Raw genomic sequence first — 922746 nt, forward strand, 5'->3', positions numbered from 1 at the left:
CATCTTGGTTTTATCTTATCTTTAGATGAATAAACACCAAACATGGAATTCCATCAACATATATTGCAAAAGAATTGGGAGTGACTTTGAAAACTGCTTGAAGAATGACTCATAAAATCAGAACACGTATTGCAAAACAAAAACCTCAATTTATTGTTGAAGGTACAGTGCAAATTGATGAAATGTATCTTTCACATATGGGTTTTAAAAAACAAGGAAGATCCTTGGTGAATAAAACCTTGATTGTTGGCATTTATCAAAAAACAACCAATAATTTAATTGTGAAAGTATTGAAAAACGCAAAGAGTAAAAATCTTTTGCAGTTTGCAAAAAACCACATTTCTTCAAAATGTCTTGTATATACTGATTCTTGAAAAGGATATTGCGATTTTAAATCAGTTTTCACTAAGCATGAAACAGTTAACCATCAAGATGGCTATGTTTCAAAAATTGGTGTAAATACCAACCAAATTGAATCAGTTTGAAAACATATAAGAAGAACATTTAAAACACATATCAAAGTTGCAAAACATCATGTTCATTTATATGCTAAAGAAGCTGCATATAAATTCAACAAGATACCTAGTTTTGAAACTGTAATTCTATGTTTGATTTAAAAATGTGGGGAGAAGTCCGTAGATAGGCTTTTCTCAGCATTTATGTGATAAAATTAAAATAGTACATAAAGGGAGAAAAGCCATATTTGAATATCTTTTAAACAGCGATTTGAGTGCATAAATGCTTGATATACTAATGATGCATCTTTTTTAGTACCTACACTATGTCCAATTATTTCGCGGTTAAATAGGTCAATTAATAAACAAATATAGTTTCACTTACCATTTACTTGAACATAAGTTAAATCACTAACAATAACTTCATTTTTAACTCTATTATTAAAGTTTCTATTAACAAGATTGGTTATTTGACTATTATTGACTTTATTATGATAATTTTTGAATGATAATTTAGTGTATTTTGATATTAAATTATGTTTATTCATAATTTCTTTAATTTTTCGTCTTGATAAATAAATTTCTTGGTTTTCTAGAATGACTTTTAATCTTCTAGTACCATAAACTTCTTTATTTTTTTTAAAAGCACTAATAACAGCTTGTTCATAAATATTATTTTGAATTTTATTTTTTTTCTTTAAATTAAAATAATATGTTGATTTAGAGAGTTTTAAAAAATGACACATTGTGCGAATTTTATATTTAGATTTATTATTTGCAATAATCTCTACTTTCTGCCTATTATTAGTGCTGCTTGCTTTAAAATATCATTTTCCATTCTTAATTGTTTTAATTCTTTTCTTAATTTAATTATTTCATTTTCTTCAACAGAACGATTATCTTTAGTTTTAAAACTACCTGAATTAGTAAATTGCTTAATTCAATTGTAAGTAGCTGCTCTTGTAACATTATATTCTTTAACAAGGCAAGATACTGATTTGCCACTTTGATATAAAGCTACTATTTGTTTTTTAAATTCATCGGTATATGAGTTAATATTGTCCATAATTATAGTTCCTTTCTTTGTTCACTTGTCTACGTAATTAGTGTCCAATAAAGTGTAACCCATCCAGTCCAATAAAGTGTAACCCATCCAAAGCAATAAATTCTATTAAAAACGACAAACAACCAATAACAATTCTAAATAAAACCAATTCACAATCAATATAAAAATAAAATAAAATTATTAAAGATTGAAATTGAAATTTTTATCGGACTTCTCCCCACATGTACTTGTGGAGGGAATAATGAAACTGAATGAATTCAACAATGCTTTTCAAACTGAACAGCAATGTCTTGCATATATAGCAAATTTGAAAGAAAACAAATGTATTAGGTGTTTTAATTTTAATTTGAATACTTCTGATTTAAAAAGAATGAGATGTTTAAAATGTAATCAAACATTTAGCTGGAATGGCAACCTTTTTTAGGACTATTTTTTGGTAGACATTTGTTTTTGATAATTAACTGGAGTTAAGTAGTTTAAAGTGCTGTGAATTCTTATGTTGTTATATCAATTGATGTAATCAAATAATTCTAATTTTAATTGGATTAATGATGTAAAATTTTTATCATTAATAAATTCGGTTTTGAAAGTTTTAAAGGTTGCTTCAGCAACAGCGTTATCATAAGGACAACCTTTTTTGCTTAAAGAGCGATTAATATTGAATGCTAGTAAAAGTTTATCAATAATTTTATTATTAAATTCATTACCGCGATCACTATGAAATATTTGAATATCTTTTAAACAGCGATTTGAGTGCATAAATGCTTGATATACTAATGATGCATCTTTTTTAGTACCTACACTATGTCCAATTATTTCGCGGTTAAATAGGTCAATTAATAAACAAATATAGTTTCACTTACCATTTACTTGAACATAAGTTAAATCACTAACAATAACTTCATTTTTAACTCTATTATTAAAGTTTCTATCAACAAGATTGTTTATTGGACTATCGTTAACTTTGTTATTATGATTTTTGTATGATAATTTAGTGTATTTTGATATTAAATTATGTTTATTCATAATTTCTTTAATTTTTCGTCTTGATAAATAAATTTCTTGGTTTTCTAGAATGACTTTTAATCTTCTAGTACCATAAACTTCTTTATTTTCTTTAAAAGCACTAATAACAGCTTCATCATAAATATTATTTTTGATTTTATTTTCTTTTTTCTTTAAATTAAAATAATATGTTGATTTAGAGATTTTTAAAAAATGACACATTGTGCGAATTTTATATTTAACTTTATTTTTGACAATAATTTCTATTTTCTGCCTATTATTAGTGCTGCTTGCTTTAAAATATCATTTTCCATTCTTAATTGTTTTAATTCTTTTCTTAATTTAATTAATTCATTTTCTTCAACAGAACGATTATCTTTAGTTTTAAAACTACCTGAATTAGTAAATTGCTTAATTCAATTGTAAGTAGCTGCTCTTGTAACATTATATTCTTTAGCAAGGCAAGATACTGATTTGCCACTTTGATATAAAGCTACTATTTGTTTTTTAAATTCATCGGTATATGAGTTAATATTGGCCATAATTATAGTTCCTTTCTTTGTTCACTTGTCTACGTAATTAGTGTCCAATAAAGTGTAACCCATCCAGTTTTAATTCTTTTCTTAATTTAATTAATTCATTTTCTTCAAAAGAACGATTATCTTTAGTTTTAAAACTACCTGAATTAGTAAATTGCTTAATTCAATTGTAAGTAGCTGCTCTTGTAACATTATATTCTTTAGCAAGGCAAGATACTGATTTGCCACTTTGATATAAAGCTACTATTTGTTTTTTAAATTCATCGGTATATGAGTTAATATTGGCCATAATTATAGTTCCTTTCTTTGTTCACTTGTCTACGTAATTAGTGTCCAATAAAGTGTAACCCATCCATAGCATTCTCACAGGCACCATATTTTCAAGGTCACAAACATCTTTAACATCTTGGTTTTATCTTATCTTTAGATGAATAAACACCAAACATGGAATTCCATCAACAGATATTGCAAAAGAATTGGGAGTGACTTTGAAAACTGCTTGAAGAATGACTCATAAAATCAGAACACGTATTGCAAAACAAAAACCTCAATTTATTGTTGAAGGTACAGTGCAAATTGATGAAATGTATCTTTCACATATGGGTTTTAAAAAACAAGGAAGATCCTTGGTGAATAAAACCTTGATTGTTGGCATTTATCAAAAAACAACCAATAATTTAATTGTGAAAGTATTGAAAAACGCAAAGAGTAAAAATCTTTTGCAGTTTGCAAAAAACCACATTTCTTCAAAATGTCTTGTATATACTGATTATTGAAAAGGATATTGCGATTTTAAATCAGTTTTCACTAAGCATGAAACAGTTAACCATCAAGATGGCTATGTTTCAAAGAGGCTTTTTAATAATCTGTGTATCTTTGTTTTACAAAGTTACTAATTTAGATTAATTCTGTCTTCAAATTTTATCATAAAATGAGCAATTGCTGTATTTCAATTTTGAATAGGCAATGTTCATTTTTTTGTTATATTTTCAATTGCCAAGTAAAATATTTTGAAAACTGCCATATCATTAGGAAAAACTTTTTTATTTCTGATGATTTTTCGTAATTGACTATTAACAGATTCAATAGCATTTGTAGTATAAATCACTCTTTTGATTTCTACTGGATAACTAATAAAAACCATTAAATTATCTCAATTTTTATATCAAGATTTAGTAATTTGAGGATATTGTTTATTTCATTTACTTTCAAACGATTCTAAAGCTTGCATTGCTTGTTCTTCACTACATGCACTATAAATTGGTTTTAAATCTGCAAATAGACCTTTTCGATGTTTGTATGAAACATATTTTAAACTATTTCTAATTTGATGAACAATGCATAATTGATGTTCTGTTTTAGGATAAACTGATTGTATTGCTTCTGACATGCCTGTTAAATTATCACTACAAGCAATAAGAATATCATTTAAGCCACGATTTTTCATTTCTGTGAAATTAGATAATCAAAACTTAGAACCTTCATTTTCACTAATTCATAATCCTAAAACATCTTTTTTGCCTTCTAAATCAACTCCTAATGCTATATAAACTGATTTGTTAATAATCCGTTTATCTTGTCGTACTTTAACTACTATACAATCAAAATAAACAATAGGATAAATACTTTCTAATGGTCGATTTTGTCATGCTTTAACATCATCAATAACATCATCAGTAATTTGACTAATAACACTTTCACTAATATCAGCACCATGATATAACTCTTGCAACTGCATTCTAATGTCAGATAATGTCATTCCTTTTGCATACAAGGAAAGAACTTGTTGATCAAAACCATCAAATCTTCTTTGCCTTTTAGGAACTATTACAGGATTAAAATTACTATTGCGATCTCTTGGTACATCAATTTCAATTTTACCTTGTTGAGTTATTAATTTTTTTGAACTTGTACCATTACGAGCATTTTCAGTAGTAGTATGTTGATTTTTTTCATATCCTAAATAATTTTGCATTTCAGAATTCAACATTTTTTCAACTAATCTTTTTGTTAATTCTTTATATAAACCGCCAGGTTTAAAAACTGTTGTTAAATCTTCAGTATTTTCTAGTAATAAATCTACTGCTTTTGATATTGGATCATTATTATTAAAGTTATCTTTTTTAGCCATCTGTAACTCACTCTTTCTAGTCATTTAATTATATTTACTAGAATTAATTAAACATAGTTATTTTTGTAAGTTACACAGATTACTAAACATTTCCGTTTCAAAAATTGGTGTAAATACCAACCAAATTGAATCAGTTTGAAAACATATAAGAAGAACATTTAAAACACATATCAAAGTTGCAAAACATCATGTTCATTTATATGCTAAAGAAGCTGCATATAAATTCAACAAGATACCTAGTTTTGAAACTGTAATTCTATGTTTGATTTAAAAATGTGGGGAGAAGTCCGTAGATAGGCTTTTCTCAGCATTTATGTGATAAAATTAAAATAGTACATAAAGGGAGAAAAGCCATTTTTAATAATTTTATTTTTTATTATCGGACTTCTCCCCACATGTACTTGTGGAGGGAATAATGAAACTGAATGAATTCAAAAATGCTTTTCAAACTGAACAGCAATGTCTTGCATATATAGCAAATTTGAAAGAAAACAAATTTATTAGGTGTTTTAATTTTAATTTGAATACTTCTGATTTAAAAAGAATGAGATGTTTAAAATGTAATCAAACATTTAGCATTCTCACAGGCACCATATTTTCAAGGTCACAAACATCTTTAACATCTTGGTTTTATCTTATCTTTAGATGAATAAACACCAAACATGGAATTCCATCAACAGATATTGCAAAAGAATTGGGAGTGACTTTGAAAACTGCTTGAAGAATGACTCATAAAATCAGAACACGTATTGCAAAACAAAAACCTCAATTTATTGTTGAAGGTACAGTGCAAATTGATGAAATGTATCTTTCACATATGGGTTTTAAAAAACAAGGAAGATCCTTGGTGAATAAAACCTTGATTGTTGGCATTTATCAAAAAACAACCAATAATTTAATTGTGAAAGTATTGAAAAACGCAAAGAGTAAAAATCTTTTGCAGTTTGCAAAAAACCACATTTCTTCAAAATGTCTTGTATATACTGATTCTTGAAAAGGATATTGCGATTTTAAATCAGTTTTCACTAAGCATGAAACAGTTAACCATCAAGATGGCTATGTTTCAAAAATTGGTGTAAATACCAACCAAATTGAATCAGTTTGAAAACATATAAGAAGAACATTTAAAACACATATCAAAGTTGCAAAACATCATGTTCATTTATATGCTAAAGAAGCTGCATATAAATTCAACAAGATACCTAGTTTTGAAACTGTAATTCTATGTTTGATTTAAAAATGTGGGGAGAAGTCCGTAGATAGGCTTTTCTCAGCATTTATGTGATAAAATTAAAATAGTACATAAAGGGAGAAAAGCCTTTATTATTTAATTAAAAGTTTATGTTTAGATTAACTACTAAAATTTATTTTCTTCTTATTTTATAGTATGATTTACCTATAAACTTAATTTTTTATTATAAAGGAGAAATAATAATGAATGTACTAAAAACATATGAGATTTGAAAAAAGCAAAACTTACCACAACACTTAAAAAAACAATTAACTACAATGTCTAAAAGTGAAATTGAAGATGCTTTTACTACAACTTTAGAATTTGGTACAGCTGGCATGCGTGGTATTACTGGAGTTGGTACCGGCAGAATTAATGAAATTATTATTATGAAAGCAACTGTCGCATTTATTCAATATTTAAAATCTGCTTTTTCTGAAAAAGACTTACTTCGTGGTGTTATTATTGCTCATGATAATCGTCACTTTTCAGCAGAATTTACAATGTTAACAGCAAAAACTTTAGCCAAACATAAAATTCCTATTTTTTTATTTAAAAATAATGATTTAAGACCAACACCAGTACTTTCATATAGTATTAGAAAAGTTAATGCTCTTGCTGGAATTGTTATTACGGCCAGTCATAATCCTCCTGAATATAATGGTTATAAAATTTATGATCAATATGGCTGTCAATTTCTTCCTAATGTTACCAATATAATTAGCAATAAAATGGAACAATTGCCTGATGATTTTCAATTAACATTCGATTATGATACTAACCTAATTAAAGAAGTGCCTTCAACAGTAGAAGATAATTATCGTGATGATATTAAAAATTTACAGTTTTATCCACAAGTTAAAAATCGTAACTTTAAAATTGTATTTTCTAATCTACACGGTACTAGTCGTGAATGAGTTAAACCAATTTTAGAACAATGCGGTTATGAAATTATTTTAGTAACAGAGCAAGCTAACTATGATCCTGATTTTAAAGGTGTGGTGTCGCCCAATCCCGAAGTAAAACCAACATTTGATTTAGCAATTAAACACGCTAAAAAACATGATGCACCATTAATTATTTTAAATGATCCTGATGCTGATCGCATTGGTATTGCTGTAAAACATAATAATGATTATGTATTATTAACAGGTAATGAAACAGCACCAATTTTATTAGAATATTTATTAAGCCATTATCAACTTAATAAAACAATGCCAAAAAATCCCGTTATGTACAATACATTTGTTACTTCCAATTTATCTGATATGATTGCTAAATCATACGGATGTCAAGTCATTAAAACGTTAACTGGCTTTAAATGAATTGGTGCAGAAATGCTAAAAGAAAAAGCACGTAACATTAACTTTGTTTTTGGTTTTGAAGAAGCATATGGTTATGTTATTAAAGATATTACTCGTGACAAAGATGGTATTCAATCAGCAATAGTAGCAGCAGAAGCGGCTTGATATTATCAAAATTCACAAAAAACATTAGTTGATGTTTTAGAAAATATTTATCAAAAATTTGGATATTATTACTGTTATACTGTTAATCTTATTTTAAAAGGAAAAACAGGACAAAATACTATTAATAATATGTTAGAAACATTAAGAACTAGTAAAATACCAACGCTTAATAATATTAAAACAATTAAAGTTGAAGATTATCAAACTGGTTTACATGGAATGCCATCGCAAAATTTACTAAAATTTTACTTCAGGGATGGTTCATGATTTGCTGTTAGACCTAGTGGAACTGAGCCAAAAATTAAATTCTATTTTGTTTGTGTTGATAAAACCATTAATTATGCACAATTAAAAATGAGAAAAATGTATGAAGAATTAGCTATCAAACATCTAAATATCAAAGATATAAAATGATAGAAAGGAACTAAAAAATGACTGTAATTAAAGATATTAAACCTAATAATGTTTTAAGTTTAGTAGTAATTATTAATCGAGTAATTCAAGGTGTTGCTTCTAACAATACTAATTATTTAAACTTACAATTACAAGATAAAACTGGGACAATTTCAGCAAGAATTTGAGACGTAAGCAAAGAAACTATTGAACAATTAACAATAGGACAAGTAATTAAAATTGAAGCAAATAGCATTAATTATAATAATGAAATACAACTAAAAATTAATAATTGAACTATTATTACTAATCCTAGTGAATATTATGATTTATTACTTACACAAGCACCAATTAATATTATTGAAGCATGAACTGAAATTAGTCAAACAATAAAGGAATTTAAAAATCCAATTTTAAAAAAAGTATTAATCCAATGTTTTAATAAAAAAAATATTGATGATTATAAAAAATGACCAGCAGCAGTTAAAATGCATCATGCTGTTCAAAGCGGTTTATTATGACACTCAGTAACAATGCTAAGAATGGCAAAACAAGTAGTAGCACTTTATAATGATCGTAATATTAATAGTGAACTATTATATGCAGGAATCATTATCCATGATTATGGAAAAATGGTTGAATTAAATAATAATCCTATTAGTTCATATACACTATCAGGTAAAATGATTGGTCATATTTCATTAGGTGCAATGCAAGTTACACTTGCTTGTAAGGAATTAAATATTAACTTAGAGGAAGAAATCGTAGTTTTATTACAGCATCTAATATTAGCTAGTCATGGTAAATATGAATATGGCTCACCTGTCTTACCAAAAACAATAGAAGCTGAAATTTTACATCATTTAGATAACTTAGATGCAAAAATCTATGCAATTGATGAAGCGTTGGTTAATATTAATATTGGTGAATCAACTGCTCGTATTGCAAGTATTGAAAATAGAATGTTTTATAAACATCAAAATTTAAAGGAAAATAATAAAAAAGTTTAAATAATAAATTTTAATAAATTAATTAACGGACTTCTCCCCACATGTACTTGTGGAGGGAATAATGAAACTGAATGAATTCAAAAATGCTTTTCAAACTGAACAGCAATGTCTTGCATATATAGCAAATTTGAAAGAAAACAAATGTATTAGGTGTTTTAGTTTTAATTTGAATACTTCTGATTTAAAAAGAATGAGATGTTTAAAATGTAATCAAACATTTAGCATTCTCACAGGCACCATATTTTCAAGGTCACAAACATCTTTAACATCTTGGTTTTATCTTATCTTTAGATGAATAAACACCAAACATGGAATTCCATCAACAGATATTGCAAAAGAATTGGGAGTGACTTTGAAAACTGCTTGAAGAATGACTCATAAAATCAGAACACGTATTGCAAAACAAAAACCTCAATTTATTGTTGAAGGTACAGTGCAAATTGATGAAATGTATCTTTCACATATGGGTTTTAAAAAACAAGGAAGATCCTTGGTGAATAAAACCTTGATTGTTGGCATTTATCAAAAAACAACCAATAATTTAATTGTGAAAGTATTGAAAAACGCAAAGAGTAAAAATCTTTTGCAGTTTGCAAAAAACCACATTTCTTCAAAATGTCTTGTATATAATGATTCTTGAAAAGGATATTGCGATTTTAAATCAGTTTTCACTAAGCATGAAACAGTTAACCATCAAGATGGCTATGTTTCAAAAATTGGTGTAAATACCAACCAAATTGAATCAGTTTGAAAACATATAAGAAGAACATTTAAAACACATATCAAAGTTGCAAAACATCATGTTCATTTATATGCTAAAGAAGCTGCATATAAATTCAACAAGATACCTAGTTTTGAAACTGTAATTCTATGTTTGATTTAAAAATGTGGGGAGAAGTCCGTAGATAGGCTTTTCTCAGCATTTATGTGATAAAATTAAAATAGTACATAAAGGGAGAAAAGCCTTAATTAATTTATATTTATTTTTATAGGGTAAAAATAACCAGTTTCTGTATTACCATAAAAAATCAATACATTTGCTTCTTTATCTGTTTCTTTATCTTTAAATCAATCATTAGGTACTGGCTCTTTATTTTTATCATAAATTTCATTTTCATTTCTAAGCTTATTAAAATCAATTTTTTCTTTATAAATACCTTTTAATAATAATTTAATAACTAATTATGAATCTTTTTGTAATTTTTTTAATTTATTTATAACATCTGTTACGGCTTCTTGTTTATTTATGGTTGCTTTAGTTGAACTTGGTGGTGCTAATAAAGCGAATGGCAAAGTTGTCTTTGAAAAATAATTTTGCATATCACTATCTGAAATAATTGTTTGCTTAGTTATATCAATCATTGTTGAACCTTGATAATTCGGATCATTTGAATTACTACTTATTTTGACAACTATTTTAGATACTTTTTCAAGTTCTTGTTTATTGTTTGTTATTTCTTGATTATTTTCGTTATAAAATTGAAGTTGATAACCAGCAGCTAATGGTGTTGACTTAAATTCATCAAAACTATTTATATTACTAATTAATTCTTTATAACTTTTACTTGGATTAGCAATAATGTCTAAACCAGTTAATTGAGTAATAGTACTTAAATCAGTTTTATCAGATTGTTCTTTTATATTTATTTTAATTGGTACTGTTGAACCTTGATAATTCAAATCATTACTATTGCTAGTAATAACTATATATAAATCACCAACTTTTTCTAATTTAGTAGTTATATCATTTTTAGCTTCTTTATCACTAAAATATTTAATTACAGGGTTAACTAACTTTGGATTTAAGTTTTTAACTTCTGTTGTATTATTTATTAATGTATCTAATTTTTTATTACTTTTATTAACATATATAGTAATATTTGTTGTTAATTTAGTAATTTTATCTTTTAATTCTGTTTTTTGTGTTGTGTTATTATTACAAGCAACAACTGATAATGATATTGGTGTTGACATTGTTAAGATTGATAATAATTTTACTAAGTTTTTCATTTTTTACCTCGCTTAAAAATAATAAGTTAATTTAAAAACCAATAAAGATTTTGAATTAATAATATATGAAAACCAAATATTTTACAATATAACTTTAATATGCAAAAATACTTGTAAATTAAGAAATTTTTTAAAAAATTTCTTTTCTTTTTTATATATTTTAAAATTATTTTTTAATTAAAAATGATAATTTTCTATTACTAGTAAAGAAAATATGATATTATATTATTAAAATTTAATATAATTTTTTAACCTATTTACTTTAGGCTTTTCTCCCTTTATGTACTATTTTAATTTTATCACATAAATGCTGAGAAAAGCCTATCTACGGACTTCTCCCCACATTTTTAAATCAAACATAGAATTACAGTTTCAAAACTAGGTATCTTGTTGAATTTATATGCAGCTTCTTTAGCATATAAATGAACATGATGTTTTGCAACTTTGATATGTGTTTTAAATGTTCTTCTTATATGTTTTCAAACTGATTCAATTTGGTTGGTATTTACACCAATTTTTGAAACATAGCCATCTTGATGGTTAACTGTTTCATGCTTAGTGAAAAATGATTTAAAATCGCAATATCCTTTTCAAGAATCAGTATATACAAGACATTTTGAAGAAATGTGGTTTTTTGCAAACTGCAAAAGATTTTTACTCTTTGCGTTTTTCAATACTTTCACAATTAAATTATTGGTTGTTTTTTGATAAATGCCAACAATCAAGGTTTTATTCACCAAGGATCTTCCTTGTTTTTTAAAACCCATATGTGAAAGATACATTTCATCAATTTGCACTGTACCTTCAACAATAAATTGAGGTTTTTGTTTTGCAATACGTGTTCTGATTTTATGAGTCATTCTTCAAGCAGTTTTCAAAGTCACTCCCAATTCTTTTGCAATATCTGTTGATGGAATTCCATGTTTGGTGTTTATTCATCTAAATATAAGATAAAACCAAGATGTTAAAGATGTTTGTGACCTTGAAAATATGGTGCCTGTGAGAATGCTAAATGTTTGATTACATTTTAAATATCTCATTGTTTTTAAATCAGAAGTATTCAAATTAAAACTAAAACACCTAATACATTTGTTTTCTTTCAAATTTGCTATATATGCAAGACATTGCTGTTCAGTTTGAAAAGCATTTTTGAATTCATTCAGTTTCATTATTCCCTCCACAAGTACATGTGGGGAGAAGTCCGTTACTTTATTTCAAAATAAATAGGTTTTTTGTTTTAATTTAGAAAAGGAAGATAAAGAAATGCCTAAAAATAAATTTTTAACAGCTATTGAAGAAGGTGACTTACAAACAGTTAAAACTTTACTATTTGATTCTGATAACAATAAGTTCGATATGGAGGGTGCCTTAATAACTGCTGCTGATTATGGTCACATTGAAATAGTTCGATTTTTAATCCAAAATGGCTTTTCTCCCTTTATGTACTATTTTAATTTTATCACATAAATGCTGAGAAAAGCCTATCTACGGACTTCTCCCCACATTTTTAAATCAAACATAGAATTACAGTTTCAAAACTAGGTATCTTGTTGAATTTATATGCAGCTTCTTTAGCATATAAATGAACATGATGTTTTGCAACTTTGATATGTGTTTTAAATGTTCTTCTTATATGTTTTCAAACTGATTCAATTTGGTTGGTATTTACACCAATTTTTGAAACATAGCCATCTTGATGGTTAACTGTTTCATGCTTAGTGAAAACTGATTTAAAATCGCAATATCCTTTTCAAGAATCATTATATACAAGACATTTTGAAGAAATGTGGTTTTTTGCAAACTGCAAAATATTTTTACTCTTTGCGTTTTTCAATACTTTCACAATTAAATTATTGGTTGTTTTTTGATAAATGCCAACAATCAAGGTTTTATTCACCAAGGATCTTCCTTGTTTTTTAAAACCCATATGTGAAAGATACATTTCATCAATTTGCACTGTACCTTCAACAATAAATTGAGTTTTTTGTTTTGCAATACGTGTTCTGATTTTATGAGTCATTCTTCAAGCAGTTTTCAAAGTCACTCCCAATTCTTTTGCAATATCTGTTGATGGAATTCCATGTTTGGTGTTTATTCATCTAAAGATAAGATAAAACCAAGATGTTAAAGATGTTTGTGACCTTGAAAATATGGTGCCTGTGAGAATGCTAAATGTTTGATTACATTTTAAACATCTCATTCTTTTTAAATCAGAAGTATTCAAATTAAAATTAAAACACCTAATACATTTGTTTTCTTTCAAATTTGCTATATATGCAAGACATTGCTGTTCAGTTTGAAAAGCATTGTTGAATTCATTCAGTTTCATTATTCCCTCCACAAGTACATGTGGGGAGAAGTCCGTCCAAAATAATACTGATATCAATCATATAAATAGTACAAAAGATACTGCTTTAACACTAGCTGCTGAACAAGGTCACACAGAAATAGTTAATCTTTTAATAACAAACGGCGCTAACGTTAATTATATAAATAAAAATTATGATACAGCTTTATTATTAGCTGCTGAACAAGGTCACACAGAAATAGTTAATCTTTTAATAACAAACGGCGCTAACGTTAATCATAAAACAAAATTTGGCAATACTGCTTTAACAAAGGCCGCCAAAAATGGCCATTTAAATGTAGTTGATTTATTAATAGCCAATGATGCTGACATTAATCAAATAAATTTACGTGTTTAAACTGCTTTAATAAGAGCACAAAAACAAAAACATACAAAATTAGAAAAAATTTTAACAAAACAATGTTCTTTAGAATCTAATAAAAATGAAATCAATGCAACTAATTATAATAATAAACCATCAATAAAGGTTACTGTTTTTTTGTACTAAAAGAACAGTAACCTTTATTAAATGTTTAAACTTATCTATTATAAAGGAAATGTTTAGTAATCTGTGTAACTTACAAAAATAACTATGTTTAATTAATTCTAGTAAATATAATTAAATGACTAGAAAGAGTGAGTTACAGATGGCTAAAAAAGATAACTTTAATAATAATGATCCAATATCAAAAGCAGTAGATTTATTACTAGAAAATACTGAAGATTTAACAACAGTTTTTAAACCTGGCGGTTTATATAAAGAATTAACAAAAAGATTAGTTGAAAAAATGTTGAATTCTGAAATGCAAAATTATTTAGGATATGAAAAAAATCAACATAGTACTACTGAAAATGCTCGTAATGGTACAAGTTCAAAAAAATTAATAACTCAACAAGGTAAAATTGAAATTGATGTACCAAGAGATCGCAATAGTAATTTTACTCCTGTAATAGTTCCTAAAAGGCAAAGAAGATTTGATGGTTTTGATCAACAAGTTCTTTCCTTGTATGCAAAAGGAATGACATTATCTGACATTAGAATGCAGTTGCAAGAGTTATATCATGGTGCTGATATTAGTGAAAGTGTTATTAGTCAAATTACTGATGATGTTATTGATGATGTTAAAGCATGACAAAATCGACCATTAGAAAGTATTTATCCTATTGTTTATTTTGATTGTATAGTAGTTAAAGTACGACAAGATAAACGGATTATTAACAAATCAGTTTATATAGCATTAGGAGTTGATTTAGAAGGCAAAAAAGATGTTTTAGGATTATGAATTAGTGAAAATGAAGGTTCTAAGTTTTGATTATCTAATTTCACAGAAATGAAAAATCGTGGCTTAAATGATATTCTTATTGCTTGTAGTGATAATTTAACAGGCATGTCAGAAGCAATACAATCAGTTTATCCTAAAACAGAACATCAATTATGCATTGTTCATCAAATTAGAAATAGTTTAAAATATGTTTCATACAAACATCGAAAAGGTCTAGTTGCAGATTTAAAACCAATTTATAGTGCATGTAGTGAAGAACAAGCAATGCAAGCTTTAGAATCGTTTGAAAGTAAATGAAATAAACAATATCCTCAAATTACTAAATCTTGATATAAAAATTGAGATAATTTAATGGTTTTTATTAGTTATCCAGTAGAAATCAAAAGAGTGATTTATACTACAAATGCTATTGAATCTGTTAATAGTCAATTACGAAAAATCATCAGAAATAAAAAAGTTTTTCCTAATGATATGGCAGTTTTCAAAATATTTTACTTGGCAATTGAAAATATAACAAAAAAATGAACATTGCCTATTCAAAATTGAAATACAGCAATTGCTCATTTTATGATAAAATTTGAAGATAGAATTAATCTAAATTAGTAACTTTGTAAAACAAAGATACACAGATTATTAAAAAGCCTCATTATAAAACTTTTTATTATTTATGCAATATTTTTAATATTATTAATTAATTTATAATTAATAGGATTATTAAAATTATTATCTTCGTGCACACATTTTCCAACATGAATATCATTAATACCGTTTTTTAATAAAAAATTAACATTTTCTAAATTAACTCCACCACCAGCAAAAATTTTTATTGGTAAATTTAATTTCTTTAATTCTTTAAATTTATTAATATTATTCACAATATTATCTTGACCACCAGAAGTTAAAACTGTAGTAACACCTAATTTTACTAATTGTTCTAAAGCTTGTTTTTTATTAAAAATTTCATCAAAAGCACGATGAAAAGTTATTTTTAAAGGCTTTGCTAATTTAATAATTTCACTCATTCTTTCAACATCAATATTATTATCTTTAGTTAAAATACCACAAACAATACCTGATGCATGAGTTGTTTTAATAAATTCAATATCTCTTTTAAAGATTTTAAAATCATTATCAGTAACATTAAAACCATTATTATTATTTCTAACCATAACCATTACTGGTTTCAATGAAATTTTACATGCTTCAGCAATCAATTCATAACTTGGAGTATAACCACCAAATTCCATAGCAGTACAAAGTTCAACTTGATCAGCTAAAGAATTATTAATTTTTTCTATATCTTTTAAAGATGTAGCTATTACTTCTAAAAACATAAAATATTTCTCCCCATCTTATTTTTTTGGTAAATAAGTTTTCAATAAACTAACTTTATCTAATTTCTCTCAAGGTAATTGTAAATCATTTCTACCAAAATGACCATAAGTTGATAATTGTTGATAATTTTGTTTCAATAACTCTAATTTATCAATCATAGCACTAGCAGAACAATCAAAGACTTGATAAATTATTTCTGTTAATTTTGCCTCTGTTAAACCGGAAATAATAGTTTGATGAGTATTAACAAATATTGCAATTGGTTCAGGAGTTCCAATTGCATAAGCTAATTGTACTTCACAAATCTTTGCTAAGTTAGCAGCAACAATATTTTTAGCAATATACCTAGCATAATAAGCACCCGTTCTATCAACTTTAGTGGGATCTTTTCCTGAAAAAGCTCCCCCACCATGACAAGCAGCTCCACCATAAGTATCAACCATTAATTTTCTTCCTGTTAAACCAGTATCACCAGCAGGTCCACCAATTACAAATTTACCGGTTGGATTAATTAAATATTTAAAATCAAGATTTAAATGATATTTATTAGCAATATATTGCATAATTTCTGTATGAATAAATGTTTTAAATTGTTTTTCATCATAATTTGCTTGATGTTGAATGCTCATTAAAATAGTATGTATTTTTAAATTTTTAGGTTCTTCTTGATCAATAGTAACTTGCGCTTTCATATCAAGAAGTGCATACTTAAATTTTTTTTCCTTTCGTAATTTTGTAGCTCGTTTAATTAATTCATGTGCTAAAACAATTGCTAATGGCATATATTCTGATGTTTGCTGACATGCATAACCAAACATTATTCCTTGATCACCAGCACCAATTTGATGATTTTTTAATTCAACACCTTGTAAAATATCAGGTGATTGTTCATGAATTAACACTTTAATTTCACAAGTAAAGCCATTGAATCCAATTTCATCATTTATATAACCAATTTCAGTAATAACTTTTCGCGCAATTACTTGATAATCAACTTGAGCGTGACTATGAACTTCACCACCAATTAAAACAAAATTTGTAGTAATAAAAACCTCACATGCTACTTTGGCATGTGGATCTTGTTTTAAAAAAGCATCCAAAATTGCATCAGCAATTTGATCGCAAATCTTATCAGGATGACCAGGAGCAACAGACTCACTAGTAAAAAGAGGATGGGTAATATTAGGTATTAATTTCATATTTTTTAACCTTTCTCAAGTAAAATATTTTTTGTAATTCATGGCATAATTTCATTATAAAATAGGCTTTTCTCCCTTTATGTACTATTTTAGTTTTATCACATAAATGCTGAGAAAAGCCTATCTACGGACTTCTCCCCACATTTTTAAATCAAACATAGCATTACATTTTCAAAACTAGGTATCTTGTTGAATTTATATGCAGCTTCTTTAGCATATAAATGAACATGATGTTTTGCAACTTTGATATGTGTTTTAAATGTTCTTCTTATATGTTTTCAAACTGATTCAATTTGGTTGGTATTTACACCAATTTTTGAAACATAGCCATCTTGATGGTTAACTGTTTCATGCTTAGTGAAAACTGATTTAAAATCGCAATATCCTTTTCAAGAATCAGTATATACAAGACATTTTGAAGAAATGTGGTTTTTTGCAAACTGCAAAATATTTTTACTCTTTGCGTTTTTCAATACTTTCACAATTAAATTATTGGTTGTTTTTTGATAAATGCCAACAATCAAGGTTTTATTCACCAAGGATCTTCCTTGTTTTTTAAAACCCATATGTGAAAGATACATTTCATCAATTTGCACTGTACCTTCAACAATAAATTGAGGTTTTTGTTTTGCAATACGTGTTCTGATTTTATGAGTCATTCTTCAAGCAGTTTTCAAAGTCACTCCCAATTCTTTTGCAATATCTGTTGATGGAATTCCATGTTTGGTGTTTATTCATCTAAAGATAAGATAAAACCAAGATGTTAAAGATGTTTGTGACCTTGAAAATATGGTGACTGTGAGAATGCTAAATGTTTGATTACATTTTAAACATCTCATTCTTTTTAAATCAGAAGTATTCAAATTAAAACTAAAACACCTAATACATTTGTTTTCTTTCAAATTTGCTATATATGCAAGACATTGCTGTTCAGTTTGAAAAGCATTGTTGAATTCATTCAGTTTCATTATTCCCTCCACAAGTACATGTGGGGAGAAGTCCGATTTGTAATTATTCGTAAATTTTAAAATTAGGTGCTTGTGGATGAATAAAAATACGTTCAATTTTTTGTGCTTTATTTGTTTCATCATTAATAGTTAATAAAACAGCTGAAAATTGACCTTCACCATCTGCTGGACTAAATTTTGCTGGCATACTTTTTTTATCACGAATAATAACTTCTTCAGCTTTAGCACCAATAATAGAATAAAACGGACCTGTCATTCCAACATCACTAATAAAAGCGGTACCTTTTGGTAATAAACGATTATCTGCTGTTTGAACATGAGTATGAGTTCCTACCACACAAGTAACTTGACCATCAAAATTTCAAGCAAAAGATAACTTTTCCGCTGTTGCTTCAGCATGAAAATCAATAATATGAATGTCACTTTTTTCTTCACTATTTTTTTTATCAATCGTAATAAGTTGTTCAAGAGCAAAATAAGGATTATCAGATTTATCCATGAAAGTACGACCAATTAAGTTTGTTACACGCACTTTTTTATTACCAACTTTAACTAAAATTGTACCATTACCTGGATGATAAGGATTATAATTTAAAGGACGCAATAAATCGGGAGTTGTATTAATATACTTAGCAACATCAGGATGACCAAAAATATGATTACCGGTAGTAATAATATCAATACCAGCATTTTTTAATTCATCATAGTGTTTTTTACATAATGATTTACCATGCGTAGTATTTTCACCATTCGCAACTACTAAATCAATCTTAAATTGATTTTCATATTCCTTTTTTATTTTAGGAATTCAATATTTAACCATTTGTCTACCAACAATACTGTAAATATCACCAATTATTAAAATTTTCATTAATTTCCACCTGCTTTATTCTATTTTATCAATTTCTTGTAAAACTTTAATAAAATTATACTTTTCCGTATATTTTTCATATATTACTTGTCGTTGTTTATATTTTTCATAAAGATGCAACTTACTTTCATATTTATTTAATAAAATAATAACTTTTTGTAGACTATCATGAACAGCCGTTCGTGATACTTTTTGTAAATCAGCAATTTCTTGTAAAGATAAATTCTCAATAAAGTAATTTGTAAAATATTGTTTTTGTTTTGCTGTTAATAATGTATTATAAAAAGCAAATAAACTATAATATAAAACTTGTTTTTCTAAACTATTCATTTTCATACTCCACAAACAAATCACTTGTTAAACTAAAAATATACTTATCTAAATCAAACTCTTCCAAGTCATTAATACCTTCACCAAAACCCATTAATTTAACAGGAATATCTAATTCTTCCTTAATAGCAATAATAATACCACCTTTAGCAGTGCCATCCATTTTTGTTAAAATAATGCCAGTCAAAGAAACAATTTTCATAAATTCTTGCGCTTGATTAATACCGTTTTGTCCAGTTGTACCATCAATTACTAACAATGTTTCATTAGCTTCATGTCCTAATTTCTGAGTAATAATTTTATTAATCTTTTTTAACTCCTGCATCAAATTAACTTTATTTTCTAATCTTCCTGCTGTATCAACAATAATAACATCACAACCTTCAGATTTAGCTGCTTCAACTCCAGCATAAACAACACTAGCTGGATCTTGCTTTGGTGTTCCTAAATAACAAGGAATGCCAATTCTTTCTGCTCAAATTTGTAATTGTTCAACTGCACCAGCACGAAAAGTATCAGCAGCAACTAGAATTGGTTTTTTACCTTGTGTCTTTAATTTAGCTGCTAATTTAGATGCTGATGTTGTCTTACCATTACCATTAACACCAACAACTAAAAATAACGAAATATTATTACTACTAAAATTTAATCTTGTAGAAACCAACTGACCATCAGTATAAATAACAAACATTTTATCAATAATAATATCATTAATATCTTTTGGTTTTGTTAATTTTTGGATTTTGGCTTCATGACGAATTTCATCAGTAATAGTTTCTGCCATTTTGTATCCAACATCTGCTAAAATTAATACTTCAGTTAATTCTTCAAAATATTGTTCATCAAGTTGATGATAACGCGCTGCTAATTCTTTAATTTTAGATGCAAATAATGTTCTTGACTTTTTAAGGCCCTGATCATATTTAGTTGTCTTTTGACCAAATAATTTTGTCTTTAAATTTTTAAAAAATGCCATATTTTCACCTACATTGTTTATTATACCAATAAATAACTAGTTATTTATGACATTAATACTTTAATTTTATTAAAATATTAATAGTACGATTTAAAAGTTTTATTTAATAAGTAATTTATTATATTTTAATTTAATAATAAATCCAAAAAATATCGAGGCTTTTTAATAATCTGTGTATCTTTGTTTTATAAAGTACTAGTTTAGATTAATTCTATCTTCAAATTTTATCATAAAATGAGCAATTGCTGTATTTCAATTTTGAATAGGCAATGTTCATTTTTTTGTTATATTTTCAATTGCCAAGTAAAATATTTTGAAAACTGCCATATCATTAGGAAAAACTTTTTTATTTCTGATGATTTTTCGTAATTGACTATTAACAGATTCAATAGCATTTGCAGTATAAATCACTCTTTTGATTTCTACTGGATAACTAATAAAAACCATTAAATTATCTCAATTTTTATATAAAGATTTAGTAATTTGAGGATATTGTTTATTTCATTTACTTTCAAACGATTCTAAAGCTTGCATTGCTTGTTCTTCACTACATGCACTATAAATTGGTTTTAAATCTGCAACTAGACCTTTTCGATGTTTGTATGAAACATATTTTAAACTATTTCTAATTTGATGAACAATGCATAATTGATGTTCTGTTTTAGGATAAACTGATTGTATTGCTTCTGACATGCCTGTTAAATTATCACTACAAGCAATAAGAATATCATTTAAGCCACGATTTTTCATTTCTGTGAAATTAGATAATCAAAACTTAGAACCTTCATTTTCACTAATTCATAATCCTAAAACATCTTTTTTGCCTTCTAAATCAACTCCTAATGCTATATAAACTGATTTGTTAATAATCCGTTTATCTTGTCGTACTTTAACTACTATACAATCAAAATAAACAATAGGATAAATACTTTCTAATGGTCGATTTTGTCATGCTTTAACATCATCAATAACATCATCAGTAATTTGACTAATAACACTTTCACTAATATCAGCACCATGATATAACTCTTGCAACTGCATTCTAATGTCAGATAATGTCATTCCTTTTGCATACAAGGAAAGAACTTGTTGATCAAAACCATCAAATCTTCTTTGCCTTTTAGGAACTATTACAGGAGTAAAATTACTATTGCGATCTCTTGGTACATCAATTTCAATTTTACCTTGTTGAGTTATTAATTTTTTTGAACTTGTACCATTACGAGCATTTTCAGTAGTACTATGTTGATTTTTTTCATATCCTAAATAATTTTGCATTTCAGAATTCAACATTTTTTCAACTAATCTTTTTGTTAATTCTTTATATAAACCGCCAAGTTTAAAAACTGTTGTTAAATCTTCAGTATTTTCTAGTAATAAATCTACTGCTTTTGATATTGGATCATTATTATTAAAGTTATCTTTTTTAGCCATCTGTAACTCACTCTTTCTAGTCATTTAATTATATTTACTAGAATTAATTAAACATAGTTATTTTTGTAAGTTACACAGATTACTAAACATTTCCTAAATATAGATTTTCTAGTATATTTATAGTTATAAATGTCACTCTCATAAATATAACCTCATATTACTAATATTTCTTTATTTAAATTATCAGTTGAAAGTTCATTAGATATCTCTTTTCATAATGGACTAGTTTCAATATTAAATCAGTTATTTTTAATATCATCAATATTTTGTTTATTAATATCAATTTTATTTTCTAATAATTTGATATTATTATTAACTTTTGTTTCTAATATTTTAACGGACTTCTCCCCACATGTACTTGTGGAGGGAATAATGAAACTGAATGAATTCAACAATGCTTTTCAAACTGAACAGCAATGTCTTGCATATATAGCAAATTTGAAAGAAAACAAATGTATTAGGTGTTTTAATTTTAATTTGAATACTTCTGATTTAAAAAGAATGAGATGTTTAAAATGTAATCAAACATTTAGCATTCTCACAGGCACCATATTTTCAAGGTCACAAACATCTTTAACATCTTGGTTTTATCTTATCTTTAGATGAATAAACACCAAACATGGAATTCCATCAACATATATTGCAAAAGAATTGGGAGTGACTTTGAAAACTGCTTGAAGAATGACTCATAAAATCAGAACACGTATTGCAAAACAAAAACCTCAATTTATTGTTGAAGGTACAGTGCAAATTGATGAAATGTATCTTTCACATATGGGTTTTAAAAAACAAGGAAGATCCTTGGTGAATAAAACCTTGATTGTTGGCATTTATCAAAAAACAACCAATAATTTAATTGTGAAAGTATTGAAAAACGCAAAGAGTAAAAATCTTTTGCAGTTTGCAAAAAACCACATTTCTTCAAAATGTCTTGTATATACTGATTCTTGAAAAGGATATTGCGATTTTAAATCAGTTTTCACTAAGCATGAAACAGTTAACCATCAAGATGGCTATGTTTCAAAAATTGGTGTAAATACCAACCAAATTGAATCAGTTTGAAAACATATAAGAAGAACATTTAAAACACATATCAAAGTTGCAAAACATCATGTTCATTTATATGCTAAAGAAGCTGCATATAAATTCAACAAGATACCTAGTTTTGAAACTGTAATTCTATGTTTGATTTAAAAATGTGGGGAGAAGTCCGTAGATAGGCTTTTCTCAGCATTTATGTGATAAAATTAAAATAGTACATAAAGGGAGAAAAGCCTATTTTAATACTATTTTCATTTGTAGTAATTCGTTTTTGTTGTTTAGCAGAAAAATCACAAGTTGGTGCATGTGTATAATCACCAATTTGAGGATTATTTTGTAATGCTTCGGGTGGTAATGTACCAATTTCATCAGGTCAATCTAAAATCATTGTTTCAGTTTCTTTATCATAATCAGTTGCAACATATCCTTTATTAATAAATTTACTAACAGGACCTCTATATATTTCATTTTCATTATCATCAACTAAATCATCATATAATTTAATTTGTTTTAATAATGTAAATTCTTTTTGTTCTTTAATTAATTCATCAACTTGATTTCTAGTATAAAATGCTTTTAAATCAATTTTTTCAACATCTATTTCATCATCATTATAACTTGAAAATATTTTTTTTAATTCTGTTAATCTTGCTCATATTTTCATTCTACTTGGTGCTAAATCTCAAACATTAATCGTAGGAGTACTATTTGCACTAAATTGATTACCATTATTAAATTGAATAGTAGCATCAACATTAAATTCAATTGGTGTACGATTAAATACTCAATGTTCAACCATAACATAAACCATATCTCTTAATGTTTCTTTAATTAATTCATCTTTAAAACTATCAAAAGGAAATTTAGATAAAATAAAATCAAGATAAGCATTAATATCATTTTGAGCACGAATAGCAAAAGTTTTAAATCAATCATTAACATTAGGTCATGTTTGTATGTATTGCTGTGGTGTTTCTGTAATTTTTCCAGTTAATGGATATCAGTTATTATAATTTTCAAGACTGACATCAGTTCAAAGTTTATTAATCATAATTTATCATTCCTTAAAAAATGCTTGTTTATAATGATGAGTATGTTTTTTTGTTTTTTTATGTGTTATATGTTCAATTTCTTTTTGTATTTTATTTTTACCTTTTTTTATTTTTTTCTTACTTTTTGTTACAACTTGACTATATGCAAACTTTTCTAAATGATGTAATAATCCAGTACCAAATAAAGTATTAACACTAAATTTTAAACCAACATTTTTAAATGATTTGTTAATATTTTCAATAGGATTATTAATAACATTTACTACTTTATGATAAGTTCTAATAGTTCTAAATATTTCTCTATATACTTTAAAACTATCTCTAATTACTTGTTGCACCACTGGTGGAGCAAATGCTATTGCTTTTAATCATTTATTTTGATTAACTCCATAACCAATGTATCAACCACTATATCAACGATATCAATGGAATGGATGTATTTGAGTAACAAAAGTTTTTGCTTTAAGAATACTATCAACAACTGTAATTGGTTTATATTTAGGATTGCGATGATAAATAGTAATTGCACATTTATCTAATGACAAAGGTTGAATTTTACAACCCATAAATACTGGTGAATTTAATGGAATTAATTGTGCGTGTTTAATTGCTCTTTTTTCTGCACTAGTAAATAAATCAGTTGCTTTTTCTTTTAATTTCTGAATTTTTTCAAATACTTGTTTTTCTAACTTTTCAAATTTTTCTTGTAATTTATATATACTTTCTCGTATTTTTTCAAAATATGGTGTATCTTTTCAAAATTTATTTAAACCTTTTTTTAAATAAAATATAATATCAAAATATTTAAAAGTTTGATTTGCTTTTAAAACAAGTTGATGAATAACATTATTTTTAAAATTAAATTTAATAGCATTAGCACGAATTTTTTGTAAATCTAAAATTAAAGTTTTTCCATATCTATTTTCTGTATGTATTGTATGAACTAAATTTAATCAAACATGTTGATTCATTTTTAATACTTCTTTTAAATCATTATTAAATTTTTTAAAAAGTTATTTGCTTTTTCAATATCTTTAATTTTAAATTTAGGAGTTAATTGTGGACTTAATTTTATTAATGTATTTTGTAACGGACTTCTCCCCACATGTACTTGTGGAGGGAATAATGAAACTGAATGAATTCAACAATGCTTTTCAAACTGAACAGCAATGTCTTGCATATATAGCAAATTTGAAAGAAAACAAATGTATTAGGTGTTTTAATTTTAATTTGAATACTTCTGATTTAAAAAGAATGAGATGTTTAAAATGTAATCAAACATTTAGCATTCTCACAGGCACCATATTTTCAAGGTCACAAACATCTTTAACATCTTGGTTTTATCTTATCTTTAGATGAATAAACACCAAACATGGAATTCCATCAACAGATATTGCAAAAGAATTGGGAGTGACTTTGAAAACTGCTTGAAGAATGACTCATAAAATCAGAACACGTATTGCAAAACAAAAACCTCAATTTATTGTTGAAGGTACAGTGCAAATTGATGAAATGTATCTTTCACATATGGGTTTTAAAAAACAAGGAAGATCCTTGGTGAATAAAACCTTGATTGTTGGCATTTATCAAAAAACAACCAATAATTTAATTGTGAAAGTATTGAAAAAAGCAAAGAGTAAAAATCTTTTGCAGTTTGCAAAAAACCACATTTCTTCAAAATGTCTTGTATATACTGATTCTTGAAAAGGATATTGCGATTTTAAATCAGTTTTCACTAAGCATGAAACAGTTAACCATCAAGATGGCTATGTTTCAAAAATTGGTGTAAATACCAACCAAATTGAATCAGTTTGAAAACATATAAGAAGAACATTTAAAACACATATCAAAGTTGCAAAAAATCATGTTAATTTATATGCTAAAGAAGCTGCATATAAATTCAACAAGATACCTAGTTTTGAAACTGTAATTCTATGTTTGATTTAAAAATGTGGGGAGAAGTCCGTAGATAGGCTTTTCTCAGCATTTATGTGATAAAATTAAAATAATACATAAAGGGAGAAAAGCCTTTTGTAATAATAAGTGTTCCATTAATTTTTCTGTTTCTAGTTTTTGAAAATTATTCTTATATTGTCTTTCAGCAACATATCCTAAATCTCGTAATACTGTTTCACGATTAGGATTAAAACTATACTTCATTAAATAACGTTTATTACCAATAATTTTATCTGTTAAAATTTCTTTTCCACTTACTTGACTAATAATTTCTTGTAAGTTTTTTGCTTCTTTAATACCAACTTGTTCTAATGTTTTAGTTTTTTGTGCTAACTTAATAAATTTAGTTGTACTGGAATGGCAACCCTTTTTAGGACTATTTTTTGGTAGACATTTGTTTTTGATAATTAACTGGAGTTAAGTAGTTTAAAGTGCCGTGAATTCTTATGTTGTTATATCAATTGATGTAATCAAATAATTCTAATTTTAATTGGATTAATGATGTAAAATTTTTATCATTAATAAATTCGGTTTTGAAAGTTTTAAAGGTTGCTTCAGCAACAGCGTTATCATAAGGACAACCTTTTTTGCTTAAAGAGCGATTAATATTGAATGCTAGTAAAAGTTTATCAATAATTTTATTATTAAATTCATTACCGCGATCACTATGAAATATTTGAATATCTTTTAAACAGCGATTTGAGTGCATAAATGCTTGATATACTAATGATGCATCTTTTTTAGTACCTACACTATGTCCAATTATTTCGCGGTTAAATAGGTCAATTAATAAACAAATATAGTTTCACTTACCATTTACTTGAACATAAGTTAAATCACTAACAATAACTTCATTTTTAACTCTATTATTAAAGTTTCTATTAACAAGATTGGTTATTTGACTATCATTGACTTTATTATGATAATTTTTGAATGATAATTTAGTGTATTTTGATATTAAATTATGTTTATTCATAATTTCTTTAATTTTTCGTCTTGATAAATAAATTTCTTGGTTTTCTAGAATGACTTTTAATCTTCTAGTACCATAAACTTCTTTATTTTTTTTAAAAGCACTAATAACAGCTTGTTCATAAATATTATTTTGAATTTTATTTTTTTTCTTTAAATTAAAATAATATGTTGATTTAGAGAGTTTTAAAAAATGACACATTGTGCGAATTTTATATTTAGATTTATTATTTGCAATAATCTCTACTTTCTGCCTATTATTAGTGCTGCTTGCTTTAAAATATCATTTTCCATTCTTAATTGTTTTAATTCTTTTCTTAATTTAATTAATTCATTTTCTTCAACAGAACGATTATCTTTAGTTTTAAAACTACCTGAATTAGTAAATTGCTTAATTCAATTGTAAGTAGCTGCTCTTGTAACATTATATTCTTTAACAAGGCAAGATACTGATTTGCCACTTTGATATAAAGCTACTATTTGTTTTTTAAATTCATCGGTATATGAGTTAATATTGGCCATAATTATAGTTCCTTTCTTTGTTCACTTGTCTATGTAATTAGTGTCCAATAAAGTGTAACCCATCCATTCATATTGCATTGTATTTAATAAATTTTGTCCATTTTCAGCATTTAAATCAACATTAGCAATTATTTCACCCGCAACCGCTTCTTCTTTAATTTCTTTTAAAATTTTAACAGTTTCAGCATAACTAACATCTAATCCTTTGCTTTTATCATTTCATTTTAATACTTTAATTTCTGAATTTTTTGGTTTTTTAACTATAAATTCAATTTTTGTTGAATTAACCATTTCGATAGGAAAAAAACTTGCTCATGGTGAATTTGATTGTTTATAAAATTCTATAAACTCTGGTGCTTCTACTAATTTTTCGGTATTATCTAAATTTTTATTGAATTGTATTGCCATTTTTATTTTCCTTTCTGTTATAAATTATTTTTCTTTTTATAATCCAATAAACTACTTTTTATTGAATTCGATTGATTTGTTAATATTGTTTCTTGTTTACCACCTGTATTAATTGGTTCTTTAAATACTGGTTGTTCTTTAATCATTTTTTTAATAGTGTCTTCAATTTTTGAATTTTCTAAATTATTAGTTTTAAATTTTAAAAAATCATAAAATTCAGTTTTAACTTGATATTTTTTAACAGACTTCTCCCCACATGTACTTGTGGAGGGAATAATGAAACTGAATGAATTCAACAATGCTTTTCAAACTGAACAGCAATGTCTTGCATATATAGCAAATTTGAAAGAAAACAAATGTATTAGGTGTTTTAGTTTTAATTTGAATACTTCTGATTTAAAAAGAATGAGATGTTTAAAATGTAATCAAACATTTAGCATTCTCACAGGCACCATATTTTCAAGGTCACAAACATCTTTAACATCTTGGTTTTATCTTATCTTTAGATGAATAAACACCAAACATGGAATTCCATCAACAGATATTGCAAAAGAATTGGGAGTGACTTTGAAAACTGCTTGAAGAATGACTCATAAAATCAGAAAACGTATTGCAAAACAAAAACCTCAATTTATTGTTGAAGGTACAGTGCAAATTGATGAAATGTATCTTTCACATATGGGTTTTAAAAAACAAGGAAGATCCTTGGTGAATAAAAACTTGATTGTTGGCATTTATCAAAAAACAACCAATAATTTAATTGTGAAAGTATTGAAAAACGCAAAGAGTAAAAATCTTTTGCAGTTTGCAAAAAACCACATTTCTTCAAAATGTCTTGTATATACTGATTCTTGAAAAGGATATTGCGATTTTAAATCAGTTTTCACTAAGCATGAAACAGTTAACCATCAAGATGGCTATGTTTCAAAAATTGGTGTAAATACCAACCAAATTGAATCAGTTTGAAAACATATAAGAAGAACATTTAAAACACATATCAAAGTTGCAAAACATCATGTTCATTTATATGCTAAAGAAGCTGCATATAAATTCAACAAGATACCTAGTTTTGAAACTGTAATTCTATGTTTGATTTAAAAATGTGGGGAGAAGTCCGTAGATAGGCTTTTCTCAGCATTTATGTGATAAAATTAAAATAGTACATAAAGGGAGAAAAGCCTTTTTTAAATATATTAATTATTGCTTTTTCTTTAATTTCTTGATTAAGTTTATTTAACTTATTTTCTGCTTCATTAACTTTATTTTCTATTTCTTGTTGAGCATTATTTTCATTTAAAGGTTCAGTTGTTTGTTGAACATTATCTTCATTTTCTAACATTTACATCACCCTTTATTATTTATTTTCTTTATTAATTTTTTCATTTAATTTTGCTAATTTTTTTTGATGTTTTATAATTTTGTTATTTGCTCTAACATGTTTTGGAGTTGTGATAAATCTTTTTAATAAAACAATAATTTCTCTGCAAATTAATGTTCCAACACTTGTTCCAATAATTATTAATTCATGTAAAAATTCTTTCATCTGAATATTTTCCTTTCAATTGTTTATTTTTAATTATTCATCAAATTGACCACCATTAATTCTTTCAATCATTGATTGTGAATTACTTATAATTTCTACTAATACAGATATTTCTTTATTGAATTCTTCTATTCTTTCTTTATATGTTTTTATTTCCTGATTATAATATTCAATTATTTTTTCTTTATTCATAAATTATTCACCTCCTTTATAAACTCATGTGATTATAATCTCAATTTAATGAATTATTATCATTATTTAATGGTACTTCGCTCATATTATCACTACCGTATTGACTAGTTGTTTCACTATTAATAGTAAATCTATTATCATTAATTAATCTTGTAGTTTCATCATTAAATGATGTTTCTTGCATTTCTTGATTATGATGTGTTGTTTCCATAGGTAGTAAATTATTGATTATTTCACTTGCACCAGCAATAATAGTAGGTACTGCATAAGCATTATTAAAATCATTATTAATTCCCATTGCAACACCACTTGATATTAAACATCCACCAGTAGCCATATTACAAATCTTTCTTATCGCTTCAAATTTATTAGGTATTAACTCAGTTAATCCACTAATAAGATTTGAAATACCATAAGCATTTAATGAAATATAAGTATCTCAATCCATTAATGACTGATGTTCTTGTTTATTTAATAATAATCATGGAGGACCCTCAGTTGTAGTTGTAGTAGTTATTGGCATTGGTGTTGTTGGAATAATAGGATTAATATTATTTTCTGTTCATTTACTATAATTTGCTAAACCAATTGTTCCTAAACATAATAAGATTTTTTTAGAACTATTAATTAATTTAGTTTTAGTATTTGGTCTTTGATTTAAATTTCATATATCTAAACCTAATTTTTTACCAAATAATAAACTATTAATTGAACCTAATACTGGATTACTTATTACTTGACCATAATAAGCACTTGTACCAATCATTGCACTTAAAGGACTTATTGAAGAGCGTATTATTTTTGTTAATGTATAATTATTTGTTTCCATTTCTATTCTCCTTTATTTGCTTTTAACATTTCTCTTACAATATCTAATAAAGTATTTACTTGATAATCATATAATTCAAATTCATGAATTCTAATTTTAATTTTTTTAATTTTCTAATTTTTTAACTGTTACTTTAATTCAACCTTGATAAACATCATTATCACCAACTATTAATGCAACATTACTTTCTGGGTCAGAAACAATTATGTGTTTTGATTTAACATTTGGGTATTGTCTTAAAATAATTGTTCTAATATCATTACTTGTATGAATTGCTTTTGGAAATGGTGATAATATTTCAATTTCATCTTTATTTTCAAACAAAGTAGGTAATATTATCATTAATTATTCTCCTTATTTTTAATTTGATTAGCAATTTCACTTAATATTTTTAATACTTTATATTCATTTTTTAATTCTTTAATAATAAATATTAAAAATATTATTAGTGTTATGCTTGTTATTAATATTGGTACTATTAATAAAATTTCGGACTTCTCCCCACATGTACTTGTGGAGGGAATAATGAAACTGAATGAATTCAACAATGCTTTTCAAACTGAACAGCAATGTCTTGCATATATAGCAAATTTGAAAGAAAACAAATGTATTAGGTGTTTTAATTTTAATTTGAATACTTCTGATTTAAAAAGAATGAGATGTTTAAAATGTAATCAAACATTTAGCATTCTCAAAGGCACCATATTTTCAAGGTCACAAACATCTTTAACATCTTGGTTTTATCTTATCTTTAGATGAATAAACACCAAACATGGAATTCCATCAACAGATATTGCAAAAGAATTGGGAGTGACTTTGAAAACTGCTTGAATAATGACTCATAAAATCAGAACACGTATTGCAAAACAAAAACCTCAATTTATTGTTGAAGGTACAGTGCAAATTGATGAAATGTATCTTTCACATATGGGTTTTAAAAAACAAGGAAGATCCTTGGTGAATAAAACCTTGATTGTTGGCATTTATCAAAAAACAACCAATAATTTAATTGTGAAAGTATTGAAAAACGCAAAGAGTAAAAATCTTTTGCAGTTTGCAAAAAACCACATTTCTTCAAAATGTCTTGTATATACTGATTCTTGAAAAGGATATTGCGATTTTAAATCAGTTTTCACTAAGCATGAAACAATTAACCATCAAGATGGCTATGTTTCAAAAATTGGTGTAAATACCAACCAAATTGAATCAGTTTGAAAACATATAAGAAGAACATTTAAAACACATATCAAAGTTGCAAAACATCATGTTCATTTATATGCTAAAGAAGCTGCATATAAATTCAACAAGATACCTAGTTTTGAAACTGTAATTCTATGTTTGATTTAAAAATGTGGGGAGAAGTCCGTAGATAGGCTTTTCTCAGCATTTATGTGATAAAATTAAAATAGTACATAAAGGGAGAAAAGCCTAAAATTTTTCATAATATCATTTTTTACTCTTTTCATTTTTTAAATCATTTAACATTAATTGAACAAAATGCACGATTTTTAGGAATATTTAAAGTATTAAAAATTTGACCAGTTGGAAATGTTTAGTAATCTGTGTAACTTACAAAAATAACTATGTTTAATTAATTCTAGTAAATATAATTAAATGACTAGAAAGAGTGAGTTACAGATGGCTAAAAAAGATAACTTTAATAATAATGATCCAATATCAAAAGCAGTAGATTTATTACTAGAAAATACTGAAGATTTAACAACAGTTTTTAAACCTGGCGGTTTATATAAAGAATTAACAAAAAGATTAGTTGAAAAAATGTTGAATTCTGAAATGCAAAATTATTTAGGATATGAAAAAAATCAACATAGTACTACTGAAAATGCTCGTAATGGTACAAGTTCAAAAAAATTAATAACTCAACAAGGTAAAATTGAAATTGATGTACCAAGAGATCGCAATAGTAATTTTACTCCTGTAATAGTTCCTAAAAGGCAAAGAAGATTTGATGGTTTTGATCAACAAGTTCTTTCCTTGTATGCAAAAGGAATGACATTATCTGACATTAGAATGCAGTTGCAAGAGTTATATCATGGTGCTGATATTAGTGAAAGTGTTATTAGTCAAATTACTGATGATGTTATTGATGATGTTAAAGCATGACAAAATCGACCATTAGAAAGTATTTATCCTATTGTTTATTTTGATTGTATAGTAGTTAAAGTACGACAAGATAAACGGATTATTAACAAATCAGTTTATATAGCATTAGGAGTTGATTTAGAAGGCAAAAAAGATGTTTTAGGATTATGAATTAGTGAAAATGAAGGTTCTAAGTTTTGATTATCTAATTTCACAGAAATGAAAAATCGTGGCTTAAATGATATTCTTATTGCTTGTAGTGATAATTTAACAGGCATGTCAGAAGCAATACAATCAGTTTATCCTAAAACAGAACATCAATTATGCATTGTTCATCAAATTAGAAATAGTGGATGGGTTACACTTTATTGGACACTAATTACGTAGACAAGTGAACAAAGAAAGGAACTATAATTATGGCCAATATTAACTCATATACCGATGAATTTAAAAAACAAATAGTAGCTTTATATCAAAGTGGCAAATCAGTATCTTGCCTTGCTAAAGAATATAATGTTACAAGAGCAGCTACTTACAATTGAATTAAGCAATTTACTAATTCAGGTAGTTTTAAAACTAAAGATAATCGTTCTGTTGAAGAAAATGAATTAATTAAATTAAGAAAAGAATTAAAACAATTAAGAATGGAAAATGATATTTTAAAGCAAGCAGCACTAATAATAGGCAGAAAATAGAAATTATTGTCAAAAATAAAGTTAAATATAAAATTCGCACAATGTGTCATTTTTTAAAAATCTCTAAATCAACATATTATTTTAATTTAAAGAAAAAAGAAAATAAAATCAAAAATAATATTTATGATGAAGCTGTTATTAGTGCTTTTAAAGAAAATAAAGAAGTTTATGGTACTAGAAGATTAAAAGTCATTCTAGAAAACCAAGAAATTTATTTATCAAGACGAAAAATTAAAGAAATTATGAATAAACATAATTTAATATCAAAATACACTAAATTATCATACAAAAATCATAATAACAAAGTTAACGATAGTCCAATAAACAATCTTGTTGATAGAAACTTTAATAATAGAGTTAAAAATGAAGTTATTGTTAGTGATTTAACTTATGTTCAAGTAAATGGTAAGTGAAACTATATTTGTTTATTAATTGACCTATTTAACCGCGAAATAATTGGACATAGTGTAGGTACTAAAAAAGATGCATCATTAGTATATCAAGCATTTATGCACTCAAATCGCTGTTTAAAAGATATTCAAATATTTCATAGTGATCGCGGTAATGAATTTAATAATAAAATTATTGATAAACTTTTACTAGCATTCAATATTAATCGCTCTTTAAGCAAAAAAGGTTGTCCTTATGATAACGCTGTTGCTGAAGAAACCTTTAAAACTTTCAAAACCGAATTTATTAATGATAAAAATTTTACATCTGGATGGGTTACACTTTATTGGACACTAATTACGTAGACAAGTGAACAAAGAAAGGAACTATAATTATGGCCAATATTAACTCATATACCGATGAATTTAAAAAACAAATAGTAGCTTTATATCAAAGTGGCAAATCAGTATCTTGCCTTGCTAAAGAATATAATGTTACAAGAGCAGCTACTTACAATTGAATTAAGCAATTTACTAATTCAGGTAGTTTTAAAACTAAAGATAATCGTTCTTTTGAAGAAAATGAATTAATTAAATTAAGAAAAGAATTAAAACAATTAAGAATGGAAAATGATATTTTAAAGCAAGCAGCACTAATAATAGGCAGAAAATAGAAATTATTGTCAAAAATAAATCTAAATATAAAATTCGCACAATGTGTCATTTTTTAAAAATCTCTAAATCAACATATTATTTTAATTTAAAGAAAAAAGAAAATAAAATCAAAAATAATATTTATGATGAAGCTGTTATTAGTGCTTTTAAAGAAAATAAAGAAGTTTATGGTACTAGAAGATTAAAAGTCATTCTAGAAAACCAAGAAATTTATTTATCAAGACGAAAAATTAAAGAAATTATGAATAAACATAATTTAATATCAAAATACACTAAATTATCATACAAAAATCATAATAACAAAGTTAACGATAGTCCAATAAACAATCTTGTTGATAGAAACTTTAATAATAGAGTTAAAAATGAAGTTATTGTTAGTGATTTAACTTATGTTCAAGTAAATGGTAAGTGAAACTATATTTGTTTATTAATTGACCTATTTAACCGCGAAATAATTGGACATAGTGTAGGTACTAAAAAAGATGCATCATTAGTATATCAAGCATTTATGCACTCAAATCGCTGTTTAAAAGATATTCAAATATTTCATAGTGATCGCGGTAATGAATTTAATAATAAAATTATTGATAAACTTTTACTAGCATTCAATATTAATCGCTCTTTAAGCAAAAAAGGTTGTCCTTATGATAACGCTGTTGCTGAAGCAACCTTTAAAACTTTCAAAACCGAATTTATTAATGATAAAAATTTTACATCATTAATCCAATTAAAATTAGAATTATTTGATTACATCAATTGATATAACAACATAAGAATTCACGGCACTTTAAACTACTTAACTCCAGTTAATTATCAAAAACAAATGTCTACCAAAAAATAGTCCTAAAAAGGGTTGCCATTCCAATGTATCAATTATGTAAATAATATTTTTTTATTCATATAAAAACAATTTTTAAGTTTTAGATTTCAATAGAATATATAATAGACTTGGTGCAAAACCTTTAATTTTAATAATTTAATGATTATTATCAATATCAAAGGTTTTGCACCAAGTCTAATTTAAAAAAAATAAAATTCATGATATCTAGTTAATTGAATTAGAAGACATTTTTACAACATAATCTACCAAAATAAAAACTCTATCCATCATTAATATTTATTTGCTTTTTTATATTGTTAATGATATTATTTTTAAGTACTTTTTATTAATAGTAATTTTATAAGTGAGGTGAAACCATGGCAAAAGCAAGCATCCATCCAGAGTATTTTCAAACTAAAGTAACATGTATAACATGTAGCAATAATTTTATAAGTGGTTCAACTAAGGGTAAAGAAATCCGTGTTGATACATGTTCAAGTTGTCATCCATTTTATACTGGAAAACAATCATTTGTTTCAGCAAAAGGAAGAGTTGAACGCTTTAATACAAAAGCAAGTAAACAAGTTGAAACAAAAACAAAAACTGTTGAAATAAACAAAGCAAAACCACAAAATACTAAAACTATTGTATTAGAAACAGCAAAAGATGTTCTAAAACTAACTGATAATAAACAAGTTAAAAAATAATTTTAATTAAACTTGAAACTAATCATAGTTTCTTTTTTTATACTCTAAAAATAAAATTATTTACAGACATATTTAACATTAATTAAGTTAAAATATTGTATGTATACAACCCAATAAATATAGAATATAATTTTAATAGTATATGAAATAAAAAACTTTAAGGTAGGGAATGGTTTTATGGAAAAATCATCTGATTTTAATAAATTGGTAATAAGTAAAGGTATTAGATATAATACTGAGCAAACTAGTAACTTTAATTTTAGTATTATTAATTTATCCGTTGAAAAAGCCGTAAAAGATTGAAGTTTTGAAGGAAAATATCCTAGTTGCTTGGCAATTTTTAGTAATGATGAAGATAATATTGAAAAATTAATTAATGCTCTAGCAGGTTCTTCTGCTATTATGGAGGGTAAAATTTTAATTGATGATATTGATGTTACTTATAATAGTATTGGTTTTGAACGAAAAATGGCTTATGTTAGTATGCATTTAAATAGTTGAAATAAATTATTTAGTATTCAACGTAACTTAGCAAGAACAGCAGTTACTAATAAACCTTTTTTACAAGAAATAAGTAATATTAATCAAAAAATTAAGACTGATATTGAAAACTTAAAAAATACAGGTTTAAATTTAGACAGTGGTTATTTTAAAGAAAAATTAATTAATATTATTAAAAATTTTATTAATGAGACACAAAGCACTCGTAATAATTTTATTAAAGAATATCAATATCAAATTAATCATTTTCATAAAAACTTTGCTCAAGAGAAATTTAATTTTGCTGGAAGTGAAAAATTAACAGATATTCTAATTAAAAAATTCACTGCCGAAGAAAAAAATATTATTGCAAATAATAACTTATTATTTTTACAATCTTTGCAAGATCGTATTTCTAGTTTGGAAAGTTTAGTGGGACCATGTTTTTGTGGATGTAATCCACCAAAAGAAAGAAAATGAGAGTTTCAACTACGAGAAATTAGTTTTGTTATTAAAGAAATAAATAATTATTTAAATAGAGAGATTAGTACTACTAGAAGTGAAATTAGAACTACATTAAAAACTTGTAACAATCATAATCAAAATTTTAATAGTGAACTTAATAATTTAGTTTCATATCAACAAATTAAATGTACTCGTAGTCAAATTGATCAAATTTTAGACCAGTGAATTGACTTAGCAGAAGTACAAAGAATTAAATTTAATATGAAACAAGATTTTGTGGCAATGCAACTTTTACCAGATGAAATGCATTTACTTTTAAAAAATATTAAAGATGAAATTAAAATCTATCATGATAAAATTTTAAAAAATCCACAGTTAAAAGATAAAGAAACATATCAACAACAATTACAAACTTTATATTCACAGTTAATTGATGTCCGTGATTTAATTAGTGAAAATATTGTTATGATATTTAAACATTTAGATCTAAGTCATTTATTGTCACTACGTTTAACACAATTAACAATAGTAGAGCGACAAATAATAAAAATCATTCAACAATTAATTGTGTCTACTAAAATTTTAATTTTACATAACCCATTTGAACTTTTAAATGTTGATAATAAAGAACAATTAGCAAATTGAATTAAAAAATTACAAAAATTTTTGAAAATAATTATTATTTTTACAACTAATAATCAAGTTGATATTAATTTATTAGCAACTAATGTTACTGTTATTGAAAATGAAATAATTATTCAACAAGGAAATGTTAGTGATATCACTGATAAACCATTATCTTTAAATTTATTAAAAGAAATAAATGAACAGCATATTAATATCGCAAAGGGAGAATGAAATGCTCATAATTTATATTTTTATAATGTAAATTTAGGTAAGTTTGGTGCTAAAACCGCTTCTACTATTGCTTTTAAATCAAATGCCATTTTGTTTAGTGCAAAGAAACCACGATTTACTTTTTTAAAAAATTCAATTATTATTAATGGTGTTATTAAAAATATTACTAAAGTTGATGATAAAAAAGCATATTTATTGGTTGAAACTACTAAATCAGAACAATTTGAAGTTTTAACTAATAATAATGATAATTTAGAAGTGGGAACTGTTGGTTGAATTAGTATTACTAAAAATTCAATTTTTGTTTTTGATGATGAAACAAAGCAATTAATTGGTACATGATAGAAAGGATATATAATATGAATAAGTTTAAAAAAGAAGCACAAGCAATTTATGAATTAATAAAAATTAGTAATCCAATTATTATTCATTGTCATATTAATCCTGATGGAGATGCTTTGGGTTCACAATGAGGATTAAAAAAAATTATTGAAGATAATTTTGAAAATAAAAAAGTACTTGTTCCAGGTGAAACAAATGAACATATGGCATCATTATTTCCACAACCAACTTTTGTTAAAAAAGAAGAATATGAAAATGCACTAGTAATAGTCACTGATACAGCTAATCGCGAACGAATTAGTGGCGAATTTTGAGAAGAAGGAAAAAAGATAATTAAAATTGATCATCATCCAATTGTTGATAAATATGGTGATATTGATTTAATTGAAGAAAAGGCTTCTGCTGCTTGCCAAGTAGTGGCAAAATGAGCACAATTATTGAATTTAAAAGTTTCTGCTTTAGCAGCTAGAAATTTATTTCTTGGTTTAGTTACTGATTCTGGTAGATTTTTGTATCGCTCTGTTAATGAAGAAACTTTTCAGATTGCTAGTTTTTTAGTTAAACAAAATTTTAATTTATTAGACTTATATCAAAGTTTATATATTCAAAATTTAAAAATCGCAAGATTGAAAGGATATATATTATCAAATTTTAAAATTACTGATAATGGTGTTGCTTATATAATATTTAACGATAAAATAATTACTGACTTACAAACAAAAATTATTACTCAAAATAAAATATTAAATATTAAAGGTGAAGTTGTTTTAACTAGAGAAGATTTAACTAGCCAAGTTAATGTAATGTCAAATATTGATGGTATTAAAATTTGATTAATTGCTGCTTATGATCAAATGAATAGTAAAATCAAAGTTAGTGTTCGTAGTGCAAGATGAATAATTAATGATACTATTGCCAAGTTTGGTGGTGGTGGTCATCAGACAGCAGCTGGTGCATATTTACAAAATATTAATGAAGTTGAAAAATTGATTGATAGTTTAGATAAAATTGCTAGTAAATCACCAGAATTAACAAACAATTAAAATTAGAGATGGAGTTGGATATAAATGTATAGTCGTTATAATGAGGGATGAATTGAAGTAATTACTGGTTGTATGTTTGCTGGAAAAACCGAAGAGTTTATGCGACGTATAAATCGTTTACAGTATGCTAAACGCAAAGTGCTAGTTTTTAAACCCAAGGTTGATATTCGTTATGATGCTAAAAAAGTAGTAAGTCATAAAGGAGTATCTATCACAGCGATAGTAATTGATGATCCAATGCAAATATTAAAACATGTAGATAAAGAAATAGAAGCAGTTGCAATTGATGAAGTACAATTTTTTAAACCATCAATTATTGAAGTGATTAAAACATTAGCAAATCAAAATAAGCAAGTTATTGTTGCGGGTTTAGATCAAGATTTTCGTGGTGAACCATTTCCTGTTACTAAAGAATTATTAGCCTTAGCAGAATTTGTAACTAAATTAGATGCTGTTTGTGTAAAATGTGGTAAAGCAGCAACAAGGACACAACGTATTATTAATGGCCGAGAAGCTAGATATGATGATGAAATTATTTTAATTGGTGCGCAAGAACAATATGAAGCTCGATGTCGTAGTCATCATCGTGTCTTAACAAATAATCAGAATAGATAAATCAGGTGTGATATTATGAATGAAAAAACATTAGAACAGTTAATGCAACTTACTAAAAAATATAGTGAAATTGAAAAGCAGTTAGAAAATCCCGAATTAATTCCTCGTGATAAATACACTCAATTAACAAAAGAACATAGTAGATTAGAACCAATTATTGAACAATATTGAAAATATGAAAAAATTAACAAAGAAATTATTGAAGCAAAAAAGGCATTAGCAACCGAACAGGATCAAGAACTTTGTGAAATGCTTAAAATAGATATTAAAGCAAATGAAATAGAATTAGAAAAAGCAGAAAATGAATTAAAACTAACACTAATTCCTAAAGATATAAATGATGATAAAAATGTTATTATTGAAATCAGAGGAGCTGTTGGTGGTGATGAAGCAAATATTTTTGCTGGTGATTTATATCGTATGTATAGTAAGTATTGTGAAATTCAACGATGAAAAATTGAAACTATTGAGGCAAAGGAAGCAATAAATGGTGGATTTAGTTATATTGCTTTTATGGTTAAAGGTAAACATGTATTTGCTAAATTAAAGTTTGAAGCTGGTGGACATCGTGTTCAGAGAGTTCCAAAAACCGAATCACAAGGACGAGTTCATACTTCAATTGCAACGGTTGCTGTATTGCCAGAAGTTAATGAAGTTGAAATTAAAATAAATAATTCTGATTTAAGAATTGATACTTATCGTTCTAGTGGTGCTGGTGGTCAACATGTTAATACTACCGATTCAGCAATTAGAATTACTCATATTCCAACGGGTGTTGTTGTAACTTCACAGGACGGACGAAGTCAACATGATAATAAAGATAAAGCAATGCGGGTATTAAGAGCTAAACTTTATGAAAAAAAAGTTGAAGAAGAACAGGGAAGAATTGGTAATTTAAGAAAAACAGCTGTTGGTAGCGGTGATCGTTCAGAAAAAATTAGAACATACAATTATCCACAAAATAGAGTAACCGATCATCGGATTGGATTATCTTTATTAAAGTTAGATCGTATTATGGAAGGTAATATTGATGAAATTATTATTGCTTTAATTAGTAGTGAACAAAAAGAAAAATTAGAAAATATTGATGAAAATATTACAGTATTAAAGTAAAGAAGGAAGAAATTATTATGGATTTTAAGATTTTAGACTCTAGAACAAAAATTTTGTTTTTAATATCAGTTATTTTTTTATATGCGACATTAGGAACATTTATTACATTAACTTTTAGTAGTGGTATTATTCACATTTTATTTTTAGTTTTAACATTATGATTTGCTAGTGCATCTAGTTTAATTTTTCATTATTTATTATGAAAAAATTTAGAATTTTTACGAAATATTAATGGTAACAATATTAATAATTTTGGTTTTATTATTAGTATTTGTAGTTACATTATTCTTTTTCCAATTATTTGTTTATTAACAATTAGTTTTTTATTTATTTTTAGTATTATTGTTTTAATTCTCGTTGTTAATAATTTAAGGCTTTTCTCCCTTTATGTACTATTTTAATTTTATCACATAAATGCTGAGAAAAGCCTATCTACGGACTTCTCCCCACATTTTTAAATCAAACATAGAATTACAGTTTCAAAACTAGGTATCTTGTTGAATTTATATGCAGCTTCTTTAGCATATAAATGAACATGATGTTTTGCAACTTTGATATGTGTTTTAAATGTTCTTCTTATATGTTTTCAAACTGATTCAATTTGGTTGGTATTTACACCAATTTTTGAAACATAGCCATCTTGATGGTTAACTGTTTCATGCTTAGTGAAAACTGATTTAAAATCGCAATATCCTTTTCAAGAATCAGTATATACAAGACATTTTGAAGAAATGTGGTTTTTTGCAAACTGCAAAAGATTTTTACTCTTTGCGTTTTTCAATACTTTCACAATTAAATTATTGGTTGTTTTTTGATAAATGCCAACAATCAAGGTTTTATTCACCAAGGATCTTCCTTGTTTTTTAAAACCCATATGTGAAAGATACATTTCATCAATTTGCACTGTACCTTCAACAATAAATTGAGGTTTTTGTTTTGCAATACGTGTTCTGATTTTATGAGTCATTCTTCAAGCAGTTTTCAAAGTCACTCCCAATTCTTTTGCAATATCTGTTGATGGAATTCCATGTTTGGTGTTTATTCATCTAAAGATAAGATAAAACCAAGATGTTAAAGATGTTTGTGACCTTGAAAATATGGTGCCTGTGAGAATGCTAAATGTTTGATTACATTTTAAACATCTCATTCTTTTTAAATCAGAAGTATTCAAATTAAAATTAAAACACCTAATACATTTGTTTTCTTTCAAATTTGCTATATATGCAAGACATTGCTGTTCAGTTTGAAAAGCATTGTTGAATTCATTCAGTTTCATTATTCCCTCCACAAGTACATGTGGGGAGAAGTCCGTAATTTAATAAAAAAAACTTCAAGAAATAATAATTCATCTGTTAATTTTCAATAAAATATTTATTTTTGGAGTATAAATTAATGACTTATAGAGATTATCTTTTATTAGCAAAAAAAATTAATAAAAAAAATGAACAAATTAATAAGATAATTTTATTAAAGTTTATTAATAAAGATTTATCTTGATTATATGCAAATCTTAGTCAAACAATAGCAATAGATTTTTTAGAATCATATTTACAACTAGTTAAAAAATTTGTTGCTGGCTATCCTTTACAATATATTATTGGTTATCAATGATTTCTTGATCATAAGTTTGTTGTTGATAATAGAGTATTAATTCCTCGTAATGAAACTGAAGAACTAGTTAAAAATGTTTTTGTCTATGCACAAAACATTTTTAATAATGATAATTTAAAAGTATTAGATTTAGGAACAGGTAGTGGTGCTATTGCTATTAGTTTAGCGTTAAAGAAACCTAATTGAAATATAGTAGCAAGTGATATTAGCAAAGATGCATTAACTATTGCTATCATTAATAATGATAATTTTAACCTAAAAAATATTAATTTTGTTGAAAGCGATATATTTACAAATCTTAAAAATCATAAATTTAATATTATTATTTCAAATCCGCCATATATTGATGAGACAGCGAATACTTTTTCAAAACATAATTTACAATATGAACCAAAATTAGCTTTATTTGCTGATCATAAAGGATTATATTTTTATGAAGTAATTTTTCAACAATGTCATGCAGTTTTAGAAAAATCTTTTTTATTAGCATTTGAATTTGGTTTTGATCAAAAAGAAGCACTAACTATTCTTATTAAAAAGTATTTACCACAATATAATTACAAATTTATTAAAGATATTAATAATAAATGAAGAATGCTATTTATTTGGCAAACATTATAACATATAAAAACAATTTAAGAACAATAATTTTGTCACTCAAAAGGTGACTATTTTATTTTTTGAAAAGGAAAATCTCATTTAATCTTTCAATTAGGATAACGGGGGCAGTTTTAATGTGGCGTATCATTGAAATATTAAAATATTTTCAGTATTCTTGTTCGGTTAATATAGCATTTCTAATGGAAAAATTTAATGTTACATTTCGAACTTTACAAAGAAATATTACTTTTATTAATACAATGTTAATAAAAATTAGTAATTGCAATATTTCCAGAAAGCAAGATTACTTTGTAATTAATGGTGACAATGAAATAGTAGCAATAAATACTTTGCTTACACAGTTTATCCACATATCCAATGAATATCCTTTTGTTAGAATGAGTAATTTGTTCTTAATATGTGTATGACAAAAAAATATTTAAGTAGTGAGTGACTTATCAATATAAGTAACACAAATAAGTATAATTTAAAAAAAGACATTATTTACTTGAATAACTTTTTCTTTGAACAAAATTTAAGATTAAAATTAAAATTTGAACATAATAAAGGGTTTCAATTAGATGGTTATGAATGACATTTAAGATTTATAACCGCTATTATTATTATAAAACTTATTAGTAAAGATAAAAAAATCTCTTAACTAATGATAAAGTCCTAACCTATATATACAAAAAAATAGAAATTATAATGATCAATATCGGTTATAAAAAATATTATGATGATCAACTAATATGATTTTTAACAATTCATGTACGAAAAATTAAACTTAATTTTTTTCTTGAAAAAGATGAACAAATTGAATTTAATTTAAACTTAACTATAAAAAGAGAAGTCGAACATTTTAGATTAATAATTGCTAAAGAGTTTGCTATTGAGTTTGATAAGTTTGAAACCAATTATTTTAATTTCATTTGTTTACTTAATATTAAAGTTGACAGTCAATTATTTCCAAATATAACTTCAGAAATTAGTAACATTACTCAAAAAATATTTTCTTTTATTACTTATGAATATCAGGTGTCTTTATATTCAAATACTTTTAAAAGTAATTTGAATAGTTTTCTTAGTGATAATTGATTTAAATTACAATTTAATTATTATAGTGATATTGGTTTTGCCTTGGATGATACTTTTAAAATAGAAAGTGACTACCAATGAGGGCAACAACTCCTTTTTATTATAAATTCGCAATTAAAAAATAATTATTTTCCCAATCTTAATCTTTTACAAAATAAATTTTTAATAATTACTTTTCATAAAAGTTTTATAGCAAACGAGAACTGAAACATTCCCTTATATATATTCTTAATTGATGACTCCTATGCTAATAAAATTCAAATAACTTCATTTATAAAAGTAAATTTCCCTAATATTTTAATTATTTCCCTAAAAAATAACTTAAGTAATAATTTTAGGCTTTTCTCCCTTTATGTACTATTTTAATTTTATCACATAAATGCTGAGAAAAGCCTATCTACGGACTTCTCCCCACATTTTTAAATCAAACATAGAATTACAGTTTCAAAACTAGGTATCTTGTTGAATTTATATGCAGCTTCTTTAGCATATAAATGAACATGATGTTTTGCAACTTTGATATGTGTTTTAAATGTTCTTCTTATATGTTTTCAAACTGATTCAATTTGGTTGGTATTTACACCAATTTTTGAAACATAGCCATCTTGATGGTTAACTGTTTCATGCTTAGTGAAAACTGATTTAAAATCGAAATATCCTTTTCAAGAATCAGTATATACAAGACATTTTGAAGAAATGTGGTTTTTTGCAAACTGCAAAAGATTTTTACTCTTTGCTTTTTTCAATACTTTCACAATTAAATTATTGGTTGTTTTTTGATAAATGCCAACAATCAAGGTTTTATTCACCAAGGATCTTCCTTGTTTTTTAAAACCCATATGTGAAAGATACATTTCATCAATTTGCACTGTACCTTCAACAATAAATTGAGGTTTTTGTTTTGCAATACGTGTTCTGATTTTATGAGTCATTCTTCAAGCAGTTTTCAAAGTAACTCCCAATTCTTTTGCAATATCTGTTGATGGAATTCCATGTTTGGTGTTTATTCATCTAAAGATAAGATAAAACCAAGATGTTAAAGATGTTTGTGACCTTGAAAATATGGTGCCTGTGAGAATGCTAAATGTTTGATTACATTTTAAACATCTCATTCTTTTTAAATCAGAAGTATTCAAATTAAAATTAAAACACCTAATACATTTGTTTTCTTTCAAATTTGCTATATATGCAAGACATTGCTGTTCAGTTTGAAAAGCATTGTTGAATTAATTCAGTTTCATTATTCCCTCCACAAGTACATGTGGGGAGAAGTCCGTAATTTTAAACTTCATTTACTAAATCAAAAACCTTGTATATTAATTGAAAAGGTAAATATCTATAGTAATTATAATTTAGATAAATATAAGAATATTTCTGTTATTAATATTAATGAAAATTCATGAAATTATGAATTAGAAAAAAATATTAATGAAAAAATAAAACAAGTAATGTTAAAAAGAATTCAATATTCAATTGTGGTATTTAATTTTTATATCCAAGAAAAATTTTATAGTATTAAATCTATTTTGTGAGAATTTCAAAAAACATTTATCAAAAAATATAATTTAAATTTAGAATTTTTAGATATTGATGAATGTTCTATAATTAAAAATCATATTTATGAAAAAATATTATTAATAAATCAATTACTACCTATTCCTAATTACGAGTTCCCTATTATCCTTTTATATATAAAAAACCCTTTGATATTTCAAAACAAATTTAAAATTCATTTTATTTTCATTTTATTTACTAATAAAAACAATACTCAAAATTATAATTGAATCAATTTGTGAATTTATTTATTTAAGAAAATGATTAATACTAATATTAAAAGTATTAGTCATATATATAAAATAATACAATCAATCATGACAATTTAATGTTAATTTCCATTACATTTTTATATAAAATTAATAGTATAAATAAAAAACAAATATGAAATTATTTATTTTTAATAAATTTAATAATGATCATTTAGTTAAATAATCATCAGAAAGATAAATCTTAACTTTCATTATATTTTTGGTAAATAAGAATTAAATTTAATATAATCTATTTCTGCATCTTTAAATTGAGTTTCTAATTTTATAATTTCTTTTTTTATAGTACTATCTGGAAATGTTTAGTAATCTGTGTAACTTACAAAAATAACTATGTTTAATTAATTCTAGTAAATATAATTAAATGACTAGAAAGAGTGAGTTACAGATGGCTAAAAAAGATAACTTTAATAATAATGATCCAATATCAAAAGCAGTAGATTTATTACTAGAAAATACTGAAGATTTAACAACAGTTTTTAAACCTGGCGGTTTATATAAAGAATTAACAAAAAGATTAGTTGAAAAAATGTTGAATTCTGAAATGCAAAATTATTTAGGATATGAAAAAAATCAACATACTACTACTGAAAATGCTCGTAATGGTACAAGTTCAAAAAAATTAATAACTCAACAAGGTAAAATTGAAATTGATGTACCAAGAGATCGCAATAGTAATTTTACTCCTGTAATAGTTCCTAAAAGGCAAAGAAGATTTGATGGTTTTGATCAACAAGTTCTTTCCTTGTATGCAAAAGGAATGACATTATCTGACATTAGAATGCAGTTGCAAGAGTTATATCATGGTGCTGATATTAGTGAAAGTGTTATTAGTCAAATTACTGATGATGTTATTGATGATGTTAAAGCATGACAAAATCGACCATTAGAAAGTATTTATCCTATTGTTTATTTTGATTGTATAGTAGTTAAAGTACGACAAGATAAACGGATTATTAACAAATCAGTTTATATAGCATTAGGAGTTGATTTAGAAGGCAAAAAAGATGTTTTAGGATTATGAATTAGTGAAAATGAAGGTTCTAAGTTTTGATTATCTAATTTCACAGAAATGAAAAATCGTGGCTTAAATGATATTCTTATTGCTTGTAGTGATAATTTAACAGGCATGTCAGAAGCAATACAATCAGTTTATCCTAAAACAGAACATCAATTATGCATTGTTCATCAAATTAGAAATAGTTTAAAATATGTTTCATACAAACATCGAAAAGGTCTAGTTGCAGATTTAAAACCAATTTATAGTGCATGTAGTGAAGAACAAGCAATGCAAGCTTTAGAATCGTTTGAAAGTAAATGAAATAAACAATATCCTCAAATTACTAAATCTTGATATAAAAATTGAGATAATTTAATGGTTTTTATTAGTTATCCAGTAGAAATCAAAAGAGTGATTTATACTACAAATGCTATTGAATCTGTTAATAGTCAATTACGAAAAATCATCAGAAATAAAAAAGTTTTTCCTAATGATATGGCAGTTTTCAAAATATTTTACTTGGCAATTGAAAATATAACAAAAAAATGAACATTGCCTATTCAAAATTGAAATACAGCAATTGCTCATTTTATGATAAAATTTGAAGACAGAATTAATCTAAATTAGTAACTTTGTAAAACAAAGATACACAGATTATGGAATGGCAACCTTTTTTAGGACTATTTTTTGGTAGACATTTGTTTTTGATAATTAACTGGAGTTAAGTAGTTTAAAGTGCTGTGAATTCTTATGTTGTTATATCAATTGATGTAATCAAATAATTCTAATTTTAATTGGATTAATGATGTAAAATTTTTATCATTAATAAATTCGGTTTTGAAAGTTTTAAAGGTTGCTTCAGCAACAGCGTTATCATAAGGACAACCTTTTTTGCTTAAAGAGCGATTAATATTGAATGCTAGTAAAAGTTTATCAATAATTTTATTATTAAATTCATTACCGCGATCACTATGAAATATTTGAATATCTTTTAAACAGCGATTTGAGTGCATAAATGCTTGATATACTAATGATGCATCTTTTTTAGTACCTACACTATGTCCAATTATTTCGCGGTTAAATAGGTCAATTAATAAACAAATATAGTTTCACTTACCATTTACTTGAACATAAGTTAAATCACTAACAATAACTTCATTTTTAACTCTATTATTAAAGTTTCTATCAACAAGATTGTTTATTGGACTATCGTTAACTTTGTTATTATGATTTTTGTATGATAATTTAGTGTATTTTGATATTAAATTATGTTTATTCATAATTTCTTTAATTTTTCGTCTTGATAAATAAATTTCTTGGTTTTCTAGAATGACTTTTAATCTTCTAGTACCATAAACTTCTTTATTTTCTTTAAAAGCACTAATAACAGCTTCATCATAAATATTATTTTTGATTTTATTTTCTTTTTTCTTTAAATTAAAATAATATGTTGATTTAGAGATTTTTAAAAAATGACACATTGTGCGAATTTTATATTTAACTTTATTTTTGACAATAATTTCTATTTTCTGCCTATTATTAGTGCTGCTTGCTTTAAAATATCATTTTCCATTCTTAATTGTTTTAATTCTTTTCTTAATTTAATTAATTCATTTTCTTCAACAGAACGATTATCTTTAGTTTTAAAACTACCTGAATTAGTAAATTGCTTAATTCAATTGTAAGTAGCTGCTCTTGTAACATTATATTCTTTAGCAAGGCAAGATACTGATTTGCCACTTTGATATAAAGCTACTATTTGTTTTTTAAATTCATCGGTATATGAGTTAATATTGGCCATAATTATAGTTCCTTTCTTTGTTCACTTGTCTACGTAATTAGTGTCCAATAAAGTGTAACCCATCCATTATTAAAAAGCCTCTACTATCTAATTCTTTATTGGGAAAAATCATTTTTGTAAAATCATTATTATTAAATTTTTTATCAATTGTTTTTTCAATGATATTTTGAATAAAAATTGTTTCTATTATAAATGGTTTATTATCATTATCTTCAATTTCTTTTCTTATTTTTTCAATTTCTTCATTAGTATGTTGTATTCCTATTTTTCTTTTGGGCATATTTTTTGATTCTCCTTCTATATTTAATTTAATAAAAATCTAATATAAATATTAATCTATATTAAATTAAGATGTTTATTAAACCATTAATTAATGATTTTCCAATCCTTAATTAGTAATTTTAAGGTTTATTTTAAATTACAAATATTATTTATAAGTTTTTTATTCATTATTTTGAAACAACTATTATATTTAAAATAATAGGTGTATAATTTATTTAAAATTTATAATGGTGTTTTCATGATAACTTTACAGCAAAATCAAATTAAAGAAATTAGCCAAATCATTGCTAATGGCGAAGTGGTTGCTTTACCAACAGATACAATTTATGGTCTTGTTTGTAAATTTGATGATGACAAAGCTATTAATAAAATTTATCAAATTAAAAAACGTGATTATAGTAAAGAACTGCCAATTTTAGTTGCTAGTTGAGAGCAAGCTAAAAGCATTGGTATAATTAGCGATCAATTACAGTCATTTTTAATAAATAATTTTAGTGCTGGTAAAGTTACTGTTATAGTTTTAAAACAACCTAGTTTAAACACATCATATTGAATAAATAAAAAGACAATAGCAATTAGAGTTAGTGCTTCACATTTTATTCAAAAATTAATTAAATTAACAGGGCCTTTAGTAGCTACAAGTTGTAATTTAAGTAATGAACAACCAATTAACGATTATCATAATATAAACTTGCCTAATTTAAGGTATAGAGTAGCAGGTGAGATTTTAACAAATAAACCATCAACTATTTTTAATAGTTTTAATGATAAAATTATTAGATAATAATTAGATAACAGTATTAAAAAAGGAGATAATACTATGAATTGATGAATAATTTTAATTATTATTGCGTGCACAACAATATTGATTTTATTAATTGCACTAATTTTATTAATTAAAAAAAATAAACAAAAGAAAATATTAAAAATTACTAAAGATATAAATACTTTATATAAATACTTAAAATTAAAAAAAATAAATACTAAAGAATTACCAGTCTCAATAGAAAAAATTAAAGAAGATATTTATTATAGTGACAAAGTCATTTTGGGAAAGTATGAAGAACTTAATAAGATTTCTGGCCAAAATATTTTGCTAAAAACTGAATATAGTGCTGCCAAAAAATTATTTTTACGTTATAAAATTAAAGACGTTAATCTTATCAAATCATCAGATTTTATACCTTTAAATCAAATAGACTTGTTAATTTCACAAAATAATCTTTATTTTATTGATTCTTTTGAACTACAAATAATACCATTAGTTGATGTTAAAAGTATTACATTTTTTTGAGAAAAAAATAATTATATAAAAAATAAACAAAAATATATTGGTATTGAAATTAATTTTCAAAATAAACGTTTATTTTTTCTTTTTAATAAATATGAAGAAGCAATTAGTTTTGCTGTTCATGTTATTAGTTTATAACAATTATTATTTAATAATTAAAAATTTTGCTTTTTTTGTGAAAATGATATAATTATACAATTAAGTAACGTTTTTCTTTTATTGTTTGTTTTTATAATTTTTTTATGTTAAGATTTGTTTGTTATTAAAATATAAAATTTGCTACTTTAAGGTAGTGTTTAGCTGGAGTTTTATATATGCAACAAGATTTTTATATTAAAAAGGTTTTTTATGCTTGTTATGTGAAAAATATAGTATTACCTATTTCATTTTTGACTAATATTGGAAATAAAAAAGGTAAATGTTATGTTGGGAATAAGCAAAAATTAAGAAATAGTACTGTTCGTACTAAAACTAATTTAATTCAAAAAGCATTACATAATTTTTATAATAGTAAAATGTTAAGTTTTGTTACTTTAACTTATAAAGATAATATGCAAGATGTTAAAAAAGCAAAAAAAGATATTGGTTTATTTTTTATTAAATTACAAAAGTGATGAAATGACCCTAAACGTTTTTCGCATTTAGGAGAATTAAAATATTTTTATGTTTATGGGTATCAATCTCGTGGTGCTATACATTTTCATATAATTTTTAATAGAAAGATACATAAAAGTATGTTAGCAGAATGATGAACTCATGGTTTTAATGATTTAAGAGTAGTTAAAAAAGGTACTAATGAATTTGTTATTAAATATTTAGGGAAATATGTTACAAAAGCAATAGATGATGTTAAGTCTTTAAATCAATCAGATGTAGGTATAAAGGCTTATGCTTTTAGTCGTAATTGTAAAAAACCTATTGTAGTTCGTGGAATTAAGAAATTGACAATTGGAGATATAATTAAAGCAAGTTTTAATGCAACAAATGTATTTTATTTTAAAACCCAAAAAGATAGTAATGGTAATACTGTTATGATTGGTGGTATTATTGAAAGTACTGTTGTAAATGATTATTTTAAAGATTATGAAGATTATGAAAAATATGTATATTTAAGTGCTTTATCGTATAAGCATTATTTACGAACCAGTGAGATTGGTTATTTAATTCAAAGAGATAAAGATGTTTTGACTTGGGCAGAAAAAGTTTTTGGTAATAAAGTTGAGAAAATAGATTTTAAGAAAAAAGTTTTGCATTAGACAAAAAATTAATTTTTTGGATGGTGGATGGGTTACACTTTATTGGACACTAATTACATAGACAAGTGAACAAAGAAAGGAACTATAATTATGGCCAATATTAACTCATATACCGATGAATTTAAAAAACAAATAGTAGCTTTATATCAAAGTGGCAAATCAGTATCTTGCCTTGTTAAAGAATATAATGTTACAAGAGCAGCTACTTACAATTGAATTAAGCAATTTACTAATTCAGGTATTTTTAAAACTAAAGATAATCGTTCTGTTGAAGAAAATGAATTAATTAAATTAAGAAAAGAATTAAAACAATTAAGAATGGAAAATGATATTTTAAAGCAAGCAGCACTAATAATAGGCAGAAAGTAGAGATTATTGCAAATAATAAATCTAAATATAAAATTCGCACAATGTGTCATTTTTTAAAACTCTCTAAATCAACATATTATTTTAATTTAAAGAAAAAAAATAAAATTCAAAATAATATTTATGAACAAGCTGTTATTAGTGCTTTTAAAAAAAATAAAGAAGTTTATGGTACTAGAAGATTAAAAGTCATTCTAGAAAACCAAGAAATTTATTTATCAAGACGAAAAATTAAAGAAATTATGAATAAACATAATTTAATATCAAAATACACTAAATTATCATTCAAAAATTATCATAATAAAGTCAATGATAGTCAAATAACCAATCTTGTTAATAGAAACTTTAATAATAGAGTTAAAAATGAAGTTATTGTTAGTGATTTAACTTATGTTCAAGTAAATGGTAAGTGAAACTATATTTGTTTATTAATTGACCTATTTAACCGCGAAATAATTGGACATAGTGTAGGTACTAAAAAAGATGCATCATTAGTATATCAAGCATTTATGCACTCAAATCGCTGTTTAAAAGATATTCAAATATTTCATAGTGATCGCGGTAATGAATTTAATAATAAAATTATTGATAAACTTTTACTAGCATTCAATATTAATCGCTCTTTAAGCAAAAAAGGTTGTCCTTATGATAACGCTGTTGCTGAAGCAACCTTTAAAACTTTCAAAACCGAATTTATTAATGATAAAAATTTTACATCATTAATCCAATTAAAATTAGAATTATTTGATTACATCAATTGATATAACAACATAAGAATTCACGGCACTTTAAACTATAAAGTGTAACCCATCCAGAAAAAAAATAAAATTCAAAATAATATTTATGAACAAGCTGTTATTAGTGCTTTTAAAAAAAATAAAGAAGTTTATGGTACTAGAAGATTAAAAGTCATTCTAGAAAACCAAGAAATTTATTTATCAAGACGAAAAATTAAAGAAATTATGAATAAACATAATTTAATATCAAAATACACTAAATTATCATTCAAAAATTATCATAATAAAGTCAATGATAGTCAAATAACCAATCTTGTTAATAGAAACTTTAATAATAGAGTTAAAAATGAAGTTATTGTTAGTGATTTAACTTATGTTCAAGTAAATGGTAAGTGAAACTATATTTGTTTATTAATTGACCTATTTAACCGCGAAATAATTGGACATAGTGTAGGTACTAAAAAAGATGCATCATTAGTATATCAAGCATTTATGCACTCAAATCGCTGTTTAAAAGATATTCAAATATTTCATAGTGATCGCGGTAATGAATTTAATAATAAAATTATTGATAAACTTTTACTAGCATTCAATATTAATCGCTCTTTAAGCAAAAAAGGTTGTCCTTATGATAACGCTGTTGCTGAAGCAACCTTTAAAACTTTCAAAACCGAATTTATTAATGATAAAAATTTTACATCATTAATCCAATTAAAATTAGAATTATTTGATTACATCAATTGATATAACAACATAAGAATTCACGGCACTTTAAACTACTTAACTCCAGTTAATTATCAAAAACAAATGTCTACCAAAAAATAGTCCTAAAAAGGGTTGCCATTCCATTTTTCTATAATTTTACTTGTATATATATATATATATATATATAATGGTTAATAGTCAAAATAATTTAAAGTCACCAGCTAAGATTTTATTTTATTTTGGCATTTTTTTGTTTTTACTTGAAATATATATAAATATCTATATATTTATATATAAGATGGTTTACCCACATCTTAATCTGACTTTTTATAGTCGTTTAGCTGGAGGTTAAGTTTTTTTATGTTTAAAGTTCAATTAGTTAATATTGAAAAAGGGCGTATTATACCCGATAAAAATAATAAAGGTCAAACATTAAAGTTTGATTTTTTAAAGTTTGTAGAAATAAATAAACAAACAAGCGTGCCAACTGGTCAAACACGTGATAAATGATATAATCCGGAATTTGCTAGTGATTTTAATAATTGTTTATCTACTGTTGATTTAAAAGTTGGTAATTTTTATTCACTTGAACTTGATTTAAGCGGTAATATTAAAAAACTTTCTAATTGAAAATAGTTATTTATTAAAAGGGTAATTTTAAATAATTATTTATGTTAGGAGTTAATTAAATTATGGCTAAAAATGATAATTGTTCATGTGAGCAAGCATTTCATTTAGCGATTTATATGTGTAAACTTTGTGACCAAGTTATTTGTCCTAAAAGAGTTTTACAAAATTTATATACTGGAAAATATTATTGTCCAAATTGTATATTAGATATTGCTTTAAATAAATCAATGAGACAACAAGAAAGTAAGTTAAATTATGAGACATAAGTGTAGTGATTGAACTTATGAAAGAGTATTTGGTTGTGAAATGTGTTACGGAGTTGCTAATGAAATGGAACGAATAAGAAAAGAGAATAAAAGAAATAAGTAAAAATTGAATAAGGGGCTTATATATTGATTATATATTTTTCATTAAGCCCCAATGGATTAGATTATAATTCATATACAAGCTCCTTATTAGTATATAAAGTAAGGAGTTTTATTTATGCCTAATGAGTTAGAACAAACTAGTAATTATACTTTAACTAAAATTTTAAGAATTGGATTAAGTCCATTAAGTGCTATGGTTGGAGTTAGTGCTTATTATGGTCAATATTTAAAATACCCAATTTTAGGTTCTATTAATTCGTTGTTGTTTAGTAAAAAATTAGGAATTGATATATGGAATATTAATCAAAGACCAACTACTAGAAATAAAGTTATTAATAGTTATAAAAAGATATTTTTAGGTTTAGGAACAATTGGTTTAATTAATTATGCTAAGTTTGTTCAGTATGTAAATAAGTCAGTTTCTTTATTAAGAGATGAACCTTGTTTTTGGCCACCTTGCCCTACTGAACCACCTAAACCAACGTATCCACCATTTACAACTGTTAAACCTATAATTGATGCTCCTTTTGTAGATTGAGATACTTATATATCTTTAAATAGTTTTGGTATAGCAAATGTTATTAGTGGTTTAACTGAATTAATACCTAATAGATTTCAAAATATAAGAAAGATAGCAAATATGGGTACTGGTGGCTGTTTGATTAGTAGTGGTGTTGCTATGGGTATAAATAATGATTTTAATAATTATTTTGCTATTCCTACTATTATTGCCGGTGCAAGTGAGATTATAAATACTTTATTGTTGCCGTTAGGAAATACACATAATAATACAGAATTACAAGAAGTATTTACTGATGAAAGAGCAAGATTAATTAATGCTAGTGTTAGTGATTATCAAAGTACAGATGACGGTATGATTGATGTTGATTTAAAAAATGATAGTATGTCGGAGATTAATTTAGATAGAGCAAGTTTAAACTGGGATTATTCTTATGCTTATACGTTAGGTGGTGTTTAAAATGGAATGTAAAGAAAGGTTAAAAGAATATTTGAAACGCCGCCAAGATATTATGAGAACTACTTTTTTAGATTGATGTTCTTTGATTATATTTGTTTTTTCTTTTAGTATTTTAGGCTCTAAATTAAGCATGATTATGGATAGCTCTTTTACAAATGGCGATATTATTGGTTTAGTTTTGTCTTTGATGTTTGTTATTTTAACTATTAGTTATATTATTTTTGATTTGGTTAAAACTAAGAAAAATATAAAAAATTTAAATAATGAGTTTGGGTTAGGTGATGAAGATGGACTTTAAAGAAATTATAAAATATGCGTTATATATTGGTGGTTTTTGTTTAATTCTTTGATTTTGTAGAAATTGAATACGTGAGGGTATAGAAAAATATAAACATAGAAAACATATAAAGGAGAATGATAGTGAGCCTGATTGTATTTTGGAATGGCAACCCTTTTTAGGACTATTTTTTGGTAGACATTTGTTTTTGATAATTAACTGGAGTTAAGTAGTTTAAAGTGCCGTGAATTCTTATGTTGTTATATCAATTGATGTAATCAAATAATTCGAATTTTAATTGGATTAATGATGTAAAATTTTTATCATTAATAAATTCGGTTTTGAAAGTTTTAAAGGTTGCTTCAGCAACAGCGTTATCATAAGGACAACCTTTTTTGCTTAAAGAGCGATTAATATTGAATGCTAGTAAAAGTTTATCAATAATTTTATTATTGCTAAATTGTAAAGGTAAGTGCAACTAAATTATTTTTCTATCCAAATATTCTATCGGTGAAAGATAATTTAGTATTTTTCTTGGTCTTTGGTTTAAAGACAATATAAATTTATGAACTTCATTTTTACAAGTTTTTGAAAAATTAAATTTTTTAGGAAATTTTTCTCTAATTAAACCATTAGTATTTTCATTAGTACCTCTTTGTCAAGGTGAATATGGATTTGCAAAATAAATTTTCACATCTAAATTTTTTTCAAGTTGTTGTCAATTTGAAAATTCTTTACCACGATCAAAAGTAATGGTTTTAACAATATTTTTAGGAAGAATTGATAAATAATGGCTAATATTTTTGTTAATAACTTTAGTAGTTCTGTTTTTAACTAATATTGCTAAAGTAAATCGTGATACTCTTTCAACTAAAGTTATTAAACATTTTTTACTTTTGCCTCGTGATGATACTATAGTATCTCCTTCTCAATGACCAAGTGTTATACGATCATTAATATTAAGATCTCTTTCTTTAATTGATTTGCTATTGAATTTGCCACGATTTTCTTGAGATTTGCGTTTTTTGCCTTTTCTTCTTAAATTTTTACTAGTAACTTGATCAAGCAATCCAGAATAAATTCAATTGTAAATTGTTTTAAAACTAATAACTCATTGTTTATGAAAATTTTTAATTCTGCCATAAATTTGTTCAGGTGATCAGCCTAATAATAGTTTTTGTTGCACATATTTTACTAAATCTTTATTTTTAAACTTATGAAAAAAAATATGTGATTGTTTTCTATTTTCAGCTTTATTTTGTGCAATCAATGAAAAATAATTACTATTATCTTGATTTCTATTAATTTCTCGAATAATAGTACTAATATTTCGATTAAGATTTTTAGCTATTTCACTAATTTTAACTTTAAATTTCAATTGATTCTCAATATAAATTCTTTCATCTACGCCAAGATGTTTATAACTCATATAAAAACTCCTTACTTTTTTTATAAAATAAATTTAGCATTATGAAATTTTTATATGAGAATTTTTTTGCAATTTTATTTACTTGCACTTACAAGTATAATTCAGCATTAAATTCATTACCGCGATCACTATGAAATATTTGAATATCTTTTAAACAGCGATTTGAGTGCATAAATGCTTGATATACTAATGATGCATCTTTTTTAGTACCTACACTATGTCCAATTATTTCGCGGTTAAATAGGTCAATTAATAAACAAATATAGTTTCACTTACCATTTACTTGAACATAAGTTAAATCACTAACAATAACTTCATTTTTAACTCTATTATTAAAGTTTCTATTAACAAGATTGGTTATTTGACTATCATTGACTTTATTATGATAATTTTTGAATGATAATTTAGTGTATTTTGATATTAAATTATGTTTATTCATAATTTCTTTAATTTTTCGTCTTGATAAATAAATTTCTTGGTTTTCTAGAATGACTTTTAATCTTCTAGTACCATAAACTTCTTTATTTTTTTTAAAAGCACTAATAACAGCTTCATCATAAATATTATTTTGAATTTTATTTTTTTTCTTTAAATTAAAATAATATGTTGATTTAGAGAGTTTTAAAAAATGACACATTGTGCGAATTTTATATTTAGATTTATTATTTGCAATAATCTCTACTTTCTGCCTATTATTAGTGCTGCTTGCTTTAAAATATCATTTTCCATTCTTAATTGTTTTAATTCTTTTCTTAATTTAATTATTTCATTTTCTTCAACAGAACGATTATCTTTAGTTTTAAAACTACATGAATTAGTAAATTGCTTAATTCAATTGTAAGTAGCTGCTCTTGTAACATTATATTCTTTAACAAGGCAAGATACTGATTTGCCACTTTGATATAAAGCTACTATTTGTTTTTTAAATTCATCGGTATATGAGTTAATATTGGCCATAATTATAGTTCCTTTCTTTGTTCACTTGTCTATGTAATTAGTGTCCAATAAAGTGTAACCCATCCAATTTTTTGCCGTAAAGATTTTGAAAAGAAGAAACGTAAATTAGAAATGGAAAAACAACAAAGAGAATTAGAGAAAGGAGGTGATTAATATGCCCGCTGGATTATCAGCATTATTAAATATGATTGGTGGTGTTGGCCAACAATTATTAAATGCTTTTACTTATATTTTTGGTTGAGTATTTACAACTGGCGATGGTGGAACACTTACAAATTGACCAGTGTTAATTTCAATTGTATTTATGGTATTAGTGTTTATCAAACAATTTGTGGGACATATTATTCATGGAACACATTAATAATTAGAAAGGAAGTAAGCAAATGGTAAAGTTATTTTTTAGTTTGGTTTTTGTTTTACCTTTATTAGGTAGACTTTTACCGGTTGTTAATACTTTGGTACAAACTATTTATATGCAGTATTTAAGTTCTTTTGCTGGATTACATACTGTGACACTTTTTATTAAGTCGTTTTTTTATGATAGTTTATACACTTTACCTTTGCCTATTCTTGCTTTAATAAATGTTAGTTTTGTATTTTATTTAATTTTAGGATTATTTATATTTACAAGACATTAGGATGTGAAATTATGTTTATACCTTTTATTACAACTGTTACGCAATTATTTGCTTCAATTTTTATGAAGTTTTTTAGTTTTCCACTTGGTGATTTAGGTTTTAATTTGGGTACGTTGATGATATTTTTGATTTTGCTTAAATTTGCATTTAGGCTTATTTTACCCGAATTGATGTTACCAACATTAGGTTTAGGATATGCTGTTAAGTTCATTGGTAAAAGTTCTGTTTCTTTGGGTGTTGGTACTGGTCAACAAATTGCTAAGAGTTATCAAAGACGTGTTGAAAAAGTAAAAACAAGAAATAAACAACAAGGTAAGTTTAAAGGTGGTGCTGGCGGTAATAAGTTTACTGGTAGTTCAACTCGTGATTTTTGTATTGGTGATTAATTATGTCTAATTTTGTATGGCTTTTCTCCCTTTATGTACTATTTTAATTTTATCACATAAATGCTGAGAAAAGCCTATCTACGGACTTCTCCCCACATTTTTAAATCAAACATAGAATTACAGTTTCAAAACTAGGTATCTTTTTGAATTTATATGCAGCTTCTTTAGCATATAAATGAACATGATGTTTTGCAACTTTGATATGTGTTTTAAATGTTCTTCTTATATGTTTTCAAACTGATTCAATTTGGTTGGTATTTACACCAATTTTTGAAACATAGCCATCTTGATGGTTAACTGTTTCATGCTTAGTGAAAACTGATTTAAAATCGCAATATCCTTTTCAAGAATCATTATATACAAGACATTTTGAAGAAATGTGGTTTTTTGCAAACTGCAAAATATTTTTACTCTTTGCGTTTTTCAATACTTTCACAATTAAATTATTGGTTGTTTTTTGATAAATGCCAACAATCAAGGTTTTATTCACCAAGGATCTTCCTTGTTTTTTAAAACCCATATGTGAAAGATACATTTCATCAATTTGCACTGTACCTTCAACAATAAATTGAGGTTTTTGTTTTGCAATACGTGTTCTGATTTTATGAGTCATTCTTCAAGCAGTTTTCAAAGTCACTCCCAATTCTTTTGCAATATCTGTTGATGGAATTCCATGTTTGGTGTTTATTCATCTAAAGATAAGATAAAACCAAGATGTTAAAGATGTTTGTGACCTTGAAAATATGGTGCCTGTGAGAATGCTAAATGTTTGATTACATTTTAAACATCTCATTCTTTTTAAATCAGAAGTATTCAAATTAAAATTAAAACACCTAATACATTTGTTTTCTTTCAAATTTGCTATATATGCAAGACATTGCTGTTCAGTTTGAAAAGCATTGTTGAATTCATTCAGTTTCATTATTCCCTCCACAAGTACATGTGGGGAGAAGTCCGTTTTGTATTTAGTATATTGCATTTTATTTTTATATTTTCTAGTAAAGATATTCAAATATTTTTAAATCAACCAAATATTACTAATGAAGTTTATATTTTGTTTAATTTAACTTTTTGGTTGGTATTGGGTGTATTTTTTAATTTTATTTATCGTGTTATTAAATTTGTTTTTAAGTCATTGTTTGGGTAGGTGTTAAGTATGAGTGTTTTAGAAATTTACAATAAAATACATCAGTGTATAGTTGATTATTGAACTATGTTTATAGGTAATCCAGTTGATGATTTTACTACTATTTTGTGAAATTTAGTAGTTTATGGAACACAGTTTTTTATTGGATTTGTTTTATTTTATGGTTAATGGTGAATTTTAAAATGTTTATTTGGTAAATAATTATGTGATTTAAGTTTGCTAAATTATTTTTTGTTGTAAATACTTCTGTTCAAGCACCGACTAGTTTGATTGCTTCAAATGACCCTAATGTTGTTAATTATGATATTACAAAAGAAATGGTTAAACATGTTAAATACCATAGTTTTGATGATTGAGCAACAATTCCATGAAATTCTGCTTATTTTGATGTTGACCAACCAGATTTAAAATTAGTAAGTGGTGAATTTATTGGTAATCAAGGTACTTATGTATGTTCTTATTATAGTGATACAGTTGGTGTTCCGTCACAAGAGATAAATATGGGGTCTGGTGTTTATACTTTTAATAGAAAACAATTGGATGAATTTTCACGTATTATGTTTAATCATAATTATGTTGCAGAAAAGAATACTAATCGTTTGAATTTTGTTAATAATGATAGGAGAGTTATAAATTTTCAAACACAGTTAAATTTTGAAATTGATAAACCTTTAAGTTTTTATATTCAAGGTTTTATGTTTTATTTTGAATATGAATATTTTAAAACTTTTAATGCTAATTTTGTTTTTAGTTTTTTAGATAATGTTGGTGATACAAAGTATGTTTTTAAAGTTAAGGTTGATAATGATATTTATCAGCAAGATTTATATAATTTTGTTACTATGCCTATTCGTGTTCCAAATTTAAGACATTTAACAGTATTTTTTGATGTTCATGGTGATTCATTTCCATATATGTCACCACGGTTAAATTTTGGTCAAATTAATATTTTCTCAAGTGAGAAAATAACACCAGTTCCACCAAATAGTCCTTTTAACCCTGAGTATGAACGTGTTAGTTGATATGATGTTTTTGGTCATTTGCGTAATGCTTTTAGATGAGTACTTTATGGTGTTGTTGGTAAAGTTTTACCTGTGGAACCATTAAGAGAATTTTTTACTAAACTTGATGGATTATTGAGACGTATTTTTGATGATACTATTAGTTCTGTTTTAAATGTTGATTTTACTAGTGGTTTAGAACAAGTTTTAACTTTATGAGTATTTTTAAAAGCAGTAGGATTTTTAGTTGGTTAGGAGTTGAAATAATGCCTTGATATGGTTATTTACTTTTAGGAGTTATATTATTAATAATACTGTATCCATTTTTAATAACTAGAAAAAATATAAAGATATTACAACGTGTAGGTAGTTATATTATTTCAGCACCACCACGTACTGGTAAATCTGCTCTTGCTTGTTGTTTAGCACAAAAACATAAGGGTAGAGTAGTAAGGTCCTATTCCTATTAAAGTTCTTAATGAGTATAGTTATCGTTGTTCTTATGATGATGTTTTTAAATTTAATCAATTAAATAGTAATTATGATTTTAAAGAGTGTGATATGGTTGTTTTAGATGAGTTAGGTTTGAAAATTAATAGTAATGATTTGTCGCCCGAATTTAAAGAAACACAAGAAAGTTTAGGAATGTTTTGTAAATTAATAGGTCATAATTTTAATGGAATTATGTATATGATTGAAAAACACCCCGATAGAATACCAAAAAAAGCACGTGAAAAAGTGAGGCTTTTTAATAATCTGTGTATCTTTGTTTTACAAAGTTACTAATTTAGATTAATTCTGTCTTCAAATTTTATCATAAAATGAGCAATTGCTGTATTTCAATTTTGAATAGGCAATGTTCATTTTTTTGTTATATTTTCAATTGCCAAGTAAAATATTTTGAAAACTGCCATATCATTAGGAAAAACTTTTTTATTTCTGATGATTTTTCGTAATTGACTATTAACAGATTCAATAGCATTTGTAGTATAAATCACTCTTTTGATTTCTACTGGATAACTAATAAAAACCATTAAATTATCTCAATTTTTATATCAAGATTTAGTAATTTGAGGATATTGTTTATTTCATTTACTTTCAAACGATTCTAAAGCTTGCATTGCTTGTTCTTCACTACATGCACTATAAATTGGTTTTAAATCTGCAACTAGACCTTTTCGATGTTTGTATGAAACATATTTTAAACTATTTCTAATTTGATGAACAATGCATAATTGATGTTCTGTTTTAGGATAAACTGATTGTATTGCTTCTGACATGCCTGTTAAATTATCACTACAAGCAATAAGAATATCATTTAAGCCACGATTTTTCATTTCTGTGAAATTAGATAATCAAAACTTAGAACCTTCATTTTCACTAATTCATAATCCTAAAACATCTTTTTTGCCTTCTAAATCAACTCCTAATGCTATATAAACTGATTTGTTAATAATCCGTTTATCTTGTCGTACTTTAACTACTATACAATCAAAATAAACAATAGGATAAATACTTTCTAATGGTCGATTTTGTCATGCTTTAACATCATCAATAACATCATCAGTAATTTGACTAATAACACTTTCACTAATATCAGCACCATGATATAACTCTTGCAACTGCATTCTAATGTCAGATAATGTCATTCCTTTTGCATACAAGGAAAGAACTTGTTGATCAAAACCATCAAATCTTCTTTGCCTTTTAGGAACTATTACAGGAGTAAAATTACTATTGCGATCTCTTGGTACATCAATTTCAATTTTACCTTGTTGAGTTATTAATTTTTTTGAACTTGTACCATTACGAGCATTTTCAGTAGTACTATGTTGATTTTTTTCATATCCTAAATAATTTTGCATTTCATAATTCAACATTTTTTCAACTAATCTTTTTGTTAATTCTTTATATAAACCGCCAGGTTTAAAAACTGTTGTTAAATCTTCAGTATTTTCTAGTAATAAATCTACTGCTTTTGATATTGGATCATTATTATTAAAGTTATCTTTTTTAGCCATCTGTAACTCACTCTTTCTAGTCATTTAATTATATTTACTAGAATTAATTAAACATAGTTATTTTTGTAAGTTACACAGATTACTAAACATTTCCGAAAAAAGTGGAATATATTGTGTAAGTTAAAAGAATGCGTATTTTGTTATTTTTAGTTAAGTTTAAAATAAATATTTATACTAATGTTGATGATTATAATAAAGTTGTATTATCTAAAAGACAAACAAAGCGAATAATTAAACGTGGTGGATTACCACTTAGTTATAGTGGTGAAACTATGACTTTTAGTTTATGATTTCCTAGGTCTTATTTACAAAGATATAATAGTCGTGCTTTAAATTATATTCATTCTTTAAAGAGTGAATTAAGTACTGTTAAAGACTATGAACAATCACAAGCATTAGATTTTACTGTTGATGATATTAGAGCAGTAGGATTAGATAAGTTGGATAATATATTACAAACTGAAAAGAAAGAAATTGAAAATACTGTATGTCGTACTTGTTATTATAGAAATAAATATTCTAAGAAAAATAAGAAAGATGTTAAAATAGAGTAAACCTATATTATTGGTCGAAGCCAACCAACCAAGGTTCTGGTTGGCTGTGGCGTTTACGCCACTGGGGTGAGTTGCGAAGCAACTAGGGGCAAAGCCCCTATATACTTGATTATTAGGAGCAAAATTATGTCAAAAAAACACTTTAAATTTAATACTTGAAAGTTTATTCAATTTACTGGCTTTTTTTTAATTACTTTAGGAATTATTTTTTCTTTTTCTTCTTTTAAAGTTAGCCTATTGTTATATTTTGGTTTATTATCAGTATTAATAGGTTCTATTAATATTTTAATTTACTATATTTTTATTGGAACAAATAGTTATAAAAAATATTCAAGAAAACAAAATAATAATAAGTTAATAATCAAAAATAATTAAGAAATATAAAGTTAAAACTAAGAAGATTAGTTTTTTCGAGAGAATAATAGGTGAAAAACTATGAGAAAAATATTAAAAGTATTTAAAGCGATGTTTTTAACGATCATTATTTCTTTACCACTTATTGCATGTGATAAGGTAAATGATGCAAATCAAAAATATGTTGATATTAGTAATATTAATATGGAAGTTACTAATGCTTCTGTTGAATTAAATAAAGATATTTATAATATAGCTTTAATTAAATTTAAAACTAAAGTACAAACTGAAATTAGTAAATTAGTTCCAGAAGGAAAAAAGCCAGAAAATGGTACTGATTATAAAATAACAATTCTTAATCATAATGATATGTATGCTAAAATTAATAAATTTGAATCACTTACTGTTAATGTATCTGCTTCAAATAATAGTAATATTTTAAAAGGTAGTTTTAATGCTTGTGTAAAATTAGTACCAAAGGCTAAAGACATTAGTAATATTAATATTGATAAGCAAGAAGAAAAAATTAAAATTAATACCACTACTTTTGGTGAAGCAATTGCTTTACGTTGTTTATCATTAATTGAAAGTAAAATTAACGCTATTGTTCCATCAGCAAAACAAGATAGTGACTATGTTGTTAATGTAGAAGGTCATACTTTATCAGAATCTATTAAAACATTTGATGATGTTCATATTAATGTTAATGCTATTGAAGATGATTATCATTTTTTATTACATGGTAGTTTTAGTTTTTTCTTAACCTTTGCTAAAGATTAATTTATATTATTTTGGGTAATAAAAAAGATAACTTAATTTTCATTATTATCATAAAAATAAAGTAGTATAGTATGGGGTAAGCATGTCAGAAGTAGAAAAATTATTAACAATGAATTATGAAAATGTTTGTAATTTTTTAACGGACTTCTCCCCACATGTACTTGTGGAGAGAATAATGAAACTGAATGAATTCAACAATGCTTTTCAAACTGAACAGCAATGTCTTGCATATATAGCAAATTTGAAAGAAAACAAATGTATTAGGTGTTTTAGTTTTAATTTGAATACTTCTGATTTAAAAAGCATGAGATGTTTAAAATCTAATCAAACATTTAGCATTCTCACAGGCACCATATTTTCAAGGTCACAAACATCTTTAACATCTTGGTTTTATCTTATCTTTAGATGAATAAACACCAAACATGGAATTCCATCAACAGATATTGCAAAAGAATTGGGAGTGACTTTGAAAACTGCTTGAAGAATGACTCATAAAATCAGAACACGTATTGCAAAACAAAAACCTCAATTTATTGTTGAAGGTACAGTGCAAATTGATGAAATGTATCTTTCACATATGGTTTTTAAAAAACAAGGAAGATCCTTGGTGAATAAAACCTTGATTGTTGGCATTTATCAAAAAACAACCAATAATTTAATTGTGAAAGTATTGAAAAACGCAAAGAGTAAAAATCTTTTGCAGTTTGCAAAAAACCACATTTCTTCAAAATGTCTTGTATATACTGATTCTTGAAAAGGATATTGCGATTTTAAATCAGTTTTCACTAAGCATGAAACAGTTAACCATCAAGATGGCTATGTTTCAAAAATTGGTGTAAATACCAACCAAATTGAATCAGTTTGAAAACATATAAGAAGAACATTTAAAACACATATCAAAGTTGCAAAACATCATGTTCATTTATATGCTAAAGAAGCTGCATATAAATTCAACAAGATACCTAGTTTTGAAACTGTAATTCTATGTTTGATTTAAAAATGTGGGGAGAAGTCCGTAGATAGGCTTTTCTCAGCATTTATGTGATAAAATTAAAATAGTACATAAAGGGAGAAAAGCCTTTTTTAAAAAATAAATATGGATGTATTTCAAAAAATTATTTTTCAGATGCAACAATGTCTAAGAAATCACAAGGAATAACAAGGGGAAAAGAAGGTTTATATATTCATCATATTGATGAAGATAAAGCAATTTTAATATCTACTCCCAAATGAGCTCAAAACTCACCATTTGCCTATCAATATGCTGATCGATTAGTTTATTGTAATTTATTAGAACATTTGGTTTTACATATTAAAATTTTTGAATATCCTCATCCAAATAAACATAATTTTATGGAAGTTGGTGTTGGTGGAATTTATGCTTTTATTGTTCCTGAATTAAATGATATTTATAGTGGTATTCAATATAAACAACCATGAAAACAGAAAGTTGCTGAAGTTGTTTTACCATTAAAAGAAGATTATTTTAAATGTATTAAAAAATTAGTAGAACTTGGGTTTTCTTATCCTTTGCTTACTTCTTTTAATCATCAATTTGGTACATGAAATAATAGAAATAATAATAATTTATATGAAGAAATGAAAAAAATGGGTGTTAAACAGTAACTTTTTTTATTGTTATTTAATCATAAATAAAAAATGTTAGTAAATTACTAACATTTATTTTTATTAAGTTTATTAAAAAGTTAATTGACAATGATTTTGATTAATTATTGGTAATTGTTCACTATTAATACTTGTTATATCGTTGTTTCTTAATAATGGAGTTCTTTCAGATATTTGTTGTTCGTTATTACTTTCAACATTAATATCAGAAATATTTGTTGGAAAACATTTATCATAAATATTTGAAATGGAAGTGCCAATTCCATACCCTAGTTTAGAGTCTAAAAATGCTACAATCAAAGGTGAACCTGCTATAGTAAACATTATTCCAAAGAGTGCCATTCCTGCTTCTGGATCATGGAAAGCTTCCTTATTTTTTGAAATTAAATCATAATAAAAATAACTTATACCACCTAATGCTGTACTACCACCTAATATTCCGCCTGTATATGTAAAGTATTTTTGAATTTTTTTCATTTTTTCTCCTTTCAAAATAAAAAAATATTTATTTTAAAATTAAAATAATAGTTTAAAAACTTGTATGAAGTTTTATATTTTAATTTTAACATAAGATTTTTTTTGATAAAAATAAGACAAAAATTACTATTAATAGTTTATTTCAAATATATAATTTTCTATATCAATAAAAGAAATTTATTAAATTTATATTTTAGATTATAATTTTTTTAAAATAAAAACAAAGTTATTAAAATAAAAGGCTTTTCTCCCTTTATGTACTATTTTAATTTTATCACATAAATGCTGAGAAAAGCCTATCTACGGACTTCTCCCCACATTTTTAAATCAAACATAGAATTACAGTTTCAAAACTAGGTATCTTGTTGAATTTATATGCAGCTTCTTTAGCATATAAATGAAAATGATGTTTTGCAACTTTGATATGTGTTTTAAATGTTCTTCTTATATGTTTTCAAACTGATTCAATTTGGTTGGTATTTACACCAATTTTTGAAACATAGCCATCTTGATGGTTAACTGTTTCATGCTTAGTGAAAACTGATTTAAAATCGCAATATCCTTTTCAAGAATCAGTATATACAAGACATTTTGAAGAAATGTGGTTTTTTGCAAACTGCAAAAGATTTTTACTCTTTGCGTTTTTCAATACTTTCACAATTAAATTATTGGTTGTTTTTTGATAAATGACAACAATCAAGGTTTTATTCACCAAGGATCTTCCTTGTTTTTTAAAACCCATATGTGAAAGATACATTTCATCAATTTGCACTGTACCTTCAACAATAAATTGAGGTTTTTGTTTTGCAATACGTGTTCTGATTTTATGAGTCATTCTTCAAGCAGTTTTCAAAGTCACTCCCAATTCTTTTGCAATATCTGTTGATGGAATTCCATGTTTGGTGTTTATTCATCTAAAGATAAGATAAAACCAAGATGTTAAAGATGTTTGTGACCTTGAAAATATGGTGCCTGTGAGAATGCTAAATGTTTGATTACATTTTAAACATCTCATTCTTTTTAAATCAGAAGTATTCAAATTAAAATTAAAACACCTAATACATTTGTTTTCTTTCAAATTTGCTATATATGCAAGACATTGCTGTTCAGTTTGAAAAGCATTTTTGAATTCATTCAGTTTCATTATTCCCTCCACAAGTACATGTGGGGAGAAGTCCGAAATAAAATTTATAAATTATATTTTTATTTAGTTAATTTTGAACTATAAGAATGTTATTAACAATTAAAAAAATAATTTTTGAATAAATCTTTTATCTTTTTTCGTTATTTTTATTGTTATTTTATTGATTTATAAATTAAAAGGCGTAAAATTTCATATTAGTATATATTTTAAATTATTGAAAATATACGCATTAAAGATAAAGGAGTGTTTTTAGTGGAAAGTAGTAAAAATCTGTTTATTGTTAATCATCCTTTAATACAAGATAAATTAACAAGAATTAGAAATCACTTAACCCAAAAAAAAGATTTCAAAGAGAATTTAAGCGAAATTGCAACGTTAATGGCTTATGAAGTATTTAAAGATATTCCTCTTGATGAAATTGAAGTTGAAACACCCATTACTAAAGTTATTGGTAAAACATTAACCAAGACAATCATTCTTTCTCCGATTTTAAGAGCAGGATTAGGGATGACAAATGGATTTGAGTATGTAGTACCTAATGCAATTATTAGTCATGTTGGTCTTTATCGTGATGAAGAAACTTTAAAACCACAAAAATATTTTTTTAAATATCCCAAAAATATTAAAAATATAAGTGATGCATTAGTATTTATCTTAGATCCAATGCTTGCTACTGGTGGTACTGCTGATGCTGCTATTAAAGAATTAAAAAAAGTAGGTTTTAAAAACATTACTTTAGTTTCCATTGTAGGAGCACCAGTAGCTATTAAGAAAATTAATCATAATCATCCTGATGTTAAGATTTTTTTAGCAGCGTTGGATAAAGAATTAAATGATGATGGTTATATTGTACCTGGATTGGGTGATGCTGGTGATCGAATTTTTGGAACTAAATAAATATTTTAATGGAAAAAATTAGAAATAACCTTTTTCTTTCAATACTTTTTACAATGTTATGCTATTGATTATTAATTAATGTAGGATTAATTATAACTGTTATAATTAATACAAACCATTGGTTATTAATTACTGGATTTAATATTGGTTTTATAGGAAGTATGATTGGGTTATGCTTTTTATATTTATCGTCAAAATGATTAACCAGTGGAATACATTTAAAACAAACCTTAGCATATTTTGGATTCTTATTAAGAATGTTAATTTATGGTTCAATTATAGTTTTGAATATTTTCTTTAATTTTGCTAATATTTTTACTATAATTGCCGGAATGTCAATATTGATGGTTGCTACTATTACTGCAACTTTATGTGTATATCAAAAAAATAACTTAAAAGAAGGAATTTAAATGGAAACTTTAGCTGGATTGGAAAGTTGGAATTATTTACAAATTATGCCACAATTGGTAACAATTTTGATAACAACAGTCTTTATCAGTGTTATTAGTTATATTTATTATTATAAAGTAAAACGAATGAAGCCTGATGAAGATCCAAGAGGTATTGTTTTAGTTGTTGAATTAATAATTAAATCAGTTGAAAAAATTGTTGTTGATGTTCTTGGTGTAAAGTATAAAAACCTGACAGTTTATTTGTTATATGTAATGGGTTATATTTTAATTGGTAATTGATTATCGATTATTGGTCTTGAACCACAGTCATCAATGTATACGGTTACTTTATCAATGGCATTAGTTACTTTTATTGGAATATATTATATTGCTATTAAATTTCAGAAACTTTTATTTTTTAAAAAATTTATTATTAACCCTCTAGAATTAATTACTCAATTTGCACCTTTGATTTCTTTATCTTTTCGTTTATTTGGTAATATTTTAGGTGGAAGTATTATTTTGGCAATGCTTTATGGGGTAACTGCTAATATTTGAAGTAATATCCCAATTATTGGTCAGATGAATTTATTAATTGGTGTAATTGGACCATTCTTACATATTTATTTTGATTTATTTGCTGGAAGCATTCAAGCCTTAATTTTTGGCACCTTAACTCTTGTTTATTGGAAATTACAAATGGAAGAAGGAAGTTCTCATAAGGGAGAACTTACTATTAAATTACCAAAAAAACTTCGTAAACAACAAGCAATAAATCATGAAGAAGAAATTTATACCGAACGTTCAATTATGGAAAAAAAATAAAATACAAAAAGGAGAATTTATTTATTATGGAATTATTAACAACAGTAATGACACATGTCTTTCATTTTTTTAATCATTTAGCAGCTGATCCTAATGGATTGATGAATTTAAAGTTTGTTGGAGCTGGAATTTCAACTATTTCTTGTGCAGGAAGTGGAATTGGTCAAGGTTTTGCTGCTGGTAAAGCTGTTGAAGCGGTTGCTCGTAATCCTGAAGTAGAATCTAAAATTAGAACACAATTTGTTATTGGTGCAGCTATTGCCGAATCAGGTGCTATTTATGGTTTAGTTGTTTCTCTAATTTTAATATTTGTAGCATAAGGTATTAAAAAATATGAAAAAGTAGGTGATTTTATGAATTTTAATTTCAATGATTTAGTATCAGGTGATGATATTGTTAATCAATTATTTCCCAATCTTCCTGTTTTTATTGCTCATATTTTTGCAACATTAATTTTATTAATGGTACTTTGAAGATGAGTTTATGCTCCGTTTCGTAATGCTTTACATTCGCGACATTTAGTAATTAAAGAAAAACTTGATGATGCTGCTTGCAAGCAATCATTAGCTAATCAAGATCGTGGTGAAGCTAGTCAAATATTAAAATCTGCTAAAATTGAAGCTCAGGAAATTATTGCTAATGCACAAAATGATGGTTACAATAAGCGTAAACAAATTATTGATAAAGCGCAAGAAGAGAGTATGCGTATTACTAATCAATCAAATCGTGATTTAGTTCGTGCTCGTAAAGAGGCAGAAGCAAATATTAACGAAGAAATCAAAGTAGTAGCATTAGAAGCAGCTAAAAAAATTATTGGTGCTGAAATGAATGCTAAAAAACATGAACAATTAATTACTGATTTTATTAATAATTTGGAATAGTGGTGAAGTTAAATGATAGATGAAGGATTAGCTAATCAATGAAGTAATGGTCTTTTTCAATTAGCAAGAGAAATAAAAAAAATTACTCAATTTGCTGAAGAAAGTAATAAATTAATTGATATTTTTACTACTTATCCAGAATTTATTGATATTACTAGTAGTAGTAATTTAACTATTGAAACACGTAAACAAATTATTAGTGAAACTTTTAAAAATCATATTGAACCATATATGTTAAATTTTTTCTTTTTGTTGATTGATAAACATCATTTCCAGTGTGTTCGTTTCATTTTAAAAGAATTTCGCAAATTATGTAATGAATATCAAGATGTAAACTATGGCATTATTTATTCAGTGATAGAACTTTCAAACCAACAAATAAATCAAATAAAATTGAAAATTGAGAAAGTCATTAAACATAAGATTAAAGTCGTTAACAAGATTGATAAATCATTAATTGGCGGTATTAAAGTTAAAGTACGGAATCAAGTTTTTGATGGTTCAGTTAAAGGTCAAATTGATCAATTAAAACAAGAATTATTAAGTCATGAATAGAGGTAAAACAAATGTCCTTAAACGTTAATCAAATTTCAGAAATTATAAAAAGCCAAATTAAAAATTATGGTAAAAAAATTAGTGCTAATGAGGAAGGCATTGTTGTTACTGTCGGTGATGGAATTGCACTAATTCATGGTTTAGATAAGGCTGTTAATGGTGAATTAGTATTTTTTCCTAAAAGTAATATTTATGGTATGGTTTTGAGTTTAGAAGAAACTGCTGTTGGTGTTACTTTAATGGGGGATGACACGGGTATCAAAGAAGGAGATATTGTTAGTAGAACAGGTAATGTTGTTGAAACACCAGTTGGTAATATGCTTTTAGGAAGAGTTGTTAATGCACTAGGGCAAAAGATTGATGGTAAAGGTCCAATTAAAACTACGAAAACTAGACCGATTGAAAGAATAGCGCTGGGTGTGATGACTAGAAAATCTGTATCAGAACCTTTAGCAACAGGATTATTATCAATTGATGCAATGATTCCGATTGGCAAAGGTCAAAGAGAGTTAATAATTGGTGATCGTCAAACTGGAAAAACAACGATTGCTATTGATACTATTATTAATCAAAAGGGTAAAAATGTTTTTTGTGTTTATGTTGCTATTGGTCAAAAGGCCTCAACTGTTGCTCAAATTGTTGATAAATTAACACAATTAGGTGCAATGGAGTATACAACTATTGTTGCTGCTACTGCTAGTGAAGTTGCTCCTTTGCAATATATTGCTCCTTATACAGGAGTAACTATTGCCGAAGAATGAATGGAAGAAGGTAAAGATGTCTTAATTGTTTATGATGATTTGAGTAAACATGCAGTGGCCTATCGTGCTATTTCTTTATTATTAAGACGACCACCAGGAAGAGAAGCTTATCCAGGAGATGTTTTTTATCTTCATTCACGTTTATTAGAACGTGCAGCTAAATTAAATGAAAAACATGGTGGTGGGAGTATTACTGCCTTACCTATTATTGAAACACAAGCCGGTGATATTTCTGCATATATTCCTACTAATGTTATTTCAATTACTGATGGTCAAATTTTTTTAATGTCAGAATTATTTAATGCCGGAATTCGTCCAGCAGTTGATGTGGGTTTATCAGTTTCACGGGTAGGTTCATCAGCACAAATTAAAGCAATAAAACAAGCAGGTGGAACATTAAAATTAGAATTAGCACAATTTCGTGAATTACAAGCTTTTTCACAATTTGGTTCTGATTTAGATGAAAATACTAGAGCTGTTATTGAACATGGTAAACGTGCCATTGAAATTTTAAAACAAAAACAAAATGAACCATTAAATCAAATTGATCAAGCAATTATTTTATTAGCAATTAAAAATAAGGCAATTAAATGATTACCAGTAGAAATGATGGATTCTTTTAAAAAGGAAGTAATAACTTATTTTCAAAAACAACAACGAAAAAGTTATTTAAAATTACAGCAAGATCAAGCGTTTAGTGAAGAGTTACAAGTGAGCATTAGTCAAGGCATTATGCAGGTTGTTTATAATTTGACCAATAAGCTAAATGACTATAATCCTAAAATATATGGTAGTATTGAAGAATGGGAAACATTAATTAAAACATTCAAATAATGTATTTAGGAAGGTAAGGTGAAATATCATGGCTCAAAGCATGGAACAAATTAGACAAAAAATTAAATCTGTTAATACTAGTTATAAAATTACTAAAGCAATGCAACTAGTATCAACAGCTAAATTAAAAAAAGTAGGTAAAAGAATTGGGATGATTAAACCTTATTATTCTGAAGTTTATGATACATTCAATCAACTAATACCTAAATTAAGTAATTCAATTTATTTAAAAACAAAAGATCAAGTTATTAATAAAACAATATGAGTCGTTTTTAATTCTAATTTAGGATTATGTGGTGGTTTTAATAATAATTTAAATAAATTAGTATTAGAACAATATAAACCACAAGATGAAATAGTTGTTATTGGTAGTAAAGGAGTTTCATACTTTACTAATCATCATTGTAAAATTATGCAATCTTATACTGAAATTAACATTCAATCATCATATAATGATTCGCAAGAGATATCTTTGTTGTTACTTTCTAATTTTAATAATAAAGAAACTGATGCTATTAAAATTGCATATACAAAATATGTAAATACGGTAACAACAATTCCAACAATTATTGATTTATTGCCAATTGTTTCTATTAAAACTAATCAAGAAAGTAATTTAATTCAAACCGATTTTGAACCAGACGCTAATACTGTTATTAATAGTGCTATTCCTTTATATGTTGGTGCCATTGTTTATGGTGCATTAGTAGAATCACAAGTGTCAGAGCAAGCATTACGAAGATTAGCAATGGAAAATGCTTCAAATAATGCCAAAGAAATGAAAGATAAATTATTAGTAAGTTATAATCGTGCCCGTCAAGGTGCTATTACCCAAGAAATTTCAGAAATTATTGGTGGCGCTGATGCCCAATCATCATAATAAAGGAGTAAACTAAAATGAAAAATGCAACTAGTAAAAAACCTATAACAATTAAAGAAAAAAAAGTTAGTGATAAAAATTCTTTAAAAAAGGATAATACTAAAGTTATTGCTAAAGTAAAAGCAAAAGTCACTAAAAAAGTAGTTAATAGCAAAGAAAGTGTTAAAACTAGTAAACAATTACCAACTAAACGAAATATTGGAAAAATTGTTCAAATTTCAGGTCCAGTTATTGATATTCGTTTTAATGATAATAGTTTACCTAATTTAAATAATGCTATTAGTATTGATAATAATGGTCAAAAATTAATTGTTGAAGTTGCAAAACATATTGGTGATGATAGTGTTCGTTGTATTTCAATGGGTCCAACTGAAGGATTACTACGTGGTCTTGAAGCAGTTGATTTAGGAATACCAATTAGTGTTCCTGTTGGTGAAGAAGTTTTGGGTAGACTTTTTAATGTATTGGGTGAAGTCATTGATGATGGTAAAGAACTTAAAACTAAATTAAAATATCCTATTCATCGTACACCTCCTAGTTTTGATGAATTACAATCAAAATCAGAAGTTTTAGAAACAGGAATTAAAGTTATTGATTTATTAGCACCTTATGCTAAAGGTGGAAAAATTGGTTTATTCGGTGGAGCTGGAGTTGGTAAAACAGTTTTAATTCAAGAATTAATTAATAACATAGCTAAAGAACATGGTGGTATTTCTGTCTTTTCAGGAGTTGGCGAAAGAACACGTGAGGGTAATGATTTATATTATGAAATGCAAGAGTCAGGTGTTATTAGTAAAACTGCTTTAGTGTTTGGTCAAATGTCAGAACCACCAGGTGCTAGAATGCGTGTTGCATTAACTGGTTTAACAATTGCTGAATACTTCCGTGATGAAAAACAGCAAGATGTATTATTATTTATTGATAATATATTTCGTTTTACACAAGCTGGTAGTGAAGTATCGGCCTTATTAGGAAGAATGCCTTCAGCAGTAGGATACCAACCAACATTATCGACAGAAATGGGTGCTTTACAGGAACGTATTGTATCAACAACACGTGGTTCTATTACATCTGTACAAGCAGTATATGTACCAGCCGATGATCTAACTGATCCAGCTCCTGCGACAACATTTACTCACTTGGATGCTAAAATTGTTTTAGATCGTAATATTGCTGCTTTAGGGCTTTATCCTGCTGTTCATCCTTTACAATCTTCATCAAGAATGTTAGATCCTGCTATTGTTGGTCAGGAACATTATGATGTTGCACAAAGAGTTATTGAAACAATTCAACGTTTTTCTGAATTAGAACCAATCATTGGTATTTTAGGAATGGATGAGTTGAGTGAAGAAGATAAAAAAATAGTAGCTAGAGCAAGAAGAATTCGTAATTTTTGTTCACAACCATTTCATGTTGCTGAAAAATTTTCGGGTTTAAATGGTATTTATATTCCTATTAGTCAAACTGTTAATAGTTTTAAACAAATTTTAGATGGTGAATGTGATGATTTACCAGAGCAAGCATTTTTATATGTAGGAACTATTGAACAAGCAATTGAAAAGGGAAAGAAATTGAGATAATTGAAGGTGATAGTATGGCATTAAATCTTAAAATTATTACTCCTGATGGTATTTTTTTCGATGGAGAAGTACAGTGAGTTAATGTTAAAACAACTGAAGGCTATGTTGGTATTCTTGAATGGCATACACCTTTGATTGCTAATATTCAAATATCAAAAATGTCATTTAAAATTAAAGAAAAAATTCGTAATTTAACGATTTCTGGTGGACTTTTGGTAACTGATTTACATATGGTTCGTATTATTAGTGATAAAGTTGAATATACATCAATTTTAAAAGAGCAAGAAACAAAGGTATTTGATGAACGTATTAAAAGGGTTAGTGGAGGTTAATAAATATGCATGATTCACATTTAATAAAATGAATAATTGAAATAAGTATTTATCTTTTTAGTTTTATTGCTAGCGGATTTGCTGTAAAAGCAATTCCTTTTAATAAATTTCTTGATCATAAAAGAGTAAAAGAATCATGAATTTTATATATGTTAACAACTTTAGTTTTTACTTATTGTATTGGTACGTTAATTATTAAATTTATTGGTTTAGATATTTGATTTAATTTAAATTAATACTTAAAATTAAAAAAATAAACGGACTTCTCCCCACATGTACTTGTGGAGGGAATAATGAAACTGAATTAATTCAACAATGCTTTTCAAACTGAACAGCAATGTCTTGCATATATAGCAAATTTGAAAGAAAACAAATGTATTAGGTGTTTTAATTTTAATTTGAATACTTCTGATTTAAAAAGAATGAGATGTTTAAAATGTAATCAAACATTTAGCATTCTCACAGGCACCATATTTTCAAGGTCACAAACATCTTTAACATCTTGGTTTTATCTTATCTTTAGATGAATAAACACCAAACATGGAATTCGGAAATGTTTAGTAATCTGTGTAACTTACAAAAATAACTATGTTTAATTAATTCTAGTAAATATAATTAAATGACTAGAAAGAGTGAGTTACAGATGGCTAAAAAAGATAACTTTAATAATAATGATCCAATATCAAAAGCAGTAGATTTATTACTAGAAAATACTGAAGATTTAACAACAGTTTTTAAACCTGGCGGTTTATATAAAGAATTAACAAAAAGATTAGTTGAAAAAATGTTGAATTCTGAAATGCAAAATTATTTAGGATATGAAAAAAATCAACATAGTACTACTGAAAATGCTCGTAATGGTACAAGTTCAAAAAAATTAATAACTCAACAAGGTAAAATTGAAATTGATGTACCAAGAGATCGCAATAGTAATTTTACTCCTGTAATAGTTCCTAAAAGGCAAAGAAGATTTGATGGTTTTGATCAACAAGTTCTTTCCTTGTATGCAAAAGGAATGACATTATCTGACATTAGAATGCAGTTGCAAGAGTTATATCATGGTGCTGATATTAGTGAAAGTGTTATTAGTCAAATTACTGATGATGTTATTGATGATGTTAAAGCATGACAAAATCGACCATTAGAAAGTATTTATCCTATTGTTTATTTTGATTGTATAGTAGTTAAAGTACGACAAGATAAACGGATTATTAACAAATCAGTTTATATAGCATTAGGAGTTGTGGATGGGTTACACTTTATTGGACACTAATTACGTAGACAAGTGAACAAAGAAAGGAACTATAATTATGGCCAATATTAACTCATATACCGATGAATTTAAAAAACAAATAGTAGCTTTATATCAAAGTGGCAAATCAGTATCTTGCCTTGCTAAAGAATATAATGTTACAAGAGCAGCTACTTACAATTGAATTAAGCAATTTACTAATTCAGGTAGTTTTAAAACTAAAGATAATCGTTCTGTTGAAGAAAATGAATTAATTAAATTAAGAAAAGAATTAAAACAATTAAGAATGGAAAATGATATTTTAAAGCAAGCAGCACTAATAATAGGCAGAAAATAGAAATTATTGTCAAAAATAAAGTTAAATATAAAATTCGCACAATGTGTCATTTTTTAAAAATCTCTAAATCAACATATTATTTTAATTTAAAGAAAAAAGAAAATAAAATCAAAAATAATATTTATGATGAAGCTGTTATTAGTGCTTTTAAAGAAAATAAAGAAGTTTATGGTACTAGAAGATTAAAAGTCATTCTAGAAAACCAAGAAATTTATTTATCAAGACGAAAAATTAAAGAAATTATGAATAAACATAATTTAATATCAAAATACACTAAATTATCATACAAAAATCATAATAACAAAGTTAACGATAGTCCAATAAACAATCTTGTTGATAGAAACTTTAATAATAGAGTTAAAAATGAAGTTATTGTTAGTGATTTAACTTATGTTCAAGTAAATGGTAAGTGAAACTATATTTGTTTATTAATTGACCTATTTAACCGCGAAATAATTGGACATAGTGTAGGTACTAAAAAAGATGCATCATTAGTATATCAAGCATTTATGCACTCAAATCGCTGTTTAAAAGATATTCAAATATTTCATAGTGATCGCGGTAATGAATTTAATAATAAAATTATTGATAAACTTTTACTAGCATTCAATATTAATCGCTCTTTAAGCAAAAAAGGTTGTCCTTATGATAACGCTGTTGCTGAAGCAACCTTTAAAACTTTCAAAACCGAATTTATTAATGATAAAAATTTTACATCATTAATCCAATTAAAATTAGAATTATTTGATTACATCAATTGATATAACAACATAAGAATTCACAGCACTTTAAACTACTTAACTCCAGTTAATTATCAAAAACAAATGTCTACCAAAAAATAGTCCTAAAAAAGGTTGCCATTCCAGTTGATTTAGAAGGCAAAAAAGATTTTTTAGGATTATGAATTAGTGAAAATGAAGGTTCTAAGTTTTGATTATCTAATTTCACAGAAATTAAAAATCGTGGCTTAAATGATATTCTTATTGCTTGTAGTGATAATTTAACAGGCATGTCAGAAGCAATACAATCAGTTTATCCTAAAACAGAACATCAATTATGCATTGTTCATCAAATTAGAAATAGTTTAAAATATGTTTCATACAAACATCGAAAAGGTCTAGTTGCAGATTTAAAACCAATTTATAGTGCATTTAGTGAAGAACAAGCAATGCAAGCTTTAGAATCGTTTGAAAGTAAATGAAATAAACAATATCCTCAAATTACTAAATCTTGATATAAAAATTGAGATAATTTAATGGTTTTTATTAGTTATCCAGTAGAAATCAAAAGAGTGATTTATACTACAAATGCTATTGAATCTGTTAATAGTCAATTACGAAAAATCATCAGAAATAAAAAAGTTTTTCCTAATGATATGGCAGTTTTCAAAATATTTTACTTGGCAATTGAAAATATAACAAAAAAATGAACATTGCCTATTCAAAATTGAAATACAGCAATTGCTCATTTTATGATAAAATTTGAAGACAGAATTAATCTAAATTAGTAACTTTGTAAAACAAAGATACACAGATTATTAAAAAGCCTCGATTATTAAATCAACTATCACTTGATAGTATTAAGTTGGCTATAAGCAAACAAGATTATAAGATATTGCAACAGTGTAAAGGTATAACTCATAAAATTGCTAATAATATTATTAATTATTTTAGTAATCATATTAAAGTAGTAAGTAATTTAACAACTAGTCAAAATGAAAAATCAGATTTAGTATTTGATACATTATTAAAATTAGGTTTTAGTTCAATAGTAATTAATAATTTTTTATTAAGAAATATTAATTGAGATTTGGAAGTTGAAGAAATTATTGCATTAGCTATTAAGGAAATAAAATATGGGTATTAGTAGTTTTAATAATTTTGTTGGACAAAATAATGTTATTGAACGTATTCTAATTTTAATCAAAGGTAGTAAAATTCAAAATATTGCTTTAAGTAATATTTTATTGATTGGTCCTCCTGGTATTGGAAAAACAACTATTGCACGATTAATAGCAGAAGAATTGCAAGTAAATTTTCATAGTTTAGAAGGAACAAGCATTAATAAAACTATTGATATTATTAGTATTTTAGCAAATATCAAACAATCTGATATAGTTTTTATTGATGAAATTCATGTTGTTAACTATGAAATATTAGAAGTATTATATTCTGCATTAGAAGGTAATTTTATTAATATTATGATTGGTAAAGATTATAATAATAAAATTGTTAAAATTAATTTACCCACTTTTACATTTATTGGTGCTACTAATAAAGTAGGAATCTTAACTAAAGCGTTGATAAGTCGTATTCCTAATATTTTACAATTATCTGATTATAATTATCAGGATATTAAAAGTATTATTTCACAAGTTTCTTTGAGTTTAAATTGAAAATTAGAAAATAATATAATAAATATTATTGCTAATCATTGTTGTAATATTCCGCGACTCATTATTAACATCATTAAACAATTGTATAATTATTGCGTTGTTATGAATGTAGATTTAAATGAAACTAATATTTTGCAAATTTTATTTTTTTTGCAAATTTATCCTTTAGGGTTAGATAGTTTACAATTGGCATATTTAGCATTGTTTAATAATGTAAATTTAGATAAAAGTTTGAGTATTGAAACTATTTGTCAACTTTTGAATGAAGAAAGAAAAAATCTTGAAATTCATTATGAACCTTGACTTATTCATTGTGGTTTAATTACTAAGACAACTAAGGGTCGTAAAATAACAATTATTGGTAAAGAGTATATTAATAATAATATAATTTTATTTAGAAAATAATTATTTTTGATATTACTGTAAAACAATTGTTATTTATAACGAATGTTGGTATTCTTATATAGTGCTTAAATAATATACAATCTATGTTTATACAAATAAATTGATTTAGGAGTGAAGAAATATGAACACTTCTTCTAAGACAAGAAAAACTAAAAATCTTGGATTTTTTTTAAGAATTTTTAGTTTAATAATTATTGTTTCTACAATAATAATTTCAGTAGTGTTTAGTGCTAAATATGTTGAAAATAATAGTAAATTAAGTATTGAGTTTGCTGGTGGTTATCAAACACAAGTTCAATATGATGGTAAAGGTAAACAAAAAGATGTTATTAATTTATTAAAAGACAGAGTTGACCCTTTAGGTACTAGTAACGTTGACATTGAAAGCATTACTAGCAGTAATAATAATAAGTATAATTTAGCGTTGAGTAAAGATGCGGGAGTTGATATTTATACTTTTGTTCATAGTGTATCACGACGTGGTTATTCTTATATTGTTGATAAAGATGGTAATGACTTATTAGCAACCGAAAAGAAAGATGACAAAGATACTACTTGAACAAAAAGAGATAAAAGATTATTAACTAGTGATGTGTTTTCTGCTATTAAAGCTGTTAATAATTCTGTTACTCATCGCCCAGAACTTGTTTTTGATGTTAAAAATGATTCAGTTTTAAAAGAACTTACTTCTGCCAAAGAAAATACATTTTACATTTATTCAGATATTGGTCAGTTATTAGATTATATTCGAAGTAGTATGGAGAGTATTCGCTCCCTTGCTTTTATAATTGATAATCTTAAAAATGATACTGATGGTAAGATTAAAGCATCATTAACATCATTATTAGATAATAATACACCAGGTCTTGGTAAAGGTACTGATATTTTAGCTAGAGCTAAAGCACAAGACCCTACTTTAGCACGACTATTAAATCCTAATCAAAATGGTCAATTTGGTATTAATTGAATTTATTCTGATAATTTAGGTTCAGTTCATAGTCTTTCTGTTGATACTAATGATGAAAAAAATACATATGATCCTGCTAATCGCTTTGATCCTTTTGCTTCCCCTATTGTTGGTTCACCTATGAATGCATGATTGCCTTATATTAAAGATTTATTACGTTTACCAGATGTTTCAGATATTTTACATGAAGATGTTATTGATTATCGTTATATTCCATATTGAGTTGGTGAAGTTAAAGTAACTAACAATAGTATTTCAATTAATTCAGATACTTTTAATCTTGAAACAGTTGAACAAATGAAAAGTGTTTTAACATCAGGATTGTCAAAAAATAATTTTACTATGTTATCTTATGCTAATGTTAGTCCAACGCTAGGTGCAACATCTTTAAAAATTTCAGTTGTTATTATTATATTAGTTACCTTTGTTCTTATGACTATTGTTCTGTTTTATTATCGTATGTTAGGAGTTATTGTTCTAATTATAATATCATTATTTTTATTATTTACTATTGTTAGTTTTGTTTTCATTAATGGCATAATTGCTCCTGAAAGCGTAATTGCTTTAATTATTGGTTTTGCACTATTATTAGATACGATTATTAATTTGTTGGAACGTTTTAAAAATGAATATATGCAAGGTAAAACTTTGATTAGTGCTTTTAAATCAGCAAATAAGAAAACATTATCTTCTTCATTAGATTGTAGCGCTATTATTTTAATTGTTAATTTAACTATTTTCTGATTTGGAACTCGTGCTATCAAAGGTTTTATTATTATGACTTCTATTGCTACTTTTGGTGTAATTATTTTTGGAATTATCTTATTAAGATTAATGTTATGAACATTATTACGAAATAACTGGTTAGAAAATAAACCTCAACTTTTAGGAACTAATAATATTAGTAGAAAAAGCACTATAGTTTTAAATAATTCAATAGATACAAATAATATTAAAACTGATGATAAAAAAATAAAAAAACAATTAATTTCAAAAAAATGTCAGCTTAAAATTAGTTATAAAAATAAAGTTAAAGCATTAATTAAAAAATTTAAAGTTGATAAGCAGCAATTAAAAAAAGAACATAGTAAATCAAGATCAGTTTATAAGTCAAAAGTAAAAGATTTAAAATTAAATCTTTCACAAGAAATTAATAAACTGAAACAAGAATTAATTAATGCATTAAAACCGTTAAAAATTCAAATAGTTAAAGTTAAAACTGATCATAAAAAAATAAAAAAACAATTAATTTCAGAAAAATGTCAGCTTAAAATTAATTATAAAAATAAAGTTAAAGCATTAATTAAAAAATTTAAAGTTGATAAGCAGCAATTAAAAAAAGAACATAGTAAATCAAGATCAGTTTATAAGTCAAAAGTAAAAGATTTAAAATTAAATCTTTCACAAGAAATTAATAAACTGAAACAAGAATTAATTAATGCATTAAAACCGTTAAAAATTCAAATAGTTAAAGCAAAAGACAAAAAAATATTAGTTAATTTTAAAAATTTTTTTTCAAAACTTAAAATAAGTAACTGAAATTATTTTCATAAATTAACAAAATGAATTCTTTCAGGTTCTGCTGTTATTGTTCTTGCTTCAGGTATTACTTATGGTGTAATTGGTTCTAATTTTGGTTCTGGTTTTGATCAACGAACTGATTTTGTTGGAATGGGTACAATTACTCAAGATCCAAGTGATCCTAGTTACAATATTATTAAAGAAGCAGAATTAGCAAAAGATTTTATTAATAAAGAAATTCAAAATAATAGTCAATTTAGTAAATATTTTAAAAATATTAATTTTTCCTTAATTGCTGGTGGTGAAGGAAAACCATATCAGTTTAAGATTATTGTTCAAACAACAGTAAATTCTCAAAGTATGCAGCAAAGGTTTAAGAATTTTTTAGGAGATATTACTAGAAATTGAAAACAAGAATCTATTTTACAATGAGGAGAAATTGATCTAGTTGTTGCTAAGTCAGGTGTAGATTTATTAGTTAATATGATTATTTCAATTGCTTTATCTTTTATTGTTATTTTAATTTATATTATTATTAGATTTCAATTGACTTATGTTATTCCTTTAATTTTAGCTATTATTTTTAGTTTACTAATGACACTTGCTATTATTAGTATTTTCCAAATTGTAATTTCTACTTCAATTGTTGGAATATTATTGGGAGTAATGATTTTAACAATAATTAGTATTATGTCAATTTTTGATAATATTCGTGAAATTAAGATTAATAATAATCAAACACAAGTTATTAGCACAGAAGAAATAATTCAAATTTCAAATAAAAGTGTTCAAAAGGCTTTACCAAGAACATTAGTTATTAATGGTGTAGTATTAATAACATCAGTAATTGTTATGTTTATTATTCCTAGTTTCTGAATAGTTAGTTTATCATTATTAATAGGTTGTATAGTAAGTTTAGTATCATCTTACTTTATTGCTCCTTTTATTTGAACTTATTTTGAGAAATGAAGAGTTTATAGATATAAAAAACGTATTAATAAAATTAAAAAACATTTCATTGGTGCAGATGAATATGTTATTAAAGGTATTAATGAATAGGTGGTTGCAATGACAAAAGAATCATTAAAAAAAATTATTATTAATATTCCTGATTTTCCAATTAAAGGTATCCAATTTAAAGATATTAACCCAATATTAAGTAATCCAGAAGCATTTCAAAGTGTTGTTAATATTTTTGTAGATTTTATTAAAAAATGTGGAGCAACAGCAATTTTAGCACCTGAAGCAAGAGGATTTATTTTTGGTGCTGCTATAGCATATAAGTTGGGTATTAAATTAGTTCTTGCACGTAAAAAAGGTAAATTACCAGGTAAAACCTATAAAGTAACTTATGATTTAGAGTACGGTACTGCTATATTAGAAATGCAGCAACATAATCTACTTTCAACAAAAGATAAAGTAGTAATAATTGATGATTTGATTGCAACTTCAGGGACAATTAATGCTTGTCTTAATTTAATAAAGCAAAGTAACGCTCAATCAGTTGGTATTGCTGCTTTAATTTCGCTTTCTGAATTTGCTAATAAACATCATTTTGATAATATTCCGCTGTTAGAAATAATTAAGTTTTAATAAGTAGTAAATAATGAATAATTTAACTTGTAAAGATTTTAATCAATTATTAGCGGAAGCAAAAACATTTATCAAAGATCCTAAGCAAATTACAAAAATTAAAGTAGCTTATGAATATGCATTATTAAAACATAAAGATCAATATCGAAAGAATGGTGATCATTATGTTTATCATGTTTTATCAACAGCATACAATTTAGTATTATGGCATTTAGATGTCTCTTCAATACAAGCAGGATTTTTACATGATATTTTAGAAGATACACCAACAACTTTTGATGAGTTAGTAGCAGAATTTGGTTTGGAAGTTGCTAATTTAGTTTTAGCTGTAACTAAAGTTAGCCATTTTGCAAAAGAAAAAAGAAATGAAATTAAAGCTAATTATTTACGTAAATTATATTTAAGTTTAGCTCATGATATTCGTGTCATTATTATTAAAATGGCAGATCGTTTACATAATATTAGAACTATTAATTTTTTAAATCCTGAAAAACAAATAATTATTGCTAAAGAAACTTTAGAAGTTTATGCTTCTATTGCTCATCGTCTAGGTATGCGTAAATTACAATCAGAACTAGAAGATCGTTCTTTTGCAGTATTACATCCTAAAGAGTATAAAAAAATTGATAACCTTATTAATTTAGATCGTGAAAAACGTGAAAAATTAGTTAATGAAATTATTAAAGAATTAAGTAAAACATTATCACAAAATAAAAATTTAATTTTTAAAATTTATGGTCGTAGTAAACACTTATATTCTATTTATCGTAAAATGTATTATTTTGGAAAAGATTTTGATGATATACATGATATTTTAGCAATTAGAGTTGTTACTAATTCTATTGATAGTTGTTATGCCATTTTGGGTTATATTCATCAAAGTTTTACTCCTGTTCCGGGTAGATTTAAAGATTATATTGCAACACCAAAAAATAATATGTATCAATCATTACATACATCTGTTGTTTTTGATAATGAAATTTATGAATTACAAATTAGAACTGAAGAAATGGAAGATTTTGCTGAAGCAGGTGCAGCTTCGCATTGAAGATATAAAGAAGGAGAAAATAAAAATCCTAAGAAACGTCAAGCAGAAATTGATGAAAAATTAAATATTTTTCAAGAAATATTAAATTTAAATGACTTAAATCCAAATGTTGATGAAAACATATTAGCAGATAATATTGCCAAAGATAATAATTTAGAAAAAGAAATTCGACAAGATATTTTTAGTGATTTAATTTATGTATTAACTCCAAATGGTAATGTTATAACATTACCATTTGGTTCAACTGTTTTAGATTTTGCTTTTAAAGTTCATACTGAAATTGGTGAAACAACAGTGGGTGCAAGAATAAATGGTATTTATTCTCCTATTAATACTGTTTTAAAATCAGGGGATATTGTTGAAATTAAAACTGCTAAAACTGCACGTCCTTCTCGTGATTGATTAAATATTGTTAAGACCAATTTTGCTCAACATAAAATAAAAAAATATTTAAATAATCAGCAAGAAAAATTTAATCAAGAAAATAAAATTAAAGATACAGAAAACAAAGAGAAAATAAAAAAAACAAAGGAAAAAATAGACGAATATATTATTGAAAATCACATTCGTTGAAAAATTGCAAAACGTAATGTTATTATGTCAAGAATTAGATCATTAAAATATAAAACGTATGAAGATTTTTGCTTAGATGTTGCTAATGGAACTTATACAATTGAACAGGCGGTTACTACTATTTTATATAGTGATTCAGCAACATTTCAAGAATTAAAAACTAAACAACAAACAACAATGAATTTAAGTAGTAATAATGAAATTATTATTGAAAATGCCCCCAATACTAAAACATCATTGGCTCATTGTTGCTTACCTATTCCTGATGAACCAATTGCGGGTTATATTACTAAAGGGCAAGGTATTAAAGTTCATCGTTTAATTTGTCCTAATGTTAGTTTGCCAGAGCGGAAAGAACGTATTATTGATACTAAGTGAAATTTATTAGCAACCAGTCATCATCTTTATAATTCAAAAATTCAAATTCAATATTTAGATCGACCAGCATTGATGACTGATGTTTTAAATATTTTGGGCTATTTAAAGGCACAAATTCAAAGTATTGATGCTAATAATAAACTTAAGGAAAATCATGGAAGTTTAAAAATTTTAATTAAAGTTTCTAATATTGAACGTTTACATCAAATTATTTCATCAATTAAAAAAATTCCTGATATTATTGCAATAAACAGAATAATTATGTAATATTTTAGTATAATATTTTCAGCATTTAAAAGTAAATTTAGGGTAAACATTAAGAGACGGTGTGGTTGGTGCAAACACTGGTTAACTAATTTTATGACATTAAATAGCTTGTATTATTAATTTACGGACTTCTCCCCACATGTACTTGTGGAGGGAATAATGAAACTGAATGAATTCAACAATGCTTTTCAAACTGAACAGCAATGTCTTGCATATATAGCAAATTTGAAAGAAAACAAATGTATTAGGTGTTTTAGTTTTAATTTGAATACTTCTGATTTAAAAAGAATGAGATGTTTAAAATGTAATCAAACATTTAGCATTCTCACAGGCACCATATTTTCAAGGTCACAAACATCTTTAACATCTTGGTTTTATCTTATCTTTAGATGAATAAACACCAAACATGGAATTCCATCAACAGATATTGCAAAAGAATTGGGAGTGACTTTGAAAACTGCTTGAAGAATGACTCATAAAATCAGAACACGTATTGCAAAACAAAAACCTCAATTTATTGTTGAAGGTACAGTGCAAATTGATGAAATGTATCTTTCACATATGGGTTTTAAAAAACAAGGAAGATCCTTGGTGAATAAAACCTTGATTGTTGGCATTTATCAAAAAACAACCAATAATTTAATTGTGAAAGTATTGAAAAACGCAAAGAGTAAAAATCTTTTGCAGTTTGCAAAAAACCACATTTCTTCAAAATGTCTTGTATATACTGATTCTTGAAAAGGATATTGCGATTTTAAATCAGTTTTCACTAAGCATGAAACAGTTAACCATCAAGATGGCTATGTTTCAAAAATTGGTGTAAATACCAACCAAATTGAATCAGTTTGAAAACATATAAGAAGAACATTTAAAACACATATCAAAGTTGCAAAACATCATGTTCATTTATATGCTAAAGAAGCTGCATATAAATTCAACAAGATACCTAGTTTTGAAACTGTAATTCTATGTTTGATTTAAAAATGTGGGGAGAAGTCCGTAGATAGGCTTTTCTCAGCATTTATGTGATAAAATTAAAATAGTACATAAAGGGAGAAAAGCCTTAATTAATTAAATATGATAAATTATAATTAAGTGCATTTATTTTGTAAATGAATTAGGATGGTACCGCGTTAAGAAACGTTCCTAAAATAAAGGAACGTTTTTTTAGAAGATTTATTTTTTATTAAAAGGAGTAAAAAAAAGTATGCAATTTCAAAAGCCAAGAGGAACACGTGATATGTATAATGAAGAGGTTATTATATATCGTAATATTATTAAATCTTTAACACAGTGTGCAATTAAATATAATTATCAAGAATTTATTACTCCTATTTTTGAAAATGCTCAACTATTTTTACGAGCTGTGGGAGATACAACTGATATTATTCAGAAAGAAATTTATCAATTTAATGATAAAAATGATAGATTATTAGCTCTTCGTCCTGAAGGAACAGCAGGTATTGTTCGTGCTATAATTGAAAATAAATTATATAAATCTAAGCAAACGTTAAAGTATTTTTATTATGGTTCGATGTTTCGATATGAAAGACCTCAAAAAGGGCGTCAACGTCAATTTAATCAATTTGGTATCGAAACTGTTGGTGTTAAACATCCTTTAGTTGATGTTGAAGTAATGATGATGGCCTTAGAAATGATAAAAAGTTTTTCAATACCAAATTTAACTTTAAATATTAATTATTTTGGATCTAATGAAACAAAAAATAAATATCAAATAGCACTTAAAGAACAATTATTAAATCAAAGTAAGCAATTGTGTGAAAATTGTCAAATTAGAGTTAATGTATCACCACTAAGAGTTCTTGATTGTAAAATTTGTACTAAATTAAATTTAGAAATACCATATTTAAATGATTTTTTAACTAATGAAGAAAAAACATATTTTACAACTATTATTAATAGTTTAAAAAATAATAAAGTTAATTTTATTATTGATGAGCATTTAGTTCGTGGTTTAGATTATTATAATGGTATTATTTTTGAAATAACTACTATTGATTCACGAATTGGTGAAAGTCAAAATACTTTACTTGGTGGTGGTAGATATGATAATTTATTTAATGAATTGGGCTCACCATTAAAAATTCCTGCTATTGGTTTTGCAATTGGTATTGAAAGATTAATGTTATTATTGGTAGAAAATAAAAATATTAATAAACCACCAATTATTGATTTACAAATTATTGCTTTAAGCGAATTAGGATTAATAATGGCTTCCGATTTATTATTACAATTACGTAAAGAAAATTATCATATTGATATGGAATATAATTTATATCAAGATAAAAATAAGTCACAGATTATTGATCGTAGTTTAGCCAAAAATATACTATTTTTAAAAGAAAAAAATCAGGTTAGTTTTTATTATTTTGTTAAAAAAGAAATGATAAAATTAATTTTTGATACTGAACAGCAATTGCTTAGTAAGGTTAAAAATCTATTATTAGAGGAGAATGAAGAATATGGAAAAACTCTTTAGAACTCATACATGTGGTAATTTAACGCAGGGTGATATTACAAAAGAAATTATTATTAGTGGTTGAGTTAAAGATATTCGTATTAATAAATTTGGTATTTTTATTGATTTACGTGATATGTACGGAACAACACAAGTCATTGTTAAACCAGATAACGGATATTATCAAGAAATAAAAAATGTTAAAGTTGAATCTGTTTTAAAAGTAATTGGAACAGTTGTCTTACGAAAAAATAAAGATGCAAAAACTGCTAATGATATGATTGAAGTAGTAGCAAAAGATATTGAAATATTAAGCAATTCTATTAATTTACCATTTGTTATTAAAAATGATAATACGCTTGCTAGTGAAGAATTACGTTTACAATATCGCTATTTAGATTTAAGAAGACCAGCAATGAATTATAATATTAAATTTAAACACCAAGTTCTTAGTTGTTTACGAACATTTTTGAATCAAAATAATTTTTTAGAAATTGATACTCCTTGCTTAACAAAATCAACACCAGAAGGTGCTCGTGATTTTTTAGTTCCTGCTCGTATTCAAAAAAAACATTTTTATGCTTTACCACAATCACCACAAATTTATAAGCAATTATTAATGATATCAGGTATTGACAAATATTATCAAATCGCTAAATGTTTTCGTGATGAAGATTTTCGTGCTGATAGACAACCCGAATTTCAACAATTAGACTTAGAAATGGCATTTACTACTAGTAAAGAAATTAAATTAATAGTAGAAAATATGCTAATAAGTCTTTTTAATACTTTAAAAATTGGTAATATTCCTTCAACATTTTCATCAATTACCTATGATCAAGCAATGGATTTATATGGTAGTGATAAAACCGATTTACGTTGTACATGTAAGTTAATAAATATTAATATTAACAATAATAGTGATGGATTTATTTATAAGGGTTTTATAGTTAATGATAAAATGAACGAAACAACTATAAAAAAATTAACAGAAATTAGCAATCAGCATGGAGGAAAAACATTAATAATTTATGACTTAATTAAGAAAAAAATTATTCATAATAATTCTAAAGTAAAGTTTGATGATTTAGTTTTATCAGAAGAAATATCAAAAATAAAATATAATAATAATTTTTTAATTTTCGTATATGAACAACAAGATATTGCTAATAAAGTTATGGGTGCTATTAGAAGTTTTTATATTAATGATTTGTCAAAACGAATTAATCATAAAGATTTTATGAATAATATTGAAAACTTTGAATTTATTTGAATTATTGATTGACCAATGTTTGAACAGGAAGAAAATAAATGACAAGCTTGTCATCATCCTTTTACAAGTCCAAAAAATCCTGAAAAATTATTAGATATAAAAAATAAAGATTTAGGAACTTTAACTGCAGATGCTTATGATTTGGTTTTAAATGGTTTTGAAATTGCTGGTGGGAGCATTAGAATTCATGATTATAAATTACAGAAAAAGATTTTTGAATTATTAGATTTAAGTAAAACAGAAATTGAAAATAAATTTGGTTTTTTCTTATCAGCTTTTAATTACGGAGTTCCTCCACATGGTGGTATTGCTTTTGGCATTGATCGTTTATTAATGCTTTTAATTAAGAATGAATCAATTCGTGATACTATTGCTTTTCCTAAAAATAATCGTGGTATTTGTTTATTAACAAATAGTCCTAGTGAAATTTCATCTGATCAGTTATCAATATTAAATTTGGAATTTAAGAAGTAAAATTTTAATTTTAAAGTGATTAGAAGTTTAATAAAATTAGAAAATATAAATATTAAAAATCTCTAATGAAAAATAATTAAATTATTTTTCATTAGAGATTAATTATGTAATTTAATTGAAATCAATTTTTCAATAATGTTAAATTAATAATTATTAACTTCAATTATATTTTTTTGATATTTGTTAATATTCAAGTTCAATAAATGGTTCACTATCTTTGGTTTTTAGATGTCATATAGCTGGTAAATTTTTTTGAACTAAAGTAAAGACATTATTTGTTGCTAAACATTTATAAAGTGAACCATCATTAGTTTTAGTTTTTCCATCTCCGTTTCATGTAGTAACATATAAAAAATTTGTATTTTTATTAAAAACTAATGATAGTACTCCCCCTTTTATTCCAGACATTGGTTTAAAGTTTGTTTCTCCTGCTAAACATTTGTAAACTTCACCATTACTAGGAGATTGATATGAACCGGTTCAAACTCCTGCATAAATATTATCATCATTGTCAAAAGTTAAAGAAGAAACAGATTTGGAAATGTTTAGTAATCTGTGTAACTTACAAAAATAACTATGTTTAATTAATTCTAGTAAATATAATTAAATGACTAGAAAGAGTGAGTTACACAGATTACTAAACATTTCCCATATTTCACCAGGTATTATTAAATTTATTTTTGGAATTATAATTTTTTTATTATTATTTTTTATTTCTGCTTGTTGTTGAGTTTCTGTTAACTGTGTTTCTAATTCTGTAATTTTATTTGCAAGATTTGTAATTATTTTTCTTTTATCTAATGCATCTCTTTCCGATTTTGCATAGAAATCACTTATTTCTTTTAAATCATCAAGAGTTTCTTGTAGTTTTTTATTTAATTTTTCAATTTTGGTTTTATATTTATTATTAGTTAGACTTTCTTTTTCTAATATTTTCTTTTTATTATTTATCATTTTTTAATAAGTACCTCTTTCTTTAAATTAATATAAATATTAATTTTTAATATTAAGATTTACCAAAAATTTGATTTTTTATTATGGATGGGTTACACTTTATTGGACACTAATTACATAGACAAGTGAACAAAGAAAGGAACTATAATTATGGCCAATATTAACTCATATACAGATGAATTTAAAAAACAAATAGTAGCTTTATATCAAAGTGGCAAATCAGTATCTTGCCTTGTTAAAGAATATAATGTTACAAGAGCAGCTACTTACAATTGAATTAAGCAATTTACTAATTCAGGTAGTTTTAAAACTAAAGATAATCGTTCTGTTGAAGAAAATGAATTAATTAAAGGCTTTTCTCCCTTTATGTACTATTTTAATTTTATCACATAAATGCTGAGAAAAGCCTATCTACGGACTTCTCCCCACATTTTTAAATCAAACATAGAATTACAGTTTCAAAACTAGGTATCTTGTTGAATTTATATGCAGCTTCTTTAGCATATAAATGAACATGATGTTTTGCAACTTTGATATGTGTTTTAAATGTTCTTCTTATATGTTTTCAAACTGATTCAATTTGGTTGGTATTTACACCAATTTTTGAAACATAGCCATCTTGATGGTTAACTGTTTCATGCTTAGTGAAAACTGATTTAAAATCGCAATATCCTTTTCAAGAATCAGTATATACAAGACATTTTGAAGAAATGTGGTTTTTTGCAAACTGCAAAAGATTTTTACTCTTTGCGTTTTTCAATACTTTCACAATTAAATTATTGGTTGTTTTTTGATAAATGCCAACAATCAAGGTTTTATTCACCAAGGATCTTCCTTGTTTTTTAAAACCCATATGTGAAAGATACATTTCATCAATTTGCACTGTACCTTCAACAATAAATTGAGGTTTTTGTTTTGCAATACGTGTTCTGATTTTATGAGTCATTATTCAAGCAGTTTTCAAAGTCACTCCCAATTCTTTTGCAATATCTGTTGATGGAATTCCATGTTTGGTGTTTATTCATCTAAAGATAAGATAAAACCAAGATGTTAAAGATGTTTGTGACCTTGAAAATATGGTGCCTGTGAGAATGCTAAATGTTTGATTACATTTTAAACATCTCATTCTTTTTAAATCAGAAGTATTCAAATTAAAACTAAAACACCTAATACATTTGTTTTCTTTCAAATTTGCTATATATGCAAGACATTGCTGTTCAGTTTGAAAAGCATTTTTGAATTAATTCAGTTTCATTATTCCCTCCACAAGTACATGTGGGGAGAAGTCCGTAATTAAATTAAGAAAAGAATTAGGCTTTTCTCCCTTTATGTACTATTTTAATTTTATCACATAAATGCTGAGAAAATCCTATCTACGGACTTCTCCCCACATTTTTAAATCAAACATAGAATTACAGTTTCAAAACTAGGTATCTTGTTGAATTTATATGCAGCTTCTTTAGCATATAAATGAACATGATGTTTTGCAACTTTGATATGTGTTTTAAATGTTCTTCTTATATGTTTTCAAACTGATTCAATTTGGTTGGTATTTACACCAATTTTTGAAACATAGCCATCTTGATGGTTAACTGTTTCATGCTTGGTGAAAACTGATTTAAAATCGCAATATCCTTTTCAAGAATCAGTATATACAAGACATTTTGAAGAAATGTGGTTTTTTGCAAACTGCAAAAGATTTTTACTCTTTGCGTTTTTCAATACTTTCACAATTAAATTATTGGTTGTTTTTTGATAAATGCCAACAATCAAGGTTTTATTCACCAAGGATCTTCCTTGTTTTTTAAAACCCATATGTGAAAGATACATTTCATCAATTTGCACTGTACCTTCAACAATAAATTGAGGTTTTTGTTTTGCAATACGTGTTCTGATTTTATGAGTCATTCTTCAAGCAGTTTTCAAAGTCACTCCCAATTCTTTTGCAATATCTGTTGATGGAATTCCATGTTTGGTGTTTATTCATCTAAAGATAAGATAAAACCAAGATGTTAAAGATGTTTGTGACCTTGAAAATATGGTGCCTGTGAGAATGCTAAATGTTTGATTACATTTTAAACATCTCATTCTTTTTAAATCAGAAGTATTCAAATTAAAACTAAAACACCTAATACATTTGTTTTCTTTCAAATTTGCTATATATGCAAGACATTGCTGTTCAGTTTGAAAAGCATTGTTGAATTCATTCAGTTTCATTATTCCCTCCACAAGTACATGTGGGGAGAAGTCCGATTCAAAATAATATTTATGAACAAGCTGTTATTAGTGCTTTTAAAAAAAATAAAGAAGTTTATGGTACTAGAAGATTAAAAGTCATTCTAGAAAACCAAGAAATTTATTTATCAAGACGAAAAATTAAAGAAATTATGAATAAACATAATTTAATATCAAAATACACTAAATTATCATACAAAAATTATCATAATGCTAAATTGTAAAGGTAAGTGCAACTAAATTATTTTTCTATCCAAATATTCTATCGGTGAAAGATAATTTAGTATTTTTCTTGGTCTTTGGTTTAAAGACAATATAAATTTATGAACTTCATTTTTACAAGTTTTTGAAAAATTAAATTTTTTAGGAAATTTTTCTCTAATTAAACCATTAGTATTTTCATTAGTACCTCTTTGTCAAGGTGAATATGGATTTGCAAAATAAATTTTCACATCTAAATTTTTTTCAAGTTGTTGTCAATTTGAAAATTCTTTACCACGATCAAAAGTAATGGTTTTAACAATATTTTTAGGAAGAATTGATAAATAATGGCTAATATTTTTGTTAATAACTTTAGTAGTTCTGTTTTTAACTAATATTGCTAAAGTAAATCGTGATACTCTTTCAACTAAAGTTATTAAACATTTTTTACTTTTGCCTCGTGATGATACTATAGTATCTCCTTCTCAATGACCAAGTGTTATACGATCATTAATATTAAGATCTCTTTCTTTAATTGATTTGCTATTGAATTTGCCACGATTTTCTTGAGATTTGCGTTTTTTGCCTTTTCTTCTTAAATTTTTACTAGTAACTTGATCAAGCAATCCAGAATAAATTCAATTGTAAATTGTTTTAAAACTAATAACTCATTGTTTATGAAAATTTTTAATTCTGCCATAAATTTGTTCAGGTGATCAGCCTAATAATAGTTTTTGTTGCACATATTTTACTAAATCTTTATTTTTAAACTTATGAAAAAAAATATGTGATTGTTTTCTATTTTCAGCTTTATTTTGTGCAATCAATGAAAAATAATTACTATTATCTTGATTTCTATTAATTTCTCGAATAATAGTACTAATATTTCGATTAAGATTTTTAGCTATTTCACTAATTTTAACTTTAAATTTCAATTGATTCTCAATATAAATTCTTTCATCTACGCCAAGATGTTTATAACTCATATAAAAACTCCTTACTTTTTTTATAAAATAAATTTAGCATTATGAAATTTTTATATGAGAATTTTTTTGCAATTTTATTTACTTGCACTTACAAGTATAATTCAGCTAATAAAGTCAATGATAGTCAAATAACCAATCTTGTTAATAGAAACTTTAATAATAGAGTTAAAAATGAAGTTATTGTTAGTGATTTAACTTATGTTCAAGTAAATGGTAAGTGAAACTATATTTGTTTATTAATTGACCTATTTAACCGCGAAATAATTGGACATAGTGTAGGTACTAAAAAAGATGCATCATTAGTATATCAAGCATTTATGCACTCAAATCGCTGTTTAAAAGATATTCAAATATTTCATAGTGATCGCGGTAATGAATTTAATAATAAAATTATTGATAAACTTTTACTAGCATTCAATATTAATCGCTCTTTAAGCAAAAAAGGTTGTCCTTATGATAACGCTGTTGCTGAAGCAACCTTTAAAACTTTCAAAACCGAATTTATTAATGATAAAAATTTTACATCATTAATCCAATTAAAATTAGAATTATTTGATTACATCAATTGATATAACAACATAAGAATTAACGGCACTTTAAACTACTTAACTCCAGTTAATTATCAAAAACAAATGTCTACCAAAAAATAGTCCTAAAAAGGGTTGCCATTCCAATTATTCATTACCACAATTAGACAGTAAATATGCACAATTATTAGGTTGATATGATACTGATGGTAAAAATTTAATTTTACAAAAATTAAACTATGATAATACATCTGATAGTGAAAAATATTCGGTTATTGCAGATGATCACTTAATGAAAATTAATGATCTTTTTAAAAATAAATTGTTAAGAACAGGTGTACCACCTCATAAATATAGGGCATAAAATGCTAATGCAGCACATTTTTAAAAGATTTAGGTTTCAAAACTGGTGATGAAATTGGTGTTTATTCAGATGAAGAATATGCTGAAATTGTTAGTTTAACTGTTAGTATTAAAAATACTTTTCCAGGAGAAATTAAAGAAAAATATACCGAAGATGGTTTTGAATTAGAAGCAGGTAAATGTCAAATTGATATTATCAAAAATAATGAAATTTTAAAATCTTATATTATTAATACAGCCGACAATAAGGATTTAGATGTTAGTGAAGAATTTCGAAAAATTTTACCTGATTTGAAACTTTATAATAATCTGGGATTTAAAAAAGGAAGTTTAGCCTCTGGTTTTAAATTATAATTTTCACCATATAAACAAAAGCAATGAGAAGCTTTAATTGGTTTATTAAATACAAAAGTTTATACATTTTTTTATGATGCCGCTAAAAATGGTAATAAAATTACTAGATTTATTAATGTTCAGAGAGTGTGATTACAAGTAGATTTTGGGAAAGTAAATGCACTAAAAGATTCAAGAATTGGATCATTACCAGTTTTAGATTAAAACTATATTAACACAATTATATTTTACAAAAAGAGCAGTTGACAATGCTCTTTTTGTGTTAATTAATAAATTATTTTATCTAATCTTATTTTAATATTTGAGTTTGTTGAATTAATTTATTTTTTCTTTTATTCATAAATAAAATAATTTGATATTTTATTCGGACTTCTCCCCACATGTACTTGTGGATGGAATAATGAAACTGAATGAATTCAACAATGCTTTTCAAACTGAACAGCAATGTCTTGCATATATAGCAAATTTGAAAGAAAACAAATGTATTAGGTGTTTTAATTTTAATTTGAATACTTCTGATTTAAAAAGAATGAGATGTTTAAAATGTAATCAAACATTTAGCATTCTCACAGGCACCATATTTTCAAGGTCACAAACATCTTTAACATCTTGGTTTTATCTTATCTTTAGATGAATAAACACCAAACATGGAATTCCATCAACAGATATTGCAAAAGAATTGGGAGTGACTTTGAAAACTGCTTGAAGAATGACTCATAAAATCAGAACACGTATTGCAAAACAAAAACCTCAATTTATTGTTGAAGGTACAGTGCAAATTGATGAAATGTATCTTTCACATATGGGTTTTAAAAAACAAGGAAGATCCTTGGTGAATAAAACCTTGATTGTTGGCATTTATCAAAAAACAACCAATAATTTAATTGTGAAAGTCTTGAAAAACGCAAAGAGTAAAAATCTTTTGCAGTTTGCAAAAAACCACATTTCTTCAAAATGTCTTGTATATACTGATTCTTGAAAAGGATATTGCGATTTTAAATCAGTTTTCACCAAGCATGAAACAGTTAACCATCAAGATGGCTATGTTTCAAAAATTGGTGTAAATACCAACCAAATTGAATCAGTTTGAAAACATATAAGAAGAACATTTAAAACACATATCAAAGTTGCAAAACATCATGTTCATTTATATGCTAAAGAAGCTGCATATAAATTCAACAAGATACCTAGTTTTGAAACTGTAATTCTATGTTTGATTTAAAAATGTGGGGAGAAGTCCGTAGATAGGCTTTTCTCAGCATTTATGTGATAAAATTAAAATAGTACATAAAGGGAGAAAAGCCATTTATAATTATCAAATAAGAGGGGGTGTTAAAATGATAAATAATGTTGTATTAGTAGGTAAATTAATGAATGAACCAGAAATAATACCAACCAGAGAACAAATTCCAACAAAATGAACCAAGTTTATAATGGCAGTTGAAAGACCTTTTAAAAATCGTCAAAATCAATTTGAAATTGATTTTATCACTATTAAAACTTGAATAGCTAATACAGAGGAATTAAAAACACTATTAAAAAAGAATGCAATTATTGGTATTAAAGGTAGAATTCAAACATTTGCTAATAAATCTAATGATTTTTACTATACAGAAATTATTGCTGATCGTATTATTTATTTAACTTAAAAATAATTAAAAAATAGTCTTAATTACTCAATAATTAAGACTATTTTTATTTTTACTACTAATAAGTTTATAGTCACTTTATATTTTTTCAAATTAAAACGATATATAGTAAAATAAATTTGTTATAATTTTACTATAATTTATTAGTATAAAAGGTTAGGAGCAAACAAAATGAAAATTGGAATTGTAAGTGATTCAGCTACTGGTTTTACCCTTGAAGATATGAAAAAATATCCTGAAATAATAATTATTCCTTTAAATATTATTGAAGGAGAAAATGCTTATGATGATAATAATATTGATATTGATAGTGAAACAATTCGTAAAAAGATGATTGATGAACACTATATTTTAAAAACTAGTCAAACTAGTCGTGGTAAACTTGAACAATATTGAGATAATGCTTTGAGTAAATATGATCAAATTTTATTTTTACCAATTGCTAATAATGCTTCAGGACAATATGCAAGTTCGCAAGTTTTACAAAAAGAAGAAAAATATAAAAATAAAGTCCATATTTTAGAAACAGGTGCTGCTTCAATACCTTTAAAATTTATGGTTTTAATTGCTTTTACTCTTGTTAAAAATGGAAAAAAAATTCCTGAAATTTTAGAAATTTTAAATAAATTCCGCAAAACTTATGAATCTTATATTGCTCCTAATGATTTAAAATTTTTAGCTCGTGGTGGTAGATTACCAATGAGTAAAGCAAGAATTGGTAATTTTTTACGTTTTAAACCAATTTTAAGATGTAAAGAAACAATTGATAATATTGGTAGAGTTAGAACTTTAAGTAAAGCTATGGAAGAAATGTTAGATATTATTACTAAAATTAAAGATGTTACTAAAGAAACAATATATATTATTGATGGTTGATGTAGAAAAGATATTATTTATGAAGCAATTAAAAAAGTAAAAAATAGAGGATTTACCAAATATAAAGTTGAACCATTATGTAATATTTTAAAAACACATACTGGTAATAATACTATTGGTTTTTCAGTAGTACCTAATCAATGAGTAAAAGAAGTCTAATAAAAAAGTAGTTTTATAAAAGATTGATTAAGTATGCTGTTTTTTTAGAAAAATATATAAAAAAATTTAAATCTAAAAAAGAATGTTAGTAAAGGTTAATTTAGTTTACTAACATTCAGATTTTTTTCAACTTATAAATTATAAAGGGAGCGTGTCGAAGATGTCGATAACAACTCATTTCCCTTAAATAGCTCCTTTCTTTTTTAAACCCTTGAATTAAAAATAAATGACAAAAGACGAGAATAAAAATCTTGTCTTTTTTTGTAATTGTAAAATTTTAAAATTTTTAATAACCGTCTTTAACGCTATTATCAACACGTGTTAGGGAACTAAAAAAGTGAACTACAACACAGTTGTTAAAAATAGTAGCTAGCATGTGGACTTGCATGGATAAATAAAAAGTGGAGTGATACCTAATAAAATATACTAACCAGAAATGGTAATTCTTGGGGTGGGAGCGAATTGGAAACTAGTATATATAGACCTGCTTAGGGAACCTACTATATTAATTCTATTCTTTATTTAACCAACCTTGCCACTCCCCAGTGAGCAAGTGTTGGTTTTATTTTTTATTTTTTTTGAAAAATTTTTTTGGGCGAGAAAATAAATTTCAAACTTGTAAAAAAAATTGAGCGGGGACGGTTCAATTAAAATATTAATTTGTTTAACACAAATTAAATAAATATTGAATCGAATGCCTCAATGTTTTTTAAAATTTCACAATTTATTTTTGAGCCCAGAATTGATGGAATGAATAAAACTAATAATAGTAGTATTAATAATCTAAAAAATCAAAATATATGTTCTTTATGCTAGAAGCAACAGAACATATTAGGAAAGGATTATTATGCAAATAGAATTTAAAAAAGAACAAATTGTTAAAGATAAACCACAATCTATTCTTATTGATTATGGTGAATATAAATTACAATGTCCAAAATGAATGGTTAAAAATAATAGTTTTATTGCTAATGATAAATATACATATTGAGTTTTTAATTTAGAAAATATTAAAAGAGAATTAAGTGGTAATGAATTAATGCTAAATTGTAAAGGTAAGTGCAACTAAATTATTTTTCTATCCAAATATTCTATCGGTGAAAGATAATTTAGTATTTTTCTTGGTCTTTGGTTTAAAGACAATATAAATTTATGAACTTCATTTTTACAAGTTTTTGAAAAATTAAATTTTTTAGGAAATTTTTCTCTAATTAAACCATTAGTATTTTCATTAGTACCTCTTTGTCAAGGTGAATATGGATTTGCAAAATAAATTTTCACATCTAAATTTTTTTCAAGTTGTTGTCAATTTGAAAATTCTTTACCACGATCAAAAGTAATGGTTTTAACAATATTTTTAGGAAGAATTGATAAATAATGGCTAATATTTTTGTTAATAACTTTAGTAGTTCTGTTTTTAACTAATATTGCTAAAGTAAATCGTGATACTCTTTCAACTAAAGTTATTAAACATTTTTTACTTTTGCCTCGTGATGATACTATAGTATCTCCTTCTCAATGACCAAGTGTTATACGATCATTAATATTAAGATCTCTTTCTTTAATTGATTTGCTATTGAATTTGCCACGATTTTCTTGAGATTTGCGTTTTTTGCCTTTTCTTCTTAAATTTTTACTAGTAACTTGATCAAGCAATCCAGAATAAATTCAATTGTAAATTGTTTTAAAACTAATAACTCATTGTTTATGAAAATTTTTAATTCTGCCATAAATTTGTTCAGGTGATCAGCCTAATAATAGTTTTTGTTGCACATATTTTACTAAATCTTTATTTTTAAACTTATGAAAAAAAATATGTGATTGTTTTCTATTTTCAGCTTTATTTTGTGCAATCAATGAAAAATAATTACTATTATCTTGATTTCTATTAATTTCTCGAATAATAGTACTAATATTTCGATTAAGATTTTTAGCTATTTCACTAATTTTAACTTTAAATTTCAATTGATTCTCAATATAAATTCTTTCATCTACGCCAAGATGTTTATAACTCATATAAAAACTCCTTACTTTTTTTATAAAATAAATTTAGCATTATGAAATTTTTATATGAGAATTTTTTTGCAATTTTATTTACTTGCACTTACAAGTATAATTCAGCTAATAAAATTATTAGAACCATATATTAAAGACCAAAAAATAACTGTTAATAAACCAACTGCTCCAAAAGAATATTATCTTAATGATATAAAACTTGAACCATTAACATTTTATGAACAGCATAATAGTTGATTTATGGGTGAAATAACAGATAACAAAACAAACATTACTAATCCTTGTTTTAAATATAACATTACGTGAGAAGAAAATAGAAAAGGCTTTAAAATAAATAATCCATATAAACATGATGATTTACCAATTAATTATATAGTTACTTCTTATAAGGAAATTTCAATTCATAATGAAAAAGTATTTTTGTTGAACATGTAAACAAAATAAATTAGATTATTTATTCTTTAATAATAATGATATAAAAACAAGAAAATATTTTTTAAGAGATAAAAATAGTAAAGCGATTTGTTATGACTGTATTTTAAATATTAGGTTAAGTAGGAGGTATAAATATGGATAAAGAATATTTAACTAAAAGAAGAACGATTTGCATACCAGACAGTGATGATATTGAATTTAAAATAGTACTAATTAAACTGATTGATGATTTAAAAAAAGATAATTTAGTTTGTGGTCATAAAGAATTTATTGAAGAATGTAAATATTGTTGATGTAATTGTGATTTAGAAATTATTAAAACAGTTATTAGAGGTTAATTTAATTAATGCAATATGACTTAATTATTGGAATTTACCCCGCTGGAATTGGTAATAATGGAATTGTTATATATTCAAATGAAACTAATAATATTGTTTTTAATGAAACATTCAATACATTAACTGTTTTATGAACTAAAAATATGTATAAAGAAAAATTTCAATTAATTAAAGAAAAATTTATTGATAAAAAAATATTAGTTATTGTAGAAAATTTCTTTTTAAATTAAAAACAATTACTAACTAATCCATTATCAACGCCTAAAATCATTGGTGCATTAATGGTATTAGTTCAAGATGTTTTCAACTGAGATTATCTAGAAAACCAACCAAAAAATAAAAATAAAATAACAAATTATAAAGGAAATATAAAATTAACAAAACATGAACAAGATGCTTATAAGCATATTCAATATTATTTAAAAAATCATAAAAAAATATTAATTTTTGATAATTATTTAAGGAAACGGACTTCTCCCCACATGTACTTGTGGAGGGAATAATGAAACTGAATGAATTCAACAATGCTTTTCAAACTGAACAGCAATGTCTTGCATATATAGCAAATTTGAAAGAAAACAAATGTATTAGGTGTTTTAGTTTTAATTTGAATAATTCTGATTTAAAAATAATGAGATGTTTAAAATGTAATCAAACATTTAGCATTCTCACAGGCACCATATTTTCAAGGTCACAAACATCTTTAACATCTTGGTTTTATCTTATCTTTAGATGAATAAACACCAAACATGGAATTCCATCAACAGATATTGCAAAAGAATTAGGAGTGACTTTGAAAACTGCTTGAAGAATGACTCATAAAATCAGAACACGTATTGCAAAACAAAAACCTCAATTTATTGTTGAAGGTACAGTGCAAATTGATGAAATGTATCTTTCACATATGGGTTTTAAAAAACAAGGAAGATCCTTGGTGAATAAAACCTTGATTGTTGGCATTTATCAAAAAACAACCAATAATTTAATTGTGAAAGTATTGAAAAACGCAAAGAGTAAAAATATTTTGCAGTTTGCAAAAAACCACATTTCTTCAAAATGTCTTGTATATACTGATTCTTGAAAAGGATATTGCGATTTTAAATCAGTTTTCACTAAGCATGAAACAGTTAACCATCAAGATGGCTATGTTTCAAAAATTGGTGTAAATACCAACCAAATTGAATCAGTTTGAAAACATATAAGAAGAACATTTAAAACACATATCAAAGTTGCAAAACATCATGTTCATTTATATGCTAAAGAGGCTGCATATAAATTCAACAAGATACCTAGTTTTGAAACTGTAATTCTATGTTTGATTTAAAAATGTGGGGAGAAGTCCGTAGATAGGCTTTTCTCAGCATTTATGTGATAAAATTAAAATAGTACATAAAGGGAGAAAAGCCTAAGGAAATTATAAACATGAAAGATAAAGCAAATTATGTCAAATTAACAGTAAAACTAAGTAATACTATTGAAGCAAAATATTACGAAAAAGGTAATAAAGAATTATATTATAGTGTTAGAGGTCAATGAAATGGATTAAACTATGTTACTTTAATTTTTAACAACCCAAAATTTTATAGACGCTTTATTTTATTAAACAAAAACGATGAAATTATAGTAACTGGTCGAGGCTTTTTAATAATCTGTGTATCTTTGTTTTACAAAGTTACTAATTTAGATTAATTCTGTCTTCAAATTTTATCATAAAATGAGCAATTGCTGTATTTCAATTTTGAATAGGCAATGTTCATTTTTTTGTTATATTTTCAATTGCCAAGTAAAATATTTTGAAAACTGCCATATCATTAGGAAAAACTTTTTTTATTTCTGATGATTTTTCGTAATTGACTATTAACAGATTCAATAGCATTTGTAGTATAAATCACTCTTTTGATTTCTACTGGATAACTAATAAAAACCATTAAATTATCTCAATTTTTATATCAAGATTTAGTAATTTGAGGATATTGTTTATTTCATTTACTTTCAAACGATTCTAAAGCTTGCATTGCTTGTTCTTCACTACATGCACTATAAATTGGTTTTAAATCTGCAACTAGACCTTTTCGATGTTTGTATGAAACATATTTTAAACTATGGAATGGCAACCCTTTTTAGGACTATTTTTTGGTAGACATTTGTTTTTGATAATTAACTGGAGTTAAGTAGTTTAAAGTGCCGTGAATTCTTATGTTGTTATATCAATTGATGTAATCAAATAATTCGAATTTTAATTGGATTAATGATGTAAAATTTTTATCATTAATAAATTCGGTTTTGAAAGTTTTAAAGGTTGCTTCAGCAACAGCGTTATCATAAGGACAACCTTTTTTGCTTAAAGAGCGATTAATATTGAATGCTAGTAAAAGTTTATCAATAATTTTATTATTAAATTCATTACCGCGATCACTATGAAATATTTGAATATCTTTTAAACAGCGATTTGAGTGCATAAATGCTTGATATACTAATGATGCATCTTTTTTAGTACCTACACTATGTCCAATTATTTCGCGGTTAAATAGGTCAATTAATAAACAAATATAGTTTCACTTACCATTTACTTGAACATAAGTTAAATCACTAACAATAACTTCATTTTTAACTCTATTATTAAAGTTTCTATTAACAAGATTGGTTATTTGACTATCATTGACTTTATTATGATAATTTTTGAATGATAATTTAGTGTATTTTGATATTAAATTATGTTTATTCATAATTTCTTTAATTTTTCGTCTTGATAAATAAATTTCTTGGTTTTCTAGAATGACTTTTAATCTTCTAGTACCATAAACTTCTTTATTTTTTTTAAAAGCACTAATAACAGCTTGTTCATAAATATTATTTTGAATTTTATTTTTTTTCTTTAAATTAAAATAATATGTTGATTTAGAGAGTTTTAAAAAATGACACATTGTGCGAATTTTATATTTAGATTTATTATTTGCAATAATCTCTACTTTCTGCCTATTATTAGTGCTGCTTGCTTTAAAATATCATTTTCCATTCTTAATTGTTTTAATTCTTTTCTTAATTTAATTAATTCATTTTCTTCAACAGAACGATTATCTTTAGTTTTAAAACTACCTGAATTAGTAAATTGCTTAATTCAATTGTAAGTAGCTGCTCTTGTAACATTATATTCTTTAACAAGGCAAGATACTGATTTGCCACTTTGATATAAAGCTACTATTTGTTTTTTAAATTCATCGGTATATGAGTTAATATTGGCCATAATTATAGTTCCTTTCTTTGTTCACTTGTCTATGTAATTAGTGTCCAATAAAGTGTAACCCATCCAAAGTGGATCATTTATACTACTAATTTTTTTTACAAATCTGGAATTTGTAAATGTTTTAACTTCTTCTCATAAAAGTTCTTTTAATTGAAATAAAGAAATTGCAAAATCTAAAAAAATAATAAAATTATTTACATTTTTATTATTTGTTAATAATAATTCAGATATATTATTTGATTCGCCATTAGTTTTATAATTTAATACACTAATAATAAGTTCATATCAAGATTTGCTATCCAAATTTTTATTTTTATTTCTTTCAATTAATACTTGTAAATAAAATAAAACAGATGACTTTACTTTTGATTGAATTAGTCACTTTAATATTCTATAAAACAAAATATTTTCATCTCATATTGTTTTTTCAATACCATCAATATTCATGTGGATGGGTTACACTTTATTGGACACTAATTACATAGACAAGTGAACAAAGAAAGGAACTATAATTATGGCCAATATTAACTCATATACCGATGAATTTAAAAAACAAATAGTAGCTTTATATCAAAGTGGCAAATCAGTATCTTGCCTTGTTAAATAATATAATGTTACAAGAGCAGCTACTTACAATTGAATTAAGCAATTTACTAATTCAGGTAGTTTTAAAACTAAAGATAATCGTTCTGTTGAAGAAAATGAATTAATTAAATTAAGAAAAGAATTAAAACAATTAAGAATGGAAAATGATATTTTAAAGCAAGCAGCACTAATAATAGGCAGAAAGTAGAGATTATTGCAAATAATAAATCTAAATATAAAATTCGCACAATGTGTCATTTTTTAAAAATCTCTAAATCAACATATTATTTTAATTTAAAGAAAAAAGAAAATAAAATCAAAAATAATATTTATGAACAAGCTGTTATTAGTGCTTTTAAAAAAAATAAAGAAGTTTATGGTACTAGAATATTAAAAGTCATTCTAGAAAACCAAGAAATTTATTTATCAAGACGAAAAATTAAAGAAATTATGAATAAACATAATTTAATATCAAAATACACTAAATTATCATTCAAAAATTATCATAATAAAGTCAATGATAGTTAAATAACCAATCTTGTTAATAGAAACTTTAATAATAGAGTTAAAAATGAAGTTATTGTTAGTGATTTAACTTATGTTCAAGTAAATGGTAAGTGAAACTATATTTGTTTATTAATTGACCTATTTAACCGCGAAATTATTGGACATAGTGTAGGTACTAAAAAAGATGCATCATTAGTATATCAAGCATTTATGCACTCAAATCGCTGTTTAAAAGATATTCAAATATTTCATAGTGATCGCGGTAATGAATTTAATAATAAAATTATTGATAAACTTTTACTAGCATTCAATATTAATCGCTCTTTAAGCAAAAAAGGTTGTCCTTATGATAACGCTGTTGCTGAAGCAACCTTTAAAACTTTCAAAACCGAATTTATTAATGATAAAAATTTTACATCATTAATCCAATTAAAATTAGAATTATTTGATTACATCAATTGATATAACAACATAAGAATTCACGGCACTTTAAACTACTTAACTCCAGTTAATTATCAAAAACAAATGTCTACCAAAAAATAGTCCTAAAAAGGGTTGCCATTCCATATCAAAGTTGCAAAACATCATGTTCATTTATATGCTAAAGAAGCTGCATATAAATTCAACAAGATACCTAGTTTTGAAACTGTAATTCTATTTTTGATTTAAAAATGTGGGGAGAAGTCCGTAGATAGGCTTTTCTCAGCATTTATGTGATAAAATTAAAATAGTACATAAAGGGAGAAAAGCCATAGTAATAATGGCAATATATATTTATCTATTCATTTAAAAGAAGAATCAAAAAATGCTGTAGAAGGAGCACACTTTAAACTTCAAATAAATAGTACATATTTAAGCTAAATTTATTAATTATAATAATGAAAAAGGGACAATATAACAATGAATGATGAAGATGAAAAATGTGACTTAGAAGTTAAATTAATTTTAGAAAAACAATATAAAAATGATCAAATCAAAGAATTCTTAGTAAAAATTATAAATTCAAAAAAAGAAGAAAATAAATTTTATAGTAACTTATAATTACTGGCGGATGTTTCACTATATTATAAAAAAATTAAAAAAACTGTTAAAATAACAAATAATATTTTGGAAATAATAAGCAAAATTTTAAAATTAAATGATACTGAAATAAATAATTTTTTAAGTTTAAGTTGAAATAAAATTCAAGAAATAACTACAGAAAAAATCATAAATATCGAAGAAATTAATGATTTATTAAATGAACCTTTTGTAAATACTTCATATATTAATCAAAAAAATTTAATATAGATTTCTAATTTAATATCTTTCTAAAATACTTACATTAACTTCATAAATAACAATAAAAAGTATTATAAATACTATTTTATTTTTGAAATAATGTAAAATTATTGGCTTTTCTCCCTTTATGTACTATTTTAATTTTATCACATAAATGCTGAGAAAAGCCTATCTACGGACTTCTCCCCACATTTTTAAATCAAACATAGAATTACAGTTTCAAAACTAGGTATCTTGTTGAATTTATATGCAGCTTCTTTAGCATATAAATGAACATGATGTTTTGCAACTTTGATATGTGTTTTAAATGTTCTTCTTATATGTTTTCAAACTGATTCAATTTGGTTGGTATTTACACCAATTTTTGAAACATAGCCATCTTGATGGTTAACTGTTTCATGCTTAGTGAAAACTGATTTAAAATCGCAATATCCTTTTCAAGAATCAGTATATACAAGACATTTTGAAGAAATGTGGTTTTTTGCAAACTGCAAAAGATTTTTACTCTTTGCGTTTTTCAATACTTTCACAATTAAATTATTGGTTGTTTTTTGATAAATGCCAACAATCAAGGTTTTATTCACCAAGGATCTTCCTTGTTTTTTAAAACCCATATGTGAAAGATACATTTCATCAATTTGCACTGTACCTTCAACAATAAATTGAGGTTTTTGTTTTGCAATACGTGTTCTGATTTTATGAGTCATTATTCAAGCAGTTTTCAAAGTCACTCCCAATTCTTTTGCAATATCTGTTGATGGAATTCCATGTTTGGTGTTTATTCATCTAAAGATAAGATAAAACCAAGATGTTAAAGATGTTTGTGACCTTGAAAATATGGTGCCTGTGAGAATGCTAAATGTTTGATTACATTTTAAACATCTCATTCTTTTTAAATCAGAAGTATTCAAATTAAAACTAAAACACCTAATACATTTGTTTTCTTTCAAATTTGCTATATATGCAAGACATTGCTGTTCAGTTTGAAAAGCATTTTTGAATTCATTCAGTTTCATTATTCCCTCCACAAGTACATGTGGGGAGAAGTCCGAAATTATTTTATAAAAGGGTTAAAGTTTGAAAAAGGGGTATTTTATGAAAAATTTAAAAAGTATACTATCAATTGTAGGTGTTTTAGGGTTTACAGCAGCAACAACAAGCAATGTCACTGCATGTATAAGTAATATAACAAGTAATTTTCAAGAAATAACAAATTGAAAAGAAAATAATGGTGAAATTTATAGTTTAACTACTTCAACAAACGAAAATATTTATATCGGAACTAAAACTGGTGATGGTCAAGGATATTTATATAAAGTTAAAGAAGATGGTGAAAATACAGTAGTAACTAACTGAAAAGATACTAATGGTGAAGTTTTAAGTCTAGTTAATGATAATAATACAATTTTTGTTGGAACAAGAACTACTGATGGTAAAGGAAGATTATTTAAAGTTGTCTATACAGTAGCAATTGGTATTTTTAGTTGAAGTAGCAGTGGTGGTGAAGTACATAGTTTATTAAATGTCAATGGTATTGTTTACGCTGGAACTAAAATTAGTGATAATAAAGGAAAACTATTTAAAAGTTTAAATCCAGAAGGATAATAAAAACTAATTAATTTAATTTATTAACTTCTTTCAAAAAAACCTAAAATTTAATTTTAGGTTTTTTATTATTTTTATCCTGTATAATTTTCAAACTTACCTCATTTTGGAATAAAAACAGTTACTACTTTTCCTGTCGGGCCGTTTCGATGTTTAGAAATAAGAATTTCAGCAAGATTACTTTCTTGTGAACTTGTTGTTTCTTCGCTATTTTTTTCCTTATAATAATCATCACGATATAAAAACATAATGACATCAGCATCTTGTTCAATAGCCCCTGACTCACGTAAATCAGACATTAAAGGACGTTTTTCTTCACGTCTCTCCACCATTCTTGATAATTGTGATAAACAAACAATTGGTACTCTTAATTCTCTTGCCAAAATTTTTAAACTACGAGAAATATTTGAAACTTCTTGTTGACGTGATTCACTATCTCTACCAGTTAATAACTGTAAATAATCAATAATTACTAACTTAATGCTATTTTCACGACTTAATTTTCTTAATTTAGTTTGCAACTCTAAAACTCTTAAACCAGGTGTATCATCAATAATAATTCTTTTTTGTTTCAATTGCTCAGCAGTAGCACTAATACGATTTCAATCAGCCTGTGTAAATTTAGACTTATTACGTAAACGATTAGCATCAAAATGTCCTTGACAAGAAATCATTCTTGTAATTAATTGATCTTTTGGCATTTCTAATGAAAAAATAACAACAACATCGTTTTTATTATCTTGTTCATTAGCAGCATTTAAAGCAAAATTAAGTGCTAAGGCGGTTTTACCCATTGAAGGTCTAGCTGCTAAAATAATTAAGTCACCTCGTTGAAAACCACTAGTAATCATATCCAAATTGTTAATACCTGAACTTGTACCAGTAATATTAACTGTTGATTTTTGTAGTTGTTCAATTTTAGTTACCACATCATCAATGTGTTCACTAATTGGCAACATCTCTTCATGATTACGTTCACTACTTACTTGTACAATTTGAGCTTCAGCAGCAATTAAAACTTCATTAATTGACTTTTCACTTTGTAACTCTTTACCAATATTTTTTAAAGCATTTTCTAATTGTCGTTTAGTAGTTCTTTCAATCAAAATATCAATGTGTTCTTTTAAATTAGCATCAGTAATATATTGAGCCACTAAAGAAGATAAATATTCAATTCCACCAATTTTATCCAAATTATTTTGCTTAACTAATTCTTCGGCAATAGTTGTTACATCAATACCGGAATTATTTTTATAAATATTGGTAATTGTTTTAAAAATAATTTGATTAGAATTAATTGTAAAGTCATGTGGTGCCAATAAATTTAATGCACTTTCACATGCTGGTGATGATTGAATCATCGCACTTAAAACATTAACTTCTGCATTATTTATATATTGACCATTGTTAGACATAATTATTCTCCTAAAACTTCAACCTTTAATTGTGCAATAATTGTAACATCTAATTTAATATTAATGTTAGTTATACCTAATTCATTAATAGGATTAAATTTAACAAATTTATGTTTATCAATTTTAATGTTATATTTTTGCACTAGTTGTTCACAAATTTGTTTTGAAGAAATAGCACCAGAAACTTTACCATTATTACTTTTTAATTTAAATTGTAAAGTAATTAAAGCTAATTGTTCTTTAATTTTTTGTAAATCTTCTAATTCCATTTCTCGTTGTATTTTTTTATTTTCAATTACTTTTTGATTAATTTTTAATGCTTCTGATGTAGCAATTACAGCTAATTTTCTAGGTAATAAATAATTTTTACCATAACCATCACTAACATTAACAACTTCACCTTTTTTACCATAATTTTTAACATCCGTTAAAAGTACAACTTTCATTGTAAACATCTCACTTTCTATTTTAATAATTTTTAATACCTTTCAGTAGTAGCACTCTCACTTTGATATACGCCACTTTCAATTAGTTTTACCAATTCATCATACAATGCTCTAATTCCCAATTTACTACTTTGGACAGCAGCAGCACTAAAGTGACCACCACCACCTAAGTTTTCACAAATAATTTGAACATTTATTTCACCGTTGCTTCGTGCTGATAAACAGGCACGTCCTTGACGATCATAAGCAATAGTAAATGATGCTTTACAATCACGTAAGTCTAACAACATTTCTGAAATTTGGGCTAAATATGAAGTATGTACTTCTAAGTTTTCATCACCAACAGCAACTAAAAATCCTTTTTTAATTTCTTGGGCGTGACTAATTAAAGCAAATTTATCAATTAGTTCATTTAAACTATTTTTCAATAATCCTTTAACTTTAGAAGGAGAAGCTCCTCAATCAGTTAATAATCCACAGGCTTCAAAAGTTCTTCTTGTTGTTCTTACTTGGAAATTATTAGTATCAATTAAAATACCTGCAAACATTATATTTCATAAAAATTCTGATTCAATATTATTAAAATCATTATAATAAATAATTTCTGTCATTGCTTCAGCTGTTGAAGAAGTTCCTGCATCAATATAAGAAGTAATAGTGCTACTAATTGATTCATCAGAAACACGATGATGATCAATAACAATAATTTTTACAGCTTTACTTAATAAATCAGGACTATCAACGCGTTGTGGATTATGAGTATCAACAACAATTAATAAAGTATTTGCATGAAGAAATTTAAGTGCTTGTTTACCAGTAATAAAATTACGACTAATATAACTTTCAGGAACAAGTTCATGAAGAATTTTTAATGTTTTTTCATCAACTTCATTTTGATTAATAACATAATGAGCACTTTTATTTAAACTTTTAGCAATTTCAATAATAGCTGTTCCTGAAGAAATACTATCAAAATCAGCAGCCGCATGTCCCATAACTAAAATGTTTTCTGCTAATTTTATTTCATTATATAATGATTGTGCAAACATTCTAATATTAATTTTAGATTCTGATTGTTTTGCTTCAATAGTACCTCCAATAAAAACTGTATTACCACCAAATTCACGAATAACTACTTGATCACCACCACGATAAACTGCTAACTCTTTACTTTCAATAGCCAAATCATATAGATCTTTACTAATAGCATTACCATAAGAGAAACCAGCAGATAAAGTAATATCTGCTTTAAATTTTTTAACACCTTCTCGAATATTTTTAATAAGTGGAAAGTTATCATTTCTTGCTTTATTAAATTCATTTTGATAAAGTAAAATATTGTAACCATCTTCAATATTACCTAATAATAAACCTGAATAATTATTAGCAAAATCATTTAATTCAGTTTTAATAAATGCTTCAACACGAATTTGATTCTCAACTCTTAATTTTTGTAAAGAATTATAAAAATTATCAATACTAATTACACCAAAAACTAATTTTTCTTGCTGTAATTTATTATATAAGAAATGATATTTAGTTGTTTCTTGTAACAAAATTGTTCTAGTTTGTACTAAATAAATAGCATCATAAAGCATATCTTCAATTTTAAGTGTAATTTGAGTAATATTATTACTAATTAATTGTTCTAAATCTCTTGATAGTTTAACAATTGATTTTCCAATTAATCTACCTAAACCTTTATCTTCTAAAAATTCACTTACTCACATAATTGATAAATCACTATCCAAAACAATCATACCAACACTACCAAAAGTTAAAGCTTGTGCATTATTTAATTTTATGATTTCGGCTGTGTTAATATAACGATGACGAATTCATAAACTAAATAAAAAAATATAAAGACAAACAATAATAAAATTACCTAAAACTAAACTTAAAATTACAGTAATAGTGACCACTTGTTCTGCTGTCTCAATATTAACAATAAAATAAGTCAAGCCAATTAAAATTTCAACTACTAATCAAACAATCATTATTAAATGATAATTTCTTAACGATTTGAACACTTTGTCACTTCCTTCTAATATTATTAATTATACTATAACACTAATAATAAAAACAGCCATTATCTTTTATGTAATATAATACTATTAAGGTCTTTTTATTTTAATTTTAAACTATTATTTAAAATAAAATATTTTTAAGATAAAAATAAATAAAAATTGAGTAAGATTTGTAAACTTACTCAATTTTTTATCTTGAATATCTTAATAATCCCATGATTTGGGCACGTTTTATATTTTTAGCAATTAAACGTTGATACTTTGGATTAGTACCTGTTGTTCTTGCTGGCAAAATTTTGTTATTATTACCCATAAATTTACTTAGTAATTCAATATCTTTATAATCAATATAAGTAATATTATTTTTAGTAATAAAACAAGATTTTCTTCTTGTAAAATTTCTTGGTTTACCAGTGTTCATAATTATCCTCCTTTAATTATTTAAATCTCAAATGATATCTTCTTCATCAAATTCTATATTTTGAATAGCCGCTTCTTTTTCTTGAAGCTGATTAGTATTAGTAAAGGCAATATCAGTACTATAATTAGGACTTTTAAAAGCATCATCTAAATGAATTTTATTCTCATCTCTTGGTTTTGAATAATTAATATTAGCATTATTACCACTACTATCTTTTTTACGATTATCTAAAAAAGTAACAGTTTGTGCAACCACTTCAGTAATATATAGTTCTTTTCCATTTTGATCGGTTGATTTTCTTACTGACAGTCTTCCTGAAACTGAAATTAAAGAACCTTTAACTAAATAATTAGTCATATTTTCAGCAACTTTATTTCAAGCCACACACGAAATATAATCAGCTTGATTTTGAATATTATTAACTGCAAGTGTAAAAAAAGTAAAAGGTTTTCCTGTTGAAGTTTGATGTAACTTTAAATCACGAGTGATTCTACCAATTAATGTAACAATATTCATTTTTTATCCTCACTTTTAACTTAGATTTTATTAATCTTTTTGTTCAGTATTCGATGCATTATTATTAGTATTTGTTTTTGAATTTTGGTAATTAGTTTTTGTACGATAAGATGATTCAGTACCAGCGATTGGTCTTGGTTTTCTTTCACCATTTTCATCACGATTATAAGAAGGACGATTTCCTGGTCTTGTTGGTCGAGAGAAAGAACTAGATTCTACTTGACGTTTTGGTTTAAACTTATTAACTTTTTCACTATCTAAATTAATAACCAAAAAACGCATTACGTCTAATTGTCTTTGTTTATTTAAAGCTACACGATTAAAGTTAGCAATGTTTTCTGGTGAAGTTAGCACTTCAATAATAAAATAATGACCCTTAACTTTTTTGTTAATAGGATAAGCAAATTGACGAATAGAATCTTGTTCTTTAGTAATTTTTCCAGCATTTTTAGTTAAAATTTCACAAAATTCTTTTTTAATTAATTGTTCTTTTTCTTGATTTTGATCATCAACGATGTACATAATTTCATAATTATGCTTTTGTTTTAAATCTTCCAATGTTCGAAGACCTCCTTTTGGGCATATGGCTCTGATGAGCAAGGAGTAAATATATTAAGTTTGATTTTTAAATATTTGACTCATACAATATTATAACGTAATTACCTTTAAAGTAAATGAAAAATAACAATAATTATTAATATAACATGAGAAAAAATGACTAAATAAAAATTTGATTTCAATAAGAAATTTTATTTTATATAATCAATTATTTTTTGCACTATTTGCTTAGGAGTTAAATCATTAGTGTCAATTACTAAAAAATTAAAGTTATTTTTTTCTTTTTCATATCACTGTTCATATTTTTTATTTAATAAACTTCAGTATTCATGAGGTACATGTTTTTCTGATTCACGACCACGAAGGTTTATGCGTTCAATTGTGTTTTCAAGATTTGCTTTTAAATAGACAATTAAATCGGGCTTAATTTGTGGATCAAAATAAAGTGATGAAATAATAACATTATTATAAAAATTTAAATACACTTCATAATCTCTATCATTCATATTGTTTTGAGCTTTTAATACCTCAACAAAAATAGGATCTTCTAAAATACTACGATCAAAAATAACATTGTTAAAATTTTGTGCTTCTTTTAATTGTTTACTTCGTGCCATCAGCATAAATACTTGCATTTTAAAAGCATATTCTAAAGGATTTTTATAAAAATCATCTAAATAGGGATTACTAGTAACTGGCTCGTCCATAATTTTATATTTTAATAATTTTGCTAATTCTCTACTAATAGTGCTCTTACCAACACCAACTACACCAGATAATACAATTTTCATTTTTTGCCTCCCATAATATATGATTACAATTAATTTATCTTAATATATAAATTTTCTCCCTCCAAATAAAAAAACATTTAATAAATTAAAGGCTTTTCTCCCTTTATGTACTATTTTAATTTTATCACATAAATGCTGAGAAAAGCCTATCTACGGACTTCTCCCCACATTTTTAAATCAAACATAGAATTACAGTTTCAAAACTAGGTATCTTGTTGAATTTATATGCAGCTTCTTTAGCATATAAATGAACATGATGTTTTGCAACTTTGATATGTGTTTTAAATGTTCTTCTTATATGTTTTCAAACTGATTCAATTTGGTTGGTATTTACACCAATTTTTGAAACATAGCCATCTTGATGGTTAACTGTTTCATGCTTAGTGAAAACTGATTTAAAATCGCAATATCCTTTTCAAGAATCAGTATATACAAGACATTTTGAAGAAATGTGGTTTTTTGCAAACTGCAAAAGATTTTTACTCTTTGCGTTTTTCAATACTTTCACAATTAAATTATTGGTTGTTTTTTGATAAATGCCAACAATCAAGGTTTTATTCACCAAGGATCTTCCTTGTTTTTTAAAACCCATATGTGAAAGATACATTTCATCAATTTGCACTGTACCTTCAACAATAAATTGAGGTTTTTGTTTTGCAATACGTGTTCTGATTTTATGAGTCATTCTTCAAGCAGTTTTCAAAGTCACTCCCAATTCTTTTGCAATATCTGTTGATGGAATTCCATGTTTGGTGTTTATTCATCTAAAGATAAGATAAAACCAAGATGTTAAAGATGTTTGTGACCTTGAAAATATGGTGCCTGTGAGAATGCTAAATGTTTGATTACATTTTAAACATCTCATTCTTTTTAAATCAGAAGTATTCAAATTAAAACTAAAACACCTAATACATTTGTTTTCTTTCAAATTTGCTATATATGCAAGACATTGCTGTTCATTTTGAAAAGCATTGTTGAATTCATTCAGTTTCATTATTCCCTCCACAAGTAAATGTGGGGAGAAGTCCGAAATTAAATTTTACTTTTACTAAAACTCGTTGCTTATATTTTCAAAGATTAACGTAATATCAATTACATTTTTGAAATTATTGATAATACACTTTCTTGATTCTATATACCCTTTTAACTATATTTATCATAACATAGAATTTATTGATAACGATACTATTACTTTTTAGTTATCAAATAAATCAAATTCATATATTTATAAACTAAATTTTAAAAATAAAAGAGAAGTAAACTACAAACTAAATTACATTAATATAAACAGTAATCACATTAATTATTATATTTTCTTTCAAACTTGCTTGCCGCTTATTTAATTTAAATAGGCTTTTCTCCCTTTATGTACTATTTTAATTTTATCACATAAATGCTGAGAAAAGCCTATCTACGGACTTCTCCCCACATTTTTAAATCAAACATAGAATTACAGTTTCAAAACTAGGTATCTTGTTGAATTTATATGCAGCTTCTTTAGCATATAAATGAACATGATGTTTTGCAACTTTGATATGTGTTTTAAATGTTCTTCTTATATGTTTTCAAAATGATTCAATTTGGTTGGTATTTACACCAATTTTTGAAAAATAGCCATCTTGATGGTTAACTGTTTCATGCTTAGTGAAAACTGATTTAAAATCGCAATATCCTTTTCAAGAATCAGTATATACAAGACATTTTGAAGAAATGTGGTTTTTTGCAAACTGCAAAAGATTTTTACTCTTTGCGTTTTTCAATACTTTCACAATTAAATTATTGGTTGTTTTTTGATAAATGCCAACAATCAAGGTTTTATTCACCAAGGATCTTCCTTGTTTTTTAAAACCCATATGTGAAAGATACATTTCATCAATTTGCACTGTACCTTCAACAATAAATTGAGGTTTTTGTTTTGCAATACGTGTTCTGATTTTATGAGTCATTCTTCAAGCAGTTTTCAAAGTCACTCCCAATTCTTTTGCAATATCTGTTGATGGAATTCCATGTTTGGTGTTTATTCATCTAAAGATAAGATAAAACCAAGATGTTAAAGATGTTTGTGACCTTGAAAATATGGTGCCTGTGAGAATGCTAAATGTTTGATTACATTTTAAACATCTCATTCTTTTTAAATCAGAAGTATTCAAATTAAAACTAAAACACCTAATACATTTGTTTTCTTTCAAATTTGCTATATATGCAAGACATTGCTGTTCAGTTTGAAAAGCATTGTTGAATTCATTCAGTTTCATTATTCCCTCCACAAGTACATGTGGGGAGAAGTCCGTTTAAATATACAAAAACCATTTCCCTTTCCATTTTTGATTAATACAAATTACAATCACAGTGGAATGGCAACCCTTTTTAGGACTATTTTTTGGTAGACATTTGTTTTTGATAATTAACTGGAGTTAAGTAGTTTAAAGTGCCGTGAATTCTTATGTTGTTATATCAATTGATGTAATCAAATAATTCGAATTTTAATTGGATTAATGATGTAAAATTTTTATCATTAATAAATTCGGTTTTGAAAGTTTTAAAGGTTGCTTCAGCAACAGCGTTATCATAAGGACAACCTTTTTTGCTTAAAGAGCGATTAATATTGAATGCTAGTAAAAGTTTATCAATAATTTTATTATTAAATTCATTACCGCGATCACTATGAAATATTTGAATATCTTTTAAACAGCGATTTGAGTGCATAAATGCTTGATATACTAATGATGCATCTTTTTTAGTACCTACACTATGTCCAATTATTTCGCGGTTAAATAGGTCAATTAATAAACAAATATATTTTCACTTACCATTTACTTGAACATAAGTTAAATCACTAACAATAACTTCATTTTTAACTCTATTATTAAAGTTTCTATTAACAAGATTGGTTATTTGACTATCATTGACTTTATTATGATAATTTTTGAATGATAATTTAGTGTATTTTGATATTAAATTATGTTTATTCATAATTTCTTTAATTTTTCGTCTTGATAAATAAATTTCTTGGTTTTCTAGAATGACTTTTAATCTTCTAGTACCATAAACTTCTTTATTTTTTTTAAAAGCACTAATAACAGCTTGTTCATAAATATTATTTTGAATTTTATTTTTTTTCTTTAAATTAAAATAATATGTTGATTTAGAGAGTTTTAAAAAATGACACATTGTGCGAATTTTATATTTAGATTTATTATTTGCAATAATCTCTACTTTCTGCCTATTATTAGTGCTGCTTGCTTTAAAATATCATTTTCCATTCTTAATTGTTTTAATTCTTTTCTTAATTTAATTAATTCATTTTCTTCAACAGAACGATTATCTTTAGTTTTAAAACTACCTGAATTAGTAAATTGCTTAATTCAATTGTAAGTAGCTGCTCTTGTAACATTATATTCTTTAACAAGGCAAGATACTGATTTGCCACTTTGATATAAAGCTACTATTTGTTTTTTAAATTCATCGGTATATGAGTTAATATTGGCCATAATTATAGTTCCTTTCTTTGTTCACTTGTCTATGTAATTAGTGTCCAATAAAGTGTAACCCATCCATATTCTTATATTGTCTTTCAGCAACATATCCTAAATCTCGTAATACTGTTTCACGATTAGGAGTAAAACTATACTTCATTAAATAACGTTTATTACCAATAATTTTATCTGTTAAAATTTCTTTTCCACTTACTTGACTAATAATTTCTTGTAAGTTTTTTGCTTCTTTAATACCAACTTGTTCTAATGTTTTAGTTTTTTGTGCTAACTTAATAAATTTAGTTGTACGATAACCACGACTAATTTTATTAAGTCCAGCAAATGCTGGTAATATATTAAAAAAAGTATTTAATGGTGTTACATTTCCTTTTAAATAATCATAAACTTGATTAATAGTAAAATCAGTTAAAAATTCTACACCAACAGCACTAATACTAGCAATTAAATCACTTGCACCTAATCCAAGGGCTACACTTTCACTTAATCCACCAGTAAAAGGAGCAAGTGCTACTGCTATAACTTGTACACCAATCATTTCTAAAATTTCTCATCAAAAACTTTTATTTTCTTGTTGTTTACTTATTCTAGTATGTTTTGGTTTATTTATGTTTAAAAGTATTGCTGTAATAGTTGTACCGATTGGCATGATATTAATTTCCTTTATTTAAGAGTTATTTTAATCAGATTTGTTGTTCCTTTATAATTTAAGTCATTAACATTAGCAGTAATAGTTATGTATAAGTCACCTGCTTTTTGTTTTTGATTACTTACATTAGTTTTTCCTTGTGCATCACTAAAATATTTAATAGTTGGATTTGTTAAATTAGGATTTAATGATTTAAGTTCATTAGTACTTTTTATTTGTGTATTTAATTCACTATTATTGTTATTAACATTTGCAGTAATATCAGTTGTTAAACTTGTAATTTTAGTTTTTAAATCAGTTTTATCAGTATTAATAATTCCACATGCCATTCAACGTGATGTTGTTTCATTATTAGAAATATAAGGTATTGCTTGACCTGTAACTTCTCCACCAACTAAATACATTCTTCCAACTTTACCATCTGCCACTTCTTGAACATAAATAATTGTATCTTGCAACATATATCTTTTCATTGCTCTTGGCGTTGCTAAAACAAATGACATAATTTCATCATCATTTTTATCATTTTTAAAAGTCATATAGTCATCCATTACAATTTGACATAATACACCTTTAATATATAAATCATTACCATTTAATCTTAATTGTTGTGCAATTTCATTATCAGTAATTAAACCTTTATTATCTGCCAAGTAAACTATACTATCATAAAGAGCATTAGTAATAAAGAATCTACAATTTGCAATATTTCTATATTGAAATAATGTATTTCATGCCCCCAACATTGCTTCTACATATTTAATTGCTTGTGATTTTGGTTCTGTTGATTTTTCAATCATAAATTTAATTGCATATTTTGCAATTACATTAGTATTGTTATTAGCTAAATAATCTGCTAAATCATTAGCAACTTCATATTGCATACTTTGTAATAAATTTTGTCCATTTTCTGCTAATAAATCTTTTGCTGCAATTGTTTCGCCAGCAACAGCTTCTTCTGTAATTTCTTTAATAATTTTATCTTTATCAGCATATCCGACATCTATTCTTTTACTCTTATCATTTCATTGAAGAACTTTAACTTTTGGGTCTTTTGGTTTTTTAACTATAAATTCAATTCTTGTTGAATTAACCATTTCGATAGGAAAAAAACTTGCCCATGGACTATTTGATTGTTTAAAAAATTCTATAAACTCTGGTGCTTCTACTAATTTTTCGGTATTATCTAAATTTTTATTGAATTGTATTGCCATTTTTTGATTTCCTTTCTGTTATAAATTATTATTTTTTTTATAATCCAATAATGTACTTTTTATTGAATTTTGTTGATTTGTTATTATTGTTTGTTGTTTACCACCTGTATTAATTATTTCTTTAAATACTGGTTGTTCTTTAATAATTTTTTTAATAGTTTCTTCAATTTTTGAATTTTCTAAATTATTAGTTTTAAATTTTAAAAAATCATAAAATTCAGTTTTAACTTGATATTTTTTAAATATATTAATTATTTCTTTTTCTTTAATTTCTTGATTAAGTTTATTTAACTTATTTTCTGCTTCATTAACTTTATTTTCTATTTCTTGTGAAGAAGCATTGTTTTCAGTTAAAGGTTCAGTTGTTTGTTGAACATTATTTTCATTTTCTAACATTTACATCACCTCTTTATTATTTATTTTCTTTATTAATTTTTTCATTTAATTTTGCTAATTTTTTTTTGATGTTTGATAATTTTGTTATTTGCTCTAACATGTTTTGGAGTTGTAATAAATCGTTTAAATCAAACAATTAATTCTCTGCAAATTAATGTTCCTACACTTGTTCCAATAATGATTAATTCATGCAATAATTCTTTCATTTCAATATTTTCCTTTCAATTATTTATTTTTTAATTATTCGTCAAATTGACCACCATTAATTCTTTCAACCATTGACTGATAATTACTTATAATAGTTACTAATAAAGAAATTTCTTTATTTAATTGTTCCATTCTTTCTTTATGTATTTTTATTTCGTGATTATAATATTCAATTATTTTTTCTTTATTCATTATTTTTCACCTCCTTTATAAACTCATGTGATTATAATCTCAATTTAATGAAGCATTATCGTTATTTAATGCTACTTCGCTCATATTATCACTACCGTATTGACTAGTTGTTTCACTATTAATTGTGAATCTATTATCATTTACTAATCTTGCAGTTTCATCATTAAATGATGTTTCTTGCATTTCTTGAATATGATGTGTAGTTTCCATAGGTAATAAATTATGGATAATTTCACTTGCACCAGCAACAATTGTAGGTACTGCATAAGCATTATTAAAATCATTATTAATACCCATTGCTACACCACTTGATATTAAACATCCACCAGTTGCCATATTACAAATCTTTCTTATTGTGGAATGGCAACCCTTTTTAGGACTATTTTTTGGTAGACATTTGTTTTTGATAATTAACTGGAGTTAAGTAGTTTAAAGTGCCGTGAATTCTTATGTTGTTATATCAATTGATGTAATCAAATAATTCGAATTTTAATTGGATTAATGATGTAAAATTTTTATCATTAATAAATTCGGTTTTGAAAGTTTTAAAGGTTGCTTCAGCAACAGCGTTATCATAAGGACAACCTTTTTTGCTTAAAGAGCGATTAATATTGAATGCTAGTAAAAGTTTATCAATAATTTTATTATTAAATTCATTACCGCGATCACTATGAAATATTTGAATATCTTTTAAACAGCGATTTGAGTGCATAAATGCTTGATATACTAATGATGCATCTTTTTTAGTACCTACACTATGTCCAATTATTTCGCGGTTAAATAGGTCAATTAATAAACAAATATAGTTTCACTTACCATTTACTTGAACATAAGTTAAATCACTAACAATAACTTCATTTTTAACTCTATTATTAAAGTTTCTATTAACAAGATTGGTTATTTGACTATCATTGACTTTATTATGATAATTTTTGAATGATAATTTAGTGTATTTTGATATTAAATTATGTTTATTCATAATTTCTTTAATTTTTCGTCTTGATAAATAAATTTCTTGGTTTTCTAGAATGACTTTTAATCTTCTAGTACCATAAACTTCTTTATTTTTTTTAAAAGCACTAATAACAGCTTGTTCATAAATATTATTTTGAATTTTATTTTTTTTCTTTAAATTAAAATAATATGTTGATTTAGAGAGTTTTAAAAAATGACACATTGTGCGAATTTTATATTTAGATTTATTATTTGCAATAATCTCTACTTTCTGCCTATTATTAGTGCTGCTTGCTTTAAAATATCATTTTCCATTCTTAATTGTTTTAATTCTTTTCTTAATTTAATTAATTCATTTTCTTCAACAGAACGATTATCTTTAGTTTTAAAACTACCTGAATTAGTAAATTGCTTAATTCAATTGTAAGTAGCTGCTCTTGTAACATTATATTCTTTAACAAGGCAAGATACTGATTTGCCACTTTGATATAAAGCTACTATTTGTTTTTTAAATTCATCGGTATATGAGTTAATATTGGCCATAATTATAGTTCCTTTCTTTGTTCACTTGTCTATGTAATTAGTGTCCAATAAAGTGTAACCCATCCACACTTTTGATTTCTACTGGATAACTAATAAAAACCATTAAATTATCTCAATTTTTATATCAAGATTTAGTAATTTGAGGATATTGTTTATTTCATTTACTTTCAAACGATTCTAAAGCTTGCATTGCTTGTTCTTCACTACATGCACTATAAATTGGTTTTAAATCTGCAACTAGACCTTTTCGATGTTTGTATGAAACATATTTTAAACTATTTCTAATTTGATGAACAATGCATAATTGATGTTCTGTTTTAGGATAAACTGATTGTATTGCTTCTGACATGCCTGTTAAATTATCACTACAAGCAATAAGAATATCATTTAAGCCACGATTTTTCATTTCTGTGAAATTAGATAATCAAAACTTAGAACCTTCATTTTCACTAATTCATAATCCTAAAACATCTTTTTTGCCTTCTAAATCAACTCCTAATGCTATATAAACTGATTTGTTAATAATCCGTTTATCTTGTCGTACTTTAACTACTATACAATCAAAATAAACAATAGGATAAATACTTTCTAATGGTCGATTTTGTCATGCTTTAACATCATCAATAACATCATCAGTAATTTGACTAATAACACTTTCACTAATATCAGCACCATGATATAACTCTTGCAACTGCATTCTAATGTCAGATAATGTCATTCCTTTTGCATACAAGGAAAGAACTTGTTGATCAAAACCATCAAATCTTCTTTGCCTTTTAGGAACTATTACAGGAGTAAAATTACTATTGCGATCTCTTGGTACATCAATTTCAATTTTACCTTGTTGAGTTATTAATTTTTTTGAACTTGTACCATTACGAGCATTTTCAGTAGTACTATGTTGATTTTTTTCATATCCTAAATAATTTTGCATTTCAGAATTCAACATTTTTTCAACTAATCTTTTTGTTAATTCTTTATATAAACCGCCAGGTTTAAAAACTGTTGTTAAATCTTCAGTATTTTCTAGTAATAAATCTACTGCTTTTGATATTGGATCATTATTATTAAAGTTATCTTTTTTAGCCATCTGTAACTCACTCTTTCTAGTCATTTAATTATATTTACTAGAATTAATTAAACATAGTTATTTTTGTAAGTTACACAGATTACTAAACATTTCCGTCTACACCAAAAAATAGTCCTAAAAAGGGTTGCCATTCCAAATGTTTTATTTAATAATTTTTGTAAATTTTTAATTGGAGTCATATCTGGATAATAATCACCAATAACTCCACCAAAGAAATTCTTTTTAGGTAAATTTTGCATAAATTTAACTGTAATAATACCTAAATTATGATTTTCAATTAATGGTAATTGTAAATCTTTACTTATTTTTTCTTGTAAACCATCTAATGTAACTGTATCACTAGTAAAATATCTAATAATTTGATTTGGAGTATATGTTGTTTTAACATAAATACTTTGGTCATCATATTGTACTCTTGACCATGTTGATGCACTATATTCATTTTCTAATACTCTAGCTACTCTTGATTGAGCATATGGTTGAGCAAAATTTAATGAAATTCTACCAGTTTTACTTCTATCAATTTGAACAATACTATAACCATAACCAGATTTAATATGACAATCTTGATAAAATAAACTATCAAAATTATTTCATTCTTTTAATTTTTCAATAGCATTTTTATATTCTGGATGTTCACTTGTTAAAGTATAACCATTACCTCATAATAATTTACTTGCATGATTTGCTATTATTTCTTGAAGATTTATCATAAATCACTTAGGAGTTAATATTTCAGTATTATGATTATTCATATGTTACTTCCTTTCAAAATAAGGATTTATATTTGCACTTAAATTTCTAATATATGGTTATATAGCATAATCAAATGCATCTCGTAAATGGTCATTACCCGCTAATGGTATTTGTTTAATACTCTTAGGGTCTCATACAGCCAATCTAAATTCATCTAATAATGCTTGTGCATTCATACTAATATTTAAGCGTTCTGATGCCATTAAAGCCACATTCTTACCTATTCTAAATTCAAGTCTTAATTTCACAAAATCTTTAAAATATAGCCATGAATTAACTTGATATTTAATTGCTGTATCATTTAACATTTCAATAAATGTATAATTACTAAAATAACAATATACAGTTAAACCATATTCATATAACAAATTATTTTCTTTTGCTAATTTAATATAAAACTCAACTACTAATCTTGCTAATTGTTTATTATCATAACGAATTAATTTATTTTCTATTTTTAAACAATCAATAACATTAACAAATTTAAAAGGCTTTTCTCCCTTTATGTACTATTTTAATTTTATCACATAAATGCTGAGAAAAGCCTATCTACGGACTTCTCCCCACATTTTTAAATCAAACATAGAATTACAGTTTCAAAACTAGGTATCTTGTTGAATTTATATGCAGCTTCTTTAGCATATAAATGAACATGATGTTTTGCAACTTTGATATGTGTTTTAAATGTTCTTCTTATATGTTTTCAAACTGATTCAATTTGGTTGGTATTTACACCAATTTTTGAAAAATAGCCATCTTGATGGTTAACTGTTTCATGCTTAGTGAAAACTGATTTAAAATCGCAATATCCTTTTCAAGAATCAGTATATACAAGACATTTTGAAGAAATGTGGTTTTTTGCAAACTGCAAAAGATTTTTACTATTTGCGTTTTTCAATACTTTCACAATTAAATTATTGGTTGTTTTTTGATAAATGCCAACAATCAAGGTTTTATTCACCAAGGATCTTCCTTGTTTTTTAAAACCCATATGTGAAAGATACATTTCATCAATTTGCACTGTAGCTTCAACAATAAATTGAGGTTTTTGTTTTGCAATACGTGTTCTGATTTTATGAGTCATTCTTCAAGCAGTTTTCAAAGTCACTCCCAATTCTTTTGCAATATCTGTTGATGGAATTCCATGTTTGGTGTTTATTCATCTAAAGATAAGATAAAACCAAGATGTTAAAGATGTTTGTGACCTTGAAAATATGGTGCCTGTGAGAATGCTAAATGTTTGATTACATTTTAAACATCTCATTCTTTTTAAATCAGAAGTATTCAAATTAAAATTAAAACACCTAATACTGGATGGGTTACACTTTATTGGACACTAATTACGTAGACAAGTGAACAAAGAAAGGAACTATAATTATGGCCAATATTAACTCATATACCGATGAATTTAAAAAACAAATAGTAGCTTTATATCAAAGTGGCAAATCAGTATATTGCCTTGCTAAAGAATATAATGTTACAAGAGCAGCTACTTACAATTGAATTAAGCAATTTACTAATTCAGGTAGTTTTAAAACTAAAGATAATCGTTCTGTTGAAGAAAATGAATTAATTAAATTAAGAAAAGAATTAAAACAATTAAGAATGGAAAATGATATTTTAAAGCAAGCAGCACTAATAATAGGCAGAAAATAGAAATTATTGTCAAAAATAAAGTTAAATATAAAATTCGCACAATGTGTCATTTTTTAAAAATCTCTAAATCAACATATTATTTTAATTTAAAGAAAAAAGAAAATAAAATCAAAAATAATATTTATGATGAAGCTGTTATTAGTGCTTTTAAAGAAAATAAAGAAGTTTATGGTACTAGAAGATTAAAAGTCATTCTAGAAAACCAAGAAATTTATTTATCAAGACGAAAAATTAAAGAAATTATGAATAAACATAATTTAATATCAAAATACACTAAATTATCATACAAAAATCATAATAACAAAGTTAACGATAGTCCAATAAACAATCTTGTTGATAGAAACTTTAATAATAGAGTTAAAAATGAAGTTATTGTTAGTGATTTAACTTATGTTCAAGTAAATGGTAAGTGAAACTATATTTGTTTATTAATTGACCTATTTAACCGCGAAATAATTGGACATAGTGTAGGTACTAAAAAAGATGCATCATTAGTATATCAAGCATTTATGCACTCAAATCGCTGTTTAAAAGATATTCAAATATTTCATAGTGATCGCGGTAATGAATTTAATAATAAAATTATTGATAAACTTTTACTAGCATTCAATATTAATCGCTCTTTAAGCAAAAAAGGTTGTCCTTATGATAACGCTGTTGCTGAAGCAACCTTTAAAACTTTCAAAAACGAATTTATTAATGATAAAAATTTTACATCATTAATCCAATTAAAATTAGAATTATTTGATTACATCAATTGATATAACAACATAAGAATTCACAGCACTTTAAACTACTTAACTCCAGTTAATTATCAAAAACAAATGTCTACCAAAAAATAGTCCTAAAAAAGGTTGCCATTCCATACATTTGTTTTCTTTCAAATTTGCTATATATGCAAGACATTGCTGTTCAGTTTGAAAAGCATTTTTGAATTAATTCATTTTCATTATTCCCTCCACAAGTACATGTGGGGAGAAGTCCGATAAATAATTAAGTTTTCAATTTTGATAATGAACAATTCTTTTATCTTTTTCATTAAAATAAAATTGTTCATATTCATTAATTATTTGTTTTTCATTTTGTGGATAATAAGTAACTACATTTTTAATATAATAATTTAAAATACTTCAAGGATTACAACTATTAATTTCTAATAATTGACTACAACCACGAATAGCATCTGCCATATCTTGTCAATCTTTTTCAGCAATTTGATGTGCTTCATCAACATGTCTAATTACATAATCATATTTTGAATTATCTGGTAAACCAGTTAATTTAATTTCACTATTATTTTGTTTATATAAAGCACGACATTCAATTTCACTATCTTTATATTTAATAGTTTTACGTGTTTCAGAAAGTGTATAATCTAACCCAATTGCAAATAATACTCATCTATTTTTTAATTGATTTCAAGTATCATATAATTGTTCACTCATATTTCTAAAAACATAAGTTTTAACTTTTGTACGGACTTCTCCCCACATGTACTTGTGGAGGGAATAATGAAACTGAATGAATTCAACAATGCTTTTCAAACTGAACAGCAATGTCTTGCATATATAGCAAATTTGAAAGAAAACAAATGTATTAGGTGTTTTAATTTTAATTTGAATACTTCTGATTTAAAAAGAATGAGATGTTTAAAATGTAATCAAACATTTAGCATTCTCACAGGCACCATATTTTCAAGGTCACAAACATCTTTAACATCTTGGTTTTATCTTATCTTTAGATGAATAAACACCAAACATGGAATTCCATCAACAGATATTGCAAAAGAATTGGGAGTGACTTTGAAAACTGCTTGAAGAATGACTCATAAAATCAGAACACGTATTGCAAAACAAAAACCTCAATTTATTGTTGAAGGTACAGTGCAAATTGATGAAATGTATCTTTCACATATGGGTTTTAAAAAACAAGGAAGATCCTTGGTGAATAAAACCTTGATTGTTGGCATTTATCAAAAAACAACCAATAATTTAATTGTGAAAGTCTTGAAAAACGCAAAGAGTAAAAATCTTTTGCAGTTTGCAAAAAACCACATTTCTTCAAAATGTCTTGTATATACTGATTCTTGAAAATGATATTGCGATTTTAAATCAGTTTTCACTAAGCATGAAACAGTTAACCATCAAGATGGCTATGTTTCAAAAATTGGTGTAAATACCAACCAAATTGAATCAGTTTGAAAACATATAAGAAGAACATTTAAAACACATATCAAAGTTGCAAAACATCATGTTCATTTATATGCTAAAGAAGCTGCATATAAATTCAACAAGATACCTAGTTTTGAAACTGTAATTCTATGTTTGATTTAAAAATGTGGGGAGAAGTCCGTAGATAGGCTTTTCTCAGCATTTATGTGATAAAATTAAAATAGTACATAAAGGGAGAAAAGCCATTTTGTATTAGGTAATACAGTTGCTTTACATTCAAAATCAAAATCTTGAATAGTTTTACCAGATTTACGACTACCTAATTGGTCAATTCTTTTTACAGTTAAAGATTTTTTATAATACATTTGTTTTAAAATATCATTAAGATAACCAAAATGTTCTAACATTTATTTTTACTCTTATTTTCTAAACTAATTGCTATAGGGGTGGTATTATCATTATTTTTTATATCAATTTTAGTAGATAAGTGATATTTATTAACATATGCTCTTTCTAAATATCATGAAGAATTAGAAGAGTGTGACTTTAAATATCTTTGTAAATTTAAGTGTTCAATTTGAGAATGCGCTCAATTAATTTGTTGTAAAAAAGTATTTCTCTTTTTTTCTTTTCATTTTTTTAAAGTATTTTCAGTTATATCTAAATAAATTAACATTCCTAATTTAGTAGGTATTTCATCAAAATCTTTACAATGAATAAAATAATTTTCTAATGATTCTCTTAATTTTGTAACATCATTAAAAATTGTTCTTATTTTTATTTTTTCTTCTTGCACATAAAAATCTCCTTTCATATGCTTTAAAAAAACAAAAATTTATGATATAATTAATATAATCTTTAAGTTAAGTGACGGAAAAAACTAACTTATTAACTTTATTAATTACTTCATATATTTTTTTATTTAATTTTTACAATATAATTATAACAAAAAATAGCATTATACTGCTATTTTTTTATTTCTTTTCTTCTTTTCTTAAATTTAAACATTTTTTTAATTTTATTTCCTAAACTTTTTCAAAATTTAAATTCTGGATGTTGTATTTTATATACAATCATACAACCAATAAAAGTTCCTATAATATTAAGAGAAATAGTTAAGAATAATACTCCAAAAACTTTATTTTTTTCACATAGATTTCACCCATATAAACCTATAAATCATAAAATACTAATTATAAATATTCCTAATAATATTCATCATGCAATATATTCCACTTTTATTTTCCTTTTCTATTTATATTTTTCTTTATTGTACATTATTTTATTAAAAAAGAAAAGATAACTAATAAAAGTTATCTTTTAAACGTAAATAGAATTTGCAGTTTATTTTATCGTTGTTTAACATTATACTCTAAAACCAAACATTTTTCAACAATATTTTAACAAATTTGTTAGAATAGTTAGGAAAAAAAATAAATATAAAGGTGTTAAAAAATGTTTAGTTTTAAAGAATTTCTAAAATCTGAAATCACTAATATTTTAGCAAAATATTTTCAAAAAATCCATGATTATGATGAATATTTTTTTCTAAATAGAGATAAAAATCAATATAAAGTTGCTTGAACATGTAATAGAACAGTAAATACTCCAATTGGAATGGATACTTTTAGACAAAGAGTTTATTGAGATAAAATAAATAAAAAACATTATTATCCAATTTATGAAGAATTTGGTATTAAAAAAAGAGCAAGAATTACTAATGATTTATATTTTGATATATTAGATAATTTAATTGAAAATTTAATAAGTAAAAAAGGTTATTTTAATATTCAATCAGAATTTAAATATACTTCTTTTTCTAAAAATCTTATTTCAAGAATTTTTAAAAATGCAAAAATTGAAAAATGAATACCAGAAAAAAAATTTAAAGTATTAGATAATGAAAAATTAAATATATGTGCAGATGATGCTTATATAACTTGTTGAGATGAAAATGGTTTAAAACAACAATATTGTTGTAGACTTTTAACTTATAATTTAGGAAGAAAAGAAATTTATTCATATAGAAATAAATTAGACAAGAAAATAACTTCATTTATGTTATTTAAAACTAATAATGCACCAAAACAAGAAGAATTACATAATTTTACAATGCAAACTATTAATAATCATTATGATATTAAATTAAATATATTTGCTATTAATTGAGAATATAATAATTATAATGTAGTAGTTGCTGGGGATGGTGCATTATGAATTAGAGCAATGGCTAGTTGATTGGGTTGTTATTATATTTTAGATAAATATCATGCTTATAGTTATTTATGAAAATCTTTTGTTAATGTTCGTGGTAAACATCAAAAGAAAGCACTTGATTGAACAAAATATTTAGATGTAACAACTACTTTTTCAAATGGTAAGTATAATGAATTAATTACTATTTTAGAAAATAATCATAATAAAGTTACTAAAAAAACTTATAATTATTTTAAAAATAATGAACAAGGAATTATTAATCAAAATGCTGATTGAAATATTGGATGTAGTGCTGAAAGTGATGTATATCATTTTTTAAAATCTTTAACTAATGGAGCAAAAATATATCATCATCAAACATTGAATAATATGTTAATAGCAAAAGCAAATTATTTAAATAGTAGAAGTTATCTTAATAGTGCTTAAAGTAATACAATTTAATATTTTTTATTCTAATTTTAAGATTAGAATTTTTGTGTTGTTTAAATGTAATTTTGTAATTATATTTCGGACTTCTCCCCACATGTACTTGTGGAGGGAATAATGAAACTGAATGAATTCAACAATGCTTTTCGAACTGAACAGCAATGTCTTGCATATATAGCAAATTTGAAAGAAAACAAATGTATTAGGTGTTTTAATTTTAATTTGAATACTTCTGATTTAAAAAGAATGAGATGTTTAAAATGTAATCAAACATTTAGCATTCTCACAGGCACCATATTTTCAAGGTCACAAACATCTTTAACATCTTGGTTTTATCTTATCTTTAGATGAATAAACACCAAACATGGAATTCCATCAACAGATATTGCAAAAGAATTGGGAGTGACTTTGAAAACTGCTTGAAGAATGACTCATAAAATCAGAACACGTATTGCAAAACAAAAACCTCAATTTATTGTTGAAGGTACAGTGCAAATTGATGAAATGTATCTTTCACATATGGGTTTTAAAAAACAAGGAAGATCCTTGGTGAATAAAACCTTGATTGTTGGCATTTATCAAAAAACAACCAATAATTTAATTGTGAAAGTCTTGAAAAACGCAAAGAGTAAAAATCTTTTGCAGTTTGCAAAAAACCACATTTCTTCAAAATGTCTTGTATATACTGATTCTTGAAAAGGATATTGCGATTTTAAATCAGTTTTCACTAAGCATGAAACAGTTAACCATCAAGATGGCTATGTTTCAAAAATTGGTGTAAATACCAACCAAATTGAATCAGTTTGAAAACATATAAGAAGAACATTTAAAACACATATCAAAGTTGCAAAACATCATGTTCATTTATATGCTAAAGAAGCTGCATATAAATTAAACAAGATACCTATTTTTGAAACTGTAATTCTATGTTTGATTTAAAAATGTGGGGAGAAGTCCGTAGATAGGCTTTTCTCAGCATTTATGTGATAAAATTAAAATAGTACATAAAGGGAGAAAAGCCTTATATTTTTTAATCTTTTTAAATTTTATGTTATAATTTAATTAACAAATCATAGAATTTGCAGTTATATTGTTAATGTTACTTCATAATTCTAATGGTTAATCTCATACGTCCTTTGACAACCGCCCAAACTTTTTTAATATAAAAATCTTGTTCAATATCAATATAAAATTCTGCAATTCTAGGTTTTTGAAAACCAATTTTATAGATTTTAATAACAAACAAATCTTATCATAAAAAATTATAAAAACAAACAATAAAAGAAAAACGTTACTTAATTTAATAAATATCCGACATCATTATATATCTTTTTTATTTTTTTTAAATAATTTTTTACAAATTTTTATAACTAAAATTAAAACTATAAGTTTAACCACATATTTTTATTTTATTAATTTTATTAGTGTTTAAAAATTTCATAATATGTAAAAATTTTTACTAAAAATAAACACTCCATTAATGCACTAAGATTTTTTATAAAATTAAGATAAGTAGGGTAAAATTATTGCAATTTTTCCAAAAATATTTATCAAAAAAATCAAAAACTTATATAGAGTATGAATATATTTTTGAAAAAAAACTGAAAATATAAATTATTTCTAAAAATAATAACAAATTTCCTTGCAATTTAAATATTATTTGTTATTATTCTTATAAGGATTTAGATAGCCTAGGTCCTTTAAAATTAAGGTAATATGTCAAAACATTATTCAATTATAATATTTTTAAATATAAAAATTTAAAATTAATCTAAAACCCCTAATTTAAACTCTATAACCCCAATAACCTTAAGTTTTATTTATAAATAACCCCCCCTTTTTTTTATAAATGACATATTACCTTAGAAATAATTCTTGTGTAAACAAGAGCTGAAAAGCTCTTGTTTTTTATATATAAAAAAGAAAAAATGAATTTAAAAAGCTAAATTGTAAAGGTAAGTGCAACTAAATTATTTTTCTATCCAAATATTCTATCGGTGAAAGATAATTTAGTATTTTTCTTGGTCTTTGGTTTAAAGACAATATAAATTTATGAACTTCATTTTTACAAGTTTTTGAAAAATTAAATTTTTTAGGAAATTTTTCTCTAATTAAACCATTAGTATTTTCATTAGTACCTCTTTGTCAAGGTGAATATGGATTTGCAAAATAAATTTTCACATCTAAATTTTTTTCAAGTTGTTGTCAATTTGAAAATTCTTTACCACGATCAAAAGTAATGGTTTTAACAATATTTTTAGGAAGAATTGATAAATAATGGCTAATATTTTTGTTAATAACTTTAGTAGTTCTGTTTTTAACTAATATTGCTAAAGTAAATCGTGATACTCTTTCAACTAAAGTTATTAAACATTTTTTACTTTTGCCTCGTGATGATACTATAGTATCTCCTTCTCAATGACCAAGTGTTATACGATCATTAATATTAAGATCTCTTTCTTTAATTGATTTGCTATTGAATTTGCCACGATTTTCTTGAGATTTGCGTTTTTTGCCTTTTCTTCTTAAATTTTTACTAGTAACTTGATCAAGCAATCCAGAATAAATTCAATTGTAAATTGTTTTAAAACTAATAACTCATTGTTTATGAAAATTTTTAATTCTGCCATAAATTTGTTCAGGTGATCAGCCTAATAATAGTTTTTGTTGCACATATTTTACTAAATCTTTATTTTTAAACTTATGAAAAAAAATATGTGATTGTTTTCTATTTTCAGCTTTATTTTGTGCAATCAATGAAAAATAATTACTATTATCTTGATTTCTATTAATTTCTCGAATAATAGTACTAATATTTCGATTAAGATTTTTAGCTATTTCACTAATTTTAACTTTAAATTTCAATTGATTATCAATATAAATTCTTTCATCTACGCCAAGATGTTTATAACTCATATAAAAACTCCTTACTTTTTTTATAAAATAAATTTAGCATTATGAAATTTTTATATGAGAATTTTTTTGCAATTTTATTTACTTGCACTTACAAGTATAATTCAGCAAAATTAAAAATTGAATGTTATAATAAAACTTAAGGATCTATTTATAAATATCCTTAATATTTAAATAATTAAGTTACAGAACTCTAATCACTATAAATATAATAATTCTCTTAAAATTAACCCTAAAACCTTATATTTATAATGTTTTCTACACAATTAAATCTGTAACTTAATTATTGTTCGATAGCAAGAAAAAAATCTTGTTTTTTTTATATGCTAATTTTTTAATTTTATATGAAGTTATACTTACTTATTGTTATAATAATTTTATGAAATTAGGTGAATAAATGAAAAAAGCATTAATTATTGATGGTAACAATTTATTATTTAAAGCATATTATGCTACTGCATACCAAGGAGTTAATCTACATTCGCTACAGGGTATTCCAACTAATGCCGTCTATGCTTTTATTAGAATGCTGACTAAGTACTTAAAATCTAACAACTATGCTAGTGTTTTTGTTGCATTTGATGCTGGTCGTAAAACATTTCGCCATGAAACTTTAGCAACATATAAAGGAAAAAGAAGTGAAACTCCGGTTGAGTTAATTGAACAATTTAATTTAGTTAAAATATTTTTAGAATTAGCACAAATTCCTTGGGGACAAATAAATAATTATGAAGCTGATGATATTATTGGCAGCATTGTTAAAAATAAAGTTGCTAGTAATTATCAAATTGATATTATGAGTAGTGATAAAGATTTATTACAACTATTAGATAACAATATTAAAATTCTTAATCCACAAAAAGGGATGAGTGATTTAAAGGTTATTACTATTTCTACATTTCAATCAGAATATGAATTATTACCTTATCAAGTTACCGATTTAAAGGGATTAATGGGTGATAGTTCTGATAATTTACCTGGCATTAAAGGAATTGGTCAAAAAACTGCTATTAGTTTATTAAAAGAATATGACACATTAGAAAATATTATTGAAAATGTAGAACAATTAAAACCAAATGTTAGTAAACTAATTAAACTTAACTTTAATAATGGTATTATTTGTAAACAACTAGCACAACTTAATTTAAATACACCAATTACTGGTAATTTAGAAACGTTTAATTATAATGTTGAAAATTTAAATAATGAAAAGTTACAAGACTTTTACAAACAATATAATATGAACTCTTTATTAACACAAGACACTAATCCTAAAACTAATAAAAATAGTACATCTCACGTTCAAATTATAAATAAGTGAAGTCAAGAATGAAATTGTGATTCAAATTACTTATGATTAGAAATTTTTGGTGATAATTATAATCGTGATAATATTATTGGTTTTGGTATTAAAAATAAAAAAGGAACATTTTATATTAATAAAATCAATGCAATTAATTGTTCTAATTTTCAACATTTCTTACAAAATAAAAAACTACAAAAAATAACTTGAGATTTAAAAAAGGTTATTATCGCAGGACTACGTTTAAAATTAATAATAAATAATATTATTTTTGACCATATGTTAGCTGCTTACCTTCTTTATGCTAATGAAAAAATATTACCAGAAAACATTGCTGTTATGCTCAATGTCAATGTTAAAGATAATTTAAGCGCTGATGATTTCTATGGCAAAGGTATTAAAAAAAATATTCCCAATGATGAAAAAGAAATAGCTATTTTTTTAGAAAAAAAATTAAATTTTTTAACAGATTCTCATCTCATTCTTATAAAAAAATTAAAAGATACTAATAACTGAAATTTATATCAAGAGATTGAACTACCTGCTGCTTTTGTATTAGTAAATATGGAGTGTAATGGTGTTAACATTGATCAAAAAAAATTAAAACTACTAACTGATAAAACTTTACTAAAAATCCAAGATTTAGAATTACAAATTAAAAAAGAAAGTAATAGTAATTTAAATCCAAATTCACCAAAACAAATTAGTGAATACTTATTTAAAGAATTAAAATTACCTAATTATAAAAAAGGTAGTACTGCTTTTGAAGTTTTAATTAGTTTAAAAAATCAACATCCAATCATCGATATTCTTTTAGAATATCGTAAATTACAAAAATTATATTCCACTTACTTACTTGGTTTACAAAAATATATTTTTGATGATGGTAAAATTCATAGCATTTATAATCAAGTGCAAACCAGTACTGGCAGGTTATCTTCATTAGATCCTAATATGCAAAATATTAGTATTCGCGATAAAGAGCAAAGAGAAGTTCGCAAAATCTTTATTCCAAGCAAACCACATACTAAAATACTATCCTGTGATTATTCGCAAATTGAATTAAGAATATTAGCTCATATTAGTGAAGATGAAAATTTAATTAAAGCTTTTCAGCAAAAGCATGATATTCATCGCGAAACTGCAAGTAAAATATTAAATATACCTTTAGCAGAAGTTACTAACGAACAAAGACAAAATGCAAAAGCTATTAATTTTGGAATTGTTTATGGCATTTCTAGTTTTGGTTTATCACAACAAATAGGAATTAAAGTTGAAGATGCTAAAATATTTATTAATAAATATTTTTCGGTTTTTCCAAAAATTAAAAGTTATATTAATAATATAATTGATTTTTGTGAAAAAAATGGATACGTTCAAACAATTTTTAATCGTAGAAGAGAAGTAATGGAAATTACAAATAAAAATAAGGTGATTCAAAATTTTGGTAAACGAATAGCAATGAACATGCCAATTCAAGGTAGTGCTGCTGATATTTTAAAATTAGCAATGAATAAAATTTATAAAGAAATAAAAAAACAAAATATTGATGCAATATTAATTGCACAAATTCATGATGAATTAATTTTTGAAGTTGAAGATAATAAAGTTAATGATGTTATTACTAAAATTACTAAAATTATGTCTAATGTTACTAAATTAAAAGTTCCCTTATTAATTAATACTAGTATTGGTGATAACTGATTTGAATTAAAATAAATTTGGCTTTTCTCCCTTTATGTACTATTTTAATTTTATCACATAAATGCTGAGAAAAGCCTATCTACGGACTTCTTCCCACATTTTTAAATCAAACATAGAATTACAGTTTCAAAACTAGGTATCTTGTTGAATTTATATGCAGATTCTTTAGCATATAAATGAACATGATGTTTTGCAACTTTGATATGTGTTTTAAATGTTATTCTTATATGTTTTCAAACTGATTCAATTTGGTTGGTATTTACACCAATTTTTGAAAAATAGCCATCTTGATGGTTAACTGTTTCATGCTTAGTGAAAACTGATTTAAAATCGCAATATCCTTTTCAAGAATCAGTATATACAAGACATTTTGAAGAAATGTGGTTTTTTGCAAACTGCAAAAGATTTTTACTCTTTGCGTTTTTCAATACTTTCACAATTAAATTATTGGTTGTTTTTTGATAAATGCCAACAATCAAGGTTTTATTCACCAAGGATATTCCTTGTTTTTTAAAACCCATATGTGAAAGATACATTTCATCAATTTGCACTGTACCTTCAACAATAAATTGAGGTTTTTGTTTTGCAATACGTGTTCTGATTTTATGAGTCATTCTTCAAGCAGTTTTCAAAGTCACTCCCAATTCTTTTGCAATATCTGTTGATGGAATTCCATGTTTGGTGTTTATTAATCTAAAGATAAGATAAAACCAAGATGTTAAAGATGTTTGTGACCTTGAAAATATGGTGCCTGTGAGAATGCTAAATGTTTGATTACATTTTAAACATCTCATTCTTTTTAAATCAGAAGTATTCAAATTAAAATTAAAACACCTAATACATTTGTTTTCTTTCAAATTTGCTATATATGCAAGACATTGCTGTTCAGTTTGAAAAGCATTGTTGAATTCATTCAGTTTCATTATTCCCTCCACAAGTACATGTGGGGAGAAGTCCGATAAATTTTTAAAAATTTATTAATATTTAAAATAAATTAGTTTATTATATTTTATTGGAAGGAAAATAAAAATGCCAGAATTACCCGAAGTTGAAACTGTTCGCAAAACTTTACAACCACTTTTAACTAATCATAAAATTATTGGTGTTAGAATTCTTTTAAATAAAATTATCAAAACACCAAGTATTGAACAATTCACAAAACAAATTATTGGACAAACAATAAATGATGTTCAAAGAGTTGGTAAATTATTAATATTTATATTAGATGATTATGTATTGTTAAGTCATTTACGAATGGAAGGAAAATATTATTTTCAACAAAATAATCAATCAATAAATTGGAAACATGTCTTATTAATATTAGAATTAGACAATAAATACGAATTAAGATATCATGACACAAGACAGTTTGGAACCTTTCATTTACAAACTAAAAATGAATATCAAAAAATAAAACCTTATATTAATATTGGTCCAGAACCTTTTAATAAAAATGTTACTGCTGAATATTTAAAAAATAAATGAAAAAATAAAAGTCAAAGTATTAAAGCAACATTATTAGAACAAAATGTTATGAGTGGTTTAGGAAATATTTATGCAGATGAAGTATTATTTTATGCTAGTATCCATCCGCAAAGTATTACTAAAAACTTAATACTTAAACAATTACAAGAAATCATTAATAAAGCAAAATTTGTGCTTAATAAATCAATAAAACTTGGCGGATCAACAATTAGTAGTTATACTTCAAGCCTTGGTGTAACAGGTTACTATCAACAAGAATTACAAGTTCATACTAGAGCAAAAATGCCTTGTTTTAAATGCCATACTATTATCAAAAAAATAAAAATAAACCTTCGCGGAACTTACTTTTGTAATCACTGTCAAATTAAATATTAACTGTGGAAAAATCAAAAGTATATATTAATAAAGAATATTTTTAATAAAAAAAAGTGGAATAAATGTGGATAAGTATGTGTTTTAATCATTTCACTTTATTTATATTCTTTATGTGCATATAATTATCATACCATGAAAGAAATGGATAGTAAAAAGAAAGTTAGGGAATGAATATGAACAGAACAATAAATGATATTGATATTTTTAAGTTGAACCAATCAGAATATATTAGTAACGAAGATTACCAAATTTTATTTATGTTATATCAACCAATAATTGGTATTGAAGCAATAAATTTATATTTGACTTTAGTTCAAGAAAAGTTATTAACAAAACGTATTAATCTTGATTTCAATCACGGACGAATTAAATCTTTATTAAAAATAACTTCCACTCAATTACTTGTTGCTTTCCAACAACTTGAATCTGTTAACCTTATTAATACTTACTACTATTCTTTAAAATCTACTTACATTTATCAATTGTGTTCTCCCTTATCTGCTGATGATTTTTTTGCTAATACCCATTTAAACTCAGAACTACTTAAACAATTAGGAACTTTAAATTACGAAAGACAAAAATTTTATTTTTTGAAAAATGATATTGAAATTACAGAAAATTATATTAATATTACTCAACAGGAAAATACTATCCCTCAATCTTTAAAATTAAAAACAGCACTTAATAATATTTATGCTAAACAAGAACAAACATCAATCTCTAGACCAATTTATTCATTTAAAAATAAAAATAAAATTAACACTATGAAATTTAATTTAAATTATAATGGTAATACAATTATATCTAAAGATAATTCTAATGTTATTAATACCACATTAAATTTAATGCAACAAAAATTACCTGAAGAATATTTAAAAAATTTAACTGGTAAAATACCAACTGATAAATTAAAAACAACATTAGAAATATTAACTAATAACTTTCAATTAAATAATGCTGTAATTAACTGCTTAATTGAATATGTTTGATTTAAAAATAATAAACGTTTAGAACCAAACTATATTATTAAAATTGCTGAAACCTTTCAAGAAAATCAAATTAATACTATTGATGATGCTTTATCTCATTTAAAACTTGCTTATGCTCGTAGCAAAAAAAATCCACAGCAACAATTTCAACAAGAATCATTATGATCTACTACAGAACAATCAACAACAAATAATTTCAATAAAAAATTAATTAAAAAATATAAGGTTGATAATATTAATAAAAAAGATATAACATTAACTCAAGAAGAAATAAAGAATATTTTAAAGGAATTTGATGCCCATTAATTTAATTATTAAAAGACACTATTATTAAGTAAGGAAATGATTATCATGAAACTTAAAGCGACAACTATCTTAAAAGAAAACATTAACAATGCTGAACTTCATGACTTTATTAAAAAAAACAACTTAAATAACAGCAAACTAGAACCATATGTTGAATTATTAAAAACTTATATTGATAGCTACAATTTATGTAAAAAACGAGAAAATCTTAGCAAATGTCTACAAAATGTTAAAGGATATCGTTATAAACTAGTAATGTTACCTAATCAAAAAATAAGTTTAGTACTAACGGATTGTCTTCATTCTATTAATAGATCTGTCCAACAACAAGTACATAATAATTTTTTAATTAAATACTATGATGATAAACTTTTATCACTTTCATGAAGTAAAAATTTTAATGCCTCAACTAATGCAAGAAAAGAAATCATCCAGTATTTACATCAATCTTTAAAACACAAAAGTTATCAAGGTTTATACTTATATGGTGACACAGGTAGTGGCAAAACTTTTATTTTTATCTTATTTGCAAATAAATTAATTCAAAAAAATCAAACTGTTTGTTTTATTGTATGACCTGAATTTGTTATGGACATTAAAAAAAGTTTTAAAAATGATACTGATACTAATCAGCAAATTGAACAATTAAAATCATGTGACTTATTATTTATTGATGATTTAGGCGGTGAAATCGTTAGCGCTTGAGAGCGTGATGAATTATTATTTAGTATTCTTAATGCACGAATTTTACCATTAAAAACTACATTTATTAATTCTAACTATAGCATTAGTGAACTATATCAACATTATTATTTAAAAAATAGTAAATCAGAAGAAATTAAAGTTAAACGCTTATTAGAACGTATTCAAACTTTAACTATACCAATTGAATTAACTGTTGAAGAATCACAAACTACAATTGAAAATAATAATATTGACAATATTAATAATGAAATAGAATATATACCAATATAAAATATAGTATTTTTCATAAAAAAATAAAATAATGAAAACTATAATTAAAATAAAGGAAATAATTTACTAATAAAATAAATGTTTTATAAATAAATCCATATTTTATGACAAATATTAACGATATTTGTTTATAATATACCTAGTCATTAATCAATATAAAAAACAAACACACAAAAGGAGTGACTTAATAATGGCAATTAAAATTGCAATTAATGGATTTGGGCGCATTGGCCGCCTTGCCTTCCGTCAATTATTTGACAAAAAAGAAATTGATATTGTTGCTATCAATGATTTAGGAAATGTAGAAGCCCTAGCATATCTATTACAATATGATTCAGCACATAGAACTTGAAAACACGGAAAAATCAAAGCAGACAAATCAAAAAATACTATTAATGTTGATGGTAAAATAATTAAAGTTTGTCAAGAAAAAGACCCAAAAGCATTACCATGAAAAGCCAATGCTGTTGATATCGTAATTGAAGCAACTGGACGTTTTACAACAAAAGAATTAGCACAAGCACATATTGATGCTGGAGCTAAAAAAGTTGTGATTTCAGCACCAGCTAAGGGAGACTTAAAAACTATTGTTTATAATGTTAACCATGATATTCTAAAAAGTACTGATAATATTATTTCTGGTGCTTCATGTACTACCAATTGTCTTGCTCCTGTTGTTCATGCTCTAGAATCAGAATTTGGAATTATTAAAGGATGAATGACAACAGTTCATGCTGCAACCAATGACCAACGTTTACTAGACTTAGAACATTCAGATTTCAGAAGAGGACGTAGTGCTATGTCTAATATTGTTCCTGCAGCTACAGGTGCTGCTGCAGCTATTGGTTTAGTTATCCCTTCTGTTAAAGGAAAACTAGATGGTTCAGCAATGCGTGTTCCAATCATTACTGGTTCAATTGTTGATTTAACAATTGAATTAAAGAAAAATGTTACTGTTGAACAAGTTAATGCAGCAATGAAAAAACATAGTAGCGAATCATTTGCTTATAATGAAGATCCAATTGTTTCAACTGATATTATTGGTTCAATTTTTGGTTCAATTTTTGATGCAACATTAACAAAAGTTATTGAAGTTGAAGGCAAACAAATTGTTAAAGTTTTTGCTTGATATGATAATGAAATGTCATATGTATCACAATTAGTAAGAACAGTAATACACTTAGCAAAGCTAAAATAATTTTTAAATAGTTTAATTAAAATATTAAACTACAAAAATGCATCTTACCAATTACAAGATGCATTTTTATTAATCGTTTTAAAAATATATTAAAATTATAATATGAAAAAAGGAGATGAAAATTATATGAATAAAAAAACATTAAAGGATCTTGATTTTAAAAATAAAAAAGTTATTGTTCGTTTTGACTTCAATGTACCATTAGAAAATAATAAAATTACCGATGATACAAGAATAAAAGCAAGCATCGAAACTATTAAGTATTTACAAAATCAAGATGCAAAAATAATCATGTTATCACATCTTGGAAGAATTAAATCTGAAGCTGATAAAGCGAAGAATACTTTAGCGCCTGTTGCAAAAAGACTAAGTGAAATCTTAAAAGAAAATGTAATATTCATTAATGAAACTCGTGGTACAAATCTTGAAACAGCTATTAATAATCTTAAAAACAAAGAATTACTTTTAATAGAAAATACTCGTTTTGAAGATTTAAATGGTAATAAAGAATCTACTAATAATCCCGAATTAGGTAAATATTGAGCACATTTAGGTGATGTATTTGTTAATGATGCTTTTGGTACTGCACACCGTGCTCATGCATCTAATGTTGGTATTGCTACTAATATCAAAAATAGTTGTGTTGGTTTATTAATTGAAAAAGAATTAACAATGCTTAATAAAATCACCGTTAATCCAGAACATCCTTTTATAGCAGTACTTGGTGGTGCTAAAGTATCAGATAAAATTGATGTTATCAAACAATTATTAACAAAAGCTGATAAAGTTCTTGTTGGTGGTGGTATGGCTTATACTTTTATGAAAGCATTGAATTATAAAATTGGTGATTCATTATTAGAAAAAGATAAAATTGATATTGCTAAAGAAATTATTGAATTAGGAAAAGAAAAATTAATACTACCTATTGACTTTGTAATTGCTCCGGAATTTAAGGACATCAAAGGTAAAATTACTACTAATGAAAATATTCATGATGGATATGAAGGAATGGATATTGGTCCAAAAACAATTAAATTATTTGAAAATACTTTAATTAATGCTAAAACTGTTTTTTGAAATGGACCATTAGGAGTTTTTGAAATGAGTAACTTTGTTAATGGAACAAAAAATATTTGTAAAACTATTTCACAATTAAAAGGTGCATTTACACTAATTGGCGGTGGTGATAGTGCAGCAGCAGCAGTTAAATTTGGATATGAAAATAAATTTAGCCACATTTCAACTGGTGGAGGTGCTTCATTAGAATATCTAGAAGGTAAGGATTTACCTGGTATTAATGCTATAGAAAATAAATAGTGAAAATATATGATTACTCAAGATCAAACAACAAGTGTTTTTATTCTTATTAGTTTATTTTTAATTGCGATGGTTTTAATATTTCAATTATTCCAATTTATTTTTTGATTAATTATTATTTTAAAAAATAAAAAAAATGATACTAAATTAAAACCTAGCTATCAACAAGCATTATCCAATGAAAATATTAATTGTCAAATAGTTAAAAGTAAATTTACTTTTAAATATCTTAACTATAATTTTAAAAAAAATATTTTAAAATTAAAAAGTCGTGATTTTAATGAAACCACTACTTGAAATAAATATCAAACTTTAAGTAGTGTACTTGTTATTAAGTGAAAAAATAATTCTCAAAAATGAAGTAATTTAGCTCTACCAATTATTAATTTATTTTTTATAAATGGTGTTATTATTACTATTATTTGTGCTTTATTGTATTATATTCCAACTCAAAATAATAATATTAACAAGGAAATATTAGCAATTTTTAGTTTCCTTAGTTTACTTATTATTACTATAAGTTGATTATTTTGAACAATGTTTTATGAAAAATTTCGTAAGCAATTAATGACATTAAATACAGAATTAAATTATAATGAACAAAAAACTATTAAATATATTACCCTATTTAAATCTTGTTTTCCATTTTCTGATTTAATGTTTTAAATAAAATAAAATTATTTTATTTAAGTATCAATTTTTACCACAAGTGTAAATTTGATACTTTTTTTATTATTTTTAATTAAATTTAAACTTAAAATTTATTAATAATTGATGATTAAATAAATTTCTATTATCTAAAATACAAATTAAAAAATAAACTTAGTGGTTAATACCTAGTTATAGCGATAAAACTATAATATATATTTAAATCTCATTTATAAAAGTATAGTAATCTTGCTTTAAATTATATACCATATTTATTATTATAAAAGTAAATATCTTAAGAAAAATAAAAAAATGTTAAAATAAATACTGGAATGGCAACCCTTTTTAGGACTATTTTTTGGTAGACATTTGTTTTTGATAATTAACTGGAGTTAAGTAGTTTAAAGTGCCGTGAATTCTTATGTTGTTATATCAATTGATGTAATCAAATAATTCTAATTTTAATTGGATTAATGATGTAAAATTTTTATCATTAATAAATTCGGTTTTGAAAGTTTTAAAGGTTGCTTCAGCAACAGCGTTATCATAAGGACAACCTTTTTTGCTTAAAGAGCGATTAATATTGAATGCTAGTAAAAGTGGAATGGCAACCTTTTTTAGGACTATTTTTTGGTAGACATTTGTTTTTGATAATTAACTGGAGTTAAGTAGTTTAAAGTGCTGTGAATTCTTATGTTGTTATATCAATTGATGTAATCAAATAATTCTAATTTTAATTGGATTAATGATGTAAAATTTTTATCATTAATAAATTCGGTTTTGAAAGTTTTAAAGGTTGCTTCAGCAACAGCGTTATCATAAGGACAACCTTTTTTGCTTAAAGAGCGATTAATATTGAATGCTAGTAAAAGTTTATCAATAATTTTATTATTAAATTCATTACCGCGATCACTATGAAATATTTGAATATCTTTTAAACAGCGATTTGAGTGCATAAATGCTTGATATACTAATGATGCATCTTTTTTAGTACCTACACTATGTCCAATTATTTCGCGGTTAAATAGGTCAATTAATAAACAAATATAGTTTCACTTACCATTTAATTGAACATAAGTTAAATCACTAACAATAACTTCATTTTTAACTCTATTATTAAAGTTTCTATCAACAAGATTGTTTATTTGACTATCATTGACTTTATTATGATAATTTTTGAATGATAATTTAGTGTATTTTGATATTAAATTATGTTTATTCATAATTTCTTTAATTTTTCGTCTTGATAAATAAATTTCTTGGTTTTCTAGAATGACTTTTAATCTTCTAGTACCATAAACTTCTTTATTTTCTTTAAAAGCACTAATAACAGCTTGTTCATAAATATTATTTTGAATTTTATTTTTTTTCTTTAAATTAAAATAATATGTTGATTTAGAGAGTTTTAAAAAATGACACATTGTGCGAATTTTATATTTAGATTTATTATTTGCAATAATCTCTACTTTCTGCCTATTATTAGTGCTGCTTGCTTTAAAATATCATTTTCCATTCTTAATTGTTTTAATTCTTTTCTTAATTTAATTAATTCATTTTCTTCAACAGAACGATTATCTTTAGTTTTAAAACTACCTGAATTAGTAAATTGCTTAATTCAATTGTAAGTAGCTGCTCTTGTAACATTATATTCTTTAACAAGGCAAGATACTGATTTGCCACTTTGATATAAAGCTACTATTTGTTTTTTAAATTCATCGGTATATGAGTTAATATTGGCCATAATTATAGTTCCTTTCTTTGTTCACTTGGAATGGCAACCCTTTTTAGGACTATTTTTTGGTAGACATTTGTTTTTGATAATTAACTGGAGTTAAGTAGTTTAAAGTGCTGTGAATTCTTATGTTGTTATATCAATTGATGTAATCAAATAATTCTAATTTTAATTGGATTAATGATGTAAAATTTTTATCATTAATAAATTCGGTTTTGAAAGTTTTAAAGGTTGCTTCAGCAACAGCGTTATCATAAGGACAACCTTTTTTGCTTAAAGAGCGATTAATATTGAATGCTAGTAAAAGTTTATCAATAATTTTATTATTAAATTCATTACCGCGATCACTATGAAATATTTGAATATCTTTTAAACAGCGATTTGAGTGCATAAATGCTTGATATACTAATGATGCATCTTTTTTAGTACCTACACTATGTCCAATTATTTCGCGGTTAAATAGGTCAATTAATAAACAAATATAGTTTCACTTACCATTTACTTGAACATAAGTTAAATCACTAACAATAACTTCATTTTTAACTCTATTATTAAAGTTTCTATTAACAAGATTGGTTATTTGACTATCATTGACTTTATTATGATAATTTTTGAATGATAATTTAGTGTATTTTGATATTAAATTATGTTTATTCATAATTTCTTTAATTTTTCGTCTTGATAAATAAATTTCTTGGTTTTCTAGAATGACTTTTAATCTTCTAGTACCATAAACTTCTTTATTTTTTTTAAAAGCACTAATAACAGCTTCATCATAAATATTATTTTGAATTTTATTTTTTTTCTTTAAATTAAAATAATATGTTGATTTAGAGAGTTTTAAAAAATGACACATTGTGCGAATTTTATATTTAGATTTATTATTTGCAATAATCTCTACTTTCTGCCTATTATTAGTGCTGCTTGCTTTAAAATATCATTTTCCATTCTTAATTGTTTTAATTCTTTTCTTAATTTAATTAATTCATTTTCTTCAACAGAACGATTATCTTTAGTTTTAAAACTACCTGAATTAGTAAATTGCTTAATTCAATTGTAAGTAGCTGCTCTTGTAACATTATATTCTTTAACAAGGCAAGATACTGATTTGCCACTTTGATATAAAGCTACTATTTGTTTTTTAAATTCATCGGTATATGAGTTAATATTGGCCATAATTATAGTTCCTTTCTTTGTTCACTTGTCTACGTAATTAGTGTCCAATAAAGTGTAACCCATCCAATCTTGTTCCTCAAAAGCATAATTACTTTATTAATAATAAAGAAACTGATGTTGAACAAAAAATAATAGAACAATATAGAGTTTATTTTTGTAAAAAAGAACTTTTAGAAGAAAGTCAATTCATAAAAAATGAAAATGATAATCAAGTAGTTATTAGAAAAAAATCTATTTTGGATTTTAAAAATAAAGAAAATATTAATGGTATCATTAATAATGATGAAAAGATTAAAGAAAGTAAAAATATTTTAGGTAAATTAGGTAGGTGAGTTTTGGAAAATTTTTTATTTTTGCCCTTGAAAATTATCTTTTTGGTGTTGTTTCAGGAATTATTTCTGTTCTTGCTCTTAAAATTCCCCTTGTAATGGCGCTTTGTTGATGAACTCCTGCAGCTTTGGGAATAGCAACATTTACTGCTCTGCCTATAGGTTGATGTATAGTTTTAGCAATTGTAGCAGTATTAGGTGTTCAGTTACTAAAAGAATGTGCAATTAAACCTTTATTAAAAAAAATGTGAAATCTAGTAGAATCAAAAAAAAGCAAAAAAACTAGAAATGGAAGACTTAAAAGAAATAGATTTTAATAATATCAATTCTAGAGTTTTAAAAAACTATTTAAGTTCTCAAAAAAACATACCTTTTGATGAAATTAGACCAAGTTTTGAACAAAATATTAATATAATTAAAAATAGAAAATTGTCTCATCAAACTCAAGAAAAATTTGATGCAAAGAGTATTAATAATATTCCAATTTCAACTAATACTTGAAATAAAGTAAAATGTTTATTTCAATATACTTAATAAGTTAACAATTTTGTCGAAAATAATAAAATTTCGGACTTCTCCCCACATGTACTTGTGGAGGGAATAATGAAACTGAATGAATTCAACAATGCTTTTCAAACTGAACAGCAATGTCTTGCATATATAGCAAATTTGAAAGAAAACAAATGTATTAGGTGTTTTAATTTTAATTTGAATACTTCTGATTTAAAAAGAATGAGATGTTTAAAATGTAATCAAACATTTAGCATTCTCACAGGCACCATATTTTCAAGGTCACAAACATCTTTAACATCTTGGTTTTATCTTATCTTTAGATGAATAAACACCAAACATGGAATTCCATCAACAGATATTGCAAAAGAATTGGGAGTGACTTTGAAAACTGCTTGAAGAATGACTCATAAAATCAGAACACGTATTGCAAAACAAAAACCTCAATTTATTGTTGAAGGTACAGTGCAAATTGATGAAATGTATCTTTCACATATGGGTTTTAAAAAACAAGGAAGATCCTTGGTGAATAAAACCTTTATTGTTGGCATTTATCAAAAAACAACCAATAATTTAATTGTGAAAGTATTGAAAAACGCAAAGAGTAAAAATATTTTGCAGTTTGCAAAAAACCACATTTCTTCAAAATGTCTTGTATATACTGATTCTTGAAAAGGATATTGCGATTTTAAATCAGTTTTCACTAAGCATGAAACAGTTAACCATCAAGATGGCTATGTTTCAAAAATTGGTGTAAATACCAACCAAATTGAATCAGTTTGAAAACATATAAGAAGAACATTTAAAACACATATCAAAGTTGCAAAACATCATGTTCATTTATATGCTAAAGAAGCTGCATATAAATTCAACAAGATACCTAGTTTTGAAACTGTAATTCTATGTTTGATTTAAAAATGTGGGGAGAAGTCCGTAGATAGGCTTTTCTCAGCATTTATGTGATAAAATTAAAATAGTACATAAAGGGAGAAAAGCCTAAAATTTTAATCTATAAAATTAATACTATTTTCTCTTTTCTCTTATTTTATGGTTAATATTAATGTTATTATTACTAAATAATTAAAAAATATTAATGAGGTATAAGATGAGTATTGTCACAATTGAGAATTTAACACATGCTAATGGTGGAAAAGTTTTATATAAAAACGCCACTTTACAAATTAATAAAGGTGAACATGTGGCATTAATTGGTATGAATGGTGTTGGTAAAACAACATTATTAAATATTATTAATGGAACAGTATCTGCAGATCATATTAATTTAAATATTCATCCTAAAATTAAAATTGGGTATTTGGATCAACATCAAGAGGTTAATTTAGAATTAACAGTTTTACAATATTTGCGTGAAAGTTATCAAAAACTTTTTGAACGCGAACAACAAATGGAAAACTTATATGCAGAAATGGCTAATAATTATAGTGAAGAGTTATTAACGAAAGCAATGAAAATTCAAGATGAATTGACACACCAAGGATTTGATACTATTAGTAAAAAAATTGGTCGTTTAGTTGATGGATTGGGTATTAATTTACAACTTTTAGAACAAACTTTAGGTAGTTTAAGTGGTGGTCAAAGAGCAAAAGTGTTATTAGCAAAATTATTATTAAATGAAGATGATTTTTTATTACTTGATGAACCAACTAATTTTTTGGATATTGAACAAATTAATTGATTAGCTAAGTTTTTACAAAATTACCCTAGTGCATTTTTATTGGTGTCACATGATCGTAATTTTATTAGGCTTTTCTCCCTTTATGTACTATTTTAATTTTATCACATAAATGCTGAGAAAATCATATCTACGGACTTCTCCCCACATTTTTAAATCAAACATAGAATTACAGTTTCAAAACTAGGTATCTTGTTGAATTTATATGCAGCTTCTTTAGCATATAAATGAACATGATGTTTTGCAACTTTGATATGTGTTTTAAATGTTCTTCTTATATGTTTTCAAACTGATTCAATTTGGTTGGTATTTACACCAATTTTTGAAACATAGCCATCTTGATGGTTAACTGTTTCATGCTTAGTGAAAACTGATTTAAAATCGCAATATCCTTTTCAAGAATCAGTATATACAAGACATTTTGAAGAAATGTGGTTTTTTGCAAACTGCAAAAGATTTTTACTCTTTGCGTTTTTCAATACTTTCACAATTAAATTATTGGTTGTTTTTTGATAAATGCCAACAATCAAGGTTTTATTCACCAAGGATCTTCCTTGTTTTTTAAAACCCATATGTGAAAGATACATTTCATCAATTTGCACTGTACTTTCAACAATAAATTGAGGTTTTTGTTTTGCAATACGTGTTCTGATTTTATGAGTCATTCTTCAAGCAGTTTTCAAAGTCACTCCCAATTCTTTTGCAATATCTGTTGATGGAATTCCATGTTTGGTGTTTATTCATCTAAAGATAAGATAAAACCAAGATGTTAAAGATGTTTGTGACCTTGAAAATATGGTGCCTGTGAGAATGCTAAATGTTTGATTACATTTTAAACATCTCATTCTTTTTAAATCAGAAGTATTCAAATTAAAATTAAAACACCTAATACATTTGTTTTCTTTCAAATTTGCTATATATGCAAGACATTGCTGTTCAGTTTGAAAAGCATTGTTGAATTCATTCAGTTTCATTATTCCCTCCACAAGTACATGTGGGGAGAAGTCCGTTTTATTAATACAACATGTAATATTATTTTTGATATTGATAATTATATGATTACTCGTTATGTTGGTAATTTTGAAAGTTTTTTAGAACAAAAAACTTTACATCATCGTCAATATGAATCAGCATATTCAAATCAAAAGAAATTCATTGAAAAATTAGAAACTTATATTAGTAAAAATGCAGCACGTGCTTCGACTGCTAAAAGTGCTGAATCAAGAAGAAAACAATTATCCAAAATTAATGTTTTAGAAAAACAGCAAATCCAGTCTCCTCCAAAGTTTTATTTTAAGTATTATAAAACAACAAGTTCAATTGCTGTCCAAGCTAAAAACCTTGAAATAGGTTATCATAAACCATTAATTAAGCCGCTTACTTTTGTTATTAAGACTGGTAGTAAGTGAGTTGTTAAAGGGTATAATGGAATTGGTAAAACTACTTTCTTGCAAACGTTAGCTGGTAATATTTCAGCACTTGCTGGAAATATTAATTTAGATGATCGAATGCAAGTAGCGTATTTTCATCAAACTGAAGTAATGACTAGTACTACTCCATTTAATTATTTAAAAGAGTTAGATATTAAATTAAATGATGTTGAGATTAGAAGAATTTTAGCAAGTTTTGGTTTGCGTAGTAATTTAGTAATGAAACCAATGAACTTACTTTCTGGTGGTGAACAAACTAAGGTTAGATTAGCAGCATTGGCATTAAAACCTTATAACTTATTAATTTTAGATGAGCCAACTAATCATATTGATGTTTTAGCTAAAGAGTCTTTATTAAAAGCATTGCAAGAATTTGAAGGCACTGTATTATTGACAACTCATGATACTAATTTTAATAATAGTTGAGTTGATGGGGTTTTAGATTTTGAAAAATTAACAAATTAGTGAAATTAAAATAGTTATTTTTAATATTTAATTTATACATTTAAACAAATAAAAAAAACTTATAACTAAGATTTAGTTATAAGTTTTTTTTATTTGTTTAAATTATCCTTTACGATTACGGTCGTCACGGTCTCGTCTGCTAAATCCACCACTGTTTCCTCAACTAGAATCACCACGGTCAGAACGTGGTCTAAAGTTTCCACGATCAGAAGAATTTCTATCCCCTTGTGTTCTTGCTCCACGTTCAGCAAAACGTTTTTCACGTTCTTCTATGATTTTTACAAGTGTTGTTAAACTTGCATTAATAGTAATTACTGTTTCTTTTAAAACTTTAATTTCTTCTAATAATGCTTCTATTGTTTGATTGTTTTCCATTAACAATGCCTCTTCTTTCTGGCGCCTAATTGATAAATCTGATAATAATATCTGATATAATGAGATTAATAAGCACTTAATTAAGTATAGCATTAAAATTAAAATTGTATAGTATATAGTCATATATTTTATAGTTAAAAATAATTATTATTATGATAACTATTATTTTTTTATTAAATATCAAGTATATAGGGACTACGTCCCTCGCCACTACGTGGCTCACCCAAATTATAGTCCCAGTAGGTTCACTGGGACTATAATTATTTTTATTTATCTTTATTTTTAGGTTTATCTTTCTTTTTTAATATATTATCTAATTTATCCAAACCAGCAGATTTAATATCACTATAAGTCATATCAATACTACTTGCTTCTTTAAGGTATTTCTTAGGTGACAATTCACTTTTAAGTTCATGCACATAATGTAAAGCACGTGAATTAATCTTTTTAACCAGTGTCTAGGAAAAAATAAAGTCATAGCCATTGCTTCACCACTATAACTTGGAGGCATAATACCTCTTTTAATCATTTTCTTTGTTCTACGAGGTGAAAATACTACTTTATTATAATCCTCAATATTAGTATATAAATTAAGGCTTTTCTCCCTTTATGTACTATTTTAGTTTTATCACATAAATGCTGAGAAAAGCCTATCTACGGACTTCTCCCCACATTTTTAAATCAAACATAGAATTACAGTTTCAAAACTAGGTATCTTGTTGAATTTATATGCAGCTTCTTTAGCATATAAATGAACATGATGTTTTGCAACTTTGATATGTGTTTTAAATGTTCTTCTTATATGTTTTCAAACTGATTCAATTTGGTTGGTATTTACACCAATTTTTGAAACATAGCCATCTTGATGGTTAACTGTTTCATGCTTAGTGAAAACTGATTTAAAATCGCAATATCCTTTTCAAGAATCAGTATATACAAGACATTTTGAAGAAATGTGGTTTTTTGCAAACTGCAAAAGATTTTTACTCTTTGCGTTTTTCAATACTTTCACAATTAAATTATTGGTTGTTTTTTGATAAATGCCAACAATCAAGGTTTTATTCACCAAGGATCTTCCTTGTTTTTTAAAACCCATATGTGAAAGATACATTTCATCAATTTGCACTGTACCTTCAACAATAAATTGAGGTTTTTGTTTTGCAATACGTGTTCTGATTTTATGAGTCATTCTTCAAGCAGTTTTCAAAGTCACTCCCAATTCTTTTGCAATATCTGTTGATGGAATTCCATGTTTGGTGTTTATTCATCTAAAGATAAGATAAAACCAAGATGTTAAAGATGTTTGTGACCTTGAAAATATGGTGCCTGTGAGAATGCTAAATGTTTGATTACATTTTAAACATCTCATTCTTTTTAAATCAGAAGTATTCAAATTAAAACTAAAACACCTAATACATTTGTTTTCTTTCAAATTTGCTATATATGCAAGACATTGCTGTTCAGTTTGAAAAGCATTTTTGAATTCATTCAGTTTCATTATTCCCTCCACAAGTACATGTGGGGAGAAGTCCGTAAATTAATATTAAATACAACAAAAAATAATAAAACACGCATTCTTTTAACTTGAACTATATATTCTACTTTTTCTCTTGCTTGTACTGGTATTCTATTAGGGTGTTGTTCAATCAAATACATTGTACCATTAAACATGTGACCTATTAACTTACAAAATTGTCCTAAACTTTCTTGTTGATTTTTAAACTGTACTCCTAAATCATTAGAATTTATTTTGGCTTTTCTCCCTTTATGTACTATTTTAATTTTATCACATAAATGCTGAGAAAAGCCTATCTACGGACTTCTCCCCACATTTTTAAATCAAACATAGAATTACAGTTTCAAAACTAGGTATCTTGTTGAATTTATATGCAGCTTCTTTAGCATATAAATGAACATGATGTTTTGCAACTTTGATATGTGTTTTAAATGTTCTTCTTATATGTTTTCAAACTGATTCAATTTGGTTGGTATTTACACCAATTTTTGAAACATAGCCATCTTGATGGTTAACTGTTTCATGCTTAGTGAAAACTGATTTAAAATCGCAATATCCTTTTCAAGAATCAGTATATACAAGACATTTTGAAGAAATGTGGTTTTTTGCAAACTGCAAAAGATTTTTACTCTTTGCGTTTTTCAATACTTTCACAATTAAATTATTGGTTGTTTTTTGATAAATGCCAACAATCAAGGTTTTATTCACCAAGGATCTTCCTTGTTTTTTAAAACCCATATGTGAAAGATACATTTCATCAATTTGCACTGTACCTTCAACAATAAATTGAGGTTTTTGTTTTGCAATACGTGTTCTGATTTTATGAGTCATTCTTCAAGCAGTTTTCAAAGTCACTCCCAATTCTTTTGCAATATCTGTTGATGGAATTCCATGTTTGGTGTTTATTCATCTAAAGATAAGATAAAACCAAGATGTTAAAGATGTTTGTGACCTTGAAAATATGGTGCCTGTGAGAATGCTAAATGTTTGATTACATTTTAAACATCTCATTCTTTTTAAATCAGAAGTATTCAAATTAAAACTAAAACACCTAATACATTTGTTTTCTTTCAAATTTGCTATATATGCAAGACATTGCTGTTCATTTTGAAAAGCATTGTTGAATTCATTCAGTTTCATTATTCCCTCCACAAGTAAATGTGGGGAGAAGTCCGTTTATTTTTAATGCTAATTCATCTAAAATTATTAAATCTTGTTCCTCAAAAGCATAATTACTTGCTAACTGATTAAAAGTAAAAACATCGTTATAATTAACCAAATAAGAATAACCAGTCTTTAACTTAATAGGGAAAGGACTAACTACTCGTTTCTTATGAGTTTGTGCTAAACAACAAGCAAGGGCAGATTTGCCAGTTCTTGGAGGTGCTGAAATAATATAACTACCAACTCGTTTTAAAATTTTAACATTACGAATAGTTATAAGAATTGGATAAATAATTATAATCAAACCTATAACTAATAACACATAACCATATCAAGGCATAATAAACTCCTAACCTATAATTAAACTAATTGCTCTAACAAATAATCATAAAGGTATAATATTTTCTATTCCACTAACAATATCAACATTTAAAGCAGTACTAATCGTATCTGAAAAAATATGTCGTAATAAACTATCTGTTGTAAAAAGAAATTGTCTTAATGGTTCAACTGGTAAAACTTTACCAACAACTCCATAAAGTACTCATCTAAAAGCATTACGTAAATGTGCAAAAACATCATATCAACTTGGTCTTTCATACTCAGGATTAAATGGACTATTTGGCGGTACTGGTGTTACTTTCTCACTTGAAAAAATATTGATTTGACCAAAATTCAACTGTGGTGAAAAAGTTGGTCTAGTTGATTCACCATGAACATCAAAAAATACTGTTAAATGTCTTAAATTTGGAACACGAATAGGCATAGTAACAAAATTATATAAATCTTGTTGATAAATATCATTATCCACTTTACCTTTAAAAACATATTTTGTATCACCAACATAATCTAAAAAACTAAAAGTAAAATTAGCAGTAAAATTTTTAAAATATTCATATTCAAAATAAAACATAAAACCTTGAATATAAAAAATCAAAGGTTTATCAATTTCAAAATTTAACTGTGTTTGAAAATTTATAATACTTTTACCAGTATTAACAAAATTTAAATTATTAGTATTATTCTTTGCAACATAATTATGATTAAACATAATACGTGAAAATTCATCTAATTGTTTTCTATTAAAAGTATAAACGCCAGTTCCCATATCTATCATTTGTGACGGAACACCAACTGTATCACTATAATAATAACACGTATATAAACCTTCATTATTACCTATAAATTCACCACTTACTAATTTTAAATCCGGTTGGTCAACATCAAAATAAGCAGAATTTCATGGTATTGTTGCTCAATCATCAAAATTATGATACTTAACATGTTTAACCATTTCTTTTGTAATATCATAATTAACAACATTAGGGTCATTTGAAGCAATTAAACTAGTTGGTGCTTGAACAGAAGTATTTACAACAAAAAACAATTTAGCAAATTTAAATCACATAATTATTTACCAAACAAACATCTTAAAACTCATCATAAACCATAAAATATAATAAATCCAATAAAAAACTGCGTTCCATAAACTACTAAATTTCATAAAATAGTAGTAAATTGGTCAACTGGACTTCCTATAAACATAGTTCAATAATCAACTATACATTGATGTATTTTATTGTAAATATCTCAAACACTCATACTTAACACCTACCCAAACAATGACCTAAAAATAAATTTAATACTACGATAAATAAAATTAAAAAATACACCTAATACCAACCAAAAAGTCAAATTAAACAAAATATAAACTTCATCAGTAATATTAGTTTGATTTAAAAATATACCAATATCATTACTAGAAAATATAAAAATTAAATGCAATATACTATTCACAAAATCACTCATAATTAATTACCAACTCCTCAACCACTAGATGTTCCAGTAAATTTATTACCACCAGCACCACCTTTAAACTTACCTTGTTTTTTATTTTTTTCTTTTAATTTATCAATACGTTTACTATGAACCTTAGCAATTTTTTTACCAACAAATTTTGAACTACCTTTAATATTTCTATAACTTTGCTTTACAGTCCCTGATGTAGAAACTGGCTGAATGTCAATATTTAAAAAAACTGACATAGCAAACTTTATTAAAAGAATAAAAACAACAAAAGTTCCCAAATTAAAACCTAAATCTGCCATTGGCAAATTTCAAAATTTCATAAAAATTTGTCCAAATAGTTCTAAAACTTTTGAAATAAAAGCAACACCCATAATAAACTACTCCTATATTATTTTTAATAATTTTAAAATTAATGAAAAAGTAAAAAGTACTAAAATAATTGCTAACAATGGTGCTGGCATTGAAACTATTTGTTGTGAACTATCACCAAAAATAAAACTTTTAATAACCAAAGACAAATTATGTAAACCAGAAAAATCAGTAATATAACTTTGCAAAATATTTTGCACAATATTATTTAAAGAAGGTAAAAGTTTACCTAATAAAGGAAAAACAAAAATTATTGCAAAAAATAATTTAATCATAACTATTACCTCCTAAAAACAACTTTAATTTTTTCTATCTAAATCCACGAATAATATGTCCAATAAATTCTTTAATAAATACTAAGACCATCATAAATATTGGAATTAATACCGGTCAATTTGTCATTATAGAATCACCCGCAAATACTCAGTTAAAAACATAACTAAAAGATTCTAATAATTTTTGGCCAATACCTCCAATCATTTCTATTAAAGCACTTAATCCTTTTGGCATACTAATCACCTCCCTCCTCTAACTCTTTTCTTGCTCTTTCTTTACGCTTTTGTTCTTTACAATATCAACAATCTGGGTCAACTACATTATGTTTTCTATGTTTAAATTTTCAAACTAACTTTTTAATAGTACCTTTAAAAGCCCAAGAAGTACCAAGAACAGCAATTATCATAACTATTCATTTAAACATTATTTTCTACCTCATAAAAAACTATCAAAACTCATATTTTCACTTAATCTTTGGTCAAAATTTCTTTTTGATTTTTTCTTATGCAACTTTTGTCTTGGCATATTTTTTCATTTATCTTTTTTCATAAAATTAATTCACTCCTTATAAAATAAATGTTCTTATAGTTTTATTTTGTTCATTATTTCTTAAATTTTCATTATTAATTTCTAATAATTTACTTTGAAATTTTAATGTTTGTTTTAATTCTTTTACTTGATTATTTAAATTTTGAAATTTTCTTTCTAATTTTTGTTTTTCATATCTTTTTCTTTCAACTTTTAAATCATTCTTTTTAATAAATTTATTTTCTTTTCTCTTAAAAACTCAATTTGTTATTTTATTTTTAATATTATTTCATGGAATACCAATATAACCCACAACAATACCAATTAAGATAGATACTGGTTTAATTGCAACAATTCCTAAAACTATAATGCTAGGAATTAATCCTAAAAATATACTAAATGTAATACATCCAGTTAATGCCATAAATTTTAAAATTCATCACATATATATTTTCACTTTAAACACCACCTAGTGTATAAGCATAAGAATAATCCCAATTTAAACTTGCTCTATCTAAATTAATCTCTGACATACTATCATCATTTAAATCAACATCAACCATACCGTCATCTGTACTTTGATAATCATTAACACTGCCATTAATCAATCTTGCTCTTTCATCTGTAAATACTTCTTGTAATTCAGTATTATTATGTGTACTTCCCAATGGCAATAATAAAGTATTAATAATCTCACTTGCTCCGGCAATAATCGTAGGAATAGCAAAATAATTATTAAAATTATTATTAATACCCATTGCTACACCACTTGATATTAAACATCCACCAGTACCCATATTTGCTATCTTTCTTATATTTTGAAATCTATTAGGTATTAATTCAGTTAAACCACTAATAACATTTACTACACCAAAACTATTTAAAGATATATAAGTATCTCAATCTACAAAAGGCACATCAATTATCGGTTTAACAGTTGTAAATGGTGGATACGTTGGCTTAGGTGGTTCAGTAGGGCAAGGTGGTCAAAAACATGGTTCATCTCTTAATAAAGAAATTGTCTTATCTACATACTGAACAAACTTAGCCTAATTAATTAAACCAATTGTTCCTAAACCTAAAAATATATTTTTATAACTATTAATAACTTTATTTCTAGTAGTTGGTCTCTGATTAATATTTCATATATCAATTGCCAACTTTTTACTAAACAACAAAGAATTAATAGAACCTAAAATTGGGTCTTTTAAATATTGACCATAATAAGCAATAACTCCAACCATAGCACTTAATGGACTTAATCCAGTTCTTAAAATTTTAGTTAAAGTATAATTACTAATCTGTTCTAACTCATTAGGCATAAATAAAACTCCTTACTTTATATACTAATAAGGAGCTTATTTATGAATTATAATCTAATCCATTGGGGCTTAATGAAAAATATATAATCCATATATAAGCCCCTTATTTAATTTTACTTATTTCTTTTATTCTCTTTTCTTATTCGTTCCATTTCATTAGCAACTCTGTAACACATTTCACAACCAAATACTCTTTCATAAGTTAAATCACTACACTTATGTCTCATAATTTAACTTACTTTCTTGTTGTCTCATTGATTTATTTAAAGCAATATCTAATATACAATTTGGACAATAATATTTTCTAGTATATAAGTTTTGCAAAACTCTTTTAGGACAAATAACTTGGTCGCAAATTTTACATATATAAATTGCTAAATGAAATGCTTGCTCACATGAACAATTATCATTTTTAGCCATAATTTAAACTTAACTTCTAACATATTAATAATTACTTAAAATTACCCTTTTAATAAATAACTATTTTCAATTAGAAAGTTTTTTAATATTACCGCTTAAATCAAGTTCAAGTGAATAAAAATTACCAACTTTTAAATCAACAGAAGATAAACAATTATTAAAATCACTAGCAAATTCTGGATTATATCATTTATCACGTGTTTGACCAGTTGGCACGCTTGTTTGTTTATTTATTTCTACAAACTTCAAAACATCAAACTTCAATGTTTGACCTTTATTATTTTTATCGGGTATAATACGCCCTTTTTCAATATTAACTAATTGAACTTTAAACATAAAAAAACTTAACCTCTACTATTCATTAAAATTTAATTTAATAAGTTAAGTATAGTAGGATAAACCTATACTTATTAATAATATATCATAAAAAAATAAAATTTCAAGAAAAATAAAAAAAATGAACACTAGTAAGAATAGTAGTAATTACTAATGTTCATTAAACATTATATATATATATATATATATATACAAGTAAAAATATAGAAAAAACTAGTTTTTTTTCTAATGTAAAACTTTTTTCCTAAAATCTATTTTTTCAACTTTATTACCAAAAACTTTATCAACCCAAGTCAAAACATCTTTATCTCTATGAATTAAATAACCAATCTCACTAGTCCGTAAATAATGATTATGCGATAAAGCACTTAAATATACATATCGTTCATAATCTTCATATTCTTTAAAATAATCATTTACAACAGTACTTTCAATAATACCACCAATCATAACAGTATCACCATTACTATCTTTTTGGGTTTTAAAATAAAATACATTTGTTGCATTAAAACTTGCTTTAATTATATCTTGAATTGTTATTTTTTTAATACCACGAACCACAATAGGATTTTTACAATTACGACTAAAAGCATATGCTTTTATACCTAAATCCTCTTGATTTAAAGATTTAACATCATCTAATGATTTTGTAACATATTTACCTAAATATTTAATAACAAACTCATTTGTACCTTTACGAACAACCCTTAAATCAATACCCTTAGCATTACCAGCATGTGGTCATCAATCGCGTATCATATTATAAGGTATTTTTCTATTAAAAATTATATGAAAATGAACTGCTCCACGGTCTTGATATTCATAAACATACATATATTTTAATTCACCCATATATTTAGCACGCTTAGGGTCATTTCATCATTTCTTTAATTTAAGAAAAAATAAACGAATATCTTTTTTTGATTGTTTAACATCTTGCATATTTTCAGCATAAGTTAAAGTAACAAAACTTAACATATTACTATTATAAAAATTATGTAATGCTTTTTGAATTAAATTAGTTTTAGTACGAACAGTACTATTTCTTAATTTTTGCTTATTACCAACATAACATTTACCTTTCTTATTTCCAATATTATTTAAAAAAGAAATAGGTAAAACAACGTTTTTAACATAACAAGCATAAAAAATCTTTTTAACATAAAAATCTTGTTGAATATCCATATATAAAAATCTACTATTCTGGAATGGCAACCTTTTTTAGGACTATTTTTTGGTAGACATTTGTTTTTGATAATTAACTGGAGTTAAGTAGTTTAAAGTGCTGTGAATTCTTATGTTGTTATATCAATTGATGTAATCAAATAATTCTAATTTTAATTGGATTAATGATGTAAAATTTTTATCATTAATAAATTCGGTTTTGAAAGTTTTAAAGGTTGCTTCAGCAACAGCGTTATCATAAGGACAACCTTTTTTGCTTAAAGAGCGATTAATATTGAATGCTAGTAAAAGTTTATCAATAATTTTATTATTAAATTCATTACCGCGATCACTATGAAATATTTGAATATCTTTTAAACAGCGATTTGAGTGCATAAATGCTTGATATACTAATGATGCATCTTTTTTAGTACCTACACTATGTCCAATTATTTCGCGGTTAAATAGGTCAATTAATAAACAAATATAGTTTCACTTACCATTTACTTGAACATAAGTTAAATCACTAACAATAACTTCATTTTTAACTCTATTATTAAAGTTTCTATCAACAAGATTGTTTATTGGACTATCGTTAACTTTGTTATTATGATTTTTGTATGATAATTTAGTGTATTTTGATATTAAATTATGTTTATTCATAATTTCTTTAATTTTTCGTCTTGATAAATAAATTTCTTGGTTTTCTAGAATGACTTTTAATCTTCTAGTACCATAAACTTCTTTATTTTCTTTAAAAGCACTAATAACAGCTTCATCATAAATATTATTTTTGATTTTATTTTCTTTTTTCTTTAAATTAAAATAATATGTTGATTTAGAGATTTTTAAAAAATGACACATTGTGCGAATTTTATATTTAACTTTATTTTTGACAATAATTTCTATTTTCTGCCTATTATTAGTGCTGCTTGCTTTAAAATATCATTTTCCATTCTTAATTGTTTTAATTCTTTTCTTAATTTAATTAATTCATTTTCTTCAACAGAACGATTATCTTTAGTTTTAAAACTACCTGAATTAGTAAATTGCTTAATTCAATTGTAAGTAGCTGCTCTTGTAACATTATATTCTTTAGCAAGGCAAGATACTGATTTGCCACTTTGATATAAAGCTACTATTTGTTTTTTAAATTCATCGGTATATGAGTTAATATTGGCCATAATTATAGTTCCTTTCTTTGTTCACTTGTCTACGTAATTAGTGTCCAATAAAGTGTAACCCATCCATTCTAATTTTTAAAAACTAATTTTATACATTTTCGGACTTCTCCCCACATGTACTTGTGGAGAGAATGGAATGGCAACCCTTTTTAGGACTATTTTTTGGTAGACATTTGTTTTTGATAATTAACTGGAGTTAAGTAGTTTAAAGTGCTGTGAATTCTTATGTTGTTATATCAATTGATGTAATCAAATAATTCTAATTTTAATTGGATTAATGATGTAAAATTTTTATCATTAATAAATTCGGTTTTGAAAGTTTTAAAGGTTGCTTCAGCAACAGCGTTATCATAAGGACAACCTTTTTTGCTTAAAGAGCGATTAATATTGAATGCTAGTAAAAGTTTATCAATAATTTTATTATTAAATTCATTACCGCGATCACTATGAAATATTTGAATATCTTTTAAACAGCGATTTGAGTGCATAAATGCTTGATATACTAATGATGCATCTTTTTTAGTACCTACACTATGTCCAATTATTTCGCGGTTAAATAGGTCAATTAATAAACAAATATAGTTTCACTTACCATTTACTTGAACATAAGTTAAATCACTAACAATAACTTCATTTTTAACTCTATTATTAAAGTTTCTATCAACAAGATTGGTTATTTGACTATCATTGACTTTATTATGATTTTTGTATGATAATTTAGTGTATTTTGATATTAAATTATGTTTATTCATAATTTCTTTAATTTTTCGTCTTGATAAATAAATTTCTTGGTTTTCTAGAATGACTTTTAATCTTCTAGTACCATAAACTTCTTTATTTTCTTTAAAAGCACTAATAACAGCTTCATCATAAATATTATTTTTGATTTTATTTTCTTTTTTCTTTAAATTAAAATAATATGTTGATTTAGAGATTTTTAAAAAATGACACATTGTGCGAATTTTATATTTAACTTTATTTTTGACAATAATTTCTATTTTCTGCCTATTATTAGTGCTGCTTGCTTTAAAATATCATTTTCCATTCTTAATTGTTTTAATTCTTTTCTTAATTTAATTAATTCATTTTCTTCAACAGAACGATTATCTTTAGTTTTAAAACTACCTGAATTAGTAAATTGCTTAATTCAATTGTAAGTAGCTGCTCTTGTAACATTATATTCTTTAGCAAGGCAAGATACTGATTTGCCACTTTGATATAAAGCTACTATTTGTTTTTTAAATTCATCGGTATATGAGTTAATATTGGCCATAATTATAGTTCCTTTCTTTGTTCACTTGTCTATGTAATTAGTGTCCAATAAAGTGTAACCCATCCAGAATAATGAAACTGAATGAATTCAACAATGCTTTTCAAACTGAACAGCAATGTCTTGCATATATAGCAAATTTGAAAGAAAACAAATGTATTAGGTGTTTTAGTTTTAATTTGAATACTTCTGATTTAAAAAGAATGAGATGTTTAAAATGTAATCAAACATTTAGCATTCTCACAGGCACCATATTTTCAAGGTCACAAACATCTTTAACATCTTGGTTTTATCTTATCTTTAGATGAATAAACACCAAACATGGAATTCCATCAACAGATATTGCAAAAGAATTGGGAGTGACTTTGAAAACTGCTTGAAGAATGACTCATAAAATCAGAACACGTATTGCAAAACAAAAACCTCAATTTATTGTTGAAGGTACAGTGCAAATTGATGAAATGTATCTTTCACATATGGGTTTTAAAAAACAAGGAAGATCCTTGGTGAATAAAACCTTGATTGTTGGCATTTATCAAAAAACAACCAATAATTTAAGGCTTTTCTCCCTTTATGTATTATTTTAATTTTATCACATAAATGCTGAGAAAAGCCTATCTACGGACTTCTCCCCACATTTTTAAATCAAACATAGAATTACAGTTTCAAAACTAGGTATCTTGTTGAATTTATATGCAGCTTCTTTAGCATATAAATGAACATGATGTTTTGCAACTTTGATATGTGTTTTAAATGTTCTTCTTATATGTTTTCAAACTGATTCAATTTGGTTGGTATTTACACCAATTTTTGAAACATAGCCATCTTGATGGTTAACTGTTTCATGCTTAGTGAAAACTGATTTAAAATCGCAATATCCTTTTCAAGAATCAGTATATACAAGACATTTTGAAGAAATGTGGTTTTTTGCAAACTGCAAAAGATTTTTACTCTTTGCGTTTTTCAATACTTTCACAATTAAATTATTGGTTGTTTTTTGATAAATGCCAACAATCAAGGTTTTATTCACCAAGGATCTTCCTTGTTTTTTAAAACCCATATGTGAAAGATACATTTCATCAATTTGCACTGTACCTTCAACAATAAATTGAGGTTTTTGTTTTGCAATACGTGTTCTGATTTTATGAGTCATTCTTCAAGCAGTTTTCAAAGTCACTCCCAATTCTTTTGCAATATCTGTTGATGGAATTCCATGTTTGGTGTTTATTCATCTAAAGATATGGATGGGTTACACTTTATTGGACTGGATGGGTTACACTTTATTGGACACTAATTACGTAGACAAGTGAACAAAGAAAGGAACTATAATTATGGCCAATATTAACTCATATACCGATGAATTTAAAAAACAAATAGTAGCTTTATATCAAAGTGGCAAATCAGTATCTTGCCTTGCTAAAGAATATAATGTTACAAGAGCAGCTACTTACAATTGAATTAAGCAATTTACTAATTCAGGTAGTTTTAAAACTAAAGATAATCGTTCTGTTGAAGAAAATGAATTAATTAAATTAAGAAAAGAATTAAAACAATTAAGAATGGAAAATGATATTTTAAAGCAAGCAGCACTAATAATAGGCAGAAAGTAGAGATTATTGCAAATAATAAATCTAAATATAAAATTCGCACAATGTGTCATTTTTTAAAACTCTCTAAATCAACATATTATTTTAATTTAAAGAAAAAAAATAAAATTCAAAATAATATTTATGAACAAGCTGTTATTAGTGCTTTTAAAAAAAATAAAGAAGTTTATGGTACTAGAAGATTAAAAGTCATTCTAGAAAACCAAGAAATTTATTTATCAAGACGAAAAATTAAAGAAATTATGAATAAACATAATTTAATATCAAAATACACTAAATTATCATTCAAAAATTATCATAATAAAGTCAATGATAGTCAAATAACCAATCTTGTTAATAGAAACTTTAATAATAGAGTTAAAAATGAAGTTATTGTTAGTGATTTAACTTATGTTCAAGTAAATGGTAAGTGAAACTATATTTGTTTATTAATTGACCTATTTAACCGCGAAATAATTGGACATAGTGTAGGTACTAAAAAAGATGCATCATTAGTATATCAAGCATTTATGCACTCAAATCGCTGTTTAAAAGATATTCAAATATTTCATAGTGATCGCGGTAATGAATTTAATAATAAAATTATTGATAAACTTTTACTAGCATTCAATATTAATCGCTCTTTAAGCAAAAAAGGTTGTCCTTATGATAACGCTGTTGCTGAAGCAACCTTTAAAACTTTCAAAACCGAATTTATTAATGATAAAAATTTTACATCATTAATCCAATTAAAATTAGAATTATTTGATTACATCAATTGATATAACAACATAAGAATTCACGGCACTTTAAACTACTTAACTCCAGTTAATTATCAAAAACAAATGTCTACCAAAAAATAGTCCTAAAAAGGGTTGCCATTCCAATAAGATAAAACCAAGATGTTAAAGATGTTTGTGACCTTGAAAATATGGTGCCTGTGAGAATGCTAAATGTTTGATTACATTTTAAACATCTCATGCTTTTTAAATCAGAAGTATTCAAATTAAAACTAAAACACCTAATACATTTGTTTTCTTTCAAATTTGCTATATATGCAAGACATTGCTGTTCAGTTTGAAAAGCATTGTTGAATTCATTCAGTTTCATTATTCTCTCCACAAGTACATGTGGGGAGAAGTCCGTAATTTAATTGTGAAAGTATTGAAAAACGCAAAGAGTAAAAATCTTTTGCAGTTTGCAAAAAACCACATTTCTTCAAAATGTCTTGTATATACTGATTCTTGAAAAGGATATTGCGATTTTAAATCAGTTTTCACTAAGCATGAAACAGTTAACCATCAAGATGGCTATTTTTCAAAAATTGGTGTAAATACCAACCAAATTGAATCATTTTGAAAACATATAAGAAGAACATTTAAAACACATATCAAAGTTGCAAAACATCATGTTCATTTATATGCTAAAGAAGCTGCATATAAATTCAACAAGATACCTAGTTTTGAAACTGTAATTCTATGTTTGATTTAAAAATGTGGGGAGAAGTCCGTAGATAGGCTTTTCTCAGCATTTATGTGATAAAATTAAAATAGTACATAAAGGGAGAAAAGCCTACATTTTAATAACAAATGAATTTTAACATAAAAAATTATAAAAACAAATATAAAACAAAAACGTTACTTAACTAACCTAGTAAATAATACATTAAAATTAGTTTTTTATTTTACTAAAGTAATACTTTTAAATTTAAAAGTACGTATACCTTGAAAATCAATTAAATTTTCAATATCAATAGCAGTGATAATAAAATGATATGTAGTGTTTTTAATTTTATATGTAAAATCATATTTTAAATTAATTGTTTCGATATTATTGATGGTAGTTTTAGTCATAGTAATATCAGAATTATTACCTATTTTTTTATTAATGCCGGTTGTGTTATCAGCATCAAAATAAACTTCATAGTTATCTTTAATTCATTGATTATTATTAGCAGTAATAATATTTTTAATTCCTAATTTATGACTTTCATAAGTAGTACCAAGTAATAAATTTAAGATATTATTTAGTTGACTGTTTGGTTCAAGCATAGTTTTTTGTAAAATATCAAGTATTGAACCTTGAGTAAAAGTTGGATATTCTCGATCATCTTTATTAATGTGTCCACCTAATGATTTATATAATTCTTCGACATCGGTTGCTGTTACATCACTTTTATTAATTATGTTTTTTAGAGTAACAATAGTATCATTTTTAAGAATTATTAAGAGACCAGTAGTATTATTAAATAAAAAATTCTCTAAATCTTGTAGATCAATATTAATACCTTCATTACCTTGGTATTGTTCTGAAATTTTGGTAATTAGATCAGTAATACTAGTAATAATGTTTTTAACACTATCTGTATTAATTGCTTTGATAATGGTATCAATTAATGGACTAGGATCATATGCACTATCACCAATAAGCCCGCCTAAGGTTAAATTTGCTGATATAGGTAAAGGACCAATTTTAACTTTTAAATTAAGTTTAACATCATAAAGAAATGTATCGAAACCACGAGTTTCTTCTGTAGTTTTACCAAATACGGTTAGAAGTATTTGTTTTAATTTTTCTGGTTGGCTAATTAAAGATTTTATAGTATTGATAATATCAAGTAAATTATAGCTACCAGGACTTGGCTTTGATGGATAACCATTACCAATTGTTAAATTTTTAACACCTTCAGTAATATCGGGCATATCTAATATTCATTTTTTAATAACCGAAATAATTGCTTCAATAATTGTTAAGATATAAAGTGGGTTAGTTAAAAGATAGGGAAAGTATTTTTCAATATCAGCAAAAAATCCTTTATCATCAAATTGAACATCCGGTGGATTTATACCATTAACAGTTATATATTCTGAAAGAATATTACCTAAATACCTTGGAGTTTTACCATCTTTACCAAAAATTTTATTGTCTTCACTCATTTTTCAAAACAAGTAATTAATTAAAGTTCCACCATGATATAAATCATAATCTTGTTTTGATTTTCAATTTTCAACTTTATGACCAGTAAATTGACCAAAACTTGGACTTATTTTTCATTTTCCATCATCATTTCAAGCGCTATAAGGTTGACCACTATCATCTTTTCAATTATTCATAAACTTAGTTAATGTTTCTTCATCAGTGGGTGTAGAAGTTTGTTGATCAGATCAACTGCCATTGACTAAATTACCAAATACTCTAGTTATCGGATTTAAAAAATTAGGACCATAGTTATTAATTAAATTAGCAACTAATTGTAATCCAGATGGTAAACTGCTTAAGTCACCTTGTAATGATTTTAAAAAACTAGAAATGGGGTCCATACCAGCACCTACAACTATATTTTCTAATTGTGGGTTAGCCATAATTGATATAGTTCTAATATAATCAAGTGATGAAAAAACATCATTAACTTGCTTTTTACTATTGATGGTTTTAGTTAATTCACCTGTTCCAGAAGCTTTAAAAAAATTATTAGGATCAAAGTTATTTACATCAATTTTTCCATTTTCCCCTCAACGTGTTTGTAAATCACCTCAATTATTTAAACTAGTATTTTTAGTTAAATTATTAATACTATTATTTTTAATTTTTCCCATAATATCATCATTAGTACTACTAGTATCAGCACCTAACTCTTTTGACATAACCATACTTTTAATTAAAGCAGAAGTTTGGTCAGCAAAACTTTTAGCGATACTATTAGTTACACGGTTAACATAAAAATTAAAGGTACAAGCCGATAGAGGTAAAATAGTGGCACTTGCTATTAAGATAATTCCTAACTTGGTAAATACTTTTTTCATAGCAGTTCTCCTTAAATAAAGTGTTATTTTTGTCAATTTTATTTTACTAAAATTTAATATATTTAACTCTGAAAATAATTAAATTTATTTCTTACAAATTGTATCATTAGTTATTTTAATTTTAAAATTTATTTAAATAAACAATTTAAATATGGTAATATATCAAACAGAGAAAAATTAAACATTATAAAAACTATCTATTATTTATTTTAAAATTATCCTATATATTAATTTTGTATAAGTGTGATATTATTAATCCATATGTGAACTTAATAATTAAAATTAAATGCAAAATTTTAATTTCAGGAATTAGGGAGAACTGTAATGGCAAGGTTAAATAAACGCGAAAAAGCGAATAATAAAAAAATGGTATCTACTAATAAGAAATCAAAAAAAAGTTTATTTAAGAATGCGTTACTATTAAAGCAGACTTTAGTTGCTACATGAAAAAGTAAATTACAATTAGTTATTTTACTATTACTTACTGCTTTTGCAACTTCGTTGGTTACTGGAAGTTGAATATCATACGTTAGAATGATTGAAGGAAGTAATCAATTAGGATTAAATGATCTTAAGTTTGATGCTGTTTTACCTTATTCACCAGTGTCGCAAGGTATTAAACAAATTGCTAATCAAGCTTTTAGTTTAAAGTTAGGTCGATTTTATGTTCAAGATGGAACTAATAGTAAAAGTACTAAAGCGCTTTATTTTGATGATACAAAAATAGGTACAGATCAAGAAATACTACCAATCACTAAAGATAACTTAACTATTGATTATACTCGTGATAATACAGGCAATATTACTGGGTTTAATGATATAAGATGAACAAATCCGGATAATCCTTTAGTTTTTAATTTGAATAATAATAATGTTAAAGCAAGCATCTATGGTCAATTATTATTAAAATCAAAAAATGCTGCTAATGAAAATTTAAAAAACCATTTTAAAACAGCAGCAGATGATTTATATCGCGATGTTTTCTTAAAAAAAACAGCACCCAATATTCTTCAATCTATTAATACTTTTATTAAGGAATGGATTACAAAACATTCAACAGATCCGATATTAAAGGAAACTGATAATGATAAAGTTACCACTTGAATTTTAGAAAATAAAATAAATTTTAGATCTTCTTCTAATGATGCTACTATTCCTGATAGTGTTAATTTGCAAGATCCAACAGAAAGAAATGAACTTTTTATTAAAGTAGTTAAGGAAACTGAAACTGATCCAAAATTAGATAATGAGTATGGTATGAATGGTCAATGAATGAGAATTTATCGTAATTTTTCTGCAACAGAATCAGATAGTAAGATTTATACTAATTTTACTAATACTTCTATTGGTTATCATTCACCTTTTAACTATAATGTGATTAGTGATGGCACTGAAAGAGATGCATTTTCTACATATTTAATTCGTGCGGTTGCAGCATTACAAATGCGTGATTTATATGTTCGTAATCAATTTACTGCCAGTGCTGGAGTAATTAATAATACTCAAATTAATACTAAAATTATTGATATTGGTTTACCTAATGCTTTAAATCATACTAATCTAAAAGTATTTGAAGGTGTTGCACCAACAAGTAAAAATGAAATAGTTATTACGCCACAATATGCAAGAAAAAATAAAAGTAATAAAGCTTATAAACCAGGCGATCATATTAATATTAATGGTACTGACTTTATTGTTAGTGGTATTGGTGGTGATGCTTATGATATTTATCCAACGATTAGTGACTTAGATCCAATTCCTAATACAAGAACTGAATTTATTGCTTATGTTACACCTTCAGCATGAAATGATGGAAATTGATATAAGACAGCAGAAAAAACCGATAATACTTTAATGTATTTTACAAAATGAAATAATATTCCTAAAAATAGTATTCATGAATTTGATGTTGATTTATTTAATGATTTTTTTCAAAAAACAATATTTAGTGATAATGGTGTTAGTGATTTAAATCAATATGATTATAATAAGTATTTAGTTGAGAAATATGGTAATACTAACCCAACACGACAATCATCTTCTACATATCTTATTAATCCAAATCCTGTAGTTACAAGTAGCAATAGTCAGTTTTCGCTTTATAATAGTAAAGAAAAGATATTTAATTCAGCAATAATTGGGTTTTTATTTGCAGCAATAGCAGGCGTATTATTTTTACTAGCGGTTGTTATTTTTATCACCACTTTAATTGTTAAAAAGGCAATCCAACATGGACAAGTTTCAATGGGTATTTTAAAATCAATAGGTTATAAAACATGACAAATTACGATTTCTTATTTGGCATATCCATTATTAACGCTATTAATTGCAATTCCAATTGGCTGAATTGTTGGTCTTGTAATTCAGGTATATTTAACTGAGATTTTTAATACTTTATTTGTTTTACCATATAATGTTTATAACTTTGATGTTGTTCCATTATTTATTTCAATTGTTTTAATTATTGGTTTTATTACAGTTGTTACTTTATTAACTGCCTTTCGTCTTTTAAAACGTGATCCTTTATTTTTAATTAAAAAAGATAGTGATTTAGCTTTAGGTGTTCCTAAAAGTAGAGCTAGCAAGTTTTTACAAAATAATTTTCGTCTTCGTTTTTTATTATCATTATCAAAAACTAGTTGAAAAAAAATTTTAGTTACTTCGGGAGTTATTACTTTAGCTTCACTTTCAATTGTAGCAACAACACTAGTTCCTGCCACTATTAATAGTTTAAAAGTTAATTATTTCAAAACTCAAAAATATAAAAATTATTATGAGTATCAAACACCAATGCCGAATATGCCGATGAGTAAATATGGATTATATTCATGAGATTTTTTTAATCGACCAAGTGGTGAGAAATATTATCCAACTTATGGTGCTATGCCTTGACCTGAAGATAAAATTGTTTATGATGAGAAAAAGGCACGTGTTGGATGATATAATCAATTATTGTTTAAAAAAGAAAAATTAACTAATAATTTTGCTGATATTTTTACTTTCGATTCATCTTTTCCTGAATCTGAAAGAGCAGAGTTTATAAAAAAAATGTCCTCTTATTATCAAGAACAATCAACAGGGACATTAGGTCTTAATGATTTAGTTTGATCATATAGTTGATTAGGTGGCAAAGCTTTTAGTAATCAGTTAATAACTGATTTAAGTAAAGAAGATAATACACCATCAAAAATATTTTCATATAATATTGTTAATTTTGCAAGTGGCCAATTACCTAATATTTTGCAGGTTCCCAATCCTGGAGTTCCCCCTGGTCCAGAGGCAATTAAAGAAATTTTAAATCAAGTATTACCGGGCTTTGTTCGTCAGAGTATTGATAGTTTGCCAAGACCTAATATTAAAGAAGATCCTTATGATTATTTTAGTATTGGTCATAATACTATTGCTTTTAATCCAAAAACTACTAATAATGGTGATATTAATGGACCAGATGAAGAATTAGTAACACAGTTTAAAGTTGGTGTTGATGAAAGTACAAAAATTGCTAAAAAAGAACTAATGGATGTTATTGGGATTAATCCCAATACTGCAATGTTAGTATTAAAAAATGATGAAGTTAAAGCTTTAAAATATAATGCTAATGCTAATGCTATTCCAATAGTTATCAATCGTGCTTTTCAATCTAAATTTGGATTAGATGTTGGTTCACAATTTAGTGGTGTACCACAAGTTAATACTTTATGTTATAAAAATATTGATGGTAAAAGTATTCCTTTACCAAAAGAAAATTGATATTACGGTGAAACACCACCAACAGATTCTTATACTACAAATGGTGGCATCTGATCAAAAAGTGGAACAAAATGAAATTATCGTGGTGATCAAAAAATAAAATTATCTGATAATAGTAAAGAATATAGTGATATCCATGGTACTAGGTATAATGGTATGTATGATGAAAAAGGACAACCAATTATAAATAATGAACCTAGTACTTGAAATAATATTAATGATATTTGATTAAAATTGCCTTCTGATATTGATCATCATGCTATAGAGGGTACAATTCCAACAGCTGATGGGACTAAAATTATTGAATTTAATTTAGAAAATATTTCCGATTTAACAGGTAAATGAATTAGACCTTTTTCATATGATTTGGTAAAGTCATATAATGGATTTGATCCTAAAGATCCATTAAGTATTTTATTAAACCGCCCAGCAGAATGATTTATGGGAATGGTTAATAATAATATTTTAACTAAAGAAAATAATATTAATGCTAATAGTTTACAAGCTGATATTAAAAATAACATGCCAACATGATGAAAAAATATTACAGGTAATGATAATCCACTTCATACATATCAAGTTGTGGGAATTCAAGATTCTTATGATACTCCTAAAGCCTATGTTGATCAAAAATGAGCTAATGAAATTATGGGTTATAGTTATATTGATGATAATCCTTATTATTCAGGAACGGATGTATTTCAATGATTTAATGGTAAGTTAAGTGCTAATGCTAATGTTTTTGATTTAATTGGAAGAATGAGTTTTAAATCAAATTTAGATGATTATACTATTTATGCAACCACTAGTTTAAGTGGTAATCAAAATATACCAATGGTCAAAAAAAATTATTTATTATCAAGACAACAAGCAATGCTTACTAAAATGTCAGATATTGCTTTCAGTGCTAGTGCTTTATTTATTGTGACAACGATTATTTGTTCAATATTAATTGTTATTATGATTACTGATTTATTTACCGATCAATTTCGTCGTTTTATGGCTCATATGAAAGCAGAAGGATATACTAATTGAGAAATTAATTCTTTTACTTTAGGTATTTTTACACCTTGAGTATTACTTGGTTATATTGTAGGGTTTGCCCTAGGTTACCTTGCTATTTATGGTTTAATTAATATTCTTATTAGTTTTGTTGGTGTGGCTTTACCATTTACAATAACATGATGAATATTACCAGTAAGTTTTATCATAATTGGTGGTATATATATTTCAACATTTATTATTAATAATCATGAATTAAATAAAATGAATTTAATTGAATTATTAAAATCTGATGAATAAAATAAAGTTCACTAAAGAATGTTTGGTAAATTTAAATAGGCTTTTCTCCCTTTATGTACTATTTTAATTTTATCACATAAATGCTGATAAAAGCCTATCTACGGACTTCTCCCCACATTTTTAAATCAAACATAGCATTACATTTTCAAAACTAGGTATCTTGTTGAATTTATATGCAGCTTCTTTAGCATATAAATGAACATGATGTTTTGCAACTTTGATATGTGTTTTAAATGTTCTTCTTATATGTTTTCAAACTGATTCAATTTGGTTGGTATTTACACCAATTTTTGAAACATAGCCATCTTGATGGTTAACTGTTTCATGCTTAGTGAAAACTGATTTAAAATCGCAATATCCTTTTCAAGAATCAGTATATACAAGACATTTTGAAGAAATGTGGTTTTTTGCAAACTGCAAAAGATTTTTACTCTTTGCGTTTTTCAATACTTTCACAATTAAATTATTGGTTGTTTTTTGATAAATGCCAACAATCAAGGTTTTATTCACCAAGGATCTTCCTTGTTTTTTAAAACCCATATGTGAAAGATACATTTCATCAATTTGCACTGTACCTTCAACAATAAATTGAGGTTTTTGTTTTGCAATACGTGTTCTGATTTTATGAGTCATTCTTCAAGCAGTTTTCAAAGTCACTCCCAATTCTTTTGCAATATCTGTTGATGGAATTCCATGTTTGGTGTTTATTCATCTAAAGATAAGATAAAACCAAGATGTTAAAGATGTTTGTGACCTTGAAAATATGGTGCCTGTGAGAATGCTAAATGTTTGATTACATTTTAAACATCTCATTCTTTTTAAATCAGAAGTATTCAAATTAAAACTAAAACACCTAATACATTTGTTTTCTTTCAAATTTGCTATATATGCAAGACATTGCTGTTCAGTTTGAAAAGCATTGTTGAATTCATTCAGTTTCATTATTACCTCCACAAGTACATGTGGGGAGAAGTCCGTTTAAATATTTAAATTTACCAAATTAATAGTCAAATATGTATACTTTATTTGAAAACTAAATATTGTTTTTAACTCATTACTTTATTTTAAAGTAAATGGGTTTTTTATTTTGAAAGGAGAAAAAAAGAATTTTGAAAGATAAATCATTAATTTCTAATTATTATGATATATTAAATGTATTACCAACAGCATCAGTAGCAGAAATTAAAAAAAAATTCAAACAGACTGCTCTAAAAACTCACCCAGATAAAAATAATAATCCTCAATCAAAACTTAAAATGCAAGAATTGAATGAAGCAAAAAGAATATTAACAGATGAAAACTTAAGAAAAGTTTTTGATCAAAAACTTTTTATTTACTTTTTACAAAATGGTAATAATAAGGAAGTTATTTATTTTCTTACTAATAAAATAAATAATTTAAATATAAATGAAAAAGATAATTCTGGTAATACTCCTTTACATTATGCATTTTTTCATAATTTTTTAGAAACTGCAGATCTATTAATTAAATATGGCGCTAATATAAATGTCAAAAATAATAGAGATAATACTCCTTTACATTATGCTATAATGGGTAATGCTGATTTAAAATTTATTAATTTATTAATTGATAAGGGTGCTAATTTTATTGAAAAAGATAAAATGGGTAATGATAGTTTATCTTTTGCCAAAGATTTTTCAAAAGATAAGAAAATTTCTGAATTTTTTTTAAAAAAAATGAAAAAATTAAAAATAAAACAAAATCAAAAAAAATTATTAAATATAACTAAAAAAATTACCAATATTGAAAGAGAAATTACCAATATTGAAAGAGATATTGCACATTTTGAACAGAAAAAAATAAATTCAGTATTAAATTATATTATTATTATTTTTACTTTTGGTTGTGTTAATAAGAACAAAGATATAAATAAGGATATTTTAATTAAAACTGATCAACTTAAAAATTTATTATTAGAAAAAGAAATTGCTAATAATGAGAAACATGTATTTGAAGAAAAAATCAACCGATTAAGTTTTAATAAAACTAAAAAAATAAATGCAATGGATTTACAAAATCAACCGGAAATGTTTAGTAATCTGTGTAACTTACAAAAATAACTATGTTTAATTAATTCTAGTAAATATAATTAAATGACTAGAAAGAGTGAGTTACAGATGGCTAAAAAAGATAACTTTAATAATAATCATCCAATATCAAAAGCAGTAGATTTATTACTAGAAAATACTGAAGATTTAACAACAGTTTTTAAACCTGGCGGTTTATATAAAGAATTAACAAAAAGATTAGTTGAAAAAATGTTGAATTCTGAAATGCAAAATTATTTAGGATATGAAAAAAATCAACATAGTACTACTGAAAATGCTCGTAATGGTACAAGTTCAAAAAAATTAATAACTCAACAAGGTAAAATTGAAATTGATGTACCAAGAGATCGCAATAGTAATTTTACTCCTGTAATAGTTCCTAAAAGGCAAAGAAGATTTGATGGTTTTGATCAACAAGTTCTTTCCTTGTATGCAAAAGGAATGACATTATCTGACATTAGAATGCAGTTGCAAGAGTTATATCATGGTGCTGATATTAGTGAAAGTGTTATTAGTCAAATTACTGATGATGTTATTGATGATGTTAAAGCATGACAAAATCGACCATTAGAAAGTATTTATCCTATTGTTTATTTTGATTGTATAGTAGTTAAAGTACGACAAGATAAACGGATTATTAACAAATCAGTTTATATAGCATTAGGAGTTGATTTAGAAGGCAAAAAAGATGTTTTAGGATTATGAATTAGTGAAAATGAAGGTTCTAAGTTTTGATTATCTAATTTCACAGAAATGAAAAATCGTGGCTTAAATGATATTCTTATTGCTTGTAGTGATAATTTAACAGGCATGTCAGAAGCAATACAATCAGTTTATCCTAAAACAGAACATCAATTATGCATTGTTCATCAAATTAGAAATAGTTTAAAATATGTTTCATACAAACATCGAAAAGGTCTAGTTGCAGATTTAAAACCAATTTATAGTGCATGTAGTGAAGAACAAGCAATGCAAGCTTTAGAATCGTTTGAAAGTAAATGAAATAAACAATATCCTCAAATTACTAAATCTTGATATAAAAATTGAGATAATTTAATGGTTTTTATTAGTTATCCAGTAGAAATCAAAAGAGTGATTTATACTACAAATGCTATTGAATCTGTTAATAGTCAATTACGAAAAATCATCAGAAATAAAAAAGTTTTTCCTAATGATATGGCAGTTTTCAAAATATTTTACTTGGCAATTGAAAATATAACAAAAAAATGAACATTGCCTATTCAAAATTGAAATACAGCAATTGCTCATTTTATGATAAAATTTGAAGATAGAATTAATCTAAACTAGTACTTTATAAAACAAAGATACACAGATTATTAAAAAGCCTCAATGGTAAAGTTATTTTTTAGTTTGGTTTTTGTTTTACCTTTATTAGGTAGACTTTTACCAGTTGTTAATACTTTGGTACAAACTATTTATATGCAGTATTTAAGTTCTTTTGCTGGATTACATACTGTGACACTTTTTATTAAGTCGTTCTTTTATGATAGTTTATACACTTTACCTTTGCCTATTCTTGCTTTAATAAATGTTAGTTTTGTATTTTATTTAATTTTAGGATTATTTAGATTTACAAGACATTAGGAGTGAAATTATGTTTATACCTTTTATTACAACCGTTATGCAATTATTTGCTTCAATTTTTATGAAGTTTTTTAGTTTTCCACTTGGTGATTTAGGTTTTAATTTAGGTACGTTAATGATATTTTTGATTTTGCTTAGATTTGCATTTAGGGTTATTTTACCCGAGTTGATGTTGCCAACATTAGGGTTAGGATATGCTGTTAAGTTTATTGGTAAAAGTTCTGTTTCTTTGGGTGTTGGTACTGGTCAACAAATTGCTAAGAGTTATCAAAGACGTGTTGAAAAAGTAAAAACAAGAAATAAACAACAAGGTAAGTTTAAAGGTGGTTCTGGCGGTAATAATTTTACTGGTAGTTCAACTCGTGACTTTGGTATTGGTGATTAATTATGTCTAATTTTGTTTTTAGTATATTGCATTTTATTTTTATAGGCTTTTCTACCTTTATGTACTATTTTAATTTTATCACATAAATGCTGAGAAAAGCCTATCTACGGACTTCTCCCCACATTTTTAAATCAAACATAGAATTACAGTTTCAAAACTAGGTATCTTGTTGAATTTATATGCAGCTTCTTTAGCATATAAATGAACATGATGTTTTGCAACTTTGATATGTGTTTTAAATGTTCTTCTTATATGTTTTCAAACTGATTCAATTTGGTTGGTATTTACACCAATTTTTGAAACATAGCCATCTTGATGGTTAACTGTTTCATGCTTAGTGAAAACTGATTTAAAATCGCAATATCCTTTTCAAGAATCAGTATATACAAGACATTTTGAAGAAATGTGGTTTTTTGCAAACTGCAAAAGATTTTTACTCTTTGCGTTTTTCAATACTTTCACAATTAAATTATTGGTTGTTTTTTGATAAATGCCAACAATCAAGGTTTTATTCACCAAGGATCTTCCTTGTTTTTTAAAACCCATATGTGAAAGATACATTTAATCAATTTGCACTGTACCTTCAACAATAAATTGAGGTTTTTGTTTTGCAATACGTGTTCTGATTTTATGAGTCATTCTTCAAGCAGTTTTCAAAGTCACTCCCAATTCTTTTGCAATATCTGTTGATGGAATTCCATGTTTGGTGTTTATTCATCTAAAGATAAGATAAAACCAAGATGTTAAAGATGTTTGTGACCTTGAAAATATGGTGCCTGTGAGAATGCTAAATGTTTGATTACATTTTAAACATCTCATTCTTTTTAAATCAGAAGTATTCAAATTAAAACTAAAACACCTAATACATTTGTTTTCTTTCAAATTTGCTATATATGCAAGACATTGCTGTTCAGTTTGAAAAGCATTGTTGAATTCATTCAGTTTCATTATTCCCTCCACAAGTACATGTGGGGAGAAGTCCGTTTTTATATTTTCTAGTAAAGATATTCAAATATTTTTAAATCAACCAAATATTACTAATGAAGTTTATATTTTGTTTAATTTGACTTTTTGATTGGTATTGGGTGTATTTTTTAATTTTATTTATCGTGCTATTAAATTTGTTTTTAGGTCATTGTTTGGGTAGGTGTTAAGTATGAGTGTTTTAGAAATTTACAATAAAATACATCAATGTATAGTTGACTATTGAACTATGTTTATAGGTAATCCAGTTGATGATTTTACTACTATTTTATGAAATTTAGTAATTTATGGAACTCAGTTTTTTATTGGATTTGTTTTGTTTTATGGTTCATGGTGAATTTTAAAATGTTTATTTGGTAAATAATTATGTGATTTAAGTTTGCAAAATTATTTTTTGTTGTAAATACTTCTGTTCAAGCACCAACTAGTTTAATTGCTTCAAATGACCCTAATATTGTTAATTATGATATTACAAAAGAAATGGTTAAACATGTTAAATACCATAGTTTTGATGATTGAGCAACAATTCCATGAAATTCTGCTTATTTTGATGTTGACCAACCGGATTTAAAATTAGTAAGTGGTGAATTTATTGGTAATCAGGGTACTTATATATGTTCTTATTATAGTGATACAGTTGGTGTTCCGTCACAAGAGATAAATATGGGGTCTGGTGTTTATACTTTTAATAGAAAACAATTGGATGAATTTTCACGTATTATGTTTAATCATAATTATGTTGCAGAAAAGAATACTAATCGTTTTAATTTTGTTAATGCTGATAGGAGAGTTATAAATTTTCAAACACAGTTAAATTTTGAAATTGATAAACCTTTAAGTTTTTATATTCAAGGTTTTATGTTTTATTTTGAATATGAATATTTTAAAACTTTTACTGCTAATTTTGTTTTTAGTTTTTTAGATAATGTTGGTGATACAAAGTATGTTTTTAAAGGTAAGGTTGATAATGATATTTATCAGCAAGATTTATATAATTTTGTTACTATGCCTATTCGTGTTCCAAATTTAAGACATTTAACAGTATTTTTTGATGTTCATGGTGATTCATTTTCACATATGTCACCACGGTTAAATTTTGGTCAAATTAATATTTTTTCAAGTGAGAAAGTAACCCCAGTACCACCAAATAGTCCTTTTAATCCTGAGTATGAGCGTGTTAGTTGATATGATGTTTTTGGTCATTTGCGTAATTCTTTTAGGTGAGTACTTTATGGCGTTGTTGGTAAAGTTTTACCAGTAGAACCATTAAGAGAGTTTTTTACTAAACTTGACGGATTATTGAGACGTATTTTTGATGATACTATTAGTTGTGTTTTAAATGTTGATTTTACTAGTGGTTTAGAACAAGTTTTAACATTGTGAGTATTTTTAAAAGCAGTTGGGTTTTTAGTTGGTTAGGAGTTGAAATAATGCCTTGATATGGTTATGTTCTTTTAGGACTTTTATTATTAATAATATTGTATCCATTTTTAATAACTAGAAAAAATATAAAGATATTACAACGTGTAGGTAGTTATATTATTTCTGCACCTCCAAGAACTGGTAAATCTGCTCTTGCTTGTTGTTTAGCACAAAAACATAAAGGTAGAGTAGTAAGTCTTATTCCTATTAAAGTACGTAATTAATATAGTTATCGTTGTTCTTATGATGATGTTTTTAAATTTAATCAATTAAATAGTAATTATGCTTTTAAAGAGTGTGATATGGTTGTTTTAGATGAGTTAGGTTTGAAAATTAATAGTAATGATTTGTCACCTGAATTTAAAGAAACACAAGAAAGTTTGGGAATGTTTTGTAAATTAATAGGTCATAATTTTAATGGAATTATGTATATGATTGAACAACACCCCGATAGAATACCAAAACAAGCACGTGAAAAAGTGGAATATATTGTGCAAGTTAAAAGAATGCGTATTTTGTTATTTTTAGTTAAGTTTAAAGTAAATATTTACACTAATATTGATGATTATAATAAAGTTGTATTATCTAAAAGACAAACAAAGCGAATAATTAAACGTGGTGGTTTACCACCAAGTTATAGTGGTGAAACTATGACTTTTAGTTTATGATTTCCTAGGTCTTATTTACAAAGATATAATAGTCGTGCTTTAAATTATATTCATTCTTTAAAGAGTGAATTAAGTAATGTTAAAGACTATGAACAATCACAAGCATTAGATTTTACTGTTGATGATATTAGAGTAGTAGGATTAGATAAGTTGGATAATATATTACAAACTGAAAAGAAAGAAACTGAAAATACTGTATGCCGTGCTTGTTATTATAGAAATAAATATTCTAAGAAAAATAAGAAAGATGTTAAAATAGAGTAAACCTATATTATTGGTCGAAGCCAACCAGAACCTTCGTTGGTTGGCCGTGGCGTTTACGCCACTGGGGTAAGTTGCGAAGCAACTAGGGGCAACGCCCCTATATACTTGATTATGATTTGCAGAAAGTTGAGGTTTAAATGTATATGTACCTTAAAGAAGGGCAAATACTTTCAATTCATGCATATAAGCATAATGGCGATTTATATCGTAGTTGAAATAATTCAATTGTTTTAGAAGATACTGAAAAATATTTAGTTTTAGTAAATGAGAATGTAACAATTACTGAAATTAATGGTCGTAAATGAACAACCGTTGATCCAGCAATTTGGTTATTTTTTAAAAATGATTGATACAATATTATTTGTATGATTCGTAATGATGGTGTTCATTATTATTGTAATATTGCCAGTCCCTTTATTTTAGATTCGCAAACAGTTAAATACATTGATTATGATTTAGATATTAAAGTATTTCCTAATCGTTCTTATAAACTGTTAGATTTGAAAGAATTTAAAACTAATCGTCGAATATGAAAGTATCCAATACCTTTACAAAATATATTATGACAAAATATAAATAAATTAAAAAAAGGAGTTAAAAAAAATGAAATTAATTTATTTAATGATGATGTAATTTTAAATTATTGAAAAAATTACCAAAACCAAAGTTTACAAAAATAGTAAGAACATATGTTCTTACTATTTTTTATATTAAAAATTTTTATAATTAAATTAAATTTTTTTATAAAATAGATAATTTTTTTGCATAATTATGTTCTCTCATAATACTGTTTATATTACTTTTTTTACTTTTATTTTCAATACCATTATTTATATTTTGAATATCTATATCATTAAATTGTACGTTTTTTTTGTAATTATGATAATTAATAGCATATGTTCTTAATTTTTTTATTTCTTTAAACATTAAGTTTTTTATTTCTTGTTAAATTTCTTTATTCATTTTTTTACTCCTTTTAAAAATAAAAACCTATTTACTTTTTTTCTCAAAGTAAATAGGTTAAAAACAATATTTAGTTTATAGTTATTTTTAACATCTTTTTGAAAATTACAATGGGAGATTGTCAAAAATCCGGAATAAATTAATTCATATAGTCTTATTATAATTTTAGACAAGAAATAATTTGGATTTTTATGAAATTGTACATTTATCTTACTATTTTTTAAAAGATATTTAAACTAAAATACTTATTTTTAAAAATTACTAAAAAATTAAAAAATAAATTTAATATTTATAAACAACAAAAATTATTATTAAAACACATTTAATAAGTTTTATTTTATTTTGATTTTTTAAAAAAAAATTCAATTTTAATCTATAATAATTGTATTTCTGTATTTATCTTATTACATTTAAAAATAACCATTTTAATATAAATTAAAATATTATATGTTCTATTACCAAGCATTTCTTTTAAAACATGTCAAATATTTGTTTCAGTATAACAACCAATATTTCATTTTGCACTTTGATTTTCAATACCTTTTCGGACTTCTCCCCACATGTACTTGTGGAGGGAATAATGAAACTGAATGAATTCAACAATGCTTTTCAAATTGAACAGCAATGTCTTGCATATATAGCAAATTTGAAAGAAAACAAATGTATTAGGTGTTTTAGTTTTAATTTGAATACTTCTGATTTAAAAAGAATGAGATGTTTAAAATGTAATCAAACATTTAGCATTCTCACAGGCACCATATTTTCAAGGTCACAAACATCTTTAACATCTTGGTTTTATCTTATCTTTAGATGAATAAACACCAAACATGGAATTCCATCAACAGATATTGCAAAAGAATTGGGAGTGACTTTGAAAACTGCTTGAAGAATTACTCATAAAATCAGAACACGTATTGCAAAACAAAAACCTCAATTTATTGTTGAAGGTACAGTGCAAATTGATGAAATGTATCTTTCACATATGGGTTTTAAAAAACAAGGAAGATCCTTGGTGAATAAAACCTTGATTGTTGGCATTTATCAAAAAACAACCAATAATTTAATTGTGAAAGTATTGAAAAACGCAAAGAGTAAAAATCTTTTGCAGTTTGCAAAAAACCACATTTCTTCAAAATGTCTTGTATATACTGATTCTTGAAAAGGATATTGCGATTTTAAATCAGTTTTCACTAAGCATGAAACAGTTAACCATCAAGATGGCTATGTTTCAAAAATTGGTGTAAATACCAACCAAATTGAATCAGTTTGAAAACATATAAGAAGAACATTTAAAACACATATCAAATTTGCAAAACATCATGTTCAATTATATGCTAAAGAAGCTGCATATAAATTCAACAAGATACCTAGTTTTGAAACTGTAATTCTATGTTTGATTTAAAAATGTGGGGAGAAGTCCGTAGATAGGCTTTTCTCAGCATTTATGTGATAAAATTAAAATAGTACATAAAGGGAGAAAAGCCTAAAATTAAAATAGTACATAAAGGGAGAAAAGCCATTATTTAATCCCGAAAATAACCAATTAATAGGAGAGAACAATGGAAAACAACAACAAACCACAAACGAAATTTCCACAGAAACAAACTAAACTTAATCAAGCAGAAGTAGAAAATGATTATTTAATTGATAACATTCCTTATGACTTTACTAATATGATGCGTGCTACTAGTGACCCAGATATTAATAGAGCATATGATGAATTTAAAAAAAGAACGATATATATTTATGAAATTGAACGTTTATTTAAAAATAATGAAAATAATAGTTTAAAATTTTCAGCAAATACTATTAAAATAGGTTTTATTGATATTGATAAAGTATTAAAAACTACTGCTGTTGAAACATCTGATTTTACTATGCAATTAAATCAAAGAGCAAGTACTAATATTAATGATAATACAATTGAATATAGTATGACTGATATTAAAAATTTAATATTTCAAGAAATAAATTTATTAAATCAATTTAAGTTATATGCAGTTAGTATAAATGAACCTTTAACTGAAAATAATATTGATAATTTATATATAATTAATAATTATTCACAACCTTATCAAAATCCAAAAACTAGAAGTACTAAAAGTATAACTATTATTAAAATTAAAAAGGGAGCTTACCGATGTTGTCAATAATATTCAAATTTGTCTTTAAATTATAAGATTAGACGAGAATAATTTTGACTTCAATATGCAATTGTATGTTAATCTTAACACTTGAAAAATATTAGTCAATAATAATACTTAATTTTATAAATCAAAAATTCTTATTAAAATTAATTTTAATAAGTTTTTAATATGTTATAATGTAATAAAGTCCTTTAAGATAAACCGTATACCGTTATGATTACTAAGCGTATGTAAAGTACGTGGTCTCTTAGGCAAATCCCTAATTTAGGGATTTTTAATTATAATAATTGTATTGCTGTATTTATTTGATAGCATTTAAAATTAACCATTTTTGTATACATATCAATGTTATAGGTTCTATCACCAATCATATGCTTTAAAATTTGTTTAATATTAGTTTCAGTAAAGCAACCAATATTTTCAACTAATGATTGGTTTAATACACCATCTTTGGCATTAATAAAATAACCAACTTTTAATTTTTTATATTGTAAGGTTAATGATTGTAAAAAATCAATTAATTCATAATATTGACCTTTTTCAAATAAATTTACGGACTTCTCCCCACATGTACTTGTGGAGGGAATAATGAAACTGAATGAATTCAACAATGCTTTTCAAACTGAACAGCAATGTCTTGCATATATAGCAAATTTGAAAGAAAACAAATGTATTAGGTGTTTTAGTTTTAATTTGAATACTTCTGATTTAAAAAGAATGAGATGTTTAAAATGTAATCAAACATTTAGCATTCTCACAGGCACCATATTTTCAAGGTCACAAACATCTTTAACATCTTGGTTTTATCTTATCTTTAGATGAATAAACACCAAACATGGAATTCCATCAACAGATATTGCAAAAGAATTGGGAGTGACTTTGAAAACTGCTTGAAGAATGACTCATAAAATCAGAACACGTATTGCAAAACAAAAACCTCAATTTATTGTTGAAGGTACAGTGCAAATTGATGAAATGTATCTTTCACATATGGGTTTTAAAAAACAAGGAAGATCCTTGGTGAATAAAACCTTGATTGTTGGCATTTATCAAAAAACAACCAATAATTTAATTGTGAAAGTATTGAAAAACGCAAAGAGTAAAAATCTTTTGCAGTTTGCAAAAAACCACATTTCTTCAAAATGTCTTGTATATACTGATTCTTGAAAAGGATATTGCGATTTTAAATCAGTTTTCACTAAGCATGAAACAGTTAACCATCAAGATGGCTATGTTTCAAAAATTGGTGTAAATACCAACCAAATTGAATCAGTTTGAAAACATATAAGAAGAACATTTAAAACACATATCAAAGTTGCAAAACATCATGTTCATTTATATGCTAAAGAAGCTGCATATAAATTCAACAAGATACCTAGTTTTGAAACTGTAATTCTATGTTTGATTTAAAAATGTGGGGAGAAGTCCGTAGATAGGCTTTTCTCAGCATTTATGTGATAAAATTAAAATAGTACATAAAGGGAGAAAAGCCTAAATTTATTGCATTTTGATAATGTAATTTAGCAATTTTATTTTTTCTTCTTCCAGCCATTATACCAAGAAATAAAACATGAAAAGCATGAAATTTATCTAAAATAAATTTAGCATTTAAAATTTTAGCGAGGCTTTTTAATAATCTGTGTATCTTTGTTTTACAAAGTTACTAATTTAGATTAATTCTGTCTTCAAATTTTATCATAAAATGAGCAATTGCTGTATTTCAATTTTGAATAGGCAATGTTCATTTTTTTGTTATATTTTCAATTGCCAAATAAAATATTTTGAAAACTGCCATATCATTAGGAAAAACTTTTTTATTTCTGATGATTTTTCGTAATTGACTATTAACAGATTCAATAGCATTTGTAGTATAAATCACTCTTTTGATTTCTACTGGATAACTAATAAAAACCATTAAATTATCTCAATTTTTATATCAAGATTTAGTAATTTGAGGATATTGTTTATTTCATTTACTTTCAAACGATTCTAAAGCTTGCATTGCTTGTTCTTCACTACATGCACTATAAATTGGTTTTAAATCTGCAACTAGACCTTTTCGATGTTTGTATGAAACATATTTTAAACTATTTCTAATTTGATGAACAATGCATAATTGATGTTCTGTTTTAGGATAAACTGATTGTATTGCTTCTGACATGCCTGTTAAATTATCACTACAAGCAATAAGAATATCATTTAAGCCACGATTTTTCATTTCTGTGAAATTAGATAATCAAAACTTAGAACCTTCATTTTCACTAATTCATAATCCTAAAACATCTTTTTTGCCTTCTAAATCAACTCCTAATGCTATATAAACTGATTTGTTAATAATCCGTTTATCTTGTCGTACTTTAACTACTATACAATCAAAATAAACAATAGGATAAATACTTTCTAATGGTCGATTTTGTCATGCTTTAACATCATCAATAACATCATCAGTAATTTGACTAATAACACTTTCACTAATATCAGCACCATGATATAACTCTTGCAACTGCATTCTAATGTCAGATAATGTCATTCCTTTTGCATACAAGGAAAGAACTTGTTGATCAAAACCATCAAATCTTCTTTGCCTTTTAGGAACTATTACAGGAGTAAAATTACTATTGCGATCTCTTGGTACATCAATTTCAATTTTACCTTGTTGAGTTATTAATTTTTTTGAACTTGTACCATTACGAGCATTTTCAGTAGTAGTATGTTGATTTTTTTCATATCCTAAATAATTTTGCATTTCAGAATTCAACATTTTTTCAACTAATCTTTTTGTTAATTCTTTATATAAACCGCCAGGTTTAAAAACTGTTGTTAAATCTTCAGTATTTTCTAGTAATAAATCTACTGCTTTTGATATTGGATCATTATTATTAAAGTTATCTTTTTTAGCCATCTGTAACTCACTCTTTCTAGTCATTTAATTATATTTACTAGAATTAATTAAACATAGTTATTTTTGTAAGTTACACAGATTACTAAACATTTCCATTTTAGCATTTTTTCTAATTCATTTTGCACTATCTCCACAAACTATTAAATTTGCTTGGTCAAAATTTTCAAAAAATAAATTACCATATTTTTCAATTAATTTTGCAGTTTTTTCAGCACCAATTTCTGTTTTTGATACTCTTATTTGACATGCAGCTCTTTTATTAATTAATTTTCCATTTTTCTTTTTACCAGTACAAAATACTATTAATCTCATAGAACATTTTTTACAATTTTTAGTATTGTGTTTTTCATTAAACTTAAATTTTCTATGTCCATCATCAATATTTATATATAATATGGATGGGTTACACTTTATTGGACACTAATTACGTAGACAAGTGAACAAAGAAAGGAACTATAATTATGGCCAATATTAACTCATATACCGATGAATTTAAAAAACAAATAGTAGCTTTATATCAAAGTGGCAAATCAGTATCTTGCCTTGCTAAAGAATATAATGTTACAAGAGCAGCTACTTACAATTGAATTAAGCAATTTACTAATTCAGGTAGTTTTAAAACTAAAGATAATCGTTCTGTTGAAGAAAATGAATTAATTAAATTAAGAAAAGAATTAAAAAAATTAAGAATGGAAAATGATATTTTAAAGCAAGCAGCACTAATAATAGGCAGAAAATAGAAATTATTGTCAAAAATAAAGTTAAATATAAAATTCGCACAATGTGTCATTTTTTAAAAATCTCTAAATCAACATATTATTTTAAGGCTTTTCTCCCTTTATGTACTATTTTAATTTTATCACATAAATGCTGAGAAAAGCCTATCTACGGACTTCTCCCCACATTTTTAAATCAAACATAGCATTACAGTTTCAAAACTAGGTATCTTGTTGAATTTATATGCAGCTTCTTTAGCATATAAATGAACATGATGTTTTGCAACTTTGATATGTGTTTTAAATGTTCTTCTTATATGTTTTCAAACTGATTCAATTTGGTTGGTATTTACACCAATTTTTGAAACATAGCCATCTTGATGGTTAACTGTTTCATGCTTAGTGAAAACTGATTTAAAATCGCAATATCCTTTTCAAGAATCAGTATATACAAGACATTTTGAAGAAATGTGGTTTTTTGCAAACTGCAAAAGATTTTTACTCTTTGCGTTTTTCAATACTTTCACAATTAAATTATTGGTTGTTTTTTGATAAATGCCAACAATCAAGGTTTTATTCACCAAGGATCTTCCTTGTTTTTTAAAACCCATATGTGAAAGATACATTTCATCAATTTGCACTGTACTTTCAACAATAAATTGAGGTTTTTGTTTTGCAATACGTGTTCTGATTTTATGATTCATTCTTCAAGCAGTTTTCAAAGTCACTCCCAATTCTTTTGCAATATCTGTTGATGGAATTCCATGTTTGGTGTTTATTCATCTAAAGATAAGATAAAACCAAGATGTTAAAGATGTTTGTGACCTTGAAAATATGGTGCCTGTGAGAATGCTAAATGTTTGATTACATTTTAAACATCTCATTCTTTTTAAATCAGAAGTATTCAAATTAAAATTAAAACACCTAATACATTTGTTTTCTTTCAAATTTGCTATATATGCAAGACATTGCTGTTCAGTTTGAAAAGCATTGTTGAATTCATTCAGTTTCATTATTCCCTCCACAAGTACATGTGGGGAGAAGTCCGTATTTTAATTTAAAGAAAAAAGAAAATAAAATCAAAAATAATATTTATGATGAAGCTGTTATTAGTGCTTTTAAAGAAAATAAAGAAGTTTATGGTACTAGAAGATTAAAAGTCATTCTAGAAAACCAAGAAATTTATTTATCAAGACGAAAAATTAAAGAAATTATGAATAAACATAATTTAATATCAAAATACACTAAATTATCATACAAAAATCATAATAACAAAGTTAACGATAGTCCAATAAACAATCTTGTTGATAGAAACTTTAATAATAGAGTTAAAAATGAAGTTATTGTTAGTGATTTAACTTATGTTCAAGTAAATGGTAAGTGAAACTATATTTGTTTATTAATTGACCTATTTAACCGCGAAATAATTGGACATAGTGTAGGTACTAAAAAAGATGCATCATTAGTATATCAAGCATTTATGCACTCAAATCGCTGTTTAAAAGATATTCAAATATTTCATAGTGATCGCGGTAATGAATTTAATAATAAAATTATTGATAAACTTTTACTAGCATTCAATATTAATCGCTCTTTAAGCAAAAAAGGTTGTCCTTATGATAACGCTGTTGCTGAAGCAACCTTTAAAACTTTCAAAACCGAATTTATTAATGATAAAAATTTTACATCATTAATCCAATTAAAATTAGAATTATTTGATTACATCAATTGATATAACAACATAAGAATTCACAGCACTTTAAACTACTTAACTCCAGTTAATTATCAAAAACAAATGTCTACCAAAAAATAGTCCTAAAAAAGGTTGCCATTCCATTGAGGTTTTTGTTTTGCAATACGTGTTCTGATTTTATGAGTCATTATTCAAGCAGTTTTCAAAGTCACTCCCAATTCTTTTGCAATATCTGTTGATGGAATTCCATGTTTGGTGTTTATTCATCTAAAGATATGGATGGGTTACACTTTATTGGACACTAATTACATAGACAAGTGAACAAAGAAAGGAACTATAATTATGGCCAATATTAACTCATATACCTATGAATTTAAAAAACAAATAGTAGCTTTATATCAAAGTGGCAAATCAGTATCTTGCCTTGTTAAAGAATATAATGTTACAAGAGCAGCTACTTACAATTGAATTAAGCAATTTACTAATTCAGGTAGTTTTAAAACTAAAGATAATCGTTCTGTTGAAGAAAATGAATTAATTAAATTAAGAAAAGAATTAAAACAATTAAGAATGGAAAATGATATTTTAAAGCAAGCAGCACTAATAATAGGCAGAAAGTAGAGATTATTGCAAATAATAAATCTAAATATAAAATTCGCACAATGTGTCATTTTTTAAAAATCTCTAAATCAACATATTATTTTAATTTAAAGAAAAAAAATAAAATTCAAAATAATATTTATGAAAAAGCTGTTATTAGTGCTTTTAAAAAAAATAAAGAAGTTTATGGTACTAGAAGATTAAAAGTCATTCTAGAAAACCAAGAAATTTATTTATCAAGACGAAAAATTAAAGAAATTATGAATAAACATAATTTAATATCAAAATACACTAAATTATCATTCAAAAATTATCATAATAAAGTCAATGATAGTCAAATAACCAATCTTGTTAATAGAAACTTTAATAATAGAGTTAAAAATGAAGTTATTGTTAGTGATTTAACTTATGTTCAAGTAAATGGTAAGTGAAACTATATTTGTTTATTAATTGACCTATTTAACCGCGAAATAATTGGACATAGTGTAGGTACTAAAAAAGATGCATCATTAGTATATCAAGCATTTATGCACTCAAATCGCTGTTTAAAAGATATTCAAATATTTCATAGTGATCGCGGTAATGAATTTAATAATAAAATTATTGATAAACTTTTACTAGCATTCAATATTAATCGCTCTTTAAGCAAAAAAGGTTGTCCTTATGATAACGCTGTTGCTGAAGCAACCTTTAAAACTTTCAAAACCGAATTTATTAATGATAAAAATTTTACATCATTAATCCAATTAAAATTAGAATTATTTGATTACATCAATTGATATAACAACATAAGAATTCACGGCACTTTAAACTACTTAACTCCAGTTAATTATCAAAAACAAATGTCTACCAAAAAATAGTCCTAAAAAGGGTTGCCATTCCAAAGATTAAATTTCAATATTAATATAAGATAATGTTTCATCATTTGAACTAAATAATTTAAGATTATTAATTTCTATATTTTTATTATTAGTTTCTAAAATTAAATCATAGTTACCATTAGCAAAAATTCCAGAAATTTCTAGTTTATATAAATTAGAAATTTCTTTTTCTATATTAAATTTAACTTTATTGTTAAAATAATTTTTTTGAACAAAATTAAATCAATCTCAACTTGAAAAATATTGTTTTTGACTATTAAATAATTTTAATAATTCTAAAACATTATTAATTATACTTTTAACCATATACTTTCCATATTCACCATTATTTAAACTCATATCTTGTGGTAATAATGAAGGTATATTATTATTTTCTAATTCATTGGTTAATGATAGTCAATTAAATTGATTATTACTTAATTTAAATCATTCATTTTGACTAATATTTTTGTTTTTTATATTCACATTATTTGGTTCTGTAAAATCAAAATATTCAGATTTTAAAATAACATAGACATTTTTAAATTCTCAAATTTTATCACTTGATGTTCTTGTATGTTTAGTTTTTAATTCAAAGTAATAAGGTAATAATAATTTATAATCATCATCTAATCCCTTATTAATTGATAAGTAAGAAAGCATATAATTTGATAACATCATTATTATTTGTTTAAAAATTTTTATTTTTGGATGATTAACAAAATCAGGATTATCTAATTTTCATTGTTCAAATAAATTAGTAATAACATCATGTGGTTTTTGGTTTTCAAACTTTGCTTTTAATCTATCCATATCATTCATTTTAGTTGGGTCAGTTTGAAATGATATTCCATCAAAATTTCTTTGATAATTATAAGTATAACTTAGCATATCCATTAATAATTTTCCTAATGTTGTAAGTGGTTTAATCTTATCATAAGTTAATAATACACTATCAATATTATTAATTCTTCAATGTGCTTGTATTTTTCTACTTTGTGAAACTATTACACCAGTTGTTTTACTTGTTGCTACTCCAACTTTATCAAATCCACTATCAAAATCATAATATGATCATATATAATCACATTTATTTTCTTTGGAAAACACAAAATATTGTTCTTTTTGAATATTATCTATTTGTTTGTCTTCATTAGTAGTTATAGTTTCAACATTTTTAAACTCAATTTTTTTAACATGTTTAAATTCTTGTGCTGGTGGATTAGGTATAATTTCACCAATATCTAAATATTCTAAAATAGAATTTTGATTAATGAAATTTTTAGCAATATTTCACTCTAAAATTTGGTCACTAAATCATTGTTGTAAAATATTAACTTTTGGTTGAGTTTGGATTGGTAAAGCATATAATGGAAATAATTGGTTATCATGAGCAATTAATAAATTTGGTGATACTTTTAATCCATCAATTTCACCATTTACTTTTATATTACCAAATAAAATGGAGAGAAGTCTATACCAGCCGCAAAATCGAAATGAAAAACTAAATAAGGATTTAATTCTCATAATCTCTCCATAATAATACTCGGATCATTATGGAATGGCAACCCTTTTTAGGACTATTTTTTGGTAGACATTTGTTTTTGATAATTAACTGGAGTTAAGTAGTTTAAAGTGCCGTGAATTCTTATGTTGTTATATCAATTGATGTAATCAAATAATTCTAATTTTAATTGGATTAATGATGTAAAATTTTTATCATTAATAAATTCGGTTTTGAAAGTTTTAAAGGTTGCTTCAGCAACATCGTTATCATAAGGACAACCTTTTTTGCTTAAAGAGCGATTAATATTGAATGCTAGTAAAAGTTTATCAATAATTTTATTATTAAATTCATTACCGCGATCACTATGAAATATTTGAATATCTTTTAAACAGCGATTTGAGTGCATAAATGCTTGATATACTAATGATGCATCTTTTTTAGTAACTACACTATGTCCAATTATTTCGCGGTTAAATAGGTCAATTAATAAACAAATATAGTTTCACTTACCATTTACTTGAACATAAGTTAAATCACTAACAATAACTTCATTTTTAACTCTATTATTAAATTTTCTATTAACAAGATTGGTTATTTGACTATCATTGACTTTATTATGATAATTTTTGAATGATAATTTAGTGTATTTTGATATTAAATTATGTTTATTCATAATTTCTTTAATTTTTCGTCTTGATAAATAAATTTCTTGGTTTTCTAGAATGACTTTTAATCTTCTAGTACCATAAACTTCTTTATTTTTTTTAAAAGCACTAATAACAGCTTGTTCATAAATATTATTTTGAATTCGGACTTCTCCCCACATGTACTTGTGGAGGGAATAATGAAACTGAATGAATTCAACAATGCTTTTCAAACTGAACAGCAATGTCTTGCATATATAGCAAATTTGAAAGAAAACAAATGTATTAGGTGTTTTAATTTTAATTTGAATACTTCTGATTTAAAAAGAATGAGATGTTTAAAATGTAATCAAACATTTAGCATTCTCACAGGCACCATATTTTCAAGGTCACAAACATCTTTAACATCTTGGTTTTATCTTATCTTTAGATGAATAAACACCAAACATGGAATTCCATCAACAGATATTGCAAAATAATTGGGAGTGACTTTGAAAACTGCTTGAAGAATGACTCATAAAATCAGAACACGTATTGCAAAACAAAAACATCAATTTATTGTTGAAGGTACAGTGCAAATTGATGAAATGTATCTTTCACATATGGGTTTTAAAAAACAAGGAAGATCCTTGGTGAATAAAACCTTGATTGTTGGCATTTATCAAAAAACAACCAATAATTTAATTGTGAAAGTATTGAAAAACGCAAAGAGTAAAAATCTTTTGCAGTTTGCAAAAAACCACATTTCTTCAAAATGTCTTGTATATACTGATTCTTGAAAAGGATATTGCGATTTTAAATCAGTTTTCACTAAGCATGAAACAGTTAACCATCAAGATGGCTATGTTTCAAAAATTGGTGTAAATACCAACCAAATTGAATCAGTTTGAAAACATATAAGAATAACATTTAAAACACATATCAAAGTTGCAAAACATCATGTTCATTTATATGCTAAAGAAGCTGCATATAAATTCAACAAGATACCTAGTTTTGAAACTGTAATTCTATGTTTGATTTAAAAATGTGGGGAGAAGTCCGTAGATAGGCTTTTCTCAGCATTTATGTGATAAAATTAAAATAGTACATAAAGGGAGAAAAGCCTTTGAATTTTATTTTTTTTATTTAAATTAAAATAATATGTTGATTTAGAGAGTTTTAAAAAATGACACATTGTGCGAATTTTATATTTAGATTTATTATTTGCAATAATCTCTACTTTCTGCCTATTATTAGTGCTGCTTGCTTTAAAATATCATTTTCCATTCTTAATTGTTTTAATTCTTTTCTTAATTTAATTAATTCATTTTCTTCAACAGAACGATTATCTTTAGTTTTAAAACTACCTGAATTAGTAAATTGCTTAATTCAATTGTAAGTAGCTGCTCTTGTAACATTATATTCTTTAACAAGGCAAGATACTGATTTGCCACTTTGATATAAAGCTACTATTTGTTTTTTAAATTCATCGGTATATGAGTTAATATTGGCCATAATTATAGTTCCTTTCTTTGTTCACTTGTCTATGTAATTAGTGTCCAATAAAGTGTAACCCATCCATTACGTCTAATTTGTCCTAAATTAGTATTTCTAAGTAAAGTTGATAATCTTACGCTTTGTTCATTAATAGTAAAAGTTACATTTAAATCACTATCAAAAACAATATGAGGATTATTCTGTTGAAAATCATAAACATTTTCTGATAAAATTTGAAAATTATTTATGCCTATAGGATGTCTATTTGTAAAAATAGGATAACGTAAATGCAAATCGGGATTTAAAAAATTTAGTCTCTCTATTATTGTTAATGGTGCATTATCTAACAATTCTCCTAACTCAGTTCTAATAAGAATACTTGATAATGTTAATCTTTGAGGTGTAAAGTTAATAGTAAAATTTAAATTTTTTGGAATATTTCTTGCGTGATTTTGATCGTAAATGTTAATACCAGCATGCACTGTTGCATTAATATTTGTAATGTTTTCAAATTCAATATTTTCTAAAAATCTTCTCTAGATAAAATTGGATGATTAATTTATCTTAATCTTTGAATAATATGTTGTTTATCATTCGATTCAATTTGACCAATATTAATTGTTGTCATTGTTTTTTGTAAACTTGGTGGAGTTTGCCTTTTAACTCTTTTTTTTGTAGAATTTACTCTTTCATCTTTTTCTTCTAATTCATTTTCTATTTCAGTTTCTATTTTAGTTAAAGTACCACTTTCAGCAGGAATACCACTAGTTAATGCAGTTGATGCAATGATTGTTTTAATAATTTTCTTTTTCATAATATAACCCTCTCTTTAAATCTTTAAATTTTTCATAGTGTAATCATTTTATATGATTTATGAAATAAAACAGATTTGATATAAAAATATCGGGGTTTTAGAAATTTAAAATATATTCTTTGATAATTAGAAAAAACACAACATATTGATTTATATCATTAATATTTTCATCAACATTTCAATATTGATTTGAGTTTTTAACTAGTCATTCATTTATTTGGATTTTTTTATTTTTATTACTTAATGAGTTTTATTTTTTAACTTTTTTAATAAATTTTTCTTGATTTTTAAAAAGTAATATGATGATAGTTTTGGTTTAATATATTTTGTTAGATATTTAATTATTTTTTTCCGTCATTAATAATTTTTAATTTTGAAAAAATATTTAATTTATTAATAAAATCCTTTCATGTCAAAACTAGTGTTAATTATATAACCAATTGTTTTTAGAATACATTCAGTTTTTTTAAAATTAATGTTCTGGTAAAAAATCTAAGAAACAATAATAAATTATTCCAAAAACAACATATTAACTATTTTATATATCTTTCAACGATGAAAGTCCATTTTTAAGTAAAAAATATATGTTATAATTTAATAAATAAGTAAAAAATATTATAGTTAGGGTGAGAAAATTGAAAAAAAAAATTGGTATTGTTGCTGATTCCTCTTCAGGATTTTCAATTAAAGATTTAAAAGAAATGAATATTGGATTTTGTCCATTATTAATCACTTTTAGTGATGATACAACTATTACTGATGACCCTAACATTCTAAAGGATGAAGAATTCTATAATAGAATAGTTCATGAAAAACAATCTGCCAAAACTTCGCAAACACCACTTGGTCAAATGAGTATAATTTGAGAAGATGTTTTAACTAAATTTGAAAATATTATTTTTATTCCTTTATCAAAAGGGTTATCAGGTCAATATAACACTTCTACTATGTTATCAAAAGAATCTAATTTTAAAGATAAAGTTTTTGTTTTTGATAGTAATGGTGTTTCAGTTATTAACTGACTATTAGTTAAAAAAGCATATCAAATGTCACTTAACGAAAAAAATAATGTTAATGATATTATAGAAGCACTAAAATTAATAAGAGATAACTATATAGCATTTATTTTACCTTATGATTTAAATTATTTAGTTCGTGGTGGTAGAATTTCAAAATCAGCAGCAGCCTTAGCTACTATGTTAAAAATAACTCCAATTTTATTTTTTGACGGAACCATTGATAAATTTGATAAAACAAGAACATGAGATAAAGCTATTAAAAATACTCTTAAAGAAATTAATAAAAATAAAAAAATAGAAAGTATTACTCTTTTTTACATTATTCATGCTTTTGCTGAGGCAAAAGAAATAGAAAAAGTTGCAAAATTTGTTAAAGATTATGGCATTAAAAACGTCAAAACTATTAATTTAGCAAATGTAATTTGTGCTCATACAGGAATTGGAACCTTCAGTTTTGTTGCTTTTAATTTAGATAAAGATAAATTACCAAAATTATAATAATAAAAAATTCACTTTTATGAGAAACATTTAAAAGTGTTTTTTAATAATGGCAGGGGTGGCAGGACTCGAACCCACAACACTCGGATCTGAAGGCCGATGTTCTACCATTGAACTACACCCCTAAAATATTTAATTTAAATAGTACATGTTCAATTTTACGCGAAAGAAGTTTTAAGTTCAATTAAAATTTCATTTTTTTATTTTTAATTCACATTTATCACAAATTCCATGAATTTCTAACTTATAATGTGAAAAATAAAAATTATTTTTAATCGCTAATTTTTCAAGTTTTTCTTCTTGTAATGGTGAAATTTGTTGTTTATCTTCGAAAGAGGCATGAATAATTTTATTACAAAAATTACAAATAATATGAACGGTATTTTCTGATAGTTCATAAATTATTTGTTTTCCTTCAAAAACATTAGCATGAATAATATGTTCTGTCATTAATAAATCAATAGTATTATAAATACTCATAATATTAATATTATCATTACCTTCTTTTGTTAAAAAACTAATAATATCATTAATACTAACATGTTGCTTAAGCGTTAATACTTTAATAACTGCTTTACGAACATCAGTTAAACGATAGTCTTTATCTTTCAACTTTTGGATAATATTTTCAAAATTTTTATTCATACTAATCTCCTGATAAAATATAATATTACTTTTTTTTATTTTCTGCTGATTCTAATCTCTCAATTTCATTTATTAAATCTTGAACTGTTTTTGTTTGCAAATCCAGTAATTTATTATCATCAATTTTTACATGATGCTCTTCTTCTAATTTAAGAACAATCATTACTAATCCAAGAGAGTCAATTTTTACATCTTTAAATTTAGTTTTCGGTGTAATTTTTTCTTTAATCTCTGGATAATCCTCTTTAACAATTTGATGAATTTCACTTAAAATATTCATAAATTCACTCCTAATTTAAATCATTTTTATTAATAGTTATACTTAGTATAACATAGAGCATTAAATTTTATTTGTTATTTTAAAATATCATTCTAAATAATCTATTTTTAAATTAGTATTATATTCAACTCATACAGAATTATTTAAAATATTAAAATGAAAAATAAAATTATTAATTTTTCATTGTGGAAATGTTTTAATAATTAACTTTAAAAATATGTATTGAAATAAATCTTGATTAAATTGTATTTTATATATAATCTGTGACTGATTTGCTAAGATAGTACTATTTTTATCTAAAATAATTGTAATACTTTCATTTAATTTTTTAATATCAATAGCTTCTACAACTATCTCTGGATTTAAATTTTCTTTTTTATCATCTACGGTCTCTAATTCTACATCATATTCTTTTACCATTTCATTTAAATTTTTATTAGTTGAAAAATTTTTGATAATAAAAAATAATATAATACTTAATGTAATAGTGATAGTAATAATTAAAATGCTAATTTGTAACTTACGTATAAACATTTTATACATTTATTTGACTATGTATTAAATACTTATAATCAATAAAACTAAAGTTATCACTACTATAAAATTTTAATATTTCATTGTAAGTTAAACTAAAATTAGTAGCTGCCACTCAATTTTCACTATTATTTCTTATTAATTTTTTAATAAAAATAGAATGATATGGACCACCAATAATTGGTTCACTACTTTCTTCAATAAATTTTAAATTAATATCATATTTAAAAAAGGTTTGAAAATAAAATGGAATATTTATATTAAAGTGAAAATCTTCAAATCTTGGTAAGTCAAATTGATTTTTTCCTATTTCATCATTCAATACTATTTTATTTACAATGCTATTATAAATAGTGCTATAAAATTCTAAATAATATTCATCAATATTTTTTTTATTACGTAATAAAAAAGCTGGTATTTTATTATTTTGATAAAATTTTGATAGATTTTCATTAATATTTAATGATGTATTTTGTTGTAAATCAAAATTATTATTAAATATTAATATTTTACGTAATATTGTTTCTTTATCATTATATCAATCTTTTACTTTTGGAAAATGCGATACTAGATAACGTTTTATTTTTATTGGCACTATATTTGCAGTATTAATATTATTACCAGAAAACTTAAAAACCTCATCTAATCTTGATTTTCCACCAACTATCATGTTCTTCATAATCGTTTTAGAAAAAATATGATAAAATCCTTTATCAGAGAAATTTGTCGTTAAAATAATGGGATTTTTAATTTCTAAATTAAAATTTGTTGTAATAAACATTTTTGGTTTAATTTGTAATTGATACTGTGGATTACTATTAAAATAAAAACTAAGTAATCCATAATTATGTTTATTATTAATATGACGAATTTCCTTTAAATTACTAGGTTTTTTACAATTAAAACTATAATTTAAAATATTTACATTATCTTTTTTAATTGCTACTGCTGGTAAAATTATCTTATAAGTTTTCATAACCATATGCAAAAAAGAAATATCAGCATATGGACCAAGTTTATTATTGGATGGGTTACACTTTATTGGACACTAATTACATAGACAAGTTAACAAAGAAAGGAACTATAATTATGGCCAATATTAACTCATATACCGATGAATTTAAAAAACAAATAGTAGCTTTATATCAAAGTGGCAAATCAGTATCTTGCCTTGTTAAAGAATATAATGTTACAAGAGCAGCTACTTACAATTGAATTAAGCAATTTACTAATTCAGGTAGTTTTAAAACTAAAGATAATCGTTCTGTTGAAGAAAATGAATTAATTAAATTAAGAAAAGAATTAAAACAATTAAGAATGGAAAATGATATTTTAAAGCAAGCAGCACTAATAATAGGCAGAAAGTAGAGATTATTGCAAATAATAAATCTAAATATAAAATTCGCACAATGTGTCATTTTTTAAAACTCTCTAAATCAACATATTATTTTAATTTAAAGAAAAAAAATAAAATTCAAAATAATATTTATGAACAAGCTGTTATTAGTGCTTTTAAAAAAAATAAAGAAGTTTATGGTACTAGAAGATTAAAAGTCATTCTAGAAAACCAAGAAATTTATTTATCAAGACGAAAAATTAAAGAAATTATGAATAAACATAATTTAATATCAAAATACACTAAATTATCATTCAAAAATTATCATAATAAAGTCAATGATAGTCAAATAACCAATCTTGTTAATAGAAACTTTAATAATAGAGTTAAAAATGAAGTTATTGTTAGTGATTTAACTTATGTTCAAGTAAATGGTAAGTGAAACTATATTTGTTTATTAATTGACCTATTTAACCGCGAAATAATTGGACATAGTGTAGGTACTAAAAAAGATGCATCATTAGTATATCAAGCATTTATGCACTCAAATCGCTGTTTAAAAGATATTCAAATATTTCATAGTGATCGCGGTAATGAATTTAATAATAAAATTATTGATAAACTTTTACTAGCATTCAATATTAATCGCTCTTTAAGCAAAAAAGGTTGTCCTTATGATAACGCTGTTGCTGAAGCAACCTTTAAAACTTTCAAAACCGAATTTATTAATGATAAAAATTTTACATCATTAATCCAATTAAAATTAGAATTATTTGATTACATCAATTGATATAACAAAATAAGAATTCACGGCACTTTAAACTACTTAACTCCAGTTAATTATCAAAAACAAATGTCTACCAAAAAATAGTCCTAAAAAGGGTTGCCATTCCATTATTTTCAAGTAATTCTAAATATGAAGAAGTAAGAAATACTCACTTAATTGATTTAGATATCACAAGTTGTCCACTTGCTTGCTTAATACTACTATAATTCAAATCATATTGAAACGTTACATCGTCAAGTAATCCTTCACTTGGTTCTTTGTTAATATCAAAATCATAACTATATGCTTCTACAATTTGAAGTTCAATATAATAATAACTGCTTTTTTGCAAAGTTTGGATCGGAAAGCCAACCACTGTAAATCTTGGAATTAAAAATAATTCTTTTTCATAAATGGGGCTGTTTTTTACATCACTTGTTAAATTCATCTTTTGTTCTAAAAAACTACGCGAATTCAATAAATCAATGCTATTAATATTCATTTTATATCCTTAAATTAAATATAAGTATAAAAAACGCTTAATAGCCGTTTTTTCTAATTTTTCATATTCTTTGATATGATAATATTTTTTTCATCAATTTTTATTTGATTTAACTAAGAACGTTCTAATAATATAACTATATTCATTTTTTGGTAATAATGCTAAAACTGTATCAACAATTTGCACATGTTTTTCATATTTTTTTAAATCCTTATTTATCACTATCTTATTAGCATAGTGAACACTATCCTCTTTCAAAACATAATTTTCTTTAAAATTATTATTTGCTAATGTTAATTTTGCTTGTTCATATTTAACAAAAATAGCAGCAATTAGTTGCTTATCAGCACTTATTTGTTCTTTCATTATTATCACCTCAATAATAATTTAAAAACAAATAATTATTTTTCCTCTATTTTATTTCTATTTAACTTACTAATTTTAATATGATCTTGCAAAATAAGTTCAGACACTATTAGGAGTTTGACACTTAAAACAATTACTTGGTTTTTTATACGGTTCTAAAGGAATACAACGTGATGTTGTAGCAGTTAAACTTTTAATTTCTTCTTCACACTTTATTTGATCACAAAAAGGTACAATAAAGAAACCTTTATGAATTTTAACTAATTTATGATATTCATTAAAATCTGTTAATTCTTTTAAACTTGTATTTAATTTTTTTTGTGAACTATTAAATAAATCTTTATTTAATTTATTTAATTGATTAATAATAGTTGTTACTAATAATTTTTCATTATTAATTTCAACATCAATAGTATCTAAATTATGACGTAAAATTAATTTAATTACTTGGTTTTCAATTTCTTGCTCACCAATTGCAATAGTAATTGGAATACCTTTAATTTGACTTTCACTTTTCTTATAAGAAAAACTTTTATTATCTTCATTTATTAATACTCGGAAATGAGAACTTAAAATTTTAAATATTCTTTCAACAGTTATTTTAACTTTATCACTTTTAGGTGATAAATTTAAAAGCATAATCTGATGCGGTGCAATTGTAGATGGCAATACTAAACCTAGATCATCGCTATGTGCCATAATTAAAGCACCAATTAATCTTGTCGATACACCTCATGATGTTTGATATCCTAATTCTTGTTTATTGTCTTTATTGCTAAATTTAATATTAAATACCTTTGTGAACTCTTGGCCAAAATAATGACTAGTACCGGCTTGTAATGCTTGTCCATCTTGCATCATAGTTTCAATTGTATATGTCATTTTTGCCCCAGCAAAACGTTCGTGAATTGTTTTTGCACCAACAATAACTTTAATTGCTAATTGTTGTTCAACAAAATCAGCATACAACTTAATCATTTTTAATGTAAAGTTTTTTGCTTCTTCATCGTTATTATGCATTGTATGTCCTTCTTGTCATAAAAATTCACTAGTTCTTAAGAATGGTTTTGTATTTTTTTCTCATCTAACAACATTGCATCATTGATTATATAATAATGGTAATTGTTTATATGAACTAATTATTTTTGAAAAATGACGACAAAATAAAACTTCTGAAGTAGGACGAATAATTAGTTCCTCTGATAATTGATTATTTCCAACTTTAGTTACAGTTGCACATTCTGGTGCAAAACCCTCAATATGATCTTTTTCAACTTGAAATGCTTTTTGACTAATTAAAAGTGGTAACATTACATTTTCAATATTTAAAATTTTAAATTTTTGATTTAATAAATGTTGAATATTTTCTCAAATTGCATATCCGCGAGGACGAAAAATAATGGTACCGGCTGCCGAACCATTTTCTGCACCATAATCACAAAGTTCTGCTTGCTTAATAACATCAGTATATCATTTGGCAAAATCAATCTCTCTTGCTGTAATATTTTTATTCTTTGCATTATTCATAATGATCTATTCACCTTTCGTTGATTGACTTTTATGTCATTTCCAATAATTTGGATAATTTAAAGCATCTAGCACTTTATTTGCTTGTTCTGATTCTAATACTTTTCCTAGTAAATAGTCAACCTTTAATCCTTTTAAAACAATAATTTCAGGAACATTAATAATACCACGAGCTAAAATATTTTTAATACCTAAAATTCTTAAATAATGCAAACAAATAATAACATCAATATATTTACTAAAAATAAAAGTAACTTGTTCTAATAAATTAGAAGTTAAAACTACATAATCAGGCTTAAAATGATTAATTAATTTAAAATTATCAATATGACGTAAATCATGAGTAAAAGAAATTTTTATTTTATTACTACGAATAGTTTTAATAATTGAATCATACTTATTCCAACTATTAATTTCACCAATATCTTGAAAATCAAAAATTAAATCACAATTTTCAAAAAGATTTTTTTTCTTATTAACGAAAGCAATCAACTTTGTTAAAATAGTTTTATCTTGTAACTCAATTAAACTAACAGGAAGAATAAGGTTTTTTTCTTGTTTTAATTTCGCAAATTTTTCAAATGTTTGAATAAATAAAGGTTCATTTACTTTTCATCACAATCCTGAATCTTGAATATTACGCATCAAAACAATAAACGAAACATAATAAGAGTTTTTAACAAAATTTCATCAAGCATAGTAACAATTTGGCTCATTTGAATTATCACTTTTATACACTGGTCTAATACTAACACTTAATAATTTTTCCATTTGCTCTGATTGTAGAAGCGAATAATGATTATAATCAGGATAATTTAAAATATCATTTGTCTTCAATTTAATTTCAATTAAGTCTCTACTTTGTACTACTTCTAATTGATTCTTATCAATAATTTTATTATATAATATATAGACATTTGAAGCATCAGTTTTTACTGAAGCATAAACACATAATATTTGACTTTGAATCTGCAAATAACTACTTTTTTCTACTAAATTACGTTTAATATAACTATTTATTTTTTTTTGGAATCGATATAAATTTATTTTCTTATTTCTAGAATAAATTAAAAACTGACCATCATAATATTTACAAATAATAGTATTATCTAATCCTAAAGTTATTTTACTATAATATGAAATTAATAACTCCATTCGTTCAATATTATTAACAGTTAAAATATTTTCTAATGCTAAATAATTTTTTATTTTTATTAAAATCATATATTCAAATTGACTATTTATTTTTTTATTATATTTTTTTTGACTAAAATTATCTAAAATAGTTTGCACAAAAACTGACTTTACCACTGTTAACTCATTTTGTTGTAAAATAATTGCTTGTGAAATAGCAAAACGATTATAACGAATATTACTTTGCATTTGACCATACAAAACTTTATTATTATTATCAAAATAATCAATTGATAAATCATAAACAATAACTTTACTTCCTAATTGAAAGGAAACCGAAAAATGACACGGCTCAAATGGAACTTTATTCACTAATAAATCTTGAATAAAAATTTCAATTTTTACTTTAGTTTTACGATTCATCATTGATTTAAATACAAACAATGAAATTCTTTTTTTACGATTTAAAACTTCTAAGCGTTCAGAAAAAGTAATAATTTCATTTTTTAAATCAATTTTCAATGGAACTAAACTTAACAAATCACCATGGATAACATTATAATATTGATTATTACGATGATTTAAACGCATAAATAAAATAATTATTATTGTCATAAAAGGAATTAAAGCAATAATTACAATTGCAGATCAACGCATAATTTTACCTCCATTTAATCAGAGCCTAAAGTAATATTACCATTATTTCCTTGGAAAAGTTTTAACTTTAGTCTTTGATTATCAATATATAATTTAGCTAAACGAAACATTTTGCGATCTTTAACCAAAATTCAATCAATAGCTTCAACAGGAATTGTTTCATATATTTGAACACGATTAGTATCAACATTTAAACCTCAATCTTTAACAGTGTTTTGAAATAATTTATGAATATCAACAGAAATAATAGCTATTTTATTAACATCAACATTTTGCTCTGCACATCACTTTCAAAAAAAATGACGTGTTGAATTACCTAACTCTAATTCTAAATAAGTAGCATGTTCTAAATAAGTTCAAACAATATATTCTTGCTTTGGCAATAATTTAATTTGTGAAGAAGGTTTAATTCCTTGTTCTAATATTAATGTAATGTTACTAACATCATTATAAAAAAATAAGTTAAAAATATTTTTATTTTCTAAATGTTTAATAATTTGAATAGTTGATCTTCTTCTAAAATTTAAAAAAATATTATTGCGCTTTTTATTATTCGTTAAAGTAGAAGATTTATTAGTTTTTTTTTGTTTTTTAAACCTATTAAAAAAAGGAGTTTTTTTTTCATTGTCTTCTGATAATTTAGAAATATCCAAATTAGGTTGATTTTCATCACTAAAATATTCTTTAATTTTTTTAATTCGTCGACTTCAACCCATAAATTATGACCACCTTATTATTAATATTTACCTAATTATACTAAATTTTTTTAAAATAATGGTGCTAAAATTCTAAGCAATAATAAAAATACACCCCGATAGGCAAAACTACGATGTAGTAGTGGATTACTAATAATTAAACTAGAATGAATAAAATCTTTTTCAAATGAAGCAGATAAATCACTATTTGTTTTACTATCATAAACAATTACTAAAGTTTGATGATCTGAATAAAGACTACGATAATCAAGATTAGTTGAACCAATAATAGTAATATCATCATCAAAAATACCAGACTTAGAATGGTTAAAAACATTATTATATTCATAAATTTTAACACCTGACTCAATCAATGAATCATAATAAGTTCTTGACATATCTAATGATAAAAATTTATCAGTAATTCCGGGTAATGATAATCTAACATCAACACCAGAATAAGCACTATTACGCAATGCAGTAATTAAATCGCTAGTTGGAATTAAATAAGGAGTACTAATTCAAACTCGCTTTTTAGCATTACTAATAAATTTAATAAATAAATCTTTTTGAATTGTTTCTTTAGTAATCGGTCCATCATCAATTACTTGGACAATAATATTATTTTTAATTTTTATTTCAGATTTTTCAGCACTAATATCAAGAATATTACCAGTAATAAAATGCCAATCTTGTCTAAATATTAAATCAATTGATTTAACAGCTTCCCCGACAATTCTAATTTGGGTATCTCTTCAAAAGCCATACTTTGCAGAAAGATAAATATAGTTATCTGCTAAGTTAACTCCACCAGCATAGCCAATATTCCCATCAATAATGATATCTTTACGATGATTACGAAAATTATAATTTCCTGTCATAAATGGTAATCTAACTGGTGAAAATTTATGAATAATAATTCCCATTTTTTTCATTTTTCATATTTTATATTTAGATAAACTAAAATATGAACCAACAGCATCATAAATCATATAAACTTTAACTCCTGCTTCAATCCTTGCTTTTAAAACATTAATAATTACTTCTAATAGTTCCCCTTCACCAAGAATAAAATAATTAATAAAAATATAACTTTTTGCTTGTTTTAAATCTTCAATTAATTTAACAAATTTATTAGGACCATTATTTAAAATTTGAACATCAGTATTATTATAAAATGGTCGATGAGAAATTCTTGTTGTATAGTTAAATAAAGATAAAGTATCATCACTCAAAGTTATTTTTTTTGATTCTAAAATTGAATTAGCAAAAGTTCAATCTTCTTGGGTATAAAAATAACTATTTGTTTTTAAATAAGCTTTTTGTTTTCGTCGATAACGATAAGGACGACCAAAAGTTCAATATAAAAAAATACCGATGATTGGCAAACATAAGGTAACCATAATTCATGATAGTTTTGCATATTGCATACGATTGGTAATAAAAATAATAATACCAGTTAAAATAGTTAAAGTAATAATTATCATCAAAATAATTCATGAATATTTAATATAATTAAATATAACGAAAACTATTGTTGCAATCAAAGCAATATATAAGATTAATGATAAAAGTAAGTTTACTCGTTTACGCATGATTTCTCCTTAATATAAAGAGTTCTTTATTAAATTATATCTAATTATTAATAAATTTATTATTTAAAAGTAAAAAAAAGCAATTAATGCTTTTTAAATAATGGCGGAATGGGAGAGATTCGAACTCTCGCGACAGTTTCCCGTCCTAACTGATTAGCAATCAGTCCTCTTCAGCCTCTTGAGTACCACTCCAAAGTTATAATAATTATTTTTTTTACAATTATTATTATAACTTTAATTTTAAAATTTACTATGTATTTTTTAATTTTTTTTTAAAAATCCTATATTCCAAAATAAAATTTCACTATTTTTTAAATTAAATAAATAATATATTACTAAATTTGTTACAAATTTATTTATTACTTGAAACCACTATTCAATAATCTAATTAATTTATACAACACAAACATTGCATTGATAATTTTCACTATCCTCTAAAACCTCTTGACGAATACGAACATAATAAATTGATGAACAACCTTTTTTAAAGGCTCTAATATAAGCTTTATTTAAATCACGAGTTGTCGCTTTATCAGTAATAAACAAAGTTAAAGAAATTGCTTGATCAACGTGTTGTTGTGCTGCTGCTACAATATCAATAATTGGATTAGGGCCTAATTCATATCCACCTGCAGTGTAATATGCTAAATTATTATCATCAATCTTATAAGCAGGAACATAAACACGACCTAATTTCCCTTCTTTTCGTACCTCAACAGGAGCAACTACCGGTTGTAGACTTGGTGTACATGAAGATAAATAACTAATTGAACCAGTGGGTGCTACTGCCATTAAATGTGAATTAGCCAATCCTGTTTCTTTAATTTTTATTACTAATTCTTTTCATTGCTTCTGAGTTGGAATCATAATGTTATATTTTGCAAATAATTCTTGTATTTTTTTTGTTTCAGGAGTTCATTTATCTGACTGACATTTTATATATTTATCAAAATATGAACCATCAGCAAATTTTGAATTTTTAAATCCACTAAAACTTCCAAATTTTAATGCTAATTTATTTGAAGCACTAAAAGCATGATAAGCCATAACATAAAAGAAAATATTAGTAAAATCAATTGCTTCTTTTGAATCATAAAAAATATGATTTGTTGCTAAAAATCCATGTAAATTCATAGCGCCTAAACCCAAAGCATGATTTTTTTTATTTCCATATGCAACTGATGGAGCACTAGAAAAATCACTACTTCTTGATACGTGATCTAATGAATGAATTGCTTGAAAAATAACCTCACCAAATTCACTTCCACTTTCCATTACTTTTGCAATATTAATACTTCCTAAATTACAACTAATATCTTCACCAATTTCTTTAAAACTTAAATCACTATTAAATTCACTAGCTGTACTTACTTGAATAATTTCACTGCACAAATTACTCATAACAATTCTACCAGGATGAGCATTATTTTTATTTACTGTATCATCAAATAATAAATAAGGATATCCACTTTCAAAATGTAATTCAGCAATCATTTGAAATAATTTGCGAGCACTAATAAAATTTTTACTAATATCAGGGTTTTTTAACATATTATAATACTCTTTAGTAATAGAAATATCTGTCATTGCTTTACCATAAACTTTTGCAATATCATAAGGACTAAAAAGTGCCATCTGTTCATTATTTTTTGCTAATTCAAAAGTAATATCAGGAATAACTACTCCTAAAGACATTGATTTAATACGAATTTTTTCATCTGCATTTTCACGCTTTGAATCTAAAAATAACATAATATCTAGATGATGAACATTTAAATAAACTGCCCCAGCACCTTGTCTTTGACCTAGTTGATTAGCATATGAAAATGAATCTTCAAGAATTTTCATAACCGGGATAACCCCTGTTGCTTGATTTTTAATATTTTTAATTGGCGCTCCAAATTCTCTTAAATTTGTTAAACACAAAGCAACTCCACCACCACGTTTTGATAACTGTAATGAAGTAGTAATAGCTCGAGCAATTGATTCCATGTTATCTTCAATTCGTAAAAGATAACATGAAGTGTATTCACCTCTTTGTTTTTTCCCTGCATTTAAAAATGTGGGAGTAGCTGGTTGAAATCTACCAGACATAATTTGTCTTAAAATTTTACTAGCATGTTCAATATTACCATCAGCAAAAAATAAACTATTCATAACAACTCTATCTTCATAATTTTCTAAATATTGTTTACCATTAAAACTTTTTAAAGCATAAGAATTATAAAATTTTAAAATACCCATAAAACTTGTAAACTGATAATTAAAACTGTATGCTTCATTTGTTAATCGTTCAATTTCCGTAATTGAATATTTATTAATTATTGTTTCATCATAATATTGATTTTTTACTAAATATTCTATTCTTTCTTTAACGGTTTTAAAAAGCAATAAATTTGGTTTAATATGATTTTTCATATAATATTGTGCTGCTTGCAAATCAAATTGTGCATTATTAGTAGTTTTTGCTCTAGCATTTAAAGTAACATATTCATCACTTTCTAAAGTTCCAGATAAAGTATTTATTTCATTAGTATTTTTTTTATCTTTATCTCAAAAATCTACTAATATATTTTTTATTGTTGATACATCATTTTGAGTTCCTAATAATTCAAATTGAAATAATAGTGGGACATTTAATTTTTTTGAAAGAATTGGCCCAGCAATTGCAAAAGTATCACCAAAATTAGTATTCCCCGACGCAATAACACCACGACAAAAATTACGATTTTGCTTATTATTTAAAAATTTAATTACCTGTTTAGGAACTGCCCCTTCTTTAATATCACCACCCCCACTATATGTTGGTGTTATTAACACATAATCTTTATCAACTAAAATTTCCTCTTGTAAATCGTGAGGAATTCTTGAATTTAAAACCTCTAATTTTTGAATAAAACGATGAGTATTATTTGACAAAGAAGAAAAATAAACAACATGAATTTTTCCTTCTGGCTTTAATATTTTTTGGTTTGAAACTTTTACAACATCATTATGCATTTTTTTACTCCTTTAAAATTAAAATTCTCAATCTTCATCTTGCGTTTCTACAGTAATGCCCATTACATAAGATGAACCATTACCTGAAAAGAAATCGTGATTTTCATCAGCTCGAGCTGATAATTGATTAAAAATTTCCGGTTTAATTCTTGTTTGTTCTTCACTAAAAGGTGAATCATATCCTAAATTTTGTAAAAACTTACCAGCATTATATAAACTAAACTTAATAGCGTCTTCAGCTAAATTAAATTCTTGATATAATTCTGTCAAATATTGCTTTTCTAAATCAATTAATTTAAACAATAAATCAAATACAAATTTTTTCATTTCTTCTTGTTTTTCTTTTGGTAACTTTTCAACTTTTCTTTGATATTTATAGCCACTATAATAATTATGAATCACTTTATCACGTAAAATTAATCTAATAATATCTGAAGTATTAGGTAATTTACTACGAGCAGATAAATAAAATGGTAAATAAAAACCACCATATAATAAAAAACCCGGCATTAAAGCGGCAGCTACTTTCGATTTTAAAGGATCATCACTTGTATAATAAGGAATTAGTGCACGTGCTCTGGCTTGTAAACTTTCATTATTAATTACTCACTCATGAGCAGATTCAATCTGCTCACTAGAACATAAAGTTGAAAAAATTGTTCCGTATGATCGAGCATGAACTGCCACCATAAAAGCAAAATTTGTATAAATAACTTGTTCATGATCAGTTAAAGAATTAGGTATTTGTGCAATATCACCAACCGTTGCCTGAATTGTATCTAATAAAGTTAAACCTGTAAATGTTCTTGTTATTAACTCTTGTCATTTTGGATTTAATGTTTTTCAAGAAGTCAAGTCATTAGAAACAGGAATTTTTTCTGGTAACCAAAAATTTTGAGTAATACGATTTCAAACTTCTAAATCTTTTTCATCATTGATTACATTTCAATTTACAGATCGCATTTTTCCATTAAAATTTTTCATAATATACTCTAATGGTGACTGTGATTGTTGAAAATATTTGTTATCTTTTGCCATTTATTATTACCCCTCTACTTAATTACACAACTAAAAACATCCCCTATATTATATAAAGGATGTTGTCATTATTAAAAATTACTTTATTAAAATTACAAATATTAAAAAATAAAAGTAATTATTAAAAATAATCATTAATTCACACCCAGGAATATAATATCACTTAAAAAATTAGACCGGTCTACTGGCTTAGCTTCATTTTACTTGTTACCCTTCTCAAAGTTTTATCTTCAATGGTTTTGTAACGTTCATCAACATCACAGTTGCTGGGGCAGCAAAGAATTCTCATCTTTTTCCCGAACATCTAAAGTTCCTTGTTATTTAGTTGTATAAATATTCTACTACAAGAAAAACAATTTTGGTAATTTATAAATACATTACTATGTATTTTTTTAACCTCAACTATTTTAAAATTATTCTTAATTTTTTTAGGCTTTTCTCCCTTTATGTACTATTTTAATTTTATCACATAAATGCTGAGAAAAGCCTATCTACGGACTTCTCCCCACATTTTTAAATCAAACATAGAATTACATTTTCAAAACTAGGTATCTTGTTGAATTTATATGCAGCTTCTTTAGCATATAAATGAACATGATGTTTTGCAACTTTGATATGTGTTTTAAATGTTCTTCTTATATGTTTTCAAACTGATTCAATTTGGTTGGTATTTACACCAATTTTTGAAACATAGCCATCTTGATGGTTAACTTTTTCATGCTTAGTGAAAACTGATTTAAAATCGCAATATCCTTTTCAAGAATCAGTATATACAAGACATTTTGAAGAAATGTGGTTTTTTGCAAACTGCAAAAGATTTTTACTCTTTGCGTTTTTCAATACTTTCACAATTAAATTATTGGTTGTTTTTTGATAAATGCCAACAATCAAGGTTTTATTCACCAAGGATCTTCCTTTTTTTTTAAAACCCATATGTGAAAGATACATTTCATCAATTTGCACTGTACCTTCAACAATAAATTGAGGTTTTTGTTTTGCAATACGTGTTCTGATTTTATGAGTCATTCTTCAAGCAGTTTTCAAAGTCACTCCCAATTCTTTTGCAATATCTGTTGATGGAATTCCATGTTTGGTGTTTATTCATCTAAAGATAAGATAAAACCAAGATGTTAAAGATGTTTGTGACCTTGAAAATATGGTGCCTGTGAGAATGCTAAATGTTTGATTACATTTTAAACATCTCATTCTTTTTAAATCAGAAGTATTCAAATTAAAATTAAAACACCTAATACATTTGTTTTCTTTCAAATTTGCTATATATGCAAGAAATTGCTGTTCAGTTTGAAAAGCATTTTTGAATTCATTCAGTTTCATTATTCCCTCCACAAGTACATGTGGGGAGAAGTCCGTTTTTTTATTATGAAAATTTTCATTTTAATATACAAAAATAATTTAATATATTTTACTATTGTTTTTTAAAGTAAAAAAAACATTAATCTTTATACTTTATTTGTTAATAATTTTTTTTCAACTTTTTGTAATTGTTTAATAAAATCATTAATAGTGCCGTTATTTTTAACAATAAAATCAATATCTTTATTTAAAATTAAATATTTTTTTTGTTGATTTAATAGTGAAATAACTTGTAAATCATTAACATTATCACGTTCTTTTATTCGTTGGATTTTTTTATCTTCCTCAGCCTCAATTAAAAGAATTTTATCAACTAATAAATTTAAATTTGCATTAAATAATACTGCACAATCAATAACAATTAATTCTTGGTGTATTTTATTACGAATAATATCTTCTTCAAAAATTTTTACCATTTTTGGTCAAATAATATTTTCTAATTTACGTAAAATATGAGGGTGTTGAAACGCTTCATACCGTAATTTTATTTTATTAATTGTTTTATCACTATTAATAAAAGTATTACCGAATTCATTAATTAATGCTTTTTTTGTTTCTTTTAGTGTATAAATATGTTTAACAACTTTATCAACAAAAATAACATACGCACCTTTATTTTGAAAAAAATTTGTAGCGGTTGTCTTACCTACTCCCGCTTCACCAATAATACCAATAATCATGAGTTCACCCTTACTTATGTTCAATTTGATAACTTGCAAGAATACCAATCATTGCTGCATTATCAGTACAGTATTCTAATTTTGGAACAATTATTTTTAAATTTGGATATTTATTTTTTAAATCTAATACTGCTAATCTTAATTGCTGATTAGCACTAACTCCTCCTGCTAAAACTAAAGTTTTTGGATTATGTTTTTTTAATGCTAATTCAATTTTATTAATTAACACTTGAATAACTGTTGTTTGAAAAGAAGCTGCAAAATTATTAAATTGTAACTTACCTTTTTCTTTATTTATCAAATTAGCACATGCTGATTTTAAACCACTAAAACTAAAATCTAAACTATTATCATTTTTAGGTAATGGTAATTTATAAGTTGGCTTTCCCAATTTAGCACTTCGTTCAATTTCAGGACCACCGGGATATTTTAAACCTAACATTCTTGCAACTTTATCATAACATTCACCAACAGCATCATCTAATGTTTGACCAAGTATAGTGAAATTTAAATGTTCATTTGCCAACATCAACTGTGTATGACCACCACTAACTAATAAACCAAGTAATGGAAATTCTCATTCATTATTAATTAAAGAAGCATACAAATGTCCATACAAATGATTACATGGAAGCAATGGCTTTTCTAAATAAGCAGCAATAGTTTCTGCTATAATTTTACCTACGTGTAAACAACTAGCAAGACCAGGAGTATTAGTATAAGCAATAAAATCAATATCCATAATTGAAATGTTAGATTTTTCAATTGCTGTTTGTAAGACAGTAGCAATATTTTCACTATGAGCTCGTGCTGCTAATTCTGGAACAACACCACCATATTGTTGATGAAGCTTAATTTGTGAAGCAATAATATTACTTAAAACATTTTTATCTTTAATAACAGCAACACTAGTTTCATCACAACTAGTTTCTATTGCTAAGATTATCATCAATATCCTCTTCTTTATAATAAGCAACTGCTGATTCTAAAGCTAAAATCATCATTTTTTTAAAACTAGTTTCGCGTAATGTTGCTGAAATTGATTCACCGGTAATAAAAGAATCAGAAATTGTTAATAAACAAGCAGCATTTTTTTCTAAATGTTTTGCATTAGCAAATAAAGCAAAAGATTCCATTTCTACTGCTAAGCATTTGCTAATTAAAGGATTAGTTTTATAATCATTATCATTAATACGATAAAATACATCACTTGAATGAATTAAACCTGATCTTAAATTTATTTTTTCACTTACTATATACGAAGAATTTTCATTTTTTTGCTGATCAAATTCATTATCAATTTTTTGTGCCACTTTATTAATAATTTTGCTAATATTACCAACAGATTCAATTTGATTTTCATCAATATTAGCAGCATATTTAGCGAAAGTAGATTCACTATATACTTTATTAGTATTAATAATATCATAAACTTTAACATCTTTTTGATATGAACCAGCACTACCAACACGAATAATACAGTCAACATCATAAAATTTAAATAACTCATATGAATATATACCAATTGAAGGCATACCCATACCACTAGCAGCAATAGTAATATTATATCCTTTATATTTTCCAGTAAACATTAGCATATTACGAACATTATTTACTTGTTTTCAATCTTGTAAAAAATTAGAAGCAATGAATTGAGCACGTAATGGATCGCCTGGCATAATTACTACTTTTGCAATTTGATCACGAGCAGCTTTAATATGAGCTGTTGGAATTTTTTCTTTATTTTCCATATATTCTCCTTTTTTTAAATAATAATAGTTATTATAATATATTGTTAATTTAGTAACAACATTAATATTTTTAATGACTTGTTTTTTATTTTAAAAATTAAATTTAATTTTATAACTTTTCATACTAATTAAAGAAAATAAAAAATAATCTAAAAAAGTTTAATCAACACCTTTTTAGTTTTTTTAGTATAATTTACTAAAACTAAATAATGTTTAGTTTATAAAAAACTCATTACTTTATTTTAAAGTAAATGAGTTTTTATTTTAAAAAGGTGGGAAACATAAATATTTAAAAATTTAACTAAAGGAAATAAAAAAGAAATAGAAGAATGCCAAAGAAAAATGAAAAATTCTTCTGAAAATCAAAAATATTTACAACAAAAAATATATTTTGAATGAGAAAAATTAGATAAAATAAATTGGATAACAGAAGCAGAACGAGTAGTTGAAACAAATAATACTATAAAACCATTAGAACAAAAATTACGAAAAGAAGAAAAAAATGAATAAATAATTATAAACAAATAGAAGTAATAAAAAATAGACCATATTGTCAAGAAGAAAGAAAACAACGAGAAGCATTAAAAAGTCAAGAATTTGCAAAATTAAAACATGTACGTATGAATGAACCATCTATTTATCATGATGGAACTTTTGGTATAGTTTTTGATACAGTTGGAATGGCAACCTTTTTTAGGACTATTTTTTGGTAGACATTTGTTTTTGATAATTAACTGGAGTTAAGTAGTTTAAAGTGCTGTGAATTCTTATGTTGTTATATCAATTGATGTAATCAAATAATTCTAATTTTAATTGGATTAATGATGTAAAATTTTTATCATTAATAAATTCGGTTTTGAAAGTTTTAAAGGTTGCTTCAGCAACAGCGTTATCATAAGGACAACCTTTTTTGCTTAAAGAGCGATTAATATTGAATGCTAGTAAAAGTTTATCAATAATTTTATTATTAAATTCATTACCGCGATCACTATGAAATATTTGAATATCTTTTAAACAGCGATTTGAGTGCATAAATGCTTGATATACTAATGATGCATCTTTTTTAGTACCTACACTATGTCCAATTATTTCGCGGTTAAATAGGTCAATTAATAAACAAATATAGTTTCACTTACCATTTACTTGAACATAAGTTAAATCACTAACAATAACTTCATTTTTAACTCTATTATTAAAGTTTCTATCAACAAGATTGTTTATTGGACTATCGTTAACTTTGTTATTATGATTTTTGTATGATAATTTAGTGTATTTTGATATTAAATTATGTTTATTCATAATTTCTTTAATTTTTCGTCTTGATAAATAAATTTCTTGGTTTTCTAGAATGACTTTTAATCTTCTAGTACCATAAACTTCTTTATTTTCTTTAAAAGCACTAATAACAGCTTCATCATAAATATTATTTTTGATTTTATTTTCTTTTTTCTTTAAATTAAAATAATATGTTGATTTAGAGATTTTTAAAAAATGACACATTGTGCGAATTTTATATTTAACTTTATTTTTGACAATAATTTCTATTTTCTGCCTATTATTAGTGCTGCTTGCTTTAAAATATCATTTTCCATTCTTAATTGTTTTAATTCTTTTCTTAATTTAATTAATTCATTTTCTTCAACAGAACGATTATCTTTAGTTTTAAAACTACCTGAATTAGTAAATTGCTTAATTCAATTGTAAGTAGCTGCTCTTGTAACATTATATTCTTTAGCAAGGCAAGATACTGATTTGCCACTTTGATATAAAGCTACTATTTGTTTTTTAAATTCATCGGTATATGAGTTAATATTGGCCATAATTATAGTTCCTTTCTTTGTTCACTTGTCTACGTAATTAGTGTCCAATAAAGTGTAACCCATCCAAGGAGAACTTAATGAAAATATTAATCAAAACATTAAGTGTTTTAACACTTGCAACAACCACAGGAAATTTAACGAGTTTCTTAAACTCAACTATACAAAAAAATAATATTACAACTAACTATATTCAAAATAAAACACAGCAATATACAATTTACATTGATAAAGATGGAAAGCAAGTAACAACTAATCAACATTTTTTAACAGACATAGATAGTAAAGAAATCATTCAAATTGGATTTTATAAAAATGAGAAAGAAGAAATTCAAGTTGTCAGAATGCCAGAAAATATTGAAAAAGTTCCAAAACAATTACCTGGATGGGTTACACTTTATTGGACACTAATTACATAGACAAGTGAACAAAGAAAGGAACTATAATTATGGCCAATATTAACTCATATACCGATGAATTTAAAAAACAAATAGTAGCTTTATATCAAAGTGGCAAATCAGTATCTTGCCTTGTTAAAGAATATAATGTTACAAGAGCAGCTACTTACAATTGAATTAAGCAATTTACTAATTCAGGTAGTTTTAAAACTAAAGATAATCGTTCTGTTGAAGAAAATGAATTAATTAAATTAAGAAAAGAATTAAAACAATTAAGAATGGAAAATGATATTTTAAAGCAAGCAGCACTAATAATAGGCAGAAAGTAGAGATTATTGCAAATAATAAATCTAAATATAAAATTCGCACAATGTGTCATTTTTTAAAACTCTCTAAATCAACATATTATTTTAATTTAAAGAAAAAAAATAAAATTCAAAATAATATTTATGAACAAGCTGTTATTAGTGCTTTTAAAAAAAATAAAGAAGTTTATGGTACTAGAAGATTAAAAGTAATTCTAGAAAACCAAGAAATTTATTTATCAAGACGAAAAATTAAAGAAATTATGAATAAACATAATTTAATATCAAAATACACTAAATTATCATTCAAAAATTATCATAATAAAGTCAATGATAGTCAAATAACCAATCTTGTTAATAGAAACTTTAATAATAGAGTTAAAAATGAAGTTATTGTTAGTGATTTAACTTATGTTCAAGTAAATGGTAAGTGAAACTATATTTGTTTATTAATTGACCTATTTAACCGCGAAATAATTGGACATAGTGTAGGTACTAAAAAAGATGCATCATTAGTATATCAAGCATTTATGCACTCAAATCGCTGTTTAAAAGATATTCAAATATTTCATAGTGATCGCGGTAATGAATTTAATAATAAAATTATTGATAAACTTTTACTAGCATTCAATATTAATCGCTCTTTAAGCAAAAAAGGTTGTCCTTATGATAACGCTGTTGCTGAAGCAACCTTTAAAACTTTCAAAACCGAATTTATTAATGATAAAAATTTTACATCATTAATCCAATTAAAATTAGAATTATTTGATTACATCAATTGATATAACAACATAAGAATTCACAGCACTTTAAACTACTTAACTCCAGTTAATTATCAAAAACAAATGTCTACCAAAAAATAGTCCTAAAAAAGGTTGCCATTCCAACCACCATAAATAACATCCTTGAGAGAAATTGGATGGGTTACACTTTATTGGACACTAATTACGTAGACAAGTGAACAAAGAAAGGAACTATAATTATGGCCAATATTAACTCATATACCGATGAATTTAAAAAACAAATAGTAGCTTTATATCAAAGTGGCAAATCAGTATCTTGCCTTGCTAAAGAATATAATGTTACAAGAGCAGCTACTTACAATTGAATTAAGCAATTTACTAATTCAGGTAGTTTTAAAACTAAAGATAATCGTTCTGTTGAAGAAAATGAATTAATTAAATTAAGAAAAGAATTAAAACAATTAAGAATGGAAAATGATATTTTAAAGCAAGCAGCACTAATAATAGGCAGAAAATAGAAATTATTGTCAAAAATAAAGTTAAATATAAAATTCGCACAATGTGTCATTTTTTAAAAATCTCTAAATCAACATATTATTTTAATTTAAAGAAAAAAGAAAATAAAATCAAAAATAATATTTATGATGAAGCTGTTATTAGTGCTTTTAAAGAAAATAAAGAAGTTTATGGTACTAGAAGATTAAAAGTCATTCTAGAAAACCAAGAAATTTATTTATCAAGACGAAAAATTAAAGAAATTATGAATAAACATAAGGCTTTTCTCCCTTTATGTACTATTTTAATTTTATCACATAAATGCTGAGAAAAGCCTATCTACGGACTTCTCCCCACATTTTTAAATCAAACATAGAATTACAGTTTCAAAACTAGGTATCTTGTTGAATTTATATGCAGCTTCTTTAGCATATAAATGAACATGATGTTTTGCAACTTTGATATGTGTTTTAAATGTTCTTCTTATATGTTTTCAAACTGATTCAATTTGGTTGGTATTTACACCAATTTTTGAAACATAGCCATCTTGATGGTTAACTGTTTCATGCTTAGTGAAAACTGATTTAAAATCGCAATATCCTTTTCAAGAATCAGTATATACAAGACATTTTGAAGAAATGTGGTTTTTTGCAAACTGCAAAAGATTTTTACTCTTTGCTTTTTTCAATACTTTCACAATTAAATTATTGGTTGTTTTTTGATAAATGCCAACAATCAAGGTTTTATTCACCAAGGATCTTCCTTGTTTTTTAAAACCCATATGTGAAAGATACATTTCATCAATTTGCACTGTACCTTCAACAATAAATTGAGGTTTTTGTTTTGCAATACGTGTTCTTATTTTATGAGTCATTCTTCAAGCAGTTTTCAAAGTCACTCCCAATTCTTTTGCAATATCTGTTGATGGAATTCCATGTTTGGTGTTTATTCATCTAAAGATAAGATAAAACCAAGATGTTAAAGATGTTTGTGACCTTGAAAATATGGTGCCTGTGAGAATGCTAAATGTTTGATTACATTTTAAACATCTCATTCTTTTTAAATCAGAAGTATTCAAATTAAAATTAAAACACCTAATACATTTGTTTTCTTTCAAATTTGCTATATATGCAAGACATTGCTGTTCAGTTTGAAAAGCATTGTTGAATTCATTCAGTTTCATTATTCCCTCCACAAGTACATGTGGGGAGAAGTCCGAAACATAATTTAATATCAAAATACACTAAATTATCATACAAAAATCATAATAACAAAGTTAACGATAGTCCAATAAACAATCTTGTTGATAGAAACTTTAATAATAGAGTTAAAAATGAAGTTATTGTTAGTGATTTAACTTATGTTCAAGTAAATGGTAAGTGAAACTATATTTGTTTATTAATTGACCTATTTAACCGCGAAATAATTGGACATAGTGTAGGTACTAAAAAAGATGCATCATTAGTATATCAAGCATTTATGCACTCAAATCGCTGTTTAAAAGATATTCAAATATTTCATAGTGATCGCGGTAATGAATTTAATAATAAAATTATTGATAAACTTTTACTAGCATTCAATATTAATCGCTCTTTAAGCAAAAAAGGTTGTCCTTATGATAACGCTGTTGCTGAAGCAACCTTTAAAACTTTCAAAACCGAATTTATTAATGATAAAAATTTTACATCATTAATCCAATTAAAATTAGAATTATTTGATTACATCAATTGATATAACAACATAAGAATTCACAGCACTTTAAACTACTTAACTCCAGTTAATTATCAAAAACAAATGTCTACCAAAAAATAGTCCTAAAAAAGGTTGCCATTCCAAAATGTTGAATTCTGAAATGCAAAATTATTTAGGATATGAAAAAAATCAACATAGTACTACTGAAAATGCTCGTAATGGTACAAGTTCAAAAAAATTAATAACTCAACAAGGTAAAATTGAAATTGATGTACCAAGAGATCGCAATAGTAATTTTACTCCTGTAATAGTTCCTAAAAGGCAAAGAAGATTTGATGGTTTTGATCAACAAGTTCTTTCCTTTTATGCAAAAGGAATGACATTATCTGACATTAGAATGCAGTTGCAAGAGTTATATCATGGTGCTGATATTAGTGAAAGTGTTATTAGTCAAATTACTGATGATGTTATTGATGATGTTAAAGCATGACAAAATCGACCATTAGAAAGTATTTATCCTATTGTTTATTTTGATTGTATAGTAGTTAAAGTACGACAAGATAAACGGATTATTAACAAATCAGTTTATATAGCATTAGGAGTTGATTTAGAAGGCAAAAAAGATGTTTTAGGATTATGAATTAGTGAAAATGAAGGTTCTAAGTTTTGATTATCTAATTTCACAGAAATGAAAAATCGTGGCTTAAATGATATTCTTATTGCTTGTAGTGATAATTTAACAGGCATGTCAGAAGCAATACAATCAGTTTATCCTAAAACAGAACATCAATTATGCATTGTTCATCAAATTAGAAATAGTTTAAAATATGTTTCATACAAACATCGAAAAGGTCTAGTTGCAGATTTAAAACCAATTTATAGTGCATGTAGTGAAGAACAAGCAATGCAAGCTTTAGAATCGTTTGAAAGTAAATGAAATAAACAATATCCTCAAATTACTAAATCTTGATATAAAAATTGAGATAATTTAATGGTTTTTATTAGTTATCCAGTAGAAATCAAAAGAGTGATTTATACTACAAATGCTATTGAATCTGTTAATAGTCAATTACGAAAAATCATCAGAAATAAAAAAGTTTTTCCTAATGATATGGCAGTTTTCAAAATATTTTACTTGGCAATTGAAAATATAACAAAAAAATGAACATTGCCTATTCAAAATTGAAATACAGCAATTGCTCATTTTATGATAAAATTTGAAGACAGAATTAATCTAAATTAGTAACTTTGTAAAACAAAGATACACAGATTATTAAAAAGCCTCGAAAATGCTGAACGAGAGGCTACTATTAATAGTAGTCAAAAATTTAATTTTATTTCAATATAAGTTATTTTAAATTGATTTTTAAAAAGATTGTAACTTTTAAGTTACAATCTTTTTTTACATTTTTGGTAAATTTGGCTTAAATTCAGTTGTTGTTGATTGATTTTGCGAATCCATGGTGTTAATTTTTGTGATTACTTGTTTTGGTCAAAATACTTCTTTTTGTTCTTTTGTAAAGAGTTCAATTTGTTCTTTGGTGAATGCAGGTATTTGTTCACTTGTAAAACTTTGTATTTGCTCAGGTAATAATGCTTGTATTTGTTTTTCTGTTAGTACTTGTATTTGTTCTGTTGTAAAAGCAGAGATTTGTCAAAATGTAAATTGTTCAATTTTATGTGGCATTAATGCGGGTATTTGTTCGCTTGTGAGTTCTTGTATTTGTTGAAGTGTAAAACTTTTTATTTGTTCTGCTGTAAATGTTTTAATTTGTCAATTTGTTAATCATTTTATTTGTTTTGTTGATAATCTTTGTATTTGTTCAGTTGTGAGTGTTGAAACCAATATATTTGTGCTTCTTTTTTTATGTCTATTTTTGTTTTTAGTTGTTGTTAATGGCGTTGTTATTTGTTGTCTTAACTTTTTTCCTCATTCTTGTGATTTTAAAAAATTTTGATATGTTTGTTCAACTTTATTTTTGTATTCTTGAATAGAATTTTTTCAAGTAATATTTTTTATATTAGTAGGATCTGTACTGTTAGTATTAAAAGTTACCAATTAACTGGTATTATTAATAAGTAAATCATTCATTTTAGATACCTCTTTTTAACTATAAAACTCATTACTTTTTTTAAAGTAATGAGTTAGAAATGTTTAGAATTATTGTTATTTTTACTAAATTTGCTTATCTACTAAAATTTTAGCACCTTATAAATAAAATACAATAAAAAATAAACACGTATTTTAGTTATATAAATTTATAAAAAATGGAATAAAAAATATTAAGAAATAAAAAAGTAAAAGAAGATATATAATTATCTTCTTTTAAAAATTATATAGTTTTTTTAGCAGCAGTTTTTAATAGATTACCTGTGATTAAAGCTGTTAGTTGATCAAAAAACTGATTTGGACCATCAATAGTTCCTCATTCTTGACCAACAGTTATTAGTTTACCTTTATTAACAATAAAAACAATTGGTAAAGCTTTAAATGCTCTTTCTTTATCAACAGGATTTTGAATTTCCTTGACACCTGAATCAGCAACAGGTGCTGAACTATTATCAGAAATTTTATGGTCAAGTAGTCAATGATAAATTTGTTGTTGTCAACTAATTTTTTTATCATTTCAAAATTGGTTAACAATATCACTACTAGGGTTGGCATAAGGAGATTTTTCATAAATTTTAATATCAATAGTTCCATTAGTAGTAACACTGTTTATTTCAGTTTTCTTTTCTGTTAATCAGTTATCTCATTTACTTGGTACATTATTATTTTTGATTTGCATTGTGTGTAAACCGTCAATAATTTGCTTAGAAAGTGGATTATCAGCAGCACCAAGTATGCCAAAAAAAGCATGCCCAGTATTAACATCACTAATAAATTCTTGATATTTTGAATCATCTGTACAAGCACTAACTTGTAAACTAGTTGTTGTGCCTATTATTAAGGCTGCTATTAGTCAAAATTTTTTACGCATTTATTTTCATCACCTTCAATATAATATCATAAAGTTATATGAGTAATAAATTAATAATATATAACGTACTAAGTATACTATGTTATAATCTTAATAACAATATAAAAATCAAAAGGAGTAGTTTTTTTTCTATATGGACAGTAATTGGTATATTTATTTAATAATATTGCTAATTTTATTATTTTTAAGTGGTTTTTATTCATCTGCTGAAACATCATTAACTTCTTTAAATGTTATAAGAATTAAATCTATTGGTAAATTACGTAGTAAGAAAAGTCGTCGTGCTAATATTGTATTTAAGTTAGTTAAAAATTATAATGTAACTTTAACAACAATTTTACTTGGTAACACAGTAATTAATGTTGGAATTGGTACTTTAAGTACCATATTATTTATTGATTCTTTTCATGTTTCTCCTACTTATGGTCCTTTAATATCAACTTTAGTTTCGGCGATTGTTGTTTTAATTATTGGTGAAATTATACCTAAAAGTGTTGCAAAATTACATCCTGAGACAATAGCTTTAAATTATGCATATATTTTGTATATTCTTAATATTATTTTTTATCCAATAACTTTTATTGTTACTTTATTTCAATTTAAAAGTAAAAAACCAACAAGTTCTGAACAAGAACTTATTGAACTGATTTCAATAATTGAAAGAGAAGGAGTTCTTGAAAAAGCAGAACGTGATTTAATTGAATCTGCAATTAAATTTGATGAAAAATCAGTTTTTCAAGCTATGCATCCCAAAAGTAAAATTAAATATATTTATGATGATACGCCACCTAAAGTTATTAAACATCTATATTTAGAAGAAAAATATAGTAGAATTCCTGTTTTAGATCATGTTAATCAAAATGTAATTGGTATTTTAAATATTAAAGAATTTATTATTAATATGTTAGAAAATGAAAATCCAGATTTATTACAATTAATGTTACCAGCAATTTTTATTTCTAAGCGTATTAAGTTAAATGAAGCATTGGAAATTTTACAAACCGAAAGAATGCATATGGCTATTGTCTGCAATAATAAAGATAAAAAAGATTTTAATGGTATTATTACACTTGAAGATATTCTTGAAGAATTAGTTGGTGAAATTTATGATGAAACTGATGAAATTGGATTGATACAAGAAATAGGAACACATAAGTTTCGTGTTGATGGTTCTTCAAAACTTGAAGTATTATTTAAACGTTATTTAAAAAGAAAACCTCCAAATTATAATAAACAAACTGTCCAAGAATGATATATGTTTAAAACAAAAGTAAAGAAAGTAAGGAAAAATAGCCCACTTTTAAAATTTCGAAATTTTTCATTTAAAGTTATAAAGGTTCGCAAAGAATTTGCTGTTTTTGAAGTTGAAATTTTTACTAATAAAAAAATTAAAAATAAATGAGAATAGTTAGTGCAGTATTTTTATTTAAATGCTACAATGTAAAATCATAATTATAATTATGATATGAAGGGGAGGTTAATTATGAAAAAAGGTATTAAATTAGTAACTATGATTACAGCATTAAATCTTGTAACAGTTAATGGTTTAATGTTAACGTTTTCTCCAGACAGTGATCATTATGTCTATTTAAATAAGCATGATGCTAATGCTAGTTTATTAAAATGAAAACTTTCACCAGAAGATGCAAAGATGGTAAAAAAATATGAATATAAAATACATCAAATGGCAAGTAAAGAAAGTATTGATGAATTTAATAACTTGTATGATAATAATAAAAGTGATGTAATTTGAAGTAATTATGATAGTTTACAATATGATTTAACTCATACTAAAATTGGTGGTAAAACCATTGATGTTAATTGAGTTGAAATGTATAAAAAAGCTGGTTTAAATAATGAACAATTACAATTAGCAGAGCAACAACAATTACGTTTTTATAATATTTTTGGTAAAGTTTTTCATAAAAACACTGTTATTAAACTAATTCAAAAAGTAGCACCAGTTGCTGTAAGTGATAGCACAGTAGCATGAACTGCTTTTAATTCAAAAGCTGATAATCAACGTATGGGTTATGGTCCTGAATTTGCAAATATTAATTTAATTGATCAACAATTTCAAGAGGGATTTTGATCTTCAGATCAAATAATTAGTGTTACAACTCACGAATATGGTCATGCTTTAAGTAATTTTATTGGTTTAAGTGCTGATGAAAGAAATTCATTTAATGCTAATTGAAAGTGACCAGATAGCAGTTATAGTGATATTAATACTAATATGACATCAGTTTCTCATAAACTAACCGTTAACAATGATAACAAACAAATTTATGATCGTACTTGATATTTAATTGATTATTTAGGTCAACAAGCAAAATTAACTAATATTAAGCAAAAATTATTATTTGGTTTAATAACAGTTAATAGTAATTATGGTCGTAGTGCCTGATTTAATGGTAAATATAATATAAATCTTGATGATGAATTTTTTGCCGAAAGTTTTGCTAGGTGAATTTTAACGCCCCAGAATCAGCGTGATTGAGGATGAGAATTAGAAAATAGTTTTTTCTTACATTATTTACCAACGGTTTTATAGCATTTTACTAGTTAAAAAGGAGAATTATTTCTCCTTTTTTATTATTTGGTATAATAAATTTAGGCTTTTCTCCCTTTATGTACTATTTTAATTTTATCACATAAATGCTGAGAAAAGCCTATCTACGGACTTCTCCCCACATTTTTAAATCAAACATAGAATTACAGTTTCAAAACTAGGTATCTTGTTGAATTTATATGCAGCTTCTTTAGCATATAAATGAACATGATGTTTTGCAACTTTGATATGTGTTTTAAATGTTCTTCTTATATGTTTTCAAACTGATTCAATTTGGTTGGTATTTACACCAATTTTTGAAACATAGCCATCTTGATGGTTAACTGTTTCATGCTTAGTGAAAACTGATTTAAAATCGCAATATCCTTTTCAAGAATCAGTATATACAAGACATTTTGAAGAAATGTGGTTTTTTGCAAACTGCAAAAGATTTTTACTCTTTGCGTTTTTCAATACTTTCACAATTAAATTATTGGTTGTTTTTTGATAAATGCCAACAATCAAGGTTTTATTCACCAAGGATCTTCCTTGTTTTTTAAAACCCATATGTGAAAGATACATTTCATCAATTTGCACTGTACCTTCAACAATAAATTGAGGTTTTTGTTTTGCAATACGTGTTCTGATTTTATGAGTCATTCTTCAAGCAGTTTTCAAAGTCACTCCCAATTCTTTTGCAATATCTGTTGATGGAATTCCATGTTTGGTGTTTATTCATCTAAAGATAAGATAAAACCAAGATGTTAAAGATGTTTGTGACCTTGAAAATATGGTGCCTTTGAGAATGCTAAATGTTTGATTACATTTTAAACATCTCATTCTTTTTAAATCAGAAGTATTCAAATTAAAACTAAAACACCTAATACATTTGTTTTCTTTCAAATTTGCTATATATGCAAGACATTGCTGTTCAGTTTGAAAAGCATTGTTGAATTCATTCAGTTTCATTATTCCCTCCACAAGTACATGTGGGGAGAAGTCCGTAAATTTAAATAAAAGAATTGAGGAAAGTAGGTAATTTTATGTTTGACAAAAATATCCATGATCATGAATCACAGCAAAAAAGTTGTTTAAAATGTCAGTATGAAAAACTTTTTAAAACAGGTAAAATATTATTTGATGAATGAGATAAACAACCACCAGCATCTGCTCAATTACTTAAAATAAAAAAGCAATTAAATGAATTAAAAATTAAAATTGAAGAACAAAAAAATGATTCGGAATTAAAGTTTTGTGCCAATCACCCAGAAATTTTTGACTTCTTGCCTTTAGAAGTTTTATAGTTTTTTTGTATTAATAGTATTAAAATATTTATATTTAGTAGAAATTAATGCCCTATTGTTTTAAAAAATAAAACAATAGGTTTTTTTATTTTAGTATATTAAATTTATAAAAAACTTTTTTAAATAAAAACCTATTTACTTTAAAAATAAAGTAAATAGGTTAAAAACTTATATTAATTTTTAAAAACTATATCATATTACAAATATAGAAATAATAGTTAATATATTTTCATTCCTATTAAATATAAATTTCACTTTCTTCATAAAGATTTAATAATTTTGCTAAATGATCACCAACTCCACCCTCATCATTAGTTTTAGTAGTAATATCATTGGCAATACTTTTAATAACAATATTACCATTTTTCATTGCTACACCATAGCCAACTTCCATCAACATTTCTTTATCATTAATTTCATCACCATAAGCAATAACATCTCTAATATCAACATTATAATATTGAGCCAAAATGCGAGCTGTCATTCCTTTATCAATAAATTTACTTGAAATTTCAAAGATTAGTTTATTATTATCATAGCGATTTCAAGTATTTACCTTAATTGAGTTTGAATATTTTTCTAAGTCACGATATACTTGATCAAGATTAGTATTTTCTTTAAATTCAATTAAAATGGCATTAGCGCTCCCTTTTCAATCACGAATTAATTTACTAATTGTAAAAGTATCATTCTCAATAGTATCTAAATGAAAATAAGTTTCAAAGAAATCATCTTTTTTTCAACATACTGCTTTGTTGTAATATTCAATAACCGCGTTTTCAATTTGTTGAAAAATATAGTATTCATTTAAAATATGTTTAACAATTGTTTCAGAAATTGGAAAAACTAATCGTTTGAATTTTTTGATTTTTGGATCATGAATATGGCCACCATTAAAATTGCATAGTAATGTATTAAGACCTAATTCACGATAAAATTTAATTGATCCACGATAAGGTCGACCAGTGACAATACAAACAATATGACCTTGTTTTTGAGAATCAATTAGTGCTTTTTTAGTATTAATATGAATTTCTCGACCACCACTTTTTAATAGAGTACCATCTAAATCAACTAGGATTAAATGTTTTTGTTTTTTATTGTATAAAGACATTATCTCTTCCTCCTATCTTTCTTTCTCGATAAAATTAATACCCATTGTGTCTTGAACAAAGTTTAATTTTTTAGTAGCAATATTATTAGCAAAATTTGCACCTTCTTCTAAATATGTTGCTAATTGTGATGATTTTTCGTTAATAAATTCTTGGTGTTTTTTTTGCATTGGTTCTAATAAATCATTTATTACTTTAATTACTTCTTCTTTTAAAAAACCATAATTGTGATTGCTGAAGTATTGTTCACAAGTTTTGATATCTTTTTTAGTAATGCTAGCATAAATAGTTAATAAATTACTAACTCCAGGCTTATGTTCTGGATCAAATTTAATAATATTTTCTGAATCAGTAACTGCTTTTTTAATTTTATTGGCAACTTCTTGTTTGCTATCGCTTAAAAAAATAGTATTTTTTAGATTAGTATCAGATTTTGACATTTTTTTTTCAGGTTCTTGTAAACTCATAATTTTCTGTGCTTGTTTATCAATAATGATTTTAGGAATTTTGAATAAATCAGTTTTATAATTGTTATTCATTCTTGTTGCTAAAGTTTTTGTCAATTCTAAATGTTGAGTTTGATCAACACCAACTGGCACAAAATCAGCGTCATATAGTAAAATATCAGCAGCCATTAATGCTGGATATGTAAGAATACCTGTTGGAATACTAATCGTTTTATTTTGTTGATTTGTCATTTTTTGACTTTTATCTTTAAATTGTGTCATTCGTTCTAATTCACCGACATAACTATTACATAATAATATATATCCTAATTGACTATGGGCTAAAACATCAGATTGAATAAAAATATGAGATTTATTTGGTATAATACCAGCAGCAAAATATCAAGCGGCAATATCTTTAATATTATCTCTTAATTCTTGTGCTTTTATTGGTAGTGTTAATCCATGTAAATTTGCAACAAATATTAAGAGTTCATGTTCTTCTTGCAATTTTAAAAAATTATTAATTGCTCCCAAGTAGTTACCAAGAGTTAATTTTCCAGTGCTAGTTATTCCGGATATAATACGAGCCATATATTTTGCTTCCTCCAAATTATTTTTTTAATATAATTAACGGACTTCTCCCCACATGTACTTGTGGAGGGAATAATGAAACTGAATGAATTCAACAATGCTTTTCAAACTGAACAGCAATGTCTTGCATATATAGCAAATTTGAAAGAAAACAAATGTATTAGGTGTTTTAATTTTAATTTGAATACTTCTGATTTAAAAAGAATGAGATGTTTAAAATGTAATCAAACATTTAGCATTCTCACAGGCACCATATTTTCAAGGTCACAAACATCTTTAACATCTTGGTTTTATCTTATCTTTAGATGAATAAACACCAAACATGGAATTCCATCAACAGATATTGCAAAAGAATTGGGAGTGACTTTGAAAACTGCTTGAAGAATGACTCATAAAATCAGAACACGTATTGCAAAACAAAAACCTCAATTTATTGTTGAAGGTACAGTGCAAATTGATGAAATGTATCTTTCACATATGGGTTTTAAAAAAAAAGGAAGATCCTTGGTGAATAAAACCTTGATTGTTGGCATTTATCAAAAAACAACCAATAATTTAATTGTGAAAGTATTGAAAAACGCAAAGAGTAAAAATCTTTTGCAGTTTGCAAAAAACCACATTTCTTCAAAATGTCTTGTATATACTGATTCTTGAAAAGGATATTGCGATTTTAAATCAGTTTTCACTAAGCATGAAACAGTTAACCATCAAGATGGCTATGTTTCAAAAATTGGTGTAAATACCAACCAAATTGAATCAGTTTGAAAACATATAAGAAGAACATTTAAAACACATATCAAAGTTGCAAAACATCATGTTCATTTATATGCTAAAGAAGCTGCATATAAATTCAACAAGATACCTAGTTTTGAAACTGTAATTCTATGTTTGATTTAAAAATGTGGGGAGAAGTCCGTAGATAGGCTTTTCTCAGCATTTATGTGATAAAATTAAAATAGTACATAAAGGGAGAAAAGCCATAATTAATTATCAATGATAAAGTTAAATAATTCAATTAATTATATTAAAATTTGTTTGATTTTGATATAATAAAAACATAAATTAAAAATAGTTTTTGACTCATAGCTTTTATTTTTTAAGATTAATGGGTTTTTTACTTTATAAAGGAGTTTTTTTATGTTATTTGGAGAAGAAAAATATAAGGATGATTTACAAAAATATTTAAAGAAAATAAAAGATCGAAACAATGTGAAAGAATATCTTCAAACTCTTGGGTTAAAACTCGAGGAATTAGAAATCAAGAAACAAAATATTGCTGAAAAACAAGCAAGTTTTGAATTTGAAAGAAAACAACTAGAAGATATATTGAAGAAAGCTGAAAGTCAATTAAGAAATATCAAAGATAGTGAAGATAAAAAAACATTTATTGAACAATATGTTAATCAGATGACTGATAAATTAAAAGCAGTTAATGAATATATATATACTTTAGAAGTTGAAAGTAAAGAAACTAGTAAAGATATAAAAAACAGAAATCTAGACAGAGTAGATAACAGAAGAACCTTAGAAAGAATTAGAAATTAATTATTTAATTTAAAAAAAATAACGGACTTCTCCCCACATGTACTTGTGGAGGGAATAATGAAACTGAATGAATTCAACAATGCTTTTCAAACTGAACAGCAATGTCTTGCATATATAGCAAATTTGAAAGAAAACAAATGTATTAGGTGTTTTAGTTTTAATTTGAATACTTCTGATTTAAAAAGAATGAGATGTTTAAAATGTAATCAAACATTTAGCATTCTCACAGGCACCATATTTTCAAGGTCACAAACATCTTTAACATCTTGGTTTTATCTTATCTTTAGATGAATAAACACCAAACATGGAATTCCATCAACAGATATTGCAAAAGAATTGGGAGTGACTTTGAAAACTGCTTGAAGAATGACTCATAAAATCAGAACACGTATTGCAAAACAAAAACCTCAATTTATTGTTGAAGGTAGAGTGCAAATTGATGAAATGTATCTTTCACATATGGGTTTTAAAAAACAAGGAAGATCCTTGGTGAATAAAACCTTGATTGTTGGCATTTATCAAAAAACAACCAATAATTTAATTGTGAAAGTATTGAAAAACGCAAAGAGTAAAAATCTTTTGCAGTTTGCAAAAAACCACATTTCTTCAAAATGTCTTGTATATACTGATTCTTGAAAAGGATATTGCGATTTTAAATCAGTTTTCACTAAGCATGAAACAGTTAACCATCAAGATGGCTATGTTTCAAAAATTGGTGTAAATACCAACCAAATTGAATCAGTTTGAAAACATATAAGAAGAACATTTAAAACACATATCAAAGTTGCAAAACATCATGTTCATTTATATGCTAAAGAAGCTGCATATAAATTCAACAAGATACCTAGTTTTGAAACTGTAATTCTATGTTTGATTTAAAAATGTGGGGAGAAGTCCGTAGATAGGCTTTTCTCAGCATTTATGTGATAAAATTAAAATAGTACATAAAGGGAGAAAAGCCAAAAATAATTCAAGAATCATCTTTTTTTAATGGTAGTTTAAAAGCATTAAAAGAAAATATGACAAAATTACAAGAAGAAAAAACTAAAATATTAAATTTAAAAAAAGAAATTTTAAAAAAAGAAGAATTGAAAGTGGAATTACAAAGTTTAGAAAAGTTAATTGCATTAATAAAACAAAAATCAGAAATTGAATTAGAAATTGAAAGATTAGAAAAAAACAAGGAACAATTAACAACAGAGATTGATGTAAATAACGGTCAAATACAATCTATTTTTAATGATAATGAAACTTCTAAATAACAATTAATCACAAAAATAGATGAAATAAATTTAAATATTAAAACATTAAATGACAAGATAGATGCAAAAACTAATTCAATTTCTCGTTTAGAAGAAGAAATTGAAAGTAATGATAAAGATATTAATTTAAAAGTAAAAGATTCAGAAAATATTTTTCAGAATCTTTTACTTTTACAAGATTGAAGAGATAGTAATTGACGTCGTGTTATTGCAATATTAACTTTTGGCATTTTTTGTAGTTACAAAAGTGTTCAAAAAAAATTAGATAAATAATTTGTTAATCGAAGTAATATAAATAAAGAAATTGCTGATTTACGAATGACAAATGAAAGTAAAATAAAACAAAAAAAAGATTTGTCTGATGAAATATTAAAACATAAAAAAGAGACAAATATATTAAAGGAAAATTGACTAGTATTAAAAGCACAATTAAGCAAAAAGAATAATACTAAAGAAATAGAAGATTTAAAAGTAACTAATAGTCAAAAAAAATTTTTATTAGAAAATACAATACTAAAAATTAAACAACAAAGAGAAAAATTAAAAAATATTTCAATTGAAAATACGCAACCATTAACTGATTTAGAAATACTTCAAAAAGAAAAAAGTGATAAATTAAATTCATTAAATGCCATTAGTTTAGATAAACTTGATAAAAATATAGAAACAGTAATAGTAAGAGAAAGTGAATTAAAAATGGCTTTTCTCCCTTTATGTACTATTTTAATTTTATCACATAAATGCTGAGAAAAGCCAAGATAAATATTTATAAAGTATTAATTGTTACTTTATTATTTATATTATTGACTGGGTTTTGTAATTGAAAGTTATTGATGTTCGTTACATCATTATTTGCTAATAAAGGAGTTGTTTTTTTAGATTTTGAAAATGATACTAGCATATTTTCTATTAATCCATTAGTGGCATTTGTTATTTTTTTATCGGACTTCTCCCCACATGTACTTGTGGAGGGAATAATGAAACTGAATGAATTCAACAATGCTTTTCAAACTGAACAGCAATGTCTTGCATATATAGCAAATTTGAAAGAAAACAAATGTATTAGGTGTTTTATTTTTAATTTGAATACTTCTGATTTAAAAAGAATGAGATGTTTAAAATGTAATCAAACATTTAGCATTCTCACAGGCACCATATTTTCAAGGTCACAAACATCTTTAACATCTTGGTTTTATCTTATCTTTAGATGAATAAACACCAAACATGGAATTCCATCAACAGATATTGCAAAAGAATTGGGAGTGACTTTGAAAACTGCTTGAAGAATGACTCATAAAATCAGAACACGTATTGCAAAACAAAAACCTCAATTTATTGTTGAAGGTACAGTGCAAATTGATGAAATGTATCTTTCACATATGGGTTTTAAAAAACAAGGAAGATCCTTGGTGAATAAAACCTTGATTGTTGGCATTTATCAAAAAACAACCAATAATTTAATTGTGAAAGTATTGAAAAACGCAAAGAGTAAAAATCTTTTGCATTTTGCAAAAAACCACATTTCTTCAAAATGTCTTGTATATACTGATTCTTGAAAAGGATATTGCGATTTTAAATCAGTTTTCACCAAGCATGAAACAGTTAACCATCAAGATGGCTATGTTTCAAAAATTGGTGTAAATACCAACCAAATTGAATCAGTTTGAAAACATATAAGAAGAACATTTAAAACACATATCAAAGTTGCAAAACATCATGTTCATTTATATGCTAAAGAAGCTGCATATAAATTCAACAAGATACCTAGTTTTGAAACTGTAATTCTATGTTTGATTTAAAAATGTGGGGAGAAGTCCGTAGATAGTCTTTTCTCAGCATTTATGTGATAAAATTAAAATAGTACATAAAGGGAGAAAAGCCTTTTTTATTACCAAATTGTGTTATGTTTAAACTATGAATTAAAGATACAGAACCCATTATGCATACTACTAAATTATTTGGATTTAAAATAGTATTTAATTTATCTTTTATTGATTTTCCATTTCTTGTATTATCATAAAAAAAATAAAATAGTTGATAAACTAAGATCAGTTAATAATATTCCGGTGGAACTAATTATAGTTCCAATTATAAATTCTTTAAAATATTTACTGTTATTATTTTGAATAGGCATGTTTAGTTAACTCCTTGTTTTTTACGCATAAAAATTATTTATTTTTAATTATTTACTTTAAAATAAAGAAAATTTAATTTTATAATTTCATTATATTATAATTCAAATTATAAAATTAAATTTGACAGTAAAATATATGTTAAATTTTTTTATAAAATTTAAGGAATAAAAGTATCTATTTTTCAAAAAATAATATGATATAATATGTGGGTGAAGGATATAGCGGAAAAGGTCTTTCATGTACTTATTTTCTAAGTTTGGTCAAAGATAGTGTGGAAATATATATTATTATAGTAATGTAGAGTTTATTAACTTTTATCTTTAAAAGATAAAAAAATATTAATTTTAAAAAAAGAGTATTTAAATCAAATGTAGTCTAAAAGCAAAGAGGGGTATTGTCATGATTAAAATATATGTTTCGCCAAGTTGTTTGTCTTCAAAAAAAGTTATTCAATTTTTTGATAAGCATAAAATTCCATATATTAAACGTAATATTATCCATAATCCATTGACCGATACTGAAATTAAATTATTATTAAAATTTGTACCAAATGGTGTTGGTGATATTATTTCAACAAGAGCAAAGTTTATTAAAACACATGCTATTAATATTGAAAAGTTAACAATGTTACAAGTTTTTGATTTAATTAAAACTTCACCAACTGTTTTAAAACGTCCAATTATTGTTCAAGAAAATAAACAACGTATTCAAATTGGTTATAATGAAGATGAGATTGAATTATTTTTACGTGGTTCTATTGAAAACGAATTTGAAGATTCTTGTGAAATATTTTAATTGAAATATGATTGGAATACATGATGAAAAATTATAAATTTACAATTATTGCTAATAAATATGAGAATTCTCAATCATTAGCTAAGGAATTAAGGGCCAAGTTATTGGCCCTTAAAGCACTTGAAGATACTTCTTTTCCAGATATTGTTTTTATTATTGGTGGTGATGGAACATTTTTAAAAGCTGTTCATGATTATAATAATATACTCAATACTGTTAAGTTTGTTAGTTTTAAATGTGGTAGTCTTGGTTTTTATGAAAACTTTTTAAACACAGAAGTTGACAAAGTATTAATGTGAATTGATAAAAATGATAATAATTTAATAGTAAATAAATTTTCATTATTAGAAGTAAATATTAATAATAAGATTTTATATGCTATTAATGAAGTTAAATTTGTTAATTTAACAACAACTCTTTCATGTCAAGTGTTAATTAATAATCAATTATTTGAAAACTTTCGTGGTTCTGGTTTAGTTATTGCAACAAGAACTGGTTCGACGGGTTTAATGAAATCACTTGGTGGTGCTGTTTTAATTTCAAATCATAACTTAATGCAATTTCATGAAATTGCTCCAGTAGCTAATAATAGTTATCGCAGTTTAAATTCACCACTAATTTTGGATGAAAATCATGAAATTACTTTGAAAAATATTCAAAAAGATAGTAAATTGAGCGATTTTGGAAAATTAATTGTTGATACTTTTGATTTTAATGATAAACTAAATGATAAGGTAACAATTAAATTATCAAAATTAACGTTACAAGTTTTAGAATATCGACTTAATCATCATTCTTTACTTGCTAAAGTAAAAAAAGCTTTTATTCAAGAAGATTAAGAAAATATTTAAAAATATATTAATTAAGGAAGGTAATCATGCCAATTTGACAAATAGTATTATTAGTTATTGCATTGTTATTTGCTGTGGCTAGTATTGGGATTTGAATATGAAATGTTAGTATAGCTAAAAAATTACGCAATCAACAAGAAAGTAGTTTAAAACCCATTAATAAACCACAAAAATTCCCATTTAAATTACAAAATTTTATTGTTGATTTAGGAGGAATTGATAATATTAAAGGGACAACAGCAACAGCAAATAAAATTAAGGTAGAGATTATTGATCATTCAAAAATTAATTTTAATAATCTTAAAAAAATTAAAAATCGTGGTATTTTAGACCAAGACGATAGTGTTAGTTTAGTCCTAGGAACTTATTGTAATAATTTAAGTATTGCTATTAATGATCTTATTAAATTAAATAATGAGAAATAAGTTATTTTTTGTAATATCCATAAATACCATTAATTAAAACATAATTGTTAGTATAGCCCAATTCTCTGAGTGTTAGTGCAGCAGCAGTTGAACGATTTCCTGCATTACAAATAGTTATAATCACTTGATTTTTGCTTTCAATATATTTACTAGGATTTTTAATCAAATCATAGTAAGGAATATTAACAATATTAAGTTCACCATTATCATTTGTTATTTTTTTTAAAATTTGATATTCAGCAACATCACGAACATCAATAATTAAAGCTTTATTTTTAATTTTATCAAAGTCTTTATTTGAAATTGAAATTTCATTTTGTATTTTATGTTTAAACATAAGTTATGACCTCCTAAAATAAAATTGTTCTATAACTTATTTTAACATTTTATTATGCTATAATGCTCATAGTTGCGACAAAAAATGGAAGTTAAGGAGTAAAATAATGTTAAAAGAAAAATTCCTTTTTAAAGAAGGAAAATATGAATTAATTGTTGAATTAGGTACAATGGCTAATTTAGCAGAAAAATCAGTAAAAATTACTTATGGAAATACAGTTGTATTAACAACTGTATCTTATAATGAAGTTATTAATAATCAAGATTTTTTTCCATTACAAATAGTTTTTCAAGAAAAGTTATATTCAGTTGGTAAGATTCCGGGTGGTTTTTTAAAGCGTGAAGGTCGACCTAGTGAATATGCAACACTATGTGCTAGATTAATTGATCGTTCAATTCGTCCATTATTTCCAAAAGGTTTTGTTAATGAAGTGCAAGTTGTAAATAATGTTTTTGCGTTAGATGATGCTTGTGATGTTAGAGTAAATGCAGCTTTTGGGACTTCACTTGCTTTAGGATTAAGTAGTTTGCCATTTCAGGGTCCTAGTGCTACTGTTGTTGTTGGTAAAATAAATGATGAACTTGTCCTTAATCCAACACAAGAGCAATTATTAAATTCAAAAATGGAATTAATTGTTGGTGGAACAAAAGATGCCATCAATATGGTTGAAGCAGGATGTCATGATATTTTAGAAAAAGATATGATTAAAGCATTAAAATTTGCACATGAACATATTATTAAATTAATAATTTTTCAAGAAAGTATCATTGAAAAATTAAAACCAAATAAATTTGAGCCACAGTTAGCATTAATTCCTGTTAATATTGAACAATTTGTAGAAACAAATTGTCAATCACAAATTAGTAAAATTAGTACTACTGTTGATAAAAAAAGTCGAAGCAACTTGATTAAAAATTTAGTTGAAGAAACATTTCAAAGTTTTAAAAATGAATTTAATCAAGAAGTTTTAAATATTGGTGAAGAAACAACTATTCATAATTTACGCAAAAGTATTGATCAATTATTACAAAAAGCAATGCGTACTATGATTTTAAAAAATAATGTACGAGTTGATGGACGAAAAGCTGATGATATTAGAAAATTAACAAGTATGATTGATGTTTTACCTATTGTTCATGGTAGTGCAATGTTTACTCGTGGTGAAACACAAGTTTTATCAGTTTTAACGTTGGGTGCACTTGCTGAACATCAAATTATTGATGGATTAGGTAAAGAAGAGTATAAACGTTTTATTCATCATTATAATTTTCCTCCATTTTCTGTTGGTGAAACCGAAAGAATGGGTGTTCCTTCACGACGTGAGATTGGTCATGGCGCCCTTGGTGAAAAAGCATTATTACAAATTATTCCTCTTGAAAAAGATTTCCCTTATACAATTAGATTAGTATCAGAAGTATTAGCATCAAATGGTTCAACTTCACAAGCAGCAATTTGTGCTTCATCAATGGCATTAATGGCTGGTGGCGTACCAATTAGAGCTGCAATTGCTGGTATTGCCATGGGTTTAATTAAAGAAGAAAAAGATTTTACAATTTTAACTGATATTCAAGGATTAGAAGATCACTTAGGTGATATGGATTTTAAAGTGGCAGGAACAGCCAATGGTATTTGTGCTTTACAAATGGATATTAAAATTACTGGTATTGATTTTAATATTATTACACAAGCTTTGGAAAAAGCCAGAGTTGCGAGATTACAAGTATTAGCAAACATGAATGAAGTAATTAAAAAGCCTAGAACTACATTGGCACCTAATGCTCCAAAAATTATTCAAAAGTTAATTCCAATTGATAAAATTCGTGATATTATTGGTGTTGGTGGGAAAGTTATTAATAAAATTATTACCGACTGTGATAATGTTAAAATTGATATTGAAGATGATGGACGATTGATGATTTATCATAATGAACAATCAGCCATTGATAAAGCTTGACAAATTATTGAAAGTATTGTTAATCCTGTTCAAATTAAAATCGGTTCTGAATTTGATAGTAAAGTTGTAAAAATTGTTAATTTTGGTGTTTTTGTTAATTTACAAAATAAGATTGATGGTTTAATTCATATTTCAGAATTTTCAAAAAAATTTAATAAACGTATTGATAATTTAAATAATGTCGTTAAAATCAATGATATAATTAAAGTTCGAGTAATTAAAGTTGAAGATAATAGTAAGCTTAGCTTAGAAATTATTGATAAATAATTTGAAACTATTTTTAATGAAAATTAATTACAGTTTTATTATTAAATTAGTGTTAAAATACTAATAACATAATATAGCAGCATCTTGGGAATTTAAGTTAAAATTTTAATTTTTATGTTATTCTAAGATATTAAATTTTATAAAATAAAAATAAAGAAAGTTGAAAACTGGTGAAAACATGGCAAAGATAAAAGTATTTGCTCTGGGTGGATTAGATGAACGTGGTAAAAACTTATATGTTGTTGAAGTAAATGATAAGATATTTGTATTTGATGCCGGCATTAGACTCCCAGAAAGAGAAATTTTAGGAATTGATATTATTATTCCAGATTATACATATTTAAAAGAAAATAAACATCGTATTCAAGGTATATTTATTTCAAAACCATCTGATGATGCTTTTGGAGCACTACCTTATATTTTAAAAGATTTTAATAAAATAAAACCCGAGTATAAAGTTCCAATCTTTACTAGTAAATTAACTGATTTTATGATTAAGCAGAAATTAGAACGTTTTCGTTTTATTAATCAAAATGAAATTATAATTAAAACTATTGAGCCTGAACAAAAAGTATCGTTTGGTAATGTTGTTGTTAAAACATTTAAAACAACTACTTCAATTCCAGGTAGTTTAGGTTTTGTTTTAACTGTAAATAATGGTGAAAATATTAAATTAAATGAAACAATTGTTTATACGGGTGATTATATTTTTGATGGTGAACATCGTAGTGATTTTACTACTGATATTCAACATTTAGCTAGTGTTTCTAAAAATGATGTTTTATTATTAATTAGTGAAGCAACATGTGCCAATAGAAAAGCTTTTACAGCTCCTAAGCATAAAATTCAAACTATTATTGAACCAGTATTAAAAGAAGCACCAGGAAGGGTTATTCTTGCATGTTATGATCAAGATTTATATCGTGTTAGTGAAATTCTTAATGCTATTAAAGAAACTGACTCTAAACGTAAAATTGCAGTTTATGGTGCAACTTTATATGATATTTTATTAAAAGTTAATGATTTAAACGCTTTCAATATTGATAAATCACAAATTATTAATTTAGCACAAACAATTGGTACTAAAGATACAGTAATTATTGTTACTGGTAGTGGTGAACGTTTATTTACTAGAATGAATAAAATTGCTATTGGTAATGATGATTATTTAAAACTTGAATCGCAAGATACAATAATTTTAGCAACTCCACCAATTCCAGGAAATGAATTGGCTCATGCAGCCTTATTAGATGACTTAGCACGTACTGATGTTAAAGTTATTAATATATCAGAAAAACAAGCTTGAAGTTTAAATGCTTCTTATGAAGATATTAAGTTAATGGTTAATATTATTGAACCAAAATATTTTTTACCAGTTAAAGGTTTATATAAAGATTTTGTAGCAGCACAAGCAGCAGCCATTGATGCTGGTGTGTTACATAACAATGCTTTAATTCATGATAATGGTGAAGTTATTACTTTTGAAAATGGTAAATTAATTGATAATTTTGTTAAACAGTATGTTGCACGTCCTTCTCGTTTTAATGATAAAAATGCTACTAATAAAACAACAGATAACTTAATAAAAACTGGTGATGTATATGTAGATGGTATTGGTGTTGGTGATATTGGTTCAATTGTTATTAGTGAAAGAAAACAATTACAACGTGATGGTATTTTAATTACAGGAGTGACAATAAATCGTAAAACTAAGGAAATTGTTTCTTTAATTGATGCACAAATGCGTGGTGTTGTTTATTTAACTAATAATGAAGAAATGTTGAAAAAATTGCAAAACATTATTATTAATGTTATTGAAAAATATAAAACTAATACTGCTTTTAGTCTTAGTGAAGTTAAGACTAAAATGAAAAATGATTTACAAGATTATATTAAAAAAGAAACTGGTAAGTTACCTATGATTTTAACAGTTGTTAATGAAATTTAGGAAATGTTTAGTAATCTGTGTAACTTACAAAAATAACTATGTTTAATTAATTCTAGTAAATATAATTAAATGACTAGAAAGAGTGAGTTACAGATGGCTAAAAAAGATAACTTTAATAATAATGATCCAATATCAAAAGCAGTAGATTTATTACTAGAAAATACTGAAGATTTAACAACAGTTTTTAAACCTGGCGGTTTATATAAAGAATTAACAAAAAGATTAGTTGAAAAAATGTTGAATTCTGAAATGCAAAATTATTTAGGATATGAAAAAAATCAACATAGTACTACTGAAAATGCTCGTAATGGTACAAGTTCAAAAAAATTAATAACTAAACAAGGTAAAATTGAAATTGATGTACCAAGAGATCGCAATAGTAGAGGCTTTTTAATAATCTGTGTATCTTTGTTTTACAAAGTTACTAATTTATATTAATTCTGTCTTCAAATTTTATCATAAAATGAGCAATTGCTGTATTTCAATTTTGAATAGGCAATGTTCATTTTTTTGTTATATTTTCAATTGCCAAGTAAAATATTTTGAAAACTGCCATATCATTAGGAAAAACTTTTTTATTTCTGATGATTTTTCGTAATTGACTATTAACAGATTAAATAGCATTTTTAGTATAAATCACTCTTTTGATTTCTACTGGATAACTAATAAAAACCATTAAATTATCTCAATTTTTATATCAAGATTTAGTAATTTGAGGATATTGTTTATTTCATTTACTTTCAAACGATTCTAAAGCTTGCATTGCTTGTTCTTCACTACATGCACTATAAATTGGTTTTAAATCTGCAACTAGACCTTTTCGATGTTTGTATGAAACATATTTTAAACTATTTCTAATTTGATGAACAATGCATAATTGATGTTCTGTTTTAGGATAAACTGATTGTATTGCTTCTGACATGCCTGTTAAATTATCACTACAAGCAATAAGAATATCATTTAAGCCACGATTTTTCATTTCTGTGAAATTAGATAATCAAAACTTAGAACCTTCATTTTCACTAATTCATAATCCTAAAACATCTTTTTTGCCTTCTAAATCAACTCCTAATGCTATATAAACTGATTTGTTAATAATCCGTTTATCTTGTCTTACTTTAACTACTATACAATCAAAATAAACAATAGGATAAATACTTTCTAATGGTCGATTTTGTCATGCTTTAACATCATCAATAACATCATCAGTAATTTGACTAATAACACTTTCACTAATATCAGCACCATGATATAACTCTTGCAACTGCATTCTAATGTCAGATAATGTCATTCCTTTTGCATACAAGGAAAGAACTTGTTGATCAAAACCATCAAATCTTCTTTGCCTTTTAGGAACTATTACAGGAGTAAAATTACTATTGCGATCTCTTGGTACATCAATTTCAATTTTACCTTGTTGAGTTATTAATTTTTTTGAACTTGTACCATTACGAGCATTTTCAGTAGTACTATGTTGATTTTTTTCATATCCTAAATAATTTTGCATTTCAGAATTCAACATTTTTTCAACTAATCTTTTTGTTAATTCTTTATATAAACCGCCAGGTTTAAAAACTGTTGTTAAATCTTCAGTATTTTCTAGTAATAAATCTACTGCTTTTGATATTTGATCATTATTATTAAAGTTATCTTTTTTAGCCATCTGTAACTCACTCTTTCTAGTCATTGGATGGGTTACACTTTATTGGACACTAATTACATAGACAAGTGAACAAAGAAAGGAACTATAATTATGGCCAATATTAACTCATATACCGATGAATTTAAAAAACAAATAGTAGCTTTATATCAAAGTGGCAAATCAGTATCTTGCCTTGTTAAAGAATATAATGTTACAAGAGCAGCTACTTACAATTGAATTAAGCAATTTACTAATTCAGGTAGTTTTAAAACTAAAGATAATCGTTCTGTTGAAGAAAATGAATTAATTAAATTAAGAAAAGAATTAAAACAATTAAGAATGGAAAATGATATTTTAAAGCAAGCAGCACTAATAATAGGCAGAAAGTAGAGATTATTGCAAATAATAAATCTAAATATAAAATTCGCACAATGTGTCATTTTTTAAAACTCTCTAAATCAACATATTATTTTAATTTAAAGAAAAAAAATAAAATTCAAAATAATATTTATGAACAAGCTGTTATTAGTGCTTTTAAAAAAAATAAAGAAGTTTATGGTACTAGAAGATTAAAAGTCATTCTAGAAAACCAAGAAATTTATTTATCAAGACGAAAAATTAAAGAAATTATGAATAAACATAATTTAATATCAAAATACACTAAATTATCATTCAAAAATTATCATAATAAAGTCAATGATAGTCAAATAACCAATCTTGTTAATAGAAACTTTAATAATAGAGTTAAAAATGAAGTTATTGTTAGTGATTTAACTTATGTTCAAGTAAATGGTAAGTGAAACTATATTTGTTTATTAATTGACCTATTTAACCGCGAAATAATTGGACATAGTGTAGGTACTAAAAAAGATGCATCATTAGTATATCAAGCATTTATGCACTCAAATCGCTGTTTAAAAGATATTCAAATATTTCATAGTGATCGCGGTAATGAATTTAATAATAAAATTATTGATAAACTTTTACTAGCATTCAATATTAATCGCTCTTTAAGCAAAAAAGGTTGTCCTTATGATAACGCTGTTGCTGAAGCAACCTTTAAAACTTTCAAAACCGAATTTATTAATGATAAAAATTTTACATCATTAATCCAATTAAAATTAGAATTATTTGATTACATCAATTGATATAACAACATAAGAATTCACGGCACTTTAAACTACTTAACTCCAGTTAATTATCAAAAACAAATGTCTACCAAAAAATAGTCCTAAAAAGGGTTGCCATTCCATAGTTATGAACAAAATGCACAAATGGTAAGATTATTTGAAGTTTATACATTAAATAATGAACAAATAACTATTAATCGTGCAATTTATAGTATTAGTGATAATAAAAAACAATTTCCATTAGATTTTAAATCATTCATTAATAACCCTAATTTAGCACAAGAACAAACACTAAATATTAACTATATACCAATAGCAATTATGAGAAATAAAGCAAATGAGCTAGCAGATTGTAATAAAGTAATGGATAAAATTAAAGCATTAGATGTTATTTATGAACAAATTGTTTTAGATACTATTTTAAACTCACCTAAATTTATATTTAGTCAAACTTATGGCAATGTTCAATCTTTAATAGAAGACGCAGTAAGAACATTAGTTACTAAAAATTACATATTTAAAAGCGGTGGAGATAATAATGAACAAAACGAAAATATCAATATGACAAATAGTAATTTTAAAGGTAAAAATTTAACTGATATATATGATTGAAATGTTAATGAAATATTTAAACGTTGTGGTATTCATATACCAAGTCAAAAGAAATCAGCACAACAATCAGTTCCCGAAAGTACAGCAGTAAATATTTCAACTATTAATTATATTGAACAAAAATTATGACAATTTAATATTGATATTCTTAAATTTATTCAAATATTAGTACGTATAGATAAAGATTTATTAAATAGTAAAACATTTAATATTAATGATGAACAAGAAATTAATAACTTAACAGTTAAATTAAAATTATTTAATCCCGAAAATAACCAATTAATAGGAGAAAACAATGGAAAACAACAACAAACCACAAACGAAGTTTCCACAGAAACAAACTAAATTAAATCAAGCAGAAGTAGAAAATGATTATTTAATAGATAATATTCCTTATGACTTTACTAATATGATGAGAGCAACTAGTGACCCCGATATTAATAGAGCATACGATGAATTTAAAAAAAGAACAATTTATATTTATGAAATTGAGCGTTTATTTAAAAATAATGAAAATAATAGTTTAAGATTTTCAGCAAATACTATTAAAATTGGTTTTATTGATATTGATAAAGTATTAAAAACTACTGCTGCTGAAACATCTGATTTTACTATGCAGTTAAATCAAAGAGCAAGTACTAATATTAATGATAATACTATTGAATATAGTATGACTGATATTAATAATTTAACGGACTTCTCCCCACATGTACTTGTGGAGGGAATAATGAAACTGAATGAATTCAACAATGCTTTTCAAACTGAACAGCAATGTCTTGCATATATAGCAAATTTGAAAGAAAACAAATGTATTAGGTGTTTTAGTTTTAATTTGAATACTTCTGATTTAAAAAGAATGAGATGTTTAAAATGTAATCAAACATTTAGCATTCTCACAGGCACCATATTTTCAAGGTCACAAACATCTTTAACATCTTGGTTTTATCTTATCTTTAGATGAATAAACACCAAACATGGAATTCCATCAACAGATATTGCAAAAGAATTGGGAGTGACTTTGAAAACTGCTTGAAGAATGACTCATAAAATCAGAACACGTATTGCAAAACAAAAACCTCAATTTATTGTTGAAGGTACAGTGCAAATTGATGAAATGTATCTTTCACATATGGGTTTTAAAAAACAAGGAAGATCCTTGGTGAATAAAACCTTGATTGTTGGCATTTATCAAAAAACAACCAATAATTTAATTGTGAAAGTCTTGAAAAACGCAAAGAGTAAAAATCTTTTGCAGTTTGCAAAAAACCACATTTCTTCAAAATGTCTTGTATATACTGATTCTTGAAAATGATATTGCGATTTTAAATCAGTTTTCACTAAGCATGAAACAGTTAACCATCAAGATGGCTATGTTTCAAAAATTGGTGTAAATACCAACCAAATTGAATCAGTTTGAAAACATATAAGAAGAACATTTAAAACACATATCAAAGTTGCAAAACATCATGTTCATTTATATGCTAAAGAAGCTGCATATAAATTCAACAAGATACCTAGTTTTGAAACTGTAATTCTATGTTTGATTTAAAAATGTGGGGAGAAGTCCGTAGATAGGCTTTTCTCAGCATTTATGTGATAAAATTAAAATAGTACATAAAGGGAGAAAAGCCTAATTTAATATTCCAAGAAATAAATTTATTAAATCAATTTAAATTATATGCTGTATCTATTAATGAACCTTTAACTGAAAATAATATTGATAATTTATATATAATTAATAATTATTCACAACCTTATCAAAATCCAAAATCTAGAAGTACTAAAAGTATAACTATTATTAAAATTAAAGATTTTAAAACAAGAGATGGTTATCCTATAATTATTAAATTACAAAAACCATTAGATAAAGATACCAAAGTAACTGGTTTAAAAATTAAAGCTCCTAGAAGCATGATTTTTGGCAATATAAAGGTACTTGGTGAAGTTGATAATATGGAAGTATACCCAAAGTTATTTGTTAAAGATAAGATAGCATTTCCGTTATTATCAATGCCTATTGAAACTCAACCAAAAGTTAGAATATTACAACAATGATTTAGTGAACAAATCTTACCTTGAAAATTAGCAAAACAATTTATTGGACAAAAAAAATCAGTTTTAGACTTAATTAAAATTAGTAGTGGTTCTGTAACCAGAAGAGAAGTTATTAATAATGCAAGAATAACTCATGCTTGATTAGGATATGAGTTTAGTAATGTTTTAGGTGGTAAGTGACCATTAAAAAGTCAAAAATAATTAAAGGATAAAGAAGTTTGAGATTTTGTAGGTGAAAGTCAATTTTATCAATATGTTGCAACTAATAATAAATTTGATGACATTGAAATAGAAATTAAAGATGCACCAACTAATGATAGTTTACAACAGTTATTATTAGATATGCTAAGTTATACATATAATTATAATAGAAATTTTGATGGTGCAGATTATGATGATAAGGGTAAACCAACAAATGAAATAGCAAAATTACGTGATAAATTCTCAGGTCAAAAACCTGATGAAGTTATTACTAACTTATTTAAACAATGAGAATTAGATTATCCAAATTACATAAATTTGCAACAAGTTAAAATATTTAAACAAGTATTTATTATGTTATCAAAGTATATTTATTCAACATTATCAATAAATAAAGGTCTAAATGATGATAATAAAATTTTATTACCTTATTATTTTGAATTAAAATCAAATCCTATACATTCTAATAATGATGATAGTTGAAAATATAAAGATGTAAAAGTAATACTAAAATCTGAATATTTTGATTTTACAGATATAAATAATATTAAATTAAAAAATAATGATATCAGTCAAAATGAATTATTTAAACTTGATGATAATCAATTTAACTGATTATCTATTACAAATGAATTAGAAAGCAATAATATACCTTCATTAATTCCTGCTGATTGAACATTAGGTAATGGCGAATATGGAAAATATTTTACAAGAGCAATTATTAGTAATAATAAAATTGAAAATTTTTTAAATTTATATGGCTCAAATAAATCACAATTATTTTCTAAATTAGAATTTTATGAAGAAATATTACAAATTGATAATAAAAATGAATTTGAATTGCAAATTAAAAATCCAATTAATAATTTAAATCGGATTGAAATTAGTGGGATATTTGGTGCTGGTAATTATGATTTAATTTTAATAACTGACAAACAAGAAATAAACTTAACTAATATTAATTTAGGCTTTTCTCCCTTTATGTACTATTTTAATTTTATCACATAAATGCTGAGAAAAGCCTATCTACGGACTTCTCCCCACATTTTTAAATCAAACATAGAATTACAGTTTCAAAACTAGGTATCTTGTTGAATTTATATGCAGCCTCTTTAGCATATAAATGAACATGATGTTTTGAAACTTTGATATGTGTTTTAAATGTTCTTCTTATATGTTTTCAAACTGATTCAATTTGGTTGGTATTTACACCAATTTTTGAAACATAGCCATCTTGATGGTTAACTGTTTCATGCTTAGTGAAAACTGATTTAAAATCGCAATATCCTTTTCAATAATCAGTATATACAAGACATTTTGAAGAAATGTGGTTTTTTGCAAACTGCAAAAGATTTTTACTCTTTGCGTTTTTCAATACTTTCACAATTAAATTATTGGTTGTTTTTTGATAAATGCCAACAATCAAGGTTTTATTCACCAAGGATCTTCCTTGTTTTTTAAAACCCATATGTGAAAGATACATTTCATCAATTTGCACTGTACCTTCAACAATAAATTGAGGTTTTTGTTTTGCAATACGTGTTCTGATTTTATGAGTCATTCTTCAAGCAGTTTTCAAAGTCACTCCCAATTCTTTTGCAATATCTGTTGATGGAATTCCATGTTTGGTGTTTATTCATCTAAAGATAAGATAAAACCAAGATGTTAAAGATGTTTGTGACCTTGAAAATATGGTGCCTGTGAGAATGCTAAATGTTTGATTACATTTTAAACATCTCATTCTTTTTAAATCAGAAGTATTCAAATTAAAATTAAAACACCTAATACATTTGTTTTCTTTCAAATTTGCTATATATGCAAGACATTGCTGTTCAGTTTGAAAAGCATTGTTGAATTCATTCAGTTTCATTATTCCCTCCACAAGTACATGTGGGGAGAAGTCCGTAAATTTATTTGACAAATATAATGAAAATATTTCTTATATTAATTTAGAAATTTAAATGTTATTTATTAAAATAACCATCTGGATAATTGCCATCTCATGGTATATCTATTCTTTCAATAGTATCTCCTCCATTATAAAATTTTGTTTTTTTATGATTATCAGCAAAATATATTTTAAATTCACTTTTTATAGAAACTGAAATACCATGAATGTCAGACATTCATATTTTCTGAACACCCATTATAGGTTCCTTATATGAATTTAAATAATATTTAAGTCCACTAAGATTATGGGTAAGCACCCCCCATGATTAATCCTATTGTTCCAGTTTTAGCACCAGTTAGTGCTAATGCTAATGTTATTTTACTTAAATTTATTTTTATCCATGTTTTCATTTTATTTTCCTTTCTACAAGAATATTTATGGTTTTATTTTTTTACCTTTTGTAATATTAATTGGTTTATATTTTTCTATTTTATTAGCAAAACTATTTATGACTTTTTTTGAAAAAACTGGTTCTTTTTTAGTATTTAATATTAATAATAATTCATTATTTTGATATATTTTTTCATTAAAATAATCTATTACAGATTCGTGGTATTTTATTTTAGAATCTATTTTTTTATTTCAATCAGTAAAATCAAAAGTTGTATTTTTAAAAGATATATCATTAAATTTTTCAATTTTTTTCTTTTCTAAAAAAGATATTTCTGTATAAGCATTTTCTATATTTTTCTTAAAATCTTTAATAGATTGTTTTATTTTCTGTTTTTCAAATTGACTCATCTTTAATTACTCTCTATTTCTTAATTTTATTTTTAAATTGTACTTATTTTTTAATATTTTTTCAAGTATGATTTTAAATATATAAAAAGATTGCAATTGCAATCTCTTATTTTTTATATTATTGGTGTTGTATATTCGCTTGTTGAAGGTTGAAATTGTAAATCTGTTGAATTTATTTCTGAAATATTTAAATTTGATTCCATTTTTTTATTTAGATTTAATTTTCCATAAATTGCTAAACTTAAGACATCATTACACATATCTAAAATAGTTTTATTAACAAATTTAGCAAAACTTTTTTCTTCTGCAATAGTACCATCACCACTTCCCTTATAAGTTGCATTTAAATCTAAATTCGTATCTGTTAAATCAATTCCATATAAATATCATTCTTTGGTGCTTATTTTGTTGGCATAATGTTTTCCTAAATAGTAAATTTTTTCTTTTTTGTTACTAACATTAATGCCAGTTTCTTCCAACATTTCATTAATGACTGTTTGATAATGAGTTTTATTTTCAACTCCACCAGTTATAGTACTATATTCACCTATTTGCTTATTTTTAAATAATGGGTTGTATTCTTTATTTAATAAATAATGATATTCATTATCTTTTAAAACATAGGGCAAAATGGCAACTCCTTTATTATTATTTCAAGGTTCTTCAACACCACAATAAAAATCTTCTTTAATTATTTTTACAAAAGTAATTCCGTTATTTGTACATGTACCATTAAAAAATTCTAAATTTTCTAAACCACCATTAACATCTCTTTTTTTATATTTTTTATGACGATGTTTATGATTAAAAATTTCGGTGGGTTGTTTTAAATTAATTGGTAGTACTTGTAAATTATTTAATGATTTTATTGGCATAGATTGTACTTTTTGTTTTTCAGTATGAAATAACGGAATACTTAATATTCATAATTTAAATAAATAACTTGGATTAAAATATTTCATTTTAATACCCCTTTCAAAATAAAATTAGGCTTTTCTCCCTTTATGTACTATTTTAATTTTATCACATAAATGCTGAGAAAAGCCTATCTACGGACTTCTCCCCACATTTTTAAATCAAACATAGAATTACAGTTTCAAAACTAGGTATCTTGTTGAATTTATATGCAGCTTCTTTAGCATATAAATGAACATGATGTTTTGCAACTTTGATATGTGTTTTAAATGTTCTTCTTATATGTTTTCAAACTGATTCAATTTGGTTGGTATTTACACCAATTTTTGAAACATAGCCATCTTGATGGTTAACTGTTTCATGCTTAGTGAAAACTGATTTAAAATCGCAATATCCTTTTCAAGAATCAGTATATACAAGACATTTTGAAGAAATGTGGTTTTTTGCAAACTGCAAAAGATTTTTACTCTTTGCGTTTTTCAATACTTTCACAATTAAATTATTGGTTGTTTTTTGATAAATGCCAACAATCAAGGTTTTATTCACCAAGGATCTTCCTTGTTTTTTAAAACCCATATGTGAAAGATACATTTCATCAATTTGCACTGTACCTTCAACAATAAATTGAGGTTTTTGTTTTGCAATACGTGTTCTGATTTTATGAGTCATTCTTCAAGCAGTTTTCAAAGTCACTCCCAATTCTTTTGCAATATCTGTTGATGGAATTCCATGTTTGGTGTTTATTCATCTAAAGATAAGATAAAACCAAGATGTTAAAGATGTTTGTGACCTTGAAAATATGGTGCCTGTGAGAATGCTAAATGTTTGATTACATTTTAAACATCTCATTCTTTTTAAATCAGAAGTATTCAAATTAAAACTAAAACACCTAATACATTTGTTTTCTTTCAAATTTGCTATATATGCAAGACATTGCTGTTCAGTTTGAAAAGCATTTTTGAATTCATTAAGTTTCATTATTCCCTCCACAAGTACATGTGGGGAGAAGTCCGTAAAATTAATAAAAATATATCTAAAATTATGTATTTATTTTAACATTTTTTTAATTTTGTAGAAAAATAGTGATATTGATAAAATTTAATTTTGATTAATATTTTTGGGGAAATTTTCATTCAATATTGACAGTATGCTTTTAAATGCAAAATAACTCCTAAATTAAAGGCTTTTATTTTGTAAGACCTATACTATTAATTGTATTACACTTGTTTATTATATTTTAAATATGAAAGTAGTTTTTTTAAATATTTTTAATTTTATTTAAAATTAAACTTATATGTTTATATAATAATTAAGTAAATTAATTTTTTAAATATATTTACAATAAATTTAGATTTTTTTAAAATAGTTAGGAGAAGTAAATTTGAATTTTAATTATAAATGAAATTTTAGAGAACAAAGTGCAAAAATTGATAAATTAGTTTTAGAACATATAACAAAAAAATGAGAAAAATGAGATTGAAGAATAAAAAATACAAGAGATAAAAAGAAATATAAAATTGTTGATTATCAATATCGAACAAGAAAAATAATGTATGGATTAGTAACTTATAAAAGAAGAATTTATGAATATTTTGATGAAAAATTACAAAAATGAGTTCGTGTTTGTTTAGTTGATGAATGACTATAATTACCTAAATATAAAAGAATTGGTGAAGATGTTGAACAAACTATTATTGAATATTTTGCTGATGGAAAAAGATATCATGATATTTGTGCTATTTGTAAAAAAGCAGGTATTAGTGTTAGTACTGTTCATAGATTTTTTAAAAATCGGACTTCTCCCCACATGTACTTGTGGAGGGAATAATGAAACTGAATGAATTCAACAATGCTTTTCAAACTGAACAGCAATGTCTTGCATATATAGCAAATTTGAAAGAAAACAAATGTATTAGGTGTTTTAATTTTAATTTGAATACTTCTGATTTAAAAAGAATGAGATTTTTAAAATGTAATCAAACATTTAGCATTCTCACAGGCACCATATTTTCAAGGTCACAAACATCTTTAACATCTTGGTTTTATCTTATCTTTAGATGAATAAACACCAAACATGGAATTCCATCAACAGATATTGCAAAAGAATTGGGAGTGACTTTGAAAACTGCTTGAAGAATGACTCATAAAATCAGAACACGTATTGCAAAACAAAAACCTCAATTTATTGTTGAAGGTACAGTGCAAATTGATGAAATGTATCTTTCACATATGGGTTTTAAAAAACAAGGAAGATCCTTGGTGAATAAAACCTTGATTGTTGGCATTTATCAAAAAACAACCAATAATTTAATTGTGAAAGTATTGAAAAACGCAAAGAGTAAAAATCTTTTGCAGTTTGCAAAAAACCACATTTCTTCAAAATGTCTTGTATATACTGATTCTTGAAAAGGATATTGCGATTTTAAATCAGTTTTCACTAAGCATGAAACAGTTAACCATCAAGATGGCTATGTTTCAAAAATTGGTGTAAATACCAACCAAATTGAATCAGTTTGAAAACATATAAGAAGAACATTTAAAACACATATCAAAGTTGCAAAACATCATGTTCATTTATATGCTAAAGAAGCTGCATATAAATTCAACAAGATACCTAGTTTTGAAACTGTAATTCTATGTTTGATTTAAAAATGTGGGGAGAAGTCCGTAGATAGGCTTTTCTCAGCATTTATGTGATAAAATTAAAATAGTACATAAAGGGAGAAAAGCCTTAAAAATTTAGAAGTAATTGAAGCAAATCCAGTAAAAGTAAAATTAGAAAAAAATCAACCTATTTTTGTAGCAATTGATGATGGTCATCGAAAATTTTGAAATTTTAAACGTAAGGGTATAAAACATTCTATGCGATTAATAGTAACATATACAGATAACATTAATCACAAAGTACAAAATAAAAGAGTAAAAGCAATTATTAGACCAACAAAAACAGCAATTGGAGTTAAAAAGACTGCTGAATTTATTAAAGAGCATTGTCAAAAATTTTATGAAAATATTGAGCAAGCCAAAATTATTATTTGTGGTGATAGTGCAGGATGAATTAAAGATGTAGCAGATTATTTAGATGCACAGTTTGTTTTAGATAAATTCCATTTAATTAGAACATTATATCTTGGTATAATGGCTGGAAATAAAGGAAAATATTTAAAAGAATATAATCACTGTAAAAATTTAATTAATAATGGTCAATATGAAAAATTAATTGAATTTTTATATAAAGAATTAGATAATCATAAAAAATTAAAGAAAAAATATTTTAAAAATAATAAACAAGGTATTGAAAATCAAAGTGCAAAATGAAATATTGGTTGTTATACTGAAACAAATATTTGACATGTTTTAAAAGAAATGCTTGGTAATAGAACATATAATATTTTAATTTATATTAAAATGGTTATTTTTAAATGTAATAAGATAAATACAGAAATACAATTATTATAGATTAAAATTGAATTTTTTTTAAAAAAAATCAAAATAAAATAAAACTTATTAAATGTGTTTTAATAAGAATTTTTGTTGTGTATAAATATTAAATTTATTTTTTAATTTTTTAATAATTTTTAAAAATAAGTATTTTAGTTGCAATAAATTTAAAAAAATATATTATTTAAATACAATTTCATAAAAATCAAAATTATTTCTTGTCTGAAATATAATAAGACTATATAGATTTAATTTATTCCTGATTTTTGACAATATCCCAAAAGTTTTTCCTAATGATATGGCAGTTTTCAAAATATTTTACTTGGCAATTGAAAATATAACAAAAAAATGAACATTGCCTATTCAAAATTGAAATACAGCAATTGCTCATTTTATGATAAAATTTGAAGACAGAATTAATCTAAATTAGTAACTTTGTAAAAAAAAGATACACAGATTATTAAAAAGCCTCTATAAATCTTATATAATTACTTCAATTATGTTAATTTACTATAACTTGTATTGGGTTTATTACTATCATTATACTTTTTTTCATGATTAACAATACTCTTAATGTTATTGAAATTATTTTTTTGTTGTTCTAAAATTCTAATTTTTTTATCTTTTTCTATCCTTAATAAATTCATTTCGGATTTTAAATTATTTTTTTCTTGTTCTTGATTTTTATTTAAAAATTCTAAGTTAATAATTTTTCCTTCAATATATTTAATATGTCTTCAATGAAATGTAATTCTTTCTCTCATTTCTCTATTTTCTTGACAATTTCCACTTTTTTCTAAACATGGTGAAGATAATAATTTTTTATGTTCTGAATCTTCTCTTTTAAATTCTTCTAAAAAATTAGATACTTGTCTTTGATTATCACTTATATTTTTGATACAAGTTTCTAAATTACTTTTAATAATAGCCATTTTTTGTTCAATTAAATTTATTTCTACATTTAATATATTTATTTCTTGCTCTCTATTCATCTTTTTTTTCTTTCAATCTAAACTCATTTATTTTAAAATAAAAACTATATTAAGTTTATAATAATTATAAATTAATAATTTTTAATTTTAATTTTTTAACTTACTTTGTATATCATTTTTTAATTATTTACTTAATTTATATAAAAAAATATTAAAAATGAGAGTATTATCTCTCATTTATCTTTTTAATAAAATTAATATTTCAAAATTATATGATTAACAGTAAAACTAAATAAATATAATCTGTTAAATTCTAACTAAAGGTTACACCTTGGAAGTTAATATTCAATACTCGATCACGGAAACATTTAACTGTATCAACGCTTCAATTAATGCTTACATAAACATTTTCTTCATCATGTCAAATATGAATATAACCATGTAATTCAAGAAAGGCTCCTCAAAATCAACCATCATAATAGTAACTAAGCTCAAATATATTTTTGTTTCTATCATTACTAATATCATTAGTACTAATACTTAATTGCGAACCTTTTAATTTTTGATCAGTATAAGTATTACAATAAAGACTAAAATACGAATTATCACCAAAACTTAATTTACTAAACTTATTAGAAAAACTATCTCAATCTGGTGCATAATTTGTTCAATTAGATAATAGAGGAATATCAGAGCTGGTTCAAGTACTTTTTAACGAACCAACACTATTAGTTTCATTATAATTATAATTTAGTTGATAATTATTAATACTACTACTATCAACAGTAAAATCAGCAACTATCTTTCCTTTATAAATAGTTTCATCACCACTAATAGTTACTTGTTGATTAGTAATATAATCTTCACTAAATTTAATTGCATCTAGCTTTACATTTGGATTACTTTTGCTAATCGCATTTTTAATTTCTTCAATATTTGGTTTTGATAATCCATTAGTTTTAATTGTTCCTAAATGTAAATTTTTAAAAACATCACTTAAAAGCTCTGTTTTATCACAATCATAAGTAACAACAATACTATCATTGCTATAAAATTTACCATCACCATTAATAACTGCACTATTATCAGTAATTTTATCAACTATAATTTTGCTTACATCAAGATTATAGTTAGCGGTTTTAAGTGCTAAAATTCATTGCTCTTTACTTGGTGTATTTTGTCCAGGAATATTCAAAGTTGGTAATTTATTATTTAAAACACTATTTAAATCAATAAGTAAATTATTAATTACTACATCAGCACCAGTGTATACATATTGATTAATAGATTTAATAGTAACACTATTATTTTGCAACGTTACTTGAATAGCATTCATATTTAACCTTGAATATTGTTTTTTCAATGCACTACTAACATCTTCTAAAGTTATTACTTTTCCTATAATAGCAATTTTATCTAATCCCTTATTAATAACGTCTTTAAGAGCAATTCTAATATCAAGATTTAAATTTAGTATTACTTTACCGGTATATTTTTTTTGATTTGTACTAGTAATAGTGGCACTATTAGTAGCAGTAATTTCTATTGCAATAAAAGAAGTATCTAACTTTTCTTGGTAAGTATCACGTAATGCTCTCATTACATCATTATTTGATGGTATATCATGACCATTAGTCTTAACCATTAAATCTTTTTTATTAATAATAGTACTTAAATCAACACTATCATTAGTACTAAATGTAACTGTTACCTTACCAGTATAAAGAGGAATAACATCAGCGCCCGTAATACCTGTAATAGTTGCTTCTTTATTAGAAATAACATCAATTTTAAGGCGATCCATTTCTAAATTAGAATATTTTTCTTGAATACGACTGTAAACGGCTTCCACAGTAGGTTTTTGACCATTAGTACTAAAATTACCAATGGATGCTCCATCAACAATTATTGTTCTAATATCAATAGTTTGGATTTGATAAGTAATTTTAATTTTATCTTGATTATAAAAAATACCATCACCAACAACAAAAGCATAATTAGTTGTTTTATTAATAATTATAATATTATCAGTATGAAGTTCATGATTTAAAATAAATAGTTGTGATTTTAATTCATAATCTGTAGGTATTGTTCCTCGATGTTCCTCTAGTACAATTTTTAAATCTGTTTGTGTTAAATCTTTTTTTAAATCTTTTTTAAATATAGTTAGATTATTACATGCCGTTGTACTAGCAGTGACTGCACTTGATAATAATAATGCACCCATAAATAATAATGGTTTTTTCATATATATACCTCATTTAAATATTGTAAAAAATTAATAATTATTTTAAAGTGATTATATCATAATTTAAAAAAAATTAAATTCTAGATTTTTAAATGATTTTAGGCTTTTCTCACTTTATGTACTATTTTAATTTTATCACATAAATGCTGATAAAAGCCTATCTACGGACTTCTCCCCACATTTTTAAATCAAACATAGAATTACAGTTTCAAAACTAGGTATCTTGTTGAATTTATATGCAGCTTCTTTAGCATATAAATGAACATGATGTTTTGCAACTTTGATATGTGTTTTAAATGTTCTTCTTATATGTTTTCAAACTGATTCAATTTGGTTGGTATTTACACCAATTTTTGAAACATAGCCATCTTGATGGTTAACTGTTTCATGCTTAGTGAAAACTGATTTAAAATCGCAATATCCTTTTCAAGAATCAGTATATACAAGACATTTTGAAGAAATGTGGTTTTTTGCAAACTGCAAAAGATTTTTACTCTTTGCGTTTTTCAATACTTTCACAATTAAATTATTGGTTGTTTTTTGATAAATGCCAACAATCAAGGTTTTATTCACCAAGGATCTTCCTTGTTTTTTAAAACCCATATGTGAAAGATACATTTCATCAATTTGCACTGTACCTTCAACAATAAATTGAGGTTTTTGTTTTGCAATACGTGTTCTGATTTTATGAGTCATTCTTCAAGCAGTTTTCAAAGTCACTCCCAATTCTTTTGCAATATCTGTTGATGGAATTCCATGTTTGGTGTTTATTCATCTAAAGATAAGATAAAACCAAGATGTTAAAGATGTTTGTGACATTGAAAATATGGTGCCTGTGAGAATGCTAAATGTTTGATTACATTTTAAACATCTCATTCTTTTTAAATCAGAAGTATTCAAATTAAAATTAAAACACCTAATACATTTGTTTTCTTTCAAATTTGCTATATATGCAAGACATTGCTGTTCAGTTTGAAAAGCATTGTTGAATTCATTAAGTTTCATTATTCCCTCCACAAGTACATGTGGGGAGAAGTCCGTGATTTTATTAAAAAATAGCGTTTTATATATTTTACACTTTTAATGTATGTACTTTTAATGAAGGAGTCGAAACGGAAATATTTTGTACATCTTTATTAATTTTATTAATAACAAAATTTGATATTTTATTATCATTTTCTAAGTTTTTCTTTATAAAAAATTGTTTTTTATAACATTCAAAATACTGTTCTTTTCAATATTTAACTATTTCTTTTTCTTTTTTATAAAGTTTAATAGAAAATTTATATCAGAATTTATTTATTGATAATTCTAACTCAAGATTATTAAATAAGAATTAATTATTTATATTTTTACTTAATAAAAAGTTTTGATGATCTAAAAGTTGAATTTTTATTTCTTGAAAATTATAATTTTTTTCTAAAATTGAATCTTTTATCATATCTATATTTTCTTCACAATAGTTATTTTTATTAAATATGATTTCATTTAAAATTTCATTATTACGTTTATATAATTCTTTTATATTTAATATTTTTTCATTTATCTCTTTTAAATCTTCTTCTCTCATTTTTTTCCTTTCAAAAAAATTCATTTATTTTAATTTTTAAAATAAACTATAAATAATAATAATAATAAATGATTATCTAAAAAACATAAAAAATGCTTTTAACACTATTAAAGTTTTTATTATTACTTTTTTGAAATTTGACTTATTTTGAAATAATATAAGAGATTCTAAAGTTGACAAATTTTTTTTATTTTCTATACTTTATATAACTAAATATTAGTTTTTAATCCATTTACTTTTTATGAAAGTAAATGGGTTTTTATTTTGAAAGGAAAATTGAATATGCCAAAAAAATCAAATTTTGAAAAAAAAGATCGAAAAGAAAAAGAAAAATTTGATGAAGAAAAAATAATCTACTCAAGTATTTTTCATACAATAACAATTTTAGAAATTTTAAATGATAATCCTATAATATTTTTTAAAAAATTAAATCATATTATTAAAGAACTATATATAGAAACTATTTTATTAAAAATGCCAAATACATATGGTTCAAATGCTAACTCAGAGTTTTATTATATAAATCAAAAAGCACAATATGATTACTTTTCAATTACTGTAAATATTGAACAAAAAACGTTAAAATTATTTTTTTGTTCAAAAACTTTATACCTACAAGGATTTACTTTTGAAATAACTTAGGCTTTTCTCCCTTTATGTACTATTTTAATTTTATCACATAAATGCTGAGAAAAGCCTATCTACGGACTTCTCCCCACATTTTTAAATCAAACATAGAATTACAGTTTCAAAAATAGGTATCTTGTTGAATTTATATGCAGCTTCTTTAGCATATAAATGAACATGATGTTTTGCAACTTTGATATGTGTTTTAAATGTTCTTCTTATATGTTTTCAAACTGATTAAATTTGGTTAGTATTTACACCAATTTTTGAAACATAGCCATCTTGATGGTTAACTGTTTCATGCTTAGTGAAAACTGATTTAAAATCGCAATATCCTTTTCAAGAATCAGTATATACAAGACATTTTGAAGAAATGTGTTTTTTTGCAAACTGCAAAAGATTTTTACTCTTTGCGTTTTTCAATACTTTCACAATTAAATTATTGGTTGTTTTTTGATAAATGCCAACAATCAAGGTTTTATTCACCAAGGATCTTCCTTGTTTTTTAAAACCCATATGTGAAAGATACATTTCATCAATTTGCACTGTACCTTCAACAATAAATTGAGGTTTTTGTTTTGCAATACGTGTTCTGATTTTATGAGTCATTCTTCAAGCATTTTTCAAAGTCACTCCCAATTCTTTTGCAATATCTGTTGATGGAATTCCATGTTTGGTGTTTATTCATCTAAAGATAAGATAAAACCAAGATGTTAAAGATGTTTGTGACCTTGAAAATATGGTGCCTGTGAGAATGCTAAATGTTTGATTACATTTTAAACATCTCATTCTTTTTAAATCAGAAGTATTCAAATTAAAATTAAAACACCTAATACATTTGTTTTCTTTCAAATTTGCTATATATGCAAGACATTGCTGTTCAGTTTGAAAAGCATTTTTGAATTCATTCAGTTTCATTATTCCCTCCACAAGTACATGTGGGGAGAAGTCCGTAAAAAATTACAAGAGGAAATAAAAACAGCAAACGTTTTTGCTGATAATATTATTGAAATAAATAAGGTTTTTGATATAAAGACAAACCCAGAAAGTATAAAAAGGGAAATGTTTAGTAATCTGTGTAACTTACAAAAATAACTATGTTTAATTAATTCTAGTAAATATAATTAAATGACTAGAAAGAGTGAGTTACAGATGGCTAAAAAAGATAACTTTAATAATAATCATCCAATATCAAAAGCAGTAGATTTATTACTAGAAAATACTGAAGATTTAACAACAGTTTTTAAACCTGGCGGTTTATATAAAGAATTAACAAAAAGATTAGTTGAAAAAATGTTTAATTCTGAAATGCAAAATTATTTAGGATATGAAAAAAATCAACATACTACTACTGAAAATGCTCGTAATGGTACAAGTTCAAAAAAATTAATAACTCAACAAGGTAAAATTGAAATTGATGTACCAAGAGATCGCAATAGTAATTTTACTCCTGTAATAGTTCCTAAAAGGCAAAGAAGATTTGATGGTTTTGATCAACAAGTTCTTTCCTTGTATGCAAAAGGAATGACATTATCTGACATTAGAATGCAGTTGCAAGAGTTATATCATGGTGCTTATATTAGTGAAAGTGTTATTAGTCAAATTACTGATGATGTTATTGATGATGTTAAAGCATGACAAAATCGACCATTAGAAAGTATTTATCCTATTGTTTATTTTGATTGTATAGTAGTTAAAGTACGACAAGATAAACTGATTATTAACAAATCAGTTTATATAGCATTAGGAGTTGATTTAGAAGGCAAAAAAGATGTTTTAGGATTATGAATTAGTGAAAATGAAGGTTCTAAGTTTTGATTATCTAATTTCACAGAAATGAAAAATCGTGGCTTAAATGATATTCTTATTGCTTGTAGTGATAATTTAACAGGCATGTCAGAAGCAATACAATCAGTTTATCCTAAAACAGAACATCAATTATGCATTGTTCATCAAATTAGAAATAGTTTAAAATATGTTTCATACAAACATCGAAAAGGTCTAGTTGCAGATTTAAAACCAATTTATAGTTCATGTAGTGAAGAACAAGCAATGCAAGCTTTAGAATCGTTTGAAAGTAAATGAAATAAACAATATCCTCAAATTACTAAATCTTGATATAAAAATTGAGATAATTTAATGGTTTTTATTAGTTATCCAGTAGAAATCAAAAGAGTGATTTATACTACAAATGCTATTGAATCTGTTAATAGTCAATTACGAAAAATCATCAGAAATAAAAAAGTTTTTACTAATGATATGGCAGTTTTCAAAATATTTTACTTGGCAATTGAAAATATAACAAAAAAATGAACATTGCCTATTCAAAATTGAAATACAGCAATTGCTCATTTTATGATAAAATTTGAAGACAGAATTAATCTAAATTAGTAACTTTGTAAAACAAAGATACACAGATTATTAAAAAGCCTCGATTTTTACTCTTTGCGTTTTTCAATACTTTCACAATTAAATTATTGGTTGTTTTTTGATAAATGCCAACAATCAATGTTTTATTCACCAAGGATCTTCCTTGTTTTTTAAAACCCATATGTGAAAGATACATTTCATCAATTTGCACTGTACCTTCAACAATAAATTGAGGTTTTTGTTTTGCAATACGTGTTCTGATTTTATGAGTCATTCTTCAAGCAGTTTTCAAAGTCACTCCCAATTCTTTTGCAATATCTGTTGATGGAATTCCATGTTTGGTGTTTATTCATCTAAAGATAAGATAAAACCAAGATGTTAAAGATGTTTGTGACCTTGAAAATATGGTGCCTGTGAGAATGCTAAATGTTTGATTACATTTTAAACATCTCATTCTTTTTAAATCAGAAGTATTCAAATTAAAATTAAAACACCTAATACATTTGTTTTCTTTCAAATTTGCTATATATGCAAGACATTGCTGTTCAGTTTGAAAAGCATTGTTGAATTCATTCAGTTTCATTATTCCCTCCACAAGTACATGTGGGGAGAAGTCCGAATATTTATATTAAAATGGTTATTTTTAAATGTAATCAAATAAATTTAAAAACATAACTTAATTAATTTTTTTTATTAAAATTTTAAAAACTTATTAAATTAAAAGTTAATAAGAATTTTTGTTGTGTATAAATATTAATTTTATTATTGATTTTTTCAATTTTTGTATTTTAATTGAAATTAATTTAATTTAGTAGTAAGATGTATTTACAATTGCATATAATTACAATTATTTCTTGTCTATAATTTGAAAGAAATCTTTAAAAAGTAATTATATCCTCCGTTTTTGTTACCGTCCCCTTTAATAATAATGATCCAATATCAAAAGCAGTAGATTTATTACTAGAAAATACTGAAGATTTAACAACAGTTTTTAAACATGGCGGTTTATATAAAGAATTAACAAAAAGATTAGTTGAAAAAATGTTGAATTCTGAAATGCAAAATTATTTAGGATATGAAAAAAATCAACATAGTACTACTGAAAATGCTCGTAATGGTACAAGTTCAAAAAAATTAATAACTCAACAAGGTAAAATTGAAATTGATGTACCAAGAGATCGCAATAGTAATTTTACTCCTGTAATAGTTCCTAAAAGGCAAAGAAGATTTGATGGTTTTGATCAACAAGTTCTTTCCTTGTATGCAAAAGGAATGACATTATCTGACATTAGAATGCAGTTGCAAGAGTTATATCATGGTGCTGATATTAGTGAAAGTGTTATTAGTCAAATTACTGATGATGTTATTGATGATGTTAAAGCATGACAAAATCGACCATTAGAAAGTATTTATCCTATTGTTTATTTTGATTGTATAGTAGTTAAAGTACGACAAGATAAACGGATTATTAACAAATCAGTTTATATAGCATTAGGAGTTGATTTAGAAGGCAAAAAAGATGTTTTAGGATTATGAATTAGTGAAAATGAAGGTTCTAAGTTTTGATTATCTAATTTCACAGAAATGAAAAATCGTGGCTTAAATGATATTCTTATTGCTTGTAGTGATAATTTAACAGGCATGTCAGAAGCAATACAATCAGTTTATCCTAAAACAGAAACATCAATTATGCATTGTTCATCAAATTAGAAATAGTTTAAAATATGTTTCATACAAACATCGAAAAGGTCTAGTTGCAGATTTAAAACCAATTTATAGTGCATGTAGTGAAGAACAAGCAATGCAAGCTTTAGAATCGTTGGAAATGTTTAGTAATCTGTGTAACTTACAAAAATAACTATGTTTAATTAATTCTAGTAAATATAATTAAATGACTAGAAAGAGTGAGTTACAGATGGCTAAAAAAGATAACTTTAATACGGACTTCTCCCTACATGTACTTGTGGAGGGAATAATGAAACTGAATGAATTCAACAATGCTTTTCAAACTGAACAGCAATGTCTTGCATATATAGCAAATTTGAAAGAAAACAAATGTATTAGGTGTTTTAATTTTAATTTGAATACTTCTGATTTAAAAAGAATGAGATGTTTAAAATGTAATCAAACATTTAGCATTCTCACAGGCACCATATTTTCAAGGTCACAAACATCTTTAACATCTTGGTTTTATCTTATCTTTAGATGAATAAACACCAAACATGGAATTCCATCAACAGATATTGCAAAAGAATTGGGAGTGACTTTGAAAACTGCTTGAAGAATGACTCATAAAATCAGAACACGTATTGCAAAACAAAAACCTCAATTTATTGTTGAAGGTACAGTGCAAATTGATGAAATGTATCTTTCACATATGGGTTTTAAAAAACAAGGAAGATCATTGGTGAATAAAACCTTGATTGTTGGCATTTATCAAAAAACAACCAATAATTTAATTGTGAAAGTATTGAAAAACGCAAAGAGTAAAAATCTTTTGCAGTTTGCAAAAAACCACATTTCTTCAAAATGTCTTGTATATACTGATTCTTGAAAAGGATATTGCGATTTTAAATCAGTTTTCACTAAGCATGAAACAGTTAACCATCAAGATGGCTATGTTTCAAAAATTGGTGTAAATACCAACCAAATTGAATCAGTTTGAAAACATATAAGAAGAACATTTAAAACACATATCAAAGTTGCAAAACATCATGTTCATTTATATGCTAAAGAAGCTGCATATAAATTCAACAAGATACCTAGTTTTGAAACTGTAATTCTATTTTTGATTTAAAAATGTGGGGAGAAGTCCGTAGATAGGCTTTTCTCAGCATTTATGTGATAAAATTAAAATAGTACATAAAGGGAGAAAAGCCCTTTAATAATAATGATCCAATATCAAAAGCAGTAGATTTATTACTAGAAAATACTGAAGATTTAACAACAGTTTTTAAACCTGGCGGTTTATATAAAGAATTAACAAAAAGATTAGTTGAAAAAATGTTGAATTCTGAAATGCAAAATTATTTAGGATATGAAAAAAATCAACATAGTACTACTGAAAATGCTCGTAATGGTACAAGTTCAAAAAAATTAATAACTCAACAAGGTAAAATTGAAATTGATGTACCAAGAGATCGCAATAGTAATTTTACTCCTGTAATAGTTCCTAAAAGGCAAAGAAGATTTGATGGTTTTGATCAACAAGTTCTTTCCTTGTATTCAAAAGGAATGACATTATCTGACATTAGAATGCAGTTGCAAGAGTTATATCATGGTGCTGATATTAGTGAAAGTGTTATTAGTCAAATTACTGATGATGTTATTGATGATGTTAAAGCATGACAAAATCGACCATTAGAAAGTATTTATCCTATTGTTTATTTTGATTGTATAGTAGTTAAAGTACGACAAGATAAACGGATTATTAACAAATCAGTTTATATAGCATTAGGAGTTGATTTAGAAGGCAAAAAAGATGTTTTAGGATTATGAATTAGTGAAAATGAAGCTTCTAAGTTTTGATTATCTAATTTCACAGAAATGAAAAATCGTGGCTTAAATGATATTCTTATTGCTTGTAGTGATAATTTAACAGGCATGTCAGAAGCAATACAATCAGTTTATCCTAAAACAGAACATCAATTATGCATTGTTCATCAAATTAGAAATAGTTTAAAATATGTTTCATACAAACATCGAAAAGGTCTAGTTGCAGATTTAAAACCAATTTATAGTGCATGTAGTGAAGAACAAGCAATGCAAGCTTTAGAATCGTTTGAAAGTAAATGAAATAAACAATATCCTCAAATTACTAAATCTTGATATAAAAATTGAGATAATTTAATGGTTTTTATTAGTTATCCAGTAGAAATCAAAAGAGTGATTTATACTACAAACGCTATTGAATCTGTTAATAGTCAATTACGAAAAATCATCAGAAATAAAAAAGTTTTTCCTAATGATATGGCAGTTTTCAAAATATTTTACTTGGCAATTGAAAATATAACAAAAAAATGAACATTGCCTATTCAAAATTGAAATACAGCAATTGCTCATTTTATGATAAAATTTGAAGATAGAATTAATCTAAACTAGTACTTTATAAAACAAAGATACACAGATTATTAAAAAGCCTCAAGGATCTTCCTTGTTTTTTAAAACCTTGATTGTTGGCATTTATCAAAAAACAACCAATAATTTAATTGTGAAAGTATTGAAAAACGCAAAGAGTAAAAATCTTTTGCAGTTTGCAAAAAACCACATTTCTTCAAAATGTCTTGTATATACTGATTCTTGAAAAGGATATTGCGATTTTAAATCAGTTTTCACTAAGCATGAAACAGTTAACCATCAAGATGGCTATGTTTCAAAAATTGGTGTAAATACCAACCAAATTGAATCAGTTTGAAAACATATAAGAAGAACATTTAAAACACATATCAAAGTTGCAAAACATCATGTTCATTTATATGCTAAAGAAGCTGCATATAAATTCAACAAGATACCTAGTTTTGAAACTGTAATTCTATGTTTGATTTAAAAATGTGGGGAGAAGTCCGTTATTTTTTTCTTTTTTAATTTTTAATTAAAATATTTAACGTAAATAAGTGTTAAAATATAAAATAAAAGTGTTATAATTAAATTGTTATTATTTTTTATAGAACAAATAATTTTAAAAAATGAATATAATTTAAACATAAACATAAATTCCAAATAACTCCTAAAAATTTTAGTTCCTATTTTTAATATAGGAATTTTTTTATTTTAAATGTAGTTCTTCATCAATAATTTAATTAAATTCCATTGCAATGAATTAAAATTTACAAACGAAAACTAGCAACTTTCAAATTCCAAATATTTAATTTATAACTTTATTCATATATAATTATGAATAACTTTTGGTTAGTAAAGAATGGGGAAATTAATAATGTTTTGAAATTTGACTGACAAAATTAAAAATTATATTTTATAAACATTTTGTTTTAAGTTAATAATTTATTGTATAGGTTTATTAGGTAAATCATTAATATATTTTAAAGTAAAAGGAAATTTTTTAGGTATAGCAAAGTCATTAATAATGTTTGAAAGTTTTGTCAATTGAATTGATAATTTAATATCAAATTTTATATTTTTTTAATAAACTTAATTATTAAATTGCTGAATTATACTTGTAAGTGCAAGTAAATAAAATTGCAAAAAAATTCTCATATAAAAATTTCATAATGCTAAATTTATTTTATAAAAAAAGTAAGGAGTTTTTATATGAGTTATAAACATCTTGGCGTAGATGAAAGAATTTATATTGAGAATCAATTGAAATTTAAAGTTAAAATTAGTGAAATAGCTAAAAATCTTAATCGAAATATTAGTACTATTATTCGAGAAATTAATAGAAATCAAGATAATAGTAATTATTTTTCATTGATTGCACAAAATAAAGCTGAAAATAGAAAACAATCACATATTTTTTTTCATAAGTTTAAAAATAAAGATTTAGTAAAATATGTGCAACAAAAACTATTATTAGGCTGATCACCTGAACAAATTTATGGCAGAATTAAAAATTTTCATAAACAATGAGTTATTAGTTTTAAAACAATTTACAATTGAATTTATTCTGGATTGCTTGATCAAGTTACTAGTAAAAATTTAAGAAGAAAAGGCAAAAAACGCAAATCTCAAGAAAATCGTGGCAAATTCAATAGCAAATCAATTAAAGAAAGAGATCTTAATATTAATGATCGTATAACACTTGGTCATTGAGAAGGAGATACTATAGTATCATCACGAGGCAAAAGTAAAAAATGTTTAATAACTTTAGTTGAAAGAGTATCACGATTTACTTTAGCAATATTAGTTAAAAACAGAACTACTAAAGTTATTAACAAAAATATTAGCCATTATTTATCAATTCTTCCTAAAAATATTGTTAAAACCATTACTTTTGATCGTGGTAAAGAATTTTCAAATTGACAACAACTTGAAAAAAATTTAGATGTGAAAATTTATTTTGCAAATCCATATTCACCTTGACAAAGAGGTACTAATGAAAATACTAATGGTTTAATTAGAGAAAAATTTCCTAAAAAATTTAATTTTTCAAAAACTTGTAAAAATGAAGTTCATAAATTTATATTGTCTTTAAACCAAAGACCAAGAAAAATACTAAATTATCTTTCACCGATAGAATATTTGGATAGAAAAATAATTTAGTTGCACTTACCTTTACAATTTAGCAATTATTAGGAATAAATGAACTTATTAACTTTAATATTGAATTGATAAATTTTTCAATTATATGTTTTTTAATCATTATGTTTATTTTATTTTCAGTTAAATTTTTAAAATATATATTAAATCATAACCCAAATAACATTTCTGAAAATCTAAATATTGAATCAGAAAATAATCAAAATTTTGATTCATTTATTCGAAATACAGTAAATCATCAAGACCCACAACCTTCAACAAGTACAATATATCATTCAAATTCCATGTTATAGTTTATTTTATTTCAAATCACTATTTTTTTAAAAAATAGTGATTTTTTATTATTTATTACACATTTTTTGTTTTAAAAATATATAATTTTCTTTGATATTTTAAGTATAGAAAAAAATATTCAAAAATAATAAAAGGAGATGTAATATGTGAAAATCATGTAATGATTGAAGTCAAGCCGAAAAAGATGAATATAATAAAAGAGCTAGAGAAACAAACAAAGCTTGAGGAGAAAAAAACGAACGCGAAAGAAGAGAAAGAGTTGCTAATGCTCTTGGATTTGAAAAAGATAAATCAAAAGTAAACAGTGAAACTTCAATAAGTAAAACTCAAAGTTCTAGTAGTAAATAACAAAAAATGTAAAAAATAAGAGGTTGTAATTACAACATATTATAATTAATTTTATATAATAAAAATTAAAAAAGGGGAAAATAAATTATGTTAAATATAAATGACGAAGAAGTATTGTTTGATTCTAAATATATTCAAGTAAAAAAAACAATAAAAAATGGTTTTATTCATGTAGAAGAACCTTGATGTAACAACCAAGGAGTTGCTATTTTACCCTATGTTTTAAAAGACAATGAGTATTATTTTTTACAAATTCATAATGAAAAAAACCCAGCTCATGAAATATCTAAAATCAGTCAGTATAGTACAATTACTGGTGGACTTGAAACTATGGATTATTATACAACTGTTGTAAAAGAAATGTGAGAAGAGACAGGTATTGATATTAGTGGAAATAATGTAGTAATTGATAAATTTAATTGATCTTTTGCAAATAAATCAAGTAACAAAAAATGATTTTTGTATGCCATTGATTTGACTAATTTAAATTTAAATATCACCAAAACTTATTATGGAAAAGGTGGTGATGGTACTTATTTTGAAAAAGATATTCATGCTAAATTTATTAATAGCTTTACATTAGCAAGTGCTGGTGATACTTTATCTACTAGTATTTGAGGAAAATTAAATTTATTTAAAAAATACAAAGAAAAACAATACCAAAATTTCTTAAAAAAAATAGAAGATAAATTATTAACAATAAACAATTTAAATCAAAAAATAAATGGCTTTTCTCCCTTTATTTACTATTTTAATTTTATCACATAAATGCTGAGAAAAGCCTATCTACGGACTTCTCCCCACATTTTTAAATCAAACATAGAATTACAGTTTCAAAACTAGGTATCTTGTTGAATTTATATGCAGCTTCTTTAGCATATAAATGAACATGATGTTTTGCAACTTTGATATGTGTTTTAAATGTTCTTCTTATATGTTTTCAAACTGATTCAATTTGGTTGGTATTTACACCAATTTTTGAAACATAGCCATCTTGATGGTTAACTGTTTCATGCTTAGTGAAAACTGATTTAAAATCGCAATATCCTTTTCAAGAATCAGTATATACAAGACATTTCATCAATTTTCACTGTACCTTCAACAATAAATTGAGGTTTTTGTTTTGCAATACGTGTTCTGATTTTATGAGTCATTCTTCAAGCAGTTTTCAAAGTCACTCCCAATTCTTTTGCAATATCTGTTGATGGAATTCCATGTTTGGTGTTTATTCATCTAAAGATAAGATAAAACCAAGATGTTAAAGATGTTTGTGACCTTGAAAATATGGTGCCTGTGAGAATGCTAAATGTTTTATTACATTTTAAACATCTCATTCTTTTTAAATCAGAAGTATTCAAATTAAAATTAAAACACCTAATACATTTGTTTTCTTTCAAATTTGCTATATATGCAAGACATTGCTGTTCAGTTTGAAAAGCATTTTTGAATTCATTCAGTTTCATTATTCCCTCCACAAGTACATGTGGGGAGAAGTCCGAAATAAATTTAAGATTACTATTTGATGAAAAATTTCTTAATAATGAATTATATGTAAAAAACACAAAAGAAACTACTAGTATTCCTACAGGATTTCCTTTACATTATGCAGTAGATAATTGTTATTTTGAAATAGCTAAATTATTACTTGAAAAAGGTGCAGATCCAAATATTAAAGATGTTGGAGGAACTCCTTTACAAATTGCTGTATCAAATTTTAATAACAATATTGAAATAGTAAAATTACTTCTTGAAAATGATGCTGATATTAATATACAAAATAAATATGGTAATAATACTATTTTAGATGTTCTTTTTAAGAACAATAAAATTGAAATTATTAAAGAAATATTAATAAAAAAAATTATTAATGATTATAATGAAAAAAAATATATTGATATACTTTTAATTTATTTTTCAAAATATAATGATATATTGTCATTTAAGTGATTAAATGAAAATTTTAAAATTGATTCTAATATTGAAGATAAAGAAACTTTTTGTTCACCTTTATATTATGCAGTAAACAATAATAATATTGAAATAGTAAAATTACTTCTTGAAAATGATGCTGATATTAATGAACAAGATATAAATGGATGTGCACCTTTACATTGAGCTATAGAATGTAATAATATTGAAATAGTAAAATTACTTCTTGAAAATGATGCTGATATTAATGCACAAGAGAAAAGTTTGGCTACTCCTTTACATCTTTCTATATATACAAATAATTTTGACATGATTAAATTATTACTTGAAAAAGGTGCAGATCTAAATATTAAAGATATTGGAGAGTTTACTACTTTAAATGTTTTATTAAAAAAATACAATATTAGTTCAGAAATAAGTCAATTATTATTAAAACAAGTGAATTTTAAGAAAAATATCAAAAGAAAGTTTTTAAAAAAAGAATTAACTAATTCAACAAAATCAAAATTACCTAAGTTAATATTTGAAAAAGAGGAGATAAATGCTATAAATTTACAAAATCAACCCTCAACAAGTAAAACTCAAAGTTCTAGTAGTAAATCACAAAAAATGTAAATATAATAATTACTTCAAAACTGCACAATTGTGCAGTTTATTTAGCAATTTTGTTTTTTTTTAAAAATATTTAACATAAATAAGTGTTAAAATATAAAAAAGTGTTATAATTAAATTGTTCTTATTTTTGTATAGAACAAAATAATTATAAAAAATGAATATAAAATTTAAATAAACATAAATTCAAAAATTCCAAATAACCCCTAAAACTTTAGTTTCTATTTTTAATATAGAAACTTTTTTTGTATAATTTAATTAAACTTAATATAAGTTTTTAACTCATTATTTTATTTTAAAATAAATGAGTTTGGAATGGCAATCCTTTTTAGGACTATTTTTTGGTAGACATTTGTTTTTGATAACTAACTGGAGTTAGGTAGTTTAGAGTACTGTGAATTCTTATGTTGTTATATCAATTGATGTAATCAAATAATTCTAATTTTAATTGGATTAATGATGTAAAATTTTTATCATTAATAAATTCAATTTTGAAAGTTTTAAAAGTTGTTTCAGCAACAGCATTGTCATAAGGACATCCTTTTTTGCTTAAAGATCGAGTTATGTTGAAAGCTAATAAAAGTTTATCAATAGTTTTATTATTGAATTCATTACCGCGATCAGTATGAAATATTTCAATATCTTTTAAACAGTGATTTGATTGCATAAATGCTTGATATACTAATGATGCATCTTTTTTAGTACCTACACTATGTCCAATTATTTCGCGGTTAAATAGGTCGATTAATAGGCAAATATAGTTTCATTTACCATTAACTTGAACATAAGTTAAATCACTAACAATAACTTCATTTTTAATTCTATTATTAAAGTTTCTATTAACAAGATTGGTTATTTGTGGAATGGCAACCCTTTTTAGGACTATTTTTTGGTAGACATTTGTTTTTGATAATTAACTGGAGTTAAGTAGTTTAAAGTGCCGTGAATTCTTATGTTGTTATATCAATTGATGTAATCAAATAATTCTAATTTTAATTGGATTAATGATGTAAAATTTTTATCATTAATAAATTCGGTTTTGAAAGTTTTAAAGGTTGCTTCAGCAACAGCGTTATCATAAGGACAACCTTTTTTGCTTAAAGAGCGATTAATATTGAATGCTAGTAAAAGTTTATCAATAATTTTATTATTAAATTCATTACCGCGATCACTATGAAATATTTGAATATCTTTTAAACAGCGATTTGAGTGCATAAATGCTTGATATACTAATGATGCATCTTTTTTAGTACCTACACTATGTCCAATTATTTCGCGGTTAAATAGGTCAATTAATAAACAAATATAGTTTCACTTACCATTTACTTGAACATAAGTTAAATCACTAACAATAACTTCATTTTTAACTCTATTATTAAAGTTTCTATTAACAAGATTGGTTATTTGACTATCATTGACTTTATTATGATAATTTTTGAATGATAATTTAGTGTATTTTGATATTAAATTATGTTTATTCATAATTTCTTTAATTTTTCGTCTTGATAAATAAATTTCTTGGTTTTCTAGAATGACTTTTAATCTTCTAGTACCATAAACTTCTTTATTTTTTTTAAAAGCACTAATAACAGCTTGTTCATAAATATTATTTTGAATTTTATTTTTTTTCTTTAAATTAAAATAATATGTTGATTTAGAGAGTTTTAAAAAATGACACATTGTGCGAATTTTATATTTAGATTTATTATTTGCAATAATCTCTACTTTCTGCCTATTATTAGTGCTGCTTGCTTTAAAATATCATTTTCCATTCTTAATTGTTTTAATTCTTTTCTTAATTTAATTAATTCATTTTCTTCAACAGAACGATTATCTTTAGTTTTAAAACTACCTGAATTAGTAAATTGCTTAATTCAATTGTAAGTAGCTGCTCTTGTAACATTATATTCTTTAACAAGGCAAGATACTGATTTGCCACTTTGATATAAAGCTACTATTTGTTTTTTAAATTCATCGGTATATGAGTTAATATTGGCCATAATTATAGTTCCTTTCTTTGTTCACTTGTCTATGTAATTAGTGTCCAATAAAGTGTAACCCATCCAGTAATCAAACATTTAGCATTCTCACAGGCACCATATTTTCAAGGTCACAAACATCTTTAACATCTTGGTTTTATCTTATCTTTAGATGAATAAACACCAAACATGGAATTCCATCAACAGATATTGCAAAAGAATTGGGAGTGACTTTGAAAACTGCTTGAAGAATGACTCATAAAATCAGAACACGTATTGCAAAACAAAAACCTCAATTTATTGTTGAAGGTACAGTGCAAATTGATGAAATGTATATTTCACATATGGGTTTTAAAAAACAAGGAAGATCCTTGGTGAATAAAACCTTGATTGTTGGCATTTATCAAAAAACAACCAATAATTTAATTGTGAAAGTATTGAAAAACGCAAAGAGTAAAAATCTTTTGCAGTTTGCAAAAAACCACATTTCTTCAAAATGTCTTGTATATACTGATTCTTGAAAAGTATATTGCGATTTTAAATCAGTTTTCACTAAGCATGAAACAGTTAACCATCAAGATGGCTATGTTTCAAAAATTGGTGTAAATACCAACCAAATTGAATCAGTTTGAAAACATATAAGAAGAACATTTAAAACACATATCAAATTTGCAAAACATCATGTTCATTTATATGCTAAAGAAGCTGCATATAAATTCAACAAGATACCTATTTTTGAAACTGTAATTCTATGTTTGATTTAAAAATGTGGGGAGAAGTCAGTAGATAGGCTTTTCTCAGCATTTATGTGATAAAATTAAAATAGTACATAAAGGGAGAAAAGCCTTTTTTTATTTTAAATGTAGTTCTTCATCAATAATTTAATTAAATTCCATTGCAATGAATTAAAATTTACAAACGAAAACTAGCAACTTTCAAATTCCAAATATTTAATTTATAACTTTATTCATATATAATTATGAATAACTTTTGGTTAGTAAAGAATGGGGAAATTAATAATGTTTTGAAATTTGACTGACAAAATTAAAAATTATATTTTATCAACATTTTGTTTTAAGTTAATAATTTATTGTATAGGTTTATTGGGTAAATCATTAATATATTTTAAAGTAAAAGGAAATTTTTTAGGTATAGCAAAGTCATTAATAATGTTTGAAAGTTTTGTCAATTGAATTGATAATTTAATATCAAATTTTATATTTTTTTAATAAACTTAATTATTAAATTATTAGGAATAAATGAACTTATTAACTTTAATATTGAATTGATAAATTTTTCAATTATATGTTTTTTAATCATTATGTTTATTTTATTTTCAGTTAAATTTTTAAAATATATATTAAATCATAACCCAAATAACATTTCTGAAAATCTAAATATTGAATCAGAAAATAATCAAAATTTTGATTCATTTATTCGAAATACAGTAAATCATCAAGACCCACAACCTTCAACAAGTACAATATATCATTCAAATTCCATGTTATAGTTTATTTTATTTCAAATCACTATTTTTTTAAAAAATAGTGATTTTTTATTATTTATTACACATTTTTTGTTTTAAAAATATATAATTTTCTTTGATATTTTAAGTATAGAAAAAAATATTCAAAAATAATAAAAGGAGATGTAATATGTGAAAATCATGTAATGATTGAAGTCAAGCCGAAAAAGATGAATATAATAAAAGAGCTAGAGAAACAAACAAAGCTTGAGGAGAAAAAAACGAACGCGAAAGAAGAGAAAGAGTTGCTAATGCTCTTGGATTTGAAAAAGATAAATCAAAAGTAAACAGTGAAACTTCAATAAGTAAAACTCAAAGTTCTAGTAGTAAATAACAAAAAATGTAAAAAATAAGAGGTTGTAATTACAACATATTATAATTAATTTTATATAATAAAAATTAAAAAAGGGGAAAATAAATTATGTTAAATATAAATGACGAAGAAGTATTGTTTGATTCTAAATATATTCAAGTAAAAAAAACAATAAAAAATGGTTTTATTCATGTAGAAGAACCTTGATGTAACAACCAAGGAGTTGCTATTTTACCCTATGTTTTAAAAGACAATGAGTATTATTTTTTACAAATTCATAATGAAAAAAACCCAGCTCATGAAATATCTAAAATCAGTCAGTATAGTACAATTACTGGTGGACTTGAAACTATGGATTATTATACAACTGTTGTAAAAGAAATGTGAGAAGAGACAGGTATTGATATTAGTGTAAATAATGTAGTAATTGATAAATTTAATTGATCTTTTGCAAATAAATCAAGTAACAAAAAATGATTTTTGTATGCCATTGATTTGACTAATTTAAATTTAAATATCACCAAAACTTATTATGGAAAAGGTGGTGATGGTACTTATTTTGAAAAAGATATTCATGCTAAATTTATTAATAGCTTTACATTAGCAAGTGCTGGTGATACTTTATCTACTAGTATTTGAGGAAAATTAAATTTATTTAAAAAATACAAAGAAAAACAATACCAAAATTTCTTAAAAAAAATAGAAGATAAATTATTAACAATAAACAATTTAAATCAAAAAATAAATTTAAGATTACTATTTGATGAAAAATTTCTTAATAATGAATTATATGTAAAAAACACAAAAGAAACTACTAGTATTCCTACAGGATTTCCTTTACATTATGCAGTAGATAATGGTTATTTTGAAATAGCTAAATTATTACTTGAAAAAGGTGCAGATCCAAATATTAAAGATGTTGGAGGAACTCCTTTACAAATTGCTGTATCAAATTTTAATAACAATATTGAAATAGTAAAATTACTTCTTGAAAATGATGCTGATATTAATATACAAAATAAATATGGTAATAATACTATTTTAGATGTTCTTTTTAAGAACAATAAAATTGAAATTATTAAAGAAATATTAATAAAAAAAATTATTAATGATTATAATGAAAAAAAATATATTGATATACTTTTAATTTATTTTTCAAAATATAATGATATATTGTCATTTAAGTGATTAAATGAAAATTTTAAAATTGATTCTAATATTGAAGATAAAGAAACTTTTTGTTCACCTTTATATTATGCAGTAAACAATAATAATATTGAAATAGTAAAATTACTTCTTGAAAATGATGCTGATATTAATGAACAAGATATAAATGGATCTACACCTTTACATTGAGCTATAGAATGTAATAATATTGAAATAGTAAAATTACTTCTTGAAAATGATGCTGATATTAATGAACAAGATATAAATGGATCTACACCTTTACATTGAGCTATAGAATGTAATAATATTGAAATAGTAAAATTACTTCTTGAAAATGATGCTGATATTAATGAACAAGATATAAATGGATGTGCACCTTTACATTGAGCTATAGAATGTAATAATATTGAAATAGTAAAATTACTTCTTGAAAATGATGCTGATATTAATGCACAAGAGAAAAGTTTGGCTACTCCTTTACATCTTTCTATATATACAAATAATTTTGACATGATTAAATTATTACTTGAAAAAGGTGCAGATCTAAATATTAAAGATATTGGAGAGTTTACTACTTTAAATGTTTTATTAAAAAAATACAATATTAGTTCAGAAATAAGTCAATTATTATTCAAACAAGTGAATTTTAAGAAAAATATCAAAAGAAAGTTTTTAAAAAAAGAATTAACTAATTCAACAAAATCAAAATTACCTAAGTTAATATTTGAAAAAGAGGAGATAAATGCTATAAATTTACAAAATCAACCCTCAACAAGTAAAACTCAAAGTTCTAGTAGTAAATCACAAAAAATGTAAATATAATAACGGACTTCTCCCCACATGTACTTGTGGAGGGAATAATGAAACTGAATGAATTCAACAATGCTTTTCAAACTGAACAGCAATGTCTTGCATATATAGCAAATTTGAAAGAAAACAAATGTATTAGGTGTTTTAATTTTAATTTGAATACTTCTGATTTAAAAAGAATGAGATGTTTAAAATGTAATCAAACATTTAGCATTCTCACAGGCACCATATTTTCAAGGTCACAAACATCTTTAACATCTTGGTTTTATCTTATCTTTAGATGAATAAACACCAAACATGGAATTCCATCAACAGATATTGCAAAAGAATTGGGAGTGACTTTGAAAACTGCTTGAAGAATGACTCATAAAATCAGAACACGTATTGCAAAACAAAAACCTCAATTTATTGTTGAAGGTACAGTGCAAATTGATGAAATGTATCTTTCACATATGGGTTTTAAAAAACAAGGAAGATCCTTGGTGAATAAAACCTTGATTGTTGGCATTTATCAAAAAACAACCAATAATTTAATTGTGAAAGTATTGAAAAACGCAAAGAGTAAAAATCTTTTGCAGTTTGCAAAAAACCACATTTCTTCAAAATGTCTTGTATATACTGATTCTTGAAAAGGATATTGCGATTTTAAATCAGTTTTCACTAAGCATGAAACAGTTAACCATCAAGATGGCTATGTTTCAAAAATTGGTGTAAATACCAACCAAATTTAATCAGTTTGAAAACATATAAGAAGAACATTTAAAACACATATCAAAGTTGCAAAACATCATGTTCATTTATATGCTAAAGAAGCTGCATATAAATTCAACAAGATACCTAGTTTTGAAACTGTAATTCTATGTTTGATTTAAAAATGTGGGGAGAAGTCCGTAGATAGGCTTTTCTCAGCATTTATGTGATAAAATTAAAATAGTACATAAAGGGAGAAAAGCCTATAATAATTACTTCAAAACTGCACAATTGTGCAGTTTATTTAGCAATTTTGTTTTTTTTTAAAAATATTTAAAATAAATAAGTGTTAAAATATAAAAAAGTGTTATAATTAAATTGTTCTTATTTTTGTATAGAACAAAATAATTATAAAAAATGAATATAAAATTTAAATAAACATAAATTCAAAAATTCCAAATAACCCCTAAAACTTTAGTTTCTATTTTTAATATAGAAACTTTTTTTGTATAATTTAATTAAACTTAATATAAGTTTTTAACTCATTATTTTATTTTAAAATAAATGAGTTTGGAATGGCAATCCTTTTTAGGACTATTTTTTGGTAGACATTTGTTTTTGATAACTAACTGGAGTTAAGTAGTTTAAAGTGCCGTGAATTCTTATGTTGTTATATCAATTGATGTAATCAAATAATTCTAATTTTAATTGGATTAATGATGTAAAATTTTTATCATTAATAAATTCAATTTTGAAAGTTTTAAAAGTTGTTTCAGCAACAGCATTGTCATAAGGACATCCTTTTTTGCTTAAAGATCGAGTTATGTTGAAAGCTAATAAAAGTTTATCAATAGTTTTATTATTGAATTCATTACCGCGATCAGTATGAAATATTTCAATATCTTTTAAACAGTGATTTGATTGCATAAATGCTTGATATACTAATGATGCATCTTTTTTAGTACCTACACTATGTCCAATTATTTCGCGGTTAAATAGGTCGATTAATAGGCAAATATAGTTTCATTTACCATTAACTTGAACATAAGTTAAATCACTAACAATAACTTCATTTTTAATTCTATTATTAAAGTTTCTATTAACAAGATTGGTTATTTGACTATCATTGACTTTATTATGATAATTTTTGAATGATAATTTAGTGTATTTTGATATTAAATTATGCTTATTCATAATTTCTTTAATTTTTCTGCGTGATAAATAAATTTCTTGGTTTGCTAGTATGACTTTTAATCTTCTAGTACCATAAACTTCTTTATTTTCTTTAAAAGCACTAATAACAGCTTGTTCATAAATATTATTTTGAATTTTATTTTTTTTCTTTAAATTAAAATAATATGTTGATTTAGAGAGTTTTAAAAAATGACACATTGTGCGAATTTTATTTCGGACTTCTCCCCACATGTACTTGTGGAGGGAATAATGAAACTGAATGAATTCAAAAATGCTTTTCAAACTGAACAGCAATGTCTTGCATATATAGCAAATTTGAAAGAAAACAAATGTATTAGGTGTTTTAGTTTTAATTTGAATACTTCTGATTTAAAAAGAATGAGATGTTTAAAATGTAATCAAACATTTAGCATTCTCACAGGCACCATATTTTCAAGGTCACAAACATCTTTAACATCTTGGTTTTATCTTATCTTTAGATGAATAAACACCAAACATGGAATTCCATCAACAGATATTGCAAAAGAATTGGGAGTGACTTTGAAAACTGCTTGAAGAATGACTCATAAAATCAGAACACGTATTGCAAAACAAAAACCTCAATTTATTGTTGAAGGTACAGTGCAAATTGATGAAATGTATCTTTCACATATGGGTTTTAAAAAACAAGGAAGATCCTTGGTGAATAAAACCTTGATTGTTGGCATTTATCAAAAAACAACCAATAATTTAATTGTGAAAGTATTGAAAAACGCAAAGAGTAAAAATCTTTTGCAGTTTGCAAAAAACCACATTTCTTCAAAATGTCTTGTATATAATGATTCTTGAAAAGGATATTGCGATTTTAAATCAGTTTTCACTAAGCATGAAACAGTTAACCATCAAGATGGCTATGTTTCAAAAATTGGTGTAAATACCAACCAAATTGAATCAGTTTGAAAACATATAAGAAGAACATTTAAAACACATATCAAAGTTGCAAAACATCATGTTCATTTATATGCTAAAGAAGCTGCATATAAATTCAACAAGATACCTAGTTTTGAAACTGTAATTCTATGTTTGATTTAAAAATGTGGGGAGAAGTCCGTAGATAGGCTTTTCTCAGCATTTATGTGATAAAATTAAAATAGTACATAAAGGGAGAAAAGCCATAAAAACACTCAAACTTGAGTGTTTTTATAGTTTTTTTAAAAAGCGAATTTGCTTGCAAGTATTAAAGTTCAGTCACTACTAAAATAAGCATTTTTTTTAGTTCTTTAATATCAATTTCTTTTTTTTCAGTTTTTTTTGATGTTAATTAAATTTATGATTGATAATGGAATAGTCACAATACAAATCATCATAGCAATTGATGTATATATTGCTCATAACATAAATCATTTTTCAACTTTAATCATTTGTGATGTTTCTTTTATTGCTACAACATCATTTTTGGATGGGTTACACTTTATTGGACACTAATTACGTAGACAAGTGAACAAAGAAAGGAACTATAATTATGGCCAATATTAACTCATATACCGATGAATTTAAAAAACAAATAGTAGCTTTATATCAAAGTGGCAAATCAGTATCTTGCCTTGCTAAAGAATATAATGTTACAAGAGCAGCTACTTACAATTGAATTAAGCAATTTACTAATTCAGGTAGTTTTAAAACTAAAGATAATCGTTCTGTTGAAGAAAATGAATTAATTAAATTAAGAAAAGAATTAAAACAATTAAGAATGGAAAATGATATTTTAAAGCAAGCAGCACTAATAATAGGCAGAAAATAGAAATTATTGTCAAAAATAAAGTTAAATATAAAATTCGCACAATGTGTCATTTTTTAAAACTCTCTAAATCAACATATTATTTTAATTTAAAGAAAAAAAATAAAATTCAAAATAATATTTATGAACAAGCTGTTATTAGTGCTTTTAAAGAAAATAAAGAAGTTTATGGTACTAGAAGATTAAAAGTCATTCTAGAAAACCAAGAAATTTATTTATCAAGACGAAAAATTAAAGAAATTATGAATAAACATAATTTAATATCAAAATACACTAAATTATCATACAAAAATCATAATAACAAAGTTAACGATAGTCCAATAAACAATCTTGTTGATAGAAACTTTAATAATAGAGTTAAAAATGAAGTTATTGTTAGTGATTTAACTTATGTTCAAGTAAATGGTAAGTGAAACTATATTTGTTTATTAATTGACCTATTTAACCGCGAAATAATTGGACATAGTGTAGGTACTAAAAAAGATGCATCATTAGTATATCAAGCATTTATGCACTCAAATCGCTGTTTAAAAGATATTCAAATATTTCATAGTGATCGCGGTAATGAATTTAATAATAAAATTATTGATAAACTTTTACTAGCATTCAATATTAATCGCTCTTTAAGCAAAAAAGGTTGTCCTTATGATAACGCTGTTGCTGAAGCAACCTTTAAAACTTTCAAAACCGAATTTATTAATGATAAAAATTTTACATCATTAATCCAATTAAAATTAGAATTATTTGATTACATCAATTGATATAACAACATAAGAATTCACGGCACTTTAAACTACTTAACTCCAGTTAATTATCAAAAACAAATGTCTACCAAAAAATAGTCCTAAAAAAGGTTGCCATTCCAGTTGGCATTTATCAAAAAACAACCAATAATTTAATTGTGAAAGTATTGAAAAACGCAAAGAGTAAAAATCTTTTGCAGTTTGCAAAAAACCACATTTCTTCAAAATGTCTTGTATATACTGATTCTTGAAAAGGATATTGCGATTTTAAATCAGTTTTCACTAAGCATGAAACAGTTAACCATCAAGATGGCTATGTTTCAAAAATTGGTGTAAATACCAACCAAATTGAATCAGTTTGAAAACATATAAGAATAACATTTAAAACACATATCAAAGTTGCAAAACATCATGTTCATTTATATGCTAAAGAAGCTGCATATAAATTCAACAAGATACCTAGTTTTGAAACTGTAATTCTATGTTTGATTTAAAAATGTGGGGAGAAGTCCGTAGATAGGCTTTTCTCAGCATTTATGTGATAAAATTAAAATAGTACATAAAGGGAGAAAAGCCTTTTTTTATTTTAAATGTAGTTCTTCATCAATAATTTAATTAAATTCCATTGCAATGAATTAAAATTTACAAACGAAAACTAGCAACTTTCAAATTCCAAATATTTAATTTATAACTTTATTCATATATAATTATGAATAACTTTTGGTTAGTAAAGAATGGGGAAATTAATAATGTTTTGAAATTTGACTGACAAAATTAAAAATTATATTTTATCAACATTTTGTTTTAAGTTAATAATTTATTGTATAGGTTTATTGGGTAAATCATTAATATATTTTAAAGTAAAAGGAAATTTTTTAGGTATAGCAAAGTCATTAATAATGTTTGAAAGTTTTGTCAATTGAATTGATAATTTAATATCAAATTTTATATTTTTTTAATAAACTTAATTATTAAATTATTAGGAATAAATGAACTTATTAACTTTAATATTGAATTGATAAATTTTTCAATTATATGTTTTTTAATCATTATGTTTATTTTATTTTCAGTTAAATTTTTAAAATATATATTAAATCATAACCCAAATAACATTTCTGAAAATCTAAATATTGAATCAGAAAATAATCAAAATTTTGATTCATTTATTCGAAATACAGTAAATCATCAAGACCCACAACCTTCAACAAGTACAATATATCATTCAAATTCCATGTTATAGTTTATTTTATTTCAAATCACTATTTTTTTAAAAAATAGTGATTTTTTATTATTTATTACACATTTTTTGTTTTAAAAATATATAATTTTCTTTGATATTTTAAGTATAGAAAAAAATATTCAAAAATAATAAAAGGAGATGTAATATGTGAAAATCATGTAATGATTGAAGTCAAGCCGAAAAAGATGAATATAATAAAAGAGCTAGAGAAACAAACAAAGCTTGAGGAGAAAAAAACGAACGCGAAAGAAGAGAAAGAGTTGCTAATGCTCTTGGATTTGAAAAAGATAAATCAAAAGTAAACAGTGAAACTTCAATAAGTAAAACTCAAAGTTCTAGTAGTAAATAACAAAAAATGTAAAAAATAAGAGGTTGTAATTACAACATATTATAATTAATTTTATATAATAAAAATTAAAAAAGGGGAAAATAAATTATGTTAAATATAAATGACGAAGAAGTATTGTTTGATTCTAAATATATTCAAGTAAAAAAAACAATAAAAAATGGTTTTATTCATGTAGAAGAACCTTGATGTAACAACCAAGGAGTTGCTATTTTACCCTATGTTTTAAAAGACAATGAGTATTATTTTTTACAAATTCATAATGAAAAAAACCCAGCTCATGAAATATCTAAAATCAGTCAGTATAGTACAATTACTGGTGGACTTGAAACTATGGATTATTATACAACTGTTGTAAAAGAAATGTGAGAAGAGACAGGTATTGATATTAGTGGAAATAATGTAGTAATTGATAAATTTAATTGATCTTTTGCAAATAAATCAAGTAACAAAAAATGATTTTTGTATGCCATTGATTTGACTAATTTAAATTTAAATATCACCAAAACTTATTATGGAAAAGGTGGTGATGGTACTTATTTTGAAAAAGATATTCATGCTAAATTTATTAATAGCTTTACATTAGCAAGTGCTGGTGATACTTTATCTACTAGTATTTGAGGAAAATTAAATTTATTTAAAAAATACAAAGAAAAACAATACCAAAATTTCTTAAAAAAAATAGAAGATAAATTATTAACAATAAACAATTTAAATCAAAAAATAAATTTAAGATTACTATTTGATGAAAAATTTCTTAATAATGAATTATATGTAAAAAACACAAAAGAAACTAATAGTATTCCTACAGGATTTCCTTTACATTATGCAGTAGATAATGGTTATTTTGAAATAGCTAAATTATTACTTGAAAAAGGTGCAGATCCAAATATTAAAGATGTTGGAGGAACTCCTTTACAAATTGCTGTATCAAATTTTAATAACAATATTGAAATAGTAAAATTACTTCTTGAAAATGATGCTGATATTAATATACAAAATAAATATGGTAATAATACTATTTTAGATGTTCTTTTTAAGAACAATAAAATTGAAATTATTAAAGAAATATTAATAAAAAAAATTATTAATGATTATAATGAAAAAAAATATATTGATATACTTTTAATTTATTTTTCAAAATATAATGATATATTGTCATTTAAGTGATTAAATGAAAATTTTAAAATTGATTCTAATATTGAAGATAAAGAAACTTTTTGTTCACCTTTATATTATGCAGTAAACAATAATAATATTGAAATAGTAAAATTACTTCTTGAAAATGATGCTGATATTAATGAACAAGATATAAATGGATCTACACCTTTACATTGAGCTATAGAATGTAATAATATTGAAATAGTAAAATTACTTCTTGAAAATGATGCTGATATTAATGAACAAGATATAAATGGATCTACACCTTTACATTGAGCTATAGAATGTAATAATATTGAAATAGTAAAATTACTTCTTGAAAATGATGCTGATATTAATGAACAAGATATAAATGGATGTGCACCTTTACATTGAGCTATAGAATGTAATAATATTGAAATAGTAAAATTACTTCTTGAAAATGATGCTGATATTAATGCACAAGAGAAAAGTTTGGCTACTCCTTTACATCTTTCTATATATACAAATAATTTTGACATGATTAAATTATTACTTGAAAAAGGTGCAGATCTAAATATTAAAGATATTGGAGAGTTTACTACTTTAAATGTTTTATTAAAAAAATACAATATTAGTTCAGAAATAAGTCAATTATTATTCAAACAAGTGAATTTTAAGAAAAATATCAAAAGAAAGTTTTTAAAAAAAGAATTAACTAATTCAACAAAATCAAAATTACCTAAGTTAATATTTGAAAAAGAGGAGATAAATGCTATAAATTTACAAAATCAACCCTCAACAAGTAAAACTCAAAGTTCTAGTAGTAAATCACAAAAAATGTAAATATAATAACGGACTTCTCCCCACATGTACTTGTGGAGGGAATAATGAAACTGAATGAATTCAACAATGCTTTTCAAACTGAACAGCAATGTCTTGCATATATAGCAAATTTGAAAGAAAACAAATGTATTAGGTGTTTTAGTTTTAATTTGAATACTTCTGATTTAAAAAGAATGAGATGTTTAAAATGTAATCAAACATTTAGCATTCTCACAGGCACCATATTTTCAAGGTCACAAACATCTTTAACATCTTGGTTTTATCTTATCTTTAGATGAATAAACACCAAACATGGAATTCCATCAACAGATATTGCAAAAGAATTGGGAGTGACTTTGAAAACTGCTTGAAGAATGACTCATAAAATCAGAACACGTATTGCAAAACAAAAACCTCAATTTATTGTTGAAGGTACAGTGCAAATTGATGAAATGTATCTTTCACATATGGGTTTTAAAAAACAAGGAAGATCCTTGGTGAATAAAACCTTGATTGTTGGCATTTATCAAAAAACAACCAATAATTTAATTGTGAAAGTATTGAAAAACGCAAAGAGTAAAAATCTTTTGCAGTTTGCAAAAAACCACATTTCTTCAAAATGTCTTGTATATACTGATTCTTGAAAAGGATATTGCGATTTTAAATCAGTTTTCACTAAGCATGAAACAGTTAACGATCAAGATGGCTATGTTTCAAAAATTGGTGTAAATACCAACCAAATTGAATCAGTTTGAAAACATATAAGAAGAACATTTAAAACACATATCAAAGTTGCAAAACATCATGTTCATTTATATGCTAAAGAAGCTGCATATAAATTCAACAAGATACCTAGTTTTGAAACTGTAATTCTATGTTTGATTTAAAAATGTGGGGAGAAGTCCGTAGATAGGCTTTTCTCAGCATTTATGTGATAAAATTAAAATAGTACATAAAGGGAGAAAAGCCTATAATAATTACTTCAAAACTGCACAATTGTGCAGTTTATTTAGCAATTTTGTTTTTTTTTAAAAATATTTAAAATAAATAAGTGTTAAAATATAAAAAAGTGTTATAATTAAATTGTTCTTATTTTTGTATAGAACAAAATAATTATAAAAAATGAATATAAAATTTAAATAAACATAAATTCAAAAATTCCAAATAACCCCTAAAACTTTAGTTTCTATTTTTAATATAGAAACTTTTTTTGTATAATTTAATTAAACTTAATATAAGTTTTTAACTCATTATTTTATTTTAAAATAAATGAGTTTGGAATGGCAATCCTTTTTAGGACTATTTTTTGGTAGACATTTGTTTTTGATAACTAACTGGAGTTAGGTAGTTTAGAGTACTGTGAATTCTTATGTTGTTATATCAATTGATGTAATCAAATAATTCTAATTTTAATTGGATTAATGATGTAAAATTTTTATCATTAATAAATTCAATTTTGAAAGTTTTAAAAGTTGTTTCAGCAACAGCATTGTCATAAGGACATCCTTTTTTGCTTAAAGATCGAGTTATGTTGAAAGCTAATAAAAGTTTATCAATAGTTTTATTATTGAATTCATTACCGCGATCAGTATGAAATATTTCAATATCTTTTAAACAGTGATTTGATTGCATAAATGCTTGATATACTAATGATGCATCTTTTTTAGTACCTACACTATGTCCAATTATTTCGCGGTTAAATAGGTCGATTAATAGGCAAATATAGTTTCATTTACCATTAACTTGAACATAAGTTAAATCACTAACAATAACTTCATTTTTAATTCTATTATTAAAGTTTCTATTAACAAGATTGGTTATTTGACTATCATTGACTTTATTATGATAATTTTTGAATGATAATTTAGTGTATTTTGATATTAAATTATGTTTATTCATAATTTCTTTAATTTTTCGTCTTGATAAATAAATTTCTTGGTTTTCTAGAATGACTTTTAATCTTCTAGTACCATAAACTTCTTTATTTTCTTTAAAAGCACTAATAACAGCTTCATCATAAATATTATTTTTGATTTTATTTTCTTTTTTCTTTAAATTAAAATAATATGTTGATTTAGAGATTTTTAAAAAATGACACATTGTGCGAATTTTATATCGGACTTCTCCCCACATGTACTTGTGGAGGGAATAATGAAACTGAATGAATTCAAAAATGCTTTTCAAACTGAACAGCAATGTCTTGCATATATAGCAAATTTGAAAGAAAACAAATGTATTAGGTGTTTTAATTTTAATTTGAATACTTCTGATTTAAAAAGAATGAGATGTTTAAAATGTAATCAAACATTTAGCATTCTCACAGGCACCATATTTTCAAGGTCACAAACATCTTTAACATCTTGGTTTTATCTTATCTTTAGATGAATAAACACCAAACATGGAATTCCATCAACAGATATTGCAAAAGAATTGGGAGTGACTTTGAAAACTGCTTGAAGAATGACTCATAAAATCAGAACACGTATTGCAAAACAAAAACCTCAATTTATTGTTGAAGGTACAGTGCAAATTGATGAAATGTATCTTTCACATATGGGTTTTAAAAAACAAGGAAGATCCTTGGTGAATAAAACCTTGATTGTTGGCATTTATCAAAAAACAACCAATAATTTAATTGTGAAAGTATTGAAAAACGCAAAGAGTAAAAATCTTTTGCAGTTTGCAAAAAACCACATTTCTTCAAAATGTCTTGTATATACTGATTCTTGAAAAGGATATTGCGATTTTAAATCAGTTTTCACTAAGCATGAAACAGTTAACCATCAAGATGGCTATGTTTCAAAAATTGGTGTAAATACCAACCAAATTGAATCAGTTTGAAAACATATAAGAAGAACATTTAAAACACATATCAAAGTTGCAAAACATCATGTTCATTTATATGCTAAAGAAGCTGCATATAAATTCAACAAGATACCTAGTTTTGAAACTGTAATTCTATGTTTGATTTAAAAATGTGGGGAGAAGTCCGTTATTTTTTTCTTTTTTAATTTTTAATGAAAATATTTAAATTAAATAAGTGTTAAAATATAAAATAAAAGTGTTATAATTAAATTGTTCTTATTTTTTATAGAACAAATAATTTTAAAAAATGAATATAATTTAAACATAAACATAAATTCCAAATAACTCCTAAAAATTTTAGTTCCTATTTTTAATATAGGAATTTTTTTACGGACTTCTCCCCACATGTACTTGTGGAGGGAATAATGAAACTGAATGAATTAAACAATGCTTTTCAAACTGAACAGCAATGTCTTGCATATATAGCAAATTTGAAAGAAAACAAATGTATTAGGTGGAATGGCAACCCTTTTTAGGACTATTTTTTGGTAGACATTTGTTTTTGATAATTAACTGGAGTTAAGTAGTTTAAAGTGCTGTGAATTCTTATGTTGTTATATCAATTGATGTAATCAAATAATTCTAATTTTAATTGGATTAATGATGTAAAATTTTTATCATTAATAAATTCGGTTTTGAAAGTTTTAAAGGTTGCTTCAGCAACAGCGTTATCATAAGGACAACCTTTTTTGCTTAAAGAGCGATTAATATTGAATGCTAGTAAAAGTTTATCAATAATTTTATTATTAAATTCATTACCGCGATCACTATGAAATATTTGAATATCTTTTAAACAGCGATTTGAGTGCATAAATGCTTGATATACTAATGATGCATCTTTTTTAGTACCTACACTATGTCCAATTATTTCGCGGTTAAATAGGTCAATTAATAAACAAATATAGTTTCACTTACCATTTACTTGAACATAAGTTAAATCACTAACAATAACTTCATTTTTAACTCTATTATTAAAGTTTCTATCAACAAGATTGGTTATTTGACTATCATTGACTTTATTATGATTTTTGTATGATAATTTAGTGTATTTTGATATTAAATTATGTTTATTCATAATTTCTTTAATTTTTCGTCTTGATAAATAAATTTCTTGGTTTTCTAGAATGACTTTTAATCTTCTAGTACCATAAACTTCTTTATTTTCTTTAAAAGCACTAATAACAGCTTCATCATAAATATTATTTTTGATTTTATTTTCTTTTTTCTTTAAATTAAAATAATATGTTGATTTAGAGATTTTTAAAAAATGACACATTGTGCGAATTTTATATTTAACTTTATTTTTGACAATAATTTCTATTTTCTGCCTATTATTAGTGCTGCTTGCTTTAAAATATCATTTTCCATTCTTAATTGTTTTAATTCTTTTCTTAATTTAATTAATTCATTTTCTTCAACAGAACGATTATCTTTAGTTTTAAAACTACCTGAATTAGTAAATTGCTTAATTCAATTGTAAGTAGCTGCTCTTGTAACATTATATTCTTTAGCAAGGCAAGATACTGATTTGCCACTTTGATATAAAGCTACTATTTGTTTTTTAAATTCATCGGTATATGAGTTAATATTGGCCATAATTATAGTTCCTTTCTTTGTTCACTTGTCTATGTAATTAGTGTCCAATAAAGTGTAACCCATCCAAGGTGTTTTAGTTTTAATTTGAATACTTCTGATTTAAAAAGAATGAGATGTTTAAAATGTAATGGAATGGCAACCCTTTTTAGGACTATTTTTTGGTAGACATTTGTTTTTGATAATTAACTGGAGTTAAGTAGTTTAAAGTGCCGTGAATTCTTATGTTGTTATATCAATTGATGTAATCAAATAATTCTAATTTTAATTGGATTAATGATGTAAAATTTTTATCATTAATAAATTCGGTTTTGAAAGTTTTAAAGGTTGCTTCAGCAACAGCGTTATCATAAGGACAACCTTTTTTGCTTAAAGAGCGATTAATATTGAATGCTAGTAAAAGTTTATCAATAATTTTATTATTAAATTCATTACCGCGATCACTATGAAATATTTGAATATCTTTTAAACAGCGATTTGAGTGCATAAATGCTTGATATACTAATGATGCATCTTTTTTAGTACCTACACTATGTCCAATTATTTCGCGGTTAAATAGGTCAATTAATAAACAAATATAGTTTCACTTACCATTTACTTGAACATAAGTTAAATCACTAACAATAACTTCATTTTTAACTCTATTATTAAAGTTTCTATTAACAAGATTGGTTATTTGACTATCATTGACTTTATTATGATAATTTTTGAATGATAATTTAGTGTATTTTGATATTAAATTATGTTTATTCATAATTTCTTTAATTTTTCGTCTTGATAAATAAATTTCTTGGTTTTCTAGAATGACTTTTAATCTTCTAGTACCATAAACTTCTTTATTTTTTTTAAAAGCACTAATAACAGCTTGTTCATAAATATTATTTTGAATTTTATTTTTTTTCTTTAAATTAAAATAATATGTTGATTTAGAGAGTTTTAAAAAATGACACATTGTGCGAATTTTATATTTAGATTTATTATTTGCAATAATCTCTACTTTCTGCCTATTATTAGTGCTGCTTGCTTTAAAATATCATTTTCCATTCTTAATTGTTTTAATTCTTTTCTTAATTTAATTAATTCATTTTCTTCAACAGAACGATTATCTTTAGTTTTAAAACTACCTGAATTAGTAAATTGCTTAATTCAATTGTAAGTAGCTGCTCTTGTAACATTATATTCTTTAACAAGGCAAGATACTGATTTGCCACTTTGATATAAAGCTACTATTTGTTTTTTAAATTCATCGGTATATGAGTTAATATTGGCCATAATTATAGTTCCTTTCTTTGTTCACTTGTCTATGTAATTAGTGTCCAATAAAGTGTAACCCATCCAGTAATCAAACATTTAGCATTCTCACAGGCACCATATTTTCAAGGTCACAAACATCTTTAACATCTTGGTTTTATCTTATCTTTAGATGAATAAACACCAAACATGGAATTCCATCAACAGATATTGCAAAAGAATTGGGAGTGACTTTGAAAACTGCTTGAAGAATGACTCATAAAATCAGAACACGTATTGCAAAACAAAAACCTCAATTTATTGTTGAAGGTACAGTGCAAATTGATGAAATGTATCTTTCACATATGGGTTTTAAAAAACAAGGAAGATCCTTGGTGAATAAAACCTTGATTGTTGGCATTTATCAAAAAACAACCAATAATTTAATTGTGAAAGTATTGAAAAACGCAAAGAGTAAAAATCTTTTGCAGTTTGCAAAAAACCACATTTCTTCAAAATGTCTTGTATATACTGATTCTTGAAAAGTATATTGCGATTTTAAATCAGTTTTCACTAAGCATGAAACAGTTAACCATCAAGATGGCTATGTTTCAAAAATTGGTGTAAATACCAACCAAATTGAATCAGTTTGAAAACATATAAGAAGAACATTTAAAACACATATCAAATTTGCAAAACATCATGTTCATTTATATGCTAAAGAAGCTACATATAAATTCAACAAGATACCTAGTTTTGAAACTGTAATTCTATGTTTGATTTAAAAATGTGGGGAGAAGTCAGTAGATAGGCTTTTCTCAGAATTTATGTGATAAAATTAAAATAGTACATAAAGGGAGAAAAGCCTTTTTTTATTTTAAATGTAGTTCTTCATCAATAATTTAATTAAATTCCATTGCAATGAATTAAAATTTACAAACGAAAACTAGCAACTTTCAAATTCCAAATATTTAATTTATAACTTTATTCATATATAATTATGAATAACTTTTGGTTAGTAAAGAATGGGGAAATTAATAATGTTTTGAAATTTGACTGACAAAATTAAAAATTATATTTTATCAACATTTTGTTTTAAGTTAATAATTTATTGTATAGGTTTATTGGGTAAATCATTAATATATTTTAAAGTAAAAGGAAATTTTTTAGGTATAGCAAAGTCATTAATAATGTTTGAAAGTTTTGTCAATTGAATTGATAATTTAATATCAAATTTTATATTTTTTTAATAAACTTAATTATTAAATTATTAGGAATAAATGAACTTATTAACTTTAATATTGAATTGATAAATTTTTCAATTATATGTTTTTTAATCATTATGTTTATTTTATTTTCAGTTAAATTTTTAAAATATATATTAAATCATAACCCAAATAACATTTCTGAAAATCTAAATATTGAATCAGAAAATAATCAAAATTTTGATTCATTTATTCGAAATACAGTAAATCATCAAGACCCACAACCTTCAACAAGTACAATATATCATTCAAATTCCATGTTATAGTTTATTTTATTTCAAATCACTATTTTTTTAAAAAATAGTGATTTTTTATTATTTATTACACATTTTTTGTTTTAAAAATATATAATTTTCTTTGATATTTTAAGTATAGAAAAAAATATTCAAAAATAATAAAAGGAGATGTAATATGTGAAAATCATGTAATGATTGAAGTCAAGCCGAAAAAGATGAATATAATAAAAGAGCTAGAGAAACAAACAAAGCTTGAGGAGAAAAAAACGAACGCGAAAGAAGAGAAAGAGTTGCTAATGCTCTTGGATTTGAAAAAGATAAATCAAAAGTAAACAGTGAAACTTCAATAAGTAAAACTCAAAGTTCTAGTAGTAAATAACAAAAAATGTAAAAAATAAGAGGTTGTAATTACAACATATTATAATTAATTTTATATAATAAAAATTAAAAAAGGGGAAAATAAATTATGTTAAATATAAATGACGAAGAAGTATTGTTTGATTCTAAATATATTCAAGTAAAAAAAACAATAAAAAATGGTTTTATTCATGTAGAAGAACCTTGATGTAACAACCAAGGAGTTGCTATTTTACCCTATGTTTTAAAAGACAATGAGTATTATTTTTTACAAATTCATAATGAAAAAAACCCAGCTCATGAAATATCTAAAATCAGTCAGTATAGTACAATTACTGGTGGACTTGAAACTATGGATTATTATACAACTGTTGTAAAAGAAATGTGAGAAGAGACAGGTATTGATATTAGTGTAAATAATGTAGTAATTGATAAATTTAATTGATCTTTTGCAAATAAATCAAGTAACAAAAAATGATTTTTGTATGCCATTGATTTGACTAATTTAAATTTAAATATCACCAAAACTTATTATGGAAAAGGTGGTGATGGTACTTATTTTGAAAAAGATATTCATGCTAAATTTATTAATAGCTTTACATTAGCAAGTGCTGGTGATACTTTATCTACTAGTATTTGAGGAAAATTAAATTTATTTAAAAAATACAAAGAAAAACAATACCAAAATTTCTTAAAAAAAATAGAAGATAAATTATTAACAATAAACAATTTAAATCAAAAAATAAATTTAAGATTACTATTTGATGAAAAATTTCTTAATAATGAATTATATGTAAAAAACACAAAAGAAACTACTAGTATTCCTACAGGATTTCCTTTACATTATGCAGTAGATAATGGTTATTTTGAAATAGCTAAATTATTACTTGAAAAAGGTGCAGATCCAAATATTAAAGATGTTGGAGGAACTCCTTTACAAATTGCTGTATCAAATTTTAATAACAATATTGAAATAGTAAAATTACTTCTTGAAAATGATGCTGATATTAATATACAAAATAAATATGGTAATAATACTATTTTAGATGTTCTTTTTAAGAACAATAAAATTGAAATTATTAAAGAAATATTAATAAAAAAAATTATTAATGATTATAATGAAAAAAAATATATTGATATACTTTTAATTTATTTTTCAAAATATAATGATATATTGTCATTTAAGTGATTAAATGAAAATTTTAAAATTGATTCTAATATTGAAGATAAAGAAACTTTTTGTTCACCTTTATATTATGCAGTAAACAATAATAATATTGAAATAGTAAAATTACTTCTTGAAAATGATGCTGATATTAATGAACAAGATATAAATGGATCTACACCTTTACATTGAGCTATAGAATGTAATAATATTGAAATAGTAAAATTACTTCTTGAAAATGATGCTGATATTAATGAACAAGATATAAATGGATCTACACCTTTACATTGAGCTATAGAATGTAATAATATTGAAATAGTAAAATTACTTCTTGAAAATGATGCTGATATTAATGAACAAGATATAAATGGATGTGCACCTTTACATTGAGCTATAGAATGTAATAATATTGAAATAGTAAAATTACTTCTTGAAAATGATGCTGATATTAATGCACAAGAGAAAAGTTTGGCTACTCCTTTACATCTTTCTATATATACAAATAATTTTGACATGATTAAATTATTACTTGAAAAAGGTGCAGATCTAAATATTAAAGATATTGGAGAGTTTACTACTTTAAATGTTTTATTAAAAAAATACAATATTAGTTCAGAAATAAGTCAATTATTATTCAAACAAGTGAATTTTAAGAAAAATATCAAAAGAAAGTTTTTAAAAAAAGAATTAACTAATTCAACAAAATCAAAATTACCTAAGTTAATATTTGAAAAAGAGGAGATAAATGCTATAAATTTACAAAATCAACCCTCAACAAGTAAAACTCAAAGTTCTAGTAGTAAATCACAAAAAATGTAAATATAATAACGGACTTCTCCCCACATGTACTTGTGGAGGGAATAATGAAACTGAATGAATTCAACAATGCTTTTCAAACTGAACAGCAATGTCTTGCATATATAGCAAATTTGAAAGAAAACAAATGTATTAGGTGTTTTAATTTTAATTTGAATACTTCTGATTTAAAAAGAATGAGATGTTTAAAATGTAATCAAACATTTAGCATTCTCACAGGCACCATATTTTCAAGGTCACAAACATCTTTAACATCTTGGTTTTATCTTATCTTTAGATGAATAAACACCAAACATGGAATTCCATCAACAGATATTGCAAAAGAATTGGGAGTGACTTTGAAAACTGCTTGAAGAATGACTCATAAAATCAGAACACGTATTGCAAAACAAAAACCTCAATTTATTGTTGAAGGTACAGTGCAAATTGATGAAATGTATCTTTCACATATGGGTTTTAAAAAACAAGGAAGATCCTTGGTGAATAAAACCTTGATTGTTGGCATTTATCAAAAAACAACCAATAATTTAATTGTGAAAGTATTGAAAAACGCAAAGAGTAAAAATCTTTTGCAGTTTGCAAAAAACCACATTTCTTCAAAATGTCTTGTATATACTGATTCTTGAAAAGGATATTGCGATTTTAAATCAGTTTTCACTAAGCATGAAACAGTTAACCATCAAGATGGCTATGTTTCAAAAATTGGTGTAAATACCAACCAAATTTAATCAGTTTGAAAACATATAAGAAGAACATTTAAAACACATATCAAAGTTGCAAAACATCATGTTCATTTATATGCTAAAGAAGCTGCATATAAATTCAACAAGATACCTAGTTTTGAAACTGTAATTCTATGTTTGATTTAAAAATGTGGGGAGAAGTCCGTAGATAGGCTTTTCTCAGCATTTATGTGATAAAATTAAAATAGTACATAAAGGGAGAAAAGCCTATAATAATTACTTCAAAACTGCACAATTGTGCAGTTTATTTAGCAATTGTGTTTTTTTTTAAAAATATTTAAAATAAATAATTGTTAAAATATAAAAAAGTGTTATAATTAAATTGTTCTTATTTTTGTATAGAACAAAATAATTATAAAAAATGAATATAAAATTTAAATAAACATAAATTCAAAAATTCCAAATAACCCCTAAAACTTTAGTTTCTATTTTTAATATAGAAACTTTTTTTGTATAATTTAATTAAACTTAATATAAGTTTTTAACTCATTATTTTATTTTAAAATAAATGAGTTTGGAATGGCAATCCTTTTTAGGACTATTTTTTGGTAGACATTTGTTTTTGATAACTAACTGGAGTTAAGTAGTTTAAAGTGCCGTGAATTCTTATGTTGTTATATCAATTGATGTAATCAAATAATTCTAATTTTAATTGGATTAATGATGTAAAATTTTTATCATTAATAAATTCAATTTTGAAAGTTTTAAAAGTTGTTTCAGCAACAGCATTGTCATAAGGACATCCTTTTTTGCTTAAAGATCGAGTTATGTTGAAAGCTAATAAAAGTTTATCAATAGTTTTATTATTGAATTCATTACCGCGATCAGTATGAAATATTTCAATATCTTTTAAACAGTGATTTGATTGCATAAATGCTTGATATACTAATGATGCATCTTTTTTAGTACCTACACTATGTCCAATTATTTCGCGGTTAAATAGGTCGATTAATAGGCAAATATAGTTTCATTTACCATTAACTTGAACATAAGTTAAATCACTAACAATAACTTCATTTTTAATTCTATTATTAAAGTTTCTATTAACAAGATTGGTTATTTGACTATCATTGACTTTATTATGATAATTTTTGAATGATAATTTAGTGTATTTTGATATTAAATTATGCTTATTCATAATTTCTTTAATTTTTCTGCGTGATAAATAAATTTCTTGGTTTGCTAGTATGACTTTTAATCTTCTAGTACCATAAACTTCTTTATTTTCTTTAAAAGCACTAATAACAGCTTGTTCATAAATATTATTTTGAATTTTATTTTTTTTCTTTAAATTAAAATAATATGTTGATTTAGAGAGTTTTAAAAAATGACACATTGTGCGAATTTTATTTCGGACTTCTCCCCACATGTACTTGTGGAGGGAATAATGAAACTGAATGAATTCAAAAATGCTTTTCAAACTGAACAGCAATGTCTTGCATATATAGCAAATTTGAAAGAAAACAAATGTATTAGGTGTTTTAGTTTTAATTTGAATACTTCTGATTTAAAAAGAATGAGATGTTTAAAATGTAATCAAACATTTAGCATTCTCACAGGCACCATATTTTCAAGGTCACAAACATCTTTAACATCTTGGTTTTATCTTATCTTTAGATGAATAAACACCAAACATGGAATTCCATCAACAGATATTGCAAAAGAATTGGGAGTGACTTTGAAAACTGCTTGAAGAATGACTCATAAAATCAGAACACGTATTGCAAAACAAAAACCTCAATTTATTGTTGAAGGTACAGTGCAAATTGATTAAATGTATCTTTCACATATGGGTTTTAAAAAACAAGGAAGATCATTGGTGAATAAAACCTTGATTGTTGGCATTTATCAAAAAACAACCAATAATTTAATTGTGAAAGTATTGAAAAACGCAAAGAGTAAAAATCTTTTGCAGTTTGCAAAAAACCACATTTCTTCAAAATGTCTTGTATATACTGATTCTTGAAAAGGATATTGCGATTTTAAATCAGTTTTCACTAAGCATGAAACAGTTAACCATCAAGATGGCTATGTTTCAAAAATTGGTGTAAATACCAACCAAATTGAATCAGTTTGAAAACATATAAGAAGAACATTTAAAACACATATCAAAGTTGCAAAACATCATGTTCATTTATATGCTAAAGAAGCTGCATATAAATTCAACAAGATACCTAGTTTTGAAACTGTAATTCTATGTTTGATTTAAAAATGTGGGGAGAAGTCCGTAGATAGGCTTTTCTCAGCATTTATGTGATAAAATTAAAATAGTACATAAAGGGAGAAAAGCCATAAAAACACTCAAACTTGAGTGTTTTTATAGTTTTTTTAAAAAGCGAATTTGCTTGCAAGTATTAAAGTTCAGTCACTACTAAAATAAGCATTTTTTTTAGTTCTTTAATATCAATTTCTTTTTTTTCAGTTTTTTTTGATGTTAATTAAATTTATGATTGATAATGGAATAGTCACAATACAAATCATCATAGCAATTGATGTATATATTGCTCATAACATAAATCATTTTTCAACTTTAATCATTTGTGATGTTTCTTTTATTGCTACAACATCATTTTTGGATGGGTTACACTTTATTGGACACTAATTACGTAGACAAGTGAACAAAGAAAGGAACTATAATTATGGCCAATATTAACTCATATACCGATGAATTTAAAAAACAAATAGTAGCTTTATATCAAAGTGGCAAATCAGTATCTTGCCTTGTTAAAGAATATAATGTTACAAGAGCAGCTACTTACAATTGAATTAAGCAATTTACTAATTCAGGTAGTTTTAAAACTAAAGATAATCGTTCTGTTGAAGAAAATGAATTAATTAAATTAAGAAAAGAATTAAAACAATTAAGAATGGAAAATGATATTTTAAAGCAAGCAGCACTAATAATAGGCAGAAAGTAGAGATTATTGCAAATAATAAATCTAAATATAAAATTCGCACAATGTGTCATTTTTTAAAACTCTCTAAATCAACATATTATTTTAATTTAAAGAAAAAAAATAAAATTCAAAATAATATTTATGAACAAGCTGTTATTAGTGCTTTTAAAAAAAATAAAGAAGTTTATGGTACTAGAAGATTAAAAGTCATTCTAGAAAACCAAGAAATTTATTTATCAAGACGAAAAATTAAAGAAATTATGAATAAACATAATTTAATATCAAAATACACTAAATTATCATACAAAAATCATAATAACAAAGTTAACGATAGTCCAATAAACAATCTTGTTGATAGAAACTTTAATAATAGAGTTAAAAATGAAGTTATTGTTAGTGATTTAACTTATGTTCAAGTAAATGGTAAGTGAAACTATATTTGTTTATTAATTGACCTATTTAACCGCGAAATAATTGGACATAGTGTAGGTACTAAAAAAGATGCATCATTAGTATATCAAGCATTTATGCACTCAAATCGCTGTTTAAAAGATATTCAAATATTTCATAGTGATCGCGGTAATGAATTTAATAATAAAATTATTGATAAACTTTTACTAGCATTCAATATTAATCGCTCTTTAAGCAAAAAAGGTTGTCCTTATGATAACGCTGTTGCTGAAGCAACCTTTAAAACTTTCAAAACCGAATTTATTAATGATAAAAATTTTACATCATTAATCCAATTAAAATTAGAATTATTTGATTACATCAATTGATATAACAACATAAGAATTCACGGCACTTTAAACTACTTAACTCCAGTTAATTATCAAAAACAAATGTCTACCAAAAAATAGTCCTAAAAAAGGTTGCCATTCCAATTTTCACTATCTGTTGAAATAATAGAAACTGTCTCTGAATTTTCTATATGACTTTTTGATGGGTTATCATTAATTATTACATCTGTTAATTGATTATTAGTATCATTTTTTACTGAATTTAAATGTTAAGCCACAATGTCTTTGGAATGGCAACCTTTTTTAGGACTATTTTTTGGTAGACATTTGTTTTTGATAATTAACTGGAGTTAAGTAGTTTAAAGTGCTGTGAATTCTTATGTTGTTATATCAATTGATGTAATCAAATAATTCTAATTTTAATTGGATTAATGATGTAAAATTTTTATCATTAATAAATTCGGTTTTGAAAGTTTTAAAGGTTGCTTCAGCAACAGCGTTATCATAAGGACAACCTTTTTTGCTTAAAGAGCGATTAATATTGAATGCTAGTAAAAGTTTATCAATAATTTTATTATTAAATTCATTACCGCGATCACTATGAAATATTTGAATATCTTTTAAACAGCGATTTGAGTGCATAAATGCTTGATATACTAATGATGCATCTTTTTTAGTACCTACACTATGTCCAATTATTTCGCGGTTAAATAGGTCAATTAATAAACAAATATAGTTTCACTTACCATTTACTTGAACATAAGTTAAATCACTAACAATAACTTCATTTTTAACTCTATTATTAAAGTTTCTATCAACAAGATTGTTTATTGGACTATCGTTAACTTTGTTATTATGATTTTTGTATGATAATTTAGTGTATTTTGATATTAAATTATGTTTATTCATAATTTCTTTAATTTTTCGTCTTGATAAATAAATTTCTTGGTTTTCTAGAATGACTTTTAATCTTCTAGTACCATAAACTTCTTTATTTTTTTTAAAAGCACTAATAACAGCTTGTTCATAAATATTATTTTGAATTTTATTTTTTTTCTTTAAATTAAAATAATATGTTGATTTAGAGAGTTTTAAAAAATGACACATTGTGCGAATTTTATATTTAGATTTATTATTTGCAATAATCTCTACTTTCTGCCTATTATTAGTGCTGCTTGCTTTAAAATATCATTTTCCATTCTTAATTGTTTTAATTCTTTTCTTAATTTAATTAATTCATTTTCTTCAACAGAACGATTATCTTTAGTTTTAAAACTACCTGAATTAGTAAATTGCTTAATTCAATTGTAAGTAGCTGCTCTTGTAACATTATATTCTTTAACAAGGCAAGATACTGATTTGCCACTTTGATATAAAGCTACTATTTGTTTTTTAAATTCATCGGTATATGAGTTAATATTGGCCATAATTATAGTTCCTTTCTTTGTTCACTTGTCTATGTAATTAGTGTCCAATAAAGTGTAACCCATCCACTTTCTTTTTTTCTTCCTTTTTTATTTTTAAATGTAGAATTTGATTTGTTTAAAATATCTTTAATGTCTTGCTGTGCTGTTATTTTTTGAAATATTTCTGACGGACTTCTCCCCACATGTACTTGTGGAGGGAATAATGAAACTGAATGAATTCAACAATGCTTTTCAAACTGAACAGCAATGTCTTGCATATATAGCAAATTTGAAAGAAAACAAATGTATTAGGTGTTTTAATTTTAATTTGAATACTTCTGATTTAAAAAGAATGAGATGTTTAAAATGTAATCAAACATTTAGCATTCTCACAGGCACCATATTTTCAAGGTCACAAACATCTTTAACATCTTGGTTTTATCTTATCTTTAGATGAATAAACACCAAACATGGAATTCCATCAACAGATATTGCAAAAGAATTGGGAGTGACTTTGAAAACTGCTTGAAGAATGACTCATAAAATCAGAACACGTATTGCAAAACAAAAACCTCAATTTATTGTTGAAGGTACAGTGCAAATTGATGAAATGTATCTTTCACATATGGGTTTTAAAAAACAAGGAAGATCCTTGGTGAATAAAACCTTGATTGTTGGCATTTATCAAAAAACAACCAATAATTTAAGGCTTTTCTCCCTTTATGTACTATTTTAATTTTATCACATAAATGCTGAGAAAAGCCTATCTACGGACTTCTCCCCACATTTTTAAATCAAACATAGAATTACAGTTTCAAAACTAGGTATCTTGTTGAATTTATATGCAGCTTCTTTAGCATATAAATGAACATGATGTTTTGCAACTTTGATATGTGTTTTAAATGTTCTTCTTATATGTTTTCAAACTGATTCAATTTGGTTGGTATTTACACCAATTTTTGAAACATAGCCATCTTGATGGTTAACTGTTTCATGCTTAGTGAAAACTGATTTAAAATCGCAATATCCTTTTCAAGAATCAGTATATACAAGACATTTTGAAGAAATGTGGTTTTTTGCAAACTGCAAAAGATTTTTACTCTTTGCGTTTTTCAATACTTTCACAATTAAATTATTGGTTGTTTTTTGATAAATGCCAACAATCAAGGTTTTATTCACCAAGGATCTTCCTTGTTTTTTAAAACCCATATGTGAAAGATACATTTCATCAATTTGCACTGTACCTTCAACAATAAATTGAGGTTTTTGTTTTGCAATACGTGTTCTGATTTTATGAGTCATTCTTCAAGCAGTTTTCAAAGTCACTCCCAATTCTTTTGCAATATCTGTTGATGGAATTCCATGTTTGGTGTTTATTCATCTAAAGATAAGATAAAACCAAGATGTTAAAGATGTTTGTGACCTTGAAAATATGGTGCCTGTGAGAATGCTAAATGTTTGATTACATTTTAAACATTTCATTCTTTTTAAATCAGAAGTATTCAAATTAAAACTAAAACACCTAATACATTTGTTTTCTTTCAAATTTGCTATATATGCAAGACATTGCTGTTCAGTTTGAAAAGCATTGTTGAATTCATTCAGTTTCATTATTCCCTCCACAAGTACATGTGGGGAGAAGTCCGTAATTTAATTGTGAAAGTATTGAAAAACGCAAAGAGTAAAAATCTTTTGCAGTTTGCAAAAAACCACATTTCTTCAAAATGTCTTGTATATACTGATTCTTGAAAAGGATATTGCGATTTTAAATCAGTTTTCACTAAGCATTAAACAGTTAACCATCAAGATGGCTATGTTTCAAAAATTGGTGTAAATACCAACCAAATTGAATCAGTTTGAAAACATATAAGAAGAACATTTAAAACACATATCAAAGTTGCAAAACATCATGTTCATTTATATGCTAAAGAAGCTGCATATAAATTCAACAAGATACCTAGTTTTGAAACTGTAATTCTATGTTTGATTTAAAAATGTGGGGAGAAGTCCGTAGATAGGCTTTTCTCAGCATTTATGTGATAAAATTAAAATATTACATAAAGGGAGAAAAGCCATTTCTGATTTATTTTTGTCTGCCATTTTAATGCCTCCTTTTAACAAAAAATCCATTTACTTTCCTATAAAAGTAATTGGTTAAAATTTATATATACTATATAACGGTTGTATATTATAAAATTTTATGTATTTTACAATTAATTAAGTTTTTATTAAAAATAAATTTAAAGTATGTAAAATTTATATAAATAAGTTAAAGTTAATAGTAAATGATTTATTTTTTTGTTTTTTAAAATCATTGAAAAATTAGAGTTTCAAATGAATGATCTAGCAAAAGATATAAATAAGAACGTAAATGGGACTAAAAATAAAATTAAAATTCCTCATCATTACATTTTAGAAATAACAAAAGAAAATAACTTTGAAAATAATAACAAACCAAATATTACTATTAATAAAATTAATTGTCATAAATCCTTTTTATTTATATTCTTTATTATTTTTTTAATAAACTGTTTAATTAATTTGCAATAAATTGATTGTTTGATATTAAACTAAGATTTCTTGTATAATTATAAATAAGTATTATTAGTAGGTGGTTTTTATGTTTCGACGTTTTCTATTATTCACTATAATTTTGCCAACAATAACTACTATTAGTAGTAGTATTTATGCTTGTACTTGAAATTTACAACCAACAGTTTTATTAATAACAAGTTATCAACAACCACAAAATCAAAACATTTATGACCGACTTGTTTATCAAAAGTTACAAACTTTTTATGGTAAAGATCATGTAGTAACATTGTTTAGTTCTCAAGATGATAATTATTATGCATTAATGTTGAGAAACTTTTTATCTACATATAATATCAAAAAAGTTTATATTTTAAATCCTAGTTTTCAAAAGTATATTCCACATCATAGTGAAACTAGTAGTTATTATACTAAAAACTTAATTAGAGTATTACAACAATTTCAGAATGTTAAATTTTATTTTTTTAATAATATTATTGCTGATACGGTTAAAGTCACTAATAATATTTATGATATTAGATATAATATTGATAACGTAACTAGTAGCCATTTAAATTATGGCAGTAAAATTGCTGAACATTTTGTTGAAAATGTTCAGGATGGAATAATAAATAAAAAATATAACTTTGATGTTGATGACAACGGTAAATTGATAGTTAGAATTGGTATTATTAATAATATTGGCATTCATTATGATCAAACTATTTTGAATCAATTTGCTGAGATAATTAATGGTATTGATAATCCAAAAATTACATATAAAATTATTTATGCTAATCCTCATGATAGTTTTGTAACAAGTAATATTTATAGTGCTGATAGTGTTGCCGGTGTTGGTCAGATTGCCCAATCATTATATGAGACACATGGTGTTAATTTTATTATTAATACTAATTATTGATATAACAGTATTATTGCCTATACTGCTAGGTTAATATCTTCACGTCCAACCTATAGTAAAACTATTAGTTTTGTTGGATCGAATATTATTAATAATAATGACTATGTTTATGATAATATTAATTATTTAGCTTTTGGTTTTATGCCTGATTTGGAAATTATTGATGAAACATTTAAAGAAGAGATTAATCCTAATTTTAAAATTATACCTAGTGCTTCAGAAAGTAAAATACAAACTTATGGTGTTAATAACATTGATTTTACTAATCAGTATGGAGATATATAATTATGGAAAAAACAATATTGAAGTTACAAAAAATTAGTAAATATTATGATACTCGTGTTATATTTGAAAATGTTAATTTAGAAATAACACAAGAAATTCATGCCATTGTTGGTAATAATAGCGTTGGTAAATCAACATTAATTAGAATGCTTGCTGGTTTTGAACAACCTTCTAAAGGAAAAATTGTTATTAATAGTTTAAGAAAAGGATGTTATTTTCCTCGTGATCCTAGTGAAATGCTTTATTTTAGAATGGCTTATGCTGGTCAAGATGATTTTTTCTTAGACAATCTTACTGTTAAACAAAATATTATACTTGGTAATGAACCAACTATTGCTAAAATTTTTCCTAATTGAAAAGAAGCTGAATTTAAAATTAATAATTTAATGGAAAAATATAAAATTAAGCTTAATTTAAATAAGAGAGTATCAACACTTGCGATTGAAGAATTAAAAAAATTATCTTTACTTCGTGCTTTATTCAAAGAACCTAAAATATTGTTGTTAGATGAACCAACTGTTGGTTTATCTGATAGTCAAAAAGTAGAGTTTTGAATGATTTTTAAAACATTTCGTAATGAAGAAATAACGGTCCTTTTCACAACTAGAGATGAAGAATTTGCTAAAATGGTTGCTAACCGAGTATCTTGAATTGAAAACTTAAATATTGGTAAAACAAAAGTAATGAAATTAGAAGAAAATACTAAATTGTTTACAACTAATTATTGAGGTAAGATTTTTAATTATAAAAAACCAAAATCGATAAATTCAGTACCAATGCTTTATATTGATAATCTTTCTTTCAATAAACCCAATATTTCAAATTTTCATAAAATTGAATTTGCAATTCGCCCTGGTGAAATATATGGTATTTATGATTATGAAAACTTTTATAGCGAGGTTTTACTTGAAAGTATAGTACGTATGATTAAAACGCAAACAGGACGCATTTTTTTTCAAGAACAAGAAGTAACTTATTTTAAACCGCAAGAAATTAGTAATTTAGGAATTAATTGAATATCTGGACATTATAGTAATACTGCTATAATTCCTGATGCCACTTTATTTGAAAATTTTACCTTTTGAAATTATAATAAAGAAAAATATGTAACTAAATCCGGAGTTGTCAAAACAGCCGTTGTTAATAAAAAGGTACGAGAAATTATTAAAAAATATCAAATATTTAACGATAATAATATTTTTATTAAAATTAATAAATTATCAAAAGGAGAAATGCAGAAATTTGTATTAGCAAGAAGTATTGAAGAGCAACCACAATTATTAATTTTATCTAATCCATTTTCTGATTTAGATGAAAATTCTTCGTTATTAATTATTAAAAAGATAATAGAGTTACGCGAAAGTGGTTCAAGTATTTTAATTATTGATACTGATCCGTACTTATTACAATTATTGTGTCAACGAGTAGCAGTTATTTATCACAAACAATTTGTTTGTAAATTGGAAAATAAAAATGTTAAAGTTGAAATAATGAACAATCCAGCACTATGGAATGATTATCCTATTACAAATGAAATAATTGTTAAAACTGATAAAATGTATCAATTGCCACAAACAAAGTGAAGTTTGAAAAAGAAAAAAATAATTAGAACAATTAATTATTTGAAAAGACCATTTGTCAAAATTACTAGTTGAATTAATAAAAAAATGGAAAATATTAGGTCAAGGTTGGGTTAAAACATGTTGGAAAATATTAAAAAACGAAATTTTTGATTAGTGGGTGCATTATTATTACTAATAACTCTATTTTTTGTTAGTTTATTAATGTTATGTTTACAAGTTAATCCATTATCATTTTGGAAAACTATTTTTATTAATCCTTTAACTAATTTAGTAAGTTTTAGTAATTTAATTGAAACATATAGTGTATTAATATTAACAGGATTAGCAGTAGCTATTACTTTTAAGTATCGTATTTATAACTTTGGAGTTAGTGGTCAAATGTTATTTAGTGCTATGATAACATATGTATTGGCAGTAGCTATTTATAAAAGTGGTGGTTATAGTCAATTAATTACTCCTTTTCTTTTATTAATTGCAGTTTTAATTGGTGCTTTAGCTGGTTTAATTATTGCAATTTTAAAAACTTATTTTAAAATTCATGAAATTATTAGCACTATTTTATTTAATTTTATTGCTTGAGAAGGATATAAAGGTTTAATAGCCAGTAATGTTTATCATAACTTAAAAATTCCAACACAAATTACTAATCTTAGATTTTCATTAATTAGTGGACCTTTTAGCATTAGTAATTTATTTTCTGCTGGTATTATTATTGCTATTATTGTCTTATTAATCGCAATTATTATTTTTAATAATCGCACTCTTGGTTTTAAATTAAATGCAATTGCTAAAAACCCCGTTGCTGCAAAATATGCCAGATTAAATCCCCAATATCAGGGTTTAATAATTTTACCAATTTCAGGAGCGATAGCAGGAATTGCTGGTTATCTTTATTTTTTAGGAGTTAATAATAATTTACCTTCGCTTTCTGCTCCAATTCAAGAAGGATTTTATGGGGTATTAGTAGCTGCTTTAGCGGGATATACGCCAGGAGTTATTTTATTTTCATCATTTTTTATGAGTTTATTTATTAGTCCTATTGAAAATAATGCTTTTATGTATTTGAAAAATCCAGAAATTGCAATAATAGTATTATCAATAACCATTTACATTATTGGTATTTATCCTTTTATTTGGCATTACTTAACTCATTCTATTGCTATTAAAGAATATTTAATAAGACTAAAAAAGAAGTTAATATGAAAAAAATAATTAATTAAGGATGAACAACAAAATGTTAAAATTGTTAATGTTGAATCAAAATCTTCAAAAATTTTTAAAAAAAATAAAATATTTAAAAGGAAAAGGAGAAAAAAATAATTATGTTACTCTCATTTTCAACAATTTTAGTTAATACATTATTATTTGCTTGTCCATTATTGTTGTTATGTATAGGTGGAATTTTAAATACTAGAGCAGGAATTGTTAATTTTGGTTTTGATGGTATTATGTGTACTGGTGCTGCCACATATTGTATAATTGTTTCACAATTAAAAAATAATTTGGGTGGTGGAGTTGCAATTTTGGCATTTTTTATCACTATTATCATTGGAATTGTATTTGGCTTAATTCATAGTTTAGCAACCTTATTGTTTAGAACTAATCAATTTTTAGTATCAATGGTTATTAATTACTTTGGTTATGGATTAGCAGTAATTTTACCATTAACATTTACTGGAGAAATAAATTATTCATTAGCAAGTATTTATATTTATCAATTTTCTTGAATTGCAATTTTGGTAACCTTTTTAGCAATTTATATTTTTGCAGCTATTTTATTTTTGACTAAGCTTGGATTATACATTAGAGGAATTGGTGAGAATCCAACCGCAGTAGCTTTAAATTATATTCATGTTCGTCGTTCTCGATTTTATATTTCGCTATTTTCTAGTTCTTTAGCTTGTTTTTCAGGTGCTTTATTTGTTTATGTACTTCCAAGTACTTTTATTTATAGTAATAATTTTGCTGGTATTGGTTTTTTGGCAATTGCTTTATGAATGATGGCACACAGTAGATTTTTTTTAACTTCTATTATTTGTTTTATTTTTTCTTTTTTATATCAGTATATAAATGCTTCACAAACATTTATAGTTATTAGTAATAATATTCCAAGTTGATTATGGGGTATGTTTCCATATTTAATAGCATTAGTATCATTAATGATTTTTCGTCCTAATACAGAATTGGTAAAAAGTTGAGCGCAACCTTATGTTAAAGCAGGTAGAAAATGACAATAAAATTATATGTTAGCAATATTTTAAAACCTTTATCAAGTTTAATAAATATAATGTTTTAAATGTTTTTTAATAAATTAAGTTTTTATTTTTATTGTGTATAATAAATTTATTAAACAATGAAAAAAGGGGAAATTTAAATTATGGTAAAAAACTTAAATGACATTTTTGAGAAATTGGCTGAACAGAACAATGAGAGTTTAGAAAAAAATATTAAAAAAATAAAAACATTTAAAAATAATGAGAAGAAAATAATTAATAAAATTTCTAATATTAACTATCAAAAAATTAATGATGATGAAGAAATAAGTTTTAAATGAGGCTTTTTAATAATCTGTGTATCTTTGTTTTACAAAGTTACTAATTTAGATTAATTCTGTCTTCAAATTTTATCATAAAATGAGCAATTGCTGTATTTCAATTTTGAATAGGCAATGTTCATTTTTTTGTTATATTTTCAATTGCCAAGTAAAATATTTTGAAAACTGCCATATCATTAGGAAAAACTTTTTTATTTCTGATGATTTTTCGTAATTGACTATTAACAGATTCAATAGCATTTGTAGTATAAATCACTCTTTTGATTTCTACTGGATAACTAATAAAAACCATTAAATTATCTCAATTTTTATATCAAGATTTAGTAATTTGAGGATATTGTTTATTTCATTTACTTTCAAACGATTCTAAAGCTTGCATTGCTTGTTCTTCACTACATGCACTATAAATTGGTTTTAAATCTGCAACTAGACCTTTTCGATGTTTGTATGAAACATATTTTAAACTATTTCTAATTTGATGAACAATGCATAATTGATGTTCTGTTTTAGGATAAACTGATTGTATTGCTTCTGACATGCCTGTTAAATTATCACTACAAGCAATAAGAATATCATTTAAGCCACGATTTTTCATTTCTTTGAAATTAGATAATCAAAACTTAGAACCTTCATTTTCACTAATTCATAATCCTAAAACATCTTTTTTGCCTTCTAAATCAACTCCTAATGCTATATAAACTGATTTGTTAATAATCCGTTTATCTTGTCGTACTTTAACTAATATACAATCAAAATAAACAATAGGATAAATACTTTCTAATGGTCGATTTTGTCATGCTTTAACATCATCAATAACATCATCAGTAATTTGACTAATAACACTTTCACTAATATCAGCACCATGATATAACTCTTGCAACTGCATTCTAATGTCAGATAATGTCATTCCTTTTGCATACAAGGAAAGAACTTGTTGATCAAAACCATCAAATCTTCTTTGCCTTTTAGGAACTATTACAGGAGTAAAATTACTATTGCGATCTCTTGGTACATCAATTTCAATTTTACCTTGTTGAGTTATTAATTTTTTTGAACTTGTACCATTACGATCATTTTCAGTAGTAGTATGTTGATTTTTTTCATATCCTAAATAATTTTGCATTTCAGAATTCAACATTTTTTCAACTAATCTTTTTGTTAATTCTTTATATAAACCGCCAGGTTTAAAAACTGTTGTTAAATCTTCAGTATTTTCTAGTAATAAATCTACTGCTTTTGATATTGGATCATTATTATTAAAGTTATCTTTTTTAGCCATCTGTAACTCACTCTTTCGAGTCATTTAATTATATTTACTAGAATTAATTAAACATAGTTTGGAATGGCAACCTTTTTTAGGACTATTTTTTGGTAGACATTTGTTTTTGATAATTAACTGGAGTTAAGTAGTTTAAAGTGCTGTGAATTCTTATGTTGTTATATCAATTGATGTAATCAAATAATTCTAATTTTAATTGGATTAATGATGTAAAATTTTTATCATTAATAAATTCGGTTTTGAAAGTTTTAAAGGTTGCTTCAGCAACAGCGTTATCATAAGGACAACCTTTTTTGCTTAAAGATCGAGTTATGTTGAAAGCTAATAAAAGTTTATCAATAGTTTTATTATTGAATTCATTACCGCGATCACTATGAAATATTTGAATATCTTTTAAACAGCGATTTGAGTGCATAAATGCTTGATATACTAATGATGCATCTTTTTTAGTACCTACACTATGTCCAATTATTTCGCGGTTAAATAGGTCAATTAATAAACAAATATAGTTTCACTTACCATTTACTTGAACATAAGTTAAATCACTAACAATAACTTCATTTTTAACTCTATTATTAAAGTTTCTATCAACAAGATTGTTTATTGGACTATCGTTAACTTTGTTATTATGATTTTTGTATGATAATTTAGTGTATTTTGATATTAAATTATGTTTATTCATAATTTCTTTAATTTTTCGTCTTGATAAATAAATTTCTTGGTTTTCTAGAATGACTTTTAATCTTCTAGTACCATAAACTTCTTTATTTTCTTTAAAAGCACTAATAACAGCTTGTTCATAAATATTATTTTGAATTTTATTTTCTTTTTTCTTTAAATTAAAATAATATGTTGATTTAGAGAGTTTTAAAAAATGACACATTGTGCGAATTTTATATTTAACTTTATTTTTGACAATAATTTCTATTTTCTGCCTATTATTAGTGCTGCTTGCTTTAAAATATCATTTTCCATTCTTAATTGTTTTAATTCTTTTCTTAATTTAATTAATTCATTTTCTTCAACAGAACGATTATCTTTAGTTTTAAAACTATGGATGGGTTACACTTTATTGGACACTAATTACATAGACAAGTGAACAAAGAAAGGAACTATAATTATGGCCAATATTAACTCATATACCGATGAATTTAAAAAACAAATAGTAGCTTTATATCAAAGTGGCAAATCAGTATCTTGCCTTGCTAAAGAATATAATGTTACAAGAGCAGCTACTTACAATTGAATTAAGCAATTTACTAATTCAGGTAGTTTTAAAACTAAAGATAATCGTTCTGTTGAAGAAAATGAATTAATTAAGGCTTTTCTCCCTTTATGTACTATTTTAATTTTATCACATAAATGCTGAGAAAAGCCTATCTACGGACTTCTCCACACATTTTTAAATCAAACATAGAATTACAGTTTCAAAACTAGGTATCTTGTTGAATTTATATGCAGCTTCTTTAGCATATAAATGAACATGATGTTTTGCAACTTTGATATGTGTTTTAAATGTTCTTCTTATATGTTTTCAAACTGATTCAATTTGGTTGGTATTTACACCAATTTTTGAAACATAGCCATCTTGATGGTTAACTGTTTCATGCTTAGTGAAAACTGATTTAAAATCGCAATATCCTTTTCAAGAATCAGTATATACAAGACATTTTGAAGAAATGTGGTTTTTTGCAAACTGCAAAAGATTTTTACTCTTTGCGTTTTTCAATACTTTCACAATTAAATTATTGGTTGTTTTTTGATAAATGCCAACAATCAAGGTTTTATTCACCAAGGATCTTCCTTGTTTTTTAAAACCCATATGTGAAAGATACATTTCATCAATTTGCACTGTACCTTCAACAATAAATTGAGGTTTTTGTTTTGCAATACGTGTTCTGATTTTATGAGTCATTCTTCAAGCAGTTTTCAAAGTCACTCCCAATTCTTTTGCAATATCTGTTGATGGAATTCCATGTTTGGTGTTTATTCATCTAAAGATAAGATAAAACCAAGATGTTAAAGATGTTTGTGACCTTGAAAATATGGTGCCTGTGAGAATGCTAAATGTTTGATTACATTTTAAACATCTCATTCTTTTTAAATCAGAAGTATTCAAATTAAAACTAAAACACCTAATACATTTGTTTTCTTTCAAATTTGCTATATATGCAAGACATTGCTGTTCAGTTTGAAAAGCATTGTTGAATTCATTCAGTTTCATTATTCCCTCCACAAGTACATGTGGGGAGAAGTCCGTTAATTAAATTAAGAAAAGAATTAAAACAATTAAGAATGGAAAATGATATTTTAAAGCAAGCAGCACTAATAATAGGCAGAAAATAGAAATTATTGTCAAAAATAAAGTTAAATATAAAATTCGCACAATGTGTCATTTTTTAAAAATCTCTAAATCAACATATTATTTTAATTTAAAGAAAAAAGAAAATAAAATCAAAAATAATATTTATGATGAAGCTGTTATTAGTGCTTTTAAAGAAAATAAAGAAGTTTATGGTACTAGAAGATTAAAAGTCATTCTAGAAAACCAAGAAATTTATTTATCAAGACGAAAAATTAAAGAAATTATGAATAAACATAATTTAATATCAAAATACACTAAATTATCATACAAAAATCATAATAACAAAGTTAACGATAGTCCAATAAACAATCTTGTTGATAGAAACTTTAATAATAGAGTTAAAAATGAAGTTATTGTTAGTGATTTAACTTATGTTCAAGTAAATGGTAAGTGAAACTATATTTGTTTATTAATTGACCTATTTAACCGCGAAATAATTGGACATAGTGTAGGTACTAAAAAAGATGCATCATTAGTATATCAAGCATTTATGCACTCAAATCGCTGTTTAAAAGATATTCAAATATTTCATAGTGATCGCGGTAATGAATTTAATAATAAAATTATTGATAAACTTTTACTAGCATTCAATATTAATCGCTCTTTAAGCAAAAAAGGTTGTCCTTATGATAACGCTGTTGCTGAAGCAACCTTTAAAACTTTCAAAACCGAATCTATTAATGATAAAAATTTTACATCATTAATCCAATTAAAATTAGAATTATTTTATTACATCAATTGATATAACAACATAAGAATTCACAGCACTTTAAACTACTTAACTCCAGTTAATTATCAAAAACAAATGTCTACCAAAAAATAGTCCTAAAAAAGGTTGCCATTCCAAATATAGTTTCACTTACCATTTACTTGAACATAAGTTAAATCACTAACAATAACTTCATTTTTAACTCTATTATTAAAGTTTCTATTAACAAGATTGGTTATTTGACTATCATTGACTTTATTATGATAATTTTTGAATGATAATTTAGTGTATTTTGATATTAAATTATGTTTATTCATAATTTCTTTAATTTTTCGTCTTGATAAATAAATTTCTTGGTTTTCTAGAATGACTTTTAATCTTCTAGTACCATAAACTTCTTTATTTTTTTTAAAAGCACTAATAACAATTTGTTTATTAATTGACCTATTTAACCGCGAAATAATTGGACATAGTGTAGGTACTAAAAAAGATGCATCATTAGTATATCAAGCATTTATGCACTCAAATCGCTGTGGAATGGCAACCCTTTTTAGGACTATTTTTTGGTAGACATTTGTTTTTGATAATTAACTGGAGTTAAGTAGTTTAAAGTGCTGTGAATTCTTATGTTGTTATATCAATTGATGTAATCAAATAATTCTAATTTTAATTGGATTAATGATGTAAAATTTTTATCATTAATAAATTCGGTTTTGAAAGTTTTAAAGGTTGCTTCAGCAACAGCGTTATCATAAGGACAACCTTTTTTGCTTAAAGAGCGATTAATATTGAATGCTAGTAAAAGTTTATCAATAATTTTATTATTAAATTCATTACCGCGATCACTATGAAATATTTGAATATCTTTTAAACAGCGATTTGAGTGCATAAATGCTTGATATACTAATGATGCATCTTTTTTAGTACCTACACTATGTCCAATTATTTCGCGGTTAAATAGGTCAATTAATAAACAAATATAGTTTCACTTACCATTTACTTGAACATAAGTTAAATCACTAACAATAACTTCATTTTTAACTCTATTATTAAAGTTTCTATTAACAAGATTGGTTATTTGACTATCATTGACTTTATTATGATAATTTTTGAATGATAATTTAGTGTATTTTGATATTAAATTATGTTTATTCATAATTTCTTTAATTTTTCGTCTTGATAAATAAATTTCTTGGTTTTCTAGAATGACTTTTAATCTTCTAGTACCATAAACTTCTTTATTTTCTTTAAAAGCACTAATAACAGCTTCATCATAAATATTATTTTTGATTTTATTTTCTTTTTTCTTTAAATTAAAATAATATGTTGATTTAGAGATTTTTAAAAAATGACACATTGTGCGAATTTTATATTTAACTTTATTTTTGACAATAATTTCTATTTTCTGCCTATTATTAGTGCTGCTTGCTTTAAAATATCATTTTCCATTCTTAATTGTTTTAATTCTTTTCTTAATTTAATTAATTCATTTTCTTCAACAGAACGATTATCTTTAGTTTTAAAACTACCTGAATTAGTAAATTGCTTAATTCAATTGTAAGTAGCTGCTCTTGTAACATTATATTCTTTAGCAAGGCAAGATACTGATTTGCCACTTTGATATAAAGCTACTATTTGTTTTTTAAATTCATCGGTATATGAGTTAATATTGGCCATAATTATAGTTCCTTTCTTTGTTCACTTGTCTACGTAATTAGTGTCCAATAAAGTGTAACCCATCCACTGTTTAAAAGATATTCAAATATTTCATAGTGATCGCGGTAATGAATTTAATAATAAAATTATTGATAAACTTTTACTAGCATTCAATATTAATCGCTCTTTAAGCAAAAAAGGTTGTCCTTATGATAACGCTGTTGCTGAAGCAACCTTTAAAACTTTCAAAACCGAATTTATTAATGATAAAAATTTTACATCATTAATCCAATTAAAATTAGAATTATTTGATTACATCAATTGATATAACAACATAAGAATTCACGGCACTTTAAACTACTTAACTCCAGTTAATTATCAAAAACAAATGTCTACCAAAAAATAGTCCTAAAAAGGGTTGCCATTCCATTAATTTTAATAACAAACAAACAAGAAATAGACTTAAAAAATATTATTTTATTTGATAAATATAACGAAAATATTTCTTATATAAATTTAGAAATTTAATTATTAAAATACCCATGAATATATATAGCATCTCATTTTACATCATGATTTGGTTGTTTTGTAATATTTGAAAAATATAAATTCATTTTTTTGGTTCCACTACTATCAAAATAATCTGCTCAAATTGTAGTATCTCCAAAAACTCATTCATGATTTGGTTTTAAAAATTTATTAAGTTTATTACTTTCATGGGTAAGCACCCCCCATGATTAATCCAATTATTGCTAAAAATAATGCTAAAATTGATGTTATTTTATAAAAATTTGTTTTTATTCATGTTTTCATAATAAATTACTCCTTTTTTATAAATGAGGTGCAGTTTAATTTATTTCATAAATTTCTGGAACTGAATAATATTCATCACCTAATTTATTTATTTCTTCAGATTCTTGAAAAATATTTTTATTTTTATGGTAAAATTTATGAGCTTGTAATTTCAAATCTTCATGTAAATTTGATGAATGTGAAATTAACATTTCATCACTTAATCTTTGCAGTTTATCAAATATACTATTGTCTAAATCTTCTTCAAGTTTCAAAAATTCTTGTCGATTTTCTATAGGTAAAAAATCCTTTATTAATTCTGGGTTTTCTTCGTCAATTTCATTAATATGAATTCCAGTTAAAAACTTATGAGATAATATGTCATTTTTAAAATTAAATAGTTGTTTTGCTTTTTCTTTTATTGTTTTTTTTCTAGAAGTTCATTTACCTAAAATTGCTAAACATAAAGAATCATTAGATTTGCAAATTTTTTCATAACTTATAAATTTTGCAATGATGTCTTTTTCTGCTTCTGTTCCATCACCATTACCTTTGTATGTTTTTGTTAAATCCAAATTCAACATTGTTAAATCTATAGAAAAAAAATAGAATATTTTTGTACTTGATTTATTTGCATAATGTTTACCTAAATAATAAATTTTTGATTTATCATTTTTAACATCAATTCCAGTTTCTTCTAACATTTCATTAATTACTGTTTGATAAGGGTCAAGATTTTCAAGACCTCCAGTGATAGTACCATATTCACTAATTTCTTTATCTTTAAATAATGGATTATTTTCTTTAACTAGTAAATAATAATATTCATTGTTTTTAATAACATAAGGTAAAATAGCAACTCCTTGGTTATTGCATCAAGGTTCTTCTACACCATGCATAAACTCAACTTTAATAATTTTTAAATATTCTGGATTCATTAAATTACTCCTTTTTTCCTTGATTTTACGTTTTAATTTTACTATTTTTGATTATTTTTACAAGTATGCTTTTAAATGCAAAATAACGCCTAAATTAAAGTCGTTTATTTTATGATACCTATACTATTAATTATATTGAAATTATTTACGGACTTCTCCCCACATGTACTTGTGGAGGGAATAATGAAACTGAATGAATTCAACAATGCTTTTCAAACTGAACAGCAATGTCTTGCATATATAGCAAATTTGAAAGAAAACAAATGTATTAGGTGTTTTAATTTTAATTTGAATACTTCTGATTTAAAAAGAATGAGATGTTTAAAATGTAATCAAACATTTAGCATTCTCACAGGCACCATATTTTCAAGGTCACAAACATCTTTAACATCTTGGTTTTATCTTATCTTTAGATGAATAAACACCAAACATGGAATTCCATCAACAGATATTGCAAAAGAATTGGGAGTGACTTTGAAAACTGCTTGAAGAATGACTCATAAAATCAGAACACGTATTGCAAAACAAAAACCTCAATTTATTGTTGAAGGTACAGTGCAAATTGATGAAATGTATCTTTCACATATGGGTTTTAAAAAACAAGGAAGATCCTTGGTGAATAAAACCTTGATTGTTGGCATTTATCAAAAAACAACCAATAATTTAATTGTGAAAGTATTGAAAAACGCAAAGATTAAAAATCTTTTGCAGTTTGCAAAAAACCACATTTCTTCAAAATGTCTTGTATATACTGATTCTTGAAAAGGATATTGCGATTTTAAATCAGTTTTCACTAAGCATGAAACAGTTAACCATCAAGATGGCTATGTTTCAAAAATTGGTGTAAATACCAACCAAATTGAATCAGTTTGAAAACATATAAGAAGAACATTTAAAACACATATCAAAGTTGCAAAACATCATGTTCATTTATATGCTAAAGAAGCTGCATATAAATTCAACAAGATACCTAGTTTTGAAACTGTAATTCTATGTTTGATTTAAAAATGTGGGGAGAAGTCCGTAGATAGGCTTTTCTCAGCATTTATGTGATAAAACTAAAATAGTACATAAATGGAGAAAAGCCATTATTTATTATATTTTAAATATGAAAGTGGTTTTTTAAATAATTTTTTATTTTAGTTAAAATTACACTTATATATTTATATAATATATGCAGTAAATTATTTTTTTAAATTATTTACAATAAATTTAGATTTTTTTAAAATAGTTAGGAGAAGTAAATGTGAATTTTAATTATAAATGAAATTTTAGAGAACAAAGTGCAAAAATTGATAAATTAGTTTTAGAACATATAAGAAAAAAATGAGAAAAATGAGATTGAAGAATAAAAAATACAAGAGATAAAAATAAATATAAAATTGTTGATTATCAATATCGAACAAGAAAAATAATGTATGGATTAGTAACTTATAAAAGAAGAATTTATGAATATTTTGATGAAAAATTACAAAAATGAGTTCGTGTTTGTTTAGTTGATGAATGACTAGAATTACCTAAATATAAAAGAATTGGTGAAGATATTGAACAAACTATTATTGAATATTTTGCTGATGGAAAAAGATATCATGATATTTGTGCTATTTGTAAAAAAGCAGGTATTAGTGTTAGTACTGTTCATAGAGTTTTTAAAAATTTAGAAATAATTGAAGCAAATCCAATAAAAGTAAAATTAGAAAAAAATCAACCTATTTTTGTAGCAATTGATGATGGACATCGAAAGTTTTGAAATTTTAAACGTAAAGGTACAAAACACTCTATGCGATTAATAGTAACATATACAGATAATATTAATCACAAAGTACAAAATAAAAGAGTAAAAGCAATTATTAGACCAACAAAAACAAAAATTGGAGTTAAAAAAACTGCTGATTTTGTTAAAGAACATTGTCAAAAATTTTATGAAAACATTGAACAAGCAAAAATTATTATTTGTGGTGATAGTGAAGGATGAATTAAAGAAGTTGCTGATTATTTAGGTACACAGTTTGTTTTAGATAAATTCCATTTAATTAGAACATTATATCTTGGAATAATGGCTGGAAATAAAGGAAAATATTTAAAAGAATATAATCACTGTAAAAATTTAATTAATAATGGTAAATATGATGAATTAATTGACTATTTATATAATCAATTAGATAATCATAAAAAATTAAAGAAAAAATATTTTAAAAATAATAAACAAGGTATTGAAAATCAAGGTAAAAAATGAAATAAAGGTTGTTATACTGAAACTAATATTTGACATGTTTTAAAAGAAATGCTTGGTAATAGAACATATAATATTTTAATTTATATTAAAATGGTTATTTTTAAATGTAATAAGATAAATTTAGAAATATAATTAATGAATGTAATAATTACTTATTATTTCACAATTTGCAATAGCATCTCAAAAATTATTATTTTTTATTTTTCTTTTTAAACCAATAATTAAGAATGTTAATGACAAAATTATAGAAATAAAAATTGGAACTACAATTGTAGAAAAAATAACTGCAATTTTTAACCATAATAAAGAATAATTATAAGAATTATGAATAATATAATAACTTCCAAAATTATTAAGGCAAATATTGTTATTAGTTAATATATAATATCAACTGTATTTACTTCATAAAGTAAAACCATTATATTCATATATTAAAGGTTCTGTATTTTTAACTAAATGATTACTTTTAATAGTTACTACTTCTTTTCCATGAAATAAACCTAGTAATAATAATCCTGCAATAATAATTAAAATAGTTAAAATAAATATTAATACAGTTATTAACTGTAATTTTTTAAGTGCTTTAATTTTCATTTTTAAATCCTCTCTAAGTTTATTTAATAAGTTTAGCATTTAATAAAATTTAATATAAGTATTTTAGTTGAAATATCTTTTAAAAAATAGTAAGATCAATGTACAATTTCATAAAAATCCAAATTATTTCTTGTCTGAAATATAATAAGACTATATAGATTTAATTTATTCCGGATTTTTGACAATCACCCAAAAAAAAGCAAAACAGGTTTTCAAGTTCCTACTTTATTAATTCACGGTAAAAAAGATAATTTTGTCCCATTTTTCATGGCTAATGTCATTCATAATTATCAAGTTAAACTCCATTATAAAAATTATGATTATTTATTTTTGGAAAATATTGGTCATATTGAAACCTTACCAAATGCTTATCAAACTTATATTAATAAAATAAAAAGTTTTATCAATACATACGAAATAAAAAAATAGAGATAGGAAAAAGACATGAAATTAAAAAAGAAGTATTCGTTTTGAGTAACGGACTTCTCCCCACATGTACTTGTGGAGGGAATAATGAAACTGAATGAATTCAACAATGCTTTTCAAACTGAACAGCAATGTCTTGCATATATAGCAAATTTGAAAGAAAACAAATGTATTAGGTGTTTTAGTTTTAATTTGAATACTTCTGATTTAAAAAGAATGAGATGTTTAAAATGTAATCAAACATTTAGCATTCTCACAGGCACCATATTTTCAAGGTCACAAACATCTTTAACATCTTGGTTTTATCTTATCTTTAGATGAATAAACACCAAACATGGAATTCCATCAACAGATATTGCAAAAGAATTGGGAGTGACTTTGAAAACTGCTTGAAGAATGACTCATAAAATCAGAACACGTATTGCAAAACAAAAACCTCAATTTATTGTTGAAGGTACAGTGCAAATTGATGAAATGTATCTTTCACATATGGGTTTTAAAAAACAAGGAAGATCCTTGGTGAATAAAACCTTGATTGTTGGCATTTATCAAAAAACAACCAATAATTTAATTGTGAAAGTATTGAAAAACGCAAAGAGTAAAAATCTTTTGCAGTTTGCAAAAAACCACATTTCTTCAAAATGTCTTGTATATACTGATTCTTGAAAAGTATATTGCGATTTTAAATCAGTTTTCACTAAGCATGAAACAGTTAACCATCAAGATGGCTATGTTTCAAAAATTGGTGTAAATACCAACCAAATTGAATCAGTTTGAAAACATATAAGAAGAACATTTAAAACACATATCAAATTTGCAAAACATCATGTTCATTTATATGCTAAAGAAGCTGCATATAAATTCAACAAGATACCTAGTTTTGAAACTGTAATTCTATGTTTGATTTAAAAATGTGGGGAGAAGTCCGTAGATAGGCTTTTCTCAGCATTTATGTGATAAAATTAAAATAGTACATAAAGGGAGAAAAGCCTTGAGTAATATTAATGATGGCAATTTCTGCCACAGTTGGATCATCAGTACTAATTTCATTTGGACAAGTAGCATTTCAAAGTGGATTTAATCCGATTTTAATGATATGTGCCTGAATTTTAGGCGGTATTTTAATTTTGCCAGAAATGTTATTACTAGCAGAAACTGCTATTTCTTTTCCGGGAAATGGAAGTGCTTATTATTGATTAAAAAAAACAAATTGAATGGCTTGTTCGTTTTGATTGGGATGGATTTTAGTTTTAATGGTTAGTGCTACTGCCGTTGCTTCTGCTACTTTAGCATTAGGTAATATTATCGGTACTTTAGCTCATATTACTAACCAATGGTTGATAAAATTATTTGGAATTTTAATTTTATTTGCATTAGCTATAGTCCAAATATTTATTAAAATAGTTCTGGAAAAACACAAATTATTTTTACAATTTTAAAAGGATTACCAATTACTTTTGTTTTATTTATTGCTATGATTTATGGAAATACAGATAGTTTTAATAGTGAAATAGTTCAAAAAGATTTATCAAAAATTTTTCTTGCAACTTATGTTTTATTACCAGCTACAACAATGACACTATTTGCCTATTCAGGAATTGAAGCAATAACTTATGTTACTGAAGAAGTAGAAAATCAAAGAAAAAATGTACTTTGAGCTTTAATTATTGCAACAGGACTAATTATTTTTGGCTTTTCTCCCTTTATGTACTATTTTAATTTTATCACATAAATGCTGAGAAAAGCCTATCTACGGACTTCTCCCCACATTTTTAAATCAAACATAGAATTACAGTTTCAAAACTAGGTATCTTGTTGAATTTATATGCAGCTTCTTTAGCATATAAATGAACATGATGTTTTGCAACTTTGATATGTGTTTTAAATGTTCTTCTTATATGTTTTCAAACTGATTCAATTTGGTTGGTATTTACACCAATTTTTGAAACATAGCCATCTTGATGGTTAACTGTTTCATGCTTAGTGAAAACTGATTTAAAATCGCAATATCCTTTTCAAGAATCAGTATATAAAAGACATTTTGAAGAAATGTGGTTTTTTGCAAACTGCAAAAGATTTTTACTCTTTGCGTTTTTCAATACTTTCACAATTAAATTATTGGTTGTTTTTTGATAAATGCCAACAATCAAGGTTTTATTCACCAAGGATCTTCCTTGTTTTTTAAAACCCATATGTGAAAGATACATTTCATCAATTTGCACTGTACCTTCAACAATAAATTGAGGTTTTTGTTTTGCAATACGTGTTCTGATTTTATGAGTCATTCTTCAAGCAGTTTTCAAAGTCACTCCCAATTCTTTTGCAATATCTGTTGATGGAATTCCATGTTTGGTGTTTATTCATCTAAAGATAAGATAAAACCAAGATGTTAAAGATGTTTGTGACCTTGAAAATATGGTGCCTGTGAGAATGCTAAATGTTTGATTACATTTTAAACATCTCATTCTTTTTAAATCAGAAGTATTCAAATTAAAACTAAAACACCTAATACATTTGTTTTCTTTCAAATTTGCTATATATGCAAGACATTGCTGTTCAGTTTGAAAAGCATTGTTGAATTCATTCAGTTTCATTATTCCCTCCACAAGTACATGTGGGGAGAAGTCCGTTATTTTTTTATATTTAATACTATTAATTGCTTTGTTAACTATTAATGAACCACTTTTATGATTAGATGAAAATAAAGGATTTAGTAACGTTTGATATTATGCTATTATCAATAATCCTAATATTCCTCGCGTTTTAGCTTATATTTTTTCAGGACTAGCAATTTTATTATTTGTTGGTTCACTAAATGCATTTCTACTTTATCAATCACGTTTAATTTTTAAAATGAGTGAAGAAAAAGATTTGTTTAAATTTTTTCAAAAAACAACTAAAAGAACTAATATGCCATGAGCTGCTATGCTACTATTAATATTTGCTGCTTTAATTTATATTTTATGAAATCAATTGTATGAAGTAACTAATTACTTTATTATTGCTATTAGTTTTTTAAAATTAATTGTTAATTCAGTCATTATCTTTTTAAGGCGCAAACATCCAGACTATCAAAAGATTTTTAATAATTTTTGATTTTATTTTTTCATTATTATTGGTTATTTAGGAGCAATAATTGCTATTGTTGGATCATTTTTAGCAATGTATTATTATGGTACACAAAATAATAATATTTGAGCATTATGAAATTCACTAATTTTAATTGCTGTTATGTTAGCAGGATATCCTGTTTACTATATTAAAAATTATGTAGTTAAAATTGTTAACAATTTTAAAAATCAAAAAAAAATAATCAATCATAAAAAAATAATATTATACCTTATTTACTTTCTTGTGCTAATAAAAAATTTTTAATATGGGCACCATAAAGATAATTAACAATATTCTTATTTTTATTAACAACTCGATGACAAGGAACAATAATTGCTAATGGATTTTTACTTAAAGCCGAACCCACTGCCCTACTTGCTTTTGGATAACCTATTTTTTGCGCTAATTCTTGATAAGTTAAAGTTGTACCAAATTGAATAGTACAAGTTTTACTCCATACTAATTCTTGAAAAGGAGTTCCTTTTAAAGCTATTGGTAAGTTAAAATCACTTAATTTTTTATCAAAATACATTGCTAGTTGTTTTAAACAATTAACTACCACTATATTACTACTATCCTTAGCAACTTGACGAGTATTAACGAAACTAACTTTTACTACTTGTTCTGCAACTACTATGATTTCAATTAAACCTATTTTAGTAGTTAAATAACCATATTTTTTCATATTTTTTATTAACCCTTTATTTTATTTAAACTATTACTTTCTTTTACAAGTTTTTGTAATATTTTATTATCAAAATTTTGTTTTAACAAATCTGAATTTTCAATAATCTTTTCAATAGATCAATCTCATCACTTTATATTTTGTAATTTTTGAACTATTTTTTTAGAAAAACGATATTTTATAATTTTAGCAGGATTACCACCAACAATAGCATAAGGAGGCACATTTTTTGTAACTACACTTTTAGCTGCAATTACTGCCCCATTACCAATAGTTAGCCCTCTTAAGATTGCCACATAATGACCAATTCAAACATCATTTTCTATCGCTGTTGGTGATTTAATCGGAAATTTATCTAATTTATCTTTTTCTGTAACTTCTGATAAATTTAATGATTTATAAAATAATGGTAAAGGAAATGTTGAAACTACACAATAATTATGATTGCCACCATTCATTATAAATAAAACACCTTGTGCAATTGAACAAAATTTACCAATAATTAATTCATCATTTATCATATTTGGAAAATGATAAATTATATTTTTATTTTCAAAATCAATAGCTGCTTGCTCACCATTAAAATCATGATAATAAGTATAATCACCAATAAAAATTTTAGGTTTAGTAATATAATTTTTTATTAAAAATAGGCTTTTCTCCCTTTATGTACTATTTTAATTTTATCAGATAAATGCTGAGAAAAGCCTATCTACGGACTTCTCCCCACATTTTTAAATCAAACATAGAATTACAGTTTCAAAACTAGGTATCTTGTTGAATTTATATGCAGCTTCTTTAGCATATAAATGAACATGATGTTTTGCAACTTTGATATGTGTTTTAAATGTTCTTCTTATATGTTTTCAAACTGATTCAATTTGGTTGGTATTTACACCAATTTTTGAAACATAGCCATCTTGATGGTTAACTGTTTCATGCTTAGTGAAAACTGATTTAAAATCGCAATATCCTTTTCAAGAATCAGTATATACAAGACATTTTGAAGAAATGTGGTTTTTTGCAAACTGCAAAAGATTTTTACTCTTTGCGTTTTTCAATACTTTCACAATTAAATTATTGGTTGTTTTTTGATAAATGCCAACAATCAAGGTTTTATTCACCAAGGATCTTCCTTGTTTTTTAAAACCCATATGTGAAAGATACATTTCATCAATTTGCACTGTACCTTCAACAATAAATTGAGGTTTTTGTTTTGCAATACGTGTTCTGATTTTATGAGTCATTCTTCAAGCAGTTTTTAAAGTCACTCCCAATTCTTTTGCAATATCTGTTGATGGAATTCCATGTTTGGTGTTTATTCATCTAAAGATAAGATAAAACCAAGATGTTAAAGATGTTTGTGACCTTGAAAATATGGTGCCTGTGAGAATGCTAAATGTTTGATTACATTTTAAACATCTCATTCTTTTTAAATCAGAAGTATTCAAATTAAAATTAAAACACCTAATACATTTGTTTTCTTTCAAATTTGCTATATATGCAAGACATTGCTGTTCAGTTTGAAAAGCATTGTTGAATTCATTCAGTTTCATTATTCCCTCCACAAGTACATGTGGGGAGAAGTCCGAAAATTAATAACTCAACAAGGTAAAATTGAAATTGATGTACCAAGAGATCGCAATAGTAATTTTACTCCTGTAATAGTTCCTAAAAGGCAAAGAAGATTTGATGGTTTTGATCAACAAGTTCTTTCCTTGTATGCAAAAGGAATGACATTATCTGACATTAGAATGCAGTTGCAAGAGTTATATCATGGTGCTGATATTAGTGAAAGTGTTATTAGTCAAATTACTGATGACGTTATTGATGATGTTAAAGCATGACAAAATCGACCATTAGAAAGTATTTATCCTATTGTTTATTTTGATTGTATAGTAGTTAAAGTACGACAAGATAAACGGATTATTAACAAATCAGTTTATATAGCATTAGGAGTTGATTTAGAAGGCAAAAAAGATGTTTTAGGATTATGAATTAGTGAAAATGAAGGTTCTAAGTTTTGATTATCTAATTTCACAGAAATGAAAAATCGTGGCTTAAATGATATTCTTATTGCTTGTAGTGATAATTTAACAGGCATGTCAGAAGCAATACAATCAGTTTATCCTAAAACAGAACATCAATTATGCATTGTTCATCAAATTAGAAATAGTTTAAAATATGTTTCATACAAACATCGAAAAGGTCTAGTTGCAGATTTAAAACCAATTTATAGTGCATGTAGTGAAGAACAAGCAATGCAAGCTTTAGAATCGTTTGAAAGTAAATGAAATAAACAATATCCTCAAATTACTAAATCTTGATATAAAAATTGAGATAATTTAATGGTTTTTATTAGTTATCCAGTAGAAATCAAAAGAGTGATTTATACTACAAATTCTATTGAATCTGTTAATAGTCAATTACGAAAAATCATCATAAATAAAAAAGTTTTTCCTAATGATATGGCAGTTTTCAAAATATTTTACTTGGCAATTGAAAATATAACAAAAAAATGAACATTGCCTATTCAAAATTGAAATACAGCAATTGCTCATTTTATGATAAAATTTGAAGATAGAATTAATCTAAACTAGTACTTTATAAAACAAAGATACACAGATTATTAAAAAGCCTCTTTTATATCTTCATAAATGGGAAATTTATTTAAAAGTATATCAACTTTTTTTCTTAATTCATGTAAACCATCATCATTAATACCCTTAGGTAATTTTCAAGCACTAATAATAATCTTTCCTAATTCAATAAACTGATCTTCTTTAAAACCTCTCGTTGTCATTGCTGGACTACCAAAACGAACACCACTAGTAATAACAGCTGGTAAAGGATCAAAGGGAACACCATTCTTATTAGCAACAATATTAATCTTTTCTAAAATATCAACAGCTTCTTTACCATTTAAACCGTTAATATTAGTAACATTAACAGTTAATAAATGATTATCAGTTCCACCCGCCACTACATGAAATTTTGCATCAAGAAAAGTTTTTGCTAATGCTTGCGCATTTTTAATTACTTGCATTTGATAAGTTTTAAATTCTGGTGTTAATGCTTCATAAAAAGCTTGTGCTTTTGCTGCAATAATATGTTCCAATGGTCCACCTTGATTACCAGGAAATACCGCAGTATCAATTTTCTTTTTTAATTCTTCAGTGCAAAGAATAGCACCACCACGTGGTCCTCTTAATGTTTTATGAGTTGTTGTTGTTGTAATATCAGCATAACAAATAGGATTTTGATGTAATCCAGCAGCAATTAATCCAGCAATATGCGCCATATCAACCATTAAATATGCTCCAACAGTATCAACAATTTTACGAAACTTTGATCAATCAATAAGTCTTGAATAAGCACTAGCTCCTGCTACAATAATTTTTGGTTTACATTCTTTAGCAATTTTTAAAATTTCATCATAATCTAAATATTCATCCTTTTTACTTACACCATAATTAACACCGTGATAAATTTTACCAGAAAAATTAATTTTATAACCATGAGTTAAATGACCACCAGCATCAAGTTCCATACCAAGAATAGTATCACCTGGACGTAATATAGCAGCATATGCTTCAGCATTAGCTTGACTACCAGAATGAGGTTGTACATTAGCATGAAAATTACCTTTTTTACATTGACCTGGTTTATGACTACAATTAAATAATTGTTTAAAACGCTCTATTGCCAAATTTTCAATTTTATCAACATTTTCGCAACCATTATAATATCTTCTGCCCGGATAACCTTCTGCATACTTATTAGTTAATATTGTTCCAGCGAGTGTAAGTACAGCTGGTGATACATAGTTTTCTGAAGCTATTAATTCAATATGATTTTGTTGACGTTGTCATTCATCTTTCACAATTTTTTTTAATTCTGGGTCAAGACCTTTATTAAAAGATTTATCCATTTTTAAACATCCTCTCTTTAATAATTTAAGGCTTTTCTCCCTTTATGTACTATTTTAATTTTATCACATAAATGCTGAGAAAAGCCTATCTACGGACTTCTCCCCACATTTTTAAATCAAACATAGAATTACAGTTTCAAAACTAGGTATCTTGTTGAATTTATATGCAGCTTCTTTAGCATATAAATGAACATGATGTTTTGCAACTTTGATATGTGTTTTAAATGTTCTTCTTATATGTTTTCAAACTGATTCAATTTGGTTGGTATTTACACCAATTTTTGAAACATAGCCATCTTGATGGTTAACTGTTTCATGCTTAGTGAAAACTGATTTAAAATCGCAATATCCTTTTCAAGAATCAGTATATACAAGACATTTTGAAGAAATGTGGTTTTTTGCAAACTGCAAAAGATTTTTACTCTTTGCGTTTTTCAATACTTTCACAATTAAATTATTGGTTGTTTTTTGATAAATGCCAACAATCAAGGTTTTATTCACCAAGGATCTTCCTTGTTTTTTAAAACCCATATGTGAAAGATACATTTCATCAATTTGCACTGTACCTTCAACAATAAATTGAGGTTTTTGTTTTGCAATACGTGTTCTGATTTTATGAGTCATTCTTCAAGCAGTTTTCAAAGTCACTCCCAATTCTTTTGCAATATCTGTTGATGGAATTCCATGTTTGGTGTTTATTCATCTAAAGATAAGATAAAACCAAGATGTTAAAGATGTTTGTGACCTTGAAAATATGGTGCCTGTGAGAATGCTAAATGTTTGATTACATTTTAAACATCTCATTCTTTTTAAATCAGATGGATGGGTTACACTTTATTGGACACTAATTACATAGACAAGTGAACAAAGAAAGGAACTATAATTATGGCCAATATTAACTCATATACCGATGAATTTAAAAAACAAATAGTAGCTTTATATCAAAGTGGCAAATCAGTATCTTGCCTTGTTAAAGAATATAATGTTACAAGAGCAGCTACTTACAATTGAATTAAGCAATTTACTAATTCAGGTAGTTTTAAAACTAAAGATAATCGTTCTGTTGAAGAAAATGAATTAATTAAATTAAGAAAAGAATTAAAACAATTAAGAATGGAAAATGATATTTTAAAGCAAGCAGCACTAATAATAGGCAGAAAGTAGAGATTATTGCAAATAATAAATCTAAATATAAAATTCGCACAATGTGTCATTTTTTAAAACTCTCTAAATCAACATATTATTTTAATTTAAAGAAAAAAAATAAAATTAAAAATAATATTTATGAACAAGCTGTTATTAGTGCTTTTAAAAAAAATAAAGAAGTTTATGGTACTAGAAGATTAAAAGTCATTCTAGAAAACCAAGAAATTTATTTATCAAGACGAAAAATTAAAGAAATTATGAATAAACATAATTTAATATCAAAATACACTAAATTATCATTCAAAAATTATCATAATAAAGTCAATGATAGTCAAATAACCAATCTTGTTAATAGAAACTTTAATAATAGAGTTAAAAATGAAGTTATTGTTAGTGATTTAACTTATGTTCAAGTAAATGGTAAGTGAAACTATATTTGTTTATTAATTGACCTATTTAACCGCGAAATAATTGGACATAGTGTAGGTACTAAAAAAGATGCATCATTAGTATATCAAGCATTTATGCACTCAAATCGCTGTTTAAAAGATATTCAAATATTTCATAGTGATCGCGGTAATGAATTTAATAATAAAATTATTGATAAACTTTTACTAGCATTCAATATTAATCGCTCTTTAAGCAAAAAAGGTTGTCCTTATGATAACGCTGTTGCTGAAGCAACCTTTAAAACTTTCAAAACCGAATTTATTAATGATAAAAATTTTACATCATTAATCCAATTAAAATTCGAATTATTTGATTACATCAATTGATATAACAACATAAGAATTCACGGCACTTTAAACTACTTAACTCCAGTTAATTATCAAAAACAAATGTCTACCAAAAAATAGTCCTAAAAAGGGTTGCCATTCCAAGAAGTATTCAAATTAAAACTAAAACACCTAATACATTTGTTTTCTTTCAAATTTGCTATATATGCAAGACATTGCTGTTCAGTTTGAAAAGCATTTTTGAATTCATTCAGTTTCATTATTCCCTCCACAAGTACATGTGGGGAGAAGTCCGTAATTTAATAGTAAAATTATTTTAGTTTTGCAACTCTTAATTGATGTCTTTTTTCATCACTTGTTTTAGTATTTAAAAATAATTTCACAAGTTCTACTGCTTTATAATCAGAAATAATTCTAGCACCTAGTGCTAAAACATTAGCGTCATTATGAAGTCTTGCCAATCTTACTGTTTCTTCCTCATAGCAAAGAGCACAACGAACACCATTAATACGATTGGTAGCAATGCTAATACCAATACCAGTACCACAAATTACAATACCAAAATCTGCTTTTTTACTAACAATAGCATTTGCAACATTAAAACCAAAATTAGGATAATCAACAGGTTCACTGCTATTTGTTCCTAAATCTAAAATTTGATAGCCTTCTGTATGTAAAAATTTAATAATTGGTTGTTTAAATTCATAAGCGGTATGATCATTACCAATAGCAATTACTAAACCATTAGTTTTCAACTTTATCACTTCCTTAGTTTAAATATTAGTTTTATTATACCTATTAATTTTAAAATTAATATATTTTCTTTTTAAAATAATTTTGGCTTTTCTCAGCATTTATGTGATAAAACTAAAATAGTACATAAAGGGAGAAAAGCCTTAAAATTAAAACACCTAATACATTTGTTTTCTTTCAAATTTGCTATATATGCAAGACATTGCTGTTCAGTTTGAAAAGCATTGTTGAATTCATTCAGTTTCATTATTCCCTCCACAAGTACATGTGGGGAGAAGTCCGATAATTTTTATTACAAAAAGAAAAATATTTTTTTCCTATAATAATCAATTTTAATCATTATTGCTATTAATAAATATGTTAAAATACTGCTAAAAGAAAGGTGAGATTCTTATTATGAAAATTAAAAAAATGATCGGAAATAAGTATGCATTAATTATTGAAAAAGATGAAATGATTATTAAAACTTTAGAGCAATTTGCTATTAAAGAAAACATAGGAATGGCACAATTCCAAATGATTGGTGCTATTACTAATGTCACTTTAGGCTACATTCCTAAAAAAAGTACTGATTATGTAAAAAAAACTTTTCTTGAACAATATGAATTGTTATCAACAATTGGAACAATCATTTGAGATGAAAAAGATAGAAATAAACCAATTATTCATTGTCATACTACTTTTGGTGATGATAATTTTAACGTAATTGGTGGTCATATGTTAGACGCGAAAGTTGCTATTAAGGCCGAAGTAATAATTGATATTTTAACTAATGAAAAAATATCACAAGTTATTGATAATAAAAGTAATTTTCATATTTGAAATTTATCTTAATTTAAGGAAAATTATTTAAAAATGGTCATATTATTACTAATATGACCATTTTTTTAAGATTTTCCTAATGAACCAAATTCTGTTAATAATTCTTTAGCTTTAAGTTTAATTGCTTCCATTCCTGGCTTAAAAATTTTTCTAGGATCAAACCCTTTATCTTCATTAAGTTTTCCTTCCGTAACATATTTTTCAATAGCTGCGGCGAATACTTCTTGTAATTCAGTATTAACATTAATTTTACTAATTCCTAAATTAATAGCTTTTTTAACCTGATCTTTTGGAATTCCAGAACCACCATGTAATACCATTGGCTTATTTGAAGCTACTGATAAATTTTTTAACACATCAAAATTTAAACCATCTCAATTTTTAGGATACTTTCCATGAATATTATTTATTCCGGCTGCTAAAAAGTCAATTCCTAAAGCTGCTAATGATTTACAATCTTCCTCACTAGCAATCTCACCACTACCAATAACTCCATCTTCTTCACCACCAATAGTACCTGCTTCTGCTTCAACAGATGCATTTTTTTTCTTAGCATAAGTAACTACTTCTTTGGTACCTTTTATATTTTCATTAAAATATAAATGAGAACCATCAAACATAACTGAACTAAAACCAGCATCTAATGCTTTCTTACAAGAATCTATTGATTGACCATGATCTAAATGTAATGCCACTGGAATAGTAATATTTAAATCATTCAATAACGCTAAAGTCATACTAACAACTGTGTTAAATCCACCCATGTATTTAATAGCACCTTCTGAAACACCTAAAATAACAGATGATTTAGTTTCTTGTGCAACTTCAAGAATAGATCTTGTTCATTCTAAATTATTAATATTAAAGTGAGCAACGGCATATTTACCTGCTTTTGCTTTATCAATCATATTTTTTGCACTAACAAATTTATTCATTTCTTTTCCTTCTTTCTTAAAATATTATAACCTTATATTATATATTTTCATAAAAAATCTAGTTGCATATCTAGTTGCATATATATTTTGAGAATATACAATTCATAAAAATTATAACAATTTTAAAATTAAATTTTCTTACTTAATCATTATTTTTTAATAATACTTTTAATTAATCCTAAAAATAAAGGATTTGGTTTATTAATTCTGGATGTGAATTCAGGATGAAACTGACTTGCAATAAAGAATGGATGTACTTCTTTTGGCAACTCAATCACTTCTACCAAATCTTCTTTATTATATATACCACTAAAAATTAATCCATTTTTTGCAAGTAATGTTTTATAACTATTATTAAATTCATAACGATGACGATGACGTTCAATAATAATAGTTTGTTTATAAAGAGATTTTGCTAATGAATCATTAATTAAAGTGGTTGGATAATTACCCAATCTTAAAGTTCCCCCAATTTGATCATTTTTATTTTTACCACGTAATAAATCAAAAATAGGATTTTTAGTTTTTTCATTAAATTCAGTAGAATTAGCATCTTGTAAATTACATACATTACGAGAATATTCAATACAAGCTAACTGCATACCTAAACATAATCCCAAGAAAGGAACTTTATTAACTCGAGTATAATTAATTGCATTGATTTTGCCTTCAACACCACGATTACCAAAGCCACCAGGAACAATTATTGCTTGGAAAGGGGAAAGCATAGAATTAATGTTTTTACTATCTAAACTTTCAGCGTTAATAATTTTATAATTAACTTTAGTATTAAGACTATAACCTGCAATTTTCAATGATTCAATTACTGATAAGTAAGCATCACTTAAATTCGAATACTTTGCCACAATACCAACAGTAACTTCTTGATTAATATTATCTAACTTTTTAACAATTGCATGTCATTCTGACATATCTGGTTTAGTTTTATTTAACTTTAATAATTCTGAAACTACTTCATCAATTTTTTGTTGTTCTAAAGATAATGGCACTTTATAAATATTATCACAATCAGGAATTGCTAAAACATGACTGCGTTTAATATTACAAAATAAAGATAATTTATCAAAAATATGATCAGGTGGCATAGTTTCACTACGACAAACCAAAATATCAGGTTGAATACCTAATGATAATATTTCTTTTACTGAATGTTGACTGGGTTTCGTTTTAAATTCACCAACCGAATGTAAATAAGGAATTAATGTAGTGTGAATAACAATAACATTTTCATGACCTTTTTCGTTTTTAACTTGTCTAATGGCTTCAATAAAAGCTAATGATTCAATATCACCAACTGTTCCACCAATTTCGGTAATAATAACATCAGCCTTACTATTAATTGCGGAATTAAAAATATGTTTTTTAATTTCATCAGTAACATGAGGTACAACTTGTACAGTTTTCCCTTCATAAAAACCATCACGTTCCTTTTTTAAAACAGTTTGGTATACTTTTCCGGCAGTAATATTGGAATCTCTAGTCAGATTTTCATCAATAAAACGTTCATAATGACCTAAATCTAAATCAGTTTCAGCACCATCACTAGTTACATATACTTCACCGTGTTGATAAGGACTCATAGTACCTGGGTCAACATTAATATAAGGGTCAAATTTTTGCATAAAAATCTTAATATTTTTTTGCTTTAATATACGCCCAAGCGATGCTGCCGTAATTCCTTTACCTAAAGATGATACAACACCACCAGTAATAAATATATACTTTGAATTCATTAGTTTTCTCCTAAATATTAATTAATAATATCATTATTATTCATCATCATAACTATCTTCTAATGGTTTAATACTAATGGTATCTAAATCATCATCTTCATCTTCTACGTCTTCACTTAAATCTATAGTTTCATCATTATCTGTAACTGTTTCAGTACTATCAATTTCGTCTTTTGTATTACTTGGAATTTCTACTCTTGTCATATGTTCTTTAATTTCCTCTAATGAGACTTCATTACGTGGATATCAAAGTTTATCATTTTTTAAGAAAAAATTGGTATTTAAAATAATTCCAGTATAAAGTTCACCAGCAATTTTTTCTTCATCTTCTTTAGAAATATTACATTGTTTTTTAACATGTGTTCAAATTTCATTAAAACTGCTTTTTTTCTTTTTGCATAAAAAACTATATGCTACTTCTACTAATGTTTGTTTGTTTTGCATTTCTTAATCACCTTCTAAATTGTATATTATAAATAATAAAAAATATATTTTTTACATCTTTTTAGGCGCATCCACACCAATTAAATTTAAAGCATTGGCCATTATTTGTTTTATTGCTAAAACTAATGTTAATCGTTGAATTGTTAATTGTTGATCTTCACTAATAACTTTATGTTTATTATAATAAGAATGAAATAACTTAGCTAATTTCTGAATATAATTTGTAAGTAAATGCGGTTGATGCTGTTTTTCAATTTTTTGCAAAATAATTATATATTCATCTAATGTAATCAATAATTCTTTTTCCTTTTGTTCTGTTAATAAATTAATACTATTTGCAATTTCAAATTTTGGATAATTCTCTATAATTTGATTTATACGTGCATGAACATATTGTGCATAATAAACAGGATTTTCGTTAGATTGTTGTTTAGCAAGTGCTAAATCAATATCAAGATGTGATTCAACTGATCTTGATACTAAAAAATAACGTAAAGCATCCTTTCCAATTAAATCTATCATATGTCTTAAAGTTATTGATGTTCCTGCTCTTTTTGACATTTTTTGTTCTTTGCCATTATCAATAACCTTTACCATTTGCATACATAAAATATCAAGTTTAGTGGCATCATTATTAAGCATATATAATCCTGCTTTAATTCGTGGAATATAGCCATAATGATCTGCTCCTCAAATATTAATTAACACATCACTACGTTGAAATTTAATATGATGATAAGCTAAGTCAGGAAGCATATATGTATAAGTTTTGTCTTTCTTAACAATTACACGATCTTTATCATCTTCAAATAAAGTAGTTTTTAAAAAAATAGCACCATCAAGTTGATAAGTATTGCCTTGCATTTCAAATTGTTTGATTAAATTAGAAATAATATTTTCTTTATATAAAAATGATTCAGAAAATCAAATATTAATTTTAACTTTAAATTTTTTTAAATCTTTTTTAATTTCTGAAAGCATATAATTAATACCAAATTCTTTAAAAATTAAAGAAGAGGTTTCATCAAAAGGTTTATTTGCAAATTTATTACCATTTAATTTCAAAAATGATTGTGCAGCAGTTAAAATTTCAGAACCACGATAACTTTCTTTTGGTAATTCAACAGCATTTCCACAAAGATTTTGATAATTTATGAAAATTGAATTGGCCAAAACATTAATTTGATTACCAGCATCATTAATATAGTATTCTCTAACTATATTATATCCTCTATGTTCTAATATATTAGCTAAACTATCACCAATAGCCGCATTTCTTGCATGTCCTAAATGTAAAAGTCCGGTTGGATTGGCACTAATAAATTCAATATTATAAGTAATATTTTTTTTATTAGATTGACCATATAATGATTTCTCATTAATAATTTTCATTAATAACAAACTAAATACTTCAACATTAATATTAATATTAATAAAACCAGGGGTAATATAATCAATTTTTTTAATTAATGGGTGTTTCTGATGAATATTTTTAACTATAATTTCAGCAATGTCTAATGGTTTTTGTTTATATTTTTTTGCTAATATCATTGCTATTGATGTAGAATAATCACCTAAGTCATTATTTTTATTAATTTCAATAATAACTTGATTCAATTCTATTTCATAATTTGCAAATGCTACTGCATCAAGAATAATAGTAGTGAGTTCATTAATAACATAACTGTCCACAGTTCAGACCCCTTTCAATATCTAAAATATTATACTCATAAATTTAATTTATATCATATAAAAAAATAAAAATAAATACTTTTTTATAAAAGTTGCTCAATTGTATCATTAACATACTGTATAAATCCAATTCTTATTAAAAATTCCAAAATAGCAACATCATTGTAATTTAAATCAATTAATTCTTGATAGTTACCAAAAATTTGATTATCCAGTACATTTCTTAATTTATCATTAATTTTTTTTGGATCATCTTCGATCTTAATTCCTGAAACTTTAACTAATTCTAAATCAATTTTTTTTTGCATTTTAACTTTAGTATTATCATCTTTATATAATTCTATTAATTTTAAATATAATTCTTGTAATAAACTTAAAGCCTTGACAAAATTACTTAGTAATTCTTGTTCATTAACAATATACGAATTTAAATTATGAAAATAATTATGATTTATCTCAGCTTCATATCTTGCTGCTTGACCACCAGGATTAATTTTTTCAAAATAACGCAAACGTTCTCTTAAATTTAATAATATTTTACTCATTTCCTCACTTTCAACTCTTGTAGTACTAATTAATTTAATCAATCGTATTAAATTATGAAAATTAAATTTTTTCTTACTAGCTGAAGGTTCAACTTGAATATATTTTCTTAAACAATGCTTTAGTTTTAATTCTAACGATTGATATACTGAAAAAAGAGTAATATGAAAATTATCATATCCAATCCCTTTTTTAATATTTAAAATAGCGTTAACTGCATACATATTAGCGCGATCATTATCATTACCCAAAACATTAGTTAAATGCAAAGTTCTTGGAAACTTATTAATCATTGTAAGTAATGTTTCTTTAAATTTAATTTTTAACGTATTATCTTTAAATTTAATTTGATTTATTTTAACTGATTTTAAATCATTATATTCATTACCTATTATAAGGTAGGCAAAAATAGAAAAATAAACTATTACTTTTTCTTTAAAATTTATTCAAGTAAAATTTAAAGTTTTAATAGCATTTTCAATTTTTTCTTTATTAATTAATACGCCCAATATCACTATTACTTCTTGCGTTGCTAAGTGATACTCATGTGAATTTAAGTAAAAATCTCCTGGCGTTAAATCTAAAATATTTGGATACTCAAAAACTTTATTAATTGATTTTAAAATTTTCATAATTACCTCATTTTATAACAGTTTTAAATTTCTATTTCTTTTTTAAAAAATAAATTGTATTTGGTGCTTTAATTGGATCTTGCAAAATTTGTGAGATTTTTTCTAAAGTAATATACTCTTCGTTTTTTGTTTTAATAATAATTGGATCTTTTTTAAAATAATAAAGTACATTTTTTAAATCTTGTTTAACCCCAATAACATTAGTGTTATTTTGACTTGTTAATAACAACAATTCATTTTCTCAGTTAAAACAAAATAAAATTACTTTTGATATTTTTACTAACTCATTATCGTTTTCAAAATTAATAATATCTTGCATTAACTTAATTAAAGTAGCATCTGTTCAATTTAAATATGTTTGTATTTCAACGCTTTTTCCCTCAAAAATAGCAATAAAATCATGAATATTGACTTTAAATGAATAAGTTTTATCAAAATATAATTCAGTTATTCTTGAAAATAATTTTTGTAAATTAAGATCAAAAAGAATTCCACTTTTATGATAATAAACTTGATAATACATATGGAACCTTGTGATTAAATAATTTTCAATAGCAGAAATTGCCTTGTATGAAAAAACTAAACCCTCTTTAATATCAATTATCATATTTGTAATAATTCAATCAATATCAATACTTCCATAACCAACTCCTGTAAAATATCCATCACGCATTAAATAATCAATACGATCACAATCTAATTGCGATGATACCAATTGAATTTGATATTTAGGATAATTTTTATAATCCTTCTTAAGGATACCAATAATAGCATTAATATTAATATTAAATTGTTTTAAAATCATGTTAATTTCAGTATTATTATCATTAATAATAGCACAAGTATAATCTTCATGAGTAAAATTTTCTTTTTTATTAACATTAAGGTTTATGATTTTTTCAAAAGTGTGTGAAAAAGGACCGTGTCCTAAATCATGTAATAAACCAGCAATTTTAATGTTTATTTTTTCCTCTTTAGTTAATAAAGAAGAACCTTCAACTTCACTAAGAACACGATTTAATATATGATAAACACCGATACTATGAACATATCTAGTATGAGTTGCATTAGGAAAAGCAATTTGGACACCACCAAGTTGATTAATTCATCTTAATCTTTGAAATTCTTTACAAGATATTAACGCCTGAATAACTGGTTCGCTGATATTAATATTTTTGTGTATAGCGTCACGAATAAAAGTTACTTTATAATTATTGCTTGACATAAATTTTAACCTCTCATTAATATCTTATAAATTTTAGGTATTATTAATTTTTTATTTTAATAGTAACATAATATAAAATTTTTCTTCTATTTTAATAATTATTTTGAGTAAAAAGAACAATTTTATAATTTTTATTTATAACAAAAGTAAATATTATATTTTCTATATAAGTAATAATAATTATTTTTCTTTAATATTTAAAATTTAATCGGACTTCTCCCCACATGTACTTGTGGAGGGAATAATGAAACTGAATTAATTCAAAAATGCTTTTCAAACTGAACAGCAATGTCTTGCATATATAGCAAATTTGAAAGAAAACAAATTTATTAGGTGTTTTAGTTTTAATTTGAATACTTCTGATTTAAAAAGAATGAGATGTTTAAAATGTAATCAAACATTTAGCATTCTCACAGGCACCATATTTTCAAGGTCACAAACATCTTTAACATCTTGGTTTTATCTTATCTTTAGATGAATAAACACCAAACACGGAATTCCATCAACAGATATTGCAAAAGAATTGGGAGTGACTTTGAAAACTGCTTGAAGAATGACTCATAAAATCAGAACACGTATTGCAAAACAAAAACCTCAATTTATTGTTGAAGGTACAGTGCAAATTGATGAAATGTATCTTTCACATATGGGTTTTAAAAAACAAGGAAGATCCTTGGTTAATAAAACCTTGATTGTTGGCATTTATCAAAAAACAACCAATAATTTAATTGTGAAAGTATTGAAAAACGCAAAGAGTAAAAATCTTTTGCAGTTTGCAAAAAACCACATTTCTTCAAAATGTCTTGTATATACTGATTCTTGAAAAGGATATTGCGATTTTAAATCAGTTTTCACTAAGCATGAAACAGTTAACCATCAAGATGGCTATGTTTCAAAAATTGGTGTAAATACCAACCAAATTGAATCAGTTTGAAAACATATAAGAAGAACATTTAAAACACATATCAAAGTTGCAAAACATCATGTTCATTTATATGCTAAAGAAGCTGCATATAAATTCAACAAGATACCTAGTTTTGAAACTGTAATTCTATGTTTGATTTAAAAATGTGGGGAGAAGTCCGTAGATAGGCTTTTCTCAGCATTTATGTGATAAAATTAAAATAGTACATAAAGGGAGAAAAGCCAATTTAATTTCACATTATTAATAATGGTATCATAACCTAATAGTTTAATGGTGCTAACTAAATCAGGTCCATGCATTTGTCCTGTCGTAATAATTCTAATTGGCATAAATAATAATTTGCCGTTAACATTAGTTTCTTTTTTAACTTCATTAATAATGTTTTTAATATTATCACTAGTTCAATTTTTACAATCAATAATCTTTTTAATAAATGTTGTACAAACTAAGTTACATTCATTATCATTCAAAAAAGTCTTTGCTTCTATATCTACCTTAAAATTATTTTTAAAAAATAAACTTACCAATTCATTAATTTGACTACCATATTCTAACTGTGATTGATAAATTAATAATACTTCTTTTCATCATTCAATAGTTTTGCTATTTCAATTATATTTTTCTTTAATAAAAGGTGTTACTAAAGCTAAGTATTGTTCAACATTTAATCTTTTAATATAATAATTATTCATTCACACTAATTTTTCTGGATCAAACATGCTTGGTGCTTTACTTAAATATTTTGGGGTAAATAATTTAATTAATTGTTCTTTAGTATAAATTTCTTTTTCTTCATGCGAACTTCATCCTAATAAAGCAATAAAATTAAAAATTGCTTCTGGTAAATATCCTTCTTTACGATATTGATGAATAAATTGGATAATGCTACCATCACGTTTTGATAATTTTTTACGTTTATTATTAACAATTAATGTTAAGTGGGCAAAAATTGGCATTTTCCAATTAAAATACTCATAAATAACTAATTGTTTTGGTGTATTTGACAAATGTTCTTCACCACGAAAAACATGACTTATTTCCATTAAATGATCATCAATAACAACAGCGAAATTATAAGTGGCCACTCCATTTGATTTAATAATAATGTAATCTCCTAAATCTACTGAATTAAATTCAACATTACCACGAACTAAATCTTTAATTTTATAACTTTTATTAGTGGGAATTTTAACTCTAATAGCATATGAAATTTTATTTTGTAAATTTTCTTCAATTACAGACTGCTCTAATTTTGAACATGTTCCATCATACTGGAAAGCTAAAATATTTTTATCTGCTTGTTTCTTACGCATTTCTTCTAGATATTGAGGTGTACAAAAACAATAATATGCTTTTTTTTCTTTTATTAGTATTAATGCATATTGAATATATATATTTAAACGTTCAGTTTGTTTATAAGGACCATATTTACCTGGTAAATCAATAGTTTCATCAGGAATTATTTCCATTCAACGTAAATTATCTAATTGTGAACTAATTCCATCTTCAATATTGCGTTCTAAATCAGTATCTTCAATTCTAACTATAAAATCTCCTTTGTTATTTTTTGCAAATAAATAATTAAATAATGCTGTTCTAGCACCACCAATATGTAAATACCCAGTAGGACTAGGTGCATATCGTACACGAATTTTCATATTTTCACCATCTTTATTAAATTTAAGATTTTTTAATCTTACTAACTTTTTTTTCTACTTTATTAGTCTTTTTTTTAGAATTTAATTTTTTTTTATTATTTTTAGAGGATTTCATTATTTTTTTACGATTAGTTTTAGATTGTAATTTTTCATTTACTTCTTCATCAAGAAAAATTGTAATAGTCTGTGTATCATTTGGATCAAATTCATTAGAACTTGGTAATGGTTGTTTTAATTCTGGTTCAAATTCAATTGCTTGTTCAATACGTTGACGATAAAAGTGATATGTTTGAACATTAATTAAATTTAATTTAAGTAATAAAATAACTGCTGCAACAAGTAATGCAAAATAAAAACCAAAAATTGATCAAACAATTGTTGAAGAAACTCAATTTCGATAATAAAAACTTGGTTTTTCAATTGTTCCACCCCTATTAGGTATTATTTGTGCACTATCATTACTTCATTCACAATAAAGCAATTGACCAGAAAAACTTATTAAAAATCCAACAACAAAAATTATAAAGTTTACAACTAAAAATACAAATTTAAAACGAGGAGATTTTTCGAGAAAAACTCTTGCCGTAAAAATACAACTTATCAACCCAAAACTACTTACAATCAAACCTATTACTGGTAAATAATAAACTGCAGTATAACTTGAAGGATTAAAACTTGGTGAAGGTTCTGAAATTTGAAAACCATAATAATATAAATCTTTTAAAACTGTATTTTTTGACAAAGCAATTAAAAAAAATAATTCATAAATAATAAATGTGCTTAATAATAAATAAAAACTAATAAACCACCAATTACGAATTCTCATAAATCTGTCCCCCTTATTTAATATTCAAAGTTTTTTTACTAAATCCCTTTTCTTGTTTTTTAATTTTTTTTAATTCTTGTTTTCTAATTCGTCTTTGTTTTTTTTCCATACTTCTAGTAGTATAAATTTCATAATCTGAGTTCATAAATGTAAACTTTCTACGCATAATTCAAAAAAATAGTTGTGTAATCAAAAGTAAAAAAAGACTAAAAATAATAAATATTCTTGCAATAATTGGATTAATTCAATGATAATTTTCATTATATAATATTCCAGATTGTGAAATATAAGTTAATTGTACTTCTGAACTTAACATTACACTAAGAATTAATAATCAAAAAGCAGTATAAAACATTCTACTGCTATACTTTGAAGACACAATACTTACTCTAGGAGCAAATATTAATAAAATCATACTTACAGTAATTGCAATTAAACAAACAATTGGTGCATAAAATAAATTCAAAATAGGATAATTAAAATCAGTAAGTACATTATATAATTTATATTTTGATACATTAATAGCAGCAAATAATGAAAAAATAAAAACTGATAAAAAAAGAACTATTGATATTGTCAAATAAACAAAATATGCATTTTTAGTTTTTTGTTCATATGGAATAAAACATGTTTCTTTGTTTTTAAGATTATCTAAATCTTTAATTTTCATTATTTTCACCTACTTTATTTTTCATTAGGTAATTCTTCAACTACTAAAATTAAAATAATCGCTGCTATTACTTCACATATTCATACAATTAATGAGATTAATGAAAAAAATAATAATACTGGTATTGATCAAAAAACTAGACTACCGCTTAACATTAATGTTGATAATATTAATGTTGAAATAGCAGTAATTCTAAATGAAGATTTCTTTTTAAGTTTCTTTGCTGGTATCATAAAACAAATAATACTGACTAAAATTGCAATTCCAACATATGATAATGATAAAGCTAATTGTAGTTTACTAAATTCAAACCCCATTTTTTGCCCAACAAATGCATTAACTATTAATAGTATTAAAAAAGCAATACTACCAATAATTTGCACAATTGGTGATCAAAAAAGTAAAGCTCTTGAAACTTTTATTTTATTAAGAACATCAAACTTTTTAGTTTTTTTATTTGGAACATAATTGTTTTCTTGAATGTCAGAATCAGGATTTTGTAAATTACTTTTTAACATAATAATTTTTTCCTTTCTTGCTAGTATATTTTCAAATTAATTATAGCAAAACTATAACCTTTTTATAATTAATATTATCTTAAAACTAAACATTAAAAAGGAAATGACAAATATCACCATCTTCAACTATATAATTTTTACCTTCAACTCTCATTTTTCCCTTTTCCTGAACATTTTTTTCACTACCCAATAATTCTATATCTTGATAATTATAAACTTTAAGTCTAATAAAACCTTTCATGAAATCTGTATGAATGATACCAGCACACTCTGGTGCTTTCATTCCTTTAATAAAAGTTCAAGCATGAACTTCTTTGGGTCCAACAGTAAAATAAGTACCTAAATTTAATAGTTTATAAGTTGCTAATACAATTTGATCAATTCCTGATTCAAAAATATTTAACTCTTTAAACATTTCTTTTTTTTCTTCTGCTTCTAATTCAGAAAGTTCACATTCTGTCTTAGCACAAACAACAATTACAGTAATATTTTTTTTGCTCATATATTGTTGTAATTGTTCAACATATTTATTAGTTTTAGTTATTAAATCTTTTTCATTAATATTAGCAATAACAATTATTGGTTTAGCAGTTAAAAAATTATAAGGTTTAATCATTAGTAATTCTTCTGAACTTAACTTTTGATTGCGAATAGCAATACCATTGTTTAATTCATTATTAATTTTTTCTAATAAAGCTACCTCAGCAATACCTTGTTTATCTCTAGTTATTTGCGATTTTTTACGAACTTTTTCTTTTCGTTTACTTATTACTTCTTGATCAGCTAACATTAATTCCAATTCAATAATTTCAAAATCATTAATTGGATCAATTTTATTTTCAACATGAGTAACATTAATATCATCAAAACAACGAATAACTTCGCATATTGCATCAACCGTTCTAATATTGGCAAGAAATTGATTACCTAATCCTTCACCTTTACTAGCGCCTTTGACAAGTCCAGCAATATCATGTAATTCTAAAATTGTTGGTACAACTTTTTGTGGATTAAAAATTTTTATTAAATTTAAAATTCTTGAATCATTGACTGGAACGCTACCAATATTTGGTTTTATAGTAGCGAAAGGATAATTTTCAATTAATACTTGTGAATTGGTTATGGCTTTAAATAATGTTGATTTACCTACATTAGGTAAACCAAAGATACCAGCAGTTAACATATAATATACACCTGTTTCTTTTACTTATATGATTACATCGTATCATATAAATTATAAAGAAAAATATAAAATTAATTATCAATTAAGAAAAATTTAATTTTGGAGTTGATTTGGATGGTAATGGTACAGTATTTACTAAATTATTAGATTCATTAATAGTATTACCAGCAAGTTCTTCATCATCGCTTTCATCATCAAAAGGATTTGTACTAACTGGTTTAGGAGTAATCTGACCAGAACAAATGCCACTATCACTAGATGCTGTTCTAGTAAGACAATGATTAAATTCTTGACGAGATGATTCAGTACTGCTTTCTAAATCACTATACTGTGGAAAACTATAACTATTAAGTTCTCTTAATATTTTATCGATATCAATAATAGAATAATCATTTTCTTCAAATTCAGAAGAAAGTGAACTTATCGCACTATCAGTACTATTTGAAATTGATAATTTAGGTTTTTTTTCAATTATTCATTCATCTCAAGGCTCAGATGTTGGTAATAGTTCTGGTATACTTTGTCTTTGATAAGGTACGCTTATTTTATCTATTGATGTTTTATTTTCATTTAAATTTGCAACGGACTTCTCCCCACATGTACTTGTGGAGGGAATAATGAAACTGAATGAATTCAAAAATGCTTTTCAAACTGAACAGCAATGTCTTGCATATATAGCAAATTTGAAAGAAAACAAATGTATTAGGTGTTTTAGTTTTAATTTGAATACTTCTGATTTAAAAAGAATGAGATGTTTAAAATGTAATCAAACATTTAGCATTCTCACAGGCACCATATTTTCAAGGTCACAAACATCTTTAACATCTTGGTTTTATCTTATCTTTAGATGAATAAACACCAAACATGGAATTCCATCAACAGATATTGCAAAAGAATTGGGAGTGACTTTGAAAACTGCTTGAATAATGACTCATAAAATCAGAACACGTATTGCAAAACAAAAACCTCAATTTATTGTTGAAGGTACAGTGCAAATTGATGAAATGTATCTTTCACATATGGGTTTTAAAAAACAAGGAAGATCCTTGGTGAATAAAACCTTGATTGTTGGCATTTATCAAAAAACAACCAATAATTTAATTGTGAAAGTATTGAAAAACGCAAAGAGTAAAAATCTTTTGCAGTTTGCAAAAAACCACATTTCTTCAAAATGTCTTGTATATACTGATTCTTGAAAAGGATATTGCGATTTTAAATCAGTTTTCACTAAGCATGAAACAATTAACCATCAAGATGGCTATGTTTCAAAAATTGGTGTAAATACCAACCAAATTGAATCAGTTTGAAAACATATAAGAAGAACATTTAAAACACATATCAAAGTTGCAAAACATCATGTTCATTTATATGCTAAAGAAGCTGCATATAAATTCAACAAGATACCTAGTTTTGAAACTGTAATTCTATGTTTGATTTAAAAATGTGGGGAGAAGTCCGTAGATAGGCTTTTCTCAGCATTTATGTGATAAAATTAAAATAGTACATAAAGGGAGAAAAGCCATTTGCAATTAAAGTTCCAAAATTTTTTATATTATTTTCTTTAATCACTTTGATATTTCTTTTTGTTTTTTTTCATGTTCACGATAATTTATTTATTATTTTTTGTCATCAACTAAGTTTTTTAAATTTTGTTTTTGATATTTCTACTAAAGATTTTTGACAGTGTTCAATATCAATAGTTTTAATATTGTAAAGTTTACTTAAAAATATTGTTTTATAATCATCAAAATCATCATAACCAGTATATATTTTTAAATTGTTTTTAATAATATTATAGTTTTTATCTCAACATAAATATTTTTCAATACTTTAAGGTGCAACTTCATTCGCTTTCTCATAATATCTGATAAAAGTTAGATAGTCATTATAAAATCATGAATTTGCTATTTTTTGGTTACTTAATTCAGAAATTTTATTTTTAATAAAACTGATTTTTTTAACAAGTTGTTCGATATCTAACTTTAATTGTGCTAATATCTTTTGATTTTGTAGTTGAACATTTACAATTGTATGATTAGTTAACGTTTCTCATTCCTGTTTCTTAATTTGTAAAAGTTCAATAATGCTATCATGTAACTTAGTTAAATCATTAACTGCCGTTCTTATTTTACTATCAACTATTAAAAATGATTTTCTTATGGCGGCAAGTTTTTCTTTTATTTCTAGTAGCCTGTTTTTTGCAATTAAACTATCTCTAAGAATTTTAAAATTAATGGCAGATGTTTCAGTTTTATAACTACCTAAAAAATATTTTTTATTATAATAAAAAATATCAAATGTTACATTGGTGTTGTTTTTATTTTGATTTAAATTTTTAATATTTTCTTTACTGTTTTCACTAAAGACAAAATTTAAATTACCATTAGTAAGATTTTCTTTTAATTCTTGACTAATTTTTAAAATTTTTTCATATTGCATTTGACCTTTTTCAATTAATTGTTTATATTCTTCTATTTCTTGTTCAATAGTTACTAATAATTTTTCTTTAATTTTTTGCAAATTAATTTCTCATTCTCAATTATTGAAAAAATTTTGATTATTAACTTTAACAAAACTTAAAACTGAATTACTAATTTTTTTAAGTTTGTTCGATAACAATTCTACATGTTCTACTAATTCTTTATCTTTTCAAATTATATAATCATTTATTAACGATTGTAACTTCAAAATTTCTTGTCAATTTGGAAATGTAACTTCTTCTTTATTTAAAGTAAAATTGAATGTCCCACAATTATTAATCGTAATGTCTCTTATTTTATATTCTAATTGTTTTTTTGAATTTAAATATTGAATAATAACAGTAAAATCATCTTTATTTTTTGTTAAAACTTTAAATGAAACTGCTTGTTTTTCATTAATACCAGTAATATCAATTATACTATTAATTGAAATAATATCATCAACTTTTCAATTACCAGTTGCCAATCTTTGTTGATTTAATTTTTGTTTAATTCTTTGTCTTGAGACTTTGAATATATCAGATAATTCTTCTTGAAAACCTTGTACTAATTGCTGATTTATTTTTCGGACTTCTCCCCACATGTACTTGTGGAGGGAATAATGAAACTGAATGAATTCAACAATGCTTTTCAAACTGAACAGCAATGTCTTGCATATATAGCAAATTTGAAAGAAAACAAATGTATTAGGTGTTTTAATTTTAATTTGAATACTTCTGATTTAAAAAGAATGAGATGTTTAAAATGTAATCAAACATTTAGCATTCTCACAGGCACCATATTTTCAAGGTCACAAACATCTTTAACATCTTGGTTTTATCTTATCTTTAGATGAATAAACACCAAACATGGAATTCCATCAACAGATATTGCAAAAGAATTGGGAGTGACTTTGAAAACTGCTTGAAGAATGACTCATAAAATCAGAACACGTATTGCAAAACAAAAACCTCAATTTATTGTTGAAGGTACAGTGCAAATTGATGAAATGTATCTTTCACATATGGGTTTTAAAAAACAAGGAAGATCCTTGGTGAATAAAACCTTGATTGTTGGCATTTATCAAAAAACAACCAATAATTTAATTGTGAAAGTATTGAAAAACGCAAAGAGTAAAAATCTTTTGCAGTTTGCAAAAAACCACATTTCTTCAAAATGTCTTGTATATACTGATTCTTGAAAAGGATATTGCGATTTTAAATCAGTTTTCACTAAGCATGAAACAGTTAACCATCAAGATGGCTATGTTTCAAAAATTGGTGTAAATACCAACCAAATTGAATCAGTTTGAAAACATATAAGAAGAACATTTAAAACACATATCAAAGTTGCAAAACATCATGTTCATTTATATGCTAAAGAAGCTGCATATAAATTCAACAAGATACCTAGTTTTGAAACTGTAATTCTATGTTTGATTTAAAAATGTGGGGAGAAGTCCGTAGATAGAATTTTCTCAGCATTTATGTGATAAAATTAAAATAGTACATAAAGGGAGAAAAGCCTTATTTTTAATACAATACTTATCTTAGTAAATTTTTCTTCTGCTTTGTCTTTATAATTTTTAATAACATTATTTTTTAATATTTGATTTTCTGATAAAAAATGTTCTTCTAACGCAAACTTAAGCCAAATTTCTTGCTTCTCATTAGGAAAATAAACATTCATTAACTCATTAACTAACTTAGTAAAATCTTTTTGTGATTCTCAAAATTTAATAGATATTTCTTCTAACTGTTGTTGATATTTTCTAATTTCTTCATTGTTTTTAGAGTTTAATATTTTTAATTTGATATCTTTAATATTGTTTATGGTTTCAGAAAAAATTCCTTCATAATTTGCATATGATAATAACGAAAAATAAGATTCTCCCATCCTTTTTGATGTATAAATAGGACTTGTCTTTGCTAAAAGTTTATTTTTTTCTATTTCTTTAAGTTCTTCTAAAAATTGTAATAAATTTCCAATAACAGCTTCTGGTTTATGTTGAAGTTCAAGAGGTAAATTTTTATGAATTTCAACAAATCCAGGAAAATTTTCAAAAAATAAATTATCAATTTTATAATCAAAATCAGTAGCTAATAAATTATTATTTTTAGTGCTTCTAATAATATATCCTTTAACAGCTTCTCTATTATATAAAGATAAATTATGCACCTCATTAAAAACATTACTTATTATTAAATATTCTTTACTTTTTGTCAATAACCTTTTCTGTAAATAACTTAACATTTGAACATTATTAACCAATTTTATCCTTGTTAGCAAATAATTTAATCGTTCTTGTTTAATCTTTTCATTTTTATGTAAAATTTTTTGCATTTCTGCAATTGCATTTTTTAATTTATTTTCTGTTTTTAAAAAAGCATTTTTTTTCTACATTTTTTTTGTAAATTGACTAGATCAGCAACCGCTTTGTTATCTTCAGCAATTAAATTAACAAAACTTACAATTTCTTGATCTAATTTTGCAATTTCTTGATCTAACATCTTAAAACCATTTGTTGTTTTTTCTGATTCTAAATTTAACAGTTTTAAAATAAAATGCATTGAAAATACACCATCATAAATGTTTACTAATAATTCTAACTTTGTTATTCATTTCGTTTCAATTTGGAATGTAGCAGAAGTAAAAGATTTACTTCAATTATTATCATCAATTTTATACATAAAATTTAATTTTATGTCAAAAATATTTGTTTGGTCACCAATTTTAACATCTTCTAATTTAATTTTAAATTTTGCTAACTCTTCTTTAGTAAAAATTGAGCCAGTTTTATTATTTAAATTATTTAATAATTCTGTTTGGGAAATTAATGAGGTGATATCATCAACATTAATATTTGTCTCTTGCGAATAAGCAGAAACGTTTATTACTTCATGCAATTGATTAATTTTTTGTATAAATAACTTTAATTTTCCTACCATTGTTAATAATTTAACAGAACTCGCTGTTGAAGAAACGCCAATTTTTTCTGCTGCTTGTTTAATAAGAGAAACATTTTCGGTCATTGGTAATGTTCCTCTATTATGTTCTAATAAAATATTGGAAACTTTCTTTTTTAAAGAAAACAAATTTAAATATTCAAAATTGTAAGTGGTTTCATTAGACACATAAAAATTACTTCTTTGAAAACAAACAGTATCATGAAAAGTATCATTATATTTTCTTAACTGACCTTTAGCATTTAATAAATAAATTTCTTCTACATCTAGAAAACGAGAAATGACTCTTCCAAATCTAGTTTCACTTTTTCAATCGATAAAATTGTTAGTCCGTTGTGATTTATCATCAACATAACTATATTTAGTATCCAATTCTGCGGCAGTAAAAGCAGGAATTAATACTTTTTCTCCTTCCAATGTTTCACCAAATACGACAAATCTTGTACCTTGCGAAGCATTCTCTGTCTTAAAAATTAATGTTTTATTATTATTAAAAAAAAATTTTAATTGTTGACCTTTTGTTATGTTGTTAAAATTAAATGTGTTTGGCATTATTTTCCTCCCTATTTTTTGTTTTTTATTAAATTTAATATTAATATAATAATTTCATTATTGTTATTTCAAATATTTAAAACAAAAAATACCAACTTGATTTGAAAATCAAGGTGGTATGTTATAACCTTTTAAAATTAAATAATATTAAAAGAAATTAACTTTTAATATTTAGGATTATACATATTTTTAAAAAAAAATACAATTAAAAACTATTTCAATATCTTTAATATTTAATTTAATTACTAATTTTAGTATAATTAGTTTTTTTAATTTATCGGACTTCTCCCCACATGTACTTGTGGAGGGAATAATGAAACTGAATGAATTCAACAATGCTTTTCAAACTGAACAGCAATGTCTTGCATATATAGCAAATTTGAAAGAAAACAAATGTATTAGGTGTTTTAATTTTAATTTGAATACTTCTGATTTAAAAAGAATGAGATGTTTAAAATGTAATCAAACATTTAGCATTCTCACAGGCACCATATTTTCAAGGTCACAAACATCTTTAACATCTTGGTTTTATCTTATCTTTAGATGAATAAACACCAAACATGGAATTCCATCAACAGATATTGCAAAAGAATTGGGAGTGACTTTGAAAACTGCTTGAAGAATGACTCATAAAATCAGAACACGTATTGCAAAACAAAAACCTCAATTTATTGTTGAAGGTACAGTGCAAATTGATGAAATGTATCTTTCACATATGGGTTTTAAAAAACAAGGAAGATCCTTGGTGAATAAAACCTTGATTGTTGGCATTTATCAAAAAACAACCAATAATTTAATTGTGAAAGTATTGAAAAACGCAAAGAGTAAAAATCTTTTGCAGTTTGCAAAAAACCACATTTCTTCAAAATGTCTTGTATATACTGATTCTTGAAAAGGATATTGCGATTTTAAATCAGTTTTCACTAAGCATGAAACAGTTAACCATCAAGATGGCTATGTTTCAAAAATTGGTGTAAATACCAACCAAATTGAATCAGTTTGAAAACATATAAGAAGAACATTTAAAACACATATCAAAGTTGCAAAACATCATGTTCATTTATATGCTAAAGAAGCTGCATATAAATTCAACAAGATACCTAGTTTTGAAACTGTAATTCTATGTTTGATTTAAAAATGTGGGGAGAAGTCCGTAGATAGGCTTTTCTCAGCATTTATGTGATAAAATTAAAATAGTACATAAAGGGAGAAAAGCCTAATTTATTTATATTAATACTATTACAATTAAATAACAGTAAATGATCTCACTAATTCAGAAGTAGATAAACTATCATCTAAGCATATACCACTATCGATAATATCTTGTTTAGAAAATGCTTTTTGACTATTAGAAATAGATACAGTTTCTTCTTTATTTAAACTGCTATTTTCTGCAATCATTATTTTACTTTCATTTTCAATATCTTCTTCATCAGTATCTTCTCAGTTATCAACAGAAAAATAACGTGGAGGAAGTTCATCTAATATTTCATGTATCCTATTTAAATCTTCTGCCTTTTTAAGTAACTTAGCAATTTCAATAACTTTAGTAGTTTCATCATTTATATTCATTTTTTCATTAAACAAATCAGTTAAATCCAATACATTGTCTTCAGAAATTTGTTCTTTTTCTAATCAATTATTAATTTTTTGATTAAATAATTTAGTTAAAATTACTGCATCTTCCTCAGAAATATTAAACTTTTTTAATCAATCATTATTTTTTTCATTAAATAACTTGGTTAAAATTGCTACATCTTCTTCAAAAATTTTTCTTTCTTTAAACAAATAATTAATCATTTTTACTCAATTAATTTCATCTTTATATTTTCTAAAAATAATACGTTTAAATAACGTATTCTTATCTTTTTCTGGCATATTTAATTTTCCTTTCAATGTTTTTTAAATAACATTATAACATCAAATATAATTATAAAAACTTTTACAATAGTATATAACTATAAATAAGTAAGGCTTAAAAATAAATATCGGACTTCTCCCCACATGTACTTGTGGAGGGAATAATGAAACTGAATGAATTCAACAATGCTTTTCAAACTGAACAGCAATGTCTTGCATATATAGCAAATTTGAAATAAAACAAATGTATTAGGTGTTTTAGTTTTAATTTGAATACTTCTGATTTAAAAAGAATGAGATGTTTAAAATGTAATCAAACATTTAGCATTCTCACAGGCACCATATTTTCAAGGTCACAAACATCTTTAACATCTTGGTTTTATCTTATCTTTAGATGAATAAACACCAAACATGGAATTCCATCAACAGATATTGCAAAAGAATTGGGAGTGACTTTGAAAACTGCTTGAAGAATGACTCATAAAATCAGAACACGTATTGCAAAACAAAAACCTCAATTTATTGTTGAAGGTACAGTGCAAATTGATGAAATGTATCTTTCACATATGGGTTTTAAAAAACAAGGAAGATCCTTGGTGAATAAAACCTTGATTGTTGGCATTTATCAAAAAACAACCAATAATTTAATTGTGAAAGTATTGAAAAACGCAAAGAGTAAAAATCTTTTGCAGTTTGCAAAAAACCACATTTCTTCAAAATGTCTTGTATATACTGATTCTTGAAAAGGATATTGCGATTTTAAATCAGTTTTCACTAAGCATGAAACAGTTAACCATCAAGATGGCTATGTTTCAAAAATTGGTGTAAATACCAACCAAATTGAATCAGTTTGAAAACATATAAGAAGAACATTTAAAACACATATCAAAGTTGCAAAACATCATGTTCATTTATATGCTAAAGAAGCTGCATATAAATTCAACAAGATACCTAGTTTTGAAACTGTAATTCTATGTTTGATTTAAAAATGTGGGGAGAAGTCCGTAGATAGGCTTTTCTCAGCATTTATGTTATAAAATTAAAATAGTACATAAAGGGAGAAAAGCCTAATTTATTTATATTAATACTATTACAATTAAATAACAGTAAATGATCTCACTAATTCAGAAGTAGATAAACTATCATCTAAGCATATACCACTATCGATAATATCTTGTTTAGAAAATGCTTTTTGACTATTAGAAATAGATACAGTTTCTTCTTTATTTAAACTGCTATTTTCTGCAATCATTATTTTACTTTCATTTTCAATATCTTCTTCATCAGTATCTTCTCAGTTATCAACAGAAAAATAACGTGGAGGAAGTTCATCTAATATTTCATGTATCCTATTTAAATCTTCTGCCTTTTTAAGTAACTTAGCAATTTCAATAACTTTAGTAGTTTCATCATTTATATTCATTTTTTCATTAAACAAATCAGTTAAATCCAATACATTGTCTTCAGAAATTTGTTCTTTTTCTAATCAATTATTAATTTTTTGATTAAATAATTTAGTTAAAATTACTGCATCTTCCTCAGAAATATTAAACTTTTTTAATCAATCATTATTTTTTTCATTAAATAACTTGGTTAAAATTGCTACATCTTCTTCAAAAATTTTTCTTTCTTTAAACAAATAATTAATCATTTTTACTCAATTAATTTCATCTTTATATTTTCTAAAAATAATACGTTTAAATAACGTATTCTTATCTTTTTCTGGCATATTTAATTTTCCTTTCAATGTTTTTTAAATAACATTATAACATCAAATATAATGATAAAAACTTTTACAATAGTATATAACTATAAATAAGTAAGGCTTAAAAATAAATATCGGACTTCTCCCCACATGTACTTGTGGAGGGAATAATGAAACTGAATGAATTCAACAATGCTTTTCAAACTGAACAGCAATGTCTTGCATATATAGCAAATTTGAAAGAAAACAAATGTATTAGGTGTTTTAGTTTTAATTTGAATACTTCTGATTTAAAAAGAATGAAATGTTTAAAATGTAATCAAACATTTAGCATTCTCACAGGCACCATATTTTCAAGGTCACAAACATCTTTAACATCTTGGTTTTATCTTATCTTTAGATGAATAAACACCAAACATGGAATTCCATCAACAGATATTGCAAAAGAATTGGGAGTGACTTTGAAAACTGCTTGAAGAATGACTCATAAAATCAGAACACGTATTGCAAAACAAAAACCTCAATTTATTGTTGAAGGTACAGTGCAAATTGATGAAATGTATCTTTCACATATGGGTTTTAAAAAACAAGGAAGATCCTTGGTGAATAAAACCTTGATTGTTGGCATTTATCAAAAAACAACCAATAATTTAATTGTGAAAGTATTGAAAAACGCAAAGAGTAAAAATCTTTTGCAGTTTGCAAAAAACCACATTTCTTCAAAATGTCTTGTATATACTGATTCTTGAAAAGGATATTGCGATTTTAAATCAGTTTTCACTAAGCATGAAACAGTTAACCATCAAGATGGCTATGTTTCAAAAATTGGTGTAAATACCAACCAAATTGAATCAGTTTGAAAACATATAAGAAGAACATTTAAAACACATATCAAAGTTGCAAAACATCATGTTCATTTATATGCTAAAGAAGCTGCATATAAATTCAACAAGATACCTAGTTTTGAAACTGTAATTCTATGTTTGATTTAAAAATGTGGGGAGAAGTCCGTAGATAGGCTTTTCTCAGCATTTATGTGATAAAATTAAAATAGTACATAAAGGGAGAAAAGCCATAAATATAACTTTTAGGAGGAAAATATGGAAAAGAAACTTTTAACTTATCCTCATGATATATCAAAAAAATTATTAATCATACTAGGTATAAGTAAAATTGCAATTGGTTTGTCTATCTTATTTGTTTTTATTACAAACTTAATTATCTATACTAATTCAGGATTAATATTTCCTTTTAGAGAAATAACATAAAATAAATTTACAAAATAAAAAATGAGTATAAATGCTTTAAAACATTTATACTCATTTTAAATTTATATTAATTTTAAAAATTCTAAAATTCGATTTAATTCTTTGTGATTACTATAATTGATGATTAGTTGTTTTTTATTGATTTTTACTTTAGTATCTAAAGTTCTTGATAAAGTATTTTCTAATGCTACTAAATGAAGATCTAACTTTTTATTAACATTTTGTTTTTGATTTAAACTTAATTGTTGCATCTTAATAACATCTTCAACCTTACGAACACTTCATTGTTCACTATATGCCCTTTTAGCAATAGTTACCATTAAATTAAGATTAGTACCTAAACTTAATAATGGTTTAACATGACCCATTGTTAATTCATTGCGTTGAAGCATTTGTAAAATCTCTACTGGCAATTGCAAAATTCGTAAAGTATTAGCAATGTGACTACGTGATTTATTAACTTTTTGTGAGAGTTGTTCTTGAGTTCATTTCATTTTACTAATTAAAGTTTGATATGCCTGTGCTTCTTCAAAAGCATTCAAATCAACACGTTGAATATTTTCAATCAAAGCAAATTCCATTAATTGTTGATCTGTTACTTCAATAGTTACTGCAGAGATCTCTGTTAAACCTGCTAATTTTGCAGCTTTAGTTCTACGTTCACCAGCAACTAATTGAAAAACACCATCTGTTATCGTTTTTTTAACAATAATTGGTTGAATTAAACCATGAATTTTAATTGAATCACTTAGTTCTTTAATTTCTTGTTCATTAAATACTACACGTGGTTGATATGGATTAGGAATAATTTTAGCAAGAGAAATAGTTTGTGAAAAAGTTTTAGCAATTTCTGGTGAACTTTCAATGTTAGTTATCAAATCATTTAAACCTTCACCAAAAATTGATGCTAAACCTTTAGCAGAAATACGATTTTTTTTATCATTAGACATTATTTAACACCTCGTTCACTAAACTTTGATAAGCAATAGCACCACTGCAACGTGGCCGATAACTAAAAATATTTTTACCATGACTTGGTGCTTCACTTAGGGTTACATTTCTTGGAATATAATTTTTATAAACTTTTTCTCTAAAATTTTTTTGAATTTCTTTGATAACTTCAACAGAAGAAGTTGTTCTAATATTAACCATAGTTAATAAAATGCCTTCAATTTCTAAATTGGGATTAAATAATTGTTGTACTAAACGAATAGTAGATAATAATTGTACCAAACCACCTAATGCATAAAACTCAGCTTGTAACGGAATAATAACTGAATTAGCTGAAGCTAAAGCATTACGATTAACTAATCCTAAACTAGGCGGACAGTCAATAATAATAAAATCATATACTTCCTTTACGGGTTCTAATTTTTCTAATAAAATATTTCTTTTATTACGAGATTGCTCTAATAAAAATATTTCGGCTCCCGCCAAAGAAATGGTCGATGGTAATAAATCTACTCCTTGACAAACTTCAGTTTTAATGACTTTTTCCAATGGAACATCATGTACTAAAACATCATATATATCTTGTTCAACTTTATCAGCAGCAAAACCCATTGAAATAGTAGCACTACCTTGTGGATCCAAATCAATAAGTAACACTTTTTTATTTTTTATACCTAAACCTGCAGCAAGATTAGTAGCAGTAGTTGTTTTTCCAACTCCACCTTTTTGATTAGCAATTGCAATAATTTTGCCCATAATAATTACCTTTCTAAATTAATAGACTAATATTTTATCCTACTAATTAAGTTTAACACTAATTTTAATTAATATTATTTACAAAGGTTTACTTTTAATTTGTTGATAAGGTCTTGGATATTTTAAAGCACATAATTTATATTTTTGAAAATGAAGGATTGTTCTTTGACCATAGTTGTTTGGTAATTGAACAGTAAATTGATTAATTAACTTTGCACCCATTGTGTTAATACTATTTTGTGCCAACGCAAGTTCTTCTTCAACTTTAAGACCCTTATAGGCAATAAATAATCCTTCAACTTTTACTAATCCTAAACATAATTCACTTAAAATATTTAGCGGTGCTAATGCTCTTGCTGTTACAATATCAAATGTTTCACGATATTGATTAGCAAATGCTTCTGCTCTTTGATTAATTATATAAACGTTTTCTAAGTTTAATTCAGTAATTACTGTTTTTAGAAATTGACATTTCTTTGTATTTGATTCAATAATGGTTAATTGTAATTTGGGAAAACAAATTTTTAAAATTATTCCTGGTATACCAGCACCACTACCAACATCACAAATATTTTGATCATCCAAAGTGATGTTATTACTAATTAAAAGAGCATCATAGAAATGTTTATAATAAACTTCTACTTCTTCAATAATTGTTGTTAAGTTATATTTTTTATTTTCAGCAATTAAAATTTTATAATACCGACTTAATTGTTGTTCCATTATTGGTGTTAAAGTTAAATTAGTTAAACCTATAGTTCAATCTTTATTCATTGCTTACTCCTAAATCAATCTTTTAATAAAATACTTTATTTAAAGTAGACTATAAATATAATGCTTTAAATAATTAAATATAATTTAAGGCTTTTCTCCCTTTATGTACTATTTTAATTTTATCACATAAATGCTGAGAAAAGCCTATCTACGGACTTCTCCCCACATTTTTAAATCAAACATAGAATTACAGTTTCAAAACTAGGTATCTTGTTGAATTTATATGCAGCTTCTTTAGCATATAAATGAACATGATGTTTTGCAACTTTGATATGTGTTTTAAATGTTCTTCTTATATGTTTTCAAACTGATTCAATTTGGTTGGTATTTACACCAATTTTTGAAACATAGCCATCTTGATGGTTAACTGTTTCATGCTTAGTGAAAACTGATTTAAAATCGCAATATCCTTTTCAAGAATCAGTATATACAAGACATTTTGAAGAAATGTGGTTTTTTGCAAACTGCAAAAGATTTTTACTCTTTGCGTTTTTCAATACTTTCACAATTAAATTATTGGTTGTTTTTTGATAAATGCCAACAATCAAGTTTTTATTCACCAAGGATCTTCCTTGTTTTTTAAAACCCATATGTGAAAGATACATTTCATCAATTTGCACTGTACCTTCAACAATAAATTGAGGTTTTTGTTTTGCAATACGTGTTCTGATTTTATGAGTCATTCTTCAAGCAGTTTTCAAAGTCACTCCCAATTCTTTTGCAATATCTGTTGATGGAATTCCATGTTTGGTGTTTATTCATCTAAAGATAAGATAAAACCAAGATGTTAAAGATGTTTGTGACCTTGAAAATATGGTGCCTGTGAGAATGCTAAATGTTTGATTACATTTTAAACATCTCATTCTTTTTAAATCAGAAGTATTCAAATTAAAATTAAAACACCTAATACATTTGTTTTCTTTCAAATTTGCTATATATGCAAGACATTGCTGTTCAGTTTGAAAAGCATTGTTGAATTCATTCAGTTTCATTATTCCCTCCACAAGTACATGTGGGGAGAAGTCCGTAATTTAATTATAATTTTATATTTAATTATAATGTTTTTTTAGTATATGCTTGAAATTTTATCACATAACTACTATCCTTCAAAATTTAATGTTATTTTTAATTAATAATTAATTAAATAATTTAAAATGCTTAAAATATCATTTTCGTTGTATTTTCTTTAAACTCAAATATAATTAACACATATAATAAGAATTATTAAACAAATTATAAAAGTTTTTTAACTCATTGCTTAATTTAAAGTAAATGAGTTTTTATGTTTTAATTGATACCATTGAAAGGAAAAATAAAAAAATGAAAATTTTACTTAATTTTTCAAAGGAACTAACAAAATCTATTAATAATAGTTCATTAAACACCATTATAGAAATTAATAATTGAACAAATCCTATCCAAGAACATAAAAACAAACTTGAAGAAATATATCAAAATTTTCTAAAATCACAAGAATTATCAAAGGTTTTATTTAATAAATCAATAAATACATATAAACCACATTTCATAAATAAAATGAAAAGAGAAGTACTATTTATTAAAATAAATGAAGAAAAAAAAGATATAAATCTACAAAATATAAATAAATTAACTACACATGAAATTCAAATAATCACAAAAAAAGAAGTACAGAGATTGACAACTGAAGAAATAGTAATTTTAACACCAAGACAAATACAAGCATTTACAGAATGACAAATTACTTGATTCACCATTGAACAAATCCAAATATTGACAAAATTACAAATTCAATCATTGACAAAAAAACAAATAGAATCATTTACTACTTTACAAATTTCTTGATTCACCAAAAAAACAAATATCATGATTCACAAAAATACAAATTACTTGACTTAGAAAAAAACAAATAGCAGCATTTACAAAAATACAAATAAAAGCATTAACCAAAAAACAAATACCAGCACTCAAAAGCGAACAAGCAGCAGCACTTACTGTTTGACAAATCACTTGATTTACCAAAAAACAAATACCACAATTTACAGAAACACATATAGCAACATTCACAAAAGATAAGATTTCTTGATTTACGAAAAAACAAGTACCCACATTCACAATAGAACAAATATAAATATTTACAAAAGAACAAATACAAGCACTCACAATCGAACAAATACCCGCATTAACAGAAAAAAAAATACAAGCACTCACAGAAAATCAAATGAAAGCATTCACAAAAATACAAATACCCTCATTCACAATAGAACAAATACCCGCATTAACAGAAAAACAAATACAAGCACTCACAGAAAATTAAATGAAAGCATTCACAAAAATACAAATACCCGCATTCACAATAGAACAAATACCACATTTTACAACAAAACAAATATCTGCCTTCATAATTGATCAAATACAAGAATTTACGGCTTCACAAATACCACACTTCACAAAAGAACAAATACAAGAATTCACAGAAGCACAAATACCACACTTCACAAAAGAACAAATTAGTTATTTTAGAAAAAAACAAATACCCTGATTTACAGATTGACAAATCCAAGCATTTACCAAAAATCAAATAGCATATTTTAAAACTTCGCAAACTATTATCTTAACATCAAGACAAATACAAGCATTCACAACTAAACAAATTCAATGATTTACAAATTCACAAATTTATTATTTAAAAATCTCACAAGTACAAGCATTGACAACTAAACAAATAAGTTCACTTAACTACAATAAAGTTAAAATGTTTACCTCACAATGAACTAAAAAATTCAAATTTTCACAAATACAAGCACTAACACCAAAACAAATAAAATGAATTGATTATGAACAAATACCAGATTTTACCAAAGAACAAATACAAATATTTACAATAGAGCAAATACAAGCACTAACACCAAAGCAAATACCCTCATTGACTATTTTACAAATTAGTTGATTTACAATAGAGCAAATACAAGCACTAACACCAAAACAAAATAGAGTATTTACAGAAAAACAAATACAAGCACTAACACCAAAACAAATAAAATGAATTGATTATGAACAAATACCAGATTTTACCAAAGAACAAATACAAATATTTACAATAGAGCAAATACAAGCACTAACACCAAAGCAAATACCCTCATTGACTATTTTACAAATTAGTTGATTTACAATAAAGCAAATACAAGCACTAACACCAAAACAAAATAGAGTATTTACAGAAAAACAAATACAAGCACTCACAATCGAAAAAATAACAGCTTTAACACCCCAACAAATACCATTACTAACAGCAGAACAAATAGAAGCATTGACAAGAGAACAAATTAGTTGACTTACAAATCAACAAATAGAAGCACTCACAAAAGAACAAATACCCGCATTAAGTCTAGAAAAAAGAAAAATATTAAAATTATTAATTAATAAATACCAAAATCAAGAACAAAAAAGCAAATCTAAAAAATATTTAATAAAAAAAATTTACCAACAAGAAGCAGAAAAAAAAGAAAGTATTAGCAGTACAAATCAAGAATATAAAGAATCTATATTATTAGAAAATGTAAAACCATTAAATTAACACATTAAATGATCAAAATCTTTGCATGAAGAAATAACAAAATATGAAAACCAAGATCTTAATATAACAACTAATCAATTTATTAATAAATACTAGTATTTAACAATCTTTCTTTTTTAAAAATTATTATACAAATTATAAAAAATATTTTCTTAAAAAATAAATGTTTTAATCTAATTTACATTACTATACACTTATTTTTTTTAGATTTAAAAGGAAATGTTTAGTAATCTGTGTAACTTACAAAAATAACTGGAATGGCAACCTTTTTTAGGACTATTTTTTGGTAGACATTTGTTTTTGATAATTAACTGGAGTTAAGTAGTTTAAAGTGCTGTGAATTCTTATGTTGTTATATCAATTGATGTAATCAAATAATTCTAATTTTAATTGGATTAATGATGTAAAATTTTTATCATTAATAAATTCGGTTTTGAAAGTTTTAAAGGTTGCTTCAGCAACAGCGTTATCATAAGGACAACCTTTTTTGCTTAAAGAGCGATTAATATTGAATGCTAGTAAAAGTTTATCAATAATTTTATTATTAAATTCATTACCGCGATCACTATGAAATATTTGAATATCTTTTAAACAGCGATTTGAGTGCATAAATGCTTGATATACTAATGATGCATCTTTTTTAGTACCTACACTATGTCCAATTATTTCGCGGTTAAATAGGTCAATTAATAAACAAATATAGTTTCACTTACCATTTACTTGAACATAAGTTAAATCACTAACAATAACTTCATTTTTAACTCTATTATTAAAGTTTCTATCAACAAGATTGTTTATTGGACTATCGTTAACTTTGTTATTATGATTTTTGTATGATAATTTAGTGTATTTTGATATTAAATTATGTTTATTCATAATTTCTTTAATTTTTCGTCTTGATAAATAAATTTCTTGGTTTTCTAGAATGACTTTTAATCTTCTAGTACCATAAACTTCTTTATTTTCTTTAAAAGCACTAATAACAGCTTCATCATAAATATTATTTTTGATTTTATTTTCTTTTTTCTTTAAATTAAAATAATATGTTGATTTAGAGATTTTTAAAAAATGACACATTGTGCGAATTTTATATTTAACTTTATTTTTGACAATAATTTCTATTTTCTGCCTATTATTAGTGCTGCTTGCTTTAAAATATCATTTTCCATTCTTAATTGTTTTAATTCTTTTCTTAATTTAATTAATTCATTTTCTTCAACAGAACGATTATCTTTAGTTTTAAAACTACCTGAATTAGTAAATTGCTTAATTCAATTGTAAGTAGCTGCTCTTGTAACATTATATTCTTTAGCAAGGCAAGATACTGATTTGCCACTTTGATATAAAGCTACTATTTGTTTTTTAAATTCATCGGTATATGAGTTAATATTGGCCATAATTATAGTTCCTTTCTTTGTTCACTTGTCTACGTAATTAGTGTCCAATAAAGTGTAACCCATCCACCCACATGTACTTGTGGAGGTAATAATGAAACTGAATGAATTCAAAAATGCTTTTCAAACTGAACAGCAATGTCTTGCATATATAGCAAATTTGAAAGAAAACAAATGTATTAGGTGTTTTAATTTTAATTTGAATACTTCTGATTTAAAAAGAATGAGATGTTTAAAATGTAATCAAACATTTAGCATTCTCACAGGCACCATATTTTCAAGGTCACAAACATCTTTAACATCTTGGTTTTATCTTATCTTTAGATGAATAAACACCAAACATGGAATTCCATCAACAGATATTGCAAAAGAATTGGGAGTGACTTTGAAAACTGCTTGAAGAATGACTCATAAAATCAGAACACGTATTGCAAAACAAAAACCTCAATTTATTGTTGAAGGTACAGTGCAAATTGATGAAATGTATCTTTCACATATGGGTTTTAAAAAACAAGGAAGATCCTTGGTGAATAAAACCTTGATTGTTGGCATTTATCAAAAAACAACCAATAATTTAATTGTGAAAGTATTGAAAAACGCAAAGAGTAAAAATCTTTTGCAGTTTGCAAAAAACCACATTTCTTCAAAATGTCTTGTATATACTGATTCTTGAAAAGGATATTGCGATTTTAAATCAGTTTTCACTAAGCATGAAACAGTTAACCATCAAGATGGCTATGTTTCAAAAATTGGTGTAAATACTAACCAAATTGAATCAGTTTGAAAACATATAAGAAGAACATTTAAAACACATATCAAAGTTGCAAAACATCATGTTCATTTATATGCTAAAGAAGCTGCATATAAATTCAACAAGATACCTAGTTTTGAAACTGTAATTCTATGTTTGATTTAAAAATGTGGGGAGAAGTCCGTATATAGGCTTTTCTCAGCATTTATGTGATAAAATTAAAATAGTACATAAAGGGAGAAAAGCCATATAAAATTCGCACAATGTGTCATTTTTTAAAAATCTCTAAATCAACATATTATTTTAATTTAAAGAAAAAAGAAAATAAAATCAAAAATAATATTTATGATGAAGCTGTTATTAGTGCTTTTAAAGAAAATAAAGAAGTTTATGGTACTAGAAGATTAAAAGTCATTCTAGAAAACCAAGAAATTTATTTATCAAGACGAAAAATTAAAGAAATTATGAATAAACATAATTTAATATCAAAATACACTAAATTATCATTCAAAAATTATCATAATAAAGTCAATGATAGTCCAATAAACAATCTTGTTGATAGAAACTTTAATAATAGAGTTAAAAATGAAGTTATTGTTAGTGATTTAACTTATGTTCAAGTAAATGGTAAGTGAAACTATATTTGTTTATTAATTGACCTATTTAACCGCGAAATAATTGGACATAGTGTAGGTACTAAAAAAGATGCATCATTAGTATATCAAGCATTTATGCACTCAAATCGCTGTTTAAAAGATATTCAAATATTTCATAGTGATCGCGGTAATGAATTTAATAATAAAATTATTGATAAACTTTTACTAGCATTCAATATTAATCGCTCTTTAAGCAAAAAAGGTTGTCCTTATGATAACGCTGTTGCTGAAGCAACCTTTAAAACTTTCAAAACCGAATTTATTAATGATAAAAATTTTACATCATTAATCCAATTAAAATTAGAATTATTTGATTACATCAATTGATATAACAACATAAGAATTCACAGCACTTTAAACTACTTAACTCCAGTTAATTATCAAAAACAAATGTCTACCAAAAAATAGTCCTAAAAAAGGTTGCCATTCCACATCTTGGTTTTATCTTATCTTTAGATGAATAAACACCAAACATGGAATTCCATCAACAGATATTGCAAAAGAATTGGGAGTGACTTTGAAAACTGCTTGAAGAATGACTCATAAAATCAGAACACGTATTGCAAAACAAAAACCTCAATTTATTGTTGAAGGTACAGTGCAAATTGATGAAATGTATCTTTCACATATGGGTTTTAAAAAACAAGGAAGATCCTTGGTGAATAAAACCTTGATTGTTGGCATTTATCAAAAAACAACCAATAATTTAATTGTGAAAGTATTGAAAAACGCAAAGAGTAAAAATCTTTTGCAGTTTGCAAAAAACCACATTTCTTCAAAATGTCTTGTATATACTGATTCTTGAAAAGGATATTGCGATTTTAAATCAGTTTTCACTAAGCATGAAACAGTTAACCATCAAGATGGCTATGTTTCAAAAATTGGTGTAAATACCAACCAAATTGAATCAGTTTGAAAACATATAAGAAGAACATTTAAAACACATATCAAAGTTGCAAAACATCATGTTCATTTATATGCTAAAGAAGCTGCATATAAATTCAACAAGATACCTAGTTTTGAAACTGTAATTCTATGTTTGATTTAAAAATGTGGGGAGAAGTCCGTAGATAGGCTTTTCTCAGCATTTATGTGATAAAATTAAAATAGTACATAAAGGGAGAAAAGCCATTATTAATTCATGTAAAAATTCTTTCATCTGAATATTTTCCTTTCAATTGTTTATTTTTAATTATTCATCAAATTGACCACCATTAATTCTTTCAATCATTGATTGTGAATTACTTATAATTTCTACTAATACAGATATTTCTTTATTGAATTCTTCTATTCTATCTTTATATGTTTTTATTTCCTGATTATAATATTCAATTATTTTTTCTTTATTCATAAATTATTCACCTCCTTTATAAACTCATGTGATTATAATCTCAATTTAATGAAGCATTATCATTATTTAATGGTACTTCGCTCATATTATCACTACCGTATTGACTAGTTGTTTCACTATTAATAGTAAATCTATTATCATTAATTAATCTTGTAGTTTCATCATTAAATGATGTTTCTTGCATTTCTTGATTATGATGTGTTGTTTCCATAGGTAATAAATTATGGATTATTTCACTTCCACCAGCAACAATAGTAGGAATTGCATAAGCATTATTAAAATCATTATTTATACCCATTGCTACACCACTTGAAATTAAACATCCACAAGTAGCAATATTACATATCTTTCTTATCGCTTCAAATTTATTAGGTATTAACTCAGTTAATCCACTAATAAGATTTGAAATACCATAAGCATTTAATGAAATATAAGTATCTCAATCCATTAATGACTGATGTTCTTGTTTATTTAATAATAATCATGGAGGACCCTCAGTTGTAGTTGTAGTAGTTATTGGCATTGGTGTTGTTGGAATAATAGGATTAATATTATTTTCTGTTCATTTACTATAATTTGCTAAACCAATTGTTCCTAAACCTAATAATATTTTTTTAGAACTATTAATTAATTTAGTTTTAGTATTTGGTCTTTGATTTAAATTTCATATATCTAAACCTAATTTTTTACCAAATAATAAACTATTAATTGAACCTAATACTGGATTTACAATTACTTGACCATAATAAGCACTTGTACCAATCATTGCACTTAAAGGACTTATTGAAGAGCGTATTATTTTTGTTAATGTATAATTATTTGTTTCCATTTCTATTCTCCTTTATTTGCTTTTAACATTTCTCTTACAATATCTAATAAAGTATTTACTTGATAATCATATAATTCAAATTCATGAATTATAATTTTAATTTTTTTAATTTTCTAATTTTTTAATTGTTACTTTAATTCAACCTTGATATACATCATTATCACCAACTATTAATGCAACATTACTTTCGGGGTCAGAAACAATTATGTGTTTGGATTTAACATTTGGGTATTGTCTTAAAATAATTGTTCTAATATCATTACTTGTATGAATTGCTTTTGGAAATGGTGATAATATTTCAATTTCATCTTTATTTTCAAACAAAGTAGGTAATATTATCATTAATTATTCTCCTTATTTTTAATTTGATTAGCAATTTCACTTAATATTTTTAATACTTTATATTCATTTTTTAATTCTTTAATAATAAATATTAAAAATATTATTAGTGTTATGCTTGTTATTAATATTGGTACTATTAATAAAATTTTTCATAATATCATTTTTTTACTCTTTTCATTTTTTAAATCATTTAACATTTATTGAACAAAATGCACGATTTTTAGGAATATTTAAAGTGTTAAAAATTTGACCAGTTACAATAATTTCATCGTTTTTGTTTAATAAAATACAGCGTCTATAAAATTTTGGGTTGTTAAAAATTAAAGTAACATAGTTTAATCCATTTCATTGACCTCTAACACTATAATATAATTCTTTATTACCTTTTTCGTAATATTTTGCTTCAATAGTATTACTTAGTTTTACTGTTAATTTGACATAATTTGCTTTATCTTTCATGTTTATAATTTCCTTAAATAATTATCAAAAATTAATATTTTTTTATGATTTTTTAAATAATATTGAATATGCTTATAAGCATCTTGTTCATGTTTTGTTAATTTTATATTTCCTTTATAATTTGTTATTTTATTTTTATTTTTTGGTTGGTTTTCTAGATAATCTCAGTTGAAAACATCTTGAACTAATACCATTAATGCACCAATGATTTTAGGCGTTGATAATGGATTAGTTAGTAATTGTTTTGAATTTAAAAAGAAATTTTCTACAATAACTAATATTTTTTCGGACTTCTCCCCACATGTACTTGTGGAGGGAATAATGAAACTGAATGAATTCAAAAATGCTTTTCAAACTGAACAGCAATGTCTTGCATATATAGCAAATTTGAAAGAAAACAAATGTATTAGGTGTTTTAGTTTTAATTTGAATACTTCTGATTTAAAAAGAATGAGATGTTTAAAATGTAATCAAACATTTAGCATTCTCACAGGCACCATATTTTCAAGGTCACAAACATCTTTAACATCTTGGTTTTATCTTATCTTTAGATGAATAAACACCAAACATGGAATTCCATCAACAGATATTGCAAAAGAATTGGGAGTGACTTTGAAAACTGCTTGAAGAATGACTCATAAAATCAGAACACGTATTGCAAAACAAAAACCTCAATTTATTGTTGAAGGTACAGTGCAAATTGATGAAATGTATCTTTCACATATGGGTTTTAAAAAACAAGGAAGATCCTTGGTGAATAAAACCTTGATTGTTGGCATTTATCAAAAAACAACCAATAATTTAATTGTGAAAGTATTGAAAAACGCAAATAGTAAAAATCTTTTGCAGTTTGCAAAAAACCACATTTCTTCAAAATGTCTTGTATATACTGATTCTTGAAAAGGATATTGCGATTTTAAATCAGTTTTCACTAAGCATGAAACAGTTAACCATCAAGATGGCTATGTTTCAAAAATTGGTGTAAATACCAACCAAATTGAATCAGTTTGAAAACATATAAGAAGAACATTTAAAACACATATCAAAGTTGCAAAACATCATGTTCATTTATATGCTAAAGAAGCTGCATATAAATTCAACAAGATACCTAGTTTTGAAACTGTAATTCTATGTTTGATTTAAAAATGTGGGGAGAAGTCCGTAGATAGGCTTTTCTCAGCATTTATGTGATAAAATTAAAATAGTACATAAAGGGAGAAAAGCCTATTTTTTTATCAATAAATTTTTCTTTAATTAATTGAAATTTTTCTTTATACATATTTTTAGTTCATAAAACAGTTAATGTATTGAATGTTTCATTAAAAACAATATTATTAGTTTCATTTGAATATATAACAATTCCATTATTACCAATTCCAGCGGGGTCAATTCCAATAATTAAATCATATTGCATTAATTAAGTTAACCTCTAATAACTGTTTTAATAATTTCTAAATCACAATTACATCAACAATATTTACATTCTTCAATAAATTCTTTATGACCACAAACTAAATTATCTTTTTTTAAATCATCAATCAGTTTAATTAGTACTATTTTAAATTCAATATCATCACTGTCTGGTATGCAAATCGTTCCTCTTTTAGTTAAATATTCTTTATCCATATTTATACCTCCTACTTAACCTAATATTTAAAATACAGTCATAACAAATCGCTTTACTATTTTTATCTCTTAAAAAATATTTTCTTGTTTTTATATAATTAGTATTAAAAAATAAATAATCTAATTTATTTTGTTTACATGTTCAACAAAAATACTTTTTCATTATTAATTGAAATTTCCTTATAAGAAGTAACTATATAATTAATTGGTAAATCATCATGTTTATATGGATTATTTATTTTAAAGCCTTTTCTATTTTCTTCTCACGTAATGTTATATTTAAAACAAGGATTAGTAATGTTTGTTTTGTTATCTGTTATTTCACCCATAAATCAACTATTATGCTGTTCATAAAATGTTAATGGTTCAAGTTTTATATCATTAAGATAATATTCTTTTGGAGCAGTTGGTTTATTAACAGTTATTTTTTGGTCTTTAATATATGGTTCTAATAATTTTATTAATTCATTACCACTTAATTCTCTTTTAATATTTTCTAAATTAAAAACTCAATATGTATATTTATCATCAGCAATAAAACTATTATTTTTAACCATTCATTTTGGACATTGTAATTTATATTCACCATAATCAATAAGAATAGATTGTGGTTTATCTTTAACAATTTGTTCTTTTTTAAATTCTATTTGCATAATAATCCTTTCCTAATATGTTCTGTTGCTTCTAGCATAAAGAACATATATTTTGATTTTTTAGATTATTAATACTACTATTATTAGTTTTATTCATTCCATCAATTCTGGGCTCAAAAATAAATTGTGAAATTTTAAAAAACATTGAGGCATTCGATTCAATATTTATTTAATTTGTGTTAAACAAATTAATATTTTAATTGAACCGGCACCGCTCAATTTTTTTTACAAGTTTGAAATTTATTTTATCGCCCAAAAATTTTTTCAAAAAAAATAAAAAATAAAACCAACACTTGCTCACTGGGGAGTGGCAAGGTTGGTTAAATAAAGAATAGAATTAATACAATAGGTCCCTACAAAAGGTCTATATATACTAGTTTCCAATTCGCTCCCACCCCAAGAATTACCATTTCTGGTTAGTATATTTTATTAGGTATCACTCCACTTTTTATTTATCCATGCAAGTCCACATGCTAACTACTATTTTTAACAACTGTGTTGTAGTTCACTTTTTTAGTTCCCTAACACGTGTTGATAATAGTATTAAAGAGGGTTATTAAAAATTTTAAAATTTTACAATTACAAAAAAAGACAAGAATTTTATTCTCGTCTTTTGTCATTTATTTTTAATTCAAGGGTTTAAAAAAGAAAGGAGCTATTTAAGGGAAATGAGTTGTTATCGACATCTTCGACACGCTCCCTGTTTTCGTATTAAAAACCTCCTTTTTATTTTTATAATTAATTTATAGAAACATTAAATTAATTATAAAAATAAAAAATAATTATAAATTAAATTTTAATTTATACATATAAAATATGTATAATTAATATTTTAAAACTTTAAAAAGAAACTACAAGTATTTTAATAATTAACACTTTAAATATAATATCTAAAAATAAACTTATTTGGTAATTAAAACATGATGCTTTTCTGTCACTCAATAATTTGAAGAAAATAACGTAATAAATATTAAACTAATAACAGTTAATAACGCAATACTATTACCAATATAAAACATTATTTCGTTATTTAAAGTAATTAAATTATAATTAATAAAACTATCGAGTAAATCAACACTACAAGTTAAAATAGCTATACATGATGCATAAATTCCTGTGATAGGCATTAATTGTCGATAATTTCAATCTAAAACCAAACTATATACAACAAAACTACAAATACCAAAAGCAATATTGGATAAAATTTGTGAAATCAAAACTGCGTAAATATTATTAGTTACTAAACTAACCATAATACTTACTATATAAATCCCAAAACCAAAATATAAAGCAATATTAGCACTGAAAAAATAATATAATCATCATCCCAATAAAAAAACACCAATTACTTGTGGCAAAGTAGTAAATAAAGTTTTATAAACATGCCATCTTTGATCAATATTACTTATTCTATAATTAAAAAATTGAGAATTCATTAAATAATAAAGGCTTTTCTCCCTTTATGTACTATTTTAATTTTATCACATAAATGCTGAGAAAAGCCTATCTACGGACTTCTCCCCACATTTTTAAATCAAACATAGAATTACAGTTTCAAAACTAGGTATCTTGTTGAATTTATATGCAGCTTCTTTAGCATATAAATGAACATGATGTTTTGCAACTTTGATATGTGTTTTAAATGTTCTTCTTATATGTTTTCAAACTGATTCAATTTGGTTGGTATTTACACCAATTTTTGAAACATAGCCATCTTGATGGTTAACTGTTTCATGCTTAGTGAAAACTGATTTAAAATCGCAATATCCTTTTCAAGAATCAGTATATACAAGACATTTTGAAGAAATGTGGTTTTTTGCAAACTGCAAAAGATTTTTACTCTTTGCGTTTTTCAATACTTTCACAATTAAATTATTGGTTGTTTTTTGATAAATGCCAACAATCAAGGTTTTATTCACCAAGGATCTTCCTTGTTTTTTAAAACCCATATGTGAAAGATACATTTCATCAATTTGCACTGTACCTTCAACAATAAATTGAGGTTTTTGTTTTGCAATACGTGTTCTGATTTTATGATTCATTCTTCAAGCATTTTTCAAAGTCACTCCCAATTCTTTTGCAATATCTGTTGATGGAATTCCATGTTTGGTGTTTATTCATCTAAAGATAAGATAAAACCAAGATGTTAAAGATGTTTGTGACCTTGAAAATATGGTGCCTGTGAGAATGCTAAATGTTTGATTACATTTTAAACATCTCATTCTTTTTAAATCAGAAGTATTCAAATTAAAACTAAAACACCTAATACATTTGTTTTCTTTCAAATTTGCTATATATGCAAGACATTGCTGTTCAGTTTGAAAAGCATTGTTGAATTCATTCAGTTTCATTATTCCCTCCACAAGTACATGTGGGGAGAAGTCCGATAATAAATTAAATAAATAGTTAATCCAAACATAATTAAAATTATTATTTTTCATTGAGAAAAAGTTTTAATTTTTTTTAAAACTATTTCATCGTGCATACCCATATTTTTTGGATCTTATCGTAAAAGAAAAGACATGAAAAAAGTCAAAATGAAAAAAAACAAAGCAGCAATAATGAAATAACTGATTTTTGAAATTGTAATAGTTGAAATATTAAATGTGAGCATATTAATTGGTATAATAATTAAACTTGCCAATAATCCCGGAACAATAAGTATAGTAAAAGTTAAAAAAGCATGTGATTTTACAAAATATTGTTCATTGAACATTAATTCATGAACTCCCAATGATGCAGTACTCATTCCTAACGCAATATTTAACAAAATCAAAGATCATAAATTTGGTACAATTAAAACTAAACAGCAAGTAACCAAAAGTCAACTATGCATTCATCAAATATACAACTTTCTTTTTTTAAATTTTGCAGTAAAAAAAGTAGCTGGTATAGCAAAAATAATTACAGTAAGCGAAATAATCACTGTAATACTAATTGCTTCAGTTACTAAATTAGTTAATGATAAAACTAAAAAATTATTAATAGCTTTTAAACTATTAATACCAAGATAAAGAAAAAAATAATAACTAATAAATAATCATTGTCACTTATTTATCTTTTGCTTAAAAAGAAAAAATAAATAAAAGCTAAATTGTAAAGGTAAGTGCAACTAAATTATTTTTCTATCCAAATATTCTATCGGTGAAAGATAATTTAGTATTTTTCTTGGTCTTTGGTTTAAAGACAATATAAATTTATGAACTTCATTTTTACAAGTTTTTGAAAAATTAAATTTTTTAGGAAATTTTTCTCTAATTAAACCATTAGTATTTTCATTAGTACCTCTTTGTCAAGGTGAATATGGATTTGCAAAATAAATTTTCACATCTAAATTTTTTTCAAGTTGTTGTCAATTTGAAAATTCTTTACCACGATCAAAAGTAATGGTTTTAACAATATTTTTAGGAAGAATTGATAAATAATGGCTAATATTTTTGTTAATAACTTTAGTAGTTCTGTTTTTAACTAATATTGCTAAAGTAAATCGTGATACTCTTTCAACTAAAGTTATTAAACATTTTTTACTTTTGCCTCGTGATGATACTATAGTATCTCCTTCTCAATGACCAAGTGTTATACGATCATTAATATTAAGATCTCTTTCTTTAATTGATTTGCTATTGAATTTGCCACGATTTTCTTGAGATTTGCGTTTTTTGCCTTTTCTTCTTAAATTTTTACTAGTAACTTGATCAAGCAATCCAGAATAAATTCAATTGTAAATTGTTTTAAAACTAATAACTCATTGTTTATGAAAATTTTTAATTCTGCCATAAATTTGTTCAGGTGATCAGCCTAATAATAGTTTTTGTTGCACATATTTTACTAAATCTTTATTTTTAAACTTATGAAAAAAAATATGTGATTGTTTTCTATTTTCAGCTTTATTTTGTGCAATCAATGAAAAATAATTACTATTATCTTGATTTCTATTAATTTCTCGAATAATAGTACTAATATTTCGATTAAGATTTTTAGCTATTTCACTAATTTTAACTTTAAATTTCAATTGATTCTCAATATAAATTCTTTCATCTACGCCAAGATGTTTATAACTCATATAAAAACTCCTTACTTTTTTTATAAAATAAATTTAGCATTATGAAATTTTTATATGAGAATTTTTTTGCAATTTTATTTACTTGCACTTACAAGTATAATTCAGCAAAACTTGTAAATAAACAAAAGATTATTAAGAAAGGTAATCATATTATCATAGTTTTTTCCTTTCTTAATTAAATTATTATTTTTTGATTTGTCTTACTGCATCACGATTTTTAATCGTCTCTCTTTTATCATAATTTTTTTTACCACGAGCCAATGCTATTTCTAACTTTGCTCTACTTTTACTATTTAAATATATCATTGTTGGAACAACAGTTAAGTTTTTTTGCTTTTGTTCTTGCTGAATTTTTTTAATTTCACGAGCATTTAAAAGTAATTTTCTTTTTCTTAATGGATCAAGTATATAACTAGTAGTAAATTTATAAGTATTAATGTTCATATTAATAATATAAGCTTCATTATTACTAAAAGTTACATAACTATCCTGTAAAGATACATTACCTAAACGAATTGATTTAATTTCAGAACCAGTCAAAACAATTCCCACTTCTAATTTTTCTAATAATTCATAATTAAAGTACGCTTTTTTATTTTTTGCAATTATTTTCATTGTTTCCACCATTATTTTCATAAACTTTATAATTAGATTATATAATAATAATTTCATAAATACCGAAATACTTACTTAAATTTGTTTTTTATTAAGAACATGCTATAATCTAATGAAGGTTAGATTAATCAATAGTTTTTCTAGCAATGATTAATGTAAAATTAAACATAAAATTAATATTTGTTGTATAGCGACCCAAGAAATAGATTTTATATTTGTTTTACGGTTTTTTGTTAATTTTATATATTAATAAACAACTGAAAGGAGTCTAAGGACATGGCAGGAGAGTTAAATACTAAAGCAACAACAGTAAAAAATAGTCAATTTTATCAAGGCGATTTGGGTTTTGATAAAAATAATAATGATAAAGTAATTATTTATAAAATTTTAACTGGTAAAAAACTTGAGGTTTGTAAAATTATTATTGATGAACAAAATCATATTTTAAAAATTTCTACTAAAACGGAAATTATTAATGAAGATGAATTTGAAATTTACACATTTGCTTTAGAAGCAGATACTGCTGATTTTATCTTAAAACTTATTGCTAAAAATCAAATTAATGCTGAAATTAATTATGCATTTATAAATAATATTGAAGATTTTTATAATATATCTGAATCAGACTCATTAGAAGAAAAAAAGAGAAAAATTAGGAAACTCTTTTAACTATTTATAAATTTCTTCTCAATTATAAACTGAACCATAACACAAAGCTTTAATTTTAAAATCATTGTTATTATTGATAATTTCTAAAATAGTTTGGGCAATAGAAATCCCTGAGGCAACTATATCATCAATAATAATAATGTTTTTTTTATTAAAAAAATTAATATATTTAGGTAATAAATGAATCTTATTAGTAATTTCCATTTGTCTTTCGCTAACTTTTAATTTATTTTCTCAAAATTTACGGTAGTTATCAACTTGGAAAATATTATTTATTAATAATATTTTATAATTTAATTTTTTTTTAATAATTTTAACTAATTCAATTATTACTAATTCTAAACTACTAACTGAAGTAGGTTTTTTTGGCATCATAATAAAATAATCTAAATTTTCAAACAAATTAAATTTTTGACCAACTTCAAATAAATTAGTTGCTAATCTTATTACAATATTTTGTTCAATATTTACTTGCTTAATTAAGTTATAATCTTCATTAACTCATAATAAATCCGGATATTGTTTTAAACCTGGTGATTTAAAATAATTATAATAATAGCATTCAATGTTAAGATTGCTTTGTTGAATTAATCTTTTTTGCCCTTGTATTTTCATTTTTTTACTCCATTTTTCTTTTCACTTTTATTTTTTTTAACTTTACCATTTAGTTTTATCTTTTTTCTATATTTAAAATTATTTGCTTTATACATTTTTGATGATTGATTATTATTATTTTTATCACGGTTTTTATTTTGCTGACCATTTTCTTCTAAAATAAAATCAATAGTTCTAGCAACTTTATTTGCACTTTTTACAAGAACACTGACCTTTTGACCAAGAGCATACTGTTTTCGTTTTCTTTCACCAAACAAAATCATTGCTTTTTCATTAAAAATATAATAATCATCAGTCATGTCTGCAATTCTAATTAAACCCTCAATTGTATTATCTAACTCAACAAATAATCCAAAACCAGTTACACTAGAAATTATACCTTCAAATTTATGACCAATAAATTGCATCATGTATTCTGCTTTTTTCATTTGATCTACAGCTCGTTCACACTCTAATGCTTTTAATTCCATATTACTAGATTGCTCAGCAGCTCAATTAGTAAAACTTTGATATTTCTCAATTATTTTAGCATTTATTTCTCTTTTAACTATATATTGACGCAATAAACGATGAACTATTAAATCGGGATAACGTCTAATTGGCGAAGTAAAATGTGTATAATAATCACTAGCAAGTCCAAAATGGCCAATACATTTATTAGTATACTGTGCTTTTTCCATACTTCTTAATAATAAAGTTGATAAAACTTGAAATGTTGGTAATTGTTTTAAAGAATTTAATAATAATTGTAAATCTTTTGAACTAATATTTGTGATTTTTGGATTTAATTTAATACCCATTAATTTCAGAATTGTAACCATTTGATGCATTTTTTTAGAACGAGGATGTTCATGAACACGATAAATAAAAGGTAATTTCATATCAAATACAGTTTTAGCAACTACTTCATTAGCTCTAATCATAAAACTTTCAATTAATTTTTCAGCGATATCACGAGTTCTTAAAATAATATCAGTTACTTCTCCATTATCGTTAATAATTGTTTTTGCTTCATTAATTTCAAAATCAATTACTCCAGCATCTTGTTTAAACTTTCATAAAATTTGGTGCAATTCTTTTGCTTTTAGTAACATTTCTCAAATTTGTGGATGTGTTTTAATAAAATTTTGATTTTTACCATTATATCCATCATTTACTTCCTCATAATTCATTCTTCTTGCTGATTTCATAAATGCCTGATAAATTTTATGTTTTACTGTTAAACCATTCTTATCAATTTCCATATCACAAACCATACATAAACGTTCTACTTGTTCATTTAAAGAACAAATACCATTTGATAACTGCGTTGGTAACATAGGAATAACACGATCTGCTAAGTAAACAGATGTACCACGAGTAAATGCCTCTTCATCTAAAAGACTATTTTCTGTTACATAATGACTAACATCAGCAATAGCTACAATTAAACGATAATTACCATTAACTAGTTTAGTAACACAAATAGCATCATCAAAATCTTTAGCATCTTTACCATCAATTGTAACTAATAACTCTTTAGTCAAATCAATACGACCAATTTTATCTGATTCTAAAACTGTTAATGGCACCTTATCTGTTGCTGTTAATGTTTCAACATCAAATTGTGCTTTAATACCAATTTCATAAATAACAGCTAAAATATCAACACCAGGATCATTAATATTACCCAAGATTTTAGTAATAGTAACATTAAAAATATTTTGTTCAAAATTTTTAATTTTTGCAACAACAATATTATTTTCTAACGCTTTATCGGGGTTTAAAATATTAACTTCATACTGTTGTAACTTTGCATTTTGAATTAATAATGTTTTTACTTTCGTATCTGCATTAACAATAACAGTACCAACAAGAAGATTAGTATCACGTTTAATAATTTTTAATACTACAGCCTCATCATTCTGATTATTAATTTTTACTAACTTACATAATACTTCATCATTATTTAACGCATTATTTATGTTTTTTATATTAACGTAATATTCTTCTTCACTATTTAATAATTTAACAAATCCAAATCCTTTTTTAGTAATTTGAATTTTGCCAATAAATAAATTATTATTTTTTAGCATATAAAATTGTTGTTCTTTATTTTCCAAAATAATTTCACTATTTTTCAATTCTTCTAAATCAGCAATAAGTTCTTGCTGTTGATGATGATTAGTAATATTAAGTTTCACTGTTAAATCAACCGTTGATAAAGGTGTAATACTATTTTGTAACTCATTAATAATCTCTTGCTTCATTTCAATCAATCCCAACTTTATCCTAATTATATAATTAATTATAATCTATCTTTTAAAATTTATAAAAAGGCACATTTTAGTGTGCCTTTTTATAAAATAATTATCATTAATTTATAACTCCAATAGTATTAATAAGAATTCTTACTATTATTGCCATAGTAAATAACGATATACCTAATACTAAAGTGGCAATAGAAAATAACTTGCTTCAACCACGTTCTTTAGTACTAGCAAATAATTCTTGATTACCCCCACTTAAAGCACCAAGTCCATTATGATTTTTTTTACCTTGTAATAAACCTAAAATTACTAATAATATAGCGATAATTAAGGCAATAATTTCAAAAGCAAAAATAATGTTTTGACTCATTTTGTCACTTCCACTTCTTTATAATATTATTAATTTTACAATTAATTTTACTAAAAATAAAAAAAATTTCATAATTATTATTATGACTTATTCCAAAATTAAAATTTTAATTATGAAATAAGCCTAATATGTTATGTTTTATAATTCTTTTATAGGAAAAATTTATTAACTTTATTCTGGTTCAATTTCTAAGTAATTTCCAACAGCATTTGTTACAATCTTTCATCCATGTTGATTTGTCATCATATAAAAAATGTTTATTTCTGAAAAATTATTATACATAACTTTAACTAAATTTTTTAAATTACTATCACTTAAACTATTTACTAAGGTTCCTATAAATTGCGGAAATTTAGTAATTTCACTTAAAATTTTTTTTCAAAAAGTTGATAGTCATCTTTATTATCTTGATAAATTTCTGCTAATCTTATTCACATATCATTACTAATACCTAATTTAATTTTGCTTGATTCTGTATATTGTGGATTTTTATTGTCTAAAGGTACGTAATATTTTTCTATTTTATTATATTGATTATGGGAATTGATATCAGCATTATGAGCATGGGATCAATTATACGCTAAATATGCTATTCCACCAACTATAATTACTCCACCCACAACTCATCCAATAGGTCCTCCTTCAATCATAACAGATGCACCACCTTCAACAACCTCTTCGCCAATAGCAATGGCTCCTTCCTCACCAACTTCTAATAAAGGCACCGCTTCTTCTGTTTCAACTACTGTTGTAGCTTGTGGAGAACTTATTCATTTAACAACTTTATATGCAGGTGGAATACTCATAGTTGTGGTAGTGGCTAGACCTTTTAATAAATATTCATTTTTATTACGTGTTATAAAAACGATTCCGTATTTATGCAATTCAACAATTTTTTCAAATTGTGCTCAACTAGCATCAGTAAAATGTTGTCCATAAATTTCTGTTAGTTTTTTTCTTGCATTATTTTTACTTTCTGTAGATTTGGTGTGATAAATATCTAATAATTTTTGATCAATAATTTGTGTTTTTAAAATATCACACTTTGGTTTCTGATTTGTTCTAGAGTATGTACTTTGATTACTGTGTTGATTTCTATTTCTAGAACTAGTTCCAATGTTAAAAGATTGTTCAGATGTTGATGGCAAAACAGCGCTTCCACCTGCTGAAGGTGAAGGGGTTGTTGTTGTAGTGGTGTGCGAATTACTTGGTCTATAATTTGATATATCTTCAAGGGTAGTAAAAGTAACACTAAAATCACAATCATAAATAATATTCAAATTTTGTGTAAATATTATACTGTTTGGACGAAACATATGTGATAATGGAATTATTAATGTAGTTGAAGTTAAAAATGGAGAGAAGTGGAATGGCAACCTTTTTTAGGACTATTTTTTGGTAGACATTTGTTTTTGATAATTAACTGGAGTTAAGTAGTTTAAAGTGCTGTGAATTCTTATGTTGTTATATCAATTGATGTAATCAAATAATTCTAATTTTAATTGGATTAATGATGTAAAATTTTTATCATTAATAAATTCGGTTTTGAAAGTTTTAAAGGTTGCTTCAGCAACAGCGTTATCATAAGGACAACCTTTTTTGCTTAAAGAGCGATTAATATTGAATGCTAGTAAAAGTTTATCAATAATTTTATTATTAAATTCATTACCGCGATCACTATGAAATATTTGAATATCTTTTAAACAGCGATTTGAGTGCATAAATGCTTGATATACTAATGATGCATCTTTTTTAGTACCTACACTATGTCCAATTATTTCGCGGTTAAATAGGTCAATTAATAAACAAATATAGTTTCACTTACCATTTACTTGAACATAAGTTAAATCACTAACAATAACTTCATTTTTAACTCTATTATTAAAGTTTCTATCAACAAGATTGTTTATTGGACTATCGTTAACTTTGTTATTATGATTTTTGTATGATAATTTAGTGTATTTTGATATTAAATTATGTTTATTCATAATTTCTTTAATTTTTCGTCTTGATAAATAAATTTCTTGGTTTTCTAGAATGACTTTTAATCTTCTAGTACCATAAACTTCTTTATTTTCTTTAAAAGCACTAATAACAGCTTCATCATAAATATTATTTTTGATTTTATTTTCTTTTTTCTTTAAATTAAAATAATATGTTGATTTAGAGATTTTTAAAAAATGACACATTGTGCGAATTTTATATTTAACTTTATTTTTGACAATAATTTCTATTTTCTGCCTATTATTAGTGCTGCTTGCTTTAAAATATCATTTTCCATTCTTAATTGTTTTAATTCTTTTCTTAATTTAATTAATTCATTTTCTTCAACAGAACGATTATCTTTAGTTTTAAAACTACCTGAATTAGTAAATTGCTTAATTCAATTGTAAGTAGCTGCTCTTGTAACATTATATTCTTTAGCAAGGCAAGATACTGATTTGCCACTTTGATATAAAGCTACTATTTGTTTTTTAAATTCATCGGTATATGAGTTAATATTGGCCATAATTATAGTTCCTTTCTTTGTTCACTTGTCTATGTAATTAGTGTCCAATAAAGTGTAACCCATCCATTTTACTCTTTGCGTTTTTCAATACTTTCACAATTAAATTATTGGTTGTTTTTTGATAAATGCCAACAATCAAGGTTTTATTCACCAAGGATCTTCCTTGTTTTTTAAAACCCATATGTGAAAGATACATTTCATCAATTTGCACTGTACCTTCAACAATAAATTGAGGTTTTTGTTTTGCAATACGTGTTCTGATTTTATGAGTCATTCTTCAAGCAGTTTTCAAAGTCACTCCCAATTCTTTTGCAATATCTGTTTATGGAATTCCATGTTTGGTGTTTATTCATCTAAAGATAAGATAAAACCAAGATGTTAAAGATGTTTGTGACCTTGAAAATATGGTGCCTGTGAGAATGCTAAATGTTTGATTACATTTTAAACATCTCATTCTTTTTAAATCAGAAGTATTCAAATTAAAATTAAAACACCTAATACATTTGTTTTCTTTCAAATTTGCTATATATGCAAGACATTGCTGTTCAGTTTGAAAAGCATTGTTGAATTCATTCAGTTTCATTATTCCCTCCACAAGTACATGTGGGGAGAAGTCCGAAAATTAATTCCAAAGTCACCATATTTACGATTATTTATACTTTTACCTATTATTTTTCAATTTTCTTTATCTTGTTTTTTAGCAATATTTAGTTTATTTTCATTAATTGCTGGAACAATTTGTTTAACTATTGCTTGCAAATTATTATCATCTATATTTTGTTTTTTATCTAATAAATTATTAGTTTCTATTTTTGTATAATAATCACGTTCAGTACCTTCTTCTGCTATAAATTCAGTTGGTGTTCCCTTTCCTATATATTGATATAATGTAACAGAACTCGCTTGGTAATTAATATCATTAGAAACAACGGTAATATCATTTCATTCTTTAGTGAATAATAATTGTACTTTAACATTGTCCTTTATAATTAACTCATCTAACTTAATACTGGTTTGTGTTGTTCTATTAATATCGCCACCTAAATTAAATATAGTTTTTTTATCACTATATATATAATTATCAGTAGGAGTACTAGGGGGTTGGTAAATATAACCTCATATTGCTAAATATGTTTTACTAAATTCACCACTAGGAATAAAAGAAGACATTTTTTTTCATAAAGGACTAGTTTCAATATTAAATCAATTGTTTTTAATATCATCAATACTTTCATTAGTTTTAGATAGTTCACTATTTAATTTGGTAATTTCATTTTCATTTGTAGTAATTCGTTTTTGTTGTTTAGCAGAAAAATCACATGTTGGTGCATGAGTAAAATCACCAACTTGTGGATTATTCTGTAATGCTTCAGGTGGTAATGTACCAATTTCATCAGGTCAATCTAAAATCATTGTTTCAGTTTTTGGGTCATATTCAGTTGCTACATAACCTTTATTAATAAATCGGACTTCTCCCCACATGTACTTGTGGAGGGAATAATGAAACTGAATGAATTCAACAATGCTTTTCAAACTGAACAGCAATGTCTTGCATATATAGCAAATTTGAAAGAAAACAAATGTATTAGGTGTTTTAGTTTTAATTTGAATACTTCTGATTTAAAAAGAATGAGATGTTTAAAATGTAATCAAACATTTAGCATTCTCACAGGCACCATATTTTCAAGGTCACAAACATCTTTAACATCTTGGTTTTATCTTATCTTTAGATGAATAAACACCAAACATGGAATTCCATCAACAGATATTGCAAAAGAATTGGGAGTGACTTTGAAAACTGCTTGAAGAATGACTCATAAAATCAGAACACGTATTGCAAAACAAAAACCTCAATTTATTGTTGAAGGTACAGTGCAAATTGATGAAATGTATCTTTCACATATGGGTTTTAAAAAACAAGGAAGATCCTTGGTGAATAAAACCTTGATTGTTGGCATTTATCAAAAAACAACCAATAATTTAATTGTGAAAGTATTGAAAAACGCAAAGAGTAAAAATCTTTTGCAGTTTGCAAAAAACCACATTTCTTCAAAATGTCTTGTATATAATGATTCTTGAAAAGGATATTGCGATTTTAAATCAGTTTTCACTAAGCATGAAACAGTTAACCATCAAGATGGCTATGTTTCAAAAATTGGTGTAAATACCAACCAAATTGAATCAGTTTGAAAACATATAAGAAGAACATTTAAAACACATATCAAAGTTGCAAAACATCATGTTCATTTATATGCTAAAGAAGCTGAATATAAATTCAACAAGATACCTAGTTTTGAAACTGTAATTCTATGTTTGATTTAAAAATGTGGGGAGAAGTCCGTAGATAGGCTTTTCTCAGCATTTATGTGATAAAATTAAAATAGTACATAAAGGGAGAAAAGCCTAATAAATTTACTAACGGAAATGTTTAGTAATCTGTGTAACTTACAAAAATAACTATGTTTAATTAATTCTAGTAAATATAATTAAATGACTAGAAAGAGTGAGTTACAGATGGCTAAAAAAGATAACTTTAATAATAATGATCCAATATCAAAAGCAGTAGATTTATTACTAGAAAATACTGAAGATTTAACAACAGTTTTTAAACCTGGCGGTTTATATAAAGAATTAACAAAAAGATTAGTTGAAAAAATGTTGAATTCTGAAATGCAAAATTATTTAGGATATGAAAAAAATCAACATAGTACTACTGAAAATGCTCGTAATGGTACAAGTTCAAAAAAATTAATAACTCAAAACAAGGTAAAATTGAAATTGATGTACCAAGAGATCGCAATAGTAATTTTACTCCTGTAATAGTTCCTAAAAGGCAAAGAAGATTTGATGGTTTTGATCAACAAGTTCTTTCCTTGTATGCAAAATGAATGACATTATCTGACATTAGAATGCAGTTGCAAGAGTTATATCATGGTGCTGATATTAGTGAAAGTGTTATTAGTCAAATTACTGATGATGTTATTGATGATGTTAAAGCATGACAAAATCGACCATTAGAAAGTATTTATCCTATTGTTTATTTTGATTGTATAGTAGTTAAAGTACGACAAGATAAACGGATTATTAACAAATCAGTTTATATAACATTAGGAGTTGATTTAGAAGGCAAAAAAGATGTTTTAGGATTATGAATTAGTGAAAATGAAGGTTCTAAGTTTTGATTATCTAATTTCACAGAAATGAAAAATCGTGGCTTAAATGATATTCTTATTGCTTGTAGTGATAATTTAACAGGCATGTCAGAAGCAATACAATCAGTTTATCATAAAACAGAACATCAATTATGCATTGTTCATCAAATTAGAAATAGTTTAAAATATGTTTCATACAAACATCGAAAAGGTCTAGTTGCAGATTTAAAACCAATTTATAGTGCATGTAGTGAAGAACAAGCAATGCAAGCTTTAGAATCGTTTGAAAGTAAATGAAATAAACAATATCCTCAAATTACTAAATCTTGATATAAAAATTGAGATAATTTAATGGTTTTTATTAGTTATCCAGTAGAAATCAAAAGAGTGATTTATACTACAAATGCTATTGAATCTGTTAATAGTCAATTACGAAAAATCATCAGAAATAAAAAAGTTTTTCCTAATGATATGGCAGTTTTCAAAATATTTTACTTGGCAATTGAAAATATAACAAAAAAATTAACATTGCCTATTCAAAATTGAAATACAGCAATTGCTCATTTTATGATAAAATTTGAAGACAGAATTAATCTAAATTAGTAACTTTGTAAAACAAAGATACACAGATTATTAAAAAGCCTCATACTATTTTTTGAAAATTTCTTTTTATTCATTTTTTAATATTAGAGTTTATTTTTTCTTGTTGCTGTTCAACTTCATTTTGTATATTTTTTAATATCTCTTTACTATCTTGCATTTAAATTCTCCCTTTTTAAGATTTCTTTTCCTGTTTGGTTAAAAGTAACTTTGGGATTTATTTTTTTATTTTCTTGGTGAATAAATTCTGCTGCTTTTAAATTAACAAATTCTGTATGTAATTTTGGATATTTTCTTCATTTTTCTATTGTTGCATTTGGAATTCACTGATTACCAATAAAATCCGTAAATTTAATATTATGCTCATTACAAAAAATATTATACTTTTTATTAAAAAATTCTATTTTTTTATTACAATTTATTATTAAACATTTATTTATTTTGCTCATTTAATTACTCCTTTTTTTAATTTTACTTATAAATTGTACTATTTTTGATTATTTTTACAAGTATGCTTTTAAATGCAAAATAAACGCCTAAATTAAAGGCATTTATTTTATGAGACCTATACTATTAATTATATTGAAATTGTTTATTATATGGCAAATGTGAAGATACTTTTTTTTACAGTAGCATTATTTTTACCCCTAATTACATTTTTATATGGATACAAGGCATAAAACAAAGCGTCATATGGGTCTTGGTACATATTTTTGTCTGGAATGTTAGTTTTTGTTTCGTCATAACGTAATTCTTCTAAACATTGAGTAGTTTTTGGTAAATCATCTTTATTTGCATAAAAGTTTCCATAACTCATAATATTTCTCATTCAAACTACTCTATTAGTTAATCCTGCTTCTTGATTTAAATTTGAAGCATGTTTAATAGCAGTTTGTGTTATTAAAATAAGGACTTCTCCCCACATGTACTTGTGGAGGGAATAATGAAACTGAATGAATTCAAAAATGCTTTTCAAACTGAACAGCAATGTCTTGCATATATAGCAAATTTGAAAGAAAACAAATGTATTAGGTGTTTTAATTTTAATTTGAATACTTCTGATTTAAAAAGAATGAGATGTTTAAAATGTAATCAAACATTTAGCATTCTCACAGGCACCATATTTTCAAGGTCACAAACATCTTTAACATCTTGGTTTTATCTTATCTTTAGATGAATAAACACCAAACATGGAATTCCATCAACAGATATTGCAAAAGAATTGGGAGTGACTTTGAAAACTGCTTGAAGAATGACTCATAAAATCAGAACACGTATTGCAAAACAAAAACCTCAATTTATTGTTGAAGGTACAGTGCAAATTGATGAAATGTATCTTTCACATATGGGTTTTAAAAAACAAGGAAGATCCTTCGTGAATAAAACCTTGATTGTTGGCATTTATCAAAAAACAACCAATAATTTAATTGTGAAAGTATTGAAAAACGCAAAGAGTAAAAATCTTTTGCAGTTTGCAAAAAACCACATTTCTTCAAAATGTCTTGTATATAATGATTCTTGAAAAGGATATTGCGATTTTAAATCAGTTTTCACTAAGCATGAAACAGTTAACCATCAAGATGGCTATGTTTCAAAAATTGGTGTAAATACCAACCAAATTGAATCAGTTTGAAAACATATAAGAAGAACATTTAAAACACATATCAAAGTTGCAAAACATCATGTTCATTTATATGCTAAAGAAGCTGCATATAAATTCAACAAGATACCTAGTTTTGAAACTGTAATTCTATGTTTGATTTAAAAATGTGGGGAGAAGTCCGTAGATAGGCTTTTCTCAGCATTTATGTGATAAAATTAAAATAGTACATAAAGGGAGAAAAGCCTTAAAATAATATTATGTTCATCAATTAATTTTTGATTTAATCAATCCATTGCTGTTCTTGCTTTATCATCATAAAAATAAATTGTTTGTTCAAAATTTTCAAAATTATCCATTAATCCTAAAATTTCATTTACATAAGCATTAATTTTTTCATTTTCATTTATAAAATCATTTGGAGTAACTACTAATTCACAAATAATATAAGCATCATAATAACCAGTATTATTATATTCTTTAAAACCAACTACCATAAATACGGTATGGTCTTTATGACCAGTTGCTCAATCAACACCAACTGAATAAAAATCAAATTTATACATATCTTTTTCTTGATTATAAAATTGTTTTAAATCATATTTTTGTCAATATTTTAATGTTTTTTGAAAAGGAAAAATGGTAGCATCACTATCTAAAAATTCAAAACCATAATAAACAGTATTAAATTCATCAGGATTTTTCTTTTTTAATTCTAAAATTAATTTTTTAGTTACTGGTTCTAATTTATTTCAAAATGGCAATAAGGTAAATCTTAAAATAAATAATCCTAAACCCGAAAATGCTTCGGTGTCTTCATAATAAATCTTACCAATTTTTTTCAAAGTATTTGTCACTTTATCACTTAATGGTAAATATGGCGTGCAATAAAGCAAATAAAATGGATGATATTTATCATAAGGATTACAAGTAAAAGCAATAAAGTGATTTTTATAAAAATAACGAGTAATTTTTTGACCATAAGTTGAACTAAATATATTTCTATCCGTAAATGTTCAACTTAAGTCTTTAATTGGTTGATTTGATACTTTAATGCGATTACTACGAAACATTGATAATTTTAAACGTTCATAACGTTGAGTTAATTGTTTTTCGCTTAATGTTTCTTTTTCTTCTGCCATAATGATTTCATCGGTTCTAGAACATAAATAACTTGAACCACCAACCGCTTTACCAAAAATTTTATTTCCATTAGCATAACCAATAAAATCAATTTGTTGATTATTAGGAAAAATAATACATCCACCATCCTTAGTTATTTTTCACTTAATACCATGTGGATTGTTTACCCCTAAATGAATATCATAGTTATCTTCTAAATATTGACAAACATCCATTAAAGACCCAATGGTGGTTTCATTATGAGTATTTTCATATCGTCTTACTTCTTGAACACTACTATCACTAAAATTACAACATATAAATAAATCAAATGCTAAACAGTTTCAAGTTTTTCTTGTTAATCGTGCGGTTGGTACAAAACGATAAAAACAGTTTGTTGTGAAAAATTCTGCTCATTCATCACCAACAAATTGTTTAAAAATATCTCAATTAAAACCATAATTATTATCACTAAAATTAAGATTATATTTTTTATTTAATTGTGCATAACTAGTAATAAAAGCCATTTTTACTCCTTATTTTTAAAAAAAATTAAAATTAAATTATTAATAAACCAAATTTAGAAAGGAACATTAAAAATGTTAATACTACCATTACCTAATCATTTTGATTGAGACAAACACGATTTTAATCAAGATGAATTAAGTTTAAAGCAAACAGAAGAATTATTTGCAAAAATAGATGAGCAATTATGAAATGAATGTAATAAATCTGAATATAAATCATATAGATTTAGACAACGAAAATTAAAAACAAAAAAAGGTTTATTAACATATAAACGACGTATTTGTACACATTATAACACAAAAACCCAAAAAATTGAATACGTATCGTTATTAGATAAATATCTTGGTATTAAAAAATATAGCAAACTTGCACCAAATGTTATTAAACAAATTTTAAAATATTTTGCTGATGATAAAAAGTATCGTGATGTTTGTGATACTTTTATTGAAGATTTAATAAGTAATAGTACAGTTTGTAGAACATACCAAAAATTTGAATTACCAAAAGTTAATATTTCTAAAATAGTATTAGAAAAAAATCAAACATTATATATAAATATTGATGATGGACATCGAAAATTTAAGTTTAATGAAAAACACAATACTAAAAATTGTAAAAAATGTTCGATGAGATTATTAGTATTTTGTACTGGTAAAAAGAAAAATGGAAAATTAATTAATAAAAGAGTTGCATGTCAAATAAGAGTATCAAAAACAGAAATTGGTGCTGAAAAAACAGCAAAATTAATTCAAACATATGGTAATTTATATTTTGAAAATTTTAACCAAGCAAATTTAATAGTTTGTGGAGATAGTGCAAAATTAATTAGAAAAACTGCTACAATTTTAAATGCTAAATTTATTTTAGATAAATTTCATGCTTTTCATGTTTTATTTCTTGGTATCATGGCAGGAAGAAGAAAAAATAAAATTGCTAAATTACACTATCAAAATGCAATAAATTTATTTTCCAAAGGTCAATATTATGAATTAATTGATTTTTTGCAATCATTAACTTTACAATATAAAAAATTAAAAGTTGGTTATTTTATTAATGCCAAAGATGGTGTATTAAACCAAGCATTAGTTGAAAATATTGGTTGTTTTACTGAAACGAATATTAAACAAATTTTAAAGCATATGATTGGTGATAGAACTTATAACATTGATATGTATACAAAAATGGTTAATTTTAAATGCTACCAAATTAATACTGCCATCCAGTTATTATAAATTAAAATTAAAATTTTAAAAAAATGAAAAATAAAATAAAACTTATTAAAGATGCTTTAATAAGAATTTTTGAATTATAAAAGCAAGTATTATTGTTGACTAATATTTTTCAAGTGTTAAAATTAACGTACAATTGCATATTGAAGTCAAAATTATTCTCGTCTAACTTTATAATTTTAAGACAAATTTGAATATTATTGACAACATCGGTATGCTCCCATGTGGGGAGAAGTCCGTAGATAGGCTTTTCTCAGCATTTATGTGATAAAATTAAAATAGTACATAAAGGGAGAAAAGCCTTAATTAAATTAAGAAAAGAATTAAAACAATTAAGAATGGAAAATGATATTTTAAAGCAAGCAGCACTAATAATAGGCAGAAAGTAGAGATTATTGCAAATAATAAATCTAAATATAAAATTCGCACAATGTGTCATTTTTTAAAACTCTCTAAATCAACATATTATTTTAATTTAAAGAAAAAAAATAAAATTCAAAATAATATTTATGAACAAGCTGTTATTAGTGCTTTTAAAAAAAATAAAGAAGTTTATGGTACTAGAAGATTAAAAGTCATTCTAGAAAACCAAGAAATTTATTTATCAAGACGAAAAATTAAAGAAATTATGAATAAACATAATTTAATATCAAAATACACTAAATTATCATTCAAAAATTATCATAATAAAGTCAATGATAGTCAAATAACCAATCTTGTTAATAGAAACTTTAATAATAGAGTTAAAAATGAAGTTATTGTTAGTGATTTAACTTATGTTCAAGTAAATGGTAAGTGAAACTATATTTGTTTATTAATTTACCTATTTAACCGCGAAATAATTGGACATAGTGTAGGTACTAAAAAAGATGCATCATTAGTATATCAAGCATTTATGCACTCAAATCGCTGTTTAAAAGATATTCAAATATTTCATAGTGATCGCGGTAATGAATTTAATAATAAAATTATTGATAAACTTTTACTAGCATTCAATATTAATCGCTCTTTAAGCAAAAAAGGTTGTCCTTATGATAACGCTGTTGCTGAAGCAACCTTTAAAACTTTCAAAACCGAATTTATTAATGATAAAAATTTTACATCATTAATCCAATTAAAATTAGAATTATTTGATTACATCAATTTATATAATAACATAAGAATTCACGGCACTTTAAACTACTTAACTCCAGTTAATTATCAAAAACAAATGTCTACCAAAAAATAGTCCTAAAAAGGGTTGCCATTCCACATCAAAAGAAAGCACTTGATTGAACAAAATATTTAGATGTAACAACTACTTTTTCAAATGGTAAGTATAATGAATTAATTACTATTTTAGAAAATAATCATAATAAAGTTACTAAAAAAAATTATAATTATTTTAAAAATAATGAACAAGGAATTATTAATCAAAATGCTGATTGAAATATTGGATGTAGTGCTGAAAGTGATGTATATCATTTTTTAAAATCTTTAACTAATGGAGCAAAAATATATCATCATCAAACATTGAATAATATGTTAATAGCAAAAGCAAATTATTTAAATAGTAGAAGTTATCTTAATAGTGCTTAAAGTAATACAATTTAATATTTTTTATTCTAATTTTAAGAGGCTTTTCTCCCTTTATGTACTATTTTAATTTTATCACATAAATGCTGAGAAAAGCCTATCTACGGACTTCTCCCCACATTTTTAAATCAAACATAGAATTACAGTTTCAAAACTAGGTATCTTGTTGAATTTATATGCAGCTTCTTTAGCATATAAATGAACATGATGTTTTGCAACTTTGATATGTGTTTTAAATGTTCTTCTTATATGTTTTCAAACTGATTCAATTTGGTTGGTATTTACACCAATTTTTGAAACATAGCCATCTTGATGGTTAACTGTTTCATGCTTAGTGAAAACTGATTTAAAATCGCAATATCCTTTTCAAGAATCAGTATATACAAGACATTTTGAAGAAATGTGGTTTTTTGCAAACTGCAAAAGATTTTTACTCTTTGCGTTTTTCAATACTTTCACAATTAAATTATTGGTTGTTTTTTGATAAATGCCAACAATCAAGGTTTTATTCACCAAGGATCTTCCTTGTTTTTTAAAACCCATATGTGAAAGATACATTTCATCAATTTGCACTGTACATTCAACAATAAATTGAGGTTTTTGTTTTGCAATACGTGTTCTGATTTTATGAGTCATTCTTCAAGCAGTTTTCAAAGTCACTCCCAATTCTTTTGCAATATCTGTTGATGGAATTCCATGTTTGGTGTTTATTCATCTAAAGATAAGATAAAACCAAGATGTTAAAGATGTTTGTGACCTTGAAAATATGGTGCCTGTGAGAATGCTAAATGTTTGATTACATTTTAAACATCTCATTCTTTTTAAATCAGAAGTATTCAAATTAAAATTAAAACACCTAATACATTTGTTTTCTTTCAAATTTGCTATGGCTTTTCTCCCTTTATGTACTATTTTAATTTTATCACATAAATGCTGAGAAAAGCCTATCTACGGACTTCTCCCCACATTTTTAAATCAAACATAGAATTACAGTTTCAAAACTAGGTATCTTGTTGAATTTATATGCAGCTTCTTTAGCATATAAATGAACATGATGTTTTGCAACTTTGATATGTGTTTTAAATGTTCTTCTTATATGTTTTCAAACTGATTCAATTTGGTTGGTATTTACACCAATTTTTGAAACATAGCCATCTTGATGGTTAACTGTTTCATGCTTAGTGAAAACTGATTTAAAATCGCAATATCCTTTTCAAGAATCAGTATATACAAGACATTTTGAAGAAATGTGGTTTTTTGCAAACTGCAAAAGATTTTTACTCTTTGCGTTTTTCAATACTTTCACAATTAAATTATTGGTTGTTTTTTGATAAATGCCAACAATCAAGGTTTTATTCACCAAGGATCTTCCTTGTTTTTTAAAACCCATATGTGAAAGATACATTTCATCAATTTGCACTGTACCTTCAACAATAAATTGAGGTTTTTGTTTTGCAATACGTGTTCTGATTTTATGAGTCATTCTTCAAGCAGTTTTCAAAGTCACTCCCAATTCTTTTGCAATATCTGTTGATGGAATTCCATGTTTGGTGTTTATTCATCTAAAGATAAGATAAAACCAAGATGTTAAAGATGTTTGTGACCTTGAAAATATGGTGCCTGTGAGAATGCTAAATGTTTGATTACATTTTAAACATCTCATTCTTTTTAAATCAGAAGTATTCAAATTAAAATTAAAACACCTAATACATTTGTTTTCTTTCAAATTTGCTATATATGCAAGACATTGCTGTTCAGTTTGAAAAGCATTGTTGAATTCATTCAGTTTCATTATTCCCTCCACAAGTACATGTGGGGAGAAGTCCGTTATATTTTTTAATCTTTTTAAATTTTATGTTATAATTTAATTAACAAATCATATAATTTGCAGTTATATTGTTAATGTTACTTCATAATTCTAAGGGTTAATCTCATACGTACTTTGACAACCGCCCATTTACAATTAATATATATATATATATATTAATTTTATTTAGAGATTGAATATTAATTTTTGTAAATTATTTTCATATATTTTCATATTTTTTGAAATAATGTTTTAGTAAATTTAATCAATTATCTAAATTAGAACCATATTTTTTTTCTAAATCTCATAAAAAATTACCATATACATCATTACCACCAACCAGTACATAAGTTTCTTTTCAATTAATTTTTCCTTCTTCTAGTTTAATTTCTTTTACAAAACCAAGGTTTTTTAGATCACTATCAATTAAACTATTTTTTTCATTTTCTTTTCAATAATGTTCTATTATTTCTCTATTTTCATTTTTTGTAAATCAAAATTCATCTCCCACTTTACCAATTAAGTTATTAAAATTTTTATTATTTATTAATTCATTTTTTAATGATATTTTATCAATTAATTTTGAATTAGTTAAATTAGAATGAAAATCATTAATGTTATCACCCAATCTCATTACAATATGTGATGGTACATTTTTTATTGGTACTAAATCATTTTCTCAATTTTTTATTTGCATACTATTTTTATCTTTTGATGATAATTTAAAATTGTTATTATTAATATAATTAAAACGATTTTCTTTTGATATTAAATCTTTATAATTATTTGAATCATATTTAGTTACTCCTTGCATTCATCAAACATAACTATCAAGAAATGCCTTTGGATAATAATTATTTTCTATTAGTTTTTTAGTTGGTATTGCTTCATCTCCATACTTGATATTTTCGCCTTGAAAACGATTTGAATCAAATAAAACAATACCACCACTTTTTCATACATGTTTAACAAATGCTAAAACTCCATTATAAAGTTGTTCTTCAAAATTGACTTGATGATCAACTCATTTTTTAAATTCATAATCCATATCTTTCATTTTTGGATTAAAAAATTTATAAATTGAAAAACCAATATTATTTATGAATGTTTCATCCAAATCAGTAATAACAATAGGTACATATTTATTAGCTTCAATTTTTGATTCATTATAATGCACAGTATAATTTTTATCTTCTTCATCATTTTTGGCATTAGGTTTATTTGCGGTTGCGTAAATAACATCTAATGATAAATGTTTTTTATTTGCTTCTATAACATCATCATACTGTTTTATTGCTGCACGAAAAGTATTTAATAATGATATTTTTCTTTCTGCTGATTCTTGTCAAATTATTGATTGTAACACTTTTAAATCATAAATATTGTTATTTTTATAACATCCAATAGCGCTTAAACTTGTACTTGTAATAATTATTAAACCACTTATTATTTTTAATATTTTTTTCATGTTTTTTCTCCTTTTAAAAATAAAAATCTATTTACTTTGAGAAACAAAGTAAATAGGTTAAAAACTATATTTAGTTTGTAGTTTTTTTAACATTTTTTTTGAAATTTTACAATCAATAAAGATAATATATTTATTTTTAAAATTTAAAAGACAAGATATAATTATTTTTAACTATTTAAATTACGTATTATTGTTGATTTATATTGGCTAAATGTTAAGATAAATGTAAAATTAGATACTTAATTATTAATTACATTTAGTTTTTAATAATTTTAAAAATGATTGATAAATAAAATTATTGTTTATAGATTTTAAATTTTTTTTGCATAAGATGTTAAAGATAAAGTACGAATAGTTTACTAGAAATATTGCGAAATAATAATTATAAAGAGGTAAAAAGGATGTTAAAATTTTCAAAAACATTATCTAACATTGGTATTTATCTACTTTTGACAACATTAATGCCGGTAATGGTTATTTCTATAATTATGATTTCTTTAAAAGGATTAATGGAAAGTTCTTATGAATTATTATGGAAGTTTGGAGAATGATTACAAGAAGTTTTTGATTCTGGATTAAGTACTATTCAATGATTGGGATGAATTATATTGATAGCTTGTCTAACAACTTATGGTATTTTTATATTTATTTTAGTTATGATAAATTCAAGAAAAGCATTTGAACAAAGAATTGGTTATATTCTTGGTTTAGTAATTGGAGTTGCTTCAATTGTTGTTACATTATTACCATTAATTATTGTTAGTATTGCTAGTCTTGGCAATGGAGTAATAACTTTACTATTAGGATTATCATTTGTTTTTATTGGATTGAATGGTGGTTTAGTTGCTTGTGGATCATTATTTGGTTTAATTAGTGCAAAAAACATTATAAATTTATGAGATGCAAAGAAAAAGTAGATATAATCTACTTTTTATTATTTATATATTTACTTCATGGTAATTGTAAATTTGTTAATGTATAATGCATTAATTGTCGATGTATGCTAATAATTAAAACGTTAAATATTGTTACAATAAGTAAAATTCATCAATGATCGTTTAAAGTATTAAAATAATCAAGTTTGCTTTTAAAAACGGCAGTTTCAACTAACATAAATAATGCATTTAAAATGAAAAAAATTAATCAACCAAAACTAAATAGAATAATTAGATAACGATAAAATTTAGTTTGAAAAGTACTACCTTTGACTTTAATTTGATAAACCGTTTCATAAGTATAATGATTAATAGAAAAAGCAAACAAAATTAATAGAATTAAACTATTTATGCCAACTATTAATAAAATATTAATTATTTTTTCGCTAGTAGTATTTATTAAAATTGAACCTATTATTATAAATATAATTTGAACAATTAATCACAAAATGCTAACATAAAAAAAACTTTTTTTTGTTCAGTATTTAATTAATTCATTTTCCATTTTGTATCACCATATTAATTTTATTATATTTTATGCAAATATAGAATAAAATTTATCTTTTTATAATTTTTCATAACATAATAAGTTTGGGAATAACTAAAATTAGAGAGGGAAATAAAATGGCAATTGAAGTAGAAATTAGGCGTATACGTCTAAGACTTGGTTGAACGCAAGCATATTTGGGGAAATTAGTAGGTGTTCGTCAAGCAACAATTAGTAGAATTGAGAGTAATGCTAAAAATTCTTCATGAGGAATAATTCATAAAATTCTTTTAGCATTATTAGTAGATATGAATGATATAAAAGGTTTTACGCATGATTTTGTATTAAAAGAAAATGATTTTGAACTATTTATTAAACTGTTAATGGCTAATTCACAATTAAAAACTAATATTTTATATAATCCTGTTCATTGCGCACGAATTATTATTGATGCATATAATAGAGGAATTATTAATTTTGATGAAAAATATGGTAAAAATAAAGTATAAAAAAATTGTAAATAAATATCGGACTTCTCCCCACATGTACTTGTGGAGGGAATAATGAAACTGAATGAATTCAACAATGCTTTTCAAACTGAACAGCAATGTCTTGCATATATAGCAAATTTGAAAGAAAACAAATGTATTAGGTGTTTTAATTTTAATTTGAATACTTCTGATTTAAAAAGAATGAGATGTTTAAAATGTAATCAAACATTTAGCATTCTCACAGGCACCATATTTTCAAGGTCACAAACATCTTTAACATCTTGGTTTTATCTTATCTTTAGATGAATAAACACCAAACATGGAATTCCATCAACAGATATTGCAAAAGAATTGGGAGTGACTTTGAAAACTGCTTGAAGAATGACTCATAAAATCAGAACACGTATTGCAAAACAAAAACCTCAATTTATTGTTGAAGGTACAGTGCAAATTGATGAAATGTATCTTTCACATATGGGTTTTAAAAAACAAGGAAGATCCTTGGTGAATAAAACCTTGATTGTTGGCATTTATCAAAAAACAACCAATAATTTAATTGTGAAAGTATTGAAAAACGCAAAGAGTAAAAATCTTTTGCAGTTTGCAAAAAACCACATTTCTTCAAAATGTCTTGTATATAATGATGGCTTTTCTCCCTTTATGTACTATTTTAATTTTATCATATAAATGCTGAGAAAAGCCTATCTACGGACTTCTCCCCACATTTTTAAATCAAACATAGAATTACAGTTTCAAAACTAGGTATCTTGTTGAATTTATATGCAGCTTCTTTAGCATATAAATGAACATGATGTTTTGCAACTTTGATATGTGTTTTAAATGTTCTTCTTATATGTTTTCAAACTGATTCAATTTGGTTGGTATTTACACCAATTTTTGAAACATAGCCATCTTGATGGTTAACTGTTTCATGCTTAGTGAAAACTTATTTAAAATCGCAATATCCTTTTCAAGAATCAGTATATACAAGACATTTTGAAGAAATGTGGTTTTTTGCAAACTGCAAAAGATTTTTACTCTTTGCGTTTTTCAATACTTTCACAATTAAATTATTGGTTGTTTTTTGATAAATGCCAACAATCAAGGTTTTATTCACCAAGGATCTTCCTTGTTTTTTAAAACCCATATGTGAAAGATACATTTCATCAATTTGCACTGTACCTTCAACAATAAATTGAGGTTTTTGTTTTGCAATACGTGTTCTGATTTTATGAGTCATTCTTCAAGCAGTTTTCAAAGTCACTCCCAATTCTTTTGCAATATCTGTTGATGGAATTCCATGTTTGGTGTTTATTCATCTAAAGATAAGATAAAACCAAGATGTTAAAGATGTTTGTGACCTTGAAAATATGGTGCCTGTGAGAATGCTAAATGTTTGATTACATTTTAAACATCTCATTCTTTTTAAATCAGAAGTATTCAAATTAAAATTAAAACACCTAATACATTTGTTTTCTTTCAAATTTGCTATATATGCAAGACATTGCTGTTCAGTTTGAAAAGCATTGTTGAATTCATTCAGTTTCATTATTCCCTCCACAAGTACATGTGGGGAGAAGTCCGATAATGATTCTTGAAAAGGATATTGCGATTTTAAATCAGTTTTCACTAAGCATGAAACAGTTAACCATCAAGATGGCTATGTTTCAAAAATTGGTGTAAATACCAACCAAATTGAATCAGTTTGAAAACATATAAGAAGAACATTTAAAACACATATCAAAGTTGCAAAACATCATGTTCATTTATATGCTAAAGAAGCTGCATATAAATTCAACAAGATACCTAGTTTTGAAACTGTAATTCTATGTTTGATTTAAAAATGTGGGGAGAAGTCCGTAGATAGGCTTTTCTCAGCATTTATGTGATAAAATTAAAATAGTACATAAAGGGAGAAAAGCCTAAATATTAATATTTTTACTGTAGTACATTTTTTTATTTATAGGAGAAATTTATGAAATATTTTTTAAAATTATTAATTATTACTTTGTTAATAAATAGTTCGTCAGTAGGATTAATTGGATGTAGTATTCCTAGTGTTGGTGATATTTGAATAATTACTGATGGTGGTGATTTATTTGATAAAGCTTTTAATCAGCAAGTATTAGAAGGTTCAAAAGAGTTTACTAAAACATTTAATGATAATCGTATTATGATTAGTAATTTACCCGGTAATGAAGTTTGAAAAAATAAAAAAATGAAAACACGTTGAATTATTTCACGAGATAGTACTGTTTCAACTTTACAAAATAATTATAATTTAGCAACATTTGCTGGTGCTAAAACAATTATTGTTGTTGGGTTTAATCATCTTGGTGCATTAACACCAGCTATTAAAAATCAATATAAAAAGTTAGGTGTTCGTTTTATTTTAGTTGATGCTAAATTAGAAAAACCAGTTGATGTAGCGTGTTTAAGTTATTCAGCAGAACAATCAGGGTTTTTATCAGGATTAGCAGGAGCAATATGATTAGCAGCTAATCATGAAACATATGATGATAATGGTTTAAAGATGTCAACTTTTGGTAGTTTACCAGCTGATACTATTGTTAGTTATATGATGGGTTATTATTGAGGTGTATATTATTTTAATAAATATCGTAATAGCAATGATAATTTATTGGAAATGACTAATGCCATTAGAATTAAAGAGGGTAAGGAAAAAATTGAAAAATGAACTAATAAATTTGATATTCATTTTGATAAAATTGCTAAACAATTTACAGGTAGTTTTGAATCTGGTACAAAATCATCAAAAGCAATAACTTCACAATTAATTGATGGATATAAAGATGATATTGTAATGCCTGTTGCAGGAGCACAAACAATTGATTTAGTATCAGCTGTTAAAAACTCTACTACTAATAGCAAAGCAAAAATTATTGGTGTCGATGTTGATCAAAGTGTTCAATATAGTTATGCTAAAGATATTTTTATTACATCAGCTTTAAAAGGAATTCATAAGTCAGTTAATACTTGATTATGACATTCTTTTAATTTAGATTATAATAAGGATGATCAACATTCAGTTATTAAACCTATTAATGGTGAACAATACTTTGATGGCAGCATATCACAACCAGCATTAGGTGGTCAGCAATATCTTGGAATTGCTAATAATGATTCTATTAGTGCTATTTATAATAACTTAATTATTGATAGTAATGATTATTGACGTTTAGCACAAAAAGTAACTGACGCTTATAATAAATTAGTTGCTGATTTAGTTAATGATTCTACTCGTGATAAGTGAGAAAATGCTTGAAAAAATTATGTTGATGAAAGTGTTGAAAAGTATAAACCACAGTTTTAATAAAACTTTACTATATATTTTAAAAAAATTATAATTATTCTTGAATTTTTAAAGAATAAGTTTTATTATCTTATATAATGGTAGTTATGCCATTAAAGGAGAAACTAGTGTTTAGAGTTAATTGTGAAAATAAGAAAATAATTAATATTAAATACATATATACTGTATTTTTTAATAGTAAGTTATTCCCACCTATTTATTTTCAAAATTTATTTATACACAGTTTTATTTTATTTTGAATAATTGAATTAAGAAAGCAATGTTTTTGCTTTCTTTTTTATATTTTTTTTTATATAAATATCGGACTTCTCCCCACATGTACTTGTGGAGGGAATAATGAAACTGAATGAATTCAAAAATGCTTTTCAAACTGAACAGCAATGTCTTGCATATATAGCAAATTTGAAAGAAAACAAATGTATTAGGTGTTTTAATTTTAATTTGAATACTTCTGATTTAAAAACAATGAGATATTTAAAATGTAATCAAACATTTAGCATTCTCACAGGTACCATATTTTCAAGGTCACAAACATCTTTAACATCTTGGTTTTATCTTATATTTAGATGAATAAACACCAAACATGGAATTCCATCAACAGATATTGCAAAAGAATTGGGAGTGACTTTGAAAACTGCTTGAAGAATGACTCATAAAATCAGAACACGTATTGCAAAACAAAAACCTCAATTTATTGTTGAAGGTACAGTGCAAATTGATGAAATGTATCTTTCACATATGGGTTTTAAAAAACAAGGAAGATCCTTGGTGAATAAAACCTTGATTGTTGGCATTTATCAAAAAACAACCAATAATTTAATTGTGAAAGTATTGAAAAACGCAAAGAGTAAAAATCTTTTGCAGTTTGCAAAAAACCACATTTCTTCAAAATGTCTTGTATATACTGATTCTTGAAAAGGATATTGCGATTTTAAATCATTTTTCACTAAGCATGAAACAGTTAACCATCAAGATGGCTATGTTTCAAAAATTGGTGTAAATACCAACCAAATTGAATCAGTTTGAAAACATATAAGAAGAACATTTAAAACACATATCAAAGTTGCAAAACATCATGTTCATTTATATGCTAAAGAAGCTGCATATAAATTCAACAAGATACCTAGTTTTGAAACTGTAATTCTATGTTTGATTTAAAAATGTGGGGAGAAGTCCGTAGATAGGCTTTTCTCAGCATTTATGTGATAAAATTAAAATAGTACATAAAGGGAGAAAAGCCATAAATATTTATATATATTTGTAGGAGGAATATAATAGTATGCGTAAAATTTTTACTGTATTTAGTGCAATATCATTGTCAGTAATAATGATATTACCAATCATTGCTTGCAATAGTCAGTTTAATGATCCAAATATTTATCGAATAACTGTTGTAACTGATGGACATACTATTAATGATGCTTCTTTTAATGAATCATCATATAATGCTGCTCTCAAGTTTAAACAAGAGTTTAATGATTGAACACATAGTGATTATGTTGATCCTCAATATAAAAATAAAAGAATTGAGGTTTCTTGAGATAATCCCCAATTAACTAATACTGATGATTTAATGACATCATATAATAAAGCCGTTTTCATAAATAGTAAAGTAATTATTGCTTCAGGATTTTTACATCATAATGCTTTGATTAAAGCACAAAATACTATTTTAAAACATAAAGTGAAATTTATTTTTATTGATGGTGATACTCCAAATAAAGAAGTACCAAAATCTAATAAGCAATTGGCTGGTTTACTTTACAAAGCAGAACAATCAGGCTTTTTAGCCGGATTGGCAGGGGCAATATGGTTAACTGCTCATGCTAATCAATATGGTGGACTTGATAATTTAAAAATGTCAACCTATGGTGGACTTGATATTCCAGCAGTTACTAATTATATGTATGGTTATTATTGAGCCATACAGTTTTTTAATAATAAATTTAAAAATAAAGAAGATGAAGAAAAATTAATATCATGAGTTAAAATTTTAAATTCAGATTTTAAAGAACCATTACCAAATATTAAATTTATAAATTCAGGTACTCAATTTAGCGGTGATTTTACTCAAGGTTCAAAAGGTTCACAAGCAATTAATGATGATCTTGCTCGACAAAAAACTAATATTATTTTTCCAGTAGCAGGACCACAAACCGAAGATACTTTATCATCATTAAAAAAATCTGGTCAAGGTAAAATTATTGGTGTTGATACAGATCAACAACTTCAATATCCACAATCTGCAGATAGATTTATTACTTCTGCAGAAAAAGATTTAATTAGTTCAATTAAACTTATGCTCTGAAAATCAGTTGGTAAAACTAATCAGAATCCAGAGCATCCAACTGATCCAACTGCCGATCAAACATTTATTGATGATGCACCATACAGAGGTGGACCTAATTTTACTGGAATAGCACCAAATAAAGCAATTAAAGATGGTGATAAAGATATTTACACACCATTAATGACAGAAACTACTAATTGATTAGATAAAATTTCTGCTGGATGACAAAAAGTACTCAATTTAAAAGATCATTATTGAATTAATGGTATTAAAAAAGAATATGATCCATTTAAATAATTAAGAGGGGTGATAAAATGCAAGTAAATATTGAAAAACAGAACTTACAATATGCTGTTGAAATGGAAGGTATTACTAAAGTTTTTTTAGATACTATTATTGCTAACAATAATATTTCTATTAAAATTAAAAAAGGAGAAATTCATGCTTTGGTTGGTGAGAATGGTGCAGGTAAATCGACACTAATGTCAATCTTATTTGGACTATATCAACCAACAAAAGGTATTATTAAAATTAATGGTAAAGAAGTAGTAATATCAGGACCAATTATAGCAGGTGAATTAGGTATTGGAATGGTACATCAACATTTTAAATTAGTTGATAACTTCACTATTTTACAAAATATTATTTTAGGTAGTGAACCAGTTCATAAATGACAGTGAATTAATTATAAAAAAGCTAAGTCTAAAATTTTAGAAATTTCAAAAAAATATAAATTAGACATTAAACTTAATTTAAAAATTGAGAATGCTAGTGTTGGTATGCAACAACGTGTTGAAATTTTAAAAGTTCTTTATCGTGGTGCTAGTATTATTGTGCTTGATGAACCAACCGCGGTTTTAACACCACAAGAAATTACTAGTTTATTAACAATTATTGAAGAACTTAGACGTGATGGTAAAACTATTATTTTTATTAGTCATAAATTAGAAGAGGTTAAACAAGTTGCTGATAATGTTACAGTAATTCGTTTAGGTAAAGTTATTGAAACTTTTGAATCTAAGAGTAAAACTAAAGAAGAAATTGCTACTTTGATGGTTGGTAGAGATTTAGTTGATATTAGAAATCAAGGTAATGTTGTATTAGGGCCAGTATTATTAAAAATTGATAATTTATTTGTTCATAAAATTGGTAATAAGAAATCAATAATGGGTCTTTCTGATTTTAGTTTAGAAGTTAAGTCACGAGAAATTGTGGCTATTGCTGGTATTGAAGGTAATGGTCAAACCGAATTAATTTCAACAATTACTGGTTTAATTAAGCCAGAAAAAGGTGATATTTTTTTTGGTAATAAGAATATGAAACACAGTTCAATTCAAAGTTTATATAAAAATGGTTTAAGTCATATTCCTGAAGATCGTCATAAATATGGACTTGTTTTAGATTATAATGTTATTGATAATATGGTTTTACAAAATATTAGCGAATATCCTTTTTCTAAGCATGGTTTGATTCGCAGTAAAGCTATTCAATCTTATGCACAAAATATTATTAATAATTATGATGTTCGTGGTAGTAAAAGTGGTTTTGCTTTAGTTAGAGGTTTGTCGGGTGGTAATCAACAAAAAGCGGTTGTTGGTAGAGAATTAACAAGAAAACATAAAATTTTAGTTGTTGCTCAGCCAACACGTGGCTTGGATATTGGTGCTATTGAATATATTCATAGTCGTATTCTTGATAAAAAAAATGAAGGTAATGCAGTATTATTAATTTCTTATGAATTATCAGAAGTTATGTCATTAGCAGATCGAATTGTTGTTTTACATGCTGGTAAAATTACTGGTAATGTTAGTGCTAAAAATGTTACTCGTGAACAGTTAGGATTAATGATGGCAGGACAAAAAATGTTAATGGAAGGAAATGAAGATAATGTTTAAACAAAAAACATGATTTTTAAAACGACGAAGTCGTTTATATCTTGGTTCAAAAGAAATGAATAGTAATTTTACTAAATTTAAGGGTTCAATTTTTGCCATTATTTTTGGATTAATTATTGCTTGTTTTGTTATAATTGGTTCAGGTCAAAATGCTTTTACTTATTTTCAGTTGTTATTAACATATGCTTTTACAAGTTGGCCAGCTAATAATTGAGATAATACTTTAGTTTGATGAGCAATTTATATTGTAGCAGGATTAGCACTAGTTATTTCTTTCCGCTTAGGAATGTTTAATATTGGAGTTGCTGGTCAAATGTTAGCAGCAGGAGCTGTTGTTATCGCAATTGGTGTTCGTTATGACTTATCACAACCATTAGCTATAATTAGCGCGTTTTTTGCTGGAGTATTAGCAGCAATATTGGTGGCGTTGGTAACAGTGTTATTAAAAGTTTTTTTTAATGTTCATGAGGTTGTTACTTCTATTTTATTAAATTGAACAATTTGATATTTAGTAAAATGACTATTTAAAATCAATAAAGATTTATATGATGCTGATCACGGAACATCAGCAACTATTCATGATAGTATGAGTATGAGTATTAATGGTTATAATTGTATACTACCATTATTAATTTCTATTATTTTAATAATAACAGTTTGATTCTTATTGAAAAAAACAACTTTAGGTTATAAAATTCGAACAGTAGGTTTAAATCCATTTGCTGCGGTTTATAGTGGTATTAATCATAAACATTATTGCATAACATCATTTGTTATTTCAGGAGCATTAGCAGGAGTAATGGCTGTTATTTATTACATTGCCAAAAATCCTTCAATTAGTTTTTTAACTGATGATTTGCCGACTATTGGTTTTGATAGTATAGCTGTTGCTTTAGTTGGTCAAATTAATCCAATAGGTGTTGTGGGTTCTGCTTTTCTTTGAGGTTTAATTAAGAGCGGTGGTTCAATTGGTTCAGTATTAACATTACCAACAGCAACTGGTGATATTATTTTTGGTGTTATTATTTATTCAGCTGCCTGTTCAGTTTTATTATCTCGTTTACAGCCAATTAAATTTTTAATTCGTTATTTAAATATAGCCTTTGATGGAGAAAAACGAAAAGTTACAAATAGTTTTATTGCCAAGATGTACTATCATTTTATTGAAAATTTTAAAATAAAGAGACAATATAATAAGTTAAAATCAGATTTAATTAAAGAAAAAAATAATAAAATTAATCACTTAAAGATAGAATATAATAAATCATTATCAGATTATGAGTCAAAAGTTAAAAATTTAAAACAAAATCTTTCGCAAGAAATTAATAAAGTTAATAGTGATATCAACTTACAGTTACAAGCAGTTATTAATAATAAAAATGATAAAGTTGGTGTTAATTGAGCACAATTTTTCCAAGAAAATAAAGCTTTAAATCATTATATATATAAACAATATAATGCAATTTGAAAAAAAGGTAAAATTGGTAATTGAAATAATTTTCAACAAGAAATAAAAACGATTTATGGTGAAAGTTTAAATATGTATATTAATGAAAAAATGAAATATGAAAATAATGTTTATAACTATAAGCAAGATTTAATTCGAGAAATAACATTATTAAAAAAACAAAAAGCAATATTAGATAAGTCAAGAGTAAAAGACTTAAAATTAAATCTTTATCGAGAAATTAATAAATTGAAACAAGAATTAAGTGATGAATTAAAGTCATTAAAAAATCAAAAAGTTAAAACTGATGATAAAAAAATAAAAAAACAATTAATTTTAGCAAAACATCAACTTCAAACTAATTATAAAAATAATGTTAAAGAGTTAATTAAAAATTATAAAATTAACAAACAGCAATTAAAAAGTCAAATTATCCCAATTAATAGTAATATTAATATATTAACCAAACAATTTACTAAAAAAGCGGAAATTGAAAAGACAACTTTTATTAATAAATTTACTGATATATTTAAAAATGAACAACAAGCAATTATGAAAATAAAAACCGAAAGAACAGGAGGAAAAAGTTAATGGAAGCACTCAAAATAATTCTTGAACATTCTAGTTTAATTTTTGTTGTTTTAGTACTTGGTGCATTATCTGGATTAATTTCAGAACGTGCTGGTGTTGTTAATATTGGTATTGAAGGAATGATGACAATTGGTGCTCTTGCTTTTTCTTCATTTGGAAAAAATATAGGTGTTAATTGAGGTAATTGATCACAAATTATTGCTTTATTAGTAGGTGGATTAGCGGGAATGGGATTTGCTTGTTTCCATGCTTTTGCATCAGTTACTTTAAAATCTGATCAAATTATTTCTGGCGTTGCAATTAATATTTTATCAGCAGCAATTGCAGTTTTTGTTGTTCAGTTACCAGGGAATAATGGTTTTATTTCATTAACAAATATTTATCAATTACCAAAAATTGGTAATAATGAATTTTTTAATTTATATTTATTTTTAGCAATTATAGTTTTAGTCAGTATTGCTATTATTTTGAAATATACTAAATGAGGATTACATCATGTTGCGACTGGTGAAAATCCCAATGCAGTTGATGCTGCGGGAATTAATGTTATTAAACAACGATATGTTGCTGTATTATTATCTGGTTTTTTAGCAGGAATTGCTGGTGGTATTTTTCCAATGTATGCTAGTCAAACTTTTCGTGGAACAGTTAGTGGAAATGGTTTTATTGCTTTAGCTATTTTAATTTTTGGACAATGAAGGGTACCATTGATTACAATTGGTGCTGCCTTATTTGCTATTATTGAAACAACAGGTGCCAGAATTACGTTTTTACCAAATATTACTCAATGAATATCAAGTAATTCTGATATATGGAATATATTGCCTTTTGTAACATCTTTATTAGTTTTAGTGTTTACATCAAAATGAAGTAAAACACCAAAAGCATTGGGTATTGCTTTCAATAAATCTAAACGATAAAATTAGTTATTAATAATTTTAATGATGAATTAATTTTGAAATTAAATTTTACTTTTTTAGTAATATTTTCCAAGACTTAATTAAAAATATAATAAAAAATAAAAAATTTTATGGTTATTTTATACTATAAAATTTTTTATTTTATTAAGAATTTGAAAAAAAATTCACAATAATACAGTTTTATTTATCAAAAAAAATAAATATAATTTTTAATAGATAGAAAAATGTGGTAAAAGTTTAAATTAAATTTAATTAATTATATTTAGAAGGGAAAAACATGAATAATGGAAGTATAGTTATTAATACAGTTTATTCATTTCAAATTAATGAAATAGTTAATAAACAATCTAATAAAGAAAAACAACAAAAATATGATCAAAAACCTGAAATAAAAGCAAAAATAAAAGAATATAATCAAAAACCTGAAGTAAAAGTAAGAAAGAAAAAATATGCTCAAAGGCCAGAAGTAAAGGCGAGAAGAAGAGAATATATGCAAAGACCTGAAATGAAAGAAAAAGTGAGAGAATATGCTCAAAGGTCTGAAGTGAAGGCAAGAAGGAAAGAATATAAGAAAATAAGACAGCAGCTTAATAAGCAAGAAAAGGAAAAACAAAGAGAATTACAATCTGATTATGTTTTTAGTTCAAAACAAAATTTTGATTTAAGCAGTTTTAATTGTTATGATATGTGTAGTGAACAAATAAAAAATATTGCATGAGATGTTTTAGAATTACAACTTTATTCAGAAACACAAGAAACAGAATTAGATAAGTTGTTAGAGAAAATAGAGTTTGAATATATGGTTAATGAAGAACAAAGTTCGGTAATGAGTAGTGAAAATTTGTCATCTAATTTAATTTTTGATGATATGTATGATGAACAGGTTATAAAAAATGTACGGACTTCTCCCCACATGTACTTGTGGAGGGAATAATGAAACTGAATGAATTCAACAATGCTTTTCAAACTGAACAGCAATGTCTTGCATATATAGCAAATTTGAAAGAAAAAAAATGTATTAGGTGTTTTAGTTTTAATTTGAATACTTCTGATTTAAAAAGAATGAGATGTTTAAAATGTAATCAAACATTTAGCATTCTTACAGGCACCATATTTTCAAGGTCACAAACATCTTTAACATCTTGGTTTTATCTTATCTTTAGATGAATAAACACCAAACATGGAATTCCATCAACAGATATTGCAAAAGAATTGGGAGTGACTTTGAAAACTGCTTGAAGAATGACTCATAAAATCAGAACACGTATTGCACAAAAACCTCAATTTATTGTTGAAGGTACAGTGCAAATTGATGAAATGTATCTTTCACATATGGGTTTTAAAAAACAAGGAAGATCCTTGGTGAATAAAACCTTGATTGTTGGCATTTATCAAAAAACAACCAATAATTTAATTGTGAAAGTATTGAAAAACGCAAAGAGTAAAAATCTTTTGCAGTTTGCAAAAAACCACATTTCTTCAAAATGTCTTGTATATACTGATTCTTGAAAAGGATATTGCGATTTTAAATCAGTTTTCACTAAGCATGAAACAGTTAACCATCAAGATGGCTATGTTTCAAAAATTGGTGTAAATACCAACCAAATTGAATCAGTTTGAAAACATATAAGAAGAACATTTAAAACACATATCAAAGTTGCAAAACATCATGTTCATTTATATGCTAAAGAAGCTGCATATAAATTCAACAAGATACCTAGTTTTGAAACTGTAATTCTATGTTTGATTTAAAAATGTGGGGAGAAGTCCGTAGATAGGCTTTTCTCAGCATTTATGTGATAAAATTAAAATAGTACATAAAGGGAGAAAAGCCAATTTCAATTACCAAAAACTAATATTCCTAAAATCCAATTAGAACCAAATCAAACGTTATATATAAATATTGATGATGGACATCGAAAATTTAAGTTTAATGAAAAACATAATTGGAATGGCAACCTTTTTTAGGACTATTTTTTGGTAGACATTTGTTTTTGATAATTAACTGGAGTTAAGTAGTTTAAAGTGCTGTGAATTCTTATGTTGTTATATCAATTGATGTAATCAAATAATTCTAATTTTAATTGGATTAATGATGTAAAATTTTTATCATTAATAAATTCGGTTTTGAAAGTTTTAAAGGTTGCTTCAGCAACAGCGTTATCATAAGGACAACCTTTTTTGCTTAAAGAGCGATTAATATTGAATGCTAGTAAAAGTTTATCAATAATTTTATTATTAAATTCATTACCGCGATCACTATGAAATATTTGAATATCTTTTAAACAGCGATTTGAGTGCATAAATGCTTGATATACTAATGATGCATCTTTTTTAGTACCTACACTATGTCCAATTATTTCGCGGTTAAATAGGTCAATTAATAAACAAATATAGTTTCACTTACCATTTACTTGAACATAAGTTAAATCACTAACAATAACTTCATTTTTAACTCTATTATTAAAGTTTCTATCAACAAGATTGTTTATTGGACTATCGTTAACTTTGTTATTATGATTTTTGTATGATAATTTAGTGTATTTTGATATTAAATTATGTTTATTCATAATTTCTTTAATTTTTCGTCTTGATAAATAAATTTCTTGGTTTTCTAGAATGACTTTTAATCTTCTAGTACCATAAACTTCTTTATTTTCTTTAAAAGCACTAATAACAGCTTCATCATAAATATTATTTTTGATTTTATTTTCTTTTTTCTTTAAATTAAAATAATATGTTGATTTAGAGATTTTTAAAAAATGACACATTGTGCGAATTTTATATTTAACTTTATTTTTGACAATAATTTCTATTTTCTGCCTATTATTAGTGCTGCTTGCTTTAAAATATCATTTTCCATTCTTAATTGTTTTAATTCTTTTCTTAATTTAATTAATTCATTTTCTTCAACAGAACGATTATCTTTAGTTTTAAAACTACCTGAATTAGTAAATTGCTTAATTCAATTGTAAGTAGCTGCTCTTGTAACATTATATTCTTTAGCAAGGCAAGATACTGATTTGCCACTTTGATATAAAGCTACTATTTGTTTTTTAAATTCATCGGTATATGAGTTAATATTGGCCATAATTATAGTTCCTTTCTTTGTTCACTTGTCTACGTAATTAGTGTCCAATAAAGTGTGGAATGGCAACCCTTTTTAGGACTATTTTTTGGTAGACATTTGTTTTTGATAATTAACTGGAGTTAAGTAGTTTAAAGTGCCGTGAATTCTTATGTTGTTATATCAATTGATGTAATCAAATAATTCGAATTTTAATTGGATTAATGATGTAAAATTTTTATCATTAATAAATTCGGTTTTGAAAGTTTTAAAGGTTGCTTCAGCAACAGCGTTATCATAAGGACAACCTTTTTTGCTTAAAGAGCGATTAATATTGAATGCTAGTAAAAGTTTATCAATAATTTTATTATTAAATTCATTACCGCGATCACTATGAAATATTTGAATATCTTTTAAACAGCGATTTGAGTGCATAAATGCTTGATATACTAATGATGCATCTTTTTTAGTACCTACACTATGTCCAATTATTTCGCGGTTAAATAGGTCAATTAATAAACAAATATAGTTTCACTTACCATTTACTTGAACATAAGTTAAATCACTAACAATAACTTCATTTTTAACTCTATTATTAAAGTTTCTATTAACAAGATTGGTTATTTGACTATCATTGACTTTATTATGATAATTTTTGAATGATAATTTAGTGTATTTTGATATTAAATTATGTTTATTCATAATTTCTTTAATTTTTCGTCTTGATAAATAAATTTCTTGGTTTTCTAGAATGACTTTTAATCTTCTAGTACCATAAACTTCTTTATTTTTTTTAAAAGCACTAATAACAGCTTGTTCATAAATATTATTTTGAATTTTATTTTTTTTCTTTAAATTAAAATAATATGTTGATTTAGAGAGTTTTAAAAAATGACACATTGTGCGAATTTTATATTTAGATTTATTATTTGCAATAATCTCTACTTTCTGCCTATTATTAGTGCTGCTTGCTTTAAAATATCATTTTCCATTCTTAATTGTTTTAATTCTTTTCTTAATTTAATTAATTCATTTTCTTCAACAGAACGATTATCTTTAGTTTTAAAACTACCTGAATTAGTAAATTGCTTAATTCAATTGTAAGTAGCTGCTCTTGTAACATTATATTCTTTAACAAGGCAAGATACTGATTTGCCACTTTGATATAAAGCTACTATTTGTTTTTTAAATTCATCGGTATATGAGTTAATATTGGCCATAATTATAGTTCCTTTCTTTGTTCACTTGTCTATGTAATTAGTGTCCAATAAAGTGTAACCCATCCAAAAATTATATTTAGAAGGGTAAAAATATGGATAATGGAAGTGTAGTTATTAATGTAACTTCTTCATTTCAAAATGATGAAGAAGTTATGCTAGAACAGAAATTAAAAAAAAGTCAAATATTATATCAAAAAAATAAAGAAAAAAAACGAGAGTATGCTCAAAGACCAGAAGTAAAGGCGAGAAGAAGGGAATATGATCAAAGGTCTGAAGTGAAGGAAAGAAAGCGAGAATGTGAGAAAAAAAGATATCAACGCAATAAAGAAAAAATACAAGAATATAGAAAAATGTTATATAAACTTAATAAAGAAAAAAAACGAGAGTATACTCAAAGACCTAAAGTCAAAGCAAGAAGAAAAAAATATGAGCAAAGACCTGAAATGAAAGAAAAAAAACGAGAATATGATCAAAGACCTGAAGTGAAAGCAAGGAGGAAAGAACATGAGGAAAAAAGATATCAACGTAATAAAGAAAAAATTAAAGAATATTTTCAAAAATCTGAAGTGAAGGCAAGAAAGCGAGAATATAATAAAAAATGATGTCATCAAAATAAAGAAAAAAAACGAGAGTATACTCAAAGGCCTGAGATAAAGGCAAAAATGAAAGAATATAATAAAAAATGATATCAACGCCATAAAGAAAAAAAACAAAAACAAAAAGAATTGCAATCTGGTCGTGTTTCTACTTTAAAACAAAATTTTGATTTAAACAGTTTTAATTGTGATGATATGTGTAGTGAACAAATAAAAAATATTGCATGAGATGTTTTAGAATTACAACTTTATTCAGAAACACAAGAAACAGAATTAGATAAGTTGTTAGAGGAAGCAGAATTTGAATATATGGTTAATGAAGAACAAAGTTCAGTAATGAGTAGTGAAAATTTGTCATCTAATTTAATTTTTGATGATGTGTATAGTGAAGAAATTGTAAAAGATATATCAAATAATTTAGAATTAGAACAATTAAATTTATTAGATAAAACTATTGAACAATTGTTAGTTAATGAAAAAATAAAAACAAAATGTTGAATGAAATAATAGTATTGTAGTTACAAGTAATTTAGATAATGATATTTATGATTATAATTTATCAACTAGACTTATTCCTTAATTAAATATTAATTTTAATTGTTAATTTTTACTTAAACTTAAAAAAATAAAATTTTATAGTTGAATTTTTGGGAAACACAAAGTACTTTTTTAATTACAAAACAAGTCTAGTGTAAAATAATTAGGTATAGGAATATTGGGGGTGTTTATTTTATGGCATTATTAGTGGCACATCGTGGATTTCGTTCTACAGAAGGTGAAAATCGAATCATTGATTTCCAAAATGCTTTGAAAATTTGCCAAGCAGTAGAGTTTGATATTCGATTAACAAAAGATAATAAAGTAATTATTTTTCATGATGATACATTTGAAAGAATTGCCAATAATAAAAGTGAGGTTAGTAGTTTATTATATGAAGAAATTATTAATTTGGAATTTTTTAAAAATAATAAAGAATGAATTCCACCATTATTTAATGATTTTATTGAAAAATTAAGTAAAAATTATCAAATGATTAATGTTGAAATTAAAGAAGAAATTAATCGTAAATATACTTCAAATCAATTAATGGTTATTTTTTCAGAAATTAAAAAATTAGAAAAAAAAAGTAAAGCCGAAATTATTGTTTCTTCATTTAATCACCAGTTATTAAACGAAATTGTTAAAAGAATTAAATATCCTATGAAAAAAGGTTATTTATTTGAAAATAAAAATGATTTTAGTGAGAGGTATATTAAAAACTTTGATTATTTGCATCCTTCAATTTCCGTAGTTTTAGATTTTGAAATGATTAGTAAGTTAAAAAAATTAAAAAAACCGTTAAATATATGAACATTTAAGAGTGATGAAGAAGCCGTGAAGATAAATGAAATATATGGTAATCAAGTAACTGGCTATATTAGTGATAATCCTAAATTATTATGAAAGCAGAAAAATAAATAATGAAGATATTTTTAAGTAAATGTTGAAAAAGTTTTACACATGACTTGGATAGTAAAACTATTTTGATTATTAGCATTTTAGCTTTATCTGATTTATTTGTTTTTAGTGGAGTGCTTTATTTACGATATATTATTCCCAACTTTAATCAGTATATTAATTTAAATCAAGATGAGTTTGATTTTGTTGTTGCTATTTATGGTTTTGTTGCTCTTATTTCTAGAATTCCAGGTGGTTGACTTACTGATCGTTTTAGTGCAAAAAAAATAATGATAGTATCACTTATAATAACTGGATTATGTGGTTTATGATGAACGTTAATAATTCAACTTAATATGGATAAAAATATACGAATGATTCAATTGTATATTATTTATACAATATGGGGTATTTCGATTGCGGGACTTTTTTGAGCACCACTTTGAAAATTAGTATCACAGAATGTAACAAAAGAACAACAAGGTGTTGCTTATGGTCTTGAAGGCACATTTTTGGGATTATTTGGTTTAATTTTTATTGCTGGAATTGCAACAGGAATAACAATTTTAACTAAAAATTTACAAAATCAATATGGTCAAAATGATTTTATTACAAAAATACCATTTTTAGTTTTTGCTTATTTTATTTGTGGTATGGTATTTATAATGGCATTATTAGTTTGAATATTTATTCCTAATAAAAAACGTGAAGAAACAGAAATTATTTGAAAAGAAAAAATAATTTCACTATTTCAACCAATGAAATTTTTGCGAGTTTGACTTTGTGGTATTTTTGTTTTTGGGATGTACATGTTCCAGTCTACTTTTGCATATTATATGAAGGACTCTTTAACAGAAGTTGGTGTTACTGTTGGTGTAGTAACTATTCTTGGTGGAATTCGGTCATATGGTTTAAGATTTTTAGTTGCTAGTCCAATTGGTCGTTGAGCTGATAAGTGAAAGTCTTACGTTTTGGGTTTAATATTTTTATTATTAGTTGGAATGATTGCATGTTCTTTATATGTAGTTATCCCTGGTTGAGGTAATGCTTGATTTTTACAGTCATCAAAAGCAGTTCAAGTTTTATTTCAAGTTATAATGTGTTTACTTTTTATGTTTATTGGCTGTGTAGGTTGACCATTATTGACGTTAAGATTTGTTCAAGTTGGAGAATTACCAATGGAAAAGAACAGTTATGCTACTACAATATCATTAATTTCTTGAATTGCTTTTACTCCAGATGCTTGATTTAATTATGTTGCTTCAGCCATTGGAAAATTGCCAAATAATTCTTATGTGGTTGATGGTCATCGAAATTATTCATTGCAGGGAATTCAAATTTTATTAATTATTGCTATCGTTTGTGTTTTAGTTGGTTTAATTGCCGGAATAATTATTTATATTTTAAATAAACGAGAGTTAAAGAAATTAAATAAAACTTCATTTCGTTTTCGTGAGTTAGGAAACGTTTAATTATTTAATTTAATTAAATGATAATGTTTTATAAAACTTGAAAATAAGTATATTAAAGATTCGCTTATAAAAGAGAAACATATCATTATTTATATTTTCCCCTTTTTCGTTTATAATAATTTCATGAATTAATTTAGTTTGGAGGAAATATGAATATAATTCAATTAAAAAATTTAACTAAAGAATATTCTCCAAATATTGGTTGTTTTGATATTAATCTTTCAATCAACAAAGGTGAAGTTTATGGTTTTATTGGTCCTAATGGTGCTGGAAAAACTACTGTTATTAGACAAATGATAGGTTTTATTAAATCTGATACTGGCTTTGCAAAGATTTTAGATTATGATTGTTGAAAAGAATCGGCAAAAATTATGGAATCTCTTGGCTATTTAGCTGGTGAAGTAACATTGCCTGATTATATGTCAGGAATTTCTTATTTAAAGACAGTAGCTACTATTAGAAAAAATATTTCTTGGGCATATGTTGAAAAATTAATTAATTATTTTGAACTTGATGCAAAAAGAAAAATTAAAAAAATGTCTAAGGGTATGAAACAAAAAGTAGCGATTATCTCAGCTTTTATGCATAAACCAAAAGTTTTAGTTTTAGATGAACCAACTTCAGGTTTAGATCCTTTAATGCAAGAAAGGTTTAATACTTTAATTAGAAATTCTAAAAATGAAGGTGCAACAATATTTATGAGTTCCCATATTTTTGGCGAAATTGAAAATATATGTGATAAAGTTGCTATTATTAAAAAAGGGAAAATAATTTCTGAAATATCAATTAAGGAAATACAAAATTCTGCTAAGAAAAATTATGAAATTAAATTTTCAACAGTGAAAGATTATAATGATTTCTTAAATAAAAAATGAGATATTATTGAAAAAAATAACGGACTTCTCCCCACATGTACTTGTGGAGGTAATAATGAAACTGAATGAATTCAACAATGCTTTTCAAACTGAACAGCAATGTCTTGCATATATAGCAAATTTGAAAGAAAACAAATGTATTAGGTGTTTTAATTTTAATTTGAATACTTCTGATTTAAAAAGAATGAGATGTTTAAAATGTAATCAAACATTTAGCATTCTCACAGGCACCATATTTTCAAGGTCACAAACATCTTTAACATCTTGGTTTTATCTTATCTTTAGATGAATAAACACCAAACATGGAATTCCATCAACAGATATTGCAAAAGAATTGGGAGTGACTTTGAAAACTGCTTGAAGAATGACTCATAAAATCAGAACACGTATTGCAAAACAAAAACCTCAATTTATTGTTGAAGGTACAGTGCAAATTGATGAAATGTATCTTTCACATATCGGTTTTAAAAAACAAGGAAGATCCTTGGTGAATAAAACCTTGATTGTTGGCATTTATCAAAAAACAACCAATAATTTAATTGTGAAAGTATTGAAAAACGCAAAGAGTAAAAATCTTTTGCAGTTTGCAAAAAACCACATTTCTTCAAAATGTCTTGTATATACTGATTCTTGAAAAGGATATTGCGATTTTAAATCAGTTTTCACTAAGCATGAAACAGTTAACCATCAAGATGGCTATGTTTCAAAAATTGGTGTAAATACCAACCAAATTGAATCAGTTTGAAAACATATAAGAAGAACATTTAAAACACATATCAAAGTTGCAAAACATCATGTTCATTTATATGCTAAAGAAGCTGCATATAAATTCAACAAGATACCTAGTTTTGAAACTGTAATTCTATGTTTGATTTAAAAATGTGGGGAGAAGTCCGTAGATAGGCTTTTCTCAGCATTTATGTGATAAAATTAAAATAGTACATAAAGGGAGAAAAGCCAAAAATAATATAACAAAAGTTATTAAAGTGAATGTTTTAAGTACTAATGTTGATAAGTTTTTAAAAGAATTATCACTTTATAAAGTTGATAATTTTAAAGAATTACCATTTAGTTTGGAAGAATATTTTATTAAATTTTATAAGGATGAGGTAAATTTTAATGATTAATTTTAGATTTGTTAAATCACAATTTAAAAATGTTAAAATTCCATTAATATTATTTTTTATAATTTTATGTATTTTAATAGTTCCCATTTTAACACAAGATTATCTTGCTCCAACTATGACATTCATTGGCGAAGAACATGGAGTATCAGGTTTAGGTGGATTAGGTGGCATGACTTATCTTAATTTTGTTTTTTTTGGTATTCCGGGGTTAATATTAATTTTTTCTTTTAGTTTAATTTTAAATCATATTTTAGTTTCTAAATAAATTGATAAAGGTTATTTAGCTTCATGATTAACAATGCCAATGTCTAGAAAAACTATTTTAAATTCAAAACTTTTTGTTTTACTTTCTTCAATATTAATATTATATGGTTCGGCTTTTGTTTTTCAATTAATTATTTTTCCAATTAGATTTCAAGATTTTAAACTTCAAGAATTTGGATATCTTGTTTTATATAATTTGGGGTTAATATTATTGGCTTTACTTTGAGCATCAATTAATTGAACTTTTATTAGTTACTTTAATAAGTCAGTTATTTCTCTTTCAGTAGCAACAGGTATTTCAACGGTATTTATTTTATTTCAAACAATGACATTATTCTCTTTTATTCCTGAAGTTGAGTACCTTAAATATTTTAAATATATGACAATTGCTTCTTTATTAAATTCTCCATTTAAGTTTGGTGATATTCCAAATATAACACCTGCTCCCGGTGTTACAGAAGTAGCAAAAGCACCACTTTTTTCTATTAGAGCATTAGATTTTGCTTGACAATATCCAATAATGTTAATAGTACCTCTTGGTTTATTTCCATTAGGAAATTATTTTCTTATTAAAAAAGATTTATCTTTGTAAATTGATAATATTGTTTAATAAATGAGTTTAATAAAAATGTCTTTAAAAATTTAAAGACATTTTTATTTATTTAATGTCAATAAGATATTACTTTTTTATTAAAATTTTTGATTTTAGTTTTTAAACTTTGGTAATTTATTAGAATTATAAATTTGTGAACCAATAGCAAATTCTTCATGACTTGTTACTTTATTTACATTTCATTTTGAAAGGTCTTGGTTAAATGATGAAGCACCATAAAACATTGAATTCATGTTTGTTACATTTTTTGTATTTCATTTTGAAATATTTTCGTTAAATGTAGTGGCATTATAAAAAATAAAATCCATACTTGTTACATTAGAAGTATTTCAATTTAGAATTTTTTGGTTAAATGATGAAGCACCATAAAACATTGAACTCATATTTGTTACATTAGAAGTATTTCATGTTGAAAGGTCTTTATTAAATGCAGTGGCATTACAAAATATAGCATGCATATTTTTTACATTTAATGTATTTCATTTTGATAAATCATTATTGAATGCTGAAGCACCATTAAATATACTATTCATATTTGTTACATTATAAGTATTTCATGTTGAAAGGTCTTGGTTAAATGAAGTTGCTTCAAAAAATATACTACTCATGTTTATTACTTTTGATGTATCTCAGTTTCCGATATTTTCGTTAAATGCTGAAGCACGTGTAAACATGTAACTGATATCAGTTACATTAAAAGTATTTCAAGATGAAATATTTTTGTTAAATACTGATGCACCATAAAACATATAAGCCATATCTGTCACGTGAGGAGTATTTCATGTTGAAATATCTTGATTAAATGATTTGGCTTCTATGAACATTTGGAATGGCAACCCTTTTTAGGACTATTTTTTGGTAGACATTTGTTTTTGATAATTAACTGGAGTTAAGTAGTTTAAAGTGCCGTGAATTCTTATGTTGTTATATCAATTGATGTAATCAAATAATTCTAATTTTAATTGGATTAATGATGTAAAATTTTTATCATTAATAAATTCGGTTTTGAAAGTTTTAAAGGTTGCTTCAGCAACAGCGTTATCATAAGGACAACCTTTTTTGCTTAAAGAGCGATTAATATTGAATGCTAGTAAAAGTTTATCAATAATTTTATTATTAAATTCATTACCGCGATCACTATGAAATATTTGAATATCTTTTAAACAGCGATTTGAGTGCATAAATGCTTGATATACTAATGATGCATCTTTTTTAGTACCTACACTATGTCCAATTATTTCGCGGTTAAATAGGTCAATTAATAAACAAATATAGTTTCACTTACCATTTACTTGAACATAAGTTAAATCACTAACAATAACTTCATTTTTAACTCTATTATTAAAGTTTCTATTAACAAGATTGGTTATTTGACTATCATTGACTTTATTATGATAATTTTTGAATGATAATTTAGTGTATTTTGATATTAAATTATGTTTATTCATAATTTCTTTAATTTTTCGTCTTGATAAATAAATTTCTTGGTTTTCTAGAATGACTTTTAATCTTCTAGTACCATAAACTTCTTTATTTTTTTTAAAAGCACTAATAACAGCTTGTTCATAAATATTATTTTGAATTTTATTTTTTTTCTTTAAATTAAAATAATATGTTGATTTAGAGAGTTTTAAAAAATGACACATTGTGCGAATTTTATATTTAGATTTATTATTTGCAATAATCTCTACTTTCTGCCTATTATTAGTGCTGCTTGCTTTAAAATATCATTTTCCATTCTTAATTGTTTTAATTCTTTTCTTAATTTAATTAATTCATTTTCTTCAACAGAACGATTATTGGATGGGTTACACTTTATTGGACACTAATTACATAGACAAGTGAACAAAGAAAGGAACTATAATTATGGCCAATATTAACTCATATACCGATGAATTTAAAAAACAAATAGTAGCTTTATATCAAAGTGGCAAATCAGTATCTTGCCTTGTTAAAGAATATAATGTTACAAGAGCAGCTACTTACAATTGAATTAAGCAATTTACTAATTCAGGTAGTTTTAAAACTAAAGATAATCGTTCTGTTGAAGAAAATGAATTAATTAAATTAAGAAAAGAATTAAAACAATTAAGAATGGAAAATGATATTTTAAAGCAAGCAGCACTAATAATAGGCAGAAAGTAGAGATTATTGCAAATAATAAATCTAAATATAAAATTCGCACAATGTGTCATTTTTTAAAACTCTCTAAATCAACATATTATTTTAATTTAAAGAAAAAAAATAAAATTCAAAATAATATTTATGAACAAGCTGTTATTAGTGCTTTTAAAAAAAATAAAGAAGTTTATGGTACTAGAAGATTAAAAGTCATTCTAGAAAACCAAGAAATTTATTTATCAAGACGAAAAATTAAAGAAATTATGAATAAACATAATTTAATATCAAAATACACTAAATTATCATTCAAAAATTATCATAATAAAGTCAATGATAGTCAAATAACCAATCTTGTTAATAGAAACTTTAATAATAGAGTTAAAAATGAAGTTATTGTTAGTGATTTAACTTATGTTCAAGTAAATGGTAAGTGAAACTATATTTGTTTATTAATTGACCTATTTAACCGCGAAATAATTGGACATAGTGTAGGTACTAAAAAAGATGCATCATTAGTATATCAAGCATTTATGCACTCAAATCGCTGTTTAAAAGATATTCAAATATTTCATAGTGATCGCGGTAATGAATTTAATAATAAAATTATTGATAAACTTTTACTAGCATTCAATATTAATCGCTCTTTAAGCAAAAAAGGTTGTCCTTATGATAACGCTGTTGCTGAAGCAACCTTTAAAACTTTCAAAACCGAATTTATTAATGATAAAAATTTTACATCATTAATCCAATTAAAATTCGAATTATTTGATTACATCAATTGATATAACAACATAAGAATTCACAGCACTTTAAACTACTTAACTCCAGTTAATTATCAAAAACAAATGTCTACCAAAAAATAGTCCTAAAAAGGGTTGCCATTCCAATTTATAAGTGTTTAACTAATGAAATGGAATTTAAACAAATGACAGGATTAGCAAGATCTATTACAAATGTAAAATTTGATGATAAAGATAATATTTATGTATTAGCTAAAAAAAATTATCCTTATAAATGCTTAGCTAATGAAATGAATTTTAAAGAAATTTGTAATAAACAAACATTCAATGATGAAAATCAATTTCAAGTAACGTATCGTTTTGCTGCTCACGATTGAATAATTATAAAAATTAGTTATGATATTTTTTTGAATATGGAACAAATATATAATGATGAAAATCAAAGTAATTTTCAAAAATTATTTTATAACATTATTATTGATTTTACTAAAAAAGATGAGACTGGGTTTGCTGGTGGTATTTTAGAATCAGATTATACTACATCAATTTCAATAATAATTGAACATTTTGAAGAAATTAATCAATTTTTTAAAACTTTATCACAAGGTCAAGGTATAAAAATTATTACAAATAGAATTGGATCATGAGATAAAAATGATAATATGGGAATATTTAATTAGTAAAACCTAATTATAATTAAGTAATATTTAGTTTTTATTTTGATATTTTTTTCTAAAATTAAATTGTAAAAAAATATTAATTTAAAATTCGTGGTTTAGATTGAAAAGTATTACTAATACCATTATTACTACTATTACTATCAATAGTATTATTTATAATTGGCTTAATACGCATATCAAATATAGTAATAGCAACATTTTTAATACTAATAAAAAATTGCTTTAAAAAATCTAATTGTTCAAATGTAAAATTTAGTTCTTGATTACTAATCAAATCATTAATTTTTTTAATATCATAATTATTTTCATAATACACAGCAAAATTATCACATTGATTTTGTTTGATCAACATAAAAAAAGAATCAATAGTATTATTATCCAACTCTTCAATTGGTAATGCTTTTAAAATTTTAGGTTCAGTATCATTATAAGTTGTTGTTACTTTATATAAAATTTTTAAATCATTATCAATTTTATATTTTTCTAATTTATAATTTTTTAATTGATTGTTATCATTAACATAATATGATTTGTTTGCCATTTGATTACCACCTTTAAATAAAATAAATCCTTTTTCAATTTAAATAAATGAAAAGAGATTTAAGAAATCAAGTATTAGTTCTTATTTAATTTTACAACTAAATTATTTAGAAATAAAGTAAATATATAATAAAATAAGGCTTTTCTCCCTTTATGTACTATTTTAATTTTATCACATAAATGCTGAGAAAAGCCTATCTACGGACTTCTCCCCACATTTTTAAATCAAACATAGAATTACAGTTTCAAAACTAGGTATCTTGTTGAATTTATATGCAGCTTCTTTAGCATATAAATGAACATGATGTTTTTCAACTTTGATATGTGTTTTAAATGTTCTTCTTATATGTTTTCAAACTGATTCAATTTGGTTGGTATTTACACCAATTTTTGAAACATAGCCATCTTGATGGTTAACTATTTCATGCTTAGTGAAAACTGATTTAAAATCGCAATATCCTTTTCAAGAATCAGTATATACAAGACATTTTGAAGAAATGTGGTTTTTTGCAAACTGCAAAAGATTTTTACTCTTTGCGTTTTTCAATACTTTCACAATTAAATTATTGGTTGTTTTTTGATAAATGCCAACAATCAAGGTTTTATTCACCAAGGATCTTCCTTGTTTTTTAAAACCCATATGTGAAAGATACATTTCATCAATTTGCACTGTACCTTCAACAATAAATTGAGGTTTTTGTTTTGCAATACGTGTTCTGATTTTATGAGTCATTCTTCAAGCAGTTTTCAAAGTCACTCCCAATTCTTTTGCAATATATGTTGATGGAATTCCATGTTTGGTGTTTATTCATCTAAAGATAAGATAAAACCAAGATGTTAAAGATGTTTGTGACCTTGAAAATATGGTGCCTGTGAGAATGCTAAATGTTTTATTACATTTTAAACATCTCATTCTTTTTAAATCAGAAGTATTCAAATTAAAATTAAAACACCTAATACATTTGTTTTCTTTCAAATTTGCTATATATGCAAGACATTGCTGTTCAGTTTGAAAAGCATTTTTGAATTCATTCAGTTTCATTATTCCCTCCACAAGTACATGTGGGGAGAAGTCCGTAAAATAATATATTTTATTATAGATTTAAATTTAATTTATATTAATTAGAAAATTTATTATTTGCCTGGAGTTCCAACAGCCATTTTTTGTGCAAGAATAACACTATCAAAATGTAACTGTAAAAATGCGGGTTCACCATCATTAAAAGTTTTTATTTCTTCTGTGCCGGTAGGTGAACTAAAAAAATGAGTTGTAAAAGATGTATTTAATACTTTAAGTAAAGACTCAAACTTTGTTTTGTTTAATTCATCAGTAAACTCTAATTTAAAACCAGAAGTTGGCTGATCGACCTTGAATCCTTGATCAGCAGTTAGTTTTAAATCATTTAAAGGTTCTTTTATAATATTACTTGTTATTACCTTTGAAACATTTAAATTTGCTGCCTTTATATTAATATTATAAGATTTAACAAGCTTAGCAGCAGTTTTGCTACTCATAATATCAATTTGACAAATACCATCCGCTACTTTAAAGTCAGTTGTGTCAGCAACTGATATTTCACCTGGAGCAGCAGTTTTAATTGTTACAATTAAATTGGTAATAGCATCAACATCGGGTTCTGAATAATCATTATCTTGATTACCAGATGTAAATCCCAATTCCCTTAAAAAGGTTGCAGAATCAGTATTTTTTGCTTTCCATTTACCATCAGTAGAACCTTCAACTAATAACTTTTCTTTAAACAACTTATCTTTAATAAGATTAGTAGAGTCAGCAGTGATAATACAAGTTCCAAGATTATCAAAATTTATTACTTCATCAATTATACTTGTATTTTCATCACTATATCATCCTAATAATTCTGCATATTTGCCATTTAATTGCGGATTATTAGGAATATTTGAACCATTATTACCGCATGCAAAAACTGAAGGAGTTGCTCCTGCTGTTAATGCAAGGGCACCCATTAATCTTAATATATTTTTCATATTCACATATACCTCCAATAATATTATTTAAACTTATTATAATAACTATAAATTAACAACTTAGTTGGAAATGTTTAGTAATCTGTGTAACTTACAAAAATAACTATGTTTAATTAATTCTAGTAAATATAATTAAATGACTAGAAAGAGTGAGTTACAGATGGCTAAAAAAGATAACTTTAATAATAATGATCCAATATCAAAAGCAGTAGATTTATTACTAGAAAATACTGAAGATTTAACAACAGTTTTTAAACCTGGCGGTTTATATAAAGAATTAACAAAAAGATTAGTTGAAAAAATGTTGAATTCTGAAATGCAAAATTATTTAGGATATGAAAAAAATCAACATAGTACTACTGAAAATGCTCGTAATGGTACAAGTTCAAAAAAATTAATAACTCAACAAGGTAAAATTGAAATTGATGTACCAAGAGATCGCAATAGTAATTTTACTCCTGTAATAGTTCCTAAAAGGCAAATAAGATTTGATGGTTTTGATCAACAAGTTCTTTCCTTGTATGCAAAAGGAATGACATTATCTGAAATTAGAATGCAGTTGCAAGAGTTATATCATGGTGCTGATATTAGTGAAAGTGTTATTAGTCAAATTACTGATGATGTTATTGATGATGTTAAAGCATGACAAAATCGACCATTAGAAAGTATTTATCCTATTGTTTATTTTGATTGTATAGTAGTTAAAGTACGACAAGATAAACGGATTATTAACAAATCAGTTTATATAGCATTAGGAGTTGATTTAGAAGGCAAAAAAGATGTTTTAGGATTATGAATTAGTGAAAATGAAGGTTCTAAGTTTTGATTATCTAATTTCACAGAAATGAAAAATCGTGGCTTAAATGATATTCTTATTGCTTGTAGTGATAATTTAACAGGCATGTCAGAAGCAATACAATCAGTTTATCCTAAAACAGAACATCAATTATGCATTGTTCATCAAATTATAAATAGTTTAAAATATGTTTCATACAAACATCGAAAAGGTCTAGTTGCAGATTTAAAACCAATTTATAGTGCATGTAGTGAAGAACAAGCAATGCAAGCTTTAGAATCGTTTGAAAGTAAATGAAATAAACAATATCCTCAAATTACTAAATCTTGATATAAAAATTGAGATAATTTAATGGTTTTTATTAGTTATCCAGTAGAAATCAAAAGAGTGATTTATACTACAAATGCTATTGAATCTGTTAATAGTCAATTACGAAAAATCATCAGAAATAAAAAAGTTTTTCCTAATGATATGGCAGTTTTCAAAATATTTTACTTGGCAATTGAAAATATAACAAAAAAATGAACATTGCCTATTCAAAATTGAAATACAGCAATTGCTCATTTTATGATAAAATTTGAAGATAGAATTAATCTAAACTAGTACTTTATAAAACAAAGATACACAGATTATTAAAAAGCCTCCAGCATTTATGTGATAAAATTAAAATAGTACATAAAGGGAGAAAAGCCTTTTTTCTTTCTCTTTTATTTGCATGCCATTTTCTTGTTGAATAGTTTCTAGTTTTATTTTTTCTTCCTTTAATTGATTAACTTCCATAACTAATTTTTGATTTTTATCTTCTACTGTTATTAATGTTTGTTGTGTTTTTGATAATTCTTGATTTAATTTTTCTAAAGCTTGGTTATTTTTATAATTTCTACTTTCTAATCTTTCTTTTTCTAAAGCTAACGCGAACTCTTTTTTTATTAATCTTTCAATACTTTTATTTTTTTGATCACGAATATTTCTCACTTTTTTTTGTACTTTTTCTAAATTATTACTTATTTGATTTATTTTTACACTATTTTGTTGCTTAATTTTTTCTAACTTTGTTTTTTCTCTTTCTAAGGTAGCAACTTTAGAAACTAAAAATTTAGTTTCATCAATTAATAGTTGTACTTTTTGCTTTTCTGCTATTAATTGTTGTTCTAATATTGCTGTTTCTTCTGCAGATTTAACTTTTGTTTTATCCAATTCTTCTTGTGTTTGCTTTAATTGTGCTTCTAATTCATTAATTTTTGCTTGTAAAATTTGATCTTGACTTAAAATTTCTGTTTTTTCTTCTTTTGCATCATTTTCTTGTTTTATACTTTGTTCTTTAATGTCATTTTCTTCTAAAATAACATCAATTTTAGTAATATCTTTTTCAAGTAAAGTCGTTAAACTACTTGTTGTAGATGATTCTGAATTATCTGTTTCATTAGTATTAATAAATTTTAAATGTTCATTTTTTTTGTTGTCTTTTTTCTTATTTTTTCTTTTTTTAACATTTGTTTTCTTTGTTTCTATTTTATGAGAATTATTAAAACTTTCTACTTGCATTAACGTTTCCTTTTTTGAAACATCATTATCATTTAAAACTTCTTGCAATTTTTGCTTTAACTTTTTAATCATTTCAATATTACTATCAATATTTTTTCAATCTCGCTTAAATATTGCATTGAATCATTTTCATCAAAAATTTGATTTACAATTTTCGTTAAAGGCAATGGAGAAGTAACTGGTTTTTGAAACATTTCAAAAATAATTTTTGACAAATCAAAAATATTTTGAATTTTTAATTTAATTCCCTTAATTTTCAATTCATTCTTTTTAGATTTATTATTTTTAAAATCATAAATTTTATTTTCATATTCATCGAATAAATTTACAATTTCCTTTTTAAAAATTTTATCAAGTTCTTCAATATTTAATTTATATGGAATTTCAGAATTACTATCTTTAACTAAAATATCCTTAAATTTATTTTCTCTTGACATTATGTCCTTAATTTTTTCATATTCATTGCTTGTTAAACTAATTTTATTATCGCAATCTTCATCAGTAACAAAATATTTTGATTGATTAGCAATAAAGTTATAAATATTTAATACACCTAATTGATGATTTTCACAAATTGATTTAAAATGTTTTAATATTTAAAAATTATTATTTAATTGCTCTCTTAGTTTATTTAGCTTATTTAAGTCCTTACACGAACTAATTTTTTTAATAAAAAAAATATTATCATTTTTCAGGATTTCTATTTTCGTTTTCATAAATTCAATATTAGTAATATCTTTTTTAATAAAATCACTAAAATCACTAAATAATAAAGGATGATTAAAAACATTAATTATTAAAATAATTGAAATCAAAATTTTCAAACTGTATAAATTGGCTTGATCAATATATTGCAAAGAACTATGCAAATTTTTTCTAAACAATTTACTATCAAATTTTTCATCTTCCTGTTGATAATATTTGGCAATATTACTAATAGAACTATCAATAGCATTATATTCTGCACAAGTTATATAAATAATATTAAGTGCAGTAATAATATCTTCTTTAGTTAATGTTGGTACTTGTGATTTTATTTTTTGTAAAATGTTAGTAATTAAATGTTTACCTACTGACATTATTTTTACTCCTATCTTTTTTAATCAATTAAAAGATCATATAGCTATTAAATAGTTATATGAGCTCTAGTAGCTTTAATATTATATTGTAATAATCACTTTCAATTATAGATTAACTTTAGCTTTAATATTCAAAGTTGCTGAATTTTGTAACTGTGCCTTTATTGCATTGGCTACATGTTCAACATCGGTACCAATAACAATTTGCAAAGCTTCTTTACTCAAAATTTTATTACCAAATGCTCCTGCGGCCTTAACTTTTGCCAAATTAACACGTGATGTATCTTTAACAATCAAACGTAACCTAGTAGCACAATTATCAATTTCAACAAAATTATCTGCACCAATTGCTTCAATTAATTTTGTTGCCATTAGTGTATATTTATCACTTTTAAGATTTTTATTGCTTAACTCTGATTTTGTTGTTACTTTACTTTCTTCAACACCAAAATTTTCTTCTCTTCCTGGTGTTTCAATATTCATTTTAGTAATTAATGTATAAAATACAATAAAATAAACTCCACCAGCAGCCACAATTAATAATAATACTCATAGTGGATTTGAAGTAATATGATAAGCACCAGTAGCATGATTAGCAAATCCTCATGATTGAGCAAAAGAAATTCAATAGTCAATAATTCCAGCACTAAAACCAAAACCAACTTGGATATGCAATGCTGTCGTTATTGCAATAAATATCCCTGTTAATAAGGCATGAATTACCAATAATAATGGGGCAATAAATACAAATGAAAATTCAATGGGTTCAGTGATTCCACTAATAAAAGAAACTAAAGCAACTCCTCCTAAAAATCCTGATACCATTTTTCTATTTTCTTTTTTAGCTGCCATAATCATAGCTAAGGCAGCAGCGGGAATACCACCAATCATAATAGGAAAGAAACCTGATTGAAAAAATCCAGATCCTTCAATACCTCTAGTAAAAGCATTAATGTCTCCATTTACTCATTCTGTTGTTCCAGATGCAGCACCTGTAATTGGAGATATTATCTGACCATTAATTGGTAATTGAAATCAAAAAAAAGTATTTAAGATTTGATGTAATCCAAAAGGTAATAATAAACGATTTAATATTCCATAAACAGCTGTTCCTGGAATAGCAACTGCTGGATTATTTGGATTAGCAACTAATTGACCAAATTTCATTAATACTAATTGAATTCATGGTCAAACAATAGCAAATGCCAAAGCAGTGGGAATAGTTATTGCTAAAGCCACCATTGGTGCAAATCTTCTACCACCAAAGAATGATAACGCTTGAGGAAGTTTGATTTCTTTATATTTATTATATAAAACTGCAGATAAACACCCCGCTACAATTCCACCAAAAACACCAATGTTTAATACATAAATACCACCGATAATAGTTTTACCATCTGTTCCAAATTCTTCTACATAAAATAATGACGAAAATTTTTCACCTTTACTTGATGTAAAAGTTAAAACATTTTTATATAACATTTCTGGTAATGAGTGTTCAATTGACGTCATTGCAGCTATTGCTAAATAAAATACTGCTCCAACTAATGCAGCTTCACCACGATGATCTTTAGATAAACCAAATGCTAAACCCAAAGCAAATAATAATGGTAAATTATCAAATACTATTTTTCCTGGTTGTTGAATAATATATGAAATTCAATAACCCACTTCATTAGTAACATGCATAACACCAGCATCAGTTGTAGTAGTAAATGTAAGTCCTAATGCTCCAAATCTGTTTAAAATAGCAGCGAATGGTAATACTGCGATTGGAAACTGTAATGCTTTACCTAAGTCTTGTAAAAATTTTAAAACATTATTTCAAGGACTTTTTTCTTTTGAGGTTTTTAATTCAATATTACTATTTTTTGTTTGATTTTTTTCTTTATGTTTTTTTCAGAAAACTAAACCCATATTTTAACCCCTTCCTAAAACTTTTTCTTAATTTTTCAAAATTAAAACATTGAACTTATTGAAACTGATAATAGCACAATGGCACCAACTGTTGCACAAAACATTAAAAATATATAAAGAGCTTTATTTCAAAAATGAAAAACTTGATATGTAACTTTTTTTGGTTTAAATAAAAATTGCTCGTTAATCAGGCTCCTTTCTTTACGTAATTTTCTTTTAAATAAAAAAAACACAAGAAAAATAATACCAACACAAATCAAACCAATGATAAACATTATTCACATTGCCGATGTTGATAAACTTTTATTGTGCGATTCTAATGTTAAAAAATTTAGCATAATCATTTACACTTTCTAATCATTAGTTTTTTATCTTAATAAATATTATTATACAATAATTTTCTTTAAAATAAATATAATCACAAAATTTTAAACTTTTTTATTGTTTATTATACAATGACTTACGCATTCTAAATCTTAATTTAATTGGTACACCCTGAAAACCAAATCGTTCACGAATTTGATTAATTAAAAAACGTTCATAAGAAAAATGACATCGTTGTGGATCATTTACCATTAAAATAAAAGTAGGCGGATTTTTTTCAACCTGTGTTGTGTAATATATCTTTAATCTACCACCTTTAAAGTAAGGCGGCTCATTAATTAATTGAGCTTTATTAATTATTTCATTAAGAATACTTGTTTTAATTCTTAAATTCATATTAACTAATACTTCATTAATAGTAGCAAATAAAGTATGAATTCTAGTATTTTCTAAAGCAGATAAATATACAACAAAAGAATACTCAAGATATTTAAATTTTTCTTTAATTTTTTTAGTAAACTCTTGCATTGTTTTTTCATTTTTTTTAACTAAATCTCATTTATTAACAATAATAATAACTGGCTTATCTAAATTTTTTGCCATTCCTGCTATTGTTAAATCTTGTTCTTGAATTTCAACACTACCATCTAATAAAAACAAAACAATATCACTACGTTCAATGGCATTAGTAGTTCTAATTAAACTATATTTTTCTAAATCTTCAGTAATTTTTCCTTTTCTACGAATTCCCGCAGTATCAATAACACAATATTGTTTTTTATTATAAACAAAATTACTATCAATAGCATCAGTTGTTGTTCCTGCTATTGGTGAAACAATAACTCTATTCTCTTGAAGAATAGTATTAACTAAACTTGATTTACCAACATTGGGACGACCAATAATTGCTAAATTAATATTTTCTTTTTTTTCTGTATGAACCTCTTTTGGTAACTTAGTAATTATCATATCTAATAAATCACCAAAACCAACACCATGACTAGCAGATACTAAAATTGGTTCGCCAAAGCCAACTTTTAAATAATCATAAATTTTATCATTATCTTTTTGAACATTATCATATTTATTTGCAATAATAATAACCGGTTTCTTAGTTCTGTATAATAATTTGGCAATATCTTCATCTTCGTGAGTTAGACCTTCTTGATAAGAACAAACAAATAAAACAATATCAGCCTCAGCTAAAGCAATATTAACTTGTTGATTGATTTGTTGAGTAAAATTAGTAATCGTTTTAGTAATACCACCCGTATCAATAATCACAAAATTTTGTGTTAATCATTCACAAATGCCATAAATTCGATCTCTAGTTGCTCCAGGCATATCTTCAATTATTGCTACTTTTTTTTGTAATATACGATTAAAAATTGAAGATTTACCAACATTAGGGCGTCCTACAATTACTACTTTTGGTAACTTATTCATTTTATTCAAATCCTTATATTTAAAATATTATTTTTTATGAATAAAGTAATTATCATATAAAATTTTTAATTTATAAACGGTCGTTTGTAAATTATAATCACTATTATCTAAAATAACTGCATCTTCAACAATTACTAGTTGGCCAGTGCTACGAGTTTTATCAACATTATCACGAATTACCATATCGTTATATACTTGTTCTTGCGTAATATTAATACCCTCTTTAATATACTGTTTATATCTTCTTTCACTACGAGCGTGTAAACTAGAAGTTAAAAAAATCTTTAATTGAGCATCAGGTAAAACAACACTACTAATATCTCTGCCAACGACAATAAAGCCTTGACTTCTAACCATTTCTTGAATTCTAGCAACCATAACTTTTCTAACTTCAGATAACGAAGCAATTATTGGTACTTTACTAGTAACATTTTTATCATAAATTTCTTCTGTTGGTGGTTGATCATTAAATAAAAAATGACCATTAACTCATCTTATATCAAAAAGTTCTAGTGCTGCAAGTATTAAATCTTCACTTTCAAAAGCAATTTTATTTTTTAAACAATGATTAGTAAAACTACGATACATAATTCCTGTATCCATAAATTGATAATCAATTTTTTTAGAAAGCAAATATGCTGCCGCTGATTTACCACTAGCTGCTGGACCATCTATTGCAATATTAATCTTTGGGTACATTGTTTTTCTCCATTCTCTACTTAATAAATAATATTAATGATAATACTAACACGACTATTAAAATTAAACAAATAATGATAATAATAAATACTGTTAAACTTCATTTATAATTATGCTTAATTTTAATTTTTTGTAATTCATCTTGAAAATTATTATGTTCTTGATTAATTTCTTTTAGTCCTTTATTAAGATCACTATTATTTATTTTATACTTTTTATATTTAAATTCTAAATTTTTAACAAAATTTTTGACATCATGAATTTTACTTTCTAAGTCTTTTTGAAATTCATTTATTTTATTATGCATACTATTAATTAACGTTTGATATTCCAAGTTAGTACTTATTAATGGCACATCAACTATTTCAAAATCAATATTTTCACTATATTTTTTTAAAATATTATTAATATTTTCTAACATATTTTCCAATATTAATTTATCATTATCATCTAAATGTTGTTCATTATTTTTAATAAAATAATTTTCAAAATTAACTAAATTTAAATCAGAATTTAATTTTTGAAAAATTGGCTCAAAATATGATTGATCAATTTTTATTAGTTGCTGATAATAATTTTCTATTTTTTGTTCTTGTTCTCAAAGCTTACTATTTTCTTTAATTTCTTTAGTAATTTGTTCACGTAAACTTTTATACTTTTCCATTCTTGTCATTAAAGCACCCACAAATTAATATTTAAAAAATTCCAATACTGATTTATTTTTAATAGTAATAATAATTTTCTTGATTATAACATAAATATATAAAATCATTATAATATACAAATTTAACTATTGATAATATTGATAATATTTTAAAAAATAATTGTTTTTGCTTAGTTTTGTTTTAAACATTATTAAAATAAAATACGGACTTCTCCCCACATGTACTTGTGGAGGTAATAATGAAACTGAATGAATTCAACAATGCTTTTCAAACTGAACAGCAATGTCTTGCATATATAGCAAATTTGAAAGAAAACAAATGTATTAGGTGTTTTAATTTTAATTTGAATACTTCTGATTTAAAAAGAATGAGATGTTTAAAATGTAATCAAACATTTAGCATTCTCACAGGCACCATATTTTCAAGGTCACAAACATCTTTAACATCTTGGTTTTATCTTATCTTTAGATGAATAAACACCAAACATGGAATTCCATCAACAGATATTGCAAAAGAATTGGGAGTGACTTTGAAAACTGCTTGAAGAATTACTCATAAAATCAGAACACGTATTGCAAAACAAAAACCTCAATTTATTGTTGAAGGTACAGTGCAAATTGATGAAATGTATCTTTCACATATGGGTTTTAAAAAACAAGGAAGATCCTTGGTGAATAAAACCTTGATTGTTGGCATTTATCAAAAAACAACCAATAATTTAATTGTGAAAGTATTGAAAAACGCAAAGAGTAAAAATCTTTTGCAGTTTGCAAAAAAACACATTTCTTCAAAATGTCTTGTATATACTGATTATTGAAAAGGATATTGCGATTTTAAATCAGTTTTCACTAAGCATGAAACAGTTAACCATCAAGATGGCTATGTTTCAAAAATTGGTGTAAATACCAACCAAATTGAATCAGTTTGAAAACATATAAGAAGAACATTTAAAACACATATCAAAGTTGCAAAACATCATGTTCATTTATATGCTAAAGAAGCTGCATATAAATTCAACAAGATACCTAGTTTTGAAACTGTAATTCTATGTTTGATTTAAAAATGTGGGGAGAAGTCCGTAGATAGGCTTTTCTCAGCATTTATGTGATAAAATTAAAATAGTACATAAAGGGAGAAAAGCCTAGAAAAATTTATATTTTTATGCAAGCATTATTTTTTTATTGTATATTCATTTTTTCAATTATAGACTTAAATTAAGATTTACAAAAAATATTTTTATCTAATATCACTTTCACATTATTATAAATATCTTACTATTATCGATATTAAAAATAAAAAAATATTACATTAGGTAAATCTTAATCTTAAAATAAACTAAAACTAAAAATAATAATTTATTTTAGTAACAAAGGAGAATAAAATATGCAAAAAACTAGATTTATTTTAGGGCATTTAAAAATTGAACATACAACTACTACTGGAAATACTGATAGTAATAATATTAATGTACTAGATAACGTTGATCCTATTAGTGTGCAAGCTAACTTAAACAGTATGGTTCCATATATTAATCAAATATTAGAAGCTTTACCAGCTACAGAAAAAGTTGCGTTTTTAAAAGATGAACAATATCCAAATGGAACATTCGTATTAGTAACAAGTGCTGGTATAACACCAATTGTACCACAATATTTACTTACTAGACTTCAAGAAACAGCTCCAAAAGCATATATATTAGCACAAGGTCAACAATGATGATGATCAATTGCTAGTCAAACAGATGTTTCTATTAACGATTTAGAAAATCAATTTGAAGAACATACAAAAAAATGTTTAAATGCATATATAGCTTCAGGAGATGAACTAGATTATAAAATGGATTTCATTTATAAAGTTGTAGCAACCGTACCTAATGCGCCACAAGTAACTGCTAGTTCATCAGTTAAATTCCACTTTACTGTTAAAGCAGTTAAAAAAGCGTAATTAAATAATTTTAGTAATTCATAAAATATAATATTTTTTATATTTTCTTAGTACCTAGGTCAATTTAGTATTACTAAATAACCTAGGTTATATTATTAAATAAAAGGAGAAGTACTAATGAACAATAAAAATATCAATGAAAAAATTAAAATTATAATGAAAACAAAAATAACCAATAACGAAGAAAAAAATGAAAATAAAAATAACACTAATAATAATTATGAAACGGTAAGATATAAAGTACCTGTTTTTGATTTTAATGATGTTAATCAAATTAAAGAAAACTTAAATAGTATGACTATTTATATTACTCAACTTTTAGACTTATCACCACTCACTAGAATATTCTTATTAAAAAATAATGACTATCCAAGTGGAATGTTTGCAGTAAGGGATAGAAAAACAACAACAGAAAAAAATATAACATTATCGCCGAACAAGTAACATTAGATTATATGCGTAATTTGTTTCAAGCAGCTTATAACCAAGCCAGTATTAATAAAACCTGAGAATGATTCATTAATGATTTAAACAATGTTACTATTCCAAATTTAACAAATTCATTTAAAGAACATTTAGAAAAATGCAGAATAGAAGCAATTTCAGTAGGTGATCAATTTTTAAACTACAAAATGAATTATCCAATAACAATAAAGGTAATGATTGAAGGCAAAGTTGTTGATGTAACTTCAAGTGAAACTTTTGAATATACTGTCAAAATTGCTGATTTTAATAATAATTATTAGATTCATTAATTAACTAAATAAAAATACATAAATTCTAATAAATATTTATCAAAAATAATGTTATTGTTATTTTACTTTTTAGGAAATTTAAAAACGGACTTCTCCCCACATGTACTTGTGGAGGGAATAATGAAACTGAATGAATTCAACAATGCTTTTCAAACTGAACAGCAATGTCTTGCATATATAGCAAATTTGAAAGAAAACAAATGTATTAGGTGTTTTAATTTTAATTTGAATACTTCTGGAATGGCAACCTTTTTTAGGACTATTTTTTGGTAGACATTTGTTTTTGATAATTAACTGGAGTTAAGTAGTTTAAAGTGCTGTGAATTCTTATGTTGTTATATCAATTGATGTAATCAAATAATTCTAATTTTAATTGGATTAATGATGTAAAATTTTTATCATTAATAAATTCGGTTTTGAAAGTTTTAAAGGTTGCTTCAGCAACAGCGTTATCATAAGGACAACCTTTTTTGCTTAAAGAGCGATTAATATTGAATGCTAGTAAAAGTTTATCAATAATTTTATTATTAAATTCATTACCGCGATCACTATGAAATATTTGAATATCTTTTAAACAGCGATTTGAGTGCATAAATGCTTGATATACTAATGATGCATCTTTTTTAGTACCTACACTATGTCCAATTATTTCGCGGTTAAATAGGTCAATTAATAAACAAATATAGTTTCACTTACCATTTACTTGAACATAAGTTAAATCACTAACAATAACTTCATTTTTAACTCTATTATTAAAGTTTCTATCAACAAGATTGTTTATTGGACTATCGTTAACTTTGTTATTATGATTTTTGTATGATAATTTAGTGTATTTTGATATTAAATTATGTTTATTCATAATTTCTTTAATTTTTCGTCTTGATAAATAAATTTCTTGGTTTTCTAGAATGACTTTTAATCTTCTAGTACCATAAACTTCTTTATTTTCTTTAAAAGCACTAATAACAGCTTCATCATAAATATTATTTTTGATTTTATTTTCTTTTTTCTTTAAATTAAAATAATATGTTGATTTAGAGATTTTTAAAAAATGACACATTGTGCGAATTTTATATTTAACTTTATTTTTGACAATAATTTCTATTTTCTGCCTATTATTAGTGCTGCTTGCTTTAAAATATCATTTTCCATTCTTAATTGTTTTAATTCTTTTCTTAATTTAATTAATTCATTTTCTTCAACAGAACGATTATCTTTAGTTTTAAAACTACCTGAATTAGTAAATTGCTTAATTCAATTGTAAGTAGCTGCTCTTGTAACATTATATTCTTTAGCAAGGCAAGATACTGATTTGCCACTTTGATATAAAGCTACTATTTGTTTTTTAAATTCATCGGTATATGAGTTAATATTGGCCATAATTATAGTTCCTTTCTTTGTTCACTTGTCTACGTAATTAGTGTCCAATAAAGTGTAACCCATCCACTTCTGATTTAAAAAGAATGAGATGTTTAAAATGTAATCAAACATTTAGCATTCTCACAGGCACCATATTTTCAAGGTCACAAACATCTTTAACATCTTGGTTTTATCTTATCTTTAGATGAATAAACACCAAACATGGAATTCCATCAACAGATATTGCAAAAGAATTGGGAGTGACTTTGAAAACTGCTTGAAGAATGACTCATAAAATCAGAACACGTATTGCAAAACAAAAACCTCAATTTATTGTTGAAGGTACAGTGCAAATTGATGAAATGTATCTTTCACATATGGGTTTTAAAAAACAAGGAAGATCCTTGGTGAATAAAACCTTGATTGTTGGCATTTATCAAAAAACAACCAATAATTTAATTGTGAAAGTATTGAAAAACGCAAAGAGTAAAAATCTTTTGCAGTTTGCAAAAAACCACATTTCTTCAAAATGTCTTGTATATACTGATTCTTGAAAAGGATATTGCGATTTTAAATCATTTTTCACTAAGCATGAAACAGTTAACCATCAAGATTGCTATGTTTCAAAAATTGGTGTAAATACCAACCAAATTGAATCAGTTTGAAAACATATAAGAAGAACATTTAAAACACATATCAAAGTTGCAAAACATCATGTTCATTTATATGCTAAAGAAGCTGCATATAAATTCAACAAGATACCTAGTTTTGAAACTGTAATTCTATGTTTGATTTAAAAATGTGGGGAGAAGTCCGTAGATAGGCTTTTCTCAGCATTTATGTGATAAAATTAAAATAGTACATAAAGGGAGAAAAGCCTTTAAAAATATAATAATTATATAAAAAACAAAGGGCGGTTGTCAAAGGGCGCATCACTTTAACCCTTAGAATCATAATTGGATAACAAAGAACGATATAACTATCGTTCTTTTTTTGTTAAAAGATTAAAACTTAATAAAACTGTCGTAGAAGTCTAATAGTGAGTACTTTATGTAAATACTTCTATATCAGTATAAAAGCGCATTTAATGTTAAGCAAGTTAAAATGTTACACTGTATCGCTTAATGTAATTATAGATTAATTTGAATAGCCTTATTATGGCTCAGTAAATAACCCATTAATATAATTAACAATTACATTTGTATTATTTAAGAAAATAGGGGGTTTATATATAAATACATACCTCATTAACAATATCATAACACAATAAATAAAATAAAGGAGAAAAATAAATATGACATACGTTTATTTAATAAAATATAAAGTTAATTATACATTTGAAACAAAATATAAAGTTTTTTATACATTTAAGGAAGCAAATAATTTTCATAAAAATTATAAACATCATTTATTAGAAGATGCATATATTATCCATTATGAAATATTAGCATTTGAATTAGATATGCAATATCCAAATCAAGAAAAACTTAATTAATGAAAGGAAAATAAACATGACTTATCGATGTGATTTTAATAATTTTAATAATAATTTATGAAAAGTATTTGATAAAAATTGAGAAAATTGAAATTTTAAAGGTTCTATTCAAGAACATAAATTTAAAAAAATAATTATTAAATATGATGCTCGTGTTAAAGGTATATGAGAATGTCGCAAATAATATTTAAAAAAGAAACACATCAATATTTTATTGATAATAAAGAATTAATATCAGTTTCTAGAATTATTGATAATTATTTAGGTTTTGGATATAGTCATATAGCACCAGAAGTATTAAAAAATGCTTCAGTTCGTGGTAAATGAGTTCATAAACTTAATGAATTATATTTACAAAATATTAATGAAGAAAATATTATTAATAATTTATTAAAAAAATTAAAACCATTAACTAATAATATAAATTATTCTTATTGTAAAAAATCACTTATGTTTTTAAAAGAAAAATTTAAAGATAAAAATAATTATGAATTTATTATAGAAAAACCTATTAATGATAGTGTAATTGCTGGAAAACCAGATTTAGTTTATTTAAATAAAAAAGAAAATAAATATTATTTAGTAGATTATAAAACTTATGCTTCTATTGATGAAGATAAATTAAAAAGAATTAAATTACAATTAACTGCTTATTATTGTATGTTACTTGCTAATGGTATATGACCATCTAATAAAACTTATGTTTATTTAACTAATAAAAATATTCAAAAAGAAATAGAAATTGAAATAACTAATTAATTATTACTTGAATGATTTAAAGTAAAAACAAAATATTTTAAAGGAGAAGATAAAAATGGAATATAAATTAGAATATTGTAAAAATAAAAAATGTAATTTTAATCAATTATTAGTTAAAAATATTAATGCTAGAATTGAATTTTTAGAATATCAAATTGAAGAAATTAATTTAAATCAATTAAATTTATGAGAATTAGATGTTTTAAGGGGTCAAATTAAAGAATTAAATATTTTGAAAAATAATATTAAAGAATGATTAAGAAGAAATAAAAATGAACAAATGTAATTTTTTATACTATTGCCATGAACATCAAAAATACGAATGTTGTCAAAACAATTTATGTTGAGATTGTAAAAAATTAAATTAATAAGGAGAAATAAAATGAATAGAAAAGTAAAAAAAATTATTTGTGCTACATCAGTAATCACAGATGAACAATGAAATTATGAAGAAATAAAAGATAACTTATTAAGTATATTATTAAGTTTTAAAAATGAAATTCAATATAAAAATTGAAATAAAATTGTAAAAAAAGAATTTGAAGAAAATGATATAGATTTTATTTTTAAATTTAGATTAGAAAAAAATGATAAAAATGATTAATGAAAAATCAATTAAATAAAAAACTATTTATTCTTGTAATTCAATTGAATTTGATAAATTACCTAAAAAATTAGATAGTAATCAAAATAATTGAATTGTTATTAATAGTCATTTAATAGTTAATACTAGTAAAAATATTGAAGTACATTTAGATAATAGATTTAAAACAATTAAAAAATGATAGGAGTAACTTATGGATAAATCAATTTTAATTTTATTAAAACATTTAGGAAAAATGCTAAATTGTAAAGGTAAGTGCAACTAAATTATTTTTCTATCCAAATATTCTATCGGTGAAAGATAATTTAGTATTTTTCTTGGTCTTTGGTTTAAAGACAATATAAATTTATGAACTTCATTTTTACAAGTTTTTGAAAAATTAAATTTTTTAGGAAATTTTTCTCTAATTAAACCATTAGTATTTTCATTAGTACCTCTTTGTCAAGGTGAATATGGATTTGCAAAATAAATTTTCACATCTAAATTTTTTTCAAGTTGTTGTCAATTTGAAAATTCTTTACCACGATCAAAAGTAATGGTTTTAACAATATTTTTAGGAAGAATTGATAAATAATGGCTAATATTTTTGTTAATAACTTTAGTAGTTCTGTTTTTAACTAATATTGCTAAAGTAAATCGTGATACTCTTTCAACTAAAGTTATTAAACATTTTTTACTTTTGCCTCGTGATGATACTATAGTATCTCCTTCTCAATGACCAAGTGTTATACGATCATTAATATTAAGATCTCTTTCTTTAATTGATTTGCTATTGAATTTGCCACGATTTTCTTGAGATTTGCGTTTTTTGCCTTTTCTTCTTAAATTTTTACTAGTAACTTGATCAAGCAATCCAGAATAAATTCAATTGTAAATTGTTTTAAAACTAATAACTCATTGTTTATGAAAATTTTTAATTCTGCCATAAATTTGTTCAGGTGATCAGCCTAATAATAGTTTTTGTTGCACATATTTTACTAAATCTTTATTTTTAAACTTATGAAAAAAAATATGTGATTGTTTTCTATTTTCAGCTTTATTTTGTGCAATCAATGAAAAATAATTACTATTATCTTGATTTCTATTAATTTCTCGAATAATAGTACTAATATTTCGATTAAGATTTTTAGCTATTTCACTAATTTTAACTTTAAATTTCAATTGATTCTCAATATAAATTCTTTCATCTACGCCAAGATGTTTATAACTCATATAAAAACTCCTTACTTTTTTTATAAAATAAATTTAGCATTATGAAATTTTTATATGAGAATTTTTTTGCAATTTTATTTACTTGCACTTACAAGTATAATTCAGCGTTTTGATTATCTAATTTCACAGAAATGAAAAATCGTGGCTTAAATGATATTCTTATTGCTTGTAGTGATAATTTAACAGGCATGTCAGAAGCAATACAATCAGTTTATCCTAAAACAGAACATCAATTATGCATTGTTCATCAAATTAGAAATAGTTTAAAATATGTTTCATACAAACATCGAAAAGGTCTAGTTGCAGATTTAAAACCAATTTATAGTGCATGTAGTGAAGAACAAGCAATGCAAGCTTTAGAATCGTTTGAAAGTAAATGAAATAAACAATATCCTCAAATTACTAAATCTTGATATAAAAATTGAGATAATTTAATGGTTTTTATTAGTTATCCAGTAGAAATCAAAAGAGTGATTTATACTACAAATGCTATTTAATCTGTTAATAGTCAATTACGAAAAATCATCAGAAATAAAAAAGTTTTTCCTAATGATATGGCAGTTTTCAAAATATTTTACTTGGCAATTGAAAATATAACAAAAAAATGAACATTGCCTATTCAAAATTGAAATACAGCAATTGCTCATTTTATGATAAAATTTGAAGATAGAATTAATCTAAACTAGTACTTTATAAAACAAAGATACACAGATTATTAAAAAGCCTCTAATTAATTTATATAAATTAAATCTTTCAATTAATCCTATTAAAAAAGAATTAGCATTAATTCCATATGGTGATGAATTACAAGTGCAAATTCAAGAAGATGGTTGATTAACATTATTACAAAGAACTGGATTAGTAATGTATTTTCAAAGAGAAAAAATAACATCAGCACATAAATTTAATAAAGAAAATAATAAATGAGAAATTAATCCAGCATTAATTTTTGAAAGAAAAACTATTACTACTATTGGTTATTATTGTTATATTTCTCTTTTAGATAAAAATGGTAAAGTTAATAATTTTTATAAAGGTATGACAGTTGAAGAATGTCAAGAATTAAGAAAAAAATTTAGTAAAACTAAGCGTGAAGATAGTCCTTGAAATACTAGTTTTGACCAAATGGCTGGAATGGCAACCTTTTTTAGGACTATTTTTTGGTAGACATTTGTTTTTGATAATTAACTGGAGTTAAGTAGTTTAAAGTGCTGTGAATTCTTATGTTGTTATATCAATTGATGTAATCAAATAATTCTAATTTTAATTGGATTAATGATGTAAAATTTTTATCATTAATAAATTCGGTTTTGAAAGTTTTAAAGGTTGCTTCAGCAACAGCGTTATCATAAGGACAACCTTTTTTGCTTAAAGAGCGATTAATATTGAATGCTAGTAAAAGTTTATCAATAATTTTATTATTAAATTCATTACCGCGATCACTATGAAATATTTGAATATCTTTTAAACAGCGATTTGAGTGCATAAATGCTTGATATACTAATGATGCATCTTTTTTAGTACCTACACTATGTCCAATTATTTCGCGGTTAAATAGGTCAATTAATAAACAAATATAGTTTCACTTACCATTTACTTGAACATAAGTTAAATCACTAACAATAACTTCATTTTTAACTCTATTATTAAAGTTTCTATCAACAAGATTGGTTATTTGACTATCATTGACTTTATTATGATTTTTGTATGATAATTTAGTGTATTTTGATATTAAATTATGTTTATTCATAATTTCTTTAATTTTTCGTATTGATAAATAAATTTCTTGGTTTTCTAGAATGACTTTTAATCTTCTAGTACCATAAACTTCTTTATTTTCTTTAAAAGCACTAATAACAGCTTGTTCATAAATATTATTTTTGATTTTATTTTCTTTTTTCTTTAAATTAAAATAATATGTTGATTTAGAGATTTTTAAAAAATGACACATTGTGCGAATTTTATATTTAACTTTATTTTTGACAATAATTTCTATTTTCTGCCTATTATTAGTGCTGCTTGCTTTAAAATATCATTTTCCATTCTTAATTGTTTTAATTCTTTTCTTAATTTAATTAATTCATTTTCTTCAACAGAACGATTATCTTTAGTTTTAAAACTACCTGAATTAGTAAATTGCTTAATTCAATTGTAAGTAGCTGCTCTTGTAACATTATATTCTTTAGCAAGGCAAGATACTGATTTGCCACTTTGATATAAAGCTACTATTTGTTTTTTAAATTCATCGGTATATGAGTTAATATTGGCCATAATTATAGTTCCTTTCTTTGTTCAATTGTCTATGTAATTAGTGTCCAATAAAGTGTAACCCATCCAGGCTTTAAAAACAGTAGTTAAAGCATTAATTCGTGAAATTAATAACGGACTTCTCCCCACATGTACTTGTGGAGGGAATAATGAAACTGAATGAATTCAACAATGCTTTTCAAACTGAACAGCAATGTCTTGCATATATAGCAAATTTGAAAGAAAACAAATGTATTAGGTGTTTTAATTTTAATTTGAATACTTCTGATTTAAAAAGAATGAGATGTTTAAAATGTAATCAAACATTTAGCATTCTCACAGGCACCATATTTTCAAGGTCACAAACATCTTTAACATCTTGGTTTTATCTTATCTTTAGATGAATAAACACCAAACATGGAATTCCATCAACAGATATTGCAAAAGAATTGGGAGTGACTTTGAAAACTGCTTGAAGAATGACTCATAAAATCAGAACACGTATTGCAAAACAAAAACCTCAATTTATTGTTGAAGGTACAGTGCAAATTGATGAAATGTATCTTTCACATATGGGTTTTAAAAAACAAGGAAGATCCTTGGTGAATAAAACCTTGATTGTTGGCATTTATCAAAAAACAACCAATAATTTAATTGTGAAAGTATTGAAAAACGCAAAGAGTAAAAATCTTTTGCAGTTTGCAAAAAACCACATTTCTTCAAAATGTCTTGTATATACTGATTCTTGAAAAGGATATTGCGATTTTAAATCAGTTTTCACTAAGCATGAAACAGTTAACCATCAAGATGGCTATGTTTCAAAAATTGGTGTAAATACCAACCAAATTGAATCAGTTTGAAAACATATAAGAAGAACATTTAAAACACATATCAAAGTTGCAAAACATCATGTTCATTTATATGCTAAAGAAGCTGCATATAAATTCAACAAGATACCTAGTTTTGAAACTGTAATTCTATGTTTGATTTAAAAATGTGGGGAGAAGTCCGTAGATAGGCTTTTCTCAGCATTTATGTGATAAAATTAAAATAGTACATAAAGGGAGAAAAGCCATTAATAAAACACCAATTATAGTATTAAATAATCAAGATGATATTAATTTAGCACTTCAATTAGACCAAGGTGTAGTAATTGATGAAGAAACAATTGCTTATAAAGATAATACTGGTGATGAAGTTAAAATTATTAATTCAAATAATAATATTGATAATACTGATATCAATTCTACTTTATCTAAATTAAAAGAATTAGAAAAAGAAGAAGAAATTATAGAAAATTTTGAGGTCTAGTGAAAGGTAAATTTAATATGAATAAAGAAAAATTAATTATTTGATTAAAAAAGCAAATTAATATTTGTTTATGTGATTCTTTAAAAGAAACAGGTAAACTTACTGCTTATTATAAAGTACTTGAATTTATAGAAAAGGAAGAATTTGATAATGAATAAAGATAATTTAAAACCATGCAAACATTATATTTATTATAACGTAGAATATTATTATTTTGGAGAATGTGATATGTGTGATGAAGAAAAGGATGTGAAATAATGACTAAATGAGATTTAGCAAAATGATTAATGGAACAATGATTAGAAGCCAGAAAAAATAATGATAAAGAATATATGCGAATAATACAAGATAGTTTTAATGAATTTGATTGAGAATAAAAGGATGTGAAATAATGATTAATAAAGTTAATTGTGAATATTGTAAAGAAAAAATAAATACATGTGGAATGGCAACCCTTTTTAGGACTATTTTTTGGTAGACATTTGTTTTTGATAATTAACTGGAGTTAAGTAGTTTAAAGTGCCGTGAATTCTTATGTTGTTATATCAATTGATGTAATCAAATAATTCTAATTTTAATTGGATTAATGATGTAAAATTTTTATCATTAATAAATTCGGTTTTGAAAGTTTTAAAGGTTGCTTCAGCAACAGCGTTATCATAAGGACAACCTTTTTTGCTTAAAGAGCGATTAATATTGAATGCTAGTAAAAGTTTATCAATAATTTTATTATTAAATTCATTACCGCGATCACTATGAAATATTTGAATATCTTTTAAACAGCGATTTGAGTGCATAAATGCTTGATATACTAATGATGCATCTTTTTTAGTACCTACACTATGTCCAATTATTTCGCGGTTAAATAGGTCAATTAATAAACAAATATAGTTTCACTTACCATTTACTTGAACATAAGTTAAATCACTAACAATAACTTCATTTTTAACTCTATTATTAAAGTTTCTATTAACAAGATTGGTTATTTGACTATCATTGACTTTATTATGATAATTTTTGAATGATAATTTAGTGTATTTTGATATTAAATTATGTTTATTCATAATTTCTTTAATTTTTCGTCTTGATAAATAAATTTCTTGGTTTTCTAGAATGACTTTTAATCTTCTAGTACCATAAACTTCTTTATTTTTTTTAAAAGCACTAATAACAGCTTGTTCATAAATATTATTTTGAATTTTATTTTTTTTCTTTAAATTAAAATAATATGTTGATTTAGAGAGTTTTAAAAAATGACACATTGTGCGAATTTTATATTTAGATTTATTATTTGCAATAATCTCTACTTTCTGCCTATTATTAGTGCTGCTTGCTTTAAAATATCATTTTCCATTCTTAATTGTTTTAATTCTTTTCTTAATTTAATTAATTCATTTTCTTCAACAGAACGATTATCTTTAGTTTTAAAACTACCTGAATTAGTAAATTGCTTAATTCAATTGTAAGTAGCTGCTCTTGTAACATTATATTCTTTAACAAGGCAAGATACTGATTTGCCACTTTGATATAAAGCTACTATTTGTTTTTTAAATTCATCGGTATATGAGTTAATATTGGCCATAATTATAGTTCCTTTCTTTGTTCACTTGTCTATGTAATTAGTGTCCAATAAAGTGTAACCCATCCACTATCTAATTTGATGAACAATGCATAATTGATGTTCTGTTTTAGGATAAACTGATTGTATTGCTTCTGACATGCCTGTTAAATTATCACTACAAGCAATAAGAATATCATTTAAGCCACGATTTTTCATTTCTGTGAAATTAGATAATCAAAACTTAGAACCTTCATTTTCACTAATTCATAATCCTAAAACATCTTTTTTGCCTTCTAAATCAACTCCTAATGCTATATAAACTGATTTGTTAATAATCCGTTTATCTTGTCGTACTTTAACTACTATACAATCAAAATAAACAATAGGATAAATACTTTCTAATGGTCGATTTTGTCATGCTTTAACATCATCAATAACATCATCAGTAATTTGACTAATAACACTTTCACTAATATCAGCACCATGATATAACTCTTGCAACTGCATTCTAATGTCAGATAATGTCATTCCTTTTGCATACAAGGAAAGAACTTGTTGATCAAAACCATTAAATCTTCTTTGACTTTTAGGAACTATTACAGGAGTAAAATTACTATTGCGATCTCTTGGTACATCAATTTCAATTTTACCTTGTTGAGTTATTAATTTTTTTGAACTTGTACCATTACGAGCATTTTCAGTAGTACTATGTTGATTTTTTTCATATCCTAAATAATTTTGCACTTCAGAATTCAACATTTTTTCAACTAATCTTTTTGTTAATTCTTTATATAAACCGCCAGGTTTAAAAACTGTTGTTAAATCTTCAGTATTTTCTAGTAATAAATCTACTGCTTTTGATATTGGATCATTATTATTAAAGTTATCTTTTTTAGCCATCTGTAACTCACTCTTTCTAGTCATTTAATTATATTTACTAGAATTAATTAAACATAGTTATTTTTGTAAGTTACACAGATTACTAAATATTTCCGCAGTTTCAAAGTCACTCCCAATTCTTTTGCAATATCTGTTGATGGAATTCCATGTTTGGTGTTTATTCATCTAAAGATAAGATAAAACCAAGATGTTAAAGATGTTTGTGACCTTGAAAATATGGTGCCTGTGAGAATGCTAAATGTTTGATTACATTTTAAACATCTCATTCTTTTTAAATCAGAAGTATTCAAATTAAAATTAAAACACCTAATACATTTGTTTTCTTTCAAATTTGCTATATATGCAAGACATTGCTGTTCAGTTTGAAAAGCATTGTTGAATTCATTCAGTTTCATTATTCCCTCCACAAGTACATGTGGGGAGAAGTCCGAATTTTAATATCAAATATTTTAAAAATAACTAGTCATATTATTGGTATATTAATAACTATATTTTTTACTAGTACACCTTGATTAATACCGAAAATACCAATAGAAATGGGAATTGGAAGTTATACAAGTCAATATAATTTTACTTGACCTGACCATTTAATATTAACTTTATTTCCTATGTTTGGTCATATTGGATTAAATCTTATTACTAAATTAGGTAATTATGGAAAATTAATTAAATATTTATTAATAACTATACCAATTATTATTACAAGTCCATATTTAATATATCAATATAAACATATTAGAAAACATAAAAAAGAATGTCATTTATGTAAACAACATTCAAATAAAATACAATTGGAGGAATAAAAAATGAATTTATCAAAAGAATTAATAACAGCAGTATTAAGTGGAGCAATAACTACCGGAATTATAGTTACTATTGTTTTACTTTTCTTATCTAAATTTATTAAAAAATCAAAACAAAACAAAATATCAAAAGAATTAAAAAGAGATAAAGAAATTCAATTTATTATTGAAAATATTAAGCAAATAAATTCTCAATTACAATTAGAAACAACATCAGTTGCAAAATTACTTGATAGTTTTAATAATGATAATGAAAAAGATGAAGTATTTAAAAATACTATTATTAGTCAAAGAGCATCTAGAAAAGAATTATCAGAAAAAGATAAGAAAAAAGCAACTAAAGTTGGAATTTAAAGGGTTTAAATACCCTTTATTTTACATTAAGGAGTAAATTATTATGGCTATTAAAGACCCATTAATGTTTATTACAATTGAAGAATTTAAAAATTGAAAAGGTTTTAATAAATCATTATTTGATGAAGTTACAACACCAGATAGTGAAATTAGATATGCAATAGAAATTGCAAGTAGTAATATTGATTTTTTAAGTGGTTTTACTATTTCAAAAAAATGACCAGAAATAAATCCAACAAAATTTACAGATAATATTCAAACTGCAACTACTCATTATGTTAATTTTTTATTAGGTAAAGGTGTTGAATATGCACGTGGTCAAGCAAGTATTGGTCAAGGAGGTATTACTTATTCACAAAATAATCCAGAAGACCCTTATTATATTGTTCCACAAGTATTTAATTATTTAAAAGAAATAAATGAATATCCAACTATGCAAGGTTTTAATCTTGATGTTTCACCTAAACAAAATTGATTTAAAAAATTTATGGGTAATGGTGGTGAGCAAAATCCATGAGAAATTTATGTACAATCAAATAATATTAAAATTAGTGATGATAGGACTAAAATTACTATTACTCATCCAAAAAATATTATGGGTTCAGTAGTTGATATTGATACTAGGGGCATTAAAACAAATATTGATAATTCATTATGAGAAGTGAATAAGGAAAATCCTAATTTTATTTTTCCAAAAGATTTTAAAGGTATTGATGTTAATGGAAAAAGAATTATTGATGTTGGTACCCCTACATTTTTAAGTGATGCTACAACTAAAGTATATGTTGATGATTTATTAGATAAAAAACAAGATAAATTAATTGCTGGTGAAAATATTAAAATTGAAAATAATGTTATTAGTGCTACTGGTGGTAGTGGTGAATCATTATGAGAAATAGACCCTAATAGTTCAACTATAATACAACCTAAATAAAAAAGAATTATTACTTCAAATAATACTAGAATTGTTGATATAGCAGACCCTATACAACCACAAGATGCTGTTAATTTAAGAACCTTAGATAAAAAAATAGAAGATAAAATGGATAAAGACCAATTTCAATATGCTTTTGCTATCAATACTATTGGTACTAAAATTCCTAATTTAGAAACTACTGATAAAACCGTTGCTGGTGCTATTAATGAAATTAATAAAAAACAATCAAGTCAAAATATTCCACAATGAAAAAAAGTAGCAGATGGATGGGTTACACTTTATTGGACACTAATTACATAGACAAGTGAACAAAGAAAGGAACTATAATTATGGCCAATATTAACTCATATACCGATGAATTTAAAAAACAAATAGTAGCTTTATATCAAAGTGGCAAATCAGTATCTTGCCTTGTTAAAGAATATAATGTTACAAGAGCAGCTACTTACAATTGAATTAAGCAATTTACTAATTCAGGTAGTTTTAAAACTAAAGATAATCGTTATGTTGAAGAAAATGAATTAATTAAATTAAGAAAAGAATTAAAACAATTAAGAATGGAAAATGGATGGGTTACACTTTATTGGACACTAATTACATAGACAAGTGAACAAAGAAAGGAACTATAATTATGGCCAATATTAACTCATATACCGATGAATTTAAAAAACAAATAGTAGCTTTATATCAAAGTGGCAAATCAGTATCTTGCCTTGTTAAAGAATATAATGTTACAAGAGCAGCTACTTACAATTGAATTAAGCAATTTACTAATTCAGGTAGTTTTAAAACTAAAGATAATCGTTCTGTTGAAGAAAATGAATTAATTAAATTAAGAAAAGAATTAAAACAATTAAGAATGGAAAATGATATTTTAAAGCAAGCAGCACTAATAATAGGCAGAAAGTAGAGATTATTGCAAATAATAAATCTAAATATAAAATTCGCACAATGTGTCATTTTTTAAAACTCTGGAATGGCAACCCTTTTTAGGACTATTTTTTGGTAGACATTTGTTTTTGATAATTAACTGGAGTTAAGTAGTTTAAAGTGCTGTGAATTCTTATGTTGTTATATCAATTGATGTAATCAAATAATTCTAATTTTAATTGGATTAATGATGTAAAATTTTTATCATTAATAAATTCGGTTTTGAAAGTTTTAAAGGTTGCTTCAGCAACAGCGTTATCATAAGGACAACCTTTTTTGCTTAAAGAGCGATTAATATTGAATGCTAGTAAAAGTTTATCAATAATTTTATTATTAAATTCATTACCGCGATCACTATGAAATATTTGAATATCTTTTAAACAGCGATTTGAGTGCATAAATGCTTGATATACTAATGATGCATCTTTTTTAGTACCTACACTATGTCCAATTATTTCGCGGTTAAATAGGTCAATTAATAAACAAATATAGTTTCACTTACCATTTACTTGAACATAAGTTAAATCACTAACAATAACTTCATTTTTAACTCTATTATTAAAGTTTCTATTAACAAGATTGGTTATTTGACTATCATTGACTTTATTATGATAATTTTTGAATGATAATTTAGTGTATTTTGATATTAAATTATGTTTATTCATAATTTCTTTAATTTTTCGTCTTGATAAATAAATTTCTTGGTTTTCTAGAATGACTTTTAATCTTCTAGTACCATAAACTTCTTTATTTTTTTTAAAAGCACTAATAACAGCTTGTTCATAAATATTATTTTGAATTTTATTTTTTTTCTTTAAATTAAAATAATATGTTGATTTAGAGAGTTTTAAAAAATGACACATTGTGCGAATTTTATATTTAGATTTATTATTTGCAATAATCTCTACTTTCTGCCTATTATTAGTGCTGCTTGCTTTAAAATATCATTTTCCATTCTTAATTGTTTTAATTCTTTTCTTAATTTAATTAATTCATTTTCTTCAACAGAACGATTATCTTTAGTTTTAAAACTACCTGAATTAGTAAATTGCTTAATTCAATTGTAAGTAGCTGCTCTTGTAACATTATATTCTTTAACAAGGCAAGATACTGATTTGCCACTTTGATATAAAGCTACTATTTGTTTTTTAAATTCATCGGTATATGAGTTAATATTGGCCATAATTATAGTTCCTTTCTTTGTTCACTTGTCTACGTAATTAGTGTCCAATAAAGTGTAACCCATCCAACTCTCTAAATCAACATATTATTTTAATTTGCTAAATTGTAAAGGTAAGTGCAACTAAATTATTTTTCTATCCAAATATTCTATCGGTGAAAGATAATTTAGTATTTTTCTTGGTCTTTGGTTTAAAGACAATATAAATTTATGAACTTCATTTTTACAAGTTTTTGAAAAATTAAATTTTTTAGGAAATTTTTCTCTAATTAAACCATTAGTATTTTCATTAGTACCTCTTTGTCAAGGTGAATATGGATTTGCAAAATAAATTTTCACATCTAAATTTTTTTCAAGTTGTTGTCAATTTGAAAATTCTTTACCACGATCAAAAGTAATGGTTTTAACAATATTTTTAGGAAGAATTGATAAATAATGGCTAATATTTTTGTTAATAACTTTAGTAGTTCTGTTTTTAACTAATATTGCTAAAGTAAATCGTGATACTCTTTCAACTAAAGTTATTAAACATTTTTTACTTTTGCCTCGTGATGATACTATAGTATCTCCTTCTCAATGACCAAGTGTTATACGATCATTAATATTAAGATCTCTTTCTTTAATTGATTTGCTATTGAATTTGCCACGATTTTCTTGAGATTTGCGTTTTTTGCCTTTTCTTCTTAAATTTTTACTAGTAACTTGATCAAGCAATCCAGAATAAATTCAATTGTAAATTGTTTTAAAACTAATAACTCATTGTTTATGAAAATTTTTAATTCTGCCATAAATTTGTTCAGGTGATCAGCCTAATAATAGTTTTTGTTGCACATATTTTACTAAATCTTTATTTTTAAACTTATGAAAAAAAATATGTGATTGTTTTCTATTTTCAGCTTTATTTTGTGCAATCAATGAAAAATAATTACTATTATCTTGATTTCTATTAATTTCTCGAATAATAGTACTAATATTTCGATTAAGATTTTTAGCTATTTCACTAATTTTAACTTTAAATTTCAATTGATTCTCAATATAAATTCTTTCATCTACGCCAAGATGTTTATAACTCATATAAAAACTCCTTACTTTTTTTATAAAATAAATTTAGCATTATGAAATTTTTATATGAGAATTTTTTTGCAATTTTATTTACTTGCACTTACAAGTATAATTCAGCATTTAAAGAAAAAAAATAAAATTCAAAATAATATTTATGAACAAGCTGTTATTAGTGCTTTTAAAAAAAATAAAGAAGTTTATGGTACTAGAAGATTAAAAGTCATTCTAGAAAACCAAGAAATTTATTTATCAAGACGAAAAATTAAAGAAATTATGAATAAACATAATTTAATATCAAAATACACTAAATTATCATACAAAAATCATAATAACAAAGTTAACGATAGTCCAATAAACAATCTTGTTGATAGAAACTTTAATAATAGAGTTAAAAATGAAGTTATTGTTAGTGATTTAACTTATGTTCAAGTAAATGGTAAGTGAAACTATATTTGTTTATTAATTGACCTATTTAACCGCGAAATAATTGGACATAGTGTAGGTACTAAAAAAGATGCATCATTAGTATATCAAGCATTTATGCACTCAAATCGCTGTTTAAAAGATATTCAAATATTTCATAGTGATCGCGGTAATGAATTTAATAATAAAATTATTGATAAACTTTTACTAGCATTCAATATTAATCGCTCTTTAAGCAAAAAAGGTTGTCCTTATGATAACGCTGTTGCTGAAGCAACCTTTAAAACTTTCAAAACCGAATTTATTAATGATAAAAATTTTACATCATTAATCCAATTAAAATTAGAATTATTTGATTACATCAATTGATATAACAACATAAGAATTCACAGCACTTTAAACTACTTAACTCCAGTTAATTATCAAAAACAAATGTCTACCAAAAAATAGTCCTAAAAAAGGTTGCCATTCCAAAATGATATTTTAAAGCAAGCAGCACTAATAATAGGCAGAAAGTAGAGATTATTGCAAATAATAAATCTAAATATAAAATTCGCACAATGTGTCATTTTTTAAAACTCTCTAAATCAACATATTATTTTAATTTAAAGAAAAAAAATAAAATTCAAAATAATATTTATGAACAAGCTGTTATTAGTGCTTTTAAAAAAAATAAAGAAGTTTATGGTACTAGAAGATTAAAAGTCATTCTAGAAAACCAAGAAATTTATTTATCAAGACGAAAAATTAAAGAAATTATGAATAAACATAATTTAATATCAAAATACACTAAATTATCATTCAAAAATTATCATAATAAAGTCAATGATAGTCAAATAACCAATCTTGTTAATAGAAACTTTAATAATAGAGTTAAAAATGAAGTTATTGTTAGTGATTTAACTTATGTTCAAGTAAATGGTAAGTGAAACTATATTTGTTTATTAATTGACCTATTTAACCGCGAAATAATTGGACATAGTGTAGGTACTAAAAAAGATGCATCATTAGTATATCAAGCATTTATGAACTCAAATCGCTGTTTAAAAGATATTCAAATATTTCATAGTGATCGCGGTAATTAATTTAATAATAAAATTATTGATAAACTTTTACTAGCATTCAATATTAATCGCTCTTTAAGCAAAAAAGGTTGTCCTTATGATAACGCTGTTGCTGAAGCAACCTTTAAAACTTTCAAAACCGAATTTATTAATGATAAAAATTTTACATCATTAATCCAATTAAAATTAGAATTATTTGATTACATCAATTGATATAACAACATAAGAATTCACGGCACTTTAAACTACTTAACTCCAGTTAATTATCAAAAACAAATGTCTACCAAAAAATAGTCCTAAAAAGGGTTGCCATTCCAGAATTTGAATTACAAATTGAAAATCCGATTAATAATTTAAATCGGATTGAAATTAGTGGTATATTTGGTGCTGGTAATTACGATTTAATTTTAATAACTGATAATCAAAAAATAAATTTAACTAATATTACTTTATTTGATAAATACAATGAAAATATTTCATATATTAACTTAGAAATTTAATTTTATTTATCAAAATATCCATCAGGATAAATGCCATTTCATTTTATATCATCTTGCTGTAATTTTTTTACGGACTTCTCCCCACATGTACTTGTGGAGGGAATAATGAAACTTAATTAATTCAACAATGCTTTTCAAAATGAACAGCAATGTCTTGCATATATAGCAAATTTGAAAGAAAACAAATGTATTAGGTGTTTTAGTTTTAATTTGAATACTTCTGATTTAAAAAGAATGAGATGTTTAAAATGTAATCAAACATTTAGCATTCTCACAGGTACCATATTTTCAAGGTCACAAACATCTTTAACATCTTGGTTTTATCTTATCTTTAGATGAATAAACACCAAACATGGAATTCCATCAACAGATATTGCAAAAGAATTAGGAGTGACTTTGAAAACTGCTTGAAGAATGACTCATAAAATCAGAACACGTATTGCAAAACAAAAACCTCAATTTATTGTTGAAGGTACAGTGCAAATTGATTAAATGTATCTTTCACATATGGGTTTTAAAAAACAAGGAAGATCCTTGGTGAATAAAACCTTGATTGTTGGCATTTATCAAAAAACAACCAATAATTTAATTGTGAAAGTATTGAAAAACGCAAAGAGTAAAAATCTTTTGCAGTTTGCAAAAAACCACATTTCTTCAAAATGTCTTGTATATACTGATTCTTGAAAAGGATATTGCGATTTTAAATCAGTTTTCACTAAGCATGAAACAGTTAACCATCAAGATGGCTATGTTTCAAAAATTGGTGTAAATACCAACCAAATTGAATCAGTTTGAAAACATATAAGAAGAACATTTAAAACACATATCAAAGTTGCAAAACATCATGTTCATTTATATGCTAAAGAAGCTGCATATAAATTAAACAAGATACCTATTTTTGAAACTGTAATTCTATGTTTGATTTAAAAATGTGGGGAGAAGTCCGTAGATAGGCTTTTCTCAGCATTTATGTGATAAAATTAAAATAGTACATAAAGGGAGAAAAGCCTTTTTTTATACTAAAATATAATGATATTTTATGAACATCATTTGTTTTTCTTTCCCATATAGTTGTTCCAGCCCCCCCCAGTAGACTTTATAATCTCAATCAAAAAATGATTGATAACCATTAGTTTTATTGTGTGCTATTGAACCAATTATTAAACCAGTTACTCCGCTTACAGCACCAGTTAGTGCTAATGCTAATGTTATTTTACTTAAATTTGTTTTTATTCATGTTTTCATAATAAACTTCTCCTTTTTAATTTATTAAATGTTCTGCATTATTAATTTCGTCATCATTTTCTATTTTTTTAATATTTTCTAATAATTCAGGTACAAATCTATCTTCACATTCATCTGCATGTTCTTCACATGCAAAAATATTTGCTAATTCTTCGTCATCAATTACTACATGAACAATATTATCTGAAATGTTATTACATCCTTTTCTTTGACAAATTACAATTTCTTCATCAAAATTATCATTCATTATTTTAAATTGTTTTTGTTTACTTTTTACCTTTTTTCGAACTTTACTCCTTTTTTTACTCATAAATTCTCCTTTTTTCCTTGATTTTACTTTTAAATTGTACTATTTTTGATTATTTTTACAAGTATGCTTTTAAATGAAAAATAACGCCTAAATTAAAGGCGTTTATTTTATGAGACCTATACTATTAATTATATTGAAATTGTTTATTATATAGCAAATGTGAAGATACTTTTTTTTACAGTAGCATTATTTTTACCCCTAATTACATTTTTGTATGGGTACAGTGCATAAAACAAAGCATCATATGGGTCTTGATACATATTTTTGTCAGGAATGTTAGTTTTTGTTTCATCATAACGTAATTCTTCTAAACATTGAGTAGTCTTTGGTAAATCATCTTTATTAGCATAAAAGTTTCCATAACTCATAATATTTCTCATTCATACTACTCTATTAGTTAATCCGGCTTCTTGATTTAAATTTGAAGCATGTTTAATAGCAGTTTGTGTTATTAGAATAGTATTGTGTTCATCAATTAATTTTTGATTTAATCAATCAATTGCTGTTCTTGCTTTATCATCATAAAAATAAATTGTTTGGTCAAAATTTTCAAAATTATCGATTAATCCTAAAATTTCATTAACATAAGCATTAATTTTTTCATTTTCATTTATAAAGTCATTTGGAGTAACTACTAATTCACAAATAATATAAGCATCATAATAACCAGTATTATTATATTCTTTAAAACCAACTACCATAAATACAGTATGGTCTTTTGGTCCCGTAGCTCAATCAATACCAACACTATAAAAATCAAATTTATACATATCTTTTTCTTGATTATAAAATTGTTTTAACTCATATGATTGTCAATATTTTACAGTTTTTTGAAATGGAAAAATTGTTGCATCACTATCTAAAAATTCAAAACCATAAAAAAAAGTATTAAATTCATCAGGATTACTTTTTTTCATTTCTAATAATGTTCTTTTTTGAATGTCTGGTAATTTATTTCAAAATGGTTGAATAGTAAATCTTAATATAAATAAACCTAAACCACTAAACATTTCTTTATTTTCATAATAAACTTTACCAACTTTTTTAAGATTTTCCATGATTTTATCATTTAACGGTAAAAATGGCGTGCAATACTTTAAATAAAATGGATGATATTTATCATAAGGATTGCATGTAAAAGTAATGAAAAAACTTTTATAAAAATAACGAGTAATCTTTTGTCCAAACGTACTACTATATATATATTTATCAATAAAGGTTCAACTTCATTCTTTAATAGGTTCTTTTGATACTTTAATACGATTACTTCTAAACATAGAGTTTTGTAATCGTTCATATCGATATGTTAATTGTTTTTCTGTTAAAGTCTCTTTTTCTTCTGCCATAATAATTTCATCTGTTCTTGAACCTAAAAAACTTGAACCACCGGCTTCTTTTCCAAAAATTTTATGGCTTTTCTCCCTTTATGTACTATTTTAATTTTATCACATAAATGCTGAGAAAAGCCTATCTACGGACTTCTCCCCACATTTTTAAATCAAACATAGAATTACAGTTTCAAAACTAGGTATCTTGTTGAATTTATATGCAGCTTCTTTAGCATATAAATGAACATGATGTTTTGCAACTTTGATATGTGTTTTAAATGTTCTTCTTATATGTTTTCAAACTGATTCAATTTGGTTGGTATTTACACCAATTTTTGAAACATAGCCATCTTGATGGTTAACTGTTTCATGCTTAGTGAAAACTGATTTAAAATCGCAATATACTTTTCAAGAATCAGTATATACAAGACATTTTGAAGAAATGTGGTTTTTTGCAAACTGCAAAAGATTTTTACTCTTTGCGTTTTTCAATACTTTCACAATTAAATTATTGGTTGTTTTTTGATAAATGCCAACAATCAAGGTTTTATTCACCAAGGATCTTCCTTGTTTTTTAAAACCCATATGTGAAAGATACATTTCATCAATTTGCACTGTACCTTCAACAATAAATTGAGGTTTTTGTTTTGCAATACGTGTTCTGATTTTATGAGTCATTCTTCAAGCAGTTTTCAAAGTCACTCCCAATTCTTTTGCAATATATGTTGATGGAATTCCATGTTTGGTGTTTATTCATCTAAAGATAAGATAAAACCAAGATGTTAAAGATGTTTGTGACCTTGAAAATATGGTGCCTGTGAGAATGCTAAATGTTTGATTACATTTTAAACATCTCATTCTTTTTAAATCAGAAGTATTCAAATTAAAAATAAAACACCTAATACATTTGTTTTCTTTCAAATTTGCTATATATGCAAGACATTGCTGTTCAGTTTGAAAAGCATTGTTGAATTCATTCAGTTTCATTATTCCCTCCACAAGTACATGTGGGGAGAAGTCCGAATTTTATTACCATTAGCATAACCAATAAAATCAATTTGTTGATTGTTAGGAAAAATAATACATCCACCATCCTTAGTAATTTTTCATTTAATACCATGTGGATTATTAGGTAATAAATTAATATTATATTCATCTAATAAAACTTGACAAACATTCATTAAAGCGCCAATTGTAGTTTCACTATGAGTATTTTCATAGCGTCTTACTTCTTGAACACTACTATCACTAAAATTACAACATATAAATAAATCGGGCGAATTGCAAACTTGGATACGATTTAATAAAAATATAATGAGAGATAATTCTCTCATTTTTAATTGTTGAACAATTATAATTAATTATTTTATTAAACCAGCACTTTATTAAAGTAATTAATTATTCCATAACTAAATAAAAAATTATTTAGGCTATTGTGCTGGAATATTCCAATAGTAATTTTTGTCATGCTCTTTGAAAATTTCAGAAATTTTGGTTCCCTCCCCCTAGAACCCCTACCCTCCAAGGCTTTGCTACTTACAGTAGCATAAGCCTTACGTAGAGTAGTAGAAGTATTTAGTTAGTAGTATATAAGCCTTTTATCACTGTAGGTGATAAGGCTTATACGTAGAAAGGATTCGTAATGATTAATGTTAATTTAGATATTAAAAATAAAGTTAGAGAAACAACTAAAGGTATGTTATTAGAAATTGGTGAATATGAAACATGATTTCCAATTAAAGATACTACTATTAATCAAAATAATAAAAAAATAACATTAAAAATAATTGAAGATTTTAATTATAAATTAGGTAAAAAATCAATTACAAAAGATATTGAAAGTATTAAAGGTAGTGATATTTTAAAATATATTAAAAATATTTCAGATATTACTACAAATGAAAATGAATTAATATCTTGTGAATTTTATGAACAATATAATGGTTATTATATTTTTACAAATGATAAAAATCAAGAATGTTTTAAATATAACATTACATGAGAACAAGATATGAAAAGTTTTAAAATAAATAATCCATATAATGATAATGATTTAGCAATAAATTATATTGTTACACCAATGAAATATATAAATACTCATAATGAAAAAATATTTTATTTAAAGTATTAAAGGAAATTAATATGTTATTAAATATTGAAAAAATTGAATTAATTAAAAATTTATGTAATGAAAAATTACTTAAAAATAAAAAATATATTGAAATACAAGAAATATTAAAAATTATAGAAAGAGATTAAAAATGGAAGAAATAGATAATTTAGAAATACAAGAAGATAATAAAGAATTACAAAATAAATTATTAAAAGAACAAATTGAATTAATTGAAGAACAAAAAGAATTTTATAAAAAATCATGAAAAAGTAGAATTGTATTTTTAACAATTTGAATAATTATTATGATTTTAACATTAATAATTATTGCTTCTAAATATTCTTAATTAAAGGAGTTAATATAAATGATTAATTTAAAAGAAGATAAAAGAATATATTTAAAATATGAAGAAATTGAAAAAATATTTGGTTCATGTGATATATGTAATAAAAATTCATCATTTGCAAATAGAACTTGTAATAAATGTTTTTATAAATTAATAGGTGAAAAAAATGAAATGTAATATTCATAATGAAAAATATATTTGAATTAGTGAATTAGATAATAATTATTATTGTAATAAATGTATAGATGAAATGATTGAAGAAGATATGTATTTAACATCAAATAATTGAGATTCTTTATATGAATATTATATTAATGAATTACAATTAGAAAATTTTAAAGGAGTGTAAATATGAATAGATTAGAATTAGAAAATGCAAGAAAATTAATAGAAAAATTTGAAGAATTACAAGAAGAATTTAATGACAAATATGAAGATTTAGAACTTAACATTGATGCTGATTATTAATTAAACATTAGGAATGATTATTTTACATATGAAGATGTAAACAAATTAGAACAAGCAATTATTGATTATAAAAAAATTATTAAAGGTTAAAGGAGATGAATAAATATGGTAGCAACTCCTAAAAAGAAACCAGAAGATTTAATGACTAAACAAATTATTATTCATTTAAGATTTACTGAAAAAAATTATGAAAAATTAAAAGAAATTTGTGAAGAAAAAAATATGAAAATTAATGGATTTATAAGAAGTTTAATTAAAAATGAAATAAATAGAAAGATTGATTATAATGAATAATTTATATAAAAAAATACTTAAATTACAATTAGAAATTGGTAGTACACCTAAAAATGGTTTTAATACTCATGGTAATTATAAATATTGATTATTAAGTGATATTTTTAATAAATTTAAATTATTATGTAAAGAATTAAATATTGTGATTTTACATGAAGATATATTAACAACTGATAGAAAAATAAATTATTTAGAGACTAAAGAAGTAGAAATAACATATTTTAAAAGATATACAATTATTGATTTAGATAATGATAAAGAAATTAAATATTTTGATATACTTGCTTGTGCTAAAAATAAAGATGTAGCAAAAGCAAAAGGTAGTGCAGAAACTTATGCTTATAGATATTTTTTAATGAATTTATTGTTATTAAGTGAAGATGAACTTGACCCAGATAATGATAATGTTAATTTAGATATTAAAAATAAACAACAAAATAATTATATTAATAATAATGTAAAAATACAAAATGAAAAATGAGAACCAAGTGAAAAACAATTAGATTATTTTGAAAAATATATGATTACAAATACAGTTTTATTTGATGAATGTATCAGAGAAGATATGGAAAGATTAAATCCAAATAATAGTAAAGATTTTTTAATATTAATGGGTGAAAATTATTTAAAAACTTTATTTGATAAATTTAAAGAAATTCGTGAAAGATTTAAAAATATAAAAACTAATAATAAAAATGAGTATAGAAATTATGAATAAATGTAAATATTGTAATAAAAGAATTTGATTAACAAATTATTGATGTATGAATTGTTTAGAAATATTAGTTATGAATTTAAATAAAAATAAGGAGAAAAAATAATGAATAATTATTTACTTTCAATTGACCCAAGTATAAAAAATACTGGATTTACTTTATGAGAAAAAAGATGTCATGTAATAGATTGTGAAAATAATAATTGTATTGAATTAAAACTATGAACAGTAATATGAATTAAAAGTTATAGTTTTGAAAAATTTAAAAATATTAATCGAACATTTGATGAACAAATAATATTTGAATTATTTATGATTGGTGAAATTGGAGATTTTGATAATATGAATATAATTATTGAACGTGGTACTTTTCATAGTAAAAATGGTATTGGTTATGAAACACAAGAACATTTAAGAGGTTTTATTGCTGGACAATTTAATAAATTATTAACAAAAGATATGTTAATAAGTCCTTCTTCATGAAAGAAATGATATATAAAAAAATATCATTTACAAAGTATTAATTTTAAAAATAAAAATTGAAGTAAAGAATTTTCAATAAGTATGACAGAAAGTATAATAGATGAACAAGGTTGAAATATAACAATATCAAATCATGATGAAGCTGATAGTTTATTAATTGGTTGATATTATTTAAATAAGGAGAAATAAAATGAGTAAGTTTGAAACAGATTATTATGCAATGAAAAGTATACAAGAATTTAGTGAAAATATAGGCAAATTAAAAAAATTAAAAAACTTAGAAATATCAATTAATTTATGTACTTGTAAAAAGGAAGTAAAATAATGCAAAAACAAAAAAAAGAAAAAGTATTACTTAAATGTATTGTTAAAGATTGTAATAGTAAATTATTAGTTACTTTAAAAACTTTAAATATAGAAAGTAGTACAGAGCAATTTTTTAATATGTGTTATTTTCATAAAAAAACAATTTAAAAATAAAATAAAAGAAATAAGAGAATCTTATAAAGATAAAAAAGTTTAAATAAGTATAAAAAAAATAATCGTGTAAAATAAAATCATAAAACTTAATGTAAATGTAATTTTTAACTCATTACTTTTAAGAAAATAATAAATTAATTTAATAAAAAAAATAAAGGAGTTTATTATAACAAATGCAAATTTATTGTAAACATATAGAGATGTTTATTATGACAAATAAATATTTAGATGATTATTATGGTCAAGTAGAAAATGAAAATATAAATCAAAATGAAAAAGAAATTAAAAAAATGTGAGCTTATATTTTATATTATGAAGAACAAAACTCTTTTAATTTCTTATTTAATCAAGATTTTAATAATATTGATTTATCAAAAATGGATATGAATATGACGATGATATTTGATGAAGAAAATAAATTAATACAAAATAAATTAATAAAAAGTGAAATTGAAAGAAATATAAATAGAATGTGACATAATATGATAAATAACTTAAAAAGTGAAAACGATGAAATTCAAACTAAATTAATAAAAAGTGAATTCAATTTTGTGGAAGTTAATATAGAAATTAAAAAAATAAAAGAAGAAAATAGTAAATTAAAAGAAATTGAACGTATTACCAGTAATAGTCCAAAATTTATTGATATTTTGGAAAATCTTAAAAATCAAGGTATAGAACATAGAACACCTAGTCCTTTTTTTCCTTCACCATTAGTTAATAATGAATTTTCAATTGAAAAAATACTTGAAGAAGAAAATAGAATTTTAAAACAAGAAAATAGTAAATTAAAAAAAGAAAATATTTATTTAAAGAAAGAAAAATCTAGTAAAAAAAAATACCAATTAAAAAAATTAAATGAAACTAAAAATAAAATTAATTTAAAATTAAAACAATTACAATCTAAAAAAAATGCAAATATTATAAAATAATTATGACTAAATTAAAAAATGACTTATAAGTAATAAGATAAACTTATAAAATATTTAAATATTGAAAGGATAAAATAAATTGAAAACTTTTATAAAACCAATTTTAAATCATTCAAAAAAAGGAATAAAAATTATAAAAAAATTAAACTTAAAAAAAGAAAATAATCATACAACTAAAGTTATTTATCAAAAAATTGAAAACTTTTTAATAAAAGATAATTTAAATCAAGAAACAAATGAAAATTATATTAAATTAAAATTAAATAATATTTTTCAACATCCAAAACTAGGTAAAAAAGAATTAAAGTCAATAACTTGCAAAAAAATAAATGAAAATGATGAAATTATTAGTGATGAAATTTATATTAATTTTAAAGAATTAAATAATTATGATTATAACATTGAAATTCAGAAAATAGAAAATGAAAATATAGACGAAAAAATAAAAAAATTAAATGAAACTAAAAATAAAATTGAAAATTATATAAAAATTTTAATTAAAATTAACAATGAATTAATAAATGATATTAATAAAGATGAACTTGAAATTAAATTTGAAAAATTAAAAAATAATTATAATTATTCAAATTTAACTACTATTTCAGAATGAAGTGCTAATATAACTAATTTAGGTGCTGGTGCGACTGCATTTGTTCCTAATGTTGGTTCTATAATTTCTCCTATTTTAACAATGGCTTCTGCTAGTTGTTCAATAATAAATAGTGTTATTAAAGATAAAGAAAATAAATCCATTGAAGATAGTATTAGAAATGAAATAAATAATTTAGAAATAATTGAACAACCTTCAACAAGTACAGGAATATATAATTCAAATTTCTCTACAAGATTATAACTAAAATTTAAAAATATAACAAAAAAGTTACCAATAAGGTAACTTTTTAATTAGATGTCAACCTAATTATATAAGAATGAAGAATAATAAAACATCTGTAACTTACCTAAGTAAGCTCAGTACATTATAACATGAAATATTTAAGATTATGGGGAAGTATTATTTTGATTAGACTTTACCAGAAAAATCATTAAGATAATAAAAATTAACATAAGGTGCATATTTAACAATGATTTATAATTTTACTATTAAATTTTTCAATAAGTATTACAATTTTTTTTAAAAAAGAACTAACTTAAAATTAGTTATTTTAAATTAGATTATTTATTTTTATATATTCCATCAGTAGTTGTTGCATAAATACTAAAATTATTAGAATTATAAATCAATTCGTTAATTGAATTTAGTTTATTTTCATTCATTAAATTAAAGTTGTTTTCTTTATAACTTTTTCATATATTACCATCTTTATCACCAACTAAAACTCCTGTTCCAAAAGTTATTACTGTTGTATTTATTGTTTCTAAAGTTTGCTTATATGGTAAAAAATTAGCAATAGTAACACGTTTATAATAAACTTTTTTACTGTTGTTAGTAACAAAGACTGTTTCTTTATTATCAACAGCAATGCTTGTAATGCCACCATCTTCTAGTTGCTCAACTAAATTAAAAGGATTACCCCCAATACTTTTAAAAATCATTCCTTCTGTATTACCGGCATAAATTAAGCCATTTTTAGTTGTTTTTAAAACTGTAATGTTACCTGTTGCCCCATCTATTTTTTCTAATTCAGTTGTTGGACTTGAATTAGTATATACCCCTTCATTTGTTCCTATATAAATATTATTTTCTTTGTCAAAAGTCATTGCTAATCATTGGTGTTAACTTAAAGTATATTTTTCAGCAAGTTGATCATTTTTAAGAATATAAACTTTTAATTCATTATTTTTTTCATTATAAGTTCCAACGTAAATTGTTCCATTAGGTGTTGTAATTAGTGATTTTATTTTATAATCATAATTAAGTAAATTTATTTCTTCAAAAGATTGACCATTGTCACTTTTATAAACAATACCTTTATTATTAACAGCATAAGTTTGCTCACCGTTAAAAGTTAAACTATTAATTTCACCAGTAGTGCCTGTCATTTTGTTAAAACTAATTTTAGAAACATTTGCAATATGTATTGTTTGTCTTTATTTATATTGTGATTATTAGTTAGTTATGGTATTCTATTATGGTATTCTATATTAAAATATGGTCTTGTAAGTGAGGTGTTTGTTATGTTAAATTTAGATTTTGTTGGACCTCACGGCATTACTGATACTTATGGTGGATGATTTCATGTTTATGCATTTGCTATTATGTCAGGTATTTTTGCTTCAATTATTGCTTCTTGAGTAAAATTTAAACGTTATCGTGTTCCTACTGATTCTTTAGCATGATCAATAATATTTATTATTCCTGCTTCATTATTTGGTGCTAGTTTTCTTGGTAAGGATGATCCTGATAAGTCAATTAGTTTTTTTGAAAAATTTGCATTTTGAAAACCAGGGATGTCTATTCATGGTGGTGTTTTATTTGGCATTATTGCTGGTGCAATTATTTTTTACTTTGTTGGTCGTAAGTATAAAATATCATTATGAATATATGGCGATTTAATTATTCCTAATATTTTATTAGGGCAGATATTAGGACGTTGAGGTAATTTCTTTAATCATGAATTACTTGGTAACGTTGTAAGTTATGATTCATTATCATGATTACCTGCTTTTATTCGTGATAATTGTTTTAAATTAATTGGTGGACCAAGTGGTAATCCCGAAACGATTAATGGTGAAATTGTTTATCGTGCACCAATATTTCTTTATGAATCAATTGCTAATTTAGGTTTATGATTAGCGATTACATTTATTGTTCCAAATCTTGGTAAATGATTTGGTAAAAAGCCATGAAAAGTGGAACCAGATAAGTTTCAATTTGATTTTAAAGATAATTTTAAATACTGAGGAAAAATAACTTTTAATCCAAAATATTGAAATAAAGTAAATCGTGACCCAAAGCATTTGACTTGAACTAAAATGTGAAATGAAGTTTACTATTATAATCAAGTACCAAAAAATGTAGTAAATAAAGCATTAGCAGAAGTCAAACTTTCTGGTAAGAAAATTAATGATTATATAAATAAAAGCAAAAAACTTTATGAAATAAATAATCCACATCATTATCGAATGATGCATGCAGGTGTTCAAATGGGACTTTACTTTTTTGGATGAAATTTAATTAGATTTATTTTAGAGTTACAGCGCCCACCAGAAGATTTATTTTTAATTAATCGTCCAATCCTTGATTATACAATTTTATTATTGATTACTTTCTTTGGTCTGTTTCTAGCAATATTTGCACAATTTGTTGCAGCAAAATATTTACGTAGCGAAGGATGAACATATGAAAAAGAATATTATTAATATTCTTTTTTATTATTAAAATAATTATTATAACAGAAAATAAGCTATTAAATAGATAATATTAATTAGATTTGGTGTTTTTGTTATAATATTTATATACTAATGTATGAGGTGAAATTAGTGTTAGCAGTAGTAAGTGATGATAGTAGTACTAATACCATTAAGTTTTTAGGTTTTGAGATTCCAATTACTACTTTTTTATATTCAATGGGTGGGTTAGCACTTTTGATTTTTCTGTTATTATTATCAATTTTATTAATAATGTATTTACGCAAAAGGATTTCTATTAAAGGATACTTAAGTTTAGAAGAAAAAGATTATCAATTTGAAGATAAAATTTTGGAAATTGAACATGAAATTGCCAAATTACAAAGAAAATTTTATTCAAGTAAACATATTTCTAAAAAGACAAAAAAATATTTTAACTAATTAAATGTAGGTGATGTATATGTCTAAAATAAAATTTAAATTATTTGATAAATTTTTTTCACAAAAAAATAGGTTATCAGATAAAGAAGATTATCAAAAATCAACTAATAATAACACTTATTTTAGCAATGTTGTACCACCAATTAATAAAAATAAAGAAAATATTCATAATTCTGATTTTAATGAAAACGATTATAATGAAAAAAAATATGATGGTAAAAATATACAAGTTACTAGTTCTTATATAATACCTTTACAAGAAAAAAAGACAGTGCCGATCAATGAAAACTTTACTAAAGAAAAAGATATGTATTATGATCAACCACAAACATTTAATACTATGGAAATAGTTAGTTATAAAAATAGTTTTAAAATTCCAAAACCAATTAGCAGAGAAATTAAATCAGAGAAGCTAAAACAATTGATTTTATTATTTATTGGTGTTATGACATTAATTATTGCTTCAACTTTTATTAGTTTATATTTTGGTATGATTAACATAAAAATTATTCCTCATCCTGTAATTACTATTCCATTAGCAATTATTGCTCTTACTATTATTTTGATTAATATTATTGAATTTGTGACATTAAGAAGAGAAGTGGATTTATATATTGAAAGAACACTAAAAGGATCGCTATTACCTCCTAATTTTATAATTAGAAATTATCGTAAAATTCATGCTAACTTGATAATTATTAATTGAATAAGTATTAGTAGTTATATTGTTCTTGGTATTATTATTGGCATTATGTTTTTGATTAGTGGTCAGAAATTAACTTTTATTATTCAAAAATGAACAGTTAATGTTCCTGATATTATTAAAGATGCAATAACATTAACAATTATTTTAGGTGTTATTTTCTTTATTCATATGATTAATATTGTTATTTTTAAATTTCGTAAACGTAATATTATAAGTTATTATGGCTATGAAATTATTAATCCACAAGAGTTAAATCAGTACAAAAAAAAGATAAATAGAATATGTATGATTATTACTATTGGTTTTACTGCTTTAATATTTTTTGCAATTGTTATTCCAATATTTGTATTAAAAAGAAGAAAGAAAAAGTAGTTATTATTTATAATATATATCGGACTTCTCCCCACATGTACTTGTGGAGGGAATAATGAAACTGAATGAATTCAACAATGCTTTTCAAACTGAACAGCAATGTCTTGCATATATAGCAAATTTGAAAGAAAACAAATGTATTAGGTGTTTTAATTTTAATTTGAATACTTCTGATTTAAAAAGAATGAGATGTTTAAAATGTAATCAAACATTTAGCATTCTCACAGGCACCATATTTTCAAGGTCACAAACATCTTTAACATCTTGGTTTTATCTTATCTTTAGATGAATAAACACCAAACATGGAATTCCATCAACAGATATTGCAAAAGAATTGGGAGTGACTTTGAAAACTGCTTGAAGAATGACTCATAAAATCAGAACACGTATTGCAAAACAAAAACCTCAATTTATTGTTGAAGGTACAGTGCAAATTGATGAAATGTATCTTTCACATATGGGTTTTAAAAAACAAGGAAGATCATTGGTGAATAAAACCTTGATTGTTGGCATTTATCAAAAAACAACCAATAATTTAATTGTGAAAGTATTGAAAAACGCAAAGAGTAAAAATCTTTTGCAGTTTGCAAAAAACCACATTTCTTCAAAATGTCTTGTATATACTGATTCTTGAAAAGGATATTGCGATTTTAAATCAGTTTTCACTAAGCATGAAACAGTTAACCATCAAGATGGCTATGTTTCAAAAATTGGTGTAAATACCAACAAAATTGAATCAGTTTGAAAACATATAAGAAGAACATTTAAAACACATATCAAAGTTGCAAAACATCATGTTCATTTATATGCTAAAGAAGCTGCATATAAATTCAACAAGATACCTAGTTTTGAAACTGTAATTCTATGTTTGATTTAAAAATGTGGGGAGAAGTCCGTAGATAGGCTTTTCTCAGCATTTATGTGATAAAATTAAAATAGTACATAAAGGGAGAAAAGCCAAATTTAAATAAATGAGGAAGAGAAACAATTACTTTCAATGAATTCCAAAATAAAAAATGTCAATTTAAAAGTTGTGAAGAAAATATTTTTAGTCATAGTTTAGATTTAAATTATTTTAAAAAAATGATTTCTGAACATTTAACAAATTTAAATAAATTAGAACAAGAACAAGAGTTATTTAAATTTAGTAACTCTATATATGCAGATGATTTTTGTAAAAATCTGGAATGGCAACCCTTTTTAGGACTATTTTTTGGTAGACATTTGTTTTTGATAATTAACTGGAGTTAAGTAGTTTAAAGTGCCGTGAATTCTTATGTTGTTATATCAATTGATGTGGATGGGTTACACTTTATTGGACACTAATTACGTAGACAAGTGAACAAAGAAAGGAACTATAATTATGGCCAATATTAACTCATATACCGATGAATTTAAAAAACAAATAGTAGCTTTATATCAAAGTGGCAAATCAGTATCTTGCCTTGCTAAATAATATAATGTTACAAGAGCAGCTACTTACAATTGAATTAAGCAATTTACTAATTCAGGTAGTTTTAAAACTAAAGATAATCGTTCTGTTGAAGAAAATGAATTAATTAAATTAAGAAAAGAATTAAAACAATTAAGAATGGAAAATGATATTTTAAAGCAAGCAGCACTAATAATAGGCAGAAAATAGAAATTATTGTCAAAAATAAAGTTAAATATAAAATTCGCACAATGTGTCATTTTTTAAAAATCTCTAAATCAACATATTATTTTAATTTAAAGAAAAAAGAAAATAAAATCAAAAATAATATTTATGATGAAGCTGTTATTAGTGCTTTTAAAGAAAATAAAGAAGTTTATGGTACTAGAAGATTAAAAGTCATTCTAGAAAACCAAGAAATTTATTTATCAAGACGAAAAATTAAAGAAATTATGAATAAACATAATTTAATATCAAAATACACTAAATTATCATTCAAAAATTATCATAATAAAGTCAATGATAGTCAAATAACCAATCTTGTTAATAGAAACTTTAATAATAGAGTTAAAAATGAAGTTATTGTTAGTGATTTAACTTATGTTCAAGTAAATGGTAAGTGAAACTATATTTGTTTATTAATTGACCTATTTAACCGCGAAATAATTGGACATAGTGTAGGTACTAAAAAAGATGCATCATTAGTATATCAAGCATTTATGCACTCAAATCGCTGTTTAAAAGATATTCAAATATTTCATAGTGATCGCGGTAATGAATTTAATAATAAAATTATTGATAAACTTTTACTAGCATTCAATATTAATCGCTCTTTAAGCAAAAAAGGTTGTCCTTATGATAACGCTGTTGCTGAAGCAACCTTTAAAACTTTCAAAACCGAATTTATTAATGATAAAAATTTTACATCATTAATCCAATTAAAATTAGAATTATTTGATTACATCAATTGATATAACAACATAAGAATTCACAGCACTTTAAACTACTTAACTCCAGTTAATTATCAAAAACAAATGTCTACCAAAAAATAGTCCTAAAAAGGGTTGCCATTCCAAGGTGTTTTAATTTGGGCGCATAACTTTAATGGATAGATTAATAAAATAATGGATAACAAAGAACGATATAACTATCGTTCTTTTTTTGTTAAAAGATTAAAACTTCATACCACTGTCGGAAAGAAAAAAAATAACTGTTGGCTATAGGCCTATCTTTCTATCAGTATAAAAGGATTCTAATGTTAAGCAAATTAGAAAATAACAGTATATCGCTTAATGTAATTATAGATTAATTTGAATAGCCTTATTATGGCTCAGTAAATAACCCATTAATTTATATTAATAATTACATTTGTATTATTTAAAAAAATAGGGGTTTATATATAAATACATACCTCATTAACAATATCATAACACAATAAATAAAATAAAGGAGAAAAATAAAAATGAAATATGCTTACTTATTAAAATATGAAGTTAATTATACTGGCCAAATAAAATATAAATTATTTTCTACAATTGAAAATGCTAATAACTTTCATAGAAATTATAAACATCATTTAATCAAAGAGGCTTATATTGAAAAATATGAAATATTAGTAATGGAATTAGACATAAATTTAAATAATGACAAATTAAATCAAAAACTTAATTAATGAAAGGAAAATAAACATGACTTATCGATGTGATTTCAATAATTTTAATAATAATTTATGAAAAGTATTTGATAAAAATTGAGAAAATTGAAATTTTAAAGGTTCTATTCAAGAACATAAATTTAAGAAAATAATTATTAAATACGATGCTCGTGTTAAAGGTATTGTCGAATGTCCAAATTAATTTTTAAAAAAGAAACGCATCAATATTTTTTTGAAGATAAAGAATTAATATCAGTTTCTAGAATTATTGATAATTATTTAGGTTTTGGATATAGTCATATATCACCAGAAGTATTAAAAAATGCTTCAGTTCGAGGTAAATGAGTTCATAAACTTAATGAATTATATTTACAAAATATTAATCAAGAAAATATAATTAATGATTTATTAAAAAAAGTAAAACCATTAACTAATTCAATAAATTATTCTTATTGTAAAAAATCACTTATATTTTTAAAAGAAAAATTTAAAGATAAAAATAATTATGAATTTATTATTGAAAAACCTATTAATGACAGTGTAATTGCTGGAACACCAGATTTAGTTTATTTAGATAAAAAAGATAATAAATATTATTTAGTAGATTATAAAACTTATGCTTGTATTGATGATGATAAATTAAAAAGAATTCAATTACAATTAACTGCTTATTATTGAATGATTAAAAGTGGTCAAATCGGCATTAATATATCAAATAAAACTTATGTTTATTTAACTAATAAAAATAATCAAGAAGAAATTGAAATTGAAATAACAAATGAATTATTACTTGAATGATTTAAGGCAAAAAGAGATTATTTTAAAGGAGAAGATAAAAATGGAATATAAAATGGAATATTGTAAAAATAAAAAATGTAACTTTAATGAATTATTAGTTAAAAGTCTTAATGTTAGAATTGAATATTTAGAATATAAAATTGAAGAAATTAATTTAAGTCAAATAAATTTATGAGAATTAGATGTTTTAAGAGGTCAAATTAAAGAATTAAATATTTTAAAAAATAATATTAAAGAATCATTAAAAAGAGGAAAACCTAAAGAATGAATAGAAAAGTAAAAAAAATTATTTGTGCTACATCAGTAATCACAGATGAACAATGAAATTATGAAGAAATAAAAGATAACTTATTAAGTATATTATTAAGTTTTAAAAATGAAATTCAATATAAAAATTGAAATAAAATTGTAAAAAAAGAATTTGAAAAAAATGATATAGATTTTATTTTTAAATTTAGATTAGAAAAGAATGATAAAAATGATTAATGAAAAATCAATTAAAGAAATAAATATTTATTCTTGTAATTCACTTGAATTTGATAAGTTACCACAAAAATTAGATAGTAACCAAAATAATTGAATTGTTATGAATAGTCATTTAATAGTTAATCCTAGTAAAAATATTGAAGTACATTTAGATAATAGATTTAAAAAAATTAAAAAATGATAGGAGAAAAATTATGGATAATCAAACTTTAATTTTATTAAAACATATAGGAAAAATTAATAAAAAATTAGATGAAATATTAAAAATATTAAATGCTGAAAAAATAATTTGAGATGAAGGAGAAGAAAATAATGAGTAATGATTTAACTAATAATAAAAATTCATTAACTATTGAACAATGATTTAATGAAAAAAATCAAGGTAATATTGATAATAAAGAAATACAAAGATTTAAAAGTAATGTTTTAGCAATTAAAAATCAATTAGGATTACCAGCAAATAAAACAACTTTAGAAGAATGTTATCAAGCAACATTATTACAATTACCATTAGAAAAGAATTTTGGTTATTGTTGAGTTGTACCTTTTAATAGAAAATATAAAGATGAACAAGGCAATTGAAAACAAGTTAAAGAAGCGCAGTTTCAAATGGGCTATAAAGGTTATATTCAATTAGCATTACGTAGTCAACAATATAAAGAAATTAATGTAAGTGATGTTAAATTTGGTGAAATTAAAAAAATAGATAGATTAAAAGGTATGAAATTTAATTGAATTCAAAATGAATTAGAAAGATTGAAACAACCTATTATTGGTTATGTTGCTTATTTTAAATTAAAAAATGGTTATGAAAAATATTTATATATGTCAAAAGAACAAATAGAAGAACATTTTAATACTTATTCAGAAACTTATAAAAAAAATAAAAAATTTATTGTTAGTAGTTTTGAAGCAATGGCATTAAAAACTGTATTAACTCAATTATTAAGAAAATGAGGAATTATGTCAGTTGATATGCAAAATGCTTATGAAAATGACCAAGCAATCATTACTGAAACAGAAAAAATATATATTGATAATCCAAGTAACAATAATCATGTTGAAGTTAAAATTATTGATTCAAATAATGATATTGATAATACTTATATAAATTCTGCTTTATCTAAATTAAAAGAATTAGAAAAAGAAGAAGAAATTATAGAAAATTTTGAAGTTTAATGAAAGGTAAAAGTAATAATGAATAAAGAAAAATTTGTTAAATATTTAAATAATGAAATAAAAGTATTAACTGGAAAATCTGATATTTATAAAATATGCCATGACACAAACAAAATTTTATTATATATGCAAGAAATGAAAATCAAAATTTTAGAAGGTGAATTTGATTATGAATCAAGATAATTTAAAACCATGTAAACATTATATATATTATAACGTAGAATATTATTATTTTGGAGAATGCGATATGTGTGATGAAGAAAAGGATGTGAAATAATGACTAAATGAGATTTAGCAAAATGATTAATGGAACAATGATTAGAAGCCAGAAAAAATAATGATAAAGAATATATGCGAATAATACAAGATAGTTTTAATGAATTTGATTGAGAATAAAAGAAGGTGAAATAATGAGAAATATTAGAACTGAATGATTTTATAATGAAAAAAGTCCAAAAGAAATAAAATGTCCCACAGTAGGATTATTAAAAAATAAGGAAGATGCTTTATGTTATTTATTAGCATTAAATTTATATCCAAAATTATATCCACAATATATTTATTATTCATGAATATTAGAAAATAATCAAACTGGTTATTTAATTATAGTTGGTAATAATAGAGATACTATTGGACATATGCAATTTAAATTTATAAAAGGAGAATAGAAAATGCCAAATACAGAAAATTCACAATCAAATTATACTTTATTAAAATTAATAAGAACGGGAATTAGTCCATTATCTGCAATGATAGGTACAAGTGCTTATTATGGTCAATTAATAGGAAATCCAATATTAGGTAGTATTAATGCTTTATTATTTTCAAAAAAATTCGGGATTGATATATGAAATTTAAATCAAATGCCAAGTACAAAAACTAAATTACTTAATAGTTATAAAAAAATATTATTAGGATTAGGAACAATTGGAATAGTTAATTATGCTAAATTTACTAATGCTGATATTAATCCTAATCCAACAGAAAGTCCAACAACAACTACCACAGTAAATCCTTTCCCACCAGATTTGGGACAAAACCTAGTTTTTATGATACAAAATACTGAATTTATGGGACAAATGGATTGAGATACATTTATTAGTTTAAATTCATATGGTATTGCGAATTTAATTGCTGGAATTACTGAAATAATTCCAAGTAAATTTGAAACAATTAGAAAAATAGCAAATATGGCTACTGGTGGATGTTTGATTAGTAGTGGTGTTGCTATGGGTATTAATAATGATTTTATGAATGCTTATGCAGTTCCTACTATTGTTGCTGGGGCAAGTGAAATAATTCATAATTTATTACCTATGGAAACAAATCATCATAATGAAGAAATGCAAGAAACAACATTTACTAGCGAAAATGCAAGATTAATTAATGATGTTTTAGAAAGAACACAACCAGTATACAGAGCAACCACATATAATTGTTTATAAAATGTGGATAAATAATTAAATTATCTATATTTAGTATAGATATTATGATATTATATTATTAAAACTTAATATAAGTTTTTAACCTGTTATTTTTTTCAAGTAACTGGTTTTTTATTTTGAAAGGATAGTTTAGATGAAAGATAAAAATAGTGCTCTAAAACTTGTTGAATTATGAATTAATCATATGACTGAATTGGAAAATTTAAACTTATTAGCAGATGTTGCAATTGCACAACATGAAAAACAAATGAAAAAATCTGTTAATGTTAATTTAGATACTAAAACAGATATATTAAAACAAGCCATAGATATAGCAGAAATAAATTTTAATTATTATGGTGATTCAAAAATATTAAATAATGAAAATAAACCAAATTCACCAAAAATGTAATACAAAAAAAATAGTTACCAAATGGTAACTATTTTCATTAGGTGCCAACCTAATTTGTAAGAAATTAATAAATTATCCCATACCTACCTTAAGTAAGTATTTTTTTATTATATATTATTTTTTTGGAAATTTTCAATAAATTTTAATAAATACTTTTAACTTCATTGGTTTTATTAATAGAATTTAACTTACTTTGTAATTTATTAATTTTATTTTGTTTTTTAAGTGCTTTTTTATTTGGGTCTGTTAAAGATTTACCAAAAGAAATTAAAGCATTTCCAAATTTAACTAATACATAACCACCATTAATACATAAATTAGCAATGATAATTATTGCTGTAGTATCCATATTAAATCACCACCTTTCTAAAATATTTGATTAATTTTTAATACAATTTTTACTATAATAAATATAATTAAACCTGCTGTTGCGGATGATAAAATGACTCCAATTAAACCTAAAATAATTTTTATAATTTTAAAAATCATAATATTATTTCTGCAATTCTTCTAATTTATATAAACAATTATCAACTTTTTCATCTTTACTATTTATAACTGCCATTAAATTATTACTCATACATAATCTTAAATTGGCATTATTTTCTTGATAAAAAGTTTGTAAAACTGAAAATGGTACTTTTTCTTGTAAAATATAAAAATTTAAATGTTGAATAACTGATACATTAATATTGTTAGGAATTCAACTAAATGATAATCTATATGAAGTATTTATTTTAAAATCATAATTAATGGTTGTGTTTTTTCCAGAAATAATCCCTACTTCTTTTCAATTTGAACCACTTGGTTGTTTTTTATTAATTTCATTAATTGCTTCAACAATAGTTTTTGCTGTTGTTTGTAAATTATTATCTGTAATATCTTGTTTTTTTCTATCAATGTGTCCAAAATCATCATCTAATTTTTTATCTATTTCTTCTTTTTTATAATAATCAGTTAAATCAGCAGAACCACCAGTAGCACTAATAACATTATTTTCAATTTTAATATTTTCACCAGCAGTTAATTTATCTTGTTTTTTATCAACATATTCTTTATTTGTACCATCTGTTAAAAAAGTAGGTGTTCCAACATCAATAAGTCTTTTTCCATTAACATCAATACCTTTATCATCTTTTGGTTTAATAAAATTAGTATTATCTTTATCAACTTCTCATAATGAATCAATATTACTATCAACATGAATTTTTAATTTAGGTATAGTATCACTAACATCATCTATTTTTATACCAGTACCTTCAATTAATCCCATTTTTTGTAAAAATGTTTTATTACCAGAATCTCAAGTAATTACTCTTCTATCACTTTCATCAAATATACTAGGTGTATTAAAATTATCTGTATTACATGAAATAGGATTATTAATTGCTTTTCTTGGAGTATGTAAATTTGCTTGTTGTAATAAATTATATACTTCCATTAATACATAATCTGGTTCACTTGGTGGACTAATACTACTTGATAAACCATTACCACTAATAGATACAGAACTTCTTATAAATGCCATACCATCAGTTAAATAATAAATAGTCATTCTTGCTGTTGCTCTTTTAACTAATTGTTGTTGAGTTTCATTAAGATTTTTAAATTCTATTACTTCAATTTGATTACCAGTAATAGTATTAATTCTTTCACTTGATATAGCAATTGCCATAATTGTTAAATCAGTTTTAGTATTATCAGTAGTAGTTTGGTCAGCATCTGGTATAAAACCATATATAGTTTTTAAATCATCTTTTGTAATATAATTTAAATTTACATTTCAATCAATATTATTTTTGTTTGCCATAATCTTTATACCTTCCATATCCTTGTACTGCTTGTGATTTATTAACTGTACTAATAACTGATTTATTAGGTTTAGTTACTGCTCTATTTAATTGATTAACATTTTTTCTAACGGTAGCATTCATTTCTTCTCTTGTTTTACGCACTCCGCCTAAATATTGATTAATAAATATTTTATTAGCACCACTACCATGAGAACCTGTGGCTTTACACATATCAATTCAAGTTTCTCTTGAAACATTAAAATAATCATATGATTTACTTAAATTAGTTCTATATGTTAATGTAGCAATACCATAAGTACCAGATTGTGCTTGTACTACTGGAGTTCACATACCACCCGCTAATGCACTACTAGATAAATTTACATAAACTCCAATCATACTGTCATAATCTTCTTGTGTTAAAGAATTCATAATGATTTCTTTACCTTTATCCATTAATGATTTACCATTTAAATATTGTTTTTGAATATGTTGTAATTTAGCAATATTATTATTTGTAATATGTGTCATTATTTTTTTATGAATTACTGGTAAATTAGTTAATTTTTGTAAAACTTGTTGAAATTCTGATAATTCTTTTTGTGATTTACCTTGTCCTAATACTTTTGACATTAATTGATTTTTTAATATTCCTGCTGGATTTTTTAAAAAACTATTAAATAAACTATTATTTTTTTTAAATTTTTCTATTAATTCAGCAGTTTGTATATCATTAACAGCAGTTTCTAATATCATTCTTAAAAGTAAGATAATAGGCATTTAAATTACTTCTTTGTAAAAGTTACTTGTAAAGAACCATCATATAATGTTTTACCTTCAACATTAGCGCTTGTTGCTTTTAAATCTGAAAAATTAGCATTACCTTTAATATAATTAGGATTTTTAGCAATAACTGCTTTTTCTACTTCATCTGCTGTTGGTTCAGTACCCACCATAGTAATAGCACCTAAATTAGTAAATTCAATTGCTGTAGCAATATCTACACTTGAAGTAACTGTAAACCCTTTAACTAAATCTGGACGTAATGCTTTACCATCACTAACTAAAAACTTATGAAAATTTGGAATGGCAACCCTTTTTAGGACTATTTTTTGGTAGACATTTGTTTTTGATAATTAACTGGAGTTAAGTAGTTTAAAGTGCCGTGAATTCTTATGTTGTTATATCAATTGATGTAATCAAATAATTCGAATTTTAATTGGATTAATGATGTAAAATTTTTATCATTAATAAATTCGGTTTTGAAAGTTTTAAAGGTTGCTTCAGCAACAGCGTTATCATAAGGACAACCTTTTTTGCTTAAAGAGCGATTAATATTGAATGCTAGTAAAAGTTTATCAATAATTTTATTATTAAATTCATTACCGCGATCACTATGAAATATTTGAATATCTTTTAAACAGCGATTTGAGTGCATAAATGCTTGATATACTAATGATGCATCTTTTTTAGTACCTACACTATGTCCAATTATTTCGCGGTTAAATAGGTCAATTAATAAACAAATATATTTTCACTTACCATTTACTTGAACATAAGTTAAATCACTAACAATAACTTCATTTTTAACTCTATTATTAAAGTTTCTATTAACAAGATTGGTTATTTGACTATCATTGACTTTATTATGATAATTTTTGAATGATAATTTAGTGTATTTTGATATTAAATTATGTTTATTCATAATTTCTTTAATTTTTCGTCTTGATAAATAAATTTCTTGGTTTTCTAGAATGACTTTTAATCTTCTAGTACCATAAACTTCTTTATTTTTTTTAAAAGCACTAATAACAGCTTGTTCATAAATATTATTTTGAATTTTATTTTTTTTCTTTAAATTAAAATAATATGTTGATTTAGAGAGTTTTAAAAAATGACACATTGTGCGAATTTTATATTTAGATTTATTATTTGCAATAATCTCTACTTTCTGCCTATTATTAGTGCTGCTTGCTTTAAAATATCATTTTCCATTCTTAATTGTTTTAATTCTTTTCTTAATTTAATTAATTCATTTTCTTCAACAGAACGATTATCTTTAGTTTTAAAACTACCTGAATTAGTAAATTGCTTAATTCAATTGTAAGTAGCTGCTCTTGTAACATTATATTCTTTAACAAGGCAAGATACTGATTTGCCACTTTGATATAAAGCTACTATTTGTTTTTTAAATTCATCGGTATATGAGTTAATATTGGCCATAATTATAGTTCCTTTCTTTGTTCACTTGTCTATGTAATTAGTGTCCAATAAAGTGTAACCCATCCAGTATTTGATATTTTTAATCATAATAACATTCTATAATCATCTATTTTTGGTGAACTGGGTAATGCAATATTAATAATTCCATTATTTTTTGCTGTTTTAACTGCTAATGATAATAATTTTGCAACTAAATATACTTCTACTGATTTTGCTTTTGCATCAATTCAACTAGATGCTAAACTATCAGAAATAATAACATTACCATCTTCATATCTTGCACCTAAACGTTTTAAATCAAGTGTTTCTTCTTCAAAATTAATTTCTTTCTTTTTATCTAAAAGAATTTGTATTGTATTCATTGCTGTTGGATTATTAGTACCAGCACCCGCTGTATAATCTTCAGTAATATTTCTTTTAGTAATATTATAAATAGCAGTACCAGCATCTAATTGTTCTCTATTTTCTACTGTTGCATTAATTAATGCTACTCTTTTTGATAATAAAACTTTTAAATTTTTAAGATATTTAACAGATAAATCTGCTTTACCACTAGGTGTACTAGGGTCATTAATTGTTGTTGATTGTGTTGTAATAATTGCCATATTTTTAACCTACCATTCCTATTTTTCTAGTATCTACTTCATCTTCTTTTTCTTCTTTAAATTTATCTTTTACATCTAAAGAATTACTAATATTTGTATCTTTATTTTTATTAAATAAATGCGGAAAATCTTTATTTAATAATGATAATTCTTCTTCAATATCATCTTTATCTCCAAGATATCTTTTTAATAAATTAATATTTTCATGTGATAAATCATATTTTTTATAACTTTCTGAATGTCTAATTTCTCTATCTTTATCAGTTTTTTCTTTATATAAAGCATTATATTTTTCTTCTAATTCTTTATATTTATCTTCTAAAGTTGGTTCTTTAACTTCTTCAGTTTCTGATTCTTTTTTCTCTTCAGATTCAGATTCTTTTTCAGTATTTTCTTCTTATTTTACTTCTTCTTCCTTAGTTTCTTCTTGTTCATCTTTTTCTTTTTCTTCCATACTATTACCTTCTTTCATTTCATTTTCATTTAACATAATTACCACCACCTTTCTAATTGTTATGTTAATCTTGGTGAAATTTGTATATTATTAAAGTTAATTTCACCTTGATAATTAACATTTGCACCAGTAAATGCTATTAAAGAACCAATAAAATTAAATGTTATATTAATTTTGTTAGTATTTTCATTTATGTTAATAATTACTCATAATTGTAAAAATGTTATTGTTTTTTTATGTTTATCAACATTTAAATTGGTATCTCCTAAATTTTTATAAAAATATTGATTTTCATTTAAAGTAGGATTAATATAATAATTTGATAATTCTATCGCTTCTCTATAAACCAAATACTTACAATTATTACCAGAATGTTCAATATTATCTTTATAACTAAAATAATCATTTTCATTGCTATATAAATGTCTATTATTATCATTATTATTTATAGGTATATTTCTTAAATCATCAATTATAATAGGATTACTACTATTAAATTCATTTATAAATCCTTCACCTTCCTGAGATTTTAATTGAAAGTTTAAATTTAATTGTAAGTATTTATAATCATTTATAAAATCTTTTATGTATTGATAACCATAATTCGTTATATCAATTGAAATATCTTTTATTCATGACTGATAATTACTTTGTTTTTGTCCTATGTAATACATTCCGTTTTTACTTTCTGTATTATAATACTGATTAGAAAAATGAATATTACTTAAATCTATAAAAATAGAGTGTGGTATTTCATTAGGTGGTGGTGGATTCACTGCTTTTGGATAATTATATTTATTTTTAAAACTATAAGTATTATTCGCTAATAAAAAATTATTCTTAATTAATCTTATATTACCACTTGCTTTACCAACTGTTTGGTATGTTCCTGCTCAAATACTAAAATCATCACTTACAGCGCCTTCATAATCATTTGGAATACTATAAAATGTTAATTTAAAATTACATTTTCCTTGAACTAAAATATCAATCATATCTATATAAAAACCACTATAATTATCATTACTAAAAATTGGTGATTGTAAATCAAAATCTTCTACTGGTGGTAATAAATATATTTGTTGATTATTATTTGGATTATTTTGTGATATATTAACTAAATTCATATACTTAGTATCAACAATATTATTATTATCAATATCATAAGTTGAAAGTTTAATGTTATCGGTCAAATTAAATGTAAAACTTGTCATATGACTTGTTGTACCCAAAATTGCTGGTATTTCATCAGGTGTACCATTTCTAAAAACATCATAAGGAATTATATTTTTTTCAGTTTGTTTTGAATATAGTACAGTACTATAAAATTTATATAATTCAGCACTCATTAAAAAATTAACTATATTAAACTTTGGAATTAATAAATTTGAAACTTTTTTAAATCCTATATTCATTCCGCCAGTAAATCCATTAAAGAAACTACCAAATACTGGTATAGTATTTAATTGAATTTTAACTGTTTCTCTTACTGATAATGGTATTTCATTCATAGAATTATAAATAAAATACATTAAAGAATTTAAATTTCTTAAATTTTTAAATTTTAAATTATTAATAATATAATCATTAATTTGACCACGCGGTTGTTTAAGTTTTTTATTAAAATATACAAAATATGGATTACCAAGTGTATAAAATTTATCAGTATCTAAATTTACTCCATTTAAAAAATTATTATTTCAATAAGGAGTATATTTTCCGTTGTCTTCTAGTTTATTAGTCGCAGTTGTTTTTTCAACATCTGTTAATATATGACCTTCAAAAGTCTTTTTTGCACCATCATCATAACTTGGCGCAATAATTTCTTGTCATTGTTGATAAGTATCAACTGTTGATTTTGCTCCCACAGTTAAAACATAATTTGTTTCTGGTAAAGCACTAAAACTAACTGGGTCATATGTAGATGCTTGATAATTTGGATGGGTTACACTTTATTGGACACTAATTACGTAGACAAGTGAACAAAGAAAGGAACTATAATTATGGCCAATATTAACTCATATACCGATGAATTTAAAAAACAAATAGTAGCTTTATATCAAAGTGGCAAATCAGTATCTTGCCTTGCTAAAGAATATAATGTTACAAGAGCAGCTACTTACAATTGAATTAAGCAATTTACTAATTCAGGTAGTTTTAAAACTAAAGATAATCGTTCTGTTGAAGAAAATGAATTAATTAAATTAAGAAAAGAATTAAAACAATTAAGAATGGAAAATGATATTTTAAAGCAAGCAGCACTAATAATAGGCAGAAAATAGAAATTATTGTCAAAAATAAAGTTAAATATAAAATTCGCACAATGTGTCATTTTTTAAAAATCTCTAAATCAACATATTATTTTAATTTAAAGAAAAAAGAAAATAAAATCAAAAATAATATTTATGATGAAGCTGTTATTAGTGCTTTTAAAGAAAATAAAGAAGTTTATGGTACTAGAAGATTAAAAGTCATTCTAGAAAACCAAGAAATTTATTTATCAAGACGAAAAATTAAAGAAATTATGAATAAACATAATTTAATATCAAAATACACTAAATTATCATACAAAAATCATAATAACAAAGTTAACGATAGTCCAATAAACAATCTTGTTGATAGAAACTTTAATAATAGAGTTAAAAATGAAGTTATTGTTAGTGATTTAACTTATGTTCAAGTAAATGGTAAGTGAAACTATATTTGTTTATTAATTGACCTATTTAACCGCGAAATAATTGGACATAGTGTAGGTACTAAAAAAGATGCATCATTAGTATATCAAGCATTTATGCACTCAAATCGCTGTTTAAAAGATATTCAAATATTTCATAGTGATCGCGGTAATGAATTTAATAATAAAATTATTGATAAACTTTTACTAGCATTCAATATTAATCGCTCTTTAAGCAAAAAAGGTTGTCCTTATGATAACGCTGTTGCTGAAGCAACCTTTAAAACTTTCAAAACCGAATTTATTAATGATAAAAATTTTACATCATTAATCCAATTAAAATTAGAATTATTTGATTACATCAATTGATATAACAACATAAGAATTCACAGCACTTTAAACTACTTAACTCCAGTTAATTATCAAAAACAAATGTCTACCAAAAAATAGTCCTAAAAAAGGTTGCCATTCCATATATTTGTTTATTAATTGACCTATTTAACCGCGAAATAATTGGACATAGTGTAGGTACTAAAAAAGATGCATCATTAGTATATCAAGCATTTATGCACTCAAATCGCTGTTTAAAAGATATTCAAATATTTCATAGTGATCGCGGTAATGAATTTAATAATAAAATTATTGATAAACTTTTACTAGCATTCAATATTAATCGCTCTTTAAGCAAAAAAGGTTGTCCTTATGATAACGCTGTTGCTGAAGCAACCTTTAAAACTTTCAAAACCGAATTTATTAATGATAAAAATTTTACATCATTAATCCAATTAAAATTAGAATTATTTGATTACATCAATTGATATAACAACATAAGAATTCACGGCACTTTAAACTACTTAACTCCAGTTAATTATCAAAAACAAATGTCTACCAAAAAATATTCCTAAAAAGGGTTGCCATTCCAATTTAAAGGAAAAATTAAATGTGTTGGATTCATAGTAATTTCTTTATTATCAGTTTTATTAATGTTTCTACCTCATAATCCAATAGCAATAGTACCGACAGTTCCATAAAAAGTTACTTGAGCATGTGTAACTGGTCTAGGTCTTAAATAATTCGGGTCTAAAATGATATTTTTATTTAAATCCAGTGTTGGTAATGCAATTGGTTCACCAACAGCACCTAATTGTACATATTGATTAATTGCTAATCCACTATGTGCCAATTTATCATTTAATGAACTAAAAGTACATTGTATATAAGCCAATTCTTTATTTTCGTTATTATAAGTTTTACTTGCAACTTCAAGAATATATCATTGTCTATCAACTGTATAAGCAGTACTTCTGGATGGGTTACACTTTATTGGACACTAATTACGTAGACAAGTGAACAAAGAAAGGAACTATAATTATGGCCAATATTAACTCATATACCGATGAATTTAAAAAACAAATAGTAGCTTTATATCAAAGTGGCAAATCAGTATCTTGCCTTGCTAAAGAATATAATGTTACAAGAGCAGCTACTTACAATTGAATTAAGCAATTTACTAATTCAGGTAGTTTTAAAACTAAAGATAATCGTTCTGTTGAAGAAAATGAATTAATTAAATTAAGAAAAGAATTAAAACTGGATGGGTTACACTTTATTGGACACTAATTACATAGACAAGTGAACAAAGAAAGGAACTATAATTATGGCCAATATTAACTCATATACCGATGAATTTAAAAAACAAATAGTAGCTTTATATCAAAGTGGCAAATCAGTATCTTGCCTTGTTAAAGAATATAATGTTACAAGAGCAGCTACTTACAATTGAATTAAGCAATTTACTAATTCAGGTAGTTTTAAAACTAAAGATAATCGTTCTGTTGAAGAAAATGAATTAATTAAATTAAGAAAAGAATTAAAACAATTAAGAATGGAAAATGATATTTTAAAGCAAGCAGCACTAATAATAGGCAGAAAGTAGAGATTATTGCAAATAATAAATCTAAATATAAAATTCGCACAATGTGTCATTTTTTAAAACTCTCTAAATCAACATATTATTTTAATTTAAAGAAAAAAAATAAAATTCAAAATAATATTTATGAACAAGCTGTTATTAGTGCTTGGAATGGCAACCTTTTTTAGGACTATTTTTTGGTAGACATTTGTTTTTGATAATTAACTGGAGTTAAGTAGTTTAAAGTGCTGTGAATTCTTATGTTGTTATATCAATTGATGTAATCAAATAATTCTAATTTTAATTGGATTAATGATGTAAAATTTTTATCATTAATAAATTCGGTTTTGAAAGTTTTAAAGGTTGCTTCAGCAACAGCGTTATCATAAGGACAACCTTTTTTGCTTAAAGAGCGATTAATATTGAATGCTAGTAAAAGTTTATCAATAATTTTATTATTAAATTCATTACCGCGATCACTATGAAATATTTGAATATCTTTTAAACAGCGATTTGAGTGCATAAATGCTTGATATACTAATGATGCATCTTTTTTAGTACCTACACTATGTCCAATTATTTCGCGGTTAAATAGGTCAATTAATAAACAAATATAGTTTCACTTACCATTTACTTGAACATAAGTTAAATCACTAACAATAACTTCATTTTTAACTCTATTATTAAAGTTTCTATCAACAAGATTGTTTATTGGACTATCGTTAACTTTGTTATTATGATTTTTGTATGATAATTTAGTGTATTTTGATATTAAATTATGTTTATTCATAATTTCTTTAATTTTTCGTCTTGATAAATAAATTTCTTGGTTTTCTAGAATGACTTTTAATCTTCTAGTACCATAAACTTCTTTATTTTCTTTAAAAGCACTAATAACAGCTTCATCATAAATATTATTTTTGATTTTATTTTCTTTTTTCTTTAAATTAAAATAATATGTTGATTTAGAGATTTTTAAAAAATGACACATTGTGCGAATTTTATATTTAACTTTATTTTTGACAATAATTTCTATTTTCTGCCTATTATTAGTGCTGCTTGCTTTAAAATATCATTTTCCATTCTTAATTGTTTTAATTCTTTTCTTAATTTAATTAATTCATTTTCTTCAACAGAACGATTATCTTTAGTTTTAAAACTACCTGAATTAGTAAATTGCTTAATTCAATTGTAAGTAGCTGCTCTTGTAACATTATATTCTTTAGCAAGGCAAGATACTGATTTGCCACTTTGATATAAAGCTACTATTTGTTTTTTAAATTCATCGGTATATGAGTTAATATTGGCCATAATTATAGTTCCTTTCTTTGTTCACTTGTCTACGTAATTAGTGTCCAATAAAGTGTAACCCATCCAGCTTTTAAAAAAAATAAAGAAGTTTATGGTACTAGAAGATTAAAAGTCATTCTAGAAAACCAAGAAATTTATTTATCAAGACGAAAAATTAAAGAAATTATGAATAAACATAATTTAATATCAAAATACACTAAATTATCATTCAAAAATTATCATAATAAAGTCAATGATAGTCAAATAACCAATCTTGTTAATAGAAACTTTAATAATAGAGTTAAAAATGAAGTTATTGTTAGTGATTTAACTTATGTTCAAGTAAATGGTAAGTGAAACTATATTTGTTTATTAATTGACCTATTTAACCGCGAAATAATTGGACATAGTGTAGGTACTAAAAAAGATGCATCATTAGTATATCAAGCATTTATGCACTCAAATCGCTGTTTAAAAGATATTCAAATATTTCATAGTGATCGCGGTAATGAATTTAATAATAAAATTATTGATAAACTTTTACTAGCATTCAATATTAATCGCTCTTTAAGCAAAAAAGGTTGTCCTTATGATAACGCTGTTGCTGAAGCAACCTTTAAAACTTTCAAAACCGAATTTATTAATGATAAAAATTTTACATCATTAATCCAATTAAAATTAGAATTATTTGATTACATCAATTGATATAACAACATAAGAATTCACGGCACTTTAAACTACTTAACTCCAGTTAATTATCAAAAACAAATGTCTACCAAAAAATAGTCCTAAAAAGGGTTGCCATTCCAAAACAATTAAGAATGGAAAATGATATTTTAAAGCAAGCAGCACTAATAATAGGCAGAAAATAGAAATTATTGTCAAAAATAAAGTTAAATATAAAATTCGCACAATGTGTCATTTTTTAAAAATCTCTAAATCAACATATTATTTTAATTTAAAGAAAAAAGAAAATAAAATCAAAAATAATATTTATGATGAAGCTGTTATTAGTGCTTTTAAAGAAAATAAAGAAGTTTATGGTACTAGAAGATTAAAAGTCATTCTAGAAAACCAAGAAATTTATTTATCAAGACGAAAAATTAAAGAAATTATGAATAAACATAATTTAATATCAAAATACACTAAATTATCATACAAAAATCATAATAACAAAGTTAACGATAGTCCAATAAAAAATCTTGTTGATAGAAACTTTAATAATAGAGTTAAAAATGAAGTTATTGTTAGTGATTTAACTTATGTTCAAGTAAATGGTAAGTGAAACTATATTTGTTTATTAATTGACCTATTTAACCGCGAAATAATTGGACATAGTGTAGGTACTAAAAAAGATGCATCATTAGTATATCAAGCATTTATGCACTCAAATCGCTGTTTAAAAGATATTCAAATATTTCATAGTGATCGCGGTAATGAATTTAATAATAAAATTATTGATAAACTTTTACTAGCATTCAATATTAATCGCTCTTTAAGCAAAAAAGGTTGTCCTTATGATAACGCTGTTGCTGAAGCAACCTTTAAAACTTTCAAAACCGAATTTATTAATGATAAAAATTTTACATCATTAATCCAATTAAAATTAGAATTATTTGATTACATCAATTGATATAACAACATAAGAATTCACAGCACTTTAAACTACTTAACTCCAGTTAATTATCAAAAACAAATGTCTACCAAAAAATAGTCCTAAAAAAGGTTGCCATTCCAGACACTAATTACGTAGACAAGTGAACAAAGAAAGGAACTATAATTATGGCCAATATTAACTCATATACCGATGAATTTAAAAAACAAATAGTAGCTTTATATCAAAGTGGCAAATCAGTATCTTGCCTTGCTAAAGAATATAATGTTACAAGAGCAGCTACTTACAATTGAATTAAGCAATTTACTAATTCAGGTAGTTTTAAAACTAAAGATAATCGTTCTGTTGAAGAAAATGAATTAATTAAATTAAGAAAAGAATTAAAACAATTAAGAATGGAAAATGATATTTTAAAGCAAGCAGCACTAATAATAGGCAGAAAATAGAAATTATTGTCAAAAATAAAGTTAAATATAAAATTCGCACAATGTGTCATTTTTTAAAAATCTCTAAATCAACATATTATTTTAATTTAAAGAAAAAAGAAAATAAAATCAAAAATAATATTTATGATGAAGCTGTTATTAGTGCTTTTAAAGAAAATAAAGAAGTTTATGGTACTAGAAGATTAAAAGTCATTCTAGAAAACCAAGAAATTTATTTATCAAGACGAAAAATTAAAGAAATTATGAATAAACATAATTTAATATCAAAATACACTAAATTATCATACAAAAATCATAATAACAAAGTTAACGATAGTCCAATAAACAATCTTGTTGATAGAAACTTTAATAATAGAGTTAAAAATGAAGTTATTGTTAGTGATTTAACTTATGTTCAAGTAAATGGTAAGTGAAACTATATTTGTTTATTAATTGACCTATTTAACCGCGAAATAATTGGACATAGTGTAGGTACTAAAAAAGATGCATCATTAGTATATCAAGCATTTATGCACTCAAATCGCTGTTTAAAAGATATTCAAATATTTCATAGTGATCGCGGTAATGAATTTAATAATAAAATTATTGATAAACTTTTACTAGCATTCAATATTAATCGCTCTTTAAGCAAAAAAGGTTGTCCTTATGATAACGCTGTTGCTGAAGCAACCTTTAAAACTTTCAAAACCGAATTTATTAATGATAAAAATTTTACATCATTAATCCAATTAAAATTAGAATTATTTGATTACATCAATTGATATAACAACATAAGAATTCACGGCACTTTAAACTACTTAACTCCAGTTAATTATCAAAAACAAATGTCTACCAAAAAATAGTCCTAAAAAGGGTTGCCATTCCAAAAGGAACTATAATTATGGCCAATATTAACTCATATACCGATGAATTTAAAAAACAAATAGTAGCTTTATATCAAAGTGGCAAATCAGTATCTTGCCTTGTTAAAGAATATAATGTTACAAGAGCAGCTACTTACAATTGAATTAAGCAATTTACTAATTCAGGTAGTTTTAAAACTAAAGATAATCGTTATGTTGAAGAAAATGAATTAATTAAATTAAGAAAAGAATTAAAACAATTAAGAATGGAAAATGATATTTTAAAGCAAGCAGCACTAATAATAGGCAGAAAGTAGAGATTATTGCAAATAATAAATCTAAATATAAAATTCGCACAATGTGTCATTTTTTAAAACTCTCTAAATCAACATATTATTTTAATTTAAAGAAAAAAAATAAAATTCAAAATAATATTTATGAACAAGCTGTTATTAGTGCTTTTAAAAAAAATAAAGAAGTTTATGGTACTAGAAGATTAAAAGTCATTCTAGAAAACCAAGAAATTTATTTATCAAGAAGAAAAATTAAAGAAATTATGAATAAACATAATTTAATATCAAAATACACTAAATTATCATTCAAAAATTATCATAATAAAGTCAATGATAGTCAAATAACCAATCTTGTTAATAGAAACTTTAATAATAGAGTTAAAAATGAAGTTATTGTTAGTGATTTAACTTATGTTCAAGTAAATGGTAAGTGAAACTATATTTGTTTATTAATTGACCTATTTAACCGCGAAATAATTGGACATAGTGTAGGTACTAAAAAAGATGCATCATTAGTATATCAAGCATTTATGCACTCAAATCGCTGTTTAAAAGATATTCAAATATTTCATAGTGATCGCGGTAATGAATTTAATAATAAAATTATTGATAAACTTTTACTAGCATTCAATATTAATCGCTCTTTAAGCAAAAAAGGTTGTCCTTATGATAACGCTGTTGCTGAATCAACCTTTAAAACTTTCAAAACCGAATTTATTAATGATAAAAATTTTACATCATTAATCCAATTAAAATTAGAATTATTTGATTACATCAATTGATATAACAACATAAGAATTCACGGCACTTTAAACTACTTAACTCCAGTTAATTATCAAAAACAAATGTCTACCAAAAAATAGTCCTAAAAAGGGTTGCCATTCCATGAAGAAGATTTACAATTATTTAACAATTTATATTTACAATCTATTGAAGGAAAAATTAATCAAATTGATCATTTATTAATTTTAAATAGTTGTATTTTTATAATTGAGACTAAAAATTGATCTTTAAAAACTTATGGAGATTATTTTAAAAAAAATTGAATCCAATATCATGGTGAAAGACAAGAATTTATTCCATAACCTCTTTATCAAAATAGAAGTCATGTTAGAACTATTCTGTATCTTTTAAAAAAAGAAAACATTAATTTAAAACAATTTAAATTTTTTTAGTCTTGTAGTATTTGTTCAAAATAATTTACAAATTACTGAAAATAGTAACTTAAAAATAAATGAGAAAGCATTAAATTTATTTGAATTATCTGAATATATTAAAAATAAAATTGAAGAAAATTCAGGAAAATGTACTTCTTCTTCTAATATTCAAAGAAATATAATGAATCAAATTATTTTAAATAATAATAATCCAGAAAACATTCAAATTCATAAAGAACAATTAGACTATTAAAAACACAGTTATAAGCGAACAAAATTTAATAAATTAATTTTTCTAATAATCTTCTGTCCTTGAAATTTTAATTAAAAAAATGTATTTTTATTTTCTGTTCTTAATTTTTAAATATAAAAAGACCTGAAAAATTTTCAGTTCTTTTTACATTATATTACTCAATAATCTTGGAAGTACTGTAGAGTATATATAAAAAATAATAAGAATGTTCAGTTAATGAACAATTTAATCCTAACATTTTTGAAATTATTTTTTTAAAAAAAGCAAAATAACACTTAATAATGAAAAATATTATAAAAAGAACACCAAATAAAAAAGAATGTATAATTATGAACAGAAAATAGTTTATATTTTTCAGAAAAATTATCTAAGGGGGAAAAACAATATGAGAAACATGAAAACATTACTACGACTAATGGGTGCTGCTGCTTTAACAACAGTTGCAGCAAGTTCAGTTGTTGCATGTGGAACTCAAACAAAAGCGCCAACATTAGATGGCAAATATGCAGCATTACTAGGATGATATAGTGATGAAAATACAAGTACAATTAATCAAGAACTAAAAAAGGATGATACTGCTGGTAAAGAAAGTTATTCAATTTCTGTTCCTGCTGCTGATAGTACAAAAATTACAGCAACTAAATTTAACGAAAAATTATTAAAAACAGGTGACGGTGCTGATGTTGACAAATTTAAAGCAAAAGATGCTGATGCTGCAGCGTTTTTAAAAGATTTAGGATTTACATCTGGTAGCACTACTGCTTTTTATAAAGCTGAAGAAGTTACATCTATTACTTCTTTATCTGCAAAAGTTGAAAGTACTGAAGCAGGTAAAATTGAAGCTGTTGGTACAACTGATTTTAAAGTTGCAGCTGGTACTTGTCAAATTAATATTATGGATAAGGGAACTGGAGATGATGCCAAATCTGTAAAAAAATATACTATTAGTACTCTTAAGAAAGATACATTAGGTGTTCCTACTCAAGTAGATACGCTTGTACAATCAGCAAAATTGGATTTAACTAAAGCTAATGGATTTGAACAAGGCAAAGATGTACTTAAGTCTTTACCTTGAAAAACTAAGAATTCTAAAGAAAAAAATCTATATAATTCTTTAGTTAACTTATTTAGCAAAGATAAAGTATCATTAGTTTGAACTTCTGATGATCAAGGTCAAACAGTGATACCTAAGTATACAGCTCAAAAAGTATACTTAACCGTAAAATTTGGAGAAGTAAAAGTTACAAATACTCTAGATTTTGGAACTCCACAAGCTTAAATATATTTTAAAAGATTGCAATTGCAATCTTTTTTAATTTATATTCTTTTTTTATCATTTAAAAAATATTAGGCTTTTCTCCCTTTATGTACTATTTTAATTTTATCACATAAATGCTGAGAAAAGCCTATCTACGGACTTCTCCCCACATTTTTAAATCAAACATAGAATTACAGTTTCAAAACTAGGTATCTTGTTGAATTTATATGCAGCTTCTTTAGCATATAAATGAACATGATGTTTTGCAACTTTGATATGTGTTTTAAATGTTCTTCTTATATGTTTTCAAACTGATTCAATTTGGTTGGTATTTACACCAATTTTTGAAACATAGCCATCTTGATGGTTAACTGTTTCATGCTTAGTGAAAACTGATTTAAAATCGCAATATCCTTTTCAAGAATCAGTATATACAAGACATTTTGAAGAAATGTGGTTTTTTGCAAACTGCAAAAGATTTTTACTCTTTGCGTTTTTCAATACTTTCACAATTAAATTATTGGTTGTTTTTTGATAAATGCCAACAATCAAGGTTTTATTCACCAAGGATCTTCCTTGTTTGGATGGGTTACACTTTATTGGACACTAATTACATAGACAAGTGAACAAAGAAAGGAACTATAATTATGGCCAATATTAACTCATATACCGATGAATTTAAAAAACAAATAGTAGCTTTATATCAAAGTGGCAAATCAGTATCTTTCCTTGTTAAAGAATATAATGTTACAAGAGCAGCTACTTACAATTGAATTAAGCAATTTACTAATTCAGGTAGTTTTAAAACTAAAGATAATCGTTATGTTGAAGAAAATGAATTAATTAAATTAAGAAAAGAATTAAAACAATTAAGAATGGAAAATGATATTTTAAAGCAAGCAGCACTAATAATAGGCAGAAAGTAGAGATTATTGCAAATAATAAATCTAAATATAAAATTCGCACAATGTGTCATTTTTTAAAACTCTCTAAATCAACATATTATTTTAATTTAAAGAAAAAAAATAAAATTCAAAATAATATTTATGAACAAGCTGTTATTAGTGCTTTTAAAAAAAATAAAGAAGTTTATGGTACTAGAAGATTAAAAGTCATTCTAGAAAACCAAGAAATTTATTTATCAAGAAGAAAAATTAAAGAAATTATGAATAAACATAATTTAATATCAAAATACACTAAATTATCATTCAAAAATTATCATAATAAAGTCAATGATAGTCAAATAACCAATCTTGTTAATAGAAACTTTAATAATAGAGTTAAAAATGAAGTTATTGTTAGTGATTTAACTTATGTTCAAGTAAATGGTAAGTGAAACTATATTTGTTTATTAATTGACCTATTTAACCGCGAAATAATTGGACATAGTGTAGGTACTAAAAAAGATGCATCATTAGTATATCAAGCATTTATGCACTCAAATCGCTGTTTAAAAGATATTCAAATATTTCATAGTGATCGCGGTAATGAATTTAATAATAAAATTATTGATAAACTTTTACTAGCATTCAATATTAATCGCTCTTTAAGCAAAAAAGGTTGTCCTTATGATAACGCTGTTGCTGAAGCAACCTTTAAAACTTTCAAAACCGAATTTATTAATGATAAAAATTTTACATCATTAATCCAATTAAAATTAGAATTATTTGATTACATCAATTGATATAACAACATAAGAATTCACGGCACTTTAAACTACTTAACTCCAGTTAATTATCAAAAACAAATGTCTACCAAAAAATAGTCCTAAAAAGGGTTGCCATTCCAGTTTTTTAAAACCCATATGTGAAAGATACATTTCATCAATTTGCACTGTACCTTCAACAATAAATTGAGGTTTTTGTTTTGCAATACGTGTTCTGATTTTATGAGTCATTCTTCAAGCAGTTTTCAAAGTCACTCCCAATTCTTTTGCAATATCTGTTGATGGAATTCCATGTTTGGTGTTTATTCATCTAAAGATAAGATAAAACCAAGATGTTAAAGATGTTTGTGACCTTGAAAATATGGTGCCTGTGAGAATGCTAAATGTTTGATTACATTTTAAACATCTCATTCTTTTTAAATCAGAAGTATTCAAATTAAAATTAAAACACCTAATACATTTGTTTTCTTTCAAATTTGCTATATATGCAAGACATTGCTGTTCAGTTTGAAAAGCATTGTTGAATTCATTCAGTTTCATTATTCCCTCCACAAGTACATGTGGGGAGAAGTCCGAAATATTATTAATAATTAAAATTATAAAAATAGTTTCAAATCAAGAAGAATATATAATAAATAGCAGAAAATAATTTATATTTTTTAGAAAATTATCTAAAAGGGGAGAAAATATTATATGAGAAATATAAAAACATTATTACGATTAATGGCTGCTACTACTTTAATTACAACTGTAGCAAGTTCAATTGTTGCCTGTGATTTTGAAACAAAAGGACCAATATTAAATGGTAAATATGCAAAATTATTAGGATGATATAGTGATGAAAATACAAGTTTAATTAATCAAGAATTAAAGAGGGATAAAACTACTGGTAAAGAGAAGTATTCAATTGAGGCTGATGACACAAAAATTATGATGACTAATTTTAAAAACAGTTTATTAAACGCAAACGAAATTAGAAATCCAAATCAAGCAAAAGATGCTGATGCTGCAGCATTTTTGAAAGAATTAGGGATTACAAGTGGTAGTGAAAATGAAGAATATTCATCTGATGATGTTAAAAAAATTACTACCTTATCTGCAAAAATTACAAGTACTGAAGCGGGTAAAACTGAAGAAAATAATACAGGAACTGATTTTAAAGTTCTTGCTGGTACTTGTCAAATTGATATTATAAGCAAAGATGATGATAGTGTAGTAAAATCTTATACTATCAATACTGCTAAAAATGATGGATTAAATATTTCAAAGATAGTTATTACTAAACTTATTAGTGATAAAAATAGTTTAAAATTAACTGCTGCGCAAGTATTTAAACAAGGTGAGTCTGTTGCTGATTTTAAATTAGTAATAAATTCAGAAAGTAAACAAAAACAATTTGATTCTCTAGTTCAAATATTGAATACAAATGTTAGTACTCAGTTCCATGCTAGAGTTGATGATGGTCCATTAGTAACAGGAAATTTTAGAAATTTAAAAGTTTATTTAGCAATATATTTTGGTGATGTGCATCTTTTACCTAGAATAGATTGTGGTATACCACCAACTGTTTAAATCATTAAATATTTTAAAAAATATAATGACAGTTATTGTTAATTATCATATTTTTTTGTTACTATTAATACAAATGAAAATTATTAATAATTAGACATTTGAAATCAGAAGAAATTAAATTTATAAAATTGATAAGTTAAAAAAATAAACTTTAAATGAGGACACAATTGTATCTTTCAATTTTATTAAGTGATATTATTAAGGCTTTTCTCCCTTTATGTACTATTTTAATTTTATCACATAAATGCTGAGAAAAGCCTATCTACGGACTTCTCCCCACATTTTTAAATCAAACATAGAATTACAGTTTCAAAACTAGGTATCTTGTTGAATTTATATGCAGCTTCTTTAGCATATAAATGAACATGATGTTTTGCAACTTTGATATGTGTTTTAAATGTTCTTCTTATATGTTTTCAAACTGATTCAATTTGGTTGGTATTTACACCAATTTTTGAAACATAGCCATCTTGATGGTTAACTGTTTCATGCTTAGTGAAAACTGATTTAAAATCGCAATATCCTTTTCAAGAATCAGTATATACAAGACATTTTGAAGAAATGTGGTTTTTTGCAAACTGCAAAAGATTTTTACTCTTTGCGTTTTTCAATACTTTCACAATTAAATTATTGGTTGTTTTTTGATAAATGCCAACAATCAAGGTTTTATTCACCAAGGATCTTCCTTGTTTTTTAAAACCCATATGTGAAAGATACATTTCATCAATTTGCACTGTACCTTCAACAATAAATTGAGGTTTTTGTTTTGCAATACGTGTTCTGATTTTATGAGTCATTCTTCAAGCAGTTTTCAAAGTCACTCCCAATTATTTTGCAATATCTGTTGATGGAATTCCATGTTTGGTGTTTATTCATCTAAAGATAAGATAAAACCAAGATGTTAAAGATGTTTGTGACCTTTAAAATATGGTGCCTGTGAGAATGCTAAATGTTTGATTACATTTTAAACATCTCATTCTTTTTAAATCAGAAGTATTCAAATTAAAATTAAAACACCTAATACATTTGTTTTCTTTCAAATTTGCTATATATGCAAGACATTGCTGTTCAGTTTGAAAAGCATTGTTGAATTCATTCAGTTTCATTATTCCCTCCACAAGTACATGTGGGGAGAAGTCCGATTATTAATTATAAAAATTAAAGAAGGAGAAAAAATATGTTAAAAGCAGGAAGTATATTAATATTTATTGTTTTTATTTTAGAATCAATATTTATAATTCCTTTATTATGAACAATACCCGCTTTTATTTTATACAAAAAAGTAAGTAAATGTGAAGCGACTACTGATCAAAAAATTGCTTTAGCAATATTAGGAATTATCTTTGGTGCTGCATTAGGTATTATTGGTGGTATTTTTATATTAGTTGATTTAAACAATGATGAAAATAAAATCCAAAGATATTAATAAAAAAACATCATTAATTAATGATGTTTTTTATTTTTTTAAATAGTTTTCCATTGGTTTTAATAAAAATTATTATATAATTTTTATAGTTTGATTTAAAAACAACTTAAAATTATTAACTAGGAGGAAAACAAATATGGAAGTTATTATTTTAGAAGCCACAAATCTGATGAATGAAATAATTTTACGTTATAAAAATGAAATTAACAAAATTCGCACCGGAAGAGCTAATCCTAATATCTTAGAAGGAGTTAATGTTAAATGTTATGGTGGTGTTGATAGTTTAAGTAATATTGCGCAAGTTAAAGTAGCAGAAGCACATCAATTATTAATTAAACCATATGATCGCAGTTTAATTAAAGACATTACAGAAGCTGTTACAAAAGCTGATTTGAAATTACAAATTAAAAGCGAAGCAGAGAATATACGTTTAATTTTCCCACAATTAACAGAAGACGTTCGTAAATATTTAGTTAAAGATTTGAGTAAAAAAACTGAAGAATATAAAGTTAAAATCCGTAATTGTCGACGTGATGCTGTTCAAAATCTGAAAAAAATAAAATTACCAGAAGATCAAGAAAAGCATGCAGAAACTACAATTCAAGATTTAACTGATAGTAAAATTAAAGAACTTGTATTAATAGAAAACAATAAAAAAGCCGATTTAATGAAAATTTAGCAATAAAGCAATAAAAAGTTAGGGGTTAAATATTGTGAAAAAAAAGATAATAAATAAAGAAAATATAAAATCTAAAATTTCTTTTTTTGCAAAACTTAGTAATTTTTTTAGAACCTATCAAAATCGTATTCTTACAAGCTTTATGTTAATTGCTTGTGGTGTATTATGAATGTTTATTGGGGCAGTTTATTTAGAACCAATTTTTGGTAATAAACCACAGTGATCAGCCTATACATTTATGATAATTAATACTTTAATTTTTATTGGTTGTTTATGAGAAATTATTAATTTAAAAAAAGAATCAAATTGATCAATTGTACTTAAAATTTCTATAATTTTAACAGGAGTCATACTTTTATGAGTTCCGCTTGGTAAAGAAACTTTTGGTCCATATATTTATAATCATTATTGATTTGAAACTTGAATGACTTTATTAACTTTATTATTTTTCATTTGTATTTTTATTTTAATTGCTTGACGAAGTAAAAATTTTCAATTAAGTGATGTTATTTTTATTTTTACTTGAATTATTTATTTAGTATTTGTTGTTAAAGCTGTTAATTTTTTAATGTTATCAGAAATTAAACTTTCAAAAATAGGATGACCAACATTATTGTTTTTATTCATTATTGTTATGTCTAATGATGTTGGTGCTTTTATTAGTGGTATAATTTATGGTAAAACAAAAATGGCACCAAGTATATCACCAAATAAAACTTGAGAAGGTGCTATTACTGGTTTAATAACAGCAGTTATTTTAAGTATGATAACAGTAACTGTTTTTTTAGAAACAAGTAATTATAATCCATTGCCTTTTTTAGAAGTTAATAGTAAAGCACCAATCTATATTGCTTATTTTGCTACTAGTTTTATTCTTTCAATCGTTAGTCAAATGGGTGATTTATTATTTTCTTATTTGAAACGTAATTATCATGTTAAGGATTTTTCAAATATTTTACCTGGACATGGAGGATTATTAGATCGTTTAGATTCATTTTCAACAGTAGTTATTTTTGGTTCTCTAATTACTCTAGCAGCTATTGCTTAATATATAAAATTTAAGGATGAAGTTATGTATATATTTTTAGCCATTTTAATTGGTTTATTTACAATATTATTTTTAATTACATTGCATGAATTTGCTCATTTTGTAATTGCTAAATTATCAGGAGCATATGTATATGAATTTGCTATTGGTATGGGACCAAAACTTTTGCAGTGAGGTAAAAAAGAAACACGTTATACTTTAAGACTATTACCATTGGGTGGTTATGTTTCTATTGCTTCAGAAATTGCTGATGCTCCTAAAGGACGAGAAGATGAAGTAATTGATGGTAAACGAATGATGGAAAACTTGCAACGTGGTAAAAAAGCAGCTTTCATTAGTGCAGGTGCACTAATGAATTTATTATTAGCTTTTATTTTATTAATGATTGGATATGGAATTTATCCACATAAATATGATCCTAACTTGCCACCAACTTATGCAACAACAGGACCATTATATGAAGCAGTTAAAGAATATAATGAACATAATCCAACTTTTAAAATTTTAGATACTGATGCTATTACTAGTATTTATAATACTGGTGATATTGAATCTAAACAATCAATTAAATCATATTATGATTTAGAAGCATGATTAAGTAAATATAATAAAAAGACTACTAATGGTACAGTTATTGCTGATTACGAAATTACTTTTGATAATAAAAATGATAAAACTGTTACTTTTAAACGAGTAGAACAAAAAGGTGTACTATTCATTGGTGTTAGTCAAGGTAGTTATTATTTAAATGCAGGGCAAGTTATTAGTAATGGTATCATTGATACTTTTAAAGATAGTTACAGTTTTTTACAAGCATTAGGACAATTAGTTACTTTTCATTGACAAAATTTATCAGGACCTGTTGGTATTGTTAAATCAACTAATAGTTTTTTAAATCCTGATTTATCATCAACACAAGCAGCAAGTACATATTTTCGTTGAGCAGCATTATTATCATCTAATTTATTTTTATTAAATATGTTACCAATTCCGCCATTGGATGGTTATAAATTTGTTGAAAATGCAGTTGAAGCGGTAACAAGAAAAAAATTAAATGAAAAATATAAAATTATTGTCAGTATTGCTGGAGCTATATTATTTTTAGTTATCTTTATTGCTATTACTATTAAAGATATATTTTTTTAATCTTTACTTTATAATAAAATCTTATTATAAATAGGATAATAAATTTGAATGAAAAAGTTTTGAGTAATTTTCTTAATTATTTATATTTTAAAAAAATAAAATAGTTACTATTTTAAGTGAACAATATTGTTCACTTTTTATTTTATTTTGAAATATACTTTATAAGTATAAAAACTAAAATTTATATCGATTATTTGCTCCTAAGAGGGGAGCGTACCGATGTTGTCAATAATATTCAAATTTGTCTTAAAATTATAAAGTTAGACGAGAATAATTTTGACTTCAATATGCAATTGTATGTTAATCTTAACACTTGAAAAATATTAGTCAACAATAATACTTACTTTTATAACACAAAAATTCTTATTAAAGTAAACTTTAATAAGTTTTATTTTATTTTTCATTTATTTTAAAATTTTAATTTTAATTTATAATAACTGGATGGCTGTATTTATTTGATAGCATTTAAAATTAACCATTTTTGTATACATATCAATATTATAAGTTCTATCACCAATCATATGCTTTAAAATTTGTTTAATATTAGTTTCAGTAAAGCAACCAATATTTTCAACTAATGCTTGGTTTAATACACCATCTTTTGCATTAATAAAATAACCAATTTTTAATTTTTTATATTGCAAAGTTAATGATTGCAAAAAATCAATTAATTCATAATATTGACCTTTTTCAAATAAATTTATTGCATTTTGATAGTGTAATTTAGCAATTTGATTTTTTCTTCTTCCAGCCATTATACCAAGAAATAAAACATGAAAAGCATGGAATTTATCTAAAATAAATTTAGCATTTAAAATTGTAGCAGTTTTTCTAATTCATTTTGCACTATCTCCGCAAACTACTAAATTTGCTTGTTCAAAATTTTCAAAAAATAAATTACCATATTTTTAAATTAATTTTGCAGTTTTTTCAGCACCAATTTCTGTTTTTGATACTCTTATTTGACATGCAGCTCTTTTATTAATTAATTTTCCATTTTTCTTTTTACCAGTACAAAATACTAATAATCTCATAGAACATTTTTTACAATTTTTAGTATTGTGTTTTTCATTAAACTTAAATTTTCGATGTCCATCATCAATATTTATATATAAAGTTTGATTTTTTTCTAATACTATTTTAGAAATATTAACTTTTGGTAATTCAAATTTTTGATATGTTCTACAAACTGTACTATTACTTATTAAACCTTCAATAAAAGTATCACAAACATCACGATACTTTTTATCATCAGCAAAATATTTTAAAATTTGTTTAATAACGTTTGGTGCAATTTTACTATATTTTTTAACACCAAGATAGTTATCTAGCAATGAAACAAATTCCTTTTTTTGTGTTTTTGGGTTATAATGTATACAAATACGTCGTTTATAATTTAATAAACCTTTTTTTGTTTTTAATTTTCTTTTTCTAAATCTATATGATTTATATTCAGATTTATCACATGTACTTCATAAATAATCATCTATTTCTTTAAATAATTCTTCTGTTTGTTGTAAATTTAATTCATCTTGATTAAAATAGTGTTTGTCTCAATCAAAATGATTTACGAATGGTAATTTTAACATTTTTAATGTTCCTTTCAAAATTTTATTTGTTAATAATTTAATTGTATTGTTTATAAAAATTAGGGAGTAAAATATGGCTTTTATTAGTAGTTATGCACAACTGAATAAAAAATATAATCTTAATTTTAGTGATAATAATTATGGTTTTAGTTGGGATATTTTTAAACAATTTGTTGGTGATGAATGAGCAGAATATTTTACTACTAATTGTTTTTATCGTTTTATACCAACAGCACGTGGAACAAGAAAAACTTGAAACTGCTTAGCATTTGATTTATTTATATGTTGTAATTTTAGTGATAGTAGTGTTCAAGAAGTAAGACGCTATGAAAATACTCATAGTGAAACTACAATTGGCGCTTTAATGAATGTTTGTCAAGTTTTATTAGATGAATATAATATTAATTTATTACCTAATAATCCACATGGTATTAAATGAAAAATTACTAAGGATGGTGGATGTATTATTTTTCCTAACAATCAACAAATTGATTTTATTGGTTATGATAATGGTAATAAAATTTTTGGAAAAGAAGCAGGTGGTTCAAGTTTTTTAGGTTCAAGAACAGATGAAATAATCATGGCATAAGAAAAAGAAACATTAACTGAAAAACAATTAACATATCGATATGAACGTTTACAAAACTCTATGTTTAGAAGTAATCGTATTAAAGTATCAAAAGAACCTATTAAAGAGTGAAGTTGAACATTTATTGATAAAAATATATATAGTAGTACATTTTGACAAAAGATTACTCGCTATTTTTACAAAAGTTTCTTTATTACTTTTACATGTAATCCATATGATAAATATCATCCATTTTATTTAAAATACTGTACGCCGTTTTTACCATTAAATGATAAAGTGATGAATAATCTTAAAAAAGTTGGTAAAGTTTACTATGAAAATCAAGACATATTTAGTGGTTTAGGTTTATTTGTTTTAAGATTTACTATTCAACCATTTTGAAATAAATTACCTGACATTCAAAAAAGAACATTATTAGAAATGAAAAAAAGTAATCCTGATGAATTTAATTCTGTTAATTATGGTTTTGAATTTTTAGATAGTGATGCAACAATTTTTCCATTTCAAAAAACAGTAAAATATTGACAATCATATATTTTAAAACAATTTTATAATCAAGAAAAAGATATGTATAAATTTGATTTTTATAGTGTTGGTATTGATTGAGCTACGGGACCAAAAGACCATACTGTATTTATGGTAGTTGGTTTTAAAGAATATAATAATACTGGTTATTATGATGCATATATTATTTGTGAATTAGTAGTTACTACAAATGATTTTATAAATGAAAATGAAAAAATTAATGCTTATGTTAATGAAATTTTAGGATTAATGGATAATTTTGATAATTTTGAACAAGCAATTTATTTTTATGATGATAAAGCAAGAACAGCAATGGATTGATTAAATCAAAAATTAATTGATGAACACAATACTATTCTAATAACACAAACTGCTATTAAACATGCTTCAAATTTAAATCAAGAAGCCGGATTAACTAATAGAGTAGTATGAATGAGAAATATTATGAGTTATGGAAACTTTTATGCTAATAAAGATGATTTACCAAAGACTACTCAATGTTTAGAAGAATTACGTTATGATGAAACAAAAACTAACATTCCTGACAAAAATATGTATCAAGATCCATATGATGCTTTGTTTTATGCACTGTATCCATATAAAAATGTAATTAGGGGTAAAAATAATGCTACTGTGAAAAAAAGCATCTTCACATTTGCCATATAATAAACAACTACAATATCATTAATAGTATAGGTATCACAAAATAACGCCTTTTATTTAGGCGTTATTTTGCGTTTAAAAAAGTACTTGTAAAAATAATCAAAAATAGTACAATTTATAAGTAAAATCAAGGAAAAAAGGAGTAATTTAATATGAAAACATGAATAAAAGCAAATTTAAGTAAAATAACATTAGCATTAGCACTAACTGGTGCTACAACTGGAACAATAGGATTAATCATGGGGGGGTGCTTACCCATAATGTTAGTGGAGTTAAATATTTTTTAACTCCACATAAACAAGTTGAATGAGGTGTTCAAACTATTTGAACAACTAATCCTAATGATACTTTAAAAAAAGATTATAAATTTGAGTTATATTTTGCAGATGAACCATTAAGAAGAAAATTTGATATATCTTTTCAAAATTGATATGGCTTTTCTCCCTTTATGTACTATTTTAATTTTATCACATAAATGCTGAGAAAAGCCTATCTACGGACTTCTCCCCACATTTTTAAATCAAACATAGAATTACAGTTTCAAAACTAGGTATCTTGTTGAATTTATATGCAGCTTCTTTAGCATATAAATGAACATGATGTTTTGCAACTTTGATATGTGTTTTAAATGTTCTTCTTATATGTTTTCAAACTGATTCAATTTGGTTGGTATTTACACCAATTTTTGAAACATAGCCATCTTGATGGTTAACTGTTTCATGCTTAGTGAAAACTGATTTAAAATCGCAATATCCTTTTCAAGAATCAGTATATACAAGACATTTTGAAGAAATGTGGTTTTTTGCAAACTGCAAAAGATTTTTACTCTTTGCTTTTTTCAATACTTTCACAATTAAATTATTGGTTGTTTTTTGATAAATGCCAACAATCAAGGTTTTATTCACCAAGGATCTTCCTTGTTTTTTAAAACCCATATGTGAAAGATACATTTCATCAATTTGCACTGTACCTTCAACAATAAATTGAGGTTTTTGTTTTGCAATACGTGTTCTGATTTTATGAGTCATTCTTCAAGCAGTTTTCAAAGTCACTCCCAATTCTTTTGCAATATCTGTTGATGGAATTCCATGTTTGGTGTTTATTCATCTAAAGATAAGATAAAACCAAGATGTTAAAGATGTTTGTGACCTTGAAAATATGGTGCCTGTGAGAATGCTAAATGTTTGATTACATTTTAAACATCTCATTCTTTTTAAATCAGAAGTATTCAAATTAAAACTAAAACACCTAATACATTTGTTTTCTTTCAAATTTGCTATATATGCAAGACATTGCTGTTCAGTTTGAAAAGCATTGTTGAATTCATTCAGTTTCATTATTCCCTCCACAAGTACATGTGGGGAGAAGTCCGATTGATATTACAGTACAGACATAGTATGAAATGGTAAATATCCTAATGGATATTTTAATAAATAATTTATATTTCTAAGTTAATATAAGAAATATTTTCATTATATTTATCAAATAAATTAATATTTTGTAAATTTATTTCTTGTTTATCAGTTATTAAAATTAAATCATAATTACCAGCACCAAATATACCACTGATTTCAATCCGATTTAAGTTATTAATCGGATTTTCAATTTGTAATTCAAATTCACTATTATTATCAATTTTTAAAATTTCTTTATAAAATTCTAATTTAGAATATAATTGAGATTTATTTGAACCATATAAACTTAAAGCATTTTCAATTTTATTGTTATTAATAATTGTTTTTGTAAAGTACTTTCCATATTCACCATTACCAAGTGTTCAATCAGCCGGAATTAATGAGGGAATATTATTACTTTCTAATTCATTTGTAATAGATAATCAGTTAAATTGATTATCATCTAGTTTAAATAGTTCATTTTGACTAATATCATTACTTTTCAATTTAATATTATTAATATCAGTAAAATCAAAATAAGCAGATTTTAATACTACTTTTATATCTTTATACTGTCAAATATCATTTTCACTAGGTTGTATTGGACTTGATTGTAATTCAAAATAATATGGCAATAAAATTTTATTATCATCATTTAATCCTTTATTTATTGATAATGATGAATAAATATATTTTGATAACATAGTAAATATTTGTTTAAATATTTTAACTTGTGATAAATTAACATAATTTGGATAATCTAACTCTCATTGCCTAAATAAGTTGGTAATTACTTCATCGGGTTTTTGACCTTCAAATTTTTTTCTTAATTCTGCTATTTTATTTTTTGGTTTACCTTTATCATCATAATCTGCACCTTCGAAATTTCTATTATAGTTATATGTATAACTTAACATATTTAATAATAATTTTTGTAAACTATCAATTGTTGGTGCATCTTTTATTTCAATCTCTATACTTTTAAATCTATTATTGGTTGCAAGATAAACATATCATCCTTCGTTATTAAAAGATAAAACTTTTTTATCTTCTAAATGTATTTCATGTTTTAATGGTCAATTACCATTTCAAATACCACCCATTTCTCAACCTAATCAAGTATCAGTTACTCTTGCATTATTAATAACTTCTTTTCTTGTTTCTTTACCACCACTAATAGCAATTAAATCTAAAACTGATTTTTCTTGTCCAATAAATTGTTTTGCTAAATTTCATGGTAATATTTGTTCACTAAATCATTGTTGTAATATTCTAACTTTTGGTTGAGTTTCAATAGGCATTGATAACAACGGAAATGCTATCTTATCCTTGACAAATAACTTTGGGTATACTTCCATATTGTCAACTTCACCAAGTACCTTTATATTGCCAAAAATCATGCTTCTAGGGGCTTTAATTTTTAAACCAGTAACTTTTGTATCTTTATCTAATGGTTTTTGTAATTTAATAATAATTGGATAACCATCTCTTGTTTTAAAATCTTTAATTTTAATAATAGTTATACTTTTAGTACTTCTTGTTTTTGGATTTTGATAAGGTTGTGAATAATTATTAATAATATATAAATTATCAATATTATTTTCAGTTAATGGTTCATTAATAGACACAGCATACAATTTAAATTGATTTAATAAATTTATTTCTTGAAATATTAAATTTTTAATATCATTCATACTATATTCAATAGTATTATCATTAATATTAGTACTTGCTCTTTGATTTAATTGCATAGTAAAATCAGATGTTTCAACAGCAGTAGTTTTTAATACTTTATCAATATCAATAAAACCTATTTTAATAGTATTTGCTGAAAATTTTAAACTATTATTTTCATTATTTTTAAATAAACGTTCAATTTCATAAATATATATCGTTCTTTTTTTAAATTCATCATATGCTCTATTAATATCTGGGTCACTAGTAGCACGCATCATATTAGTAAAGTCATAAGGAATATTATCAATTAAATAATCATTTTCTACTTCTGCTTGATTAAGTTTAGTTTGTTTTTGTGGAAATTTCGTTTGTGGTTTGTTGTTGTTTTCCATTTTTCTCTCCTATTAATTGGTTATTTTCGGGATTAAATAATTTTAATTTAACTGTTAAATTATTAATTTCTTGCTCATCATTAATATTAAAGGTTTTACTACTTAATAAATCTTTATCTAAATGTACTAATATTTGAATAAATTTAATAATATCAATATTAAATTGTCATAATTTTTGTTCAATATAATTAATGGTTGAAATATTTACTGCTGTACTTTCGGGAACTGATTGTTGTGCAGATTTCTTTTGACTTGGTATATGAATACCACAACGTTTAAATATTTCATTAACATTTCAATCGTATATATCAGTTAAATTTTTACCTTTAAAATTGCTATTTGTCATATTGATATTTTCATTTTGTTCATTATTATCTCCGCCACTTTTAAATATGTAGTTTTTAGTAACCAAAGTTCTTACTGCATCTTCTAATGCTGATTGAACATTACCATAAGTTTGACTAAATATAAATTTAGGTGAATTTAAAATGGTATCTAAAACAATTTGTTCATAAATAACATCTAATGCTTTAATTTTATCCATTACTTTATCACAATCTGCTAATTCATTTGCTTTATTTCGCATAATTGCTATTGGTATATAGTTAATATTTAGTATTTGTTCTTGTGCTAAATTAGGATTATTAATGAATGATTTAAAATCTAATGGAAATTGTTTTTTATTATCACTAATACTATAAATTGCACGATTAATAGTTACTTGTTCATTATTTAGTGTATAAATTTCAAATAATCTTACAGTTTGTGCATTTTGTTCATAACTATCATAAAAAATAGTACATTGAATTAATTTACCAGTAATATCATAAACTCTTTGTTGTATATCAACTACTTGAAAATATAAGTCATCATTAGCAATATAAATTAAATAACCACTAATTCCTAATTTACTTAATTTAAAAATAGAATTTCAATTTTTTCTATAAAATTCTTGTTGAATTAAATATTTCGTAATAACTTCATTATTAATATCTAATGGAGCATTATATAAATTAGCATTATTTTCTGCTACAAAATCAGTGAAATAAGTTTCATGGTTAAAATCATTAAAACCAAAATAATTTAAAATTGAAGCATGTGTACTTTTATTTTTATTGGTTAAAAATTTTACTTTTTCATTTTGATTATCACTAATATTATTGGCTTTTCTCCCTTTATGTACTATTTTAATTTTATCACATAAATGCTGAGAAAAGCCTATCTACGGACTTCTCCCCACATTTTTAAATCAAACATAGAATTACAGTTTCAAAACTAGGTATCTTGTTGAATTTATATGCAGCTTCTTTAGCATATAAATGAACATGATGTTTTGCAACTTTGATATGTGTTTTAAATGTTCTTCTTATATGTTTTCAAACTGATTCAATTTGGTTGGTATTTACACCAATTTTTGAAACATAGCCATCTTGATGGTTAACTGTTTCATGCTTAGTGAAAACTGATTTAAAATCGCAATATCCTTTTCAAGAATCAGTATATACAAGACATTTTGAAGAAATGTGGTTTTTTGCAAACTGCAAAAGATTTTTACTCTTTGCGTTTTTCAATACTTTCACAATTAAATTATTGGTTGTTTTTTGATAAATGCCAACAATCAAGGTTTTATTCACCAAGGATCTTCCTTGTTTTTTAAAACCCATATGTGAAAGATACATTTCATCAATTTGCACTGTACCTTCAACAATAAATTGAGGTTTTTGTTTTGCAATACGTGTTCTGATTTTATGAGTCATTCTTCAAGCAGTTTTCAAAGTCACTCCCAATTCTTTTGCAATATCTGTTGATGGAATTCCATGTTTGGTGTTTATTCATCTAAAGATAAGATAAAACCAAGATGTTAAAGATGTTTGTGACCTTGAAAATATGGTGCCTGTGAGAATGCTAAATGTTTGATTACATTTTAAACATCTCATTCTTTTTAAATCAGAAGTATTCAAATTAAAATTGGCTTTTCTCCCTTTATGTACTATTTTAATTTTATCACATAAATGCTGAGAAAAGCCTATCTACGTACTTCTCCCCACATTTTTAAATCAAACATAGAATTACAGTTTCAAAACTAGGTATCTTGTTGAATTTATATGCAGCTTCTTTAGCATATAAATGAACATGATGTTTTGCAACTTTGATATGTGTTTTAAATGTTCTTCTTATATGTTTTCAAACTGATTCAATTTGGTTGGTATTTACACCAATTTTTGAAACATAGCCATCTTGATGGTTAACTGTTTCATGCTTAGTGAAAACTGATTTAAAATCGCAATATCCTTTTCAAGAATCAGTATATACAAGACATTTTGAAGAAATGTGGTTTTTTGCAAACTGCAAAAGATTTTTACTCTTTGCGTTTTTCAATACTTTCACAATTAAATTATTGGTTGTTTTTTGATAAATGCCAACAATCAAGGTTTTATTCACCAAGGATCTTCCTTGTTTTTTAAAACCCATATGTGAAAGATACATTTCATCAATTTGCACTGTACCTTCAACAATAAATTGAGGTTTTTGTTTTGCAATACGTGTTCTGATTTTATGAGTCATTCTTCAAGCAGTTTTCAAAGTCACTCCCAATTCTTTTGCAATATCTGTTGATGGAATTCCATGTTTGGTGTTTATTCATCTAAAGATAAGATAAAACCAAGATGTTAAAGATGTTTGTGACCTTGAAAATATGGTGCCTGTGAGAATGCTAAATGTTTGATTACATTTTAAACATCTCATTCTTTTTAAATCAGAAGTATTCAAATTAAAATTAAAACACCTAATACATTTGTTTTCTTTCAAATTTGCTATATATGCAAGACATTGCTGTTCAGTTTGAAAAGCATTTTTGAATTCATTCAGTTTCATTATTCCCTCCACAAGTACATGTGGGGAGAAGTCCGTTAAAATTAAAACACCTAATACATTTGTTTTCTTTCAAATTTGCTATATATGCAAGACATTGCTGTTCAGTTTGAAAAGCATTGTTGAATTCATTCAGTTTCATTATTCCCTCCACAAGTACATGTGGGGAGAAGTCCGATATTATTTTTATCTTTTCTAAAAAATCTACCTAACATAATATTCACCACCTTTCTTAAAATATTTGATTAATTTTTAATACAATTTTTACTATAATAAATATAATTAAACCGGCAACAGCCGAAGATAATAAAACTCCAATTAAACCTAAAATAATCTTTATAATTTTAAAAAACATAATATTATTCCTGTAATTCTTCTAATTTTAAAAGTTGGCCAAATCTTGTAGGGTCACTAACGATAGCAATGGTATCATTTTGCATTTGTAAAGAAATTATTATTCTATCATTAACTTTATCTCAATACAAAGATTGAATATCAGGATTTAACTCACCATATAAAAAGAGGCTTTTTAATAATCTGTGTATCTTTGTTTTACAAAGTTACTAATTTAGATTAATTCTGTCTTCAAATTTTATCATAAAATGAGCAATTGCTGTATTTCAATTTTGAATAGGCAATGTTCATTTTTTTGTTATATTTTCAATTGCCAAGTAAAATATTTTGAAAACTGCCATATCATTAGGAAAAACTTTTTTATTTCTGATGATTTTTCGTAATTGACTATTAACAGATTCAATAGCATTTGTAGTATAAATCACTCTTTTGATTTCTACTGGATAACTAATAAAAACCATTAAATTATCTCAATTTTTATATCAAGATTTAGTAATTTGAGGATATTGTTTATTTCATTTACTTTCAAACGATTCTAAAGCTTGCATTGCTTGTTCTTCACTACATGCACTATAAATTGGTTTTAAATCTGCAACTAGACCTTTTCGATGTTTGTATGAAACATATTTTAAACTATTTCTAATTTGATGAACAATGCATAATTGATGTTCTGTTTTAGGATAAACTGATTGTATTGCTTCTGACATGCCTGTTAAATTATCACTACAAGCAATAAGAATATCATTTAAGCCACGATTTTTCATTTCTGTGAAATTAGATAATCAAAACTTAGAACCTTCATTTTCACTAATTCATAATCCTAAAACATCTTTTTTGCCTTCTAAATCAACTCCTAATGCTATATAAACTGATTTGTTAATAATCCGTTTATCTTGTCGTACTTTAACTACTATACAATCAAAATAAACAATAGGATAAATACTTTCTAATGGTCGATTTTGTCATGCTTTAACATCATCAATAACATCATCAGTAATTTGACTAATAACACTTTCGCTAATATCAGCACCATGATATAACTCTTGCAACTGCATTCTAATGTCAGATAATGTCATTCCTTTTGCATACAAGGAAAGAACTTGTTGATCAAAACCATCAAATCTTCTTTGCCTTTTAGGAACTATTACAGGAGTAAAATTACTATTGCGATCTCTTGGTACATCAATTTCAATTTTACCTTGTTGAGTTATTAATTTTTTTGAACTTGTACCATTACGAGCATTTTCAGTAGTACTATGTTGATTTTTTTCATATCCTAAATAATTTTGCATTTCAGAATTCAACATTTTTTCAACTAATCTTTTTGTTAATTCTTTATATAAACCGCCAGGTTTAAAAACTGTTGTTAAATCTTCAGTATTTTCTAGTAATAAATCTACTGCTTTTGATATTGGATCATTATTATTAAAGTTATCTTTTTTAGCCATCTGTAACTCACTCTTTCTAGTCATTTAATTATATTTACTAGAATTAATTAAACATAGTTATTTTTGTAAGTTACACAGATTACTAAACATTTCCAGAATTTCTTTTAATTTTTATATATTTACGGACTTCTCCCCACATGTACTTGTGGAGGGAATAATGAAACTGAATGAATTCAACAATGCTTTTCAAACTGAACAGCAATGTCTTGCATATATAGCAAATTTGAAAGAAAACAAATGTATTAGGTGTTTTAGTTTTAATTTGAATACTTCTGATTTAAAAAGAATGAGATGTTTAAAATGTAATCAAACATTTAGCATTCTCACAGGCACCATATTTTCAAGGTCACAAACATCTTTAACATCTTGGTTTTATCTTATCTTTAGATGAATAAACACCAAACATGGAATTCCATCAACAGATATTGCAAAAGAATTGGGAGTGACTTTGAAAACTGCTTGAAGAATGACTCATAAAATCAGAACACGTATTGCAAAACAAAAACCTCAATTTATTGTTGAAGGTACAGTGCAAATTGATGAAATGTATCTTTCACATATGGGTTTTAAAAAACAAGGAAGATCCTTGGTGAATAAAACCTTGATTGTTGGCATTTATCAAAAAACAACCAATAATTTAATTGTGAAAGTATTGAAAAACGCAAAGAGTAAAAATCTTTTGCAGTTTGCAAAAAACCACATTTCTTCAAAATGTCTTGTATATACTGATTCTTGAAAAGTATATTGCGATTTTAAATCAGTTTTCACTAAGCATGAAACAGTTAACCATCAAGATGGCTATGTTTCAAAAATTGGTGTAAATACCAACCAAATTGAATCAGTTTGAAAACATATAAGAAGAACATTTAAAACACATATCAAAGTTGCAAAACATCATGTTCATTTATATGCTAAAGAAGCTGCATATAAATTCAACAAGATACCTAGTTTTGAAACTGTAATTCTATGTTTGATTTAAAAATGTGGGGAGAAGTCCGTAGATAGGCTTTTCTCAGCATTTATGTGATAAAACTAAAATAGTACATAAAGGGAGAAAAGCCTATATTTATTTGTATGTAAATAATTTTTTAATAATTGTTTTCTTTCATATCTTCATTGATTACTTCCTATTTCATTTTTAGATAAAGTTTTATATTCTTTTAATTTAAAAAAACCTTTTTCTAATCTATTAATAAAATTCATAGTTTTTTGTACATTAATATTATTAGGATAAATTACTTTAGTATCTTGTGAACCATAATATTTACCTTTTTTTGCTAATTCACTTTTAACATATTTTCTTAATTGACTTGGTAATCATTTTCTATTTCAAAATTTTCAAAATATTGTTCCAGCACCAGAACCATTTTTACCTTTAGCTTGTGTCATTAATATTCATATTTCTTGTGGAAATGTTGGATAATTATATGGACCATATCATATTTGTCTTTTATCATTATCACTTTGAAATAACGTAGTTAAAGTTCCAATTTTTAAATTTTTATTATCAACAATAAATCTTCCTTTTTTAAATCATGAACTTGATAATACTTCTCATGCATTTTCTGGTATTTCTTCTTCATTTTCTTTAAATAAATTATTAAATTTATTAACATAATTTTTAACAGTTCTAATTTCTGTTGGCATAATAGAATTTTTCAAACTATTTATTGGATTTTTAAATTTATTAATTTCATTTTGTAATATAGATAATTCACTTGGTTTTAATATACTTGTTAATTTTTTAAGTATATTTGGATTAAAAACACTATATGGTTGATGTATTTCTTTTTCACTAATATTTTCACTATCAAATACTGCTTTTAATGATTGATTTTTATAATAATTTTTTAAAGCATTTATTAATGCTAATTTAATATCATTACTTGCTAATGCATAATATATTCATTCAATAATTAAAGGTAACATTATAAACTCATATGATTATAATCTCAATTTAATGAAGCATTATCATGATTTAATGGTACTTCGCTCATATTATCACTACCATATTGACTAGATGTTTCACTATTAATAGTAAATCTATTATCATTAATTAATCTTGCAGTTTCATTATTAAATGGTGTTTCTTGCATTTCTTGAATATGATTTGTAGTTTCCATAGGTAGTAAATTATGGATTATTTCACTTGCACCAGCAACTATGGTAGGTACTGCATAAGCATTATTAAAATCATTATTTATCCCCATTGCAACACCACTTGAAATTAAACAACCACCAGTAGCCATATTACAAATCTTTCTTATTGCTTCAAATTTATTAGGTATTAACTCAGTTAAACCACTAATAAGATTTGAAATACCATAAGCATTTAAACTAATATATGTATCTCAATCCATTAAATTATTAGTATTATTTTTCATTAATAATAAATCATCAGGAAATGGATTAGGATTTGGATTAATTGAATTAGTAGTAAATTTAGCATAATTTGCTAAACCAATTGTTCCTAAACCTAATAATATTTTTTTACTACTATTAATTAATTTACTTTTAGTTGTTGGTCTTTGATTTAAATTTCATATATCTAAACCTAATTTTTTACCAAATAATAAACTATTAATTGAACCTAATAGTGAATTGTTCATTACTTGACCATAATAAGCACTTATACCTATCATTGCTGATAATGGACTAATTGAAGAACGAATTATTTTTAATAAAGTATAATTATTTGATTGTACAATGGTGTCATTTGGCATTTTTATTAACTCCTTCTACATTAGTTTGTTTTTCTATTTTAATTATTACTTTACCTTCACAATGTATATTATCTCCAACACATATTGCATAACTATCATGTACATCACTTACTATAAAATAATCATTTCTTAATTTAGGATATTCATCTAATAAAATTGCTCTAATATCATTACTTGTAGTTAAATCTTCTGGCTTTGGTGAATAAATAGTAATATGTGCTTTTTCATCAAAATATTTATAAATATATTCCATAATTATTTTTTAGAAAATTTTAATTCTATTTCTTCAATATAATCTTTATCATTACCAGTCATAGTAGCACTTGTTGATGTAATATTACTAAATGTTGCTTTACCTTTTTCATAACCACGATTACCAGCATTTATTATTGCAGTTTCTAATTCATCATTAGTAGGAGTTATTCCTGTCATAGTTATTTTTCCTAAATTTTTAAAATAAATTAAATCATTTAAACTAATTCTAAAATCATCAAAATCAGCAATTTTAAATGTTACTGGTGATTTTTCTCTTTCTGCTGGAGTTAATTTAATTCAATTAGTTCAACAACGTTTTTGTGCTTCTTTAATTTCATCAGCAGTTGGCATTTTTTCCATAATAATAAATGATAATCAACCACGAATTGCTGTTGTTATACCATAAAGTGCTTTACCTAATGTTTTTTGATTTAATGTATTATTATCAATTAAATTAACAATTTTTTGAAAACTATTAGGTTGTGCAAATGCATTTCTATGTACAAAAACTCCTAATACTTTTTTTAAATCAAATGTTTTTTCTAAATGTAAACCAGTTTTAGTATCTTTAACCATATCTTTATTTAAAAACATATGTTTATATAAAAACATACCAAATACTGATTGTTTATATAATTGACCACTTGCTACAGTATCTGCTGCAATTTGACCATAATTTAATCTTAAATATGCTTTTGTTAATTGTAACATTGGAGTAAATCCTAATGCACCAATAAAATCACTTACATTTGTACCAATTTCAGTTTCAGTTATATTTCCTAATAATTCATTCATTTTATCTCCAATTTGATAAAATGCTGCTTTTGCTGTATCTTCTGTCATTTCTAACATATTAATAGGAATTACTTGTGATTTAGCAATACAATAATCTTTAATACCTTGCAAAAAAATACATTCTTGTATAAATAAATAATTTCTTAATGCACTTTCTGCTCATATTGATAACATATTTGCTTTTAAAGGAATTGGACTTGACATAAATCTATTCATATCAAAATCTTCAGTTCTTCAATCAATAACTAATATTTGGTCTAAAATAACACTAGTTGTTCTTAATGTTGTTCATTGTTTATCTGTACCAGTCATAACATCATATTTTGAACCTCAACGTAAACGTTCAGCAATACGATAATATGCTTCTACTGCTCCAGGTATTTCACTTATTTGTTCTGCAACTGCACTTGCTTTTAAAAACATCATACTTTCATCATTATAAAGTATACCTTTTACTTGTGCTTCCATAGCAGTTAACATTGCTTTATTTCCATTATTACCACCAGTAATTAAACCAGTTGGAACTTGTGGAATAGCCATAATATCTCTCCTTTTGAGAAATATTTAATTATTTACTAAATAAAAATTCTAAAAATTTAATCATTTCTTGTTTAGTTTTTGCACCAACAACTTCTGTATTTTTTAATAATTCTTCATTTTTAGATGTAATATTATTATCTAATTAAAAAAGTGTTTTTGGATTAAAAAACTCTTGTTTAGATTCTTCATTTTTAATAATTTCTTGTTTTTTAATTTCTTTATTATGTAAATTATTATTAAATATTTCTGCATAATCTTCTTTTATTTTATTTAAAGCTTCTGCTTTTGATAAATTATTATATTTAGAAGTTATTAATAATTTAGACATTTCTTTTTGTTTATCTGTAAAACCATTAAATAATTTTTCTTCTTCATATATATTTACTTTATTTTCATATTCTTTTACGGACTTCTCCCCACATGTACTTGTGGAGGGAATAATGAAACTGAATGAATTCAAAAATGCTTTTCAAACTGAACAGCAATGTCTTGCATATATAGCAAATTTGAAAGAAAACAAATGTATTAGGTGTTTTAGTTTTAATTTGAATACTTCTGATTTAAAAAGAATGAGATGTTTAAAATGTAATCAAACATTTATCATTCTCACAGGCACCATATTTTCAAGGTCACAAACATCTTTAACATCTTGGTTTTATCTTATCTTTAGATGAATAAACACCAAACATGGAATTCCATCAACAGATATTGCAAAAGAATTGGGAGTGACTTTGAAAACTGCTTGAAGAATGACTCATAAAATCAGAACACGTATTGCAAAACAAAAACCTCAATTTATTGTTGAAGGTACAGTGCAAATTGATGAAATGTATCTTTCACATATGGTTTTTAAAAAACAAGGAAGATCCTTGGTGAATAAAACCTTGATTGTTGGCATTTATCAAAAAACAACCAATAATTTAATTGTGAAAGTATTGAAAAACGCAAAGAGTAAAAATCTTTTGCAGTTTGCAAAAAACCACATTTCTTCAAAATGTCTTGTATATACTGATTCTTGAAAAGGATATTGCGATTTTAAATCAGTTTTCACTAAGCATGAAACAGTTAACCATCAAGATGGCTATGTTTCAAAAATTGGTGTAAATACCAACCAAATTGAATCAGTTTGAAAACATATAAGAAGAACATTTAAAACACATATCAAAGTTGCAAAACATCATGTTCATTTATATGCTAAAGAAGCTGCATATAAATTCAACAAGATACCTAGTTTTGAAACTGTAATTCTATGTTTGATTTAAAAATGTGGGGAGAAGTCCGTAGATAGGCTTTTCTCAGCATTTATGTGATAAAATTAAAATAGTACATAAAGGGAGAAAAGCCTTCTTTTAATTTTGTTTCATATTCACTTAATTTAGGTTCAATATTTTTTTTACTTTCAGCATATACTACATTTCTATGTTGTTTTAGTAAATTTTTAACATCATCTAAACTATAATTCTCTTTTTCATCAAAAGTAAAATCACTCATACTTTTAATCTCCCTTTTATTAAATTTTAATAATTCACTTGTTAATAGGTCACTTTTATATATGTTAATTTAACATATTCACTTTAATGTATTATATCATTTTTACCATTTAAAATAAAGAAAAAAACCTATATTTATTATAGATTTTTAATCATTATTTTCTATTTTTCTAGGTTCACAAATATTAATAATTATACGGACTTCTCCCCACATGTACTTGTGGAGGGAATAATGAAACTGAATGAATTCAACAATGCTTTTCAAACTGAACAGCAATGTCTTGCATATATAGCAAATTTGAAAGAAAACAAATGTATTAGGTGTTTTAGTTTTAATTTGAATACTTCTGATTTAAAAAGAATGAGATGTTTAAAATGTAATCAAACATTTAGCATTCTCACAGGCACCATATTTTCAAGGTCACAAACATCTTTAACATCTTGGTTTTATCTTATCTTTAGATGAATAAACACCAAACATGGAATTCCATCAACAGATATTGCAAAAGAATTGGGAGTGACTTTGAAAACTGCTTGAAGAATGACTCATAAAATCAGAACACGTATTGCAAAACAAAAACCTCAATTTATTGTTGAAGGTACAGTGCAAATTGATGAAATGTATCTTTCACATATGGGTTTTAAAAAACAAGGAAGATCCTTGGTGAATAAAACCTTGATTGTTGGCATTTATCAAAAAACAACCAATAATTTAATTGTGAAAGTATTGAAAAACGCAAAGAGTAAAAATCTTTTGCAGTTTGCAAAAAACCACATTTCTTCAAAATGTCTTGTATATACTGATTCTTGAAAAGGATATTGCGATTTTAAATCAGTTTTCACTAAGCATGAAACAGTTAACCATCAAGATGGCTATGTTTTAAAAATTGGTGTAAATACCAACCAAATTGAATCAGTTTGAAAACATATAAGAAGAACATTTAAAACACATATCAAAGTTGCAAAACATCATGTTCATTTATATGCTAAAGAAGCTGCATATAAATTCAACAAGATACCTAGTTTTGAAACTGTAATTCTATGTTTGATTTAAAAATGTGGGGAGAAGTCCGTAGATAGGCTTTTCTCAGCATTTATGTGATAAAATTAAAATAGTACATAAAGGGAGAAAAGCCTAATTATATTACTTTGTGTAGTATTATCATCTTCATTAATATCAAATTCATTTGGATAACTAACTTGTCAATGTTTATAAATTAATTCTGGTTTTACTAATGATTTTTATAACATATGAGTTGAAATTATTGCTCTTGCATTATCATAATCTTTAATAAATTTTTTACGTCATGGATTACTTCTACGTCGGCAATCATAAACAAATTTTCTATCAATTCCAAGTGCATTATTTAATCCTTGTGGTGTTAATATAACTTTCTTGGTTCTTAAATAATTATCAATTTGAGTTTTATAATTAACACTTAATTTTTCACCATATTTTTTCTCTTTTTCTGGCATATTATCACCTTATTTTAAAACATATATATTTAATTATATCATTTTACAATTATCATATTTCCAAACTTTTTTTCTAAAATTATTATAATCAAAATCATAAATTAAGAAAGGAAATAATATTATGAATTTTCTTAATAATGAACTTAATTATGATGAACTTGATAATCAAATTAAAAATAATGGTTTAAATTATTTAACAAATCTATTAAAAGCATATGATGATTTTTGATATCAAAATATATATGATAAAACTAAATATAAATATGTTAAAACTGCTCCAAGAAGTCCAAATACTCAATATGGCAAAATAAATTATTTTTATCGTAGAGGTTATTTAATATTAGAAACTAATAAATATTATTATCCTTTAGATGATTATATAAAACTTAAAAAAAGAAAAAGAACACTTACTAGTTTAGAACATACAATAATAAAAAATTCAGGTAATGGTAAAAGACAATCTGATGTACAAGATATAATAAAAAATACTAATTTTTCTAAAACATATATGACTAATGTAATGAAAAATGCAGTAATAAATGTTGAAAAAATAAAAGAAAAAAAAGTAGTTTTATCAAATGAAAAATTATTTGTAAATATGGATGATTGTTTTATTTCATCATTATTTAATAATAAAAAACAAAAAAATCGTATTCGTACAATTAGTGCAAATAAAGGTAAAGATTTAGAAAAATCTACTAAAAATAGAAATGTTTTAAAAGATAAAAAAATTACTTATATGAAAACTAAAAATGGTCAAAGAATTAAAAAACAAGAATTTATTAATAAAATTTATGAATTTCTTGATTTACAATATATTTATAATAAAAGTAATTTAGTATTTATTGGTGATGGTGCGCCTTGAATTAAAACTTCTGCTAAAAATGAAAATATTCCTTATGTAATTGATAGACATCATGCATTTAAAGCACTTAAAAAAGGATTTATTTTTAATAGAAAAATAGATAATAAAAAATTAACAAATGCATATGATTTATTTGTTAATGGTGAATATTATCAATTATTAAATTTTTTAAAAGAAAATAAAGTTGATGAACAAATATATAAATATTTTAAAAATAATAAAGAAAGTGTTATAAATCAAAAAGAAAATTGAAATCAAGGAGTTTGTGCTGAAAGTGATGTTTCACATTTAGTTAAATCTTTAAAAGGATATGGTGCAAAAATTTATAATGATAAAGTACTTAATAATATGCTTATAATTAATTCAGCAAGAATTAATAAATTAAATCTTTTACTTTAATATTTTAAAAACTTAATAAATCTTAAACCTAAATAGTTAGGAATTTTAGTTTTAAAATAATTAAAGTGTATACACTAAAAAACTTGTAAAATAATATAAAATAGTATATAATGTAAATACAATTAAATAATTTAATGTTGTCTTTTATTTAAAGAAAATTAAATTATAACTATTAACTTTACTCACCCTAATAATGATTTAGATGTACTAATTAATCAAGATAATAAAAATATTTCTTTAATAGCAAAAAGTAATAGTCACTTTCAAGGGAAAATAGATATTTTAAATAAGCCAGTAGAATTTTCGGATATTTTTTATGAACAAAATCTTGGAAAAATTTATTTTAATACTGATATGTATGAAAAAAGCACATTCTTACATCCAACAAGTCAATTTGGGAGATTTGCAACAGTTATGGAATATTTAGGAAATCGTAATAAATTAATAAAATTTTATGAAAATGAGATTACATTTGCTTTAACTAGTTCAGCATTAAAAATATATGAGTTAAGTTTTCCCAATTTTAATAATGAAGGAAAGATTGAATTTAGTTTTGCAATTGAAAATATTATGAATTATTGATCATTTAAAGCAAACTTTTTACCATTACCAACAGAAAATAATCGAGTTTTTATTAACTACCAAGGTAAACAACCAAAAAATGATGAAGAAATTGATATTAAGTTAGAAGGATTATATACAGAAAATAATAAAAATAAATTATTTTATGATGTTGTAGTAAAAACACTTGGTAAAAAATTTGCTGATAAGTATAAAGATATTTTATATAATGAATTTCTTATTGAGGGTTTTAATAAAAAATTAAAAACTGCAAAAATAACTCCTAAACCAGGATCAAAAATATTTGCTTTTTCAACAAAAGTATCAGAAAGTTATACAGAAGTCCTTTATTATAAGTTAAATATTTCATGATAACATAATTAAATTAATATAAATCCCTAATTATTTAACGGACTTCTCCCCACATGTACTTGTGGAGGGAATAATGAAACTGAATGAATTCAACAATGCTTTTCAAACTGAACAGCAATGTCTTGCATATATAGCAAATTTGAAAGAAAACAAATGTATTAGGTGTTTTAATTTTAATTTGAATACTTCTGATTTAAAAAGAATGAGATGTTTAAAATGTAATCAAACATTTAGCATTCTCACAGGCACCATATTTTCAAGGTCACAAACATCTTTAACATCTTGGTTTTATCTTATCTTTAGATGAATAAACACCAAACATGGAATTCCATCAACAGATATTGCAAAAGAATTGGGAGTGACTTTGAAAACTGCTTGAAGAATGACTCATAAAATCAGAACACGTATTGCAAAACAAAAACCTCAATTTATTGTTGAAGGTACAGTGCAAATTGATGAAATGTATCTTTCACATATGGGTTTTAAAAAACAAGGAAGATCCTTGGTGAATAAAACCTTGATTGTTGGCATTTATCAAAAAACAACCAATAATTTAATTGTGAAAGTATTGAAAAACGCAAAGAGTAAAAATCTTTTGCAGTTTGCAAAAAACCACATTTCTTCAAAATGTCTTGTATATACTGATTCTTGAAAAGGATATTGCGATTTTAAATCAGTTTTCACTAAGCATGAAACAGTTAACCATCAAGATGGCTATGTTTCAAAAATTGGTGTAAATACCAACCAAATTGAATCAGTTTGAAAACATATAAGAAGAACATTTAAAACACATATCAAAGTTGCAAAACATCATGTTCATTTATATGCTAAAGAAGCTGCATATAAATTCAACAAGATACCTAGTTTTGAAACTGTAATTCTATGTTTGATTTAAAAATGTGGGGAGAAGTCCGTAGATAGGCTTTTCTCAGCATTTATGTGATAAAATTAAAATAGTACATAAAGGGAGAAAAGCCTTATTTAAATATAGATTCAGGAGATAAAGTTATGAGAAAAATAATTAGATTTTTTTTTAAATTATATTTTGGTTAGTGCAACAACAATAAATGTTATTGCTTGTAGGTGAGGTTGTACTAATAATGATTATGATTTTGCTGATGAAAATGAGCAAGATATTTCTGGTAATTATATTGTTCCTGATATAAATAAGAGAATTAATAAAGTAGTAAGTGATCGCATAAATTTTTTTGAAGGCGAAGATGTGGCTAGTTTAAAACAATTATATTTAAAAAATTCGCAAAATTGATTTAGTAAAACTAGTAAAAAATTAAACTTTGTTACTAATTTAGAAGAAAAAATTCAATATCAGGCAAAAAAAGAGTCGATTAATGAATTTAACTTGTTAGCAAATAATAAGAGTAATTTTACAGACTTTTCTGATTTACAAAATCAAATTAATACTACTAATCTTGGCAAAACTTATACAAATGTTAATTGGGATACATTAATTAATTCATCTACAATAAATGCTACTGAAAAAGCAGAGATAAAAGATAAATTAGTTCTATTTTATAATATATTTGCACAAATTTATGGCAAAAAAATGTTCTTAAACTTTTATATCGAGTAGCTAAAATTAATAAAATGGTTTATTTGGCTTTGTTAAATCTGGTTATGTTTATGATTCACAATTTCAAAATTATTCATTAGTTCAAGTTATGGCAATAAATCCAAATTCTCTTAGTAAAAGAACTCAATATTGGCAATATGTTAGAGAAATGTTTAGTAATCTGTGTAACTTACAAAAATAACTATGTTTAATTAATTCTAGTAAATATAATTAAATGACTAGAAAGAGTGAGTTACAGATGGCTAAAAAAGATAACTTTGGATGGGTTACACTTTATTGGACACTAATTACATAGACAAGTGAACAAAGAAAGGAACTATAATTATGGCCAATATTAACTCATATACCGATGAATTTAAAAAACAAATAGTAGCTTTATATCAAAGTGGCAAATCAGTATCTTGCCTTGTTAAAGAATATAATGTTACAAGAGCAGCTACTTACAATTGAATTAAGCAATTTACTAATTCATGTAGTTTTAAAACTAAAGATAATCGTTCTGTTGAAGAAAATGAAATAATTAAATTAAGAAAAGAATTAAAACAATTAAGAATGGAAAATGATATTTTAAAGCAAGCAGCACTAATAATAGGCAGAAAGTAGAGATTATTGCAAATAATAAATCTAAATATAAAATTCGCACAATGTGTAATTTTTTAAAACTCTCTAAATCAACATATTATTTTAATTTAAAGAAAAAAAATAAAATTCAAAATAATATTTATGAACAAGCTGTTATTAGTGCTTTTAAAAAAAATAAAGAAGTTTATGGTACTAGAAGATTAAAAGTCATTCTAGAAAACCAAGAAATTTATTTATCAAGACGAAAAATTAAAGAAATTATGAATAAACATAATTTAATATCAAAATACACTAAATTATCATTCAAAAATTATCATAATAAAGTCAATGATAGTCAAATAACCAATCTTGTTAATAGAAACTTTAATAATAGAGTTAAAAATGAAGTTATTGTTAGTGATTTAACTTATGTTCAAGTAAATGGTAAGTGAAACTATATTTGTTTATTAATTGACCTATTTAACCGCGAAATAATTGGACATAGTGTAGGTACTAAAAAAGATGCATCATTAGTATATCAAGCATTTATGAACTCAAATCGCTGTTTAAAAGATATTCAAATATTTCATAGTGATCGCGGTAATGAATTTAATAATAAAATTATTGATAAACTTTTACTAGCATTCAATATTAATCGCTCTTTAAGCAAAAAAGGTTGTCCTTATGATAACGCTGTTGCTGAAGCAACCTTTAAAACTTTCAAAACCGAATTTATTAATGATAAAAATTTTACATCATTAATCCAATTAAAATTAGAATTATTTGATTACATCAATTGATATAACAACATAAGAATTCACGGCACTTTAAACTACTTAACTCCAGTTAATTATCAAAAACAAATGTCTACCAAAAAATAGTCCTAAAAAGGGTTGCCATTCCACTTTAATAATAATGATCCAATATCAAAAGCAGTAGATTTATTACTAGAAAATACTGAATATTTAACAACAGTTTTTAAACCTGGCGGTTTATATAAAGAATTAACAAAAAGATTAGTTGAAAAAATGTTGAATTCTGAAATGCAAAATTATTTAGGATATGAAAAAAATCAACATAGTACTACTGAAAATGCTCGTAATGGTACAAGTTCAAAAAAATTAATAACTCAACAAGGTAAAATTGAAATTGATGTACCAAGAGATCGCAATAGTAATTTTACTCCTGTAATAGTTCCTAAAAGGCAAAGAAGATTTGATGGTTTTGATCAACAAGTTCTTTCCTTGTATGCAAAAGGAATGACATTATCTGACATTAGAATGCAGTTGCAAGAGTTATATCATGGTGCTGATATTAGTGAAAGTGTTATTAGTCAAATTACTGATGATGTTATTGATGATGTTAAAGCATGACAAAATCGACCATTAGAAAGTATTTATCCTATTGTTTATTTTGATTGTATAGTAGTTAAAGTACGACAAGATAAACGGATTATTAACAAATCAGTTTATATAGCATTAGGAGTTGATTTAGAAGGCAAAAAAGATGTTTTAGGATTATGAATTAGTGAAAATGAAGGTTCTAAGTTTTGATTATCTAATTTCACAGAAATGAAAAATCGTGGCTTAAATGATATTCTTATTGCTTGTAGTGATAATTTAACAGGCATGTCAGAAGCAATACAATCAGTTTATCCTAAAACAGAACATCAATTATGCATTGTTCATCAAATTAGAAATAGTTTAAAATATGTTTCATACAAACATCGAAAAGGTCTAGTTGCAGATTTAAAACCAATTTATAGTGCATGTAGTGAAGAACAAGCAATGCAAGCTTTAGAATCGTTTGAAAGTAAATGAAATAAACAATATCCTCAAATTACTAAATCTTGATATAAAAATTGAGATAATTTAATGGTTTTTATTAGTTATCCAGTAGAAATCAAAAGAGTGATTTATACTACAAATGCTATTGAATCTGTTAATAGTCAATTACGAAAAATCATCAGAAATAAAAAAGTTCTTCCTAATGATATGGCAGTTTTCAAAATATTTTACTTGGCAATTGAAAATATAACAAAAAAATGAACATTGCCTATTCAAAATTGAAATACAGCAATTGCTCATCGGACTTCTCCCCACATGTACTTGTGGAGGGAATAATGAAACTGAATGAATTCAACAATGCTTTTCAAACTGAACAGCAATGTCTTGCATATATAGCAAATTTGAAAGAAAACAAATGTATTAGGTGTTTTAATTTTAATTTGAATACTTCTGATTTAAAAAGAATGAGATGTTTAAAATGTAATCAAACATTTAGCATTCTCACAGGCACCATATTTTCAAGGTCACAAACATCTTTAACATCTTGGTTTTATCTTATCTTTAGATGAATAAACACCAAACATGGAATTCCATCAACAGATATTGCAAAAGAATTGGGAGTGACTTTGAAAACTGCTTGAAGAATGACTCATAAAATCAGAACACGTATTGCAAAACAAAAACCTCAATTTATTGTTGAAGGTACAGTGCAAATTGATGAAATGTATCTTTCACATATGGGTTTTAAAAAACAAGGAAGATCATTGGTGAATAAAACCTTGATTGTTGGCATTTATCAAAAAACAACCAATAATTTAATTGTGAAAGTATTGAAAAACGCAAAGAGTAAAAATCTTTTGCAGTTTGCAAAAAACCACATTTCTTCAAAATGTCTTGTATATACTGATTCTTGAAAAGGATATTGCGATTTTAAATCAGTTTTCACTAAGCATGAAACAGTTAACCATCAAGATGGCTATGTTTCAAAAATTGGTGTAAATACCAACCAAATTGAATCATTTTGAAAACATATAAGAAGAACATTTAAAACACATATCAAAGTTGCAAAACATCATGTTCATTTATATGCTAAAGAAGCTGCATATAAATTCAACAAGATACCTAGTTTTGAAACTGTAATTCTATGTTTGATTTAAAAATGTGGGGAGAAGTCCGTAGATAGGCTTTTCTCAGCATTTATGTGATAAAATTAAAATAATACATAAAATGAGCAATTGCTGTATTTCAATTTTGAATAGGCAATGTTCTGGAATGGCAACCTTTTTTAGGACTATTTTTTGGTAGACATTTGTTTTTGATAATTAACTGGAGTTAAGTATTTTAAAGTGCCGTGAATTCTTATGTTGTTATATCAATTGATGTAATCAAATAATTCTAATTTTAATTGGATTAATGATGTAAAATTTTTATCATTAATAAATTCGGTTTTGAAAGTTTTAAAGGTTGCTTCAGCAACAGCGTTATCATAAGGACAACCTTTTTTGCTTAAAGAGCGATTAATATTGAATGCTAGTAAAAGTTTATCAATAATTTTATTATTAAATTCATTACCGCGATCACTATGAAATATTTGAATATCTTTTAAACAGCGATTTGAGTGCATAAATGCTTGATATACTAATGATGCATCTTTTTTAGTACCTACACTATGTCCAATTATTTCGCGGTTAAATAGGTCAATTAATAAACAAATATAGTTTCACTTACCATTTACTTGAACATAAGTTAAATCACTAACAATAACTTCATTTTTAACTCTATTATTAAAGTTTCTATCAACAAGATTGTTTATTGGACTATCGTTAACTTTGTTATTATGATTTTTGTATGATAATTTAGTGTATTTTGATATTAAATTATGTTTATTCATAATTTCTTTAATTTTTCTTCTTGATAAATAAATTTCTTGGTTTTCTAGAATGACTTTTAATCTTCTAGTACCATAAACTTCTTTATTTTCTTTAAAAGCACTAATAACAGCTTCATCATAAATATTATTTTTGATTTTATTTTCTTTTTTCTTTAAATTAAAATAATATGTTGATTTAGAGAGTTTTAAAAAATGACACATTGTGCGAATTTTATATTTAGATTTATTATTTGCAATAATCTCTACTTTCTGCCTATTATTAGTGCTGCTTGCTTTAAAATATCATTTTCCATTCTTAATTGTTTTAATTCTTTTCTTAATTTAATTAATTCATTTTCTTCAACAGAACGATTATCTTTAGTTTTAAAACTACCTGAATTAGTAAATTGCTTAACGGACTTCTCCCCACATGTACTTGTGGAGGGAATAATGAAACTGAATGAATTCAAAAATGCTTTTCAAACTGAACAGCAATGTCTTGCATATATAGCAAATTTGAAAGAAAACAAATGTATTAGGTGTTTTAATTTTAATTTGAATACTTCTGATTTAAAAAGAATGAGATGTTTAAAATGTAATCAAACATTTAGCATTCTCACAGGCACCATATTTTCAAGGTCACAAACATCTTTAACATCTTGGTTTTATCTTATCTTTAGATGAATAAACACCAAACATGGAATTCCATCAACATATATTGCAAAAGAATTGGGAGTGACTTTGAAAACTGCTTGAAGAATGACTCATAAAATCAGAACACGTATTGCAAAACAAAAACCTCAATTTATTGTTGAAGGTACAGTGCAAATTGATGAAATGTCTTGTATATACTGATTCTTGAAAAGGATATTGCGATTTTAAATCAGTTTTCACTAAGCATGAAACAGTTAACCATCAAGATGGCTATGTTTCAAAAATTGGTGTAAATACCAACCAAATTGAATCAGTTTGAAAACATATAAGAAGAACATTTAAAACACATATCAAAGTTGCAAAACATCATGTTCATTTATATGCTAAAGAAGCTGCATATAAATTCAACAAGATACCTAGTTTTGAAACTGTAATTCTATGTTTGATTTAAAAATGTGGGGAGAAGTCCGTAGATAGGCTTTTCTCAGCATTTATGTGATAAAATTAAAATAGTACATAAAGGGAGAAAAGCCTTGCTTAATTCAATTGTAAGTAGCTGCTCTTGTAACATTATATTCTTTAGCAAGGCAAGATACTGATTTGCCACTTTGATATAAAGCTACTATTTGTTTTTTAAATTCATCGGTATATGAGTTAATATTGGCCATAATTATAGTTCCTTTCTTTGTTCACTTGTCTACGTAATTAGTGTCCAATAAAGTGTAACCCATCCAGTTCATTTTTTTGTTATATTTTCAATTGCCAAGTAAAATATTTTGAAAACTGCCATATCATTAGGAAAAACTTTTTTATTTCTGATGATTTTTCGTAATTGACTATTAACAGATTCAATAGCATTTGTAGTATAAATCACTCTTTTGATTTCTACTGGATAACTAATAAAAACCATTAAATTATCTCAATTTTTATATCAAGATTTAGTAATTTGAGGATATTGTTTATTTCATTTACTTTCAAACGATTCTAAAGCTTGCATTGCTTGTTCTTCACTACATGCACTATAAATTGGTTTTAAATCTGCAACTAGACCTTTTCGATGTTTGTATGAAACATATTTTAAACTATTTCTAATTTGATGAACAATGCATAATTGATGTTCTGTTTTAGGATAAACTGATTGTATTGCTTCTGACATGCCTGTTAAATTATCACTACAAGCAATAAGAATATCATTTAAGCCACGATTTTTCATTTCTGTGAAATTAGATAATCAAAACTTAGAACCTTCATTTTTACTAATTCATAATCCTAAAACATCTTTTTTGCCTTCTAAATCAACTCCTAATGCTATATAAACTGATTTGTTAATAATCCGTTTATCTTGTCGTACTTTAACTACTATACAATCAAAATAAACAATAGGATAAATACTTTCTAATGGTCGATTTTGTCATGCTTTAACATCATCAATAACATCATCAGTAATTTGACTAATAACACTTTCACTAATATCAGCACCATGATATAACTCTTGCAACTGCATTCTAATGTCAGATAATGTCATTCCTTTTGCATACAAGGAAAGAACTTGTTGATCAAAACCATCAAATCTTCTTTGCCTTTTAGGAACTATTACAGGAGTAAAATTACTATTGCGATCTCTTGGTACATCAATTTCAATTTTACCTTGTTGAGTTATTAATTTTTTTGAACTTGTACCATTACGAGCATTTTCAGTAGTACTATGTTGATTTTTTTCATATCCTAAATAATTTTGCATTTCAGAATTCAACATTTTTTCAACTAATCTTTTTGTTAATTCTTTATATAAACCGCCAGGTTTAAAAACTGTTGTTAAATCTTCAGTATTTTCTAGTAATAAATCTACTGCTTTTGATATTGGATCATTATTATTAAAGTTATCTTTTTTAGCCATCTGTAACTCACTCTTTCTAGTCATTTAATTATATTTACTAGAATTAATTAAACATAGTTATTTTTGTAAGTTACACAGATTACTAAACATTTCCTAAGTTACACAGATTACTAAACATTTCCATGATTTATTTGTCATAATCAAAAGTTTTTGATTTGTTCTTGTGTGAGTGCTTGTATTTGTCCTTCAGTAAGTGCTTGTTTTTGTTCTTTGTTAAGTACGTTTATTTGTCAAGGTGTAAATGATTGTATTTGTTATTTCTCAAAAAATGATATTTGTTGTTCTGTTAGTGCTTTGATTTGTCAAGATATTAACTTTTGTATTTGTTCAATTGTTAGTGCTTGTATTTGTTCTGCTGATAATTCTTTAATTTTTTGGTTTGTGAGTGCTTGTATTTGTTCAGTTGTCAGTGAAATAACTTGTTCTTTTGTGAGTGTTTGTATTTGTTCTTTGTTAAGTACGTTTATTTGTCAAGGTGTAAATTTTTCTATTTGTTCTGGTTCAAATTTTGGTATTTGTTCTTTTGTAAATGATTTTATTTGTCATAATCAAAAGTTTTTGATTTGTTCTTGTGTGAGTATTTGAATTTGCTCACTTGTAAGTGCTTGTATTTGTTTTGTTGTGAGTGCTTGTATTTGTTGAGTTGTAAAGCTTTGTATTTGTTATTGTGTTAGTGCTTTGATTTGTTTTTCTGTAAGTGCTTGGATTTGTATTTTTGTAAATGCCGGTATTTGTTCTTTGGTAAATGCTTGTATTTGGTTTGTTGAAAATGTTTGAATTTGATATGATCAAAAGTTTTTAATTTGTTGTGTTATGAGTGCTTGTATTTGTATTTTTGTAAGTTTTTCAATTTCTTTTTCTTTAAATAGCGGAATAGGTATTTCTTTATGTTTTAAAATATAATCAGTATGGTTTTTATTAACGTAGTTTATTAGACAACATGTTTTGAGAATTTTTTCAAATTCTAGCTTATTATTTATTATTTTTCTTGTTTCATTTAATTGTTTACCTATAAAAATTAAAGAATTTTCATTGTAGGGTTTTAATTTTCTTGATTCAAACTCTTCTTGATAAATATTATGATAGTGTTGTAAGTCACTTGAATCCATAATTCTTGCTTGTCCGATAATATATTTTAAAGGGTTACTATCAAAAAACATAGATTCAGCAGCAAATCCAGCTAAATCAATTCGTAATAAGGTATATAAGTCATTATCACTTATATTTTTAATTTGATTTAAAGGTGTAAGTTCATCAGATATTGTTCTTCCAAGGTATTGGGAATCTGAACTAATATATTCTAACTTTTGAAATTTATTTTTAAATTTAGAATCTAAAATCATTGTTGTATGTCCTGCTTCATGAATACAAGTAATATCTTGATCATTAGATTGTGTACAATCTGTAATAGATATATTTTTAGGTTTTCAATCTTTAATATTTTCTTTATTATAAATTATTTTAGCATTAATATTTTGAAGTTGATTATTAAAAAGTGGCGTGATTAATAATCATAATTTAAATCAATAATTTGGATTAAAATATTTCATATTTTTGTACTCCTTTTTAAATGTAAAAAAACTCATTTACTTTTAAAATAAAAGCAATGAGTTAAAATTTATAATTTAGTTTCTAATTATTTTTATAACAAATTTTATAATTTTTACATACAATATGATTTATTTTTGATTTAGTGCTTTAATGATTTATATTAATTTAAAAAGTTAAATATGATTGTAAATAAAAGTGCTAAAATTGAAATAAATATTGAAATAAATGATGATCAATTTCTTTTTCATCAATTAGAATTTTTATATTCAAAACCTTTAGTAGTAATTTCAGTTTCAGTTTCAACATATTTTATTGTAATTTCATGGTTTCCTTTAAATAATAGTTCTTTTATTAAAGAGTCTGATGAATTTCTAAAAGTAAAACGTAATTTTTTATTTAAAGAAACTTCTTTATTTAAAGTGTCTTTATCTGTTCATCAATATCCAACATCGCTAAATTCTTCTCAATCTTTTTCAAAGGAAGAAATATTGAAATTATTTTTTTCTATTTTTGAAGTTCAAACTCTTACAACATAAATATTATTTTTTGATATTAAATTATTTTGGCTTTTCTCCCTTTATGTACTATTTTAATTTTATCACATAAATGCTGAGAAAAGCCTATCTACGGACTTCTCCCCACATTTTTAAATCAAACATAGAATTACAGTTTCAAAACTAGGTATCTTGTTGAATTTATATGCAGCTTCTTTAGCATATAAATGAACATGATGTTTTGCAACTTTGATATGTGTTTTAAATGTTCTTCTTATATGTTTTCAAACTGATTCAATTTGGTTGGTATTTACACCAATTTTTGAAACATAGCCATCTTGATGGTTAACTGTTTCATGCTTAGTGAAAACTGATTTAAAATCGCAATATCCTTTTCAAGAATCAGTATATACAAGACATTTTGAAGAAATGTGGTTTTTTGCAAACTGCAAAATATTTTTACTCTTTGCGTTTTTCAATACTTTCACAATTAAATTATTGGTTGTTTTTTGATAAATGCCAACAATCAAGGTTTTATTCACCAAGGATCTTCCTTGTTTTTTAAAACCCATATGTGAAAGATACATTTCATCAATTTGCACTGTACCTTCAACAATAAATTGAGGTTTTTGTTTTGCAATACGTGTTCTGATTTTATGAGTCATTCTTCAAGCAGTTTTCAAAGTCACTCCCAATTCTTTTGCAATATCTGTTGATGGAATTCCATGTTTGGTGTTTATTCATCTAAAGATAAGATAAAACCAAGATGTTAAAGATGTTTGTGACCTTGAAAATATGGTGCCTGTGAGAATGCTAAATGTTTGATTACATTTTAAACATCTCATTCTTTTTAAATCAGAAGTATTCAAATTAAAATTAAAACACCTAATACATTTGTTTTCTTTCAAATTTGCTATATATGCAAGAAATTGCTGTTCAGTTTGAAAAGCATTTTTGAATTCATTCAGTTTCATTATTCCCTCCACAAGTACATGTGGGGAGAAGTCCGATTATTTTTTAAAAGAAATAAGTTTTGATTAAGTTTATTAATAAAATCATTAGTTTTTAAATTATATTAAGTGTTAATATTTATATATTTTTTACTTAAAATATAATCTCAAGCAAAATTATTCATTCCTTTTATTCAATCATCATATAATTTTTGTGTATTAACTTCTATTTTAAAAATAATAGTATTATTTTCATTATGTATTTGATAATCTGAATAATTTTCAGGTTTTAAAAAATGTAAATGACTATCAAAATAAACACTATTTGTTGAAATAGTTTCTTTTAAAAACTTAAATTTTAATAATTCTAAATTATTTTTTTCAATATTATTTAATCTTTTTTTAATCCAATTTTTCTTTAACATTTAATTTTCCAATTTAATTATATTTATTATTTAATTGATAGCAAATCATTAAATTTTCTAATAACATGGCAATAGTCATTGGTCCAACACCACCAGGCACAGGAGTAATTGCTGAAGCGGTATTTTTCATTATTTCAAAATTAATATCACCAACAACTTTTTTTTCTTTACCTTGATAATTAATTGCTACATCAATAATAACAACATCACGTTTAACTTGACTACTATTAATAATATTATAGACACCAGTAGCACTACAAATGATATCAGCTTCTTTAGTATAAATAGTTAAGTCTTTGGTTAATTTATGAACAATGCTAACAGTTGCTCCCATATTAGTTAATGATAAAGCCAATGGTTTACCAACAATATTACTATCGTTAATGATAGTAATATTTTGTTTAGAAATGGGAATTTGATAGTGATTTAGTAATTTTAAAATACCTTTTACTGTACAAGGCAACATTGCTTTTTTATCACCTTGTAATAATTTTCCGGCATTAATATTTGTTAAACCATCAACATCTTTATTAATAGTAATGCTATTAATAATTGCTAATGTATCTAAATGTTTTGGTAGTGGTAATTGTACTAAAATTCCATCAATATTATTGTCACTATTTAATTGTTCAATTTTATTAATTATTTCTTTTTGTGTTACTGTTGTTGTTAGTGAAAATACTTGTCCATCAATACCACATTCTTGACATGCTTTAATTTTAGTTCGTACGTACATTTGTGATGCTAAATCTTCACCAATAATTATTACTGCTAGTTTAGGTTTGCGATTAGTAATAGTTATTACTTGTGATTTAATTTTTGCTTTAATTTGCTGGGCAATTATTTTACCATCTAAAATTTTTATCATATGTGTTCACCGTTTCTTAATTTATCCAATTAATACGTTTTCTTCAACTCTACTTATCGTTGGTTTTGATTTACGATCACTTCAAGCAAGAACAGTAGTTGATACTCCTAATTGTCCCACAAACATGACAAAAATTAAACTAAGTTGACTAAAAATACCTAATTTGGAATTATCAAATAATGAAAGTCCTGTTGTTCCAAAAGCACTTGAAACATCAAAAATTACTTGTGCAAAGGTCATATCAGAATTATCTGTTAAAAAAACATTTTCAATTGTGATAATCATTACTGATACAAAAACTAAAATAAAACCAAGTGTACCGACTATAAATGACATACGAACAGTTTTATTAGGAATTTTACGCTTGAATACAAAAACATCATTACGGCCACGTGCAATATTAAAAATTGTTAAAAGAATAATTGCTAAAGTTGTCGTTCTAATTCCTCCGGCAGTACTTGCTGGTGAAGAACCAATTCACATCATTAATGATTGAATCATTTGTGAGGCAAGGTGAAATTTATTTAAGTCAACTGTATAGTATCCAGCATTTCTTGTTGACATTGTATTAAAAAAAACAGCCATAATTGCATCAGATGTCGATAAATTTTTAAAAATGGGCTCTTGCCTTGACGGAGTTATGACATTACGTGAAAAATATTCAATAAACATAACACTACTAACACCCAATATCGCAACTAAAAAATATGTTATTAATGTTAGTTTAGTGAATAAACTAAATCTAAATTTTTTACCATGAGTTTTACTTTTAATTCAATGATATAAATCATAATAAACAGGAAAACCAATACCACCAATTACAAATTCAATAATAAAAATTCACTGCACAAAATAATCACTCTGAAAAGGTTCTAATGAAGTTATACCAACTATATCAAATCCAGCATTATTAACAGCAGAAATTGAGTGGAAAATTCCCGATCATAATGCTAATAGTATGTGATTATAGTAACCTGTATTATTGTTTAGACCATATTCTATTCCTGAGATAGGCACAAAATAAAAATATAAAAATAAAACAATTGCTCCTAAACATTCAGTAATTGTCATAACAATAATACCAATTTTTAATACATCAATAGTCTTTCCTAATTTATTAGAACCACGTTCACCTTGCATTAGTAATCTTTCTCTTAAACTGGTATGTCGATTAAATACAAATAAGGATAATATTGCTAGTTTAACTGTAATTAAACCAATACCACCAAATTTAATTAAAATTAAAATAATAAATTGACCAAAGAAAGTAAAATCATTAGCAGTACTTTTTACTGTTAAACCAGTGTCAGAAAACGCACTACTAGCAGTAAAAAGGGCAGGCAAAAAGTTTCATTGTCCTTTTGTTGTGGCAATTGGTGTCATTAAAAGTATTGTTCAAACTAATAAAGTGAAAAAATATAAATTAAACATTTGTCGGGGACGGGTTTTACCAACAAAAATAATTTTAAAAATATTTTTTACACTACGATAATTAACCTTAGATAGCATCAAAAAACTCCTAAAATAACATTTTCTTTTATTATTATACTATACTATAGTCATTTCTATTAAATATTAGTTTTAAATGTAAAATACCAATATTTTAAGAATTAGTTTATAATTTAGTATAATATAACATATTTAAGTAAATATTATTTAAGGAAGAAGGATATAGATGTCTTCATCAGAAAATGATTTTTGTGTCATTGGTTTAGGTAAATTCGGAATTTCAGTTGTTAAAACTTTAGAAGAATTAGGTAAAGTTACATTAGCTATTGATAAAAGAGAAGACCGTTGTCAATTAGTTTCATCAATAGCTTCTGAAACTTTAATTTTAGATTCGACTAATCGTGATGCATTAAATGATGCTGGAATTCATAAAGTGCAAAATATTATTATTGCTATTGGTTCTGATTTAGCAGCTTCAATTGTTACTGCTGTTCATGTTTTAGCAATTCATCGTGAACACAATACATTATCATCACTTAATCTTATTGCTAAAGCTGTTGATAGTACTCACCAACTAATTTTAGAAGCAATTGGTATTACTAATATTATTTTATCTGAAACAGAAGCCGGTAAGAAAGCTGCATATCGTGCTATTTGAAAATTAGGAATAGATTTAACTACAGTTGATGAAAAGTACTCAATAGCTAATGTAATTGTTAAAAATACTAAGTTTACAAATAAAAAACTAGAAACTTTAAAAATTCCTAGCAATTATAAAATTAACTTAGTTGCAATTAAACGTCACGGTAAAGTTATTATTCCTAGTAGAAATGAAATATTAATGTTAAATGATGAACTATTATTTATTAGTTATAATGAAAATATTAACGGACTTCTCCCCACATGTACTTGTGGAGGGAATAATGAAACTGAATGAATTCAACAATGCTTTTCAAACTGAACAGCAATGTCTTGCATATATAGCAAATTTGAAAGAAAACAAATGTATTAGGTGTTTTAGTTTTAATTTGAATACTTCTGATTTAAAAAGAATGAGATGTTTAAAATGTAATCAAACATTTAGCATTCTCACAGGCACCATATTTTCAAGGTCACAAACATCTTTAACATCTTGGTTTTATCTTATCTTTAGATGAATAAACACCAAACATGGAATTCCATCAACAGATATTGCAAAAGAATTGGGAGTGACTTTGAAAACTGCTTGAAGAATGACTCATAAAATCAGAACACGTATTGCAAAACAAAAACCTCAATTTATTGTTGAAGGTACAGTGCAAATTGATGAAATGTATCTTTCACATATGGGTTTTAAAAAACAAGGAAGATCCTTGGTGAATAAAACCTTGATTGTTGGCATTTATCAAAAAACAACCAATAATTTAATTGTGAAAGTATTGAAAAACGCAAAGAGTAAAAATCTTTTGCAGTTTGCAAAAAACCACATTTCTTCAAAATGTCTTGTATATACTGATTATTGAAAAGGATATTGCGATTTTAAATCAGTTTTCACTAAGCATGAAACAGTTAACCATCAAGATGGCTATGTTTAAAAAATTGGTGTAAATACCAACCAAATTGAATCAGTTTGAAAACATATAAGAAGAACATTTAAAACACATATCAAAGTTGCAAAACATCATGTTCATTTATATGCTAAAGAAGCTGCATATAAATTCAACAAGATACCTAGTTTTGAAACTGTAATTCTATGTTTGATTTAAAAATGTGGGGAGAAGTCCGTAGATAGGCTTTTCTCAGCATTTATGTGATAAAATTAAAATAGTACATAAAGGGAGAAAAGCCAATATTAATTCTGTTTGTAATGATTTTTCAATTGGTGATACTAATAAAATATTTGAGCCTACTATTATTAAAACGGTAAAGAAAAAGCGTTCATTTTGAAATTGATTCAGAAGAAATAAGAAAAAGAAAAAACATAAAAAATTAAAGAAAAAGGAAGTTAAGAAAGAAAAAAAACACTACTAAAAAAACAAAATTAATTATAAGAAAATTGTTTTTTATTTTTAGAAATATTAATGTATTATCATTGTAATAAAAATTATATGTTTTAATCTAAATATAAGTTTTTAACCGATTGCTTTATTTTTTAAAGTAAATAGGTTTTTTTATTTTTTGAAAGGAAAATATTATGTATACAATGGAAAAAAATAAGAAAGTACTAATTAAAAAAATAGAAAAAATTTTTAAAATAATTCAAATTAATCAAAAAAATTTAAGCAAAGAAAGAATACGGAAACATAATCAAAAACCTGAGGTTGGAACTAAAAAATTAAAATATTCTCAAAGGCCTGAAGTGAAAGCGAGAAAACGAGAATCTTATCAAAGATGGTCCCAAAAAATAAAGAAAAAATACGAGAATATAATCACAGATGATGTCAAAAAAATAAAGAAAAAATACGAGAATATTATCAAAGACCCGAAGTGAAAGCAAGAAAACGAGAATATAATCAAAAGTCAGAAGTGAAAGCAAGAAAACGAGAATATTATTACAGATGATATCAAAAAAATAAAGAAAAAATGAGAGAACATACTCAAAGTCCTATAGAGTGATATGATACTCAAATTTGCAAAAATTCAAAATATATTAAAACAAAATATGCGACAGTTATAGTAAAGCAAAAAGTTGATGATACGATAATGCTTTCTAACATCGTACCAATGCCAGTAACTAAAAGTAATGAAGAGGCTTTTTAATAATCTGTGTATCTTTGTTTTATAAAGTACTAGTTTAGATTAATTCTATCTTCAAATTTTATCATAAAATGAGCAATTGCTGTATTTCAATTTTGAATAGGCAATGTTCATTTTTTTGTTATATTTTCAATTGCCAAGTAAAATATTTTGAAAACTGCCATATCATTAGGAAAAACTTTTTTATTTCTGATGATTTTTCGTAATTGACTATTAACAGATTCAATAGCATTTGTAGTATAAATCACTCTTTTGATTTCTACTGGATAACTAATAAAAACCATTGGAAATGTTTAGTAATCTGTGTAACTTACAAAAATAACTATGTTTAATTAATTCTAGTAAATATAATTAAATGACTAGAAAGAGTGAGTTACAGATGGCTAAAAAAGATAACTTTAATAATAATGATCCAATATCAAAAGCAGTAGATTTATTACTAGAAAATACTGAAGATTTAACAACAGTTTTTAAACCTGGCGGTTTATATAAAGAATTAACAAAAAGATTAGTTGAAAAAATGTTGAATTCTGAAATGCAAAATTATTTAGGATATGAAAAAAATAAACATAGTACTACTGAAAATGCTCGTAATGGTACAAGTTCAAAAAAATTAATAACTCAACAAGGTAAAATTGAAATTGATGTACCAAGAGATCGCAATAGTAATTTTACTCCTGTAATAGTTCCTAAAAGGCAAAGAAGATTTGATGGTTTTGATCAACAAGTTCTTTCCTTGTATGCAAAAGGAATGACATTATCTGACATTAGAATGCAGTTGCAAGAGTTATATCATGGTGCTGATATTAGTGAAAGTGTTATTAGTCAAATTACTGATGATGTTATTGATGATGTTAAAGCATGACAAAATCGACCATTAGAAAGTATTTATCCTATTGTTTATTTTGATTGTATAGTAGTTAAAGTACGACAAGATAAACGGATTATTAACAAATCAGTTTATATAGCATTAGGAGTTGATTTAGAAGGCAAAAAAGATGTTTTAGGATTATGAATTAGTGAAAATGAAGGTTCTAAGTTTTGATTATCTAATTTCACAGAAATGAAAAATCGTGGCTTAAATGATATTCTTATTGCTTGTAGTGATAATTTAACAGGCATGTCAGAAGCAATACAATCAGTTTATCCTAAAACAGAACATCAATTATGCATTGTTCATCAAATTAGAAATAGTTTAAAATATGTTTCATACAAACATCGAAAAGGTCTAGTTGCAGATTTAAAACCAATTTATAGTGCATGTAGTGAAGAACAAGCAATGCAAGCTTTAGAATCGTTTGAAAGTAAATGAAATAAACAATATCCTCAAATTACTAAATCTTGATATAAAAATTGAGATAATTTAATGGTTTTTATTAGTTATCCAGTAGAAATCAAAAGAGTGATTTATACTACAAATGCTATTGAATCTGTTAATAGTCAATTACGAAAAATCATCAGAAATAAAAAAGTTTTTCCTAATGATATGGCAGTTTTCAAAATATTTTACTTGGCAATTGAAAATATAACAAAAAAATGAACATTGCCTATTCAAAATTGAAATACAGCAATTGCTCATTTTATGATAAAATTTGAAGACAGAATTAATCTAAACTAGTACTTTATAAAACAAAGATACACAGATTATTAAAAAGCCTCAAACCATTAAATTATCTCAATTTTTATATCAAGATTTAGTAATTTGAGGATATTGTTTATTTCATTTACTTTCAAACGATTCTAAAGCTTGCATTGCTTGTTCTTCACTACATGCACTATAAATTGGTTTTAAATCTGCAACTAGACCTTTTCGATGTTTGTATGAAACATATTTTAAACTATTTCTAATTTGATGAACAATGCATAATTGATGTTCTGTTTTAGGATAAACTGATTGTATTGCTTCTGACATGCCTGTTAAATTATCACTACAAGCAATAAGAATATCATTTAAGCCACTATTTTTCATTTCTGTGAAATTAGATAATCAAAACTTAGAACCTTCATTTTCACTAATTCATAATCCTAAAACATCTTTTTTGCCTTCTAAATCAAATCCTAATGCTATATAAACTGATTTGTTGAGAAAAGCCTATCTACGGACTTCTCCCCACATTTTTAAATCAAACATAGAATTACAGTTTCAAAACTAGGTATCTTGTTGAATTTATATGCAGCTTCTTTAGCATATAAATGAACATGATGTTTTGCAACTTTGATATGTGTTTTAAATGTTCTTCTTATATGTTTTCAAACTGATTCAATTTGGTTGGTATTTACACCAATTTTTGAAACATAGCCATCTTGATGGTTAACTGTTTCATGCTTAGTGAAAACTGATTTAAAATCGCAATATCCTTTTCAAGAATCAGTATATACAAGACATTTTGAAGAAATGTGGTTTTTTGCAAACTGCAAAAGATTTTTACTCTTTGCGTTTTTCAATACTTTCACAATTAAATTATTGGTTGTTTTTTGATAAATGCCAACAATCAAGGTTTTATTCACCAAGGATCTTCCTTGTTTTTTAAAACCCATATGTGAAAGATACATTTCATCAATTTGCACTGTACCTTCAACAATAAATTGAGGTTTTTGTTTTGCAATACGTGTTCTGATTTTATGAGTCATTATTCAAGCAGTTTTCAAAGTCACTCCCAATTCTTTTGCAATATCTGTTGATGGAATTCCATGTTTGGTGTTTATTCATCTAAAGATAAGATAAAACCAAGATGTTAAAGATGTTTGTGACCTTGAAAATATGGTGCCTGTGAGAATGCTAAATGTTTGATTACATTTTAAACATCTCATTCTTTTTAAATCAGAAGTATTCAAATTAAAATTAAAACACCTAATACATTTGTTTTCTTTCAAATTTGCTATATATGCAAGACATTGCTGTTCAGTTTGAAAAGCATTGTTGAATTCATTCAGTTTCATTATTCCCTCCACAAGTACATGTGGTGATAAGTCCGAGAAAAAAATATTTCTTTACTAGAAAGTAAATTAACAAAAATTGGTAATCAAGCAACTGAAGAAGTTCAAAAACTACTTAAAGAAAAAAAACGATTACTTTTAGAAAAAGAAAAGTTAGAAACTTTAAATAAAAAAGGTAGTCAGAAGTTGACAACTTTAAATAAAAAAATACAAATGTTATGACAGTACAATCAAAATTTAGTGGCATTTACTGATAGTTATGATATAAAATCTTGTATTTATATTAACCCAATTATTGAAAAAAAAATAGTATCAAAAACATTAGTAGTTAGTGAAATGATGGAAGTAGTTGCACCACTATCGGTTTTAGTACCTACAGGTCAACAATTTTCAATTGAGACTGAAAATTGAGAAGACGTTCATATTGCTGATGAATTAACACCAGGATTTTGTTTACAACCAAAATTATTTACAATGTAATTAGTATTATTATGGCTTTTCTCCCTTTATGTACTATTTTAATTTTATCACATAAATGCTGAGAAAAGCCTATCTACGGACTTCTCCCCACATTTTTAAATCAAACATAGCATTACAGTTTCAAAACTAGGTATCTTGTTGAATTTATATGCAGCTTCTTTAGCATATAAATGAACATGATGTTTTGCAACTTTGATATGTGTTTTAAATGTTCTTCTTATATGTTTTCAAACTGATTCAATTTGGTTGGTATTTACACCAATTTTTGAAACATAGCCATCTTGATGGTTAACTGTTTCATGCTTAGTGAAAACTGATTTAAAATCGCAATATCCTTTTCAAGAATCAGTATATACAAGACATTTTGAAGAAATGTGGTTTTTTGCAAAATGCAAAAGATTTTTACTCTTTGCGTTTTTCAATACTTTCACAATTAAATTATTGGTTGTTTTTTGATAAATGCCAACAATCAAGGTTTTATTCACCAAGGATCTTCCTTGTTTTTTAAAACCCATATGTGAAAGATACATTTCATCAATTTGCACTGTACCTTCAACAATAAATTGAGGTTTTTGTTTTGCAATACGTGTTCTGATTTTATGAGTCATTCTTCAAGCAGTTTTCAAAGTCACTCCCAATTCTTTTGCAATATCTGTTGATGGAATTCCATGTTTGGTGTTTATTCATCTAAAGATAAGATAAAACCAAGATGTTAAAGATGTTTGTGACCTTGAAAATATGGTGCCTGTGAGAATGCTAAATGTTTGATTACATTTTAAACATCTCATTCTTTTTAAATCAGAAGTATTCAAATTAAAATTAAAACACCTAATACATTTGTTTTCTTTCAAATTTGCTATATATGCAAGACATTGCTGTTCAGTTTGAAAAGCATTGTTGAATTCATTCAGTTTCATTATTCCCTCCACAAGTACATGTGGGGAGAAGTCCGATTATTATTTCGTATAAATAAGAATCATTAAAATTATGTTATAGTTTATATAGAGGTGACCATATAGTGAACAATGAGGTACTAAAAACAATTTTATTCAAGAAAGAAATAACTATCAAAGATAGAATATTATTTAAAACAATTTTTGAGGTTTTAAGTACTCTTTTTACTAATGAAGATTGTGTATCAATATTAAAAAGTGGTTATAAAATAAATGATTATCAACAAGTTTGATTTTTAACGATTACTCCAAATAGCGAAAAAGAAAAAGTAATTAAAACAGGATATGCAAATTTTTTGTCAGAAGATTGAAATGTTATTTATCAATTTAATAGTACTAGTACAAGTGAAAAAAGAAAACAATTGGGTGAAAAATATATTAAAGATAAAGTAGAATTTGTTACTTTTGTAAAAATAAAAGAAAAATCAAAAGTCATTGGTTATCATTTTATAGGTATATTTGTTTTTGATGATTATCATAATAAAGATTACAAAACAATGGTTTTTAAAAAAGTTAAAGATAGTTATAAATTAAAAAAAAAGAGTTAATAAATATTTATTAACTCTTTTTTATTTATAAAGATATATGTTTAGTTTGATTTTCACTTTCTTCTTCAAAAATAGTAATATTATTAATATTAATTTCTTGTATCTTTTTTTTCAATGGTTTTGAAATAATTTTTCTATTTGAAAAAACTGTTGATGTATTTTTAGTTGGTTGTTCAACAATTATTGTTTTAGTAGTAGATGTAGTAGTTTGATAATTAGTAGTGGGGTAGTACATATAGTTTGAATCAATAGGTTGTAAATATTGATATTCATTATCAAAATTATTACTAAAGAATTTAATACAGCAGTTTCATAACATTTTCTTTTTTTCCTTTTTTTTTGAATATTTGAACACTATCTAAAACTAAATAATTGCATTATTTAATTTTAATAGTTTATAATTATAATAATAGCAAAGTTTATTTAAAGGTGAATATAATGTTACGTAGTAGTAATATTTTAAAAATTAATAGTATTAATAATTTTGAACAATTATTTATTTTTTTTGGTTTACCAGTTCTTTTTTTACTTTTAATTATGAAATTAACTTTTTTAATTACTATTAATTTTCATAAAAATAGTATTAATAATAAAAAAATATTTAATAAAACAAAAATCATTATTCTTCAATTTAGTTTATGATTTTTAGCACAATTTTGTTTATTTTTATTACCAGTTCAAGAAATGGTAATTAATATTAATTTTTTAGATTTAGAAAGTTTACCAATGCTATCATTGATTTCAATTTTACATTTATTTATTTGTTTTAGTTTTTTAATCCGTAATAATAATCAGATTATGAAAGTGATGCGTTTTACTATTTTGTCAATTATTATAATTGCCATTATTTTACAATTTAATTTTACTATGATTAAAATATCATTACCATCAATAAATAACTTTGTTTCAATACTAATTTTAGTGTTCTTTTACTATTGATTAGGTTTTTTTTCATGAAAAATGTTTAGTGATAATTTATTTACAATTTTTAATTTAATGAAAAAAACTTGAGTGACATTATTTAGTAATTCTTCATTACCTAATATTTTTAATAAACAATTTCCAGTAAAAGCATATACTAAAACTAAAATTATCATTTTAACATGGCAATTTAAAAAACAAATGTTTACTAATTTTGACCACCAAGTTTTTATTACTGATAATAATAAAAAACTTTTAATTGCTATTTTTAAGAAGAATTTAACTTATTTTTTAAGTGCCCAATTAACACTACTTATTACTAAAACTATTCAAGATTTAAAAACTTTAATTAATGGTTGAAAAATGGCTTTAATTCAATAACTTTTTTTGTTTTAAAATTTAAAAGAAAGGAAGAACGAATATGAAAAAACAATCATTTTTGCTTTTTAAAAATGCGTTTAAACAAGCATTTCGTAATAAAATTCAATTAGTTGGTTTAATTGTTTTAGTATTATTATCATCAACTATTTTTTCATTAATGCAAACAAGTTTAGCAAGAATTTCTGATGAATATTCAACATTAGTTGCAAAATCTAATTTACATGATTTTGTTATTGATTTATCTAATACTACTCCAAAAACTGTTTCTAATAAAATCTCAACATCAACAACTGCTGTTGATGAAAAGAATGATTTTGATATTAACAATATTGCAAATGATGCTGGTAATGAATTTATATGAGATCGTGTTGAAGGCAGAACTATGCAATTAGATAATAATAGTAATCCTAGAATTTTAAAAATATTAACTTATAATCAAGATGCTCGTATTGATAAATTAATCATTAGTGATGGTTATCAAATAGGAGATAGTAAAAATCCAGATAAAACTCCAAGTTGAAAACAGGTAGTTATTAATAAAGAATTTGCTCAAAAAAATAATTTGCATATTAATGATACAATTCGTGTGCAATCAGATCAATTAGGAAGTAGTTTAAAAGTTTCAGGATATGATTTAAATGATGCTGCTTATAGTAGTTATAATTGATTAAAAATTGTTGGATATGGTGTATCTGCTGATTTCACAACCCCAATTATTGATCAAACTACACCAATTCCAAATAAAACTCGTGAAGGTTTATTATACGTTGATCCAATGCAATTTGGTTTAAGTAAAAGGTTAGAAAAAAATAATTATATTTGATCATATGATAAAGCTAATGAAAAAATCACAATTTCTTCTGATAATGATCGCGAAATTTATTTTGTTGGAAAATCAACAATAGGTAAAATTAATGATATTAAATTAATTTCACAAAGTTTAAGAAGTAAATATATTAATACTATTGATTCTGATGCTGCTTTAGTATATAAGTTAGGAAATAATAAGTATACATTTAATAATCGTACTGCTACTTTGAATGCAACTATTATTGGATTTAAAAGTTTATTAATTGGTTTATTGTTAATTGTTTTAATTATTACAGGAATTACAGTAATATTAATTACTTATAAAAATATTGATAATTCACGAACACAAATTGGAATTTTAAAATCATTAGGTTATAGTAATATTAAAATTTTAATTACATCTTTAGCTTATCCAATGGTAGCAGCACTTATTGGTACTATTTTAGTGTTTTTACCAGCAAGTGGTTTACAAGTAATTATAGTTCAAACATTTGCCAACTATTTTAATCTAGATTTTGGTCGTTTTATTTTTGATGGTTTAGGATTTATATATTGTTTAATTTTAATATTTGGTTTTTTATCAATTATTGCATGAGTTATTAGCGCTTTAACAGTTATTAAAAAACCAATAGATTTAATTAAAAACGAATCAGCTACTGTTAATTCTCGCTTTAGTCGAATTATTAAAACAAAAAGTATTAATCGTGGATTTTTAACAAGATTCCGTTTATCACTATTTACATCATCAATTGGAAAAATGGCAGCAGCATCATTAACTATGTTTTTGGGAACAACGTTAATGACAACATCTATTATTGGTCCAAAAATTATGGCTGATAATAAATTACTTTCTTTTACTGGTATGAATTATCAATCCTTAGTTGAATATGACATTCCGACTTATAATTCTCCATATAGTTTTTATAAAACTTATAATCCAAATAATAAAGATGATTGAACTTATACTTCTACTGTTGATAGTACTACTGGTGATACATATTGACATCCACCACGTTTTGATAATTCTGGACCATTAAATGATACTTTTGTTAAAGAATTATTAGAAAATAATATTAATGCTGAAGCATATGCTCCAATGTCAGATGAATCTAATCCCCGTGGTGCTATTAGTGATTTAGGATATACTGGTTTAACGTATTTAAATGGTAAAATGCTTACTAAAAACTTTTTAAATGGATTAGATTCTAGTGATATTAAAGATGCTTCTGTGATTGTTGGAATTATGGTACAAATGGCTTGACCAAATGCATTACCAATGTATGACACAGTTTTAAAAAATACTAATATTAACAGTTTTTATAGTGAGAATACTTATAATATTATTAGAAAATTTTATCAAAAATATCGAACAACAGTGGCAATGAATATTAGTGGTACGATTTCAAAGACTGGTAAGATTAGTACTAATCCTAATGATTTAGATATTACAAAATTCAAAGATTGAGCAAATAGTAATATTCCTGCTTACAAAAATGCCTCAAGTAAGGGTCCTACTTTTATTAATGATATTGATAATTTAAGTTTTGATACTAGCGATAAATTATATCCGTGACATTTAACTAATGAAACACAATTATTGAATAATAATGCATCTGAAATTAGTGACAAAGAGCGTGATAGTTGAATTAATAAAGTTGGAATTTGATTTGGTGCTTTATTTTATAATAGAATGGGACAAACTGTAGTGCAAGGTGCTTATACTAAAAGCCCATATTTTATTCGTCAAAATATTGCCAAAGCTTATAGTGATCCCAATGCTCCTTTTAATGTTGCTTTTAATGTTGTGCCTTTTGATAAAGAAACTGATGAATTAGGAACTTACTTTATTGGTACTCCTGAAAAATTATTTAAACAGAACAAATATTTAATGAAAGTTTATGGTTTACAAAATCAACAACAGTTAGGCAAACCTTCAATGATGCAATTATATGATGCTGGAGGTTCTTCATTAAATCCACTTTTAGAACAAGAAAATAGTGATGATAGTATTAGTCTTGTTATTAATCAAACGATTGCTAAACAATTAAATTTAAAAATAAATGATGAATTTAAAATGAGTAGTAATGGTAATACTATGAAATTTAAAGATAATAATAAATTGAAACCTTTTGATTTGGATAAAATTAATATTGATAACATTGTTGGTGATAGTAAAAATGTTAATAATGTAACATTATTAAGACAACAAACTGGTTATACACAAGTTGATGAGTTAAAGGATGGGGCTTATGATAATATGGGTATTAATGTTACAAATATGTTAAAAGAAGTTACTGCTGGTAAGGTTGTTAATTCTTATAATGATAAGATAAGTTCTAAAACACCAACGTATAAAGTAGTTGGTATATATAATGGTTATGGTCAACCTAATGCTTATATTAGTAAAACTAATGCTGATAAAGTTTTATCATTTAATAAAACAAAAGAATTTTTATTTTTATTATTTAAAAAAGAATGAGAAGACAAAAAAACAACTTGTGATGTTGATTTTGGTAAATTAAAATCATTTAATGAATATCAAAATTTTCTTAATCAATTAAATGATCCCGTTATTTATAAACTTAATCAAATATTTGAAAATGAAAATCCAATTTTTAATTTTAAATTTTCAAATTCGCAATCATTACCAGATATAACTAATTCATTTTCAACTTCGCAAATGTATGGAGATTACAGTGCTTTTGGTTTAAATGGTGGTACTGATGGTTCTGGTACTTATCAAGGTTATGGTGCAGGTAGTGCTGTTAATATTACGCCACAAGATATCCATCATCAGTTGTTAAATCAAATTACTGCTTTAGTTGATACAGTATTGGTTGCATTTATTATCTTTTCATTAATCATTTCGTTCTTTATTATTTTATTAACAAGTAATTTAGTAATTTATGAAAATCGTAAAACAATAGCAACAATGAAAACACTTGGTTATAGTGATGCAAAAATAACTAATATTGTTATTGGTATGTATTTACCAGTGATTGCTGTTATGTTTGTTATTGGTTTTCCCGTAGGATGAATAATTGTTAAGTTTATTCTTAACTATTTAGCTGCTAATACAACATGGGTTTTACCATTATTCTTTGTTTGATGATTACCGCTTGTGGTTGGTTTAATTGTCTTTGGTATTTATGCAACAACCTTTATTATTGATTGATATGCCATGAAGAAGATTAATCCAATTAAAACTTTAAATGAAATTGATTAAAAGCAGAAGGGAATAAAAACATGAAAAATGATAAAAAAAACACTAAAAATTCAAGTGAACAAGTAACTAAAAATAAGTTAGAATCTAGTTTTACAAAGAAGTCAGTATCTAAAAATGAAGGTGCAATACCACCAGTAACCCATAAATCTCATGATAAACCAGAATCAAAGGAAGAAATAGAAGCTAATAAAGCCAAATTGCAAGCTTTTAAAGATAATCAAAAAGCAATTAAAAAACGGACTTCTCCCCACATGTACTTGTGGAGGGAATAATGAAACTGAATGAATTCAACAATGCTTTTCAAACTGAACAGCAATGTCTTGCATATATAGCAAATTTGAAAGAAAACAAATGTATTAGGTGTTTTAGTTTTAATTTGAATACTTCTGATTTAAAAAGAATGAGATGTTTAAAATGTAATCAAAAATTTAGCATTCTCACAGGCACCATATTTTCAAGGTCACAAACATCTTTAACATCTTGGTTTTATCTTATCTTTAGATGAATAAACACCAAACATGGAATTCCATCAACAGATATTGCAAAAGAATTGGGAGTGACTTTGAAAACTGCTTGAAGAATGACTCATAAAATCAGAACACGTATTGCAAAACAAAAACCTCAATTTATTGTTGAAGGTACAGTGCAAATTGATGAAATGTATCTTTCACATATGGGTTTTAAAAAACAAGGAAGATCCTTGGTGAATAAAACCTTGATTGTTGGCATTTATCAAAAAACAACCAATAATTTAATTGTGAAAGTATTGAAAAACGCAAAGAGTAAAAATCTTTTGCAGTTTGCAAAAAACCACATTTCTTCAAAATGTCTTGTATATACTGATTCTTGAAAAGGATATTGCGATTTTAAATCAGTTTTCACTAAGCATGAAACAGTTAACCATCAAGATGGCTATGTTTCAAAAATTGGTGTAAATACCAACCAAATTGAATCAGTTTGAAAACATATAAGAAGAACATTTAAAACACATATCAAAGTTGCAAAACATCATGTTCATTTATATGCTAAAGAAGCTGCATATAAATTCAACAAGATACCTAGTTTTGAAACTGTAATTCTATGTTTGATTTAAAAATGTGGGGAGAAGTCCGTAGATAGGCTTTTCTCAGCATTTATGTGATAAAATTAAAATAGTACATAAAGGGAGAAAAGCCTTAAAAAATTAACAAAAACTCATTCAAAAGAAATTTTAGCAGGTAAAATTATATCAATGACTAATAATACTCCTGATACTCAAACTAATGTTATTGAATTATTTGATGTTAAAAAATCTTACTTAACTGGAGACTTAGAATATGAAGTATTAAAAGGAGTTAATTTAAAAATTAAATTAGGTGATTTTGTTGTTATCTTAGGACCATTGGGAAGTGGTAAGACAACATTATTAAATATTATTTCGGGATTGGATAAACCTAATACTGGTGATGTTTTTGTGGCGGGATACAATTTATCTTTATTAAAAGATAGTCATTTAACTAAATTTAGACGAGATAATGTTGGTTTTATTTTTCAACAATACAATTTATTAACTAACTTAACTGCTCGTGAAAATGCTGAAGTTGGTGAAAATCTTGCTAAAAATAAAAATAAAAATATGAGTATTGATGATATTTTTCAAGTTATTGAAATGGATGAACATATGAATAAATTTCCAAGTCAATTATCAGGTGGACAACAACAAAGAGTATCGATTGGTAGAGCACTAGCAAAAAATCCGACAATTTTATTTTGTGATGAGCCAACAGGAGCACTTGATGAAGAAATGGGGCGTAAGGTATTAGAGATTTTATTGGATGTTAATCGAGAATATAAAACATCAATTATTATGGTTACTCATAATCCTAACTTCCAATATGTTGCAAATACTGTTATTAACGTTAAAAATGGTAAAATTATTAGTGTAAAGAATAATGAAAAACCAATGAAACCAAATGAAATAAATTGATCATAAGAAAAGGGTATAGATGGGGGTTGATTTAATAAATATAAGAAAAATGCATATTTTCATGCATTTTTCTTATATTTATATAGAGTAAATACTTGTATAAAGAAAAAAATATTAAATTATAAGAATCTAATAGAAAATACTATATTTTATTTAGTTTAATTATTTTTTAGAAAGAAAAAGGTGCAAGGCAATGAGTATTGGTTTAATTACATTTATTATATGAATATGTTTAGTAATTTGAATAGTATTTTTAATTTGAGGTATAAGTTTATGTAATAGTAATAATGCATTAGGCATCATATTATTATTTTTAACATTAAATTTAATTGGTTTAATAATAGGAATTTCTTTATTATATAATAAAAATAAGCAAAATGTAGATAACAAAAAAAATATTAATAGTAATATTACAATAGAAGAACTAAGTTAAATATTCCTTTTTAGAAATTTTAATATTAAATTAAAAAATCATACCTTAATTTAATACAATTAAAAATAAAATAATAATAAATATTATCATATTAAAGTATGACTTAAAAATATTTAAATGAAACTTGCAAAAAAGTAATTATTTTAACACTGATTGATAGAAAATGTTTAGTAATCTGTGTAACTTACAAAAATAACTATGTTTAATTAATTCTAGTAAATATAATTAAATGACTAGAAAGAGTGAGTTACAGATGGCTAAAAAAGATAACTTTAATAATAATGATCCAATATCAAAAGCAGTAGATTTATTACTAGAAAATACTGAAGATTTAACAACATTTTTTAAACCTGGCGGTTTATATAAAGAATTAACAAAAAGATTAGTTGAAAAAATGTTGAATTCTGAAATGCAAAATTATTTAGGATATGAAAAAAATCAACATACTACTACTGAAAATGCTCGTAATGGTACAAGTTCAAAAAAATTAATAACTCAACAAGGTAAAATTGAAATTGATGTACCAAGAGATCGCAATAGTAATTTTACTCCTGTAATAGTTCCTAAAAGGCAAAGAAGATTTGATGGTTTTGATCAACAAGTTCTTTCCTTGTATGCAAAAGGAATGACATTATCTGACATTAGAATGCAGTTGCAAGAGTTATATCATGGTGCTGATATTAGTGAAAGTGTTATTAGTCAAATTACTGATGATGTTATTGATGATGTTAAAGCATGACAAAATCGACCATTAGAAAGTATTTATCCTATTGTTTATTTTGATTGTATAGTAGTTAAAGTACGACAAGATAAACGGATTATTAACAAATCAGTTTATATAGCATTAGGAGTTGATTTAGAAGGCAAAAAAGATGTTTTAGGATTATGAATTAGTGAAAATGAAGGTTCTAAGTTTTGATTATCTAATTTCACAGAAATGAAAAATCGTGGCTTAAATGATATTCTTATTGCTTGTAGTGATAATTTAACAGGCATGTCAGAAGCAATACGATCAGTTTATCCTAAAACAGAACATCAATTATGCATTGTTCATCAAATTAGAAATAGTTTAAAATATGTTTCATACAAACATCGAAAAGGTCTAGTTGCAGATTTAAAACCAATTTATAGTGCATGTAGTGAAGAACAAGCAATGCAAGCTTTAGAATCGTTTGAAAGTAAATTAAATAAACAATATCCTCAAATTACTAAATCTTGATATAAAAATTGAGATAATTTAATGGTTTTTATTAGTTATCCAGTAGAAATAAAAAGAGTGATTTATACTACAAATGCTATTGAATCTGTTAATAGTCAATTACGAAAAATCATCAGAAATAAAAAAGTTTTTCCTAATGATATGGCAGTTTTTAAAATATTTTACTTGGCAATTGAAAATATAACAAAAAAATGAACATTGCCTATTCAAAATTGAAATACAGCAATTGCTCATTTTATGATAAAATTTGAAGAAAGAATTAATCTAAATTAGTAACTTTGTAAAACAAAGATACACAGATTATTAAAAAGCCTCGATTGATAAATTATTCAGATATTTTTGTTGAAGATAAATCATAAAATTTACCTTTAATAATATATACTATTGTTTCACAAATGTTAACTAAGTGATCACCTAGTCTTTCAATATATTTCAACTGTTGCATTGTTGATGTATATTGAGAGAGTTGATCATTATTTTTGTTTACTTTTAACATATTGACAATGTTTTTCATTGATTCACGAAAACGATTATCAATATCAATATCATATTCTGCTGCTTGATAAGCTTTATTAATATCATTTTCATTTATAGATTCACCAATTAAATCCATCATTTTAAATACTTTTTTCATTAATCCTGATAATTGAGATGTTAATTTAATTTCTGGTTTATATTTGACATTAAATTTGGATAAATTTTTAGCATAATTTGAAATACGTTCTAAATCACGAATAATATTCATATAGCCAATAATAGTACGTAAGTCAGTAGCAAAAGGATTTTGTTGAGCAATACTTCAAATTGCAGTAATTGTTAAACTTTCAGCGACTGTTCTAATTTCTTTATCGGTTTCAACAATTCTTTTTGACATGTCAAAATCTTGGGTTTCCATTGCTATTAAAGCGTCTTTATGTTCTTTTTTTACTTCTTTTAATAAAGTTAATAAGTTTTGTTTTAAATTTATGATATCTAAATCAAATCTACGGTTAATTATTTTCATTTTTTACTCCTTTCTCTATAATTAATTATATATATTTTTAACCAAATCGAGGCTTTTTAATAATCTGTGTATCTTTTTTTTACAAAGTTACTAATTTAGATTAATTCTGTCTTCAAATTTTATCATAAAATGAGCAATTGCTGTATTTCAATTTTGAATAGGCAATGTTCATTTTTTTGTTATATTTTCAATTGCCAAGTAAAATATTTTGAAAACTGCCATATCATTAGGAAAAACTTTTTTATTTCTGATGATTTTTCGTAATTGACTATTAACAGATTCAATAGCATTTGTAGTATAAATCACTCTTTTGATTTCTACTGGATAACTAATAAAAACCATTAAATTATCTCAATTTTTATATCAAGATTTAGTAATTTGAGGATATTGTTTATTTCATTTACTTTCAAACGATTCTAAAGCTTGCATTGCTTGTTCTTCACTACATGCACTATAAATTGGTTTTAAATCTGCAACTAGACCTTTTCGATGTTTGTATGAAACATATTTTAAACTATTTCTAATTTGATGAACAATGCATAATTGATGTTCTGTTTTAGGATAAACTGATTGTATTGCTTCTGACATGCCTGTTAAATTATCACTACAAGCAATAAGAATATCATTTAAGCCACGATTTTTCATTTCTGTGAAATTAGATAATCAAAACTTACAACCTTCATTTTCACTAATTCATAATCCTAAAACATCTTTTTTGCCTTCTAAATCAACTCCTAATGCTATATAAACTGATTTGTTAATAATCCGTTTATCTTGTCGTACTTTAAATACTATACAATCAAAATAAACAATAGGATAAATACTTTCTAATGGTCGATTTTGTCATGCTTTAACATCATCAATAACATCATCAGTAATTTGACTAATAACACTTTCACTAATATCAGCACCATGATATAACTCTTGCAACTGCATTCTAATGTCAGATAATGTCATTCCTTTTGCATACAAGGAAAGAACTTGTTGATCAAAACCATCAAATCTTCTTTGCCTTTTAGGAACTATTACAGGAGTAAAATTACTATTGCGATCTCTTGGTACATCAATTTCAATTTTACCTTGTTGAGTTATTAATTTTTTTGAACTTGTACCATTACGAGCATTTTCAGTAGTACTATGTTGATTTTTTTCATATCCTAAATAATTTTGCATTTCAGAATTCAACATTTTTTCAACTAATCTTTTTGTTAATTCTTTATATAAACCGCCAGGTTTAAAAACTGTTGTTAAATCTTCAGTATTTTCTAGTAATAAATCTACTGCTTTTGATATTGGATCATTATTATTAAAGTTATCTTTTTTAGCCATCTGTAACTCACTCTTTCTAGTCATTTAATTATATTTACTAGAATTAATTAAACATAGTTATTTTTGTAAGTTACACAGATTACTAAACATTTCCACCAAATCTGCCGGTAATATAATCTTCTGTTCTTTTATCTTTTGGTCGTGAAAATATTTTTTTAGTATTATTATATTCAATGACTTCTCCATTTAAGAAAAAGGCAGTTTTATCAGAAATTCGTGCTGCTTGTTGCATTGAATGTGTAACAACAATAATTGTAAAGTCTGATTTTAAATCATTCATTAAGTCTTCAATTTTAGATGCGGCAATCGGATCTAGAGCTGAAGTTGGTTCATCCATTAATAGTACTTCTGGTTTTAGGGCAATAGCACGAGCAATACATAAACGTTGTTGTTGTCCACCTGATAATGATAATGCTGAATCGAATAAGTGTTGAGCAACTTCATCTCATAAAGCCGCTTTTTTTAAAGCATCTTCGACAATTTGATTTAGAATCTTTTTATTTTTAATGCCTTGATTTTTTGGGCCATATGCCACATTTTCATAAATTGACATTGGAAAGGGATTAGGTTTTTGAAATACCATTCCAACTTTAGTTCGTAATGAAATAATATTTTTTTTATTTTCATAAATATCTTCATTATTAAATAATATTTGTCCATTAATTTTAACACCATCAATTAAATCATTCATTCTATTTAAAGTTCGTAGTAATGTTGATTTGCCACAACCACTTGGTCCAATAAAAGCGGTTACTTGATTACGACTTATTTCTAAATTTATATTAAATAAAGCCTGTTTTTTGCCATGATTATAGAAGAAATTTAAATTTTTAATAGTAAAAACATAATTACTTTTTGGAATATTTTCTATATTTGATAAATTATTTGATTTGTTATTTGGTTTTTTCTTAAATTTATCTTTCACTTTTAAAAAGTAAGGTTTAATTACATTTACTTTTCTTTTTTTATTGCTATTCGTTGATTCTTTCTTGCTTTCATTTTTTCTTTTAATAATTCAATTGAGCATTTTGTTTTCACCCCGATTCCTGTTGTTAAACTTTTTTCAAAATGTTTTGCTATAAAGTTTAAAATAAATATTAGTATAACTGTTATTAGTGCTGTTTGGTACATCATTCCTAATTTATTAGGGTCATTTGATTCTTTATTAACTAATAAAATATGGGTTGTTAAAGTTTGTCCTGAACTTAAGAAACCTTTATTGGGAAAAGCAACAGTGCTTCCTAATGTTAGATAAACTGGTGCTGATTCACCAATAATTCTACCCATTGATAAAATCATACTAGTAATAATGCCACCAATGGCAGCTGGAATAACTACTTTTCTTATTGTTTCAAATTTACTAGCACCTAGTGCTAATGATGCTTCGCGATATTCAATAGGTACTGATTTTAATGTATCTTCTACTGCTCTAATAATAAGTGGTAAAATAACAATTGTTAATGTTAAACTAGCAGCAATTGCTGAGAAACTTATTTGTAAGAAAGTAATAAAAAAAGTAAATCCAAACATACCAAAGATAATTGATGGCGTAGAAGCTAATGTATTTAGCACAAAACGTAATATTGAAGCAAATCAACCATTTTTGGCATATTCGTGAAGATAAATTGCACCAATAATACCTAATGGCATAGCAATAGTAATTGTTGTTAATACCAATAAACATGTCATTGTGATAATTGATAAGTAACCTTCATCACCAGTTGTTGAAATTAAAGCTGCAAAATTAAAATTGAAAATGCTACTACCAGCATTACCACTAATGTTGAAGATACCATTAATAATAATATCACCAATAATTCAAATAATTAATCCCATAGTAATAAAACAAGCTAGCCCCATAAAGAATAATCGAAAATAGTCTTTAAAGTGTTTTCAGCCTTGATTTTTAATAGTTTTTTCACTAATAGTTAACATTAGTTGATTATCAGATAGATTTATTTTTTTTAAATTATAATTTCGTGGTTTTTTATGACCTTTTGCTTTTTTATCACTACGTTTATAAATTATTAAAACAATAAAGTTAATTATTGAAACTATAATAAATAAAAATAAACCAATTCTATATAATGCTGATATTTGTTGAGAACTAACTGCTTCTCCAATTTCTAGTCCAATTACTCCCGCTAAAGTAGAAATTGAACTAAATAAAAATGCAAGTGGACCATGTGCAAAATTTGGGGTTAGAGTACTATTACCAGCAATCATAACAACGGCCATTGTTTCACCGATGACTCTTCCAAATCCAAAAATTATTGCACCAATGATTTTTGTTTTTGCTGCTTTAAAAATGACTTTAAAACTAGTGTCAGTCCTGCTAATACCTAGTGCTAATGATGCATATAGATAAGATTTTGGTACTCGAGTAATAGCATTAACAGATAATGAAATAATTGTTGGTAATGCCATCATTGATAAAATAAAACTTGCTGTCATCATATTTTCTTTGGTTGGTGCTCCCATTTTTACAAAAATAGGGCCAATGGTTATTAAACCAAAAGCACCAAAAACAACTGAAGGAATACCAGATAATAATTCTACTAAAGTTAATGTTGTTTTTTTTAATTTTGGTGGTAAAAATTCACATATAAATAATGATGTTAGTAAACTTAAAGGAACAGCAAGTATCATTGAAAATAGTGCAACTCAAAAAGTGGCAATGATAAAGGCAATAATACCAAAACTATTAGCACTAGGTAATCATTTACTATTTCCTAACATTTTAAATCAATTTAGAAAACTCATATTACTAAATGTTTCACCTATAATAAAACCAATTAATAATGAAGCGGCAATTAGTGCTAATGAAGATATAGACAATACACAAATTTTAGCAATCAGATCATAAGTATTTTTTTTTTGTTCACTAATAAAAACATTTTTTTGATCATGATTTTCATTAAAATGATTAAAAGTTATTTTATGTCAAAACTTTTTAAAAGATTTGGATTTCATTTATTAATACTCCTTTATGGAAAATTGTTTAATCACTGATTTAAATCATAATTTAATTTGTCAGTTAATGCTACTGCTGATTGTGCGTACTGAGTTTCTGAAAAAGCAGGAACTACGTATTCGTTATGACCTGGATAGTCAGGAATAAACAAGAATTTTAGAAATTTAACTAAAGTATTAATTTGTTTAAAATTTTTATTTATTAAACCTGTAAATGGTCGTGATAACTGATAAGTACCATTTTTAATGGTGTCTAAACTTGGAGCAATATTTTCTCAATTAGCAATATGAATATTAGTGAATTGTTTATTCGAATCTAATTGTTTTTTATCTGAATATGAACTATAGCCAACACCACCACTAGACATATTAAACATTTGTGTACTTGAATTAACAGTTATTGCTTGTGGATAATATGCTTTTGAATCACCCAGAACTTTTTCATTAAAAACATCTCGTGTTCCTGAACCATTTTCTCTAGTATAAGCTAAAATTTTGAGGTCACAAGTTGGTTTGATTCAACCTTGATTTGGTTCTGAAGTATTTTGTGGAAATAAATCTCTTCAGAAAATAGGTGATTTCGATAAATACATTTTTTTTACTTTATCTTGTGTAAAATTTAGAGGTTTATTATTACCTAATCAATCTTGTGGCAAATTATAAACTAAAATCATGCCATCTTTTGATAAAACAAAAGAAATTAAATTATTATTAGGAGTTGTATATTCTTTCGAAAGTCAGCCAATACCAAACATATTTTTATTAACTGGAATTACTGCTGCATCTGAACCTAAACTGTTATAAGTAAAGTCTGCTTCTTTATGATTATCGGGATAGTCTTCCATTAATGTATGCATTAAAGGTGCTACTGAAGTTGAACCCCCCATAATAAAATAGGGTTTATGACTAACTAAAGTTACAATAAAAATACTAATCATTGTGATTAATCAAAATAATGACAAAATTCTTTTTTTTAGCATATAAATCCACCCAACTGAGAGTTTTCTTTATCATACACGTATTATAACAATATAATTGATAAAAACTAGAAAAATTATTTCATTTTTATAAAAAATGTAGGTTCTAGACTATATTATTAATATTTTTAATTTAATATAAAAAATGGGAGCATACCGATGTTGTCAATAATATTCAAATTTGTCTTAAAATTATAAAGTTAGACGAGAATAATTTTGACTTCAATATGCAATTGTATGTTAATCTTAACACTTGAAAAATATTAGTCAACAATAATACTTACTTTTATAACACAAAAATTCTTATTAAAGTAAACTTTAATAAGTTTTATTTTATTTTTCATTTATTTTAAAATTTTAATTTTAATTTATAATAACTGGATGGCTGTATTTATTTGATAGCATTTAAAATTAACCATTTTTGTATACATATCAATATTATAAGTTCTATCACCAATCATATGCTTTAAAATTTGTTTAATATTAGTTTCAGTAAAGCAACCAATATTTTCAACTAATGCTTGGTTTAATACACCATCTTTTGCATTAATAAAATAACTAACTTTTAATTTTTTATATTGTAAGGTTAATGATTGTAAAAAATTAATTAATTCATAATATTGACCTTTTTCAAATAAATTTATTGCATTTTGATAGTGTAATTTAGCAATTTGATTTTTTCTTCTTCCAGCCATTATACCAAGAAATAAAACATGAAAAGCATGGAATTTATCTAAAATAAATTTAGCATTTAAAATTGTAGCAGTTTTTCTAATTCATTTTGCACTATCTCCGCAAACTACTAAATTTGCTTGTTCAAAATTTTCAAAAAATAAATTATGGATGGGTTACACTTTATTGGACACTAATTACGTAGACAAGTGAACAAAGAAAGGAACTATAATTATGGCCAATATTAACTCATATACCGATGAATTTAAAAAACAAATAGTAGCTTTATATCAAAGTGGCAAATCAGTATCTTGCCTTGCTAAAGAATATAATGTTACAAGAGCAGCTACTTACAATTGAATTAAGCAATTTACTAATTCAGGTAGTTTTTAAACTAAAGATAATCGTTCTGTTGAAGAAAATGAATTAATTAAATTAAGAAAAGAATTAAAACAATTAAGAATGGAAAATGATATTTTAAAGCAAGCAGCACTAATAATAGGCAGAAAATAGAAATTATTGTCAAAAATAAAGTTAAATATAAAATTCGCACAATGTGTCATTTTTTAAAAATCTCTAAATCAACATATTATTTTAATTTAAAGAAAAAAGAAAATAAAATCAAAAATAATATTTATGATGAAGCTGTTATTAGTGCTTTTAAAGAAAATAAAGAAGTTTATGGTACTAGAAGATTAAAAGTCATTCTAGAAAACCAAGAAATTTATTTATCAAGACGAAAAATTAAAGAAATTATGAATAAACATAATTTAATATCAAAATACACTAAATTATCATACAAAAATCATAATAACAAAGTTAACGATAGTCCAATAAACAATCTTGTTGATAGAAACTTTAATAATAGAGTTAAAAATGAAGTTATTGTTAGTGATTTAACTTATGTTCAAGTAAATGGTAAGTGAAACTATATTTGTTTATTAATTGACCTATTTAACCGCGAAATAATTGGACATAGTGTAGGTACTAAAAAAGATGCATCATTAGTATATCAAGCATTTATGCACTCAAATCGCTGTTTAAAAGATATTCAAATATTTCATAGTGATCGCGGTAATGAATTTAATAATAAAATTATTGATAAACTTTTACTAGCATTCAATATTAATCGCTCTTTAAGCAAAAAAGGTTGTCCTTATGATAACGCTGTTGCTGAAGCAACCTTTAAAACTTTCAAAACCGAATTTATTAATGATAAAAATTTTACATCATTAATCCAATTAAAATTAGAATTATTTGATTACATCAATTGATATAACAACATAAGAATTCACAGCACTTTAAACTACTTAACTCCAGTTAATTATCAAAAACAAATGTCTACCAAAAAATAGTCCTAAAAAAGGTTGCCATTCCAATTGTGTTTTTCATTAAACTTAAATTTTCGATGTCCATCATCAATATTTATATATAAAGTTTGATTTTTTTCTAATACTATTTTAGAAATATTAACTTTTGGTAATTCAAATTTTTGATATGTTCTACAAACTGTACTATTACTTATTAAACCTTCAATAAAAGTATCACAAACATCACGATACTTTTTATCATCAGCAAAATATTTTAAAATTTGTTTAATAACGTTTGGTGCAAGTTTACTATATTTTTTAACACCAAGATAGTTATCTATCAATGAAACAAATTCCTTTTTTTGTGTTTTTGGGTTATAATGTATACAAATACGTCGTTTATAATTTAATAAACCTTTTTTTTTAATTTTCTTTTTCTAAATCTATATGATTTATATTCAGATTTATCACATGTACTTCATAAATAATTGGAATGGCAACCCTTTTTAGGACTATTTTTTGGTAGACATTTGTTTTTGATAATTAACTGGAGTTAAGTAGTTTAAAGTGCCGTGAATTCTTATGTTGTTATATCAATTGATGTAATCAAATAATTCGAATTTTAATTGGATTAATGATGTAAAATTTTTATCATTAATAAATTCGGTTTTGAAAGTTTTAAAGGTTGCTTCAGCAACAGCGTTATCATAAGGACAACCTTTTTTGCTTAAAGAGCGATTAATATTGAATGCTAGTAAAAGTTTATCAATAATTTTATTATTAAATTCATTACCGCGATCACTATGAAATATTTGAATATCTTTTAAACAGCGATTTGAGTGCATAAATGCTTGATATACTAATGATGCATCTTTTTTAGTACCTACACTATGTCCAATTATTTCGCGGTTAAATAGGTCAATTAATAAACAAATATAGTTTCACTTACCATTTACTTGAACATAAGTTAAATCACTAACAATAACTTCATTTTTAACTCTATTATTAAAGTTTCTATTAACAAGATTGGTTATTTGACTATCATTGACTTTATTATGATAATTTTTGAATGATAATTTAGTGTATTTTGATATTAAATTATGTTTATTCATAATTTCTTTAATTTTTCGTCTTGATAAATAAATTTCTTGGTTTTCTAGAATGACTTTTAATCTTCTAGTACCATAAACTTCTTTATTTTTTTTAAAAGCACTAATAACAGCTTGTTCATAAATATTATTTTGAATTTTATTTTTTTTCTTTAAATGCTGAATTATACTTGTAAGTGCAAGTAAATAAAATTGCAAAAAAATTCTCATATAAAAATTTCATAATGCTAAATTTATTTTATAAAAAAAGTAAGGAGTTTTTATATGAGTTATAAACATCTTGGCGTAGATGAAAGAATTTATATTGAGAATCAATTGAAATTTAAAGTTAAAATTAGTGAAATAGCTAAAAATCTTAATCGAAATATTAGTACTATTATTCGAGAAATTAATAGAAATCAAGATAATAGTAATTATTTTTCATTGATTGCACAAAATAAAGCTGAAAATAGAAAACAATCACATATTTTTTTTCATAAGTTTAAAAATAAAGATTTAGTAAAATATGTGCAACAAAAACTATTATTAGGCTGATCACCTGAACAAATTTATGGCAGAATTAAAAATTTTCATAAACAATGAGTTATTAGTTTTAAAACAATTTACAATTGAATTTATTCTGGATTGCTTGATCAAGTTACTAGTAAAAATTTAAGAAGAAAAGGCAAAAAACGCAAATCTCAAGAAAATCGTGGCAAATTCAATAGCAAATCAATTAAAGAAAGAGATCTTAATATTAATGATCGTATAACACTTGGTCATTGAGAAGGAGATACTATAGTATCATCACGAGGCAAAAGTAAAAAATGTTTAATAACTTTAGTTGAAAGAGTATCACGATTTACTTTAGCAATATTAGTTAAAAACAGAACTACTAAAGTTATTAACAAAAATATTAGCCATTATTTATCAATTCTTCCTAAAAATATTGTTAAAACCATTACTTTTGATCGTGGTAAAGAATTTTCAAATTGACAACAACTTGAAAAAAATTTAGATGTGAAAATTTATTTTGCAAATCCATATTCACCTTGACAAAGAGGTACTAATGAAAATACTAATGGTTTAATTAGAGAAAAATTTCCTAAAAAATTTAATTTTTCAAAAACTTGTAAAAATGAAGTTCATAAATTTATATTGTCTTTAAACCAAAGACCAAGAAAAATACTAAATTATCTTTCACCGATAGAATATTTGGATAGAAAAATAATTTAGTTGCACTTACCTTTACAATTTAGCAAATTAAAATAATATGTTGATTTAGAGAGTTTTAAAAAATGACACATTGTGCGAATTTTATATTTAGATTTATTATTTGCAATAATCTCTACTTTCTGCCTATTATTAGTGCTGCTTGCTTTAAAATATCATTTTCCATTCTTAATTGTTTTAATTCTTTTCTTAATTTAATTAATTCATTTTCTTCAACAGAACGATTATCTTTAGTTTAAAAACTACCTGAATTAGTAAATTGCTTAATTCAATTGTAAGTAGCTGCTCTTGTAACATTATATTCTTTAGCAAGGCAAGATACTGATTTGCCACTTTGATATAAAGCTACTATTTGTTTTTTAAATTCATCGGTATATGAGTTAATATTGGCCATAATTATAGTTCCTTTCTTTGTTCACTTGTCTATGTAATTAGTGTCCAATAAAGTGTAACCCATCCAAATTTTTGTTTTCTTTCATTCATATTTTTACCTCTTTCCATTTTTTTGATAGTCTGATCTCAAATTTCTTAATAATTATAATTTGTGTACAAGTACTAAAATCTCTATAATAACTAACTTATATCTATTTTTTAGATTTAATATCTATTTAATTTAAAATTTTTCTATAAACTTTTTTAAAAGTTTTACACACTTTAATAATAACACTTTATAGAAATTGATAAAATTATAATAAATATTTCATTTTTTTATAAAACTATATTTTTATTTATTATTTTTTAATATTTTTTAAAAAATAATAAATAAAAACTGATAAAATCAAATTACAAAGTTATTTTAGATATTTCGGAGGCAAAAATAATGGCAAATAAAGTATTAGTAATTCGTTCTTCTATGATTAAAAAAGAACTATCTTATTCTGAAAGTTTAGTATCTCGTTTTGTTAAATATTATCGTGAATTTCATCCAGAAGATTCAATAATTGAATTAGATTTAAATCAAATACCAATGGCAAGTATTACTATTACGCAAAAAAACTTTACTTCATATTTTAATGAAAAAGATTCTGATTATTATATTAATCAACTAAAAAATGTTAATAAAGTTATATATACAACACCAATGACAAATTTTAATGTTACTAGCATGACAAAAAATTATTTAGATCACATCTTAGTTGCTGGTAAAACTTTTGATTATAAATATACCAAACAAGGTGAAGCTAGAGGATTATTACCACATTTAAAAGTTCAAATTTTGGCGACACAAGGAGCACCATATGGCTGATATTTATGAGGTAATCATGCAACTTATTTAAAAGGAACATGAGAATTTGTAGGTGCTAAAGTAGTAGAACCAATTCTTATTTGTGGTACTAAGGTTCAAGAACTTCATCAAAATGACGCTAATTTACTTATTGGTTCTAAAATATTAGCAAAAGGTGGAGGTTTACCAGCATTAGGACCAGAAAAAACGATGGATAAATTTGAACAGTATATTAAAGAAGCAGCAAAAAAGTTTTAACTTTAAAAAATAAAAACGGACTTCTCCCCACATGTACTTGTGGAGGGAATAATGAAACTGAATGAATTCAACAATGCTTTTCAAACTGAACAGCAATGTCTTGCATATATAGCAAATTTGAAAGAAAACAAATGTATTAGGTGTTTTAATTTTAATTTGAATACTTCTGATTTAAAAAGAATGAGATGTTTAAAATGTAATCAAACATTTAGCATTCTCACAGGCACCATATTTTCAAGGTCACAAACATCTTTAACATCTTGGTTTTATCTTATCTTTAGATGAATAAACACCAAACATGGAATTCCATCAACAGATATTGCAAAAGAATTGGGAGTGACTTTGAAAACTGCTTGAAGAATGACTCATAAAATCAGAACACGTATTGCAAAACAAAAACCTCAATTTATTGTTGAAGGTACAGTGCAAATTGATGAAATGTCTTGTATATACTTATTCTTGAAAAGGATATTGCGATTTTAAATCAGTTTTCACTAAGCATGAAACAGTTAACCATCAAGATGGCTATGTTTCAAAAATTGGTGTAAATACCAACCAAATTGAATCAGTTTGAAAACATATAAGAAGAACATTTAAAACACATATCAAAGTTGCAAAACATCATGTTCATTTATATGCTAAAGAAGCTGCATATAAATTCAACAAGATACCTAGTTTTGAAACTGTAATTCTATGTTTGATTTAAAAATGTGGGGAGAAGTCCGTAGATAGGCTTTTCTCAGCATTTATGTGATAAAATTAAAATAGTACATAAAGGGAGAAAAGCCAATAAAAATTTTTAGTCAAAAAATATAATTTTTGTGAATTTACCTTCAAAAAGTAGTAAAGTAAAATTAACTTCATAGAAGGATGAAAAAATGAAAAAAATATTGACAGCATTAAGTGTTTTAACACTTGCATCGGTTGCAGGAAATTTAACTGTAACTGTTTTAAACACAAATTCACAAAAAAATGATGTTTTAAATAATAAAACTCAACAAGATACAATTTACATTGATAAAAATGGCAAACAAATAACAACTAATGAAAGAGATTTATCAAATATAAATAGTAAAGAAATTGTTCAAATTGGTTTTTATAAAAATGATCAGGGAGAAATTCAAGTTGTTAATATGCCAAGAACAATTGAAAAAGTACCTAATCAATTACCATCAGAAATTACATCTTTACAATTTATGTTTATATTTTGTGAAACATTTAATCAAGATTTATCATCTTGAGATACTTCAAATGTTACGAATATGAATTGAATGTTTTATGGTGCTATATCTTTTAATCAAAATATATCAAATTGAGATGTATCTAATGTTATGAAATACGAATGTTTTTCTTTTGAATCAGGAATTGATAACTCAAAAAAATTACCAAAGTTTAAAAAATTTTTAATAATTTAAAATACTAGTTAGTTTAAAAATAGTGCTAATTAGCACTATTTTTAAATTGATTTAAGATTTTTATAGTTTTTTATCCTAAATCTTCGTCCTTTATTAGAATTTCACGACTAGGATTTTGTTCAATTATTAATTGTTTGTAAATTGTATCACGATATTTTACACAACCATCAATAACATTATCTAAAGGATTTGGAGCAGTCCGCACTTCAAAAAGATCTCCTTCATATTTTTGACGCATTGGTTTTGTACATTTTTCAGTTTTAACTTCAATATAATATTCTTTAGCTAATTCTTCTTCAATAAATTTATCAACTTTTTTAATATAAGCTCCACCACCACAAATTGTGATTCCCTTACCTTTTTTCTTTAAATCACTAATACTTCCAGCAGCCTTGTCACCAGCAGTTCTTAGTACTCTACGAATGGTTGGAATAATATGTTCTTTGAATTGAACTTGCATAACATTTGCACGAATTTCTTCTGGTGTAATTTCAATAGTTTTAGAAATTGACATTGTTTCTCCTGGCTGAGAATTTAATCTAGGTAATGAAAAACCCGAAATTGTGTATGGTTTTTCATCTTGATATTTCATAAGTGAACCAATATTTTTAATAACATCTTCAGCTTCTTTTATTCCAACTTTTAAGGCATGTTTTTTTATAATATATTCTTGAACTTTTTGTATTAAATAGTCACCAGCACAATGTGTTGTATATGAATATAATATTGAATTATTACTAATAATAGCAACATCAGTACTGCCACCACCAATATCAATGCACATAATTGCACTTCCAAAAATATCTTGCCCTGAACCTAAGGCTGCCATTTTTACTTCTTCTTGTACAAATCCACGGAGTGCTCCTAAACGATATACAATATTTTCTAAAGCTTCTTTTTGTACTGAATTAATTTCACTTGGTGTTGCCATCAACACAATCAAGTTACGATTTTTATCTAATTTTTCATCTTTTTTTATAGAATTGTTTTTACTTTGTTTTAAATCTTTAATTTCAAGTCTAAAATCTTGAAAAATTTTAGTAAGAATACGTTGTAAAGCATCTGTATCAGCAATATTACCATCACGAACTGGACGTTTAATAATAACGTTTTCATTTGTTTTGTCAGTTAAAGCCTTAGCCTCTTCACCGTAAAGAATTCTATTTTTTTCATAGTCTTCAGCTAAATAGGTTGGAGCATCATATCTAAGACCTATATTAATATGTCTAGCTTTAAAGTTTTCTGTTCCGATATCTAAAGCTAATCATTGATAATCAGTTATTGATTTAAGTTTGTTATTTTTCTGATTTAAATTTTCTTTTCTTGTTTTAAACATTTCTCTAATTTTCCCTTTCTTTAAATACTTAAATTTTATCTAAATTAATTTTACATGATTTTATAAATAAGTTATTTATATTAATTTATAAGGAAATATGGGATTAATGTTGATAATTTTTATTTATTATATTTTGTTTAAAAAACAGCAAAAACTTTGAAGTATTTAATATATCTAAGGCTTTTCTCCCTTTATGTACTATTTTAATTTTATCGCATAAATGCTGAGAAAAGCCTATCTACGGACTTCTCCCCACATTTTTAAATCAAACATAGAATTACAGTTTCAAAACTAGGTATCTTGTTGAATTTATATGCAGCTTCTTTAGCATATAAATGAACATGATGTTTTGCAACTTTGATATGTGTTTTAAATGTTCTTCTTATATGTTTTCAAACTGATTCAATTTGGTTGGTATTTACACCAATTTTTGAAACATAGCCATCTTGATGGTTAACTGTTTCATGCTTAGTGAAAACTGATTTAAAATCGCAATATCCTTTTCAAGAATCAGTATATACAAGACATTTTGAAGAAATGTGGTTTTTTGCAAACTGCAAAAGATTTTTACTCTTTGCGTTTTTCAATACTTTCACAATTAAATTATTGGTTGTTTTTTGATAAATGCCAACAATCAAGGTTTTATTCACCAAGGATCTTCCTTGTTTTTTAAAACCCATATGTGAAAGATACATTTCATCAATTTGCACTGTACCTTCAACAATAAATTGAGGTTTTTGTTTTGCAATACGTGTTCTGATTTTATGAGTCATTCTTCAAGCAGTTTTCAAAGTCACTCCCAATTCTTTTGCAATATCTGTTGATGGAATTCCATGTTTGGTGTTTATTCATCTAAAGATAAGATAAAACCAAGATGTTAAAGATGTTTGTGACCTTGAAAATATGGTGCCTGTGAGAATGCTAAATGTTTGATTACATTTTAAACATCTCATTCTTTTTAAATCAGAATTATTCAAATTAAAACTAAAACACCTAATACATTTGTTTTCTTTCAAATTTGCTATATATGCAAGACATTGCTGTTCAGTTTGAAAAGCATTGTTGAATTCATTCAGTTTCATTATTCCCTCCACAAGTACATGTGGGGAGAAGTCCGATATCTAATTTTATAAATATTAAATTTAATTGAATAAATAGTTAAAAATATATTTTAATTATCTGAAAAAATCTCTGGTTTTTATTAAAAAAAGGAGATAAAATAATCATTGGAAAGGAAGGTAAAATTGAAAATAACTAATGATTTATTAAACAACTCACATATTATTTTTGAATATAATATGGCTTTTCTCCCTTTATGTACTATTTTAATTTTATCACATAAATGCTGAGAAAAGCCTATCTACGGACTTCTCCCCACATTTTTAAATCAAACATAGAATTACAGTTTCAAAACTAGGTATCTTGTTGAATTTATATGCAGCTTCTTTAGCATATAAATGAACATGATGTTTTGCAACTTTGATATGTGTTTTAAATGTTCTTCTTATATGTTTTCAAACTGATTCAATTTGGTTGGTATTTACACCAATTTTTGAAACATAGCCATCTTGATGGTTAACTGTTTCATGCTTAGTGAAAACTGATTTAAAATCGCAATATCCTTTTCAAGAATCAGTATATACAAGACATTTTGAAGAAATGTGGTTTTTTGCAAACTGCAAAAGATTTTTACTCTTTGCGTTTTTCAATACTTTCACAATTAAATTATTGGTTGTTTTTTGATAAATGCCAACAATCAAGGTTTTATTAACCAAGGATCTTCCTTGTTTTTTAAAACCCATATGTGAAAGATACATTTCATCAATTTGCACTGTACCTTCAACAATAAATTGAGGTTTTTGTTTTGCAATACGTGTTCTGATTTTATGAGTCATTCTTCAAGCAGTTTTCAAAGTCACTCCCAATTCTTTTGCAATATCTGTTGATGGAATTCCGTGTTTGGTGTTTATTCATCTAAAGATAAGATAAAACCAAGATGTTAAAGATGTTTGTGACCTTGAAAATATGGTGCCTGTGAGAATGCTAAATGTTTGATTACATTTTAAACATCTCATTCTTTTTAAATCAGAAGTATTCAAATTAAAATTAAAACACCTAATACATTTGTTTTCTTTCAAATTTGCTATATATGCAAGACATTGCTGTTCAGTTTGAAAAGCATTGTTGAATTCATTCATTTTCATTATTCCCTCCACAAGTACATGTGGGGAGAAGTCCGATTATTTATTTATACAAGAATGTATTTTTTTGCAAGGTATTAAAGATTATTGTATTGCTAAATCACAAGTAATTCCTATTAATATGTTAGAAATGACAGAAGATACAGCAAAAGCAGCATTTTATCAAATTGGAGATAAAATGAATGAATTATTAGGAAATATAACTGAAACTGAAATTGGTACAAATGTAAGTGATTTTATTGGTGCATTAGGATTTACTCCAATGTTACAATTAACAAAAGCATATTTAAGATTAAATTATGGTCAAATTGCAGCAGATACTGTAGCAAGTGGTCAATTATATAAACAATCAGTATTTGGTATGTTTTTATATAAACATATGTTTTTAAATAAAGATATGGTTAAAGATACTAAAACTGGTTTACATTTAGAAAAAACATTTGATTTAAAAAAAGTATTAGGAGTTTTTGTACATAGAAATGCATTTGCACAACCTAATAGTTTTCAAAAAATTGTTAATTTAATTGATAATAATACATTAAATCAAAAAACATTAGGTAAAGCACTTTATGGTATAACAACAGCAATTCGTGGTTGATTATCATTTATTATTATAGAAAAAATGCCAACTGCTGATGAAATTAAAGAAGCACAAAAACGTTGTTGAACTAATTGAATTAAATTAACTCCAGCAGAAAGAGAAAAATCACCAGTAACATTTAAAATTGCTGATTTTGATGATTTTAGAATTAGTTTAAATGATTTAATTTATTTTAAAAATTTAGGAAAAATAACTATGACAGGAATAACTCCTACTAATGATGAATTAGAAACTGCAATAATAAATGCTGGTAATCGTGGTTATGAAAAAGGTAAAGCAACATTTAGTAATATTACATCAACAAGTGCTACTATGACTGGTAATGATAAAGATTATATTGAAGAAATAGAATTAAAATTTTCTAAAAAATAATTATGGAATATATTTATAAATATTTTGATGAAAAAGCACATATTACTATTTATTCACCAAAGCCAGAAGATTTAACTACAAGTAATGATATTAGAGCAATTTTATTAGATGAATATCCTAAATTAAGAAATGATTATTTTATAGTAAGTGATGTACATGATAGTTATGCAATATGTGTTGGAGATAATATACATTGTGAAGGTAAAGTAATAATTAAAATAGAAAAACAAACTAATGTAGAAGGAGTTAATAAAAATGCCAAATGACACCATTGTACAATCAAATAATTATACTTTATTAAAAATAATTCGTTCTTCAATTAGTCCATTATCAGCAATGATAGGTATAATTGCTTATTATGGTCAAGTAATGAACAATTCACTATTAGGTTCAATTAATAGTTTATTATTTGGTAAAAAATTAGGTTTAGATATATGAAATTTAAATCAAAGACCAACAACTAAAAGTAAATTAATTAAGGCTTTTCTCCCTTTATGTACTATTTTAATTTTATCACATAAATGCTGAGAAAAGCCTATCTACGGACTTCTCCCCACATTTTTAAATCAAACATAGAATTACAGTTTCAAAACTAGGTATCTTGTTGAATTTATATGCAGCTTCTTTAGCATATAAATGAACATGATGTTTTGCAACTTTGATATGTGTTTTAAATGTTCTTCTTATATGTTTTCAAACTGATTCAATTTGGTTGGTATTTACACCAATTTTTGAAACATAGCCATCTTGATGGTTAACTGTTTCATGCTTAGTGAAAACTGATTTAAAATCGCAATATCCTTTTCAAGAATCAGTATATACAAGACATTTTGAAGAAATGTGGTTTTTTGCAAACTGCAAAAGATTTTTACTCTTTGCGTTTTTCAATACTTTCACAATTAAATTATTGGTTGTTTTTTGATAAATGCCAATAATCAAGGTTTTATTCACCAAGGATCTTCCTTGTTTTTTAAAACCCATATGTGAAAGATACATTTCATCAATTTGCACTGTACCTTCAACAATAAATTGAGGTTTTTGTTTTGCAATACGTGTTCTGATTTTATGAGTCATTCTTCAAGCAGTTTTCAAAGTCACTCCCAATTCTTTTGCAATATCTGTTGATGGAATTCCATGTTTGGTGTTTATTCATCTAAAGATAAGATAAAACCAAGATGTTAAAGATGTTTGTGACCTTGAAAATATGGTGCCTGTGAGAATGCTAAATGTTTGATTACATTTTAAACATCTCATTCTTTTTAAATCAGAAGTATTCAAATTAAAACTAAAACACCTAATACATTTGTTTTCTTTCAAATTTGCTATATATGCAAGACATTGCTGTTCAGTTTGAAAAGCATTGTTGAATTCATTCAGTTTCATTATTCCCTCCACAAGTACATGTGGGGAGAAGTCCGTTAAATTATTGGTTGTTTTTTGATAAATGCCAACAATCAAGGTTTTATTCACCAAGGATCTTCCTTGTTTTTTAAAACCCATATGTGAAAGATACATTTCATCAATTTGCACTGTACCTTCAACAATAAATTGAGGTTTTTGTTTTGCAATACGTGTTCTGATTTTATGAGTCATTCTTCAAGCAGTTTTCAAAGTCACTCCCAATTATTTTGCAATATCTGTTGATGGAATTCCATGTTTGGTGTTTATTCATCTAAAGATAAGATAAAACCAAGATGTTAAAGATGTTTGTGACCTTGAAAATATGGTGCCTGTGAGAATGCTAAATGTTTGATTACATTTTAAACATCTCATTCTTTTTAAATCAGAAGTATTCAAATTAAAATTAAAACACCTAATACATTTGTTTTCTTTCAAATTTGCTATATATGCAAGACATTGCTGTTCAGTTTGAAAAGCATTGTTGAATTCATTCAGTTTCATTATTCCCTCCACAAGTACATGTGGGGAGAAGTCCGAATTTTAATTATAAACTTGTTATATTACTTGTAGAAAAATTAGGTTTATTATCAATTGGTAAATGTTGTTCATGATTAATAGATTTTGTAAACTCATCAGTTCATTTAGTTACATTTGGATGGGTTACACTTTATTGGACACTAATTACGTAGACAAGTGAACAAAGAAAGGAACTATAATTATGGCCAATATTAACTCATATACCGATGAATTTAAAAAACAAATAGTAGCTTTATATCAAAGTGGCAAATCAGTATCTTGCCTTGCTAAAGAATATAATTTTACAAGAGCAGCTACTTACAATTGAATTAAGCAATTTACTAATTCAGGTAGTTTTAAAACTAAAGATAATCGTTCTGTTGAAGAAAATGAATTAATTAAATTAAGAAAAGAATTAAAACAATTAAGAATGGAAAATGATATTTTAAAGCAAGCAGCACTAATAATAGGCAGAAAATAGAAATTATTGTCAAAAATAAAGTTAAATATAAAATTCGCACAATGTGTCATTTTTTAAAAATCTCTAAATCAACATATTATTTTAATTTAAAGAAAAAAGAAAATAAAATCAAAAATAATATTTATGATGAAGCTGTTATTAGTGCTTTTAAAGAAAATAAAGAAGTTTATGGTACTAGAAGATTAAAAGTCATTCTAGAAAACCAAGAAATTTATTTATCAAGACGAAAAATTAAAGAAATTATGAATAAACATAATTTAATATCAAAATACACTAAATTATCATACAAAAATCATAATAACAAAGTTAACGATAGTCCAATAAACAATCTTGTTGATAGAAACTTTAATAATAGAGTTAAAAATGAAGTTATTGTTAGTGATTTAACTTATGTTCAAGTAAATGGTAAGTGAAACTATATTTGTTTATTAATTGACCTATTTAACCGCGAAATAATTGGACATAGTGTAGGTACTAAAAAAGATGCATCATTAGTATATCAAGCATTTATGCACTCAAATCGCTGTTTAAAAGATATTCAAATATTTCATAGTGATCGCGGTAATGAATTTAATAATAAAATTATTGATAAACTTTTACTAGCATTCAATATTAATCGCTCTTTAAGCAAAAAAGGTTGTCCTTATGATAACGCTGTTGCTGAAGCAACCTTTAAAACTTTCAAAACCGAATTTATTAATGATAAAAATTTTACATCATTAATCCAATTAAAATTAGAATTATTTGATTACATCAATTGATATAACAACATAAGAATTCACAGCACTTTAAACTACTTAACTCCAGTTAATTATCAAAAACAAATGTCTACCAAAAAATAGTCCTAAAAAAGGTTGCCATTCCATTCTAACTTTTGTATTTTCATCTAAAACTTTTATAGCAGTTATATTTCCTTCAATTTTATCAATTTCTGGTTTTAAATCACAAAACTTTTCATGTCAATATTTATTTATTGCTTCTCTTTTTCCTCTAGTACAATCTCTATCTATTTTATCTAATAGAGGAGAAATCAATAAAAAAATCCTAATTCCAGTTTGCAATAAAAGTATTGTAACAGTATCTATTGATGTATTTTCTAAATGGTTTAATACTTCAGTCATAAAATTTCTTTCAGAAAAATTTCTAATTCTGTTTAATCTTTGATTAATTTGATTTCTGATTTATATATATAAGTCAGTTTCACCATATTCATTATAGATTCTATTAAGGAACAATGCTAGGTGTGTTTGAGAAGATTGACCTCATCTTATTAATAATTGATAATTATTGTTGCTATTTAATCCAATTGAAAAATAATTTCTATTAATAATTAATTCCCTATTTATGATATTTTCTCACTCTCTAAATCTTAATGCTTCAGCTGTCATTAAAATAACTCTACCTAATGATAACGCTAAACTTCCTAAAGGACGTTCTGTATCAACATTTATATCAATCGTTAATCTTAAAAAAGCATTATAAATATTAGTTCAATAAATATTAGTATCTTCACTTGGCAACAGATGTCTATAAGCATTACCAATATGATTTAACATTATAGAATTTATATTAGGTATCGTTGTTAATTGTGGATTGTATCGACCAGAAGGAGTTCCTAAATTAGGATTAAAATAATAATAAGTTTCAATATTTGATGTATGTGAACCAGTATCATGATGATTTATTATAAAACCTTGAATATATAAAGCATCTGCACTTAAAACTAATTCTAATTCTATTGAATTGCTTTGTCCATTTTGTTCTTGTATAATTCGGACTGGAAGTCGAAAATAACCATAATTTGTTTCGGGATTTAAAATATATAATTGATTATCAGTTGCAGGAAGATTTAATAATATATTGTTTTGAGCTAATTCATTAATTATAGCTTGAAAACTTGTTCGATATTGTTCAGGATTATTTAATCTAATAATTAATCTTTCACTTAATTGAAAAATTGCTCTACTTGGTCTTGGATGTGGTGTCACTTGCTTTTTAATTCTTCTACTTTTTTGATGACGGTATTTGTGATGTTCATTATGTGTAGTTAAATTACTATTTCATAATGGTAAATTTAATAAAGTTAATTCTTGATTTTCTAATAATGATATATTAGTAGTATTTTTGCTAGCTCAATCTTTAATATTTTGATTATCAATTGACTTAGCATATATACCTTCACTTTTAGAATTAAAAAGTGGTGCAGATAATACTCATAATTTAAATCAATAACTTGGATTAAAATATTTCATAATTTTATACCTCTTTATTTTAAAAATAAAAACCCATTTACTTTAAAATAAAGTAATGAGTTAAAAACTTATATTAAAAACTTATATTAAATTTATGAGTTTATTCTACACCATTATTTTATTTATACTTGTTTAAACTTTTTTATAATATTCTTTAATTTCTTTTACTTTATTATTAAATTGTTTTTTATGAAAATAACACATATTAAAAAATTGAATTACACTATCTTCTATATTTAAAGTTTTTAAAGTAACTAATACTTTACTATTACAATCTTTAACAATACATTTTAATAATACTTTTTCTTGTTTTTGTTTTTGCATTAATCATCTTCCTTTTTACAATTACATAAATTAATTGATATATTTAATTGTTTTAATTTTTTTAAATTTTTTGATGATTCAATAATTGCATTTTTTGTAAAAATATCCATTTCAAATTCTATTTTCATTATTTATTTTCCTTATTTAAATAATATCAACCAATTAATAAACTATCTGCTTCATCATGATTTGATATTTTTATATTTCATTCATATTTTTCATTTAAATAAAAACATATATCTTCACTTATTTTTTTATTTCAATTTTTTAAAGAAATATTAATAATATTATTATCTATATATCATTTCTTTCATGAAGAAGGACTTATTAACATATTTTTTGTTAATAATTTATTAAATTGTCCAGCAATAAAACCACGTAAATGCTCTTGTGTTTCATAACCAATACCATTTTTTGAATGAAAAGTACCACGTTCCATTAATAAATCATATTTATTCATATCTATTAAATAACTTATTTGTAATTGTATTTTTTCTCAATCATAATTATAATCTTTAAAACTATAACTATTTATTCATATTGGTTTTTTATTTTCTCATAATGTAAAACCTGTATTTTTAATACTTGGGTCTACTGAAAGTAAATAATTATTCATAATTTCTATACTCATTTTTATTATTATTTTTTAAATTTTTAAATCTTTCACGAATTTCTTTAAATTTATCAAATAATACTTTTAAATAATTTTCACCCATTAATATTAAAAAATCTTTATTATTATTTGGATTTAATCTTTCCATATTTTCTCTTATACATTCATCAAATAAAACTGTATTTGTAATCATATATTTTTCAAAATAATCTAATTGTTTTTCACTTGGTTCTCATTTTTCATTAGATGCTTTTATATTATTAACGTAATTATTTTGTGGTTTATTATTTTGAATTAAATTTATATTATCATTATCTGGGTCAAGTTCATCTTCACTTAATAATAATAAATTCATTAAAAAATATCTATAAGCATAAGTTTCTGCACTACCTTTTGCTTTTGCAATATCAGTATTTTTAGCACAAGCAAGTATATCAAAATATTTAATTTCTTTATCATTATCTAAATCAATAATTGTATATCTTTTAAAATAAGTTATTTCTACTTCTTTAGTATCTAAATAATTTATTTTTCTATCAGTTGTTAATATATCTTCATGTGTAATAACAATATTTAATTCTTTACATAATAATTTAAATTTATTAAAAATATCACTTAATAATCAATATTTATAATTTCCAAATTTATTAAAACCATTTTTAGGTGTACTACCAATTTCTAATTGTAATTTAAGTATTTTTTTATATAAATTATTCATTATAATCACTCTTTCTATTTTTTATTTTTTTTAATTGCATTTTTAATTAAATTTCTTACAAATTCAGATACAGTTATATCTTTTTCTTTACAAAAATCTTTTAAGTTTTGAAATTCTAATTCTCTAAATCTAATTATTAATATTTTATTTAATAATTCTTTTTTAGATATATTTTTAGGTGACATTATTATTCACTACTTTCTTTTTTAAAAGCATTTTTAATACTTTCACCATATATACCATTTTCAATATCTTGAAAAAATTGTTGTAAATTATTTGTTATTTCTTGAAAACTTTTATTTTTCATTATTTATTACACTCCTTTAAAATTTTCTAATTGTAATTCATTAATATAATATTCATATAAGTAATCTCAATTATTTGATGTTAAATACATATCTTCTTCAATCATGTCATTAATACATTTATTACAATAATAATTATTATCTATTTCACTAATTCAAATATATTTTTCATTATGAATATTACATTTCATTTTTTTCACCTATTAATTTATAAAAACATTTATTACAAGTTCTATTTCCATATGATGAATTTTTATGACAAATATCACATGAACCTTTAATTCTATATTCTCTACATTCCATAATTATTTATCCCTTTCTATAATTTTTAATATTTCTTGTATTTCAATATATTTTTGATTTTTTAATAATTTTTCATTACATATTTTTTTTATTAATTCTATTTTTTCAACATTTAATAACATATTTAATTTCCTTTAATACTTTAAATAAAATATTTTTTCATTATGAGTTTCTATATTTTTCATTGGTGTAACAATATAATTTATTGCTAAATCATTATCATTATATGGATTATTTATTTTAAAACTTTTCATATCTTGTTCTCATGTAATGTTATATTTAAAACATTCTTGATTTTTATCATTTTTAAAAATATAATAACCATTATATTCTTCATAAAATTCACAAGATATTAATTCATTTTCATTTGTATTAATATTTGGAATATTTTTAATATATTTTAAAATATCACTACCTTTAACACTTTCAATATCTTTTGTTATTGATTTTTTACCTAATTTATAATAAAAATCTTCAATTATTTTTAATGCTATTTTTTTATTTTTTTCATCAATAATAGTATCTTTAATAGGAAATCATGTTTCATATTCACCAATTTCTAATAACATACCTTTAGTTGTTTCTTTAATTTTATTTTTAATATCTAAATTAACATTAATCATTACGTATCCTTTCTATGTATAAGCCTTATCACCTACAGTGATAAAAGGCTTATATACTACTAACTACTTATCTACTCTACGTAAGGCTTATGCTACTGTAAGTAGCAAAGCCTTGGAGGGTAGGGGTTCTAGGGGAAGGGAACCAAAAAATATCAAGTTGTAAAAGAGCATGACAAAAATTACTATTGGTTAATTCCAGCACAATAGCCTAAATAATTTTTATTTAGTTATGGAATAATTAATTACTTTAATAAAGTGCTGGTTTAATAAAATAATTAATTATAATTGTTTAACAATTAAAAAATGAGAGTATTATCTCTCATTTAAGTTTTTATTAAATCTAACCATTAACTTGATACGCCCTTCTAATATTAAATACAAAAAAACATTTAATTTTGTCAAAAGAAATTTCATGTTTTTTATCAATATTATGTTGAAAACAAATAAAGCTATCAGTAAATTTTTTTGATAAATCATTAATAATGTCTTCATGAAAATGTTTTTGAATTTTAAATTCAATGAATAAAAATTCATTTCTTTTATTATAAGTGATAGCATCAATTGACTTAATACCACGTGAATGACTACAACATAAAAGTTTAAGATTATCACCATCAATTGCATATTCTTCAGAATCTGAAGAATATGTTTTAGAAGCAGTACTATAAGATAACAAACGAAATGTTTTTTTATTTTTTTTATAAATAAATATTAAATTATTTTTTAATGTCTCATTTAAATTCATATTCGTCTAACTCCCTATATGGATAACTTAAAGCTTCATTAATGTGATCTAAACTATTCTCTTCAATTATACAAGAATCAAAATTTTTATCTTTATTAATAAAATTATATTTAAAATTTAAGTTTTTAAAGTCACGACTTGCTAGTGAAGTTATTGTTTCAAGAATATATCGACTATGTGTTGAAATAATTAATTTTAAATTAATTATTTTAGAAATATTTAATAATAGTTTAGTAAATAAATATTGTCATTCTGGATGAATATAGGCTTCGGGTTCATCAATAATTACTAAGTTACCTTCTTTAAAAAAGTCACTTTTAACCATTTCTTTAAATGATTCAATAATTTTTAATCCACGTGAGGAGTTAGCAAGTTTAATGGTAATACCATTTTTAGTTAAACTACCATTTTCAAAGTTAATTTTATTTTCATTACCAAAATAGTTTTCAAGTTCTTGATTAATTTTTTGTTTAATTAATACTAATTTCAAATTACTATACTGTTCAATATTTTTTTGAATATTAATTTTATTTTTAAAATCATCTAAGTAGTGACACTTTTTAAATTTGAAAATGTTATTTAATGATAATTTTAATTTTTCACTCTCTAAAATATATGATGATTGTTTTTTACTAAGACTTTCTTCAATCATTAAATTTAAAATTTGGTCAGTATCACTAATATAAGTAGCATCAATTATTGGATTTTCAATAATATTTTCTAAATAATTAAACTCATGTTCTAAAGAAAATTTATTATTTTCATTAATATTGATCGTTAAAGTTTTGTTATTGTCTAAACTAAGTTTTAAATAACTATCTTTATTATTATATTTTTTATTTCTTAAGTTTTCACCATGAAAGTTTTCACGAAGAATATTAGCCATTAAATATGAAATGATATCAGTATCTTTATTATTAAATAACGGACTTCTCCCCACATGTACTTGTGGAGGGAATAATGAAACTTAATGAATTCAAAAATGCTTTTCAAACTGAACAGCAATGTCTTGCATATATAGCAAATTTGAAAGAAAACAAATGTATTAGGTGTTTTAGTTTTAATTTGAATACTTCTGATTTAAAAAGAATGAGATGTTTAAAATGTAATCAAACATTTAGCATTCTCACAGGCACCATATTTTCAAGGTCACAAACATCTTTAACATCTTGGTTTTATCTTATCTTTAGATGAATAAACACCAAACATGGAATTCCATCAACAGATATTGCAAAAGAATTGGGAGTGACTTTGAAAACTGCTTGAAGAATGACTCATAAAATCAGAACACGTATTGCAAAACAAAAACCTCAATTTATTGTTGAAGGTACAGTGCAAATTGATGAAATGTATCTTTCACATATGGGTTTTAAAAAACAAGGAAGATCCTTGGTGAATAAAACCTTGATTGTTGGCATTTATCAAAAAACAACCAATAATTTAATTGTGAAAGTATTGAAAAACGCAAAGAGTAAAAATCTTTTGCAGTTTGCAAAAAACCACATTTCTTCAAAATGTCTTGTATATACTGATTCTTGAAAAGGATATTGCGATTTTAAATCAGTTTTCACTAAGCATGAAACAGTTAACCATCAAGATGGCTATGTTTCAAAAATTGGTGTAAATACCAACCAAATTGAATCAGTTTGAAAACATATAAGAAGAACATTTAAAACACATATCAAAGTTGCAAAACATCATGTTCATTTATATGCTAAAGAAGCTGCATATAAATTCAACAAGATACCTAGTTTTGAAACTGTAATTCTATGTTTGATTTAAAAATGTGGGGAGAAGTCCGTAGATAGGCTTTTCTCAGCATTTATGTGATAAAATTAAAATAGTACATAAAGGGAGAAAAGCCATTTGTTATTCATTTTTGCATAAATGTTTTATTATTTAGATTAATATTATTATAAATAGATTCAATTTCTTTAAATAAAGTACTTTCTTTTTCACTACTATTAAAATTTGTTTCAAGAAAATTACTACCAGTATTTTCAATTTGTGTAAAAGTATCTTCAGCAAAGTTAAAAAAATTCTTAATTATTTCTGACTTAATATCACTAGTAGCAATTTTCACCATTGCAAAAACTAACCTACTTAAGTAACTTTTACCAGTATCATTAACACCAGCAATAATAGTAATATCACCAATATTTAAAGAATTATCATTAAAAGGACCAATATTTTTTATTTTTAATTTCATTTATATCACCTATATATCATTTTAAACTATATAAATATAATAACATTTAACATTATTGAAATGTAGAAAAATAATAATAGTAAAAAAATAATATATTATTGTTAGTATTGAAATATTAATCGGACTTCTCCCCACATGTACTTGTGGAGGGAATAATGAAACTGAATGAATTCAACAATGCTTTTCAAACTGAACAGCAATGTCTTGCATATATAGCAAATTTGAAAGAAAACAAATGTATTAGGTGTTTTAATTTTAATTTGAATACTTCTGATTTAAAAAGAATGAGATGTTTAAAATGTAATCAAACATTTAGCATTCTCACAGGCACCATATTTTCAAGGTCACAAACATCTTTAACATCTTGGTTTTATCTTATCTTTAGATGAATAAACACCAAACATGGAATTCCATCAACAGATATTGCAAAAGAATTGGGAGTGACTTTGAAAACTGCTTGAAGAATGACTCATAAAATCAGAACACGTATTGCAAAACAAAAACCTCAATTTATTGTTGAAGGTACAGTGCAAATTGATGAAATGTATCTTTCACATATGGGTTTTAAAAAACAAGGAAGATCCTTGGTGAATAAAACCTTGATTGTTGGCATTTATCAAAAAACAACCAATAATTTAATTGTGAAAGTATTGAAAAACGCAAAGAGTAAAAATCTTTTGCAGTTTGCAAAAAACCACATTTCTTCAAAATGTCTTGTATATACTGATTCTTGAAAAGGATATTGCGATTTTAAATCAGTTTTCACTAAGCATGAAACAGTTAACCATCAAGATGGCTATGTTTCAAAAATTGGTGTAAATACCAACCAAATTGAATCAGTTTGAAAACATATAAGAAGAACATTTAAAACACATATCAAAGTTGCAAAACATCATGTTCATTTATATGCTAAAGAAGCTGCATATAAATTCAACAAGATACCTAGTTTTGAAACTGTAATTCTATGTTTGATTTAAAAATGTGGGGAGAAGTCCGTAGATAGGCTTTTCTCAGCATTTATGTGATAAAATTAAAATAGTACATAAAGGGAGAAAAGCCATATTAATAATAAATATAAATTATTAAATTTTAATGAATATAGTAATTGTTAATTATTTCACAATTTTCGATTGCATCTCAAAAATTATTATTTTTTATTTTTAGTTTTAAACCAATAATTAAAAAAGTTAATGCAATAGTAAAAAATCCAAAAATTGGAGTTAAAATTATACAAAAAATAACTCCAATTTGTAATTCTATTCAATTATAATAATTTCCAATATTTTGACTTATATAACATACGTATTTTGGTGAATATTCTAAAATATGATATATGCTAGTTATAGCTAATATTTGAAATCCATTTCTTTCTATATTTTCAAACTTTAACGTTGTTTGATTACGAATATGAGAATGATAATCACAAAAATCTATGAGAATTAAACCAGAAATTATAAATAAAATAGTTAAAATAAATAATAATATTGTTATTATTTGTATTTTTTTCATTTATTTTTGCTCCCTTAAATCTAATATAATAAAGAAAATTAATATATATTTTGAAAAATAAAAATATTTTTATTTATACAACGTAACAATATTAACAAATTTGGGAGATTGTCAAAAATCCGGAATAAATTAAATTTATATAGTCTTATTATATTTTAGACAATAAATAATTTGGATTTTTATGAAATTGTAATTAAATAATATAATTTTTTTAAAAAAAATACAAGAAAAATACTTATATTAATTTTATTAAGTGATAAAATGAGTGCATAAATTTAAGGAGATATTAAAGATGAAAACTAAAAAATTACAGTTAATAACTGTATCATTATTGATTTTAACTATTTTAATTATGATTATAGGATTATTTTTAATAAATTATTCTATTTATTGTGATTATCATGTTTTTAATCCAGTAAAAGAAAAATATGTATGTGTAAATGTAAATGGGTTTGAATTTTTAAATCATTGTAATATCAACTATGTTTTAAGTCATTCTGCAAGTTATATTTGTGGTCTTAGTAAAAATAATGCAAATTATTATAATTGAATTCAGTTACAAATTGGAGTTATTTTTTGTATAATTTTAATTCCAATTTTATTGTCTATAACTATGTCATTTATTTTTTTAATTATTGGTTTAAAAATAAAAATAAAAAATAATAATTTTTGAGATGCTATTGTAAATTGTAAAATAATTAGCAATTACTATATTCATTAAAATTATGTTTCTAAATTTATTTTATTACATTTAAAAATAACCATTTTAATATAAATTAAAATATTATATGTTTTATTACCAAGCATTTCTTTTAAAACATGTCAAATATTAGTTTCAGTAAAGCAACCAATATTTCACTTTGCACCTTGATTTTCAATACCTTGTTTATTATTTTTAAAATACTGTTTCTTTAATTTTTTATGATTATCTAATTCTTTATATAAATAGTTAATTAATTCATCATATTCACCATTATTAATTAAATTTTTACAAGTATCATATTCTTGTCAATATTTACCTTTATTTCCAGCCATTATTCCAAGATATAATGTTCTAATTAAATGAAATTTATCTAAAACAAACTGTGCACCTAGATAATCAGCAACTTCTTTAATTCATCCTGCACTATCACCACAAATAATAATTTTTGCTTGTTCAATATTTTCATAAAATTTTTGACAATGTTCTTTAACAAATTCAGCAGTTTTTTTAACTCCAATTTTTGTTTTTGTTGGTCTAATAATTGCTTTTACTCTTTTATTTTGTACTTTGTGATTAATATTATCTGTATATGTTACTATTAATCGCATAGAGTGTTTTATACCTTTACGTTTAAAATTTCAAAATTTTCGATGACCATCATCAATTGCTACAAAAATAGGTTGATTTTTTTCTAATTTTACTTTTATTGGATTTGCTTCAACTATTTCAAAATTTTTAAAAACTCTATGAACACTACTAACACTAATACCTGCTTTTTTACAAATAACACAAATATCACGATATATTTTTCCATCTGCAAAATTTTCAATAATAGTGTCTTCAATATCTTCACCAATTCTTTTATATTTAGGTAATTTTAGTATTTCATCAACTAAACATACTCGAATTCATTTTTGTAATTCTTCATCAAAATATTCATAAATTCTTCTTTTATAAGTTACCACTCCATATAATGTTTTTCTTTTTCGATATTGATAATCAACAATTTTATATTTCTTTTTATCTCTTGTATTTTTTATTCTTCAATCTCATTTTTCTCATTTCTTTGTTATATGTTCTAAAATTAATTTATCAATTTTAGGATATTGTTCTTTATAAGTTCATTTATAATTAAAATCCATATTATTCTCCTAACTATTTTTTAAAACGGACTTCTCCCCACATGTACTTGTGGAGGGAATAATGAAACTGAATTAATTCAACAATGCTTTTCAAACTGAACAGCAATGTCTTGCATATATAGCAAATTTGAAAGAAAACAAATGTATTAGGTGTTTTAATTTTAATTTGAATACTTCTGATTTAAAAAGAATGAGATGTTTAAAATGTAATCAAACATTTAGCATTCTCACAGGCACCATATTTTCAAGGTCACAAACATCTTTAACATCTTGGTTTTATCTTATCTTTAGATGAATAAACACCAAACATGGAATTCCATCAACAGATATTGCAAAAGAATTGGGAGTGACTTTGAAAACTGCTTGAAGAATGACTCATAAAATCAGAACACGTATTGCAAAACAAAAACCTCAATTTATTGTTGAAGGTACAGTGCAAATTGATGAAATGTATCTTTCACATATGGGTTTTAAAAAACAAGGAAGATCCTTGGTTAATAAAACCTTGATTGTTGGCATTTATCAAAAAACAACCAATAATTTAATTGTGAAAGTATTGAAAAACGCAAAGAGTAAAAATCTTTTGCAGTTTGCAAAAAACCACATTTCTTCAAAATGTCTTGTATATACTGATTCTTGAAAAGGATATTGCGATTTTAAATCAGTTTTCACTAAGCATGAAACAGTTAACCATCAAGATGGCTATGTTTCAAAAATTGGTGTAAATACCAACCAAATTGAATCAGTTTGAAAACATATAAGAAGAACATTTAAAACACATATCAAATTTGCAAAACATCATGTTCATTTATATGCTAAAGAAGCTGCATATAAATTCAACAAGATACCTAGTTTTGAAACTGTAATTCTATGTTTGATTTAAAAATGTGGGGAGAAGTCCGTAGATAGGCTTTTCTCAGCATTTATGTAATAAAATTAAAATAGTACATAAAGGGAGAAAAGCCTTTTAAAAATCTAAATTTATTGTAAATATTTTTAAAATATTAATTTACTTGTTTATTATATAAATTTATAAGTGTAATTTTAAATAAAATAAAAATTATTTTAAAAAATGCTTTCATATTTTGCATATAAAAAACAATTTCAATATAATTAATAGTATAGGTATCATAAAATAAACGCTTTGTATTTAGGCTTTATTTTGTGTTTAAAATGTATATTGAAAAAATAATGAAAATAAGTACAATTTAATAGTAAAATTAAAGAAAAAGGGGGATTTATGAGTAAAAAAAGATGCAAAACAAAAATAAAAATTAAAAAAGACAAAAAAGAAAATAAATTTAAAAATCAAATTAAAAATATTATTCTTTGCGATTGAGATAAATGTATTAAAAATTGAAACGAAATAATAGAAGTACAAAATTTAGGAAATTTATATTTTTGCAGCGAAAATAAAATAAAATTTGATGAGGAAACACCAAAACTTCAAGATTATTTTACAGATAAAGAAATTGAACAAATGAAAAACAATCATTTTATATCTAAAGAAGTAATTGAAAATTGCGAAAGAAAAAAATGTAATAATAAATCTGATAATCATCTTCAAGTAGTATTAAAATTAAATGAAACAATATTAACTGATTACTTTTTTTGTAATGAACATACAAATGAATATAAAAATAAAATATGACCTGAACGATTAGAACAATTTAAAAAAATAAATAAATATCAAAAAATTATTAATAATTTAGAACTTATAATAAATGAAATATAAAAACTATTATAAAGGAGTAATTAAATATGAAAATGAAAAATCATTAAAAGTTGTAAATAATTTGAAATCTTTAAAAAAGATTTTACAAAATGAATGTTGTTTGTCAAAGTAAAAATGGAAATGTTTAGTAATCTGTGTAACTTACAAAAATAACTATGTTTAATTAATTCTAGTAAATATAATTAAATGACTAGAAAGAGTGAGTTACAGATGGCTAAAAAAGATAACTTTAATAATAATCATCCAATATCAAAAGCAGTAGATTTATTACTAGAAAATACTGAAGATTTAACAACAGTTTTTAAACCTGGCGGTTTATATAAAGAATTAACAAAAAGATTAGTTGAAAAAATGTTGAATTCTGAAATGCAAAATTATTTAGGATATGAAAAAAATCAACATAGTACTACTGAAAATGCTCGTAATGGTACAAGTTCAAAAAAATTAATAACTCAACAAGGTAAAATTGAAATTGATGTACCAAGAGATCGCAATAGTAATTTTACTCCTGTAATAGTTCCTAAAAGGCAAATAAGATTTGATGGTTTTGATCAACAAGTTCTTTCCTTGTATGCAAAAGGAATGACATTATCTGAAATTAGAATGCAGTTGCAAGAGTTATATCATGGTGCTGATATTAGTGAAAGTGTTATTAGTCAAATTACTGATGATGTTATTGATGATGTTAAAGCATGACAAAATCGACCATTAGAAAGTATTTATCCTATTGTTTATTTTGATTGTATAGTAGTTAAAGTACGACAAGATAAACGGATTATTAACAAATCAGTTTATATAGCATTAGGAGTTGATTTAGAAGGCAAAAAAGATGTTTTAGGATTATGAATTAGTGAAAATGAAGGTTCTAAGTTTTGATTATCTAATTTCACAGAAATGAAAAATCGTGGCTTAAATGATATTCTTATTGATTGTAGTGATAATTTAACAGGCATGTCAGAAGCAATACAATCAGTTTATCCTAAAACAGAACATCAATTATGCATTGTTCATCAAATTAGAAATAGTTTAAAATATGTTTCATACAAACATCGAAAAGGTCTAGTTGCAGATTTAAAACCAATTTATAGTGCATGTAGTGAAGAACAAGCAATGCAAGCTTTAGAATCGTTTGAAAGTAAATGAAATAAACAATATCCTCAAATTACTAAATCTTGATATAAAAATTGAGATAATTTAATGGTTTTTATTAGTTATCCAGTAGAAATCAAAAGAGTGATTTATACTACAAATGCTATTGAATCTGTTAATAGTCAATTACGAAAAATCATCAGAAATAAAAAAGTTTTTCCTAATGATATGGCAGTTTTCAAAATATTTTACTTGGCAATTGAAAATATAACAAAAAAATGAACATTGCCTATTCAAAATTGAAATACAGCAATTGCTCATTTTATGATAAAATTTGAAGATAGAATTAATCTAAACTAGTACTTTATAAAACAAAGATACACAGATTATTAAAAAGCCTCTAATTCAAATTCACTATTATTATCAATTTTTATAATTTCTTTACGGACTTCTCCCCACATGTACTTGTGGAGGGAATAATGAAACTGAATGAATTCAACAATGCTTTTCAAACTGAACAGCAATGTCTTGCATATATAGCAAATTTGAAAGAAAACAAATGTATTAGGTGTTTTAATTTTAATTTGAATACTTCTGATTTAAAAAGAATGAGATGTTTAAAATGTAATCAAACATTTAGCATTCTCACAGGCACCATATTTTCAAGGTCACAAACATCTTTAACATCTTGGTTTTATCTTATCTTTAGATGAATAAACACCAAACATGGAATTCCATCAACAGATATTGCAAAAGAATTGGGAGTGACTTTGAAAACTGCTTGAAGAATGACTCATAAAATCAGAACACGTATTGCAAAACAAAAACCTCAATTTATTGTTGAAGGTACAGTGCAAATTGATGAAATGTATCTTTCACATATGGGTTTTAAAAAACAAGGAAGATCCTTGGTGAATAAAACCTTGATTGTTGGCATTTATCAAAAAACAACCAATAATTTAATTGTGAAAGTATTGAAAAACGCAAAGAGTAAAAATCTTTTGCAGTTTGCAAAAAACCACATTTCTTCAAAATGTCTTGTATATACTGATTCTTGAAAAGGATATTGCGATTTTAAATCAGTTTTCACTAAGCATGAAACAGTTAACCATCAAGATGGCTATGTTTCAAAAATTGGTGTAAATACCAACCAAATTGAATCAGTTTGAAAACATATAAGAAGAACATTTAAAACACATATCAAAGTTGCAAAACATCATGTTCATTTATATGCTAAAGAAGCTGCATATAAATTCAACAAGATACCTAGTTTTGAAACTGTAATTCTATGTTTGATTTAAAAATGTGGGGAGAAGTCCGTAGATAGGCTTTTCTCAGCATTTATGTGATAAAATTAAAATAGTACATAAAGGGAGAAAAGCCTTTCTTTATACAATTCTAATTTAGAAAATAATTGTGATTTATTTGAACCATATAAATTTAAAACATTTTTAATTTTATTTTTATCAATAATTATTTTTGTAAAGTATTTTCCATATTCACCATTTCCTAATGTTCAGTCAGCAGGAATTAATGACGGAATGTTATTACTTTCTAATTCATTGGTAATAGATAATCAATTAAATTGATTATCATCTAGTTTAAATAATTCATTTTGACTAATATCATTATTTTTTAGTTTAATGTTATTTATATCTGTAAAGTCAAAATATGCTGATTTTAAAATCACTTTTGCATTTTTAAATTGTCAAATATCTTCCTTAGTAGGATGTATCGGATTTGATTTTAATTCAAAATAATAAGGTAATAATATTTTATTATCATCATTTAAACCTTTATTAATTGACATACTTGAATAAATATTATTTGATAATACAATAATTAGTTGTTTAAATATTTTGACTTGCTCTAAATTAATATAATTAGGATAATCTAATTTTCATTGCTTAAATAAATTAGTTATTACTTCATCGGGTTTTTGATTTTCAAACTTTCCTCTTAATATGTCCATTTTATTTGGTGATTTTGTTGGGTCTAATGATGCCCCATCAAAATTACGATTATAATTATATGTGTAACTTAACATATCTAATAATAACTGTTGTAAACTATCAATTGGTGGTTTATCATTTATTTCAAGTTCAACATCATGAAATTTATTAGTTGTAGAAATAAATAAATTATAGTTACCTGCTAAAAATCATGACTCTAATTTTGTATCTTTTAATTCTAGTTCATCAGATAATGGTCATACTTTTGAATTTTTAGTAACATCATAACCAATTTTACCATTAGTTACTCTTGCATTATTAATAATTTCTTTTCTTGTTTCAGTTCCACCACCAATAGCAATTAAATCTAAAACTGATTTTTCTTCTCCTATAAATTGTTTTGCTAAATTTCAAGGTAGTATTTGTTCACTAAATCATTGTTGTAATATTCTAACTTTTGGTTGAGTTTCAATAGGCATTGATAACAACGGAAATGCTATCTTATCTTTAACAAATAACTTTGGGTATACTTCCATATTGTCAACTTCGCCAAGTACCTTTATATTGCCGAAAATCATGCTTCTAGGAGCTTTAATTTTTAAACCAGTTACTTTGGTATCTTTATCTAATGGTTTTTGTAATTTAATAATTATTGGATAACCATCTCTTGTTTTAAAATCTTTAATTTTAATAATAGTAATACTTTTAGTACTTCTTGTTTTTGGATTTTGATAAGGTTGTGAATAATTATTAATGATATATAAATTATCAATATTATTTTCAGTTAATGGTTCATTTATACTAACTGCATATAATTTAAATTGATTTAATAAATTTATTTCTTGAAAAATTAAATTTTTAATATCAGTCATACTATATTCAATTGTATTATCATTAATATTGGTACTTGCTCTTTGATTTAATTGCATAGTAAAGTCTGATGTATCAACAGCAGTAGTTTTTAATAATTTATCAATATCAATAAAACCAATTTTAATAGTATTTGCTGAAAATCTTAAACTATTATTTTCATTATTTTTAAATAAACGTTCAATTTCATAAATATAAATTGTTCTTTTTTTAAATTCATCGTATGCTCTATTAATATCAGGGTCACTAGTAGCACGCATCATATTAGTAAAGTCATAAGGAATATTATCAATTAAATAATCATTTTCTACTTCTGCTTGATTAAGTTTAGTTTGTTTCTGTGGAAACTTCGTTTGTGGTTTGTTGTTGTTTTCCATTGTTCTCTCCTATTAATTGGTTATTTTCGGGGTTAAATAATTTTAATTTAACTGTTAAATTATTAATTTCTTGTTCATCATTAATATTAAATGTTTTACTATTTAATAAATCTTTATCAACACTTACTAGTATTTGAATAAATTTAAGAATATCAATATTAAATTGTCATAATTTTTGTTCAATATAATTAATAGTTGAAATATTTACTGCTGTACTTTCGGGTACTGATTGTTGTGCAGATTTCTTTTGACTTGGTATATGAATACCACAACGTTTAAATATTTCATTAACATTTCAATCGTATATATCAGTTAAATTTTTACCTTTAAAATTACTATTTGTCATATTGATATTTTCGTTTTGTTCATTATTATCTCCACCACTTTTAAATATGTAGTTTTTAGTAACCAAAGTTCTTACTGCATCTTCTAATGCTGATTGAACATTACCATAAGTTTGACTAAATATAAACTTAGGTGAATTTAAAATAGTATCTAAAACAATGGAATGGCAACCCTTTTTAGGACTATTTTTTGGTAGACATTTGTTTTTGATAATTAACTGGAGTTAAGTAGTTTAAAGTGCCGTGAATTCTTATGTTGTTATATCAATTGATGTAATCAAATAATTCTAATTTTAATTGGATTAATGATGTAAAATTTTTATCATTAATAAATTCGGTTTTGAAAGTTTTAAAGGTTGCTTCAGCAACAGCGTTATCATAAGGACAACCTTTTTTGCTTAAAGAGCGATTAATATTGAATGCTAGTAAAAGTTTATCAATAATTTTATTATTAAATTCATTACCGCGATCACTATGAAATATTTGAATATCTTTTAAACAGCGATTTGAGTGCATAAATGCTTGATATACTAATGATGCATCTTTTTTAGTACCTACACTATGTCCAATTATTTCGCGGTTAAATAGGTCAATTAATAAACAAATATAGTTTCACTTACCATTTACTTGAACATAAGTTAAATCACTAACAATAACTTCATTTTTAACTCTATTATTAAAGTTTCTATCAACAAGATTGGTTATTTGACTATCATTGACTTTATTATGATAATTTTTGAATGATAATTTAGTGTATTTTGATATTAAATTATGTTTATTCATAATTTCTTTAATTTTTCGTCTTGATAAATAAATTTCTTGGTTTTCTAGAATGACTTTTAATCTTCTAGTACCATAAACTTCTTTATTTTTTTTAAAAGCACTAATAACAGCTTGTTCATAAATATTATTTTGAATTTTATTTTTTTTCTTTAAATTAAAATAATATGTTGATTTAGAGAGTTTTAAAAAATGACACATTGTGCGAATTTTATATTTAGATTTATTATTTGCAATAATCTCTACTTTCTGCCTATTATTAGTGCTGCTTGCTTTAAAATATCATTTTCCATTCTTAATTGTTTTAATTCTTTTCTTAATTTAATTAATTCATTTTCTTCAACAGAACGATTATCTTTAGTTTTAAAACTACCTGAATTAGTAAATTGCTTAATTCAATTGTAAGTAGCTGCTCTTGTAACATTATATTCTTTAACAAGGCAAGATACTGATTTGCCACTTTGATATAAAGCTACTATTTGTTTTTTAAATTCATCGGTATATGAGTTAATATTGGCCATAATTATAGTTCCTTTCTTTGTTCACTTGTCTATGTAATTAGTGTCCAATAAAGTGTAACCCATCCACTATATTTGTTTATTAATTGACCTATTTAACCGCGAAATAATTGGACATAGTGTAGGTACTAAAAAAGATGCATCATTAGTATATCAAGCATTTATGCACTCAAATCGCTGTTTAAAAGATATTCAAATATTTCATAGTGATCGCGGTAATGAATTTAATAATAAAATTACGGACTTCTCCCCACATGTACTTGTGGAGGGAATAATGAAACTGAATGAATTCAACAATGCTTTTCAAACTGAACAGCAATGTCTTGCATATATAGCAAATTTGAAAGAAAACAAATGTATTAGGTGTTTTAATTTTAATTTGAATACTTCTGATTTAAAAAGAATGAGATGTTTAAAATGTAATCAAACATTTAGCATTCTCACAGGCACCATATTTTCAAGGTCACAAACATCTTTAACATCTTGGTTTTATCTTATCTTTAGATGAATAAACACCAAACATGGAATTCCATCAACAGATATTGCAAAAGAATTGGGAGTGACTTTGAAAACTGCTTGAAGAATGACTCATAAAATCAGAACACGTATTGCAAAACAAAAACCTCAATTTATTGTTGAAGGTACAGTGCAAATTGATGAAATGTATCTTTCACATATGGGTTTTAAAAAACAAGGAAGATCCTTGGTGAATAAAACCTTGATTATTGGCATTTATCAAAAAACAACCAATAATTTAATTGCGAAAGTATTGAAAAACGCAAAGAGTAAAAATCTTTTGCAGTTTGCAAAAAACCACATTTCTTCAAAATGTCTTTTATATACTGATTCTTGAAAAGGATATTGCGATTTTAAATCAGTTTTCACTAAGCATGAAACAGTTAACCATCAAGATGGCTATGTTTCAAAAATTGGTGTAAATACCAACCAAATTGAATCAGTTTGAAAACATATAAGAAGAACATTTAAAACACATATCAAAGTTGCAAAACATCATGTTCATTTATATGCTAAAGAAGCTGCATATAAATTCAACAAGATACCTAGTTTTGAAACTGTAATTCTATGTTTGATTTAAAAATGTGGGGAGAAGTCCGTAGATAGGCTTTTCTCAGCATTTATGTGATAAAATTAAAATAGTACATAAAGGGAGAAAAGCCATAATATTTTTTCAAGTGAGAAAGTAACCCCAGTACCACCAAATAGTCCTTTTAATCCTGATTATGAGCGTGTTAGTTGATATGATGTTTTTGGTCATTTGCGTAATTCTTTTAGGTGAGTACTTTATGGCGTTGTTGGTAAAGTTTTACCAGTAGAACCATTAAGAGAGTTTTTTACTAAACTTGACGGATTATTGAGACGTATTTTTGATGATACTATTAGTTCTGTTTTAAATGTTGATTTTACTAGTGGTTTAGAACAAGTTTTAACATTGTGAGTATTTTTAAAAGCAGTTGGGTTTTTAGTTGGTTAGGAGTTGAAATAATGCCTTGATATGGTTATGTTCTTTTAGGACTTTTATTATTAATAATATTGTATCCATTTTTAATAACTAGAAAAAATATAAAGATATTACAACGTGTAGGTAGTTATATTATTTCTGCACCTCCAAGAACTGGTAAATCTGCTCTTGCTTGTTGTTTAGCACAAAAACATAAAGGTAGAGTAGTAAGTCCTATTCCTATTAAAGTACGTAATGAATATAGTTATCGTTGTTCTTATGATGATGTTTTTAAATTTAATCAATTAAATAGTAATTATGCTTTTAAAGAGTGTGATATGGTTGTTTTAGATGAGTTAGGTTTGAAAATTAATAGTAATGATTTGTCACCCGAATTTAAAGAAACACAAGAAAGTTTGGGAATGTTTTGTAAATTAATAGGTCATAATTTTAATGGAATTATGTATATGATTGAACAACACCCTAATAGAATACCAAAACAAGCACGTGAAAAAGTGGAATATATTGTGCAAGTTAAAAGAATGCGTATTTTGTTATTTTTAGTTAAGTTTAAACTAAATATTTACACTAATATTGATGATTATAATAAAGTTGTATTATCTAAAAGACAAACAAAGCGAATAATTAAACGTGGTGGTTTACCACCAAGTTATAGTGGTGAAACTATGACTTTTAGTTTATGATTTCCTAGGTCTTATTTACAAAGATATAATAGTCGTGCTTTAAATTATATTCATTCTTTAAAGAGTGAATTAAGTACTGTTAAAGACTATGAACAATCACAAGCATTAGATTTTACTGTTGATGATATTAGAGTAGTAGGATTAGATAAGTTGGATAATATATTACAAACTGAAAAGAAAGAAACTGAAAATACTGTATGCCGTGCTTGTTATTATAGAAATAAATATTCTAAGAAAAATAAGAAAGATGTTAAAATAGAGTAAACCTATATTATTGGTCGAAGCCAACCAGAACCTTGGTTGGTTGGCCGTGGCGTTTACGCCACTGGGGTAAGTTGCGAAGCAACTAGGGGCAACGCCCCTATATACTTGTTCTTTATTAGTATTTGATATTTTTATTTTTTGTTGTTTATAAAGATTATTTAATTCATTAAATTTGTCGATAAGAATTCATATTGATTCATGATATTTTTTTATTTCTAAATTTAGTTGATTAATTTCTATTTTCTGTTTTTCAGTCATTTTAACTACCTTTTATAAATTAATTATTTTTTAAATAATTAATTTATATTTCCTTTCATTTTTCTAAATAAAAAACTATTATTCTTATTTAAAAATAATAGCTTAAAAACTCATATTAAAAACTCATATCAAGTTTAACTAAATACTATCATATTTGATTAATAAATATAGAAAATTGATTAGAAGATTTATAATTATATTTCAACTCCTTTTAAATCATTGATGTTTACTCCTATTTTTGATATAAATAATTTGTATTTAAAATAATACAAATTTTTATTGAAAATAGAAGAATATTATTCTTAAATATTTGGTAGTTTTAAGAACTTTATTCACTAAAATAAAGTTCTTTTGATTTTAGTATACAATTAAATTATACGTTTGAAGAAAGGTTGGTTGATAATGCAATTTTTTAAAAAGAAGCATATAGAACAAAAAACAACAACCATGTTTAAACAATTTTCGCAACTATCGAAAGAAGAAGTTATCCAACAATTAGATGGTAGTATGTACGGATTAAAAAAGGAAGAAGTAGAAGACAGACTTAAAAAATATGGTAAAAATGTTTTTTCTCATAAACGATTTGTTTGATACAAAAAATTAATGCACAATATTTTTAATCCTTTTATTATTGTTTTAATGATAATAGTTATCTATAATTTTATTAGTTACAGTATTATTGATACTAATACTGATAAAAATGTTGATTTGTACAGTGCTATTATTGTTTTAGTAATGATTATTTTGAGTGTTTTTATATCTTACTTTCAAGATTATCGTTCCTATAAATATTCAGAAAAATTACGACAATTAATTGAAACAACAGCCAGTGTTTTTAGATTTAGTAATAAAAATAAAAAAATTGATTTTAATGCTTTAAATAGTGTTGCCAATTTTACAAAAGAAGTATTAATTGAAAATTTAGTACCAGGTGATATTATTTTCTTATCTTCTGGTGATATGATTCCTGCTGACGTTCGAATTTTAGTTTCAACCGATCTATTTATTAATCAATCGGCACTAACTGGTGAAACATTTCCTGTTGAAAAACACGCTATTCATACTAAAGATGATAATAAAAAAAGTAGTATCCTAGAATTAGAAAACATATGTTTTATGGGTACTAGTATTGTTTCAGGTGGTGCTATTGCTATTGTTATTGCATCAGGTGTTAATACTTATTTTGGATCAATTGCTAGTGCAGTAACTAGTAAACTTCCTGTTACTAGTTTTAGTAAAGGTATTAAAAAAGTTACTTACATTCTTATTGGTTTTATGTGTGTAATGGTACCATTAATATTTATTGTTAATGTAATTACTAAAAATAATATTTTAACAGCGTTAATATTTTCAATATCAGTTGCTGTTGGTATTACCCCCGAAATTCTACCAATGATTGTTAGTGCTAACTTAGCAAAAGGTGCAATTAGATTATCACATAAAAAAGTAATTGTTAAAAATTTAACTAGTATTCAAAGTTTTGGTGCAATGGATGTTTTATGCACTGATAAAACTGGTACTTTAACTGAGGATAGAATTGAGTTGGTTAAACACTTAGATCCAGAAGGTGTTGAATCAAACAAAGTTTTAGAAATGGCATATTTAAATAGTTCTTTACAAACTGGATTAAAAAATAATATTGATAAAACAATTGTCCAACACATTAAAGCTCATCATAATAAAATAGTTGAAATGCCCTATCGTAAAATTGATGAAATACCTTTTGATTTTATAAGAAGACGAATGTCAATAGTAGTTTCAAAAGATAAAATTAATAATACTTTAATTTGCAAAGGAGCAGTAGAAGAAATATTAAAAATTTGTACTAAAGTTGAAATTGGAGGGAAAGTAATTGCCTTAACTGATAAAATTAAAGAAAATGTTTTAAAATTAAGTACGGAATTAAATAATGATGGTTTACGAGTAATTGCAATTGGTTATCAAGACTTTGCTAGTGACAAAACAATTTTTAAAATAGAAGATGAATCTAATTTAGTTTTATTAGGATATATAGGTTTTTTAGATGTACCTAAACCTAGTGCTATTAAAGCAATAACAACTATTAATCAACACGGAATTGATGTTAAAATTTTGACTGGTGATAATGAAATTGTTACTAAAGCAATTTGTAAAAAGGTGGGGTTAGAACCAGGAATTCCTTTATTAGGTAGTGACATTGAAGATATGGATGATCAACATTTACAAGCATTAGTAAATAAAACTACTATTTTTGCGAAAATGGACCCATTACAAAAATCAAGAATTATTGATATTTTAAAGTTAAATGGTCACACTGTTGGCTTTTTAGGTGATGGTATTAATGATGCTGTTGCTTTGCATCACGCTGATGTTGGAATATCTGTTAATAGTGCTACTGATATTGCCAAAGAAGCATCTGATATTATTTTATTAGAAAAAGATTTAGATGTTTTAGAGCAAGGAGTGATCAGTGGTAGAAATACTTTTGGTAATATTTTAAAATATATTAAAATTACTATTTCCTCTAATTTTGGTAATTCATTAAGTATTTTAATTGCTTCAATTTGATTACCTTTTTTACCAATGATGGCAATTCAAATTTTACTACAAAATTTATTATATGATATTTCTCAATTAGCAATTCCTTGAGATAGGGTTGATGAAGACTTTATTAAAAAACCACAAAAATGAAATGCAAAAAGCATTTTACCTTTTGCATTCTGGAATGGACCGCTAAGTTCAATATTTGATATAACCACCTTTTTATTTTTAGGATACGGTTTACATATATTTGCCAACTTTGCTAATGTAGATCCTAATAGTGCTGCTGGCATATATCAACAATCATTATTTCATACTGGATGATTTATTTTAGGAGTTACTTCACAAACATTAATTGTACAATTATTACGAACTTCTAAGGTACCTTTTATTCAAAGTATGCCATCTCATCAGCTATTTTTAACAACAATTATAATTACTATTATTGGCATTAGTATTCCATATACACAATTAGGAGCTACTATTGGTTTAACACCAATTCCTTTAATTTTTTATGCTTATTTAGCTGGCGTTGTCATTGTTTATTTCATTGCTAGTCAATTATTAAAAATGATATATATAAAAGTTAATAAACGCTGATTGTAAACTAAATTTTAATTTTAAGATAAATGTATTCGATTTTTTTAAAAATTATGATATAAATAAGTGTAAAACTAAAGAAATTTTTTGTATTACTGTTACTTTTAATAAAGTAACAGGAATTTCATATTATAGATAGGAACAGATAAAAGTATGCTAACATTAAATTACCTTATTGATCAATTTCAAAATAAAAAAATTCAATTTTCTATTATTGAAGATTTTATGAATAATCCAAACATTAGTGATGAGGAAGTTATTGGTTTAGATAATAATAATAGAAATGCCCTTCATAATAGTTTTTTATTAGATTTAGATGAAGGAGCAGAAATAGAAGATGAATATAACTATGATCCACACGAGGAAGGTTGAGAAACTTCAAGTGAATTAATAGAATTTACAACTAATAAAATAAAACTTATTAATTGATTAATAAATTTTAAAAAAAATGATAAAAATTTTTTAAATCAACAAGATATTGAAGGAAATTCACCTTTACATTTAGCAATTATGAAACAATATATTGTAGACTGAAAACTTGGAGGAGAGTTTAAAAATATAGCAAAGCAACTAATTAATAATTCACAAGTTAATCCCAATTTAGTAAATTTGCAAAATGATACTCCATTTTGCAAATTATTAATACAAGAAATTAATAAAGCTGATGCATATCCGACAAATAAAGAAATTCGTGAATTAGTTAATGATTTTCAAAATAATTCTCATTTTAATATTAATAGTGTTAATATTAAAAATCAAAATCTTTTACATATTATTGCTAAAGAAGGTAATAAAACTGATTTTAGAATTAATTTTGCCATCACTAAAAAAACTAATTTTTATCAAATAGATGATAATGGTAATATACCTTATGAAATAGCAATCCTAAACAACAATTTTGATATGTTAGAAATAATAGAAAATTGCAAATATTTTGATATTAATACACCTATTGATGAGTTTAATAACACTATATTACATAGAGCAATTAGAAGTAATAATAAAAAAATTATAAGAACACTATTATTAAAAAATGAAAATGGTGATTTAGAAATTAATTTTGATATTAAAAATAAAAATAATGAAAAACCTTTTAAATTTGAAGATATGATAATTGATTGATTACATCAATTACCAAGAAATCAAAATCAAATTGAAATGATGATTATTGATTTTTTAATAACAAATGAATGTAATTATAATAATTATATAACTAGAGAAGGATTAACTTGATGAACTTTAGCTATTAAATATAACTTAAAAAAAGTTACTAATTATTTGGTTAATAGTGTATTAACTGATATTAACAAAATAGATAGTAATCCTTTTAAAAATAAAAATTATCTTCTTGATAATGAGATAAAAGAAGAAGTAGATAGTATGTTAGATGATTTATCATATGTTGATTCAAAAATTATAACATTTATTAAAAAACTTCCAAATTTTCCTAATTTTAATGAATTACAAAAAGATGTTTTAGAACAACGAGTAACTGCTTTTCATAATTTCAAAAAATATCAAACTGATCAAAATTTATCTGATAATGAAAAAGCAATTTTTAAGATATACCTAGATGCAATATTAGATGAAGATGATACAAATTGATCAGAAGAAAAGAAAACAGATTTTAATAAAGTAAAAGAATGATTAACAAAAGAAGAAGTTAACAAAGAAAAGCGTAAATTAGAAAATACAGAAAAAAATGATAGCGAAAAAAAGAAGAAAGTTATCAATTGGATAACTACTACTAAAACTTTTCTTAAAAATTAATATTTTAATAAAAAAAACTGTAAAATAATAATAAATAGTTTCCATATTATTTATAAAAATAGATAAACATTATTGTAAAGTTAATTAAATTTGTGGGCGGTTGTCAAAGGACGTATGAGATTAACCCTTAGAACTATGAAGTAACATTAACAATATAACTGCAAATTCTATGATTTGTTAATTAAATTATATCATAAAATTTAAAAAGTTTAAAAAATATAATTGTAAAATTACATTTAAACAACACAAAAATCCTAATCTTAAAATTAGGTTTTAAAAACGGACTTCTCCCCACATGTACTTGTGGAGGGAATAATGAAAATGAATGAATTCAACAATGCTTTTCAAACTGAACAGCAATGTCTTGCATATATAGCAAATTTGAAAGAAAACAAATGTATTAGGTGTTTTAATTTTAATTTGAATACTTCTGATTTAAAAAGAATGAGATGTTTAAAATGTAATCAAACATTTAGCATTCTCACAGGCACCATATTTTCAAGGTCACAAACATCTTTAACATCTTGGTTTTATCTTATCTTTAGATGAATAAACACCAAACATGGAATTCCATCAACAGATATTGCAAAAGAATTGGGAGTGACTTTGAAAACTGCTTGAAGAATGACTCATAAAATCAGAACACGTATTGCAAAACAAAAACCTCAATTTATTGTTGAAGGTACAGTGCAAATTGATGAAATGTATCTTTCACATATGGGTTTTAAAAAACAAGGAAGATCCTTGGTGAATAAAACCTTGATTGTTGGCATTTATCAAAAAACAACCAATAATTTAATTGTGAAAGTATTGAAAAACGCAAAGAGTAAAAATCTTTTGCAGTTTGCAAAAAACCACATTTCTTCAAAATGTCTTGTATATACTGATTCTTGAAAAGGATATTGCGATTTTAAATCAGTTTTCACTAAGCATGAAACAGTTAACCATCAAGATGGCTATGTTTCAAAAATTGGTGTAAATACCAACCAAATTGAATCAGTTTGAAAACATATAAGAATAACATTTAAAACACATATCAAAGTTGCAAAACATCATGTTCATTTATATGCTAAAGAAGCTGCATATAAATTCAACAAGATACCTAGTTTTGAAACTGTAATTCTATGTTTGATTTAAAAATGTGGGGAGAAGTCCGTAGATAGGCTTTTCTCAGCATTTATGTGATAAAATTAAAATAGTACATAAAGGGAGAAAAGCCTTTAAAAATATTAAATTTTAACTTATTAAGTACTATTAAGATAACTTCTAGCATTTAAATAATTTGCTTTTGCTATTAACATATTATTTAATGTTTGATAATTATATATTTTTGCTCCATTAGTTAAAGATTTTAAAAAATGATATACATCACTTTCTGCAGAACATCCAATATTTCAATCAGCATTTTGATTAATAATTCCTTGTTCATTATTTTTAAAATAATTATAATTTTTTTTAGTAACTTTATTATGATTATTTTCTAAAATAGTAATTAATTCATTATACTTACCATTTGAAAAAGTAGTTGTTACATCTAAATACTTTGTTCAATCAAGTGCTTTCTTTTGATGTTTACCACGAACATTAACAAAAGATTTTCATAAATAACTATAAGCATGATATTTATCTAAAATATAATAACAACCCAATCAACTAGCCATTGCTCTAATTCATAATGCACCAACACCAGCAACTACTAAATTATAATTATTATATTCTCAATTAATAGCAAATATATTTAATTTAACGGACTTCTCCCCACATGTACTTGTGGAGGGAATAATGAAACTGAATGAATTCAACAATGCTTTTCAAACTGAACAGCAATGTCTTGCATATATAGCAAATTTGAAAGAAAACAAATGTATTAGGTGTTTTAATTTTAATTTGAATACTTCTGATTTAAAAAGAATGAGATGTTTAAAATGTAATCAAACATTTAGCATTCTCACAGGCACCATATTTTCAAGGTCACAAACATCTTTAACATCTTGTTTTTATCTTATCTTTAGATGAATAAACACCAAACATGGAATTCCATCAACAGATATTGCAAAAGAATTGGGAGTGACTTTGAAAACTGCTTGAAGAATGACTCATAAAATCAGAACACGTATTGCAAAACAAAAACCTCAATTTATTGTTGAAGGTACAGTGCAAATTGATGAAATGTATCTTTCACATATGGGTTTTAAAAAACAAGGAAGATCCTTGGTGAATAAAACCTTGATTGTTGGCATTTATCAAAAAACAACCAATAATTTAATTGTGAAAGTATTGAAAAACGCAAAGAGTAAAAATCTTTTGCAGTTTGCAAAAAACCACATTTCTTCAAAATGTCTTGTATATACTGATTCTTGAAAAGGATATTGCGATTTTAAATCAGTTTTCACTAAGCATGAAACAGTTAACCATCAAGATGGCTATGTTTCAAAAATTGGTGTAAATACCAACCAAATTGAATCAGTTTGAAAACATATAAGAAGAACATTTAAAACACATATCAAAGTTGCAAAACATCATGTTCATTTATATGCTAAAGAAGCTGCATATAAATTCAACAAGATACCTAGTTTTGAAAATGTAATTCTATGTTTGATTTAAAAATGTGGGGAGAAGTCCGTAGATAGGCTTTTCTCAGCATTTATGTGATAAAATTAAAATAGTACATAAAGGGATAAAAGCCTAATTTAATATCATAATGATTATTAATAGTTTGCATTGTAAAATTATGTAATTCTTCTTGTTTTGGTGCATTATTAGTTTTAAATAACATAAATGAAGTTATTTTCTTATCTAATTTATTTCGATATGAATAAATTTCTTTTCTGCCAAGATTAAAAGTTAAAAGTCTACAACAATATTGTTGTTTTAAACCATTTTCATTTCAACAAGTTATATAAGCATCATCTGCACATATATTTAATTTTTCATTATCTAATACTTTAAATTTTTTTTCTGGTATTCATTTTTCAATTTTTGCATTTTTAAAAATTCTTGAAATAAGATTTTTAGAAAAAGAAGTATATTTAAATTATGATTGAATATTAAAATAACCTTTTTTACTTATTAAATTTTCAATTAAATTATCTAATATATCAAAATATAAATCATTAGTAATTCTTGCTCTTTTTTTAATACCAAATTCTTCATAAATTGGATAATAATGTTTTTTATTTATTTTATCTCAATAAACTCTTTGTCTAAAAGTATCCATTCCAATTGGCGTATTTACTGTTCTATTACATGTTCAAGCAACTTTATATTGATTTTTATCTCTATTTTGAAAAAAATATTCATCATAATCATGGATTTTTTGAAAATATTTTGCTAAAATATTAGTGATTTCTGATTTTAGAAATTCTTTAAAAATAAACATTTTTTTACACCTTTCTATATTTATTTTCGCACCATAAATATATCAAATTTATTAAAATATTGTTGAAAAATGTTTGGTTTTAGAGTATAATATTAAAGAACGATAAAATAAACTGCAAATTCTATTTACGTTTAAAAGATAACTTTTATTAGTTATCTTTTCTTTTTTAATAAAATAATGTACAATAAAGAAAAATATAAATAGAAAAGGAAAATAAAAATGTTAAAATTGGGTGAATGGCCACTATTAGCAATAGCGCTTTCAATATATTTAATAATATTTGCACTAGTATTAATTGGTGTAAAAGGAACTGACTTATGTCATAGACAAAAAAAATGGGTATATTTTTTATGTTTATTTCATTAAATATTATTGGTTTATTTTGAGCAAATAAAATATTTAACGGACTTCTCCCTACATGTACTTGTGGAGGGAATAATGAAACTGAATGAATTCAACAATGCTTTTCAAACTGAACAGCAATGTCTTGCATATATAGCAAATTTGAAAGAAAACAAATGTATTAGGTGTTTTAATTTTAATTTGAATACTTCTGATTTAAAAAGAATGAGATGTTTAAAATGTAATCAAACATTTAGCATTCTCACAGGCACCATATTTTCAAGGTCACAAACATCTTTAACATCTTGGTTTTATATTATCTTTAGATGAATAAACACCAAACATGGAATTCCATCAACAGATATTGCAAAAGAATTGGGAGTGACTTTGAAAACTGCTTGAAGAATGACTCATAAAATCAGAACACGTATTGCAAAACAAAAACCTCAATTTATTGTTGAAGGTACAGTGCAAATTGATGAAATGTATCTTTCACATATGGGTTTTAAAAAACAAGGAAGATCCTTGGTGAATAAAACCTTGATTGTTGGCATTTATCAAAAAACAACCAATAATTTAATTGTGAAAGTATTGAAAAACGCAAAGAGTAAAAATCTTTTGCAGTTTGCAAAAAACCACATTTCTTCAAAATGTCTTGTATATACTGATTCTTGAAAAGGATATTGCGATTTTAAATCAGTTTTCACTAAGCATGAAACAGTTAACCATCAAGATGGCTATGTTTCAAAAATTGGTGTAAATACCAACCAAATTGAATCAGTTTGAAAACATATAAGAAGAACATTTAAAACACATATCAAAGTTGCAAAACATCATGTTCATTTATATGCTAAAGAAGCTGCATATAAATTCAACAAGATACCTAGTTTTGAAACTGTAATTCTATGTTTGATTTAAAAATGTGGGGAGAAGTCCGTAGATAGGCTTTTCTCAGCATTTATGTGATAAAATTAAAATAGTACATAAAGGGAGAAAAGCCATATTTAAAAAAGAAAATCCAGATTTTAAATTTTGAAAAACTATAAAAAATATTTTTAAAATTAAGAGAAAAAATAAAAAAATAGCAGTATAATGCTATTTTTTGCTATAATTATATTATAAAAATTAAATAAAAATATATATGAAGTAATTAATAAAGTTAATAAGTTATTGGATGGAAACTTAACTTAAAGATTATATTAATTATATCATAAATTTTTTTGTTTTTAAAGCATATGAAAGGAGATTTTTATGTGCAAGAAGAAAAAATAAAAATAAGAATAATTTTTAATGATGCTACAAAATTAAGAGAAGCATTAGAAAATTATTTTATTCATTGTAAAGATTTTGATGAAATACCTACTAAATTAGGAATGTTAATTTATTTAGATATAACTGAAAATACTTTAAAAAAATGAAAAGAAAAAAAGAGAAATACTTTTTTACAACAAATTAATTGAGCGCATTCTCAAATTGAACACTTAAATTTACAAAGATATTTAAAGTCACATTCTTCTAATTCTTCATGATATTTAGAACGAGCATATGTTAATAAATATCATTTATCAACAAAAATTGATATTAAAAATAATGATAATACCACCCCTATAGCAATTAGTTTAGAAAATAAGAGTAAAAATAAATGTTAGAACATTTTGGATATCTTAATGATATTTTAAAAAAAATGTATTATAAAAAATCTTTAACTGTTAAAAGAATTGACCAATTAGGTTCACGAAAATCTGGTAAAAATATTCAAGATTTTGATTTTGAATGTAAAGCAACTGTATTACCTAATACAAAAGTTAAAACTTATGTTTTTAGAAATATGAGTGAACAATTATATGATACTTGAAATCAATTAAAAAATAGATGAGTATTATTTGCAATTGGGTTAGATTATACACTTTCTGAAACACGTAAAACGGAAATGTTTAGTAATCTGTGTAACTTACAAAAATAACTATGTTTAATTAATTCTAGTAAATATAATTAAATGACTAGAAAGAGTGAGTTACAGATGGCTAAAAAAGATAACTTTAATAATAATGATCCAATATCAAAAGCAGTAGATTTATTACTAGAAAATACTGAAGATTTAACAAAAGTTTTTAAACCTGGCGGTTTATATAAAGAATTAACAAAAAGATTAGTTGAAAAAATGTTGAATTCTGAAATGCAAAATTATTTAGGATATGAAAAAAATCAACATAGTACTACTGAAAATGCTCGTAATGGTACAAGTTCAAAAAAATTAATAACTCAACAAGGTAAAATTGAAATTGATGTACCAAGAGATCGCAATAGTAATTTTACTCCTGTAATAGTTCCTAAAAGGCAAATAAGATTTGATGGTTTTGATCAACAAGTTCTTTCCTTGTATGCAAAAGGAATGACATTATCTGACATTAGAATGCAGTTGCAAGAGTTATATCATGGTGCTGATATTAGTGAAAGTGTTATTAGTCAAATTACTGATGATGTTATTGATGATGTTAAAGCATGACAAAATCGACCATTAGAAAGTATTTATCCTATTGTTTATTTTGATTGTATAGTAGTTAAAGTACGAAAAGATAAACGGATTATTAACAAATCAGTTTATATAGCATTAGGAGTTGATTTAGAAGGCAAAAAAGATGTTTTAGGATTATGAATTAGTGAAAATGAAGGTTCTAAGTTTTGATTATCTAATTTCACAGAAATGAAAAATCGTGGCTTAAATGATATTCTTATTGCTTGTAGTGATAATTTAACAGGCATGTCAGAAGCAATACAATCAGTTTATCCTAAAACAGAACATCAATTATGCATTGTTCATCAAATTAGAAATAGTTTAAAATATGTTTCATACAAACATCAAAAAGGTCTAGTTGCAGATTTAAAACCAATTTATAGTGCATGTAGTGAAGAACAAGCAATGCAAGCTTTAGAATCGTTTGAAAGTAAATGAAATAAACAATATCCTCAAATTACTAAATCTTGATATAAAAATTGAGATAATTTAATGGTTTTTATTAGTTATCCAGTAGAAATCAAAAGAGTGATTTATACTACAAATGCTATTGAATCTGTTAATAGTCAATTACGAAAAATCATCAGAAATAAAAAAGTTTTTCCTAATGATATGGCAGTTTTCAAAATATTTTACTTGGCAATTGAAAATATAACAAAAAAATGAACATTGCCTATTCAAAATTGAAATACAGCAATTGCTCATTTTATGATAAAATTTGAAGACAGAATTAATCTAAATTAGTAACTTTGTAAAACAAAGATACACAGATTATTAAAAAGCCTCCGTAAAACTATTAAATATAAAGATAGTGAAATTGAATGTCGTGCTTTATATAAACAAAATAATAGTGAAATTAAATTAACTGGTTTACCAGATAATTCAAAATATGATTATGTAATTAGACATGTTGATGAAGCACATCAAATAGCATAAAAAGATTGACAAGATATGGCAGATGCTATTCGTGGTTGTAGTCAATTATTAGAAATTAATAGTTGTAATCCTTGAAGTATTTTAAATTATTATATTAAAAATGTAGTTACTTATTGTCCACAAAATGAAAAACAAATAATTAATGAATATGAACAATTTTATTTTAATGAAAAAGAGAGGCTTTTTAATAATCTGTGTATCTTTGTTTTACAAAGTTACTAATTTAGATTAATTCTGTCTTCAAATTTTATCATAAAATGAGCAATTGCTGTATTTCAATTTTGAATAGGCAATGTTCATTTTTTTGTTATATTTTCAATTGCCAAGTAAAATATTTTGAAAACTGCCATATCATTAGGAAAAACTTTTTTATTTCTGATGATTTTTCGTAATTGACTATTAACAGATTCAATAGCATTTGTAGTATAAATCACTCTTTTGATTTCTACTGGATAACTAATAAAAACCATTAAATTATCTCAATTTTTATATCAAGATTTAGTAATTTGAGGATATTGTTTATTTCATTTACTTTCAAACGATTCTAAAGCTTGCATTGCTTGTTCTTCACTACATGCACTATAAATTGGTTTTAAATCTGCAACTAGACCTTTTTGATGTTTGTATGAAACATATTTTAAACTATTTCTAATTTGATGAACAATGCATAATTGATGTTCTGTTTTAGGATAAACTGATTGTATTGCTTCTGACATGCCTGTTAAATTATCACTACAAGCAATAAGAATATCATTTAAGCCACGATTTTTCATTTCTGTGAAATTAGATAATCAAAACTTAGAACCTTCATTTTCACTAATTCATAATCCTAAAACATCTTTTTTGCCTTCTAAATCAACTCCTAATGCTATATAAACTGATTTGTTAATAATCCGTTTATCTTGTCGTACTTTAACTACTATACAATCAAAATAAACAATAGGATAAATACTTTCTAATGGTCGATTTTGTCATGCTTTAACATCATCAATAACATCATCAGTAATTTGACTAATAACACTTTCACTAATATCAGCACCATGATATAACTCTTGCAACTGCATTCTAATGTCAGATAATGTCATTCCTTTTGCATACAAGGAAAGAACTTGTTGATCAAAACCATCAAATCTTATTTGCCTTTTAGGAACTATTACAGGAGTAAAATTACTATTGCGATCTCTTGGTACATCAATTTCAATTTTACCTTGTTGAGTTATTAATTTTTTTGAACTTGTACCATTACGAGCATTTTCAGTAGTACTATGTTGATTTTTTTCATATCCTAAATAATTTTGCATTTCAGAATTCAACATTTTTTCAACTAATCTTTTTGTTAATTCTTTATATAAACCGCCAGGTTTAAAAACTTTTGTTAAATCTTCAGTATTTTCTAGTAATAAATCTACTGCTTTTGATATTGGATCATTATTATTAAAGTTATCTTTTTTAGCCATCTGTAACTCACTCTTTCTAGTCATTTAATTATATTTACTAGAATTAATTAAACATAGTTATTTTTGTAAGTTACACAGATTACTAAAAATTTCCGAAAAAGATAAAAGAATTGTTCATTATCAAAATTGAAAACTTAATTATTTATGGCTTTTCTCCCTTTATGTACTATTTTAATTTTATCACATAAATGCTGAGAAAAGCCTATCTACGGACTTCTCCCCACATTTTTAAATCAAACATAGAATTACAGTTTCAAAACTAGGTATCTTGTTGAATTTATATGCAGCTTCTTTAGCATATAAATGAACATGATGTTTTGCAACTTTGATATGTGTTTTAAATGTTCTTCTTATATGTTTTCAAACTGATTCAATTTGGTTGGTATTTACACCAATTTTTGAAACATAGCCATCTTGATGGTTAACTGTTTCATGCTTAGTGAAAACTGATTTAAAATCGCAATATCCTTTTCAAGAATCAGTATATACAAGACATTTTGAAGAAATGTGGTTTTTTGCAAACTGCAAAAGATTTTTACTCTTTGCGTTTTTCAATACTTTCACAATTAAATTATTGGTTGTTTTTTGATAAATGCCAACAATCAAGGTTTTATTCACCAAGGATCTTCCTTGTTTTTTAAAACCCATATGTGAAAGATACATTTCATCAATTTGCACTGTACCTTCAACAATAAATTGAGGTTTTTGTTTTGCAATACGTGTTCTGATTTTATGAGTCATTCTTCAAGCAGTTTTCAAAGTCACTCCCAATTCTTTTGCAATATCTGTTGATGGAATTCCATGTTTGGTGTTTATTCATCTAAAGATAAGATAAAACCAAGATGTTAAAGATGTTTGTGACCTTGAAAATATGGTGCCTGTGAGAATGCTAAATGTTTGATTACATTTTAAACATCTCATTCTTTTTAAATCAGAAGTATTCAAATTAAAATTAAAACACCTAATACATTTGTTTTCTTTCAAATTTGCTATATATGCAAGACATTGCTGTTCAGTTTGAAAAGCATTGTTGAATTCATTCAGTTTCATTATTCCCTCCACAAGTACATGTGGGGAGAAGTCCCTTATTTATTACCAGAACATGAAGGTGAAAGTTTATTAGAATTAGAAGCTCTAGACCCAATATCTGCAAGAGTCAGAAGTCATGGTTTAGTAGGTTATGAATCTGGTGGAATATATACACATTTAATTCATAAGATATCACGTTTATTACAACCAAGTTATAGATTTAGTGCTGGATTAGATTATGGGTTTAAAGATGATGCTTTAGCATGTTTATTAATAGGTTTTGATTATAATTTTAAATTTGTTAATGTTATTGATTGTTTAAAAATAGAAAATAAATTAATTCGTTATGATAATAAACAATTAGCAAGATTAGTAGTAGAGTTTTATATTAAATTAGCAAAAGAAAATAATTTGTTATATGAATATGGTTTAACAGTATATTGTGATTTTAGTAATTATACATTTATTGAAATGTTAAATGATACAGCAATTAAATATAACGTTAATTCATGGCTCTATTTTAAAGATTGTGTGAAATTAAGACTTGAGTTTAGAATAGGTAAGAATGTGGCTTTAATGGCTTCAGAACGCTTAAATATTAGTATGAATGCACAAGAATTATTAGATGAATTTAGATTAGCAATATGAGATGAAAAAAGTATTAAACAAATACCTTTGCCGGTTAACGACCATTTACGAGATGCATTTGATTATGCTATAGAACCATATATTAGAAATTTAAGTGCAAATATAAATCCTTATTTTGAAAGGAAGTAACATATGAATAATCATAATACTGAAATATTAACTCCTAATTGATGTATGATAAATCTTCAAGAAATAATAGCAAATCATGCAAGTAAATTATTATGAGGTAATAGTTATACTTTAACAAGTGAACATCCAGAATATAAAAATGCTATTTAAAAATTAAAAGAATGAAATAATTTTGATAGTTTATTTTATCAAGATTGTCATATTAAATCTGGTTATGGTTATAGTATTGTTCAAATTGATAGAAGTAAAACTGGAAGAATAGCATTAAATTTTGCTCAACCATATGCTCAATAAAGAGTAGCTAGAGTATTAGAAACTGAATATAGTGCATCAACATGGTCAAGAGTACAATATGATGACCAAAGTATTTATGTTAAAACAACATATACTCCAAATCAAATTATTAGATATTTTACTAGTGATACAGTTACATTAGATGGTTTACAAGAAAAAATAAGTAAAGATTTACAATTACCATTAATTGAAAATCATAATTTAGGTATTATTCCAGTTAAATTTATGCAAAATTTACCTAAAAAGAATTTCTTTGGTGGAGTTATTGGTGATTATTATCCAGATATGACTCCAATTAAAAATTTACAAAAATTATTAAATAAAACATTTGAATCAATTGAACATGAACTTGAATGTAATATAACTCGTGTATTTTTAGATATTACTGAACAAGAAATAAATCAATCTAAAACTGCTTTTGATTTAAAAAAATTAATAGGTAAATTTATTTTACAAGCAAATTTAAGAAGTATGGGAAGTACTAGTGGAACACCACCAATTGCAATATTACAAGGTAATCCCATTTTAGATAAATATGGTGAATTTATACAATTTATTATTTGGAATGGCAACCCTTTTTAGGACTATTTTTTGGTAGACATTTGTTTTTGATAATTAACTGGAGTTAAGTAGTTTAAAGTGCCGTGAATTCTTATGTTGTTATATCAATTGATGTAATCAAATAATTCTAATTTTAATTGGATTAATGATGTAAAATTTTTATCATTAATAAATTCGGTTTTGAAAGTTTTAAAGGTTGATTCAGCAACAGCGTTATCATAAGGACAACCTTTTTTGCTTAAAGAGCGATTAATATTGAATGCTAGTAAAAGTTTATCAATAATTTTATTATTAAATTCATTACCGCGATCACTATGAAATATTTGAATATCTTTTAAACAGCGATTTGAGTGCATAAATGCTTGATATACTAATGATGCATCTTTTTTAGTACCTACACTATGTCCAATTATTTCGCGGTTAAATAGGTCAATTAATAAACAAATATAGTTTCACTTACCATTTACTTGAACATAAGTTAAATCACTAACAATAACTTCATTTTTAACTCTATTATTAAAGTTTCTATTAACAAGATTGGTTATTTGACTATCATTGACTTTATTATGATAATTTTTGAATGATAATTTAGTGTATTTTGATATTAAATTATGTTTATTCATAATTTCTTTAATTTTTCGTCTTGATAAATAAATTTCTTGGTTTTCTAGAATGACTTTTAATCTTCTAGTACCATAAACTTCTTTATTTTTTTTAAAAGCACTAATAACAGCTTGTTCATAAATATTATTTTGAATTTTATTTTTTTTCTTTAAATTAAAATAATATGTTGATTTAGAGAGTTTTAAAAAATGACACATTGTGCGAATTTTATATTTAGATTTATTATTTGCAATAATCTCTACTTTCTGCCTATTATTAGTGCTGCTTGCTTTAAAATATCATTTTCCATTCTTAATTGTTTTAATTCTTTTCTTAATTTAATTATTTCATTTTCTTCAACAGAACGATTATCTTTAGTTTTAAAACTACATGAATTAGTAAATTGCTTAATTCAATTGTAAGTAGCTGCTCTTGTAACATTATATTCTTTAACAAGGCAAGATACTGATTTGCCACTTTGATATAAAGCTACTATTTGTTTTTTAAATTCATCGGTATATGAGTTAATATTGGCCATAATTATAGTTCCTTTCTTTGTTCACTTGTCTATGTAATTAGTGTCCAATAAAGTGTAACCCATCCAAGTTTCAAATTTATTAATACCAAGATTTGACACTGTTAATTTTTTTATGAGTGCTGAATTATATAAATTTTATACAAATGTTATTTATTCAAGTGCAAAAGAAAAAAATATTATGCCGTATGATGTTTTTAGAAATGGTACACCTGATGAATTGCCAGCAATTTTAGGAACATCTAGTCATATGACAAGTTTTACATTTAATTTAACGGATAACATTAAACTTTCAACTTATGATATTGATAATAATAATATTGTTGATACTAAATATATGAACCTAGTTAATATATCGCAAAATAACCCAAATAATAGTCAACAAATATATTTATTACCACCAGTAGAAGATTTTGATTTACAATCACCAATTTTTAGTAATGATAATTATAATGGTTTTTATATAGATATGATTGATATCTTAGTTCAAGGAAAATGTAATTTTAAATTAACATTTTATAGTATGCCAAATGATTACGAAGGTGCTGTAAGTGATGATTTTAGTATTTGAGCAGGAACATATCAAACGGTTGGTAAGGCAAGTGGTAATATAAGATTGATTAAAAATAACTTTTTACTAGCAAATAATACTTATAGTTTTAAAAATAAATATAATTATCCAAAAGCAGTTAATCCACCACCGCCAACAGAAATACCACACTCAATATTTATATATTTATCTGGTCAAAAATTAAATAATAATTTTACTTCTCCATTTGTATCAGATATTTCTAAACGTTATCAATATTTTATTTATCCAAATAATACTAACTATCAGTCATGAATAAAAAATATTTCAATTGATTTAACTGATTATGATTATCAAAACGTAAAAGATTTTCTAAATGATTATAAAAATTTTGAATTAAATTGAAATATTAGTATATCGGCAATTGAAGGAAATAAAAACAATACCTTTAATATTAGTAATTCATTTATTATTCCTGATTTAAAAGATATACCTCAATTCATAGGAGAATATATACCTTATTTTCATGAAAATAATCCAGAAACTTATTATCACTATAATGATAATCAAGAACATGAAGGTAATAATTGTAAATTTAAAGTAGAAATTCTTTTATCTCCTAGTTTAAAAGAATATTATATAAAAAATGAACTTGATAGTAATAAATATTATTCAGTATTAATTGGAGATAGAAATAATGTTAGTTCAGATGATACAAGAGTAACTTTTTTACAAACTTGATTAGTTATTAGTTTTGTAGGTACTAAATTAAATATAACTATAAATTTAATTGGTAGTTTGCATATTAATACTGATTATTTAACTAGTGAAATAATTAGTAATATTAACTTTAATAATATACAAATTTCACCAAGAGTGACATAACAGTTAGAAAGGTGGTGATAATTATGTTATGCTTTTCTCCCTTTATGTACTATTTTAATTTTATCACATAAATGCTGAGAAAAGCCTATCTACGGACTTCTCCCCACATTTTTAAATCAAACATAGAATTACAGTTTCAAAACTAGGTATCTTGTTGAATTTATATGCAGCTTCTTTAGCATATAAATGAACATGATGTTTTGCAACTTTGATATGTGTTTTAAATGTTCTTCTTATATGTTTTCAAACTGATTCAATTTGGTTGGTATTTACACCAATTTTTGAAACATAGCCATCTTGATGGTTAACTGTTTCATGCTTAGTGAAAACTGATTTAAAATCGCAATATCCTTTTCAAGAATCAGTATATACAAGACATTTTGAAGAAATGTGGTTTTTTGCAAACTGCAAAAGATTTTTACTCTTTCCGTTTTTCAATACTTTCACAATTAAATTATTGGTTGTTTTTTGATAAATGCCAACAATCAAGGTTTTATTCACCAAGGATCTTCCTTGTTTTTTAAAACCCATATGTGAAAGATACATTTCATCAATTTGCACTGTACCTTCAACAATAAATTGAGGTTTTTGTTTTGCAATACGTGTTCTGATTTTATGAGTCATTCTTCAAGCAGTTTTCAAAGTCACTCCCAATTCTTTTGCAATATCTGTTGATGGAATTCCATGTTTGGTGTTTATTCATCTAAAGATAAGATAAAACCAAGATGTTAAAGATGTTTGTGACCTTGAAAATATGGTGCCTGTGAGAATGCTAAATGTTTGATTACATTTTAAACATCTCATTCTTTTTAAATCAGAAGTATTCAAATTAAAATTAAAACACCTAATACATTTGTTTTCTTTCAAATTTGCTATATATGCAAGACATTGCTGTTCAGTTTGAAAAGCATTGTTGAATTCATTCAGTTTCATTATTCCCTCCACAAGTACATGTGGGGAGAAGTCCGTTATGTTAAATTAAAATGAAATGAAAGAAGGTAATACTATGGAAGAAAAAGAAAAAGATGAACAAGAAGAAACTAAGGAAGAAGAAGTAAAATCAGAAGAAAATACTGAAAAAGAATCTGAATCTGAAGATAAAAAAGAACCAGAAAAAGAAGAAGTTAAAGAACCAACTTTAGAAGATAAATATAAAGAATTAGAAGAAAAATATAATGCTTTATATAAAGAAAAAACTGATAAAGATAGAGAAATTAGACATTCAGAAAGTTATAAAAAATATGATTTATCACAAGAAAATATTAATTTATTAAAAAGATATCTTGGAGATAAAGATGATATTGATGAATAATTATCATTATTAAATAAAGATTTTCCACATTTATTTAATAAAAATAAAGATACAAATATTAGTAATTATTTAGATGTAAAAGATAAATTTAAAGAAGAAAAAGAATATGAAGTAGATACTAGAAAAATAGGAATGGTAGGTTAAAAATATGGCAATTATTACAACACAATCAACAACAATTAATGACCCAAGTAATCCAACGGGTAAATTAGATTTATCAGTAAAATATATTAAAAATTTAAAAGTTTTATTATCAAAAAGAGTTGCATTAATTAATGCTACAGTAGAAAATAGAGAACAATTAGATGCTGGTACTGCTATTTATAATATTACAAAAAGAAATCTTACAGATGATTATGATGCTGGTGCTGGTTCTAATGATTTAACAGCCACAAGAGTTGAACAAATTTTATTAGATAAAAAGAAACAAATAACTTTTGAAGAAGAAACACTTGATTTAAAAAGATTAGGTGCAAAATATGAAGATGGTAATGTTTTAGTATCAGATAGTTTAGCATCAAGTTGAATTGATGCAAAAGCAAAATAAGTTGAAACTTATTTAGTAGCAAAATTATTAGCATTAGCAGTTAAAACAGCAAAAGATAATGGAATTATTAATATTGCATTACCAAGTAATCCAAAAATAGATGATTATAGAATGTTATTATGATTAAAAATATCAAATACATTAGCAACATTAAAAGCAAGAATTACTGATGAATATATTGGTACAGATGAAGAAGATTATACATTATGAGTATCTAGTTTTTTTAAACCATTAGTATTATTATCAACAACTACATTAGGTAGTGATAGTGCTTCACAAGCATTAAAAGATGGTAAAATTGTAGAAATTGGTGGTATTAAAATTGTAGAATGTCCTTGATTAGGTAGAAATTATCCAATTGCAACTATTGATAAAAAAGAATCATTTAATTTTTTAGGATGTGATGCTGTATTAGTACATAAAGAAGCTTTAGCATTTCCATTTAATCGTGGTCAAGATAATATTTTTGTTTTACAAACTAATGGTAATGTTAAGAATTTTCATAAGTTTTTAGTTAGTGAAGGTAAAGCATTAAGACCAGATTTAGTTAAAGGATTTACAGTTACTTCAAGTATTGATATTGCTACAGCAATTGAATTTACTAATTTAGGTGCTATTACTATGGCTGGTGCTACACCAACTGCAGATGAAGTTGAAAAAGCAATTCTTGCTAAAAATCCTAATTATGTTAAAGGTAATGCTAATTTTTCAGATTTAACAGCAACAAGTGCAAATGTTGAAGGTAAAACTTTATATGATAGTTCTTTACAAGTAACTTTTACAAAGAAGTAATTTAAATGCCTATTATATTATTATTAAGAATAATATTAGAAACTGCTGTTAGTGATATTCAAACTGCTGAATTAATAGAAAAATTTAAAAAAAGTAATTCATTATTTAATAGTTTTTTAAAAAATCCAGCAGGAATATTAAAAAATCAATTAATGTCAAAAGTATTAGGTCAAGGTAAATCACAAAAATAATTATCTGAATTTCAACAAGTTTTACAAAAATTAACTAATTTACCAGTAATTCATAAAAAAATAATGACACATATTACTAATAATAATATTGCTAAATTACAACATATTCAAAAACAATATTTAAATGGTAAGTCATTAATGGATAAAGGTAAAGAAATAATAATGAATTCTTTAACTGAACAAGATTATGATAGTATGATTGGGGTTTATGTAAATTTATCTAGTAGTGCATTAGCAGGTGGTATATGAACTCCAGTAGTACAAGCACAATCTGGTACTTATGGTATTGCTACATTAACATATAGAACTAATTTAAGTAAATCATATGATTACTTTATGATATCAAAAGAAATGTGAATTGATATGTGTAAAGCAACTGGTGCTTATGGTACTGGTGCTAATTCAATACTTATAAGACAGTATTATCATGGTGGATTAGATAAAGAAGATAAAGAATATTTAGCACGTAGAAATTCTAAAAATATAGGTAAAAAAGTAATTCAACAAAAGAAATATAAATCAGTTATTGGTGTAGTTAATAAATCACAAGCAGTACAAGGATATGAAAGGTTTAAAAATTATGGAAAACAAAAATAATAATGATTGAAATGTAAATTTAAATTATATTACAAAAGATGATTTAAAAACTATGGAAATGTTTAGTAATCTGTGTAACTTACAAAAATAACTATGTTTAATTAATTCTAGTAAATATAATTAAATGACTAGAAAGAGTGAGTTACAGATCGCTAAAAAAGATAACTTTAATAATAATGATCCAATATCAAAAGCAGTAGATTTATTACTAGAAAATACTGAAGATTTAACAACAGTTTTTAAACCTGGCGGTTTATATAAAGAATTAACAAAAAGATTAGTTGAAAAAATGTTGAATTCTGAAATGCAAAATTATTTAGGATATGAAAAAAATCAACATAGTACTACTGAAAATGCTCGTAATGGTACAAGTTCAAAAAAATTAATAACTCAACAAGGTAAAATTGAAATTGATGTACCAAGAGATCGCAATAGTAATTTTACTCCTGTAATAGTTCCTAAAAGGCAAAGAAGATTTGATGGTTTTGATCAACAAGTTCTTTCCTTGTATGCAAAAGGAATGACATTATCTGACATTAGAATGCAGTTGCAAGAGTTATATCATGGTGCTGATATTAGTGAAAGTGTTATTAGTCAAATTACTGATGATGTTATTGATGATGTTAAAGCATGACAAAATCGACCATTAGAAAGTATTTATCCTATTGTTTATTTTGATTGTATAGTAGTTAAAGTACGACAAGATAAACGGATTATTAACAAATCAGTTTATATAGCATTAGGAGTTGATTTAGAAGGCAAAAAAGATGTTTTAGGATTATGAATTAGTGAAAATGAAGGTTCTAAGTTTTGATTATCTAATTTCACAGAAATGAAAAATCGTGGCTTAAATGATATTCTTATTGCTTGTAGTGATAATTTAACAGGCATGTCAGAAGCAATACAATCAGTTTATCCTAAAACAGAACATCAATTATGCATTGTTCATCAAATTAGAAATAGAGGCTTTTTAATAATCTGTGTATCTTTGTTTTACAAAGTTACTAATTTAGATTAATTCTGTCTTCAAATTTTATCATAAAATGAGCAATTGCTGTATTTCAATTTTGAATAGGCAATGTTCATTTTTTTGTTATATTTTCAATTGCCAAGTAAAATATTTTGAAAACTGCCATATCATTAGGAAAAACTTTTTTATTTCTGATGATTTTTCGTAATTGACTATTAACAGATTCAATAGCATTTGTAGTATAAATCACTCTTTTGATTTCTACTGGATAACTAATAAAAACCATTAAATTATCTCAATTTTTATATCAAGATTTAGTAATTTGAGGATATTGTTTATTTCATTTACTTTCAAACGATTCTAAAGCTTGCATTGCTTGTTCTTCACTACATGCACTATAAATTGGTTTTAAATCTGCAACTAGACCTTTTCGATGTTTGTATGAAACATATTTTAAACTATTTCTAATTTGATGAACAATGCATAATTGATGTTCTGTTTTAGGATAAACTGATTGTATTGCTTCTGACATGCCTGTTAAATTATCACTACAAGCAATAAGAATATCATTTAAGCCACGATTTTTCATTTCTGTGAAATTAGATAATCAAAACTTAGAACCTTCATTTTCACTAATTCATAATCCTAAAACATCTTTTTTGCCTTCTAAATCAACTCCTAATGCTATATAAACTGATTTGTTAATAATCCGTTTATCTTGTCGTACTTTAACTACTATACAATCAAAATAAACAATAGGATAAATACTTTCTAATGGTCGATTTTGTCATGCTTTAACATCATCAATAACATCATCAGTAATTTGACTAATAACACTTTCACTAATATCAGCACCATGATATAACTCTTGCAACTGCATTCTAATGTCAGATAATGTCATTCCTTTTGCATACAAGGAAAGAACTTGTTGATCAAAACCATCAAATCTTCTTTGCCTTTTAGGAACTATTACAGGAGTAAAATTACTATTGCGATCTCTTGGTACATCAATTTCAATTTTACCTTGTTGAGTTATTAATTTTTTTGAACTTGTACCATTACGAGCATTTTCAGTAGTACTATGTTGATTTTTTTCATATCCTAAATAATTTTGCATTTCAGAATTCAACATTTTTTCAACTAATCTTTTTGTTAATTCTTTATATAAACCGCCAGGTTTAAAAACTGTTGTTAAATCTTCAGTATTTTCTAGTAATAAATCTACTGCTTTTGATATTGGATCATTATTATTAAAGTTATCTTTTTTAGCCATCTGTAACTCACTCTTTCTAGTCATTTAATTATATTTACTAGAATTAATTAAACATAGTTATTTTTGTAAGTTACACAGATTACTAAACATTTCCGATATGGCAGTTTTCAAAATATTTTACTTGGCAATTGAAAATATAACAAAAAAATGAACATTGCCTATTCAAAATTGAAATACAGCAATTGCTCATTTTATGATAAAATTTGAAGACAGAATTAATCTAAATTAGTAACTTTGTAAAACAAAGATACACAGATTATTAAAAAGCCTCATTATCATTTCTGTGAAATTAGATAATCAAAACTTAGAACCTTCATTTTCACTAATTCATAATCCTAAAACATCTTTTTTGCCTTCTAAATCAACTCCTAATGCTATATAAACTGATTTGTTAATAATCCGTTTATCTTGTCGTACTTTAACTACTATACAATCAAAATAAACAATAGTATAAATACTTTCTAATGGTCGATTTTGTCATGCTTTAACATCATCAATAACATCATCAGTAATTTGACTAATAACACTTTCACTAATATCAGCACCATGATATAACTCTTGCAACTGCATTCTAATGTCAGATAATGTCATTCCTTTTGCATACAAGTAAAGAACTTGTTGATCAAAACCATCAAATCTTCTTTGCCTTTTAGGAACTATTACAGGAGTAAAATTACTATTGCGATCTCTTGGTACATCAATTTCAATTTTACCTTGTTGAGTTATTAATTTTTTTGAACTTGTACCATTACGAGCATTTTCAGTAGTACTATGTTGATTTTTTTCATATCCTAAATAATTTTGCATTTCAGAATTCAACATTTTTTCAACTAATCTTTTTGTTAATTCTTTATATAAACCGCCAGGTTTAAAAACTGTTGTTAAATCTTCAGTATTTTCTAGTAATAAATCTACTGCTTTTGATATTGGATCATTATTATTAAAGTTATCTTTTTTAGCGATCTGTAACTCACTCTTTCTAGTCATTTAATTATATTTACTAGAATTAATTAAACATAGTTATTTTTGTAAGTTACACAGATTACTAAACATTTCCTTGTTACTTCTTCTAACTTATTTTTTAGTTCTTGTATTTCTTCAATTTCGTTTAATAATGCTTGCATTTCTTTATTGGCTTCATTCAACTTAGTTTGCATTTCTTCTTTTGCTTTGTTAGTTTCTTCTATTTTATTTTTTAGTTCTTGTATTTTTTCATTATCGTTAGTGTTTTTGCTTTCTTCTTTTAGTTGTTCTATTTCTTTATTGGCTTCTTCTAACTTAGATTCTATTTCATTTAATTTATCTTCAATTGCTTTTTTTTCAAGTTCTGTATTTTCTAGTTTATTTTTTAGTTCTTGTAGTTGTTCACTATCTTTATTGTTTTCAATTTCTTCTTTTAGTTGTTCTATTTCTTTGTTAGCTTCTTCTAATTTAATTTGTGTTTCATTTAATTTAGATTGAATTTCTTCTTTCTCTTGTTTAATTTTTTCTAATTCTGTGTTAACATTTTCTTCTTCTTCTTCAGTTTCTTTTTCTTCCTCTTCGGTTTCTTCTTCAAATTCATTTATTGTATTATCTATTTCATTATTATTTAGTTTACTTGACATAAAATTTGTCTCCTTTTTATTTATTAATTTGATTTATTTTTGGACTCCTTTTATAGTAATATTTTAATAAAACACAAATTTAGAGTAGAAATTAAATTATTTTTTTGTTTTTTGAAATAATAAATAAATTCAGTTGTTTAAAATTTCATTTTAAAAAAATGAATAGTAATTTAATAGTTATTGTTCTTACAAGGATTAATTTTAATAAATTAATAAAATTTTTAATGCTAGATTTGATTGTAAAACTTCAATTAATTATCATTTTTATTTTTTATATTTAAGATTTACTTAAAATATTTCGGACTTCTCCCCACATGTACTTGTGGAGGGAATAATGAAAATGAATGAATTCAACAATGCTTTTCAAACTGAACAGCAATGTCTTGCATATATAGCAAATTTGAAAGAAAACAAATGTATTAGGTGTTTTAGTTTTAATTTGAATACTTCTGATTTAAAAAGAATGAGATGTTTAAAATGTAATCAAACATTTAGCATTCTCACAGGCACCATATTTTCAAGGTCACAAACATCTTTAACATCTTGGTTTTATCTTATCTTTAGATGAATAAACACCAAACATGGAATTCCATCAACAGATATTGCAAAAGAATTGGGAGTGACTTTGAAAAATGCTTGAAGAATGACTCATAAAATCAGAACACGTATTGCAAAACAAAAAACTCAATTTATTGTTGAAGGTACAGTGCAAATTGATGAAATGTATCTTTCACATATGGGTTTTAAAAAAAAAGGAAGATCCTTGGTGAATAAAACCTTGATTGTTGGCATTTATCAAAAAACAACCAATAATTTAATTGTGAAAGTATTGAAAAACGCAAAGAGTAAAAATATTTTGCAGTTTGCAAAAAACCACATTTCTTCAAAATGTCTTGTATATACTGATTCTTGAAAAGGATATTGCGATTTTAAATCAGTTTTCACTAAGCATGAAACAGTTAACCATCAAGATGGCTATGTTTCAAAAATTGGTGTAAATACCAACCAAATTGAATCAGTTTGAAAACATATAAGAAGAACATTTAAAACACATATCAAAGTTGCAAAACATCATGTTCATTTATATGCTAAAGAAGCTGCATATAAATTCAACAAGATACCTAGTTTTGAAACTGTAATTCTATGTTTGATTTAAAAATGTGGGGAGAAGTCCGTAGATAGGCTTTTCTCAGCATTTATGTGATAAAATTAAAATAGTACATAAAGGGAGAAAAGCCTTAATTTTATATAATTTAATGATAAATTTTTATCGGACTTCTCCCCACATGTACTTGTGGAGGGAATAATGAAACTGAATGAATTCAACAATGCTTTTCAAACTGAACAGCAATGTCTTGCATATATAGCAAATTTGAAAGAAAAAAAATGTATTAGGTGTTTTAGTTTTAATTTGAATACTTCTGATTTAAAAAGAATGAGATGTTTAAAATGTAATCAAACATTTAGCATTCTCACAGGCACCATATTTTCAAGGTCACAAACATCTTTAACATCTTGGTTTTATCTTATCTTTAGATGAATAAACACCAAACATGGAATTCCATCAACAGATATTGCAAAAGAATTGGGAGTGACTTTGAAAACTGCTTGAAGAATGACTCATAAAATCAGAACACGTATTGCAAAACAAAAACCTCAATTTATTGTTGAAGGTACAGTGCAAATTGATGAAATGTATCTTTCACATATGGGTTTTAAAAAAAAAGGAAGATCCTTGGTGAATAAAACCTTGATTGTTGGCATTTATCAAAAAACAACCAATAATTTAATTGTGAAAGTATTGAAAAACGCAAATAGTAAAAATCTTTTGCAGTTTGCAAAAAACCACATTTCTTCAAAATGTCTTGTATATACTGATTCTTGAAAAGGATATTGCGATTTTAAATCAGTTTTCACCAAGCATGAAACAGTTAACCATCAAGATGGCTATGTTTCAAAAATTGGTGTAAATACCAACCAAATTGAATCAGTTTGAAAACATATAAGAAGAACATTTAAAACACATATCAAAGTTGCAAAACATCATGTTCATTTATATGCTAAAGAAGCTGCATATAAATTCAACAAGATACCTAGTTTTGAAACTGTAATTCTATGTTTGATTTAAAAATGTGGGGAGAAGTCCGTAGATAGGCTTTTCTCAGCATTTATGTGATAAAATTAAAATAGTACATAAAGGGAGAAAAGCCATTTTTATTTTTTAAAAGTTATTCTAAGCAAATCTTAACTAAAGTTTATATCTGAAAAAATGAATATACAATAAAAAAAATACCAGTTAAATTATATTTTTAATTAAATAGAAAAAATCTTTCTTGTAATTTTTATTATATAAAGTTAATAATTAATATTTTTTTCTTTTTAATTTATAAAAATATTTCATAATTTTATCTTTTTGCTTGTAATAACTAATATTTATGGTTAATATTAAAATTGAAATTAATATTTATATTAATCTAAATTAGATAAGTATAATTAATAATAATTAGTTTTCAGCGAGAGTGAATAGTGTAAGCACTTAACCATTATTAATTAGAAGCTCCTAATTTAACAATTTTAATCATTAATTAAGCGCATTTACTTTGTAAGTGAATTAGGATGGTACCGCGTTAAAAAACGTTCCTATTTTGATAGGAATTTTTATTATTTTGAGGATAAATTATTATGTTAATAAAATGAACAACAGATAAAGTTAGAACAACTTGATTAAATTTTTTTAAAAGTTATGATCATCACATTTTAGAAAGTGCATCACTTGTTCCAAATGATGATCCTTCATTATTGTGGATTAATTCTGGAGTTGCTACATTAAAACCATATTTTGATGGACGACAAACCCCAATTGCTAAAAGATTAGCAAATTCACAAAAAGCAATTAGAACTAATGATATTGAAAATATTGGTATTACAGCAAGACATCAAACTTTTTTTGAAATGTTAGGTAATTTTTCAATTGGTGATTATTTTAAAAAAGAAGCTATTATTTGAGGATGAGAATTTTTAACTAGTAAAAAATGATTAAATTTAGATGCTAATTTATTATATGTAACAGTTTTTAATGAAGATGAAGAAACATATAATTTATGATTAAATATTATTAAATTACCAAAAGAACGTATTATTAAAGGTACAAGATCTACTAACTTTTGAGATATGGGTCAAGGTCCTTGTGGTCCTAATACTGAAATTTATTATGATCGTGGTATTAAATATGATCCTAAAAATATTGGTATTAAATTATTAAAAGATGATATTGAAAATGATCGTTATATTGAAATTTGAAATATTGTTTTTTCACAATTTAATAATGATGGCAAAAATAATTATACTGATTTACCAAGAAAAAATATTGATACTGGTTCAGGATTAGAAAGACTAGTAGCAATTTTACAAGATGTGCCAACTAACTTTGATACTGATTTATTTCAAAATATTATTCATGAATGTGAAAAATTGACAAATTTTCGTTATGATATTAATAATTATTTTACACAAGAGATTAAGCAAAAAACTATTAATACTGCATTTAAAATTATTGCTGATCATATTCGTTGCTTAGTTTTTGCAATTAGTGATGGTGTTTTTCCTAGTAATAAAGATCGTGGTTATGTATTACGAAGATTGATTAGAAGAGCTGTTGTATATGGACAAAAACTTAATATTAATGAACCATTTTTGTTTAAGTTAGTTTCAATTATTATAAAAGTTATGGGTCAACATTATCAAGAATTACATGAAAAAGTCGATTTAGTAACTAATATTATTAAAAGCGAAGAATTAAAATTTTGAACAACATTAATAACAGGAAAACAATTATTATTACAAGTTATTAGTGATAATAAAAAAGTAGATGCAACTGCGGCTTTTAAATTATTTGATACCTATGGTTATCCTATTGAATTAACATTAGAGATTGCAAATGAAGAAAATGCTACTGTTGATTTAAAAGGTTTTCAAAAGTTATTGGATAACAGTAAAGATAATACAAGAAAAGTAAGAATTAATCATCAAGCATTAACAATTCAATCTTCATTACTAACTAATTTAAAAGTTCCTTCAACCTTTGTTGGTTATGATAAAGAACAAATAAATACAAATATTGTTTTTATGTTTAAATCAGAGCATGAGGTAAAATTTTTAAAAAATGAAAAAGGTTATTTAATTTTAAATGAAACACCTTTTTATGCAGAAAAGGGGGGACAAGCATCTGATGATGGCATTATCACAGGAGAAAATGGAACGGCCTCTGTTATTGATGTACAACAAGGACCACAAAAACAGCATATTCATCAAGTGGAAGTAAAAGGTGAATTAACACAAACAGAAATTGTTGAAGCACAAATTAATAGTTCACATCGTTTTTATACAAGAAAAAATCATTCAGGAACTCATTTATTACATGCTGCTTTAAGAAAATTATTAGGTTTACATGTTATGCAATCTGGAAGTTTTAATAATTATCAATATTTACGATTAGATTTTAGTCATTATCAAATGTTAACTTTAGAACAAATTATAAGTATAGAACAACAAGTAAGTAAATGAATTAAAGGTAAATATCCTTGTGAAATTATTTATTGTACATATGAAGAAACAATCAAAATGGGAGCTTTAGCTTTTTTTGGTGAAAAATATGAAGAAAAAGTTCGAGTAATTAAGTTTGGTAATTTTTCAATTGAACTTTGTGGGGGTACTCATTGTTATAATTCACAAGAAGTAGAACAATTATTAATAACTAATGTTGAGTCAAAAGGATCTGGTTCTTATCGAATTCATGCTTTAACATCATTAAAAACTATTAATGAATACTTAACACAACAAATAATGATGATTAAAGAACAAAGCAATAGTTTATTTATTCAATATCAAAAAAATAAAGATAATTGTATGCAAGAAGAAGAAATTGAAAAAATATATGATACTATTAATAATTTAAAAGTGGTAGCTGCTGATTGAAGAAAAGGAAAAATGTTATTACTAGAATTACATGGTTTATTTAAAAAATGACAAATTAATTTTGAAGAATTAAATCGTCAGAAGATAGTGAAAAAATATTTAACTTTAGTTCCAAAAAATGAAAATAATTATAAATTATTAATTGCAAATTTTGAAAATTTAGATATTAAAACATTAAGAGAAATAATTGAACATTATCGTAATCAATATCAAAATATTATTATTATTTTTATTAATAAAATTAATAATCAAGAATATTTAGTATTAGTTGCTTCAAGTAAAGAATTGCATAATAATAAACAGTATCAAAGTAATAATATTTTACAAAAAATATTAAAAACATATAATGGTAAGGGTGGTGGTAGCCCAATCTTAGCGCAAGGGAAGATTGATAAGTTTATTACAGAAAAAGAAATTAATAAAATTATATAGGCTTTTCTCCCTTTATGTACTATTTTAGTTTTATCACATAAATGCTGAGAAAAGCCTATCTACGGACTTCTCCCCACATTTTTAAATCAAACATAGAATTACAGTTTCAAAACTAGGTATCTTGTTGAATTTATATGCAGCTTCTTTAGCATATAAATGAACATGATGTTTTGCAACTTTGATATGTGTTTTAAATGTTCTTCTTATATGTTTTCAAACTGATTCAATTTGGTTGGTATTTACACCAATTTTTGAAACATAGCCATCTTGATGGTTAACTGTTTCATGCTTAGTGAAAACTGATTTAAAATCGCAATATCCTTTTCAAGAATCAGTATATACAAGACATTTTGAAGAAATGTGGTTTTTTGCAAACTGCAAAAGATTTTTACTCTTTGCGTTTTTCAATACTTTCACAATTAAATTATTGGTTGTTTTTTGATAAATGCCAACAATCAAGGTTTTATTCACCAAGGATCTTCCTTGTTTTTTAAAACCCATATGTGAAAGATACATTTCATCAATTTGCACTGTACCTTCAACAATAAATTGAGGTTTTTGTTTTGCAATACGTGTTCTTATTTTATGAGTCATTCTTCAAGCAGTTTTCAAAGTCACTCCCAATTCTTTTGCAATATCTGTTTATGGAATTCCATGTTTGGTGTTTATTCATCTAAAGATAAGATAAAACCAAGATGTTAAAGATGTTTGTGACCTTGAAAATATGGTGCCTGTGAGAATGCTAAATGTTTGATTACATTTTAAACATCTCATTCTTTTTAAATCAGAAGTATTCAAATTAAAATTAAAACACCTAATACATTTGTTTTCTTTCAAATTTGCTATATATGCAAGACATTGCTGTTCAGTTTGAAAAGCATTGTTGAATTCATTCAGTTTCATTATTCCCTCCACAAGTACATGTGGGGAGAAGTCCGATTATATATTAAACTTAATACATATAAGTATTAATTTATATAAATATTATGATATACAATAATATATGTTCAACGTCAATAATTTTTTACAATCATATATAACATTATTATAGTAATTGCAGAATCTTTTATAATTTCTTATTGATGAAATATAGGAAAATAGTAGTTATAATAATTTTGAAAAAAATATATTTTTTTAATTAATAACTTGTATTTTTTCTAAAATTTAATAAAATGACTAAGTGTAAACTAAATATTGGTTTTTTAACTCATTATTTTAATTTAAAAAATAAATGAGTTTTTATTATATTTAATAAATAAAAAACATAAAAAATACAATAGGTGTATTGGAAATACTCTATTGTTTAGACCAATAAAATAGATTTCAAATGTCCATCTTAAGTATAGAGGAGATAAATATTATGGCATATAACAAACAATCTGATTTATCACATATTAATGGTGGTTTGCCTTCAACTTCATCAAATAATTCAAAAGATGAAGAAAGATTAAAAAAAGAGATTTATGGTCAATTGTTTAGAAGTGAAATTTTACATCAAATTTATGAACTATGCGAATCCTCTCAACAAGAAGATTATGAATCTGCTTTAAAAATATTATCTAAAAAATGCAAGATGAGTCAAGAAAATGCAAAAGATTTATTAGAAAAGATTACTAAAATATTACAATCATCAAGGTTAACAATTAATTTTGATTTTTCAAAAATATACGATATTAATAATAAATGACCAGAGGTTTTAAATTGTTTTGCTTATAAGAAAAAACCAAATGAAATTTCTAACTATAATGTAGGTCGAGCAAGTGTAGAGGAAGTTGCATTTTATCTAAATCAATTATTTGATAATAGTAAATATGAAAAATTTGGACGTTTTTCAACCCCTACTGGTGATCAAACAAAAAGAAGTGCTAATTTTCAGTGAACAAGTAGACCTTGCTATGCGGCATTAGATTTTTTGGAAAATCCTATGGGTGGAGCTCCTATGTATGGAAAATCTTTTATTATACTAAAAGATTATGTAAAACATAATTGTACATATAGTCCTTATGATACGTATTCACCACCTACGTTCACTCGTGGGAAATTAAAAGATAAAATATCTACTTTTTTACACTTCCCAAGATTGATAAGATATTGTCAAAATCATTTATTTGGATATAATTGTTTAGAAAGTTTAATTAATAAAGCTAATGGAAAAAATTTTGTTCCTCATAGTAATTATGGTAAAAGTGAAGGAAATTATATAGAGGCTCATGTTTATTCTAGAATCTTATTTGCACGTGATATAAAACAAATTTGTTTATCAAAATTGGAATTTGATAGTCATCCACCTAATAAACAAAAACAAATATTAGAAAAAATAAATGAAATAAATTCACGTCTAGGAACTTCATTTATTATATTCATAACTGAAGAAGAATATAAAATAAAACAAGAAGAAAGACATTTAGAAGATAAATTATCATTAAAACAAGAAAAAATAACAAAATTAAAAAGTGATATTGTCAAGCTAGAGAAAAAAAAGATAAATCCAATTTTAAATTTTATTATTAAAATTTTTAGTTTTGGATGTATTAATAAAAATAAAGAAATAAAAGAAATAATAAATGCTAAAAATATTGAAATTAAAAATTTGTTATTAGAGATAAAAAATAATGAAACACCAAATTCACCATTAATTTCAAGGGAAACTATGCCATTATTACAAGATCAAAGAGTAACTGATGAAAAAAAATTTGATAAACAATCAGCAAATGATGAAGAATTAAATAATCCCTTTTTAAACAGTTGTTCAAATTCACAACAAAATCTTCTTTAATAAAATATATATTAAACCATTTTAATAACTATACTGATATTATTATTTTTCTATTTTTTTTAATTAAATATGGTAAAGTTAAATCATAAAAATTATATATCATAGTTAGTATTAGTTACTATTAAAATTTCTAATCGGACTTCTCCCCACATGTACTTGTGGAGGGAATAATGAAACTGAATGAATTCAAAAATGCTTTTCAAACTGAACAGCAATGTCTTGCATATATAGCAAATTTGAAAGAAAACAAATGTATTAGGTGTTTTAGTTTTAATTTGAATACTTCTGATTTAAAAAGAATGAGATGTTTAAAATGTAATCAAACATTTAGCATTCTCACAGGCACCATATTTTCAAGGTCACAAACATCTTTAACATCTTGGTTTTATCTTATCTTTAGATGAATAAACACCAAACATGGAATTCCATCAACAGATATTGCAAAAGAATTGGGAGTGACTTTGAAAACTGCTTGAAGAATGACTCATAAAATCAGAACACGTATTGCAAAACAAAAACCTCAATTTATTGTTGAAGGTACAGTGCAAATTGATGAAATGTATCTTTCACATATGGGTTTTAAAAAACAAGGAAGATCCTTGGTGAATAAAACCTTGATTGTTGGCATTTATCAAAAAACAACCAATAATTTAATTGTGAAAGTATTGAAAAACGCAAAGAGTAAAAATCTTTTGCAGTTTGCAAAAAACCACATTTCTTCAAAATGTCTTGTATATACTGATTCTTGAAAAGGATATTGCGATTTTAAATCAGTTTTCACTAAGCATGAAACAGTTAACCATCAAGATGGCTATGTTTCAAAAATTGGTGTAAATACCAACCAAATTGAATCAGTTTGAAAACATATAAGAAGAACATTTAAAACACATATCAAAGTTGCAAAACATCATGTTCATTTATATGCTAAAGAAGCTGCATATAAATTCAACAAGATACCTAGTTTTGAAACTGTAATTCTATGTTTGATTTAAAAATGTGGGGAGAAGTCCGTAGATAGGCTTTTCTCAGCATTTATGTGATAAAATTAAAATAGTACATAAAGGGAGAAAAGCCTTTCTAATTTTTATTTATACTCTTTTATTGTAAAACAATAAAAATAATTTAGTAACAATCTAGTTTATTAATTATAATTTTTATTTATAAGTATTAAAAGAGAATGTCATTCAATTGAAATGTATGTTTAAGTAGTCCTATTTTACTTATTAAAAGTAAAGCAGGACTTTTATAATTAAAAGGGGGAAAAAAGAAAACAAAAAACAATTCAGAACAAACACCTTTATTAAATAAAAATAACAATAATTACAATGCAATCAAAAGTCAAGATCAACCTTCAACAAGTCAAGATCAATTTTCAACAAGCGATGAAGAAGAGTGAATAGATGATACTAATAGTCGTTATGGTGGAATAACACAAAAAAGATTGGATATTAATAGACGTTGAAAAGGAAAGAGGCTTTTTAATAATCTGTGTATCTTTGTTTTACAAAGTTACTAATTTAGATTAATTCTGTCTTCAAATTTTATCATAAAATGAGCAATTGCTGTATTTCAATTTTGAATAGGCAATGTTCATTTTTTTGTTATATTTTCAATTGCCAAGTAAAATATTTTGAAAACTGCCATATCATTAGGAAAAACTTTTTTATTTCTGATGATTTTTCGTAATTGACTATTAACAGATTCAATAGCATTTGTAGTATAAATCACTCTTTTGATTTCTACTGGATAACTAATAAAAACCATTAAATTATCTCAATTTTTATATCAAGATTTAGTAATTTGAGGATATTGTTTATTTCATTTACTTTCAAACGATTCTAAAGATTGCATTGCTTGTTCTTCACTACATGCACTATAAATTGGTTTTAAATCTGCAACTAGACCTTTTCGATGTTTGTATGAAACATATTTTAAACTATTTCTAATTTGATGAACAATGCATAATTGATGTTCTGTTTTAGGATAAACTGATTGTATTGCTTCTGACATGCCTGTTAAATTATCACTACAAGCAATAAGAATATCATTTAAGCCACGATTTTTCATTTCTGTGAAATTAGATAATCAAAACTTAGAACCTTCATTTTCACTAATTCATAATCCTAAAACATCTTTTTTGCCTTCTAAATCAAATCCTAATGCTATATAAACTGATTTGTTAATAATCCGTTTATCTTGTCGTACTTTAACTACTATACAATCAAAATAAACAATAGGATAAATACTTTCTAATGGTCGATTTTGTCATGCTTTAACATCATCAATAACATCATCAGTAATTTGACTAATAACACTTTCACTAATATCAGCACCATGATATAACTCTTGCAACTGCATTCTAATGTCAGATAATGTCATTCCTTTTGCATACAAGGAAAGAACTTGTTGATCAAAACCATCAAATCTTCTTTGCCTTTTAGGAACTATTACAGGAGTAAAATTACTATTGCGATCTCTTGGTACATCAATTTCAATTCGGACTTCTCCCCACATGTACTTGTGGAGGGAATAATGAAACTGAATGAATTCAAAAATGCTTTTCAAACTGAACAGCAATGTCTTGCATATATAGCAAATTTGAAAGAAAACAAATGTATTAGGTGTTTTAATTTTAATTTGAATACTTCTGATTTAAAAAGAATGAGATGTTTAAAATGTAATCAAACATTTAGCATTCTCACAGGCACCATATTTTCAAGGTCACAAACATCTTTAACATCTTGGTTTTATCTTATCTTTAGATGAATAAACACCAAACATGGAATTCCATCAACAGATATTGCAAAAGAATTGGGAGTGACTTTGAAAACTGCTTGAAGAATGACTCATAAAATCAGAACACGTATTGCAAAACAAAAACCTCAATTTATTGTTGAAGGTACAGTGCAAATTGATGAAATGTATCTTTCACATATGGGTTTTAAAAAACAAGGAAGATCCTTGGTGAATAAAACCTTGATTGTTGGCATTTATCAAAAAACAACCAATAATTTAATTGTGAAAGTATTGAAAAACGCAAAGAGTAAAAATCTTTTGCAGTTTGCAAAAAACCACATTTCTTCAAAATGTCTTGTATATACTGATTCTTGAAAAGGATATTGCGATTTTAAATCAGTTTTCACCAAGCATGAAACAGTTAACCATCAAGATGGCTATGTTTCAAAAATTGGTGTAAATACCAACCAAATTGAATCAGTTTGAAAACATATAAGAAGAACATTTAAAACACATATCAAAGTTGCAAAACATCATGTTCATTTATATGCTAAAGAAGCTGCATATAAATTCAACAAGATACCTAGTTTTGAAACTGTAATTCTATGTTTGATTTAAAAATGTGGGGAGAAGTCCGTAGATAGGCTTTTCTCAGCATTTATGTGATAAAATTAAAATAGTACATAAAGGGAGAAAAGCCTTTCAATTTTACCTTGTTGAGTTATTAATTTTTTTGAACTTGTACCATTACGAGCATTTTCAGTAGTACTATGTTTATTTTTTTCATATCATAAATAATTTTGCATTTCAGAATTCAACATTTTTTCAACTAATCTTTTTGTTAATTCTTTATATAAACCGCCAGGTTTAAAAACTGTTGTTAAATCTTCAGTATTTTCTAGTAATAAATCTACTGCTTTTGATATTGGATCATTATTATTAAAGTTATCTTTTTTAGCCATCTGTAACTCACTCTTTCTAGTCATTTAATTATATTTACTAGAATTAATTAAACATAGTTATTTTTGTAAGTTACACAGATTACTAAACATTTCCAATTATTAAATTATTAAATTATTGAATTGTGTTACTTAATTGAATTGTGTTACTTAATTAAATACTATTATAACTATAAAATAAAAATTACGCAATCAACTATTATTTACTATTTTTAAATTTTCTAATTATTTTTTGATCTAATATCATAAATAATCATGGCTTTTCTCCCTTTATGTACTATTTTAATTTTATCACATAAATGCTGAGAAAAGCCTATCTACGGACTTCTCCCCACATTTTTAAATCAAACATAGAATTACAGTTTCAAAACTAGGTATCTTGTTGAATTTATATGCAGCTTCTTTAGCATATAAATGAACATGATGTTTTGCAACTTTGATATGTGTTTTAAATGTTCTTCTTATATGTTTTCAAACTGATTCAATTTGGTTGGTATTTACACCAATTTTTGAAACATAGCCATCTTGATGGTTAACTGTTTCATGCTTAGTGAAAACTGATTTAAAATCGCAATATACTTTTCAAGAATCAGTATATACAAGACATTTTGAAGAAATGTGGTTTTTTGCAAACTGCAAAAGATTTTTACTCTTTGCGTTTTTCAATACTTTCACAATTAAATTATTGGTTGTTTTTTGATAAATGCCAACAATCAAGGTTTTATTCACCAAGGATCTTCCTTGTTTTTTAAAACCCATATGTGAAAGATACATTTCATCAATTTGCACTGTACCTTCAACAATAAATTGAGGTTTTTGTTTTGCAATACGTGTTCTGATTTTATGAGTCATTCTTCAAGCAGTTTTCAAAGTCACTCCCAATTCTTTTGCAATATCTGTTGATGGAATTCCATGTTTGGTGTTTATTCATCTAAAGATAAGATAAAACCAAGATGTTAAAGATGTTTGTGACCTTGAAAATATGGTGCCTGTGAGAATGCTAAATGTTTGATTACATTTTAAACATCTCATTCTTTTTAAATCAGAAGTATTCAAATTAAAATTAAAACACCTAATACATTTGTTTTCTTTCAAATTCGCTATATATGCAAGACATTGCTGTTCAGTTTGAAAAGCATTGTTGAATTCATTCAGTTTCATTATTCCCTCCACAAGTACATGTGGGGAGAAGTCCGATAATCATTATATATGTTCTTTTTCTATTCAAGTTAAAATATCTTCTAAAATAATATTAATATTGGGTTCATTTAAAATCGCATGATTACCTTCTTCATAAAAACTATAAGTTATCCCTTGTCTTCAACGTTTATTATTTTTTGCAATTTTATCAAAATCAGCAAATATATCTTTTGCAGATTGAACAATCAAAACCGGACATTTAGCACTATTAAGATTTTTTGGTACTTGTTTACTTAATTTTTGTGCTTGTAAGGAAAATAATAATGTAAATTTCATATTAGTCATTGCTCTAATTTTCCCTTTTTTAATATAATTAGAATTAATAGAAATTGTTTCCATATCAAAAGTAATAGGTAATGGATGATGTTTATAAAATAGAAATCCTCAAATTGCATGACAAACTAATGAAGGTTTTATTTTAAATATTTTTTTCTTAGTAACAAAATTAGTTAAAATTGCACCATCAATCATTTTTGGTAATCTTTTAATTGCTAATGCTGTTAATGCAGAACCTAATGATTCACTCATTAATAAAATTTTTTTATTAGGATAACGTTCATTCAAAACTGTTATAATATCTTTAATATCATTAATAGTTGTTCCTAAAGTATGATATTTTCATTTTTCATTTTCTCCTCAACCTCGTTGATCAAAACTTAAAAATGAAATACCATGTTTAGTAAAAAACTTAGCATCTGTTTTAAAGTCTGTTAAAGAGGCACCCATACCATGAATACCAATAATAATATATTTACTATTATCAACAAATTTAAATTCAGTATGTAAAAAATAGTTATCCCTAGTGATGATTCCCTCGTTACTTCATTGTGGAAAATGACGATTCAGTTCTCAGTGATAATCAATATGGAAAATTTGATAAATTCTATATAAAATATAAAGTATTATTAACATAGCTAAAACTACGATAAGTATTGCTCATCAATAATGTTGCCAAAAATTATCCATAATAAATGATACCCTCCAATAATATATAAATACTTATTAATATTTTATCAAATTAATTTTATTTTTATTAAAACAAAACCTTAAATGGTTTTGTTTTAATAAAAATATTTATTTCTTAGTGACTTCAGCAATTAATTGACCAACCGTTACTTGTTCATCATCTTTTACTACTTGCTTTACAACATAACCTTCCATTGTTTCATTAGTGAAAACAATTGGTGTTGTTACTTTTTTACCTTTATTCTTAACTTCTTGTAAATTAGCAACTACCATTACTTCTGATTTTTTAATTGGTTTACCTTGTTCAACTTTAATATCAAAGCCCTTACCAGCTAATTCAACAGTATCAATACCAATATGAACTAAACATTCAATACCTGTATTTACATCTTTAATACCATAAGCATGTCCTGTATTAAATACTGTTGCTAATTTTCCATCAAATGGTGATACAAATTCAACTCCATCTTTACCTTTATATTCAGGAATAATAGCAAAACCAGTCCCTAACATTTCCTGAGCAAATACTGGATCTTCAACTTTACTAAGGTTAATAACTTTACCAGTAACTGGTGCATAAATTAATAAAGGTAATTGTTTTTTTTTCTTGAAAAACATATGTCGATTCTCCTCAAAATTATGTAAATTAGATGTTTATAATTTTAACATTAAATAATGTAACTTTAAAAATAAATAATATTTTTATTTTTTTGATAAAAATTTTTCTACTAATGATTTAACTTCTTCATTGGTTTCACATTGTAATGCTTTTGATGCTAATATTTCTGTATCCTTTTTATTTAAAGTACTAATAATTTTTCTAGTTTCTAAAACACTAGATGCAGACATTGAAAATTCATCTAGCCCTAGACCAACTAGTAGTGGAACAGCAATTTTATCACCAGCCATTTCACCACACATGGCAACAGGACGATTATATTTATGTCCACCATCAATTGTCATCTTAATCAAACGTAAAATTGATGGATGATATGGTTGATATAAATAAGACACTTTTTCTGACATACGATCAGCGGCTAAACTATATTGAATTAAATCATTAGTTCCAATTGAAAAGAAATCCGCATATTTAGCAAATATTTCTGCATTAACTGCTGCTGCTGGAATTTCAATCATCATTCCAACTTGAATATCATCACTAACTTTAACTTTTTCTTTAATTAATTCTTTTTTGCAAGTTTCATATAATGATTTAGCTGCTTTAAATTCTTCAACAGTAGCAATCATTGGAAACATAATAGCTAATTTACCAAAAGCTGAAGCACGAATTAAAGCACGTAACTGAGTTTTAAAAATATCTTTACGATCTAAACACAAACGAATGGCACGATAACCAAGGAAAGGATTCATTTCTTTTGGTAAATCTAAATATGATAATTCTTTATCACCACCAATATCTAAAGTTCTAATAACAACTTTATGTTTAGTAGCAGACAATACTTTTTTATATTCTTCAAATTGAATATCTTCACTTGGAAAATCACTACTTTCCATATAAAGAAATTCACTTCTAAAAAGTCCTACTCCTTGTGCATCATATTCAATTGCTTTAATCATATCTTTAGGTGAACCGATATTTGCTTCTAACTTTACTTCATGATTATCACTGGTTTTAGTTAATTTACCTTTAAATACTAATAATTCTTTTTGTTCTTCAATTCATGCGTTTTGTTTAGCAACTCATTTATTTTTTTCACTACTATTTAAATCAATTTCAATTTCACCAGTATTACCATCTAATACACAAAATTGATTATTTTTTACTTTTGTAGTAACATTTTTTAACCCAAGAACTGCTGGAATACCAAGACTACGAGCCATAATTGCTGCATGAGAAGTTCTACCACCAATATCACATAAAAATCCTTTAACAAACTTAGGATTCAATTGACTTGTTTCTGAAGGTGTTAGATCATGACTAACAATAATTGTTTCTTCTTTAATTGCACTTAAATCAATAGTTTTAATATTTAAAATTTTACGTAAAATTCGATCACGAACATCAATAACATCAGCAGCACGTTCACGAAAATAATCATCATCCATTGCTTGCAATGTTGCAATTGCTTTATTAGCAGTACTTTCTAAAGCATTAGCAGCATTATATTTTTCTTCTTTAATTAACTTTTCAGTATCTTCAATTAATACTGGATCAGTTGTTACTAAAAAATGAGCTTCAAAAACAGCGGCTTTTTCTTCATCCAAAGTTTTTGTTGTATTTTGGATGAGTTGTTTAATTTCATCACCTGCTATTTTTAAGGCATCATGTAACTTTTTAACTTCTCCTTCTATTTCTTTTTCATTAATTTTTTTAGGATTAGTTTTGATAGTTTCATGTTTTAAGATTAATGCTTTGGCTAGAGCAATGCCATTACTAGCACCAATACCTTTCATTTTTAACATTATATATATTTCACTCCTTATAAAATATGTTTATTAATAGTCTACTAAATTATAATAAAAAAATGAAATATTGTATAAAATATTTATTATAATTTAAACTTTTTATAAATAAAAATGATTTTAATATTTTTAAATATTTTTCATATATTAATTCCTACTTTTAATTTCATTAAAAGTAGGAATCTTTTCACTATATTAATATAATTAGATAGTTACGCATTGGATAAGAGAACGATCATGATTATGATTATTATTAGGAATAAGAGATTCTCTATCTGAGTTATTTATATGTTGCACATCATTTTCATCTCATTCATTAATATTATTAATATGACCATTTATTCTTCTAGTAAGAAAACTTCTTCCATCACTAGCAGTATTTCCATTTGCTTGATTTATTATATTTGGTAATTCAGATAATACTTCATCAATAATATTTTGTTGTTCTTTTTGTTTATATTTTAATTTAAAAGCTGGTTTCATTTTATTTGTTAAATTATATAAATCAGAACTAGTTACACCAAGTGCTGATAATACCATTCCTAATTTTGGAAATGTTTCTTTAAATTGAATTCAAGCTTTTTTTCAATCTCCTTTATTTTGTGTAACATCTGCTGCATAAGTTTTAATAGCATTAGTAATGGCGCTAATAAAAAGAAAACTAACGATAAAGACTCCTAATTGACTTAATTTATTTTGATTTTTAACTCAATTTTTAAATGATTTTAGCAATGTATGATCATTATTTTGAGGGCAAAAATAATTTTTTACTGGTTCAAAAATTGTATTTAATGCATTTTTAATAAAATATTCATTAACAAATCTCATTACTGTAGCACGAACAATAGTTGAAATAATATTATTAATTGATACTATATCTTCTGTATAAGATTCTCATGTTAATGTTTCAGCAGTATAAGCAGAAGAAGCAGTAATAACTAAATGATTTATTAATAATGTTGTTAAAAAAAAGTTAGTATTGAATAAACTATTTTTTATAATTTCTTTAATAGAATAGTCTTCATTTTTTAAATCAGTTTTTGATAATTTACTTAATTCATTTAAAAGTTCTTTTAAAAAATCATTACTGATTTCTGCACGAATTAAAGAATTAAATTTTTCAAAAGTAAATTCATCATTAAAATCAATATTTTTTAATTCATCTTTAATATGATTTATTACATCATGTTTTTTGATAATTGTTGACAAATTAGTACACAAATTATCTAAGTTCGAATTAATTTTATTTAATTTTTCATATTCTTTAAATTCTAAATGTTTTTCTAATTTATTAATAATAATTTCGAATGGTAAATATTCATCTAATTCTTTTTTTGTGTTAATTGATTTGAAGGTAATGGATGGGTTACACTTTATTGGACACTAATTACATAGACAAGTGAACAAAGAAAGGAACTATAATTATGGCCAATATTAACTCATATACCGATGAATTTAAAAAACAAATAGTAGCTTTATATCAAAGTGGCAAATCAGTATCTTGCCTTGTTAAAGAATATAATGTTACAAGAGCAGCTACTTACAATTGAATTAAGCAATTTACTAATTCAGGTAGTTTTAAAACTAAAGATAATCGTTCTGTTGAAGAAAATGAATTAATTAAATTAAGAAAAGAATTAAAACAATTAAGAATGGAAAATGATATTTTAAAGCAAGCAGAACTAATAATAGGCAGAAAGTAGAGATTATTGCAAATAATAAATCTAAATATAAAATTCGCACAATGTGTCATTTTTTAAAACTCTCTAAATCAACATATTATTTTAATTTAAAGAAAAAAAATAAAATTCAAAATAATATTTATGAACAAGCTGTTATTAGTGCTTTTAAAAAAAATAAAGAAGTTTATGGTACTAGAAGATTAAAAGTCATTCTAGAAAACCAAGAAATTTATTTATCAAGACGAAAAATTAAAGAAATTATGAATAAACATAATTTAATATCAAAATACACTAAATTATCATTCAAAAATTATCATAATAAAGTCAATGATAGTCAAATAACCAATCTTGTTGATAGAAACTTTAATAATAGAGTTAAAAATGAAGTTATTGTTAGTGATTTAACTTATGTTCAAGTAAATGGTAAGTGAAACTATATTTGTTTATTAATTGACCTATTTAACCGCGAAATAATTGGACATAGTGTAGGTACTAAAAAAGATGCATCATTAGTATATCAAGCATTTATGCACTCAAATCGCTGTTTAAAAGATATTCAAATATTTCATAGTGATCGCGGTAATGAATTTAATAATAAAATTATTGATAAACTTTTACTAGCATTCAATATTAATCGCTCTTTAAGCAAAAAAGGTTGTCCTTATGATAACGCTGTTGCTGAAGCAACCTTTAAAACTTTCAAAACCGAATTTATTAATGATAAAAATTTTACATCATTAATCCAATTAAAATTAGAATTATTTGATTACATCAATTGATATAACAACATAAGAATTCACGGCACTTTAAACTACTTAACTCCAGTTAATTATCAAAAACAAATGTCTACCAAAAAATAGTCCTAAAAAGGGTTGCCATTCCAAGTACATGTGGGGAGAAGTCCGTAGTAGAATTACGTAACTTTTTATCATTAATACCTAAATTTTTAATACCAACTTCATTACGCTTATTATTTAAAATAGCACTCATAGGTAAAATTATATTTTTTACATAAGCACCATAATAAACTTTTTTAATATAAAAATTTTCTTGCAAATATAAAACTCCAACCATTTTTAATAATTTTATATATTTTTACTAACAAACTAATCATAACATAAAAAACAAAATAATTAATAAATTATCTTGCGGTGAATTGTGTTACTTAATTGAATTGTGTTACTTAATTTATTATAACACCGCAACTTTGAAAATCAATAAAATTTTATTAATTTTAGGCTTTTCTCCCTTTATGTACTATTTTAATTTTATCACATAAATGCTGAGAAAAGCCTATCTACGGACTTCTCCCCACATTTTTAAATCAAACATAGAATTACAGTTTCAAAACTAGGTATCTTGTTGAATTTATATGCAGCTTCTTTAGCATATAAATGAACATGATGTTTTGCAACTTTGATATGTGTTTTAAATGTTCTTCTTATATGTTTTCAAACTGATTCAATTTGGTTGGTATTTACACCAATTTTTGAAACATAGCCATCTTGATGGTTAACTGTTTCATGCTTAGTGAAAACTGATTTAAAATCGCAATATCCTTTTCAATAATCAGTATATACAAGACATTTTGAAGAAATGTGGTTTTTTGCAAACTGCAAAAGATTTTTACTCTTTGCGTTTTTCAATACTTTCACAATTAAATTAGGCTTTTCTCCCTTTATGTACTATTTTAATTTTATCACATAAATGCTGAGAAAAGCCTATCTACGGACTTCTCCCCACATTTTTAAATCAAACATAGAATTACAGTTTCAAAACTAGGTATCTTGTTGAATTTATATGCAGATTCTTTAGCATATAAATGAACATGATGTTTTGCAACTTTGATATGTGTTTTAAATGTTCTTCTTATATGTTTTCAAACTGATTCAATTTGGTTGGTATTTACACCAATTTTTGAAACATAGCCATCTTGATGGTTAACTGTTTCATGCTTAGTGAAAACTGATTTAAAATCGCAATATCCTTTTCAAGAATCAGTATATACAAGACATTTTGAAGAAATGTGGTTTTTTGCAAACTGCAAAAGATTTTTACTCTTTGCGTTTTTCAATACTTTCACAATTAAATTATTGGTTGTTTTTTGATAAATGCCAACAATCAAGGTTTTATTCACCAAGGATCTTCCTTGTTTTTTAAAACCCATATGTGAAAGATACATTTCATCAATTTGCACTGTACCTTCAACAATAAATTGAGGTTTTTGTTTTGCAATACGTGTTCTGATTTTATGAGTCATTCTTCAAGCAGTTTTCAAAGTCACTCCTAATTCTTTTGCAATATCTGTTGATGGAATTCCATGTTTGGTGTTTATTCATCTAAAGATAAGATAAAACCAAGATGTTAAAGATGTTTGTGACCTTGAAAATATGGTACCTGTGAGAATGCTAAATGTTTGATTACATTTTAAACATCTCATTCTTTTTAAATCAGAAGTATTCAAATTAAAACTAAAACACCTAATAAATTTGTTTTCTTTCAAATTTGCTATATATGCAAGACATTGCTGTTCAGTTTGAAAAGCATTTTTGAATTAATTCAGTTTCATTATTCCCTCCACAAGTACATGTGGGGAGAAGTCCGTAATTTTATTATTAAAATATCATTTTAAATAAAAAAATTAGCACCCTTATTATGGTGCTAATTTAATAATATTTTTATAATATTTTATTATCTTGATTTTTTGTTCATAGTAAAGCTAATGAAATAATAGCAGCAGCAATACAACCATAAAAGTAATAAAATACATAATCTCAGTTTTCATTACCAATACCAGCAATTACTACTTTTGAAAAAAGAGCATCACCAAGAAAATAACCAGATAATCCTGTAAATCCTGAAGCAGTAGCAGCTGCTTTCTTATTTGTTAGTTCAATAGCAGTAGCACCAATCATTGCTTGTGGCATATAAACACCAAAACCAGCAATCATTAAAGCAGTAATAAGCATAGGCATATTACCACGAGGAGCAACTTGCAATAAAACCAGTCCACAAAGTGCAATTAATAATCCAAATATCATTAATGGTGCTTTACGATTATTAAAAAATCACTTAGCAAAATATGCTGCAGAAATACCACCAAATAAACCAGATAATTCAAAACAGGCAGCAAATCATTTACTATGTTTTAAATCTAAACCATGAACATCTTTCATTAAAATTAATGTTCATCCTGCCAGTCCTTGTCGTACAACATATACTCAAATATTAGCAAATGCTAATATTCATAAAAATTTATTTTTTAAAATATACTTTACAAAAATTTCTTTTCAATTAAGTTCTGCTTTTTCTTCTTTATGTTCTAGAACACCTTTTCATTTTTCAACAGTAGGTAACCCTTCTGCTTCGGGGCGATCACGTAATCCTCATAAACATAATGGAATCATAGCTAAAGCAAAAATACTAGGAATTCAAAAATATAAACCATAAATTGTTCCACCCGGATCAAGTACTGTTACTAAAGAAATAACAACAACTGGTAATAAAGCAGCACCAATATTTTGTCCTGAGTTTCAAATTCCAATACGTCCTGAACGTTCTTTATCAGTAAATCAATGAGAAAATAGTCTAGCTGTAGCTGGTCAACCCATACCTTGGAAAACAGCCAACATCGCAATCAAACTCAACATCATTACAAATGGGCCAACACTAATTTTAGTTCCAGCAAAAGCAACTACACCACCCATAATAATATTTAAAATAGAAGAAACAAATAATCCAACAATCATGATTACTCTTCCTGAACTACGGTCAGCGACATTTCCAACAATAAATTTAGCACCACCATAAACAACCGCAAAAATTGTTCCCATTAAAGCATACTCCATTTTAGTTATGCTACCATTGCTTTCTAAAGCAGAACCCGCTACTGTATACGCTTGACGAGTAAAGTAGTAAAGAATATATGATAAAATGCTAAAACCAAAAACTTGATTACGTAAAATAATAAATTTTTTATTAACTTGCTTTAAGTCTTCACTAAAAATTTCTTTTTTTGCAGGTGGCTTAAAAACACATGCAAGTCTATTAAAAACAGACATTTTTTACTCTCCTTCTAAAAGGATGCATAAATTATAGTAACCCAAATAACCTGCTCTTAAAAACTTAATATAAACATACTTTAACACATAGGTTTTTACAATTTTTGTTTTTGTGGAAAAATAAATAATATTAAAAATTAAAAAATAACTCTCTACCAAACTATTTTTTTGAAATACCATAAATAAATATTAACTCTACACCTTTTAAAATTCATTTACATCTATTTATTAAACAGTTTTATAAAATATACTAATAATTTATTTATCCCCTTCTCAAATTGTTTAGTCCTAACCTATAAATTGTTTAGTCCTAACCTATATATTTCAGATTATAACAGATATATTCTAAAATTGAAAAGATATTTCTTTAATTTTAAACAAAATAAGGCTTTTCTCCCTTTATGTACTATTTTAATTTTATCACATAAATGCTGAGAAAAGCCTATCTACGGACTTCTCCCCACATTTTTAAATCAAACATAGAATTACAGTTTCAAAACTAGGTATCTTGTTGAATTTATATGCAGCTTCTTTAGCATATAAATGAACATGATGTTTTGCAACTTTGATATGTGTTTTAAATGTTCTTCTTATATGTTTTCAAACTGATTCAATTTGGTTGGTATTTACACCAATTTTTGAAAAATAGCCATCTTGATGGTTAACTGTTTCATGCTTAGTGAAAACTGATTTAAAATCGCAATATCCTTTTCAATAATCAGTATATACAAGACATTTTGAAGAAATGTGGTTTTTTGCAAACTGCAAAAGCTTTTTACTCTTTGCGTTTTTCAATACTTTCACAATTAAATTATTGGTTGTTTTTTGATAAATGCCAACAATCAAGGTTTTATTCACCAAGGATCTTCCTTGTTTTTTAAAACCCATATGTGAAAGATACATTTCATCAATTTGCACTGTACCTTTAACAATAAATTGAGGTTTTTGTTTTGCAATACGTGTTCTGATTTTATGAGTCATTCTTCAAGCATTTTTCAAAGTCACTCCCAATTCTTTTGCAATATCTGTTGATGGAATTCCATGTTTGGTGTTTATTCATCTAAAGATAAGATAAAACCAAGATGTTAAAGATGTTTGTGACCTTGAAAATATGGTGCCTGTGAGAATGCTAAATGTTTTATTACATTTTAAACATCTCATTCTTTTTAAATCAGAAGTATTCAAATTAAAACTAAAACACCTAATACATTTGTTTTCTTTCAAATTTGCTATATATGCAAGACATTGCTGTTCAGTTTGAAAAGCATTGTTGAATTCATTCAGTTTCATTATTCCCTCCACAAGTACATGTGGGGAGAAGTCCGAAAAATAATTTACAATTTTCTTATAAATTTATTCTAAAAAAATTATAAATATTTATATAGTAATAACTAAAATTAAAAAAAATATTTTATCGTTTAATGTTTTAAAAATTAAAACTAATGATAAAATTAAACCATAAAATAAATTAAAAGAAAAGGTAGTGAACACATGCATAATGAAAGCAAAATACAACATATTAATTCTATAAAAGAAGTTGAGCAACTTTTACAATTAAAAAAAATAACAGTAATTGATTTTTCAGCAGAATGATGTGGTCCTTGTAAAATGTTAGGGCCAAGATTTGAAAATGTTGCTAATGACGAAAAACACAAAAATATTAATTTTATTAAAGTTGATGTTGACAAAGCTAAAGAACTAGCAAAAGAGTATGAAATCCAATCAATTCCAACATTAATTTATTTTAATAAAGAAGGAAAAGAAGTTAAAAAAAATTTTGGTTTAGTTTCTGAAAAAGATATGACTAATATTATCGAAGAAATGGGAAAATAAGGTATTTATAATGGCTATTAAATTAATTGTTCTTGATCTAGATGGAACTTTACTAAAAAGTAGATGAAAAATTCATCCTAAAAATCTAATTGCAATTCAAAAAGCATATCAAAAAAATATTAAAGTTATTATTGCAACAGGAAGAGCACCAAGTTCAACCATTGATATTGCAAAAGCATGTTTAATGCACGAAAAAACCGGTCATATTATTTGTTATAATGGTGGTAACATCCTTGATATTACTAATGATAATAGATTAGATATATTATATGAAAAATCATTAACAAAAGAGCAAATACAAACAATAGTTAAATTTGCTAATAAAAATAATTTAGCAATGTGAGGATATAGTACCGATAATAAAACAGGCTTAATTAATCGCAGATCACTAAAAGTTAAAATTATGGAAAATTTTAATAACCTACCAACTAAACAAATTGATGAGAATACCGATGAGGGTATGTATAAAATTTTATTATTTTGTAAAAAGAAAAAACAAGTTAATCCAATTTTAGAACAATTAAATACTATAAAAGATTTAGAACTTGCTACTTCTTCTCATAGTGTTATCGAAATTAATCCAATTGGTATTAATAAAGCTGCTGCTGTACAATTTTTATGCAAAAAATGAAATATTACTCCTGACCAAGTACTAGCTTGTGGTGATGGTATGAATGATTATAAATTAATAAAGTGGGCTAAATATGGTATTGCAATGCAAAATGCTCATCCTAATTTAAAAGAAATAGCATATGATGTTACTAGTAAAAATACTTGTGGTGGTGTTGCAAAAGCTATCGATAAATATGTATTTCCTAAATCAGAGTTTGAATAAATAATAGTTTAATTTTCTAATATAGTTTATTATCAAATATAACTTTAAAAATGCTGGTAATTGTCCAGCATTTTTAATTCAATATCATTTATACTTAACTAAATATTTTTATTTTTAATTTTTCTTAATTAAACTTATTTATTTAACTGTTAAACACATCAATTATTTCATTGTAGAAATAAAAGACACATCGTTTATATTTATATTAGAAGTTAAAGTTTTATTTCCTCCACTAGCACTTTCTTCTATTTGTATATCTAAGTAAACATTATGATCATCATGTCAAATATTAATTCAAATAGCTAAAGTTGCCCAATATAAAAATACAGTATCATGACTATAAACTTTAAATTGAATAGTTATAGTTTCCGTAATATTTTTTGTTGCAACACTCATATTACTTTTTTTTATCTGTCCCTCCTGGTATTACTGCAGAAATAAAAGAATTATTATCAAAAGTAATAGTAGAAAAAATATTAGTAAAATCAGTTCAATTATTAGCATACTTCGTTCAATCATTAAATATAATTTTAGTATCACTTGTATATCCATTATTAGAAGAAGTACCGTTATAACTATCACTATATTTATAATTTAAATTTTTAGTAACTGGATCAGCATTTCATTTGTTATAATAAATTTCAATTAAATTATTATCTTTATCAAAAATATAGTTTAATGAATAGTTTTTGTCGCTAATATTAAATGGTAGATTATAAATAAAATTATAAATATATTTATTATCAATAATTAAATCAATAATTTTAGTAACTAATTCATTATTAATTTGTTCTTTTAAACTACTTTGACTAATAAAATAATTAGCTAATTGTTGAGCAATCGTTCTATCAATTTTATTAGATAATGTTGCTTTAGCAATATAATATAGACCCAATGTTTCACTTAAATTATCACTATGTTCAACTTTATCAGCACCTGCTTGTTGTGAAATATCAATGTGTTTTTCAATTCCACCTTGCTGAATTAACTTTCAATCTTGATTATCACCACTAAAATAAGAAGTACTATATTTACTTTTACTATATGGATTATATGTATCTTTAATAGTAGTTACTTTTTTAGTATTATTCATTTCTTGTTTAGTATTTTCAATATCTGATTTATCTTTATCAGGAACAATGACTTTGGTATTATAAACTAGGTTACCTGTTGTATCTACTAAGAAGACGTTTCTAGCATTGGTAAAAGTATAATTTTTTAATGCTGAAGTATCATAACTGTAAAACTTATAATCAGTTATTGATTGGTTAGTAATTCAATCACTAGTATCTAAAACATTTCATTGATTATTAAATAATGAATTTGTATAATTCTTTATTGATGATTTATTTGTTAAGCTACTGTTATTAACAATATTATCATTAATACTATTAATAACAGTATTACTTGTTAAAGTTAATGTTGTTAATGTACTTAATGTCATTAGTAATTGTTTCATTCATATACCTACCTTTTAAATAATACAATTTTAATAATTGGATATCTTTTTATATATACTCATTAAAATTATAACGATATTGAACTTATATCGTTATTTATAATATAACGCAAATTTTTCTTATTTTTTTTAATAAAATCTCATTTAAAAATGTCTAAAAATTAACCTAATATTTGGAATTAAGTTAATAATAAAAAAATATATTATAATTAAACTATACACAGATAGAACTTTTGTTCTTAATTATGTTTAGAGAGAGGTGAAAGTAATGGAATTTGATTTTGATGTTATTACTATTGGTGCTGGTGTTATTGGTGCTGCTATTAGTGATGAATTATCAAAAAGAAACTTAAAAGTAGTTATTTTAGAAAAAAATTTAAGAATTGCCCAAGAAACATCAGAAGGAAATTCTGGAGTCATTCATGGTGGATTTGATCCAACACCAGGAAAACTAAATGCTAAATTAAATCTAGAGGGCAGAAAATTATATGAAAATGATTGATTTAAAAATTTAGATTTTCCATGAAAAAAAATTGATTCTTTAATACTTGCTTTTAGCAAAGAAGAAAACTCAGAAATACAAAAATTATATGCACGCGGTATTACTAATGGTCTTGCTAAAAAAGAATTATCAATATTAACAAGAGAAGAAGTAATTTCATTAGAACCTAATGTTAATCCAAAAGTTACTAGTGCACTACTTTGTTCTGCTTCATATGCTGTTGATCCAGTATTATTAACACAATCTTTAATTAATCGCATGATTAAAAATAAAGGACAACTAAAAGTTGATCATCAAGTAATTAATATTGAAACATTAAATTCAGGTTTTCGAGTTACTTGTTTAAATAATCAAAAAAAAGTAACTTTTACTTCAAAATATATTATTAATGCTGCTGGTCATTATGCTGATGATATTGCAAAGTTAATAAATTGTCAAGATTTCACTTTAAAAACTAGAAGAGGACAGTATTGTATTCTTGAAAAAACCGAAAATCATATTATAAATAATCACATTCTATTTATGATACCTACTATTCATGGTAAAGGAGTAATAGTTGCCCCAATGCTTGATGGTCATATCTTGGTGGGTCCTACTTCTCATCAAAATGTACCGAAAAGTGATACTAGATTAATTACAATTGAAGATATTGAACTTATTAATAAAATTGGTCTAAAAATTATTCCAACTTTAAATATTAATAAAACTTGTAAAGTAATTAGTGGTTCACGAGCAATTTGTGTTGAAACTGATGATTTTTTCATAAAATTTGCTAGTAATAATCCTAACTTTATTAATGTTGCTGGTATTAAATCACCAGGTCTAAGTTCAGCACCAGCAATTGCTTTACTAGTAGCAAATATGATAAAAAATATTTAATTTAAGGAGGAAAATATTATGCCAGAAGTCTCACAAGTAATTATTGGTGAACTATTTGGCACATTTATCCTAATTTTACTAGGAAATTGTGTTGTTGCCAACGTTTTATTAAAAAAAACAAAGGGAGAAAATAGTGGTTGGCTTGTTATTTGTACTGGATGAGGATTTGCTGTTGCTATTGCTGCAATGTTAAGTGGAATTTCAGGAGCACATTTAAATCCAGCTGTTACTATTGGATTATGAGTTGCTAATAAAAAAACAGCTTTTATCGGGGAAAACTTCCTTTATATTCCATTTTATATTTTATTTCAATTTTTAGGTGCAATGTTAGGACAATTAGTTGTTTACTTAGCATATTTTAAACAATATAACATTACTGAAGATAATAATAAAATTTTAGCAACTTTTGCAACAGCCCCAGCCGAACGTAATTATATTTGAAATACTATAACAGAAATTATTGGAACATTTATGCTAGTTATGATTGTTTGTGCTACTATTGGTATTAAAAATTTAGTTATTAATTATAAAATATTTAATAGTGGTTCTGCGTTTATTACTGGACCTGCGACTGTTGGTATTGGTGTTATGGTTATTGGACTTGCTATTGGTGGACCAACAGGTTTTGCTATTAATCCAGCTCGAGATTTAGGACCAAGAATTATTCATGCTATTTTACCAATAGCAAATAAAGGAAGTTCTGATTGAAAATATGCTCCAGTGCCTGTTATTGGACCAATTTTAGGAGCAATTATTGCTGGTGGTTTAATTCAAGTAATTGAAATACTTTAATAAAAGTACAGAAAGGATAAATAATATGTCAGAAGAAAAAAAATATATTATGGCATTAGATGAAGGTACATCTAGTTGTCGTACTTTAATTATTGATAAAGAAGGAAAAATTACTTGTATCCATCAAATTGATATACCTCAGCACTACCCCCCTCAATCAGGTTGAGTTGAACATGATGCACTTGGAATTTGAAATAATCAATTAACAACAATGCAACAAGCTTTAAATAAAAGTAATATTAAATCTAATCAAATTGAAGCAATTGGTATTACTAATCAACGTGAAACAACAGTAGTATGAAATCGTGATACAGGTTTACCAATTTATAACGCTATTGTTTGACAAGATCGCAGAACAGCAGATTACTGTGAAGAGTTAACAAAAAAAGGATGAAAAGAAAAAATTCATAAAAAAACCGGCTTACTAATTGATTCTTATTTTTCTGCTACTAAAATAAAATGAATTTTAGATAATGTTAAAAATGCACGTGAATTAGCAAAAAAAGGAAAACTAGCTTTTGGTACTATTGATAGTTGATTAATTTATAAAATGACAAATGGTATTGAAAATAATGTTGAAAAAACTAAACATGTTATTGATATTACAAATGCTTCACGAACAATGTTATTCAACATTAATACTAAAAAATGAGATGAAGAATTACTAGAATTATTTGATATTCCTAAAAATATGCTACCAGAAGTAGTTCCCAGTTCAGGTAAAATTGGAACTACTTATAAAGGAATGTTATTCCAAAATGATGAGCAAGAAATTCCTATTACTGCTGCAATTGGTGATCAACAAGCTGCATTATTTGGTCAATTATGTTTAACACCTGGTGAAATCAAAAATACTTATGGTACTGGTTGTTTTATTTTAATGAACATTGGAAATACTCCTCTTTTTTCAAAACAAGGTTTACTAACCACTATTGCTTATCAAATATCAGACGAAGAACCAGTTTTTGCTTTAGAAGGTTCAGTTTTTATTGCAGGAGCTGCTGTTCAGTTTTTACGTGATCAATTACGAATGTTATATCGTTCCGATGAAAGTCTATGATATTCACAAATTGTTGATCCTAAAGAAGAACAGCGTATTTATGTAGTACCTGCTTTTGTTGGTTTGGGTGCCCCTTATTGAGATTCAACAGCACGTGGTGCTATATTTGGTTTAGAACGTGGTACGAAACGTGAACATATTGTTAAAGGTACCATTGAATCATTAGCTTATCAGTCACAAGATGTTATTCTGGCAATGCAAGCAGATGTTAAATTAAATAAAGATTTAAAAGATTTAAAAATTAAGATTAAAGTTGATGGTGGAGCAAGTAATAATTCATATATTATGCAATTCCAAAGTGACATTAGTCGTACTAATTTAATTAAACCTAAAAATACTGAGACTACAGCAATGGGTACTGCTTACTTAGCAGGACTTGCAATTGGATTTTGAAATATTAATGATATTAAAAAAATAAATAAAATTGAAAAAGAATATAAACCAATTATGACAGAAAAAAAAGCAGAAACTTTTTATAAGGGTTGACAAGAAGCAGTTAAAAGAACACGTGGTTGAACTACTTCTATTAAATAAAAATAACTGAATTGACGGAAATATTTAGTAATCTGTGTAACTTACAAAAATAACTATGTTTAATTAATTCTAGTAAATATAATTAAATGACTAGAAAGAGTGAGTTACAGATGGCTAAAAAAGATAACTTTAATAATAATGATCCAATATCAAAAGCAGTAGATTTATTACTAGAAAATACTGAAGATTTAACAACAGTTTTTAAACCTGGCGGTTTATATAAAGAATTAACAAAAAGATTAGTTGAAAAAATGTTGAATTCTGAAATGCAAAATTATTTAGGATATGAAAAAAATCAACATAGTACTACTGAAAATGCTCGTAATGGTACAAGTTCAAAAAAATTAATAACTCAAAACAAGGTAAAATTGAAATTGATGTACCAAGAGATCGCAATAGTAATTTTACTCCTGTAATAGTTCCTAAAAGGCAAAGAAGATTTGATGGTTTTGATCAACAAGTTCTTTCCTTGTATGCAAAAGGAATGACATTATCTGACATTAGAATGCAGTTGCAAGAGTTATATCATGGTGCTGATATTAGTGAAAGTGTTATTAGTCAAATTACTGATGATGTTATTGATGATGTTAAAGCATGACAAAATCGACCATTAGAAAGTATTTATCCTATTGTTTATTTTGATTGTATAGTAGTTAAAGTACGACAAGATAAACGGATTATTAACAAATCAGTTTATATAACATTAGGAGTTGATTTAGAAGGCAAAAAAGATGTTTTAGGATTATGAATTAGTGAAAATGAAGGTTCTAAGTTTTGATTATCTAATTTCACAGAAATGAAAAATCGTGGCTTAAATGATATTCTTATTGCTTGTAGTGATAATTTAACAGGCATGTCAGAAGCAATACAATCAGTTTATCCTAAAACAGAACATCAATTATGCATTGTTCATCAAATTAGAAATAGTTTAAAATATGTTTCATACAAACATCGAAAAGGTCTAGTTGCAGATTTAAAACCAATTTATAGTGCATGTAGTGAAGAACAAGCAATGCAAGCTTTAGAATCGTTTGAAAGTAAATGAAATAAACAATATCCTCAAATTACTAAATCTTGATATAAAAATTGAGATAATTTAATGGTTTTTATTAGTTATCCAGTAGAAATCAAAAGAGTGATTTATACTACAAATGCTATTGAATCTGTTAATAGTCAATTACGAAAAATCATCAGAAATAAAAAAGTTTTTCCTAATGATATGGCAGTTTTCAAAATATTTTACTTGGCAATTGAAAATATAACAAAAAAATGAACATTGCCTATTCAAAATTGAAATACAGCAATTGCTCATTTTATGATAAAATTTGAAGACAGAATTAATCTAAATTAGTAACTTTGTAAAACAAAGATACACAGATTATTAAAAAGCCTCTATTTAAAAGAATATAATCACTGTAAAAATTTAATTAATAATGGTAATTATGAACAATTAATTGATTATTTATATAAACAATTAGAAAATCATAAAAAATTAAAGAAAAAATATTTTAAAAATAATAAACAAGGTATTGAAAATCAAGGTAAGAAATGAAATATTGGTTGCTTTACTGAAACTAATATTTGGCATGTTTTAAAAGAAATGCTTGGTAATAGAACATATAATATTTTAATTTATATTAAAATGGTTATTTTTAAATGTAATAAGATAAATTTAGAAACATAGTTTTAATGAATGTAGTAATTATTGATTATTTCACAATTTGAAATAAAGTCTCAAAAATTTTTATTTTTAATTTTTATCGGACTTCTCCCCACATGTACTTGTGGAGGGAATAATGAAACTGAATGAATTCAACAATGCTTTTCAAACTGAACAGCAATGTCTTGCATATATAGCAAATTTGAAAGAAAACAAATGTATTAGGTGTTTTATTTTTAATTTGAATACTTCTGATTTAAAAAGAATGAGATGTTTAAAATGTAATCAAACATTTAGCATTCTCACAGGCACCATATTTTCAAGGTCACAAACATCTTTAACATCTTGGTTTTATCTTATCTTTAGATGAATAAAAACCAAACATGGAATTCCATCAACAGATATTGCAAAAGAATTGGGAGTGACTTTGAAAACTGCTTGAAGAATGACTCATAAAATCAGAACACGTATTGCACAAAAACCTCAATTTATTGTTGAAGGTACAGTGCAAATTGATGAAATGTATCTTTCACATATGGGTTTTAAAAAACAAGGAAGATCCTTGGTGAATAAAAATTTGATTGTTGGCATTTATCAAAAAACAACCAATAATTTAATTGTGAAAGTATTGAAAAACGCAAAGAGTAAAAATCTTTTGCAGTTTGCAAAAAACCACATTTCTTCAAAATGTCTTGTATATACTGATTCTTGAAAAGGATATTGCGATTTTAAATCAGTTTTCACTAAGCATGAAACAGTTAACCATCAAGATGGCTATGTTTCAAAAATTGGTGTAAATACCAACCAAATTGAATCAGTTTGAAAACATATAAGAAGAACATTTAAAACACATATCAAAGTTGCAAAACATCATGTTCATTTATATGCTAAAGAAGCTGCATATAAATTCAACAAGATACCTAGTTTTGAAACTGTAATTCTATGTTTGATTTAAAAATGTGGGGAGAAGTCCGTAGATAGGCTTTTCTCAGCATTTATGTGATAAAATTAAAATAGTACATAAAGGGAGAAAAGCCATTTTTATTTTTAAATAAACTATTCATAAAATTAATAATATAGTTATAAATATTAAAATTGGTACTAAAATCTCACAAAAAATAATTCCAATTTTAAATTGTAATAAAGAATAATGATAATAATTATGAACAGTATAATAGTTTCCAAAATTTTTAAGAGAAATATTATTATTACTTAAAATATAATATAAACTATATTTACTTCATAATATAAAACCATTATATTTAAATATTTTTTTTAAAATTTTATGTAAAGAAATATCTTTCGAGATTACTACTTCTTTTCCATGAAATAAACCTATTAATCACAATCCTATAATTAAAGTTAAAATAGTTAAAATAAATAATGATACAGTTATTAACTGTAATTTTTTAAGTGTTTTAATTTTCATTTTTAAATTCTCCTTAACTTTATTTCATAAGTTTAGCACTTACTAAATTTAATTATAAGTATTTTAGTTGCAATATTTTTAAAAAAATTATATGGGCGGTTGTCAAAGTTACGAAATAATTAATTATCATATTAGTAACTTATTTCCAAAAATGAATTATTTGAAAAATAATGAAAATTAGACAAAATTACTTTCTTTAACCCTTAAATTTAAATTTATATTTGACGTATTTTAAAAAATATACATTTAAAAAATAAAATAAAAATTATTAACAAAGTTATTAAGGAAAAAGGCAAGAAATAATCTTGTCTTTTGTCATTTATTTTTAATTCAAGGGTAAAAAAAGAAAGTTTTTATTTTTGAAAATGATTAGTTATCGACATCTTCGACACGCTCCCTCTTTCATTAATAAAAATCAATATTGATTATATTTACGGACTTCTCCCCACATGTACTTGTGGAGGGAATAATGAAACTGAATGAATTCAACAATGCTTTTCAAACTGAACAGCAATGTCTTGCATATATAGCAAATTTGAAAGAAAACAAATGTATTAGGTGTTTTAATTTTAATTTGAATACTTCTGATTTAAAAAGAATGAGATGTTTAAAATGTAATCAAACATTTAGCATTCTCACAGGCACCATATTTTCAAGGTCACAAACATCTTTAACATCTTGGTTTTATCTTATCTTTAGATGAATAAACACCAAACATGGAATTCCATCAACAGATATTGCAAAAGAATTGGGAGTGACTTTGAAAACTGCTTGAAGAATGACTCATAAAATCAGAACACGTATTGCAAAACAAAAACCTCAATTTATTGTTGAAGGTACAGTGCAAATTGATGAAATGTATCTTTCACATATGGGTTTTAAAAAACAAGGAAGATCCTTGGTGAATAAAACCTTGATTGTTGGCATTTATCAAAAAACAACCAATAATTTAATTGTGAAAGTATTGAAAAACGCAAAGAGTAAAAATCTTTTGCAGTTTGCAAAAAACCACATTTCTTCAAAATGTCTTGTATATACTGATTCTTGAAAAGGATATTGCGATTTTAAATCAGTTTTCACTAAGCATGAAACAGTTAACCATCAAGATGGCTATGTTTCAAAAATTGGTGTAAATACCAACCAAATTGAATCAGTTTGAAAACATATAAGAAGAACATTTAAAACACATATCAAAGTTGCAAAACATCATGTTCATTTATATGCTAAAGAAGCTGCATATAAATTCAACAAGATACCTAGTTTTGAAACTGTAATTCTATGTTTGATTTAAAAATGTGGGGAGAAGTCCGTAGATAGGCTTTTCTCAGCATTTATGTGATAAAATTAAAATAGTACATAAAGGGAGAAAAGCCTATATTTATATACAAAAGGTAAAACTGCAACTCCTTCATTATTACATCATGGTTCACTAACACCTATCATAAAGCCATTAGTAATTAACTTTAAAAATTTGCCCATAATAAACCCCCTTTACTATAAGTAATATTATAACATTAACTTAAAATTGAATTTCAAATTTTATACTAACTAAAAATAAAATTTATCCCAAATATTAATGAAAAAAATCATAAATAATTCCCTACTAAGATAATAGTTAATATATAATTTATTTAGGCTTTTCTCCCTTTATGTACTATTTTAATTTTATCACATAAATGCTGAGAAAAGCCTATCTACGGACTTCTCCCCACATTTTTAAATCAAACATAGAATTACAGTTTCAAAACTAGGTATCTTGTTGAATTTATATGCAGCTTCTTTAGCATATAAATGAACATGATGTTTTGCAACTTTGATATGTGTTTTAAATGTTCTTCTTATATGTTTTCAAACTGATTCAATTTGGTTGGTATTTACACCAATTTTTGAAACATAGCCATCTTGATGGTTAACTGTTTCATGCTTAGTGAAAACTGATTTAAAATCGCAATATCCTTTTCAAGAATCAGTATATACAAGACATTTTGAAGAAATGTGGTTTTTTGCAAACTGCAAAAGATTTTTACTCTTTGCGTTTTTCAATACTTTCACAATTAAATTATTGGTTGTTTTTTGATAAATGCCAACAATCAAGGTTTTATTCACCAAGGATCTTCCTTGTTTTTTAAAACCCATATGTGAAAGATACATTTCATCAATTTGCACTGTACCTTCAACAATAAATTGAGGTTTTTGTTTTGCAATACGTGTTCTGATTTTATGAGTCATTCTTCAAGCAGTTTTCAAAGTCACTCCCAATTCTTTTGCAATATCTGTTGATGGAATTCCATGTTTGGTGTTTATTCATCTAAAGATAAGATAAAACCAAGATGTTAAAGATGTTTGTGACCTTGAAAATATGGTGCCTGTGAGAATGCTAAATGTTTGATTACATTTTAAACATCTCATTCTTTTTAAATCAGAAGTATTCAAATTAAAATTAAAACACCTAATACATTTGTTTTCTTTCAAATTTGCTATATATGCAAGACATTGCTGTTCAGTTTGAAAAGCATTGTTGAATTCATTCAGTTTCATTATTCCCTCCACAAGTACATGTGGGGAGAAGTCCGTTTTTTTATTATATAAAAATAAATAGGAGGAACAATAATGATTTACACAATTAATAATTTATTTATTAATAGTAACGATAAAACTAAAAAAATACCAACACAAGTAACTGTTAACGGTTGGGTTCGTTCTAATCGAAATAGTAAAAAAGTTGGGTTTTTAGATTTAAACGATGGTTCTTCAATTAATAACTTACAAGTAGTATATGATCCAAATTTAGAAAGTAATAACAATTTAACTAATGTTACTACTGGTAGTGCTGTTACTATTACTGGTAATTTAATTTTAACACCAAATGCAAAACAACCATTTGAACTAAAAGTAATTACTGCTACTGTCTACAACATATGCGCTAATGATTATCCAATCCAAAAAAAAGAACATACAAATGAATTTCTTCGTGAACACGCACACTTACGTGTTCGTACTAATACTTTCTTGTCATTATTTAGAATTCGTGATCAAGTATCATGATCTATTCATAAATTTTTCCATGATAATCAATTTATTTACCTACATAGTCCTCTTATTACAGCTAATGATGCTGAAGGTGCTGGTGAAAATTTTATTGTTACTACTATAACTAATGATAAATATGAAAAGGATTTTTTTGGGAAAAAAGCCTCATTAACTGTTAGTGGTCAGTTAAATGCTGAAGCCTACGCTCAATCTTTACAAAAAGTTTACACATTTGGACCAACATTTCGTGCTGAAAAATCTAATACTACACGTCACGCAGCAGAATTTTGAATGGTAGAACCAGAATTTACCTTTAGTAATCTACAAGATAATATTATAATAGCCCAAAAACTAATAAAAAATGTTATTAGAGATGTTCTAAATAATTGTAATTCTGAATTAAAATTCTTAGAACAAAAACAAGAAACTAAAAATGAACAATCACTAATTGAAAAATTAGAAAAAATTGCCGATTTTAAATCTGATTTTAAAGTTATTACTTATACAGAAGTCATTGAATTACTTTTAAATGCACAAAAAAAAGGAAAAAAATTTGAATTTAATGAAATTAAATGAGGAATTGATTTACAATCAGAACATGAAAGATATTTATGTGAAGAAATAACTAAACAACCAACTTTTGTTATTAACTATCCACAAACCATCAAAGCTTTTTACATGAAACTTAATCCAATTGATAGTAATCATCCACAACAAAAAACAGTGGCAGCTATGGATTTATTAGTGCCAGGGATTGGTGAATTAATTGGTGGTTCTGTTCGTGAAGATAATTATGAACAATTACTAAAAAATAAAACTCAATTCAAAATTGAAGGTAATGATCTACAATGATATTTTGATTTAAGAAAATATGGATATGCACCAAGTGCTGGTTTTGGTTTAGGTCTAGAAAGATTTTTAATGTTTATTACTGGTATTAATAATATTAGAGATGTTATTCCTTTTCCTCGTACACCAAATAACTTATTATTCTAAAATAATAATATTTTAATAATATCTTTTTAAATTAAACTTATAATGTTATTTAAAAATCCTATTACCACATTAAAATCCAACATAATATATAATTAATTTAGTATTAAATAATTATGGCTTTTCTCCCTTTATGTACTATTTTAATTTTATCACATAAATGCTGAGAAAAGCCTATCTACGGACTTCTCCCCACATTTTTAAATCAAACATAGAATTACAGTTTCAAAACTAGGTATCTTGTTGAATTTATATGCAGCTTCTTTAGCATATAAATGAACATGATGTTTTGCAACTTTGATATGTGTTTTAAATGTTCTTCTTATATGTTTTCAAACTGATTCAATTTGGTTGGTATTTACACCAATTTTTTAAACATAGCCATCTTGATGGTTAACTGTTTCATGCTTAGTGAAAACTGATTTAAAATCGCAATATCCTTTTCAATAATCAGTATATACAAGACATTTTGAAGAAATGTGGTTTTTTGCAAACTGCAAAAGATTTTTACTCTTTGCGTTTTTCAATACTTTCACAATTAAATTATTGGTTGTTTTTTGATAAATGCCAACAATCAAGGTTTTATTCACCAAGGATCTTCCTTGTTTTTTAAAACCCATATGTGAAAGATACATTTCATCAATTTGCACTGTACCTTCAACAATAAATTGAGGTTTTTGTTTTGCAATACGTGTTCTGATTTTATTAGTCATTCTTCAAGCAGTTTTCAAAGTCACTCCCAATTCTTTTGCAATATCTGTTGATGGAATTCCATGTTTGGTGTTTATTCATCTAAAGATAAGATAAAAACAAGATGTTAAAGATGTTTGTGACCTTGAAAATATGGTGCCTGTGAGAATGCTAAATGTTTGATTACATTTTAAACATCTCATTCTTTTTAAATCAGAAGTATTCAAATTAAAATTAAAACACCTAATACATTTGTTTTCTTTCAAATTTGCTATATATGCAAGACATTGCTGTTCATTTTGAAAAGCATTTTTGAATTAATTCAGTTTCATTATTCCCTCCACAAGTACATGTGGGGAGAAGTCCGATAATTATTTAATAAGTTAAAAAAAAGAAATGATATTTATATGCCAAAATCATATGAAATTATAAAAACAATATTAAAAAATAATACTTTTAAATTAAAAAGTAAACGTTTAAATTTAGAAATAATGATTGATTATAATCAAAAAGATCTAATTAATGTTCAACACTCAATTTACAATAGTTCAAAAGCAACCATTTTTTTTAAAGAATTAAAAGAATTTTTAAAAAATGCTTACCATAATGCAGTTGCATCTAAAAAATAGATATCCCATGAGTAATAACAGCAACTTTTAATTTACCAAAATTTGAAATTAATCAAAAAAAATTACCAAATTCATCATATATAACTGAAATTAATGACTTAAAAAATAAAATTATTAAAGAAGGTATAACTATTAAAAATGATGAAACATACTTTGAAACTAAACTTTCTTTAAAAGAAATATGTGAAAACTTTAATATTGAAAATTCTAACATAAAAGAATTACTAAATAATTGCTTAAAAATCCCAGATAATAATTTTGAAAAAATCAAACAACAAAGTAATTTAGATACTAAAGAAAACAAAACTTATAATTATCATTCTGTTCAATTATAAATAATTAAAAATGATCACTATTTATTAGTGATCATTTTTAATTATTTATAATTGATTTTTTACTTCTATAATTTTTACCCTATATGTTTCTTTAATACCTTTAATATCAACAATATCACCAACAACACAATTCATAATTGATACTGCTAATGGGCACTCATTAGAAATTAATCCTTCAAATGGATTACTTTCAATACTTCCAACAATTTTAAATTTTTCTTCTGATTCAGAAACAATTTTACCATCTTTAATTTTTACAATTGTTACTCAACTACCAACACGAACTGCTTTGATATTACTATTTTTACGTTGTTTTTGTTCTTCAAGAATAACAGCACTAGTAATAATCGTTTCAAGTTCTTGAATGCGTGCTTCATTTTTGCCTTGCTCTTCACGCGCACTAGTATAATCAGCATTTTCTGATAAATCGCCATCAGCCCTAGCTGCTTTTAATCGTTCTTTTATTGATTCACGTTCAACATTAATTCGTTTATATAATTCAGTTTTTAACTTTTCTAAACCTTGTTCTGAAATTATTATTTCTTTATTTTTGTTAATTTCGCTCATTAAATGCCTCCATTTATATAATTTAATATTTTAAGAACGTAAATAATTATATCATAAGGATAAATGGTTTTAAAAAAAGTATTCAAAAGAATACTTTTTTTAAAACCATTTACTTTATTAATTTTTCTTCTTTTAATAAAGAAATAATTTCTGATTTAACTTCTTCAAGTTTTTTATCTTCTACTTTTTCATCCATTTTTGTAATAATAAAAGCAATTTTACTAAAATTTTTTGCTTGTAAACCTAGAAAATTAAGAACTGACTTAGCTTTAACTTTAGTTTCATTACCAGTAAGTTTTACTGACTTCGTAATATCTGCATTATCAGGTAATTTAATGACTTCTACCTCAATATTTTTATACTTACTAATAGCAGCTGCAATTTTGGCTATTGGTCGTGCATGTAAACCAATCTTTTTTTCATCATCAATTTGCACAGCATAAATAATACAATTCATTTTTTTCCTCCAAGATTTCTTAAAAATTTGTATAATATATTTTATTTATAACATATTTTTTATTTTTTAAAAAAAAATATATAATTTAAATTTTTCTTATTAAAATAATGACCTAGTAAATATTCAATTTTTTACAAATAAATTTTAATTTTTTTTAAAATAAATAAATAAATATGGTATTATTTATTAGTTAAAACATTAATAAGGAGAAAATAACTATGGCAAGAAAATGTGCTTTAAGTGGTATTGGTCCACTAGCTGGTAATAACCGTTCGCATGCGATGAACTCTTCTAGAAGAAAATGAAATCCAAACTTACAACCAGTAAAAATTGGTGGAAAAACTTTAATGATTAGTGCTCGTACTTTAAAAACTTTAAAGAAAAATAATGCTTTAGATAATAAAAAATAAAGTTATTTTATCTTTTGAAATATATAAATAAAGAATACTAATAAAAGAAAGAAATACTTTTCTTTTATTTTTTAGGGAGCGTGTCGAAGATGTCGATAACTAAAAAGTTTTAAAAATAGCTCATTTCTTTTTTAAACCCTTAAATTAAAAATAAATGACAAAAGACGAGAATAAAAATCTTGTCTTTTTTTGTGTAATTGTAAAATTTTAAAATTTTTATTATTAACATCCTTTAAATATCTACTACACGCAGTGACCAAGTAGGAGAAAGTTAATAATTAATAATCTTCTTTAACGCTATTATCAACACGTGTTAGGGAACTAAAAAAGTGAACTACAACACAGTTGTTAAAAATAGTAGCTAGAGCATGTGGACTTGCATGGATAAATAAAAAGTGGAGTGATACCTAATAAATTATACTAACCATTAATGGTAATTCTTGGGGTGGGAGCGAATTGGAAACTAGTATATATAGACCTGTTGTAGGGACCTATTGTATTAATTCTATTCTTTATTTAACCAACATTGCCACTCCCCAGTGAGCAAGTGTTGGTTTTATTTTTTATTTTTTTGAAAAAATTTTTGGGCGAGAAAATAAATTTCAAACTTGTAAAAAAAATTGAGCGGTGCCGGTTCAATTAAAATATTAATTTGTTTAACACAAATTAAATAAATATTGAATCGAATGCCTCAATGTTTTTTAAAATTTCATAATTTATTTGGCTTTTCTCCCTTTATGTACTATTTTAATTTTATCACATAAATGCTGAGAAAAGCCTATCTACGGACTTCTCCCCACATTTTTAAATCAAACATAGAATTACATTTTCAAAACTAGGTATCTTGTTGAATTTATATGCAGCTTCTTTAGCATATAAATGAACATGATGTTTTGCAACTTTGATATGTGTTTTAAATGTTCTTCTTATATTTTTTCAAACTGATTCAATTTGGTTGGTATTTACACCAATTTTTGAAACATAGCCATCTTGATGGTTAACTGTTTCATGCTTAGTGAAAACTGATTTAAAATCGCAATATCCTTTTCAAGAATCAGTATATACAAGACATTTTGAAGAAATGTGGTTTTTTGCAAACTGCAAAAGATTTTTACTCTTTGCTTTTTTCAATACTTTCACAATTAAATTATTGGTTGTTTTTTGATAAATGCCAACAATCAAGGTTTTATTCACCAAGGATCTTCCTTGTTTTTTAAAACCCATATGTGAAAGATACATTTCATCAATTTGCACTGTACCTTCAACAATAAATTGAGGTTTTTGTTTTGCAATACGTGTTCTGATTTTATGAGTCATTCTTCAAGCAGTTTTCAAAGTCACTCCCAATTCTTTTGCAATATCTGTTGATGGAATTCCATGTTTGGTGTTTATTCATCTAAAGATAAGATAAAACCAAGATGTTAAAGATGTTTGTGACCTTGAAAATATGGTGCCTGTGAGAATGCTAAATGTTTGATTACATTTTAAACATCTCATTCTTTTTAAATCATAAGTATTCAAATTAAAACTAAAACACCTAATACATTTGTTTTCTTTCAAATTTGCTATATATGCAAGACATTGCTGTTCATTTTGAAAAGCATTGTTGAATTCATTCAGTTTCATTATTCCCTCCACAAGTACATGTGGGGAGAAGTCCGAAATTAATTTTAGATATCGATGAAATTATAAATGATAAAAATCCACATAGAACTTATACAGAATATGTCTTTTCTTTAAAAGAAAGAATTGAAAATGGAGAATTTGACTAATGATTATATTACCTACTTTATTTGAAAATAAAGATGAAATTGAAATATTATCACCATTTCCAAAAGCAATTCATACCAGTAATGATATTAGAGCAATTATTTTAAGACAATATCCAAATGTTAAATCAAAACACATAATTGTTTCTGACCAGGAAAGTAATGTTGCATTAATAGTTGGTGATAATGATGTTTATCAAGGTTGAATTAAAGTAACAATTAAAAAATTAGAAAATTAAAGGAGAATAAACAAATGCAGAAGGAAAAAATTAAAATTAGAAATTATGAATTTGAATTAAATTATTATGTAGTAGATTATTTACTAGATGTTATAAGAGAACTAATAAAAACAAATAAAGGAGATTAAAATGCCAAACGAAAATACACAATCAAATTATACTTTAACTAAATTAATTAGAACTGGTATAAGTCCAATTTGTGCAATGATTGGTACAAGTGCTTATTATGGTCAAGTAATTGTAAATCCAGTATTAGGTTCAATTAATAGTTTATTATTTGGTAAAAAATTAGGTTTAGATATTTGAAATTTAAATCAAAGACCAAATACTAAAACTAAATTAATTAATAGTGGTAAAAAAATATTACTAGGATTAGGGACTATTGGTTTAGCAAATTATAGTAAATGAACAGAAAATAATATTACTCCAATTATTCCAACAACACCAACTCCAATCACTACTACAACTACAACAGAAGGTCCACCAAAGTCATCATTAGCAATATAATGGATGGGTTACACTTTATTGGACACTAATTACATAGACAAGTGAACAAAGAAAGGAACTATAATTATGGCCAATATTAACTCATATACCGATGAATTTAAAAAACAAATAGTAGCTTTATATCAAAGTGGCAAATCAGTATCTTGCCTTGTTAAATAATATAATGTTACAAGAGCAGCTACTTACAATTGAATTAAGCAATTTACTAATTCAGGTAGTTTTAAAACTAAAGATAATCGTTCTGTTGAAGAAAATGAATTAATTAAATTAAGAAAAGAATTAAAACAATTAAGAATGGAAAATGATATTTTAAAGCAAGCAGCACTAATAATAGGCAGAAAGTAGAGATTATTGCAAATAATAAATCTAAATATAAAATTCGCACAATGTGTCATTTTTTAAAACTCTCTAAATCAACATATTATTTTAATTTAAAGAAAAAAAATAAAATTCAAAATAATATTTATGAACAAGCTGTTATTAGTGCTTTTAAAAAAAATAAAGAAGTTTATGGTACTAGAAGATTAAAAGTCATTCTAGAAAACCAAGAAATTTATTTATCAAGACGAAAAATTAAAGAAATTATGAATAAACATAATTTAATATCAAAATACACTAAATTATCATTCAAAAATTATCATAATAAAGTCAATGATAGTCAAATAACCAATCTTGTTAATAGAAACTTTAATAATAGAGTTAAAAATGAAGTTATTGTTAGTGATTTAACTTATGTTCAAGTAAATGGTAAGTGAAACTATATTTGTTTATTAATTGACCTATTTAACCGCGAAATAATTGGACATAGTGTAGGTACTAAAAAAGATGCATCATTAGTATATCAAGCATTTATGCACTCAAATCGCTGTTTAAAAGATATTCAAATATTTCATAGTGATCGCGGTAATGAATTTAATAATAAAATTAGGCTTTTCTCCCTTTATGTACTATTTTAATTTTATCACATAAATGCTGAGAAAAGCCTATCTACGGACTTCTCCCCACATTTTTAAATCAAACATAGCATTACAGTTTCAAAACTAGGTATCTTGTTGAATTTATATGCAGCTTCTTTAGCATATAAATGAACATGATGTTTTGCAACTTTGATATGTGTTTTAAATGTTCTTCTTATATGTTTTCAAACTGATTCAATTTGGTTGGTATTTACACCAATTTTTGAAACATAGCCATCTTGATGGTTAACTGTTTCATGCTTAGTGAAAACTGATTTAAAATCGCAATATCCTTTTCAAGAATCAGTATATACAAGACATTTTGAAGAAATGTGGTTTTTTGCAAACTGCAAAAGATTTTTACTCTTTGCGTTTTTCAATACTTTCACAATTAAATTATTGGTTGTTTTTTGATAAATGCCAACAATCAAGGTTTTATTCACCAAGGATCTTCCTTGTTTTTTAAAACCCATATGTGAAAGATACATTTCATCAATTTGCACTGTACCTTCAACAATAAATTGAGGTTTTTGTTTTGCAATACGTGTTCTGATTTTATGAGTCATTATTCAAGCAGTTTTCAAAGTCACTCCCAATTCTTTTGCAATATCTGTTGATGGAATTCCATGTTTGGTGTTTATTCATCTAAAGATAAGATAAAACCAAGATGTTAAAGATGTTTGTGACCTTGAAAATATGGTGCCTGTGAGAATGCTAAATGTTTGATTACATTTTAAACATCTCATTCTTTTTAAATCAGAAGTATTCAAATTAAAACTAAAACACCTAATACATTTGTTTTCTTTCAAATTTGCTATATATGCAAGACATTGCTGTTCAGTTTGAAAAGCATTTTTGAATTCATTCAGTTTCATTATTCCCTCCACAAGTACATGTGGGGAGAAGTCCGTAAAATTATTGATAAACTTTTACTAGCATTCAATATTAATCGCTCTTTAAGCAAAAAAGGTTGTCCTTATGATAACGCTGTTGCTGAAGCAACCTTTAAAACTTTCAAAACCGAATTTATTAATGATAAAAATTTTACATCATTAATCCAATTAAAATTAGAATTATTTGATTACATCAATTGATATAACAACATAAGAATTCACGGCACTTTAAACTAATTAACTCCAGTTAATTATCAAAAACAAATGTCTACCAAAAAATAGTCCTAAAAAGGGTTGCCATTCCACTGGTTCTGTTTATAAAAGTGATGGAATACATAAATTTGAAAAAATTTTATTGCCAGATTCAACAAATTGAATATGAACTTTAGCAGTTAATAAAAAAACCGGCATTGTTTATGTTGGAAATGATGATGGTGTATATAGCATTGATAAAAATAGTAACGTTAATCATATGTTAGGAACACATGATTATATTAATAGTTTAGCAATAGGTGAAGATGGTTCTGTTTTTGCTGGAACTAATAATCATGGTAAAATTTATAAAAGTAATGGTGTAAATGATTTTCAATTAATTAAAGAACAAAATGATGCTGGATCAATAAAAAGTTTAGTCATAGATACTATTGGAACTATTTTTGCTGGTTCTGATAATGGTAATATTTATCAAATTAATAGTGGAATGTATTCTAAAATTTTAAATACAGGTCATGAAATTAAACGATTAATTATTGATAGAGATGGTGTTTTGTTTGCTGGTGTTGATTCAAATCAAATATATAAAAAAGTAAAAAAATCATCTACTTTTTACAATATGTTAGGAATAGATAATGATAATGAACATATTCTTGCCTTAACAATTAATTCAGAAAACACTTTATATGCTGCAGGAACTGAAGGCATTTTGTATTCAAATAAAAATTTTAAGTAACATTTTAAATGTTACTTAAAATTAAATATATTAAAAAAAGATTTTAATTAAAAAATGTTGGCTGTTATGATATAAAATTATATTTTTTTAATGCTATACTTATTTATAAAGTTTAAAATAATATGAAAGGAAGCAATTATGAAAGTAATTAAGGTTAAAAATATTACTAAGTCATATAATGGTAATGTTGTACTGGGACCTATTAATTTAGAAATTGAGAGTGGTAGTTCTGTTGCTATTTTTGCTGCTAATGGTGCTGGTAAAACCACATTATGTGAGATTATTAGTAATACTAAAAATACAAGTACAGGAGAAATTGAATATAACTTTAATAAAAAAGATATTCCATATGTTGTTGGAATAAATTTTCAAGATCAAGTTTATCCTAACTTTATAACAGTTAAAGAATTAATAAATTTTTATCATAAAATTTATTTAGATAAAATAAAACCCGAAATTTTTAATAGTATGTTAGATAAGTTTCAATTAAAAGAATTATACAAACGTAAAGTAAATAGTTTATCGGGTGGTCAAAGACAAAGAGTTAATTTATTTTTATCATTATTTCATCAACCAAAAATTTATATTGGTGATGAGATTTCAACTGGTTTAGATGTTAAAACAAGAATTGATATTATTAATTTTTTACAAGAACAAATTAGTTTGAATAACATTACTTTAATTTTAGTTAGTCATAACTTAGATGAAATACAAGCTTTATGTAAACGTATTATTTTTTTAAAGGATGGTCAAATTATTGATGATACTACTGTTGTTGAAGTTACTAAAAAATATGGTTCATTATTAAAATATTATTTAGAAAAAACAGAAACATCATTAGAAATAACTACGAGAAAGGAAAAAAAATAATGCTAGCAATGTTTCAATTATTATTTGGTTATTTTAAGAAATCTTTCCATAGTATTTTCTTTGGCTTTATTTTCCCTATTATTATGTTAACAATTTTAGTTGCTGTATTAACACCTGGTAACCCAAATGCTGCACAAACAGTATTACCGGGGTTAGTGATGTCAGCTTCACCAGTATTAGGAATTGTTACTTTATCAATGACATATTCTGATTTTAAACAATCAATAATTATTAAAAGAATTGGTGCAACACCATTAAAACCATGACAATTTATTAGTAGTATTTTAATATTTCATGTTATTTTAATTTTTATTGGTAGTTTTTGAACATTAGGAATTGGTGCAGCTTTATATCATAATCAGATTAATTGAGAACTAATTAATTGAGGTTATATATTACTAGCAATTCTGCTTTCATCAATTATGTGTTCAGCAGTAGGAATAATGGTTGGTATTCTTGCTTCTGATTTTAAAATTGCTAATGCTTTTGCTTTATTATTATATTTGCCAACGTCATTTTTATCGGGTCAATATATTCCGTATGTAGCCATTAAAGGACAACCAGTTTTAGTTATTATTGCTAAAATTATTCCTTTTTCTTATCCTGTTTCTATTATGAATAGAGGATGAAATAATTATGGTACTCCAAATGATTTAATCAATGCAGCACTTTTTGATAATTACTGAATACCGATTTTAGTTAGTTTACTTTGAATTGGAGCATTAATATTTGGAGCAATTATGGCTTATAAATATCGACGTAAATAAGTAAATAAGAAAAAATATTTGTTTATAAAGAAATTATTTAAATTTTAAAAAATATTTACAAAATAAACAAGCCTAATTAGGCTTGTTTTGATTTATTTTTAAAAATTAATGATACTTAAATTTTGGTCATTTACTTCGGCTATCAATTCCTGAATTAGTAGCAAAAAGATCAAAATTATTAACTTTTTCCACATTTCATGCTGAAAGGTTCTGATTAAATTTTTTTGCATTTCAAAACATTCCCATCATATTTGTTACTTTTGAAGTATTTCACTTTGAAATGTCTTGATTAAATTTTTTTGCATCATAAAACATATAACTCATATCTACTATATTTGATATATTTCAAGAAGATATGTTTTGATCAAATGTTAGATTATCAGCAAACATATTACTTAAAGAAGTAATTTTTGTTGGTAATTGATCTGGTACTTTTTCAACTATTCTTGGCATTTTAACAGCTTGAATTTCTCTAATTCCATTTTCAAAAAATCCGATTTGAATAATTTCTTTACTATCTATATTTGATAAATCTTTTTTATTTGTTTCTACTTTTGTTCCTGTTTTGTCAATATAAATTGTATCTTGTTGTATTTTATTTTGTGTAATATTAGTATTTTGTTTGATAGTGTTTAAGAAACTAGTTAAATTACCTGTGGTTGTTGCAAGTGTTAAAACACTTAATGTTTTGATTAATATTTTCATTAAGATCTCCTTTTTTGTTTTTCCCCAATAACTTCTTAAGTTTAAGAAGTTAATTTATATTTTAAGTCGTTTAAAAATAAATGCAATAAGTGTTTAGTTTATGATAGAAATAAAAATATATAAATATTAGGAAAAAATTTTATGTTATTAGTAAGGTTAAATGTAATAAAAAAGTTATATAATATATTTTTTGCATACAATTTGTTTTTTTTAAAAAAAGATATTTTATGATATTATTAAATTAATTTAATAACTGTTAATTACTAGTATAGATAGTTTTACCTATATTAGTTTTTTTGTTTTTATTAAATTAATTTAATTAAAAAAATATTATATATTAGGTTTATTGCGTTTAAAGTCAAGTTTTATATTGAATTTATTAGAAAGAAGTTAAAATATGGCAAACGGCAGAGAAGTTATTATTACTAATAATTTAAATAATCCAAGTATAAAAAGTTTATTAATTGATGAATTTAGTAATAAAATTGGTGACGCATTACTTATTATTGATTTAGAAAAAAAGAAGATATTTTAGAAAGTATATTTATTGAAGAAAAATATCGTAAGCAACAATATGGTAGTTTACTTATTTACAAAATTTTTGAGATATGTCATAGCAATAATATCGAAAACCTTATTTTATTATCAGATCAAACTAATGCTACTGTCGGTGAATTTTATGAAAAATTAGGATTCACTTATGCATGAAATAAAAAAACTTTTTTTTATGATTATGAAATTAATATACCTCATGCAATTTTTAATAAAAGAGATGATATTAAAAAGTGAAAAAATATTAAAAGGCTTTTCTCCCTTTATGTACTATTTTAATTTTATCACATAAATGCTGAGAAAAGCCTATCTACGGACTTCTCCCCACATTTTTAAATCAAACATAGCATTACAGTTTCAAAACTAGGTATCTTGTTGAATTTATATGCAGCTTCTTTAGCATATAAATGAACATGATGTTTTGCAACTTTGATATGTGTTTTAAATGTTCTTCTTATATGTTTTCAAACTGATTAAATTTGGTTGGTATTTACACCAATTTTTGAAACATAGCCATCTTGATGGTTAACTGTTTCATGCTTAGTGAAAACTGATTTAAAATCGCAATATCCTTTTCAAGAATCAGTATATACAAGACATTTTGAAGAAATGTGGTTTTTTGCAAACTGCAAAAGATTTTTACTCTTTGCGTTTTTCAATACTTTCACAATTAAATTATTGGTTGTTTTTTGATAAATGCCAACAATCAAGGTTTTATTCACCAAGGATCTTCCTTGTTTTTTAAAACCCATATGTGAAAGATACATTTCATCAATTTGCACTGTACCTTCAACAATAAATTGAGGTTTTTGTTTTGCAATACGTGTTCTGATTTTATGAGTCATTCTTAAAGCAGTTTTCAAAGTCACTCCCAATTCTTTTGCAATATCTGTTGATGGAATTCCATGTTTGGTGTTTATTCATCTAAAGATAAGATAAAACCAAGATGTTAAAGATGTTTGTGACCTTGAAAATATGGTGCCTGTGAGAATGCTAAATGTTTGATTACATTTTAAACATCTCATTCTTTTTAAATCAGAAGTATTCAAATTAAAATTAAAACACCTAATACATTTGTTTTCTTTCAAATTTGCTATATATGCAAGACATTGCTGTTCAGTTTGAAAAGCATTGTTGAATTCATTCAGTTTCATTATTCCCTCCACAAGTACATGTGGGGAGAAGTCCGTATTAAAATAAAAGAAATTTTTATTGATTTTGATAAGTCAAAATCAAAAGCTATAAATGATGAACAAAAGATATTAGAGGATAGTGAAATATTATCTAGTATTTTAGATGAAGTTTTAATACATGAAGAATCAATTTTAAAGGAGGATTATCAAAAAGTTATTGATTGATTTAATCAACAAAGAGAACAAATAATCAAAAATCCAAAACAATGATGAAATACTTTAACCCCCAAACAAGTAGATGTTGTTAAAAATGAGGCAAAAAAATGGTGAAATAACTTAACACCAGAACAAAGAAAATTAGAGGAAATGTTTAGTAATCTGTGTAACTTACAAAAATAACTATGTTTAATTAATTCTAGTAAATATAATTAAATGACTAGAAAGAGTGAGTTACAGATGGCTAAAAAAGATAACTTTAATAATAATGATCCAATATCAAAAGCAGTAGATTTATTACTAGAAAATACTGAAGATTTAACAACAGTTTTTAAACCTGGCGGTTTATATAAAGAATTAACAAAAAGATTAGTTGAAAAAATGTTGAATTCTGAAATGCAAAATTATTTAGGATATTAAAAAAATCAACATAGTACTACTGAAAATGCTCGTAATGGTACAAGTTCAAAAAAATTAATAACTCAACAAGGTAAAATTGAAATTGATGTACCAAGAGATCGCAATAGTAATTTTACTCCTGTAATAGTTCCTAAAAGGCAAAGAAGATTTGATGGTTTTGATCAACAAGTTCTTTCCTTGTATGCAAAAGAAATGACATTATCTGACATTAGAATGCAGTTGCAAGAGTTATATCATGGTGCTGATATTAGTGAAAGTGTTATTAGTCAAATTACTGATGATGTTATTGATGATGTTAAAGCATGACAAAATCGACCATTAGAAAGTATTTATCCTATTGTTTATTTTGATTGTATAGTAGTTAAAGTACGACAAGATAAACGGATTATTAACAAATCAGTTTATATAGCATTAGGAGTTGATTTAGAAGGCAAAAAAGATGTTTTAGGATTATGAATTAGTGAAAATGAAGGTTCTAAGTTTTGATTATCTAATTTCACAGAAATGAAAAATCGTGGCTTAAATGATATTCTTATTGCTTGTAGTGATAATTTAACAGGCATGTCAGAAGCAATACAATCAGTTTATCCTAAAACAGAACATCAATTATGCATTGTTCATCAAATTAGAAATAGTTTAAAATATGTTTCATACAAACATCGAAAAGGTCTAGTTGCAGATTTAAAACCAATTTATAGTGCATGTAGTGAAGAACAAGCAATGCAAGCTTTAGAATCGTTTGAAAGTAAATGAAATAAACAATATCCTCAAATTACTAAATCTTGATATAAAAATTGAGATAATTTAATGGTTTTTATTAGTTATCCAGTAGAAATCAAAAGAGTGATTTATACTACAAATGCTATTGAATCTGTTAATAGTCAATTACGAAAAATCATCAGAAATAAAAAAGTTTTTCCTAATGATATGGCAGTTTTCAAAATATTTTACTTGGCAATTGAAAATATAACAAAAAAATGAACATTGCCTATTCAAAATTGAAATACAGCAATTGCTCATTTTATGATAAAATTTGAAGACAGAATTAATCTAAATTAGTAACTTTGTAAAACAAAGATACACAGATTATTAAAAAGCCTCTTATTATAAAAACAAGCATATCAAAAAAAGACAATAAAAAAAGATGATACTCCTTTATTGTGTGATTTTGATCAAAATATAAAAAATAAATTAGACTGCATGCAGTCTATGAAAACATCAACTCCTTTTTTTAAAAAAGATAATTTTAATATTTAGATTTTTTCTTTTCTCAAATGTCTTGTTTTTTAAAATTAACAATGTAAAATAAAATACATAATTAATTTAAAATATAAAAGAGTAAAATTAAATGGTAATTTAGAGACTTAGTGGTTGCTGTAAACTAAGCAAGTTTAATTTGAAGGTAACTTATATTATTAGTAATTTAAATAATAATTAAGTGCATTTACTTTGTAAATGAATTAGGATGGTACCGCGTTAAAAAACGTTCCTATTTGTGGAATGTTTTTTTATTTTAAAAAGGAGTATAACAAATGAATAGAAATTTAAACAAAAAATATAATCATATTGAAATTGAAAAGGATCGTTATCAACAATGAGTAAAATCTGGATTATTTAAGGCAAATGTTAGTTCTATTAATCCTACATTTTCTATTATCTTACCACCACCCAATGTAACCGGACTTTTACATTTAGGTCATGCTTGAGATAGTACTATCCAAGATTTATTAATTCGTTATAAACGTTTACAAGGATTTAATACTTTATTTATACCCGGTATGGATCATGCTGGCATTGCCACACAAGTTAAAGTTGCACAACGTATTAAAGAAGAACAAAAAATTAATTTGCAAGAATTAGGTAAAGATAAATTTTTAAAACAAGCATGAAAATGAAAAACAGAATATGCACAAAACATAAGAAAACAGTGAGCAAAACTTGGTTTAGCATTAGATTATTCGCATGAAGTATTTACTTTAGATGAAAATGTTAAACAAGCAGTTAATGAAGTATTTGTAAAGTTATATAAAGAAGGTTTAGTTTATAGAGGAAAAAAGATAGTAAATTGAGATTCAGAATTAAAAACCGCTATTTCTAATATTGAAGTAAATTATCATGAAACAAAAGGAAAAATGTATTATTTAAAATATTTTATAGAAAATAGTAGTGAATTTATTACTATTGCTACTACCAGACCAGAAACAATGTTTGCTGATCAGTGTATAGTTGTAAATAGTAAAGATAAACGTTATTTACAATTTATTGGTAAAATGGTTATTAATCCGGCTAATAAAATGTTAATTAAAGTCATTGCTGATGATTATGTTGATATGAATTTTGGAACGGGTGCTATGAAATGTACACCGGCTCATGATGCTAATGACTATGAAATTGCATTACGTCACAATTTAGCAATGCCTATTTGTATGAATGTTGATGGAACTATGAATGAATTAGCACAATCATATATTAATCAAGATCGAATGGTATGTCGTAAACAATTAGTTGAACAATTAAGAAAAGAAAATTTAGTTGTAAAGGTTGAAGACCATCTTCATCAAGTTGGTTATTCAGAAAGAAGTAACGCTATTATTGAACCATATTTATCACAACAATGATTCATAAAAATGAAACCATTAGTTGAAATGATTATTGATAAACAAAAAAATAAGAAAACAAAGATTGATTTTCATCCAATATTATTTGAACAACAACTTTTGCAGTGATTAAATAATATTCAAGATTGATGTATTTCCCGTCAATTGTGATGGGGTCATTCGCTTCCGGTTTGATATCATAAAAAAACTAAGAAAATTTATGTTGATAATAACCCACCATCACCAATTAACGATTATATTCAAGAATCAGACGTATTAGATACATGATTTTCTAGCGGTTTATGACCTTTTGTAACCTTGGGTTGACCACAAAAAAATGTTGATTTGCAAAAATATTATCCAATATCAGTATTAGTTACTGCTTATGATATTTTATTTTTTTGAGTTGCACGAATGATGTTTATGGGTTGAAAATTTACTAATCAAAAACCATTTACTAATGTTTTAATTCATGGTTTAATTCGTGATGAACAAGGTAGAAAAATGTCAAAATCATTAAATAATGGAATTGATCCAATGGAAGTTATTAAAAAGTATGGTGCGGATGCTTTACGTTACTTTTTAGTTAGCAATTGTGCTCCCGGTCAAGATTTAAGATTTAGTATTACTAAAGTTGAGTCAGCTTGAAATTTCAATAATAAGTTATGAAACGCTGCACGTTATGTGCTAATGAATATTGATGATAAGTTTCAATTGGATGAAAATATTGTCTATAATAATTCGTTATCATTTATTGATCAATGAATTTTACAAGAACTTAATCAATTGATTATTTATGTAGAGCAATATATGGAAAAATATGAATTTGTTTTAGTAGTTAAAGCACTATCAAATTTTATATGAAATAAATATTGTTCTTGATATATTGAATTAAATAAAGTTAATTTACAAAATAAAGAGCAACAAAGTAACTCATTACAAACATTATATTATGTTTTACAGCAAATTATTATTATGGTTCATTCCTTTATTCCCTTTATTACAGAAGCAATTTATGAAGAAATGGGGTATAAAAATAGCATTTTAACAAATAAGTTTCCTAAAGTTAAAGTTATGGAAAAAACAAAAGTTGTAACACAATTTGTTGAAATATTAATTGAAATTATTGGTAATATTCGAGAAATTCGTAAAGAACTTAATTTATCTTTAAAATTACCGTTAACTATTCATATCAATACGACTAATTCTTTTTTTGAAGTAGAAAAAAATACTTTAAATCCTTATTTATTACAATTAACTAATAGTCAAATTGTTACTATTAGTGATAGTCCGTTGTCTGTTAATAATAAAATAATTAAAATTATTAATTCAGCAGTAATAGAAATTAATGTTTCAAATTTATTTAATAAAGAAGAACAATTAGCAAAATTAAAAGGGGAATTAGTTTATATTGAAAATGAAATAAAACGTAGTAAAGATATTTTAAATAACCAACAATTTTTAGCAAAGGCACCACCAAAAAAAGTTGAAATAGAAAAGCAGAAATTAGAAAAGTATCAAAATCAAAAAAAATTAATCAATGCCAAGATTAAAGAATTATAAAAAACTTTTATTTTAATTCAATTTGAAAAATTTCATTATTTTCCAATTTAATATCATCAATACCTACTGAAAAATCAATAAATTCTTTACCATTTCAATGCTCAATGTATCAAAATTTTTTATCTTCTTGAGTACCTTTTTTACCTTTTACAGCAACCAAAAATCTTCCCAATTGACTTTTTTCAACAGTAAAATCATTAGAACAAGCACTTAATAAATTACCAAGTGTATTAAAAGTAGTAATATAATTAGTTTTTTCAAGGATAGTTTCCTTGCCGTTGATAGCTGTAATTTCAATATTAGTAGTAATGCTATTTTGATTAGTAGTACCATTTAAGAATTTTGGGATATAAATAATATTTAGTATTAATGAAGTTCCTAATATTAATATAATAGAATTATATTTGCATCATTTAATAAATGTTTTATTTTTAATTATTTTTATAAAATTATTTTCTCATTTCTTACCATCAGTTTTTATTTTTGTCATTATTATCAGCCTTTGAATTATCTTTTTTATTTTATTATATTAAAAAAAATAAAAAAAGGAAATTGCTTATCTCATTTTTAATAATTATTGAGGTGAAATTAAATGAGATTATTAATTATAACATTGACAATTCTTTTTCTTGCAAGTAATGGATTAGTTGTATTAAAGTTGATTAAAAATTTTAATGAAAATGAAATAGTTAGTAAGGAAAAAAATGATACAAAAATTATTACTATTACTGTTGAAATTAAAGAACATTTACCAATTAGAGAAGATTTATGTATACGAAATAAATATTATGTTAAAATTCTTAATTCAAAAATAAGTATTAATTAAATTAATTAATACTTTGAATATTTCTAATGTTTATTTTGACATTTTGGCATTAAATCTAAATCAAAATATTAGTGAAAATTATAAATTAATATTATCACCAAGAAATAATGCTATTAAATATTATTCCCGTTATACTATTACTTTAGAGCCTTTAATTAATTTAGGTTTAAATAGTCAAGATGCCAAAAAAGTATTATTATTATTTAATAAAAAAAATTTAAATGCAAAACAATTGTTAGAGAATTTAGAAAAATTATTAATAACCACAAAAAGAAAATATATACAATTGATGCATAAATTTATTAGTTTTTAATGATGTTTACTTATCATGCTTTATTAGTTTTATTTCGTATTTCGGAAATGTTTAGTAATCTGTGTAACTTACAAAAATAACTATGTTTAATTAATTCTAGTAAATATAATTAAATGACTAGAAAGAGTGAGTTACAGATGGCTAAAAAAGATAACTTTAATAATAATCATCCAATATCAAAAGCAGTAGATTTATTACTAGAAAATACTGAAGATTTAACAACAGTTTTTAAACCTGGCGGTTTATATAAAGAATTAACAAAAAGATTAGTTGAAAAAATGTTGAATTCTGAAATGCAAAATTATTTAGGATATGAAAAAAATCAACATAGTACTACTGAAAATGCTCGTAATGGTACAAGTTCAAAAAAATTAATAACTCAACAAGGTAAAATTGAAATTGATGTACCAAGAGATCGCAATAGTAATTTTACTCCTGTAATAGTTCCTAAAAGGCAAAGAAGATTTGATGGTTTTGATCAACAAGTTCTTTCCTTGTATGCAAAAGGAATGACATTATCTGACATTAGAATGCAGTTGCAAGAGTTATATCATGGTGCTGATATTAGTGAAAGTGTTATTAGTCAAATTACTGATGATGTTATTGATGATGTTAAAGCATGACAAAATCGACCATTAGAAAGTATTTATCCTATTGTTTATTTTGATTGTATAGTAGTTAAAGTACGACAAGATAAACGGATTATTAACAAATCAGTTTATATAGCATTAGGAGTTGATTTAGAAGGCAAAAAAGATGTTTTAGGATTATGAATTAGTGAAAATGAAGGTTCTAAGTTTTGATTATCTAATTTCACAGAAATGAAAAATCGTGGCTTAAATGATATTCTTATTGCTTGTAGTGATAATTTAACAGGCATGTCAGAAGCAATACAATCAGTTTATCCTAAAACAGAACATCAATTATGCATTGTTCATCAAATTAGAAATAGTTTAAAATATGTTTCATACAAACATCGAAAAGGTCTAGTTGCAGATTTAAAACCAATTTATAGTGCATGTAGTGAAGAACAAGCAATGCAAGCTTTAGAATCGTTTGAAAGTAAATGAAATAAACAATATCCTCAAATTACTAAATCTTGATATAAAAATTGAGATAATTTAATGGTTTTTATTAGTTATCCAGTAGAAATCAAAAGAGTGATTTATACTACAAACGCTATTGAATCTGTTAATAGTCAATTACGAAAAATCATCAGAAATAAAAAAGTTTTTCCTAATGATATGGCAGTTTTCAAAATATTTTACTTGGCAATTGAAAATATAACAAAATGGATGGGTTACACTTTATTGGACACTAATTACGTAGACAAGTGAACAAAGAAAGGAACTATAATTATGGCCAATATTAACTCATATACCGATGAATTTAAAAAACAAATAGTAGCTTTATATCAAAGTGGCAAATCAGTATCTTGCCTTGCTAAAGAATATAATGTTACAAGAGCAGCTACTTACAATTGAATTAAGCAATTTACTAATTCAGGTAGTTTTAAAACTAAAGATAATCGTTCTGTTGAAGAAAATGAATTAATTAAATTAAGAAAAGAATTAAAACAATTAAGAATGGAAAATGATATTTTAAAGCAAGCAGCACTAATAATAGGCAGAAAATAGAAATTATTGTCAAAAATAAAGTTAAATATAAAATTCGCACAATGTGTCATTTTTTAAAAATCTCTAAATCAACATATTATTTTAATTTAAAGAAAAAAGAAAATAAAATCAAAAATAATATTTATGATGAAGCTGTTATTAGTGCTTTTAAAGAAAATAAAGAAGTTTATGGTACTAGAAGATTAAAAGTCATTCTAGAAAACCAAGAAATTTATTTATCAAGACGAAAAATTAAAGAAATTATGAATAAACATAATTTAATATCAAAATACACTAAATTATCATACAAAAATCATAATAACAAAGTTAACGATAGTCCAATAAACAATCTTGTTGATAGAAACTTTAATAATAGAGTTAAAAATGAAGTTATTGTTAGTGATTTAACTTATGTTCAAGTAAATGGTAAGTGAAACTATATTTGTTTATTAATTGACCTATTTAACCGCGAAATAATTGGACATAGTGTAGGTACTAAAAAAGATGCATCATTAGTATATCAAGCATTTATGCACTCAAATCGCTGTTTAAAAGATATTCAAATATTTCATAGTGATCGCGGTAATGAATTTAATAATAAAATTATTGATAAACTTTTACTAGCATTCAATATTAATCGCTCTTTAAGCAAAAAAGGTTGTCCTTATGATAACGCTGTTGCTGAAGCAACCTTTAAAACTTTCAAAACCGAATTTATTAATGATAAAAATTTTACATCATTAATCCAATTAAAATTAGAATTATTTGATTACATCAATTGATATAACAACATAAGAATTCACAGCACTTTAAACTACTTAACTCCAGTTAATTATCAAAAACAAATGTCTACCAAAAAATAGTCCTAAAAAAGGTTGCCATTCCAAAAAAATGAACATTGCCTATTCAAAATTGAAATACAGCAATTGCTCATTTTATGATAAAATTTGAAGATAGAATTAATCTAAACTAGTACTTTATAAAACAAAGATACACAGATTATTAAAAAGCCTCGAATCATTGAAAGTAAATGAAATAAACAATATCCTCAAATTACTAAATATTGATATAAAAATTGAGATAATTTAATGGTTTTTATTAGTTATCCAGTAGAAATCAAAAGAGTGATTTATACTACAAACGCTATTGAATCTGTTAATAGTCAATTACGAAAAATCATCAGAAATAAAAAAGTTTTTCCTAATGATATGGCAGTTTTCAAAATATTTTACTTGGCAATTGAAAATATAACAAAAAAATGAACATTGCCTATTCAAAATTGAAATACAGCAATTGCTCATTTTATGATAAAATTTGAAGATAGAATTAATCTAAATTAGTAACTTTGTAAAACAAAGATACACAGATTATTAAAAAGCCTCAGATCCTTGGTGAATAAAACCTTGATTGTTGGCATTTATCAAAAAACAACCAATAATTTAATTGTGAAAGTATTGAAAAACGCAAAGAGTAAAAATCTTTTGCAGTTTGCAAAAAACCACATTTCTTCAAAATGTCTTGTATATACTGATTCTTGAAAAGGATATTGCGATTTTAAATCAGTTTTCACTAAGCATGAAACAGTTAACCATCAAGATGGCTATGTTTCAAAAATTGGTGTAAATACCAACCAAATTGAATCAGTTTGAAAACATATAAGAAGAACATTTAAAACACATATCAAAGTTGCAAAACATCATGTTCATTTATATGCTAAAGAAGCTGCATATAAATTCAACAAGATACCTAGTTTTGAAACTGTAATTCTATGTTTGATTTAAAAATGTGGGGAGAAGTCCGTAGATAGGCTTTTCTCAGCATTTATGTGATAAAATTAAAATAGTACATAAAGGGAGAAAAGCCTATATTAATTATTTCTTTTTTTCAATGAATTGATTTTAAATTTTCAACATTTATCTTCTGTTGTTGACATGCAATATCTGCTAATAGTTCTAAATTTTCTTGTTTATTTAACCATTTTTTTACCTTATCAAAAGAATTTAATTTTCGTTGTTCTTTTTCAATAAAATAAATTAATTTATTAAACTTTTTATTAAGAATTTTTTTTCAAATTATATTTTTCTTTTTATCTTTCATCCAAACTATCCTTTCAAAATAAGAAACCTATTTTTAAAAAATAAAAAAATAGGTTTAAAACTATGTTAAGTTCATATATAGTATATAAATTAAAAGTTAATTTGTAAATAAAAAAGTTTCTAATTTTATTTAGAAACTAAATTTTAAGGATTTGGAATGGCAACCCTTTTTAGGACTATTTGTTTTTTAAATTCATCAGTATATGAGTTAATATTTGGAATGGCAACCTTTTTTAGGACTATTTTTTGGTAGACATTTGTTTTTGATAATTAACTGGAGTTAAGTAGTTTAAAGTGCTGTGAATTCTTATGTTGTTATATCAATTGATGTAATCAAATAATTCTAATTTTAATTGGATTAATGATGTAAAATTTTTATCATTAATAAATTCGGTTTTGAAAGTTTTAAAGGTTGCTTCAGCAACAGCGTTATCATAAGGACAACCTTTTTTGCTTAAAGAGCGATTAATATTGAATGCTAGTAAAAGTTTATCAATAATTTTATTATTAAATTCATTACCGCGATCACTATGAAATATTTGAATATCTTTTAAACAGCGATTTGAGTGCATAAATGCTTGATATACTAATGATGCATCTTTTTTAGTACCTACACTATGTCCAATTATTTCGCGGTTAAATAGGTCAATTAATAAACAAATATAGTTTCACTTACCATTTACTTGAACATAAGTTAAATCACTAACAATAACTTCATTTTTAACTCTATTATTAAAGTTTCTATCAACAAGATTGTTTATTGGACTATCGTTAACTTTGTTATTATGATTTTTGTATGATAATTTAGTGTATTTTGATATTAAATTATGTTTATTCATAATTTCTTTAATTTTTCGTCTTGATAAATAAATTTCTTGGTTTTCTAGAATGACTTTTAATCTTCTAGTACCATAAACTTCTTTATTTTCTTTAAAAGCACTAATAACAGCTTCATCATAAATATTATTTTTGATTTTATTTTCTTTTTTCTTTAAATTAAAATAATATGTTGATTTAGAGATTTTTAAAAAATGACACATTGTGCGAATTTTATATTTAACTTTATTTTTGACAATAATTTCTATTTTCTGCCTATTATTAGTGCTGCTTGCTTTAAAATATCATTTTCCATTCTTAATTGTTTTAATTCTTTTCTTAATTTAATTAATTCATTTTCTTCAACAGAACGATTATCTTTAGTTTTAAAACTACCTGAATTAGTAAATTGCTTAATTCAATTGTAAGTAGCTGCTCTTGTAACATTATATTCTTTAGCAAGGCAAGATACTGATTTGCCACTTTGATATAAAGCTACTATTTGTTTTTTAAATTCATCGGTATATGAGTTAATATTGGCCATAATTATAGTTCCTTTCTTTGTTCACTTGTCTACGTAATTAGTGTCCAATAAAGTGTAACCCATCCAATTGACCATAATTATAATTCCTTTCTTTTAACTAATTTGTTCAATTGTCTATGTAATTAGTGTCCAATAAAGTGTAACCCATCCAGTCATGATTATTGAATTTGAAAGAACTAGAAAAATTAAACAACGAATGAGAATAAAATTTGACGGATTGCGACATTACTGTAAAAACGGATACGATTTTTTATTTCTAGTTCCAAATGAAACCATGAAAAAATTCGTTGATGAGCAAATCAAAATTTATAATTGAAAACTAGGAACTTTCAAAACCCAAATATTCAATTTTGGTTAAAACTTTAACTAATTGTAAAATACACAAAATTTGATAACATGTAGTTGTTATTCAATATATAAGTTTTAATCCATTACTTTATTTTAAAAGTAAATGGGTTTTATTGTTAAAAGGAGATATTAACATAACTGACAAAACAAAATCACAAACATATAATTTTCTATCAGAAAATAAATCCATAGAAGATATTAAAAAACAACCAACAACAACTGCAAAAGTAAAAAGAAGACATGGTGGAAAAACATTTAAATTGATTCAAAATAATAATACTAATAAATCAATCAATGATGATTTATCAGAAAATGAAATATTTTATGATGATCTAGACAATATTGACACAGAAAAAATATCAACGTCTCAAATATTAACTAAGGAAATAGGAACACAAACCGAAACTATTGAAGAAAAAAGTAATATTAATTTAAAAAAATATTCATATAATGCCATAACATTTTATGATGAAAAACAAATCAAAAATACAGCTATTAATAAAATGTATGAAGAAATTTTACTAATTAATAATGAAATTTATTTTATAACAACTTTTGTACATATTGATAATTCTATTACTGAAAAAGTATTATATTTTGATTATTATGAAAATAATGATGATTTACAAATTATTAATCAAATAAAAAAATATCAAAATGTAAATGAATACAAAAATGATTTTTCATTAATTTAAAGAATTCCAAACAATAAAAATAATTGTCAATACGTACCAATTAAAGATTTTTTAAAATATCAACAAAATTCTAAATTAAAGCCAAATAAAAGTGAAAAGAGAGTATGATGAACTATTACAATAATTTCTTTATCTCTTATTATTTTAACTCCTATCCTTACTTTTGCTATTCCTGCACTTATACCTGCAACAGCAACAGCATTATTACTTGAGACAAAAATTATAATTGCTGTCACTTCCAGTGGACTTGGTACAATATTTAAAGGATTTACATCAATATTTTCAACTGCAACAAAAAAAGTAGAATCTTGATGATATAATAAAATATGCAAAAATGATGAAAAAAAAGATAAAGAAAAAAAGAACGTCAATCAATAATTAAGAATTTAACAAACGATAAACTAGAAACTAAATTACAAACACAATATGAAATTTTAAAACAAGAATTAGACAATAGAAAAGATAAAACTATAAATTAACTCTTAAATAATAGTTCAAATATTGAACCAGTAAATGTCAATAATTTTGATTCATCTATACGAAATACAGTAAACCAACAAGAAGCACATCCTAAAACAAGTACAATATATCATTCAAATTCCATGTTATAGTTTATTTTATTTCAAATCACTATTCTTTATTATTTTTTACACATTTTTTGTTTTAAAAATATATACTTTTTGTGTGAATATTTTAAAGGTAAAAAAAATATTCAAAAATAATAAAGGAGAATATAAATATGTGAAGATCATGTAATGAATGAAGTCAAGACAGAAAAGATGCTCATAATAAAAAAGCCGATGAAGTAAACAAAGCTTGAGGAGAAAGTAAAGAGAAAGAAAAACGAGAAAGAGTTGCTAATGCTCTTGGATTTGAAAAAGATAAATCAAAAGTAAACAGTGAAGCTTCAACAAGTAAAAGTCAAATTTCTAGTAGTAAATCACAAAAAATGTAAATATTTTAAATACTTCAAAAATGCACAATTGTGCAGTTTGCTTAACAATTTTATTTGTATAATTTTAATGAAAATATTTAAATTAAATAAGTGTTAAAATTTAAAATAAAATTGTTATAATTAAATTGTTCTTATTTTTGTATAGAACAAAATAATTATAACAAATGAATATAAAATTTAAATAAACATAAATTCAAAAACGGACTTCTCCCCACATGTACTTGTGGAGGGAATAATGAAACTGAATGAATTCAAAAATGCTTTTCAAACTGAACAGCAATGTCTTGCATATATAGCAAATTTGAAAGAAAACAAATGTATTAGGTGTTTTAGTTTTAATTTGAATACTTCTGATTTAAAAAGAATGAGATGTTTAAAATGTAATCAAACATTTAGCATTCTCACAGGCACCATATTTTCAAGGTCACAAACATCTTTAACATCTTGGTTTTATCTTATCTTTAGATGAATAAACACCAAACATGGAATTCCATCAACATATATTGCAAAAGAATTGGGAGTGACTTTGAAAACTGCTTGAAGAATGACTCATAAAATCAGAACACGTATTGCAAAACAAAAACCTCAATTTATTGTTGAAGGTACAGTGCAAATTGATGAAATGTATCTTTCACATATGGGTTTTAAAAAACAAGGAAGATCCTTGGTGAATAAAACCTTGATTGTTGGCATTTATCAAAAAACAACCAATAATTTAATTGTGAAAGTATTGAAAAACGCAAAGAGTAAAAATCTTTTGCAGTTTGCAAAAAACCACATTTCTTCAAAATGTCTTGTATATACTGATTCTTGAAAAGGATATTGCGATTTTAAATCAGTTTTCACTAAGCATGAAACAGTTAACCATCAAGATGGCTATGTTTCAAAAATTGGTGTAAATACCAACCAAATTGAATCAGTTTGAAAACATATAAGAAGAACATTTAAAACACATATCAAAGTTGCAAAACATCATGTTCATTTATATGCTAAAGAAGCTGCATATAAATTCAACAAGATACCTAGTTTTGAAACTGTAATTATATGTTTGATTTAAAAATGTGGGGAGAAGTCCGATAAAAAATTCAGAATATATGAAATTATATAATAAAAATTATAATTTAAATTATAATTTTGAATTTCTTGAAGAAGAAAAAATATTAAATATATTAGAAGAATTAGAAAAAAAATTAGAAAAAAAGAAAATACAAAATACAAAATTGCAAAAAAATATCAAAAAGCAACTGAAAAAAGAAATGAAAAGTTAATGCAACAATGTGAAAATATAATGACTGAAAAAAAGAAAAAAATCAAAACATTAAATTTGATTAAAGAAGAACATTTAGAAAAGATTAAAAATTTAGAATTAAAAAGATGTTAATTACTAAAAAATAGTGATAAAAATGAAATTTTTTTATCAAAAGAAGATAGAGAAATACGAAATCTAGAAAATAAAATATGAAAGAAAGTATTAGATGATTATTTTCAAGATAAAAACCATAGAATTCTTAAATTAAATCAATATGAAAATTGATTTGGTGAATTTAAAATTAAATCACTAAAAATACAAATAGAAAACACTATTTTCGAAAAACGTTTAAAAACATTGTCAGACATAGTTAAAACATTATATCTTGATGTATCTAGAGACAAATCTTTTTTATAAAGTGAAAATATAAAAATAGATGATTTTGAAGAAATAAGTCTAAATTCTTTTGATGATGAAGGTATTGGAGAATGAATAAATTCGATAGATATACAAAATCAACCTTCAATAAGTGGATATAAACCAAGTTCATCACAAATGTAAAAATAAGAGATTGCTGTTGCAATCTCTTATATCTTTAAAATTAATTTTAAGGAACCAAATTTGCTCATATACAAACTATTTAAAAATTTATATGGTTTAAGTATTAAAAAAATAAACAGCCCTAAATTAGGGCTGTTTAGAATGAATTTAAGATAGTTATTTTTGTATTTCACTTTCATATCTTTTTTTATCTTCTAGTGCTAAATTTTGATATTTAGATTTCTCTTCGCTTGTCATTTCTTTTCAATGATTACCAATAAGTTTGGCAACTTCTGCAACTTTAGATTTAAGTTCTGGTTTTTGTTGAATAATCTCTGATCTTTTTTATTTACTAAAAATCATATAAGCATTCATTGGTCTTTTAACTTTATTTGACATATAAATATCCTCCTAAGTTTTCTTAATATAATTTTACATGATTTATAAAATATTTTTTCACATATTGGTTTTTAGTAAAGAAAACTATCCACGATTACAAGTTTTTGATTTAGAATTTTTCAATAAATCAATCTCATTTTTAAGTTGTTGAATTTCTTGTTGTAAATCTTTATTTCAATTAGTTAGTTCATTCATTTGTTTTCTTATTTTTAATACTTGGCTTTGATTAATAATACTATTTTTAAGTTCTAAATATTCTTTTAATTTTAATGTTATAGAATTTGCTTTATAAGGGTTACTTTCAATAATTTTCATTAATTTACTTGATTTATTCAAATAAATAGGTTTTCTAGTATTATAGTCAAATCAAAACCCTAATACTTGATTTTTTATAATATTTATTAAGTAAATTGGACTTATATAAGAAATTTTGTTATTTATGGTTAGTGTTCCTAAATCATGATCACTAGGTTGAGTTGATAATAACTGTATAACTATATAATTAGGATGGGAACTTAATACAATTCCTGGCCTTTTACTTTGTATTCCATTATGTTCATCTCCTGGAATACAAACAAGAATTCCCATTCCTTTTTTATATTATTTGTAATTATTCGATTGCATAATATAATTCCAATCTATGTAATTGTTTATTCCTTAGTTAGTGATATTATTGCATTCCTAATACTTATATGCTATAATTTAATTGTGATTACGATAGTAATATTGTGCAAGGGAGTATATCTCTCGTAACTGCCTAATTATTTCTGATTAGGTAATTTTTTTACGGACTTCTCCCCACATGTACTTGTGGAGGGAATAATGAAACTGAATGAATTCAACAATGCTTTTCAAACTGAACAGCAATGTCTTGCATATATAGCAAATTTGAAAGAAAACAAATGTATTAGGTGTTTTAGTTTTAATTTGAATACTTCTGATTTAAAAAGAATGAGATGTTTAAAATGTAATCAAACATTTAGCATTCTCACAGGCACCATATTTTCAAGGTCACAAACATCTTTAACATCTTGGTTTTATCTTATCTTTAGATGAATAAACACCAAACATGGAATTCCATCAACAGATATTGCAAAAGAATTGGGAGTGACTTTGAAAAATGCTTTAAGAATGACTCATAAAATCAGAACACGTATTGCAAAACAAAAACCTCAATTTATTGTTGAAGGTACAGTGCAAATTGATGAAATGTATCTTTCACATATGGGTTTTAAAAAACAAGGAAGATCCTTGGTGAATAAAACCTTGATTGTTGGCATTTATCAAAAAACAACCAATAATTTAATTGTGAAAGTATTGAAAAACGCAAAGAGTAAAAATCTTTTGCAGTTTGCAAAAAACCACATTTCTTCAAAATGTCTTGTATATACTGATTCTTGAAAAGGATATTGCGATTTTAAATCAGTTTTCACTAAGCATGAAACAGTTAACCATCAAGATGGCTATGTTTCAAAAATTGGTGTAAATACCAACCAAATTGAATCAGTTTGAAAACATATAAGAAGAACATTTAAAACACATATCAAAGTTGCAAAACATCATGTTCATTTATATGCTAAAGAAGCTGCATATAAATTCAACAAGATACCTAGTTTTGAAACTGTAATTATATGTTTGATTTAAAAATGTGGGGAGAAGTCCGTAGATAGGCTTTTCTCAGCATTTATGTGATAAAACTAAAATAGTACATAAAGGGAGAAAAGCCTTTTTTTATATAATTTTTGCAATAAGTTCTTCATAAGCTTGTTTTTGACGTCAATAATAAGGATTTGTTCAAATACTACTTTAGTCACAATTTCAATTTCTCAACTCAAGAAATTTTTAAATTATAAAGTTATTAATTCATTTTTCTCAAATTCTTCAACTAATAATTCAATAACTTATGCAAAACTACGATTAGTATTTTTTGCTAATTTTTTGATTTTTTTTACATAATCTGATTTTATATAAATGGTTTTATATTCTTTTTTGATTTTTTGTTTCTTTTGAAATTTAACAGCAAAATCATTGATATCTCTTTGAACTTCGATATTATTTTTAATTGATTTTTCAACTTTATTTTTAGATTTAACATCCACATTTTTAATTATATCTATGCTGGGGTTGGTACATTCTGCATCATAATTAAAAAGTAAATTAGAATTATTTGCATTTTTCATTAAATTATCTCCTTATCTTTTAAAAAAGCGTTGATTTAGAGAGTTTTAAAAAATGACACATTGTGCGAATTTTATATTTAGATTTATTTTTGACAATAATTTCTATTTTCTGCCTATTATTAGTGCTGCTTGCTTTAAAATATCATTTTCCATTCGTAACTGTTTTAATTCTTTATTTGCTTGAATTAATTGTTTTTCTAAATCTGAAAGATTATTTTTAGTTTTAAAACTATCTGAATTAGTAAATTGCTTAAGGCTTTTCTCCCTTTATGTACTATTTTAATTTTATCACATAAATGCTGTGGATGGGTTACACTTTATTGGACACTAATTACGTAGACAAGTGAACAAAGAAAGGAACTATAATTATGGCCAATATTAACTCATATACCGATGAATTTAAAAAACAAATAGTAGCTTTATATCAAAGTGGCAAATCAGTATCTTGCCTTGCTAAAGAATATAATGTTACAAGAGCAGCTACTTACAATTGAATTAAGCAATTTACTAATTCAGGTAGTTTTAAAACTAAAGATAATCGTTCTGTTGAAGAAAATGAATTAATTAAATTAAGAAAAGAATTAAAACAATTAAGAATGGAAAATGATATTTTAAAGCAAGCAGCACTAAGGACGTATGAGTTTAACCCATAGAATTCAATAACATTTACAATATAACTTGAAAATTCTATGATTTGTTAATTAAATTATACCATAAAATTTAAAAATACTAAAAAATATAATTGTAAAATTACATTTAAATAACACAAAAATACTAATCTTAAAATTAGAATTAAAAAATATTAAGTTTTAACTTATTAAGTACTATTCAAATAACTTCTAGAATTTAAATAATTTGCTTTTGCAATTAACATATTATTTAACGTTTGATAATTATATATTTTTGCTCCATTAGTTAAAGATTTTAAAAAATGATAAACATCACTTTCAGCACTACAACCAATATTTCAAGAAGCATTTTGATTTACAATACCATGAGCATTATTTTTAAAATAATTATAAGTTTTTTCATTAACATTAGGTTTTAAAAAAGTAAGTAATTGATTACAATCACCACTTGCAAAAGTAGTAGTACCATCAATGTATTTAGTTCAATCATGAGATTCTTTTTTCTTACCTTTAACTCCAACAAAAGATTTTCATAAATAACTATAAGCATGATATTTATCTAAAATATAATAACATCCCAATCAAGTAGCCATTGCTTTAATTCATAATGCACCATCACCAGCAACCACTAAATTATAATTATGATATTCTCATTGAACACCTAATATATTTAAATTAATATCATAATGATTCAAAATAGTTTGTGTTGTAAAATTATATAATTGTTCTTGATTTAAACCATTACCAGATTTAAATAATAAAAATGCAGTTATTTTCTTGTCTAATTTATTTCTATATGAATAAATTTCTTTTTTACCTAGATTAAAAGTTAAAATTCTACAACAATATTGTTGTTTTAAACCATTTTCATTTCAACAAGTTATATAAGCATCATCTGCACATATATTTAATTTTTCATTATCTAATACTTTAAATTTTTTTTCTGGTATTCATTTTTCAATTTTTGCATTTTTAAAAATTCTTGAAATAAGATTTTTAGAAAAAGAAGTATATTTAAATTATGATTGAATATTAAAATAACCTTTTTTACTTATTAAATTTTCAATTAAATTATCTAATATATCAAAATATAAATCATTAGTAATTCTTGCTCTTTTTTTAATACCAAATTCTTCATAAATTGGATAATAATATTGTTTATTAATTGTATCTCAATAAACTCTTTGTCTAAAAGTCCCTATTCCAATTGGAGTATTTACTGTTCTATTAACTCTTGAATCAATTTTATATTGATTTTTATCTCTATTTTGAAAAAAATATTCATCATAATCATGGATTTTTTGAAAATATTTTGCTAAAATATCTGTGATTTCTGATTTTAGAAATTCTTTAAAACTAAACATTTTTTAACACCTTTCTAGTTATATGTTTCACGCTCAATTTTAGCAAATTTGTTAAAATATTGTTGAAAAATGTTTAGTTTTAGAGTATAATATTAACAAACGTTTAATAACTTGAAAATTCTATTTACGTTTAAAAGATAACTTTTATTAGTTATCTTTTCTTTTTTACTAAAATAATGTACAATAAAGAAAAATATAAATAGAAAAGGAAAATAAAAATGTTAAAATTGGGTGAATGACCACTATTAGCAATAGCGCTTTCAATATATTTAATAATATTTGCACTAGTATTAATCGGTGTAAAAGGAACTGAATTTTGTCATAGACAAAAAAATGGGTATATTTTTTATGTTTATTTCATTAAATATTATTGGTTTATTTTGAGCAAATAAAATATTTAAAAAAGAAAATCCAAATTTTAAATTTTGAAAAACTATAAGAGATATTTTTAAAATTAAGAGAAAAAATAAAAAAATAGCAGTATAATGCTATTTTTTGTTATAATTATATTATAAAAATTAAATAAAAAAATATATGAAGTAATTAATAAAGTTAATAAGTTAGTTTTTTCCGTCACTTAACTTAAAGATTATATTAATTATAGCATAAATTTTTGTGTTTTTAAAGCATATGAAAGGAGATTTTTATGTGCAAGAAGAAAAAATAAAAATAAGAACAATTTTTAATGATGCAAAAGCATTAAGAGAAAAATTAGAAGAATATTTTAATCATTGTAAACAAACTGAAGAAGTACCTACTAAAATTGGTATGTTAGTTTATTTAGATATTACAGAAAATACTCTTTATAGTTGAAAACAAAAAAAGAGAAATACTTTTTTACAACAAATTAATTGAGCATATTTACAAATACGCCATATTAATACACAAAGATATTTAAAAGCAAATGCAAATAATACTGCATGATATTTAGAAAGAGCATTTGTGAAAGAATATCATTTATCTACAAAAATTGATATAAAAAGTAGTGATAATACAGCCCCTATAGCAATTAGTTTAGAAAATAAAGGTAAGAATAAATGTTAAGTAATTTTGGTTATTTATTAGATATTGCTAAAAGAATGTATTTAAAACAACCTTTAAATATTACTAAAATTAAACAATTAGGTAGTCGTAAATCTGGTAAAACATTTAGTGATATTGAATTTCTTGGTATTTTATTAATTTTAGAGAATATTAATATTCACGCTTATTTAATTCGTAATATGTCAAAACAATTAAATGATAGTTGACAAGAATTAAAACAAATTATTAGAGCAACATATCCTAGTATTAATTTTATTATTAGTGAAACTAAAAAAACTATTGAATTTAATGGTAGTAAAATAACTTGTAAATATTTACATGCACAAGATAATAGTAATGTTAAATTAACTGGATTAGCAAGTAATTATTTATATGATTATGTAATTATATGAAGTGATGAAAGATATGAAATTACTGAAAATGATTATCAAGATTTAAAAGATGCTATTCGTGGTGCAAATCAATTATTAGAAATTGAAAGTTGTAATCCTTGGTCAATTCTTAATGAATTTATTAAAAAAACTATAAATGCTTGTCCACAAAATGAAAAACAAATTATTAATGAATATGAACAATTTACTATTATTGATAAGACTATTTATCATTATCAAAATTGAAAATTAAATACTCATTTAAAAGATAGTGATAAACAACAATTATTAGAAATAGAAGTTCTAGACCCAATATCTGCAAGAGTAAGAAGTCATGGTTTAGTAGGTTATGAAAGTGGAGGAATATATTCACATCTTATTCATAAGATTAGTAGATTATTACAACCAAGTTATAGATTTAGTGCTGGATTAGATTATGGGTTTAAAGATGATGCTTTAGCATGTGTATTAATAGGTTTTGATTATAATTTTAAATTTGTTAATGTTATTGATTGTTTAAAAATAGAAAATAAATTAGTACGTTATGATAATAAACAATTAGCAAGATTAGTAGTTGAGTTTTATATTAAATTAGCAAAAGAAAATAATTTGTTATATGAATATGGTTTAACTGTATATTGTGATTTTAGTAATTATACATTTATTGAAATGTTAAATGATACAGCAATTAAATATCAAGTTAATTCATGGCTTTATTTTAAAGATTGTGTGAAGTTAAGACTTGAGTTTAGAATAGGTAAGAATGTGGCTTTAATGGCATCAGAACGCTTAAATATTAGTATGAATGCACAAGCATTATTAGATGAATTTAGATTGGCTGTATGAGACCCTAAAAGTATTAAACAAATACCATTAGCGGGTAATGACCATTTAAGAGATGCATTTGATTATGCAATTGAGCCATATATTAGAAATTTAAGTGCAGATATAAATCCTTATTTTGAAAGGAAGTAACATATGAATAATCACAATACTGAAATATTAACTCCTAATTGATGTATGATAAATCTTCAAGAAATTATAGCAAATCATGCTTCAAAATTATTATGAGGTAATGGTTACACTTTAACAAGTGAACATGAAGAATATAAAAGAGCAATTGAAAAATTAAAAGAATGAAATAATTTAGATTCATTATTTTATCAAGATTGTCATATTAAATCTGGTTATGGTTATAGTATTGTTCAAATTGATAAAAGTAAAACTGGTAGAATTTCATTAAATTTTGCTCAACCGTATGCTCAATCAAGAGTTGCAAGAGTATTAGATACTGAACAAGGTGCTAGTACTTGGTCAAGATTACAATATGATGACCAAAGTATTTATGTGAAAACAACATATACTCCAAATCAAATAATTAGATATTTTACTAGTGATTTTATTACTTTAGATGGTTTACAAGAAAAGATAAGTAAAGATTTACAATTACCATTAATAGAAAATCATAATTTAGGTATTATTCCAGTTAAATTTATGCAAAATTTACCTAAAAAGAATTTCTTTGGTGGAGTTATTGGTGATTATTATCCAGATATGACTCCAATTAAAAAATTACAACAATTATTAAATAAAACATTTGAATCAATTGAACATGAACTTGAATATAATGTTACTCGTGTATTTTTAGATATTACTGAACAAGAAATAAATCAATCTAAAACTGCTTTTGATTTAAAAAAATTAATAGGTAAATTTATTTTACAAGCAAATTTAAGAAGTTTAGGAAGTACTAGCGGAACACCACCAATTGCTATTTTACAAGGTAGTCCAATATTAGATAAATATGCAGAATTTATACAATTTATTATTGATAAAGCATTTGAGGGTAGTGGATATAGTCCAGTAAATGATACTACAAGTCAAAAAACTGAAGCAGAAGTATTAATTACTAATTCTCGTGATATGGAAACTACAAGAATTAAAAGAACTTTAAATCAAAGTGATTGAAATGAAATATTTCAAAGATGTTTTATTTTAATGGGATTAGATGGCGATAAATCTAAATGAACATTTGAAATTAAAGAAAATACTATTACAGATAGATTAAAATCACTTGAAATTGATGAAGCAGAATTAAGATTAGGAATTACTAATATTAAACGTATTATTGTTAAGCGTTATGGTGTTAGTGAAGAAGAAGCAGAACAGATTATTAATGAAAATGCTAAATTGTAAAGGTAAGTGCAACTAAATTATTTTTCTATCCAAATATTCTATCGGTGAAAGATAATTTAGTATTTTTCTTGGTCTTTGGTTTAAAGACAATATAAATTTATGAACTTCATTTTTACAAGTTTTTGAAAAATTAAATTTTTTAGGAAATTTTTCTCTAATTAAACCATTAGTATTTTCATTAGTACCTCTTTGTCAAGGTGAATATGGATTTGCAAAATAAATTTTCACATCTAAATTTTTTTCAAGTTGTTGTCAATTTGAAAATTCTTTACCACGATCAAAAGTAATGGTTTTAACAATATTTTTAGGAAGAATTGATAAATAATGGCTAATATTTTTGTTAATAACTTTAGTAGTTCTGTTTTTAACTAATATTGCTAAAGTAAATCGTGATACTCTTTCAACTAAAGTTATTAAACATTTTTTACTTTTGCCTCGTGATGATACTATAGTATCTCCTTCTCAATGACCAAGTGTTATACGATCATTAATATTAAGATCTCTTTCTTTAATTGATTTGCTATTGAATTTGCCACGATTTTCTTGAGATTTGCGTTTTTTGCCTTTTCTTCTTAAATTTTTACTAGTAACTTGATCAAGCAATCCAGAATAAATTCAATTGTAAATTGTTTTAAAACTAATAACTCATTGTTTATGAAAATTTTTAATTCTGCCATAAATTTGTTCAGGTGATCAGCCTAATAATAGTTTTTGTTGCACATATTTTACTAAATCTTTATTTTTAAACTTATGAAAAAAAATATGTGATTGTTTTCTATTTTCAGCTTTATTTTGTGCAATCAATGAAAAATAATTACTATTATCTTGATTTCTATTAATTTCTCGAATAATAGTACTAATATTTCGATTAAGATTTTTAGCTATTTCACTAATTTTAACTTTAAATTTCAATTGATTCTCAATATAAATTCTTTCATCTACGCCAAGATGTTTATAACTCATATAAAAACTCCTTACTTTTTTTATAAAATAAATTTAGCATTATGAAATTTTTATATGAGAATTTTTTTGCAATTTTATTTACTTGCACTTACAAGTATAATTCAGCAAATAGAAAATATCAAAAAGAAGAAATTGAATTTAATAATACTTTTTTAGGAGAAACTAAAAATGATACCGAAAATAAATCATCAATTAATTAAAACAGTTTGAAAATCAACTGGTGAAATTGAAAAAGATTTTACACAAAATAAAGATTTACAATTTCGTGTATGTCCTTTTACTATTATTTTAGGTGCTATAAATTCAACAGAAACGGGATATAAACCACCAACTAGTATTCCTAATGATTATACTTCATTTAGTAAAATCTTTACTGGTAGAGAAGCAATATTGTCTGTATGAGATAATAGTTTTGATTTAATAGAACCAGATTTAAAAACAATAGATTCTACTGGTAAAAAGGTTTTAAAAGTTGGCGATGTATTTTATGGGAATATATTATCAGACCAATTAGGTATTACTTATTCAGCAACACCAGCAAATAATGCTTTTATTCAAGAGCAAGCAATTAAAAATGTGGTTATTAATATTCCAAATGAAAAAAAGAATTTTGACTTTATTAATAATATTGTTTCAAATTTATATAAGTTATATATGATTCCAGAAATTAATAAAGTTATAAATACTGATAAAAGTATTAAAGTTGATAGACAATGATATATTCTTGAAGTTGCAAGTAAAACTTATAATAATGAAAATAAATAATTAGCATATATTCAATGTACTTTTAGTTCATTAAATGATAAATTAGCAACAAGTGGATTAGCAATTAATCAATATGTGCAATTAGGTGCAGTTGGTGAGCCAGTTGCAATACCTACATTGGATTTAAACAACAATATTATATTAGACCAAGATTATTTACCACCAAGACCAGTTACACATGCACAAATTACTTTTTATGGAACAGTTGGAAAAATAGGAATTGGATTATGAGGAAGAAATATTAACAAAACTGATAATAAAGAAATCACTATGAATCCTACACATTTAATTTTTCCTTTAAATTATCAAGCATCTACATATGACCCAGTTAGTTTTAGTGCTTTACCAGAAACTAATTATGTTTTAACAGTAGGAGCAAAATCAACAGTTGATACTTATCAACAATGACAAGAAGTAATAGCACCAATGTATGATGATGGTGCAAAAAAGACTTTTGAAGGTCATATATTAACTGATGTTGAAAAAACAACAGCAACTAACAAAATTGATACTGAAACTGGTAAATATATTCCTTATTGAGATAGCAATTTTTTAAATGGAATAAATTTAGATACTGATAAATTTTATACTATTGGTAATCCTTATTTTGTTTATTTCAATAAAAATAATAAAAAATTAAGAGGTCAAGTTAATGGTTATACTATCAATAATTTAAAATTTAAAAATTTAAGAAATTTAAACGCTTTAATGTATTTTATTTATAATTCTATGAATGAAATACCATTATCAGTAAGAGAAACAGTTAAAATTCAATTAAATACTATACCAGTATTTGGTAGCTTTTTTAATGGATTTACTGGCGGAATGAATATAGGATTTAAAAAAGTTTCAAATTTATTAATACCAAGATTTGATATTGTTAATTTTTTTATAAGTGCTGAATTATATAAATTTTATACTAATGTTATTTATTCAAGTGCAAAAGAAAAAAATATTATGCCTTATGATGTTTTTAGAAATGGTACACCTGATGAATTACCAGCAATTTTAGGAACATCAAGCCATATGACAAGTTTTACATTTAATTTGACTGATAACATTAAACTTTCAACTTATAATATTGATAATAATAATATTGTTGACACTAAATATATGAATTTAGTTAATATATCTCAAAATAATCCAAATAATAATCAACAAATATATTTATTACCACCAGTAGAAGATTTTGACTTACAATCACCAATTTTTAGCAATGATAATTATAGTGGTTTTTATATAGATATGATTGATATTTTAGTTCAAGGAAAATGTAATTTTAAATTAACATTTTATAGCCTGCCAAATGATTATGAAGGGGCTGTAAGTGATGATTTTAGTATTTGAGCAGGAACATACCAAACAGTTGGTAAAGCAAGTGGTAATATAAGATTAATTAAAAATAATTTTTTATTAGCAAATAATACTTATAGTTTTAAAAATAAATATAACTATCCAAAAGCGGTTAATCCACCACCACCAACAGAAATACCACACTCAATATTCATAGATTTATCTGGTCAAAAATTAAATAATAATTTTACTTCTCCATTTGTACCAGATATTTCTAAACGTTATCAATATTTTATTTATCCAAATAATACTAACTATCAGTCATGAATAAAAAATATTTCAATTGATTTAACTGATTATGATTATCAAAACGTAAAAGATTTTCTGAATGATTATAAAAATTTTGAATTAAATTGAAATATTAGTATGTCGGCAATTGAAGGAAATAAAAATAATACCTTTAATAGTAGTAATTCATTTATTATTCCTGATTTAAAAGATATACCTCAATTCATAGGGGAATATATACCTTATTTTCATGAAAATAATCCAGAAACTTATTATCACTATAATGATAATCAAGAACATGAAGGAAACAATTGTAAGTTTAAAGTAGAAATTCTTTTATCTCCTAATTTGAAAGAATATTATATAAAAAATGAACTTGATAGTAATAAATATTATTCAGTATTAATTGGAGATACAAATAATGTTAGTTCAGATGATACAAGAGTAACTTTTATACAAACTTGATTAGTTATGAGTTTTGTAGGTACTAAATTAAATATAACTATAAATTTAATTGGTAGTTTACATATTAATACGGATTATTTAACTAGTGAAATAATTAGTAATATTAACTTTAATAATATACAAATTTCACCAAGAGTGACATAACACTTAGAAAGGTGGTGGTAATTATGTTAAATGAAAATGAAATGAAAGAAGGTAATACTATGGAAGAAAAAGAAAAAGATGAACAAGAAGAAACTAAGGAAGAAGAAGTAAAATCAGAAGAAAATACTGAAAAAGAATCTGAATCTGAAGATAAAAAAGAACCAGAAAAAGAAAAAGTTAAAGAGCCAACTTTAGAAGAAAAATATAAAGAATTAGAAGAAAAATATAATGCTTTATATAAAGAAAAAACTGATAAAGATAGAGAAATTAGACATTCAGAAAGTTATAAAAAATATGATTTATCACAAGAAAATATTGATTTATTAAAAAGATATCTTGGAGATAAAGAAGATATTGATGAAGAATTATCATTATTAAATAAAGATTTTCCACATTTATTTAAAAATAATAAAGATACAAATATTAGTAATTCTTTAGATGTAAAAGATAAATTTAAAGAAGAAAAAGAAGATGAAGTAGATACTAGAAAAATAGGAATGGTAGGTTAAAAATATGGCAATTATTACAACACAATCAACAACAATTAATGACCCTAGTAATCCAACGGGTAAATTAGATTTATCAGTTAAATATATTAAAAATTTAAAAGTTTTATTATCAAAAAGAGTTGCATTAATTAATGCTACAGTAGAAAATAGAGAACAATTAGATGCTGGTACTGCTATTTATAATATTACTAAAAGAAACCTTACAGATGATTATAATGCAGGTGCTGGTGCTAATGATTTAACAGCCACAAGAGTTGAACAAATTTTATTAGATAAAAAGAAACAAATAACTTTTGAAGAAGAAACATTAGATTTGAAAAGATTAGGTGCAAAATATGAAGATGGTAATGTTCTTGTATCAGATAGTTTAGCATCAAGTTGAATTGATGCAAAAGCAAAATCAGTAGAGACTTATTTAGTAGCAAAATTATTAGCATTAGCAGTTAAAACAGCAAAAGATAATGACATTATTAAAATTGCATTACCAAGTACACCAAAAATAGATGATTATAGAATGTTATTATGATTAAAAATATCAAATACATTAGCAACATTAAAAGCAAGAATTACTGATGAATATATTGGTACAGATGAAGAAGATTATACATTATGAGTATCTAGTTTCTTTAAACCATTAGTATTATTATCAACAACTACATTAGGTAGTGATAGTGCAAGTCAATCATTAAAAGATGGTAAAATTGTAGAAATTGGTGGCATTAAAATTGTAGAATGTCCTTGATTAGGTAGAAATTATCCAATCGGAACTATTGATAAAAAAGAAGGATTTAATTTTTTAGGATGTGATGCTGTATTAGTTCATAAAGAAGCATTAGCATTTCCTTTTAATCGTGGTCAAGATAATATTTTTGTTTTACAAACAAATGGTAATGTTAAGAATTTTCATAAGTTTTTAGTATCAGAAGGTAAAGCATTACGTCCAGATTTAGTTAAAGGATTTACAGTTACTTCAAGTATTGATATTGCAACAGCAATTGAATTTACTAATTTAGGAAAAATAACTATGGCTGGTGATACTCCAACTGCAGATGAAGTAGAAAAAGCAGTTCTTGCTAAAAATCCTAATTATGTTAAAGGTAATGCTAATTTTTCAGATTTAACAACAACAAGTGCTAATGTTGAAGGTAAAACTTTATATGATGGTTCTTTACAAGTAACTTTTACAAAGAAGTAATTTAAATGCCTATTATATTATTATTAAGAATGATATTAGAAACTGCTGTTAGTGATATACAAACTGCTGAATTAATAGAAAAATTTAAAAAAAATAATTCATTATTTAATAGTTTTTTAAAAAATCCAGCAGGAATATTAAAAACTAGAATTTTTTCCAAAACATTAGGAAAAGGAAAGTTACAAGAAGAATTAAATACTTTTAATAAAAATCTTCAAACACTTACTAATTTACCAGTAATTCATAAAAAAATAATGACACATATTACTAATAATAATATTGCTAAAATTAAGCAATTACAAAAGCAATATTTAACTGGTAAAAAGTTTATGCAACAAGGTAAAGAAATTATTATGGATTCTTTAACTGAACAAGATTATCAAGAAATGATTGGTGTTTATGTTAATTTAACAAGTTTAGCATTAGCAGGTGGTATGTGAGTACCGATTATACAATTAAAAGGTGAAACATATGGAATTGCTACAGTAGAATTTAAAACATCAAGTAAAACTTATAATTTTTTTAATATACTGGAATGGCAACCTTTTTTAGGACTATTTTTTGGTAGACATTTGTTTTTGATAATTAACTGGAGTTAAGTAGTTTAAAGTGCTGTGAATTCTTATGTTGTTATATCAATTGATGTAATCAAATAATTCTAATTTTAATTGGATTAATGATGTAAAATTTTTATCATTAATAAATTCGGTTTTGAAAGTTTTAAAGGTTGCTTCAGCAACAGCGTTATCATAAGGACAACCTTTTTTGCTTAAAGAGCGATTAATATTGAATGCTAGTAAAAGTTTATCAATAATTTTATTATTAAATTCATTACCGCGATCACTATGAAATATTTGAATATCTTTTAAACAGCGATTTGAGTGCATAAATGCTTGATATACTAATGATGCATCTTTTTTAGTACCTACACTATGTCCAATTATTTCGCGGTTAAATAGGTCAATTAATAAACAAATATAGTTTCACTTACCATTTACTTGAACATAAGTTAAATCACTAACAATAACTTCATTTTTAACTCTATTATTAAAGTTTCTATCAACAAGATTGTTTATTGGACTATCGTTAACTTTGTTATTATGATTTTTGTATGATAATTTAGTGTATTTTGATATTAAATTATGTTTATTCATAATTTCTTTAATTTTTCGTCTTGATAAATAAATTTCTTGGTTTTCTAGAATTACTTTTAATCTTCTAGTACCATAAACTTATTTATTTTTTTTAAAAGCACTAATAACAGCTTGTTCATAAATATTATTTTGAATTTTATTTTTTTTCTTTAAATTAAAATAATATGTTGATTTAGAGAGTTTTAAAAAATGACACATTGTGCGAATTTTATATTTAGATTTATTATTTGCAATAATCTCTACTTTCTGCCTATTATTAGTGCTGCTTGCTTTAAAATATCATTTTCCATTCTTAATTGTTTTAATTCTTTTCTTAATTTAATTAATTCATTTTCTTCAAAAGAACGATTATCTTTAGGGCTTTTCTCCCTTTATGTACTATTTTAATTTTATCACATAAATGCTGAGAAAAGCCTATCTACGGACTTCTCCCCACATTTTTAAATCAAACATAGAATTACAGTTTCAAAACTAGGTATCTTGTTGAATTTATATGCAGCTTCTTTAGCATATAAATGAACATGATTTTTTGCAACTTTGATATGTGTTTTAAATGTTCTTCTTATATGTTTTCAAACTGATTCAATTTGGTTGGTATTTACACCAATTTTTGAAACATAGCCATCTTGATGGTTAACTGTTTCATGCTTAGTGAAAACTGATTTAAAATCGCAATATCCTTTTCAAGAATCAGTATATACAAGACATTTTGAAGAAATGTGGTTTTTTGCAAACTGCAAAAGATTTTTACTCTTTGCGTTTTTCAATACTTTCACAATTAAATTATTGGTTGTTTTTTGATAAATGCCAACAATCAAGGTTTTATTCACCAAGGATCTTCCTTGTTTTTTAAAACCCATATGTGAAAGATACATTTCATCAATTTGCACTGTACCTTCAACAATAAATTGAGGTTTTTGTTTTGCAATACGTGTTCTGATTTTATGAGTCATTCTTCAAGCAGTTTTCAAAGTCACTCCCAATTCTTTTGCAATATCTGTTGATGGAATTCCATGTTTGGTGTTTATTCATCTAAAGATAAGATAAAACCAAGATGTTAAAGATGTTTGTGACCTTGAAAATATGGTGCCTGTGAGAATGCTAAATGTTTGATTACATTTTAAACATCTCATTCTTTTTAAATCAGAAGTATTCAAATTAAAATTAAAACACCTAATACATTTGTTTTCTTTCAAATTTGCTATATATGCAAGACATTGCTGTTCAGTTTGAAAAGCATTGTTGAATTGGAATGGCAACCTTTTTTAGGACTATTTTTTGGTAGACATTTGTTTTTGATAATTAACTGGAGTTAAGTAGTTTAAAGTGCTGTGAATTCTTATGTTGTTATATCAATTGATGTAATCAAATAATTCTAATTTTAATTGGATTAATGATGTAAAATTTTTATCATTAATAAATTCGGTTTTGAAAGTTTTAAAGGTTGCTTCAGCAACAGCGTTATCATAAGGACAACCTTTTTTGCTTAAAGAGCGATTAATATTGAATGCTAGTAAAATTTTATCAATAATTTTATTATTAAATTCATTACCGCGATCACTATGAAATATTTGAATATCTTTTAAACAGCGATTTGAGTGCATAAATGCTTGATATACTAATGATGCATCTTTTTTAGTACCTACACTATGTCCAATTATTTCGCGGTTAAATAGGTCAATTAATAAACAAATATAGTTTCACTTACCATTTACTTGAACATAAGTTAAATCACTAACAATAACTTCATTTTTAACTCTATTATTAAAGTTTCTATCAACAAGATTGGTTATTTGACTATCATTGACTTTATTATGATTTTTGTATGATAATTTAGTGTATTTTGATATTAAATTATGTTTATTCATAATTTCTTTAATTTTTCGTATTGATAAATAAATTTCTTGGTTTTCTAGAATGACTTTTAATCTTCTAGTACCATAAACTTCTTTATTTTCTTTAAAAGCACTAATAACAGCTTCATCATAAATATTATTTTTGATTTTATTTTCTTTTTTCTTTAAATTAAAATAATATGTTGATTTAGAGATTTTTAAAAAATGACACATTGTGCGAATTTTATATTTAACTTTATTTTTGACAATAATTTCTATTTTCTGCCTATTATTAGTGCTGCTTGCTTTAAAATATCATTTTCCATTCTTAATTGTTTTAATTCTTTTCTTAATTTAATTAATTCATTTTCTTCAACAGAACGATTATCTTTAGTTTTAAAACTACCTGAATTAGTAAATTGCTTAATTCAATTGTAAGTAGCTGCTCTTGTAACATTATATTCTTTAGCAAGGCAAGATACTGATTTGCCACTTTGATATAAAGCTACTATTTGTTTTTTAAATTCATCGGTATATGAGTTAATATTGGCCATAATTATAGTTCCTTTCTTTGTTCAATTGTCTATGTAATTAGTGTCCAATAAAGTGTAACCCATCCAATTGTTTTCTACATTTATCACAAGAACCAACCATTCTATATTCTCTACATTCCATAAATATTTTTACCTTTCATTAATTAAGTTTTTTAGTTAATTCCTTATTATTTAAATTTATGTCTAATTCCATTACTAATATTTCATATTTTTCAATATGAGCATCTTTAATTGAATGATGTTTATAATTTCTATGAAAGTTAGTAGCGTTTTCTACAGTTGAAAAAGCCTTATATTTTATTTGACTTGTATAACTAACTTCATATTTTAATAAGTAAATATATTTCATATTTATTTTTCTCCTTTATTTTTTTTATTGTGTTATGATATTGTTAATGAGGTATGTATTTATATATAAAACCCCCTATTTTTTTAAATAATACAAATGTAATTGTTAATTAGATTAATGGGTTATTTACTGAGCCATAATAAGGCTATTCAAATTAATCTATAATTACATTAAGCGATATACTGTTACTTTCTAATTTGCTTAACATTAGAATCCTTTTATACTGATAGAAGAATAGGTCTATAACCAACAGTAATTTATTTTTCTTCCGACAGGGTATTAAGTTTTAATCTTTTAACAAAAAAAGAACGATAGTTATATCGTTCTTTGTTATTTTATAAAACTAGGAGTTAAAGTGATGCGCCCAGCACTAATAATAGGCAGAAAATAGAAATTATTGTCAAAAATAAAGTTAAATATAAAATTCGCACAATGTGTCATTTTTTAAAAATCTCTAAATCAACATATTATTTTAATTTAAATAAAAAAGAAAATAAAATCAAAAATAATATTTATGATGAAGCTGTTATTAGTGCTTTTAAAGAAAATAAAGAAGTTTATGGTACTAGAAGATTAAAAGTCATTCTAGAAAACCAAGAAATTTATTTATCAAGACGAAAAATTAAAGAAATTATGAATAAACATAATTTAATATCAAAATACACTAAATTATCATACAAAAATCATAATAACAAAGTTAACGATAGTCCAATAAACAATCTTGTTGATAGAAACTTTAATAATAGAGTTAAAAATGAAGTTATTGTTAGTGATTTAACTTATGTTCAAGTAAATGGTAAGTGAAACTATATTTGTTTATTAATTGACCTATTTAACCGCGAAATAATTGGACATAGTGTAGGTACTAAAAAAGATGCATCATTAGTATATCAAGCATTTATGCACTCAAATCGCTGTTTAAAAGATATTCAAATATTTCATAGTGATCGCGGTAATGAATTTAATAATAAAATTATTGATAAACTTTTACTAGCATTCAATATTAATCGCTCTTTAAGCAAAAAAGGTTGTCCTTATGATAACGCTGTTGCTGAAGCAACCTTTAAAACTTTCAAAACCGAATTTATTAATGATAAAAATTTTACATCATTAATCCAATTAAAATTAGAATTATTTGATTACATCAATTGATATAACAACATAAGAATTCACAGCACTTTAAACTACTTAACTCCAGTTAATTATCAAAAACAAATGTCTACCAAAAAATAGTCCTAAAAAAGGTTGCCATTCCATAATCATTAATTATATTAATTAAGTCTTCTGTAATTTGATTATTATCAACATTATTTTTTAATTCATCTAAGTTTTTAAAATAACTATTAAAAGTAATTTTCATAAATATATCTTTATTTTGAAATTCAATTGGTTTTCAAGTGGTTGTTTTACCACTAAGAGTTTTAACAGTAGGATTTGTTTTAATAAATCCTAATTTTTGATAAAAATCAATACGCTTATTAATAACATTATTTTTTTTAATATCCTTTAATTCTTGATCACTAAGATTAGAATAAAAATCAAAAATAGCTTTTGTTAAATTTGGATATTTAATTAATCCTTTTTCTAAATTTTGTTTAAATAAAATTGCTTCTTTGATTTCACTAACAGTATATTGGATATTATTTTCAAAATTAATTTTAATAATGTCACTATTTATTTTGGTTAATGAGTAAGGCAAACCACCTAATAAAAATAGACTACAGAAAATAACAAAAATTAAAAAAACTGTTTGTGATGGAGTAAAAACTAACATTGTTACTACACCAACAGTAACTAAAACAGCAAATAAAGAGCAAAAGCCAAAAAACTTTAGGATAGTTAATACGTAAAAAGCTAAATAAGAAACTTTTATAATAATTCCACAAATCCCGCCAAATATTAATAAAGCAATAATATTTATGAAAATAAAAGTTAAACTCATAAAAAATAAAGTAGCGTATTGAGTTAAAATAATAACATTTCTTGTATAAGGTTTAGTAAGTAATAATAAGAAAGAACTATCTTCAAATTGAGTACCAAAAATTTTTATAGCATTTAATAAAATAAAAATAAATAAAAATATACTATAAAAAATCATAATATAATATTGTAAATAAATAATAAAATCTTCTATTGATAAATTTAAAAAAAACAAAACACTAATGCTCAATACCGAAATTACTATTGAAAATAAAAATAAAAATGCCGTAATAAAACTGTAACTAATTTTAATTATAATTAATCTAAATAACTTAAATCAACTTGCCTTTTTGGTTTTAGTTTTTTCTATAGTTTTCGTTGTGGTTTCTAGTAATCTGTCCATTATTTTTTCTCCTTTACATATTATCAATTATAATCAATTATTTTTTTTGTTTATAAAATATAATTTAATGAAAAAGAAAAATTATTTTTTATTAAACTGCATAAAAAAAGAAAAATTATTTAAACATTTTAATTATAAGTAAGAAAATTTAACAAATTTTGATATAAAAGATAATCTAATAATTATGATTACAATGCTTATTTTTTAATTATTAAATTAAACTTGATTTTTTATAAACTTATTAGTTTACTGAAATATTAAAGTTAATATATTCACAACATTTTAATTATAAATATTATAGAATATACTAGAACTTTGTAAAATATATTAAAAGAAATTTTAGGAGGGTACTAGAGTGAAGGGAATATTAAAATTATTAGCAATTTTTGGATTAACAGCACCATTAGCAGTAAATGTAGTGGCATGTGGAAATGGTAATAGTTCTGATACTGATGATGAAGTATCGGAAAATGCTGATGTACAAGAATTATTAAAAAAAGCTAAAGAGCAAATTAGTTTAGGACTTGCAAATTTAATTAGTGAATATAAGAATTTAACTTTTGAAGATGAATTTGGTGAATCTGGAAAAGATATTACTAATAATTTAAATAGTTTACCTAAAGATAGTGACACTCTGGTTGATAGTAAAATAAAGGATATATTTTTAACTAGGCTTCAAAAAGATATTACAAATCTTATTATTGAGGATTATTTATTACAACCATCTGATTTAAAACCATTATTTAATAATATAACTACTAGTGAAATTTTAAAAATTGATTTTAATGGAACAAAAATGACAAATAAACAATTCAATTGAACTAAGGAAAAAGCTGATTTTGGTATTGAAAATTATGATCCAGCAACGTATAACATAACAATGTGATATAAACTTGCTGCAGACTTAAAATTAAAATTATCTTATAAAGATGAAAGTAACAAAAAGACAGAAATTGAAGTATCTAATATTTTTGATTTTAATTACGCTAATACTGGCGCTAATTTAAAGTCTTTAATTGAAGCTTCAACTGGTAATGTAACAAAAGTATTAAAAGATTTTATGATACAAATAGAAAGCACCACTACTGATAGTGGAAGTTTATTACAAAAAGCAAAAGAATTAATTACTAGAAAACTTAATAACAATAAAGTTAATATTACTAAAGTTGATATTAATGCTCAATCAGAAGTTCTTCAAAAAAATGATGTTTATGCTAGTGGTGATCATATGTATGAAGCGCTTACTAAATCTACAATTGATGAAGCAATTGATTCTTTGAAAAATTATTTATCACCAACAGCAACAACTTTTTCAGATGAGATTACTAAGTGACTTGTTGGAAAACAAGGAGTGCCTGAAGAAAGTAAAAATAAAATTAATGCTTTTGGAAAAATCACTATTAGTGATTGAAGCATTTCAGGATTAAGATTAACGCCAATGACTTTAGATTTTATTAATATTAGCCCTAATCAAACGCAAGGTGAATGAGCAGAGCAAACAGCAACAGCATTAGGTAAAATATTTTATACAAAAAGTGAATTTGCTAAAGGGCGTATTGATATCACTACTGATAATAATTTAACAATATATATGAATCCCGGAGATTTTGATAATTTTGTTCAAAATAATAAAACAATGAGTGATATTAGTGACTATATTAGTTCAAAAATAAGTTCTAAAGCTACAACCGAAAATCTTATTAAAGGTAATATTTCAGTTACTTTAAATGGTCTTTGAAAAGGAGCAAAAAATCCAACTTTAAGTGATAGAACTAGTGTGGAAAAAGTAGATGATAATACATTTAAAGTTAAAAGAAATGCGGGTGGTATGCATGGTTATAATTATTTAACTATTCGTTATGCAAACACTAATTTTTTAACTGGAATGATTAAGAATCATAAAAATAATCATATTTTATTTGATAATTGAATTATTAAAAAAGCAGATACTGATGTTTGATAATTTATATTATTTTTCAAAATTTTTTGTTATGATAAAAAATTTCTAATATAATTTAAATTTTTAATGGCTTTTCTCCCTTTATGTACTATTTTAATTTTATCACATAAATGCTGAGAAAAGCCTATCTACGGACTTCTCCCCACATTTTTAAATCAAACATAGAATTACAGTTTCAAAACTAGGTATCTTGTTGAATTTATATGCAGCTTCTTTAGCATATAAATGAACATGATTTTTTGCAACTTTGATATGTGTTTTAAATGTTCTTCTTATATGTTTTCAAACTGATTCAATTTGGTTGGTATTTACACCAATTTTTGAAACATAGCCATCTTGATGGTTAACTGTTTCATGCTTAGTGAAAACTGATTTAAAATCGCAATATCCTTTTCAAGAATCAGTATATACAAGACATTTTGAAGAAATGTGGTTTTTTGCAAACTGCAAAAGATTTTTACTCTTTGCGTTTTTCAATACTTTCACAATTAAATTATTGGTTGTTTTTTGATAAATGCCAACAATCAAGGTTTTATTCACCAAGGATCTTCCTTGTTTTTTAAAACCCATATGTGAAAGATACATTTCATCAATTTGCACTGTACCTTCAACAATAAATTGAGGTTTTTGTTTTGCAATACGTGTTCTGATTTTATGAGTCATTCTTCAAGCAGTTTTCAAAGTCACTCCCAATTCTTTTGCAATATCTGTTGATGGAATTCCATGTTTGGTGTTTATTCATCTAAAGATAAGATAAAACCAAGATGTTAAAGATGTTTGTGACCTTGAAAATATGGTGCCTGTGAGAATGCTAAATGTTTGATTACATTTTAAACATCTCATTCTTTTTAAATCAGAAGTATTCAAATTAAAACTAAAACACCTAATACATTTGTTTTCTTTCAAATTTGCTATATATGCAAGACATTGCTGTTCAGTTTGAAAAGCATTGTTGAATTCATTCAGTTTCATTATTCCCTCCACAAGTACATGTGGGGAGAAGTCCGTTTTTAATTTTAATAAATTTAAAAATTTGTATAGTATTTTAATTATTATTTTTATATTTTCATTTCTATAAATTTATCTTTACATTTAATTAAAAATAGTGTATTATATTTAAGTTGTTGATTAATTCGCAATTTTCTTTTAAGATATGATTGATAAAAAAATATCAAAAAAGTTGTTAATGATGTCAAAGAAATAAATAATATCATGAAATTATTTGACAACTTTTAATTTTAGAAAAATTAGATGAATTAATACTTTAAAATGTAAGTAAGTATATTATATATAAATAATAAATAAAACTAATCCTTTTTTAAAATAATCCTCTTTTAGAGGTTATTTTTCAGGTTATAATTATCATTTTTTCTAAATTTATTCAAAATTTATTTTTAAGGAGAAATATATGAGTTTTACAGAACTAAATTTAAAACAAGAATTAACTGCTGCTATTGCTAAATGGGGTTATACTACCCCAACACCAATTCAAAAGAAGACAATTCCAGTTTCTTTACAAAAAAAAGATATTATTGGAAAAAGTCATACCGGAACCGGAAAAACTGCTGCCTTTGTCTTACCTATATTACATAATTTAGATATAAAATTATATCGTAATCAAGCCATTATTGTTTGTCCAACTAGAGAATTGGCAATCCAAGTTGCTAAACAAGTAAAAAAATATGCTTATTTTTTAAATGGCGTTAATGTTGCTTTATTATGCGGTGGTGTTAATATTAGAAATCAATTATATGATTTAAGAACTAGTAACATAGTTGTTGGAACACCAGGAAGAATTACTGATCATATTAATCGTGGCAGTTTAAGATTAAATTCAATCAAAACATTAGTTTTAGATGAAGCAGATGAAATGTTAAAAATGGGATTTAAAAAAGATATTGATTTCTTATTTGAAAATTCACCTCAAAATATTCAAACTGTTCTTTTTTCAGCGACAATGTCAAAACCAGTTTTAAAAATTGCTGATGATTATCAAAATAATCCAGTTAGTATTAGTGTTGAAGATGAAAGTCAAAAATTACAACAAGCAAATATTAAACAATATTATTTTGATTGTCGTAATATAACAAAAGAAACTGCATTAGTTGCTTTATATCAAAAATTACAACCACAATTAAGTATTGTTTTTTCAAATACAAAAGATTTTACTAACAAAATCGCACAATTATTAGAACAAAATAATATTAAATGTGCTGTTATTAACGGTGATAAAAGTCAAAGAGAACGTATGGAAGCAATGAGACAATTTAAAAATGGTAAGGTTAAAGTACTAATTGCTACTGATGTTGTTGCTAGAGGAATTGACATTAATGGTATTGATTATGTTTTTAATTATGATATTCCACGCGAATATGAGTACTATACTCATCGTATTGGTAGAACAGCTCGTGCTGGAGCACAAGGCACTGCTATTACTTTAGTAAGTAATAGAGTTCAATATAATGAAATTCAAGAAATTCAATATTATCAAAATCACGAAATTACTTTACTAGATACTACAGGTTGAGATTTACCTAAAAATGTTGTTAAAGTACCGACTAAATTAAATTTTTCATCTCATAACAATAGAAATGATTTTAAACGTAATGTTGATAATAATTCAAAATGAAAAAGAAAACCAAAATATTAAAATTATTCATTTTTATAAAGTTTTTTTATTTTCATTTTTTTTCTTATTTTCGATTTCTTGTTGTTGTCTTTCTTTTTCAGCTTTTTCGGATTCTTTTTTTAATTTATTAGCTGCAATTTTTTCTTTTATTCTTGCTATTTCTTTTTCTCTTTTATTTTTTTCATCCATAAAAATCCCTTTCTCACTATTTTTTTTGGCATATTTATTCTTATACATCTAAAATACCCAAAATCAGTTTACATTTTTTAGAAAAAAAATAAATATAAAATATTAAAAAAGTCACTCTTTTAAAAAGAGTGACTAAAAATTAAATTTAAATAGTGCTTTTAATTGAATGACATTGGATGGTATATTCCTGTACTTGTTGATGGTTGGTTATTTATATCATTTGCAAATTGATATGGATTGTCAATAGGAAATTCTTCTATTGATGTTTCGTCATCAGTTTCTTTTTCATTTGATGATTTTTCTGATTCTATTTGTTGTGATAAAACTTCTTCAATACCAGAATCTTCAAATTCTTCTTCCTGATATTTTTTAATCAATTCATCAAGAGTTGTGAATTTCCCATTGTTTTCTAATTTTTCTAAATGTTTTTCAAGAAAAACTGCTTCTTTTTTAGTAAATCCACAACAACTAGTTAATATTTCTGTGATTTTTTTTATAGTTATTGGTTGATTAAATACATCTTTATAAAAATCAGAAATAGCAAAAGCAATCATATCAATTGCTGTTACACCAATTGAAAATCCTAATGTTGTTCATCTAACAAATTTTTCATAAAATAATTTTGTGGCTTTTTGAAATCCATATTCATTAACTAATGCAGCTTCTGTTTTAACAGCATTAACAGTACAAGTGACTGATAAAAATAAAGGGATTGCCATTAATATTTTTTTATATCTAGTTTGTTTTTCAACTCATTTTGAAAGTTTTTCAGGACAAAGATTAATTGGAATTCCTAAGTTTGTTAAACCCGATTTAAAAATATTATTAATTGGTCTCATAACGAAATAACGACTTATATTTGCCGCTAAAGCACCTGTAGTAAAAATGTCTTTCGTGATTCAATCATGTAAATTAAAATCTTCTTTAGAAGTATTTTCTGATGAACCAGTTATAATAATATGACTACCTGCCCATGTTAGTGTTTCTAAAGTTAAATTAACTAAAAGATTACGTTCTCAATTAGTTACTAATGCTATTGGTTTATTATTTTGTTGTTCCATAGTTTTAATTGTTTGGGAGATTGTCAAAAATCCGGAATAAATTAAATCTTATATAGTCTTATTATATTTTAGACAAGAAATAATTTGGATTTTTATGAAATTGTACATTCATCTTACTATTTTTTAAAAGATATTTCAACTAAAATACTTAATTTTAAAAATTACTAAAATAAATTTAATATTTATACACAACAAAAATTCTTACTAAAGTGCATTTAATAAGTTTTAATTTATTTTTAGTTTTTTTTTAAAAAAAAACTAAATTTTTAATTTATAATAATTGTATCTCTGTATTTATTTTATTACATTTAGAAATAACCATTTTAATATAAATTAAAATATTATATGTTCTATTACCAAGCATTTCTTTTAAAACATGTCAAATATTAGTTTCATTATAACAACCAATATTTCACTTTGCACTTTGATTTTCAATACCTTGTTTATTATTTTTAAAATATTTTTTCTTTAATTTTTTATGATTATCTAATTCTTTATATAAATAATCAATTAATTGTTCATATTGACCATTATTAATTAAATTTTTACAATTATTATATTCTTTTACATACTTTCCTTTATTTCCAGACATTATACCAAGATATAATGTTCTAATTAAATGGAATTTATCTAAAACAAACTCAGCACCTAAATAATCTGCTACATCTTTAATTCATCCAGCACTATCACAACAAATAATATGGAATGGCAACCCTTTTTAGGACTATTTTTTGGTAGACATTTGTTTTTGATAATTAACTGGAGTTAAGTAGTTTAAAGTGCCGTGAATTCTTATGTTGTTATATCAATTGATGTAATCAAATAATTCTAATTTTAATTTGATTAATGATGTAAAATTTTTATCATTAATAAATTCGGTTTTGAAAGTTTTAAAGGTTGCTTCAGCAACAGCGTTATCATAAGGACAACCTTTTTTGCTTAAAGAGCGATTAATATTGAATGCTAGTAAAAGTTTATCAATAATTTTATTATTAAATTCATTACCGCGATCACTATGAAATATTTGAATATCTTTTAAACAGCGATTTGAGTGCATAAATGCTTGATATACTAATGATGCATCTTTTTTAGTACCTACACTATGTCCAATTATTTCGCGGTTAAATAGGTCAATTAATAAACAAATATAGTTTCACTTACCATTTACTTGAACATAAGTTAAATCACTAACAATAACTTCATTTTTAACTCTATTATTAAAGTTTCTATTAACAAGATTGGTTATTTGACTATCATTGACTTTATTATGATAATTTTTGAATGATAATTTAGTGTATTTTGATATTAAATTATGTTTATTCATAATTTCTTTAATTTTTCGTCTTGATAAATAAATTTCTTGGTTTTCTAGAATGACTTTTAATCTTCTAGTACCATAAACTTCTTTATTTTTTTTAGGCTTTTCTCCCTTTATGTACTATTTTAATTTTATCACATAAATGCTGAGAAAAGCCTATCTACGGACTTCTCCCCACATTTTTAAATCAAACATAGAATTACAGTTTCAAAACTAGGTATCTTGTTGAATTTATATGCAGCTTCTTTAGCATATAAATGAACATGATGTTTTGCAACTTTGATATGTGTTTTAAATGTTCTTCTTATATGTTTTCAAACTGATTCAATTTGGTTGGTATTTACACCAATTTTTGAAACATAGCCATCTTGATGGTTAACTGTTTCATGCTTAGTGAAAACTGATTTAAAATCGCAATATCCTTTTCAAGAATCAGTATATACAAGACATTTTGAAGAAATGTGGTTTTTTGCAAACTGCAAAAGATTTTTACTCTTTGCGTTTTTCAATACTTTCACAATTAAATTATTGGTTGTTTTTTGATAAATGCCAATAATCAAGGTTTTATTCACCAAGGATCTTCCTTGTTTTTTAAAACCCATATGTGAAAGATACATTTCATCAATTTGCACTGTACCTTCAACAATAAATTGAGGTTTTTGTTTTGCAATACGTGTTCTGATTTTATGAGTCATTCTTCAAGCAGTTTTCAAAGTCACTCCCAATTCTTTTGCAATATCTGTTGATGGAATTCCATGTTTGGTGTTTATTCATCTAAAGATAAGATAAAACCAAGATGTTAAAGATGTTTGTGACCTTGAAAATATGGTGCCTGTGAGAATGCTAAATGTTTGATTACATTTTAAACATCTCATTCTTTTTAAATCAGAAGTATTCAAATTAAAACTAAAACACCTAATACATTTGTTTTCTTTCAAATTTGCTATATATGCAAGACATTGCTGTTCAGTTTGAAAAGCATTGTTGAATTCATTCAGTTTCATTATTCCCTCCACAAGTACATGTGGGGAGAAGTCCGTTTATTATTTGCAATAATCTCTACTTTCTGCCTATTATTAGTGCTGCTTGCTTTAAAATATCATTTTCCATTCTTAATTGTTTTAATTCTTTTCTTAATTTAATTAGGCTTTTCTCCCTTTATGTACTATTTTAATTTTATCACATAAATGCTGAGAAAAGCCTATCTACGGACTTCTCCCCACATTTTTAAATCAAACATAGAATTACAGTTTCAAAACTAGGTATCTTGTTGAATTTATATGCAGCTTCTTTAGCATATAAATGAACATGATGTTTTGCAACTTTGATATGTGTTTTAAATGTTCTTCTTATATGTTTTCAAACTGATTCAATTTGGTTGGTATTTACACCAATTTTTGAAACATAGCCATCTTGATGGTTAACTGTTTCATGCTTAGTGAAAACTGATTTAAAATCGCAATATCCTTTTCAAGAATCAGTATATACAAGACATTTTGAAGAAATGTGGTTTTTTGCAAACTGCAAAAGATTTTTACTCTTTGCGTTTTTCAATACTTTCGCAATTAAATTATTGGTTGTTTTTTGATAAATGCCAATAATCAAGGTTTTATTCACCAAGGATCTTCCTTGTTTTTTAAAACCCATATGTGAAAGATACATTTCATCAATTTGCACTGTACCTTCAACAATAAATTGAGGTTTTTGTTTTGCAATACGTGTTCTGATTTTATGAGTCATTCTTCAAGCAGTTTTCAAAGTCACTCCCAATTCTTTTGCAATATCTGTTGATGGAATTCCATGTTTGGTGTTTATTCATCTAAAGATAAGATAAAACCAAGATGTTAAAGATGTTTGTGACCTTGAAAATATGGTGCCTGTGAGAATGCTAAATGTTTGATTACATTTTAAACATCTCATTCTTTTTAAATCAGAAGTATTCAAATTAAAACTAAAACACCTAATACATTTGTTTTCTTTCAAATTTGCTATATATGCAAGACATTGCTGTTCAGTTTGAAAAGCATTTTTGAATTCATTCAGTTTCATTATTCCCTCCACAAGTACATGTGGGGAGAAGTCCGTTTTTTTAAAAGCACTAATAACAGCTTGTTCATAAATATTATTTTGAATTTTATTTTTTTTCTTTAAATTAAAATAATATGTTGATTTAGAGAGTTTTAAAAAATGACACATTGTGCGAATTTTATATTTAGATTTATTATGGCTTTTCTCCCTTTATGTACTATTTTAATTTTATCACATAAATGCTGAGAAAAGCCTATCTACGGACTTCTCCCCACATTTTTAAATCAAACATAGAATTACAGTTTCAAAACTAGGTATCTTGTTGAATTTATATGCAGCTTCTTTAGCATATAAATGAACATGATGTTTTGCAACTTTGATATGTGTTTTAAATGTTCTTCTTATATGTTTTCAAACTGATTCAATTTGGTTGGTATTTACACCAATTTTTGAAACATAGCCATCTTGATGGTTAACTGTTTCATGCTTAGTGAAAACTTATTTAAAATCGCAATATCCTTTTCAAGAATCAGTATATACAAGACATTTTGAAGAAATGTGGTTTTTTGCAAACTGCAAAAGATTTTTACTCTTTGCGTTTTTCAATACTTTCACAATTAAATTATTGGTTGTTTTTTGATAAATGCCAATAATCAAGGTTTTATTCACCAAGGATCTTCCTTGTTTTTTAAAACCCATATGTGAAAGATACATTTCATCAATTTGCACTGTACCTTCAACAATAAATTGAGGTTTTTGTTTTGCAATACGTGTTCTGATTTTATGAGTCATTCTTCAAGCAGTTTTCAAAGTCACTCCCAATTCTTTTGCAATATCTGTTGATGGAATTCCATGTTTGGTGTTTATTCATCTAAAGATAAGATAAAACCAAGATGTTAAAGATGTTTGTGACCTTGAAAATATGGTGCCTGTGAGAATGCTAAATGTTTGATTACATTTTAAACATCTCATTCTTTTTAAATCAGAAGTATTCAAATTAAAATTAAAACACCTAATACATTTGTTTTCTTTCAAATTTGCTATATATGCAAGACATTGCTGTTCAGTTTGAAAAGCATTGTTGAATTCATTCATTTTCATTATTCCCTCCACAAGTACATGTGGGGAGAAGTCCGTTTAATTAATTAATTTTCTTCAACAGAACGATTATCTTTAGTTTTAAAACTACCTGAATTAGTAAATTGCTTAATTCAATTGTAAGTAGCTGCTCTTGTAACATTATATTCTTTAACAAGGCAAGATACTGATTTGCCACTTTGATATAAAGCTACTATTTGTTTTTTAAATTCATCGATATATGACTTAATATTGGCCATAATTATAGTTCCTTTCTTTGTTCACTTGTCTATGTAATTAGTGTCCAATAAAGTGTAACCCATCCAATAATTTTTGCTTGCTAAATATTTTCATAAAATTTTTGACAATGTTTTTTAACAAATTCAGCAGTTTTTTTAACTCCAATTGCTGTTTTTGTTGGTCTTATAATTGCTTTTACTATTTTATTTTGTACCTTGTGATTAATATTATCTGTATATGTTACTATTAAACGCATAAAGTGTTTTATACCTTTACGTTTAAAATCTCAAAACTTTCGATGTCCATCATCAATTGCTACAAAAATAGGTTGATTTTTTTCTAATTTTACTTTTACTGGATTTGCTTCAATTACTTCTAAATTTTTAAAAACTCTATGAATAGTACTAACACTAATACCTGCTTTTTTACAAATAGCACAAATATCATGATATCTTTTTCCATCAGCAAAATATTCAATAATAGTTTGTTCAACATCTTCACCAATTCTTTTATATTTAGGTAATTCTAGTCATTCATCAACTAAACAAATACGAACTCATTTTTGTAATTTTTCATCAAAATATTCATAAATTCTTCTTTTATAAGTTACTAATCCATATAATGTTTTTCTTGTTCGATATTGATAATCAACTATTTTATATTTCTTTTTATCTCTTGTTTTAAATATTCTTCAATCTCGTTTTTCTCATTTCTTTGTTATATGTTCTAAAACTAATTTATCAATTTTGGCATATTGTTCTCTAAAATTTCATTTATAATTAAAACTCATATTTTTTTACTCTCCTAATCTGTTTCTGCATCAATTATTAATTTTAATTTACATAAATTTAAAGTGTTAAAATATGGTAAATTAAAATAATAATCTATTTTTCTTTATTTTATTCACAATAATCCACATAAGAACGTAATTATTACTAAAATAATGGTATTGTGAAAAAAAGTACTTTCATATTTTCAATATAATCAACAAGTTACATATAATTAATAGTATAGGTCTCACAAAATAAACGCTTTTAATTTAGGCGATATTTTGCATTTAAAAGGATACTTGTAAAAATAATCAAAAATAGTACAATTTATAAGTAAAATCAAGGAAAAAAGGAGTAATTAAAGATGAAAACATGAATAAAAATAAATTTAAGTAAAATAACATTAGCATTAACACTAACTGGTGCTACAACCGGAACAATAGGATTAATCATGGGGGGTGCTTACCCACGAAAATAGTAAAGATTTATCATTTTATAATTATGACCGTATAAAAACTGTTGGTGGTAAAGGAGCAATTATATGGTCACAACCTATGAATAATCAACACAAAATATTTTTGTATTTTGATATTAAATCAAGACATCAAGGAGATATAAAATGAGATGGCAAATATCCCGATGGATATTTTAACAAATAATATTGATATTTATATATAAACATATATAATTTCAATAAGAACTAAATAAAGTTTTTTTTAACTCATTGCTTTATTTTTAAAGTAAATTAGTTTTTTATTTTTAAGGAGATTTAAAAAATATGATTACAAAAAAAGAACAAGATTTTATTAATGGTCAAATATTAGAAAATCAAAAAAATATTGAAGAAATTGAAAAACAAATTCAAAATTTAGAAAAAGAAAGAAATTATTTTCAAAACGAAATTTCAATAAATGAAATTACAATAAAAAATTTTAAAACTAATATTATTTTTTGAAGTGAACAAAAGGAAAAAATAGAAACAAAAATAATTAATTATAAAAATCAAATTTTAAAGTTAAAAAAACAAAAAATTAATATATTTAAAAATTTTTTTATTAAAATTTTTTCATTTGGAAAAATCAATATAAATCAAAATATTAATAATTTAATTCAACAAGAAGAGAAAAATTGTGAATTATTAAAAGAAACAAATTTAAATAATCAGAAAAAAATTGAAACTTTAAATTTAACTTATAATGAAAAAAAAGAAAATCATAAAAATTTAATAACTAATATTAATAAAATAACTGAAAATATAAATAAATTATTGAACCATAATAATAAATTATTACAAAATAATAGTAATTTATTATTTAACTTATTAAATCAAAAACAACAAAAAGTAATTATCAAAGTTGATGAACAAACGATTGAAAAATATGAATCAGAAATATTTAAACTTAATGAGAAAATTTGTGATTTAGAAAATAAATTATTATCTAGCAGTAGTGATGAAGGATTTCATTCGAAATCTACATCAACAAATTCTTTACCTTCAAGTAATTCATTGTCTTTAAATAAACAACAAAAACCACAAAAACCAAAAGTGATTAATAATCTAAAAGAAAAAATTAAACCATGAGAAGAAACTTTAAGAGAATATCCAACAGAAAAAGGTATTAAAAAAAATAAGTTAAATTTCTAAATTAATGTATGAAATGGAAATGTTTAGTAATCTGTGTAACTTACAAAAATAACTATGTTTAATTAATTCTAGTAAATATAATTAAATGACTAGAAAGAGTGAGTTACAGATGGCTAAAAAAGATAACTTTAATAATAATGATCCAATATCAAAAGCAGTAGATTTATTACTAGAAAATACTGAAGATTTAACAACAGTTTTTAAACCTGGCGGTTTATATAAATAATTAACAAAAAGATTAGTTGAAAAAATGTTGAATTCTGAAATGCAAAATTATTTAGGATATGAAAAAAATCAACATAGTACTACTGAAAATGCTCGTAATGGTACAAGTTCAAAAAAATTAATAACTCAACAAGGTAAAATTGAAATTGATGTACCAAGAGATCGCAATAGTAATTTTACTCCTGTAATAGTTCCTAAAAGGCAAAGAAGATTTGATGGTTTTGATCAACAAGTTCTTTCCTTGTATGCAAAAGGAATGACATTATCTGACATTAGAATGCAGTTGCAAGAGTTATATCATGGTGCTGATATTAGTGAAAGTGTTATTAGTCAAATTACTGATGATGTTAAAGCATGACAAAATCGACCATTAGAAAGTATTTATCCTATTGTTTATTTTGATTGTATAGTAGTTAAAGTACGACAAGATAAACGGATTATTAACAAATCAGTTTATATAGCATTAGGAGTTGATTTAGAAGGCAAAAAAGATGTTTTAGGATTATGAATTAGTGAAAATGAAGGTTCTAAGTTTTGATTATCTAATTTCACAAAAATGAAAAATCGTGGCTTAAATGATATTCTTATTGCTTGTAGTGATAATTTAACAGGCATGTCAGAAGCAATACAATCAGTTTATCCTAAAACAGAACATCAATTATGCATTGTTCATCAAATTAGAAATAGTTTAAAATATGTTTCATACAAACATCGAAAAGGTCTAGTTGCAGATTTAAAACCAATTTATAGTGCATGTAGTGAAGAACAAGCAATGCAAGCTTTAGAATCGTTTGAAAGTAAATGAAATAAACAATATCCTCAAATTACTAAATCTTGATATAAAAATTGAGATAATTTAATGGTTTTTATTAGTTATCCAGTAGAAATCAAAAGAGTGATTTATACTACAAATGCTATTGAATCTGTTAATAGTCAATTACGAAAAATCATCAGAAATAAAAAAGTTTTTCCTAATGATATGGCAGTTTTCAAAATATTTTACTTGGCAATTGAAAATATAACAAAAAAATGAACATTGCCTATTCAAAATTGAAATACAGCAATTGCTCATTTTATGATAAAATTTGAAGACAGAATTAATCTAAATTAGTAACTTTGTAAAACAAAGATACACAGATTATTAAAAAGCCTCATTTTAGAAGAGATTTATTTTATTAATACTAAACCATATAAAATTTTAAAACATTTGTATATGAGCAAATTTGGTGTCTTAAAATCAATTTTAAAGATATAAAGATATTGCATTTGCAATATCTTCCCCTTTTACATCTGTGGTGAGCTTGGTTTATATCCACTTGTTAAAGGTTGATTTTCACTGTTTGCACTGCGTTTTCATTGTTCAAAAATTGAATCAAAATCATAATCTAAAATTGATTTTAATTTTAAATATTTTCCTACATTGTCAACCCTTTTTTGTCCTTTTGATTCGATTTTATCTTCTAAATCATATATATTTAATTTTTCAATATATGGAATTATTTTATATTTCTTTTTTAAATTTTAATTTAATGTTTTTAGATATATTTCTAGTTTTTCTATTTCTTCTTTAAGATTTTTTTCATTATTTATTATATTTTCTAATTATTTATTATCTTTAATTTTACCCTCTAATTTTTTTATTTCAGAATAATAAAACGGACTTCTCCCCACATGTACTTGTGGAGGGAATAATGAAACTGAATGAATTCAACAATGCTTTTCAAAATGAACAGCAATGTCTTGCATATATAGCAAATTTGAAAGAAAACAAATGTATTAGGTGTTTTAGTTTGCTAAATTGTAAAGGTAAGTGCAACTAAATTATTTTTCTATCCAAATATTCTATCGGTGAAAGATAATTTAGTATTTTTCTTGGTCTTTGGTTTAAAGACAATATAAATTTATGAACTTCATTTTTACAAGTTTTTGAAAAATTAAATTTTTTAGGAAATTTTTCTCTAATTAAACCATTAGTATTTTCATTAGTACCTCTTTGTCAAGGTGAATATGGATTTGCAAAATAAATTTTCACATCTAAATTTTTTTCAAGTTGTTGTCAATTTGAAAATTCTTTACCACGATCAAAAGTAATGGTTTTAACAATATTTTTAGGAAGAATTGATAAATAATGGCTAATATTTTTGTTAATAACTTTAGTAGTTCTGTTTTTAACTAATATTGCTAAAGTAAATCGTGATACTCTTTCAACTAAAGTTATTAAACATTTTTTACTTTTGCCTCGTGATGATACTATAGTATTTCCTTCTCAATGACCAAGTGTTATACGATCATTAATATTAAGATCTCTTTCTTTAATTGATTTGCTATTGAATTTGCCACGATTTTCTTGAGATTTGCGTTTTTTGCCTTTTCTTCTTAAATTTTTACTAGTAACTTGATCAAGCAATCCAGAATAAATTCAATTGTAAATTGTTTTAAAACTAATAACTCATTGTTTATGAAAATTTTTAATTCTGCCATAAATTTGTTCAGGTGATCAGCCTAATAATAGTTTTTGTTGCACATATTTTACTAAATCTTTATTTTTAAACTTATGAAAAAAAATATGTGATTGTTTTCTATTTTCAGCTTTATTTTGTGCAATCAATGAAAAATAATTACTATTATCTTGATTTCTATTAATTTCTCGAATAATAGTACTAATATTTCGATTAAGATTTTTAGCTATTTCACTAATTTTAACTTTAAATTTCAATTGATTCTCAATATAAATTCTTTCATCTACGCCAAGATGTTTATAACTCATATAAAAACTCCTTACTTTTTTTATAAAATAAATTTAGCATTATGAAATTTTTATATGAGAATTTTTTTGCAATTTTATTTACTTGCACTTACAAGTATAATTCAGCATCTAGAAAATAATTTATTTGGAATTTATGTTTATTTAACAGTATAACTTTTCAAAATAATTTATTTTTTAAAAAATATTTTTGGGAAATTTTCACTCGATATTGACACAAAAAAACGCAAAAACATAAAGTTAAATTCCTAGGTAAAACCTTACATTTTTGCTATTAACCATTATATATATATATATATATATACAAGTATTTTCTTTAAAAATCATATTAAGATTTAACAGTTTGAACTTTTTTTTCACGTTTATCACCATAAATTAAAGTTTTAAGCATAAAATGAAATGGAATTCAAATAATGGTCAAACATAAAAATATTGAAATACACATAATAACTCTTTTTAAAATATTCATTTAAGTACAACTCCTTTCTTAAATAAATATATCAAAAATAAAATTTTAAAAAACAATTAAAATATAATTTAATGTAAATGTAAAATTCTAGGTACACGCTTAATTGCATTCCTAAACCTAATACTATCAATTGAGATATATTCATCATAATCTTTAAAATTATCACCAAAAACAGTAGTATCAAAACTACCACCAAAAAGTATAGTACGACCCAAATTATCAATTTTCTTTTTAAAAAATTGTGTATTTAAAGCATTAATAGAAGCGTCAATTAAACGTTGATATAACATTATCTTTTGGCCTTTAACTACTTTTGGATTAGAACAATTACGAGAAAAAGCATAAGCACGAACACCCAAATCATACTGATTTTGAGATTTTATATCATTTTGCACTTTTACAACATATTTACTTAAATACTTAACTATATTTTCATTAGTACCTTTTTTAACAACTCTTACATCATTAAAACCAAATGGTCATCATTGTGGCAACATACTTTTATGTATTTTTCTATTAAATAATATATGAAAGTGAATAGCACCACGCTTTTGATATTCATAAACATACATATATTTTAACTCACCTAAATATTTAACACGTTTAGGGTTATTTCATCAACGCTTTAAACGTTTGAAGAATATAGCAATATCATGTTTTGCTTTATTAATATCTTGCATATTTTCAGCATAAGTTAAAGTAACAAAACTTAAAACTTTTGAATTATAAAAATTATGATACGCTTTATGTATTAATTTTGTTTTAGTACGAATAGTACTATTACGCAACTTTTTATTATTAATACCTAAATTTTTAATACCGATTTCATTACGCTTATTATTTAATATAGCACTAATAGGTAAAATTATATTTTTAACATAAGCACCATAATAAACTTTTTTAATATAAAAATTTTCTTGCATATATAAAACTTCTAGGAATTAATTATAATTTTATATATTTTAATAACAAAATAATCATAACACAAAAAACAAAATAATTAATAAATTATCTTGCGGTGAATTGTGTTACTTAATTAATTAAATTATCTTGCGGTGAATTGTGTTACTTAATTGAATTGTGTTACTTAATTTAATATATAATAATAACAATTTTTTTGCTAATTTAACAAAAAAAGTATTAATTAAATTTTGACATGAATATTTTAATAAGAAGTAAGCAAAGTTGAAGATAAATTTCTACTAGAATCACTTTCTTTACTTTGTTCAAGTTCATCAAAATTGTTTTCTAAAATTGGTAATAATTATAAATCACATTGCTCTTTTATATCATTAAAAATCATAATTGGACTATTTTTTTAGGTAGCACATTTTTTAATTGTGTCTCTAGTTGTGCAATTTTTTCCTCTCTTTCTTCAATAATTTTTTTTAAATGTTTAATTTCAGTATCTTTTTTTTCAAACTCAGATTTAAAAGCAGTAGTTATTGCTTCAACTGCATCTCAATCTTCATCTTCGCTTTCTTCTCATTCTTTTTCAATTTCTGCTTTAATTTTTGGAATTGAATCTTCTATATATGTATCAATATATTTAATAATCATTTCAAATAATAAAGAACTTTCATCTTTAGTTCCTACATTTTCATTATTATCAATTGTCTTTCAACTATCAATAACTTTTAATCTTTCAATAGGAAAAAATTCTTTTAATGATGTTACAAGTGACTGATATTGTTCTTCAATTTTTTGAAATATTTCATTAAGTTTTGCTTGAAAAAATTCTTTTTGTTTATTATTTGTTAATTGAGGAGTTTCATTTTCAATAGTTTTAATATTCTTTAATACTTCTATTTTTTTAAAAATTTTGCTTACTTCCTTTTCACTTAAGAAATTATCTTCAACTAATATAAATTTAGTGTATAAATTACAAAATTTTCTAGATAAAAAATAATATTTTGGAAATGTTTAGTAATCTGTGTAACTTACAAAAATAACTATGTTTAATTAATTCTAGTAAATATAATTAAATGACTAGAAAGAGTGAGTTACAGATGGCTAAAAAAGATAACTTTAATAATAATGATCCAATATCAAAAGCAGTAGATTTATTACTAGAAAATACTGAAGATTTAACAACAGTTTTTAAACCTGGCGGTTTATATAAAGAATTAACAAAAAGATTAGTTGAAAAAATGTTGAATTCTGAAATGCAAAATTATTTAGGATATGAAAAAAATCAACATAGTACTACTGAAAATGCTCGTAATGGTACAAGTTCAAAAAAATTAATAACTCAACAAGGTAAAATTGAAATTGATGTACCAAGAGATCGCAATAGTAATTTTACTCCTGTAATAGTTCCTAAAAGGCAAAGAAGATTTGATGGTTTTGATCAACAAGTTCTTTCCTTGTATGCAAAAGGAATGACATTATCTGACATTAGAATGCAGTTGCAAGAGTTATATCATGGTGCTGATATTAGTGAAAGTGTTATTAGTCAAATTACTGATGATGTTATTGATGATGTTAAAGCATGACAAAATCGACCATTAGAAAGTATTTATCCTATTGTTTATTTTGATTGTATAGTAGTTAAAGTACGACAAGATAAACGGATTATTAACAAATCAGTTTATATAGCATTAGGAGTTGATTTAGAAGGCAAAAAAGATGTTTTAGGATTATGAATTAGTGAAAATGAAGGTTGTAAGTTTTGATTATCTAATTTCACAGAAATGAAAAATCGTGGCTTAAATGATATTCTTATTGCTTGTAGTGATAATTTAACAGGCATGTCAGAAGCAATACAATCAGTTTATCCTAAAACAGAACATCAATTATGCATTGTTCATCAAATTAGAAATAGTTTAAAATATGTTTCATACAAACATCGAAAAGGTCTAGTTGCAGATTTAAAACCAATTTATAGTGCATGTAGTGAAGAACAAGCAATGCAAGCTTTAGAATCGTTTGAAAGTAAATGAAATAAACAATATCCTCAAATTACTAAATCTTGATATAAAAATTGAGATAATTTAATGGTTTTTATTAGTTATCCAGTAGAAATCAAAAGAGTGATTTATACTACAAATGCTATTGAATCTGTTAATAGTCAATTACGAAAAATCATCAGAAATAAAAAAGTTTTTCCTAATGATATGGCAGTTTTCAAAATATTTTACTTGGCAATTGAAAATATAACAAAAAAATGAACATTGCCTATTCAAAATTGAAATACAGCAATTGCTCATTTTATGATAAAATTTGAAGACAGAATTAATCTAAATTAGTAACTTTGTAAAACAAAGATACACAGATTATTAAAAAGCCTCAATATTTTTCCTCTTCAATTAATTTTTTAAGCAAAATTTTTCTACCTTCTTTATTTAATATTTGAAAATTAGCTTCTTCACTATCGGGAACTGCTAATACCAAATGATTATCATTTTCTGTTTTTAAATAAAATTTGATCATGGTAACTTATATTGTAAATTATCATTTTTATATTAAATTTTAATAATTAATCCTGGTTGTAAAATATTATTGATCGTATTGTTTAATTTATATTTTTCACGATCTCATTCATTATTTTTAAATCATAAAATAAATTCATAAAGTGAAATTGTAAAAGACTTAATAAATTCAATAATTTTTTGATGATAATTTTTAATATTATCTTTCATTAAATTTGTATTATTAATAATTCCCTGTTTAGTTTCTTCTAATTGAAGCGTTTTTTGTTTTTCTTCTTCTTCAATAGCTTCTTTTTGCTTTTTTTACTTTCTGTTATTTTTTCTTTTGTAATAGTTCTAATGTTTTCAATTTGCTGTTTTAACTCTGCTAGCACTTTTTTATCATTGTCTAAACTTACATTTTCTAAAGTTCTTGACAAATTTTCATATGTTGTTCTTTCTGTTTTATTAATATTTTCTAATGCTGCTATTTTTTTATTAATAACTTCAATCGATTTACTTTCTTCTTCAACTAATTGTTCACAATGTCTATCAAACTGTAATGTAATTTCTTTTATTCTTTCAGAAGTACTTTTCGTTAATTTTACTGATTCTGTTATATATTTCATTATGAAATTTTTTGCTAAGTCACTTGTATATGAATCACTTATTTTTTTTAATATAGTAAATTCATTATTGATAGCACCACATATTCTATTAATATTTCATTCTAAACTATCTGCTGCAAATTGTTCAGTACTATTAAGAATAAGAAATTAATAATAATAATCCATTATCCTAGAATCTTCAATATTATTAATAAAATTTTTTAATTCATTTATACTTTTTGCTATCTTTTTTTGAAAACTATTATAATAACTTTCATTATTATAATCTTCTAAATCAATTAAAAATTGTTTTCTTTTCATCACATTACTAACTAATGCCACTTGTTCACTACATTCTTTAACTTTTTCTAGATTTCTTTTATGATTTAAAATAAATTCTTGATAATCTTCACCAATAATTTTAAATTTTTTAATATTTTTTTCAAAATTAATAAAAACGTTACACAACTCAGCAATTTTTTCTTTTCACTCTACCGATAAAAACTGTTCTAGATTTTCTTCTTTTATAATTTGTTTTCAAAAATTAATCGCATTATTGGGAAGTTTTAATTCAGGAAAAAAGTAATCAAAATTAATTCGCGCTTGTTCTTGTTTAAATTTTATAATTTAAAAATATTGTTCTGGAAATGCTTCTTTAGCTATATTTTTTAATTCAGTAATTAAATTATGTTCTTCATTAAAAATTTGCCGTTCTTTTTCAATTCATTGTCATGAATTTTTTAAATTTTCTAATAAAAGTTCATCAAATACTAAAAACTTTTTATTATTATAAAGAGAAAATAACTCTTGATAAAGATGATGAACAATATTTAAAAATCAAAATAATGAATCTGCTTTAATTAAACTACGGACTTCTCCCCACATGTAATTGTGGAGGGAATAATGAAACTGAATGAATTCAACAATGCTTTTCAAACTGAACAGCAATGTCTTGCATATATAGCAAATTTGAAAGAAAACAAATGTATTAGGTGTTTTAATTTTAATGGCTTTTCTTCCTTTATGTACTATTTTAATTTTATCACATAAATGCTGAGAAAAGCCTTAAACTATTAAAAAATATAGCAAGGTCATCACTATTAATTGTTTTTATTAATTGTTTGCAATACTTTCTTTCTATTTTTGCACTTGTAATCTTAGAAATTATTTCTTTTCTAAAATGCTTAATATTTTTTTGCTTTTTATTATCAGAACCTATTTCTTGACTTTCTGTAGGCACTTCTTTACATCCTTTCAAATAAAAAACCCATTTATTTTATTAAAAATAAAACAATGGGCTTGAAAAACATATTTTTTTAAATTTTTTATTTTAAATTTTCATTAAAATAAGCAAAGGAACAATTCTAAAATAAATTAGTTATAATTTATTTGAAAAAGTTAATTAACAATTTCTAAAATCTCTTGTTAATTACCTATAGTAATGCATATAGTTTATCTCTAATATTTAAGATAACTATTTATAAATAATAGCATGTATAAAACGTATTGCAAATAATATACAAAAATCATACTTTATATTACATTAATTTTACTAATTAAAATGATAAATAAAAACATCATTGATATTATATAAAAATAATAAACACTTTTATTATGAAATAAATTTTATTATTACATGAAAAAATAACAAATAAACAAATTAAAACAATAAATCCCTTCTAAATTAGAAGGGATTTTTATTCTAAAATTAATGTAAGAACAATTTAAAAAATAAATAATTTTATTTCTTTATTATTAGAAAGAAATAAAAACCTATTTGTTCAAGATTAACTTAATTCATTTTTAAATTCATAAATATGAATATCAGTTTTATCAACAACAAAACCAATAACATACGAAATACCACAAAGAAAATCTATAATTCTTCTTCGATCATTTTCAACAGTTGTTGTTAAATTAACTTTAATTGGTTTTTGTAAAATCATAGCATTAGCAATTGATTCAATTTCTTGATAATTTTTAGGAGCAAATTCTTGTATTTGTTCTTGAAAAATGGTTTTATAATTACTATTTTCATCACTGTCTTTATATTTTTTACTTCTTCATCCCATAATTAATTAAACTTCCTTTCGTCTTCGTAAAAATGATGGTAAATCATCATCTGCTTCCATTGCTGCTTCTTGGACTAAATTTTGTTGTTCTTCTTCTTTTTTCTTTGTTTGTTCTTTAATTTCTTCGCTTAAATATTGAGTCTTATTAGTAATAAATTCATGATTATCAACTTTTGAACTATAAACAAAATTATTGGCATTAGCACCTTCTTCATCAAAACCAGTGGCAATAACTGTTACAATCATTTCATCATTTAAATTTTCATTAACAGCGACACCAAAAATGATATTAACATCATTACCCGCAGCATCACGAACTAAATCAACAGCAATATTAGCATCAGTTAATGTCATTGTTGTTCCACCAGTAACATTAACAATAGCATTTTTAGCACCCTTAATTGTCACATCATCAAGTAAAGGAGAAGAAATAGCTTTTGTTGCGGCTTGTTTAGCTTTATGTTCACCCTTTGACATTCCAATACCAAATAAGGCATTACCTTTATTTTCAATAATAGTACGAACATCAGCAAAATCTAAATTTATTAAAGCAGGAACAGCAATTAAGTCAGTAATAGTCTGTACACCTTGACGTAAAATATTATCTGCTTCTTTAAACGAATCTTTAAGAGGAATATTACCAATTACTTGTAATAATTTATCATTAGAAATAATAATAATTGCATCAACTTGTTTCTTTAAATTTTCAATTCCAACTACGGCATGAGCATTACGATTACGTCCTTCAAATTTAAATGGTTTAGTAACAATAGCAATTGTTAAAGCACCACATTCTTTAGCAATTCTTGCAACAATTGATGCAGCACCAGTACCAGTACCACCACCCATACCAGCAGCAATAAAAACCATATCTGCACCATCTAAAGCACGTTTAATCTCTGCTTCACTTTCAATTGCGGATTGTTTACCAATTTCGGGATTAGCTCCCGCTCCAAGTCCCTTTGATAATTCTTTGCCCAAAATAATTTTATTTTCAGCTGGAGATGCATTAACTACTTGTGCATCAGTATTAGCAACATAAAAATCAACACCTTGTACCTCTGCTTCAATCATTCTATTAACAGCATTATTACCAGCACCACCAATACCAATTACCCGAATTGATGCTATTGGTTTAAATTGTGAATTATTATGTTCCATTTTATTTTCCTCCTGATTAATCAAATTGTCTTCTTCTATTTACTACCATCATTATACTGATAATTTGGTTGAAAGGGGGAATTATAATGCTTATTATCATGATTATTAGAATGCGTATAATGATTTAATTTTGATACAATTTCTGGTTTATGTATTGATGAAATATAATTATTACTAAAAACATTTACTAAATGTTGGTAGTGAGTATTACCGATTAAAGTAGTTCACTGATAACTATATGCACCAAGAGTTTGGCTAAGCATATATTTTACTTCTTTTAGTTTGCTATTATTTTTAAAATAGTTGGCAAAACCACATAAACCAATAGTAATTCCCGTAAAAATAATTTCCATATCTGAACTATTATTATCACTAACTTCATCAAGAAAATATTCAATACAAGCAATAATTTCATTAATTTGTTTTTTAACTGTTGCTTGTAAATCAGTTTTTGTTAAACGAACAATAGATTTTGTCTGCTCATCAACATACTTATCAACAACAACATCGCATAAATAATTACTACTTATATTAATAATTTTTTGTAAATATATTTCAGCTTTATCATAACCACAATGCATTTGCTTCATTAATGATTGAATTATTTGATTTCAACCAATTTTAATATTTGTTGTTGCAAATAATACTGAATTACTAAAAACACTAATCTTAGTACTATTAATATTTCAATCAACTAAAACTGTATTACGATTAAAATCAGTATTTTTAATATTACATACTAATGCAAATTGATCTAAAGTAACCGTTAACAATTCTGTTTCGGCATTAGTTAATACTTCGAGGTGAGAATTATATAAACTTTTAGGTAATGAATAAACTAAAGCATCAACATGCATAACTTGTCCTTTTTTAGCAATTGGTAATGAACAATTACCAATTGCATGATCAACTTTAAAATTGTATGGTTTAGTTAAACAAATAATTTCACTATTATCAATAGTAATGTTTTTAGCCATTTCAATCACTTTACTACAATCTTCATCAGTAATAATGTGGTTAGCATCTTTAAAATCAAGTGATGCTTGTGATTGATAAATTTTTAAATTATTTGAAGGTAAAGTTAAGGCAATACGTTGTACTTTTATATTTAAAGTATTATTAATTTTATTAATAATTTGCCTTAATAACTTACCTGTAGCAATTGAATTAATAATTAAACCATTTTCAGAAAACTGTTCAGTATCAACAGTTTCTTTATATAAAACCTGAATTTGATTATTAACATAATTATTAACCATAACTTTTAAACTAAAGTCTTCAATTTGACATACAACATATAATTCTTGAAAATTCATATTGTTCACCTCCAAACATTTTTATGAATCAATATAAGTAATAACTCTTAACTTTGCACTTCGTGCTCTTGGATTTTTATTTATTTCATCAGGCTTTGGTGTAATTGGTTTTTTAATTATTAATTGATATTTTGTTTTTCAATTATTATGAACTGGTAATTTAGCATATAATTGCGCTTGTGGATCAATTAAAACTTCATTAAAAGTTTGTTTAACAATACGATCTTCTAAAGAATGAAAACTAATAACAACAATTCTACCATTAGAATTTAATAATTTCAAAGATTGTTTTAAAGAAGATTTTAATGTTTCTAACTCGTTATTAACAGCAATTCTTATTGCTTGAAAAGTCTTTTTGGCAGGATGATGATGCTTATTTAATACTCTTACTGGTAATGATTTTTTAATAATAGTAACCAATTGTAAAGTGGTATCAATTGGTTGAAAAGTTCTTGTTTTAATAATATTTTTAGCAATACTACTAGCAAATACTTCTTCACCATAATTTTTAATAATTGTTTTTAATTGCTCATAATTATAATTATTAACAATATCTCACGCATTTAATTTTTGACTTTGATCCATACGCATATCTAACTTAGCATCTTTCATATAACTAAATCCTCTAATATCTTCATCAACTTGTGGTGATGATATACCTAAATCATATAATATACCATCAACTTTAGTAATATTTCTTTTTAAAAGCTCAGATTGAATATTAGCAAAATTACTTTTAATTATTTCATATTTATCTTTAAAATCTTTTAAAATAATTTTACTATTATCAATGGCCATTTGATCTTGATCAAAAGCATATAGTTTGCCAGAGGTAAGTTTTGATAGTATAACTTTACTATGACCTGCTCGTCCTAATGTACAATCGACATAAATACCATCATGTTTAATATTTAAGAAATCAATTGCTTCTGTTAACATTACAGAAATGTGTCTTGCATTGATATTATTCATAATTTTTATATCTCATCTAGAGCTGCTGCCGCTGACTCAAATTTATCCTTGGTATCTTGATTAAAACTATTTCAATTAGTTTCTGATCAAATCTCAATTTTATTGGATAGTCCAATCATAATTACTTTTTGTTTAATATCAGCTAGTGTCAATAATGAATGTGGAATATTAATGCGACCTTTACTATCAATAGTTAATTCTTCTGAATTAGCAAATACTTGTCTTGCCAAAATTCTGGCTTCTTTCTGACCTTCAGATTGTGATAAGATTTTATCTTGTCATTTAATAAATTCAATTTCGTTACGAATAACTAAACAGCCTTCAAAACCTTTAGAAACAATAACAATCTCATTGTTATGAAAATAACTTCTAAACTTAGAAGGAATTATCATTCGTTTCTTTTCATCTAATGTTGACAATGATTGTCCTAGTAGCATAATATCACCCACACTTTCCCACTATTACCCATATTATATAACCTTTGGCATATAATTGCAATTGATTACTTTAAATGTATGACTAGTCAGTAAAATAAAAGAGCATACAATAATAAAAATAAAAACTCATTTACTTTAAAAAAATAAAGAAATGAGTTAAAACTTTTTAAACTTACCGTTTGTCAATATTATATGCTTTTATAAAAAACAAATATAATATTTTATTATACTATTCTAAGTTTTATTATAGTTAATTACTTAGAAATTAAATACTTTTGATCAAATTAAATAGTGTTATTAATAAAAAAGTTTTTAAATTTAGGTAATTTATTAGAATCAGAAATTGCTGAACCAACAGCAAAATGAGTGTGATCTAGTACATTGGATACATCTCACTTTGAAAGATCTTGATCAAATAATACTGAGCCAGCAAACATACCAGTCATAATTCTTACATTGGATACATCTCAAGTTGATAAATCTTGATTAAATGCTAAAGTATTGGCAAATGTACCAACCATATCTTCTACACTAGATACATCTCAAGCTGATAAATCTTGATTAAATAAAAAACAACCAGTAAACATAACACTCATACTTCTTACATTAGATACATCTCAAGTTGAAATATTACCATTAAATGATGAAGCACCAGCAAACATACCACCCACACTTCTTACATTAGATACATTTCACTTTGAAAGATCTTGATCAAATTTTAAACTACCATTAAACATAGAAAGCATATCTGTTACATTAGATACATCTCAATTTGAAATATTTCCATTAAATGAAGTAGCTCCAGCCAATACACTCAACATACTTGTTACTCTAGATACATCTCAAGTTGATAAATCTTGATTAAATTGTGAAGCACCCAAAAACATAAAATTTAAAGAAGTTATTTCTGGTGGTAATTTGTCAGGTACTTCTTTAATTGTTTCTGACATTCTAACAACTTGAATTTCACCTTGTTGGTTTTTATAAAAACCAATTTGAGTAATTTTGGTAGTTTTTATATTTGATAAATCTCTTTTATTAGTTGTTTGTTCTTTTCCATCTTTATCAATGTAAATAGTATCTTGTTGTGTTTTATTATCTAAAAGTTCAATTTTTTGTGAATTTTTATTTAAACCAGTATTTAAAGTTCCAATAGATGTCCCAAATGTTAAAACACTTAGTGCAGTAATCAATGTTTTCATATTGAAAACCTCCCCTTTTATTTTATTCAATAACTTTTTATTAAATCTATAAGTTATTTATATCTTAGAATGCTTTTTAAGATAATGCAATAACAAATATTTATACTCCCACAAAACACTACTTTTAGCATAACTTTAACAAAAAAATATTACTAATTAGCAACAAAAACTGAATTAACAGAGTTTAATGAAGATGAATCATTATCAATATTTGTTTCATTACATCTTGTCTTAAATTCTTCATCATTAATTAATAAAGTACCATTTTCTTCATTATCCAATATGCTCTGATTTTAATTATTAGTTTCAAAATCAATAGCATTTCAAAATTTATTTATTAATCAATTAGTAGTTCCAGAAACTCCATCAAGTGTAGCAAAAATTGGAGCAATAATTTTTGAATCAAGACCAGGTGTTCAAAATAATGATCCTCCTCCAATAACTGCAGCAAAAGGACATAATAAATTAAAACCATCTTCAATTGACTTTAATATTTTATTAGTTGTTGAATATTTATTAGTAAAATAAATACGTGTAAGTGTTGTTGTTCCAGCCAAAACACCAGAAATAGCAGATATTTCAAAACTAATAAATGGTAGTAAATTAGGAATTGTTAAATCTCAATTACTTGCTTTAGTAAATATTGTTTTAATAAAATTAACATCTAATGTTGTAACTATATATGAGGTATTTGTTAATATTTTTCAAACTTCTATTAATGTTGCTACTTTTTTACTATCTGGTAAAAATGTAAATGCTTTCCCAAAAACACCCCTATTTAAAGCATTTGCTAAATTTAATCATTGTGAAACTTGACGAGCATTATGTAATAATTTAGTAGTTGCACCAGCACTACCAGCACCAATAGCATTTAAAGCAATAGTAATAATTTTTTTATACTGTTCTTGATTATTTATCATTTAATTACTCTTCTTTCTAAGTTAAAATTTCTCTAATTAAACAGCAAAAAAACCTGTTTAGGTAATAATACTAAACAGGCTTAATGATTTAAGCACATATTTCTTGTCTGTTCATATACATTATAAAATCAAAAAATTTAAAAAACAATATTCAAAATAAAGAAAATAGAAAAATATTAAGTAATGTAAACAACAATCTTTACATTACTTTTTTTCTTCAATGGTATTTAAAATATTGATTAAATTTCCTATGGTTGTTGCAAGTGTTAAAACACTTAATCTTGTTAATAATGATTTCATAATTAGTCCCCTTTATTTTCCCCAATAACTTTTTCTTAAATCTATAAGTTATCTATATTTTAAATTGTTTAAAGAAAAAATGCAATAACCGTCTTGTATATTAAGATACTTTTTAAATTAAAATATCTAATTATTGAAGAAAATTATTAAAAATTATTGACTAATATGAAATAATTTTATTTTAAAGATTTTACTTGTAAGAAAATTAGCATTTTTAAATGTAATATCATAACTTTTATTATCTAAATTATTTTTAATTTTATAACTTAAAAATGCACTAACACTACCATCATCATGTTTAAATGTATTCATTGCAATATCACTTAAAGTAAAATAACTATTATTGTTAATATCAAAATATTTACTATACATATCTTTATATAAATTTTCTTGGTCCTTTAACATATTATCAAGAATACCATTATGATGTGTTTTATCCACTATTATATTTAGTAAGGAATTTAAACTACTAGTAGAAGTATTTAATCAATTAGAAAAGTTTGCAAAAACACTATCTTGTTTAAAATTAGTTTCACCACCAAATTGAACACCTAATAATTGTAATATTTCTTTAGTTTTACTAATATTATCTGTTGTTGGATGATTAATAATATATTTAAGATTATTTAAAGCATTAATAAAATCTTTACTACCGAAAGTTAAATCTAAATATTTTACTAAATCTTTTAAATCAATTAATGGATTTGTTGTTAAATATTTATTAGTAAACTCAAATATTTTATTAATTGTGTCACTAATTGGAACATTTTTAATTGCTGATTCTAAACTATTAACAACTTGTTGAGGAATATCACTAATAGCTGAAATAAAAGAAAATTTCTTTTGAATCTCAGGTAATGTTCAATATGAATCAGTTGATGCAAAGGTAGCTTTCGCAATAATATCTTCACCAAAAGGTCCGGTCATTAAATTGGTAACTAATTTAAGCATATTATCTTTTGAAGATATTAATTCTTGAAAAATAGTTAATACTTTTTTTAGTTGAACTGTATTATTTTTAAGTAGTGTTTTATCATCTCAAGTAATACTATCAATGCCAAAAGTTGGATTAGTTAATTTTAATACTTCGCTTTTAACCATTGGTATTATTGTTTTTATTAAATAAGGTCATGCCACTGGATTTGTTAAAATCTTATTAAGAGTTTCACTAAATGTAGCATTAAAATTATCAGAATTAAAACCAATAGGTCCAGCACCTCATAAAGCATATTTAATATTATCGCTAATCATTTCACCAATATATTTTCATGATATTGACTTAAACATATAATTAAAATTAACACCAGCTATATATTCATAAAATTGATTTCAATTTCAATTTTTTGCTTCATCTTTAACATAGTATCACTTTTCATGACTTGGAATATTTCAAGCTTGAGCAAATGTCGCTTTCTTTGACATATAATCTTGCATTTTTTCAAAAGTAGTATTACCACTAAAATTATCTTCTTGATCTCAATCTGCTAATAATTCATCAATAGTATTAGTTATAATTGGAATATAATTAGTATAAGATAAGTAATCATTAATATTTGGTATTAAATTTTTAATATTTTTTAACATTCCATCAATCATATTAACAGTATCATCATTAGATAAAATAGAATTATTTAAATAATTTTTAACCATTGGCAATATGTCACGATAACTACTATAGCTATTAATATTATTGGCGATAGTGTCAACTTTAGATTGATTAATACCATTACGTTGAAATAAAGAATGAATAGTATTAATACTATTACCATCTAAGTTGCTAGTTCAATCATTAATAAAATCATTTCCATTATTCTTACCTGTAAGATTATCAATTTGAATAGAAGGGGCTTGATTATACATATTATTTAATAAATTATTAGTATTAAAACCTTTATTTTTACCAATTAATAACGATTTACCAACAATAGAGGTTTCATTAGCATACTTAGTTGCTGTTTTAGTATCAACATTGTTGTTAGCAAAATTATTAATACTAATATTGTTTGTATCAATTGTGAATGCTAAAAGCGACATACTAGAACTTAATAAAAGGCTGGTAGTAAAAAATAAATTTAATTTTCGTCTCATATTTTACACTCCATTTATAATGATTTTCTTATTATTATAAACTATTACAAAATAATGTACAGTAAATTTTATTTTTAAAAAAAATATCTACTAATAAGTTAAATTAGTAGATACTTAATACATTTTAATTATGAATTTAATTAGATATTCCGTTTTTGTTAAGTTAGGACTAATAACTAGTAAAGGAATATTTATAAATTTATGAGAAAGTATGTTTATTATGTTTTTTTGGTATAGAAACATTAGTTTTTGGTGTAGAAGCATTAGTTTGTGTTTTATTAAAAACATGTGTTGGTTTAACTGAATGATTATTCTCTTGAGTAAAATGAGAATGTTTTTTGTGTTGATGTAATTTATTATGGCTTTTCTCCCTTTATGTACTATTTTAATTTTATCACATAAATGCTGAGAAAAGCCTATCTACGGACTTCTCCCCACATTTTTAAATCAAACATAGAATTACAGTTTCAAAACTAGGTATCTTGTTGAATTTATATGCAGCTTCTTTAGCATATAAATGAACATGATGTTTTGAAACTTTGATATGTGTTTTAAATGTTCTTCTTATATGTTTTCAAACTGATTCAATTTGGTTGGTATTTACACCAATTTTTGAAACATAGCCATCTTGATGGTTAACTGTTTCATGCTTAGTGAAAACTGATTTAAAATCGCAATATCCTTTTCAAGAATCAGTATATACAAGACATTTTGAAGAAATGTGGTTTTTTGCAAACTGCAAAAGATTTTTACTCTTTGCGTTTTTCAATACTTTCACAATTAAATTATTGGTTGTTTTTTGATAAATGCCAACAATCAAGGTTTTATTCACCAAGGATCTTCCTTGTTTTTTAAAACCCATATGTGAAAGATACATTTCATCAATTTGCACTGTACCTTCAACAATAAATTGAGGTTTTTGTTTTGCAATACGTGTTCTGATTTTATGAGTAATTCTTCAAGCAGTTTTCAAAGTCACTCCCAATTCTTTTGCAATATCTGTTGATGGAATTCCATGTTTGGTGTTTATTCATCTAAAGATAAGATAAAACCAAGATGTTAAAGATGTTTGTGACCTTGAAAATATGGTGCCTGTGAGAATGCTAAATGTTTGATTACATTTTAAACATCTCATTCTTTTTAAATCAGAAGTATTCAAATTAAAACTAAAACACCTAATACATTTGTTTTCTTTCAAATTTGCTATATATGCAAGACATTGCTGTTCAGTTTGAAAAGCATTGTTGAATTCATTCAGTTTCATTATTCCCTCCACAAGTACATGTGGGGAGAAGTCCGTTTATTATTACATTTATTAAACAAATGTTTAATCAAATGTAAGGGATTTACTATACAGTGATGATGATGAGATAAAATATCAACAATATTAGTTAATAAATAATTAACATTTTTATTAGCTTCCAAATTATATTGGATAGGTTTTTCTAAAATGCTATAAAAGGTAGGAATAATATTATTATAATTAGCGATATCTCTTTCCTGTAAATATGTTAACATTTCCAAAACTTTTTTATTATTTACTAAATCATTATTACTTTTAAACTTTCTATTCTTGATAATGCTATGATAAGAATTTGGAACACATAAACAATATTTTATTTTCCTTGATGATTTTATTTTCTTTTTTTCTTAATTTCAGAAAAAATATTATTATAAAACCAATTAAAAAAACGGACTTCTCCCCACATGTACTTGTGGAGGGAATAATGAAACTGAATGAATTCAACAATGCTTTTCAAACTGAACAGCAATGTCTTGCATATATAGCAAATTTGAAAGAAAAAAAATGTATTAGGTGTTTTAGTTTTAATTTGAATACTTCTGATTTAAAAAGAATGAGATGTTTAAAATGTAATCAAACATTTAGCATTCTCACAGGCACCATATTTTCAAGGTCACAAACATCTTTAACATCTTGGTTTTATCTTATCTTTAGATGAATAAACACCAAACATGGAATTCCATCAACAGATATTGCAAAAGAATTGGGAGTGACTTTGAAAACTGCTTGAAGAATGACTCATAAAATCAGAACACGTATTGCAAAACAAAAACCTCAATTTATTGTTGAAGGTACAGTGCAAATTGATGAAATGTATCTTTCACATATGGGTTTTAAAAAACAAGGAAGATCCTTGGTGAATAAAACCTTGATTGTTGGCATTTATCAAAAAACAACCAATAATTTAATTGTGAAAGTATTGAAAAACGCAAAGAGTAAAAATATTTTGCAGTTTGCAAAAAACCACATTTCTTCAAAATGTCTTGTATATAATGATTCTTGAAAAGGATATTGCGATTTTAAATCAGTTTTCACTAAGCATGAAACAGTTAACCATCAAGATGGCTATGTTTCAAAAATTGGTGTAAATACCAACCAAATTGAATCAGTTTGAAAACATATAAGAAGAACATTTAAAACACATATCAAAGTTGCAAAACATCATGTTCATTTATATGCTAAAGAAGCTGAATATAAATTCAACAAGATACCTAGTTTTGAAACTGTAATTCTATGTTTGATTTAAAAATGTGGGGAGAAGTCCGTAGATAGGCTTTTCTCAGCATTTATGTGATAAAATTAAAATAGTACATAAAGGGAGAAAAGCCTAAAAAAATAATACTCATGATAATAATTAAAATAACTATTAACTTCATATATTGCTCCCTAATTTTATTTTTAATTAATAAGTATTAATTTAACATTTTATTTTATAAAATAAAATACTTTTTATTAAAAATAATAACGTTTAGCAGAACCTATCTTTCTTTCAACTAAACTAAATAAGATAAAGATAAAAATAAATCTTAAAATTTCAATACCAAGTAAAATAAATAATATAATTACTGAATGATTATTAAAATTAAGAATATTATTATCATATTCATCAGGTCTTGGTAGGTTAGGACTAAAATAAAGTAATACTAAAGTTAAAGCAAAATATAAAGTAGCAATAATCGCATTTAAGGGTACTATTACTAGACCAGCACTTATTTTTTTGATAGTATCTACTTTTAAATTTTTACTTTTATTGCACAATTTAAAAAGATAGTAGTAAATAAAATAAAAAGAAACAATAAATAAAATATTAGCAATATTATCAAAGAAAATTTGAATTGGTGGATGATCACTATCTGCTAATAAATGTAATCAAGGTTCGATAATACCAATTGCTAATGTATAATATAAACCAATAATTGGTAAAGCAAAAGCAATAATTAATGAATCAAAAATTCTTAATGGTAAAATTACTCCCATAAAGTGAATAGGTATTTCAATTAATGAAGAAGCAACAGCTAATCCCAATAAAATTCCTGTCAAAGTAATATTAAAAATTTGTTGTTTTGAATTAATCTTTATTTTTTTCTTTGTTTTTATATCTACTTTTTCTTTTTCTTGGTCAACACTTTTAACTCTCATTATAACTTCTCCTTTTTAAAATAGGTATTTAATTAAATAAATACTTATTTATAAAAATTATAAATTACTTTTAATTAAAAAACAAGACATTTATTAAATTTTTATAAAAACTATTAATACTACTCTAATTTAGAAAATTAATTAACAATGAAAATATCATAATAATAATTTGATAAATAATTTTTATTACAATAAAAATAACAAAAACTAAAAAATAAATTATAATATTAATCATTAATTTAAACAGTGTTAAATCCTTATATAGATATTTTTCTGTATTAGGATTTTTATTAAATTAAATATTGAAAAAGAAAAGGAAGATTAAAAGATGGCAAAAAAATATACACTCGAAATAAAAGAAAAAGTATTACAATATTTACAAGATGGTAAAAGTTATGATGAAATCAAAAAAGAAACTGGCATTTCAAAAACAACAATTTGAATTTGAAAACAAAAAGCAAGAAAGAATGAACTTAAAACAAAACATTCAGTCAACTCAACTCCAAAAGATATATTATAAGAAGCTATCAATATTGCGGAAATAAATTGTGATAATAATGAGAATCAAAATTATAAAGAAGAATTTTTAAATCAACAACAAGCAATAAATTTATTATCAGTAAATATTAACAAACAAATAGAAAACAACTATTTTGATAATTCAGAAGAAGATAGTGATTCAGAACGATTAGTAATTGATGAAGATTATAAAGAAGAAGTAAATATTTGAAGACCTTGAGAAGAATCAGAAATAAAACAAAATAATGAAGAATCTTTAGTAATAGAAATAAAAAAAGATCAATTAAAATATATTATTTAAATATTAAAATGTTGTACTAAAATTTGTACTGGCCTAACTAATAATAAATATAAAAACAAAACTGAAGTAAATTTAATTAAATTAAATGGTACAAATACAATTCAAATCTTATCTTTAAGATCAGCAGCACCATACATGTCTAAAATAAAAGCTCAATTATAAAAAGCACTAATTAATGATACTAAAATACAAGTAATAACAATTGTTGGTATTTCAATAATCATTAATCGTTTTCAAGAATTATTAGATTGCGTTTTTCAAAATGGTAATTGCTTAAATAATAATTTAAAACTACTATATAATAACAATAAAGTAATAGTATTTAACATATAAGCAAATTCACCAATTGGTTCAGCATTACCAGAAGGAAAATGAGGTAAGATTAAACTTAGTCAAGGAACAATAATGGCAATTAACAAACTATAAGGAAGTTTAATAATTAACAATGCAATTAAATTAATAGTATTACCAAAATCAATTTTTAAAAAAGGTAAAAAAATAGGTGGTGTTTCTAATAAGGTCATTAATGTCGTAACTGCTAATAAACTACTAACTAATACTATTCTATGAGTAGTTAGTTTTAAAGAATTATTCATATTAATTTTAAATTGTTGTCACTTTTTCTCATATTTTAAACTCATCTTTTACTCCTTAAAATACATTTATTATTTTAATTATATATAAAAAAACGTTTATTTATTATATAATAAAATTAATTTTCGGACTTCTCCCCACATGTACTTGTGGAGGGAATAATGAAACTGAATGAATTCAAAAATGCTTTTCAAACTGAACAGCAATGTCTTGCATATATAGCAAATTTGAAAGAAAACAAATGTATTAGGTGTTTTAGTTTTAATTTGAATACTTCTGATTTAAAAAGAATGAGATGTTTAAAATGTAATCAAACATTTAGCATTCTCACAGGCACCATATTTTCAAGGTCACAAACATCTTTAACATCTTGGTTTTATCTTATCTTTAGATGAATAAACACCAAACATGGAATTCCATCAACAGATATTGCAAAAGAATTGGGAGTGACTTTGAAAACTGCTTGAAGAATGACTCATAAAATCAGAACACGTATTGCAAAACAAAAACCTCAATTTATTGTTGAAGGTACAGTGCAAATTGATGAAATGTATCTTTCACATATTGGTTTTAAAAAACAAGGAAGATCCTTGGTGAATAAAACCTTGATTGTTGGCATTTATCAAAAAACAACCAATAATTTAATTGTGAAAGTATTGAAAAACGCAAAGAGTAAAAATCTTTTGCAGTTTGCAAAAAACCACATTTCTTCAAAATGTCTTGTATATACTGATTCTTGAAAAGGATATTGCGATTTTAAATCAGTTTTCACCAAGCATGAAACAGTTAACCATCAAGATGGCTATGTTTCAAAAATTGGTGTAAATACCAACCAAATTGAATCAGTTTGAAAACATATAAGAAGAACATTTAAAACACATATCAAAGTTGCAAAACATCATGTTCATTTATATGCTAAAGAAGCTGCATATAAATTCAACAAGATACCTAGTTTTGAAACTGTAATTCTATGTTTGATTTAAAAATGTGGGGAGAAGTCCGTAGATAGGCTTTTCTCAGCATTTATGTGATAAAATTAAAATAGTACATAAAGGGAGAAAAGCCTTAATTTTTAAAAGGAGATGAAGTATTAATGAATAAAAGCGAAAATAACATTGTGCAAATGGTAGTTGAAATTCCCAAAGGATCAAGTAATAAATATGAATATGATTGAAAATCTAAAACTATGATATTAGATCGTGTTCTTTATGGTGCTAATTTTTATCCCGGTGAATATGGATATATTCCTGAAACTTTAGATTACGATGGTGATCCTTTAGATATTATTAGTTTAATTACTTATCCAACTTTCCCTGGTTGCTTAGTAGAAGTTAGAATTTTAGGAATGATTAAAATGATTGACGGTGGTGAAGTTGATAATAAATTATTTGGTGTTGTTAATTCTGATCCACGCTTTAATGAGTATCAAGATCTAAAAGATGTACCACAACATTTACGTGATGAAATTGTTAATTTCTTTCTACAATATAAAGAATTACAAAAAAAGAAAGTCATAATTGAAGGTTGAGGTAACTTAAAAGAAGCATTAACTGAACTTACAACATGTAAAAATATGTTTAAACAACATCAAAATGAAATGAATAATTTACCAAAAGCAAAATTAGTGTCATTATTAAACAAAAAATAAAGAAAAAATTTAATATATTAAAAATATATTAAATCATTTATCATTAAATACAACTAAATAAAATTAAATAGATGAACAACTGTTCATAAAAGGGAATTAAGTAATCTTAAGCTGCCCCAGCAACTGTGATACTGATAAAAGTTACATAATCCATTTAAATCAAAGATTTTGAGAAGGGTAACAAGTAAAATGAAGTTAAGCCAGTAGACGTATCTATTTAATACTACTAAACTAATCTCTGGGTGCAGATAACAGTTATATAATTTTAATTGATGTTTTATCTCCGATTAGTATAACTAAACCACCTTTATGAGGTGGTTTTAAATTTAAAAAATAAAGAAAGCCGAGAACAAATATGAGTAACCATGTCCAAAAATTAATTCGTATCTTGATTATTCCTTCATATGCAGCACTGATCTTTGCTTTAAAAGAAGTACTAGCAATATTACCAAATATTGAAGTTGTAACTTTCCTATTAGCATTTTCAGCATTAGTTTTTCCATTATATATGTCAATTACTATTCCTTTAATTTTTGCTTCATTAGAAATTCTACTTTACGGTGGTAATAGTTGAATATTTTTATATTTTAGTATATGACCAATATTGGTAATAATAATTTGAATATTTCATCATTTAATTAAAAAGCATTGATGAATTTTTGTAATTATTACAAGTTTATGAGGTTTTACTTTTGGTACATTTGATGCTCTAATTCATTTAATATTATTTGGTAAATCCAGTTTTTATCTTTACTGATTATCTGGATTAAGTTTTGATGCTATTCATGGCATTGGTAACTTTATGTTTAGTAGTTTTCTGTATAAACCAATTATCAGTATTTGAAATAAATATTTACAATATTATATTATTATTGATAATAATATTATTGAAGAACGCAATGATGAACAAACATCAAATAATGAAATATTAGTTGAACCATAAAACTAAATTTATATTTAAATCATTAACTATTCATATAATATTATTTATATCATTAAACTGATGATGAAAAGTGTTTATTTCAATCTCTTATTGAATCTTTTTCTTCTAAATTAAATGAATTTATATATTTTTTCAAATCATCTTCTTTTGCAAATGATTCTTTAAGATCTTCTTGTAATAATTTTTGCTCATTAATTAATATTTGCATATTAGTTTTTAATATATCATATTTTTCTTTTAAATTTTCTTTTTCCCTATTGGTTTTTATAAATTCATTTTTATTTTCACATAGTTCTTTTTCTGTTATTTTATTTCAATCATAAAAATCTAAAGTAATACATTTAATATAAAAATTAATTCTTGGATTTATTTTCTTTGTATTTAAATTAATAATAGATTTTCTTAATTTAGAACTTTTTGACTGTAAAGTTAAAAGTTCTTTTTCTAATTTCTTTAATTCTATTTTAAAATCAAGTATTTTAGGTAATAACTCAATATAATATTTTTTTATTTTTTGATCAATTTCTTTTTCAAATATCTTAAATTTTTGCTTAACTAAAATTTCTTCTTTTTGTTTATTTTGAAATGTTTCTTGTTCTGCTTGTTGTTTTTTTAAATTTTCTTTCCATATTTTATTAGTTTTTTCTTCATATTCTTTTTGTTTAACTAAAACATTACGCGCTTCACTTAATTTTTGAAAATTAATAGTTGCTTCTGGATTATTAGTATTTTTATCTGGATGTAATTTTAAAGATAAACGTCTAAAAGATGCATTAATTTCAGGAATTGTTGCACCAATAGATAAACCTAATAATTCATAATATTGTTCCATTTTTAGTTTTTTTCCTTTTTAATAAACACTACTATATTCATAAATAATGGTTATATTTATGGTAAGTTTTGTACACGATCATTTACTGGTGTTTGACTAGTTAATTCTAAATCATTAATTTCTTGAACAAATTTAGAACAAGAAAATTCTTTATCTTGTGAAGTGTTTTTTATACTATTTTTTTTATCATTAATATTTTTTCATAATTCAGTTAATTTAATTAAATTATTTAACTTATCATTTATTTTTTTTCTTTCTAAACTAATATTTTCAAATATTATTTTTAAATCTGTTCGTTCATTAGTTTTTTCTTGTATTTCCTTTTTATTTTTATTTAGTTTTTTTCTATTCTTTTATTTTTATTAACAGAACCACAACTAAGCATTCAAAAAATAAAATTTTTAAAATTGCCGATTTTTTGCTTTTCCAAAAAAACATTTTCTTCTAATAAACTAGTTATTTTAAAAGTAGCATCAGTAATTACATCAATATAATTTGATAATATTATGGTTCTTTTTTCAACTTCTTTATCTAATACTTTAATTTTTTCATTAAATACTTGAATTTGTTCAATTGATAATGATTTAATATCATCTTCGGTAAGTAATTGAATTTGCTCATCTGTAAATATTTTAATTTGTAAATCTTTTTTATCCTTATCCTTATCTAATGGCATATTTTACTCCTTATTTAATAAGCATTTTTGTTAAGTTGTTTTTTAACTTCATTAATCATTTTTTCTAATTGATTAATTGCTTCTATTTGTTCTACAATTCCTTTTTTAGTTTCCTTAGAAACAGAAACTGTTTCTGCTTCATTTTGTAATTTTATTAATTTATCTTTTTCTTTTTGTAATTTTTATTGTCCAATTTCTATTTTTGATTTTAACTCATTACTAGATGTTTGTGTTTTACTTTCTTGCTGTTCCATAAGTTCATCTCCTTTTTAACATAAAAACCCATTTGCTTTAAAATTAAAACAATGGGTTTAAAAACATTATAAATTCATTATATGCCTTTCTAAGTGAAAATCAATTAAAAACATAATAAACTTCCTTTTTTAAATTTTTACTAGAATAAAATTTTTATTAACTAATATCTTTACTCCATAAATGCTCATAACTTATATTTTCTAAAATTTAATAATCAAGTAATAATATAAGCACTAATATAAACAATAATATTAAGGCTTTTCTCCCTTTATGTACTATTTTAATTTTATCACATAAATGCTGAGAAAAGCCTATCTACGGACTTCTCCCCACATTTTTAAATCAAACATAGAATTACAGTTTCAAAACTAGGTATCTTGTTGAATTTATATGCAGCTTCTTTAGCATATAAATGAACATGATGTTTTGCAACTTTGATATGTGTTTTAAATGTTCTTCTTATATGTTTTCAAACTGATTCAATTTGGTTGGTATTTACACCAATTTTTGAAACATAGCCATCTTGATGGTTAACTGTTTCATGCTTAGTGAAAACTGATTTAAAATCGCAATATCCTTTTCAAGAATCAGTATATACAAGACATTTTGAAGAAATGTGGTTTTTTGCAAACTGCAAAAGATTTTTACTCTTTGCGTTTTTCAATACTTTCACAATTAAATTATTGGTTGTTTTTTGATAAATGCCAACAATCAAGGTTTTATTCACCAAGGATCTTCCTTGTTTTTTAAAACCCATATGTGAAAGATACATTTCATCAATTTGCACTGTACCTTCAACAATAAATTGAGGTTTTTGTTTTGCAATACGTGTTCTGATTTTATGAGTCATTCTTCAAGCAGTTTTCAAAGTCACTCCCAATTCTTTTGCAATATCTGTTGATGGAATTCCATGTTTGGTGTTTATTCATCTAAAGATAAGATAAAACCAAGATGTTAAAGATGTTTGTGACCTTGAAAATATGGTGCCTGTGAGAATGCTAAATGTTTGATTACATTTTAAACATCTCATTCTTTTTAAATCAGAAGTATTCAAATTAAAACTAAAACACCTAATACATTTGTTTTCTTTCAAATTTGCTATATATGCAAGACATTGCTGTTCAGTTTGAAAAGCATTGTTGAATTCATTCAGTTTCATTATTCCCTCCACAAGTACATGTGGGGAGAAGTCCGAATATTAATACCAAAAGCTAATAAAAAATATCATCAACGAAAAATAATTGGATAAATAACATGACTAAAAGTAATTAACTGCTGTGATAAAATATTAATCAATATTGGGGTGCTGAATTATACTTGTAAGTGCAAGTAAATAAAATTGCAAAAAAATTCTCATATAAAAATTTCATAATGCTAAATTTATTTTATAAAAAAAGTAAGGAGTTTTTATATGAGTTATAAACATCTTGGCGTAGATGAAAGAATTTATATTGAGAATCAATTGAAATTTAAAGTTAAAATTAGTGAAATAGCTAAAAATCTTAATCGAAATATTAGTACTATTATTCGAGAAATTAATAGAAATCAAGATAATAGTAATTATTTTTCATTGATTGCACAAAATAAAGCTGAAAATAGAAAACAATCACATATTTTTTTTCATAAGTTTAAAAATAAAGATTTAGTAAAATATGTGCAACAAAAACTATTATTAGGCTGATCACCTGAACAAATTTATGGCAGAATTAAAAATTTTCATAAACAATGAGTTATTAGTTTTAAAACAATTTACAATTGAATTTATTCTGGATTGCTTGATCAAGTTACTAGTAAAAATTTAAGAAGAAAAGGCAAAAAACGCAAATCTCAAGAAAATCGTGGCAAATTCAATAGCAAATCAATTAAAGAAAGAGATCTTAATATTAATGATCGTATAACACTTGGTCATTGAGAAGGAGATACTATAGTATCATCACGAGGCAAAAGTAAAAAATGTTTAATAACTTTAGTTGAAAGAGTATCACGATTTACTTTAGCAATATTAGTTAAAAACAGAACTACTAAAGTTATTAACAAAAATATTAGCCATTATTTATCAATTCTTCCTAAAAATATTGTTAAAACCATTACTTTTGATCGTGGTAAAGAATTTTCAAATTGACAACAACTTGAAAAAAATTTAGATGTGAAAATTTATTTTGCAAATCCATATTCACCTTGACAAAGAGGTACTAATGAAAATACTAATGGTTTAATTAGAGAAAAATTTCCTAAAAAATTTAATTTTTCAAAAACTTGTAAAAATGAAGTTCATAAATTTATATTGTCTTTAAACCAAAGACCAAGAAAAATACTAAATTATCTTTCACCGATAGAATATTTGGATAGAAAAATAATTTAGTTGCACTTACCTTTACAATTTAGCGGTAATAAAAATACTAAAAACTGAAAAAATTAAAATTAAAGGGACAACGATTATAATAAAATTGTAAGATACTTCCATAGTATTATATCCCAATACTTTTAAAATATTAATCAATATTCAATTATCACGAACTAAAATATTAGTAACCAAAGTCATAATCATAAATGATAATATAATACCGGACTTCTCCCCACATGTACTTGTGGAGGGAATAATGAAACTGAATGAATTCAACAATGCTTTTCAAACTGAACAGCAATGTCTTGCATATATAGCAAATTTGAAAGAAAACAAATGTATTAGGTGTTTTAATTTTAATTTGAATACTTCTGATTTAAAAAGAATGAGATGTTTAAAATGTAATCAAACATTTAGCATTCTCACAGGCACCATATTTTCAAGGTCACAAACATCTTTAACATCTTGGTTTTATCTTATCTTTAGATGAATAAACACCAAACATGGAATTCCATCAACAGATATTGCAAAAGAATTGGGAGTGACTTTGAAAACTGCTTGAAGAATGACTCATAAAATCAGAACACGTATTGCAAAACAAAAACCTCAATTTATTGTTGAAGGTACAGTGCAAATTGATGAAATGTATCTTTCACATATGGGTTTTAAAAAACAAGGAAGATCCTTGGTGAATAAAACCTTGATTGTTGGCATTTATCAAAAAACAACCAATAATTTAATTGTGAAAGTATTGAAAAACGCAAAGAGTAAAAATCTTTTGCAGTTTGCAAAAAACCACATTTCTTCAAAATGTCTTGTATATACTGATTCTTGAAAAGGATATTGCGATTTTAAATCAGTTTTCACTAAGCATGAAACAGTTAACCATCAAGATGGCTATGTTTCAAAAATTGGTGTAAATACCAACCAAATTGAATCAGTTTGAAAACATATAAGAAGAACATTTAAAACACATATCAAAGTTGCAAAACATCATGTTCATTTATATGCTAAAGAAGCTGCATATAAATTCAACAAGATACCTAGTTTTGAAACTGTAATTCTATGTTTGATTTAAAAATGTGGGGAGAAGTCCGTAGATAGGCTTTTCTCAGCATTTATGTGATAAAATTAAAATAGTACATAAAGGGAGAAAAGCCTTAATAAATTTTTTAAATTTACTATTAATTAAATTAGGTTTAATAAAATTATTACTATTTGCATTAATACCATAGATAGTTTGTCTTATTGTAACTTCATTACTAAAGCATGAATCATTAAAAGTTTGAGTTACACTATCATAAGTATTACCAATAGCATTATTATGACTAAAATCCAAATCATAAGAATCTTCAATATTCAATTTAATAAAAGGTAACTCATTTTGTTCTTGATAAGGAATAATACCAAAGCTAATTAATAAATCATTATTATTACCACTTTCATTTGTTAAATAATTAATAATATTTATTTGTTTTGTTCACTGTTTTTTAAATGTTTGTGGTAATAAATTTCATGTTGTCGATTTTTCAAAATTTTTACGCATCTTTAATAAATCGCTACCCAAAATATATTTATTACGTAAATCGCGAATAACGGGTGCTGGATTATTAGGATTTATTAAATATTAATCAATAGCATCTTGTAAATCTTGTTTAAGTGATACTCCTGATTCTATTTGTGAAACTGGAGCAATGTTATAAAGCAACTGCTTGTTATTATTAATAAAATTATTTTCAATGTCTTAATAATGATAACTATTTAAATAATTAAAATTAATTCCTTCAAATTGTAATGATAACATATCATTAACTAAACCACTAGCTGCAATTGAAAATAGCATTAATGTGGCAGCAAAAATACTAACTATACTAATGATAACTAATTTACCAAAACTACGCATGCTAATAGTTATTGCCAATTTATTATGATAACTAATATCACCAATAACTTTAACACTAATAAAATTAAAAATTTTGCTAATATTTAAATGATGATATTTTTTAAAATTTTTACTACTAATTAAGTCAAGTGGTTTTTTTGTAAAAATAAATAAACTATAAAAAAACTAATAATTACTAATAACAATAAAGGAACAGTTACCACAATAATTGTCATATGCACATTTATATATCATCCATAGTTAATTAACGCTAAATACAAGTTATGACTATTAATAAGAATATGACTAATAAATACTGATATTAAAACACCAATAATAGCAAAAATAAATAAAGGTCAAATAATAGCTAAAACCAAATAAATTGTTAATTGTCAATTTTTATAACCCAATGCTCTTAAAATTCCAATTAATTTATGATTATGATGAATCATCTTTCATACTACCATTAAAATAATAACACTAGTGAAAGTAAAAATTAATGTTAAAAATATTATACCGACATTTTGTGTCAAATTAATTCGCTCATTTAAGAAAAAAATAGCATTTTCATTATAAGGTCTTCATAAATAATCATCATTTGTTAAAATACTAGCAACATTAGCAAAATTTATACCATTAGTAAGATTTTGATAATGGTGACCATATGCTAATTGATTATGTAATATATTATATAATCATGGATTTAAACTACGTTCAGGATAAACTGGATTAAAACTATTTTTTTGTTTATTTTTATCAATAAAACCCTTAAAATCATTATTGATATTAGTCATTGTATTACTATTAACAAAAGCAACTGTTTTATTTTTTGGATCCATCAATCCACTAATATTATTAGCAATAAAAGCACTATTACGACTAGTAACAAATCCTCTAACAGTAAAAGTACGATTAACAATATTATACTTATCACCAATTTTTAAATTATTATTAGCAAATTGTTCATAAATTAAAATTTCATTATCTTGTAATGGTAACTCTTCCAAACTTTGTTTATAATTACCTACTAAAATTGGTGGATCAATAATATTTTTAGGAACTGTTTGTGTAAATAGAAAAGAATTACCGGTCATTAATAAATCATTAACTAAAGTATATTGATTTCATTCAATATTTTGAAATAACATGCCATTAATAATTAAAAAATATAGTTGTGATTGCAAAGAAATATCAATTTTATTATATTCATGATTAGCGTATGATATTTTATGATAAATTTCATCTTGATAAATTTTTAATGCTTTATCATTTAAAATATGGATGGGTTACACTTTATTGGACACTAATTACATAGACAAGTGAACAAAGAAAGGAACTATAATTATGGCCAATATTAACTCATATACCGATGAATTTAAAAAACAAATAGTAGCTTTATATCAAAGTGGCAAATCAGTATCTTGCCTTGTTAAAGAATATAATGTTACAAGAGCAGCTACTTACAATTGAATTAAGCAATTTACTAAGGCTTTTCTCCCTTTATGTACTATTTTAATTTTATCACATAAATGCTGAGAAAAGCCTATCTACGGACTTCTCCCCACATTTTTAAATCAAACATAGAATTACAGTTTCAAAACTAGGTATCTTGTTGAATTTATATGCAGCTTCTTTAGCATATAAATGAACATGATGTTTTGCAACTTTGATATGTGTTTTAAATGTTCTTCTTATATGTTTTCAAACTGATTCAATTTGGTTGGTATTTACACCAATTTTTGAAACATAGCCATCTTGATGGTTAACTGTTTCATGCTTAGTGAAAACTTATTTAAAATCGCAATATCCTTTTCAAGAATCAGTATATACAAGACATTTTGAAGAAATGTGGTTTTTTGCAAACTGCAAAAGATTTTTACTCTTTGCGTTTTTCAATACTTTCACAATTAAATTATTGGTTGTTTTTTGATAAATGCCAATAATCAAGGTTTTATTCACCAAGGATCTTCCTTGTTTTTTAAAACCCATATGTGAAAGATACATTTCATCAATTTGCACTGTACCTTCAACAATAAATTGAGGTTTTTGTTTTGCAATACGTGTTCTGATTTTATGAGTCATTCTTCAAGCAGTTTTCAAAGTCACTCCCAATTCTTTTGCAATATCTGTTGATGGAATTCCATGTTTGGTGTTTATTCATCTAAAGATAAGATAAAACCAAGATGTTAAAGATGTTTGTGACCTTGAAAATATGGTGCCTGTGAGAATGCTAAATGTTTGATTAGATTTTAAACATCTCATTCTTTTTAAATCAGAAGTATTCAAATTAAAATTAAAACACCTAATACATTTGTTTTCTTTCAAATTTGCTATATATGCAAGACATTGCTGTTCAGTTTGAAAAGCATTGTTGAATTCATTCAGTTTCATTATTCCCTCCACAAGTACATGTGGGGAGAAGTCCGTTTACTAATTCAGGTAGTTTTAAAACTAAAGATAATCGTTCTGTTGAAGAAAATGAATTAATTAAATTAAGAAAAGAATTAAAACAATTAAGAATGGAAAATGATATTTTAAAGCAAGCAGCACTAATAATAGGCAGAAAGTAGAGATTATTGCAAATAATAAATCTAAATATAAAATTCGCACAATGTGTCATTTTTTAAAACTCTCTAAATCAACATATTATTTTAATTTAAAGAAAAAAAATAAAATTCAAAATAATATTTATGAACAAGATGTTATTAGTGCTTTTAAAAAAAATAAAGAAGTTTATGGTACTAGAAGATTAAAAGTCATTCTAGAAAACCAAGAAATTTATTTATCAATACGAAAAATTAAAGAAATTATGAATAAACATAATTTAATATCAAAATACACTAAATTATCATTCAAAAATTATCATAATAAAGTCAATGATAGTCAAATAACCAATCTTGTTAATAGAAACTTTAATAATAGAGTTAAAAATGAAGTTATTGTTAGTGATTTAACTTATGTTCAAGTAAATGGTAAGTGAAACTATATTTGTTTATTAATTGACCTATTTAACCGCTAAATAATTGGACATAGTGTAGGTACTAAAAAAGATGCATCATTAGTATATCAAGCATTTATGCACTAAAATCGCTGTTTAAAAGATATTCAAATATTTCATAGTGATCGCGGTAATGAATTTAATAATAAAATTATTGATAAACTTTTACTAGCATTCAATATTAATCGCTCTTTAAGCAAAAAAGGTTGTCCTTATGATAACGCTGTTGCTGAAGCAACCTTTAAAACTTTCAAAACCGAATTTATTAATGATAAAAATTTTACATCATTAATCCAATTAAAATTAGAATTATTTGATTACATCAATTGATATAACAACATAAGAATTCACGGCACTTTAAACTACTTAACTCCAGTTAATTATCAAAAACAAATGTCTACCAAAAAATAGTCCTAAAAAGGGTTGCCATTCCAATAAAATAGTTTACTTGATTAATATTTGTCTTTCCATCATAAACATAACTATTAATTAAATTACGCATTGCATTTTTATATTCTTCAGAAGAATTATAACCTTGATGATAATCATTAGGAACTAATAGTTTAAAATCAACATAATGATGATGATATTTAGTAGATATGTTATTTCCGATTTGTAAATAATTATTAGCATGAGAATCACTTAAATCACTACTACCATTAAAAATTAAACGATAAGTATCGCTATTAGCATTAACTAAAACAATTTGAAAAGTTGCATGATTTAATTTAAAAGTATCAATACTATCATCTTGTTTATAATATGACATATTTTCCAATCATAATCCTAAATGTGTTTTATAATAATTATATTCTTTTTCAAAACTATTTTTTTCAATTGGTAATTCATTTAATTCTTGAAAATTAGTATTTTGACTAATATCATTTAAATATTGATTTTCTACATATTGATCAGAAAATTGAATGCTTAAAAAAGTTATAATCATAATCATAACTAAAAAGCCTAACCCTAAAACTTGAATAATATTTTTTCTTTGTTCACGCAAATAATTGAAAAATATTTTTACCATATTCCACTAACCCCAGTTGATACTTCAAGTTAATTTTATCAATTTAAAAATATTTTTTAAAATTAAAACATTTTAATGTGTAATTTTTTATTTTAAGCAGTAAACCAGATTATATATTATTTAGTTAATGTCATTAATTGTTTATTATTAACGTTTAACTTTCAAGTAATAATGTATGAGACTAAATAAATTAAAATATTTATACTAATCATCAATGCAAAATATCATCAACGAAAAACAATAGGAAATGCGATTTTTGCAAAAGTTGCTAATAAATTAGAAAGTACCATTACTAAAGAAGGAACAATAAAAACAGCAACCAAACTACTCATTACCAATGCAGGTATTATTACCAGAAAGAAATTATAAGAAACTTCTAATGCAGTATAACCTAAACTTCGTAAAATATTAATTAATATTAAATTATCACGAACACTAATATTAGTAACAATAACAATAATCATTAGTGATAATGTAACACTAAAAATACCAAAAAATGAAATTATTATTTGTAAACTATATTGATTATTCTTCATAATACTACGTAAATTACTAATATCATACACCGATGATAATGAAGTACTAATACCTTTACTTTCCAAATATCCTGAGTGTGAAATTTGTGCTAAATCAATATTATAATCATTTTTATTACTAATAATTGGTAAGTAATGTTTAAACTCATTATCAGTAAATTTGCTTAATTTACTATTAGCAAAATTATTTTCTAATAAATCACTTTTACTACCAAATAAAATCTCATTAAGTCAAAGTTTGGGCATTACTATTATTTTTGGATCTAATTTATTAATATAATCATAAGCAACACCAATTATATATTTTGTTTGATTATCTAATCCTTTATACCTATAAATAACACTATTATTAAGTTGTTCTCCACCATTATAAACATTAACAACCGAAGGTAAAGCAGAAGTAGCCATTGGAATAAATTGAACAGGACTACTATCTGGATTTTTAATTCCTAATTTTTGAATTAAATGATTACGAATATTAATAAATTGTTTATCTTGCCAATTATTAGAAACTTCCATATCAGTTAAATTTAATTTACTAAAAGTAGAGAAATCACTTATACTAAAATTTAGAGATAAAAAATCACTTAAACTATCATCAATACCATAAGCAGTTCTTGGTGCACTTCAATTTTTAAAAGATTCTTTTGATAAGGTTTGTGTATCATTATCAAAAACAGCACCACGCTGATTAGGAAGTAACAGATTAGCCTTATCAAGTTCTAATTGTGTGTATGGTACTTCATACTGTTCATCATAAGTAATTAAACCAAAACTTATCAATAAATCAGTATTGTTTTTACCATTATTATTGGTTAAATAATTAAATAATATTTTATTTTTTTCTAAAAAATTCTTAATTATTGATGGAATCTTTGATGGATTAGCATCAATTCATTGTTTTATTTTTAATAATTCACTACCCATAATATAACGATTTTGAACATTAATCACAATTGATTTATTAGGATTAAGAGGATCAAATTGTTTAATTGCCGCTAATAATTCTGGATATAATGAAATTTTACTTTTAATATTATCAACACTATTAAATTGATAAATTAATTTATTTTCGTTATTAATAAAGTTAGTTTTAATATTATCATCAAATTGATAACCATTTTGATAATTAAAATTAGTTCCCGCAAATTGTGAACCTAACATATTATTAACTAAACCACTAGCAGCAAGCGCAAAGAATACTAATGTTGCAGCAAAAATACTAGTAAAACACATAATTAATGTTTTACCAAAACTACGTAGTGAAGTAGTAACGGCCAACTTATTACGATAACTAAATCTACCAATCACATATCTTGCAATAAAAGTAAAAGTTGAACTAATATTTATTTTATATTTTTGTTTTGAAATATTATTAGTAATTAAATCTAAGGGTTTATTTCTTAATAAGAATAATACCATTAAAAAACTAATGAAAGTTAAACTAATGATTGGAATAACAAGTAATAAAATAGCAGTAACAATATTAAAATACCAACCATAACTAATTAAGGCAACAGTACTAATATTAGTAATATAAATTAAATAATGCGCAACTGGAATCGAAATTAAAACACCAATAATAGAAAAAATAAATAAAGGAGCAATAATTGAAATTACTAATGATATACTTAATTGTCAACTTTTATATCCTGTTGCTTTTAAAATTCCAATTAATTTTTTATTACGATCAATCATTTTAAAAGTAATAATAAAAATAATAATAGTAGTCACAATAAAAATTAAAATTAAAAATAAACTAGAAATCTCTTCAATAACATTAATTCTATTATTAATGGAACTAAAAGATCATTCTTGCATACTAGTATAAAATCTAGGATTATTGATATTTAAAGGTGAAACTATTTTATTATATTCAATACCATTATTATAATATTTTGTACTTGCTATATCAGTAGGTGTTTTATAAGTTGCATGAAGATAATTATAAATTCATTCATTATTTATTTGTGAATCAATATTTTTAGCCAAGTCAGGATTAATACCTAAAAAAAAATCATCAATATTACTGCTAAATGCCTTTAAATCAGATTCAACTTTGTGCATCGTATTACCATTAGTAAAAGCAACAGTATTATTTTTTAAATCAAGTGAATTACCAAAATAACGACCAACAAATGCTGCTAATGAGCTTGTAGCATAACCACGAATAATAAACGTTTGTCCAGCAATTACATAATTTTGACCAATATGTAAATTATTTAGTTCAGCAAAATGTTTGTAAATTAAAATTTCATTATCTTGTAATGGTTTTTCTGTTAAACTTGGGCCACCATCTTTGACAATAATTGCTTTATTAACAATATATTCAGGTCCTGTTTCAATAAAAGCAAAATTTTTACTAGTAATTAATAAATCACGGACCATAACAGCATGTTGTCATTCAATATCTTTATATAACATTCCCATTGACATTATTTCATATAACTTAGATTCATTTTTAATATCTATTTCACTATAGTTTCGATTAGCATATGGATACTCAGTTTTTCCTTTAAAATTATCATTATAAAACTGTAAAGCAGCTTCACTAGTAATCATAAAATTTGTTGCATTTTCTGGATGTAATGGATCATATAGATATTGATTTAGAATATTAGCATATTGTTCTATCGTTGCTTTATGAGTATCATAAGATGGATAATTAATAGGAATATTAATTTTAAAATCAATATATTTATGGCTAGTATCATTAAAAAGACTATCACCAATAGCAAAATATTCTTTACTATTAGCGAGTCCTCCATAAAAAGTAAAACGATATATATCAGGTCTAGTAGCATCTGGTATTGTTAACTGAAAAGTAGCTTTTGCCATCTTTTCTTTATAAATAGTATTATCTTTTTGATAATAATTAATATTATTTAAATAAGAACCATTTTTATCTTTTTCATTATATTTTCCATCAAAATTAACATATTCCACTGGTGAAAAAAATGTATATTGTTTAAATTCATTATGAGCAATATCGTTAACATATTGTTCAAATAAATAATTATTAGAAAAATTTAATGATAAAAAGGCAATAATCATAATCATTACTAAAAAACCTAAACCAAACATTTGTAATAAATTGTTTTTTTGTTCACGAATATAATTACGTAATAATTTAAACATGATTATCCCTTCTTATGATCACTTATTAATAAATTAGATTTTGACAGTTTTGCTAAAGCTGACTTTGCTGCTTCTTGCTCAGCTTTCTTTTTATTTGTTCCTACTCCTTTCCCCATTAGTATTTTATTATCTAAATACACATGAACAATAAAATAAGTAATATTATCTTTTTTAATTTGTTCCATAGTTTTATAATTAATAGGATCTCTTTTTTCTGCCTGTACTAATTCTTGTAATTTAGTTTTATAATCAATAATTGTTTCTAACTGATTAGTTTTAATTAATTCAAATAAAGTTAAATCTAAGATTTTTTTAACGGCACTATTTCCTAAATCAAGATATACTGCAGCAAGAAATGATTCAAAAACATCTGATAAAATACTTTCGCGTTGTTGCCCACCTGTATTTTTTTCACCATTTCCCAAAAATAAATAATCTTGTAATCCTAGAGCAATTGCCACTGCTGCCAATGTTTCTTGTCTAACTGCTTTACTACGTAAACTTGTTAATTGTCCCTCATCTTTATTTGGAAATAAGTGCCAAATGTAAGTTGAAATATTTTCCCCTAAAATCGAATCACCCAAAAATTCTAATCGCTCATATGAATAATCTAAATTATGTTCGTTTGAAAAAGAACGATGAGTAAACGCTTCACGATAATTACGATTAGATTTAATTTTTTCTAAAATACTCGATTTTAAAATATGTTCAATATTAATCATATTTTTCTCCTTAATACTTATTTATAAATTATAATTCTTGAATTTGTTTAGCTATTTTATTAGTAACATCTTGCTCAATAGCACGAATTAAAAGTTTTAAAGTACTATAATAAGATTTTTTATCACTAGATCCATGTGCTTTAAAAGCAATGCCATTAATACCTATTAATTGAGCACCACCTGTATTCTTATAATCAAAAGTCTTTTTAATATTTTTAAAAATACCAATTGACATTAAACCTAAAAATTTAGTTCATAAATTTTTTTTATAACCATTTTTAATTAATGTAAATAATAATGATGCCATGCCTTCAACTGATTTTAAAACAATATTACCTGAATAACCATCACAAATAATAATATCAACATCACCACTTAAAACATTTCGTGGTTCAATATTACCGTGAAAATTTAAAAAACTTAACTTTTCATTTTTTTGTGTTAATTGTTTTAGTTTAGCATATGTTGCTTTAGTTACTTCTGGACCTTTGCTTTCTTCAATGCCAATATTTAATAAACCAATTTTAGGACGTGAAATATTTTGAATAGTTTGACAATAAATATGACCCATTAATGCAAAATTAATTAATTCATCAACAGTGTTTTCAATATTTGCTCCAACATCCAATAATACTACTTGTCGATCTTTTATTAAAGTAGGCATAATTGGCATGAATGCCGGACGTTTAATGCCTTTGATTTCTCCTAATAAAAAATGACAAGCACCAAGATAGGCAGCAGTTGAACCCGAAGTTAGAATACCATCTGCTTTTTTATTTTTAACTAACTGAATGGCTTGATTCATAGAAGAATCAGTCATTCTAATACCAGCGAGTGGACCATCATTCATAGTTATTACTTGGGTTGTTGCTAGTATTGTTATTCTTGATGATAATGGCTTATTTTTTAATAAAATCTGCAAGTTTCCATTAATTTGTTTTTCATCACCAACTAAACAAATTTCAACGTTTTTGAATTCTTTAATAACTTCTAACGCTGCAGCAATAGCGGGCAAACTACCATGGTCTGAACCCATTACATCAAAAGCAATTTTCATAGTTCCTCCTAAAAACAAAAAATAATTTAAGAAACCTTAAATAATATTATATTATATTATTGATAGTTTAATTATACGTTAATTTTTTTAATTCATTAAGATTAACAATCCAACTAATACTGCATTTATTTATTTTAAATATGAATATTTCATTATTTGCTAGTAAAAAGTTAAAAAACAATTTATCTCTAATTATTTTGATATTGATTTTCTAAATAATTGTTTTTATTTACACCAGTTTTTTTTAAAGACCAAAACCCTTTTATTTATTTTATTAATAAAAAAAAATTTAAAAGCAAAAAACTAATATAAATATAAAAATATCTTATCATAATTTTACTAAAATCAAAAATGATCAAAGAATTAAAAAAATATTAAAACATTTAATAGTGTTTATTTTTATTTATAAAATAAACACTATTAATTTGATTATTATTCATAAAAAATAAAAACGGACTTCTCCCCACATGTACTTGTGGAGGGAATAATGAAACTGAATTAATTCAAAAATGCTTTTCAAACTGAACAGCAATGTCTTGCATATATAGCAAATTTGAAAGAAAACAAATGTATTAGGTGTTTTAATTTTAATTTGAATACTTCTGATTTAAAAAGAATGAGATGTTTAAAATGTAATCAAACATTTAGCATTCTCACAGGCACCATATTTTCAAGGTCACAAACATCTTTAACATCTTGGTTTTATCTTATCTTTAGATGAATAAACACCAAACATGGAATTCCATCAACAGATATTGCAAAAGAATTGGGAGTGACTTTGAAAACTGCTTGAAGAATGACTCATAAAATCAGAACACGTATTGCAAAACAAAAACCTCAATTTATTGTTGAAGGTACAGTGCAAATTGATGAAATGTATCTTTCACATATGGGTTTTAAAAAACAAGGAAGATCCTTGGTGAATAAAACCTTGATTGTTGGCATTTATCAAAAAACAACCAATAATTTAACGGACTTCTCCCCACATGTACTTGTGGAGGGAATAATGAAACTGAATGAATTCAACAATGCTTTTCAAACTGAACAGCAATGTCTTGCATATATAGCAAATTTGAAAGAAAACAAATGTATTAGGTGTTTTAATTTTAATTTGAATACTTCTGATTTAAAAAGAATGAGATGTTTAAAATGTAATCAAACATTTAGCATTCTCACAGGCACCATATTTTCAAGGTCACAAACATCTTTAACATCTTGGTTTTATCTTATCTTTAGATGAATAAACACCAAACATGGAATTCCATCAACAGATATTGCAAAAGAATTGGGAGTGACTTTGAAAACTGCTTGAAGAATGACTCATAAAATCAGAACACGTATTGCAAAACAAAAACCTCAATTTATTGTTGAAGGTACAGTGCAAATTGATGAAATGTATCTTTCACATATGGGTTTTAAAAAACAAGGAAGATCCTTGGTGAATAAAACCTTGATTGTTGGCATTTATCAAAAAACAACCAATAATTTAATTGTGAAAGTATTGAAAAACGCAAATAGTAAAAATCTTTTGCAGTTTGCAAAAAACCACATTTCTTCAAAATGTCTTGTATATACTGATTCTTGAAAAGGATATTGCGATTTTAAATCAGTTTTCACTAAGCATTAAACAGTTAACCATCAAGATGGCTATGTTTCAAAAATTGGTGTAAATACCAACCAAATTGAATCAGTTTGAAAACATATAAGAAGAACATTTAAAACACATATCAAAGTTGCAAAACATCATGTTCATTTATATGCTAAAGAAGCTGCATATAAATTCAACAAGATACCTAGTTTTGAAACTGTAATTCTATGTTTGATTTAAAAATGTGGGGAGAAGTCCGTAGATAGGCTTTTCTCAGCATTTATGTGATAAAATTAAAGTAGTACATAAAGGGAGAAAAGCCTAATTTAATTGTGAAAGTATTGAAAAACGCAAAGAGTAAAAATCTTTTGCAGTTTGCAAAAAACCACATTTCTTCAAAATGTCTTGTATATACTGATTCTTGAAAAGGATATTGCGATTTTAAATCAGTTTTCACTAAGCATGAAACAGTTAACCATCAAGATGGCTATGTTTCAAAAATTGGTGTAAATACCAACCAAATTGAATCAGTTTGAAAACATATAAGAAGAACATTTAAAACACATATCAAAGTTGCAAAACATCATGTTCATTTATATGCTAAAGAAGCTGCATATAAATTCAACAAGATACCTAGTTTTGAAACTGTAATTCTATGTTTGATTTAAAAATGTGGGGAGAAGTCCGTAGATAGGCTTTTCTCAGCATTTATGTGATAAAATTAAAATAGTACATAAAGGGAGAAAAGCCAATAAAAATAAAGTTAATTAAAAATAATTTTTATTGTATTTTATTTTAAAAACTTTAGAATTTAGTTACTTCTTATTATATATCTAAGAAGGCATTGGGGAAAAATTAATAACACAACTAAAAACTTTACTTATAAACAGTAATTTTTTGGATATGATTTTGAAATACTTATAAATTTTTGTAGTAAAACTAATTCAAAAAAATTAATACTACTACTTTTGAGGATCTTGTTAAAAGAATATGATCCTTTTTAAAATATATACTTACTGTTATTAATAACAAATTAACATTATATTAAATAAAACTTTTGTAATTAAAAAGGAGTAAAAATGATAAATTTAAAAAAAATAAAATTAACAAAAAACAATAATCGCTTTGGTGGAAAAACAAAGAAATGAAAAAATAATAAAGGAGAATGAGAATATAAAACTGAAATTAGAAATAAATCTAATGAACTTGATTAAGTTATTTATGAATCGTATATGACAATTTATGACAAAAACAAAAATGATTTTAAATGTTGAACTAAAAGAATTGCCTTTCCAAATAGTCAAATTATTTTTGAAATATTTTTAATTAAAAATAATAAATTATATAAACACGTTAAAAAATATGAAAACATTGACAAATTATCAGATGACCTAAACAATAATAAACTTTTAGATTCCTCTCCTATCAAAGTTAAAGGAGGCGAAAAATCAGATCCAAAATATTATTATTTTTTAGAAAACGCTACTATAAATTCTATTAATAATATAGATATGTTTATAAAAAATATTACCTCATTTAATCAAGAATTAAGTATTAATATTAATTATGATAATTTATTAAATTTATATCAGTATTTAACAAATATGCAAAAAATTATTGATAATCCTACTTCGTCTAGCAATATTTCAATAAATGCCAAAATTAAAAAAACATTACCTAATTTATTGTTAGGATTACTACTAGTTTATATTGCATTTACTGGAAAAAATGCACAAAGAATAATTTCTACATATATTTTTGATGAGCAAGAATATACATCAGAAGATTATTTTTATGGAATATTTCAAAATAAACAAAACTATTTCACAACATTCATTGATACTATTTTAACGACATTTTTTACCTCAGCAATTGCTGATTGATCAAGAAATACAATTTTAAATATAATCCAAAGTCAAAAAAGTAATCCAATAAATGATTTTAAAATTAAAAAAATTCCTATTGAACCATTTGAAAAATATAAACATGAATTTTTAACCCTTTTATATGAAGAAAATGAAGTAAAATTAAAAAATAATATGTCACGAATAAAACGTATTAATAATTTAATAAAAAAACTTAATAATATTCCAAACTCTACAGATTTTGAATATCATCCAAATTTTAAAAAAGAAATTGAAAAAATTAGTGACTTTAATTGTTTAAAGAAGCCTATTGATAATAGTATAATAAAAGAATTAACATCTTCGGCAAACAAAGTGATTGATAATTTAAATAAATTAAAAAAAACTGATTTAGATACTTTAGAATGAAAAGAAAGAATAAATTATTAATTATTTGATTTATTTTTAGAATCAGTAACATGACTAATGGCACATTCTATAATGACATGTGCAATAGCAAATGCTATACAAGAAAACTTTAAAATAAGTGATTGAATTAAATATTTTACTAAACATTTCCAAATATAATGAAAATATTTCTTATATTAACTTAGAAATATAAATTATTTATTTCATTTACTTTCAAACGATTCTAAAGCTTGCATTGCTTGTTCTTCACTACATGCACTATAAATTGGTTTTAAATCTGCAACTAGACCTTTTCGATGTTTGTATGAAACATATTTTAAACTATTTCTAATTTGATGAACAATGCATAATTGATGTTCTGTTTTAGGATAAACTGATTGTATTGCTTCTGACATGCCTGTTAAATTATCACTACAAGCAATAATAATATCATTTAAGCCACGATTTTTCATTTCTGTGAAATTAGATAATCAAAACTTAGAACCTTCATTTTCACTAATTCATAATCCTAAAACATCTTTTTTGCCTTCTAAATCAACTCCTAATGCTATATAAACTGATTTGTTAATAATCCGTTTATCTTGTCGTAATTTAACTACTATACAATCAAAATAAACAATAGGATAAATACTTTCTAATGGTCGATTTTGTCATGCTTTAACATCATCAATAACATCATCAGTAATTTGACTAATAACACTTTCACTAATATCAGCACCATGATATAACTCTTGCAACTGCATTCTAATGTCAGATAATGTCATTCCTTTTGCATACAAGGAAAGAACTTGTTGATCAAAACCATCAAATCTTCTTTGCCTTTTAGGAACTATTACAGGAGTAAAATTACTATTGCGATCTCTTGGTACATCAATTTCAATTTTACCTTGTTGAGTTATTAATTTTTTTGAACTTGTACCATTACGAGCATTTTCAGTAGTACTATGTTGATTTTTTTCATATCCTAAATAATTTTGCATTTCAGAATTCAACATTTTTTCAACTAATCTTTTTGTTAATTCTTTATATAAACCGCCAGGTTTAAAAACTGTTGTTAAATCTTCAGTATTTTCTAGTAATAAATCTACTGCTTTTGATATTGGATGATTATTATTAAAGTTATCTTTTTTAGCCATCTGTAACTCACTCTTTCTAGTCATTTAATTATATTTACTAGAATTAATTAAACATAGTTATTTTTGTAAGTTACACAGATTACTAAACATTTCCAATAGTCCTAAAAAGGGTTGCCATTCCAATGGTTTTTATTAGTTATCCAGTAGAAATCAAAAGAGTGATTTATACTACAAATGCTATTGAATCTGTTAATAGTCAATTACGAAAAATCATCAGAAATAAAAAAGTTTTTCCTAATGATATGGCAGTTTTCAAAATATTTTACTTGGCAATTGAAAATATAACAAAAAAATGAACATTGCCTATTCAAAATTGAAATACAGCAATTGCTCATTTTATGATAAAATTTGAAGACAAAATTAATCTAAATTAGTAACTTTGTAAAACAAAGATACACAGATTATTAAAAAGCCTCAAAACTAATGCTAATAATTGTATACTTTCATAAACGTTTTATTTAATCTTTATTTTCTGTTACGTCAATAATAACTTCACTATTATCATCAAGAATTTCTTTAGTTATAAATTGACCAACGCTTTCAGCACCAGTTTTATCAGCAACAGTTTTTAAACGACTTAATTGTTTTTCCAACGGAACCAATGTTTTATTAATGCCAACATAAAGATCGTGATTTTCTACTAAACACTGTAAAAAATTATTATTTAATAACTGAATATGAACGGAAATATTATATGTATGATTACTATTTCTTTCAATACCAACTTTAGCAATCATATCTTTTTTAATATATTTAGAATACTTTTCTTGTAAATAATTAAAATTTTTATCAACAGCATTTTTAATTTCATAAGTAATATTAATATTTTTTCCATGGACAATAACTTGCATGATTAATTGCTCCTATCTTTTAATTATTATATACATTTTCCCATAAACAAATAAATTTTAAAAGATAATAGTGTAATTAAATTTAAATTATTAACAACTAAGCAAAATACCAATTATATTTATAATATGCTCAATATAATCTTCAATTAAATTAATGATTAATACTCTATTTTTTATCTTTTCATGATTTTTGTTTTAAAAAATTTTGTTTTCCATTAAAAGCAATAGCTGTTTTTCAACGTGGATAATTATTACCTTTAGTAATAGCATTAGTATTATTCATTGGTTGTAAATTACTAATATCAGAAGTGCCTCCATGAAATAAAGGTCGTTGATGTATAATAGTTCAATTATAACTTTTAGGATCATCATCAAGTTTAACATTACTAATAAAGTTATTCCTAAACATTAGCGCACCTGCATAGTCTTTTCGATATAACTGTGGATTATAATCATCAATAATTTCTCCTTTATTTCATACTTCTTCAATTTGTTGTGGTGTTCAAGTTACTTCGCTATTAACAACATTACTACTGTTATTAGTTTGAACAGGATTCGGATTACTAGTTACTTGATAATCAAGTAATTTTGATTGTGGAAGTGCACCTCCACCAGTATTATTAATAACTATATTTATACCTTGTGTTGATTTATCGTGTTCATTAAAAATCGATCTGTAAATAATGGTCCAATATTTTGTTCACCAAAAAGAGAATTTTGTTCAACACTCGCGGATATTTCTGTTGCTGATAAAGCATTATTATTTGTCAATGATAATGCTTTTTTTGATTTATTTCTTAGATTAGCCATTATTAATGATAAAGAAAAAAGTACTAAAAAGAAACTACAAATTAATGCAAAACCTCAATGCAAAATAAAAAATAAAACATTAATAATTTTTTTGTCCATAACATAACTATAAATTTTTTTATAACCATAACTTATTAATAATCCTGAACCAATAAGTAAGACAAGGGAAATGTTTAGTAATCTGTGTAACTTACAAAAATAACTATGTTTAATTAATTCTAGTAAATATAATTAAATGACTAGAAAGAGTGATTTACAGATGGCTAAAAAAGATAACTTTAATAATAATGATCCAATATCAAAAGCAGTAGATTTATTACTAGAAAATACTGAAGATTTAACAACAGTTTTTAAACCTGGCGGTTTATATAAAGAATTAACAAAAAGATTAGTTGAAAAAATGTTGAATTCTGAAATGCAAAATTATTTAGGATATGAAAAAAATCAACATAGTACTACTGAAAATGCTCGTAATGGTACAAGTTCAAAAAAATTAATAACTCAACAAGGTAAAATTGAAATTGATGTACCAAGAGATCGCAATAGTAATTTTACTCCTGTAATAGTTCCTAAAAGGCAAAGAAGATTTGATGGTTTTGATCAACAAGTTCTTTCCTTGTATGCAAAAGGAATGACATTATCTGACATTAGAATGCAGTTGCAAGAGTTATATCATGGTGCTGATATTAGTGAAAGTGTTATTAGTCAAATTACTGATGATGTTATTGATGATGTTAAAGCATGACAAAATCGACCATTAGAAAGTATTTATCCTATTGTTTATTTTGATTGTATAGTAGTTAAAGTACGACAAGATAAACGGATTATTAACAAATCAGTTTATATAGCATTAGGAGTTGATTTAGAAGGCAAAAAAGATGTTTTAGGATTATGAATTAGTGAAAATGAAGGTTCTAAGTTTTGATTATCTAATTTCACAGAAATGAAAAATCGTGGCTTAAATGATATTCTTATTGCTTGTAGTGATAATTTAACAGGCATGTCAGAAGCAATACAATCAGTTTATCCTAAAACAGAACATCAATTATGCATTGTTCATCAAATTAGTGGAATGGCAACCCTTTTTAGGACTATTTTTTGGTAGACATTTGTTTTTGATAATTAACTGGAGTTAAGTAGTTTAAAGTGCCGTGAATTCTTATGTTGTTATATCAATTGATGTAATCAAATAATTCTAATTTTAATTGGATTAATGATGTAAAATTTTTATCATTAATAAATTCGGTTTTGAAAGTTTTAAAGGTTGCTTCAGCAACAGCGTTATCATAAGGACAACCTTTTTTGCTTAAAGAGCGATTAATATTGAATGCTAGTAAAAGTTTATCAATAATTTTATTATTAAATTCATTACCGCGATCACTATGAAATATTTGAATATCTTTTAAACAGCGATTTGAGTGCATAAATGCTTGATATACTAATGATGCATCTTTTTTAGTACCTACACTATGTCCAATTATTTCGCGGTTAAATAGGTCAATTAATAAACAAATATAGTTTCACTTACCATTTACTTGAACATAAGTTAAATCACTAACAATAACTTCATTTTTAACTCTATTATTAAAGTTTCTATTAACAAGATTGGTTATTTGACTATCATTGACTTTATTATGATAATTTTTGAATGATAATTTAGTGTATTTTGATATTAAATTATGTTTATTCATAATTTCTTTAATTTTTCGTCTTGATAAATAAATTTCTTGGTTTTCTAGAATGACTTTTAATCTTCTAGTACCATAAACTTCTTTATTTTTTTTAAAAGCACTAATAACAGCTTTTTCATAAATATTATTTTGAATTTTATTTTTTTTCTTTAAATTAAAATAATATGTTGATTTAGAGATTTTTAAAAAATGACACATTGTGCGAATTTTATATTTAGATTTATTATTTGCAATAATCTCTACTTTCTGCCTATTATTAGTGCTGCTTGCTTTAAAATATCATTTTCCATTCTTAATTGTTTTAATTCTTTTCTTAATTTAATTAATTCATTTTCTTCAACAGAACGATTATCTTTAGTTTTAAAACTACCTGAATTAGTAAATTGCTTAATTCAATTGTAAGTAGCTGCTCTTGTAACATTATATTCTTTAACAAGGCAAGATACTGATTTGCCACTTTGATATAAAGCTACTATTTGTTTTTTAAATTCATAGGTATATGAGTTAATATTGGCCATAATTATAGTTCCTTTCTTTGTTCACTTGTCTATGTAATTAGTGTCCAATAAAGTGTAACCCATCCATAGAAATAGTTTAAAATATGTTTCATACAAACATCGAAAAGGTCTATTTGCAGATTTAAAACCAATTTATAGTGCATGTAGTGAAGAACAAGCAATGCAAGCTTTAGAATCGTTTGAAAGTAAATGAAATAAACAATATCCTCAAATTACTAAACGGACTTCTCCCCACATGTACTTGTGGAGGGAATAATGAAACTGAATGAATTCAACAATGCTTTTCAAACTGAACAGCAATGTCTTGCATATATAGCAAATTTGAAACAAAACAAATGTATTAGGTGTTTTAGTTTTAATTTGAATACTTCTGATTTAAAAAGAATGAGATGTTTAAAATGTAATCAAACATTTAGCATTCTCACAGGCACCATATTTTCAAGGTCACAAACATCTTTAACATCTTGGTTTTATCTTATCTTTAGATGAATAAACACCAAACATGGAATTCCATCAACAGATATTGCAAAAGAATTGGGAGTGACTTTGAAAACTGCTTGAAGAATGACTCATAAAATCAGAACACGTATTGCAAAACAAAAACCTCAATTTATTGTTGAAGGTACAGTGCAAATTGATGAAATGTATCTTTCACATATGGGTTTTAAAAAACAAGGAAGATCCTTGGTTAATAAAACCTTGATTGTTGGCATTTATCAAAAAACAACCAATAATTTAATTGTGAAAGTATTGAAAAACGCAAAGAGTAAAAATCTTTTGCAGTTTGCAAAAAACCACATTTCTTCAAAATGTCTTGTATATACTGATTCTTGAAAAGGATATTGCGATTTTAAATCAGTTTTCACTAAGCATGAAACAGTTAACCTGGATGGGTTACACTTTATTGGACACTAATTACATAGACAATTGAACAAAGAAAGGAACTATAATTATGGCCAATATTAACTCATATACCGATGAATTTAAAAAACAAATAGTAGCTTTATATCAAAGTGGCAAATCAGTATCTTGCCTTGCTAAAGAATATAATGTTACAAGAGCAGCTACTTACAATTGAATTAAGCAATTTACTAATTCAGGTAGTTTTAAAACTAAAGATAATCGTTCTGTTGAAGAAAATGAATTAATTAAATTAAGAAAAGAATTAAAACAATTAAGAATGGAAAATGATATTTTAAAGCAAGCAGCACTAATAATAGGCAGAAAATAGAAATTATTGTCAAAAATAAAGTTAAATATAAAATTCGCACAATGTGTCATTTTTTAAAAATCTCTAAATCAACATATTATTTTAATTTAAAGAAAAAAGAAAATAAAATCAAAAATAATATTTATGATGAAGCTGTTATTAGTGCTTTTAAAGAAAATAAAGAAGTTTATGGTACTAGAAGATTAAAAGTCATTCTAGAAAACCAAGAAATTTATTTATCAATACGAAAAATTAAAGAAATTATGAATAAACATAATTTAATATCAAAATACACTAAATTATCATACAAAAATCATAATAAAGTCAATGATAGTCAAATAACCAATCTTGTTGATAGAAACTTTAATAATAGAGTTAAAAATGAAGTTATTGTTAGTGATTTAACTTATGTTCAAGTAAATGGTAAGTGAAACTATATTTGTTTATTAATTGACCTATTTAACCGCGAAATAATTGGACATAGTGTAGGTACTAAAAAAGATGCATCATTAGTATATCAAGCATTTATGCACTCAAATCGCTGTTTAAAAGATATTCAAATATTTCATAGTGATCGCGGTAATGAATTTAATAATAAAATTATTGATAAACTTTTACTAGCATTCAATATTAATCGCTCTTTAAGCAAAAAAGGTTGTCCTTATGATAACGCTGTTGCTGAAGCAACCTTTAAAACTTTCAAAACCGAATTTATTAATGATAAAAATTTTACATCATTAATCCAATTAAAATTAGAATTATTTGATTACATCAATTGATATAACAACATAAGAATTCACAGCACTTTAAACTACTTAACTCCAGTTAATTATCAAAAACAAATGTCTACCAAAAAATAGTCCTAAAAAAGGTTGCCATTCCAACCATCAAGATGGCTATGTTTCAAAAATTGGTGTAAATACCAACCAAATTGAATCAGTTTGAAAACATATAAGAAGAACATTTAAAACACATATCAAAGTTGCAAAACATCATGTTCATTTATATGCTAAAGAAGCTGCATATAAATTCAACAAGATACCTAGTTTTGAAACTGTAATTCTATGTTTGATTTAAAAATGTGGGGAGAAGTCCGTAGATAGGCTTTTCTCAGCATTTATGTGATAAAATTAAAATAGTACATAAAGGGAGAAAAGCCATAATTTAATAAAAAACTAATATAAATAAAAAATACTTATATTAGTAATGAACATATATTAAATTATTAATAATAATATCACAAATATTGATTTTAATAAAATTTAATATTTCATTTTATTACTAAAATAATTTATTATAATAAATATTAAAAATAAAGTAATTTTTCGTTTATAAAAAAATATTAGATATAATACTTGTAATCTAAAATATAGTTTTTGACCTATTGTTTTATTTTTTAACAAATAGGTTTTTATTTTAAAAGGGGGACAAAATGAAAACAATTAAAAAAGAGCAATTATTTACTAACAAAACTTATTTAATAAAGGCTTTTCTCCCTTTATGTACTATTTTAATTTTATCACATAAATGCTGAGAAAAGCCTATCTACGGACTTCTCCCCACATTTTTAAATCAAACATAGAATTACAGTTTAAAAACTAGGTATCTTGTTGAATTTATATGCAGCTTCTTTAGCATATAAATGAACATGATGTTTTTCAACTTTGATATGTGTTTTAAATGTTCTTCTTATATGTTTTCAAACTGATTCAATTTGGTTGGTATTTACACCAATTTTTGAAACATAGCCATCTTGATGGTTAACTGTTTCATGCTTAGTGAAAACTGATTTAAAATCGCAATATCCTTTTCAAGAATCATTATATACAAGACATTTTGAAGAAATGTGGTTTTTTGCAAACTGCAAAATATTTTTACTCTTTGCGTTTTTCAATACTTTCACAATTAAATTATTGGTTGTTTTTTGATAAATGCCAACAATCAAGGTTTTATTCACCAAGGATCTTCCTTGTTTTTTAAAACCCATATGTGAAAGATACATTTCATCAATTTGCACTGTACCTTCAACAATAAATTGAGGTTTTTGTTTTGCAATACGTGTTCTGATTTTATGAGTCATTCTTCAAGCAGTTTTCAAAGTCACTCCCAATTCTTTTGCAATATCTGTTGATGGAATTCCATGTTTGGTGTTTATTCATCTAAAGATAAGATAAAACCAAGATGTTAAAGATGTTTGTGACCTTGAAAATATGGTGCCTGTGAGAATGCTAAATGTTTGATTACATTTTAAACATCTCATTCTTTTTAAATCAGAAGTATTCAAATTAAAACTAAAACACCTAATACATTTGTTTTCTTTCAAATTTGCTATATATGCAAGACATTGCTGTTCAGTTTGAAAAGCATTGTTGAATTCATTCAGTTTCATTATTCCCTCCACAAGTACATGTGGGGAGAAGTCCTTTAATAAATTATGAAACTATAGAAAAAATTAAAAAACAACTACTAAATTTAAAAGCAGAAAAAATAAAACTTATTGAAAAAAGTGAGAAAATTGAAAAAAAAATTAATAATTATCAAAAAACTATTCAATTTTGAATTAAACAAGACTTTTCTCCCTTTATGTACTATTTTAATTTTATCACATAAATGCTGAGAAAAGCCTATCTACGGACTTCTCCCCACATTTTTAAATCAAACATAGAATTACAGTTTCAAAACTAGGTATCTTGTTGAATTTATATGCAGCTTCTTTAGCATATAAATGAACATGATGTTTTGCAACTTTGATATGTGTTTTAAATGTTCTTCTTATATGTTTTCAAACTGATTCAATTTGGTTGGTATTTACACCAATTTTTGAAACATAGCCATCTTGATGGTTAACTGTTTCATGCTTAGTGAAAACTGATTTAAAATCGCAATATCCTTTTCAAGAATCAGTATATACAAGACATTTTGAAGAAATGTGGTTTTTTGCAAACTGCAAAAGATTTTTACTCTTTGCGTTTTTCAATACTTTCACAATTAAATTATTGGTTGTTTTTTGATAAATGCCAACAATCAAGGTTTTATTCACCAAGGATCTTCCTTGTTTTTTAAAACCCATATGTGAAAGATACATTTCATCAATTTGCACTGTACCTTCAACAATAAATTGAGGTTTTTGTTTTGCAATACGTGTTCTGATTTTATGAGTCATTCTTCAAGCATTTTTCAAAGTCACTCCCAATTCTTTTGCAATATCTGTTGATGGAATTCCATGTTTGGTGTTTATTCATCTAAAGATAAGATAAAACCAAGATGTTAAAGATGTTTGTGACCTTGAAAATATGGTGCCTGTGAGAATGCTAAATGTTTGATTACATTTTAAACATCTCATTCTTTTTAAATCAGAAGTATTCAAATTAAAACTAAAACACCTAATACATTTGTTTTCTTTCAAATTTGCTATATATGCAAGACATTGCTGTTCAGTTTGAAAAGCATTTTTGAATTCATTCAGTTTCATTATTCCCTCCACAAGTACATGTGGGGAGAAGTCCGTTAAACAAAATAAAGAAATAGAAGATAAAGTATTTCAATTTAATATTCAAATCTATAAATTAAAGTAACAAAAAATTAACAAAATTAAAAATTTTTTTATTAATCTTTTTTCATTTGGAAAAATAAATAAAAATAAAAGTATTAATAATTTAATTGAAACAGAAGAAATAAATTGTGAATTATTTAAAAAACAAAATTAAATAATCAACAAAAAATTAATATTTTAAATTCAAATTATATTGAAAAACAAACAGAATATGCAAATTTAATAACTAATATTAATCAAATAACTGAACATGAAAAAAAATTATTAGAAGATAAAAATAATTTGTTAAATAATAACAATAATTTATTAATTGATTTATTAAATCAAAAAGAACAGCAAGAAAAAGAAACAATTGTCGAAGTCAATGAACAAATGGTTGAACAATTTGAATCAGAAATATTTCAACTTAGTGAAAAAATTTGTGATTTGGAAAATCAATTATTATCTAACAGTAGTGATGAAGGTTTTAATTCAAAATCCACATCAACAGATTCTTTAAATTCAGATATTTCAGTACCTCTAAAATGCAACCAAAACTACAAATATCTAACCCCATTAATAAACAAAAAGAAAAGGACATCCCTTGAGAACAAACACTACGTAAATATGAAAATGATATTCCAACAAAAAATTATAAGCAAAGAATAAAGCCAAGTAATTAAAGAATAGTAAAATTTTAAAAATTAAACATATTTAAATAAACGCCATAAAAGGCGTTTATTTAAATTATATATTAAAGAAATTTTCAATCTTTAGAAATTAGCAATATCAACTTTATCTTTTGCTTTTGGTATATCAATTACTGGTGGAGATTCTGGATATACTTTATTCATACTACTTGCTAAATTTCTTACTCATTTATCACGATGATAAATAAATAAAGAAATAATCATCTTAAGAACATCACAAGAACGCATAATAGCATAAATATAAACAATATCTAAAGGACTATAATGTACCTCAATAAATAAAATTAATATTGAAACGGACTTCTCCCCACATGTACTTGTGGAGGGAATAATGAAACTGAATGAATTCAACAATGCTTTTCAAACTGAACAGCAATGTCTTGCATATATAGCAAATTTGAAAGAAAACAAATGTATTAGGTGTTTTAATTTTAATTTGAATACTTCTGATTTAAAAAGAATGAGATGTTTAAAATGTAATCAAACATTTAGCATTCTCACAGGCACCATATTTTCAAGGTCACAAACATCTTTAACATCTTGGTTTTATCTTATCTTTAGATGAATAAACACCAAACATGGAATTCCATCAACAGATATTGCAAAAGAATTGGGAGTGACTTTGAAAACTGCTTGAAGAATGACTCATAAAATCAGAACACGTATTGCAAAACAAAAACCTCAATTTATTGTTGAAGGTACAGTGCAAATTGATGAAATGTATCTTTCACATATGGGTTTTAAAAAACAAGGAAGATCCTTGGTGAATAAAACCTTGATTGTTGGCATTTATCAAAAAACAACCAATAATTTAATTGTGAAAGTATTGAAAAACGCAAAGAGTAAAAATCTTTTGCAGTTTGCAAAAAACCACATTTCTTCAAAATGTCTTGTATATACTGATTCTTGAAAAGGATATTGCGATTTTAAATCAGTTTTCACTAAGCATGAAACAGTTAACCATCAAGATGGCTATGTTTCAAAAATTGGTGTAAATACCAACCAAATTGAATCAGTTTGAAAACATATAAGAAGAACATTTAAAACACATATCAAAGTTGCAAAACATCATGTTCATTTATATGCTAAAGAAGCTGCATATAAATTCAACAAGATACCTAGTTTTGAAACTGTAATTCTATGTTTGATTTAAAAATGTGGGGAGAAGTCCGTAGATAGGCTTTTCTCAGCATTTATGTGATAAAATTAAAATAGTACATAAAGGGAGAAAAGCCTATTGAAAAACACCAAGTAAAACAACTATCAACAAGTAAAACAGTAATTGCTAAGCCACCAGCACGAAATGCATAAATACAAGTATACAAAATAGTATAAGCACTAAAAACTATAGCATCAACACGCATCATTCAACTAGAAATTCGTAAGGCTTCTGTTGTTGCATTAAATAATAATTGTGGTAAAAAAAATGAAGATAAAACTAATAAGCTAGCAAAAAATAATGATACAAAAAAGCCTAACCTAATTAAATGTTTAGCATTATATTTAGCACCAATCAAATCATCGGCACCTAAACGATTGGCAATTAACACCGAAGAAGCAATACCAAATCCAATATATAAAGTATAGAACATGGTATTAATCGTGGAAGCAATTGCCGAACCACTTAATGCTTCAAAGCTTCATTGCGAAATTAATCTAATAATCATTGTCGTAGCAACTGCAAATAATAAATCATTTAACATTAATGGCCATGTTTTAATTATAATTTTTTTAAATAAATCACCCCTAATCTTAAACATTTTCAAAACTTTTGGTTGAAATTCATATTTCTTTCATATAATAAAACCACTAATTAATGCCAACTGAGCAATTCTCGCTGTTAAAGTAGCAACTGCTGAACCTCGTGCTCCAATTCCTGTAACTACACCAATACCATTAATTAATAATAAATTTAGGCTTTTCTCCCTTTATGTACTATTTTAATTTTATCACATAAATGCTGAGAAAAGCCTATCTACGGACTTCTCCCCACATTTTTAAATCAAACATAGAATTACAGTTTCAAAACTAGGTATCTTGTTGAATTTATATGCAGCTTCTTTAGCATATAAATGAACATGATGTTTTGCAACTTTGATATGTGTTTTAAATGTTCTTCTTATATGTTTTCAAACTGATTCAATTTGGTTGGTATTTACACCAATTTTTGAAACATAGCCATCTTGATGGTTAACTGTTTCATGCTTAGTGAAAACTGATTTAAAATCGCAATATCCTTTTCAAGAATCAGTATATACAAGACATTTTGAAGAAATGTGGTTTTTTGCAAACTGCAAAAGATTTTTACTCTTTGCGTTTTTCAATACTTTCACAATTAAATTATTGGTTGTTTTTTGATAAATGCCAACAATCAAGGTTTTATTCACCAATGATCTTCCTTGTTTTTTAAAACCCATATGTGAAAGATACATTTCATCAATTTGCACTGTACCTTCAACAATAAATTGAGGTTTTTGTTTTGCAATACGTGTTCTGATTTTATGAGTCATTCTTCAAGCAGTTTTCAAAGTCACTCCCAATTCTTTTGCAATATCTGTTGATGGAATTCCATGTTTGGTGTTTATTCATCTAAAGATAATATAAAACCAAGATGTTAAAGATGTTTGTGACCTTGAAAATATGGTGCCTGTGAGAATGCTAAATGTTTGATTACATTTTAAACATCTCATTCTTTTTAAATCAGAAGTATTCAAATTAAAATTAAAACACCTAATACATTTGTTTTCTTTCAAATTTGCTATATATGCAAGACATTGCTGTTCAGTTTGAAAAGCATTGTTGAATTCATTCAGTTTCATTATTCCCTCCACAAGTACATGTGGGGAGAAGTCCGTAAATTTAATAAAAAGTTAATAAATACTGAAACAAAAGTTAATATTAATGAAATATAACCACGTTTTGTTTCGCGAAATACTGAAACAAAAGCAAAGTTTATTCCTAACAATGGATAAGAAAAAACAATTCATTGATTATAATCAATACCTTGTGCTGTTGCTAAAGATGCTGAATGAAATTCATAATAACGTAAAATAATTTGTACAAATTGGGGATCATTTTTATCAATATTATGAATATTCATAAAATCAATAAGTGAATTTTCACTAAAAGGATGATTATAATTTAAAATGTCCTTTAACTCATTAATATCATTAAGAGTTAATCCTTTAGCAGCACATAATTGATTAAATTTATCCAATGCACTACTAGGACTAGTAGTATAAGAAATTAAATATTCACCTACTGTATAAGATAAAATAATAACTATTACTCCAATTAAAAATCCAAAAATAATTCTCATTCTTACTGTTTGTCTTAAAGAACCATATCTTCCAGCTCCATAAAATTGAGCACCAAAAATACTAACACCGTTGATAAAACCTCCCATAACGGCATAAATAATAACAAAAATTTGATTAGAAGCAGTAACTCCCGAAACAGCAATTTGTCCTGCTGAATATTGCAAATGATAAAAATGTTCTAAACCATTATCTTTTCATCAACTTCAATTATCTCAAAGTCCTAATGAAGTAAAAATATCCCTAATATGATTATTCATTGGCTTTAAATCACTAATAAAACTATCCTTTAATTCTCCAACCATAATATTATCTAGTAAATTCATTGATGCTGATAATATTTGTTGCAATACTGCTGGAATAATAATCATTAATGCTAATAAATATCATTTTTTAGTAGCAAAAAAATTACTAATTTTATGTGGATTTGCTCTATTATTAATTTTAAATCCACTAATTTTCATAATTTCACCCTTATCATTAATTTGCTCTATATTATAATAATAATTTTACATCATTTAAATAATGAGGTTTGAAATTTAATATATAAAAAATACTTAAACTACTAAGTAAAATCTCTACGATTAAATACTAATCATGAAGAACAAAATAAACCAATACCAAGCAAAACATAGACAGTCAATAAAACTGGAAAATTAAGAATTTTACTATTAGTTGCTTTATTGGTATCAACTTCATAATTTGTGTTAACTTTATTAAAACTAACTAAATAAGGATCTGCTGTCATAGTATACTCCTCTGGATAAGAAAAGATTGAACCTTGTTTAGTCGATATTCCATCTCAAATATATTTTAATTGATAAAAAATATTTAAATAACGCATTGCTTTAACTTGTGATGTCTTAGTATTAAGAGCATCATATTGTGATTGAGAAAGAGATGTATTTAAACCCGTAATCATAAGATTTACTCAATAATCAACATCATTGCTACCAACACCATTTGATCTTTTGGAACCAAGGTTATCAAGTCCAACTTTTTTACCTGTCATTAATTCTTCAAAACTTTGTTCTTTTCATTGACGAAAAGCATTACTAATATTGTAAATATGAGTAACTAAGTCTTTAGGAGCATCAGTAGTTGGTGGAGTAATAGTACTACCATTCTTAATTGCTAATACTATTGTTTGTTCTTTTTGATAATCATAATTATTTGGATACTTAACTTCTTTAATATATGTATCGTAAATACTAAACATAGCCTTTTGAATAGATTCAATAGTAGTTGTTGGGTTTTTTCTATATACATCATTAATTCAATCAATATCAGTTTTATCTAATTTAGCTTTTACATTATTATAAACTGCTAATGACTGTGAAACAACATAATATGTAGGATCAAATGTTACTAAACGATTAATTAATGTCGCAAAAATACTGAATAAAGCAGCCATTCCAATCATAATTGCAACTAAAGCCTTAGCATTTAAAATTAATGAAAATAAAATAGCAATTGAAGAAATAATTAAATCAAAAATAATAGCAACACCAAATAAAATTCATAAATAAGGAAATACCGCACTATAAATAGTTGAACTACCAATGCCAGGAATAGTAATGACAAAACTAGCAATAAAAATAGATAAAAATAAATATAAAATAATTACCACTTGTAAAGATAATAACTTTTCAGTCCAAATTCTAGTTCTACTAACTGGTTTTGATACTAAAATCAATAAAGTACCATCATCAATTTCATCACGAAAAACTTGTGTTGCTTTAACTGAAATAAATACAAAAATCATAATTGATAAAAGTACCGAGAATGATAATACTTTTCATTGTGGTACATAAAAATTTAATGCTTGATCATAAGTTAATTGTTTTATTGCTTCAGAACCCACAAATAACGAAATTAAAGACCAAGATAAGGCAAGAAAAATTAAAGTTATAATAAAAATAATTCAAGTTGAAGGAGTAGCAATCATCTTTTTAAAAGTATAACGAAATATTGGCATTATTTTTCTCCCTTCTTATTTTTATCATTGGCTTCCATAACAATTCGTTCATACATTGTTTGTAAATCAACAGTATATGGTTTTAAATAAGTAATGATAATATTAGCATTTAAAGCAATTGCTAATACTTCTGCAACTTGTGCCTCAGTTTTAATATTTACCAATAAACGATTTTCATTAACATCTACTGAAAATTTTTTATCTATTAATAACTTCATTAATTTATTATTATCATTATTAGAACTTATTTCATATAATGAATCAGTTTTATTAACCAATCCTGTATAAACAACTTTACTATAATTTAAAACAGTAACTTCATCAGCTAAATTTTGTAATTCAGATAAAATATGTGATGAAATAAAAACAGTTTTACCTTGCTCACGAAGTTTTCTTAAATCATTAAACAATTCTGTTCTCGCTGTTGGATCAAGATTAGCGGCTGGTTCATCTAAAATTAAGACATCTGGATTATTTAATAGTGATTGTGCTAATAACACCTTTTTCTTCATACCCGAAGAATAAGCATTAGGGTTACGTTTTTTAAACTTTCATAAATCTAATTCCTTTAAAATCATTTCTGTCTTTTCCTTAGCAACTTTATATTTCAAACCGCTAATTTGTCCCATTGAAATTAAATAATCATAAGTAGTAATTCGTTTAGGAAATCTTGCAGCTTCTGGAATATAACCAACTTGTTTTTTTGCTTCAACTGTTCATGAACGCTTACCATGAATAATTAAATCACCGTGTGTTTCAACCATAGCGCTAATTAAACATTTAATAGTAGTGGTTTTGCCTGATCCATTTGGACCAATAAAACCATGAATAGTACCTTTTTTAACTTTAATAATAGCATTATCAACAGCTTTAAATTTTTTAAACTGTTTAGTAAAATCACAAATTAAAATTGCATATTGAGCATCTTCAGGATTAACTATTACATTACGGTTATAATGATTACGTCAGTTTTTAAAATATGATTTAATAAAATTTAGAAATTTATGTTTTTCTTTTGATTTAGCATTAACATCATCTTCAACTAAAGAACTATTAATAACTGGTTTTAATATTTCTTGTTTTTTCATACTCATTCTCCTAACTACTTAAATATAATAAGGCTTTTCTCCCTTTATGTACTATTTTAATTTTATCACATAAATGCTGAGAAAAGCCTATCTACGGACTTCTCCCCACATTTTTAAATCAAACATAGAATTACAGTTTCAAAACTAGGTATCTTGTTGAATTTATATGCAGCTTCTTTAGCATATAAATGAACATGATGTTTTGCAACTTTGATATGTGTTTTAAATGTTCTTCTTATATGTTTTCAAACTGATTCAATTTGGTTGGTATTTACACCAATTTTTGAAACATAGCCATCTTGATGGTTAACTGTTTCATGCTTAGTGAAAACTGATTTAAAATCGCAATATCCTTTTCAAGAATCAGTATATACAAGACATTTTGAAGAAATGTGGTTTTTTGCAAACTGCAAAAGATTTTTACTCTTTGCGTTTTTCAATACTTTCACAATTAAATTATTGGTTGTTTTTTGATAAATGCCAACAATCAAGGTTTTATTCACCAATGATCTTCCTTGTTTTTTAAAACCCATATGTGAAAGATACATTTCATCAATTTGCACTGTACCTTCAACAATAAATTGAGGTTTTTGTTTTGCAATACGTGTTCTGATTTTATGAGTCATTCTTCAAGCAGTTTTCAAAGTCACTCCCAATTCTTTTGCAATATCTGTTGATGGAATTCCATGTTTGGTGTTTATTCATCTAAAGATAAGATAAAACCAAGATGTTAAAGATGTTTGTGACCTTTAAAATATGGTGCCTGTGAGAATGCTAAATGTTTGATTACATTTTAAACATCTCATTCTTTTTAAATCAGAAGTATTCAAATTAAAATTAAAACACCTAATACATTTGTTTTCTTTCAAATTTGCTATATATGCAAGACATTGCTGTTCAGTTTGAAAAGCATTGTTGAATTCATTCAGTTTCATTATTCCCTCCACAAGTACATGTGGGGAGAAGTCCGTTAATAATATTAAAGATATTGACATTGAATAACAATTACTAAAAACCTATCACTAATTAAAATATCTGATTAATGATAGGTTTTTATTATAACTTTTTATATCCTTAATAAATCAATTGATTTATATCTTTATTATAATTTCAATTTGATTTAAATAATAAAAAAAATAAACAAAACTGTTTATTTCATAATTTAACATATAATGGTGGGACTAAATGGACTTGAACCATCGACCTCACGCTTATCAAGCGTGCGCTCTAACCAGCTGAGCTATAGTCCCAAAAAGAGCAACAGAGATATTATATATTTGTTCAAGCACGATTGCAATATATAATAACAATATTTTATTTAATTTTTATTTAATATTCTTATAATAAAAATTTATATTTTTAAAAGTAAAAAAAATTTTTTGTATAATTTATTCATACAAGGTTTTTTATTAAGAGGGGATTTAGAATGACAAAGATTAAAATACATATCTTAAAAATTGAAAAATGAAATCAAAATTTAGGAAAAGAAGCAACACTAAATGATGATATAAAAGATATAAATGAGAATGAGAATATAGAAAAAATTAATGATGATATTATTGCAAAATCACCTACGTTTTCATAATCATATTTTTATTGTATATTTATTAAAATTTTTTAATAAAAAATACTAAATATGAATTAAGTAAAATGATATAATTTATATATAATTTACTTGTTAAATTATATAATTTTGAGAGGTAAAAAAATGAATGGCAATAAAAATGAAATGAAAATAAAACTCAAAGAAATTTATTTATTAAAATATAAAACAAATCAAAGTGATGACATAAAATATAAAGCATTTGAAACATTAGAATTAGCAACACTATTTCATCTAAGTTTTAAAGAAATAGTAACAAAATTTGGATACCCTAATCGCGAAATTATTCACTATGAAATTATTGTAATACCATTTAATTTAGATGCAAGTAGAATATTGAATCAAATTAATAAATCAAAATAATATTAAGAAAATATTCAAATATTTTCTTAATATTATTCATTTATATAATTAATTAAAACTTTGCTTATACAATCAATAATTGTAAAAACAATATAAATTTGTTATCATTTTTACATAAAATAATATAGTTTTTAACTTATTATTTTTATTATCTAAAAATGTTTTTTTTATATTTAAAGAGGTATCAAAATGAAAAAAGTTAAAATATTACAGTTAACAACTATAATATTATTTGCAATCACGGTTTTAATTATAATTACTGGTCTATACTTAATTTGATTTAGTAACTTTTATTTTAAATTCAATAATAATGAACAATGCCATTCAAATTTTAAAGATGGATATACAATGTTAAAACATTTTGGTTTAAGTTATACTATTAGCACTTCAGCAAGTTCTTTCTGTAATTTAAGTCATTTTCCTGATAATTACTATCCTTGAATTCAATTACAAATTGGAGTTATTTTTTGTATAATTATCACTCCAATCTTACTATATACAGTATTTCTATTCATAGTAATTATTTTTGTTTTTAAAATAAGAGAAAAAAATAATAATTTTTGAGATGCAATCGAAAATTGTGAAATAATTAATAATTACTATGTTCATTAATTTTTATTGGCTTTTCTCCCTTTATGTACTATTTTAATTTTATCACATAAATGCTGAGAAAAGCCTATCTACGGACTTCTCCCCACATTTTTAAATCAAACATAGAATTACAGTTTCAAAACTAGGTATCTTGTTGAATTTATATGCAGCTTCTTTAGCATATAAATGAACATGATGTTTTGCAACTTTGATATGTGTTTTAAATGTTCTTCTTATATGTTTTCAAACTGATTCAATTTGGTTGGTATTTACACCAATTTTTGAAACATAGCCATCTTGATGGTTAACTGTTTCATGCTTAGTGAAAACTGATTTAAAATCGCAATATCCTTTTCAAGAATCAGTATATACAAGACATTTTGAAGAAATGTGGTTTTTTGCAAACTGCAAAAGATTTTTACTCTTTGCGTTTTTCAATACTTTCACAATTAAATTATTGGTTGTTTTTTGATAAATGCCAACAATCAAGGTTTTATTCACCAAGGATCTTCCTTGTTTTTTAAAACCCATATGTGAAAGATACATTTCATCAATTTGCACTGTACCTTCAACAATAAATTGAGGTTTTTGTTTTGCAATACGTGTTCTGATTTTATGAGTCATTCTTCAAGCAGTTTTCAAAGTCACTCCCAATTCTTTTGCAATATCTGTTGATGGAATTCCATGTTTGGTGTTTATTCATCTAAAGATAAGATAAAACCAAGATGTTAAAGATGTTTGTGACCTTGAAAATATGGTGCCTGTGAGAATGCTAAATGTTTGATTACATTTTAAACATCTCATTCTTTTTAAATCAGAAGTATTCAAATTAAAATTAAAACACCTAATACATTTGTTTTCTTTCAAATTTGCTATATATGCAAGACATTGCTGTTCAGTTTGAAAAGCATTTTTGAATTCATTCAGTTTCATTATTCCCTCCACAAGTACATGTGGGGAGAAGTCCGTTTTTATTAATATACTTTATCTTATTAATATTTTAAAAATGAAACTTAATTTTGCTAAGATTTGTTTTAACTAAATATTCTATAAACATTATAATATTTTTATTATAATGTTTTTTATTTTTTTAATAATTTTATTTTATTCTTTTAAAAAATAACTTCCCTTGATAATTTTGATTAGTTTTATCATTATAATTTTTGCTTCCAATATATAAATTATTATCTACAGGTAATAAACTCACTACAACACCATAATCTTTATTTCAACCAAATACTTCAGTAAAAGTAATACCACCATCAGATGACTTATATAATCCACCTTTAAAAATTTATATCAATAACTTGAACTCTACTTCCAACATATAAATCATTATTAACAACAGCTAAACTTCAAATCTCACCATAATTTTTATTATTTTTTCAACCAATAGTTTCTGTTATTTTTTCTCCTTTAAGAGAAAGTTTAAATAGTCTACTTTCATATAGTTGATTTCTACTTCCAATATATAAATTATTACCAAAAACTATTAAACTCCAAACTTCACCATTATTTTGATTTGATTTTTTTAACAATTCTAATATTCCATTAGGTTTAAATATTAATAAATTTCCAGTATATGTACCAGTTTTAGTACCAATATACAAATCATTATCAATAACCGCTAAACTTCTAACTTCACCATATGTTTCAATTCAATCCTTAATTTCTGATACTTTTCTATTAGATTCAATCATAAATAACTTACCATAACAATCAGAAGTTCTTGTTCCAACATATACATTATTGCCCATAACTACTAAACTATAAACTTCTCCTATTATTTCTGATATTTGTGTCAAAATATTTTGTTCAGGATAATATCTAAAAAGTCCATTAGCAAAAGTTGCTACATAAACAGTTCCATCATTAGTAACAACTAAACTAGAAATATAACCATTAATACCAGTAATTGGTGTTATTATTTTATCTTTTGTATTACTTGCATTATCTTTAATTTTATATACACCATTACTAGTTCCGACATATAAATCATTTTTTATATTTAATAAAGTTGATATTGCACCATAAGATTCAGATCAATTAAAAATATTTAATTTTTCTTGATATACCCCCTCATTTTGAACTAATATTTCAGAAATTGCTATAATACCCCCGATTAATCCACCAGCCAAAACTGTCCCACCAACCATTCCTACAATAACTTTTCTTTTTCTTCTAATTTCTTTTGGCATAAATTAAAATCTCTCCTTAATTTTATTAAATTTTTGTAAATTAATTTTACATTATTCTTAAAACAAATTATTGATATTCTTATTTTACACATATATAGTGTTTATAATAAAAACACCTCCAATTTATCTAAAGAAATACAAATTAAAAAAAGAAAGTTATTTAAATAAAAAAATAAATTATAAGCAAAAATAATATATAAAATTCTAGTAATACTATAAAAATAATAAAAAAAGAGTCTGAGACTCTTTTTTTATTATATTAACGTTTTGAAAATTGTGGTGCTTTTCTGGCTGCTTTTAAACCATATTTTTTACGTTCTTTCTTACGTGCATCACGAGTTAATAATCCAAATTGTCTTAATAATGTTCGATAATCTTCTGACACCTTAACTAAAACATTAGATAAAGCTAAACGTGCTGCACCAGCTTGACCAGTTCTTCCGCCGCCTTCAACTTTGATATTAATTTCAAAGTTTTCTAACGTATTAGTTACTTTTAAAGGTAATAACATATCTTGAACTAAGATTTCTTGTTCTAAATATTTTAAAGGCTCAAAACCATTAATTAATATTTTTGATTGACCAGTATTTTTTAAATGAACACGGGCAGTTGACGTTTTACGTCCGCCTGAACTTGAATAAGTTACGGGTTTATTAGATGTTGTCATAAAAGTCTACTCCTCTTGGCCTAATATTAAAACTTCGGGGTTTTGGGCTTGATGTTGATATTGATCATGGTTATAAACATGAAGATGTGTAAATTGCTTACGACCTAAGGTAGTATTTGGTAGCATACCTTTAATCGCTATCTCTACTAATTCAGAAGCATCTTTAGCAATCATACTTTGTGCATTACGTACACGTAATCCACCAGGATATTGTGAATGGTTATAATACTTCTTATCTTGTAATTTATTACCTGTTAATTTAATTTTGTTTGCATTAATAATAATGATATAATCTCCACAATCTAAATGTGGTGTAAATGAAGGTTTATTTTTACCACGCAATATCATTGCAACTTTAGTTGCAAGACGCCCTAAAATTAAACCACTGGCATCAATAACATATCACTTTTTTTCAATGTTACTGAAATTCATTGTTGTTTGACGCATTTTTTTCTCCTTACAGTGTAATTTTACCGGGACTACATTGCTTAAAGCATTAATAATTATATAGAAACTTATTTAAAAAAACAAGTATTATCAAAGATTTAATAATTATTTTTACACAAAATTATCGATTACAAAATAAATAATTAAAAGTTATAACTAACTCTTATAAAAATATTTATTTTTTAAAAATAATTACATTAAACATTTTTTTATTATATATTATTTTTTTCAATTATAAACTTAAATTAAAAAATATATACCAAAATATATCATTATTTAAACAATAAATTAAAAACTAAAAATAAATTAAAAGGAGAATAAATAACTATGAAAAATTTAATAAAACTAATGACAACATGTTCTTTATTAATGACAAACATAATCTCAACATTAAGTAATGCAAATCATAATACAAGTAATTTTCAAAATAATTTTTATACTTTAGGAGACAGTTTATCAGATGTAGGAGCATTGGTTGGTGCAGGAAGTCAATTTTTTCAAAATATTCCCCTCCCAGAGGAACTTATGAAATCTCATGATGTACAATTAAAACCTCCTTATTATCAAAATCGATCTTGATGTAATGGCCCTGTTGCAACCGAATTAATTAGTAAAAAATTAAAACAAAAAGTTACAGCTGGATGAGACTTTATAGCATTAAATGGTCAACATTTTTCACAAATAGGTACTAACTACGCTGTTGGTGGAACATTTATAGAAAAAGTTTATGGTCTTGAAGGTTTATTTTTAACGGACTTCTCCCCACATGTACTTGTGGAGGGAATAATGAAACTGAATGAATTCAACAATGCTTTTCAAACTGAACAGCAATGTCTTGCATATATAGCAAATTTGAAAGAAAACAAATGTATTAGGTGTTTTAATTTTAATTTGAATACTTCTGATTTAAAAAGAATGAGATGTTTAAAATGTAATCAAACATTTAGCATTCTCACAGGCACCATATTTTCAAGGTCACAAACATCTTTAACATCTTGGTTTTATCTTATCTTTAGATGAATAAACACCAAACATGGAATTCCATCAACAGATATTGCAAAAGAATTGGGAGTGACTTTGAAAACTGCTTGAAGAATGACTCATAAAATCAGAACACGTATTGCAAAACAAAAACCTCAATTTATTGTTGAAGGTACAGTGCAAATTGATGAAATGTATCTTTCACATATGGGTTTTAAAAAACAAGGAAGATCCTTGGTGAATAAAACCTTGATTGTTGGCATTTATCAAAAAACAACCAATAATTTAATTGTGAAAGTATTGAAAAACGCAAAGAGTAAAAATCTTTTGCAGTTTGCAAAAAACCACATTTCTTCAAAATGTCTTGTATATACTGATTCTTGAAAAGGATATTGCGATTTTAAATCATTTTTCACTAAGCATGAAACAGTTAACCATCAAGATTGCTATGTTTCAAAAATTGGTGTAAATACCAACCAAATTGAATCAGTTTGAAAACATATAAGAAGAACATTTAAAACACATATCAAAGTTGCAAAACATCATGTTCATTTATATGCTAAAGAAGCTGCATATAAATTCAACAAGATACCTAGTTTTGAAACTGTAATTCTATGTTTGATTTAAAAATGTGGGGAGAAGTCCGTAGATAGGCTTTTCTCAGCATTTATGTGATAAAATTAAAATAGTACATAAAGGGAGAAAAGCCATTTTTAAATAAATTTTCACTTGATGAGCAAATAAAATCATTAATAAAACAACATAGTGATTTTTATAATGATGATTTAGTTTTTATAAACATTGGAACTAATGATTTAATGTGAATAATTGATCATAACATTACTGATATTGATAATGCTATTAATAAAATTATTAATAAAATTGATGAAGATTTAACAGAATTAATTAATAAAAATATTAAAAAAATAGTTATAACAAATATTGCTGATATGGGATTAATTCCTAACTATAAAGAAACTATTAATCAACAACCAATGACAAATCTTGTAAATAAATTTAACTTAAAATTAACTGAAGAAATTAAAAAAGCAAATAAAAACTTTGAAAAAACAAATATTAAAGAGTATGATGTTTTTTCAAAATTTAATAAACTATTTGAACAATTCAAAAATAGAGGAAGTCAATACCAAGATTCAAATGCTACTAAAATTGATATAAATACTCTTAGAAAAAATGGAATATTACAACCTCAATATGTTTCTGGTGCAAACTCACAAAATATTGATAATTACTTTTTTTAGATCAATTTCATCCAACAAAATGAGTTCAAGAACAAATTGCTAATGATTTATACAAATTTTTATACAAATTTAATAATAAAAATCTATTTGAAGTAGATTATCGTCCTGCTGCACATTATTGAATAAAAGTAAAAATTAGTTATGATAACTTTTTACATATCCAAAATATCTATAATACTGAAAAACAAGAAAATTTTAAACAATTATTTTTTAAAATTATCAATAAATTTGCAAAAGAAGACGATACTGGATTGGGTGGTAGTATAAGTCAAGATGATATTTATACAACAATAAAAGTTATTATTGATCATTTTCAAGAAATAAATAATTTTTTTAAAAGACTACCAGAAGATCAAGGAATAAGGCTTGTTACAAATAGAATTGGTTCATGAGATAAAAATGATAGTATGGGTGTTTTTAGTCAATAAATAAAAAATGGTATTAAAAATAAATAATTAAAAAATTTTAATCAAGTTTACTCATAATAATTAACATTAAATATTTTTTATTGTGCTAAATTGTAAAGGTAAGTGCAACTAAATTATTTTTCTATCCAAATATTCTATCGGTGAAAGATAATTTAGTATTTTTCTTGGTCTTTGGTTTAAAGACAATATAAATTTATGAACTTCATTTTTACAAGTTTTTGAAAAATTAAATTTTTTAGGAAATTTTTCTCTAATTAAACCATTAGTATTTTCATTAGTACCTCTTTGTCAAGGTGAATATGGATTTGCAAAATAAATTTTCACATCTAAATTTTTTTCAAGTTGTTGTCAATTTGAAAATTCTTTACCACGATCAAAAGTAATGGTTTTAACAATATTTTTAGGAAGAATTGATAAATAATGGCTAATATTTTTGTTAATAACTTTAGTAGTTCTGTTTTTAACTAATATTGCTAAAGTAAATCGTGATACTCTTTCAACTAAAGTTATTAAACATTTTTTACTTTTGCCTCGTGATGATACTATAGTATCTCCTTCTCAATGACCAAGTGTTATACGATCATTAATATTAAGATCTCTTTCTTTAATTGATTTGCTATTGAATTTGCCACGATTTTCTTGAGATTTGCGTTTTTTGCCTTTTCTTCTTAAATTTTTACTAGTAACTTGATCAAGCAATCCAGAATAAATTCAATTGTAAATTGTTTTAAAACTAATAACTCATTGTTTATGAAAATTTTTAATTCTGCCATAAATTTGTTCAGGTGATCAGCCTAATAATAGTTTTTGTTGCACATATTTTACTAAATCTTTATTTTTAAACTTATGAAAAAAAATATGTGATTGTTTTCTATTTTCAGCTTTATTTTGTGCAATCAATGAAAAATAATTACTATTATCTTGATTTCTATTAATTTCTCGAATAATAGTACTAATATTTCGATTAAGATTTTTAGCTATTTCACTAATTTTAACTTTAAATTTCAATTGATTCTCAATATAAATTCTTTCATCTACGCCAAGATGTTTATAACTCATATAAAAACTCCTTACTTTTTTTATAAAATAAATTTAGCATTATGAAATTTTTATATGAGAATTTTTTTGCAATTTTATTTACTTGCACTTACAAGTATAATTCAGCTTGTATATTAATTTTCGGACTTCTCCCCACATGTACTTGTGGAGGGAATAATGAAACTGAATGAATTCAACAATGCTTTTCAAACTGAACAGCAATGTCTTGCATATATAGCAAATTTGAAAGAAAACAAATGTATTAGGTGTTTTAATTTTAATTTGAATACTTCTGATTTAAAAAGAATGAGATGTTTAAAATGTAATCAAACATTTAGCATTCTCACAGGCACCATATTTTAAAGGTCACAAACATCTTTAACATCTTGGTTTTATCTTATCTTTAGATGAATAAACACCAAACATGGAATTCCATCAACAGATATTGCAAAAGAATTGGGAGTGACTTTGAAAACTGCTTGAAGAATGACTCATAAAATCAGAACACGTATTGCAAAACAAAAACCTCAATTTATTGTTGAAGGTACAGTGCAAATTGATGAAATGTATCTTTCACATATGGGTTTTAAAAAACAAGGAAGATCATTGGTGAATAAAACCTTGATTGTTGGCATTTATCAAAAAACAACCAATAATTTAATTGTGAAAGTATTGAAAAACGCAAAGAGTAAAAATCTTTTGCAGTTTGCAAAAAACCACATTTCTTCAAAATGTCTTGTATATACTGATTCTTGAAAAGGATATTGCGATTTTAAATCAGTTTTCACTAAGCATGAAACAGTTAACCATCAAGATGGCTATGTTTCAAAAATTGGTGTAAATACCAACCAAATTGAATCAGTTTGAAAACATATAAGAAGAACATTTAAAACACATATCAAAGTTGCAAAACATCATGTTCATTTATATGCTAAAGAAGCTGCATATAAATTCAACAAGATAACTAGTTTTGAAACTGTAATTCTATGTTTGATTTAAAAATGTGGGGAGAAGTCCGTAGATAGGCTTTTCTCAGCATTTATGTGATAAAATTAAAATAGTACATAAAGGGAGAAAAGCCTTAATTTTTTCACATATAAACTTTAATTAAGATTTATCAAAACTATATTACTTATCTTTAATATCATAATTATGAACTTAAATAAAAATATTATTATAAATTAAAAGTAAATATTTTTAAATAAATCTTAAGATAATAGCTAAATTGTAAAGGTAAGTGCAACTAAATTATTTTTCTATCCAAATATTCTATCGGTGAAAGATAATTTAGTATTTTTCTTGGTCTTTGGTTTAAAGACAATATAAATTTATGAACTTCATTTTTACAAGTTTTTGAAAAATTAAATTTTTTAGGAAATTTTTCTCTAATTAAACCATTAGTATTTTCATTAGTACCTCTTTGTCAAGGTGAATATGGATTTGCAAAATAAATTTTCACATCTAAATTTTTTTCAAGTTGTTGTCAATTTGAAAATTCTTTACCACGATCAAAAGTAATGGTTTTAACAATATTTTTAGGAAGAATTGATAAATAATGGCTAATATTTTTGTTAATAACTTTAGTAGTTCTGTTTTTAACTAATATTGCTAAAGTAAATCGTGATACTCTTTCAACTAAAGTTATTAAACATTTTTTACTTTTGCCTCGTGATGATACTATAGTATCTCCTTCTCAATGACCAAGTGTTATACGATCATTAATATTAAGATCTCTTTCTTTAATTGATTTGCTATTGAATTTGCCACGATTTTCTTGAGATTTGCGTTTTTTGCCTTTTCTTCTTAAATTTTTACTAGTAACTTGATCAAGCAATCCAGAATAAATTCAATTGTAAATTGTTTTAAAACTAATAACTCATTGTTTATGAAAATTTTTAATTCTGCCATAAATTTGTTCAGGTGATCAGCCTAATAATAGTTTTTGTTGCACATATTTTACTAAATCTTTATTTTTAAACTTATGAAAAAAAATATGTGATTGTTTTCTATTTTCAGCTTTATTTTGTGCAATCAATGAAAAATAATTACTATTATCTTGATTTCTATTAATTTCTCGAATAATAGTACTAATATTTCGATTAAGATTTTTAGCTATTTCACTAATTTTAACTTTAAATTTCAATTGATTCTCAATATAAATTCTTTCATCTACGCCAAGATGTTTATAACTCATATAAAAACTCCTTACTTTTTTTATAAAATAAATTTAGCATTATGAAATTTTTATATGAGAATTTTTTTGCAATTTTATTTACTTGCACTTACAAGTATAATTCAGCTAAATTTAAATTATTTTTTAAAAAAAATAATAACTAAAATTTAATGATATTTAATTGTAAAAATAATATTTGACAAATAACATTACTTATCCTATAATTAACAAGCATTCACGAAAGCAGCAAATAAGTATTATTAAGTTGCAAATAGTTTACCCTCAAAGATTATTCTTTTTATTAGTAGAATTTTCTATTAATCTTAATAGTAACCAGTGCTGTTCTGGCGAATTGTAAACTATCTTAATGAGAACTTATTAAAGTCTCTTTGTGTTTGTATACATTCCAAGGAGGTTTTTATTATGTCAAGATATACTGGTCCAGTTTTTAGAAAATCAAGAAGATTAAACTTCTCAATTCTTGAATCTGGTAAAGAATTTGCAAAAGGAAAAAAGCGAACATTCGCTCCTGGACAACACGGTCAAAAAAGAATTAAACTTTCTAACTATGGATTACAATTACAAGAAAAACAAAAAATTCGTTTCACTTATGGTTTAAATGCTCGTCAAATGAAAAATTTATTTGATGAATCAAAAAAAACTCATGGTGTTACTGGTACTAACTTGTTGGTATTCTTAGAATCAAGATTAGATAATATTGTTTTTCGTTTAGGTTTATCTTTAACAAGAAAAGGTGCTCGTCAATTAGTAAATCATGGTCATGTTTTAGTTAATGGTAAAAAAGTTAATATTCCTTCATATCGTGTTAAAATAGGAGATAAAATTACTATTACTGAAAAAGCACAAAAAAATGCAAAAATTATTGAAGCATTAAGCGCTAATGCTTCAACATTACCATTTATTGAATTCAATAAAAAAACATTTATTGGTACATATGTACGTCATCCACTACGTGACGAACTAAATACTGATATTAATGAAGCATTAGTTGTTGAATCATATGGACGTGCTTAAAATTAATAATTAATTTAAAATCTGTTATCAATTGATAACAGATTTATTTTTTAGATGGTAAATGTCAATAAAAGCATTTATCATTTTTTTGTTTTTGAAAAAATAAAATATAAATTAATTATCTATCAATCAATTTCCTTAAACAAAACTAACAATTAATTTTTCTCCTACTACTATGTCAATTAAATTAAATGATATAATGTTAATTAGAGATGAGGAAAGGAAAAATAAAAATGATTAAAAATGAAATTTCTGAAAAAATAGTTAGTATTACTTTTGTAATAGCTGTTATGATAACAGCTATTGGTTGATTAGGAATTAATAAAAATAAAAAGAAATATTTAATTTTATGAATAGCTATAATTCCTTTAATTTTTAGTAGCGTATTTTCATTTTTTACTAAAAATTATTATGACAATATTTTACTAATATCAGTACTAACGATATCTTATTTAATTTATATAGGTTTTTTAATCGTTAGTACTTATCGATTTATTAAGATAAAAGACAAAAAAGAAATTAATAATAAACAAGTAGAAAATACTATTGATTTAATAAAAAATAAAATATTGTAAAAGTTACCCCAAAGGGTAACTTTTACATGTTCTCTATAAATAATGATCTTAATATAAGTTCATATTATATAGCATTAAGAAAACTATTTGAACCACTACTATTATTAGGAATATGTTCTTGATTTGCTGCATCGATAAAATTTTGTTGTCTTATTGGACCATTTTCTAAAATTTGATTAATTCTTGTTTGCAAATCATGATTATTAGGTTCTTTATATTTATTAGCGTTTTTTCATCTTGAATTTGGTGCTTCAATTTCTTCTTTTCTAGTAACTAATTCTTTATATATTTCTTCTAATTTTTTAAACTTTTCTAATTCATCAACATTATTAAGAGCATTTACTATTTCTTTTTCTTTTAATAGTTGGATATTAATTCGATGTTGAAGTGACATATAAAAAAGAGTATAGGAAACAGAATATCCTGCTTTACTTTCTGCATTATAAATTTTCTCTTCAACTTCTATATAGTCATTAATATTATTAATTAATTTAGCTATATTTATTCTGAAATTATCAATCATATTTTTCTTATATTCTTTAGGTTTGTTTTCTAATGTTTTTCTTAATAAATCATCTAACATATTATGGATGGGTTACACTTTATTGGACACTAATTACATAGACAAGTGAACAAAGAAAGGAACTATAATTATGGCCAATATTAACTCATATACCGATGAATTTAAAAAACAAATAGTAGCTTTATATCAAAGTGGCAAATCAGTATCTTGCCTTGTTAAAGAATATAATGTTACAAGAGCAGCTACTTACAATTGAATTAAGCAATTTACTAAGGCTTTTCTCCCTTTATGTACTATTTTAATTTTATCACATAAATGCTGAGAAAAGCCTATCTACGGACTTCTCCCCACATTTTTAAATCAAACATAGAATTACAGTTTCAAAACTAGGTATCTTGTTGAATTTATATGCAGCTTCTTTAGCATATAAATGAACATGATGTTTTGCAACTTTGATATGTGTTTTAAATGTTCTTCTTATATGTTTTCAAACTGATTCAATTTGGTTGGTATTTACACCAATTTTTGAAACATAGCCATCTTGATGGTTAACTGTTTCATGCTTAGTGAAAACTGATTTAAAATCGCAATATCCTTTTCAAGAATCAGTATATACAAGACATTTTGAAGAAATGTGGTTTTTTGCAAACTGCAAAAGATTTTTACTCTTTGCGTTTTTCAATACTTTCACAATTAAATTATTGGTTGTTTTTTGATAAATGCCAAAAATCAAGGTTTTATTCACCAAGGATCTTCCTTGTTTTTTAAAACCCATATGTGAAAGATACATTTCATCAATTTGCACTGTACCTTCAACAATAAATTGAGGTTTTTGTTTTGCAATACGTGTTCTGATTTTATGAGTCATTCTTCAAGCAGTTTTCAAAGTCACTCCCAATTCTTTTGCAATATCTGTTGATGGAATTCCATGTTTGGTGTTTATTCATCTAAAGATAAGATAAAACCAAGATGTTAAAGATGTTTGTGACCTTGAAAATATGGTGCCTGTGAGAATGCTAAATGTTTGATTACATTTTAAACATCTCATTCTTTTTAAATCAGAAGTTGGATGGGTTACACTTTATTGGACACTAATTACATAGACAAGTGAACAAAGAAAGGAACTATAATTATGGCCAATATTAACTCATATACCGATTAATTTAAAAAACAAATAGTAGCTTTATATCAAAGTGGCAAATCAGTATCTTGCCTTGTTAAAGAATATAATATTACAAGAGCAGCTACTTACAATTGAATTAAGCAATTTACTAATTCAGGTAGTTTTAAAACTAAAGATAATCGTTCTGTTGAAGAAAATGAATTAATTAAATTAAGAAAAGAATTAAAACAATTAAGAATGGAAAATGATATTTTAAAGCAAGCAGCACTAATAATAGGCAGAAAGTAGAGATTATTGCAAATAATAAATCTAAATATAAAATTCGCACAATGTGTCATTTTTTAAAACTCTCTAAATCAACATATTATTTTAATTTAAAGAAAAAAAATAAAATTCAAAATAATATTTATGAACAAGCTGTTATTAGTGCTTTTAAAAAAAATAAAGAAGTTTATGGTACTAGAAGATTAAAAGTCATTCTAGAAAACCAAGAAATTTATTTATCAAGACGAAAAATTAAAGAAATTATGAATAAACATAATTTAATATCAAAATACACTAAATTATCATTCAAAAATTATCATAATAAAGTCAATGATAGTCAAATAACCAATCTTGTTAATAGAAACTTTAATAATAGAGTTAAAAATGAAGTTATTGTTAGTGATTTAACTTATGTTCAAGTAAATGGTAAGTGAAACTATTGGATGGGTTACACTTTATTGGACACTAATTACATAGACAAGTGAACAAAGAAAGGAACTATAATTATGGCCAATATTAACTCATATACCGATGAATTTAAAAAACAAATAGTAGCTTTATATCAAAGTGGCAAATCAGTATCTTGCCTTGTTAAAGAATATAATGTTACAAGAGCAGCTACTTACAATTGAATTAAGCAATTTACTAATTCAGGTAGTTTTAAAACTAAAGATAATCGTTCTGTTGAAGAAAATGAATTAATTAAATTAAGAAAAGAATTAAAACAATTAAGAATGGAAAATGATATTTTAAAGCAAGCAGCACTAATAATAGGCAGAAAGTAGAGATTATTGCAAATAATAAATCTAAATATAAAATTCGCACAATGTGTCATTTTTTAAAACTCTCTAAATCAACATATTATTTTAATTTAAAGAAAAAAAATAAAATTCAAAATAATATTTATGAACAAGCTGTTATTAGTGCTTTTAAAAAAAATAAAGAAGTTTATGGTACTAGAAGATTAAAAGTCATTCTAGAAAACCAAGAAATTTATTTATCAAGACGAAAAATTAAAGAAATTATGAATAAACATAATTTAATATCAAAATACACTAAATTATCATTCAAAAATTATCATAATAAAGTCAATGATAGTCAAATAACCAATCTTGTTAATAGAAACTTTAATAATAGAGTTAAAAATGAAGTTATTGTTAGTGATTTAACTTATGTTCAAGTAAATGGTAAGTGAAACTATATTTGTTTATTAATTGACCTATTTAACCGCGAAATAATTGGACATAGTGTAGGTACTAAAAAAGATGCATCATTAGTATATCAAGCATTTATGCACTCAAATCGCTGTTTAAAAGATATTCAAATATTTCATAGTGATCGCGGTAATGAATTTAATAATAAAATTATTGATAAACTTTTACTAGCATTCAATATTAATCGCTCTTTAAGCAAAAAAGGTTGTCCTTATGATAACGCTGTTGCTGAAGCAACCTTTAAAACTTTCAAAACCGAATTTATTAATGATAAAAATTTTACATCATTAATCCAATTAAAATTAGAATTATTTGATTACATCAATTGATATAACAACATAAGAATTCACGGCACTTTAAACTACTTAACTCCAGTTAATTATCAAAAACAAATGTCTACCAAAAAATAGTCCTAAAAAGGGTTGCCATTCCATTGTAAAAAATGTTCTATGAGATTAATAGTATTTTGTACTGGTAAAAAGAAAAATGGAAAATTAATTGGCTTTTCTCCCTTTATGTACTATTTTAATTTTATCACATAAATGCTGAGAAAAGCCTATCTACGGACTTCTCCCCACATTTTTAAATCAAACATAGAATTACAGTTTCAAAACTAGGTATCTTGTTGAATTTATATGCAGCTTCTTTAGCATATAAATGAACATGATGTTTTGCAACTTTGATATGTGTTTTAAATGTTCTTCTTATATGTTTTCAAACTGATTCAATTTGGTTGGTATTTACACCAATTTTTGAAACATAGCCATCTTGATGGTTAACTGTTTCATGCTTAGTTAAAACTGATTTAAAATCGCAATATCCTTTTCAAGAATCAGTATATACAAGACATTTTGAAGAAATGTGGTTTTTTGCAAACTGCAAAAGATTTTTACTCTTTGCTTTTTTCAATACTTTCACAATTAAATTATTGGTTGTTTTTTGATAAATGCCAACAATCAAGGTTTTATTCACCAAGGATCTTCCTTGTTTTTTAAAACCCATATGTGAAAGATACATTTCATCCATTTGCACTGTACCTTCAACAATAAATTGATGTTTTTGTTTTGCAATACGTGTTCTGATTTTATGAGTCATTCTTCAAGCAGTTTTCAAAGTCACTCCCAATTCTTTTGCAATATCTGTTGATGGAATTCCATGTTTGGTGTTTATTCATCTAAAGATAAGATAAAACCAAGATGTTAAAGATGTTTGTGACCTTGAAAATATGGTGCCTGTGAGAATGCTAAATGTTTGATTACATTTTAAACATCTCATTCTTTTTAAATCAGAAGTATTCAAATTAAAATTAAAACACCTAATACATTTGTTTTCTTTCAAATTTGCTATATATGCAAGACATTGCTGTTCAGTTTGAAAAGCATTTTTGAATTCATTCAGTTTCATTATTCCCTCCACAAGTACATGTGGGGAGAAGTCCGAATTAATTAATAAAAGAGCAGTTTGTAAAATAAGAGTATCAAAAACAGAAATTGGTGCAGAAAAAACCGCTAAATTAATTGAAAAATATGGTAATTTATATTTTGAAAATTTTGAACAAGCAAATTTAATAGTTTGTGGAGATAGTGCAAAATGAATTAGAAAAACTGCCACAATTTTAAATGCTAAATTTATTTTAGATAAATTTCATGCTTTTCATGTTTTATTTCTTGGCATAATGGCTGGAAGAAGAAAAAATAAAATTGCTAAATTACACTATCAAAATGCAATAAATTTATTTTCCAAAGGTCAATATTATGAATTAATTGATTTTTTAGAATTATTAACTTTGCAATATAAAAAATTAAAAGTTGGTTATTTTATTAATGGCAAAGATGGTGTATTAAACCAAGCATTAGTTGAAAATATTGTTTTCTTTACTGAAACTAATATTAAACAAATTTTAAATCATATGATTGGTGATAGAACCTATAACATTGATATGTATACAAAAATGGTTAATTTTAAATGCTATCAAATAAATACTGCCATCCGGCTATTATAAATTAAAATTAAAGATTTTAACAAAACCAAAAATAAAATAAAACTTATTAAAGTTTACTTTAATAAGAATTTTTGAATTATAAAAGTAAGCATTATTGTTGACTAATATTTTTCAAGTGTTAAGATTAACATACAATTGCATATTGAAGTCAAAATTATTCTCGTCTAACTTTATAATTTTAAGACAAATTTGAATATTATTGACAACATCGATACGCTCCCAAATAAAATTAAATGCCTCAACTATTTTTTATAAAAATATTGAAATAGAAAAAAATATTTTTTTATTTTTTTTTAAAACGGATTATAAATATTTTTTAAATTTTGAATAATATGTTCTCTCACTATTACATCTTTAATTGAATTAGTAAAAGCAGAAATTTTAGGCTTTAAAAGATTATAACGACCCATATTTTGTGGAAGTGTAGTATCTATTATTGGCATATCTTTTAAATTATCATCGAATATTTGTACTACTTCCGAATATAAATTAAGTATATTAGCATAAGCATTAAAAACTGATACCATATAATTAACATCTAAAAAATTATCAACTCCATGTTGTTGCAAGAGATCTATAATTATTTTTTTATTAGCAATGATATCACCTGTTGATTCCATCTCTTTTAGAGCATTAGCAATTTTATCAGTTTCATCTACTCTTAATATACCTATCATTTTTAACTTTTCAACAGTACTGTAACATTCCTCATAAGTTGTATTATTTTTTAATTCATTTATACTTTGTTTTAACGTTTCACTATTTTGATATAAATCAATAACATTGTTAATGTCTGCTACATTAACATTTAAAAAAGTAAGATTATTATCAATACTAGTAAATATTTTATGAGTAACAGAAGTTGTCGGTATTTCATTTTTAATAACACCATAACTTAATGATTTATTACCGAAAAAACTAGTACCCATCATAATAATTACGATACTACCTAAAATACTCATTCTAATAAAATTAATTAAAATTCCAGCTGTAGCATTTATTGCTTTGTGTTCAATTTTATTTTTATTAAAAAGTACAAAATATAAAATAATATATATTATTCAAAATAAAATATTAATGCCAATAATTCAAACAATAGCATATATCAAAAATCCAATATTATCAGTTAATAAATTCTTAAATGAAGCAAAACTACCACTAAGGTCACTAAACCATAGTGATACCATATTTTTAAAAGAATTTATTAACATTGGTTTAAATGCCAACATTAAACCAATACTAAGTAAATTACCAGCACTAATAAATATTAATGCTCTTCCCCCAATAAAAAAACCAGTAACAATACCAAAAATAATAATAGCAAAAATAATAATATCCCATAATAATGGAGAAAAATTAATAAATATCATATTTAAATACCCTTCCTTATTTATGAACAACTATAAAATAATGACGCTTACCTTTTTTTATAACTGTTACTTGATTATTAATTGCGTTTTTTTTACTAATAAAAAAATTTATATTGGTAATTCTTTCACCATTAACAACAATTGAACCTTGCATAATTAGTTCTCTTGCTATTCTTTTTGAATTACAAATTTGATTATTAACTAAAAAATCAATTATTTGTTCATTATGATTAAGATTAAAATGTGGTACATCTTTTAAAACCTGTAAAATCTCAGATGATTTCATTTGATGAATCCGATCGTGGAAAAAAGCATTAGTAATATTAATAGCACTAAAATATCCATTTAATTTATGAATAAATACTGTTAATAAAGCTGCTAAAATCTTTTGTCCATAATGTTGCTTAACATCACTATTATGAATTACTAAAATTTTTGCTATTTGTTCTTCACTAAATAAAGTTAAAGAATTAAAAAAAGTAGGCAAATCTTTATCTTCTTGATTAAATAAAAATTGATATAACTCATAAGGTGAAGTTTTTTCACTATTTAAAAATATAGCACCTTTTTCGCTTTTACCAAATTTTTCACCATTAGATTTAGTTAATAAATTAATAGTAATACCAGCAGCATGATGTTCATCACCTTTTTGTTTTCTAATTAAATCTAAACCGGCAGTAATATTTCCTCATTGATCACTACCACCAGATTGAATATAACATTGCTCTTTTTCATATAAATGATAAAAATCATACGCTTGTAATACCATATAAGAAAATTCAGTATAATAAATTCCAGAATTTAAACGATTAGCAATCATTTCTTTGCCTAACATTTGATTAACATTAAAATGCTTACCAATATCACGCAAAAAAGTTGTAATTGTTAGTGGACCTAATCATGTTTGATTATTAATAATTTTAATTGGCTTAATTTTATTGTTTAATGTTCCCAATGGTAATTTTAAAAATGTAATTCAAGTTTCTACATAACTATCACAATAATTTAACAATTGTTTAAAAGAAAGATTATTTAAATCACTTTTCATAGTAACTCACTTTTGATCAAAATTACAAATTTTATATAAAGTTTTTAATAATGATGCTGATAATCCTAATTCTTCTCAAGGTAAGGGCAATGTTTTTAAAATACTACTTAAAGTCTGTTGATATTGATTATTTGGATTAATACTTTTAATAATCATTTCTAATGTTTCATATTCTTTATCATTTAATAAATTACATGTTTTAATTAATTCTAATGATGTTAAATTATCAATATTTTCATAACTTAATAATGTCACTAACTGCTCTTTTATTTTTCTAACATTATTTTGTAACACATTTTCATCTAATAAATTACGTTCTTTATTTTTACCACTTGGATCACCGATCATTGCCGTTGTACCACCAATAACAGCAATTGGTTGAAAACCAAATATAGCAAAACGATGCAATAAAATAATTTGTAGTAAATTACCTAAATGTAATGAATCATTACTTGGATCAAAACCACAATATATTCCTTTTCCTAATTTTCCTGCATTAATTACTTTATCTATGCTACTAATATCTTTTAAGATATTACGTCATTTTAATTCGTCAATAATATTGGATTTTATTATATTATTCATAGCATCTCCTATTTATTTTCATCTAAAATATCATCAACTAACAAATCAATAGTTGTAATAACTGTATCGTTATTATTACTTGCATTATTGTAATTAATAGATGTAGTTTCTTTAAATATTTTATCGCGAAATTCTAGATAGCGCGATGGTAAACTATCATATATTTGTTGTTGTTCTCTATTTTTTTTAATTTGTGCAATTCTAGTATTATCAAGATTACTAGAATTATTATACGCTACTTCTTTTTCACGAAAAATATTTTCTTTAGTTTTTTTATCAACATATTGCTCAATAGTGCTAGAACTGCTATCGGATTTTTTAATATTAATTGGAATCGTAGTTATTTTTTGATGATTAAGACCAAATATAGGTGAAATAATACTACTTAATTGATAAGGTTCTTTTTTAGCGTTATCAACATTAGTAGTAACATTTTCAATTTCAACTTCTGTATTTTCTATTGTCATAATAACTCCTTAATGATAATCAATAATTAAATTAGGCTTTTCTCCCTTTATGTACTATTTTAATTTTATCACATAAATGCTGAGAAAAGCCTATCTACGGACTTCTCCCCACATTTTTAAATCAAACATAGAATTACAGTTTCAAAACTAGGTATCTTGTTGAATTTATATGCAGCTTCTTTAGCATATAAATGAACATGATGTTTTGCAACTTTGATATGTGTTTTAAATGTTCTTCTTATATGTTTTCAAACTGATTCAATTTGGTTGGTATTTACACCAATTTTTGAAACATAGCCATCTTGATGGTTAACTGTTTCATGCTTAGTGAAAACTGATTTAAAATCGCAATATACTTTTCAAGAATCAGTATATACAAGACATTTTGAAGAAATGTGGTTTTTTGCAAACTGCAAAAGATTTTTACTCTTTGCGTTTTTCAATACTTTCACAATTAAATTATTGGTTTTTTTTTGATAAATGCCAACAATCAAGGTTTTATTCACCAAGGATCTTCCTTGTTTTTTAAAACCCATATGTGAAAGATACATTTCATCAATTTGCACTGTACCTTCAACAATAAATTGAGGTTTTTGTTTTGCAATACGTGTTCTGATTTTATGAGTCATTCTTCAAGCAGTTTTCAAAGTCACTCCCAATTCTTTTGCAATATCTGTTGATGGAATTCCATGTTTGGTGTTTATTCATCTAAAGATAAGATAAAACCAAGATGTTAAAGATTTTTGTGACCTTGAAAATATGGTGCCTGTGAGAATGCTAAATGTTTGATTACATTTTAAACATCTCATTCTTTTTAAATCAGAAGTATTCAAATTAAAACTAAAACACCTAATACATTTGTTTTCTTTCAAATTTGCTATATATGCAAGACATTGCTGTTCAGTTTGAAAAGCATTTTTGAATTCATTCAGTTTCATTATTCCCTCCACAAGTACATGTGGGGAGAAGTCCGTTAAATTATAACATTTTAATGATTAATTATTCCTAATATAAGGTGAATAAATTTCATAATCTTCATTAAGATAAAATAATTACTAGTGAATATCAATTAATTTTATAAAAAGTACTAATAACTTTTCTTAAATTTATTTTTAATAAAAAATAAAATAATAAAAAAGTAGTACTTGTTTATAAAGTACTACTAAAAGTGTATTAAATTGATTTTATTCAACACTAAATGTGTCATATAAATTTGAAGTATCAATATTATCAAACCCTACAGCAAAAAAATCACTAATAGATGAATCCAACCCATTAATTATTTTTAAGATTGCAACTAAAGATACGTTTCTTGTTCCTCTTTCAGCATCAGAAATATAATTACGATGTAGGCCGCTTGCTTCTCCAAGTTTCTCTTGTGAAAATTTTCTACCTTTTTGATTACGTAAAGTTTTCATTCGTTTTCCAAAAGCATTCAATAAATCTTGACGACCTTTGCTTAAAATTTCTTTCTTTTTCATTGTATGGCCTCCTCTTATACTTTTATTATTAACTTACAATGTTTCTTGATACTTTTTCTTAATTTCGCGAATTAAATGATTAACCCCAGACTTAGTAATGACAAAACCAGTTTCTTGATAGTAAAGTTCACCCAATTCTGAAAGTGATGCTTCAGGATTTTTTAATCTTAAATTTGAAATAATTTGAGCTTTTAAGGACAACGCTTTGAAAAGTTTTTTATCTTTTAAAACAGAAATCATTATAACTTGCTGGTCTCCAGCATTTAAAATTTTTTGTTGATTAGAAATATCAATATTATTAAAACGATTAATATTATTAAATAATTCTCGTGAAATGCGTTTATCTTCAAAAGCGAAAACTGCTTGTGGACAATCAATTATTTTTAAAAAGTCAGAAATTACATTAGATTTTTTTAGATAAAGCACCGTTTTATTACGACGTTTTATTGTTTTAAAGTTTAATTTAAAAGTTTGTAATAAAATATTTTTAATTTTTTTAGCCAACATATCATTATGAAATTGTAATTCCAAATGGTAGTTAGGTGTTGAAGGAGAATTGATACTGCCAACTACAAGGAAGATTCCTGCGATATACGCTCTTATACAATGCTCTTTTATTATATGCTGGTGCATAGCTTCTTTCTCAATAAAAAGATATTTATCTTGAAGCATTAAATCATTAATAATAAAATCAATTTTATTATTAATACGAATATTATACACCTTTGGACGCTCAAATTTATTTAAAACATCCACCATAACTATCAATTTTACGTCTTTATATTGATTTTTTAAAAATTTATATATTAACCTAGTGGTTTTGTTATGAAAACTATGAATAATAATCTCATTATTTATTTTATCTGAATTTGTAATCTTACCATTAATAAGCGAATATGCTGATAGCAAAGATTTCTGACAACAATTTTTAAAACTTTTTTGACAGATTTCATCTTTTACACTTGTTGTAAATGATATCATTACTATCACCTCAATTGTACACTTTATTCATTAAAATTATCAATAAAATTTATTAAATATTGTGCTGCAATCGCTCCATCGTTAACAGCAGTTACTATTTGTCTTAAATTTTTAGCAATTACATCACCAGCTGCATATAATCCCGGGATTTTAGTTTGACACTTATCATTAACTATAATATAACCATTGCTATCGCAAATATCTAAATCTTTAACAAATTTTGTAACAGGATCAGAACCAATATAAGGAAATAAGGCATCAGTAGTAATTTCACTAATTTCCTTAGTCTTAATATTTTGAATTTCTAATTTACCTACTTTTTTCTTATCCTCAGTACCTAATACTTTTAATACAACATGATCAGTTATTAAATTAATATTTTCATTATTTTTAACTTTATTAACGGTTTTATCATCAGCACGAAATTGATCACGACGATGAATAAGATTAACTTTATTAGTAAATCTTGTTAAATATAAAGATTCTTCACAAGCAGCATAACCACCGCCAACTACACTAATAATTTTATTCTTAAATAAAGCACCATCACAAACAGCACAATAAGAAACACCACGATTAGCATATTCATCTTCACCAGGAACACCAATTTTACGTTCTAATGAACCAGTAGCTATAATTACTACTTTAGCAATAAGAACATCACCACTACTTAAAATGACTGTTTTAATTTTATGATTTTCACTATCTGTAATTTTAATAACTTCATCAGTAACAAATTCAACTTGTAGTTTCTCAACTTGCTTTTGCATTTTTTCTGATAATTCAGGCCCTAAAATATAATCATAACCTGGATAATTTTCAATTTCAGAAGTTTTAATCATTTTTCCACCAACAATATATTTTTCAATAATCACAGTTTTAAGATTTGCTCTTTGTGCATAAATAGCAGCTGTCATTCCTGCTGGACCACCACCAATAACTACTAAATCATAATCATATTTATTTTCTTTATTAGTATGATTTTTCATATAATCATTCTCCTTTACGAAATCTTGATGGTGCAATAATTTGTGCAAATATTACTAAAATAACACCTAAAATAATTCACATTCCAGAAACTATCATTGAAGTTGAAACATTGGCTATTTTCATAATGTCTCTATTATCACGAAGTGGTTCTAAAATCATTCTAATAATACCATAAAAGACAAAGTATAAACTACCTGATACTCCTGCATATGTTACTCGATAATTATTAGGATTATACATAGTATTTAAAGATTTAGAATGTGGTTGCATATTATATTTAATCTTTAAATATCATTTTTTTATCTTTGATTTAACTTTTGAATGTTTTTTAACATCTTTTCAAGGTATTTTTTCAACACTTTTAACACTATTCTTATTGGGTGTAAAATCAAAATATGCTTGTTTTCAACTTTCATATTTAAATTTACGATATCCATGAATTTTTTTAATAACTGTTCAAGGTTTTAAAAAATCTTTTACAACAATTGGATTAGTCTTTAAAGGCGAAATAAATTGCGAAGAATCTAATTTTCATGGTTTTTTACTAAATATTTGTCATGTTTTTGGTACAAAAAACGTTAAAAAGAATCAACCAAATAATGAAGATAATGACTCATATAAAAATAAAGGTTGACGATAAACAGCAACAGGATCTGGTTTATCACTATTAAAACCATAATGTAAATGATTATTTATTCATGTTGGTAATCAACTGAAAGGATGACCAACATCAGTTCCTAGTAATTCTTGATTAAAAAAATTACCTCATCTACCAATTGCTTGACCTAATAAAATATTTGGAACAATACAATCAATAAAAACTCACATTGAAATTTGTAACTGCTTTGAAGTACGATAAAAAATAAAGAATCCTACTATCATTCCAACTGTAACGCCTCCTTCAATTGCCATACCACCTCTTCAAACGGCAACTACATCAAGTGCATTTTCAATTGTGCTAGTATTATTAAGAACATATCATGCTCTTGCTCCTATTAATCCTGCTAATGCAATAACTAATGTTCCTCATTCTAAAGTTTTAGTTGGAATATTACGACGATATAATTTTATTCATGAAGCAATGACAGCAGTTAAAAACCCTACTGCCATTAATACCGAATAAATATGAATTCCCGTTCCCGGAATATCGGTAATTAAACTATTGTATCCATCATCATTAATCATATTTTTTTCCTTTTTGATAATTTAATAATTAAATTATTTCTTTTTTGTTAAATTTCTAATTATTTGTTTTTGAAAACTAGCAGTAGCGTCTTGACCTTCATCTTTTAATTTTAAACTAATAACTGCTGCTTCAATTAAATCAGCTAAATTTATTCATGGACTAACAGGAATAATTATTTTAGGCACTTTAATTTCAAAAAAAACATCAAAGTTATTATGATCACCAAGTCGATCAACTTTAGTTCAACCATCATTTTCAATTCTAATTAAATTAATAATTAAATTTACTTGACTCTCATGCATTATAACATGATATCCATACATTTTGGTAATATCTAGGATACCTATTCCTCTAATTTCAATTAAATTTTTAATAATCGGATTAACTTTTCCTACAATTTTATTATTGATTTTTAAAATATCAATACTATCATCACCAACAAATAAGTGCCCATTACGTAATAAATCTAATGTTGTTTCTGATTTACCAATACCACTTTCACCTGTAATTAGGACACCATAACCAAAAATATTTACTAAAGTACCATGTAAACGTTTAGATTCAGATAAACGTTCAACAATATACGTAGAAACTGTTGCTGCAAATTCAGAAGTAAAAAATAATAATTCAATAATTGGAACTGTTGAATTAATTGATTTAGCACAGTCACATAATTCTTTTTTAAATTTAAAATTAGGTGTTACAAAAATAGCAGGAATATGATCTTCTAAAATATTACTAAAATGGTTCTTAAATTCTGTTTTTGGTAAAGAGGAAATATATTCGCTTTCTTTACTGCTTAATAAAATTATACGACGACTACGTGAGATTTGTTTAGTTTTAAATCCTGTTAACTCTAAACCACCACGATTAGTACCAATATTAGTAATAATTCTTTTTTCAATTGGAATTTTGGGATTAATATATAAAATTGTTAAATTAAATTTTGTTACTATTTCGCCAACACTAAGGTTTTCCATACTTAATTTCCTGCCTTTTATAATTAAAATTTTTGATTAATTTTAAACATAATATAATTATATATAATATATCAACAGAAAGTTTATTATTAACAAAAATATACATAAGTTTCTAAAAACATTAAAAAAAATATTGAATAATATAATAAAAAATGGCTTTTCTCCCTTTATGTACTATTTTAATTTTATCACATAAATGCTGAGAAAAGCCTATCTACGGACTTCTCCCCACATTTTTAAATCAAACATAGAATTACAGTTTCAAAACTAGGTATCTTGTTGAATTTATATGCAGCTTCTTTAGCATATAAATGAACATGATGTTTTGCAACTTTGATATGTGTTTTAAATGTTCTTCTTATATGTTTTCAAACTGATTCAATTTGGTTGGTATTTACACCAATTTTTGAAACATAGCCATCTTGATGGTTAACTGTTTCATGCTTAGTGAAAACTGATTTAAAATCGCAATATCCTTTTCAAGAATCAGTATATACAAGACATTTTGAAGAAATGTGGTTTTTTGCAAACTGCAAAAGATTTTTACTCTTTGCGTTTTTCAATACTTTCACAATTAAATTATTGGTTGTTTTTTGATAAATGCCAACAATCAAGGTTTTATTCACCAAGGATCTTCCTTGTTTTTTAAAACCCATATGTGAAAGATACATTTCATCAATTTGCACTGTACCTTCAACAATAAATTGAGGTTTTTGTTTTGCAATACGTGTTCTGATTTTATGAGTCATTCTTCAAGCAGTTTTCAAAGTCACTCCCAATTCTTTTGCAATATCTGTTGATGGAATTCCATGTTTGGTGTTTATTCATCTAAAGATAAGATAAAACCAAGATGTTAAAGATGTTTGTGACCTTGAAAATATGGTGCCTGTGAGAATGCTAAATGTTTGATTACATTTTAAACATCTCATTCTTTTTAAATCAGAAGTATTCAAATTAAAATTAAAACACCTAATACATTTGTTTTCTTTCAAATTTGCTATATATGCAAGACATTGCTGTTCAGTTTGAAAAGCATTGTTGAATTCATTCAGTTTCATTATTCCCTCCACAAGTACATGTGGGGAGAAGTCCGTAAAAAATTACTAAACATTTCATTATCAAATAAAAATTATTATGATATAATTCTTTAAAAATTGTTAAAAATTAAAATATTAGAAATTAGTGTTAACTTTTTATGAATAGCAACTATATTCCTTTTCAATTAGTATTAAAAAATATTATCTCATCATCTATCAATCAAAATTTAAATCATATTTATGAAACTATTGATAAAAATAAGAATGAAAAAATACTGGTGATTTAGTTTCTGAAAAATGAGATTATCATTTTATTAATTATTTAGGACAACTAAGTCCAAATGGAAGTGGCACGCCTCCACAATTACCACCAAGAAATAAAATATAAATAAATATTACTAGTTAATATTATCTAAAATTTGAATAATAGTTTTAACTATCTTTCCAGCATTTTTTTCATTCTTAAGAACATGTAAATAATCTTTTAAATATTTAAAATTTTCTATATCATTTTCTATTTTTATAAATATTTCTTTAGCAGCATAACCAGTTGAAGCTATAGGAATTATTATTTTATTTTTATTTCTAGCAATTTCAAATTCATTTAATACACCTTTTGATAAAACAATATTATTATTTTCATCCATTTTATTACCAAAAATAAATAGTACAATGTCTGCTTTATTTATTAACTGATTACGATATTCTGGTCAACTTTTTTTAAATTGTTGAGGAAATGGTCATACATCAAGAATTTTATCCAAAACAATACTATTTTCTTTAGCATACTTAACAGCACCACTTACTATTTCATCACCAACGCCGATTCCAAAGGATTATTATTTTATTATTTTCTTTACATAAAAAATTTGATAAATCAAATACAAATTTTTTACTTTTCTTTATAGTACCAAATTCTTCATATTTATTAGCTATACCCGAAATAAAAATATTTCTCTTCAAATTATTATTAATTTCAGAATTAAATATTTCTGCTTTTGAATCGCAATAATTGTTTAATAATAATGTTTTAAAATTAATGTTTTTAAAACAATTGTGACTTATAGAATTGAATAACTTACCATAAATTGTCAGAGAAAAAGAATCGTTTGAAAACCGTAATTCTGTTTCAGGAATAAATTTACTATATAAACTATTTTCTCCTATTGTTCCATCGCCAACACCATAATATTTATCATTAATATCCAAATTAAGTGCAGTTAAATCAATTGCATAATAATATCATACTTTAGTGCTTATTTTTGAAGCATAATGAGTACCTAAAAAGTAAATAGGTGTATCTTTTGTTAAAAAAATACCAGTTTCTTCTCACATTTCAATAAACTGTTTCCAAAGGATTATTATTTTCCACTCCACCAGTAATTGAACTATATTTACCCAACTTATTTTTATTAAATAAAGGATTACTCTCACATGTTTGCATAAAATAACGACTACCATCATCTTTAATTATAAATGGTAATATTGCAACACCTTTGTTATTACATCAAGGTTCTTCAACACCATGCATAAAGTCTACTTTAATTAATTTAACTCATTCTTTTTTCATATTTATTTTTTCCTTTATAATAAAATTATAACTCTTATAAATAAATATTTCTAATTAATTCTTATTATTATTTATTAATTTAATTAATTCTTGAGCGATAATATTATGTGCTCATTTATTAGGATGAATGCTATCAAAAAAGAAATAATTATTAATATTTTCTTCATTAACACCTTTATTGAAATGAGGAACAATAATACCATTATTAATTATCTCACTAAAATCAGTAGTAACTGCTGCATCAATAATATTGTTATTAATATTCAAGTTTTTAAACTTATTAATAGCGTTTGTTATTGCTGCAAACATATCATATTTAATAATATTTTTTTTATTTTTATTTAATTCTTCAATAATACCATCTAACATTTTATTAAAATTAGTAGTTAAATTTAAAAGGCTTTTCTCCCTTTATGTACTATTTTAATTTTATCACATAAATGCTGAGAAAAGCCTATCTACGGACTTCTCCCCACATTTTTAAATCAAACATAGAATTACAGTTTCAAAACTAGGTATCTTGTTGAATTTATATGCAGCTTCTTTAGCATATAAATGAACATGATGTTTTGCAACTTTGATATGTGTTTTAAATGTTCTTCTTATATGTTTTCAAACTGATTCAATTTGGTTGGTATTTACACCAATTTTTGAAACATAGCCATCTTGATGGTTAACTGTTTCATGCTTAGTGAAAACTGATTTAAAATCGCAATATCCTTTTCAAGAATCAGTATATACAAGACATTTTGAAGAAATGTGTTTTTTTGCAAACTGCAAAAGATTTTTACTCTTTGCGTTTTTCAATACTTTCACAATTAAATTATTGGTTGTTTTTTAATAAATGCCAACAATCAAGGTTTTATTCACCAAGGATCTTCCTTGTTTTTTAAAACCCATATGTGAAAGATACATTTCATCAATTTGCACTGTACCTTCAACAATAAATTGAGGTTTTTTTTTGCAATACGTGTTCTGATTTTATGAGTCATTCTTCAAGCAGTTTTCAAAGTCACTCCCAATTCTTTTGCAATATCTGTTGATGGAATTCCATGTTTGGTGTTTATTCATCTAAAGATAAGATAAAACCAAGATGTTAAAGATGTTTGTGACCTTGAAAATATGGTGCCTGTGAGAATGCTAAATGTTTGATTACATTTTAAACATCTCATTCTTTTTAAATCAGAAGTATTCAAATTAAAATTAAAACACCTAATACATTTGTTTTCTTTCAAATTTGCTATATATGCAAGACATTGCTGTTCAGTTTGAAAAGCATTGTTGAATTCATTCAGTTTCATTATTCCCTCCACAAGTACATGTGGGGAGAAGTCCGATTTAAAATACGTTCCTTATCTTTTTCTTTATTTTTAAATAAAGGGATAATACTCATATTAGGAACATTACATAATAAAATATGTTGAGCACCTTTATTTATCAATTTAGTTAAAGCATTTTTTATTAACTCAACTGCTTTATTAATAATTTCTTCTTGGTCCTTTAATAACGATTGTTTAAAAGCATATAAAATATCATTACCACCAAACTCTACTAAAATTATATCATTACTATTAATATGATGCTGACTAATTAAAGCATCTACTTGATGAGTAATATCAAAATGATTAATAACAAAACTTTCTACTGTTAATTCTTTTTTTCTACTAGCTAAAGCTCCACTAACTGCATAATTATTACCAATTTGCTCATCAGCAAATAAAAAAAGGTCAAATCTTCAAGCAGAAGTTAAATTTATATGCAAATAATCGGCAATAATTTGTGCTGCCACAGGACCATTAGAAAAAGAATTTTTATAAAATGGTGGTAACATTTTAACTATTTTAGGTATTTTTAAATGCTTAAAAAGAGCTGTAAAACCACTTACTAATGCTCCTGTGTCTGATAAACTATCTCCCAGAACATAAAAGTTACCTTTAATTTTTTCTTTATTATTCATAACTTCTCCTTCTAACATAAACTTAAACTGAAAATATCTTAACATAATTGATTTAGCTTGTCATAGTACAAAAAATAATTATGCTAAAAGTGGAAATTATTATATTTAAATAATAGAATTTCCTCTTTGTTTATAATCTTTAATAATATTAATAGTAATTAATATTGCCATTAAACAAGTAATACAACTAATAATATTTAAAACAACAGCAACAATAGTAATTTGATATGAAAAAACTTTATTATCATTAAATTGAGGTAAAAGCACAATAACACTAATAATTTCGCAACTTGTTCCAATAATACCTAAACAAAAACTAATAAAATCAAGCGAAATACTAAATTGATCTTTTCGATATAATTTCATATTTTGTTTTATCAAAGTTTTCTTTAATCTAATTAAACGGAACATTAAGAAAAAAGGTAGAAAAGCTAAAGTAAAACTAGTAATATCAAAAAAAATTGCAACAACAGTTATTCAAAGTGATGCTTTATCATTATCTCAAAAAGGTTGTAATGCTAAAATACTTAGAATTCCCAAAAAAATACCTATTAAACCAGTTCCAAAACTTATTAAATCCATTTTAAGAATTTTTTTATTAAATTTTAAAAAATATACTCTTTTTTCCAAAGTGACAAATCCTTTCATGTCTATATATAAGTAAGATTTTATCATATAAATGGATATATTTTCTACAATTTTAGATTACAAATAAATAAAAAGAATAACTATAATTGTGTTATTAATCTATTGTTTGTTGAAATTTCAATATTTTGTACATTAATTGAATTTATTTCCTTAACAAGAGAGACAATATTTTCTTTAAATAAATTAAGTCTTTGTCTTTTTTTTCTAATTTTTATTTCAACTTTATTCAAACTTTTTTTGATATTACAAATTTTTAATCCAATTTTATAAAGTTGCTCTTTTTGATTATTTAAAACAACTTTTTCACATTCTATTCTATTAACTAATCTTATTTCAAAATTATAATAACCAAAAGTTAAAAACTTAACTAATTTACTTTTAAATTTAAAAATCTTACTTGTTTTTTGTTTTTGAAAAACTTCTAATTTTTTAAGACTATTATTATGAAAATTTAAAATAATTTCTTGTTGATTATTAATTTTGGCTTTTCTCCCTTTATGTACTATTTTAATTTTATCACATAAATGCTGAGAAAAGCCTATCTACGGACTTCTCCCCACATTTTTAAATCAAACATAGAATTACAGTTTCAAAACTAGGTATCTTGTTGAATTTATATGCAGCTTCTTTAGCATATAAATGAACATGATGTTTTGCAACTTTGATATGTGTTTTAAATGTTCTTCTTATATGTTTTCAAACTGATTCAATTTGGTTGGTATTTACACCAATTTTTGAAACATAGCCATCTTGATGGTTAACTGTTTCATGCTTAGTGAAAACTGATGGAATGGCAACCTTTTTTAGGACTATTTTTTGGTAGACATTTGTTTTTGATAATTAACTGGAGTTAAGTAGTTTAAAGTGCTGTGAATTCTTATGTTGTTATATCAATTGATGTAATCAAATAATTCTAATTTTAATTGGATTAATGATGTAAAATTTTTATCATTAATAAATTCGGTTTTGAAAGTTTTAAAGGTTGCTTCAGCAACAGCGTTATCATAAGGACAACCTTTTTTGCTTAAAGAGCGATTAATATTGAATGCTAGTAAAAGTTTATCAATAATTTTATTATTAAATTCATTACCGCGATCACTATGAAATATTTGAATATCTTTTAAACAGCGATTTGAGTGCATAAATGCTTGATATACTAATGATGCATCTTTTTTAGTACCTACACTATGTCCAATTATTTCGCGGTTAAATAGGTCAATTAATAAACAAATATAGTTTCACTTACCATTTACTTGAACATAAGTTAAATCACTAACAATAACTTCATTTTTAACTCTATTATTAAAGTTTCTATCAACAAGATTGTTTATTGGACTATCGTTAACTTTGTTATTATGATTTTTGTATGATAATTTAGTGTATTTTGATATTAAATTATGTTTATTCATAATTTCTTTAATTTTTCGTCTTGATAAATAAATTTCTTGGTTTTCTAGAATGACTTTTAATCTTCTAGTACCATAAACTTCTTTATTTTCTTTAAAAGCACTAATAACAGCTTCATCATAAATATTATTTTTGATTTTATTTTCTTTTTTCTTTAAATTAAAATAATATGTTGATTTAGAGATTTTTAAAAAATGACACATTGTGCGAATTTTATATTTAACTTTATTTTTGACAATAATTTCTATTTTCTGCCTATTATTAGTGCTGCTTGCTTTAAAATATCATTTTCCATTCTTAATTGTTTTAATTCTTTTCTTAATTTAATTAATTCATTTTCTTCAACAGAACGATTATCTTTAGTTTTAAAACTACCTGAATTAGTAAATTGCTTAATTCAATTGTAAGTAGCTGCTCTTGTAACATTATATTCTTTAGCAAGGCAAGATACTGATTTGCCACTTTGATATAAAGCTACTATTTGTTTTTTAAATTCATCGGTATATGAGTTAATATTGGCCATAATTATAGTTCCTTTCTTTGTTCACTTGTCTACGTAATTAGTGTCCAATAAAGTGTAACCCATCCATGATTTAAAATCGCAATATACTTTTCAAGAATCAGTATATACAAGACATTTTGAAGAAATGTGGTTTTTTGCAAACTGCAAAAGATTTTTACTCTTTGCGTTTTTCAATACTTTCACAATTAAATTATTGGTTGTTTTTTGATAAATGCCAACAATCAAGGTTTTATTCACCAAGGATCTTCCTTGTTTTTTAAAACCCATATGTGAAAGATACATTTCATCAATTTGCACTGTACCTTCAACAATAAATTGAGGTTTTTGTTTTGCAATACGTGTTCTGATTTTATGAGTCATTCTTCAAGCAGTTTTCAAAGTCACTCCCAATTCTTTTGCAATATCTGTTGATGGAATTCCATGTTTGGTGTTTATTCATCTAAAGATAAGATAAAACCAAGATGTTAAAGATGTTTGTGACCTTGAAAATATGGTGCCTGTGAGAATGCTAAATGTTTGATTACATTTTAAACATCTCATTCTTTTTAAATCAGAAGTATTCAAATTAAAACTAAAACACCTAATACATTTGTTTTCTTTCAAATTTGCTATATATGCAAGACATTGCTGTTCAGTTTGAAAAGCATTGTTGAATTCATTCAGTTTCATTATTCCCTCCACAAGTACATGTGGGGAGAAGTCCGTTAATTTTATATAATTTCTCTTTCAATTCTCATTTTTTACTACTTAATTTACAATTTAATTCTATTTTTAATGCTGTAATTTTATCAATGAGTTTATCCTTTTCCTTCTATTTTTGTTCCTCTCATATTAAAGTAAATTCAAGTAATTCAAACTCTAGTTCTTTATCTCATGGGAAAAAATTTTCTTTTTCAAACTTAAAAGAAAGAAATTTAAGTTCTTTTCTTTCATCATTAATTACTTCGTCTTTTACTTTCACTAAAAATTTTTGCATTCATTGATACTGTTTTTCCATTATTTTTAAATTTTTTTTAAAAAAAATAAATCAATATTCTAAGTATTGTATATTAGAAGAAGTACTAAAAACTTCTTTTAACTTTATTATATTACTTTTAACATTTTGTATAGTTGAATTTATAAGTATTTCTTTTAAATTTGGTACTACTTCTAAAGACATTTTATTTCTGCACTTCTTTTGTTAAAATTCAAGAATACTACAGAAAATATTTTAATTATTTTCTATTCAAATCGCGATTAATAACTGCTTTTAAATATTGTCCAGTATAAGACTTAGGATTTGTTATTACTTGTTCTGGTGTTCCTGTAGCAATGATTTCACCACCAAATTTACCACCCTCAGGTCCTAGATCAATAATGTAATCAGCAACTTTAATAACTTCTAAGTTATGTTCAATTACAACAACAGTATCACCATGATTAACGATTTTATTTAAAACTTCAATTAACCTTTTAATATCATCAACGTGTAAACCAGTAGTTGGTTCATCTAAAATATACATAGTTTTGCCAGTAGCACGTTTTTGTAATTCTTTAGCTAGTTTCACTCTTTGTGCTTCACCACCAGATAATTCAGTAGCAGGTTGCCCTAATTTTACGTATCCTAATCCCACTTCTTGTATCATTGCTAATTTTTTATGGATTTTTGGATGATTAGCAAAAAAAGTTAATGCTAAATCAACAGGCAGTTCTAGTACATCATAAATATTTTTACCTTTATATTTAACTTGTAATGTTTCACTATTATAACGTTTTCCTTCACAAATTTCGCAAGTTACATAAACATCTGGTAAAAAATGCATCGCAATTTTAATAACACCATCGCCAGAACAACGTTCACATCTTCCTCCTGGTACATTAAATGAAAATCTACCTTTAGCATATCCTCTAATTTTTGCTTCTGGTGTTTGTGTAAATAAATCACGAATATCATCAAAAACTGAAGTATAAGTAGCCGGATTACTCCTTGGTGTTCTGCCAATTGGTTCTTGCGAAATAGCAACAATTTTATCAATAAATTCAATCCCTTTTATTGCTTTATGTTTTCCTGGTCGTTGTCCCTTTAAACCCAAATACTTTTGAATACTAGTATATAAAATATCATTAACAAGAGTTGATTTACCACTTCCTGAAACACCAGTAACACAAATAAATTTACCTAAAGGTAATTTAACATTTATTTTACGTAAATTATTAGCTTGTGCTTCTTGAATTTCAATAACTTTACCATTACCACTTCTTCTTGATTTAGGTAACGCAATAAATTTTTCACCATTTAAATATTTTCCAGTAATTGAATTAGGATTATTAGCAACTTGCTGTGTTGTACCTTCAGCAATTACTTCACCACCATAAATTCCGGCTTTTGGACCAATATCAATTAATCAATCTGCTGCTCACATTGTATCTTCATCGTGTTCTACTACTAATAATGTATTATCAAGATCTCGCATTTGTTTTAAAGTTTCAATTAACTTAACATTATCACGTTGATGTAAACCAATTGAAGGTTCATCAAGAACATACAATACTCCCGTTAATTGTGAACCAATTTGAGTTGCTAATCGAATTCGTTGTGATTCACCACCAGATAAAGTTTGTGCCATTCGTGATAAGTTTAAATAACCTAAACCAACATTAGTTAAAAAACTTAAACGATTAATGATTTCTACTAATATTAATTTAGCAATTTCTTGTTGATAAGCTAATAATTTAATATTTAACATAAATGTTAAACTTTCTTCGATGTCTAAATTAGTATAATGACTAATATTCATTTCTTTATTATTTTCATCTTTAATTTTAACTGCCAATGCAAATTCATTTAATCTTGTTCCTTGACAAGTTAAACAAGTGCGTTCACTCATAAATTTACGATAATAATCACGGGCAAAATCACTAGTTGTTTCTAAAAAACGTCTTTCAATTAAAGTGGCAATGCCTTCAATATAATCATGATTAGGATATTTACGACCATTTGCCGAAGTAATACTGAAAGTAATGGCTTCATCACTACCACGCATAATATAATTAAGTTGTGTTTTTGTTAAATTTTTTAATGGCTGATTCAAATCAATTAAATAATGATAACAAAGAACTTTTAATTTTTGTCATTCTAAATTACTAGTACCAACTAAGTTTTTATAATACTCAATGCCACCATCATTAATTGATAGTTTTAAATCTGGCATTAATAATTCTTCGTCAACTTCTAATTTTACTCCCAAGCCTTTACAATCAAAACACGCTCCACTTGGTGCATTAAAAGAAAATAAACGCGGTTCTAAACTGGGAATTGAAAATCCACAAATTTTACAAGCATATTTTTGAGAAAATAATCACGTTTCATTTGTTTGCGATAAAATAACCTTTGCTAAACCATTACTATGATTTAAAGCAACTTCTAAAGCATCATGAATTCGTGAAATAGTATTATCATCATTGGTAAATTTAATACGATCAATAACAATATCAATATCATGACGTAATGATTTATTCAATTCAATTGGTTCATCTAAACTATATATTTTATTATTAATTTTAACTCGCAAAAAATTTTCTTGTTTTAATTTTGCTAATAAATCTTGATGACTACCTTTTTTAGCATTAATAACTGGTGCTAAAATTTCAATATTAGTATTATCTTCTAACGTTTTAATTTTATTAACCATTTCTTTTAAAGTTTGCGTGCTAATTGGACCATGACCCTTATTACAATAAGGAGTTCCAATTCGTGCATAAAGTAAACGCAAATAATCATAAATTTCAGTAACAGTACCAACAGTACTGCGAGGATTATTACTTGTAGTTTTTTGATCAATAGAAATTGCTGGTGCTAAACCATCAATAGCATCAACATCAGGTTTTTCGCTGTTTCCTAAAAATTGACGAGCATAGGCTGAAAGTGATTCAACATATCTTCGTCTTCCTTCTGCATAAATTGTATTAAAAGCTAATGATGATTTACCACTTCCTGAGACACCAGTAATAACTACTAACTTATACTTTGGAATTTTAATATTAACATTTTTTAAATTATGTTCACGTGCACCTTTAACAGTAATATATTTTTGATTATGTGTCATTTATTCCTCCACTTATATGCTCTTTCTAATTAATTATATACTATATATAGTTAACTTTAATAGCATTATTGCTAATTAATATTAAAGAATATCAATTATAATTAGTTTAAAATATTATCTAAATCAATATTTAAAATTTTAAAATTATTTATTGCAAAAGAAAATATATAAAAACTTAAATTACAAAAAAATGAACAATATATATTCAAAATTGAAATACAGCAATTGCTCATTTCCTGATAAAATTTAAAAATTAGAATTAATTATTACTAAAAAATGTTATATTCCAATTATTTTGGAAATGTTTAGTAATCTGTGTAACTTACAAAAATAACTATGTTTAATTAATTCTAGTAAATATAATTAAATGACTAGAAAGAGTGAGTTACAGATGGCTAAAAAAGATAACTTTAATAATAATGATCCAATATCAAAAGCAGTAGATTTATTACTAGAAAATACTGAAGATTTAACAACAGTTTTTAAACCTGGCGGTTTATATAAAGAATTAACAAAAAGATTAGTTGAAAAAATGTTGAATTCTGAAATGCAAAATTATTTAGGATATGAAAAAAATCAACATACTACTACTGAAAATGCTCGTAATGGTACAAGTTCAAAAAAATTAATAACTCAACAAGGTAAAATTGAAATTGATGTACCAAGAGATCGCAATAGTAATTTTACTCCTGTAATAGTTCCTAAAAGGCAAAGAAGATTTGATGGTTTTGATCAACAAGTTCTTTCCTTGTATGCAAAAGGAATGACATTATCTGACATTAGAATGCAGTTGCAAGAGTTATATCATGGTGCTGATATTAGTGAAAGTGTTATTAGTCAAATTACTGATGATGTTATTGATGATGTTAAAGCATGACAAAATCGACCATTAGAAAGTATTTATCCTATTGTTTATTTTGATTGTATAGTAGTTAAAGTACGACAAGATAAACGGATTATTAACAAATCAGTTTATATAGCATTAGGAGTTGATTTAGAAGGCAAAAAAGATGTTTTAGGATTATGAATTAGTGAAAATGAATGTTCTAAGTTTTGATTATCTAATTTCACAGAAATGAAAAATCGTGGCTTAAATGATATTCTTATTGCTTGTAGTGATAATTTAACAGGCATGTCAGAAGCAATACAATCAGTTTATCCTAAAACAGAACATCAATTATGCATTGTTCATCAAATTAGAAATAGTTTAAAATATGTTTCATACAAACATCGAAAAGGTCTAGTTGCAGATTTAAAACCAATTTATAGTGCATGTAGTGAAGAACAAGCAATGCAAGCTTTAGAATCGTTTGAAAGTAAATGAAATAAACAATATCCTCAAATTACTAAATCTTGATATAAAAATTGAGATAATTTAATGGTTTTTATTAGTTATCCAGTAGAAATCAAAAGAGTGATTTATACTACAAATGCTATTGAATCTGTTAATAGTCAATTACGAAAAATCATCAGAAATAAAAAAGTTTTTCCTAATGATATGGCAGTTTTCAAAATATTTTACTTGGCAATTGAAAATATAACAAAAAAATGAACATTGCCTATTCAAAATTGAAATACAGCAATTGCTCATTTTATGATAAAATTTGAAGACAGAATTAATCTAAATTAGTAACTTTGTAAAACAAAGATACACAGATTATTAAAAAGCCTCAATTTATGGTTTTTATTAGTTATCCAGTAGAAATCAAAAGAGTGATTTATACTACAAATGCTATTGAATCTGTTAATAGTCAATTACGAAAAATCATCAGAAATAAAAAAGTTTTTCCTAATGATATGGCAGTTTTCAAAATATTTTACTTGGCAATTGAAAATATAACAAAAAAATGAACATTGCCTATTCAAAATTGAAATACAGCAATTGCTCATTTTATGATAAAATTTGAAGACAGAATTAATCTAAATTAGTAACTTTGTAAAACAAAGATACACAGATTATTAAAAAGCCTCATTATTTTTTCTAATAAAAAATAATTGGAATAATTTTATTTACTTAAATTATATAAATTTATCCATTAACTTTATTTATATTATTTTTTTCTTTCTTTTTTATTAACTTTAACTACTACTATTTTCTCCTTGATATTGTCAAAGTTCAGCAAATATTCCATCAGCTAAATTATTCTCGGTATTAGAGATGCATTTTCCAGTATCAGCAGTTGTTTTAGTTCGCAAAAGATCATTATAACTACCTAAGAATGGTACATATTTAGAACCTAATGATCCTGAAGTTCTTTCATTAATAAAAGCTAGTTTTGCTGAAGCAGGAGTGGTTCATACCTGACCATTATTTAAAAATGTATGATTATGCTTTCCAACACTTCCTGATGTTTGTCCTTCTTTATCACTCTGAACTATTGTTAAACCTTTAGCAAGATCTACTTTTACTCAACCTTCTGGCATTTTTGATCCAACAGGCATTCATTTATATTAACCAGGAATTCATTGTCCTTTACTTTCATCTGATTTTTTATTTTTTTCTTGACAATCTTTTAATTGTTCTTCTAGTTCTTCTCTTTTTGCTTTACATTCTTTTAACTGTGCTTCTAGTTCTTCTCTTTTTTCTTTACATTCTTTTAAATCTTCTTCTGATTTTTTATTTTTTTCTCTACATGCTTTTAATTGTTCTTCTAATTCATCAATTTTATCTTCTAGTTCTTTAATTTTTTTTGATTTATCTAATGATTCTTTTACTGATTTTGCATAAAGACTACTTATTTCTTCTAATTCATTAGCTGTTTCTTGTAATTTTTTATTTAATTTTTCCATTTTTGCTTGACAATCGCTATCATCAACATTAACAGTAGTAACACTTTCTCAACTATCTTCTTCTACTGTCTTATTTTTTTCATTTATCATTTTTAAGTATCCTCCTTTTTATTAAAATTCTCGTATACTATTTTTATTAATAATGAAAATTATTGAAAATATTATTTTGTTTCAATTTTAAATAAGATTTATTTAAAGATAATTTTAAATAAATATCACTTAAAGTTTACAACTAAAAAAATTACTATACAATAAACTTTTCTAGAAAGCAATTATTAATAAAATTAAATATTAAAAATTATTAATTTGCTGAATTATACTTGTAAGTGCAAGTAAATAAAATTGCAAAAAAATTCTCATATAAAAATTTCATAATGCTAAATTTATTTTATAAAAAAAGTAAGGAGTTTTTATATGAGTTATAAACATCTTGGCGTAGATGAAAGAATTTATATTGAGAATCAATTGAAATTTAAAGTTAAAATTAGTGAAATAGCTAAAAATCTTAATCGAAATATTAGTACTATTATTCGAGAAATTAATAGAAATCAAGATAATAGTAATTATTTTTCATTGATTGCACAAAATAAAGCTGAAAATAGAAAACAATCACATATTTTTTTTCATAAGTTTAAAAATAAAGATTTAGTAAAATATGTGCAACAAAAACTATTATTAGGCTGATCACCTGAACAAATTTATGGCAGAATTAAAAATTTTCATAAACAATGAGTTATTAGTTTTAAAACAATTTACAATTGAATTTATTCTGGATTGCTTGATCAAGTTACTAGTAAAAATTTAAGAAGAAAAGGCAAAAAACGCAAATCTCAAGAAAATCGTGGCAAATTCAATAGCAAATCAATTAAAGAAAGAGATCTTAATATTAATGATCGTATAACACTTGGTCATTGAGAAGGAGATACTATAGTATCATCACGAGGCAAAAGTAAAAAATGTTTAATAACTTTAGTTGAAAGAGTATCACGATTTACTTTAGCAATATTAGTTAAAAACAGAACTACTAAAGTTATTAACAAAAATATTAGCCATTATTTATCAATTCTTCCTAAAAATATTGTTAAAACCATTACTTTTGATCGTGGTAAAGAATTTTCAAATTGACAACAACTTGAAAAAAATTTAGATGTGAAAATTTATTTTGCAAATCCATATTCACCTTGACAAAGAGGTACTAATGAAAATACTAATGGTTTAATTAGAGAAAAATTTCCTAAAAAATTTAATTTTTCAAAAACTTGTAAAAATGAAGTTCATAAATTTATATTGTCTTTAAACCAAAGACCAAGAAAAATACTAAATTATCTTTCACCGATAGAATATTTGGATAGAAAAATAATTTAGTTGCACTTACCTTTACAATTTAGCATTTAATTATTTTAAAATAATTAAATTAACATACATTAATATTTTAAACATTTGATAAGATAGTGTAAAATAATTAGTAGTTTAGTAGTTTAGAAAAGGCTTAAAAAATGACAGTAATCAACACATCTGTGAATCAAAAAATTTTATTAACTGGTTATAAAAGATTTTGTTATTCTTTTAGCAAAATTTTATTAGTTATTCTATTATTTCCTTTTGTTTATTTTTATTCAAAAAAATATCAAAAACAATTTTTAGAATTTTGCTTTTCTTATCAAAAAGAAGGTAAATTTAAAATAAACAACGAACAAACAGTTGATATTAATAGTTTTAATTATCATCAATATGATTGTCAAATTAAAAATCTTAATAAATATGGCTATCCAATTGATTGAAAAAAAGAAAATTATCAAGAATTTACCATTAAAAATGATAATAATCAAAACATTAGTTGTCTAACTGTCATTCAAAAAAAGAAAAGTGATAAATGAGTTATTGGTTTTCATGGTTGAACAGAAAATAAATATTTAGCATTAAGATTAGTCTCATGATTTTATGAAGAAGGATACAATATTTTAACTTTTGATAGTGTTGCTCACGGTAAAACTGATGGCCAATATAGTGACATTGGTCTTACTTGTGCTGAAAATATTAACTGTTTAATTAATTGAATAAAAGATAATTATCAAGTTAGCAGTATTGGTTTAATTGGTAATAGTATGGGTGCATCAACAATTAATTATTATTTATTTAATTATAAAGTAACCAATTTAATTAACTGGGCAATTACTGATTGTGGATTCTCTAATCTACTTGTTCAATTTCGTTACGTCATGCAATATCGCTATAAAAAACCTTGATGATTAATTAGTAATGGTTTAACAAAAAGATATCAAAAATTTACAAATACAAATATTTTAGAATATGATTTATTAAAAAAAAGGGGCGGTTGTCAAAGTTACGAAATAATTAATTATCATATTAGTAACTTATTTCCAAAAATTAATTATTTGAAAAATAATGAAAATTAGACAAAATTACTTTCTTTAACCCTTAAATTTAAATTTATATTCGACGTATTTTAAAAAATATACATTTAAAAAATAAAATAAAAATTATTAACAAAGTTATTAAGGAAAAAGGCAAGAAATAATCTTGTCTTTTTTTTGTAATTGTAAAATTTTAAAATTTTTAATAAACCTCTTTAGCACTATTATCAACACGTGTTAGAGAACTAAAACAGTGAACCACAACAAATAAACAAATATAGTTTCACTTACCATTTACTTGAACATAAGTTAAATCACTAACAATAACTTCATTTTTAACTCTATTATTAAAGTTTCTATCAACAAGATTGTTTATTGGACTATCGTTAACTTTGTTATTATGATTTTTGTATGATAATTTAGTGTATTTTGATATTAAATTATGTTTATTCATAATTTCTTTAATTTTTCGTCTTGATAAATAAATTTCTTGGTTTTCTAGAATGACTTTTAATCTTCTAGTACCATAAACTTCTTTATTTTCTTTAAAAGCACTAATAACAGCTTCATCATAAATATTATTTTTGATTTTATTTTCTTTTTTCTTTAAATTAAAATAATATGTTGATTTAGAGATTTTTAAAAAATGACACATTGTGCGAATTTTATATTTAACTTTATTTTTGACAATAATTTCTATTTTCTGCCTATTATTAGTGCTGCTTGCTTTAAAATATCATTTTCCATTCTTAATTGTTTTAATTCTTTTCTTAATTTAATTAATTCATTTTCTTCAACAGAACGATTATCTTTAGTTTTAAAACTACCTGAATTAGTAAATTGCTTAATTCAATTGTAAGTAGCTGCTCTTGTAACATTATATTCTTTAGCAAGGCAAGATACTGATTTGCCACTTTGATATAAAGCTACTATTTGTTTTTTAAATTCATCGGTATATGAGTTAATATTGGCCATAATTATAGTTCCTTTCTTTGTTCACTTGTCTACGTAATTAGTGTCCAATAAAGTGTAACCCATCCAAGTCCGTTATTTGATTACATCAATTGATATAACAACATAAGAATTCACGGCACTTTAAACTACTTAACTCCAGTTAATTATCAAAAACAAATGTCTACCAAAAAATAGTCCTAAAAAGGGTTGCCATTCCACTACTTAACTCCAGTTAATTATCAAAAACAAATGTCTACCAAAAAATAGTCCTAAAAAAGGTTGCCATTCCAAATATCAGTAAAATCAAAATATACAGATTTTAATATTACTTTTATATCTTTATATTCTCAAATTTTATTTTTATTTGGATGAATTGGACTTGATTTTAGTTCAAAATAATATGGTAATAATAATTTATAATCATCATTTAAACCTTTATTAATTGATAATGAAGAATAAATATTTTGATAACATAATAAATACTTGTTTAAAAATTTTAAATTGTAATAAATTTGCTGAATTATACTTGTAAGTGCAAGTAAATAAAATTGCAAAAAAATTCTCATATAAAAATTTCATAATGCTAAATTTATTTTATAAAAAAAGTAAGGAGTTTTTATATGAGTTATAAACATCTTGGCGTAGATGAAAGAATTTATATTGAGAATCAATTGAAATTTAAAGTTAAAATTAGTGAAATAGCTAAAAATCTTAATCGAAATATTAGTACTATTATTCGAGAAATTAATAGAAATCAAGATAATAGTAATTATTTTTCATTGATTGCACAAAATAAAGCTGAAAATAGAAAACAATCACATATTTTTTTTCATAAGTTTAAAAATAAAGATTTAGTAAAATATGTGCAACAAAAACTATTATTAGGCTGATCACCTGAACAAATTTATGGCATAATTAAAAATTTTCATAAACAATGAGTTATTAGTTTTAAAACAATTTACAATTGAATTTATTCTGGATTGCTTGATCAAGTTACTAGTAAAAATTTAAGAAGAAAAGGCAAAAAACGCAAATCTCAAGAAAATCGTGGCAAATTCAATAGCAAATCAATTAAAGAAAGAGATCTTAATATTAATGATCGTATAACACTTGGTCATTGAGAAGGAGATACTATAGTATCATCACGAGGCAAAAGTAAAAAATGTTTAATAACTTTAGTTGAAAGAGTATCACGATTTACTTTAGCAATATTAGTTAAAAACAGAACTACTAAAGTTATTAACAAAAATATTAGCCATTATTTATCAATTCTTCCTAAAAATATTGTTAAAACCATTACTTTTGATCGTGGTAAAGAATTTTCAAATTGACAACAACTTGAAAAAAATTTAGATGTGAAAATTTATTTTGCAAATCCATATTCACCTTGACAAAGAGGTACTAATGAAAATACTAATGGTTTAATTAGAGAAAAATTTCCTAAAAAATTTAATTTTTCAAAAACTTGTAAAAATGAAGTTCATAAATTTATATTGTCTTTAAACCAAAGACCAAGAAAAATACTAAATTATCTTTCACCGATAGAATATTTGGATAGAAAAATAATTTAGTTGCACTTACCTTTACAATTTAGCATTTATATAATTTGGATAATCTAATTCTCATTGTTTAAATAAGTTAGTAATTACTTCATCAGGTTTTTGTCCTTCGAATTTTGTACGTAATTTAGCAATGTCATTTAATGGTTTACCTTTATCATCATATGTATCACCATCAAAATTTCTATTATAGTTATATGTATAACTTAACATATCTAATAATAGTTGTTGTAAACTGTCATTAGTTGGTGCATCTTTTATTTCAATTTCAATATCATCAAATCTATTATTAGTTGCAACATATTGATAAAATTGACTTTCACCCACAAAATCTCAAACTTCTTTATCTTTTAATTCTTTTTGACTTTTTAGTGGTCATTTACCACCTAAAACATTACTAAATTCATATCCTAATCAAGCATGTGTAACTCTTGCGTTTTTAATAACTTCTCTTCTTGTTATATTACCAGTACTAATTTTAATTAAATCTAAAACTTATTTTTCTTGTCCAATAAATTGCTTTGCTAAATTTCAAGGTAGTATTTGTTCACTAAATCATTGTTGTAAAATTCTAACTTTTGGTTGAGTTTCAATAGGCATTGATAACAGCGGAAATGCTATCTTATCTTTAACAAATAACTTTGGGTATACTTCCATATTATCAACTTCACCAAGTATCTTTATATTGCCGAAAATCATGCTTCTAGGGGATTTTATTTTTAAACCAATAACTTTGGTATCTTTATCTAATGGTTTTTGTAATTTAATAATAATTGGATAACCATCTCTTGTTTTAAAATCTTTAATTTTAATAATAGTTATACTTTTAGTACTTCTTGTTTTTGGATTTTGATAAGGTTGTGAATAATTATTAATAATATATAAATTATCAATATTATTTTCAGTTAATGGTTCATTAATAGACACAGCATACAATTTAAATTGATTTAATAAATTTATTTCTTGAAATATTAAATTTCGGACTTCTCCCCACATGTACTTGTGGAGGGAATAATGAAACTGAATGAATTCAACAATGCTTTTCAAACTGAACAGCAATGTCTTGCATATATAGCAAATTTGAAAGAAAACAAATGTATTAGGTGTTTTAATTTTAATTTGAATACTTCTGATTTAAAAAGAATGAGATGTTTAAAATGTAATCAAACATTTAGCATTCTCACAGGCACCATATTTTCAAGGTCACAAACATCTTTAACATCTTGGTTTTATCTTATCTTTAGATGAATAAACACCAAACATGGAATTCCATCAACAGATATTGCAAAAGAATTGGGAGTGACTTTGAAAACTGCTTGAAGAATGACTCATAAAATCAGAACACGTATTGCAAAACAAAAACCTCAATTTATTGTTGAAGGTACAGTGCAAATTGATGAAATGTATCTTTCACATATGGGTTTTAAAAAACAAGGAAGATCCTTGGTGAATAAAACCTTGATTGTTGGCATTTATCAAAAAACAACCAATAATTTAATTGTGAAAGTATTGAAAAACGCAAAGAGTAAAAATCTTTTGCAGTTTGCAAAAAACCACATTTCTTCAAAATGTCTTGTATATACTGATTCTTGAAAAGGATATTGCGATTTTAAATCAGTTTTCACTAAGCATGAAACAGTTAACCATCAAGATGGCTATGTTTCAAAAATTGGTGTAAATACCAACCAAATTGAATCAGTTTGAAAACATATAAGAAGAACATTTAAAACACATATCAAAGTTGCAAAACATCATGTTCATTTATATGCTAAAGAAGCTGCATATAAATTCAACAAGATACCTAGTTTTGAAACTGTAATGCTATGTTTGATTTAAAAATGTGGGGAGAAGTCCGTAGATAGGCTTTTCTCAGCATTTATGTGATAAAATTAAAATAGTACATAAAGGGAGAAAAGCCTTAAATTTTTAATATCAGTCATACTATATTCAATAGTATTATCATTAATATTAGTACTTGCTCTTTGATTTAATTGCATAGTAAAGTCTGATGTTTCAACTGCAATAGTTTTTAATACTTTATCAATATCAATAAAACCTATTTTAATAGTATTTGCTGAAAATTTTAAAGTATTATTTTCATTATTTTTAAATAAACGTTCAATTTCATAAATATAAATTGTTCTTTTTTTAAATTAATCGTATGCTCTATTAATATCTGGGTCACTAGTAGCACGCATCATATTAGTAAAGTCATAAGGAATATTATCAATTAAATAATCATTTTCTAATTCTGCTTGATTAAGTTTAGTTTGTTTCTGTTTCTGTGGAAACTTCGTTTGTGGTTTGTTGTTGTTTTCCATTGTTTTCTCCTATTAATTGGTTATTTTCGGGATTAAATAATTTTAATTTAACTGTTAAATTATTAATTTCTTGTTCATCATTAATATTAAATGTTTTACTATTTAATAAATCTTTATCAATACGTACTAATATTTGAATAAATTTAAGAATATCAATATTAAATTGTCATAATTTTTGTTCAATATAATTAATAGTTGAAATATTTACTGCTGTACTTTCGGGAACTGATTGTTGTGCTGATTTCTTTTGACTTGTTATATGAATACCACAACGTTTAAATATTTCATTAACATTTCAATCATATATATCAGTTAAATTTTTACCTTTAAAATTACTATTTGTCATATTGATATTTTCGTTTTGTTCATTATTATCTCCACCGCTTTTAAATATGTAATTTTTAGTAACTAATGTTCTTACTGCGTCTTCTATTAAAGATTGAACATTGCCATAAGTTTGACTAAATATAAATTTAGGTGAGTTTAAAATAGTATCTAAAACAATTTGTTCATAAATAACATCTAATGCTTTAATTTTATCCATTACTTTATTACAATCTGCTAGCTCATTTGCTTTATTTCTCATAATTGCTATTGGTATATAGTTAATATTTAGTATTTTTTCTTGTGCTAAATTAGGATTATTAATGTATGATTTAAAATCTAATGGAAATTGTTTTTTATTATCACTAACACTATAAATTTCACGATTAATAGTTATTTGTTCATTATTTAATGTATAAACTTCAAATAATCTTACCATTTGTGCATTTTGTTCATAACTATCATAAAAAATAGTACATTCAATTAATTTACCAGTAATATCATAAACTCTTTGTTGTATATCTACTACTTGAAAATATAAGTCATCATTAGCAATATAAATTAAATAAGCACTAATTCCTAATTTACTTAATTTAAAAATAGAATTTCAATTTTTTCTATAAAATTCTTGTTGAATTAAATATTGTTTAATGGTTTCATTATTAATATCTAATGGAGCATTATATAAATTAGCATTATTTTCTGCTACAAAATCAGTGAAATAAGTTTCATGGTTAAAATCATTAAAACCAAAATAATTTAAAATTGAAGCATGAGTACTTTTATTTTTATTAGTTAAAAATTTTACTTTTTCATTTTGATTATCACCAATATTACTTTTATCTTTTCTAAAAAATCTACTTAACATAATATTCACCACCTTTTTTTAAAATATTTGATTAATTGCTAAATTGTAAAGGTAAGTGCAACTAAATTATTTTTCTATCCAAATATTCTATCGGTGAAAGATAATTTAGTATTTTTCTTGGTCTTTGGTTTAAAGACAATATAAATTTATGAACTTCATTTTTACAAGTTTTTGAAAAATTAAATTTTTTAGGAAATTTTTCTCTAATTAAACCATTAGTATTTTCATTAGTACCTCTTTGTCAAGGTGAATATGGATTTGCAAAATAAATTTTCACATCTAAATTTTTTTCAAGTTGTTGTCAATTTGAAAATTCTTTACCACGATCAAAAGTAATGGTTTTAACAATATTTTTAGGAAGAATTGATAAATAATGGCTAATATTTTTGTTAATAACTTTAGTAGTTCTGTTTTTAACTAATATTGCTAAAGTAAATCGTGATACTCTTTCAACTAAAGTTATTAAACATTTTTTACTTTTGCCTCGTGATGATACTATAGTATCTCCTTCTCAATGACCAAGTGTTATACGATCATTAATATTAAGATCTCTTTCTTTAATTGATTTGCTATTGAATTTGCCACGATTTTCTTGAGATTTGCGTTTTTTGCCTTTTCTTCTTAAATTTTTACTAGTAACTTGATCAAGCAATCCAGAATAAATTCAATTGTAAATTGTTTTAAAACTAATAACTCATTGTTTATGAAAATTTTTAATTCTGCCATAAATTTGTTCAGGTGATCAGCCTAATAATAGTTTTTGTTGCACATATTTTACTAAATCTTTATTTTTAAACTTATGAAAAAAAATATGTGATTGTTTTCTATTTTCAGCTTTATTTTGTGCAATCAATGAAAAATAATTACTATTATCTTGATTTCTATTAATTTCTCGAATAATAGTACTAATATTTCGATTAAGATTTTTAGCTATTTCACTAATTTTAACTTTAAATTTCAATTGATTCTCAATATAAATTCTTTCATCTACGCCAAGATGTTTATAACTCATATAAAAACTCCTTACTTTTTTTATAAAATAAATTTAGCATTATGAAATTTTTATATGAGAATTTTTTTGCAATTTTATTTACTTGCACTTACAAGTATAATTCAGCAATTTTTAATACAATTTTTACTATAATAAATATAATTAAACCAGCAACTGCAGAAGATAATAACACTCCAATTAAACCTAAAATAATCTTTATAATTTTAAAAAACATAATATTATTCCTGTAATTCTTGTAATTTTAATAGTTGTCCAAATGTAAAAGGATATGGAACAGTAGTCATGAATATACTATTTTTATTTACTTGTAATCACGTATATGAACCATCTGTATATATAAAACTATCTAAATATTCTGTATTATTATTATTTCCACTATATATAAATTCTTTATATATTCATGAATATTCTGTTTTATCATTAGTAGCACAATAATTGTAATAAATAAGATATATTTTATTTTTAATAAAATTAAATTGAATAGTTTTATTATCTTTTTTTGTTCCTACTTCTTTTCAATTTGAACCACTTGGACTTGGTGTTGGAGGAATATTTTTTAATTCAATATCTCAAATATTTTCTTCTATTTCATTTGTAGTTAAACTACCAGACCTTATTTGTACTTTTGATTGAATATCTACTTTAATAGTATCTTGTAATTCTTCTAATGAAAATATATTTCCATATTGTTTATTTCCTCCAATAATAATTAATTGACTTTTTCTATTAACAGTTCCTAATTTAATAATTAATGAAGCATCTTCATTATCAATTTTACCTTTAACAAGCATATAATCTCCACCTATATATGAAGAACCTTTAAACTCTATTTTTAGTTTTACACTTGTTTGATTAAAAGGTGGTTTATCTCATGTTATAAATACTCTATAATATTTATTAAAACTAAGAGCAAAATCTTCTCATGTACGATTATCAAGACTTTTACCTATTATTTTTCAATTTTCTTTATCTTGTTTTTTATCAATATTAGTTTTATTTTCATTAATAGCACCAGCAACTGTTTTATTAGTAGTTTCTAAATTAGGAATTTTAGTACCAATAGTATTGATAGCAAAAGCATATTGAAATTGGTCTTTATCCATTTTATCTTCTAATTTTTTATCTACTTCTTCTTTTTTATAATAATCAGATAAATCAGTTTTACCACCACTAGCACTAATTTTATTATTTTCATCAATAGTAATATTTTCACCAGCAATTAATTTATTTTGTTTTTTATCTAATAAATTATTAGTTTCTAGTTTTGTATAATAATCACGTTCAGTACCTTCTTCCGATATAAATTCAGTTGGTGTATCTATTCCTTGATATTGATATATTTCTTGTATATCACCAATTAAATTAATTTTTCCACGTTCAGGATAGGAATTACCTCCACCACTAAATTTTTTATTTCTATTGTCATAGTAAATAGTTCCAATATTTAAAATATTTTTATTTTGTATTTGTTCTTTATAAGTCATGGAATCAACATTTAACAATTCAAATTCATGAAAAATATTATTTAAATAAATTTTAATTATTTTATAAAATTTCATAAAGTTATTTTCTGTTGAATAGTGATAACTGATTTTAATAAAATATCATTTCAACATTTCTATATTATAATTTTCAACTTTTTTTCATAAAGGACTAGTTTCAATATTAAATCAATTATTTTTGATATCATCAATGTTTTCATTTGTTTTAGTTAATTCACTATTTAATTTGGTAATTTCATTTTCATTTGTAGTAATTCGTTTTTGTTGTTTAGCAGAAAAATCACAAGTTGGTGCATGCGTATAATCACCAATTTGTGGATTATTTTGTAATGCTTCGGGGGGTAATGTACCAATTTCATCAGGTCAATCTAAAATCATTGTTTCAGTTTCTTTATCATAATCAGTTGCAACATAACCTTTATTAATAAATTTACTAACAGGACCTCTATATATTTCATTTTCATTATCATCAACTAAATCATCATATAATTTAATTTGTTTTAATAATGTAAATTCTTTTTGTTCTTTAATTAATTCATCAACTTGATTTCTAGTATAAAATGCTTTTAAATCAATTTTTTCAACATCTATTTCATCATCATTATAACTTGAAAATATTTGTTTTAATTCTGTTAATCTTGCTCATATTTTCATTCTACTTGGTGCTAAATCTCAAACATTAATCGTAGGAGTACTATTTGCACTAAATTGATTACCATTATTAAATTGAATAGTAGCATCAACATTAAATTCAATTGGTGTACGATTAAATACTCAATGTTCAAGCATAACATAAACCATATCTCTTAATGTTTCTTTAATTAATTCATCTTTAAAACTATCAAAAGGAAATTTAGATAAAATAAAATCAAGATAAGCATTAATATCATTTTGAGCACGAATAGCAAAAGTTTTAAATCAATCATTAACAATTGGTCATGTTTGTATATATTGCTGTGGCGTTTCTGTAATTTTTCCAGTTAATGGATATCAGTTATTATAATTTTCAAGACTGACATCAGTTCAAAGTTTATTAATCATAATTTATCATTCCTTAAAAAATGCTTGTTTATAATGATGAGTATGTTTTTTTGTTTTTTTATGTGTTATATGCTCAATTTCTTTTTGTATTTTATTTTTACCTTTTTTTAATTTTTTCTTACTTTTTGTTACAACTTGACTATATGCAAACTTTTCTAAATGATGTAATAATCCTGTACCAAATAAAGTATTAACTGAAAACTTTAAACCAACATTTTTAAATGATTTGTTAATATTTTCAATAGGATTATTAATAACATTTACTACTTTATGATAAGTTCTTACTATTCTAAATATTTCTCTATATACTTTAAAACTATCTCTAATTACTTGTTGTACCACTGGTGGAGCAAATGCTATTGCTTTTAATCATTTATTACGATTAACACCATAACCAATGTATCAACCACTATATCAACGATATCAATGGAATGGATGTATTTGAGTAACAAAAGTTTTTGCTTTAAGAATACTATCAACAACTGTAATTGGTTTATATTTAGGATTGCGATGATAAATAGTAATTGCACATTTATCTAATGACAAAGGTTGAATTTTACAACCCATAAATACTGGTGAATTTAATGGAATTAATTGTGCATGTTTAATTGCTCTTTTTTCTGCACTAGTAAATAAATCAGTTGCTTTTTCTTTTAATTTATTAATTTTTTCAAATGCTTGTTTTTCTAAATTTTCAAATTTTTCTTGTAATTTATATATACTTTCTCTTATTTTTTCAAAATATTGTGTATCTTTTCAAAATTTATTTAAACCTTTTTTTAAATAAAATCTAATATCAAAATATTTAAAACTTTGATTTGCTTTTAAAACAAGTTGATGAATAACATTATTTTTAAAATTAAATTTGGCTTTTCTCCCTTTATGTACTATTTTAATTTTATCACATAAATGCTGAGAAAAGCCTATCTACGGACTTCTCCCCACATTTTTAAATCAAACATAGAATTACAGTTTCAAAACTAGGTATCTTGTTGAATTTATATGCAGCTTCTTTAGCATATAAATGAACATGATGTTTTGCAACTTTGATATGTGTTTTAAATGTTCTTCTTATATGTTTTCAAACTGATTCAATTTGGTTGGTATTTACACCAATTTTTGAAACATAGCCATCTTGATGGTTAACTGTTTCATGCTTAGTGAAAACTGATTTAAAATCGCAATATCCTTTTCAAGAATCAGTATATACAAGACATTTTGAAGAAATGTGGTTTTTTGCAAACTGCAAAAGATTTTTACTCTTTGCGTTTTTCAATACTTTCACAATTAAATTATTGGTTGTTTTTTGATAAATGCCAACAATCAAGGTTTTATTCACCAAGGATCTTCCTTGTTTTTTAAAACCCATATGTGAAAGATACATTTCATTAATTTGCACTGTACCTTCAACAATAAATTGAGGTTTTTGTTTTGCAATACGTGTTCTGATTTTATTAGTCATTCTTCAAGCAGTTTTCAAAGTCACTCCCAATTCTTTTGCAATATCTGTTGATGGAATTCCATGTTTGGTGTTTATTCATCTAAAGATAAGATAAAACCAAGATGTTAAAGATGTTTGTGACCTTGAAAATATGGTGCCTGTGAGAATGCTAAATGTTTGATTACATTTTAAACATCTCATTCTTTTTAAATCAGAAGTATTCAAATTAAAATTAAAACACCTAATACATTTTTTTTCTTTCAAATTTGCTATATATGCAAGACATTGCTGTTCAGTTTGAAAAGCATTGTTGAATTCATTCAGTTTCATTATTCCTGGATGGGTTACACTTTATTGGACACTAATTACGTAGACAAGTGAACAAAGAAAGGAACTATAATTATGGCCAATATTAACTCATATACCGATGAATTTAAAAAACAAATAGTAGCTTTATATCAAAGTGGCAAATCAGTATCTTGCCTTGCTAAAGAATATAATGTTACAAGAGCAGCTACTTACAATTGAATTAAGCAATTTACTAATTCAGGTAGTTTTAAAACTAAAGATAATCGTTCTTTTGAAGAAAATGAATTAATTAAATTAAGAAAAGAATTAAAACAATTAAGAATGGAAAATGATATTTTAAAGCAAGCAGCACTAATAATAGGCAGAAAATAGAAATTATTGTCAAAAATAAATCTAAATATAAAATTCGCACAATGTGTCATTTTTTAAAAATCTCTAAATCAACATATTATTTTAATTTAAAGAAAAAAGAAAATAAAATCAAAAATAATATTTATGATGAAGCTGTTATTAGTGCTTTTAAAGAAAATAAAGAAGTTTATGGTACTAGAAGATTAAAAGTCATTCTAGAAAACCAAGAAATTTATTTATCAAGACGAAAAATTAAAGAAATTATGAATAAACATAATTTAATATCAAAATACACTAAATTATCATACAAAAATCATAATAACAAAGTTAACGATAGTCCAATAAACAATCTTGTTGATAGAAACTTTAATAATAGAGTTAAAAATGAAGTTATTGTTAGTGATTTAACTTATGTTCAAGTAAATGGTAAGTGAAACTATATTTGTTTATTAATTGACCTATTTAACCGCGAAATAATTGGACATAGTGTAGGTACTAAAAAAGATGCATCATTAGTATATCAAGCATTTATGCACTCAAATCGCTGTTTAAAAGATATTCAAATATTTCATAGTGATCGCGGTAATGAATTTAATAATAAAATTATTGATAAACTTTTACTAGCATTCAATATTAATCGCTCTTTAAGCAAAAAAGGTTGTCCTTATGATAACGCTGTTGCTGAAGCAACCTTTAAAACTTTCAAAACCGAATTTATTAATGATAAAAATTTTACATCATTAATCCAATTAAAATTAGAATTATTTGATTACATCAATTGATATAACAACATAAGAATTCACAGCACTTTAAACTACTTAACTCCAGTTAATTATCAAAAACAAATGTCTACCAAAAAATAGTCCTAAAAAAGGTTGCCATTCCATAATTTTATTAATGTATTTTGTAATAATAAGTGTTCTTTTAACTTTTGTATTTCTAATTTTTGAAAATTATTTTTATATTCTCTTTCAGCAACATAACCTAAATCTCGTAATACTGTTTCACGATTAGGAGTAAAACTATAAGGCTTTTCTCCCTTTATGTACTATTTTAATTTTATCACATAAATGCTGAGAAAAGCCTATCTACGGACTTCTCCCCACATTTTTAAATCAAACATAGAATTACAGTTTCAAAACTAGGTATCTTGTTGAATTTATATGCAGATTCTTTAGCATATAAATGAACATGATGTTTTGCAACTTTGATATGTGTTTTAAATGTTCTTCTTATATGTTTTCAAACTGATTCAATTTGGTTGGTATTTACACCAATTTTTGAAACATAGCCATCTTGATGGTTAACTGTTTCATGCTTAGTGAAAACTGATTTAAAATCGCAATATCCTTTTCAAGAATCAGTATATACAAGACATTTTGAAGAAATGTGGTTTTTTGCAAACTGCAAAAGATTTTTACTCTTTGCGTTTTTCAATACTTTCACAATTAAATTATTGGTTGTTTTTTGATAAATGCCAACAATCAAGGTTTTATTCACCAAGGATCTTCCTTGTTTTTTAAAACCCATATGTGAAAGATACATTTCATCAATTTGCACTGTACCTTCAACAATAAATTGAGGTTTTTGTTTTGCAATACGTGTTCTGATTTTATGAGTCATTCTTCAAGCAGTTTTCAAAGTCACTCCCAATTCTTTTGCAATATCTGTTGATGGAATTCCATGTTTGGTGTTTATTCATCTAAAGATAAGATAAAAACAAGATGTTAAAGATGTTTGTGACCTTGAAAATATGGTGCCTGTGAGAATGCTAAATGTTTGATTACATTTTAAACATCTCATTCTTTTTAAATCAGAAGTATTCAAATTAAAATTAAAACACCTAATACATTTGTTTTCTTTCAAATTTGCTATATATGCAAGACATTGCTGTTCAGTTTGAAAAGCATTGTTGAATTCATTCAGTTTCATTATTCCCTCCACAAGTACATGTGGGGAGAAGTCCGAACTATAATTCATTAAATAACGTTTATTACCAATAATTTTATCTGTTAAAATTTCTTTTCCACTTACTTGACTAATAATTTCTTGTAAGTTTTTTGCTTCTTTAACACCAATTTGTTCTAATGTTTTAGTTTTTTGTGCTAATTTAATAAATTTAGTTATACGATAACCACGACTAATTTTATTAAGTCCAGCAAATGCAGGTAATAAATTTAAGAAAGTATTTAATTTTGTTACATTTCCTTTTAAATAATCATAAACTTGATTAATAGTAAAATCAGTTGTAGCATAAATACCAAAATTAATAGTACTTGCAATAAAATCACTTGCACCTAATCCAAGGGCTACACTTTCACTTAATCCACCAGTAAAAGGAGCAAGTGCTACTGCTATAACTTGTACACCAATCATTTCTAAAATTTCTCATCAAAAACTTTTATTTTCTTGTTGTTTACTTATTCTAGTATGTTTTGGTTTATTTATGTTTAAAAGTATTGCTGTACTAGTTGTACCAATTGGCATGATATTAATGTCCTTTATTTAAGAGTTATTTTAATTGGATTTGTTGTTCCTTTATAATTTAAGTCATTAACATTTGCAGTAATAGTTATATATAAGTCACCTGCTTTTTGTTTTTGATTACTTACATTAGTTTTTCCTTGTGCATCACTAAAATATTTAATAGTTGGATTTGTTAAATTAGGATTTAATGATTTAAGTTCATTAGTACTTTTTATTTGTGTATTTAATTCACTATTATTGTTATTAACATTTGCAGTAATATCAGTTGTTAAAATTGTAATTTTAGTTTTTAAATCATTTTTATCATTATTAACAATTGCACATAACATTCAGCGTGAAGTTGTTTCTTCATCTGTTATATAGGGTATTGATTCACCAGTTACTTCTCCCCCAACTAAATATCTTCTTCCAACTTTACCATCAGCAATATCTTGAACATATACAACTGTATTTTGTAACATATATCTTTTCATTGCTCTTGGTGTTGCTAAAACAAAAGACATAATTTTAGTTTCATTATTATCAGTAAATGTCATATAATCATCCATTACAATTTGACATAGTACACCTTTGATGTATAAATCATTTCCATTTAATCTTAATTGTTGAGCAATTTGATTATCAGTAATTAGACCTTTATTATTGGCTAAATAAACAATATTATCATAAAGATTATTAGTAATAAAAAAACGACAATTATTACTATTTCTTAGTTGAAATAAAGTATTTCAAGCATCTAACATTGATTTTAAATATCCTAATGGTGTTTTATCAGTAATGTCTATTTTAGTTGCATATTTTGCAATTACATTTGTATCATTATTTGCTAAATAATCTGCTAAGTCATTAGCAACTTCATATTGCATTGTATTTAATAAATTTTGTCCATTTTCAGCATTTAAATCAACATTAGCAATTATTTCACCCGCAACCGCTTCTTCTTTAATTTGTTTTAAAATTTTAACAGTTTCAGCATAACTAACATCTAATCCTTTGCTTTTATCATTTCATTTTAATACTTTAATTTCTGAATTTTTTGGTTTTTTAACTATAAATTCAATTTTTGTTGAATTAACCATTTCGATAGGAAAAAAACTTGCTCATGGTGAATTTGATTGTTTATAAAATTCTATAAACTCTGGTGCTTCTACTAATTTTTCGGTATTATCTAAATTTTTATTGAATTGTATTGCCATTTTTTGATTTCCTTTCTGTTATAAATTATTATTTTTTTTATAATCCAATAATGTACTTTTTATTGAATTTTGTTGATTTGTTATTATTGTTTGTTGTTTACCACCTGTATTAATTATTTCTTTAAATACTGGTTGTTCTTTAATAATTTTTTTAATAGTTTCTTCAATTTTTGAATTTTCTAAATTATTAGTTTTAAATTTTAAAAAATCATAAAATTCAGTTTTAACTTGATATTTTTTAAATATATTAATTATTTCTTTTTCTTTAATTTCTTGATTAAGTTTATTTAACTTATTTTCTGCTTCATTAACTTTATTTTCTATTTCTTGTTGAGCATTATTTTCAGTTAAAGGTTCAGTTGTTTGTTGAACATTATCTTCATTTTCTAACATTTACATCACCCTTTATTATTTATTTTCTTTATTAATTTTTTTATTTAATTTTGCTAATTTTTTTTGATGTTTTATAATTTTGTTATTTGCTCTAACATGTTTTGGAGTTGTGATAAATCTTTTTAATAAAACAATAATTTCTCTGCAAATTAATGTTCCAACACTTGTTCCAATAATTATTAATTCATGTAAAAATTCTTTCATCTGAATATTTTCCTTTCAATTGTTTATTTTTAATTATTCATCAAATTGACCTTTAGTAATTCTTTCAATCATACATTTTGCATCCATTAAAAGATTTGCAATTAAACGTTCATTCAGTCGTATGTCTTCTAAATTTTACATATTCTTCTTTATTACTTTTAATAAAATTAGGAATTTTTAATTCATTTTTAGTATTATTACTCATTATCTTCATCTCCCTCTAAAACTTCTTGTTCTAATAATTCTTGCTCAAATTCAGTAAGTTTTTGAATAAATTTACGGACTTCTCCCCACATGTACTTGTGGAGGGAATAATGAAACTGAATGAATTCAACAATGCTTTTCAAACTGAACAGCAATGTCTTGCATATATAGCAAATTTGAAAGAAAACAAATGTATTAGGTGTTTTAATTTTAATTTGAATACTTCTGATTTAAAAAGAATGAGATGTTTAAAATGTAATCAAACATTTAGCATTCTCACAGGCACCATATTTTCAAGGTCACAAACATCTTTAACATCTTGGTTTTATCTTATCTTTAGATGAATAAACACCAAACATGGAATTCCATCAACAGATATTGCAAAAGAATTGGGAGTGACTTTGAAAACTGCTTGGAAATGTTTAGTAATCTGTGTAACTTACAAAAATAACTATGTTTAATTAATTCTAGTAAATATAATTAAATGACTAGAAAGAGTGAGTTACAGATGGCTAAAAAAGATAACTTTAATAATAATGATCCAATATCAAAAGCAGTAGATTTATTACTAGAAAATACTGAAGATTTAACAACAGTTTTTAAACCTGGCGGTTTATATAAAGAATTAACAAAAAGATTAGTTGAAAAAATGTTGAATTCTGAAATGCAAAATTATTTAGGATATGAAAAAAATCAACATACTACTACTGAAAATGCTCGTAATGGTACAAGTTCAAAAAAATTAATAACTCAACAAGGTAAAATTGAAATTGATGTACCAAGAGATCGCAATAGTAATTTTACTCCTGTAATAGTTCCTAAAAGGCAAAGAAGATTTGATGGTTTTGATCAACAAGTTCTTTCCTTGTATGCAAAAGGAATGACATTATCTGACATTAGAATGCAGTTGCAAGAGTTATATCATGGTGCTGATATTAGTGAAAGTGTTATTAGTCAAATTACTGATGATGTTATTGATGATGTTAAAGCATGACAAAATCGACCATTAGAAAGTATTTATCCTATTGTTTATTTTGATTGTATAGTAGTTAAAGTACGACAAGATAAACGGATTATTAACAAATCAGTTTATATAGCATTAGGAGTTGATTTAGAAGGCAAAAAAGATGTTTTAGGATTATGAATTAGTGAAAATGAAGGTTCTAAGTTTTGATTATCTAATTTCACAGAAATGAAAAATCGTGGCTTAAATGATATTCTTATTGCTTGTAGTGATAATTTAACAGGCATGTCAGAAGCAATACAATCAGTTTATCCTAAAACAGAACATCAATTATGCATTGTTCATCAAATTAGAAATAGTTTAAAATATGTTTCATACAAACATCGAAAAGGTCTAGTTGCAGATTTAAAACCAATTTATAGTGCATGTAGTGAAGAACAAGCAATGCAAGCTTTAGAATCGTTTGAAAGTAAATGAAATAAACAATATCCTCAAATTACTAAATCTTGATATAAAAATTGAGATAATTTAATGGTTTTTATTAGTTATCCAGTAGAAATCAAAAGAGTGATTTATACTACAAATGCTATTGAAAATATAACAAAAAAATGAACATTGCCTATTCAAAATTGAAATACAGCAATTGCTCATTTTATGATAAAATTTGAAGACAGAATTAATCTAAATTAGTAACTTTGTAAAACAAAGATACACAGATTATTAAAAAGCCTCAACTGCTTGAAGAATGACTCATAAAATCAGAACACGTATTGCAAAACAAAAACCTCAATTTATTGTTGAAGGTACAGTGCAAATTGATGAAATGTATCTTTCACATATGGGTTTTAAAAAACAAGGAAGATCCTTGGTGAATAAAACCTTGATTGTTGGCATTTATCAAAAAACAACCAATAATTTAATTGTGAAAGTATTGAAAAACGCAAAGAGTAAAAATCTTTTGCAGTTTGCAAAAAACCACATTTCTTCAAAATGTCTTGTATATACTGATTCTTGAAAAGGATATTGCGATTTTAAATCAGTTTTCACTAAGCATGAAACAGTTAACCATCAAGATGGCTATGTTTCAAAAATTGGTGTAAATACCAACCAAATTGAATCAGTTTGAAAACATATAAGAAGAACATTTAAAAAACATATCAAAGTTGCAAAACATCATGTTCATTTATATGCTAAAGAAGCTGCATATAAATTCAACAAGATACCTAGTTTTGAAACTGTAATTCTATGTTTGATTTAAAAATGTGGGGAGAAGTCCGTAGATAGGCTTTTCTCAGCATTTATGTGATAAAATTAAAATAGTACATAAAGGGAGAAAAGCCTAAATTTATCTTGATATCTTAACACTGCTTTAAATTCACTTAAAGATAAATAATCTCTTCCATAACCTTGTCTTTCGATTTTAATTGATGGTTGTTCATCATATATTTTGATATTAATATTAATTTTTCCAATTTTATAATTCTTTTCTTTCATTATTTTCTTCTCCTTTATAAACTCATATGATTATAATCTCAATTTAATGAAGCATTATCATGATTTAATGGTACTTCGCTCATATTATCACTACCATAATATTGACTTGCAGTTTCACTATTAATAGTAAATCTATTATCATTAATTAATCTTGTAGTTTCATTATTAAATGGTGTTTCTTGCATTTCTTGAATATGATTAGTTGTTTCCATTGGTAGTAAATTATGGATAATTTCAGAAGCACCAGCAACTATGGTAGGTATTGCATAGGCATTATTAAAATCATTATTAACACCCATTGCTACACCACTTGATATTAAACAACCACCAGTTGCCATATTACAAATTTTTCTTATTGCTTCAAATTTATTAGGTATTAACTCAGTTAATCCACTAATAAGATTTGAAATACCATAAGCATTTAAACTAATATAAGTATCTCAATCCATTAATGACTGATGTTCTTGTTTATTTAATAGTAATCATGGAGGACCTTCTGTTGTAGTTGTAGTAGTTATTGGATTTGGTGTTGTTGGAATAATAGGATTAATATTATTTTCTGTTCATTTACTATAATTTGCTAATCCAATTGTTCCTAAACCTAATAAGATTTTTTTAGAACTATTAATTAATTTAGTTTTAGTATTTGGTCTTTGATTTAAATTTCATATATCTAAACCTAATTTTTTACCAAATAATAAACTATTAATTGAACCTAATACTGGATTACTTATTACTTGACCATAATAAGAACTTGTACCAATCATTGCACTTAAAGGACTTATTGAAGAGCGTATTATTTTTGTTAATGTATAATTATTTGTTTCCATTTCTATTCTCCTTTATTTGCTTTTAACATTTCTCTTACAATATCTAATAAAGTATTTACTTGATAATCATATAATTCAAATTCATGAATTCTAATTTTAATTTTTTTAATTTTCTAATTTTTTAATGGTTACTTTAATTCAACCTTGATAAACATCATTATCACCAACTATTAATGCAACATTACTTTCGGGTTCAGAAACAATTATGTGTTTTGATTTAACATTTGGATATTGTCTTAAAATAATTGCTCTAATATCATTACTGGTATGAATTGCTTTTGGAAATGGTGATAATATTTCAATTTCATCTTTATTTTCAAATAAAGTAGGTAATATAATCATTAGTCAAATTCTCCATTTTCAATTCTTTCTTTTAAAGAAAAGACATATTCTGTATAAGTTCTATGTGGATTTTTATCATTTATAATTTCATCGATATCTAAAATTAATTTTTCTTTATTAATAATTTAACCTTTCTTTCCTAACTCTTTTATTTTGTTTTTGTTTACATAAGTTATTACATTTATGAGCAAAAACTCTACCATAACCACATTTATTATTCTTTTTTATTTTTATTATCATTATTTATTTTCTTCTCATATGATATTTCCACAACTATTACAATTTTCAAGTTTTTCTCAATTTTTAAAATTATTTTCAAAATCATTTATCAATTTTTTAAACTTATTTAAGTCATATTTATCAATACAAATATCATCTAGGTTTAAAGTAAAATCTCCATTTATTGAAAAATGACCAATATTAATTCCTTCTCATTCTTCTTTTCATTTGTTTAAAAATTCATTTATTGTCATTATTTTTTCTCCTTATTTTTAATTTGATTAGAAATTTCACTTAATATTTTTAATACTTTATATTCATTTTTTAATTATTTAATAATAAATATTAAAATTATTATTAGTGTTATGCTTGTTATTAATATTGGTAATATTAATAAAATTTCGGACTTCTCCCCACATGTACTTGTGGAGGGAATAATGAAACTGAATGAATTCAAAAATGCTTTTCAAACTGAACAGCAATGTCTTGCATATATAGCAAATTTGAAAGAAAACAAATGTATTAGGTGTTTTAATTTTAACTTAGGCTTTTCTCCCTTTATGTAATATTTTAATTTTATCACATAAATGCTGAGAAAAGCCTTATGATATTAAAAAAGAAATGATTAAACACGTTAAGTATAATGATTTTAATGATTGAGTAACAATTCCATGAAATTCTGCTTATTTTGACATTGACCAACCGGATTTAAAATTAGTTAGTGGTGAAATTATAGGTGGTGTAGATAATGATTTGGATTTTGAATATCAAAGTGATGTTGTAGGTGTTAAAAAGACAACACTTAATACTGGAACTGGTGTTTATTCTTTTAGGAAATATCAGTTAGATGATATTTCCCGTATTATGTTCAATCATAATTTTATTCAATATGGTAAAAAAAATCGGCTTCTTATTCATAATGTAAATCATTGAGTTAAACCTTTAAATTTACGTTTTGAATTAAATTTTGAAATTGATAAACCTTTAAGTTTTTATATTCAAGGTTTTATGTTTTATTTTAATTATGAGGCTTTTTCTACATTTACTGGTTATTTTTCTTTTAGTTTTTTAGATTATGTTGGTGATACAAAATATGTTTTTAAAGGAAAGATTGGTAATGATGTTTATATGCAAGATTTGTATAATTTTGTTACTATGCCGGTTCGTGTTCCAAATTTAAGACATTTAACTGTATTTTTTGATATTCATGGAACTACAAATTTAACTATTCCACCGGAGGTTTCATTTGGTCAAATTAATATTTTTTCAAGTGAGAAAGTAACACCAGTACCGCCAAATAGTCCATTTAATCCTGAGTATGAAAGACCAAGTTGATATGATGTTTTTGCACATTTACGTAATGCTTTTAGATGAGTACTTTATGGAGTTGTTGGTAAAGTTTTACCAGTTGAACCATTAAGACAATTTCTTTTTACAACAGATAGTTTATTACGACATATTTTTTCAGATACGATTAGTACTGCTTTAAATGTTGATATTGTTAGTGGAATAGAAAATATTATACCTTTATGATTATTTGTTAGAGCAATTAGTTTAATTATAGGTTAGGAGTTTATTATGCCTTGATATGGTTATGTGTTATTAGTTATAGGTTTGATTATAATTATTTATCCAATTCTTATAACTATTCGTAATGTTAAAATTTTAAAAAGAGTTGGTAGTTATATTATTTCAGCACCTCCAAGAACTGGCAAATCTGCCCTTGCTTGTTGTTTAGCACAAACTCATAAGAAACGAGTAGTTAGTCTCCTTTCCCTATTAAGTTAAAGACTGGTTATTCTTATTTGGTTAATTATAACGATGTTTTTACTTTTAATCAGTTAGCAAGTAATTATGCTTTTGAGGAACAAGATTTAATAATTTTAGATGAATTAGCATTAAAAATAAATTCTAATGATTTAGGAGTACAGTTTAAAAATCAACAAGAAAGTTTAGGACAATTTTGTAAGTTAATAGGTCACATGTTTAATGGTACAATGTATTTGATTGAACAACACCCTAATAGAATACCAGTACAAGCAAGAGAAAAAGTTGAGTATGTTGTTCAAGTTAAACGTATGCGTTTTTTGGGTTTTATTGTTATATTTAATCTTAATTTATATAATAATATTGAGGATTATAATAAAGTAGTATTTTCACGTCGTAGAACAAAGAAAATGATTAAAAGAGGTATTATGCCTCCAAGTTATAGTGGTGAAGCAATGGCTATGACTTTATTTTTTCCTAGACACTGGTTAAAAAGGTATAATTCACGTGCTTTACATTATGTGCATGAACTTAAAAGTGAATTGTCACCTAAGAAATATCTTAAAGAAGCAAGTAGTATTGATATGACTTATAGTGATATTAAGTCTGCTGGTTTGGATAAATTGGATAATATTTTAAAGAAAAAAGATAAATCTAAAAATAAAGATAAATAAGAATGATTATAGTCCCAGTGAACCTACTGGGACTATAATTTGGGTGAGCCACGTAGTGGCGAGGGACGAAGTCCCTATATACTTGATTATAATAAATAATAAAATAACCTATTTCATGATTATTTTTTAGACCATAAATAAAATGTAATTATGAAGTGGGATTTTTATTTTTTTTAATATTTTCAAAACGTTTTAACAAATCACTATTGAAATAAAATTTAAGCATATTAAATAATTTATTACATAAAATTATATAAAATATGGTCATGCCATTATAAAAAAATTAAGAATTTAAGAGAGGTTTTTTATGTCTGAAAAAGTAAAAAAAAGAAAATTATTACTGCCATTTTTGGTGGTACTACTTTAGTTGGTGGAGCCACTGCTGGTATTTTGTATACTTCTGATATAGAAGCAAAAAACGAGGAAGAAAATGAAAAAGAAAAAAAATAAAATCACAATTTAATCCAAAGATTTTATTACCTAAACCACCAAATTCAAATAGACAATCAAATCGTTATAAATATACAATAGTATAACAACAAGATACAATTTACGTTGATAGTAATGGAGAAGAGCAAACAACTAGTAAAATAGACTTATCAGATATAAAAACTACTGAAATCATTCAAATTTGATTTTATAAAAATGAGAAAGAAGAAATTCAAGTTGTCAGAATGCCAAAAACAATTCAAAAAGTACCAGATCAGTTACCATCAGAAATAACAAGTACAAAACAGATGTTTCAAAGTGCTTCATCATTTAATCAAGATATTTCGGGTTGAGATGTTTCAAATGTAATAACTATGCATCATTCTATGTTTGCTGGTGCAATAACGTTTGATCAAAATTTATCACAATGAAATGTTTCAAAAGTAATAATTCATGATAATTTTGCTATTAATTCTCGAATTAGTAATAGCATTGATAAATTGCCAAATTTTAATTTTTAGATTTTATAATTTATGATGAAAATTTGAAAGAATTATTAGTAATTTTTAAGAAAACCAAAAATTGCTTTATATTAGAAAGTAATGTATAATATTAACGGGGATGTTCTGGTTTCGACAGGAGTGAACAACTAATTGTGGCAGTGGTTTGGTAGACCATAATACTACGAGGTTTCATAACCGGAAAACAAACTAAAACCGTAGTACCTAACTGATTCACAACAAAGTTAAACAACTTTGGATTTGGTTTAGGAAATCAAGCAGTTTTACCTGCTTAATTACTTAAGAAGTAAATACTACCGTTGCTAATAGCAAGTTTATCAATATTAGTAACGTATCATAAGGATAAACTAGAAAAAATGATGTTAATAAATTTTTTCGAATTTCCATTAACTAGCTATTCATAATTTCGTATAATTTATTATTAAATAGTGATTTTTCTAAATTATACTAAACTGTAGATACAGTTAGTCAGTTAACTTTTGGACGCGGGTTCGATCCCCGCCATCTCCACCATAAATTAAATGCACAATTGTGCTTTTTTTATTATTTAATTTAATAATTAATTATAAATAACTTTATAAGATTTTAATTAGTGAAATAAATAATAAAAAAATATTTAATATTTTATGAATAATATTGTAAAACAAGTTGCAAATAGTAACTAGTCTTGGTAATATTGAAAAGTCTTTAAATTTTTTTAATTATATTTGGAGCCGTGGCCAAGTGGTTTAAGGCATAAGTCTGCAAAACTTTGATCGTCGGTTCGAATCCGATCGGCTCCTCCAAAATATTAATAATATTTGCAAATATACTTGTAAATATTACTTTTAATAAGTTATAATTGATTAGGTTTAATGATTTAATTAGTTACTATAAATTTTAGTAATTAAATGCGCCTGTAGATCAATTGGATAGATCGTTTGACTACGGATCAAAAGGTTGTGGGTTCAAGTCCTGCCAGGCGCACCATCGGGATGTGGCTCAGCTTGGTAGAGCGCTCGGTTTGGGACCGAGAGGTCGCAGGTTCGAATCCTGTCTTCCCGACCATTATTAAAAACAAGGGCCCTTAGCTCATTTGGTAGAGCGCCTGCCTTGCACGCAGGAGGTGGTCGGTTCGATCCCGATAGGGTCCACCATTTATATATCGGTTTAAACATTTAAACTAAAACTGGCGAGGTAGCTCAGTTGATTAGAGCGTTCGGTTCATACCCGAGAGGCCATGGGTTTGAGTCCCATCCCCGCTACCATAGTCTAGGACCCTTAGCTTAGTTGGTTAAAGCTCCCGGCTCATAACCGGGCGAGCATTGGTTCGAATCCGATAGGGTCCACCATACTTAAATACTCGGAGGCTTACCCAAGTCCGGTTGAAGGGAACAGTCTTGAAAACTGTCAGTGCGCAAGTGCTCGAGGGTTCGAATCCCTCAGCCTCCTCCATTATTATTAAATTTTATACATCGCGGAGTGGGGAAGTGGTATCCCGTCGGGCTCATAATCCGAAGATCATTGGTTCAAATCCAGTCTCCGCAACCACGGTCTTGTGGTAAAGTGGTTAATACGCCTCCCTGTCACGGAGGAGATCGCGGGTTCGATCCCCGTCAAGACCGCCATTTAGAAAATAAAACATAAGCAGTATTAATTTAGAGAGTAAGTAAAAGGTCTTACTCTTTTTTTATTGTTGTAATTAATAATTATTTTATTCATTATGGAATAAAGTTTTTGATTTTAAGTAAATTAAAAATATTAAAATACACGTATAATTTAAATAATCAATATAATTTTATTTAAATTTAACTATTACTTTATAATAGTTTTTAATTTTTAAAAGTGAGCAAAAATATGGCAAACAATTTATTAAACTTTAATAACTCATCTTCAAGTATCATAAGTAGCAATAATGTTGAGACATTGATACCAGTGAATAATGCATTAACATTAGAAAATGGTATCAATGAACCAATTTTAAAAAATATATTATCATTAAATTTTTTATACAATATTGAAATGGGTTCTAAAGAACAACTGCAGTTACTAACGGCAGAACAAATACAAGAATTTACCCAAAAACATATTAAAATGTTTAATAAAAAACAAATTCAAGCATTTACAGCCAAACAAATACCACATTTCACAAAAGCACAAATTCAAGCATTTACTTTACAACAAGTTTCATGATTTACTAAAGAGCAGAATTCATGATTTACTAAAAAACAACTTGCAACCTTTACACCAGCACAAGTTTTAAAGTTTAAGAATAAAAAAATCAAAAAAATAATTCAAAGAGAACAATTTCAAACATTTACATTAAAACCGATAAAAGTAACTTCATTAAGTTTAAATAGAAAAAAACGTTCGGCTCGTTCGAACTTAGAAATGTATACTAGTCACCAAATTCAATTATTAACAAAAAAACAAATTTCAGAATTTACACCAGAACAAATTCAAGCACTAACACTAAAACAAATTCGAGAATTTACAGAAAAACAAATTCAATCATTATCATTAGAACAAATACAAATATTCAGTCGTGCAGACATTGATTCTTTTACATCTGATCAAATTTCATGATTTACACCAGAACAAATACCAAAATTTGAACGAGAACAAATTCAAGCACTTACAGAAAAACAAATTCAAGCACTAACACTAAAACAAATTCAATCATTTACAGAAGAACAAATTCAAGCATTTAGTCCAAAACAAATTTTATGATTTGCACCATGACAGATTAGATTATTTACATCTGATCAAATTTCATGATTTAGATCAAGTCAGATTGTAGAATTTACTAAAAACCAAATTCAAGCATTTAGCCCAAAACAAATTTCATGATTTAGACCAAGTCAGATTACAGATTTTACTAAACTACAAATTCAATCATTATCATTAGAACAAATACAAATATTCAGTCGTGCATATATTGATTCTTTTACATCTGACCAAATTTCATGATTTACACCAAGTCAGATTACACAATTTACAACTGAACAAATTCGAGAATTTAAAGAAAAACAAATTCAATCATTCACTCCTGACCAAATTTCATGATTTAATCAAGAACAAATTTTAAATTTTACAGAAAAACAAATTCATTTTTTGACAGCAGAACAACGAAAAATTTTTGAGGGAAAAATAAATAAGTATTTTAATAGCACAACAGTTGCTTCAACAACAGTAAAACAAGTTGAAGAATTTAATTCAAAACCAATGCAATTATTATCAAAATCAGAAATTAAATCATTATCATTAGAACAAATTTTGTTATTAACTCCAATACAAAAAGCAGAACTGTCAGAAGAACAAATTTCATGATTTAATCAAGAACTGGATGGGTTACACTTTATTGGACACTAATTACATAGACAAGTGAACAAAGAAAGGAACTATAATTATGGCCAATATTAACTCATATACCGATGAATTTAAAAAACAAATAGTAGCTTTATATCAAAGTGGCAAATCAGTATCTTGCCTTGTTAAAGAATATAATGTTACAAGAGCAGCTACTTACAATTGAATTAAGCAATTTACTAATTCAGGTAGTTTTAAAACTAAAGATAATCGTTCTGTTGAAGAAAATGAATTAATTAAATTAAGAAAAGAATTAAAACAATTAAGAATGGAAAATGATATTTTAAAGCAAGCAGCACTAATAATAGGCAGAAAGTAGAGATTATTGCAAATAATAAATCTAAATATAAAATTCGCACAATGTGTCATTTTTTAAAACTCTCTAAATCAACATATTATTTTAATTTAAAGAAAAAAAATAAAATTCAAAATAATATTTATGAACAAGCTGTTATTAGTGCTTTTAAAAAAAATAAAGAAGTTTATGGTACTAGAAGATTAAAAGTCATTCTAGAAAACCAAGAAATTTATTTATCAAGACGAAAAATTAAAGAAATTATGAATAAACATAATTTAATATCAAAATACACTAAATTATCATTCAAAAATTATCATAATAAAGTCAATGATAGTCAAATAACCAATCTTGTTAATAGAAACTTTAATAATAGAGTTAAAAATGAAGTTATTGTTAGTGATTTAACTTATGTTCAAGTAAATGGTAAGTGAAAATATATTTGTTTATTAATTGACCTATTTAACCGCGAAATAATTGGACATAGTGTAGGTACTAAAAAAGATGCATCATTAGTATATCAAGCATTTATGCACTCAAATCGCTGTTTAAAAGATATTCAAATATTTCATAGTGATCGCGGTAATGAATTTAATAATAAAATTATTGATAAACTTTTACTAGCATTCAATATTAATCGCTCTTTAAGCAAAAAAGGTTGTCCTTATGATAACGCTGTTGCTGAAGCAACCTTTAAAACTTTCAAAACCGAATTTATTAATGATAAAAATTTTACATCATTAATCCAATTAAAATTCGAATTATTTGATTACATCAATTGATATAACAACATAAGAATTCACGGCACTTTAAACTACTTAACTCCAGTTAATTATCAAAAACAAATGTCTACCAAAAAATAGTCCTAAAAAGGGTTGCCATTCCAAAGCCTATCTACGGACTTCTCCCCACATTTTTAAATCAAACATAGAATTACAGTGGATGGGTTACACTTTATTGGACACTAATTACATAGACAAGTGAACAAAGAAAGGAACTATAATTATGGCCAATATTAACTCATATACCGATGAATTTAAAAAACAAATAGTAGCTTTATATCAAAGTGGCAAATCAGTATCTTGCCTTGTTAAAGAATATAATGTTACAAGAGCAGCTACTTACAATTGAATTAAGCAATTTACTAATTCAGGTAGTTTTAAAACTAAAGATAATCGTTCTGTTGAAGAAAATGAATTAATTAAATTAAGAAAAGAATTAAAACAATTAAGAATGGAAAATGATATTTTAAAGCAAGCAGCACTAATAATAGGCAGAAAGTAGAGATTATTGCAAATAATAAATCTAAATATAAAATTCGCACAATGTGTCATTTTTTAAAACTCTCTAAATCAACATATTATTTTAATTTAAAGAAAAAAAATAAAATTCAAAATAATATTTATGAACAAGCTGTTATTAGTGCTTTTAAAAAAAATAAAGAAGTTTATGGTACTAGAAGATTAAAAGTCATTCTAGAAAACCAAGAAATTTATTTATCAAGACGAAAAATTAAAGAAATTATGAATAAACATAATTTAATATCAAAATACACTAAATTATCATTCAAAAATTATCATAATAAAGTCAATGATAGTCAAATAACCAATCTTGTTAATAGAAACTTTAATAATAGAGTTAAAAATGAAGTTATTGTTAGTGATTTAACTTATGTTCAAGTAAATGGTAAGTGAAACTATATTTGTTTATTAATTGACCTATTTAACCGCGAAATAATTGGACATAGTGTAGGTACTAAAAAAGATGTGGAATGGCAACCCTTTTTAGGACTATTTTTTGGTAGACATTTGTTTTTGATAATTAACTGGAGTTAAGTAGTTTAAAGTGCTGTGAATTCTTATGTTGTTATATCAATTGATGTAATCAAATAATTCTAATTTTAATTGGATTAATGATGTAAAATTTTTATCATTAATAAATTCGGTTTTGAAAGTTTTAAAGGTTGCTTCAGCAACAGCGTTATCATAAGGACAACCTTTTTTGCTTAAAGAGCGATTAATATTGAATGCTAGTAAAAGTTTATCAATAATTTTATTATTAAATTCATTACCGCGATCACTATGAAATATTTGAATATCTTTTAAACAGCGATTTGAGTGCATAAATGCTTGATATACTAATGATGCATCTTTTTTAGTACCTACACTATGTCCAATTATTTCGCGGTTAAATAGGTCAATTAATAAACAAATATAGTTTCACTTACCATTTACTTGAACATAAGTTAAATCACTAACAATAACTTCATTTTTAACTCTATTATTAAAGTTTCTATCAACAAGATTGGTTATTTGACTATCATTGACTTTATTATGATTTTTGTATGATAATTTAGTGTATTTTGATATTAAATTATGTTTATTCATAATTTCTTTAATTTTTCGTCTTGATAAATAAATTTCTTGGTTTTCTAGAATGACTTTTAATCTTCTAGTACCATAAACTTCTTTATTTTCTTTAAAAGCACTAATAACAGCTTCATCATAAATATTATTTTTGATTTTATTTTCTTTTTTCTTTAAATTAAAATAATATGTTGATTTAGAGATTTTTAAAAAATGACACATTGTGCGAATTTTATATTTAACTTTATTTTTGACAATAATTTCTATTTTCTGCCTATTATTAGTGCTGCTTGCTTTAAAATATCATTTTCCATTCTTAATTGTTTTAATTCTTTTCTTAATTTAATTAATTCATTTTCTTCAACAGAACGATTATCTTTAGTTTTAAAACTACCTGAATTAGTAAATTGCTTAATTCAATTGTAAGTAGCTGCTCTTGTAACATTATATTCTTTAGCAAGGCAAGATACTGATTTGCCACTTTGATATAAAGCTACTATTTGTTTTTTAAATTCATCGGTATATGAGTTAATATTGGCCATAATTATAGTTCCTTTCTTTGTTCACTTGTCTATGTAATTAGTGTCCAATAAAGTGTAACCCATCCAATGCATCATTAGTATATCAAGCATTTATGCACTCAAATCGCTGTTTAAAAGATATTCAAATATTTCATAGTGATCGCGGTAATGAATTTAATAATAAAATTATTGATAAACTTTTACTAGCATTCAATATTAATCGCTCTTTAAGCAAAAAAGGTTGTCCTTATGATAACGCTGTTGCTGAAGCAACCTTTAAAACTTTCAAAACCGAATTTATTAATGATAAAAATTTTACATCATTAATCCAATTAAAATTAGAATTATTTGATTACATCAATTGATATAACAACATAAGAATTCACGGCACTTTAAACTACTTAACTCCAGTTAATTATCAAAAACAAATGTCTACCAAAAAATAGTCCTAAAAAGGGTTGCCATTCCAACAGTTTCAAAACTAGGTATCTTGTTGAATTTATATGCAGCTTCTTTAGCATATAAATGAACATGATGTTTTGCAACTTTGATATGTGTTTTAAATGTTCTTCTTATATGTTTTCAAACTGATTCAATTTGGTTGGTATTTACACCAATTTTTGAAACATAGCCATCTTGATGGTTAACTGTTTCATGCTTAGTGAAAACTGATTTAAAATCGCAATATCCTTTTCAAGAATCAATATATACAAGACATTTTGAAGAAATGTGGTTTTTTGCAAACTGCAAAATATTTTTACTCTTTGCGTTTTTCAATACTTTCACAATTAAATTATTGGTTGTTTTTTGATAAATGCCAACAATCAAGGTTTTATTCACCAAGGATCTTCCTTTTTTTTTAAAACCCATATGTGAAAGATACATTTCATCAATTTGCACTGTACCTTCAACAATAAATTGAGTTTTTTGTTTTGCAATACGTGTTCTGATTTTATGAGTCATTCTTCAAGCATTTTTCAAAGTCACTCCCAATTCTTTTGCAATATCTGTTGATGGAATTCCATGTTTGGTGTTTATTCATCTAAAGATAAGATAAAACCAAGATGTTAAAGATGTTTGTGACCTTGAAAATATGGTGCCTGTGAGAATGCTAAATGTTTGATTACATTTTAAACATCTCATTCTTTTTAAATCAGAAGTATTCAAATTAAAACTAAAACACCTAATACATTTGTTTTCTTTCAAATTTGCTATATATGCAAGACATTGCTGTTCATTTTGAAAAGCATTGTTGAATTCATTCAGTTTCATTATTCCCTCCACAAGTACATGTGGGGAGAAGTCCGTTAATTTTTATAGGTTTATTTATATTAATTATGTTTGTATTTATTTTAAAATAATAATTTAATTATTTTATAGATTTAAAATTTGGATATAAGTTAACTATATAGTTTTTAAATAAAATGCATTATAATTATTTTATAGGATGGGTGAAAGATATGGATAAATCATTAGATAAACAATTTTTAATTACAAGTAATCTTATTGGTCAAAAAGAGTTAAAGAAATTAAAGGAAACTCCTTTACCTTCATTATTAGATTTAAATTTAACAAGAGTTTATTTTACTAGTCTTGGTGATGGTTTTTCGCGAATATTTATTTTAATTATTCAAATTTTTTGAATTGGTTTGATTTTTTTTAATGGCATTGGTTTTGGTCAATTGGTTGCTAATCTTCCTGGTATACCATCAGCACCAGTTTTTCAAAGTGCAATATTAAAAGTAGTAGCAATGTTAGTTACTGTTTTATTTGCTTTTATAATTTTAATTATGATTTTACCCGTTTTTTTATCTAAAACTATTAGAGGTATTGGTTTAAGTTGTTTATTTTTTTTAATATTTGGTTCTATTGTTAATTTAATAATTATTGGTATTAGTTTTTTTATGTTTTCTTATAGTGACAGTCCTTATCGAATGACAGTATTGATTTTCGCGGTTATAGCACTCTTATTATGATGAATTGCTATTTTGCATTGATGATTAAATACTATTGAAAATAAAAAATATTTAATTAAAAGTATTATTAAAATGTATGAATTAAGTTTTAGATAATGAAAATTTAGGTGAATAATATATGGCTAAAAAGAAAGATAATGATGATTGAAGAAAACTAAATAATATTACTAAATACGTTACTGGTAAAGTAGAACCAGTAAAAGTAAAAAAAACTTTTCTGACAATAACTATTTCTTTAATTATGATAATTGGTTTAGCAATTAGTACTTTTTTTATTGCTCTTGCTATGCAGAGTGCTTTTAATATTGGTTATTTTAAACAAAATATTCCAGAAGAATCAATTGTTGTTGATATGAATGATGTTCCAATTGATAGTAGTAATAAAAATTTACGTTTGCCATTTTTTGAAGAAGACTCAAAAAAACAAGTTTTTGATTTATTAATAAAAGAATCTTGATGAGATAGTTTTTTTCCAACTAATATTACTAATTATGATTTCACTTTTTATAAACCTAATAGTAATGATGAATTAGATAAGAGTTTAATTCAAACTGATGGTGTTACTAAATTTGATTTAAAATTAAAGTTACAATCTTCATTTATTGAATTTAAAATACCAGTAATTGCATTAATTAAAAATACTGCTAAATTTTATGAAAAATTTATGATGTTTAATCAATTTGAAGGAAAATTTAGTAAACATATTTCAGGAAAATTTCCAAATGGTAGTGATTATTTGCAAGAACAATGAACACATGGTTATTTACCAACTAATTTTTATTATGCGGATAAAATTGATAATACTGTTGTTTATAAAACAATCGAAGATGAAATTAATAAATTTATTAATGATTATAAAGAAGAATTTGCTAGTGATACTCATCTTTATCCAATAATATCAACAATTCCTTTACCAGATATTGATTTTAATGATGTAGCTACTATTGAACCATATTTCGAATTAGTTCATCATCCCGAATTAAATTATGTTGGTAATGCTGTGAATAGTTCCAAAGAATATGTTAATCTTTATTCATATTCTTCAAATTTTCCATTAAAACCTTTTTATATAACATATGTTTCTAATCCAAATGTTGTTTATGATTTCATTTATTTAAAACCAACAAGTATTGAAGAGGTTATTGATTATCTTAAAGTTAATCCTATTGATTTTGTTCCTTTTAGTATGGTACAAGAAGCAGTAGATAGTGATGAATCATTAATAAAATATAGTCCTCCACATGTATTATTGACTAGTGATAATAGTGGTAATCATTTTAAATATAAGGAATTGAGTTATTATTTTGGTTTTTCAAATTCAATAAATAATAGTATTGAAAATATTAATGTTAATGATTATGTTAATATTGGTGATCTAGAAACTTTTTTAGAAAATAAATATTGACAAGAAATGTATCAATTTGCAAAAAATAATTCTACTTTTTTCTTATTATATTATCCTGATTCGACGGTTGATCCAAATATTAATTGAAATCTTGTTATTAAATCACTTGCTACTTTTAAAGGATATTTTGTTAAAGCTTTAAAGGTGCAAATTAATGAGTTAAGTGCTTTTAGTTTTTTAGATATTGATGGTAATAATTTATCATTAAAGGCAACTGATATTATTAAGACTAATGATATTAAAAAAATTAGATTTCATATTGGAAAAGATTTGATAAGCAGTGACTATGTTCCCAAGCCCCATAGTTTTAATTTTACTTTTAAAGTAAAGTGAATTTAAATACTTAAAAATAAGTGTTGATTTTATGAAAATGGGTTAAATTTTGATAACTATAATTTAATATTCATACTAATTATATAAAATAGTTTTAATTATATAGGTTATTAATTGTAAAATTAATATAAATTTGTTATTATTCTTATGTATAAAAAATATAAATAATATAGTAGTTTTTAACCCATTGTTTGTTGAGATAAAAGCAAATGGGTTTTTATTTTGAAAGGAAAATTATAAATGATATTGCAAAAATATAAAAAATTAAAATTAGCAACCTTATTTTTATTTATTTTAACTATTTTAACTATTTTAATTATGGTAATTGGTTTAATGTTAATTGGTTTTTCAAGTTTTGATAAAAGTTTTTTTGAAAATCTTAAATTATATAAAGAAAAAAGACTTATTATAGAAATAACACTAGAAATAACAAATGGATTTAGTTTATTAAATTATATGAGTGTAAATTATATTTTAAATCATTCTGCAGAAAATATATGTTCATCAGTAATTCATAATTATGATGGTTATTATGATTGAGTTCAGTTACAAATTGGAGTTATTTTTTGTATAATTTTAACTCCAATTTTTGGATTTTTTACTATTGCATTAACTTTTTTAATTATTGGTTTAAAACTAAAAATAAAAAATAATAATTTTTGAGATGCAATCCAAAAATGTGAAATAATTAACAGTTATTATGTTCATTAGGTATTTTGTTTTTAAAATATATTAAGTATTATCTTTAGTGAATCAACAAAATATTTTATTTTATATATTGATTTATAATTTCTTATTTATTTAAAAAATATTTTTAATAATTATTTAATTTTGGATGGTCAAAGTTAAATAATTATTTTTTTGTTTTTTAATTTTGTCATATTATATCTTAAAAAAATAAATTTAAATTTGATAATATGTTTATTTAATAATTTTGTAAAATTAAACGCTTATAATTTTGATTTATATCAGATACTATTATTAAGTTTTAATACCTAAAATAAGTTATAATATAAATAAAAAATAAGGGGTGTTAGATATATGGAAGAAAAAAAAGATGACTTAAAAAATACTCCATTGTCAAATGTTGATAATAGTATTATCAAATCAAATAATGATAATCAATCATTTAAAGATATTGAAGAACAACGTTTTACTACTTATAATCCGTTATTAAGTGATAGTATTAAATTTAAAAGAATGTATTGAAGTTCAAAAATGGAAAATATTGCTCGTATTTTGTTACTTACAGTTTCATGTTTTCATTTAATTTTTTCTTATTTTTTAGCTAACAATTTGGTTAATCAAATTTTGAGTAATAAAGGTAGTAACATGAACCCAACTTATATAATTTATATATTTTTAATTATAACTCTGGGATTTAATTTTATATTTTATTTACCAGTAGCGATTGGTCGCACTGCTAGTGCTATGTTTGGATGATCAATTGTTTATATTATTTTAGCAATTGCTTATTTTATAGTTTTAGAAGTATTTTGTACAATTTTGTTAGTGGTTAATGGATTAGTAAATGAAACTGTTTCTGCAGAAGTTCCAATATTTATGATTATTGTTTTATTAATAACTGTTTTATGATTAATTGCTGCTTGTTTATTAATTGTTAAAAGTGATGATGTAAGAAGAGAATTAAGTGTCGAATAAATAATAAGTAAAGGAGAATATAATGAATACAGATAGTTTACTTTCTAAGCGAATTGAACAATTAATTAAAGTAATTAGCGCTGATGTTTATGAAAAAGAAACTGTTTTTAAACTTGCTATTTTGGCGTTATTATCAGGAGAATCAATATTTTTATTAGGATTACCAGGAATTGCTAAATCATTAATTTCACGACGAATTAAATATGCGCTTCATGATGGGCGAAATTTTGAATATTTAATGAATCGTTTTTCTACTCCAGAAGAAATTTTTGGACCAATCTCAATCAAAGATTTATTAAAAGGTAACTATGTAAGAATTATTGATCAATATTTACCTGCTGTTGATATTGCTTTTTTGGATGAAATTTGAAAAGCAGGCCCTTCAATTCAAAATACTTTACTAACTATTATTAATGAAAAAATCTTTCGTAATGGTGGTGTTGATATCAAAGTACCATTAAAACTATTAATTTCAGCTTCCAATGAATTACCAGAAAGCGGTAAAGGTTTAGAAGCTTTATTTGATCGTTTTATTATTAGAATGATAGTTTATGGTTTAACTAATGAAGAAAATTTTAATGATATGCTAGAAAGTATTACTAGTTTAGAAGTAAAAGTTCCGCTTGAATTACAAATTAAAACATCTGAATATGAAAAGTGATTAAAAGAATTGGAAACTACTGTTACTTTAAGCAAAGAAACATTAAGTTTTATTTCTCGTTTTCGTAAAATTTTAACAGAAGCAACTAATGGTAAAGCTTACATTTCTGATCGAAGATGAAAAAAAATTGCAAAATTAATAAAAGCTTCAGCTTATTATAATGGCAGAACAACTACTGATAAGCCTGATTTATTGATTATTCTTTACTGTATTTGAGATAATGAAGTTCAAGAAAAAGAATATACAAAACTTTTCAATGAAGCATATTGTGAAGATTTAACTTACACATTAAAACAAAATCAGATTGAACTGGAAAGTGAGTTGGAAACATTAAGTAATAATGCCGAAAACATTAAAGATAGTCAAAATCAACCATCTATTTACTCCAATCCATTTTCTGAAGAAATTAAAGGTATATATTATCGTTTATTATGACATAGTGATGAATTTCCAATTTGTTTTATTAGTAGAAAGGATTTTCAGTTATTATTACGACGTAATAAAAAAAGTCATAATATTCAATTATTTTATGGTAAAAGTTTAAGTAAAATGGAAGGTAATCAGAATTTTGAACTACAATTAAAGAATTCTAGTGAATTAATAAATATTACAAATAATTCTATAATTCAAGTTGAATTAACTAATACTGATAGTAAATCACAATTTGGAAATATTAATAGTCAAATTAAAGATTTAAAGCAACAAATTAATGAATTAAAAGTACATTTTGAACAAGAATATCATCGTTTAAGTAAAACCAATTCTATATTTTTTGATGAACAATTTAAATCACTATTAGAAATGGCATTTTTTGATAAAATTTCACAAATACCTGAGGCAGAAACCGAAAAGACTCTTTCATCAGAATCACTAACTGAAGATTCACCAATAACTATCCCAAATGTTAATGACACTAATAATAATTCTGATGTTAATTAAAATAGGTGATTAGTATGGAAGAATTAATTGAATCCCATGTTTCACAAATTTTAGAAACCAAATTAAAAAAAATGTCTTTATCAGAAACAAATTTAAGTAATTTTGCTTGATTTAAAAGAAATTTTGCTTGATTAGCTCCGGAATTTGATCAACAAATTAGTCATTTTTATTTAAATGAAGTTTTAGAAAAAAGTAAAAATATTGTTATTAGTCCCATCATTAAAAGAGAATTACGATTATATTTCTGAGTTATGATTAATGGTATTGATAGATTAAAAAATAATTGACAAGAAATTTACACTAGGGCAAAAACTCTTGATTCACTAATGATTAATTATTTTCATTATTTTAAAGAAAAATTTAAGGATCGTAAACTTAATAGTAAATTAACTTTTGATAATTTTACAAGACATTGAGAAAGTTTAATTGTTCAAAGAATTGTAAATTATAAGTTATTTGAAACTATGCAAATGCGTCAAAAGTATTTAACAATGTGAAGTAATAATATTAAAATTATTAATGAAGTAAGGCATATTATTGGTTTTGCTTGAAATTTTTTTGGACGATTTTGAGAAGGAGATTTAAATGATTTTAAAAAAATTAATTTAAATACTATTATACAATATGGTGAAATTTTAAATAAGAATCCAGCTATTATTGAAATTGCTAGACTACTTGGTCGTTGAAAAGGAATTTCAGGTTTAACAGAAAAGCAGATTCATCAAAAAGTACAAATTGAATATGAATTAAAGCCATTAGGAAAATGGCCTGAAGAAATAGTAGGAATTACCGAGGGTAAAGATTTAGAATATTTATTACCATTAGAATTAGGTAATCTTGCTATTCCAGAGTTAAATGCCATTTTTTATAAAAAATTTGTTGAAGAAAAGTTAGCAATTACAGAGTTTGAATCAATGGATTTAGTTGCCACTGAACATCTTGTTGAAGAAGTTGTAGAAGTACCAATTCCCGAAAGTGAAGGCCCTTTTATCTTATGCATTGATACATCTAAATCAATGAGTCATAGTCCAGAAATTATTGCAAAATCAATTGCGCTGGCTATTAGTAAAATTGCTTTACAAGAAAAAAGACCGTGCTATATGATTAATTTTTCTGGTAAATTTGAAACTTATGACTTATCTAATTTAGTTTCATCAATTCCCAATCTAATTCATTTTTTAGGTCATAGTTTTAAAGGACATACTAATATTAATCCAGCTATTAGTCATGCTTTAACAATTATGCAATCTAAGACATATCATAATGCAGACTTATTGGTAGTTTCTGATTTTTTATCTGCTAATATTACTAAAAATAATATTAATTTAATGTTACAACTAAAAGCAAAAGCTAATCGTTTTCATGCTATTAATATTGCTTCTTCAACATTACCTAATAATTTTAAAAAATATTTTACTAATTATTGACATTATGATCCTCGTGATCCATTTGCTGCGCGAAAAATTGCATTAAATTTAGCTAAAACTAAAAAAATAAAATAATGCATTTCGTTTAAAAATAATTTTTATATAAAATATAAATATTATAAAAAATAAAAATAAACTAAAATATAAGTTTATTTTGTTATAATTCTTTTTGAATATAAATTAATGGAGGTAATAATATGAAATTAAAAGTAGCAACCTCTTTTAGTGGTATTGGTTCATTTGAACAAGCGCTTAAAAAAATGGATATTGAACATGAAATATTATTTGCTTGTGATAATGATAAATATGTTAAAGAAACATACTTTGCAAATTATAAAATAAATGATAATCAATGATATGATGATGTATATAATATTGATGGTAGTAAGTTTAAAAATAAAGTTGATATATTTGTAGGTGGTTCTCCATGTCAAAGTTTTAGTTCGATTGGTTTTCAAAAAGGGTTGGAAGATACTAGAGGTTTATTAATTTTTGAATTTATTAGACTTGTAAATTAAATAAAACCCAAAGTTTTTATTTTTGAAAATGTTAAAGGGTTACTAACAAATAATAAAGGTCAGACTTGAAAAATAATTGAACAAAAATTTAAAGAAACGGGTTATAATATTCACTATAAACTTTTAAATGCTAAAGATTATGGTATTCCACAAAGTAGAAATCGACTTTTTGTTGTTGGATTTTTAAATGAAACTGATTTTAAATTTCCAAAACCTATTGAATTAAAATATAAAATGAGTGATTTTTTAGAAAAAGTATTTTTAGATGAACAAGAAATATCAGAAAAAGCTAAAAAATACGTTTTAAATGAAGAAAGAATGAAAAAGAAGATAACACAAGTTAATGGTGAAATAATGCTTTGTCAAGTTAGAAGAGGCTTTTTAATAATCTGTGTATCTTTGTTTTACAAAGTTACTAATTTAGATTAATTCTGTCTTCAAATTTTATCATAAAATGAGCAATTGCTGTATTTCAATTTTGAATAGGCAATGTTCATTTTTTTGTTATATTTTCAATTGCCAAGTAAAATATCGGACTTCTCCCCACATGTACTTGTGGAGGGAATAATGAAACTGAATGAATTCAACAATGCTTTTCAAACTGAACAGCAATGTCTTGCATATATAGCAAATTTGAAAGAAAACAAATGTATTAGGTGTTTTAGTTTTAATTTGAATACTTCTGATTTAAAAAGAATGAGATGTTTAAAATGTAATCAAACATTTAGCATTCTCACAGGCACCATATTTTCAAGGTCACAAACATCTTTAACATCTTGGTTTTATCTTATCTTTAGATGAATAAACACCAAACATGGAATTCCATCAACAGATATTGCAAAAGAATTGGGAGTGACTTTGAAAACTGCTTTAAGAATGACTCATAAAATCAGAACACGTATTGCAAAACAAAAACCTCAATTTATTGTTGAAGGTACAGTGCAAATTGATGAAATGTATCTTTCACATATGGGTTTTAAAAAACAAGGAAGATCCTTGGTGAATAAAAACTTGATTGTTGGCATTTATCAAAAAACAACCAATAATTTAATTGTGAAAGTATTGAAAAACGCAAAGAGTAAAAATCTTTTGCAGTTTGCAAAAAACCACATTTCTTCAAAATGTCTTGTATATACTGATTCTTGAAAAGGATATTGCGATTTTAAATCAGTTTTCACTAAGCATGAAACAGTTAACCATCAAGATGGCTATGTTTCAAAAATTGGTGTAAATACCAACCAAATTGAATCAGTTTGAAAACATATAAGAAGAACATTTAAAACACATATCAAAGTTGCAAAACATCATGTTCATTTATATGCTAAAGAAGCTGCATATAAATTCAACAAGATACCTAGTTTTGAAACTGTAATTCTATGTTTGATTTAAAAATGTGGGGAGAAGTCCGTAGATAGGTTTTTATCAGCATTTATGTGATAAAATTAAAATAGTACATAAAGGGAGAAAAGCCTAAAATATTTTGAAAACTGCCATATCATTAGGAAAAACTTTTTTATTTCTGATGATTTTTCGTAATTGACTATTAACAGATTCAATAGCATTTGTAGTATAAATCACTCTTTTGATTTCTACTGGATAACTAATAAAAACCATTAAATTATCTCAATTTTTATATCAAGATTTAGTAATTTGAGGATATTGTTTATTTCATTTACTTTCAAACGATTCTAAAGCTTGCATTGCTTGTTCTTCACTACATGCACTATAAATTGGTTTTAAATCTGCAACTAGACCTTTTCGATGTTTGTATGAAACATATTTTAAACTATTTCTAATTTGATGAACAATGCATAATTGATGTTCTGTTTTAGGATAAACTGATTGTATTGCTTCTGACATGCCTGTTAAATTATCACTACAAGCAATAAGAATATCATTTAAGCCACGATTTTTCATTTCTGTGAAATTAGATAATCAAAACTTAGAACCTTCATTTTCACTAATTCATAATCCTAAAACATCTTTTTTGCCTTCTAAATCAACTCCTAATGCTATATAAACTGATTTGTTAATAATCCGTTTATCTTGTCGTACTTTAACTACTATACAATCAAAATAAACAATAGGATAAATACTTTCTAATGGTCGATTTTGTCATGCTTTAACATCATCAATAACATCATCAGTAATTTGACTAATAACACTTTCACTAATATCAGCACCATGATATAACTCTTGCAACTGCATTCTAATGTCAGATAATGTCATTCCTTTTGCATACAAGGAAAGAACTTGTTGATCAAAACCATCAAATCTTCTTTGCCTTTTAGGAACTATTACAGGAGTAAAATTACTATTGCGATCTCTTGGTACATCAATTTCAATTTTACCTTGTTGAGTTATTAATTTTTTTGAACTTGTACCATTACGAGCATTTTCAGTAGTACTATGTTGATTTTTTTCATATCATAAATAATTTTGCACTTCAGAATTCAACATTTTTTCAACTAATCTTTTTGTTAATTCTTTATATAAACCGCCAGGTTTAAAAACTGTTGTTAAATCTTCAGTATTTTCTAGTAATAAATCTAATGCTTTTGATATTGGATCATTATTATTAAAGTTATCTTTTTTAGCCATCTGTAACTCACTCTTTCTAGTCATTTAATTATATTTACTAGAATTAATTAAACATAGTTATTTTTGTAAGTTACACAGATTACTAAACATTTCCGTTTTAAATGTTCTTCTTATATTTTTTCAAACTGATTCAATTTGGTTGGTATTTACACCAATTTTTGAAACATAGCCATCTTGATGGTTAACTGTTTCATGCTTAGTGAAAACTGATTTAAAATCGCAATATCCTTTTCAAGAATCAGTATATACAAGACATTTTGAAGAAATGTGGTTTTTTGCAAACTGCAAAAGATTTTTACTCTTTGCGTTTTTCAATACTTTCACAATTAAATTATTGGTTGTTTTTTGATAAATGCCAACAATCAAGGTTTTATTCACCAAGGATCTTCCTTGTTTTTTAAAACCCATATGTGAAAGATACATTTCATCAATTTGCACTGTACCTTCAACAATAAATTGAGGTTTTTGTTTTGCAATACGTGTTCTGATTTTATGAGTCATTCTTCAAGCAGTTTTCAAAGTCACTCCCAATTCTTTTGCAATATCTGTTGATGGAATTCCATGTTTGGTGTTTATTCATCTAAAGATAAGATAAAACCAAGATGTTAAAGATGTTTGTGACCTTGAAAATATGGTGCCTGTGAGAATGCTAAATGTTTGATTACATTTTAAACATCTCATTCTTTTTAAATCAGAAGTATTCAAATTAAAATTAAAACACCTAATACATTTGTTTTCTTTCAAATTTGCTATATATGCAAGACATTGCTGTTCAGTTTGAAAAGCATTTTTTAATTCATTCATTTTCATTATTCCCTCCACAAGTACATGTGGGGAGAAGTCCGTTTATTATTACAAAACGAATTAATAAAGTTAAGTCCACAATTAACTCCTAAATTTAAAATTAAAGATATTGATAAAGCAAACATTTTTTTACAAAAATATAATACTGATTTAAAAGAAGTATTAAAAATGAACCAACATGATTGATTAAATTTAGTTCATACAATACATTCAGAAAATAGATATGGAAAAACTTTAATTTTAGATTTACAGAAAATTCGTGCTAATGCTATTAAATTTAATTTTAAAAATAGTTCAATTCATAAGATTGTTTTAAATGCAAATAATTTTTTTAAATATTTGGATATTAGATTTTATTTAAAAAAAGGTTTAAATAAATTTTGAAAAGATACTCCATATTTTGAAAAATTACGAGAAATTATATATAAATTACAAGAAAAATTTGAAAAATTAGAAAAACAAGCATTTGAAAAAATTAATAAATTAAAAGAAAAAGCAACAGATTTATTTACTAGTGCAGAGAAAAAAGCAATTAAACATGCACAATTAATTCCATTAAATTCACCAGTATTTATGGGTTGTAAAATTCAACCTTTATCATTAGATAAATGTGCAATTACTATTTATCATCGCAATCCTAAATATAAACCAATTACAGTTGTTGATAGTATTCTTAAAGCAGAAACTTTTGTTACTCAAGTACATCCGTTTCACTGATATCGTTGATATAGTGGTTGATACATTGGTTATGGAGTTAATCAAAATAAATGATTAAAAGCAATAGCATTTGCACCACCGGTTGTTCAACAAATAATTAGAGATAGTTTTAAAGTATACAGAGAAATATTTAGAATCGTAAGAACTTATCATAAAGTAGTAAATGTTATTAATAATCCTATTGAAAATATTAATAAATCATTTAAAAGTGTTGTTTTAAAATTTTCAGTAAATACTTTATTTGGTACTGGATTATTACATCATTTAGAAAAATTTGCATATAGTCAAGTTGTAAAAAAAGGTAAGAAAAAATTACAAAAAGAAATTATTCATATAGCACATAGAAAAACTAAAACAAAAACTAAACATTATAAAAAAGCATTTTTTAAGGAATGATAAATTATGATTAATAAACTTTGAACTGATGTCAGTCTTGAAAATTATAATAACTGATATCCATTAACTGGAAAAATTACAGAAACGCCACAGCAATATATACAAACATGACCAATTGTTAATGATTGATTTAAAACTTTTGCTATTCGTGCTCAAAATGATATTAATGCTTATCTTGATTTTATTTTATCTAAATTTCCTTTTGATAGTTTTAAAGATGAATTAATTAAAGAAACATTAAGAGATATGGTTTATGTTATGCTTGAACATTGAGTATTTAATCGTACACCAATTGAATTTAATGTTGATGCTACTATTCAATTTAATAATGGTAATCAATTTAGTGCAAATAGTACTCCTACGATTAATGTTTGAGATTTAGCACCAAGTAGAATGAAAATATGAGCAAGATTAACAGAATTAAAACAAATATTTTCAAGTTATAATGATGATGAAAGCGATGATGAAAAAATTGACGGACTTCTCCCCACATGTAATTGTGGAGGGAATAATGAAACTGAATGAATTCAAAAATGCTTTTCAAACTGAACAGCAATGTCTTGCATATATAGCAAATTTGAAAGAAAACAAATGTATTAGGTGTTTTAGTTTTAATTTGAATACTTCTGATTTAAAAAGAATGAGATGTTTAAAATGTAATCAAACATTTAGCATTCTCACAGGCACCATATTTTCAAGGTCACAAACATCTTTAACATCTTGGTTTTATCTTATCTTTAGATGAATAAACACCAAACATGGAATTCCATCAACAGATATTGCAAAAGAATTGGGAGTGACTTTGAAAACTGCTTGAAGAATGACTCATAAAATCAGAACACGTATTGCAAAACAAAAACCTCAATTTATTGTTGAATGTACAGTGCAAATTGATGAAATGTATCTTTCACATATGGGTTTTAAAAAACAAGGAAGATCCTTGGTGAATAAAACCTTGATTGTTGGCATTTATCAAAAAAAAACCAATAATTTAATTGTGAAAGTATTGAAAAACGCAAAGAGTAAAAATCTTTTGCAGTTTGCAAAAAACCACATTTCTTCAAAATGTCTTGTATATACTGATTCTTGAAAAGGATATTGCGATTTTAAATCAGTTTTCACTAAGCATGAAACAGTTAACCATCAAGATGGCTATGTTTCAAAAATTGGTGTAAATACCAACCAAATTGAATCAGTTTGAAAACATATAAGAAGAACATTTAAAACACATATCAAAGTTGCAAAACATCATGTTCATTTATATGCTAAAGAAGCTGCATATAAATTCAACAAGATACCTAGTTTTGAAACTGTAATTCTATGTTTGATTTAAAAATGTGGGGAGAAGTCCGTAGATAGGCTTTTCTCAGCATTTATGTGATAAAATTAAAATAGTACATAAAGGGAGAAAAGCCAAAATTGATTTAAAAGCATTTTATACTAGAAATCAAGTTGATGAATTAATTAAAAAACAAAAAGAATTTACATTATTAAAACAAATTAAATTATATGATGATTTAGTTGATGATAATGAAAATGAAATATATAGAGGTCCTGTTAGTAAATTTATTAATAAAGGTTATGTTGCAACTGATTATGATAAAGAAACTGAAACAATGATTTTAGATTGACCTGATGAAATTGGCACATTACCACCCGAAGCTTTACAAAACAATCCACAAATTGGTGATTATACACATGCTGCAACATGTGATTTTTATGCTAAACAACAAAAAAGAATTACTACAAATGAGAATAATATAACTAAATTGAATAATGAATTAACTAAAACTAATGAAAGTATTGATGATATTAAAAATCGGACTTCTCCCCACATGTACTTGTGGGGAGAAGTCCGATAAAAAATTTGCTTTTATTTGTAAAGAATTTTTATATGGTGAATTAAATACTGATGTTCAAACTTTGGATTGAGATAATATTAATGGTAGAATAATGCTTTCTTTAAAAATGCAGAATGATACAATTGCTATTGTTAGTGACCCTTCAAGATTTGGCCAACTTTTAAAATTAGAAGAATTACAGGAATAATATTATGATTTGAAAAATTATAAAAGTGATTTTAGGTTTAATAGGAGTTTTATTATCTTCTGCAGTTGCTGGTTTAATTATATTTATTATTGTAAAAATTGTATTAAAAATTAATCAAATATTTTAAGGAAAGGTGTTGAATATTATGTTAGGTAGATTTTTTAGAAAAGATAAAACAAATACTAGTGATAATCAAAATGAAAAAGTAAAATTTTTAACTAATAAAAATAAAAGTACGCATTCTTCAATTTTAAATTATTTTGGTTTTAATGATTTTAATCATGAAACTTATTTCACTGATTTTGTAGCAGAAAATAATGCTAATTTATATAATGCTCCATTAGATATTAATAATGAAACTATTAAACAATATTTAATTCAACAAGAATTTTATAGAAAAAATTGAAATTCTATTTTTAAATTAAGTAAATTAGGAATTAGTGGTTATTTAATTTTTATTGCTAATGATGATTTATATTTTCAAGTTGTTGATATACAACAAAGAGTTTATGATATTACTGGTAAATTAATTCAATGTACTATTTTTTATGATAGTTATGAGCAAAATGCACAAATGGTAAGATTATTTGAAGTTTATACATTAAATAATGAACAAGTAACTATTAATCTTGCAATTTATAGTATTAGCGATAATAAAAAACAATTTCCCTTAAATTTTAAATCATTTATTAATAATCCTAATTTAGAACAAGAACAAACACTAAATATTAATTATATACCAATAGCAATTATGAGAAATAAAGCAAATGAATTAGCAGATTGTAATAAAGTAATGGATAAAATTAAAGCGTTAGATGTTATTTATGAACAAATTGTTTTAGATACCATTTTAAATTCACCTAAATTTATTTTTAATCAAACTTATGGTAATGTTCAATCAACATTAGAACAAGCAGTAAGAGAATTAGTTACTAAAAATTATTTATTTAAAAGTGGCGGAGATAATAACGAAAAAAATGAAAATATTAATATGACAAGTAGTAATTTTAAAGGTAAAAATTTAACTGATATATATGATTGAAATGTTAATGAAATATTTAAACGTTGTGGTATTCATATACCAAGTCAAAAAAAGTCAGCACAACAATCAGTTCCCGAAAGTACAGCAGTAAATATTTCAACCATTAATTATATTGAACAAAAATTATGACAATTTAATATTGATATTCTTAAATTTATTCAAATATTAGTACGTATGGATAAAGATTTATTAAATAGTAAAACATTTAATATTAATGATGAACAAGAAATTAATAATTTAACTGTTAAATTAAAATTATTTAATCCCGAAAATAACCAATTAATAGGAGAGAACAATGGAAAACAACAACAAACCACAAACGAAGTTTCCACAGAAACAAACTAAACTTAATCAAGCAGAAGTAGAAAATGATTATTTAATTGATAATATTCCTTATGACTTTACTAATATGATGCGCGCTACTAGTGACCCTGAACTTAAAAGAGCATATGATGAATTTAAACTAAGAACTTTATATATTTATGAAATTGAACGTTTATTTAAAAATAATGAAAATAATAGTTTAAGATTTTGGAATGGCAACCTTTTTTAGGACTATTTTTTGGTAGACATTTGTTTTTGATAATTAACTGGAGTTAAGTAGTTTAAAGTGCTGTGAATTCTTATGTTGTTATATCAATTGATGTAATCAAATAATTCTAATTTTAATTGGATTAATGATGTAAAATTTTTATCATTAATAAATTCGGTTTTGAAAGTTTTAAAGGTTGCTTCAGCAACAGCGTTATCATAAGGACAACCTTTTTTGCTTAAAGAGCGATTAATATTGAATGCTAGTAAAAGTTTATCAATAATTTTATTATTAAATTCATTACCGCGATCACTATGAAATATTTGAATATCTTTTAAACAGCGATTTGAGTGCATAAATGCTTGATATACTAATGATGCATCTTTTTTAGTACCTACACTATGTCCAATTATTTCGCGGTTAAATAGGTCAATTAATAAACAAATATAGTTTCACTTACCATTTACTTGAACATAAGTTAAATCACTAACAATAACTTCATTTTTAACTCTATTATTAAAGTTTCTATCAACAAGATTGTTTATTGGACTATCGTTAACTTTGTTATTATGATTTTTGTATGATAATTTAGTGTATTTTGATATTAAATTATGTTTATTCATAATTTCTTTAATTTTTCGTCTTGATAAATAAATTTCTTGGTTTTCTAGAATGACTTTTAATCTTCTAGTACCATAAACTTCTTTATTTTCTTTAAAAGCACTAATAACAGCTTCATCATAAATATTATTTTTGATTTTATTTTCTTTTTTCTTTAAATTAAAATAATATGTTGATTTAGAGATTTTTAAAAAATGACACATTGTGCGAATTTTATATTTAACTTTATTTTTGACAATAATTTCTATTTTCTGCCTATTATTAGTGCTGCTTGCTTTAAAATATCATTTTCCATTCTTAATTGTTTTAATTCTTTTCTTAATTTAATTAATTCATTTTCTTCAACAGAACGATTATCTTTAGTTTTAAAACTACCTGAATTAGTAAATTGCTTAATTCAATTGTAAGTAGCTGCTCTTGTAACATTATATTCTTTAGCAAGGCAAGATACTGATTTGCCACTTTGATATAAAGCTACTATTTGTTTTTTAAATTCATCGGTATATGAGTTAATATTGGCCATAATTATAGTTCCTTTCTTTGTTCACTTGTCTACGTAATTAGTGTCCAATAAAGTGTAACCCATCCAATTTTCAGCAAACACTATTAAAATTGGTTTTATTGATATTGATAAAGCATTAAAAACTACTGCTGCTGAAACATCTGATTTTACTATGCAGTTAAATCAAAGAGCAAGCACTAATATTAATGATAATACTATTGAATATAGTATGACTGATATTAAAAATTTAATATTTCAAGAAATAAATTTATTAAATCAATTTAAATTATATGCTGTATCTATTAATGAACCTTTAACAGAAACTAATATTGATAATTTATATATCATTAATAATTATTCACAACCTTATCAAAATCCAAAAACAAGAAGTACTAAAAGTATAACTATTATTAAAATTAAAGATTTTAAAATAAGATATGGTTATCCAATAATTATTAAATTACAAAAACCATTAGACAAAGATACAAAAGTAACTGGTTTAAAAATTAAAGCCCCTAGAAGCATGATTTTTGGCAATATAAAGGTACTTGGTGAAGTTGACAATATGGAAGTATACCCAAAGTTATTTGTTAAAGATAAGATAGCATTTCCGCTGTTATCAATGCCTATTGAAACTCAACCAAAAGTTAGAATATTACAACAATGATTTAGTGAAAAAATATTACCTTGAAATCTAGCAAAACAATTTATTGCTCAAGAAAAATCAGTTTTAGACTTAATTGCTATTGGTGGTGGAAGTGAAACAAGAAAAGAAATTATTAATAATGCAAGAGTAACTAATGCTAAATTAGGTTATGATTTTACTAAAAATTTAAAAGTATGACCATTAGCCGATGAAATAGAATTAAAAGATAAAAAATTAGAATCATGATTTTTAGTAGGTAACTATAATTTATTTACGGACTTCTCCCCACATGTACTTGTGGAGGGAATAATGAAACTGAATGAATTCAACAATGCTTTTCAAACTGAACAGCAATGTATTGCATATATAGCAAATTTGAAAGAAAACAAATGTATTAGGTGTTTTAGTTTTAATTTGAATAATTCTGATTTAAAAAGAATGAGATGTTTAAAATGTAATCAAACATTTAGCATTCTCACAGGCACCATATTTTCAAGGTCACAAACATCTTTAACATCTTGGTTTTATCTTATCTTTAGATGAATAAACACCAAACATGGAATTCCATCAACAGATATTGCAAAAGAATTAGGAGTGACTTTGAAAACTGCTTGAAGAATGACTCATAAAATCAGAACACGTATTGCAAAACAAAAACCTCAATTTATTGTTGAAGGTACAGTGCAAATTGATGAAATGTATCTTTCACATATGGGTTTTAAAAAACAAGGAAGATCCTTGGTGAATAAAACCTTGATTGTTGGCATTTATCAAAAAACAACCAATAATTTAATTGTGAAAGTATTGAAAAACGCAAAGAGTAAAAATCTTTTGCAGTTTGCAAAAAACCACATTTCTTCAAAATGTCTTGTATATACTGATTCTTGAAAAGGATATTGCGATTTTAAATCAGTTTTCACTAAGCATGAAACAGTTAACCATCAAGATGGCTATGTTTCAAAAATTGGTGTAAATACCAACCAAATTGAATCAGTTTGAAAACATATAAGAAGAACATTTAAAACACATATCAAAGTTGCAAAACATCATGTTCATTTATATGCTAAAGAAGCTGCATATAAATTCAACAAGATACCTAGTTTTGAAACTGTAATTCTATGTTTGATTTAAAAATGTGGGGAGAAGTCCGTAGATAGGCTTTTCTCAGCATTTATGTGATAAAATTAAAATAGTACATAAAGGGAGAAAAGCCTTTATTTATTTCTACAACTAATAAATTTCATGATGTTGAGCTTGAAATAAAAGATAGACCACCAATTGATAGTTTACAAAAAGTATTATTAGACATGTTAACTTATACATATAGTTATAATAGAAACTTTGATGGTTTTGACCCATCACATCTTGAACAAAAAATATCACAATTACGTGCAAAATTTGAAGGACAAAAACCTGAAGAAGTAATTAGCAATTTGTTTAAACAATGAAAATTAGATTACCCAAATTATGTAAATTTACCACAAGTACAAATACTTAAAAAAATAATTATTATGTTATCAAATAATATTTATTCAAGTATGTCAATTAATAAAGGTTTAAATGATGATAATAAAATTTTATTACCTTATTATTTTGAATTAAAATCAAATCCAATTCATAGAAATCCTGATGAAGTCTGAGAGTTTAAAGATGTAAAAGTAATATTAAAATCTCAATATTTTGATTTTACAGATATAAATAATGACATTAGCCAAAATTAATTATTCAAATTAGATGATAACCAATTTAACTGACTATCTATAATTAATGAATTAGAAAGTAATAACATACCTTCATTAATTCCAGCTGATTGAACATTAGGTAATGGTGAATATGGCAAATACTTTACAAGAGCAATTATTGGAAAAATAAAAATTGAAAATGCTTTAAATTTATATGGTTCTAATAAATCTCAATTATTTTCCAAATTAGAATTTTATAAAGAAATTTCACAAATTGATAATGACAATAAATTTGAATTACAAATTGAAAATCCTATTAATAATTTAAATAGGATTGAAATCAGCGGAATATTTGGTGCCGGTAATTATGATTTAATTTTAATAACTGATAAACAAGAAATAAACTTAAAAAATATTAATTTATTTGATAAATACAACGAAAATATTTCTTATATAAATTTAGAAATTTAGAAAATATATAGCATTCAAATTAACTATTTTTTTTAATTACACTAATTAGATTAATTATTAAAGTTAAAACTAATGTAATAATTCCAAAAAATAACATTGATAAAATTCAATAACTTCAACCATAAATAAATCATGAAAGAAATCAATAAGGTGAAATAAAATCTAAATAATCATTTATGTTAATTCCTTTAATTTTATATTGCTGAATTAAATAAAATGAACGAAATAACATGCTGAATTATACTTGTAAGTGCAAGTAAATAAAATTGCAAAAAAATTCTCATATAAAAATTTCATAATGCTAAATTTATTTTATAAAAAAAGTAAGGAGTTTTTATATGAGTTATAAACATCTTGGCGTAGATGAAAGAATTTATATTGAGAATCAATTGAAATTTAAAGTTAAAATTAGTGAAATAGCTAAAAATCTTAATCGAAATATTAGTACTATTATTCGAGAAATTAATAGAAATCAAGATAATAGTAATTATTTTTCATTGATTGCACAAAATAAAGCTGAAAATAGAAAACAATCACATATTTTTTTTCATAAGTTTAAAAATAAAGATTTAGTAAAATATGTGCAACAAAAACTATTATTAGGCTGATCACCTGAACAAATTTATGGCAGAATTAAAAATTTTCATAAACAATGAGTTATTAGTTTTAAAACAATTTACAATTGAATTTATTCTGGATTGCTTGATCAAGTTACTAGTAAAAATTTAAGAAGAAAAGGCAAAAAACGCAAATCTCAAGAAAATCGTGGCAAATTCAATAGCAAATCAATTAAAGAAAGAGATCTTAATATTAATGATCGTATAACACTTGGTCATTGAGAAGGAGATACTATAGTATCATCACGAGGCAAAAGTAAAAAATGTTTAATAACTTTAGTTGAAAGAGTATCACGATTTACTTTAGCAATATTAGTTAAAAACAGAACTACTAAAGTTATTAACAAAAATATTAGCCATTATTTATCAATTCTTCCTAAAAATATTGTTAAAACCATTACTTTTGATCGTGGTAAAGAATTTTCAAATTGACAACAACTTGAAAAAAATTTAGATGTGAAAATTTATTTTGCAAATCCATATTCACCTTGACAAAGAGGTACTAATGAAAATACTAATGGTTTAATTAGAGAAAAATTTCCTAAAAAATTTAATTTTTCAAAAACTTGTAAAAATGAAGTTCATAAATTTATATTGTCTTTAAACCAAAGACCAAGAAAAATACTAAATTATCTTTCACCGATAGAATATTTGGATAGAAAAATAATTTAGTTGCACTTACCTTTACAATTTAGCACATAAATATTGAATATAAAAAAGGAAAAATCAATACTAACCAAAAATCTTTTTTATAATAAGTTCGATTAATCACACAATAGTCACGATAAATAATTGAGTAAATTGTTAATAATATAGGAATAACTAAATGCCCAATTAAAGTACCAGAAAATGATAATGGTTATTGTAATCTTGCTAAAATATAATCATTTAATCCATATGTAAATATTCCACATCAAAAAGTAACTCCGGCTATTAAATTATAAACTAATGAAAAAATTTTAAAATTATAACTAGTAATTAAACGAATATTAATTTTTTTAAAAAAAACAAATAAATTTCATGAACTTCAAATTAAAGAAATAATGGTTGCTCAAACACTAAATCATCTTAAGATATCAATAATAAAAACTCAATAACTTAAATTAATATCACCTTGTCAAAATTTTACTGATAATGCATAAAAACTAAATAATCAAATTAAAATTAATCATACTATTTGAATTTTTGGAAATGTTTAGTAATCTGTGTAACTTACAAAAATAACTATTTTTAATTAATTCTAGTAAATATAATTAAATGACTAGAAAGAGTGAGTTACAGATGGCTAAAAAAGATAACTTTAATAATAATGATCCAATATCAAAAGCAGTAGATTTATTACTAGAAAATACTGAAGATTTAACAACAGTTTTTAAACCTGGCGGTTTATATAAAGAATTAACAAAAAGATTAGTTGAAAAAATGTTGAATTCTGAAATGCAAAATTATTTAGGATATGAAAAAAATCAACATAATACTACTGAAAATGCTCGTAATGGTACAATTTCAAAAAAATTAATAACTCAACAAGGTAAAATTGAAATTGATGTACCAAGAGATCGCAATAGTAATTTTACTCCTGTAATAGTTCCTAAAAGGCAAAGAAGATTTGATGGTTTTGATCAACAAGTTCTTTCCTTGTATGCAAAAGGAATGACATTATCTGACATTAGAATGCAGTTGCAAGAGTTATATCATGGTGCTGATATTAGTGAAAGTGTTATTAGTCAAATTACTGATGATGTTATTGATGATGTTAAAGCATGACAAAATCGACCATTAGAAAGTATTTATCCTATTGTTTATTTTGATTGTATAGTAGTTAAAGTACGACAAGATAAACGGATTATTAACAAATCAGTTTATATAGCATTAGGAGTTGATTTAGAAGGCAAAAAAGATGTTTTAGGATTATGAATTAGTGAAAATGAAGGTTCTAAGTTTTGATTATCTAATTTCACAGAAATGAAAAATCGTGGCTTAAATGATATTCTTATTGCTTGTAGTGATAATTTAACAGGCATCTCAGAAGCAATACAATCAGTTTATCCTAAAACAGAACATCAATTATGCATTGTTCATCAAATTAGAAATAGTTTAAAATATGTTTCATACAAACATCGAAAAGGTCTAGTTGCAGATTTAAAACCAATTTATAGTGCATGTAGTGAAGAACAAGCAATGCAAGCTTTAGAATCGTTTGAAAGTAAATGAAATAAACAATATCCTCAAATTACTAAATCTTGATATAAAAATTGAGATAATTTAATGGTTTTTATTAGTTATCCAGTAGAAATCAAAAGAGTGATTTATACTACAAATGCTATTGAATCTGTTAATAGTCAATTACGAAAAATCATCAGAAATAAAAAAGTTCTTCCTAATGATATGGCAGTTTTCAAAATATTTTACTTGGCAATTGAAAATATAACAAAAAAATGAACATTGCCTATTCAAAATTGAAATACAGCAATTGCTCATTTTGGATGGGTTACACTTTATTGGACACTAATTACATAGACAAGTGAACAAAGAAAGGAACTATAATTATGGCCAATATTAACTCATATACCGATGAATTTAAAAAACAAATAGTAGCTTTATATCAAAGTGGCAAATCAGTATCTTGCCTTGTTAAAGAATATAATGTTACAAGAGCAGCTACTTACAATTGAATTAAGCAATTTACTAATTCAGGTAGTTTTAAAACTAAAGATAATCGTTCTGTTGAAGAAAATGAATTAATTAAATTAAGAAAAGAATTAAAACAATTAAGAATGGAAAATGATATTTTAAAGCAAGCAGCACTAATAATAGGCAGAAAGTAGAGATTATTGCAAATAATAAATCTAAATATAAAATTCGCACAATGTGTCATTTTTTAAAACTCTCTAAATCAACATATTATTTTAATTTAAAGAAAAAAAATAAAATTCAAAATAATATTTATGAACAAGCTGTTATTAGTGCTTTTAAAAAAAATAAAGAAGTTTATGGTACTAGAAGATTAAAAGTCATTCTAGAAAACCAAGAAATTTATTTATCAAGACGAAAAATTAAAGAAATTATGAATAAACATAATTTAATATCAAAATACACTAAATTATCATTCAAAAATTATCATAATAAAGTCAATGATAGTCAAATAACCAATCTTGTTAATAGAAACTTTAATAATAGAGTTAAAAATGAAGTTATTGTTAGTGATTTAACTTATGTTCAAGTAAATGGTAAGTGAAACTATTGGAATGGCAACCCTTTTTAGGACTATTTTTTGGTAGACATTTGTTTTTGATAATTAACTGGAGTTAAGTAGTTTAAAGTGCTGTGAATTCTTATGTTGTTATATCAATTGATGTAATCAAATAATTCTAATTTTAATTGGATTAATGATGTAAAATTTTTATCATTAATAAATTCGGTTTTGAAAGTTTTAAAGGTTGCTTCAGCAACAGCGTTATCATAAGGACAACCTTTTTTGCTTAAAGAGCGATTAATATTGAATGCTAGTAAAAGTTTATCAATAATTTTATTATTAAATTCATTACCGCGATCACTATGAAATATTTGAATATCTTTTAAACAGCGATTTGAGTGCATAAATGCTTGATATACTAATGATGCATCTTTTTTAGTACCTACACTATGTCCAATTATTTCGCGGTTAAATAGGTCAATTAATAAACAAATATAGTTTCACTTACCATTTACTTGAACATAAGTTAAATCACTAACAATAACTTCATTTTTAACTCTATTATTAAATTTTCTATTAACAAGATTGGTTATTTGACTATCATTGACTTTATTATGATAATTTTTGAATGATAATTTAGTGTATTTTGATATTAAATTATGTTTATTCATAATTTCTTTAATTTTTCGTCTTGATAAATAAATTTCTTGGTTTTCTAGAATGACTTTTAATCTTCTAGTACCATAAACTTCTTTATTTTCTTTAAAAGCACTAATAACAGCTTCATCATAAATATTATTTTTGATTTTATTTTCTTTTTTCTTTAAATTAAAATAATATGTTGATTTAGAGATTTTTAAAAAATGACACATTGTGCGAATTTTATATTTAACTTTATTTTTGACAATAATCTCTACTTTCTGCCTATTATTAGTGCTGCTTGCTTTAAAATATCATTTTCCATTCTTAATTGTTTTAATTCTTTTCTTAATTTAATTAACGGACTTCTCCCCACATGTACTTGTGGAGGGAATAATGAAAATGAATGAATTCAACAATGCTTTTCAAACTGAACAGCAATGTCTTGCATATATAGCAAATTTGAAAGAAAACAAATGTATTAGGTGTTTTAATTTTAATTTGAATACTTCTGATTTAAAAAGAATGAGATGTTTAAAATGTAATCAAACATTTAGCATTCTCACAGGCACCATATTTTCAAGGTCACAAACATCTTTAACATCTTGGTTTTATCTTATCTTTAGATGAATAAACACCAAACATGGAATTCCATCAACAGATATTGCAAAAGAATTGGGAGTGACTTTGAAAACTGCTTGAAGAATGACTCATAAAATCAGAACACGTATTGCAAAACAAAAACCTCAATTTATTGTTGAAGGTACAGTGCAAATTGATGAAATGTATCTTTCACATATGGGTTTTAAAAAACAAGGAAGATCCTTGGTGAATAAAACCTTGATTGTTGGCATTTATCAAAAAACAACCAATAATTTAATTGTGAAAGTATTGAAAAACGCAAAGAGTAAAAATCTTTTGCAGTTTGCAAAAAACCACATTTCTTCAAAATGTCTTGTATATACTGATTCTTGAAAAGGATATTGCGATTTTAAATCAGTTTTCACTAAGCATGAAACAGTTAACCATCAAGATGGCTATGTTTCAAAAATTGGTGTAAATACCAACCAAATTGAATCAGTTTGAAAACATATAAGAATAACATTTAAAACACATATCAAAGTTGCAAAACATCATGTTCATTTATATGCTAAAGAAGCTGCATATAAATTCAACAAGATACCTAGTTTTGAAACTGTAATTCTATGTTTGATTTAAAAATGTGGGGAGAAGTCCGTAGATAGGCTTTTCTCAGCATTTATGTGATAAAATTAAAATAGTACATAAAGGGAGAAAAGCCTTAATTAATTCATTTTCTTCAACAGAACGATTATCTTTAGTTTTAAAACTACCTGAATTAGTAAATTGCTTAATTCAATTGTAAGTAGCTGCTCTTGTAACATTATATTCTTTAGCAAGGCAAGATACTGATTTGCCACTTTGATATAAAGCTACTATTTGTTTTTTAAATTCATCGGTATATGAGTTAATATTGGCCATAATTATAGTTCCTTTCTTTGTTCACTTGTCTACGTAATTAGTGTCCAATAAAGTGTAACCCATCCAAAATTTGAAGACAGAATTAATCTAAATTAGTAACTTTGTAAAACAAAGATACACAGATTATTAAAAAGCCTCAATTTATGGTTTTTATTAGTTATCCAGTAGAAATCAAAAGAGTGATTTATACTACAAATGCTATTGAATCTGTTAATAGTCAATTACGAAAAATCATCAGAAATAAAAAAGTTTTTCCTAATGATATGGCAGTTTTCAAAATATTTTACTTGGCAATTGAAAATATAACAAAAAAATGAACATTGCCTATTCAAAATTGAAATACAGCAATTGCTCATTTTATGATAAAATTTGAAGACAGAATTAATCTAAATTAGTAACTTTGTAAAACAAAGATACACAGATTATTAAAAAGCCTCATATACAAGACATTTTGAAGAAATGTGGTTTTTTGCAAACTGCAAAATATTTTTACTCTTTGCGTTTTTCAATACTTTCACAATTAAATTATTGGTTGTTTTTTGATAAATGCCAACAATCAAGGTTTTATTCACCAAGGATCTTCCTTGTTTTTTAAAACCCATATGTGAAAGATACATTTCATCAATTTGCACTGTACCTTCAACAATAAATTGAGGTTTTTGTTTTGCAATACGTGTTCTGATTTTATGAGTCATTCTTCAAGCAGTTTTCAAAGTCACTCCCAATTCTTTTGCAATATATGTTGATGGAATTCCATGTTTGGTGTTTATTCATCTAAAGATAAGATAAAACCAAGATGTTAAAGATGTTTGTGACATTGAAAATATGGTGCCTGTGAGAATGCTAAATGTTTGATTACATTTTAAACATCTCATTCTTTTTAAATCAGAAGTATTCAAATTAAAACTAAAACACCTAATACATTTGTTTTCTTTCAAATTTGCTATATATGCAAGACATTGCTGTTCAGTTTGAAAAGCATTGTTGAATTCATTCAGTTTCATTATTCCCTCCACAAGTACATGTGGGGAGAAGTCCGTATAAAAATTTTCTTGCATATATAAAAATCCTCGACAGTATTATTAATTTTATATATTTTTACTAACAAAATAATCATAACACAAAAAACAAAATAATTAATAAATTATCTTGAGGTGAATTGTGATACTTAATAATTAATTAATTAATTTAATCAATATACATAATAATTATACCATTATTTATTTAGTAAATAAAAAGCGAAAAATAAATTTATAATAATATTTATTTAAAAAAGAAAAAACTCCAAAAAGGAGTAGTAAAAAACATAATTTTATTAAATGGGGCGACTGACGGGATTCGAACCCGCGAATGTCAGTTCCACAAACTGATGCGCTAGACCGCTACGCCACAGTCGCCATATTAGTTTCTATAAGTAAAACCGTTAAATATTATACAATAAATTTATCATTTTTTAATATTTTTTTTCATAAAACTACAAAAATAATCATCTAATTTTCATATATAACAGTAACAATAATAAAAAAACAATGCTACTATTAACAATTAGAACACAATTTAAAATTAATAATTATGGTTAATTATTAATTTAAAGGCTTTTCTCCCTTTATGTACTATTTTAATTTTATCACATAAATGCTGAGAAAAGCCTATCTACGGACTTCTCCCCACATTTTTAAATCAAACATAGAATTACAGTTTCAAAACTAGGTATCTTGTTGAATTTATATGCAGCTTCTTTAGCATATAAATGAACATGATGTTTTGCAACTTTGATATGTGTTTTAAATGTTCTTCTTATATGTTTTCAAACTGATTCAATTTGGTTGGTATTTACACCAATTTTTGAAACATAGCCATCTTGATGGTTAACTGTTTCATGCTTAGTGAAAACTGATTTAAAATCGCAATATCCTTTTCAAGAATCAGTATATACAAGACATTTTGAAGAAATGTGGTTTTTTGCAAACTGCAAAAGATTTTTACTCTTTGCGTTTTTCAATACTTTCACAATTAAATTATTGGTTGTTTTTTGATAAATGCCAACAATCAAGGTTTTATTCACCAAGGATCTTCCTTGTTTTTTAAAACCCATATGTGAAAGATACATTTCATCAATTTGCACTGTACCTTCAACAATAAATTGAGGTTTTTGTTTTGCAATACGTGTTCTGATTTTATGAGTCATTCTTCAAGCAGTTTTCAAAGTCACTCCCAATTCTTTTGCAATATCTGTTGATGGAATTCCATGTTTGGTGTTTATTCATCTAAAGATAAGATAAAACCAAGATGTTAAAGATGTTTGTGACCTTGAAAATATGGTGCCTGTGAGAATGCTAAATGTTTGATTACATTTTAAACATCTCATTCTTTTTAAATCAGAAGTATTCAAATTAAAACTAAAACACCTAATACATTTGTTTTCTTTCAAATTTGCTATATATGCAAGACATTGCTGTTCAGTTTGAAAAGCATTGTTGAATTCATTCAGTTTCATTATTCCCTCCACAAGTACATGTGGGGAGAAGTCCGAATTTAAATACTCTTAAAATAAAGTTTTATGCCCTTAATAAAAAGCATAAAAATGTAATAGATAATATCTTATTAAATCAATTTATTAATCAAATTTTATTAACAATACTAACTTACAAGTAATTTAGATACTAATAATTATGATTAAAAATTTAGCAATATACTGATTCCTTTCTCAATTAATTTTAATTAAGAACACCAAAAACAAAATAAATACCCTGATTTACAGATTGAAAAAACATTTAAAATTGGTATAATTTATATAATTTTAATTTATATATCTTATTAATCTTATTATTAAAACTTTGAAAAAGTTATAATATGCATTTTTATGTATCAAAAAATATTATTTTTAATAAATAGCAAAATATATATAATAAAAGTTTAAATAAAATTAACTTTAATTATATTTAGGGAAAAAACATGAATAATAGTTTAAGTATAGTTACTAATACTATTTCTTCATTTCAAACCAATGAAGAAATAGTTAATAAACAATCTAAAAAAAGAAAATGACAAGAATATGAACAAAAACCTGAAGTAAAAGCAAAAAAGAAAGAATATAGACAAAGACCTGAAGTAAAAGCAAAAAAGAAAAAATATGATCAAATGTGATACCAAAAAAATAAACAAAGAAAGAAAAAATATGATCAAAAACCCGAAGTAAAATCAAAAAAGAAAAAATATTATCAAAGATCCGAAATAAAAGTAAGAAAGAAAAAATATGACCAAAAAAGAAATCAACTTATTAAATAAAAAGAAAGAGAATTGCAATCTGATCATGTTTCTAGTTAAAAACAAATTTTTGATTTAAGTAATTTTAATTGTGATGATGTATATGATGAACAAGTTATAAAAAATGCATTAAATAATTTAGAATTAGATCAATTAAATTTATTAGATAAAGCTATTGAACAATTGTTAGTTAGTGAAAAAATAGCACAACAAAATGTTGAATGAAATAACAGTATTGTAGTTACAAGTAACTTAGATAGTGATATTTATGATTATAATTTATCAACGAGGCTTTTTAATAATCTGTGTATCTTTGTTTTACAAAGTTACTAATTTAGATTAATTCTGTCTTCAAATTTTATCATAAAATGAGCAATTGCTGTATTTCAATTTTGAATAGGCAATGTTCATTTTTTTGTTATATTTTCAATTGCCAAGTAAAATATTTTGAAAAATGCCATATCATTAGGAAAAACTTTTTTATTTCTGATGATTTTTCGTAATTGACTATTAACAGATTCAATAGAATTTGTAGTATAAATCACTCTTTTGATTTCTACTGGATAACTAATAAAAACCATTAAATTATCTCAATTTTTATATCAAGATTTAGTAATTTGAGGATATTGTTTATTTCATTTACTTTCAAACGATTCTAAAGCTTGCATTGCTTGTTCTTCACTACATGCACTATAAATTGGTTTTAAATCTGCAACTAGACCTTTTCGATGTTTGTATGAAACATATTTTAAACTATTTCTAATTTGATGAACAATGCATAATTGATGTTCTGTTTTAGGATAAACTGATTGTATTGCTTCTGACATGCCTGTTAAATTATCACTACAAGCAATAAGAATATCATTTAAGCCACGATTTTTCATTTCTGTGAAATTAGATAATCAAAACTTAGAACCTTCATTTTCACTAATTCATAATCCTAAAACATCTTTTTTGCCTTCTAAATCAACTCCTAATGCTATATAAACTGATTTGTTAATAATCCGTTTATCTTGTCGTACTTTAACTACTATACAATCAAAATAAACAATAGGATAAATACTTTCTAATGGTCGATTTTGTCATGCTTTAACATCATCAATAACATCATCAGTAATTTGACTAATAACACTTTCACTAATATCAGCACCATGATATAACTCTTGCAACTGCATTCTAATGTCAGATAATGTCATTCCTTTTGCATACAAGGAAAGAACTTGTTGATCAAAACCATCAAATCTTCTTTGCCTTTTAGGAACTATTACAGGAGTAAAATTACTATTGCGATCTCTTGGTACATCAATTTCAATTTTACCTTGTTGAGTTATTAATTTTTTTGAACTTGTACCATTACGAGCATTTTCAGTAGTACTATGTTTATTTTTTTCATATCCTAAATAATTTTGCATTTCAGAATTCAACATTTTTTCAACTAATCTTTTTGTTAATTCTTTATATAAACCGCCAGGTTTAAAAACTGTTGTTAAATCTTCAGTATTTTCTAGTAATAAATCTACTGCTTTTGATATTGGATCATTATTATTAAAGTTATCTTTTTTAGCCATCTGTAACTCACTCTTTCTAGTCATTTAATTATATTTACTAGAATTAATTAAACATAGTTATTTTTGTAAGTTACACAGATTACTAAACATTTCATTATCAACCGGACTTACTCCTTAATTAATTTTAATTATTAATATATTTTAAATTTAAATTAAGAATTTTTAATTAAAAAAAATAATAGTGAGTATAAGAAAAAATAAAAATGATAAATATTATGACTCTTGTTGCAAAATTTTTAATTAAATTTAATATTAATAACATTTAAAATTAGTAAAGCTAATTCATATACGTTTATTATTGTGAATAATAATCATCAATAAATGGAATTCTTCAAAAAATTTCTGGATGATAAGTATAAGATATAAGAAATGCTAACAATCCTACACCAATAATAAAGAAAAATATATCTTTAAAATCAATATGGTATTGACGAAAACGTGTTCTTTTACCTTGTGGATCATAACCCCTTGAATCCATAGCGTACGCTAAATCTTCTGCTTTTTGAAATGAAGAAACTAATAAGGGAATAATTAATGATACTAACGATTTAACTTTTTCTTTAAAATGACCATTTTTTAAATCTACACCACGTGATGCTTGCGCTTTTAAAATTCTACCGGCTTCATCTAATAATGTAGGAATTGAACGAAGAGCAATAGAAATAATCATTGAAATAATATGTACTGGAAATTTAATTAATTTTAATGGTAACATTAAATCTTCTAATGCTAATGTTAAATCTAATGGTTGTGTTGTGGTTGTTAAAATTGTTGTAATTAAAATCATTAAATAAATTCTAAGAGCAATATAAATACTAACAAATATAGCTTTATATGATACCTTAATACCATGCCAACGTCAAATCATTCCAACATTAGGGCCATCAGTTAAAAAACAGTTAATTATAAATAAAATAAATGCCATAAATAAAATGGGACGCATTAATTTTAATAACATCATAAAAGGTAATTTTGCACAAAAGAAAATTGTTATGACAGTAAAACCAATAAGAGCGTAACCTTCAAAAGCATTATGAAAAAAAAGTGAAGCAATTAAACAAATTAAAACTAGTAATTTAATTCTTGGATCTACACGATGAATGATTGAATTTAAAGGTAAATAACGACCAAAACTAACTTTCATTATTTATTACTCCTTACTTTTTATTGCTATTTTTTTTGGATAATATTTTTGATAGCTGGTCAATTAATTCTGAATCACTTCTAGCAGTAATTTTTGATGTATCAAATCCTGCTGCTTCTAATTTATATAAAAAACTATAAATTTTTGGTGGTTCAATTCCGGTTTCGGTAATTAATTTTTTATCTCTAAAAATAGTAATTGGATCTGCTTTTTTATAAATCTGTGTATTATGTAATACAATAACTTCATCAGCAACCATTAGTACATGATTCATATTATGAGTTACTAAAATAATAGTTTTGTTTTCTTTATGATTTAAATCATAAAATAAATTAATTAATTCTTTTTCACCATCGGGATCAAGTCCTGCTGTTGGTTCATCTAAAATTAAAGTATGACCTTGTAATGCCAAAATACCAGCAATAGCAACTCTTCGTTTTTGACCACCAGACAAATCAAACGGACTTCTTGATAAGTATGTTTCGTCTAATCCAACCAAATTAATATATTTTTTTGCTAACTCTCGTGCTTTATCTTTTTTCTCACCAAAATTAACTGGTCCAAACATAATATCTCGTTCAATAGTTTCTTCAAATAACTGATATTCTGGAAATTGAAAGACTAAGCCAATTTGTTTACGTATTTTTTTAATATCACGAATTTTTTTTTGATTAGCCTTAATAATAAAATCATTAATGGCAACTGAACCTGCCATTGGAACTAATAAACCATTAATATGTTGAATCATAGTTGATTTACCACTACCAGTTTCACCAATAATAGCAACTATTTTTTGTTCAACAATTTCAATAGTAATATCTTTTAATGCTTGATATTGATAAGGGGTTTTTGGAGAATAAGTATAACTTACTTCTTTGAATTTAATTGACATAAGCTAGAAATCAACTCCTCTTCACTTAATGTTTCATTAATATTAATCCCCTTATTTTTTAAACCTAACGATACTTTTAAAACAAAAGGAATATCTAAATGAATACTTTGTAAAAACTCTCATTCTTTTAATATTTCAGATGGAGTTCCATAACGAACTAACTTACCTTTATTCATAACAATAATTTTATCGGCATTAATAATTTCATCCATATCATGAGTAATAGAAATAATAGTTTTATTGCGTTGTTCTTGTAATTTTAACATAATTTCTTTAACTTCTCGTTTACCTTTTGGATCAAGCATACTAGTTGCCTCATCAAAAATAATAATATCAGGTTCTAAAGCTAAAACTGAAGCAATAGCTACACGTTGTTTTTGACCACCAGATAATCATAGCGGTTCATGATCTAAATATTTTTCCATACCCACTGCCCTAGAAACTCTGTCAATAATTGCTGGCATATCACTGGGTTCAACTAAATGATTTTCCAAGCCAAAAGCAATATCATCACGAACAGTTGAACCTATAAATTGATTATCAGGATTTTGAAAAACAATACCTAAGTGACGACGTAATTGTTTAATGTTTTTATTAGTAATTGTTTCACCAAATAATTGAATTGTACCTTTTTGTTTGTGTAAAACACCAATAATAATTTTTGAAAGTGTTGACTTACCACTACCATTATGACCAATTATAGTAATATATTCACCATGATTAATATCAAAACTAACATTATCAACAGCGTTATTGTATTCTGGTTTATAACGAAATTCAACATTTTTTAAACTTAATGAAATTTTAGATTTACTCATATTACTTCTAACTCCATTTTAAATATTATGCTAGTAAAATTATAACAGTAATTTTATATATATCAATTTATAATTTATAAAAATTATAAAAAAAGAAAAAAAATGAACAATATCTGTTCAAAATTGAAGTAAAATTATTGTTCATTTTCTAATAAAATTTAGTTTATAAATTAAAGTTATATAAATTTCTATTCTATAAAATTAATGTAAAGAAATATCCGGATTTTTAGAATTTTCTTTTAATAAAGAATCATTTTTTGTTACTTCTTATGTTGATTTCAATAATTTGTCACTTCAACTTTTAGATGAGCTGGGTACTGCTGATGAAGTTGAAGGTTGCGGATCATTATTTGAAATATTATTTTTTGATAATTTTTCTAGTTCTTTTTTAATATCTTTTAATTCTCGTTTTTTTTCTTCTATTTTTCTTGTTGTTTTACCATGATTATTATAACAACCACAGCTCATAAGTAATCAAAATTTATTTCAAAAATCTTTTAATTTTTCAGCTTCTAATTTCCTAATTTCCGCTTCTAAAGATTTTTCTTTTCTTTGATAATATCCTAATGTAAGTTTTTGTTTACTACTTCTATAAAGTTTAGTAAATGGTTTATATATACGTTTAAATCATGGTTTTGCATTTTGCTGAGTAGAAGTAACATTTTCTTCTGGTGAAATTATTATTGATTCTTCTAATGAATTATTTTTTATTCGTTTTAAGACATCTTTTTTTTCTGTAATTTCTTTGACAATTTTTATAGAAGATTTTTCAAGCCTAAATATTGTCAAAAGTAAACTTAAAATTTTTGAATTAATATTTGCTTCATCTATAACCACTATATTTAGTTTATGCTGTAATTCATATATTTCACAAATTCTCTTGTTTTTTTTGATCTCCAATTCTGCTATTTTAACTTCATTTTCTGTTTTTTTATTTGAATATAATTTATGATTTGCTTTTATTAATTGTTCTTTATTTTCTAAAATAATTTGTTTATGTTTAAATTCTTCAAATTCTAATAATGTTATTTCTTTCTCTTTTCTTTTTAAACTAGCATATAAATTAGCAATTTTTAATCTTACTTCTAATATTTCATTTTCTTTTTCTTTAATCAAAAGATTCACATTAGTATCATCATCAACTATCGTTTCTTTTAATTTACCTATTTCTTCTTCCATTTCTTTCTCATTTTTTTTGAATTTTTCTAATTCATTTATTATTTCTTGTTCATTTTCTTTTAATTTTGTTATATTTTCTTGTATTTGTTGTTGTTGCTTTTCTTCTACTTCAACTTTATTTTCAATTTCTTTTCTTAAGTTTTCTAATTTTATTAAATCTTTTTCTTTAAACTTTACCTCTTTTTCTTCATATTTAATATTTTTTTCTTTTTTTTCCTTTAATTTATTTTTAATTTCATTTAAAGCTATCTTAAGTTTTTTAATTTCTTTACTTAAACCTTCTTTTTCATCATTAATATTTAATTTTAGTTTTTCTCATTTTTTTATTTCTTTTTTTCATTTTTAATTTGATTATCATTTTCTTTGATTTCTTTTTCAAAGGCTTTAATTACTTTTTTTATTTCTGAACTTTCTTTTTTATGGTTTTCTTGTTTAGTAACTGGCATCAAAATCTTCCTTTCAAAATAAAAAAAATCGATTATTTTTTTAAAAAAAAATAATCGATTGAAAACTATATTTAGTTTTTCATCTATATTATATATAAACTTTATTGAATATATATTATACTTGCTAGATAACACTTTTAAATTTTTATAAAATATTTAAGAATTATTAAAAAAGTTTATTTTTAAACACTAAAATCTTGTTGTATAAGAAAAAGTATCAGTAATTAAACTATCTGGAAAATTATTATTAGATTATCAAATTATACTGTCTACATCACTTGTATCATCATTACTTAATAAGGAAACAGTATCAACCTCATCATCATTACTTAATAAGGAAACAGTATCAACCTCATCATAATAACTATTAGTATCAGATATATTATTATCAATAATAACTTCAACAAAACGTTCAAATTTAATATTTTTTACTTAAGAGATAATTTTCTATTAAATTCATTATTTTAATTTTATCTTTTCTATTACTTTTTTTCACAATTAAATCATATGCAATTAATCAAGTTTTATCTTTTATTGTTAAATCAATATTAGGTATTTGTAACAGTTCTTCTATTACTTCAAATCTAGAATAAAGAACTGCTTGATGCAAGGGAGTATATCCTAAATTATTTTGTATATTTATTTCACCACCTGCGTTTAATACTAATTTTAATAATTCAACATTAGATCTTAGTACACAATCATGAATTGGACTATCTCCTTCAGTGTCCTTAGAATTAATTTGATCATAAGATAAAATAGAAAGCAATGTTTTTACAATTTCTTTATAATTTTCAACTAAAATTTTAGTTCTACTGTCCTTTATACCCATATCATTATTTGATATAAATCTAAAGTAACCTAATGGATTAACTCAAGGCATTCCCTCTTTAGGTAAGCCCGTTGTGTCAACACTAGCACCTACAATTGCACATTGTAAAGGAGTACCAATTTTTTCTGCTACATAATTTATTAATGATTGATCATTTAATTTTTGTATTAATAATTTTACAATATCTACATTTCCAAAAAGTGTTGCTATATGGAATATATTTCATCCTTTAATTGAATTAATATTTCAGTTAGGATCTAATGATTTTCATAATTCATTATTAGTAAACAATAAATTAACATTAGAATTATTAATTAAAAATTCAATAACTTCATTATCAAATTCACCATATTTGATAAAACGTTTGGCAGCATATTCGAAAGCACATTCAATAGGTGTTTCTCCATTTTTATTTTTATTATTAATTCTTTATTAATTGATAATAAATATTTTAAAATATCAATTTGACTATTATTTGCAGCAATATGAAAAAGATTACTCTCATTATCAATTATTTCTTCTAAACTAATAATATTAGTTACTAATTTTATACCTTTGATATTTCCTTCTTCAATTAATTTTTTTGATAATGCAAAACTTAATTTACTTTTAAATAAAATTGAATCATTAACTTTAAATAATTTTATTAATTGTTCCTTTTCATCATTCATAATAAGAAAATTAGCACATCTATAACTAATATTAATATGATAATTATTTACTATTATATTTTCTAATTCTTCTAAAAACCATTCTAGCTTTTTTAATTCTGCAGAATCTTTTAAACTATCTCCATCTTTAGCATATTCATAGTTAATTAATCTTTCTTTTATTATTTCAAGATTATCTTGTAATTTTGATTTTATCTCTTCTATAATTTTAAAATTTTCTAGTTCTTTAAAAGATTTATCAATAAGTTGATAAGTATTAATTTTTTCTTGAAATATTTTTTTTACATTCTTAATAAATATCTCTATATCTAAATTACTAATATTTTCTATAGATATCATCTTTCATTTTCTCCTTTTTATTCAAATTAAAAGTAAAATTTAATAAACATAAAAGAAACTAATATAGATAAAATATCCATATTAGTCCTAAACATTTATTAAATTATGAATTAATAATATCATAAAGGTTTTCTAACTTTATATAATTTTAAAAAATATATAAAAAAAACTAAATTTTACTATATAAAAATAAAACCAAAAAAATCAAAATTACTATGTCATAAAAATAGAATTTACTATTAATAGTAAATTCTATTTTTATTCTTTTAACTTATATTTTTTTTAATTAGTTTATCATCACTAACAACAAACTCTACATTCTTTGTTGTTGAAGTAACTCATTCACCAACACTTGGATCAAAATAAAGTCCTCTTTTTGGTTCCATAAATCAAAATATAATCATATAATTATTTTTATAATTAATCTCATTAAGATCATCAAAAACCTATGTTGGATCCTTTCCTACTGCCACTTTTTTATAAATTGAATTACCATTAGCATCTTTAATAGTAATTTTTATATAATCACTGCCTCCATAACCAATATTAAATTTTTCATTATTACCACTGATGAAAAATGTTTTCTTAGTTTTATTTAAATTAATAATTGATCGATATTGTGTTAAGTCCTGTCCCATTCCTTCTAATAATATACTATTTGCAAAATTTAATTTCACTGGAATTTGATATTTATTACCAACAAAATCTTCATTTCTATCTATAACTACAAAATTAGTATCAATACTTTTTTTATCAAGAAAATCAGGTTTTTGATAAGAAATATCTTCAACAGTTTCAACTTCTAAATTATCTTCCATCATAATATTTTCTTTAACTTCATTTTTTAAAATTTCATCACCAATACTTTTTTCTAAAAAACTAATAACTTTTACTTCTTGCACTGGTTGATAACTTCGCAATTCATGTTCAACAATAGCATTATCATCATAATGACCATCAAAGATATTATTTCAAATCTCTTTTGTTAACTTTGGATATTTACTTACAATTTTTTCAGTATCTTCATCAGCTTTAATTCCTCATTTAGCAAAGAATGGAATTAGATTTCGATTAGCTATTTTTGAAGTCATTTTAATAAAAAATTGTTTTTTTAATTCATTATCAGTTGGTAATAACTTATCATCTAATAATCGACAAGATTGATTTAAAGTTGAATAAAATCATTTTCCAAAAGCTTGATCTAATTGTCAAAACATACCTAATTTAACAAAAAGTGATTGTTTATCAAAATTTTTATCAGCATTTTAATTTAAAATAAATTCTTTAATATCTTTATCAGCATGTGATTTAATTAAGTTATTTTGAAATCCAAATTCTCTTTCAACTCAAAGTGCACTAATATTTACTATAACTTCAGTTAGATCATTTCATTTATAACGCGGATTTTGAAATGTGTGTCCTATCTCATGTCATATATATCAACCCTCATTAGGCTTCTTCTTAAATAATGCTTTTCCCGCACCAGTAGCTTGTTGAATAATAATATGATAGTGTGTTGCACTAGCATATCCTGCACCAGTATCAGGATTTGTAATATGTATTTTATTATTAACTTTTCGAGCAATACCATTATATTCTAAATTTAATCCACTAACCATACTTGTTAATTCATAAACTTTATCTAAACGAGTAAATGTTTCATTAATATTATAATTAGGCTTTTCTCCCTTTATGTACTATTTTAATTTTATCACATAAATGCTGAGAAAAGCCTATCTACGGACTTCTCCCCACATTTTTAAATCAAACATAGAATTACAGTTTCAAAACTAGGTATCTTGTTGAATTTATATGCAGCTTCTTTAGCATATAAATGAACATGATGTTTTGCAACTTTGATATGTGTTTTAAATGTTCTTCTTATATGTTTTCAAACTGATTCAATTTGGTTGGTATTTACACCAATTTTTGAAACATAGCCATCTTGATGGTTAACTGTTTCATGCTTAGTGAAAACTGATTTAAAATCGCAATATCATTTTCAAGAATCAGTATATACAAGACATTTTGAAGAAATGTGGTTTTTTGCAAACTGCAAAAGATTTTTACTCTTTGCGTTTTTCAATACTTTCACAATTAAATTATTGGTTGTTTTTTGATAAATGCCAACAATCAAGGTTTTATTCACCAAGGATCTTCCTTGTTTTTTAAAACCCATATGTGAAAGATACATTTCATCAATTTGCACTGTACCTTCAACAATAAATTGAGGTTTTTGTTTTGCAATACGTGTTCTGATTTTATGAGTCATTCTTCAAGCATTTTTCAAAGTCACTCCCAATTCTTTTGCAATATCTGTTGATGGAATTCCATGTTTGGTGTTTATTCATCTAAAGATAAGATAAAACCAAGATGTTAAAGATGTTTGTGACCTTGAAAATATGGTGCCTGTGAGAATGCTAAATGTTTGATTACATTTTAAACATCTCATTCTTTTTAAATCAGAAGTATTCAAATTAAAATTAAAACACCTAATACATTTGTTTTCTTTCAAATTTGCTATATATGCAAGACATTGCTGTTCAGTTTGAAAAGCATTGTTGAATTCATTCAGTTTCATTATTCCCTCCACAAGTACATGTGGGGAGAAGTCCGATAACTTATTATTATTTTGAAGATAGCACATTAATAAATCCTAATATAGAAAATATTATTTGCCAATCTTTACCTTTTGTAGGAAGTTATGTAGCAAGTAATGGGCTCCAAGCACATAATAATTATTCTTGACAAACAATACATAATGATTTTTTATTGTTAACAAATTATAAAAAATTGAGATCGCGGAACACATAATGCTATTTATTATCTTTTAAATAATAAAGGTAGCTTAAATAAATATTTTCACCAAGAATTAAGTAATAATGCATTAAGAATAATGGTTTTTAGCACAAGCATGTATCATGCAATTAACAATTATCAAAATCCACCATTAATAACTTCAAATCAAAAATGAAAAATAAAAAAATTACAAAATTGAATAGATACCAGTATTAAAATCTTTGAAAAACAAAAATACACTATTGCTAAAGAAGCAAATAAATTTCAAAACTTAAATAATCTTATTGAAATACTGAAAAATTTTAAAAATGATATTATTACAAATAAAAAATGGCTTTTCTCCCTTTATGTACTATTTTAATTTTATCACATAAATGCTGAGAAAAGCCTATCTACGGACTTCTCCCCACATTTTTAAATCAAACATAGAATTACAGTTTCAAAACTAGGTATCTTGTTGAATTTATATGCAGCTTCTTTAGCATATAAATGAACATGATGTTTTGCAACTTTGATATGTGTTTTAAATGTTCTTCTTATATGTTTTCAAACTGATTCAATTTGGTTGGTATTTACACCAATTTTTGAAACATAGCCATCTTGATGGTTAACTGTTTCATGCTTAGTGAAAACTGATTTAAAATCGCAATATCCTTTTCAAGAATCAGTATATACAAGACATTTTGAAGAAATGTGGTTTTTTGCAAACTGCAAAAGATTTTTACTCTTTGCGTTTTTCAATACTTTCACAATTAAATTATTGGTTGTTTTTTGATAAATGCCAACAATCAAGGTTTTATTCACCAAGGATCTTCCTTGTTTTTTAAAACCCATATGTGAAAGATACATTTCATCAATTTGCACTGTACCTTCAACAATAAATTGAGGTTTTTGTTTTGCAATACGTGTTCTGATTTTATGAGTCATTCTTCAAGCAGTTTTCAAAGTCACTCCCAATTCTTTTGCAATATCTGTTGATGGAATTCCATGTTTGGTGTTTATTCATCTAAAGATAAGATAAAACCAAGATGTTAAAGATGTTTGTGACCTTGAAAATATGGTGCCTGTGAGAATGCTAAATGTTTGATTACATTTTAAACATCTCATTCTTTTTAAATCAGAAGTATTCAAATTAAAATTAAAACACCTAATACATTTGTTTTCTTTCAAATTTGCTATATATGCAAGACATTGCTGTTCAGTTTGAAAAGCATTTTTGAATTCATTCAGTTTCATTATTACCTCCACAAGTACATGTGGGGAGAAGTCCGTATAATTATTAGGATCTTCATCTATTCATAATTCTTTTGCAAGTTCCATTTGGAATGTTCCAAAAACATGCTCTCCAATAATTTCAACAAATGGTGATTCTATATTATCATATAACATTTGTTGAAATTCTTCATTTGTTGTTGGTACAACAACAAATGTTGGAACTTCTATTGCATCTTCAACAACAATTTTAGCAAATCGTTAATTAATGTTATTATTTAATATTTCATTATATTCTTCATTTATTATTTTACTAGCAACAAATGTTGAATCTTCTATTTCTGATTCAATTTCTGATTCAGCAGTAATCAATACGTCATAATCAGTATATTCATTTTTATTATATAGATACAACATACCATCTATTTCAGAAATAATAGTTTGATTTTCTTCATTAATAACATACTCTTTTGGTTTTAAACTTTGACCATCATTTAAATTTTTATAACTTCCTCATTGTCCAATAAAGATGCTAAGTAAAGATTCATCATTTTCTAATAATTTTATTGTTATTTTTGATCCTTTAACTACAAAAATTCCTGTTGTAGTAAATTTAGAATGATTAAGTACTCTTTGTTCCTTAGTAAGATTTTCTTCAACAATACCTTGTGCATTAGCAATAATTATTTTTTTCATGTTTTATTCTCCTTTATTTGAGATAAATATTTAAAAATTACTATATCTAATAAATTTCTTTACAAAAATAATTTTAATTATTGACTGATATTTTTTTGATAATTATTGTTTTAAATACAAATAATCCAAATACTACCCCAATCAAATATATAAGTTTTACTTTTTATTAAAGAAACTAAAAACTCCTTATAAAAATAAGGAGTTTTAATTATAAAATAAAACTTACATATATAATATAACATTGAAATAATAAAAATACCATAAAAAATATTTATCAATAATTGTATTAAAAAATACAATTTTATTTAAAATTGTCAACCATATAAAAAAGAGAAAACATAAAAATGCTTTACTCTTTCCAAAATTTTCTTGCTTTAATATTTTTAATTAAACAAAAGTAATTAATACCATTGGCGCATTATCACCAGTTCTATTATCTACTTTAATTAACTTTGTATATCCACCTTTACGGTCTTTATATCTTTCAGCAATATTGCCAAATAATGTTGGAATAACACCATCCTTTGGATGCTCTTTAGTTGTAATTTTACGTAATTTAGCAATTGCCATTCTTCTTGAATGCAAATCACCACGTTTAGCTAATGTTACTAAAGGTTCAATAAATGTTTGTAATCTTTTTGCTCTTTTTTCTAACAAAACTAATTTTCCATGAACAATTAATTCACTTGCTAAATTACGGATTTCAGCATCTACTTTAGCACTATTTCTTCCGATATCGTTAATATATGACATTTTTTCTTATCCTCCTTCTTAGTTTTTAATAGAAAACTCTAAATTATGTTTTGATACACAATCTTCAATTTCTTTAATTGATTTTGAACCTAAATGTTTAATTTGTTTAATTTCATCTAAACTTTTACTTACAATATCACCCAAAGTTTTATAACCATCACGTTTTAAACAATTGTATGAACGAACAGTTAAATTCAATTCTTCTAAGGCTTTGTTTAAATCATTATTTTCTTGCTCATTAGTAATTGAAATAACTTCAAAGTTTTTAACATTATCATCTAAATTAACAAAAAATTCAATATGACTCATTAAAATTTTAGCTGCCATTGCAATAGCTGATGCTGCTTTAACTGAACCATTAGTTTGTACACCAAGAATTAATTTTTCATATTCAATACCTTTTAATGTTTTAGTTACAGGTTCAATTTTATAATCAACTTTTTCAACGGGTGAAAAGTTTGAATCAATAGCAATAATGCCTGAACTATTAGCAATTTCTTTTTTATTTTCCTCAAATGAAGAATAACCACGAGATTTCTTTACCATTAATTCCATTTCAAAAAGAACATTTCTTGAAGTTGTTCGAGCAATAATTAATTCTGGATTAACTACTCTAACATCAGTTGGACAACTAATATCTCCAGCAGTAATATCTTGTTCACCAGTAATACTAATTTTTAAATTAGCAATTTTTTCGTCCTTTTGAATATCACCATCAAAGGCTAAAACTAAGTCCTTAACATTTAAAATTATTTCAGAAACATTTTCAATTACACCTTTAACTGCAGTAAATTCATGAGATACACCACTTATTCTAATTGCATATACAGAAATACCTGGTACTGAAGATAATAATGTTCTTCTTAAGGCATTAGCTAAAGTTGTTCCATAACCACGTTCTAATTGACTCACAATAAATTCACTGTAATTAATAGCACTATTTTCACTGTTTAAACTAAATTTTGGTTTTAAAAATTGTTGTTCCATGTTTTATTTTCACCTACTTTATTTTCTTGGTTTTTTTGGTGGACGACAACCATTATGAGGGATTGGTGTCACATCATTTAAATCTTTGATTTCAAAACCTACTGCTTGTAAACTACGAATTGATGGTTCTCTTCCTGGTCCTGTTCCATTAACAAAAACACTTAAAATTTTAACTCCGTGTTCCATAGCAGTTTTACCTGCAGCTTCAGCTGCTAACTGTGCTGAGTGAGGAGTTGATTTACGAGTTCCTTTGAAACCTACTGCTCCAGCACTTGATCAAGCAATAACATTACCATTAAGATCAGTAATAGTAACAATAGTATTATTAAAACTTGCTTTAATAAATGCTTTTGCTTTAATAAAATTAGGATTAACTTTAATTTTTTTCTTTACTGTTGTTTTTATATTCATTATTTTTTTCCTCCTAATTAACTTGCTTTTTTCTTGTTAGCAACCGTTTTACGTGGTCCCTTGCAAGTTCTTGCATTAGTTTTTGTTGATTGTCCTCTGGCTGGTAATCCTTTACGATGACGAATACCACGATAACATCCAATTTCCATTAATCTTTTAATGTTTAAAGACACTTCACGTCTTAGTTCACCTTCAGTTTTATATTTCTTTTCAATTAATTGACTAATTGAACTTAATTCTTTTTCTGTTAATTCATTAATTTTTTTAGTTTCTTCAATTTTTAGTTCTTTTAATATTTCTGAAGATTTGCTGCGACCAATTCCATAAATTCTTGTTAAACCAATTACTGTATGTTGATTACCAGGAATATTTACTTGCGCAATTCTTCGACTTGCATTGTTAGTATTTGATGTCATATTTATTTTTCCTCCTTAATATTTCTATCCTTGACGTTGCTTATGTTTATGATTTTCACAAATGATTACATTACGTTTTTTACGTTTGATTGGTTGACATTTGTCACAAATTTTTTTAACTGATGCTTGTACTTTCATCATTTTCCTCCTGTTAAAATATTAGTTTTCTTTGTTTTCATCATCTTTATTTATCGGTAAATGTGTAGTAGCCATTCTGTTACGAAAAGTAATTCGTCCTTCAGTTAAATTATAAGTTGATAATTCAACTTTTACATGATCACCTTTGATAATTTTAATTTTATGTGTTTGCATACGACCCGATGGTCTTACAATAGGAGTAAAGTCATATTCATTCAACTTTACTTTAAATCTAGCATTAGGTAAGACTTCTATTACTATACCTTCACATTCAATAGTACTATCATTAGTTTTTTTTACTTTTTGAACTTTGGGTTTAACTACTTGTTTTGGTTTAGCCATTAATTACATTCCTCATTATTTTTTTGATTTTCATTAAGTATTGTTAGTACTTCACATCCATCATTAGTTACTAGGATAGTGTGTTCAAAGTGAGCAGTTTGTTGTTTATCAGCAGCAACTACTGTTCACTTATCACTTAAAACCAGAATTTTATCAGTTGTTGTTTGAACCATTGGTTCAATACAAATTGTCATTCCTGACTGCAATTTTATTCCGGTGTTGGGCTTACCAACATTAGGAATAGCTGGGTCTTCGTGGAGTTTTTTACCAATACCATGCCCAGTATATGATGTTGGTAAATAAAAGCCTTCGCTTTCTACATAAGTTTGAATGGTGTTACTAATATCACCAATTCTAACTCCTGGTGCAATAATTGCTATTGCTTTATTTAATGACTCTTTAGTCACATTAATAAGTTTTGCTTGTTCTGGTGTTGGTTTACCACCAACACACATTGTAAAGGCAGCATCTGCATGATAACCATTAACAGCAGCACCAGCATCAATTTTCACAATATCATTCATTTTAAAAGGTTTATCATTAGGAATGCCGTGAATTAATTGTTCATTAACTGAAACACAAATCGTGGCAGGAAAACCATGATAATTTAAAAAAGAAGGTATAGCATTATTTTCTTTAATAATTTGTGCTGCCACTTTATCAAGCATTTTACCAGTTATTCCAACTTTTATTATCTTTGCTAACTCTTTATGAATAAGTGCTACAACTTGACTAGCGGCTTTGATATTTTGAATTTCACTTTGACTTTTAATGCTAACCATTATTTTTATTTCCTTTTAATGATGATAAATATGATTTAATTTGTTTTTTAATATCACTATTATCTTGGTTGGCATCCACCGTTCTTAACAGTCCACGTTCTTGATAAGAATCTACCAATAGTGCCGTTGCTACTTTGTAAGTTTTTAAACGATTGATAATTGTCTTTTCATCACTATCATCAATTCGTTTAATTAATTTTACCCCATCATTATCACAAATACCAGTAATCTTTGGTGGTAGGAAATTAAGATTATAAATTGCTTTACATTGAGGACAAGTAACTCTTGAAGACAAACGTTTAATAACTGTTTCTTCATTAATATCTAGATACAATACCATTGAAAGCGTTTCATTAAAACTTGTTAATACTTTATCTAATGATGCTACTTGTGAAATTGTTCTTGGATAACCATCAAGAATAAAATTATGTTTAATATCTTTTAAAGTATTACTAATAATCTCGTTTGTAATCTCATCAGGAACATATTGACCCTTATTAACATAAGTTTGAGCTTTTTTACCTACTGGTGATTGTTTTGTGATTTCATCACGAAACAAATCACCAGTTGATAAATGCATTAAATTATATTGTTCTTTCAGAAACTGTGACTGTGTCCCTTTCCCTGATCCTGGTGGACCTAAAATAATTAAATTCATCGTTACCCCCTAAGACCATAAGTGTTCTTTAACATCTTTGTTTTCCTTATAATTTAAGAATGAATGTTGAGTAATTCGTCCCTTAATTTGTTTTGTTGTATCTAGTGCTACTCCAACCATAATTATTAATCCAGTTCCACCAACTGCTAATGAAGAAGGTAGATTAGTAAATTTAGAAATTAAAAATGGGGTTACTGCAACAGCAGTTAAGAAAAAGGAACCAATTGTACTTAAACGATTTAACATTCTTTTAATATAAATTTCTGTTTCCTTCCCTGGCTGAACGCCAGGAATATAAGTTCCTGATTTTTGAAAATTCTTAGCCATTTGTTCGGGATTAATTTGCACTTGTGCATATAAAAAGGTAAACATAATCGTCATTATAGCAAAAATACTAATTCCCGGCCACGACTGTAAAGATAAATAATTTCTAGCAAAATTAGCAAAACCACTATTTTGATCAACAATTTGCGCCACTGTCATTGGAGCAGTAATTAGTGCCGAAGAAAAAATAACAGGAATTACTCCAGCTGAGTTAACTTTTAAAGGTAAATAAGAACTTTTATCACCCTTTAAAGTTAAACCACTACCAGTTTGTTGAATTGGTAAGTGTCGCTCTGATTCACTAAAGAATACAACAACAAGAATAATCAGTAGGAAGGCTGCAAAATAAAGAGAAAATTTTAAAGCCCCTTGAAAAATAACACCATTATTAGTATCTGGTCCTACTCAATACTTAAAAGTTGAAGCTAAGTTAAATGGTAAATTAGCAGCAATTCCACCAAAAATAATTAGTGAAATTCCATTACCAATACCACGATTAGTAATCTGATCAGCCATTCATAATGATAACATTGTCCCTGCTAGTAAAATAGCTGGAATCAATACATAATAGAAAACTTCTGGTCCAGCTGCTCCCGATCCCGAACTTCAATCAACACTAATAATATTTTGAGATTGTAAACCAAAGATTGTGGCAAAACCTTGCATAATAGCAAAGGGGACAGTTAATACTCGATTCATTAACTCTAATTTTTTCTTACCTTTTTCTCCTGATTTAGCTCATCTTGTTAAAGTAGGGACAACATCAGTTGATAATAACTGCACAATAATTGATGCAGTAATGTAAGGTGACACTCCAAGTGCAAAAACAGAAAATCTGCTAATAGCACCACCACCTAACATTGAAATTAAATTAAAGAATTCAATACCAGTACTATTACTGCTACTTAAATCTTCATTCAAAGTTACTCCTGGAACTGTAATAAATGCTCCAACACGAAAGATAAATAAAATAAAAATGGTAAATAAAATTCTAATTATAACTTCTTTATACTTTTTTATTAATTCACGGGTTGTTGTGAACACTTAGATCACCTGCGCTTTTCCTCCGGCTTGTTCAATAGCAGTAATTGCTGATTTTGAAAATTTATGAGCTTTAATTGTTTTTGGTGTTGTTAATTTACCTTTACCAAGAACTTTAATACCATCTTTTTTACTTCTAATCAATTTTAATTGAAATAAAAGTTCAGGTGTTATTTCATGCTCTTTAATTAAATCAATTTGTTCTAAGTTAATAATACTATAATTGGTTGTAGTAAAGTTAGTAAACCCTCGTTTTGAAATACGACGATATAGTGGTGTTTGTCCTCCTTCAAATCCGGGTCTTGTTCCACCACCGGTACGGGCATTTTGTCCTTTTGTCCCTTTACCAGCCGTTTTACCTTTTCCAGATGAAGTTCCTCTACCTAAACGTTTAATGTCTTTACGAGAACCTGGTGTTGGTTTTAAGTTATGTAATGTTGTTTCCATAATCCACCTCTAACCATTACTACGCTTAGTAGTAAGATTTTTATTTTTTATAAAATATTCTGCTGGTTTAACATTGCCAAGACCTGCAATTGTTGCTCTAGCTAAATTAATTTTATTTCTAGATCTAAATGCTTTTGAATAAATATTATGAATACCAGCTAATTCTAAAATATCACGAGCAGATCCACCAGCTTTAATTCCGATTCCTTCTTTAGCTGGTTTTAATAAAATTTCACTTCCACAATATTTACCTTTAACTTCATGAACAATAGAATTACTGTTTTTAGTTATCGTAATTGTTGTTAAATTTTTGTGAGCAGCTTCAATTGCCTTTTTAATTGCATCAGGAACTTCATTGGCTTTAGATATACCAAAACCAACTACTCCTTTACCATTACCAATAGCAACAGCAGCAGAGAAACGCAATCTTCTTCCCCCAGTTGTTACTTTGTTAATTTTTCTGATTCAAATCACTTTTTCAATAAATTCACTTGGAGTTTTTGGTTTACGTTCAAAATTTTTACGTGGTTCACGAACTTTATTTTCTTTTTTATCGTGGCTATTTCTTGGTTGTGATGAATTAGTATGTCTAATTTTATTTTCATTACCAGTAGGATTTTTTACTTCTGCTTTAACAGAAGGTTTTGCTACTGATTTTTGAACTTCAGTATTTTCTTTATCATCAATAATTGTTTTTTTATTTTCTAAACTCATACTTTTAATTCTCCTTTTTTAGAATTCTAATCCAGCACTACGCGCTGCTTCTGCGAATGCTTTCACTTTACCATGATATAAATATCCACCACGATCAAAAACCACTTTTTTAATTTTTTTCTTAATAGCTAAATTAGCAATTGTTTCTCCAAGTTTAGTAGCAGCATCTATATTGCTTTTTGATGCTAAATCTTTAAATGTTAATGTTGATACACCAATAATTGTATTTGAAGCAGTATCGTCAATAATTTGAGCATAAAAACTATTATTAGATTTAAAGATATTTAAGCGTGGTCTTTCACTAGTACCCATAATTTTACTACGAATACGATAATGACGAACTTTACGAGCTTGTTGTTTATTAATCATTTTCTATTCTCCTTAAGTGCCAGTATAAGATTATTTACCTTTACCAGCAGCTTTTCCTTCCTTACGACGAATGTGTTCATTTTTATATTTAATTCCTTTACCTTTATATGGTTCTGGTTTACGGAATTTACGAATTTTCGCTGCAACTTCTCCAATTAATTGTTTATCAATACCACTAATTTGTAATACTGTTGGTTTAGGAGCAACAATGGTAATTCCTTGCGGAATTTCAAACTTAATAGGATGAGAATATCCTAATGTTAAATTTAAGATATTAGCTTGGACAGCAGCACGATATCCAACACCATTTATTTCTAATTCTTTCATGAAACCTGTTGATACACCAACTAACATTCCATTAATTAATGAATTAGTTGTTCCGTGAAGTTGTTTATTTTTTTTGTTATCATCAGGTCTTGTTGTAGTAATTGTTTTTTTCTCTTCATCAACGTTAATTTTAATAACATTTGGTAATAGTTTTTTTAAAGAACCTTTTGCTCCTGTAACAGTTAACAAGTTACTTGCATCTAGCGTTATTGAAGTATTTACTGGAATGGTAAGGATACGGTTACCAATACGTGACATATAGTTTCCTCCTTATCATACATAAGCAAGAACTTCGCCACCAAGACCAAGTTTTTTTGCTTGTTTATTTGTCATAATACCTTTTGATGTAGAAATGATTGCAATTCCATAACCATTTAACACACTTGGTAAGTCTTCACATTTTGCATACATTCTTAATCCTGGTTTAGATATTCTTTTTAAACCAAGAATTGGACTTTTACCAGTATGAACTAATAAAAGTTCTAATTTAGGTTTGCTAGGATTTTCTTTAGTAACACGATATTTTTCAATATAACCATTTTTTTGCAAGATATCGGCTATCTTAACTAGTTGTTTTGAAGAAGGTACACTAACTACTCGATGTTTACTGCTATCCGCAGCGCTAATAGCATTACGAATAACTGTTAAAATATTACTTATTGGATCTGTCATCATAATTATATACCTCCTATCATGATGCTTTTCTAATACCAGGAATTTGTCCTTGGTATACTAAACCGCGAAAACAAATACGGCATAACATAAATTTACGAATAACCGCATGAGGACGGCCACACTTTTGACAGCGTGTATATGCTTGCGTACTAAACTTTGATTTACGGGCTTGTCTTACTTTTAATGAAGTTTTTGCCATCTTATGCCACCTGCTTTCCTTGTTTTTTAAACGGTAATCCTATTTTTTTTAATAACAATAATGCTGTTGCATTATTTGATGTTGTGGTAATAATTGAGATTTCCATACCACGAACTTTATCTACTTCTTCATAATTAATTTCAGGAAAAATAATTTGTTCTTTAATACCAACAGTGTAATTACCATTTTGATCAAATGCTTTAACTGATAAACCTTGAAAATCACGAATTCTTGGTAAAGAAATTGAGATAAATTTATCAAGGAAATCATACATTTTTTCGCCACGTAATGTAACTTTACAACCAATTGGCATTCCCGCTCTTAATTTAAAGCCGGCAATTGATTTTTTCGCTTTAGTGATAATTGGTTTTTGACCAGTAATTTTTGATAATTCAGATACTGATTTATCAATGGCTTTTGGATTACTACTTGCATCTCCAACACCAATATTAATAACAACTTTTTCAATTTTGGGTACTTGCATTATTGATGTAAAATTTAATTCTTTTTGCAATTGGGGAATAATAGTTTTATTATATTTTTCTTGTAAACGATTCATTTTTATGCTGTTACTCCTTTATTATCGTAATTCTGTTTCAGATCTTCGTGCAATACGAACTTTTTTGCCATCTTTATCAATTTTGTACCCAATTTTTGTTACTTTTTTATCTTTTTTACCATCAAGGATCATTACATTAGAAATGTGAACACTAGTTTTTACTTCCACAATTCCACCTTCTTGATCATTTTGAGTAGTTTTTTTATTTTTCTTAGCAGTAATACCTTCAATAATAACACGATTTTTTTCACGAAGTACTTGGATAATTGGTCCGGTATGACCTTTATGCTTTCCTGCAATGATTTTAATTTGGTCGCCTCTTTTTAATTTAGTATCAAGACTAATAACTGGTTTCTTTTTGCTTGCCATTTATTTCATCCTCCTAAACAATTTCTTCTGCTAAAGAAGCAATTTTATTATAACCACGCTCTTTAACTTCACGAGCCAAGACACCAAATACTCTAGTACCACGTGGCGTTTTATCTTCTTTAATAATTACTACTGCATTATCATCAAATTTTACACAAGAACCATCATTACGTTTTACACCAAATTTACTACGTACGACAACTGCTTTAACAACTTGTCCTTTTTTCATTGCACTATTAGGTGTTACTGATTTTGCTGAACAAACAACAATATCACCAATTTTAGCAAATTTTTTAGTACTACCACCCAAAACTCTAATAACCATAACTTCTTTAATACCAGTGTTATCAGCCACATTGGCTCACGATAGATTTTGTAACATCTTTCTTATCCTCCTTGTTAATTAAGCTTTTTTATTTGTTTTAGATTCAATAATCTTTAACAAACGGAAGCGTTTTAGAGCTGAAAGTGGACGAGTTGAAATGATTTCAACCTTGTCACCAATTTTAGCTTGGTTAGTTTCATCATGGGCATGATACTTTTTAGTTGACTTAAAACTTTTATGGTACATTGGATGTCGTTTTGAAGTTTCAACAACAACAGTAATTGTTTTATCATTTTTGTCAGAACTTACAATTCCAACAAAAGTTTTACGTTGTTTGTTTGGAATAATATTTGTCATTATTCTTTGTCCTCCTTAGCTGGTGTTACAGTTTTCTTAACTGTAGGTTTTTTAGATGGTTTTTCTACTTTAGTAGCAGTAACTTTTTTAACTTCTTTGTTTGATGATTTTGCTTTAGTTGTTTTTTCAGTAACTTCTTTTTTAGCAATTTTATCTGATTCTTTAATAACTTCTGATTTAGTTATTGTTTTAACTTTAATATCTTTTTTATCATCAACTTTAGCAACTTTTTTAGTTTTTTTGCTTTCTTTATTTTCTTCTGGTAATACCATTTTATTAATATGTAATGTTTTGATTTTTTCACCATTATTAATTCTGATAGTTAATTCAGTTTTAATACGAGCAATATCCTTACGAAGATTATTTATCATATGCGGAGTTTCTAGTTTACCTAACGAACTTTGAATTCGTAAAGCAAACAATTGTGCACGAAGAGTTTCTTCGTCTTGTTGTAATTCTAAAGTTGATTTATTTTTAATTACTTGCATTTCCATTTGCTTCACCCAATTCTGTTGTTAAATTTTTAGCAACCTTTACTTCTTCTGTTGGTTTTATTTCTCTAGTAACAATTTTACATTTGATTGGCAACTTGTGCATTGCAAGACGCAATGCTTCAAGTGCTGTTGCTTCATTAGGATATGATACTTCAAACATAACTGTTTTTGCTTTTACTACTGAGACTCAATGATCAATTGAACCTTTTCCTGAACCCATACGTACTTCCGCTGGTTTTCTAGTAATTGGTAAATGTGGAAAGATTCTAATTCAAACTTTTCCACCACGTTTCATGTAACGTGTCATTGCTACTCTGGCTGCTTCAATTTGTCTTTCAGTAATGTAAGAACCTTCTTCAGCACGAAGTCCGTAAGTTCCAAAAGCAACTGTTTTACAACCTTTTGCAGTTCCTTCATAACTTAAACGGTGGACGCAAGAGTGTTTATATCTCTTAGGTATAGCCATCTTACTTTACCTCCTTACGTGGTTGTTGTGGGTAATTATTTCGGCGATTGTTATTATTTCTTTGATTATATTTTGAAATAATTTCAGGTTGAGTTGAGTCAGTTCCTGATAAAATTTCACCTTTATATACTCAAACTTTAATACCAATTTGACCAAAAGTTGTTTTTGCCTCAGCAGTAGCATAATCAATATTACTACGTAATGTTGCTAGAGGAACACTACTTTCTGAATAACCTTCAACACGTGCCATATCCGCTTCACCAAGTCTTCCTGAAACACGAGTTTTAATTCCCTTTGCTCCAGCACGAAGTGCTTTACGAATTGCTAATTTTTGTGTTGTACGATGTGACATACGATTGCTTATTTGTTGTGCTAATGTATTAGCAATTGTTTGCGCATCAATATCAGTATTTTTAATTTCAACAACATTAATTCTAATACCTATTTTACGATTTTTAATTGTTTTACGAATTAATGTTGTTAATACTTCAATGTTTGAACCGCCTTGCCCTAAAACTGAACCAACACGAACACAGTGGATAAATAAGGTAATTTGTGATTTAGTTCTTTCGATTTCAATTTTAGAAACACCAGAAGTTTTTAAATGCGCAAATAGTGCTTTTCTAATTTTGTGGTCTTCTAAAATTCATTTTGCTAAATCTTCATTACTAGTTGCATATCAACGTGATTGTCAATCTTTATTGATACCATATCTTAATCCATTTGGACTAACTTTGTGACCCATATTACTTATTTACCTCCTAATTATCGCTAACCACGATAGTGATTTTGCTTGTTCTTTTTAAGATTTGATATGCTCTACCATGAGCACGGGGCATAAATCTTTTCATAGTTGGACCTTCATTTACAAATATTTCCTTAATACGTAATTTGTTGGCTTCCATTCCATAGTTATTAGCAGCATTAGCAACTGCTGAATTAATTAATTTTATAATTGGCTGTGCTGCGCGTTTTTTTTCATGAGCTAGAATTACTAGAGCTTTGGCAACAGCATTATCACGAACTAAATCGGCTACTAAACGCACTTTTCTTGGACTAATGCGTAATTTATCTAAATGAGCTTTTGCTTCCATAATTTCTATCTCCTAACGCTTTTTCTTGTCAGAACCGTGACCACCAAACTTACGTGTGGGTGCGAATTCTCCTAATTTATGACCAACCATATCTTCTGTTACATATACAGGTAAATGTGTTTTGCCATTATGTACACCGAATGTATGTCCAACAAATTGTGGGAAAATTGTTGAACGACGAGATCAAGTTTGAATAATTTTTTTTGATTTATTTTTATTTTGAGTTTCCACTTTGTTTAATAAATGACTATCAGCAAAGGGTCCTTTTTTTAAAGATCTTGACATATATTACTTTCCTCCTACTTTGTTGCATTTCTTCTTCGTACAATTAATTTATTTGATGCTTTTTTACTATCACGAGTTTTTAAACCTAATGCTTTTTTACCTCATGGTGTTACTGGAGCTTTTCTTCCGATTGGGGCTTTACCTTCTCCTCCACCATGTGGGTGATCATTTTGGTTCATAACACTACCACGAACAGTAGGTCTAATTCCTTTTCAACGATTTCTTCCTGCTTTACCAATATTTACTAAGTTATGATCATCATTTCCAACTGTACCAATTGTAGCTCGACAATTACTTAATACTTTTCTAACTTCACCTGATGTTAATTTTAATAATGTATACTTAGCTGTTTCATCACGACCAAGAATTTGAACACTACCACCAGCACTTCGTGCCATTTGTCCACCTTTACCTGGTTTTAATTCAACATTATGAACAACTGTTCCTTGTGGAATCTGTGATAATGGTAAACAGTTACCAACAGTAATATCAATTTTAACAGTATCAGTTTTTTCACCACTTAATAACTTATCTCCTACTTTGATTCCTTTTGGTGCTAAGATATAACGCTTTTCACCATCAAGATAAGAAATAAGACAAATGTTAGCATTACGATTTGGATCATATTCAATTGTTTTAACTGTTCCAACTACATTGTCTTTGTTACGTTTAAAATCAATAATACGGTATTTAACCTTATGACCATTACCTTGATGCCTTACTGTAATTTTACCTTGATTATTTCTACCAGCTTGTTTAACTAAATTTACTAATAAAGATTTTTCAGGGCTATTACCAATAGTTAAGTTCTGTTTGTAATCCAGAACGGTCATATTACGTCTTCCTGCAGTAGTGGGATTAATTTTTCTAATTGCCATTGTTTTTTTCTCCTTCCAATCTCATTAGCTTTGTTCTTCAGAACTAAACAAACTTAATTGTTCACCAGGAGCTAATTTAATAAGAGCTTTTTTTACTGCCGATGTTTTTCCAACAAATCTACCAACAGTTTTAGTTTTTGGTTTACTATTAATAATATTAACGTCTGCTACTTTAACTTCAAAAATCTGTTCAAAGGCTTTTTTAACGTGACTTTTATTAGCTTTACGGTTAACAGTAAATGTATAGATACCTTCAGCCATTTGTTTATAAGTTTTCTCAGTTAATACTGGTTTTACTATAACTTCACTTAAATGCATATTAAATTAAAGCCTCCTCAACGATTTTAATTGCCTCAGTAGTAAACAATACTTTTTTAGCATTTAATAAATCGTAAATATTAATACTATTAGCAGCGATTGTTGTTGTTCTAGGTAAATTGCGACCTGATTTAATAACTGTTTCTTTATTGCTTATTCCTGAAACAATTAGTGTTTTATTGTTTGCTAATTCTAAAACTTTTAAAGTTTCTACCATAATTTTAGTTGAAGGTTTTTCAAAGTTTAATTCATCAATTACAACTATGTTTTTATTTTGGAATTTGGCAGCCAATGCTGATTTTATTGCCAATCTTCTTACTTTTTTTGGTAATCCAATTAAATAATTACGATCAGTATTTGGTCCAAAAACAATCCCCCCACCTTTTCATTGTGGTGAACGAATTGAGCCTTGACGCGCATTACCTGTTCCTTTTTGTTTTCATGGTTTTCTACCACCGCCAGCAACTTCAGCACGACTTTTAACAGCGTGTGTTCCTTGACGTTTTGTAGCATTATAACTTAATAAACTATCAAACTGCGCTTGCTTGTGGGGTTCAATTCCTCAAATTTTTTCGTTTAAAGTTAATTCGCTAACTTTTGTTCCAGCGTTGTTAACAACATTAATTTTCATTTTGCTATCCTCCATAATTAACTTTATTGACCATCAGTAACTTCGGTTGTAGTATTTTGATTTCTAACAACTAATGATACTGGGGTTTTGAGAATTGGTTTTTTAACTGCTTGTTTAATAACAAGAAAGCCTTGTTTTGGCCCTGGAACTGAACCTTTTACTAAAAGATAATTATTTTCTTTATCTACTTTAATAACTTCTAAGTTAGCAACACTACGTTTAACATTTCCCATTTGCCCTGGCATTGGTTGTGATTTAAACACACGGTTAGCATTAATAGAACCTGTTGAACCCATTTGACGATGTAAACCTGATCCATGACCCATTGGACCACGTGATTGATTATGACGTTTAATGCGTCCTGTAAATCCTTTACCTTTAGAAGTTCCTTGAACATCAACGAATTCACCTGCTGTGAATACGTCAGCAACATTAATAAGATCTTTATGATTAAATCCGTTCATGTTACGAATTTCTTTCACGAAGCGCTTAGGTTGACTGTCGGCTTTTTTAAAGTGTCCGATTGTTGGTTTGTTTGATAAAGTAACACGAAGATCGAACGTTGCAAGTTGTAAACTACTATATTTGTCTTTTACATTTGTTTTAACTTGACTTACTACATTTGGTTGTACTTCGATAATTGTTACTGGAACTAGTTGTCCGTTGTTTAAGAAAACTTGTGACATTCCTAGTTTCTTACCTAAGATTCCTTTCATAATTTCCTCCTTGGAATATGTTGTAAATAATTAATATTTATCGATTTTAATAATTTTTTTTATTAATCTTTTTTGATACTTGATTTAAAGTTGATTTTTTTTCATCTTTAGATTCGATTATCAAAGAGATACTAACACTATTAGGGATAGTAAGTCCACTTAGAGCATTTAAAGATTTTGGTGATAATTGAGCACCAATAATTCTTTTGTGAGTTCTCTTTTCAAATTGTTCACGTGAATCTTTATGTTTATGCGGTGAACGAAGAATAGTGAAAATTTCTTTATGAGTTGGTAATGGAATTGGACCTACCACTTCAGCACCTTCTTTTTTTAACACATCTTTAATTTTCTGTGCTATTTGGTCAATAGCTGAATGATCATAACTTTCTAAACGAATTTTTACTTTGTCTCCTATGATTGCCATTGGCTATATCCTCCTTAGAACGATTTTTAATAAAATAAAGAACAAAACATGTGATATAATGACAACTGATATCAGTGTATCAGCATTTATACATAACAATCACGCCTTGTAAGTATAACATAGTGTAATGGTAAAAGGGAATAGCAAAATACAAAAAAAACAAAAAAAATAATGGGTTTTTTGCTCATAATCTTTTAACTATTAATTTAGTTGTAAAAAATAAAGATTTTTATTAAAAAAATAATAAAATACCATTATTTTTTTATTATTTTCTTACTTTAAAAAAGTAAAAGGTAATATATAATTGCTGAATTATACTTGTAAGTGCAAGTAAATAAAATTGCAAAAAAATTCTCATATAAAAATTTCATAATGCTAAATTTATTTTATAAAAAAAGTAAGGAGTTTTTATATGAGTTATAAACATCTTGGCGTAGATGAAAGAATTTATATTGAGAATCAATTGAAATTTAAAGTTAAAATTAGTGAAATAGCTAAAAATCTTAATCGAAATATTAGTACTATTATTCGAGAAATTAATAGAAATCAAGATAATAGTAATTATTTTTCATTGATTGCACAAAATAAAGCTGAAAATAGAAAACAATCACATATTTTTTTTCATAAGTTTAAAAATAAAGATTTAGTAAAATATGTGCAACAAAAACTATTATTAGGCTGATCACCTGAACAAATTTATGGCAGAATTAAAAATTTTCATAAACAATGAGTTATTAGTTTTAAAACAATTTACAATTGAATTTATTCTGGATTGCTTGATCAAGTTACTAGTAAAAATTTAAGAAGAAAAGGCAAAAAACGCAAATCTCAAGAAAATCGTGGCAAATTCAATAGCAAATCAATTAAAGAAAGAGATCTTAATATTAATGATCGTATAACACTTGGTCATTGAGAAGGAGATACTATAGTATCATCACGAGGCAAAAGTAAAAAATGTTTAATAACTTTAGTTGAAAGAGTATCACGATTTACTTTAGCAATATTAGTTAAAAACAGAACTACTAAAGTTATTAACAAAAATATTAGCCATTATTTATCAATTCTTCCTAAAAATATTGTTAAAACCATTACTTTTGATCGTGGTAAAGAATTTTCAAATTGACAACAACTTGAAAAAAATTTAGATGTGAAAATTTATTTTGCAAATCCATATTCACCTTGACAAAGAGGTACTAATGAAAATACTAATGGTTTAATTAGAGAAAAATTTCCTAAAAAATTTAATTTTTCAAAAACTTGTAAAAATGAAGTTCATAAATTTATATTGTCTTTAAACCAAAGACCAAGAAAAATACTAAATTATCTTTCACCGATAGAATATTTGGATAGAAAAATAATTTAGTTGCACTTACCTTTACAATTTAGCAATTATAATATTTCACAAAATTTATTTAAATAAAAATATTACATGATATAAATATAATAATGAAATTCTTTTAGCAAAAGATATTTAAACTTCAATTTTGATATAATTCTAAAATTAGTAAGTTACACTTTTATAACAACTATGTTGATTAAATTAGAAAAGGAATTACAATGAGAGTAAGAAATAAGCCATGAGCAAAAGAATTTATTTTAATACATAATAATTTATGTATTAATGATCCCTATAATTACAAAGGGAAATGAAATAAAAAAATATTTCAAAATAAAAATCCAATCAATATTGAAATTGGAAGTGGCAAAGGAAATTTCATTATAAATCTTGCTAAACAAAATTCAAATCAAAATTATATTGCTATTGAAAAAAATATTTCTATTGTAACTATATTATTAAAAAAATTAACGGACTTCTCCCCACATTTACTTGTGGAGGGAATAATGAAACTGAATGAATTCAACAATGCTTTTCAAACTGAACAGCAATGTCTTGCATATATAGCAAATTTGAAAGAAAACAAATGTATTAGGTGTTTTAATTTTAATTTGAATACTTCTGATTTAAAAAGAATGAGATGTTTAAAATGTAATCAAACATTTAGCATTCTCACAGGCACCATATTTTCAAGGTCACAAACATCTTTAACATCTTGGTTTTATCTTATCTTTAGATGAATAAACACCAAACATGGAATTCCATCAACAGATATTGCAAAAGAATTGGGAGTGACTTTGAAAACTGCTTGAAGAATGACTCATAAAATCAGAACACGTATTGCAAAACAAAAACCTCAATTTATTGTTGAAGGTACAGTGCAAATTGATGAAATGTATCTTTCACATATGGGTTTTAAAAAACAAGGAAGATCCTTGGTGAATAAAACCTTGATTGTTGGCATTTATCAAAAAACAACCAATAATTTAATTGTGAAAGTATTGAAAAACGCAAAGAGTAAAAATCTTTTGCAGTTTGCAAAAAACCACATTTCTTCAAAATGTCTTGTATATACTGATTCTTGAAAAGGATATTGCGATTTTAAATCAGTTTTCACTAAGCATGAAACAGTTAACCATCAAGATGGCTATGTTTCAAAAATTGGTGTAAATACCAACCAAATTGAATCAGTTTGAAAACATATAAGAAGAACATTTAAAACACATATCAAAGTTGCAAAACATCATGTTCATTTATATGCTAAAGAAGCTGCATATAAATTCAACAAGATACCTAGTTTTGAAACTGTAATTCTATGTTTGATTTAAAAATGTGGGGAGAAGTCCGTAGATAGGCTTTTCTCAGCATTTATGTGATAAAATTAAAATAGTACATAAAGGGAGAAAAGCCAAAATTAATTGAAAATAAATTATGTAATTTAAAAATAATTATAGAAGATGCCATAAATTTAAAAGATTTTTTTGCCAATAATGAAATTAATAAAATTTATTTAAATTTTTCTGATCCATGACCTAAAAAAAGACATTTTAAAAGAAGATTAACATACCAAAAATTTTTAGAAATATACAAAAAAATTTTAATAAAAAATGGTCAACTTCACTTTAAAACAGATAATAACAATTTATTTAATTATTCACTTTTAGAATTTCAAAAAAATAAATGAAATTTATTAGAATATACAATTAATCTACATCAAGATAATAATATAATAAAAAATGATGAAGCATTTATTAAAACTGAATATGAAGAAAAATTCATTAAACAAAATAAAAACATTAATTATTTATTACGGACTTCTCCCCACATGTACTTGTGGAGGGAATAATGAAACTGAATGAATTCAACAATGCTTTTCAAACTGAACAGCAATGTCTTGCATATATAGCAAATTTGAAAGAAAACAAATGTATTAGGTGTTTTAGTTTTAATTTGAATACTTCTGATTTAAAAAGAATGAGATGTTTAAAATGTAATCAAACATTTAGCATTCTCACAGGCACCATATTTTCAAGGTCACAAACATCTTTAACATCTTGGTTTTATCTTATCTTTAGATGAATAAACACCAAACATGGAATTCCATCAACAGATATTGCAAAAGAATTGGGAGTGACTTTGAAAACTGCTTGAAGAATGACTCATAAAATCAGAACACGTATTGCAAAACAAAAACCTCAATTTATTGTTGAAGGTACAGTGCAAATTGATGAAATGTATCTTTCACATATGGGTTTTAAAAAACAAGGAAGATCCTTGGTGAATAAAACCTTGATTGTTGGCATTTATCAAAAAACAACCAATAATTTAATTGTGAAAGTATTGAAAAACGCAAAGAGTAAAAATCTTTTGCAGTTTGCAAAAAACCACATTTCTTCAAAATGTCTTGTATATACTGATTCTTGAAAAGGATATTGCGATTTTAAATCAGTTTTCACTAAGCATGAAACAGTTAACCATCAAGATGGCTATGTTTCAAAAATTGGTGTAAATACCAACCAAATTGAATCAGTTTGAAAACATATAAGAAGAACATTTAAAACACATATCAAAGTTGCAAAACATCATGTTCATTTATATGCTAAAGAAGCTGCATATAAATTCAACAAGATACCTAGTTTTGAAACTGTAATTCTATGTTTGATTTAAAAATGTGGGGAGAAGTCCGTAGATAGGCTTTTCTCAGCATTTATGTGATAAAATTAAAATAGTACATAAAGGGAGAAAAGCCATTTATTAATACAAAAAAATAAAATTGAAGTTTAAACTTCAATTTTATTAAAAAAAGTTAATGATTAACTAAGATTATATTCATATTAAACTATAAAGATTTTTCATCAAATGTTACATTTAATTTTCCACCCTGTGAATCTCAAGAAATAGGTAAATTTAAAAAAACAGTTTTTGGGTTATCGGGATTATCTGTTGAAATAATTGAATAAGTGTTAGAACCAATTTTAAGTTGTTCTTTATAACCGTTATCAACTAAAATTTTAATCAAATCTTTAATAGTATAGTCACTTTTACTTCATTGACCCGTTTGTGATCAATAATATGAATAACTAATAGTATCAGTTAAATTTACTGAATAACTAATTTTCCCTTCATTATGATACGTTCCTTGCTTAATAGTATATAAAACTGTTCCTATTGAATGTGATTTTAATTTAAATGATTGACTTGGATTAGTTAATGTTTCACTATCACTAGTAGTTTTAGTTCCTTGTTGCTCTGAACCAAATTCAGCACTAGTTTCAACATCACTTTTACCAACTAAAGGAATTTTAAATTCAGCTTTAACTTTAACTCCAATTTTTTCTAATGTTTTTCAAGAAAAAGTATTATTATTAGTAATAGTTTTAGATTGTGATTGAGTTTGATAAATTTGTTCGGTATTAGAACTATTAGTATAAATGTCTTGAAAAGAATCTACTATATTTTCATCTTTAGCAACAGTCTTTATTGGTTTTAAAGTACTGGATGGGTTACACTTTATTGTACACTAATTACATAGACAAGTGAACAAAGAAAGGAACTATAATTATGGCCAATATTAAGTCATATATCGATGAATTTAAAAAACAAATATTTTAAGTAATTAAGGAGAATACTAATGCCATTATCATTAATAACTGAAACCACACCTTTATTACCACTATCAAATAATACTAGCACATGAAAAAAAACTATTAAAAATTGAACTAATGGATTTTACCAAGAAATTAAACATTTAGTTTCGGGATCGCTATGAATATCATCAGCTATTATTACAATTGCTAGTTTAAACATTATTAGTACTCAAGTAAATAGTAATGAGGATATAGATTTTAAAAAGGCATTTACTACTTTAATTAAATGAGAAGTACTTGGCAATACTACTATTTCACTCTTTGTTTCATTTCTAAAGAAATGTTTAACAAATTTCGGTAATAGTCAATTAGAAAAAACTTTATTTTATAAAGTATGAAATAAAATAAAAGATAAAGTATTTACTAATACTACTGAAATAACTAACCTTAATTTTGAGGAAATAAAAACTAAAATTAATATTCTTGAAACAAATAAAAATACATTAGAAACACAAATGAAAGAGTTTTCAAACTTATGTCAACAATTAGTTACAAAGTTTAAAACTCTTTTAAATAATAATACTGAAAATAATATTATATTAACCATTGAAGAAAACATTAATAACAATCTTAAAGCATATTCAATAATTACTAATGAATTAATAAAAATTATTGCTACTTTCGCAGTTTTCACTAGCGGAGTATCTTTTGCTAGTTCTATAAGTATTATAAAAAACGATATAGCCAATGATTTACCTTTAAATCCAACATCCTTTGTTAAAACTTTTACTGCTCTTGAAACTATTATTGTATCCTTTTTAGCATTAATAATTTTTAAATTAAAATTTAATCTATTTGAAAATGGATTAAAAAATATTAAACACTCATTATTATGACAATGCATTAAAAAAATTATTAATAAACCTACTGTTAGTGAAGCAGATATTGAATTAGAATATGAAAAAATAACTGCTTTAAAAAGATGATATGATTTAAATTTTATTAAACTAGAATTTAATTTAAATGAAATACAAAAAATTTTAGAAATACAAACTTTAAATCCTAATAATGACTACAATAACAATATTTGTAAAAATATTAAATATTTATTTACTTGATTAATATCAATAGTATCTTCGATGACACTTGATAGTTATTTTGATATTATTACTGCTCAAATAAGTGCTAACAAAAAAATAGATTTTATAAAAGATTTAAAGCTACTAATAACTAAAGAAAATATAATAGTTGCAATAATAGCCCAAATTGGTTTTTCATTTAAACTTAATATTACTGATTTTTGTTGAGAAAGATTTAAAAATACATATACTTATCAAGTATTAAGTTATATATGTAATTTTCCTAAAAAATGTTATCAGTCTGTTTACTCAAATAATTCAATTTTCCAATTAAGTTCAAATATTACTGAAGAAAATTTAGAAAAATTAGTCAAAAATTATTATGAAAAAATTGATAAAAATATTAAAATCTTAGAAAAAATAAATATTAAATTAAATGATACTATTGATACAAGTAATCGATTAAATATTAATAAAATTAATAATTCTCAACTACCACCATTATTAAAAACACTACAAAAAATAGAATCAAATATTATTTCAATACCAATTAACTAAAAATATTGTCAAATAACTTTTTTATAAAATAAAAAAGGAATGATTGTTATGATTATTCCTTTTTATAACTTTATTTACTTGTACTATAATTTTTCATATATTGAACTAATGTTTTAATTAATATACCCATACCACGATCATTTTTATAAGCAGTTCCTGCAATATCTAAATGTAAAAATGGTTTATCTTCACTAAATTCTTTTAAAAATGCAGCAGCATTTGATGAACCACCATATGGATCTTTAGAAAGATTACTTAAATCAGCTATTTTAGATGAACGCATATTTAAAATATTTTGTTGATGAATTGGCATTCTTCAAATTTCCTCATTAGTTTGTTGTGATGATAAATCAAAATCATTAAATAATTTATCATCAGTAGCAAAAGCACCAGTCATATAGCTACCTAATGCCACTAGCATTGCGCCAGTTAAAGTTGATAATTCAATAATACGATTTGCTTTTCCTTTACGTAAAGCATATGTCATACCATCTGCTAATACCAATCTTCCTTCTGCATCGGTATTATTAATTTCTACAGTTTTACCATTCATTGAAGTAAAAACTGTTTCTACTAAAGTAGCATGACCACCAATCTTATTTTCTGTTAAACAAGCAACAGCGACAAAGTTTATTTTTAATTGTAATTTAGCAGCAGCAATGGCAGCATTACATACACTAGCTGCACCCGACATATCAAATTTCATACCTTTCATTGCTGAATAAGGTTTTAGTGAATAACCACCACTATCAAAAGTAATTCCTTTACCAACTAATCCCAAAATATCATCGGCATGCTGTGGATCACCTTTATATTCCAAAACAACAACACGAGCATCAAAATTACTTCCAGCATTAACTGCTAATAATAAATTCATATTTAGCTCTGTTATTTCTTTTTGCCCTAAAACCTTTACTGATAAATTTTTAATACCTTTTGCTGCATCTTGAATTTTTTTTGCAAAAACTTCGGGATATAATAAATTAGGTGGCATATCTTGCAAATTACGTGCTAAATTAATACTTTCTCCTTGAATTTCGATCTGTTGTTGTGAAGTATAGCTAGGGAATTTTGCTGTTGAAACAACATTATATTTAACTTTTTTTTCTTCATTCTTTTTACTTTTTAAAGTATATTCTTTAAAAGTACCGAATCATAATGCTTCATATATAGTTTGTAAAAGTATACTTTCATTTAAATTACTCGTAACAAAAGATTTGACATCAATATCCAAATCTTGACTATTATTACTACTAAAATTTACAAAAAAATTATAAACATCATTACGAGTTAAACCTTTACTATCACCTAAATATAGGTAATAAGTTTTATCTTCAGAAATTAATGTTAATTTATTTTTTTCTTTAGCAATCAATTCATGAGGAACTTTATCAGCAAATACCGCTGTTAATTTTAATTTTAATTCAAGTTTACTACTAAAATTAAGTAGAATATTTTTATCCATATTTTCACTCCTAAATGGTAATATTAAAATAATTACAATATATCTTAATTAATATTTTCGAAAATTACAACAAAAATAGATAAGTTAAACAATATTATTGTATTATTATTGTATTGTAATATTACCATAGAATGGAGCAAAAACTATGAAGCGTTCTGAATTAAATGAAAAAGATAAAAAAAAGTACTGATGAGATTTTAAGCATTTATTTATTAATAATGAATCTTGAAAAAAAGCTTTACCTGAGTTTGATAAATTTGCCAATCAACTTTTAACTTTTAAAGGAAAATTAAATAATATTGATAACTTTAAAAAATATTTAGCAATTAGCAAAGAAATATCAATGTTAGGATCTAAAGTTGTACAATATTTACATTATGGAGATTTAGATCAAACTAACTTAGAATTGCAACAATTATCTAGTTTATTTGCGACTCAACAAAGTAAGTTATCGGAAAAATTAGCATGGATTGAACCAGAAATTAAAACTATTGGTTTACAAACTATTAAAAAATGGATTAATAATGATCCCTCATTAATGATATATAAACATGATATGGAAGTTTTCTTTAAATTTGAAAAATTTATTTTAAGTGAACACGATGAAACTTTACTTAGTAAAGTTAGTAAATCAAGAAGTGCTGCTGGTGGTTTATATGATAGTTTGGTTTATGCTGATAAACAAAAAACAATGTTTAATTATCAAAATAAAGAACAAGAATTAACACAAACTTTATATTTAGACATTTTAGAAAATAGTAATCCAGTAAAAGATCAACAATTAAGAATTGATATTTCAAAAAAATTTTATGAAGATATTAAAAATAAAAAACATTCATTAGCACAAGTTTATGAAAGTATTTTAGAAGTAGCTGTTGAAGAAATAAAAATTCGTAACAACGATAAAGAAAAAGATAATAAAAAACATTTAACTACTTTAGAATATAGTTTATTAAGTGATGATGTACCATTAATACTATATGAAAATTTAATAAAAACGGGACAGAAACACGCTATTTTAGTAGAAGAATTTTATAATTTAAAACGTAAATTTTTTAAATTTAAAAAATTTTATAGTACCGATACTAGTTTAAAAATGACAACAATACCAACCAAAAAATTCAGTGTTGAAGAAGGTATTAATTCAATCAAAGAAATTTTAAGTATCTTAGGTGATGAATATTTAGAACAATTAAACTTAGCATTATTACCAGGTAGAATTGACTATTATGAAGACACAAATAAACGAACTGGTGCTTATTCAACAGGTGGTAATGGCGTAGAACCCATTATTTTAATGAATTGAGATGATACTATTAATTCACTTAATACACTATCTCATGAATTAGGTCATTCTGTTCACACCCTATTTTCAGAAAAATATCAAAAATATCCAAATGCTGACTATCCAATTATTTTAGCTGAAGTTGCTTCAACAGTTAATGAACATCTAGCATTTGATTATTTATATAATAAATCGTCAAATAATCAAGAACGCATTTACTTACTACAAACTCATATTGAAACTGTAATTGGTACTTTTTTTCGTCAAATTCAATTTGCTGAATTTGAATGAGAAGCACATAAATTAGTAGAAAAAGAAGTGCCATTAAACGCCGATATTTTGGCTGATTTATTTGAAAATACAGCTAATAAATATGGACAAAAAGCATTAGATAAATACGAAGAAAAAGCAAAAGGATACTCATGACCACGAATTCTTCATTTTTTCCACTCACCTTATTATGTTTATAAATATGCTACTTCAATTACCGTTTCTTATAAACTTTATGAAGATGTTAAAAATGGTAAAAAAGAAAATTTACTTAACTTTTTAAAAGCTGGTGGCAGCAAATATCCATTAGATATTTTAAAAGATGCGGGTGTTGATTTAACACAAATTGATGTTTATAACCCATTAATTACTAATTTAAAGAAAATGATTAACCAATTATCAGACTTAATTAATAATAAAGATAATTAAATTGCAAAAAAATAATATATAATAATAATGGTGTTTTAGTCCTTTAGCATTTTATTTAAAACATTATAAAATAATATGTACATATTTTGACTATTACAATTAGTAAAGACTAAGGAGAATAAATAAAAAATGAATGTGAAATTTGATTTTGAAGATATAAATCTAATTGCAAATAAAGGAATAGTTAAATCGCGAAAAGAATGTGATACCAGTGTTAAACTAAATGGTTTTACTTTTAAAATTCCAATTATTCCGGCAAATATGAGTGCTGTCATTAACCAAGAATTATGTATTTGATTGGCTAAAAATAATTACTTTTATGTAATGCACCGTTTTAATATCGATCAAATTAAATTTATTAAAAATATGCATGAACAAAAATTATATGCTTCAATTAGCATTGGTGTTAAAAAAGAGGATAAAGAGTTACTTGAACAATTAATCAAACTGAATCTAATTCCTGAATTTATTACTATTGATATTGCTCATGGTCATAGTAATGCTATGGAAGAAATGATTAAATTTATAAAAACTACTTTTACTAAAACAAATACTAAACCTTTTATTATTGCTGGTAACGTTATGACAAAAACCGCTGTTAAAGATTTAGAAAAATGAGGCGCTGATGCAATTAAATTTGGTGTTGGTCCAGGAAAAGCTTGTATTACTAAACTAAAAACTGGATTTGGTACAGGTGGTTGACAATTAAATGCTTTACAAGATGTTGCCAATAGCACCACTAAACCATTAATTGCAGATGGTGGTATTAGATGTAATGGTGATATTGCTAAAGCAATAGCTTTTGGTGCCACTATGATTATGGCAGGAAGTATTTTAGCGGGTTATGATGAATCACCTGGCAAAATTGTTACAATAAATGGTCAATCTTACAAAGAATATTTTGGATCAGCAAGTATTTTTAACAAAGCGCAAGCGAAAAATATTGAAGGTAAAAAAATACTTGTTCCATATAAAGGTTCAATTGCTGATACTTATAAAGAAATGGAAGAAGATTTACAATCTGCTATTTCTTATGGTGGCGGTAAAGATTTATCTGCATTAACAAAATGTGATTATGTTATTGTTAAAGGTACTATTAATAATGGTGATGATCGTTAATAACTTTTAATTTTTTTTTAAAAACAATTCTGGGTACCGATAATTGTTTTTTATTAAAATAGAAGCAAATCAAACTGCCTATGATGATAATTGAATTCACAGTGATAATTGTTTAATGATATTAAAGAATCTAATAATTAAATTATTTTTAATATTTAAACTACTTTGTCTAAAACTTTTTTTCTGATTTTTCTGCCATTTTCTATCCCCTTTATTATCATTTATAGTGAGCAAAGGCTTTATTAGTTTCTTCCATATTTTTTTGCTTTTTAGTTTATATTCAATTTTATTTTAATAAAATATAATGAATTAAATAAAATTTATTTAAAATACCAGATAAAAATATATTGTGAAATACGTTTTATTTCTTTATAATAAATATAAAAATTAATATAAGTTTTTTAATCCATTTACTTTCATTTCAAAGTAAATGGTTTTTTATTTTGAAGGGGATGAAAAGATGATTAATACAGAAAAATTACCTTTATTAGAAACAAGTGCACATATTAATTATAATGGAATTAATAATTCAAATATGTCAATAAATCATAATGATTCATCTAGTACTGAAAGTATTATAACTTTAGATGATGATCAAATAACAAATGGAAGAGAAAATAATAATTTAAACAGTTTATTATTTGATGGTGATTCAGTAAATACTATTGTTAATTTTAGCAATGATTGAAGGGATACTGATGATCGTTATGGTGGAAAAACACAGAAAAGATTAGATATTAATGGTAATTGAGAATATAATACGAAATTTATAACAGGTGATATTTTAAATGAAAAAATAGCAAATATTGATAATCAATTATATTTAATGAAAGAAATTATATTAAATGATGGCAGAGTTATTTTAGAATTATCAAATTTAAATGAAAATAAAAAAATTGAAACAAAATATAAAATATACAATAATGAAGAAGAAAGAGAATACAATAATAATTTAAATGACTTGGATTTAACTACCTTTTTACCAATAAATAAAGAAAAAAATAATTTTTTAAAAAAATTTTTCAGTTCAAAATATATGTTTTTACCTAATACATTTTTTTTAAATTTTGCTTTCGGATCAGTATTATTATTTGAAGCTAAAAATTATTTTCATAAAGAAAAGTTACCTGAAAATCTTTATCATAATTTTTGAGATGTATTAATGAGTGGTATTAGTGGTATTACAGTAATGAATTTATCGTATTTAAATTACAAACTTATTTCTTTAAAAAATAAATGAAAATACTTATCTTTTTCTTTAGTAATTGGTGGTATTAGTATTTGAGATCAATTTTTATATTTATATGTTAGCGAAGAAAATTTCAACTTCATCTCTTTTATAGAAAGAATAAGTATTTTTTTTATTAGTATTTTAATTGAAGAATTAATTTTTGATAAAATTGCTCAACCTTGCATTGAAAAATTATGACAAAATTTAAAAAATCAAAACTTTTCAAAAATTATTAAATATGGTAGTACTGTTAGTATGCTTCTTTTTGTATCAATTTTTAAAAATATATTAACTGGTCTTTATGGCGAAGAAAAAGAAATAAATTTAGAAAATATTAAAAAAGCACTTCCACTAACACTATTGACAGTAATTCTTGAAAATACTCTTACTTCTTTTTCTTTTTCTTATTTTGATTGATTTTGAACAAAAATTTCAATTGCAAAAGAAATAGCAACCAATAGTATAAAAGGAATAGAAAGATTTGCTAATCAACAAGCACAAAATTATAGTTTTAAAAAATTAATAAAACAATTTAATTTTCAACCATTTAATGCAAACTTAATAAATGAAAGCGAATCGATAGATCATCCAGATTCAAATCAACCATCTATCCAAGTTATGTAAAAGTAAAGTCATTAATTCATCTTTTGATGAAATATAAAAAAATAAAACATTTTAGTTTAATATATTAACTGAAAAATACATTATATAATAATAAAAAAGTGAATTAATAATTCACTTTTTTATTATTACAATTATTTAATATATTAAAACGAAGAAGTAAACCCCCTATTATCGTTATATCCAATTTCATTGAAACAACGATCGGGATCCATTTCATTTCAAGATACAGCATGTCTAGATGTTGAAGGTTGAGATTGCATAGTTGCTTGACTTCTTAATCCAGAAATCTTTTGTTTAATTTCATATAATTTTGCAATTTTTTGTTGTTTAATTTCATTACTTCTACTATTATTAAAACGACCACAACTAATAATAACTCAAAATTTATTAGAAAAATTTCGCCCTCCTTTATCTGTTTCTAATTTTTGGATTTCTTTTTCTAATTTTTCTAATTGAGCTTGATATTGATTTAACGTTACTTCATATTTATATTTTTGAAATTGTTTATTCAATCAAATAAAAGGAGATTTTAATAATATTTTTATTTGTGTTTTTATACTTTGTGAATTATAAATTTGTCTTACTGTTGCAAGACAACCATTAATTTCGATATTTTTTTTATTTATACTAACATTTAATTTTGCAATTTTTTTATCTATTTTTGCAATATCTAAATTTCTTCTACTCATACTACGATTTAAATCGCAAATATTTTCCATCTTCAATTTTAATCTTATTTTTAATCTTGCATCTAAAACCTCTTTTTCTAATTTTAGATTTGGACATAATCATCAATTTTCTTGTTTTATTGAAAAAAATTTATTTGCTATTTCAAGTTCATTTCTAGCAATTTTACAAAATATTCTTTTTGTTTTGTATGTTCTTCTTTCTAACTTAACAGCTAATCTTGCTGTTTTTAATTTTAACTTTGATAAAATTAATTTTTTATTTAAATCATGAGCATTAAAATTTTCAATTTGCTGTTCTATATTTGTTCCTTCAACTTCCAATACTCTTATTTCACTATCTAATTTCTCTTCTCGTATCATTTCTTTGGATATTTCTTCATCTAATGCTACTATGTTTTCTTTTCATTTTTTTATCATATATGTTGTTTGTAATTGTTTATTTGGTAATTGATTTTTTAATTTTAATATTTCTTCTCTATTTTTTTCTATTTGTTTTTGGATTTCATAAAGTTCATTAATATTTATAATCTTGTCTATTTTTTTAATTTGTTCAAAATTTTTTTTCTTTCTTTTTCTAATTTTTGTTTTTCAATCCTTAAAACTATTATTTTGTTTTGTTTTTATTACAGTATCTATTTTTTTGATTTCTTCTTTAAAAATTTTTGATTCCTTTCTAATTGCTTCTATCACTAACTTCTTCCTTTCTTTTTTATTTAATATAAAAAAAATCATTACTTTCTTAAAAAAATAATAGATTGAAAAATATATTTAGTTTTTCTTTTACATTGTATATAAATATAATAAATTTACATGATATATACATTAATACTATTTTCTATATACAATTAAATAACTTATAATTCTTTTAAAATAAATTATTAATAATCTAATATTTACTAACAAAAATAAATTATTTTTTAATTTATATTAATTTTATTATAATATTTAATATCATATACAAACACTAAAGTAGGTTAATAATGTTAGAAATCATAAGTCTTAATAATAAACATATTACAATTAAAGTGAAAAAAAATAAAAAAGAAATTTTAAATGCACTAGGTATTATTGATATCAATAATACTAATGAATTTAAAATATTTAATACTCCGTTTGCTCTTGAAATACTACTTAAATATACAAATAATAATGATAAATTAAAACAAATATATGAACACTCACTAATATCATGAAAAAAAATCCAACAAGAAAAAAACTTAAATGATTATCCAGGTAATCCTAAACTAAGAAATTATCAACGTGTTGATGTTGCAATTTTAAAAGCAAATAAAAGATTTGGCTTATTTAATGAAATGCGAACTGGTAAAACACCCACCATTTTAACAGCATTATCAGAAATGAAAACTAAT

Annotated in this window: 1098 protein-coding genes, 13 tRNA genes, 1 other RNA gene, 54 pseudogenes and 2 riboswitches (2 of these 1168 only partly in view); of the genes and pseudogenes, 579 read left to right on the forward strand and 587 right to left on the reverse strand. The window is 24.9% G+C overall.

Annotated elements, in window-relative coordinates:
- On the forward strand, nucleotides 1-617 hold the 3' portion of the coding sequence (locus AACL02_RS06005; protein WP_339043397.1) for an IS1595 family transposase. The gene continues 205 nt to the left of window position 1, outside the view; the window shows 617 of its 822 coding nt (coding positions 206-822); the start codon falls outside the window, past its left edge; it ends in the stop codon at nucleotides 615-617.
- Between the two features lie 53 nt (nucleotides 618-670).
- Here the strand turns inward: AACL02_RS06005 and AACL02_RS06010 are convergent, their stop codons facing one another.
- The 3 genes from AACL02_RS06010 to AACL02_RS06020 all read right to left on the reverse strand — a co-directional run bounded on the left by AACL02_RS06010 (nucleotide 671) and on the right by AACL02_RS06020 (nucleotide 1817).
- A complete protein-coding gene (locus AACL02_RS06010) occupies nucleotides 671-1201 on the reverse strand; it encodes an IS3 family transposase (protein ID WP_339043399.1) in 531 nt (176 codons plus the stop codon).
- A gap of 41 nt (nucleotides 1202-1242) precedes the next feature.
- Entirely contained in the window at nucleotides 1243-1521 is a 279-nt protein-coding gene (locus AACL02_RS06015; RefSeq protein ID WP_339043401.1) for a transposase, read from the reverse strand.
- A 134-nt stretch (nucleotides 1522-1655) separates the two neighbouring features.
- A complete protein-coding gene (locus AACL02_RS06020; protein ID WP_339043403.1) occupies nucleotides 1656-1817 on the reverse strand; it encodes a hypothetical protein in 162 nt (53 codons plus the stop codon).
- Between AACL02_RS06020 and AACL02_RS06025 the strand changes: the two genes are divergently transcribed.
- A complete protein-coding gene (locus AACL02_RS06025) occupies nucleotides 1763-1945 on the forward strand; it encodes a hypothetical protein (protein ID WP_339043405.1) in 183 nt (60 codons plus the stop codon). The genes AACL02_RS06020 and AACL02_RS06025 overlap by 55 nt on opposite strands.
- Nucleotides 1946-1947: 2 nt before the next feature.
- On the opposite strand, the gene AACL02_RS06030 is transcribed toward AACL02_RS06025, so the two are convergent.
- Together AACL02_RS06030 and AACL02_RS06035 are read right to left on the reverse strand one after the other, a co-directional pair.
- Nucleotides 1948-3068, reverse strand: a protein-coding gene (locus tag AACL02_RS06030) for an IS3 family transposase (protein ID WP_339040217.1) whose coding sequence is annotated in 2 segments (ribosomal slippage) — nucleotides 1948-2825 and nucleotides 2825-3068 — 1122 coding nt in all. Because the reading frame shifts where the segments join, the coding sequence is not laid out codon by codon here.
- Nucleotides 3069-3105: 37 nt separating this feature from the next.
- Complete coding sequence (locus AACL02_RS06035; protein WP_339043175.1) at nucleotides 3106-3354, reverse strand: transposase; 249 nt, start codon at nucleotides 3352-3354, stop codon at nucleotides 3106-3108.
- Nucleotides 3355-3547: 193 nt separating this feature from the next.
- On the opposite strand from AACL02_RS06035, the gene AACL02_RS06040 reads away from it, so the two are divergent.
- The gene (locus AACL02_RS06040) at nucleotides 3548-3961 is read left to right on the forward strand and encodes an IS1595 family transposase (RefSeq protein WP_339043407.1); all 414 of its coding nucleotides are present in this window, start codon (nucleotides 3548-3550) and stop codon (nucleotides 3959-3961) included.
- On the opposite strand, the gene AACL02_RS06045 is transcribed toward AACL02_RS06040, so the two are convergent.
- Both AACL02_RS06045 and AACL02_RS06050 read right to left on the reverse strand, forming a co-directional pair.
- Nucleotides 3958-5196 (reverse strand): IS256 family transposase, encoded by a 1239-nt coding sequence (locus AACL02_RS06045; protein WP_339043637.1) that lies wholly within the window; start codon nucleotides 5194-5196, stop codon nucleotides 3958-3960. The two genes, AACL02_RS06040 and AACL02_RS06045, sit on opposite strands and share 4 nt — an antisense overlap.
- Nucleotides 5197-5507: 311 nt before the next feature.
- Nucleotides 5508-5666, reverse strand: coding sequence for a hypothetical protein (locus tag AACL02_RS06050; RefSeq protein ID WP_339043409.1), 159 nt, complete (start codon nucleotides 5664-5666; stop codon nucleotides 5508-5510).
- Here AACL02_RS06050 and AACL02_RS06055 point away from each other — a divergent pair.
- From AACL02_RS06055 to AACL02_RS06070, 4 genes are all read left to right on the forward strand, one after another.
- Complete coding sequence (locus tag AACL02_RS06055) at nucleotides 5612-6433, forward strand: IS1595 family transposase (RefSeq protein WP_339043411.1); 822 nt, start codon at nucleotides 5612-5614, stop codon at nucleotides 6431-6433. The two genes, AACL02_RS06050 and AACL02_RS06055, sit on opposite strands and share 55 nt — an antisense overlap.
- A gap of 197 nt (nucleotides 6434-6630) precedes the next feature.
- Nucleotides 6631-8313: a phospho-sugar mutase gene (locus AACL02_RS06060; protein ID WP_339043413.1), complete on the forward strand. Its 1683-nt coding sequence runs from the start codon at nucleotides 6631-6633 to the stop codon at nucleotides 8311-8313.
- A 14-nt stretch (nucleotides 8314-8327) separates the two neighbouring features.
- Complete coding sequence (locus AACL02_RS06065; protein WP_339043415.1) at nucleotides 8328-9299, forward strand: 3'-5' exoribonuclease YhaM family protein; 972 nt, start codon at nucleotides 8328-8330, stop codon at nucleotides 9297-9299.
- A gap of 61 nt (nucleotides 9300-9360) precedes the next feature.
- The gene (locus tag AACL02_RS06070; protein ID WP_339043417.1) at nucleotides 9361-10182 is read left to right on the forward strand and encodes an IS1595 family transposase; all 822 of its coding nucleotides are present in this window, start codon (nucleotides 9361-9363) and stop codon (nucleotides 10180-10182) included.
- Between the two features lie 299 nt (nucleotides 10183-10481).
- On the opposite strand, the gene AACL02_RS06075 is transcribed toward AACL02_RS06070, so the two are convergent.
- Both AACL02_RS06075 and AACL02_RS06080 read right to left on the reverse strand, forming a co-directional pair.
- On the reverse strand, nucleotides 10482-11309 hold the full coding sequence (locus AACL02_RS06075) for a hypothetical protein (protein WP_339043419.1): 828 nt from the start codon (nucleotides 11307-11309) through the stop codon (nucleotides 10482-10484).
- A 347-nt stretch (nucleotides 11310-11656) separates the two neighbouring features.
- Nucleotides 11657-12478: an IS1595 family transposase gene (locus AACL02_RS06080; RefSeq protein ID WP_339043421.1), complete on the reverse strand. Its 822-nt coding sequence runs from the start codon at nucleotides 12476-12478 to the stop codon at nucleotides 11657-11659.
- On the opposite strand from AACL02_RS06080, the gene AACL02_RS06085 reads away from it, so the two are divergent.
- A complete protein-coding gene (locus tag AACL02_RS06085) occupies nucleotides 12424-12555 on the forward strand; it encodes a hypothetical protein (protein WP_339043423.1) in 132 nt (43 codons plus the stop codon). The genes AACL02_RS06080 and AACL02_RS06085 overlap by 55 nt on opposite strands.
- Before the next feature lie 17 nt (nucleotides 12556-12572).
- On the forward strand, nucleotides 12573-12776 hold the full coding sequence (locus AACL02_RS06090) for an ankyrin repeat domain-containing protein (RefSeq protein ID WP_339043425.1): 204 nt from the start codon (nucleotides 12573-12575) through the stop codon (nucleotides 12774-12776).
- A gap of 40 nt (nucleotides 12777-12816) precedes the next feature.
- Here the strand turns inward: AACL02_RS06090 and AACL02_RS06095 are convergent, their stop codons facing one another.
- Nucleotides 12817-13638 (reverse strand): IS1595 family transposase, encoded by an 822-nt coding sequence (locus AACL02_RS06095; RefSeq protein WP_339043427.1) that lies wholly within the window; start codon nucleotides 13636-13638, stop codon nucleotides 12817-12819.
- Between the two features lie 85 nt (nucleotides 13639-13723).
- Here AACL02_RS06095 and AACL02_RS06100 point away from each other — a divergent pair, with 85 nt between their 5' ends.
- On the forward strand, nucleotides 13724-14014 hold the full coding sequence (locus AACL02_RS06100) for an ankyrin repeat domain-containing protein (RefSeq protein WP_339043639.1): 291 nt from the start codon (nucleotides 13724-13726) through the stop codon (nucleotides 14012-14014).
- A gap of 289 nt (nucleotides 14015-14303) precedes the next feature.
- Nucleotides 14304-15542 (forward strand): IS256 family transposase, encoded by a 1239-nt coding sequence (locus tag AACL02_RS06105; protein ID WP_281749630.1) that lies wholly within the window; start codon nucleotides 14304-14306, stop codon nucleotides 15540-15542.
- Nucleotides 15543-15604: 62 nt separating this feature from the next.
- Here the strand turns inward: AACL02_RS06105 and AACL02_RS06110 are convergent, their stop codons facing one another.
- The 8 genes from AACL02_RS06110 to AACL02_RS06145 all read right to left on the reverse strand — a co-directional run bounded on the left by AACL02_RS06110 (nucleotide 15605) and on the right by AACL02_RS06145 (nucleotide 22444).
- Nucleotides 15605-16273, reverse strand: coding sequence for a copper homeostasis protein CutC (locus AACL02_RS06110; RefSeq protein ID WP_339043429.1), 669 nt, complete (start codon nucleotides 16271-16273; stop codon nucleotides 15605-15607).
- A gap of 18 nt (nucleotides 16274-16291) precedes the next feature.
- Nucleotides 16292-17467 carry a methionine adenosyltransferase gene (metK, locus tag AACL02_RS06115; protein WP_422397847.1) on the reverse strand — a complete coding sequence of 392 codons (1176 nt, stop codon included), beginning with the start codon at nucleotides 17465-17467 and terminating at the stop codon, nucleotides 16292-16294.
- 152 nt (nucleotides 17468-17619) lie between these two features.
- On the reverse strand, nucleotides 17620-18435 hold the full coding sequence (locus AACL02_RS06120; RefSeq protein WP_339043641.1) for an IS1595 family transposase: 816 nt from the start codon (nucleotides 18433-18435) through the stop codon (nucleotides 17620-17622).
- 49 nt (nucleotides 18436-18484) lie between these two features.
- Complete coding sequence (locus AACL02_RS06125) at nucleotides 18485-19312, reverse strand: TIGR00282 family metallophosphoesterase (RefSeq protein ID WP_339043433.1); 828 nt, start codon at nucleotides 19310-19312, stop codon at nucleotides 18485-18487.
- Between the two features lie 15 nt (nucleotides 19313-19327).
- Nucleotides 19328-19642: a YlxM family DNA-binding protein gene (gene ylxM / locus AACL02_RS06130; RefSeq protein WP_174481096.1), complete on the reverse strand. Its 315-nt coding sequence runs from the start codon at nucleotides 19640-19642 to the stop codon at nucleotides 19328-19330.
- Nucleotides 19635-20618, reverse strand: a complete 984-nt coding sequence (gene ftsY / locus AACL02_RS06135; RefSeq protein WP_339043435.1) for a signal recognition particle-docking protein FtsY — start codon at nucleotides 20616-20618, stop codon at nucleotides 19635-19637. Before ftsY ends, ylxM begins: the two co-directional genes overlap by 8 nt.
- Before the next feature lie 195 nt (nucleotides 20619-20813).
- Nucleotides 20814-22052, reverse strand: coding sequence for an IS256 family transposase (locus AACL02_RS06140; protein ID WP_339043643.1), 1239 nt, complete (start codon nucleotides 22050-22052; stop codon nucleotides 20814-20816).
- Nucleotides 22053-22099: 47 nt separating this feature from the next.
- Nucleotides 22100-22444: a hypothetical protein gene (locus tag AACL02_RS06145; protein WP_339040172.1), complete on the reverse strand. Its 345-nt coding sequence runs from the start codon at nucleotides 22442-22444 to the stop codon at nucleotides 22100-22102.
- On the opposite strand from AACL02_RS06145, the gene AACL02_RS06150 reads away from it, so the two are divergent.
- The gene (locus AACL02_RS06150) at nucleotides 22425-23246 is read left to right on the forward strand and encodes an IS1595 family transposase (RefSeq protein ID WP_339040174.1); all 822 of its coding nucleotides are present in this window, start codon (nucleotides 22425-22427) and stop codon (nucleotides 23244-23246) included. The two genes, AACL02_RS06145 and AACL02_RS06150, sit on opposite strands and share 20 nt — an antisense overlap.
- 40 nt (nucleotides 23247-23286) lie before the next feature.
- On the opposite strand, the gene AACL02_RS06155 is transcribed toward AACL02_RS06150, so the two are convergent.
- Genes AACL02_RS06155 through AACL02_RS06165 form a run of 3 tightly spaced genes read right to left on the reverse strand, consistent with a single transcriptional unit; the run spans nucleotide 23287 to nucleotide 25325 of the window.
- Nucleotides 23287-24144, reverse strand: a complete 858-nt coding sequence (locus AACL02_RS06155) for a hypothetical protein (RefSeq protein WP_339040176.1) — start codon at nucleotides 24142-24144, stop codon at nucleotides 23287-23289.
- Nucleotides 24145-24147: 3 nt separating this feature from the next.
- Nucleotides 24148-25116, reverse strand: a complete 969-nt coding sequence (locus AACL02_RS06160; RefSeq protein ID WP_339040178.1) for a hypothetical protein — start codon at nucleotides 25114-25116, stop codon at nucleotides 24148-24150.
- Between the two features lie 14 nt (nucleotides 25117-25130).
- Entirely contained in the window at nucleotides 25131-25325 is a 195-nt protein-coding gene (locus tag AACL02_RS06165) for a hypothetical protein (RefSeq protein ID WP_339040180.1), read from the reverse strand.
- Between AACL02_RS06165 and AACL02_RS06170 the strand changes: the two genes are divergently transcribed.
- Nucleotides 25271-26092: an IS1595 family transposase gene (locus AACL02_RS06170; protein WP_339040182.1), complete on the forward strand. Its 822-nt coding sequence runs from the start codon at nucleotides 25271-25273 to the stop codon at nucleotides 26090-26092. The two genes, AACL02_RS06165 and AACL02_RS06170, sit on opposite strands and share 55 nt — an antisense overlap.
- On the opposite strand, the gene AACL02_RS06175 is transcribed toward AACL02_RS06170, so the two are convergent.
- From AACL02_RS06175 to AACL02_RS06185, 3 genes are all read right to left on the reverse strand, one after another.
- Complete coding sequence (locus AACL02_RS06175; protein ID WP_339040184.1) at nucleotides 26078-26305, reverse strand: hypothetical protein; 228 nt, start codon at nucleotides 26303-26305, stop codon at nucleotides 26078-26080. The two genes, AACL02_RS06170 and AACL02_RS06175, sit on opposite strands and share 15 nt — an antisense overlap.
- A gap of 172 nt (nucleotides 26306-26477) precedes the next feature.
- Nucleotides 26478-27595 (reverse strand): IS3 family transposase gene (locus AACL02_RS06180; protein WP_422397815.1). Its coding sequence is split into 2 segments (ribosomal slippage): nucleotides 26478-27325 and nucleotides 27325-27595, totalling 1119 coding nucleotides; the frame shifts between segments, so codons are not numbered across the junction.
- A gap of 425 nt (nucleotides 27596-28020) precedes the next feature.
- Nucleotides 28021-28299: a hypothetical protein gene (locus tag AACL02_RS06185; protein WP_339040186.1), complete on the reverse strand. Its 279-nt coding sequence runs from the start codon at nucleotides 28297-28299 to the stop codon at nucleotides 28021-28023.
- Between AACL02_RS06185 and AACL02_RS06190 the strand changes: the two genes are divergently transcribed.
- Entirely contained in the window at nucleotides 28280-29101 is an 822-nt protein-coding gene (locus tag AACL02_RS06190) for an IS1595 family transposase (RefSeq protein WP_339040188.1), read from the forward strand. The genes AACL02_RS06185 and AACL02_RS06190 overlap by 20 nt on opposite strands.
- 40 nt (nucleotides 29102-29141) lie before the next feature.
- Here AACL02_RS06190 and AACL02_RS06195 read toward each other — a convergent pair whose 3' ends face one another.
- The 6 genes from AACL02_RS06195 to AACL02_RS06220 all read right to left on the reverse strand — a co-directional run bounded on the left by AACL02_RS06195 (nucleotide 29142) and on the right by AACL02_RS06220 (nucleotide 31112).
- Nucleotides 29142-29342 carry a hypothetical protein gene (locus AACL02_RS06195; protein ID WP_339040190.1) on the reverse strand — a complete coding sequence of 67 codons (201 nt, stop codon included), beginning with the start codon at nucleotides 29340-29342 and terminating at the stop codon, nucleotides 29142-29144.
- Between the two features lie 15 nt (nucleotides 29343-29357).
- The gene (locus AACL02_RS06200) at nucleotides 29358-29546 is read right to left on the reverse strand and encodes a hypothetical protein (RefSeq protein ID WP_174480113.1); all 189 of its coding nucleotides are present in this window, start codon (nucleotides 29544-29546) and stop codon (nucleotides 29358-29360) included.
- Between the two features lie 33 nt (nucleotides 29547-29579).
- Nucleotides 29580-29738 carry a hypothetical protein gene (locus AACL02_RS06205; protein ID WP_281749444.1) on the reverse strand — a complete coding sequence of 53 codons (159 nt, stop codon included), beginning with the start codon at nucleotides 29736-29738 and terminating at the stop codon, nucleotides 29580-29582.
- 16 nt (nucleotides 29739-29754) lie between these two features.
- On the reverse strand, nucleotides 29755-30567 hold the full coding sequence (locus AACL02_RS06210; RefSeq protein ID WP_339040192.1) for a hypothetical protein: 813 nt from the start codon (nucleotides 30565-30567) through the stop codon (nucleotides 29755-29757).
- A gap of 105 nt (nucleotides 30568-30672) precedes the next feature.
- Complete coding sequence (locus AACL02_RS06215) at nucleotides 30673-30909, reverse strand: hypothetical protein (RefSeq protein WP_338961103.1); 237 nt, start codon at nucleotides 30907-30909, stop codon at nucleotides 30673-30675.
- Complete coding sequence (locus AACL02_RS06220; RefSeq protein WP_339040195.1) at nucleotides 30909-31112, reverse strand: hypothetical protein; 204 nt, start codon at nucleotides 31110-31112, stop codon at nucleotides 30909-30911. The genes AACL02_RS06215 and AACL02_RS06220 overlap by 1 nt, the downstream gene beginning before the upstream one ends.
- On the opposite strand from AACL02_RS06220, the gene AACL02_RS06225 reads away from it, so the two are divergent.
- From AACL02_RS06225 to AACL02_RS06275, 11 genes and pseudogenes are all read left to right on the forward strand, one after another.
- On the forward strand, nucleotides 31093-31914 hold the full coding sequence (locus AACL02_RS06225; protein ID WP_339040196.1) for an IS1595 family transposase: 822 nt from the start codon (nucleotides 31093-31095) through the stop codon (nucleotides 31912-31914). The two genes, AACL02_RS06220 and AACL02_RS06225, sit on opposite strands and share 20 nt — an antisense overlap.
- Nucleotides 31915-32205: 291 nt before the next feature.
- Nucleotides 32206-33021 (forward strand): annotated as a pseudogene (locus AACL02_RS06230) (IS256 family transposase); the annotation flags it as partial.
- A gap of 65 nt (nucleotides 33022-33086) precedes the next feature.
- The gene (locus AACL02_RS06235; protein ID WP_339040199.1) at nucleotides 33087-33365 is read left to right on the forward strand and encodes a transposase; all 279 of its coding nucleotides are present in this window, start codon (nucleotides 33087-33089) and stop codon (nucleotides 33363-33365) included.
- A gap of 32 nt (nucleotides 33366-33397) precedes the next feature.
- Nucleotides 33398-34120 carry an IS3 family transposase gene (locus AACL02_RS06240; RefSeq protein WP_339043645.1) on the forward strand — a complete coding sequence of 241 codons (723 nt, stop codon included), beginning with the start codon at nucleotides 33398-33400 and terminating at the stop codon, nucleotides 34118-34120.
- A gap of 29 nt (nucleotides 34121-34149) precedes the next feature.
- Nucleotides 34150-35270 (forward strand): IS3 family transposase gene (locus AACL02_RS06245; protein WP_339040201.1). Its coding sequence is split into 2 segments (ribosomal slippage): nucleotides 34150-34393 and nucleotides 34393-35270, totalling 1122 coding nucleotides; the frame shifts between segments, so codons are not numbered across the junction.
- Between the two features lie 356 nt (nucleotides 35271-35626).
- Entirely contained in the window at nucleotides 35627-35956 is a 330-nt protein-coding gene (gene rpmE, locus AACL02_RS12515) for a 50S ribosomal protein L31 (RefSeq protein WP_422397805.1), read from the forward strand.
- 177 nt (nucleotides 35957-36133) lie between these two features.
- Nucleotides 36134-38104: a hypothetical protein gene (locus AACL02_RS06255; RefSeq protein WP_339040203.1), complete on the forward strand. Its 1971-nt coding sequence runs from the start codon at nucleotides 36134-36136 to the stop codon at nucleotides 38102-38104.
- 14 nt (nucleotides 38105-38118) lie between these two features.
- Entirely contained in the window at nucleotides 38119-39144 is a 1026-nt protein-coding gene (locus tag AACL02_RS06260) for a bifunctional oligoribonuclease/PAP phosphatase NrnA (RefSeq protein ID WP_339040205.1), read from the forward strand.
- A gap of 24 nt (nucleotides 39145-39168) precedes the next feature.
- Nucleotides 39169-39759, forward strand: a complete 591-nt coding sequence (locus tag AACL02_RS06265) for a thymidine kinase (RefSeq protein ID WP_281749194.1) — start codon at nucleotides 39169-39171, stop codon at nucleotides 39757-39759.
- A 15-nt stretch (nucleotides 39760-39774) separates the two neighbouring features.
- Nucleotides 39775-40872 carry a peptide chain release factor 1 gene (prfA, locus tag AACL02_RS06270; RefSeq protein ID WP_339040207.1) on the forward strand — a complete coding sequence of 366 codons (1098 nt, stop codon included), beginning with the start codon at nucleotides 39775-39777 and terminating at the stop codon, nucleotides 40870-40872.
- Nucleotides 40873-40889: 17 nt separating this feature from the next.
- A complete protein-coding gene (locus tag AACL02_RS06275) occupies nucleotides 40890-41273 on the forward strand; it encodes a hypothetical protein (RefSeq protein WP_339040209.1) in 384 nt (127 codons plus the stop codon).
- A 53-nt stretch (nucleotides 41274-41326) separates the two neighbouring features.
- On the opposite strand, the gene AACL02_RS06280 is transcribed toward AACL02_RS06275, so the two are convergent.
- Nucleotides 41327-42019 (reverse strand): IS1595 family transposase, encoded by a 693-nt coding sequence (locus tag AACL02_RS06280; RefSeq protein WP_339040707.1) that lies wholly within the window; start codon nucleotides 42017-42019, stop codon nucleotides 41327-41329.
- A 245-nt stretch (nucleotides 42020-42264) separates the two neighbouring features.
- Between AACL02_RS06280 and prmC the strand changes: the two genes are divergently transcribed.
- Nucleotides 42265-43104, forward strand: coding sequence for a peptide chain release factor N(5)-glutamine methyltransferase (prmC, locus tag AACL02_RS06285; protein WP_338975735.1), 840 nt, complete (start codon nucleotides 42265-42267; stop codon nucleotides 43102-43104).
- Between the two features lie 687 nt (nucleotides 43105-43791).
- Entirely contained in the window at nucleotides 43792-44547 is a 756-nt protein-coding gene (locus AACL02_RS06290; protein WP_339040211.1) for a hypothetical protein, read from the forward strand.
- A gap of 53 nt (nucleotides 44548-44600) precedes the next feature.
- Here the strand turns inward: AACL02_RS06290 and AACL02_RS06295 are convergent, their stop codons facing one another.
- Complete coding sequence (locus tag AACL02_RS06295) at nucleotides 44601-45356, reverse strand: IS1595 family transposase (RefSeq protein WP_339040213.1); 756 nt, start codon at nucleotides 45354-45356, stop codon at nucleotides 44601-44603.
- An 84-nt stretch (nucleotides 45357-45440) separates the two neighbouring features.
- Here AACL02_RS06295 and AACL02_RS06300 point away from each other — a divergent pair, with 84 nt between their 5' ends.
- A complete protein-coding gene (locus AACL02_RS06300; protein ID WP_339040215.1) occupies nucleotides 45441-46064 on the forward strand; it encodes a hypothetical protein in 624 nt (207 codons plus the stop codon).
- A 328-nt stretch (nucleotides 46065-46392) separates the two neighbouring features.
- A complete protein-coding gene (locus AACL02_RS06305; protein ID WP_339043554.1) occupies nucleotides 46393-47631 on the forward strand; it encodes an IS256 family transposase in 1239 nt (412 codons plus the stop codon).
- Nucleotides 47632-47684: 53 nt separating this feature from the next.
- Here the strand turns inward: AACL02_RS06305 and AACL02_RS06310 are convergent.
- A protein-coding gene (locus tag AACL02_RS06310) for an IS3 family transposase (RefSeq protein WP_339040217.1) occupies nucleotides 47685-48805 on the reverse strand; the annotation gives its coding sequence in 2 pieces (ribosomal slippage) (nucleotides 47685-48562 and nucleotides 48562-48805; 1122 coding nt in all).
- A gap of 37 nt (nucleotides 48806-48842) precedes the next feature.
- On the reverse strand, nucleotides 48843-49085 hold the full coding sequence (locus AACL02_RS06315) for a hypothetical protein (RefSeq protein ID WP_339040219.1): 243 nt from the start codon (nucleotides 49083-49085) through the stop codon (nucleotides 48843-48845).
- Between the two features lie 240 nt (nucleotides 49086-49325).
- Between AACL02_RS06315 and AACL02_RS06320 the strand changes: the two genes are divergently transcribed.
- The 9 genes from AACL02_RS06320 (at nucleotide 49326) to AACL02_RS06360 (ending at nucleotide 55717) form a co-directional block, all read left to right on the forward strand.
- Nucleotides 49326-49871, forward strand: a complete 546-nt coding sequence (locus tag AACL02_RS06320) for an L-threonylcarbamoyladenylate synthase (RefSeq protein ID WP_338961373.1) — start codon at nucleotides 49326-49328, stop codon at nucleotides 49869-49871.
- 309 nt (nucleotides 49872-50180) lie between these two features.
- Nucleotides 50181-50516, forward strand: a complete 336-nt coding sequence (locus AACL02_RS06325) for a hypothetical protein (protein WP_339040221.1) — start codon at nucleotides 50181-50183, stop codon at nucleotides 50514-50516.
- A gap of 176 nt (nucleotides 50517-50692) precedes the next feature.
- Nucleotides 50693-51634 (forward strand): rolling circle replication-associated protein, encoded by a 942-nt coding sequence (locus AACL02_RS06330; protein WP_339040223.1) that lies wholly within the window; start codon nucleotides 50693-50695, stop codon nucleotides 51632-51634.
- 90 nt (nucleotides 51635-51724) lie between these two features.
- Nucleotides 51725-52806 (forward strand): IS3 family transposase gene (locus AACL02_RS06335; RefSeq protein WP_339040225.1). Its coding sequence is split into 2 segments (ribosomal slippage): nucleotides 51725-51995 and nucleotides 51995-52806, totalling 1083 coding nucleotides; the frame shifts between segments, so codons are not numbered across the junction.
- Nucleotides 52807-52827: 21 nt separating this feature from the next.
- Entirely contained in the window at nucleotides 52828-53562 is a 735-nt protein-coding gene (locus AACL02_RS06340) for an IS3 family transposase (RefSeq protein ID WP_339043647.1), read from the forward strand.
- 240 nt (nucleotides 53563-53802) lie between these two features.
- Nucleotides 53803-54078: a hypothetical protein gene (locus AACL02_RS06345; RefSeq protein WP_339040227.1), complete on the forward strand. Its 276-nt coding sequence runs from the start codon at nucleotides 53803-53805 to the stop codon at nucleotides 54076-54078.
- A gap of 56 nt (nucleotides 54079-54134) precedes the next feature.
- Nucleotides 54135-54338, forward strand: a complete 204-nt coding sequence (locus AACL02_RS06350) for a hypothetical protein (protein ID WP_339040229.1) — start codon at nucleotides 54135-54137, stop codon at nucleotides 54336-54338.
- Between the two features lie 217 nt (nucleotides 54339-54555).
- On the forward strand, nucleotides 54556-55419 hold the full coding sequence (locus AACL02_RS06355) for a hypothetical protein (RefSeq protein ID WP_339040231.1): 864 nt from the start codon (nucleotides 54556-54558) through the stop codon (nucleotides 55417-55419).
- Nucleotide 55420: 1 nt separating this feature from the next.
- Nucleotides 55421-55717 (forward strand): hypothetical protein, encoded by a 297-nt coding sequence (locus AACL02_RS06360; protein ID WP_339040233.1) that lies wholly within the window; start codon nucleotides 55421-55423, stop codon nucleotides 55715-55717.
- 163 nt (nucleotides 55718-55880) lie between these two features.
- On the opposite strand, the pseudogene AACL02_RS06365 reads toward AACL02_RS06360, so the two are convergent.
- From AACL02_RS06365 to AACL02_RS06380, 4 genes and pseudogenes are all read right to left on the reverse strand, one after another.
- Nucleotides 55881-56147, reverse strand: a pseudogene (locus AACL02_RS06365) (transposase); the annotation flags it as partial.
- Between the two features lie 27 nt (nucleotides 56148-56174).
- Nucleotides 56175-57125 carry an IS30 family transposase gene (locus tag AACL02_RS06370; RefSeq protein ID WP_339040235.1) on the reverse strand — a complete coding sequence of 317 codons (951 nt, stop codon included), beginning with the start codon at nucleotides 57123-57125 and terminating at the stop codon, nucleotides 56175-56177.
- An 88-nt stretch (nucleotides 57126-57213) separates the two neighbouring features.
- The gene (locus AACL02_RS06375; RefSeq protein WP_339040237.1) at nucleotides 57214-57762 is read right to left on the reverse strand and encodes a DDE-type integrase/transposase/recombinase; all 549 of its coding nucleotides are present in this window, start codon (nucleotides 57760-57762) and stop codon (nucleotides 57214-57216) included.
- A 41-nt stretch (nucleotides 57763-57803) separates the two neighbouring features.
- Nucleotides 57804-58082 (reverse strand): transposase, encoded by a 279-nt coding sequence (locus tag AACL02_RS06380; protein ID WP_339040239.1) that lies wholly within the window; start codon nucleotides 58080-58082, stop codon nucleotides 57804-57806.
- 154 nt (nucleotides 58083-58236) lie between these two features.
- Here AACL02_RS06380 and AACL02_RS06385 point away from each other — a divergent pair, with 154 nt between their 5' ends.
- Both AACL02_RS06385 and AACL02_RS06390 read left to right on the forward strand, forming a co-directional pair.
- Nucleotides 58237-58443, forward strand: a complete 207-nt coding sequence (locus AACL02_RS06385) for a hypothetical protein (protein WP_174480363.1) — start codon at nucleotides 58237-58239, stop codon at nucleotides 58441-58443.
- A gap of 339 nt (nucleotides 58444-58782) precedes the next feature.
- Nucleotides 58783-59106 carry a hypothetical protein gene (locus tag AACL02_RS06390; protein WP_339040241.1) on the forward strand — a complete coding sequence of 108 codons (324 nt, stop codon included), beginning with the start codon at nucleotides 58783-58785 and terminating at the stop codon, nucleotides 59104-59106.
- A gap of 100 nt (nucleotides 59107-59206) precedes the next feature.
- Here the strand turns inward: AACL02_RS06390 and AACL02_RS06395 are convergent, their stop codons facing one another.
- Nucleotides 59207-60022, reverse strand: a complete 816-nt coding sequence (locus tag AACL02_RS06395) for an IS1595 family transposase (protein WP_339043649.1) — start codon at nucleotides 60020-60022, stop codon at nucleotides 59207-59209.
- A 24-nt stretch (nucleotides 60023-60046) separates the two neighbouring features.
- On the opposite strand from AACL02_RS06395, the gene AACL02_RS06400 reads away from it, so the two are divergent.
- The 4 genes from AACL02_RS06400 to AACL02_RS06415 all read left to right on the forward strand — a co-directional run bounded on the left by AACL02_RS06400 (nucleotide 60047) and on the right by AACL02_RS06415 (nucleotide 62040).
- A complete protein-coding gene (locus AACL02_RS06400; RefSeq protein ID WP_339040243.1) occupies nucleotides 60047-60253 on the forward strand; it encodes a hypothetical protein in 207 nt (68 codons plus the stop codon).
- A 266-nt stretch (nucleotides 60254-60519) separates the two neighbouring features.
- Entirely contained in the window at nucleotides 60520-61509 is a 990-nt protein-coding gene (locus AACL02_RS06405; protein ID WP_339040245.1) for a hypothetical protein, read from the forward strand.
- 11 nt (nucleotides 61510-61520) lie between these two features.
- Nucleotides 61521-61724 (forward strand): hypothetical protein, encoded by a 204-nt coding sequence (locus tag AACL02_RS06410; protein ID WP_339040247.1) that lies wholly within the window; start codon nucleotides 61521-61523, stop codon nucleotides 61722-61724.
- A 91-nt stretch (nucleotides 61725-61815) separates the two neighbouring features.
- Nucleotides 61816-62040 (forward strand): hypothetical protein, encoded by a 225-nt coding sequence (locus tag AACL02_RS06415; protein WP_339040249.1) that lies wholly within the window; start codon nucleotides 61816-61818, stop codon nucleotides 62038-62040.
- On the opposite strand, the gene AACL02_RS06420 is transcribed toward AACL02_RS06415, so the two are convergent.
- On the reverse strand, nucleotides 62037-63275 hold the full coding sequence (locus AACL02_RS06420; protein WP_339043651.1) for an IS256 family transposase: 1239 nt from the start codon (nucleotides 63273-63275) through the stop codon (nucleotides 62037-62039). The two genes, AACL02_RS06415 and AACL02_RS06420, sit on opposite strands and share 4 nt — an antisense overlap.
- 137 nt (nucleotides 63276-63412) lie before the next feature.
- On the opposite strand from AACL02_RS06420, the gene AACL02_RS06425 reads away from it, so the two are divergent.
- The 3 genes from AACL02_RS06425 to AACL02_RS06435 all read left to right on the forward strand — a co-directional run bounded on the left by AACL02_RS06425 (nucleotide 63413) and on the right by AACL02_RS06435 (nucleotide 64963).
- On the forward strand, nucleotides 63413-63829 hold the full coding sequence (locus AACL02_RS06425; protein WP_339040251.1) for a hypothetical protein: 417 nt from the start codon (nucleotides 63413-63415) through the stop codon (nucleotides 63827-63829).
- A 126-nt stretch (nucleotides 63830-63955) separates the two neighbouring features.
- Nucleotides 63956-64204: a hypothetical protein gene (locus AACL02_RS06430; protein ID WP_339040253.1), complete on the forward strand. Its 249-nt coding sequence runs from the start codon at nucleotides 63956-63958 to the stop codon at nucleotides 64202-64204.
- Nucleotides 64205-64264: 60 nt separating this feature from the next.
- A complete protein-coding gene (locus tag AACL02_RS06435; RefSeq protein ID WP_339040255.1) occupies nucleotides 64265-64963 on the forward strand; it encodes a hypothetical protein in 699 nt (232 codons plus the stop codon).
- Nucleotides 64964-64995: 32 nt separating this feature from the next.
- Here the strand turns inward: AACL02_RS06435 and AACL02_RS06440 are convergent, their stop codons facing one another.
- Nucleotides 64996-65193, reverse strand: coding sequence for a hypothetical protein (locus AACL02_RS06440; RefSeq protein ID WP_339040257.1), 198 nt, complete (start codon nucleotides 65191-65193; stop codon nucleotides 64996-64998).
- On the opposite strand from AACL02_RS06440, the gene AACL02_RS06445 reads away from it, so the two are divergent.
- A complete protein-coding gene (locus AACL02_RS06445; protein WP_339040259.1) occupies nucleotides 65139-65960 on the forward strand; it encodes an IS1595 family transposase in 822 nt (273 codons plus the stop codon). The two genes, AACL02_RS06440 and AACL02_RS06445, sit on opposite strands and share 55 nt — an antisense overlap.
- Here the strand turns inward: AACL02_RS06445 and AACL02_RS06450 are convergent.
- On the reverse strand, nucleotides 65946-66074 hold the full coding sequence (locus AACL02_RS06450; RefSeq protein ID WP_339040261.1) for a hypothetical protein: 129 nt from the start codon (nucleotides 66072-66074) through the stop codon (nucleotides 65946-65948). The genes AACL02_RS06445 and AACL02_RS06450 overlap by 15 nt on opposite strands.
- 23 nt (nucleotides 66075-66097) lie before the next feature.
- Between AACL02_RS06450 and AACL02_RS06455 the strand changes: the two genes are divergently transcribed.
- Nucleotides 66098-66589: a hypothetical protein gene (locus AACL02_RS06455; protein ID WP_339040263.1), complete on the forward strand. Its 492-nt coding sequence runs from the start codon at nucleotides 66098-66100 to the stop codon at nucleotides 66587-66589.
- A gap of 72 nt (nucleotides 66590-66661) precedes the next feature.
- Here the strand turns inward: AACL02_RS06455 and AACL02_RS06460 are convergent, their stop codons facing one another.
- Nucleotides 66662-67081 carry a hypothetical protein gene (locus tag AACL02_RS06460; RefSeq protein WP_339040265.1) on the reverse strand — a complete coding sequence of 140 codons (420 nt, stop codon included), beginning with the start codon at nucleotides 67079-67081 and terminating at the stop codon, nucleotides 66662-66664.
- Between the two features lie 307 nt (nucleotides 67082-67388).
- Nucleotides 67389-68204 carry an IS1595 family transposase gene (locus AACL02_RS06465; protein ID WP_339043653.1) on the reverse strand — a complete coding sequence of 272 codons (816 nt, stop codon included), beginning with the start codon at nucleotides 68202-68204 and terminating at the stop codon, nucleotides 67389-67391.
- Between the two features lie 258 nt (nucleotides 68205-68462).
- On the opposite strand from AACL02_RS06465, the gene upp reads away from it, so the two are divergent.
- From upp to AACL02_RS06515, 10 genes are all read left to right on the forward strand, one after another.
- A complete protein-coding gene (gene upp / locus AACL02_RS06470) occupies nucleotides 68463-69107 on the forward strand; it encodes a uracil phosphoribosyltransferase (protein ID WP_308699596.1) in 645 nt (214 codons plus the stop codon).
- A 410-nt stretch (nucleotides 69108-69517) separates the two neighbouring features.
- Nucleotides 69518-70324: a F0F1 ATP synthase subunit A gene (locus AACL02_RS06475; protein ID WP_338958309.1), complete on the forward strand. Its 807-nt coding sequence runs from the start codon at nucleotides 69518-69520 to the stop codon at nucleotides 70322-70324.
- Between the two features lie 26 nt (nucleotides 70325-70350).
- Nucleotides 70351-70644, forward strand: coding sequence for an ATP synthase F0 subunit C (gene atpE, locus AACL02_RS06480; RefSeq protein ID WP_281749185.1), 294 nt, complete (start codon nucleotides 70351-70353; stop codon nucleotides 70642-70644).
- A 33-nt stretch (nucleotides 70645-70677) separates the two neighbouring features.
- Nucleotides 70678-71205, forward strand: coding sequence for a F0F1 ATP synthase subunit B (gene atpF / locus AACL02_RS06485; protein WP_339040267.1), 528 nt, complete (start codon nucleotides 70678-70680; stop codon nucleotides 71203-71205).
- A gap of 12 nt (nucleotides 71206-71217) precedes the next feature.
- Complete coding sequence (locus AACL02_RS06490; RefSeq protein ID WP_339040269.1) at nucleotides 71218-71760, forward strand: F0F1 ATP synthase subunit delta; 543 nt, start codon at nucleotides 71218-71220, stop codon at nucleotides 71758-71760.
- Between the two features lie 11 nt (nucleotides 71761-71771).
- On the forward strand, nucleotides 71772-73355 hold the full coding sequence (gene atpA / locus AACL02_RS06495) for a F0F1 ATP synthase subunit alpha (protein WP_339040271.1): 1584 nt from the start codon (nucleotides 71772-71774) through the stop codon (nucleotides 73353-73355).
- A gap of 28 nt (nucleotides 73356-73383) precedes the next feature.
- Entirely contained in the window at nucleotides 73384-74235 is an 852-nt protein-coding gene (atpG, locus tag AACL02_RS06500) for an ATP synthase F1 subunit gamma (protein WP_339040273.1), read from the forward strand.
- Nucleotides 74236-74252: 17 nt separating this feature from the next.
- Nucleotides 74253-75815: a F0F1 ATP synthase subunit beta gene (atpD, locus tag AACL02_RS06505; protein WP_339040275.1), complete on the forward strand. Its 1563-nt coding sequence runs from the start codon at nucleotides 74253-74255 to the stop codon at nucleotides 75813-75815.
- 14 nt (nucleotides 75816-75829) lie between these two features.
- Nucleotides 75830-76147, forward strand: a complete 318-nt coding sequence (locus AACL02_RS06510) for a F0F1 ATP synthase subunit epsilon (RefSeq protein ID WP_174480958.1) — start codon at nucleotides 75830-75832, stop codon at nucleotides 76145-76147.
- A gap of 5 nt (nucleotides 76148-76152) precedes the next feature.
- Nucleotides 76153-76383 (forward strand): hypothetical protein, encoded by a 231-nt coding sequence (locus AACL02_RS06515; RefSeq protein WP_338961288.1) that lies wholly within the window; start codon nucleotides 76153-76155, stop codon nucleotides 76381-76383.
- Here AACL02_RS06515 and AACL02_RS06520 read toward each other — a convergent pair.
- Nucleotides 76370-76495: a hypothetical protein gene (locus AACL02_RS06520; protein ID WP_339040278.1), complete on the reverse strand. Its 126-nt coding sequence runs from the start codon at nucleotides 76493-76495 to the stop codon at nucleotides 76370-76372. The two genes, AACL02_RS06515 and AACL02_RS06520, sit on opposite strands and share 14 nt — an antisense overlap.
- Nucleotides 76496-76506: 11 nt before the next feature.
- On the opposite strand from AACL02_RS06520, the gene AACL02_RS06525 reads away from it, so the two are divergent.
- The 12 genes and pseudogenes from AACL02_RS06525 (at nucleotide 76507) to aspS (ending at nucleotide 91109) form a co-directional block, all read left to right on the forward strand.
- A complete protein-coding gene (locus AACL02_RS06525; RefSeq protein ID WP_339040280.1) occupies nucleotides 76507-76743 on the forward strand; it encodes a hypothetical protein in 237 nt (78 codons plus the stop codon).
- Between the two features lie 47 nt (nucleotides 76744-76790).
- Nucleotides 76791-77390 (forward strand): annotated as a pseudogene (locus AACL02_RS06530) (IS256 family transposase); the annotation flags it as partial.
- Between the two features lie 67 nt (nucleotides 77391-77457).
- A protein-coding gene (locus tag AACL02_RS06535; RefSeq protein WP_339040217.1) for an IS3 family transposase occupies nucleotides 77458-78578 on the forward strand; the annotation gives its coding sequence in 2 pieces (ribosomal slippage) (nucleotides 77458-77701 and nucleotides 77701-78578; 1122 coding nt in all).
- A gap of 11 nt (nucleotides 78579-78589) precedes the next feature.
- Nucleotides 78590-79243 (forward strand): annotated as a pseudogene (locus AACL02_RS06540) (IS256 family transposase); the annotation flags it as partial.
- 77 nt (nucleotides 79244-79320) lie between these two features.
- Nucleotides 79321-79602: a hypothetical protein gene (locus AACL02_RS06545; RefSeq protein ID WP_339040284.1), complete on the forward strand. Its 282-nt coding sequence runs from the start codon at nucleotides 79321-79323 to the stop codon at nucleotides 79600-79602.
- Nucleotides 79592-80536 carry an AAA family ATPase gene (locus AACL02_RS06550; RefSeq protein ID WP_339040286.1) on the forward strand — a complete coding sequence of 315 codons (945 nt, stop codon included), beginning with the start codon at nucleotides 79592-79594 and terminating at the stop codon, nucleotides 80534-80536. The genes AACL02_RS06545 and AACL02_RS06550 overlap by 11 nt, the downstream gene beginning before the upstream one ends.
- 121 nt (nucleotides 80537-80657) lie before the next feature.
- Nucleotides 80658-84083 carry a protein translocase subunit SecDF gene (gene secDF, locus AACL02_RS06555; protein WP_339040288.1) on the forward strand — a complete coding sequence of 1142 codons (3426 nt, stop codon included), beginning with the start codon at nucleotides 80658-80660 and terminating at the stop codon, nucleotides 84081-84083.
- Nucleotides 84084-84092: 9 nt separating this feature from the next.
- Complete coding sequence (locus AACL02_RS06560; RefSeq protein WP_339040290.1) at nucleotides 84093-84617, forward strand: adenine phosphoribosyltransferase; 525 nt, start codon at nucleotides 84093-84095, stop codon at nucleotides 84615-84617.
- A gap of 13 nt (nucleotides 84618-84630) precedes the next feature.
- Entirely contained in the window at nucleotides 84631-86883 is a 2253-nt protein-coding gene (locus tag AACL02_RS06565; protein ID WP_339040292.1) for a RelA/SpoT family protein, read from the forward strand.
- Between the two features lie 468 nt (nucleotides 86884-87351).
- On the forward strand, nucleotides 87352-87864 hold the full coding sequence (locus AACL02_RS06570) for an IS1595 family transposase (RefSeq protein WP_281749673.1): 513 nt from the start codon (nucleotides 87352-87354) through the stop codon (nucleotides 87862-87864).
- A gap of 226 nt (nucleotides 87865-88090) precedes the next feature.
- The gene (gene hisS / locus AACL02_RS06575; protein WP_339040294.1) at nucleotides 88091-89383 is read left to right on the forward strand and encodes a histidine--tRNA ligase; all 1293 of its coding nucleotides are present in this window, start codon (nucleotides 88091-88093) and stop codon (nucleotides 89381-89383) included.
- Nucleotides 89367-91109 carry an aspartate--tRNA ligase gene (aspS, locus tag AACL02_RS06580; RefSeq protein ID WP_339040296.1) on the forward strand — a complete coding sequence of 581 codons (1743 nt, stop codon included), beginning with the start codon at nucleotides 89367-89369 and terminating at the stop codon, nucleotides 91107-91109. Before hisS ends, aspS begins: the two co-directional genes overlap by 17 nt.
- A gap of 603 nt (nucleotides 91110-91712) precedes the next feature.
- Here aspS and AACL02_RS06585 read toward each other — a convergent pair.
- The gene (locus AACL02_RS06585; protein WP_339040298.1) at nucleotides 91713-92063 is read right to left on the reverse strand and encodes a hypothetical protein; all 351 of its coding nucleotides are present in this window, start codon (nucleotides 92061-92063) and stop codon (nucleotides 91713-91715) included.
- 150 nt (nucleotides 92064-92213) lie between these two features.
- Here AACL02_RS06585 and AACL02_RS06590 point away from each other — a divergent pair, with 150 nt between their 5' ends.
- Complete coding sequence (locus AACL02_RS06590) at nucleotides 92214-92456, forward strand: transposase (protein ID WP_339040300.1); 243 nt, start codon at nucleotides 92214-92216, stop codon at nucleotides 92454-92456.
- Nucleotides 92457-92496: 40 nt separating this feature from the next.
- On the opposite strand, the gene AACL02_RS06595 is transcribed toward AACL02_RS06590, so the two are convergent.
- Nucleotides 92497-93252, reverse strand: coding sequence for an IS1595 family transposase (locus AACL02_RS06595; RefSeq protein ID WP_339040302.1), 756 nt, complete (start codon nucleotides 93250-93252; stop codon nucleotides 92497-92499).
- 206 nt (nucleotides 93253-93458) lie between these two features.
- Entirely contained in the window at nucleotides 93459-94280 is an 822-nt protein-coding gene (locus AACL02_RS06600; protein ID WP_281748407.1) for an IS1595 family transposase, read from the reverse strand.
- Here AACL02_RS06600 and AACL02_RS06605 point away from each other — a divergent pair.
- Nucleotides 94226-94522: an IS3 family transposase gene (locus AACL02_RS06605; RefSeq protein WP_339040304.1), complete on the forward strand. Its 297-nt coding sequence runs from the start codon at nucleotides 94226-94228 to the stop codon at nucleotides 94520-94522. The genes AACL02_RS06600 and AACL02_RS06605 overlap by 55 nt on opposite strands.
- A gap of 12 nt (nucleotides 94523-94534) precedes the next feature.
- Here the strand turns inward: AACL02_RS06605 and AACL02_RS06610 are convergent, their stop codons facing one another.
- The gene (locus tag AACL02_RS06610) at nucleotides 94535-95485 is read right to left on the reverse strand and encodes an IS30 family transposase (RefSeq protein WP_339040235.1); all 951 of its coding nucleotides are present in this window, start codon (nucleotides 95483-95485) and stop codon (nucleotides 94535-94537) included.
- Nucleotides 95486-95526: 41 nt separating this feature from the next.
- On the opposite strand from AACL02_RS06610, the gene AACL02_RS06615 reads away from it, so the two are divergent.
- Nucleotides 95527-96135, forward strand: coding sequence for an IS3 family transposase (locus AACL02_RS06615; RefSeq protein ID WP_422397806.1), 609 nt, complete (start codon nucleotides 95527-95529; stop codon nucleotides 96133-96135).
- Nucleotides 96136-97061: 926 nt separating this feature from the next.
- Here AACL02_RS06615 and AACL02_RS06620 read toward each other — a convergent pair.
- On the reverse strand, nucleotides 97062-97184 hold the full coding sequence (locus AACL02_RS06620) for a hypothetical protein (RefSeq protein WP_339040306.1): 123 nt from the start codon (nucleotides 97182-97184) through the stop codon (nucleotides 97062-97064).
- Between AACL02_RS06620 and AACL02_RS06625 the strand changes: the two genes are divergently transcribed.
- From AACL02_RS06625 to AACL02_RS06640, 4 genes are all read left to right on the forward strand, one after another.
- Complete coding sequence (locus AACL02_RS06625) at nucleotides 97130-97951, forward strand: IS1595 family transposase (protein WP_281747836.1); 822 nt, start codon at nucleotides 97130-97132, stop codon at nucleotides 97949-97951. The genes AACL02_RS06620 and AACL02_RS06625 overlap by 55 nt on opposite strands.
- 115 nt (nucleotides 97952-98066) lie before the next feature.
- Nucleotides 98067-98378: a single-stranded DNA-binding protein gene (locus tag AACL02_RS06630; protein WP_338962401.1), complete on the forward strand. Its 312-nt coding sequence runs from the start codon at nucleotides 98067-98069 to the stop codon at nucleotides 98376-98378.
- Between the two features lie 171 nt (nucleotides 98379-98549).
- Nucleotides 98550-99413, forward strand: a complete 864-nt coding sequence (locus AACL02_RS06635; protein ID WP_339040309.1) for a DegV family protein — start codon at nucleotides 98550-98552, stop codon at nucleotides 99411-99413.
- A gap of 847 nt (nucleotides 99414-100260) precedes the next feature.
- Complete coding sequence (locus AACL02_RS06640; protein ID WP_339040311.1) at nucleotides 100261-100482, forward strand: hypothetical protein; 222 nt, start codon at nucleotides 100261-100263, stop codon at nucleotides 100480-100482.
- Here the strand turns inward: AACL02_RS06640 and AACL02_RS06645 are convergent.
- The gene (locus tag AACL02_RS06645) at nucleotides 100479-101429 is read right to left on the reverse strand and encodes an IS30 family transposase (protein ID WP_339040235.1); all 951 of its coding nucleotides are present in this window, start codon (nucleotides 101427-101429) and stop codon (nucleotides 100479-100481) included. The two genes, AACL02_RS06640 and AACL02_RS06645, sit on opposite strands and share 4 nt — an antisense overlap.
- A 66-nt stretch (nucleotides 101430-101495) precedes the next feature.
- On the opposite strand from AACL02_RS06645, the gene AACL02_RS06650 reads away from it, so the two are divergent.
- The 6 genes from AACL02_RS06650 (at nucleotide 101496) to AACL02_RS06675 (ending at nucleotide 103891) form a co-directional block, all read left to right on the forward strand.
- On the forward strand, nucleotides 101496-101864 hold the full coding sequence (locus AACL02_RS06650) for a hypothetical protein (protein ID WP_339040313.1): 369 nt from the start codon (nucleotides 101496-101498) through the stop codon (nucleotides 101862-101864).
- A gap of 134 nt (nucleotides 101865-101998) precedes the next feature.
- Complete coding sequence (locus AACL02_RS06655; protein WP_339040315.1) at nucleotides 101999-102202, forward strand: hypothetical protein; 204 nt, start codon at nucleotides 101999-102001, stop codon at nucleotides 102200-102202.
- An 8-nt stretch (nucleotides 102203-102210) separates the two neighbouring features.
- On the forward strand, nucleotides 102211-102432 hold the full coding sequence (locus tag AACL02_RS06660) for a hypothetical protein (RefSeq protein WP_339040317.1): 222 nt from the start codon (nucleotides 102211-102213) through the stop codon (nucleotides 102430-102432).
- Between the two features lie 51 nt (nucleotides 102433-102483).
- On the forward strand, nucleotides 102484-102705 hold the full coding sequence (locus AACL02_RS06665; RefSeq protein ID WP_339040319.1) for a hypothetical protein: 222 nt from the start codon (nucleotides 102484-102486) through the stop codon (nucleotides 102703-102705).
- Between the two features lie 308 nt (nucleotides 102706-103013).
- The gene (locus tag AACL02_RS06670) at nucleotides 103014-103526 is read left to right on the forward strand and encodes an IS1595 family transposase (protein ID WP_339043657.1); all 513 of its coding nucleotides are present in this window, start codon (nucleotides 103014-103016) and stop codon (nucleotides 103524-103526) included.
- Nucleotides 103527-103624: 98 nt separating this feature from the next.
- Nucleotides 103625-103891 carry a hypothetical protein gene (locus AACL02_RS06675; RefSeq protein WP_339040321.1) on the forward strand — a complete coding sequence of 89 codons (267 nt, stop codon included), beginning with the start codon at nucleotides 103625-103627 and terminating at the stop codon, nucleotides 103889-103891.
- On the opposite strand, the pseudogene AACL02_RS06685 reads toward AACL02_RS06675, so the two are convergent.
- Nucleotides 103878-104307, reverse strand: a pseudogene (locus AACL02_RS06685) (transposase); the annotation flags it as partial. The gene AACL02_RS06675 and the pseudogene AACL02_RS06685 overlap by 14 nt on opposite strands.
- Nucleotides 104308-104328: 21 nt before the next feature.
- Nucleotides 104329-105446 (reverse strand): IS3 family transposase gene (locus AACL02_RS06690; RefSeq protein WP_422397807.1). Its coding sequence is split into 2 segments (ribosomal slippage): nucleotides 104329-105176 and nucleotides 105176-105446, totalling 1119 coding nucleotides; the frame shifts between segments, so codons are not numbered across the junction.
- A 514-nt stretch (nucleotides 105447-105960) separates the two neighbouring features.
- On the opposite strand from AACL02_RS06690, the pseudogene AACL02_RS06695 reads away from it, so the two are divergent.
- Together AACL02_RS06695 and AACL02_RS06700 are read left to right on the forward strand one after the other, a co-directional pair.
- Nucleotides 105961-107081, forward strand: a pseudogene (locus AACL02_RS06695) (IS3 family transposase).
- A 357-nt stretch (nucleotides 107082-107438) separates the two neighbouring features.
- Nucleotides 107439-107579, forward strand: coding sequence for a hypothetical protein (locus AACL02_RS06700; protein WP_339040327.1), 141 nt, complete (start codon nucleotides 107439-107441; stop codon nucleotides 107577-107579).
- Nucleotides 107580-108013: 434 nt separating this feature from the next.
- On the opposite strand, the gene AACL02_RS06705 is transcribed toward AACL02_RS06700, so the two are convergent.
- A complete protein-coding gene (locus AACL02_RS06705) occupies nucleotides 108014-108835 on the reverse strand; it encodes an IS1595 family transposase (RefSeq protein ID WP_339040329.1) in 822 nt (273 codons plus the stop codon).
- Here AACL02_RS06705 and AACL02_RS06710 point away from each other — a divergent pair.
- Both AACL02_RS06710 and AACL02_RS06715 read left to right on the forward strand, forming a co-directional pair.
- Entirely contained in the window at nucleotides 108781-108927 is a 147-nt protein-coding gene (locus AACL02_RS06710) for a hypothetical protein (protein WP_339040331.1), read from the forward strand. The two genes, AACL02_RS06705 and AACL02_RS06710, sit on opposite strands and share 55 nt — an antisense overlap.
- Nucleotides 108915-109424, forward strand: a complete 510-nt coding sequence (locus tag AACL02_RS06715) for a hypothetical protein (RefSeq protein WP_339040333.1) — start codon at nucleotides 108915-108917, stop codon at nucleotides 109422-109424. Before AACL02_RS06710 ends, AACL02_RS06715 begins: the two co-directional genes overlap by 13 nt.
- A 74-nt stretch (nucleotides 109425-109498) precedes the next feature.
- Here AACL02_RS06715 and dnaB read toward each other — a convergent pair whose 3' ends face one another.
- From dnaB to AACL02_RS06755, 8 genes are all read right to left on the reverse strand, one after another.
- On the reverse strand, nucleotides 109499-110839 hold the full coding sequence (dnaB, locus tag AACL02_RS06720; protein ID WP_339040335.1) for a replicative DNA helicase: 1341 nt from the start codon (nucleotides 110837-110839) through the stop codon (nucleotides 109499-109501).
- Nucleotides 110840-110841: 2 nt separating this feature from the next.
- A complete protein-coding gene (gene rplI, locus AACL02_RS06725; RefSeq protein WP_286641879.1) occupies nucleotides 110842-111285 on the reverse strand; it encodes a 50S ribosomal protein L9 in 444 nt (147 codons plus the stop codon).
- Between the two features lie 32 nt (nucleotides 111286-111317).
- The gene (locus AACL02_RS06730; protein ID WP_252320081.1) at nucleotides 111318-113315 is read right to left on the reverse strand and encodes a DHH family phosphoesterase; all 1998 of its coding nucleotides are present in this window, start codon (nucleotides 113313-113315) and stop codon (nucleotides 111318-111320) included.
- Between the two features lie 187 nt (nucleotides 113316-113502).
- Nucleotides 113503-113733, reverse strand: coding sequence for a 30S ribosomal protein S18 (gene rpsR / locus AACL02_RS06735; RefSeq protein WP_174481285.1), 231 nt, complete (start codon nucleotides 113731-113733; stop codon nucleotides 113503-113505).
- Between the two features lie 12 nt (nucleotides 113734-113745).
- Nucleotides 113746-114249 (reverse strand): single-stranded DNA-binding protein, encoded by a 504-nt coding sequence (locus AACL02_RS06740; RefSeq protein ID WP_281748838.1) that lies wholly within the window; start codon nucleotides 114247-114249, stop codon nucleotides 113746-113748.
- 30 nt (nucleotides 114250-114279) lie between these two features.
- Nucleotides 114280-114807 (reverse strand): 30S ribosomal protein S6, encoded by a 528-nt coding sequence (gene rpsF, locus AACL02_RS06745; RefSeq protein ID WP_339040338.1) that lies wholly within the window; start codon nucleotides 114805-114807, stop codon nucleotides 114280-114282.
- Between the two features lie 191 nt (nucleotides 114808-114998).
- The gene (locus AACL02_RS06750; RefSeq protein WP_339040340.1) at nucleotides 114999-115598 is read right to left on the reverse strand and encodes a deoxynucleoside kinase; all 600 of its coding nucleotides are present in this window, start codon (nucleotides 115596-115598) and stop codon (nucleotides 114999-115001) included.
- A gap of 172 nt (nucleotides 115599-115770) precedes the next feature.
- Nucleotides 115771-116592 carry an IS1595 family transposase gene (locus AACL02_RS06755; protein ID WP_339040341.1) on the reverse strand — a complete coding sequence of 274 codons (822 nt, stop codon included), beginning with the start codon at nucleotides 116590-116592 and terminating at the stop codon, nucleotides 115771-115773.
- On the opposite strand from AACL02_RS06755, the gene AACL02_RS06760 reads away from it, so the two are divergent.
- Nucleotides 116538-116684 (forward strand): hypothetical protein, encoded by a 147-nt coding sequence (locus AACL02_RS06760; protein WP_339040343.1) that lies wholly within the window; start codon nucleotides 116538-116540, stop codon nucleotides 116682-116684. The genes AACL02_RS06755 and AACL02_RS06760 overlap by 55 nt on opposite strands.
- 347 nt (nucleotides 116685-117031) lie before the next feature.
- Here AACL02_RS06760 and AACL02_RS06765 read toward each other — a convergent pair whose 3' ends face one another.
- On the reverse strand, nucleotides 117032-117853 hold the full coding sequence (locus AACL02_RS06765; protein ID WP_339040345.1) for an IS1595 family transposase: 822 nt from the start codon (nucleotides 117851-117853) through the stop codon (nucleotides 117032-117034).
- On the opposite strand from AACL02_RS06765, the gene AACL02_RS06770 reads away from it, so the two are divergent.
- On the forward strand, nucleotides 117799-117930 hold the full coding sequence (locus tag AACL02_RS06770) for a hypothetical protein (protein ID WP_339040347.1): 132 nt from the start codon (nucleotides 117799-117801) through the stop codon (nucleotides 117928-117930). The two genes, AACL02_RS06765 and AACL02_RS06770, sit on opposite strands and share 55 nt — an antisense overlap.
- 41 nt (nucleotides 117931-117971) lie before the next feature.
- Here the strand turns inward: AACL02_RS06770 and AACL02_RS06775 are convergent.
- The 12 genes and pseudogenes from AACL02_RS06775 to AACL02_RS06830 all read right to left on the reverse strand — a co-directional run bounded on the left by AACL02_RS06775 (nucleotide 117972) and on the right by AACL02_RS06830 (nucleotide 126381).
- A protein-coding gene (locus AACL02_RS06775; RefSeq protein WP_422397808.1) for an IS3 family transposase occupies nucleotides 117972-119089 on the reverse strand; the annotation gives its coding sequence in 2 pieces (ribosomal slippage) (nucleotides 117972-118819 and nucleotides 118819-119089; 1119 coding nt in all).
- Between the two features lie 37 nt (nucleotides 119090-119126).
- Nucleotides 119127-119741: a hypothetical protein gene (locus AACL02_RS06780; RefSeq protein ID WP_339040352.1), complete on the reverse strand. Its 615-nt coding sequence runs from the start codon at nucleotides 119739-119741 to the stop codon at nucleotides 119127-119129.
- 14 nt (nucleotides 119742-119755) lie between these two features.
- Nucleotides 119756-120955: a hypothetical protein gene (locus tag AACL02_RS06785; RefSeq protein WP_339040354.1), complete on the reverse strand. Its 1200-nt coding sequence runs from the start codon at nucleotides 120953-120955 to the stop codon at nucleotides 119756-119758.
- A gap of 18 nt (nucleotides 120956-120973) precedes the next feature.
- The gene (locus tag AACL02_RS06790) at nucleotides 120974-121351 is read right to left on the reverse strand and encodes a hypothetical protein (protein WP_339040356.1); all 378 of its coding nucleotides are present in this window, start codon (nucleotides 121349-121351) and stop codon (nucleotides 120974-120976) included.
- A 32-nt stretch (nucleotides 121352-121383) separates the two neighbouring features.
- Nucleotides 121384-121557, reverse strand: a complete 174-nt coding sequence (locus AACL02_RS06795; protein WP_339040358.1) for a hypothetical protein — start codon at nucleotides 121555-121557, stop codon at nucleotides 121384-121386.
- Between the two features lie 34 nt (nucleotides 121558-121591).
- The gene (locus AACL02_RS06800) at nucleotides 121592-121750 is read right to left on the reverse strand and encodes a hypothetical protein (protein WP_339040360.1); all 159 of its coding nucleotides are present in this window, start codon (nucleotides 121748-121750) and stop codon (nucleotides 121592-121594) included.
- Nucleotides 121751-121765: 15 nt separating this feature from the next.
- Nucleotides 121766-122086, reverse strand: a complete 321-nt coding sequence (locus AACL02_RS06805) for a hypothetical protein (protein WP_339040362.1) — start codon at nucleotides 122084-122086, stop codon at nucleotides 121766-121768.
- Nucleotides 122087-122129: 43 nt separating this feature from the next.
- Nucleotides 122130-123247, reverse strand: a protein-coding gene (locus AACL02_RS06810) for an IS3 family transposase (protein ID WP_422397807.1) whose coding sequence is annotated in 2 segments (ribosomal slippage) — nucleotides 122130-122977 and nucleotides 122977-123247 — 1119 coding nt in all. Because the reading frame shifts where the segments join, the coding sequence is not laid out codon by codon here.
- Between the two features lie 64 nt (nucleotides 123248-123311).
- A pseudogene (locus AACL02_RS06815) lies at nucleotides 123312-124337 on the reverse strand (IS256 family transposase); the annotation flags it as partial.
- A 47-nt stretch (nucleotides 124338-124384) separates the two neighbouring features.
- Entirely contained in the window at nucleotides 124385-125092 is a 708-nt protein-coding gene (locus tag AACL02_RS06820; protein WP_339040365.1) for a hypothetical protein, read from the reverse strand.
- A gap of 57 nt (nucleotides 125093-125149) precedes the next feature.
- A complete protein-coding gene (locus tag AACL02_RS06825) occupies nucleotides 125150-125401 on the reverse strand; it encodes a hypothetical protein (RefSeq protein WP_339040366.1) in 252 nt (83 codons plus the stop codon).
- Between the two features lie 263 nt (nucleotides 125402-125664).
- Nucleotides 125665-126381, reverse strand: a complete 717-nt coding sequence (locus AACL02_RS06830; protein WP_339040368.1) for an IS1595 family transposase — start codon at nucleotides 126379-126381, stop codon at nucleotides 125665-125667.
- 89 nt (nucleotides 126382-126470) lie between these two features.
- Here AACL02_RS06830 and AACL02_RS06835 point away from each other — a divergent pair.
- Nucleotides 126471-127591, forward strand: a protein-coding gene (locus AACL02_RS06835) for an IS3 family transposase (RefSeq protein WP_339040370.1) whose coding sequence is annotated in 2 segments (ribosomal slippage) — nucleotides 126471-126714 and nucleotides 126714-127591 — 1122 coding nt in all. Because the reading frame shifts where the segments join, the coding sequence is not laid out codon by codon here.
- Nucleotides 127592-127684: 93 nt separating this feature from the next.
- Here the strand turns inward: AACL02_RS06835 and AACL02_RS06840 are convergent.
- Entirely contained in the window at nucleotides 127685-128242 is a 558-nt protein-coding gene (locus AACL02_RS06840; RefSeq protein ID WP_339040372.1) for a hypothetical protein, read from the reverse strand.
- Between the two features lie 24 nt (nucleotides 128243-128266).
- Here AACL02_RS06840 and AACL02_RS06845 point away from each other — a divergent pair, with 24 nt between their 5' ends.
- On the forward strand, nucleotides 128267-129082 hold the full coding sequence (locus AACL02_RS06845) for an IS1595 family transposase (RefSeq protein ID WP_339043659.1): 816 nt from the start codon (nucleotides 128267-128269) through the stop codon (nucleotides 129080-129082).
- A 53-nt stretch (nucleotides 129083-129135) separates the two neighbouring features.
- Here AACL02_RS06845 and AACL02_RS06850 read toward each other — a convergent pair whose 3' ends face one another.
- The 3 genes from AACL02_RS06850 to AACL02_RS06860 all read right to left on the reverse strand — a co-directional run bounded on the left by AACL02_RS06850 (nucleotide 129136) and on the right by AACL02_RS06860 (nucleotide 130156).
- On the reverse strand, nucleotides 129136-129327 hold the full coding sequence (locus tag AACL02_RS06850) for a hypothetical protein (protein ID WP_339040374.1): 192 nt from the start codon (nucleotides 129325-129327) through the stop codon (nucleotides 129136-129138).
- Nucleotides 129321-129716: a terminase small subunit gene (locus AACL02_RS06855; RefSeq protein ID WP_339040376.1), complete on the reverse strand. Its 396-nt coding sequence runs from the start codon at nucleotides 129714-129716 to the stop codon at nucleotides 129321-129323. Before AACL02_RS06855 ends, AACL02_RS06850 begins: the two co-directional genes overlap by 7 nt.
- A 170-nt stretch (nucleotides 129717-129886) precedes the next feature.
- Complete coding sequence (locus AACL02_RS06860; protein ID WP_339040378.1) at nucleotides 129887-130156, reverse strand: hypothetical protein; 270 nt, start codon at nucleotides 130154-130156, stop codon at nucleotides 129887-129889.
- A gap of 219 nt (nucleotides 130157-130375) precedes the next feature.
- Between AACL02_RS06860 and AACL02_RS06865 the strand changes: the two genes are divergently transcribed.
- Entirely contained in the window at nucleotides 130376-131563 is a 1188-nt protein-coding gene (locus AACL02_RS06865; RefSeq protein WP_339040380.1) for an Mbov_0401 family ICE element transposase-like protein, read from the forward strand.
- On the opposite strand, the gene AACL02_RS06870 is transcribed toward AACL02_RS06865, so the two are convergent.
- On the reverse strand, nucleotides 131550-131735 hold the full coding sequence (locus tag AACL02_RS06870) for a hypothetical protein (RefSeq protein WP_339040382.1): 186 nt from the start codon (nucleotides 131733-131735) through the stop codon (nucleotides 131550-131552). The two genes, AACL02_RS06865 and AACL02_RS06870, sit on opposite strands and share 14 nt — an antisense overlap.
- On the opposite strand from AACL02_RS06870, the gene AACL02_RS06875 reads away from it, so the two are divergent.
- Nucleotides 131681-132502, forward strand: a complete 822-nt coding sequence (locus AACL02_RS06875; RefSeq protein WP_339040384.1) for an IS1595 family transposase — start codon at nucleotides 131681-131683, stop codon at nucleotides 132500-132502. The genes AACL02_RS06870 and AACL02_RS06875 overlap by 55 nt on opposite strands.
- Before the next feature lie 1026 nt (nucleotides 132503-133528).
- Here AACL02_RS06875 and AACL02_RS06880 read toward each other — a convergent pair.
- Complete coding sequence (locus tag AACL02_RS06880) at nucleotides 133529-134479, reverse strand: IS30 family transposase (protein WP_339040386.1); 951 nt, start codon at nucleotides 134477-134479, stop codon at nucleotides 133529-133531.
- A 394-nt stretch (nucleotides 134480-134873) separates the two neighbouring features.
- On the opposite strand from AACL02_RS06880, the gene polA reads away from it, so the two are divergent.
- A complete protein-coding gene (gene polA / locus AACL02_RS06885) occupies nucleotides 134874-137498 on the forward strand; it encodes a DNA polymerase I (RefSeq protein WP_339040388.1) in 2625 nt (874 codons plus the stop codon).
- An 86-nt stretch (nucleotides 137499-137584) separates the two neighbouring features.
- Here polA and AACL02_RS06890 read toward each other — a convergent pair whose 3' ends face one another.
- Nucleotides 137585-138400: an IS1595 family transposase gene (locus AACL02_RS06890; protein ID WP_339043661.1), complete on the reverse strand. Its 816-nt coding sequence runs from the start codon at nucleotides 138398-138400 to the stop codon at nucleotides 137585-137587.
- Nucleotides 138401-138512: 112 nt separating this feature from the next.
- Between AACL02_RS06890 and mutM the strand changes: the two genes are divergently transcribed.
- From mutM to AACL02_RS06915, 5 genes are all read left to right on the forward strand, one after another.
- Nucleotides 138513-139343 (forward strand): DNA-formamidopyrimidine glycosylase, encoded by an 831-nt coding sequence (gene mutM / locus AACL02_RS06895; protein ID WP_281748612.1) that lies wholly within the window; start codon nucleotides 138513-138515, stop codon nucleotides 139341-139343.
- Between the two features lie 167 nt (nucleotides 139344-139510).
- The gene (locus AACL02_RS06900; RefSeq protein ID WP_339040390.1) at nucleotides 139511-140638 is read left to right on the forward strand and encodes a DnaD domain protein; all 1128 of its coding nucleotides are present in this window, start codon (nucleotides 139511-139513) and stop codon (nucleotides 140636-140638) included.
- A 45-nt stretch (nucleotides 140639-140683) separates the two neighbouring features.
- Complete coding sequence (locus tag AACL02_RS06905) at nucleotides 140684-141613, forward strand: ATP-binding protein (RefSeq protein WP_339040392.1); 930 nt, start codon at nucleotides 140684-140686, stop codon at nucleotides 141611-141613.
- Between the two features lie 190 nt (nucleotides 141614-141803).
- Complete coding sequence (gene gap / locus AACL02_RS06910; protein ID WP_339040394.1) at nucleotides 141804-142811, forward strand: type I glyceraldehyde-3-phosphate dehydrogenase; 1008 nt, start codon at nucleotides 141804-141806, stop codon at nucleotides 142809-142811.
- A gap of 126 nt (nucleotides 142812-142937) precedes the next feature.
- Nucleotides 142938-144128 carry a phosphoglycerate kinase gene (locus AACL02_RS06915; RefSeq protein ID WP_338978870.1) on the forward strand — a complete coding sequence of 397 codons (1191 nt, stop codon included), beginning with the start codon at nucleotides 142938-142940 and terminating at the stop codon, nucleotides 144126-144128.
- Between the two features lie 999 nt (nucleotides 144129-145127).
- Here AACL02_RS06915 and AACL02_RS06920 read toward each other — a convergent pair.
- From AACL02_RS06920 to AACL02_RS06930, 3 genes and pseudogenes are all read right to left on the reverse strand, one after another.
- Nucleotides 145128-145376, reverse strand: a pseudogene (locus tag AACL02_RS06920) (transposase); the annotation flags it as partial.
- A gap of 23 nt (nucleotides 145377-145399) precedes the next feature.
- Nucleotides 145400-146517, reverse strand: a protein-coding gene (locus AACL02_RS06925; RefSeq protein ID WP_339040397.1) for an IS3 family transposase whose coding sequence is annotated in 2 segments (ribosomal slippage) — nucleotides 145400-146247 and nucleotides 146247-146517 — 1119 coding nt in all. Because the reading frame shifts where the segments join, the coding sequence is not laid out codon by codon here.
- A gap of 49 nt (nucleotides 146518-146566) precedes the next feature.
- A protein-coding gene (locus tag AACL02_RS06930) for an IS3 family transposase (protein ID WP_422397809.1) occupies nucleotides 146567-147684 on the reverse strand; the annotation gives its coding sequence in 2 pieces (ribosomal slippage) (nucleotides 146567-147414 and nucleotides 147414-147684; 1119 coding nt in all).
- Nucleotides 147685-148012: 328 nt separating this feature from the next.
- On the opposite strand from AACL02_RS06930, the gene AACL02_RS06935 reads away from it, so the two are divergent.
- The 4 genes from AACL02_RS06935 to AACL02_RS06950 all read left to right on the forward strand — a co-directional run bounded on the left by AACL02_RS06935 (nucleotide 148013) and on the right by AACL02_RS06950 (nucleotide 150315).
- Complete coding sequence (locus tag AACL02_RS06935) at nucleotides 148013-148330, forward strand: hypothetical protein (protein WP_339040401.1); 318 nt, start codon at nucleotides 148013-148015, stop codon at nucleotides 148328-148330.
- Nucleotides 148302-148547: a hypothetical protein gene (locus AACL02_RS06940; RefSeq protein ID WP_339040403.1), complete on the forward strand. Its 246-nt coding sequence runs from the start codon at nucleotides 148302-148304 to the stop codon at nucleotides 148545-148547. Before AACL02_RS06935 ends, AACL02_RS06940 begins: the two co-directional genes overlap by 29 nt.
- A 69-nt stretch (nucleotides 148548-148616) precedes the next feature.
- Nucleotides 148617-149438: an IS1595 family transposase gene (locus AACL02_RS06945; protein ID WP_339040405.1), complete on the forward strand. Its 822-nt coding sequence runs from the start codon at nucleotides 148617-148619 to the stop codon at nucleotides 149436-149438.
- A 190-nt stretch (nucleotides 149439-149628) separates the two neighbouring features.
- Nucleotides 149629-150315 carry an ATP-binding cassette domain-containing protein gene (locus tag AACL02_RS06950; protein WP_339040407.1) on the forward strand — a complete coding sequence of 229 codons (687 nt, stop codon included), beginning with the start codon at nucleotides 149629-149631 and terminating at the stop codon, nucleotides 150313-150315.
- A 53-nt stretch (nucleotides 150316-150368) separates the two neighbouring features.
- On the opposite strand, the gene AACL02_RS06955 is transcribed toward AACL02_RS06950, so the two are convergent.
- Complete coding sequence (locus AACL02_RS06955) at nucleotides 150369-151184, reverse strand: IS1595 family transposase (RefSeq protein ID WP_339043663.1); 816 nt, start codon at nucleotides 151182-151184, stop codon at nucleotides 150369-150371.
- Between the two features lie 24 nt (nucleotides 151185-151208).
- On the opposite strand from AACL02_RS06955, the gene AACL02_RS06960 reads away from it, so the two are divergent.
- Nucleotides 151209-152111: an ATP-binding cassette domain-containing protein gene (locus AACL02_RS06960; RefSeq protein ID WP_339040409.1), complete on the forward strand. Its 903-nt coding sequence runs from the start codon at nucleotides 151209-151211 to the stop codon at nucleotides 152109-152111.
- A 102-nt stretch (nucleotides 152112-152213) separates the two neighbouring features.
- On the opposite strand, the gene AACL02_RS06965 is transcribed toward AACL02_RS06960, so the two are convergent.
- From AACL02_RS06965 to AACL02_RS06975, 3 genes are all read right to left on the reverse strand, one after another.
- Nucleotides 152214-152486, reverse strand: a complete 273-nt coding sequence (locus AACL02_RS06965) for a hypothetical protein (protein WP_281748939.1) — start codon at nucleotides 152484-152486, stop codon at nucleotides 152214-152216.
- A 676-nt stretch (nucleotides 152487-153162) separates the two neighbouring features.
- Nucleotides 153163-153855, reverse strand: a complete 693-nt coding sequence (locus AACL02_RS06970) for an IS1595 family transposase (RefSeq protein ID WP_339040707.1) — start codon at nucleotides 153853-153855, stop codon at nucleotides 153163-153165.
- A 465-nt stretch (nucleotides 153856-154320) separates the two neighbouring features.
- Complete coding sequence (locus AACL02_RS06975; RefSeq protein WP_339040341.1) at nucleotides 154321-155142, reverse strand: IS1595 family transposase; 822 nt, start codon at nucleotides 155140-155142, stop codon at nucleotides 154321-154323.
- Between AACL02_RS06975 and AACL02_RS06980 the strand changes: the two genes are divergently transcribed.
- Nucleotides 155088-155234: a hypothetical protein gene (locus AACL02_RS06980; RefSeq protein WP_339040412.1), complete on the forward strand. Its 147-nt coding sequence runs from the start codon at nucleotides 155088-155090 to the stop codon at nucleotides 155232-155234. The two genes, AACL02_RS06975 and AACL02_RS06980, sit on opposite strands and share 55 nt — an antisense overlap.
- A gap of 281 nt (nucleotides 155235-155515) precedes the next feature.
- Here the strand turns inward: AACL02_RS06980 and AACL02_RS06985 are convergent, their stop codons facing one another.
- From AACL02_RS06985 to AACL02_RS07050, 14 genes are all read right to left on the reverse strand, one after another.
- A complete protein-coding gene (locus tag AACL02_RS06985; RefSeq protein WP_339040414.1) occupies nucleotides 155516-156574 on the reverse strand; it encodes a hypothetical protein in 1059 nt (352 codons plus the stop codon).
- A gap of 403 nt (nucleotides 156575-156977) precedes the next feature.
- Complete coding sequence (locus AACL02_RS06990) at nucleotides 156978-157346, reverse strand: hypothetical protein (RefSeq protein ID WP_338956929.1); 369 nt, start codon at nucleotides 157344-157346, stop codon at nucleotides 156978-156980.
- A 12-nt stretch (nucleotides 157347-157358) separates the two neighbouring features.
- Nucleotides 157359-157619, reverse strand: a complete 261-nt coding sequence (locus AACL02_RS06995) for a hypothetical protein (protein WP_338956747.1) — start codon at nucleotides 157617-157619, stop codon at nucleotides 157359-157361.
- A gap of 34 nt (nucleotides 157620-157653) precedes the next feature.
- Entirely contained in the window at nucleotides 157654-157854 is a 201-nt protein-coding gene (locus AACL02_RS07000) for a hypothetical protein (RefSeq protein ID WP_338956925.1), read from the reverse strand.
- Between the two features lies 1 nt (nucleotide 157855).
- Nucleotides 157856-158044: a hypothetical protein gene (locus tag AACL02_RS07005; RefSeq protein WP_339040416.1), complete on the reverse strand. Its 189-nt coding sequence runs from the start codon at nucleotides 158042-158044 to the stop codon at nucleotides 157856-157858.
- Nucleotides 158044-158169, reverse strand: a complete 126-nt coding sequence (locus AACL02_RS07010) for a hypothetical protein (protein WP_339040418.1) — start codon at nucleotides 158167-158169, stop codon at nucleotides 158044-158046. Before AACL02_RS07010 ends, AACL02_RS07005 begins: the two co-directional genes overlap by 1 nt.
- Nucleotides 158170-158185: 16 nt before the next feature.
- Nucleotides 158186-158593, reverse strand: a complete 408-nt coding sequence (locus tag AACL02_RS07015; protein ID WP_339040420.1) for a hypothetical protein — start codon at nucleotides 158591-158593, stop codon at nucleotides 158186-158188.
- 13 nt (nucleotides 158594-158606) lie between these two features.
- Nucleotides 158607-159065: a hypothetical protein gene (locus tag AACL02_RS07020; RefSeq protein ID WP_339040422.1), complete on the reverse strand. Its 459-nt coding sequence runs from the start codon at nucleotides 159063-159065 to the stop codon at nucleotides 158607-158609.
- A 132-nt stretch (nucleotides 159066-159197) separates the two neighbouring features.
- The gene (locus AACL02_RS07025; protein WP_339040424.1) at nucleotides 159198-159470 is read right to left on the reverse strand and encodes a hypothetical protein; all 273 of its coding nucleotides are present in this window, start codon (nucleotides 159468-159470) and stop codon (nucleotides 159198-159200) included.
- 216 nt (nucleotides 159471-159686) lie between these two features.
- Complete coding sequence (locus tag AACL02_RS07030; RefSeq protein WP_339040426.1) at nucleotides 159687-159890, reverse strand: hypothetical protein; 204 nt, start codon at nucleotides 159888-159890, stop codon at nucleotides 159687-159689.
- Between the two features lie 60 nt (nucleotides 159891-159950).
- Nucleotides 159951-160226 carry a hypothetical protein gene (locus tag AACL02_RS07035; protein WP_339039804.1) on the reverse strand — a complete coding sequence of 92 codons (276 nt, stop codon included), beginning with the start codon at nucleotides 160224-160226 and terminating at the stop codon, nucleotides 159951-159953.
- 225 nt (nucleotides 160227-160451) lie between these two features.
- The gene (locus AACL02_RS07040; RefSeq protein ID WP_339040428.1) at nucleotides 160452-161411 is read right to left on the reverse strand and encodes a rolling circle replication-associated protein; all 960 of its coding nucleotides are present in this window, start codon (nucleotides 161409-161411) and stop codon (nucleotides 160452-160454) included.
- Nucleotides 161412-161453: 42 nt separating this feature from the next.
- A protein-coding gene (locus AACL02_RS07045; protein WP_339040217.1) for an IS3 family transposase occupies nucleotides 161454-162574 on the reverse strand; the annotation gives its coding sequence in 2 pieces (ribosomal slippage) (nucleotides 161454-162331 and nucleotides 162331-162574; 1122 coding nt in all).
- 155 nt (nucleotides 162575-162729) lie between these two features.
- Nucleotides 162730-163847 (reverse strand): IS3 family transposase gene (locus AACL02_RS07050; RefSeq protein ID WP_339040653.1). Its coding sequence is split into 2 segments (ribosomal slippage): nucleotides 162730-163604 and nucleotides 163604-163847, totalling 1119 coding nucleotides; the frame shifts between segments, so codons are not numbered across the junction.
- A 71-nt stretch (nucleotides 163848-163918) separates the two neighbouring features.
- Between AACL02_RS07050 and AACL02_RS07055 the strand changes: the two genes are divergently transcribed.
- A complete protein-coding gene (locus tag AACL02_RS07055) occupies nucleotides 163919-164431 on the forward strand; it encodes a hypothetical protein (RefSeq protein WP_339040430.1) in 513 nt (170 codons plus the stop codon).
- 53 nt (nucleotides 164432-164484) lie between these two features.
- Here AACL02_RS07055 and AACL02_RS07060 read toward each other — a convergent pair whose 3' ends face one another.
- On the reverse strand, nucleotides 164485-165021 hold the full coding sequence (locus AACL02_RS07060; protein ID WP_281748497.1) for an IS1595 family transposase: 537 nt from the start codon (nucleotides 165019-165021) through the stop codon (nucleotides 164485-164487).
- A gap of 154 nt (nucleotides 165022-165175) precedes the next feature.
- Here AACL02_RS07060 and AACL02_RS07065 point away from each other — a divergent pair.
- Nucleotides 165176-166293 (forward strand): IS3 family transposase gene (locus AACL02_RS07065; protein ID WP_422397810.1). Its coding sequence is split into 2 segments (ribosomal slippage): nucleotides 165176-165446 and nucleotides 165446-166293, totalling 1119 coding nucleotides; the frame shifts between segments, so codons are not numbered across the junction.
- Here the strand turns inward: AACL02_RS07065 and AACL02_RS07070 are convergent.
- Nucleotides 166280-166540: a hypothetical protein gene (locus tag AACL02_RS07070; protein ID WP_339040434.1), complete on the reverse strand. Its 261-nt coding sequence runs from the start codon at nucleotides 166538-166540 to the stop codon at nucleotides 166280-166282. The two genes, AACL02_RS07065 and AACL02_RS07070, sit on opposite strands and share 14 nt — an antisense overlap.
- An 18-nt stretch (nucleotides 166541-166558) precedes the next feature.
- Here AACL02_RS07070 and AACL02_RS07075 point away from each other — a divergent pair, with 18 nt between their 5' ends.
- A complete protein-coding gene (locus AACL02_RS07075; protein ID WP_339040436.1) occupies nucleotides 166559-166921 on the forward strand; it encodes a transposase in 363 nt (120 codons plus the stop codon).
- A gap of 188 nt (nucleotides 166922-167109) precedes the next feature.
- Here AACL02_RS07075 and AACL02_RS07080 read toward each other — a convergent pair whose 3' ends face one another.
- Nucleotides 167110-169233, reverse strand: coding sequence for a hypothetical protein (locus tag AACL02_RS07080; RefSeq protein ID WP_339040438.1), 2124 nt, complete (start codon nucleotides 169231-169233; stop codon nucleotides 167110-167112).
- Nucleotides 169234-169557: 324 nt separating this feature from the next.
- Here AACL02_RS07080 and AACL02_RS07085 point away from each other — a divergent pair, with 324 nt between their 5' ends.
- The gene (locus AACL02_RS07085) at nucleotides 169558-174285 is read left to right on the forward strand and encodes an ABC transporter permease (protein ID WP_339040440.1); all 4728 of its coding nucleotides are present in this window, start codon (nucleotides 169558-169560) and stop codon (nucleotides 174283-174285) included.
- A gap of 120 nt (nucleotides 174286-174405) precedes the next feature.
- Here the strand turns inward: AACL02_RS07085 and AACL02_RS07090 are convergent, their stop codons facing one another.
- On the reverse strand, nucleotides 174406-175227 hold the full coding sequence (locus tag AACL02_RS07090; RefSeq protein WP_339040442.1) for an IS1595 family transposase: 822 nt from the start codon (nucleotides 175225-175227) through the stop codon (nucleotides 174406-174408).
- 167 nt (nucleotides 175228-175394) lie between these two features.
- Between AACL02_RS07090 and AACL02_RS07095 the strand changes: the two genes are divergently transcribed.
- From AACL02_RS07095 to AACL02_RS07105, 3 genes are all read left to right on the forward strand, one after another.
- On the forward strand, nucleotides 175395-176366 hold the full coding sequence (locus AACL02_RS07095) for a DnaJ domain-containing protein (protein ID WP_339040444.1): 972 nt from the start codon (nucleotides 175395-175397) through the stop codon (nucleotides 176364-176366).
- A 57-nt stretch (nucleotides 176367-176423) separates the two neighbouring features.
- Nucleotides 176424-177662, forward strand: coding sequence for an IS256 family transposase (locus AACL02_RS07100; RefSeq protein ID WP_339043665.1), 1239 nt, complete (start codon nucleotides 176424-176426; stop codon nucleotides 177660-177662).
- A 307-nt stretch (nucleotides 177663-177969) separates the two neighbouring features.
- Nucleotides 177970-178344: a hypothetical protein gene (locus tag AACL02_RS07105; RefSeq protein WP_339040446.1), complete on the forward strand. Its 375-nt coding sequence runs from the start codon at nucleotides 177970-177972 to the stop codon at nucleotides 178342-178344.
- 126 nt (nucleotides 178345-178470) lie between these two features.
- Here the strand turns inward: AACL02_RS07105 and AACL02_RS07110 are convergent, their stop codons facing one another.
- Nucleotides 178471-178905, reverse strand: coding sequence for an IS1595 family transposase (locus tag AACL02_RS07110; protein ID WP_339040448.1), 435 nt, complete (start codon nucleotides 178903-178905; stop codon nucleotides 178471-178473).
- A complete protein-coding gene (locus tag AACL02_RS07115) occupies nucleotides 178906-179292 on the reverse strand; it encodes a hypothetical protein (RefSeq protein WP_339040450.1) in 387 nt (128 codons plus the stop codon).
- Between AACL02_RS07115 and AACL02_RS07120 the strand changes: the two genes are divergently transcribed.
- From AACL02_RS07120 to AACL02_RS07140, 5 genes are all read left to right on the forward strand, one after another.
- Complete coding sequence (locus AACL02_RS07120) at nucleotides 179238-179366, forward strand: hypothetical protein (protein WP_339040452.1); 129 nt, start codon at nucleotides 179238-179240, stop codon at nucleotides 179364-179366. The genes AACL02_RS07115 and AACL02_RS07120 overlap by 55 nt on opposite strands.
- Before the next feature lie 328 nt (nucleotides 179367-179694).
- Entirely contained in the window at nucleotides 179695-180747 is a 1053-nt protein-coding gene (locus tag AACL02_RS07125; protein WP_339040454.1) for a hypothetical protein, read from the forward strand.
- 11 nt (nucleotides 180748-180758) lie between these two features.
- The gene (locus tag AACL02_RS07130; RefSeq protein WP_339040456.1) at nucleotides 180759-180974 is read left to right on the forward strand and encodes a hypothetical protein; all 216 of its coding nucleotides are present in this window, start codon (nucleotides 180759-180761) and stop codon (nucleotides 180972-180974) included.
- Nucleotides 180975-181052: 78 nt separating this feature from the next.
- Nucleotides 181053-181682 carry a hypothetical protein gene (locus AACL02_RS07135; RefSeq protein WP_339040458.1) on the forward strand — a complete coding sequence of 210 codons (630 nt, stop codon included), beginning with the start codon at nucleotides 181053-181055 and terminating at the stop codon, nucleotides 181680-181682.
- Between the two features lie 143 nt (nucleotides 181683-181825).
- Nucleotides 181826-182362: a DUF402 domain-containing protein gene (locus tag AACL02_RS07140; protein ID WP_338961175.1), complete on the forward strand. Its 537-nt coding sequence runs from the start codon at nucleotides 181826-181828 to the stop codon at nucleotides 182360-182362.
- Between the two features lie 61 nt (nucleotides 182363-182423).
- On the opposite strand, the gene AACL02_RS07145 is transcribed toward AACL02_RS07140, so the two are convergent.
- Together AACL02_RS07145 and AACL02_RS07150 are read right to left on the reverse strand one after the other, a co-directional pair.
- Nucleotides 182424-182609, reverse strand: coding sequence for a hypothetical protein (locus AACL02_RS07145; protein WP_339040460.1), 186 nt, complete (start codon nucleotides 182607-182609; stop codon nucleotides 182424-182426).
- A 491-nt stretch (nucleotides 182610-183100) separates the two neighbouring features.
- Nucleotides 183101-183280 (reverse strand): hypothetical protein, encoded by a 180-nt coding sequence (locus tag AACL02_RS07150; RefSeq protein ID WP_339040462.1) that lies wholly within the window; start codon nucleotides 183278-183280, stop codon nucleotides 183101-183103.
- On the opposite strand from AACL02_RS07150, the gene AACL02_RS07155 reads away from it, so the two are divergent.
- Both AACL02_RS07155 and AACL02_RS07160 read left to right on the forward strand, forming a co-directional pair.
- Entirely contained in the window at nucleotides 183226-184047 is an 822-nt protein-coding gene (locus AACL02_RS07155; protein ID WP_339040464.1) for an IS1595 family transposase, read from the forward strand. The two genes, AACL02_RS07150 and AACL02_RS07155, sit on opposite strands and share 55 nt — an antisense overlap.
- A gap of 157 nt (nucleotides 184048-184204) precedes the next feature.
- Nucleotides 184205-184798, forward strand: a complete 594-nt coding sequence (locus AACL02_RS07160; protein WP_339040466.1) for a hypothetical protein — start codon at nucleotides 184205-184207, stop codon at nucleotides 184796-184798.
- A 272-nt stretch (nucleotides 184799-185070) separates the two neighbouring features.
- On the opposite strand, the gene AACL02_RS07165 is transcribed toward AACL02_RS07160, so the two are convergent.
- Nucleotides 185071-185400, reverse strand: coding sequence for a hypothetical protein (locus tag AACL02_RS07165; RefSeq protein WP_339040468.1), 330 nt, complete (start codon nucleotides 185398-185400; stop codon nucleotides 185071-185073).
- Here AACL02_RS07165 and AACL02_RS07170 point away from each other — a divergent pair.
- Nucleotides 185381-186202 (forward strand): IS1595 family transposase, encoded by an 822-nt coding sequence (locus AACL02_RS07170; protein ID WP_281748407.1) that lies wholly within the window; start codon nucleotides 185381-185383, stop codon nucleotides 186200-186202. The two genes, AACL02_RS07165 and AACL02_RS07170, sit on opposite strands and share 20 nt — an antisense overlap.
- Before the next feature lie 253 nt (nucleotides 186203-186455).
- Here AACL02_RS07170 and AACL02_RS07175 read toward each other — a convergent pair whose 3' ends face one another.
- The gene (locus AACL02_RS07175) at nucleotides 186456-187694 is read right to left on the reverse strand and encodes an IS256 family transposase (protein WP_339043554.1); all 1239 of its coding nucleotides are present in this window, start codon (nucleotides 187692-187694) and stop codon (nucleotides 186456-186458) included.
- 57 nt (nucleotides 187695-187751) lie between these two features.
- Nucleotides 187752-188006 carry a hypothetical protein gene (locus AACL02_RS07180; protein ID WP_339040470.1) on the reverse strand — a complete coding sequence of 85 codons (255 nt, stop codon included), beginning with the start codon at nucleotides 188004-188006 and terminating at the stop codon, nucleotides 187752-187754.
- Nucleotides 188007-188155: 149 nt separating this feature from the next.
- Between AACL02_RS07180 and AACL02_RS07185 the strand changes: the two genes are divergently transcribed.
- Nucleotides 188156-188434: a transposase gene (locus tag AACL02_RS07185; protein WP_339040472.1), complete on the forward strand. Its 279-nt coding sequence runs from the start codon at nucleotides 188156-188158 to the stop codon at nucleotides 188432-188434.
- A 41-nt stretch (nucleotides 188435-188475) separates the two neighbouring features.
- Nucleotides 188476-188616 carry a hypothetical protein gene (locus AACL02_RS07190; RefSeq protein WP_339040474.1) on the forward strand — a complete coding sequence of 47 codons (141 nt, stop codon included), beginning with the start codon at nucleotides 188476-188478 and terminating at the stop codon, nucleotides 188614-188616.
- Here AACL02_RS07190 and AACL02_RS07195 read toward each other — a convergent pair.
- Entirely contained in the window at nucleotides 188602-189423 is an 822-nt protein-coding gene (locus AACL02_RS07195) for an IS1595 family transposase (protein ID WP_339040476.1), read from the reverse strand. The two genes, AACL02_RS07190 and AACL02_RS07195, sit on opposite strands and share 15 nt — an antisense overlap.
- Here AACL02_RS07195 and AACL02_RS07200 point away from each other — a divergent pair.
- A complete protein-coding gene (locus AACL02_RS07200; RefSeq protein WP_339040478.1) occupies nucleotides 189369-190223 on the forward strand; it encodes an IS3 family transposase in 855 nt (284 codons plus the stop codon). The genes AACL02_RS07195 and AACL02_RS07200 overlap by 55 nt on opposite strands.
- A gap of 222 nt (nucleotides 190224-190445) precedes the next feature.
- Nucleotides 190446-191563 (forward strand): IS3 family transposase gene (locus tag AACL02_RS07205; RefSeq protein WP_422397811.1). Its coding sequence is split into 2 segments (ribosomal slippage): nucleotides 190446-190716 and nucleotides 190716-191563, totalling 1119 coding nucleotides; the frame shifts between segments, so codons are not numbered across the junction.
- A gap of 27 nt (nucleotides 191564-191590) precedes the next feature.
- On the opposite strand, the gene AACL02_RS07210 is transcribed toward AACL02_RS07205, so the two are convergent.
- Nucleotides 191591-193090 (reverse strand): hypothetical protein, encoded by a 1500-nt coding sequence (locus tag AACL02_RS07210; protein ID WP_339040482.1) that lies wholly within the window; start codon nucleotides 193088-193090, stop codon nucleotides 191591-191593.
- Nucleotides 193091-193143: 53 nt separating this feature from the next.
- Nucleotides 193144-193896: an IS3 family transposase gene (locus tag AACL02_RS07215; RefSeq protein WP_339040484.1), complete on the reverse strand. Its 753-nt coding sequence runs from the start codon at nucleotides 193894-193896 to the stop codon at nucleotides 193144-193146.
- Between the two features lie 18 nt (nucleotides 193897-193914).
- On the opposite strand from AACL02_RS07215, the gene AACL02_RS07220 reads away from it, so the two are divergent.
- Both AACL02_RS07220 and AACL02_RS07225 read left to right on the forward strand, forming a co-directional pair.
- A complete protein-coding gene (locus tag AACL02_RS07220) occupies nucleotides 193915-194193 on the forward strand; it encodes a hypothetical protein (protein WP_339040486.1) in 279 nt (92 codons plus the stop codon).
- 6 nt (nucleotides 194194-194199) lie between these two features.
- Entirely contained in the window at nucleotides 194200-194736 is a 537-nt protein-coding gene (locus AACL02_RS07225) for an IS1595 family transposase (protein ID WP_339040488.1), read from the forward strand.
- 193 nt (nucleotides 194737-194929) lie between these two features.
- Here the strand turns inward: AACL02_RS07225 and AACL02_RS07230 are convergent, their stop codons facing one another.
- The 3 genes from AACL02_RS07230 to AACL02_RS07240 all read right to left on the reverse strand — a co-directional run bounded on the left by AACL02_RS07230 (nucleotide 194930) and on the right by AACL02_RS07240 (nucleotide 196004).
- Nucleotides 194930-195208 (reverse strand): transposase, encoded by a 279-nt coding sequence (locus tag AACL02_RS07230; protein WP_339040490.1) that lies wholly within the window; start codon nucleotides 195206-195208, stop codon nucleotides 194930-194932.
- A gap of 29 nt (nucleotides 195209-195237) precedes the next feature.
- Nucleotides 195238-195672: a hypothetical protein gene (locus tag AACL02_RS07235; RefSeq protein WP_339040492.1), complete on the reverse strand. Its 435-nt coding sequence runs from the start codon at nucleotides 195670-195672 to the stop codon at nucleotides 195238-195240.
- 77 nt (nucleotides 195673-195749) lie between these two features.
- On the reverse strand, nucleotides 195750-196004 hold the full coding sequence (locus AACL02_RS07240; RefSeq protein ID WP_339040494.1) for a hypothetical protein: 255 nt from the start codon (nucleotides 196002-196004) through the stop codon (nucleotides 195750-195752).
- A 635-nt stretch (nucleotides 196005-196639) separates the two neighbouring features.
- Here AACL02_RS07240 and AACL02_RS07245 point away from each other — a divergent pair.
- Nucleotides 196640-197521 (forward strand): DegV family protein, encoded by an 882-nt coding sequence (locus AACL02_RS07245; protein WP_339040496.1) that lies wholly within the window; start codon nucleotides 196640-196642, stop codon nucleotides 197519-197521.
- A 50-nt stretch (nucleotides 197522-197571) separates the two neighbouring features.
- On the opposite strand, the gene AACL02_RS07250 is transcribed toward AACL02_RS07245, so the two are convergent.
- The 5 genes from AACL02_RS07250 to AACL02_RS07270 all read right to left on the reverse strand — a co-directional run bounded on the left by AACL02_RS07250 (nucleotide 197572) and on the right by AACL02_RS07270 (nucleotide 199761).
- Nucleotides 197572-197646 (reverse strand) — tRNA-Trp (locus AACL02_RS07250).
- Nucleotides 197647-197695: 49 nt separating this feature from the next.
- Nucleotides 197696-198166 carry a Fur family transcriptional regulator gene (locus AACL02_RS07255; protein WP_339040499.1) on the reverse strand — a complete coding sequence of 157 codons (471 nt, stop codon included), beginning with the start codon at nucleotides 198164-198166 and terminating at the stop codon, nucleotides 197696-197698.
- Between the two features lie 25 nt (nucleotides 198167-198191).
- Nucleotides 198192-198446 (reverse strand): acyl carrier protein, encoded by a 255-nt coding sequence (locus AACL02_RS07260; protein ID WP_339040501.1) that lies wholly within the window; start codon nucleotides 198444-198446, stop codon nucleotides 198192-198194.
- A gap of 60 nt (nucleotides 198447-198506) precedes the next feature.
- Entirely contained in the window at nucleotides 198507-198866 is a 360-nt protein-coding gene (locus AACL02_RS07265) for a hypothetical protein (protein WP_339040503.1), read from the reverse strand.
- 115 nt (nucleotides 198867-198981) lie between these two features.
- Complete coding sequence (locus AACL02_RS07270; RefSeq protein ID WP_339040505.1) at nucleotides 198982-199761, reverse strand: hypothetical protein; 780 nt, start codon at nucleotides 199759-199761, stop codon at nucleotides 198982-198984.
- A 308-nt stretch (nucleotides 199762-200069) separates the two neighbouring features.
- Between AACL02_RS07270 and AACL02_RS07275 the strand changes: the two genes are divergently transcribed.
- Nucleotides 200070-201187, forward strand: a protein-coding gene (locus tag AACL02_RS07275; RefSeq protein ID WP_422397812.1) for an IS3 family transposase whose coding sequence is annotated in 2 segments (ribosomal slippage) — nucleotides 200070-200340 and nucleotides 200340-201187 — 1119 coding nt in all. Because the reading frame shifts where the segments join, the coding sequence is not laid out codon by codon here.
- Here the strand turns inward: AACL02_RS07275 and AACL02_RS07280 are convergent.
- From AACL02_RS07280 to AACL02_RS07325, 10 genes are all read right to left on the reverse strand, one after another.
- The gene (locus tag AACL02_RS07280; RefSeq protein WP_339040509.1) at nucleotides 201174-201530 is read right to left on the reverse strand and encodes a hypothetical protein; all 357 of its coding nucleotides are present in this window, start codon (nucleotides 201528-201530) and stop codon (nucleotides 201174-201176) included. The genes AACL02_RS07275 and AACL02_RS07280 overlap by 14 nt on opposite strands.
- Before the next feature lie 63 nt (nucleotides 201531-201593).
- Entirely contained in the window at nucleotides 201594-201950 is a 357-nt protein-coding gene (locus AACL02_RS07285; RefSeq protein ID WP_339040511.1) for an MG284/MPN403 family protein, read from the reverse strand.
- Nucleotides 201951-202025: 75 nt separating this feature from the next.
- Nucleotides 202026-203477: a proline--tRNA ligase gene (gene proS / locus AACL02_RS07290; RefSeq protein ID WP_339040513.1), complete on the reverse strand. Its 1452-nt coding sequence runs from the start codon at nucleotides 203475-203477 to the stop codon at nucleotides 202026-202028.
- Nucleotides 203478-203483: 6 nt separating this feature from the next.
- Nucleotides 203484-205268, reverse strand: coding sequence for a hypothetical protein (locus tag AACL02_RS07295; RefSeq protein ID WP_339040514.1), 1785 nt, complete (start codon nucleotides 205266-205268; stop codon nucleotides 203484-203486).
- Nucleotides 205269-205282: 14 nt separating this feature from the next.
- Nucleotides 205283-205984, reverse strand: coding sequence for an acetyltransferase (locus tag AACL02_RS07300; RefSeq protein ID WP_339040516.1), 702 nt, complete (start codon nucleotides 205982-205984; stop codon nucleotides 205283-205285).
- A 50-nt stretch (nucleotides 205985-206034) separates the two neighbouring features.
- On the reverse strand, nucleotides 206035-207558 hold the full coding sequence (cls, locus tag AACL02_RS07305; protein ID WP_339040518.1) for a cardiolipin synthase: 1524 nt from the start codon (nucleotides 207556-207558) through the stop codon (nucleotides 206035-206037).
- A gap of 101 nt (nucleotides 207559-207659) precedes the next feature.
- Nucleotides 207660-207750: transfer RNA gene (locus AACL02_RS07310), tRNA-Ser, on the reverse strand.
- A gap of 201 nt (nucleotides 207751-207951) precedes the next feature.
- Entirely contained in the window at nucleotides 207952-210558 is a 2607-nt protein-coding gene (nrdE, locus tag AACL02_RS07315; protein WP_339040520.1) for a class 1b ribonucleoside-diphosphate reductase subunit alpha, read from the reverse strand.
- An 18-nt stretch (nucleotides 210559-210576) separates the two neighbouring features.
- Complete coding sequence (gene nrdF, locus AACL02_RS07320) at nucleotides 210577-211596, reverse strand: class 1b ribonucleoside-diphosphate reductase subunit beta (RefSeq protein WP_252319910.1); 1020 nt, start codon at nucleotides 211594-211596, stop codon at nucleotides 210577-210579.
- Nucleotides 211597-211753: 157 nt separating this feature from the next.
- A riboswitch (cobalamin riboswitch) is annotated at nucleotides 211754-211919 on the reverse strand.
- Between the two features lie 190 nt (nucleotides 211920-212109).
- Nucleotides 212110-212931, reverse strand: a complete 822-nt coding sequence (locus tag AACL02_RS07325; RefSeq protein ID WP_339040522.1) for an IS1595 family transposase — start codon at nucleotides 212929-212931, stop codon at nucleotides 212110-212112.
- Here AACL02_RS07325 and AACL02_RS07330 point away from each other — a divergent pair.
- A complete protein-coding gene (locus AACL02_RS07330) occupies nucleotides 212877-213008 on the forward strand; it encodes a hypothetical protein (RefSeq protein ID WP_339040524.1) in 132 nt (43 codons plus the stop codon). The two genes, AACL02_RS07325 and AACL02_RS07330, sit on opposite strands and share 55 nt — an antisense overlap.
- 48 nt (nucleotides 213009-213056) lie before the next feature.
- Here AACL02_RS07330 and coaE read toward each other — a convergent pair whose 3' ends face one another.
- The 3 genes from coaE to AACL02_RS07345 are packed head-to-tail and all read right to left on the reverse strand — an operon-like array spanning nucleotide 213057 to nucleotide 215401.
- A complete protein-coding gene (gene coaE / locus AACL02_RS07335) occupies nucleotides 213057-213650 on the reverse strand; it encodes a dephospho-CoA kinase (protein ID WP_339040526.1) in 594 nt (197 codons plus the stop codon).
- A 10-nt stretch (nucleotides 213651-213660) separates the two neighbouring features.
- Nucleotides 213661-214599 carry a tRNA (adenosine(37)-N6)-threonylcarbamoyltransferase complex transferase subunit TsaD gene (tsaD, locus tag AACL02_RS07340; RefSeq protein WP_339040528.1) on the reverse strand — a complete coding sequence of 313 codons (939 nt, stop codon included), beginning with the start codon at nucleotides 214597-214599 and terminating at the stop codon, nucleotides 213661-213663.
- Nucleotides 214574-215401, reverse strand: a complete 828-nt coding sequence (locus tag AACL02_RS07345) for a purine-nucleoside phosphorylase (protein WP_339040530.1) — start codon at nucleotides 215399-215401, stop codon at nucleotides 214574-214576. The genes tsaD and AACL02_RS07345 overlap by 26 nt, the downstream gene beginning before the upstream one ends.
- 342 nt (nucleotides 215402-215743) lie before the next feature.
- Here AACL02_RS07345 and AACL02_RS07350 point away from each other — a divergent pair, with 342 nt between their 5' ends.
- Nucleotides 215744-215911: a hypothetical protein gene (locus AACL02_RS07350; protein WP_339040532.1), complete on the forward strand. Its 168-nt coding sequence runs from the start codon at nucleotides 215744-215746 to the stop codon at nucleotides 215909-215911.
- 189 nt (nucleotides 215912-216100) lie between these two features.
- Here AACL02_RS07350 and AACL02_RS07355 read toward each other — a convergent pair.
- Nucleotides 216101-217221 (reverse strand): IS3 family transposase gene (locus tag AACL02_RS07355; protein ID WP_339040217.1). Its coding sequence is split into 2 segments (ribosomal slippage): nucleotides 216101-216978 and nucleotides 216978-217221, totalling 1122 coding nucleotides; the frame shifts between segments, so codons are not numbered across the junction.
- Between the two features lie 77 nt (nucleotides 217222-217298).
- Between AACL02_RS07355 and AACL02_RS07360 the strand changes: the two genes are divergently transcribed.
- The 4 genes from AACL02_RS07360 (at nucleotide 217299) to AACL02_RS07375 (ending at nucleotide 219535) form a co-directional block, all read left to right on the forward strand.
- On the forward strand, nucleotides 217299-217637 hold the full coding sequence (locus AACL02_RS07360) for a hypothetical protein (protein ID WP_339040534.1): 339 nt from the start codon (nucleotides 217299-217301) through the stop codon (nucleotides 217635-217637).
- A 29-nt stretch (nucleotides 217638-217666) separates the two neighbouring features.
- A protein-coding gene (locus AACL02_RS07365) for an IS3 family transposase (protein ID WP_422397813.1) occupies nucleotides 217667-218784 on the forward strand; the annotation gives its coding sequence in 2 pieces (ribosomal slippage) (nucleotides 217667-217937 and nucleotides 217937-218784; 1119 coding nt in all).
- A 119-nt stretch (nucleotides 218785-218903) separates the two neighbouring features.
- Nucleotides 218904-219182: a transposase gene (locus tag AACL02_RS07370; protein WP_339040199.1), complete on the forward strand. Its 279-nt coding sequence runs from the start codon at nucleotides 218904-218906 to the stop codon at nucleotides 219180-219182.
- 41 nt (nucleotides 219183-219223) lie between these two features.
- A complete protein-coding gene (locus tag AACL02_RS07375) occupies nucleotides 219224-219535 on the forward strand; it encodes an IS3 family transposase (RefSeq protein ID WP_339040538.1) in 312 nt (103 codons plus the stop codon).
- On the opposite strand, the gene AACL02_RS07380 is transcribed toward AACL02_RS07375, so the two are convergent.
- Entirely contained in the window at nucleotides 219521-220342 is an 822-nt protein-coding gene (locus AACL02_RS07380; protein ID WP_339040540.1) for an IS1595 family transposase, read from the reverse strand. The two genes, AACL02_RS07375 and AACL02_RS07380, sit on opposite strands and share 15 nt — an antisense overlap.
- On the opposite strand from AACL02_RS07380, the gene AACL02_RS07385 reads away from it, so the two are divergent.
- On the forward strand, nucleotides 220288-220971 hold the full coding sequence (locus tag AACL02_RS07385; protein WP_422397814.1) for an IS3 family transposase: 684 nt from the start codon (nucleotides 220288-220290) through the stop codon (nucleotides 220969-220971). The genes AACL02_RS07380 and AACL02_RS07385 overlap by 55 nt on opposite strands.
- Nucleotides 220972-220993: 22 nt before the next feature.
- A pseudogene (locus AACL02_RS07390) lies at nucleotides 220994-222094 on the forward strand (IS256 family transposase); the annotation flags it as partial.
- 159 nt (nucleotides 222095-222253) lie between these two features.
- Here AACL02_RS07390 and AACL02_RS07395 read toward each other — a convergent pair.
- A complete protein-coding gene (locus tag AACL02_RS07395) occupies nucleotides 222254-222910 on the reverse strand; it encodes a hypothetical protein (RefSeq protein ID WP_339040544.1) in 657 nt (218 codons plus the stop codon).
- Between the two features lie 274 nt (nucleotides 222911-223184).
- Nucleotides 223185-223832 (reverse strand): hypothetical protein, encoded by a 648-nt coding sequence (locus tag AACL02_RS07400; RefSeq protein WP_339040546.1) that lies wholly within the window; start codon nucleotides 223830-223832, stop codon nucleotides 223185-223187.
- A 133-nt stretch (nucleotides 223833-223965) separates the two neighbouring features.
- Here AACL02_RS07400 and AACL02_RS07405 point away from each other — a divergent pair, with 133 nt between their 5' ends.
- Together AACL02_RS07405 and AACL02_RS07410 are read left to right on the forward strand one after the other, a co-directional pair.
- Nucleotides 223966-225240 carry a hemolysin family protein gene (locus tag AACL02_RS07405; RefSeq protein WP_339040548.1) on the forward strand — a complete coding sequence of 425 codons (1275 nt, stop codon included), beginning with the start codon at nucleotides 223966-223968 and terminating at the stop codon, nucleotides 225238-225240.
- 75 nt (nucleotides 225241-225315) lie between these two features.
- Nucleotides 225316-226386: a hypothetical protein gene (locus AACL02_RS07410; RefSeq protein ID WP_339040550.1), complete on the forward strand. Its 1071-nt coding sequence runs from the start codon at nucleotides 225316-225318 to the stop codon at nucleotides 226384-226386.
- A 144-nt stretch (nucleotides 226387-226530) separates the two neighbouring features.
- Here the strand turns inward: AACL02_RS07410 and AACL02_RS07415 are convergent, their stop codons facing one another.
- Nucleotides 226531-227223, reverse strand: coding sequence for an IS1595 family transposase (locus AACL02_RS07415; RefSeq protein WP_339043667.1), 693 nt, complete (start codon nucleotides 227221-227223; stop codon nucleotides 226531-226533).
- Between the two features lie 203 nt (nucleotides 227224-227426).
- Here AACL02_RS07415 and AACL02_RS07420 point away from each other — a divergent pair, with 203 nt between their 5' ends.
- Entirely contained in the window at nucleotides 227427-227687 is a 261-nt protein-coding gene (locus AACL02_RS07420) for a hypothetical protein (protein ID WP_339040552.1), read from the forward strand.
- A gap of 238 nt (nucleotides 227688-227925) precedes the next feature.
- Here AACL02_RS07420 and AACL02_RS07425 read toward each other — a convergent pair whose 3' ends face one another.
- A complete protein-coding gene (locus AACL02_RS07425) occupies nucleotides 227926-228801 on the reverse strand; it encodes a Cof-type HAD-IIB family hydrolase (RefSeq protein WP_339040555.1) in 876 nt (291 codons plus the stop codon).
- 12 nt (nucleotides 228802-228813) lie between these two features.
- Complete coding sequence (gene trpS, locus AACL02_RS07430; RefSeq protein WP_339040557.1) at nucleotides 228814-229839, reverse strand: tryptophan--tRNA ligase; 1026 nt, start codon at nucleotides 229837-229839, stop codon at nucleotides 228814-228816.
- A gap of 81 nt (nucleotides 229840-229920) precedes the next feature.
- On the opposite strand from trpS, the gene AACL02_RS07435 reads away from it, so the two are divergent.
- From AACL02_RS07435 to AACL02_RS07455, 5 genes are all read left to right on the forward strand, one after another.
- Nucleotides 229921-230736, forward strand: coding sequence for an IS1595 family transposase (locus AACL02_RS07435; RefSeq protein ID WP_339043669.1), 816 nt, complete (start codon nucleotides 229921-229923; stop codon nucleotides 230734-230736).
- Between the two features lie 240 nt (nucleotides 230737-230976).
- Nucleotides 230977-231384, forward strand: coding sequence for a hypothetical protein (locus AACL02_RS07440; RefSeq protein ID WP_339040559.1), 408 nt, complete (start codon nucleotides 230977-230979; stop codon nucleotides 231382-231384).
- Between the two features lie 63 nt (nucleotides 231385-231447).
- Nucleotides 231448-232263: an IS1595 family transposase gene (locus tag AACL02_RS07445; RefSeq protein WP_339043671.1), complete on the forward strand. Its 816-nt coding sequence runs from the start codon at nucleotides 231448-231450 to the stop codon at nucleotides 232261-232263.
- Nucleotides 232264-232403: 140 nt separating this feature from the next.
- Nucleotides 232404-232646, forward strand: coding sequence for a hypothetical protein (locus AACL02_RS07450; protein WP_339040561.1), 243 nt, complete (start codon nucleotides 232404-232406; stop codon nucleotides 232644-232646).
- A 318-nt stretch (nucleotides 232647-232964) separates the two neighbouring features.
- Entirely contained in the window at nucleotides 232965-233408 is a 444-nt protein-coding gene (locus AACL02_RS07455) for a hypothetical protein (protein WP_339040563.1), read from the forward strand.
- Nucleotides 233409-233412: 4 nt separating this feature from the next.
- On the opposite strand, the gene AACL02_RS07460 is transcribed toward AACL02_RS07455, so the two are convergent.
- Nucleotides 233413-233643, reverse strand: coding sequence for a hypothetical protein (locus AACL02_RS07460; protein WP_339040565.1), 231 nt, complete (start codon nucleotides 233641-233643; stop codon nucleotides 233413-233415).
- Between AACL02_RS07460 and AACL02_RS07465 the strand changes: the two genes are divergently transcribed.
- The 4 genes from AACL02_RS07465 (at nucleotide 233624) to AACL02_RS07480 (ending at nucleotide 236852) form a co-directional block, all read left to right on the forward strand.
- The gene (locus AACL02_RS07465; RefSeq protein ID WP_339040567.1) at nucleotides 233624-234445 is read left to right on the forward strand and encodes an IS1595 family transposase; all 822 of its coding nucleotides are present in this window, start codon (nucleotides 233624-233626) and stop codon (nucleotides 234443-234445) included. The genes AACL02_RS07460 and AACL02_RS07465 overlap by 20 nt on opposite strands.
- 735 nt (nucleotides 234446-235180) lie before the next feature.
- Nucleotides 235181-235576, forward strand: coding sequence for a Spx/MgsR family RNA polymerase-binding regulatory protein (locus tag AACL02_RS07470; RefSeq protein ID WP_281749173.1), 396 nt, complete (start codon nucleotides 235181-235183; stop codon nucleotides 235574-235576).
- Nucleotides 235577-235599: 23 nt separating this feature from the next.
- Nucleotides 235600-236415: an NAD(+)/NADH kinase gene (locus AACL02_RS07475; RefSeq protein WP_339040569.1), complete on the forward strand. Its 816-nt coding sequence runs from the start codon at nucleotides 235600-235602 to the stop codon at nucleotides 236413-236415.
- Between the two features lie 38 nt (nucleotides 236416-236453).
- Nucleotides 236454-236852, forward strand: coding sequence for a hypothetical protein (locus tag AACL02_RS07480; RefSeq protein WP_339040572.1), 399 nt, complete (start codon nucleotides 236454-236456; stop codon nucleotides 236850-236852).
- Between the two features lies 1 nt (nucleotide 236853).
- On the opposite strand, the gene AACL02_RS07485 is transcribed toward AACL02_RS07480, so the two are convergent.
- A complete protein-coding gene (locus AACL02_RS07485; protein WP_339040574.1) occupies nucleotides 236854-237189 on the reverse strand; it encodes a rhodanese-like domain-containing protein in 336 nt (111 codons plus the stop codon).
- 106 nt (nucleotides 237190-237295) lie between these two features.
- Here AACL02_RS07485 and AACL02_RS07490 point away from each other — a divergent pair, with 106 nt between their 5' ends.
- From AACL02_RS07490 to AACL02_RS07500, 3 genes and pseudogenes are all read left to right on the forward strand, one after another.
- Complete coding sequence (locus AACL02_RS07490; protein WP_339040576.1) at nucleotides 237296-239410, forward strand: polyribonucleotide nucleotidyltransferase; 2115 nt, start codon at nucleotides 237296-237298, stop codon at nucleotides 239408-239410.
- A gap of 160 nt (nucleotides 239411-239570) precedes the next feature.
- On the forward strand, nucleotides 239571-241358 hold the full coding sequence (locus AACL02_RS07495) for a ribonuclease J (protein ID WP_281749168.1): 1788 nt from the start codon (nucleotides 239571-239573) through the stop codon (nucleotides 241356-241358).
- Between the two features lie 93 nt (nucleotides 241359-241451).
- A pseudogene (locus AACL02_RS07500) lies at nucleotides 241452-241739 on the forward strand (transposase); the annotation flags it as partial.
- 43 nt (nucleotides 241740-241782) lie between these two features.
- Here AACL02_RS07500 and AACL02_RS07505 read toward each other — a convergent pair.
- A pseudogene (locus tag AACL02_RS07505) lies at nucleotides 241783-243021 on the reverse strand (IS256 family transposase).
- Between the two features lie 90 nt (nucleotides 243022-243111).
- Between AACL02_RS07505 and AACL02_RS07510 the strand changes: the two are divergent.
- A protein-coding gene (locus tag AACL02_RS07510; RefSeq protein WP_422397815.1) for an IS3 family transposase occupies nucleotides 243112-244229 on the forward strand; the annotation gives its coding sequence in 2 pieces (ribosomal slippage) (nucleotides 243112-243382 and nucleotides 243382-244229; 1119 coding nt in all).
- A gap of 12 nt (nucleotides 244230-244241) precedes the next feature.
- Nucleotides 244242-245087 (forward strand): hypothetical protein, encoded by an 846-nt coding sequence (locus tag AACL02_RS07515; protein WP_339040582.1) that lies wholly within the window; start codon nucleotides 244242-244244, stop codon nucleotides 245085-245087.
- Between the two features lie 135 nt (nucleotides 245088-245222).
- On the opposite strand, the gene AACL02_RS07520 is transcribed toward AACL02_RS07515, so the two are convergent.
- Nucleotides 245223-245489, reverse strand: coding sequence for a hypothetical protein (locus tag AACL02_RS07520; protein ID WP_339040584.1), 267 nt, complete (start codon nucleotides 245487-245489; stop codon nucleotides 245223-245225).
- Here AACL02_RS07520 and AACL02_RS07525 point away from each other — a divergent pair.
- The 3 genes from AACL02_RS07525 (at nucleotide 245470) to AACL02_RS07535 (ending at nucleotide 248006) form a co-directional block, all read left to right on the forward strand.
- A complete protein-coding gene (locus AACL02_RS07525) occupies nucleotides 245470-246291 on the forward strand; it encodes an IS1595 family transposase (RefSeq protein WP_339040586.1) in 822 nt (273 codons plus the stop codon). The two genes, AACL02_RS07520 and AACL02_RS07525, sit on opposite strands and share 20 nt — an antisense overlap.
- Nucleotides 246292-246695: 404 nt before the next feature.
- Nucleotides 246696-246998 carry a hypothetical protein gene (locus AACL02_RS07530; RefSeq protein WP_339040588.1) on the forward strand — a complete coding sequence of 101 codons (303 nt, stop codon included), beginning with the start codon at nucleotides 246696-246698 and terminating at the stop codon, nucleotides 246996-246998.
- 141 nt (nucleotides 246999-247139) lie between these two features.
- Nucleotides 247140-248006, forward strand: a complete 867-nt coding sequence (locus AACL02_RS07535; RefSeq protein ID WP_339040590.1) for a hypothetical protein — start codon at nucleotides 247140-247142, stop codon at nucleotides 248004-248006.
- A gap of 40 nt (nucleotides 248007-248046) precedes the next feature.
- Here AACL02_RS07535 and AACL02_RS07540 read toward each other — a convergent pair whose 3' ends face one another.
- From AACL02_RS07540 to AACL02_RS07560, 5 genes are all read right to left on the reverse strand, one after another.
- Nucleotides 248047-248868 carry an IS1595 family transposase gene (locus tag AACL02_RS07540; protein WP_339040592.1) on the reverse strand — a complete coding sequence of 274 codons (822 nt, stop codon included), beginning with the start codon at nucleotides 248866-248868 and terminating at the stop codon, nucleotides 248047-248049.
- A gap of 94 nt (nucleotides 248869-248962) precedes the next feature.
- Nucleotides 248963-249124 carry a hypothetical protein gene (locus tag AACL02_RS07545; RefSeq protein WP_339040594.1) on the reverse strand — a complete coding sequence of 54 codons (162 nt, stop codon included), beginning with the start codon at nucleotides 249122-249124 and terminating at the stop codon, nucleotides 248963-248965.
- 200 nt (nucleotides 249125-249324) lie between these two features.
- A complete protein-coding gene (locus AACL02_RS07550; protein WP_339040596.1) occupies nucleotides 249325-249690 on the reverse strand; it encodes a hypothetical protein in 366 nt (121 codons plus the stop codon).
- Nucleotides 249691-249803: 113 nt separating this feature from the next.
- The gene (locus AACL02_RS07555; RefSeq protein ID WP_339040598.1) at nucleotides 249804-250652 is read right to left on the reverse strand and encodes a hypothetical protein; all 849 of its coding nucleotides are present in this window, start codon (nucleotides 250650-250652) and stop codon (nucleotides 249804-249806) included.
- Between the two features lie 109 nt (nucleotides 250653-250761).
- Nucleotides 250762-251583 carry an IS1595 family transposase gene (locus AACL02_RS07560; protein WP_339040600.1) on the reverse strand — a complete coding sequence of 274 codons (822 nt, stop codon included), beginning with the start codon at nucleotides 251581-251583 and terminating at the stop codon, nucleotides 250762-250764.
- A 403-nt stretch (nucleotides 251584-251986) separates the two neighbouring features.
- Between AACL02_RS07560 and AACL02_RS07565 the strand changes: the two genes are divergently transcribed.
- Nucleotides 251987-252253, forward strand: coding sequence for a hypothetical protein (locus AACL02_RS07565; protein ID WP_339040601.1), 267 nt, complete (start codon nucleotides 251987-251989; stop codon nucleotides 252251-252253).
- Here AACL02_RS07565 and AACL02_RS07570 read toward each other — a convergent pair whose 3' ends face one another.
- Entirely contained in the window at nucleotides 252254-252487 is a 234-nt protein-coding gene (locus AACL02_RS07570) for a hypothetical protein (RefSeq protein WP_339040603.1), read from the reverse strand.
- On the opposite strand from AACL02_RS07570, the gene AACL02_RS07575 reads away from it, so the two are divergent.
- The 3 genes and pseudogenes from AACL02_RS07575 to AACL02_RS07585 all read left to right on the forward strand — a co-directional run.
- Nucleotides 252433-253254 (forward strand): IS1595 family transposase, encoded by an 822-nt coding sequence (locus AACL02_RS07575; RefSeq protein ID WP_339040605.1) that lies wholly within the window; start codon nucleotides 252433-252435, stop codon nucleotides 253252-253254. The two genes, AACL02_RS07570 and AACL02_RS07575, sit on opposite strands and share 55 nt — an antisense overlap.
- A gap of 213 nt (nucleotides 253255-253467) precedes the next feature.
- Nucleotides 253468-254064, forward strand: coding sequence for an Mbov_0401 family ICE element transposase-like protein (locus tag AACL02_RS07580; protein ID WP_339040607.1), 597 nt, complete (start codon nucleotides 253468-253470; stop codon nucleotides 254062-254064).
- Between the two features lie 262 nt (nucleotides 254065-254326).
- Nucleotides 254327-254476 (forward strand): annotated as a pseudogene (locus AACL02_RS07585) (IS256 family transposase); the annotation flags it as partial.
- Between the two features lie 67 nt (nucleotides 254477-254543).
- Here AACL02_RS07585 and AACL02_RS07590 read toward each other — a convergent pair.
- From AACL02_RS07590 to AACL02_RS07605, 4 genes are all read right to left on the reverse strand, one after another.
- Nucleotides 254544-255038 (reverse strand): hypothetical protein, encoded by a 495-nt coding sequence (locus tag AACL02_RS07590; RefSeq protein WP_339040609.1) that lies wholly within the window; start codon nucleotides 255036-255038, stop codon nucleotides 254544-254546.
- A 253-nt stretch (nucleotides 255039-255291) separates the two neighbouring features.
- Nucleotides 255292-257226 carry a hypothetical protein gene (locus AACL02_RS07595; protein WP_339040611.1) on the reverse strand — a complete coding sequence of 645 codons (1935 nt, stop codon included), beginning with the start codon at nucleotides 257224-257226 and terminating at the stop codon, nucleotides 255292-255294.
- Nucleotides 257227-257409: 183 nt separating this feature from the next.
- A complete protein-coding gene (locus AACL02_RS07600) occupies nucleotides 257410-258231 on the reverse strand; it encodes an IS1595 family transposase (RefSeq protein WP_339040613.1) in 822 nt (273 codons plus the stop codon).
- A gap of 331 nt (nucleotides 258232-258562) precedes the next feature.
- On the reverse strand, nucleotides 258563-258796 hold the full coding sequence (locus tag AACL02_RS07605) for a hypothetical protein (protein ID WP_339040615.1): 234 nt from the start codon (nucleotides 258794-258796) through the stop codon (nucleotides 258563-258565).
- Nucleotides 258797-259078: 282 nt separating this feature from the next.
- Between AACL02_RS07605 and AACL02_RS07610 the strand changes: the two genes are divergently transcribed.
- Nucleotides 259079-259438 carry a hypothetical protein gene (locus AACL02_RS07610; RefSeq protein ID WP_339040617.1) on the forward strand — a complete coding sequence of 120 codons (360 nt, stop codon included), beginning with the start codon at nucleotides 259079-259081 and terminating at the stop codon, nucleotides 259436-259438.
- A 222-nt stretch (nucleotides 259439-259660) separates the two neighbouring features.
- Here the strand turns inward: AACL02_RS07610 and AACL02_RS07615 are convergent, their stop codons facing one another.
- Nucleotides 259661-260212 (reverse strand): IS1595 family transposase, encoded by a 552-nt coding sequence (locus AACL02_RS07615; protein WP_339043673.1) that lies wholly within the window; start codon nucleotides 260210-260212, stop codon nucleotides 259661-259663.
- 147 nt (nucleotides 260213-260359) lie between these two features.
- Here AACL02_RS07615 and AACL02_RS07620 point away from each other — a divergent pair, with 147 nt between their 5' ends.
- Both AACL02_RS07620 and AACL02_RS07625 read left to right on the forward strand, forming a co-directional pair.
- Complete coding sequence (locus tag AACL02_RS07620) at nucleotides 260360-260518, forward strand: hypothetical protein (protein ID WP_339040619.1); 159 nt, start codon at nucleotides 260360-260362, stop codon at nucleotides 260516-260518.
- A gap of 57 nt (nucleotides 260519-260575) precedes the next feature.
- Complete coding sequence (locus AACL02_RS07625) at nucleotides 260576-261814, forward strand: IS256 family transposase (protein WP_339043675.1); 1239 nt, start codon at nucleotides 260576-260578, stop codon at nucleotides 261812-261814.
- Here AACL02_RS07625 and AACL02_RS07630 read toward each other — a convergent pair.
- Entirely contained in the window at nucleotides 261801-262376 is a 576-nt protein-coding gene (locus AACL02_RS07630) for a hypothetical protein (protein WP_339040621.1), read from the reverse strand. The genes AACL02_RS07625 and AACL02_RS07630 overlap by 14 nt on opposite strands.
- On the opposite strand from AACL02_RS07630, the gene AACL02_RS07635 reads away from it, so the two are divergent.
- From AACL02_RS07635 to AACL02_RS07670, 8 genes and pseudogenes are all read left to right on the forward strand, one after another.
- Entirely contained in the window at nucleotides 262322-262468 is a 147-nt protein-coding gene (locus AACL02_RS07635; RefSeq protein WP_339040623.1) for a hypothetical protein, read from the forward strand. The two genes, AACL02_RS07630 and AACL02_RS07635, sit on opposite strands and share 55 nt — an antisense overlap.
- Before the next feature lie 279 nt (nucleotides 262469-262747).
- Nucleotides 262748-263618, forward strand: a pseudogene (locus AACL02_RS07640) (IS256 family transposase); the annotation flags it as partial.
- 156 nt (nucleotides 263619-263774) lie between these two features.
- Complete coding sequence (locus AACL02_RS07645) at nucleotides 263775-264590, forward strand: IS1595 family transposase (RefSeq protein WP_339043679.1); 816 nt, start codon at nucleotides 263775-263777, stop codon at nucleotides 264588-264590.
- Nucleotides 264591-264709: 119 nt separating this feature from the next.
- Nucleotides 264710-265894: an IS256 family transposase gene (locus tag AACL02_RS07650; protein ID WP_422397848.1), complete on the forward strand. Its 1185-nt coding sequence runs from the start codon at nucleotides 264710-264712 to the stop codon at nucleotides 265892-265894.
- Between the two features lie 52 nt (nucleotides 265895-265946).
- Nucleotides 265947-266339, forward strand: coding sequence for an IS1595 family transposase (locus tag AACL02_RS07655; RefSeq protein WP_339040625.1), 393 nt, complete (start codon nucleotides 265947-265949; stop codon nucleotides 266337-266339).
- A gap of 722 nt (nucleotides 266340-267061) precedes the next feature.
- Complete coding sequence (locus AACL02_RS07660; protein WP_339040235.1) at nucleotides 267062-268012, forward strand: IS30 family transposase; 951 nt, start codon at nucleotides 267062-267064, stop codon at nucleotides 268010-268012.
- Between the two features lie 435 nt (nucleotides 268013-268447).
- The gene (locus tag AACL02_RS07665; protein WP_339040627.1) at nucleotides 268448-268651 is read left to right on the forward strand and encodes a hypothetical protein; all 204 of its coding nucleotides are present in this window, start codon (nucleotides 268448-268450) and stop codon (nucleotides 268649-268651) included.
- Nucleotides 268652-268738: 87 nt separating this feature from the next.
- Nucleotides 268739-269419, forward strand: a complete 681-nt coding sequence (locus tag AACL02_RS07670; RefSeq protein WP_339040629.1) for a hypothetical protein — start codon at nucleotides 268739-268741, stop codon at nucleotides 269417-269419.
- Nucleotides 269420-269459: 40 nt separating this feature from the next.
- Here the strand turns inward: AACL02_RS07670 and AACL02_RS07675 are convergent, their stop codons facing one another.
- Together AACL02_RS07675 and AACL02_RS07680 are read right to left on the reverse strand one after the other, a co-directional pair.
- Nucleotides 269460-269732 carry a transposase gene (locus tag AACL02_RS07675; RefSeq protein ID WP_339040631.1) on the reverse strand — a complete coding sequence of 91 codons (273 nt, stop codon included), beginning with the start codon at nucleotides 269730-269732 and terminating at the stop codon, nucleotides 269460-269462.
- The gene (locus AACL02_RS07680; protein ID WP_339040633.1) at nucleotides 269683-270114 is read right to left on the reverse strand and encodes a hypothetical protein; all 432 of its coding nucleotides are present in this window, start codon (nucleotides 270112-270114) and stop codon (nucleotides 269683-269685) included. Before AACL02_RS07680 ends, AACL02_RS07675 begins: the two co-directional genes overlap by 50 nt.
- A 133-nt stretch (nucleotides 270115-270247) precedes the next feature.
- Here AACL02_RS07680 and AACL02_RS07685 point away from each other — a divergent pair, with 133 nt between their 5' ends.
- Nucleotides 270248-271195, forward strand: coding sequence for an ankyrin repeat domain-containing protein (locus AACL02_RS07685; protein ID WP_339043682.1), 948 nt, complete (start codon nucleotides 270248-270250; stop codon nucleotides 271193-271195).
- Between the two features lie 331 nt (nucleotides 271196-271526).
- On the opposite strand, the gene AACL02_RS07690 is transcribed toward AACL02_RS07685, so the two are convergent.
- Nucleotides 271527-272105, reverse strand: a complete 579-nt coding sequence (locus AACL02_RS07690) for an IS3 family transposase (RefSeq protein ID WP_422397849.1) — start codon at nucleotides 272103-272105, stop codon at nucleotides 271527-271529.
- Nucleotides 272075-273192, reverse strand: a protein-coding gene (locus AACL02_RS07695) for an IS3 family transposase (protein ID WP_422397815.1) whose coding sequence is annotated in 2 segments (ribosomal slippage) — nucleotides 272075-272922 and nucleotides 272922-273192 — 1119 coding nt in all. Because the reading frame shifts where the segments join, the coding sequence is not laid out codon by codon here. Before AACL02_RS07695 ends, AACL02_RS07690 begins: the two co-directional genes overlap by 31 nt.
- A gap of 206 nt (nucleotides 273193-273398) precedes the next feature.
- Between AACL02_RS07695 and AACL02_RS07700 the strand changes: the two genes are divergently transcribed.
- From AACL02_RS07700 to AACL02_RS07710, 3 genes are all read left to right on the forward strand, one after another.
- Nucleotides 273399-273935 (forward strand): IS1595 family transposase, encoded by a 537-nt coding sequence (locus tag AACL02_RS07700; RefSeq protein WP_339040635.1) that lies wholly within the window; start codon nucleotides 273399-273401, stop codon nucleotides 273933-273935.
- Between the two features lie 891 nt (nucleotides 273936-274826).
- Nucleotides 274827-275030, forward strand: coding sequence for a hypothetical protein (locus tag AACL02_RS07705; protein ID WP_339040627.1), 204 nt, complete (start codon nucleotides 274827-274829; stop codon nucleotides 275028-275030).
- A gap of 87 nt (nucleotides 275031-275117) precedes the next feature.
- Nucleotides 275118-276992, forward strand: coding sequence for an ankyrin repeat domain-containing protein (locus AACL02_RS07710; RefSeq protein WP_339040637.1), 1875 nt, complete (start codon nucleotides 275118-275120; stop codon nucleotides 276990-276992).
- Here the strand turns inward: AACL02_RS07710 and AACL02_RS07715 are convergent.
- Complete coding sequence (locus AACL02_RS07715) at nucleotides 276930-277091, reverse strand: hypothetical protein (RefSeq protein ID WP_339040639.1); 162 nt, start codon at nucleotides 277089-277091, stop codon at nucleotides 276930-276932. The two genes, AACL02_RS07710 and AACL02_RS07715, sit on opposite strands and share 63 nt — an antisense overlap.
- Between AACL02_RS07715 and AACL02_RS07720 the strand changes: the two genes are divergently transcribed.
- Nucleotides 277037-277717, forward strand: a complete 681-nt coding sequence (locus AACL02_RS07720; RefSeq protein WP_339040641.1) for an IS1595 family transposase — start codon at nucleotides 277037-277039, stop codon at nucleotides 277715-277717. The two genes, AACL02_RS07715 and AACL02_RS07720, sit on opposite strands and share 55 nt — an antisense overlap.
- Before the next feature lie 553 nt (nucleotides 277718-278270).
- Here AACL02_RS07720 and AACL02_RS07725 read toward each other — a convergent pair.
- Nucleotides 278271-279068 (reverse strand): IS3 family transposase, encoded by a 798-nt coding sequence (locus AACL02_RS07725; RefSeq protein WP_339040643.1) that lies wholly within the window; start codon nucleotides 279066-279068, stop codon nucleotides 278271-278273.
- Nucleotides 279069-279125: 57 nt separating this feature from the next.
- On the opposite strand from AACL02_RS07725, the gene AACL02_RS07730 reads away from it, so the two are divergent.
- From AACL02_RS07730 to AACL02_RS07750, 5 genes are all read left to right on the forward strand, one after another.
- Nucleotides 279126-279941 (forward strand): IS1595 family transposase, encoded by an 816-nt coding sequence (locus AACL02_RS07730; RefSeq protein WP_339043683.1) that lies wholly within the window; start codon nucleotides 279126-279128, stop codon nucleotides 279939-279941.
- A 430-nt stretch (nucleotides 279942-280371) separates the two neighbouring features.
- A protein-coding gene (locus AACL02_RS07735) for an IS3 family transposase (protein ID WP_339040645.1) occupies nucleotides 280372-281489 on the forward strand; the annotation gives its coding sequence in 2 pieces (ribosomal slippage) (nucleotides 280372-280615 and nucleotides 280615-281489; 1119 coding nt in all).
- 29 nt (nucleotides 281490-281518) lie between these two features.
- Complete coding sequence (locus tag AACL02_RS07740; RefSeq protein WP_339043684.1) at nucleotides 281519-281884, forward strand: transposase; 366 nt, start codon at nucleotides 281519-281521, stop codon at nucleotides 281882-281884.
- Nucleotides 281885-282775: 891 nt separating this feature from the next.
- On the forward strand, nucleotides 282776-282979 hold the full coding sequence (locus tag AACL02_RS07745; RefSeq protein ID WP_339040627.1) for a hypothetical protein: 204 nt from the start codon (nucleotides 282776-282778) through the stop codon (nucleotides 282977-282979).
- An 87-nt stretch (nucleotides 282980-283066) separates the two neighbouring features.
- Complete coding sequence (locus AACL02_RS07750) at nucleotides 283067-284941, forward strand: ankyrin repeat domain-containing protein (protein ID WP_339040647.1); 1875 nt, start codon at nucleotides 283067-283069, stop codon at nucleotides 284939-284941.
- Here the strand turns inward: AACL02_RS07750 and AACL02_RS07755 are convergent.
- The gene (locus AACL02_RS07755; RefSeq protein WP_339040639.1) at nucleotides 284879-285040 is read right to left on the reverse strand and encodes a hypothetical protein; all 162 of its coding nucleotides are present in this window, start codon (nucleotides 285038-285040) and stop codon (nucleotides 284879-284881) included. The two genes, AACL02_RS07750 and AACL02_RS07755, sit on opposite strands and share 63 nt — an antisense overlap.
- On the opposite strand from AACL02_RS07755, the gene AACL02_RS07760 reads away from it, so the two are divergent.
- A complete protein-coding gene (locus AACL02_RS07760; RefSeq protein ID WP_339040649.1) occupies nucleotides 284986-285807 on the forward strand; it encodes an IS1595 family transposase in 822 nt (273 codons plus the stop codon). The two genes, AACL02_RS07755 and AACL02_RS07760, sit on opposite strands and share 55 nt — an antisense overlap.
- 412 nt (nucleotides 285808-286219) lie before the next feature.
- On the opposite strand, the gene AACL02_RS07765 is transcribed toward AACL02_RS07760, so the two are convergent.
- Nucleotides 286220-287053, reverse strand: a complete 834-nt coding sequence (locus AACL02_RS07765; RefSeq protein WP_339040651.1) for an IS3 family transposase — start codon at nucleotides 287051-287053, stop codon at nucleotides 286220-286222.
- Between the two features lie 24 nt (nucleotides 287054-287077).
- Between AACL02_RS07765 and AACL02_RS07770 the strand changes: the two genes are divergently transcribed.
- Entirely contained in the window at nucleotides 287078-287893 is an 816-nt protein-coding gene (locus tag AACL02_RS07770; RefSeq protein ID WP_339043600.1) for an IS1595 family transposase, read from the forward strand.
- Nucleotides 287894-288263: 370 nt separating this feature from the next.
- On the opposite strand, the gene AACL02_RS07775 is transcribed toward AACL02_RS07770, so the two are convergent.
- Both AACL02_RS07775 and AACL02_RS07780 read right to left on the reverse strand, forming a co-directional pair.
- Nucleotides 288264-289381, reverse strand: a protein-coding gene (locus AACL02_RS07775; RefSeq protein WP_339040653.1) for an IS3 family transposase whose coding sequence is annotated in 2 segments (ribosomal slippage) — nucleotides 288264-289138 and nucleotides 289138-289381 — 1119 coding nt in all. Because the reading frame shifts where the segments join, the coding sequence is not laid out codon by codon here.
- Between the two features lie 151 nt (nucleotides 289382-289532).
- Nucleotides 289533-290650 (reverse strand): IS3 family transposase gene (locus tag AACL02_RS07780; RefSeq protein WP_422397815.1). Its coding sequence is split into 2 segments (ribosomal slippage): nucleotides 289533-290380 and nucleotides 290380-290650, totalling 1119 coding nucleotides; the frame shifts between segments, so codons are not numbered across the junction.
- 206 nt (nucleotides 290651-290856) lie between these two features.
- Between AACL02_RS07780 and AACL02_RS07785 the strand changes: the two genes are divergently transcribed.
- The 3 genes from AACL02_RS07785 to AACL02_RS07795 all read left to right on the forward strand — a co-directional run bounded on the left by AACL02_RS07785 (nucleotide 290857) and on the right by AACL02_RS07795 (nucleotide 294450).
- Nucleotides 290857-291393, forward strand: coding sequence for an IS1595 family transposase (locus AACL02_RS07785; RefSeq protein WP_339040655.1), 537 nt, complete (start codon nucleotides 290857-290859; stop codon nucleotides 291391-291393).
- Between the two features lie 891 nt (nucleotides 291394-292284).
- On the forward strand, nucleotides 292285-292488 hold the full coding sequence (locus AACL02_RS07790; protein ID WP_339040627.1) for a hypothetical protein: 204 nt from the start codon (nucleotides 292285-292287) through the stop codon (nucleotides 292486-292488).
- A gap of 87 nt (nucleotides 292489-292575) precedes the next feature.
- Complete coding sequence (locus AACL02_RS07795) at nucleotides 292576-294450, forward strand: ankyrin repeat domain-containing protein (protein WP_339040637.1); 1875 nt, start codon at nucleotides 292576-292578, stop codon at nucleotides 294448-294450.
- On the opposite strand, the gene AACL02_RS07800 is transcribed toward AACL02_RS07795, so the two are convergent.
- Nucleotides 294388-294549: a hypothetical protein gene (locus tag AACL02_RS07800; protein WP_339040639.1), complete on the reverse strand. Its 162-nt coding sequence runs from the start codon at nucleotides 294547-294549 to the stop codon at nucleotides 294388-294390. The genes AACL02_RS07795 and AACL02_RS07800 overlap by 63 nt on opposite strands.
- On the opposite strand from AACL02_RS07800, the gene AACL02_RS07805 reads away from it, so the two are divergent.
- Nucleotides 294495-295175: an IS1595 family transposase gene (locus AACL02_RS07805; RefSeq protein WP_339040641.1), complete on the forward strand. Its 681-nt coding sequence runs from the start codon at nucleotides 294495-294497 to the stop codon at nucleotides 295173-295175. The two genes, AACL02_RS07800 and AACL02_RS07805, sit on opposite strands and share 55 nt — an antisense overlap.
- A gap of 553 nt (nucleotides 295176-295728) precedes the next feature.
- Here the strand turns inward: AACL02_RS07805 and AACL02_RS07810 are convergent.
- Nucleotides 295729-296526, reverse strand: coding sequence for an IS3 family transposase (locus tag AACL02_RS07810; RefSeq protein WP_339040643.1), 798 nt, complete (start codon nucleotides 296524-296526; stop codon nucleotides 295729-295731).
- Between the two features lie 51 nt (nucleotides 296527-296577).
- On the opposite strand from AACL02_RS07810, the gene AACL02_RS07815 reads away from it, so the two are divergent.
- From AACL02_RS07815 to AACL02_RS07825, 3 genes are all read left to right on the forward strand, one after another.
- On the forward strand, nucleotides 296578-296964 hold the full coding sequence (locus AACL02_RS07815; protein WP_339040657.1) for a hypothetical protein: 387 nt from the start codon (nucleotides 296578-296580) through the stop codon (nucleotides 296962-296964).
- Complete coding sequence (locus AACL02_RS07820; RefSeq protein WP_339040448.1) at nucleotides 296965-297399, forward strand: IS1595 family transposase; 435 nt, start codon at nucleotides 296965-296967, stop codon at nucleotides 297397-297399.
- A gap of 430 nt (nucleotides 297400-297829) precedes the next feature.
- A protein-coding gene (locus AACL02_RS07825) for an IS3 family transposase (RefSeq protein WP_339040659.1) occupies nucleotides 297830-298947 on the forward strand; the annotation gives its coding sequence in 2 pieces (ribosomal slippage) (nucleotides 297830-298073 and nucleotides 298073-298947; 1119 coding nt in all).
- A 189-nt stretch (nucleotides 298948-299136) separates the two neighbouring features.
- On the opposite strand, the gene AACL02_RS07830 is transcribed toward AACL02_RS07825, so the two are convergent.
- Together AACL02_RS07830 and AACL02_RS07835 are read right to left on the reverse strand one after the other, a co-directional pair.
- Nucleotides 299137-300254, reverse strand: a protein-coding gene (locus AACL02_RS07830; protein WP_422397816.1) for an IS3 family transposase whose coding sequence is annotated in 2 segments (ribosomal slippage) — nucleotides 299137-299984 and nucleotides 299984-300254 — 1119 coding nt in all. Because the reading frame shifts where the segments join, the coding sequence is not laid out codon by codon here.
- 29 nt (nucleotides 300255-300283) lie between these two features.
- Nucleotides 300284-300511, reverse strand: coding sequence for a hypothetical protein (locus AACL02_RS07835; protein WP_339040663.1), 228 nt, complete (start codon nucleotides 300509-300511; stop codon nucleotides 300284-300286).
- Here AACL02_RS07835 and AACL02_RS07840 point away from each other — a divergent pair.
- On the forward strand, nucleotides 300457-300969 hold the full coding sequence (locus AACL02_RS07840; protein ID WP_339040665.1) for a hypothetical protein: 513 nt from the start codon (nucleotides 300457-300459) through the stop codon (nucleotides 300967-300969). The genes AACL02_RS07835 and AACL02_RS07840 overlap by 55 nt on opposite strands.
- A gap of 53 nt (nucleotides 300970-301022) precedes the next feature.
- Here the strand turns inward: AACL02_RS07840 and AACL02_RS07845 are convergent, their stop codons facing one another.
- Entirely contained in the window at nucleotides 301023-301715 is a 693-nt protein-coding gene (locus AACL02_RS07845) for an IS1595 family transposase (protein WP_339043685.1), read from the reverse strand.
- Between the two features lie 147 nt (nucleotides 301716-301862).
- Here AACL02_RS07845 and AACL02_RS07850 point away from each other — a divergent pair, with 147 nt between their 5' ends.
- The gene (locus tag AACL02_RS07850; RefSeq protein ID WP_339040667.1) at nucleotides 301863-302024 is read left to right on the forward strand and encodes a hypothetical protein; all 162 of its coding nucleotides are present in this window, start codon (nucleotides 301863-301865) and stop codon (nucleotides 302022-302024) included.
- A gap of 186 nt (nucleotides 302025-302210) precedes the next feature.
- Here AACL02_RS07850 and AACL02_RS07855 read toward each other — a convergent pair whose 3' ends face one another.
- Nucleotides 302211-302333 (reverse strand): hypothetical protein, encoded by a 123-nt coding sequence (locus AACL02_RS07855; protein ID WP_339040669.1) that lies wholly within the window; start codon nucleotides 302331-302333, stop codon nucleotides 302211-302213.
- Between the two features lie 553 nt (nucleotides 302334-302886).
- On the opposite strand from AACL02_RS07855, the gene AACL02_RS07860 reads away from it, so the two are divergent.
- From AACL02_RS07860 to AACL02_RS07880, 5 genes are all read left to right on the forward strand, one after another.
- Entirely contained in the window at nucleotides 302887-303972 is a 1086-nt protein-coding gene (locus AACL02_RS07860; protein WP_339040671.1) for a hypothetical protein, read from the forward strand.
- 2 nt (nucleotides 303973-303974) lie between these two features.
- The gene (locus AACL02_RS07865) at nucleotides 303975-305669 is read left to right on the forward strand and encodes an ATP-binding cassette domain-containing protein (protein WP_339040673.1); all 1695 of its coding nucleotides are present in this window, start codon (nucleotides 303975-303977) and stop codon (nucleotides 305667-305669) included.
- 6 nt (nucleotides 305670-305675) lie between these two features.
- Nucleotides 305676-306767 carry an ABC transporter permease subunit gene (locus AACL02_RS07870; protein WP_339040675.1) on the forward strand — a complete coding sequence of 364 codons (1092 nt, stop codon included), beginning with the start codon at nucleotides 305676-305678 and terminating at the stop codon, nucleotides 306765-306767.
- A 110-nt stretch (nucleotides 306768-306877) separates the two neighbouring features.
- Nucleotides 306878-307792: an ABC transporter permease subunit gene (locus tag AACL02_RS07875; RefSeq protein ID WP_338975524.1), complete on the forward strand. Its 915-nt coding sequence runs from the start codon at nucleotides 306878-306880 to the stop codon at nucleotides 307790-307792.
- A 140-nt stretch (nucleotides 307793-307932) separates the two neighbouring features.
- Nucleotides 307933-308163 (forward strand): hypothetical protein, encoded by a 231-nt coding sequence (locus tag AACL02_RS07880; protein ID WP_339040677.1) that lies wholly within the window; start codon nucleotides 307933-307935, stop codon nucleotides 308161-308163.
- Here AACL02_RS07880 and AACL02_RS07885 read toward each other — a convergent pair.
- Together AACL02_RS07885 and AACL02_RS07890 are read right to left on the reverse strand one after the other, a co-directional pair.
- Nucleotides 308150-309388: an IS256 family transposase gene (locus tag AACL02_RS07885; protein ID WP_339043686.1), complete on the reverse strand. Its 1239-nt coding sequence runs from the start codon at nucleotides 309386-309388 to the stop codon at nucleotides 308150-308152. The genes AACL02_RS07880 and AACL02_RS07885 overlap by 14 nt on opposite strands.
- An 82-nt stretch (nucleotides 309389-309470) precedes the next feature.
- Nucleotides 309471-310391: an IS3 family transposase gene (locus tag AACL02_RS07890; RefSeq protein WP_339043687.1), complete on the reverse strand. Its 921-nt coding sequence runs from the start codon at nucleotides 310389-310391 to the stop codon at nucleotides 309471-309473.
- A gap of 117 nt (nucleotides 310392-310508) precedes the next feature.
- Between AACL02_RS07890 and AACL02_RS07895 the strand changes: the two genes are divergently transcribed.
- Nucleotides 310509-310805 carry a transposase gene (locus AACL02_RS07895; RefSeq protein ID WP_339040679.1) on the forward strand — a complete coding sequence of 99 codons (297 nt, stop codon included), beginning with the start codon at nucleotides 310509-310511 and terminating at the stop codon, nucleotides 310803-310805.
- Here AACL02_RS07895 and AACL02_RS07900 read toward each other — a convergent pair.
- Nucleotides 310791-311612 carry an IS1595 family transposase gene (locus tag AACL02_RS07900; protein ID WP_281748407.1) on the reverse strand — a complete coding sequence of 274 codons (822 nt, stop codon included), beginning with the start codon at nucleotides 311610-311612 and terminating at the stop codon, nucleotides 310791-310793. The two genes, AACL02_RS07895 and AACL02_RS07900, sit on opposite strands and share 15 nt — an antisense overlap.
- Here AACL02_RS07900 and AACL02_RS07905 point away from each other — a divergent pair.
- Together AACL02_RS07905 and AACL02_RS07910 are read left to right on the forward strand one after the other, a co-directional pair.
- A complete protein-coding gene (locus AACL02_RS07905) occupies nucleotides 311558-311734 on the forward strand; it encodes a hypothetical protein (protein WP_339040681.1) in 177 nt (58 codons plus the stop codon). The two genes, AACL02_RS07900 and AACL02_RS07905, sit on opposite strands and share 55 nt — an antisense overlap.
- Before the next feature lie 32 nt (nucleotides 311735-311766).
- Nucleotides 311767-312576: an IS3 family transposase gene (locus tag AACL02_RS07910; protein ID WP_339043688.1), complete on the forward strand. Its 810-nt coding sequence runs from the start codon at nucleotides 311767-311769 to the stop codon at nucleotides 312574-312576.
- A 2-nt stretch (nucleotides 312577-312578) separates the two neighbouring features.
- On the opposite strand, the gene AACL02_RS07915 is transcribed toward AACL02_RS07910, so the two are convergent.
- The 3 genes and pseudogenes from AACL02_RS07915 to AACL02_RS07920 all read right to left on the reverse strand — a co-directional run bounded on the left by AACL02_RS07915 (nucleotide 312579) and on the right by AACL02_RS07920 (nucleotide 314139).
- Nucleotides 312579-312779 (reverse strand): hypothetical protein, encoded by a 201-nt coding sequence (locus AACL02_RS07915; RefSeq protein WP_339040683.1) that lies wholly within the window; start codon nucleotides 312777-312779, stop codon nucleotides 312579-312581.
- 27 nt (nucleotides 312780-312806) lie between these two features.
- Nucleotides 312807-312926, reverse strand: a pseudogene (locus tag AACL02_RS12520) (hypothetical protein); the annotation flags it as partial.
- Nucleotides 312927-313018: 92 nt separating this feature from the next.
- Nucleotides 313019-314139 (reverse strand): IS3 family transposase gene (locus AACL02_RS07920; RefSeq protein ID WP_422397817.1). Its coding sequence is split into 2 segments (ribosomal slippage): nucleotides 313019-313869 and nucleotides 313869-314139, totalling 1122 coding nucleotides; the frame shifts between segments, so codons are not numbered across the junction.
- A gap of 70 nt (nucleotides 314140-314209) precedes the next feature.
- On the opposite strand from AACL02_RS07920, the pseudogene AACL02_RS07925 reads away from it, so the two are divergent.
- Nucleotides 314210-314524 (forward strand): annotated as a pseudogene (locus AACL02_RS07925) (IS3 family transposase); the annotation flags it as partial.
- 442 nt (nucleotides 314525-314966) lie between these two features.
- On the opposite strand, the gene AACL02_RS07930 reads toward AACL02_RS07925, so the two are convergent.
- The gene (locus AACL02_RS07930) at nucleotides 314967-315848 is read right to left on the reverse strand and encodes an NUDIX hydrolase (RefSeq protein ID WP_339040687.1); all 882 of its coding nucleotides are present in this window, start codon (nucleotides 315846-315848) and stop codon (nucleotides 314967-314969) included.
- Between the two features lie 492 nt (nucleotides 315849-316340).
- Between AACL02_RS07930 and AACL02_RS07935 the strand changes: the two genes are divergently transcribed.
- Both AACL02_RS07935 and AACL02_RS07940 read left to right on the forward strand, forming a co-directional pair.
- Nucleotides 316341-316853, forward strand: coding sequence for an IS1595 family transposase (locus AACL02_RS07935; RefSeq protein WP_339043689.1), 513 nt, complete (start codon nucleotides 316341-316343; stop codon nucleotides 316851-316853).
- Between the two features lie 241 nt (nucleotides 316854-317094).
- On the forward strand, nucleotides 317095-318216 hold the full coding sequence (locus tag AACL02_RS07940; protein WP_339040689.1) for an Mbov_0401 family ICE element transposase-like protein: 1122 nt from the start codon (nucleotides 317095-317097) through the stop codon (nucleotides 318214-318216).
- Here the strand turns inward: AACL02_RS07940 and AACL02_RS07945 are convergent, their stop codons facing one another.
- Both AACL02_RS07945 and AACL02_RS07950 read right to left on the reverse strand, forming a co-directional pair.
- On the reverse strand, nucleotides 318217-318678 hold the full coding sequence (locus AACL02_RS07945; protein WP_339040691.1) for a hypothetical protein: 462 nt from the start codon (nucleotides 318676-318678) through the stop codon (nucleotides 318217-318219).
- Between the two features lie 400 nt (nucleotides 318679-319078).
- Nucleotides 319079-319246 (reverse strand): hypothetical protein, encoded by a 168-nt coding sequence (locus AACL02_RS07950; RefSeq protein WP_339040693.1) that lies wholly within the window; start codon nucleotides 319244-319246, stop codon nucleotides 319079-319081.
- On the opposite strand from AACL02_RS07950, the gene AACL02_RS07955 reads away from it, so the two are divergent.
- The 3 genes from AACL02_RS07955 (at nucleotide 319192) to AACL02_RS07965 (ending at nucleotide 320836) form a co-directional block, all read left to right on the forward strand.
- Nucleotides 319192-320013, forward strand: coding sequence for an IS1595 family transposase (locus AACL02_RS07955; protein WP_339040695.1), 822 nt, complete (start codon nucleotides 319192-319194; stop codon nucleotides 320011-320013). The two genes, AACL02_RS07950 and AACL02_RS07955, sit on opposite strands and share 55 nt — an antisense overlap.
- 98 nt (nucleotides 320014-320111) lie before the next feature.
- Entirely contained in the window at nucleotides 320112-320543 is a 432-nt protein-coding gene (locus AACL02_RS07960) for an amino acid permease (protein ID WP_339040697.1), read from the forward strand.
- 23 nt (nucleotides 320544-320566) lie between these two features.
- Nucleotides 320567-320836 carry a hypothetical protein gene (locus tag AACL02_RS07965; protein WP_339043690.1) on the forward strand — a complete coding sequence of 90 codons (270 nt, stop codon included), beginning with the start codon at nucleotides 320567-320569 and terminating at the stop codon, nucleotides 320834-320836.
- A gap of 40 nt (nucleotides 320837-320876) precedes the next feature.
- Here the strand turns inward: AACL02_RS07965 and AACL02_RS07970 are convergent, their stop codons facing one another.
- Entirely contained in the window at nucleotides 320877-321692 is an 816-nt protein-coding gene (locus AACL02_RS07970; RefSeq protein WP_339043507.1) for an IS1595 family transposase, read from the reverse strand.
- 73 nt (nucleotides 321693-321765) lie between these two features.
- On the opposite strand from AACL02_RS07970, the gene AACL02_RS07975 reads away from it, so the two are divergent.
- Complete coding sequence (locus AACL02_RS07975) at nucleotides 321766-322479, forward strand: amino acid permease (RefSeq protein WP_339040699.1); 714 nt, start codon at nucleotides 321766-321768, stop codon at nucleotides 322477-322479.
- Here AACL02_RS07975 and AACL02_RS07980 read toward each other — a convergent pair.
- The 3 genes from AACL02_RS07980 to AACL02_RS07990 form a co-directional block, all read right to left on the reverse strand.
- Nucleotides 322445-322900, reverse strand: a complete 456-nt coding sequence (locus tag AACL02_RS07980) for a methylated-DNA--[protein]-cysteine S-methyltransferase (protein ID WP_174481403.1) — start codon at nucleotides 322898-322900, stop codon at nucleotides 322445-322447. The two genes, AACL02_RS07975 and AACL02_RS07980, sit on opposite strands and share 35 nt — an antisense overlap.
- Nucleotides 322901-322908: 8 nt before the next feature.
- Complete coding sequence (locus AACL02_RS07985) at nucleotides 322909-323547, reverse strand: CatB-related O-acetyltransferase (protein WP_422397850.1); 639 nt, start codon at nucleotides 323545-323547, stop codon at nucleotides 322909-322911.
- 87 nt (nucleotides 323548-323634) lie between these two features.
- Complete coding sequence (locus tag AACL02_RS07990; RefSeq protein WP_281747836.1) at nucleotides 323635-324456, reverse strand: IS1595 family transposase; 822 nt, start codon at nucleotides 324454-324456, stop codon at nucleotides 323635-323637.
- Between the two features lie 33 nt (nucleotides 324457-324489).
- On the opposite strand from AACL02_RS07990, the pseudogene AACL02_RS07995 reads away from it, so the two are divergent.
- A pseudogene (locus AACL02_RS07995) lies at nucleotides 324490-325500 on the forward strand (IS256 family transposase); the annotation flags it as partial.
- Nucleotides 325501-325529: 29 nt separating this feature from the next.
- Here the strand turns inward: AACL02_RS07995 and glyA are convergent.
- Both glyA and AACL02_RS08005 read right to left on the reverse strand, forming a co-directional pair.
- Nucleotides 325530-326831 carry a serine hydroxymethyltransferase gene (gene glyA, locus AACL02_RS08000; protein WP_339040705.1) on the reverse strand — a complete coding sequence of 434 codons (1302 nt, stop codon included), beginning with the start codon at nucleotides 326829-326831 and terminating at the stop codon, nucleotides 325530-325532.
- A gap of 111 nt (nucleotides 326832-326942) precedes the next feature.
- Nucleotides 326943-327635 carry an IS1595 family transposase gene (locus AACL02_RS08005; protein WP_339040707.1) on the reverse strand — a complete coding sequence of 231 codons (693 nt, stop codon included), beginning with the start codon at nucleotides 327633-327635 and terminating at the stop codon, nucleotides 326943-326945.
- Nucleotides 327636-327716: 81 nt separating this feature from the next.
- Here AACL02_RS08005 and AACL02_RS08010 point away from each other — a divergent pair.
- Nucleotides 327717-328834, forward strand: a protein-coding gene (locus tag AACL02_RS08010; protein WP_422397818.1) for an IS3 family transposase whose coding sequence is annotated in 2 segments (ribosomal slippage) — nucleotides 327717-327987 and nucleotides 327987-328834 — 1119 coding nt in all. Because the reading frame shifts where the segments join, the coding sequence is not laid out codon by codon here.
- A 2-nt stretch (nucleotides 328835-328836) separates the two neighbouring features.
- Here AACL02_RS08010 and AACL02_RS08015 read toward each other — a convergent pair.
- From AACL02_RS08015 to AACL02_RS08025, 3 genes are all read right to left on the reverse strand, one after another.
- Nucleotides 328837-328974 carry a hypothetical protein gene (locus tag AACL02_RS08015; RefSeq protein ID WP_339040711.1) on the reverse strand — a complete coding sequence of 46 codons (138 nt, stop codon included), beginning with the start codon at nucleotides 328972-328974 and terminating at the stop codon, nucleotides 328837-328839.
- A gap of 51 nt (nucleotides 328975-329025) precedes the next feature.
- Nucleotides 329026-329454: a ribose 5-phosphate isomerase B gene (gene rpiB, locus AACL02_RS08020; protein WP_174480264.1), complete on the reverse strand. Its 429-nt coding sequence runs from the start codon at nucleotides 329452-329454 to the stop codon at nucleotides 329026-329028.
- Nucleotides 329455-329540: 86 nt separating this feature from the next.
- Nucleotides 329541-329714 (reverse strand): hypothetical protein, encoded by a 174-nt coding sequence (locus AACL02_RS08025; protein ID WP_339040713.1) that lies wholly within the window; start codon nucleotides 329712-329714, stop codon nucleotides 329541-329543.
- Between AACL02_RS08025 and AACL02_RS08030 the strand changes: the two genes are divergently transcribed.
- Both AACL02_RS08030 and AACL02_RS08035 read left to right on the forward strand, forming a co-directional pair.
- A complete protein-coding gene (locus AACL02_RS08030) occupies nucleotides 329660-329803 on the forward strand; it encodes a hypothetical protein (RefSeq protein ID WP_339040715.1) in 144 nt (47 codons plus the stop codon). The two genes, AACL02_RS08025 and AACL02_RS08030, sit on opposite strands and share 55 nt — an antisense overlap.
- A gap of 60 nt (nucleotides 329804-329863) precedes the next feature.
- Nucleotides 329864-330301 carry a PPC domain-containing DNA-binding protein gene (locus AACL02_RS08035; protein WP_339040717.1) on the forward strand — a complete coding sequence of 146 codons (438 nt, stop codon included), beginning with the start codon at nucleotides 329864-329866 and terminating at the stop codon, nucleotides 330299-330301.
- Nucleotides 330302-330354: 53 nt separating this feature from the next.
- Here AACL02_RS08035 and fba read toward each other — a convergent pair whose 3' ends face one another.
- From fba to AACL02_RS08065, 6 genes are all read right to left on the reverse strand, one after another.
- Nucleotides 330355-331224 carry a class II fructose-1,6-bisphosphate aldolase gene (gene fba / locus AACL02_RS08040; RefSeq protein ID WP_339040719.1) on the reverse strand — a complete coding sequence of 290 codons (870 nt, stop codon included), beginning with the start codon at nucleotides 331222-331224 and terminating at the stop codon, nucleotides 330355-330357.
- A gap of 149 nt (nucleotides 331225-331373) precedes the next feature.
- Nucleotides 331374-332978 carry a CTP synthase gene (locus AACL02_RS08045; RefSeq protein ID WP_339040721.1) on the reverse strand — a complete coding sequence of 535 codons (1605 nt, stop codon included), beginning with the start codon at nucleotides 332976-332978 and terminating at the stop codon, nucleotides 331374-331376.
- 36 nt (nucleotides 332979-333014) lie between these two features.
- A complete protein-coding gene (gene rpoE, locus AACL02_RS08050; protein ID WP_338961844.1) occupies nucleotides 333015-333422 on the reverse strand; it encodes a DNA-directed RNA polymerase subunit delta in 408 nt (135 codons plus the stop codon).
- A gap of 51 nt (nucleotides 333423-333473) precedes the next feature.
- On the reverse strand, nucleotides 333474-335114 hold the full coding sequence (argS, locus tag AACL02_RS08055) for an arginine--tRNA ligase (RefSeq protein ID WP_338976069.1): 1641 nt from the start codon (nucleotides 335112-335114) through the stop codon (nucleotides 333474-333476).
- Nucleotides 335115-335197: 83 nt separating this feature from the next.
- Nucleotides 335198-336289, reverse strand: a complete 1092-nt coding sequence (locus tag AACL02_RS08060) for a hypothetical protein (RefSeq protein WP_339040724.1) — start codon at nucleotides 336287-336289, stop codon at nucleotides 335198-335200.
- Between the two features lie 31 nt (nucleotides 336290-336320).
- A complete protein-coding gene (locus tag AACL02_RS08065; protein ID WP_339040726.1) occupies nucleotides 336321-337514 on the reverse strand; it encodes an HD domain-containing protein in 1194 nt (397 codons plus the stop codon).
- A gap of 310 nt (nucleotides 337515-337824) precedes the next feature.
- On the opposite strand from AACL02_RS08065, the gene AACL02_RS08070 reads away from it, so the two are divergent.
- A complete protein-coding gene (locus tag AACL02_RS08070; RefSeq protein WP_339040728.1) occupies nucleotides 337825-338580 on the forward strand; it encodes an IS1595 family transposase in 756 nt (251 codons plus the stop codon).
- A 53-nt stretch (nucleotides 338581-338633) separates the two neighbouring features.
- On the opposite strand, the gene gltX is transcribed toward AACL02_RS08070, so the two are convergent.
- The 6 genes from gltX to AACL02_RS08100 all read right to left on the reverse strand — a co-directional run bounded on the left by gltX (nucleotide 338634) and on the right by AACL02_RS08100 (nucleotide 343931).
- Nucleotides 338634-340097: a glutamate--tRNA ligase gene (gene gltX / locus AACL02_RS08075; protein WP_339040730.1), complete on the reverse strand. Its 1464-nt coding sequence runs from the start codon at nucleotides 340095-340097 to the stop codon at nucleotides 338634-338636.
- A 22-nt stretch (nucleotides 340098-340119) separates the two neighbouring features.
- Nucleotides 340120-340923, reverse strand: coding sequence for a hypothetical protein (locus AACL02_RS08080; RefSeq protein ID WP_339040731.1), 804 nt, complete (start codon nucleotides 340921-340923; stop codon nucleotides 340120-340122).
- A 13-nt stretch (nucleotides 340924-340936) separates the two neighbouring features.
- Complete coding sequence (locus AACL02_RS08085) at nucleotides 340937-341593, reverse strand: hypothetical protein (protein WP_339040733.1); 657 nt, start codon at nucleotides 341591-341593, stop codon at nucleotides 340937-340939.
- Nucleotides 341594-341607: 14 nt separating this feature from the next.
- Nucleotides 341608-342111 (reverse strand): hypothetical protein, encoded by a 504-nt coding sequence (locus tag AACL02_RS08090; RefSeq protein ID WP_252319777.1) that lies wholly within the window; start codon nucleotides 342109-342111, stop codon nucleotides 341608-341610.
- An 85-nt stretch (nucleotides 342112-342196) separates the two neighbouring features.
- Entirely contained in the window at nucleotides 342197-343294 is a 1098-nt protein-coding gene (gene ychF / locus AACL02_RS08095) for a redox-regulated ATPase YchF (RefSeq protein ID WP_339040735.1), read from the reverse strand.
- 82 nt (nucleotides 343295-343376) lie between these two features.
- Entirely contained in the window at nucleotides 343377-343931 is a 555-nt protein-coding gene (locus tag AACL02_RS08100) for a hypothetical protein (protein WP_339040737.1), read from the reverse strand.
- On the opposite strand from AACL02_RS08100, the gene AACL02_RS08105 reads away from it, so the two are divergent.
- Nucleotides 343912-344733, forward strand: a complete 822-nt coding sequence (locus AACL02_RS08105) for an IS1595 family transposase (protein WP_339040739.1) — start codon at nucleotides 343912-343914, stop codon at nucleotides 344731-344733. The two genes, AACL02_RS08100 and AACL02_RS08105, sit on opposite strands and share 20 nt — an antisense overlap.
- A gap of 391 nt (nucleotides 344734-345124) precedes the next feature.
- On the opposite strand, the gene AACL02_RS08110 is transcribed toward AACL02_RS08105, so the two are convergent.
- Nucleotides 345125-346357: a hypothetical protein gene (locus AACL02_RS08110; RefSeq protein WP_339040741.1), complete on the reverse strand. Its 1233-nt coding sequence runs from the start codon at nucleotides 346355-346357 to the stop codon at nucleotides 345125-345127.
- 18 nt (nucleotides 346358-346375) lie between these two features.
- On the opposite strand from AACL02_RS08110, the gene AACL02_RS08115 reads away from it, so the two are divergent.
- On the forward strand, nucleotides 346376-347197 hold the full coding sequence (locus AACL02_RS08115) for an IS1595 family transposase (RefSeq protein WP_281747836.1): 822 nt from the start codon (nucleotides 346376-346378) through the stop codon (nucleotides 347195-347197).
- Between the two features lie 53 nt (nucleotides 347198-347250).
- Here AACL02_RS08115 and AACL02_RS08120 read toward each other — a convergent pair whose 3' ends face one another.
- Together AACL02_RS08120 and AACL02_RS08125 are read right to left on the reverse strand one after the other, a co-directional pair.
- Complete coding sequence (locus tag AACL02_RS08120; protein ID WP_339040743.1) at nucleotides 347251-348096, reverse strand: hypothetical protein; 846 nt, start codon at nucleotides 348094-348096, stop codon at nucleotides 347251-347253.
- A gap of 35 nt (nucleotides 348097-348131) precedes the next feature.
- Nucleotides 348132-349271: a hypothetical protein gene (locus AACL02_RS08125; RefSeq protein WP_339040745.1), complete on the reverse strand. Its 1140-nt coding sequence runs from the start codon at nucleotides 349269-349271 to the stop codon at nucleotides 348132-348134.
- A gap of 319 nt (nucleotides 349272-349590) precedes the next feature.
- Between AACL02_RS08125 and AACL02_RS08130 the strand changes: the two genes are divergently transcribed.
- Entirely contained in the window at nucleotides 349591-350406 is an 816-nt protein-coding gene (locus AACL02_RS08130) for an IS1595 family transposase (RefSeq protein WP_339043458.1), read from the forward strand.
- A 110-nt stretch (nucleotides 350407-350516) separates the two neighbouring features.
- Here the strand turns inward: AACL02_RS08130 and AACL02_RS08135 are convergent, their stop codons facing one another.
- Complete coding sequence (locus AACL02_RS08135) at nucleotides 350517-351149, reverse strand: hypothetical protein (protein WP_339040747.1); 633 nt, start codon at nucleotides 351147-351149, stop codon at nucleotides 350517-350519.
- 24 nt (nucleotides 351150-351173) lie between these two features.
- Nucleotides 351174-351350, reverse strand: coding sequence for a hypothetical protein (locus tag AACL02_RS08140; RefSeq protein ID WP_339040749.1), 177 nt, complete (start codon nucleotides 351348-351350; stop codon nucleotides 351174-351176).
- 50 nt (nucleotides 351351-351400) lie between these two features.
- Here AACL02_RS08140 and AACL02_RS08145 point away from each other — a divergent pair, with 50 nt between their 5' ends.
- Nucleotides 351401-352117 (forward strand): IS1595 family transposase, encoded by a 717-nt coding sequence (locus AACL02_RS08145; protein WP_281748824.1) that lies wholly within the window; start codon nucleotides 351401-351403, stop codon nucleotides 352115-352117.
- Between the two features lie 110 nt (nucleotides 352118-352227).
- On the opposite strand, the gene AACL02_RS08150 is transcribed toward AACL02_RS08145, so the two are convergent.
- Complete coding sequence (locus tag AACL02_RS08150) at nucleotides 352228-352860, reverse strand: hypothetical protein (RefSeq protein ID WP_339040747.1); 633 nt, start codon at nucleotides 352858-352860, stop codon at nucleotides 352228-352230.
- Nucleotides 352861-352884: 24 nt separating this feature from the next.
- The gene (locus AACL02_RS08155) at nucleotides 352885-353061 is read right to left on the reverse strand and encodes a hypothetical protein (protein ID WP_339040752.1); all 177 of its coding nucleotides are present in this window, start codon (nucleotides 353059-353061) and stop codon (nucleotides 352885-352887) included.
- Here AACL02_RS08155 and AACL02_RS08160 point away from each other — a divergent pair.
- Nucleotides 353007-353828, forward strand: a complete 822-nt coding sequence (locus AACL02_RS08160; RefSeq protein WP_339040754.1) for an IS1595 family transposase — start codon at nucleotides 353007-353009, stop codon at nucleotides 353826-353828. The two genes, AACL02_RS08155 and AACL02_RS08160, sit on opposite strands and share 55 nt — an antisense overlap.
- Nucleotides 353829-353936: 108 nt before the next feature.
- Entirely contained in the window at nucleotides 353937-354104 is a 168-nt protein-coding gene (locus tag AACL02_RS08165) for a hypothetical protein (protein ID WP_281749041.1), read from the forward strand.
- A gap of 62 nt (nucleotides 354105-354166) precedes the next feature.
- Here the strand turns inward: AACL02_RS08165 and AACL02_RS08170 are convergent, their stop codons facing one another.
- The 4 genes from AACL02_RS08170 to AACL02_RS08185 all read right to left on the reverse strand — a co-directional run bounded on the left by AACL02_RS08170 (nucleotide 354167) and on the right by AACL02_RS08185 (nucleotide 357448).
- Nucleotides 354167-355054, reverse strand: a complete 888-nt coding sequence (locus AACL02_RS08170; protein ID WP_281749040.1) for a ParB/RepB/Spo0J family partition protein — start codon at nucleotides 355052-355054, stop codon at nucleotides 354167-354169.
- Nucleotides 355047-355811 (reverse strand): ParA family protein, encoded by a 765-nt coding sequence (locus AACL02_RS08175; protein WP_174480209.1) that lies wholly within the window; start codon nucleotides 355809-355811, stop codon nucleotides 355047-355049. The genes AACL02_RS08170 and AACL02_RS08175 overlap by 8 nt, the downstream gene beginning before the upstream one ends.
- A 78-nt stretch (nucleotides 355812-355889) precedes the next feature.
- The gene (rsmG, locus tag AACL02_RS08180; protein ID WP_339040757.1) at nucleotides 355890-356585 is read right to left on the reverse strand and encodes a 16S rRNA (guanine(527)-N(7))-methyltransferase RsmG; all 696 of its coding nucleotides are present in this window, start codon (nucleotides 356583-356585) and stop codon (nucleotides 355890-355892) included.
- Nucleotides 356586-356755: 170 nt separating this feature from the next.
- On the reverse strand, nucleotides 356756-357448 hold the full coding sequence (locus AACL02_RS08185; protein ID WP_339043437.1) for an IS1595 family transposase: 693 nt from the start codon (nucleotides 357446-357448) through the stop codon (nucleotides 356756-356758).
- Nucleotides 357449-357905: 457 nt separating this feature from the next.
- Between AACL02_RS08185 and AACL02_RS08190 the strand changes: the two genes are divergently transcribed.
- Nucleotides 357906-358463 carry a hypothetical protein gene (locus tag AACL02_RS08190; protein WP_339040759.1) on the forward strand — a complete coding sequence of 186 codons (558 nt, stop codon included), beginning with the start codon at nucleotides 357906-357908 and terminating at the stop codon, nucleotides 358461-358463.
- Between the two features lie 418 nt (nucleotides 358464-358881).
- The gene (locus AACL02_RS08195) at nucleotides 358882-360141 is read left to right on the forward strand and encodes a hypothetical protein (protein ID WP_339040761.1); all 1260 of its coding nucleotides are present in this window, start codon (nucleotides 358882-358884) and stop codon (nucleotides 360139-360141) included.
- Between the two features lie 276 nt (nucleotides 360142-360417).
- On the opposite strand, the gene AACL02_RS08200 is transcribed toward AACL02_RS08195, so the two are convergent.
- Nucleotides 360418-361538 (reverse strand): IS3 family transposase gene (locus tag AACL02_RS08200; protein ID WP_339040217.1). Its coding sequence is split into 2 segments (ribosomal slippage): nucleotides 360418-361295 and nucleotides 361295-361538, totalling 1122 coding nucleotides; the frame shifts between segments, so codons are not numbered across the junction.
- A gap of 91 nt (nucleotides 361539-361629) precedes the next feature.
- Here AACL02_RS08200 and AACL02_RS08205 point away from each other — a divergent pair.
- From AACL02_RS08205 to AACL02_RS08215, 3 genes are all read left to right on the forward strand, one after another.
- Nucleotides 361630-362451 carry an IS1595 family transposase gene (locus AACL02_RS08205; protein WP_339040763.1) on the forward strand — a complete coding sequence of 274 codons (822 nt, stop codon included), beginning with the start codon at nucleotides 361630-361632 and terminating at the stop codon, nucleotides 362449-362451.
- 98 nt (nucleotides 362452-362549) lie between these two features.
- Nucleotides 362550-363350 carry an IS3 family transposase gene (locus AACL02_RS08210; protein ID WP_339040765.1) on the forward strand — a complete coding sequence of 267 codons (801 nt, stop codon included), beginning with the start codon at nucleotides 362550-362552 and terminating at the stop codon, nucleotides 363348-363350.
- A 103-nt stretch (nucleotides 363351-363453) separates the two neighbouring features.
- On the forward strand, nucleotides 363454-363990 hold the full coding sequence (locus AACL02_RS08215) for an IS1595 family transposase (protein WP_281748497.1): 537 nt from the start codon (nucleotides 363454-363456) through the stop codon (nucleotides 363988-363990).
- On the opposite strand, the gene AACL02_RS08220 is transcribed toward AACL02_RS08215, so the two are convergent.
- From AACL02_RS08220 to AACL02_RS08245, 6 genes are all read right to left on the reverse strand, one after another.
- A complete protein-coding gene (locus tag AACL02_RS08220) occupies nucleotides 363976-364101 on the reverse strand; it encodes a hypothetical protein (RefSeq protein WP_339040767.1) in 126 nt (41 codons plus the stop codon). The genes AACL02_RS08215 and AACL02_RS08220 overlap by 15 nt on opposite strands.
- A 33-nt stretch (nucleotides 364102-364134) precedes the next feature.
- A complete protein-coding gene (locus AACL02_RS08225; protein WP_339040769.1) occupies nucleotides 364135-364293 on the reverse strand; it encodes a hypothetical protein in 159 nt (52 codons plus the stop codon).
- A 16-nt stretch (nucleotides 364294-364309) separates the two neighbouring features.
- Complete coding sequence (locus tag AACL02_RS08230; protein ID WP_339040771.1) at nucleotides 364310-365122, reverse strand: hypothetical protein; 813 nt, start codon at nucleotides 365120-365122, stop codon at nucleotides 364310-364312.
- 105 nt (nucleotides 365123-365227) lie between these two features.
- Nucleotides 365228-365464 (reverse strand): hypothetical protein, encoded by a 237-nt coding sequence (locus tag AACL02_RS08235; RefSeq protein WP_281748669.1) that lies wholly within the window; start codon nucleotides 365462-365464, stop codon nucleotides 365228-365230.
- A 165-nt stretch (nucleotides 365465-365629) separates the two neighbouring features.
- Nucleotides 365630-365923, reverse strand: coding sequence for a hypothetical protein (locus AACL02_RS08240; RefSeq protein WP_281748863.1), 294 nt, complete (start codon nucleotides 365921-365923; stop codon nucleotides 365630-365632).
- Between the two features lie 2 nt (nucleotides 365924-365925).
- On the reverse strand, nucleotides 365926-366264 hold the full coding sequence (locus AACL02_RS08245) for a hypothetical protein (protein ID WP_339040773.1): 339 nt from the start codon (nucleotides 366262-366264) through the stop codon (nucleotides 365926-365928).
- Between AACL02_RS08245 and AACL02_RS08250 the strand changes: the two genes are divergently transcribed.
- A complete protein-coding gene (locus AACL02_RS08250; protein ID WP_339040775.1) occupies nucleotides 366245-367066 on the forward strand; it encodes an IS1595 family transposase in 822 nt (273 codons plus the stop codon). The genes AACL02_RS08245 and AACL02_RS08250 overlap by 20 nt on opposite strands.
- A 40-nt stretch (nucleotides 367067-367106) precedes the next feature.
- On the opposite strand, the gene AACL02_RS08255 is transcribed toward AACL02_RS08250, so the two are convergent.
- The 5 genes from AACL02_RS08255 to AACL02_RS08275 all read right to left on the reverse strand — a co-directional run bounded on the left by AACL02_RS08255 (nucleotide 367107) and on the right by AACL02_RS08275 (nucleotide 370547).
- A complete protein-coding gene (locus AACL02_RS08255; RefSeq protein WP_339040777.1) occupies nucleotides 367107-367337 on the reverse strand; it encodes a hypothetical protein in 231 nt (76 codons plus the stop codon).
- 8 nt (nucleotides 367338-367345) lie between these two features.
- The gene (locus AACL02_RS08260; RefSeq protein WP_281748866.1) at nucleotides 367346-367549 is read right to left on the reverse strand and encodes a hypothetical protein; all 204 of its coding nucleotides are present in this window, start codon (nucleotides 367547-367549) and stop codon (nucleotides 367346-367348) included.
- A gap of 134 nt (nucleotides 367550-367683) precedes the next feature.
- Nucleotides 367684-368202, reverse strand: coding sequence for a hypothetical protein (locus AACL02_RS08265; RefSeq protein WP_339040779.1), 519 nt, complete (start codon nucleotides 368200-368202; stop codon nucleotides 367684-367686).
- Nucleotides 368203-369104: 902 nt separating this feature from the next.
- Nucleotides 369105-369359, reverse strand: coding sequence for a hypothetical protein (locus AACL02_RS08270; RefSeq protein ID WP_339040781.1), 255 nt, complete (start codon nucleotides 369357-369359; stop codon nucleotides 369105-369107).
- Between the two features lie 372 nt (nucleotides 369360-369731).
- Nucleotides 369732-370547 (reverse strand): IS1595 family transposase, encoded by an 816-nt coding sequence (locus AACL02_RS08275; protein ID WP_339043691.1) that lies wholly within the window; start codon nucleotides 370545-370547, stop codon nucleotides 369732-369734.
- A gap of 261 nt (nucleotides 370548-370808) precedes the next feature.
- Between AACL02_RS08275 and AACL02_RS08280 the strand changes: the two genes are divergently transcribed.
- On the forward strand, nucleotides 370809-371216 hold the full coding sequence (locus tag AACL02_RS08280) for a hypothetical protein (protein WP_339040783.1): 408 nt from the start codon (nucleotides 370809-370811) through the stop codon (nucleotides 371214-371216).
- 98 nt (nucleotides 371217-371314) lie between these two features.
- Here the strand turns inward: AACL02_RS08280 and AACL02_RS08285 are convergent, their stop codons facing one another.
- Both AACL02_RS08285 and smpB read right to left on the reverse strand, forming a co-directional pair.
- Nucleotides 371315-372265, reverse strand: a complete 951-nt coding sequence (locus AACL02_RS08285) for an IS30 family transposase (RefSeq protein WP_339040235.1) — start codon at nucleotides 372263-372265, stop codon at nucleotides 371315-371317.
- Between the two features lie 183 nt (nucleotides 372266-372448).
- A complete protein-coding gene (gene smpB / locus AACL02_RS08290) occupies nucleotides 372449-372880 on the reverse strand; it encodes an SsrA-binding protein (protein WP_338961046.1) in 432 nt (143 codons plus the stop codon).
- 276 nt (nucleotides 372881-373156) lie between these two features.
- On the opposite strand from smpB, the gene AACL02_RS08295 reads away from it, so the two are divergent.
- A complete protein-coding gene (locus AACL02_RS08295) occupies nucleotides 373157-373549 on the forward strand; it encodes a hypothetical protein (RefSeq protein ID WP_339040785.1) in 393 nt (130 codons plus the stop codon).
- On the opposite strand, the gene AACL02_RS08300 is transcribed toward AACL02_RS08295, so the two are convergent.
- The 8 genes from AACL02_RS08300 to AACL02_RS08335 form a co-directional block, all read right to left on the reverse strand.
- Nucleotides 373550-374164, reverse strand: coding sequence for a hypothetical protein (locus AACL02_RS08300; protein WP_281748619.1), 615 nt, complete (start codon nucleotides 374162-374164; stop codon nucleotides 373550-373552). It lies immediately after the preceding gene.
- Entirely contained in the window at nucleotides 374137-376413 is a 2277-nt protein-coding gene (gene rnr / locus AACL02_RS08305) for a ribonuclease R (RefSeq protein ID WP_339040788.1), read from the reverse strand. The genes AACL02_RS08300 and rnr overlap by 28 nt, the downstream gene beginning before the upstream one ends.
- A gap of 106 nt (nucleotides 376414-376519) precedes the next feature.
- Nucleotides 376520-376783, reverse strand: a complete 264-nt coding sequence (gene secG, locus AACL02_RS08310) for a preprotein translocase subunit SecG (RefSeq protein ID WP_174480339.1) — start codon at nucleotides 376781-376783, stop codon at nucleotides 376520-376522.
- 365 nt (nucleotides 376784-377148) lie between these two features.
- Nucleotides 377149-378159: a hypothetical protein gene (locus AACL02_RS08315; RefSeq protein ID WP_339040790.1), complete on the reverse strand. Its 1011-nt coding sequence runs from the start codon at nucleotides 378157-378159 to the stop codon at nucleotides 377149-377151.
- 12 nt (nucleotides 378160-378171) lie between these two features.
- Nucleotides 378172-379292, reverse strand: a protein-coding gene (locus tag AACL02_RS08320; RefSeq protein ID WP_339040217.1) for an IS3 family transposase whose coding sequence is annotated in 2 segments (ribosomal slippage) — nucleotides 378172-379049 and nucleotides 379049-379292 — 1122 coding nt in all. Because the reading frame shifts where the segments join, the coding sequence is not laid out codon by codon here.
- Between the two features lie 37 nt (nucleotides 379293-379329).
- Nucleotides 379330-379590: a hypothetical protein gene (locus tag AACL02_RS08325; protein ID WP_339040792.1), complete on the reverse strand. Its 261-nt coding sequence runs from the start codon at nucleotides 379588-379590 to the stop codon at nucleotides 379330-379332.
- A 24-nt stretch (nucleotides 379591-379614) separates the two neighbouring features.
- A complete protein-coding gene (locus tag AACL02_RS08330; RefSeq protein ID WP_339040794.1) occupies nucleotides 379615-379875 on the reverse strand; it encodes a hypothetical protein in 261 nt (86 codons plus the stop codon).
- The gene (locus tag AACL02_RS08335) at nucleotides 379875-380774 is read right to left on the reverse strand and encodes a hypothetical protein (protein WP_339040796.1); all 900 of its coding nucleotides are present in this window, start codon (nucleotides 380772-380774) and stop codon (nucleotides 379875-379877) included. Before AACL02_RS08335 ends, AACL02_RS08330 begins: the two co-directional genes overlap by 1 nt.
- A 24-nt stretch (nucleotides 380775-380798) precedes the next feature.
- Here AACL02_RS08335 and AACL02_RS08340 point away from each other — a divergent pair, with 24 nt between their 5' ends.
- On the forward strand, nucleotides 380799-381614 hold the full coding sequence (locus AACL02_RS08340) for an IS1595 family transposase (RefSeq protein ID WP_339043692.1): 816 nt from the start codon (nucleotides 380799-380801) through the stop codon (nucleotides 381612-381614).
- Nucleotides 381615-381806: 192 nt separating this feature from the next.
- Nucleotides 381807-383047: pseudogene (locus AACL02_RS08345) on the forward strand (IS256 family transposase).
- Here AACL02_RS08345 and AACL02_RS08350 read toward each other — a convergent pair.
- The 3 genes from AACL02_RS08350 to AACL02_RS08360 form a co-directional block, all read right to left on the reverse strand.
- Complete coding sequence (locus tag AACL02_RS08350) at nucleotides 383034-383204, reverse strand: hypothetical protein (protein WP_339040798.1); 171 nt, start codon at nucleotides 383202-383204, stop codon at nucleotides 383034-383036. The pseudogene AACL02_RS08345 and the gene AACL02_RS08350 sit on opposite strands and share 14 nt — an antisense overlap.
- The gene (locus AACL02_RS08355) at nucleotides 383194-383493 is read right to left on the reverse strand and encodes a hypothetical protein (protein WP_339040800.1); all 300 of its coding nucleotides are present in this window, start codon (nucleotides 383491-383493) and stop codon (nucleotides 383194-383196) included. The genes AACL02_RS08350 and AACL02_RS08355 overlap by 11 nt, the downstream gene beginning before the upstream one ends.
- A gap of 146 nt (nucleotides 383494-383639) precedes the next feature.
- Nucleotides 383640-383969, reverse strand: a complete 330-nt coding sequence (locus AACL02_RS08360) for a hypothetical protein (RefSeq protein WP_339040802.1) — start codon at nucleotides 383967-383969, stop codon at nucleotides 383640-383642.
- 18 nt (nucleotides 383970-383987) lie between these two features.
- Here AACL02_RS08360 and AACL02_RS08365 point away from each other — a divergent pair, with 18 nt between their 5' ends.
- The gene (locus AACL02_RS08365; RefSeq protein WP_339040804.1) at nucleotides 383988-384809 is read left to right on the forward strand and encodes an IS1595 family transposase; all 822 of its coding nucleotides are present in this window, start codon (nucleotides 383988-383990) and stop codon (nucleotides 384807-384809) included.
- A gap of 53 nt (nucleotides 384810-384862) precedes the next feature.
- Here AACL02_RS08365 and AACL02_RS08370 read toward each other — a convergent pair whose 3' ends face one another.
- Nucleotides 384863-386293: a hypothetical protein gene (locus AACL02_RS08370; protein ID WP_339040806.1), complete on the reverse strand. Its 1431-nt coding sequence runs from the start codon at nucleotides 386291-386293 to the stop codon at nucleotides 384863-384865.
- Nucleotides 386294-386365: 72 nt separating this feature from the next.
- Here AACL02_RS08370 and AACL02_RS08375 point away from each other — a divergent pair, with 72 nt between their 5' ends.
- Complete coding sequence (locus AACL02_RS08375) at nucleotides 386366-387526, forward strand: Mbov_0401 family ICE element transposase-like protein (protein ID WP_339040808.1); 1161 nt, start codon at nucleotides 386366-386368, stop codon at nucleotides 387524-387526.
- 328 nt (nucleotides 387527-387854) lie between these two features.
- Nucleotides 387855-388751, forward strand: coding sequence for an IS3 family transposase (locus AACL02_RS08380; protein ID WP_339043693.1), 897 nt, complete (start codon nucleotides 387855-387857; stop codon nucleotides 388749-388751).
- Nucleotides 388752-389221: 470 nt separating this feature from the next.
- On the opposite strand, the gene AACL02_RS08385 is transcribed toward AACL02_RS08380, so the two are convergent.
- Nucleotides 389222-389977, reverse strand: a complete 756-nt coding sequence (locus tag AACL02_RS08385) for an IS1595 family transposase (protein WP_339040810.1) — start codon at nucleotides 389975-389977, stop codon at nucleotides 389222-389224.
- 91 nt (nucleotides 389978-390068) lie between these two features.
- Nucleotides 390069-390890 (reverse strand): IS1595 family transposase, encoded by an 822-nt coding sequence (locus AACL02_RS08390; RefSeq protein ID WP_281747836.1) that lies wholly within the window; start codon nucleotides 390888-390890, stop codon nucleotides 390069-390071.
- Between AACL02_RS08390 and AACL02_RS08395 the strand changes: the two genes are divergently transcribed.
- Nucleotides 390836-390961, forward strand: a complete 126-nt coding sequence (locus AACL02_RS08395) for a hypothetical protein (RefSeq protein WP_339040812.1) — start codon at nucleotides 390836-390838, stop codon at nucleotides 390959-390961. The genes AACL02_RS08390 and AACL02_RS08395 overlap by 55 nt on opposite strands.
- Nucleotides 390962-391119: 158 nt before the next feature.
- Here AACL02_RS08395 and AACL02_RS08400 read toward each other — a convergent pair whose 3' ends face one another.
- Nucleotides 391120-392373: an HAD family acid phosphatase gene (locus AACL02_RS08400; protein WP_339040814.1), complete on the reverse strand. Its 1254-nt coding sequence runs from the start codon at nucleotides 392371-392373 to the stop codon at nucleotides 391120-391122.
- 401 nt (nucleotides 392374-392774) lie between these two features.
- Here AACL02_RS08400 and AACL02_RS08405 point away from each other — a divergent pair, with 401 nt between their 5' ends.
- Nucleotides 392775-393290, forward strand: a complete 516-nt coding sequence (locus AACL02_RS08405) for a hypothetical protein (RefSeq protein WP_339040816.1) — start codon at nucleotides 392775-392777, stop codon at nucleotides 393288-393290.
- 7 nt (nucleotides 393291-393297) lie between these two features.
- Here the strand turns inward: AACL02_RS08405 and AACL02_RS08410 are convergent, their stop codons facing one another.
- Nucleotides 393298-393813: a hypothetical protein gene (locus AACL02_RS08410; protein WP_338975820.1), complete on the reverse strand. Its 516-nt coding sequence runs from the start codon at nucleotides 393811-393813 to the stop codon at nucleotides 393298-393300.
- Between the two features lie 119 nt (nucleotides 393814-393932).
- Here AACL02_RS08410 and AACL02_RS08415 point away from each other — a divergent pair, with 119 nt between their 5' ends.
- On the forward strand, nucleotides 393933-394304 hold the full coding sequence (locus AACL02_RS08415; RefSeq protein WP_338975821.1) for a helix-turn-helix transcriptional regulator: 372 nt from the start codon (nucleotides 393933-393935) through the stop codon (nucleotides 394302-394304).
- Here the strand turns inward: AACL02_RS08415 and AACL02_RS08420 are convergent.
- On the reverse strand, nucleotides 394267-394413 hold the full coding sequence (locus AACL02_RS08420) for a hypothetical protein (protein WP_339040819.1): 147 nt from the start codon (nucleotides 394411-394413) through the stop codon (nucleotides 394267-394269). The genes AACL02_RS08415 and AACL02_RS08420 overlap by 38 nt on opposite strands.
- On the opposite strand from AACL02_RS08420, the gene AACL02_RS08425 reads away from it, so the two are divergent.
- Nucleotides 394359-394973, forward strand: coding sequence for an IS1595 family transposase (locus AACL02_RS08425; RefSeq protein WP_339040821.1), 615 nt, complete (start codon nucleotides 394359-394361; stop codon nucleotides 394971-394973). The two genes, AACL02_RS08420 and AACL02_RS08425, sit on opposite strands and share 55 nt — an antisense overlap.
- Nucleotides 394974-395232: 259 nt before the next feature.
- Here the strand turns inward: AACL02_RS08425 and AACL02_RS08430 are convergent, their stop codons facing one another.
- Nucleotides 395233-395835 (reverse strand): IS1595 family transposase, encoded by a 603-nt coding sequence (locus AACL02_RS08430; protein WP_339040823.1) that lies wholly within the window; start codon nucleotides 395833-395835, stop codon nucleotides 395233-395235.
- Here AACL02_RS08430 and AACL02_RS08435 point away from each other — a divergent pair.
- From AACL02_RS08435 to AACL02_RS08475, 9 genes are all read left to right on the forward strand, one after another.
- On the forward strand, nucleotides 395816-396127 hold the full coding sequence (locus tag AACL02_RS08435) for a transposase (RefSeq protein ID WP_339040825.1): 312 nt from the start codon (nucleotides 395816-395818) through the stop codon (nucleotides 396125-396127). The genes AACL02_RS08430 and AACL02_RS08435 overlap by 20 nt on opposite strands.
- A 134-nt stretch (nucleotides 396128-396261) precedes the next feature.
- Nucleotides 396262-397620 carry a BMP family ABC transporter substrate-binding protein gene (locus tag AACL02_RS08440; protein WP_339040827.1) on the forward strand — a complete coding sequence of 453 codons (1359 nt, stop codon included), beginning with the start codon at nucleotides 396262-396264 and terminating at the stop codon, nucleotides 397618-397620.
- 342 nt (nucleotides 397621-397962) lie between these two features.
- Complete coding sequence (locus tag AACL02_RS08445) at nucleotides 397963-398778, forward strand: IS1595 family transposase (protein WP_339043694.1); 816 nt, start codon at nucleotides 397963-397965, stop codon at nucleotides 398776-398778.
- 121 nt (nucleotides 398779-398899) lie between these two features.
- Nucleotides 398900-400207 carry a BMP family ABC transporter substrate-binding protein gene (locus AACL02_RS08450; protein ID WP_339040829.1) on the forward strand — a complete coding sequence of 436 codons (1308 nt, stop codon included), beginning with the start codon at nucleotides 398900-398902 and terminating at the stop codon, nucleotides 400205-400207.
- Nucleotides 400208-400224: 17 nt separating this feature from the next.
- Nucleotides 400225-401805, forward strand: a complete 1581-nt coding sequence (locus tag AACL02_RS08455) for an ABC transporter ATP-binding protein (protein WP_339040831.1) — start codon at nucleotides 400225-400227, stop codon at nucleotides 401803-401805.
- Nucleotides 401798-403843, forward strand: a complete 2046-nt coding sequence (locus tag AACL02_RS08460) for an ABC transporter permease (RefSeq protein ID WP_339040833.1) — start codon at nucleotides 401798-401800, stop codon at nucleotides 403841-403843. Before AACL02_RS08455 ends, AACL02_RS08460 begins: the two co-directional genes overlap by 8 nt.
- A complete protein-coding gene (locus AACL02_RS08465) occupies nucleotides 403843-404763 on the forward strand; it encodes an ABC transporter permease (RefSeq protein WP_339040835.1) in 921 nt (306 codons plus the stop codon). The genes AACL02_RS08460 and AACL02_RS08465 overlap by 1 nt, the downstream gene beginning before the upstream one ends.
- A gap of 277 nt (nucleotides 404764-405040) precedes the next feature.
- Nucleotides 405041-405697 (forward strand): hypothetical protein, encoded by a 657-nt coding sequence (locus AACL02_RS08470; protein WP_339040837.1) that lies wholly within the window; start codon nucleotides 405041-405043, stop codon nucleotides 405695-405697.
- Nucleotides 405697-406515 carry an IS1595 family transposase gene (locus AACL02_RS08475; RefSeq protein WP_339040839.1) on the forward strand — a complete coding sequence of 273 codons (819 nt, stop codon included), beginning with the start codon at nucleotides 405697-405699 and terminating at the stop codon, nucleotides 406513-406515. The genes AACL02_RS08470 and AACL02_RS08475 overlap by 1 nt, the downstream gene beginning before the upstream one ends.
- 218 nt (nucleotides 406516-406733) lie before the next feature.
- On the opposite strand, the gene AACL02_RS08480 is transcribed toward AACL02_RS08475, so the two are convergent.
- Nucleotides 406734-407854 (reverse strand): IS3 family transposase gene (locus AACL02_RS08480; RefSeq protein ID WP_339040217.1). Its coding sequence is split into 2 segments (ribosomal slippage): nucleotides 406734-407611 and nucleotides 407611-407854, totalling 1122 coding nucleotides; the frame shifts between segments, so codons are not numbered across the junction.
- 78 nt (nucleotides 407855-407932) lie between these two features.
- Nucleotides 407933-409050 (reverse strand): IS3 family transposase gene (locus AACL02_RS08485; protein WP_422397807.1). Its coding sequence is split into 2 segments (ribosomal slippage): nucleotides 407933-408780 and nucleotides 408780-409050, totalling 1119 coding nucleotides; the frame shifts between segments, so codons are not numbered across the junction.
- 92 nt (nucleotides 409051-409142) lie between these two features.
- Here AACL02_RS08485 and AACL02_RS08490 point away from each other — a divergent pair.
- The 7 genes from AACL02_RS08490 (at nucleotide 409143) to AACL02_RS08520 (ending at nucleotide 415413) form a co-directional block, all read left to right on the forward strand.
- Nucleotides 409143-410153 carry a hypothetical protein gene (locus AACL02_RS08490; protein ID WP_339040841.1) on the forward strand — a complete coding sequence of 337 codons (1011 nt, stop codon included), beginning with the start codon at nucleotides 409143-409145 and terminating at the stop codon, nucleotides 410151-410153.
- A gap of 225 nt (nucleotides 410154-410378) precedes the next feature.
- Nucleotides 410379-411107, forward strand: coding sequence for a glycerophosphodiester phosphodiesterase family protein (locus tag AACL02_RS08495; RefSeq protein WP_281748966.1), 729 nt, complete (start codon nucleotides 410379-410381; stop codon nucleotides 411105-411107).
- Between the two features lie 44 nt (nucleotides 411108-411151).
- Entirely contained in the window at nucleotides 411152-412555 is a 1404-nt protein-coding gene (locus AACL02_RS08500; RefSeq protein ID WP_339040844.1) for an MFS transporter, read from the forward strand.
- A 149-nt stretch (nucleotides 412556-412704) separates the two neighbouring features.
- A complete protein-coding gene (locus tag AACL02_RS08505; RefSeq protein WP_339040846.1) occupies nucleotides 412705-413574 on the forward strand; it encodes an ABC transporter ATP-binding protein in 870 nt (289 codons plus the stop codon).
- Nucleotides 413486-414307: an IS1595 family transposase gene (locus AACL02_RS08510; RefSeq protein WP_339040848.1), complete on the forward strand. Its 822-nt coding sequence runs from the start codon at nucleotides 413486-413488 to the stop codon at nucleotides 414305-414307. Before AACL02_RS08505 ends, AACL02_RS08510 begins: the two co-directional genes overlap by 89 nt.
- Nucleotides 414308-414549: 242 nt before the next feature.
- The gene (locus AACL02_RS08515) at nucleotides 414550-414822 is read left to right on the forward strand and encodes a hypothetical protein (protein ID WP_339040850.1); all 273 of its coding nucleotides are present in this window, start codon (nucleotides 414550-414552) and stop codon (nucleotides 414820-414822) included.
- A 39-nt stretch (nucleotides 414823-414861) separates the two neighbouring features.
- A complete protein-coding gene (locus tag AACL02_RS08520; RefSeq protein ID WP_339040852.1) occupies nucleotides 414862-415413 on the forward strand; it encodes a hypothetical protein in 552 nt (183 codons plus the stop codon).
- Between the two features lie 113 nt (nucleotides 415414-415526).
- Here AACL02_RS08520 and AACL02_RS08525 read toward each other — a convergent pair whose 3' ends face one another.
- Nucleotides 415527-416270, reverse strand: coding sequence for a BspA family leucine-rich repeat surface protein (locus tag AACL02_RS08525; protein ID WP_339040854.1), 744 nt, complete (start codon nucleotides 416268-416270; stop codon nucleotides 415527-415529).
- A gap of 12 nt (nucleotides 416271-416282) precedes the next feature.
- Nucleotides 416283-417200: an IS3 family transposase gene (locus tag AACL02_RS08530; protein WP_339043695.1), complete on the reverse strand. Its 918-nt coding sequence runs from the start codon at nucleotides 417198-417200 to the stop codon at nucleotides 416283-416285.
- 100 nt (nucleotides 417201-417300) lie between these two features.
- Between AACL02_RS08530 and AACL02_RS08535 the strand changes: the two genes are divergently transcribed.
- Together AACL02_RS08535 and AACL02_RS08540 are read left to right on the forward strand one after the other, a co-directional pair.
- Nucleotides 417301-418418 (forward strand): IS3 family transposase gene (locus AACL02_RS08535; RefSeq protein ID WP_339040856.1). Its coding sequence is split into 2 segments (ribosomal slippage): nucleotides 417301-417571 and nucleotides 417571-418418, totalling 1119 coding nucleotides; the frame shifts between segments, so codons are not numbered across the junction.
- 47 nt (nucleotides 418419-418465) lie between these two features.
- Nucleotides 418466-418975: a hypothetical protein gene (locus AACL02_RS08540; protein ID WP_339040858.1), complete on the forward strand. Its 510-nt coding sequence runs from the start codon at nucleotides 418466-418468 to the stop codon at nucleotides 418973-418975.
- Between the two features lie 76 nt (nucleotides 418976-419051).
- Here AACL02_RS08540 and AACL02_RS08545 read toward each other — a convergent pair whose 3' ends face one another.
- The 3 genes from AACL02_RS08545 to AACL02_RS08555 form a co-directional block, all read right to left on the reverse strand.
- Nucleotides 419052-419516, reverse strand: coding sequence for a hypothetical protein (locus tag AACL02_RS08545; protein WP_338976152.1), 465 nt, complete (start codon nucleotides 419514-419516; stop codon nucleotides 419052-419054).
- 219 nt (nucleotides 419517-419735) lie between these two features.
- The gene (locus AACL02_RS08550; RefSeq protein ID WP_339043696.1) at nucleotides 419736-420428 is read right to left on the reverse strand and encodes an IS1595 family transposase; all 693 of its coding nucleotides are present in this window, start codon (nucleotides 420426-420428) and stop codon (nucleotides 419736-419738) included.
- Nucleotides 420429-420649: 221 nt separating this feature from the next.
- Nucleotides 420650-421522, reverse strand: a complete 873-nt coding sequence (locus AACL02_RS08555; RefSeq protein WP_339040860.1) for a hypothetical protein — start codon at nucleotides 421520-421522, stop codon at nucleotides 420650-420652.
- 160 nt (nucleotides 421523-421682) lie between these two features.
- Here AACL02_RS08555 and AACL02_RS08560 point away from each other — a divergent pair, with 160 nt between their 5' ends.
- Entirely contained in the window at nucleotides 421683-422921 is a 1239-nt protein-coding gene (locus AACL02_RS08560) for an IS256 family transposase (RefSeq protein ID WP_339043697.1), read from the forward strand.
- Between the two features lie 60 nt (nucleotides 422922-422981).
- Here the strand turns inward: AACL02_RS08560 and AACL02_RS08565 are convergent, their stop codons facing one another.
- The 9 genes from AACL02_RS08565 to AACL02_RS08605 form a co-directional block, all read right to left on the reverse strand.
- Nucleotides 422982-423935 carry a hypothetical protein gene (locus AACL02_RS08565; protein WP_339040862.1) on the reverse strand — a complete coding sequence of 318 codons (954 nt, stop codon included), beginning with the start codon at nucleotides 423933-423935 and terminating at the stop codon, nucleotides 422982-422984.
- Nucleotides 423920-424300 carry a hypothetical protein gene (locus tag AACL02_RS08570; RefSeq protein ID WP_339040864.1) on the reverse strand — a complete coding sequence of 127 codons (381 nt, stop codon included), beginning with the start codon at nucleotides 424298-424300 and terminating at the stop codon, nucleotides 423920-423922. The genes AACL02_RS08565 and AACL02_RS08570 overlap by 16 nt, the downstream gene beginning before the upstream one ends.
- A gap of 159 nt (nucleotides 424301-424459) precedes the next feature.
- Nucleotides 424460-424942 (reverse strand): hypothetical protein, encoded by a 483-nt coding sequence (locus AACL02_RS08575; RefSeq protein ID WP_339040866.1) that lies wholly within the window; start codon nucleotides 424940-424942, stop codon nucleotides 424460-424462.
- Between the two features lie 105 nt (nucleotides 424943-425047).
- Nucleotides 425048-426859 (reverse strand): PTS transporter subunit EIIC, encoded by a 1812-nt coding sequence (locus tag AACL02_RS08580; RefSeq protein ID WP_339040868.1) that lies wholly within the window; start codon nucleotides 426857-426859, stop codon nucleotides 425048-425050.
- 41 nt (nucleotides 426860-426900) lie between these two features.
- Nucleotides 426901-427197, reverse strand: coding sequence for a hypothetical protein (locus tag AACL02_RS08585; protein ID WP_339040870.1), 297 nt, complete (start codon nucleotides 427195-427197; stop codon nucleotides 426901-426903).
- Between the two features lie 100 nt (nucleotides 427198-427297).
- Nucleotides 427298-428629, reverse strand: coding sequence for a ribosome biogenesis GTPase Der (der, locus tag AACL02_RS08590; protein ID WP_339040872.1), 1332 nt, complete (start codon nucleotides 428627-428629; stop codon nucleotides 427298-427300).
- A gap of 27 nt (nucleotides 428630-428656) precedes the next feature.
- The gene (cmk, locus tag AACL02_RS08595) at nucleotides 428657-429328 is read right to left on the reverse strand and encodes a (d)CMP kinase (RefSeq protein WP_339040873.1); all 672 of its coding nucleotides are present in this window, start codon (nucleotides 429326-429328) and stop codon (nucleotides 428657-428659) included.
- A gap of 16 nt (nucleotides 429329-429344) precedes the next feature.
- Nucleotides 429345-429992, reverse strand: coding sequence for a hypothetical protein (locus tag AACL02_RS08600; protein ID WP_339040875.1), 648 nt, complete (start codon nucleotides 429990-429992; stop codon nucleotides 429345-429347).
- 126 nt (nucleotides 429993-430118) lie between these two features.
- Complete coding sequence (locus AACL02_RS08605) at nucleotides 430119-430286, reverse strand: hypothetical protein (protein WP_339040877.1); 168 nt, start codon at nucleotides 430284-430286, stop codon at nucleotides 430119-430121.
- Between AACL02_RS08605 and AACL02_RS08610 the strand changes: the two genes are divergently transcribed.
- From AACL02_RS08610 to AACL02_RS08625, 4 genes are all read left to right on the forward strand, one after another.
- Nucleotides 430232-431053, forward strand: coding sequence for an IS1595 family transposase (locus tag AACL02_RS08610; protein WP_339040880.1), 822 nt, complete (start codon nucleotides 430232-430234; stop codon nucleotides 431051-431053). The genes AACL02_RS08605 and AACL02_RS08610 overlap by 55 nt on opposite strands.
- Before the next feature lie 323 nt (nucleotides 431054-431376).
- Nucleotides 431377-431937, forward strand: coding sequence for a hypothetical protein (locus tag AACL02_RS08615; protein WP_339040882.1), 561 nt, complete (start codon nucleotides 431377-431379; stop codon nucleotides 431935-431937).
- Nucleotides 431938-432054: 117 nt separating this feature from the next.
- Nucleotides 432055-432381, forward strand: a complete 327-nt coding sequence (locus AACL02_RS08620; RefSeq protein WP_338975481.1) for a hypothetical protein — start codon at nucleotides 432055-432057, stop codon at nucleotides 432379-432381.
- A gap of 20 nt (nucleotides 432382-432401) precedes the next feature.
- Entirely contained in the window at nucleotides 432402-432683 is a 282-nt protein-coding gene (locus tag AACL02_RS08625) for a hypothetical protein (protein ID WP_339040884.1), read from the forward strand.
- Between the two features lie 34 nt (nucleotides 432684-432717).
- On the opposite strand, the gene AACL02_RS08630 is transcribed toward AACL02_RS08625, so the two are convergent.
- On the reverse strand, nucleotides 432718-432867 hold the full coding sequence (locus AACL02_RS08630) for a hypothetical protein (RefSeq protein WP_339040886.1): 150 nt from the start codon (nucleotides 432865-432867) through the stop codon (nucleotides 432718-432720).
- On the opposite strand from AACL02_RS08630, the gene AACL02_RS08635 reads away from it, so the two are divergent.
- A complete protein-coding gene (locus AACL02_RS08635) occupies nucleotides 432813-432965 on the forward strand; it encodes a hypothetical protein (protein ID WP_339040888.1) in 153 nt (50 codons plus the stop codon). The genes AACL02_RS08630 and AACL02_RS08635 overlap by 55 nt on opposite strands.
- Here AACL02_RS08635 and AACL02_RS08640 read toward each other — a convergent pair.
- Nucleotides 432952-434072, reverse strand: a protein-coding gene (locus AACL02_RS08640; RefSeq protein ID WP_339040217.1) for an IS3 family transposase whose coding sequence is annotated in 2 segments (ribosomal slippage) — nucleotides 432952-433829 and nucleotides 433829-434072 — 1122 coding nt in all. Because the reading frame shifts where the segments join, the coding sequence is not laid out codon by codon here. The genes AACL02_RS08635 and AACL02_RS08640 overlap by 14 nt on opposite strands.
- 83 nt (nucleotides 434073-434155) lie before the next feature.
- On the opposite strand from AACL02_RS08640, the gene AACL02_RS08645 reads away from it, so the two are divergent.
- From AACL02_RS08645 to AACL02_RS08670, 6 genes are all read left to right on the forward strand, one after another.
- On the forward strand, nucleotides 434156-434848 hold the full coding sequence (locus tag AACL02_RS08645) for an IS1595 family transposase (RefSeq protein ID WP_339040890.1): 693 nt from the start codon (nucleotides 434156-434158) through the stop codon (nucleotides 434846-434848).
- A 497-nt stretch (nucleotides 434849-435345) separates the two neighbouring features.
- Nucleotides 435346-435546: a hypothetical protein gene (locus AACL02_RS08650; RefSeq protein WP_338962426.1), complete on the forward strand. Its 201-nt coding sequence runs from the start codon at nucleotides 435346-435348 to the stop codon at nucleotides 435544-435546.
- Between the two features lie 16 nt (nucleotides 435547-435562).
- On the forward strand, nucleotides 435563-435730 hold the full coding sequence (locus AACL02_RS08655) for a hypothetical protein (protein WP_339040893.1): 168 nt from the start codon (nucleotides 435563-435565) through the stop codon (nucleotides 435728-435730).
- Nucleotides 435718-436305 carry a PD-(D/E)XK nuclease family protein gene (locus AACL02_RS08660; protein ID WP_339040895.1) on the forward strand — a complete coding sequence of 196 codons (588 nt, stop codon included), beginning with the start codon at nucleotides 435718-435720 and terminating at the stop codon, nucleotides 436303-436305. The genes AACL02_RS08655 and AACL02_RS08660 overlap by 13 nt, the downstream gene beginning before the upstream one ends.
- A 55-nt stretch (nucleotides 436306-436360) precedes the next feature.
- Nucleotides 436361-436591, forward strand: a complete 231-nt coding sequence (locus AACL02_RS08665; RefSeq protein ID WP_339040897.1) for a hypothetical protein — start codon at nucleotides 436361-436363, stop codon at nucleotides 436589-436591.
- A 96-nt stretch (nucleotides 436592-436687) separates the two neighbouring features.
- Nucleotides 436688-436909: a hypothetical protein gene (locus AACL02_RS08670; protein WP_174481251.1), complete on the forward strand. Its 222-nt coding sequence runs from the start codon at nucleotides 436688-436690 to the stop codon at nucleotides 436907-436909.
- A gap of 261 nt (nucleotides 436910-437170) precedes the next feature.
- On the opposite strand, the gene AACL02_RS08675 is transcribed toward AACL02_RS08670, so the two are convergent.
- Entirely contained in the window at nucleotides 437171-438121 is a 951-nt protein-coding gene (locus AACL02_RS08675) for an IS30 family transposase (RefSeq protein ID WP_339040235.1), read from the reverse strand.
- Nucleotides 438122-438228: 107 nt separating this feature from the next.
- On the opposite strand from AACL02_RS08675, the pseudogene AACL02_RS08680 reads away from it, so the two are divergent.
- Nucleotides 438229-438807 (forward strand): annotated as a pseudogene (locus tag AACL02_RS08680) (IS256 family transposase); the annotation flags it as partial.
- Nucleotides 438808-438886: 79 nt separating this feature from the next.
- Nucleotides 438887-439288 carry a recombinase RecT gene (locus AACL02_RS08690; RefSeq protein WP_339043698.1) on the forward strand — a complete coding sequence of 134 codons (402 nt, stop codon included), beginning with the start codon at nucleotides 438887-438889 and terminating at the stop codon, nucleotides 439286-439288.
- Here AACL02_RS08690 and AACL02_RS08695 read toward each other — a convergent pair.
- Nucleotides 439275-440392, reverse strand: a protein-coding gene (locus AACL02_RS08695) for an IS3 family transposase (protein ID WP_339043699.1) whose coding sequence is annotated in 2 segments (ribosomal slippage) — nucleotides 439275-440149 and nucleotides 440149-440392 — 1119 coding nt in all. Because the reading frame shifts where the segments join, the coding sequence is not laid out codon by codon here. The two genes, AACL02_RS08690 and AACL02_RS08695, sit on opposite strands and share 14 nt — an antisense overlap.
- A gap of 146 nt (nucleotides 440393-440538) precedes the next feature.
- Between AACL02_RS08695 and AACL02_RS08700 the strand changes: the two genes are divergently transcribed.
- Both AACL02_RS08700 and AACL02_RS08705 read left to right on the forward strand, forming a co-directional pair.
- Nucleotides 440539-441360 carry an IS1595 family transposase gene (locus AACL02_RS08700; RefSeq protein ID WP_281747836.1) on the forward strand — a complete coding sequence of 274 codons (822 nt, stop codon included), beginning with the start codon at nucleotides 440539-440541 and terminating at the stop codon, nucleotides 441358-441360.
- Nucleotides 441361-441696: 336 nt separating this feature from the next.
- Entirely contained in the window at nucleotides 441697-441837 is a 141-nt protein-coding gene (locus AACL02_RS08705) for a hypothetical protein (protein WP_339040902.1), read from the forward strand.
- A gap of 306 nt (nucleotides 441838-442143) precedes the next feature.
- Here AACL02_RS08705 and AACL02_RS08710 read toward each other — a convergent pair.
- The 3 genes and pseudogenes from AACL02_RS08710 to AACL02_RS08720 all read right to left on the reverse strand — a co-directional run bounded on the left by AACL02_RS08710 (nucleotide 442144) and on the right by AACL02_RS08720 (nucleotide 444535).
- A protein-coding gene (locus tag AACL02_RS08710) for an IS3 family transposase (RefSeq protein WP_422397815.1) occupies nucleotides 442144-443261 on the reverse strand; the annotation gives its coding sequence in 2 pieces (ribosomal slippage) (nucleotides 442144-442991 and nucleotides 442991-443261; 1119 coding nt in all).
- A 69-nt stretch (nucleotides 443262-443330) separates the two neighbouring features.
- Nucleotides 443331-444140, reverse strand: a pseudogene (locus AACL02_RS08715) (IS256 family transposase); the annotation flags it as partial.
- Between the two features lie 47 nt (nucleotides 444141-444187).
- The gene (locus AACL02_RS08720; RefSeq protein WP_339040906.1) at nucleotides 444188-444535 is read right to left on the reverse strand and encodes a hypothetical protein; all 348 of its coding nucleotides are present in this window, start codon (nucleotides 444533-444535) and stop codon (nucleotides 444188-444190) included.
- On the opposite strand from AACL02_RS08720, the gene AACL02_RS08725 reads away from it, so the two are divergent.
- The 7 genes from AACL02_RS08725 (at nucleotide 444481) to AACL02_RS08755 (ending at nucleotide 447144) form a co-directional block, all read left to right on the forward strand.
- Nucleotides 444481-444603: a hypothetical protein gene (locus tag AACL02_RS08725; RefSeq protein ID WP_339040908.1), complete on the forward strand. Its 123-nt coding sequence runs from the start codon at nucleotides 444481-444483 to the stop codon at nucleotides 444601-444603. The two genes, AACL02_RS08720 and AACL02_RS08725, sit on opposite strands and share 55 nt — an antisense overlap.
- Nucleotides 444554-444943 carry a hypothetical protein gene (locus AACL02_RS08730; protein WP_339040910.1) on the forward strand — a complete coding sequence of 130 codons (390 nt, stop codon included), beginning with the start codon at nucleotides 444554-444556 and terminating at the stop codon, nucleotides 444941-444943. Before AACL02_RS08725 ends, AACL02_RS08730 begins: the two co-directional genes overlap by 50 nt.
- 3 nt (nucleotides 444944-444946) lie before the next feature.
- Nucleotides 444947-445297 carry a hypothetical protein gene (locus AACL02_RS08735; RefSeq protein WP_339040912.1) on the forward strand — a complete coding sequence of 117 codons (351 nt, stop codon included), beginning with the start codon at nucleotides 444947-444949 and terminating at the stop codon, nucleotides 445295-445297.
- Nucleotides 445298-445340: 43 nt separating this feature from the next.
- Nucleotides 445341-446231: a hypothetical protein gene (locus AACL02_RS08740; protein ID WP_339040914.1), complete on the forward strand. Its 891-nt coding sequence runs from the start codon at nucleotides 445341-445343 to the stop codon at nucleotides 446229-446231.
- 108 nt (nucleotides 446232-446339) lie between these two features.
- On the forward strand, nucleotides 446340-446534 hold the full coding sequence (locus tag AACL02_RS08745; RefSeq protein ID WP_339040915.1) for a hypothetical protein: 195 nt from the start codon (nucleotides 446340-446342) through the stop codon (nucleotides 446532-446534).
- Nucleotides 446535-446563: 29 nt separating this feature from the next.
- Nucleotides 446564-446836, forward strand: coding sequence for a transposase (locus tag AACL02_RS08750; protein ID WP_339040917.1), 273 nt, complete (start codon nucleotides 446564-446566; stop codon nucleotides 446834-446836).
- Nucleotides 446837-446865: 29 nt separating this feature from the next.
- Nucleotides 446866-447144 carry a transposase gene (locus AACL02_RS08755; RefSeq protein ID WP_339040490.1) on the forward strand — a complete coding sequence of 93 codons (279 nt, stop codon included), beginning with the start codon at nucleotides 446866-446868 and terminating at the stop codon, nucleotides 447142-447144.
- Nucleotides 447145-447229: 85 nt separating this feature from the next.
- Here the strand turns inward: AACL02_RS08755 and AACL02_RS08760 are convergent.
- Nucleotides 447230-448347, reverse strand: a protein-coding gene (locus AACL02_RS08760; protein ID WP_422397813.1) for an IS3 family transposase whose coding sequence is annotated in 2 segments (ribosomal slippage) — nucleotides 447230-448077 and nucleotides 448077-448347 — 1119 coding nt in all. Because the reading frame shifts where the segments join, the coding sequence is not laid out codon by codon here.
- Nucleotides 448348-448467: 120 nt separating this feature from the next.
- Entirely contained in the window at nucleotides 448468-449418 is a 951-nt protein-coding gene (locus AACL02_RS08765; protein WP_339040235.1) for an IS30 family transposase, read from the reverse strand.
- A 66-nt stretch (nucleotides 449419-449484) separates the two neighbouring features.
- On the opposite strand from AACL02_RS08765, the gene AACL02_RS08770 reads away from it, so the two are divergent.
- From AACL02_RS08770 to AACL02_RS08785, 5 genes are all read left to right on the forward strand, one after another.
- Nucleotides 449485-450279, forward strand: coding sequence for an IS3 family transposase (locus tag AACL02_RS08770; protein WP_339040919.1), 795 nt, complete (start codon nucleotides 449485-449487; stop codon nucleotides 450277-450279).
- A 110-nt stretch (nucleotides 450280-450389) separates the two neighbouring features.
- Nucleotides 450390-450914 carry a DDE-type integrase/transposase/recombinase gene (locus AACL02_RS08775; protein ID WP_339040921.1) on the forward strand — a complete coding sequence of 175 codons (525 nt, stop codon included), beginning with the start codon at nucleotides 450390-450392 and terminating at the stop codon, nucleotides 450912-450914.
- 54 nt (nucleotides 450915-450968) lie between these two features.
- The gene (locus AACL02_RS12525; RefSeq protein WP_422397851.1) at nucleotides 450969-451187 is read left to right on the forward strand and encodes a transposase; all 219 of its coding nucleotides are present in this window, start codon (nucleotides 450969-450971) and stop codon (nucleotides 451185-451187) included.
- Between the two features lie 377 nt (nucleotides 451188-451564).
- A complete protein-coding gene (locus AACL02_RS08780) occupies nucleotides 451565-451885 on the forward strand; it encodes a hypothetical protein (protein ID WP_339040923.1) in 321 nt (106 codons plus the stop codon).
- Complete coding sequence (locus AACL02_RS08785; protein ID WP_339040925.1) at nucleotides 451886-452320, forward strand: IS1595 family transposase; 435 nt, start codon at nucleotides 451886-451888, stop codon at nucleotides 452318-452320.
- 87 nt (nucleotides 452321-452407) lie between these two features.
- Here the strand turns inward: AACL02_RS08785 and AACL02_RS08790 are convergent, their stop codons facing one another.
- The 4 genes from AACL02_RS08790 to AACL02_RS08805 form a co-directional block, all read right to left on the reverse strand.
- Nucleotides 452408-452638 (reverse strand): hypothetical protein, encoded by a 231-nt coding sequence (locus AACL02_RS08790; protein WP_339040927.1) that lies wholly within the window; start codon nucleotides 452636-452638, stop codon nucleotides 452408-452410.
- Between the two features lie 16 nt (nucleotides 452639-452654).
- Nucleotides 452655-452948: a hypothetical protein gene (locus AACL02_RS08795; RefSeq protein WP_339040929.1), complete on the reverse strand. Its 294-nt coding sequence runs from the start codon at nucleotides 452946-452948 to the stop codon at nucleotides 452655-452657.
- A gap of 146 nt (nucleotides 452949-453094) precedes the next feature.
- The gene (locus tag AACL02_RS08800; protein ID WP_339040931.1) at nucleotides 453095-454294 is read right to left on the reverse strand and encodes a hypothetical protein; all 1200 of its coding nucleotides are present in this window, start codon (nucleotides 454292-454294) and stop codon (nucleotides 453095-453097) included.
- A 147-nt stretch (nucleotides 454295-454441) separates the two neighbouring features.
- Nucleotides 454442-455263 (reverse strand): IS1595 family transposase, encoded by an 822-nt coding sequence (locus tag AACL02_RS08805; protein WP_339040933.1) that lies wholly within the window; start codon nucleotides 455261-455263, stop codon nucleotides 454442-454444.
- Between AACL02_RS08805 and AACL02_RS08810 the strand changes: the two genes are divergently transcribed.
- From AACL02_RS08810 to AACL02_RS08865, 12 genes are all read left to right on the forward strand, one after another.
- Nucleotides 455209-455412, forward strand: a complete 204-nt coding sequence (locus tag AACL02_RS08810; protein WP_339040935.1) for a hypothetical protein — start codon at nucleotides 455209-455211, stop codon at nucleotides 455410-455412. The genes AACL02_RS08805 and AACL02_RS08810 overlap by 55 nt on opposite strands.
- A 506-nt stretch (nucleotides 455413-455918) precedes the next feature.
- Nucleotides 455919-456407 (forward strand): hypothetical protein, encoded by a 489-nt coding sequence (locus tag AACL02_RS08815; RefSeq protein ID WP_339040937.1) that lies wholly within the window; start codon nucleotides 455919-455921, stop codon nucleotides 456405-456407.
- A 130-nt stretch (nucleotides 456408-456537) separates the two neighbouring features.
- Complete coding sequence (locus tag AACL02_RS08820; RefSeq protein ID WP_174480508.1) at nucleotides 456538-456735, forward strand: hypothetical protein; 198 nt, start codon at nucleotides 456538-456540, stop codon at nucleotides 456733-456735.
- Between the two features lie 18 nt (nucleotides 456736-456753).
- A complete protein-coding gene (locus AACL02_RS08825; RefSeq protein ID WP_339040940.1) occupies nucleotides 456754-456912 on the forward strand; it encodes a hypothetical protein in 159 nt (52 codons plus the stop codon).
- The gene (locus AACL02_RS08830) at nucleotides 456902-457084 is read left to right on the forward strand and encodes a hypothetical protein (protein WP_339040942.1); all 183 of its coding nucleotides are present in this window, start codon (nucleotides 456902-456904) and stop codon (nucleotides 457082-457084) included. The genes AACL02_RS08825 and AACL02_RS08830 overlap by 11 nt, the downstream gene beginning before the upstream one ends.
- Before the next feature lie 224 nt (nucleotides 457085-457308).
- On the forward strand, nucleotides 457309-457497 hold the full coding sequence (locus AACL02_RS08835) for a hypothetical protein (RefSeq protein ID WP_339040944.1): 189 nt from the start codon (nucleotides 457309-457311) through the stop codon (nucleotides 457495-457497).
- On the forward strand, nucleotides 457490-458215 hold the full coding sequence (locus AACL02_RS08840; RefSeq protein WP_339040946.1) for an ERF family protein: 726 nt from the start codon (nucleotides 457490-457492) through the stop codon (nucleotides 458213-458215). The genes AACL02_RS08835 and AACL02_RS08840 overlap by 8 nt, the downstream gene beginning before the upstream one ends.
- A gap of 102 nt (nucleotides 458216-458317) precedes the next feature.
- On the forward strand, nucleotides 458318-458884 hold the full coding sequence (locus tag AACL02_RS08845; protein ID WP_339040948.1) for a hypothetical protein: 567 nt from the start codon (nucleotides 458318-458320) through the stop codon (nucleotides 458882-458884).
- A gap of 1 nt (nucleotide 458885) precedes the next feature.
- Nucleotides 458886-459020 carry a hypothetical protein gene (locus tag AACL02_RS08850; RefSeq protein ID WP_339040950.1) on the forward strand — a complete coding sequence of 45 codons (135 nt, stop codon included), beginning with the start codon at nucleotides 458886-458888 and terminating at the stop codon, nucleotides 459018-459020.
- A complete protein-coding gene (locus tag AACL02_RS08855) occupies nucleotides 459020-459169 on the forward strand; it encodes a hypothetical protein (RefSeq protein WP_339040952.1) in 150 nt (49 codons plus the stop codon). Before AACL02_RS08850 ends, AACL02_RS08855 begins: the two co-directional genes overlap by 1 nt.
- A gap of 215 nt (nucleotides 459170-459384) precedes the next feature.
- On the forward strand, nucleotides 459385-460107 hold the full coding sequence (locus AACL02_RS08860) for a hypothetical protein (RefSeq protein WP_339040954.1): 723 nt from the start codon (nucleotides 459385-459387) through the stop codon (nucleotides 460105-460107).
- A 79-nt stretch (nucleotides 460108-460186) separates the two neighbouring features.
- Nucleotides 460187-460960, forward strand: a complete 774-nt coding sequence (locus AACL02_RS08865; RefSeq protein WP_339040956.1) for a hypothetical protein — start codon at nucleotides 460187-460189, stop codon at nucleotides 460958-460960.
- A 320-nt stretch (nucleotides 460961-461280) separates the two neighbouring features.
- On the opposite strand, the gene AACL02_RS08870 is transcribed toward AACL02_RS08865, so the two are convergent.
- Both AACL02_RS08870 and AACL02_RS08875 read right to left on the reverse strand, forming a co-directional pair.
- Nucleotides 461281-461826 carry a hypothetical protein gene (locus AACL02_RS08870; RefSeq protein ID WP_339040958.1) on the reverse strand — a complete coding sequence of 182 codons (546 nt, stop codon included), beginning with the start codon at nucleotides 461824-461826 and terminating at the stop codon, nucleotides 461281-461283.
- Nucleotides 461827-461841: 15 nt separating this feature from the next.
- Nucleotides 461842-462108 (reverse strand): hypothetical protein, encoded by a 267-nt coding sequence (locus AACL02_RS08875; RefSeq protein WP_339040959.1) that lies wholly within the window; start codon nucleotides 462106-462108, stop codon nucleotides 461842-461844.
- A 135-nt stretch (nucleotides 462109-462243) separates the two neighbouring features.
- Between AACL02_RS08875 and AACL02_RS08880 the strand changes: the two genes are divergently transcribed.
- From AACL02_RS08880 to AACL02_RS08895, 4 genes are all read left to right on the forward strand, one after another.
- On the forward strand, nucleotides 462244-463428 hold the full coding sequence (locus AACL02_RS08880; RefSeq protein WP_338978944.1) for a prolipoprotein diacylglyceryl transferase: 1185 nt from the start codon (nucleotides 462244-462246) through the stop codon (nucleotides 463426-463428).
- Nucleotides 463429-463548: 120 nt separating this feature from the next.
- Entirely contained in the window at nucleotides 463549-463857 is a 309-nt protein-coding gene (locus AACL02_RS08885; protein ID WP_174480536.1) for a hypothetical protein, read from the forward strand.
- A gap of 19 nt (nucleotides 463858-463876) precedes the next feature.
- Nucleotides 463877-464935: an MSC_0882 family membrane protein gene (locus AACL02_RS08890; RefSeq protein WP_338978943.1), complete on the forward strand. Its 1059-nt coding sequence runs from the start codon at nucleotides 463877-463879 to the stop codon at nucleotides 464933-464935.
- A 55-nt stretch (nucleotides 464936-464990) separates the two neighbouring features.
- On the forward strand, nucleotides 464991-465812 hold the full coding sequence (locus AACL02_RS08895) for an IS1595 family transposase (protein WP_339040962.1): 822 nt from the start codon (nucleotides 464991-464993) through the stop codon (nucleotides 465810-465812).
- 329 nt (nucleotides 465813-466141) lie between these two features.
- On the opposite strand, the gene AACL02_RS12530 is transcribed toward AACL02_RS08895, so the two are convergent.
- Nucleotides 466142-466237 carry an IS3 family transposase gene (locus AACL02_RS12530; RefSeq protein ID WP_422397852.1) on the reverse strand — a complete coding sequence of 32 codons (96 nt, stop codon included), beginning with the start codon at nucleotides 466235-466237 and terminating at the stop codon, nucleotides 466142-466144.
- A gap of 61 nt (nucleotides 466238-466298) precedes the next feature.
- On the opposite strand from AACL02_RS12530, the pseudogene AACL02_RS08900 reads away from it, so the two are divergent.
- From AACL02_RS08900 to AACL02_RS08960, 13 genes and pseudogenes are all read left to right on the forward strand, one after another.
- A pseudogene (locus tag AACL02_RS08900) lies at nucleotides 466299-467419 on the forward strand (IS3 family transposase).
- A 410-nt stretch (nucleotides 467420-467829) separates the two neighbouring features.
- Nucleotides 467830-468039, forward strand: coding sequence for a hypothetical protein (locus tag AACL02_RS08905; protein WP_339040964.1), 210 nt, complete (start codon nucleotides 467830-467832; stop codon nucleotides 468037-468039).
- Between the two features lie 16 nt (nucleotides 468040-468055).
- Nucleotides 468056-468223 carry a hypothetical protein gene (locus AACL02_RS08910; protein ID WP_339040966.1) on the forward strand — a complete coding sequence of 56 codons (168 nt, stop codon included), beginning with the start codon at nucleotides 468056-468058 and terminating at the stop codon, nucleotides 468221-468223.
- Entirely contained in the window at nucleotides 468211-468870 is a 660-nt protein-coding gene (locus AACL02_RS08915) for a PD-(D/E)XK nuclease family protein (RefSeq protein WP_339040968.1), read from the forward strand. Before AACL02_RS08910 ends, AACL02_RS08915 begins: the two co-directional genes overlap by 13 nt.
- On the forward strand, nucleotides 468860-469099 hold the full coding sequence (locus AACL02_RS08920) for a hypothetical protein (protein ID WP_339040970.1): 240 nt from the start codon (nucleotides 468860-468862) through the stop codon (nucleotides 469097-469099). Before AACL02_RS08915 ends, AACL02_RS08920 begins: the two co-directional genes overlap by 11 nt.
- Complete coding sequence (locus AACL02_RS08925) at nucleotides 469084-469305, forward strand: hypothetical protein (protein WP_339040972.1); 222 nt, start codon at nucleotides 469084-469086, stop codon at nucleotides 469303-469305. The genes AACL02_RS08920 and AACL02_RS08925 overlap by 16 nt, the downstream gene beginning before the upstream one ends.
- The gene (locus tag AACL02_RS08930; protein WP_339040974.1) at nucleotides 469298-469489 is read left to right on the forward strand and encodes a hypothetical protein; all 192 of its coding nucleotides are present in this window, start codon (nucleotides 469298-469300) and stop codon (nucleotides 469487-469489) included. The genes AACL02_RS08925 and AACL02_RS08930 overlap by 8 nt, the downstream gene beginning before the upstream one ends.
- A gap of 10 nt (nucleotides 469490-469499) precedes the next feature.
- Nucleotides 469500-469625, forward strand: a complete 126-nt coding sequence (locus AACL02_RS08935; protein ID WP_339040976.1) for a hypothetical protein — start codon at nucleotides 469500-469502, stop codon at nucleotides 469623-469625.
- Nucleotides 469618-470484: a recombinase RecT gene (locus AACL02_RS08940; protein ID WP_339040978.1), complete on the forward strand. Its 867-nt coding sequence runs from the start codon at nucleotides 469618-469620 to the stop codon at nucleotides 470482-470484. The genes AACL02_RS08935 and AACL02_RS08940 overlap by 8 nt, the downstream gene beginning before the upstream one ends.
- Before the next feature lie 18 nt (nucleotides 470485-470502).
- Nucleotides 470503-470667: a hypothetical protein gene (locus tag AACL02_RS08945; protein ID WP_339040980.1), complete on the forward strand. Its 165-nt coding sequence runs from the start codon at nucleotides 470503-470505 to the stop codon at nucleotides 470665-470667.
- Between the two features lie 227 nt (nucleotides 470668-470894).
- On the forward strand, nucleotides 470895-471152 hold the full coding sequence (locus AACL02_RS08950) for a hypothetical protein (protein ID WP_339040982.1): 258 nt from the start codon (nucleotides 470895-470897) through the stop codon (nucleotides 471150-471152).
- Nucleotides 471153-471155: 3 nt separating this feature from the next.
- A complete protein-coding gene (locus AACL02_RS08955; RefSeq protein WP_339040984.1) occupies nucleotides 471156-471929 on the forward strand; it encodes a hypothetical protein in 774 nt (257 codons plus the stop codon).
- Nucleotides 471930-472062: 133 nt separating this feature from the next.
- Complete coding sequence (locus AACL02_RS08960; protein WP_339040986.1) at nucleotides 472063-472320, forward strand: hypothetical protein; 258 nt, start codon at nucleotides 472063-472065, stop codon at nucleotides 472318-472320.
- A 142-nt stretch (nucleotides 472321-472462) separates the two neighbouring features.
- On the opposite strand, the gene AACL02_RS08965 is transcribed toward AACL02_RS08960, so the two are convergent.
- The 7 genes from AACL02_RS08965 to AACL02_RS08995 all read right to left on the reverse strand — a co-directional run bounded on the left by AACL02_RS08965 (nucleotide 472463) and on the right by AACL02_RS08995 (nucleotide 479263).
- Nucleotides 472463-472669 carry a hypothetical protein gene (locus tag AACL02_RS08965; protein WP_339040988.1) on the reverse strand — a complete coding sequence of 69 codons (207 nt, stop codon included), beginning with the start codon at nucleotides 472667-472669 and terminating at the stop codon, nucleotides 472463-472465.
- A gap of 144 nt (nucleotides 472670-472813) precedes the next feature.
- On the reverse strand, nucleotides 472814-474130 hold the full coding sequence (locus AACL02_RS08970; protein WP_339040990.1) for a hypothetical protein: 1317 nt from the start codon (nucleotides 474128-474130) through the stop codon (nucleotides 472814-472816).
- Nucleotides 474114-474893 (reverse strand): hypothetical protein, encoded by a 780-nt coding sequence (locus AACL02_RS08975; RefSeq protein ID WP_339040992.1) that lies wholly within the window; start codon nucleotides 474891-474893, stop codon nucleotides 474114-474116. The genes AACL02_RS08970 and AACL02_RS08975 overlap by 17 nt, the downstream gene beginning before the upstream one ends.
- Nucleotides 474894-474898: 5 nt before the next feature.
- Nucleotides 474899-475069: a hypothetical protein gene (locus AACL02_RS08980; RefSeq protein WP_339040994.1), complete on the reverse strand. Its 171-nt coding sequence runs from the start codon at nucleotides 475067-475069 to the stop codon at nucleotides 474899-474901.
- A 149-nt stretch (nucleotides 475070-475218) separates the two neighbouring features.
- A protein-coding gene (locus AACL02_RS08985) for an IS3 family transposase (protein WP_339040349.1) occupies nucleotides 475219-476336 on the reverse strand; the annotation gives its coding sequence in 2 pieces (ribosomal slippage) (nucleotides 475219-476093 and nucleotides 476093-476336; 1119 coding nt in all).
- A gap of 29 nt (nucleotides 476337-476365) precedes the next feature.
- Complete coding sequence (locus tag AACL02_RS08990) at nucleotides 476366-476941, reverse strand: hypothetical protein (protein ID WP_339040996.1); 576 nt, start codon at nucleotides 476939-476941, stop codon at nucleotides 476366-476368.
- Nucleotides 476942-477454: 513 nt separating this feature from the next.
- Nucleotides 477455-479263, reverse strand: a complete 1809-nt coding sequence (locus AACL02_RS08995) for a hypothetical protein (protein ID WP_339040998.1) — start codon at nucleotides 479261-479263, stop codon at nucleotides 477455-477457.
- 135 nt (nucleotides 479264-479398) lie between these two features.
- Between AACL02_RS08995 and AACL02_RS09000 the strand changes: the two genes are divergently transcribed.
- A protein-coding gene (locus AACL02_RS09000) for an IS3 family transposase (RefSeq protein ID WP_339040217.1) occupies nucleotides 479399-480519 on the forward strand; the annotation gives its coding sequence in 2 pieces (ribosomal slippage) (nucleotides 479399-479642 and nucleotides 479642-480519; 1122 coding nt in all).
- A 23-nt stretch (nucleotides 480520-480542) separates the two neighbouring features.
- Nucleotides 480543-480974: pseudogene (locus AACL02_RS09005) on the forward strand (IS3 family transposase); the annotation flags it as partial.
- Here the strand turns inward: AACL02_RS09005 and AACL02_RS09010 are convergent.
- Nucleotides 480971-481294, reverse strand: a complete 324-nt coding sequence (locus AACL02_RS09010) for a hypothetical protein (RefSeq protein WP_339041000.1) — start codon at nucleotides 481292-481294, stop codon at nucleotides 480971-480973. The pseudogene AACL02_RS09005 and the gene AACL02_RS09010 overlap by 4 nt on opposite strands.
- A 146-nt stretch (nucleotides 481295-481440) precedes the next feature.
- Between AACL02_RS09010 and AACL02_RS09015 the strand changes: the two genes are divergently transcribed.
- Genes AACL02_RS09015 through AACL02_RS09025 form a run of 3 tightly spaced genes read left to right on the forward strand, consistent with a single transcriptional unit; the run spans nucleotide 481441 to nucleotide 482169 of the window.
- Nucleotides 481441-481689, forward strand: coding sequence for a transposase (locus AACL02_RS09015; RefSeq protein ID WP_339041002.1), 249 nt, complete (start codon nucleotides 481441-481443; stop codon nucleotides 481687-481689).
- 37 nt (nucleotides 481690-481726) lie between these two features.
- The gene (locus tag AACL02_RS09020; RefSeq protein ID WP_339040490.1) at nucleotides 481727-482005 is read left to right on the forward strand and encodes a transposase; all 279 of its coding nucleotides are present in this window, start codon (nucleotides 481727-481729) and stop codon (nucleotides 482003-482005) included.
- Between the two features lie 41 nt (nucleotides 482006-482046).
- Nucleotides 482047-482169, forward strand: a complete 123-nt coding sequence (locus AACL02_RS09025) for a hypothetical protein (protein ID WP_339041004.1) — start codon at nucleotides 482047-482049, stop codon at nucleotides 482167-482169.
- 2 nt (nucleotides 482170-482171) lie between these two features.
- On the opposite strand, the gene AACL02_RS09030 is transcribed toward AACL02_RS09025, so the two are convergent.
- A protein-coding gene (locus AACL02_RS09030; RefSeq protein WP_339040217.1) for an IS3 family transposase occupies nucleotides 482172-483292 on the reverse strand; the annotation gives its coding sequence in 2 pieces (ribosomal slippage) (nucleotides 482172-483049 and nucleotides 483049-483292; 1122 coding nt in all).
- 78 nt (nucleotides 483293-483370) lie between these two features.
- Between AACL02_RS09030 and AACL02_RS09035 the strand changes: the two are divergent.
- The 6 genes and pseudogenes from AACL02_RS09035 to AACL02_RS09060 all read left to right on the forward strand — a co-directional run.
- Nucleotides 483371-484057, forward strand: a pseudogene (locus tag AACL02_RS09035) (IS3 family transposase); the annotation flags it as partial.
- A gap of 28 nt (nucleotides 484058-484085) precedes the next feature.
- Nucleotides 484086-484985 carry an IS3 family transposase gene (locus AACL02_RS09040; protein WP_339043700.1) on the forward strand — a complete coding sequence of 300 codons (900 nt, stop codon included), beginning with the start codon at nucleotides 484086-484088 and terminating at the stop codon, nucleotides 484983-484985.
- 68 nt (nucleotides 484986-485053) lie between these two features.
- Nucleotides 485054-486174, forward strand: a protein-coding gene (locus AACL02_RS09045) for an IS3 family transposase (protein ID WP_339041006.1) whose coding sequence is annotated in 2 segments (ribosomal slippage) — nucleotides 485054-485297 and nucleotides 485297-486174 — 1122 coding nt in all. Because the reading frame shifts where the segments join, the coding sequence is not laid out codon by codon here.
- Between the two features lie 38 nt (nucleotides 486175-486212).
- Nucleotides 486213-487330 (forward strand): IS3 family transposase gene (locus AACL02_RS09050; RefSeq protein ID WP_339041008.1). Its coding sequence is split into 2 segments (ribosomal slippage): nucleotides 486213-486456 and nucleotides 486456-487330, totalling 1119 coding nucleotides; the frame shifts between segments, so codons are not numbered across the junction.
- A 12-nt stretch (nucleotides 487331-487342) separates the two neighbouring features.
- Nucleotides 487343-487552: a nuclease-related domain-containing protein gene (locus tag AACL02_RS09055; RefSeq protein ID WP_339041010.1), complete on the forward strand. Its 210-nt coding sequence runs from the start codon at nucleotides 487343-487345 to the stop codon at nucleotides 487550-487552.
- Between the two features lie 644 nt (nucleotides 487553-488196).
- A complete protein-coding gene (locus AACL02_RS09060) occupies nucleotides 488197-489156 on the forward strand; it encodes a hypothetical protein (protein ID WP_339041013.1) in 960 nt (319 codons plus the stop codon).
- Nucleotides 489157-489309: 153 nt separating this feature from the next.
- Here AACL02_RS09060 and AACL02_RS09065 read toward each other — a convergent pair whose 3' ends face one another.
- Nucleotides 489310-489735, reverse strand: a complete 426-nt coding sequence (locus tag AACL02_RS09065) for an IS1595 family transposase (protein ID WP_339043701.1) — start codon at nucleotides 489733-489735, stop codon at nucleotides 489310-489312.
- 47 nt (nucleotides 489736-489782) lie between these two features.
- Between AACL02_RS09065 and AACL02_RS09070 the strand changes: the two genes are divergently transcribed.
- A protein-coding gene (locus tag AACL02_RS09070; protein WP_422397819.1) for an IS3 family transposase occupies nucleotides 489783-490900 on the forward strand; the annotation gives its coding sequence in 2 pieces (ribosomal slippage) (nucleotides 489783-490053 and nucleotides 490053-490900; 1119 coding nt in all).
- Here the strand turns inward: AACL02_RS09070 and AACL02_RS09075 are convergent.
- Nucleotides 490856-491341, reverse strand: a complete 486-nt coding sequence (locus AACL02_RS09075; RefSeq protein WP_339041016.1) for a hypothetical protein — start codon at nucleotides 491339-491341, stop codon at nucleotides 490856-490858. The genes AACL02_RS09070 and AACL02_RS09075 overlap by 45 nt on opposite strands.
- Here AACL02_RS09075 and AACL02_RS09080 point away from each other — a divergent pair.
- The 3 genes from AACL02_RS09080 to AACL02_RS09090 all read left to right on the forward strand — a co-directional run bounded on the left by AACL02_RS09080 (nucleotide 491322) and on the right by AACL02_RS09090 (nucleotide 492672).
- On the forward strand, nucleotides 491322-491450 hold the full coding sequence (locus AACL02_RS09080) for a hypothetical protein (RefSeq protein ID WP_339041018.1): 129 nt from the start codon (nucleotides 491322-491324) through the stop codon (nucleotides 491448-491450). The genes AACL02_RS09075 and AACL02_RS09080 overlap by 20 nt on opposite strands.
- A gap of 44 nt (nucleotides 491451-491494) precedes the next feature.
- Complete coding sequence (locus AACL02_RS09085; protein ID WP_339041020.1) at nucleotides 491495-492373, forward strand: hypothetical protein; 879 nt, start codon at nucleotides 491495-491497, stop codon at nucleotides 492371-492373.
- Between the two features lie 167 nt (nucleotides 492374-492540).
- The gene (locus AACL02_RS09090; protein WP_339041022.1) at nucleotides 492541-492672 is read left to right on the forward strand and encodes a hypothetical protein; all 132 of its coding nucleotides are present in this window, start codon (nucleotides 492541-492543) and stop codon (nucleotides 492670-492672) included.
- Here AACL02_RS09090 and AACL02_RS09095 read toward each other — a convergent pair.
- Both AACL02_RS09095 and AACL02_RS09100 read right to left on the reverse strand, forming a co-directional pair.
- Complete coding sequence (locus tag AACL02_RS09095) at nucleotides 492658-493194, reverse strand: IS1595 family transposase (protein WP_281748497.1); 537 nt, start codon at nucleotides 493192-493194, stop codon at nucleotides 492658-492660. The genes AACL02_RS09090 and AACL02_RS09095 overlap by 15 nt on opposite strands.
- Nucleotides 493195-493293: 99 nt before the next feature.
- A complete protein-coding gene (locus tag AACL02_RS09100) occupies nucleotides 493294-493479 on the reverse strand; it encodes a hypothetical protein (RefSeq protein WP_281748957.1) in 186 nt (61 codons plus the stop codon).
- A 71-nt stretch (nucleotides 493480-493550) separates the two neighbouring features.
- Here AACL02_RS09100 and AACL02_RS09105 point away from each other — a divergent pair, with 71 nt between their 5' ends.
- The 4 genes from AACL02_RS09105 (at nucleotide 493551) to AACL02_RS09120 (ending at nucleotide 496672) form a co-directional block, all read left to right on the forward strand.
- Nucleotides 493551-493799 (forward strand): hypothetical protein, encoded by a 249-nt coding sequence (locus AACL02_RS09105; protein ID WP_339041024.1) that lies wholly within the window; start codon nucleotides 493551-493553, stop codon nucleotides 493797-493799.
- Nucleotides 493800-493935: 136 nt separating this feature from the next.
- Nucleotides 493936-494478, forward strand: a complete 543-nt coding sequence (locus tag AACL02_RS09110) for a ribosome-recycling factor (RefSeq protein WP_339041026.1) — start codon at nucleotides 493936-493938, stop codon at nucleotides 494476-494478.
- A 34-nt stretch (nucleotides 494479-494512) separates the two neighbouring features.
- Nucleotides 494513-495526 (forward strand): phosphatidate cytidylyltransferase, encoded by a 1014-nt coding sequence (locus tag AACL02_RS09115; protein ID WP_339041028.1) that lies wholly within the window; start codon nucleotides 494513-494515, stop codon nucleotides 495524-495526.
- A gap of 24 nt (nucleotides 495527-495550) precedes the next feature.
- Nucleotides 495551-496672, forward strand: coding sequence for a site-2 protease family protein (locus tag AACL02_RS09120; protein WP_339041031.1), 1122 nt, complete (start codon nucleotides 495551-495553; stop codon nucleotides 496670-496672).
- Nucleotides 496673-497100: 428 nt separating this feature from the next.
- Here AACL02_RS09120 and AACL02_RS09125 read toward each other — a convergent pair whose 3' ends face one another.
- Both AACL02_RS09125 and AACL02_RS09130 read right to left on the reverse strand, forming a co-directional pair.
- Nucleotides 497101-497427, reverse strand: coding sequence for a hypothetical protein (locus AACL02_RS09125; RefSeq protein ID WP_339041033.1), 327 nt, complete (start codon nucleotides 497425-497427; stop codon nucleotides 497101-497103).
- A 153-nt stretch (nucleotides 497428-497580) separates the two neighbouring features.
- Entirely contained in the window at nucleotides 497581-498261 is a 681-nt protein-coding gene (locus AACL02_RS09130; protein ID WP_339041036.1) for a UPF0236 family transposase-like protein, read from the reverse strand.
- Nucleotides 498262-498334: 73 nt separating this feature from the next.
- On the opposite strand from AACL02_RS09130, the gene AACL02_RS09135 reads away from it, so the two are divergent.
- The 3 genes from AACL02_RS09135 to AACL02_RS09145 all read left to right on the forward strand — a co-directional run bounded on the left by AACL02_RS09135 (nucleotide 498335) and on the right by AACL02_RS09145 (nucleotide 500325).
- Complete coding sequence (locus AACL02_RS09135; protein ID WP_339041038.1) at nucleotides 498335-498850, forward strand: hypothetical protein; 516 nt, start codon at nucleotides 498335-498337, stop codon at nucleotides 498848-498850.
- Between the two features lie 60 nt (nucleotides 498851-498910).
- A complete protein-coding gene (locus AACL02_RS09140; RefSeq protein WP_339041040.1) occupies nucleotides 498911-500041 on the forward strand; it encodes a hypothetical protein in 1131 nt (376 codons plus the stop codon).
- A 149-nt stretch (nucleotides 500042-500190) separates the two neighbouring features.
- A complete protein-coding gene (locus AACL02_RS09145; protein ID WP_339041042.1) occupies nucleotides 500191-500325 on the forward strand; it encodes a hypothetical protein in 135 nt (44 codons plus the stop codon).
- 228 nt (nucleotides 500326-500553) lie between these two features.
- Here AACL02_RS09145 and AACL02_RS09150 read toward each other — a convergent pair whose 3' ends face one another.
- The 6 genes from AACL02_RS09150 to AACL02_RS09175 form a co-directional block, all read right to left on the reverse strand.
- Entirely contained in the window at nucleotides 500554-501369 is an 816-nt protein-coding gene (locus tag AACL02_RS09150; protein WP_339043702.1) for an IS1595 family transposase, read from the reverse strand.
- Between the two features lie 107 nt (nucleotides 501370-501476).
- Complete coding sequence (locus AACL02_RS09155) at nucleotides 501477-503501, reverse strand: hypothetical protein (protein ID WP_339041044.1); 2025 nt, start codon at nucleotides 503499-503501, stop codon at nucleotides 501477-501479.
- Nucleotides 503452-504087, reverse strand: a complete 636-nt coding sequence (locus AACL02_RS09160; RefSeq protein WP_339041046.1) for a hypothetical protein — start codon at nucleotides 504085-504087, stop codon at nucleotides 503452-503454. Before AACL02_RS09160 ends, AACL02_RS09155 begins: the two co-directional genes overlap by 50 nt.
- A 658-nt stretch (nucleotides 504088-504745) precedes the next feature.
- Entirely contained in the window at nucleotides 504746-505462 is a 717-nt protein-coding gene (locus tag AACL02_RS09165; protein ID WP_281748824.1) for an IS1595 family transposase, read from the reverse strand.
- 91 nt (nucleotides 505463-505553) lie between these two features.
- On the reverse strand, nucleotides 505554-506375 hold the full coding sequence (locus AACL02_RS09170) for an IS1595 family transposase (RefSeq protein WP_339040763.1): 822 nt from the start codon (nucleotides 506373-506375) through the stop codon (nucleotides 505554-505556).
- Nucleotides 506287-506514: a hypothetical protein gene (locus AACL02_RS09175; protein WP_339041048.1), complete on the reverse strand. Its 228-nt coding sequence runs from the start codon at nucleotides 506512-506514 to the stop codon at nucleotides 506287-506289. Before AACL02_RS09175 ends, AACL02_RS09170 begins: the two co-directional genes overlap by 89 nt.
- Between AACL02_RS09175 and AACL02_RS09180 the strand changes: the two genes are divergently transcribed.
- Nucleotides 506460-506621, forward strand: coding sequence for a hypothetical protein (locus AACL02_RS09180; RefSeq protein ID WP_339041050.1), 162 nt, complete (start codon nucleotides 506460-506462; stop codon nucleotides 506619-506621). The two genes, AACL02_RS09175 and AACL02_RS09180, sit on opposite strands and share 55 nt — an antisense overlap.
- 314 nt (nucleotides 506622-506935) lie before the next feature.
- On the opposite strand, the gene AACL02_RS09185 is transcribed toward AACL02_RS09180, so the two are convergent.
- The gene (locus AACL02_RS09185) at nucleotides 506936-508174 is read right to left on the reverse strand and encodes an IS256 family transposase (protein WP_281749630.1); all 1239 of its coding nucleotides are present in this window, start codon (nucleotides 508172-508174) and stop codon (nucleotides 506936-506938) included.
- Nucleotides 508175-508640: 466 nt separating this feature from the next.
- On the opposite strand from AACL02_RS09185, the gene AACL02_RS09190 reads away from it, so the two are divergent.
- Complete coding sequence (locus AACL02_RS09190; protein ID WP_339043703.1) at nucleotides 508641-509153, forward strand: IS1595 family transposase; 513 nt, start codon at nucleotides 508641-508643, stop codon at nucleotides 509151-509153.
- Between the two features lie 53 nt (nucleotides 509154-509206).
- Here AACL02_RS09190 and AACL02_RS09195 read toward each other — a convergent pair whose 3' ends face one another.
- The 5 genes from AACL02_RS09195 to AACL02_RS09215 all read right to left on the reverse strand — a co-directional run bounded on the left by AACL02_RS09195 (nucleotide 509207) and on the right by AACL02_RS09215 (nucleotide 512947).
- Entirely contained in the window at nucleotides 509207-510103 is an 897-nt protein-coding gene (locus AACL02_RS09195; protein WP_339041052.1) for a hypothetical protein, read from the reverse strand.
- A complete protein-coding gene (locus tag AACL02_RS09200; protein ID WP_339041054.1) occupies nucleotides 510103-510897 on the reverse strand; it encodes a hypothetical protein in 795 nt (264 codons plus the stop codon). The genes AACL02_RS09195 and AACL02_RS09200 overlap by 1 nt, the downstream gene beginning before the upstream one ends.
- A complete protein-coding gene (locus AACL02_RS09205) occupies nucleotides 510866-511150 on the reverse strand; it encodes a hypothetical protein (protein WP_339041056.1) in 285 nt (94 codons plus the stop codon). The genes AACL02_RS09200 and AACL02_RS09205 overlap by 32 nt, the downstream gene beginning before the upstream one ends.
- Before the next feature lie 2 nt (nucleotides 511151-511152).
- Complete coding sequence (locus tag AACL02_RS09210) at nucleotides 511153-512487, reverse strand: hypothetical protein (RefSeq protein ID WP_339041058.1); 1335 nt, start codon at nucleotides 512485-512487, stop codon at nucleotides 511153-511155.
- Between the two features lie 142 nt (nucleotides 512488-512629).
- Complete coding sequence (locus AACL02_RS09215; RefSeq protein WP_339041060.1) at nucleotides 512630-512947, reverse strand: hypothetical protein; 318 nt, start codon at nucleotides 512945-512947, stop codon at nucleotides 512630-512632.
- Here AACL02_RS09215 and AACL02_RS09220 point away from each other — a divergent pair.
- The gene (locus AACL02_RS09220) at nucleotides 512928-513749 is read left to right on the forward strand and encodes an IS1595 family transposase (protein WP_339041062.1); all 822 of its coding nucleotides are present in this window, start codon (nucleotides 512928-512930) and stop codon (nucleotides 513747-513749) included. The genes AACL02_RS09215 and AACL02_RS09220 overlap by 20 nt on opposite strands.
- A 40-nt stretch (nucleotides 513750-513789) precedes the next feature.
- Here AACL02_RS09220 and AACL02_RS09225 read toward each other — a convergent pair whose 3' ends face one another.
- The gene (locus tag AACL02_RS09225) at nucleotides 513790-513978 is read right to left on the reverse strand and encodes a hypothetical protein (protein WP_339041064.1); all 189 of its coding nucleotides are present in this window, start codon (nucleotides 513976-513978) and stop codon (nucleotides 513790-513792) included.
- Between the two features lie 237 nt (nucleotides 513979-514215).
- Here AACL02_RS09225 and AACL02_RS09230 point away from each other — a divergent pair, with 237 nt between their 5' ends.
- Entirely contained in the window at nucleotides 514216-515031 is an 816-nt protein-coding gene (locus tag AACL02_RS09230) for an IS1595 family transposase (RefSeq protein ID WP_339043704.1), read from the forward strand.
- A 188-nt stretch (nucleotides 515032-515219) separates the two neighbouring features.
- On the opposite strand, the gene AACL02_RS09235 is transcribed toward AACL02_RS09230, so the two are convergent.
- Nucleotides 515220-515453 (reverse strand): hypothetical protein, encoded by a 234-nt coding sequence (locus tag AACL02_RS09235; RefSeq protein ID WP_339041066.1) that lies wholly within the window; start codon nucleotides 515451-515453, stop codon nucleotides 515220-515222.
- Nucleotides 515454-515574: 121 nt separating this feature from the next.
- On the opposite strand from AACL02_RS09235, the gene AACL02_RS09240 reads away from it, so the two are divergent.
- The 7 genes from AACL02_RS09240 (at nucleotide 515575) to AACL02_RS09270 (ending at nucleotide 522746) form a co-directional block, all read left to right on the forward strand.
- Nucleotides 515575-516717, forward strand: a complete 1143-nt coding sequence (locus AACL02_RS09240) for an Mbov_0401 family ICE element transposase-like protein (protein ID WP_339041068.1) — start codon at nucleotides 515575-515577, stop codon at nucleotides 516715-516717.
- Nucleotides 516718-517131: 414 nt separating this feature from the next.
- Nucleotides 517132-517653, forward strand: a complete 522-nt coding sequence (locus tag AACL02_RS09245; RefSeq protein ID WP_339041070.1) for a hypothetical protein — start codon at nucleotides 517132-517134, stop codon at nucleotides 517651-517653.
- 76 nt (nucleotides 517654-517729) lie between these two features.
- The gene (locus AACL02_RS09250; RefSeq protein ID WP_339043458.1) at nucleotides 517730-518545 is read left to right on the forward strand and encodes an IS1595 family transposase; all 816 of its coding nucleotides are present in this window, start codon (nucleotides 517730-517732) and stop codon (nucleotides 518543-518545) included.
- Nucleotides 518546-518695: 150 nt separating this feature from the next.
- The gene (locus tag AACL02_RS09255; protein WP_339041072.1) at nucleotides 518696-519241 is read left to right on the forward strand and encodes a hypothetical protein; all 546 of its coding nucleotides are present in this window, start codon (nucleotides 518696-518698) and stop codon (nucleotides 519239-519241) included.
- Between the two features lie 324 nt (nucleotides 519242-519565).
- Nucleotides 519566-520683 (forward strand): IS3 family transposase gene (locus tag AACL02_RS09260; protein WP_339041074.1). Its coding sequence is split into 2 segments (ribosomal slippage): nucleotides 519566-519836 and nucleotides 519836-520683, totalling 1119 coding nucleotides; the frame shifts between segments, so codons are not numbered across the junction.
- A gap of 12 nt (nucleotides 520684-520695) precedes the next feature.
- The gene (locus tag AACL02_RS09265; RefSeq protein ID WP_339041077.1) at nucleotides 520696-521925 is read left to right on the forward strand and encodes an IS256 family transposase; all 1230 of its coding nucleotides are present in this window, start codon (nucleotides 520696-520698) and stop codon (nucleotides 521923-521925) included.
- Nucleotides 521925-522746 (forward strand): IS1595 family transposase, encoded by an 822-nt coding sequence (locus tag AACL02_RS09270; RefSeq protein ID WP_339041079.1) that lies wholly within the window; start codon nucleotides 521925-521927, stop codon nucleotides 522744-522746. Before AACL02_RS09265 ends, AACL02_RS09270 begins: the two co-directional genes overlap by 1 nt.
- A gap of 134 nt (nucleotides 522747-522880) precedes the next feature.
- Here AACL02_RS09270 and AACL02_RS09275 read toward each other — a convergent pair whose 3' ends face one another.
- Complete coding sequence (locus AACL02_RS09275; RefSeq protein WP_339043705.1) at nucleotides 522881-523801, reverse strand: IS3 family transposase; 921 nt, start codon at nucleotides 523799-523801, stop codon at nucleotides 522881-522883.
- Entirely contained in the window at nucleotides 523723-523929 is a 207-nt protein-coding gene (locus AACL02_RS09280; protein WP_339041081.1) for a hypothetical protein, read from the reverse strand. Before AACL02_RS09280 ends, AACL02_RS09275 begins: the two co-directional genes overlap by 79 nt.
- Between AACL02_RS09280 and AACL02_RS09285 the strand changes: the two genes are divergently transcribed.
- On the forward strand, nucleotides 523910-524341 hold the full coding sequence (locus AACL02_RS09285; RefSeq protein ID WP_339041083.1) for a hypothetical protein: 432 nt from the start codon (nucleotides 523910-523912) through the stop codon (nucleotides 524339-524341). The genes AACL02_RS09280 and AACL02_RS09285 overlap by 20 nt on opposite strands.
- Complete coding sequence (locus AACL02_RS09290; protein ID WP_339040631.1) at nucleotides 524292-524564, forward strand: transposase; 273 nt, start codon at nucleotides 524292-524294, stop codon at nucleotides 524562-524564. The genes AACL02_RS09285 and AACL02_RS09290 overlap by 50 nt, the downstream gene beginning before the upstream one ends.
- Before the next feature lie 40 nt (nucleotides 524565-524604).
- Here the strand turns inward: AACL02_RS09290 and AACL02_RS09295 are convergent, their stop codons facing one another.
- The 4 genes from AACL02_RS09295 to AACL02_RS09305 form a co-directional block, all read right to left on the reverse strand.
- A complete protein-coding gene (locus AACL02_RS09295) occupies nucleotides 524605-524781 on the reverse strand; it encodes a transposase (RefSeq protein WP_339041085.1) in 177 nt (58 codons plus the stop codon).
- A 29-nt stretch (nucleotides 524782-524810) separates the two neighbouring features.
- Nucleotides 524811-526010, reverse strand: coding sequence for an IS256 family transposase (locus AACL02_RS09300; RefSeq protein ID WP_422397853.1), 1200 nt, complete (start codon nucleotides 526008-526010; stop codon nucleotides 524811-524813).
- Nucleotides 526011-526264: 254 nt separating this feature from the next.
- A complete protein-coding gene (locus tag AACL02_RS12535) occupies nucleotides 526265-526669 on the reverse strand; it encodes a hypothetical protein (protein WP_422397854.1) in 405 nt (134 codons plus the stop codon).
- A gap of 3 nt (nucleotides 526670-526672) precedes the next feature.
- Nucleotides 526673-527560 (reverse strand): hypothetical protein, encoded by an 888-nt coding sequence (locus AACL02_RS09305; protein WP_339041089.1) that lies wholly within the window; start codon nucleotides 527558-527560, stop codon nucleotides 526673-526675.
- Between the two features lie 180 nt (nucleotides 527561-527740).
- On the opposite strand from AACL02_RS09305, the gene AACL02_RS09310 reads away from it, so the two are divergent.
- Nucleotides 527741-528097, forward strand: coding sequence for a hypothetical protein (locus AACL02_RS09310; protein ID WP_339041091.1), 357 nt, complete (start codon nucleotides 527741-527743; stop codon nucleotides 528095-528097).
- 110 nt (nucleotides 528098-528207) lie between these two features.
- Here the strand turns inward: AACL02_RS09310 and AACL02_RS09315 are convergent, their stop codons facing one another.
- The 4 genes from AACL02_RS09315 to AACL02_RS09330 form a co-directional block, all read right to left on the reverse strand.
- Nucleotides 528208-529023, reverse strand: a complete 816-nt coding sequence (locus AACL02_RS09315; RefSeq protein ID WP_339043706.1) for an IS1595 family transposase — start codon at nucleotides 529021-529023, stop codon at nucleotides 528208-528210.
- Nucleotides 529024-529130: 107 nt separating this feature from the next.
- Nucleotides 529131-529430, reverse strand: a complete 300-nt coding sequence (locus AACL02_RS09320; RefSeq protein ID WP_339041093.1) for a hypothetical protein — start codon at nucleotides 529428-529430, stop codon at nucleotides 529131-529133.
- A 13-nt stretch (nucleotides 529431-529443) separates the two neighbouring features.
- On the reverse strand, nucleotides 529444-530298 hold the full coding sequence (locus tag AACL02_RS09325; protein WP_281749445.1) for a bifunctional 5,10-methylenetetrahydrofolate dehydrogenase/5,10-methenyltetrahydrofolate cyclohydrolase: 855 nt from the start codon (nucleotides 530296-530298) through the stop codon (nucleotides 529444-529446).
- 21 nt (nucleotides 530299-530319) lie between these two features.
- The gene (locus AACL02_RS09330) at nucleotides 530320-531807 is read right to left on the reverse strand and encodes a TrkH family potassium uptake protein (protein ID WP_339041095.1); all 1488 of its coding nucleotides are present in this window, start codon (nucleotides 531805-531807) and stop codon (nucleotides 530320-530322) included.
- A 166-nt stretch (nucleotides 531808-531973) separates the two neighbouring features.
- On the opposite strand from AACL02_RS09330, the gene AACL02_RS09335 reads away from it, so the two are divergent.
- The 3 genes from AACL02_RS09335 to AACL02_RS09345 all read left to right on the forward strand — a co-directional run bounded on the left by AACL02_RS09335 (nucleotide 531974) and on the right by AACL02_RS09345 (nucleotide 534337).
- Nucleotides 531974-532759 (forward strand): TrkA family potassium uptake protein, encoded by a 786-nt coding sequence (locus AACL02_RS09335; protein WP_339041097.1) that lies wholly within the window; start codon nucleotides 531974-531976, stop codon nucleotides 532757-532759.
- A complete protein-coding gene (locus AACL02_RS09340) occupies nucleotides 532671-533321 on the forward strand; it encodes an IS1595 family transposase (RefSeq protein WP_339041099.1) in 651 nt (216 codons plus the stop codon). Before AACL02_RS09335 ends, AACL02_RS09340 begins: the two co-directional genes overlap by 89 nt.
- A 608-nt stretch (nucleotides 533322-533929) precedes the next feature.
- Nucleotides 533930-534337 (forward strand): hypothetical protein, encoded by a 408-nt coding sequence (locus tag AACL02_RS09345; RefSeq protein ID WP_339041101.1) that lies wholly within the window; start codon nucleotides 533930-533932, stop codon nucleotides 534335-534337.
- Nucleotides 534338-534515: 178 nt separating this feature from the next.
- Here the strand turns inward: AACL02_RS09345 and AACL02_RS09350 are convergent.
- Nucleotides 534516-534767: pseudogene (locus AACL02_RS09350) on the reverse strand (transposase); the annotation flags it as partial.
- A gap of 95 nt (nucleotides 534768-534862) precedes the next feature.
- Here AACL02_RS09350 and AACL02_RS09355 point away from each other — a divergent pair.
- Nucleotides 534863-536101, forward strand: a complete 1239-nt coding sequence (locus tag AACL02_RS09355) for an IS256 family transposase (RefSeq protein WP_339043707.1) — start codon at nucleotides 534863-534865, stop codon at nucleotides 536099-536101.
- 39 nt (nucleotides 536102-536140) lie between these two features.
- On the opposite strand, the pseudogene AACL02_RS09360 reads toward AACL02_RS09355, so the two are convergent.
- Nucleotides 536141-536569, reverse strand: a pseudogene (locus AACL02_RS09360) (IS256 family transposase); the annotation flags it as partial.
- A gap of 32 nt (nucleotides 536570-536601) precedes the next feature.
- Complete coding sequence (locus AACL02_RS09365) at nucleotides 536602-537423, reverse strand: IS1595 family transposase (protein WP_339041103.1); 822 nt, start codon at nucleotides 537421-537423, stop codon at nucleotides 536602-536604.
- Nucleotides 537424-537606: 183 nt separating this feature from the next.
- On the opposite strand from AACL02_RS09365, the gene AACL02_RS09370 reads away from it, so the two are divergent.
- A complete protein-coding gene (locus tag AACL02_RS09370) occupies nucleotides 537607-537900 on the forward strand; it encodes a hypothetical protein (RefSeq protein WP_339041105.1) in 294 nt (97 codons plus the stop codon).
- Between the two features lie 95 nt (nucleotides 537901-537995).
- On the opposite strand, the gene AACL02_RS09375 is transcribed toward AACL02_RS09370, so the two are convergent.
- Entirely contained in the window at nucleotides 537996-538811 is an 816-nt protein-coding gene (locus tag AACL02_RS09375; RefSeq protein ID WP_339043708.1) for an IS1595 family transposase, read from the reverse strand.
- Nucleotides 538812-538918: 107 nt separating this feature from the next.
- On the opposite strand from AACL02_RS09375, the gene AACL02_RS09380 reads away from it, so the two are divergent.
- The gene (locus tag AACL02_RS09380) at nucleotides 538919-539401 is read left to right on the forward strand and encodes a hypothetical protein (RefSeq protein WP_339041107.1); all 483 of its coding nucleotides are present in this window, start codon (nucleotides 538919-538921) and stop codon (nucleotides 539399-539401) included.
- Between the two features lie 25 nt (nucleotides 539402-539426).
- Here AACL02_RS09380 and AACL02_RS09385 read toward each other — a convergent pair whose 3' ends face one another.
- Complete coding sequence (locus AACL02_RS09385; RefSeq protein ID WP_339041109.1) at nucleotides 539427-539720, reverse strand: hypothetical protein; 294 nt, start codon at nucleotides 539718-539720, stop codon at nucleotides 539427-539429.
- A 365-nt stretch (nucleotides 539721-540085) separates the two neighbouring features.
- Between AACL02_RS09385 and AACL02_RS09390 the strand changes: the two genes are divergently transcribed.
- From AACL02_RS09390 to AACL02_RS09415, 6 genes and pseudogenes are all read left to right on the forward strand, one after another.
- Complete coding sequence (locus AACL02_RS09390; protein WP_339041111.1) at nucleotides 540086-540703, forward strand: hypothetical protein; 618 nt, start codon at nucleotides 540086-540088, stop codon at nucleotides 540701-540703.
- A 40-nt stretch (nucleotides 540704-540743) separates the two neighbouring features.
- Complete coding sequence (locus AACL02_RS09395; RefSeq protein ID WP_339041113.1) at nucleotides 540744-544739, forward strand: ABC transporter permease; 3996 nt, start codon at nucleotides 540744-540746, stop codon at nucleotides 544737-544739.
- A gap of 20 nt (nucleotides 544740-544759) precedes the next feature.
- Nucleotides 544760-545011, forward strand: a complete 252-nt coding sequence (locus AACL02_RS09400) for a hypothetical protein (protein WP_339041115.1) — start codon at nucleotides 544760-544762, stop codon at nucleotides 545009-545011.
- Nucleotides 545011-545832, forward strand: a complete 822-nt coding sequence (locus AACL02_RS09405; RefSeq protein ID WP_339041117.1) for an IS1595 family transposase — start codon at nucleotides 545011-545013, stop codon at nucleotides 545830-545832. The genes AACL02_RS09400 and AACL02_RS09405 overlap by 1 nt, the downstream gene beginning before the upstream one ends.
- 69 nt (nucleotides 545833-545901) lie before the next feature.
- Nucleotides 545902-546711 (forward strand): annotated as a pseudogene (locus tag AACL02_RS09410) (ABC transporter ATP-binding protein); the annotation flags it as partial.
- Between the two features lie 680 nt (nucleotides 546712-547391).
- Nucleotides 547392-548630: an IS256 family transposase gene (locus AACL02_RS09415; RefSeq protein WP_339043709.1), complete on the forward strand. Its 1239-nt coding sequence runs from the start codon at nucleotides 547392-547394 to the stop codon at nucleotides 548628-548630.
- A 52-nt stretch (nucleotides 548631-548682) separates the two neighbouring features.
- Here AACL02_RS09415 and phoU read toward each other — a convergent pair whose 3' ends face one another.
- The 6 genes from phoU to AACL02_RS09445 all read right to left on the reverse strand — a co-directional run bounded on the left by phoU (nucleotide 548683) and on the right by AACL02_RS09445 (nucleotide 555334).
- Entirely contained in the window at nucleotides 548683-549360 is a 678-nt protein-coding gene (gene phoU / locus AACL02_RS09420) for a phosphate signaling complex protein PhoU (RefSeq protein ID WP_174480791.1), read from the reverse strand.
- Nucleotides 549361-549450: 90 nt separating this feature from the next.
- On the reverse strand, nucleotides 549451-550689 hold the full coding sequence (locus tag AACL02_RS09425) for an IS256 family transposase (RefSeq protein ID WP_339043710.1): 1239 nt from the start codon (nucleotides 550687-550689) through the stop codon (nucleotides 549451-549453).
- Between the two features lie 82 nt (nucleotides 550690-550771).
- On the reverse strand, nucleotides 550772-551716 hold the full coding sequence (gene pstB / locus AACL02_RS09430; protein ID WP_339041122.1) for a phosphate ABC transporter ATP-binding protein PstB: 945 nt from the start codon (nucleotides 551714-551716) through the stop codon (nucleotides 550772-550774).
- Nucleotides 551641-553662, reverse strand: a complete 2022-nt coding sequence (gene pstA, locus AACL02_RS09435; RefSeq protein ID WP_339041125.1) for a phosphate ABC transporter permease PstA — start codon at nucleotides 553660-553662, stop codon at nucleotides 551641-551643. The genes pstB and pstA overlap by 76 nt, the downstream gene beginning before the upstream one ends.
- A 14-nt stretch (nucleotides 553663-553676) precedes the next feature.
- Nucleotides 553677-554549 (reverse strand): PstS family phosphate ABC transporter substrate-binding protein, encoded by an 873-nt coding sequence (locus AACL02_RS09440; protein ID WP_339041127.1) that lies wholly within the window; start codon nucleotides 554547-554549, stop codon nucleotides 553677-553679.
- 458 nt (nucleotides 554550-555007) lie between these two features.
- Nucleotides 555008-555334, reverse strand: coding sequence for a hypothetical protein (locus tag AACL02_RS09445; RefSeq protein WP_339041129.1), 327 nt, complete (start codon nucleotides 555332-555334; stop codon nucleotides 555008-555010).
- A 211-nt stretch (nucleotides 555335-555545) separates the two neighbouring features.
- On the opposite strand from AACL02_RS09445, the pseudogene AACL02_RS09450 reads away from it, so the two are divergent.
- A pseudogene (locus AACL02_RS09450) lies at nucleotides 555546-556666 on the forward strand (IS3 family transposase).
- Nucleotides 556667-556668: 2 nt separating this feature from the next.
- On the opposite strand, the gene AACL02_RS09455 reads toward AACL02_RS09450, so the two are convergent.
- Nucleotides 556669-556965: a hypothetical protein gene (locus AACL02_RS09455; protein ID WP_339041131.1), complete on the reverse strand. Its 297-nt coding sequence runs from the start codon at nucleotides 556963-556965 to the stop codon at nucleotides 556669-556671.
- Nucleotides 556966-557133: 168 nt separating this feature from the next.
- Complete coding sequence (locus AACL02_RS09460) at nucleotides 557134-557928, reverse strand: IS3 family transposase (protein WP_339041133.1); 795 nt, start codon at nucleotides 557926-557928, stop codon at nucleotides 557134-557136.
- 66 nt (nucleotides 557929-557994) lie between these two features.
- Between AACL02_RS09460 and AACL02_RS09465 the strand changes: the two genes are divergently transcribed.
- Nucleotides 557995-558945 carry an IS30 family transposase gene (locus AACL02_RS09465; protein WP_339040235.1) on the forward strand — a complete coding sequence of 317 codons (951 nt, stop codon included), beginning with the start codon at nucleotides 557995-557997 and terminating at the stop codon, nucleotides 558943-558945.
- 232 nt (nucleotides 558946-559177) lie between these two features.
- Here the strand turns inward: AACL02_RS09465 and AACL02_RS09470 are convergent, their stop codons facing one another.
- On the reverse strand, nucleotides 559178-559336 hold the full coding sequence (locus AACL02_RS09470) for a transposase (RefSeq protein WP_339041135.1): 159 nt from the start codon (nucleotides 559334-559336) through the stop codon (nucleotides 559178-559180).
- A gap of 426 nt (nucleotides 559337-559762) precedes the next feature.
- Between AACL02_RS09470 and AACL02_RS09475 the strand changes: the two genes are divergently transcribed.
- Nucleotides 559763-560425: an FMN-dependent NADH-azoreductase gene (locus tag AACL02_RS09475; protein ID WP_338962913.1), complete on the forward strand. Its 663-nt coding sequence runs from the start codon at nucleotides 559763-559765 to the stop codon at nucleotides 560423-560425.
- Here the strand turns inward: AACL02_RS09475 and AACL02_RS09480 are convergent.
- Entirely contained in the window at nucleotides 560400-560531 is a 132-nt protein-coding gene (locus tag AACL02_RS09480) for a hypothetical protein (protein WP_339041138.1), read from the reverse strand. The genes AACL02_RS09475 and AACL02_RS09480 overlap by 26 nt on opposite strands.
- Between AACL02_RS09480 and AACL02_RS09485 the strand changes: the two genes are divergently transcribed.
- The 3 genes from AACL02_RS09485 to AACL02_RS09495 all read left to right on the forward strand — a co-directional run bounded on the left by AACL02_RS09485 (nucleotide 560477) and on the right by AACL02_RS09495 (nucleotide 561840).
- Nucleotides 560477-560908 carry a hypothetical protein gene (locus AACL02_RS09485; RefSeq protein ID WP_339041140.1) on the forward strand — a complete coding sequence of 144 codons (432 nt, stop codon included), beginning with the start codon at nucleotides 560477-560479 and terminating at the stop codon, nucleotides 560906-560908. The genes AACL02_RS09480 and AACL02_RS09485 overlap by 55 nt on opposite strands.
- The gene (locus tag AACL02_RS09490; RefSeq protein ID WP_339041142.1) at nucleotides 560859-561131 is read left to right on the forward strand and encodes a transposase; all 273 of its coding nucleotides are present in this window, start codon (nucleotides 560859-560861) and stop codon (nucleotides 561129-561131) included. The genes AACL02_RS09485 and AACL02_RS09490 overlap by 50 nt, the downstream gene beginning before the upstream one ends.
- A 172-nt stretch (nucleotides 561132-561303) precedes the next feature.
- Complete coding sequence (locus AACL02_RS09495) at nucleotides 561304-561840, forward strand: BspA family leucine-rich repeat surface protein (RefSeq protein ID WP_339041144.1); 537 nt, start codon at nucleotides 561304-561306, stop codon at nucleotides 561838-561840.
- Nucleotides 561841-561910: 70 nt separating this feature from the next.
- Here the strand turns inward: AACL02_RS09495 and AACL02_RS09500 are convergent, their stop codons facing one another.
- Nucleotides 561911-563176 (reverse strand): rod shape-determining protein, encoded by a 1266-nt coding sequence (locus tag AACL02_RS09500; protein WP_339041146.1) that lies wholly within the window; start codon nucleotides 563174-563176, stop codon nucleotides 561911-561913.
- Between the two features lie 260 nt (nucleotides 563177-563436).
- Entirely contained in the window at nucleotides 563437-564258 is an 822-nt protein-coding gene (locus AACL02_RS09505; protein ID WP_339041148.1) for an IS1595 family transposase, read from the reverse strand.
- On the opposite strand from AACL02_RS09505, the gene AACL02_RS09510 reads away from it, so the two are divergent.
- Nucleotides 564204-564338: a hypothetical protein gene (locus tag AACL02_RS09510; protein WP_339041151.1), complete on the forward strand. Its 135-nt coding sequence runs from the start codon at nucleotides 564204-564206 to the stop codon at nucleotides 564336-564338. The two genes, AACL02_RS09505 and AACL02_RS09510, sit on opposite strands and share 55 nt — an antisense overlap.
- Before the next feature lie 220 nt (nucleotides 564339-564558).
- On the opposite strand, the gene AACL02_RS09515 is transcribed toward AACL02_RS09510, so the two are convergent.
- Nucleotides 564559-565380 carry an IS1595 family transposase gene (locus AACL02_RS09515; RefSeq protein WP_339041153.1) on the reverse strand — a complete coding sequence of 274 codons (822 nt, stop codon included), beginning with the start codon at nucleotides 565378-565380 and terminating at the stop codon, nucleotides 564559-564561.
- On the opposite strand from AACL02_RS09515, the gene AACL02_RS09520 reads away from it, so the two are divergent.
- Genes AACL02_RS09520 through AACL02_RS09535 form a run of 4 tightly spaced genes read left to right on the forward strand, consistent with a single transcriptional unit; the run spans nucleotide 565326 to nucleotide 566926 of the window.
- On the forward strand, nucleotides 565326-565487 hold the full coding sequence (locus tag AACL02_RS09520; RefSeq protein WP_339041156.1) for a hypothetical protein: 162 nt from the start codon (nucleotides 565326-565328) through the stop codon (nucleotides 565485-565487). The two genes, AACL02_RS09515 and AACL02_RS09520, sit on opposite strands and share 55 nt — an antisense overlap.
- Entirely contained in the window at nucleotides 565445-566350 is a 906-nt protein-coding gene (locus AACL02_RS09525; RefSeq protein ID WP_339041158.1) for a hypothetical protein, read from the forward strand. The genes AACL02_RS09520 and AACL02_RS09525 overlap by 43 nt, the downstream gene beginning before the upstream one ends.
- 2 nt (nucleotides 566351-566352) lie before the next feature.
- Nucleotides 566353-566637, forward strand: coding sequence for a hypothetical protein (locus tag AACL02_RS09530; protein ID WP_339041056.1), 285 nt, complete (start codon nucleotides 566353-566355; stop codon nucleotides 566635-566637).
- Nucleotides 566606-566926: a hypothetical protein gene (locus AACL02_RS09535; RefSeq protein ID WP_339041160.1), complete on the forward strand. Its 321-nt coding sequence runs from the start codon at nucleotides 566606-566608 to the stop codon at nucleotides 566924-566926. The genes AACL02_RS09530 and AACL02_RS09535 overlap by 32 nt, the downstream gene beginning before the upstream one ends.
- On the opposite strand, the gene AACL02_RS09540 is transcribed toward AACL02_RS09535, so the two are convergent.
- Both AACL02_RS09540 and AACL02_RS09545 read right to left on the reverse strand, forming a co-directional pair.
- Complete coding sequence (locus tag AACL02_RS09540; protein ID WP_339041162.1) at nucleotides 566912-567967, reverse strand: IS1595 family transposase; 1056 nt, start codon at nucleotides 567965-567967, stop codon at nucleotides 566912-566914. The two genes, AACL02_RS09535 and AACL02_RS09540, sit on opposite strands and share 15 nt — an antisense overlap.
- A gap of 6 nt (nucleotides 567968-567973) precedes the next feature.
- Nucleotides 567974-568252 (reverse strand): hypothetical protein, encoded by a 279-nt coding sequence (locus tag AACL02_RS09545; RefSeq protein WP_339040486.1) that lies wholly within the window; start codon nucleotides 568250-568252, stop codon nucleotides 567974-567976.
- Here AACL02_RS09545 and AACL02_RS09550 point away from each other — a divergent pair.
- Together AACL02_RS09550 and AACL02_RS09555 are read left to right on the forward strand one after the other, a co-directional pair.
- Nucleotides 568198-568440, forward strand: coding sequence for a hypothetical protein (locus AACL02_RS09550; RefSeq protein WP_339041164.1), 243 nt, complete (start codon nucleotides 568198-568200; stop codon nucleotides 568438-568440). The genes AACL02_RS09545 and AACL02_RS09550 overlap by 55 nt on opposite strands.
- 29 nt (nucleotides 568441-568469) lie before the next feature.
- Nucleotides 568470-569590 (forward strand): IS3 family transposase gene (locus AACL02_RS09555; RefSeq protein WP_339041166.1). Its coding sequence is split into 2 segments (ribosomal slippage): nucleotides 568470-568713 and nucleotides 568713-569590, totalling 1122 coding nucleotides; the frame shifts between segments, so codons are not numbered across the junction.
- On the opposite strand, the gene AACL02_RS09560 is transcribed toward AACL02_RS09555, so the two are convergent.
- From AACL02_RS09560 to AACL02_RS09610, 11 genes are all read right to left on the reverse strand, one after another.
- On the reverse strand, nucleotides 569546-569869 hold the full coding sequence (locus tag AACL02_RS09560) for a hypothetical protein (protein WP_339041168.1): 324 nt from the start codon (nucleotides 569867-569869) through the stop codon (nucleotides 569546-569548). The two genes, AACL02_RS09555 and AACL02_RS09560, sit on opposite strands and share 45 nt — an antisense overlap.
- A gap of 60 nt (nucleotides 569870-569929) precedes the next feature.
- Entirely contained in the window at nucleotides 569930-571000 is a 1071-nt protein-coding gene (locus AACL02_RS09565; RefSeq protein WP_339041170.1) for a hypothetical protein, read from the reverse strand.
- Between the two features lie 132 nt (nucleotides 571001-571132).
- Nucleotides 571133-571324, reverse strand: coding sequence for a hypothetical protein (locus AACL02_RS09570; RefSeq protein ID WP_339041172.1), 192 nt, complete (start codon nucleotides 571322-571324; stop codon nucleotides 571133-571135).
- The gene (locus AACL02_RS09575) at nucleotides 571324-571452 is read right to left on the reverse strand and encodes a hypothetical protein (protein WP_339041174.1); all 129 of its coding nucleotides are present in this window, start codon (nucleotides 571450-571452) and stop codon (nucleotides 571324-571326) included. Before AACL02_RS09575 ends, AACL02_RS09570 begins: the two co-directional genes overlap by 1 nt.
- On the reverse strand, nucleotides 571452-571940 hold the full coding sequence (locus AACL02_RS09580) for a hypothetical protein (RefSeq protein ID WP_339041177.1): 489 nt from the start codon (nucleotides 571938-571940) through the stop codon (nucleotides 571452-571454). Before AACL02_RS09580 ends, AACL02_RS09575 begins: the two co-directional genes overlap by 1 nt.
- Entirely contained in the window at nucleotides 571933-572655 is a 723-nt protein-coding gene (locus tag AACL02_RS09585) for an ERF family protein (RefSeq protein WP_339041179.1), read from the reverse strand. The genes AACL02_RS09580 and AACL02_RS09585 overlap by 8 nt, the downstream gene beginning before the upstream one ends.
- Nucleotides 572656-572669: 14 nt before the next feature.
- Nucleotides 572670-572840, reverse strand: coding sequence for a hypothetical protein (locus AACL02_RS09590; protein ID WP_338977476.1), 171 nt, complete (start codon nucleotides 572838-572840; stop codon nucleotides 572670-572672).
- Between the two features lie 128 nt (nucleotides 572841-572968).
- Nucleotides 572969-573151: a hypothetical protein gene (locus AACL02_RS09595; protein ID WP_339041181.1), complete on the reverse strand. Its 183-nt coding sequence runs from the start codon at nucleotides 573149-573151 to the stop codon at nucleotides 572969-572971.
- A gap of 246 nt (nucleotides 573152-573397) precedes the next feature.
- Nucleotides 573398-573886, reverse strand: coding sequence for a hypothetical protein (locus tag AACL02_RS09600; protein ID WP_339041183.1), 489 nt, complete (start codon nucleotides 573884-573886; stop codon nucleotides 573398-573400).
- Nucleotides 573887-574226: 340 nt separating this feature from the next.
- Nucleotides 574227-574631, reverse strand: coding sequence for a hypothetical protein (locus AACL02_RS09605; RefSeq protein ID WP_339041185.1), 405 nt, complete (start codon nucleotides 574629-574631; stop codon nucleotides 574227-574229).
- Nucleotides 574603-575517, reverse strand: coding sequence for an AAA family ATPase (locus AACL02_RS09610; RefSeq protein ID WP_339041187.1), 915 nt, complete (start codon nucleotides 575515-575517; stop codon nucleotides 574603-574605). Before AACL02_RS09610 ends, AACL02_RS09605 begins: the two co-directional genes overlap by 29 nt.
- Nucleotides 575518-575591: 74 nt before the next feature.
- Between AACL02_RS09610 and AACL02_RS09615 the strand changes: the two genes are divergently transcribed.
- The gene (locus AACL02_RS09615) at nucleotides 575592-576413 is read left to right on the forward strand and encodes an IS1595 family transposase (protein ID WP_339040600.1); all 822 of its coding nucleotides are present in this window, start codon (nucleotides 575592-575594) and stop codon (nucleotides 576411-576413) included.
- Between the two features lie 40 nt (nucleotides 576414-576453).
- Here AACL02_RS09615 and AACL02_RS09620 read toward each other — a convergent pair whose 3' ends face one another.
- Together AACL02_RS09620 and AACL02_RS09625 are read right to left on the reverse strand one after the other, a co-directional pair.
- Nucleotides 576454-576840, reverse strand: coding sequence for a hypothetical protein (locus AACL02_RS09620; RefSeq protein ID WP_339041189.1), 387 nt, complete (start codon nucleotides 576838-576840; stop codon nucleotides 576454-576456).
- Nucleotides 576841-576861: 21 nt separating this feature from the next.
- Nucleotides 576862-577050 carry a hypothetical protein gene (locus AACL02_RS09625; RefSeq protein ID WP_339041191.1) on the reverse strand — a complete coding sequence of 63 codons (189 nt, stop codon included), beginning with the start codon at nucleotides 577048-577050 and terminating at the stop codon, nucleotides 576862-576864.
- On the opposite strand from AACL02_RS09625, the gene AACL02_RS09630 reads away from it, so the two are divergent.
- Nucleotides 576996-577817: an IS1595 family transposase gene (locus tag AACL02_RS09630; protein WP_281747836.1), complete on the forward strand. Its 822-nt coding sequence runs from the start codon at nucleotides 576996-576998 to the stop codon at nucleotides 577815-577817. The genes AACL02_RS09625 and AACL02_RS09630 overlap by 55 nt on opposite strands.
- Nucleotides 577818-577929: 112 nt before the next feature.
- Here AACL02_RS09630 and AACL02_RS09635 read toward each other — a convergent pair whose 3' ends face one another.
- The gene (locus AACL02_RS09635) at nucleotides 577930-578349 is read right to left on the reverse strand and encodes a hypothetical protein (RefSeq protein ID WP_339041193.1); all 420 of its coding nucleotides are present in this window, start codon (nucleotides 578347-578349) and stop codon (nucleotides 577930-577932) included.
- 292 nt (nucleotides 578350-578641) lie between these two features.
- Here AACL02_RS09635 and AACL02_RS09640 point away from each other — a divergent pair, with 292 nt between their 5' ends.
- Nucleotides 578642-579070 carry a hypothetical protein gene (locus tag AACL02_RS09640; protein ID WP_339041195.1) on the forward strand — a complete coding sequence of 143 codons (429 nt, stop codon included), beginning with the start codon at nucleotides 578642-578644 and terminating at the stop codon, nucleotides 579068-579070.
- A 2-nt stretch (nucleotides 579071-579072) separates the two neighbouring features.
- On the opposite strand, the gene AACL02_RS09645 is transcribed toward AACL02_RS09640, so the two are convergent.
- Nucleotides 579073-580194 carry an Mbov_0401 family ICE element transposase-like protein gene (locus tag AACL02_RS09645; RefSeq protein ID WP_339041197.1) on the reverse strand — a complete coding sequence of 374 codons (1122 nt, stop codon included), beginning with the start codon at nucleotides 580192-580194 and terminating at the stop codon, nucleotides 579073-579075.
- Nucleotides 580195-580321: 127 nt separating this feature from the next.
- On the opposite strand from AACL02_RS09645, the gene AACL02_RS09650 reads away from it, so the two are divergent.
- From AACL02_RS09650 to AACL02_RS09665, 4 genes are all read left to right on the forward strand, one after another.
- Nucleotides 580322-581077, forward strand: coding sequence for an IS1595 family transposase (locus AACL02_RS09650; RefSeq protein WP_339041199.1), 756 nt, complete (start codon nucleotides 580322-580324; stop codon nucleotides 581075-581077).
- Nucleotides 581078-581434: 357 nt separating this feature from the next.
- Entirely contained in the window at nucleotides 581435-581929 is a 495-nt protein-coding gene (locus tag AACL02_RS09655) for a hypothetical protein (RefSeq protein ID WP_339041202.1), read from the forward strand.
- A 210-nt stretch (nucleotides 581930-582139) separates the two neighbouring features.
- A complete protein-coding gene (locus tag AACL02_RS09660; RefSeq protein ID WP_339043711.1) occupies nucleotides 582140-583378 on the forward strand; it encodes an IS256 family transposase in 1239 nt (412 codons plus the stop codon).
- Nucleotides 583379-583806: 428 nt separating this feature from the next.
- Entirely contained in the window at nucleotides 583807-584319 is a 513-nt protein-coding gene (locus AACL02_RS09665) for an IS1595 family transposase (RefSeq protein ID WP_281749673.1), read from the forward strand.
- Nucleotides 584320-584372: 53 nt separating this feature from the next.
- Here the strand turns inward: AACL02_RS09665 and AACL02_RS09670 are convergent, their stop codons facing one another.
- From AACL02_RS09670 to AACL02_RS09680, 3 genes are all read right to left on the reverse strand, one after another.
- Nucleotides 584373-586217 (reverse strand): hypothetical protein, encoded by a 1845-nt coding sequence (locus AACL02_RS09670; protein ID WP_339041204.1) that lies wholly within the window; start codon nucleotides 586215-586217, stop codon nucleotides 584373-584375.
- Nucleotides 586168-586629 (reverse strand): hypothetical protein, encoded by a 462-nt coding sequence (locus AACL02_RS09675; RefSeq protein ID WP_339041206.1) that lies wholly within the window; start codon nucleotides 586627-586629, stop codon nucleotides 586168-586170. The genes AACL02_RS09670 and AACL02_RS09675 overlap by 50 nt, the downstream gene beginning before the upstream one ends.
- 115 nt (nucleotides 586630-586744) lie before the next feature.
- Nucleotides 586745-587862 (reverse strand): IS3 family transposase gene (locus AACL02_RS09680; RefSeq protein WP_422397821.1). Its coding sequence is split into 2 segments (ribosomal slippage): nucleotides 586745-587592 and nucleotides 587592-587862, totalling 1119 coding nucleotides; the frame shifts between segments, so codons are not numbered across the junction.
- 64 nt (nucleotides 587863-587926) lie between these two features.
- On the opposite strand from AACL02_RS09680, the pseudogene AACL02_RS09685 reads away from it, so the two are divergent.
- The 6 genes and pseudogenes from AACL02_RS09685 to AACL02_RS09710 form a co-directional block, all read left to right on the forward strand.
- A pseudogene (locus AACL02_RS09685) lies at nucleotides 587927-588103 on the forward strand (IS3 family transposase); the annotation flags it as partial.
- A gap of 30 nt (nucleotides 588104-588133) precedes the next feature.
- Complete coding sequence (locus AACL02_RS09690; protein ID WP_339041210.1) at nucleotides 588134-588955, forward strand: IS1595 family transposase; 822 nt, start codon at nucleotides 588134-588136, stop codon at nucleotides 588953-588955.
- 180 nt (nucleotides 588956-589135) lie between these two features.
- Entirely contained in the window at nucleotides 589136-589351 is a 216-nt protein-coding gene (locus AACL02_RS09695) for a hypothetical protein (protein WP_339041213.1), read from the forward strand.
- 11 nt (nucleotides 589352-589362) lie between these two features.
- On the forward strand, nucleotides 589363-590286 hold the full coding sequence (locus AACL02_RS09700) for a hypothetical protein (RefSeq protein ID WP_339041215.1): 924 nt from the start codon (nucleotides 589363-589365) through the stop codon (nucleotides 590284-590286).
- A gap of 660 nt (nucleotides 590287-590946) precedes the next feature.
- Complete coding sequence (gene mgtA, locus AACL02_RS09705) at nucleotides 590947-593670, forward strand: magnesium-translocating P-type ATPase (protein WP_339041217.1); 2724 nt, start codon at nucleotides 590947-590949, stop codon at nucleotides 593668-593670.
- A gap of 147 nt (nucleotides 593671-593817) precedes the next feature.
- A complete protein-coding gene (locus AACL02_RS09710; RefSeq protein WP_339041219.1) occupies nucleotides 593818-595434 on the forward strand; it encodes an ankyrin repeat domain-containing protein in 1617 nt (538 codons plus the stop codon).
- 181 nt (nucleotides 595435-595615) lie between these two features.
- Here the strand turns inward: AACL02_RS09710 and AACL02_RS09715 are convergent, their stop codons facing one another.
- Nucleotides 595616-595804 carry a hypothetical protein gene (locus tag AACL02_RS09715; protein WP_339041221.1) on the reverse strand — a complete coding sequence of 63 codons (189 nt, stop codon included), beginning with the start codon at nucleotides 595802-595804 and terminating at the stop codon, nucleotides 595616-595618.
- Between AACL02_RS09715 and AACL02_RS09720 the strand changes: the two genes are divergently transcribed.
- The gene (locus AACL02_RS09720) at nucleotides 595750-596571 is read left to right on the forward strand and encodes an IS1595 family transposase (RefSeq protein WP_339041223.1); all 822 of its coding nucleotides are present in this window, start codon (nucleotides 595750-595752) and stop codon (nucleotides 596569-596571) included. The two genes, AACL02_RS09715 and AACL02_RS09720, sit on opposite strands and share 55 nt — an antisense overlap.
- Nucleotides 596572-596678: 107 nt before the next feature.
- Here AACL02_RS09720 and AACL02_RS09725 read toward each other — a convergent pair whose 3' ends face one another.
- Nucleotides 596679-597236 (reverse strand): hypothetical protein, encoded by a 558-nt coding sequence (locus AACL02_RS09725; protein ID WP_339041225.1) that lies wholly within the window; start codon nucleotides 597234-597236, stop codon nucleotides 596679-596681.
- On the opposite strand from AACL02_RS09725, the gene AACL02_RS09730 reads away from it, so the two are divergent.
- Nucleotides 597217-598038, forward strand: a complete 822-nt coding sequence (locus tag AACL02_RS09730) for an IS1595 family transposase (protein ID WP_339041227.1) — start codon at nucleotides 597217-597219, stop codon at nucleotides 598036-598038. The two genes, AACL02_RS09725 and AACL02_RS09730, sit on opposite strands and share 20 nt — an antisense overlap.
- A 430-nt stretch (nucleotides 598039-598468) precedes the next feature.
- On the opposite strand, the gene AACL02_RS09735 is transcribed toward AACL02_RS09730, so the two are convergent.
- Together AACL02_RS09735 and AACL02_RS09740 are read right to left on the reverse strand one after the other, a co-directional pair.
- A complete protein-coding gene (locus tag AACL02_RS09735) occupies nucleotides 598469-598813 on the reverse strand; it encodes a UPF0236 family transposase-like protein (RefSeq protein ID WP_339041229.1) in 345 nt (114 codons plus the stop codon).
- 166 nt (nucleotides 598814-598979) lie between these two features.
- Complete coding sequence (locus AACL02_RS09740) at nucleotides 598980-599306, reverse strand: hypothetical protein (protein ID WP_339041231.1); 327 nt, start codon at nucleotides 599304-599306, stop codon at nucleotides 598980-598982.
- On the opposite strand from AACL02_RS09740, the gene AACL02_RS09745 reads away from it, so the two are divergent.
- The 5 genes from AACL02_RS09745 (at nucleotide 599252) to AACL02_RS09765 (ending at nucleotide 602828) form a co-directional block, all read left to right on the forward strand.
- The gene (locus AACL02_RS09745) at nucleotides 599252-600073 is read left to right on the forward strand and encodes an IS1595 family transposase (protein ID WP_339041234.1); all 822 of its coding nucleotides are present in this window, start codon (nucleotides 599252-599254) and stop codon (nucleotides 600071-600073) included. The genes AACL02_RS09740 and AACL02_RS09745 overlap by 55 nt on opposite strands.
- Before the next feature lie 335 nt (nucleotides 600074-600408).
- Nucleotides 600409-600804, forward strand: coding sequence for a terminase small subunit (locus AACL02_RS09750; RefSeq protein WP_339041236.1), 396 nt, complete (start codon nucleotides 600409-600411; stop codon nucleotides 600802-600804).
- Nucleotides 600798-601118 carry a hypothetical protein gene (locus AACL02_RS09755; protein WP_339041238.1) on the forward strand — a complete coding sequence of 107 codons (321 nt, stop codon included), beginning with the start codon at nucleotides 600798-600800 and terminating at the stop codon, nucleotides 601116-601118. The genes AACL02_RS09750 and AACL02_RS09755 overlap by 7 nt, the downstream gene beginning before the upstream one ends.
- Nucleotides 601119-601175: 57 nt before the next feature.
- The gene (locus AACL02_RS09760) at nucleotides 601176-602414 is read left to right on the forward strand and encodes an IS256 family transposase (protein ID WP_339043712.1); all 1239 of its coding nucleotides are present in this window, start codon (nucleotides 601176-601178) and stop codon (nucleotides 602412-602414) included.
- 207 nt (nucleotides 602415-602621) lie between these two features.
- Nucleotides 602622-602828 (forward strand): hypothetical protein, encoded by a 207-nt coding sequence (locus AACL02_RS09765; protein ID WP_339041240.1) that lies wholly within the window; start codon nucleotides 602622-602624, stop codon nucleotides 602826-602828.
- On the opposite strand, the gene AACL02_RS09770 is transcribed toward AACL02_RS09765, so the two are convergent.
- Both AACL02_RS09770 and AACL02_RS09775 read right to left on the reverse strand, forming a co-directional pair.
- Nucleotides 602825-604063, reverse strand: a complete 1239-nt coding sequence (locus AACL02_RS09770) for an IS256 family transposase (protein WP_339043713.1) — start codon at nucleotides 604061-604063, stop codon at nucleotides 602825-602827. The genes AACL02_RS09765 and AACL02_RS09770 overlap by 4 nt on opposite strands.
- Before the next feature lie 228 nt (nucleotides 604064-604291).
- Entirely contained in the window at nucleotides 604292-605113 is an 822-nt protein-coding gene (locus AACL02_RS09775) for an IS1595 family transposase (RefSeq protein ID WP_281747836.1), read from the reverse strand.
- Between the two features lie 18 nt (nucleotides 605114-605131).
- Here AACL02_RS09775 and AACL02_RS09780 point away from each other — a divergent pair, with 18 nt between their 5' ends.
- On the forward strand, nucleotides 605132-605869 hold the full coding sequence (locus AACL02_RS09780) for a hypothetical protein (RefSeq protein WP_339041242.1): 738 nt from the start codon (nucleotides 605132-605134) through the stop codon (nucleotides 605867-605869).
- Nucleotides 605870-606388: 519 nt separating this feature from the next.
- On the forward strand, nucleotides 606389-606745 hold the full coding sequence (locus AACL02_RS09785) for a hypothetical protein (RefSeq protein ID WP_339041243.1): 357 nt from the start codon (nucleotides 606389-606391) through the stop codon (nucleotides 606743-606745).
- Nucleotides 606746-606747: 2 nt separating this feature from the next.
- Here AACL02_RS09785 and AACL02_RS09790 read toward each other — a convergent pair.
- Nucleotides 606748-607865, reverse strand: a protein-coding gene (locus AACL02_RS09790; RefSeq protein ID WP_339041245.1) for an IS3 family transposase whose coding sequence is annotated in 2 segments (ribosomal slippage) — nucleotides 606748-607595 and nucleotides 607595-607865 — 1119 coding nt in all. Because the reading frame shifts where the segments join, the coding sequence is not laid out codon by codon here.
- 112 nt (nucleotides 607866-607977) lie between these two features.
- On the opposite strand from AACL02_RS09790, the gene AACL02_RS09795 reads away from it, so the two are divergent.
- Nucleotides 607978-609276 carry a hypothetical protein gene (locus tag AACL02_RS09795; RefSeq protein ID WP_339041247.1) on the forward strand — a complete coding sequence of 433 codons (1299 nt, stop codon included), beginning with the start codon at nucleotides 607978-607980 and terminating at the stop codon, nucleotides 609274-609276.
- A 111-nt stretch (nucleotides 609277-609387) separates the two neighbouring features.
- Here AACL02_RS09795 and AACL02_RS09800 read toward each other — a convergent pair whose 3' ends face one another.
- Entirely contained in the window at nucleotides 609388-610203 is an 816-nt protein-coding gene (locus AACL02_RS09800) for an IS1595 family transposase (RefSeq protein WP_339043714.1), read from the reverse strand.
- A gap of 79 nt (nucleotides 610204-610282) precedes the next feature.
- On the opposite strand from AACL02_RS09800, the gene AACL02_RS09805 reads away from it, so the two are divergent.
- The 6 genes and pseudogenes from AACL02_RS09805 to AACL02_RS09830 form a co-directional block, all read left to right on the forward strand.
- A complete protein-coding gene (locus AACL02_RS09805) occupies nucleotides 610283-610588 on the forward strand; it encodes a hypothetical protein (RefSeq protein WP_339041249.1) in 306 nt (101 codons plus the stop codon).
- A 148-nt stretch (nucleotides 610589-610736) separates the two neighbouring features.
- Complete coding sequence (locus tag AACL02_RS09810; RefSeq protein WP_339041251.1) at nucleotides 610737-611135, forward strand: hypothetical protein; 399 nt, start codon at nucleotides 610737-610739, stop codon at nucleotides 611133-611135.
- A 111-nt stretch (nucleotides 611136-611246) separates the two neighbouring features.
- Entirely contained in the window at nucleotides 611247-611927 is a 681-nt protein-coding gene (locus AACL02_RS09815; protein WP_339041254.1) for a hypothetical protein, read from the forward strand.
- Nucleotides 611928-611932: 5 nt separating this feature from the next.
- Nucleotides 611933-612118: a hypothetical protein gene (locus AACL02_RS09820; RefSeq protein WP_339041256.1), complete on the forward strand. Its 186-nt coding sequence runs from the start codon at nucleotides 611933-611935 to the stop codon at nucleotides 612116-612118.
- Between the two features lie 63 nt (nucleotides 612119-612181).
- The gene (locus tag AACL02_RS09825) at nucleotides 612182-612715 is read left to right on the forward strand and encodes a hypothetical protein (RefSeq protein WP_339041258.1); all 534 of its coding nucleotides are present in this window, start codon (nucleotides 612182-612184) and stop codon (nucleotides 612713-612715) included.
- Nucleotides 612716-612863: 148 nt separating this feature from the next.
- A pseudogene (locus AACL02_RS09830) lies at nucleotides 612864-613676 on the forward strand (IS256 family transposase); the annotation flags it as partial.
- A gap of 43 nt (nucleotides 613677-613719) precedes the next feature.
- On the opposite strand, the gene AACL02_RS09835 reads toward AACL02_RS09830, so the two are convergent.
- Nucleotides 613720-614958: an IS256 family transposase gene (locus AACL02_RS09835; RefSeq protein ID WP_281749630.1), complete on the reverse strand. Its 1239-nt coding sequence runs from the start codon at nucleotides 614956-614958 to the stop codon at nucleotides 613720-613722.
- A gap of 91 nt (nucleotides 614959-615049) precedes the next feature.
- Between AACL02_RS09835 and AACL02_RS09840 the strand changes: the two are divergent.
- Nucleotides 615050-615187: pseudogene (locus AACL02_RS09840) on the forward strand (IS256 family transposase); the annotation flags it as partial.
- Between the two features lie 17 nt (nucleotides 615188-615204).
- On the opposite strand, the pseudogene AACL02_RS09845 reads toward AACL02_RS09840, so the two are convergent.
- A pseudogene (locus AACL02_RS09845) lies at nucleotides 615205-615921 on the reverse strand (IS256 family transposase); the annotation flags it as partial.
- 47 nt (nucleotides 615922-615968) lie between these two features.
- The gene (locus AACL02_RS09850) at nucleotides 615969-616565 is read right to left on the reverse strand and encodes a hypothetical protein (protein ID WP_339041264.1); all 597 of its coding nucleotides are present in this window, start codon (nucleotides 616563-616565) and stop codon (nucleotides 615969-615971) included.
- Nucleotides 616566-616905: 340 nt separating this feature from the next.
- Here AACL02_RS09850 and AACL02_RS09855 point away from each other — a divergent pair, with 340 nt between their 5' ends.
- The 3 genes from AACL02_RS09855 (at nucleotide 616906) to alaS (ending at nucleotide 621971) form a co-directional block, all read left to right on the forward strand.
- The gene (locus AACL02_RS09855) at nucleotides 616906-617721 is read left to right on the forward strand and encodes an IS1595 family transposase (RefSeq protein WP_339043715.1); all 816 of its coding nucleotides are present in this window, start codon (nucleotides 616906-616908) and stop codon (nucleotides 617719-617721) included.
- A gap of 150 nt (nucleotides 617722-617871) precedes the next feature.
- Entirely contained in the window at nucleotides 617872-618693 is an 822-nt protein-coding gene (locus AACL02_RS09860; RefSeq protein WP_339041266.1) for an IS1595 family transposase, read from the forward strand.
- A 554-nt stretch (nucleotides 618694-619247) separates the two neighbouring features.
- Complete coding sequence (gene alaS, locus AACL02_RS09865; RefSeq protein ID WP_339041268.1) at nucleotides 619248-621971, forward strand: alanine--tRNA ligase; 2724 nt, start codon at nucleotides 619248-619250, stop codon at nucleotides 621969-621971.
- An 81-nt stretch (nucleotides 621972-622052) separates the two neighbouring features.
- On the opposite strand, the gene AACL02_RS09870 is transcribed toward alaS, so the two are convergent.
- Both AACL02_RS09870 and AACL02_RS09875 read right to left on the reverse strand, forming a co-directional pair.
- Nucleotides 622053-622589, reverse strand: coding sequence for an IS1595 family transposase (locus AACL02_RS09870; RefSeq protein WP_281748497.1), 537 nt, complete (start codon nucleotides 622587-622589; stop codon nucleotides 622053-622055).
- A gap of 24 nt (nucleotides 622590-622613) precedes the next feature.
- Entirely contained in the window at nucleotides 622614-622874 is a 261-nt protein-coding gene (locus AACL02_RS09875) for a hypothetical protein (RefSeq protein ID WP_339040794.1), read from the reverse strand.
- A 457-nt stretch (nucleotides 622875-623331) separates the two neighbouring features.
- Here AACL02_RS09875 and AACL02_RS09880 point away from each other — a divergent pair, with 457 nt between their 5' ends.
- Nucleotides 623332-624747: a DUF3626 domain-containing protein gene (locus AACL02_RS09880; protein WP_339041270.1), complete on the forward strand. Its 1416-nt coding sequence runs from the start codon at nucleotides 623332-623334 to the stop codon at nucleotides 624745-624747.
- A gap of 176 nt (nucleotides 624748-624923) precedes the next feature.
- Nucleotides 624924-625739, forward strand: coding sequence for an IS1595 family transposase (locus tag AACL02_RS09885; protein WP_339043587.1), 816 nt, complete (start codon nucleotides 624924-624926; stop codon nucleotides 625737-625739).
- A 520-nt stretch (nucleotides 625740-626259) separates the two neighbouring features.
- Here AACL02_RS09885 and AACL02_RS09890 read toward each other — a convergent pair.
- Together AACL02_RS09890 and AACL02_RS09895 are read right to left on the reverse strand one after the other, a co-directional pair.
- Nucleotides 626260-627243: pseudogene (locus AACL02_RS09890) on the reverse strand (IS256 family transposase); the annotation flags it as partial.
- Nucleotides 627212-627334 carry a hypothetical protein gene (locus tag AACL02_RS09895; protein WP_339041274.1) on the reverse strand — a complete coding sequence of 41 codons (123 nt, stop codon included), beginning with the start codon at nucleotides 627332-627334 and terminating at the stop codon, nucleotides 627212-627214. The pseudogene AACL02_RS09890 and the gene AACL02_RS09895, both read right to left, overlap by 32 nt.
- Between AACL02_RS09895 and AACL02_RS09900 the strand changes: the two genes are divergently transcribed.
- Entirely contained in the window at nucleotides 627280-628101 is an 822-nt protein-coding gene (locus tag AACL02_RS09900) for an IS1595 family transposase (RefSeq protein WP_339040763.1), read from the forward strand. The two genes, AACL02_RS09895 and AACL02_RS09900, sit on opposite strands and share 55 nt — an antisense overlap.
- 83 nt (nucleotides 628102-628184) lie before the next feature.
- On the opposite strand, the pseudogene AACL02_RS09905 reads toward AACL02_RS09900, so the two are convergent.
- Nucleotides 628185-628445, reverse strand: a pseudogene (locus AACL02_RS09905) (transposase); the annotation flags it as partial.
- 336 nt (nucleotides 628446-628781) lie between these two features.
- Nucleotides 628782-629603, reverse strand: a complete 822-nt coding sequence (locus AACL02_RS09910; protein ID WP_339041278.1) for an IS1595 family transposase — start codon at nucleotides 629601-629603, stop codon at nucleotides 628782-628784.
- Between AACL02_RS09910 and AACL02_RS09915 the strand changes: the two genes are divergently transcribed.
- A complete protein-coding gene (locus AACL02_RS09915; protein ID WP_339041280.1) occupies nucleotides 629549-629692 on the forward strand; it encodes a hypothetical protein in 144 nt (47 codons plus the stop codon). The genes AACL02_RS09910 and AACL02_RS09915 overlap by 55 nt on opposite strands.
- Here AACL02_RS09915 and AACL02_RS09920 read toward each other — a convergent pair.
- The 4 genes from AACL02_RS09920 to AACL02_RS09935 all read right to left on the reverse strand — a co-directional run bounded on the left by AACL02_RS09920 (nucleotide 629646) and on the right by AACL02_RS09935 (nucleotide 634241).
- Complete coding sequence (locus AACL02_RS09920; RefSeq protein WP_339041282.1) at nucleotides 629646-630608, reverse strand: alpha/beta hydrolase; 963 nt, start codon at nucleotides 630606-630608, stop codon at nucleotides 629646-629648. The two genes, AACL02_RS09915 and AACL02_RS09920, sit on opposite strands and share 47 nt — an antisense overlap.
- A 108-nt stretch (nucleotides 630609-630716) precedes the next feature.
- Entirely contained in the window at nucleotides 630717-631226 is a 510-nt protein-coding gene (locus AACL02_RS09925) for a PTS glucose transporter subunit IIA (protein WP_338975419.1), read from the reverse strand.
- A gap of 84 nt (nucleotides 631227-631310) precedes the next feature.
- Complete coding sequence (gene ptsP, locus AACL02_RS09930) at nucleotides 631311-633035, reverse strand: phosphoenolpyruvate--protein phosphotransferase (RefSeq protein WP_422397855.1); 1725 nt, start codon at nucleotides 633033-633035, stop codon at nucleotides 631311-631313.
- A gap of 201 nt (nucleotides 633036-633236) precedes the next feature.
- Nucleotides 633237-634241, reverse strand: a complete 1005-nt coding sequence (locus AACL02_RS09935) for a hypothetical protein (RefSeq protein WP_339041286.1) — start codon at nucleotides 634239-634241, stop codon at nucleotides 633237-633239.
- A 215-nt stretch (nucleotides 634242-634456) separates the two neighbouring features.
- Here AACL02_RS09935 and AACL02_RS09940 point away from each other — a divergent pair.
- Nucleotides 634457-635574, forward strand: a protein-coding gene (locus AACL02_RS09940) for an IS3 family transposase (RefSeq protein ID WP_339041288.1) whose coding sequence is annotated in 2 segments (ribosomal slippage) — nucleotides 634457-634700 and nucleotides 634700-635574 — 1119 coding nt in all. Because the reading frame shifts where the segments join, the coding sequence is not laid out codon by codon here.
- On the opposite strand, the gene AACL02_RS09945 is transcribed toward AACL02_RS09940, so the two are convergent.
- The 4 genes from AACL02_RS09945 to AACL02_RS09960 all read right to left on the reverse strand — a co-directional run bounded on the left by AACL02_RS09945 (nucleotide 635561) and on the right by AACL02_RS09960 (nucleotide 638775).
- Nucleotides 635561-635770, reverse strand: coding sequence for a hypothetical protein (locus AACL02_RS09945; protein WP_339041290.1), 210 nt, complete (start codon nucleotides 635768-635770; stop codon nucleotides 635561-635563). The genes AACL02_RS09940 and AACL02_RS09945 overlap by 14 nt on opposite strands.
- 263 nt (nucleotides 635771-636033) lie before the next feature.
- Nucleotides 636034-636396 carry a transposase gene (locus AACL02_RS09950; RefSeq protein ID WP_339043716.1) on the reverse strand — a complete coding sequence of 121 codons (363 nt, stop codon included), beginning with the start codon at nucleotides 636394-636396 and terminating at the stop codon, nucleotides 636034-636036.
- Nucleotides 636397-636461: 65 nt separating this feature from the next.
- Nucleotides 636462-637217 (reverse strand): IS1595 family transposase, encoded by a 756-nt coding sequence (locus AACL02_RS09955; RefSeq protein ID WP_339041292.1) that lies wholly within the window; start codon nucleotides 637215-637217, stop codon nucleotides 636462-636464.
- A 175-nt stretch (nucleotides 637218-637392) separates the two neighbouring features.
- Nucleotides 637393-638775, reverse strand: a complete 1383-nt coding sequence (locus AACL02_RS09960; protein WP_338975071.1) for an MFS transporter — start codon at nucleotides 638773-638775, stop codon at nucleotides 637393-637395.
- Nucleotides 638776-639126: 351 nt separating this feature from the next.
- On the opposite strand from AACL02_RS09960, the gene AACL02_RS09965 reads away from it, so the two are divergent.
- Nucleotides 639127-639258 carry a hypothetical protein gene (locus tag AACL02_RS09965; RefSeq protein ID WP_339041294.1) on the forward strand — a complete coding sequence of 44 codons (132 nt, stop codon included), beginning with the start codon at nucleotides 639127-639129 and terminating at the stop codon, nucleotides 639256-639258.
- Here AACL02_RS09965 and AACL02_RS09970 read toward each other — a convergent pair.
- Nucleotides 639244-640065, reverse strand: coding sequence for an IS1595 family transposase (locus tag AACL02_RS09970; protein ID WP_339041297.1), 822 nt, complete (start codon nucleotides 640063-640065; stop codon nucleotides 639244-639246). The two genes, AACL02_RS09965 and AACL02_RS09970, sit on opposite strands and share 15 nt — an antisense overlap.
- Here AACL02_RS09970 and AACL02_RS09975 point away from each other — a divergent pair.
- The 3 genes from AACL02_RS09975 (at nucleotide 640011) to AACL02_RS09985 (ending at nucleotide 641443) form a co-directional block, all read left to right on the forward strand.
- Nucleotides 640011-640148 (forward strand): hypothetical protein, encoded by a 138-nt coding sequence (locus AACL02_RS09975; RefSeq protein ID WP_339041299.1) that lies wholly within the window; start codon nucleotides 640011-640013, stop codon nucleotides 640146-640148. The genes AACL02_RS09970 and AACL02_RS09975 overlap by 55 nt on opposite strands.
- A 118-nt stretch (nucleotides 640149-640266) precedes the next feature.
- Entirely contained in the window at nucleotides 640267-640608 is a 342-nt protein-coding gene (trxA, locus tag AACL02_RS09980) for a thioredoxin (RefSeq protein WP_339041302.1), read from the forward strand.
- Nucleotides 640609-640618: 10 nt separating this feature from the next.
- Nucleotides 640619-641443, forward strand: coding sequence for an HAD family hydrolase (locus tag AACL02_RS09985; protein WP_338975427.1), 825 nt, complete (start codon nucleotides 640619-640621; stop codon nucleotides 641441-641443).
- A gap of 162 nt (nucleotides 641444-641605) precedes the next feature.
- On the opposite strand, the gene AACL02_RS09990 is transcribed toward AACL02_RS09985, so the two are convergent.
- Both AACL02_RS09990 and AACL02_RS09995 read right to left on the reverse strand, forming a co-directional pair.
- Complete coding sequence (locus AACL02_RS09990) at nucleotides 641606-641839, reverse strand: hypothetical protein (RefSeq protein ID WP_339041304.1); 234 nt, start codon at nucleotides 641837-641839, stop codon at nucleotides 641606-641608.
- A gap of 1 nt (nucleotide 641840) precedes the next feature.
- Nucleotides 641841-642902 (reverse strand): hypothetical protein, encoded by a 1062-nt coding sequence (locus AACL02_RS09995; RefSeq protein ID WP_339041306.1) that lies wholly within the window; start codon nucleotides 642900-642902, stop codon nucleotides 641841-641843.
- Nucleotides 642903-643170: 268 nt separating this feature from the next.
- Between AACL02_RS09995 and glpO the strand changes: the two genes are divergently transcribed.
- From glpO to AACL02_RS10015, 4 genes and pseudogenes are all read left to right on the forward strand, one after another.
- Nucleotides 643171-644283 (forward strand): type 2 glycerol-3-phosphate oxidase, encoded by a 1113-nt coding sequence (gene glpO / locus AACL02_RS10000; protein WP_339041308.1) that lies wholly within the window; start codon nucleotides 643171-643173, stop codon nucleotides 644281-644283.
- 18 nt (nucleotides 644284-644301) lie between these two features.
- Nucleotides 644302-645075 (forward strand): MIP/aquaporin family protein, encoded by a 774-nt coding sequence (locus tag AACL02_RS10005; protein ID WP_339041310.1) that lies wholly within the window; start codon nucleotides 644302-644304, stop codon nucleotides 645073-645075.
- Between the two features lie 25 nt (nucleotides 645076-645100).
- Nucleotides 645101-646669 carry a glycerol kinase GlpK gene (glpK, locus tag AACL02_RS10010; RefSeq protein ID WP_339041312.1) on the forward strand — a complete coding sequence of 523 codons (1569 nt, stop codon included), beginning with the start codon at nucleotides 645101-645103 and terminating at the stop codon, nucleotides 646667-646669.
- Nucleotides 646670-646779: 110 nt separating this feature from the next.
- Nucleotides 646780-648020 (forward strand): annotated as a pseudogene (locus AACL02_RS10015) (IS256 family transposase).
- Nucleotides 648021-648355: 335 nt separating this feature from the next.
- Here AACL02_RS10015 and AACL02_RS10020 read toward each other — a convergent pair.
- A complete protein-coding gene (locus AACL02_RS10020; protein ID WP_339041314.1) occupies nucleotides 648356-648520 on the reverse strand; it encodes a hypothetical protein in 165 nt (54 codons plus the stop codon).
- Between AACL02_RS10020 and AACL02_RS10025 the strand changes: the two genes are divergently transcribed.
- Nucleotides 648466-649284, forward strand: coding sequence for an IS1595 family transposase (locus tag AACL02_RS10025; RefSeq protein ID WP_339041316.1), 819 nt, complete (start codon nucleotides 648466-648468; stop codon nucleotides 649282-649284). The two genes, AACL02_RS10020 and AACL02_RS10025, sit on opposite strands and share 55 nt — an antisense overlap.
- A 1252-nt stretch (nucleotides 649285-650536) precedes the next feature.
- Nucleotides 650537-651049 (forward strand): IS1595 family transposase, encoded by a 513-nt coding sequence (locus AACL02_RS10030; protein ID WP_281749673.1) that lies wholly within the window; start codon nucleotides 650537-650539, stop codon nucleotides 651047-651049.
- A gap of 53 nt (nucleotides 651050-651102) precedes the next feature.
- Here the strand turns inward: AACL02_RS10030 and AACL02_RS10035 are convergent, their stop codons facing one another.
- Together AACL02_RS10035 and AACL02_RS10040 are read right to left on the reverse strand one after the other, a co-directional pair.
- Nucleotides 651103-651237: a hypothetical protein gene (locus AACL02_RS10035; RefSeq protein WP_339041318.1), complete on the reverse strand. Its 135-nt coding sequence runs from the start codon at nucleotides 651235-651237 to the stop codon at nucleotides 651103-651105.
- A 237-nt stretch (nucleotides 651238-651474) separates the two neighbouring features.
- Nucleotides 651475-652296, reverse strand: a complete 822-nt coding sequence (locus tag AACL02_RS10040) for an IS1595 family transposase (RefSeq protein ID WP_281747836.1) — start codon at nucleotides 652294-652296, stop codon at nucleotides 651475-651477.
- On the opposite strand from AACL02_RS10040, the gene AACL02_RS10045 reads away from it, so the two are divergent.
- Nucleotides 652242-652385, forward strand: coding sequence for a hypothetical protein (locus tag AACL02_RS10045; protein WP_339041320.1), 144 nt, complete (start codon nucleotides 652242-652244; stop codon nucleotides 652383-652385). The genes AACL02_RS10040 and AACL02_RS10045 overlap by 55 nt on opposite strands.
- On the forward strand, nucleotides 652369-653784 hold the full coding sequence (gene asnS, locus AACL02_RS10050) for an asparagine--tRNA ligase (protein ID WP_339041322.1): 1416 nt from the start codon (nucleotides 652369-652371) through the stop codon (nucleotides 653782-653784). Before AACL02_RS10045 ends, asnS begins: the two co-directional genes overlap by 17 nt.
- Nucleotides 653785-654152: 368 nt before the next feature.
- On the opposite strand, the gene AACL02_RS10055 is transcribed toward asnS, so the two are convergent.
- On the reverse strand, nucleotides 654153-654737 hold the full coding sequence (locus AACL02_RS10055; RefSeq protein ID WP_339041324.1) for an IS1595 family transposase: 585 nt from the start codon (nucleotides 654735-654737) through the stop codon (nucleotides 654153-654155).
- A gap of 141 nt (nucleotides 654738-654878) precedes the next feature.
- Here AACL02_RS10055 and AACL02_RS10060 point away from each other — a divergent pair, with 141 nt between their 5' ends.
- On the forward strand, nucleotides 654879-655100 hold the full coding sequence (locus tag AACL02_RS10060) for a hypothetical protein (RefSeq protein ID WP_339041326.1): 222 nt from the start codon (nucleotides 654879-654881) through the stop codon (nucleotides 655098-655100).
- On the opposite strand, the gene AACL02_RS10065 is transcribed toward AACL02_RS10060, so the two are convergent.
- From AACL02_RS10065 to AACL02_RS10075, 3 genes are all read right to left on the reverse strand, one after another.
- Entirely contained in the window at nucleotides 655090-655371 is a 282-nt protein-coding gene (locus AACL02_RS10065) for a hypothetical protein (protein ID WP_339041328.1), read from the reverse strand. The two genes, AACL02_RS10060 and AACL02_RS10065, sit on opposite strands and share 11 nt — an antisense overlap.
- A 109-nt stretch (nucleotides 655372-655480) precedes the next feature.
- Nucleotides 655481-656002 (reverse strand): transcription elongation factor GreA, encoded by a 522-nt coding sequence (greA, locus tag AACL02_RS10070; RefSeq protein WP_338973629.1) that lies wholly within the window; start codon nucleotides 656000-656002, stop codon nucleotides 655481-655483.
- 109 nt (nucleotides 656003-656111) lie between these two features.
- Complete coding sequence (locus AACL02_RS10075) at nucleotides 656112-656459, reverse strand: HPr family phosphocarrier protein (protein WP_281749432.1); 348 nt, start codon at nucleotides 656457-656459, stop codon at nucleotides 656112-656114.
- Nucleotides 656460-656677: 218 nt separating this feature from the next.
- On the opposite strand from AACL02_RS10075, the gene rpmB reads away from it, so the two are divergent.
- Nucleotides 656678-656869: a 50S ribosomal protein L28 gene (rpmB, locus tag AACL02_RS10080; protein WP_252320665.1), complete on the forward strand. Its 192-nt coding sequence runs from the start codon at nucleotides 656678-656680 to the stop codon at nucleotides 656867-656869.
- Nucleotides 656870-657325: 456 nt separating this feature from the next.
- A complete protein-coding gene (locus tag AACL02_RS10085; protein WP_339041332.1) occupies nucleotides 657326-657520 on the forward strand; it encodes a hypothetical protein in 195 nt (64 codons plus the stop codon).
- Between the two features lie 153 nt (nucleotides 657521-657673).
- Here the strand turns inward: AACL02_RS10085 and AACL02_RS10090 are convergent, their stop codons facing one another.
- A complete protein-coding gene (locus tag AACL02_RS10090) occupies nucleotides 657674-658495 on the reverse strand; it encodes an IS1595 family transposase (RefSeq protein WP_339041334.1) in 822 nt (273 codons plus the stop codon).
- Here AACL02_RS10090 and AACL02_RS10095 point away from each other — a divergent pair.
- From AACL02_RS10095 to AACL02_RS10110, 4 genes are all read left to right on the forward strand, one after another.
- Nucleotides 658441-658641: a hypothetical protein gene (locus tag AACL02_RS10095; RefSeq protein ID WP_339041336.1), complete on the forward strand. Its 201-nt coding sequence runs from the start codon at nucleotides 658441-658443 to the stop codon at nucleotides 658639-658641. The two genes, AACL02_RS10090 and AACL02_RS10095, sit on opposite strands and share 55 nt — an antisense overlap.
- Nucleotides 658641-658877 carry a hypothetical protein gene (locus AACL02_RS10100; RefSeq protein ID WP_339041338.1) on the forward strand — a complete coding sequence of 79 codons (237 nt, stop codon included), beginning with the start codon at nucleotides 658641-658643 and terminating at the stop codon, nucleotides 658875-658877. The genes AACL02_RS10095 and AACL02_RS10100 overlap by 1 nt, the downstream gene beginning before the upstream one ends.
- Before the next feature lie 129 nt (nucleotides 658878-659006).
- Nucleotides 659007-659384, forward strand: a complete 378-nt coding sequence (locus tag AACL02_RS10105; protein WP_339041340.1) for a hypothetical protein — start codon at nucleotides 659007-659009, stop codon at nucleotides 659382-659384.
- A 386-nt stretch (nucleotides 659385-659770) separates the two neighbouring features.
- Nucleotides 659771-660340 (forward strand): DDE-type integrase/transposase/recombinase, encoded by a 570-nt coding sequence (locus AACL02_RS10110; RefSeq protein ID WP_339041342.1) that lies wholly within the window; start codon nucleotides 659771-659773, stop codon nucleotides 660338-660340.
- 53 nt (nucleotides 660341-660393) lie between these two features.
- On the opposite strand, the gene AACL02_RS10115 is transcribed toward AACL02_RS10110, so the two are convergent.
- Nucleotides 660394-661215 (reverse strand): IS1595 family transposase, encoded by an 822-nt coding sequence (locus AACL02_RS10115; protein WP_339041344.1) that lies wholly within the window; start codon nucleotides 661213-661215, stop codon nucleotides 660394-660396.
- A 36-nt stretch (nucleotides 661216-661251) separates the two neighbouring features.
- Here AACL02_RS10115 and AACL02_RS10120 point away from each other — a divergent pair.
- The 4 genes and pseudogenes from AACL02_RS10120 to AACL02_RS10135 form a co-directional block, all read left to right on the forward strand.
- Nucleotides 661252-661470: pseudogene (locus AACL02_RS10120) on the forward strand (IS3 family transposase); the annotation flags it as partial.
- Nucleotides 661471-661588: 118 nt separating this feature from the next.
- Nucleotides 661589-662182, forward strand: a complete 594-nt coding sequence (locus AACL02_RS10125) for a hypothetical protein (protein ID WP_339041346.1) — start codon at nucleotides 661589-661591, stop codon at nucleotides 662180-662182.
- 138 nt (nucleotides 662183-662320) lie between these two features.
- Nucleotides 662321-663052 (forward strand): ABC transporter ATP-binding protein, encoded by a 732-nt coding sequence (locus AACL02_RS10130; RefSeq protein WP_339041348.1) that lies wholly within the window; start codon nucleotides 662321-662323, stop codon nucleotides 663050-663052.
- Nucleotides 663053-663135: 83 nt separating this feature from the next.
- The gene (locus AACL02_RS10135; RefSeq protein WP_339041350.1) at nucleotides 663136-663819 is read left to right on the forward strand and encodes an ABC transporter permease; all 684 of its coding nucleotides are present in this window, start codon (nucleotides 663136-663138) and stop codon (nucleotides 663817-663819) included.
- Nucleotides 663820-663924: 105 nt separating this feature from the next.
- On the opposite strand, the gene AACL02_RS10140 is transcribed toward AACL02_RS10135, so the two are convergent.
- Nucleotides 663925-664524, reverse strand: a complete 600-nt coding sequence (locus AACL02_RS10140; RefSeq protein WP_338973956.1) for a BspA family leucine-rich repeat surface protein — start codon at nucleotides 664522-664524, stop codon at nucleotides 663925-663927.
- A 397-nt stretch (nucleotides 664525-664921) separates the two neighbouring features.
- On the opposite strand from AACL02_RS10140, the gene AACL02_RS10145 reads away from it, so the two are divergent.
- Nucleotides 664922-665059 (forward strand): hypothetical protein, encoded by a 138-nt coding sequence (locus tag AACL02_RS10145; RefSeq protein ID WP_339041352.1) that lies wholly within the window; start codon nucleotides 664922-664924, stop codon nucleotides 665057-665059.
- A gap of 53 nt (nucleotides 665060-665112) precedes the next feature.
- On the forward strand, nucleotides 665113-665355 hold the full coding sequence (locus AACL02_RS12540; protein ID WP_422397856.1) for a hypothetical protein: 243 nt from the start codon (nucleotides 665113-665115) through the stop codon (nucleotides 665353-665355).
- Nucleotides 665356-665549: 194 nt separating this feature from the next.
- Here the strand turns inward: AACL02_RS12540 and AACL02_RS10150 are convergent, their stop codons facing one another.
- The gene (locus tag AACL02_RS10150) at nucleotides 665550-666224 is read right to left on the reverse strand and encodes an IS1595 family transposase (protein ID WP_339043717.1); all 675 of its coding nucleotides are present in this window, start codon (nucleotides 666222-666224) and stop codon (nucleotides 665550-665552) included.
- A 24-nt stretch (nucleotides 666225-666248) separates the two neighbouring features.
- On the opposite strand from AACL02_RS10150, the gene AACL02_RS10155 reads away from it, so the two are divergent.
- From AACL02_RS10155 to AACL02_RS10165, 3 genes and pseudogenes are all read left to right on the forward strand, one after another.
- Nucleotides 666249-666608, forward strand: a complete 360-nt coding sequence (locus AACL02_RS10155; RefSeq protein WP_339041354.1) for a hypothetical protein — start codon at nucleotides 666249-666251, stop codon at nucleotides 666606-666608.
- 57 nt (nucleotides 666609-666665) lie between these two features.
- Nucleotides 666666-667904, forward strand: a pseudogene (locus AACL02_RS10160) (IS256 family transposase).
- A gap of 473 nt (nucleotides 667905-668377) precedes the next feature.
- Nucleotides 668378-671005 (forward strand): valine--tRNA ligase, encoded by a 2628-nt coding sequence (locus AACL02_RS10165; protein ID WP_339041356.1) that lies wholly within the window; start codon nucleotides 668378-668380, stop codon nucleotides 671003-671005.
- Nucleotides 671006-671012: 7 nt separating this feature from the next.
- Here the strand turns inward: AACL02_RS10165 and AACL02_RS10170 are convergent, their stop codons facing one another.
- Entirely contained in the window at nucleotides 671013-671495 is a 483-nt protein-coding gene (locus AACL02_RS10170; protein WP_339041358.1) for a hypothetical protein, read from the reverse strand.
- A gap of 102 nt (nucleotides 671496-671597) precedes the next feature.
- On the opposite strand from AACL02_RS10170, the gene AACL02_RS10175 reads away from it, so the two are divergent.
- From AACL02_RS10175 to AACL02_RS10200, 6 genes and pseudogenes are all read left to right on the forward strand, one after another.
- A complete protein-coding gene (locus AACL02_RS10175) occupies nucleotides 671598-671831 on the forward strand; it encodes a hypothetical protein (protein ID WP_339041360.1) in 234 nt (77 codons plus the stop codon).
- A 43-nt stretch (nucleotides 671832-671874) separates the two neighbouring features.
- The gene (locus AACL02_RS10180) at nucleotides 671875-672144 is read left to right on the forward strand and encodes a hypothetical protein (RefSeq protein ID WP_339041362.1); all 270 of its coding nucleotides are present in this window, start codon (nucleotides 671875-671877) and stop codon (nucleotides 672142-672144) included.
- 137 nt (nucleotides 672145-672281) lie between these two features.
- Nucleotides 672282-673436, forward strand: a pseudogene (locus tag AACL02_RS10185) (IS256 family transposase); the annotation flags it as partial.
- A gap of 66 nt (nucleotides 673437-673502) precedes the next feature.
- Nucleotides 673503-674623, forward strand: a protein-coding gene (locus AACL02_RS10190) for an IS3 family transposase (RefSeq protein ID WP_339040217.1) whose coding sequence is annotated in 2 segments (ribosomal slippage) — nucleotides 673503-673746 and nucleotides 673746-674623 — 1122 coding nt in all. Because the reading frame shifts where the segments join, the coding sequence is not laid out codon by codon here.
- Nucleotides 674624-674782: 159 nt separating this feature from the next.
- Nucleotides 674783-675100, forward strand: a pseudogene (locus tag AACL02_RS10195) (transposase); the annotation flags it as partial.
- A gap of 30 nt (nucleotides 675101-675130) precedes the next feature.
- A complete protein-coding gene (locus tag AACL02_RS10200; protein WP_339043718.1) occupies nucleotides 675131-675541 on the forward strand; it encodes an IS1595 family transposase in 411 nt (136 codons plus the stop codon).
- 40 nt (nucleotides 675542-675581) lie between these two features.
- On the opposite strand, the gene AACL02_RS10205 is transcribed toward AACL02_RS10200, so the two are convergent.
- Both AACL02_RS10205 and AACL02_RS10210 read right to left on the reverse strand, forming a co-directional pair.
- A complete protein-coding gene (locus tag AACL02_RS10205) occupies nucleotides 675582-675857 on the reverse strand; it encodes a hypothetical protein (RefSeq protein ID WP_339041364.1) in 276 nt (91 codons plus the stop codon).
- A gap of 238 nt (nucleotides 675858-676095) precedes the next feature.
- Nucleotides 676096-677216 (reverse strand): IS3 family transposase gene (locus tag AACL02_RS10210; protein WP_339040217.1). Its coding sequence is split into 2 segments (ribosomal slippage): nucleotides 676096-676973 and nucleotides 676973-677216, totalling 1122 coding nucleotides; the frame shifts between segments, so codons are not numbered across the junction.
- Between the two features lie 461 nt (nucleotides 677217-677677).
- On the opposite strand from AACL02_RS10210, the gene AACL02_RS10215 reads away from it, so the two are divergent.
- Nucleotides 677678-678259, forward strand: coding sequence for a hypothetical protein (locus AACL02_RS10215; RefSeq protein WP_339041366.1), 582 nt, complete (start codon nucleotides 677678-677680; stop codon nucleotides 678257-678259).
- Here AACL02_RS10215 and AACL02_RS10220 read toward each other — a convergent pair.
- Nucleotides 678256-678591 carry a hypothetical protein gene (locus AACL02_RS10220; RefSeq protein WP_339041368.1) on the reverse strand — a complete coding sequence of 112 codons (336 nt, stop codon included), beginning with the start codon at nucleotides 678589-678591 and terminating at the stop codon, nucleotides 678256-678258. The two genes, AACL02_RS10215 and AACL02_RS10220, sit on opposite strands and share 4 nt — an antisense overlap.
- 407 nt (nucleotides 678592-678998) lie before the next feature.
- Between AACL02_RS10220 and AACL02_RS10225 the strand changes: the two genes are divergently transcribed.
- Nucleotides 678999-679214 (forward strand): hypothetical protein, encoded by a 216-nt coding sequence (locus AACL02_RS10225; protein WP_339041370.1) that lies wholly within the window; start codon nucleotides 678999-679001, stop codon nucleotides 679212-679214.
- A 155-nt stretch (nucleotides 679215-679369) separates the two neighbouring features.
- Here the strand turns inward: AACL02_RS10225 and AACL02_RS10230 are convergent, their stop codons facing one another.
- Nucleotides 679370-679504: a hypothetical protein gene (locus AACL02_RS10230; protein WP_339041372.1), complete on the reverse strand. Its 135-nt coding sequence runs from the start codon at nucleotides 679502-679504 to the stop codon at nucleotides 679370-679372.
- Between AACL02_RS10230 and AACL02_RS10235 the strand changes: the two genes are divergently transcribed.
- Both AACL02_RS10235 and AACL02_RS10240 read left to right on the forward strand, forming a co-directional pair.
- On the forward strand, nucleotides 679450-680271 hold the full coding sequence (locus tag AACL02_RS10235) for an IS1595 family transposase (protein WP_339041374.1): 822 nt from the start codon (nucleotides 679450-679452) through the stop codon (nucleotides 680269-680271). The genes AACL02_RS10230 and AACL02_RS10235 overlap by 55 nt on opposite strands.
- Before the next feature lie 37 nt (nucleotides 680272-680308).
- Nucleotides 680309-680482: a hypothetical protein gene (locus AACL02_RS10240; protein WP_339041376.1), complete on the forward strand. Its 174-nt coding sequence runs from the start codon at nucleotides 680309-680311 to the stop codon at nucleotides 680480-680482.
- 1004 nt (nucleotides 680483-681486) lie between these two features.
- Here the strand turns inward: AACL02_RS10240 and AACL02_RS10245 are convergent.
- Nucleotides 681487-681990: a hypothetical protein gene (locus AACL02_RS10245; protein WP_339041378.1), complete on the reverse strand. Its 504-nt coding sequence runs from the start codon at nucleotides 681988-681990 to the stop codon at nucleotides 681487-681489.
- A 363-nt stretch (nucleotides 681991-682353) separates the two neighbouring features.
- On the opposite strand from AACL02_RS10245, the gene AACL02_RS10250 reads away from it, so the two are divergent.
- The gene (locus AACL02_RS10250) at nucleotides 682354-683046 is read left to right on the forward strand and encodes an IS1595 family transposase (protein WP_339043719.1); all 693 of its coding nucleotides are present in this window, start codon (nucleotides 682354-682356) and stop codon (nucleotides 683044-683046) included.
- Nucleotides 683047-683303: 257 nt separating this feature from the next.
- Here AACL02_RS10250 and AACL02_RS10255 read toward each other — a convergent pair whose 3' ends face one another.
- Nucleotides 683304-683582, reverse strand: coding sequence for a hypothetical protein (locus AACL02_RS10255; protein ID WP_339041380.1), 279 nt, complete (start codon nucleotides 683580-683582; stop codon nucleotides 683304-683306).
- Between the two features lie 368 nt (nucleotides 683583-683950).
- On the opposite strand from AACL02_RS10255, the gene AACL02_RS10260 reads away from it, so the two are divergent.
- Entirely contained in the window at nucleotides 683951-684235 is a 285-nt protein-coding gene (locus AACL02_RS10260) for a transposase (protein ID WP_339041382.1), read from the forward strand.
- 164 nt (nucleotides 684236-684399) lie between these two features.
- On the opposite strand, the gene AACL02_RS10265 is transcribed toward AACL02_RS10260, so the two are convergent.
- Both AACL02_RS10265 and AACL02_RS10270 read right to left on the reverse strand, forming a co-directional pair.
- On the reverse strand, nucleotides 684400-684906 hold the full coding sequence (locus AACL02_RS10265; RefSeq protein WP_339041384.1) for a hypothetical protein: 507 nt from the start codon (nucleotides 684904-684906) through the stop codon (nucleotides 684400-684402).
- A gap of 324 nt (nucleotides 684907-685230) precedes the next feature.
- Entirely contained in the window at nucleotides 685231-685575 is a 345-nt protein-coding gene (locus AACL02_RS10270; protein WP_339041387.1) for a UPF0236 family transposase-like protein, read from the reverse strand.
- A 648-nt stretch (nucleotides 685576-686223) separates the two neighbouring features.
- On the opposite strand from AACL02_RS10270, the gene AACL02_RS10275 reads away from it, so the two are divergent.
- Genes AACL02_RS10275 through AACL02_RS10285 form a run of 3 tightly spaced genes read left to right on the forward strand, consistent with a single transcriptional unit; the run spans nucleotide 686224 to nucleotide 689186 of the window.
- A complete protein-coding gene (locus AACL02_RS10275) occupies nucleotides 686224-686619 on the forward strand; it encodes a terminase small subunit (RefSeq protein WP_174480004.1) in 396 nt (131 codons plus the stop codon).
- Nucleotides 686620-686654: 35 nt separating this feature from the next.
- A complete protein-coding gene (locus AACL02_RS10280; RefSeq protein ID WP_339041389.1) occupies nucleotides 686655-687965 on the forward strand; it encodes a phage terminase large subunit in 1311 nt (436 codons plus the stop codon).
- Nucleotides 687966-687968: 3 nt separating this feature from the next.
- A complete protein-coding gene (locus AACL02_RS10285) occupies nucleotides 687969-689186 on the forward strand; it encodes a hypothetical protein (RefSeq protein ID WP_339041391.1) in 1218 nt (405 codons plus the stop codon).
- 12 nt (nucleotides 689187-689198) lie between these two features.
- Here the strand turns inward: AACL02_RS10285 and AACL02_RS10290 are convergent, their stop codons facing one another.
- Nucleotides 689199-690149, reverse strand: coding sequence for an IS30 family transposase (locus AACL02_RS10290; protein ID WP_339040235.1), 951 nt, complete (start codon nucleotides 690147-690149; stop codon nucleotides 689199-689201).
- A 168-nt stretch (nucleotides 690150-690317) separates the two neighbouring features.
- Here AACL02_RS10290 and AACL02_RS10295 point away from each other — a divergent pair, with 168 nt between their 5' ends.
- The 5 genes from AACL02_RS10295 to AACL02_RS10315 all read left to right on the forward strand — a co-directional run bounded on the left by AACL02_RS10295 (nucleotide 690318) and on the right by AACL02_RS10315 (nucleotide 695407).
- Nucleotides 690318-690914 carry a hypothetical protein gene (locus AACL02_RS10295; protein WP_339041393.1) on the forward strand — a complete coding sequence of 199 codons (597 nt, stop codon included), beginning with the start codon at nucleotides 690318-690320 and terminating at the stop codon, nucleotides 690912-690914.
- A 75-nt stretch (nucleotides 690915-690989) separates the two neighbouring features.
- Nucleotides 690990-693104, forward strand: a complete 2115-nt coding sequence (locus tag AACL02_RS10300) for a hypothetical protein (protein ID WP_339041395.1) — start codon at nucleotides 690990-690992, stop codon at nucleotides 693102-693104.
- Nucleotides 693105-693127: 23 nt separating this feature from the next.
- Nucleotides 693128-693613 carry a hypothetical protein gene (locus AACL02_RS10305; protein WP_339041397.1) on the forward strand — a complete coding sequence of 162 codons (486 nt, stop codon included), beginning with the start codon at nucleotides 693128-693130 and terminating at the stop codon, nucleotides 693611-693613.
- Between the two features lie 4 nt (nucleotides 693614-693617).
- Nucleotides 693618-694808: a hypothetical protein gene (locus tag AACL02_RS10310; RefSeq protein WP_339041399.1), complete on the forward strand. Its 1191-nt coding sequence runs from the start codon at nucleotides 693618-693620 to the stop codon at nucleotides 694806-694808.
- A 5-nt stretch (nucleotides 694809-694813) separates the two neighbouring features.
- Nucleotides 694814-695407, forward strand: a complete 594-nt coding sequence (locus AACL02_RS10315; RefSeq protein WP_339041401.1) for a hypothetical protein — start codon at nucleotides 694814-694816, stop codon at nucleotides 695405-695407.
- Here the strand turns inward: AACL02_RS10315 and AACL02_RS10320 are convergent.
- From AACL02_RS10320 to AACL02_RS10335, 4 genes are all read right to left on the reverse strand, one after another.
- Nucleotides 695363-696022: an IS3 family transposase gene (locus tag AACL02_RS10320; RefSeq protein ID WP_339043720.1), complete on the reverse strand. Its 660-nt coding sequence runs from the start codon at nucleotides 696020-696022 to the stop codon at nucleotides 695363-695365. The two genes, AACL02_RS10315 and AACL02_RS10320, sit on opposite strands and share 45 nt — an antisense overlap.
- Nucleotides 696023-696402: 380 nt before the next feature.
- Nucleotides 696403-697221: an IS1595 family transposase gene (locus tag AACL02_RS10325; protein WP_339041403.1), complete on the reverse strand. Its 819-nt coding sequence runs from the start codon at nucleotides 697219-697221 to the stop codon at nucleotides 696403-696405.
- Nucleotides 697222-697233: 12 nt separating this feature from the next.
- A protein-coding gene (locus tag AACL02_RS10330; protein WP_339041405.1) for an IS3 family transposase occupies nucleotides 697234-698351 on the reverse strand; the annotation gives its coding sequence in 2 pieces (ribosomal slippage) (nucleotides 697234-698108 and nucleotides 698108-698351; 1119 coding nt in all).
- 139 nt (nucleotides 698352-698490) lie between these two features.
- Nucleotides 698491-698700, reverse strand: a complete 210-nt coding sequence (locus tag AACL02_RS10335) for a hypothetical protein (RefSeq protein WP_339041407.1) — start codon at nucleotides 698698-698700, stop codon at nucleotides 698491-698493.
- Nucleotides 698701-699087: 387 nt separating this feature from the next.
- Between AACL02_RS10335 and AACL02_RS10340 the strand changes: the two genes are divergently transcribed.
- Nucleotides 699088-699933, forward strand: a complete 846-nt coding sequence (locus AACL02_RS10340) for an IS3 family transposase (RefSeq protein WP_339043721.1) — start codon at nucleotides 699088-699090, stop codon at nucleotides 699931-699933.
- Here the strand turns inward: AACL02_RS10340 and AACL02_RS10345 are convergent.
- Nucleotides 699920-701023, reverse strand: a complete 1104-nt coding sequence (locus tag AACL02_RS10345) for a hypothetical protein (protein ID WP_339041409.1) — start codon at nucleotides 701021-701023, stop codon at nucleotides 699920-699922. The two genes, AACL02_RS10340 and AACL02_RS10345, sit on opposite strands and share 14 nt — an antisense overlap.
- A 355-nt stretch (nucleotides 701024-701378) precedes the next feature.
- Between AACL02_RS10345 and AACL02_RS10350 the strand changes: the two genes are divergently transcribed.
- Nucleotides 701379-702986 (forward strand): hypothetical protein, encoded by a 1608-nt coding sequence (locus tag AACL02_RS10350; RefSeq protein ID WP_338975384.1) that lies wholly within the window; start codon nucleotides 701379-701381, stop codon nucleotides 702984-702986.
- 147 nt (nucleotides 702987-703133) lie between these two features.
- On the opposite strand, the gene AACL02_RS10355 is transcribed toward AACL02_RS10350, so the two are convergent.
- Nucleotides 703134-703955 (reverse strand): IS1595 family transposase, encoded by an 822-nt coding sequence (locus AACL02_RS10355; RefSeq protein ID WP_339041411.1) that lies wholly within the window; start codon nucleotides 703953-703955, stop codon nucleotides 703134-703136.
- On the opposite strand from AACL02_RS10355, the gene AACL02_RS10360 reads away from it, so the two are divergent.
- Both AACL02_RS10360 and AACL02_RS10365 read left to right on the forward strand, forming a co-directional pair.
- Nucleotides 703901-704032, forward strand: coding sequence for a hypothetical protein (locus AACL02_RS10360; protein ID WP_339041413.1), 132 nt, complete (start codon nucleotides 703901-703903; stop codon nucleotides 704030-704032). The genes AACL02_RS10355 and AACL02_RS10360 overlap by 55 nt on opposite strands.
- Nucleotides 704033-704391: 359 nt before the next feature.
- Complete coding sequence (locus tag AACL02_RS10365) at nucleotides 704392-705633, forward strand: DEAD/DEAH box helicase (protein WP_339041415.1); 1242 nt, start codon at nucleotides 704392-704394, stop codon at nucleotides 705631-705633.
- A gap of 12 nt (nucleotides 705634-705645) precedes the next feature.
- Here AACL02_RS10365 and AACL02_RS10370 read toward each other — a convergent pair whose 3' ends face one another.
- The 10 genes and pseudogenes from AACL02_RS10370 to AACL02_RS10415 form a co-directional block, all read right to left on the reverse strand.
- Nucleotides 705646-705801 carry a hypothetical protein gene (locus AACL02_RS10370; protein WP_174479916.1) on the reverse strand — a complete coding sequence of 52 codons (156 nt, stop codon included), beginning with the start codon at nucleotides 705799-705801 and terminating at the stop codon, nucleotides 705646-705648.
- Nucleotides 705802-705959: 158 nt separating this feature from the next.
- Nucleotides 705960-706862 (reverse strand): hypothetical protein, encoded by a 903-nt coding sequence (locus AACL02_RS10375; RefSeq protein WP_339041417.1) that lies wholly within the window; start codon nucleotides 706860-706862, stop codon nucleotides 705960-705962.
- Between the two features lie 271 nt (nucleotides 706863-707133).
- Complete coding sequence (locus tag AACL02_RS10380) at nucleotides 707134-707574, reverse strand: hypothetical protein (protein ID WP_339041419.1); 441 nt, start codon at nucleotides 707572-707574, stop codon at nucleotides 707134-707136.
- A 12-nt stretch (nucleotides 707575-707586) separates the two neighbouring features.
- Nucleotides 707587-708297, reverse strand: a complete 711-nt coding sequence (locus tag AACL02_RS10385; protein WP_339043722.1) for an IS3 family transposase — start codon at nucleotides 708295-708297, stop codon at nucleotides 707587-707589.
- A gap of 65 nt (nucleotides 708298-708362) precedes the next feature.
- A complete protein-coding gene (locus AACL02_RS10390) occupies nucleotides 708363-709184 on the reverse strand; it encodes an IS1595 family transposase (RefSeq protein ID WP_339041421.1) in 822 nt (273 codons plus the stop codon).
- 35 nt (nucleotides 709185-709219) lie between these two features.
- Nucleotides 709220-709338: pseudogene (locus tag AACL02_RS12545) on the reverse strand (IS3 family transposase); the annotation flags it as partial.
- A gap of 69 nt (nucleotides 709339-709407) precedes the next feature.
- The gene (locus AACL02_RS10400; RefSeq protein ID WP_339043723.1) at nucleotides 709408-710223 is read right to left on the reverse strand and encodes an IS1595 family transposase; all 816 of its coding nucleotides are present in this window, start codon (nucleotides 710221-710223) and stop codon (nucleotides 709408-709410) included.
- A 483-nt stretch (nucleotides 710224-710706) separates the two neighbouring features.
- Nucleotides 710707-711303 (reverse strand): IS1595 family transposase, encoded by a 597-nt coding sequence (locus tag AACL02_RS10405; protein WP_339043724.1) that lies wholly within the window; start codon nucleotides 711301-711303, stop codon nucleotides 710707-710709.
- Between the two features lie 50 nt (nucleotides 711304-711353).
- Nucleotides 711354-711545 (reverse strand): transposase, encoded by a 192-nt coding sequence (locus AACL02_RS10410; protein WP_339041425.1) that lies wholly within the window; start codon nucleotides 711543-711545, stop codon nucleotides 711354-711356.
- Between the two features lie 80 nt (nucleotides 711546-711625).
- Nucleotides 711626-712315: a UPF0236 family transposase-like protein gene (locus tag AACL02_RS10415; protein ID WP_339041427.1), complete on the reverse strand. Its 690-nt coding sequence runs from the start codon at nucleotides 712313-712315 to the stop codon at nucleotides 711626-711628.
- A gap of 758 nt (nucleotides 712316-713073) precedes the next feature.
- Here AACL02_RS10415 and AACL02_RS10420 point away from each other — a divergent pair.
- Both AACL02_RS10420 and AACL02_RS10425 read left to right on the forward strand, forming a co-directional pair.
- Nucleotides 713074-713940 (forward strand): hypothetical protein, encoded by an 867-nt coding sequence (locus AACL02_RS10420; RefSeq protein WP_339041429.1) that lies wholly within the window; start codon nucleotides 713074-713076, stop codon nucleotides 713938-713940.
- Between the two features lie 109 nt (nucleotides 713941-714049).
- Nucleotides 714050-715276: pseudogene (locus tag AACL02_RS10425) on the forward strand (IS256 family transposase).
- A 491-nt stretch (nucleotides 715277-715767) separates the two neighbouring features.
- Here AACL02_RS10425 and AACL02_RS10430 read toward each other — a convergent pair.
- Nucleotides 715768-715911, reverse strand: coding sequence for a hypothetical protein (locus tag AACL02_RS10430; RefSeq protein ID WP_339041431.1), 144 nt, complete (start codon nucleotides 715909-715911; stop codon nucleotides 715768-715770).
- Between AACL02_RS10430 and AACL02_RS10435 the strand changes: the two genes are divergently transcribed.
- Nucleotides 715857-715985: a hypothetical protein gene (locus AACL02_RS10435; RefSeq protein WP_339041434.1), complete on the forward strand. Its 129-nt coding sequence runs from the start codon at nucleotides 715857-715859 to the stop codon at nucleotides 715983-715985. The two genes, AACL02_RS10430 and AACL02_RS10435, sit on opposite strands and share 55 nt — an antisense overlap.
- On the opposite strand, the gene AACL02_RS10440 is transcribed toward AACL02_RS10435, so the two are convergent.
- From AACL02_RS10440 to AACL02_RS10455, 4 genes are all read right to left on the reverse strand, one after another.
- Nucleotides 715982-716932: an IS30 family transposase gene (locus tag AACL02_RS10440; protein ID WP_339041436.1), complete on the reverse strand. Its 951-nt coding sequence runs from the start codon at nucleotides 716930-716932 to the stop codon at nucleotides 715982-715984. The two genes, AACL02_RS10435 and AACL02_RS10440, sit on opposite strands and share 4 nt — an antisense overlap.
- 325 nt (nucleotides 716933-717257) lie before the next feature.
- The gene (locus AACL02_RS10445) at nucleotides 717258-717398 is read right to left on the reverse strand and encodes a hypothetical protein (protein WP_338960166.1); all 141 of its coding nucleotides are present in this window, start codon (nucleotides 717396-717398) and stop codon (nucleotides 717258-717260) included.
- 68 nt (nucleotides 717399-717466) lie between these two features.
- On the reverse strand, nucleotides 717467-718321 hold the full coding sequence (locus AACL02_RS10450; RefSeq protein ID WP_339041438.1) for a rolling circle replication-associated protein: 855 nt from the start codon (nucleotides 718319-718321) through the stop codon (nucleotides 717467-717469).
- A 361-nt stretch (nucleotides 718322-718682) separates the two neighbouring features.
- Nucleotides 718683-718958: a hypothetical protein gene (locus tag AACL02_RS10455; RefSeq protein WP_339041440.1), complete on the reverse strand. Its 276-nt coding sequence runs from the start codon at nucleotides 718956-718958 to the stop codon at nucleotides 718683-718685.
- Nucleotides 718959-719407: 449 nt separating this feature from the next.
- On the opposite strand from AACL02_RS10455, the gene AACL02_RS10460 reads away from it, so the two are divergent.
- Nucleotides 719408-720646 carry an IS256 family transposase gene (locus AACL02_RS10460; protein ID WP_339043725.1) on the forward strand — a complete coding sequence of 413 codons (1239 nt, stop codon included), beginning with the start codon at nucleotides 719408-719410 and terminating at the stop codon, nucleotides 720644-720646.
- 431 nt (nucleotides 720647-721077) lie between these two features.
- Here AACL02_RS10460 and AACL02_RS10465 read toward each other — a convergent pair whose 3' ends face one another.
- From AACL02_RS10465 to AACL02_RS10475, 3 genes are all read right to left on the reverse strand, one after another.
- Nucleotides 721078-721437 (reverse strand): hypothetical protein, encoded by a 360-nt coding sequence (locus AACL02_RS10465; RefSeq protein WP_339041442.1) that lies wholly within the window; start codon nucleotides 721435-721437, stop codon nucleotides 721078-721080.
- Between the two features lie 147 nt (nucleotides 721438-721584).
- Entirely contained in the window at nucleotides 721585-721758 is a 174-nt protein-coding gene (locus tag AACL02_RS10470) for a hypothetical protein (RefSeq protein ID WP_339041444.1), read from the reverse strand.
- A 285-nt stretch (nucleotides 721759-722043) separates the two neighbouring features.
- Entirely contained in the window at nucleotides 722044-722301 is a 258-nt protein-coding gene (locus tag AACL02_RS10475) for a hypothetical protein (protein WP_339041446.1), read from the reverse strand.
- A gap of 18 nt (nucleotides 722302-722319) precedes the next feature.
- On the opposite strand from AACL02_RS10475, the gene AACL02_RS10480 reads away from it, so the two are divergent.
- Nucleotides 722320-722466, forward strand: a complete 147-nt coding sequence (locus AACL02_RS10480; RefSeq protein WP_339041448.1) for a hypothetical protein — start codon at nucleotides 722320-722322, stop codon at nucleotides 722464-722466.
- Here AACL02_RS10480 and AACL02_RS10485 read toward each other — a convergent pair.
- The 11 genes from AACL02_RS10485 to AACL02_RS10535 all read right to left on the reverse strand — a co-directional run bounded on the left by AACL02_RS10485 (nucleotide 722456) and on the right by AACL02_RS10535 (nucleotide 733148).
- Nucleotides 722456-722674, reverse strand: a complete 219-nt coding sequence (locus AACL02_RS10485) for a hypothetical protein (RefSeq protein ID WP_339041450.1) — start codon at nucleotides 722672-722674, stop codon at nucleotides 722456-722458. The two genes, AACL02_RS10480 and AACL02_RS10485, sit on opposite strands and share 11 nt — an antisense overlap.
- A 529-nt stretch (nucleotides 722675-723203) precedes the next feature.
- Entirely contained in the window at nucleotides 723204-723488 is a 285-nt protein-coding gene (gene sepF / locus AACL02_RS10490) for a cell division protein SepF (protein WP_339041452.1), read from the reverse strand.
- Nucleotides 723489-723494: 6 nt separating this feature from the next.
- On the reverse strand, nucleotides 723495-724649 hold the full coding sequence (ftsZ, locus tag AACL02_RS10495) for a cell division protein FtsZ (RefSeq protein WP_339041454.1): 1155 nt from the start codon (nucleotides 724647-724649) through the stop codon (nucleotides 723495-723497).
- Nucleotides 724650-724684: 35 nt separating this feature from the next.
- Entirely contained in the window at nucleotides 724685-725965 is a 1281-nt protein-coding gene (locus AACL02_RS10500; protein WP_339041456.1) for a hypothetical protein, read from the reverse strand.
- 21 nt (nucleotides 725966-725986) lie between these two features.
- The gene (rsmH, locus tag AACL02_RS10505) at nucleotides 725987-726937 is read right to left on the reverse strand and encodes a 16S rRNA (cytosine(1402)-N(4))-methyltransferase RsmH (protein WP_339041458.1); all 951 of its coding nucleotides are present in this window, start codon (nucleotides 726935-726937) and stop codon (nucleotides 725987-725989) included.
- Between the two features lie 5 nt (nucleotides 726938-726942).
- Entirely contained in the window at nucleotides 726943-727386 is a 444-nt protein-coding gene (gene mraZ / locus AACL02_RS10510; protein ID WP_281748124.1) for a division/cell wall cluster transcriptional repressor MraZ, read from the reverse strand.
- Between the two features lie 272 nt (nucleotides 727387-727658).
- Nucleotides 727659-728576, reverse strand: coding sequence for a BspA family leucine-rich repeat surface protein (locus AACL02_RS10515; protein ID WP_339041461.1), 918 nt, complete (start codon nucleotides 728574-728576; stop codon nucleotides 727659-727661).
- 152 nt (nucleotides 728577-728728) lie between these two features.
- A complete protein-coding gene (locus AACL02_RS10520; protein ID WP_338957576.1) occupies nucleotides 728729-728857 on the reverse strand; it encodes a hypothetical protein in 129 nt (42 codons plus the stop codon).
- A 12-nt stretch (nucleotides 728858-728869) separates the two neighbouring features.
- Nucleotides 728870-729496, reverse strand: coding sequence for a hypothetical protein (locus AACL02_RS10525; RefSeq protein ID WP_339041463.1), 627 nt, complete (start codon nucleotides 729494-729496; stop codon nucleotides 728870-728872).
- 453 nt (nucleotides 729497-729949) lie between these two features.
- Nucleotides 729950-731884, reverse strand: a complete 1935-nt coding sequence (locus AACL02_RS10530) for a hypothetical protein (protein ID WP_339041465.1) — start codon at nucleotides 731882-731884, stop codon at nucleotides 729950-729952.
- 442 nt (nucleotides 731885-732326) lie between these two features.
- Nucleotides 732327-733148, reverse strand: coding sequence for an IS1595 family transposase (locus AACL02_RS10535; RefSeq protein WP_339041468.1), 822 nt, complete (start codon nucleotides 733146-733148; stop codon nucleotides 732327-732329).
- On the opposite strand from AACL02_RS10535, the gene AACL02_RS10540 reads away from it, so the two are divergent.
- Both AACL02_RS10540 and AACL02_RS10545 read left to right on the forward strand, forming a co-directional pair.
- Nucleotides 733094-733225 carry a hypothetical protein gene (locus tag AACL02_RS10540; RefSeq protein ID WP_339041470.1) on the forward strand — a complete coding sequence of 44 codons (132 nt, stop codon included), beginning with the start codon at nucleotides 733094-733096 and terminating at the stop codon, nucleotides 733223-733225. The genes AACL02_RS10535 and AACL02_RS10540 overlap by 55 nt on opposite strands.
- Before the next feature lie 392 nt (nucleotides 733226-733617).
- Nucleotides 733618-734433: an IS1595 family transposase gene (locus AACL02_RS10545; RefSeq protein WP_339043726.1), complete on the forward strand. Its 816-nt coding sequence runs from the start codon at nucleotides 733618-733620 to the stop codon at nucleotides 734431-734433.
- Nucleotides 734434-734639: 206 nt separating this feature from the next.
- Here the strand turns inward: AACL02_RS10545 and AACL02_RS10550 are convergent, their stop codons facing one another.
- Nucleotides 734640-735326: a hypothetical protein gene (locus AACL02_RS10550; protein WP_339041472.1), complete on the reverse strand. Its 687-nt coding sequence runs from the start codon at nucleotides 735324-735326 to the stop codon at nucleotides 734640-734642.
- A gap of 328 nt (nucleotides 735327-735654) precedes the next feature.
- Between AACL02_RS10550 and AACL02_RS10555 the strand changes: the two genes are divergently transcribed.
- On the forward strand, nucleotides 735655-735846 hold the full coding sequence (locus AACL02_RS10555) for a helix-turn-helix domain-containing protein (RefSeq protein ID WP_339041475.1): 192 nt from the start codon (nucleotides 735655-735657) through the stop codon (nucleotides 735844-735846).
- A gap of 296 nt (nucleotides 735847-736142) precedes the next feature.
- Here the strand turns inward: AACL02_RS10555 and AACL02_RS10560 are convergent, their stop codons facing one another.
- Nucleotides 736143-736787 carry a hypothetical protein gene (locus tag AACL02_RS10560; protein WP_339041477.1) on the reverse strand — a complete coding sequence of 215 codons (645 nt, stop codon included), beginning with the start codon at nucleotides 736785-736787 and terminating at the stop codon, nucleotides 736143-736145.
- A gap of 120 nt (nucleotides 736788-736907) precedes the next feature.
- On the opposite strand from AACL02_RS10560, the gene AACL02_RS10565 reads away from it, so the two are divergent.
- The 3 genes from AACL02_RS10565 to AACL02_RS10575 all read left to right on the forward strand — a co-directional run bounded on the left by AACL02_RS10565 (nucleotide 736908) and on the right by AACL02_RS10575 (nucleotide 739331).
- Nucleotides 736908-737723: an IS1595 family transposase gene (locus AACL02_RS10565; RefSeq protein ID WP_339043727.1), complete on the forward strand. Its 816-nt coding sequence runs from the start codon at nucleotides 736908-736910 to the stop codon at nucleotides 737721-737723.
- A 110-nt stretch (nucleotides 737724-737833) separates the two neighbouring features.
- On the forward strand, nucleotides 737834-738388 hold the full coding sequence (locus AACL02_RS10570) for an inorganic diphosphatase (RefSeq protein ID WP_339041479.1): 555 nt from the start codon (nucleotides 737834-737836) through the stop codon (nucleotides 738386-738388).
- A gap of 52 nt (nucleotides 738389-738440) precedes the next feature.
- A riboswitch (cobalamin riboswitch) is annotated at nucleotides 738441-738619 on the forward strand.
- 124 nt (nucleotides 738620-738743) lie between these two features.
- On the forward strand, nucleotides 738744-739331 hold the full coding sequence (locus AACL02_RS10575) for a hypothetical protein (RefSeq protein ID WP_339041481.1): 588 nt from the start codon (nucleotides 738744-738746) through the stop codon (nucleotides 739329-739331).
- A 52-nt stretch (nucleotides 739332-739383) separates the two neighbouring features.
- On the opposite strand, the gene AACL02_RS10580 is transcribed toward AACL02_RS10575, so the two are convergent.
- The 3 genes from AACL02_RS10580 to AACL02_RS10590 all read right to left on the reverse strand — a co-directional run bounded on the left by AACL02_RS10580 (nucleotide 739384) and on the right by AACL02_RS10590 (nucleotide 742247).
- Nucleotides 739384-740163 (reverse strand): J domain-containing protein, encoded by a 780-nt coding sequence (locus tag AACL02_RS10580; protein ID WP_339041484.1) that lies wholly within the window; start codon nucleotides 740161-740163, stop codon nucleotides 739384-739386.
- Nucleotides 740164-740497: 334 nt separating this feature from the next.
- On the reverse strand, nucleotides 740498-740839 hold the full coding sequence (locus AACL02_RS10585; RefSeq protein WP_339041486.1) for a hypothetical protein: 342 nt from the start codon (nucleotides 740837-740839) through the stop codon (nucleotides 740498-740500).
- Between the two features lie 592 nt (nucleotides 740840-741431).
- Entirely contained in the window at nucleotides 741432-742247 is an 816-nt protein-coding gene (locus AACL02_RS10590) for an IS1595 family transposase (RefSeq protein ID WP_339043523.1), read from the reverse strand.
- A gap of 258 nt (nucleotides 742248-742505) precedes the next feature.
- Here AACL02_RS10590 and AACL02_RS10595 point away from each other — a divergent pair, with 258 nt between their 5' ends.
- The gene (locus tag AACL02_RS10595) at nucleotides 742506-743456 is read left to right on the forward strand and encodes an IS30 family transposase (RefSeq protein WP_339040235.1); all 951 of its coding nucleotides are present in this window, start codon (nucleotides 742506-742508) and stop codon (nucleotides 743454-743456) included.
- A 155-nt stretch (nucleotides 743457-743611) separates the two neighbouring features.
- Here AACL02_RS10595 and AACL02_RS10600 read toward each other — a convergent pair whose 3' ends face one another.
- Nucleotides 743612-743749, reverse strand: a complete 138-nt coding sequence (locus tag AACL02_RS10600; RefSeq protein ID WP_339041487.1) for a hypothetical protein — start codon at nucleotides 743747-743749, stop codon at nucleotides 743612-743614.
- On the opposite strand from AACL02_RS10600, the gene AACL02_RS10605 reads away from it, so the two are divergent.
- Complete coding sequence (locus AACL02_RS10605; protein WP_281747836.1) at nucleotides 743695-744516, forward strand: IS1595 family transposase; 822 nt, start codon at nucleotides 743695-743697, stop codon at nucleotides 744514-744516. The two genes, AACL02_RS10600 and AACL02_RS10605, sit on opposite strands and share 55 nt — an antisense overlap.
- Here the strand turns inward: AACL02_RS10605 and AACL02_RS10610 are convergent.
- The 3 genes from AACL02_RS10610 to AACL02_RS10620 form a co-directional block, all read right to left on the reverse strand.
- Nucleotides 744502-744984, reverse strand: a complete 483-nt coding sequence (locus AACL02_RS10610; RefSeq protein WP_339041489.1) for a hypothetical protein — start codon at nucleotides 744982-744984, stop codon at nucleotides 744502-744504. The genes AACL02_RS10605 and AACL02_RS10610 overlap by 15 nt on opposite strands.
- Before the next feature lie 198 nt (nucleotides 744985-745182).
- Nucleotides 745183-745359 (reverse strand): hypothetical protein, encoded by a 177-nt coding sequence (locus AACL02_RS10615; RefSeq protein ID WP_339041491.1) that lies wholly within the window; start codon nucleotides 745357-745359, stop codon nucleotides 745183-745185.
- Nucleotides 745360-745460: 101 nt separating this feature from the next.
- On the reverse strand, nucleotides 745461-746468 hold the full coding sequence (locus AACL02_RS10620; protein ID WP_339041493.1) for an ABC transporter permease: 1008 nt from the start codon (nucleotides 746466-746468) through the stop codon (nucleotides 745461-745463).
- 196 nt (nucleotides 746469-746664) lie between these two features.
- On the opposite strand from AACL02_RS10620, the gene AACL02_RS10625 reads away from it, so the two are divergent.
- Nucleotides 746665-746904, forward strand: a complete 240-nt coding sequence (locus tag AACL02_RS10625) for a transposase (RefSeq protein WP_339041495.1) — start codon at nucleotides 746665-746667, stop codon at nucleotides 746902-746904.
- A gap of 204 nt (nucleotides 746905-747108) precedes the next feature.
- Here the strand turns inward: AACL02_RS10625 and AACL02_RS10630 are convergent, their stop codons facing one another.
- Nucleotides 747109-747711 carry an IS1595 family transposase gene (locus tag AACL02_RS10630; protein WP_339041497.1) on the reverse strand — a complete coding sequence of 201 codons (603 nt, stop codon included), beginning with the start codon at nucleotides 747709-747711 and terminating at the stop codon, nucleotides 747109-747111.
- Between AACL02_RS10630 and AACL02_RS10635 the strand changes: the two genes are divergently transcribed.
- The 3 genes from AACL02_RS10635 (at nucleotide 747657) to AACL02_RS12550 (ending at nucleotide 748729) form a co-directional block, all read left to right on the forward strand.
- On the forward strand, nucleotides 747657-747890 hold the full coding sequence (locus AACL02_RS10635) for a hypothetical protein (protein WP_339041499.1): 234 nt from the start codon (nucleotides 747657-747659) through the stop codon (nucleotides 747888-747890). The two genes, AACL02_RS10630 and AACL02_RS10635, sit on opposite strands and share 55 nt — an antisense overlap.
- Nucleotides 747891-747931: 41 nt before the next feature.
- Nucleotides 747932-748339 (forward strand): IS3 family transposase, encoded by a 408-nt coding sequence (locus AACL02_RS10640; protein ID WP_339041501.1) that lies wholly within the window; start codon nucleotides 747932-747934, stop codon nucleotides 748337-748339.
- A gap of 171 nt (nucleotides 748340-748510) precedes the next feature.
- Nucleotides 748511-748729 (forward strand): transposase, encoded by a 219-nt coding sequence (locus AACL02_RS12550; RefSeq protein ID WP_422397851.1) that lies wholly within the window; start codon nucleotides 748511-748513, stop codon nucleotides 748727-748729.
- Here the strand turns inward: AACL02_RS12550 and AACL02_RS10645 are convergent.
- From AACL02_RS10645 to AACL02_RS10665, 5 genes are all read right to left on the reverse strand, one after another.
- A complete protein-coding gene (locus AACL02_RS10645; protein ID WP_339041504.1) occupies nucleotides 748716-749348 on the reverse strand; it encodes a hypothetical protein in 633 nt (210 codons plus the stop codon). The genes AACL02_RS12550 and AACL02_RS10645 overlap by 14 nt on opposite strands.
- A gap of 116 nt (nucleotides 749349-749464) precedes the next feature.
- On the reverse strand, nucleotides 749465-753022 hold the full coding sequence (locus AACL02_RS10650; RefSeq protein ID WP_339041506.1) for an ABC transporter permease: 3558 nt from the start codon (nucleotides 753020-753022) through the stop codon (nucleotides 749465-749467).
- A 2-nt stretch (nucleotides 753023-753024) separates the two neighbouring features.
- The gene (gene rnc / locus AACL02_RS10655) at nucleotides 753025-753744 is read right to left on the reverse strand and encodes a ribonuclease III (protein ID WP_174481262.1); all 720 of its coding nucleotides are present in this window, start codon (nucleotides 753742-753744) and stop codon (nucleotides 753025-753027) included.
- Between the two features lie 28 nt (nucleotides 753745-753772).
- The gene (gene plsX, locus AACL02_RS10660) at nucleotides 753773-754801 is read right to left on the reverse strand and encodes a phosphate acyltransferase PlsX (protein WP_174481261.1); all 1029 of its coding nucleotides are present in this window, start codon (nucleotides 754799-754801) and stop codon (nucleotides 753773-753775) included.
- A 383-nt stretch (nucleotides 754802-755184) separates the two neighbouring features.
- A complete protein-coding gene (locus AACL02_RS10665) occupies nucleotides 755185-755343 on the reverse strand; it encodes a hypothetical protein (protein ID WP_339041508.1) in 159 nt (52 codons plus the stop codon).
- A gap of 11 nt (nucleotides 755344-755354) precedes the next feature.
- On the opposite strand from AACL02_RS10665, the gene AACL02_RS10670 reads away from it, so the two are divergent.
- The 4 genes from AACL02_RS10670 (at nucleotide 755355) to AACL02_RS10685 (ending at nucleotide 758683) form a co-directional block, all read left to right on the forward strand.
- Nucleotides 755355-756428: an IS1595 family transposase gene (locus tag AACL02_RS10670; protein WP_339041510.1), complete on the forward strand. Its 1074-nt coding sequence runs from the start codon at nucleotides 755355-755357 to the stop codon at nucleotides 756426-756428.
- Between the two features lie 287 nt (nucleotides 756429-756715).
- Nucleotides 756716-757057: a transposase gene (locus AACL02_RS10675; RefSeq protein WP_339043571.1), complete on the forward strand. Its 342-nt coding sequence runs from the start codon at nucleotides 756716-756718 to the stop codon at nucleotides 757055-757057.
- Nucleotides 757058-757468: 411 nt separating this feature from the next.
- Entirely contained in the window at nucleotides 757469-757603 is a 135-nt protein-coding gene (locus AACL02_RS10680) for a hypothetical protein (protein ID WP_339041512.1), read from the forward strand.
- A gap of 18 nt (nucleotides 757604-757621) precedes the next feature.
- Complete coding sequence (locus AACL02_RS10685) at nucleotides 757622-758683, forward strand: hypothetical protein (protein WP_339041514.1); 1062 nt, start codon at nucleotides 757622-757624, stop codon at nucleotides 758681-758683.
- A 176-nt stretch (nucleotides 758684-758859) separates the two neighbouring features.
- Here AACL02_RS10685 and AACL02_RS10690 read toward each other — a convergent pair.
- A pseudogene (locus AACL02_RS10690) lies at nucleotides 758860-759798 on the reverse strand (IS256 family transposase); the annotation flags it as partial.
- A gap of 122 nt (nucleotides 759799-759920) precedes the next feature.
- Between AACL02_RS10690 and AACL02_RS10695 the strand changes: the two are divergent.
- Nucleotides 759921-760172, forward strand: a pseudogene (locus AACL02_RS10695) (transposase); the annotation flags it as partial.
- Between the two features lie 84 nt (nucleotides 760173-760256).
- Here AACL02_RS10695 and hpf read toward each other — a convergent pair.
- The 3 genes from hpf to AACL02_RS10710 form a co-directional block, all read right to left on the reverse strand.
- The gene (gene hpf / locus AACL02_RS10700; RefSeq protein ID WP_174480838.1) at nucleotides 760257-760649 is read right to left on the reverse strand and encodes a ribosome hibernation-promoting factor, HPF/YfiA family; all 393 of its coding nucleotides are present in this window, start codon (nucleotides 760647-760649) and stop codon (nucleotides 760257-760259) included.
- A 166-nt stretch (nucleotides 760650-760815) separates the two neighbouring features.
- Nucleotides 760816-761058, reverse strand: a complete 243-nt coding sequence (locus AACL02_RS10705; RefSeq protein WP_339041518.1) for a hypothetical protein — start codon at nucleotides 761056-761058, stop codon at nucleotides 760816-760818.
- A 224-nt stretch (nucleotides 761059-761282) separates the two neighbouring features.
- Nucleotides 761283-761558, reverse strand: coding sequence for a hypothetical protein (locus AACL02_RS10710; protein WP_339041520.1), 276 nt, complete (start codon nucleotides 761556-761558; stop codon nucleotides 761283-761285).
- Between the two features lie 160 nt (nucleotides 761559-761718).
- Between AACL02_RS10710 and AACL02_RS10715 the strand changes: the two are divergent.
- A pseudogene (locus AACL02_RS10715) lies at nucleotides 761719-762525 on the forward strand (IS256 family transposase); the annotation flags it as partial.
- Between the two features lie 25 nt (nucleotides 762526-762550).
- Here the strand turns inward: AACL02_RS10715 and AACL02_RS10720 are convergent.
- Nucleotides 762551-763668 (reverse strand): IS3 family transposase gene (locus AACL02_RS10720; protein ID WP_422397811.1). Its coding sequence is split into 2 segments (ribosomal slippage): nucleotides 762551-763398 and nucleotides 763398-763668, totalling 1119 coding nucleotides; the frame shifts between segments, so codons are not numbered across the junction.
- Between the two features lie 67 nt (nucleotides 763669-763735).
- Between AACL02_RS10720 and AACL02_RS12555 the strand changes: the two are divergent.
- Nucleotides 763736-763888: pseudogene (locus AACL02_RS12555) on the forward strand (transposase); the annotation flags it as partial.
- On the opposite strand, the gene AACL02_RS10725 reads toward AACL02_RS12555, so the two are convergent.
- Nucleotides 763838-763978, reverse strand: a complete 141-nt coding sequence (locus AACL02_RS10725) for a hypothetical protein (protein ID WP_339041524.1) — start codon at nucleotides 763976-763978, stop codon at nucleotides 763838-763840. The pseudogene AACL02_RS12555 and the gene AACL02_RS10725 overlap by 51 nt on opposite strands.
- On the opposite strand from AACL02_RS10725, the gene AACL02_RS10730 reads away from it, so the two are divergent.
- From AACL02_RS10730 to AACL02_RS10740, 3 genes are all read left to right on the forward strand, one after another.
- The gene (locus AACL02_RS10730) at nucleotides 763924-764583 is read left to right on the forward strand and encodes an IS1595 family transposase (RefSeq protein ID WP_339041526.1); all 660 of its coding nucleotides are present in this window, start codon (nucleotides 763924-763926) and stop codon (nucleotides 764581-764583) included. The genes AACL02_RS10725 and AACL02_RS10730 overlap by 55 nt on opposite strands.
- Nucleotides 764584-764620: 37 nt before the next feature.
- A protein-coding gene (locus AACL02_RS10735) for an IS3 family transposase (protein ID WP_339041528.1) occupies nucleotides 764621-765738 on the forward strand; the annotation gives its coding sequence in 2 pieces (ribosomal slippage) (nucleotides 764621-764864 and nucleotides 764864-765738; 1119 coding nt in all).
- Nucleotides 765739-766310: 572 nt separating this feature from the next.
- Nucleotides 766311-766460: a hypothetical protein gene (locus AACL02_RS10740; RefSeq protein WP_339041530.1), complete on the forward strand. Its 150-nt coding sequence runs from the start codon at nucleotides 766311-766313 to the stop codon at nucleotides 766458-766460.
- Nucleotides 766461-766469: 9 nt separating this feature from the next.
- Here AACL02_RS10740 and AACL02_RS10745 read toward each other — a convergent pair whose 3' ends face one another.
- Nucleotides 766470-767267, reverse strand: a complete 798-nt coding sequence (locus AACL02_RS10745; RefSeq protein WP_339041532.1) for an IS1595 family transposase — start codon at nucleotides 767265-767267, stop codon at nucleotides 766470-766472.
- On the opposite strand from AACL02_RS10745, the gene AACL02_RS10750 reads away from it, so the two are divergent.
- Entirely contained in the window at nucleotides 767213-767488 is a 276-nt protein-coding gene (locus AACL02_RS10750; RefSeq protein ID WP_339041534.1) for a hypothetical protein, read from the forward strand. The two genes, AACL02_RS10745 and AACL02_RS10750, sit on opposite strands and share 55 nt — an antisense overlap.
- Nucleotides 767489-767528: 40 nt before the next feature.
- On the opposite strand, the gene AACL02_RS10755 is transcribed toward AACL02_RS10750, so the two are convergent.
- Entirely contained in the window at nucleotides 767529-768344 is an 816-nt protein-coding gene (locus AACL02_RS10755; RefSeq protein ID WP_339043729.1) for an IS1595 family transposase, read from the reverse strand.
- A gap of 369 nt (nucleotides 768345-768713) precedes the next feature.
- Between AACL02_RS10755 and AACL02_RS10760 the strand changes: the two genes are divergently transcribed.
- Nucleotides 768714-769079 carry a hypothetical protein gene (locus AACL02_RS10760; protein WP_339041536.1) on the forward strand — a complete coding sequence of 122 codons (366 nt, stop codon included), beginning with the start codon at nucleotides 768714-768716 and terminating at the stop codon, nucleotides 769077-769079.
- Between the two features lie 104 nt (nucleotides 769080-769183).
- On the opposite strand, the gene AACL02_RS10765 is transcribed toward AACL02_RS10760, so the two are convergent.
- Nucleotides 769184-769471 (reverse strand): hypothetical protein, encoded by a 288-nt coding sequence (locus AACL02_RS10765; protein ID WP_339041538.1) that lies wholly within the window; start codon nucleotides 769469-769471, stop codon nucleotides 769184-769186.
- Here AACL02_RS10765 and AACL02_RS10770 point away from each other — a divergent pair.
- Nucleotides 769452-770273 (forward strand): IS1595 family transposase, encoded by an 822-nt coding sequence (locus AACL02_RS10770; protein WP_281747836.1) that lies wholly within the window; start codon nucleotides 769452-769454, stop codon nucleotides 770271-770273. The two genes, AACL02_RS10765 and AACL02_RS10770, sit on opposite strands and share 20 nt — an antisense overlap.
- A 40-nt stretch (nucleotides 770274-770313) precedes the next feature.
- Here AACL02_RS10770 and AACL02_RS10775 read toward each other — a convergent pair whose 3' ends face one another.
- The 7 genes from AACL02_RS10775 to AACL02_RS10805 form a co-directional block, all read right to left on the reverse strand.
- A complete protein-coding gene (locus tag AACL02_RS10775) occupies nucleotides 770314-770943 on the reverse strand; it encodes an MATE family efflux transporter (protein ID WP_339041540.1) in 630 nt (209 codons plus the stop codon).
- A 174-nt stretch (nucleotides 770944-771117) separates the two neighbouring features.
- Nucleotides 771118-771810 (reverse strand): IS1595 family transposase, encoded by a 693-nt coding sequence (locus AACL02_RS10780; RefSeq protein ID WP_339043730.1) that lies wholly within the window; start codon nucleotides 771808-771810, stop codon nucleotides 771118-771120.
- Nucleotides 771811-771938: 128 nt separating this feature from the next.
- Nucleotides 771939-772901, reverse strand: coding sequence for an MATE family efflux transporter (locus AACL02_RS10785; RefSeq protein WP_339041542.1), 963 nt, complete (start codon nucleotides 772899-772901; stop codon nucleotides 771939-771941).
- A 101-nt stretch (nucleotides 772902-773002) separates the two neighbouring features.
- On the reverse strand, nucleotides 773003-774415 hold the full coding sequence (locus AACL02_RS10790; RefSeq protein WP_339041544.1) for an ABC transporter permease: 1413 nt from the start codon (nucleotides 774413-774415) through the stop codon (nucleotides 773003-773005).
- Nucleotides 774415-775503, reverse strand: coding sequence for an ABC transporter ATP-binding protein (locus AACL02_RS10795; protein WP_339041546.1), 1089 nt, complete (start codon nucleotides 775501-775503; stop codon nucleotides 774415-774417). Before AACL02_RS10795 ends, AACL02_RS10790 begins: the two co-directional genes overlap by 1 nt.
- A gap of 113 nt (nucleotides 775504-775616) precedes the next feature.
- Entirely contained in the window at nucleotides 775617-776153 is a 537-nt protein-coding gene (locus AACL02_RS10800) for an IS1595 family transposase (RefSeq protein WP_281748497.1), read from the reverse strand.
- 99 nt (nucleotides 776154-776252) lie between these two features.
- The gene (locus AACL02_RS10805; protein ID WP_281748957.1) at nucleotides 776253-776438 is read right to left on the reverse strand and encodes a hypothetical protein; all 186 of its coding nucleotides are present in this window, start codon (nucleotides 776436-776438) and stop codon (nucleotides 776253-776255) included.
- On the opposite strand from AACL02_RS10805, the gene AACL02_RS10810 reads away from it, so the two are divergent.
- A complete protein-coding gene (locus AACL02_RS10810) occupies nucleotides 776384-776515 on the forward strand; it encodes a hypothetical protein (RefSeq protein ID WP_339041548.1) in 132 nt (43 codons plus the stop codon). The genes AACL02_RS10805 and AACL02_RS10810 overlap by 55 nt on opposite strands.
- A gap of 161 nt (nucleotides 776516-776676) precedes the next feature.
- Here AACL02_RS10810 and AACL02_RS10815 read toward each other — a convergent pair.
- A tRNA-Ile gene (locus AACL02_RS10815) sits at nucleotides 776677-776753 on the reverse strand.
- Between the two features lie 176 nt (nucleotides 776754-776929).
- Here AACL02_RS10815 and AACL02_RS10820 point away from each other — a divergent pair.
- Complete coding sequence (locus tag AACL02_RS10820; RefSeq protein WP_339041550.1) at nucleotides 776930-777088, forward strand: hypothetical protein; 159 nt, start codon at nucleotides 776930-776932, stop codon at nucleotides 777086-777088.
- A 123-nt stretch (nucleotides 777089-777211) separates the two neighbouring features.
- Nucleotides 777212-777469 (forward strand): hypothetical protein, encoded by a 258-nt coding sequence (locus AACL02_RS10825; protein WP_281748997.1) that lies wholly within the window; start codon nucleotides 777212-777214, stop codon nucleotides 777467-777469.
- A 702-nt stretch (nucleotides 777470-778171) separates the two neighbouring features.
- On the opposite strand, the gene AACL02_RS10830 is transcribed toward AACL02_RS10825, so the two are convergent.
- Nucleotides 778172-778993 carry an IS1595 family transposase gene (locus tag AACL02_RS10830; protein ID WP_339040763.1) on the reverse strand — a complete coding sequence of 274 codons (822 nt, stop codon included), beginning with the start codon at nucleotides 778991-778993 and terminating at the stop codon, nucleotides 778172-778174.
- Between AACL02_RS10830 and AACL02_RS10835 the strand changes: the two genes are divergently transcribed.
- The gene (locus AACL02_RS10835; RefSeq protein WP_339041552.1) at nucleotides 778939-779064 is read left to right on the forward strand and encodes a hypothetical protein; all 126 of its coding nucleotides are present in this window, start codon (nucleotides 778939-778941) and stop codon (nucleotides 779062-779064) included. The genes AACL02_RS10830 and AACL02_RS10835 overlap by 55 nt on opposite strands.
- A gap of 282 nt (nucleotides 779065-779346) precedes the next feature.
- On the opposite strand, the gene AACL02_RS10840 is transcribed toward AACL02_RS10835, so the two are convergent.
- The 4 genes from AACL02_RS10840 to AACL02_RS10855 all read right to left on the reverse strand — a co-directional run bounded on the left by AACL02_RS10840 (nucleotide 779347) and on the right by AACL02_RS10855 (nucleotide 782213).
- Nucleotides 779347-780258, reverse strand: a complete 912-nt coding sequence (locus AACL02_RS10840) for a hypothetical protein (protein WP_339041554.1) — start codon at nucleotides 780256-780258, stop codon at nucleotides 779347-779349.
- A gap of 259 nt (nucleotides 780259-780517) precedes the next feature.
- Nucleotides 780518-780925 carry a 30S ribosomal protein S9 gene (gene rpsI / locus AACL02_RS10845; protein WP_281748548.1) on the reverse strand — a complete coding sequence of 136 codons (408 nt, stop codon included), beginning with the start codon at nucleotides 780923-780925 and terminating at the stop codon, nucleotides 780518-780520.
- A gap of 6 nt (nucleotides 780926-780931) precedes the next feature.
- Nucleotides 780932-781372 (reverse strand): 50S ribosomal protein L13, encoded by a 441-nt coding sequence (gene rplM / locus AACL02_RS10850; RefSeq protein WP_339041556.1) that lies wholly within the window; start codon nucleotides 781370-781372, stop codon nucleotides 780932-780934.
- A gap of 712 nt (nucleotides 781373-782084) precedes the next feature.
- Entirely contained in the window at nucleotides 782085-782213 is a 129-nt protein-coding gene (locus AACL02_RS10855; protein ID WP_339041558.1) for a hypothetical protein, read from the reverse strand.
- Here AACL02_RS10855 and AACL02_RS10860 point away from each other — a divergent pair.
- From AACL02_RS10860 to AACL02_RS10870, 3 genes are all read left to right on the forward strand, one after another.
- Nucleotides 782159-782980 (forward strand): IS1595 family transposase, encoded by an 822-nt coding sequence (locus AACL02_RS10860; RefSeq protein ID WP_339041560.1) that lies wholly within the window; start codon nucleotides 782159-782161, stop codon nucleotides 782978-782980. The two genes, AACL02_RS10855 and AACL02_RS10860, sit on opposite strands and share 55 nt — an antisense overlap.
- Nucleotides 782981-783093: 113 nt before the next feature.
- Nucleotides 783094-783615: an SGNH/GDSL hydrolase family protein gene (locus tag AACL02_RS10865; RefSeq protein WP_339043731.1), complete on the forward strand. Its 522-nt coding sequence runs from the start codon at nucleotides 783094-783096 to the stop codon at nucleotides 783613-783615.
- Between the two features lie 251 nt (nucleotides 783616-783866).
- Nucleotides 783867-784043 carry a hypothetical protein gene (locus AACL02_RS10870; RefSeq protein ID WP_338958979.1) on the forward strand — a complete coding sequence of 59 codons (177 nt, stop codon included), beginning with the start codon at nucleotides 783867-783869 and terminating at the stop codon, nucleotides 784041-784043.
- Nucleotides 784044-784151: 108 nt separating this feature from the next.
- On the opposite strand, the gene AACL02_RS10875 is transcribed toward AACL02_RS10870, so the two are convergent.
- Entirely contained in the window at nucleotides 784152-785102 is a 951-nt protein-coding gene (locus AACL02_RS10875) for an IS30 family transposase (protein WP_339040235.1), read from the reverse strand.
- Between the two features lie 88 nt (nucleotides 785103-785190).
- The gene (locus tag AACL02_RS10880) at nucleotides 785191-785313 is read right to left on the reverse strand and encodes a hypothetical protein (RefSeq protein ID WP_339041562.1); all 123 of its coding nucleotides are present in this window, start codon (nucleotides 785311-785313) and stop codon (nucleotides 785191-785193) included.
- Between AACL02_RS10880 and AACL02_RS10885 the strand changes: the two genes are divergently transcribed.
- Both AACL02_RS10885 and AACL02_RS10890 read left to right on the forward strand, forming a co-directional pair.
- Nucleotides 785259-785444 (forward strand): hypothetical protein, encoded by a 186-nt coding sequence (locus tag AACL02_RS10885; protein WP_281748957.1) that lies wholly within the window; start codon nucleotides 785259-785261, stop codon nucleotides 785442-785444. The genes AACL02_RS10880 and AACL02_RS10885 overlap by 55 nt on opposite strands.
- 99 nt (nucleotides 785445-785543) lie before the next feature.
- Nucleotides 785544-786080, forward strand: coding sequence for an IS1595 family transposase (locus tag AACL02_RS10890; RefSeq protein WP_339041564.1), 537 nt, complete (start codon nucleotides 785544-785546; stop codon nucleotides 786078-786080).
- 244 nt (nucleotides 786081-786324) lie between these two features.
- Here AACL02_RS10890 and AACL02_RS10895 read toward each other — a convergent pair whose 3' ends face one another.
- Entirely contained in the window at nucleotides 786325-787275 is a 951-nt protein-coding gene (locus AACL02_RS10895; protein ID WP_339040235.1) for an IS30 family transposase, read from the reverse strand.
- Nucleotides 787276-787677: 402 nt separating this feature from the next.
- Between AACL02_RS10895 and rpsD the strand changes: the two genes are divergently transcribed.
- Nucleotides 787678-788289 carry a 30S ribosomal protein S4 gene (gene rpsD / locus AACL02_RS10900; protein ID WP_174480874.1) on the forward strand — a complete coding sequence of 204 codons (612 nt, stop codon included), beginning with the start codon at nucleotides 787678-787680 and terminating at the stop codon, nucleotides 788287-788289.
- A 233-nt stretch (nucleotides 788290-788522) separates the two neighbouring features.
- On the forward strand, nucleotides 788523-788864 hold the full coding sequence (locus AACL02_RS10905; protein ID WP_338974598.1) for a hypothetical protein: 342 nt from the start codon (nucleotides 788523-788525) through the stop codon (nucleotides 788862-788864).
- 64 nt (nucleotides 788865-788928) lie between these two features.
- On the opposite strand, the gene AACL02_RS10910 is transcribed toward AACL02_RS10905, so the two are convergent.
- Complete coding sequence (locus AACL02_RS10910; protein WP_339041566.1) at nucleotides 788929-789447, reverse strand: hypothetical protein; 519 nt, start codon at nucleotides 789445-789447, stop codon at nucleotides 788929-788931.
- Between the two features lie 70 nt (nucleotides 789448-789517).
- On the opposite strand from AACL02_RS10910, the gene AACL02_RS10915 reads away from it, so the two are divergent.
- Nucleotides 789518-789757 (forward strand): transposase, encoded by a 240-nt coding sequence (locus AACL02_RS10915; RefSeq protein WP_339041495.1) that lies wholly within the window; start codon nucleotides 789518-789520, stop codon nucleotides 789755-789757.
- Here AACL02_RS10915 and AACL02_RS10920 read toward each other — a convergent pair.
- Nucleotides 789743-790435, reverse strand: a complete 693-nt coding sequence (locus tag AACL02_RS10920) for an IS1595 family transposase (protein WP_339041568.1) — start codon at nucleotides 790433-790435, stop codon at nucleotides 789743-789745. The two genes, AACL02_RS10915 and AACL02_RS10920, sit on opposite strands and share 15 nt — an antisense overlap.
- A gap of 404 nt (nucleotides 790436-790839) precedes the next feature.
- Here AACL02_RS10920 and AACL02_RS10925 point away from each other — a divergent pair.
- Both AACL02_RS10925 and AACL02_RS10930 read left to right on the forward strand, forming a co-directional pair.
- Nucleotides 790840-791058: pseudogene (locus AACL02_RS10925) on the forward strand (IS3 family transposase); the annotation flags it as partial.
- 222 nt (nucleotides 791059-791280) lie between these two features.
- Nucleotides 791281-792398, forward strand: a protein-coding gene (locus tag AACL02_RS10930) for an IS3 family transposase (protein ID WP_422397815.1) whose coding sequence is annotated in 2 segments (ribosomal slippage) — nucleotides 791281-791551 and nucleotides 791551-792398 — 1119 coding nt in all. Because the reading frame shifts where the segments join, the coding sequence is not laid out codon by codon here.
- Between the two features lie 172 nt (nucleotides 792399-792570).
- Here the strand turns inward: AACL02_RS10930 and AACL02_RS10935 are convergent.
- Nucleotides 792571-793392 carry an IS1595 family transposase gene (locus tag AACL02_RS10935; RefSeq protein WP_339041571.1) on the reverse strand — a complete coding sequence of 274 codons (822 nt, stop codon included), beginning with the start codon at nucleotides 793390-793392 and terminating at the stop codon, nucleotides 792571-792573.
- Between AACL02_RS10935 and AACL02_RS10940 the strand changes: the two genes are divergently transcribed.
- Nucleotides 793373-793990 (forward strand): hypothetical protein, encoded by a 618-nt coding sequence (locus tag AACL02_RS10940; protein ID WP_339041573.1) that lies wholly within the window; start codon nucleotides 793373-793375, stop codon nucleotides 793988-793990. The two genes, AACL02_RS10935 and AACL02_RS10940, sit on opposite strands and share 20 nt — an antisense overlap.
- 293 nt (nucleotides 793991-794283) lie before the next feature.
- Here AACL02_RS10940 and AACL02_RS10945 read toward each other — a convergent pair whose 3' ends face one another.
- The 4 genes from AACL02_RS10945 to AACL02_RS10960 all read right to left on the reverse strand — a co-directional run bounded on the left by AACL02_RS10945 (nucleotide 794284) and on the right by AACL02_RS10960 (nucleotide 798398).
- Entirely contained in the window at nucleotides 794284-795360 is a 1077-nt protein-coding gene (locus AACL02_RS10945; RefSeq protein WP_339041575.1) for a hypothetical protein, read from the reverse strand.
- A gap of 16 nt (nucleotides 795361-795376) precedes the next feature.
- Complete coding sequence (tyrS, locus tag AACL02_RS10950; RefSeq protein ID WP_339041577.1) at nucleotides 795377-796993, reverse strand: tyrosine--tRNA ligase; 1617 nt, start codon at nucleotides 796991-796993, stop codon at nucleotides 795377-795379.
- Between the two features lie 8 nt (nucleotides 796994-797001).
- Entirely contained in the window at nucleotides 797002-797460 is a 459-nt protein-coding gene (locus AACL02_RS10955) for a hypothetical protein (protein ID WP_338975348.1), read from the reverse strand.
- 116 nt (nucleotides 797461-797576) lie between these two features.
- The gene (locus tag AACL02_RS10960) at nucleotides 797577-798398 is read right to left on the reverse strand and encodes an IS1595 family transposase (RefSeq protein ID WP_339041579.1); all 822 of its coding nucleotides are present in this window, start codon (nucleotides 798396-798398) and stop codon (nucleotides 797577-797579) included.
- Here AACL02_RS10960 and AACL02_RS10965 point away from each other — a divergent pair.
- Nucleotides 798344-798469, forward strand: coding sequence for a hypothetical protein (locus tag AACL02_RS10965; protein ID WP_339041581.1), 126 nt, complete (start codon nucleotides 798344-798346; stop codon nucleotides 798467-798469). The genes AACL02_RS10960 and AACL02_RS10965 overlap by 55 nt on opposite strands.
- Nucleotides 798470-798644: 175 nt before the next feature.
- Here AACL02_RS10965 and AACL02_RS10970 read toward each other — a convergent pair whose 3' ends face one another.
- From AACL02_RS10970 to uvrA, 19 genes and pseudogenes are all read right to left on the reverse strand, one after another.
- Nucleotides 798645-798941, reverse strand: coding sequence for a helix-turn-helix transcriptional regulator (locus AACL02_RS10970; RefSeq protein WP_339041583.1), 297 nt, complete (start codon nucleotides 798939-798941; stop codon nucleotides 798645-798647).
- Between the two features lie 33 nt (nucleotides 798942-798974).
- Complete coding sequence (gene whiA, locus AACL02_RS10975; protein ID WP_281749091.1) at nucleotides 798975-799922, reverse strand: DNA-binding protein WhiA; 948 nt, start codon at nucleotides 799920-799922, stop codon at nucleotides 798975-798977.
- Nucleotides 799923-799945: 23 nt separating this feature from the next.
- Complete coding sequence (gene trxB / locus AACL02_RS10980; RefSeq protein ID WP_339041586.1) at nucleotides 799946-800911, reverse strand: thioredoxin-disulfide reductase; 966 nt, start codon at nucleotides 800909-800911, stop codon at nucleotides 799946-799948.
- Nucleotides 800895-802097, reverse strand: a complete 1203-nt coding sequence (locus AACL02_RS10985; RefSeq protein ID WP_339041588.1) for a prolipoprotein diacylglyceryl transferase — start codon at nucleotides 802095-802097, stop codon at nucleotides 800895-800897. The genes trxB and AACL02_RS10985 overlap by 17 nt, the downstream gene beginning before the upstream one ends.
- Before the next feature lie 33 nt (nucleotides 802098-802130).
- Entirely contained in the window at nucleotides 802131-803078 is a 948-nt protein-coding gene (gene hprK / locus AACL02_RS10990; protein WP_339041590.1) for an HPr(Ser) kinase/phosphatase, read from the reverse strand.
- 236 nt (nucleotides 803079-803314) lie between these two features.
- Entirely contained in the window at nucleotides 803315-804007 is a 693-nt protein-coding gene (locus AACL02_RS10995) for an IS1595 family transposase (RefSeq protein WP_339040707.1), read from the reverse strand.
- A gap of 506 nt (nucleotides 804008-804513) precedes the next feature.
- Nucleotides 804514-804942, reverse strand: a complete 429-nt coding sequence (locus AACL02_RS11000) for a hypothetical protein (RefSeq protein WP_339043732.1) — start codon at nucleotides 804940-804942, stop codon at nucleotides 804514-804516.
- Nucleotides 804905-805450, reverse strand: coding sequence for a hypothetical protein (locus AACL02_RS11005; RefSeq protein ID WP_339041593.1), 546 nt, complete (start codon nucleotides 805448-805450; stop codon nucleotides 804905-804907). The genes AACL02_RS11000 and AACL02_RS11005 overlap by 38 nt, the downstream gene beginning before the upstream one ends.
- The gene (locus AACL02_RS11010; RefSeq protein WP_339041596.1) at nucleotides 805365-805685 is read right to left on the reverse strand and encodes a hypothetical protein; all 321 of its coding nucleotides are present in this window, start codon (nucleotides 805683-805685) and stop codon (nucleotides 805365-805367) included. Before AACL02_RS11010 ends, AACL02_RS11005 begins: the two co-directional genes overlap by 86 nt.
- A 54-nt stretch (nucleotides 805686-805739) precedes the next feature.
- On the reverse strand, nucleotides 805740-806054 hold the full coding sequence (locus AACL02_RS11015; protein WP_339041598.1) for a hypothetical protein: 315 nt from the start codon (nucleotides 806052-806054) through the stop codon (nucleotides 805740-805742).
- Between the two features lie 111 nt (nucleotides 806055-806165).
- Nucleotides 806166-806501, reverse strand: coding sequence for a transposase (locus AACL02_RS11020; protein WP_339041600.1), 336 nt, complete (start codon nucleotides 806499-806501; stop codon nucleotides 806166-806168).
- 2 nt (nucleotides 806502-806503) lie between these two features.
- The gene (locus AACL02_RS11025) at nucleotides 806504-806986 is read right to left on the reverse strand and encodes a hypothetical protein (RefSeq protein ID WP_339041602.1); all 483 of its coding nucleotides are present in this window, start codon (nucleotides 806984-806986) and stop codon (nucleotides 806504-806506) included.
- Entirely contained in the window at nucleotides 806986-807642 is a 657-nt protein-coding gene (locus AACL02_RS11030) for an SGNH/GDSL hydrolase family protein (RefSeq protein WP_339041604.1), read from the reverse strand. Before AACL02_RS11030 ends, AACL02_RS11025 begins: the two co-directional genes overlap by 1 nt.
- Before the next feature lie 105 nt (nucleotides 807643-807747).
- Nucleotides 807748-808224 carry a hypothetical protein gene (locus AACL02_RS11035; RefSeq protein WP_339041606.1) on the reverse strand — a complete coding sequence of 159 codons (477 nt, stop codon included), beginning with the start codon at nucleotides 808222-808224 and terminating at the stop codon, nucleotides 807748-807750.
- A gap of 875 nt (nucleotides 808225-809099) precedes the next feature.
- A protein-coding gene (locus AACL02_RS11040) for an IS3 family transposase (protein ID WP_339040217.1) occupies nucleotides 809100-810220 on the reverse strand; the annotation gives its coding sequence in 2 pieces (ribosomal slippage) (nucleotides 809100-809977 and nucleotides 809977-810220; 1122 coding nt in all).
- Between the two features lie 105 nt (nucleotides 810221-810325).
- A pseudogene (locus AACL02_RS11045) lies at nucleotides 810326-810760 on the reverse strand (IS1595 family transposase); the annotation flags it as partial.
- Nucleotides 810761-810800: 40 nt separating this feature from the next.
- Nucleotides 810801-810950 carry a hypothetical protein gene (locus AACL02_RS11050; protein WP_339041608.1) on the reverse strand — a complete coding sequence of 50 codons (150 nt, stop codon included), beginning with the start codon at nucleotides 810948-810950 and terminating at the stop codon, nucleotides 810801-810803.
- 81 nt (nucleotides 810951-811031) lie between these two features.
- Nucleotides 811032-811379, reverse strand: a complete 348-nt coding sequence (locus AACL02_RS11055; protein WP_339041610.1) for a hypothetical protein — start codon at nucleotides 811377-811379, stop codon at nucleotides 811032-811034.
- A gap of 55 nt (nucleotides 811380-811434) precedes the next feature.
- Nucleotides 811435-814305 carry an excinuclease ABC subunit UvrA gene (gene uvrA, locus AACL02_RS11060; protein ID WP_339041612.1) on the reverse strand — a complete coding sequence of 957 codons (2871 nt, stop codon included), beginning with the start codon at nucleotides 814303-814305 and terminating at the stop codon, nucleotides 811435-811437.
- A 391-nt stretch (nucleotides 814306-814696) separates the two neighbouring features.
- Here uvrA and AACL02_RS11065 point away from each other — a divergent pair, with 391 nt between their 5' ends.
- Together AACL02_RS11065 and AACL02_RS11070 are read left to right on the forward strand one after the other, a co-directional pair.
- Entirely contained in the window at nucleotides 814697-815935 is a 1239-nt protein-coding gene (locus tag AACL02_RS11065; RefSeq protein WP_339043733.1) for an IS256 family transposase, read from the forward strand.
- A 53-nt stretch (nucleotides 815936-815988) separates the two neighbouring features.
- Nucleotides 815989-816234, forward strand: a pseudogene (locus AACL02_RS11070) (transposase); the annotation flags it as partial.
- Between the two features lie 150 nt (nucleotides 816235-816384).
- Here the strand turns inward: AACL02_RS11070 and AACL02_RS11075 are convergent.
- Both AACL02_RS11075 and AACL02_RS11080 read right to left on the reverse strand, forming a co-directional pair.
- Entirely contained in the window at nucleotides 816385-816747 is a 363-nt protein-coding gene (locus AACL02_RS11075; protein WP_339041614.1) for a hypothetical protein, read from the reverse strand.
- A 9-nt stretch (nucleotides 816748-816756) separates the two neighbouring features.
- Nucleotides 816757-817185 carry a hypothetical protein gene (locus AACL02_RS11080; RefSeq protein ID WP_339041616.1) on the reverse strand — a complete coding sequence of 143 codons (429 nt, stop codon included), beginning with the start codon at nucleotides 817183-817185 and terminating at the stop codon, nucleotides 816757-816759.
- A 324-nt stretch (nucleotides 817186-817509) separates the two neighbouring features.
- Between AACL02_RS11080 and AACL02_RS11085 the strand changes: the two genes are divergently transcribed.
- Both AACL02_RS11085 and AACL02_RS11090 read left to right on the forward strand, forming a co-directional pair.
- The gene (locus AACL02_RS11085; protein ID WP_339040235.1) at nucleotides 817510-818460 is read left to right on the forward strand and encodes an IS30 family transposase; all 951 of its coding nucleotides are present in this window, start codon (nucleotides 817510-817512) and stop codon (nucleotides 818458-818460) included.
- Nucleotides 818461-818591: 131 nt separating this feature from the next.
- Nucleotides 818592-819512, forward strand: a complete 921-nt coding sequence (locus AACL02_RS11090) for an alpha/beta hydrolase (protein ID WP_339041618.1) — start codon at nucleotides 818592-818594, stop codon at nucleotides 819510-819512.
- Between the two features lie 160 nt (nucleotides 819513-819672).
- On the opposite strand, the gene AACL02_RS11095 is transcribed toward AACL02_RS11090, so the two are convergent.
- The gene (locus tag AACL02_RS11095; protein ID WP_339041620.1) at nucleotides 819673-820125 is read right to left on the reverse strand and encodes an IS3 family transposase; all 453 of its coding nucleotides are present in this window, start codon (nucleotides 820123-820125) and stop codon (nucleotides 819673-819675) included.
- A 41-nt stretch (nucleotides 820126-820166) separates the two neighbouring features.
- Nucleotides 820167-820445, reverse strand: a complete 279-nt coding sequence (locus AACL02_RS11100; RefSeq protein ID WP_339040199.1) for a transposase — start codon at nucleotides 820443-820445, stop codon at nucleotides 820167-820169.
- A gap of 72 nt (nucleotides 820446-820517) precedes the next feature.
- On the opposite strand from AACL02_RS11100, the pseudogene AACL02_RS12560 reads away from it, so the two are divergent.
- Both AACL02_RS12560 and AACL02_RS11105 read left to right on the forward strand, forming a co-directional pair.
- Nucleotides 820518-820619: pseudogene (locus AACL02_RS12560) on the forward strand (IS3 family transposase); the annotation flags it as partial.
- A 425-nt stretch (nucleotides 820620-821044) separates the two neighbouring features.
- Complete coding sequence (locus AACL02_RS11105) at nucleotides 821045-821995, forward strand: IS30 family transposase (RefSeq protein WP_339041622.1); 951 nt, start codon at nucleotides 821045-821047, stop codon at nucleotides 821993-821995.
- A 12-nt stretch (nucleotides 821996-822007) separates the two neighbouring features.
- On the opposite strand, the gene AACL02_RS11110 is transcribed toward AACL02_RS11105, so the two are convergent.
- The 3 genes from AACL02_RS11110 to AACL02_RS11120 form a co-directional block, all read right to left on the reverse strand.
- Nucleotides 822008-822310, reverse strand: coding sequence for a hypothetical protein (locus AACL02_RS11110; protein WP_339041624.1), 303 nt, complete (start codon nucleotides 822308-822310; stop codon nucleotides 822008-822010).
- Nucleotides 822311-822478: 168 nt separating this feature from the next.
- Nucleotides 822479-822979 carry a hypothetical protein gene (locus tag AACL02_RS11115; protein ID WP_339041626.1) on the reverse strand — a complete coding sequence of 167 codons (501 nt, stop codon included), beginning with the start codon at nucleotides 822977-822979 and terminating at the stop codon, nucleotides 822479-822481.
- Nucleotides 822921-823052: a hypothetical protein gene (locus AACL02_RS11120; protein WP_339041628.1), complete on the reverse strand. Its 132-nt coding sequence runs from the start codon at nucleotides 823050-823052 to the stop codon at nucleotides 822921-822923. The genes AACL02_RS11115 and AACL02_RS11120 overlap by 59 nt, the downstream gene beginning before the upstream one ends.
- On the opposite strand from AACL02_RS11120, the gene AACL02_RS11125 reads away from it, so the two are divergent.
- The gene (locus AACL02_RS11125; protein WP_281748321.1) at nucleotides 822998-823819 is read left to right on the forward strand and encodes an IS1595 family transposase; all 822 of its coding nucleotides are present in this window, start codon (nucleotides 822998-823000) and stop codon (nucleotides 823817-823819) included. The two genes, AACL02_RS11120 and AACL02_RS11125, sit on opposite strands and share 55 nt — an antisense overlap.
- A 429-nt stretch (nucleotides 823820-824248) precedes the next feature.
- Here AACL02_RS11125 and AACL02_RS11130 read toward each other — a convergent pair whose 3' ends face one another.
- The 5 genes from AACL02_RS11130 to AACL02_RS11150 all read right to left on the reverse strand — a co-directional run bounded on the left by AACL02_RS11130 (nucleotide 824249) and on the right by AACL02_RS11150 (nucleotide 830693).
- Nucleotides 824249-825496 carry a hypothetical protein gene (locus tag AACL02_RS11130; protein WP_339041630.1) on the reverse strand — a complete coding sequence of 416 codons (1248 nt, stop codon included), beginning with the start codon at nucleotides 825494-825496 and terminating at the stop codon, nucleotides 824249-824251.
- A gap of 61 nt (nucleotides 825497-825557) precedes the next feature.
- On the reverse strand, nucleotides 825558-826508 hold the full coding sequence (locus AACL02_RS11135; protein ID WP_339040235.1) for an IS30 family transposase: 951 nt from the start codon (nucleotides 826506-826508) through the stop codon (nucleotides 825558-825560).
- Nucleotides 826509-826726: 218 nt separating this feature from the next.
- A complete protein-coding gene (locus tag AACL02_RS11140) occupies nucleotides 826727-829051 on the reverse strand; it encodes a hypothetical protein (protein ID WP_339041632.1) in 2325 nt (774 codons plus the stop codon).
- Nucleotides 829052-829054: 3 nt separating this feature from the next.
- On the reverse strand, nucleotides 829055-829618 hold the full coding sequence (locus AACL02_RS11145) for a hypothetical protein (RefSeq protein ID WP_339041634.1): 564 nt from the start codon (nucleotides 829616-829618) through the stop codon (nucleotides 829055-829057).
- 382 nt (nucleotides 829619-830000) lie between these two features.
- Nucleotides 830001-830693, reverse strand: coding sequence for an IS1595 family transposase (locus AACL02_RS11150; protein WP_339043735.1), 693 nt, complete (start codon nucleotides 830691-830693; stop codon nucleotides 830001-830003).
- Nucleotides 830694-830894: 201 nt separating this feature from the next.
- Here AACL02_RS11150 and AACL02_RS11155 point away from each other — a divergent pair.
- A protein-coding gene (locus AACL02_RS11155; RefSeq protein WP_339041636.1) for an IS3 family transposase occupies nucleotides 830895-832015 on the forward strand; the annotation gives its coding sequence in 2 pieces (ribosomal slippage) (nucleotides 830895-831138 and nucleotides 831138-832015; 1122 coding nt in all).
- A gap of 247 nt (nucleotides 832016-832262) precedes the next feature.
- On the opposite strand, the gene AACL02_RS11160 is transcribed toward AACL02_RS11155, so the two are convergent.
- Nucleotides 832263-833084 carry an IS1595 family transposase gene (locus AACL02_RS11160; RefSeq protein WP_339041638.1) on the reverse strand — a complete coding sequence of 274 codons (822 nt, stop codon included), beginning with the start codon at nucleotides 833082-833084 and terminating at the stop codon, nucleotides 832263-832265.
- Here AACL02_RS11160 and AACL02_RS11165 point away from each other — a divergent pair.
- On the forward strand, nucleotides 833030-833155 hold the full coding sequence (locus AACL02_RS11165; RefSeq protein WP_339041640.1) for a hypothetical protein: 126 nt from the start codon (nucleotides 833030-833032) through the stop codon (nucleotides 833153-833155). The two genes, AACL02_RS11160 and AACL02_RS11165, sit on opposite strands and share 55 nt — an antisense overlap.
- Nucleotides 833156-833653: 498 nt before the next feature.
- Here AACL02_RS11165 and AACL02_RS11170 read toward each other — a convergent pair whose 3' ends face one another.
- From AACL02_RS11170 to AACL02_RS11180, 3 genes are read right to left on the reverse strand one after another with little or no spacing between them, the layout of a single operon-like run.
- A complete protein-coding gene (locus tag AACL02_RS11170) occupies nucleotides 833654-834835 on the reverse strand; it encodes a hypothetical protein (RefSeq protein ID WP_339041642.1) in 1182 nt (393 codons plus the stop codon).
- A gap of 18 nt (nucleotides 834836-834853) precedes the next feature.
- The gene (locus tag AACL02_RS11175; protein WP_338961095.1) at nucleotides 834854-835228 is read right to left on the reverse strand and encodes a hypothetical protein; all 375 of its coding nucleotides are present in this window, start codon (nucleotides 835226-835228) and stop codon (nucleotides 834854-834856) included.
- Nucleotides 835229-835243: 15 nt separating this feature from the next.
- A complete protein-coding gene (locus AACL02_RS11180; RefSeq protein WP_339041644.1) occupies nucleotides 835244-835432 on the reverse strand; it encodes a hypothetical protein in 189 nt (62 codons plus the stop codon).
- A 314-nt stretch (nucleotides 835433-835746) separates the two neighbouring features.
- Between AACL02_RS11180 and AACL02_RS11185 the strand changes: the two genes are divergently transcribed.
- From AACL02_RS11185 to AACL02_RS11195, 3 genes are read left to right on the forward strand one after another with little or no spacing between them, the layout of a single operon-like run.
- On the forward strand, nucleotides 835747-836097 hold the full coding sequence (locus AACL02_RS11185; protein WP_339041646.1) for a hypothetical protein: 351 nt from the start codon (nucleotides 835747-835749) through the stop codon (nucleotides 836095-836097).
- Between the two features lie 47 nt (nucleotides 836098-836144).
- Complete coding sequence (locus tag AACL02_RS11190) at nucleotides 836145-837290, forward strand: IS256 family transposase (RefSeq protein WP_339043736.1); 1146 nt, start codon at nucleotides 836145-836147, stop codon at nucleotides 837288-837290.
- A 55-nt stretch (nucleotides 837291-837345) separates the two neighbouring features.
- The gene (locus AACL02_RS11195; protein WP_339041648.1) at nucleotides 837346-837858 is read left to right on the forward strand and encodes an IS1595 family transposase; all 513 of its coding nucleotides are present in this window, start codon (nucleotides 837346-837348) and stop codon (nucleotides 837856-837858) included.
- A 53-nt stretch (nucleotides 837859-837911) separates the two neighbouring features.
- Here the strand turns inward: AACL02_RS11195 and AACL02_RS11200 are convergent, their stop codons facing one another.
- From AACL02_RS11200 to AACL02_RS11215, 4 genes are all read right to left on the reverse strand, one after another.
- The gene (locus tag AACL02_RS11200; RefSeq protein ID WP_339041650.1) at nucleotides 837912-838094 is read right to left on the reverse strand and encodes a hypothetical protein; all 183 of its coding nucleotides are present in this window, start codon (nucleotides 838092-838094) and stop codon (nucleotides 837912-837914) included.
- A 14-nt stretch (nucleotides 838095-838108) separates the two neighbouring features.
- Entirely contained in the window at nucleotides 838109-838924 is an 816-nt protein-coding gene (locus AACL02_RS11205; RefSeq protein WP_339041652.1) for a hypothetical protein, read from the reverse strand.
- Nucleotides 838925-839029: 105 nt separating this feature from the next.
- Complete coding sequence (locus tag AACL02_RS11210; RefSeq protein ID WP_339041654.1) at nucleotides 839030-839266, reverse strand: hypothetical protein; 237 nt, start codon at nucleotides 839264-839266, stop codon at nucleotides 839030-839032.
- Between the two features lie 239 nt (nucleotides 839267-839505).
- On the reverse strand, nucleotides 839506-839739 hold the full coding sequence (locus AACL02_RS11215; RefSeq protein ID WP_281748215.1) for a hypothetical protein: 234 nt from the start codon (nucleotides 839737-839739) through the stop codon (nucleotides 839506-839508).
- A gap of 183 nt (nucleotides 839740-839922) precedes the next feature.
- Between AACL02_RS11215 and AACL02_RS11220 the strand changes: the two genes are divergently transcribed.
- The 19 genes from AACL02_RS11220 (at nucleotide 839923) to AACL02_RS11310 (ending at nucleotide 848354) form a co-directional block, all read left to right on the forward strand.
- Complete coding sequence (locus AACL02_RS11220) at nucleotides 839923-840051, forward strand: hypothetical protein (RefSeq protein WP_339041656.1); 129 nt, start codon at nucleotides 839923-839925, stop codon at nucleotides 840049-840051.
- A gap of 55 nt (nucleotides 840052-840106) precedes the next feature.
- Nucleotides 840107-841054: a hypothetical protein gene (locus AACL02_RS11225; RefSeq protein WP_339041658.1), complete on the forward strand. Its 948-nt coding sequence runs from the start codon at nucleotides 840107-840109 to the stop codon at nucleotides 841052-841054.
- Nucleotides 841055-841063: 9 nt separating this feature from the next.
- Nucleotides 841064-841273 (forward strand): hypothetical protein, encoded by a 210-nt coding sequence (locus AACL02_RS11230; RefSeq protein ID WP_339041660.1) that lies wholly within the window; start codon nucleotides 841064-841066, stop codon nucleotides 841271-841273.
- Nucleotides 841274-841290: 17 nt separating this feature from the next.
- Nucleotides 841291-841926, forward strand: a complete 636-nt coding sequence (locus tag AACL02_RS11235) for a hypothetical protein (protein ID WP_339041662.1) — start codon at nucleotides 841291-841293, stop codon at nucleotides 841924-841926.
- Between the two features lie 674 nt (nucleotides 841927-842600).
- Entirely contained in the window at nucleotides 842601-842876 is a 276-nt protein-coding gene (locus AACL02_RS11240; RefSeq protein ID WP_338975864.1) for a BspA family leucine-rich repeat surface protein, read from the forward strand.
- 96 nt (nucleotides 842877-842972) lie between these two features.
- Nucleotides 842973-843389, forward strand: a transfer-messenger RNA (tmRNA) gene (gene ssrA, locus AACL02_RS11245).
- 196 nt (nucleotides 843390-843585) lie between these two features.
- Nucleotides 843586-843661 (forward strand) — tRNA-Cys (locus AACL02_RS11250).
- Between the two features lie 107 nt (nucleotides 843662-843768).
- Nucleotides 843769-843845, forward strand: a tRNA-Arg gene (locus tag AACL02_RS11255).
- 1 nt (nucleotide 843846) lies between these two features.
- Nucleotides 843847-843923, forward strand: a tRNA-Pro gene (locus tag AACL02_RS11260).
- Nucleotides 843924-843936: 13 nt separating this feature from the next.
- Nucleotides 843937-844012: transfer RNA gene (locus AACL02_RS11265), tRNA-Ala, on the forward strand.
- A 34-nt stretch (nucleotides 844013-844046) separates the two neighbouring features.
- Nucleotides 844047-844123, forward strand: a tRNA-Met gene (locus AACL02_RS11270).
- 7 nt (nucleotides 844124-844130) lie between these two features.
- Nucleotides 844131-844207: transfer RNA gene (locus tag AACL02_RS11275), tRNA-Ile, on the forward strand.
- Nucleotides 844208-844220: 13 nt separating this feature from the next.
- Nucleotides 844221-844310: transfer RNA gene (locus tag AACL02_RS11280), tRNA-Ser, on the forward strand.
- Nucleotides 844311-844331: 21 nt separating this feature from the next.
- A tRNA-Met gene (locus AACL02_RS11285) sits at nucleotides 844332-844406 on the forward strand.
- 1 nt (nucleotide 844407) lies between these two features.
- A tRNA-Asp gene (locus AACL02_RS11290) sits at nucleotides 844408-844483 on the forward strand.
- Nucleotides 844484-844712: 229 nt separating this feature from the next.
- A complete protein-coding gene (locus tag AACL02_RS11295; protein WP_339041664.1) occupies nucleotides 844713-846227 on the forward strand; it encodes a hypothetical protein in 1515 nt (504 codons plus the stop codon).
- Nucleotides 846228-846264: 37 nt separating this feature from the next.
- A protein-coding gene (locus AACL02_RS11300; RefSeq protein WP_422397808.1) for an IS3 family transposase occupies nucleotides 846265-847382 on the forward strand; the annotation gives its coding sequence in 2 pieces (ribosomal slippage) (nucleotides 846265-846535 and nucleotides 846535-847382; 1119 coding nt in all).
- A 142-nt stretch (nucleotides 847383-847524) separates the two neighbouring features.
- Nucleotides 847525-847803 (forward strand): transposase, encoded by a 279-nt coding sequence (locus AACL02_RS11305; RefSeq protein WP_339040490.1) that lies wholly within the window; start codon nucleotides 847525-847527, stop codon nucleotides 847801-847803.
- 41 nt (nucleotides 847804-847844) lie between these two features.
- Nucleotides 847845-848354 carry an IS3 family transposase gene (locus AACL02_RS11310; RefSeq protein WP_339041666.1) on the forward strand — a complete coding sequence of 170 codons (510 nt, stop codon included), beginning with the start codon at nucleotides 847845-847847 and terminating at the stop codon, nucleotides 848352-848354.
- Here AACL02_RS11310 and AACL02_RS11315 read toward each other — a convergent pair.
- A protein-coding gene (locus tag AACL02_RS11315) for an IS3 family transposase (protein ID WP_339040653.1) occupies nucleotides 848310-849427 on the reverse strand; the annotation gives its coding sequence in 2 pieces (ribosomal slippage) (nucleotides 848310-849184 and nucleotides 849184-849427; 1119 coding nt in all). The genes AACL02_RS11310 and AACL02_RS11315 overlap by 45 nt on opposite strands.
- 65 nt (nucleotides 849428-849492) lie before the next feature.
- On the opposite strand from AACL02_RS11315, the pseudogene AACL02_RS11320 reads away from it, so the two are divergent.
- Nucleotides 849493-849852, forward strand: a pseudogene (locus AACL02_RS11320) (IS3 family transposase); the annotation flags it as partial.
- On the opposite strand, the gene AACL02_RS11325 reads toward AACL02_RS11320, so the two are convergent.
- The gene (locus tag AACL02_RS11325; RefSeq protein WP_339041668.1) at nucleotides 849839-850678 is read right to left on the reverse strand and encodes an IS1595 family transposase; all 840 of its coding nucleotides are present in this window, start codon (nucleotides 850676-850678) and stop codon (nucleotides 849839-849841) included. The pseudogene AACL02_RS11320 and the gene AACL02_RS11325 overlap by 14 nt on opposite strands.
- Here AACL02_RS11325 and AACL02_RS11330 point away from each other — a divergent pair.
- The 8 genes and pseudogenes from AACL02_RS11330 (at nucleotide 850624) to AACL02_RS11365 (ending at nucleotide 858756) form a co-directional block, all read left to right on the forward strand.
- Nucleotides 850624-850767, forward strand: a complete 144-nt coding sequence (locus AACL02_RS11330) for a hypothetical protein (protein WP_339041670.1) — start codon at nucleotides 850624-850626, stop codon at nucleotides 850765-850767. The genes AACL02_RS11325 and AACL02_RS11330 overlap by 55 nt on opposite strands.
- A gap of 99 nt (nucleotides 850768-850866) precedes the next feature.
- Entirely contained in the window at nucleotides 850867-851478 is a 612-nt protein-coding gene (locus AACL02_RS11335) for a hypothetical protein (protein ID WP_281749114.1), read from the forward strand.
- Nucleotides 851479-851500: 22 nt separating this feature from the next.
- Nucleotides 851501-853126, forward strand: a complete 1626-nt coding sequence (locus AACL02_RS11340) for a hypothetical protein (protein ID WP_339041672.1) — start codon at nucleotides 851501-851503, stop codon at nucleotides 853124-853126.
- Between the two features lie 234 nt (nucleotides 853127-853360).
- Complete coding sequence (locus tag AACL02_RS11345; RefSeq protein WP_339041674.1) at nucleotides 853361-853831, forward strand: hypothetical protein; 471 nt, start codon at nucleotides 853361-853363, stop codon at nucleotides 853829-853831.
- 330 nt (nucleotides 853832-854161) lie between these two features.
- Complete coding sequence (locus AACL02_RS11350) at nucleotides 854162-854782, forward strand: hypothetical protein (RefSeq protein WP_281749118.1); 621 nt, start codon at nucleotides 854162-854164, stop codon at nucleotides 854780-854782.
- A 22-nt stretch (nucleotides 854783-854804) separates the two neighbouring features.
- Complete coding sequence (locus AACL02_RS11355) at nucleotides 854805-856382, forward strand: AAA family ATPase (protein WP_339041676.1); 1578 nt, start codon at nucleotides 854805-854807, stop codon at nucleotides 856380-856382.
- Between the two features lie 14 nt (nucleotides 856383-856396).
- Nucleotides 856397-857884: a VWA domain-containing protein gene (locus tag AACL02_RS11360; protein ID WP_339041678.1), complete on the forward strand. Its 1488-nt coding sequence runs from the start codon at nucleotides 856397-856399 to the stop codon at nucleotides 857882-857884.
- A 122-nt stretch (nucleotides 857885-858006) separates the two neighbouring features.
- A pseudogene (locus AACL02_RS11365) lies at nucleotides 858007-858756 on the forward strand (DNA cytosine methyltransferase).
- On the opposite strand, the gene AACL02_RS11370 reads toward AACL02_RS11365, so the two are convergent.
- Entirely contained in the window at nucleotides 858743-858949 is a 207-nt protein-coding gene (locus tag AACL02_RS11370; protein ID WP_339041680.1) for a hypothetical protein, read from the reverse strand. The pseudogene AACL02_RS11365 and the gene AACL02_RS11370 overlap by 14 nt on opposite strands.
- On the opposite strand from AACL02_RS11370, the gene AACL02_RS11375 reads away from it, so the two are divergent.
- Nucleotides 858895-859716 (forward strand): IS1595 family transposase, encoded by an 822-nt coding sequence (locus tag AACL02_RS11375; RefSeq protein ID WP_339041682.1) that lies wholly within the window; start codon nucleotides 858895-858897, stop codon nucleotides 859714-859716. The two genes, AACL02_RS11370 and AACL02_RS11375, sit on opposite strands and share 55 nt — an antisense overlap.
- 87 nt (nucleotides 859717-859803) lie before the next feature.
- On the opposite strand, the pseudogene AACL02_RS11380 reads toward AACL02_RS11375, so the two are convergent.
- Both AACL02_RS11380 and AACL02_RS11385 read right to left on the reverse strand, forming a co-directional pair.
- A pseudogene (locus tag AACL02_RS11380) lies at nucleotides 859804-860928 on the reverse strand (IS256 family transposase); the annotation flags it as partial.
- Nucleotides 860929-860985: 57 nt separating this feature from the next.
- Nucleotides 860986-861738 (reverse strand): IS1595 family transposase, encoded by a 753-nt coding sequence (locus AACL02_RS11385; RefSeq protein ID WP_339041685.1) that lies wholly within the window; start codon nucleotides 861736-861738, stop codon nucleotides 860986-860988.
- On the opposite strand from AACL02_RS11385, the gene AACL02_RS11390 reads away from it, so the two are divergent.
- The 8 genes from AACL02_RS11390 to AACL02_RS11425 all read left to right on the forward strand — a co-directional run bounded on the left by AACL02_RS11390 (nucleotide 861684) and on the right by AACL02_RS11425 (nucleotide 866489).
- The gene (locus AACL02_RS11390; RefSeq protein ID WP_339041686.1) at nucleotides 861684-861824 is read left to right on the forward strand and encodes a hypothetical protein; all 141 of its coding nucleotides are present in this window, start codon (nucleotides 861684-861686) and stop codon (nucleotides 861822-861824) included. The two genes, AACL02_RS11385 and AACL02_RS11390, sit on opposite strands and share 55 nt — an antisense overlap.
- Nucleotides 861757-862848 carry a hypothetical protein gene (locus tag AACL02_RS11395; protein ID WP_339041687.1) on the forward strand — a complete coding sequence of 364 codons (1092 nt, stop codon included), beginning with the start codon at nucleotides 861757-861759 and terminating at the stop codon, nucleotides 862846-862848. The genes AACL02_RS11390 and AACL02_RS11395 overlap by 68 nt, the downstream gene beginning before the upstream one ends.
- A 3-nt stretch (nucleotides 862849-862851) precedes the next feature.
- The gene (locus AACL02_RS11400; protein ID WP_339041688.1) at nucleotides 862852-863445 is read left to right on the forward strand and encodes a hypothetical protein; all 594 of its coding nucleotides are present in this window, start codon (nucleotides 862852-862854) and stop codon (nucleotides 863443-863445) included.
- Complete coding sequence (locus tag AACL02_RS11405; protein WP_339041689.1) at nucleotides 863357-864178, forward strand: IS1595 family transposase; 822 nt, start codon at nucleotides 863357-863359, stop codon at nucleotides 864176-864178. The genes AACL02_RS11400 and AACL02_RS11405 overlap by 89 nt, the downstream gene beginning before the upstream one ends.
- 283 nt (nucleotides 864179-864461) lie before the next feature.
- Nucleotides 864462-864707: a hypothetical protein gene (locus AACL02_RS11410; RefSeq protein WP_339041690.1), complete on the forward strand. Its 246-nt coding sequence runs from the start codon at nucleotides 864462-864464 to the stop codon at nucleotides 864705-864707.
- Entirely contained in the window at nucleotides 864640-864894 is a 255-nt protein-coding gene (locus AACL02_RS11415) for a hypothetical protein (RefSeq protein ID WP_339041691.1), read from the forward strand. Before AACL02_RS11410 ends, AACL02_RS11415 begins: the two co-directional genes overlap by 68 nt.
- 145 nt (nucleotides 864895-865039) lie before the next feature.
- On the forward strand, nucleotides 865040-866281 hold the full coding sequence (locus AACL02_RS11420; RefSeq protein ID WP_339041692.1) for a hypothetical protein: 1242 nt from the start codon (nucleotides 865040-865042) through the stop codon (nucleotides 866279-866281).
- A complete protein-coding gene (locus AACL02_RS11425; protein WP_339041693.1) occupies nucleotides 866232-866489 on the forward strand; it encodes a hypothetical protein in 258 nt (85 codons plus the stop codon). The genes AACL02_RS11420 and AACL02_RS11425 overlap by 50 nt, the downstream gene beginning before the upstream one ends.
- Nucleotides 866490-866491: 2 nt before the next feature.
- Here the strand turns inward: AACL02_RS11425 and AACL02_RS11430 are convergent.
- Nucleotides 866492-867612, reverse strand: a protein-coding gene (locus AACL02_RS11430) for an IS3 family transposase (RefSeq protein WP_339040217.1) whose coding sequence is annotated in 2 segments (ribosomal slippage) — nucleotides 866492-867369 and nucleotides 867369-867612 — 1122 coding nt in all. Because the reading frame shifts where the segments join, the coding sequence is not laid out codon by codon here.
- A gap of 1243 nt (nucleotides 867613-868855) precedes the next feature.
- Here AACL02_RS11430 and AACL02_RS11435 point away from each other — a divergent pair.
- The 6 genes from AACL02_RS11435 to AACL02_RS11460 all read left to right on the forward strand — a co-directional run bounded on the left by AACL02_RS11435 (nucleotide 868856) and on the right by AACL02_RS11460 (nucleotide 874272).
- Complete coding sequence (locus tag AACL02_RS11435) at nucleotides 868856-869368, forward strand: IS1595 family transposase (RefSeq protein ID WP_281749673.1); 513 nt, start codon at nucleotides 868856-868858, stop codon at nucleotides 869366-869368.
- Nucleotides 869369-869544: 176 nt separating this feature from the next.
- Nucleotides 869545-869958, forward strand: coding sequence for a hypothetical protein (locus tag AACL02_RS11440; protein WP_339041694.1), 414 nt, complete (start codon nucleotides 869545-869547; stop codon nucleotides 869956-869958).
- A gap of 770 nt (nucleotides 869959-870728) precedes the next feature.
- A complete protein-coding gene (locus tag AACL02_RS11445; protein ID WP_339040235.1) occupies nucleotides 870729-871679 on the forward strand; it encodes an IS30 family transposase in 951 nt (316 codons plus the stop codon).
- Nucleotides 871680-872288: 609 nt separating this feature from the next.
- Nucleotides 872289-873527 carry an IS256 family transposase gene (locus AACL02_RS11450; protein ID WP_339043737.1) on the forward strand — a complete coding sequence of 413 codons (1239 nt, stop codon included), beginning with the start codon at nucleotides 872289-872291 and terminating at the stop codon, nucleotides 873525-873527.
- A 29-nt stretch (nucleotides 873528-873556) separates the two neighbouring features.
- Nucleotides 873557-873835 carry a transposase gene (locus tag AACL02_RS11455; protein WP_339040490.1) on the forward strand — a complete coding sequence of 93 codons (279 nt, stop codon included), beginning with the start codon at nucleotides 873557-873559 and terminating at the stop codon, nucleotides 873833-873835.
- 41 nt (nucleotides 873836-873876) lie between these two features.
- The gene (locus tag AACL02_RS11460) at nucleotides 873877-874272 is read left to right on the forward strand and encodes an IS3 family transposase (protein WP_339041695.1); all 396 of its coding nucleotides are present in this window, start codon (nucleotides 873877-873879) and stop codon (nucleotides 874270-874272) included.
- A 2-nt stretch (nucleotides 874273-874274) separates the two neighbouring features.
- Here AACL02_RS11460 and AACL02_RS11465 read toward each other — a convergent pair whose 3' ends face one another.
- Both AACL02_RS11465 and AACL02_RS11470 read right to left on the reverse strand, forming a co-directional pair.
- The gene (locus AACL02_RS11465) at nucleotides 874275-875195 is read right to left on the reverse strand and encodes an IS3 family transposase (protein WP_339043738.1); all 921 of its coding nucleotides are present in this window, start codon (nucleotides 875193-875195) and stop codon (nucleotides 874275-874277) included.
- On the reverse strand, nucleotides 875117-875293 hold the full coding sequence (locus AACL02_RS11470) for a hypothetical protein (RefSeq protein WP_339041696.1): 177 nt from the start codon (nucleotides 875291-875293) through the stop codon (nucleotides 875117-875119). The genes AACL02_RS11465 and AACL02_RS11470 overlap by 79 nt, the downstream gene beginning before the upstream one ends.
- Between AACL02_RS11470 and AACL02_RS11475 the strand changes: the two genes are divergently transcribed.
- Nucleotides 875239-876060, forward strand: coding sequence for an IS1595 family transposase (locus AACL02_RS11475; protein WP_339041223.1), 822 nt, complete (start codon nucleotides 875239-875241; stop codon nucleotides 876058-876060). The two genes, AACL02_RS11470 and AACL02_RS11475, sit on opposite strands and share 55 nt — an antisense overlap.
- On the opposite strand, the gene AACL02_RS11480 is transcribed toward AACL02_RS11475, so the two are convergent.
- A complete protein-coding gene (locus AACL02_RS11480; RefSeq protein WP_339041697.1) occupies nucleotides 876046-876342 on the reverse strand; it encodes a transposase in 297 nt (98 codons plus the stop codon). The two genes, AACL02_RS11475 and AACL02_RS11480, sit on opposite strands and share 15 nt — an antisense overlap.
- A 143-nt stretch (nucleotides 876343-876485) precedes the next feature.
- On the opposite strand from AACL02_RS11480, the pseudogene AACL02_RS11485 reads away from it, so the two are divergent.
- Nucleotides 876486-876737, forward strand: a pseudogene (locus AACL02_RS11485) (transposase); the annotation flags it as partial.
- A gap of 30 nt (nucleotides 876738-876767) precedes the next feature.
- Here AACL02_RS11485 and AACL02_RS11490 read toward each other — a convergent pair.
- On the reverse strand, nucleotides 876768-877346 hold the full coding sequence (locus AACL02_RS11490; RefSeq protein ID WP_339041698.1) for an IS1595 family transposase: 579 nt from the start codon (nucleotides 877344-877346) through the stop codon (nucleotides 876768-876770).
- On the opposite strand from AACL02_RS11490, the gene AACL02_RS11495 reads away from it, so the two are divergent.
- Nucleotides 877292-877447: a hypothetical protein gene (locus AACL02_RS11495; RefSeq protein WP_339041699.1), complete on the forward strand. Its 156-nt coding sequence runs from the start codon at nucleotides 877292-877294 to the stop codon at nucleotides 877445-877447. The genes AACL02_RS11490 and AACL02_RS11495 overlap by 55 nt on opposite strands.
- Before the next feature lie 215 nt (nucleotides 877448-877662).
- On the opposite strand, the gene AACL02_RS11500 is transcribed toward AACL02_RS11495, so the two are convergent.
- A tRNA-His gene (locus AACL02_RS11500) sits at nucleotides 877663-877739 on the reverse strand.
- 278 nt (nucleotides 877740-878017) lie between these two features.
- A complete protein-coding gene (locus AACL02_RS11505) occupies nucleotides 878018-878839 on the reverse strand; it encodes an IS1595 family transposase (protein WP_281748407.1) in 822 nt (273 codons plus the stop codon).
- On the opposite strand from AACL02_RS11505, the gene AACL02_RS11510 reads away from it, so the two are divergent.
- Together AACL02_RS11510 and AACL02_RS11515 are read left to right on the forward strand one after the other, a co-directional pair.
- Complete coding sequence (locus AACL02_RS11510) at nucleotides 878785-878997, forward strand: hypothetical protein (RefSeq protein ID WP_339041700.1); 213 nt, start codon at nucleotides 878785-878787, stop codon at nucleotides 878995-878997. The genes AACL02_RS11505 and AACL02_RS11510 overlap by 55 nt on opposite strands.
- A 300-nt stretch (nucleotides 878998-879297) precedes the next feature.
- The gene (locus tag AACL02_RS11515; protein WP_339041701.1) at nucleotides 879298-879630 is read left to right on the forward strand and encodes a hypothetical protein; all 333 of its coding nucleotides are present in this window, start codon (nucleotides 879298-879300) and stop codon (nucleotides 879628-879630) included.
- A 308-nt stretch (nucleotides 879631-879938) separates the two neighbouring features.
- Here the strand turns inward: AACL02_RS11515 and AACL02_RS11520 are convergent, their stop codons facing one another.
- From AACL02_RS11520 to AACL02_RS11570, 11 genes are all read right to left on the reverse strand, one after another.
- Nucleotides 879939-881177 carry an IS256 family transposase gene (locus AACL02_RS11520; RefSeq protein ID WP_339043739.1) on the reverse strand — a complete coding sequence of 413 codons (1239 nt, stop codon included), beginning with the start codon at nucleotides 881175-881177 and terminating at the stop codon, nucleotides 879939-879941.
- A gap of 295 nt (nucleotides 881178-881472) precedes the next feature.
- Entirely contained in the window at nucleotides 881473-882321 is an 849-nt protein-coding gene (locus AACL02_RS11525) for an energy-coupling factor transporter transmembrane component T (RefSeq protein WP_339041702.1), read from the reverse strand.
- Between the two features lie 13 nt (nucleotides 882322-882334).
- Nucleotides 882335-883213: an energy-coupling factor transporter ATPase gene (locus tag AACL02_RS11530; protein ID WP_281748539.1), complete on the reverse strand. Its 879-nt coding sequence runs from the start codon at nucleotides 883211-883213 to the stop codon at nucleotides 882335-882337.
- Nucleotides 883189-884031, reverse strand: a complete 843-nt coding sequence (locus AACL02_RS11535) for an energy-coupling factor transporter ATPase (protein WP_252320168.1) — start codon at nucleotides 884029-884031, stop codon at nucleotides 883189-883191. Before AACL02_RS11535 ends, AACL02_RS11530 begins: the two co-directional genes overlap by 25 nt.
- A gap of 267 nt (nucleotides 884032-884298) precedes the next feature.
- Complete coding sequence (locus tag AACL02_RS11540) at nucleotides 884299-885210, reverse strand: hypothetical protein (protein ID WP_339041703.1); 912 nt, start codon at nucleotides 885208-885210, stop codon at nucleotides 884299-884301.
- A 323-nt stretch (nucleotides 885211-885533) separates the two neighbouring features.
- A complete protein-coding gene (locus tag AACL02_RS11545) occupies nucleotides 885534-885656 on the reverse strand; it encodes a hypothetical protein (RefSeq protein ID WP_339041704.1) in 123 nt (40 codons plus the stop codon).
- 418 nt (nucleotides 885657-886074) lie between these two features.
- Nucleotides 886075-886779 carry an ankyrin repeat domain-containing protein gene (locus tag AACL02_RS11550; protein ID WP_339041705.1) on the reverse strand — a complete coding sequence of 235 codons (705 nt, stop codon included), beginning with the start codon at nucleotides 886777-886779 and terminating at the stop codon, nucleotides 886075-886077.
- A 23-nt stretch (nucleotides 886780-886802) separates the two neighbouring features.
- Nucleotides 886803-887498, reverse strand: coding sequence for a hypothetical protein (locus tag AACL02_RS11555; protein WP_339041706.1), 696 nt, complete (start codon nucleotides 887496-887498; stop codon nucleotides 886803-886805).
- 446 nt (nucleotides 887499-887944) lie between these two features.
- Nucleotides 887945-888715 (reverse strand): M60 family metallopeptidase, encoded by a 771-nt coding sequence (locus AACL02_RS11560; protein ID WP_339041708.1) that lies wholly within the window; start codon nucleotides 888713-888715, stop codon nucleotides 887945-887947.
- 48 nt (nucleotides 888716-888763) lie between these two features.
- A complete protein-coding gene (locus tag AACL02_RS11565) occupies nucleotides 888764-889117 on the reverse strand; it encodes a M60 family metallopeptidase (RefSeq protein WP_339041710.1) in 354 nt (117 codons plus the stop codon).
- A 140-nt stretch (nucleotides 889118-889257) separates the two neighbouring features.
- On the reverse strand, nucleotides 889258-890079 hold the full coding sequence (locus AACL02_RS11570; RefSeq protein ID WP_339041712.1) for an IS1595 family transposase: 822 nt from the start codon (nucleotides 890077-890079) through the stop codon (nucleotides 889258-889260).
- Between AACL02_RS11570 and AACL02_RS11575 the strand changes: the two genes are divergently transcribed.
- Nucleotides 890025-890312, forward strand: coding sequence for a hypothetical protein (locus AACL02_RS11575; RefSeq protein ID WP_339041714.1), 288 nt, complete (start codon nucleotides 890025-890027; stop codon nucleotides 890310-890312). The two genes, AACL02_RS11570 and AACL02_RS11575, sit on opposite strands and share 55 nt — an antisense overlap.
- 399 nt (nucleotides 890313-890711) lie before the next feature.
- Here AACL02_RS11575 and AACL02_RS11580 read toward each other — a convergent pair whose 3' ends face one another.
- The 31 genes and pseudogenes from AACL02_RS11580 to rpsJ all read right to left on the reverse strand — a co-directional run.
- A complete protein-coding gene (locus AACL02_RS11580) occupies nucleotides 890712-891527 on the reverse strand; it encodes an IS1595 family transposase (RefSeq protein WP_339043600.1) in 816 nt (271 codons plus the stop codon).
- Nucleotides 891528-891770: 243 nt separating this feature from the next.
- Nucleotides 891771-892205 carry a M60 family peptidase N-terminal accessory domain-containing protein gene (locus tag AACL02_RS11585; RefSeq protein WP_339041716.1) on the reverse strand — a complete coding sequence of 145 codons (435 nt, stop codon included), beginning with the start codon at nucleotides 892203-892205 and terminating at the stop codon, nucleotides 891771-891773.
- Nucleotides 892206-892592: 387 nt separating this feature from the next.
- Entirely contained in the window at nucleotides 892593-892958 is a 366-nt protein-coding gene (gene rplQ / locus AACL02_RS11590) for a 50S ribosomal protein L17 (RefSeq protein ID WP_252319218.1), read from the reverse strand.
- A gap of 18 nt (nucleotides 892959-892976) precedes the next feature.
- Nucleotides 892977-893945: a DNA-directed RNA polymerase subunit alpha gene (locus tag AACL02_RS11595; protein WP_281748527.1), complete on the reverse strand. Its 969-nt coding sequence runs from the start codon at nucleotides 893943-893945 to the stop codon at nucleotides 892977-892979.
- Nucleotides 893946-893963: 18 nt separating this feature from the next.
- Nucleotides 893964-894356, reverse strand: a complete 393-nt coding sequence (gene rpsK, locus AACL02_RS11600; protein ID WP_252319229.1) for a 30S ribosomal protein S11 — start codon at nucleotides 894354-894356, stop codon at nucleotides 893964-893966.
- Between the two features lie 17 nt (nucleotides 894357-894373).
- Complete coding sequence (rpsM, locus tag AACL02_RS11605; RefSeq protein ID WP_174480910.1) at nucleotides 894374-894772, reverse strand: 30S ribosomal protein S13; 399 nt, start codon at nucleotides 894770-894772, stop codon at nucleotides 894374-894376.
- 24 nt (nucleotides 894773-894796) lie between these two features.
- Nucleotides 894797-894910 carry a 50S ribosomal protein L36 gene (gene rpmJ / locus AACL02_RS11610; protein ID WP_339041719.1) on the reverse strand — a complete coding sequence of 38 codons (114 nt, stop codon included), beginning with the start codon at nucleotides 894908-894910 and terminating at the stop codon, nucleotides 894797-894799.
- A gap of 21 nt (nucleotides 894911-894931) precedes the next feature.
- Nucleotides 894932-895252 (reverse strand): translation initiation factor IF-1, encoded by a 321-nt coding sequence (gene infA / locus AACL02_RS12565; RefSeq protein ID WP_348774424.1) that lies wholly within the window; start codon nucleotides 895250-895252, stop codon nucleotides 894932-894934.
- On the reverse strand, nucleotides 895252-896034 hold the full coding sequence (gene map / locus AACL02_RS11620; protein ID WP_338975787.1) for a type I methionyl aminopeptidase: 783 nt from the start codon (nucleotides 896032-896034) through the stop codon (nucleotides 895252-895254). Before map ends, infA begins: the two co-directional genes overlap by 1 nt.
- Nucleotides 896027-896692 carry an adenylate kinase gene (locus AACL02_RS11625; RefSeq protein WP_339041721.1) on the reverse strand — a complete coding sequence of 222 codons (666 nt, stop codon included), beginning with the start codon at nucleotides 896690-896692 and terminating at the stop codon, nucleotides 896027-896029. Before AACL02_RS11625 ends, map begins: the two co-directional genes overlap by 8 nt.
- 9 nt (nucleotides 896693-896701) lie before the next feature.
- Nucleotides 896702-898060 (reverse strand): preprotein translocase subunit SecY, encoded by a 1359-nt coding sequence (gene secY, locus AACL02_RS11630; RefSeq protein WP_339041723.1) that lies wholly within the window; start codon nucleotides 898058-898060, stop codon nucleotides 896702-896704.
- On the reverse strand, nucleotides 898061-898504 hold the full coding sequence (rplO, locus tag AACL02_RS11635) for a 50S ribosomal protein L15 (RefSeq protein WP_174480916.1): 444 nt from the start codon (nucleotides 898502-898504) through the stop codon (nucleotides 898061-898063).
- 9 nt (nucleotides 898505-898513) lie between these two features.
- Nucleotides 898514-899218 carry a 30S ribosomal protein S5 gene (gene rpsE, locus AACL02_RS11640; protein ID WP_339041726.1) on the reverse strand — a complete coding sequence of 235 codons (705 nt, stop codon included), beginning with the start codon at nucleotides 899216-899218 and terminating at the stop codon, nucleotides 898514-898516.
- A gap of 18 nt (nucleotides 899219-899236) precedes the next feature.
- The gene (gene rplR, locus AACL02_RS11645; RefSeq protein WP_174480918.1) at nucleotides 899237-899587 is read right to left on the reverse strand and encodes a 50S ribosomal protein L18; all 351 of its coding nucleotides are present in this window, start codon (nucleotides 899585-899587) and stop codon (nucleotides 899237-899239) included.
- A 30-nt stretch (nucleotides 899588-899617) separates the two neighbouring features.
- Nucleotides 899618-900172 (reverse strand): 50S ribosomal protein L6, encoded by a 555-nt coding sequence (rplF, locus tag AACL02_RS11650; protein ID WP_252319239.1) that lies wholly within the window; start codon nucleotides 900170-900172, stop codon nucleotides 899618-899620.
- 12 nt (nucleotides 900173-900184) lie between these two features.
- Entirely contained in the window at nucleotides 900185-900589 is a 405-nt protein-coding gene (gene rpsH / locus AACL02_RS11655; protein WP_174480920.1) for a 30S ribosomal protein S8, read from the reverse strand.
- A gap of 13 nt (nucleotides 900590-900602) precedes the next feature.
- Nucleotides 900603-900788 carry a type Z 30S ribosomal protein S14 gene (locus tag AACL02_RS11660; RefSeq protein WP_174480921.1) on the reverse strand — a complete coding sequence of 62 codons (186 nt, stop codon included), beginning with the start codon at nucleotides 900786-900788 and terminating at the stop codon, nucleotides 900603-900605.
- 1 nt (nucleotide 900789) lies between these two features.
- On the reverse strand, nucleotides 900790-901347 hold the full coding sequence (rplE, locus tag AACL02_RS11665) for a 50S ribosomal protein L5 (protein ID WP_174480922.1): 558 nt from the start codon (nucleotides 901345-901347) through the stop codon (nucleotides 900790-900792).
- Between the two features lie 21 nt (nucleotides 901348-901368).
- Nucleotides 901369-901716: a 50S ribosomal protein L24 gene (rplX, locus tag AACL02_RS11670; RefSeq protein WP_339041728.1), complete on the reverse strand. Its 348-nt coding sequence runs from the start codon at nucleotides 901714-901716 to the stop codon at nucleotides 901369-901371.
- A gap of 13 nt (nucleotides 901717-901729) precedes the next feature.
- Nucleotides 901730-902098 carry a 50S ribosomal protein L14 gene (gene rplN / locus AACL02_RS11675; protein WP_174480924.1) on the reverse strand — a complete coding sequence of 123 codons (369 nt, stop codon included), beginning with the start codon at nucleotides 902096-902098 and terminating at the stop codon, nucleotides 901730-901732.
- A 21-nt stretch (nucleotides 902099-902119) separates the two neighbouring features.
- Entirely contained in the window at nucleotides 902120-902398 is a 279-nt protein-coding gene (rpsQ, locus tag AACL02_RS11680) for a 30S ribosomal protein S17 (RefSeq protein ID WP_252319243.1), read from the reverse strand.
- Nucleotides 902398-902886 (reverse strand): 50S ribosomal protein L29, encoded by a 489-nt coding sequence (rpmC, locus tag AACL02_RS11685; RefSeq protein WP_339041731.1) that lies wholly within the window; start codon nucleotides 902884-902886, stop codon nucleotides 902398-902400. The genes rpsQ and rpmC overlap by 1 nt, the downstream gene beginning before the upstream one ends.
- Complete coding sequence (rplP, locus tag AACL02_RS11690; RefSeq protein ID WP_339041733.1) at nucleotides 902873-903358, reverse strand: 50S ribosomal protein L16; 486 nt, start codon at nucleotides 903356-903358, stop codon at nucleotides 902873-902875. The genes rpmC and rplP overlap by 14 nt, the downstream gene beginning before the upstream one ends.
- Nucleotide 903359: 1 nt before the next feature.
- Nucleotides 903360-904103, reverse strand: a complete 744-nt coding sequence (gene rpsC / locus AACL02_RS11695; RefSeq protein WP_339041735.1) for a 30S ribosomal protein S3 — start codon at nucleotides 904101-904103, stop codon at nucleotides 903360-903362.
- A 16-nt stretch (nucleotides 904104-904119) separates the two neighbouring features.
- The gene (gene rplV / locus AACL02_RS11700; protein WP_174480929.1) at nucleotides 904120-904452 is read right to left on the reverse strand and encodes a 50S ribosomal protein L22; all 333 of its coding nucleotides are present in this window, start codon (nucleotides 904450-904452) and stop codon (nucleotides 904120-904122) included.
- A gap of 12 nt (nucleotides 904453-904464) precedes the next feature.
- Entirely contained in the window at nucleotides 904465-904737 is a 273-nt protein-coding gene (gene rpsS, locus AACL02_RS11705) for a 30S ribosomal protein S19 (protein ID WP_174480930.1), read from the reverse strand.
- A gap of 14 nt (nucleotides 904738-904751) precedes the next feature.
- On the reverse strand, nucleotides 904752-905615 hold the full coding sequence (gene rplB / locus AACL02_RS11710; protein WP_339041737.1) for a 50S ribosomal protein L2: 864 nt from the start codon (nucleotides 905613-905615) through the stop codon (nucleotides 904752-904754).
- Between the two features lie 24 nt (nucleotides 905616-905639).
- Nucleotides 905640-905933, reverse strand: a complete 294-nt coding sequence (gene rplW, locus AACL02_RS11715; protein ID WP_252319250.1) for a 50S ribosomal protein L23 — start codon at nucleotides 905931-905933, stop codon at nucleotides 905640-905642.
- Nucleotide 905934: 1 nt separating this feature from the next.
- Complete coding sequence (rplD, locus tag AACL02_RS11720) at nucleotides 905935-906564, reverse strand: 50S ribosomal protein L4 (protein WP_339041740.1); 630 nt, start codon at nucleotides 906562-906564, stop codon at nucleotides 905935-905937.
- A gap of 23 nt (nucleotides 906565-906587) precedes the next feature.
- Complete coding sequence (rplC, locus tag AACL02_RS11725; protein WP_174480934.1) at nucleotides 906588-907280, reverse strand: 50S ribosomal protein L3; 693 nt, start codon at nucleotides 907278-907280, stop codon at nucleotides 906588-906590.
- A 115-nt stretch (nucleotides 907281-907395) separates the two neighbouring features.
- A pseudogene (gene rpsJ / locus AACL02_RS11730) lies at nucleotides 907396-907698 on the reverse strand (30S ribosomal protein S10); the annotation flags it as partial.
- Between the two features lie 418 nt (nucleotides 907699-908116).
- Between rpsJ and AACL02_RS11735 the strand changes: the two are divergent.
- The 5 genes and pseudogenes from AACL02_RS11735 (at nucleotide 908117) to AACL02_RS11750 (ending at nucleotide 911707) form a co-directional block, all read left to right on the forward strand.
- Nucleotides 908117-909067 carry an IS30 family transposase gene (locus tag AACL02_RS11735; protein WP_339040235.1) on the forward strand — a complete coding sequence of 317 codons (951 nt, stop codon included), beginning with the start codon at nucleotides 908117-908119 and terminating at the stop codon, nucleotides 909065-909067.
- A gap of 194 nt (nucleotides 909068-909261) precedes the next feature.
- Nucleotides 909262-909456 (forward strand): annotated as a pseudogene (locus AACL02_RS12570) (tRNA (guanosine(46)-N7)-methyltransferase TrmB); the annotation flags it as partial.
- Between the two features lie 96 nt (nucleotides 909457-909552).
- On the forward strand, nucleotides 909553-910368 hold the full coding sequence (locus AACL02_RS11740; RefSeq protein WP_339043458.1) for an IS1595 family transposase: 816 nt from the start codon (nucleotides 909553-909555) through the stop codon (nucleotides 910366-910368).
- A 140-nt stretch (nucleotides 910369-910508) separates the two neighbouring features.
- Entirely contained in the window at nucleotides 910509-910886 is a 378-nt protein-coding gene (gene trmB, locus AACL02_RS11745; protein ID WP_422397857.1) for a tRNA (guanine(46)-N(7))-methyltransferase TrmB, read from the forward strand.
- A 308-nt stretch (nucleotides 910887-911194) separates the two neighbouring features.
- Nucleotides 911195-911707, forward strand: coding sequence for an IS1595 family transposase (locus AACL02_RS11750; RefSeq protein WP_281749673.1), 513 nt, complete (start codon nucleotides 911195-911197; stop codon nucleotides 911705-911707).
- A gap of 172 nt (nucleotides 911708-911879) precedes the next feature.
- On the opposite strand, the gene AACL02_RS11755 is transcribed toward AACL02_RS11750, so the two are convergent.
- The gene (locus tag AACL02_RS11755; protein ID WP_339041742.1) at nucleotides 911880-912059 is read right to left on the reverse strand and encodes a hypothetical protein; all 180 of its coding nucleotides are present in this window, start codon (nucleotides 912057-912059) and stop codon (nucleotides 911880-911882) included.
- Between the two features lie 78 nt (nucleotides 912060-912137).
- Nucleotides 912138-912554, reverse strand: a pseudogene (locus AACL02_RS12575) (ETX/MTX2 family pore-forming toxin); the annotation flags it as partial.
- 117 nt (nucleotides 912555-912671) lie between these two features.
- Between AACL02_RS12575 and AACL02_RS11760 the strand changes: the two are divergent.
- Entirely contained in the window at nucleotides 912672-914264 is a 1593-nt protein-coding gene (locus AACL02_RS11760; RefSeq protein WP_339041744.1) for a hypothetical protein, read from the forward strand.
- Nucleotides 914265-914334: 70 nt separating this feature from the next.
- Here AACL02_RS11760 and AACL02_RS11765 read toward each other — a convergent pair whose 3' ends face one another.
- Nucleotides 914335-915729, reverse strand: a complete 1395-nt coding sequence (locus tag AACL02_RS11765) for a peptidase M17 (protein WP_339041746.1) — start codon at nucleotides 915727-915729, stop codon at nucleotides 914335-914337.
- Between the two features lie 145 nt (nucleotides 915730-915874).
- Here AACL02_RS11765 and pepF point away from each other — a divergent pair, with 145 nt between their 5' ends.
- The 3 genes from pepF to AACL02_RS11780 all read left to right on the forward strand — a co-directional run bounded on the left by pepF (nucleotide 915875) and on the right by AACL02_RS11780 (nucleotide 920687).
- The gene (gene pepF / locus AACL02_RS11770; RefSeq protein WP_339041748.1) at nucleotides 915875-917713 is read left to right on the forward strand and encodes an oligoendopeptidase F; all 1839 of its coding nucleotides are present in this window, start codon (nucleotides 915875-915877) and stop codon (nucleotides 917711-917713) included.
- A 129-nt stretch (nucleotides 917714-917842) separates the two neighbouring features.
- Nucleotides 917843-918832: a GMP reductase gene (locus AACL02_RS11775; protein ID WP_339041750.1), complete on the forward strand. Its 990-nt coding sequence runs from the start codon at nucleotides 917843-917845 to the stop codon at nucleotides 918830-918832.
- A gap of 460 nt (nucleotides 918833-919292) precedes the next feature.
- Nucleotides 919293-920687 (forward strand): hypothetical protein, encoded by a 1395-nt coding sequence (locus AACL02_RS11780; RefSeq protein WP_339041752.1) that lies wholly within the window; start codon nucleotides 919293-919295, stop codon nucleotides 920685-920687.
- A gap of 143 nt (nucleotides 920688-920830) precedes the next feature.
- Here AACL02_RS11780 and AACL02_RS11785 read toward each other — a convergent pair whose 3' ends face one another.
- The gene (locus tag AACL02_RS11785; RefSeq protein ID WP_339041754.1) at nucleotides 920831-922066 is read right to left on the reverse strand and encodes a hypothetical protein; all 1236 of its coding nucleotides are present in this window, start codon (nucleotides 922064-922066) and stop codon (nucleotides 920831-920833) included.
- Between the two features lie 290 nt (nucleotides 922067-922356).
- Here AACL02_RS11785 and AACL02_RS11790 point away from each other — a divergent pair, with 290 nt between their 5' ends.
- Nucleotides 922357-922746 carry the beginning of a DEAD/DEAH box helicase gene (locus tag AACL02_RS11790; protein ID WP_339041756.1) on the forward strand. 1245 nt of this gene lie beyond the right edge of the window, so only the first 390 of its 1635 coding nucleotides appear in the window; it begins with the start codon at nucleotides 922357-922359; the stop codon falls past the right edge of the window.

This window comes from Spiroplasma endosymbiont of Apeira syringaria, assembly GCF_964020205.1.
Taxonomy (GTDB): Bacteria; Bacillota_I; Bacilli_A; order Mycoplasmatales; family VBWQ01; genus Spiroplasma_E; species Spiroplasma_E ixodetis_A.